Source organism: Williamsia sp. Y853, from assembly GCF_056786495.1.
On sequence record NZ_JBXCJC010000001.1, the window covers coordinates 1,309,031 to 2,231,776 of the forward strand.

General features: G+C 63.8%; 775 protein-coding genes, 7 tRNA genes, 1 other RNA gene, 5 pseudogenes and 1 riboswitch (2 of these 789 only partly in view). Of the genes and pseudogenes, 474 read left to right on the forward strand and 314 right to left on the reverse strand.

The genetic code is table 11. The annotated features are described in order from the left end of the window. Together AC1TPF_RS06220 and AC1TPF_RS06225 are read right to left on the reverse strand one after the other, a co-directional pair. Positions 1-400: the beginning of an SMP-30/gluconolactonase/LRE family protein gene (locus tag AC1TPF_RS06220; protein ID WP_482135991.1), read on the reverse strand. It extends 1,193 nt beyond the left edge of the window; only the first 400 of its 1,593 coding nucleotides appear in the window; it begins with the start codon at positions 398-400; the stop codon falls past the left edge of the window. Between the two features lie 265 nt (positions 401-665). Beyond that, positions 666-1,793 (reverse strand): NDMA-dependent alcohol dehydrogenase, encoded by a 1,128-nt coding sequence (locus tag AC1TPF_RS06225; RefSeq protein ID WP_482135990.1) that lies wholly within the window; start codon positions 1,791-1,793, stop codon positions 666-668. A gap of 152 nt (positions 1,794-1,945) precedes the next feature. Between AC1TPF_RS06225 and AC1TPF_RS06230 the strand changes: the two genes are divergently transcribed. Together AC1TPF_RS06230 and AC1TPF_RS06235 are read left to right on the forward strand one after the other, a co-directional pair. Then, on the forward strand, positions 1,946-2,941 hold the full coding sequence (locus AC1TPF_RS06230) for a hypothetical protein (protein ID WP_482135989.1): 996 nt from the start codon (positions 1,946-1,948) through the stop codon (positions 2,939-2,941). A gap of 57 nt (positions 2,942-2,998) precedes the next feature. Continuing rightward, positions 2,999-5,452, forward strand: a complete 2,454-nt coding sequence (locus AC1TPF_RS06235; RefSeq protein ID WP_482143121.1) for a transglycosylase domain-containing protein — start codon at positions 2,999-3,001, stop codon at positions 5,450-5,452. Between the two features lie 39 nt (positions 5,453-5,491). Here the strand turns inward: AC1TPF_RS06235 and AC1TPF_RS06240 are convergent, their stop codons facing one another. Continuing rightward, a complete protein-coding gene (locus AC1TPF_RS06240) occupies positions 5,492-6,079 on the reverse strand; it encodes a TetR/AcrR family transcriptional regulator (protein ID WP_482135987.1) in 588 nt (195 codons plus the stop codon). 152 nt (positions 6,080-6,231) lie between these two features. Between AC1TPF_RS06240 and AC1TPF_RS06245 the strand changes: the two genes are divergently transcribed. After that, positions 6,232-7,251: an aldo/keto reductase gene (locus AC1TPF_RS06245; protein WP_482143122.1), complete on the forward strand. Its 1,020-nt coding sequence runs from the start codon at positions 6,232-6,234 to the stop codon at positions 7,249-7,251. 4 nt (positions 7,252-7,255) lie between these two features. Here the strand turns inward: AC1TPF_RS06245 and AC1TPF_RS06250 are convergent, their stop codons facing one another. The 3 genes from AC1TPF_RS06250 to AC1TPF_RS06260 form a co-directional block, all read right to left on the reverse strand. Continuing rightward, entirely contained in the window at positions 7,256-8,323 is a 1,068-nt protein-coding gene (locus tag AC1TPF_RS06250; RefSeq protein WP_482143124.1) for a DUF6670 family protein, read from the reverse strand. Positions 8,324-8,333: 10 nt separating this feature from the next. Next, positions 8,334-8,495: a hypothetical protein gene (locus AC1TPF_RS06255; protein ID WP_482135984.1), complete on the reverse strand. Its 162-nt coding sequence runs from the start codon at positions 8,493-8,495 to the stop codon at positions 8,334-8,336. A 78-nt stretch (positions 8,496-8,573) separates the two neighbouring features. Next, complete coding sequence (locus AC1TPF_RS06260) at positions 8,574-9,995, reverse strand: MFS transporter (protein ID WP_482135983.1); 1,422 nt, start codon at positions 9,993-9,995, stop codon at positions 8,574-8,576. A gap of 248 nt (positions 9,996-10,243) precedes the next feature. On the opposite strand from AC1TPF_RS06260, the gene AC1TPF_RS06265 reads away from it, so the two are divergent. Both AC1TPF_RS06265 and AC1TPF_RS06270 read left to right on the forward strand, forming a co-directional pair. Beyond that, positions 10,244-11,359 carry an alpha/beta hydrolase gene (locus AC1TPF_RS06265; RefSeq protein ID WP_482135982.1) on the forward strand — a complete coding sequence of 372 codons (1,116 nt, stop codon included), beginning with the start codon at positions 10,244-10,246 and terminating at the stop codon, positions 11,357-11,359. 127 nt (positions 11,360-11,486) lie between these two features. Further along, positions 11,487-12,020 carry a hypothetical protein gene (locus AC1TPF_RS06270; protein WP_482143126.1) on the forward strand — a complete coding sequence of 178 codons (534 nt, stop codon included), beginning with the start codon at positions 11,487-11,489 and terminating at the stop codon, positions 12,018-12,020. Positions 12,021-12,060: 40 nt separating this feature from the next. On the opposite strand, the gene AC1TPF_RS06275 is transcribed toward AC1TPF_RS06270, so the two are convergent. The 12 genes from AC1TPF_RS06275 to AC1TPF_RS06330 all read right to left on the reverse strand — a co-directional run bounded on the left by AC1TPF_RS06275 (position 12,061) and on the right by AC1TPF_RS06330 (position 23,079). Beyond that, a complete protein-coding gene (locus AC1TPF_RS06275; protein ID WP_482135980.1) occupies positions 12,061-12,465 on the reverse strand; it encodes a YchJ family protein in 405 nt (134 codons plus the stop codon). Positions 12,466-12,490: 25 nt separating this feature from the next. Then, the gene (locus tag AC1TPF_RS06280) at positions 12,491-13,306 is read right to left on the reverse strand and encodes an MBL fold metallo-hydrolase (RefSeq protein WP_482135979.1); all 816 of its coding nucleotides are present in this window, start codon (positions 13,304-13,306) and stop codon (positions 12,491-12,493) included. 63 nt (positions 13,307-13,369) lie between these two features. Next, the gene (locus AC1TPF_RS06285) at positions 13,370-14,563 is read right to left on the reverse strand and encodes a hemerythrin domain-containing protein (RefSeq protein ID WP_482135978.1); all 1,194 of its coding nucleotides are present in this window, start codon (positions 14,561-14,563) and stop codon (positions 13,370-13,372) included. A gap of 29 nt (positions 14,564-14,592) precedes the next feature. Beyond that, a complete protein-coding gene (locus tag AC1TPF_RS06290; protein WP_482135977.1) occupies positions 14,593-15,255 on the reverse strand; it encodes a TetR/AcrR family transcriptional regulator in 663 nt (220 codons plus the stop codon). A 65-nt stretch (positions 15,256-15,320) separates the two neighbouring features. Further along, positions 15,321-15,884, reverse strand: a complete 564-nt coding sequence (locus AC1TPF_RS06295) for a hypothetical protein (protein WP_482135976.1) — start codon at positions 15,882-15,884, stop codon at positions 15,321-15,323. 56 nt (positions 15,885-15,940) lie between these two features. Continuing rightward, positions 15,941-16,960, reverse strand: coding sequence for an LLM class flavin-dependent oxidoreductase (locus AC1TPF_RS06300; RefSeq protein WP_482135975.1), 1,020 nt, complete (start codon positions 16,958-16,960; stop codon positions 15,941-15,943). Positions 16,961-17,027: 67 nt separating this feature from the next. Continuing rightward, complete coding sequence (locus tag AC1TPF_RS06305; protein ID WP_482135974.1) at positions 17,028-18,092, reverse strand: MsnO8 family LLM class oxidoreductase; 1,065 nt, start codon at positions 18,090-18,092, stop codon at positions 17,028-17,030. Between the two features lie 104 nt (positions 18,093-18,196). Beyond that, positions 18,197-19,090 (reverse strand): polysaccharide deacetylase family protein, encoded by an 894-nt coding sequence (locus tag AC1TPF_RS06310; protein WP_482135973.1) that lies wholly within the window; start codon positions 19,088-19,090, stop codon positions 18,197-18,199. Beyond that, the gene (speB, locus tag AC1TPF_RS06315) at positions 19,087-20,061 is read right to left on the reverse strand and encodes an agmatinase (RefSeq protein WP_482135972.1); all 975 of its coding nucleotides are present in this window, start codon (positions 20,059-20,061) and stop codon (positions 19,087-19,089) included. Before speB ends, AC1TPF_RS06310 begins: the two co-directional genes overlap by 4 nt. A 41-nt stretch (positions 20,062-20,102) precedes the next feature. After that, on the reverse strand, positions 20,103-20,897 hold the full coding sequence (locus AC1TPF_RS06320) for an SDR family NAD(P)-dependent oxidoreductase (RefSeq protein ID WP_482135971.1): 795 nt from the start codon (positions 20,895-20,897) through the stop codon (positions 20,103-20,105). Positions 20,898-20,899: 2 nt separating this feature from the next. After that, positions 20,900-21,607: an SDR family NAD(P)-dependent oxidoreductase gene (locus tag AC1TPF_RS06325; protein WP_482135970.1), complete on the reverse strand. Its 708-nt coding sequence runs from the start codon at positions 21,605-21,607 to the stop codon at positions 20,900-20,902. Continuing rightward, the gene (locus AC1TPF_RS06330; RefSeq protein WP_482135969.1) at positions 21,604-23,079 is read right to left on the reverse strand and encodes an APC family permease; all 1,476 of its coding nucleotides are present in this window, start codon (positions 23,077-23,079) and stop codon (positions 21,604-21,606) included. The genes AC1TPF_RS06325 and AC1TPF_RS06330 overlap by 4 nt, the downstream gene beginning before the upstream one ends. Positions 23,080-23,251: 172 nt before the next feature. Here AC1TPF_RS06330 and AC1TPF_RS06335 point away from each other — a divergent pair, with 172 nt between their 5' ends. The 5 genes from AC1TPF_RS06335 (at position 23,252) to AC1TPF_RS06355 (ending at position 29,950) form a co-directional block, all read left to right on the forward strand. Beyond that, positions 23,252-23,929 carry a PucR family transcriptional regulator ligand-binding domain-containing protein gene (locus AC1TPF_RS06335; protein WP_482143128.1) on the forward strand — a complete coding sequence of 226 codons (678 nt, stop codon included), beginning with the start codon at positions 23,252-23,254 and terminating at the stop codon, positions 23,927-23,929. Then, complete coding sequence (locus tag AC1TPF_RS06340; RefSeq protein ID WP_482143130.1) at positions 23,875-24,663, forward strand: PucR family transcriptional regulator; 789 nt, start codon at positions 23,875-23,877, stop codon at positions 24,661-24,663. Before AC1TPF_RS06335 ends, AC1TPF_RS06340 begins: the two co-directional genes overlap by 55 nt. Before the next feature lie 184 nt (positions 24,664-24,847). Next, positions 24,848-25,315 carry a hypothetical protein gene (locus AC1TPF_RS06345; protein ID WP_482143132.1) on the forward strand — a complete coding sequence of 156 codons (468 nt, stop codon included), beginning with the start codon at positions 24,848-24,850 and terminating at the stop codon, positions 25,313-25,315. Positions 25,316-25,490: 175 nt separating this feature from the next. After that, positions 25,491-28,043, forward strand: a complete 2,553-nt coding sequence (gene clpB, locus AC1TPF_RS06350; RefSeq protein ID WP_482135966.1) for an ATP-dependent chaperone ClpB — start codon at positions 25,491-25,493, stop codon at positions 28,041-28,043. A gap of 245 nt (positions 28,044-28,288) precedes the next feature. Continuing rightward, a complete protein-coding gene (locus AC1TPF_RS06355; protein WP_482143134.1) occupies positions 28,289-29,950 on the forward strand; it encodes an HNH endonuclease signature motif containing protein in 1,662 nt (553 codons plus the stop codon). 36 nt (positions 29,951-29,986) lie between these two features. Here the strand turns inward: AC1TPF_RS06355 and AC1TPF_RS06360 are convergent, their stop codons facing one another. Continuing rightward, positions 29,987-30,802: a MerR family transcriptional regulator gene (locus tag AC1TPF_RS06360; protein WP_482143135.1), complete on the reverse strand. Its 816-nt coding sequence runs from the start codon at positions 30,800-30,802 to the stop codon at positions 29,987-29,989. Positions 30,803-30,935: 133 nt separating this feature from the next. Further along, positions 30,936-32,480 (reverse strand): MFS transporter, encoded by a 1,545-nt coding sequence (locus AC1TPF_RS06365; RefSeq protein WP_482143137.1) that lies wholly within the window; start codon positions 32,478-32,480, stop codon positions 30,936-30,938. 157 nt (positions 32,481-32,637) lie between these two features. Between AC1TPF_RS06365 and AC1TPF_RS06370 the strand changes: the two genes are divergently transcribed. After that, on the forward strand, positions 32,638-33,285 hold the full coding sequence (locus tag AC1TPF_RS06370) for a TetR/AcrR family transcriptional regulator (protein ID WP_482143139.1): 648 nt from the start codon (positions 32,638-32,640) through the stop codon (positions 33,283-33,285). Between the two features lie 22 nt (positions 33,286-33,307). On the opposite strand, the gene AC1TPF_RS06375 is transcribed toward AC1TPF_RS06370, so the two are convergent. Further along, positions 33,308-34,105: an ABC transporter substrate-binding protein gene (locus AC1TPF_RS06375; RefSeq protein ID WP_482143141.1), complete on the reverse strand. Its 798-nt coding sequence runs from the start codon at positions 34,103-34,105 to the stop codon at positions 33,308-33,310. A gap of 628 nt (positions 34,106-34,733) precedes the next feature. Between AC1TPF_RS06375 and AC1TPF_RS06380 the strand changes: the two genes are divergently transcribed. Both AC1TPF_RS06380 and AC1TPF_RS06385 read left to right on the forward strand, forming a co-directional pair. Next, positions 34,734-36,059, forward strand: a complete 1,326-nt coding sequence (locus AC1TPF_RS06380; protein ID WP_482135960.1) for an ABC transporter substrate-binding protein — start codon at positions 34,734-34,736, stop codon at positions 36,057-36,059. A gap of 185 nt (positions 36,060-36,244) precedes the next feature. Beyond that, complete coding sequence (locus tag AC1TPF_RS06385) at positions 36,245-36,631, forward strand: PPOX class F420-dependent oxidoreductase (RefSeq protein WP_482135959.1); 387 nt, start codon at positions 36,245-36,247, stop codon at positions 36,629-36,631. Between the two features lie 25 nt (positions 36,632-36,656). Here the strand turns inward: AC1TPF_RS06385 and AC1TPF_RS06390 are convergent, their stop codons facing one another. The 5 genes from AC1TPF_RS06390 to AC1TPF_RS06410 are packed head-to-tail and all read right to left on the reverse strand — an operon-like array spanning position 36,657 to position 41,831. After that, positions 36,657-37,502: an HpcH/HpaI aldolase/citrate lyase family protein gene (locus tag AC1TPF_RS06390; RefSeq protein ID WP_482143143.1), complete on the reverse strand. Its 846-nt coding sequence runs from the start codon at positions 37,500-37,502 to the stop codon at positions 36,657-36,659. Further along, positions 37,499-38,662 carry an acyl-CoA dehydrogenase family protein gene (locus AC1TPF_RS06395; protein WP_482135957.1) on the reverse strand — a complete coding sequence of 388 codons (1,164 nt, stop codon included), beginning with the start codon at positions 38,660-38,662 and terminating at the stop codon, positions 37,499-37,501. The genes AC1TPF_RS06390 and AC1TPF_RS06395 overlap by 4 nt, the downstream gene beginning before the upstream one ends. A gap of 27 nt (positions 38,663-38,689) precedes the next feature. Next, positions 38,690-40,063: an MmgE/PrpD family protein gene (locus AC1TPF_RS06400; RefSeq protein ID WP_482135956.1), complete on the reverse strand. Its 1,374-nt coding sequence runs from the start codon at positions 40,061-40,063 to the stop codon at positions 38,690-38,692. Next, positions 40,060-41,277: a CaiB/BaiF CoA transferase family protein gene (locus AC1TPF_RS06405; RefSeq protein WP_482135955.1), complete on the reverse strand. Its 1,218-nt coding sequence runs from the start codon at positions 41,275-41,277 to the stop codon at positions 40,060-40,062. Before AC1TPF_RS06405 ends, AC1TPF_RS06400 begins: the two co-directional genes overlap by 4 nt. Continuing rightward, positions 41,274-41,831, reverse strand: coding sequence for a MaoC family dehydratase (locus tag AC1TPF_RS06410; protein ID WP_482135954.1), 558 nt, complete (start codon positions 41,829-41,831; stop codon positions 41,274-41,276). Before AC1TPF_RS06410 ends, AC1TPF_RS06405 begins: the two co-directional genes overlap by 4 nt. A gap of 276 nt (positions 41,832-42,107) precedes the next feature. Between AC1TPF_RS06410 and AC1TPF_RS06415 the strand changes: the two genes are divergently transcribed. From AC1TPF_RS06415 to AC1TPF_RS06425, 3 genes are all read left to right on the forward strand, one after another. Beyond that, positions 42,108-44,186: a hydantoinase/oxoprolinase family protein gene (locus AC1TPF_RS06415; protein ID WP_482135953.1), complete on the forward strand. Its 2,079-nt coding sequence runs from the start codon at positions 42,108-42,110 to the stop codon at positions 44,184-44,186. A 1-nt stretch (position 44,187) separates the two neighbouring features. Next, positions 44,188-46,008 carry a hydantoinase B/oxoprolinase family protein gene (locus AC1TPF_RS06420; protein ID WP_482135952.1) on the forward strand — a complete coding sequence of 607 codons (1,821 nt, stop codon included), beginning with the start codon at positions 44,188-44,190 and terminating at the stop codon, positions 46,006-46,008. 77 nt (positions 46,009-46,085) lie between these two features. Further along, on the forward strand, positions 46,086-47,279 hold the full coding sequence (locus AC1TPF_RS06425) for an amidase (RefSeq protein WP_482135951.1): 1,194 nt from the start codon (positions 46,086-46,088) through the stop codon (positions 47,277-47,279). Positions 47,280-47,304: 25 nt separating this feature from the next. Here the strand turns inward: AC1TPF_RS06425 and AC1TPF_RS06430 are convergent, their stop codons facing one another. After that, on the reverse strand, positions 47,305-48,051 hold the full coding sequence (locus AC1TPF_RS06430; protein WP_482135950.1) for a FadR/GntR family transcriptional regulator: 747 nt from the start codon (positions 48,049-48,051) through the stop codon (positions 47,305-47,307). A gap of 269 nt (positions 48,052-48,320) precedes the next feature. On the opposite strand from AC1TPF_RS06430, the gene AC1TPF_RS06435 reads away from it, so the two are divergent. From AC1TPF_RS06435 to AC1TPF_RS06445, 3 genes are all read left to right on the forward strand, one after another. Continuing rightward, positions 48,321-49,124, forward strand: a complete 804-nt coding sequence (locus AC1TPF_RS06435; protein ID WP_482135949.1) for a GntR family transcriptional regulator — start codon at positions 48,321-48,323, stop codon at positions 49,122-49,124. A gap of 149 nt (positions 49,125-49,273) precedes the next feature. Further along, positions 49,274-50,665, forward strand: a complete 1,392-nt coding sequence (locus tag AC1TPF_RS06440; RefSeq protein ID WP_482135948.1) for an MFS transporter — start codon at positions 49,274-49,276, stop codon at positions 50,663-50,665. A gap of 159 nt (positions 50,666-50,824) precedes the next feature. Then, a complete protein-coding gene (locus AC1TPF_RS06445) occupies positions 50,825-52,144 on the forward strand; it encodes a M23 family metallopeptidase (RefSeq protein ID WP_482143144.1) in 1,320 nt (439 codons plus the stop codon). Positions 52,145-52,185: 41 nt separating this feature from the next. Here AC1TPF_RS06445 and AC1TPF_RS06450 read toward each other — a convergent pair whose 3' ends face one another. The 6 genes from AC1TPF_RS06450 to AC1TPF_RS06475 form a co-directional block, all read right to left on the reverse strand. Further along, positions 52,186-53,400, reverse strand: a complete 1,215-nt coding sequence (locus AC1TPF_RS06450) for a M20 family metallopeptidase (protein ID WP_482143146.1) — start codon at positions 53,398-53,400, stop codon at positions 52,186-52,188. Then, the gene (locus AC1TPF_RS06455) at positions 53,397-54,632 is read right to left on the reverse strand and encodes an aminotransferase-like domain-containing protein (protein ID WP_482143148.1); all 1,236 of its coding nucleotides are present in this window, start codon (positions 54,630-54,632) and stop codon (positions 53,397-53,399) included. Before AC1TPF_RS06455 ends, AC1TPF_RS06450 begins: the two co-directional genes overlap by 4 nt. Positions 54,633-54,654: 22 nt before the next feature. Then, positions 54,655-55,854 (reverse strand): M24 family metallopeptidase, encoded by a 1,200-nt coding sequence (locus AC1TPF_RS06460; protein ID WP_482135944.1) that lies wholly within the window; start codon positions 55,852-55,854, stop codon positions 54,655-54,657. Positions 55,855-55,918: 64 nt separating this feature from the next. Continuing rightward, a complete protein-coding gene (locus AC1TPF_RS06465) occupies positions 55,919-57,388 on the reverse strand; it encodes an NAD-dependent succinate-semialdehyde dehydrogenase (protein WP_482144040.1) in 1,470 nt (489 codons plus the stop codon). 35 nt (positions 57,389-57,423) lie between these two features. Further along, positions 57,424-60,456, reverse strand: a complete 3,033-nt coding sequence (locus AC1TPF_RS06470; RefSeq protein ID WP_482143150.1) for an FAD-binding and (Fe-S)-binding domain-containing protein — start codon at positions 60,454-60,456, stop codon at positions 57,424-57,426. Positions 60,457-60,464: 8 nt separating this feature from the next. Next, on the reverse strand, positions 60,465-61,727 hold the full coding sequence (locus AC1TPF_RS06475; RefSeq protein ID WP_482135942.1) for an aspartate aminotransferase family protein: 1,263 nt from the start codon (positions 61,725-61,727) through the stop codon (positions 60,465-60,467). Positions 61,728-61,946: 219 nt separating this feature from the next. Here AC1TPF_RS06475 and AC1TPF_RS06480 point away from each other — a divergent pair, with 219 nt between their 5' ends. The 5 genes from AC1TPF_RS06480 to AC1TPF_RS06500 all read left to right on the forward strand — a co-directional run bounded on the left by AC1TPF_RS06480 (position 61,947) and on the right by AC1TPF_RS06500 (position 65,745). Next, positions 61,947-62,936: a D-2-hydroxyacid dehydrogenase gene (locus tag AC1TPF_RS06480; protein ID WP_482137267.1), complete on the forward strand. Its 990-nt coding sequence runs from the start codon at positions 61,947-61,949 to the stop codon at positions 62,934-62,936. A 95-nt stretch (positions 62,937-63,031) separates the two neighbouring features. Then, positions 63,032-63,508, forward strand: a complete 477-nt coding sequence (locus AC1TPF_RS06485) for a hypothetical protein (RefSeq protein ID WP_482135941.1) — start codon at positions 63,032-63,034, stop codon at positions 63,506-63,508. Between the two features lie 94 nt (positions 63,509-63,602). Next, on the forward strand, positions 63,603-64,526 hold the full coding sequence (locus AC1TPF_RS06490; protein WP_482143151.1) for a hypothetical protein: 924 nt from the start codon (positions 63,603-63,605) through the stop codon (positions 64,524-64,526). After that, positions 64,519-65,085, forward strand: a complete 567-nt coding sequence (gene pyrE, locus AC1TPF_RS06495; RefSeq protein WP_482135939.1) for an orotate phosphoribosyltransferase — start codon at positions 64,519-64,521, stop codon at positions 65,083-65,085. Before AC1TPF_RS06490 ends, pyrE begins: the two co-directional genes overlap by 8 nt. Further along, positions 65,086-65,745: a TrmH family RNA methyltransferase gene (locus tag AC1TPF_RS06500; protein ID WP_482135938.1), complete on the forward strand. Its 660-nt coding sequence runs from the start codon at positions 65,086-65,088 to the stop codon at positions 65,743-65,745. Between the two features lie 93 nt (positions 65,746-65,838). Here AC1TPF_RS06500 and AC1TPF_RS06505 read toward each other — a convergent pair whose 3' ends face one another. The 7 genes from AC1TPF_RS06505 to AC1TPF_RS06535 form a co-directional block, all read right to left on the reverse strand. Continuing rightward, positions 65,839-66,654, reverse strand: a complete 816-nt coding sequence (locus AC1TPF_RS06505; protein ID WP_482143153.1) for a tyrosine-protein phosphatase — start codon at positions 66,652-66,654, stop codon at positions 65,839-65,841. A 1-nt stretch (position 66,655) separates the two neighbouring features. Next, positions 66,656-67,675, reverse strand: a complete 1,020-nt coding sequence (locus AC1TPF_RS06510; protein WP_482143154.1) for an AraC family transcriptional regulator — start codon at positions 67,673-67,675, stop codon at positions 66,656-66,658. Further along, entirely contained in the window at positions 67,672-68,373 is a 702-nt protein-coding gene (locus AC1TPF_RS06515; protein WP_482143156.1) for a hypothetical protein, read from the reverse strand. The genes AC1TPF_RS06510 and AC1TPF_RS06515 overlap by 4 nt, the downstream gene beginning before the upstream one ends. Before the next feature lie 106 nt (positions 68,374-68,479). Next, positions 68,480-69,889 carry a glutamate decarboxylase gene (gene gad, locus AC1TPF_RS06520; RefSeq protein ID WP_482143158.1) on the reverse strand — a complete coding sequence of 470 codons (1,410 nt, stop codon included), beginning with the start codon at positions 69,887-69,889 and terminating at the stop codon, positions 68,480-68,482. Positions 69,890-69,965: 76 nt separating this feature from the next. Then, a complete protein-coding gene (locus tag AC1TPF_RS06525) occupies positions 69,966-71,927 on the reverse strand; it encodes a YhgE/Pip family protein (protein ID WP_482135933.1) in 1,962 nt (653 codons plus the stop codon). Between the two features lies 1 nt (position 71,928). Further along, a complete protein-coding gene (locus AC1TPF_RS06530) occupies positions 71,929-72,621 on the reverse strand; it encodes an ATP-binding cassette domain-containing protein (protein WP_482135932.1) in 693 nt (230 codons plus the stop codon). A gap of 128 nt (positions 72,622-72,749) precedes the next feature. Next, positions 72,750-74,033 (reverse strand): metal-dependent hydrolase family protein, encoded by a 1,284-nt coding sequence (locus AC1TPF_RS06535; protein WP_482135931.1) that lies wholly within the window; start codon positions 74,031-74,033, stop codon positions 72,750-72,752. A gap of 673 nt (positions 74,034-74,706) precedes the next feature. On the opposite strand from AC1TPF_RS06535, the gene AC1TPF_RS06540 reads away from it, so the two are divergent. Then, positions 74,707-76,524 (forward strand): alpha/beta hydrolase, encoded by a 1,818-nt coding sequence (locus AC1TPF_RS06540; RefSeq protein WP_482135930.1) that lies wholly within the window; start codon positions 74,707-74,709, stop codon positions 76,522-76,524. Positions 76,525-76,614: 90 nt separating this feature from the next. Further along, entirely contained in the window at positions 76,615-77,595 is a 981-nt protein-coding gene (locus AC1TPF_RS06545) for a linear amide C-N hydrolase (protein WP_482135929.1), read from the forward strand. 96 nt (positions 77,596-77,691) lie between these two features. Here the strand turns inward: AC1TPF_RS06545 and AC1TPF_RS06550 are convergent, their stop codons facing one another. Further along, positions 77,692-78,396: a DedA family protein gene (locus AC1TPF_RS06550; protein WP_482135928.1), complete on the reverse strand. Its 705-nt coding sequence runs from the start codon at positions 78,394-78,396 to the stop codon at positions 77,692-77,694. Between the two features lie 116 nt (positions 78,397-78,512). On the opposite strand from AC1TPF_RS06550, the gene fbaA reads away from it, so the two are divergent. Further along, positions 78,513-79,550 (forward strand): class II fructose-bisphosphate aldolase, encoded by a 1,038-nt coding sequence (gene fbaA, locus AC1TPF_RS06555; protein WP_482135927.1) that lies wholly within the window; start codon positions 78,513-78,515, stop codon positions 79,548-79,550. Between the two features lie 27 nt (positions 79,551-79,577). Here fbaA and AC1TPF_RS06560 read toward each other — a convergent pair whose 3' ends face one another. After that, complete coding sequence (locus AC1TPF_RS06560) at positions 79,578-80,168, reverse strand: hypothetical protein (RefSeq protein ID WP_482135926.1); 591 nt, start codon at positions 80,166-80,168, stop codon at positions 79,578-79,580. Between the two features lie 53 nt (positions 80,169-80,221). Next, positions 80,222-81,781, reverse strand: coding sequence for an Rv0361 family membrane protein (locus AC1TPF_RS06565; RefSeq protein ID WP_482135925.1), 1,560 nt, complete (start codon positions 81,779-81,781; stop codon positions 80,222-80,224). Positions 81,782-81,977: 196 nt separating this feature from the next. Between AC1TPF_RS06565 and AC1TPF_RS06570 the strand changes: the two genes are divergently transcribed. The 3 genes from AC1TPF_RS06570 to AC1TPF_RS06580 all read left to right on the forward strand — a co-directional run bounded on the left by AC1TPF_RS06570 (position 81,978) and on the right by AC1TPF_RS06580 (position 84,530). Further along, complete coding sequence (locus AC1TPF_RS06570) at positions 81,978-82,394, forward strand: DUF3151 domain-containing protein (RefSeq protein ID WP_482143159.1); 417 nt, start codon at positions 81,978-81,980, stop codon at positions 82,392-82,394. Beyond that, positions 82,357-83,523 carry an FUSC family protein gene (locus AC1TPF_RS06575; protein WP_482135923.1) on the forward strand — a complete coding sequence of 389 codons (1,167 nt, stop codon included), beginning with the start codon at positions 82,357-82,359 and terminating at the stop codon, positions 83,521-83,523. Before AC1TPF_RS06570 ends, AC1TPF_RS06575 begins: the two co-directional genes overlap by 38 nt. Before the next feature lie 86 nt (positions 83,524-83,609). Next, positions 83,610-84,530 (forward strand): cation diffusion facilitator family transporter, encoded by a 921-nt coding sequence (locus AC1TPF_RS06580; RefSeq protein WP_482135922.1) that lies wholly within the window; start codon positions 83,610-83,612, stop codon positions 84,528-84,530. 94 nt (positions 84,531-84,624) lie between these two features. Here AC1TPF_RS06580 and AC1TPF_RS06585 read toward each other — a convergent pair whose 3' ends face one another. Beyond that, the gene (locus tag AC1TPF_RS06585) at positions 84,625-85,446 is read right to left on the reverse strand and encodes an alpha/beta fold hydrolase (protein WP_482143161.1); all 822 of its coding nucleotides are present in this window, start codon (positions 85,444-85,446) and stop codon (positions 84,625-84,627) included. A gap of 121 nt (positions 85,447-85,567) precedes the next feature. After that, positions 85,568-87,439: a sensor histidine kinase gene (locus AC1TPF_RS06590; protein ID WP_482144042.1), complete on the reverse strand. Its 1,872-nt coding sequence runs from the start codon at positions 87,437-87,439 to the stop codon at positions 85,568-85,570. 34 nt (positions 87,440-87,473) lie between these two features. Here AC1TPF_RS06590 and AC1TPF_RS06595 point away from each other — a divergent pair, with 34 nt between their 5' ends. Next, positions 87,474-87,848 carry a LytR/AlgR family response regulator transcription factor gene (locus tag AC1TPF_RS06595; protein ID WP_482135919.1) on the forward strand — a complete coding sequence of 125 codons (375 nt, stop codon included), beginning with the start codon at positions 87,474-87,476 and terminating at the stop codon, positions 87,846-87,848. 13 nt (positions 87,849-87,861) lie between these two features. Here AC1TPF_RS06595 and AC1TPF_RS06600 read toward each other — a convergent pair whose 3' ends face one another. Genes AC1TPF_RS06600 through AC1TPF_RS06610 form a run of 3 tightly spaced genes read right to left on the reverse strand, consistent with a single transcriptional unit; the run spans position 87,862 to position 90,018 of the window. Then, the gene (locus tag AC1TPF_RS06600) at positions 87,862-88,515 is read right to left on the reverse strand and encodes a response regulator (RefSeq protein WP_482135918.1); all 654 of its coding nucleotides are present in this window, start codon (positions 88,513-88,515) and stop codon (positions 87,862-87,864) included. 28 nt (positions 88,516-88,543) lie between these two features. Then, positions 88,544-89,332: a site-2 protease family protein gene (locus AC1TPF_RS06605; protein ID WP_482143162.1), complete on the reverse strand. Its 789-nt coding sequence runs from the start codon at positions 89,330-89,332 to the stop codon at positions 88,544-88,546. Continuing rightward, entirely contained in the window at positions 89,329-90,018 is a 690-nt protein-coding gene (locus AC1TPF_RS06610; protein WP_482135916.1) for a hypothetical protein, read from the reverse strand. The genes AC1TPF_RS06605 and AC1TPF_RS06610 overlap by 4 nt, the downstream gene beginning before the upstream one ends. A 186-nt stretch (positions 90,019-90,204) precedes the next feature. Here AC1TPF_RS06610 and AC1TPF_RS06615 point away from each other — a divergent pair, with 186 nt between their 5' ends. From AC1TPF_RS06615 to AC1TPF_RS06645, 7 genes are all read left to right on the forward strand, one after another. Beyond that, a complete protein-coding gene (locus tag AC1TPF_RS06615) occupies positions 90,205-91,491 on the forward strand; it encodes an adenylosuccinate synthase (RefSeq protein WP_482135915.1) in 1,287 nt (428 codons plus the stop codon). Between the two features lie 201 nt (positions 91,492-91,692). Further along, positions 91,693-93,489, forward strand: coding sequence for a hydroxysqualene dehydroxylase (locus tag AC1TPF_RS06620; RefSeq protein ID WP_482135914.1), 1,797 nt, complete (start codon positions 91,693-91,695; stop codon positions 93,487-93,489). Positions 93,490-93,508: 19 nt separating this feature from the next. After that, complete coding sequence (locus tag AC1TPF_RS06625; RefSeq protein WP_482135913.1) at positions 93,509-94,141, forward strand: TetR/AcrR family transcriptional regulator; 633 nt, start codon at positions 93,509-93,511, stop codon at positions 94,139-94,141. Positions 94,142-94,206: 65 nt separating this feature from the next. Beyond that, the gene (locus AC1TPF_RS06630; RefSeq protein WP_482135912.1) at positions 94,207-95,814 is read left to right on the forward strand and encodes an adenylate/guanylate cyclase domain-containing protein; all 1,608 of its coding nucleotides are present in this window, start codon (positions 94,207-94,209) and stop codon (positions 95,812-95,814) included. Further along, a complete protein-coding gene (locus AC1TPF_RS06635) occupies positions 95,811-96,167 on the forward strand; it encodes a UBP-type zinc finger domain-containing protein (protein ID WP_482143164.1) in 357 nt (118 codons plus the stop codon). The genes AC1TPF_RS06630 and AC1TPF_RS06635 overlap by 4 nt, the downstream gene beginning before the upstream one ends. A gap of 174 nt (positions 96,168-96,341) precedes the next feature. Beyond that, positions 96,342-97,763 carry a formate-dependent phosphoribosylglycinamide formyltransferase gene (purT, locus tag AC1TPF_RS06640; RefSeq protein ID WP_482137266.1) on the forward strand — a complete coding sequence of 474 codons (1,422 nt, stop codon included), beginning with the start codon at positions 96,342-96,344 and terminating at the stop codon, positions 97,761-97,763. Between the two features lie 13 nt (positions 97,764-97,776). Beyond that, entirely contained in the window at positions 97,777-98,256 is a 480-nt protein-coding gene (locus AC1TPF_RS06645; RefSeq protein WP_482135910.1) for a DUF456 domain-containing protein, read from the forward strand. A gap of 28 nt (positions 98,257-98,284) precedes the next feature. Here the strand turns inward: AC1TPF_RS06645 and AC1TPF_RS06650 are convergent, their stop codons facing one another. Genes AC1TPF_RS06650 through AC1TPF_RS06660 form a run of 3 tightly spaced genes read right to left on the reverse strand, consistent with a single transcriptional unit; the run spans position 98,285 to position 101,225 of the window. Then, positions 98,285-99,097, reverse strand: coding sequence for an ABC transporter ATP-binding protein (locus tag AC1TPF_RS06650; protein WP_482135909.1), 813 nt, complete (start codon positions 99,095-99,097; stop codon positions 98,285-98,287). Then, positions 99,094-100,221: a FecCD family ABC transporter permease gene (locus AC1TPF_RS06655; protein WP_482143165.1), complete on the reverse strand. Its 1,128-nt coding sequence runs from the start codon at positions 100,219-100,221 to the stop codon at positions 99,094-99,096. Before AC1TPF_RS06655 ends, AC1TPF_RS06650 begins: the two co-directional genes overlap by 4 nt. Next, complete coding sequence (locus tag AC1TPF_RS06660) at positions 100,218-101,225, reverse strand: FecCD family ABC transporter permease (protein WP_482135907.1); 1,008 nt, start codon at positions 101,223-101,225, stop codon at positions 100,218-100,220. The genes AC1TPF_RS06655 and AC1TPF_RS06660 overlap by 4 nt, the downstream gene beginning before the upstream one ends. A 241-nt stretch (positions 101,226-101,466) precedes the next feature. Between AC1TPF_RS06660 and AC1TPF_RS06665 the strand changes: the two genes are divergently transcribed. Next, on the forward strand, positions 101,467-101,919 hold the full coding sequence (locus tag AC1TPF_RS06665; protein WP_482135906.1) for a hypothetical protein: 453 nt from the start codon (positions 101,467-101,469) through the stop codon (positions 101,917-101,919). 87 nt (positions 101,920-102,006) lie between these two features. Here the strand turns inward: AC1TPF_RS06665 and AC1TPF_RS06670 are convergent, their stop codons facing one another. Next, positions 102,007-103,395: an FAD-dependent oxidoreductase gene (locus AC1TPF_RS06670; RefSeq protein ID WP_482135905.1), complete on the reverse strand. Its 1,389-nt coding sequence runs from the start codon at positions 103,393-103,395 to the stop codon at positions 102,007-102,009. A gap of 193 nt (positions 103,396-103,588) precedes the next feature. Between AC1TPF_RS06670 and AC1TPF_RS06675 the strand changes: the two genes are divergently transcribed. From AC1TPF_RS06675 to AC1TPF_RS06700, 6 genes are all read left to right on the forward strand, one after another. Then, positions 103,589-104,113 carry an Rv0361 family membrane protein gene (locus AC1TPF_RS06675; RefSeq protein WP_482143167.1) on the forward strand — a complete coding sequence of 175 codons (525 nt, stop codon included), beginning with the start codon at positions 103,589-103,591 and terminating at the stop codon, positions 104,111-104,113. After that, positions 104,110-104,523: a rhodanese-like domain-containing protein gene (locus AC1TPF_RS06680; RefSeq protein WP_482135903.1), complete on the forward strand. Its 414-nt coding sequence runs from the start codon at positions 104,110-104,112 to the stop codon at positions 104,521-104,523. Before AC1TPF_RS06675 ends, AC1TPF_RS06680 begins: the two co-directional genes overlap by 4 nt. Positions 104,524-104,560: 37 nt before the next feature. Further along, positions 104,561-105,769, forward strand: a complete 1,209-nt coding sequence (locus AC1TPF_RS06685) for an O-succinylhomoserine sulfhydrylase (RefSeq protein WP_482143169.1) — start codon at positions 104,561-104,563, stop codon at positions 105,767-105,769. Positions 105,770-105,815: 46 nt separating this feature from the next. Next, complete coding sequence (locus AC1TPF_RS06690; protein ID WP_482143171.1) at positions 105,816-106,457, forward strand: DedA family protein; 642 nt, start codon at positions 105,816-105,818, stop codon at positions 106,455-106,457. 67 nt (positions 106,458-106,524) lie between these two features. Then, positions 106,525-106,640: riboswitch (SAM riboswitch) on the forward strand. Positions 106,641-106,671: 31 nt separating this feature from the next. Further along, positions 106,672-107,484: an aminotransferase class V-fold PLP-dependent enzyme gene (locus tag AC1TPF_RS06695; protein WP_482143173.1), complete on the forward strand. Its 813-nt coding sequence runs from the start codon at positions 106,672-106,674 to the stop codon at positions 107,482-107,484. Further along, positions 107,481-107,984 (forward strand): hypothetical protein, encoded by a 504-nt coding sequence (locus AC1TPF_RS06700; protein WP_482135899.1) that lies wholly within the window; start codon positions 107,481-107,483, stop codon positions 107,982-107,984. The genes AC1TPF_RS06695 and AC1TPF_RS06700 overlap by 4 nt, the downstream gene beginning before the upstream one ends. 48 nt (positions 107,985-108,032) lie before the next feature. Here AC1TPF_RS06700 and alc read toward each other — a convergent pair whose 3' ends face one another. Then, positions 108,033-109,058: an allantoicase gene (gene alc, locus AC1TPF_RS06705; protein WP_482143174.1), complete on the reverse strand. Its 1,026-nt coding sequence runs from the start codon at positions 109,056-109,058 to the stop codon at positions 108,033-108,035. Between the two features lie 137 nt (positions 109,059-109,195). Between alc and AC1TPF_RS06710 the strand changes: the two genes are divergently transcribed. After that, complete coding sequence (locus AC1TPF_RS06710) at positions 109,196-109,690, forward strand: MarR family winged helix-turn-helix transcriptional regulator (protein WP_482135897.1); 495 nt, start codon at positions 109,196-109,198, stop codon at positions 109,688-109,690. Positions 109,691-109,765: 75 nt separating this feature from the next. Here the strand turns inward: AC1TPF_RS06710 and AC1TPF_RS06715 are convergent, their stop codons facing one another. Continuing rightward, complete coding sequence (locus AC1TPF_RS06715) at positions 109,766-110,278, reverse strand: inorganic diphosphatase (RefSeq protein ID WP_482135896.1); 513 nt, start codon at positions 110,276-110,278, stop codon at positions 109,766-109,768. Positions 110,279-110,455: 177 nt separating this feature from the next. Here AC1TPF_RS06715 and dacB point away from each other — a divergent pair, with 177 nt between their 5' ends. The 3 genes from dacB to tilS are packed head-to-tail and all read left to right on the forward strand — an operon-like array spanning position 110,456 to position 113,738. Beyond that, a complete protein-coding gene (gene dacB / locus AC1TPF_RS06720; RefSeq protein WP_482135895.1) occupies positions 110,456-111,778 on the forward strand; it encodes a D-alanyl-D-alanine carboxypeptidase/D-alanyl-D-alanine endopeptidase in 1,323 nt (440 codons plus the stop codon). Next, complete coding sequence (locus tag AC1TPF_RS06725; RefSeq protein ID WP_482135894.1) at positions 111,775-112,791, forward strand: zinc-dependent metalloprotease; 1,017 nt, start codon at positions 111,775-111,777, stop codon at positions 112,789-112,791. Before dacB ends, AC1TPF_RS06725 begins: the two co-directional genes overlap by 4 nt. Continuing rightward, positions 112,770-113,738 (forward strand): tRNA lysidine(34) synthetase TilS, encoded by a 969-nt coding sequence (tilS, locus tag AC1TPF_RS06730; protein ID WP_482143175.1) that lies wholly within the window; start codon positions 112,770-112,772, stop codon positions 113,736-113,738. The genes AC1TPF_RS06725 and tilS overlap by 22 nt, the downstream gene beginning before the upstream one ends. Before the next feature lie 11 nt (positions 113,739-113,749). Here tilS and AC1TPF_RS06735 read toward each other — a convergent pair whose 3' ends face one another. Then, the gene (locus AC1TPF_RS06735) at positions 113,750-114,373 is read right to left on the reverse strand and encodes a DUF8020 domain-containing protein (RefSeq protein WP_482135892.1); all 624 of its coding nucleotides are present in this window, start codon (positions 114,371-114,373) and stop codon (positions 113,750-113,752) included. A 294-nt stretch (positions 114,374-114,667) separates the two neighbouring features. Between AC1TPF_RS06735 and hpt the strand changes: the two genes are divergently transcribed. The 16 genes from hpt to AC1TPF_RS06815 all read left to right on the forward strand — a co-directional run bounded on the left by hpt (position 114,668) and on the right by AC1TPF_RS06815 (position 129,322). Further along, positions 114,668-115,246 (forward strand): hypoxanthine phosphoribosyltransferase, encoded by a 579-nt coding sequence (gene hpt, locus AC1TPF_RS06740; protein ID WP_482135891.1) that lies wholly within the window; start codon positions 114,668-114,670, stop codon positions 115,244-115,246. Between the two features lie 10 nt (positions 115,247-115,256). Beyond that, entirely contained in the window at positions 115,257-116,618 is a 1,362-nt protein-coding gene (locus tag AC1TPF_RS06745) for an amidase (protein ID WP_482135890.1), read from the forward strand. A 229-nt stretch (positions 116,619-116,847) separates the two neighbouring features. After that, entirely contained in the window at positions 116,848-119,175 is a 2,328-nt protein-coding gene (gene ftsH, locus AC1TPF_RS06750; protein WP_482143176.1) for an ATP-dependent zinc metalloprotease FtsH, read from the forward strand. Further along, positions 119,172-119,774 (forward strand): GTP cyclohydrolase I FolE, encoded by a 603-nt coding sequence (gene folE / locus AC1TPF_RS06755; protein ID WP_482135888.1) that lies wholly within the window; start codon positions 119,172-119,174, stop codon positions 119,772-119,774. The genes ftsH and folE overlap by 4 nt, the downstream gene beginning before the upstream one ends. A 20-nt stretch (positions 119,775-119,794) precedes the next feature. Then, positions 119,795-120,679, forward strand: coding sequence for a dihydropteroate synthase (gene folP / locus AC1TPF_RS06760; protein WP_482143178.1), 885 nt, complete (start codon positions 119,795-119,797; stop codon positions 120,677-120,679). Next, positions 120,672-121,046 (forward strand): dihydroneopterin aldolase, encoded by a 375-nt coding sequence (folB, locus tag AC1TPF_RS06765; protein WP_482135886.1) that lies wholly within the window; start codon positions 120,672-120,674, stop codon positions 121,044-121,046. Before folP ends, folB begins: the two co-directional genes overlap by 8 nt. A 13-nt stretch (positions 121,047-121,059) precedes the next feature. Beyond that, entirely contained in the window at positions 121,060-121,605 is a 546-nt protein-coding gene (gene folK / locus AC1TPF_RS06770) for a 2-amino-4-hydroxy-6-hydroxymethyldihydropteridine diphosphokinase (protein ID WP_482143180.1), read from the forward strand. Then, complete coding sequence (locus AC1TPF_RS06775; RefSeq protein WP_482143182.1) at positions 121,602-122,111, forward strand: DUF3180 domain-containing protein; 510 nt, start codon at positions 121,602-121,604, stop codon at positions 122,109-122,111. The genes folK and AC1TPF_RS06775 overlap by 4 nt, the downstream gene beginning before the upstream one ends. An 89-nt stretch (positions 122,112-122,200) precedes the next feature. Beyond that, positions 122,201-123,253, forward strand: a complete 1,053-nt coding sequence (locus tag AC1TPF_RS06780) for a DUF6779 domain-containing protein (protein WP_482143184.1) — start codon at positions 122,201-122,203, stop codon at positions 123,251-123,253. Between the two features lie 218 nt (positions 123,254-123,471). Further along, positions 123,472-124,362, forward strand: a complete 891-nt coding sequence (locus tag AC1TPF_RS06785) for a Rossmann-like and DUF2520 domain-containing protein (RefSeq protein WP_482143185.1) — start codon at positions 123,472-123,474, stop codon at positions 124,360-124,362. Then, on the forward strand, positions 124,362-125,279 hold the full coding sequence (panC, locus tag AC1TPF_RS06790; protein WP_482143186.1) for a pantoate--beta-alanine ligase: 918 nt from the start codon (positions 124,362-124,364) through the stop codon (positions 125,277-125,279). The genes AC1TPF_RS06785 and panC overlap by 1 nt, the downstream gene beginning before the upstream one ends. Next, complete coding sequence (gene panD / locus AC1TPF_RS06795) at positions 125,276-125,731, forward strand: aspartate 1-decarboxylase (protein WP_482143188.1); 456 nt, start codon at positions 125,276-125,278, stop codon at positions 125,729-125,731. Before panC ends, panD begins: the two co-directional genes overlap by 4 nt. Before the next feature lie 2 nt (positions 125,732-125,733). Then, positions 125,734-126,549 carry a type III pantothenate kinase gene (locus tag AC1TPF_RS06800; RefSeq protein WP_482135879.1) on the forward strand — a complete coding sequence of 272 codons (816 nt, stop codon included), beginning with the start codon at positions 125,734-125,736 and terminating at the stop codon, positions 126,547-126,549. Positions 126,550-126,727: 178 nt separating this feature from the next. After that, positions 126,728-127,162 (forward strand): hypothetical protein, encoded by a 435-nt coding sequence (locus tag AC1TPF_RS06805; RefSeq protein ID WP_482143190.1) that lies wholly within the window; start codon positions 126,728-126,730, stop codon positions 127,160-127,162. Positions 127,163-127,295: 133 nt separating this feature from the next. After that, on the forward strand, positions 127,296-128,831 hold the full coding sequence (gene lysS / locus AC1TPF_RS06810; RefSeq protein WP_482143191.1) for a lysine--tRNA ligase: 1,536 nt from the start codon (positions 127,296-127,298) through the stop codon (positions 128,829-128,831). A 152-nt stretch (positions 128,832-128,983) separates the two neighbouring features. Continuing rightward, positions 128,984-129,322, forward strand: coding sequence for a histone-like nucleoid-structuring protein Lsr2 (locus tag AC1TPF_RS06815; protein WP_482135876.1), 339 nt, complete (start codon positions 128,984-128,986; stop codon positions 129,320-129,322). Positions 129,323-129,588: 266 nt separating this feature from the next. Here AC1TPF_RS06815 and AC1TPF_RS06820 read toward each other — a convergent pair whose 3' ends face one another. Beyond that, positions 129,589-131,190 (reverse strand): FadD3 family acyl-CoA ligase, encoded by a 1,602-nt coding sequence (locus AC1TPF_RS06820; RefSeq protein WP_482143192.1) that lies wholly within the window; start codon positions 131,188-131,190, stop codon positions 129,589-129,591. A 130-nt stretch (positions 131,191-131,320) separates the two neighbouring features. On the opposite strand from AC1TPF_RS06820, the gene AC1TPF_RS06825 reads away from it, so the two are divergent. The 6 genes from AC1TPF_RS06825 (at position 131,321) to AC1TPF_RS06850 (ending at position 138,196) form a co-directional block, all read left to right on the forward strand. Further along, positions 131,321-132,574 carry an acyl-CoA dehydrogenase family protein gene (locus AC1TPF_RS06825; RefSeq protein ID WP_482143193.1) on the forward strand — a complete coding sequence of 418 codons (1,254 nt, stop codon included), beginning with the start codon at positions 131,321-131,323 and terminating at the stop codon, positions 132,572-132,574. Next, positions 132,571-133,383 carry an SDR family oxidoreductase gene (locus AC1TPF_RS06830; protein ID WP_482135873.1) on the forward strand — a complete coding sequence of 271 codons (813 nt, stop codon included), beginning with the start codon at positions 132,571-132,573 and terminating at the stop codon, positions 133,381-133,383. Before AC1TPF_RS06825 ends, AC1TPF_RS06830 begins: the two co-directional genes overlap by 4 nt. 38 nt (positions 133,384-133,421) lie before the next feature. Next, positions 133,422-134,576: an acetyl-CoA C-acetyltransferase gene (locus AC1TPF_RS06835; protein WP_482135872.1), complete on the forward strand. Its 1,155-nt coding sequence runs from the start codon at positions 133,422-133,424 to the stop codon at positions 134,574-134,576. A gap of 334 nt (positions 134,577-134,910) precedes the next feature. Next, entirely contained in the window at positions 134,911-136,422 is a 1,512-nt protein-coding gene (locus AC1TPF_RS06840; RefSeq protein WP_482143195.1) for an aldehyde dehydrogenase family protein, read from the forward strand. Between the two features lie 114 nt (positions 136,423-136,536). Continuing rightward, on the forward strand, positions 136,537-137,172 hold the full coding sequence (locus AC1TPF_RS06845; RefSeq protein ID WP_482144044.1) for a TetR/AcrR family transcriptional regulator: 636 nt from the start codon (positions 136,537-136,539) through the stop codon (positions 137,170-137,172). 43 nt (positions 137,173-137,215) lie between these two features. Next, a complete protein-coding gene (locus AC1TPF_RS06850) occupies positions 137,216-138,196 on the forward strand; it encodes a DUF389 domain-containing protein (protein ID WP_482143197.1) in 981 nt (326 codons plus the stop codon). Positions 138,197-138,211: 15 nt separating this feature from the next. Here AC1TPF_RS06850 and AC1TPF_RS06855 read toward each other — a convergent pair whose 3' ends face one another. From AC1TPF_RS06855 to echA20, 5 genes are all read right to left on the reverse strand, one after another. After that, positions 138,212-139,525, reverse strand: coding sequence for a class I SAM-dependent methyltransferase (locus AC1TPF_RS06855; RefSeq protein ID WP_482143198.1), 1,314 nt, complete (start codon positions 139,523-139,525; stop codon positions 138,212-138,214). A gap of 174 nt (positions 139,526-139,699) precedes the next feature. Further along, positions 139,700-140,770 carry an NAD(P)H-dependent flavin oxidoreductase gene (locus AC1TPF_RS06860; RefSeq protein WP_482143199.1) on the reverse strand — a complete coding sequence of 357 codons (1,071 nt, stop codon included), beginning with the start codon at positions 140,768-140,770 and terminating at the stop codon, positions 139,700-139,702. After that, positions 140,767-141,582 carry a CoA-transferase subunit beta gene (locus AC1TPF_RS06865; RefSeq protein ID WP_482143201.1) on the reverse strand — a complete coding sequence of 272 codons (816 nt, stop codon included), beginning with the start codon at positions 141,580-141,582 and terminating at the stop codon, positions 140,767-140,769. The genes AC1TPF_RS06860 and AC1TPF_RS06865 overlap by 4 nt, the downstream gene beginning before the upstream one ends. Further along, the gene (locus tag AC1TPF_RS06870) at positions 141,552-142,442 is read right to left on the reverse strand and encodes a CoA transferase subunit A (RefSeq protein WP_482143203.1); all 891 of its coding nucleotides are present in this window, start codon (positions 142,440-142,442) and stop codon (positions 141,552-141,554) included. The genes AC1TPF_RS06865 and AC1TPF_RS06870 overlap by 31 nt, the downstream gene beginning before the upstream one ends. Positions 142,443-142,448: 6 nt before the next feature. Continuing rightward, positions 142,449-143,222: a (7aS)-7a-methyl-1,5-dioxo-2,3,5,6,7,7a-hexahydro-1H-indene-carboxyl-CoA hydrolase gene (gene echA20 / locus AC1TPF_RS06875; protein ID WP_482135865.1), complete on the reverse strand. Its 774-nt coding sequence runs from the start codon at positions 143,220-143,222 to the stop codon at positions 142,449-142,451. A 91-nt stretch (positions 143,223-143,313) separates the two neighbouring features. Here echA20 and AC1TPF_RS06880 point away from each other — a divergent pair, with 91 nt between their 5' ends. From AC1TPF_RS06880 to AC1TPF_RS06890, 3 genes are read left to right on the forward strand one after another with little or no spacing between them, the layout of a single operon-like run. Then, positions 143,314-144,093 carry an SDR family oxidoreductase gene (locus tag AC1TPF_RS06880; RefSeq protein ID WP_482135864.1) on the forward strand — a complete coding sequence of 260 codons (780 nt, stop codon included), beginning with the start codon at positions 143,314-143,316 and terminating at the stop codon, positions 144,091-144,093. Positions 144,094-144,109: 16 nt separating this feature from the next. Further along, positions 144,110-145,030, forward strand: coding sequence for an SDR family oxidoreductase (locus AC1TPF_RS06885; protein ID WP_482135863.1), 921 nt, complete (start codon positions 144,110-144,112; stop codon positions 145,028-145,030). Then, on the forward strand, positions 145,027-145,398 hold the full coding sequence (locus tag AC1TPF_RS06890; protein ID WP_482143205.1) for a DUF8021 domain-containing protein: 372 nt from the start codon (positions 145,027-145,029) through the stop codon (positions 145,396-145,398). Before AC1TPF_RS06885 ends, AC1TPF_RS06890 begins: the two co-directional genes overlap by 4 nt. A 76-nt stretch (positions 145,399-145,474) precedes the next feature. Here the strand turns inward: AC1TPF_RS06890 and AC1TPF_RS06895 are convergent, their stop codons facing one another. The 5 genes from AC1TPF_RS06895 to AC1TPF_RS06915 all read right to left on the reverse strand — a co-directional run bounded on the left by AC1TPF_RS06895 (position 145,475) and on the right by AC1TPF_RS06915 (position 150,728). Further along, a complete protein-coding gene (locus tag AC1TPF_RS06895) occupies positions 145,475-146,128 on the reverse strand; it encodes a GNAT family N-acetyltransferase (protein ID WP_482135861.1) in 654 nt (217 codons plus the stop codon). A gap of 32 nt (positions 146,129-146,160) precedes the next feature. Continuing rightward, positions 146,161-147,240 (reverse strand): metallophosphoesterase, encoded by a 1,080-nt coding sequence (locus AC1TPF_RS06900; protein WP_482143207.1) that lies wholly within the window; start codon positions 147,238-147,240, stop codon positions 146,161-146,163. A 21-nt stretch (positions 147,241-147,261) separates the two neighbouring features. Next, on the reverse strand, positions 147,262-148,950 hold the full coding sequence (locus AC1TPF_RS06905) for an alkaline phosphatase D family protein (RefSeq protein ID WP_482143208.1): 1,689 nt from the start codon (positions 148,948-148,950) through the stop codon (positions 147,262-147,264). 125 nt (positions 148,951-149,075) lie between these two features. Continuing rightward, the gene (locus AC1TPF_RS06910) at positions 149,076-149,555 is read right to left on the reverse strand and encodes a nitroreductase family deazaflavin-dependent oxidoreductase (RefSeq protein WP_482135858.1); all 480 of its coding nucleotides are present in this window, start codon (positions 149,553-149,555) and stop codon (positions 149,076-149,078) included. A gap of 6 nt (positions 149,556-149,561) precedes the next feature. Next, on the reverse strand, positions 149,562-150,728 hold the full coding sequence (locus AC1TPF_RS06915; protein WP_482143209.1) for a steroid 3-ketoacyl-CoA thiolase: 1,167 nt from the start codon (positions 150,726-150,728) through the stop codon (positions 149,562-149,564). Positions 150,729-150,888: 160 nt separating this feature from the next. Here AC1TPF_RS06915 and AC1TPF_RS06920 point away from each other — a divergent pair, with 160 nt between their 5' ends. After that, entirely contained in the window at positions 150,889-152,175 is a 1,287-nt protein-coding gene (locus AC1TPF_RS06920; RefSeq protein WP_482135856.1) for a cytochrome P450, read from the forward strand. 156 nt (positions 152,176-152,331) lie between these two features. Here AC1TPF_RS06920 and AC1TPF_RS06925 read toward each other — a convergent pair whose 3' ends face one another. The 6 genes from AC1TPF_RS06925 to AC1TPF_RS06950 all read right to left on the reverse strand — a co-directional run bounded on the left by AC1TPF_RS06925 (position 152,332) and on the right by AC1TPF_RS06950 (position 157,436). Further along, entirely contained in the window at positions 152,332-152,859 is a 528-nt protein-coding gene (locus AC1TPF_RS06925; RefSeq protein WP_482143210.1) for a hypothetical protein, read from the reverse strand. A gap of 66 nt (positions 152,860-152,925) precedes the next feature. After that, positions 152,926-153,417 carry a hypothetical protein gene (locus AC1TPF_RS06930; RefSeq protein ID WP_482143212.1) on the reverse strand — a complete coding sequence of 164 codons (492 nt, stop codon included), beginning with the start codon at positions 153,415-153,417 and terminating at the stop codon, positions 152,926-152,928. A 284-nt stretch (positions 153,418-153,701) separates the two neighbouring features. Then, the gene (locus AC1TPF_RS06935) at positions 153,702-154,145 is read right to left on the reverse strand and encodes a nuclear transport factor 2 family protein (RefSeq protein WP_482135853.1); all 444 of its coding nucleotides are present in this window, start codon (positions 154,143-154,145) and stop codon (positions 153,702-153,704) included. 35 nt (positions 154,146-154,180) lie between these two features. Then, positions 154,181-155,356, reverse strand: coding sequence for a thiolase domain-containing protein (locus AC1TPF_RS06940; RefSeq protein ID WP_482143214.1), 1,176 nt, complete (start codon positions 155,354-155,356; stop codon positions 154,181-154,183). Continuing rightward, the gene (locus AC1TPF_RS06945) at positions 155,356-156,420 is read right to left on the reverse strand and encodes a thiolase domain-containing protein (protein WP_482135851.1); all 1,065 of its coding nucleotides are present in this window, start codon (positions 156,418-156,420) and stop codon (positions 155,356-155,358) included. Before AC1TPF_RS06945 ends, AC1TPF_RS06940 begins: the two co-directional genes overlap by 1 nt. Then, positions 156,417-157,436 carry a Zn-ribbon domain-containing OB-fold protein gene (locus AC1TPF_RS06950; protein ID WP_482143216.1) on the reverse strand — a complete coding sequence of 340 codons (1,020 nt, stop codon included), beginning with the start codon at positions 157,434-157,436 and terminating at the stop codon, positions 156,417-156,419. The genes AC1TPF_RS06945 and AC1TPF_RS06950 overlap by 4 nt, the downstream gene beginning before the upstream one ends. Before the next feature lie 65 nt (positions 157,437-157,501). Between AC1TPF_RS06950 and AC1TPF_RS06955 the strand changes: the two genes are divergently transcribed. The 5 genes from AC1TPF_RS06955 to AC1TPF_RS06975 all read left to right on the forward strand — a co-directional run bounded on the left by AC1TPF_RS06955 (position 157,502) and on the right by AC1TPF_RS06975 (position 161,798). Beyond that, positions 157,502-158,539: an LLM class F420-dependent oxidoreductase gene (locus AC1TPF_RS06955; RefSeq protein WP_482143218.1), complete on the forward strand. Its 1,038-nt coding sequence runs from the start codon at positions 157,502-157,504 to the stop codon at positions 158,537-158,539. A gap of 76 nt (positions 158,540-158,615) precedes the next feature. Beyond that, complete coding sequence (locus tag AC1TPF_RS06960) at positions 158,616-160,067, forward strand: ABC1 kinase family protein (protein ID WP_482143220.1); 1,452 nt, start codon at positions 158,616-158,618, stop codon at positions 160,065-160,067. A gap of 63 nt (positions 160,068-160,130) precedes the next feature. Beyond that, a complete protein-coding gene (locus AC1TPF_RS06965) occupies positions 160,131-160,487 on the forward strand; it encodes a hypothetical protein (protein WP_482135847.1) in 357 nt (118 codons plus the stop codon). A 10-nt stretch (positions 160,488-160,497) separates the two neighbouring features. Then, positions 160,498-161,175 carry a TetR/AcrR family transcriptional regulator gene (locus AC1TPF_RS06970; RefSeq protein WP_482143222.1) on the forward strand — a complete coding sequence of 226 codons (678 nt, stop codon included), beginning with the start codon at positions 160,498-160,500 and terminating at the stop codon, positions 161,173-161,175. Continuing rightward, positions 161,175-161,798 (forward strand): TetR/AcrR family transcriptional regulator, encoded by a 624-nt coding sequence (locus tag AC1TPF_RS06975; RefSeq protein WP_482135845.1) that lies wholly within the window; start codon positions 161,175-161,177, stop codon positions 161,796-161,798. Before AC1TPF_RS06970 ends, AC1TPF_RS06975 begins: the two co-directional genes overlap by 1 nt. 50 nt (positions 161,799-161,848) lie before the next feature. Here AC1TPF_RS06975 and AC1TPF_RS06980 read toward each other — a convergent pair whose 3' ends face one another. Further along, entirely contained in the window at positions 161,849-162,643 is a 795-nt protein-coding gene (locus tag AC1TPF_RS06980; RefSeq protein WP_482143224.1) for a crotonase/enoyl-CoA hydratase family protein, read from the reverse strand. A 104-nt stretch (positions 162,644-162,747) separates the two neighbouring features. On the opposite strand from AC1TPF_RS06980, the gene AC1TPF_RS06985 reads away from it, so the two are divergent. The 4 genes from AC1TPF_RS06985 (at position 162,748) to AC1TPF_RS07000 (ending at position 167,277) form a co-directional block, all read left to right on the forward strand. Beyond that, positions 162,748-164,385 carry an acyl-CoA synthetase gene (locus tag AC1TPF_RS06985; RefSeq protein ID WP_482143225.1) on the forward strand — a complete coding sequence of 546 codons (1,638 nt, stop codon included), beginning with the start codon at positions 162,748-162,750 and terminating at the stop codon, positions 164,383-164,385. Positions 164,386-164,389: 4 nt separating this feature from the next. Then, positions 164,390-165,517, forward strand: coding sequence for an NAD(P)H-dependent flavin oxidoreductase (locus AC1TPF_RS06990; RefSeq protein WP_482143227.1), 1,128 nt, complete (start codon positions 164,390-164,392; stop codon positions 165,515-165,517). A gap of 84 nt (positions 165,518-165,601) precedes the next feature. Beyond that, positions 165,602-166,402, forward strand: coding sequence for an enoyl-CoA hydratase (locus AC1TPF_RS06995; protein WP_482143228.1), 801 nt, complete (start codon positions 165,602-165,604; stop codon positions 166,400-166,402). Positions 166,403-166,410: 8 nt separating this feature from the next. Next, positions 166,411-167,277 (forward strand): SDR family oxidoreductase, encoded by an 867-nt coding sequence (locus tag AC1TPF_RS07000; protein WP_482143230.1) that lies wholly within the window; start codon positions 166,411-166,413, stop codon positions 167,275-167,277. A gap of 68 nt (positions 167,278-167,345) precedes the next feature. Here AC1TPF_RS07000 and AC1TPF_RS07005 read toward each other — a convergent pair whose 3' ends face one another. The 3 genes from AC1TPF_RS07005 to AC1TPF_RS07015 are packed head-to-tail and all read right to left on the reverse strand — an operon-like array spanning position 167,346 to position 171,301. Next, positions 167,346-168,935 (reverse strand): long-chain-fatty-acid--CoA ligase, encoded by a 1,590-nt coding sequence (locus tag AC1TPF_RS07005; RefSeq protein WP_482143232.1) that lies wholly within the window; start codon positions 168,933-168,935, stop codon positions 167,346-167,348. Between the two features lie 4 nt (positions 168,936-168,939). Continuing rightward, entirely contained in the window at positions 168,940-170,061 is a 1,122-nt protein-coding gene (locus AC1TPF_RS07010) for an acyl-CoA dehydrogenase family protein (RefSeq protein ID WP_482143233.1), read from the reverse strand. 37 nt (positions 170,062-170,098) lie between these two features. Next, entirely contained in the window at positions 170,099-171,301 is a 1,203-nt protein-coding gene (locus tag AC1TPF_RS07015; RefSeq protein ID WP_482143235.1) for an acyl-CoA dehydrogenase family protein, read from the reverse strand. Between the two features lie 148 nt (positions 171,302-171,449). On the opposite strand from AC1TPF_RS07015, the gene AC1TPF_RS07020 reads away from it, so the two are divergent. From AC1TPF_RS07020 to AC1TPF_RS07075, 12 genes are all read left to right on the forward strand, one after another. Continuing rightward, complete coding sequence (locus AC1TPF_RS07020; RefSeq protein ID WP_482135836.1) at positions 171,450-171,641, forward strand: ferredoxin; 192 nt, start codon at positions 171,450-171,452, stop codon at positions 171,639-171,641. 165 nt (positions 171,642-171,806) lie between these two features. Then, positions 171,807-172,718 (forward strand): 3-oxoacyl-ACP reductase, encoded by a 912-nt coding sequence (locus tag AC1TPF_RS07025; protein WP_482143236.1) that lies wholly within the window; start codon positions 171,807-171,809, stop codon positions 172,716-172,718. A 270-nt stretch (positions 172,719-172,988) separates the two neighbouring features. Then, entirely contained in the window at positions 172,989-173,753 is a 765-nt protein-coding gene (locus AC1TPF_RS07030; RefSeq protein ID WP_482135834.1) for an MlaE family ABC transporter permease, read from the forward strand. Between the two features lie 5 nt (positions 173,754-173,758). After that, the gene (locus AC1TPF_RS07035; RefSeq protein WP_482135833.1) at positions 173,759-174,610 is read left to right on the forward strand and encodes an MlaE family ABC transporter permease; all 852 of its coding nucleotides are present in this window, start codon (positions 173,759-173,761) and stop codon (positions 174,608-174,610) included. Positions 174,611-174,613: 3 nt separating this feature from the next. Then, on the forward strand, positions 174,614-175,792 hold the full coding sequence (locus tag AC1TPF_RS07040) for an MCE family protein (protein WP_482135832.1): 1,179 nt from the start codon (positions 174,614-174,616) through the stop codon (positions 175,790-175,792). 38 nt (positions 175,793-175,830) lie between these two features. Beyond that, a complete protein-coding gene (locus AC1TPF_RS07045; RefSeq protein ID WP_482135831.1) occupies positions 175,831-176,892 on the forward strand; it encodes an MCE family protein in 1,062 nt (353 codons plus the stop codon). Then, positions 176,892-178,082 (forward strand): MCE family protein, encoded by a 1,191-nt coding sequence (locus AC1TPF_RS07050; RefSeq protein WP_482143237.1) that lies wholly within the window; start codon positions 176,892-176,894, stop codon positions 178,080-178,082. The genes AC1TPF_RS07045 and AC1TPF_RS07050 overlap by 1 nt, the downstream gene beginning before the upstream one ends. After that, positions 178,082-179,347, forward strand: a complete 1,266-nt coding sequence (locus AC1TPF_RS07055; RefSeq protein ID WP_482143238.1) for an MCE family protein — start codon at positions 178,082-178,084, stop codon at positions 179,345-179,347. The genes AC1TPF_RS07050 and AC1TPF_RS07055 overlap by 1 nt, the downstream gene beginning before the upstream one ends. Further along, entirely contained in the window at positions 179,347-180,609 is a 1,263-nt protein-coding gene (locus AC1TPF_RS07060) for an MlaD family protein (RefSeq protein ID WP_482135828.1), read from the forward strand. Before AC1TPF_RS07055 ends, AC1TPF_RS07060 begins: the two co-directional genes overlap by 1 nt. Further along, entirely contained in the window at positions 180,606-182,051 is a 1,446-nt protein-coding gene (locus AC1TPF_RS07065) for an MCE family protein (protein ID WP_482135827.1), read from the forward strand. Before AC1TPF_RS07060 ends, AC1TPF_RS07065 begins: the two co-directional genes overlap by 4 nt. A 227-nt stretch (positions 182,052-182,278) precedes the next feature. Next, entirely contained in the window at positions 182,279-183,088 is an 810-nt protein-coding gene (locus tag AC1TPF_RS07070; RefSeq protein ID WP_482143240.1) for a hypothetical protein, read from the forward strand. After that, on the forward strand, positions 183,089-183,697 hold the full coding sequence (locus AC1TPF_RS07075; RefSeq protein WP_482143241.1) for a hypothetical protein: 609 nt from the start codon (positions 183,089-183,091) through the stop codon (positions 183,695-183,697). 87 nt (positions 183,698-183,784) lie between these two features. Here the strand turns inward: AC1TPF_RS07075 and AC1TPF_RS07080 are convergent, their stop codons facing one another. Both AC1TPF_RS07080 and AC1TPF_RS07085 read right to left on the reverse strand, forming a co-directional pair. Continuing rightward, positions 183,785-185,272: an aldehyde dehydrogenase gene (locus AC1TPF_RS07080; RefSeq protein WP_482143243.1), complete on the reverse strand. Its 1,488-nt coding sequence runs from the start codon at positions 185,270-185,272 to the stop codon at positions 183,785-183,787. Between the two features lie 79 nt (positions 185,273-185,351). Next, the gene (locus AC1TPF_RS07085) at positions 185,352-185,660 is read right to left on the reverse strand and encodes an antibiotic biosynthesis monooxygenase family protein (RefSeq protein ID WP_482143244.1); all 309 of its coding nucleotides are present in this window, start codon (positions 185,658-185,660) and stop codon (positions 185,352-185,354) included. 114 nt (positions 185,661-185,774) lie between these two features. On the opposite strand from AC1TPF_RS07085, the gene AC1TPF_RS07090 reads away from it, so the two are divergent. Beyond that, a complete protein-coding gene (locus tag AC1TPF_RS07090) occupies positions 185,775-186,611 on the forward strand; it encodes an alpha/beta fold hydrolase (RefSeq protein WP_482143245.1) in 837 nt (278 codons plus the stop codon). On the opposite strand, the gene AC1TPF_RS07095 is transcribed toward AC1TPF_RS07090, so the two are convergent. Further along, entirely contained in the window at positions 186,584-187,462 is an 879-nt protein-coding gene (locus tag AC1TPF_RS07095; protein WP_482144046.1) for an HhH-GPD family protein, read from the reverse strand. The genes AC1TPF_RS07090 and AC1TPF_RS07095 overlap by 28 nt on opposite strands. 16 nt (positions 187,463-187,478) lie before the next feature. Here AC1TPF_RS07095 and AC1TPF_RS07100 point away from each other — a divergent pair, with 16 nt between their 5' ends. Next, positions 187,479-188,123, forward strand: coding sequence for a carbonic anhydrase (locus AC1TPF_RS07100; protein ID WP_482135821.1), 645 nt, complete (start codon positions 187,479-187,481; stop codon positions 188,121-188,123). Positions 188,124-188,225: 102 nt separating this feature from the next. Then, positions 188,226-188,984: a hypothetical protein gene (locus tag AC1TPF_RS07105; RefSeq protein ID WP_482135820.1), complete on the forward strand. Its 759-nt coding sequence runs from the start codon at positions 188,226-188,228 to the stop codon at positions 188,982-188,984. Between the two features lie 52 nt (positions 188,985-189,036). Here AC1TPF_RS07105 and poxB read toward each other — a convergent pair whose 3' ends face one another. Beyond that, positions 189,037-190,770, reverse strand: coding sequence for a ubiquinone-dependent pyruvate dehydrogenase (gene poxB, locus AC1TPF_RS07110; protein ID WP_482135819.1), 1,734 nt, complete (start codon positions 190,768-190,770; stop codon positions 189,037-189,039). Between the two features lie 51 nt (positions 190,771-190,821). Next, on the reverse strand, positions 190,822-191,904 hold the full coding sequence (disA, locus tag AC1TPF_RS07115) for a DNA integrity scanning diadenylate cyclase DisA (RefSeq protein ID WP_482135818.1): 1,083 nt from the start codon (positions 191,902-191,904) through the stop codon (positions 190,822-190,824). A 47-nt stretch (positions 191,905-191,951) separates the two neighbouring features. Here disA and AC1TPF_RS07120 point away from each other — a divergent pair, with 47 nt between their 5' ends. Then, positions 191,952-192,533 (forward strand): PaaI family thioesterase, encoded by a 582-nt coding sequence (locus AC1TPF_RS07120; protein ID WP_482143247.1) that lies wholly within the window; start codon positions 191,952-191,954, stop codon positions 192,531-192,533. Here the strand turns inward: AC1TPF_RS07120 and radA are convergent. Together radA and AC1TPF_RS07130 are read right to left on the reverse strand one after the other, a co-directional pair. After that, positions 192,525-193,922 (reverse strand): DNA repair protein RadA, encoded by a 1,398-nt coding sequence (radA, locus tag AC1TPF_RS07125; protein WP_482143248.1) that lies wholly within the window; start codon positions 193,920-193,922, stop codon positions 192,525-192,527. The genes AC1TPF_RS07120 and radA overlap by 9 nt on opposite strands. A gap of 135 nt (positions 193,923-194,057) precedes the next feature. Next, on the reverse strand, positions 194,058-194,681 hold the full coding sequence (locus AC1TPF_RS07130) for a copper chaperone PCu(A)C domain-containing protein (RefSeq protein ID WP_482143249.1): 624 nt from the start codon (positions 194,679-194,681) through the stop codon (positions 194,058-194,060). Positions 194,682-194,874: 193 nt separating this feature from the next. On the opposite strand from AC1TPF_RS07130, the gene AC1TPF_RS07135 reads away from it, so the two are divergent. The 6 genes from AC1TPF_RS07135 to rlmB all read left to right on the forward strand — a co-directional run bounded on the left by AC1TPF_RS07135 (position 194,875) and on the right by rlmB (position 200,142). Next, on the forward strand, positions 194,875-195,792 hold the full coding sequence (locus AC1TPF_RS07135) for a PaaI family thioesterase (protein ID WP_482143250.1): 918 nt from the start codon (positions 194,875-194,877) through the stop codon (positions 195,790-195,792). Between the two features lie 256 nt (positions 195,793-196,048). Beyond that, positions 196,049-196,537, forward strand: coding sequence for a CarD family transcriptional regulator (locus tag AC1TPF_RS07140; protein WP_020107769.1), 489 nt, complete (start codon positions 196,049-196,051; stop codon positions 196,535-196,537). Positions 196,538-196,558: 21 nt separating this feature from the next. Next, positions 196,559-197,227, forward strand: coding sequence for a 2-C-methyl-D-erythritol 4-phosphate cytidylyltransferase (gene ispD, locus AC1TPF_RS07145; RefSeq protein WP_482135813.1), 669 nt, complete (start codon positions 196,559-196,561; stop codon positions 197,225-197,227). Beyond that, positions 197,224-197,688 carry a 2-C-methyl-D-erythritol 2,4-cyclodiphosphate synthase gene (ispF, locus tag AC1TPF_RS07150; RefSeq protein WP_482135812.1) on the forward strand — a complete coding sequence of 155 codons (465 nt, stop codon included), beginning with the start codon at positions 197,224-197,226 and terminating at the stop codon, positions 197,686-197,688. Before ispD ends, ispF begins: the two co-directional genes overlap by 4 nt. Before the next feature lie 11 nt (positions 197,689-197,699). Continuing rightward, positions 197,700-199,112 (forward strand): cysteine--tRNA ligase, encoded by a 1,413-nt coding sequence (cysS, locus tag AC1TPF_RS07155; RefSeq protein WP_482135811.1) that lies wholly within the window; start codon positions 197,700-197,702, stop codon positions 199,110-199,112. 64 nt (positions 199,113-199,176) lie between these two features. Then, complete coding sequence (gene rlmB, locus AC1TPF_RS07160) at positions 199,177-200,142, forward strand: 23S rRNA (guanosine(2251)-2'-O)-methyltransferase RlmB (RefSeq protein WP_482135810.1); 966 nt, start codon at positions 199,177-199,179, stop codon at positions 200,140-200,142. A 96-nt stretch (positions 200,143-200,238) separates the two neighbouring features. On the opposite strand, the gene AC1TPF_RS07165 is transcribed toward rlmB, so the two are convergent. Next, positions 200,239-201,063, reverse strand: coding sequence for a hypothetical protein (locus tag AC1TPF_RS07165; protein ID WP_482135809.1), 825 nt, complete (start codon positions 201,061-201,063; stop codon positions 200,239-200,241). A gap of 162 nt (positions 201,064-201,225) precedes the next feature. Continuing rightward, complete coding sequence (locus AC1TPF_RS07170) at positions 201,226-201,996, reverse strand: alpha/beta fold hydrolase (protein ID WP_482143252.1); 771 nt, start codon at positions 201,994-201,996, stop codon at positions 201,226-201,228. 92 nt (positions 201,997-202,088) lie between these two features. Here AC1TPF_RS07170 and AC1TPF_RS07175 point away from each other — a divergent pair, with 92 nt between their 5' ends. From AC1TPF_RS07175 to AC1TPF_RS07185, 3 genes are read left to right on the forward strand one after another with little or no spacing between them, the layout of a single operon-like run. Beyond that, positions 202,089-203,651 carry a carboxylesterase/lipase family protein gene (locus AC1TPF_RS07175; protein ID WP_482135807.1) on the forward strand — a complete coding sequence of 521 codons (1,563 nt, stop codon included), beginning with the start codon at positions 202,089-202,091 and terminating at the stop codon, positions 203,649-203,651. Then, a complete protein-coding gene (locus AC1TPF_RS07180; protein WP_482135806.1) occupies positions 203,648-204,106 on the forward strand; it encodes a MaoC family dehydratase in 459 nt (152 codons plus the stop codon). The genes AC1TPF_RS07175 and AC1TPF_RS07180 overlap by 4 nt, the downstream gene beginning before the upstream one ends. Further along, positions 204,103-204,618: a DUF2599 domain-containing protein gene (locus tag AC1TPF_RS07185; protein WP_482135805.1), complete on the forward strand. Its 516-nt coding sequence runs from the start codon at positions 204,103-204,105 to the stop codon at positions 204,616-204,618. The genes AC1TPF_RS07180 and AC1TPF_RS07185 overlap by 4 nt, the downstream gene beginning before the upstream one ends. 28 nt (positions 204,619-204,646) lie before the next feature. Here the strand turns inward: AC1TPF_RS07185 and AC1TPF_RS07190 are convergent, their stop codons facing one another. The 10 genes from AC1TPF_RS07190 to AC1TPF_RS07235 form a co-directional block, all read right to left on the reverse strand. Beyond that, complete coding sequence (locus AC1TPF_RS07190; protein ID WP_482135804.1) at positions 204,647-206,041, reverse strand: FAD-binding oxidoreductase; 1,395 nt, start codon at positions 206,039-206,041, stop codon at positions 204,647-204,649. A 170-nt stretch (positions 206,042-206,211) separates the two neighbouring features. Further along, positions 206,212-209,679 (reverse strand): ATP-binding protein, encoded by a 3,468-nt coding sequence (locus tag AC1TPF_RS07195; RefSeq protein ID WP_482143254.1) that lies wholly within the window; start codon positions 209,677-209,679, stop codon positions 206,212-206,214. A 130-nt stretch (positions 209,680-209,809) separates the two neighbouring features. Then, positions 209,810-210,721: a metal ABC transporter permease gene (locus tag AC1TPF_RS07200; RefSeq protein WP_482135802.1), complete on the reverse strand. Its 912-nt coding sequence runs from the start codon at positions 210,719-210,721 to the stop codon at positions 209,810-209,812. Continuing rightward, positions 210,718-211,629 carry a metal ABC transporter ATP-binding protein gene (locus AC1TPF_RS07205; RefSeq protein ID WP_482143256.1) on the reverse strand — a complete coding sequence of 304 codons (912 nt, stop codon included), beginning with the start codon at positions 211,627-211,629 and terminating at the stop codon, positions 210,718-210,720. Before AC1TPF_RS07205 ends, AC1TPF_RS07200 begins: the two co-directional genes overlap by 4 nt. Before the next feature lie 13 nt (positions 211,630-211,642). Continuing rightward, positions 211,643-212,608: a metal ABC transporter solute-binding protein, Zn/Mn family gene (locus tag AC1TPF_RS07210; protein ID WP_482143258.1), complete on the reverse strand. Its 966-nt coding sequence runs from the start codon at positions 212,606-212,608 to the stop codon at positions 211,643-211,645. A gap of 101 nt (positions 212,609-212,709) precedes the next feature. Further along, positions 212,710-213,324, reverse strand: coding sequence for a TetR/AcrR family transcriptional regulator (locus AC1TPF_RS07215; RefSeq protein ID WP_482143259.1), 615 nt, complete (start codon positions 213,322-213,324; stop codon positions 212,710-212,712). Beyond that, the gene (locus AC1TPF_RS07220) at positions 213,321-214,547 is read right to left on the reverse strand and encodes a cytochrome P450 (protein WP_482143261.1); all 1,227 of its coding nucleotides are present in this window, start codon (positions 214,545-214,547) and stop codon (positions 213,321-213,323) included. Before AC1TPF_RS07220 ends, AC1TPF_RS07215 begins: the two co-directional genes overlap by 4 nt. 65 nt (positions 214,548-214,612) lie before the next feature. Next, a complete protein-coding gene (locus AC1TPF_RS07225) occupies positions 214,613-215,023 on the reverse strand; it encodes a DUF302 domain-containing protein (RefSeq protein WP_482143263.1) in 411 nt (136 codons plus the stop codon). Between the two features lie 42 nt (positions 215,024-215,065). After that, positions 215,066-215,299 carry a YgaP family membrane protein gene (locus tag AC1TPF_RS07230; protein WP_482143265.1) on the reverse strand — a complete coding sequence of 78 codons (234 nt, stop codon included), beginning with the start codon at positions 215,297-215,299 and terminating at the stop codon, positions 215,066-215,068. Between the two features lie 22 nt (positions 215,300-215,321). Beyond that, positions 215,322-217,475, reverse strand: a complete 2,154-nt coding sequence (locus AC1TPF_RS07235; RefSeq protein ID WP_482143266.1) for an MMPL family transporter — start codon at positions 217,473-217,475, stop codon at positions 215,322-215,324. Between the two features lie 166 nt (positions 217,476-217,641). Here AC1TPF_RS07235 and AC1TPF_RS07240 point away from each other — a divergent pair, with 166 nt between their 5' ends. Together AC1TPF_RS07240 and AC1TPF_RS07245 are read left to right on the forward strand one after the other, a co-directional pair. Then, a complete protein-coding gene (locus tag AC1TPF_RS07240) occupies positions 217,642-217,908 on the forward strand; it encodes a metal-sensitive transcriptional regulator (RefSeq protein WP_482135794.1) in 267 nt (88 codons plus the stop codon). Positions 217,909-218,163: 255 nt separating this feature from the next. Then, on the forward strand, positions 218,164-219,375 hold the full coding sequence (locus tag AC1TPF_RS07245) for an HNH endonuclease (protein WP_482143268.1): 1,212 nt from the start codon (positions 218,164-218,166) through the stop codon (positions 219,373-219,375). Between the two features lie 177 nt (positions 219,376-219,552). Here AC1TPF_RS07245 and AC1TPF_RS07250 read toward each other — a convergent pair whose 3' ends face one another. Both AC1TPF_RS07250 and AC1TPF_RS07255 read right to left on the reverse strand, forming a co-directional pair. Further along, on the reverse strand, positions 219,553-220,863 hold the full coding sequence (locus AC1TPF_RS07250; protein WP_482143270.1) for an aspartate aminotransferase family protein: 1,311 nt from the start codon (positions 220,861-220,863) through the stop codon (positions 219,553-219,555). A gap of 78 nt (positions 220,864-220,941) precedes the next feature. Beyond that, a complete protein-coding gene (locus AC1TPF_RS07255; RefSeq protein WP_482135791.1) occupies positions 220,942-221,925 on the reverse strand; it encodes a pirin family protein in 984 nt (327 codons plus the stop codon). A gap of 151 nt (positions 221,926-222,076) precedes the next feature. Between AC1TPF_RS07255 and AC1TPF_RS07260 the strand changes: the two genes are divergently transcribed. The 7 genes from AC1TPF_RS07260 (at position 222,077) to AC1TPF_RS07290 (ending at position 228,566) form a co-directional block, all read left to right on the forward strand. Then, positions 222,077-222,460, forward strand: coding sequence for an ArsR/SmtB family transcription factor (locus AC1TPF_RS07260; RefSeq protein WP_482143272.1), 384 nt, complete (start codon positions 222,077-222,079; stop codon positions 222,458-222,460). Next, positions 222,457-223,554 carry an ACR3 family arsenite efflux transporter gene (gene arsB / locus AC1TPF_RS07265; RefSeq protein ID WP_482143274.1) on the forward strand — a complete coding sequence of 366 codons (1,098 nt, stop codon included), beginning with the start codon at positions 222,457-222,459 and terminating at the stop codon, positions 223,552-223,554. Before AC1TPF_RS07260 ends, arsB begins: the two co-directional genes overlap by 4 nt. After that, positions 223,555-223,953, forward strand: coding sequence for an arsenate reductase ArsC (locus AC1TPF_RS07270; RefSeq protein WP_482143276.1), 399 nt, complete (start codon positions 223,555-223,557; stop codon positions 223,951-223,953). Positions 223,954-224,062: 109 nt separating this feature from the next. Beyond that, positions 224,063-224,929, forward strand: a complete 867-nt coding sequence (locus AC1TPF_RS07275) for an alpha/beta fold hydrolase (protein ID WP_482143277.1) — start codon at positions 224,063-224,065, stop codon at positions 224,927-224,929. Then, complete coding sequence (gene mshA / locus AC1TPF_RS07280) at positions 224,926-226,287, forward strand: D-inositol-3-phosphate glycosyltransferase (protein WP_482143278.1); 1,362 nt, start codon at positions 224,926-224,928, stop codon at positions 226,285-226,287. Before AC1TPF_RS07275 ends, mshA begins: the two co-directional genes overlap by 4 nt. Then, positions 226,284-226,889 carry a type III secretion system chaperone family protein gene (locus tag AC1TPF_RS07285; protein ID WP_482135784.1) on the forward strand — a complete coding sequence of 202 codons (606 nt, stop codon included), beginning with the start codon at positions 226,284-226,286 and terminating at the stop codon, positions 226,887-226,889. The genes mshA and AC1TPF_RS07285 overlap by 4 nt, the downstream gene beginning before the upstream one ends. Before the next feature lie 78 nt (positions 226,890-226,967). Next, positions 226,968-228,566 (forward strand): AMP-binding protein, encoded by a 1,599-nt coding sequence (locus AC1TPF_RS07290; protein ID WP_482135783.1) that lies wholly within the window; start codon positions 226,968-226,970, stop codon positions 228,564-228,566. An 89-nt stretch (positions 228,567-228,655) separates the two neighbouring features. Here AC1TPF_RS07290 and AC1TPF_RS07295 read toward each other — a convergent pair whose 3' ends face one another. Beyond that, positions 228,656-230,104: an MFS transporter gene (locus AC1TPF_RS07295; protein ID WP_482135782.1), complete on the reverse strand. Its 1,449-nt coding sequence runs from the start codon at positions 230,102-230,104 to the stop codon at positions 228,656-228,658. An 80-nt stretch (positions 230,105-230,184) separates the two neighbouring features. Beyond that, positions 230,185-230,955, reverse strand: coding sequence for a tyrosine-protein phosphatase (locus tag AC1TPF_RS07300; protein WP_482135781.1), 771 nt, complete (start codon positions 230,953-230,955; stop codon positions 230,185-230,187). A gap of 53 nt (positions 230,956-231,008) precedes the next feature. Here AC1TPF_RS07300 and AC1TPF_RS07305 point away from each other — a divergent pair, with 53 nt between their 5' ends. From AC1TPF_RS07305 to AC1TPF_RS07320, 4 genes are all read left to right on the forward strand, one after another. Then, the gene (locus AC1TPF_RS07305; protein ID WP_482143280.1) at positions 231,009-231,755 is read left to right on the forward strand and encodes a phosphoglyceromutase; all 747 of its coding nucleotides are present in this window, start codon (positions 231,009-231,011) and stop codon (positions 231,753-231,755) included. Between the two features lie 92 nt (positions 231,756-231,847). Next, on the forward strand, positions 231,848-232,183 hold the full coding sequence (locus tag AC1TPF_RS07310) for a GNAT family N-acetyltransferase (RefSeq protein ID WP_482135779.1): 336 nt from the start codon (positions 231,848-231,850) through the stop codon (positions 232,181-232,183). 163 nt (positions 232,184-232,346) lie between these two features. Beyond that, positions 232,347-233,663, forward strand: coding sequence for a sensor histidine kinase (locus tag AC1TPF_RS07315; RefSeq protein WP_482135778.1), 1,317 nt, complete (start codon positions 232,347-232,349; stop codon positions 233,661-233,663). Beyond that, positions 233,660-234,349, forward strand: a complete 690-nt coding sequence (locus tag AC1TPF_RS07320) for a winged helix-turn-helix domain-containing protein (protein ID WP_482143282.1) — start codon at positions 233,660-233,662, stop codon at positions 234,347-234,349. The genes AC1TPF_RS07315 and AC1TPF_RS07320 overlap by 4 nt, the downstream gene beginning before the upstream one ends. Before the next feature lie 51 nt (positions 234,350-234,400). Here AC1TPF_RS07320 and AC1TPF_RS07325 read toward each other — a convergent pair whose 3' ends face one another. After that, the gene (locus AC1TPF_RS07325; protein ID WP_482135776.1) at positions 234,401-235,276 is read right to left on the reverse strand and encodes a DUF3109 family protein; all 876 of its coding nucleotides are present in this window, start codon (positions 235,274-235,276) and stop codon (positions 234,401-234,403) included. 13 nt (positions 235,277-235,289) lie between these two features. Between AC1TPF_RS07325 and AC1TPF_RS07330 the strand changes: the two genes are divergently transcribed. The 9 genes from AC1TPF_RS07330 to AC1TPF_RS07370 all read left to right on the forward strand — a co-directional run bounded on the left by AC1TPF_RS07330 (position 235,290) and on the right by AC1TPF_RS07370 (position 243,888). Next, a complete protein-coding gene (locus tag AC1TPF_RS07330; RefSeq protein WP_482135775.1) occupies positions 235,290-236,246 on the forward strand; it encodes a Ppx/GppA family phosphatase in 957 nt (318 codons plus the stop codon). Positions 236,247-236,263: 17 nt separating this feature from the next. After that, positions 236,264-237,796 carry a hypothetical protein gene (locus AC1TPF_RS07335; RefSeq protein WP_482143283.1) on the forward strand — a complete coding sequence of 511 codons (1,533 nt, stop codon included), beginning with the start codon at positions 236,264-236,266 and terminating at the stop codon, positions 237,794-237,796. Between the two features lie 114 nt (positions 237,797-237,910). After that, positions 237,911-238,780, forward strand: coding sequence for a sugar phosphate isomerase/epimerase family protein (locus AC1TPF_RS07340; RefSeq protein ID WP_482137263.1), 870 nt, complete (start codon positions 237,911-237,913; stop codon positions 238,778-238,780). Between the two features lie 25 nt (positions 238,781-238,805). Next, a complete protein-coding gene (locus AC1TPF_RS07345) occupies positions 238,806-239,648 on the forward strand; it encodes a thioesterase family protein (RefSeq protein ID WP_482144048.1) in 843 nt (280 codons plus the stop codon). Positions 239,649-239,705: 57 nt separating this feature from the next. Further along, positions 239,706-240,542, forward strand: a complete 837-nt coding sequence (proC, locus tag AC1TPF_RS07350) for a pyrroline-5-carboxylate reductase (protein WP_482143285.1) — start codon at positions 239,706-239,708, stop codon at positions 240,540-240,542. A gap of 247 nt (positions 240,543-240,789) precedes the next feature. Next, positions 240,790-241,008 (forward strand): helix-turn-helix domain-containing protein, encoded by a 219-nt coding sequence (locus AC1TPF_RS07355; protein WP_482135772.1) that lies wholly within the window; start codon positions 240,790-240,792, stop codon positions 241,006-241,008. Between the two features lie 259 nt (positions 241,009-241,267). Next, on the forward strand, positions 241,268-241,369 hold the full coding sequence (locus AC1TPF_RS07360) for a 30S ribosomal protein bS22 (RefSeq protein WP_003402602.1): 102 nt from the start codon (positions 241,268-241,270) through the stop codon (positions 241,367-241,369). A 167-nt stretch (positions 241,370-241,536) separates the two neighbouring features. Next, the gene (locus tag AC1TPF_RS07365; protein ID WP_482143286.1) at positions 241,537-242,598 is read left to right on the forward strand and encodes an NAD-dependent epimerase/dehydratase family protein; all 1,062 of its coding nucleotides are present in this window, start codon (positions 241,537-241,539) and stop codon (positions 242,596-242,598) included. A gap of 135 nt (positions 242,599-242,733) precedes the next feature. Then, on the forward strand, positions 242,734-243,888 hold the full coding sequence (locus AC1TPF_RS07370) for a lysophospholipid acyltransferase family protein (RefSeq protein ID WP_482144050.1): 1,155 nt from the start codon (positions 242,734-242,736) through the stop codon (positions 243,886-243,888). Between the two features lie 87 nt (positions 243,889-243,975). Here AC1TPF_RS07370 and AC1TPF_RS07375 read toward each other — a convergent pair whose 3' ends face one another. After that, complete coding sequence (locus AC1TPF_RS07375; protein WP_482143287.1) at positions 243,976-245,154, reverse strand: HAD family hydrolase; 1,179 nt, start codon at positions 245,152-245,154, stop codon at positions 243,976-243,978. A gap of 64 nt (positions 245,155-245,218) precedes the next feature. Here AC1TPF_RS07375 and AC1TPF_RS07380 point away from each other — a divergent pair, with 64 nt between their 5' ends. The 10 genes from AC1TPF_RS07380 (at position 245,219) to AC1TPF_RS07425 (ending at position 253,813) form a co-directional block, all read left to right on the forward strand. Further along, positions 245,219-245,476 carry a glutaredoxin family protein gene (locus tag AC1TPF_RS07380; protein WP_482135768.1) on the forward strand — a complete coding sequence of 86 codons (258 nt, stop codon included), beginning with the start codon at positions 245,219-245,221 and terminating at the stop codon, positions 245,474-245,476. 153 nt (positions 245,477-245,629) lie between these two features. Further along, a complete protein-coding gene (locus tag AC1TPF_RS07385) occupies positions 245,630-246,382 on the forward strand; it encodes a redox-sensing transcriptional repressor Rex (RefSeq protein ID WP_482143289.1) in 753 nt (250 codons plus the stop codon). Then, positions 246,379-247,725, forward strand: coding sequence for a glutamyl-tRNA reductase (locus AC1TPF_RS07390; protein WP_482143291.1), 1,347 nt, complete (start codon positions 246,379-246,381; stop codon positions 247,723-247,725). The genes AC1TPF_RS07385 and AC1TPF_RS07390 overlap by 4 nt, the downstream gene beginning before the upstream one ends. Next, positions 247,703-248,668, forward strand: coding sequence for a hydroxymethylbilane synthase (gene hemC / locus AC1TPF_RS07395; protein ID WP_482143293.1), 966 nt, complete (start codon positions 247,703-247,705; stop codon positions 248,666-248,668). The genes AC1TPF_RS07390 and hemC overlap by 23 nt, the downstream gene beginning before the upstream one ends. A 45-nt stretch (positions 248,669-248,713) precedes the next feature. Next, complete coding sequence (locus tag AC1TPF_RS07400) at positions 248,714-250,405, forward strand: bifunctional uroporphyrinogen-III C-methyltransferase/uroporphyrinogen-III synthase (protein ID WP_482135764.1); 1,692 nt, start codon at positions 248,714-248,716, stop codon at positions 250,403-250,405. Between the two features lie 10 nt (positions 250,406-250,415). Further along, the gene (gene hemB, locus AC1TPF_RS07405; protein WP_482135763.1) at positions 250,416-251,432 is read left to right on the forward strand and encodes a porphobilinogen synthase; all 1,017 of its coding nucleotides are present in this window, start codon (positions 250,416-250,418) and stop codon (positions 251,430-251,432) included. Positions 251,433-251,610: 178 nt separating this feature from the next. Beyond that, entirely contained in the window at positions 251,611-252,060 is a 450-nt protein-coding gene (locus tag AC1TPF_RS07410) for a hypothetical protein (protein WP_482135762.1), read from the forward strand. Positions 252,061-252,084: 24 nt separating this feature from the next. Beyond that, positions 252,085-252,894: a hypothetical protein gene (locus AC1TPF_RS07415; protein WP_482143294.1), complete on the forward strand. Its 810-nt coding sequence runs from the start codon at positions 252,085-252,087 to the stop codon at positions 252,892-252,894. Continuing rightward, complete coding sequence (locus AC1TPF_RS07420; protein ID WP_482143295.1) at positions 252,891-253,289, forward strand: hypothetical protein; 399 nt, start codon at positions 252,891-252,893, stop codon at positions 253,287-253,289. The genes AC1TPF_RS07415 and AC1TPF_RS07420 overlap by 4 nt, the downstream gene beginning before the upstream one ends. Then, positions 253,286-253,813, forward strand: a complete 528-nt coding sequence (locus AC1TPF_RS07425) for a hypothetical protein (RefSeq protein ID WP_482135759.1) — start codon at positions 253,286-253,288, stop codon at positions 253,811-253,813. Before AC1TPF_RS07420 ends, AC1TPF_RS07425 begins: the two co-directional genes overlap by 4 nt. A gap of 72 nt (positions 253,814-253,885) precedes the next feature. Here AC1TPF_RS07425 and AC1TPF_RS07430 read toward each other — a convergent pair whose 3' ends face one another. From AC1TPF_RS07430 to AC1TPF_RS07440, 3 genes and pseudogenes are all read right to left on the reverse strand, one after another. Next, a complete protein-coding gene (locus AC1TPF_RS07430; protein WP_482135758.1) occupies positions 253,886-255,886 on the reverse strand; it encodes an acyl-CoA dehydrogenase family protein in 2,001 nt (666 codons plus the stop codon). 59 nt (positions 255,887-255,945) lie between these two features. Then, positions 255,946-256,922, reverse strand: a pseudogene (locus AC1TPF_RS07435) (isopenicillin N synthase family dioxygenase). Next, the gene (locus AC1TPF_RS07440) at positions 256,919-257,413 is read right to left on the reverse strand and encodes a nucleoside deaminase (RefSeq protein WP_482135756.1); all 495 of its coding nucleotides are present in this window, start codon (positions 257,411-257,413) and stop codon (positions 256,919-256,921) included. Before AC1TPF_RS07440 ends, AC1TPF_RS07435 begins: the two are co-directional and overlap by 4 nt. Positions 257,414-257,530: 117 nt before the next feature. Here AC1TPF_RS07440 and AC1TPF_RS07445 point away from each other — a divergent pair, with 117 nt between their 5' ends. Then, the gene (locus AC1TPF_RS07445) at positions 257,531-259,060 is read left to right on the forward strand and encodes a PucR family transcriptional regulator (RefSeq protein WP_482135755.1); all 1,530 of its coding nucleotides are present in this window, start codon (positions 257,531-257,533) and stop codon (positions 259,058-259,060) included. Between the two features lie 81 nt (positions 259,061-259,141). Here AC1TPF_RS07445 and AC1TPF_RS07450 read toward each other — a convergent pair whose 3' ends face one another. The 8 genes and pseudogenes from AC1TPF_RS07450 to AC1TPF_RS07485 all read right to left on the reverse strand — a co-directional run bounded on the left by AC1TPF_RS07450 (position 259,142) and on the right by AC1TPF_RS07485 (position 269,771). Further along, positions 259,142-260,557: a purine-cytosine permease family protein gene (locus AC1TPF_RS07450; RefSeq protein ID WP_482135754.1), complete on the reverse strand. Its 1,416-nt coding sequence runs from the start codon at positions 260,555-260,557 to the stop codon at positions 259,142-259,144. A 260-nt stretch (positions 260,558-260,817) separates the two neighbouring features. Next, the gene (locus AC1TPF_RS07455) at positions 260,818-262,029 is read right to left on the reverse strand and encodes an HNH endonuclease (RefSeq protein WP_482143297.1); all 1,212 of its coding nucleotides are present in this window, start codon (positions 262,027-262,029) and stop codon (positions 260,818-260,820) included. A gap of 261 nt (positions 262,030-262,290) precedes the next feature. Beyond that, a pseudogene (locus tag AC1TPF_RS07460) lies at positions 262,291-262,460 on the reverse strand (IS481 family transposase); the annotation flags it as partial. A 91-nt stretch (positions 262,461-262,551) separates the two neighbouring features. Continuing rightward, entirely contained in the window at positions 262,552-263,565 is a 1,014-nt protein-coding gene (locus AC1TPF_RS07465) for an agmatine deiminase family protein (RefSeq protein ID WP_482143299.1), read from the reverse strand. A 20-nt stretch (positions 263,566-263,585) separates the two neighbouring features. Beyond that, positions 263,586-265,064 carry an NAD-dependent succinate-semialdehyde dehydrogenase gene (locus AC1TPF_RS07470; RefSeq protein WP_482143301.1) on the reverse strand — a complete coding sequence of 493 codons (1,479 nt, stop codon included), beginning with the start codon at positions 265,062-265,064 and terminating at the stop codon, positions 263,586-263,588. Continuing rightward, positions 265,057-267,012 (reverse strand): primary-amine oxidase, encoded by a 1,956-nt coding sequence (locus tag AC1TPF_RS07475; protein ID WP_482143302.1) that lies wholly within the window; start codon positions 267,010-267,012, stop codon positions 265,057-265,059. The genes AC1TPF_RS07470 and AC1TPF_RS07475 overlap by 8 nt, the downstream gene beginning before the upstream one ends. Before the next feature lie 10 nt (positions 267,013-267,022). After that, on the reverse strand, positions 267,023-268,360 hold the full coding sequence (gabT, locus tag AC1TPF_RS07480) for a 4-aminobutyrate--2-oxoglutarate transaminase (RefSeq protein WP_482143304.1): 1,338 nt from the start codon (positions 268,358-268,360) through the stop codon (positions 267,023-267,025). Between the two features lie 10 nt (positions 268,361-268,370). Next, positions 268,371-269,771, reverse strand: a complete 1,401-nt coding sequence (locus tag AC1TPF_RS07485) for an aminobutyraldehyde dehydrogenase (RefSeq protein ID WP_482143305.1) — start codon at positions 269,769-269,771, stop codon at positions 268,371-268,373. 192 nt (positions 269,772-269,963) lie between these two features. Here AC1TPF_RS07485 and AC1TPF_RS07490 point away from each other — a divergent pair, with 192 nt between their 5' ends. The 8 genes from AC1TPF_RS07490 (at position 269,964) to ccsB (ending at position 278,535) form a co-directional block, all read left to right on the forward strand. Next, positions 269,964-271,463, forward strand: coding sequence for a PucR family transcriptional regulator (locus AC1TPF_RS07490; protein WP_482143306.1), 1,500 nt, complete (start codon positions 269,964-269,966; stop codon positions 271,461-271,463). A gap of 144 nt (positions 271,464-271,607) precedes the next feature. Then, positions 271,608-272,309: a DUF998 domain-containing protein gene (locus AC1TPF_RS07495; RefSeq protein WP_482143307.1), complete on the forward strand. Its 702-nt coding sequence runs from the start codon at positions 271,608-271,610 to the stop codon at positions 272,307-272,309. Positions 272,310-272,401: 92 nt separating this feature from the next. Then, the gene (hemL, locus tag AC1TPF_RS07500; protein WP_482144051.1) at positions 272,402-273,727 is read left to right on the forward strand and encodes a glutamate-1-semialdehyde 2,1-aminomutase; all 1,326 of its coding nucleotides are present in this window, start codon (positions 272,402-272,404) and stop codon (positions 273,725-273,727) included. Continuing rightward, positions 273,727-274,353 (forward strand): histidine phosphatase family protein, encoded by a 627-nt coding sequence (locus AC1TPF_RS07505; protein WP_482135745.1) that lies wholly within the window; start codon positions 273,727-273,729, stop codon positions 274,351-274,353. The genes hemL and AC1TPF_RS07505 overlap by 1 nt, the downstream gene beginning before the upstream one ends. 72 nt (positions 274,354-274,425) lie before the next feature. Then, positions 274,426-275,013: a TlpA family protein disulfide reductase gene (locus tag AC1TPF_RS07510; RefSeq protein WP_482144053.1), complete on the forward strand. Its 588-nt coding sequence runs from the start codon at positions 274,426-274,428 to the stop codon at positions 275,011-275,013. Then, positions 275,010-275,828, forward strand: a complete 819-nt coding sequence (locus AC1TPF_RS07515; RefSeq protein WP_482135744.1) for a cytochrome c biogenesis CcdA family protein — start codon at positions 275,010-275,012, stop codon at positions 275,826-275,828. Before AC1TPF_RS07510 ends, AC1TPF_RS07515 begins: the two co-directional genes overlap by 4 nt. Continuing rightward, positions 275,825-277,534: a cytochrome c biogenesis protein ResB gene (gene resB, locus AC1TPF_RS07520; protein WP_482135743.1), complete on the forward strand. Its 1,710-nt coding sequence runs from the start codon at positions 275,825-275,827 to the stop codon at positions 277,532-277,534. The genes AC1TPF_RS07515 and resB overlap by 4 nt, the downstream gene beginning before the upstream one ends. Positions 277,535-277,554: 20 nt before the next feature. Next, entirely contained in the window at positions 277,555-278,535 is a 981-nt protein-coding gene (gene ccsB, locus AC1TPF_RS07525) for a c-type cytochrome biogenesis protein CcsB (protein WP_482135742.1), read from the forward strand. A gap of 122 nt (positions 278,536-278,657) precedes the next feature. Here the strand turns inward: ccsB and AC1TPF_RS07530 are convergent, their stop codons facing one another. The 3 genes from AC1TPF_RS07530 to AC1TPF_RS07540 all read right to left on the reverse strand — a co-directional run bounded on the left by AC1TPF_RS07530 (position 278,658) and on the right by AC1TPF_RS07540 (position 279,939). Further along, on the reverse strand, positions 278,658-279,080 hold the full coding sequence (locus AC1TPF_RS07530) for a helix-turn-helix domain-containing protein (protein WP_482135741.1): 423 nt from the start codon (positions 279,078-279,080) through the stop codon (positions 278,658-278,660). A gap of 251 nt (positions 279,081-279,331) precedes the next feature. Beyond that, a complete protein-coding gene (locus AC1TPF_RS07535; RefSeq protein ID WP_482135740.1) occupies positions 279,332-279,583 on the reverse strand; it encodes a hypothetical protein in 252 nt (83 codons plus the stop codon). Between the two features lie 134 nt (positions 279,584-279,717). Further along, positions 279,718-279,939, reverse strand: a complete 222-nt coding sequence (locus tag AC1TPF_RS07540) for a BldC family transcriptional regulator (protein ID WP_482137259.1) — start codon at positions 279,937-279,939, stop codon at positions 279,718-279,720. A 287-nt stretch (positions 279,940-280,226) separates the two neighbouring features. Between AC1TPF_RS07540 and AC1TPF_RS07545 the strand changes: the two genes are divergently transcribed. From AC1TPF_RS07545 to AC1TPF_RS07575, 7 genes are all read left to right on the forward strand, one after another. Continuing rightward, positions 280,227-280,601, forward strand: a complete 375-nt coding sequence (locus AC1TPF_RS07545; RefSeq protein WP_482135739.1) for a DUF4229 domain-containing protein — start codon at positions 280,227-280,229, stop codon at positions 280,599-280,601. A gap of 2 nt (positions 280,602-280,603) precedes the next feature. Next, on the forward strand, positions 280,604-281,758 hold the full coding sequence (cds1, locus tag AC1TPF_RS07550) for an L-cysteine desulfhydrase Cds1 (protein ID WP_482135738.1): 1,155 nt from the start codon (positions 280,604-280,606) through the stop codon (positions 281,756-281,758). A gap of 85 nt (positions 281,759-281,843) precedes the next feature. Then, positions 281,844-282,476 (forward strand): ABC transporter ATP-binding protein, encoded by a 633-nt coding sequence (locus tag AC1TPF_RS07555; RefSeq protein ID WP_482137258.1) that lies wholly within the window; start codon positions 281,844-281,846, stop codon positions 282,474-282,476. Beyond that, on the forward strand, positions 282,473-285,007 hold the full coding sequence (locus AC1TPF_RS07560; protein WP_482143309.1) for an FtsX-like permease family protein: 2,535 nt from the start codon (positions 282,473-282,475) through the stop codon (positions 285,005-285,007). Before AC1TPF_RS07555 ends, AC1TPF_RS07560 begins: the two co-directional genes overlap by 4 nt. 140 nt (positions 285,008-285,147) lie before the next feature. Beyond that, complete coding sequence (locus tag AC1TPF_RS07565; protein ID WP_482143310.1) at positions 285,148-286,023, forward strand: DUF559 domain-containing protein; 876 nt, start codon at positions 285,148-285,150, stop codon at positions 286,021-286,023. A gap of 83 nt (positions 286,024-286,106) precedes the next feature. Next, positions 286,107-286,361, forward strand: a complete 255-nt coding sequence (locus AC1TPF_RS07570) for a helix-turn-helix domain-containing protein (protein ID WP_482143312.1) — start codon at positions 286,107-286,109, stop codon at positions 286,359-286,361. A gap of 62 nt (positions 286,362-286,423) precedes the next feature. Next, complete coding sequence (locus AC1TPF_RS07575; protein WP_482143314.1) at positions 286,424-287,179, forward strand: Clp protease N-terminal domain-containing protein; 756 nt, start codon at positions 286,424-286,426, stop codon at positions 287,177-287,179. Between the two features lie 72 nt (positions 287,180-287,251). Here the strand turns inward: AC1TPF_RS07575 and AC1TPF_RS07580 are convergent, their stop codons facing one another. Continuing rightward, positions 287,252-288,121, reverse strand: coding sequence for a 1,4-dihydroxy-2-naphthoate polyprenyltransferase (locus AC1TPF_RS07580; protein WP_482143316.1), 870 nt, complete (start codon positions 288,119-288,121; stop codon positions 287,252-287,254). A 171-nt stretch (positions 288,122-288,292) separates the two neighbouring features. Here AC1TPF_RS07580 and AC1TPF_RS07585 point away from each other — a divergent pair, with 171 nt between their 5' ends. Next, complete coding sequence (locus tag AC1TPF_RS07585; RefSeq protein ID WP_482143317.1) at positions 288,293-291,529, forward strand: AfsR/SARP family transcriptional regulator; 3,237 nt, start codon at positions 288,293-288,295, stop codon at positions 291,527-291,529. A 1-nt stretch (position 291,530) separates the two neighbouring features. On the opposite strand, the gene AC1TPF_RS07590 is transcribed toward AC1TPF_RS07585, so the two are convergent. From AC1TPF_RS07590 to AC1TPF_RS07635, 10 genes are all read right to left on the reverse strand, one after another. Further along, positions 291,531-292,352, reverse strand: coding sequence for an ABC transporter permease (locus AC1TPF_RS07590; protein ID WP_482143319.1), 822 nt, complete (start codon positions 292,350-292,352; stop codon positions 291,531-291,533). Next, entirely contained in the window at positions 292,349-293,338 is a 990-nt protein-coding gene (locus AC1TPF_RS07595) for an ATP-binding cassette domain-containing protein (protein WP_482143320.1), read from the reverse strand. The genes AC1TPF_RS07590 and AC1TPF_RS07595 overlap by 4 nt, the downstream gene beginning before the upstream one ends. 126 nt (positions 293,339-293,464) lie before the next feature. Further along, entirely contained in the window at positions 293,465-293,725 is a 261-nt protein-coding gene (locus AC1TPF_RS07600; RefSeq protein WP_482135729.1) for a LuxR C-terminal-related transcriptional regulator, read from the reverse strand. Positions 293,726-293,855: 130 nt separating this feature from the next. Then, a complete protein-coding gene (locus AC1TPF_RS07605; RefSeq protein ID WP_482143321.1) occupies positions 293,856-294,932 on the reverse strand; it encodes a hypothetical protein in 1,077 nt (358 codons plus the stop codon). Beyond that, positions 294,929-296,134 carry a sensor histidine kinase gene (locus tag AC1TPF_RS07610; RefSeq protein ID WP_482143322.1) on the reverse strand — a complete coding sequence of 402 codons (1,206 nt, stop codon included), beginning with the start codon at positions 296,132-296,134 and terminating at the stop codon, positions 294,929-294,931. Before AC1TPF_RS07610 ends, AC1TPF_RS07605 begins: the two co-directional genes overlap by 4 nt. Beyond that, on the reverse strand, positions 296,131-296,793 hold the full coding sequence (locus AC1TPF_RS07615) for a response regulator transcription factor (RefSeq protein ID WP_482137257.1): 663 nt from the start codon (positions 296,791-296,793) through the stop codon (positions 296,131-296,133). The genes AC1TPF_RS07610 and AC1TPF_RS07615 overlap by 4 nt, the downstream gene beginning before the upstream one ends. Positions 296,794-297,410: 617 nt before the next feature. Next, positions 297,411-298,562 carry an o-succinylbenzoate--CoA ligase gene (menE, locus tag AC1TPF_RS07620; RefSeq protein ID WP_482143323.1) on the reverse strand — a complete coding sequence of 384 codons (1,152 nt, stop codon included), beginning with the start codon at positions 298,560-298,562 and terminating at the stop codon, positions 297,411-297,413. Further along, positions 298,555-298,905: a DUF3349 domain-containing protein gene (locus AC1TPF_RS07625; protein WP_482135724.1), complete on the reverse strand. Its 351-nt coding sequence runs from the start codon at positions 298,903-298,905 to the stop codon at positions 298,555-298,557. Before AC1TPF_RS07625 ends, menE begins: the two co-directional genes overlap by 8 nt. Before the next feature lie 100 nt (positions 298,906-299,005). Next, complete coding sequence (locus tag AC1TPF_RS07630; protein WP_482135723.1) at positions 299,006-299,287, reverse strand: hypothetical protein; 282 nt, start codon at positions 299,285-299,287, stop codon at positions 299,006-299,008. A gap of 4 nt (positions 299,288-299,291) precedes the next feature. Further along, a complete protein-coding gene (locus AC1TPF_RS07635) occupies positions 299,292-300,617 on the reverse strand; it encodes an inorganic phosphate transporter (RefSeq protein WP_482143324.1) in 1,326 nt (441 codons plus the stop codon). Between the two features lie 214 nt (positions 300,618-300,831). On the opposite strand from AC1TPF_RS07635, the gene AC1TPF_RS07640 reads away from it, so the two are divergent. Continuing rightward, a complete protein-coding gene (locus AC1TPF_RS07640) occupies positions 300,832-301,884 on the forward strand; it encodes an LLM class F420-dependent oxidoreductase (protein ID WP_482143326.1) in 1,053 nt (350 codons plus the stop codon). 75 nt (positions 301,885-301,959) lie between these two features. Here the strand turns inward: AC1TPF_RS07640 and AC1TPF_RS07645 are convergent, their stop codons facing one another. The 3 genes from AC1TPF_RS07645 to AC1TPF_RS07655 form a co-directional block, all read right to left on the reverse strand. Continuing rightward, complete coding sequence (locus AC1TPF_RS07645) at positions 301,960-302,889, reverse strand: hypothetical protein (protein WP_482143327.1); 930 nt, start codon at positions 302,887-302,889, stop codon at positions 301,960-301,962. Positions 302,890-303,047: 158 nt separating this feature from the next. After that, complete coding sequence (locus tag AC1TPF_RS07650; RefSeq protein WP_482143329.1) at positions 303,048-304,922, reverse strand: ABC transporter ATP-binding protein; 1,875 nt, start codon at positions 304,920-304,922, stop codon at positions 303,048-303,050. Beyond that, a complete protein-coding gene (locus tag AC1TPF_RS07655; protein ID WP_482143330.1) occupies positions 304,919-306,664 on the reverse strand; it encodes an ABC transporter ATP-binding protein in 1,746 nt (581 codons plus the stop codon). Before AC1TPF_RS07655 ends, AC1TPF_RS07650 begins: the two co-directional genes overlap by 4 nt. 1,888 nt (positions 306,665-308,552) lie before the next feature. On the opposite strand from AC1TPF_RS07655, the gene AC1TPF_RS07660 reads away from it, so the two are divergent. Continuing rightward, positions 308,553-309,593, forward strand: a complete 1,041-nt coding sequence (locus AC1TPF_RS07660) for an alpha/beta hydrolase (RefSeq protein ID WP_482143331.1) — start codon at positions 308,553-308,555, stop codon at positions 309,591-309,593. A 55-nt stretch (positions 309,594-309,648) separates the two neighbouring features. On the opposite strand, the gene AC1TPF_RS07665 is transcribed toward AC1TPF_RS07660, so the two are convergent. Continuing rightward, positions 309,649-310,584 (reverse strand): 1,4-dihydroxy-2-naphthoyl-CoA synthase, encoded by a 936-nt coding sequence (locus AC1TPF_RS07665; protein ID WP_482135717.1) that lies wholly within the window; start codon positions 310,582-310,584, stop codon positions 309,649-309,651. A gap of 36 nt (positions 310,585-310,620) precedes the next feature. Further along, a complete protein-coding gene (locus AC1TPF_RS07670; protein WP_482135716.1) occupies positions 310,621-311,718 on the reverse strand; it encodes a GGDEF domain-containing protein in 1,098 nt (365 codons plus the stop codon). Between the two features lie 26 nt (positions 311,719-311,744). Here AC1TPF_RS07670 and AC1TPF_RS07675 point away from each other — a divergent pair, with 26 nt between their 5' ends. Both AC1TPF_RS07675 and AC1TPF_RS07680 read left to right on the forward strand, forming a co-directional pair. Next, the gene (locus AC1TPF_RS07675) at positions 311,745-312,416 is read left to right on the forward strand and encodes a PaaI family thioesterase (protein ID WP_482135715.1); all 672 of its coding nucleotides are present in this window, start codon (positions 311,745-311,747) and stop codon (positions 312,414-312,416) included. Positions 312,417-312,630: 214 nt separating this feature from the next. Next, a complete protein-coding gene (locus tag AC1TPF_RS07680; protein ID WP_482143333.1) occupies positions 312,631-313,554 on the forward strand; it encodes a DUF6492 family protein in 924 nt (307 codons plus the stop codon). A gap of 15 nt (positions 313,555-313,569) precedes the next feature. Here the strand turns inward: AC1TPF_RS07680 and AC1TPF_RS07685 are convergent, their stop codons facing one another. Beyond that, positions 313,570-313,836 carry a hypothetical protein gene (locus AC1TPF_RS07685; RefSeq protein WP_482143334.1) on the reverse strand — a complete coding sequence of 89 codons (267 nt, stop codon included), beginning with the start codon at positions 313,834-313,836 and terminating at the stop codon, positions 313,570-313,572. A 177-nt stretch (positions 313,837-314,013) separates the two neighbouring features. Between AC1TPF_RS07685 and AC1TPF_RS07690 the strand changes: the two genes are divergently transcribed. Both AC1TPF_RS07690 and AC1TPF_RS07695 read left to right on the forward strand, forming a co-directional pair. Beyond that, positions 314,014-315,123 (forward strand): enoyl-CoA hydratase/isomerase family protein, encoded by a 1,110-nt coding sequence (locus AC1TPF_RS07690; RefSeq protein WP_482143335.1) that lies wholly within the window; start codon positions 314,014-314,016, stop codon positions 315,121-315,123. Then, the gene (locus AC1TPF_RS07695; RefSeq protein WP_482135712.1) at positions 315,120-315,896 is read left to right on the forward strand and encodes an enoyl-CoA hydratase; all 777 of its coding nucleotides are present in this window, start codon (positions 315,120-315,122) and stop codon (positions 315,894-315,896) included. The genes AC1TPF_RS07690 and AC1TPF_RS07695 overlap by 4 nt, the downstream gene beginning before the upstream one ends. Before the next feature lie 63 nt (positions 315,897-315,959). Here AC1TPF_RS07695 and AC1TPF_RS07700 read toward each other — a convergent pair whose 3' ends face one another. The 9 genes from AC1TPF_RS07700 to AC1TPF_RS07740 form a co-directional block, all read right to left on the reverse strand. Further along, positions 315,960-317,354 carry a cytochrome P450 gene (locus tag AC1TPF_RS07700; RefSeq protein WP_482143337.1) on the reverse strand — a complete coding sequence of 465 codons (1,395 nt, stop codon included), beginning with the start codon at positions 317,352-317,354 and terminating at the stop codon, positions 315,960-315,962. A gap of 88 nt (positions 317,355-317,442) precedes the next feature. Then, positions 317,443-320,076, reverse strand: a complete 2,634-nt coding sequence (locus AC1TPF_RS07705) for a helix-turn-helix transcriptional regulator (RefSeq protein WP_482143339.1) — start codon at positions 320,074-320,076, stop codon at positions 317,443-317,445. Between the two features lie 53 nt (positions 320,077-320,129). Next, complete coding sequence (locus AC1TPF_RS07710) at positions 320,130-320,327, reverse strand: hypothetical protein (protein WP_482143340.1); 198 nt, start codon at positions 320,325-320,327, stop codon at positions 320,130-320,132. Between the two features lie 114 nt (positions 320,328-320,441). Further along, positions 320,442-320,666, reverse strand: a complete 225-nt coding sequence (locus AC1TPF_RS07715) for a response regulator transcription factor (protein WP_482135708.1) — start codon at positions 320,664-320,666, stop codon at positions 320,442-320,444. A 155-nt stretch (positions 320,667-320,821) separates the two neighbouring features. Continuing rightward, complete coding sequence (locus AC1TPF_RS07720; protein WP_482143341.1) at positions 320,822-321,817, reverse strand: hypothetical protein; 996 nt, start codon at positions 321,815-321,817, stop codon at positions 320,822-320,824. After that, complete coding sequence (locus AC1TPF_RS07725) at positions 321,814-323,037, reverse strand: sensor histidine kinase (RefSeq protein WP_482143343.1); 1,224 nt, start codon at positions 323,035-323,037, stop codon at positions 321,814-321,816. The genes AC1TPF_RS07720 and AC1TPF_RS07725 overlap by 4 nt, the downstream gene beginning before the upstream one ends. Further along, positions 323,004-323,666, reverse strand: coding sequence for a response regulator transcription factor (locus AC1TPF_RS07730; RefSeq protein WP_482135705.1), 663 nt, complete (start codon positions 323,664-323,666; stop codon positions 323,004-323,006). Before AC1TPF_RS07730 ends, AC1TPF_RS07725 begins: the two co-directional genes overlap by 34 nt. A 255-nt stretch (positions 323,667-323,921) precedes the next feature. Further along, entirely contained in the window at positions 323,922-325,694 is a 1,773-nt protein-coding gene (locus AC1TPF_RS07735; RefSeq protein ID WP_482143344.1) for a WecB/TagA/CpsF family glycosyltransferase, read from the reverse strand. 42 nt (positions 325,695-325,736) lie between these two features. Further along, positions 325,737-327,242, reverse strand: coding sequence for a sugar transferase (locus tag AC1TPF_RS07740; protein ID WP_482143346.1), 1,506 nt, complete (start codon positions 327,240-327,242; stop codon positions 325,737-325,739). A gap of 542 nt (positions 327,243-327,784) precedes the next feature. On the opposite strand from AC1TPF_RS07740, the gene AC1TPF_RS07745 reads away from it, so the two are divergent. Genes AC1TPF_RS07745 through AC1TPF_RS07780 form a run of 8 tightly spaced genes read left to right on the forward strand, consistent with a single transcriptional unit; the run spans position 327,785 to position 335,708 of the window. Further along, positions 327,785-328,852, forward strand: a complete 1,068-nt coding sequence (locus AC1TPF_RS07745; protein WP_482143347.1) for a Gfo/Idh/MocA family protein — start codon at positions 327,785-327,787, stop codon at positions 328,850-328,852. Further along, positions 328,849-329,841 (forward strand): NAD-dependent epimerase/dehydratase family protein, encoded by a 993-nt coding sequence (locus AC1TPF_RS07750; protein WP_482143348.1) that lies wholly within the window; start codon positions 328,849-328,851, stop codon positions 329,839-329,841. The genes AC1TPF_RS07745 and AC1TPF_RS07750 overlap by 4 nt, the downstream gene beginning before the upstream one ends. After that, positions 329,838-330,971 (forward strand): DegT/DnrJ/EryC1/StrS family aminotransferase, encoded by a 1,134-nt coding sequence (locus tag AC1TPF_RS07755; protein ID WP_482143350.1) that lies wholly within the window; start codon positions 329,838-329,840, stop codon positions 330,969-330,971. Before AC1TPF_RS07750 ends, AC1TPF_RS07755 begins: the two co-directional genes overlap by 4 nt. Then, entirely contained in the window at positions 330,971-331,618 is a 648-nt protein-coding gene (locus tag AC1TPF_RS07760) for an acetyltransferase (protein ID WP_482143352.1), read from the forward strand. The genes AC1TPF_RS07755 and AC1TPF_RS07760 overlap by 1 nt, the downstream gene beginning before the upstream one ends. Next, positions 331,615-332,751, forward strand: coding sequence for a DegT/DnrJ/EryC1/StrS family aminotransferase (locus tag AC1TPF_RS07765; RefSeq protein WP_482143353.1), 1,137 nt, complete (start codon positions 331,615-331,617; stop codon positions 332,749-332,751). Before AC1TPF_RS07760 ends, AC1TPF_RS07765 begins: the two co-directional genes overlap by 4 nt. 55 nt (positions 332,752-332,806) lie before the next feature. Then, complete coding sequence (locus AC1TPF_RS07770; protein WP_482143354.1) at positions 332,807-334,078, forward strand: glycosyltransferase; 1,272 nt, start codon at positions 332,807-332,809, stop codon at positions 334,076-334,078. Between the two features lie 11 nt (positions 334,079-334,089). Further along, positions 334,090-334,680 (forward strand): acyltransferase, encoded by a 591-nt coding sequence (locus AC1TPF_RS07775; protein ID WP_482143356.1) that lies wholly within the window; start codon positions 334,090-334,092, stop codon positions 334,678-334,680. Then, a complete protein-coding gene (locus AC1TPF_RS07780; RefSeq protein WP_482143357.1) occupies positions 334,677-335,708 on the forward strand; it encodes a glycosyltransferase family 2 protein in 1,032 nt (343 codons plus the stop codon). Before AC1TPF_RS07775 ends, AC1TPF_RS07780 begins: the two co-directional genes overlap by 4 nt. A 632-nt stretch (positions 335,709-336,340) precedes the next feature. Here the strand turns inward: AC1TPF_RS07780 and AC1TPF_RS07785 are convergent. Further along, the gene (locus tag AC1TPF_RS07785) at positions 336,341-337,567 is read right to left on the reverse strand and encodes a hypothetical protein (RefSeq protein WP_482143359.1); all 1,227 of its coding nucleotides are present in this window, start codon (positions 337,565-337,567) and stop codon (positions 336,341-336,343) included. Between the two features lie 552 nt (positions 337,568-338,119). Here AC1TPF_RS07785 and AC1TPF_RS07790 point away from each other — a divergent pair. Further along, complete coding sequence (locus AC1TPF_RS07790) at positions 338,120-339,514, forward strand: O-antigen ligase family protein (protein WP_482143360.1); 1,395 nt, start codon at positions 338,120-338,122, stop codon at positions 339,512-339,514. Between the two features lie 2 nt (positions 339,515-339,516). Then, on the forward strand, positions 339,517-340,305 hold the full coding sequence (locus AC1TPF_RS07795) for a YveK family protein (RefSeq protein WP_482143361.1): 789 nt from the start codon (positions 339,517-339,519) through the stop codon (positions 340,303-340,305). A 59-nt stretch (positions 340,306-340,364) separates the two neighbouring features. Here AC1TPF_RS07795 and AC1TPF_RS07800 read toward each other — a convergent pair whose 3' ends face one another. The 6 genes from AC1TPF_RS07800 to AC1TPF_RS07825 all read right to left on the reverse strand — a co-directional run bounded on the left by AC1TPF_RS07800 (position 340,365) and on the right by AC1TPF_RS07825 (position 349,729). After that, positions 340,365-341,600 carry a rhamnosyltransferase WsaF family glycosyltransferase gene (locus tag AC1TPF_RS07800; RefSeq protein ID WP_482144055.1) on the reverse strand — a complete coding sequence of 412 codons (1,236 nt, stop codon included), beginning with the start codon at positions 341,598-341,600 and terminating at the stop codon, positions 340,365-340,367. After that, entirely contained in the window at positions 341,597-342,745 is a 1,149-nt protein-coding gene (locus tag AC1TPF_RS07805; protein WP_482143362.1) for a glycosyltransferase family 2 protein, read from the reverse strand. Before AC1TPF_RS07805 ends, AC1TPF_RS07800 begins: the two co-directional genes overlap by 4 nt. 25 nt (positions 342,746-342,770) lie before the next feature. Further along, complete coding sequence (locus tag AC1TPF_RS07810) at positions 342,771-344,315, reverse strand: lipopolysaccharide biosynthesis protein (RefSeq protein WP_482143363.1); 1,545 nt, start codon at positions 344,313-344,315, stop codon at positions 342,771-342,773. An 897-nt stretch (positions 344,316-345,212) separates the two neighbouring features. Then, complete coding sequence (locus AC1TPF_RS07815) at positions 345,213-346,835, reverse strand: polysaccharide deacetylase family protein (RefSeq protein ID WP_482143364.1); 1,623 nt, start codon at positions 346,833-346,835, stop codon at positions 345,213-345,215. Between the two features lie 100 nt (positions 346,836-346,935). Continuing rightward, positions 346,936-348,444 carry a glycosyltransferase family 2 protein gene (locus AC1TPF_RS07820; protein ID WP_482143365.1) on the reverse strand — a complete coding sequence of 503 codons (1,509 nt, stop codon included), beginning with the start codon at positions 348,442-348,444 and terminating at the stop codon, positions 346,936-346,938. A 4-nt stretch (positions 348,445-348,448) separates the two neighbouring features. Continuing rightward, positions 348,449-349,729, reverse strand: coding sequence for a nucleotide sugar dehydrogenase (locus AC1TPF_RS07825; RefSeq protein WP_482143366.1), 1,281 nt, complete (start codon positions 349,727-349,729; stop codon positions 348,449-348,451). Between the two features lie 1,885 nt (positions 349,730-351,614). Here AC1TPF_RS07825 and AC1TPF_RS07830 point away from each other — a divergent pair. The 5 genes from AC1TPF_RS07830 (at position 351,615) to AC1TPF_RS07850 (ending at position 359,208) form a co-directional block, all read left to right on the forward strand. Continuing rightward, positions 351,615-352,970: a hypothetical protein gene (locus AC1TPF_RS07830; RefSeq protein WP_482143367.1), complete on the forward strand. Its 1,356-nt coding sequence runs from the start codon at positions 351,615-351,617 to the stop codon at positions 352,968-352,970. Further along, the gene (locus AC1TPF_RS07835; RefSeq protein ID WP_482143368.1) at positions 352,967-354,385 is read left to right on the forward strand and encodes a glycosyltransferase family 2 protein; all 1,419 of its coding nucleotides are present in this window, start codon (positions 352,967-352,969) and stop codon (positions 354,383-354,385) included. Before AC1TPF_RS07830 ends, AC1TPF_RS07835 begins: the two co-directional genes overlap by 4 nt. Continuing rightward, positions 354,382-356,343 carry a cellulose biosynthesis cyclic di-GMP-binding regulatory protein BcsB gene (locus AC1TPF_RS07840; RefSeq protein ID WP_482143369.1) on the forward strand — a complete coding sequence of 654 codons (1,962 nt, stop codon included), beginning with the start codon at positions 354,382-354,384 and terminating at the stop codon, positions 356,341-356,343. The genes AC1TPF_RS07835 and AC1TPF_RS07840 overlap by 4 nt, the downstream gene beginning before the upstream one ends. Then, the gene (locus AC1TPF_RS07845) at positions 356,333-358,042 is read left to right on the forward strand and encodes a hypothetical protein (protein ID WP_482143370.1); all 1,710 of its coding nucleotides are present in this window, start codon (positions 356,333-356,335) and stop codon (positions 358,040-358,042) included. The genes AC1TPF_RS07840 and AC1TPF_RS07845 overlap by 11 nt, the downstream gene beginning before the upstream one ends. 275 nt (positions 358,043-358,317) lie before the next feature. Next, the gene (locus tag AC1TPF_RS07850; protein WP_482143372.1) at positions 358,318-359,208 is read left to right on the forward strand and encodes an alpha/beta hydrolase; all 891 of its coding nucleotides are present in this window, start codon (positions 358,318-358,320) and stop codon (positions 359,206-359,208) included. 434 nt (positions 359,209-359,642) lie between these two features. On the opposite strand, the gene AC1TPF_RS07855 is transcribed toward AC1TPF_RS07850, so the two are convergent. Both AC1TPF_RS07855 and opgC read right to left on the reverse strand, forming a co-directional pair. Beyond that, entirely contained in the window at positions 359,643-360,377 is a 735-nt protein-coding gene (locus tag AC1TPF_RS07855; protein WP_482143373.1) for an SGNH/GDSL hydrolase family protein, read from the reverse strand. A gap of 251 nt (positions 360,378-360,628) precedes the next feature. Beyond that, entirely contained in the window at positions 360,629-361,567 is a 939-nt protein-coding gene (opgC, locus tag AC1TPF_RS07860; RefSeq protein ID WP_482143374.1) for an OpgC domain-containing protein, read from the reverse strand. A 1,505-nt stretch (positions 361,568-363,072) separates the two neighbouring features. Between opgC and AC1TPF_RS07865 the strand changes: the two genes are divergently transcribed. The 17 genes from AC1TPF_RS07865 to AC1TPF_RS07945 all read left to right on the forward strand — a co-directional run bounded on the left by AC1TPF_RS07865 (position 363,073) and on the right by AC1TPF_RS07945 (position 400,041). Next, positions 363,073-364,584 carry a sugar transferase gene (locus AC1TPF_RS07865; protein WP_482143376.1) on the forward strand — a complete coding sequence of 504 codons (1,512 nt, stop codon included), beginning with the start codon at positions 363,073-363,075 and terminating at the stop codon, positions 364,582-364,584. A gap of 4 nt (positions 364,585-364,588) precedes the next feature. Then, the gene (locus AC1TPF_RS07870) at positions 364,589-365,140 is read left to right on the forward strand and encodes an arsenate reductase/protein-tyrosine-phosphatase family protein (protein ID WP_482144057.1); all 552 of its coding nucleotides are present in this window, start codon (positions 364,589-364,591) and stop codon (positions 365,138-365,140) included. 10 nt (positions 365,141-365,150) lie between these two features. Continuing rightward, positions 365,151-366,473 carry a UDP-glucose dehydrogenase family protein gene (locus AC1TPF_RS07875; protein ID WP_482143377.1) on the forward strand — a complete coding sequence of 441 codons (1,323 nt, stop codon included), beginning with the start codon at positions 365,151-365,153 and terminating at the stop codon, positions 366,471-366,473. 154 nt (positions 366,474-366,627) lie between these two features. Continuing rightward, positions 366,628-368,652 carry a WecB/TagA/CpsF family glycosyltransferase gene (locus AC1TPF_RS07880; protein WP_482143379.1) on the forward strand — a complete coding sequence of 675 codons (2,025 nt, stop codon included), beginning with the start codon at positions 366,628-366,630 and terminating at the stop codon, positions 368,650-368,652. Between the two features lies 1 nt (position 368,653). Further along, positions 368,654-369,619, forward strand: coding sequence for an NAD-dependent epimerase/dehydratase family protein (locus AC1TPF_RS07885; protein WP_482143381.1), 966 nt, complete (start codon positions 368,654-368,656; stop codon positions 369,617-369,619). Between the two features lie 226 nt (positions 369,620-369,845). Continuing rightward, a complete protein-coding gene (locus AC1TPF_RS07890) occupies positions 369,846-370,277 on the forward strand; it encodes a serine O-acetyltransferase (RefSeq protein WP_482143383.1) in 432 nt (143 codons plus the stop codon). Next, entirely contained in the window at positions 370,277-371,155 is an 879-nt protein-coding gene (locus AC1TPF_RS07895; RefSeq protein ID WP_482143385.1) for a glycosyltransferase family 2 protein, read from the forward strand. The genes AC1TPF_RS07890 and AC1TPF_RS07895 overlap by 1 nt, the downstream gene beginning before the upstream one ends. Positions 371,156-371,194: 39 nt before the next feature. Further along, on the forward strand, positions 371,195-372,508 hold the full coding sequence (locus AC1TPF_RS07900) for an O-antigen ligase family protein (RefSeq protein WP_482143387.1): 1,314 nt from the start codon (positions 371,195-371,197) through the stop codon (positions 372,506-372,508). Positions 372,509-373,018: 510 nt separating this feature from the next. Beyond that, complete coding sequence (locus AC1TPF_RS07905) at positions 373,019-373,963, forward strand: polysaccharide pyruvyl transferase family protein (protein WP_482143389.1); 945 nt, start codon at positions 373,019-373,021, stop codon at positions 373,961-373,963. 65 nt (positions 373,964-374,028) lie between these two features. Beyond that, a complete protein-coding gene (locus tag AC1TPF_RS07910; protein WP_482143390.1) occupies positions 374,029-375,402 on the forward strand; it encodes a polysaccharide biosynthesis protein in 1,374 nt (457 codons plus the stop codon). A gap of 337 nt (positions 375,403-375,739) precedes the next feature. Further along, complete coding sequence (locus tag AC1TPF_RS07915) at positions 375,740-377,188, forward strand: tyrosine-protein kinase domain-containing protein (protein ID WP_482143392.1); 1,449 nt, start codon at positions 375,740-375,742, stop codon at positions 377,186-377,188. Further along, positions 377,185-395,067 (forward strand): amino acid adenylation domain-containing protein, encoded by a 17,883-nt coding sequence (locus AC1TPF_RS07920; RefSeq protein WP_482143393.1) that lies wholly within the window; start codon positions 377,185-377,187, stop codon positions 395,065-395,067. The genes AC1TPF_RS07915 and AC1TPF_RS07920 overlap by 4 nt, the downstream gene beginning before the upstream one ends. Continuing rightward, positions 395,064-396,851 (forward strand): DUF4012 domain-containing protein, encoded by a 1,788-nt coding sequence (locus tag AC1TPF_RS07925; protein WP_482143394.1) that lies wholly within the window; start codon positions 395,064-395,066, stop codon positions 396,849-396,851. Before AC1TPF_RS07920 ends, AC1TPF_RS07925 begins: the two co-directional genes overlap by 4 nt. Continuing rightward, a complete protein-coding gene (locus tag AC1TPF_RS07930) occupies positions 396,844-397,779 on the forward strand; it encodes an ATP-binding cassette domain-containing protein (protein ID WP_482143396.1) in 936 nt (311 codons plus the stop codon). The genes AC1TPF_RS07925 and AC1TPF_RS07930 overlap by 8 nt, the downstream gene beginning before the upstream one ends. Before the next feature lie 32 nt (positions 397,780-397,811). Beyond that, the gene (locus AC1TPF_RS07935; protein WP_482143397.1) at positions 397,812-398,690 is read left to right on the forward strand and encodes an ABC transporter permease; all 879 of its coding nucleotides are present in this window, start codon (positions 397,812-397,814) and stop codon (positions 398,688-398,690) included. A 99-nt stretch (positions 398,691-398,789) separates the two neighbouring features. Further along, positions 398,790-398,945, forward strand: coding sequence for a hypothetical protein (locus AC1TPF_RS07940; RefSeq protein ID WP_482143399.1), 156 nt, complete (start codon positions 398,790-398,792; stop codon positions 398,943-398,945). A gap of 127 nt (positions 398,946-399,072) precedes the next feature. Then, entirely contained in the window at positions 399,073-400,041 is a 969-nt protein-coding gene (locus tag AC1TPF_RS07945; RefSeq protein ID WP_482135659.1) for a GGDEF domain-containing protein, read from the forward strand. 30 nt (positions 400,042-400,071) lie between these two features. Here the strand turns inward: AC1TPF_RS07945 and AC1TPF_RS07950 are convergent, their stop codons facing one another. The 7 genes from AC1TPF_RS07950 to AC1TPF_RS07980 all read right to left on the reverse strand — a co-directional run bounded on the left by AC1TPF_RS07950 (position 400,072) and on the right by AC1TPF_RS07980 (position 408,213). Continuing rightward, positions 400,072-401,526 (reverse strand): hypothetical protein, encoded by a 1,455-nt coding sequence (locus AC1TPF_RS07950; protein WP_482143401.1) that lies wholly within the window; start codon positions 401,524-401,526, stop codon positions 400,072-400,074. Between the two features lie 80 nt (positions 401,527-401,606). Further along, positions 401,607-402,980 (reverse strand): sugar transferase, encoded by a 1,374-nt coding sequence (locus AC1TPF_RS07955; RefSeq protein WP_482143402.1) that lies wholly within the window; start codon positions 402,978-402,980, stop codon positions 401,607-401,609. Then, on the reverse strand, positions 402,977-404,089 hold the full coding sequence (locus AC1TPF_RS07960) for a glycosyltransferase (RefSeq protein WP_482143403.1): 1,113 nt from the start codon (positions 404,087-404,089) through the stop codon (positions 402,977-402,979). Before AC1TPF_RS07960 ends, AC1TPF_RS07955 begins: the two co-directional genes overlap by 4 nt. Before the next feature lie 42 nt (positions 404,090-404,131). Then, positions 404,132-405,214: a glycosyltransferase gene (locus AC1TPF_RS07965; RefSeq protein WP_482143405.1), complete on the reverse strand. Its 1,083-nt coding sequence runs from the start codon at positions 405,212-405,214 to the stop codon at positions 404,132-404,134. Positions 405,215-405,233: 19 nt separating this feature from the next. Then, on the reverse strand, positions 405,234-406,007 hold the full coding sequence (gene rfbF / locus AC1TPF_RS07970; protein WP_482135654.1) for a glucose-1-phosphate cytidylyltransferase: 774 nt from the start codon (positions 406,005-406,007) through the stop codon (positions 405,234-405,236). Next, positions 406,004-407,188 (reverse strand): DegT/DnrJ/EryC1/StrS family aminotransferase, encoded by a 1,185-nt coding sequence (locus AC1TPF_RS07975; protein ID WP_482143406.1) that lies wholly within the window; start codon positions 407,186-407,188, stop codon positions 406,004-406,006. Before AC1TPF_RS07975 ends, rfbF begins: the two co-directional genes overlap by 4 nt. Further along, positions 407,185-408,213, reverse strand: coding sequence for an NAD-dependent epimerase/dehydratase family protein (locus tag AC1TPF_RS07980; protein WP_482143408.1), 1,029 nt, complete (start codon positions 408,211-408,213; stop codon positions 407,185-407,187). The genes AC1TPF_RS07975 and AC1TPF_RS07980 overlap by 4 nt, the downstream gene beginning before the upstream one ends. 220 nt (positions 408,214-408,433) lie before the next feature. Between AC1TPF_RS07980 and AC1TPF_RS07985 the strand changes: the two genes are divergently transcribed. Both AC1TPF_RS07985 and AC1TPF_RS07990 read left to right on the forward strand, forming a co-directional pair. Continuing rightward, entirely contained in the window at positions 408,434-409,582 is a 1,149-nt protein-coding gene (locus AC1TPF_RS07985; RefSeq protein WP_482143409.1) for a hypothetical protein, read from the forward strand. Then, positions 409,579-411,045, forward strand: coding sequence for a tyrosine-protein kinase domain-containing protein (locus AC1TPF_RS07990; RefSeq protein ID WP_482143411.1), 1,467 nt, complete (start codon positions 409,579-409,581; stop codon positions 411,043-411,045). Before AC1TPF_RS07985 ends, AC1TPF_RS07990 begins: the two co-directional genes overlap by 4 nt. On the opposite strand, the gene AC1TPF_RS07995 is transcribed toward AC1TPF_RS07990, so the two are convergent. Beyond that, the gene (locus AC1TPF_RS07995; RefSeq protein WP_482143413.1) at positions 411,042-412,667 is read right to left on the reverse strand and encodes a NosD domain-containing protein; all 1,626 of its coding nucleotides are present in this window, start codon (positions 412,665-412,667) and stop codon (positions 411,042-411,044) included. The two genes, AC1TPF_RS07990 and AC1TPF_RS07995, sit on opposite strands and share 4 nt — an antisense overlap. Positions 412,668-412,695: 28 nt before the next feature. After that, a complete protein-coding gene (locus AC1TPF_RS08000; RefSeq protein ID WP_482135648.1) occupies positions 412,696-413,949 on the reverse strand; it encodes an EAL domain-containing protein in 1,254 nt (417 codons plus the stop codon). A gap of 292 nt (positions 413,950-414,241) precedes the next feature. Between AC1TPF_RS08000 and AC1TPF_RS08005 the strand changes: the two genes are divergently transcribed. Then, positions 414,242-415,414 carry a GGDEF domain-containing protein gene (locus tag AC1TPF_RS08005; protein WP_482143415.1) on the forward strand — a complete coding sequence of 391 codons (1,173 nt, stop codon included), beginning with the start codon at positions 414,242-414,244 and terminating at the stop codon, positions 415,412-415,414. Here the strand turns inward: AC1TPF_RS08005 and AC1TPF_RS08010 are convergent. Then, positions 415,375-416,130 carry a hypothetical protein gene (locus tag AC1TPF_RS08010; RefSeq protein ID WP_482135646.1) on the reverse strand — a complete coding sequence of 252 codons (756 nt, stop codon included), beginning with the start codon at positions 416,128-416,130 and terminating at the stop codon, positions 415,375-415,377. The genes AC1TPF_RS08005 and AC1TPF_RS08010 overlap by 40 nt on opposite strands. Positions 416,131-416,486: 356 nt before the next feature. Between AC1TPF_RS08010 and AC1TPF_RS08015 the strand changes: the two genes are divergently transcribed. Next, positions 416,487-418,595 carry an Rv1355c family protein gene (locus AC1TPF_RS08015; protein ID WP_482143417.1) on the forward strand — a complete coding sequence of 703 codons (2,109 nt, stop codon included), beginning with the start codon at positions 416,487-416,489 and terminating at the stop codon, positions 418,593-418,595. 94 nt (positions 418,596-418,689) lie between these two features. On the opposite strand, the gene AC1TPF_RS08020 is transcribed toward AC1TPF_RS08015, so the two are convergent. From AC1TPF_RS08020 to AC1TPF_RS08030, 3 genes are all read right to left on the reverse strand, one after another. Further along, entirely contained in the window at positions 418,690-419,940 is a 1,251-nt protein-coding gene (locus AC1TPF_RS08020) for a saccharopine dehydrogenase family protein (RefSeq protein ID WP_482143419.1), read from the reverse strand. A gap of 92 nt (positions 419,941-420,032) precedes the next feature. Then, on the reverse strand, positions 420,033-422,384 hold the full coding sequence (locus AC1TPF_RS08025; protein WP_482143420.1) for a glycoside hydrolase family 65 protein: 2,352 nt from the start codon (positions 422,382-422,384) through the stop codon (positions 420,033-420,035). Next, positions 422,381-423,130, reverse strand: coding sequence for a beta-phosphoglucomutase family hydrolase (locus AC1TPF_RS08030; RefSeq protein ID WP_482143421.1), 750 nt, complete (start codon positions 423,128-423,130; stop codon positions 422,381-422,383). Before AC1TPF_RS08030 ends, AC1TPF_RS08025 begins: the two co-directional genes overlap by 4 nt. 141 nt (positions 423,131-423,271) lie before the next feature. On the opposite strand from AC1TPF_RS08030, the gene menD reads away from it, so the two are divergent. The 5 genes from menD to AC1TPF_RS08055 all read left to right on the forward strand — a co-directional run bounded on the left by menD (position 423,272) and on the right by AC1TPF_RS08055 (position 430,870). Next, positions 423,272-424,909: a 2-succinyl-5-enolpyruvyl-6-hydroxy-3-cyclohexene-1-carboxylic-acid synthase gene (gene menD, locus AC1TPF_RS08035; RefSeq protein ID WP_482135641.1), complete on the forward strand. Its 1,638-nt coding sequence runs from the start codon at positions 423,272-423,274 to the stop codon at positions 424,907-424,909. Between the two features lie 66 nt (positions 424,910-424,975). Next, the gene (locus tag AC1TPF_RS08040; RefSeq protein ID WP_482135640.1) at positions 424,976-425,446 is read left to right on the forward strand and encodes a hypothetical protein; all 471 of its coding nucleotides are present in this window, start codon (positions 424,976-424,978) and stop codon (positions 425,444-425,446) included. Positions 425,447-425,471: 25 nt separating this feature from the next. Continuing rightward, positions 425,472-426,632: a glycosyltransferase family 4 protein gene (locus tag AC1TPF_RS08045; RefSeq protein ID WP_482143423.1), complete on the forward strand. Its 1,161-nt coding sequence runs from the start codon at positions 425,472-425,474 to the stop codon at positions 426,630-426,632. An 86-nt stretch (positions 426,633-426,718) separates the two neighbouring features. Next, a complete protein-coding gene (locus tag AC1TPF_RS08050) occupies positions 426,719-427,408 on the forward strand; it encodes a demethylmenaquinone methyltransferase (RefSeq protein ID WP_482135638.1) in 690 nt (229 codons plus the stop codon). 123 nt (positions 427,409-427,531) lie between these two features. After that, positions 427,532-430,870, forward strand: coding sequence for a DEAD/DEAH box helicase (locus AC1TPF_RS08055; protein ID WP_482143425.1), 3,339 nt, complete (start codon positions 427,532-427,534; stop codon positions 430,868-430,870). A gap of 78 nt (positions 430,871-430,948) precedes the next feature. On the opposite strand, the gene AC1TPF_RS08060 is transcribed toward AC1TPF_RS08055, so the two are convergent. Continuing rightward, positions 430,949-432,202, reverse strand: coding sequence for a geranylgeranyl reductase family protein (locus AC1TPF_RS08060; RefSeq protein ID WP_482143427.1), 1,254 nt, complete (start codon positions 432,200-432,202; stop codon positions 430,949-430,951). Between the two features lie 53 nt (positions 432,203-432,255). Here AC1TPF_RS08060 and AC1TPF_RS08065 point away from each other — a divergent pair, with 53 nt between their 5' ends. Beyond that, positions 432,256-433,266, forward strand: a complete 1,011-nt coding sequence (locus AC1TPF_RS08065) for a polyprenyl synthetase family protein (protein WP_482143428.1) — start codon at positions 432,256-432,258, stop codon at positions 433,264-433,266. 139 nt (positions 433,267-433,405) lie between these two features. Next, entirely contained in the window at positions 433,406-434,263 is an 858-nt protein-coding gene (htpX, locus tag AC1TPF_RS08070) for a zinc metalloprotease HtpX (RefSeq protein WP_482135634.1), read from the forward strand. An 82-nt stretch (positions 434,264-434,345) separates the two neighbouring features. Here the strand turns inward: htpX and AC1TPF_RS08075 are convergent, their stop codons facing one another. Further along, positions 434,346-435,845 carry an MFS transporter gene (locus AC1TPF_RS08075; RefSeq protein ID WP_482143430.1) on the reverse strand — a complete coding sequence of 500 codons (1,500 nt, stop codon included), beginning with the start codon at positions 435,843-435,845 and terminating at the stop codon, positions 434,346-434,348. Positions 435,846-435,868: 23 nt separating this feature from the next. Here AC1TPF_RS08075 and AC1TPF_RS08080 point away from each other — a divergent pair, with 23 nt between their 5' ends. Then, entirely contained in the window at positions 435,869-436,888 is a 1,020-nt protein-coding gene (locus tag AC1TPF_RS08080; protein ID WP_482135632.1) for an Lrp/AsnC family transcriptional regulator, read from the forward strand. 42 nt (positions 436,889-436,930) lie between these two features. Here AC1TPF_RS08080 and AC1TPF_RS08085 read toward each other — a convergent pair whose 3' ends face one another. Continuing rightward, the gene (locus AC1TPF_RS08085; RefSeq protein ID WP_482144059.1) at positions 436,931-437,815 is read right to left on the reverse strand and encodes an LLM class flavin-dependent oxidoreductase; all 885 of its coding nucleotides are present in this window, start codon (positions 437,813-437,815) and stop codon (positions 436,931-436,933) included. A gap of 137 nt (positions 437,816-437,952) precedes the next feature. Further along, on the reverse strand, positions 437,953-438,444 hold the full coding sequence (locus AC1TPF_RS08090; protein WP_482135631.1) for a YajQ family cyclic di-GMP-binding protein: 492 nt from the start codon (positions 438,442-438,444) through the stop codon (positions 437,953-437,955). Between the two features lie 162 nt (positions 438,445-438,606). Here AC1TPF_RS08090 and AC1TPF_RS08095 point away from each other — a divergent pair. The 10 genes from AC1TPF_RS08095 to rplA all read left to right on the forward strand — a co-directional run bounded on the left by AC1TPF_RS08095 (position 438,607) and on the right by rplA (position 443,783). After that, positions 438,607-438,687, forward strand: a tRNA-Tyr gene (locus AC1TPF_RS08095). A 158-nt stretch (positions 438,688-438,845) separates the two neighbouring features. Beyond that, a tRNA-Thr gene (locus tag AC1TPF_RS08100) sits at positions 438,846-438,918 on the forward strand. A gap of 66 nt (positions 438,919-438,984) precedes the next feature. Then, positions 438,985-439,061: transfer RNA gene (locus AC1TPF_RS08105), tRNA-Met, on the forward strand. A gap of 153 nt (positions 439,062-439,214) precedes the next feature. After that, complete coding sequence (gene rpmG / locus AC1TPF_RS08110) at positions 439,215-439,382, forward strand: 50S ribosomal protein L33 (protein WP_028463290.1); 168 nt, start codon at positions 439,215-439,217, stop codon at positions 439,380-439,382. Positions 439,383-439,543: 161 nt separating this feature from the next. Continuing rightward, positions 439,544-440,629, forward strand: a complete 1,086-nt coding sequence (locus tag AC1TPF_RS08115) for a fused (3R)-hydroxyacyl-ACP dehydratase subunits HadA/HadB (protein ID WP_482135630.1) — start codon at positions 439,544-439,546, stop codon at positions 440,627-440,629. 215 nt (positions 440,630-440,844) lie between these two features. Then, positions 440,845-440,917 (forward strand) — tRNA-Trp (locus AC1TPF_RS08120). A gap of 109 nt (positions 440,918-441,026) precedes the next feature. After that, positions 441,027-441,518 carry a preprotein translocase subunit SecE gene (gene secE / locus AC1TPF_RS08125; protein ID WP_482135629.1) on the forward strand — a complete coding sequence of 164 codons (492 nt, stop codon included), beginning with the start codon at positions 441,027-441,029 and terminating at the stop codon, positions 441,516-441,518. A gap of 43 nt (positions 441,519-441,561) precedes the next feature. After that, the gene (gene nusG / locus AC1TPF_RS08130; protein WP_482135628.1) at positions 441,562-442,416 is read left to right on the forward strand and encodes a transcription termination/antitermination protein NusG; all 855 of its coding nucleotides are present in this window, start codon (positions 441,562-441,564) and stop codon (positions 442,414-442,416) included. Between the two features lie 103 nt (positions 442,417-442,519). Then, positions 442,520-442,954: a 50S ribosomal protein L11 gene (gene rplK / locus AC1TPF_RS08135; RefSeq protein WP_482135627.1), complete on the forward strand. Its 435-nt coding sequence runs from the start codon at positions 442,520-442,522 to the stop codon at positions 442,952-442,954. 115 nt (positions 442,955-443,069) lie between these two features. After that, complete coding sequence (gene rplA, locus AC1TPF_RS08140; RefSeq protein ID WP_482135626.1) at positions 443,070-443,783, forward strand: 50S ribosomal protein L1; 714 nt, start codon at positions 443,070-443,072, stop codon at positions 443,781-443,783. Positions 443,784-443,850: 67 nt separating this feature from the next. On the opposite strand, the gene AC1TPF_RS08145 is transcribed toward rplA, so the two are convergent. After that, complete coding sequence (locus AC1TPF_RS08145) at positions 443,851-444,849, reverse strand: LLM class flavin-dependent oxidoreductase (RefSeq protein WP_482135625.1); 999 nt, start codon at positions 444,847-444,849, stop codon at positions 443,851-443,853. Positions 444,850-444,978: 129 nt separating this feature from the next. On the opposite strand from AC1TPF_RS08145, the gene AC1TPF_RS08150 reads away from it, so the two are divergent. Continuing rightward, on the forward strand, positions 444,979-446,001 hold the full coding sequence (locus tag AC1TPF_RS08150; protein WP_482135624.1) for a phosphatidylinositol-specific phospholipase C: 1,023 nt from the start codon (positions 444,979-444,981) through the stop codon (positions 445,999-446,001). Between the two features lie 11 nt (positions 446,002-446,012). On the opposite strand, the gene AC1TPF_RS08155 is transcribed toward AC1TPF_RS08150, so the two are convergent. Genes AC1TPF_RS08155 through AC1TPF_RS08165 form a run of 3 tightly spaced genes read right to left on the reverse strand, consistent with a single transcriptional unit; the run spans position 446,013 to position 447,766 of the window. Continuing rightward, positions 446,013-446,627, reverse strand: coding sequence for a flavin reductase family protein (locus AC1TPF_RS08155; protein WP_482135623.1), 615 nt, complete (start codon positions 446,625-446,627; stop codon positions 446,013-446,015). Beyond that, positions 446,624-447,178 carry a dihydrofolate reductase family protein gene (locus AC1TPF_RS08160; RefSeq protein WP_482135622.1) on the reverse strand — a complete coding sequence of 185 codons (555 nt, stop codon included), beginning with the start codon at positions 447,176-447,178 and terminating at the stop codon, positions 446,624-446,626. The genes AC1TPF_RS08155 and AC1TPF_RS08160 overlap by 4 nt, the downstream gene beginning before the upstream one ends. Positions 447,179-447,190: 12 nt before the next feature. After that, positions 447,191-447,766 carry a TetR/AcrR family transcriptional regulator gene (locus AC1TPF_RS08165; RefSeq protein ID WP_482143432.1) on the reverse strand — a complete coding sequence of 192 codons (576 nt, stop codon included), beginning with the start codon at positions 447,764-447,766 and terminating at the stop codon, positions 447,191-447,193. A 132-nt stretch (positions 447,767-447,898) separates the two neighbouring features. On the opposite strand from AC1TPF_RS08165, the gene AC1TPF_RS08170 reads away from it, so the two are divergent. Together AC1TPF_RS08170 and AC1TPF_RS08175 are read left to right on the forward strand one after the other, a co-directional pair. After that, positions 447,899-448,720 carry a DUF2786 domain-containing protein gene (locus tag AC1TPF_RS08170; RefSeq protein ID WP_482135620.1) on the forward strand — a complete coding sequence of 274 codons (822 nt, stop codon included), beginning with the start codon at positions 447,899-447,901 and terminating at the stop codon, positions 448,718-448,720. Between the two features lie 76 nt (positions 448,721-448,796). Further along, entirely contained in the window at positions 448,797-449,312 is a 516-nt protein-coding gene (locus AC1TPF_RS08175) for a TIGR04338 family metallohydrolase (RefSeq protein ID WP_482143434.1), read from the forward strand. Positions 449,313-449,316: 4 nt separating this feature from the next. On the opposite strand, the gene AC1TPF_RS08180 is transcribed toward AC1TPF_RS08175, so the two are convergent. Beyond that, positions 449,317-449,991, reverse strand: a complete 675-nt coding sequence (locus AC1TPF_RS08180; RefSeq protein WP_482143436.1) for a GAP family protein — start codon at positions 449,989-449,991, stop codon at positions 449,317-449,319. A 105-nt stretch (positions 449,992-450,096) separates the two neighbouring features. Beyond that, entirely contained in the window at positions 450,097-452,025 is a 1,929-nt protein-coding gene (locus tag AC1TPF_RS08185) for a CocE/NonD family hydrolase (RefSeq protein ID WP_482143438.1), read from the reverse strand. Between the two features lie 534 nt (positions 452,026-452,559). Between AC1TPF_RS08185 and rplJ the strand changes: the two genes are divergently transcribed. From rplJ to AC1TPF_RS08260, 15 genes are all read left to right on the forward strand, one after another. Then, the gene (gene rplJ / locus AC1TPF_RS08190; protein WP_482135616.1) at positions 452,560-453,120 is read left to right on the forward strand and encodes a 50S ribosomal protein L10; all 561 of its coding nucleotides are present in this window, start codon (positions 452,560-452,562) and stop codon (positions 453,118-453,120) included. A gap of 66 nt (positions 453,121-453,186) precedes the next feature. Continuing rightward, positions 453,187-453,567, forward strand: a complete 381-nt coding sequence (gene rplL / locus AC1TPF_RS08195) for a 50S ribosomal protein L7/L12 (protein ID WP_482137252.1) — start codon at positions 453,187-453,189, stop codon at positions 453,565-453,567. A gap of 318 nt (positions 453,568-453,885) precedes the next feature. Next, positions 453,886-455,034: an ABC transporter ATP-binding protein gene (locus AC1TPF_RS08200; RefSeq protein WP_482135615.1), complete on the forward strand. Its 1,149-nt coding sequence runs from the start codon at positions 453,886-453,888 to the stop codon at positions 455,032-455,034. Further along, positions 455,035-455,841, forward strand: a complete 807-nt coding sequence (locus AC1TPF_RS08205) for an MlaE family ABC transporter permease (RefSeq protein ID WP_482135614.1) — start codon at positions 455,035-455,037, stop codon at positions 455,839-455,841. After that, on the forward strand, positions 455,838-456,707 hold the full coding sequence (locus tag AC1TPF_RS08210; protein ID WP_482137251.1) for an MlaE family ABC transporter permease: 870 nt from the start codon (positions 455,838-455,840) through the stop codon (positions 456,705-456,707). Before AC1TPF_RS08205 ends, AC1TPF_RS08210 begins: the two co-directional genes overlap by 4 nt. A 4-nt stretch (positions 456,708-456,711) precedes the next feature. Then, entirely contained in the window at positions 456,712-458,064 is a 1,353-nt protein-coding gene (locus AC1TPF_RS08215; protein ID WP_482143440.1) for an MCE family protein, read from the forward strand. Then, positions 458,061-459,128 (forward strand): MCE family protein, encoded by a 1,068-nt coding sequence (locus AC1TPF_RS08220; protein WP_482135612.1) that lies wholly within the window; start codon positions 458,061-458,063, stop codon positions 459,126-459,128. The genes AC1TPF_RS08215 and AC1TPF_RS08220 overlap by 4 nt, the downstream gene beginning before the upstream one ends. 58 nt (positions 459,129-459,186) lie before the next feature. Beyond that, positions 459,187-460,224 (forward strand): MCE family protein, encoded by a 1,038-nt coding sequence (locus tag AC1TPF_RS08225; protein ID WP_482135611.1) that lies wholly within the window; start codon positions 459,187-459,189, stop codon positions 460,222-460,224. Beyond that, positions 460,224-461,483, forward strand: a complete 1,260-nt coding sequence (locus AC1TPF_RS08230) for an MCE family protein (RefSeq protein WP_482137250.1) — start codon at positions 460,224-460,226, stop codon at positions 461,481-461,483. The genes AC1TPF_RS08225 and AC1TPF_RS08230 overlap by 1 nt, the downstream gene beginning before the upstream one ends. Continuing rightward, on the forward strand, positions 461,483-462,787 hold the full coding sequence (locus AC1TPF_RS08235) for an MCE family protein (protein WP_482135610.1): 1,305 nt from the start codon (positions 461,483-461,485) through the stop codon (positions 462,785-462,787). The genes AC1TPF_RS08230 and AC1TPF_RS08235 overlap by 1 nt, the downstream gene beginning before the upstream one ends. Further along, complete coding sequence (locus tag AC1TPF_RS08240; RefSeq protein WP_482135609.1) at positions 462,784-464,025, forward strand: MCE family protein; 1,242 nt, start codon at positions 462,784-462,786, stop codon at positions 464,023-464,025. The genes AC1TPF_RS08235 and AC1TPF_RS08240 overlap by 4 nt, the downstream gene beginning before the upstream one ends. A gap of 100 nt (positions 464,026-464,125) precedes the next feature. Next, positions 464,126-464,749: a hypothetical protein gene (locus tag AC1TPF_RS08245; protein WP_482135608.1), complete on the forward strand. Its 624-nt coding sequence runs from the start codon at positions 464,126-464,128 to the stop codon at positions 464,747-464,749. After that, on the forward strand, positions 464,749-465,465 hold the full coding sequence (locus tag AC1TPF_RS08250; protein WP_482135607.1) for a hypothetical protein: 717 nt from the start codon (positions 464,749-464,751) through the stop codon (positions 465,463-465,465). The genes AC1TPF_RS08245 and AC1TPF_RS08250 overlap by 1 nt, the downstream gene beginning before the upstream one ends. A 256-nt stretch (positions 465,466-465,721) precedes the next feature. Continuing rightward, positions 465,722-469,210 (forward strand): DNA-directed RNA polymerase subunit beta, encoded by a 3,489-nt coding sequence (rpoB, locus tag AC1TPF_RS08255; protein WP_482135606.1) that lies wholly within the window; start codon positions 465,722-465,724, stop codon positions 469,208-469,210. Positions 469,211-469,250: 40 nt separating this feature from the next. After that, positions 469,251-473,207 carry a DNA-directed RNA polymerase subunit beta' gene (locus AC1TPF_RS08260; protein ID WP_482143441.1) on the forward strand — a complete coding sequence of 1,319 codons (3,957 nt, stop codon included), beginning with the start codon at positions 469,251-469,253 and terminating at the stop codon, positions 473,205-473,207. Positions 473,208-474,100: 893 nt separating this feature from the next. Here AC1TPF_RS08260 and AC1TPF_RS08265 read toward each other — a convergent pair. Then, a complete protein-coding gene (locus tag AC1TPF_RS08265) occupies positions 474,101-474,475 on the reverse strand; it encodes a VOC family protein (protein WP_482143443.1) in 375 nt (124 codons plus the stop codon). A gap of 114 nt (positions 474,476-474,589) precedes the next feature. On the opposite strand from AC1TPF_RS08265, the gene AC1TPF_RS08270 reads away from it, so the two are divergent. The 3 genes from AC1TPF_RS08270 to AC1TPF_RS08280 all read left to right on the forward strand — a co-directional run bounded on the left by AC1TPF_RS08270 (position 474,590) and on the right by AC1TPF_RS08280 (position 478,060). Continuing rightward, positions 474,590-475,744 carry an NAD(P)/FAD-dependent oxidoreductase gene (locus AC1TPF_RS08270; RefSeq protein WP_482143445.1) on the forward strand — a complete coding sequence of 385 codons (1,155 nt, stop codon included), beginning with the start codon at positions 474,590-474,592 and terminating at the stop codon, positions 475,742-475,744. Between the two features lie 107 nt (positions 475,745-475,851). Then, complete coding sequence (locus AC1TPF_RS08275) at positions 475,852-477,621, forward strand: N-acyl-D-amino-acid deacylase family protein (RefSeq protein WP_482143447.1); 1,770 nt, start codon at positions 475,852-475,854, stop codon at positions 477,619-477,621. After that, complete coding sequence (locus AC1TPF_RS08280; protein WP_482144060.1) at positions 477,605-478,060, forward strand: nuclear transport factor 2 family protein; 456 nt, start codon at positions 477,605-477,607, stop codon at positions 478,058-478,060. The genes AC1TPF_RS08275 and AC1TPF_RS08280 overlap by 17 nt, the downstream gene beginning before the upstream one ends. Before the next feature lie 13 nt (positions 478,061-478,073). On the opposite strand, the gene AC1TPF_RS08285 is transcribed toward AC1TPF_RS08280, so the two are convergent. From AC1TPF_RS08285 to AC1TPF_RS08315, 7 genes are all read right to left on the reverse strand, one after another. After that, positions 478,074-478,871, reverse strand: a complete 798-nt coding sequence (locus tag AC1TPF_RS08285; protein ID WP_482143449.1) for an SDR family NAD(P)-dependent oxidoreductase — start codon at positions 478,869-478,871, stop codon at positions 478,074-478,076. Then, complete coding sequence (locus tag AC1TPF_RS08290; RefSeq protein ID WP_482143450.1) at positions 478,822-480,192, reverse strand: MFS transporter; 1,371 nt, start codon at positions 480,190-480,192, stop codon at positions 478,822-478,824. The genes AC1TPF_RS08285 and AC1TPF_RS08290 overlap by 50 nt, the downstream gene beginning before the upstream one ends. Further along, positions 480,189-481,529 carry an LLM class flavin-dependent oxidoreductase gene (locus AC1TPF_RS08295; protein ID WP_482135597.1) on the reverse strand — a complete coding sequence of 447 codons (1,341 nt, stop codon included), beginning with the start codon at positions 481,527-481,529 and terminating at the stop codon, positions 480,189-480,191. The genes AC1TPF_RS08290 and AC1TPF_RS08295 overlap by 4 nt, the downstream gene beginning before the upstream one ends. 28 nt (positions 481,530-481,557) lie before the next feature. Next, on the reverse strand, positions 481,558-482,433 hold the full coding sequence (locus tag AC1TPF_RS08300; protein WP_482135596.1) for an ABC transporter permease: 876 nt from the start codon (positions 482,431-482,433) through the stop codon (positions 481,558-481,560). Further along, positions 482,426-483,265 (reverse strand): ABC transporter ATP-binding protein, encoded by an 840-nt coding sequence (locus tag AC1TPF_RS08305; protein WP_482135595.1) that lies wholly within the window; start codon positions 483,263-483,265, stop codon positions 482,426-482,428. The genes AC1TPF_RS08300 and AC1TPF_RS08305 overlap by 8 nt, the downstream gene beginning before the upstream one ends. Next, positions 483,262-484,335, reverse strand: coding sequence for an ABC transporter substrate-binding protein (locus AC1TPF_RS08310; protein WP_482135594.1), 1,074 nt, complete (start codon positions 484,333-484,335; stop codon positions 483,262-483,264). Before AC1TPF_RS08310 ends, AC1TPF_RS08305 begins: the two co-directional genes overlap by 4 nt. A gap of 146 nt (positions 484,336-484,481) precedes the next feature. Beyond that, positions 484,482-485,240 (reverse strand): IclR family transcriptional regulator, encoded by a 759-nt coding sequence (locus tag AC1TPF_RS08315; RefSeq protein ID WP_482143452.1) that lies wholly within the window; start codon positions 485,238-485,240, stop codon positions 484,482-484,484. A gap of 217 nt (positions 485,241-485,457) precedes the next feature. Here AC1TPF_RS08315 and AC1TPF_RS08320 point away from each other — a divergent pair, with 217 nt between their 5' ends. The 5 genes and pseudogenes from AC1TPF_RS08320 (at position 485,458) to AC1TPF_RS08340 (ending at position 490,636) form a co-directional block, all read left to right on the forward strand. Continuing rightward, positions 485,458-486,414 carry a TauD/TfdA dioxygenase family protein gene (locus tag AC1TPF_RS08320; RefSeq protein ID WP_482135592.1) on the forward strand — a complete coding sequence of 319 codons (957 nt, stop codon included), beginning with the start codon at positions 485,458-485,460 and terminating at the stop codon, positions 486,412-486,414. A 27-nt stretch (positions 486,415-486,441) separates the two neighbouring features. Continuing rightward, entirely contained in the window at positions 486,442-487,386 is a 945-nt protein-coding gene (locus tag AC1TPF_RS08325) for a TauD/TfdA dioxygenase family protein (RefSeq protein ID WP_482143453.1), read from the forward strand. A gap of 31 nt (positions 487,387-487,417) precedes the next feature. Continuing rightward, positions 487,418-488,474 (forward strand): annotated as a pseudogene (locus tag AC1TPF_RS08330) (ABC transporter substrate-binding protein). Between the two features lie 78 nt (positions 488,475-488,552). Next, positions 488,553-489,629, forward strand: a complete 1,077-nt coding sequence (locus AC1TPF_RS08335) for a DNA polymerase IV (RefSeq protein ID WP_482143455.1) — start codon at positions 488,553-488,555, stop codon at positions 489,627-489,629. Between the two features lie 50 nt (positions 489,630-489,679). Continuing rightward, positions 489,680-490,636: an esterase/lipase family protein gene (locus AC1TPF_RS08340; RefSeq protein ID WP_482143457.1), complete on the forward strand. Its 957-nt coding sequence runs from the start codon at positions 489,680-489,682 to the stop codon at positions 490,634-490,636. Here AC1TPF_RS08340 and AC1TPF_RS08345 read toward each other — a convergent pair. After that, positions 490,621-491,364, reverse strand: a complete 744-nt coding sequence (locus AC1TPF_RS08345; RefSeq protein WP_482143458.1) for a type 1 glutamine amidotransferase — start codon at positions 491,362-491,364, stop codon at positions 490,621-490,623. The genes AC1TPF_RS08340 and AC1TPF_RS08345 overlap by 16 nt on opposite strands. Positions 491,365-491,512: 148 nt before the next feature. Here AC1TPF_RS08345 and AC1TPF_RS08350 point away from each other — a divergent pair, with 148 nt between their 5' ends. Further along, positions 491,513-493,132 (forward strand): acyl-CoA dehydrogenase family protein, encoded by a 1,620-nt coding sequence (locus AC1TPF_RS08350; RefSeq protein ID WP_482143460.1) that lies wholly within the window; start codon positions 491,513-491,515, stop codon positions 493,130-493,132. Positions 493,133-493,150: 18 nt separating this feature from the next. Here AC1TPF_RS08350 and AC1TPF_RS08355 read toward each other — a convergent pair whose 3' ends face one another. Together AC1TPF_RS08355 and AC1TPF_RS08360 are read right to left on the reverse strand one after the other, a co-directional pair. Next, positions 493,151-493,615 (reverse strand): SixA phosphatase family protein, encoded by a 465-nt coding sequence (locus tag AC1TPF_RS08355; protein ID WP_482137249.1) that lies wholly within the window; start codon positions 493,613-493,615, stop codon positions 493,151-493,153. Positions 493,616-493,734: 119 nt separating this feature from the next. Further along, on the reverse strand, positions 493,735-494,046 hold the full coding sequence (locus tag AC1TPF_RS08360) for a hypothetical protein (RefSeq protein WP_482135585.1): 312 nt from the start codon (positions 494,044-494,046) through the stop codon (positions 493,735-493,737). A 120-nt stretch (positions 494,047-494,166) separates the two neighbouring features. Between AC1TPF_RS08360 and AC1TPF_RS08365 the strand changes: the two genes are divergently transcribed. After that, the gene (locus tag AC1TPF_RS08365) at positions 494,167-495,231 is read left to right on the forward strand and encodes an FAD-dependent oxidoreductase (RefSeq protein WP_482143461.1); all 1,065 of its coding nucleotides are present in this window, start codon (positions 494,167-494,169) and stop codon (positions 495,229-495,231) included. Positions 495,232-495,250: 19 nt separating this feature from the next. On the opposite strand, the gene AC1TPF_RS08370 is transcribed toward AC1TPF_RS08365, so the two are convergent. Together AC1TPF_RS08370 and AC1TPF_RS08375 are read right to left on the reverse strand one after the other, a co-directional pair. Next, positions 495,251-495,904: an SRPBCC family protein gene (locus AC1TPF_RS08370; RefSeq protein WP_482143462.1), complete on the reverse strand. Its 654-nt coding sequence runs from the start codon at positions 495,902-495,904 to the stop codon at positions 495,251-495,253. Further along, positions 495,895-498,279, reverse strand: a complete 2,385-nt coding sequence (locus AC1TPF_RS08375; protein ID WP_482143464.1) for a phosphoketolase family protein — start codon at positions 498,277-498,279, stop codon at positions 495,895-495,897. Before AC1TPF_RS08375 ends, AC1TPF_RS08370 begins: the two co-directional genes overlap by 10 nt. 174 nt (positions 498,280-498,453) lie before the next feature. Between AC1TPF_RS08375 and AC1TPF_RS08380 the strand changes: the two genes are divergently transcribed. Both AC1TPF_RS08380 and AC1TPF_RS08385 read left to right on the forward strand, forming a co-directional pair. Beyond that, positions 498,454-499,341 (forward strand): DMT family transporter, encoded by an 888-nt coding sequence (locus tag AC1TPF_RS08380; protein WP_482143465.1) that lies wholly within the window; start codon positions 498,454-498,456, stop codon positions 499,339-499,341. A 49-nt stretch (positions 499,342-499,390) separates the two neighbouring features. Next, positions 499,391-500,752 (forward strand): dihydrolipoyl dehydrogenase family protein, encoded by a 1,362-nt coding sequence (locus AC1TPF_RS08385; RefSeq protein WP_482143467.1) that lies wholly within the window; start codon positions 499,391-499,393, stop codon positions 500,750-500,752. A gap of 11 nt (positions 500,753-500,763) precedes the next feature. On the opposite strand, the gene AC1TPF_RS08390 is transcribed toward AC1TPF_RS08385, so the two are convergent. The 3 genes from AC1TPF_RS08390 to AC1TPF_RS08400 all read right to left on the reverse strand — a co-directional run bounded on the left by AC1TPF_RS08390 (position 500,764) and on the right by AC1TPF_RS08400 (position 503,461). After that, positions 500,764-501,420: a hypothetical protein gene (locus AC1TPF_RS08390; protein ID WP_482143468.1), complete on the reverse strand. Its 657-nt coding sequence runs from the start codon at positions 501,418-501,420 to the stop codon at positions 500,764-500,766. 95 nt (positions 501,421-501,515) lie between these two features. Further along, positions 501,516-502,886, reverse strand: a complete 1,371-nt coding sequence (locus AC1TPF_RS08395) for an FAD-binding oxidoreductase (protein WP_482135578.1) — start codon at positions 502,884-502,886, stop codon at positions 501,516-501,518. A gap of 125 nt (positions 502,887-503,011) precedes the next feature. Further along, entirely contained in the window at positions 503,012-503,461 is a 450-nt protein-coding gene (locus tag AC1TPF_RS08400) for a flavodoxin domain-containing protein (protein ID WP_482143470.1), read from the reverse strand. A gap of 150 nt (positions 503,462-503,611) precedes the next feature. On the opposite strand from AC1TPF_RS08400, the gene AC1TPF_RS08405 reads away from it, so the two are divergent. The 6 genes from AC1TPF_RS08405 (at position 503,612) to AC1TPF_RS08430 (ending at position 509,551) form a co-directional block, all read left to right on the forward strand. Next, positions 503,612-504,028, forward strand: a complete 417-nt coding sequence (locus AC1TPF_RS08405) for a toxin-antitoxin system YwqK family antitoxin (RefSeq protein ID WP_482135576.1) — start codon at positions 503,612-503,614, stop codon at positions 504,026-504,028. 66 nt (positions 504,029-504,094) lie between these two features. Further along, entirely contained in the window at positions 504,095-504,271 is a 177-nt protein-coding gene (locus AC1TPF_RS08410; RefSeq protein WP_482135575.1) for a DUF5302 domain-containing protein, read from the forward strand. A 96-nt stretch (positions 504,272-504,367) separates the two neighbouring features. Further along, entirely contained in the window at positions 504,368-505,888 is a 1,521-nt protein-coding gene (locus AC1TPF_RS08415) for a CoA-acylating methylmalonate-semialdehyde dehydrogenase (RefSeq protein ID WP_482143471.1), read from the forward strand. A 9-nt stretch (positions 505,889-505,897) separates the two neighbouring features. Then, positions 505,898-507,079: an acyl-CoA dehydrogenase family protein gene (locus tag AC1TPF_RS08420; protein ID WP_482143473.1), complete on the forward strand. Its 1,182-nt coding sequence runs from the start codon at positions 505,898-505,900 to the stop codon at positions 507,077-507,079. Then, entirely contained in the window at positions 507,076-507,945 is an 870-nt protein-coding gene (mmsB, locus tag AC1TPF_RS08425) for a 3-hydroxyisobutyrate dehydrogenase (protein ID WP_482143475.1), read from the forward strand. Before AC1TPF_RS08420 ends, mmsB begins: the two co-directional genes overlap by 4 nt. Positions 507,946-508,117: 172 nt before the next feature. Beyond that, on the forward strand, positions 508,118-509,551 hold the full coding sequence (locus AC1TPF_RS08430; protein WP_482143476.1) for an aldehyde dehydrogenase family protein: 1,434 nt from the start codon (positions 508,118-508,120) through the stop codon (positions 509,549-509,551). A 33-nt stretch (positions 509,552-509,584) separates the two neighbouring features. On the opposite strand, the gene AC1TPF_RS08435 is transcribed toward AC1TPF_RS08430, so the two are convergent. Next, entirely contained in the window at positions 509,585-510,088 is a 504-nt protein-coding gene (locus AC1TPF_RS08435; protein WP_482135570.1) for a MarR family winged helix-turn-helix transcriptional regulator, read from the reverse strand. 146 nt (positions 510,089-510,234) lie between these two features. On the opposite strand from AC1TPF_RS08435, the gene AC1TPF_RS08440 reads away from it, so the two are divergent. The 6 genes from AC1TPF_RS08440 to AC1TPF_RS08465 are packed head-to-tail and all read left to right on the forward strand — an operon-like array spanning position 510,235 to position 513,792. Beyond that, positions 510,235-511,164, forward strand: coding sequence for an AurF N-oxygenase family protein (locus tag AC1TPF_RS08440; RefSeq protein ID WP_482143478.1), 930 nt, complete (start codon positions 510,235-510,237; stop codon positions 511,162-511,164). Then, positions 511,161-511,952: a DUF4873 domain-containing protein gene (locus tag AC1TPF_RS08445; protein ID WP_482143480.1), complete on the forward strand. Its 792-nt coding sequence runs from the start codon at positions 511,161-511,163 to the stop codon at positions 511,950-511,952. Before AC1TPF_RS08440 ends, AC1TPF_RS08445 begins: the two co-directional genes overlap by 4 nt. A gap of 48 nt (positions 511,953-512,000) precedes the next feature. Continuing rightward, complete coding sequence (locus AC1TPF_RS08450) at positions 512,001-512,198, forward strand: hypothetical protein (RefSeq protein ID WP_482135567.1); 198 nt, start codon at positions 512,001-512,003, stop codon at positions 512,196-512,198. A gap of 13 nt (positions 512,199-512,211) precedes the next feature. Then, entirely contained in the window at positions 512,212-512,598 is a 387-nt protein-coding gene (locus tag AC1TPF_RS08455) for an RNA-binding S4 domain-containing protein (protein WP_482143481.1), read from the forward strand. A gap of 43 nt (positions 512,599-512,641) precedes the next feature. After that, positions 512,642-513,205 (forward strand): DUF3558 domain-containing protein, encoded by a 564-nt coding sequence (locus AC1TPF_RS08460; protein WP_482137248.1) that lies wholly within the window; start codon positions 512,642-512,644, stop codon positions 513,203-513,205. Continuing rightward, positions 513,202-513,792, forward strand: coding sequence for a DUF3558 domain-containing protein (locus AC1TPF_RS08465; RefSeq protein ID WP_482135565.1), 591 nt, complete (start codon positions 513,202-513,204; stop codon positions 513,790-513,792). Before AC1TPF_RS08460 ends, AC1TPF_RS08465 begins: the two co-directional genes overlap by 4 nt. Before the next feature lie 18 nt (positions 513,793-513,810). On the opposite strand, the gene AC1TPF_RS08470 is transcribed toward AC1TPF_RS08465, so the two are convergent. Next, a complete protein-coding gene (locus AC1TPF_RS08470) occupies positions 513,811-514,620 on the reverse strand; it encodes an acyl-[acyl-carrier-protein] thioesterase (protein WP_482143482.1) in 810 nt (269 codons plus the stop codon). A 281-nt stretch (positions 514,621-514,901) separates the two neighbouring features. Here AC1TPF_RS08470 and AC1TPF_RS08475 point away from each other — a divergent pair, with 281 nt between their 5' ends. From AC1TPF_RS08475 to AC1TPF_RS08490, 4 genes are all read left to right on the forward strand, one after another. Further along, positions 514,902-516,620 carry an FAD-dependent oxidoreductase gene (locus AC1TPF_RS08475; RefSeq protein ID WP_482143483.1) on the forward strand — a complete coding sequence of 573 codons (1,719 nt, stop codon included), beginning with the start codon at positions 514,902-514,904 and terminating at the stop codon, positions 516,618-516,620. A 120-nt stretch (positions 516,621-516,740) separates the two neighbouring features. Next, entirely contained in the window at positions 516,741-518,003 is a 1,263-nt protein-coding gene (locus tag AC1TPF_RS08480) for a glycosyltransferase family 4 protein (protein WP_482143485.1), read from the forward strand. 9 nt (positions 518,004-518,012) lie between these two features. Then, positions 518,013-518,762: a class I SAM-dependent methyltransferase gene (locus AC1TPF_RS08485; RefSeq protein WP_482143487.1), complete on the forward strand. Its 750-nt coding sequence runs from the start codon at positions 518,013-518,015 to the stop codon at positions 518,760-518,762. A 3-nt stretch (positions 518,763-518,765) separates the two neighbouring features. Further along, the gene (locus tag AC1TPF_RS08490; RefSeq protein ID WP_482143488.1) at positions 518,766-519,914 is read left to right on the forward strand and encodes a prenyltransferase; all 1,149 of its coding nucleotides are present in this window, start codon (positions 518,766-518,768) and stop codon (positions 519,912-519,914) included. Positions 519,915-519,944: 30 nt separating this feature from the next. On the opposite strand, the gene AC1TPF_RS08495 is transcribed toward AC1TPF_RS08490, so the two are convergent. Further along, entirely contained in the window at positions 519,945-520,820 is an 876-nt protein-coding gene (locus AC1TPF_RS08495) for an aldo/keto reductase family oxidoreductase (protein ID WP_482143490.1), read from the reverse strand. A gap of 131 nt (positions 520,821-520,951) precedes the next feature. Between AC1TPF_RS08495 and AC1TPF_RS08500 the strand changes: the two genes are divergently transcribed. Then, positions 520,952-521,404: a winged helix-turn-helix transcriptional regulator gene (locus tag AC1TPF_RS08500; protein WP_482135558.1), complete on the forward strand. Its 453-nt coding sequence runs from the start codon at positions 520,952-520,954 to the stop codon at positions 521,402-521,404. Here AC1TPF_RS08500 and AC1TPF_RS08505 read toward each other — a convergent pair. Next, positions 521,397-522,680: a lipase family protein gene (locus AC1TPF_RS08505; protein ID WP_482143491.1), complete on the reverse strand. Its 1,284-nt coding sequence runs from the start codon at positions 522,678-522,680 to the stop codon at positions 521,397-521,399. The genes AC1TPF_RS08500 and AC1TPF_RS08505 overlap by 8 nt on opposite strands. A gap of 260 nt (positions 522,681-522,940) precedes the next feature. On the opposite strand from AC1TPF_RS08505, the gene AC1TPF_RS08510 reads away from it, so the two are divergent. The 4 genes from AC1TPF_RS08510 (at position 522,941) to AC1TPF_RS08525 (ending at position 527,331) form a co-directional block, all read left to right on the forward strand. Beyond that, entirely contained in the window at positions 522,941-523,801 is an 861-nt protein-coding gene (locus tag AC1TPF_RS08510; RefSeq protein WP_482135556.1) for an LLM class F420-dependent oxidoreductase, read from the forward strand. 125 nt (positions 523,802-523,926) lie between these two features. Next, positions 523,927-525,021, forward strand: coding sequence for a TIGR03857 family LLM class F420-dependent oxidoreductase (locus tag AC1TPF_RS08515; RefSeq protein WP_482135555.1), 1,095 nt, complete (start codon positions 523,927-523,929; stop codon positions 525,019-525,021). A 5-nt stretch (positions 525,022-525,026) separates the two neighbouring features. Beyond that, entirely contained in the window at positions 525,027-526,076 is a 1,050-nt protein-coding gene (locus AC1TPF_RS08520) for a phosphotransferase (RefSeq protein ID WP_482143493.1), read from the forward strand. 172 nt (positions 526,077-526,248) lie between these two features. Further along, complete coding sequence (locus AC1TPF_RS08525) at positions 526,249-527,331, forward strand: TauD/TfdA family dioxygenase (protein ID WP_482143495.1); 1,083 nt, start codon at positions 526,249-526,251, stop codon at positions 527,329-527,331. A gap of 82 nt (positions 527,332-527,413) precedes the next feature. Here AC1TPF_RS08525 and AC1TPF_RS08530 read toward each other — a convergent pair whose 3' ends face one another. After that, the gene (locus tag AC1TPF_RS08530; protein WP_482143497.1) at positions 527,414-528,529 is read right to left on the reverse strand and encodes an NAD(P)-dependent alcohol dehydrogenase; all 1,116 of its coding nucleotides are present in this window, start codon (positions 528,527-528,529) and stop codon (positions 527,414-527,416) included. A gap of 58 nt (positions 528,530-528,587) precedes the next feature. Between AC1TPF_RS08530 and AC1TPF_RS08535 the strand changes: the two genes are divergently transcribed. The 13 genes from AC1TPF_RS08535 to AC1TPF_RS08595 all read left to right on the forward strand — a co-directional run bounded on the left by AC1TPF_RS08535 (position 528,588) and on the right by AC1TPF_RS08595 (position 544,727). Next, complete coding sequence (locus tag AC1TPF_RS08535) at positions 528,588-530,039, forward strand: aldehyde dehydrogenase family protein (RefSeq protein ID WP_482143499.1); 1,452 nt, start codon at positions 528,588-528,590, stop codon at positions 530,037-530,039. Between the two features lie 70 nt (positions 530,040-530,109). Beyond that, positions 530,110-532,302, forward strand: a complete 2,193-nt coding sequence (locus AC1TPF_RS08540; RefSeq protein ID WP_482143501.1) for a cytochrome P450/oxidoreductase — start codon at positions 530,110-530,112, stop codon at positions 532,300-532,302. A gap of 101 nt (positions 532,303-532,403) precedes the next feature. After that, positions 532,404-533,459 carry an LLM class flavin-dependent oxidoreductase gene (locus tag AC1TPF_RS08545; RefSeq protein WP_482135549.1) on the forward strand — a complete coding sequence of 352 codons (1,056 nt, stop codon included), beginning with the start codon at positions 532,404-532,406 and terminating at the stop codon, positions 533,457-533,459. After that, positions 533,456-534,097 (forward strand): cysteine hydrolase family protein, encoded by a 642-nt coding sequence (locus AC1TPF_RS08550; RefSeq protein WP_482143502.1) that lies wholly within the window; start codon positions 533,456-533,458, stop codon positions 534,095-534,097. Before AC1TPF_RS08545 ends, AC1TPF_RS08550 begins: the two co-directional genes overlap by 4 nt. Further along, on the forward strand, positions 534,094-535,482 hold the full coding sequence (locus AC1TPF_RS08555; RefSeq protein ID WP_482135547.1) for an NtaA/DmoA family FMN-dependent monooxygenase: 1,389 nt from the start codon (positions 534,094-534,096) through the stop codon (positions 535,480-535,482). Before AC1TPF_RS08550 ends, AC1TPF_RS08555 begins: the two co-directional genes overlap by 4 nt. Positions 535,483-535,732: 250 nt before the next feature. After that, complete coding sequence (locus AC1TPF_RS08560; protein WP_482135546.1) at positions 535,733-536,419, forward strand: flavin reductase family protein; 687 nt, start codon at positions 535,733-535,735, stop codon at positions 536,417-536,419. Positions 536,420-536,466: 47 nt separating this feature from the next. Beyond that, positions 536,467-537,537 (forward strand): BMP family ABC transporter substrate-binding protein, encoded by a 1,071-nt coding sequence (locus tag AC1TPF_RS08565; protein WP_482143504.1) that lies wholly within the window; start codon positions 536,467-536,469, stop codon positions 537,535-537,537. A gap of 3 nt (positions 537,538-537,540) precedes the next feature. Continuing rightward, positions 537,541-539,199, forward strand: a complete 1,659-nt coding sequence (locus tag AC1TPF_RS08570; protein WP_482135544.1) for an ABC transporter ATP-binding protein — start codon at positions 537,541-537,543, stop codon at positions 539,197-539,199. Next, positions 539,196-540,368 carry an ABC transporter permease gene (locus AC1TPF_RS08575; protein ID WP_482143506.1) on the forward strand — a complete coding sequence of 391 codons (1,173 nt, stop codon included), beginning with the start codon at positions 539,196-539,198 and terminating at the stop codon, positions 540,366-540,368. Before AC1TPF_RS08570 ends, AC1TPF_RS08575 begins: the two co-directional genes overlap by 4 nt. Continuing rightward, positions 540,365-541,276 (forward strand): ABC transporter permease, encoded by a 912-nt coding sequence (locus AC1TPF_RS08580; protein WP_482143507.1) that lies wholly within the window; start codon positions 540,365-540,367, stop codon positions 541,274-541,276. The genes AC1TPF_RS08575 and AC1TPF_RS08580 overlap by 4 nt, the downstream gene beginning before the upstream one ends. A 225-nt stretch (positions 541,277-541,501) precedes the next feature. Next, the gene (locus tag AC1TPF_RS08585) at positions 541,502-542,740 is read left to right on the forward strand and encodes an MFS transporter (RefSeq protein ID WP_482143509.1); all 1,239 of its coding nucleotides are present in this window, start codon (positions 541,502-541,504) and stop codon (positions 542,738-542,740) included. A gap of 128 nt (positions 542,741-542,868) precedes the next feature. Beyond that, positions 542,869-544,206 (forward strand): aromatic ring-hydroxylating oxygenase subunit alpha, encoded by a 1,338-nt coding sequence (locus AC1TPF_RS08590; RefSeq protein ID WP_482135540.1) that lies wholly within the window; start codon positions 542,869-542,871, stop codon positions 544,204-544,206. Further along, complete coding sequence (locus AC1TPF_RS08595; RefSeq protein ID WP_482135539.1) at positions 544,206-544,727, forward strand: aromatic-ring-hydroxylating dioxygenase subunit beta; 522 nt, start codon at positions 544,206-544,208, stop codon at positions 544,725-544,727. Before AC1TPF_RS08590 ends, AC1TPF_RS08595 begins: the two co-directional genes overlap by 1 nt. Positions 544,728-544,832: 105 nt before the next feature. Here AC1TPF_RS08595 and AC1TPF_RS08600 read toward each other — a convergent pair whose 3' ends face one another. Together AC1TPF_RS08600 and fdxA are read right to left on the reverse strand one after the other, a co-directional pair. Then, positions 544,833-545,822 carry an NAD(P)/FAD-dependent oxidoreductase gene (locus AC1TPF_RS08600; protein ID WP_482135538.1) on the reverse strand — a complete coding sequence of 330 codons (990 nt, stop codon included), beginning with the start codon at positions 545,820-545,822 and terminating at the stop codon, positions 544,833-544,835. Next, positions 545,819-546,136 carry a ferredoxin gene (fdxA, locus tag AC1TPF_RS08605; protein WP_482135537.1) on the reverse strand — a complete coding sequence of 106 codons (318 nt, stop codon included), beginning with the start codon at positions 546,134-546,136 and terminating at the stop codon, positions 545,819-545,821. The genes AC1TPF_RS08600 and fdxA overlap by 4 nt, the downstream gene beginning before the upstream one ends. A gap of 287 nt (positions 546,137-546,423) precedes the next feature. Between fdxA and AC1TPF_RS08610 the strand changes: the two genes are divergently transcribed. Beyond that, positions 546,424-547,242 carry an aldo/keto reductase gene (locus tag AC1TPF_RS08610; protein ID WP_482143511.1) on the forward strand — a complete coding sequence of 273 codons (819 nt, stop codon included), beginning with the start codon at positions 546,424-546,426 and terminating at the stop codon, positions 547,240-547,242. A 44-nt stretch (positions 547,243-547,286) separates the two neighbouring features. On the opposite strand, the gene AC1TPF_RS08615 is transcribed toward AC1TPF_RS08610, so the two are convergent. Continuing rightward, entirely contained in the window at positions 547,287-547,892 is a 606-nt protein-coding gene (locus tag AC1TPF_RS08615) for a TetR/AcrR family transcriptional regulator (RefSeq protein ID WP_482143512.1), read from the reverse strand. A gap of 99 nt (positions 547,893-547,991) precedes the next feature. On the opposite strand from AC1TPF_RS08615, the gene AC1TPF_RS08620 reads away from it, so the two are divergent. Genes AC1TPF_RS08620 through AC1TPF_RS08630 form a run of 3 tightly spaced genes read left to right on the forward strand, consistent with a single transcriptional unit; the run spans position 547,992 to position 551,199 of the window. Then, positions 547,992-549,338 carry a flavin-containing monooxygenase gene (locus AC1TPF_RS08620; RefSeq protein WP_482135534.1) on the forward strand — a complete coding sequence of 449 codons (1,347 nt, stop codon included), beginning with the start codon at positions 547,992-547,994 and terminating at the stop codon, positions 549,336-549,338. Then, the gene (locus AC1TPF_RS08625) at positions 549,335-550,300 is read left to right on the forward strand and encodes an alpha/beta hydrolase (protein WP_482135533.1); all 966 of its coding nucleotides are present in this window, start codon (positions 549,335-549,337) and stop codon (positions 550,298-550,300) included. The genes AC1TPF_RS08620 and AC1TPF_RS08625 overlap by 4 nt, the downstream gene beginning before the upstream one ends. Beyond that, on the forward strand, positions 550,297-551,199 hold the full coding sequence (locus AC1TPF_RS08630; protein WP_482135532.1) for an IclR family transcriptional regulator: 903 nt from the start codon (positions 550,297-550,299) through the stop codon (positions 551,197-551,199). The genes AC1TPF_RS08625 and AC1TPF_RS08630 overlap by 4 nt, the downstream gene beginning before the upstream one ends. 3 nt (positions 551,200-551,202) lie before the next feature. Here AC1TPF_RS08630 and AC1TPF_RS08635 read toward each other — a convergent pair whose 3' ends face one another. Then, positions 551,203-551,976 carry an SDR family NAD(P)-dependent oxidoreductase gene (locus AC1TPF_RS08635; RefSeq protein ID WP_482143514.1) on the reverse strand — a complete coding sequence of 258 codons (774 nt, stop codon included), beginning with the start codon at positions 551,974-551,976 and terminating at the stop codon, positions 551,203-551,205. A 9-nt stretch (positions 551,977-551,985) separates the two neighbouring features. Then, the gene (locus AC1TPF_RS08640; protein ID WP_482143515.1) at positions 551,986-552,966 is read right to left on the reverse strand and encodes a zinc-dependent alcohol dehydrogenase; all 981 of its coding nucleotides are present in this window, start codon (positions 552,964-552,966) and stop codon (positions 551,986-551,988) included. 186 nt (positions 552,967-553,152) lie between these two features. On the opposite strand from AC1TPF_RS08640, the gene AC1TPF_RS08645 reads away from it, so the two are divergent. The 3 genes from AC1TPF_RS08645 (at position 553,153) to AC1TPF_RS08655 (ending at position 556,299) form a co-directional block, all read left to right on the forward strand. Beyond that, positions 553,153-553,971 (forward strand): alpha/beta fold hydrolase, encoded by an 819-nt coding sequence (locus AC1TPF_RS08645; protein WP_482143516.1) that lies wholly within the window; start codon positions 553,153-553,155, stop codon positions 553,969-553,971. Between the two features lie 81 nt (positions 553,972-554,052). Continuing rightward, positions 554,053-555,753, forward strand: coding sequence for a class I adenylate-forming enzyme family protein (locus tag AC1TPF_RS08650; protein ID WP_482135528.1), 1,701 nt, complete (start codon positions 554,053-554,055; stop codon positions 555,751-555,753). 27 nt (positions 555,754-555,780) lie between these two features. After that, on the forward strand, positions 555,781-556,299 hold the full coding sequence (locus tag AC1TPF_RS08655) for a metallophosphoesterase family protein (RefSeq protein WP_482135527.1): 519 nt from the start codon (positions 555,781-555,783) through the stop codon (positions 556,297-556,299). A 10-nt stretch (positions 556,300-556,309) separates the two neighbouring features. Here AC1TPF_RS08655 and AC1TPF_RS08660 read toward each other — a convergent pair whose 3' ends face one another. Then, positions 556,310-556,999 (reverse strand): class I SAM-dependent methyltransferase, encoded by a 690-nt coding sequence (locus AC1TPF_RS08660; RefSeq protein ID WP_482135526.1) that lies wholly within the window; start codon positions 556,997-556,999, stop codon positions 556,310-556,312. Positions 557,000-557,040: 41 nt separating this feature from the next. Between AC1TPF_RS08660 and AC1TPF_RS08665 the strand changes: the two genes are divergently transcribed. Both AC1TPF_RS08665 and AC1TPF_RS08670 read left to right on the forward strand, forming a co-directional pair. Beyond that, on the forward strand, positions 557,041-558,009 hold the full coding sequence (locus AC1TPF_RS08665) for an NADPH:quinone oxidoreductase family protein (RefSeq protein WP_482135525.1): 969 nt from the start codon (positions 557,041-557,043) through the stop codon (positions 558,007-558,009). A 30-nt stretch (positions 558,010-558,039) separates the two neighbouring features. Further along, entirely contained in the window at positions 558,040-558,321 is a 282-nt protein-coding gene (locus tag AC1TPF_RS08670; RefSeq protein ID WP_482135524.1) for a DUF2277 domain-containing protein, read from the forward strand. Between the two features lie 30 nt (positions 558,322-558,351). On the opposite strand, the gene AC1TPF_RS08675 is transcribed toward AC1TPF_RS08670, so the two are convergent. The 12 genes from AC1TPF_RS08675 to AC1TPF_RS08730 all read right to left on the reverse strand — a co-directional run bounded on the left by AC1TPF_RS08675 (position 558,352) and on the right by AC1TPF_RS08730 (position 570,395). After that, positions 558,352-559,287, reverse strand: a complete 936-nt coding sequence (locus AC1TPF_RS08675) for an amidohydrolase family protein (protein WP_482143517.1) — start codon at positions 559,285-559,287, stop codon at positions 558,352-558,354. Positions 559,288-559,484: 197 nt separating this feature from the next. Further along, a complete protein-coding gene (locus tag AC1TPF_RS08680; RefSeq protein WP_482143519.1) occupies positions 559,485-560,696 on the reverse strand; it encodes an HNH endonuclease in 1,212 nt (403 codons plus the stop codon). Positions 560,697-561,236: 540 nt separating this feature from the next. Beyond that, positions 561,237-561,977: a hypothetical protein gene (locus AC1TPF_RS08685; RefSeq protein ID WP_482143521.1), complete on the reverse strand. Its 741-nt coding sequence runs from the start codon at positions 561,975-561,977 to the stop codon at positions 561,237-561,239. A gap of 195 nt (positions 561,978-562,172) precedes the next feature. Further along, positions 562,173-562,445, reverse strand: a complete 273-nt coding sequence (locus AC1TPF_RS08690) for a hypothetical protein (protein ID WP_482143523.1) — start codon at positions 562,443-562,445, stop codon at positions 562,173-562,175. Between the two features lie 3 nt (positions 562,446-562,448). Further along, positions 562,449-563,090 carry a hypothetical protein gene (locus AC1TPF_RS08695; protein ID WP_482143525.1) on the reverse strand — a complete coding sequence of 214 codons (642 nt, stop codon included), beginning with the start codon at positions 563,088-563,090 and terminating at the stop codon, positions 562,449-562,451. A 73-nt stretch (positions 563,091-563,163) separates the two neighbouring features. Further along, a complete protein-coding gene (locus tag AC1TPF_RS08700; protein ID WP_482143526.1) occupies positions 563,164-565,365 on the reverse strand; it encodes a TPR repeat domain-containing protein in 2,202 nt (733 codons plus the stop codon). A gap of 48 nt (positions 565,366-565,413) precedes the next feature. Beyond that, the gene (locus AC1TPF_RS08705; protein ID WP_482143527.1) at positions 565,414-565,746 is read right to left on the reverse strand and encodes a hypothetical protein; all 333 of its coding nucleotides are present in this window, start codon (positions 565,744-565,746) and stop codon (positions 565,414-565,416) included. A 110-nt stretch (positions 565,747-565,856) separates the two neighbouring features. Next, complete coding sequence (locus tag AC1TPF_RS08710; protein WP_482143529.1) at positions 565,857-566,852, reverse strand: LLM class flavin-dependent oxidoreductase; 996 nt, start codon at positions 566,850-566,852, stop codon at positions 565,857-565,859. Then, on the reverse strand, positions 566,849-567,271 hold the full coding sequence (locus AC1TPF_RS08715; RefSeq protein ID WP_482135514.1) for a carboxymuconolactone decarboxylase family protein: 423 nt from the start codon (positions 567,269-567,271) through the stop codon (positions 566,849-566,851). The genes AC1TPF_RS08710 and AC1TPF_RS08715 overlap by 4 nt, the downstream gene beginning before the upstream one ends. Continuing rightward, on the reverse strand, positions 567,268-568,182 hold the full coding sequence (locus AC1TPF_RS08720; protein WP_482135513.1) for an NAD(P)-dependent oxidoreductase: 915 nt from the start codon (positions 568,180-568,182) through the stop codon (positions 567,268-567,270). Before AC1TPF_RS08720 ends, AC1TPF_RS08715 begins: the two co-directional genes overlap by 4 nt. Continuing rightward, a complete protein-coding gene (locus AC1TPF_RS08725; protein ID WP_482135512.1) occupies positions 568,179-568,916 on the reverse strand; it encodes an SDR family oxidoreductase in 738 nt (245 codons plus the stop codon). Before AC1TPF_RS08725 ends, AC1TPF_RS08720 begins: the two co-directional genes overlap by 4 nt. A gap of 12 nt (positions 568,917-568,928) precedes the next feature. After that, positions 568,929-570,395: an aldehyde dehydrogenase gene (locus tag AC1TPF_RS08730; RefSeq protein ID WP_482135511.1), complete on the reverse strand. Its 1,467-nt coding sequence runs from the start codon at positions 570,393-570,395 to the stop codon at positions 568,929-568,931. 78 nt (positions 570,396-570,473) lie between these two features. On the opposite strand from AC1TPF_RS08730, the gene AC1TPF_RS08735 reads away from it, so the two are divergent. From AC1TPF_RS08735 to AC1TPF_RS08775, 9 genes are read left to right on the forward strand one after another with little or no spacing between them, the layout of a single operon-like run. Next, the gene (locus AC1TPF_RS08735) at positions 570,474-571,064 is read left to right on the forward strand and encodes a TetR/AcrR family transcriptional regulator (RefSeq protein ID WP_482135510.1); all 591 of its coding nucleotides are present in this window, start codon (positions 570,474-570,476) and stop codon (positions 571,062-571,064) included. Continuing rightward, positions 571,061-572,278 (forward strand): cytochrome P450, encoded by a 1,218-nt coding sequence (locus AC1TPF_RS08740; protein ID WP_482143530.1) that lies wholly within the window; start codon positions 571,061-571,063, stop codon positions 572,276-572,278. Before AC1TPF_RS08735 ends, AC1TPF_RS08740 begins: the two co-directional genes overlap by 4 nt. Beyond that, positions 572,279-573,073: an SDR family oxidoreductase gene (locus tag AC1TPF_RS08745; protein WP_482135508.1), complete on the forward strand. Its 795-nt coding sequence runs from the start codon at positions 572,279-572,281 to the stop codon at positions 573,071-573,073. Continuing rightward, the gene (locus AC1TPF_RS08750; protein WP_482135507.1) at positions 573,070-574,422 is read left to right on the forward strand and encodes a cytochrome P450; all 1,353 of its coding nucleotides are present in this window, start codon (positions 573,070-573,072) and stop codon (positions 574,420-574,422) included. Before AC1TPF_RS08745 ends, AC1TPF_RS08750 begins: the two co-directional genes overlap by 4 nt. Positions 574,423-574,451: 29 nt before the next feature. After that, positions 574,452-574,643, forward strand: coding sequence for a ferredoxin (locus tag AC1TPF_RS08755; RefSeq protein ID WP_482135506.1), 192 nt, complete (start codon positions 574,452-574,454; stop codon positions 574,641-574,643). Between the two features lie 15 nt (positions 574,644-574,658). Beyond that, the gene (locus AC1TPF_RS08760; protein ID WP_482135505.1) at positions 574,659-575,210 is read left to right on the forward strand and encodes a nuclear transport factor 2 family protein; all 552 of its coding nucleotides are present in this window, start codon (positions 574,659-574,661) and stop codon (positions 575,208-575,210) included. A gap of 7 nt (positions 575,211-575,217) precedes the next feature. Beyond that, on the forward strand, positions 575,218-576,474 hold the full coding sequence (locus AC1TPF_RS08765; protein WP_482135504.1) for a hypothetical protein: 1,257 nt from the start codon (positions 575,218-575,220) through the stop codon (positions 576,472-576,474). After that, positions 576,471-577,343, forward strand: a complete 873-nt coding sequence (locus AC1TPF_RS08770) for an SDR family NAD(P)-dependent oxidoreductase (RefSeq protein ID WP_482143532.1) — start codon at positions 576,471-576,473, stop codon at positions 577,341-577,343. The genes AC1TPF_RS08765 and AC1TPF_RS08770 overlap by 4 nt, the downstream gene beginning before the upstream one ends. Positions 577,344-577,377: 34 nt before the next feature. Then, positions 577,378-578,268 (forward strand): PaaI family thioesterase, encoded by an 891-nt coding sequence (locus tag AC1TPF_RS08775; RefSeq protein ID WP_482143534.1) that lies wholly within the window; start codon positions 577,378-577,380, stop codon positions 578,266-578,268. Positions 578,269-578,308: 40 nt separating this feature from the next. On the opposite strand, the gene AC1TPF_RS08780 is transcribed toward AC1TPF_RS08775, so the two are convergent. From AC1TPF_RS08780 to AC1TPF_RS08830, 11 genes are all read right to left on the reverse strand, one after another. Next, on the reverse strand, positions 578,309-579,103 hold the full coding sequence (locus tag AC1TPF_RS08780) for an inositol monophosphatase family protein (protein ID WP_482143535.1): 795 nt from the start codon (positions 579,101-579,103) through the stop codon (positions 578,309-578,311). A 25-nt stretch (positions 579,104-579,128) separates the two neighbouring features. Further along, positions 579,129-580,766 carry a phosphonate ABC transporter, permease protein PhnE gene (gene phnE, locus AC1TPF_RS08785; protein ID WP_482137247.1) on the reverse strand — a complete coding sequence of 546 codons (1,638 nt, stop codon included), beginning with the start codon at positions 580,764-580,766 and terminating at the stop codon, positions 579,129-579,131. 104 nt (positions 580,767-580,870) lie between these two features. Continuing rightward, positions 580,871-581,692 (reverse strand): phosphonate ABC transporter ATP-binding protein, encoded by an 822-nt coding sequence (gene phnC, locus AC1TPF_RS08790; RefSeq protein WP_482135500.1) that lies wholly within the window; start codon positions 581,690-581,692, stop codon positions 580,871-580,873. Positions 581,693-581,752: 60 nt separating this feature from the next. Continuing rightward, on the reverse strand, positions 581,753-582,712 hold the full coding sequence (locus AC1TPF_RS08795; RefSeq protein WP_482135499.1) for a phosphate/phosphite/phosphonate ABC transporter substrate-binding protein: 960 nt from the start codon (positions 582,710-582,712) through the stop codon (positions 581,753-581,755). A 211-nt stretch (positions 582,713-582,923) separates the two neighbouring features. Further along, positions 582,924-584,156 (reverse strand): alpha-D-ribose 1-methylphosphonate 5-triphosphate diphosphatase, encoded by a 1,233-nt coding sequence (locus tag AC1TPF_RS08800; protein WP_482135498.1) that lies wholly within the window; start codon positions 584,154-584,156, stop codon positions 582,924-582,926. Next, entirely contained in the window at positions 584,153-584,914 is a 762-nt protein-coding gene (locus AC1TPF_RS08805) for an ATP-binding cassette domain-containing protein (protein ID WP_482135497.1), read from the reverse strand. Before AC1TPF_RS08805 ends, AC1TPF_RS08800 begins: the two co-directional genes overlap by 4 nt. An 8-nt stretch (positions 584,915-584,922) precedes the next feature. Next, positions 584,923-586,779, reverse strand: coding sequence for an alpha-D-ribose 1-methylphosphonate 5-phosphate C-P-lyase PhnJ (locus tag AC1TPF_RS08810; RefSeq protein ID WP_482135496.1), 1,857 nt, complete (start codon positions 586,777-586,779; stop codon positions 584,923-584,925). Continuing rightward, positions 586,779-587,891 carry a carbon-phosphorus lyase complex subunit PhnI gene (locus tag AC1TPF_RS08815; protein WP_482135495.1) on the reverse strand — a complete coding sequence of 371 codons (1,113 nt, stop codon included), beginning with the start codon at positions 587,889-587,891 and terminating at the stop codon, positions 586,779-586,781. The genes AC1TPF_RS08810 and AC1TPF_RS08815 overlap by 1 nt, the downstream gene beginning before the upstream one ends. Before the next feature lies 1 nt (position 587,892). Next, on the reverse strand, positions 587,893-588,585 hold the full coding sequence (gene phnH, locus AC1TPF_RS08820) for a phosphonate C-P lyase system protein PhnH (RefSeq protein WP_482143537.1): 693 nt from the start codon (positions 588,583-588,585) through the stop codon (positions 587,893-587,895). Then, complete coding sequence (locus AC1TPF_RS08825; RefSeq protein ID WP_482135493.1) at positions 588,585-589,028, reverse strand: phosphonate C-P lyase system protein PhnG; 444 nt, start codon at positions 589,026-589,028, stop codon at positions 588,585-588,587. The genes phnH and AC1TPF_RS08825 overlap by 1 nt, the downstream gene beginning before the upstream one ends. After that, entirely contained in the window at positions 589,019-589,789 is a 771-nt protein-coding gene (locus AC1TPF_RS08830; protein WP_482135492.1) for a GntR family transcriptional regulator, read from the reverse strand. Before AC1TPF_RS08830 ends, AC1TPF_RS08825 begins: the two co-directional genes overlap by 10 nt. A gap of 151 nt (positions 589,790-589,940) precedes the next feature. Here AC1TPF_RS08830 and AC1TPF_RS08835 point away from each other — a divergent pair, with 151 nt between their 5' ends. The 11 genes from AC1TPF_RS08835 to AC1TPF_RS08885 all read left to right on the forward strand — a co-directional run bounded on the left by AC1TPF_RS08835 (position 589,941) and on the right by AC1TPF_RS08885 (position 601,456). Continuing rightward, a complete protein-coding gene (locus AC1TPF_RS08835) occupies positions 589,941-590,714 on the forward strand; it encodes a TIGR03084 family metal-binding protein (protein ID WP_482143539.1) in 774 nt (257 codons plus the stop codon). Further along, positions 590,711-592,417 (forward strand): acyclic terpene utilization AtuA family protein, encoded by a 1,707-nt coding sequence (locus AC1TPF_RS08840; protein ID WP_482143541.1) that lies wholly within the window; start codon positions 590,711-590,713, stop codon positions 592,415-592,417. Before AC1TPF_RS08835 ends, AC1TPF_RS08840 begins: the two co-directional genes overlap by 4 nt. Next, positions 592,418-593,581, forward strand: a complete 1,164-nt coding sequence (locus AC1TPF_RS08845; protein ID WP_482143542.1) for an acyl-CoA dehydrogenase family protein — start codon at positions 592,418-592,420, stop codon at positions 593,579-593,581. A gap of 32 nt (positions 593,582-593,613) precedes the next feature. Then, positions 593,614-595,149: an acyl-CoA carboxylase subunit beta gene (locus tag AC1TPF_RS08850; RefSeq protein WP_482144062.1), complete on the forward strand. Its 1,536-nt coding sequence runs from the start codon at positions 593,614-593,616 to the stop codon at positions 595,147-595,149. Between the two features lie 6 nt (positions 595,150-595,155). Beyond that, complete coding sequence (locus AC1TPF_RS08855) at positions 595,156-597,141, forward strand: acetyl/propionyl/methylcrotonyl-CoA carboxylase subunit alpha (protein ID WP_482143544.1); 1,986 nt, start codon at positions 595,156-595,158, stop codon at positions 597,139-597,141. 13 nt (positions 597,142-597,154) lie between these two features. Then, on the forward strand, positions 597,155-598,312 hold the full coding sequence (locus AC1TPF_RS08860; protein ID WP_482135487.1) for an acyl-CoA dehydrogenase family protein: 1,158 nt from the start codon (positions 597,155-597,157) through the stop codon (positions 598,310-598,312). A 23-nt stretch (positions 598,313-598,335) separates the two neighbouring features. Further along, positions 598,336-599,094: an enoyl-CoA hydratase family protein gene (locus AC1TPF_RS08865; protein WP_482143545.1), complete on the forward strand. Its 759-nt coding sequence runs from the start codon at positions 598,336-598,338 to the stop codon at positions 599,092-599,094. Continuing rightward, complete coding sequence (locus AC1TPF_RS08870) at positions 599,091-599,693, forward strand: TetR/AcrR family transcriptional regulator (RefSeq protein ID WP_482137245.1); 603 nt, start codon at positions 599,091-599,093, stop codon at positions 599,691-599,693. Before AC1TPF_RS08865 ends, AC1TPF_RS08870 begins: the two co-directional genes overlap by 4 nt. 100 nt (positions 599,694-599,793) lie before the next feature. Continuing rightward, positions 599,794-600,252, forward strand: coding sequence for an SRPBCC family protein (locus AC1TPF_RS08875; protein ID WP_482137244.1), 459 nt, complete (start codon positions 599,794-599,796; stop codon positions 600,250-600,252). Next, positions 600,239-600,562 (forward strand): ArsR/SmtB family transcription factor, encoded by a 324-nt coding sequence (locus AC1TPF_RS08880; protein WP_482135485.1) that lies wholly within the window; start codon positions 600,239-600,241, stop codon positions 600,560-600,562. Before AC1TPF_RS08875 ends, AC1TPF_RS08880 begins: the two co-directional genes overlap by 14 nt. A gap of 84 nt (positions 600,563-600,646) precedes the next feature. Next, positions 600,647-601,456 (forward strand): crotonase/enoyl-CoA hydratase family protein, encoded by an 810-nt coding sequence (locus AC1TPF_RS08885; RefSeq protein WP_482143547.1) that lies wholly within the window; start codon positions 600,647-600,649, stop codon positions 601,454-601,456. 62 nt (positions 601,457-601,518) lie between these two features. Here the strand turns inward: AC1TPF_RS08885 and AC1TPF_RS08890 are convergent, their stop codons facing one another. Both AC1TPF_RS08890 and AC1TPF_RS08895 read right to left on the reverse strand, forming a co-directional pair. After that, positions 601,519-602,919, reverse strand: a complete 1,401-nt coding sequence (locus AC1TPF_RS08890; RefSeq protein ID WP_482143549.1) for a GDSL-type esterase/lipase family protein — start codon at positions 602,917-602,919, stop codon at positions 601,519-601,521. A gap of 147 nt (positions 602,920-603,066) precedes the next feature. Further along, entirely contained in the window at positions 603,067-603,840 is a 774-nt protein-coding gene (locus tag AC1TPF_RS08895) for a FadR/GntR family transcriptional regulator (RefSeq protein WP_482143551.1), read from the reverse strand. 512 nt (positions 603,841-604,352) lie between these two features. On the opposite strand from AC1TPF_RS08895, the gene AC1TPF_RS08900 reads away from it, so the two are divergent. From AC1TPF_RS08900 to AC1TPF_RS08940, 9 genes are all read left to right on the forward strand, one after another. After that, a complete protein-coding gene (locus tag AC1TPF_RS08900) occupies positions 604,353-605,072 on the forward strand; it encodes a YoaK family protein (RefSeq protein ID WP_482135481.1) in 720 nt (239 codons plus the stop codon). A 117-nt stretch (positions 605,073-605,189) separates the two neighbouring features. Beyond that, entirely contained in the window at positions 605,190-606,890 is a 1,701-nt protein-coding gene (locus AC1TPF_RS08905; RefSeq protein ID WP_482135480.1) for a SulP family inorganic anion transporter, read from the forward strand. Between the two features lie 489 nt (positions 606,891-607,379). Next, a complete protein-coding gene (rpsL, locus tag AC1TPF_RS08910; protein ID WP_482135479.1) occupies positions 607,380-607,754 on the forward strand; it encodes a 30S ribosomal protein S12 in 375 nt (124 codons plus the stop codon). Beyond that, complete coding sequence (gene rpsG, locus AC1TPF_RS08915; RefSeq protein ID WP_482135478.1) at positions 607,754-608,224, forward strand: 30S ribosomal protein S7; 471 nt, start codon at positions 607,754-607,756, stop codon at positions 608,222-608,224. The genes rpsL and rpsG overlap by 1 nt, the downstream gene beginning before the upstream one ends. A gap of 47 nt (positions 608,225-608,271) precedes the next feature. Beyond that, positions 608,272-610,377 (forward strand): elongation factor G, encoded by a 2,106-nt coding sequence (fusA, locus tag AC1TPF_RS08920; protein ID WP_482135477.1) that lies wholly within the window; start codon positions 608,272-608,274, stop codon positions 610,375-610,377. 154 nt (positions 610,378-610,531) lie between these two features. Beyond that, positions 610,532-611,722 (forward strand): elongation factor Tu, encoded by a 1,191-nt coding sequence (gene tuf, locus AC1TPF_RS08925; protein ID WP_482135476.1) that lies wholly within the window; start codon positions 610,532-610,534, stop codon positions 611,720-611,722. Between the two features lie 157 nt (positions 611,723-611,879). After that, on the forward strand, positions 611,880-613,217 hold the full coding sequence (locus tag AC1TPF_RS08930) for a cytochrome P450 (RefSeq protein WP_482143552.1): 1,338 nt from the start codon (positions 611,880-611,882) through the stop codon (positions 613,215-613,217). Between the two features lie 109 nt (positions 613,218-613,326). Next, positions 613,327-613,944: a ClpP family protease gene (locus AC1TPF_RS08935; RefSeq protein ID WP_482143554.1), complete on the forward strand. Its 618-nt coding sequence runs from the start codon at positions 613,327-613,329 to the stop codon at positions 613,942-613,944. Next, positions 613,941-614,531, forward strand: coding sequence for a ClpP family protease (locus AC1TPF_RS08940; protein ID WP_482143555.1), 591 nt, complete (start codon positions 613,941-613,943; stop codon positions 614,529-614,531). The genes AC1TPF_RS08935 and AC1TPF_RS08940 overlap by 4 nt, the downstream gene beginning before the upstream one ends. Positions 614,532-614,658: 127 nt before the next feature. On the opposite strand, the gene AC1TPF_RS08945 is transcribed toward AC1TPF_RS08940, so the two are convergent. After that, the gene (locus AC1TPF_RS08945) at positions 614,659-615,039 is read right to left on the reverse strand and encodes a helix-turn-helix domain-containing protein (protein ID WP_482135471.1); all 381 of its coding nucleotides are present in this window, start codon (positions 615,037-615,039) and stop codon (positions 614,659-614,661) included. Between the two features lie 128 nt (positions 615,040-615,167). Between AC1TPF_RS08945 and AC1TPF_RS08950 the strand changes: the two genes are divergently transcribed. From AC1TPF_RS08950 to AC1TPF_RS08975, 6 genes are all read left to right on the forward strand, one after another. Beyond that, positions 615,168-617,003 (forward strand): N-acyl-D-amino-acid deacylase family protein, encoded by a 1,836-nt coding sequence (locus tag AC1TPF_RS08950; protein WP_482143557.1) that lies wholly within the window; start codon positions 615,168-615,170, stop codon positions 617,001-617,003. Next, positions 617,000-617,626 carry a TetR/AcrR family transcriptional regulator gene (locus AC1TPF_RS08955; protein ID WP_482135469.1) on the forward strand — a complete coding sequence of 209 codons (627 nt, stop codon included), beginning with the start codon at positions 617,000-617,002 and terminating at the stop codon, positions 617,624-617,626. The genes AC1TPF_RS08950 and AC1TPF_RS08955 overlap by 4 nt, the downstream gene beginning before the upstream one ends. A 7-nt stretch (positions 617,627-617,633) precedes the next feature. After that, the gene (locus tag AC1TPF_RS08960) at positions 617,634-618,590 is read left to right on the forward strand and encodes an o-succinylbenzoate synthase (protein WP_482143559.1); all 957 of its coding nucleotides are present in this window, start codon (positions 617,634-617,636) and stop codon (positions 618,588-618,590) included. Positions 618,591-618,669: 79 nt separating this feature from the next. Beyond that, on the forward strand, positions 618,670-620,007 hold the full coding sequence (locus tag AC1TPF_RS08965) for a cytochrome P450 (protein ID WP_482135467.1): 1,338 nt from the start codon (positions 618,670-618,672) through the stop codon (positions 620,005-620,007). Next, the gene (locus AC1TPF_RS08970; RefSeq protein ID WP_482135466.1) at positions 620,007-620,633 is read left to right on the forward strand and encodes a TetR/AcrR family transcriptional regulator; all 627 of its coding nucleotides are present in this window, start codon (positions 620,007-620,009) and stop codon (positions 620,631-620,633) included. Before AC1TPF_RS08965 ends, AC1TPF_RS08970 begins: the two co-directional genes overlap by 1 nt. 7 nt (positions 620,634-620,640) lie before the next feature. Continuing rightward, positions 620,641-622,305: an AMP-binding protein gene (locus AC1TPF_RS08975; RefSeq protein ID WP_482143561.1), complete on the forward strand. Its 1,665-nt coding sequence runs from the start codon at positions 620,641-620,643 to the stop codon at positions 622,303-622,305. On the opposite strand, the gene AC1TPF_RS08980 is transcribed toward AC1TPF_RS08975, so the two are convergent. Further along, on the reverse strand, positions 622,237-623,715 hold the full coding sequence (locus tag AC1TPF_RS08980) for an amino acid permease (protein WP_482144064.1): 1,479 nt from the start codon (positions 623,713-623,715) through the stop codon (positions 622,237-622,239). The two genes, AC1TPF_RS08975 and AC1TPF_RS08980, sit on opposite strands and share 69 nt — an antisense overlap. 16 nt (positions 623,716-623,731) lie before the next feature. Beyond that, positions 623,732-624,604 (reverse strand): universal stress protein, encoded by an 873-nt coding sequence (locus AC1TPF_RS08985; protein ID WP_482143563.1) that lies wholly within the window; start codon positions 624,602-624,604, stop codon positions 623,732-623,734. Between the two features lie 89 nt (positions 624,605-624,693). On the opposite strand from AC1TPF_RS08985, the gene AC1TPF_RS08990 reads away from it, so the two are divergent. From AC1TPF_RS08990 to AC1TPF_RS09015, 6 genes are read left to right on the forward strand one after another with little or no spacing between them, the layout of a single operon-like run. Further along, on the forward strand, positions 624,694-625,326 hold the full coding sequence (locus tag AC1TPF_RS08990; protein WP_482143565.1) for a hypothetical protein: 633 nt from the start codon (positions 624,694-624,696) through the stop codon (positions 625,324-625,326). Next, a complete protein-coding gene (locus AC1TPF_RS08995) occupies positions 625,323-625,793 on the forward strand; it encodes a hypothetical protein (RefSeq protein ID WP_482135462.1) in 471 nt (156 codons plus the stop codon). Before AC1TPF_RS08990 ends, AC1TPF_RS08995 begins: the two co-directional genes overlap by 4 nt. Continuing rightward, on the forward strand, positions 625,790-626,407 hold the full coding sequence (locus tag AC1TPF_RS09000) for a hypothetical protein (RefSeq protein WP_482143567.1): 618 nt from the start codon (positions 625,790-625,792) through the stop codon (positions 626,405-626,407). Before AC1TPF_RS08995 ends, AC1TPF_RS09000 begins: the two co-directional genes overlap by 4 nt. Further along, positions 626,404-626,925, forward strand: coding sequence for a hypothetical protein (locus tag AC1TPF_RS09005; protein ID WP_482135460.1), 522 nt, complete (start codon positions 626,404-626,406; stop codon positions 626,923-626,925). Before AC1TPF_RS09000 ends, AC1TPF_RS09005 begins: the two co-directional genes overlap by 4 nt. Before the next feature lie 41 nt (positions 626,926-626,966). Further along, complete coding sequence (locus tag AC1TPF_RS09010; RefSeq protein WP_482135459.1) at positions 626,967-628,172, forward strand: NAD(P)/FAD-dependent oxidoreductase; 1,206 nt, start codon at positions 626,967-626,969, stop codon at positions 628,170-628,172. Between the two features lie 47 nt (positions 628,173-628,219). Then, positions 628,220-628,915, forward strand: a complete 696-nt coding sequence (locus AC1TPF_RS09015) for a DNA alkylation repair protein (protein ID WP_482137242.1) — start codon at positions 628,220-628,222, stop codon at positions 628,913-628,915. A 6-nt stretch (positions 628,916-628,921) separates the two neighbouring features. Here the strand turns inward: AC1TPF_RS09015 and AC1TPF_RS09020 are convergent, their stop codons facing one another. The 3 genes from AC1TPF_RS09020 to AC1TPF_RS09030 all read right to left on the reverse strand — a co-directional run bounded on the left by AC1TPF_RS09020 (position 628,922) and on the right by AC1TPF_RS09030 (position 631,635). Further along, complete coding sequence (locus tag AC1TPF_RS09020; RefSeq protein ID WP_482143569.1) at positions 628,922-629,971, reverse strand: 2Fe-2S iron-sulfur cluster-binding protein; 1,050 nt, start codon at positions 629,969-629,971, stop codon at positions 628,922-628,924. Between the two features lie 55 nt (positions 629,972-630,026). Next, positions 630,027-630,644, reverse strand: a complete 618-nt coding sequence (gene mftR, locus AC1TPF_RS09025; protein ID WP_482135457.1) for a mycofactocin system transcriptional regulator — start codon at positions 630,642-630,644, stop codon at positions 630,027-630,029. A gap of 79 nt (positions 630,645-630,723) precedes the next feature. Then, positions 630,724-631,635, reverse strand: coding sequence for an alpha/beta fold hydrolase (locus AC1TPF_RS09030; protein ID WP_482143570.1), 912 nt, complete (start codon positions 631,633-631,635; stop codon positions 630,724-630,726). A 224-nt stretch (positions 631,636-631,859) separates the two neighbouring features. Between AC1TPF_RS09030 and AC1TPF_RS09035 the strand changes: the two genes are divergently transcribed. From AC1TPF_RS09035 to AC1TPF_RS09060, 6 genes are all read left to right on the forward strand, one after another. Continuing rightward, positions 631,860-633,002 carry an acyl-CoA dehydrogenase family protein gene (locus AC1TPF_RS09035; RefSeq protein WP_482143572.1) on the forward strand — a complete coding sequence of 381 codons (1,143 nt, stop codon included), beginning with the start codon at positions 631,860-631,862 and terminating at the stop codon, positions 633,000-633,002. A gap of 133 nt (positions 633,003-633,135) precedes the next feature. After that, positions 633,136-633,249 carry a mycofactocin precursor MftA gene (gene mftA / locus AC1TPF_RS09040; RefSeq protein WP_482135454.1) on the forward strand — a complete coding sequence of 38 codons (114 nt, stop codon included), beginning with the start codon at positions 633,136-633,138 and terminating at the stop codon, positions 633,247-633,249. 1 nt (position 633,250) lies between these two features. After that, on the forward strand, positions 633,251-633,640 hold the full coding sequence (gene mftB, locus AC1TPF_RS09045; protein ID WP_482143573.1) for a mycofactocin biosynthesis chaperone MftB: 390 nt from the start codon (positions 633,251-633,253) through the stop codon (positions 633,638-633,640). A 93-nt stretch (positions 633,641-633,733) separates the two neighbouring features. Beyond that, on the forward strand, positions 633,734-634,996 hold the full coding sequence (mftC, locus tag AC1TPF_RS09050; protein ID WP_482135452.1) for a mycofactocin radical SAM maturase: 1,263 nt from the start codon (positions 633,734-633,736) through the stop codon (positions 634,994-634,996). Positions 634,997-635,041: 45 nt separating this feature from the next. Further along, complete coding sequence (gene mftD, locus AC1TPF_RS09055) at positions 635,042-636,229, forward strand: pre-mycofactocin synthase MftD (protein ID WP_482135451.1); 1,188 nt, start codon at positions 635,042-635,044, stop codon at positions 636,227-636,229. 131 nt (positions 636,230-636,360) lie between these two features. Then, positions 636,361-637,164: a mycofactocin-coupled SDR family oxidoreductase gene (locus AC1TPF_RS09060; RefSeq protein WP_482143575.1), complete on the forward strand. Its 804-nt coding sequence runs from the start codon at positions 636,361-636,363 to the stop codon at positions 637,162-637,164. An 82-nt stretch (positions 637,165-637,246) separates the two neighbouring features. Here the strand turns inward: AC1TPF_RS09060 and AC1TPF_RS09065 are convergent, their stop codons facing one another. Next, positions 637,247-638,338, reverse strand: coding sequence for a CaiB/BaiF CoA transferase family protein (locus AC1TPF_RS09065; protein ID WP_482135449.1), 1,092 nt, complete (start codon positions 638,336-638,338; stop codon positions 637,247-637,249). 156 nt (positions 638,339-638,494) lie between these two features. On the opposite strand from AC1TPF_RS09065, the gene mftE reads away from it, so the two are divergent. Genes mftE through AC1TPF_RS09085 form a run of 4 tightly spaced genes read left to right on the forward strand, consistent with a single transcriptional unit; the run spans position 638,495 to position 642,526 of the window. Beyond that, positions 638,495-639,226, forward strand: a complete 732-nt coding sequence (gene mftE, locus AC1TPF_RS09070; RefSeq protein ID WP_482135448.1) for a mycofactocin biosynthesis peptidyl-dipeptidase MftE — start codon at positions 638,495-638,497, stop codon at positions 639,224-639,226. Next, positions 639,223-640,713: a mycofactocin biosynthesis glycosyltransferase MftF gene (gene mftF / locus AC1TPF_RS09075; protein ID WP_482135447.1), complete on the forward strand. Its 1,491-nt coding sequence runs from the start codon at positions 639,223-639,225 to the stop codon at positions 640,711-640,713. Before mftE ends, mftF begins: the two co-directional genes overlap by 4 nt. Positions 640,714-640,760: 47 nt before the next feature. Then, complete coding sequence (gene mftG, locus AC1TPF_RS09080) at positions 640,761-642,050, forward strand: mycofactocin system GMC family oxidoreductase MftG (protein ID WP_482143576.1); 1,290 nt, start codon at positions 640,761-640,763, stop codon at positions 642,048-642,050. A 50-nt stretch (positions 642,051-642,100) separates the two neighbouring features. After that, entirely contained in the window at positions 642,101-642,526 is a 426-nt protein-coding gene (locus AC1TPF_RS09085; protein WP_482143577.1) for a PPOX class F420-dependent oxidoreductase, read from the forward strand. A 3-nt stretch (positions 642,527-642,529) separates the two neighbouring features. Here AC1TPF_RS09085 and AC1TPF_RS09090 read toward each other — a convergent pair whose 3' ends face one another. From AC1TPF_RS09090 to AC1TPF_RS09100, 3 genes are read right to left on the reverse strand one after another with little or no spacing between them, the layout of a single operon-like run. Next, positions 642,530-643,663: an ABC transporter permease gene (locus tag AC1TPF_RS09090; protein WP_482143579.1), complete on the reverse strand. Its 1,134-nt coding sequence runs from the start codon at positions 643,661-643,663 to the stop codon at positions 642,530-642,532. Then, entirely contained in the window at positions 643,660-644,469 is an 810-nt protein-coding gene (locus AC1TPF_RS09095) for an ABC transporter permease (protein ID WP_482143581.1), read from the reverse strand. The genes AC1TPF_RS09090 and AC1TPF_RS09095 overlap by 4 nt, the downstream gene beginning before the upstream one ends. Continuing rightward, the gene (locus AC1TPF_RS09100; protein ID WP_482143583.1) at positions 644,466-645,704 is read right to left on the reverse strand and encodes an ATP-binding cassette domain-containing protein; all 1,239 of its coding nucleotides are present in this window, start codon (positions 645,702-645,704) and stop codon (positions 644,466-644,468) included. Before AC1TPF_RS09100 ends, AC1TPF_RS09095 begins: the two co-directional genes overlap by 4 nt. 1,085 nt (positions 645,705-646,789) lie before the next feature. Between AC1TPF_RS09100 and AC1TPF_RS09105 the strand changes: the two genes are divergently transcribed. The 3 genes from AC1TPF_RS09105 to AC1TPF_RS09115 all read left to right on the forward strand — a co-directional run bounded on the left by AC1TPF_RS09105 (position 646,790) and on the right by AC1TPF_RS09115 (position 683,152). Next, positions 646,790-656,365, forward strand: a complete 9,576-nt coding sequence (locus AC1TPF_RS09105; protein WP_482143585.1) for an amino acid adenylation domain-containing protein — start codon at positions 646,790-646,792, stop codon at positions 656,363-656,365. A gap of 70 nt (positions 656,366-656,435) precedes the next feature. After that, positions 656,436-682,784, forward strand: coding sequence for a non-ribosomal peptide synthase/polyketide synthase (locus tag AC1TPF_RS09110; protein ID WP_482143587.1), 26,349 nt, complete (start codon positions 656,436-656,438; stop codon positions 682,782-682,784). A 140-nt stretch (positions 682,785-682,924) separates the two neighbouring features. Next, positions 682,925-683,152, forward strand: a complete 228-nt coding sequence (locus tag AC1TPF_RS09115) for an MbtH family protein (RefSeq protein WP_482135440.1) — start codon at positions 682,925-682,927, stop codon at positions 683,150-683,152. A gap of 69 nt (positions 683,153-683,221) precedes the next feature. Here the strand turns inward: AC1TPF_RS09115 and AC1TPF_RS09120 are convergent, their stop codons facing one another. The 3 genes from AC1TPF_RS09120 to AC1TPF_RS09130 are packed head-to-tail and all read right to left on the reverse strand — an operon-like array spanning position 683,222 to position 686,273. Continuing rightward, positions 683,222-684,487, reverse strand: a complete 1,266-nt coding sequence (locus tag AC1TPF_RS09120; protein WP_482135439.1) for an ABC transporter permease — start codon at positions 684,485-684,487, stop codon at positions 683,222-683,224. Continuing rightward, positions 684,484-685,302, reverse strand: a complete 819-nt coding sequence (locus AC1TPF_RS09125) for an ABC transporter permease (protein ID WP_482135438.1) — start codon at positions 685,300-685,302, stop codon at positions 684,484-684,486. The genes AC1TPF_RS09120 and AC1TPF_RS09125 overlap by 4 nt, the downstream gene beginning before the upstream one ends. Next, positions 685,299-686,273 (reverse strand): ATP-binding cassette domain-containing protein, encoded by a 975-nt coding sequence (locus AC1TPF_RS09130; protein ID WP_482135437.1) that lies wholly within the window; start codon positions 686,271-686,273, stop codon positions 685,299-685,301. Before AC1TPF_RS09130 ends, AC1TPF_RS09125 begins: the two co-directional genes overlap by 4 nt. Before the next feature lie 352 nt (positions 686,274-686,625). On the opposite strand from AC1TPF_RS09130, the gene AC1TPF_RS09135 reads away from it, so the two are divergent. From AC1TPF_RS09135 to AC1TPF_RS09145, 3 genes are all read left to right on the forward strand, one after another. After that, the gene (locus tag AC1TPF_RS09135; RefSeq protein ID WP_482135436.1) at positions 686,626-686,949 is read left to right on the forward strand and encodes a hypothetical protein; all 324 of its coding nucleotides are present in this window, start codon (positions 686,626-686,628) and stop codon (positions 686,947-686,949) included. Positions 686,950-687,248: 299 nt separating this feature from the next. Continuing rightward, a complete protein-coding gene (locus AC1TPF_RS09140) occupies positions 687,249-687,674 on the forward strand; it encodes a hypothetical protein (protein WP_482135435.1) in 426 nt (141 codons plus the stop codon). Positions 687,675-688,021: 347 nt separating this feature from the next. Next, a complete protein-coding gene (locus tag AC1TPF_RS09145) occupies positions 688,022-721,909 on the forward strand; it encodes a non-ribosomal peptide synthase/polyketide synthase (RefSeq protein ID WP_482143589.1) in 33,888 nt (11,295 codons plus the stop codon). Positions 721,910-721,940: 31 nt separating this feature from the next. Here the strand turns inward: AC1TPF_RS09145 and AC1TPF_RS09150 are convergent, their stop codons facing one another. Together AC1TPF_RS09150 and AC1TPF_RS09155 are read right to left on the reverse strand one after the other, a co-directional pair. Next, positions 721,941-723,674 (reverse strand): HNH endonuclease signature motif containing protein, encoded by a 1,734-nt coding sequence (locus AC1TPF_RS09150; RefSeq protein ID WP_482144065.1) that lies wholly within the window; start codon positions 723,672-723,674, stop codon positions 721,941-721,943. 273 nt (positions 723,675-723,947) lie between these two features. Then, positions 723,948-724,124 (reverse strand): annotated as a pseudogene (locus AC1TPF_RS09155) (IS481 family transposase); the annotation flags it as partial. A gap of 123 nt (positions 724,125-724,247) precedes the next feature. On the opposite strand from AC1TPF_RS09155, the gene AC1TPF_RS09160 reads away from it, so the two are divergent. Beyond that, positions 724,248-724,439 carry a hypothetical protein gene (locus AC1TPF_RS09160; protein WP_482143591.1) on the forward strand — a complete coding sequence of 64 codons (192 nt, stop codon included), beginning with the start codon at positions 724,248-724,250 and terminating at the stop codon, positions 724,437-724,439. On the opposite strand, the gene AC1TPF_RS09165 is transcribed toward AC1TPF_RS09160, so the two are convergent. From AC1TPF_RS09165 to AC1TPF_RS09200, 8 genes are all read right to left on the reverse strand, one after another. After that, positions 724,436-725,353, reverse strand: a complete 918-nt coding sequence (locus AC1TPF_RS09165; protein ID WP_482143592.1) for an esterase/lipase family protein — start codon at positions 725,351-725,353, stop codon at positions 724,436-724,438. The two genes, AC1TPF_RS09160 and AC1TPF_RS09165, sit on opposite strands and share 4 nt — an antisense overlap. Before the next feature lie 317 nt (positions 725,354-725,670). Continuing rightward, on the reverse strand, positions 725,671-726,537 hold the full coding sequence (locus AC1TPF_RS09170; protein ID WP_482143593.1) for a glycosyltransferase family 2 protein: 867 nt from the start codon (positions 726,535-726,537) through the stop codon (positions 725,671-725,673). Positions 726,538-726,646: 109 nt separating this feature from the next. Next, entirely contained in the window at positions 726,647-727,423 is a 777-nt protein-coding gene (locus tag AC1TPF_RS09175; RefSeq protein WP_482143595.1) for an aspartate/glutamate racemase family protein, read from the reverse strand. A gap of 91 nt (positions 727,424-727,514) precedes the next feature. Next, entirely contained in the window at positions 727,515-729,053 is a 1,539-nt protein-coding gene (locus AC1TPF_RS09180; protein ID WP_482135430.1) for an NCS1 family nucleobase:cation symporter-1, read from the reverse strand. Positions 729,054-729,278: 225 nt separating this feature from the next. Then, on the reverse strand, positions 729,279-730,001 hold the full coding sequence (locus AC1TPF_RS09185) for a GntR family transcriptional regulator (protein WP_482135429.1): 723 nt from the start codon (positions 729,999-730,001) through the stop codon (positions 729,279-729,281). A gap of 101 nt (positions 730,002-730,102) precedes the next feature. Continuing rightward, complete coding sequence (locus AC1TPF_RS09190) at positions 730,103-731,356, reverse strand: globin domain-containing protein (protein WP_482135428.1); 1,254 nt, start codon at positions 731,354-731,356, stop codon at positions 730,103-730,105. Continuing rightward, the gene (locus AC1TPF_RS09195) at positions 731,353-731,838 is read right to left on the reverse strand and encodes an RrF2 family transcriptional regulator (protein WP_482135427.1); all 486 of its coding nucleotides are present in this window, start codon (positions 731,836-731,838) and stop codon (positions 731,353-731,355) included. Before AC1TPF_RS09195 ends, AC1TPF_RS09190 begins: the two co-directional genes overlap by 4 nt. A 149-nt stretch (positions 731,839-731,987) precedes the next feature. Next, positions 731,988-732,482 (reverse strand): hotdog fold domain-containing protein, encoded by a 495-nt coding sequence (locus tag AC1TPF_RS09200; RefSeq protein ID WP_482143596.1) that lies wholly within the window; start codon positions 732,480-732,482, stop codon positions 731,988-731,990. Positions 732,483-733,042: 560 nt separating this feature from the next. Between AC1TPF_RS09200 and rpsJ the strand changes: the two genes are divergently transcribed. From rpsJ to rpsQ, 11 genes are read left to right on the forward strand one after another with little or no spacing between them, the layout of a single operon-like run. Beyond that, the gene (rpsJ, locus tag AC1TPF_RS09205) at positions 733,043-733,348 is read left to right on the forward strand and encodes a 30S ribosomal protein S10 (RefSeq protein ID WP_003938093.1); all 306 of its coding nucleotides are present in this window, start codon (positions 733,043-733,045) and stop codon (positions 733,346-733,348) included. Between the two features lie 17 nt (positions 733,349-733,365). Then, complete coding sequence (rplC, locus tag AC1TPF_RS09210) at positions 733,366-734,019, forward strand: 50S ribosomal protein L3 (protein WP_482135425.1); 654 nt, start codon at positions 733,366-733,368, stop codon at positions 734,017-734,019. Next, the gene (rplD, locus tag AC1TPF_RS09215; RefSeq protein ID WP_482135424.1) at positions 734,019-734,690 is read left to right on the forward strand and encodes a 50S ribosomal protein L4; all 672 of its coding nucleotides are present in this window, start codon (positions 734,019-734,021) and stop codon (positions 734,688-734,690) included. Before rplC ends, rplD begins: the two co-directional genes overlap by 1 nt. A gap of 5 nt (positions 734,691-734,695) precedes the next feature. Beyond that, on the forward strand, positions 734,696-735,001 hold the full coding sequence (rplW, locus tag AC1TPF_RS09220) for a 50S ribosomal protein L23 (RefSeq protein WP_482135423.1): 306 nt from the start codon (positions 734,696-734,698) through the stop codon (positions 734,999-735,001). A gap of 40 nt (positions 735,002-735,041) precedes the next feature. Further along, on the forward strand, positions 735,042-735,878 hold the full coding sequence (rplB, locus tag AC1TPF_RS09225; RefSeq protein ID WP_482135422.1) for a 50S ribosomal protein L2: 837 nt from the start codon (positions 735,042-735,044) through the stop codon (positions 735,876-735,878). A gap of 19 nt (positions 735,879-735,897) precedes the next feature. Continuing rightward, positions 735,898-736,179 (forward strand): 30S ribosomal protein S19, encoded by a 282-nt coding sequence (gene rpsS, locus AC1TPF_RS09230; protein WP_331883974.1) that lies wholly within the window; start codon positions 735,898-735,900, stop codon positions 736,177-736,179. Beyond that, entirely contained in the window at positions 736,180-736,581 is a 402-nt protein-coding gene (rplV, locus tag AC1TPF_RS09235; RefSeq protein ID WP_482135421.1) for a 50S ribosomal protein L22, read from the forward strand. Continuing rightward, entirely contained in the window at positions 736,581-737,414 is an 834-nt protein-coding gene (rpsC, locus tag AC1TPF_RS09240; RefSeq protein ID WP_482135420.1) for a 30S ribosomal protein S3, read from the forward strand. Before rplV ends, rpsC begins: the two co-directional genes overlap by 1 nt. A gap of 3 nt (positions 737,415-737,417) precedes the next feature. Then, positions 737,418-737,834 (forward strand): 50S ribosomal protein L16, encoded by a 417-nt coding sequence (gene rplP / locus AC1TPF_RS09245; protein WP_482135419.1) that lies wholly within the window; start codon positions 737,418-737,420, stop codon positions 737,832-737,834. Further along, the gene (rpmC, locus tag AC1TPF_RS09250; RefSeq protein ID WP_482135418.1) at positions 737,834-738,076 is read left to right on the forward strand and encodes a 50S ribosomal protein L29; all 243 of its coding nucleotides are present in this window, start codon (positions 737,834-737,836) and stop codon (positions 738,074-738,076) included. The genes rplP and rpmC overlap by 1 nt, the downstream gene beginning before the upstream one ends. Then, positions 738,073-738,363, forward strand: coding sequence for a 30S ribosomal protein S17 (rpsQ, locus tag AC1TPF_RS09255; protein WP_482135417.1), 291 nt, complete (start codon positions 738,073-738,075; stop codon positions 738,361-738,363). Before rpmC ends, rpsQ begins: the two co-directional genes overlap by 4 nt. Positions 738,364-738,460: 97 nt before the next feature. On the opposite strand, the gene AC1TPF_RS09260 is transcribed toward rpsQ, so the two are convergent. The 4 genes from AC1TPF_RS09260 to AC1TPF_RS09275 all read right to left on the reverse strand — a co-directional run bounded on the left by AC1TPF_RS09260 (position 738,461) and on the right by AC1TPF_RS09275 (position 744,106). Beyond that, positions 738,461-741,733, reverse strand: coding sequence for a helicase HerA domain-containing protein (locus AC1TPF_RS09260; RefSeq protein WP_482143598.1), 3,273 nt, complete (start codon positions 741,731-741,733; stop codon positions 738,461-738,463). Beyond that, the gene (locus AC1TPF_RS09265) at positions 741,730-742,377 is read right to left on the reverse strand and encodes a hypothetical protein (protein ID WP_482135415.1); all 648 of its coding nucleotides are present in this window, start codon (positions 742,375-742,377) and stop codon (positions 741,730-741,732) included. The genes AC1TPF_RS09260 and AC1TPF_RS09265 overlap by 4 nt, the downstream gene beginning before the upstream one ends. Then, positions 742,374-743,405: an endonuclease domain-containing protein gene (locus AC1TPF_RS09270; protein WP_482135414.1), complete on the reverse strand. Its 1,032-nt coding sequence runs from the start codon at positions 743,403-743,405 to the stop codon at positions 742,374-742,376. The genes AC1TPF_RS09265 and AC1TPF_RS09270 overlap by 4 nt, the downstream gene beginning before the upstream one ends. A 101-nt stretch (positions 743,406-743,506) precedes the next feature. Further along, positions 743,507-744,106, reverse strand: a complete 600-nt coding sequence (locus AC1TPF_RS09275) for a TetR/AcrR family transcriptional regulator (RefSeq protein ID WP_482135413.1) — start codon at positions 744,104-744,106, stop codon at positions 743,507-743,509. Positions 744,107-744,255: 149 nt separating this feature from the next. Here AC1TPF_RS09275 and AC1TPF_RS09280 point away from each other — a divergent pair, with 149 nt between their 5' ends. Beyond that, entirely contained in the window at positions 744,256-745,023 is a 768-nt protein-coding gene (locus AC1TPF_RS09280) for an SDR family NAD(P)-dependent oxidoreductase (protein WP_482135412.1), read from the forward strand. 16 nt (positions 745,024-745,039) lie between these two features. On the opposite strand, the gene AC1TPF_RS09285 is transcribed toward AC1TPF_RS09280, so the two are convergent. From AC1TPF_RS09285 to AC1TPF_RS09295, 3 genes are all read right to left on the reverse strand, one after another. Next, positions 745,040-745,549: a VOC family protein gene (locus AC1TPF_RS09285; RefSeq protein WP_482135411.1), complete on the reverse strand. Its 510-nt coding sequence runs from the start codon at positions 745,547-745,549 to the stop codon at positions 745,040-745,042. Between the two features lies 1 nt (position 745,550). After that, positions 745,551-746,111, reverse strand: coding sequence for a DUF4190 domain-containing protein (locus AC1TPF_RS09290; protein WP_482135410.1), 561 nt, complete (start codon positions 746,109-746,111; stop codon positions 745,551-745,553). Between the two features lie 177 nt (positions 746,112-746,288). Continuing rightward, on the reverse strand, positions 746,289-746,810 hold the full coding sequence (locus AC1TPF_RS09295; protein ID WP_482135409.1) for an MTB12 C-terminal domain-containing protein: 522 nt from the start codon (positions 746,808-746,810) through the stop codon (positions 746,289-746,291). Between the two features lie 203 nt (positions 746,811-747,013). On the opposite strand from AC1TPF_RS09295, the gene AC1TPF_RS09300 reads away from it, so the two are divergent. The 5 genes from AC1TPF_RS09300 (at position 747,014) to AC1TPF_RS09320 (ending at position 748,935) form a co-directional block, all read left to right on the forward strand. Next, the gene (locus tag AC1TPF_RS09300; RefSeq protein ID WP_482135408.1) at positions 747,014-747,277 is read left to right on the forward strand and encodes a LuxR C-terminal-related transcriptional regulator; all 264 of its coding nucleotides are present in this window, start codon (positions 747,014-747,016) and stop codon (positions 747,275-747,277) included. 206 nt (positions 747,278-747,483) lie between these two features. After that, positions 747,484-747,852, forward strand: a complete 369-nt coding sequence (gene rplN / locus AC1TPF_RS09305; protein ID WP_482135407.1) for a 50S ribosomal protein L14 — start codon at positions 747,484-747,486, stop codon at positions 747,850-747,852. 1 nt (position 747,853) lies between these two features. Further along, positions 747,854-748,168: a 50S ribosomal protein L24 gene (rplX, locus tag AC1TPF_RS09310; RefSeq protein ID WP_020109915.1), complete on the forward strand. Its 315-nt coding sequence runs from the start codon at positions 747,854-747,856 to the stop codon at positions 748,166-748,168. 1 nt (position 748,169) lies between these two features. After that, entirely contained in the window at positions 748,170-748,748 is a 579-nt protein-coding gene (rplE, locus tag AC1TPF_RS09315; protein WP_482135406.1) for a 50S ribosomal protein L5, read from the forward strand. Position 748,749: 1 nt separating this feature from the next. Beyond that, entirely contained in the window at positions 748,750-748,935 is a 186-nt protein-coding gene (locus tag AC1TPF_RS09320) for a type Z 30S ribosomal protein S14 (protein ID WP_023955966.1), read from the forward strand. 89 nt (positions 748,936-749,024) lie between these two features. Here AC1TPF_RS09320 and AC1TPF_RS09325 read toward each other — a convergent pair whose 3' ends face one another. After that, positions 749,025-749,639, reverse strand: a complete 615-nt coding sequence (locus AC1TPF_RS09325; RefSeq protein WP_482143599.1) for a DUF4262 domain-containing protein — start codon at positions 749,637-749,639, stop codon at positions 749,025-749,027. 147 nt (positions 749,640-749,786) lie between these two features. Next, on the reverse strand, positions 749,787-751,154 hold the full coding sequence (locus AC1TPF_RS09330; protein WP_482143601.1) for an AIM24 family protein: 1,368 nt from the start codon (positions 751,152-751,154) through the stop codon (positions 749,787-749,789). 368 nt (positions 751,155-751,522) lie between these two features. Between AC1TPF_RS09330 and rpsH the strand changes: the two genes are divergently transcribed. The 9 genes from rpsH (at position 751,523) to map (ending at position 757,104) form a co-directional block, all read left to right on the forward strand. After that, complete coding sequence (gene rpsH / locus AC1TPF_RS09335; RefSeq protein ID WP_482135403.1) at positions 751,523-751,921, forward strand: 30S ribosomal protein S8; 399 nt, start codon at positions 751,523-751,525, stop codon at positions 751,919-751,921. Between the two features lie 12 nt (positions 751,922-751,933). Continuing rightward, entirely contained in the window at positions 751,934-752,470 is a 537-nt protein-coding gene (gene rplF / locus AC1TPF_RS09340; protein ID WP_482135402.1) for a 50S ribosomal protein L6, read from the forward strand. Position 752,471: 1 nt separating this feature from the next. Continuing rightward, positions 752,472-752,891, forward strand: coding sequence for a 50S ribosomal protein L18 (gene rplR / locus AC1TPF_RS09345; RefSeq protein ID WP_482135401.1), 420 nt, complete (start codon positions 752,472-752,474; stop codon positions 752,889-752,891). A 37-nt stretch (positions 752,892-752,928) separates the two neighbouring features. Beyond that, entirely contained in the window at positions 752,929-753,600 is a 672-nt protein-coding gene (gene rpsE / locus AC1TPF_RS09350; protein ID WP_482135400.1) for a 30S ribosomal protein S5, read from the forward strand. Position 753,601: 1 nt separating this feature from the next. Next, positions 753,602-753,781, forward strand: a complete 180-nt coding sequence (gene rpmD, locus AC1TPF_RS09355; protein ID WP_084835423.1) for a 50S ribosomal protein L30 — start codon at positions 753,602-753,604, stop codon at positions 753,779-753,781. Positions 753,782-753,786: 5 nt separating this feature from the next. Next, a complete protein-coding gene (gene rplO, locus AC1TPF_RS09360) occupies positions 753,787-754,227 on the forward strand; it encodes a 50S ribosomal protein L15 (RefSeq protein ID WP_482135399.1) in 441 nt (146 codons plus the stop codon). A 186-nt stretch (positions 754,228-754,413) separates the two neighbouring features. After that, positions 754,414-755,739: a preprotein translocase subunit SecY gene (gene secY, locus AC1TPF_RS09365; protein WP_482135398.1), complete on the forward strand. Its 1,326-nt coding sequence runs from the start codon at positions 754,414-754,416 to the stop codon at positions 755,737-755,739. Next, positions 755,736-756,281 carry an adenylate kinase gene (locus AC1TPF_RS09370; protein ID WP_482135397.1) on the forward strand — a complete coding sequence of 182 codons (546 nt, stop codon included), beginning with the start codon at positions 755,736-755,738 and terminating at the stop codon, positions 756,279-756,281. The genes secY and AC1TPF_RS09370 overlap by 4 nt, the downstream gene beginning before the upstream one ends. A 31-nt stretch (positions 756,282-756,312) precedes the next feature. Further along, entirely contained in the window at positions 756,313-757,104 is a 792-nt protein-coding gene (gene map / locus AC1TPF_RS09375) for a type I methionyl aminopeptidase (protein ID WP_482143603.1), read from the forward strand. 9 nt (positions 757,105-757,113) lie between these two features. Here map and dtd read toward each other — a convergent pair whose 3' ends face one another. Together dtd and AC1TPF_RS09385 are read right to left on the reverse strand one after the other, a co-directional pair. Further along, positions 757,114-757,551 (reverse strand): D-aminoacyl-tRNA deacylase, encoded by a 438-nt coding sequence (gene dtd / locus AC1TPF_RS09380; protein ID WP_482135395.1) that lies wholly within the window; start codon positions 757,549-757,551, stop codon positions 757,114-757,116. Between the two features lie 9 nt (positions 757,552-757,560). Beyond that, entirely contained in the window at positions 757,561-758,214 is a 654-nt protein-coding gene (locus AC1TPF_RS09385; protein WP_482143605.1) for a hypothetical protein, read from the reverse strand. Between the two features lie 114 nt (positions 758,215-758,328). On the opposite strand from AC1TPF_RS09385, the gene AC1TPF_RS09390 reads away from it, so the two are divergent. Beyond that, positions 758,329-759,138, forward strand: coding sequence for an LLM class F420-dependent oxidoreductase (locus AC1TPF_RS09390; RefSeq protein ID WP_482143607.1), 810 nt, complete (start codon positions 758,329-758,331; stop codon positions 759,136-759,138). Here AC1TPF_RS09390 and AC1TPF_RS09395 read toward each other — a convergent pair. The 8 genes from AC1TPF_RS09395 to AC1TPF_RS09430 all read right to left on the reverse strand — a co-directional run bounded on the left by AC1TPF_RS09395 (position 759,122) and on the right by AC1TPF_RS09430 (position 770,467). Beyond that, positions 759,122-761,380, reverse strand: a complete 2,259-nt coding sequence (locus AC1TPF_RS09395) for a molybdopterin-containing oxidoreductase family protein (RefSeq protein WP_482135392.1) — start codon at positions 761,378-761,380, stop codon at positions 759,122-759,124. The two genes, AC1TPF_RS09390 and AC1TPF_RS09395, sit on opposite strands and share 17 nt — an antisense overlap. A gap of 100 nt (positions 761,381-761,480) precedes the next feature. Beyond that, a complete protein-coding gene (locus AC1TPF_RS09400; RefSeq protein ID WP_482143609.1) occupies positions 761,481-762,491 on the reverse strand; it encodes a LacI family DNA-binding transcriptional regulator in 1,011 nt (336 codons plus the stop codon). Positions 762,492-762,612: 121 nt separating this feature from the next. Continuing rightward, complete coding sequence (locus AC1TPF_RS09405; RefSeq protein ID WP_482143611.1) at positions 762,613-763,860, reverse strand: alpha-hydroxy acid oxidase; 1,248 nt, start codon at positions 763,858-763,860, stop codon at positions 762,613-762,615. After that, on the reverse strand, positions 763,857-765,338 hold the full coding sequence (locus AC1TPF_RS09410) for a rhamnulokinase (protein WP_482135389.1): 1,482 nt from the start codon (positions 765,336-765,338) through the stop codon (positions 763,857-763,859). Before AC1TPF_RS09410 ends, AC1TPF_RS09405 begins: the two co-directional genes overlap by 4 nt. Then, on the reverse strand, positions 765,335-767,371 hold the full coding sequence (locus tag AC1TPF_RS09415) for a bifunctional aldolase/short-chain dehydrogenase (RefSeq protein ID WP_482135388.1): 2,037 nt from the start codon (positions 767,369-767,371) through the stop codon (positions 765,335-765,337). The genes AC1TPF_RS09410 and AC1TPF_RS09415 overlap by 4 nt, the downstream gene beginning before the upstream one ends. Before the next feature lie 61 nt (positions 767,372-767,432). Continuing rightward, complete coding sequence (rhaI, locus tag AC1TPF_RS09420) at positions 767,433-768,602, reverse strand: L-rhamnose isomerase (RefSeq protein WP_482135387.1); 1,170 nt, start codon at positions 768,600-768,602, stop codon at positions 767,433-767,435. Position 768,603: 1 nt separating this feature from the next. After that, a complete protein-coding gene (locus AC1TPF_RS09425) occupies positions 768,604-769,983 on the reverse strand; it encodes an MFS transporter (RefSeq protein WP_482135386.1) in 1,380 nt (459 codons plus the stop codon). Between the two features lie 112 nt (positions 769,984-770,095). Next, a complete protein-coding gene (locus AC1TPF_RS09430) occupies positions 770,096-770,467 on the reverse strand; it encodes an L-rhamnose mutarotase (protein ID WP_482135385.1) in 372 nt (123 codons plus the stop codon). Positions 770,468-770,808: 341 nt separating this feature from the next. On the opposite strand from AC1TPF_RS09430, the gene infA reads away from it, so the two are divergent. The 8 genes from infA to truA all read left to right on the forward strand — a co-directional run bounded on the left by infA (position 770,809) and on the right by truA (position 775,553). Further along, positions 770,809-771,027, forward strand: coding sequence for a translation initiation factor IF-1 (infA, locus tag AC1TPF_RS09435; RefSeq protein ID WP_020109371.1), 219 nt, complete (start codon positions 770,809-770,811; stop codon positions 771,025-771,027). A 137-nt stretch (positions 771,028-771,164) separates the two neighbouring features. After that, complete coding sequence (gene rpmJ, locus AC1TPF_RS09440; protein WP_026917227.1) at positions 771,165-771,278, forward strand: 50S ribosomal protein L36; 114 nt, start codon at positions 771,165-771,167, stop codon at positions 771,276-771,278. Positions 771,279-771,458: 180 nt separating this feature from the next. Beyond that, positions 771,459-771,827, forward strand: coding sequence for a 30S ribosomal protein S13 (rpsM, locus tag AC1TPF_RS09445; RefSeq protein ID WP_482135384.1), 369 nt, complete (start codon positions 771,459-771,461; stop codon positions 771,825-771,827). Positions 771,828-771,830: 3 nt separating this feature from the next. Next, positions 771,831-772,238, forward strand: a complete 408-nt coding sequence (gene rpsK / locus AC1TPF_RS09450; RefSeq protein WP_020109368.1) for a 30S ribosomal protein S11 — start codon at positions 771,831-771,833, stop codon at positions 772,236-772,238. 24 nt (positions 772,239-772,262) lie between these two features. Beyond that, entirely contained in the window at positions 772,263-772,868 is a 606-nt protein-coding gene (gene rpsD, locus AC1TPF_RS09455; protein WP_482135383.1) for a 30S ribosomal protein S4, read from the forward strand. Positions 772,869-772,958: 90 nt separating this feature from the next. After that, positions 772,959-774,014 (forward strand): DNA-directed RNA polymerase subunit alpha, encoded by a 1,056-nt coding sequence (locus AC1TPF_RS09460; protein ID WP_020109366.1) that lies wholly within the window; start codon positions 772,959-772,961, stop codon positions 774,012-774,014. Between the two features lie 53 nt (positions 774,015-774,067). Further along, positions 774,068-774,631 (forward strand): 50S ribosomal protein L17, encoded by a 564-nt coding sequence (gene rplQ, locus AC1TPF_RS09465; protein WP_482135382.1) that lies wholly within the window; start codon positions 774,068-774,070, stop codon positions 774,629-774,631. A 16-nt stretch (positions 774,632-774,647) separates the two neighbouring features. After that, positions 774,648-775,553, forward strand: coding sequence for a tRNA pseudouridine(38-40) synthase TruA (gene truA / locus AC1TPF_RS09470; protein WP_482143613.1), 906 nt, complete (start codon positions 774,648-774,650; stop codon positions 775,551-775,553). A 73-nt stretch (positions 775,554-775,626) separates the two neighbouring features. On the opposite strand, the gene AC1TPF_RS09475 is transcribed toward truA, so the two are convergent. Then, positions 775,627-777,129: a MinD/ParA family ATP-binding protein gene (locus tag AC1TPF_RS09475; RefSeq protein ID WP_482143615.1), complete on the reverse strand. Its 1,503-nt coding sequence runs from the start codon at positions 777,127-777,129 to the stop codon at positions 775,627-775,629. Between the two features lie 238 nt (positions 777,130-777,367). Between AC1TPF_RS09475 and AC1TPF_RS09480 the strand changes: the two genes are divergently transcribed. From AC1TPF_RS09480 to ahcY, 15 genes are all read left to right on the forward strand, one after another. Further along, positions 777,368-777,679 (forward strand): hypothetical protein, encoded by a 312-nt coding sequence (locus tag AC1TPF_RS09480; protein ID WP_482135379.1) that lies wholly within the window; start codon positions 777,368-777,370, stop codon positions 777,677-777,679. Beyond that, positions 777,676-777,996, forward strand: a complete 321-nt coding sequence (locus AC1TPF_RS09485; protein WP_482143617.1) for a YbaB/EbfC family nucleoid-associated protein — start codon at positions 777,676-777,678, stop codon at positions 777,994-777,996. Before AC1TPF_RS09480 ends, AC1TPF_RS09485 begins: the two co-directional genes overlap by 4 nt. Before the next feature lie 138 nt (positions 777,997-778,134). After that, positions 778,135-778,452 (forward strand): hypothetical protein, encoded by a 318-nt coding sequence (locus AC1TPF_RS09490; RefSeq protein WP_482135377.1) that lies wholly within the window; start codon positions 778,135-778,137, stop codon positions 778,450-778,452. A 15-nt stretch (positions 778,453-778,467) separates the two neighbouring features. Next, on the forward strand, positions 778,468-779,823 hold the full coding sequence (locus AC1TPF_RS09495) for a hypothetical protein (RefSeq protein WP_482143618.1): 1,356 nt from the start codon (positions 778,468-778,470) through the stop codon (positions 779,821-779,823). 19 nt (positions 779,824-779,842) lie between these two features. Further along, complete coding sequence (locus tag AC1TPF_RS09500; protein WP_482135375.1) at positions 779,843-780,148, forward strand: PE family protein; 306 nt, start codon at positions 779,843-779,845, stop codon at positions 780,146-780,148. A gap of 16 nt (positions 780,149-780,164) precedes the next feature. Next, positions 780,165-781,199, forward strand: coding sequence for a PPE domain-containing protein (locus AC1TPF_RS09505; protein WP_482143620.1), 1,035 nt, complete (start codon positions 780,165-780,167; stop codon positions 781,197-781,199). 5 nt (positions 781,200-781,204) lie between these two features. Beyond that, positions 781,205-782,047, forward strand: coding sequence for an ESX secretion-associated protein EspG (locus tag AC1TPF_RS09510; protein WP_482144067.1), 843 nt, complete (start codon positions 781,205-781,207; stop codon positions 782,045-782,047). Positions 782,048-782,159: 112 nt separating this feature from the next. Continuing rightward, complete coding sequence (locus AC1TPF_RS09515; protein ID WP_482135373.1) at positions 782,160-782,498, forward strand: WXG100 family type VII secretion target; 339 nt, start codon at positions 782,160-782,162, stop codon at positions 782,496-782,498. Positions 782,499-782,540: 42 nt separating this feature from the next. Further along, positions 782,541-782,825: a WXG100 family type VII secretion target gene (locus AC1TPF_RS09520; RefSeq protein WP_482135372.1), complete on the forward strand. Its 285-nt coding sequence runs from the start codon at positions 782,541-782,543 to the stop codon at positions 782,823-782,825. Between the two features lie 320 nt (positions 782,826-783,145). Continuing rightward, positions 783,146-784,687, forward strand: coding sequence for an APC family permease (locus AC1TPF_RS09525; RefSeq protein WP_482143621.1), 1,542 nt, complete (start codon positions 783,146-783,148; stop codon positions 784,685-784,687). A gap of 185 nt (positions 784,688-784,872) precedes the next feature. Further along, positions 784,873-786,123: an alkane 1-monooxygenase gene (locus AC1TPF_RS09530; protein WP_482135370.1), complete on the forward strand. Its 1,251-nt coding sequence runs from the start codon at positions 784,873-784,875 to the stop codon at positions 786,121-786,123. Beyond that, positions 786,120-786,287, forward strand: a complete 168-nt coding sequence (locus AC1TPF_RS09535; RefSeq protein ID WP_482135369.1) for a rubredoxin — start codon at positions 786,120-786,122, stop codon at positions 786,285-786,287. Before AC1TPF_RS09530 ends, AC1TPF_RS09535 begins: the two co-directional genes overlap by 4 nt. Next, positions 786,288-786,467, forward strand: a complete 180-nt coding sequence (locus tag AC1TPF_RS09540) for a rubredoxin (protein ID WP_482135368.1) — start codon at positions 786,288-786,290, stop codon at positions 786,465-786,467. Between the two features lie 35 nt (positions 786,468-786,502). After that, on the forward strand, positions 786,503-787,162 hold the full coding sequence (locus AC1TPF_RS09545; RefSeq protein WP_482135367.1) for a TetR/AcrR family transcriptional regulator: 660 nt from the start codon (positions 786,503-786,505) through the stop codon (positions 787,160-787,162). Between the two features lie 40 nt (positions 787,163-787,202). Next, positions 787,203-788,678 carry an adenosylhomocysteinase gene (ahcY, locus tag AC1TPF_RS09550; RefSeq protein WP_482143623.1) on the forward strand — a complete coding sequence of 492 codons (1,476 nt, stop codon included), beginning with the start codon at positions 787,203-787,205 and terminating at the stop codon, positions 788,676-788,678. 94 nt (positions 788,679-788,772) lie between these two features. On the opposite strand, the gene AC1TPF_RS09555 is transcribed toward ahcY, so the two are convergent. The 4 genes from AC1TPF_RS09555 to AC1TPF_RS09570 form a co-directional block, all read right to left on the reverse strand. Continuing rightward, complete coding sequence (locus tag AC1TPF_RS09555; RefSeq protein ID WP_482143625.1) at positions 788,773-789,474, reverse strand: hypothetical protein; 702 nt, start codon at positions 789,472-789,474, stop codon at positions 788,773-788,775. 43 nt (positions 789,475-789,517) lie between these two features. Next, the gene (locus tag AC1TPF_RS09560; protein ID WP_482143626.1) at positions 789,518-790,339 is read right to left on the reverse strand and encodes an Rv0361 family membrane protein; all 822 of its coding nucleotides are present in this window, start codon (positions 790,337-790,339) and stop codon (positions 789,518-789,520) included. Between the two features lie 191 nt (positions 790,340-790,530). Continuing rightward, a complete protein-coding gene (locus AC1TPF_RS09565; RefSeq protein ID WP_482143628.1) occupies positions 790,531-791,043 on the reverse strand; it encodes a nuclear transport factor 2 family protein in 513 nt (170 codons plus the stop codon). 116 nt (positions 791,044-791,159) lie between these two features. Then, positions 791,160-791,795, reverse strand: coding sequence for a dTMP kinase (locus AC1TPF_RS09570; protein ID WP_482143630.1), 636 nt, complete (start codon positions 791,793-791,795; stop codon positions 791,160-791,162). Positions 791,796-791,899: 104 nt separating this feature from the next. On the opposite strand from AC1TPF_RS09570, the gene mtrA reads away from it, so the two are divergent. The 10 genes and pseudogenes from mtrA to AC1TPF_RS09620 all read left to right on the forward strand — a co-directional run bounded on the left by mtrA (position 791,900) and on the right by AC1TPF_RS09620 (position 805,191). Beyond that, positions 791,900-792,577 carry an MtrAB system response regulator MtrA gene (gene mtrA / locus AC1TPF_RS09575; RefSeq protein WP_482135360.1) on the forward strand — a complete coding sequence of 226 codons (678 nt, stop codon included), beginning with the start codon at positions 791,900-791,902 and terminating at the stop codon, positions 792,575-792,577. Continuing rightward, entirely contained in the window at positions 792,574-794,217 is a 1,644-nt protein-coding gene (gene mtrB, locus AC1TPF_RS09580) for an MtrAB system histidine kinase MtrB (RefSeq protein ID WP_482135359.1), read from the forward strand. The genes mtrA and mtrB overlap by 4 nt, the downstream gene beginning before the upstream one ends. A 64-nt stretch (positions 794,218-794,281) precedes the next feature. Next, a complete protein-coding gene (gene lpqB, locus AC1TPF_RS09585; protein WP_482143632.1) occupies positions 794,282-796,051 on the forward strand; it encodes an MtrAB system accessory lipoprotein LpqB in 1,770 nt (589 codons plus the stop codon). A gap of 132 nt (positions 796,052-796,183) precedes the next feature. Then, positions 796,184-796,882, forward strand: a complete 699-nt coding sequence (locus AC1TPF_RS09590) for a ComF family protein (protein ID WP_482137239.1) — start codon at positions 796,184-796,186, stop codon at positions 796,880-796,882. A gap of 395 nt (positions 796,883-797,277) precedes the next feature. Continuing rightward, positions 797,278-797,964 (forward strand): ribosome hibernation-promoting factor, HPF/YfiA family, encoded by a 687-nt coding sequence (hpf, locus tag AC1TPF_RS09595; RefSeq protein ID WP_482137238.1) that lies wholly within the window; start codon positions 797,278-797,280, stop codon positions 797,962-797,964. Between the two features lie 187 nt (positions 797,965-798,151). Continuing rightward, a pseudogene (gene secA, locus AC1TPF_RS09600) lies at positions 798,152-800,645 on the forward strand (preprotein translocase subunit SecA); the annotation flags it as partial. 538 nt (positions 800,646-801,183) lie between these two features. Beyond that, positions 801,184-801,759, forward strand: a complete 576-nt coding sequence (locus AC1TPF_RS09605) for an Rv3235 family protein (protein ID WP_482143633.1) — start codon at positions 801,184-801,186, stop codon at positions 801,757-801,759. 102 nt (positions 801,760-801,861) lie between these two features. After that, positions 801,862-803,298, forward strand: coding sequence for a wax ester/triacylglycerol synthase family O-acyltransferase (locus AC1TPF_RS09610; protein WP_482135355.1), 1,437 nt, complete (start codon positions 801,862-801,864; stop codon positions 803,296-803,298). A gap of 34 nt (positions 803,299-803,332) precedes the next feature. Further along, the gene (locus AC1TPF_RS09615; protein ID WP_482143634.1) at positions 803,333-803,896 is read left to right on the forward strand and encodes a DUF6912 family protein; all 564 of its coding nucleotides are present in this window, start codon (positions 803,333-803,335) and stop codon (positions 803,894-803,896) included. Positions 803,897-804,069: 173 nt separating this feature from the next. After that, positions 804,070-805,191, forward strand: a complete 1,122-nt coding sequence (locus tag AC1TPF_RS09620) for a ferredoxin reductase (protein ID WP_482135353.1) — start codon at positions 804,070-804,072, stop codon at positions 805,189-805,191. A gap of 64 nt (positions 805,192-805,255) precedes the next feature. Here AC1TPF_RS09620 and AC1TPF_RS09625 read toward each other — a convergent pair whose 3' ends face one another. Next, entirely contained in the window at positions 805,256-806,716 is a 1,461-nt protein-coding gene (locus AC1TPF_RS09625) for a DEAD/DEAH box helicase (RefSeq protein WP_482135352.1), read from the reverse strand. A 417-nt stretch (positions 806,717-807,133) separates the two neighbouring features. Here AC1TPF_RS09625 and AC1TPF_RS09630 point away from each other — a divergent pair, with 417 nt between their 5' ends. Together AC1TPF_RS09630 and AC1TPF_RS09635 are read left to right on the forward strand one after the other, a co-directional pair. Further along, complete coding sequence (locus AC1TPF_RS09630; protein WP_482135351.1) at positions 807,134-808,441, forward strand: fatty acid desaturase family protein; 1,308 nt, start codon at positions 807,134-807,136, stop codon at positions 808,439-808,441. A gap of 115 nt (positions 808,442-808,556) precedes the next feature. Continuing rightward, the gene (locus tag AC1TPF_RS09635) at positions 808,557-809,810 is read left to right on the forward strand and encodes a fatty acid desaturase family protein (protein WP_482135350.1); all 1,254 of its coding nucleotides are present in this window, start codon (positions 808,557-808,559) and stop codon (positions 809,808-809,810) included. 14 nt (positions 809,811-809,824) lie between these two features. Here the strand turns inward: AC1TPF_RS09635 and rsgA are convergent, their stop codons facing one another. Together rsgA and aroA are read right to left on the reverse strand one after the other, a co-directional pair. Then, a complete protein-coding gene (rsgA, locus tag AC1TPF_RS09640) occupies positions 809,825-810,817 on the reverse strand; it encodes a ribosome small subunit-dependent GTPase A (RefSeq protein WP_482135349.1) in 993 nt (330 codons plus the stop codon). Next, complete coding sequence (gene aroA / locus AC1TPF_RS09645) at positions 810,814-812,076, reverse strand: 3-phosphoshikimate 1-carboxyvinyltransferase (protein WP_482135348.1); 1,263 nt, start codon at positions 812,074-812,076, stop codon at positions 810,814-810,816. Before aroA ends, rsgA begins: the two co-directional genes overlap by 4 nt. A 133-nt stretch (positions 812,077-812,209) precedes the next feature. On the opposite strand from aroA, the gene AC1TPF_RS09650 reads away from it, so the two are divergent. The 5 genes from AC1TPF_RS09650 (at position 812,210) to AC1TPF_RS09670 (ending at position 815,860) form a co-directional block, all read left to right on the forward strand. Beyond that, positions 812,210-812,959, forward strand: a complete 750-nt coding sequence (locus AC1TPF_RS09650) for a hypothetical protein (RefSeq protein ID WP_482135347.1) — start codon at positions 812,210-812,212, stop codon at positions 812,957-812,959. A gap of 104 nt (positions 812,960-813,063) precedes the next feature. Next, positions 813,064-813,804, forward strand: a complete 741-nt coding sequence (locus tag AC1TPF_RS09655) for an SOS response-associated peptidase (protein WP_482135346.1) — start codon at positions 813,064-813,066, stop codon at positions 813,802-813,804. After that, a complete protein-coding gene (locus tag AC1TPF_RS09660) occupies positions 813,801-814,190 on the forward strand; it encodes a DUF5313 family protein (protein ID WP_482135345.1) in 390 nt (129 codons plus the stop codon). Before AC1TPF_RS09655 ends, AC1TPF_RS09660 begins: the two co-directional genes overlap by 4 nt. A gap of 10 nt (positions 814,191-814,200) precedes the next feature. Further along, complete coding sequence (locus tag AC1TPF_RS09665; protein WP_482143636.1) at positions 814,201-815,529, forward strand: diacylglycerol/lipid kinase family protein; 1,329 nt, start codon at positions 814,201-814,203, stop codon at positions 815,527-815,529. A 118-nt stretch (positions 815,530-815,647) separates the two neighbouring features. Beyond that, entirely contained in the window at positions 815,648-815,860 is a 213-nt protein-coding gene (locus AC1TPF_RS09670; RefSeq protein ID WP_482144068.1) for a winged helix-turn-helix transcriptional regulator, read from the forward strand. An 11-nt stretch (positions 815,861-815,871) separates the two neighbouring features. On the opposite strand, the gene AC1TPF_RS09675 is transcribed toward AC1TPF_RS09670, so the two are convergent. Further along, positions 815,872-816,354 (reverse strand): aminoacyl-tRNA deacylase, encoded by a 483-nt coding sequence (locus AC1TPF_RS09675; RefSeq protein ID WP_482135342.1) that lies wholly within the window; start codon positions 816,352-816,354, stop codon positions 815,872-815,874. 128 nt (positions 816,355-816,482) lie between these two features. Between AC1TPF_RS09675 and AC1TPF_RS09680 the strand changes: the two genes are divergently transcribed. Together AC1TPF_RS09680 and rsrA are read left to right on the forward strand one after the other, a co-directional pair. Continuing rightward, positions 816,483-817,217, forward strand: a complete 735-nt coding sequence (locus tag AC1TPF_RS09680; RefSeq protein WP_482135341.1) for a sigma-70 family RNA polymerase sigma factor — start codon at positions 816,483-816,485, stop codon at positions 817,215-817,217. Continuing rightward, entirely contained in the window at positions 817,214-817,525 is a 312-nt protein-coding gene (gene rsrA, locus AC1TPF_RS09685) for a mycothiol system anti-sigma-R factor (protein WP_482135340.1), read from the forward strand. Before AC1TPF_RS09680 ends, rsrA begins: the two co-directional genes overlap by 4 nt. Positions 817,526-817,577: 52 nt before the next feature. On the opposite strand, the gene AC1TPF_RS09690 is transcribed toward rsrA, so the two are convergent. Beyond that, a complete protein-coding gene (locus AC1TPF_RS09690; RefSeq protein WP_369758845.1) occupies positions 817,578-817,652 on the reverse strand; it encodes a 50S ribosomal protein bL37 in 75 nt (24 codons plus the stop codon). Between the two features lie 121 nt (positions 817,653-817,773). On the opposite strand from AC1TPF_RS09690, the gene AC1TPF_RS09695 reads away from it, so the two are divergent. Both AC1TPF_RS09695 and AC1TPF_RS09700 read left to right on the forward strand, forming a co-directional pair. Beyond that, positions 817,774-817,992 (forward strand): biotin/lipoyl-binding carrier protein, encoded by a 219-nt coding sequence (locus AC1TPF_RS09695; protein ID WP_482135339.1) that lies wholly within the window; start codon positions 817,774-817,776, stop codon positions 817,990-817,992. A 37-nt stretch (positions 817,993-818,029) separates the two neighbouring features. Then, positions 818,030-819,526 carry a sensor histidine kinase gene (locus AC1TPF_RS09700; RefSeq protein WP_482135338.1) on the forward strand — a complete coding sequence of 499 codons (1,497 nt, stop codon included), beginning with the start codon at positions 818,030-818,032 and terminating at the stop codon, positions 819,524-819,526. A gap of 225 nt (positions 819,527-819,751) precedes the next feature. Here the strand turns inward: AC1TPF_RS09700 and AC1TPF_RS09705 are convergent, their stop codons facing one another. After that, complete coding sequence (locus tag AC1TPF_RS09705) at positions 819,752-820,006, reverse strand: WhiB family transcriptional regulator (RefSeq protein WP_023955875.1); 255 nt, start codon at positions 820,004-820,006, stop codon at positions 819,752-819,754. A 269-nt stretch (positions 820,007-820,275) separates the two neighbouring features. Beyond that, entirely contained in the window at positions 820,276-821,238 is a 963-nt protein-coding gene (locus AC1TPF_RS09710) for a diacylglycerol/lipid kinase family protein (RefSeq protein WP_482137237.1), read from the reverse strand. 116 nt (positions 821,239-821,354) lie between these two features. Between AC1TPF_RS09710 and AC1TPF_RS09715 the strand changes: the two genes are divergently transcribed. Beyond that, positions 821,355-821,834 (forward strand): hypothetical protein, encoded by a 480-nt coding sequence (locus tag AC1TPF_RS09715; RefSeq protein ID WP_482135337.1) that lies wholly within the window; start codon positions 821,355-821,357, stop codon positions 821,832-821,834. A 118-nt stretch (positions 821,835-821,952) separates the two neighbouring features. Here the strand turns inward: AC1TPF_RS09715 and AC1TPF_RS09720 are convergent, their stop codons facing one another. Continuing rightward, entirely contained in the window at positions 821,953-822,597 is a 645-nt protein-coding gene (locus tag AC1TPF_RS09720) for an acid phosphatase (RefSeq protein WP_482137236.1), read from the reverse strand. Positions 822,598-822,695: 98 nt separating this feature from the next. Here AC1TPF_RS09720 and AC1TPF_RS09725 point away from each other — a divergent pair, with 98 nt between their 5' ends. After that, positions 822,696-823,487 (forward strand): ParA family protein, encoded by a 792-nt coding sequence (locus AC1TPF_RS09725; protein WP_482135336.1) that lies wholly within the window; start codon positions 822,696-822,698, stop codon positions 823,485-823,487. A 40-nt stretch (positions 823,488-823,527) separates the two neighbouring features. Here AC1TPF_RS09725 and AC1TPF_RS09730 read toward each other — a convergent pair whose 3' ends face one another. Both AC1TPF_RS09730 and AC1TPF_RS09735 read right to left on the reverse strand, forming a co-directional pair. Then, positions 823,528-824,754: an Rv3212 family protein gene (locus tag AC1TPF_RS09730; RefSeq protein ID WP_482143637.1), complete on the reverse strand. Its 1,227-nt coding sequence runs from the start codon at positions 824,752-824,754 to the stop codon at positions 823,528-823,530. A gap of 6 nt (positions 824,755-824,760) precedes the next feature. Continuing rightward, positions 824,761-826,491 carry a DEAD/DEAH box helicase gene (locus AC1TPF_RS09735; RefSeq protein ID WP_482144070.1) on the reverse strand — a complete coding sequence of 577 codons (1,731 nt, stop codon included), beginning with the start codon at positions 826,489-826,491 and terminating at the stop codon, positions 824,761-824,763. A gap of 222 nt (positions 826,492-826,713) precedes the next feature. Between AC1TPF_RS09735 and AC1TPF_RS09740 the strand changes: the two genes are divergently transcribed. Both AC1TPF_RS09740 and AC1TPF_RS09745 read left to right on the forward strand, forming a co-directional pair. Continuing rightward, entirely contained in the window at positions 826,714-827,409 is a 696-nt protein-coding gene (locus tag AC1TPF_RS09740) for a ferritin-like fold-containing protein (protein WP_482143639.1), read from the forward strand. Positions 827,410-827,556: 147 nt separating this feature from the next. Then, positions 827,557-827,790: a DUF3107 domain-containing protein gene (locus tag AC1TPF_RS09745; RefSeq protein ID WP_482135333.1), complete on the forward strand. Its 234-nt coding sequence runs from the start codon at positions 827,557-827,559 to the stop codon at positions 827,788-827,790. An 11-nt stretch (positions 827,791-827,801) separates the two neighbouring features. On the opposite strand, the gene fasR is transcribed toward AC1TPF_RS09745, so the two are convergent. Further along, on the reverse strand, positions 827,802-828,482 hold the full coding sequence (fasR, locus tag AC1TPF_RS09750) for an HTH-type transcriptional activator FasR (RefSeq protein ID WP_482135332.1): 681 nt from the start codon (positions 828,480-828,482) through the stop codon (positions 827,802-827,804). A 297-nt stretch (positions 828,483-828,779) separates the two neighbouring features. On the opposite strand from fasR, the gene AC1TPF_RS09755 reads away from it, so the two are divergent. The 10 genes from AC1TPF_RS09755 (at position 828,780) to AC1TPF_RS09800 (ending at position 842,135) form a co-directional block, all read left to right on the forward strand. Then, positions 828,780-829,781 carry a DUF3152 domain-containing protein gene (locus AC1TPF_RS09755; protein WP_482137234.1) on the forward strand — a complete coding sequence of 334 codons (1,002 nt, stop codon included), beginning with the start codon at positions 828,780-828,782 and terminating at the stop codon, positions 829,779-829,781. 125 nt (positions 829,782-829,906) lie between these two features. Continuing rightward, positions 829,907-831,082, forward strand: coding sequence for an adenylyltransferase/sulfurtransferase MoeZ (moeZ, locus tag AC1TPF_RS09760; RefSeq protein ID WP_482143641.1), 1,176 nt, complete (start codon positions 829,907-829,909; stop codon positions 831,080-831,082). 110 nt (positions 831,083-831,192) lie between these two features. Further along, positions 831,193-832,047 carry a TIGR02569 family protein gene (locus AC1TPF_RS09765; protein WP_482137233.1) on the forward strand — a complete coding sequence of 285 codons (855 nt, stop codon included), beginning with the start codon at positions 831,193-831,195 and terminating at the stop codon, positions 832,045-832,047. A gap of 199 nt (positions 832,048-832,246) precedes the next feature. Further along, positions 832,247-833,725: a nitrate/nitrite transporter gene (locus AC1TPF_RS09770; RefSeq protein ID WP_482143642.1), complete on the forward strand. Its 1,479-nt coding sequence runs from the start codon at positions 832,247-832,249 to the stop codon at positions 833,723-833,725. Further along, positions 833,722-835,860: a molybdopterin oxidoreductase family protein gene (locus AC1TPF_RS09775; protein WP_482135329.1), complete on the forward strand. Its 2,139-nt coding sequence runs from the start codon at positions 833,722-833,724 to the stop codon at positions 835,858-835,860. Before AC1TPF_RS09770 ends, AC1TPF_RS09775 begins: the two co-directional genes overlap by 4 nt. Next, a complete protein-coding gene (locus AC1TPF_RS09780) occupies positions 835,857-837,323 on the forward strand; it encodes an FAD-dependent oxidoreductase (RefSeq protein ID WP_482143644.1) in 1,467 nt (488 codons plus the stop codon). Before AC1TPF_RS09775 ends, AC1TPF_RS09780 begins: the two co-directional genes overlap by 4 nt. Next, positions 837,320-839,905, forward strand: a complete 2,586-nt coding sequence (gene nirB / locus AC1TPF_RS09785) for a nitrite reductase large subunit NirB (protein WP_482143646.1) — start codon at positions 837,320-837,322, stop codon at positions 839,903-839,905. The genes AC1TPF_RS09780 and nirB overlap by 4 nt, the downstream gene beginning before the upstream one ends. Beyond that, positions 839,889-840,254 (forward strand): nitrite reductase small subunit NirD, encoded by a 366-nt coding sequence (gene nirD / locus AC1TPF_RS09790; RefSeq protein WP_482135326.1) that lies wholly within the window; start codon positions 839,889-839,891, stop codon positions 840,252-840,254. The genes nirB and nirD overlap by 17 nt, the downstream gene beginning before the upstream one ends. A 19-nt stretch (positions 840,255-840,273) precedes the next feature. Continuing rightward, positions 840,274-841,440, forward strand: a complete 1,167-nt coding sequence (locus AC1TPF_RS09795) for a uroporphyrinogen-III synthase (protein ID WP_482143648.1) — start codon at positions 840,274-840,276, stop codon at positions 841,438-841,440. Beyond that, complete coding sequence (locus AC1TPF_RS09800) at positions 841,437-842,135, forward strand: sirohydrochlorin chelatase (RefSeq protein ID WP_482143649.1); 699 nt, start codon at positions 841,437-841,439, stop codon at positions 842,133-842,135. Before AC1TPF_RS09795 ends, AC1TPF_RS09800 begins: the two co-directional genes overlap by 4 nt. Before the next feature lie 78 nt (positions 842,136-842,213). On the opposite strand, the gene AC1TPF_RS09805 is transcribed toward AC1TPF_RS09800, so the two are convergent. Next, on the reverse strand, positions 842,214-842,513 hold the full coding sequence (locus AC1TPF_RS09805) for an MGMT family protein (RefSeq protein ID WP_482143651.1): 300 nt from the start codon (positions 842,511-842,513) through the stop codon (positions 842,214-842,216). A 1-nt stretch (position 842,514) separates the two neighbouring features. Continuing rightward, entirely contained in the window at positions 842,515-843,294 is a 780-nt protein-coding gene (locus AC1TPF_RS09810) for an alpha/beta hydrolase (protein WP_482143652.1), read from the reverse strand. Between the two features lie 120 nt (positions 843,295-843,414). On the opposite strand from AC1TPF_RS09810, the gene AC1TPF_RS09815 reads away from it, so the two are divergent. Both AC1TPF_RS09815 and AC1TPF_RS09820 read left to right on the forward strand, forming a co-directional pair. Continuing rightward, entirely contained in the window at positions 843,415-846,804 is a 3,390-nt protein-coding gene (locus AC1TPF_RS09815; RefSeq protein ID WP_482144072.1) for an ATP-dependent helicase, read from the forward strand. Next, positions 846,797-850,177 (forward strand): ATP-dependent helicase, encoded by a 3,381-nt coding sequence (locus AC1TPF_RS09820; RefSeq protein WP_482143654.1) that lies wholly within the window; start codon positions 846,797-846,799, stop codon positions 850,175-850,177. Before AC1TPF_RS09815 ends, AC1TPF_RS09820 begins: the two co-directional genes overlap by 8 nt. Before the next feature lie 41 nt (positions 850,178-850,218). On the opposite strand, the gene AC1TPF_RS09825 is transcribed toward AC1TPF_RS09820, so the two are convergent. Further along, positions 850,219-850,632, reverse strand: coding sequence for a DoxX family protein (locus AC1TPF_RS09825; RefSeq protein WP_482135320.1), 414 nt, complete (start codon positions 850,630-850,632; stop codon positions 850,219-850,221). 158 nt (positions 850,633-850,790) lie between these two features. Between AC1TPF_RS09825 and AC1TPF_RS09830 the strand changes: the two genes are divergently transcribed. Then, the gene (locus AC1TPF_RS09830; RefSeq protein WP_482135319.1) at positions 850,791-851,861 is read left to right on the forward strand and encodes a potassium channel family protein; all 1,071 of its coding nucleotides are present in this window, start codon (positions 850,791-850,793) and stop codon (positions 851,859-851,861) included. Positions 851,862-851,950: 89 nt separating this feature from the next. On the opposite strand, the gene AC1TPF_RS09835 is transcribed toward AC1TPF_RS09830, so the two are convergent. Then, positions 851,951-852,643: a TetR/AcrR family transcriptional regulator gene (locus AC1TPF_RS09835; RefSeq protein ID WP_482135318.1), complete on the reverse strand. Its 693-nt coding sequence runs from the start codon at positions 852,641-852,643 to the stop codon at positions 851,951-851,953. Between the two features lie 173 nt (positions 852,644-852,816). Between AC1TPF_RS09835 and AC1TPF_RS09840 the strand changes: the two genes are divergently transcribed. Further along, on the forward strand, positions 852,817-854,052 hold the full coding sequence (locus AC1TPF_RS09840) for an amidohydrolase family protein (RefSeq protein WP_482143655.1): 1,236 nt from the start codon (positions 852,817-852,819) through the stop codon (positions 854,050-854,052). Between the two features lie 350 nt (positions 854,053-854,402). After that, positions 854,403-855,347, forward strand: coding sequence for an NAD(+) diphosphatase (gene nudC / locus AC1TPF_RS09845; RefSeq protein ID WP_482135316.1), 945 nt, complete (start codon positions 854,403-854,405; stop codon positions 855,345-855,347). A gap of 19 nt (positions 855,348-855,366) precedes the next feature. Here nudC and AC1TPF_RS09850 read toward each other — a convergent pair whose 3' ends face one another. Further along, positions 855,367-855,591 carry a mycoredoxin gene (locus AC1TPF_RS09850; RefSeq protein WP_482137231.1) on the reverse strand — a complete coding sequence of 75 codons (225 nt, stop codon included), beginning with the start codon at positions 855,589-855,591 and terminating at the stop codon, positions 855,367-855,369. A 200-nt stretch (positions 855,592-855,791) separates the two neighbouring features. Here AC1TPF_RS09850 and AC1TPF_RS09855 point away from each other — a divergent pair, with 200 nt between their 5' ends. Both AC1TPF_RS09855 and AC1TPF_RS09860 read left to right on the forward strand, forming a co-directional pair. After that, positions 855,792-857,876: an ATP-dependent DNA helicase UvrD2 gene (locus AC1TPF_RS09855; RefSeq protein ID WP_482137230.1), complete on the forward strand. Its 2,085-nt coding sequence runs from the start codon at positions 855,792-855,794 to the stop codon at positions 857,874-857,876. Between the two features lie 506 nt (positions 857,877-858,382). Beyond that, positions 858,383-858,706 (forward strand): WhiB family transcriptional regulator, encoded by a 324-nt coding sequence (locus AC1TPF_RS09860; protein ID WP_482135315.1) that lies wholly within the window; start codon positions 858,383-858,385, stop codon positions 858,704-858,706. Between the two features lie 75 nt (positions 858,707-858,781). Here AC1TPF_RS09860 and AC1TPF_RS09865 read toward each other — a convergent pair whose 3' ends face one another. The 3 genes from AC1TPF_RS09865 to AC1TPF_RS09875 all read right to left on the reverse strand — a co-directional run bounded on the left by AC1TPF_RS09865 (position 858,782) and on the right by AC1TPF_RS09875 (position 862,531). Further along, positions 858,782-860,098, reverse strand: a complete 1,317-nt coding sequence (locus AC1TPF_RS09865; RefSeq protein WP_482135314.1) for an ABC1 kinase family protein — start codon at positions 860,096-860,098, stop codon at positions 858,782-858,784. Positions 860,099-860,146: 48 nt separating this feature from the next. Further along, entirely contained in the window at positions 860,147-861,046 is a 900-nt protein-coding gene (locus tag AC1TPF_RS09870) for a hypothetical protein (RefSeq protein ID WP_482135313.1), read from the reverse strand. 123 nt (positions 861,047-861,169) lie between these two features. Then, on the reverse strand, positions 861,170-862,531 hold the full coding sequence (locus AC1TPF_RS09875; RefSeq protein WP_482135312.1) for a zinc-dependent metalloprotease: 1,362 nt from the start codon (positions 862,529-862,531) through the stop codon (positions 861,170-861,172). A gap of 131 nt (positions 862,532-862,662) precedes the next feature. On the opposite strand from AC1TPF_RS09875, the gene AC1TPF_RS09880 reads away from it, so the two are divergent. Continuing rightward, the gene (locus AC1TPF_RS09880; protein WP_482143657.1) at positions 862,663-863,718 is read left to right on the forward strand and encodes a YlbL family protein; all 1,056 of its coding nucleotides are present in this window, start codon (positions 862,663-862,665) and stop codon (positions 863,716-863,718) included. 103 nt (positions 863,719-863,821) lie between these two features. Here the strand turns inward: AC1TPF_RS09880 and AC1TPF_RS09885 are convergent, their stop codons facing one another. Continuing rightward, positions 863,822-864,427 carry a PPA1309 family protein gene (locus AC1TPF_RS09885; RefSeq protein ID WP_482135310.1) on the reverse strand — a complete coding sequence of 202 codons (606 nt, stop codon included), beginning with the start codon at positions 864,425-864,427 and terminating at the stop codon, positions 863,822-863,824. A gap of 284 nt (positions 864,428-864,711) precedes the next feature. Between AC1TPF_RS09885 and AC1TPF_RS09890 the strand changes: the two genes are divergently transcribed. From AC1TPF_RS09890 to AC1TPF_RS09910, 5 genes are all read left to right on the forward strand, one after another. Continuing rightward, complete coding sequence (locus tag AC1TPF_RS09890) at positions 864,712-867,699, forward strand: UPF0182 family protein (RefSeq protein ID WP_482135309.1); 2,988 nt, start codon at positions 864,712-864,714, stop codon at positions 867,697-867,699. 86 nt (positions 867,700-867,785) lie between these two features. Continuing rightward, positions 867,786-867,859 (forward strand) — tRNA-Met (locus tag AC1TPF_RS09895). A 229-nt stretch (positions 867,860-868,088) separates the two neighbouring features. After that, positions 868,089-868,162 (forward strand) — tRNA-Met (locus tag AC1TPF_RS09900). Positions 868,163-868,308: 146 nt separating this feature from the next. Further along, complete coding sequence (locus AC1TPF_RS09905; protein ID WP_482135308.1) at positions 868,309-868,788, forward strand: DUF5709 domain-containing protein; 480 nt, start codon at positions 868,309-868,311, stop codon at positions 868,786-868,788. A 390-nt stretch (positions 868,789-869,178) separates the two neighbouring features. After that, positions 869,179-870,255 carry a zinc-binding metallopeptidase family protein gene (locus AC1TPF_RS09910; RefSeq protein WP_482135307.1) on the forward strand — a complete coding sequence of 359 codons (1,077 nt, stop codon included), beginning with the start codon at positions 869,179-869,181 and terminating at the stop codon, positions 870,253-870,255. On the opposite strand, the gene AC1TPF_RS09915 is transcribed toward AC1TPF_RS09910, so the two are convergent. The 3 genes from AC1TPF_RS09915 to AC1TPF_RS09925 all read right to left on the reverse strand — a co-directional run bounded on the left by AC1TPF_RS09915 (position 870,252) and on the right by AC1TPF_RS09925 (position 873,635). Beyond that, complete coding sequence (locus AC1TPF_RS09915; protein ID WP_482135306.1) at positions 870,252-870,578, reverse strand: transglycosylase family protein; 327 nt, start codon at positions 870,576-870,578, stop codon at positions 870,252-870,254. The two genes, AC1TPF_RS09910 and AC1TPF_RS09915, sit on opposite strands and share 4 nt — an antisense overlap. A 380-nt stretch (positions 870,579-870,958) precedes the next feature. Next, positions 870,959-872,182 carry an acyl-CoA dehydrogenase family protein gene (locus AC1TPF_RS09920; RefSeq protein WP_482135305.1) on the reverse strand — a complete coding sequence of 408 codons (1,224 nt, stop codon included), beginning with the start codon at positions 872,180-872,182 and terminating at the stop codon, positions 870,959-870,961. Positions 872,183-872,267: 85 nt separating this feature from the next. Next, positions 872,268-873,635: an acyl-CoA dehydrogenase family protein gene (locus AC1TPF_RS09925; RefSeq protein ID WP_482143659.1), complete on the reverse strand. Its 1,368-nt coding sequence runs from the start codon at positions 873,633-873,635 to the stop codon at positions 872,268-872,270. A 267-nt stretch (positions 873,636-873,902) separates the two neighbouring features. Here AC1TPF_RS09925 and AC1TPF_RS09930 point away from each other — a divergent pair, with 267 nt between their 5' ends. The 3 genes from AC1TPF_RS09930 (at position 873,903) to AC1TPF_RS09940 (ending at position 875,322) form a co-directional block, all read left to right on the forward strand. Then, positions 873,903-874,322 (forward strand): nuclear transport factor 2 family protein, encoded by a 420-nt coding sequence (locus AC1TPF_RS09930; protein WP_482135303.1) that lies wholly within the window; start codon positions 873,903-873,905, stop codon positions 874,320-874,322. A 146-nt stretch (positions 874,323-874,468) separates the two neighbouring features. Next, positions 874,469-874,888, forward strand: a complete 420-nt coding sequence (locus tag AC1TPF_RS09935; protein ID WP_482143661.1) for an NINE protein — start codon at positions 874,469-874,471, stop codon at positions 874,886-874,888. Further along, positions 874,885-875,322 (forward strand): DUF2752 domain-containing protein, encoded by a 438-nt coding sequence (locus AC1TPF_RS09940; protein ID WP_482143662.1) that lies wholly within the window; start codon positions 874,885-874,887, stop codon positions 875,320-875,322. The genes AC1TPF_RS09935 and AC1TPF_RS09940 overlap by 4 nt, the downstream gene beginning before the upstream one ends. 13 nt (positions 875,323-875,335) lie before the next feature. Here AC1TPF_RS09940 and AC1TPF_RS09945 read toward each other — a convergent pair whose 3' ends face one another. After that, positions 875,336-875,998, reverse strand: a complete 663-nt coding sequence (locus AC1TPF_RS09945) for an MBL fold metallo-hydrolase (protein ID WP_482143664.1) — start codon at positions 875,996-875,998, stop codon at positions 875,336-875,338. A 39-nt stretch (positions 875,999-876,037) separates the two neighbouring features. Beyond that, entirely contained in the window at positions 876,038-876,844 is an 807-nt protein-coding gene (gene hisN / locus AC1TPF_RS09950) for a histidinol-phosphatase (RefSeq protein ID WP_482143665.1), read from the reverse strand. A 67-nt stretch (positions 876,845-876,911) separates the two neighbouring features. Here hisN and AC1TPF_RS09955 point away from each other — a divergent pair, with 67 nt between their 5' ends. The 7 genes from AC1TPF_RS09955 (at position 876,912) to smpB (ending at position 882,286) form a co-directional block, all read left to right on the forward strand. Further along, a complete protein-coding gene (locus tag AC1TPF_RS09955) occupies positions 876,912-877,319 on the forward strand; it encodes a hypothetical protein (protein ID WP_482135298.1) in 408 nt (135 codons plus the stop codon). Positions 877,320-877,368: 49 nt separating this feature from the next. Then, positions 877,369-878,487 (forward strand): peptide chain release factor 2, encoded by a 1,119-nt coding sequence (gene prfB / locus AC1TPF_RS09960; RefSeq protein ID WP_482137229.1) that lies wholly within the window; start codon positions 877,369-877,371, stop codon positions 878,485-878,487. A gap of 78 nt (positions 878,488-878,565) precedes the next feature. Continuing rightward, complete coding sequence (locus tag AC1TPF_RS09965) at positions 878,566-879,504, forward strand: mechanosensitive ion channel family protein (protein ID WP_482135297.1); 939 nt, start codon at positions 878,566-878,568, stop codon at positions 879,502-879,504. After that, positions 879,501-879,971, forward strand: a complete 471-nt coding sequence (locus tag AC1TPF_RS09970) for an Rv3103c transmembrane domain-containing protein (protein ID WP_482135296.1) — start codon at positions 879,501-879,503, stop codon at positions 879,969-879,971. Before AC1TPF_RS09965 ends, AC1TPF_RS09970 begins: the two co-directional genes overlap by 4 nt. A gap of 82 nt (positions 879,972-880,053) precedes the next feature. Beyond that, positions 880,054-880,743 carry a cell division ATP-binding protein FtsE gene (gene ftsE / locus AC1TPF_RS09975; RefSeq protein WP_482135295.1) on the forward strand — a complete coding sequence of 230 codons (690 nt, stop codon included), beginning with the start codon at positions 880,054-880,056 and terminating at the stop codon, positions 880,741-880,743. A gap of 64 nt (positions 880,744-880,807) precedes the next feature. Continuing rightward, positions 880,808-881,713 (forward strand): permease-like cell division protein FtsX, encoded by a 906-nt coding sequence (ftsX, locus tag AC1TPF_RS09980; protein WP_482135294.1) that lies wholly within the window; start codon positions 880,808-880,810, stop codon positions 881,711-881,713. Positions 881,714-881,812: 99 nt separating this feature from the next. Further along, positions 881,813-882,286 (forward strand): SsrA-binding protein SmpB, encoded by a 474-nt coding sequence (gene smpB / locus AC1TPF_RS09985; protein WP_482135293.1) that lies wholly within the window; start codon positions 881,813-881,815, stop codon positions 882,284-882,286. A gap of 33 nt (positions 882,287-882,319) precedes the next feature. Here the strand turns inward: smpB and AC1TPF_RS09990 are convergent, their stop codons facing one another. Continuing rightward, positions 882,320-886,222: a WD40 repeat domain-containing protein gene (locus AC1TPF_RS09990; protein WP_482143667.1), complete on the reverse strand. Its 3,903-nt coding sequence runs from the start codon at positions 886,220-886,222 to the stop codon at positions 882,320-882,322. A 350-nt stretch (positions 886,223-886,572) separates the two neighbouring features. Here AC1TPF_RS09990 and AC1TPF_RS09995 point away from each other — a divergent pair, with 350 nt between their 5' ends. From AC1TPF_RS09995 to AC1TPF_RS10005, 3 genes are all read left to right on the forward strand, one after another. Further along, a complete protein-coding gene (locus tag AC1TPF_RS09995; protein WP_482143669.1) occupies positions 886,573-888,318 on the forward strand; it encodes a cutinase family protein in 1,746 nt (581 codons plus the stop codon). Between the two features lie 197 nt (positions 888,319-888,515). After that, positions 888,516-888,883, forward strand: a transfer-messenger RNA (tmRNA) gene (ssrA, locus tag AC1TPF_RS10000). A gap of 85 nt (positions 888,884-888,968) precedes the next feature. Then, a complete protein-coding gene (locus AC1TPF_RS10005; protein WP_482143670.1) occupies positions 888,969-889,814 on the forward strand; it encodes an aldo/keto reductase in 846 nt (281 codons plus the stop codon). A gap of 1 nt (position 889,815) precedes the next feature. Here the strand turns inward: AC1TPF_RS10005 and AC1TPF_RS10010 are convergent, their stop codons facing one another. The 3 genes from AC1TPF_RS10010 to AC1TPF_RS10020 all read right to left on the reverse strand — a co-directional run bounded on the left by AC1TPF_RS10010 (position 889,816) and on the right by AC1TPF_RS10020 (position 892,987). After that, a complete protein-coding gene (locus tag AC1TPF_RS10010; RefSeq protein WP_482143671.1) occupies positions 889,816-891,102 on the reverse strand; it encodes an alpha/beta hydrolase in 1,287 nt (428 codons plus the stop codon). Positions 891,103-891,221: 119 nt separating this feature from the next. Then, positions 891,222-891,800: an alpha/beta hydrolase gene (locus AC1TPF_RS10015; protein WP_482144074.1), complete on the reverse strand. Its 579-nt coding sequence runs from the start codon at positions 891,798-891,800 to the stop codon at positions 891,222-891,224. Further along, entirely contained in the window at positions 891,800-892,987 is a 1,188-nt protein-coding gene (locus tag AC1TPF_RS10020; RefSeq protein ID WP_482143673.1) for a lipase family protein, read from the reverse strand. The genes AC1TPF_RS10015 and AC1TPF_RS10020 overlap by 1 nt, the downstream gene beginning before the upstream one ends. Positions 892,988-893,201: 214 nt before the next feature. On the opposite strand from AC1TPF_RS10020, the gene pgm reads away from it, so the two are divergent. Next, positions 893,202-894,842, forward strand: coding sequence for a phosphoglucomutase (alpha-D-glucose-1,6-bisphosphate-dependent) (pgm, locus tag AC1TPF_RS10025; RefSeq protein ID WP_482143674.1), 1,641 nt, complete (start codon positions 893,202-893,204; stop codon positions 894,840-894,842). 15 nt (positions 894,843-894,857) lie between these two features. Here pgm and AC1TPF_RS10030 read toward each other — a convergent pair whose 3' ends face one another. Then, entirely contained in the window at positions 894,858-895,607 is a 750-nt protein-coding gene (locus tag AC1TPF_RS10030; RefSeq protein ID WP_482135286.1) for a VIT1/CCC1 transporter family protein, read from the reverse strand. Positions 895,608-895,739: 132 nt separating this feature from the next. On the opposite strand from AC1TPF_RS10030, the gene AC1TPF_RS10035 reads away from it, so the two are divergent. Beyond that, a complete protein-coding gene (locus tag AC1TPF_RS10035) occupies positions 895,740-896,486 on the forward strand; it encodes a DsbA family protein (protein WP_482135285.1) in 747 nt (248 codons plus the stop codon). Between the two features lie 121 nt (positions 896,487-896,607). Beyond that, positions 896,608-896,680: transfer RNA gene (locus AC1TPF_RS10040), tRNA-Ala, on the forward strand. 66 nt (positions 896,681-896,746) lie between these two features. Here the strand turns inward: AC1TPF_RS10040 and AC1TPF_RS10045 are convergent. Both AC1TPF_RS10045 and AC1TPF_RS10050 read right to left on the reverse strand, forming a co-directional pair. After that, positions 896,747-897,802 (reverse strand): zinc-dependent alcohol dehydrogenase family protein, encoded by a 1,056-nt coding sequence (locus AC1TPF_RS10045; protein ID WP_482135284.1) that lies wholly within the window; start codon positions 897,800-897,802, stop codon positions 896,747-896,749. Positions 897,803-897,932: 130 nt separating this feature from the next. Continuing rightward, a complete protein-coding gene (locus AC1TPF_RS10050; RefSeq protein WP_482143676.1) occupies positions 897,933-898,781 on the reverse strand; it encodes an SGNH/GDSL hydrolase family protein in 849 nt (282 codons plus the stop codon). Between the two features lie 404 nt (positions 898,782-899,185). Here AC1TPF_RS10050 and AC1TPF_RS10055 point away from each other — a divergent pair, with 404 nt between their 5' ends. Next, entirely contained in the window at positions 899,186-900,844 is a 1,659-nt protein-coding gene (locus AC1TPF_RS10055) for a CotH kinase family protein (RefSeq protein ID WP_482143677.1), read from the forward strand. Here AC1TPF_RS10055 and AC1TPF_RS10060 read toward each other — a convergent pair. The 3 genes from AC1TPF_RS10060 to AC1TPF_RS10070 all read right to left on the reverse strand — a co-directional run bounded on the left by AC1TPF_RS10060 (position 900,808) and on the right by AC1TPF_RS10070 (position 904,540). Next, entirely contained in the window at positions 900,808-901,773 is a 966-nt protein-coding gene (locus tag AC1TPF_RS10060; RefSeq protein WP_482143679.1) for a DUF3616 domain-containing protein, read from the reverse strand. The two genes, AC1TPF_RS10055 and AC1TPF_RS10060, sit on opposite strands and share 37 nt — an antisense overlap. Positions 901,774-901,907: 134 nt before the next feature. Continuing rightward, positions 901,908-902,693, reverse strand: coding sequence for an SGNH/GDSL hydrolase family protein (locus tag AC1TPF_RS10065; protein ID WP_482143681.1), 786 nt, complete (start codon positions 902,691-902,693; stop codon positions 901,908-901,910). A gap of 71 nt (positions 902,694-902,764) precedes the next feature. Continuing rightward, complete coding sequence (locus AC1TPF_RS10070) at positions 902,765-904,540, reverse strand: acyl-CoA dehydrogenase (RefSeq protein WP_482143683.1); 1,776 nt, start codon at positions 904,538-904,540, stop codon at positions 902,765-902,767. A gap of 109 nt (positions 904,541-904,649) precedes the next feature. Between AC1TPF_RS10070 and AC1TPF_RS10075 the strand changes: the two genes are divergently transcribed. The 6 genes from AC1TPF_RS10075 to AC1TPF_RS10100 all read left to right on the forward strand — a co-directional run bounded on the left by AC1TPF_RS10075 (position 904,650) and on the right by AC1TPF_RS10100 (position 910,592). Further along, positions 904,650-905,234, forward strand: a complete 585-nt coding sequence (locus AC1TPF_RS10075; RefSeq protein ID WP_482135278.1) for a TetR/AcrR family transcriptional regulator — start codon at positions 904,650-904,652, stop codon at positions 905,232-905,234. A gap of 164 nt (positions 905,235-905,398) precedes the next feature. Beyond that, positions 905,399-906,958 (forward strand): adenylate/guanylate cyclase domain-containing protein, encoded by a 1,560-nt coding sequence (locus tag AC1TPF_RS10080; protein ID WP_482135277.1) that lies wholly within the window; start codon positions 905,399-905,401, stop codon positions 906,956-906,958. Positions 906,959-907,183: 225 nt separating this feature from the next. Further along, entirely contained in the window at positions 907,184-908,038 is an 855-nt protein-coding gene (gene catA, locus AC1TPF_RS10085; RefSeq protein ID WP_482135276.1) for a catechol 1,2-dioxygenase, read from the forward strand. Between the two features lie 6 nt (positions 908,039-908,044). Then, on the forward strand, positions 908,045-909,166 hold the full coding sequence (locus AC1TPF_RS10090) for a muconate/chloromuconate family cycloisomerase (RefSeq protein ID WP_482135275.1): 1,122 nt from the start codon (positions 908,045-908,047) through the stop codon (positions 909,164-909,166). Between the two features lie 29 nt (positions 909,167-909,195). Further along, entirely contained in the window at positions 909,196-909,477 is a 282-nt protein-coding gene (gene catC / locus AC1TPF_RS10095) for a muconolactone Delta-isomerase (protein ID WP_482135274.1), read from the forward strand. A gap of 176 nt (positions 909,478-909,653) precedes the next feature. Further along, positions 909,654-910,592, forward strand: coding sequence for a type IV toxin-antitoxin system AbiEi family antitoxin domain-containing protein (locus AC1TPF_RS10100; protein WP_482143684.1), 939 nt, complete (start codon positions 909,654-909,656; stop codon positions 910,590-910,592). 76 nt (positions 910,593-910,668) lie between these two features. Here AC1TPF_RS10100 and AC1TPF_RS10105 read toward each other — a convergent pair whose 3' ends face one another. Together AC1TPF_RS10105 and AC1TPF_RS10110 are read right to left on the reverse strand one after the other, a co-directional pair. Beyond that, positions 910,669-911,316 carry a CoA transferase subunit B gene (locus tag AC1TPF_RS10105; RefSeq protein ID WP_482135272.1) on the reverse strand — a complete coding sequence of 216 codons (648 nt, stop codon included), beginning with the start codon at positions 911,314-911,316 and terminating at the stop codon, positions 910,669-910,671. Further along, on the reverse strand, positions 911,313-912,062 hold the full coding sequence (locus AC1TPF_RS10110; RefSeq protein ID WP_482143685.1) for a CoA transferase subunit A: 750 nt from the start codon (positions 912,060-912,062) through the stop codon (positions 911,313-911,315). The genes AC1TPF_RS10105 and AC1TPF_RS10110 overlap by 4 nt, the downstream gene beginning before the upstream one ends. Before the next feature lie 91 nt (positions 912,063-912,153). On the opposite strand from AC1TPF_RS10110, the gene pcaD reads away from it, so the two are divergent. From pcaD to AC1TPF_RS10125, 3 genes are all read left to right on the forward strand, one after another. Further along, positions 912,154-912,903, forward strand: coding sequence for a 3-oxoadipate enol-lactonase (pcaD, locus tag AC1TPF_RS10115; protein WP_482143686.1), 750 nt, complete (start codon positions 912,154-912,156; stop codon positions 912,901-912,903). Next, positions 912,900-913,679, forward strand: a complete 780-nt coding sequence (locus AC1TPF_RS10120; protein ID WP_482143687.1) for an IclR family transcriptional regulator domain-containing protein — start codon at positions 912,900-912,902, stop codon at positions 913,677-913,679. Before pcaD ends, AC1TPF_RS10120 begins: the two co-directional genes overlap by 4 nt. A gap of 88 nt (positions 913,680-913,767) precedes the next feature. Further along, positions 913,768-914,556 carry an IclR family transcriptional regulator domain-containing protein gene (locus tag AC1TPF_RS10125; RefSeq protein ID WP_482143688.1) on the forward strand — a complete coding sequence of 263 codons (789 nt, stop codon included), beginning with the start codon at positions 913,768-913,770 and terminating at the stop codon, positions 914,554-914,556. Positions 914,557-914,559: 3 nt separating this feature from the next. Here the strand turns inward: AC1TPF_RS10125 and AC1TPF_RS10130 are convergent, their stop codons facing one another. From AC1TPF_RS10130 to AC1TPF_RS10150, 5 genes are all read right to left on the reverse strand, one after another. Further along, a complete protein-coding gene (locus AC1TPF_RS10130; protein ID WP_482135267.1) occupies positions 914,560-917,217 on the reverse strand; it encodes a helix-turn-helix transcriptional regulator in 2,658 nt (885 codons plus the stop codon). A gap of 41 nt (positions 917,218-917,258) precedes the next feature. After that, positions 917,259-919,913 (reverse strand): benzoate 1,2-dioxygenase electron transfer component BenC, encoded by a 2,655-nt coding sequence (gene benC, locus AC1TPF_RS10135; protein ID WP_482143690.1) that lies wholly within the window; start codon positions 919,911-919,913, stop codon positions 917,259-917,261. Between the two features lie 11 nt (positions 919,914-919,924). Next, entirely contained in the window at positions 919,925-920,464 is a 540-nt protein-coding gene (gene benB, locus AC1TPF_RS10140) for a benzoate 1,2-dioxygenase small subunit (RefSeq protein ID WP_482135265.1), read from the reverse strand. After that, complete coding sequence (gene benA, locus AC1TPF_RS10145) at positions 920,461-921,846, reverse strand: benzoate 1,2-dioxygenase large subunit (RefSeq protein WP_482135264.1); 1,386 nt, start codon at positions 921,844-921,846, stop codon at positions 920,461-920,463. Before benA ends, benB begins: the two co-directional genes overlap by 4 nt. 97 nt (positions 921,847-921,943) lie before the next feature. Beyond that, positions 921,944-922,483, reverse strand: coding sequence for a VOC family protein (locus AC1TPF_RS10150; protein ID WP_482143692.1), 540 nt, complete (start codon positions 922,481-922,483; stop codon positions 921,944-921,946). 200 nt (positions 922,484-922,683) lie between these two features. Between AC1TPF_RS10150 and AC1TPF_RS10155 the strand changes: the two genes are divergently transcribed. After that, positions 922,684-922,746 carry the beginning of an SDR family NAD(P)-dependent oxidoreductase gene (locus AC1TPF_RS10155; protein WP_482143693.1) on the forward strand. Its footprint extends 705 nt past the window's final position, so only the first 63 of its 768 coding nucleotides appear in the window; the start codon lies at positions 922,684-922,686; the stop codon falls past the right edge of the window.

Consider the following 922,746-nt stretch of genomic DNA (forward strand, 5'->3'; position numbering starts at 1 on the left):
TGCGGCACTCGTTGACGAACAATCTGCCCTGGTGGATGGTGATCCCGTTGGCGCCCGGCAGATCGTCGCGCAGCAGTCGGGTACTCCCATCAGGGCTCCGGACGCTGACGCGGCCGTCGTAGTACTCGGTGATGTACATGTCGCCGCTCGCATCGAACGCCATGTCGTCAGGAGCGACGATGTCGCTGCCCTGGGCGCTGATGGTCTCGACATCGCCGGTGTCGATGTCGAGTGCGCTGATCGTGCTGCCTGCGACCTGCGCGATGTAGACGCGTCCGTCGGGGCCGGATCGGATTCCGTTGGCGCCGAACAATCGGCTCGGTTCGGTGACTCGGCTCAGATTCCACCCCTCGGCGAGACCGAACGAGCTTTGGCTTGTGTAGCGGGCCGCCTGTACCAAGGTGGGCCTCCTGTCGTGAGGAATGACGCCGGGTCCTGAACGAATGACACAAAGTGCGGTCGTGACGCAGACCACATTTCTGGAGGAAGTGTAAGCGTGAATCCCTCAGGTTTACAAGTATTGCTATCCTTATGAGGATTGGAGTAAGTTGGGTCGCTCAGGGGGTCCTAGCGGCTCAAACGTGAACACCCACCGCACGTGGCGGTGGGTGTTTCTGCTGTGCGACGTCCCGGAGGGCTTCGCTACTGCGGGCTCCAGGGTCCCGTCAGTAGTCGTCGTCTCCGTAGACGACGACGCCTCGCAGGTTCTTTCCGTCGGCCATGTCCCGGTAGCCCTGATTGATGTCCTCGAGCCGGTAGGTGGTGGTGACGAGCTCGTCCAGCTTGAGGGCGCCCGAACGGTAGAGGTTGAGCAGCTTGGGGATCTGGGTTCTCGGCCCGACGCCTCCGAAGATCGCTCCCTGCACCCGCTTCTGCAGCAATGTCAGTTCGAACAGATTCAGGTCGGTGGCGATCTGGTCGTACGGGCCCATCGCGGTGACGATCACCTGGCCACCCTTGCCGGTCAGTGACAGGGCTTGCTGGATGTACTCGCCCTTGATCTCGCCCATGGTGAGAATGACCGTGGTCGCCATGGTGCCCCAGGTGAGATCGGCCAGCTGGGGCAGCGCTTCCTCCATCGAGGAGAAGGAATGTGTGGCGCCGAAGTCGAGTGCAGTCTTTTGTTTGCCCTCGACGGGGTCGATCGCCACCACGTGGCGCGCCCCGGCGTAGGCCGCGCCCTGGACCGAGTTGATACCGACGCCGCCGATCCCGGCAACCACGACGGTGTCGCCGGGCCTGGTGTTGCCGATCTCGGTGGCCGAACCCCAGCCCGTCGAGACGCCGCATCCCAGTAGGGCGGCTGTCTTCAGTGGGATGTCCTTCTCGATCTTCACCACGGATGCCTGATGCACGGTGACATAGGGGGCGAAGGTGCCCAGCAGGCACATCTGAAGAACGGGGGCACCGTCTTTCGTGACCCGGAACGTGCCGTCGGCAATGGCTTGGCCGGTCAGCAATCCGGCCCCTTTGTCGCAGAGGTTTTGCAGGCCTCGAGCGCAGGAGGGGCAGGTGCCGCAGGCAGGCACGAAGGCGAGCACCACATGATCGCCTTCTTCGAGGCCGGCCACGCCCGGTCCGACTTTGGTGACGACGCCTGCGCCCTCGTGTCCGCCGAGCACCGGAAGGATCGGGATGGGGCTCGAGCCGTTGACGATATGGGCGTCGGAGTGACACAGGCCCGATGCCGCCAACCGCACCTGGACCTCGCCGAACACCGGGTCGCCCAGATCGACCTCGTCGATTTTCCAGTCGGTGTTGAGTTCTGTCAGGATCGCGGCTTTCGTTTTCATGGTGGTTCCTTCTACTCGCGCCGTAATGTGATTTGAGTCACTCTAGTGAGGTGACGTGAACGACGTGCGGGTTTCGGGGTCGGTGTGCGAACGTGAACGGAACTGTTCACGCACGTCGGGGCTTGGTGGACGGGAGAACTGAGGGAGGGGCGATGCGCGGACTTCCGATAGCGGTTCTTGGATATGGGCCGGTTGCGCGGGCCTATATCAACCAGATCGGCGCGCACCGCGATGAGTGTCGAAAGCGGCATGACGTCGATCTGAGTGTTGTCGCGGTACGCACAGACCAATCGCAGGTGGTGTGCGACGGCGAGGTTCCGCCTCTGTCCGAGTGGAAAGAACTCACCGATCTCGCTGATTTCCTGGGTGAGGTCGAGGCGAAGGTTGTGGTGCAGGCGGTCCCGTCGGCCGATATGGACGCGTCGCAGGCGGTGTCGGACGCCACGATCGCGATCCGGTGCGGTGCGCATCTGGTCACGGCAACGACGTCGACGCCGCTCTACGGATGGAAGCAACTCGAGCAGTTGGCAATCGACTTCGGTTGCGCGGTAAGGATTTCTGGCGCGGTCGGCGGGATGTTGCCTGCCGTCGACCTCGCGCGGTCGCTCGGGCAGGGGATATCGGTGACGTCGGTGAGTGGATGTCTGAGCTCCACCGCCACATACGTTCTGGACCAGTTGAGTGAGGGCGTGACCCTGGACCTGGCGACCGCCACCGCCCGGCAGACCGGAGTGATGGGTAACGATGCCACCACGGAACTGTCGGGGGAAGATGTGGCGACCCAGCTCCGGATCCTGACCGGACTGTTGTGGGCGCGCGATCCAGCCGATGCCGAGGTGCTCCTCGAACCGATCACCTCGGAGATCGAGCGTTCGGTGTTCCGGTCCGGACGACGGGGGTTGCGACTGCGTCAGGTCGCTGTCGCAGACCACGACCTCCCCGACCTGGTGACGGTGTCTTTGCGCGTGGTTCCTGCCGATTCACAACTGGGCCTGCTCCGGTGGCCCGACAAAGCAGCGATCTTCGACTGCGGTGACTTCGGATCGATCACGATGTTCGGCGGCGACAGCAGCCCCGCCGGCGTCGCGCAATCGATGATCAAGGACACCCTTTCCCTGGTTCACGACGCCACACCAGGTTTGCGATAGCGTGCGGTTTCGCCTCTCAAAGTTTCCGCGATCCCTTTTGTCCGTAATGTATCGATCGTGTCGAAATCTAGGTCGTTGTGGAGCTTGTTGGGCTGTTGTGTGCTTGCAGGCGTTCTTGTCGCAGGTTTGTTGTTCCCGATAGCCGGTGGCGTGGGGTTCACGGCCGGGCGTGCTGCCGGAACTCTCGAGAACGTCGAGTCGGACTTGGTCGGGGGTCAGGTGCCGGAGGTGACAACCATGACCGACACCAACGGCAGGCCGATCGCCTATCTCTACGATCAGCGTCGATTCCAGGTCGGCTACAACGACATCTCACCGGAAATGGTCCGCGCGATCATCTCCGTCGAAGACCGGCGATTCCTCGAACACGACGGCGTCGACTGGAAGGGGACCATGCGCGCTTTCGTCACCAACCAGGCTTCCGGCGAGGTGCAGCAGGGTGCATCGACCCTCGACCAGCAGTATGTGAAGAACTACCAACTGTTGGTCCTGGCCCGCACCGATGCTGAACGTCGAGCCGCGACGGAGACCACCGCGGCCCGCAAACTCCGTGAGATCCGGATGGCGCAGTCGCTGGAATCGAGCCTGACCGAGCAGGCCATGCGCGAGAAAAACCTCGATGCGGCCGCAGCAAAGCAAGAGGCCAAGAAGGCGATCGTCACCCGCTATCTGAATCTGGTCCCGTTCGGCAACGGCGCCTACGGCATTCAGTCCGCCGCGGACACCTACTTCGGCAAACCTGCCAAAGACCTCACCGTTCCTGAATCGGCGATGCTCGCCGGCATGGTGCAGTCGAGTTCGGCGCTCGATCCGTACACCAACCCCGAAGGTGTTCTGGAACGACGCAACATCGTGCTCGACACGTTGATCGCGAACTTCCCGGCCCGTGCCGCCGAGTACCAAGCGGCGAAAGACCTTCCGCTCGGCGTGCTGCCGTCGCCGCGCACGATCGATCAGGGTTGTATCGCGGCCGGTGACGCCGGATTCTTCTGTGACTATGCCTTGCAGTTCCTCGCCGACAACGGGATCAGCCGGGATGAGATCACGCGTGGCGGTTACCTCATCCGCACCACGCTCGACCCCGAGATCCAGAAGGCAACCCACGACTCCGTCCGGACGTACGCATCGCCGGACCTCGAGGGTGTTGCCAACGTGATGGACGTGATCCGGCCGGGTACCGAGTCGCACGACGTCTTGGCGATGGCATCGAGTCGCGACTACGGCCTGGATCGCGATGCCGGGCAGACCGTTCAGCCGCAGCCCTATTCGATGGTCGGTAACGGAGCCGGGTCTGTGTTCAAGGTCTTCACCGTTGCCGCCGCGATGGAGCGTGGCCTGGGTGCCAGCTCGTCGTTGCAGGTGCCGAAGACCGTGCAGGCAAAGGGCATGGGCAGTAGCGGCGGCGTCAACGGCTGCCCCGCCAATACCTACTGCGTATCGAACGACGGAAACTATCCGGCGAAGATGACGGTGACCCAGGCGTTGGCCCAGTCGCCGAACACCGCGTTCGTGAAACTGCTGCAGGACGTCGGAGTCGAGCCCACCGTTGACATGGCTGTGCGGCTGGGCTTGCGCTCGTACACGGCCCCGGGCTCATCGGGTTACGGCGATCAGAGTCTGGCCGACTACGTCAAAGAGAACAACCTCGGTTCGTTCACTCTCGGACCGACCGCCGTCAACACCCTGGAACTGTCCAACGTCGCCGCCACGCTGGCTTCGGGCGGTGTGTGGTGCCCGCCGAATCCGATCGCGTCGATCACTCAACCGAAGCGCGACGCCAACGGCAATCAGATCCTCGATGCGCAGGGCGGTCCGGCGGTCCAGGAGGTGCCATTCGAACGCCCGGCCTGCGAGCGGGTGGTCGAGGAAGGTCTGGCCAACACCCTGGCCAACGCCATGAGTGAGGACGACCGTGGTTCCGGAACCGCAGCAGGCGCCGCGGGCTCGGTGGGTTGGAGCCTTCCGATGTCCGGCAAGACCGGCACCACCGAGGCCAACCGGTCATCGGCGTTCCTGGGTTTCACCAACAACCTGGCCGGTGCCACCTACGTCTACAACGATTCACCGGTGATCTCCGAACTCTGCTCGAATCCGCTGCGGCAGTGTGGCTACGGCAGTCTGTACGGCGGAAACGAGCCGGCCCGCACCTGGTTCTCGGCGATGCTGCCGGTTGCCGGGAAGTTCGGCGAAACGGCGCTACCGAAGAATGATCCCAGGTACGTCTCCGGGGTCGGCGGCAAACAGGTTCCGTCCGTGGTCGGGATGTCCTCTGATCTGGCGACGTCCACGCTCGAAGGGGAGGGTTTCAAGGTGACCACCGAGAACGTGGCCGGCGGGCAGCGAGCCGGGACGGTTGTGTCGGTGACACCGAGTGAGTCGGCGATACCGGGCAGCACGATCACGCTTTCGGTCAGCACCGGCCGTGCGGAATCGACCAGTCGCCGCCCCGCTGCACCCACCACGATCACCGTTCCCGGAGTCGGGCCGATCGAGATCCCGGTGCCGCGCTGACGGCGACTACCGGCCGCGTCGGATCGCGGTGGTCGGCGGTCAGGCGAGGCGAAGGCCCTCGATGAGGACCCCGACCATGCGCCGAGCGTTGTACCCCTCGTCGTGCTCGTTGCCGATGCACAAATTCCCGACCGCACGCATCAGCTCGTAAGCGCCTATGTCAGAACGTATTTCCCCGGCCTTTCGGGCGGCTTCGAGGATGTCGGCGCAGACCGGTACGAGTCGGTCGATGAAGTAGGCGTGCAGCGTCCGGTAGCCCGCCTCGTCCGACTGAAGTGCCTCTGCGAGGCCGTGTTTGGTCACGAGGAAATCGGCAAAGAGATTGATCCACGACGCCAGGGCCGCGTGTGGCGAAGTGCCATTGGCCAACAGTGCGGGGCCCGCCTCAGCACACGCCTCGACCTGGTGCCGGTAGACGGCGACGATGAGGTCGGAGCGTGTCGGGAAGTGGCGATAGATCGTGCCGACCCCGACCCCGGCCCGGGCGGCTATGTCGCGAACTGCCGCATCGACGCCGGACTCGGCAAATGCGGCCGCTGCTGCGTCCAGCAGCGCCTCATTGTTTCGGCGCGCGTCGGCACGCTTCTTCGGCACCGGCGACCCCGGACTGCTCTCGTTCTCGGCCACTTCGCCCCTGTCTGAGGATTCCCCTTGGCAAACGGAACCTTGTTCCGTATGTTGGTTAACGGAACGTCGATCCGTTTATTCAGGATGCCAGAGCAGTTGATGCGACACCAGGCGGGCGTTCCTTTCGAAATCCCCTATCGAGGAGAGGTCACATGCAGTACCGCACTTTGGGTCAGACGGGTGTTCAGGTCAGCACGCTGGCGTTGGGCGCGATGAACTTCGGCAGTATCGGTCGGGTCAGCACCGAGGAGTCCGCCGCGATCGTCGACGCCGCAATCGACGCGGGCGTCAACCTCATCGATACCGCCGACATGTACGGCCAGGGGGAGTCGGAGGAGATGGTTGGTGCGGCGATCGCAGGCCGACGCGACGACGTCGTCCTGGCCACCAAAGCGACCATGCCGATGGGCGATGAGCGCAACCATCGGGGTGGTTCGCGCCGCTGGCTGATCACCGCACTCGACCACAGCCTGCGTCGACTGGGCGTCGATCACGTGGATCTCTACCAAATTCATCGATGGGATCCGACTACAAGCGACGAGGAGACGTTGTCGGCACTCACGGATATGCAACGCGCAGGAAAGATCCGATACTTCGGGAGTTCGACATTCCCGGCGTACCGAATCGTGCAGGCGCAGTGGTCCGCCAGATCGAATCACGCGAGCCGGTATGTGACCGAACAGCCCAGCTATTCGATCCTGCAGCGGGGTATCGAATCCCACGTCCTGCCGGTCACCGAGCAGTATGGACTCGGCGTGTTGGCCTGGAGCCCGTTGGCCTCTGGCTGGCTGTCCGGCGCAATCCGAAAGGACCGCGAAATCACCACGAGCCGTTCCGCTTTCATGCCGCAGCGGTTCGATACGGCCATCCCCACCAATCGCGCAAAGATGGAGGCAGTTGAACAGTTGGCGGTGGTCGCCGACAAAGCAGGTCTGACGATGATCCAGCTCGCGCTCGGATTCGTCACCGCGCATCCGGCCGTCACCAGTGCGCTCATCGGTCCGCGCACGATGGATCATCTGCATTCTCAACTCGCGGCCGCGGACACCGTTCTGCCGGGTGATGTCCTCGACGCGATCGATGAGATAGTCGCTCCCGGTGTTGACCTCGCTCCCGATGAGAAGGTTGACACTCCGCCGTCGCTCCTCGACCCGGTACTTCGTCGACGTTGATCGGTCAGCGGGTACGGCGATCGATGTATTCGACGTATCCGCGACCGGTTGTGTCACGGCCCTGCCACGTTGCGGTGTAAGCGAATCCGCTGACAAATCCGGTGCCGAGACCGTAGGTGAAGGGGGTGTCCATGTCGGTGTGCACATCCAGCCAGGGTTTGCCGGCACCGTCTCGCACCACAAAGCGCGTGGATCGAGGTAGCGGCATGGGCGTTCCATAGGGTGTTGGCTCAGGTGCGTCTCGTACGGCGGTCACCTCGAATTGCACGTCGGTAAAACGGGTTCCGTAGCTGGTACGGGATCGATGCAGCGCGGTGGTCATCAACGGGGTGCCGCCGATCGAATACTGGCTGAGCAGAACCTGGTTGTCGTTGTCCAGATTGATGATGTGGTAGACGAAGTAGTCCAGCGGTGCCTTGAGGGATACGGGAAGTGGCTTGGAGCGCAACAGGTACGGGCTCGGGCAGGCACCGTACTCGAATGCGCACAACCCTTCGACGGCAGTGTCGACGCCCCGGTGGCTGAACGTTCCGCGGTATTCGGTGAGAAGGCTCAGATGCTTGTAGACCGGTGTGCGAAAGAACCACGACACCTTGTCTGTATTGCGGAGTTCAAGGGAGATGTCGACTCCATTGAGGCTGCCCGTCAGTTGATACTTCGGGTAGGTGCCGGTCAGGGTCAGGTCGTCGCCGAACTTGATCAGCGAGCCGTCCGGGTGCGAGACGAAATCGATTCCGATCGCGTAGTTCCCAAAATGTGCGGGATGTGATGCTGCAGTGCCCGCGACCACCGCAGCGTTGTCACGGGGCTGCGCAGCCAGGGCCTGATCGTTGTCGAATGCCAGCGAACCGGTCGCGCCGACCAGTGACATGACCGAGAAGAATCGATGCGGTTCGGGTAGGTCGGGGATCATGATCCCGAAGTGGGTCCAGCCGAACCGTTTTGAACCCACGTGAGGTCGTATGAGGTCGGGCTCGTCGAAGGCGGAACCATCGGCGGCGCCGGCCCGGTCCACGGTACGGATCAGAGTTCGAAGGCATCGACGTAGTGCGTTCGATGCGGTGGGGTGCATCCGGCGATGCTCAGTCCTGGTCGTACTTGTCAGCTGCCTTGGTGCGTTCTTTTGCCAAGTCCAAGGCATGGCGTGCGGCGTCCTCGGTCGGGTATGGCCCCATCCGGTCGAAACCCCGCGGCATCTTTTCCTTGACCTCGCCTGTGGAGAGGTTGTAGTACCACTCGCTCATTGTCGCCCCTTGATCTGGTTGTCCACCATTCGTACCCCGCCGCCGACCCAATCCTCAAGAAGGCTCGCTGAATGCGGGTCAGTTGTGCGTCGGGCGGCTGTGAACGAATAGAGCGGCAGGTATCGCCACGACCGCGAACACGATCGCGGCAACCACCGCGCAGACGTGAAAGGCGGACTCGAAGGCTTCGGCGGGCGATTGTGTCAGTAGACCTTCGGCCAGCTGTGCTGTCAGGATTGATCCGAGCACACTGGTCCCGAGAACCCCGCCTAGTTGGCGGAACATGTTGACGGTGCCGCTGGCCATCCCGGCTTGGGCGGGAGCCACGCTGTTCATGGCGGCGGCGGTGGCGGGCGCGATGAGTGAACCGAATCCGATGCCCAGGACCACCAATGCGATGGAGAGGTCGGTCCAGCCATCATTCGGGTGTACCCGCAACAACAGCAGTGAGCCGGCAGAGGTGATCAGCAATCCTCCGGTGAGCATCACCTTGAAACCCAAGCGCGGCAGCAGTCGTGGCGCGATCCCGCTGACCACCACGTATGTCGCCATGAGTGCCAGGAGATGGAGACCGGTCGTCCACGCGCTCAGCGCGCCGACCCGTTCGAGGAAGAGTACCGAGATCAAGGACAGGCCCGTGAACCCGAAGAGGACGGTGGCGCTCACCACCATGACGGTGGAGAACGATGGTGAACGAAAGAGTTTCAAGTCGAGCATCGGCGCGTCGACGGCGCGCTCGTATGCGATGAACAAGGCCAGGGCACAGACGAATACAACGATCGCGACGATTGCACGCGTCGACCCGAATCCGTTGTGTGATCCGTCGATGACCCAAAACGTCAGGGAGGCGATGGTGGCAGTAGCGGTGACGAGTCCGGGAAGGTCTAGATGTGCGCCGGCCACCTTGCTCTGCGGAACCACGAACGGCGCGACAAGGGTCACGACGAGAGCAGCGATGGCGTTCACCAAGAAGACTGCGTTCCAAGAGAACTCACCCAGAACCGCACCGGCAGAGAGCGGCCCGATGGCCAGTCCGAGCCCGGAACAGGCGGCCCAGATACTGATGGCCTCGGTGCGCTCCTTGGGTTGGGTGAAGCTGTTGCTGATGATGGCGAGGCTGTTGGGTAGGACGAGCGCTGCGCCCACTCCGGTGATGGCCTGTGCGGCGAGGACCCATCCGCTGGAGTGTGCGAGGAAGGAGCAGAGGCTGCCCGCCGACATGATGGCCGACCCGATCACGAACGCTGTCCGGCGACCGATGACGTCGCCGAGGGTTCCCGAAGACAGCACCAGGCTGGCCACCACGAGCGCGAAGATGCTCGGGATCCAGACCATCGTCGCGCTGCCCGCCTGAAGATCCTCCTCGATGGCCGGAACGGACGAGATGGTTGCGGTGATGTTGAGGAATGTCAGCATCATGCCGAAACAGACTGCGGCCAGGGCGTACCAGCGGGAGTTGTCTGCGCGGGTGGGTGCCTCGACGGGCTGACCTATGACCATCATCCGAGCCTAGATGCTGGCTATTGCTTGCACAAGTCAGAGCTGGTCTTCTGCGGCTGTAAACGTGCCGTCATCGCGGCCTGTGATCACCACTGAACAGGGCAGCGCAGACGTCCCTGTGAACTCGAAATATGGCTCCTGAGCCCCCCTCGATGTTTTCGGCCGATTATCACAGCCTGATTCAGTTCGGATCTCGGTGCCGGCGCGACGACCACAATCTGTGACCATCCGCCCATAGGATGGATGGCATGGTGATGGCTGATCGTCCCGATGTGAAGACAGCGTCCAAGCCGGTGACTGCTCTGGCCGTGATGGGTCTGGCGGATAGCATGCTGAACGGGCTGGCCAAGGTGCCTTTCCGGCGGCCGTGGGAGGGGCCTGGCGGTTTGCTCGACAACCTTGGCCAATCGGTCACCCGGCAGGCCGTCCGTTCGTTCATGGGTTACTCGATGGGGCTACCGATCGAGGAGTTCCGGTCGATGGAGAAAATTCTCGACGATATCTGCCGGGTGGTGGTGCCGCCGTTCGTCGAGGCCACCGACAGCGTCGAGATCACTGACGACACGATCGGAGGAATCGAAGGAATCTGGTGCCGGGCGAAGGCCAGCACCGACGCCTACGTCGATGAAACCGACGACAAACAGGCGATCGGCGCGACCATCCTCTACCTCCATGGCGGTGGATACATCGGTACTTCACCGATCATGTATGCCGCATTTGCCTCATCGTTGGTGCGGATAACCGGAGCCGAAGTCTTCATCGCCGACTATCGGATGGCCCCCGAGTTCCCATTCCCTGCCGGCATGCTCGACGCCGCGGACGTCTATCGGGGACTCCTCGACCGTGGTGTCGAGGCGGAGCACCTCGTTGTCGCCGGTGACTCCGGCGGAGGTGGATTGACAACATCCCTGATCTCGCATCTCCACCGGCAGGATCTGCCCGCTCCGGCCGCGATCGCATTGTTTTCCCCTGAGGTCGATTTTGACTTCGACCACCCGTCGATCACCGAAAACGCGCAGCTCGACATCCTGCCCTGGAACCTGCCGGCCGCGCCGTACCTGCAGGGCGTCCAGCCGAACGACGAACGGGTCTCCGCGGTGTACGCCGCCGCCGATCCGGCGTGGTTCCCGCCGACATTTGTGTGTTGGGGCGCTGACGAGATGTTCCGCGATGGCATCCGGGAGTTCGTCGCCAACCTCGAGGGTGCAGGCGTGCGGGTACACGCGATGGAGGAACGTGGGATGTTCCACGTCTTCCCGATTCTCATGCCGTGGGCCGAATCATCCAGACGCGTGTTCAGGGCGATTTACGAACTGTCCCGCCGCCACGTCACACCCGATCCGGACGCTGAACAGACACATTGAGCGGATTCGCCGCGCGGATTGTGATATCTAGCTAGGGTTTACGATCGAAATGATTATTCACGATCCTACGTAAAGGCATGCGATGCTTCGTAACGTGCTCGCAAGAACCGTGCTCACTCTCGCGACTGTGGCTGCGACCGCTCTTGCGGCTCCCGCGCTCGTCAATGCGAAACCCGCTGAACCCGGTGTCGTCCCGGCAATAGGAATTGCCCAGGGGATCGGGTACTCCGTCCAGGTCAGCGGCAATTCCATCACCTACACGGCCACCGATGTGCCGCGGGTGCCGCTCATCGGGTCGATCACATTGCCGGGCTCTTGTACCACCGCTGTGGTCGACGCGGTTCGAGCGGCGCCGGTCGTCGGCCCGGTGTTGCTCGAGTACATCCTGGGTAACCCTGACATCGATGTTCTTGCCTTGCTGCAGGAACTCGAAGACTCTGGTGCGATCACTGCGATTTACCTGCTGCGAGGTGCCAACAGTGAAAACGTGGTGTCCGGGACTTTCGAGGACATCCCCAACGGTGTTTATGCGGTGGTGAGCGTCTGCAACCTGAATCCCAACCTGCTCGGTGTAACCGGCGCGCTTGTCCTCGGCGCGGGGTGGGGGTCGGGCTCCACCAGTGGTGGCGGGTCATCGATCGGTTCGTCCACAGGATCCTGATCACCGTCGGTTCATCGAAAATCGCTCAGTCCGTCACGGTTCAGTCGGTGACGACGCCGTCGACGTACACCCAGCGTCCGTCGAGTCGCTCGAACCGGCTGTGCTCGTGCAGGGTTCCGGCGCCGTCGCCCTTGATCCGGTAGAACGCGGTGAAGGTGACTTCGCCGACGGAGTCGAAAAGCGAACCCTTGCTTGTGGATTCGATGTCGAGGCGACGCCAGCGCATGGACTCGTCGAGGTCCAGCGAATCGGGCCGGGTTCGCGGGTGCCAGCTGTGCAAGAGATAGTCGCGCTCACCGACCGCGAAGGCGGAGAAGCGCGAACGCATCAGTGCTTCGGCGGTGGGGGCCTGCCGGTCACCGGCCAAGATGGGTCCGCAGCAGTCTTCCCACGTCAGACCACTGGTACAGGGACAGCGGCGGGTACCGGCAGATGAAGGGGCCACCGGATGAGGATAGCGACGCGACCGTCTACCTGGGTGCGCGAACCAAGCGACCGATGATGTCGCCGTCGGCGCCGGGCCGTGCTCCCACAGTGGAGAGTTCCGACGCAACGTGATCGATCGACCGATGGTGATGACTCAGGTGCACCCCGACAACTTCCGTCAGGTCGTGGACGGCAGCGCAGGCACGCAGGGCAGTGATCGTCTTGAGTGCGTCGTCGAGTGTGTGATGGCCGGGGGAGTGGGGTGTATCCCCGAACGTGGTGTCGAGAAAGACCGCGTCATAGCGCGCACCGGTGTTCTCGGAGAACCAGTCGTCTGGCAGCGGACCGGTATCGGTGGCCCACAGGAGCCGTGAACCGTCCGGACCCGTGACGTCGTACAGCACGCAGTCGCCGTCGCGGTAGACGTGGTGGTTCGCTGCCAGCGCCCGGATCTCATAGCCGGAGAGCATGATTCGATCACCGGCAGCGACCGTCCGTAAAGTGACCGGATCGTTCGGTCCGATCCAGTCTCTTGCTCGATCGAGTGCATCAACCGGACCCACCAGGTCGATCGGTCCGGCACCGGTAATCCATGATCGGAACAACAACGCCTGCGGTCCAAAATGATCCGGGTGGTCGTGTGTGATCAGGATGGTGCGGACATCCGCAAGCGTGCGTCCGAGTCGGCTGGCGGCAGCAGGTGCCTCCGGTCCGCAATCGATCAGGAGTGTGTTGTCGACAAGGGCCGCCGTCTGCCCACGGATGTCACCACGACGCAACGCGGAGATGCAGGAATCGCACCGGCAAAACGCATTCGGCCATCCGTCGGCGGCACCGGATCCGAGCAGGACGGTCTCCATCAACTGACGCTCTCACCGGGTCCGGCCATGGAAGGAAGCCTACCGAGACCACAGATCTGAGCGTCAGGTGTCCCGGGCGGCTGCGTGAACCTCGCTGCCGACGGTCTGCCGCTGCAGCGCTGTGAGGTTTTGAAGCATGTGCGGCCGCATGTCGGTGTGGTGTGGGAAGAGCCGGGAATAGAGCCAGATCAGTGGTCGCGCGGGCAGCACGGTGATTTGGTAGGAGTGCGTGACCAGCGTTCCGTTGCCATCGGGCGTGAACGTGTACGACCAGGTGGTCGAGTCGTGCCGGGTCCGGTCGATGCGCTCGGGAATCGTGCGGAACGTGAACTCGCCGCCGGGTTCGGCAGCGACGATCTCGCAGACCCGGGACCAGCGCGCGTACCGGAACTTGTTGTGTCCGCGGAACCGAGCTCCCACCGCCTGAGGCTGTGAACCGGGAAGCCATGTGCACGAGCGGCATTCGGGGCTTCGTCCACCGATGTTGGTGACGTCGGCGACGGCGTCGTACAGAACTCCCGGCTCGGCGTCGATGTGCAGGCTCACCGTGCCATCGGTGCGAAACCTGCGGTCAGCGCGTTGCGGTCGCGGGGTGACGTCTACGTTCGGCCCCCACCGCGCGGTACACGCGCGCCGGTACGGACGGGCAAACCCGTGGAGCACGATAAAACGTACAACCGGGGGCACGAGATCGACGACGAGGTCGTACCGTTCCTGATCGAGACCGTCGATGAGCCAGTGTCCCTCGATCCCCAGTTCGCGCTTGCTCTTTGGTGCGATGTTCGTCGCCTGGTCCCACTCGTCGAACTCGGCACGGGTGAGAGTGCGCGAGACGATCGGCATCATCTCGTCCTCCTCCCGACGCAAGTGTGGGAGGAGTTCGTTCTCGAGCGCCTCGACCGAAGACGCAAGCTCCGGCAGTGCCCAGTCGTAAGCGCGGTATTTCGTGGCGGCTGCGGCCAAGCGATCGATCGCCGGAGAGACTCGCGCATGGTCGGCCTCCATCTGATCGAGCAGCGGACCGGCGTCGGGGTTGCGCTGCCGGATCAGCGGCCACAACCCGTCCTCGGCAGTGTGATGCCGGTGCAGGAACCCGGCCATCCAGATCAGGTGGTCGGCAATTGCCGTCCGCTGGACGGAATCTGGCGAATGTTGTTGTCGAAGCGCGGTCTTCGTTCGGGTGATGTCTCGGCGCAGCGCGGCGTGCACGATGCTGTTGATCCGCGTGTCGGCGGGTGCGGTCGGATCGGTGTTCATCTTTCATGCCTTTCGGCGGGCCTGGCTTGTCACGCCGGGCGTGAAAACAGTTCCTCGATGCGGTCGGCAAGCCAGCTCTCGTACCGATCCCGGCTCCAACCGGAGTCGCGGACGAGCAGGTCGTGAACCGCGATGCTCGTGAGCATCCAGATCTCGTCGAATTCGGTGTCGCGGAGCTTGCGGCCCGCGATCAGGTGGCCACCGGCGGCAGTTTGCTCGCGGCGGCTTCGGTCGAGCGTGCCGAGAAGTTCGGCGAGGCGGTCGTCCGTCGCCGCACCCTGCCGCAGCGCGGCGTCCAGGCGGGACGTGCGTTCGTTGATGGCGCCCATCAACTCGGCCGCCGCACGGGCTCTGGTTCGAAGCGTGGGCCCGCGTCCGAGCGCGACGTATTCGGGTCGATCGGCCAATGCGACGGGTTCGTCGTCACCGGCGACCGCCACGTCCACAACAAGCTTCAACACTTCGGCCTTGGATCCGATTGTGGCGTAGATGGTTTCAATGGATACACCTGCGGTGCGCGCGATGAGCGACATGCTGGTGCCAACCCACCCGTTCGCGGCGAACAGCTCGTTGGCGGCCTGAAGAACGGCGGCCCGGGTTTGAGCCGCCTGTAAACGTCGCCGCGGGGATCGGTACGTACGTGTTGTTGGCGTTGTACCCACTGCCTCGGCGTCTTCCTTGGCGGTCGACACACGTCCAAATTACAACGGGTCTGTTTTCAATACAAGGCCTATGTAGCGAATTGTTTCGGCAGGGATCACCCTCCGTCCGCGAGCAGGGGTGCATCGAGCCACGTGCCCACGGCGGGTGCGTACAGGAGAGCACTACCGATCACCGCGAAACCGGCCATCACGAGCGGCAGAACTGAGATCACCCCGCCGACCACCTCATGGGCAGGCTCGGACACCAGCCAGTACTGGATCTCGACGGCCACCGCGAGTGCGGCGATGACGGCCAGTGCCGTGCGTCCAGAGTTGAGTCGGTCGCGGACCCGGATGAACCCGACGACCGCGATCGCCACGATCAACAATGCCACGGCTCCGTTGCCGATCAGGATGAAGTCCACTGTCTCGGCGGTGTCGTCGGGGTCGGTCGCGGGGTGCGCCGCGGTGAAGTGATCGGCCACCGCATCGTGCACTTCCACGTAGTCGAAGGCTGTCCCGGCGGCGGCGGCGGCCAACGTCGTCGCCGCGACAAGCCATACGACCGCGGCGGCGTCGACGAGGTGGGGTCGGTGGTCGGCGGCGGATACCTGTGGGGGCGCGATGCGGATCTCCGGCGGACCTCGCCGACCCGGCGGTTGTCGCCCGGGTTCGTCCATATCGCGATGGTACGTCGGGCAGCGCGTGTGCAGGCGGCCCTTTTTCGACCCGGTGGTCAGCGCCAGCCGAGTGCGGGCGCGACGTGTTCGAGGATCGATTCGATGACGTGGGCGTTGTAGTCGACGCCAAGCTGATTCGGCACGGTGAGCAGCAAGGTGTCGGCCGCGGCGATCGCCTCGTCCTCGCGGAGCTGCTCGATCAGTCGGTCCGGTTCGTCGGCGTAGCTGCGACCGAACCGGGCGATGCCTCCGTCGATGACACCGACTTGATCGGCGTCGTCGCCGCCACGACCGAAGTAGGCGCGGTCGCGGTCGTCGACGAGTGCAAAGATGCTGCGGCTCACAGATACTCGTGGCTCCCGCTCATGGCCGGCCTCTTTCCAGGTGTCGCGGAATCGCTCGATCTGCTCGGCCTGTAGCTGGTGGAAGGGGACACCGGTGTCCTCGGCCAGCAACGTCGAACTCATCAGGTTCATGCCCTGTTTCGCGGTCCATTCGGCGGTCGCGCGGCTACCCGCGCCCCACCAGATCCGGTCGCGCAGGCCCGGCGACTGCGGTTCGATACCGAGCGCACCGGGCGGATTCGGGAACATCGGCGACGGGTTGGGCTGGGCGAACTTGGCGCCGGAGATGACCTTGAGGAAGACGTCGGTGTGCTCGCGTGCCATGTCGGCGTCATTGGAGCCGTCGCCGGGTACGTAACCGAAGTAGTGGTAACCGTTGATCACCTGCTCGGGGGATCCGCGGCTGATTCCCAGCTGCAGTCGGCCTTCTGAAATGAGGTCGGCAGCGCCGGCATCTTCGGCCATGTACATCGGGTTCTCGTAGCGCATATCGATCACGCCGGTGCCGATCTCGATGCGATTTGTTTTTGCGCCAACCGCTGCGAGCAGCGGAAAAGGCGAGCCGAGTTGGCGGGCGAAGTGGTGCACACGGAAGTAGGCGCCGTCCGCTCCGAGTTCCTCGGCCGCAACCGCAAGATCGATGGATTGCAGGAGAGTGTCCGCGGCAGATCGCGTCTGTGAGCCCGGCGAGTCCGACCAATGCCCGAACGACAGAAATCCGATGTTCTTCATGACCATATAAATAGAACTGCGGTCCGTTTAATTCCCTGGCCTGCCGACACCGTGGGCGTGGGGGATTTCAATGAACGGCCTCCCCGGCAGCGTTGGTGGAACCGTGCCGTGGTGATAGGCCGAACGCCTGCGCGATGTAGTCATGGGACTGGCGCCGGGCGATGGGGTCGGCGATGAGGTCTTGGAGCATCACTTCATCGGCGCCGCTCTCCTCGGCCATCTGTTCCAGAGTTGCGCGCACGTCGTCAGGACCGCCGGCCACGAACCGGGGCCAGCTACCGTCGACGATGGTCGTGGGCTCGCTCTTCTCCGCATCGGTCATCTCCCGGACTGCCTCGTCAGCGGACGGAATGGTCACCGATCCCGCAGAGCGTCCGGCACGGCTCAGGCGTGCGTAGAACCCTTTCGCGGAGTTCGCGAGGTGTTCGCCGTCGGCCCTGGTTTCGCCGACGGTGACGTTGACGGCCAGGATCGCGCGCGGAGTGTCGAGCCCGAAGCCTTGGGCACGAAAGTTCTTGCGGTAGTGGCGTAGCGCAGGCGCTGCCTCGGTCGGGCGGATGAAACCGGCGAACGTGTAGCCGATACCAAGGCCTGCCGCCAGGTTCGAACCGTTCGGACTCGACCCGAGAAGCCAGGTCTGCGGGACCTCGGGTACCGACGGCATGAGCTGATGTCCGGCGAACGGGTGCTTGTCGGGAAAGGCGTCATACAGCCACGACAGGGTTTCGAGTACCTGTTGTTGGTGGTCGACGTGGGTCTGGTGTTCTCTGTTCTGCTGCAAGGCCATATCGATGACAGGACCTGCCGTCGCGCGACCCATGCCCAGGTCGATGCGCCCGGGGGCCATCGCTTCCAATTGCTGGAACATCTCCGCGACCTTGAATGGGCTGTAGTGGTTCATCAGTACGGCTCCGGAACCGAGCCGGATGTCGGAAGTCTGCGTCGCCGCGGCCGCGATCAGCAGTTCAGGGTGATGGGAGGCTCCCGAACGGCTCAGGTGGTGTTCGGCGAACCAGATGCGGTGGAAGCCTGAGCTTTCGGCGTGGCGGGCGGTCTCCAGAGAATCGGCCAGGGCCTGCTTCTCCGTGGTGCCGGGAGCAACAGTCCCCAAATCGACGATGGACAGCTTCACGGGCAGTCTCCTCTGTGTCGGCAGAATCGCCTTTCCCCACACTATGCGCAGACGAGCCCGCGCTTGAGCACAGCGATTCTGGAACGCGCCACGAAGGGGTCTGGCTAGGCGCCGGCTTCGGGTGTGCTGATCGGGGTGATCGTGCGCGGTGTCAGGTCCAATGTCCGCACGTGCTCGGCGATCTCGTGGAGTGGTGCTACCCAGACGTCGTCGCACGACTTCACGTGCGCCATCAGCTTCCCGAGTTGATGGGCCCGCGACGGTCGGCCGGACAGGAACGGGTGATTGGTCAGGACCCAGCAACCTCCCACTGCCCGCAGCCCTTCGAACTCGTCCTGCCAGAGTTCGCGCGCCTTGCGTGGGGTCTCGATCAAGCCTGATCCTGAGAGGTCGGGCAAGAAGCAGTACTGCTCCCAGTCGTCGAGGGCCCACTGGATCGGGATCTCGACGAGAGACTGATCTGATGTCGGCGTGATGGCCAGCTCGTAGGGATGATCGGCGTCCATCAGGCTCGAGTCGTACAGAAATCCTCGCTCGTGCAACAACTCCGGGGTGCGCCATGACAGGTCCCACATGGGCGCCCGATACCCGACGGGCCGGATACCGACGACCTCGGCCAGCGCGTCGAGTCCGCGATCGATGGCCTCGATCTCTTGCTCTTCGGTCAACGCGGTCGGCTGCTCGTGCAAGTACCCGTGGTGGGCGATTTCGTGGCCGGCGGCGGCGATGTCGCGCACGACATCCGGATATCGGTGCGCCGTGAAACCGGGTACGAAGAACGTCGATTGAATCGCATGTGTGTCGAGTAGATCGAGTAGCCGCCGAACGCCCACGAGGGGGCCGTAGGCCTGATGCGACATCACGCTCATGCGCGACGCGGCTGCGGGGTCTCCCCACAGCACCGCGGATTCGGCGTCGACGTCAAAGGTGAAGGCGGCCGCAGAAGTCTTGCCACCAGGCCACTGAACGGGCTCCGCGGCCGAATGCGATGGCGTCATCGCGAAACCCGCATCGCCATGATCGAGAGCAATTCATACGCGACATGCGAGGCCGCAACCGCGGTGATGTCAGCGTGATCGTAAGCCGGTGCAACCTCGACGATGTCGGCGCCGACGATGTTCAGGTCCTTCATGCCGCGCAGCACGTGGAGCAGTTCACGACTCGTCATGCCACCGGCCTCCGGTGTGCCGGTGCCCGGAGCAAACGCGGGGTCGAGCACATCGATGTCGACCGACACGTAGACGGGATGATCACCGACCCGCTCGAGGACACGGTTGAGGGCGTCGTCGATACCTCGGCGTTCGATGTCCCGGCAATGGACGATCGTGAAGCCGAGTTCGGCATCGTCGACCAGGTCCTGCCGGTCGTACAGCGAACCACGGATGCCGACGTGCGCGGAGTGTCCTTTGACGATCAGGTTCTGTTCGGAAGCGCGGCGAAACGGTGTGCCATGCGTGCAGGAAGCCCCGAAGTAGGTGTCCCAGGTGTCGAGGTGGGCATCGAAGTGCACGAGGGCAACGGGTCCGTGCACCGCGTGGACCGCCTGCAGAGCCGGTAACGCGATCGTGTGATCTCCGCCCAAGGTGAGCACGGGACGTCCGGTAGGACCGATCAAGTGCGACAGGGCGTTACGTGTCTCGTTGATCGCGGTCTCGATGTCGAAGGGATTCGCCGCGATGTCTCCGGCGTCGACCACCTGTGCGGAGCGGAACGGTTCGGCGTCGAGTGCGGGATTGAACGGTTTGAGCAGTCTGGAGGCTTCACGGATACTGCCCGGCCCGAATCGAGCTCCGGGGCGGTAGGTCACGCCGGAGTCGAACGGCACACCCACGACGGCGATGTCGTAATTCTCCATGTCTTCCATACGCGGTAGTCGCGCGAACGTGGACAGCCCCGCGTAGCGCGGTACTGCTGTTGCATCGACCTGCCCGACGGTGCCGGTGTCAAAGACGGTGTGCTTGTTGGTCATGGGGTCTCCAAAGTTCTGGGTGTATGAGATGTACGCACGACTCAGGCTCTGCTGCGGGTGGATCCGCCGTTGGCGCTGACGACCTGGCCGATCATCGCCGACATCGAGAAGTCGGTGAGCAGGGCCACGACGTCTGCGATTTCAGTCGGCGACCCTACCCGGCCGGCCGGAATGGACTGCGCGTACACGGATTTCATCTCGGTCACACTCAGTCCGGCCTCCCGTGCGTCGACTTCGAGCTGCGGTGTGTCGATCACCCCGGGGGCGACGGCATTGACGATGATGCCTTCCGGTGCCAGTTCGCGGCCAAGGGTTTTGGTCAAAGCGACCAGGCCGGCCTTTGATGCCGAGTACGCCGATGCGGCCGGCCAGCCGGTCAACCCCCACTCGCTGGTGACGATCACGATGCGGCCGGAGCCGGCCTCGCGCATGTGCGGCACCACTGCCTGGATGAGATGGAACGTGCCGCCGAGGTTGGTGTCGATGATGCGCCACCAATCATCGGGATCGTGATCGAGAAACGGTGCCATCGTCATGTACGCGTGATTGGCCACCAGGACGTCGATGGAGTCGCAGTGTCGGCGAAGCTCCTGCACCATCGCCGCGACGGCATCCGGGTCGGACAGGTCGCCGGGCGCCGAGATCCCGTTGATCTCGGCTGCCAGGGAATGTAATTCGTCTGTGTCGGCAACGTCGGACACCGCGACCAGGGCGCCTTCGGCGGCAAGTCGTCGACAGTGCACGCGACCCATGCCGCCCAGTGCGCCGGTGACGAGCGCGACCTTGCCCTGCAAGGATTTCCGGGATAGCCGGGGTGTCGGTGTTGAAGATGTCACCTTCAGATCACTGCTCCTGCATTGACGTTCAGGATCTCCCCGGCGCAGAAGGTCCCGCTCTCGACGAGAAACGCCGCGGCCAGCGCGACTTCGTGTGGCGATGTGAGTCTGCGTAGCGGCAGCGTCTGGAGGTACGGCTCGGCTCGCCACGGTGAGTCCGCGGCAAGCATCGGGGTATCCGTCGGTCCTGGCGCCACCGCGTTGACCCGGATTCCCTTCGGGGCCAGCTCGATGGCAAGACTGCGAACCAGCCCGATCAGCGCGCCTTTCGCGGCTGCGTAGTGCGCGTCCTCGTCGCCGCCGCCGATGGCGAGCTCACTCACGACCGCGACCAGCGATCCCGCACCCCTCTCAATCATTCCGGGAAGCACTGCGCGGGTGACGTTGGTAAAGCCACCGAGGTGAACCCGCAGCATGCGGTGCCAGGACTCCCGGTCGATGTCGGTGATCGGAATCATCTCGTAGTGGCCCGCGGCCGAAACCACCGCGCTGATCGGTCCCAGGTTCGACTCGATGGCCGCGATCGCGTCCGCGACGGCGGCGCTGTCGGAGACATCTGCGGTGGTGCTGTATGCGGCATCGGGGGCGTGGTCGCGGTCGAGACTTGCTACTGCCCAACCACTTTGGGTCAGTTCATCAACGACCGCGCGGCCGATGCCACTGGCACCACCGGTCACGAGCGCGACCGGACCCGCCTTTGGTGTGCTCACTGTGGGCTCCCGACGCCGATGTCTTCGTACGTGTCATCGAAGTCGAACGTGTCGTCGATCTCGCTGATACGTCGACGAATGGTTGCGAGCACCGCAACCCCGACGACGGCGAGAATGCCGGTTCCGATCCACACCGACCAGTCCAGGTAGCGATCCGGGTATGCCACCCGCGGCCACGCGATGTTGATGAATTGCAATATAACCCAGACTGTCGCAAAGACGGTCAGTGGTAAAGCGAACCGGCCCAACGTGAACGGCCCCGGGACGAACCTGCGGCGCAACTGCATCACAAGGACGCCGAGGAGCGGGAACAGGAAGGCCAGGTAGAAGCCGCCGGTGGTGAAGTTGACCATCAGTGTGTAGGTATCTTCGGCGACAATGCTAAGCAAGAACAGTGAGGCTCCGACCACTGTCGTGACGAAGACCGCGGACCGCGGAATCCGGGCATTTCCTTCAACGCGTGCAAGCACATTCGAGTAGGGGAGGGCATTGTCGCGGGCGTAGGCCCAGATGACGCGCGACGCCGACGTCTGCAACGCGAGGAAGCTCGCGACGAAACCGATGACAAAGAGAAGCTCGACGGGTTTGGCGGCGCCGCTGCCCAGGGCCGCGGTCAGGGTCGCCGAAACCGGGTCGCTCACCTCACCACTTGTCACCGCCTGCATGTCGGGGATTGCGAGGATGATTGCCAGCGCGGAGAACATCACGACGATGGCAATGAAGCACAGCGAGAAGATGACTGCCTTGGGCAGGTTCTTCCGCGGTTCGTGTACTTCTTCAGCAATCGCTCCGGCACTGTCGAAGCCGACAAAAGACCACCCGATGAACGCCACCGCCATCAGGAAGGGACCGGTCAGATAGGTGGTGAAGTCAGACCCGTCGCCGCCACCCTCGGTCAGCACCTCGAGTCCGTTGTTGCGGTGGAAGAACAGCAACCACACACCCAGGCCGACGGAACCGATCACCTCGGCGATGATGCTCGCGGTCATGAAGAGTTTGAGTGCTTTGCGTCCCGCCAAATTGATCACGGTGCCCGCCAACAAGATCGCCAGTGCGATGAGTGCCAGTGTGCCACTGCCCGGATCCTGGATCCCGGCGATGCCTGCGATGAAATTGGCGGCACCCAAAGCAACTGTTGCCATTGCGATGACAAGCGTCCACATGTAGGCCCAGCCGGCAAACCAGCCATATGTTGTCCCCATCAGCCGCCGCGACCACTGATAGATCGATCCTTCGATCGGCCATTTGGAGACAAGCATCGCGAAGATGATGGCGACCAACAGCTGGCCGCCGAACACGATTAGGAATCCCCACCAGAAGCTCGGGCCCGCGGTAGTCATTGCCAGTCCGAAGATTCCGTACAGAGCAACGATCGGGGAGATGAAGGCAAAGGCGAAGGCGAACGACGACCAGAGCGTGAACTCCCTGGCGAGGGTCTCGTCCCCGCATGCCTGAAGGGTTGTGTCTTCCATGCGGGTTCTCCTGTAGATGGCCTGTTGTTGGAGAAACCTTCACCCGAAGTCATCCTCTCCGCAATCGGGGGGAGCAACTCGCAAGTAACCCACTATGTGGAGTTGCCGGCTTTGTGTAAACATCCAACGCCTCGCAGTGTGGGGTCGACGGGAGGCGGTTACTGTCCTGTCCATGGGCGACGTAAGTGGTATCGGCAGCGAGCGCCCCATCGGGCCGACGATCGGCCGGCTGCTCAGTGAAGAAGCGTTGCGATTGATGCTGCACCCGGCCGCACAGGCGGACGTCGACCGGATGGTTCGATGGGTCCACGTCACCGAGCTCGCCGATCCCTCGGGTTATCTCCGCGGGGGTGAGCTGGTCTGCACCGTGGGCGCGATGCTCGATTCGGACGACGAGTTCAGGCGATTTGTCGACGTGGTCTCGGCGCACGCGGCCGGAGTGTGTTTCGGGATCGGCGACGTACACACGACTGCTCCCGATGCGTTTGTCGCCGCCTGCAACAGGCTTGATCTGCCATTGATCCTGGCGCCTGCGGGTGCGCCGTTCAGCATGATCGGGGAGTTTCTCACCCAGTGGCAGCTCAAGTCCGAGGTGGATCTGCTGCACACCACCGAGCAGTTGATCACCCGGATGCTCGCTTCGCTGCGCGCGCGCGATTCGCTGCCGCACCTTCTCGAGCAGGCGGCGGCGGTGCTCGGCGGGAAACTGGAATTGCGGTTCGGTGAGCAAACCTGGACTGCCGGTTCCGGCCCGGCGTCGCCTCTGACCATGACGTACGCGCCGGCTCAGCTGATGTGGGCGAGCTCATCTGGTCCGGCGACGGTCGCGCTCCCGACCCGAGGTCGTTGAACCAGCTGACGATGTTTGTGCAGGCGGCGTTGCGTGGCCGCGACGTGGAGGCGGCACTGGCGCGAGAGCGTGTTGGGCAGCTTCTACTGCTCGTCGAGGATCGGCTCCTCAATCCGGCGGCATTCGTTCAGGTGCTGGAAGTCAATTTTCCGGCGGAGTCGACCTATGTCGTGTCTGCCTGGCCTGGCGGCGCAGGCGCCGTCCTCGAGATGCAGGCCCCTGAGGGGATCGTGGGTGAATCGCCCGGGGTGGGGTTGATGGTCACCGCACGGTCGGACAATCTCGAGGCCGTGGCATCAGCCGTCGGTTTGCCGTGTGGATATTCAGGCGAAGTGGCACTCCCTGACCTGGGTTTGGCGATCTCTCAGGCCCGTGCGGCCCTGGATCTCGCGGTCCGGCGAGGCGCGTCTGTTGGGCCAGATAATTTGGCGCGTCTGGACAGCCTTCTCGAGCAGCAGTCGAGTATTCGTCTCAAACCCTTTGTGGACCAGCTGATTTACCCACTACTCGATGCCGACGAGAGTCGCGGAACCCAGCACATCCTGACTCTGCGGACATTCCTGGACAACGATGTATCCCTCAAGCGCACCGCGGACGAACTGTTTTTGCACCCGAACACGGTCCGCCATCGACTCTCCCGCATCCATGCTCTCATCGGGATGGATCCGAACACACTCGCCGGTCAGATCGCGCTGACGGTCGGGTTGTGGACACTGGACCGTCACGGTCGGTGATGAGCGAAGCGGCTTGTGATCATGGCACTTCAACCACCTCGCAATTCTGTAGCCGCAGTTGAAGGTCTCCTCCCGGAATCGGTGGATCGCTCTGCACTGCGTGGCTGTGGATAACGGTTTTGGTTATGCACAGGTGGCCGCTGAGTCGGTGTTCGCGCTCCTCGGCCGTGACAGCCTCGGGGACATGGGCATTCGATACTATGCATATCCGCTTCAACCCGACGACGTCGTCGCTGCGCGCCACGTTCCATATCCATACCTCTCCGATGATCCGCTGATGGACGCCTGGGGATCAGAGGCTGACCGGCCGCGGATGCTGTATCTGGACAAGGCGTGGCGTGAACTCCAGCATGTGTTCACGGTGCAGGACGGATTCCTGCGTCCACGCATCTCGTTGGAACTGGTGAAAGGCAATGTGACGCCGGTGCGTCCGCACGGTGGGCACATCGGTTTCGTGCATGTGTTGCCGCCGGAGGTGGTGGACGAGGTTGCACGGGACATCGTGCTGTTCGACCCCGTCGATGACGCAGTGATCAAGGAGGAGTTTCCATGGTCGGATGCGAACTATGTCAATGAGTTCCTGCGTCGGGCCCAGACCTTCATGATCGAATTGGCCCGCGACGGGTTGGGTCTGGTGTACACGATTCGGTGAGGTGTGGGGGGCGGGCATCAGCCCGCGACCGCAGCGCCGGTCCCGCGTCGAACTGACATTCCGAAGAAATGTACAGTTGAGTGGAACAGACTCAACTCTCTGTGTGTTACAGGTCATGAACGGGTGCAATGGCGCTCGTAGTGTATTTGTATCGATGTTCGAAGGAAGGTGACTCGTGGACAGTTTCAACCCCACCACCAAGACACAGGCCGCGTTGTCGGCCGCGATCCAGGATGCAGCCGCATCCGGAAACCCCGATGTCCGGCCTGCTCACGTGCTTGTTGGCCTTCTCGATCAGTCCGACGGGATCGCTGCGCCCCTACTCAAGGCGGTGGGCGTTGATCCTGCTCAGATTCGCACCGCGGCACAACAGCTCGTCGACCGGATGCCCAAGGCCTCTGGCGCCAGCTCGACCCCGCAGCTCAGCCGCGAGAGCATCGCGGCTATTTCGGCAGCTCAACAGCTCGCCGGTGAACTCGACGACGAGTACGTCTCGACCGAACACCTGGTTGTCGGCCTGGCCAAGGGTGACTCTGACGTCGCCAAACTTCTGTCCGGCGCCGGCGCGACCGCCCAGGCACTCCAGGATGCGTTTGTCGCAGTCCGCGGCAGCGCTCGCGTGACCTCCGCCGACCCGGAGAACACCTATCAGGCCTTGGAGAAGTACTCCACCGACCTGACCGCCGCCGCGCGTGAAGGCAAGCTGGATCCGGTCATCGGCCGCGACACCGAGATTCGTCGCGTCGTGCAGGTTCTGAGCCGCCGGACCAAGAACAACCCGGTCCTCATCGGTGAACCCGGTGTCGGTAAGACCGCGATTGTCGAAGGGCTCGCCCAGCGCATCATCGCCGGTGACGTCCCAGAGAGTCTGCGCGGCAAAACCGTTGTGTCCCTGGACATGGGCTCGATGGTCGCCGGTGCCAAGTATCGCGGCGAGTTCGAAGAGCGCCTGAAGGCCGTTCTGGAAGAGATCAAAGGCTCTGCCGGACAGGTCATCACGTTCATCGACGAGCTGCACACCATCGTGGGTGCCGGTGCCACCGGCGATTCCGCGATGGACGCAGGCAACATGATCAAGCCGATGCTCGCCCGCGGTGAGCTGCGACTGGTCGGTGCCACCACGCTCAGCGAATACCGTCAGTACATCGAGAAGGATGCGGCCCTCGAACGCCGTTTCCAGCAGGTCTACGTCGGCGAACCGTCGGTCGAAGATGCCATCGGCATCCTGCGTGGACTCAAGGAGCGGTACGAGGTGCACCACGGCGTCCGGATCACGGACTCCGCACTGGTGGCCGCCGCGACGCTGAGTGATCGCTACATCACGTCGCGGTTCCTGCCGGACAAGGCCATCGACCTTGTCGACGAGGCGGCATCTCGACTCCGTATGGAAATCGATTCGCGCCCAGTCGAAATCGATGAGGTCGAACGTATCGTTCGTCGGCTCGAAGTCGAAGAGGTCGCGCTGCAGAAGGAAACCGACGCCGCGTCGAAGATTCGTCTCGACAAGCTCCGTCAAGAGCTCGCCGACCAGCGGGAGAAGCTCAACGAGCTCTCCGCCCGCTGGCAGGGTGAGAAGAACGCCATCGACTCGGTGCGTGACCTCAAAGAACGCCTCGAAACACTTCGCGGTGAATCGGAGCGGGCCGAACGCGATGGCGATCTCGGCCGGGCAGCTGAACTGCGATACGGCACAATCCCGACCTTGGAGAAGGAACTTGCTGCCGCCGTTGAGAAGTCGGGTGCAGATCCGACCGGCGACGTGATGTTGCAGGAAGAGGTCGGACCCGACGATGTGGCAGAGGTGGTCGCTGCCTGGACCGGTATTCCGGCCGGCCGCATGCTCGAGGGTGAAACCGAGAAACTGCTTCGGATGGAAGACGAACTCGGTTCCCGGGTCATCGGCCAGAAGCTGGCCGTCGAGGCTGTGTCCGACGCGGTTCGTCGCGCTCGGGCCGGTGTCGCCGACCCGAACCGGCCACTGGGCTCGTTCCTGTTCCTCGGACCGACCGGTGTCGGTAAGACCGAGTTGGCCAAGGCTCTTGCCGAGTTCTTGTTCGACGACGAACACGCCATGGTTCGCATCGACATGAGCGAGTACGGCGAAAAGCACAGCGTGGCAAGGCTGGTGGGTGCTCCTCCCGGCTATGTCGGCTACGAGGCCGGTGGTCAGTTGACCGAAGCCGTTCGGCGTCGCCCTTATACGGTGGTGCTGTTCGACGAGGTCGAGAAGGCGCATCCGGACGTATTCGACATCCTGCTGCAGGTGCTCGACGAAGGCCGGTTGACCGACGGTCAAGGCCGCACGGTCGACTTCCGCAACACCATCTTGATCCTGACGTCCAACCTGGGAGCAGGTGGCGACAAGGACCAGGTGATGGCGGCGGTCCGGTCGGCTTTCAAGCCCGAGTTCATCAACCGACTCGACGACGTCGTGGTGTTCGACGCGCTGACGGCCGAACAGTTGGTGTCGATCGTCGACATCCAGCTCGGACAGCTGGGCAAGCGTCTGGCGCAACGCCGGCTGCAACTGGAGGTTTCCGAGGACGCCAAGAAGTGGCTCGCCACACGCGGATTCGATCCGCTTTACGGTGCTCGTCCGCTGCGCCGGTTGGTGCAGCAGGCCATCGGCGATCAGCTTGCCCGGGCTTTGCTGGCCGGCAAGATCACCGACGGCGACGTCGTCCCGGTGACCACCAGCGACGACGGCGAGACGTTGGTCGTTGGCTGACCTGGCTGACCACTTGAACAAGAACCCCTGCACCACATCGGTGCAGGGGTTCTTGCTTTTGGCGGGCACGAAGAGTGAGACTGTCGAGATCTATTCGAACATATGTTTGAATCAGTGGTGATTTTGGGCTACACTGGTGTTCAAGCGCTTCCGAAATACGTGGGATTCCGAGAAATCACTACGGCTGTTCGTATTCGTTCACAGGGGCTGGGGGGTCCGGGGTGTCAGATCAGTTCGCTATCGACATGCCCACAAATGCTGCGCTGCTCGAGCTCGATGCTGCTGTTGAGCGCATCGCCATAATGGATTTGATGCCGATCTCTGATGAGGACTGCGTGCGGGTGCTTCAGCGCATCGAAACCTCGACGCGACGGTTGCAGGCCGCTGGTTTGCCGGTATTGCGGGAAGTGACTGTGCGACGGGCATTTTCGAAGGCAGGTTTCGGCTCACCGGTGGCGATGCTCAAAAACCTGTTTCGGCTGCGGCCCGGGGCGGCCCGTCAACGGCTGGAGGCAATGGACGCTCTGACAGCATCGGTGACACCCAGTGGCGAGGTCATCGAACCGCGGTATCCGGAGACAGCGGCGGCGTTGCGGGACGGTGCGATCGATCTCGATCATGCCGCGATCGTCATGGACGTGATGGCCAAGATCCCCGCAAAGGTCGATGCGGAAAAGCGGGAGAACACCGAGGCCGCGATGGCCCAGTTGTGCCAGCGGTACACCCCGACAGAAGTGGAGCGGATCGGTGAGCGGATTGTCGAGTATCTCGATCCCGACGGCACGTTGACCGACGACGCGGACCGCGCCCGCCATCGCGGTCTGAGCCTGGGTAAGCAGTCCACGAACTTGATGTCGAAGATCACGGGTCATCTGGACCCGGTGACGCGCGCACTGCTCGACGTGATGTTGACGGTCTGGGCCGCGAAAGGGATGAACAATCCTGGTGACCCGCTGTCCCCGTCGGGTGCGGTAGATGACCCCGCCTTGGACAAAGACATCCTGCAGGCCGCTGCTGACAACGACATTCGTAGTCAGTCGCAGCGCAATCATGATGCGTTGAAGGCCGCGTTGTTGTATTTGATCGAGTCCGGGCAACTGGGCAATTCGCACCGTGGTTTGCCGGTGCAGGTGATCATCTCGATGACCAAAGATCAGCTCGACGAATCGGTGCGACCTTCACCCGGTGCAGGCGTGGTCATCGACAGCGCCGACTACGACTACGACTACGACGATGACATTGTCGAGGTCGAGGTCGAGGTACCGGGCGAGATGGTGCCATGTGGAAGTCGGAATCCGGTGCAGCCGTACGGATCAGGTGTGGCGTATACGGCAACCGGAACAATCCTGCCCATCGGTGATGCAGTGAAGCTCGCTGTGCGCAGCGATAAATCGTTGGCGATCTTCGAGAATCACTCGAACGAGATCCTGTACTTCGGGCGGGCGCGTCGGTTGGCGAGCGAGTCGCAGCGGCTGGCGATGTTTGCTGCTCATCGCGGTTGCTCGACGCCAGGATGTTCGAATCCGGCGCTGTGGGCCGAAGCGCATCACATTCGGGAATGGGTGCTCGGCGGGTTCACGGACATCGTCAACGAGGCGCCGGCATGTCCGCAGCATCACAAGCTGATCGGTCCGGGGGTCAATCAATGGCAGACGGTGATGCTCACCGAAGGGCCGGATGCGGGTCGGTGTGCGTGGATTCCGCCGGTATTCATCGATCCGGAACGCAAACCACTGGTCAATCGCGCCCATCACCCTGACGAGGCCCTCGCCGAGGCGCGGGAGTTGATGCGATCCCGCCGTCACGAGCAACTGGAGCAACGAAAGCGCGAATGTGGGGTGTCACCACCGTCCCGGCCGCATGAGTCAGACGAAGAAACCGAACCCGGGCCCGACCAGCGGGAATGAGGCTGGTCGGGCTCGAAATCCCAGGCTGCGTGCGGATCAGCGGACGAAGTCGACCTGGACTTCGGTGACCCAATCGGATTCCTTGTCAGCCATTTCGAGATAGATTTCCCGGCCCTGCCCGGTCAGGGTGAATCCCTGATCGGTGACCCAGCGGTTGAGGGTCTGATACGCCGAGTCGATCGAATCCATCGCTCCGTGATGGATCAGGGACGCGACCTCGCCGCCCGGGATCTCGAAGGTGTCGAGACCTGGAACCGATCCGGACAGGACGGGGAAGGTGGCGTGGATCCACACCGCGTCCTCGGATTCCTCGGGGGCGGGGGAGTAGTACGCCACGCTGGGGCCCACGGGGGTCTCGCGCGCGGCATGAAGTGCTTCGCCGATGCGCGGATACAGCTGTCGGATGGTCGGTCCGATGTCCTCGTTGGTGGTGCTGGCGGCCAACGCCCGCAGTCCCACATTTTTGGTCGGTGCAACGGTTTTGGTGGTGATGATGGATTCAGACATGCCTTCTTCTCCTTCGATGAGTCGGAGTCTGGCGTCCACCCGGGCGAGGCGATGCTGGTCGTGGCGGATCTGCGACTCGAGTTCCACCTGGCGCAGCCGGAACATCGCGCGCAGGTCGGAACCGGTGAGCTCGTTGTCGACGATCTGGCGCACCTCGTCGAGGCGCAGACCCAGATCCTTCAGTGCAACAATGCGGTTGAGCCGCTCGAGCTGGTTCACCTCGTAGAACCGGTAACCACTGTGTGGGTCGGTACGTGACGGTGTGAGCAGCCCGATCGAGTCGTAGTGCCGCAACATTCGGACCGATACCCGGCCGAGCTTGGCAAAATCTCCGATGGTGTTCATGGCGGTCTCCACGTTGCAACCTGACACTGTGTGAGGGTCAAGGACTGAACTTACCGGGTGCGCACAGCCGAGAAGAGAGAAAACCGGGCCGCGCCCGAAGGCTGCGACCCGGTTCTCGGCAGGAAAAAGGTTCTCAGGCCGCGACGACCGCCGCGTTCTGCGGTTCATCACCCAGTGAGTGACGACCCATTCGGATCATGAATGTCGAGACCAGGAACGCCAGGACCATGAATCCGGCGCCCCAGTAGAACGCCACGTCGTAGCTGTAGATATTGGCTTCCGTGAAGGCAGCCGGATCGACCGGGACCGGTGCTCCGGTTGCCGGATCCGAAGTCATGGCCGAACCGCTGTGCCCGGAGAAGGCTTGCGCCACAATCGTGCTCAAAAGTGCGACACCGACCGATCCACCCACCTGCTGAGAGGTGTTCAGCAGTGCGCTGGCCACGCCGGAATCAGCCTCCTTGATCCGATGTAGTGCCGTCGATTGCGACGAGACGAACACCAGGCCCATGCCGAACGCGATGAGGATCTCGCTGGGCAATACGTGCGCCACCCAGCTCGAGTTCGAATCCAACTGTGCCAGAAGGAGAAAACCTGTTGCGCCGAGTGCCGTGCCGAACATCAGCAGCGGACGGGGTCCGAATCGGGGCAGCAGTGAGCTGGTGAAGCCGGCTGAGATGATGACGGTGATCGGGAACGGCAGGAACAGGACCCCGGCCCACAACGGAGGATGGCCAAGGGTGTTCTGGAAGTAATAACTGAGGAACAGGAACATGGCGAACATGGCCGTCGGGGTGATGAAGGCGACCAGATAGGCGCCGCCACGGCTGATCTCACCGGGAATATGCAGCGGCAGGAGCGGATTGGGGGTGCGGACCTCGATCGTCACGAATGCGGCCAGCAATACGGCGGCAGCGACAAAGAGCAGGACGGTCGACGTCGCGCCCCACCCGGATTCGGCGGCCTTGGTGAATCCGTACACCAGACTGATCAGGCCGAGGGTCACGGTGACAGCGCCGGGCAGGTCATATCCGCCGGTCCGTTTGGATGGCCGGTCGCGGATCACCACCAGCACCCCGCCGATGGCGGCGATGATGGCGATCGGCGTGTTGATCAGCAGGGTCCAGCGCCACGAGAAGTACTCGGTGAGCGCACCGCCGGCGATGAGGCCGATTGCTGCTCCACCTCCGGAAACGGCTGCGTACACGGCGAAGGCGCGTGCACGTTCCTTCTGTTCGATGAATGTGACGGTGATCAGTGACAGGGCTGCCGGTGCAAGGATGGCTGCGAACACGCCTTGGAGGGCGCGTCCTGCGAAGAAGGACATCGCGTCCCAGGCAAATCCGGCCATGGCCGACGATGCGGCGAATCCGGCGAGGCCGATCAGGAACATTCGGCGACGGCCCAGGTAGTCGGCCATCCGGCCACCGAGGAGGAGCAGTCCACCGAACATCAGAGTGTAGGCCGTGAGGGCCCACTGACGATTGGCGTCCGAAATGTCCAAATCTGCTTGGGCGTAAGGCAATGCGATGGTGACGATGCTGGCGTCGAGCACCACCATGAGCTGGGCCAGGGCGATGATCACCAATGCCAACCAGCGGCGCGGGTCGGCGGTGGGGGTTGTGGTTGTTGTGGGGTCGGACGATTTTTGGGAGATGGCGGTGTCGGATGAAGCCACGAGATCCTCAAATCTAGAGGGCTGACGAATCGGCAATGTAAAGCAACGCAGAGCCAATAATGGCAGAGTCAGACAGAAGTCGTCAAGAGACAATATTCGGACATGGTCAAACGGCAGGGTCTGCGAAAATCCCCCTGTGCGGGGTTATCATGTGGACGTGACACTCGCGGAACCCCGAACGGGCCAGGTCAAGGCCGGTCTTCGGGAACGGAAGAAGCTGCAGACGCGCGATCGACTGATCGCTGCGGCGCTTGAACTATGCGACCAACAAGGTTTTGAGGCGACCACTGTCGATCAGATCTCGGACGCGGCCGACATCTCGCCTCGCACCTTCAATCGCTATTTCGCCACCAAAGAAGATGTGGTGCTCGCCCCGATCGAAGACATGATCGTGGCGATGGCCGCCTCGCTGGACGCCCAGCCCCGAACGGGGAATGAGATCAAGGCGTTGGTCGACGCGCAGGTGCAGATCCTCGGTGGGCAGTGTCCGGTCGGCGCCGTAGACCTCACACGATTCGAGACGATGAACCGGATCATTCAGGATGCGCCCTCGGTGAATGCGCGAAGTATCGAACTCGGTGACAAGAAGTTCCGCAGCATCACCGACACGGTTGCTCATCGAATGGACACCGACACCGACAATCCGCGGGTTCGGGTCATCGTGTCGGTGTTCATGTCGCTCATGCACATCTCGCTCGACACTTGGCGATGCGGACGGACCGGCGGGATTGCCGACTCGGCGGTGGCCGCCGAAACGCTCAAGGCCACGTACAAGACGTTCTGTGAAATTGCCAGAGACGTCTGAGCCCCAGCAACTCTGAACGAGTTTAGGCGGGGATCTTCGCTGCCGCCGGTCCGATGAGGTCCAGTGCGTACGGCACCGACAAGATGGTCGGGTTGGCCAGGGCGGACGAGTTGTTGTTGTCCACGAATACCGTTGCGCCGCTTTGCACTGCCGCGCGGTCCGCCCAGCCCGGTAGAGCGTCGAATGCCTCAGGACCGCTGTCCAGCGGCCAGAGGATCAGCAGGTCCGAGTCGAGGAGATCGGTGCGTTCCGGTGAGACGAGGACGCGACTCTGGCCCGCGGCCACTTCCTTGATCTTCGGGTCGAGAACAAAGCCCATGGATGCGAGAAGTTGAGATGTCGGATCGTTCTCGTCGGCGATCAGGCCGATCTGTCCGTCCGGGGACAACTGGCCAAACGAGAAGGTCTTCCCTTGCGCGTCAGGGTATTCCGTCTTGTACGCAGCGACCTGGGCCTCGGCGTCGTCGACCATCGTCTGCGCCTGATCCTCCTTGCCGAAGATCCTGCCCGTGGTCAGGGTGACGTCTTGCCACGGATCCATGATGGAGTCGATGGCCATCACGGGGATGGTGGGGGCCACCTGACTGAGCCGCTCGTATTCTTCTTCGCTGCCGATGTATCCGACCAGGATGAGGTCTGGCTCGAAGGCGGCGAGCTGCGGCACGGTAACCGACTCGGTGCCGGTGGAGGCGACGATTTCCGACTGGTGTTCCGGGGTCCACTCGAATCGATTATTCTCGCCCGCGTAACCCTCCGTCACGTACTCCGCAGTGATCGGAATGTCCATCGCGACCAGTGCATCGGTCCAGGAGGCGGCCATGGTCACCAACCTGCGGGTTTCCACCCCTCCATCAGTCCCGCTGTGCGGTTAGGTGAGCCTAACCATTGGACCCTGCGTGAGCAAGGCCCGGCCGAGTCTTTTTCTGGCAGCCTCGATCGGGCAAACAGGGTGACGCTGGGTACCTCGGATGGCGTTGCCCGCGGCGGTCGCGACGCGGTTGTTCGGGGGATCTGGACATTAACTTGACCGCATCGTATGGTTATTCTTGTGATTCACATCACCGACACGGCGTCGGGGCGTTCTCGGGGGTGTTCGCAGATCTGCGATAGCACGCCTTCTCTGCTTCCGTCGACGTTTGTTTGACGCACTCGAGGATTGTCGCCTCGATCTCCATCAACCTGAGAGGTCAACCATGTCTGCGCACAGGCATTTTCGAAGAGTTGCCACAGCGATATTGTCTGTTGCCCTGTTCCTGTTCGTCGCCGCTTGCGGCGGTGAAAGTGGTAGCACCACGGGAACGGGTGCCCAGGAAGATGAAGGGGATCCGGTATCCGGCGGAACGGCGAGGGTATTGCAGGTCGGGGAGCCACGGTCTCTTGATCCGGGGTCGTTGTCGAATACTTATGCCCACCAGCCGGTATTGGGCAATGCCCTATACGGGACGTTGATGATCAACAATATTGAGACGCTCGAAATCGAATACAAGATGGCCACCGATTTCTCGTCCACCGACAATGGCGCCACGTTCACGCTGGCGTTGCAACCCGGACTGACGTTCACCGATGGCACCCCACTGGACGCCGCGGCGGTCAAGTTCAACTGGGATCGGTTGCGCGACCCGGCTCTTGGCTCGACATCGATCCGGCAGGCAGCGCAGATCGCCAGCAACGAGGTGATAGATCCGACCACCCTGAAAGTCACCCTGGCCGCACCGAACCAGCAGTTTGCTCAATCCTTGGTGGCCGGCGCACTGAACTGGATCGCTTCGCCCACTGCCCTGCAAAAGGGGGCCGCGGCCTATGACGAAAATCCGGTCGGCGCCGGTCCGTTCACGCTGACCAAGTGGACTCGCCAAGACTCGATCGAATTGGAAAAGAATCCTGAGTTCTGGGATGCGCCCAAACCGTACCTGGACAATCTCGTCATCAAGACGGTGGCAGATAGCAATCAGCGACTCAATTCCATCACCACCGGCGGAGCAGAGCTGTCCTCGGAGTCGAGCATGTCCAGCATCAGCAAGGCAGAAGCCGCAGGCTTCCGGACCGAGATCGTGCCGACCGGTGGTGGGCAAATCATCGGAATGAATGAGCGACGCGCCCCGTTCGACGACGTGCGGGCCCGCCGCGCCGTTCAGTTGGCCACGGACACAGATGCTTTGAACACCGTCGTCTTCAACGGCGAAGGTGTGATCCCGCAGACCCTGTTCGCGGAAGAATCGCCCTTCTTCGCCGATATCGCGCTTCAGGACTCGAACAAGGTAGAGGCTCAGAGGTTGTTCGACGAGCTGGCCGCCGAGGGTAAGCCGGTCTCGTTCACATTCCTGTCCTATCCGGTTCCTGAGACCCGGGTGCTCGCCGAAGCTTTGCAGACGCAGCTGGCCGCCTACGATAATGTCGACATCAACGTCGAAGTACTCGACTTCGCGACCCTCACCGCACGTGCAGGGCAACGTGATTTCCAAATGCTCGTCACCTCGGCGATCATCCAGGATCCCGATTTCCCGCTCTGGACTGCTTTTCACTCCAAGTCACCGGGCAATTTCGTGGGAACCAATGATCCTGAGCTCGACAAGGCACTCGACGCCGGCCGAATCGCCGAGTCCGACGCCGATCGCAAGGCCGCATATGACATCGCTCAGGAGCGTTTGGTGGCGATAGTGCCAGGAATCTGGTACGCGCAGGCGGTACCCTCGGTCATCTACGGCGAAAACGTACACGGCGTCGATCTCTATACCCTGGGATCGCCTCTGCCCGAGAATATTTGGATGAGTTGACACCCGTACCTGCGGGGTGGTCGCAGGCGAACGGATAACGAGTTCAGGATGTCGGTGGGGGCGATGGCCTCCACCGACATCTTCTTGATGGTGACTCGATTGGAGAACATCCGGATCGACGATGTAACAGGTACGAAAGCGGTGGTGCGTAGCATCGGTGTTATCGGCCGATCAGGAAGGTTCACATGACTGCACCATTCGGGCAGGCAGGTACCGCAAAGTACGTGCAACTGACCACGTTCCGCAAAGACGGGACCCCGGTGGCCACACCGCTGTGGGCTGCTCTGGACGGCAACAAGTTATTGATGTGGACTACCACCGACTCCTGGAAAGTCAAACGGCTGCGTCGCAATCCGGCGGTGATCGTGCAGGCGTGTGATGCGCGGGGCAAGAAGACCTTCGGAGAACCGATCCACGGAACCGGTACTGTTCTGGACGAGGCCGGCACCGACCACGTCCGCAAGGTCGTGACCAAGAAATACGGGATCATCGGCTGGATCACCGTGAAGGCCAGCCTGCTACGGCGTGGCAAGGGTGGGACCGTAGGTCTGTCGATCACCGCTGACAGCTGAGGACCCCCGGGTCAGATCGCACCGGTCAGTTCGAGGCCCGTTCGAGAACTCTCCGGGCCGACCGTACGACAGCCTCGTCGATCAGGTTCCCGTCGGAATCTGTCGCGACACCACTGTCGGCAGTTTCCAATGCCTGCACGATCGCGGCCGCCGCATCGACGTCCCGCTGCGACGGGGTGTTCACGGTGTGAACGGTCGCGATCTGTGTGGGATGGATGCAGGCGCGCCCGAAGAATCCGAGCCGGCGTAGCCGACGGGTCTCGTCGGCAAACGCATCGGTATCCCGGATGTTCGGGGACGCAGCCCCGAGCGGTGACGAGATCCGCGCCGCCACCGACGCCACCACAACCCGCGACCGCGCCCACAGCAGTTCCTCACCGGTGGAGCTGGGTTCCATATCCAGGTCAGCGGCCAGATCGACCTCACCGATCTGCAGGAACGCCACCCGCGGCGCGGCGGCGATGTCCGGAGCATCGAGAATGCCCTGAGCGGTCTCCAGCAGAGGAGACACCGCCAGCGGCATCCGCTTGTATTCGTTTTCCAGCCGGACCAAGTCATAGTCCAGCAGGACAAGCGCCTGTACCTCACTGTATTTCGGCACGAAGATCCCATCTGCACCCGCCCGGACCGCCATCGCGACGTCGTCGGCCTGACGGTCCCCGGCATTGACGCGGATCCAGATCGGGCAGGGGTGGTTCTCGACACCGGACAGCCAGCGTTCGACCTCTTCGGAAGCCCGCTGCTTGTCGGCCGGTGCAACTGCATCCTCGAGATCGAGGACGATGGCGTCGGCGCCGGACCCCAATGCTTTGTCGAACCTGTCGGGCCTGTTGCCCGGTACGTAGAGGTAGGACCGGGCGCTCGTGGTCATCCGATGGATCCGTGGCCGGCGACGAGTGCCTTGGCGATGACGGTGCGCATGATGTCGTTGGTGCCTTCACCGATGGACATCAGCGGGGCGTCGCGGTAGTAGCGTTCGACGTTGAACTCGGTGGAGTAGCCGTAGCCGCCGTGCACGCGCATCGCTTCGAGGCTGGCGGTGATCGCGGTTTCGGAGGCGAAGTACTTCGCCATGCCGGCCTCCATGTCGATCCGCGCTCCGGAGTCGGCCTTGGATGCGGCCCAGTAGGTCATCAGGCGGGCGGCCTGGAGCTGGGTGGCGATGTCGGCGAGTTTGAGCTGGATGGCCTGGAAGTCGGCGATCGGTTTGCCGAATGCGGTGCGTTCGCGGGCGTAGTTGAGCGCGGCGTCGTAGGAGGCCTGCGCGATGCCAACGCTTCGTCCGGCGATGTTGAGGCGGCCGATCTCGAGACCCGAAAGGGCTTGCTGCAGACCGCGACCCTCGACCCCGCCGAGGAGTGCGTCTTCCGGGACCCGGACGTTGTCGAGCAGGATCTCGCACGACTCGGTGCCCTTGTATCCGAGCTTGCCCATATCACGTTGGACTTCGAAACCTTTGGACGAGGTGTCGATGAGCAACAGGCTCATCCCCTTGTGCGCGGGGGTGGTGGTCGAATCGGTTTTCACCAGGACCGGCAACACGTCTGCGTGGCGGGCGTTGGTGATCCAGGTCTTCATTCCACGCACGACATAGTGATCGCCGTCTTTGGTTGCGGTGGTGGTGATGCCCTGTAGGTCGGTGCCTGCACCGGGTTCGGTCAGGCCGATGCCCGTACGGCATTCGCCGGTGGCGAGCCTCGGAAGCCACTGCTGCTTCTGGGCTTCGGTGCCGTGTTTGGCGATCATCCAGCACGACAGGTTGTGGCTGCCGAGGATGCCGGCGATACCCATCCAGCCGCGGGCGATCTCCTCGTAAACCAGTGTGAACGACACCATGTCGAGGGCCAGGCCGCCGTATTCCTCGGGTGTGGTGATCCCGAAAAGCCCCATGGCTTTGAGGTGTTCGACGATCTCGGTGGGGTAGCGGCCGGAGCGCTCCCACTCGTTGGCGACCGGAATGATCTCCTTGTCGACAAGCTGACGCAATGCGGCCCGGAAGTCGTTCTGTTCCTGGGTGAAGGTGAAGTCCATGGTGCTCCTGGTCTGAAAGAAGTGTGGTCAGCCGAGATCGGTGACGATGTCGGCGGCCAGCGTGGTGAGGGTGTGCAACGACGGCGCATCGTCGAGGTGAAGCAGGAACTCGGCCAGTTCGGTTGCGGCCGAGTGATTGCCGCAGTTCTGGACGAACTTTGCGATGAGGTCGGCGTCGGAGATCGGGACTGCCGTGGTGCCACGACTGCCGACGACGTCACCGATCAGCGTGGTGCCGTCGGTGAGATGAATTTCGGCGTGGCCCGGTGCGTCGGCGGCCGGACCGGTGGCTGAGGTGGTCTGAACAACCACTTTCGCAGCGGTCCGGAGTACCTCTGCGCGGCGGATCGCGGCATCAGAATATGAATGAAGGGTGACACTTCCGTCGTGCACCAGGGAAGCGGCACTCCAGAGAAGGTCGAACTTTGCATCGTAAATCGTTCGGGGTGAACGCTTCCCGGTCTCGGGTGGGCAGACGATAGGGACGCTGTCGGGATGGACGTGCAGGACTATCGACTCGATGGAACCCGGATCGACGGATCGGTCGCCGAGTGCGGCGGCCACCGCGTCGAGGGAGACGTGCATCAATTGGCAACTCGGGTACGGCTTGATCCCGATGTTGCCTGCCTGCCAGGTGACACCCAGGTCGCCGAGGAGTGCCTCGGTGTCCGGCGCCCGGCCGGCCAGTGCCGCGAAGAGCCCACGGGGACCTTCGAGTACCGAAGCCGGTCCGGTGACACCCTGTGCCGCCAACCGTGCTGCCAAGATGCCATTGAGATTGGCCGAGCCCGGGTGCACGATCTTGGTGTTGTCACCGGTTTCGAGGAACTCCAGAAGACCACTCGCCGACGAGCCTGCGATCCCGAGCGCGTCGGCTGTTTTGGACCCGGAGAAGACGTGCAGCCGAGCGGCCGTGACAGCCGAGGCCAGCGGTCCGACCATGCCGGTGGCGTGAAGGCCTCTGGCATGGAACGCATGTGGAGCCGCCGCACCGATTCGGCAGGCGAGTTCGAGTCCCACCGTCACTGCGGTGAGTACCTCGGTGCCAGAGGATGAGAGTTGTTCTCCCACGGCCAGGGCGGTCGGGGCGACCACCACCGTGGGATGGACCAGCGCTCCGGCGTGGGTGTCGTCGAAATCCAATGCGTGCATCAGGACTCCGCCTGCAAAGGCGGCCGCAGGTGCGGAGATCGCGGTCCGGTCCCCGAGCGGATGCGCCTGTGGTGGTCCGCCGAGTTCTCGGGCGACAGTCAGTCCGGCGTCACCGTCGCCGAATTTCCTTGCGGCGATGCCATTTCCGACCCCGTCCATCAGGTGCCGTGCAGCCTCGTGTCGAACCTCGGCGGGTATGTCGGAGTGACCGAGGCCGGCAGCCCAGTCGGCCAGTTGCTGGCCGATCATCGCGATGCGATCTCGGTGTCCGGGCCGAAAGCGCCTGCCTTGCCCAGTTCGGCGATGCGTTCGGCGGTGTAACCCGGGAGCTCGGCGAGGACGTCGGCGGAATGCTCGCCACGCAGCGGCGCCCGGCGATGCACGATCTCCTCGTTGCCGAACCGGACCGGCGAGACAACCTGCTCGATCTCGCCCCAGACCGGATGTTCGGTTTTGGCGATGAGCCCACGTGCGATGGTGTGCGGTTCCCGCAGGGCTTGCGCCACATCGTTGATCGGTCCACTGGGCACGCCTGCGGGTGTGAGCAGCGAGAGCCAGTGATCGACTGTGTTCTCGGCGAACCGCTTCTCGAGGACGGGCAACAGGTCGTCTTTGTATTCGCCTCGGGTGGTGAAGGATTCGAACCGCGGGTCGGCGCCGAGTTCGGGTAGGTCGATGGCCTCGATGAGCCGGGTCCAGAACTTTTCCTTGGCGCAGCCGACAACCAGCCAGCCGTCGGAGGCCTCGAATGCCTGGAACGGCACCAGTGATGGGTGCGCGGAGTTCTTGGTGCGGGCGGGCTCGTAGCCGGCGTTCAGATGCCACGTGGCGGGATAGGTGAGCATCGAGATCGCGGTGTCGTAGAGCGAGAGATCGCAGTCGCCGCCGACGCCGTCGCGGCGGGCTGCGTGCAACCCGACCATCAGGCTGAGCGCGGCGATGTATCCGCCGCAGAAGTCGACAAGGGAGAGCCCGGATTTGGTGGGTGGGCCGTCGGGGTCGCCGGTCAGGCTCATCCATCCGGCCAGGCCTTGCAGGATGTAGTCGTAGCCGGGTTCGTTCGCGCGGGGGCCGGTCATCCCGAAGCCGGTCAGGCTGCAGCAGACGATGGCCGGGTTGAGGTGTTTGAGGTCCTCGTAGCGGATCCGCAACTTGGCCGGTACGTCGCCGCGCAAGTTCGAGTAGACCGCATCGCTGGTCCGCACCAGGTCTTCGAAGACCGCCCGGCCGGCATCGGTCGTGAGGTCGAGCGAGATGCTCCGCTTGTTGCGGTTGAAGGTTTCGAAGAACAGCGAATCCTCGCCCTTGTTGTAGGGCGGTACGTAACGGCCGACGTCGCCGCCGACATTCGGGTCTTCGATCTTGACGATGTCGGCGCCCATGTCGGCCAGGTGGACACTGCCGAACGGACCCGCGCCGTACTGCTCGAGCGAGATGATGCGGACGTCTTCGAGTGGTTTCACTGAGTTCCCTCGTTCTTCACTGCTTCGGCGAGTGAGGCCAACGATTCCCCTTCGACCTCGGGGAAATAGTTCTGCCCGATGCCGCTCTCGCGGGTGGCAACCATGACCGAGCGTTTCCAACTGATGATGATCTTGCCGTCCTGGTTCACACCGCGGGTGATCATCGAGACAACGCCGGCGTACGGGCGGCTCTTCGATTTGTGCAGGCCGGTGCAGACGGATTCCGCGTACAGAGTGTCGCCGACGTACACCGGATGCTGGAGTTTGACGTCGGTGAACTCCATGTTGGCCACGGCGTTCTGGCTCATGTCGATGACCGACAATCCGAGCACCACGGCGATGGTCAATCCGGAGTTGACGATGATCTGGCCGCCGGTGATCGGATTCTGCGCAGCCAGGTGGCTGTTGAAGTGATTCTGGTTCGTGTTCATCGACAGGCAGGTGATCCATGCGTTGTCGGTCTCGGTGATCGTTCGCCCGAGTGGGTGCTGGTACACGTCCCCGATCTCGTAATCCTCGAAAAATCGACCCAGGGTTGCGGGATGGACCGTCACGTTGCCTCCTCATTTGCGGGCATGGGACCGAGCGCGGTCCGCCGTACCGAGCTAAACATCAGAGGTATGTGGCCGTCAAGGTGGAGATCCTGGCAATTTCCGACGAATTTGGTGCCGACACTGGCGAAAAGTTCCGAGGTATTGCAGGATGTGGACCAGAGACCGGCATGGCCGAGGTCACAGTGGCTTCGGTTTCGGACTCTTGTTCGCAGTATGAGACGAGACCGAATCCAGCCCTGGCGTGGTCGGTGACAGCAGTTGAGAGAATGGATTTCCATGAAACGTATTGGAGTGGATGTCGGTGGCACGTTCACCGACCTCGTGCTGTGGGACGACGACGGAAACGTCACCGTGCACAAGACGCCGTCGACCAACCATGACCCCTCGATCGGGACCATGGACGGTATCGAGGTGCTCGCCAAGCGCGCGGGGCTCGTTCCGTCCGACATCGAGATGTTCTTTCACGGCACCACCGTGGCGACCAACATCGTTCTCGAGCACAACGGCAGTGACGTCGGCATGATCACCACCGACGGCTTCCGGGACATCCTGCACATCGCCCGCAAGAAGCGGCCCCTGAACTACTCGAACTACCAGGATCTGCCCTGGCAGAAGTGGCAGCTCGTGCCGCGTCGCAACCGGCGCACCGTCGCCGAGCGCATCGACGCCAAAGGCAACATCCTGACGCCGCTCGACGAGGACGCCGTCCGCCGCGAGGTGCAGCTCCTGCGCGAACGCGGCGTCGAGGCGATCGCCGTGGCATTCCTGCACGCCTACCGCAATCCGGTGCACGAGCAGCGCGTCAAGGAGATCATTTCCGAGGAATATCCGGGCGTCTTCATCTCCATCTCAAGCGAGGTCGCCTCGCAGTACCGCGAGTACGAGCGGTTCTCCACCACCGCCCTCAACGCTTTCATCGGTCCCAAGACCTCGACCTACATCGCAAATCTCGCTGCCAAGGCGAAGGCCGCACAGGTGGGCGAAGACGTGCACCTCATGACGTCGGCAGGCGGACTGGTCACCTCGCGCAGCGCGAGTGACATTCCGGTGTCGCTGCTGACCAGCGGTGTCATCGCCGGACTCCTCGGTGGTTGCGCGATCGGTAAGGCGTCGGGCTTCCCCAGCGTCATCACCCTCGATGTCGGTGGCACCTCCGCCGACATCGGCGTCGCACCCGACGGCAAGCTGCGTATGAAGCATCTGCTCGACACCCAGGTCGGTGACTACCACGCGATGGTCCCGATGGCCGAGGTCGACACCATCGGTGCCGGCGGCGGATCGATTGCCACCATCGACGACGGTGGCATGTTCCGTGTCGGTCCCCGCAGCGCCGGCGCCGTGCCCGGGCCTGCCTGCTACAACCGTGGCGGCACCGAGCCCACGTCCACCGACGCGATGGTCGTCATGGGCTGGCTGCGCGAAGACAGCTTCCTGTCCGGGACCATGGCGATCAAGCCCGAGCTGGCCACCGAAGCGGTCCAGACCCACATCGCCGACAAGCTCGGCTCCGATGTCGAGCATGCTGCGATGGGCATCTTCAAGATCCTCGCCCACTCGATGACCGAGGCCATCAGCCTGCACTCCGTGCGCAAAGGCTATGACCCACGCGACTTCTCGCTGATCGCCGAAGGTGGCGCCGGACCGCTCTACGCGTGGCAGATCGCCGACCAGCTCGGCATCCCGCGCGTGATCATCCCCGGACACCCCGGAATCACCTCCGCGGTGGGTCTGCTGACCACCGACATCCGGTACGAGGTTCCCACCACGGTCTGGACGTCCTCTGACGAACCCGATCTCGAGCTCATCCGCACCCAGATGGACCGACTGGCGACCGACGCGGTGGCCCAGCTGAAGGCCGACGGCATCAGCGACGACGACATCTCGCTGGAGCGCAGTGTCGACTGCCGTTATGTCGGACAGGGTTACGAGCTCCGGGTCAACGCCCCCGACGGCGACATCGACGAGGCCTGGGTGGCAGCAACGGCCGAGGCCTTCCACGAGGCCCACGGGCGCACCTACTCGCAGCGGTTCGACGACAAAGCGGTGCAGCTGGTCAACATTCGCGTGACCGGTGTCGGTGCAGTCGAGCACGTCCGTATCGCCGAGATCGAAAAGGGCGACGCCGACGCGAGCGCCGCGATCGCGACCACCACGCGGGCGCTGTTCTGGAAGTCGGAGAACGCCGACCCGGAATGGGTCCAGACACCCATTTACGAACGTGAATTGCTGAAGGCGGGCAACGTGTTCGAGGGTCCCGCGATCGTGCAGCAGTTCGACTCCACGACGATCGTCGGTATCGGCCAGCGGGCCACCGTCGACGCCGTCGGTCACATCATCATCGAGAGGAACTCCTGACATGGCCAAGACTTTGATGCCCAAAACCGGCGTCTCGCTGGCGGCGGAGGGCCACCGCGTCTGGAATGACGTCGAGGTCGACCCGATCACCCTGCGCGTGATCGGTGGTGCCCTGAACTCGATGGCCAAGGAAATGGCCCAGGTGCTCTACCGGATGGCGTACTCCAGCCTGATCCGCGAATCCGAAGACCTCGGTGCCGGCATCTTCGACGTCATGGGACGCGAACTGTGTGAGTCGGATTCGACTCCGATGCACTGTGGTTCGATCCCGGCCTACATCAAGGGCATCAACCGCAAACTGGCCGGAACCTACAAGCCGGGCGATGTTGTCCTGCACAACCATCCGTATCACGGTGCAGCGCACTCGCCGGACTACGGCGTGGTGATCCCGATCTTCTGGGAAGGCCAGCACATCGGCTTCGCCGGCTGTACCGGGCACGTCTCGGACATCGGCGGCAACTTCCCGGGTCTGTGCATGGACGTCGTCGACGTCTGGGCCGAAGGCAAGCTCATGGATTCGATGAAGATCTTTGACGCCGGCGTCCGCAACGACATGCTGATCCAGCACATCCTGGACAACGTCCGTACCCCCGAGCAGAACCGCGGCGACCTCGAAGCACTGATCGCCTGCTCGCGTATCGGCGAGAAGCGCTTTGTCGAGCTGCTGGAGAAGTACGGCCTCGACATCGTGATGAGCGCAGCCGAGCGATGGATGGACTACTCAGAGTCCATGCTGCGCGCCAAGATTCGTGAGATCCCCGACGGCAGCTACGAGGCTCCCGTCGGCTACCTCGACGATGACGGCAAGAACCGCGGCGAGCCGGTGGCGGTTGCGGTCCGCGTGCAGGTCGACGGCGACAACGTCCTCATCGACCTGACCGGTTCCAACCCGCAGGTCCCCACGGCCTTCAACGTTCCGTTCGAGGGTTCGGTACTGCCGGTGGCGGTCAGCGCAATTCGGACCATACTTCTCGACGAAGAACTCACCGAGGAGTTCGTGCCCCAGAACGACGGTTGCTTCCGGCCGGTGAAGGCCTACGCGCCCGAGGGCACGATCTTCAACCCGGACTTCCCGGCATCCTGTTTCGCGCGGTTCTCACAGGTCAACCGGATCTTCGACTCGATCAACCTCGCACTGGCACCGGTACTTCCCGACCGGGCGATCGCTGGTTCGTCGGCTGCCTTGTGCGCCATCGCCTATTCGGGTGTGGCCGCCGACGGTGAGTCGTACTGGGTCTACATCGAGATCAACGAGGGCTCCTACGGTGCGCGTAACGGCAAAGACGGAATGGACGCCGTCGACACGTTGATGGCGAACACCCGTAACAACCCGATCGAGGAACTCGAACTCAATCACGCGATGCGTGCCGAACGTTACGAGCTTCGCGAAGAGGCACCGGCGCCGGGCAAGTGGCGCGGCGGCATCGGCAGTGTGCGTACGTGGTTGATGGAGACCGATACGTTCCTCGGCTCTGAGGCCGACAACCGCAGCGACGCCCCGGCAGGTGCGCTAGGTGGCTCCACAGGCGTTTCCGGTTCGTTCACCCGCAACCCGGGTACCGATCGGGAAGAGGTGCTGTACTCGAAGGTCACCAACGAGGTCATCCACGCCGGGGAAACCCTGGAGATCAAGATGCCCTCCGGTGGCGGATTCGGTGATCCTTTCGAGCGGGACGCCTTCGCGGTGTTGTCGGACGTCTGGGATGAGTACCTGACGGCCGAAGACGCACGTCGCGACTACGGCGTTGTCGTCGACACAGAGAAGTGGGTTGTCAACGACGCGGAGACCGCGAAACTGCGCGATGCCAAGGTGGCGAGCTGAATCTCTCGCAGGGCGGTGCCGGCGACGAAGCCGGCACCGCCCGCGAAGCCCGGAAAGTCGATGACACCGTCAATTCGGTGATCACTTGGGTTGATCCGACTCCTGCGGCCACCGGGCCACTGGCCGGTGTTCGTATCGGCGTCAAGGACAACATCGAGATAGCCGGTGTCCGTTCGACCTGTGCATCAACGTTTTTCACCGACCGGGTCGCGACACGCGACGCCTCGGTGGTGCAACGTCTGCGCGCGGCAGGCGCACAGATCACCGCCACCCTGAACATGGCAGAGTTTGCCATCGGGGTGACGTCGCAGAATTCGGCAGCCGGCGGAACGCGTAATCCGTGGGACCCGACCAGGGTTCCGGCCGGCTCGAGTGGCGGCTCCGCAGCCGCGGTGGCCGCCGGCCTCGTCGATGTCGCGCTCGGGACCGACACCGGTGGTTCCATCCGACTGCCCGCGTCGGCATGTGGCGTGGTCGGGCTGCGGCCATCGCTCGGTCTCATCGACACCGCCGGGATCTTTCCGGTCAGTTCGTCATTCGACACCGTCGGACCACTTGCGCGATCGGTGGAGCAGGTCAAGGCGGTTTTCGACGTGCTGGCGCCGACCCCGAATGTTGCCCTACCGGACGGTCTGCGGATCGCGATGCCCGTTCCGTTCATCACCGATGACGTCGACCCGGCGATCCTGGCGGCGGTCGCCGACACCGGTCGGCTGCTGGAAGATATGGGACACAGCGTCATCCGGGATCCGCTCGTGGGTATGGAAGACGCGCAAGACATCGTCTACACGATCATCTACGCCGACCTCGCCGACCTGCATCGGACTCGGTTACGTGATCAGCCGGAGCTGTTTCAGGAGGCGACCCGCGCGCGTATCTCGCAGGGGCTGACGATCTCGGCGGCGGCCAAAGAAGAGGCTCTCGGTCGACGTGATCTTTTCCGCGCCGGAATGCGCGAATATTTCTCCGGCATCGATGTTGTTCTCACGCCGACACTTCCGGTCGATGTTCCGCACATCGTCGGTGGAGACGACGTGATCGCGCAGTCTCGTCGGATGGGTCAACTGAGCTATCCGTGGTCGCTGCACGACGGGCCGACACTGAGTGTTCCGGTCGGTTTTCATCCGGTTTCGGGTATGCCGATCGGCGCCCAGCTCACCGCCGCCCGTGGGGGCGAGCAAGTGCTGTTCGCGGTGGCACAGGCTCTTCAGGATCAGATCGCATGGCAGCGAAAAGTTCCGCCGCTCAATGCGATCAGGATCAACGAGTAGGCAATCAGGATCAACGAGTAGGCGATCAGGACCGGTGAGTAAGCCGATCAGGATCGGTGAGCAGAAGGTCCATCTGCTTGTAGGCGTCGCCGAGGTGATCGAGATGGCGTCGCATGAGGTTCATCGTGGTGATCGAGTCGCGTCGCTCGAATGAATCAAGAATCGCGCCGTGATCGTCGGCGACACAGGTGAAGAACCCCTCGGGGGCCGATTCTCGCCCGAATCGGCTTCCGAGGACCCGGAACACGGGTGCGGTGACCAGCTCGAGGAGCGGATTGTTCGCTGCGCGCAGCAGCACCAGGTGAAAACCCTGGTTCTTTTCGTATGTTTCCGGGCCGATGGTGCCGGACGGGTCGAAGATGGTGGCACGTAGTTCGTCCAGCTGCGCCTCGGTGTGCCGGTAGGCCGCGACGCCTGCGGCAGGCACCTCGATGAGCTGACGGACCTCCATCAGCTGGTCGACGGTCACCGCCGATGCAGCGGTCAGAAGGGTGACGCCGGTTTCGATATGCGCGCTGATGTGACCGATGCTGGGGACCGATACGAAGGTTCCGCCGGTGACCCCGCGGGTGGTGTGGACCAGATTCTGGCTGGCCAGAGAGCGAATCGCCTCACGGACCGTGCTCTGGCCGACCCCGTATTCGCTGCGCAGTTCGGCCTCGGTCGGCAGGCGTGCGCCGGGCTGCAGTTCACCCGAGATGATGCGCTTGCGGATCGCGTTTGCCAGCACCGCGTACGCAGGATCCGCTGAACGCTGAAGGTCCTCTGGCACAAACACTTCCGATCATCGATCGAGACTCTTCGATAGATGAACAGCTTAGCCGAGAGCTACGTGCGAGCGGCTGTTGGAGTCAGATTTGGGGGGCTCGGCGTTGCGTCGACCTCTGTCCACCCGGTACTCTACGGTAGATTGTCAACAATCGACCAAGATGCGGGTTTGTCGACCGCCTGCCCGTCGTCTGCAGATGGTCGGACCGCGGGCTGCAATGATGTCTCGATGGGCGGCGCATGTGGTGAAACATTGACCTATCAGAGGGTGGAATGATGTCCGACCCCACAAAACCTCCATTTTCGGCCCGCCCGGAACCGGCTCGCAAGCGCTCGGCGCGTTCCCGTGTCCTCCAGCCGCTGGTGCAGGAATCGACGCCGGCGATCATTGCGCGACAGTTGCGTAATGCCATCGCGAGTGGAGATTTTCCGCCGGGCTGCCAGCTGACGGAATCCGGGCTTGCCGCCGAACTCGGGGTCAGTCGTGGCCCGCTTCGCGAGGCGATGCAGCGGCTGACCCAGGAAGGCCTGCTGGTCAGCCACCGTAACCGCGGCCTGTTTGTGATCACCATGGACGACGGCGACATACGTGACATGTATGTGGCCCGCACCGCGGTGGAACGGGCTGCGCTCGAACAGGTGATACTACGAACTCCTGATGAAGCGGCTGCGGTCCTGTCCGACTGTGTCGCGGACATGGAACGCTATGCCGACGAGCCGAACGGTCCGCAGATTGCGGACGCTGACATGGCGTTTCACCATGCACTGGTCGAACAGTCCGGCAGCCCGCGACTGTCGCGGTTGCACGAGACGATTCTGGTGGAGACCCGGATGTGCCTTGGTGCGATGCGCGGAACGTATGTGTCGGCGCAGGAACGGATCGCCGAACACCGCCGGATCGTCGAAGCGATCGAGGCGCGTGACATGAAGGTTGCCGATGATGTAATGATCGAACACATGCGAGATGGGCTCAATCGAATCATTGCCGAACCGGGTGCGGTGTCTCAGTTTCCCGGCGCGGCCATCGATCCGAGCCCCAACGTACCCGTGAACCCGCTACCGGGTTCACGTACCTGATCGGCGGCTGGCGCTGATCAACCCCCTGAGGAGGAAGTCACAGAAGACAAGATCAACATTTTTGCTCTCAAGAACCGGGAGTAGATGCTTTTGTGGGCCTCGAAGACACCGAGATTGATTGAATGTCTTCAGTTTTGAGGGAGGTATCGATGAGCCCAGATTTACAGAAAACGACGTCCGCAGTACCACCGGGTTTCCCGGATCCGGATTCGCCGGAAGGCAAGAAGCTCCTACGCAAGGCAATTGGCGCGTCCGCCATCGGCAACGCGACCGAATGGTATGACTACGGCGTCTATGCCGCGACCACCACCTATCTGACCCAGGCGTTCTTTCCTGGTGATCTCGGCACGATCGGCACGATGCTCGGCTTTGCCGTCTCGTTTGCGCTCCGTCCGCTCGGCGGCATGGTCTGGGGTCCGATCGGTGACCGGATCGGCCGAAAAGCAGTGTTGGCCATGACCATTCTGCTGATCTCCGGCGCGACCGCCCTGATCGGACTGTTGCCATCGCATGCGGTCGCCGGAGTGTGGGCCCCCATCCTGCTGATTTCATTGCGGGTGGTCCAGGGCTTCTCGACCGGTGGTGAATACGGCGGCGCCGCAACATTCATGGCCGAGTATGCGCCCGACAAGAAGCGTGGCAAATACGGCAGCTTCCTGGAGTTCGGAACGCTCGGCGGGTTCGTGATGGGTACCGCTTTCGTGCTGGTCTTGGAGCTGTTCCTCAGTGACGATCAGATGTACGAGTGGGGCTGGCGGGTGCCATTCCTGTTCGCCCTGCCGCTGGGTTTGATCGGCCTGTACCTGCGCAGTCAGATGAACGACACCCCGGTGTTCACCGAGATGGAGGACAAAGACCAGATCGAGGGTTCGCCGTGGCAGGCGTTCAAGGACCTGCTGACGAACTACTGGCAGCCCATTCTGGTGATGTTCGGTTTGGTGATCGCTCTCAACGTGGCGAACTACACGTTGCTCGCCTACCAGCCGACATACCTGAAGACCACCATCGGCATGTCCGAGAAGACCGGAACGATGGTCATTCTCATCGGTGAGCTGGCAATGATGGCCTGTATTCCGTTCTTTGGGGCCTGGTCGGACAAGATCGGACGAAAACCCATGTGGTGGGGTTCGCTGATCGGTCTCTTCGTGTTCGCGTTGCCGATGTACTGGTTGATGGGACAGGGATTCGGCTGGGCCATCATCGGTTTCCTGGTGTTGGGGCTCTTGTACATCCCACAGCTGGCGACGATCTCGGCAACATTCCCGGCGATGTTCCCCACACAGGTTCGCTACGCGGGATTCGCGATCTCCTACAACGTGGCCACGGCCGCGTTCGGTGGTACCGCGCCGCTGATCAACGACGCGGTGACGGCCAACGATGGCTGGGAGCTGTTCCCGGCCGGCTACATGATGTTGGCCTGTGCCGTCGGCATGATCGCGCTGCCGTTCTTGCGCGAGACCGCAGGCGTCTCGATTCGCGGAACGGATGTTCCCGGAGAAGAAACCGAAGTCGAGCGAAAGCTAACTGCCGATTCAGTCTGAGCGACTGACGATTTCAAACGGGGCTCGATCGCCTATTGGCGATCGGGCCCCGTTTCTCATGGATTGAATAGGCGCACCGGTGGGGGTTTCGCCCGACTTTTGATCAGCAAGAATGCCAACTGGTATGTTTCGGGCCAACTTCTAGAAACCGGAGTATTTGTGAGAGTCAGCCGCGTACCCACCATCATTGCCGCGCTTGTGGTCTCGGTCGCGTTGGTCGCGTCCGGCTGCTCGACCGATTCCGACGCCGCTGACTCGACCACAACAACCGCGCCCCCGCCTGCAGGCTCGGTCGCCGGAGTGACTGTGCCGGATGCGTTCACCGCCATCACGGTGAATACGATCGGGAACTCGCCCCTTCCGTTCCGGGGTACGGACGGCAAGTATCACATCGCCTATGATCTGCTGCTCACCAACGCCACCGCGGTACCCGCGACCCTGGACAAGATCGATGTTGTCGACGCCACTGATCCGACCAAGATAATCGCGAGCTTCTCCGGTGCAGCGCTCGTCGATCGGAATTGCGACTACGGGGACTGCAACCGGTTGCGCGACCTGCCTGCGGGCTACGTCGACAGCAATGCGATTGCGCCGCAGGAGAGCCGGGTCGTGTTCATCGACTTCGCACTCGATTCACTCGGCGACGCGCCCAAGGCTCTGCTGCATCATCTGTACGGGACCGGGTCTGCCTCACCGGCTTTCGGGGCTCCGGGACCGATCAACTACCTGACCACGCCGTTGACGCTCTCCACCGAGACCGTGCCGGTCATTTCGCCGCCGGTGCATGGCACCAACTGGATCGCGCTCAACGGATGTTGCGAGCCCGGATTTCCGCACCGCAGTTCGCTGATGTCGCTCAACGGAAAACTCAACAACAGCCAACGCTTCGCGATCGACTGGAAGCGGGTCAACGACCAGGGTGAGTTCTACACCGGTGACAAGACCAGCAACGAGAGCTACGTGGACTACGGCAGCGAGATCCTTGCCGTCGCCGATGCCACGGTGGTCTCCATACTCGACGGCCTCGACGCGAATGCGCCCGGGATCCTGCCGGCAAGTGACCCGACACTGGCGGCGAAGTTGACCGTCGAAAACGTCGACGGCAACCACGTGATCCTCGATCTCGGCGGAGGTGTGTACGCCATGTACGCGCATATGATCTCGGGATCGCTGACGGTCAAACCCGGTGACAAGGTGACCGAGGGCCAGGTCATCGGAAAGCTGGGCAACACCGGCAACGCCAACGCGTCTCATCTGCACTTTCAGCTCATGAACGGTCCGAGTCTGCTCGGATCGGACTCATTGCCCTACGTGTTCAAGAGCTTCGACTACGACGGCCAGGTGGCGCCGCAACAGATCGCTGACGCCGACAGCTACCTGACCGGAATGTTCCTGCAGGGCAAACTCGGGAGCCCCGAACCCCGCAAGGACGAGCTCCCGCTGAACCTCGCGATCGTGAATTTCCCCAAGACCGACTGACTTCGCGCTGCAACCAAGCCGTTGATCGTGCTGAAAGTTCTTCAGAGCAGGCGTAAAGCCAGTAGTGCGTAAGCTTTTGCGGCTGTCACCAATTCGGTGATCGACACAGACTCGTCGGGTCGGTGGGCTTGATCGCCAAGCCCACCCGGCCCCAGCACGATGGCCGGGATGCCGAGGTCGCGACTGATGAATCCTCCGTCGCAGGCGGCTGTCCATCCGGTGATGGTGGTGCTACCGCCTGCGTCGACCACCGCTGCGGAGGCGTGGGAGACCAGCCGATGGGCAGGGTCGGTCTCGAAGCCCGGCATGGCCATGGTGACCTCGACCTCGGCAGTGATGCCGTCGCGATCGATACCCGCCTCGGCGATTGCGCTGCGCAGCCAGTCGGCGACCTCGTGAGCGTCTTCGGCGGGCATCAGCCGGCGATCGAAGCTGACGGTGGCGGTCGGTGCCACCACCGAAATACCCTGTCCGCCAGTGATGAGTCCGGTGTTCCAGCTGCCGCAGCCCAAGAGGGGATCGAGCCGCTGCGATAGCGTGCGCTGGTTGACCCGAACCAGGTCGATGATCGCGGCGGCGGCATCAATGGCATTGCGGCCGTCCGAAGGCCGACCGGAATGCGCTGCGCGGCCGGTTATCCGAACCTCGAGGTACGACGCCCCGCGGCAGGCGATCACGGTTTCCAGATCGGTCGGCTCGGCCACCACACATCCGGCAAAGGTGTGTGCCGAATTGCGGGCGACGAAGTCGCGGATACCAATTCCCAGATCTTCTTCATCAACCGTGCAGGCCAATTGAACCGGCCCGGGCAGCTGATGCCCCGATCGGGCGAGCGCTGCCATCGACATCAGTGCTGCTGCCAGACCACCTTTCATGTCGGTGGAACCGCGACCGTAGATGCGTCCTTCGTCGACCTGGGAGTGGAACGGAGAACGTGTCCACTCCTCACCGGCCGGCACGACGTCCGAATGCCCCAGGATCAACAGTCCGGGTCCGTCGCCGGTTCCGGTGGTGGTGGCCGTCAGATTCGGCCTTCCGGGTTCGACGTCCCAGGTCTGCACGTCGAACCCCAAGGACCGGGCGGACTGTTCGAGTACCTCGACGGTCAATTGCTCGGTGCCGCCCGGGTTCTCACCGCCGGCATCGATCAGTGACCGGGTCAGGTCGACGAGTTCTGATTCGTCGACCAGTGCCAGCACCTGCGCCTCGATGTCGGAGACGGCTGCCGACGTGGCGATACCCGAGAGGTCCGTCACGAGGCGGCCACCGCCAGATCCAGCGCGCTCTTCAGCCGGCGAACACCCACATCGATCCGGTCCGGCGTACTCGATGCAAAGCACAGTCGCAGCGCGTTCCCGAAATGTCCGGCAGGGGAGAGTGCGGGACCGGGGATGAATGCCACGCCCTGTGCCAGCGCGATCTCGAAGAGTTCGCGGGTATCGACTTCGGCGTACTTACCCGCCAGCGTGACCCACAGGAAGAAGCCGCCGTCAGGGTTGGTGGTCGAGAAGTCTTCGCCGAGATACCTGTTCAGGGACGAGATCATGGCATCGCGCCGGATACGGTAGAGGCTGCGCAGGGCGACCAGATGGGCATCGAGGCCTCCGCGTGAGATGTACTCGGCGACGATGTGCTGGTTCGGCACGTTGGTGCACGTGTCCATCGCCTGCTTGCCGTTGATCAGTAGCTGCCGCAACGCCGGGTCCGCGTCGACCCAGCCCACGCGCCACCCGGGAGCCAGGATCTTCGAGAACGTCCGCACCGAGAACAGCAGCGGGTCGTCGGGGCTCAGGGTCCGGAAGGTCGGGATGTCCTCACCGGAAAACCGAAGCAGCGCATAGGGATCATCATCGATGATCACCGCGCCCCACTTGTGGGCCAGTTCGAGCAGCGCCTTGCGTCGCTCCAACGACAACGTCACGCCCGACGGGTTCTGGAAGTTGGGGATCGTATAGATGGCCTTGGGCGTGCGACCGGTGCGGGCGACGAGGTCGGGGAGCCGGTCGACAAGCATGCCCTCGTCGTCAACCGGAACCTCGAGGAGCTGCGCGCCGTACGACAACGCGGTGGCACTGCCGTTGGTGTACGTGGGGGATTCGGTGATCACCAGATCGCCGGGATCGATGAACAACTTGCAGGCCAGGTCGAGTCCCTGCATGCCGCCGGTCGTGATGACCAAACGATCCTCACTGGACGGATCCGGCGTGCCGGCAAGGTATTTCACCAGCAGGTCCAGCAATCGCGGTTCACCCTCGGAGGCCCCGTAGGTGAACGACGTGTGATCGAGGATGCTGCCTGCGATCTCGCGGAACTCGTCGGCAGGTACCGCCTCGTCGGCAGGCGAGCCCATGGCGAAGCGCACGATGTCATGTTTTTGCGCGGCGAGAAGCGATGTCGACGAATCGATCATCGACCCCACCAGATCCTTGGCCCGGTCGGCGAGTGGGAATGTGGGTGCCCCAACGAGCGGGAGTTCGGTTGCGGTCATGCGTTTTCCTCTCACTTTCCGATCAGCTCGCTTTCCTGATCAGTTCTCTGGGGAAGCTGGTGAATGTCTCCACGCCGGTGGCGCTGACGCGTACCGATTCGGACAGTTCGAATCCGTAGCCGTCCATCCACATTCCGCAGACGATGTGGAAGGTCATGTTCTCTTGGAGGAACGTTTCGTCCTCGGTGCGGATGCTGATGGTCCGCTCGCCCCAGTCCGGCGGATACCCGATGCCGATGGAATAGCCGAGCCGGGAATGCTTTTCGAGGCCGTACTTCGCGAGGGTCCAGTTCCAGGTCGATGCGAGTTCGCGGGTGGCCACGCCCGGGGCGATGGCGTCGAGAACATTGTTCAGGCCTTCGGCGGTGGCTCCCGCGACGTAGTCGACGTCTTTGTCGACCGGGCCAAGGGCCACCGTGCGGGCCAGTGGGCAGTGGTATCGGTTGTGGGCTCCGCTGAGTTCCACGACCACCGCCTCACCACGGACGAACGTGCCCTGATTCCAGGTCAGGTGTGGGGTGTCGGCGGCCGCTCCGGTGGGCATCATCGGGACGATCGCCGGATAGTCGCCACCGAACTTGTCGGTGCCGGTGATCTGCGCCTGCGAGATGGCCGCTGCCGCATCACATTGGCGCACCCCGATGTCGATGGTGTCGATGGCGGCGCGCATCGCCTCCGAGCACACCATCCCGGCCTGGCGCATCAACTGGATCTCCGCATCGGACTTGACGGAACGCACCCAGTTGACGAGTTCGAAGCAGTCGACGAGCTTCCACTCGGGTATCGCATTGACCAGCGTGCGATATGCCTTGGGCGAGAAGAAGTGTGAATCCATCTCCAGCCCCACCGAGCCGCCCCGTGACGCGGGTGCGATGAGATGCCGCTGGCGCAGCGCAAATGCCACCCAGTCGAACGGATGAACATGTGGCCGGTGCACATAGTTTTCCGGGTATCCGACGATCTGCTCCGGCGGCAGCCAGGTGGTGCGGTGGGCGCCGTGGGCGTCCATCTCCCGCGCGAAGAACACCATGTCGCCGTCCATCGGCACGAACAGCATCTGCGGTGTGTAGAACGACCAGGCGTTGTACCCGATGAGATAGAAAATGTTGGCCGGGTCGGTCACGATGATCGCCGACAAACCCTGGCGGTCCATCAGGGTTCGTACCCCGGTGAGCCGGGTCTGGTACTCGGTGTCGCTGAACAACTTGGATCCGAGATACATCTGTTGGCACCTCCCTCTGCTGTCGAATCATCATGCGGCCCTGCGATTGTCCGCTGGCGGATCGTCAGGTCCGTGGAATGGCCAGGTATTTGATCTCGAGGAACTCATCGATGCCGATCCGTCCACCCTCGCGGCCCAGGCCCGACTGCTTGACGCCACCGAATGGTGCCGCGGGATTCGAGACCAGGCCGGTGTTCAGGCCCACCATCCCGACCTCCAGTCCGGCGGACATCCGCAGTCCACGGTCGATGTCCTGGGTGAACAGATAACCGACCAGACCCCAGGGGGTGTCATTGGCCAACTCCAGGACCTCGTCTTCGGTGTCGTAAGGGATGATCGGCGCGACCGGACCGAAGATCTCGGTGCTCATCAACTCCGACTGCGGGTCGACATCGGACAACACCGTCGGCGGATAGAAGTAGCCGGCAGTCTCTGATCCATCCGGGTCCCTGCCGCCGCCGCCGCACACTACCGTGGCGTCGCGGGCTACGGCGTCGGCGACCAGTTCCCGAACCTTGTCGACCGCTTTGCGTTCCACCAGCGGCCCGACGTCGGTGCCGTCTGCGGCACCGTCACCGACCCGCAGTGCGCCCATCTTCGCGGCCAGCCGGGTCGCGAACTCGCCTGCGACGCTTCGGTGCACGAACAACCGGTTGGCTGCGGTGCAGGCCTCACCCATGTTGCGCATCTTCGCGACCATCGCACCGTCGACGGCCTTGTCGAGGTCGGCATCTTCACAGACGATGAACGGTGCGTTGCCGCCGAGTTCCATCGATGTCCGCATCACCGTTCGGGATGCCTGTTCCAGCAGCAGTTTTCCCACTTGGGTGGAACCGGTGAAGCTGACCTTGCGGGCCAGTCCGCTGTCCATCCAGGTCTCGACAACCGAGCCCGGCTCGTCCGTGGTCACGATGTTCAGGACGCCCGCCGGTAGTCCGGCGATGGTGAGGATCTCGGTCAGCGCAAGGGCGGTCAGCGGAGTCAGTTCGGCGGGTTTGAACACCATGGTGCATCCGGCGGCGATGGCCGGACCGATCTTGCGGGTGCCCATCGCCAGCGGGAAGTTCCACGGCGTGATCAGAATGCACGGTCCCACCGGCTCTTTGGTGACAATGATGCGATTGCGGCCATCACCGGTGGTGGTGTGGCCACCGTCGATCCGCACCGCCTCCTCGGAGAACCACCGGAAGAACTCTGCGGCGTAAGCGACCTCACCCTTGGCCTCGGCCAGTGGCTTGCCCATCTCGGTGGTCATGATCAGGGCCAGATCATCCTGCCGGGCGAGGATGAGTTCATATGCTCGGCGCAGGATCTCGCTGCGCTCGCGGGGAGATGTCGCGGCCCAGGCCTTCTGATGCTTGGCGGCGCTGTTGATCGCGGCTGCGGCGTCGGCAGCTCCGCCCTTGGCGACCTTCGCGATTCGCTGACCGGTGGCCGGGTTCTCGACGTCGAAGGTCTCGCCGGACGCTGCCGGTACCCACTGCCCGTCGATGAACAGCGCGGTGGGAATCGATCCGATCAGACCGGCGGCCAGAGCCTTTCGGTCCGTACTCAGTACTGGGGACGCTGTCACGTTGTACCTCCTTCAATCGTGCTCTGTTGCGGGGTCTCGGCTGCGGATGTTGCGGGGGCGAGCAACTCGGCCAGATGCACGGATCGGACCTCGGGAACGGTTGCGTCGGTGGCGGCGAGATGCGAAACCGCCATCGCGCAACTGAATCCATCGGTCAGTACCGGCGTGTGGGCGGCTCGCGTTCGCAGGGCCGGCGCGAGAGCCTGCTCGGCCACACCCATGCTGACGTCGTAGTGGCCCTTCTCGAAGCCGAAGTTACCTGCCACGCCGCAGCAACCGTCGGCCTGGTGGACGGTGGTGGCACCGAGGCGACTCAGCACCGCGGTTTGGGTATTCGGTCCGAATGTGCTGTATTCGTGGCAGTGCGTCTGGACCGTCACCTCGGCGGGGAGTGGAATCGGTGGTTGCCATCCGTTGTCGAGGAGCGCTCCGATCTCGGTGGCAAAGCTGCGGACCCGGGCGGCAACCCTTTTGGCCGCGTCGGTGTGCACGAGCTCGGGGAGGTCCTTGCGCAGGGCGGCAGCGCAACTCGGCTCGGGGACGACGATCGGCCGGTCGGTCCCGTCGTCGAGCGCAAGTGCGGTGCGTTCGAGTACCTTTTTCGCACGTCCGAGTTGGCCGGTGGAGATCCAGGTCAGTCCACAGCAGTTGTCCGACTCGCAACTGACCGTCCGGTCGGCGCTGCCCAGCACGTCGGCGACCGCGGCCGCGACCTGCGGCCGGAATGCCCTGGTGAACGAATCGACGAACAGGACGGTGTCGGCGCAGGGATCGGTTCCGAGCCCGGACATCGAGGTCCGGACCTGTTTGCGGGTGGAGAACGCAGGCATGGTGCGCCGGGGATCGATGCCACCGGCTTTCGCGGCGACCCGGGCAAGGGGGCCGGACAGTGATTTGTTGATCAGCGGTGCCAGGGGCGCAGCGGCTTTCAGCCAGGCAGGCATCCACCCAAGCGAGTAGTGCGACAAGGGTCGCACCCGGCCCCGGTAGTAGTTGGAGAAGAACTCCGACTTGTAGGTGGCCATGTCGACCCCGACCGGGCAATCGGTGGAACAGGCCTTGCACGACAGGCACAGATCGAGGGCTTCGCGCGAATCCTCATCGCGCCAGCCTGCTTTGATGTCCGGTGCGGTGCGGACCATCTCCTGGAGCACCCGGGCGCGGCCGCGGGTGGAGTCCTTCTCGTCTCCGGTGGCGCGATAGCTCGGACACATCACGCCACCGGACGCCGATCGGCATCGCCCGACGCCGATGCATCCCTGAACGGCATGCACAAACGGGTCGAGGCCGGGTTTGCCACCGTCGGCAAGCCCGGGTGTCCCGAGATCGAATGTCGTCTTCCAGAGCCGATCCGGCACATCGGCGAGTGCGAGATTGTCGTCGATCCGATCCGGGTCGACAATGCTGCCGGGGTTGAGGATTCCGGCCGGATCCCAGATCCTCTTGAAGTCGGAGAACGCCGAGATGAGTTCGGGTGAGTACATGATCGGCAGGAACTCGGAACGCGACCGGCCGTCGCCGTGCTCACCGGAGAGTGAACCACCATGCGCGACAACCAGTTCTGCGGCCTCGGTGCAGAAGCGGCGCATCGCGGCGCGACCCGCCGTACTGCGGAGATCGAACGTGATGCGCACATGCATGCAGCCGGCACCGAAGTGCCCGTACATCACGCCGGTCAGACCATGCCGGTCGAGGAGTTGCTCGAACCCCTCGAGATACTCGGCCAGGTTCTCCGGTGCCACGGCGGAATCCTCCCAGCCGGGCCAGGATTCATAGGATCCGCCGTGTCCGCCTTCTTCGGGCGCGACGTCCTCGGGTTCGACCAGTCTCGACGAGAGTCCGGCGCCGTCCTCGCGGATTCGCCAGAGTGAGAGTCGCTGGGAGGGGTCGGGGACAGTGCGTCCGTCGACGAGACGGCCGTTGGCGCGGAGTTTGTCGAGCAGGGCCAGAGCTGCTTCCTGCGGGTCGTCGGAGACGAAGCCGGAGGCGGAGCTCGACCATTTCAACGCACTTTCTTCGTCGAGGTCGACGTAGAGCCAGGCATTTCCGTCGGGAAGGCCGACGATCGAGTCGTCGCCGCGGCGGGCCCGCATGGTCGCGACGATCCGTTCGTCGATTCCTTCGATCGCGGACGGTGCGAATTCGAGGAGGGTCGGGACGTCGCGGGCGGCGTCGACCACGTTGCGGTAGCCAAGGGCGAGTAACAGTGGGCGGGTGGCCGACGGGACCAGCCGGACGGTGGCCGAGACGACGATCGCACAGGTTCCCTCGGTTCCTACGAGTGCCCGGGCTACGTCGAAACCGTTCTCCGGCAGAAGTTTTGCGAGGTGATAGCCCGAGACCTGACGTGGTATGCGCTCCATCTCGGTCCGGATCGCGCCCAGATGCGACGACGTCAGTTCGCTTAGGCGAGTGGAGATTTCGACAGCGCGATCGGTCGCGGCAATGTCTGATGGGTCAGTGGCAACCAGTCCGGTGCGGGTCGCGGTCAGTTGCAGTCCATCCGCGGTGACCAGGTGCAGTGATTCGACGTGATCGGTGGTCCGGCCGTGGCGGACCGAATGATTGCCGCACGCGTCGTTGGCGATGGCACCGCCCAGGGTTGCCCGTGATTGGCTCGACGGGTCGGGGGCAAACGTGAGCGAGCCACCGGTGGCTTCGCGGACCTCGCCCTGCAGCGCGGTCAGGACGATCCCGGCCTGGGCGACCGCGCTGCGTTGTTCGGCGTCCACGTCCAGCGTGCGGTTCATGTGGCGCGAGAAGTCGAGGATCACCCCGGTACCGATCGCGTTCCCGCCCATGCCCGTTCCACCACCACGCGCGGTCAGGGTGAGCTCGTTGCGATGGCAATACGCCGCAACCGCCGCGACCTCGGACGCGCTACGAGGGAACACCACAACCAGCGGTCGCAGACGATAGTTCGACGCGTCGTACGCGTATTCGGTTCGCCTGCGCGATGAGGCATCGGCGCTCAGGCCGAGAGCGGTCAGGTCGGCGCAGATGTGGTCGGGGGAGGGGGCCAGATCCATGACCCCCACTATCCAAGGGTCGCGGTCAGAGCGGCTTCGAACCTGTTCAAACCGGTGGCGATCTCGTCTTCGGTGACCACCAGCGCCGGGATGAGGCGGACCACGTTGCCCATCGGACCGCAGGTCAGGGTGAGCAACCGCTCGGGTATGCAGGCCTGCTGCACGGCCGCGGCGGCAGCGGCGTCAGGTGCACCGGCGGCGTCGACGAACTCGATGCCCGCCATCAACCCGAGGCCACGGACGTTTCCGATCTCACCGAATTTCGGGGCGAGTTCGGTCAAGCCCGCCAGCATCTGGTCGCCACGCACCCGGGCGTTGTCGACCAGGTTTTCTTCGGCGATGACCTCGAGGGTCGCAACACCGGCAGCGGCCGCGACCGCATTGCCGCCGTAGGTGCCGCCCTGCGATCCGGGCCAGGCCTTGGCCATCAGCGCCTCCGGGGCTGCGATGGCCGAGATCGGGAATCCGGACGCGAGGCCCTTGGCGGTGATGAGGATGTCGGGGGTCAGGCCGTCGGTGTGCTGGTGGCCCCAGAACTTTCCGGTCCGTCCGATGCCTGCCTGCACCTCGTCGAGGATGAAGACGATGCCGTACTTGTCTGCGCGTTCGCGCAACCCGGTGAGGAATGCCGGCGGGGTGGGCAGGTAGCCGCCATCGCCGAGTACGGGCTCGATCAGGAATGCCGCGGTGTCATCGGGGGCGACGCGGGAGGCGAAGAGGTAGTCGAGTTCGCGGAGTGCGAAGTCGACGGTGGTCGCCTCGTCCCAGCCGTAGCGATAGGCGTAGGGGAACGGGGCCATGTGGACACCGCCCATCAGCGGTGAGAAGCCGGCGGAGAACCGGGTGCCGGCGGTGGTCAGGGTCGCCGCGGCGACTGTGCGTCCGTGAAAACCGCCCTGGAACACCACGATGTTGGGGCGCCCGGTGGCCATGCGGGCCAGTCGTACGGCGGCTTCGACGGCTTCGGAACCGGAGTTCGCGTAGAACACCGAATCCAGGCCATCCGGAAGATGTTCACCGAGCTTGTCGGTGAGTTCGAGCAGCGGCTTGTGCATCACGGTGGTGTACTGCGCATGGATGATCTTGCCGCACTGTTCTTGCGCTGCGGCAACCACTTTCGGATGGCAGTGGCCCGTACTGGTGACACCGATACCGGTGGTGAAGTCGAGATAGTCGACGCCGTCGGTGCCGTGAATCCACGACCCGTACGCATGGTCGACGACGACTGGTGTCGCCTGTTTCAGCGCGGGGCTCAACTTGGTGGGGCTCATTCGTACACCGTGACGCCAGATTGCAGGATTGTCAACAATTAGACAGTTGCGGTCGAGGATGTTGGGTCACTGCCCTAACGTGGCCACATGGGACTTGGCCACAACACGACTCGGCACAATGCGACCCCTCACAAGGCGACCCCTCACAAGGCGACCCCGCACAAGGCGAGTCGGCAGAACGCGACTCGGCAGGAATCCGCGAGGCGGCCGGTTGTTGCGATCGTGAGCCGCGAGGGACTGGAGGAACCCGCCAACCTGGCGCAGATCCGTGAGGTCGCCGAGGTGCGCATGTGCACCACCGCGAGCCTGGGTGCCGCACTGGCAGACGGACAAGGTGCCGATGTCCTGCTCCTCTGGGATTTCTTCTCCACGGCGCTGCGGGACAACTGGGCGCATGCGAAGGCCTTGCGGTGGGTGCACGTGTGCGCCGCAGGCGTCGACGCGATGTTGTTCGACGAATTGCGGTCGTCGCAGGTCACCGTCACCAATGCCCACGGCGTGTTCGACGGGCCGATCGCCGAGTTCGTGCTGGGTTCGATCATCGCCCAGGACAAGCAGTTCCACCGGTCCAAACGGCTGCAGCACGAGAAGCGCTGGGAACGTCGCGACACCATCCGGACAGCCGGTCGCAGTGCGCTGGTGATCGGTACCGGAGGGATCGGTCGGGCGGTGGCCCGGTTGCTGCGGGCCGCCGGGCTGCAGGTGACCGGAGCCGGGCGTACCCGACGCGTCGACGATCCGGACTTCGGGACGGTCCTGGTAACCGATGATCTCGCCGGGTATGTCGGACGGTTCGACAACGTCATCACCATCGCCCCGTTGACCGAGAAGACCACCGGGCTGATCAGCGCAGAGGTGCTGGCGGCGATGAAGCCGACCGCGCACCTGATCAACGTCGGCCGGGGTCAGCTCGTCGACGAACGTGCGCTTATCGATGCCCTGCGGTCCGGTTCTCTCGCGGCGGCGTCGCTCGATGTGTTCGAGGTGGAACCACTACCGGAGGCGAACCCACTCTGGGAGATGGAGAACGTCAACGTCTCGGCACATATGAGTGGTGACGTCGTGGGCTGGCGCGATGAACTGGCAGAGCTGTTCCTCGACAATCTGCATAGATATGCGGCGGGGGAGGCGCCGGCCAATGAGGTGGACAAGGCGGTGGGGTACGTGAGAGCCGGCTCAGGAGCGGCCGATGTGCCTGGTCGGGCGTAGGAGTTCGCCGGGTATGTGCGGGCCGGCCGACATGTTTCGCCCAGTTTGTGCCTATTCACAGATGGATCTCAGGCTGGGCTTCTATGTTCGGTCACGTGCCTGAAATCCGACCGCGCTCGACGATTGTCGTGACGTTGTTGTGTGTCGCCGGGCTGGCCGTTGCCGGCGTGGCGCTGGCCTATTGCGTCCACTTGGGCGCGCAGCGCGACGACTCCGGGAATTCCTCGGCGGAGTTCACCTACGTCCCACCGAGCCAGGCCGGATTGAACTCGACCGATGACAGCGCCGAGTCCGATGAACTGCCCGAGCAACTCAAGACCGAGCGGTCGAAGATCATGCTCTGCACGATCGACAACATCAGCGACGAGTTCCTGTCCGTCCACACCCCGGACGGGCGCAAGCACCAACTGACCCTGAGCCCGGACACTCACGTCGAATCCGCGAAGGGCAGCGAGGTGACCGACCTCGCCAAGGGTGACCTGGTGGTGGTCAGAGTGGTCAAGAGTGACGACACCACCACCGTCGACCTCATCGTCGACGGACGCGTATCGGCGTCGATACCCGACAACTGATGACAATGCGGCGCACTGCCGACCGCCGGACACCCCCGACGATTGGTGATCCGTTCACAGGTCAATCGCGGGTGCCACGGTAAGCTGAGCCGTGATGACTGTCGTCTACTTCCTGATCGCCGCAGTGGCGCTGGCCGGTGCCGTTGCACTGCTGTGGCTTGATCGTAAGCGCGTCACCGGCGTACGTCAGGAACGTGCGATCTGGGGTGACCAGCACGGGTTCACATACCGCGCAACCGATCCCGACCTCAAACACGAGTTCGTCCGGGCCGGCATGAACGTCGCCGAGCACATCGAGGTCGAGGATGTCGCCGAGGGAACCTACTACGGCGAAAAGACCCTTGTCTTCGACCTCGCCGAGACGGCCACCATCGTTGCGATCCGGCGTACCACCGCGTCCAGCGTGATCATCGATCTTCGGCACGAGAAGACCCTGGCGCCTGCCGAACCCGACATCGAACTGCTCGGTGCGATGGGCAAGCGGGTGATGTTCTCGAGCAACCTGGATGTGGCGCGGCGCGTCTGCGATCGCCGCATGGTGACGCTGGCCACCAACGCGCCCGACTACATCGAGATCCTGTGGAACGAAGGTGCCTGGTCACTGGGTTCGATGCCGGTCACCAACGACCCTGAGCGTCTCGACACCGCCCTGGAGACCGTGCGCCGCTTCACCGACCTGCTGCGGGTCCTGCCGCCGATCGTCGATCCGCAGGGTGCGCCCGACCCGCGTGATCCGTCCAGTCCGACGGGGCGATCACGCCGTGGCCTCGCCGAACCCCGGACCGAGAGCATTCGCCGCGAAGACCTCCCGCCGCGGCCATCGGGCCGGTCGTCCGGACCCGACGACCGACCCCAGGCCCGTGACGCCGATCCGATCCGCAGGCCGTCGGTGCCCCCGCGCAGCAGCGATCCCGCCGGTCGCAGCCCGCTCCCGCCGATCCGCCAATCGGGCCCGATCCCACGCCAGCCGGGCCCACCCGGCACCACCCCCCGCCGACCTGGAGGACCCGTTGACTGACCCTGTAGCCCCTGAGATCGTTCCCGCCGGTGGGCTCCTCCGGTTGGCCGAACTGGTCAAAGAGTTGGCAGTGGTTCACGGCAAGGTCACGTTGTCGTCGGGTGCCGAAGCCGACTACTACGTCGATCTGCGTCGCGCGACGCTGCACCATGAGGCCTCCGCGCTCATCGGCGCGCTCCTGCGCGAGCTGACCGCCGACTGGGATTACGTCGCGGCAGGCGGACTGACCCTTGGCGCAGACCCGGTGGCCACCGCGATCATGCATGCCCCCGGTCGTCCCATCAATTCATTTGTGGTCCGCAAGACGGCCAAAGCCCATGGCATGCAACGGCAGATCGAAGGCCCCGACATCGTCGGGAAGCGGGTGCTGGTTGTCGAGGACACCACAACCACCGGTAACTCACCGCTGACCGCCGTGCGGGCGCTGCGTGATGCCGGAGCGATCGTGGCGGGTGTGGCCACTGTCGTCGACCGCAATACCGGCGCTGACGCGGTCATCGCGGCCGAAGGCGTGGAATACCGGTCGCTGCTCGGTCTGAGCGACATCGGCCTGGCCTGAGTGGAACAGGAAGCCGGCCCGACAGAGTGGGGTGAACCGGCCGTAGGAGTTGGTCCGTGGACCGACGAATACGGCACCGAGCCACCCACCGACCCGCGCTACGATCCGGAACTGCTCGCCACCGGTGATCGCCGCAATGTGGTTGACGCATACCGATACTGGACGCGGGAAGCGATTGTCGCCGACCTCGACACCCGGCGCCATCCGTTTCATGTGGCCATCGAGAACTTCGGCCACGACGGCAACATCGGCACCGTGGTCCGCACGGCCAACGCCTTCATGGCGCAAGCCGTCCACATCGTCGGGCGCCGCCGGTGGAATCGGCGTGGCGCGATGGTGACAGATCGCTATCAGCATGTGTTGCACCATGAATCGGTCCACGACTTGATGGTCTGGGCTCGGGAGAACCAGCTGTCGGTGGTCGCGGTGGACAACACCCCGGGCTCGGTTCCGCTGGAAACCGCGGATCTTCCGCGCGAATGCGTGCTGCTGTTCGGTCAGGAAGGCCCCGGCGTGAGCCCCGACGCGCAGGAGCAGGCCGACCTGACCGTGTCGATTGCACAGTTCGGATCGACCCGATCCATCAATGCCGGTGTCGCGGCCGGCATCGCCATGCATGCGTGGATCAGCAGGCACGCCGATCTGGATCAGGCCTGGTGATCCGCCACCGGCACCGCGAGTTGACCCTGAAGACTGTCAAATACAGTGGTGCCGAGGGAAAATAGCCCTCGCTGCCTTGCTATGTGACAGTTTTCAGGGCGATTCGATGAGGTCGGCCCGGAGAGAACGCAGGGTCGACCCGTCGATACCCAGCCCCTTTGTGAAGTAGCCTTCGATGTCGCCGAACTCGCTGTGCATCGCCTCGAATGCGGTATCGAGATAGACCTTTTCGACTCCGAGCACCGGGTGAAGGACCGACGGATCGCCGCCTGCGGCTTCGAAGCCGGCAAACAACGGATGGAGCGCGGGCAGCAGCTGGTCATTGGTGAGCAGGTAGTCGCGGTAGACGTCGGATTCATCGACGCCGAGTACCGAGAGCAACGCCGCAGCAGCCCAACCGGTCCGGTCCTTGCCCGTGGTGCAATGGAACAGTGAAGGTCCTGGCTGCGCACCCGCCAAGCCGGTGAACAGGGTTTTGTAGGCAGCCAAAGCGCTTGGCAGCGTGATGATCTGACGATATGTTCCGGTCATCATCTCGGTCCCGCGACCATCGCCGAGCGCCGAGCTGAGCTGGGCGACAGAGTCGGGATCGGTGAAGACCTTGCCGAGGTTTGCGAGCAGGGCCGTCGCCGAATCCGCGAGGACGTCCAGCGGCAGGTCGTTGACGCCGGTGAGTCCGGGATCAGGTGCGGCACTTCGCTCTGCCGCGGTCCGCAGGTCGTAGACGGTCTTGATCCCGAGTTGATCGAAAGTTTCCCGGCCGCTCTCGCCCAGCCGGTACAACTCGGTGGAGCGGTAGACGGTTGATCCGCGGACCCGGCCACCGTCACCGGTCTCCCAGCCCCCGAGATCACGCAGATTGGGTACACCGGCCACGGCGTAGGGATGCCCTGCTGCCACGTTGTTCAATTCACGGCTCCTTCAAACGTAGTTCGTTCGGGCTGAGACCGAAACGCGAACGGAATCGGTTGCGCATCGTTGCCACCGACGGGAATCCCGAGGCCACCGCGACCTCGCTGATCGACAACAAACGGTTGCTCAACAGCATCTCTCGAGCGGTTTGAGCCCTGCGCTCGGCGATGATGGCGGCCAGCGAGTCGTTGGAGTCCTCGAAATGGCGATAGAGCTGACGACGACTGATGTGCAATGCCCTGGCTATCGAGTCAGGCGTGAAATCGGCGTCACAGTGGTTGCGTTCAACCAGATCGATCGCGGCCTGGCGGACAAAGAGTGCGTTGTCGTTGAGCTGATAGCGGTCGTAATTGAGTTGTCCCAGTGCGGCACGGACCAGTTCGATCGCTGCATGCTCGGTATCGGCGTTGGGTTCGGTTGCTGCACCCGCGGCGGTGTCGTAGGCGAACTGGCGGATGAAGGCTGCGGTCGCCCGGGAGAGCAACGTATGAGATGCCACCGGCCTGCGGGCGAACTCGGCGGTCTGGCGCTGCACTCCGAGTAGGTCGAGTGGTATCACCAGTCCTGCGGGGTCGGCGATGGAATGCGTGCGTTCGACGTACGGTGCGGCATTGCTGATGATCACCAATTGCCCTGGCCGGTAGGCGTAGTCGCGGGTGCCCTGCTTGACGGAAGCGTTGCCGCGCAGCGTGTGAACCCCGACGACAAGATCTTCCGACGGTTGCTCGCGGATGAGGGCTTCGGTGCGTTCGACCAGGAAAGGGGTGTGCAGCGAGCAGAAGGTACCCATCGTGGACAGTTGCCGGACATACATCACCGAATCGAAGTCGTCGGGGTCGTCGATGTTCAACCGAACGTGCTGTCCGTAGTACGGGATACCTTCGCGACCTTTGAGCCGGATCTCATTCGGCCTGGCCGTGACTTCGGGGTCGATTCCGAGCCGACGCTCCCAATCGGTGATCACCTGGGTCGGTAAGCCGCGGTGGACAACGGGTTCGCCCGCAGAGGTCTGCGTCATTGCATACTCCTGGATTGATCTGTCACGAACGCAGCTGCCGGATGTCGGGTCCGGCGCGGAAGCACCAGCGCCGACGCGATCAGGAAGCACAACGCACCGATAAAGGTGCCCCAGTTCGCGATTGCGGTGTCCACGGTGACCCCGGACGTGGTGATGTATGCGCCGACCGCGGAGACCCCGAAGGCGATGCATCCGAGCAGATTCACCTGTGTGGACCACCAGTCGCTGCTGCTCGGCTTCCAGAACGTGTCGGTGTGGGTGAAGGCCACGACGAGCAGAAAGCCACTGACGAGGAAGAAGACGGAACCGCCGGCGTCGGGACTCCAGACGAGGTGCTTTTGGGACGGTATCGAGTGCGCGTCCAGTGCTGCGGTGGTGCTCACGTTGAACATCAGGGTGCCGACGAATTGGGTGGAGGCGGCGAGCCATTCGGCCCGGACCATTGTTCCCGAACCATAGGGGACCGGCGTGGTGACTGCACCACTCCGCAGCAACTGCACCAGTGCGGCGGCGGTGAAGAACCAGGCGCCAACGAAGTAGCAGATGTTGGATGCAGATGCCCCGGCCCAGGAACCGAAGCCGGGGGCAGACCCCAACGCGAACAGGAACGAGCCGATCATGAAGCCCCAGCACTGCTTTTGCAGTGTCGGGGTGAACACGACCCGATGCCAGGTGGGTGTCACAACACCAGTACTCATGACGCCAGGGCATCCTTTCCGCGAGGGGATTGCGGGTAATTCGGTGGTCAGCGAAGTCGGCCGGGAACCGTTGTCATCCAACAATTCCCGGCCGACATGTGGTAAATCAATGGCTGAAGTGTGAGCCTTCACCCACTCGCGGCATCGGTGCGGCGAGGCTGTCGAGGAAGGCCACCTCACCCTCGAGGTCACGGAGAAGGGCGTTGGCCAGGTCGAAGCTCAACCCGGCACGAACCACAATGCGCTGCACGGTCATGTCCGCCATGTCGTCGGCCATCGGATATGCCGGAACCAGCCACCCCTTCATGCGGAGTCGGTCCGAGAGATCGTAGAGATTCCAGTTCTTGGAGTGATCGTCCTTCAGGCGCCACGCGAAGACCGGGATCGTGTCACCCTTGCTGACGAGTTCGAACGGACCGATCTTTTCGATCATCGCGGAAAGGTGTTGTGCCACATCGAGGGATCCCTGCTGCACCTGGCGGAAGCCTTCGCGGCCCAGACGCAGGAACATGTAGTACTGGAGCAGGACCTGAGCGCCGGGGCGCGAAAAGTTCAGCGCCAGTGTCGGCATGTTGCCGCCGAGGTAGGAGCAATGGAAGATCATGCTCTCCGGCAGCGCCGCGGCGTCCCGCCACACGATCCAGCCCACACCCGGGTACACCAGGCCGAACTTGTGGCCGGAAGTGTTGATCGAGACAACGCGGTCGACACGGAAATCCCACTCCAGGTCAGGCTGGCAGAACGGGGCGATCATCGCACCTGATGCGCCGTCGACGTGGATCTTCACATCCAGGCCGGTATCGGCCTGGATCGCGTCGAGCGCCTTGGCGATCTGAGCCACCGGCTCGTACAAGCCGGTGTAGGTCTGGCCCATGATCGCGACCACGCCGATGGTGTTCTCGTCGACGTACTTGTCCAGTTCGTAACCGTCGAGCACCATGTGGTCGGGGCTCACGGGAACCCAGCGGGGCTCGACCTCGAAGTAGTTACAGAACTTCTCCCAACAGACCTGAACAGCGGTCGACAGAACGATGTTCGGGGATTCGGTGGACTTACCCGCGGCCTTGCGGCGGTGCTGCCAGTGCCGCTTGAGTGCGAGACCACCGAGCATGCAGGCCTCGGAGGAACCGATGGTGGACGTGCCGATGGAACTGTCGACGTCGGGCGCATGCCAGAGATCGCCAAGAATCTTCCAGCAGCGCTCTTCGATGGCGGCTGTCTGCGGGTACTCGTCCTTGTCGATCATGTTCTTGTCGACGGTTTCTGCGTACAGCTTCTTGGCCTCGTCGTCCATCCACGTACTGACGAACGTGGCCAGATTCAGCCTGGCGTTACCGTCGAGCATGGCCTCGTCATGCACGATCTGGTACGCGGTCTCCGGAAGGCTCTGCCCCTGCGGGATTTTGAACTTCGGGAGTTCGGTGGCCTCACCGGGTCGCACGAAAACCGTGTTGAGTGTCAACGAATCACCGATATTGGTGGTTTGGCGTGCATTGGTGTGCTGTTGGGGTGCCATTGATTCTCCTGATCTGATCCGGGCTCGGGCTCGGGCTCGCAATATGTTTCGTGAGTTGTTCAGCGCTGACCGCGCTCTAGACCTCGACCGGTGGGTAGAGGCGATCCATGGTGTATTGCCGGTTCCGTCTGGCCGCCAGCGACGACAGGGCCAGGCAGGTCACGGTGATACCTGCGAGTACGGCTATGGCCACCCACAAGCGGTAGTCGACGCCGCCGACCGTGAGCTGTCGCAATCCGTTGACGGTGTAGGTCATCGGGTCGAAATGGTGGATGTACTGAAAGGGTTTGGCGGTGGTCGGTACCGGATAGATGCCGCCGGCCGAAACCAGCTGCAGCATCAGGAAGGCCAGGGTGGCAACACGTCCCACCGCGGTTCCCAGCACGGCGTTGAACATCTGGATGATCGCCAGGAACGTCGCGACGACCAGCAAGAGGAACCCGAAGGTGGCGACCGGGTACTTGGCGTCGAGTCCGACACCAAAGGTGACCACCGTGTACAGCACGGCAGCCTGGGCGAAGCCGACGGCGAATGCGGGGGCGTACGAGGCCAGGACGACGCGGAGTGACGACAAGCCCTGGGCGATCGGACGGGACTGCAACGGGGTCAGCAGCATCCAGGTGATGATGCCGCCGACGAACAGGGCCAGCGACATGAAAAACGGTGAGAAGCCGGTTCCGAAGGTGGGCGCCTCGTTGGTGTACTGCTCTTTGAGCGCCACCGGGTTCGACAGCGTTGCGGCGATGTCCTTCTTCTGCTGATCGGTCCACGACGGCAGTGCCTTCACGCCTTCATCGAGACCCGACGCCAGCTCCGCTGCACCCGCCGACAACGCGGCGGTGCCCGCTGCGAGTTGATTGGCGCCATCGCTGAGTTGGACCAGACCACTACTCAATTGATTTGCACCGGAACTGAGTTCGCCCGCAGCAGCACGAACGGCGAGGAGGTCACTCTGGGCGCCGCCGTTCTCGATGAGCGTCATCCCGAGCCGGACCGGGCTCGACGGATTGCCGAGTTCGGCCGACAGGATCTGCGCGTCGTTGCGGACCTGCGTCAATGTGCTGTCAGTCCCTGTCCCTGCACCCTCGGCGACCAGGAGTCCCTGTGCCTGGACCAGCGTCGCGGCCAGACGCTGCATCACCGGATCCGGGCTCGACTGCATCTGCGACACAACGGAGTCCAGCACCCGGCCGGCCTGCGACTGGTTGTTCGTCGTGCCTGCCAGCTGATCGGCGATCGCAGCCGAATTGGTGCTCAGGCGATCGGCGGTGGCGCTGACCTCGGCGGCACTGAGGCCGGTACCGGTGTTTGCCAGTGCTGCGATCAGCGGGTCCGTTGCGCTGGTCAGCGCACCGGTCACTTCGTCGATCGCCGTGGCGAGCTGCGCGCCACCGTCTTTGGCGGTCACCAGGTTTGTTGCCAGTTCCTGGGCCCCGGTGTTGGCGGTGACCAATCCGGAACTGAGTTCGTCTGCGCCGTCGGCGGCCTGCCTGACCTTGTCCTCGAGCGGACCGGCCTCGTTGAGAACGATGCTGAACGTCTGTGCGCCCACTTGTGCGCTGACCTGGTTGACAACCTGCTGTGCGGCATCCTGGCCGATGACCGTTGCCAGGTAGTTGTTGGCATCGTTGTAGGTGAAGATCAGTTCGGCCGACGTGGGATCGGTGCCGGTCGGTGAGGCGATCGACTCGCTGAAGTCCTCGGGCAGCGTGATCGAGAAATAGTACTTGCCGTGCGCGACGCCGTCCGCGGCCTCTTCTGCCGAGACCTCGTGCAGATCCAGCTGTTTGGATTCGATCAGACCTTGAACCACTTGATCGCCTGCCTTGAGCGGCTCGCCCTGTACGGTTGCACCCCGGTCGGCGTTGACCAGCGCGACCGGGATCTTGTCCGCGGCGGCAAAGGGATTCCAGAACGCCCACAGATACATGGCGCCGTAGAGCAGAGGCATCAGGACGATGACTGCCAGCGCGAGCCGGGGCATCCGGCCGCGGTAATAGCGTTTGAAATCGCTTCCCGGTGAGAAGGCGGCAAACATGTCAGGTCCGATCTGCGGTGTCGAGGCCTACGAACTCGTCGTCGGTGAGGTTGTGGACTGCAATCACGTCGCGGACACCGCGTTCGGGCGTCACAGCGTTGATGTCGGCGGTGATGATGGTCTGGCCGGTGCCCAGAACGATCAGACGGTCGAGGAGCTTGTAGGTGTTCTCCACCCGGGCGAGCTTGTCGACTCCTCCGACCACCAGCAACGGAGGCCTGCCGATGTTGGCAACGGCAATCCGGAACAGTGTTGCGGTCAGTTCGGGAAGCTCTTCGACATAGGCTTCCATCGGGGGGAGTGGGTAGGGACCGAACACCGGGGTGCAGATCCGCTCGAGGTCTTCGATTCGTGATTGCCCGACCCAGCGATACCACGGTGCGGTCCACCGGATCTGCTCTGTCACAACATCACTGACCCGAATGGTCTGTTCGATGCCGTCGACCTCGTCGATGTTGGCGATCGCGGCCTGATCGAACAGGTGGCCGGCGGCATCGGTGAGACCAAAGGCGGTCAGGTGTCCGGAGGTGGGCTTCATCCGCCCGGCGAGGGTGAGCAGCAGGGCGGTCCGTCCACGCCCGCCCGGCCCGGACAGGATCGTCACACCGCCTTCGGCGACGCGAAAGCTGACGGGACCGTAGATATGGCCCCACGAAGCGCGTACGCCGATGTCCTCGGCCACGATCAGTGTCACCAGGGACCGACCTCTGGATAGAGCTGTGCCATCGCAATGCCTTTCATGGGAACCGGCGACTCCGCACCGGCTGATGCGCAGGCGCGGAGTCCATCGTCAATGCAGTTGTGCTGCGAGAGCTGTGATGTTCAGAGCGTGTTCTTGAAGATTTCGCCGCTCTTGATGATGAGGTTGAAGTTCTTCTCCGGATCGGACAGGACCGAGAGGTCTTCGAGCGGGTTGCCCTCGACCAGCAGGAGGTCGGCCCACGAACCCTCTTCGATGACACCGAGCTTCGCAGATCCATAAGGGTTGCGCTCGCCGGACATCTCGAACAGATCGGCGTTGCCAGAGGTGAGCATCCGCAGTGACTCGAGATTCGAGTAGTGGTCGCCGAGACGGGTGGCCATCACGCTTTGCAGAGGTGCTGACTGCGGCTCGAGAAGCAGGTCGGTGCCGAATGCCACCTTGACGCCGTGCTTCTTGGCCCAGGCGTACACGTCGTCGGTACCGTGGCAGATCTGCCGATTCTTCTCGGCGCGATCGGGATCGGGATAGTGGTGGTCGGCCTCGGCGAACGGCTGCATGGACAGCCACAAGCCCTTCTCGCCGATGAGGGCAACGGTGGACTCGTCGGCAAGATGTCCGTGCTCGATGGAGCGGACACCGGCGTCGATGGCCCGCTTGATCCCGGGCACCGTGTAGACGTGGGTTGCGACGTAGGTGCCGTAGTCCTCGGCTGCCCGGACGGCAGCGCGGATCTCTTCCGGTGTGAACTGCAGGGTGTAAAGGGGGTCGTACATCGATGCGGCGCCACCGCCGATGGTCAATTTGATCTGTGAGGCACCCTTGCGGAGCTGTTCGCGAACAGCGGCGAGCACGCGGTCGACACCGTCGGCGGTACGGGTGAATCCAATTGAATCCGTGCGACTTTCGGTACCACCGAAGACCGGTGGCGTCTCGTAGACAAAGGCGAAGTCGGCATGACCGGAGGTCTGGGAGATCATCGCCTGGCTGGGATAGATGCGGGGACCGGCGAAGTCTCCGCGATCGATGACGGTCTTGACCGGTGCCAGATCGCCACCCATGTCGCGGACTGTTGTGAAGCCGCGCAGCAACATTCGTTTGGCTTCGGAGAGAGTGTTGGCGAAAAGCAGACCGGTCGGGCCGGTGACAAAATCGAGGTAGCCGTTCGCATTGCCCATCAAATGGACGTGAGCGTCGGTCATGCCGGGCATGAGGAACCGTCCGCCGCCGTCGATCACCTTGGTGGGTCGGCTCGGATCTTCCGCGATGGGAGACGTCGATACCGCAGAAATATGCGGCCCGTCTGTTAATACATCAGCATTCTCTATCACGCGCTCTGAGCGACCGTCGAATACCCGTACATTCCGAATGAGAAGCCGCTCGTTGGCGGGCCCTTGGCTGGACATGGAACTCAATCTAACTCAGCACTGTCCGAAATGTCCACGAGCGCAGAATATCGCGAGCTGCTAATACTTGGCATGAAATTGTCCCTTCAGATCCATGTTTTAGTAGTCGGTCCAGCCTCTAGAATTGCGTGGTCGAAGGCCGTTTCGTATCGGGTCTCGATCGGATGTTCTGGCTGGAGAAACTTATGTTCGCAAAGGTAAAGCAGCCCGCCTGCGGTGGCACGATATCGGGCGATCTGGCACATTTTTGCTTTGTCGAGATTTGATGCCGGTTCTGTGGTATCTGGATCACCGGGCGGCGCAAATTGCAATATAGATGTGCATTCTGGCCGACAAGTGAACATTCTTTTCGGTGCGATCACGCTCCAGGTGACTGCGGTCGGGTCCGTGCCGCGAGAACGTGTTGTTGGCACAGAATCGACGTGGTGATGCCGCAGTCGGTTTGTCCCATTGCGTCATCGCCCCGTCATCTGGGATTGTTGGGAACACATTGACTGGCTCGCACGCACCTGTTCCCCCACTGATCCTTTGAGTCCGGTTTGAATACAGCGAATCGTCGCCGCCCTGATGGCCGGTCCCACGTCGATCCTGAAGTTGTGGATATGGCGCTGCAACTGCCGGGTTCGGCGAGGGAGTTCATCCAATCAGGGATGCCCCCTCGAAAAGGACAGAGATGAGCCAGATCCCCGAGCAGTTGTCGACCCCCCGGGAGCCGGACGATCGGTCGCCCGACGATCAGTCGCCCGACACCAATCTGCCAGACGCCGGTTCGGTCGACACAGAGTCGGCCGAGATGGCGGCCGCCGATGAACCGAAGAAGCCCAGGTTTCATCGAATCCGGCAGTGGCTCTCCAAGTTCGAGCCCGTGGGATTGGTGCTCGGCCTGTTCTTCTACGCCTGGTCGATGTCGCCATCGCTGCTACCGCGGGCGTGGTATCTGCAGGCGGTCGCCACCGGCATCAGTGTTGCGATCGGTTACGGCATCGGTGTTCTGGTTGTTTGGATATTCCGTAAATGCGGGCTGACCCGTGAGTGGCCGAGGACATGGCGGCGGTTCGGTTGGTATGCAATCGCGCTCGCCGCGCTGATCGTTCTGCCGCTGTTCCTGGTGCTGGGTTCGTGGTGGCAGGACATCACGCGTGAACTGGTCGGGATCGAACCGGGGAGCAACTGGGACTACATCGGGGTGTTCGCCGTCGGTGTTGTGGTGTTCTTTGCCTGCCTGTACCTCGGTCGTGGTCTGAGAGCGCTTGCGAAGCTGCTGTATCGCCTGGTCGACCGTTTTCTACCGACCCCGATCGCGATGGGTGCCAGCGCTCTGGTGGTTGCAGTGGTGCTCGTTCTCGCCGTCGAGGGCCTGGTCTCCGCAGGGATCGGCCGAATCGCAAACGGTTCTGCCATGGTTGCCGATGAAGGAACCGCCGAAGGCGTGGTCCAGCCGACAGAGCCGGAGCGTTCGGGTTCTCCGGAATCGCTGGAGAGCTGGGACTCGCTGGGCCGCGAGGGCCGCACATTTGTGGCAGGCGGCCCGCGTCAGCAACAGATCGCAGAGCTGACCGGGCGGCCTGCGCAGGAGCCGATCCGTGCCTACGCCGGACGGGCGTCCGTAGACGAGTCCGGATTGGACGAAGGCGCACCGACGGTGAACGCGTTGGCCGAAGGCGTCGTGGCCGAACTCGACCGGACCAACGCATTCAGTCGCGAGTATCTGGCCGTGGTCACCACCACCGGCCGGGGTTGGGTCAACCAGAATGTCGCGGCATCGCTGGAATACCTTGCAGGCGGAGATTCTGCGATTGCCGCCATGCAGTATTCGTTCCTTCCCAGTCCGATGGCATTTCTTGCGGACAGGGAAACGCCCCGTTTGGCCGGACGGGCATTGTTTGAAGCGGTCTACGATCGGTGGAGTTCCTTTCCGGAAGACAGTCGACCCAAGCTTCTGGTGTTCGGAGAATCGTTGGGCTCCTACGGTTCACAGGATGCTTTCTCCGGCGCACAGGACATGATCTCCAGAACCGATGGTGCATTGTTTGTGGGAACCCCCAACTTCACCGAGCAGTGGCGACGGATCACCGATTCGCGTGATCCCGGCAGCCGGGAGATCCTGCCGGTGATCTATGGGGGCGAGAACGTCCGGTTTGCATCCTCACCCGAGGATCTCTACGAGCCGGGGATGGGCGAGTGGGAGACCCCGAGGATCGTCTACTGGCAGCATCCGAGCGACCCGATCGTCTGGTGGTCATCGAATCTGCTTCGTAGCAAACCGGATTGGCTGGATGAACCCCGCGGCGACGACATCGACAAGGGTATGACGTGGATACCGTTCGTCTCGTTCTGGCAGGTCACCCTCGACATGGTGTTCGCTGCCGAGGTGCCCTACGGTCACGGGCATTCGTATGGTCCGGAGGCGGTGTTCTTCTGGAATCAGATACTCGATCTCAACGATCAGGAACTCTCTGACCGAATCTATGCAACCCTGCAAGGGAACTGATTTCCGCAGCTGTCGAAATATGTTGGTGGACAGTCGATTATCGCAATTCGCGAACCGATGGATGGTTGGCACAACGATGGAGGATGTTTAATGTGTACGCGCGCGGTGTATCTGGGTCCCGACGGCAATGTGATCACCGGTCGTTCCATGGACTGGAAGCTTGATCTGGCCACAAATCTGTGGGCGTTTCCACGAGGTATCAAGCGTGATGGCGTTGCCGGACCCAACTCGATCGAATGGACATCGAAGTACGGCAGCGTTGTCGCCGCTGCCTACGACATCTGCACCACCGACGGTCTCAACGAGGCGGGTCTCTCGACCAATCTGCTGTGGCTGGCCGAGTCGGAGTACCCGACCGGGGATCCCTCGAAGCCGACGTTGTCGATCGCGGCCTGGGCGCAGTATGTGCTCGACAACTTCGGCTCGGTGGCGCAGGCCGTTGCAGCGTTGAGCGATGAACCCTTCGTGCTGGTCACCAGTGGGGTACCAGGTGAGGACCGCCTTGCGACACTGCACTTGTCGATGTCGGATGCAGGCGGTGACAGCGCGATCATCGAATATGTCGGCGGAAAACAGGTGATCCACCACAGTGGCGACCACCAGGTGATGACCAACTCGCCCATCTTCGATGAGCAGCTCGCACTCAACCGGTACTGGGAGCAGATCAACGGGACGGTGATGCTGCCCGGAACCAATCGCGCCGCGGACCGATTCGCGCGTGCATCGTTCTACATCAACGCGATTCCCAAAGTCGACGATCCGAAGGTGGCACTGGCGAGTGTAATGAGTGTGATCCGCAATGTTTCTGTGCCGTTCGGAATCTCGACACCGGACGAGCCGAACATCTCGTCCACCCGCTGGCGGACGGTCGCCGACCACAAACGCAAGCTGTATTTCTTCGAGTCGGCACTGACCCCGAACACCTTCTGGGTCGATCTCAATACGATCGACTTCGCCGAGGGTGCCGACGTCCTCAAGCTCGATCTGGGGCCGGACGAGGCGAACACGTTTGCCGGCGAGACCGCCGGAGATTTCAAGATCTCTGAGCCGTTCGCCTTCATGGGCGTGTAGCGCTGCACGGGCTGACAGCCGGAAAACTCACGCCCGCGCAGTCTTTGCAGACTGCGCGGGCGTGAGAATTGCGAGCGGATCTCGCGGAGGTGGGGACTAGACGGTGTCGGAGAAAGGTTCCGTGGCCGAGGCGTTCTTCGGGCGTTTGCGACGACGGTAGGCCTCCCACACCATTGGCAGGATCGATACCAGCACGATGAGGATGAAGATCGGCTCGATGAGCTTCTGGACGATCTCGAACCCGCCGAGCCAGTAGCCCAGCAACGTGATGCCGCAACCCCAGACGATCGCGCCGATCACGTTGTAGATGGCGAACACGCGGTACTTCATCTCGGCTGCGCCGGCGATGATCGGCGCGAGCGTCCGCACGATCGGGACGAATCGGGCCAACAGGATGGTGACCGGGCCGTGCTTCTCGAAGAACTCGTGTGCCTCGGTGATGTAGCGCTGTTTGAGGAAACGGGCGTCGGGTTTGAACATCGCGGTCCCGGCGTACCGGCCGATCCAGTATCCGATCTGACCACCGATGATCGCGGCGATCGGTATGAAGATCAGCAACTGCCACAGTGTTGCGAAGTCGTCGACACCTTCCTTACCGCCCGCCGCCACCACCATGCCTGCGGTGAACAGCAGCGAGTCGCCCGGGAGGACAGGGAACAACACGCCTGATTCGATCAGGATGACGACCAGCAGGCCCACGAGGGCCCAAGTCCCGAACCACCCCAGCAGGGTCACAGGGTCCAGGAATCCGGGCATCAAAGCGACATTTGTCGTGGTCTGGGCAAGCGCATTCTCGATCACAGGGCCCAAGGGTACCGGGTGTCCGATTTCGCATCCGGCAACCGGGTTCAGACGGTGCGGTGTGGTCCTTGCCATACTTGTTCAGAGACAACCACGAAACTGCTGCTGGAGGACATATGCCCATTGCAACCCCCGAACAATATGCACAGATGCTCGATGCGGCCAAAGAGGGCGGGTTCGCATTCCCGGCCATCAACTGCACCTCGTCGAACAGCATCAACGCCGCGATCAAAGGATTCGCCGACGCCGGTAGCGACGGAATCATCCAGTTCTCGACCGGTGGTGCCGAGTTCGGGTCGGGTCTGGGCATCAAAGACATGGTCACCGGCGCGGTGGCGCTCGCCGAGTTCGCTCACGTTGTTGCCGAGAAGTACAACGTGCTGGTCGCCCTGCACACCGACCACTGCCCCAAGGACAAGCTCGACACCTACGTCCGCCCGCTGATCGAGATCTCGCAGGCGCGCGTCGACGCCGGCCAGAATCCTTTGTTCCAGTCGCACATGTGGGACGGCAGCGCGGTACCGCTCGACGAGAACCTCGAGATTGCCAAGGAGTTGCTGGCCAAGGCCGCGGCCGCGAAGATCGTGCTCGAGATCGAGATCGGCGTCGTCGGTGGCGAAGAAGACGGTGTCGAGAACGAGATCAACGACAAGCTGTTCACCACGGCCGAAGACTTCGAGGCCACCATCGAGGCACTCGGCGCCGGCGACACGGGCAGCCGTTACCTGCTGGCCGCAACGTTCGGCAACGTGCACGGCGTCTACAAGCCGGGCAACGTCAAGCTGCGTCCCGAGGTTCTCAAGACCGGCCAGGACGTGGCCGTCAAGAAGCTGGGTCTGCCCGAAGGCTCCAAGCCCTTCGACTTCGTCTTCCACGGCGGATCGGGCTCGCTCAAGAGCGAGATCGAAGAGTCGCTGAGCTACGGCGTCATCAAGATGAACGTCGACACCGACACCCAGTACGCGTTCACCCGTCCGATTGCCGGTCACATGTTCGAGAACTACGCCGGCGTCCTGAAGGTCGACGGCGAGGTCGGCAACAAGAAGTTCTACGACCCGCGCAACTACCTGAAGAAGGCAGAAGCGTCGATGAGCGAGCGTGTCGTCGAGGCCTGCAACGACCTCAAGTCGACGGGCAAGTCGATCCTGGGCTGATAACAGCTCAGAGCGTCAGTCCGACCCTCAGAGCATCAGACCGACGAGGACTGCCAGCGCCAGCACGATCAACGCAGCGGCCGCACATAAGACCGAGGTATCAACCCGGCGGTGCGGCCGTTGCGTCGTTGTCATGCGAATCGCACTGGGATCGACCTCTGCCTGCTGATAGGCCGATTGCGGGCCCCGCTGCATCGGGCCCCGCTGGCTTGCCGGATACGGCTGGGACGGACGATGCCCGGGATAGGACTCGGGCGGATACGGCCGGCCCGGATAGGTCTGCGAATAGATCGGCGCGGGATTGGCCTGGGTGTGACCGGGCTGGGCGGGATAGGGCGTCGCCGAGTAGGCGGCAGGCGGCGAATAGACGCCTGGGCGAGACGGCGCAGCCGATGCCTGGTTGAACTGGGCGGTCGGCGCCTGCACCGACCGTGCCTGGTGTGGCGGCGCGTGATGTCGCGCAGCGGGCACCGGGGCGGTGGTGGCGCGAGAATTGTCCACTGCAGACCAGTCCGACCGGGCTGGCTGCGGGACCGACCGGACGCCAGTGGCTGGTGCGTTCACCACACGGTCTTCGGCGGGCATGTTCACGGATGGCCGATCTTGCGATGAGGGCACCTGAGGAAGCCTAGCGTCCTCGCACAGAAGAAATGCAGGCGTTCAGCGAGCCATCAGCCCTTACAGACCTTCCATTCACCGTCGATCTTGCTCAGCGTCAGTGCCACATCCAGCTTTTCGTTGGGCGTTGCGGTCTTGTAGGCGATCACTTCGACCACCGCGGCGTCGCCGTCATCGATGATCTTCGAGGCCTTGACCCCGTCGACACCGACGAGTTCGTTGTTGGACTGCTGGAGCCGATGATCTTCCGCGAACTCCTGATCGGACATCGCGGTGAAGCGTTCCAGGGCCTCACCGCAGGTGATGGAGCGCAGTACAACGATGTTGCCGTCGTGCAACGCGGTCACGTATTCGAGAGCGCGGTCGGCTGCGACATCGGCGGGGGCCACCGAGTCTTCACTGCTGCCTGCCACCAGGGCGATCACCACGACAATTGCTGCGACGATCGCAACGAGCGCAACGAGTGACGCCCACAGACCCTTGCGGGACTTCTTGGGGTTGTTCTCGGGCGGCCGCTTCTGTGGGTTGCCGCCACCGGCTGGAATGTATTGCGGCGCAGCAGGTTCGGCTTTCCAGTTTCCGGCGGGTGATGACGGGGCGACCGGAGGTGCGGCGGCCGCAGGTGGCGGTGCGACCTTTCCGATGTTGATTCGTTCGGTGGCCGCCTCCGAACCGGTGTTGATCCGCTCGGTTTGGTTGTCGTCGGCAGGGGATCCGGCCGGTGCAATCGGGGCGACCGGCATCGGGGGCACCGCAGCGAAACGGGTGGTCTCGGCGTTGCTGAAGTCGAGGGACTGAGGCGGGGTCGATCCGCGCACATCGGTGGCCGGTTCGGCCTCGTCGGTGTGGTCCGGAGCTTCGGCCACCGGCTCGGGGCTCGCGGGCTCGAATGCCTCGACCTCAGATGCTTCGAACTCGGGGGCCTCGGCCTCTGTTGCCTCTGTTACCGCCGCCTCGGGTGCTTCGACCTCGGGTGCTTCGACCTCGGGCGCTTCAACGTCAGGTGCTTTGACTTCGGGTGCCTCGGGTTCGAGCACCTCGGCCCCGGCTGCGGCGGTCGCAGACGCGGTGAACTCATCGACCGGTTCGCCGTCGTCTTCCACTGCTGCGACTTCCGCTGCTGCGCCTTCGGGTGCCTCGACCTCGGTTGCCTCGACCTCGGTTGCCGCTGCCTCGGGTACTTCGACCTCGGTTGCCGCTGCCCCGGGTGCTTCGACCTCGGACTCGGTGTCGGGCGTTTCTGGGTCCTGTTCTTCGGGAGCCAGGGCTTCGGTGTTGGGAGCCTCGGTGTCGGGAGCGTCGGTGTTGGGAACGGCGGTCTGCGGCGCGGCGGGTGTGGCGATCGGCCTTGTCAGCCCGGCGTCGTTTGCCCTGGTGTTGTCGGCACCGGTGTTGTCGGCGGTGTTATCTGCCCCGGTGTCGTTCGAAGGGCCGTCGGTCGACCCGGAGGCCTGCGCGACGGGTGCCTGATCGGATGCCGCCTGGTCGGGTGTCGCCTGGTCTGCGCGCTCCGGCCTGCGGTCGAGTCGGTTCTGCGGTGCGGTAGGCGTCTGAGCTGCCGGCCCGTATTTCCCCTCGCGACGCTTACGGAACGTCGAAAACGTCCGGTTCACAAACGAATTACCCTCATCGTCAGGATGTGACATCCACCCAGCCCTGTCCCTAGACCGACAACTGATTTCAGCGCGCAGAAGCGGGTGGACGACTCATATCGAGATACCCCCCGCGCAGCGTTCGGCTCACCCTATCGAACCGACGGGCAGGTGGACGGGTCGACCGGTTGTCGGGCAGAGCTGCGACAATGTAGCGATGACGTCGTTCGGAGATCTTCTCGGCCCCCAGCCCACCCTGTTGACCGGTGATGACGAGGCAGAATCGGACCTGTTGAACGGGGCCGATCCAGCCGCCGTCGCCGCAGCCCATCCCACTGCTTCGATCGCCTGGGCCTACCTGGCGGAAGCGGCCATGAACGAGGGCGCAACCATCACCGCGTACGCCTACGCGCGGACCGGCTACCACCGCGGACTCGATCAGCTCCGCCGCCATGGCTGGAAGGGATTCGGTCCGGTGCCGTGGCGCCACGAGCCCAACCAGGGATTCTTGCGTTGTGTCGGGGTTCTGGCCCGGGCCACGCAGACGATCGGTGAGGAAGACGAATACCTCCGTTGCCTCGACCTGCTCAACGAAAGTGACCCCGCAGCCGCCGGCGAGCTCGGGCTCGCCTGACTCGGCCGGTCGGCAGGGTCGCCGCCTGATCGACCGCATCCCGATTGATCGTGAGCGGATCCCGGCTCGCCTTCGTGCGCCGCTACAGCGCTTGCGGGTGGCCATCGTGCCGGTCCTGCAATGTGCGCTGGGTGCCGGCCTGGCCTGGCTGATCGCGACCGAGGTCTTCGGGCACAAGCAACCCTTTTTCGCGCCGATCGCCGCGGTGATCTCCCTCGGTCTCTCGGTGGGCAGGCGATGGCGCCGTGCGCTCGAGGTGACATTCGGTGTCACCGTGGGCGTGGGCGTCGGCGACCTCATCATCTCGGTGATCGGATCCGGCACCTGGCAGATCATGGTCGTGGTGGTGATCGCGATGTCGTCGGCGATCCTTCTCGACAAGGGGCCGCTGGTTCCCATGCAGGCGGCCAGCTCGGCGGTGCTTGTCGCGACGCTGCTGCCGCCCGGCGGGATCGAAGGCTTCAACCGCGTGATCGATGCGTTCACCGGGGGTGTCGTCGCGCTCGTGGTCATCGCGCTCATACCGACGCATCCGGTGCTGCGCGCCCGGCGTGATGCCGCCGATGTCCTGTCCACGATGGCCGATGTCCTGCTCGACGTGGCGGGAAGTCTGCGCCGGATGGATCGGGATCGGGCCCGCGCGGCGCTTCACCGTGCTCGCGGCACACAATCGGGTATCGACGCGATGCGGTCAGACCTTTCCGGCGGCAAGGAGATCAGCCGGATCTCGCCGCTGCACTGGGCAAATCATTCACGGTTCGAGCGGGTGGCCGCGGTGGCCGATCCGCTCGACAACGCGGTCCGCAATGTCCGGGTGTTGGCGCGCCGAGCTGCTGCGGCCGTCGAGAACTCCGAACGCATCCAGCCCGAGGTCATCGAATTGGTTTCGCAGCTCGGGCACGCTTTTTACGTGATCAACGACGTGATGCTGGCCGATCCGGGTCGCCAGCCCGATGAGGCGGAGGGCGCACGGGTGCTGCGCAGTATCGCGCGGCGGGCGGGTAAGAGTCTGGTCGCCGACAGCGGTCTCACGGAGACCGTGATCCTGGCGCAGGTCAGGTCGACGGTGGTCGACCTGTTGATGGTCTGCGGGCTGTCCCGGGTGTCGGCGATTGCGACATTGCGGTGAGTCGCACCCTTGCAACACATGCATGAACGTGCATATATTGGGATCCGGCTGAATCAGGCCGTATCTGTCTAACCGAGGGAGCGCTGGTGGGTCACTCGCACAGCCATACCGGCCACAGTCATTCACCCGCCGCGACGGGGGAGCACCGCAGGCTGTGGCCCATGGCGGTCGGCGCCATCATCATCTCGGTCTTCTTCGTCCTGGAGATAACCGTCGGCGTCATGGTGAACTCGCTGGCACTGATCGCCGACGCGGGCCACATGCTCACCGACGTGGTGGCGATGTTGATGGGGCTCGGCGCGCTGCTGCTCGCCCGCCACGGCGCGACCGACGATGTGAAGACATTCGGCTGGCATCGCGCCGAGGTGTTCACCGCCATCGCCAACGCGATCCTGCTGATGGGTGTCGCGGTCTACGTCCTGTACGAGGCCATCGAGCGCATCGGCACCGACCCTGACGTCCCGGGACTGACGCTGGTGATCGTCGCCCTCATCGGACTGGCCGCCAACATCGTGGTGATGCTGCTCCTGCGCGCCGACTCCAAGGGGAGCATTGCGGTGCGCGGGGCGTACATGGAGGTACTCGCAGACGCCGTCGGATCGGTGGGTGTGCTGATCGCCGGCGTTGTCACCATGACCACGAATTGGCCCTACGCCGACCTCGTCGTCGCCGTCCTGATCGCCTTGTGGGTGGCGCCGCGCGCCATCAAGCTGGCCCTCGACGCCCTGAGGATCCTGGCGCAGCAGGCCCCGCAACACGTGGACGTGGACAAGATCCGGTGCGAACTCGTCGGCATCGACGGAGTCACCGACGTCCACGACCTGCACGTGTGGACCCTGACCACCGGCATGGATGTGGCGACGGTGCACGTGACCGCCACCTCCGACAATGCGGCGGTCCTACTCGCGGCCCGGGAAGTGCTCGAGGCCCACGGACTCGATCACGCCACCATCCAGGTCGACCCGGCAGGCATGCAGGAGAACTGCCACAAGAAGATCACCTGGTAATCCCTGCCGCCAACGCCCGATACTGTGCCCTTTTGGCGAACCCCACCTGGGGTTTTACTCGCCAAAAGGGCACAGCATCGGGATTGGGTGGGGGCTATTTCTTGATGAAGTCGAGGATGTCGGCGATGAGGGCCTTCTGGTACGCACCGTAGATGCCGTGCGGGGCACCCGGGTACACCTTCAGTGTGCCGTTGCGCACCAGCTTGATCGACTTCTCTGCCGCAGCGGCGATCGGCACGATCTGATCGTCGTCACCGTGGGCGATCATCATCGGCACGTCGATGGCCTTGAGATCTTCCGTCTGGTCGGTTTCGGAGAACGCCTTGACGCAGTCATAGGCCGCCGTCAGATTCACCAACATGCCCTGCCGCCAGAAGTCGTCCTTGGCACCTTGCGACACATTCGAGCCCTCTCGGTTGGCACCGAAGAATGCCACGCTCAGGTCCTGGTAGAACTGCGACCGGTCGTTCAGGACGCCTTCCCGGATCCCGTCGAATACCTCGATCGGCGCGCCCTCCGGGTTGTCCGGGGTCTGCACCATGAGCGGTGGGACGGCTCCGGCCGTGATGACCTTGGAGACCCGGCCCTTTCCGTGCTGTGCGGCGTATCGGACGACCTCGCCGCCGCCCGTGGAGTGCCCGATGAGGACCAGGTCGGTGAGATCTAGCGCTTCGACCAGCTCCGCCAGATCCTTTGCGTAGGTGTCCATGTCATTGCCGGTTCCGGTTTTCGACGAGCGGCCGTGACCCCGGCGATCGTGTGCGATCGCGCGGTATCCGGCGTCGGCGAGCAGCTTGATCTCGACCTGCCAGGCGTCGGACGACAGCGGCCAGCCATGACTGAGCAGAACCGGCTGTCCGGTGCCTTGCTCGGTGTAGTAGATCTCGGTTCCGTCGGTGGTGGTGATGTAAGGCATGTGTCCTCCTTGGTCGGTGTTTCTCTCGTCGTCTGAACCAATATTCGTCGATCGAGGCGGAGTTGTCGTCGCTGCTGGCGCCCAACTCCGCAGGGTGCTGGCCGGTGTGGACATATACCGGCTAGCCGGTATTCGCGGTCTGGACTCTGCCCGGTACCGGGATTCGGGCGGTCAGCGTGGTGCCGACACCCGCTGGGCTCGACACCGTGAAGACACCGTTCACGGCCTCGATGCGGTCGCGTAGGCCGATGAGTCCAGAACCGTTGTCGGGCTGCGCATTTCCGGATCCGTCGTCGGTCACCGCCAGGTCCAGGGTCTCGGCGTCGACAATCGCGGTCACCTCGACCCCGGACGCCCGCGCGTACTTCGCGGTGTTGGTCAGTGCCTCCGCGACGACGTAATACGCGGCGACCTCGACGGTGTCGGGCAGGCGTCCCTCGATTCGGACGGTCAGTGACACCGGCACTGCCGAACGGCGGGCAAGTGTCTTCAGAGCCGGACCCAGGCCACCTCGCGACAGGATCGCCGGATGGATACCGCGGGACAGCTCTTGCAGGTCTGTGTGGACCAGGGACAGGGCGTCAACGATGTCGTCGAGACGGTTTCGGAGATCGGGTCGGTCGTGGGGGATCGCAGCCTGGGTGCTGCGCAACTCGAGTCCGAGTGACACGATCCGTTGCTGGGCGCCGTCGTGCAGATCCCGCTCGATCGCGCGTCGTGCCTGATCGGCTGCTGCGATGACGCGCGCCCGGGAGCGGGTCAGCGCGGAGCGTGACTCGTCGTTGTACACCGCTGTGGCCACCAGTTCGGCGAAATCGTTGAGGCGCACACGGATGTCCGCGATCGGAGCACGCTCGCGGATCCCGATGACGATCGCACCCCAGGTCCTGCCCTCCACGGTGATCGGCACACCGATGCCCGAGCTGATGCCACGCGCATGCAGGCGTGCGGCGATGGGGCCGGTGGCCTCTGCGTAGTCGGTCACCTCGATGTCGCCGGACTCGAGGACCCTTGTGGAGATGTTGTTTCCGCCGAGTTGGAGTCGTTCGCCGACGGTCAGGCCTGCGCCGCTCGGATCGGCGTCGTCACCGTCGCGGGCCGCGAGGACCATGCAGTAGCCATCCTCGGAGAAGCCGACGAGTGAGACGTATTCGGCGCCGAGTTCGTCGGCGAGTTCGTCGGCGACCGCCGCGTACACGTCCTCCGGTTTTGTCCGCGAGGCAACGAGGGTGGCGACCCGGCGTAGCGCTGCCTGCTGTCGGCCCAGTGCGACGGTCCGCTCGTAGAGGACCTCACGATCCTGGGACGCCGCCAGCAGGGCCTCCAGGCCGGGAACCATCCGCTGCACCCGCAGCAGATCGGCGGCAGCGAGATCGGCGGGCACGAGCAGTGACCCGATAGAGCGATCGTCGTCCTTGAGCGCAATGCGCCGCTGCGTCGAGGTACCGGGTTCTTCGTCGGTGGTGATGACAGCGCCGGGTGGCGGAAGCTCGAGTACATCGGTCAGCCGCGCGCCGGCGGCGGTCAATGCCTGCGGGAGATCCGCTGCCCGCAACACCGTCCGAGCCAGCGCTGCGGACAGATCGGCTTCCCTTCGACGCTGATCGGACTCGATTGCACGCAGACGAGACTGTCCCACAAGCAAATTGGTGAGCAACGCCAAGACCAGGAACACCACGACCGCCGGACCCGTGCTCTCCGTGCCCTCACTGGCGTGGAACCACGCGTACGCGACAGTGCTCGCGACCGACGTGACCACGGCGAGCCCGAATCCCCACCGCGCGGACACCACGAGGACACCGAACAGGAACACCGCGCCGAACGCATCCTCCGGCGCGAGCTGTTTGAGGAGATGCACAACGGCCACTTCGGCCGCGATGAAGATGACCGCGGTGGCGATACCCCAGCCCAGCGGCGGCGCGGTGGGCCGCAACACCAGGGCTGCGATCCGCTCCCACTGCGATCCGTGGTCGATGTTCCGGCTAGCGGGCATGTTTTGGCCGACGTCTTCTGCCACGCTGAACAGTGTGGACGATCCCGACCGTATGCGCTGCATCATCGTGGACGACAGCGCTGCCTTCTGTGCTGCCGCCCGCGGCACGCTCGAAGCTGCCGGTATCACCGTCGTCGGGACCGCGGCCACCTCGTTCGATGCGTTGGAGATGGCACAGACGTCCCGGCCCGACGTCGTTCTGGTGGACATCGACCTCGGCGGCGAAAGCGGTTTCGATGTCGTCGAGGCGCTGGCCGCTTCTGCCCGTCCACCCGCGACGATCCTGATATCTACTCACGATGAAGACGAATTCGCAGACATGGTCGAGGCGAGCGCGGCGGTCGGTTTCATCGCGAAGTTCGCGCTGTCCGCGGACCGTATCCGACAGGCACTCGCAGTCGCGAGCTGACGGCAACCGCCGATCAGGTTGCGGCGTCGAGATACATGATCACCGCGCGCACGCGACGGTGGTCGTCCGGTGTATCCGCCAGATCGAGTTTGGTGAGGATGCTGCGAACATGCTTTTCGACGGTGCCCTCGGTGATCCACAGCCGACGCCCGATCCCGGCGTTGGAGAGCCCCTCTGCCATCAATGTGAGTACCTCGCGCTCGCGCGCACTCAGAACCTCGAGTGGGTTGTCGCGGCGGCGGGCGGCGACGAGCTCGTGGACAAGCGCCGGATCGATCACCGATGCGCCGTTCGCGATGCGCCCGACCGTGGCAACAAAGTCCTCGACGTCGGTGACCCTGCTCTTGAGCAGATATCCGATGCCGCGCCCGCTGTCGAGAAGGTCCAGAGCATGGTCGACGTCGATATGGGCGGACAGCAAAAGGATTGCCACATCGGGGAAATCGGCACGGATCCGTTGCGCCGCCTCAAGGCCTTCGGCGTTGTGCGACGGCGGCATCCGGATGTCGACGATCGCCAGTTGCGGGGGATCTGCCCGCACCAACTTCAGGAGGTCCTCGCCGTTCCCGGCCTGGCCGACGATCTCCAGGCCGGCGCCGGACAGGAGACTGGCGAGACCTTCACGCAACAGAACGTCGTCATCGGCGATCATCACGCGCAGGGTCATCGGCGGAGATTATCACCTGGTGCCGGAGCTACCGCCAGAAGACGAAGAGCTGCCAGCCCCACGAGGCCAGAGCCCGATCGGCGCCGCCCAATTCGAAGATCCCGTAGACGATGTCGAAAAAGAACTTGTTCAATGCGGGGATGAAGAGCAGGACAAAGATCAGCAGAAAGCCGTACTGCGCAATCGGTTCCACCGAACGCCGCGTCTGATCCGAGAGGTAGGGCTCGATGATCCCGTAGCCGTCGAGGCCGGGGATCGGGAGCAGATTCAGCAGGGCCGCGGTGATCTGCAGGACAGCCAGCATCGACAGTGCCGACCAGAAGTTGAGCTCGGGCAACAGCGAGAACAGATCTTGGCTGCCGATCACCACCAGCAAGATCACGCCAAGCGCGATGTTGGTCAGCGGTCCCGCGGCCGAGACAAGGCTGCGTTGGGCTTTCGTGAAGCCAGACTGGTTGATGTACACCGCGCCACCGGGAAATCCGATGCCGCCCAGGACGATGAACAGCAGCGGCAGAACCAGGGACAGTCCCGGATGTGCGTACTTGAGCGGGTTGAGCGTCAGGTAGCCGCGAAGCTCGGCGCCATGGTCGCCGAACTTGAATCCGGTTACCGCGTGGGCGAATTCGTGCAGACACAGCGAGATGACCCAGCCACCCATCACCATCAGCAGGGCGCCGAAGATGGCTGTCGGGGTTCGTTCGCCACCGGCATTCCACAGGATCACCCCGCCGAGGGCCGTGGCCGCGACGACCGCCAGGAACACCGGCCCCGGCCGGACGGCGCGGGCCACGGCCCCGATGGTCCCGGGCGTCACGGCCGCACCAGATGCCAGTTCTGCTGGTGCCGGTAGAACGTCGAGCGTTTGGTCGGGCGTGGCGCGGTGATGCCGTCACGTTCGACGATCAGCGCGAGCGCACCGGTCTGTGCGGCCCGGCCGACCTGCCAGCGCGCGCGGAAGCGTTTGTCCAGACGTGCGCGGACCCCGGGCATCTCGGGTATCGGTTCGATCACCACCGCCTTGGCCTTGCCGCGGACAAGCAGTGCGCTGTCGACGTAACTCTCGCCGTCGAACTCGCCGTCGGGACCCCGCTGGCGGGCCGTGCCGAGCAGGACGATCGCCATGTCGTCGCGGATCAGCGGTACCTCGGAGGCCGTCCCCTCGACGGCCAGTGCCGCCGCTCGCTTTCCACTGGGTAGGCCGTAGACGCCTGCGGCCGGCGTCGGGAACGGGAGGACGAGGGCGACTTCGACGTCCAGTCGCTCGAGCAGCATCAGGCGGCCGATCACCGCGGCGCAGAACGCGTCTGGCAATTCGGGCCCGGCGACCAGGATCAGACGCTTGACTGCCGGATCGGTCAACGTCGCGGTCAGGGCGGAGATGATCGGCGCCCGCTCGCGGGTGGTGCGAACCGCTTCAAGACCTGCCGGGATCAGGTCGGCCGCCGCAGACTCCTCGGCAATCACCCGTATATCTGTTGGTCGCACTCGGTCCTCGCTCATATCCGGTGGACCCACCTGTCCCACGCATTCGCCTATGGGCGATCCTACTGATCGGAAGTCGGCGCCAAATTGCGAGTCATCAGGCATGCCGGGAGGTCCGGTCACGGATATCCGTTCGTGACCAAGTAGGGTTGACCCACGGTTCGGTGTCGCATCTGGCGTGTACCGGCCGGAAGGAGCGCGTACATGCCTGCGATCGTGCTGATCGGCGCCCAATGGGGCGATGAAGGTAAAGGTAAAGCCACTGATCTCTTGGGTGGTCGTCTGCAGTGGGTGGTGCGGTACCAGGGCGGAAACAACGCCGGGCACACCGTGGTCCTACCCAACGGCGAAACCTTCGCCCTGCATCTGATCCCGTCAGGGATCCTGACCCCCGGCGTCAAGAACGTCATCGGTAATGGTGTTGTTGTCGACCCCGGTGTGCTGTTGACCGAACTCGGCGGACTCGAAGATCGTGATGTCGATACCTCGGGTCTACTCATCTCGGCCGATGCCCACCTGCTGATGCCGTACCACGTGGCCATCGACAAGGTCACCGAGCGGTTCCTCGGTAACAAGAAGATCGGTACCACCGGACGTGGCATCGGTCCCTGTTACCAGGACAAGATCGCCCGTGTCGGTGTTCGTGTGGCCGACGTGCTGGACGAGAGCATCCTGACCCAGAAGGTCGAGGCCGCGCTCGAGATCAAGAACCAGATCCTCACCAAGATCTACAACCGACGTGCCCTCGAGCCTGCGAAGGTGGTCGAAGAGGTTCTGGGTCAGGCCGAAGGTTTCAAGCACCGCATCGCCGATACGCGACTGCTGCTGAACCAGGCGCTGGAAGCCGGTGAGACCGTGCTGCTGGAAGGCTCGCAGGGCACCCTGCTCGATGTCGACCACGGCACCTACCCGTTCGTCACCTCGTCGAACCCGACAGCCGGTGGCGCATCGGTCGGTTCCGGTATCGGACCGACCCGCATCACCACGGTGCTCGGAATCCTCAAGGCGTACACCACCCGCGTGGGATCGGGTCCGTTCCCCACGGAACTGTTCGACGAGTGGGGCGCATACCTGGCCAAGACCGGCGGCGAGGTCGGTGTCACCACCGGACGCGCCCGTCGTTGTGGCTGGTTCGATGCAGTGATCGCCCGATACGCCACGCGTGTCAACGGAATCACCGACTACTTTTTGACCAAGCTCGACGTCCTCTCCAGTCTCGACACGATTCCGATCTGTGTCGCCTACGAGGTCGACGGACAGCGTGTGGACGAGATGCCGATGACCCAGACCGGTTTTCATCACGCCAAGCCGATCTATGAGGAAATGCCCGGCTGGTGGGAGGACATCTCCGCTTGCCGCACCTTCGAGGAGCTGCCGAAGAACGCGCAGGATTACGTCCTGCGTCTCGAAGAACTCTCCGGTGCCTTTTTCTCCTGCATCGGCGTCGGTCCCGGCCGCGACCAGACCATCGTTCGTCGCGAGATCATCTGATCCGAGTTTCGAACACCGGCCGCCGATCAGCATCGCGCTGATCGGCGGCTTCTGTTTTGTTGGCGCCGATCCCAATGCTGGGACGATCTTGCGAAAACATCCCAACCCTGAAGTTTGCTGTGATACAAATCACTCATACCTAGCAGTCAGCGTTGACTGTAATCAACGGGGGTTGAGATGGAATCAAGGATCAAAAGGGAGATGTCGCGGAGGTCGCTGCTGAAGGGGGTCGGTGTCGCCGCTGCCGCCGGCTCGGTGGCGATGGTGGTTCCGTCGCCGGTCGGTCCGGGGGCTCGAGGGGTGCCCCCGGTCGGCGGCCCGCGGCGAGAGGTCGCGGTCTTCGGCGGTGGCATGTCGGGCCTGACCGTCGCCCACGAGCTGGTCGAGCGAGGCTTCTCCGTCGCGGTCTATGAGCCGGCCTTTCTCGGCGGCAAGGCCCGCAGCATGGATGTGCCGGGACCGGTGTCCGGTGGTCGGCAGGCATTGCCCGGCGAACACGGCTTCCGGTTCTTTCCCGGCTGCTATCAGCATGTGCCCGACACGATGTCGCGTATCCCGGTCGCAGGCGGTTCGAACGTGCGCGATGCCCACCTGATCAACGTCGAAGGTGCGGTCATCACCTTCGACGACCCCGGCTACGCACCGGTGGTCGCACCGCAGTCGCTCGACGGGATGATTCAACATGCCGGGGCGGTCACCGATCTGGAGAACGTCCGCAATGCGCTGACCCTGGGGCTGGCGCTCACCGGGGACATCCCGCCTGCTGAACTGGCCTATTTCGTCGGCCGCGAACTCGTCATCGCGACGAGTTGCGAGGAGCGCCGCATCGGACAGTGGGAAAAACAGTCGTGGCTGGATTTCGTCAAGGCGGAAGGCAAGTCGAGTTCGTATCGGAAGTACCTGGCCCACGCCCTGACCCGGGCGACGGTCGCGGCTAAGGCGGAGATGGGTTCGGCGCGCACCATCGGGCAGATCGGATTGGCGCTGGCCACCTCGGCAACCGGGTTGATCGGGCAATACGACGCCGACCTCGTCGGAGGGGGCGTCGATCGGATTCTCAACGCACCGACCAATCATGCCTGGATCGACCCGTGGGTCGAGTACCTGAAGGCCCGTGGCGTCCGGTTTGTGATGGGCCAGGGCACAACAGGTTTCGACGTCACCGATGGTCGCATCGTCGGAGCCCGGGTGGGTGGCGATGGCGGGGCCGGCGTGGTCACCGCGGACTGGTATGTCCCTGCCATGCCGTTGGACCGGCTCAAACCACTGCTGCAACCACCGATCCTGTCGGCCGCGCCGGAACTGGAAGGAATCACTGCCCTGCAGGACGACTGGATGGTCGGGATCCAGTACTTCCTCTCGCGTCGATCCGACCTTCCGCCCAGTCATATTGCTGCCCTGGGCACCCCCTGGGCGCTGACCGGACTGTTCCAGGCCGCACCTTGGGAGGTGGACTTCGGTCGAAAGTACGGCGACGGCACCGTCCACGACTGCCTGTCGGTCGACGTCTCCGACTGGGACACCCCCGGCATTCTCTATGGAAAGACCGCCAAGGCATGCACCAGAGACGAGATCGCCAGGGAGGTCTGGGCTCAGCTGAGCCGGGCGATGAATCGTGGTTCGAGTCCGATACTGCGGGAGAGCGAGGTGCTCAGTTGGCATCTCGATCCCGGGATCACCTGGTCGCCCACCATCTCCAATGCGACACCGCTGATGGTCAACACCGCCGACTCCTACCGGAATCGACCGACCGCCGACACCGCGATCGGAAACCTCTTCATCGCAGGCGATCACGTGAGAACCAACATCGACCTCGCGACCATGGAGGGCGCCAATGAATCGGGCCGCCGGGTCGCCAACGCGATCCTCGCCGCCGCGGAAAGCAGTGCCGCACAGGTTCCGGTGCTTCCGTTGTGGGAGCTGCCGCTTCTCGACCCGTTCAAGCAGGTCGACCGCGACCGCTACCGCGCCGGACTGCCGCACATCATGGACGTCTGAGGGCAGTTAGTATCTTGCCATGACGGGCCGGGACGAACGCAGCTCCGGCACAAACGAACTCGTCCACCGGAGCGCAAAGAGCACCAGAAGCCGCAATCAGATCCTCGATGCCGCAATCGATGTGCTGATCGCCAAGGGCTACTCGGGGGCCAGCACGCTGGCGATCCAGGAGGCTGCGGGGGTTTCGCGCGGCAAGCTCCTGCACCACTTCCCATCCCGCGACGACCTCCTGATGGCCGCGGTTCATCATCTGGCCCGGGTCCGGATCGAAGAGTTGCCCAAGGCGATCGATTGGCCCGACGACCCGATGGAACGGATCTCGCTGGGTGTCGACCTCGGGTGGTCGACGTTCCATCAGCCCTACTTCGTGGCATCGATGGAACTGTGGACCGCGGCGCGGACCAATGAGAGACTTCGCAGCGCGCTGTTGCCTGCAGAAAAGGAACTCGGACCCACGGTCCGGGCAGCGGTGGCCTCATTTCTGGGACCGTCGCTGACCGCGGCCCCGCGGTATGGGCAGCTCTATCCGATCCTGCTGTCGAGCATGCGTGGCGCGGCGACCACATATCTTCTCGACCGCCGCAGTCCGCTGGACGATCCGCATCTGCCGCTGTGGAAACAACTGACCGCCGACTATCTGCTTGACCACTGAGTTACGCCTGCATCCCGGCGTTGCCGGTAGATTGCGGATGTTGATGAATCGGTAGGGGGTCAGGCGTGAGGTTTCCCGGACAGGAATCGGACTTCGGTTCGGTGTTGCTGGGCTCTGCGACCGAGACCCCCCGTCGCCAGCGCATCCGGATCCAGTTGCTGATCACGGTGTCGGTACTGACCGCCAACGCGATCGGTGCCGGGATCGCGATGCTGCTGGTGGTGATCGGGATCCCCGAACCCAGTGTGCTCGAACCGGAGTTCTGGTGGGTCAACTTCATCGCCGCCCCGGTCTATGTGGCCGTCGCGTTCTGTTTCGGCTGGGCGTTCGGCACGGCCAGGGTCCTGCGGCATCTGCGATGGGCGCTCCGCGACGAGCAGCCCACACCGGAGCAGGCGCGATGGGCGCTGCGGGCGCCGTGGGTGCTCACCCGGATGCAGCTTCTGCTGTGGTTCATCGCCGGAGTCCTGTTCACCCTCTGCTACGGCATCCTGGACCCCGAACTCATCCCGAAGATCGCCCTGGTGGTCGGACTGTCCGGCGCGGTGGTCTCCGCCATCTCGTACCTGCTTGTCGAGTTCGCGCTACGACCGGTCGCGGCGCAGGCCCTCGAAGCCGGCTATCCGGGCATCAAGCGACGTAGCCGACTACGTACCCGGGTCATGCTGAGTTGGGTTCTCGGATCGGGCATCCCGATCGTCGGGACGATGCTGGTCGCGTTCTTCTCCGTTTTTCGCGACACCACCAGCAAAACCGATGTCTTCGTGGCGGTCATGGTGCTCGGAGCCGTCGGCCTGTTCACCGGATTCCTGCTCAACTACCTCAGCATCAGCGCGATCAAGGCGCCGGTCGGATCGGTCCAGCAGGCGATGACCAAGGTCAGCGCGGGCGACAACGACGTCCGGGTCGTCGTCTACGACGGAACCGAATTGGGCGACCTGCAACGGGGTTTCAACCTGATGGTCGAAGGCCTCGGGGAACGCGAGCGGATGCGTGATCTGTTCGGCAGGCACGTCGGCCGGGACGTGGCCGAAGCGGCACTGGCACAGAATCCCGAACTCGGCGGCGCCGAGCGCTATGTGGCCGTCGTTTTCGTCGACGTCATCGGGTCCACCGCGCTCGCGGCATCGCGGCCCCCGGACGAGGTCGTCGCGCTTTTGAACAAGTTCTTTGCGGTGGTCGTCTCGGCGGTCGAATCGCATGCGGGCCTGGTCAACAAGTTTCAAGGGGATGCGGTGCTCGCGGCGTTCGGTGCGCCACTGGAATTGGCCGACCCGGCGACCGCAGCGCTGTCAACGGCCCGCGAGATCTCCGAGCGCCTGGCCGGCGAAATCCCCGAACTTGCCGCCGGGATCGGCGTGGCATATGGATCGGTGGTCGCCGGAAATGTCGGTGCCATAGAACGATTCGAGTACACGGTGATCGGTGACGCCGTGAACGAGGCGGCCCGGCTCAGCGAGTTCGCCAAACGGGACCCGAGCCGGCCGGTGGCCTCCGGTCGGGCGATCGCAGCGGCATCCGAGAGCGAGGCCGCGTACTGGTCGCGATTCGAATCAACTCTGCTGCGCGGACGTTCAGAGGAAACCGAGGTCTATGTCGCCGCGGGCGGCGCCGATGTCTATGCCACGCAAGCGGTCGGAGAGGCCGGACACGATCAGCGGAGCCGGGGATGAAACCGATCCGCAGATCGGCGATGCACCGGCTCATCAAACCCGCCGACGTGATGGAACCGGTCGAGGATCTATGCCCGGAACTTGCGGCGGCACCCACTGATCCGACGCAGGATTCAGTATCCGAGAGCGTGCTCGATGGGGACGCAGCGGTCTGCGTGGACTGCGCCGCCGAAGGTGTGAACCATCCGGCGTCGCTGCGCAGATGTCTGACCTGCGGGCATGTCGCCTGCAGCGACTCGAGCCCACGCCGGCATGCGACCAGGCATTTCGAGGTCAGCGGTCATCCTGTGATCCGTTCGGCAGAACCCGGTGAGAGTTGGCGCTGGTGCTATCTACATGGGCGGATGGGCTGATTCGGCTTCTGCGGCCGGATTTGATCGCCTTCGACCGGGTCTACCTGTGCGATTGGTGGGCCCCTAGGGGTTAGCCTTGGACACGTGACTATCAGCAACTCGGAATCCGGCGTCGTTATCAATTCGGTGCCGCAGCGGATCGGTACGCCGCTGTCGCCCGGCGCCACCAAGGTGATGCTGCTGGGTGCGGGCGAACTGGGCAAAGAAGTTGTGATCGCGTTCCAGCGCCTCGGCGTCGAAGTTGTTGCGGTCGATCGTTACCCCGATGCACCCGGTCACCAGGTTGCGCATCGTTCGTACGTCGTCGACATGACCGATCCGGTTGCACTGCGCGCGGTGATCGAAGCCGAACGCCCCGACTTCGTGGTGCCCGAGATCGAGGCGATCGCGACAGAGGTCCTCGTCGAGATCCACGAAGAAGGATTCACCGAGGTCATCCCGACAGCCCGGGCAACCGCTCTGACGATGAATCGCGAGGGAATTCGCCGTCTCGCCGACGAGCGCCTGGGCCTTCCCACATCGCCGTATGCGTTTGCCAACTCTGCCGACGAGATCCGGGCCGCGACCGCCCGCGTCGGATTCCCTTGCGTCGTGAAGCCGGTGATGTCGTCGTCGGGCAAGGGCCAGAGTGTGGTTCGCGGCCCGGACGAGATCGACCGGGCCTGGGACCATGCCGTCGCCGGTGGTCGAGTGAAGGGCGGCCGCGTCATCGTCGAAGGTTTTGTGGACTTCGACTACGAGATCACGCTGCTCACCGTCCGTGCAGTCGATCCGGCAACGGGCAAGCTGGGCACCTACTTCTGCGCCCCGATCGGGCACCGGCAGCACAATGGTGACTACGTCGAATCCTGGCAGCCACAACCGATGAGCGAGACCGCGCTCGGTGGCGCCACCTCGGTGGCCGCCCGGATCGCGGCGGCGCTCGGCGACGGTCACCTCGGTGGCCGCGGCATCTTCGGGGTCGAGATGTTCGTCAAGGACGATGACGTCTACTTCTCCGAGGTCAGTCCGCGTCCGCATGACACCGGTCTGGTCACCCTTGGGACACAACGGCTTTCAGAGTTCGAGATGCATGCCAGGGCCATCCTGGGACTGCCTGTCGACGTCACGCTGGCCTCACCCGGAGCGTCCGCGGTGATCTACGGCGGACTGGATGAACCGGCCATCGCATTCGAGAATGTTGCTGCCGCACTTGCGGTTCCGGAAACCGACATCCGACTGTTCGGCAAGCCCGAGAGTTTCGCCCGACGCCGGATGGGCGTGGTGATCGCCACCGCCGACGACGTTGCGACCGCCCGCCGGCGGGCCACCGAGGCAGCGCGACTGGTGCGGCCCGTCAGCACCGCGTCCATGGCGCGCCCGCTACCGCCGGTGCAGGCGCCACCGGAGCCAACGGCTCCGGGCGATGCGGCCCAGACCCGGATCACCCGCCGTCCACCGGCAGCGGTCCGGCCGCAATCATCACCGCCGCCACCACAATCCCCGCCCCAGGCCCCCGTGAAGCAGTCCCCACCGCCGCAGTCTTCTCCGCCGTCGCAGCAACCGCCGCAGGTGGGCCTGAGCAAGCCGTCATCCGCCGTCGAGAACAACCGGTAGTGGGGATTCTCGAGTGCCATTCGCTGGTGAGTTGCTCGTTGCTGCCATCATCTTCATCGGTCTCTGCGGTGTGGTGGTGCCGGTACTGCCCGGGCTGACCCTGATCCTCGCAGCAATCGCCGTGTGGGCGTTTGTGGTCGGCGGCTGGGCCTGGCTGATTTTCGCGATTGCCGCCGGCTTTCTGGGCGCCGCCGCGGTGGTCAAGTACCTGATCGCCAACAAGTCGATGGCGAATTCGGGTGTGCCGGGCCGGACCGTGATCGCCGGTGGACTACTCGGGATCGTCGGGTTCTTTGTCGTCCCGGTGGTCGGCCTGATCATCGGATTTGTTCTCGGCGCATTCCTGGCCGAATGGTGGCGCTGCAAGGACATTCGCGGCGGATGGAACGGCGCGGTGGCAGCGACGAAAGCGGCCGGAGTGGCGATGATCATCGAACTCACCGGCGCCCTGCTCGCGGCATCGCTGTGGCTGGGCGCCGCATTCGTGTTCTAGCCCGGTGGCATCGGCGTTCGTAAAGCGGTTACGTCTTGCGGCCGATCGGAACGATCATCGGGCCGCCCGACACCGGGTCTGTCAGGACCTGGGACCGCAATCCAAAAGCCGCTTCCAGAAGGTCGGTGGTGATCACGTCGGCTGGTGTGCCTTCGGTGATGACCGCGCCGTCGCGCATCACGATCAGCCAATCACTATAGCGGACAGCGAGATTCAGATCATGTAGCACCATGATGACCGTCTTGCCGTGCTTGTGGCACAGGTCGTCGACGAGGTCGAGGACGTCGATCGAATGTGAGAGGTCGAGGTAGGTGGTCGGCTCGTCGAGCATCACGATGTCTGTCTGCTGGGCCAGGGTCAGCGCTATCCACACACGTTGCCGTTGACCACCGGACAATTCGTCGATGGTTCGGTCGGCGAGGTCGGTGCAATTGGTTTGTTCGAGCGCCTGCGACACCGCGATCTCATCGGCGGGCGACCACTGGCGGTACCAGGACTGGTGGGGATGGCGACCACGTGAGACCAGGTCGGAGACGGTCAAACCCTCTGGGGCGACGGGGTTCTGGGGTAGCAGGCCGATAATGCGGGCGACATCCTTGGTGCGCATCGACGAGATGTCGGCGCCGTCGAGCAGCACGGTTCCGGCGGTGGGCTTGAGCAGCCGCACCAGGGACCGCAGCAGCGTCGACTTACCGCAGCCGTTGGGGCCGACGATGGTGGTGACCTTGCCGTCGGGGATGTTGATGTCGAGGCCGTCGATGACCGTGCGATCGCCGTAGCCGACCTGAAGGCCGGTGGTCGCGATCCGCGCCGAGTTCGGCGCAGAGATGGCGGCACTCATACCGAGGCCTTTCGGTTGATTTGAATCATGAGGTAGATCAGGGCGGGGCCGCCGATTCCGGCGGTGACCACGCCGACCGGGATGCCTGCGGGCATCACAGTGCGGCAGAGCAGGTCGCTGCCGATGACCAGAGCGGCACCGGTGAGTCCCGAGGTGATCGGGCCGGGTATCTCGGCGCGGGTCAGGCGCATCGCGATCTGCGGTGCCAGGAGGGCGACAAACGCGATCGGCCCTGCCGATGAGACACACACCGCGGCAACGATCACCGCGACGATCAGAACTATTGCCGAGACGGGATTGGCCCGGACACCGAGGCCGCGGCAGACGTCGTCGCCGAGGCTGATCAGGTTCAGGTTCCGGTTCTGCATACAGACGATCGCGATGGCCGGGATCAGCACGATCAGTGGGGGCCACACCGCGGACCATCCGGCCCCGGACACCGAACCGACAATCCACAGTTGCGCTCGTTGGACCTGATCGATGTCGGCGCGGGTGAGCAGGTACGCGATCAGTGCCTGCAGGCCCCAGGTGATCGCGACGCCCACCAGGACCAGTCGGATCGGGTCGATACCCTTGCGCCAGGTCAGGACATACATCAGCGCAGCGGTGGCCAGGCCGCCGAGCAGTGCAGCCGTTGCCAATCCGAGGTCGGCGAGCCACGAGGCCCAGGTCGATCCGAAAGCGATCACGGCGACGGCCGCGGCGCTGGCACCGGAGGTGATGCCCAGCATGTCCGGGGTGGCCAGGGGATTGCGCGCGATCACCTGGGTCAGTGCGCCGGACATGCCCAACCCGAACCCGACCAGCAGGCTCACCAGTCCGATCGGCAACTGGGTGTCGAAGACGACGACGTTCTCGGCGCGTGTGCCGCCGCCGAGCAGGATTCGGCCGACGTCGATGGTGCTCATCGGGAAGTCGCTGGTTCCGATGCTGAACGCGAACAGGAGCAGTGCCAACGCGGCCAGGAGTACGCCGACCCCGGTTGCCAAGGGCCGCACCACAAATGTTCCGCCGGCAAAGCGCACGACCGTCCGGCGTAGATGGTTGGTCGGCAGCGGTGTGGCCTCCGCAGTCGAGGAATTCTCCGGGGGGACCCCCGACGCGTCCTTGGTGGGTGCACTCATACGGCCACCAACTTCTTTGCGCGGACCAGGGCGATGAAGAACGGGGCGCCGACCGCGGCGAGCACGATACTGGCCTGCACCTCACCCGGACGGGCGATCATTCGTCCGATGACGTCGCAGGCGATGAGGGACACCGCGCCGATGAGGGCGGAGTAGGGCACGATCCAGCGGTAGTCGGGCCCGGTGAAGAACCGGGCCACGTGGGGTGCCACCAGGCCGAGGAACACGATCGGTCCGCAGGCGGCCGTGGCTGCACCGACCAGCAGGGTGATGGACACGATGCCGACGATCCGAACCTGCAGGATCCGGGAGCCCAGCGCCTTGGTCATGTCGTCGCCCAGCGACAGGATGTTCAGGAAGAATCCGCTCGCGAGCGCCAGGATCAGGCCGGGGATCACGAAGGGCAGGGTGGCATAGATGACGTCGGTACCGCGTCCGGCGATCGAACCGACCTGCCAGAACCGCCACGCCTCCAGCGACTTGGAGTCGACGAGCACGATCGCCGAGGTGATCGCGGTCAGCATCGCGGTCAAACCGGTGCCGGCGAGGATGAGCGTCAGCGGGCTCGCGCCTTTGCCCACCGAGGCGAGGAAGAAGACCAGGCTCGCGGCGATCAGCGCGCCGATCAGACCGAAGCCCATGTACTGGATCGGGGTGGTGATCCCGAGGATGTAGACACCGGTGACCACCGCACATGCCGCGCCGGCGTTGACGCCGAGGATTCCCGGGTCCGACAGCGGGTTGCGAGTGTGTCCCTGGGTGAGGGCACCGGCGGCGCCGATCGACAGGCCGACGATCAACCCGAGGACGGTGCGGGGGAGTCGGAGGTCCTGAACGATCCCGACCGCGTCGGCTGCGCCCGGCACGTTGTCGGCCCACAGGGCGTCCCACACCTCGCCGATCGGGATCACCCGCGAACCGATCGCGATGGACAGCACGCAAACCACGACCAGCAGAGTCAGCAGCAGCACCAGACCGGACGTGCGGCGCGTCTTCTTGGTCAAGGGAGGTGCCCTGTCTTGTCCGGGGGTAACCGCGGTTTGTGCCGCGTATGAACAGCTCTGGCGAGGGTAACCTAACCTGCTCTTGCCGACGGAGTCGAGTCAAGCTCTCGTCAAAGCCCGGTAACGAAACGGTAACGATGAGCGTAGAACTTACTTCTCAGTCAATTCATGGCTAACGCTCAGGCATCCAGGTCCGATTCATCCCCCAAAGCCACGTTGTGGTGCCACCAAAGGAGTGAAGATGAAGCAGAAGTTCATTCGCGCCGCCGTCGCTGCGGCCGCGGCAGTCGGAATCGCCGCAGGCAGTGCAGTCGCCACGGCCCCCGCGCAGGCTGCCCCCGTTGGTCCGGTCGACCTCGATCTGACCGGCGGCGTGTTCTGCTCGTTCGGCAAGCCAGGCGACCCGTGGGTCAACTCCTGGTACATGGTGCGCTGGATGGAGGTCAAGGCATACGGTGCCGACTTCCCCAACGTGACCCTGCAGGAGTTCAACGGGGCTTCGAAGTTCACCCCGAAGCTCAAGAAGAACGAGACCCTGCGTATCGAGACCAAGTGGTTCGGTTGCTTCCCGAGCTCGATCTCGGGCTACACCATCTCCAGCAACATCGACCCGCTGCAGAACAACATCGGATTCTGGGCGAACATCCAGCGTCGCGACAACACGCCGGACGACGACGTCGCCCCAGCCGCATAAAAAATCCGCTCCACTTGCCTGCGTTCGCTCCGGTTGCAACCGGCGCGTACGCGAATAAGTGGAGCGGATTTTTTTGGTTGGAGAGCCTCAGCCCTTCTCTACCTTGTGGGGTTCGGAGGCGGCGAACATTTCGTCTCGTTCGACGACCTTGACTCGTTCGCGACCTTCGGCGGCGCCTAGTGCGCGTTCGTGTTCGTCGAGGCGGTACCAGCCGTCCCAGGTGGTGAAGGCGACGTTTTTGTTGTCGAGGTATTTGATGATGGCGTCTTCGCCGGGCTCGGCCGGATGGAGGAGTTTGCCTTCACCCATGTCGTTGAGCAGGCAGTCGACGGTCTCGTTGGCGTCACCCTTGGTGTGACCGATCAGGCCGACGGGGCCGCGTTTGATCCAACCGGTTGTGTATATGCCGGTCATGTGGGTGCCCTGGTCGAAGACCCGACCGGCTTCGTTCGGGATGACGCCGGCCTGGTCGTCGAACGGCAGCTGCGGCAGGTTGTCCGACAGGTAGCCGACCGCGCGGTAGACCGCACCCAACTCCCAGTCGGTGAACCTGCCGGTGCCGCGGACGTTGCCGGTGCCGTCGAGTTCGGTGCGTTCGGTCCGCAGTCCGACGACTTTGCCGTCCTCGCCGAGGATTTCGGTTGGCGACTCGAAAAAGTGCAGGAACAGTTTGTGCGGGCGGCCTTTGGGGTCGCGGATCGCGTACTGCTCGATGATGGTCGCGACCTGATCGGTGATCTTGCTCGAACGGCGGGCGACGGTGGAGCCTTCGTCGTACTCGATGTCTTCGGGGTTGACGATCACATCGATCGTCGGGGAATGGTCGAGTTCTTTGAGCTCGAGCGGCGTGAACTTGGCCTGCGCGGGGCCGCGACGTCCGAAGACGTGGACCTCGACGGCTTTGTTGGCCTTGAGGCCTTCATAGACGTTGGCCGGGATCTCGGTCGGCAGCAGTTCGTCGCCGGTCTTGGCCAGCACGCGCGCCACGTCCAGTGCGACATTGCCCACACCGATGACCGCGACCTTCTCGGCTTCGAGGGGCCAGGTGCGGGGGAAGTCGGGATGTCCGTCGTACCAGGCGACGAACTGGGCGGCGCCATAGGAACCGTCGAGGTCGATGCCGGGGATCTGCATGGCGCGGTCGTCGGTGGCGCCTGTGGAGAAGATCACCGCGTCGTACATCTGCTGCAGGTCTTCCAGGGCGATGTCGCTGCCGAAGTTGACGTTGCCGATCAACCGGATCTGCGGCTTGTCCAAGACCTTGTGCAGGGCGGTGATGATGCCCTTGATCCGGGGATGATCGGGGGCCACGCCGTAGCGGATCAGCCCGAACGGGGCCGGCATCCGCTCAAACAAATCAATTGAGACGCCACGGTCTTTTGCTTTGTCCGACTTCATCAATGCGTCGGCGGCATAGATACCGGCGGGGCCGGCACCGACGATGGCCACGCGAAGCGGGCGGTTCTGATCGCTCATGAGTCGCAGTTGCTTTCTCGTGCGGAGAGTTCAGGCGGACGTCACCGACGCGAACCTGGGGAGGCTACTTCCTCCCCACGGTAGGCGCTGGACCTGACCGGAACCAAAAACGTCGGTTTCTGGGTCAGTCAAGTAAGGGTTGGCTGACCAAAATCTTGTTAACCGTCTCACGGTGGTGGCAGGTCGGGCAAATATGAGCGATAAGCTCGCGGCCATGGCAGGAAGCGACTCCGCAGCCGACCGTAAACGGTCGGGTGGGGGCAAAGAGACAGAACCAGAAGTTTTTGACGACGAGCGACGGACCATCTGGCCGTTCCTTGTGGCGGCCACGATCATGGTCGTGGTCCTGGGTGCGATCGTCCTCATGCAGGTACTTCGCCCGGCGGAGGACCGGCTGACGGACCAGGCGAAAGTGACCCACGCCGTCAACGACTACTACACGGCCCAGAACGCGATCAACTACACGAGCTACCGTGCCGTCTTCTGTACCGCCGAGCTCGAGTCTGCGGACTTCCCGAGCCAGGACGAGTTCACCGCCGAGTACCGGGACGCGCGTGATGCCGACGGCAAGATCGAGGTCGGCAACATCTCGGAGACCGTCGTCAACGGCGATCGGGCCACGGCCAATGTGCACTGGTTCCGGGAACAGAAGAGCGAAACCACGATCACCCCTATTGTTCTGGTCAAAGAGGGTGGCAACTGGAAGGTGTGCGCATGAGCTACGCAGGCGATCTGACCCCGCAAGAGGCATGGAAGATCCTCGACGAGGATCCGACGTCGGTACTCGTGGACTGTCGGACCCAGGCCGAGTGGAGCTACGTGGGCGTACCGGATCTGTCTGGTGTCTCCAAGAAGCCGATACTCATCGAGTGGGTCAGCTTTCCTGACGGTGCCCGCAACGCCGATTTCGTTGGGCAGTTGCGCGAAGCCGGTGTCGAGAACGACCAGCAGGTGGTGTTCCTCTGTCGTTCCGGACAGCGTTCGATCGGTGCGGCGCAGGCCGCGACGGCCGACGGGGTGGCCAAGGCATACAACATCCTCGACGGTTTCGAAGGTGCCACCGATCCGGACGGACATCGCGGTGCGGTCGGCTGGAAGGCAACCGGCCTGCCGTGGCGGCAATCGTGACCCAGACGGCCAGATTCAAGACAGCATATTGCGCACGATGGAGGACGAGTTGAACGCCAAACTGCCCGAGGGACTTTCGCCCGAGACCCTGGCTGTGCGCGGAGGGCTCATGCGGTCCGGTTTCGAGGAGACCTCCGAGGCCATGTACCTGACCTCCGGGTACGTCTATTCGTCTGCAGCTGCGGCCGAGCGGGCCTTCACCGGCGAAGAACAGCGATTCGTCTACTCCCGCTACGGCAACCCGACTGTGGCCATGTTCCAGGAGCGGCTCCGTCAGCTCGAGGGTGCCGAGGCGTGTTTCGCCACCGCCAGTGGCATGGCGGCGGTCTTCGTGGCGCTCGGTGCGCTGCTCAAGACGGGTGACCGGCTGGTGGCTGCGCGCAGCCTGTTCGGTTCGTGCTTTGTCGTGTGCAACGAGATCCTTCCCCGCTGGGGCATCGAAACCGTCTTTGTCGACGGAGAAGACATCGAACAGTGGGAACAGGCACTGTCGAAGCCGACTGACGCGGTGTTCTTCGAGACCCCGTCGAACCCGATGCAGACCTTGGTCGATGTGGAGCGCGTCTGCGAACTCGCCCACGCCGCCGGTGCAAAGGTTGTGCTGGACAACGTCTTTGCGACCCCGCTCCTGCAGAGCGGCCTCGAGCTCGGTGCCGACGTGATCGTGTATTCGGGTACCAAACACATCGACGGCCAGGGCCGGGTGATGGGCGGGGCAGTGCTCGGAACCAAGGAGTACATCGACGGTCCGGTGCAGACCCTGATGCGGCACACCGGTCCGGCGCTGAGCCCCTTCAACGCCTGGACGTTGCTCAAGGGACTCGAAACCATGCGGTTGCGGGTGGATCATTCGACCGCCGCGGCATTGCGCATCGCCGAATTCCTGGAAGCCGATCCGCGGGTTGCGCGGGTGAGATATCCGTTCCTGCAGTCACATCCGCAGCATGATCTGGCGAAGAAGCAGATGTCCGGTGGTGGCACCGTGGTGACGTTCGAACTCGCCGACACGGACTCGGCATCCGGAAAGGCGCGCGCGTTCGAGCTGCTCGACGGTCTGCAGATCATTGACATCTCGAACAACCTCGGGGACTCGAAGTCGTTGATCACGCACCCGGCCACCACCACCCACCGGGCGATGGGACCCGAGGGCCGGGCCGCGATCGGGCTGTCCGATTCGCTGGTCAGGCTGTCGGTCGGGCTCGAAGGTGTGGATGATTTGTTGAAGGACCTGGACCAGGCCCTGTAGCGGGAGTCGGACGACGCCACCTGAGGTCGTCACCGGAGATCGGAGGGTGGGCATTTTTCACTCGCTGGCCGATTGGGTCATCTCGATCGTGCAGTCGACGCCGCCGTGGGCGGTGTACCTCGTGGTCTTCATCGTCATCTACTGCGAGGCGGCCGCGCTCCTCGGCCTGATCATGCCCGGTGAGACAGTCCTGCTTGCCGGTGGCGTGGCAGCCGCCGTCGGCCAGACCAACATCGTGTGGCTGATAGTCGGTGCCTGCATTGCGGCGGTACTCGGTGACTGGACGGGCTATTCCATGGGCCGCAGATCCGGCGGCCGCATCACCGAAACCCGCTTCGGTGGGTGGGTTGGGCGAGAACGCTGGCAAAAGGCCGAGGAACTCATCCGCCACGGCGGGGTCGCCACCGTGATCGGGGCGCGCTGGATCGGATACGTCCGCACAGTCACCCCGTTTGTGGCCGGGATGAGCAAGATGCCGACGCGTCAATATTTGCTTGCGAATGTCGCGGGCGGCGTCGTCTGGGTGAGCGCGGTGTGCATCATCGGCTATGCGGTCGGCGAGACGGTCGGGGCAACGCTGATGTTTTATCTGGCGGTTAGTGCGGGCGTACTCATGTCCGTCTATTTCTTCTTTCGCTGGTGGCGACACCGGAGTAGGTCACAAAAGTCCTCTGCCAGCGCGGAATAACATTCACGCCGCGTTTTAAAGGTTTGTCATTTGACAGGGAAATCAATGGCGCTGCAATGTGGTTATCGGTGATGAGTGCCAGCGACAAGCCCCGGCTTGCTGGCCGGCAACCCTCCATTCGCGGCGGGGTGCTCCGGGTGACAACCTGGCCGCTGTCTGTTCGGACGGCGGCAAGCGCGGACTCCGGCGGAGTCCTGATCCGAAGGGGATGCGGGTGACAAGCTCCTCCACCAGTGATCTCAGGGAAGACATCGCCCGGTTCGTGAAGGCGCGTCCGACCGATCGAGTTCTGTTCGCGTCCGAACTTGCCGAGGCCGTTGCGCTGGTCGCCGGTGTTGCACCAGGTGACGTCCTGACACTCGATCTGACGGCCGACCTCGCGGCCACCACGTCTGAAGGCGCTGACCGTGTGATGCCGGCGCAGATTGATCTGAGGACCACCCTCGCCGCGGTGGACAGTGAACTCGAACGTCGACCGGCCGCACTCCTGATCGTCCCCGCGGTGGCCGAGGCCACCGGCGAAGTTCTGCCGTTGCCCGCCCTGGCAGCGATCGCACACCGACGCGGCGCGCGACTGCTGGTCGACGGCAGCGAGATCGTCCCCCGGCGGGCCGTGAATCTGACCAGCCATGGAATCGACTACCTCGTGTTGTCCGGCCGGTCCATGGCCGGCCCGGCTGTGGTTGTTGGGCGCGGCGACTGGCTCGCAGACGCCCGGGCCGACGTCGACGACATCAGCACCGGTCATTCCCCGGCCCGGGCGTTGGCCGACCTCGGCTACGAGTGGGTCGGCCTCCACGAGCAGGCGTTGTCGGAGTGGCTCGACGCCCAGGCGGCCCGGCTTCCCGGTAACCGCCGGCTCCAGTTGTGGCCCGATGCCCGGGACAGGGTGGGAATCGCCTCGCTCACCGTTGCGGGCCGTTCCGAACCCGTAATCATCCGCTGGGGTGCCGGCACCAGCATCGATGAGCTTGCCCGGCAACTGAACTCACTCACCGAGAATGTTTTCGAGCAGGAGAAGTCATGACCGAGATCAGTAGTGCCACCACCCCGCGGACGCGCCCCGAACTGCTGGTTGCCATCGACGGTGACGACCATCCGATCGCCTGGAGCGGGCGCCGTCCGGCCGATGCGCGGAGTTCGGCGGTCCGTCGGATCCGCCAGCCGGACTTGCGCGGCGGCATCAAGGAGCGGGCTGCGTTGCGCGCCGGATGGCAGGACCTCGGTGAGGATCCCGCTGACCTGCTGGTGGCGTTGGAGATAGACGTGGTGATCGCCGAAGACGCGGCCACCGCTCGGGCCGAGCTCCTCCGGCTGGGGGAGTCGCGATTCGGCGACACCGTGCGCTATGTCGGCACCGCCAACGGACTCCTGACGCTGATTGTCGACATCTACGCCGCCGAGGTCGCCGATGCGGTCATCCTGCGGCCCCTCGACCAGGGACAAACAGGCGATCGGCCCGGCTCGGCGCAGCTCATCGCCGATCAGGTGCTGCCCGGTCTGCTCGAGCGGGCTGCCGCAGCCTGATCCCCCCACCACGCCTGCCTTCAGGCGTGGGGGAGGGGGCATGGTCGATCAGCTCTCGCCGTTTTCCCAGCGATCGATGATCCGTGCGCGAGCATCCTCGGTCAGCGAGCCGAACAACCGCAGTCTTGCCATGCCGCCGTCGGGGAAGATGTCGAGGCGGGCCTCGGTCAACGGTCGATCGACCTCGATCAGGAACCGGTGCCGGGTGTCGGGTTGCAGGGGAGACCGGCCCAAAACCTCGAACCACTCACCGTTTTCACCGTCACGGCCACGTATCGTCGCCGATCCCGGCGCATTTCCCAGGAAGTAGCTGGTATCGAGTTCGGCGAGTCCGATCGTCGACTCACCGGCCAATTTGACCTGTACCCAGTCGTTTCCGTCATCGCGTCGGCGTGAGGTCTCCCAGCCTTCGCCCATCGTGCGGGCCCGTCCGGGCATCAGGAGATTGTTCGGAGAGCCATAGAACATGTTGGAGCAGGCGGTGATCATGCCGCCGTTCTCGAGCGCGGCCAGGTCAAAGTGTCCGTAGGACAAGAACTTCGGGTCGGGGACGCCGCGGCCGTGCACACGGAATCGCGCCACGCCACCGTCGGGATGGATCGTGAGCCGCACGTGGGTGAAGCGTTCCTTGGAATCCACCCGGAACGGATTCTGGGTATCACCGTTGACCTCCACACGGTCGACGATCGTCTGCCACTTCGTGTCTTCCAGCAGCTCCTGTGTGGTCGGAATGCCTTCGACCGCAGCAGCTTCCACCGAGATGTACGGCGGATAGTTGCCGACGAACCACGAGGTGTCCACCACGACGCCGTAGATGATGCCGGGGACGCCAAGGCGCACGATCGCCTGGTCCACACCTGCTTCACGTCGCCGCCGGGTCTCCCAGCCGTCATAGACCTGACCCTTGTGTCCGAACGTCGCCGGTTGATACTCGGCGGCGGGCGTCTTGATGAGGTTCTCGGCCTCGGCGAAGAGGTCGTCATTGGTCCAGAGGACCGCGCCGCCGAGAGCGCGTAGAGCCAAGTCTGGCATCGAGGTGAAATGGGGCCGCGAGTTCGGCGGGGATGGGGTCACGACTCCCCAGGCTAGTGGCACGGCGGATCGGGTGCGACTCGTCGACGGTGGGTTCTTGCGTTAGCTCCGCGGCGAGGGCCATACTCTCACGCAACAACTAGTTGCATGTCGAAACTCGTTGAACCTTGAGAAGGATCATGTCGGAGGAGACACCGTCGCGAGACGATCAGATTGCGGATCTCATGGAGGTCCTGGCGAGGCACCTGCGGATTCGTGACCGCTTGGCGGCGACGCGGTGGCGAACCGCGGACGACGCTGTCGAATCTGCGGCCTACCACTGTCTGTTTCGGCTGAATCGGGCGCCGGCGCGATCGGGTGAGCTGGCCGAGGCATTGTTCAGTGACCCGTCGACGATCAGCCGCCACGTCGCTCAGCTGGTCAAATTCGGTTACGTGCGGCGCGAGGCCGATCCGCGTGACGGCCGGGCCACCATCCTGGTGGTCACCGAATCCGGTGCGCAACGGGTCGCCGATTTCCGAACCCGGCGGGCCGAGGAACTCGAGACGATGCTGGCCGATTGGGATGACGATGATGTGGAGACCCTGACCGAACTGCTCGGGAGATACGTAAGCGCTGCAGAACGCACCCTCATCGAGGCCAACGAGTCGCCCGCGGACCGCACCCGGTCCTGAGATCGCCCCACACAACCGAAAAGGGCCCGACATCGCTGATGCGAGTCGGGCCCTTTTTCGTGTATGTGGGGACGATCAGCCGCGAGAGGGCTCGTTCGCCCCGTGCGGCTGCGAGGCCAGACGTTCGATCGCTTCCTGCGCGACTTTCTCAGCCTCGGCCTTGCCTGCCCAGCCGCCACCCTGGACCTCTTTGCCGGGCTCGAGATCTTTGTAGTGCTCGAAGAAGTGGGCGATCGCCTTGAGCTCGAAGTCCGAGACGTCGCCGACATCCTGGATGTGGTCCCAGCGGACATCTCCGGCCGGAACGGCCAGCAGCTTGTCGTCACCACCGGCCTCATCGGTCATGCGGAACATGCCGACGATGCGGGCGCGGACGATCACGCCGGGGTAGACGGACTCGGGGAGCAACACCATGGCGTCCAACGGATCGCCGTCCTCGCCGAGGGTGTTGTCGATGTACCCGTAATCGGCGGGATAGCCCATCGATGTGTACAGGTACCGGTCGAGATAAATCTTTCCCGACTCGTGGTCCACTTCGTACTTGTTGCGTTGTCCCTTGGGGATCTCAATCGTGACGTCGAAGTCCACGTTGTACTCCTCGTGTGTTCTGCCTACCCAAAGTGTTCTCCGGTAGCCGGTCAGCAAATCGACTCAACGATACTGTGGAGACCTGTGCCCGCCGCGAGCGGCAAGAACTTCGACCGGAGGTAATTCGTGCCAGGCAGTTCGCCGAGTCGCAAGGGGCTCCTGTGGACGCTACTACCGGTGGTTGTACTGATCGTCGTCGCGGCGATTGTACTGGTCATCGCGTTGCGTGTGGACGAGAAGCACAACAGTCTGCCTGCGGGTGCCTCCGCGCAGCCGTCGCCGGTATCGCTTGTCCCGCAGATCAGCCCGGTGGCCACCGATGCGCCGCTGCCCACGTCGGCCGGGATCGCTGCCGCTCTGTCGGAGGTGCTGTCGAACCCGGGTCTGGGCGAGCTGTCGGGCGAGGTCTCCGATGCGCTCACCGGTCAGACACTCTGGTCGCAGACCCCGAACCGCCCGATGGTGCCGGCTTCGACGATCAAGATCCTCACCACGGCGGCCGCTTTGCTGGCGTTGCCGCATGATCAGCGGATCTCGACCACGGTGGTTGCCGGTGCCGACGGACAGGTGATCCTGGTTGGCGCGGGCGACCCGACGCTGTCCGCGCAACCAGAGGGGCAGGAGACGTTCTTCACCGATGCCCCGCGGATCGCCGCGCTGGCCGATCAGATCGAGAAGGCCGGTATCGATGTCACCTCGGTGGCGGTCGACACCAGTGCCTTCTCCGGTCCGACGATGGCGTCGAGTTGGGATCCGGTGGACATCGCCGACGGCAACATCACACCGATCGAATCGCTCATCGCCGATTCCGGGCGAATCGATCCGCTGGAGATCGATTCGCCGCGGACCCCGACCCCGGCACTGGCCGCCGGGACGGCACTGGCCGCGGCGCTCGGCGTCGAGAACCCCGTGGTCCAGGCAACTGCTCCGGCAGGCGGCGCCGTGATCGCCACCGTCACGTCGGCGCCCCTGGTGACCCGACTCGGGGACATGATGCGTGCCAGCGACAACGTGCTCGCCGAGACCACGTCCATTGAGATCTCCAAGGCGATCGGCGGCAGGCCGACGCTGGCCGGAGGTATCGAAGCTGTTCGAAAAGTTCTGAGTGATAACGGTTTCAACATGGATGGCACGGTCTTCGGGGATGTCAGCGGCCTATCCGAGGACAACAGAATTTCGGCCGGGTTGCTCGACAAGGTGACCGGCGCCGGAGCCGGGACAGCCCAGCCGAAGCTGCGGCCGCTGCTGGACATGCTGCCGGTGGCCGGTGCGACCGGCACCCTGGCGGAGCGTTTTGTTCTCGAGAACGCCGACGGTGCCGGCTGGATCCGCGCAAAGACCGGAACATTGACGGTCGCCAGTGCGTTGGCCGGAGTGGTGCAGACGAAAGAAGGACGCGTGCTCAGTTTTGCTCTGATGTCCAATGGCACCGGGCCGACCGAGGCCCGGCCCGCGCTCGATGCGGTCGCCGCGGCCTTGCGTGATTGCGGATGCCGATGAGTATCGACTGGGAGCTCGCCGCGTCGGTGGGCAAGAAGATCGCCCGGCCCGGTCCGCTGACCACGGCCTACACGGCCGAAGCCGCCCGCAACGAGCTGGCGGCGTCGGCAGTGGCGTCCGAAGTGCCGGTTCGGGAGGTCACCGGGCTGGCCGACGGACTTCCGGTGCCCGCAGCGCGGGTACTCGACCGCGGCGAATGGATCGAGGCGGCGGCACTGTCGATGGCGGCGATGCTCGACCCCGGTGAACCCGACGAAAAGCCCGGGGTGACCGGACGAATCGCGGGTCTGCAGGCCGGTGGACTGCTGGCCCTGATGTCGAGCGCCATCCTGGGTCAGTACGACCCGTTCACCCCGGATCCGATCAGCGGACACGACGGCGTGCTGATGCTGGTGACCCCCAACATCATCGCGGTCGAGCGTGGGTTGCGGGTGGTACCGGCCGACTTCCGGCTCTGGGTGTGCCTGCACGAGGTGACCCATCGGGTGCAGTTCTCGGCGAACCCCTGGCTGCGTGACTACATGCAGTCGAACGTCGAGGCGCTCACTTCCGAGGATGTCGAGTCCACCGGTGAGATGGTGTCGCGGATCAGCGCCGCGCTCCGCAGCGATCTCCCGAGGGAAAAAGGAATTGTCGGCGCGATGCAGCTCCTGCAGTCCCCGGAGCAGTACGAAGCGTTCAGCCGGATGATGATGCTCGGCACGCTCCTCGAAGGCCACGCCGACCACGTGATGGACGCGGTGGGTCCGGCCAAGGTGCCGACCGTCGACCGGATTCGCACCGCATTCGACAAGCGTCGGGCCAGGCCTCAGAACCCCGTACAGCGGCTGCTGCGCACGTTGATGGGCATGGACGCGAAGATCGCCCAGTACACGCGGGGCAAGGCATTTGTGGACGAAGTGGTCGAGACGGTCGGCATGACCCGCTTCAACGCGATCTGGACCGGCCCGGAGACGATGCCGACGCCCGCTGAGATCGAAACCCCCCGGGCGTGGATCGATCGCGTGTTGTGAACTCCGGAGCGGTCTCCGAGATCACCAGGGCGGTAAAGGTTTTCGCCCGCAAGTATCTGACCGGGCCGCAGGTGTGCGTGGGGTTGTCTGGGGGCCCTGATTCGACCGCGCTGACCGCGGCTGCCGTGCGGGCGGGCCTGGACGTGCGGGCCCTGATCGTCGACCACCGTTTGCAGGCCGGTTCGGACGTGGTCGCCGAAAAGGCGGCGGCGATGGCAGCGGCGCTTGGTGCGCAACCGGTGATCGTCGGGGTGGACGTTGCCGGTGCCGGTGGTCCGGAAGCGGCGGCCCGTCGCGCTCGGTACGCAGCTTTCGACGCGCATCGCGCTGATCGACCGGTCCTTCTCGGTCACACACTCGACGACCAGGCCGAAACCGTACTGCTGGGTTTCGCGCGCGGGTCGGGAGCCCGGTCCGTGGCCGGGATGCGGCCGTGGGCGCCACCGTTCGGGCGGCCGCTCCTCGGTGTACGACGCTCGGTCGCGGTGGCCGCCTGCGTCGAACTCGATGTGACCCCGTACGAGGATCCGCACAACCGGGATCCGCGGTTCACTCGCGTCCGGTTGCGGCGTGAGGTGATGCCACTGCTCGAGGAGGTGCTGCAAGGGGGCGTCGCCGAGGCATTGGCGCGGACCGCGCGGCAGCTGCAGCTCGACGTCGACGTGGTCGAAGGGATGGTCGATGACCACGCCGCGCTTGTCGACGGCGTTGAGGTGGATTATGCCGACCTCGCGGCGCTGCCGGGTGCCATCCGGCTGCGCCTGCTGCGACGGTGGTTGCTGGCCAATGGCGCCACCGAGCCCACCGACGCCGTGGTTCAGGCGGTCGACGCGTTGGTCATGCGGTGGCGAGGCCAGGGAGCGGTGGCGATCGGTGGCCGGCCGCAGTTTCGTACCCAGGTGAGCAGACGCGGCGCCCGACTTGTCGTCGAGCGCCGCGAGCGTTGAATCGCGCCGGATCAGGGTGCCGGTGCCACGAAGGGCGAATTGATCGTGTTGAAGTACTGGATCGCAGCGCCGATCAGGGTGGGTCCGCCGACCGCGATCGTGCCGAGGACGCCGCCGATACCGGCTCCGGTGACGGCACCCGGGAGGCAACCGGCTACAACGGCAGGCAGTCCGAGGACACAACCGATCCCGGCGCCGATGATGGTGCCGACCAACCCGCCGATCGCCACGGACACCGATATGTAGGTGCCGAGCGTCTCCAGCGCCTGCATGTCGCGTTCTTCTCGGGTCGTGGGCGCGGCGACCGGGGTGGCCGCGGCCGGATCGACAACCGGTGTGAGGGTGGCCGTGCGGCCGTCCACATTCGCCGCGATCGGGAACTGTTGGTTGTCGAGGTTGAAGAACAGCGGAACGGTGGCAGCCACGTTGCCGGTGGCGTCGACGATCTCGAGCTGACCGTCGTTGGTACGCAGTGACCCGATGTCTGTCGAAAGGACGATCTGGTCGCCCCCGACGATGTCGGCCTGATAGTTGATGTCATTGGCCGGTGCGGCATTTGCCGGTATTGCTGTCAGGAAGCCGGCGGCGGTGACGGCTGATGCAATGAGTGCGATGAATCCATTTCTGCGTTTCATGGGTACGTCCTGAGGGGTTTTGGGCGGGTGTGAAGCGTCACCCGAAAGGTGATTGATTTTCGCCACGTGCCCAATTTCGATTCAACCGAAAGCTGTCCGACTTTCGCCGATCGCTCCCCCTGACCGTATTTCGAAACGGCTCGTGGATCTTGTGTGCTTCGGTGTCGCGCGCAATCAGTAAAACAAAACTGTGATTGCGAAAAACTCGCGATGGTGGAAATCATCCGTTCGGTGGACTTCGCGATGCTTTGGCAGGTTGTTGCCCCCTGCAATTGCTGTCATGGCGTTTGAGGCATGATGTCCCTTGTGACGGCGCAGCGTGATCCATACGGCAATGACATCGAAGCGGTAGTGGTCACAGAGGAGCAGATCAGGCAGCGGACCATCGAGTTGGCCGAGACGGTCGCCTCGCGCTACCGGGACGCTCCGGACGACCTCGTTCTGATCGGGGTCCTCAAGGGGGCGGTCATGTTCATGACCGACTTCGCCCGGGCGTTGCCGATCCCTTCGCAGCTCGAGTTCATGGCCGTGAGTTCGTACGGCTCGTCGACATCGTCGTCGGGCGTGGTGCGGATTCTCAAGGACCTCGACCGCGACATCAACGATCGCGACGTCGTGATCGTCGAGGACATCATCGATTCGGGATTGACCCTGTCCTGGCTGATCAAGAACCTCCGCACCCGCCACCCGCGGTCTCTGGAGGTGTGCACACTGCTGCGCAAACCAGATGCGGTCCGCGCGGACGTACATGTGGCCGATGTCGGATTCGACATCCCCAACGAGTTCGTCGTCGGATACGGTCTCGACTACGCCGAGCGCTACCGCGACCTGCCGTACGTCGGCCGCTTGCATCCGTCCGTCTACACAGACTAAAAGGTGATCGATGACTGCAGTCCAGACCGCCGCCGGAGTACGCGCGGGACGGCTTGACCCAGTCGAGGTCACCCGGGAGGCGCTGGCCCGGATCTCACAGCGCGATTCGGAACTGGGTGCTTTTGTCGCGGTCCGGGCCGACCGGGCTGTTTCCGAAGCCGAGGTTTTGACCGCGCATCCACAACTTGCTGAATTGCCGTTGGCAGGTGTGCCGGTGGCGATCAAGGACAATATTCCGATCGCCGGTGAAATCATGACGGTCGGATCGCAGGCCACCAGCCGTGCGCCGCAGTTGACCAACCACACCGTTGTTCGGAGATTGCGTGCGGCCGGGGCGATTGTCATCGGGACCACCGCAGTTCCGGAATTGTGTATGTGGGGGACCACGGATAATCAGGCCACCATTTCGCGTAATCCCTGGAATACCAAGCGAACCCCTGGCGGTTCGTCGGGCGGATCGGCCGCCGCCGTTGCCAGTGGCCAGGTCGACATCGCCCACGGCAACGATGGGCTGGGCTCGATCCGGATACCGGCGGCAGACTGCGGAGTCTTCGGCATCAAACCGGGGCGGGGCGTGGTGCCGTCCGAGTTTGGTGGCAACGGCTGGTTCGGCATGAGTGAGAACGGGCCACTGGCCACCACGGTCGCCGACGCGGCACTGATGCTCTCGGTGATGGCCGATGCGCCAGATCTGGCGAAGGCGGGTCTGTCGACAGATCCGGGATCGCTGGGCATCGTCGTGGCCGAGAACTTTCCCCTTGCCGTCGGCAAGACCGACAAACATTGGGCGCAGGCGCAGGAGAGTTGCAGTTCACTGCTGGCCGACCTCGGTCACCGGGTGCCGCACGCAGACCTGCCGTACCCCGCGAATCCCGCGCCCCTGCTGATGCGTTGGCTTGCCGGTGCGGCCGCCGATGCCGATGACATCGAGGCGGCCGGTGGGGATCTGGACAAGCTGCAGCGGCGCAGCAAAGTCCATACGTCACTCGGGCGGACTGTGACCCGTTTCGATCTGGTGAACGACAGTCAGGTCGACAAGATCGAGAAGAAAGTCCTCGCATACCTCGACCGCAACAAGGCCGATGTGCTCCTGACCCCGGCATTGGCGACGTCTCCGCCTGCGGCGAAGCAATGGAGTTCGGCGAGTTGGGCCGCGAACATGTGGGCCAACGTCGGCTATGCCCCCTTCTGCGGGCTCTTCAATCTCCTGGGCTGGCCGGCGATGTCGGTCCCCTTCGGCGTTCACCCGGTCACCCGCACCCCCCTTGCCGTGCACTTCGCAGGCAGGCCCGGATCCGAAGCGCGCCTGCTGACCTTGGCTGCCCAGATCGAAGGCGCCCGTCCCTGGCAGAGGGTCGCACCCGGCTTCTGACCGCGCCCGCTCATCGGTATCACGCCCGCGTGGTCTGCAGGCCGCGCAAGTGTGAGAAGCGTAAGCGGGCACCCGATGGATTGACCTGCAATTGCGCTCCTAGGGAACGCCTGACCATGGTGAATCGTTGACGGGTAGCCTGAGAACTCAGATATCCCGACTGGAAGGACGCGCCGAAATCACAGCGAGAGCCACAGACGTGGCTCTCGGTCTCGGCTGACACACCTCAATGAACCGTAAGACTGTCTTTCGCAATCTGGCGATCGTGGCCGTTATCGTGCTGGCGATCTGGGGTTGGACCCTGCTACGGGACAACAATCGTGACTACAAGGCCGTCGACACGTCGGTGGCGATTACGCAGCTCAACACCAAGAACGTGGACGAGGTGCAGATCGACGACCGCGAGCAGACGCTGCGGATGACGATCAAGGATCCGAGTCAGACGGACGGTGAGAAGAAGATCTCGGCGAAGTACCCGGCGCAAGCCACCGAAGAGATCTTCAACCGCGTCAACGACACCGGTGCGACGTATCAGACGAACGTCAACAAAGACTCGTTCCTGATGCAGATGCTGATCTTCATCCTGCCGCTGGTCTTGCTGTTCGGGTTGTTCTTCTTCGTGATGAGCCGGATGCAAGGTGGTGGCAAGGGCGGTGTCATGGGCTTCGGGAAGTCCAAGGCCAAACAGCTCACCAAAGACATGCCGTCCACCACGTTCTCAGATGTCGCCGGTGCCGATGAAGCCGTCGAAGAACTCTTCGAGATCAAAGACTTCCTGCAGAACCCGGCCCGCTACCAGGCACTCGGCGCCAAGATCCCCAGGGGTGTGCTGCTCTACGGCCCACCCGGAACCGGCAAGACGCTGCTCGCACGCGCGGTTGCCGGTGAGGCCGGTGTCCCGTTCTTCACGATCTCCGGTTCGGATTTCGTCGAGATGTTCGTCGGCGTCGGTGCCTCGCGAGTGCGTGACATGTTCGAGCAGGCCAAGAACAACAGTCCTTGCATCATCTTCGTCGACGAGATCGATGCGGTCGGCCGCCAGCGTGGTGCAGGCCTCGGCGGTGGTCATGACGAGCGCGAGCAGACCCTCAACCAGTTGCTGGTGGAGATGGACGGATTCGGTGAGCGTTCGGGCGTCATCCTGATCGCGGCGACCAACCGTCCCGACATCCTCGACCCGGCGCTGCTGCGTCCGGGCCGCTTCGACCGCCAGATCCCGGTCAGCAACCCCGACATGGCCGGACGCCGGGCGATCCTGAACGTCCACGCCCAGGGCAAGCCGATCGACGCCGACGCCGACCTCGACGGTCTGGCCAAGCGCACACCCGGCATGTCCGGCGCCGACCTGGCGAACGTCATCAACGAGGCCGCATTGCTCGCGGCTCGCGAAAACCGCACCACGATCACCGCCGAACTCCTCGAAGAGTCGGTCGATCGCGTCATCGGTGGTCCGCGTCGTAAGAGCCGGATAATCAGCGAACACGAGAAGAAGATCGTGGCGTACCACGAGGGTGGCCACACCCTGGCCGCGTGGGCGATGCCCGATCTCGACCCGATCTACAAGGTGACGATCCTGGCCCGCGGTCGTACCGGCGGACATGCTCTGGCCGTGCCCGAGCAGGACAAAGACCTGATGACACGGTCGGAGATGATCGCTCGTCTGGTGATGGCGATGGGTGGGCGCGCTGCCGAGGAACTGGTGTTCCACGAGCCGACCACCGGAGCGTCGTCCGACATCGATCAAGCGACCAAGATCGCCCGCGCGATGGTGACCGAGTACGGCATGAGTGCCCGCTTGGGCGCCGTTCGCTATGGCCAGGAGCAGGGCGATCCGTTCCTGGGCCGATCGATGGGCACGCATGCGGATTACTCGCCCGAGGTTGCCAGCGAGATCGACGACGAGGTGCGTCGCCTGATCGAGGCCGCGCACACCGAGGCCTGGGCCATCCTCACCGAGTACCGGGACACCCTCGATGAACTCGCGACCCAGCTGCTCGAACGCGAGACGCTGACCCGCAAGGACCTCGAGAAGATCTTCGACAAGGTCTCAAAGCGTCCCCGCATCACCACGTTCAACGACTTCGGTGAGCGAACCCCCAGCGACAAGCCGCCGGTCAAGACCCCCGGTGAGCTGGCCAAGGAACGCGGCGAGCCGTGGCCGCCCGAGGCCCCGAAAACGCCGGAGCTGACAAAAACGGGTTCGCATGCGCAGCCCGCACCGGGTCAGCAGCAGCCGGGTGCGACTTCGGGTGGAACCCGTCCTGATTACGGTGCTCCGGCCGGGTGGTCGGCACCGGGATGGCCCCCTGGTAACTCTCCGAGCGGTGGCCCCCAGGGCGGTGGCCAGCCGAACGGGCAACCCGGTGGTGGGTACCCCAATGGTGGCTACCCACAGGCACCAGGGAATCCTTATGCACAACCGCACAACCCCTATGGTCGGCCTCCGGCAAACGGACATCACAATGGTGACGGACACGGCGGCGGACACAACGGTGGCGGCCAGGGCGATGAAGGCCAGAACGGCCAACCGCCCTCAACCGGACAGAATGGACAATGACGTACCGCGAAGACTGCACCGCGATTGCCCCTTTTGATGCTGAGCGTGCCGAGCGCGCTGTTCGAGAACTTCTCATTGCTGTCGGTGAGGACCCGGAACGTGATGGGCTGAAGGAGACTCCGGCCCGGGTGGCCCGGGCCTACCAGGAGATGTTCGGCGGCCTGCACACCGATCCCGATGAGGTCCTCGCGACCACATTCGATGTCGGGCACGACGAATTGGTCCTGGTCAAAGACATCCCGATGTACTCGACCTGCGAGCATCATCTGGTCTCGTTTCACGGTGTCGCCCATGTCGGTTACATCCCCGGTGCCAGCGGTCAGGTCACCGGCTTGTCGAAGCTTGCCCGGGTTGTCGACCTGTATGCCCGCAGGCCGCAGGTCCAGGAGCGGCTCACCACACAGATCGCCGACGCGATCGTCCGGAGGCTCGATCCGCGCGGTGTCATCGTCGTGATCGAGGCCGAGCACCTGTGCATGGCGATGCGCGGTATCCGTAAGCCGGGTGCCACGACCACCACCTCGGCGGTCCGCGGGCAGTTCAAGACCAGTGCGATCTCGCGTGGAGAAGCACTGGATCTGATTTCCCGAAAGAGCTAGTGCTGCAAGACAGTGCCGTCATGAAGGGTTCGGGCGTCGTGAACACGGTCATCATGGGCGTGGTCAATGTGACCGCCGATTCCTTCTCGGACGGCGGTCGGTATCTCGATGTCGACGCAGCCATCGAGCACGGTGTTGCTCTGGTGGCCGACGGCGCGGACATCATCGACGTCGGTGGTGAATCAACGCGACCGGGTGCCCAGCGGGTCGACTCCGAATTGGAGATCGCGCGCATCCGGCCGGTGATCGAAGGCCTGTCGGCACGCGGGATCGTGACGTCGGTCGACACGATGCGGGCCCGGGTCGCGGAGGCCGCGTTGTCGGCCGGGGTCGGCATCATCAACGACGTCTCCGGTGGCCGCGCCGATCCCGACATGGCCAAGGTCGTCGCGGAATCGGGGTCACCCTGGATTCTGATGCACTGGCGGCCGACGGATGCCGACTGGGCGCATTCGGGTAGAGCTGCCGGATATGGCGATGTGGTGTCCGAGGTCAGAAGCGAACTCCTCGAGCAGGTCGACGCCGCCGTGAAGGCCGGTGTCGATCCCGGTGCGCTGATCCTCGACCCCGGACTGGGCTTTGCGAAGACAGGCGAACACAACTGGGCGTTGTTGCAGCGTCTACCCGAGTTCCTGGAGTTGGGGTTCCCGGTGCTCATCGGGGCTTCCCGGAAGCGTTTCCTGGGGACCCTTCTCGCCGACGCCGATGGGAATCCGAGGCCGCCTGCTGGACGGGAAGTGGCCACGGCCGCACTCAGTGCGCTGGCTGCGGCCCACGGCGCGTGGGGTGTTCGGGTACACGACGTGGCGTCGAGTCGCGATGCGATCGCCGTTGCGAAGGCATGGAACGCCGGTGGATCTCCGGTTGTGAACGAACAAGTCGATACGAAGGGGCGCAATGGCTGACCGAATCGAGTTGCGCGGGTTGAAGGTCCGGGGCAACCATGGCGTGTTCGACCATGAGCGCACCGATGGCCAGGACTTCATCGTCGATGTGATCCTGTGGGTCGACTCGCGGGTCGCTGCGGCCACCGATGACCTTGCCGACACGGTCGACTACGGCGCACTGGCTCAGACCGCGCACGACATCATCGCGGGAACCCCGCGGAATCTGATCGAGACGGTGGCCGCCGAAATCGCCGACACGGTGATGCTCGAAACGGAGCAGGTGGCGGCGTGCGAAGTGACGCTTCACAAGCCGTCCGCGCCGATCCCGCTGACGTTCGACGATGTTGCGGTGGTGGCCAGGCGGTCCCGTAAGGGCATGCAATGAGTGGGGCAACACCGTGAGCCGTGCGGTGCTCTCGATCGGCTCCAACATCGGGGATCGGATGGCGCATCTGCAGTCGGTCTGCGACGGGCTCGCCGATGTGGTGGTGGCGACCTCCGCCGTCTACTCGACCGCGCCCTGGGGTGGTGTGGAGCAGCAGGACTTCTTCAATGCTGTTGTGGTGGTCGATGATCCGAACCGGGAGGCCGCCGATTGGCTGGCCGCCGGGCAGGAGCTCGAGCAGCAGGCGCAGCGGATCCGCGAACAGCATTGGGGTCCAAGAACTCTGGATGTCGACGTCATCTCGGTGACCAGTGCGGGCCGCGATGTCATCTCTGATGATCCGACCCTGACGCTGCCGCATCCGAGGGCGTCGCAACGCGCGTTTGTCCTGACCCCGTGGCGCGATGTTGATCCGGCGGCGACGCTGTGGCATGACGGCGCAGCGACCCCGGTGGCCGATCTGCTTGCGGCACTACCGGACGACGAGCGATCTGGGGTGCACCGCACCGACCGGCAACTTGTGGTCGCCGGCCGCGACGAGGCGGACACGGGCCGATGAACCGGCGAAATCCGCGGCAGCAGTCCGATGACGGCAAGATGGGTCCGACCCGGGTCCGTGATCTGTCGGCCTTGGCCGCGGTTGCCGCCGTGGTGGTGTTCCTGCTGGTCCGCGTCAGTTACGGTTCGATGCCGCCGCTGCCATTGCTGGCCGGTGTGGTGCTGTATCTGCTTGCCGCACTTGAAATTGTGATCGCATTCGTTGTCCGTTCGCGCGTCCGGGACCGCGAGGTCGGTGCGCACCACGGACAGTTGCATCCGATCACCGCGGCGCGGGTTCTGGCACTGGCGAAGGCGTCGGCGATCCTCGGTGCGCTCGCAACGGGTGTATGGGCCGGGACGCTCGTCTATCTCCTGACACGACAAAGTGAACTGGCCGCCGCGCGGGAGGATCTGCCGAGCGCGATCGTCGGGTTGATCGGTGCAATCCTGCTTGCGGTCGCGGCGTTGTGGCTCGAATATTGCTGTCGCGCGCCTGATGATCCGTCCGAGGATCTCCCCGCCTGATCGGCGGTGACAATCATCATGACCGTCTATAACAGGACTTGCCGGGTGAGATGGCGAATTCGTCCGCCACAGCCCGGTATGTTTGCCCCATGACCACCTCCGCTGGCCGCTCGGCTGACGCCAGAAGGACTCGTCGTGGTCCGGGCCAATGGCTCATCGGCGCGTTGCTGCTGCTCGCTCTCGGTTCGAGCGTGTTCATGATCGTCACTTCGGAGATGAGCGTGGCCGGTTCGCTGGCCGTCATCACCGCGCTGTGGGCTGCGGTCATCGGCGCCATCCTGGTGACCAAATACCGTCGCGCCGCAGATTCCGCGGACGCGAAGGCCCGTGATCTGCGGTTGGTCTACGAATTGCAGCTCGAGCGCGAGATCACCGCCCGCCGCCAGTACGAACTCGGTGTCGAGACTCAGGTTCGCCGCGAGGTCAGCGCCGAATCCGGTTCCGAACTCGCCGCGCTCAAGACCGAGCTGCAGTCGCTTCGTGAGAGTTTGGAGCAGATCCTCGGCGAACTGCCGGAAGATCGCATCGCGCTCTTCCGGGAGAAGCTACCCGAGCTGGAGAACGGATCCAGTTGGCTCAATCGTCCGGATGCCGCATATGCCTCCGGTTTTGCCGAGTACCCGAGTGGTCTCGTCGATGACGGCGCGCTTGCCGAACAGGACTTCGCGTCCACGGCACCGCCTGCCGACGACTCCCCACGTGGGGGTGACGACATGACCGAGGTCTTTCCGGTGATCGCCGCCGAGGAGCCACTGCCCGCCGAGCCCGAGCCGGCCACAGCCGAACCGGCCGAGGCCGAGGACGAAGACGAAGAGATCGTCGCCGAGCTGGTCGACGAATCGGCCGATGACAGCACTGCCGAACCGGCCTCGGAGTCCGAACCCCGTGCCTCGGGTAGGCGTCGTCGTGCTGATGAGCCCGCCGAGGACGCTGCGGACCCCGAAGGTTTTGCCGATGACAACCCGACCGATGAATGGGAAGTCGCACCGCCCGAGGATGCCATCCCCGATGCTCTGCTGGCCGAGGGCGAAGGTTCGCCCGATCACTCAGGGGCTCATGAATCCGGCCGTTCGGTCTCGGAACTGCTCCAGGGGTTTGCAGGTTCTTCCCCCAGCTCAGGGCGCCGTCGCCGCCGCGACTGAGTCCGATCGGTTCGACAACAGGTAGTGCGCGGCCGGGTTCTGGCCACCGCGGCCGATATGCATTTCGGTGAGGCCGATCACAGCGGTTGGCGGTTTCGACGCTGCGGGATCTATCCTCGCTGCGAGACGTCTGGTACCCGAAATCGACTCTTTCGACCGTGATCAATCATCCGGTTGGACGGGTTCGGTGGGACTGGAACGAATGATGGAGGACATCGGTGACCTCGACCGGGATTACCAACTGGCCCGCGCCTGCCCGCCTGACGGTGGGCATCGTGTCGGCGGGCCGTGTGGGCACAACCATCGGTGAGGCGCTCGAACGTGCCGAACACGTGGTCGGAGCGGTTGCAGCTTCGTCGCCACAGTCGCGGCGTCGGGCCGCCGAACGACTGCCCGAATCAGAGATCCTTGCCCCGCGTGAAGTCGCGGCGCGGTGCGAACTGCTGATTCTGGCAGTACCCGACGATCAACTCCCGCTGCTCATCGCCGACTTCGCCGCGTCCGGCTCGGTTCGGCCGGGCACGATTGTTGCCCATACCGCCGGAGCCAACGGCGTTCGCATTCTCGATCCCCTCACCGACGCCGGAGCGTTGCCGCTGGCCCTTCATCCGGCGATGACCTTCATCGGTACCGGAGAAGACACCGACCGCCTCAACGACTGCTGTTTCGGGGTCACCGCCGCCGACGAGATCGGTCTGGCCATCGGACAGTCCCTGGTGCTGGAGATGGGTGGTGAACCGGTCCACGTCCACGAAACCGACCGGACGCTCTATCACGCGGCATTGGCGCACGGCGCAAATCATCTGGTGGCCCTGGTCTGTGACGCCGCAGCCGCCCTGCGCAAGGTCCTCGACGGACAAGACGTGCGGCCGGAACGGCTCCTCGGCCCGCTGCTGACCGCAGCCCTCGACAATGCCCTGCATATGGGCCCTGCGGCGCTGACCGGGCCGGTCAAGCGCGGCGACACCGCTGCGGTTGCCTGCCACCTCGACGCGCTGACCGCAGCAGACCCCGCCATCGCCGACGGATACCGGGCGATGGCCCGTCGCGCCGCCGCGTATACCGATCCACCCCCTGATCTGACCGAGCTCCTCGGAGGTGAGCACTGATGCCGGGTACCGACCTGACGTCTGAAAAGCCGTATACGGCAGGTAAATTGACCGTCCACCGCGATCCGGCGATGCTGAACAAGATCAGCCGGGCCTTGCGGTCGACCGGCAAACGGGTGGTGCTGGTCCCGACGATGGGCGCGCTGCACGCCGGTCATCTGGAGCTGATCCGGGCGGCCAAGGCCAAGGGTGATGCCGTGGTGATCACCTCGATCTTCGTGAACCCGCTGCAGTTCTCGGCCGACGAGGACCTCGACGCCTACCCGCGGACGTTCGACACCGACTGCGATCTGTTGCGCGCTGCGGGAGTCGAGTTGGTCTTCGCGCCGCGGGTCTCGGACATGTACCCGAATGGTCCTCGGACCACCGTGCATCCGGGCCCCCTTGGCGCCGAGCTCGAAGGGGCGTCACGGCCGACCCACTTTGCCGGGATGCTGACCGTGGTGCTCAAGCTGCTCAACATCGCGGCACCGATGGAGGCGTACTTCGGTGAGAAGGACTACCAGCAGCTGACGTTGATCCGGCAGATGGTGCGCGACCTCGACCTCGACATCCGCATCGTCGGCGTGCCGACCGTGCGTGAATCCGACGGGCTCGCAATGTCTTCGCGTAACCGGTACCTCGATCCGGCGCAGCGTGAGCTGGCCACGACCCTGTCTGCGGCCCTGGTCGCCGGTGCCTATGCGGCAGCCGGTGGTGTGCAGGCAATTCTCGAAACGGCCGGGCAGGTGCTCGCACTACATCCGGAGATCGAGGTCGATTACCTGGAAGTGCGCGGCCCGGGTTTGGAAGCGCCCCCGGACAAGGGTGACGGCAGGCTTTTGGTCGCAGCTCGGATCGGCAGCACTCGGCTGATCGACAACGTAGGCGTCGCGATAGGTACGGGTTTCGTCGAAAGAGGAGAGAACACACCATGATTCGCACGATGATGACATCAAAAATCCACCGCGCCACCGTGACGCAGGCGGATCTGCATTACGTCGGTTCGGTGACGGTCGATCAGGATCTACTCGACGCCGCGGGCCTGCTCGAAGGCGAGAAGGTCTCGATCGTCGACATCACCAACGGTGCACGTCTGGAGACGTACACGATTGCCGGTGAGCGCGGCTCGGGTGTCATCGGTATCAACGGTGCCGCAGCACATCTCGTGCATCCCGGGGACCTGGTCATCCTGATCGCCTATGGTGGCCTCGACGAGCGCGAGCTGCTCGAGTACAGCCCACGGGTGGTGTTCGTCGACGAGCAGAACAAGATCCTCGAGCAGGGGGCCGACCCGGCCCATGCCCCGGAAGGCAGCGGGCTCCTGGATCCGCGCGAATTGTCCTCCACCCCATTGCCTTCCGCCCCATTGTCTTCCGCTACAGCCTGATCATGCTGCTCGCCCTGGACGTCGGTAACACCAACATCCACCTGGGTGTCTATTCCGGGCGCGGTGACCATGCCCGTCTGATCCGGGACTGGCGGATGCGGACCGAACCGCGGATGACCGCGGACGAACTCGCACTGAATCTCCGGGGACTGCTGGGTCCCGACGTCGACCAGGTCACGTCGGTGGTCGGCCTGTCCACGGTGCCATCACTGCTGCGTGAAATGCGAGTGATGGTCGGGAAGTACTACGGCGCCGGACCCCATGTTCTCCTTGAACCCGGTGTGCGGACCGGGGTTCCGCTGTTGGTCGACAACCCGAAAGAGGTCGGCACAGACCGGGTCGCCAACGCGCTCGCGGCCTACACGGCCTACGGGCGGGCCTGCATCGTCGTCGATTTCGGGACGACAACCCTGGTCGATGTGGTCTCGGCGAAGGGTGAGTTCCTCGGCGGCGCCATCGCGCCGGGCATCGACCTGGCCGTGGAGGCGCTGGCCACCGCGACGGTGACGTTGCGCAAGGTGGAGTTGTTGCCGCCGCGCAGTGTGGTCGGCAAGAACACCATCGAGGCGTTGCAGTCGGGCATCCTCTACGGATTCGCGGGACAGGTCGACGGGTTGGTGACCCGGGTGCGTCGGGAGATCCGCGGATTCGGCCCCGCCGACGATGTGGCGGTGGTCGCCACGGGGTATCTCGCACCGCTGGTGTTCGACGAGTGCGAGACATTGCAGCATCATGAGCCGACGCTGACGCTGGACGGTCTGCGGCTGGTCTACGAGCGGCAGCGCGAAAGTCGCGGCAAGACACGGTCAGATCACTGATCTCTCGCAGGCCCCAGTCCTGTGATCGTCCCCACTGGTGCGAGCCGAATCGATGTGGCAGAATCTCGACCGTGATGAACCGGAGCTGTCAGGAGTGTTGTCGGGGCTAACGCCTCTCGATGACCCCTAACATCCGATTCTGGCGCTCTGTCGCCGATCATTCTCGAAAGCACCCACCATGTCTGTGCTCACGGCACCCATCTCTTCCGCTGCTCCCGTGTCCGCTCCGGCGGCGGCGCCCCTCTCCATCTCGGCTGATCAGTTCGGGCCCGCCTTGCAGGCCGGCGCGATCGCCGTCGACATCCGCAGTCAGCGTGTCCGCGATACCGACGGAATCCTCATGGGGGCGTTGGCTGTTCCCGCCGAGAACGTCCTCGACCGCTTGACCCCCGGCTCGCCTGCCTCTTTGTCGAGCGCCACCACCGCTGCGCGCTGGGTCTTGGTCGGCGCGGACGGACACGACGCGGAGATGCTGACCTGGCACCTGCAGGCGCGAGGCATCGTCGGAGCCCGTTTTGTCGTGGGTGGTCAGCGGGCATTGGCCCGAGGCGTCACGCCCGGTCTAGTCGGCGAGCACACCCGGCGCGAGCTGGATGCCTACTCGGCGCACTGATCCTCTCGCCCTGGCCGGAAGTGGTTGCGGCTCGGAGCGGGACCGGGATTTGTGACTGTGGTTTGTGACTGTTTGTCTACGCTTGACCTTGGCGAATGGATCGCGAAGCGCTCCGGCCGATAGGGTCGTTGGCGTGAACGAAGACCGTGGCCAGCGCCGCACCAACACAGATGCAGACACTGTCGAAGACCAGACGCCGGAACAGCTGCGTATCCGTCGCGAAAAGCGGGATCGGATGCTCTCGGCAGGAACCGAGCCCTACCCGGTTTCCGTACCGCGAACACATTCATTGGCGCAGGTCCGGGCCAAGTACCCCGACCTCGAGACCGACACCGCCACGGGCGACCATGTTGGTGTCGCCGGCCGTGTGATCTTCGTCCGCAACACCGGCAAGCTGTGTTTTGCCACGTTGCAGGAGGGTGACGGCACGCAGTTGCAGGCCATGATCAGCCTCAACGGTGTTGGCGAGGAGTCCCTCGCGGCGTGGAAGTCCGACGTCGATCTCGGTGATTTTGTCTTCGTGCACGGTGAGGTGATCAGTTCCCGCCGTGGCGAGCTCAGTGTTCTCGCGGACAGCTGGCAGATGGCGTCGAAGGCGCTGCGGCCGCTTCCGGTGGCACACAAAGAGATGAACGAAGAGGCTCGGGTGCGTGCGCGTTACCTCGATCTCATCGTCCGGCCGGAGGCCCGTGCCATGGCCCGGACCCGGGTTGCTGTCATGCGAGAGTTGCGCGCCGCACTCGAACGCCGCGGTTTCCTCGAGGTCGAGACACCGATGCTGCAGACATTGCACGGCGGCGCCGCGGCCCGTCCGTTCGTGACGCACTCCAATGCCATGGATATCGACCTCTACCTGCGCATCGCGCCGGAACTCTTCCTCAAGCGTGCGGTGGTCGGCGGGATCGAGAAGGTCTTCGAGATCAATCGCAACTTCCGCAACGAGGGTGCCGACTCCACCCATTCGCCGGAGTTCGCGATGCTCGAGACGTATGAGGCGTACGGCACCTACGACGACTCGGCCACGATGATCCGGGAGATCATCCAAGAGGTCGCGGTCGCTGCGTTGGGCACGCTGCAGCCGTTGATGGCCGACGGAACGGTCAATGATCTGCGCGGCGAGTGGACCTCGGTCGAGATGTATCCGTCGTTGTCGCAGGCCCTCGGTGAAGAGATCACGCCGGCCACCACGGTGGAACACCTGCTGGCGGTGTGCGCCCGGGTTGGGCTCGAGATCCCGGAGGGCAAGGGCTATGGCCACGGGAAACTCGTCGAAGAACTGTGGGAACACCAGGTCGGGGACACGCTGTCGGGACCGGTTTTCGTCCGGGACTTCCCGGTGGAGACCTCGCCTTTGGTCCGAGAGCACCGGACGAAGCCCGGCGTCAGTGAGAAATGGGACCTCTATGTTCGTGGTTTCGAATTGGCAACCGGGTATTCAGAATTGATCGACCCGATCATTCAGCGGGAGCGGTTCGTCGACCAGGCCAGGCTTGCGCGGGCCGGCGACGACGAGGCAATGGCGCTCGACGAAGAGTTTCTTGCCGCGATGGAGCAGGGGATGCCCCCGACGACGGGGACCGGAATGGGGATTGATCGACTTCTCATGGCGCTTACCGGTCTTGGGATTAGGGAAACGATCCTCTTTCCACTCGTGAAGCCGCAGCATTGATAATTTTCTAAACTCGTTAGTGCGTTATTCGCGCGAACAAGATATTCGCGCTATGCTGTCGGCCAATAGGCGGCCTCCATGAATATGCTCGTTCCGAGTTGTGTTCTGAGAAACCGTCTTGTATGTCGGGGAGCCATCAAGAATGGAGTGTTATGGCTAAGAAGGTTACGGTCACGCTGGTCGACGATGTCGACGACAGCAAAATTGCGGACGAGACCGTCGAGTTCGGTGTAGACGGTGTCACTTATGAGATCGATCTGTCGACGAAGAATGCAGACAAGCTGCGTGACGACGTCGCACGGTGGGCAGAACATGCACGTCGGGTCGGTGGGCGTAAGCGTCCCAAGGGCCTCAGCGTCGCAGGTAAGGCCCCAGTCGACCGTGAGCAGACTGCGGCGATCCGTGATTGGGCGCGGCGCAATGGGCACCCGGTATCGGCTCGTGGACGTATCGCGGCCGGTGTTGTCGAGGCCTACAACGAGGCGCACTGACTCAATGAGTTGAGTTCAGACTCTGTCTGAAAGGCGGGCGGTCCGAGTATTCGGACTGCCCGCCTTTTTCTTTCGCAAGTGTCGGTTGGGGAATTACTAAAACGCACTTCACAGTAAACACTTAGGAAAGAAATGATCTTCGCGATCACTTTTGCACTTTAGTTTCTTTTTTCTGAACGTCAGCGACATTTAATCGATGCGTCAGGATTGTGCGGTTGAAGCAAACGTTTGAAACCCTGGAAAGGTTCGCAAAGCGCACGGATTTTTTAGCGGAGTTCGCGCTTCAGGATCTTCCCCGCCGCATTACGCGGGAACTGTTCGACGAACACCACGGAACGCGGGATCTTGAAGTTCGCCAGTTTCCCTCGGGCGTTTGCCAATATCAACGATTCGTCCACCGATGCCCCCGGGGCGACCGACACATATGCGCGCCCGACCTCGCCGAGACGTTCGTCCGGTACACCGATCACAGCGGCCTCGGTCACGCCGTCGATCCGGGACAACACTTGCTCGACCTCGGCGGGATAGACGTTGAATCCACCGCAGATGTACATGTCCTTCGAGCGGCCGGTGATGGACAGGTTGCCGCGGTCGTCGATGGTCCCGATGTCGCCGGTGTGGAGCCAACCGTCGGAGTCGATCGCTTCCGCGGTGGACACGGGGTCCTCGAGGTATCCGGCCATCACCATCTTTCCTCTGGTCAGCACCTCGCCGCTGTCGGACAGCCGGATCTCCATACCCCGGAACGGGCGTCCGCAGGTGTTGGCGACGGTTTCGTCGTCGTCGTCCGGCGTGCAGGTGGTGACAAAGCCGCCCGCCTCCGTGAGGCCGTAGGCCGTGATGACGGTGTCGATGCCCAGATCGCGCTGCATGCGTTCGACCAGGACCACCGGGACGATGGCCGCCCCGGTGACTGCCAGGCGAAGTGAGGAGAGGTCGAACTCGCCTCGACGAGGAGCGTCGAGAAGTGTCTGGAAGATGGTCGGCGCTCCGGGGAAGACCGTCGCGCGGCGCTCCTGGACCAATTGCATCGCGGCGTCGGTCGAGTACACCGCCAGCGGCAACATGGTTGTCCCGTTGAGCAGGCAGGCCAGGATGCCTGCCTTGTATCCGAAGGTGTGGAAATAGGGATTCGCCATGACATAGAGGTCGCCGGGGCGCAGGCCTCCGTTGTCGGCCCAGGCGCCGGATCCGGCAATGGTCTGCTGGTGCTCGGCGAGGACGCCTTTGGACCTCCCGGTGGTACCGGAGGTGAACAGGATGTCGGAGTAGTCCGTGGGGGCCAGTGCGGCGGCCCTGCGGTCGGCCTCACTGTGATCGCGGGAGGCGGCAGTATCGAGGAAGTCGTCCCAGTCGATACCGATGGCCCCGCGTTCGTCGTCGGGCTGCAGACGGATGCGCAGGGTGGCGACAAGGTCGGTTGCTGCCGCCAGGTCGCCGCCTGCCTCGGCCGTGAGTTCACCGAGTCGATCGGAGCCCAGGAACACGCCTGCGATCACCAGGGCCCGCGCATGGGTGCGCTGGATGATCTCCAGGGCTTCGGTGGCGGTGTAGCGGGTGTTCAGTGGGACCAAGGTGGCGCCGGCGTAATGGATGCCAAGGGCGGCGATGGGCCAGTGATGGCTGTTGGGCGCCCAGATCGCCACGCGGTCGCCAGGGGCGATGCCCTGTTCGGCCAGGGCGGTGGCGAAAGTGCGCACCGTGCTCAGCAGTTCCGACCAGGTGAGCGACACCGTCTGGCCCCACTGATCGTCGATGATGGCGGTCTGGTCGGGCCAGAGCCTCGCAGCTCGGATCAACGCCTGTGGCGTAGTTGTCACTTCTTCGGACTCCACGCTTGCTGCTGACTGCTGCGATCCCACAGACATAATTCCTCCCGGTGCTCTCACCTGCTCAAAAGGCTAATACCTGTGCCGGAGGCAACAGGCTCGTCGCAAAAACCTAGCACTTGCTTGGGTAGTAAACCGAGCAAGTGCTTGGTCGGCTACGCTGAGTTGCATGACGGCGATCAAGCTCGCTGACCGAGGCGTGGACCTGGGACGATGGGACGGATCGGCGGCCGAATTCTCGGACGCTGTGCGATCCTGGCTCGATGAACACCTGTTGGGTGAGTTCGAGCATCTGAAGTCCCGTGGTGGGCCCGGCAGTGAACACGAATTTTTTGGACCCCGACTGGCCTGGGATCGGCTGCTGGCGAAGTCGGGGTGGACCTGCCTCGGCTGGCCAACCGAGTTCGGTGGCCGCGGGGCCACCATCGAGCAGCGGATCCTCTTCCATCAGGAATACGCGCGCTCCGGCGCTCCGGCGCGGGTGAGCCACGTCGGTGAGGAACTCCTCGGGCCCACGCTGATCGCGTTCGGGACCCAGGAGCAGAAGGAACGGTTCCTGCCGCCGATCACCACGGTCGACGAGCTGTGGGCGCAGGGCTATTCCGAGCCCGGCGCCGGTTCCGACCTGGCCAACATCTCCACGACGGCCCGTCTGGAGGACGGCAAGTGGGTGATCAACGGACAGAAGGTCTGGACCTCGCTCGCGCATGTCGCGCAGTGGGCGTTCGTCCTGTGCCGCAGCGAACCCGGTTCGACACGGCACAGTGGACTGAGCTTCCTGCTCGTCCCACTCGACCAGCCCGGTGTGACGGTGCGTCCCATCCAGCAACTCACCGGCACCTCCGAGTTCAACGAGGTCTTCTTCGACAACGCCACCACCGAGGCGAGTCTTGTGGTCGGCGCGCCGGGCGACGGCTGGAAGGTCGCGATGGGGCTGCTGCAGTTCGAACGTGGTGTGTCCACGCTCGGCCAGCAGGTCGGATTCTCCCGTGAACTGAGCGAGATCGTTGAGATGGCCAAGTCGAACGGCGCGGCCGACGATCCGGTCATCCGCGAGCGGATCGCCCGCGCCTGGCTTGAACTCCGCGTGATGCGGGCGCACGTGCAACGCACGCTGGCCGCGGTCGACACCGGCGGGTCCGGCGGCGAGGCCTCGGTGGCCAAACTGTTGTGGGCCAACTGGCATCGCGATCTCGGTGAGCTCGCGGTAGCCGTCCAGGGTCCGTCCTCGCTGATCGCTCCGGACGCCACCAGTGAGGGCGCGCCGAACAACATCTTCGATCCCGGGAACGTCGAGCTCGACGTATGGCAGCGTCTGTACCTGTTCACCAGGTCGGACACCATCTACGGCGGATCAAATGAAGTGCAGCGCAACATCATTGCCGAGCGCGTGCTCGGACTACCTCGAGAGGCACGATCGTGACAGTTGAACATCGCCCCAGCCCGCTGGCGACGGCCCCGGAAGAGATTCCCGGCCACGGACTCCTGGCCGGACGGAAGGTGGTTGTCACCGCGGCAGCCGGAACCGGCATCGGATTCTCCACCGCGCGACGTGCGCTCCTCGAAGGCGCCGACGTGGTGGTCAGCGACTGGCACGAACGGCGGCTGACGGAGACCGCGGACAAGCTGCGCGCCGAATTCGGTGGGCAGACCGTGGCGCAGGTCGTGTGCAACGTCCAGGAGACCTCGCAGGTCAACGCTCTGATCGAAACTGCCGCAAGCGAATTGGGTCGGATCGACATCCTGGTCAACAATGCCGGCCTCGGCGGTGAGACCCCCGTGGTCGACATGAACGACGACGAGTGGGATCGCGTCATCGACATCACCCTGAACGGCACCTTCCGGGCGACCCGCGCGGCACTGCGCTACTTCCGTGACGCACCGCACGGGGGTGTCATCGTCAACAATGCGTCGGTCTTGGGATGGCGAGCCCAGCACAGCCAATCCCATTACGCGGCAGCCAAAGCCGGTGTGATGGCGCTAACCCGCTGCGCTGCGATCGAAGCCGCCGAATACGGCGTGCGGATCAACGCGGTGGCACCGTCCATCGCGCGGCATCCGTTCCTGGCGAAGGTGACCAGCGAAGAGCTGCTCACCGACCTGGCCTCCCGCGAGGCCTACGGGCGGGCCGCGGAGGTGTGGGAGATCGCCGCCACCATCGCGATGCTCGCCAGCGACTACACCACCTACCTCACCGGTGAGGTCGTCTCCATCTCGAGCCAGCGCGCCTGATCTCGCTGTCCCAACGTCGAATATAGAAGGAGCACAACATGTCTTCGCCCCAGGCTTACATCGTCGATGCGTTGCGTACCCCGGTCGGGAAACGGAACGGTTCGCTGGCCAAGGTCCACCCCGCCGATATGGGTGCACACGTCATCTCCGCCCTCGTCGAGCGCACCGGCATCGATCCGATGACCGTCGACGACGTCATCTTCGGCTGCGTCGATGCAATCGGCCCGCAGGCGGGCAACATCGCCCGCAGCGCCTGGCTGGCCGCCGGCCTGCCCCTGGAGATCCCCGGCACCACCGTCGATCGCCAGTGCGGATCGTCGCAGCAGGCCATCCACTTCGCCGCCCAGGCCGTGATGAGTGGAACCCAGGACGTCGTCGTGGCCGGTGGCGTGCAGAACATGAGCGCCATCCCGATCTCGGCGGCGATGCTCGCCGGTGCCGAATACGGGTTCACCAGTCCGTTCGCCGGGTCGGTCGGCTGGGACAAGCGTTTTGGTGACGCAGAGATCTCCCAGTTCGTCGGTGCCGACATGATGGCCAAGAAGTGGGACATCAGCCGCGACGACATGGAGCGCTGGGCACTGCAGTCGCACGAGCGCGCCCGCGCCGCCATCGCAGCAGGCCGCTTCGATGCCGAGACGGTTGCACTCGGCGACTGCGTCGTCGACGAATGCCCCCGCGAGACGTCGCTGGAGAAGATGGCCTCACTGCAGGTCCTGGCCGAGGGCTCGGATCTCACAGCCGCCGTCGCCTCACAGATCTGCGACGGTGCGTCGGCAACCTTGGTCGTCTCCGAAGCCGCCCTCAAGCAGTACGGCCTGACCCCGCGGGCCCGGATCCACCACATCTCGGTTCGCGGCGCCGACCCGGTGATGATGTTGTCCGCGCCGATCCCGGCGACCAAATACGCCCTGGCCAAGGCCGGGCTGACCATCGACGACATCGATGTCGTCGAGATCAACGAGGCTTTCGCACCCGTGGTGCTGGCCTGGCTCAAGGAGACCGGGGCCGACCCGGCCAAGGTCAACCCGAACGGCGGCGGCATCGCCCTCGGGCATCCGCTGGGCGCCACCGGAGCCAAGCTCTTCGCGACGCTTCTGCACGAACTCGAACGCACCGGCGGCCGCTACGGCCTCCAGACGATGTGTGAGGGCGGCGGCACCGCCAACGTCACGATCATCGAACGGCTCTGACAGGTATCAGTCGGTTCGCCGCGGTGTGAGGGCGGCGGCACCGCCAACGTCACGATCATCGAACGGCTCTGACAGGTATCAGTCGGTTCGCCGCGGTGTGAGGGCGGCGGCACCGCCAACGCCTGAAATCATCGAACGGCTCTGACGGGCAGTATCGGTCTTGCGCCTGTTCTTGTGCCGCCCACCTGCAAGTGCAGGTGGGCGGCACAAATTCAGGTGGCGCGAGATCGGCAGTGGCGCACTCGGTGTGAGGTAGCGCATACTGGTTTGCGACAGACTTGGAGTTTCGTTCCAATGTCCCGCAGATGACCAACGGCTCGTGGAGGTTCCCGCAATGACAAAACCGGCAGATGTGGCAAAGCAGCAGGTCCGAGACGAGACGTCGGCGGATACGTTGTCGCTGCAGGCGTTGCTCGAACTGCAGCGCACGGCATTCCTGCGGGACGGAATCCCTGATGCCAAGACCCGTATCGATCGGATCAATCGGCTCCAGTCGCTGCTCCTCGACAACGCGGAGGAGATCGCCGAAGCGCTCAACGACGACTTCGGCACCCGTCCCCGTGAACTGTCGATGGCAGCAGATATCGCCGGCTGCATGATCGACCTGGCACACCAGAAGAAGCACCTCTCCGGGTGGATGAAGACATCGACGCCGGGTAAATGGTTGGCCCGCGCCGGCCTGCGACAAGAACTGCGGCACGACCCCAAGGGTGTTGTCGGGATCATGGGTCCGTGGAACTTCCCGCTGCAGCTCACGATCGTGCCTGCCGGATCAGCGTTCGCTGCCGGTAACCGCGTGCTGATGCGTCCGTCGTCGGTCACCGCCAAGACGACGGCCGTACTGGCGAAGCATGCGCCGAAGTACTTCGAGCTCGAAGAGCTGGCCGTGTTGACCAGCGCTCATGGTGGTGGGTCCGACTTCGCAAAACTCGAGGTCGATCACATGTTCTTCACCGGATCGCCCGATGTGGGCGCTTCGGTCGCCGCGGAGGCAGGTAAGAACCTGGTGCCGGTGACACTCGAACTCGGCGGCAAGAACCCCGTGGTCGTGGACATCGACACCGATATCGCCAAGGCCGCCAACGGGGTCGCCGATGCGCGTCTGGTCAATGGTGGCCAGGTCTGCCTGTGCCCCGATTATGTGTGGGTACCGGAGTCCAAGGTCGGCGAGTTCACCGACCGTGTGCTGGCCCGCTGGCGCACCAACCTGCCGACGATCAAGGACAACCCGCAGTACACGTCGACGATCAACGAGAAGAATTTCAACCGCATCGTCGGCCTCATCGACGATGCCGAAGCTCTCGGTGCCACCAAGCATCAGGTGATCCCGGTGGGGGAGAAGCTGCCTGACGCCCAGGCGCGCAAGATCCCGCCGACGCTGCTCACCGGCGTCAAGGCCGGCATGAAGATCGAAGAGGACGAAGTCTTCGGTCCCGTCCTCACGGTGTACCCCTACCGGCAACTCGATGAGGCGATCACCCACATCAGCAGCCATCCGCACCCGCTGACGATGTACTGGTACGGCGACTACAACGACCGCTTCACCAAGCTCGCCGACTCGACCCGCTCGGGTTCGATCAACGGAAATGACTTCGCGGTCAACATGTTCGGCCCGGATCTTCCGTTCGGCGGTATCGGCCGCAGCGGTATGGGTAACTACCACGGCAAGTTCGGCTTCGACACCTTCTCGCACACGCGGGCCATCGCCTTCTCGTCGTTGAAGATCACCGTTTCGGAGATGATGTCGGCGCCGTTCACGTCGCGTGACACCAAGACCACCAACTTGCAGCTCAAGGCATGGAACTTCTTCACCAAGCGATCCATCAAGAAAAACGGCAAGAAGTAACCTTGTAGGTCGGACGGATTCCGCCACCTGCGGCGAACCTCTACCGGCAGCCAGGCAACCAAGCGCTTGCTAGGCTATCGATGGAGGTGGTCGCAGGTGGCGGAAAGCCGCGGGATAAAGAAGCAGGGCGCAGGCCAGGCGAGAAAGACCGGTGCGGCTGATGCGGCCAATGGTCGTCCGTCGCGGCGTGATGAATTGCTGGCGGTGGCAAGTGGACTGTTTGCCGAACGTGGACTGCGGACCACCACGGTCCGTGACATCGCCGATGCGGCGGGCATCCTCTCCGGCAGTCTGTATCACCATTTCGACTCCAAGGAGTCGATGGTCGACGAGATCCTGAGGTCGTTCCTCGATTCGCTCTTCGAGACGTATCACGAGGTGGTCGCGGCCGGTATGCCGGCGCGAGAAACCTTGACCGCCTTGGTGATCGCGTCGTTCGAGAGCATTGACCGCGATCATTCTGCGGTGGCGATCTACCAGGATGAGGCCAAGCGACTCGCCGGCCAGGAACGGTTTTCGTACATCCAGGATCGCAACGTCGAGTTCCGCACGCTGTGGAGCGATGTCCTGACCAGGGGTGTGGCCGACGGCAGTTTCCGGCCTGATCTCGACACCGAACTGGTGTACCGCTTCATGCGCGACACGGTCTGGGTTGCCGTCCGCTGGTATCGCCCGGGTGGTGAGCGGGCCGCCCGCGAGGTGGCCGACCAGTATTTGAGTGTCGTGCTCGACGGGATCGTGCCACGCTGACCGCTTCGTCGTTTCGGCGGGTGCGCCGTGGCAAGCTGTCGGAATGCTGCAGATACGGGTCATCGCCCCAGGTGAACACGCAGATCGCATCGTAGGACTTCTCTGCGAGGACACCGCTGTCAGCAACGTGACGGTACATCGTGGCGTGTCGGTCAAGCCCCAAGGCGATGTGATCGAGGCCTACATCGCGAGGGAAGGCGCCAACGAGGTCGTCGATATGTTGCGGGACATGGGAATTCACCGGTTCGGCAGTGTGCATCTGGCCCCGGTTCCGACGTGGGTCTCTCAGAGTGCTCGAGAGGCCGACCGGGTGACACCGGGGGCGAGTGCAGATGCGGTTGTCTGGGCCGATGTGACGCAGCAGGCCTACGACGACTCCGAATTCAATTGGACCTTCGCAAGTTTCATGGTTCTGGCGACCGTGCTGTGTGCAGTGGCCATCGTCCTCGATTCGAGCATTCTCCTCGTCGGTGCGATGGTCCTCGGCCCCGAGTTCGGGGCTGTGGCCGCGCTTGGAGTCGCACTGGTACGCAGGCGGATGACGCTTCTCGGACGTGCATTGATGACACTGAGTGGTGGATTTCTGCTCGCCATCGCGGCCACGACCATCGCAACCCTAGTCGTGCGTGGCTTCGGCTGGGTGACGGTGGCCGATGTGACCGAGTCCCGGCCCGACACCGACTTCATCTACACCCCGGACAAGTGGTCGTTCATCGTTGCCGTGATCGCGGGGATCGCTGGGGTGCTGTCTCTGACATCGGCCAGGCTCGGTGGGCTGTCCGGGGTCTTCATCTCCGTGACCACTATTCCCGCCGCGGGCAACGTCGCACTGGGGTTGGCTTTCGGAGTCCGGGACGCGGTCGTCGGCAGCAGTTTCCAGCTCGTGATCAACCTCTTCGGGATGGCCATTGCGGGCTGGTTGACGCTGGCGGTGCAGCACATGGTGTGGGCCAGGGTCTCGGCGTACCGCGCCACCCTGCCCATCGGTCGAAGGCTGGGCGATCGGTGGCAACGGGACCCGTGATGGGTGCAGGCGCTTCTACTGCGGCGGTTGCCCGCTGACATCTGGGTGGTACCAACTGCCGCGGGTCCGGGGCAGTCCGCTGACGCCATCGTCGCCGGGGCGTACCGCCAGCACCTGGTGGATGGTGAGACGACGCGCCTCCTCGAATCCGAGTGCACTCGCCGCGAGGTAGAGCAGCCACGTGCGGGCTCGCTGCACCCCGACCAGCGTGGTGGCCTGGTCCCACGACCGCAGGAGATTGGCGACCCAGACGCGCAGGGTCAGCGCGTAGTGCTCGCGAAGAGCCTCACTGTCGCGAACCTCCAGGCCGGCATGCTCGAGCGCATCGATTGTTTTGCTCAGCGGCAGGATTTCCCCGTCGGGAAACACGTAGTGGTCGATGAAGGTGGCCGGGTTGGGGTCGTCGGGCAGGGAGGTGACCCGGGCGATTGCGTGATTGAGAAGCCGGCCGCCGGGTTTGAGTAATCCCTGCAAGGCGCTGGTGTACGTCGGTAGTTGCCAGAGCCCGACGTGTTCGGACATCCCGATGCTCGAAATGGCATCGTAGGGGCCGTCATCGACGTCGCGGTAGTCCTGCAATCGGATCTCGATCCGATCGGAGAGACCGGCGTCTGCGACTCGGGTCTTCGCCAGTTCGACCTGTTCCTGGCTCAACGAGACGCCCACCACGTCTACCCCGTAGGTCTTCGCTGCGTGGATGGCCATCGTGCCCCATCCGCAGCCCACGTCGAGCAGCCGCATGCCGGCCTTCAGGCCGAGCTTTCGGCAGACCAGATCACATTTGGCGATCTGGGCGACGTCGAGATCGGTGACACCGTCCTCCCAATATGCGCACGAGTACACCATGCCGCTGTCGAGGAAAAGGCGATAGAAATCGTTGCCGACGTCGTAATGGTGTGAAATCGCGGCGGAGTCGCGTGATCGGCTGTGCAGTGGCCCGCGTTTGCGCCGCATCTCGACGGTCGGTGGTTTCGGCGGGGGGCCGACGGCACCGAGTCTGAGCAGGGAGCCCGCGATGCGAACGACGGCAACCGGTTTCATCGCGCGGACGCGGTGTTCGCTGATCCGCGATAGCAGTCCGGGCACATCCAGCAGCGCGAAGATGTCACCCTCGACCTCGAGGTCGCCTGCCACAAACGCTCGGGCCAGGCCGAGTTCGCCGGGGGACCACAACAAGCGACGGAGCGCGGTGCGGTTCCGGAAGAAGACTCGCGCGGCACTGTCGGGCGGTCCGGCTTCGGAGCCGTCCCAACATCGCACGTGAACCGGGAGTTCAGTGCCTACGAGTTCTTCGAACGTCGAGAGCACACGTTGTGCGGCTGAACTCATCGAAGGACCTCCCTGAACGAACGGTCAGCTGCTTCAAAAAGCTAACACTTTGGTTCGCGGGGAGTGTCCGAAGTAGCAAGAGTTCACCACCGACGTTGAATCGATGATCCGACCCCGGGCAACCCTTTCGTCAGCGCACCGGAGTACGTGAAAGGCCTGCCCGGGGTCAGGGGATCAGAACTTGCTTAGAGCATCCAGACGGCTTCGTGCTTGGGTCATGATCTGCTGGATGAGCTCATCACAGCTGGGCAGGTCGTTGATCATCCCGACCACCTGACCCGAGGCCAGGACTCCGGCTTCGGTGTTGCCCTCGACCAGTCCGGCCCGCAACAACATCGGGGTGTTGCCTGCCATGATGATCTGCTGCCAGGTGCGTTCGCCCGACTTGCGCATGGAGCGGCCGTCTTTGAGCATGGTCGACCACTTCATGCCGGTCATCCGCTTGAACTTGTTGGCGTTGCTCGCAGCCGCCGCCAGTGCGGTTGCGCCGTTGCCTGATTCGAGCTTTTCGACCAGCTCGGTCCGCAGCACCCGGTGCGGCATGCCGTCGACCTTCGTCGAGACGACGGTGTCGCTGAGCCCACGTTCGAGATACTGCGCCTTGACCGAGTCGGGCACGGCACTGTCGCTGGTCAACAGGAAGCGGGTGCCCATCGCCACGCCTTCGGCGCCGTACGCCAATGCGGCAACCAGGCCACGGCCGTCGAAGAACCCGCCGGCCGCGACGACCGGGATGCCGTCGGGTCCAAGTGCGTCGAGCACACTCGGCAGCAACAGGGTGGTGGCAACCGGACCGGTGTGTCCGCCGCCTTCGCCGCCCTGCACGATCACGGCATCGGCACCCCACGAGGCAACCTTCACCGCATGCTTGGCGGCGCCGATCGACGGGATGACCACGATCCCATGATCTTTCAGCTTGGCGATCAGTTCCTTCTTGGGAGCCAGCGCAAACGAGGCCACCTTGACCTTTTCGCGGATCAGCAGGTCGATCCGCTCGGGTGCGTCGGTGGCATCGGCGCGCATGTTGACACCAAAAGGCTTGGTGGTCAGCGACTTCGTCTTCTTGATGGCCGCTTCCAGTTCGGAATAGGTCATCGTCGCCGAAGCCAGGATGCCCAGTCCGCCGGCGTTGGACGTCGCCGAGGTCAGCGATGGTCCCGACACCCAGCCCATACCGGTCTGGACGATCGGGTAATCGATGCCGACCAGTTCGGTAAACCTGGTTGCAAGCGGCGCTGCGGTCATTGCGCTGCCTTGGTGGTCGAAGCGGGCTTGACTTCCTTCTCCCGCAAACCCTTCGGGTCGAGCACTTCACGGATGATCCGCAGTTCCTCGGCGGAGGGCGTGCGGGTGACCGCAGCATCGGCCAGGCCGGCGATCTCGAAGCCTGTGTTCTCGGCGACCTCTGCGGCGTCGACGCCGGGGTGCAACGAGACCGCGCGCATGGTGTGGTCGGGGCCTTCGAAGTCGAAGACACCGAGATTGGTGACCACGCGGGGGATGTTCAGGTACTTGAAAGCCGGGTTCTCGGGGTCGATCTTGTCGTAGCCGACACCGGAGACCACATCGACATCGGTGAACACCCGAGCGGAATGTTTGGCAACCCAATAGCTGGTGGGGTGGTTGATGGTGTTTCCCGGTGCGCCGCGGGATCCGAACATCTGGCGGGTGGGGTGCTGGAGCGGCCCGAACGACGCGAGGTTCTGGTTGCCGTACCGGTCGATCTGGTTGGCGCCCATCACCACGTGCCTGCGGCCGGACGCGACCACGTCGAAGACCTTGCGGAACGGCATCCATCCTTCGATGGCGCCGGAGCGTCCGACGCCAGGGGTGTCGGCGAAGATCAGGGATTCACCGTCGGTGATCAGCAGATCGGGTTCAGTGGTCAGTCGGGCCAGCCGGGCGCCGATCAACGGGGTGGTGGACATCGGCGAGGCCATGATTTCGCCTGCACCGGAGAAGATCTCGGCGCACGCGATGACGCAGTACTCGGCGCGTGTCACATCTGACGCGGTATTCGGGGTAGTCACTGTGCGGCCTCTCGCTCGGAGTTCCATTTCTCGACCTCTGCCTGATAGACGTCTTCGGGCACGGTCAGGAACCGGTCGGAGAACGCCTGCCAGGCTTCGGGGGTTTTGGCCGACTCGGCATAGAACCGCTGGAAGGCTTCGTCGCGCCCGTATTCGCCTGCAAGGGTGAAGTGCGCACCGTTCGGGGTGTGCACCACCCGGTCGACGTTGAGCCGGTTGAGCAGAAGACGCTGCACGGGAACCTTTTCCACCAGCTCCTCGGTGGTCACCAGGCGGTCGGTCTCGAGGTAGCGCCGCTTGGCCGCACCGCAGTAGAGGTCGTCGAAGTACGGGTCGACGCCGGTGTACGCGGCGTTACCGTGCTTGTCGGCGATGTCGAGATGGACGAACGCCGCGTCGAGTTCCAGGGCCGGCATCGCGATCAAGGTCTGGTGGCGGCCATCCTCATCCGGATAGGGCGAGGTGATCGTGCTCAATTCGCCTTCCCAGAAGTTCGGGACGTCGGAGCCGAGGCCGGCACGAACCGGCAGGAAGGGCAGGCGTGCAGCGGCGGCCTCGAGGCCGCACTTGACCATGCCCTCGTCCATCTCACGGACCGTGATGGCCCCGGTGGTGCGCGCGTGTGCGAACCACGGATCGTAGAACGGCGGGGAGTCGAGCGAGACGAAGCCGTAGTAGGCCTTGCTCACTTTGCCTGCGGCACAGAGCAAACCGAGATCCGGCCCGCCATAGGTGACCACGGTCAGGTCGGTGACGCTCGAACGGGCCAGGGCCCGTACCAATGCCATCGGCTTACGCCGCGAACCCCAACCACCGATACCGATGGTCATTCCGCTCTCGATCTCGCCGATGATCTCGTCGAGGGTGCTGGTCTTGTCGGTTGCCATCTGGGCTCAAGCCCCCTTGGTTGTTGCGGTTTTCGGCTTGCCGGTTTCGACAAACGCGTCACGGTGCTCGTCGGCCACGCCTGCGAGATTCAGTTCGAAGGTGTAGCCCTGTTCGAGGCGGTAGCTGTTCTTCACGTCGACCGGATCGATGCCGTTGATGGCTTCCTTGGCCGCCCGGATCACGCGGGTGTCCTTCGCGGCGATCTTGCGGGCGATCTCCAGTGCGGCCTCGTCGAGTTCGGCCCGCGGTACCACTGCCTGCACCGAACCGAAGTGCAGCAATTGCTGGGCGGTGACGTTCTGCGCGGTGAAGTACAGCGTGCGCATCGTGTGCTGGGGGACGAGCCGGGCCAGGTGGGTGGCGGCGCCAAGGGCCCCGCGGTCGACCTCTGGCAGCCCGAAGATGGCGTCGTCGGAGGCCACGATCACGTCGGCGTTGCCGACCAGACCGATGCCGCCGCCCACGCAGAATCCGTTCACCGCGACGATGACGGGCACCGCGCAGTCGTAGACCGCGGCAAAGGCGGCGGCACATCCGCGGTTGGCGGCGACCAGGGCGTCATACCCCTCGGTGGCCTGCATCTCCTTGATGTCGACGCCGGCATTGAACCCCCGGCCCTCGGCTCGCAGGATCACAACATGGGTGTCAGGCGCCTGACCGGCGGCGATGATCGCTTCGCCGAGTTCGAACCATGCCGCTGACGGCAAGGCATTGACCGGTGGGTAGTCGACGGTGACCGTGACGACTCCCGGTTCAACTGTGGATGTGGTGATCGGCATCAATGCTCCTCGCGTACTGTCCTGGTGTAGACCAACCAAGCAATTGCTTGGTACCTTAACACTCAAACTGCTGACTCGGAACGGAGCGTGGATGGACCTCGGCTTGCAAGGCCAGGTGGTGCTGGTGACCGGTGGCGTCAGAGGTGTCGGTGCCGGTATCAGTGCGGTACTGGCAGACCTGGGAGCCACCGTGGTGGCGTGTGCTCGGCGCCCTGCCGACGTACCCGATCCGCGGGTGGACTTCGTGAGCTGCGACATTCGCGATGCTGACGCGGTCACCGCGATGGTGGACGACATCGCCGCGCGCCACGGCAGCCTCGACGGGGCGGTGAACAATGCAGGCGGTGCACCGTTTGCACTCGCCGCCGACGTCTCACCCCGCTACCACTCGAAGATCGTGGAACTGAACATGCTCGCGCCGCTCATCATTTCGCAGGCGGTGCAAAGGATCATGCGTGATCAGCAAGGTGGTGGCTCGATCGTGAACGTCTCGAGCATGAGCGGGCATCGTCCGTCGCCCGGAACCGCGGCCTATGGTGCGGCGAAGGCTGGGCTCGATTCGCTGACCGGTTCATTGGCTGCCGAATGGGCGCCGACGGTGCGGATCAACTCGGTGGTTGCCGGAGCGGTGCGCACCGAGTTGGCGGAGTTGCACTACGGCGACCAGGCCGGGGTGGACGCCGTCGGCAAGACCATCCCGATGGGCCGTCTGGCCTCCCCCGAGGATGTCGGAAATGCGGTGGCATTCCTGTTGTCGCCGTTGGCTTCCTACATCACCGGTTCGACACTGACCGTGCATGGCGGCGGAGAGAAGCTGGCGTTCCTGGACGCCGCCACCGCCGCGAACTCGGTCACCCCTACCAACACCTGAACTGAGGAGATAACTGATGAGTGGAATTGTTGACGGACGCGTTGTCATCGTGACCGGCGCGGGCCGGGGGATCGGCCGCGAACATGCCCTGGCCTTTGCTCGCGAGGGCGCGAAAGTGGTGGTCAACGACATCGGTGCCGGCCTCGACGGGGCGGCCACCGGGGAGTCTCCCGCCGAGCAGGTTGTCGCCGAGATCATCGCCGCTGGTGGCGAAGCGGTCGTCAACGGCGACGACGTCGCTGATTGGGCAGGCGCGCAGAACGTGGTGGCCACCGCGATCAACACGTTCGGCGGACTCGACGTGCTGGTCAACAACGCCGGTTTCCTGCGCGACAAGATGCTCGTGATGATGAGCGAAGAGGACTGGGACAACGTCATCCGCGTCCACCTCAAGGGACACTTCGCGATGCTGCGCCACGCCGCCGCGTACTGGCGGGCCGAGTCGAAGGCAGGCAACACCCGGGCAGCCCGTGTCATCAACACCTCGTCGGGCGCTGGACTGTACGGCTCGGTCGGACAGGGCAACTACTCCGCGGCCAAGGCCGCGATCGCAGAACTCACCATCCAGGCCGCAGCGGAGATGAAGGGTTACGGTGTCACGGTGAATGCCATTGCGCCGTCGGCTCGTACCCGCATGACCACCGGTTCCGGTGAGGCCATGGCCGCGCAGATGGCAGCGCCCGAGGACGGCTCGTTCGATGCGATGGATCCGGCGAACGTGTCCCCGCTCGTGGTCTGGCTGGGCTCCGAGGAATCGGCTCAGGTCAGTGGCCGGGTCTTCGAGGTCGAGGGTGGAACCATCTCGGTCAGTGATGGCTGGCAGCGAAGCGTCAAGCGGGACAAGGGCGCCAAATGGGATCCGGCGGAACTCGGGCCCGTGGTGAAGGACATCCTGGAAGAAGCGCCCACTCCGATGCCGGTCTACGGGGCACGATGACCGCTGCACCCACCGATGGAGAGCTGATCGCGGCGGCGAAGTCGTATGTCGACGCCCTGGTCAGCCATGACCCGTCGGGGGTGCCGTTTCATCCGGACTGTGTACGGATCGAGATGGGTGTCAAGACCGGACGCAACGGAAACCATCTGCGGCGCAGTCTGGCTCGCGGACCGCAGTTCCGCCTCATCCACGCGATCGGTGACTTCACGGCCGAAGCAACCGGGCGCGTTGTCCACAGTACGTTTTATGTACACGTCCATCCGAAACCCTTGCGCCTGCGTGCGCTGGTGACCGAGAGTTTCGAGTTCGATGGCACCGGTCGGATCGTCAAGATCGTTGCGAAGTTCGGGGTCCCGCGCCGCAGCTGACCCGCAAACGCTCCACAAATACGAAGACGCTCCACAAATATGTGGAGCGTCTTCGCATAGGTGGAGCGTCTACGAATTATGCGATGGGGGTGCGGACCACCATCGGGACACCGGGGAAGTACGCGGCGAGTTCGGAGCGGCTGCGACGCAGCGCAGCGGTGCCGTAGCCGCGCTTACGGTGGTCGGGTGCGATCCAGATCCGGACGTCGACCTCGCCGTCGGACAGTTCACCGAAGACGATGCCCACCTTGTGCTCACCCTCGACTGCCACGAGCCACACAGCTTCTTCGTTGTCCATCCGGCTGTTGGCCGAGGAGATTTCTTCGCTGATCTCGGCGGCAGGGGTGCCGCTGCCGTCGCCTGCCGCACCCACGTCGGCGGTCCGGGCGGCGAACAGGTCGGCATCGCTGTCTTTGAACGGCCGCAGGGTGAGCGTCTCGGCGGTCGCGGCCGGACGATCGGTCTGGGTGAACGTGAGCTTGCTGTTGAGGTCCTCGAGCTCGGCGGCATTGGCGCGCCGTGCCGACACCGTCAGACGATCGAACGACATCCCCAGGACTGCCTCCGCTCCGACGGCAGGCACCGAGAGCAGGTCTGCGATGGCTGCCACGGCGGCCGGACGGTCTTCGGCCTCGACGATGGCGTCGAGTACGGCATGGCGTTGTTCGAAAGCGGCTTCGAGGGCGGCGGTGATGTCGCGACGTATTGCGGCACGGTCTGGATCAGTCATGGTTTGATCCTATTCGCGATCGCGCGCTCCGGTCATACGGAGTAGCGTTTCGTGAACGCCTCGGCCGGGGTGCCGGTGGACAGGTCGACCGTATAGACCCGCAGGTCCACCTCAGTGCTGCTGATGTCCATGGTCATGAATCCGCGGTTGGAATAGTTCTCGTACAGCGCCGGGGTTTCCTTGGATGATCGGTCTTCGACGGACTTGGACGCCGCGCCCGAGACCAGCTGGCGGGTGCCCTTCGACAACGTCGTCGGGTCGAAAACCTGCAGCGAGTGATCGTGCCCGGACAGGAAGAAGTGCGCGCGGCCTGCGATCTCCTGTTCGAAGAATTCCTTGACGAGGATCCCGTTGATCGGGGGGATCGGGATGCCGTCGTAGTGTCCGGCGCTGCCGTGAGGTCCGTTGTTGAGATAGGGGTGGTGCGTGCCGACGATCTTCCACGTCGCCTTGGACTCGGCTAGTGCTTTCCGCAGCCACTGACGCTGCTGTGTCATGTACGTGCCCTGCGGTTCCCAGTACGGCGCGAGGAACGGCGGGATGTATGCCGCGATGGGATTGAGGTCGAGGATGAAGAACTCGACCAGCGGGGTCTGCTCGGGTACCGCCACCGAGAAGTAACGCTTGGGCATGTACCAGCGCGACGACCGCGAGTGGTACGCCACCTCGGCATCGCCGCGGAGCAGCCAGCCACCGTCGCCGGGAAACACCGCGGAGTTGTCGTGGTTGCCCAGTGCCATCACCCACGGGAAGTCGAGGCCGGTGTTGGGCTTTTCGAACTTCTCGTCGAACTGGTGGTCGTCGGGACCGTTGGGGCCGGTCTCATAGATGTTGTCGCCAAGCCCGACTGCCATCCCGAACGGGTTCTGCGCGTGCAGTGCCCGGGCCGCCTTGGTCACCGCGAACTGGGGGGCCTCACCGGTTCCCGCGTCGCCGGTGATCAGAATCCGCGCCGTCGAACCGGTTTGGGGAAACGGGAACCGGCCGGTGGTCGCGGGTGCGGCCTGCGCGGTGCCTGCCAGGGCGATTCCGGCGCCTGCCGCTGCCGCGGTGCCGGCCAGGAATGTGCGCCTGCGGAAGCCGGAACGAGATGGTGTGGGCTGCTCACTCATGGTTGGGTGTCTTTCTGCGGATCAACGGGCTGGGCTGGTGGCGGGGTGTACTTGCCTGGCACCGTTGGGCACCCGCCAGGACTGCGCGTATCGCTGACCCGAGCGTGGATCGTCGCGGTTGTCGATGAAGTACCAATCCATCTGTGTGGCAGCCGGGGTCACGGTCAGAACCGAGTAACCGTGGGCATCGGTGTCGACCCAGCGCAGGTGGTGGTTGACGTTGGTGAGTGCGGCGGCAGCGACCGCACCCGCGGTGTATTCGGGGACCCCGACGATGTCGTCGACGTTGTTGGAGGTCACCGAGGTCACCACCAACTCGGTACCAACGGTGCCCGCACCCGGATAGTTGGCGGCATCGACGGGCAGGTCGCAGGCGAAAGACATGTGGATGTCGCCGGTGATGAACACCGCATTGTCGATGTTGTTGTCTCGCAACGCCTGATAGAGCCGCTTGCGGTCGGCGGTGTAACCGTCCCAGGCATCGGCGTTCAACGGGACCCCGGCCTGCGGGACACCGAGCAGTTCGGTCAGTGCCTCGGTCGTGCGTGGTTCGAGCGGCGGGATCAGGATGGGGCTGATCATCACCGGGTTGCCGATGATCTGCCAGGTGGCCGGTGACGAGACGACACCATTGGTCAACCAGGACATCTGCGCGGCGCCGGTGATGGTGGCGGCCGGGCTGTCGGTTTTCGCGGACGTCATCGATTGTTGTGCGCTGCGGTAGGTTCGCAGATCCAGCATCGTGAGTTCGAGCAGGTTTCCGAAGCGCAGGCGGCGATAGAGATGGCGGCCGCCCGCGTCGACATCGGGCCGGACCGGCATCCACTCGTAGTAGGCCTGCTCGGAGGCGGCTTTGCGGGCCGACCAATCACCCTCGGCGGGACTGTGATTCTCGGCGCCCGAAGCGTATGCGTCGTTGGCCGATTCGTGGTCGTCCCAGGTGCAGATCCACGGCACGTTCCGGTGTGCGCCCTGCAGATCGGAGTCGGACTTGTACTGGCCGTGCCGGATTCGATAGTCGGTGAGCGAGACGATCTCGTGCGGTGGCTGATGGGTGCGGACCGACCCGTCATGCCCGCCATATTCGCCGACCCCGTACTCGTAGATGTAGTCGCCGAGGTGGACGATCGCGTCGAGGTCCGGTTGTGCGGCCAGATGCCGGTAGGCACTGAAGTATCCGGCCTCCCAGTTCGAACAGGACACAACACCGAATCGCACCTTGGCGACTTCCGCGGCCGTCGCAGGTGCCGTTTTTGTCTGACCGGTCGGGGAGACCGCGCCGGCAGCCGGACCGCTGACGACGCGGAAACGATAGTGGTAGCGCGTATTCGGCGCCAGACCACCGGCGTCGACCTTGACGGTGAGGTCACGGTCCGGTCCGGTATCGGCAATCCCGGACGAGACCACCGAGGCAAATCCCGGATCGGTGGCGACGTCCCAGGCCACGGACGTGGCGCTGCCCCGGCCCGAGCCCGGGGCGGCGTCGTCGGTCGGGGTGATGCGGGTCCACAGGATCACGCGGTCGGGCAACGGGTCGCCCGATGCGATGCCATGGCGGAAGGCGGCTACGGGTGCGGTGGGATCAGCGCTCGCGCTCCCGGCATAGACCGACCCGAGGACGCCGACGGTTCCGACGGCGGCCCCGCCGATGAACGCGCGACGTGACGGCTGAGTCCAGGTGCGGGGCTGAGAATCTCGAGTTGTTTTCATTGCGCACAAATCCTGGCATACCCGGCGACCCCGAGGATGCAATCCGGTGACCTTCGCGAAGAATTCTTTGCGACCCACCGGTGAACGCTTGGCTATGTGACCCCCCTGCGCCGCCGGACGTCAACTCACTTCGGTTCGCAGATGACCACCGGGATCTTGCGTTCTGTCCAGCCCTGATAAGTGTCGAAATCGGCGTAGATCTCCACCAGCTGCGGCCACAGCCGTTCGCGCTCGGCGTCGGTGGCCTCGCGGGCTCGCATCACCGTGGTGTGCTTGCCCTCCTGGATGGTCACGTCGGGGTTGTCTCTCAGATTGAGATACCAGGCCGGGTTCGATGCCATGCCACCCTGGGAGGCGACCACCACGACGTTGGCGCCGTCGCGCAGATACAGCAGCGGAACGGTACGCGGCTTCCCGGATTTGCGGCCGATGGTGGTCAGCAGGATGACCGGGACCGGCTTCTTGAAACCGGAACCGATCCGCCAGTTTGCCCCGACCTTGCCCCCGCTCATCTTGTAGACCCGGGTGTTGAGGCGAGATCCGAGTTTTATCATCGAGCCGACGGCCTTGGAATTGAGGGCCTTGGGAGTTTCTTGCGGGGGCATGAGACCTCAGATCCGTTCGATGATGGTTCCGGTGGACAGGGCTCCACCGGCACACATCGTGATCAGGGCGGTGGACGAATCGGAACGCTCCAACTCATGCAACGCGGTGGTGATCAGGCGCGCCCCGGTGGATCCGACCGGATGGCCGAGCGCGATCGCGCCGCCGTTGACGTTGACCTTGTCCATGTCGGGGTTGTGCACGGCAGCCCATGACAGCAGTACCGAGGCGAATGCCTCGTTCACCTCGAACCGATCGATGTCGGAGATGGACATCCCGGCCTTGGTCAGGACCTTTTCGGTGGCCTGGACCGGTCCGTCGAGGTGGTAGTACGGCTCGGCGCCGACCAGTGCCTGGGCGACAAACCGTGCACGAGGCTTGAGCCCCAACGCCTTTGCCTTGTCTTCGTCCATGATCAGGACGGCGGCGGCGCCGTCGGAGACCTGTGAGGATGTTCCGGCGGTGTGGATGCCGCCCTCCAGTACGGGCTTGAGCTTGCCAAGCGATTCCAGGGTGGTCTCGCGCAGTCCCTGATCGCGCGCGACATCGAGGATGTTGCCGGTCAGCTCGCCTTCCTTGGTCCGCTCGGGTGCCTTCAGCGAGAAGATCTCCCGGTCGTAGCGACCCTCATCCCAGGCCTGCTTGGCGAGCTGCTGGCTGCGCACACCGAGCGCGTCGACGTCCGCGCGGGTGATCCCGCGCCGGGTCGCGATACGTTCGGCGGCCAAGAACTGGTCGGGCATGTCGATATCCCACGACTCGGGGCGTCGTTTGCCCGCACCTTCGAGCATCACGTTGGCGCCGAGCGGCACCGTGGTCATCGACTCGACACCACAGGCGATGCCGACGTCGATGGCGCCGGTCGCGATCAGGCCGGCGATCAGGTGATTGGCCTGCTGGGCAGAACCGCACTGGCAATCGACGGTGGTCGCACCGGTCTGCCAGGGGAGCCCGGCATGCAGCCACGCGGTCCGGGTCACGTTGTTCGATTGCGCACCCACCTGCATCACGCAGCCGCCGATGACCTGCTCGACCTCGTTCGGATCGATTCCGGCGCGTTCCACCAGAGCTTTCTGGGTTGCTCCGAGCAGTTCTGCCGGATGGAGTCCGGAGAGCCATCCTGCCCGTTTACCGATCGGGGAGCGGGTCGCCTCGACGATCACCGGTGTTCCCATGTCATTTCCTTTCATACTGCGAAAAAGGTCGTTGTCCATACGAAACTAGAACAAGTTGCCAACTGGACACAAGTCCTATTACAGCAGGTAGTGGCCTTGCTGGCCATTGTGCTCTACGATCGACTAGAACACGTTCATGCAGAGGATTGAGGGGAATGCAATGACGCAGGCCGAGCAGGTGTGCCCGTTCGTGAAGGGGTTCGACTTCACCAGTCCTGACCTGTTAGAGCAGGGTATCCCGGTCCGGGAATTCGCGGAATTGCGTAAGACCGCCCCCGTCTGGTGGAACGCCCAGGAAGAGGGCAAGGGCGGTGGGTTCCACGATGGTGGGTATTGGGTTGTCAGCAAGCACGAGCACATTCGGGCGGTGTCGAAGAACAACGATGATTGGTCCACCAACGAAAACGGTGTGATCATGCGGTTCGACGACGAGATGACCCCGGAACAGCTCGACATCACCAAGGCGCTGCTGATCAATCACGATCCGCCGGAGCACACCCGTCTGCGGAAACTGATCGCAAAGCTGTTCACGCCCAAGGCCGTGCACGCGCTGGAGGAGTCCCTCGAAGAGGCGGCCCAGAAGATCGCCCGCGATGCCGCAGCAAAAGGTGAAGGCGACTTCGTCGAGGATGTTGCGGTCAATCTGCCGCTGATGGCCATCGCCGATCTGCTCGGCGTACCGGCCGAAGACCGTGAGCGACTGTTCCATTGGTCGAACACGATGATGAACACCGACGATCCCGAGTTCAACGAGCCCCTCGAGGGTGAGGAGCTCAGTCCGGCGCAGATCGCCTCGGCCGAACTGCTCGGTTACGCCTACACGATGGCCGAGCAGCGCAAGAACTCCCCGAAAGACGACATCGTGACGGCGCTCGTCCATGCCGACATCGACGGTCAGTCCCTCGAAGAGATCGAGTTCGGCTACTTCGTGCTGCTGCTCGCGGTGGCAGGCAACGAGACCACCCGAAACGCGATCAGTCACGGGATGAACGCCTTCATCGACAATCCGGATCAGTGGGAGCTGTACAAGCGTGAACGTCCCGCGACCACGGCCGACGAGATCGTCCGCTGGGCCACGCCGGTCAACTGCTTCCAGCGCACAGCCCGTCACGATCTTGTTCTCGGCGATGTCGAGATCAAGAAGGGTCAGCGCGTCGGAATGTTCTACGCATCGGCGAACTTCGACGAAGAGGTGTTCGAGAATCCCTTCGAGTTCGATATCCTGCGAGACCCCAACCCGCACGTGGGATTCGGTGGTCACGGTGCCCATTATTGTGTCGGGGCGAACCTGGCGCGCATGGAGATCAACCTGATCTTCAACGCCATCGCCGACCATATGCCGGACATCACCAAGATCGCCGAGCCGCGCCGTTTGCGGTCCGGCTGGATCAACGGTGTCAAGGAGATGACGGTCAACTACGGAACCGGTTGCCCCGTCGCCCACTAGTTGTCGAATGCCGTGTGGCCCGACCCTGATTCAGGGTCGGGCCACACGGCGTTTGTTCAGTATGTTTGTCACCGTGGCCGAGACTTGGGGAGCCCCGGATCTGCCACGCGTGCCGGGCTCAGGCATCTTTTTCGACCTCGGCCAGGACTTCGCAGGTCAGGCCACCGAGTGAGTGTAGGCACCGGTGTATGTGCCCGCCAATGCTTCGTCGGGGATCGGGACAGCTATTCGGGCGTCCCACGTGGCGGTGTTGGCGCCGTTCGCAGCGGTCGCGGTCTGCACGGCAGGCCCTTTCGGGTCGGTGACCGGAATGGAGACTGCAACGCCTTTTGTGACCGTTACGGTTCCGCTGGTCGTTGCGTTGCCGGGTACGTAGGTCGAGTTCCAGCCTGTCGTGGAGGTTCCTGCGTCTTCAGACGTGAAGACTCCGCTGGTGGCGACATATACGATCCAACCGTCTGTTCCACGTCGGTCGTCGGTGACCTTGATGCCTGCGATCGTTCCGACTGCCACCGCGTTGGTGTTCACGTCCAGCCTCAACTCAGAAGGCGCGGTGATCGCCAGTGGCCCGCTCGGGATGGTGAATGTTGCGGTGGTGTCGGCGGCAGCGGCTTGGCCCGGAGTGGTCAACGCGAGAATGGTTGCGCTTGTTACGGCGATACCGGCGACGATTGATTTACGCATTGTGGTGAGTCCTTCAAGGTGGAGATCGAAGATCGGGCAGAAGGGCCGACAGCGGTGGTGGACGAGCTAAGTCACCGAATGGGTGAGGGTGCTGCTGTAGTTGCCCGCCAGCACATTCTGAGGCAGGTCGACGGTTACGGCGGCGTCCCAGCCGGCGGTGTTGACGCCTTGCACACCGGACCCGGTGACCGCCACCGCCGGGTCTTGGTCACCCGAGCCTGTCAGTGTGAACTCGGGGCTCTGAGCCGCGTTCACGATTCCGCTGGACCCCACGCTGGGGATTGCGTACTTGGAGGGCAGTACATCCGCATCGCTTGCACGCGTGAATCCGCCTCCATCGACGTATACGGTCCAACCGGCTGTACCCCGTCGATCGTCGATGACTTTGATGTTCGGGATCGTCCCGCGGGCGGCGGTTCCGTCGGCGTCGACCGCCAGTCCCGCCGCGGCGGGTGCGGTGATCGACAGGCTGCCGCTCGGGATGGTGAATGTTGCGGTGGTGTCGGCGGCGGTGGCTTGCCCGGGAGCGATCAGGGCGAAAGCAGCGGTACTTGTCACGACAACACCAGCAACGGTTGACCTACGCATTGTGGCGAGTCCTCTGAATGATGCGACCACGGATTGGCGCGAGTTTTTAGACTATAAGTTCACTTTCGGTGAAATGTATAGGTTAGCGATGCTAATTCGTATGTTGCGTATTCAATTCATAAATGCTGGTTCGGAAGGATTTTCTATTCTTCGTGACCGCACGGTCAGGGTAAAAGGGTGCCGATAGAACGCATCCGCCCCGGGCGTAAGCCCGGGGCGGATGCGAAGTCGTGCGGTGTCGGCGGGTGGCTCAGCTAGGCCTTACGGACCGAGTTGATCGTCTTTTCTACTTCCCAGAACGCCCGCAGCGCAGCGATTTTGCCGTCGGAGTTGGCGCGATAGGTGAACACACCCCGGGCTTCGGAGACGTGTCCGGCGATATGGGTGACGATTTTCCCGATATAGGCCACCTCGTTTCCGCAGATGATCTCCTCATCGAAGAGGAACTCGATCTGCTCGGTGGCGCCGATCGACATATCCCAGAACTGACCGATGCGGTCGTGTCCGGTGAAGCCGATGCCTTCTTCGTCGAACATCGAGGGGCCGACGGGATCTTGCACGATCCCGTCGGTGGCGAACAGGTTCACCCAGGCGTCTTTGTTGCGCGAACCCACGTACTCGCGGGAGCGCCGGCCCGCAACCACCGCGGGATTGTTGGCGCGGTCGATGTTCATGTAGGCAGGCTGTGCCTTCGTCATGATGTCTCCCTCGTGTCGGTCGTCGCGGTCGATGATCAGTGCGTGGGCTTGTCGGCGCCCACGAGCCACATCGAAAAGTACTGCGAACCACCACCGTATGCGTGGCCGAGTGCCTTGCGCGCGCCGGCCACCTGGTGATCACCTGCCTTGCCCTGGACCTGGATGGCGGCCTCGGCGAAACGGATCATGCCGGAGGCGCCGATCGGGTTCGACGACAACACGCCGCCCGACGGATTCACCGGTAGCTTTCCGCCGATGGCCGTGTCGCCGGACTCGGTCAGCTTCCAGCCTTCGCCCTCGGGCGTGAAGCCCAGGTTTTCGAGCCACATCGGCTCGAACCATGAGAAGGGGACGTAGATCTCGGCGACGTCGATCTCTTCGAGCGGATTGGAGATCCCGCCCGCCTTCCACAGTGCGGCGGCCGCATCGCGGCCGGCCTGGGGACTGACGGTGTCGCGGTGGGAATACGACAGCGGTTCGGTCCGCATGGCAGAGGCGTGAATCCAGGCCACCGGAATCCCCTGGGCCACTGCGTTGTCTGCGGTTTCCTCATCGCCGATGACGACTGCACAGGCACCGTCGGACGACGGGCAGGTCTCGTCGTAGCGGATGGGGTCCCACAACATCTGTGAGCTCATCACCTTCTCGACCGTGATGTCGGGCTGGTGGAGATGCGCCAATGGATTGAGGGCGCCGTTCTGCCGGTCCTTCGCGGCGACGATCGCTCCGATGTGATCGGGCGCGCCGGACCTTCGGATGTACGAGCGGACGTGCGGGGCGAAGAAGCCGCCCGCGCCTGCGCCGACCGGCATGGTGAAGGGCACCGGAATCGACAACGCCCACATGGCATTCGACTCCGACTGCTTCTCCCATGCGATGGCCAGAACCCGGCGATGCACACCGGAGGTGACCAACGAGGCCCCGACGTTGGCGGTCGAACCGCCGACGGATCCGGCCGTGTGGACGCGGATCAGTCGTTTGCCCTCGGCGCCCAGCGATTGGGCAAGTGCGAGTTCGGGCATCATCGTGCCCTCGAACAGGTCTGGCGCCTTGCCGATGACGATGGCGTCGATGTCATCCATCGACACCTGGGCATCTTCCAGTGCCTTGTCGATGGCTTCGCGGCAGAGCCCCGCCATCGAGACATCATGGCGTTTGGCAACGTATTTGGTCTGCCCGGTGCCGAGCACCGCAGCGCGATAGCGGCCCATCAGTTCTTACCTTTCGAGGATCCGGCTGCGTCGCCGGCCAGGGCGACGACCATGTTCTGTTGCAGCAGTGGACCGCTGGTGGCATGGGCCAGTGCGGTCCCGGCATTGCCGTTCAGGATCGTGGTTGCCGCGTATCCGATGCGTTCGAGCCCGGCCGAGAACAGCGGGTTGGCGGCCAGTGCGCCGCCCGACGGGTTGATGATCACCGAATCATCGAGTCCAAGTGCGGACTTCAGAATCAGTTCCTGGTGCGTGTAAGGAGCGTGTAGCTCGGCGACATCGAACGTGCGGTTGCTGCCGAGGGCGGTGTCACCGGCCAGCTTGGTAGATGGAGACTTGGTCAGATCGCGGGCCCCGAAGTTGGGGGTGTCGATGCGATGATCCCAGCCGGTGATCCAGGCCGGGTTCGCCACGAGTTCCCGGGCGCGATGTTCGCTGGCCAGGATGATCGCGGCGGCGCCGTCGGTGTAGCGGCAGACATCATGGGCGCGTAGGGGATCGGCGACGTAGTCGGACTTGAGCAGCTCATCCACCGAGGCTCCGGAACCCCGGGCGGCCACCGCGGCCATGTCGGCTTCGGTCCACGCCCCGGAGTCGAGGCCGGCGCGGGCCTGCAGTGCAGCGAGCGATCGGGCGTCGGGCCACAGCGGGGCGACGGTGTGCGGGTCGGTCTGCAGCGCCAGCACCTGATCGGTGTTGGAAGCCGACGGCTTTCCGAACCCGTAGGCGAGGGCAACGTCGACCTCGCCGGTTGCGATCTTCACCCAGGCCTCGTAGAGGGCCCAGGCGGCATCCATCTCGACGTGCGATTCGTTGATCGGCGGGACGGCCCCGATCGAGTCGATCGCCGAGATGAACGAAAAGGCGCGACCGGCAAGGTAATCCGAGGAACCCGAGCACCAGAAGTCGATGTCGGTCCGGCTGATCCCGAGGTCGGCGTAGAGCTTCTGGAAACACGGCACCAGCATCTCGACGCCGTTGGTGGTTCCGAACGTCGCATCGACGTGGGGACTGTGCGCGAATCCGATCACGGCGATCGGTGGTATGTCGCGGTATGTGCTCACAGATGATCCTTGTAGGAGTCGTAGTCGGCATCGGGTTCACCCGACGGACGGAAATGGCTGATGTTGCGCAACGTGTAATCCCACTCGTCACGGGGGCGCCACACGGCCTCGACCCGCATGCCCATGTGCACGTCGGCGGCCTCGGATTCGAGGATCAGGTGCAGGAACGGGATGTCGGAACCGTCGAGCAGGACATAGGCCGCCACATACGGTGGCTTGATCTGCTGTCCGAGAAACGGCACGTTGACGATGCAGAACGTGGTCACCACGCCCTTGTCGGTCAGTTCGACCCTCTCACCGGTCGGATTGCCGTCGGTGGGGTCGGCGCCGCGAGGTGGGAAGTAGACGGGCGCACCAGGGCCGGTGCGTCCACCGTAGAGCTTGCCCTCCTTGAGGCCCTGCAGATACCAGGTCTCCTCGATGGAGGCAGTGTGGTCGATGGTCAACTCGATCGGAGTCGTGATCATGACACCGTCCGAAGCTGACGGCTCGGAGGTGTTGGGGGACGCGGGTTCTGGGGTCTCGCCGAGTGCGAAGTGGTCGATGTCGTCGATGCGGCCGGTGCGTTCGGACTTCCACACCACATGCACACGGGCACCGGTGCTCAGGTCGCCGGGACCGCCTGCGGCCACGGCGTGCAGCAGGGCGGTGTCGGCGCCGTCGAGCCGGATCAGGGCCCACGCGAACGGATTCGACAATGGCTGGCCCGCGATGGGCTGCGCCATCCAGGTCCATGACGTCACCGTGCCCACGGGCGAGACCTCGACGAAGTCGTCGATCTGCCTCCGGGTGACGGGATCGAACTCGACCGGTGGGACGTACACGGTTCCGTCCGCGCTGCGTCCTCCGACGACCTTGCCGTCGAGCAGCCCGCGTGCAAAACGTCCCAGGACCGGCCCGAGCGAGCGGGTGTAGTCGAAGGCGTTGTGCAACGGTGCGGACAGAACGGGGTCGTCGGGGTTCTCGATCGGTGCGACTACGGCGGCAAATCCTGCGGATATCTGGCTCACGCTCACAGAATCGAGTAGAACAGGTTCTAGATTGTCGCGCAAGGACTAGGCCGAACAGGAGGTCGCCAGGTATGAAGCTCGGTCTGCAATTGGGGTACTGGGGAGCGTCGCCGATCCCGGATGCGCCGGCTTTGATCGCGGCCGCCGAAGCGGCGGGTTACGAGGCCGTGTTCACCGCCGAATCATGGGGGTCTGATGCGTTCACGCCGCTGGCCTGGTGGGGCTCTGCGACGTCGACGATCAAGCTGGGTACCGGCATCGCTCAACTGTCGGCACGGCCACCGACGTCGGCGGCCATGGCAGCACTGACGCTCGATCATCTGTCCGGTGGCCGTCACATCCTCGGGCTCGGGGTATCCGGGCCCCAGGTCGTCGAGGGCTGGTACGGCCAGCCCTTTGCCAAACCGCTGGCGCGGACCCGTGAATACGTTCGGGTGGTCCGGGATGTGCTGGCCCGCGAAGAGCGGGTCACCAACACCGGACCGCACTATCCGTTGCCCTATCCGCCGGATGCCACGGGCTCGACCGGGCTCGGTAAATCACTCAAGCCGATCACCCATCCACTGCGCGCTGACCTGCCGATCTGGCTCGGTGCGGAAGGTCCGAAGAACGTCGCGATGACCGCGGAGATCGCCGATGGCTGGCTGGCGATCTACTACACGCCGCGACTGTCGGACATGTATGAGTCGTGGCTTGCCGAAGGCTTCGCGCGGCCGGGGGCGCGTCGTACCCGTGACACGTTCGAGGTGGCCGCGACCGTCCAGGTCGAGATCACCGACAACGTTCCCGCGGTCATCGATGCCTACCGCCCATCGACCGCGCTCTATGTCGGTGGCATGGGGGCCAAGGAGCAGAACTTCCACGCCGAGGTCTACACCCGGATGGGTTACGGCGAGGTGGTCCGTGAGATCGGTGAGAAGTTCCTGTCCGGGCGCAAGGACGAGGCGGTCGCGGCAGTGCCCGACGAGATGGTTCTGGAGACGATGATCGTGGGCGACGAGGACGGGGTGCGGCGCCAGATCAAGAGGTGGGAACAGGCCGGGGTCAGCATGTTGATGGTGACCAACCGCGATCCCGATCAGATCGCCAGGCTCGGTCGCCTCATCTGAGGAGAACATGTTCTAAATCTGATCGGCGTGTCGAAGTCGACGACGATCTGGGTCGGCGGTGCGTAGAGTCCCGAACGTGCCGGACTCGCCCGCAGACGCCAAGCCGCCCACAGCAGGCGGATCGGCACGACAGATCGGCGCCCGTCTGGGGAGAGGTCAGAAGATCGGCCGGGTGGTTGCCGGTCACGCAGTCCGCACGGCGACCGGCAACCTGATCGGTTCATCGGCCGATGCAGACGCGAAGGCACGCAAGCAGGATGAACAGATACTTCGTTTTGTCGACGAGCTGGTCGCCGTCGTCGGGAGTATGAAGGGCGCGGCCCTCAAGCTCGGCCAGATGCTGGCGATGTTCGACCTGGGGGTGAGCTCGGAGGCGACCAGGGAGGAGTTCAGAGCCCGACTCGCCCCGCTGTTCGACCGCGCACCGGCCGTCGACAACGCGGCGATGATGGCGGTCCTGGAATCCTCGCTGGGGCCGGCTCGGATGGCGCGCCTGGACATCGAACAGACACCGATCGCTGCAGCATCCATCGGCCAGGTCTATCTGGCGACGCTGGACGGCGAGCGGGTTGCCGTGAAAGTTCAATATCCCCACGTGAAATCGGCGGTCCGGGCGGACCTGAAGAATCTTGCGCTGGTGGTGAGGATGAGGCGAAGCAGGATGCCCGGCGCCAACCTCGACGACGTGGTGGCAGAGGTCTCCCGGCAGATGCTCGCGGAGCTGGACTACGACACCGAACTCGTCAATCATCAACGCGTCCACGATTTTTACCTCGACCATCCGGTCTGGACCATTCCGCGGCCGTATGCCGAGTTCAGTACCGATCAGGTTCTAGTCACCGAATATCTGGACGGGATGCCGTTCACCGCGGCCTGCGCACTCCCGGCGGAGGATCGGGACCGGATCGGTGAAGCGGTGTACCGCTTCTACTGTGGTGGCGTCTACGAGCGCGGCGAGTTCTGCGCCGACCCCCATCCGGGGAATGTGCTGGTGATGCCGGACGGCAAGGTCGGCTTCCTGGACTTCGGACTTTATCTGTCGATGGCGGAGTCAGATATCGTGCTGCAGCGCAATGCGTTCCGCGCGCTACTCGAGGGTCGTGACGAGGACGTCTATCGGTTGGCGATCGAGGCGGGCTTCATCCAGGACGAGAACGCGATGTCGATGGGACAGGTCGCCCAGTACACGCGCAAGGTGGCCGGATGGCATCTGTCGCCGGATCGGTCGACGGTGACCGGGGAGGTCGCGAGGTTCGCATTCGCCTGCGCGGTGCTGCCCGGGTCCGGGCACTATCGACAGATCCGGCGTCAGGACCTGGCCGAGACGCATGTGTTCTCGCGGCGGACGGAGCTCAGTGTGTGCGAACTACTCGGCCGCCTGGAGGCGACGGCTCCGTGGGGTTCGATCGTCCGTGAGTGGATCTACGACGATGCCGCAGCGGCGACGCCGATGGGCGCCGCAATCGAGAGTTGGCGCCATGTCGGCGGAGTGGGGCGTGGGCGCGGGGTCGATGACGTGACCCGGTGATGTTCAGAGAACGCTTGCCCTGGGTAAAGGCTTCGATAGTGTTGAAACAACGAAAGGCAACGAATGACAATCGTGCTCGCGCGAGTGTTGAAGAAATCCGCTGGTGCCGGTCTGTCGGCGGCCCGATCATCACAGGGCCCCGATCAAGATGGCGACACCGGATCGCGGGATGCGGTCCTACCGCGTGTGGCCGGGCTCGGCCTTGCCGCAACCGGGTTGGCGCACTTCATCAGTCCGCAGGTGTTCGAACCGATCACCAAGGCGGCCTTCCCGGAGAACACGACCCAGTGGACGTACTCCAACGGGGCAACCGAGACCCTCGTCGGTCTGGCGATTGCGAACAAGCGGACCCGCAAGATCGGCTACGTGGGATTGATCGGGTACATCGGATTTCTCGCCAGCCGTGTCTTGAAAGCGTAACCGTCGGGCAATGACATCTGACGTTCCCGTGCGCCGACGCCGCGGACGCCCCAAAGTCGAGGGTCTTGCCGATCACCGTCGTAACCAGATCGTCGAGGCGGCCTATGCCGTGCTCACTGAAAGGGGTTATGACGGAACGAGTATCGCGGAGATAGCGCAACGCGCAGGTATTGGTCAGGGCACCGTCTACCGCTACGTCAACAGCAAGCGAGAGCTGCTGGACATGGTCTTCGACTGGTCCGTGGAGCGGATATTCGCAACCGTTGATCCCAACGAGTTACTCGCGGCCGAGGCGCAAACGGCGCAAGACATGGCGCTGCACATCAGGGTCATCGGCGATCGGCTCCACCGGATGATCGAAGACGATCCGGCGATGCTCAAGCTGATCGGGGTGCAGGCCAGCGCAATCGACAAAGAACTCAAGGCGCGGGTCGTCGGACTCGAATGCATGATCAATTCTCTGGTGGTCAAGGCGCTGACGCGAGCTGTCGAGAATGAGTGGTTCGTCCTGACGATGCCGCAGCGGCAGATCGTTGCCCGGCTGTTGATGATGTTGGCGCTGCCCGGTCTGGTCATGTCGCTGCGGGCGGACGACGACGCAGGCAAGCGTGAGCGGTATGTCAGCGGAGCCGCCGACCTGGCCTTCCACGGAATGATGAAGCGCCCGCCGACCATGGATGGGAAGTGATGGTCCAACCGACAGTTCGCCCGGACACCAGGCGGACCCGGCTTCGTCGAGGCCAACTGCTCGACGCCGCCCTGCGAACGTTCATCGAAAACGGTTACAGCGACGTGGGAGTCGCCGAGATAGTTGCCCGGATCGGCTGCAGTCACGGCACGTTCTACAACTACTTCGACAACAAGCGGGATGCGCTCGATGCAGTCCTGGCCCGGGAACTCGCCGAGCTCACCGCGATTGCCGAGTTACACCGTCCGCGCCCACGTGATGAGGCCGAGTTCGTCGACGCGATGGGGTCATTGGTCCGCAGGCTGGTCGACCACGTGAACGAACGCCCCGACGTGCTCACGTTCGTGATGATGGAGGCGCCGGGTATCGACGAGGCAACGCTCGATCTGCTGACCGGTAGTTACGTTCAACTCAGCCAGTTGTGTGGACAGTACTTCCGGCACGGCGTCGCCGACGGTTACCTCCGGGAGGACCTCGACGTGGAGTTCGCAGGCGAGGCGATGGTCTCGTGCCTACTCGGCGCGGTACTGCCACGAATGCTCGACAACTCCGCCGAACTCGACGTCGAAGAGACGGTCGAGACCGTGGTCGGATTCCTCTGCTACGGCACCCCGACGGTCTGAGGAGCAGACGGTCTGAAGAGCAGGGGCTCGACGGTGTGTCGCCGGCCGGGCTACTTGCCGGTGAAGTCCGGGATAGTCTTCTCCGCAAAGGCTTTCGGGCCGATCTTGGCGTCGTCGCTGATGAAGACCTTGATGCCTTGATCGGCGTCGATCTTGAATGCATCCTGTTCGTGCATGCCCTCGGTGTCCCGGATCGTCTTGAGGATCGCCTGGACCGCGATCGGGCCGTTCGCGCTGATCTGATCGGCGAGTTCGGTGGCCTTGTCGAGCGCGGTGCCGTCGGCGACGACATGCCCGATGAGGCCGTATTCGAGGGCTTCGGCAGCGGTGATGTGGCGTCCGGTGAGCAAGATGTCGGCGGCGACGGTGTACGGGATCTGCCGAACCAGTCGGACCGCCGATCCGCCGAGCGGGTACAGACCCCACCTTGCCTCGGACACACCGAATTTGGCGCTCTGTCCGGCGACGCGGATGTCGGTACCCTGCAGGATCTCGGTTCCACCGGCGATGGCCGGGCCTTCCACTGCTGCGATCAGAGGCTTGGTCAGGCGGCGGCCTTTGAGTAAGGCGTCAAGCATCTTCGGATCGAAGCCGCCCTTTTTGAAAGAGTCTCCGGGGGCCTTTTTGTTCATGCTCTTCAGGTCGGCGCCCGCACAGAAATAGCCGCCGGCTCCGGTGAGGATCGCGACCCGGATATCGGGGTCGGAATCGACCTGATCCCACGCGGAGTTCATGATCGCGAGCATGTCGCTCGAGAGTGCGTTGCGGGCCTCGGGCCGATTCATCGTCACGATCAACGTGTGCCCGCGCTTCTCGACAAGACAATGGGGGGCAGCGTCCGACATGATTTGCTCCTGATTTCTCGCATGACAAGACGCGCGGGGGCGTCTGTGACCTGTATCTCCTCGGGCCTTGCCATCAAACGGTAACACGTTCTAGTTTTGTCGGTATGGCTTACAACATTGCCGACCTCATCGAGCATGCCGTCGACACGATGGGCGACCGGGTGGCGCTGGAAACAGACGGGCGCAGCGAGACCTATACCGAACTCGATCAGCGGGCCAACGGGCTCGCCCACACCTTACGGGACCTCGGCGTCGGTCCGGGCGATTCTGTGGGGTTGTACAGCAGAAACGGCATCGAGGCCGTGGAGTCGATGGTCGCCATCTTCAAGGCCCGTGCGGTGATGGTCAACGTCAACTTCAGGTACGTCGAGAGCGAGCTCGAGCACATCTTCACCGACTCCGACATGAAGGCGCTCATCGTCGAGCGTCAGTACGTCGACAGGGTGGCGAACGTGTTACCGAAGGTGCCCGAATTGCGGTCGGTGATCGTGATCGAAGACGGCTCCGACCTGGATATCTCGGTGGTGAACGGAATCCCCTACGAGCAGGCGGTTGCCGACGGCGGGATCGAGCGCGACTTCGAGCCGCGCTCCGACGACGACCTGTACATGCTCTACACCGGTGGCACCACCGGAAATCCGAAGGGCGTGGTCTGGCGGCAGGAGGACGTGTTCCGGGTCCTCGGAGGCGGTATCGACTGGTACACCGGCGAGGCGGTCACCGACGAGTGGCATTTCGCGAAGACCGGGGCGCAGGGCGGACAGCTGGTGAGATTTCCGATCCCACCGTTCATCCACGGTGGATCGCAGTGGGCGGTGTTCCAGGCGTTGTTCGCAGGCGGCAAGGCCATCGTCTACCCCGAGTTCGGCGCCCATCAGACGTGGGAGATCGTCGAGCGCCACCAGGTGAACGTCATCTTCATCACCGGAGATGCCATGGGGCGTCCGATGATCGACGCGTTGGAGCAGAAAGACTACGACGTCAGCTCGGTGTTCTCCGTTGCGTCGTCCGCGGCGCTGTTCTCGGCCTCGGTCAAGGATCAGTTCGTCGAGAAGTTCCCGAACGCGGTCATCATCGATGCCATCGGCTCATCGGAGACCGGCTTTTCCGGGATGGGTGTCATCTCGAAGGAGACCTCGCACAGTGGTGGCGGTCCGCGGGTCAAGGCCGACCTGTCGACAGTTGTTCTGCGCGAAGACGGTTCGGTCATCGAGCCCGGCAAGGGTGAGGTCGGGATCCTGGCCCGGACCGGGCACATCCCGCTGCGGTACTACAACGACCCGGCCAAGACGGACAAGACCTTCAAGATCTACAACGGCGTCCGGTATTCCATTCCGGGAGATCAGGCGCGTGTCGAAGACGACGGCACGGTGACGATGCTCGGACGTGGTTCGGTGAGTATCAATTCCGGCGGCGAGAAGATCCACCCCGAAGAGGTCGAATCAGCGCTCAAGGCGCATCCGGACATCTTCGACACCGTGGTGGTCGGGGTGCCCGACGACCGGTACGGACAGCGGGTCGCCGCGGTCATCGCGACCCGGGACGGTGTGCGTCCCACGCTCGAAGAGATCAATGCTGTTGCCCGGCAAGATATCGCCGGCTACAAGTGCCCACGGGCGGTGTGGTTCGTCGACGAGATCAAACGTTCCCCGGCCGGTAAGCCCAACTATCGCTGGGCGGCGGAGATCGCCGAATCCCGGTCTGCCGACGAAAATCTGACAACCAGCTCACGAAAGGCCTGACGCAGTGCGTACTTCACTGTCCGACGAGTTCGGAATCCAATACCCGATATTCGGGTTCACCCCGTCCGAGCATGTGGCAGCGGCGATCAGCCGGGCCGGTGGTCTCGGTGTGCTGGGCTGCGTGCGGTTCAACGAGGCGGAGGAACTCGACGCCACCCTCGACTGGATGCGCGAGAACACCGACGGCAAACCGTTTGGTGTCGACGTGGTGATGCCCGCCAAGATCCCTACCGAGGGTTCGCAGATCGACCTCGACGCGATGATCCCGCCGGAGCACCGCGCATTCGTCGAGCGCACCCTCGACGACCTCGGTGTACCGCCGCTGCCCGACGGTGACCGCGTCAACGCCGGTGTCCTGGGATGGCTGCATTCGGTCGCGCGGTCCCACGTCGATGTGGCGATGACGCACGCCGACAAGTACGGACAGATCAAACTCATCGCCAACGCGCTGGGCTCACCGCCCGATGACGTGATCGCCAACGTGCACGCGCACGGCGTGAAGGTCGCGGCGCTGGCCGGGGCAAAGGAGCATGCGTTGCGGCATGTGGCCGCCGGGGTGGATCTGGTGATTGCGCAGGGCTATGAGGCCGGTGGTCACACCGGTGAGGTCACGTCGATGATCCTGTGGCCGGAAATTGTTGATGCCGTGGGGGACTCGGCACATGTGCTCGCGGCCGGAGGGGTCGGTAGCGGTCGTCAGATCGCTGCCGCGTTGGCCATGGGCACCAGCGGTGTGTGGATGGGAACCTACTGGCTCACCGCAGCCGAATACCAGCTCGGTGTACGCGGTGCGGGTCCGTCGGTCATCCAACAGGCGATCCTGAACGCCACCTCGAAGGACACCGTGCGCAGGCGGATCTACTCCGGTAAGCCCGCCCGCCTGCTCAAGACCAAGTGGACCGACGCCTGGGACGCCGCCGACGCCCCGGAGGCGTTGCCGATGCCGTTGCAGAACATCCTGGTCGCCGAAGCCCACGCGCGGATCTCGGCCGCCGACGACCCCGGTGTCGTGGCGATGCCTGCCGGACAGATCGTCGGGCGGATGAACGCGATCACCCCCACGGCCGACCTGATCGACGACCTGGTCAGCGAGTATGACGTGGCCGTGGATCGGATGCAGAAGGCCCGCTAGTCGAGCGCAGGACAATTTTGCCGACGGCTGTGATCAGATATGGTCACAGCCGTCGAGCAAATTCTCAGGGCAGGAGGTGGGGGCATGGCCGAGCAGGATGCGAACGTGGTGCTCACGGCGCGGGTCGACACCGAGTCAGGCGGAACCGTGGTGGTGGTGACGCTCAATCGCCCGGAGGCGCGCAATGCCCTGACCGGAGAAGTGGTCAGATCGCTGCGCTCCGCCCTGGCCGCCGCCGATGCGGACGAGTCCGTTGGTGCGGTGGTTCTCACCGGCTCTGATCCGGCCTTCTCTGCGGGTGTCGACTTGAAGGCACTGGGATCAGAGGGCGGCTGGGATGACGTCAACGTCCCCGGTGCGCCCACCGGTTACCCGTGGATTCCACTCCGTAAGCCGGTCATCGGCGCGATCAACGGCGCCGCGGTCACCGGCGGACTCGAACTGGCGCTGGCCTGCGATTTCCTGATCGCCTCCGACCTGGCTCGTTTTGCCGATACACACGCCAGGGTCGGGATGGTGCCGGCGTGGGGTCTGACCGGTCGTTTATCGGCCGCGGTCGGCTGGGGTTTCGCCCGTCGAATGAGCCTGACCGGCAACTTCATCGACGCCAGGAAGGCCCTGGAGGTGGGCCTGGTCACCCAGGTCGTCGCGCATGACGCCCTGATGCCGACCGCGATGGCTCTGGCCGCCGACATCGCCGGAAACAACACCCCGGCCGTCGCGGCGCTGCTCGCCTCCTACCGCGAAGCGCAGCAACACGTACTGGGGCCCGTATTGGACACCGAGGCAACACATTCCGCCGCCTGGATGTCCACGTTTGATCCGGCCTCCGTCGAACAGGCGCGGGACAAGGTCATCGATCGTGGCCGCGAACAGATGAAGTGAGGGGTCAGATGGGGAAGTCGGGAAGTCTGCGAGCGGTGGTGCGGAGCCGTAAGGGTGCTGCAGTGTCGTTGCAGGACAAGGTGGTTGTGATCACCGGTGGTGCGCGCGGAATCGGGCTCGCCACCGCCGCAGAGTTACAGGCAAAGGGGGCCAAGGTGGTACTCGGCGACATCGACGAAGAAGTTGTCGCCAAGGCCGCGGCCAACCTCGGATGCGAGGGTTACCCCCTCGACGTCACCAGCGATGAATCGTTTGCCGCCTTCCTCGATCGGGTCGACGCCGAGTTCGGCACGTTCGACGTGCTGATCAACAACGCAGGCATCATGCCGACCGGGCCGTTCCTCGACTTCTCGGACGCGGTGATCACCCGGAACTTCGAAATCGATCTGCTCGCGGTGGTGCGGGGCACGCGACTGGCCGCCCGTCGCATGGTGGCGCGGGGTTCGGGCCAGATCCTGAACGTCTCCTCGGTTGCCGGACTCGTACCCCTTCCTGGACTGAGTATCTACAGCGCGGCCAAGGCCGGCGTGATCGCGTTCTCCGAGGCATTGGATGGCGAATTGAGCTCTCGCGGCGTCCGGGTGCTCGCGGTGATGCCCAACTTCACCAAGACCGGGCTCATCGACGGCCTGCAGACCACCAAGATGATGCCGCCCATCGAGCCCGATGATGTTGCGCGGGAGATCGTTCGGAGTATCGAGACCAACCGGGACCGGGTGGTGATCCCGCGTCAGAGCATGTCCGTCCTCGGCTGGATGGTCACGCCGCGGTTCATGAAGAACCTCTACGGCAAGTACTTCGGCTTCGACACCATGTTCATGGAGTTCGACGAGACCGAGCGGGCCAAATACCTCGACCGGGTCAACCGCAGCTGACCCCCAGACCCCGATGATGTGCCCTTCTGGCGGCGCCCACCTGGGCTTTTGTTCGCCAGAAGGGCACATCATCGGGGAGCGGGAACGTATCCGAGGGTCCGGTCGGGGCGGATCCAGGTGGGTGCGCTGGTGTCCGCGGCAAGGTTGCGTTTGAGGATCTTGAAGGTGTCGGTCCGGGGGAGGTCGTCGACCACGTGGATTCGACTGGGCCACTGCTTGGGGCCCAGATCCGGTTGTGCGGACAGGAAATCCGTGAGCTGATCGGCGCTAAGGCCGGGTGCGACAAGCGCCGCAGCGAGTTCGTCTCCGATCTCGGCCCGGACACCGTAGACCGCGGCCATGGTGATCGACGGATGTCGCAGAAGCACCCGTTCGATGGGTCCGGTGCCCATGTTCTCTCCGTCCACCCGAACCCAATCACCAAGGCGCCCGGCAAAATACACGTATCCGTCTTCGTCGACGTAACCGAGGTCACCGGTGTGGTAGATACCGTCGCGCATCCGTTCGGCATCAGCGGCCGGATTGCGGTAGTAGCCGGTGAACAGTCCGCCGCCTGAGCTGTTGACGATTTCACCAACGGCTTCGTCGGCGTTGGTGAGCCGTCCCGACGCGTCGAAGCGGGCGACGGCACAGACCTTGCCCGTGTCGGGGTTGCGCACCTGATTCGGCGCGACCAGTGGGCCCAGGGCCTCCGGTGGCGTATCGGTGGTGCGGGTGATGGCGACCCCACCCTCGGTGGAACCGAAACCGTCGACCACCCGAACATCAAAACGTGCTGTGGTGGCGACGATGTCGGCCGCGGAGGCTTCGTTGCCGTACAGGATCCGGAGCGGATTGTCGGCGTCGTCGGGCCGGGCCGGGGTGGCCAGCACGTACGACAACGGTTTGCCGACATAGTTCGCATAGGTCGCGCGGAATCGGCGGATATCGTCGAAGAAGGCACCTGCCGAGAACTTGCGCCGCAACGCAACTGATGAACCCCCGGCGACCGCCACCATCCAGCCGGCGATGATCGCGTTCGAATGGAACAGCGGCATCGACAGGTAGGCAACATCTTCGGGGCCCAACCCGAACCGCTTCGAGAGCATCACGCCGCTGGCCGCCAGCTTCCGGTGGCTGCACTGCACAGCTTTCGGGTCGCCGCTCGTGCCGGAGGTGAAGATCAGCATCAGCAGTGCTTCGGGATCGCCGGTTCGGAAGCGGGGCTCGGTGCCCTGGTGCGGGGCGAGTAGCTGTTCCCACTGTGAATCCTCGACGTTGAGCACCAGCACATTCCGTGTGACGAGGTCATCGACCAGGTGCGCCGTCGAGTTCTCGACGATCACGATCTGGCAGTCGGCGGTGGCGATGTCGGCCGCCAGGGCCGATCCACGGCGCGTCGGGTTCAGTCCGACCACGACAAGCTCTCCGAGGACGGCGGCTCCGAGTAGGTAACTGAACTCGGGAATGTTCTCGAGGAGCAGGGCCACGTGCGGCGGGCGGTCGGCGTCGATCAGACCGCCCAGCGCGGCTGCCCGAGTCGCCGATAACCTCAGATGATCACGCCAACAGACGAACTCGTCTTCGAAGTAGAGGCCGGAGTCGACAGAGTCGGTCAACGGTGCCAGGAGTGCGCCGACCGTACCCGGAGCCGGTGCGATCTGATCCGGGATGGTCATGGCCTCAGGCGGGTTCGCTGGCAAGTGCCGAACCGATCCGACGTAGCTGTACTGGCGCCGACCCCAGATTGAACTCGTTCTGCTTGGCGCGCAGGAAGTATCGGTGCACGGGATGATCGACGTCGATACCCACACCACCGTGGATGTGGACGGCGGTGTGCGCGACGCGGTGGCCTGCATCAGCCGCCCAGAATTTCGCGGTCGCCAGTTCTTTGGCTGCCTCGAGGCCTTCGGACAGGAGCCAGGCGGCCTGCAGGGTGGTCAGACGCAGGGCCCGCACGTCGATGTAGGCGTCGGCAAGTCGTTGCGCAACCGCCTGGAACGATCCGATCTTGCGGTCGAATTGTTCACGGTCCCGGCCGTATTCGGCGGTCAGCTCCAGTGCGCGCTCGAGAATACCGGTCTGTTCGCCGCATAAAGCGAGGGTCATCCGGTCGCGGAGAAAGTCGATCACCGCGGTGCCTGCTTCGCCGAGCTGGTCGTCGGTGGTGACGCGGACGCCGTCGAGTTCGACAAACGCGCCGGGTCCCTGCCCCGTCGTCAAGGCCGGGGTGATGGTGAGGCCGTCCCGATCGGTGGGCACGATGAACACTGCCGCACCCTGTGGTCCGGCGACATTCACGATGATGGCGTCGGCGTACTCGGCGTACGGCACATTCAGTTTCGCGCCTGCCAGGACCCACCCGTCATCAGTGGGCGTCGCCGATGCCACCGGCGCCAGCGGATCGTCCGCCAGATCTTCGTCGAGACCGACGGTGACGATCGCGGTGCCGTCCGACAAACCCTCGATCCAGCGCGCCTTGACCACCTCGGTGCCGAACCGGGCGATGGCCGGGACCGCGGTGAAGGCCGACGGACCAAACGGGACGAGTGCCAACGCCCGACCCAATTCCTCCGCTATCGCCAGATTGTCGAGCACGGTCAGATCGTCGTCGAGTTCGAGAGCAAGAAGCCCGGAGGTGGCGAGTTGGGTCCACAACTCGCGATCAAAGCTCCCTTGGTGGGCGCCGGGTTCGCCGCCGCGATGCTCGAGGGCCTCGAGCCGGTCGGTGGTGACCAACTTCTTGGTGATGTCGCGGGTGAGTCCGGCCAGGTCGGCGGTCTGCTCGCTGCGGTGAAAGTCCATGGTGAAGGTTCCTTTGGTCCGTGATCAGCGGGCGGTATCAGCGTCGGGCCGGGGGCTGGCCCAGGGCGAGCATCGCGATGATGTCTCGCTGGACTTCATTGGTTCCGCCGCCGAAGGTCAAGATCAGCGACGAACGGTGGAAGCGTTCCAGGCGGCCCCGGAGGTGGACGCCGGGGCTGCCCGGCCGCAGTGTGGCCGCCGGGCCCAACACCTCCATCAACAACCGGTAGGCCTCGGTGGCGAACTCGGTACCGAACACTTTGGTGGCCGAGGCGTCGGCCGGTGAGGGAGATCCACCGCCGGTTGCCCCCTTTTCGTCTGCGTCGGAGGCGATGTTCCAGTTGATCAGCTTCAAGAACTCGACCTTGGCATGGACCTTGGCCAGATTCATCTGGACCCATTCGGAATCGATGACCCTCACGCCCCGGGCGTTTTTGGTGTTCTGGGCCCACTCGATCGTCTCGCGCAAGGCGGTCTGGATCGGTGCGGCGCTACACAGGGACACCCGCTCGTTGTTGAGCTGGTTGGTCACCAGCGGCCAGCCGCCGTTCAGCTCACCCACCAGGGAATCGGCAGGTACGCGCACGTCCTGGTAGTAGGTGGCGCTCGTGTCGACACTGGCCATCGTGTGCACCGGCGTATACGAGAATCCCTCGACATCGGTCGGCACGACGAGCATCGAGATGCCCTTGTGCTTCTTCGCGTCCGGATCGGTGCGGCACGCGAGCCAGATGTAGTCGGCGTACTGGATCAGGCTCGTCCACATCTTCTGGCCGTTGATGACGAAGTCGTCGCCATCCCGGACCGCCGAGGTGCGCAGCGACGCCAGATCGGTGCCTGCGCCGGGTTCTGAATAGCCGATGGCGAAGTGGACATCACCGGATGCGATGGCGGGCAAGTACTTTGCCTTCTGCGCATCGGTACCGAAATGCATGATCGTCGGCGCGACGGAGTTGATCGTGAGGAAGGGGACAGGTGCACCGGCGATGGCCGCCTCGTCGGTGAAGATCAACTGATCCATCATCGACCGTTCCTGGCCGCCGTACTCCTTGGGCCAGCCGAGCGCGAGCCAGCCGTCGCGGCCCATCTGACTCACGACCTCGCGATAGACGTTGCCTTCACCGACCTCTCCGCTCGTGGAAGACAGTGCCAATCGACGTTCGGGCGTGATCAAATGGGAGAAGTACGCCCGGAGTTCGCGCCGAAGCTCTTGCTGCTGGTCGGTATATGCGATGCGCATCGGTGCTCCAGGGGGGTTTCGGGTGGGAAAGAGGGGGTCGGGGCGGGGGATCCCGGTCGACTCCTTCTATAACACGTTCTAACCTGTTGGTAGGTGTCCGTCAATACTGGGGCCGTCCTGGGACGGCAAGGGAAGGGAGCTCGTGGCGATGAAGATCAAGGCTGATTTCGACCTATGTGAGTCCAATGGTGTCTGTGTGGGCATGGCGCCAGACGTCTTCGATCTCGATGACGACGACTACCTGGTCATATTGCAAGAGGATGTGCCCGAAGAGCGGCGCGAGGAGATGCGTCAGGTGGTCAGCAGCTGCCCCAAGTCGGCGTTGTCCGTCGAGGATTGAGGGTGGTGATCCGGTGCGTCGAATTGCGGCGCACCGGGTGCCGGAACCCGGGATTGCAGATCCGACAGTTGCCCTAAATCGAGAACACGTTCTACATTTGACTCGACGCACCCGGTGTGTGCCCGTGAGGGCTCATCCGGGTTGGTGACATCGAGTGGAGGATCTGTGAGCGCAAAATCTGAATCCGGGCCGGAACTCGCCGGAAAAGTGGCGGTGGTGACCGGTGCCGGAGCCGGATTGGGGCGGGCGGAGGCGATCGGACTCGGCGCCCTCGGCGCCACGGTGATCGTGAACGACCTCGCCGGTGCGCTCGATTCGAGTGATGTCCTCGCCGAGATCGAGGCCGTCGGAGGTGTCGGCGTGCCGGTGGCAGGCGACATCTCGGACTCGGCCACCACCACCGAGATCATGCGAGTTGCCACCGAATCGCATGGCGGTCTGCATGTGGTGATGAACAACGCCGGCCTGGTCCGGGACAAGATGCTCTTCAACATGTCCGACGATGACTGGGATCTGGTGATCCGGGTGCATCTGCGTGGGCATTTCCTGATGTGCCGCAATGCCGCCGCGTATTGGCGGTCGCAGTCGAAGGCGGCAGGCGGACCGGTGTTCGGCCGCTTGATCAACACTTCCAGCGAGGCCGGGTTGTCGGGTCCGGTGGGGCAGGCCAACTACGGTGCGGCGAAGGCGGGGATCACGTCGCTGACGTTGACCGCCGCGCGCGGCCTGGCCGCCTACGGCGTGCGCTCGAACGGGATCTGCCCACGTGCGCGTACCGCGATGACCGAGGGCACCTTTGGCGATGCGCCGCAGGGCTCGGTCGATCCGCTGTCGACCGATCACGTCGTCACGCTGGTGCAGTTCCTGGCGAGTCCGGAATCGGACGGCGTCAACGGTCAGGTGTTCGTGGTCTACGGACCCAAGGTGACGTTGATGGCGGCGCCGACGGTGGAGCAGAGCTTTGTCGCAGCCGGCGACGCCTGGGATCGAGGCGATTTGACGAAGAGTCTTGCCGAGTACTTCGTCGACCGCGATCCTGCAGACACGTTCTCTGCTGGTAAAGCCCTGTTCGGGTAGCCATTTCGAGACCTTACTGTTGGCCGTTTCTTCCCGTTGAGTGAACTGGACGTGTGATAAGTTCGCGGTCAAACTGGCAGGCCCCCGTTAGGGGAACGTAGGGCCTTGCGAGTGTGGAACGTGTTTCAATCTGAAAGCTTCTGGACGGACGTCTCGAGTGAAAAGTTCCTGTTGGCAAGTACTACGAATCACCGAATTCAGAACTAGAACACGTTATGATCAGACAGCTCAGTCCGGTCCGGGGGGAAGTCTTTTGCTGAAGGAGAGTTGGTGAACCGCAGGCTGGCAGGTCCGTTCGAGGGCGTCGGGGATTTCGTTGCCATGAGTGTCAGCGCGGCCCGGGAGCTCTTTCGGGCACCGTTCCAGTGGCGCGAGACGGTCGAGCAGTCATGGGCCATCGCGCGTGTATCGATGGTTCCCACCGTTCTCGTTGCCATCCCGTTCACCGTTCTGGTCAGCTTCACCCTCAACATCCTGTTGCGCGAACTCGGCGCCCAGGATCTCTCGGGCGCAGGCGCCGCACTGGGCACCATCACCCAGATCGGCCCGATCGTCACGGTGCTGATCGTTGCCGGAGCCGGCGCGACCGCCATCTGTGCCGACCTCGGAGCCCGGACGATCCGTGAGGAGATCGACGCCCTGCAGGTCCTTGGCATCGATCCGATCCACCGCCTGGTGGTGCCCCGGGTCATCGCCTCGACGCTGGTCGCGATCCTCCTCAACTCTCTGGTGTGCACCATCGGTATCGGTGGTGGCTTCGTGTTCTCGGTGTACCTGCAGGACGTGAATCCGGGCGCGTTCATCGCCAATCTGACGCTGCTGACCGGCTTTCCCGAACTGATGATCTCGATGGTGAAGGCCGCGCTGTTCGGCCTCGCCGCCGGCCTGGTCGGCTGCTACCGCGGCCTGCACGTGGCCGGTGGCGCCAAAGGTGTCGGCGATGCCGTCAACGAAACCGTGGTCTATTCGTTCATGGCGTTGTTCGTCGTGAACGTCGTGGTCACCGCGGTCGGCCTCAAAGCGACTGCAGGGTAGCGCAAATGATCCTTCCTAATACCGTCCGACTACGCTCAACGCGTGTGGCGTTCAAACGAGCTGGTTCCGGCTGGGATCGCATAGGTGATCAGGCATTCTTCTACTGGGACAGTCTCATCAACATCCCCCGTGCGGTGCGGGCATACAAGAAAGAAACGCTGCGGCTGATCGCTGAGATCAGCATGGGTTCGGGTGCACTTGCCATGATCGGTGGCACCGTTGTGGTCGTCGGGTTCCTGACGCTCTTCACCGGCGGCACCATCGCCGTCCAGGGCTACAGCTCCTTGTCGAACATCGGCGTCGAGGCACTCACCGGATTTTTCGCGGCATTCATCAACGTTCGAATCGCGGTGCCGGTCATCGCCGGAATCGGCCTGGCGGCAACGATCGGCGCCGGTGCCACGGCACAGCTCGGTGCGATGCGGGTGAGCGAGGAGATCGACGCCCTCGAGGCAATGGCGATCAAATCCATTCCGTACCTGGTCAGTACCAGGATCGTGGCCGGTCTGATCGCGATCATCCCGCTGTACTCACTGGCGTCCGTGGCCTCCTTTCTGGCCAGTCGCTTTGCGACGGTGTTCCTCTACGGCCAGTCGTCCGGCGTGTACGACCATTACTTCTCGACATTCCTCATCCCGACGGACATCCTGTGGTCGTTTGTTCAGGCGATCTGTATGGCGGTGGCGGTCATGATGATTCACACCTACTACGGATACAACGCCTCGGGTGGTCCGGTGGGTGTGGGTATCGCGGTCGGTAACGCGGTGCGGGCTTCGCTGGTCGTGGTCGTCGTGATCACGCTGCTGCTCTCGCTGGCCATCTACGGCGTCGACGGAAAGTTCAACCTCTCGGGGTAGGTCATGTCACAGAAAACCGAACGCCCCGCTTGGGCGAAGAAGATCGCGGCCACCGTGCTGGTGGTGTCGCTGATAATGGCGTGCGCGTTGGCATCCCTGCAGTTCCTCGGTTCCTTCGCCTCGACGGTGCCGGTGACACTGACCGCCGATCGTGCCGGACTGGTGATGAGCCCGGACGCGAAGGTCCGGCTGCGTGGTGTCGTGGTCGGCCGCGTCGGTGCGATCACGCAGTCGCCCGACGGTGTGAAGCTCGTCCTCGACATGAATCCGGACCAACTCCAGTACATTCCGGCCAACGTCCGGGCAGACATCAAATCCAACACGGTATTCGGTGCCAAGTCGGTCAACCTCGAGATCCCCGAGGATCCCAGCGAGGAGACACTACGCAGCGGTTCGGCCATCGGGACCGATCGTGTTGTGGTCGAACTGAACACGATCTATCAGCGGTTGGTGGACGTGCTCGCTGCGGTCCAGCCCGAGAAGCTCAACGCCACCATCGGTGCGATCGACACCGCACTCTCCGGCCGGGGTGATCAGATCGGTCAGGGTTTCGCCGACCTCTCGGAACTGCTGGGCAAGGTCAATCCGCATCTGGACGAACTCGGTCGCGACATCGAGGCCACGGCTGAGTTCACCAACGTCTATGCCGACGTGATGCCCGACCTGCTCAAGATCGTCGACAACTTCACGGCCACGGGTAATACGTTGGTGGACAACTCATCCGACCTCGACGCGCTACTGGTGAACGTGACCGGGATGGCGGACACGATCAACGGTGTCATCGCGCCATCCAAGGCGAACATCATTTCGACGTTGGCGAACCTGAACCCGACCGCAACACTGCTCGGATATCAGGCGCCTGGCCTGGCCTGCTTCATCACGGCCACCGCCAGTGCCGGACAGAAGGCCTTGCCCGTGTTCGGCGTCGACGACGCGCGTGTACATCTGAACGCGGGATTGCTGCCGGGCAAGGAACCGTACCGCTACCCCGAGGATCTGCCGAGGGTCAACATGGACGGGCCACCCACCTGTGAATACGGGCTCAGCGATCCCAGTTCTCGTGAGCACGCCGGATTCTACGTCGGCGACAACGCCGCGGTCCCATACCAACCGAGAACCACGCCCAAGTTGGATGCGTCCAAATTGTTCGACGTGATGTTCGGGCCGGCGCCGCGTGGATGAGGAACAACCGATGAACAGTCAGCAAGGGGAGGTGTGAGATGGCAGTATCCAGAGAGCGCGCGTTTCGCGCCACCGTCATCAAACTCGGGGCCTTTGCCGTGGTGATGGTGCTGATCTTCATCGGTCTGGTGGTCGTTTTCAGTCAGTACCGCAGCGGTTCCAGCTTCGCCTACAAGGCGACGTTCACCAGTGCCTCGCAATTGAAGTCGGGCAGCAAGGTGCGCATCGCCGGCGTCGAGGTCGGCAAAGTCGGGTCGGTGGGACTGAACCCCGACAACAAGGCGGTCGTCGAGTTCGACGTCAACGAGAAGTACCGGCTGCCCACCTCGGTGCAGGCGCTGATCCGCTACGAAAACCTCACCGGCGACCGGTTTCTCGAGCTGCAAGAGGGCACCGGCGACCCGGGTCGGCTCTTGAAGGACAACGGGTCGATCCCGGTCACCCAGACCGAACCGGCGCTGGATCTGGACAACCTTCTCGGTGGCTTCAAGCCGCTGTTCCGGACACTTGATCCGAAAGAGGTCAACGAGCTGTCCGTGTCGCTGGTCAAGGTGTTCCAGGGTCAGGGCCCGGCGTTGAACGAATTACTCACGAACACCGCGACTTTCACGGATTCACTGGCCGATCGGGATCAGCTGATCGGGCAGGTCATCGACAACCTCAACACCACCCTTGGCACCATCGAGGCCGACGATGAGGGGTTGGACACCTCGCTGGATCAGCTGCAGAAGCTGATCTCGGGACTCGACTCGCAACGCGGCGTGATCGGTGACACGATCACCAACGCCTCGGAGCTGACCAACGACCTCAACGATGTGCTGGCCGAGAACCAGTCCGATCTGACGTCGCTCATCACCGCCACCGGTCAGGTGTCGCAAGAAGTGCTCAAGGGTGAAGATTACGTGCGAGGCCTGCTGGGCCGTCTGCCGTCGGACTTCAAGGCACTGTCCAATCTCGGTAGTTATGGTGCGTGGCTGCAGATCTGGCTCTGCCAGGTCAACCTCATGTTCACCGGCCCCGACGGGCAGGAGATCGTCTGGAAATCGGTTGACGCGACCGGACCGAACACCAACCCCGGAGGGAGGTGTAACCCGCTGTGATGTCTGCGCTGTTCAAGGGTGAGCGAACCGCCACCGACCAGGCCGACGAGGCCCGGCGCCGCAAGCGTGGCGAACCCGACCGTGCCCGTGTGGGTTTCATCGGTGTGGTGATCGCCGTGTTGGTGGTGATCGTGGCCCTGCAGATGGACAAGCTCCCGTTCCTGTCGAACGGTAGTGTCTACACCGCCCTCTTCGACGATGCCGGCGGTCTGGCCACCGGTGACATCGTGATCGTCTCCGGCGTGAATGTCGGTACCGTTCAGGGGATCTCGCTGGCGGACACCGAAAACGGCACCAAGGCGAAGGTCACCTTCAACATGGCCGACACGGTTCGCGTCCCGGAGGCCAGCACAGCGGTCATCAAGACCGAGACGGTACTCGGCCGCCGCAACCTGACCCTGGTTCCAGAGGGCACCGGAAAGCTGATGCCGGGTGACACGGTCGAGCGGACGGTGGCACCGTATTCGCTCACCGATGCGCTCGAAGGTGCCACCGATACGATTCAGGAAACCGACACCGACCAGCTCAATGCTGCACTCAACACGTTGTCTGACACCTTCTCGGACACACCGGAATCAGTGCGGTCCGCCGTCGACGGGGTGGCGCGCCTGTCCAAGGCGATTGCCGATCGCGACGAGTCGCTGTCACAACTGCTGGACCGCGCGGGCAATGTCACCGACGTGGTGGCCAAGCGCAGCGGTCAGATCAACACGCTGCTCGTCGACGCGAACTCTCTGCTCGGGGAGGTCCAGGCCCGCCGGTATGCGTTGGGGCAGTTGATCACTGGTACCCAGAACGTCACCGCACAGATCAGCTTGTTCATCGACAACAACAACGCGCAGCTCACGCCGGTGCTCAATCAGTTGAATGGAGTGCTCGCGATTCTGGTCGACAACCAAGAGAATCTGGCGGTGACCCTGGACGAACTCGGGCCTTACGCAAACGTGTTGGGAGAGGCCGTGTCCAGTGGGCCGTACTTCTCTTCACTGGTGGGTCTGACCACGTTCGGTGACCTCACCGCCACGTTCATGAGAGTGTTCCAGCAGAAGTACCCGGAAGCCTTCGCGGCGTTCACCAAGTACGCGTTCGCGATTCCGCCGGCCATCACCACGCGTCCGGACATGGCGAACTCGCCGGACTCCAGCAAACCGGCGCCTGCGCCTTCGTATCCGACCGGACCGGCAGGGTGATGGCAATGGGACGGCTGAGCAAGAGGTTCTGGCAGGTTGCCGCGGTGATCGTGGCTGTCGTGGTGGCTGTCGTGGCGGTGTATTACGGCTACCAGAAGGTGAACTACAAGACGTACACCGCGTATTTCTCGACTGTGAATGCCCTTTACGAGGGTGACGCGGTGAAGATCCTCGGCGTCAACGTCGGCTCGGTCGGTTCGATCACCCCGCGGGACAACGATGTTCGGGTCGAGCTGAAGGTCGACCGCGACCGGAAGCTACCCGAAGACGTCGAGGCGATCGTGGTCGCGCAGTCCCTGGTCTCGGGACGTTTTGTTCAGTTGACCCCGGTGTACGACGGTGGTGCGACGCTGGGTGGCGGTGGGGACATCCCCATGGAGCGCACAGCCGTTCCGGTGGAGTGGGATGAGATCAAGGCCGAGCTGAGCAGATTGACCGAGGCGGTCGGTCCGCAGGGCGCCGACCCCGGATCGGTTGCCCGCGCGGTCGATGTCTTCGACGAGAACCTCGATGGCAACGGCACGGCCATCCGCCAGGCCATCCAGCAACTGTCGGATGTCACCGGCACACTGGCCGATGGCAGCGGCGACCTCTTCAAGTCGATTCGCAACCTCCAGACACTGACCGAGGCACTGTCACAGAGTCATGAGCAGTTGGTGCAGTTCAACGGCCGGATCGCTTCGGTCAGTCAGGTCCTGGCCGACAACACCGACAATCTGAACGGTGCATTGACCAATCTCGATACCGCGCTGACCGACATCAAGACGTTCATCGACACCAATGGGGCGGCCCTCAGTGAGTCGGTCGGCGATCTCTCCGAAGCCACCAATGTGCTGGCGCAGAAAGACGAAGAGATCCGGGGTCTACTACATTCCGGTCCGACCCAGCTGTCGAACTTCTACAACATCTACAACCCGCTGCAAGGGTCGTTGTCGGGCATTTTCGGCCTGGGCATGGGTGGAAACCTGATCAATCTCCTCTGTGGCTCGATGGCGGGTGCCGCCCGTCCGGGCCAGGAAGACCTGGTCGAACAGTGTGTTGACGTCCTGGGTCCGATCTTCGGGACGATCGGGATGAACTACCCGCCGTTCCTGTCCAACCCGGTGTCGGGTGTCAACGCCACACCTGATCAGATCTCGTACCAGAACTCGAGCGTGAAAGCGCGGGCGCAGCAGGGTATTCGCGATCAGGATGCGGCAACCCGCTCGCAGTACACCAATCCCGGTTTGGCTCAGTTGTTGGTGCCGTTCGGGGGTGAGGGCTGATGCGCAGAGCATTGAGGCGAAAGGTACTCGCCCGCAACATGGTCGGAGCGACAGTGATCGGCGTGGCGCTGGTGGCATCGGGCTGCGGATTCGACGGGCTCAACTCGATGCCCATACCCGGTGCGGACGGTACCGGCCGTGGCTCTTACGAGCTGACGACCATTATTCCCAATGCCGCCAACCTGGTTCAGAACGCGCCGGTGATGATCGATGACGCCACCGTCGGCAGCGTCGGAAAGATCTCGGTGAAGAACTGGCAGGCGCAGGTGACGCTGCGGCTCAACGAGGGGACTGCGGTTCCGGTCGGTTCCCATGTGATGGTCGGGATGACCAGTGTGCTCGGCTCGTTGCATTTGGAGATCGTGCAGCCCGAGAGCGCGGATTCTGGCACTCTGCAAGCGGGAGATGAGATCCCGGCCGCCGGGTGCCCCGAGCCGGAGAACATTCCGGATCCGGAGAACCAGCAACCGATTCCCGACATCAACTCGGCACAGCAGGTGGCCGCCTGCACCTACCCGACCACCGAACAGGTGCTCAGTTCGTTGTCGGTGGTGCTCAACGGCGGTGGTCTGGCGCAGGTCGGTGACATCGTCAAAGAGCTCAACAACTCGATGGCCGGCCGCGAAGATGTGCTGCGGGAACTGATTCCGCGCCTGGACACCCTGGTAGAAGAGTTGAGCAGTCAGCGGGCCAACATCATTCGTGCGATGGAGGGGCTGGACCGGATGACCGCGCGCATCAACGAGCAGACACCGGTGGTGGAGAAGGCATTGGCCGACGGACCGAAGATCCTGACACTGCTGTCCGATCAGCGGGTCCAGTTCACCGATGCGCTGGCTTCGCTGAGCACGCTGAGCCGCACCACCGATGACATCTTGAACGCGAGTTCGGAAGACATCACGGTGCTGGTCAGCAACTTGGTGCCGGTACTCGACCAACTGCAGTCCACCGGACCGGCCCTGACCCAGTCGCTCGGCATCCTGCTGACCTTCCCGTTTGCCGAGGAGGTCATCCCGCAGGTGGTCCGAGGCGACTATCTCAACGGTGAGATCAACCTCGACCTCACATTCGGGCGTTTGCAGCGAGGCGCGCTGGCCAGCCTCGGTGGGCAGAGTCAGCTCTATGGTCCCGAGGGGCTGCTCGGCGCACCGGCCGGCGCCGCGGCCCGTGGCAGCGATCCGTTCACCGGTCCGCTGACCACCGAGATGCCGGTCGACAACAATCAGCCCTCACCGATGCCGAACGCGGAGGGAGGCTCATGAGCATCACACCGTTCGTCCGCATGCAGTTGATCATCTTCTGCATCATCACGGTCGTCTCGATGCTCGCCGTCGCGGTCTTCTACATCCGGGTTCCCGCGATGGTCGGGATCGGGGAGTACACGGTCAAGGTGGACCTGCCCAGTACCGGTGGCCTCTACCAGAACGGCAATGTCAGCTTCCGCGGTGTCGATGTCGGCAAGGTTCAGACGGTGGCACTGACCGAGACCGGTGTCCTGGCAACGGTGTCGATCAACAGCGACACCAAGATCCCGAACAATTCGATCGCCGCGGTACGCAGTGTCTCGGCGGTCGGTGAGCAGTACATCGAGTTCACGCCTGATCCCGAAACATCGTCCACCGGCAACCTCAAGGATGGGTCGGTGGTCGAGAACGGGACGGTTCCGGTCGAGGTCGGGACGTTGCTCGATCAGGCCGATGCCCTGCTCGCGCAGATTCAGGACACGAAGTTGCGTCGGGTGATGGACGAGGCGTTCAACGCGTTCAATGGCACCGGAGAAGATCTGCAGCGGCTTTTCGATTCGATGACCCTGCTGGTGGGTGATGCCAACAAGAACTCGGACGCCATCGTCAAGCTGATCGATCAGGCGGCGCCATTGCTGGAAACGCAGACCGCCACGGTGGGTGATATTCGCGCGTGGACGGCGAATCTGGTCCAGGTCACCGATCAGCTCCGGGCGAACGACCCGCAGATCCAGGGGATCCTGGACCAGGGGCCCGGTGTCGCGCAGCAGAGTCAAGAGCTGTTCGCCTCGATGAATCAGTCACTGCCGTTGCTGTTCTCGAACCTCAACACCACTGCTCGGACCCTGGCGATCTACCATCCGAACCTGCAGCAGATCGTGGTGATCTACCCACGCTTGATAGCAGCGTTGATCACAGCGCTCAACAGCGAGGACTACCGCAACGGCGCCAACGTCGACTTTGCGCTGGGGTTCCAGGATCCCGGCACGTGCACCGTCGGCTTCATGCCGATGACACCGGAACGGGATGCGTCGGCCCAGACCCCGCGTGATCTCCCTCCCGGGATGTTGTGCCGCGTCCCTCAGGATTCCAACGTCGCGGTCCGCGGAACCCGCAACTTCCCGTGTATGGAGATTCCCGGGCGTCGCGCGTCGACCCCCGCCGAATGTCGAACCGGCTACACGCCGATCGGCGAGAACGTTCCCTTCCCGAACGGGCTACCGGGAGTTGATCTGCCACAAGGCTTTTTGACCAACGGCGCACCCGGCGCGGACGACGGCAGTCCCGCCGTCTACGCCACCAGCTACGACCCTGTCAGCGGCGACTACATCGGCCCGGACGGCAAGACGTACAACGCCGGAACCGCGGTACCGTCTGGCACATCTGGTACAGGTGGTAGCGGGGAACAGCAGAAAGACAACAGTCAATGGCAGAGCCTGATCACGGGGACCGTTCAGTGACGGCCCAGACACCAACTGAACAGACACCAACCGAACAGACATCAACCGAACAGGAAGCGGCACGGCAGATACCAGCATCACAGGAACCCGCACCACAGAAACCCGCACCACAGAAACCACGACGTCGTCGGGCCAGCAGGCCCGCCGGTCCGCCGCAGGATGCGCCGGAGTCGTCGGCGCGCAGCAGTTCACCGAGTGGCAAAGCGCGCAAGCCCGCCGGTTCACCGGTGAAGTCGGCGCCGCTCGGTCGCAAGCAGAAGTCGAAGTCGACCGGTGCCGCGGCTGTGAAGCCGCTGGTGGACCTGGACAAGCCCGAGATCGAGGCCGCCGGGTCCGACACCGCGCCGACCGCGACCGAGACCGAAACCGATTCGGGCGCGGTGCAGTCGTTCGGGTCGACGTCGGTGTCGGCTGGAGTGTCATACCGCGACCGGCGCCGCGGCGTCCGCGATGCCGATGCGAAGGAAAGAAAGCCCCGGCGTCGGCGCTCGGGTGCGAAAGGTGCTACCGGCACTGCTGGGTCGCCCCGTGGCCGTGGGAATCTGCGTGGACTGGGAATCGTGCTGGCGGCCGTTGTGTCGATCGGCCTGATCGCGGGCATGGTCGTTGCGTCGACCCTGTTCATCCTGGGCACCGACAAGATCGACGAGCGCAACGAATTGCGCGCCGAGTATTCGGCTTTCGCCCGCCAGATGATCACGAACCTGACAACGCTGAACCCCGAGAACATCGACGGCGCCATCAAGACTTTTCAGGACAGCACCAGTGGCAAGGCCATGGAGCAGACCAGCCAGTCGATGGAGCAGACCGTCAACATGATCAAGTCCGAGAATGTGTCGACGAAGGGCACCGTCATCTCAGAGGCCGTCACCGCCAGTGATCCGACTGCCGGATCGGTGATCCTGGTGTCGAGCTGGGAGATGAACCAGCCCAACGTTCCTGAGCAGCAGACCGTGTTGCAGACATTCCGATGGAAGCTGGACATGACCCGCATCAACGGCCGACTCAAACTGACCAACTTCGAGTGGGTGACGTAGATGACCCGCAAATTCTGGTGGTGGGCCGTCTCGGTGCTGACCGTCGTGATCCTGGTTGCCGGGGTGGTCATCACAACGATCGCCGGTCTGAACTACCGCGACACCAAGGCGACCGAGGATGCCCGTGGTGAAGCGCTGGATGCCGGAACCCATACGGCAACAGTGATGTTCGGATACGACCCGGACAATGTCGCGCAGCAGGTGGAGCAGGCAAAAACGCTGGTCACCGGTGCTGCCGCAAAGGAATACGACCAGATCATCACCGACTCGAATCTGGTTGTCGCCGTGAAGGATCAGCAGGTCAAATCCGAGGTGACGATCCAGGAGGCCGGGGTTGTCACCAACACCCGCGACACCGCGCTGATCCTGATCTTCATGAACCAGTCGGTGACCAAGGGTGGCAAGGATGTGGTCGCGATCAACCCCAGTCGCTTGCAGTATTCGATGGAGCGGTCGGGCGACAAGTGGCTGGTCACCAACATCGACATCATCACCGACGATTCGGTGAAGGCTCAGCTCGCGACCGAGGCCGACAAGGCGGGTGCCTCCACGGTCCCGGTCCCCGCACCCACGGAATCGTCGGTGCCTGCCCCGGCCCCGACCCCCTGACTCCTTCACAAACGATCCGGTAATACGAAGACGAGCCACATATTTGTGGCTCGTCTTCGTATAGGTGGATCGTTTGCGGGGGAAGGCCTAGGCGGTGGGGTCGTAACCCATCGGCAGGATGACGGACTTGTGTTCGACGTAGGACGCGAGGCCTTCGGGTCCGTTCTCGCGGCCGATGCCGGAGTTCTTGTAGCCGCCAAACGGCGACCCGGGATCGATGGCGTACCAGTTCACCCCGTAGGTCCCGGTCCGGATCTGGGCGGCGATCGCGAGTCCACGTTCCACATCGGCCGTCCACACGGTCCCGGCGAGGCCGTAGTCGGAGTCGTTGGCGATGGCGATCGCCTCGTCCTCGGTCTCGTAATCGATGACGGAGATCACCGGGCCGAAGATCTCTTCACGGGCGATGGTCATGTCGTTGGTGACGCCGGTGAAGATGGTGGGGCTCAGGAAGTAACCCGATTCCAGTCCCTCCGGTCGGGTGCTCTCGAGGACGGCGGTGGCGCCGGCATCCTTGCCCTGCTGGATGTAGTCCTCGACCTTGGTGCGCTGCTTCTCGGTGATCAGTGGTCCGAGTTGGGCCTCCGGGTCGTCGGGCAGACCCGGCTTGAGGAGTTTGGCGGCCTCGACCATGGCGGCGACGATCTCGTCGCGCTTGGCGCTCGGGACCAGGACGCGGGTCTGGGCAACGCAGGCCTGCCCGGTATTCATCAGCCCGGTGAATGTGAGCATGCCGGCGATCTCGGCAGGGTTTGCGTCGGCGAGCACGATGGCCGCGGACTTGCCACCGAGTTCGAGCGAGCAGCGCTTGAGTTGCTCCCCGCAGGCGGCGGCGATCGCCCGCCCGGCCGCGGTCGAACCGGTGAAGGTGATCTTGTCGACGTCCGGGTGGGCGACAAGCGCTTTTCCGGTCTCCGGTCCGCCCGGGACCACCGACAGCACCCCTTCGGGCAACCCGGCCTCGGTGAACAGTTCGGCGATGTAATTGGCCGACAGCGGGGTTTCGGGTGCGGGCTTGAGGACCACGGAACATCCGGCAGACAGGGCCGGGCCGAGCTTGTTGCAGATCAGGAACAGTGGCACATTCCATGCGGTGATCGCACCGACCACACCCACGGGTTCACGGGTGATCTGCGACTTGCCGAACAATCCGTCGCGATACTCGAGCCAGTTGTAATTGATTGCGGCCTTGGCATATTCGCGGAGCACCCCGGTCGCGGGCAGCTGCTGCAGAGTGCTCACCGCCATCGGTGGCGCGCCCATCTCCGATGCAACGAGTTCGGCGATCTCCGCGCCGCGTTCGTCGATCAGATCGGCGACCCTGGCAACGACGGCGGCACGATCCTGCGGGGAGGTGTTGCGCCAGACACCCGATTCGAACGCGGCCCGCGCGGCTTTCACCGCGGTGTCGACGTCGGTGGCGTCGGCCAGTGGCGTGCTGCCCACGCGCTTCCCGGTGGCCGGCGAGAAGACCTCGAGAATGTCAGCAGAGTGGGCCGGGGTCCAGCGTCCGCCGATCAGCAGTTCGCTGTAGTCGCGCGAAGTGGTTGGTGCCGCGTTGGCGGTGTCCGTCATTGGTCCTCCAGTTGGTGGTTGCCTCTGGGGACCAATGGTAGAACACGTTCCAGTTTTGCGGCAGGAGAATCTGGTGCGCTCAGGTGGTGGGGCGGGCGTCGATGACAACCTCGAACTCAAGGAGGCTCGCGCCCGAGGCCACCGGATTCTTGTTCTCGCCTGCGTGGGCGGTACGGGCCGGTCCGGCCGCCCACGCCGCGAAATCTTCTTCGGTCTCCCACTGGGTGACCACGAAGTAGCGGTCCTCGCCCTTTACCGGCCGCAGCAGCTGGAATCCGAGAAAGCCCTTCGACCCGTCGACGGTGTGGGCGCGCTGGGCGAACCGCTTCTCCAGTTCGGGGCCTGCGCCCTCGGGGACAGAAATCGCGTTGATCTTCACAATTGCCATGTCGTTCACCCTACTGCCGTGGATCGCGGGGTTGAACCCCCAGTGAACGCGCAGCCGGCACAATCGGGCGAGCGGCATTTGAGGATATTCCGGACAGGGCGGCTATCGCCGCTAATGTTCTACCTCGTGAGCGCTGACATCGGATTCATCGACTACGGCGGAAGGCCGGATGGCGCGCCGATAGTCCTGCTGCACGGACTCATGGGCCGGGGGAGAACCTGGCGGCGCCAGATCCCGTGGTTGCGCGGGTACGGCCGGGTGTTCACCTACGACGCCGCCTGTCACCGTGGTGCCGACGAAGCGGTGCCTGCCGGTCCCGAGGAATTGTGCACGGAACGTTTTGTCGCGGATCTGGCGGAGATCCTCACCTGGATCGACATGGGTCCGGCAGTCCTGATCGGCCATTCGATGGGTGGGCTGCATGCGTGGTGCACAGCGGCGGAGTACCCGGAATTGGTGTCGGCGTTGGTGATCGAGGACATGGCGCCCGACTTCCGTGGCCGCACCACCGCCGGCTGGGAGCCGTGGTTCTCGTCCTGGCCGCAGCGTTTCGATTCACTTGATCAGGCGCAGACGATGTTCGGCGAGGTCGCGGGCCGGTACTTCTACGAGGCATTCGACGACGGTGTCCTACATGGCCATCTGGAGGTGTGGGCACAGATCGCCGAGGAGTGGGGACGGCGGGACTTCTGGCAACAGTGGCAGGCCGTCGAGGTCCCGGCGCTGTTGATCGAGGCGAGCAACAGTGTGACCCCGAGTGGTCAGATGGCGAAGATGGCTGCCGCGGTGGACAATTCGATCCTGTTGCAGGTTGCGGGCTCCGACCACCTGGTCCACGACTCCGCGCCTGACGAGTACCGCGGCGCGGTCGAGGCCTTTCTCTGTGGTCTGCAGAGCACAGAGATCGGTCGTCGCCCGGGAGTTCAGGTCCCTTCGCCCGCCAGGGCATAGCGGCCGTCGGAGGTGATCTCGGCCAGGCCGTCGACCAGGAGGGAATCGAGGGCGCGGTCGCGCTGAGCGGTGTCCGTGGTCCACACGATGTCGAGTGAGGCGCGGGGTACCGGAATGGTGCTGTCGCGCAACACGTCCAGCAACAGCCCGCGAACCTGTCGGTCTGTGCCCGCGAACTTCTGGACCTTGCGCACCGGGCCGGTATGGGCAGGCGATCCGGTCGCCACCCAGAGGCAGTCTGTCAGTGGGCAACTCTGGCATCTCGGATTCTTGGCGACGCACACCAACGCGCCCAGCTCCATCAAGGCTGCCGAAAACCTGGGTGCCCGAGCGTCGTCGGGCAGCAGTGCCTGCGCATCAACCAGATCTGATCGTGCCGGGTTGCCCGGCTCGGCGCGTCCGTGCACCGCTCGCGCGATGACTCTGCGGACATTGGTGTCGACCACCGGCACCGACTGCCCGTACGCGAAGCACGCAATCGCTCGCGCCGTGTAGTCGCCGATGCCGGGAAGTGTCAGCAGGACGTCGACGTCGGAAGGAACGATGTCCCCGTGTTCGGCGGCCAGCACGGCTGAGCAGGCGTGCAGTCGCATCGCGCGCCGCGGGTAGCCGAGCTTGCCCCAGGCCCGCACGACCTCGCCCACCGGGGTCGCGGCCATCGCCGAGGGCACCGGCCACCGCGCCACCCACTGCTCCCAGATCGGAGCCACCCTCGACACCGGGGTCTGCTGGAGCATGATTTCGCTGATCAGGATGTGCCAGGCACTCACATCCGGCGCCCGCCACGGGAGGTCCCGCTCGGCCAGGTCGAACCAGGAAAGGAGCTTGCCCGGCGGAACCGAACCGGACAGGGGCAGAATGTCAGTCATGTCCTCAACAACTCCGGCTCAAGCATGGAAGAACCTGCGCGAAGGCAACGATCGTTTTGTGGCAGGCAAGTCGAATCATCCCAATCAGGGTATCGAGGACCGTGCGCGTCTGGCGGCAGGGCAGCACCCGCAGGCAGTCCTGTTCGGATGCGCCGATTCGCGCGTCGCGGCAGAGATCATCTTCGACCAGGGCCTCGGTTCGATGTTTGTCGTCCGCACCGCCGGGCACGTCATCGACTCGGCCGTTCTCGGTTCGATCGAATACGCCGTCGAGGTGCTCGACGTTCCGCTGATCGCGATCCTCGGACACGACAGTTGCGGCGCGGTCCAGGCGACGCTCGACGCCCTCGACGACCTGCAGATCCCGGGCGGATTCATCCGCGATGTGGTCGAACGGGTGACCCCGAGCATCCTGGCCGGTCGTAAGGAAGGGCTCACCCGCGTCGACGAGTTCGAGGCGCGTCACGTCAAGGAGACCGGCCGACTGCTGATCCAGCGCAGCCGGATCATCTCCGAGAAGGTGGAAGCCGGCCGACTCGGCATCGTCGGCCTCACCTACGAGCTCGCCGAGGGCGCGGTCAGCCTGCGGGGCACACTCGGCGAGGTCGGCGACGATCCGGCCATGCCCAGCCTGGCTTCCTGACCGGCGGCCCGGCGGTCAACTGAGACCTCGCGCACAGCATCGTCTCGCGACACGCCGCCCGAGGTCAGACAGCCGGTGGCACACTCCCATTAGCGTCGGGGTGTGTTGGATCCTCAGGGCCCCCTGCCACCGGAAATTTACTGGCGTCGACGTGCACTCGCAGTCGGTGTGCTGGTGGTTGTGCTCGCGGTCATCGTGGGTCTGATCTTCTTGGTCACGGGCGGCGACGACAGCAACAAGAACACCGCGAACGGCACCGACCTCACCAGCTCGTCGAGTTACGTCCTGCCGTCGGCCTACAAGGATTCGGGTTCGGAATCGGCGAGCCCGAGTTCCGGTGGCGGTTCCGGTGGCGGCGGCCAGGCCGCGCCCGGGGGAACGGATGCCCCGGCAGCGCCCGGCGCACCCGGTGGCACCCCGGCCGGTGAGACCCCGGCTCCGGTACCGGCCAGCGGCCTGTGCCCCGACCAGAACATCTCGGTGGTCCTCTACACCGACAAGCCCGCATACACCGAGGGCGAACAACCGATCTTCACGATCGCGGTGACCAACGCCGGACTCTCCGAGTGCACGCGGGATGTCGGCAAGGCGATGCAGAGCGTGACCGTCCTGAACCTCGCCGGTGATCGCCGGATCTGGGCGTCAGGTGACTGTGCCCCGGTGGCCGGTGTCAACAACCAGCTCCTCAAGCCGGGCCAGCAGGTGCAGGACACCGTCCAGTGGTCGGGCACCACCAGTACCCCCGGTTGTGAGAGCCCCCGCGAGCCGGTGGTTCCGGGCGCCTACCAAGCTGTCGCCAGGATCGGCGAGAAGGCCAGCGCACCAATCACATTCAACATCGATCGGGTCAACGCGCAGTAGCGCAGACAAATCCAGCCCGTCCAGGGTGTTGTTGCGCCGCGACGAGTGCTCGTCAGTCCAACAAACGCCGGAAGACGTTGGTGTCAGCCAGATCCAGCACCTCATCGCCTCGACCCGACAGGATGGTTCGCAGCGCGTACAGGGTGAAACCCTTCGCCTGTGCGGCCGTCACGGTCGGCGGTATCGACAGCTCCTGGCGGGCGGTCACCACATCGAGCAATGCGGGTCCGTCGTGGCCAAGGGTTTCTTTGACCGCGGCCTCGAGGTCTTCGGGCTGTTCGACCCTGACACCGTGAATGCCCAGTGCCCGAGCAAGTTCCGCGAAGTTCGGGTTGTCCAGCTCGGTACCGAAGTTCACGATTCCGGCGGCCTTCATCTCCAATTCCACGAAGTTGAGCGACGAGTTGTTGAACACCACGATCTTGATGGGCAACTTGTGCTGGCGAATCGTCAGCAGCTCACCGAGCAGCATGGCCAGGCCCCCGTCGCCGGAGAACGTGATCACCTGACGCCCAGGAAACGCGCTCTGGGCACCGATCGCGTGGGGGATCGCGTTGGCCATCGTGCCGTGGGCGAATGAACCGATGAGGCGGCGGCGTCCGTTCATCGCCAGATAACGCGCCGCCCAGACCACCGGTGACCCGACATCGGGAATGAACACGGCATCCTCGGAGGCGTTGTCGTTCACCAGCTTTGCGAGGTACTGCGGATGAATCGGCCTGCGGTTGCGGTCGTTCGTCGCGAGGGCATCCAAATCGGTGCGGGTCTTGCGGTAGTGGGCGACCGAAGCTTCGAGATGTTCGGTGTCGGCGTGCTTCGCGAGCATCGGCAGCAAGGCGTCGATCGTGTCCTTGACGCTGCCGACCAATCCGACGTCGATCGGGGTACGCCTCCCCAGTTGCTCACCGCGGATGTCGACCTGAATGATCTTGGCCTTGTCGGGAAGGAACTGCTGGTACGGGAAGTCTGTACCCAACATCAGCAGGGCATCACACTTCTCCATTGCGCGATAGCCCGAGGCGAACCCCAGCAGTCCGGTCATGCCCACGTCGTACGGATTGTCGTATTCGATGAACTCCTTGCCTCGTAGGGCATGCACGATCGGCGCCTGCAGGGTCTTGGCGATCGCGAGCAACTGCTCGTGCGCACCTTCGACGCCGGCACCCCCGAGGATGGTCACCCGCTGCGCCGAGTTGAGGATGGATGCCGCGTCGCGGAGCTGATCGTCGGTCGGACGCGTGATGCGGGGGATATAGCGGATCGGAGCCGAACGCCTGCGCCTGGAGCTCTTCTTCAGAAAGATCTCACCGGGTATGACGACAACGGCGACTCCGCGCTTCTCGATGGCGGTTCTCATCGCGATCTCCAGCACTCGGGGCAACTGCTCCGGCACACTGACGAGTTCGTTGTAGACGCTGCATTCGTTGAAGAGCTGTTCGGGGTGCGTCTCCTGAAAGTAGGTACTGCCGATCTCGGCAGCCGGTATCTGAGCCGCGATGGCCAAGACCGGCACGCGACTACGGTTCGCGTCGAACAGCCCATTGATCAGGTGGAGGTTGCCGGGCCCGCAGCTACCCACACAGACCGCCAACTCGCCGGTGAGTGCGGCGTCGGCGGCCGCCGCGAACGCAGCCGCCTCCTCGTGCCGTACGTGCTTCCACTCGACGGTCCCGGCGCGGCGTATGGCATCGGTGAACCCGTTTAGCGAGTCTCCCGGCAGGCCGTAGACCCGCTCGACACCGGATGAATGGATGACGTCGACGACTGTGTCCGCAATGGTGGCCATGGATCCAGGGTAGGTGCCTAAGGAAACCAGGTGAGGCGTTTGCCTCGGACCTCAGTCGAAACGTTCGATGCTCGACTCGGCCAGCCGGGACAGTCCCTCGCGGATGTGCCGGGCCCAGATGCTGCCGATCCCCTCGACGGCCTGCAGGTCGGCCGCGGTCGCCGCGAGCAGCGCCTGCAGGGTGCCGTAGCTGCGGACGAGTCGATCGATGTGGGCGAACTGCAAGCGGGGGATCCGGGCCAGCAGCCGGTAACCGCGCGGGCTCATCGCGGTGTCCTGTGCGTCGACCGTGTCCGGGTAGCCGAATGCGCGAGCGAGTGCGGTCAGGTCGAGAAGATCGGCGTCGGTGAGCTTTTCGATGGCCGCAAGTGCCTGTTCGACCTCTTGCGTACTTGCGGGTTCCGGGCTGGCGAAGTAGTCGCGAACCACGAGTTCGCGCGCAGAGTCGTTGTCGCCCACGAGTTCTTCGAGCTGCAGGCTGAGCTGTCGGCCGTTCACGCCGAGTTCGACGACGTAGTATTCGATCTCTTCGGAGACGCGGCGGACCATCTCCAGGCGTTGGACCACGGTCATCGCATCGCGCAGGGTGACGTAGTCCTCGATCTCCGAACGCGAGAGCTGTGCGCTGACCTCGTCCAGGCGCGTCTTGTACCGCTCGAGCGTTGCCACCGCCAGATTCGCGCGCGAGAGGATGGCATCGGAACCCTCGACCACGTACCGGATCCCGTCGACGTACGCGGAGACGATCGACATGGACGCACTCACGGAGATCACCGGATACCCGGTCTGGATGGCGGTGCGCTCGGCACTGCGGTGCCGGGTACCGGATTCCTCGGTCGGAATCGACGGGTCCGGAACCAGCTGCACATTTGCCCGGACGATCCGGGCGCCGTCGGTCGACAGAACCACCGCGCCATCCATCTTCGACAGCTCTCGCAGCCTGGTCGGCGCGAACGCCACGTCCAGGTCGAAGCCGCCTGCACAGATGCTCTCGACCTCGGGATCGTGCCCGATGACGATGAGAGCGCCGGTCCGGCCACGCAGGATGCGTTCGAGGCCATCTCGTAGGGGAGTGCCGGGTGCGAGCCGGGCGATCGTGGTGCGGAGCAGATCGGAGGCCGGAACCTCTGGCATGAGGCGCCTTTCTGTAGTAACGCAAGTGCACACTAGATTAGCTGTCTGTGAAAACATCTTTTGTTCTGCCCGATGAGCTCGTCTCCGCAGTCCGGTCGCCCCGCGCCCCGGCGTTCGGTGAGAAGCTGCGCGCTCATTACCCCATGTGCTTCGGCTGCAGTGAGACCGTGCCGCATGGGCTGCACATGGTGGCCACCGCGGGTGAGGGTGCCGCGGTCACCGCGCGTATGCAGGTCGACCCCCGTTTCGAGGGTGGCCCCGGCGTCATCCACGGTGGCATTCTTTCGGCCGCATTCGACGAAGCGCTCGGCATGACGCACTGGATGGTGGGATTCGCCGCGGTGACCGCGCACCTGGAGATCGACTTCGCCAAGCCGATCCCGCTGGGCTGCGAACTGCGGATCGAGGCGGTGGCCCACGGCACCGTGCGGCGCAAGATCTACACCAGCGGCATCGCGTATCTCGGCGACAACACCGAGCCCGTCGCGTCCGCGCACGCGATCTACGTCCGGATCGATCCGGCCGAGCACTTCAAGGACAGCTATGCGGACAGCGGTGCGGCGGACCAGTTCGCCGAAAGTCTGGCGCGTAAGGCAGAGCGCAGCCGGATTACCGAGCCGTCAGAATGAGAACGGGCCTGCCGGTCCTTTGAGCGCCGCGCGCATGGCCGTCTGAAGATCGGCGACCTGCGTGATCTTGATGCCCGACGGCAGATCCAGGGATCCGGCCGGCACGATCGCGTGTTTGAAGCCCAGTCGCTTTGCCTCTGCCACCCGCCGTCCGACCCCGGCCACCCGGCGCACCTCGCCGGCCAGACCGATCTCACCGAGGGCCACCATCGAACCCGGCAAGGAGCGTTGGGCGAGAATGGAACTGAGTGCGAGTGCCACTGACAGGTCGGCGGCGGGTTCGCTGATCTTCATGCCGCCGACGGTGGCGACGTAGACGTCCTGGTCGTAGGTCGGGAGGTTGGCTCGCGCTGCGCAGACGGCCAGAATCATTGCCACCCTTGCCGAATCGAGCCCGACAACGGCTCGACGCGGATTTGCCAGGCTCGATTTCGAGACCAGTGCCTGGACCTCGCCGAGTAGTGGCCGCTTCCCGTCCATCGCCACGGTGATGGCGGTGCCTGCGACCCCGATGTCGCGGTGGTGCAAGAACAGTTCGGATGGATCGGTGACCTCGTGGATGCCGTCTTCGCGTTGCTCGAAACAACCCACCTCGTCGGCTGATCCGAAACGGTTCTTGATTCCGCGGACCATGCGCAGGGGTGAGTGTTTGTCGCCCTCGAAGGACAGCACCACGTCCACCAGATGTTCCAGTGAGCGGGGTCCGGCCACGGTGCCGTCTTTGGTGACGTGGCCGACGAGGATGACAGCGATCCCGGCGTTCTTGGCCAAGGATGTCAAAGCTGTTGTCACCGCCCGGATCTGAGTGACACCGCCGTTCACCCCGTCGACGTTCTGGGCGATCATCGTCTGTACGGAGTCGACCACCATCAGTGACGGCATCACCGCCTCTGCATGACCGAGGACGGCACCGAGATCGGTTTCGGCAGCGAGGTAGATCTCTTCGTGGACGGCGCCGGTACGTTCGGCGCGGAGTCGAACCTGTCCGGCGGATTCTTCGCCGGTGACGTAGAGCGCTCGGCGGCCTTGCAGCGCCCACTGTTTGACGGCCTCGAGCAGCAGGGTGGACTTGCCGACACCGGGTTCTCCGGCGAGGAGCAGGACCGAGCCGGGAACGATGCCTTTGCCGAGCACTCGGTCGAACTCGCCGATACCGGTGGGAAATGCGGCCGCATTGGTCGCATCGATCTGCGTCATGGGACGAGCAGGTTGGCTGGGAATGGTTGCGACCGTGGCGGATTTACCGCCGCCGATCCCGGAGCTGCCAACGGTTGCCAGGGCGGCTTCGCTCACCGAGCCCCATTCACCGCATTCCGGGCAGCGGCCAACCCATTTGGCGACCTGGTATCCACAGGCGCTGCAACGATATGTCGACTTCTGTTTGGCCACCGGCTGACTCTAGCCAGCGGGTCCGACAGTGCTGCGGCAGACCCGGATACGGCTGTGGCAGACCCGGATGCGGCTGCGGCAGACCCGGATACGAAAGAGGGGCCACGGCAATCGCCGTGGCCCCTCTTTCGGAGGCTAGTGACCTTCTTCTGCGTTGTCCGCGTCGATGCCGCGCGGATGATCCTGCCGCGGCAGGATGGGGCCCGCGTCGATCGGGACCTCGATGGTGGTCTCGCCGGCCTTCTCGAACTTGAAGACCAACGGGAAGGTCAGGCCGGGCGTGAGCTTCTTCGGCTCACCCTGCACGGTCACCTCGACCCACTTCTCGTTCGAGTTGACGGGTTCGAGGGTCGTGTTGTGCACCACGTCGGGGTTGCCCGCACGCAGCACGCCGAGGGGGCTGATCGCGGTCTCGCCCTCGATGGTCACGGTGCCCTTGCCGTCGGGGAAGGAGATGCTCTCGAGTTTGTCGGGGGTGTCGGGCGACTCATTGGCGATCAGGAATGCCAACTCGAGCGGTCCACCGTTGGTGAACTCTTCGGTGCTTCCGTCTTTCGGGTAGATGACGTGCACGTTGCGCAACGCCATCGATCCGGCGTCGATTTCGTTGCCGTTGATGGCTGGCGCCTGATCGGGCGTCTGGGCGATCTGGCCCGCGCCGCACGCGGTGGTGCCGATCAGCAGGCCTGCGGCGATGGCTGCGGTGGCGAGGATCGTTCCCACTCGACCACGCCGGGCCGATTCTTTCTGCACTGACACCGGTTTTCCTCCGAGATAGGTCCTGATGCGACGCGCGCCTTGTGTGGCGGCCGGCGCAGGTACGGAATACCGGCGCACACCAGATCCACAATGCGTGCACTACGCAGCGTAGTGGGCGACCGTCAGGAAATCCCGGTTGGGTCGCGAAAACGATCCGTTTCACATCGACCGCACAACTGGCATGATGATTCTCATGAGCGAGAATCTGATTTCCACCCCGCGTCCGGCCCAGGTGGGCGGACGGCCGGGGATGGTCCTGCCGGGCCCGGTGTCGTTTGCGTCGGACTTCGGGCTGACGTCGTTTCAGCCGTCGCCGGAACGTTCGGTGCTCCGGGCGACCTTGACCGACAAACTGCGGGACTCCGGTGGGGCGGCCTCGACCGGGGTTCTGATGACCGTTGTCGACATCGTCGCGTCGGATCCGGCGCTGATCGCCGCCTCCCCGGATTGGACCGCAACCCAGGACCTGTCGCTCTATGCAGGCGACCCGATCACCCGCGGGCCGATCGTCGCAGACGCAAAGCTGGTCCGGGCAGGCAAGAAAGTGGTGGTCATCTCGGTCGACGTCTACGACGGATGTGGTGTCACCGATCTACGGGCACTGGCCGATGACATCGACCGCGGTGCCCACGGACTGACCCGGGCCGGACGGGCCCTGGTGGTGTTCGCCCGCATCCCGCGGACCGCCGCCGTCGATGCCGATCTGTACTCACCCGCGAAGACCGTGGGAACGATCCGGGAACGCACGCCGATTCCGGTCGACGGCACCGTCTACTCCAGGCTCGGCATGCGGGTCGTCGATGCGGGTGCCGGTGTCCTCGAACTCGACCTCACGCCCTTCGTCGTCAACCAGATCGGAACGATCCAGGGTGGCGCGCTGGCGGTGCTGGCCGAATCCGCGGCCTGTGCCATGCGGCCGGGAATGGTGGCCTGCGACATGCAGATCCACTATCTGTCGCAGGTTCGGGTCGGCCCGGCGCGAGCCAGCGGTGAGGTCGTGCGCGACGCCGGCGATCACAGTGTCGTGGATGTCCGGTTGGTCGATGCGGGGGACGGCGACACCGTGCTCGCACTCACGACGGTCACACTTCGGCAACATTTGAAGCCATAGGCGGTCAAGGGGGGTCCAGGGCGGTCGAGCCGACCGCATCCACCCCGGTGGCAGGCGTGGTGAACCGGTTCCCAAAATCGGTTGGCAGACGGGGGCTTCGAGTGCCGGAGCCTTCGGAGTTCGAGCGGTGCGGCAGCACACATTTCGGGCGTCGTCAAGACTTCGGATCCTGCCGCTATGCCGCTGACCTGCGGAGTTGACTGATGGCGCGGAACGCGCCGTGCTAGACTGGAGAAATCGAAAGGGGCATGGAACATTGAATTTCAAAGTTGGTGACACCGTTGTCTACCCCCATCACGGTGCCGCACTGGTCGAAGACATTGTGACCCGAACCATCAAAGGCGAGGCAGTAGAGTACCTCGTTCTCAAGGTGGCTGATGGTGACATGACAGTTCAGATTCCGTCTACGAAACTCGAGTACGTCGGAGTCCGCGACGTAGTCGGAGAAGAAGGTCTGGGCAAGGTCTTCGACGTTCTCCGGGCGCCCCACACCGAGGAGCCCACCAACTGGGCTCGCCGGTTCAAGGCAAACCAGGAAAAGCTGATCTCCGGCGACATCATCAAGGTTGCCGAAATCGTTCGCGACCTGTGGCGTCGTGAACAGGATCGTGGACTCTCCGCAGGTGAGAAGCGAATGCTCACCCGCGCTCGTCGCGTCCTCGTCGACGAGCTCTCTCTGGCACAGAACACCAACGACGAGAAGGCTTCGATCATTCTCGACGAGGTTCTTGCCGCCGCTTCCTGAGCGCGTCGCTTGATTCACTGAATGTCTACGGTTGCATTGATCCCGGCCGCAGGTCGCGGAGAGCGACTCGGCATGGGTTTACCCAAAGCGTTTGTCGATCTCGCAGGTCAGAGCATGTTGCACCACTGTGTGCAGGGTGCGCTGGCCAGCGGGGTCGTCGATCGTATCGTCATCTCGGTTCCCGCCGATCTGGTTGACCAGGTCCGGTCCGAGTTCCCTGAGGTCACCGTGGTGGCCGGGGGTTCAAAACGTTCGGACTCGGTGAAGGCCGCATTGTCGGCCGCGCCGTCCGATTCTGAAGTGGTGCTGGTGCACGACGCCGCCCGCTGTCTCACACCCGCATCGTTGTTCTCCGACGTTGTCGACGCTGTCCGATCGGGCGCGTCCGCGGTTGTCCCCACACTTCCGGTGGCTGACACCATCAAATCCGTCGACCCCTCCGGCATCGTCACCGGGACCGTCGACCGGTCACTGCTGCGTGCGGTGCAGACCCCACAAGGTTTCGACTACTCCGTGCTCGTCGCTGCCTATGCCGCCGCCGAGACCGATTTCACCGATGACGCCGGTCTCGTCGAATCCCAGGGCTTTGCTGTGCAGACCATCCCCGGCGACCCGTTGGCCTTCAAGATCACCACTGCCTGGGATCTGAACCTGGCCACCTGGCTGCTCACGGATCGGGCTCACGCATGAGGGTGGGCATCGGTACCGACGTTCACCCCATCGAAGCCGGCAGGCCTTGCTGGATGGCCGGACTCCTCTTTGCCGACGCCGACGGATGCGCCGGGCATTCGGACGGCGATGTGGCCGTCCATGCGCTCTGCGACGCGCTGCTGTCCGCGGCGGGCCTCGGAGACCTCGGTTCGGTATTCGGGACCGGGCAGCCGCAGTGGGAGGGCGTCAGCGGCGCCCGGATGCTCGCCCACGTGCGTGAACTCTACGAAGGCCGGGGTTTCGTAGTCGGAAACGCCGCCGTCCAGGTGATCGGCAACCGGCCCAAGATCGGGCCCCGCCGCGCCGAAGCCCAGCAGGTACTCAGCGACCTTCTCGGAGGGCCGGTCTCGGTCTCCGCCACCACCACGGACGGTCTCGGATTGACCGGACGGGGCGAGGGCATTGCTGCCGTCGCCACTGCACTGTTGCTTGACCAGTAGGATTGCCGATCGTGACCCTGCGCCTTTACGACACCGCCGCCCGAGATCTGCGTGAATTCACGCCGATCCGACCCGGACATGCCTCGGTGTACCTGTGTGGCGCCACCGTCCAGGGTGTTCCGCACATCGGGCACGTCCGCAGCGGTATCGCCTTCGATGTCCTGCGGCGCTGGCTGGCGTACAAGGGTCTCGATGTGGCATTCGTGCGCAATGTGACCGATATCGACGACAAGATCCTGCGCAAGGCCGCCGATGCCGGTCGTCCCTGGTGGGAATGGGCCGCCACCCACGAACGAGAGTTCACCAAGGCCTACGACCAGCTCGGAGTGCTGCCGCCATCGGCCGAACCACGCGCCACCGGCTTCATCACGCAGATGGTGGAGTACATGGAGCGGCTGATCGAGCGCGGCCACGCCTACGCCGCCGACGGCAACGTGTATTTCAACGTCTTGAGCCTGCCCGAGTACGGATCGTTGTCCGGGCACCGCCTCGACGACGTCCATCAGGGTGAGAGTGTCGGCACCGGCAAGCGCGACCCCCGCGACTTCACGCTGTGGAAGTGCGCCAAGCCCGGTGAGCCGTCCTGGCCGACCCCGTGGGGTCGAGGGCGTCCCGGCTGGCATCTGGAATGCTCGGCCATGGCCACGTCGCTCCTGGGTTCGGACTTCGATATCCATTGTGGTGGAATGGATTTGATCTTCCCGCATCACGAAAACGAGCAGGCGCAGAGCCATGGCGCCGGCGACCCGTTCGCCAGGTACTGGATGCACAACGGCTGGGTCACCATGGGCGGCGAGAAGATGTCGAAGTCGCTCGGCAACGTGGTCGCCATTCCGGCCATGTTGCAGCGGGTGCGCGCCGTCGAATTGCGGTATTACCTGGGCAGCGCCCACTACCGGTCGATGCTCGAATACTCCGAGGGTGCGTTGCAAGAGGCCGCCGCCGGCTACCGGCGCGTGGAATCCTTTGTGCAACGGACGGTTTCGCGTGCCGGAGCAGTCCCAGTCGGTGAGATCACCGACGGATTCGCTGCTGCCCTCGACGACGACCTCGGCGTGCCTTCTGCACTGGCCGAAATACACGGTGTGGTGCGGACCGGCAACACGGCGCTCGAGTCGGGCGACCATCAGTCTGCCGTGGAAGCAGCCGCATCGGTCCGCGCGATGATGGGTGTGCTCGGTGTCGACCCGTTGGCGCAGAACTGGGCGGAATCGGGTGGAGACGCCGACACCAAGGCCGCGCTCGACGTGCTCGTCCGGGCCGAGCTGCAGCGCCGGATCACGGCCCGTGCCGAGAAGGACTGGGCCACCGCAGACGAGGTTCGTGATCGGCTGGCGCAGGCCGGGATCGAAGTCACCGATACACCGGACGGCCCGCAGTGGTCTATGTCCGAAACAAGAGAATCCGTGGAGACGGACCGATGAACGCGGTACCGGGTAAACCGGTCACCGGGGATTACAGCGCATTTCGCGTAAGGTGGGTGGCCTGATGGCCGGCAATTCAAAACGTAAGGGTGCAGTCCGCAAGGGCGGCACCAAAAAAGGGCAGACAGTGGGTTCGGGCGGACAACGCCGTCGTGGACTCGAGGCCCGGGGTGCAACCCCGAAGGCAACTGAGCGCACGTATCACGCGGCGCACAAGAAGGCCAAGGCCGCTGCGAAGCATTCAGGTGGATCCACCGGTGGACGTGCGCCGCGCGGCAAGCCGACAACCGATGGTCCCGAGTACGTTCTCGGCCGCAATCCCGTTGTCGAGTGCCTGCGTGCCGGGGTCCCGGCCACCGCGCTCTATGTGGTCCTCGGAGGCGAGGCCGACGAGCGGGTCACCGAGTCGGTGCAGCTGGCCGCCAACGCCGGTATCTCGATCCTCGAGGTGCAGCGTCCCGAACTGGACCGGATGAGTGCCAACGGCATGCATCAGGGCCTGGCCCTGCAGGTGCCGCCGTACCGTTACGCCCATCCCAGCGACCTGATGCAGCTGGCGATCGACAGTGGTCGCCCGCCGTTGCTGGTCGCGCTCGACAACATCACCGACCCGCGCAACCTCGGTGCGGTGATCCGCTCGGTGGCCGCATTCGGTGGCCACGGTGTGGTGATCCCGGCCCGGCGCAGCGCCTCGGTCACCGCGGTGGCATGGCGCACCAGTGCCGGTGCCGCAGCGCGTCTGCCCGTTGCACAGGCCACGAATCTGACTCGGACGCTGAAGGATTGGGCCGAGTCGGGGGTTCAGCTTGTTGGTCTCGACGCCGATGGTGACGTGACCCTCGACGAGTACGACGGCTCCGGACCCACCGTGATCGTGGTGGGATCCGAAGGCAAGGGTCTGTCACGTCTGGTGCGCGAATCGTGCGACTCGATCCTGTCGATCCCGATGGCCGGTGATGTCGAGAGCCTCAACGCCTCGGTCGCCGCGGGTGTTGTGCTCGCCGAGTTCGCTCGCCAGCGCCGCTCCTGACCCCTCAGCTCTCCCGATCATGTGCCCTTTTGGCGGGCCCCACCTGGGGTTTTGTTCGCCAAAAGGGCACATTTTCGGTATGCGGTGGAGGCTCTGTCAGGGTAGGAGCTTGTCCATCGCGACTCGTCCCACGATGCCAACGGCGATGATGATCAGACTCACCATGGTGGTCAGCGCGTCGGTGATCAGACCGGCGACACCGGTGACGATCACGAAAAGCGGGATCCAGCCCAGAAGGTGGATGAGAGAAGGCGGCTTCACATCTTCGCCGGCTTCCCTGGCTGCGTGAGCGGTCGCGTAATCGGGATAGAACTCGGTGAATGCGATTGCGAAGAAGGTGCCGGCGAGCTGGATGATCCAGCCGGTCCAGAAGTTGTTGTTGTTGTCGAGGACTGCATCACCGATGAATCCGGCGACTGCGGCCACTCCGAATCCGAACACCCAGGCCCAGGTGATCACATAGTTGATCCGCAGGAACAGCGGCTGGGTCCAGAGTTCTTCCGGGGTGCCTTCTTTGGCGTACTGCAAGGTGAACGGCTGCCGGATGAGGATGGATCCGAGAGCAAAGGCCACCAGGGCGATATTGGTCATCTCGCCACCCCAGTGCTCCAGCCACTTCACGACGTCGGCTGAGGCGAACTGCGCCAGGACCACCATCGCGGCGAAGTAGGTGAGGTCGAAGACCTCGAGGAACTTCAGTTTGCTGCCGCGCCGATGGCTGCCGAGGACGAGCAGGAGTGAGAGGCCGAATGCCGAGGCCGCAGCTTCTTCGAACCGTCCCGGGCCCACGATCAGCGCCATCAGAATCCACGGCGACATTCCCGCGAATGGAGAGTTCAAAAATGCGGTCAGTATTCGCCGGGTTTTCGACAGCTCGACGACGGCAGGGGTCGTCGCCGTATTATCAGAATTGTTTGTCACGAGATGCCAATCTTCTGTCGGCGGAATATGCCCCGTGATCCTAGCCGCTAATTACCTGTGCCACACGTGAAATGGATCGCTGAATTAAACGACCGGACTATTAGCGATCACTGAAAGTTTCGGCAATCAGAGATCGATATGTTCAACCGTGGCAGTGACCGATCAGGCGGGATCGCCCCTGAGGAAATTGATGATCACCGAATTGACCACTGCCGGTGTCTCGATCGGGACGAGGTGCGTTCCGGGAAGCACGGCCAATCGCGCCGCAGGGAGCTGGTCCACGATCGCCAGACTGTGCTCGATGAGCACCTCGTCGTGGTCTCCCTGCATCACCAGAGTCGGGGCGCTCACCGCGGTCAGCACGGACAGATCCATCTCGGGCTCAGTCGCGATCATCGCAGTGGTCTTGTCGAACACCACCGGGAAGTGATCATCGCCGTCTGGTGAGGCCGAGGCGTAGTCGGCGCGGAGGAATTGCACGATGTCGGAGTCGATGTCGCTGATGGCGTCGAGGATTCCACCAGTCGCCCGGCCGGACGGGTTCAGGTACTGACCGAGAACGACCATGCGGTTGACCAGATCCGGCCGTTTGAGGGCCACCAGGAACGCGATGACGGCGCCGTCGCTCCAGCCGACGAGATGGGCGGGGCCACCAACGACCTCGTCGAGGTAGACGATGGTCTCCTGCGCCATCGTCTCGTAATGGAACTCTTCGGTGACGTCGGCGCTGTGCCCGTGACCGTGTCGCTCAGGGGCATAGACCCTGAACCCGGCATCCACGCACGGCCCGAACTGGCCGCCCCAGTCCGCCGCGCTCGAGAAAGCACCGTGAATCAGGACCACGGGTTCACCGTCGCCCGCGACCTGGTGCCAGATCGCGGTGCCGGGCACGGGATGGCTGATATCGACATATCCGGTGAAGTCCGTGGTCATGGCCATGAGCATCCCAGACGACGAACGGATCGGCGTGACGAATCACACCGATGGCGGGCGAGTGTCCGCTATTGGCCGCTAGGGTCGGAAACATGGCCAGTGCAAACACAACAGTGACTCTTTCCGATGGTGTTGTCGCCGGCGTTCGCGACGGCGACATCATCCGCTGGCGGGGGATCCCCTACGCCGCGCCGCCGGTGGGCGACCTGAGGTTGCGTGCTCCGCAGCCCGCGATCGGTTGGACGGGGGTCCTGGAGGCGAACAGTTTTGGCAACGCGCCGCCGCAGAATCCCAAGTACGCGCTCGTCGAGCGGGGTAAAAAGCAGCCGGTCAGTGAGGATTCGCTGATCCTGAACGTCGTGGCGCCGGAGCAGGCGTCGACCGAGCCCCGCCCGGTGATGGTGTTCATCCACGGTGGTGCCTACATTCTCGGGTCGACGGCCACGCCGCTCTACTACGGTCACGACCTCGTTCGGCGCGGGGACGTCATCTTCGTGTCGATGAACTATCGGCTCGGCCCATTGGGATACGGCGATTTCACCGAACTGTCCACGCCCGAGCGGCCGTTCGAGTCCAATCTCGGATTGCGTGATCAGGTGGCCGCACTGCAGTGGGTGCAAGACAACATCGCCGAGTTCGGGGGAGATCCCGGCAATGTCACCATCTTTGGCGAGAGCGCAGGCGGAAACGCCGTCACGACACTGATGGCCACTCCCGCGGCCGGTGGACTGTTCCACCGCGCGATCGCCGAGAGTTCGGCACCGATACTCACGCTGCACCAGCACTTTGCGCACAAGTGGGCTCGCAAGCTCACCGAACTCCTGTGTGCCGACATGGGCGTGGACGATCCGGCGCAGGCGCTCGTGGATGCCTCGCTCGCCGAGATCGGCCGTGCCGGGCATCGTCTGGCGCGCTGGGTGACAACCGATACCCCGGGACTTCTGCCTTTTGGTCCGGTGGTCGACGGCGACTATCTGCCACTGGCCCCGGTCGACGCCTTTGCCAAGGGAACGGCGCATCGGGTCCCGATGATCATCGGGACGAACCGCAATGAGGGCACGTTGTTCAAGCGGCTGCCGCAGGGGCTGCTGTCGACCGAGGAATCGATCACGGCAATGTTCGCGGCCACCGAACCCGACGCGCAGGAGCGCATCACCGCGGCCTACGGCCGTTTCCCGCATCCGAGATCCATGGTGAAGTTCGGCGGCGACTACATCTTCTGGGTGGGCACGATCGCGGCCACCGAGGGTCACGCGCAACATGCACCCACCTATGCCTATCGGTACGACTACGCCCCGCGCCTGTTGAAGTTGTTGGGACTCGGTGCAACACATGCGACCGAACTGTTCGCCGTGTTCGGGATCTATCGCGGTAAGGCCGGCCGACTGCTCGCACGGGGCGGCGATCGGCGGAACGCTCTGCGCGTCACGAACGAGATGCAGGATCAGTGGTTGGCATTCGCCAAAACCGGTGAGCCGCTGGAATCCTGGCCGCGCTACACTCCGAAGGTCCGCGCCACCAGGATCTTCGACACACATTCATATGTGGAAATCGACCCCTATCGCGCCCGTCGTGAGGCGTGGGCCGGATTCGGTGATTATGTGGCCACGATTTCGGGAGCGCAGAAGGCCACGGAGACAATGGAGAAGGTATGAAGCGAGTTTTCACTTCGGTCGCTGACGTTCTGGAGGCGGTCGGTTCTGAAGTCGGCAAGAGCGATTGGCTCGAGATCACGCAAGATCGAGTCAACTTGTTCGCGGACGCAACCGGCGACCACCAGTGGATCCACGTCGATGTCGAGCGGGCCAAGGCGAGCTCCTTCGGAGGGACGATCGCACACGGCTTCTTGTCCCTGTCCGTGCTCCCGATGCTCGGCGCCCAGATCTACGGCTTCGACAACGTGAAGATGGCACTGAACTACGGCAGCAACAAGGTTCGCTTCCCGTCGCCGGTTCTTGTCGGTTCGAAGGTGCAGCTGACCACCACGCTTGCGGATGCAACCGAACTGCCCAACGGCGGTGTGCAGGTTGTCTTCGGTCACAGCCTGGCAATCGAGGGCGGTACCAAGCCGGCCTTGGTTGCGGAAATGGTTGTCCGGGTTCTTTTTTGACAGTCACGCGCACGCCCGGTGCATGGTGCCGCGGAGCAGCAGGAATTCTGCTGGCCGCGGCATTGCTGGTCGGCTGTACCGATTCCGGGGCTGATTCGTCCGGTGATGGCGGGGTCGCCATCACCACGTCGCCGTCGACGACTTCTGTGAGCATTGCGAAGCCGTCGGTCGAGACCTCTCCGGCCTCGGTATATCTGCCGCCGTTCATCAGCCGGGTGGCGTGGGCGCAGACTGATCAGGGGCCGAGTCTGCAGGTGTTTCCCACCGAATCGGGCCGATACGTACCCGGCGAAAGCGAACTCGGTGCGGCCTGGTCCGAAGTTGTCGCGTTGGACCAGACCGCCGACAGTCCGGGTATGCGTGATCAATTCGCTTGTCACTGGCGATTTGCCAGGCTCGTCGAACCGGAGAAGACCAGCTGGAATCTGGAGCCTTGGCGGCCGGTGGTCTCCGGTGCCCAGATGATCGCCGACCGGTGTAATCCGGGTGGAGCGGAAGAGACGATTCCGTGAAAAGCTGTTCCGCTCCTTTCGATTCGGATCAGGCCGGTGTCGGGATCCGGACGACCTGACCGACGCGCAGTACCCCGGCCGGATCATGGCGGTCGGCCAGCGCGCCGAGCCAGGCGAGGGTGTCTTCGTTGTAGCAGCGGGCCAGCCGCTCCGGGCTGCTGCCCGGGTCGAAGTTCGGTAGCTGTCCGATGGCCCACGGCGCCATCGCATCCGTGATGGCGGCGGAGTGCGGCGGCACATGCTCGGCGATCGGCGGCACCAGGGCCCCGACCACGAACAGGTGATAGGGGGCCCCGCGATGACAGAACGCGCTGCGATGCGCTGCGGGCACGGCCATCGCACCACCCAAGCGACGGATCTCGACAACCACCTGCGGGGACTGTGAGCCGGGACCGGTCAGTGCGAGCAAGCTGTCGAGCGCCGTGTTGTTGAGTTCACCGAGCAGCGTGCTGCCTTCGAACGTGGGCATCGGATCGACCGGGTCTGCGTGGATCGCACCCATCGCGGCATAAGGCATCACCGAAACTGCATCGATGAGCGGAGTTGCCAGCGCGCGCATGGGTGCGAAGAGCGCCTCTGCCTCGGCCGGATCGGCCAACGAAGCGTAACGGACCGCAACGGTGAGTTTGCCCGCCAGCGGCGGCGGGACCTCCGGGAGCGGCGGTAGCTGGAGCAGCGCTACGGAAGTATTGGCGTGTTCTGGCAGATCGATACTCCAATCGCGCCAGGCGTGAAGGATCTTCGCTGCGTCGGCTCCGTCGAAATAGATCGCACCGCCGTAGAACTCGGCGATGGGCAGCAGGTCTATCTCCACCGAGGTGACGATGCCGAGAGTGGCCTTGCCACCGCGCAACCCCCAGAAGAGTTCTGCGTGGTTCTCTGGTGTGACATGCAGGATCTCGCCCTGGCCGGTCACCAGCTCGAAGGAGCGCACGTGATCCGAGGACAGACCGACGGTCCGAACGAATGGTCCGATGCCGCAGCCGGTGATGAATCCGACCACCCCGACATCGGGTGCGGAACCGGCCAGGCCTGCCAGGCCGTGCGGTGCGGCCTCGTCGATGACCCGCTGCCATTTCACCCCGGCACCCACGCGCGCCGTGCGGGCTTGTGGATCGATCACCAGGTCGGACAGTCCGCTGGTCTGCACCAGGATGCTGCCCTGGTCAAGGGGAAGTGCGCCGTGGCCGGTGGCATGGACTGCGACGGTCAGTCCGTGCTGAGCGGCGATCCGCAGGGTGGCTGCGACGTCGGCAGGCGATTCCACGAACACCGCTGCATAGGGGTCGGTCTGGGCGGCGACATTCCACGGGATCGCCCGTTCGAACCCGGGCTCACCCGGGCGGGCAACCACGCCGGCGACGGCCGCCCGCAAGTCCACGGCCGGGTCGGTACCTGTGTTGTTAGGGGTGGTGACGGTCATCGTGTTTGGTTCCTTCGCTCGAGATCGGCAACTGTTGGCGTCAGCATGCGCGCGAGCACTTGGGAGGTTCTTGGTGTCGGCGTTCAAGAATGTTTCAAGAACCGAGAGCGTTGACCGCGATCGAGCGCGAGCTACCTGACTGCATCGGATGTTTGGATGACGGTCAGTTGTCAGCGCGCGGTGCGCAAGCGCTGTAATTCGTTCTTCACACCGGTCATGCCCAGCTGTGCGGCCTGCTCCTCGAAGTTGTCGAGTTCGTCTGACGTCTGCTCGTCCGGCCCGCGTAGCTGCCAGTCGAGAACCCGGCACCGCAGCAATGTGGGCAGTCCGCCGGTCCGCGCTGCGAGACCCGCTGCCACCGCGACTGATTCTCGTGCCGCGGCGCGATTGCCGGTGAGCATCTGCAACCGGCCGAGGGCCAGGGCCACCGGGCCGATGTTGCCGAGCTGTCCGATCAGGCCGATGTGGTCGGTGAACGGGTCGAGTTCGGTGATGAACTCGTCTGCGTACTCGGTCAATTCGAAGTCGGCCACCACGTGCGCCAGCGCCACCGCGTGACCGAGGGTGTGCCAGACATGTGCACCGCGGGTGGCCTGCCGCTGCGCGACAAGGGCAGCGGCGAGTGTTCGATCCAGCGGCGCGCCGGGTATGCCTGCGGTGCCGGCGGCGATCACCCCGCGCATGTTCGTGTCCTCAGCAGCGGCGGCAACACCGGTGATCCACTCCTTTGCGCGGCCGGCGCCGATGTCGGTGATACTTCCGAGTTCGCGGCTCAGCGACATCAGGGACATGTCGGCCTGCCCGGTCTCATACAGTTCGGTCTGTTCGTGAACACGTTTGGCGATCGCCTGATGTTGTTGTGCCCGTGTGAAATCACCGGTCCAGACAGCCATCACAACCTCCATCCAGCGAAGCTGGGCGCGCAGGATCGGCAGGTTCAGTTCTTCGCTGCCCGCGATGGCCTGGCGCAGGTGGTGCTCGGCGGCCTCGACGTCCCCCAGCGTGAAGGTGGCCATCGTTCCGATCGAATGGGCGATGACCGCGTCGAAGCGGGCCTGGCGATGATCGAGCCTCAGCAGTTCGTCGATGAGGACGACGGATTCCCTGGCATGCGTGGCCACTCCGGAGAATGTGATCAGCCGGGCCATCATCACTTCCGCAATGATGTCAGGATCGCCGGTCGAGGCCGCGAATTGTTCTGCGCGGCCTATCAATTCCGGGGCAATGGTGGGATCCGGATGATAACTGTGTCCGACACTGAGCGCACCCAGTACCTGAGCGCGCTCGGCGGGGTCGTCGGCAACGGCTTCCTCGGCGCGCGCGAGCAGTGCCAGCAGCGGGGCGGAGTCCTCTGCAGGCGACACCCAGGGCCATCCGCCACCCGACCGCAGTAGCGAGCCGGCGAGTCTACCTACCGTGGAGGACTTTTCGGCATGGACCGCGGTGGCCAGTGCTGCCTCGACCGTCTGCAGTACGGTCTGACCCCGGCCGGCCCGTGAGAGTGCTTCGAGCAGCAGGACAGTCAGTTCGTCGCGTCGTTCGTCGACCTGCTCGGCCGATGGCAGAAGTGAGTAGGCGGTCAGGGCCTGCTGCCACCAATATGCGGCGACCTCTGAGTTCCAGCGTGCGGCAGAGGTTTCCGCCGCTGCGGTGCAGGCGGCGACCGCATGCTCGGGATCGACGAGGGGAAGTGCGGCCATCAGATGCTGTGCGCGCCTGCCGAGTGCATCCGATCCTTCCGCATCGGAGAGGATCTCGGCAACCTTGGCATGTGCCCGCTTCCGCCGCAAGGCCGGGATCTGGGCCAGGACCTCTTCGCGGAGCAGTCCGTGGGCAAATGCGTAGCTGTCGGTACCCGGTGCCGCGGTGATGATGCGGTCGTCGGCGGCGGCATCGAGTTGGTCGGCAAGTGTGTCTAGATCGAGATCGGTCGCCGACGACAGCAATGCGATGTCGATGGTGTCGCCGATGACCGCGGCCATCCGAAGCGTCTGCAGCACAGCGGGATCGAGACCGGCAAGCCGCAGTCCGAGGACCGACCTCACGGCGATCGGGAGTTCATCGGCACTACGTTCGATGGCAGGCAGGCGGGCATATTCGGAGACGAACAGCGGATTTCCGCCCGTGCGCCTGGCGAGTCCGGCGACCTCGTCGGCGGTCAGCTCTTCGCTGGCGATCTCGTTGGCAAGGACGCCCACCTCGGCCTCGTCGAGTTCGGGGACAACGATCTGCCGGTTGCCGGTACCGCGCGCGACAGCGCTGAGCAGGCGGCCGAGCGCCGGGTGGCGTTCGCCGTCGCGCAGGGTGATGACGAACGCGATCGGCTGGTGGTGCACGGCGGTCGCCATCGATGCGAGAGCACCGACCGACATCGAGTCGGCCCATTGGGCGTCGTCGATGATCACCGCGAGTGGGCATGTCCCACTTGCCTGTTCGATGATTCGCTGGACCCGGTCGTAGACGGTGAATCGGGCGGTGTCGGCGTCGACGTCGGCGGTGGTGGTGAAGACCTCGCGGGGATCGGAGCCGAGGGCTGCGACCAACTGCCGGGCCGGCCACCACGACGGCGCGCCTTCTTCGGGGTTACGTGCCCACACCGCCCGCCCGCCTGCCGACTGCAGGAGGTGAGCCGCCTCGTCGGCGAGCCGGGTCTTGCCGATGCCGGGAGGGCCGATGAAGACCAGCCAGCGGGTATTGCCCACGAGCACGTCGTCGAGCACCCGGCCGATGTGTTCGAGTTCGCGAACCCGCCCGACCAGCCCGCGGTGCGTGGGGGTTTCGTTCTCGGCCGGGACCGGGACCGGAGCCGGATGCGTGTGGTCGGGGGCGCGGAGCTCGCCTGCGCCGGACCAGATCGGTTTGCGTGGCCACGCGATCAGTTCGGGGTCGTGGCGCAGGACCGCGCCCTGAAGATCGCGGAGTTCGGTACTCGGTTCCAGACCCAGGTCACCGGCGAGTCGGTGGGTGTGGTCGCCGAACACGTCGAGCGCTTCTGCGGACCGCCCGGCCTGATGCAGCGCGAGCATGTGCAGCCAGCAGCTGTGATCCCGGTACGGCTGGTGGTTCCGTAGGGCGACGACATCGGCAAGGGCCGGTGACAGCCTGCCGAGCGCGAGCAGTGCGGTGATCCGGTTCTCGATGCAGCCACTGCGGATCTCGTCGAGCCCGGCCGCCTCCGTGCGCACCCAATCCTCGTCGCCCTGACCGTCGAGCAACTCCCCGCGCCACAACCTCAATGCCTGATCGGCGGCGTCGAGAGCCGGTGCCCATTGCTCGCTGTCGGCCCGCCGTTGCGCCACGTCGGCGAGATCGAGGAACTCGCTGACGTCCACGTCGGAATCGGGCACGTCGAGGACGTAGCCGGTGGTCTGGCGCCGGATCGGAGAGGTACCCGCGTCATTGCGGAGCGCGCGGCGCAGATTGGAGATATAGGCTTGCAGGCTCGACGTCGCGCTCGGCGGTGCCTGCTCACCCCACAGTGCGTCGCAGATGCGGTCCGTCGACACCACTTTGCCGCGGTGGATCAGCAGGATCGCGAGGATGGTCCGTTGTTTGGGAGAGCCGAGATCGACTCTCGCATCGGCCTGGCCGCTGGAGTCCCGGAGTACCGCGAGCGGTCCGAGTAGCTGATAGCGCATGCCCGCCCTTCACCACTTGACGCTCACCGATCCCGCTCGGGGTGTTGATCGAACCCGGGTAGGGGGCGATTCAGAGCGGTGAATTCAGAGCCTAGGTGACGCGTGCGGTCGAAGGGAACGGCCGATTGGCCTAATTTTCCGCGGTGTCCTTGGTTTTCGCGAATGTGTTGTCGGCCGGTGCCGGAGTCGACGGCCGGCCGGAGTTGCGGGAACGGCGCGAACCGACCACTCGGCAGATCATGTAGATCGCAAATGAGATTGAGGTGACAAACACCGACGGAGGTAATCCGGGCGCCAGCGACAAAATGATCCCGGCGATCGCGGCGATTTCCGCGAACAGGATCGACAGCCCGAGGACGGCGGTCGGATTCGACGACACCCGCATCGCGGCGGCTGCCGGGGTGATGATCAGCGACATCACCAGCAGCGCACCGATGATCTGGACGCTCTGTGCCACCGCGGCACCGAGCAGGACGGCGAAGACCACCGACAGCAACCGCATCGGCACGCCGCGGGCCTCGGCGACCCGGGGATCGGTGCTGGCGAACAGCAGCGGACGGTAGATGATCGCCATCACGACAACCACGATGATCGTGGTGATCACAACGGCCGCGACGCCCTGAGCTCCGGCGGTCACCGCCTGTCCCGTGAGCAGGTTGAAGCCCGCACCCGTGCGGCCGTAGAGGGCGATGAACAGCACACCCAATCCCAGGCCGAAGGCCATCACCACGCCGATGACCGAATCCCGTTCGCGCACACGGTTGCCCAGGAGCCCGAAGATCATCGAGGCGATGATCGCGCCGATCAGGCCGCCGAGGTTCACGCTGATCCCCAACAACAGCGCGCCGGCCGCGCCGGTGAATGTCAGTTCCGCGGTGCCGTGTACGGCAAATGCCATCTGGCGGCTGACCACCATCGGGCCCAGGACCCCGCCGAGGATGCCGAGCAGTGCGGTGGCGAGCAATGCTTGCTGCACGAACCCGTACGAGAGGAGGTTGGCGGTCTCGGCGAAATCGAAGAGGTCGGACCAGCTGCGGTTCACTCGGGTACCTCGGTTGACGATGTGGACGAATGGTCACCATGGCACGCCGATTCGTCGGCCCCGACAACAACCAACCGGTCCTGGACGCGCAGGACATCGACGCGGGTCTGGTACAGCTCGCTCAGTGTTTCCGACGTCATGACCTCGGCCGGTGTGCCGATCCGGAAGCGGCCGTCGACGAGGTACACGACCCGGTCGACGTACGGCAGGATCGGGTTGATCTCGTGGGTCACGAACAGCACCGCGGTGCCGTGATCGCGGCGGCGGCGGTCTATGAGCGCCGCGACCCGACTCTGGTTGGCCGGATCCAGGCTCAGCAACGGCTCGTCGCAGAGCAGTACCGCGGGATTGCCTGACAATGCTTGTGCGACTCGAAGACGCTGCTGCTCACCACCACTGAGCAAACCGAGCGGTGCGTCGGCGAAGTCACGGGCGTCGACCTGGGCGATGGCATCGTCGACAAGTGCATTGCGGCGCTTGCGATTGCGAAACCCCAGACCCCAGGCCTGGCCATCGACACCGAGACCGACGAGATCCCGGCCGCGCAGTGGCACGCCCTCATCGTGGGTCTGTTGCTGGGGGATGTAGCCGACTTTGCTGTCACCGCTGCGCAGTCCACGACCCTCGACGGTGACCGTGCCGGAGTCCAAAGTGTATTTGCCCAGAAGCGTTTTCAGCAGCGACGTCTTGCCCGAACCGTTGGGGCCGAGGATTGCGATGAACTCGCCGCGCGCGACCGTGAGGTCGAAGTGATCCCACAGGACCCGTTGGCCGAACGACAATCGTGCGCCCGTGATCGTGACCGCGGCACCCCGGCCTGCGGTTTGATGCACGGTTTTCAGGCCGTCGGCAGCGCGCTGATCGGCTGCTCTGGGCGGTGGCGCGGATGCCGGTTCGGGCTGGGTCATGTGGTGGATTGCCTTATCGAGAAGTGCTGGTTGCGCCGACCGCCAGGGCCGACGACAGTGCTTCAACATTAGCCCGCTGCCATTCGATGTAATCGGTCGTACCTGCGGGGAAGGTCTCGGTGAAGTCGACGACGGGGACGCCTGCCTTCTCGGCAATCGCCAGCAGGGCTTTTGTTCCGTCGTCGGTGGCCTGGGTGTTGTAGATCAGGGCGCGGGCCGCACGGCCGGAGATCAGTTCCTGGGTCGCGGCGACGTCGCGGGCCGACGGCGACTGCCCGGCTTCGACCGCATCCTGCAGTCCCGCCGGTGTGATGTCGTCGAGTCCGGCTTCGGTCAGGAGATACCCGGCCAGCGGTTCGGTCTGGACGACCTTCGCTCCGGGGTTCGCGGCCTTGATCTCCGCCAGTTCACCGCGCAGTTCGTCGATCTGCTCGTTGAACGCGGCGGCATTGTCGCGGAAGTACTGGGCATTGGCGCTGTCCTTCTCGGACAACGCATTTGCGATGCTGTCGGCGACCTGACCGACGACGGTCAGGTTGTAGAAGACGTGTTCGTTGACAGCGCCGGGGGCGTGGCTGTGATCGTCCTCGGTGTGTTCGGAAGTGCCGTGCTCGTCGCCTTCCATGATGTCGAAGGCATTGACCACGATCGCTTTCGAGCTCTTCGCCGCTGCCTCCATGTAGGCGTCGTAGTGACCGCCGTTGAGGACCACAACACCGGCGTCGGCAACCTTGGCGGTGTCCTTGGCGCTTGCTTCGAACTCGTGCGGGTCGCCGTCGGGCGAGGTGTAGAGCGATGTCACCTCGGCGTGCTCACCGCCGACGGCCTCGGCGACCGAGCCCCAGACGTTGGTCGATGCGACCACGGAAACCTTGCCGTCCGCGGTGGTTCCGCCATTGTCGGAGGAACAGCCGGCGGCCACGCCGACCGCGAGGGTCAGGGCGGTGGTGACCCCCAGGAGTCGGGACCAGGTTGCCATTGCAGGACCTTTCGCATCGGTGGACGGTGTTCCGCGCAGGGCTGAGGTGCGCGACCATCTATCAGATGCTAATGATAACCGTTACCGACAACTTGTGAAAATCAGTGCTGATTGACGATCGCTGGCGTCACGAACCGCTCGACGATCTCGCGTTCCTCGTTCGCGTCGGCGCCCGGCGTCGTCAGCAACGAGATGACGATTCGGACGATGAACCGTGCCTGCAGGGCAACCTCGGCCTCCGATGAGGACGTCTCACCGGCCAGCATCTCGACGGCGGTCTGGTTGACTACCGGCGACTCGGTGCCCATCGCGCCTGCGAGTCCGGCGGCCTCCGGACTGAACCAGCTGTGCATGACCGGGTCGGCGCGGACCCCTTCCACCGAGGTCAGGATCGCTTCGGTGATGCGTTCGCCGACGTCCTCGATGTCGGCGATGCGTATGGCCACCGCCGCCGACAGGGCGCGGGCCCCGCGTTCGACATAGGCGAGGTGCAGATCGGAACGGGACGCGAAGTAGCGGTAGAGGGTGGCCCTTGAGCAGCCGGCGGTGGCGGCGATCTGGTTCATGTTCACCGCGGCGACCCCGTGGGTTACGAACAGATCGCCCGCGACATCGAGGATGCGGGCCGCGGCGGTTTCGGTTCGGCTGGCACCGAGCCAATCCGCGCCCTGGGCGTTCTCGGGGTGGCGAGTGGTCTCGGGAGATCTGCGGCTCATGGGCCGACGGTCAGGTTCATGGTGGTCGGCCTACGTACGTAATTGCCCGTTGCGTAGGCGATCGATCCTGGATCGACGGTGAACTCCGGAGCGCGGGCCAACAATTCGGTGAGGGCGACGCGGGTCTGCATCCGTGCGGCCGCGGCCCCGAGGCAGTAATGGGCGCCGCGGCTGAATGTCAGGATCTGCCGTGGGCGTCGGGTGATGTCGAGGCGGTCCGCGTCGTCGCCGAATGCTCGTGGATCGCGGTTGGCCGAGCCGTAGCAGAGCAAGACCTTGCGTCCGGCCGGGATCGTGTGATCGCCGAACGTGGCATCGGTGGTGGCGGTCCGGGCCAGGCCCTGCACCGGTGAGGTCAGGCGCAGGAACTCGTCGACCGCATCGTCGATGAGTTCCGGATTCTCGACGAGCGCTGCCCGCTGATCCGGATGCTCGCCGAGCAGCTCGGTGGCGCCGCCGAGAACGCCGGTGGTGGTGTCGTTGCCGCCGGCAACCATGGTGAAGGTGAAGGCGAGGATCGACAGCAACCCCTCAGTGCTGTCGTCCTCGCCCACGCCCGCATCCACCAGGTGGGAGATCGTGTCGTCTCCGGGGTGTGTGCGCCGGTACTCGATGAGCGTGCCGAAATAGGCCATCATCTCGAGTACTGCGGCGGTGGCGGTGTCGCCGGCCTTGCCCAGGTCGGAGGTGTCTGCGCCGACGATCGCCTCGGTCCATCCGTCGAATGCCGCCCGGTCCGATTCGGGGACACCGAGGTAGTGCGCCACAACCATGGATGGCAACGGTTTATAGAGATCGGTGACGATGTCGCCGCCGCCGGATTCGATCAGCGCATCAATCCTGGAGCGGACGAAATCGCGCACTGCGGGCTCGATCTCGTGGACCTGTTTGGGTGTGAACCCGCGGGACACCAGCTTGCGGAAATCGGTGTGGACCGGCGGATCCTGCATCACCATCGGCGGATTGTCCGTCAGCCCGATGCTCTCCAGCTCGCCGTAGGTGGTGGTCAGGCCACCAGTTGAGGTGAACGTCCGCCAGTCGTCGGCGGCGTTCGAGACGTCGGCATGGCGCGTCAGCACCCAGAAGTCGTGGTCGGGATCGGCTGATCGAACGCGATGGACGGGGTCGTGGTCACGTAGATCGGCGTACATCTCCCAGGGATCGCGCCAAGTGTCGCCGGAACGGAGCACATAGCCCGCCGCGTGCGACACTTTGTTTGACATGTCTCAAGCGTGAGACATTGGCCGCCTAGTGTCAACCGTTAATCGACATCTTGCCTTTTTCGGGCTCAGGTTGCCGGTTGTCCGTTGAGCGCGGAGATGGCCGTCTGTAGCTGCTCGGTCGCGGCCTTGGCAACGGGCACGAGTCCGGCCTCGCCGGACACATCGACCATCAGATTCGGATTCATGGCTTCGACGATCGAGGACGTCGCGTCGTCGGGGTGCGCACGGACGACGACGTTGCAGGGCAGCAGGAGTCCGATCTGACGGTTGACCCCGATGGCGCGGTGGGCCAATTGGGGATTGCAGGCACCCAGGATCAGGTAGTCCTCCATGTCTTCGTCGAGCTTGGTTTTCATGGTCGCTTTGACGTCGATCTCGGTGAGGATGCCGAAACCCTGATCGGCCAGCGCCGCTCGAGTCTTGGCGACCGCCTCGTCGAACGGGACGTTCAGGACTGTTGAAATAGCGAGTGACACAACAATTCTCCTATCGGTTGCAGATCTTTGATGGGTTGGTCTTCAGCGCAGTTCGCACTGGCGGGGGAGTCCCAGGCGATGCATGATCAGGCTGGCGGGGCACCAGCCCACGGCGCTGAAGAGCACCAGGTTCAGGGCCACGAAGGCGGTCAGGAGCAGCCACCACGTCGAGAAGGCGGTGGCCAACACCAGACTCAGTAGGACCACGGTGCCGGCGAGCAGTGGAACCACCCGCTCGATCGTCCAGGGCCGACCGGTCGTTGCCGGGGTGTTCATCGTTTCAATCCTTTCGATTCGCTCAGTGGGAGAACGAAATTGAGGGCAGGATGCGCCGCAGCCAGGTCGGTGACCACCAGGCCGCCCGTCCGGTCAGTCGGAGCAGGGCCGGCAGCAGCATCAGCCTGATCAGGACTGCGTCGAGAAGTACCGCTACTCCGAGGATGATCCCCATTTCCTTGGGAGGCAATGGCTCCGCGAACGCGAATGTGAAGAACACGGCGACCATGACCGCCGCTGCAGCAAAGATGATGCGTCCGGAGTGGGCCATCCCGTCGATCTGTGCGGTGTCGGGGTCCCCGGTTCGTTCGTAGTGTTCTTTGGCGGTGGCTAGCAAGAAGACGGTGTAGTCCATGGCGATGGCGAAGATCATGGCGAAGAAGAACACCGGTCCCCAGCCGTCGAGGAAGCCCTGCGGGGTGAATCCGAGCAACCCGGACAGGTGGCCGTCCTGGAAGATCAGTTTCGCGACCCCGAACGCGGCAGCCGTCGACAGGAGACTGACGAGGGTGCCGATCAAGGCGATGAGCGGGGCCTGCAATGCAACGAGCAGCAGCACAAAACCCAGGATCAGGATCACGGCGACGATCAGCGGGAAGTAGTCGTTCAAGGCCTGTTGCAGGTCGAGATTCTCTGCAGGCGCGCCGCCGACCAATGCGTCTGCGGGTAGGGCATCGCGAAGATCGTCCACGATGGTGCCCAGCGCCGCATCGGAGGGATCCACCGAGGGCAGTCCCTGCAGCATCACGATGTCAGAACCGTCGGCGGCGGGTTGTGGTGGAGTGACCATCTCGATTCCCTCGGTGGCCGTGGCGGCCGCAAGCGCCGACTGCGCATCGGCCGACGGCGCGACGATCTGCAGCATGCCAGGGGCGCCTTCGCCCATCTGCTGTTGAACCAGTTCATATCCCTGCCGCACCGGCGCATCCTCGGGCACCACGGAGATCGAGGGCATGGCGACCTTCAGTCCGATCACCGGGATCGCCAGTGCGATCAACACGACCAGTGATCCGAGGGCAAAAGGCCAGGGGTGGTTGTGCAGGGTCTTGCCCCAGCGCGCGAACAGGGGTGAACGATGTTGCTGGCGTTTGGCATACGGCAGGGACGCGGCATTGACTTTCGTCCCGAGTGCACCAAGGGTTGCCGGGAGCAGCGTCAGGGTGGCCGTTAGGACAAATGCCACCGCGAGCATGATGCCGATGGCCATCGTCCGTACCGCCGGTGCCGGCACGAGTAGCACCGCGGACAAGCTCACCAGGACGGTGATACCGGATAGGACAACCGCTTTGCCCGCGGTGTCCATGGTTTCGGCAACCGCTTGCGCTCTGTTCGTGTGGTTTTTGAGGGCATCGCGGAATCGGGACACGATGAACAGGGCATAGTCGATACCCAGAGCGAGGGCGAACATCATCGCAAAGTTCATGGCCCACACCGAGATCGGGGTGATCTGGTTGAGCAGGACCAACCCTCCGGCCGAAGCAACCAGGCCTGCGATTGTCAGCAACAAGGGCAACCCCGCCGCCACCAGTGAGCCGAATGCCAGGACCATGATGGCCAGCGTCACCGGCCACGAGAACAGTTCGGCCTTGATCATCGCGTCGTGATTGGCCTTGTTGAAATCGCTCCACAGCGCAGAGGCGCCGGTCGGGTACACCTCGATACCGTCACCCGAGAGACCGGTGAGTTCTTCCTTGACGTCATCGACCGCCCGGACCATGTCGTCCGTGTCCGCGTTCGCACCGGCGAGCAGGATGCCGGTGTGCTGGTCCGGGCTGATCGTCATGCCCGGCGCGGGCGGGATGATCTCGCCGAACCGGGAGTCGCCGTCGAAGACCGCGGTCGCCTCGGAGATCACCTCCTGCATGGCCGGGCTCGTCACGGTGTCGGTGTCAGAGTGGACAACCACCTGGACCGCAGCCGACGAGTTCCCGCCGAAATGCTGTTGCGCCAACTCTCGTACCTGCACCGATTCCGATCCATTGGCCTGCCACCCCGCACCTGCCAAAGAGGAGAACACCGACGGAGCCGCCGCGCCCAGCCCGATCAACACCAGTAGCCAGACGCCGAAGACCAGGCGAGAGTGCCCCGCCATCGTCGCGCCCCAGCGTCCCAGGGCTCCGGAGGGCCGAGTCGGTGGGGAGTCGGGCTTGGTTTCGGTCGGGGTGGTGCCGGTCATGGTGCGAGAACTCCTTTGGGTACGGATTGCATACCCCCATGGGTATTGCGGGGAACGCGCTCGAACATACCCATGGGGGTATGCTTGGTCAAGTACGCATCTGCCTCGGAGCCGTACCCCCTGGGGTATCGTGTGGTGGGGTAACCAGACGAAAGGCATGTGAAAAGTGATCGGTGACGAAGAAACGATGTCGGCGGTGCTGAACCGTCTACGCAGGGCGCAGGGTCAACTGGCCGGAGTGATCGCCATGATCGAGGCCGGGCGTGACTGCAAAGACGTGGTCACCCAACTCGCCGCCGTCTCGCGTGCACTCGACCGCGCCGGCTTCAAGATCGTGGCATCCGGGATGCGACAGTGCCTCAGCGCCGCGGACGGCACCCAGGCGCCACTGACCGAGGCCGAACTCGAGAAACTCTTTCTCGCCCTGGCGTGAGGCCCGCTCCGGGAGGGGTGTCGTACCGGACTGCTAGCCTGCCTGGAGGCGAGCCGCTGCGCCGTGAGTTGCTTCGTATTGCTCCCGAAAGGTGTTGCAACAAAGCATAATTAACGAAATAGACCCTTGCGAACACGTGTTCGAGCCGGTAGGCTGGGATCAGTTGATCACAGAGACTACGACAACGTCGAGCAAATCGCCTTTCACGCGAATCGGTCAACTTCCCTGTTGCTTTCATGCCCGGAGGTGTATGTGATGCGGCTTCTCGATACGGTCGATTCCCTGGTTGACCTGGACTTACCCGATGATCCCCACGCGGTACTGGGTATGACCAGGGATCTGATCACCCTGCGTAACGCGACCGAGCACCAACTCGCGGTGTGCGCTGGTGTGATCGATGAGTCGGGCATCGCACGTAGGGCCGGGTCGACGACGGCAAAGTTGCTGCAGGCCAACGGAGCAGCACCGGTATCGGCGTATCGATGGTTACGTATCGGTCCAGGTCTGGTCGGCCTGGATCGCACCGCCGGGTATTCGCGGGACGGGTTTCTCTCGTCTGAGCATGTGGACGCTGTGATCAAGGGTGTGGAGCATGTTGTCGGCCGGTCCCAGGACCCGATCACCGCCGAGCAGCGGATGGGGTTCGAGCGGAAACTGTTGAGCCATGCCATTTCCGGTGCACCTCCGGCGGAGATCGGTGCGGCCGCTCGATTGCTGGGTAACGAGGTCGCCAGGGATACTGGTGGTCTGCCGCCAGCCGAGGACCGGTCTTTGAACAGTCTGGAATACAAAGTCCGTGATGGTCGCTGTGTCGGGACGTTTGATGTGGATGCGGTGATCGGTGAAAAGTTTTTCTCCGCGTTGGACTTATGGTCCAAAGCACGCCCCGAACCCGACGGCTCGGATGACAGTCGAAGCCCCACCCAACGCCGGGCCGATGCGTTGCACCAGCTGTTGGATTGTGGTGGTGGCGGACAAACATTGGTGTCGGCGCCGCGAACCGAGGTGATGGTCACCGTGCCCGCCGATCATCCCGAAGGCGCCTCGTTACCGTGGATGGGTCCGATCACCGAAGCAACCGCCGCAACGTTGGCCTGCGATTCGTCAATCACCTCGATCACCCTCGACAGGCAGGACGTACCGATCGATATGAGTCCACCGAAACGGCTGTTCAAAGGGCTTGTGCGTAAGGCGATCATCATCCGCGATACCTGCTGTGTGAAATGCGGCGGACATGCCAGTTGGTCGGACTGCCACCACATCGTGCACTTTGTGGACGGCGGCCGGACCACGTTGGAGAACGGCTGCCTGTTGTGCCGCACCTGTCACATGGCGGTTCACAACACCGGGTGGGACGTGATCATGGGCTCCGACGGACATCCGTGGCTGATACCGCCGGCCGATATCGATCCGCAGCGAAGACCTCTACCGGCGTACAACAGACGAACCTTGACCCTCGCCGCCTGATCTGGCGCTATTGACTTCCCCTGGCGCACCCGGCTTTTCGCCGGGACCGCGCAGGCAATCTTGACAACTCCATAGTGTGAAAAGCGTGTGGTGCTGTCGCCCGCTCCCGTTGATTGGTGGGACAGGCGGCAGCACCACAGGACGCCTGGTTGCCCGAACCTTTTTCCGGCCGGCTGGTCACTGTTGCCGGGAGCGGGTGGTCTCCGTCAGGGCGGTGTCGAGGATGTCGATTCCGCGGTCCAGGTCACTGTCACTGATGGTCAGAGGTGGCGCAAGTCGGAAGATGCCACCCATTCCGGGGAGCTGGACAATGTTCATGTGCAGCCCGTGGGCGAGGCAGGCGTCGGTGACCGCCTGTCCCAATTGATCTGCGGGCGCCTTGGTTTCACGGTCGGCGACCAGTTCGATGCCGCAGAACAGGCCTCGGCCGCGCACGTCGCCGATCACCTCGTGTCGCGACTGCAGTTCCAGGAGATGATCACGCAGGCGCTTGCCTGCGGTTTCGGCTCGTGCGACCAGGTCGTCGCGGATCACGATGTCCAGGACGGTGCCTGCGACCGCCGCAGCCAGCGGATCGGATACGTGGGTGGTGAAGAAGAGGAATCCGCGCTCGTGGCAACAGGATTCGATTTCGTCGGAGGTGACCACCGCCGCCACGGGAAGTCCGGCGCCGAGAGTCTTCGACAGTGTTAGGATGTCTGGCACGGCGCCGTCGCGTTCGAAGGCGTACATCGTGCCGGTGCGGCCGAGTCCGGTCTGCGCCTCGTCTGCGATGAGGAGCATGCCCCGCTCGACGCATTTGGTCTTCAGTGCGGCGAGGTAGCCCACGGGTAGGTCGATGAGTCCGCCGGAGGAGACGATGGGTTCGACGATGCAGGCGGCGAGGCTGTCGGTGGACTGCTGATCGATGAGGGCGAAGCCGTAGTCGAGCTCGGCCTGCCAGTCGTGGTCGCCGGACGGTGTGCGGAATACCGACCGGTATGCGTTCGGTGTCGGCAGGGTGTAGTTGCCGGGCACCGGGGGACCGTAACCCTTGCGACCGGCCGAATAGGTGGCCGCGGCCGCGCCGGAGGTCATCCCGTGCCAGGACCGGTCGAACGAGACGATCTCGTAGTTGCCGGTGTAGAGCTTGGCGATCTTCAGCGCCGCCTCGTTCGATTCGGCGCCGGTCGACAGGAGCATCACCTTGTCCAGGCCGGTCGGGAGTGTGGCGGACAGGGCTTGCGCAAAGTCGACCACCGGACGGCTGAGCATGCCACTGAACAGGTGATCGAGGCCGGTCATCGCAGTGGCGACGGTTGCCGCGATCTCTGGATGGCAATGTCCCAGAACAGAACTCATCTGGCCGGAGGTGAAGTCGAGGATGGCGTTGCCGTCGCTGTCGTAGACGTAACTGCCACTGGCGCGCTCGATGATCCGCGGCGTGAAGGCCCCTCCGTAGCGGATGAGGTGCTTGTCGACCGCCGGCCAGAATGTCGAGTCGTTCACGGTGACGTCCTTCCTGGTGCCTGGTCGCGGCACAAGATCGTGGAACCCGGGTTCGGGTTCCACGATCTCATCGGTACGTCAGTTCTGTCGGCTGACCGATGTGTGCGGCATCAATGCGCCGGGTGGGATCTGACCGAACTTGCCGGCGTTGAAGTCGTCCATCGCCTCGATCAGCTGCGCCTTGGTGTTCATCACGAACGGCCCGTACTGGAACACCGGTTCACGGATGGGACGTCCGCCGAGCAGCAGCACCTCGAGCGCGGGCCGGTTCGAATCCTGATGTGCCGCTGCCGAGATGGAGATCCGGTCGCCGGGACCGAGCACGGCCAGTTGACCCTGCTGGATCGGGTTGCCGACCGGACCCACGGTGCCACGCCCGGACAGTACGTACACCAGTGCGTTGAAGTCGCGGTTCCACGGCAGGTCGAGCTCGGCGCCCGGTTCGATTGTGGCGTGCGCCAGGGTGATCGGAGTGCGGGTGGAGCCGGGTCCCCGATGCCCGTCGATGTCACCGGCGATGATGCGCACGAGCGCGCCGCCGTCGGCGGAGCTGAGCAGGGTGGCCTGCTTGCCTTCGATGGACTGGTAACCGGGGTCGGACATCTTCTCGGCCGCAGGCAGATTCACCCAGAGCTGGACACCATGGAACAGACCGCCACTTTCCACCAGCTGTGCCGGTGGGGTCTCGATGTGCAGGATGCCCGAACCGGCGGTCATCCACTGGGTGGCGCCGTCCGAGATCAAACCGCCGCCGCCGTGCGAATCCTGGTGCTGGAAACGTCCGTCGATCATGTAGGTCACGGTCTCGAAGCCGCGGTGGGGATGCCAGTTGGTGCCGCGGGGTTCACCGGGCTGGTACTCGACCTCGCCCATCTGGTCCATGTGCACAAACGGATCGAGGTCGGTCTTCGATGCGCCTGCAAAAGCCCGGACGACGGGAAACCCTTCGCCCTCGTATCCACGGGGTCCTGTGGTCACCGACCGAACCGGACGTTCGGTGTCGGCGGCGGTGGAGCCGGCGATGCGGGGCAGGGTCAAGGTATCTGCGGTCACGGCTGGCATGGCTGGCTCCTTCGAAGCAGGTGAGACGGTACGCACGATATAATCGGACTTCGGTCCGTTTCATTCCCGAGTGTGGGGTGCGCCCTTCTCGGCAACATCATCAACCCGAGGTCTACTTCCAAGCTGATTCGACATGTGTCAATATTGACGTATGTCGAATCAAGGTTCGCGGGATGAAGCCTGCTGCTCGCCGCTGGTGCGGGAGCCGCTGACCGAGGACTGGGCCACCGACCTCGCCCGGATGTTCAAGGCGCTCGGTGATCCGGTGCGCCTGCGGTTGTTGTCGCTGATCGCTTCCCATGCCGGGGGAGAGGCCTGTGTCTGTGACATCTCCGGATCCTTCGAACTGTCGCAGCCGACCATCTCCCATCACCTGAAGGTGCTGCGCGAGGCCGGGCTCCTGGACTGCGAGCGGCGCGGGACCTGGGTGTACTACCGGGTGATCTCCTCGGCGCTGTCGCAGCTGTCCTCGGTCCTGCTCACCGACGTCGAACTCGCGCTGCCGTCATCGGTGTGTGCGGAGGTCACGGCGTGAGTGAGACCCGAACCGCGCAGTCGGCCGCCGTCGTCGGCAAACTCTCGACCCTCGACCGCTACCTGCCGGTGTGGATCGGCGTCGCGATGGTTGCCGGACTGCTGCTCGGCCGGGGGGTCCCTGGTCTCGGTGACGTGCTCGGCGCGGTGGAAATCGACGGCATCTCTCTGCCGATCGCCCTTGGTCTGCTGATCATGATGTATCCGGTCCTGGCGAAGGTCCGCTACGACCGCCTCGATTCGGTCACCGGCGACCGCAAGCTCCTCCTCGGTTCCCTGGCGCTGAACTGGGTGCTCGGCCCGGCCCTGATGTTCGCGCTGGCCTGGATCTTCCTGTCGGACCTGCCCGAGTATCGGACCGGGCTGATCATCGTCGGCCTGGCCCGCTGCATCGCGATGGTCATCATCTGGAACGACCTCGCCTGCGGCGACCGGGAGGCGGCCGCGGTCCTGGTCGCGATCAATTCGGTGTTCCAGGTGATCATGTTCGCGGTGCTCGGCTGGTTTTATCTGTCTGTGCTGCCGGGTTGGCTGGATCTGGAGCAGACCACCATCGACACCTCGCCGTGGCAGATCGCGAAGTCGGTGCTGATCTTCCTCGGCGTCCCACTGCTGGCGGGATTCCTCACGCGCCGCTACGGCGAGAAGGCCAAGGGCCGCGACTGGTACGAATCGAAGTTCCTGCCGCGCATCGGGCCGTGGGCGCTGTACGGGCTCCTGTTCACGATCGTGATCCTCTTCGCGCTGCAGGGTGAGCAGATCACCTCGAAACCGGTCGACGTCGTCCGCATCGCGATCCCGCTCCTCGTCTACTTCGCGATCATGTGGGGCGGCGGATTTCTGCTCGGGGCGGTCGCCGGCATGGGCTACGAGCGGACCACGACACTGGCGTTCACCGCGGCGGGCAACAATTTCGAGCTCGCCATCGCCGTCGCGATCGCCACGTACGGCGCGAGCTCCGGGCAGGCGCTCGCCGGTGTTGTCGGGCCGCTGATCGAGGTCCCGGTGCTCGTCGGCCTGGTCTACGTCTCGCTGGCCCTGCGAAAGCGCTTCGCGCCCACGATCTCCGCCCGACCACAATCGAAAGGCCGCTGAATGTCGACTGCAAGCGTCTTGTTTGTCTGTGTGCACAACGCAGGCCGATCCCAGATGGCCGCCGGATTCCTCACCGCGCTCGGCGGTGACCGGATCGAGGTCCGTTCTGCAGGCAGTGCACCCGCCGACCAGGTGAACCAGGCCGCGGTCGAGGCGATGGCCGAGGTCGGCATCGACATCTCCGCGCAGAAGCCGAAGATCCTCACCGCCGATGCCGCGGAGGCCTCCGACGTGGTGATCACGATGGGCTGCGGTGACACCTGTCCGATTTTCCCCGGCACGAGCTACCGCGACTGGGTCCTCGACGATCCGGCCGGGCAAGGCGTCGAGGCCGTCCGCCCGATCCGCGACGAGATCAGGGCAAAGGTTGAAGCCCTCCTGCTTGAACTCAACTCATAGGGTTGAACTCAACTCGTAGAGGTCGAACCCTGCTGCGTGGACAGCCGGACACACCGCGGGCGCGTCGGCGGGCGGAACCCTGTCCGGCCCACACGATTAGTGTGGACCCATGGGTACTTCCATGGGCCGGGTCCTGGCAGGCGACGGCACGCAGATCAGTTACCGCACGGCCGGTTCCTCGGGCAACGACGATGCCCCGGTGGTGGTGCTGATCCACGGCTGGGCGCAGTCGTCGCGATCATGGGGCGATGCGCTGGTCGACGACCTGTCGCAGGACTTCCGGGTCATCGCGATCGACCTGCGTGGCCATGGAGATTCCTCGGTGCCCGCCGACGACCACCTGGGCGCCGAGGACTTCGGCGGCGACATCGCCGCGGTTCTCGATGCCGAGGTGACCGGCGATCAACAGATCTTCCTACTCGGCTGGTCATACGGCGGGCTGGTGGTCGGTGACTACCTCAAGCACCGCGCCGATACGGATTCTGCTGCGCCGAATCCGGCCGGACTGATCCTGGCCGGTGCGATCACCTCGATGGGACGCGGCGAAGCCGGTGGTCGGGTCGGGCCCGTGATGCGTGCTGCCCTGCCCGCCGGCTACTCGGAGGATCCCGCCGTCGCGACCGCGGCGCTGCTGACCTTCGTCGAAGCATTGGTCCCGTCGGAGCAGGGCGCCCTTGCGCAACAGTTCCTCGGTACGTCGCTGACCGTTCCACCCGCAGTCCGGGCCGGACTGTTCGGACGCGGCGCCTCCTACGACGACGTGCTCGCCGGTTTCGACGGTGAGGTATTGGTCATCCACGGCACCGCCGACCCGGTGGTCGACATCTCCTGCGCACAGCACGTCGCAACCCTGGTACCCGGTGCGATAACCCGGTATTGGGACGGCGCGAGGCACGCACCCTTTGTCGAAGACCCGACCCGGTTCGCCGCGCAGGTGCGCGAGTTCGTCACCGCCACCGCAGGAGCACTCCGATGAACGCCGGCACCGACTTTCCGGTCCCGCACCGGGTGGCGCTGATCTCCGTGCACACCTCGCCGCTGGCCCAGCCCGGTGTCGGTGATGCAGGCGGGATGAACGTCTACGTCTGGCAAACCGCAAAGCGTCTCGCGGAACGTGGTGTCGAGGTCGAGATATTCACGCGTGCAACATCTTCGACGGATGCGCCGATGGTGTTGGCGGCGCCCGGGGTGGTCGTTCGCAACGTGGTCGCCGGGCCGTTCGAAGGTCTCGACAAGCGGGATCTGCCCACGCAGTTGTGCGCCTTCACCGCCGGGGTACTGCGTGCCGAGGCCGGACGTCCGGCCGGATACTACGACCTGGTGCATTCGCACTACTGGCTGTCCGGGCAGGTGGGCTGGCTGGCCCGCGACCGGTGGGCGGTACCGCTGGTGCACACCGCGCATACCCTCGCCGCGGTGAAGAACGCTTCCCTCGCCGAGGGTGACGTCCCGGAGCCGCCGATGCGCCAGATCGGCGAGCAGCAGGTGATCGACGAGGCGGATCGTCTCATCGTCAACACCGAAACCGAAGCGCAGCAGCTGGTTTCGATCCACAACGCAGATCCTTCGCGTATTGATGTGGTGACACCCGGAGCGGATCTCGACTGCTACACACCGGGGTCGCGGACCGAGGCCAGGTTGTTCCTCGGCATCGATCCCGACGAGGTCGTCGTGACGTTCGTTGGCCGGATCCAACCTCTCAAGGCGCCGGACATTTTGGTGCGGGCGGCTGCACCGCTGATTCGCCGAGGTCTGGCCGGAGGTCGCAAACTCCGGGTCCTGATCGCAGGCGGTCCGTCGGGTTCGGGGCTACAGCGGCCGACCTCGCTCATCGAATTGGCCCGCGAGCTGGGTATGGAATCGTCGGTGACCTTCATCCCGCCGCAGTCGCCGGAGCGCCTTGCCGGGGTGTACCGGGCATCGGATCTGATTGCGGTGCCGAGCTATTCGGAGAGCTTCGGTCTTGTTGCCATCGAGGCGCAGGCGGTGGGTGTGCCGGTGATCGCCGCCGACGTCGGTGGTCTGGGAGTCGCAGTGGATGACGGTGTCACCGGAGTGCTGGTGTCCGGGCATGACGTCGACCACTGGAGTGCCGAACTCGGTCGACTGCTCGATGATCCGGAATTGCTGACCAAGATGGGCGCTGCCGCCCGCGTGCACGCACAGAACTTTTCCTGGGATCACACTGCGGATCAGCTACTCGACAGCTACAGCCGGGCCATCGGTACCTTCCGTGGGCAGTATCCCTTGGCACCACAAGGAAGCGCCGATGCCCGGCCGCTTTCCCGGATTGCCCGCCGCTTTGCCGGACGACGAAATGGAGTGCGCGCATGACCGCAGACGTCACCGCTGATCTGAGTCTGATCGTCGAAGACTTTCTCAAGAGCCGTGAATTGGCATATGGCCGTAAGAATTCCGGTGGCAGCGGTGCCGGCCATTTTGTGGTCGAACTACCGGGAGAGAAGAAACTCAAGACGACGGTGCTCCTGACGACGGGGTCGCACGGCCTGCGGTTGGAGGCGTTCGTCTGCCGGAAGCCCGACGAGAACCACGAGGGTGTCTACCGGTGGATGCTCAAGCGCAACCGTCGCCTGTACGGCATGGCATACACCCTGGACAACGCAGGCGACATCTATCTGGTGGGTAGGCACTCGGCAGAATCGATCACGGCGGACGAACTGGACCGGCTGCTCGGACAGGCACTCGAGGCCGCCGACGGCGATTTCAACGTGCTGCTGGAAATCGGGTTCATCACCTCGATCCGGCGTGAGTGGGCATGGCGGGTGTCGCGGGGCGAGTCGCTCAAGAACCTGAAGGCCTTCGAACACCTCATCCGGGACGAAGACCTGGCCGATGGCGCCACCGGCGGAGGCCAGAATCCGGCGATTGTCGCAGAACCCAGAGATCCAGAACTATTCGGATCCGTCGAAGGCTGACAAGAATCATTGGTAGGTTGTTCACCGCCAGGTAACACACACTGCGCCGGGTAACACACTGCGGAGGTCTCACAGATCATGAGTTTCAAAAGCCCTTATCCCCCTGTCGAGATCTCGGATACGTCGGTCTACGACACGCTGTTCGGGTCGATCAGCGAAGAGGACCTCGATCGGGTTGCTGCGATCGATGCCGGTGCCACCGAGGGCATCACCTACCGCGAATTGATCGCCCGAATCGACGGATTCGCCGGAGCGCTGGCGGCCCGCGGCATCGGTGTCGGTGACGTGGTGGCCCTGCACTCGGCCAACACCTCGGCGTTTGCCTTTGTCTTCCACGGGATCCTGCGTTCCGGTGCCACCGCGACCACCGTCAACGCCCTGTTCACCGCCTCAGACATCGTCAAGCAGCTCAAGGACTCGGGCGCGAAGATGCTGATCACCATCACGCAGCTCGAAGAGCAGGCCAAGGCCGCCGCTGCAGAGGTCGGCCTGCCCGAGAGCGCTGTGATCGTTCTCAACGGTCCCGGTGAGAAAGACAGCCAGAACCCCAACGCGATCGACCTACTGGGGGCGGGACTGCCTGCACCTGATGTCGATTTTGATCCGGCCACGCACCTTGCGGTGCTGCCGTACAGTTCCGGCACGACCGGCAACCCCAAGGGCGTGATGCTCACGCATCGCAACCTTGTCGCCAACGTCCAGCAGATCCAGCCGTTGCTCAAGATGAAGGCCAGCGACGCGGTCTTGGCGGTGCTGCCGTTCTTCCACATCTACGGAATGACGGTGTTGCTCAACGCCGCTCTGCTCAATCGCGCGAAACTCGTTGTGATGGCGCGCTTCGATCTCGAACAGTTCCTGGCGTCGATCCAGAACTACAAGTGCAGCTACGTGTTCATCGCACCGCCGGTGGCCGTTGCGCTGGCCAAGCATCCGATGGTCGACGAATACGACCTCTCGTCGATCAACACCATCATGTCCGGTGCCGCGCCGCTGGACGAGCATCTCGGCAAGGCAGTCGCCAAACGTCTTGGCACACAGGTGATCCAGGGTTACGGCATGAGTGAGCTCAGTCCGGTCAGCCACGTCATCCCGGCCGGCGAAATCGAGGGTCCGCAGGCGCCGCTCAACTCGTGTGGCTGGCCCGTCCCCAACACGGTCAACAAGATCGTCGACCCGGTGACCGGCGAGGACATCGGTATTCCCGCCGAGGGCGTCAGCGAACCCGGTGAACTGTGGGTTGCCGGTCCCAACGTGATGGTCGGTTATCTGAACAACGACGCCGCGACCGCCGAGACCATCGACGCCGACGGGTTCCTGCACACCGGCGACATGGCCGTCGTCGACTCCAACGGATTCGTCTACATCGTCGACCGGCTCAAAGAACTGATCAAGTACAAGGGCTACCAGGTGCCGCCCGCCGAACTCGAAGCGCTGCTGCTGACCCACCCCGACGTCGTCGATGTCGCGGTCATCGGTGTGATCGAGCCCGACAGCGGCGAGGAGATCCCCAAGGCGTTTGTCGTCAAGCGCGAGGGCAGCGATCTCACCGGCGACCGGGTCATCGAGTTCGTGGGATCCCAGGTGGCTCCGCACAAGAAGGTGCGTGCCGTCGAGTTCATCGAGTCGATCCCGAAGAGCGCGGCAGGCAAGATCCTGCGCAAGGATCTACGCAAGTAGACCTTCACGAAACGCTCCACCAATACGAAGACGCTCCGCATATTTGCGGAGCGTCTTCGTGTATCCGGAGCGTTTGCGATGGGGGGTGGCTAGACCCTTTCCTTTGCCACAACCGATTCGACCGCGTTGTGACGCGTGAACGTGTACGGGATGCAGAGCGCGAGCAGGGCCGCGAGCAATGCCGCGGCACTGCCGACGATGAAGACCAGCCGGAATGCGGACTCGGCAGGCACCGGGAATCCGATTCCGATGTCGACAGTCGACGTCGTGAGCATGGTCGCAAGCAACGCCGACGCGATCGCGGTTCCGATCGAGCGCATCAGAGAGTTCAGGCTGTTGGCCGCCGCCATCTGGTGCAGGGGTGCGGCCGACATGATCAACGCGGGCATCGCCGAGTATCCGATTCCGACGCCGGTGCTGACCACCAGGTTGCACAACAGGATCTGCCAGGGTTCGAACATCAGGAAGACCGACATCACATAGCCGAGCGTGATGAACAGGGCGCCGATGAGCAGGGTGAACTTGGGGCCGATGTTGATGTTCAACCGGGCTGACACCGGCGACAGGAACATCATCATCAGACCACCCGGCGCGAGGATCAGACCGGTGGCGATCAGGGACTGGCCCATGCCGTAGTCGGTCAGTCCCGGAATGTGCGGGATCTGCAGCAACTGCGGCGCTGCCAGGCCGATCGCCATCAGGGAGAAACCGAAGAGCACCGACGCGGCGTTGGTGACCGCGATGACGGGCTGAGCGGAGACGCGGAGGTCGACCAGTGGTGATTTCGTCCGCAGTTCGAACCAGCCCCACACCGCCAGCACCACCACGCCCGCGGCGGTCAGACCCAGCGTCAGTCCGCTGGTCCAGCCCCACGTCGAGCCCTTCGATACGGCGAGCAACAGGCTGACCATGGCGATGGTGAGTCCCAGGGCGCCGATGACGTCGAACGTTCCGGGGGAGCGGGTCTCGGACTCGCCGACGAACACGAAGACGAGGAGGAACGTGATGATCGCAAGCGCTCCGGAGGTCCAGAACAGGACGTGCCAGTCATAGGTCTGGGTGATCCAGGCAGCCACCGGCATCCCGATAGCGCCACCGACGCCGAGGGTGGCCGACATCGTTGCGATGGCACCGGGAATCCGCGCGGGCGCCAGTTTTTCGCGGAGCAAGCTGATGCCACAGGGGATGATTCCCATGGCCAGTCCCTGCAATCCGCGGCCGATGATCATCGGGAGCACCATGCTGGTCGCCGCACAAACTGCCGAACCGGCAACCATCGCGCCGATGCAGAAGAGGATCACGCGCCGCTTGCCGAACATGTCGGCCAGGCGACCGGCGATCGGCATCGCAACTGCGGCGGTCAGCAGAGTGGACGTGATGACCCAGGAGGCGTTATCGGGACTCGTGTCGAGGTATCCGGGGAGTCGGCCGACAATCGGCACGACCAGGGTCTGCATGAACGACGCGAGCAAGCCGCCGAAGCACAACACCGCGATGAGGACCCGCGGTTCAACCGGCTTGCTCTCTCTACTGTTCATTACTTGCATCATGCATGCATATGGGAGCTACAAACAAGTCCGACATTCGGTCTTGACACCCGGTTTGACGTGCGATGACCTCAGACCAGCAGGCGGTTCTGAAGCGCCTCGACCTCGGCGTCGGTCACCTGACATGCCGCCAGATAGTCGGTGAGCGATCCGAAGTCGTCGGTCATCGCCCCATATGCGGTGTCCAGGAACTCTTCGCGAACACCGAGCAGATCGGCGGAGATCTCGAAAGGCTCGCCGTCCTTGGCGTCGGCGCCGTACACCCGCATCAGGTGCGCACGGAGGGCCTCGACATCGTTGTTGCTGGCCAGGTAGTCGGTGAAGATCTCGTCGCGGCGCACGCCCAAGGCGTCGAGGACGACGGCGGTGACCCAGCCGGTGCGATCTTTACCGGCCGCGCAATGGGTCAGTAGTCGCCGATCGGGATCGCCGAGCACCTTGATGGCCGACCCGACGGCGCTCATCGCACCCGGCAGTGCCGGCATCATCCGGTAGACATCGAGCATGTACTGGCCGCGGGCGGCCGCGTATTCGGCCGACGTCATCTCGTGCGGCGCCTTGCCGTCGCCCCGGCTCAGCCCGAAGGGCAGCGCGTGCACCTGGACACCGCCGGGTACCCGGTCGAATCCGCTGCGCTCGGCTTCGGGCAGGTCGCGAAGATCGAACACATCCGTCACCCCCAGCTCGGAGAGCTTTTGGACACCGCTGTCCTCCAAGCCGCTGAGCTCGGAACTACGGAACAGGAAACCCGCAGCGACGCAACGCCCTTCGTAGGTTTTGAGATCGGACACATTGCGGAAGTTCCAGGCGCCGGGGAGCATGGCGTCAGTGTAAATGGTCACTGCCCCACAGTGCTGACTGTCGAAGTGTCGAGGCTGTGGAAAACTAGTGACTCATGAGCAACGGAACCCTGATCCTGATGCGGCACGGCCAGAGCACGTGGAACGCCTCCAACCAGTTCACCGGCTGGGTCGACGTCCCGCTCACCGAGGAAGGCGAGGCCGAGGCCGTCCGCGCCGGTGAGCTGCTGGTCGAGCACGACCTGCTTCCGGACGTGCTGTACACCTCGCTGCTGCGGCGTGCGATCTCCACCGCGCAGATCGCCCTCGACACCGCCGACCGGCACTGGATCCCGGTCGTCCGGGACTGGCGGCTCAACGAGCGGCACTACGGCGCGCTGCAGGGCCTCAACAAGGCAGAGACCAAAGAGAAGTTCGGCGACGACCAGTTCATGCTCTGGCGTCGGAGCTATGACGTGCCGCCACCGCCCATCGAAAAGGGCAGCGAGTACAGCCAGGATGGCGATGTGCGGTACGCGGACCTTCCGGAGGTCCCGTTGACCGAATGCCTCAAAGACGTTGTTGTGCGGCTCATCCCGTACTTCGAGGAGACCATCGCCGCCGACCTGAAGGCCGGTAAGACGGTGCTCGTGGCCGCGCACGGCAACTCGCTGCGCGCCCTGGTCAAGTACCTCGACGGCATCTCCGACGCGGACATCGCCGGGCTCAACATCCCGACCGGCAATCCGCTGCGGTACGACCTCGACGAGAATCTCAAACCACTCAATCCCGGTGGCGACTACCTCGACCCCGAGGCGGCCAAGGCCGGTGCCGCCGCCGTCGCCGCACAGGGCAACAAATAACGAACTCCTTTTGCCGATGACCGCAGGGGATAATTCCCCTGCGGTTATCGCAACCGTGACTCAGGGTTCCAAGTGAGGTCTACTCTGGGTCCATGGTGGGCAAAAACACATCAGAGGTCGGGGAAGATACGCGCACGTCCAACATCAGCGTGTTGCATTCGGTCCCTCAGGAACGTTATGAGATCTACGTCGACGACATGTACGTCGGCTACCTGGACTATGTCAACGAAACCGAACAGGTGGTGTTGACCCATACCGTCGTCCACAACCAATACAGCGGCCAGGGTTACGCTGCGCACCTGGTCAAGTATGTTCTCGACGATATTGCCAAGACCGGGAAAGACGTGGTTCCGCTGTGTTCCTACGTCGGATACTTCATCGAACTGCACCCCGAATATGCGGCAATGGCCACTGAGGTCACGCGCTGAGCGGTCCCGACCTGTCTTGGCCGGGGGTTTTGGGATGTGCAAAAGTCGCGACGGCGAAGTTCGCGTGAACAACGCCCCAACAGTCGCGTGCGGACTTGTTATCCACAGTAGATGGCGAGCATTCTTCAAGGGTGTTGTGTCGCGCTGCCCGTAAGATTTGCCTGTGACCGTAATTGTTGTCGCAGGAGTGGCCATCCTGGCACTTCTCATCAGTGGGACGGCCGGATGGTTCTTCGGCCGTCGTCGACCAAGGGTGCGTGACCTGCCTCCGGCAGAAGCTGCGCAGACCCGGTCGTCACCGGAGTCGATGACTCCACCGTCGAAGCCCGAACGTCACCCCATGACCCGCGCGACCCTGCTCGACCTCATCGTCGAGGGCGGTGAGACGGGGCTGGCAGTGGTCGACGTGGTGCGCGACGTCGTCTTCTTCAACGAGCGCGCGGTCTACCTCGGGATGGTCCGGGACCATCTGCTCGACGACGACGTCTGGGAACACGCCCAGGTCACCCTGGAGACCGGCGCAGTCGAGCAGTTCAGCTTCGTCCCACCGCAGAGTGCAGGCGGCTTCGTCTCGACCGGGCGCAGCCCCGGCCGCAAGGTCCATGCGGTGTCCTGCCGTAGCGGGCTGGTCACCGACGGCCACGAACGCTACGCGGTGATCTACGGACAGGACGACACCGAGAACGCCCGCGTCGAGGAGACCCGCCGCGACTTCGTGGCCAATGTGTCCCATGAGCTCAAGACGCCCGTCGCCGCGATCGGTTTGCTGGCAGAGGCCCTGATGGAATCGTCCGACGACCCGTACTCCGTCGAGCATTTCGCAGAGCGCGTCCACATCGAGTCGCAGCGTCTGGGCAACATGGTCTCCGAACTGATCGCGTTGTCGCGTCTGCAGGGTGCCGAACGCCTGCCCGACCTCGACGATCTCGAGGTTGATCCGCTGATCGACGACGTCCTCGACCGGGCGCAGATCAACGCCGAGGCCGCCGGGATCAGACTGACCGCCGACGACGATTCCGGGCTGCACGTTCACGGCGACCACACGTTGCTGCGGACCGCCCTGAACAACCTCGTCGCCAACGCCATCGCCTACTCACCCAGCGGGACCGCGGTGTCGGTCAGTCGCCGGGTGGTGACCATCGGGGAACAGCAGATGGTGGCGATCGCGGTGACGGACCGCGGCATCGGTATCGAACCCGAGTATCAGAAGCGGGTCTTCGAACGCTTCTTCCGGGTGGACAAGGCCCGGTCCCGCAAGACCGGTGGCACCGGTCTCGGGCTCGCGATCGTCAAACACGTCGCCTCCAATCACGGCGGCGCCATCAACCTGTGGAGCAAGCCCGGTACCGGCTCCACGTTCACCCTCACCATTCCGTATGTCGCCGACTCGTCCCTGTCGGCGGGATGGCAGACATCCGCGGTCACCAAGCCCGAACCGGCCGCCCCCGTGGTCTTCGAAGAGAAAGAATTGAGCCTTTGACACATGTGCTGATCGTCGAGGACGAGATGTCCTTGGCGGACCCGCTTGCATTTCTGCTCCGAAAGGAGGGGTTCGAAGCCACGATCGTCACCGACGGGGCCAGTGCGCTACCCGAGTTCGAACGGGTGGGACCGGACATCGTCCTGCTCGACGTGATGCTTCCCGGCGCTTCGGGCACCGAGGTGTGCAAAGCGATTCGCGCGCGGTCGTCGGTGCCGGTGATCATGGTGACCGCCCGCGACAGCGAGATCGACAAGGTGGTCGGGCTCGAACTCGGCGCCGATGACTACGTGACCAAGCCGTATTCGGCGCGGGAACTGATCGCCCGGATCCGGGCCGTGCTGCGTCGCGGCGGCGTCGAGGGCGACACCGCCGACCTCGACGGCGGGCTGATCGAGGCCGGACCTGTCTCGATGGACGTCGAACGGCACACGGTGTCGGCGAGCGGGAATCCGATCACATTGCCGCTCAAGGAGTTCGACCTACTCGAATACCTGCTCCGCAACTCCGGACGGGTCTTGACCAGGGGCCAGCTGATCGATCGGGTCTGGGGCGCCGACTATGTCGGTGACACCAAGACCCTCGACGTCCACGTCAAGCGGTTGCGGTCCAAGATTGAAGCGGACCCGGGTAACCCGAAACACCTCGTGACCGTCCGCGGACTGGGCTACAAGTTCGAGCCCTGATCGCCCCGCGGTGTGCGGCTCTGTCGCCAGAGCCGCACACATCCCGATCGCTCAGGAGTGTTCTTCGGGATGCTGGGCGTACTTGATGTCGCCTTCTTGACGCTTGGTGGCGGCCGCGGTGGCCGGATGTATGGCGATGAGCCCCAGCGCGCTGCGCCGGGAACAGATCTTGGCCAGTTCCTCGTAGGCAGGCTCACCGATCAACGCGATCAGCTCCGGCCGGTACGACTGCCAGACCTGCTTTTCGCCGATGTGCGCATCGGGGGACCCCGAGCAGTACCACTGGAGATCGGCGCCGCCCGATCCCCAGCCACGCCGGTCGAATTCGGTGATCGTGGTCTTGAGTACTTCTTCGCCGTCGGGACGCTCGACCCACTGTTGTTCGCGCCGGACCGGTAGCTGCCAGCACACCTCCGGTTTCACCTCGAGCGGTTCGATGCCCTTGCGCAGTGCCATCGAGTGCAGTGCGCAACCCTGGCCGCCGGCAAAACCTGGACGGTTGAGGAAGATGCAGGCACCCTTGTACTTACGGGTCTTGAGGGCAGGCTCACCATCGAGATCGTCCTCCTCGAGGTAGCCGCGCTTGCCCAAAGGGTTGTTGCCCGAACCCTTTTCGTAGAACTGCCAGTCGTCGGGGGTCAGCATCGCCATGCCCTTGGCCAGGATCTCGCGGTCGTCGTCGTCGGAGAGATAGGCGCCATGACTGCAGCACCCGTCGTCCTCGCGGCCCTCGATGATGCCCTGGCATGCCGGGGTGCCGAAGACGCAGGTCCAGTGCGACAACAGCCACGTCAGGTCTGCATTGATGAGGTGTTCTGGATTCGAGGGGTCGACAAACTCGTACCACTCGCGTGGGAAGTCGAGAGGAACTTCGGGTTTCGGCGCGATTTTGGAGGCTGCGTGCACAATCGCCAACGGTAGACGCATTAGGTTGTAGAGCGTGCGTTTAGGAGTGCTAGATGTCGGGAGCAACACAGTCCACCTCTTGGTGGTCGATGCGCATCGGGGCGGTCACCCGACCCCGATGAGTTCGACCAAGTCGACATTGCGACTCGCGGAGCAGATCGACGGTGACGGCAGGCTGACCCGGCGTGGCGCCGACACCCTCGTCGATGCGGTCGACGAGTTCACCAAGATCGCCTACACCTCGGGCTGCGAGCAGGTGATGGCCTTTGCCACCTCCGCGGTCCGGGACGCGACGAACTCCGACGAGGTACTCGATCGGGTCCAGGCGCAGACCGGTGTCCGCCTGACGGTGCTCTCCGGCGTCGACGAGGCCCGTCTGACGTCGCTGGCGGTCCGTCGCTGGCACGGTTGGGGTGCCGGACGGATCCTGGCCGTCGACATCGGTGGTGGCTCTCTGGAGCTCTCCAACGGCGTGGACGAGGAGCCGGACGTCGCGCTGTCGTTGCCGCTGGGCGCCGGACGGCTCACCCGCGAGTGGTTGTCGGAGGATCCGCCGGGTCGTCGCCGGGTTGCTGTGCTGCGGGATTGGCTCGATTCCGAACTGGCTGTGGCGTCCAAACAACTCATCGCGGCCGGACGGCCGGACATGGCCGTCGGCACCTCCAAGACCTTCCGTTCGCTGGCGCGACTCACCGGAGCGGCGCCTTCCAGCGCTGGACCTCGCGTCAAGAGGACACTTACAAGTGATGGTCTACGACAGTTGATCGCGTTCATCTCCCGGATGACCGCATCGGACCGGGCCGAGCTGGAGGGAGTGAGTGTGGACCGTGCTGGACAGCTGGTGGCCGGCGCACTCGTGGCCGAGTCCACCATGCGGGCTCTGTCGGTCGATACCCTGGAGATATGCCCATGGGCCCTCCGTGAAGGTGTGATCTTGCGCAGGCTGGACCTGGAGTCCAGTGATGCCGAATTGCCGGCGGGTCAACGCTAAGGATGGTGAAGTAGCTCATGGCCAGAGGAATGGATCCCGAATCGCGTCCGATCTCGGTTGCCGAGCTCTTGGCACGTGCCAAAGAGCAGGGTGCCGACGATGTGGTCTCGGCTGTCGGGAGTTCGCCTGCCGCGACCGGGCGTCGTCGTCGTGGCGGCAAGGATTCGGTGTCGGTTGCGGAGTTGACCGGCGAAATCCCCCGGGTGACTGCCCAGCCGAAGGCTGCTGAAGCGTCACAGCCGAAGGCTGCGGAGGTGTCCCGGCCGAAGGCTGATCCGCCGTCGGCGCCGCCGAACGTGGAGCAGGCACGGCAACCGGCGACCGGCACACAGTCTTCGACGCTGCCGCCGACCCGGGACTTCAGCACCTCGGAGGTCTCGAAGCGGGCCGCGGCCGCAGCGGGGTCTGGCATCAAGCCGACACCCGGTGCACCTGATCGGCCTGCGCCGCTTGGCGCAAAGCCGGCGACTGTCGATTCGGGGACTGGTGGCCCACTGGAGTCCGGATCCGCTGATGCTTCCGCCGTCACATCGGTGCAGGTTGCGGCCGAACAGGGTTCAGCGGCCAACCGATCGACGTCAGGCGACGCCGATGAGGAGACGACCGGCGTCATCCCGTCGATGCAGGCGTACTCGCAGGTAGATGACAGTGACGACGATCATCGCGTCCTGAGCGCCGCCGAGCGCGAACGAGAGTTCGAGCGGTACCGGAATTTCGAAGACGTCGAGACCGGTGAAGGGCCCGGCGCTGCGACGGCGGGTGGCAAGAAGAAGAAGCGGGGCCTGTTCGGATTCGGTCGCAAAGCCGAACCCGCGATCACGCCGGTTACCGATGATGATGTCGACGACCACTCGGATCGGACTGTGACACAGTTCATTCCGAAGTTGCCCGACAAGTCGGGGGAGTCCGAGGCCGCGACGCCCGCAACGGAACGTGAACCCGCACCGGAGCCCGAAGAGGTGCCGAGGCAGCGGGCGCAGGCAACGCAGGCCGCCGATGATCGCTACCTCCGGTTCGACGAAGATGCTGACACCACTGCCGCCGATGTCACTGCCGCCGATGACGTCGACACGACGAAGTCGGTTGAGACCGCAGATGAATCGCCGACGTCAGAGTTCGGACGGGTTCGCGGCACCGGTGCCGCGGTCGCGGCGGGTGCCGGTTCCGGTCAGGACGAGGCCGGGGTCAAGCCCGGCAAGACCTCGCTCATCAAACATGGCGCGGAGTCGTCGGATTCGGAACCTGAGTCGGCAACGCCGACATCGGGCGGCGCGGAGGAACAGTCCCCGACTGTCCAATGGATGCTGCTCATCGGTCAGGTGCTGGCCGGGCTGGCCGTCGGTGTGGCCCTGTTCTGGGGTTTCACCGAGTTGTGGCGCTGGAACGTCCTGTTCGCGCTGATCCTCTCCGTCGCGGTGATCTTCGGGTTGGTGACGCTGGTTCACGTCGTGCGTCGTAGCAACGATCTGATCAGCACGCTGCTGGCGATGGGTGTGGGATTGCTGGTGACGATAGGTCCTCTTGTCCTGTTGCTGATTGCCGGGGACTGAATCCAGGTGCCGGTGAGTCCGGAACTCCCACCCGAGGACATCTCCGCCGGCCTGCCGAACGTGAGTCAGAGTCATGAATCCTCACCAGACGACACCTCGGTGGGTCTGCCCAAGGTGAGTCCGCGTCCTGAACTCCCACGCGGCGACATCTCGGTGGGCCTGTCGACCGCCTCGGTGTATCCGCAGAACACCGAAGCGGCATTCCAGTACGCCGCCGATCTTGGATACGACGGCATCGAACTGATGGTCTGGGCGGATGCGGCGAGCCAGGACATCACCCGGGTCGCGCGGCTGTCCGAGCATTACCAACTGCCGGTCCTGTCCGTACATGCGCCGTGTTTGCTGATCTCGCAGCGGGTCTGGGGTCGGGACCCGGCTGCGAAACTGGCCCGTTCGGTGGCCGCCGCCGAGGATCTCGGGGCCAAGACAGTGGTGGTGCATCCGCCGTTCCGGTGGCAGCGGAAGTATGCAAACGGATTTCGTGACCTGGTGCAGATCCTCGAGGACGACTCCGACATCGCCATCGCGGTGGAGAACATGTTCCCGATCCGCACCGACCGGTTCTTCGGCAAGTACGACGAGGCGGCCGACCGGATGTTGCGTCGTGGTGGGGGACCGGGCCGCTCGGTGTCGGCTTTTGCGACCTCGATCGATCCGACCGACGATGGTTTTGCGCACTACACGCTGGATCTGTCCCATTCGTCGACGGCGGGCGTCGACGCGATCGAAATGCTCGAACGGATGGGCACGGGCCTGCGCCACCTCCATCTGGCCGATGGCTCGGGCGCCGCGGTTGACGAACATCTGGTCCCCGGTGAAGGTTCGCAACCCTGTGTGGAAGTGTGTAGTCGACTGGCCGAGGGTGACTTCTCCGGTTCGGTCATATTGGAAGTCAGCAGCAGTGCGGTGAACACCAAAGCTGAGCGTCGCGAGATCCTTTCCCGCTCACTGGATTTCGCAAGAAGGAATCTCGAGCGGGCGTAACCACAGGAGTGTTTGTAAGTTGTCTGTGCCCAACCTTGACATCGTCAACACTTTGCAGCAGGTCGGAGACCCGGGATCGGACCGGATCGAGTACACCGCGCAGATCGACCCCGTCTTCACCATCGGCCCCAAGGTCCACGGCGGCACCTTGCAGATGCTCACCGCCAACGCGGCGTTGGCCGGATTCATCGCGACGGCTACCCCCGACAAGCCCGCAGCGTCGGGACTGGCGCCGGTGGCGATCGCCACGAACTTCCTCGGCGCACCGGATCCCGCGGAGATCACTCTTGCGGTCTGGGTGCGCAAACGCGGCCGGCGGGTGTCGCTGGTCGACGTCGAGGTACATCAAAAGGGCCGCAACCTGGTTCATTCGACGGTCACGATCGGCACACCCGACACCGACGGCCACTATTCGGCCCCCTCGACGTTGCGGGACATGCCGGTCGAACCCGGCGACGGCGTGATCTACATCGAGGACAGCCCGATGGGCGACATCATGCACCTCGGTGCGGTCCTCGACATCGCCATCGACGAGAAGTCCGTTGCCTTCGCCCGCGGGCAGAAGGGTGACCCCGTCTTCCGGATGTGGGCCCGACCGAAGACCACCGCGCCCGACGGGCTCTTCGCGGTGCTGGCCGGAGATCTCAGTGCTCCGGTGGTGATGAACCTCGGCATGTTCGGCTGGGCGCCGACGATGCAGCTGACCACGTACCTTCGGCGCAACCCGGCACCGGGCTGGCTGCGGATCGAATCGTCGAGCACCGAGGTCGGGCACGGCTGGTTCGAAGAGGACCATGTGGTCATCGATTCGACCGGGAACGTCGTTGTGCAGTCCCGCCAGCTCGCCATGATCCCTGATGCCAACTGATCCTCGCCCCACAACTGGCGCACACCTACATCAATCTCAGCGTGAGAAAGTGACTTCATGACCCAGCGAATCGCAATTGTCGGCGGCGGCAACATCGGGGAGGCCCTGTTGGCCGGTCTGATCCGGACCGGCAAGCCCGTCAAAGACCTCGTCGTGGCAGAGAAGTTCGCCGCCAGGGCCAAAGAACTGACCGCCGACTACGGAGTCCGCGTCACCGACATCGCCGACGCGGTGGAAGGTGCCGCGATCGTGGTCCTGGCCATCAAGCCGGGAGATGTCGACCCGGTGCTGTCGGTGATGGCCGAGATCGAGGACATGGGTGAGCAGGAACGGCTGACCGTGACCCTGGTCAGCGGGCTGCCCACCGCGAAGTACGAGAACGCGCTGCCCGCAGGCGCGCCTGTTGTCCGGGTGATGCCCAACACGCCGATGCTCGTCGGCGAGGCGATGTGCGGGGTGTCCGGTGGCCGGTACGCCACCGAGGAGCACGTCGCGACCGTGGTGACACTGCTCGAGACCGTTGGCAAGGTTGTCGTCGTCCCGGAAAAGCAGATGGACGCCATCACCGCGCTGTCCGGATCGGGGCCCGCGTACATGTTCCTCATGGCCGAGGCGATGGCCGATGCTGGTGTCAGTCTGGGGTTGACCCGGGCGATGGCGACCGAGCTCGCCGCCCAGACCATCCGTGGCGCCGGTGTGCTGCTCACGGACTCCGGTGTCTCACCGGTGGATCTGCGGGCCGCGGTGACCTCCCCGGCCGGGACGACGGCGGCTGCGGTGCGCGAGTTCGAGCGGTACGGGCTCCGGCATGCGGTCTCCGAGGCTGTGCTCGCCAGTGCGGCCAAGAGCGAGGCAATCGGCAAAGCGGTGCTCTCGGCGATCGAAGCCGACTGACGCTGCGCTCGGGTAAAGCCCGAACGCCGATGGCGGCCATACCCGAAGCAATCGCTTCCGGGTGCGGCCGCCATCGGCGTTTTGCCGGAAAATGTCCACAATTGGGCCGTCAATTAGAAACAATTGCCCACTCACGTCGCATTGACCCCACCCGCCACGCTAAGCTTCGTGAAGCACGTGCGTGTCTGGAGTCCGCAGGAGGGGAAGCCTGCGGCCGCGACGCGTGCACCGGAGGTATGAAATTTTCATGGCATCTGCAAATAAGTCAGGTGACAACGCCGCCGGTGGTGGAACCCAGTTCCTCACCGTCGCCGAGGTCGCAACATTGATGCGGGTCTCCAAGATGACGGTGTACCGCCTGGTGCACAACGGCGAGTTGCCTGCAGTTCGTGTAGGTCGCTCGTTCCGCGTGCACGCAAAGGCTGTTCACGACTATCTCGAGACGTCGTACTTCGACGCCGGTTAGCCCCGGTTGCAGTAATCGCCCCTTACGGGCCGTGGAGCAACATCTACGGTCCGTAAAGTGCTGACCTGCCAACATGTCGGCATCGACCCCTGGTCGGCGGATCTTCGATCCGTAGTGGATTTCGCCACTGGTCGCTCTGGCGGTAAGGTTTGCAGGCGACCCGTTCGCCGGTGTTCTGGCGCGCGTAGTAAGTGAGCCAGCCTGTGTGGACGGCCAAAACCTGTAGGACCATCAGGTCAGATCGTGAGGAAGTTCCCAGATGGGTTCAGTGATCAAGAAGCGCCGCAAGCGCATGTCGAAGAAGAAGCACCGCAAGTTGCTGCGTCGCACGCGAGTGCAGCGTAGGAAACTTGGTAAGTGAGTTTTCTCGTTCTATAGACAGAACCCGCCGCATTGTCGGCGGGTTTTGTCGTTTCCGGGGTCCGCCGGGTCGTGACCGTGACGCTCTGAACTCGGTCGTTTTGATTATCGAGATGTTAACCCGCTACACACTGGCAAAACCCGAAACAACTTCCGTACGCTGGGCGCATGGCCGAGGGCGAGGATGAGGTGGAGTCAGCACCTTCAGTGGTGCTGGTGACGGGTGCGTCGACCTTTCTCGGCGGCTATCTCACCACCCGCCTGTCCCAGAATCCGGCGATCGACCGGGTGATCGCGGTCGATTCGCTGGTCCCGTCGAAGGACATGCTGCGGCGATTCGGCCGGGCCGAGTTCATCCGAACCGATATTCGCCGGACCAGCATCGCCAAGATCATCGACCAGGCCGGTGTCGACACGATCGTGCACGCCTCGACATCCGTGATGGACACCGTCGGCCATTCGGCGGCGATCAAAGAGTTCAACGTCATCGGCACGATGCAGTTGTGCGCGGCCGCTCAGCGCAGCCCGACCGTCAAGCGATTCATCGTTCGGTCTGCCGGGATCATCTACGGGTCGAGTTCCGCGGACCCGGCGCACTTCTCTGAAGAGACCGCGGCCCGCGTCGAGCCCACCAAGGGGTACGCCCGCGACCTCATCGACGTCGAGGGATATGCCCGCGGGCTCGGGCGCCGCCGTCCGGACATGACCGTCACCATCCTGAGGCTGTCCGCGATGCTCGGTCCGAAGATCTCGACCCGGATGAGCAAGTACTTCTCGTCGGCGGTGATCCCGGTCGTGATCGGTCATGAGCCGCGCCTGCAGTTCCTGCACGAGGAGGACGCGCTGTCAGCTCTTGAGCACGCCACGCTGGCCGGGCGTCCCGGGATCTTCAACATCGCTGCCGATGGGGTGATGACCCTGACCCAGGCGGTGCGCCGTGCAGGCCGGATCGGGTTGCCGGTCCCGTCGACGATGCTCGGAACGGTGGCAGGTGTATACCGGGGGATGCGGGTGACGTCGATGCAGCTCGACCAGGTCGATTACGTGACTTTCGGCCGGGTGCTCGACACCACGCGGATGCGGACCGAGCTCGGATTCGCGCCGACGTATACGAGCATCGAGACGTTTGACGATTTTCTGTCGCGTAAACCGTTGGAGCCGGTGATCTCGCCGGACGCCTGGTATCGGGTGGAGGGATGGGCGCGTAAGGCCGCGCTGCAATTGACATGAGCTAGCGGGTGGTTTGTTATCGGAGAACTACGTTGTCGGGTGGCGTTGCACCCGCCGGGGCAGGGACAATGAAGATGTTGTGGCGTGAATGCGACATCCAGGGGTGGCAAGCGTTTCGCTTGAGGAAGGTGCGTGCTGGTGCCGGGTCGGGACCGAACGACTGATGCGCGGACGGCAAAGGTGATCCAGCTCTATTCGAGCTCACCGGGGCCGAACGGCCGCGCGCGTCGGCGACATCCTTCGCAGGCGACCACCAGTGGGGGTAAAGCCGAACCGCCGCAACAGAATTCGGCCGGCAAGACGCGCCCCACAAACGGTCATCCCAACACCGACGACTTTCATCAGGCACCGGTCACGCCGATCAGCGCCGACATCGGGGCGAAGTTGGCGGCAGGGGAGTTCGCCGAACCCGAGCCGTCGTCGCTGCTCAGTCTCGACGGTGTGCGCGGGGCGGTTGCCGACTCGATCACCGGCGCCGCCGGCTACGTCCGGCAGCGGGTCACCGGTGACTACGAGGTCGACGACTTCGGGTTCGATCCGCACTTCACCGAATCTGTGTGGCTGCCTGCGCTGCGGGTGCTGTTCGACAAGTGGTTCCGCGTAGAGGTCAGCGGCATCGAGAACCTCCCGCTCGACGGTGGGGGACTGCTGGTCGCCAACCATGCCGGAACCATTCCCATCGACGCGCTGATGACCTCGGTCGCGGTGCACGATCATCATCCGGCCAAGAGGCACCTGCGGGTGCTCGCGGCCGACCTCGTGTTCGACACCCCGTTCATCAGCGAGATCGCCCGGCGCACCGGATCGACCCTGGCTTGCACCGCGGATGCGCAGCGGTTGCTGCGTGGCGGTGAACTGACGGCGGTGTGGCCCGAGGGATTCAAGGGCATCGGCAAGCTCTACAAAGATCGCTACAAGCTGCAACGCTTCGGTCGCGGCGGGTTCGTCACCACCGCGCTGCGGGCCGGTGTCCCGATCATCCCGGTGTCGATTGTCGGCTCCGAAGAGATCTATCCGATGCTGGGCGACCTCAAGCCGATCGCCCGGCTGCTGGGTCTGCCGTACCTCCCGGTCACCCCGACGTTCCCACTGCTCGGTCCGTTGGGGCTGGTGCCGTTGCCGTCGAAGTGGAAGATCCATTTCGGGACGCCGATCGAGACCGGTCACTACGACGAGCAGGCCGCCGACGATCCGATGGTCGTGTTCGATCTCACCGACCATGTTCGGGAAGAGATCCAGCAGACCCTCTTCAAAATGCTCAGCCGTCGCGGCAGCGTCTACTTCGGCTGAGCTCGCCAAGCCCGATAATGTGCCCTTTTGGCGTATCCCACCTGGGGTTTTGTTCGCCAAAAGGCCACATCATCGGGAGGTGCCGGGTCAGCGGCGGAGGTGTTTGACGGCGGCTGCGGCGCCACCACCTGCGGCACCGAGGAATACCGCGGTCGGAAGGCCGATCTTCGCGGCCTTGCGGGCCGTGCGATAGTCCCTGATCTCCCAGCCGCGGACCCGGGCGACGTCCCGAAGGTCGGCGTCGGGGTTGATGGCCACCGCGGTGCCGACGAGCGAGAGCATCGGCACGTCGTTGTGTGAATCCGAGTACGCGGTGCAGCGCTTGAGGTTGAGTCCTTCGCGGATCGCCAGGGTTCGCACGGCGTGGGCCTTGCCGAGCCCGTGCAGGATGTCGCCGACCAGCCGGCCGGTGAACACACCGTCAACGCTTTCGGCGACTGTGCCCAGTGCTCCGGTGAGCCCGAGCCGGTCGGCGATCGTCTGCGCCAGCTCGACCGGGGTCGCCGTGACCAGCCAGACCTGCTGGCCTGCGTCGATGTGCATCTGTGCAAGGGACGCGGTCCCCGGCCAGATCTTGTCGGCGATGAACTCGTCGAAGATCTCCTCGCCGAGGCGTACCAGCTCTGCGGTCTGACGCCCGGCGATGAACGAGAGGGCCTTTTCCCGGCCCTGGGCGACGTCCTCGGAGTTCTCGCGGCCGGTGATGCGGAACTTCGCCTGGGCCCAGACGAACTCCATGATGTCGCGGTAGCTGAAGTAGTCGCGGGCGGCGAGCCCACGTGCGAAGTGGATCATCGAGGCGCCCTGCACCAGGGTGTTGTCGACGTCGAAGAATGCGGCGGCGGTCAGGTCCGGCGGCACATCGGTCGGTACACCCGGTTCATCGACCTCGATGGTGGCTACGGTGCCCTCGTCCGGGACGTGCAGTGAACGTTCCCGGAGCTTCGAATACGCGGCTTGCGCGCTGGCCTCGCCTGCCAGTGACTGGCGCAGCTCGGCAGCGGACTGACGAAAGCGTCCGACCCGGCTCGTCAGCGGTGACAGTGGACGCGACGGGGTGGCCGGTTTCCCGGGGATGTCGTCGTCATCATCGTCGACCGCATCATCGTCGTCGCGGGCGTCGTCGCGGGCGTCGTCGTGGGTCCTGCCGTGGGTGTGTCCGGGCTCTGATCCTGCCGCGGCCGTCTCGTCGACGTTGTCTTCGATGCGGGGGTCGGTCTCAGAATCATCGCCGCCGGTGTGCCCGTCGCCTGGAGTTTGTGTCACTCCTACCGCCTCCCCTGATCGGTCCGCTTCAAGCGTAGTCGGTGCACAGTGCAAGACTGGCCGTGTGACGATCACGCTGCTCTCCCGGGCGGGTTGTGCCGCCTGCGCCCGTGCGGTTGCCGATTTGCAACCGATCCTCGACGAGTTCGGGGTCGAGTTCGAAGAAATCGATGTCGATGCGGCCGCCGAAACCGATCCCTCTCTGCGCGCCGAATACGGCGATCGACTGCCGGTCGTCCTGCTCGACGGTCGTGAGCATAGCTACTGGGATGTTGATATCCCCAGGTTGGAAGCAGATTTACGACTGAGTGCTGGACACTAGTCCAGACTTGTGGCCAGCATTACAGCGGTCGAGTTTGTGAATCGATTCACAAGCGGTACCGTGGACCGTCGAGTGGTTACGTCCGTGTAACCGAAGTGTTCGGGGGTTCGTGATACCCCGGACGATGCAGCTCAGATGAGGAAGACGGTCGGAATGGCGAAAAGTCCCACGTTGGGGCAGCCGGACATCCCGGGTGCCTCGGTGGCCCGGCTTGCCACGTACCTGCACGTATTGCGTTCGATCAGCGAGACCGGCGCCCTGGTCGTCTCGTCGAACCAGCTCGCCACCGCGGCAGGCGTGAACCCCGCGATCCTCCGTAAGGACCTGTCGCATGTGGGCTCCGGCGGCGTGCGCGGTGTGGGTTACGACGTCAGCCGCCTGATCGCGCGTATCGCGCTGACCCTCGGTGTCGAACACAACCACAACGTCGTACTCGCCGGCGCCGGACACCTCGGCAGGGCCCTGGTCAGCCGGGCCGGATTCGACCGCAGGGGCATCAAGATCGTCGCTCTGGTCGATGCCGATCCCGATCTCGTCGGAACCATCGTCGCGGGCAATGACAGCGAGATGCTGGTCGGCGACCTGGGCGAGGTCGCTGCGATCTGTGTCGAACACGGCGTGGAGATCGCGGTGCTCGCCACCGCGGACGACGACGCGCAGGTCACCTGTGACGCCTTTGTGGCGGCCGGGGTGCAACAGATCCTGAACTTCACCGCCGTCACCCTGCAGGTTCCCGGGCACGTATTCGTGCGACCGGTCGACCTTGCGCTCGAACTACAGGTGATGGCCTTCAATGCGGCACGCAGACATAGTGCGGAAAACGAAGCGGAGCAACCTAATTCGTTGCCGCGCGACCGGTCGGAGACTCCCCGGGCGCGATCGAACAAGAGGTCGGTGGGCGTGTGAGTATCTTTCTGTTCGGCGTATCGCATCGCAGTGCTCCGGTGTCGATCCTGGAACAACTGGCGGTCACCGAATACGACCGGCCGAAGCTAATCGACGAACTCCTCGAGAGCTCGCAGATCAGCGAGGCCATGATCGTCTCGACCTGCAACCGGGTCGAGATCTACGCCGTTGTCGATGCCTTCCACCCGGCTCTCGAGGCCGTGGGTGAGGTGTTGGGCCGGCATTCGGGCATGTCGGTGAACGAGATGACCCGGTACGCCTACGTCCGCTACTCCGAGGCGGTTGTCGAGCATCTGTTCTCGGTGGCGGCAGGCCTCGACTCGATGGTGGTCGGCGAACAGCAGATCCTCGGTCAGATCCGATCGTCCTACGCCAGTGCCGACGCGAACCGATCCGCGGGCCGGGTGCTCCACGAGTTCGCCCAGCAGGCGCTGCGGGTGGGCAAGCGGGTCCACAGCGAGACCGGACTCGACCGGGCAGGCGCCTCTGTGGTGTCGGTGTCCCTGGATCGGGCCCGTGCGGTTCTGGGCCGTGACATCTCCTCGGCCGTGGTGCTCGGCGCCGGTGCGATGGGCGGTCTGGCCGCCGCGCACCTGGCCCGCGGTGGGGTTTCCGATCTCGCGCTGGTCAACCGGACCCACGAGAAGGCTCAGCATTTGGCAGGCAATGTGGCCAAGAATCACGGCATCAATGCGCGGGCGGTCCCGATGGACGAACTGACCGACGCGCTGGCCGATGCCGACGTCCTGGTGACCTGTACGGGCACGATCGGCGCCGTGGTGGGAGTCGGCCAGGTGCACTCCGCGCTGGCCCGGCGGACCGCCAAGGGCCCGCTCGTGATCTGTGATCTTGGTCTCCCTCGCAATGTCGATCCGGCGGCCGCGCGGCTACCGAACGTGCAGATCATCGACATCGAGGGCCTGCGCGGCGACGAGGCCACCAAGGCTGCCGACGCCGATGAATCAGCGGCCCGCGAGATCGTCCTGGCGGAACTCGCCGACTACATGACCCACCAGCGTCAGGCCGACGTGACGCCCACCGTGACGGCGCTGCGGCAGCGTGCGGCCGACGTTGTCGAAGGTGAGATCCTGCGGCTGGAAAGCCGGTTGCCGGGCCTCGACGACCCCCAGCGTGACGAGGTCGCAAAGACTGTCCGCCGGGTTGTCGACAAACTCCTGCACGCACCGACGGTGCGTGTCAAACAACTTGCGAGTACTCCGCAGGGTGATCAATACGCCGAGGCGCTGCGTGAGCTGTTCGAGCTCAAACCTGGTGCAGCAGAATCGGTTTCAACTCCCGAAGTCGGTCTCACGGAGACCGATGCACCCCGAAAGGGTCACTGAGAAATTGAGTTCTTCGTCACGCCGCAATCCGATCCGGATCGGCACCCGGGGTTCCTTGCTGGCCACCACTCAGGCGGGCACGGTTCGTGATGCCCTGATCGCTGCCGGGCATCCGGCCGAGTTGGTCATCATCAAAACCGCAGGCGACCTGTCGGCCGCGCCGGTACAGGAAATCGGGGTCGGGGTGTTCACCACCGCGATCCGCCAATCGTTGACCGCGGGTGAAGTCGACGTCGCGATCCACTCCTACAAAGATCTCCCGACCGCGCACGAGCCGGGCCTGGTCATCGCGGCGACCCCGACACGTGAAGATCCCCGAGATGCGCTGGTCGCAGCCGGTGGCAAGGTGCTCGGAGAGCTGCTGCCCGGTGCCACCGTTGGCACCTCGGCCCCGCGACGGGCCGCGCAGCTTAGGGCATTGGGTCTCGGTTTGGAAATCCGCCCCCTTCGAGGCAATCTAGATTCTCGGTTGGGCAAAGTCGCCAGCGGTGAACTCGACGCGGTGGTGGTGGCCAGGGCCGGACTGGTACGTATCGGACGGGCTGATGAGGTCACCGAAGCGTTGGATCCGGTCCAGGTGCTACCGGCGCCTGCACAGGGAGCTTTGGCCGTGGAGTGCCGTGAAGACGATGCCCAACTGGTGAGCATTCTCGCCGAGTTGGATGATCCGTCCACCCGTGCGGCGATTGACGCCGAGCGTGCGGTACTCGCGGCCCTCGAGGCCGGGTGCACCGCGCCGGTCGGTGCGATGGCCGAAGTGGTCGAGTCGATCGACGAAAGCGGGCGCATCTTCACCGAACTGTCGCTCCGCGCGACGGTGGTGGCCGAGGACGGATCCGATTCCGTCCGGGCCTCGGTGGTGGGCCCGGTCTCGAGAGCGACCGAACTAGGCCGAGAACTTGCCGCAGAACTGCTGGAACTGGGAGCGAAAACGCTCCTCTAGGACCGGCGGGCCGAGCTACAGCCCCGAACGGGGCAGGAGAGCAACATGAGCCGAACCAAAAAGGTCATCACGCCTGGACGAATCCTCTTCGTCGGGGCAGGACCCGGCGATCCCGGGTTGCTGACCGTCCGTGCCCGCACTGCGATCGAGAACGCCGTCACGGTGTTCATCGACCCCGACGTGCCGTCCGCGGTCGTCGCGCAGATCGGTGCCGGATCCGGTGAGCCGACTTCGTCGAAGACGGGATCGTCGCGTTCGGGTGCCACGAAACCGAGCAAGCAAGACATTAGCGCCGCGGCCGAGGGTGTAGATCAGCAGGGTGTGCAACAGCCTGATGTCGACCCGGCTGACGACGACAACAACCAGGTCAGCAACGTGCGGCCGGCCCTTGGTGACCCCAATGAGGTCGCCAAGACGTTGGTAGCCACCGCGCGGGAGGGCCACGATGTGGTCCGCCTGGTCGCCGGTGACCCGCTGACCACCGATTCGGTCCTGGCCGAGGTCAATGCCGTGGCCCGCACGCAGGTGCAGTTCGAGGTCATCCCGGGATTGCCCGCCACGGCCGCTGTACCGAGCTACGCGGGTATGCCGCTGGGTTCGGCTCATGCTGTGGCCGATGTCCGCGGAGAGGTCGACTGGGCGGCTCTGGCCGCCGCTCCCGGACCGCTCGTGCTGCACGCGACGTCGGGTCATCTCGCCGAGACCGCCAGTGCGCTGACCGAGAACGGTCTGGCCCCCCAGACGCCTGCCGCGATCACCGTCAACGGCACCACCTGCCAGCAGCGCACCATCGAGGCCACGCTGGCGACCCTGAACGAGAGTGGCAGCGCCCTGACCGGGCCGCTGATCGTCACCATCGGCAAGGTCGTCGCCGCGCGCGCCAAGCTGAACTGGTGGGAGTCGCGCTCGCTATACGGCTGGACCGTGCTCGTGCCGCGCACCAAGGATCAGGCAGGCGACATGTCGGATCGGCTCGTGACACACGGCGCCATCCCGATGGAGGTCCCGACGATCGCGGTCGAACCACCCCGGAGCCCGGCTCAGATGGAGCGTGCGGTCAAGGGTCTGGTCGACGGCCGCTACCAGTGGGTGGTCTTCACTTCCACCAACGCGGTTCGCGCGGTCTGGGACAAGTTCGCCGAATTCGGTCTGGATGCAAGAGCTTTCAGTGGCGTGAAGATCGCCTGCGTGGGCGAGGCCACCGCCGAGAAGGTGCGTAGCTTCGGTATCAACCCGGAACTGCTGCCCACCGGCGAGCAGTCGTCGCTGGGGTTGCTCGAGGACTTCCCGCCGTACGACGACGTCTTCGATCCGGTGAACCGGATCCTGTTGCCGCGCGCCGACATCGCCACCGAAACCCTGTCCGAGGGCCTGCGTGGCCGCGGGTGGGAGATCGACGATGTGACCGCGTACCGCACCGTTCGGGCAGCGCCGCCGCCGGCCGAGACCCGCGAGATGATCAAGACCGGTGGTTTCGACGCGGTCTGCTTCACCTCGTCTTCTACGGTCCGCAACCTCGTCGGTATCGCCGGGAAGCCGCATGCGCGCACAATCGTCGCCTGCATCGGTCCGAAGACCGCCGAAACCGCGACCGAGTTCGGGCTGCGCGTGGACGTGCGGCCGGAGAACGCATCGGTGCCGGAGCTCGTCGACGCGCTCGCCGAGCATGCTGCCCGCCTGCGGGCCGAGGGTGCACTGCCCCCTCCGCGTAAGAAGGCTCGTCGCTCGCGCTCGTAGGCTTGATTTCATGACCGCACATTTCGATCGACCTGTCCCTACCGATCGACCTGCCCCTACCGATCGACCCCGTCGGCTACGCAATACTCCGGCCATGCGCCGGCTTGTTGCCGAGACATCGCTCGAGGCACGCCATCTGGTGTTGCCGATGTTCGTGGCCGACGGGCTCGATGAACCCCGTCCGATCAGTTCGATGCCCGGGGTTGCCCAGCACACCGTCGAGTCGCTGCGGCGGGCCGCCGAGGCGGCTGTCACGGCGGGTGTTGGCGGTCTGATGTTGTTCGGTGTCCCGACGCCGGAGGACAAGGACGCTGTCGGTACCGCAGGCACCGACCCCAACGGCATCCTCAACGTCGCGCTACGGCAGCTGCGGAGCGATCTCGGTGATTCGACCGTGATCATGGCCGACACCTGTCTCGACGAGTTCACCGATCACGGCCATTGCGGTGTCGTGCGTCCGGACGGCGCGGTCGACAACGACGCCACGCTCGCGCGCTACACGGAGATGGCCGTCGTGCAGGCGCGGTCCGGAGCGCACATGGTCGGTCCCAGCGGAATGATGGACGGCCAGGTGGCCGCGATCCGCACCGCACTCGATGACGCCGGTTTCATCGACACCGGGATCCTGGCGTACACCGCGAAGTACTCGTCGGCGTTCTACGGCCCGTTCCGCGAGGCGGTCGGCTCGTCGCTGGAGGGTGACCGCAAGTCGTACCAGCAGAATCCGGCCAACCTGCGAGAAGCCACCCGCGAACTGCACCTGGATCTGTCGGAAGGTGCCGACATCGTGATGGTGAAGCCGGCGATGCTGTACCTCGACGTGCTCCGCCGGATCGCCGACGAATCCGATGTTCCGGTGGCCGCCTACCAGATCTCCGGTGAATACTCGATGATCACGGCTGCCGCCGAGCGGGGATGGATTGATCGGGATGCGGCCATCGCCGAGTCCCTTCTCGCCATCCGGAGAGCCGGAGCTGACATCGTCCTCACTTATTGGGCACATGAGGTTGCATCTGCGCTACATTGACAATCGCAAGCAACAAGTGATTGTTCATCGGGGTGGGGCCTGATGGCGTGACCGGGGTTCTGGGGGATCAGCTGTGTCGGACCAACCGAGTCGTCTTGAAGTGGCTTTTGCCAGATCCATCGAACGCAGGCGAGAGACCGCCGGCCCTTTGTGCAGCCGAGATGACCTGTACCACTTCGTGAGTCAGCTTCGGGGTGAGGGCATCCCGGTCGAGGCATCTGCCGCCGTCCTCGACTTCGATCCCATGGATTTTCGGCAGTGGCTGGACAAGGACACCGTGGTTCAGTACCCCTCGGGCCACACCCTCAACGCCTCGGGGCAGGTGCTCCCACTGGTCGGCGGCTCGCGTCCGGCGCCGAAACGGAATCGTCAGGAAGCTGCGCCGAGCGATCAACTGCGGCGGGCTTTTGACGGTCCGGTCCGAAAACGGGCAGCCGAACTCTTTCCCGAACCGCCTCTCGACGAAGCGGGTTGGTTTCCGCTGGTGCGGTTGCTGGCAGGCGAGGGGGTGCCGGTGGACGTCAGTACCGCGATCCTCGGTGTGGACCTCGATGCCTATCGGTTCTGGATGGCCGACGGGCGACGCCAGATCACCAGCATCGTCGGTGACTCGGGAAGGCCTGCCTGAGCGGCGCCAACTAGGCTGGGACGCATGTCCGTGCCCCCCACGCCCCATGGCCAGAACCCACACAATGGGCCCCCGGCCGGCCAGAGTCCTGGCGCCGGGTCGGAGCCCACATCCACCAAGCCGGCCATCCCGAATGCCACGGCGATCGCCACCGAGCTGTGGATCCTCGTGATCGTGGCCCAGTGCGTCATCTTCGGGTCGCAATATCGGCAGTTCTTCGATACCGCCGACGACATCGCCAAGGACAATCCGGACGCACAACTGCCCGACGGGATGATCTGGGCGGTCATCGCTGTCACCGGTCTGGTTTTGGCGGCGGCTTTTGCCGGGTTGACCTGGCTTGCCCGGATCGGCCACAACTGGGCGCGCCTGGGTCTGGGGTTCTTCAGTTTCTTCCTCGTCGTACAAACGGTGTCGGCGTTCTTCGCCGACGGATCCGACACCTGGGTGATGATCCCGAATGTGATCGGCGGTGTGGCCGCCCTCGGTGCGGGTGTGCTGCTGATGCATCGCGATTCGGACACCTACTGCAAGGACATGACGCGGTGGCGCAAAGAGAAGAAGCAGCGACCACCGTCGTACTACAACACCTCCTACAACACCCCGTATCCGCAGCAGCCCTACTACGGACAGCCGTACGGCGGGCAACCCCAGCAGTACGGGCAACCCCAGCAATACGGACAACCCCAGCAGTACGGACAGCAGCCGCCGAATGGTGAGCAGCCCCGCTACGGTGGCGAATCCGGATATCCACCCGCGGGATATCAACCGCCAGCCGGTCCCGATCACTACAGTCCAGAAGACAACAGACCTGACCCAGGAGACCGAACGTGAGCAGCAAGCCTGTCGAACCGGCCGCACCGCCGACCCTGGTCACCCGCGCCTACTGGCTGTGGACGATCAGTGGCGTGCTGATGGGTCTGTATGGAATCGGGATCATCGTCGCAAGTCTGATCGAGGGTATCGGCGGGTTCGTGGCACTCGGGGTCTTCTTCACGGCCATCGGTGCCGCGTTGATCATCGCGGCGCGTAAGGCATTCCCCGGCGATCAGCAGTGGCGTTCGGCACTGGCCGTGTTCACCCTGATGCTGGTTGCCCTCGGGATCATGGCCTCGTTCTTGATCAAGGGTGCTGCCGCGCTGCCCCTGCTGTTCAGCGTCATCGCGCTCATCGGGTCGATGATGGCGTTTCGCCCCTCGTCGGATCCCTGGTTCGAAGAAGAAAAATGAGCGGCAATCGCGAGTTGGATCCAGTGGAGGGCGAGACGCTCTTCTATGAGCCCGGCGGTGCCTGGTGGGTCGTGGCCATCGGCCCAGTGCTTTGTCTGACCGTGTTCATCATGGAAATCTTCGGCGGCGGTCAGCTGCATTGGCCGGCGTTGCTGGCCTTCGCGGTGCTCATCGGCGGGTTCTCTCTGCTGCAGGTCTATGCCGCCCGCGCCCATGTCAGTGTCCGGCTCACCGAGGCATCGTTGCGTCAGGGTGCGCAGACCATCCGCCTCGACGAGATCGAAGAGGTCTTCCCCGAGAATCACGGCCACGAGCACGCGAAGTGGGAGAGCGCACCCGCGCTCGGTGAGCTGTCAGCGGTGCCTCGGCGCCGAGGTGGTGTGGGCGTGAAACTCAACAGCGGCCGCCTGGCTCAGGCCTGGGCCCGGGACGTAGACCGTTTCCGATCCGAGCTGGTGCAGGCACATCAGGCCGTGCAGATGGGTCTGGGCCCGAAAAACCGCGGCGGCGACACACCCGATTGACGGGGCGCGACCACCGCGCCCCGCCGTCGAGCGTGCCGAACCGACCGCCCGGCGTGCCGATATTGCCGCCGGTCAGGCGGTCTGATCGTCGATCATGACGGTCCGTAGGAGTTCCTCGGGTATTGCGAACCCGTCCACCAGGGTGCGGGCGTGGGGCCGCAGGCTCAGGCACAGTTCGTTGACGCCCCGCCGGATGGCCTTGGCGCGTTCGACGGACACGTGCCGGTGCATCAGGAACCAGTCGAGGTCGGCTTCCAGCGTCGAATAGACGAACAGGTCGCAGACCTTGCCGAGCAGTTCGGTGCCGGCTTTGCTGTCGCACCGGTCGATCGCCTCGATGAATGCTTCGAGCACCACCCGTTCGGTGTGTGCGGTGCCGACCTTGAGCAGGTGGTCCTGGGCGCTGTTGAACACCTCGAAGGGGTCGTTGTCGTCGTCGGTGGCTCGGCGCAACCGGTTGGCGCAGGTCCGCAGCAGATGATCCTCACGGTTGCGCAGCAGCCGGATCTGCGTCCCGCGGTTGGTCAGGTCGGACTGCTCGGGATCTTCGTCGCTGCCGTCCATGAGGGTCTGCACCACCTGGCGGGCTGCGGACTTCTCGAGGAAGACGTCGCGGGCCATCCCGGCGATGAACCGGGCCCAGCCCACCGCGTTCAGGCCGCGCACGTCGTCGGCGTAGGCCGAGAGCAATTCCTTGGCCACCAGCTGGGTCAGGACCGTGTTGTCACCCTCGAACGTGGTGAACACGTCGATGTCACCACGCAGGATCGACAGCTGGTTCTCGTCGAGGTATCCCGCGCCGCCACAGGCCTCTCGGCAGACGTTGATGGTGTTGGAGGCATGCCACGTGGTCATCGCCTTCAAACCGGCTGCGGCGGTTTCCAATTCGCGTTGCCGGTCCTCGTCGGCGCTCTCCGCTGACTGGACTTCGTGGAGTTCTTCGATGATCTCGTTCTGGGCGAAGGCGAGCGCGTACGACTTCGCGATCAGCGGTAGCAGCTTGCGCTGATGACCCAAATAGTCCATGACGGTGATCTCGTCGGTGGAGTCGGGGGACTCGAACTGCTTGCGCGCCAAGCCGTATCGGGTGGCGATGGTCAGTGCTTTGCGGCTGGCCGCGCCCGCGGTGGCGGCGACACTGACCCGTCCGCGGATGAGAGTGCCGAGCATCGTGAAGAAGCGGCGGTTCTGATTCTCGATCGGGGACGTGTAGGTGCCGTCCGCCGTGACATCGGCGTAGCGGTTGAGGAGGTTGTCGCGTGGGACGCGGACTTGGTCGAAGGTGATGCGCCCGTTGTCCACTCCGGCGAGTCCACCTTTGTAGCCGCAGTCGCTCGTGGTGACGCCGGGCAGATCGTTGCCGTCGGCGTCACGGATCGGGACGACCAGACAGTGCACACCGCGTCCGGTCGGTTCTTCGCCGGGGCCGCCGGTGATCAGCTGCGCGAACACCGCCGCGACCCTGGCGTGCTGCGCGGCGCCGCCGATGTAGTCCTTGCGCGCGAGATGGGTCGGCGAATGGACGATGAACTCGTCGGTGGCCGGATCGTAAGTAGCCGTGGTCTGCAGCGCCTGCACGTTGGAGCCGTGGCCGGTTTCGGTCATGGCAAAGCAGCCGAGCACGTCGAGGTTGATCAGGCCCTCGACGTACTTCTGGTGATGGCGCTCGGTGCCGAGGTTCTCGATAGCACCGCCGAACAAACCCCACTGGACGCCTGCCTTCACCATGAGTGACAGGTCGGCGTAGCCGAGCAGCTCGATGGCGGTGATCGATGCACCGATGTCGCCGCTACCGCCGTGCTCTTCCTGGAATCCGGCACGGGCGAAGCCGAATTGGGTCAGTTCGCCCATGACATCGAGCATCCGCGCGCGGGCCTGCTCCAGCGACCGAGAAGGATCGGGGAGCAGGTCGGCACGGTTCAGTTGTTCTCGAACGTGTTCCCGCGTACTTCGCCACCGGCCATCGAGTGCGATCCGGAGATTGTCGACGAGCAACGCGTCGTCTGCGTCGGGGGTTTCGGTACCCGGAAGATCGGCCGGGACGTCGTCAGAGCTGGCTTCGATGGCAGTCATGAATTCGAGCCTACCCAGCGGACGCGACGCTCAACCCCGCATCACCGCTCAATCACCCATCACGTGGCGGGGACAACCGTGATGGCGTCGAGGCGTTCGAGGATGAAATCGCCCGCGGTAACCGGTGGTCGCCCGGACTCCGTGCCGATCGGTGGTTCCAAGGGTGTCACCACGGCGTCGTGATTGGCCTCGTAGAAATAGATCAGCGAGACGAGGTCCTCCTCCGGGGCATCTGCCTGCGGTGGCAGGACGCGGTGACGGCCGGCCGGCCACCGACCCCCGGTCCAGTATTCGAGGAGATCGCCGATGTTGATCGTCAGCGCGGATGGATCGTATGGAGCGTCGGCCCATCCGCCTTCGGTGCTGTAGACCTGCAGTCCGCCGGCGCCCGGCTCACGGTCGAGCACGGTCACCGTGCCGAAGTCGGTGTGTGGTCCGATCCGGTACTGACCGTCTTCGACCGGCCCGGTCTCGGTGATCGCGGGTAGTGGTTGATGTTCGAGGTCCAGGTGGCGAGATTCGTCAGGCCGAGAAAGGGATTGGCCTCACCGGTCAGGCCAAGCGATGCGGCCATCAGATCCAGCAAGTCGTCAGAGAGGGACTTCATCTGCTTGCAGTAGTCGACGAACAACTCGTGCAGATGGGGGACCTCCTGCGGCCAGAGGTCCGGCGGGAACCACAGGGCGTCGACCTCCGGATCGCCCACCGGCGTCTGCGCGCCACAGTTGTAGGTTTCCTTCAGATCAGGTGGGGTCTCGGTGCCTTCGGCGTATCCGTTGGCCTCCATGCCCGGGCCGATCCAGCCGCGGCCACCGACCGCGACGGCGTACCTTTCCTTCACTTCGGTTGGCAGCGCGAAGAACTCGCGTGCCGCCGACCGCAGGGCGGCGGGGAGTTCCGGGTCGATGCCGTGCCCGGTGACCAGGAGGAACCCGGCCTGCTGCAGGCTCTTGTCCACGGCCGCGCACAGCGCGTCGGCCGCTTCGCCTCCGGTGCGCCACTGCGAGATGTCAACAGTCAGAATGGGACTACTCACGACGTGCTCTCCTTCGACGGCTCCGTATCACCGGCAACGCCGATGTCCTCATTCCACAGGAGCGGGTTGAGGTCGATGAACTCGGACATCATCGACACGCAGTGGGGATCGTCGAGCACGGTCACCGAGACACCGTTCTCGATGAGCCAGTCCTCTCCGCCGCGGAATGTGGTGTTCTCGCCGATGATCACGGTCCCGATGTTGAACTGACGGATCAGGCCGCAGCAGTACCAGCACGGGGACAGCGTGGTGACCATGATCGTGGACCGATAATCGGTCTGCCTGCCGGCATTGCGGAACGCGTCGGTTTCGCCGTGGACGCAGGGATCGTCGTTTTGTACCCGCCGGTTGTGGCCGCGGCCGAGGAGCGTCCCGTCGGCGGCGAACAGTGCCGCCCCGATGGGGATCCCGCCTTCGGCGAGACCCTGTTGGGCTTCGGCGTATGCAATCTCGAGCAAGGTGGTCGGGGAAACATCGAGGGATGTCGTCATGCCAGCAACGGTGCCCGTGATGCGTCGCCGCGGCAACTGACATAGTGTCCCGGTAGCAATGCTGGACGACGTGCATTTCGTCCGGTCCTTGAAGTCGATCGGTGAGAAAGGGACACCATGGTCCTGACATTGCGTGACGTGCTCGACCGGCATCTCGCGGCTGCCGATCCGCAGGTCCTGAGCGGGTATGACGGGCTCGACAACGAGGTTCGGTGGGTGCACTCGAGTGAGATCTTCGAGATCGGGCCGCTGCTGTCGGGCGGAGAACTGCTGCTGACAACGGGACTCGGACTGGCCGGGGTCGATGCAGGCACGCGGCGGCACTACATCCGGGAACTCGCGCAACGCAAGGTTGCCGGCGTGGCGATCGAGATGGGCCGGACCTTTGATCAGGTGCCCGACGAGATGGTGCGCGAGGCCTCGACCGTGCACTTTCCGTTGATCGCCCTGCGCACGGTGATCCCGTTCATCGACCTGTGCCGGTCGGCCAACACCGATCTGGTGTCGGGCGAGGTTGCCCTGTTGCGGCGGCGAAGTGAGCTGGGTACCGCGTTACACACCGAGATGGCGGCGGGCAACGGTGCGCCGGCGATGCTGAAACGTATTGCGGCCGCATCTGGTTGCCCCCTTGTGCTACTCGGCAGTGGCAACGCGCTGATGGCCGCCGAGGGTGTCGACGACGATCATTCGGCATGGCAGGTGGTGGATGCGCAGGTGGCCGCGGTCCCGGTGGGGATGCGAGGGGAGGTTCTCGCAACGCTGGTCGCGGGCCCGGGATCTCCGCTGGATCGGGCCGGGTTGGTCAGCATGCTCGAGGTCGGGGCGGGGCCCCTCGGGGTGACGCTCTCGTTGTCGCGGGAGCTCGGTGGCCTTCCGCATCGGGCCGCGTCGTCGTTGGTCTCGGATCTGCTCGAAACCCGCATCGATCGCCGGTCCGACCTGATGATGCGGTTGGGGGCCGCGGGTTTTCGGCCGTCCGCCTCCGCCCGGATCGTTCCCGTTGCGGTTGATGTACCGACACCGAGGATGGCCTCGCAACTCAGTGCCTCTGCCGCCAAACGGATCTCGGCGCAATCGATGCACGCACAGGTACATGCAACCGCGTACGCCCTGATCGCCCCGTCGCAACTCGACCGCGACGCCGTCACCGAGATCGTCGGTGCGTATGCGGGAGGTTCCGGCGCGGCGACAGTGGTGGTGGGCGATCCCTGCCGCCTTGATGCGCACGAACTCTCGTCGGCGCTGGTGCGGGTGCGCCATGCGTTGTCGCTCGCGGTTGCCGATCGACGGTCGGGTTTGCATGCGGATGCGGTGACGTCGGTCCGGGCGCTGGCCGCGGACCTGGCGGTGGAGACCTTGCCGGATAGCGTGCGCTCGGAGTTGGCTGCCGCAGCGCTCGGCCCGGTGATCGCCTGGGACAACGACCACGGCTCGGAGTTGATCCACACCCTCGAAGTCCATCTGCGGAACGGGTGCAGCGCCACCCGGTCGGCGGCGGCGCTGAATCTGGGGCGGCAGAGTCTGTATCAGCGGCTCGAACGAATCCGCGGACTGATCGGATTCGATTTCACTGCGCCGCAAACCTATCCGGGATTGCTGATGGCCCTGTGCGCTCATCGCGCACAGGGCCGTCGCAGAGCCGACTGATCAGAACCACTTGTGGAGCAGTTCGAGGGGTGATCAGCGCGGCTCGGGTCATTGACTGTCAGATCAACGGGCGGGGGTTGATCAGACTGCCTGGTAGTCCTTGTTGATCTTCTTGCTGCACAACAGGATGTAGCCGAAGAAAGCAATGAGGAATCCGACGAAGAAGGCGATGTCACCGAGTTCGGGCACAGCTTCGGCCACGTAGCCAACCCATCGTTCCTGATTGCCGAACAGCAGCACCGAGACCACCAGGGCGACCAGGAATGCGATGAGTCCACCCCAGTTGGAGTATTTGGAGTCGTAGAGGAATCCGGCGATGGGACGGTTTCGGCGCAGCAGTTGGTCGGCGAAAACGATGCCCAACCACGGTCCGATCCAGTAGGCGACGATCAGCAGGAACGTCTCATAGTTCGCTGCGGCATCGGCAAGGGCCCACCAGGCGACCAGGAATCCGACCACACCGAAGACCGCTGTGACCAGTGCGCGTTGGATACCGACCGAGAACTTGAATCCCATTGTCACAAAGGCCATCGCGCCGGAGTAGAGGTTGATCGCGTTGGCCGCCACGGCGCCGACCGCGATCGCCAGCAAGGTGAGGTTGGCAACGACCGAAGGCATCGACGAGGTGAACGCGTCGGTGTAGTTGAGGTCGGCGTCGAAGCCGATCGTGACCGATGCCGCGCCGATCGCCATCAAAACGGTGGTCGAGATGAACAGGCCGCTGGATGCGAAGAATCCGGTCTGGAGCTTGGAGACGTTCGCCGGAAGGTAGCGGGTGAAGTCGGCAGCGTAGGGCGTCCAGCCTGCGGTGTATCCGAAGGCTGCGCCGACGGTCAGCAGGAATCCGCCGAGGGTACCGCCGCTCTCGTCCAAGGACGGCATCGAAAGGTCGGCTTCGCTGAAGATGAAGATGCCTGCGGTCACGAAGATGACCGCAAGGACCGGTGCGGCGGCCCGTTCGAAACTCTGAACCAGGTTGTGTCCGAAGAACGCAAAGCCCGTCTGCAGGAGCACGATGATGAGCAGCGCGATCGCCGACGGCACGCCGATGAGACTGTTGAGGGCCAGTGCGCCGCTGACGCTATTGGTGGCAAACCAGCCGATGCCACACATCACCGCCATGAAGGATGCCGGGACGATGTTGCCTCGGTATCCGAAACCCAAGCGGCCGAGCACCATCTGCGGCACACCGTGGAGCGGGCCGCGCGCGGACAACAGGAAGTGGGCAGCGGCGCCGAGCAGGTTGCCCAGTGCCATCGCGGCAATAGCCTGCCAGAAGGTCAAGCCGAAGTAGAGGACCGCGAGAATACCCAGGAAGATCGTGGCGAATTCCAGGTTGGGGGCGGTCCAGGTCCAGAACAGGCCGCGGGGCTTCCCATGGCGCGCCTCGAGCGGGATGAACTCGCTACCGCCCGGCTCCACTGCGAGAACTTTGTCGCCGTAGGTGCCCGATGCAGTCTCCGGTTCCGGAGTGGTGCGGGGCGTCGTGGATGTCATTGCGCAACAGTCTCCCGCGCAGAGGCAAGCTGCAACTGACATTTCGTCGGTTGGGATTGCCAATTCGGTAGTCGGATTGTCGGGAACGCCGCGATAGAGCAGCCGATTGCCGTGGTGCCGCCGCTGAAACCCTGTCAATCTATGTGGAGTGGACTTCTCGGGCGGCGGCACCACGCGCTTTCACGCTATGGAGTTGTCAAGTTTTCGTGCGCGGTCCCGACGGTGAAATCGGGTGCGACGGTGGTGGAGAGCTGGTTCAGTCAGGCGGCGAGGGTCAGGGTTCGTCTGTTGTAGGCCGGTAGAGGTCTTCGCTGCGGATCGATATCCGCGGGCGGGATCAGCCACGGATGTCCGTCGGATCCCATGATCACGTCCCACCCGGTGTTGTGAACAGCCATGTGACAGGTGCGGCACAGCAAGCACCCGTTGTCGAGGGTGGTCAGGCCGCCGTCCACAAAGTGCACGATGTGATGGCAGTCCGACCAGCCGGCCTTTGCCCCACATTTCACACAGCAGGTGTCGCGGATGATGATCGCTTTGCGGACCAGCCCTTTGAACAGCCGTTTCGGTGGACTCATATCGACCGGGACCTGCTGCCCGTCCAGGGTGATCGAGCTGATTGATGAATCGCAGGCCAACGTTGCGGCGGTCGCTTCGGTGATCGGACCCATCCAGGGCAGGGACGCAGCTTCGGGGTGGTCGGCGGGCACCGTCACGATCACTTCGGTTCGCGGCGCCGACACCAGTGTTGGTCCGCCACCGCCACAGTCCAACAGCTGGTGCAAGGCATCGGCGCGGCGTTGGGTTGGGCTTCGACTGTCATCCGAGCCGTCGGGTTCGGGGCGTGCGTTGGACCAGAAGTCCAACGCGGAGAACAACTTTTCTCCGATCACCGCATCCACATCAAACGTCCCGACACAGCGACCTTCACGGACTTTGTATTCCAGACTGTTCAGTGACCGGTCTTCGGCCGGCGGCGGCCCGCCGGTGTCCCTGGAGACCTCGTTACCCAGCAAACGGGCAGCCGCACCGATCTCAGCCGGTGGTGCACCGGAGACGGCGTGACTCAACAGTTTTCGCTCGAACTCGACCTGCTGTTCGGCGGTGATCGGATCCTCGGACCGGCCGACGACATGGGCGACACCTTTGACCACTGCGTCGATATGTTCGGAGGACAGGAACCCGTCCCGTGAATAGCCGGCAGTCCGATCCAGACCGGCCAGTCCCGCGCCGATACGTATCCAGCGATACGCAGACGCCGGCGCTGCACCGTTGGACTGCAACAACTTTGCCGTCGTCGAACCGGCCTTACGGGCGATACCCGACTCATCGATCACCGCAGCGCATATCGCGAGTTGATGCTCGGTCGCGTTGCGCAGGGTGATCAGCTCCTTCACCACCCCCAGCGCAACGTTCGCATCATCGGGAATCACTAGGTCGACGAGATCGTCGACCATCTCGAGAAGTCGCATAGCACAGCACCTTCCATGACAAGAGTAAACGGAATGTTCGACCGGAGTGTGTCTGCGGGGAAGGCGTCAGATACGTCGTGCTTGTGGTCGACTGATTCCACTGTACCCAGTCGAACGCATGTTCGCAAGGTTGAAAGTGGTGTATTTGACTTGGCTGCAACATCTTTCGGTAGGTAGCCAAAGCAACTCCCGTGACGCTCCCGATCTGTCAATACGTTTCGGTGCGGGTCTCGTCTGGCAAATGGGTCTGGGCGTATGGCACTCCTCGTTCAGCGTCCGGTCGAACCGTTCGACTTTGCCGTTGGCACGAGGCGGGTCCGCCTATGCTTGATGGTAGTGGTTAGATTCTGTTTGAAATAGTCTGAGCGGTAACAAGATCCGTTGTCGGTGACCACTCGTTCGACGATGATGCCGTGGTTGTTGAAGTGGGCGCCCACTTCTTCGCCGTGGTCGGCGAGCGTTGGAATTGTTCGGCGGCGCGGCGAATCGACCAGCCGTCCACGACGTCCCTGGTCATTACAACTAGTGAACGGACGGCTGCTGCTGGGTGATGCAGTGGATGCCGCCACCGCGTTCGAAGAGGGGCCGGGCATCGATGGTGATTACTGTCCGGCCAGGGTAGACGTCACCGAGTATCTCCCCGGCCTCGTGATCGTTGGGGTCGCCGAAGCTGCAGGCGATGACGGCACCGTTGATGACGAGGTGGTTGATGTAGCTGTAGTCGACCGGTCCTTCGTCGTCGGTCAGGACGGTGGGCGCCGGTATATCGATGATTTCCCAGCCGGGTTCTGCGGCGGCGATGGTGGCCTTGATCTGCTTGCTGACCGCGAAGTCGGGATGGTTCGAGTTGCGCTGATCGTGCAGCAGTACCACCCCCGGTGACGGCATTGCGGCCACGATGTCCACGTGGCCTCGGGTGCCGAACTTCTCGTTGTCGCGAGTGAGGCCGTGTGGCAACCAGATCGCGCGGTCGGCACCGATGGTCCGGGCGAGCTCGGCCTCGACCTGCGTTTTGGTCCACGTGCTGTTTCGGCCGTCACCGAGCTGTACCGACTCCGTGAGCAGGACGGTACCTGCCCCGTCGACCTGGATGCCGCCGCCCTCATTGACCATCGGCGAATCGATGAGTTCGGCACCGGAGAGCTCGGCGATGAACTTTCCGATGTGCTGGTCCTTGTCCCACTGTGCCCACCGGGCCGCGCCCCAGCCATTGAAAACCCAGTCGACCGCGCCGAGACGGCCGTTGTCGCCGAGGACGAACGTCGGCCCGATGTCGCGTGCCCACGCATCATTCAGGGGTGCCTCGACGATCTCGATCTCGGACGACAGGTAGTCGCGGGCCGGCCCGATCTCGCCGGGGTCGACGATCATCGTGACCGGTTCGAACTCCGCGATGGCATGCGCAACGGCGGCCCAGGTGCTACGGGCCTCGTCACGAGCCACCGTGGTGTCACCCAGCGAGTAGCCCTCGACCGGGAAGGCCATCCAGACCTTGTCCTGTGGAGCGCTTTCCGCGGGCATGTGCCAGTTGCTCATCGGGTGCTCCTCGTCGGGGGTCAGGTCAGTGCAATGTACTTCGTGGTCAGGTACTCGTAGATACCCTCGGAGCCGCCCTCACGCCCGATACCGGACTGTTTGACGCCACCGAACGGCGCGGCGACATCGGAGATCACACCCCGGTTGATACCCACCATGCCCGATTCGATCTCGTCGGCCACGCGCAGTGCCCGGTCGAGGTCCTTGGTGTAAAGGTAAGCAGCCAAACCGAATTCGGTGGAATTGGCTGCGTCGATGGCCTCGGCTTCGGTGGCGAATGTGCTGATCACGGCGACGGGGCCGAAGATCTCGTTCTTGGCGATCTTGGCATCGGCGGGAACCTGGTCGAGCACGGTGGCCGGGTAGAAGCACCCGGCGTCATCGGAAGGGTCGGCGCCGAGGCGAACCCGCGCTCCGGTTGCCACCGCGTCGGAAACGGCGGCGGCGATGGACTGCTGCTGTTTGCTGTTGACCATCGGGCCCAGGGTCGTCTTCGGGTCGTAGCCCGGGCCGAGCACCATCGCCTTCATCTTCGCGGCCAGGGCTGTCGTGAACTCTTCGGCGATATCTTCTTGTACCAGAAAGCGATTGGCTGCGGTGCAGGCCTCGCCACCGTTGCGGGTCTTGGCGGCAAAGGCACCTTCGACCGCAAGTTCGAGGTCGGCATCGGCAAAGACCAGGAACGGTGCGTTACCGCCGAGTTCCATGGAGGTTCGTTGCACGTTTGCAGCAGCATCGCCGAGCAGGGTGCGACCCACCTCGGTCGAACCGGTGAAGCTGATCTTGCGGACCCGGGGGTCGGCGATCAGTGGTTCGGTGACGTCGGTTGCCTTGCTGGTCGGTAGCACTGCGAGTACGCCGTCGGGCAGTCCGGCCTCGCTCAGCAGCTTCGCGAGGTACAACATCGTGAGCGGGGTTTCTTTCGCGGGTTTGACCAGCATGGTGCAGCCGGCAGCGAGCGCGGGACCGATCTTGCGAGTTCCCATGGCCAGTGGGAAGTTCCACGGTGTGATCGCCAGGGCAACGCCGACGGGCGCGTGCTTCACCAGGATGTTGCCGGTGCCTGCGGGCGACTGTGTGAAGCGACCGGCGATCCGTACCGCTTCTTCGGCGAACCAGCGCAAGAACTCGCCGCCGTAGTTGATCTCCGCCTTCGAGTCGGGCAGGGCCTTACCCATTTCCAGCGTCATGATCATCGCCATGTCGTCGGCGTTCTCGCGGATCAACTCGAAGGTCGATCGCAGGATCTCGGAGCGGACCCGGGGTGCTGTGCCTGCCCACTCGTCAGCGACCGAGAGTGCACTCTCCAACGCGGTTTTGGCGTCCTGTGGGGTCGCGTCGGCGATTTGTAGCAGGGTGGTGCCGGTGGCAGGGTCGGCGACGGGGAAGGTTTCATTGTTGGATGAGTCGACGGACTTACCGTTGATCCACAGCCCGGCGGGAACTGCGCCCAGCAGGTCGCGGAAGTCGGCGATGGGGTCGGTGGTCTTCTCAGTCATGGCAATGGCCTCCTGGGGTTTCGGTTGAGCAGTGTGAGCTGGGGCTTGGCTCGACGTCCAGTGACGGGTTGCGGTCGAAGAAGCCAAAAGGTTTGAGCCAGAACGACACCGTGTCGGCTGGCATGATGGGCCAGTCCTCCGGCCGGGTGATGTGGTGGACACCGAAGGTGTACCAGAGGACCACGTCGGTGTTGTCGATGCTTCGGTTGGCCTTTGTCCATTCGCCGAGTCCGGTGTCGGTGGCCGATTGGTTCACGAATTCGCCTGCAGGCCAGCGCTCATCGGGATGGTTCGGGGTCACCCAGACGGTGTGCCCGATGACCTGTGCGCGCTGGAAGATCGGGGAGGCGGGATCGAACATCGCCGGGATGGCGTCGCCGGGGACAAGTTTGTACGACGGGTGGGTTCCCAGGCCGTTGGTGGTGTTGGTGTTCACCACCTTCCAGGCGCGCTGCGTCGCCCAGTTCATGTCCTGCTTACCCTCGTCCTCGGTGCGCAGTGGAGTATTGCGCTGGACCAACGCCAGCCCGTAAGGATTTCCGGGACCCATCGGCTCGATCTCGGTTTCGCTGGCATAGACGGTGTTCTCGGTCCCGTCCACGTCGAGATCCAGTCGGGCGGTCAGGAAGTGCTGGTGGTACGGCGCGTAGGTCCGTTCGTCAACGAGAGTGCCGTTGGGGTGCGCCGCGCCGGGTGCGATCGGTGTGGTCACCATGATCCCGGTGGCGCGGACCTCGCATTCGATGTTGCCGTCCTGGTAGAAGCGCCAGTAGACAAGGTATTCGTAGTTCGCCACCGTGACATGGAAGGAAACCGTGAGCCGGCGCATTCGTCGGACCTCGGCGCCGGCGTCGTGATCAACGTGTTTCCAGAGCACGGCGTTGTCTTCTTCATGGATGCAGATGGCATTTTTGATGGTGTACGGCTCGCCCTTGCTGTTGTGCAGGACGGCATCGAGGTACCGGATCTCACCGAGGCAATCGCAGCCGAGTTCCAGCGAGGTGGTCATGAAGCCCAGACCCCACTCGCCGATGTCGAATGCCGTTCTGCGGTAGTGATCTTCGGATGGGTCCCGGTAGGGGACCATCATCTCGGCGAATGACAGTCGATGCGCCACCGACCGCACGCGACCACAATCGTTGTAGCTGATCGTGTGCAGCGTCATGCCCTCGCGGTGGTTGAAACCAACTCGGAGAGACCAGTTCTGCCACTTCAGCAGGTTTCCGTCGAGGGTGAATGATGGGCCTTCGGGCTGGGTGATCTCCAGCGGTTTGAGTGGCTCCCGTGTCGACTTGGCGCGCAGGCGCTCCGGGATGCGGGCCGGAACGTATTCGCCCATCACCTCGGGGGGGGCCACACCGCCGGTGTCCTCGATTTCGAGCAGTTCCATCGTGTTCAGGTCGATCACGCAGTGCAGACCACTGACCGGGTGCGCGTACGGATTGGCGCCGGCTTCGCTTTTGACCCAGGTGTCGGACCATCCGATTCGCCGCTCCCGATACTTCTCGGGCGCCACGGCATCGCCGTAGGTCCAGGTGTCCATGAACACGAGGTCGAGGTCGGTGATGCCGCGACTGGCCAGTGCCGCAATCACATCGGGATGCTTGCGCAGAACCTCATCGCACTCCTCGAACTCGTCGACGGTGAAGTTCGGTTGAACACCCGGGATGTGAGTGAACGATTCGACGGTGTCGTCGGTCAGGGAGACCACTGCCTTGTAGGTGGTGTTGCGGCTGCTGTCCAGGCAGGTGACGATGCCCTTGCGGGCTGGGACGGGGCCGCCTGCGGCATAGGCGGCAAGGTCGGCCTTGCTCGGTTCGAGGAGTTCGATGGAGGCGAATCGCCAGCCCTCACCGACACCCTGGTCACGTTGCAACAGTGCTGCAGTGGTCCGGAACTCGTCTTCCCCCAGCGGATCGAGCGGGTGGAACGTGGATTTCGTTGACACGCGATTGCTCCTAGCGGCTGGTGAGTTCGTTCAGGGCGTCTTCGAGGGCATCGAGGCCGTCGTGCAGGAGTTCGTCGCTGATCACCAGCGGCGGCAGTAGCCGGATCACGTTGCCGTAGGTGCCGCACGAGAGCAGCACCACGCCCTTGGCGAGGCAGGCGGCGACCAACTCTTTGGCGAGTTCCGGGTTCGGCTTCTTGCCATCGCGGTGAACGAGTTCGATGGCCAGCATCGCGCCGCGTCCGCGCACTTCGCCGATTTCTTCGGTCACCGATGCCATTGCCTGCAAACGGCTTCCGGCAATGGCCTCGATGTCGCGTGCCCGACCGGGTAGATCCAGTTCGGCCATGACATCGAGCGCGGCGAGTGCCGCCGCACAGGCCACCGGATTGCCGCCGTAGGTGCCGCCGAGTCCACCGACATGCACGGCGTCGAGCAGATCGGCACGACCGGTCAACGCGGACAACGGCATACCGCCTGCGATGCCTTTGGCCATGGTGACCAGATCGGGGACAAGACCTTCGTGTTCGCTGGCGAACCAGGCTCCGGTCCTGGCGAATCCGCTTTGCACTTCGTCGGCGACGAACACGATTCCGTTCGCCCTTGCCCAGTCCGCGATCGCCGGCAGGAAACCCGGTGCCGGGACGATGAATCCACCCTCGCCCATCACGGGTTCGATGATGATCGCGGCGATCTGATCAGCGCCGATCTGGCTGTCCATCTGCGAGATCGCCCGGGCAGCCGCGGTGGGTCCGTCGAGTTCGTCGCGGTACGGATACGACGTTGGCACCCGGTAGATCTCCGGCGGGAATGGACCGAATCCGTGTTTGTACGGCATCGTCTTGGCCGTCAGACCCATCGTCAGGTTCGTACGGCCGTGGTAGGCGTGATCGAATGCCACCACCGCATCGCGCCCGGTAGCCAAGCGGGCCACCTTGATCGCGTTCTCGACGGCTTCGGCCCCGGAATTGAAGAGCACCGTGCGCTTTTGGTGGTCGCCGGGTGTCAGATGGTTGAGGCGTTCGGCCACCGCGACGTACCCCTCGTACGGGGTGATCATGAAGCAGGTGTGAGTGAAGTGGCCTGCCTGTTCGGCGACGGCATCGGCGACCGCCGAGTTGCTGGCGCCGACCGTGGTCACGGCGATGCCGGAACCGAAGTCGATGAACGAGTTGCCGTCGATGTCGACGATCACCCCGCCGTCCGCGTCGGCGGCGTACACCGGAACGGCAGAACCCACCCCGGCGGCCACCGCCATCGCCCGGCGACCTTGCAGGGCAGCCGATTTCGGTCCGGGGATCGAAGTGACAAGGTTACGTTTCTGGGGCAATCGGTAGTTGGCGCTCATAGTGTCATCCTCATTCCACCGAACTCATGACGTGCTTGATGCGGGTGTAGTCCTCGACCCCGTAGCTGGAGAGGTCCTTGCCGTAGCCGGAGTTCTTGAATCCACCGTGTGGCATTTCCGCGACGAGCGGGATGTGGCAGTTGACCCAGACGCAGCCGAAGTCGAGTCCGGCACTCATTCGTCCCGCAGTGGCGTTGTCGGTTGTCCAGACGCTGGAGGCCAGACCGAAGCTGACGTCGTTGGACAGTTCCAATGCCTGTTCTTCGGAGTCGAAGGCCTGCACAGTCACCACCGGTCCGAAGGTTTCCTCCTGGACGAGGGAGTCCTTCTGATCCACGCCGGTGATGACGGTGGGTTCGACGTAGAAGCCCTTGTCGCCCTTTCGTTTCCCACCGGTGACCACGGTGGCGTGCGGCGGTACCGAGTCGAGGATCGAGGTCACCTTCGTGAAGTGGTTGACGTTGTTGAGTGGCGGAACCGTTGTGCCCTTTGCCTTGTCGACGAGGGCGTCGACGAACTTGTCGTGGATCGATGAGTGGACGAGGATGCGGGTGACCGCAGTGCAGTCCTGGCCTGCGTTGAAGAACGACGCGTCGCCGATACCGTCGACGGCCTTGTCCAGGTCCGCGTCGGCGAAGACCACGGCCGGGGCCTTTCCACCGAGTTCGAGGTGTGCGCGTTTGAGGTTCTGCGCCGCCGAGACCGCGACGGCGATTCCGGCGCGGACCGAGCCGGTGATCGAGACCATGCTCGGGGTCTTGTGTCCGACGATCGCGGCTCCGGTGGCACCGTTGCCGAGAATCACGTTCAGCACACCGTCGGGCAGGATGCCCTTCGAGATCTCGGCGAGGACCAAGGTCGACTCGGGTGTCGTGTCAGACGGTTTGAGGACCACGGTATTACCGGCCGCGATCGCGGGGCCGATCTTCCACAGCGCCATCATCAGTGGGTAGTTCCACGGCGTGACCTGAGCGATCACCCCGACCGGTTCGCGACGGACGTACGAGGTGAAGCCATCCATGTATTCGCCCGCGGACTTGCCTTCGAGTAGGCGTGCGGCACCGGCGAAGAAGCGGATCTGGTCGGCGCCGACGGTGACCTCTTCGTCCGCGATCTGATCATCGGGTTGTCCGGTGTTGCGGGCCTGCGCCGCCACGAGCGCATCCGAGTTCGCCTCGATGGCGTCTGCGAGGTCCAGGAGCGCCTTCTGCCGGACTTTAGGGGTGGTTTTGCCCCACGTCTTGAAGGCCGATGCGGCGGCAGCCATCGCGGCATCGATGTCGGATTGGGCCGAAATCGGCGAGACTCCGACCACCGACTCATCGGTGGGGTTGATGAGGTCGATGGTCTCGGTCGAATCCGAGGTGACGAATACGCCGTTGATGTAGTTCTTCAGGGGCTCGTGTGCCATGACACCGGGTCACTTTCGGTTGCGGGTGGATGAATCCTCCTACCGTCACCCAGTGTTCGCTGCCGGGTCGGAAGCGTGATCCTGACAGTTTGTCCAATTCGGTGTTGGCATTACGCCATTCTGTATAGTCGGATTCGGGTCATGCCAGGTCGTGGGGCCATTTGTACGGGGACGAACTAAGGGGTTGCGGCGGTGGGCACAACGGTTCGATGGTTGCTCGCACAGCACGAACTCGATCTGACATTGCTCGGCGGCCGCGCCGGGATCGACAGGGATATCGACTGTGCGTCGACGTCGGAACTCCCGGCGCCACAGGAGTGGCTGTCCGGTGGCGAACTCCTCCTCACCACCGGACTTCGGCTGCCGGAGTCACGGGAGGGTCGATTCGACTATCTACACGGTCTGAGTGAGGTCGGCGTCGCAGGCGTCGGGTTCGGTGTGGGCTTCGGTTTCGACGACGTCCCGCAGGACCTCGTCGACGCGGCCGACGAATGCGGTATCCCACTGTTGGAGGTGCCGCTGCCGGTGCCGTTCTCGGCGATCGCCCGGGCAGTGCTCGATCGGATCGCCGAACAGCGATTCGACCAATTCGTCCGCGCGTCCCATACGCAACCGCGGATCACCAGGGCGGTCATCTCCGGTGGGATGCCTGCAGTGGTCCGGGAATTGGGGGAGGCGATCGACGCCGTTGTCGTGTTGCTCGACCATGACCGAGAAGTGGTCAGTTCCCGGCCGACTGTACTGAGCCCCGAACAGTTGGCGACGGTGCGCAGAGAGATCATGCGTGATCCGAATGCGGCCAGCGGAGTCACGATGACCGATGAGCAAACGGTCACGATCCAGCGAATCAGTGTCGGCGGCAGTGTATTCGGCTATCTCTCCGTGCTGAGTGTGTCGCCACTGGGCGACCTCGAGCGCGTCCTGCTCGGGCACGCGACCTCACTGCTGAGTCTGGAGCATGCCAAACCCCTTCAGGTGCAGCGTGATCAACAGTCCCTGCATGCCGATGCGCTGATGATGGCAATGGCCGGTCCGCCCCCGGCCGCCGCCCGCAATATTGTGCTGCGAGCAGCCGATCGGGACGGGCGGGTGCGCGTTGCGATCGTGACGTTCGACAGTGTTGCAGCGGCGAAGCAGGCCGCGTTGGCTGTTGCCGTCGAACTGCAGTCCCGGTGGCGTCCGGTATTCGTACACCATGTGGGGCAGGAGATCATGGTCCTGCTGCGCGGTGAAGACCAGCGCCGTTTTGCCGAGTCCGTCCTCGGTGTTGTCGGGGTCAGCGGTTGTCGGGGCGGGCTTGGTTCGATTGTGGCGGTGGACGAAATCGCCGAATCAGCCCGGCACGCCAGATTGGCCGCGGATGTCGCGGCCGAAGGTGAGGTGGTGGACCTGCTGGCTCAGCGATCGCTGCTGGCACTGGATCCGGTCCGGAAAGCGCTCAGTGGGGCCAGGGTCTCCCGTCTGGGTCCGCTGGTCGACCACGATCGCGAGCAGGGGAGCGACCTTGTCGAAACCCTGCGGGCTTACCTGCAGGCCAACGGTCAGTGGGAACCGGCGGCGGTGGCCATCGGGGTACATCGACACACACTCCGCAACCGAATCGATCGCATCGAACGTCTACTACGCATCGACCTCACCGATGCCCGGACGCGAGCCGAGCTCCTGCTGATCCTGCTGTCCGATCCACGCTGACGCAACGGATTGGCAAACCTCTCAGACATCAAGGCCGATTCGGGCATGTTGGACTCGTGGCCGGATCGGTTCGGTACTGATTGTCGCGAATGTCGGTCTGGTCGACGCCCTGACATCAGAACATGGAGTATTTCTCCACCCACCGTGGTTGAAACCTTTGTGAAGGCAAGCGGACTGATCGTGCCGCGCTGGGCGCGGGTCTCGGCGACAACGGCCCCGGTCGTGTTACTTGTGACCGCTGTCGCGGCGGATTCGCTGGCCACAGCCGGTTACAACCCGATCCGTCAGACACTCAGCGTCCTCGCGACATCGCACCGCGCCGAATGGGTCATGTCGGCCGGTATCGCTGTCAGTGCGGGTTGCCTGATCGTGGTGGGTCTCGGTCTGTTCATGGTGCGGCCGATCGCCCGTGTGGTTCTGGTCGCCGGTGGCGCCAGTGGTGTGGCGGTCGCAGCGGTTCCGATCACCCTGACAGCACCACTCCACCTCGCGGCAACATGCGTCTCGGCATTTCTGCTGGCGCTGTGGCCTGCGCTTGCGATATCCCGGTCGAGGGCGGCGCCTGCCGCTCTCCGGGTCCCCGTAGCGATCGCGGCGTCGAGCACACTGTTTCTACTGCTTGCTTGGACCGCCTATGAAACCCAGGGCGGGGCACTGCTCGGGCTCGCCGAACGCGTGACCGTGGTCGCCGAATTGGTGTGGCCGGCAGTTGTGGTCGCCTCTGCACGATTCCGGCGCCCACCCGACCCGCTTGCCCTGGGTCGATCCACCCCAGATGAAACACGCTCGATCCGGACCGCAACGACCGAGGTCGCATCCTCGGGTACAGGTGCCCGATACCGCTGAGTTTTCGGCGATGCCGGGTTGGGGTGAGTTAAAGGCCAGGTCAGCGTCATCAGAACCCGCCATTTTCGGTTCATGGGTCGGCGTTTGCCACACTGGAGGTCGTGTCGCATGCCACCGATCAGTCAGCGCAGCTCTTCGAGCGCGCATCCCGTGCCATTCCAGGCGGAGTGAACTCGCCTGTTCGAGCCTTCAACTCTGTGGGAGGAACCCCGCGGTTCATCTCCAGCGCATCCGGTTATCGGATGACCGATGCCGACGGCAACAGTTACGTCGACCTGGTCTCCAGCTGGGGCCCCATGATTCTGGGCCACGCCCACCCGGCGGTTGTCGAGGCCGTGCAGAAGGCGGCGACCACGGGTCTGTCGTTCGGTGCGCCGACCGAGGCCGAGATCGAGTTGGCCGAAGAGATCATCGAGCGGGTCGCCCCGGTCGAGCAGGTACGACTGGTCAACTCGGGTACCGAGGCGACGATGTCGGCGGTGCGTTTGGCCCGTGGATTCACCGGGCGTAGCAAGATCATCAAGTTCTCGGGCTGCTACCACGGCCATGTCGATGCATTGCTCGCCGACGCGGGTTCGGGTGTGGCGACGCTGGGCTTGCCGACCTCACCCGGTGTCACCGGCGCGCAGGCCCAGGACACCATCGTGCTGCCGTACAACGATCTGGCCGCCGTCCGCGAGACATTCGCGGCGTATCCCGGACAGATCGCCGCGATCATCACCGAGGCCGCCGCCGGGAACATGGGTGCTGTCGCCCCGGTCGAAGGCTTCAATCAGGGCCTCAAGGACGCCACCAGTGCTGATGGTGCGCTCCTGATCATCGACGAGGTCATGACCGGCTTCCGGGTGAGCAAGGCCGGCTGGTTCGGCCTCGAGGGCGTTGCCGGCGACCTCTACACCTTCGGCAAGGTCATGAGCGGTGGACTTCCGGCCGCGGCATTTGGTGGTCGCGCCGACATCATGGCGTACCTGGCCCCGGCAGGCCCCGTCTACCAAGCCGGCACCCTGTCCGGGAACCCGGTGGCGGTCGCTGCCGGATTGGCAACCCTGCGCCACGCGGACGACGCCGTTTACGCCGCCCTGGACGCCAACTCGAAACAGCTCGGAACCCTGATCGGGGACGCGTTGACCACAGCGGGTGTCGGCCACCGTGTGCAGTACGCGGGCAACCTCGTGAGCGTGTTCTTCACCGCAGACGGTGATACTCCCATCACCGACTACGCGTCCGTGAAAAAGACCGAGACCTGGCGTTTTGCTCCGTTCTTCCACGCTCTGCTCGATGCCGGCGTCTACCCGCCGCCGAGCGCCTTCGAAGCCTGGTTTGTGTCCGCGGCCTTGGACGAGGATGCTTTCGGTGTTATAGCCGGGGCACTCCCGGCTGCTGCGACCGCCGCTGCGCGGGCCCTGAAGGAGAACTGATGCGCACAATCGTGCACATGATGCGGCACGGGGAAGTTCACAACCCCGATGGCATCCTCTATGGCCGACTGCCGGGCTTTCACCTGTCGGAGCTCGGCGCGAAACAGGCGCAGACGGTCGCCGATGCCCTGGCCGACCACGACATCACCCACGTGTTCGCCTCCCCGCTGCAGCGGGCGCAGGAAACCGCGACGCCGATCGCGGCGGCGCACGGACTCGAGATCATCACCGACGAAGGTCTGATCGAGGCCGAGAACACCTTCGAGGGTCTGCGGGTCTCGGTGGGTGACGGTGCGTTGCGTCGCCCCCGGCACTGGATCAAACTGCGTGACCCGTTCACCCCGAGCTGGGGCGAGCCGTACATCCAGTTGGCGCACCGCATGCTCGCGGTCGCCAACAAGGCCCGCGAAGAGGCCAAGGGTCATGAGGCTGTCTGTGTCAGCCACCAGCTGCCGGTGTATACGCTGCGGAGATTCCTTGAAGGGCAACGCCTTTGGCACGACCCGCGTAAGCGGCAGTGCTCGCTGGCGTCGCTGACAAGTCTGTTGTACGACGGGGATGCGTTGGTGGACATCGTCTATTCGGAGCCGGCCGGTGCTTCTGACCCCCTTGCCACGGGAGCCTGAGGTAGCGAGACAGTGATGGAGCTCGGCCCTGAGCGTGGGAGGACCCGCGTACTGGCACCGCTTGGTTGGCGGATGGTCACGTTGTGCATCCTTGGGATCGCGACGCTGCTGGTGATCGCCGGCTGCGGCACCGGCGACGACGCCGTGGCACAAGGTGAAAACTTCGAATTCGTTTCTCCCGGTGGCAAAACCGTCATCTTCTACGATCCGCCGTCGGAGCGTGGCAAGGTTTCGAACCTCACCGGCCCCGATCTGCTGTCCGACGACAAGACCATCAACCTCACCGATTTTGCAGGCCAGGTCGTCGTCATCAACGTGTGGGGTTCGTGGTGTGGCCCGTGCCGTGGTGAGGCAACCGCGCTCGAAGAGGTTTATGCGAACACCAAGGATTCGGGTGTTGCGTTCTTGGGCATCGACTTTCGTGACCGCAGGGATTCGGCCCGCGACTTTGTCGTTGATCGCGCGGTGACGTACCCGTCGATCTTCGATTACGACGGACGAACCCTGTCGAAGCTGACCACTCCGACCTCGGTGATCCCGACCACCCTCGTTCTCGATCGTCAGCATCGTGCCGCGGCGGTGTTCCTCAAAGCCATCACCGCGGACGAACTCCAACCTGTTGTCGAGCGGATCGCCGCTGAAACATCTGATAACGCATGACTTTCGTAGCCCAGAGTTCAAGCCACCTCGCCGGAGTCGGTGACACCTTCGCGGAGACCGTTTCGAGCGGGCCGCTGTTGTTGGCGCTCGGGGCCTGCATGCTCGCCGGGCTGGTCTCGTTCGCCTCGCCCTGCGTGGTGCCCCTGGTCCCGGGTTACCTGTCCTACCTTGCCGGACTGGTGGGTGCCGAGGCCCCGGCGATGAGCGATGCGGAGTCGAAGAAGGCCGGACGCCTGCGGGTTACCGGGGCCGCCCTGCTGTTTGTGCTCGGATTCACAATCGTCTTCGTGCTCGCCACCGCATCTGTGTTCGGGATCACGAGTGCCTTTGTGGTCAATCGCGAACTGCTGCAACGTGTCGGCGGTGTGATCACCATCCTCATGGGACTGGTGTTCATCGGCCTGATCCCCATGCTGCAGCGCGACGCCAGGTTCCATCCGCGACTGGTGTCGAACCTGGTGGGAGCCCCATTGCTGGGTGCGGTCTTCGCGCTCGGCTGGACGCCCTGCCTCGGGCCGACACTGGCCGCGGTCATCACCACCGCCAGCGGCACCGAGGGTTCGACCGCTGCCCGCGGTGTGACGCTCATCGTCTTTTACTGCCTCGGTTTGGGCCTCCCGTTCATCCTTCTGGCCTTCGGTTCGGCCTGGGCTTTGCGGGCGGTTGGCTGGATGCGCAGAAACGCTCGCGCCATCCAGATCTTCGGAGGTGTACTACTGGTTGTCGTGGGTGTGGCGCTGGTGACCGGACTGTGGGATCAATTCATCGTTTGGGTTCGGGACATGTTCGTCTCGGACACGGTGCTTCCGATATGACCGCAACCGAAACCAGAACCCCGCCGCCCGTCCCGAAGGCCGGCCCGCTCAGGCGTTACCTGCTGTGGCCCGCCCGGAACACCTGGCGCTCACTGACCTCGATGCGGACCGCGCTCGCGCTGCTGTTCCTGCTGGCGCTGGCCGCGGTACCCGGGGCACTCCTGCCGCAACGGTCGCTCAACGAGTTCAAGACCGAGCAGTACATCGCCGATCACGGTTTCGTCGGGCGGTTCCTCGACAAGATCCAGATGTACGAGGTCTTCTCGAGTATCTGGTTCACAGCCATTTACGTGCTGCTGTTCATCTCGCTCGTCGGATGTCTGACGCCTCGCATGATCGAACACGCGAAGGCGCTGCGGGCCCGTCCGGTCCCGGCACCGCGCAACCTCGGCCGGTTGCCCCGGCACGAGAGCCACGAGGTCGACGGCACACCCGACGAGATCGCGTCGAAGATCAACTCCGGTCTGCGGGGATGGCGCAAGACCACCCGCACCGTCGAGCGCAAGGAAGCCGACGGGTCGGTGGCGACCGTCGTGGAGGTCTCGGCCGAGAAGGGTTACCTGCGCGAAGGCGGCAACCTCCTCTTTCACTTCGCGCTGCTGGCGCTGCTGGTCGCGATCGCGGCAGGCAAGATGTTCGGTTACGAGGGCACCCGCATCCTGGTCGCCGACGGCCAGGAAGGCCTCTGCAACACCTCGACCGCGGTGTACGACTCCTTCCGCGCAGGCAATATGGTCGACGGCACCAATCTCAACGAGTTCTGTCTGCAGGTGGAGTCGTTCGACGCGGACTTCCTGCCGACCGGGCAACCCGAGATGTACAGCGCTGACCTCAAATACCAGGTCGGCAGCGACATCGACACCGACGAGTGGCAGTCCAGCGAAGTCAAGGTCAACCATCCTCTGCGTATCGCGGGCGATCGAATCTATTTGCTGGGCAATGGTTTTGCTCCCACCTTCACGGTCACGTTCCCGAGTGGCGAAACCCGCACGCAGACGGTTCCGTTCCAGCCGGATGAGCTGCAGACGATGATGTCGAGCGGTGCAGCCCGCTTCGACACCCCCGCCGGGCTCTATCCCAACGAGGACGAGCGGCGGAAGAATCAGATCGCCATCGAAGGTCTGTTCGCCCCGACGGCCACCTTCCACGGTGGATTGATGACCTCGAGCTTCCCTCTGCCGGAGGCTCCCGCGGTTGCGATCGACATCTACAAGGGCGATACCGGCCTCGATACCGGACGACCACAGAACGTGTTCTCACTCGACGTGAACCTGATCAACCAGGGACGTCTGCTCAAGCAGGAACGCGTCAACCTGAACATGGGCGAATCGACCAAACTCGAGGACGGCACGACCGTCCAGTTCGACGGCTACCAACGCTGGGTGTCGTTGCAGGTCTCGCACGATCCCGCTCAGAAGTGGGTGCTGGTGTCCGCGATCGCCATGCTCGTCGGCCTTCTCGTGTCGCTGCTGATCAAGCGCCGCCGGGTGTGGGCCCGGATCACGCCGTTGACCGGGCCGCCGGGTGATGGCACCTCTACGGTGGATGTGCGACGCTCTGTAGTAGAAATGGCCGGTCTGGCACGTACGGATCAGGCCGGTTGGGGCGAAGGCTTTTCCGACATGGTCGCCGATCTGTTGGGCATCGCCCCTGACACGGACAAAAACAAGCCTGGTGGCAAAGAACAAGGTGGACGTAAAAAATGAACGCTGGGAAAAGGTGACTGATGAACGTCGATGAGACACTCTCTCGGTTCTCCGACCTGACGTACGGCACGGCGCTGACCGTGTACGTCCTGGCGATGATCCTGTTCCTGGCATCGCTGGCCTCCAAGAACAAGACCATCGAGAAGTCGAACGAGCTCGTCGCCGCGGGTGCGGTCGGTGGTTCGCCGGTGGTCGACGCCGACGACGTGCGGACGCCAGGCAAGCTCCAGGCCGCAGAGAAAGAGCCGCTGGGGGACCGGTTGGCCAAGATGGCCTACGGTGTGGTGCTCCTGGCGACGGCGCTGCAGGTCGCGTCGATTGTGTTGCGCGGCTTCGCAACCGGCCGGGCGCCCTGGGGCAACATGTACGAGTTCGTCTCCATCAGCTGTGCCGCCGGCATGATCGCGGCCCTGGTGGTGTTGCGCAAGCGTGAGTACCGTCCGCTGCTCGGATTCGTATTGCTGCCGATTGTCATCCTGCTGTTCATCGCCGGCACCTACCTCTACACCAACGCTGCACCCGTGGTCCCGGCGCTCAAGTCCTATTGGCTGGCCGTCCACGTCTCGATCGTCGCACTCGGATCCGGAGTCTTCCTGGTCTCGGGCGTGGCGAGCATCCTTTACCTGCTGAAGCTGAAGTACCCCGAGCCGAGCGATCGATTCTGGGGTCGGATCCTGCAGCGCGTGCCGTCGGCGCAGACGCTCGATCGTCTCGCCTATAAGACTGTTGTGTTCGCGTTCCCACTGTTCGGTCTCGGTGTCATCTGCGGTGCCATCTGGGCCGAAGCCGCCTGGGGTCGGTTCTGGGGATGGGACCCCAAAGAGACGGTCTCGTTCATCGCCTGGGTGATCTACGCGGCATACCTACATGCGCGGGCCACCGCCGGGTGGCGGAACACGGCGGCGGCCTGGATCAACATCGCCGGCTTCGTGGCAATGTTGTTCAACCTGTTCATCATCAACTTGGTGGTGTCGGGCCTGCACTCCTACGCCGGGCTCTGACCGCAACGTGAAAGGCGCCCTGACCAGTTGGTTCAGGGCGCCTTTTGGCATATCGAGGTTGTCTTCGACGGCATATGTCGACGGCGTCTTCGACGGCACATCGAGGGCGTCTTCGACGCGCGTCAGCTCACGCGATCGTTCTGCTGCTTCTTGACAACCTTCAGGAGTTCGATGACGACATCGAGGGTGTCGGTGGAGATGGCCTCGTGCCGGAATGCTGCGAGGTGTGCGCCGGTCTCGGCGGCCATCTGCACATATTCACGTTGCTGTTCGACACGTTTGAGATCCTCATCTGGATCTGTCAAGAAATACGTGACGCTGATTTCGAATGCCCGGGAAATTGCTTCGACGGTTCGAAAAGACGGAGTTTTGGCTTTGCCGGTCCGCAGCTGGGAGATATAGGCATCACTCAGGGTGTAACCGAGTTGGTTCGCCTTCAGGGCAATCTTCTTGCCCGTGTAGGGGATTCCGTTCTCGTCACGCACGGTGCTGAACAATTCGTTCAGGTGGTCGGCAAACGTTTTTCCATCGTGTACAGCAGCCACTTATCTAACTCCCAGACCTGTGATTTGACCGCAGCAGTGTGGAGCGGTCGAACTAGAGCGTGACTCTACCTTTAAAGTTCGCAAAAGGGGTACCGAGACCAGGCGCCTTCTGGCAATTTGGGTACGTTAACTTCGGACTTAATCCGCCAAATACCGGTCGTGAAATCCGATTATAATTTTTGGACAAAAGGCCAAGAAAAGTTGGACAGTTGTATAGGCGAAGTAACGTTAATCAGTAGAGCCGGACACCGTCAATCAGTGGAATTGGGCCGGTCGTCACCGTCGGAATTGAACTTCGGATTCTTGTCGCGGGCTTTGCGCTCCAGATCGTTCAAGAATTCGAGATCATCGTCCGGGCCGACGGGCCCGCGCTTCATCTGACGTCGCGGGATCTGGGGTCCGCCGTGTCCACCGGTCTCTCCGCCCTCCGCGTCGGGTCCAAATGCGCGCCACGCAAGGTAGGTCAGTGCCAGCAAGCCGATGATGGCAAGTAGGTAGATCATTTCGGCACCTCCAGAATCAAAGCCGTTGAGGCCAGGCTACTGGAGGTGCCGACTCGTGGTGCCTGCCTGCGCCGAACACGCGGTGCCCGCAGACGCACGAAGGTGGTCTGAAGTGGTCGGACGTGAACTATGGGTCAGCTACCGGTCGTAGGCGTGCGGCGATTGAGGAGCTCGACAACGTCTTCTTCCCGGAATCGGCGGTGTCCGCCGGGCGTGCGGATGGCGCCGAGTAGTCCCGAGCTGGCCCAACGGGCGACAGTCTTGGGGTTGACGTTGAACATCGCGGCCACCTGGCCCGGAGTCAGCGTGTGCTGGCTGGCGGCCTGGGGCGAGAGAATCGGGCTGGGATTGCTCAAGCCTGAGGTGTTCAAGCCGGGAGAGTTCAAGCCGGGCGTGGGGGCGGGTTGTCCGAGGTGGCCTGCAAACGTCATGGCTGCTCCTATCGAGTGGGCCGTCAACCGCTTGCCGCAGGTCCGAGTGGAACTTCGGCAGGGATTGTGTGCAGTTCTCCCGCGTGTCTCTGGAGGAGCCTACGACTCATGGTTACACCGAAATGCCCAGGTATTCGAATAGTTAGGTGTTGGTAAAGCGATTGCAAAGGCGGACGTTCCCGGCCTGCTGTGTGCGCAGTAAGGTCTAGGACGTGAGCACGAATGAGCCATCTGCAAACAAACGGCCTTCTGCGAAGAAGGACCGCACACCTCCTGTCGTGGAGCCGACGCCCGGTGCCGGGCGCCGATTGGCGATCGACCTGGTGCTCTTCACCGGTGCGCGGATCGCTCTGGTGATCGCGCTGGCAGGCGCGATCTACCTGATCGGTCAGGCAGCGGGGATCGACGTTCCGATACTGGTGGCCGCGTTCTTTGCGGTGATCATTGCCCTGCCATTGGGAATGCTGCTGTTCAAGGGCCTACGGGACCGCGTGAACGTCGGTATCGCGACGGTCGACGCCGGCCGCAAGGCGCAGCGCGAGAACCTGACGTCGCGCCTTCGTGGTGAAGACGGATCTGACAAGTAGCCATGGCGAACGCTGGGGACGGCGCGGGACCGGTGTGGACACGTGAGGTCGACAGGCGGGCCGATCGTGGGTGGGTCGACAACGCGATCCGGCTCATCGACGCCGATGCCACCCGTAGCGCGGACACGCACCTACTGAGATTTCCGCTGCCTGCCTGGTCGCGGTGGGACACGACTTCGGGTGCCGCCGGGATTTCGCTCTATCTGAAAGACGAGAGCACCCACATCACGGGTTCGCTCAAGCATCGTCTGGCGCGGTCGCTGTTCCTCTATGCACTCTGCAACGGCTGGATCACCGAGGGGACCACAGTCATCGAGGCCTCATCGGGTTCGACGGCGGTGTCCGAGGCCTACTTCGCGCAGTTGATCGGAGTCCCGTTCATCGCGGTGATGCCCGCGACGACGTCACCGGCCAAGATCGGGCTCATCGAGCGGCAGGGTGGACTGTGCCATTTCGTCGACCGGTCCGACGAGGTGTACGGCGCCGCGCAGCAGTTGGCCGATCAGACCGACGGTCATTTCATCGATCAGTTCACGATGGCCGAACGCGCCACGGACTGGCGTGGCAACAACAACATCGCCGAATCCATCTTCAGTCAGTTGTCACAAGAAGAATTCCCGGTACCGACATGGGTGGTCGTGGGTGCCGGAACCGGCGGAACCTCGGCCACAATCGGCCGCTTCATCCGATATCGGCGGCACCACACGTGGCTGTGTGTCGTCGACCCCGAGAACTCGGCGTTCTACCCGGCCTATCGCGACGGTGACGCGCAAGCTCCGGCCGGGCCCTTGCCCGGCTCACGCATCGAAGGGATCGGTCGTCCGCGGGTTGAGCCGTCGTTCGTTTCGCAGGTGATCGACCGCATGGTGTCGGTACCCGACGACGCGAGCATCGCCACCGCCAGGCGCGCCAGTGAGGTCCTGGGTTGGCGGGTGGGTGGATCGACCGGAACCAACCTCTGGGGTGCGCTGCGCCTGGTCGCCGAAATGCGAAGGGAAGGTACGCCGGGCAGCGTCGTCACTCTGCTGTGCGACGGCGGGGATCGGTATTCCGACACGTACTACAACGACGATTGGGTCGCCGGCGCCGGTCTGGATCTGACCCGTGCCGAAGCGACTCTGGAGAAGTTCTTCACGACGGGGGAGTGGATTGAGTGAGCAGAGCGCGGGATTGAGTGACGTCGTCCGGGAGACGGATGGAAGGCCGATCGTGGAAGCGATCGATCTGGTGCGGGAGTACCAGATGGGACAGGAGAAGGTCCGTGCACTCGACGGTCTCAACCTGACGCTGGAAGCACGTCAGTTCGTGTCCATCGTTGGGCCGTCCGGCGCAGGCAAGAGCACGCTGCTGCATGTCCTGGGGGCACTGGATGTCCCGGACTCCGGATCGATCATCGTCGATGGTCTCGATCTGGCGAAGTTGTCCGAGGAAGAGCAGTCCGAGTTCCGGCGTAAGCGGGTCGGATTCATTTTCCAGTTCTTCAATCTCATCCCGACGATGTCGGCATGGGAAAATGTCGCGTTGCCACGGCTGCTCGACGGAAAATCGCTGAGGTCGGCCAAGCCGGAGGCCATCGCATTGCTGGACCGGGTCGGGCTCGGCGAACGTGCGAAGCACCGCCCGTCCGAGCTGTCCGGCGGACAGATGCAGCGCGTGGCGATTGCGCGGTCGCTGATCATGAGCCCGCGGATCGTCCTCGCCGATGAACCGACCGGAAACCTCGATTCGCAGACGGGCGAATCGATCCTGGAGTTGCTCTCCGAGGTTGCGCGCGAAGGTGACGGCCGACTGGTGGTGATGGTGACCCACGACAACAAGGCGGCTGCGCACGCCGATCGGACGATCACCGTGCGGGACGGGAAGATTCAGGAGTGAAGCCGTTGGCACTGTTCGGGTCGGTTCGTGCAGGCCTGACGCGGATACGGCTTGTCAATCTTCGTGAACTACTCGGCCATCGCCTGCGGGTGACCACCTCGTTGCTGGTGGTGGTGGTCGCCTCAGCACTGCTGGTGGCCGTGTTCGGAACCTACGGGTCGTTGACGTCGTCTGTGCAAAAGCTCGGTGCGACCATTTCGGGGTCCGCTGATCTCGAGATCGCAGGCATCGTCGACTCGGGTGTCGACGACGAGCTGATGGGTGAAATCCGCCGCGATGTCCCGGCTGCGAAAAGTGTTGTCCCGCTGATCAACAGCTCAATTTTTGTGGATGGCAAACGCACCACCGTACTCGGCAGCGACAACAACATCGCCTCCATCCAGGGCGGCCTGCGAGATGCCGTGGCCTCGGCCACCGAGGGTGCTGATGTCACCGCCCTGATGTCGGGGATCAGTGTCGGCAAGGCGACCGGATTCCAGAAGGGCCAACAGGTTTCGATCAACGGTGTCGACACCACCGTGACCATGGTGATCGACGCGCCTGCGGCCGGTTCGATCAACAACGGACAGTTCATCTTTGCGTACCTGGGTCTGGCCCAGAAGCTGACCGGCCACGACGGCCGCGTCGACTCGATTCTGGTCACCAAGGAATCTGACGCCACCACCGGTCAGCTGCGTGAGCAGTTGAACGCGGTCGTCGACGGTCGGGCCGTGGTCGTCAACCCCGATTTCCGGGCCAAACAAGCCGAGACCGCCAGTGCGGTGACCCGGGATTCGACGTTGCTGGTGTCGTTGATCTCGCTGGTCATCGCCGGCTTCCTGGTGTTCAACACGATGAACATGGCGGTGGCGTCGAGGCGTTCGTCGATCGCGATGATCCGGGCGCTCGGTGGCCGACGTGGACCACTTGTTGCCGACCTGATCGGTGAAGCCGCGCTGTTCGGCCTGGTCGGTGGCCTGATCGGTGTTCCGGTCGGAATCCTGGCCGGGCGCTGGGCAATCGGGCAGCTGCCGGATGTGTTGTCGTCGTATGGCGCGACAGTCGAGTTCGGTCTGCCGGCCTATGCGGCGCCCGTTGCGGTCATCGCGTGTGTCCTGGCGTGCGCCGGTGCGAGCGTGCTGGCGGCGAGGTCTGTGTTCACAGTCTCGCCCATCGAGGCGATGTCCGGGGGAGTGGTTGCCGACCAGAAGGCCGGCACCGGGCTCGCGGCGAAAGTCAGTGCGGTACTGGGTGTTGTGCTGATCGTGGTCGGTTGGATCATGGCCCTCGAGATCCAGAGTCAGGCGGTGGCCATCGCCGGCATCGTCTTCTGCGTGGGCATGCTGCTTGTCTGTTATGCGATCACCAAACCGCTGGTCGCGGCGGTGACCTGGCTTGCCGGGCGCTTCGGCGGGCCCGGGAAACTGAGCGCGGTCAACACCGATCGGGCGCCGCGGCGGGCGTGGGCGACGCTGATGACCGTGGCCGTGGCGATCACGGTCGGGCTGTGTACGTCCGGCGTGATGAACAACCTGGTGGCATCGATCACGGATTCGCTGGATGGATTGGGTGACACCGACTTCTACGTGTCGTCGCAGGAGAAGTCGACCATCCCGGACGGTCCGATCCTCGATCCGGCGGTGGCAGACGCGGTGCGGCAGGTCCCCGGGGTCGAGCAGGTGGTCGGTGGCCAGTGGGCGTCGGTCAACGTCGGTGAATCCAGAGTCATGTTGCAGGGATTGACTCCTGGAACCACCGCGCCCTTTATTCGCAAGGGTACGCCGGAGGTCATCGACGAGGTCCTGGCCGGTCGGGGCATGATCATGTCGCGCACACTGGCCCGCAACCTGGACGTCACCACCGGTGACACCGTTGAAATCGCTTCTCCCACGGGCTATCACTCGCTACCGGTGCTGCAACTCGTCGACTACGTGAGCATCAACTCCGGAACCGCCGCGATCTCCTTTGACCTGCTGGCGGAGTGGTTCAACCGCCCCGGCGACACCTATCTGCAGGTGACGCTGAAACCGGGGGTCGACACCGAACAGATGCGACCGCTGCTGGAAGCCGCTGCCACGCAGGCGTCCACCATGCCTGTCAACGTCTACACCGGGCAAGAGGGTCTCGACGCCACCAAGGCGTCCGTCGAACAGTCGGGTGCCTTTGCCATCGCCATCCAGTGGATTGTTGCGGTGGTCGCGGCAGTCGCCTTGCTGAATACGTTGCTGCTGTCGGTGATCGAGCGCAAACGCGAGATCGGTGTGCTGCGGGCGATGGGTGCGTCGCGGCGATTTGTCCGCAAGATGGTTCTCGCTGAGGCCGCGGCCGTTGCAGCGGTCGGGTCGTTGCTCGGTGTGGTGATGGGCACCGGACTCCACATCGTGGGCAACAAGATCCTGACGCAGACCACATCTGTGCAGGTGCAGTACTCGCCGCAGCTGGTGATCGCCAGTTATGTGGTGATCGCCTTTGTTCTCTGCTTCGCGGGATCCTTCTTCCCTGCGGCTCGCGCAGGCCGGATGAACATCAGCGAGTCACTCCTCACCGAATAGCCCACCCCCGATGATGTGCCCTTTTGGCGGAGCCCACCTGGGCTTTTGTTCGCCAAAAGGGCACATCATCGGGTTCCGGGCTGTGGATAACTCGGTGCTGAGGCGCGTAATCAGTCGGTCGGGGTGTGTTCGGTGTCGGTATGGGGGAATTGCCAACTGGCCCGATGCGGGCCGAAGACCTACTCGCGGTGATGTCGCGGTATCAGCTGCGGGAGAACTATCGGGTCCTGTTTCGGGGCGTCTGGGTTCGATGTGACCAGATTGTCGACTTCGCGATGCTGAGTTTCGCTGCGGGGTTGGCCTATCCCGGTGGTGACAAGGATCTGCCGGGCATTCTGTGCGGGTGGTCGGCAGCCGATATCTGGGGGAATGCGTATCGGCCCGAAGGCGCACAGCCTGAGCTCATCGTGCCGATCAACGGTCGGCAGTTCCGTGGCCTCAAGGTGCGTCGCCTGCAGATCGATGAGAACGAATTCACCGAGATCGATGGAACGTTGGTGACCACGCTGGCTCGGACGGCAATTGACCTGGGGCGATTCAATTCCCGCGATGAAGCCGTGGCCGCTCTGGACTCATTGGCGCGTCGGCATCCGGGGCTCCTCGAGGACGTCCGATTGGCATTGAGGCGATGGGAACGTCACTGGGGGATCGGTAAGGCGATCACCGCGTTCAAGCTGGTCGATCCGCTATCGGAGTCGCCGTGGGAAACCCGCCTGAGACTTGTTTTCATTGACGAGGGTTTCCACGGGTTCGTTCTGCAACACCCGGTCATGGATGGTCGGTACCGCCTCGATGCCGCCTGGCCGCATCTACTGGTTGCCGTCGAATACGACGGCGAACACCACCGGAACGCAGAGCAGCACGCCCGTGACCTCGAACGGTGGAATCGCCTGCGTGCTGCGGGATGGACCGTCATCACCGTCACCGCTTCGAACATCAGAAGCGGCCGGGACGAGTTCATAGTCCAGCTTCGTCGGGAGCTGACCCTGCGTGGCTGGACCCCCAAACCCCAATGATGTGTCCCTTTGGCGGTGCTCACCTGGTGTTTTGTTCGCCAAAAGGGCACATCATCGGGGTGCCGGGGAGGCGGTGTCAATAAATGTTGACAGTTTCTGGCTGTCAGGGTAACTTGACAATCGTGCAAGACAACAAAGATGACATCACCACAGCAGTTGCAGATCGTGATCCGGCCAAAGGGCTGGCAGCGGTCAGGGCACTGCGAACGTTGGCCGATCGCCTCGAGGACGTACAGGTCGCCAATGCCCGGCAACAAGGCTGGAGCTGGCAGGCAATTGCCGACGTTCTGCAGGTGAGCCGTCAAGCCGTGCACCAAAAGCATTCACGCGGCGAATAGCCGCCGCATTCCATATCAGGAAGCGAGACAATATGTTTCACCAGTTCACTCGCGAAAACAGGATGACCCTGGGTTTCGCATATCAAGAGGCCGCCGACCTCGGGCATCCCACACTCGGCAACGATCACCTCATCCTCGGCATGCTCTGCAACGCCCGGAGTTCGGTGTTCAACATCCTCGGTGAGCAGGGTTTGACCCTGGCTCAGGCCCGTGAAGTGGTGCGTGAGTACCACGAGGCCAACAAGTCCGACGCGGATACAGAACGCGTTGATGAAGACCGGGACGCCCTCGCGGCCATCGGGATCGATCTCGACAAGGTTCGCGCAGCGGTCAAATCCGCATTCGGCGACGACATCACCGACAACTGGGGCAAACGTCGTGGTGGCCGTGAAGGTGGTCGTCGGGGCGGCCCGGATGGAGGACCACACGAACGTGGCGGTCCACGCGAACGCGGCGGTCCACATGGCCGCGGGGGACCTCACGGACCGCACGGTCGTTTTCGCGGAGGGCCCTGGGAGCGTCCCGAAGGCGACGACACACCTCCTTGGGTCCGCGAAGAAGGCGAACGCGGACCGTGGGAAGGCGGTCGTGGCCGACGTGGACCGCGTGGCGGCATGCGCCGTCCCCGGTTCTCACTCGATGCCAAAGCGGCAATCACCCACGCGGGCATCATCGCCCGTGACGCCGACCGTGAGTTGATCGCGGAAGACGTGCTTCTCGGCATCCTGGCCACCGGTGACGCGGCCTCGAAGGCAGTCATCGAATCGGTGACAACGCCGGAAGCCCTGCGTGAGGCCGTCCTGCAGGCCACCAGCTAACCGAAGATGTGCCCTTTTGGCGGTCCCGACCTGGGAGTTTGTTCGCCAGAAGGGCACATCATCGGGGTGCGGTCAGGCGACGAGCAAGCCGACCGTGGTGCCGATCGACCACAGAAGCATTGCCAGGCCGGTCAGTCCGAGCGCGGGAATCAACGCCGGGCCACCGGCGCCGGCGCGTACCGGTGCGTTGGCCTTGTAGGCCAGCGGGGCCGCGATCAGGCCGAGCAATGCCCATGGGGTCGCCGCGATCAATGCGAGGGTGACGATCGTCGGAATGGCCACGAGTGCCGTATGCAGCATCCGAGTTCGTTTGTCTCCCAGACGAACAGCGAGCGTGACCTTGCCCGATTCGGTGTCGGTGGGGATGTCGCGGAGGTTGTTGGCCACCAGGACCCCGCTGGAGTAGCAACCCACCGCGACCGCAGCCAGCACACCCACCCAGTCGATTTTCTCGGCCTGGACAAACTGCGTGCCGAGGACGGCCACAAGTCCGAAGAACACAAAAACAGAAACCTCACCGAAGCCGCTGTACCCGTATGGGTTTCGGCCGCCGGTGTAGTACCAGGCCGCGACGATGCAAGCCAGGCCCACCAGGATCAGCCACCAGGCGCTCGACAATGCGAGTACCAATCCGGCGATCCCGGCCACCGCCAGGGCAGTCATCGCCGCGGTCTTCACCGACTTCGGGCTCGCCGCCTTGGAGCCGACAAGGCGCATGGGACCGACCCGTACGTCGTCGGTGCCACGGATGCCGTCGGAGTAGTCGTTGGCGAAGTTGACGCCGATGATCAGGGCCAACGACACCACCAGCGCCAGCGCCGCCTTCCACCACACGACGTCGCCGGCCCAACCGGCCGCACCCGTTCCGGCGATCACCGGGGCGATCGCGTTCGGATAGGTACGGGGCCGAGATCCTTCGAACCATTGCGCTGCGGAAGCCATGTGAGCATCCTTCCGTACTGATCGATACGCGCTGCCCGGCCCCCGCACTATGCTCCACCCAGCGACGTGCAACATCCACGCGACAGTCGAGCTCCGGTCCGCGCTAGGCTGTAACGAATACTGTTGACCTGCAGTTATGCATCGAGTCCGTCCACGATTTGCGAGGAAAACGTGCCACCTTCCGCAGTAGCGCCGATCGTCGGACTGCTCGGACCGGTTTCGATCGCGGACGAGAACGGGCGGATGCGACCGGTCCCCGGGATCCGGGCACGTCGTCTGCTGGCCGTCCTGGCCCTGACGCCGGGCAGTCAACGGTCGCAGTCGGCGCTCATCGACGGTGTCTGGGGCGACGACCTTCCGCGGTCGCCGCAATCCGCGCTGCACACGCAGATCTCCCGGCTGCGGCCACTGCTGCCCGAGGGGGCCATCGAAGCGGGCCCGGCCGGATACCGACTGACCTTGGCACCCGAGGCCGTCGATGTTTTTGCGGTCGCGTCCCTGCTCGCCGACGGTTCTGCCGACGCGCTGCGCGAGGCCGCCGGTCTCTGGCGCGGGGAACCCGGTGATGATCTCGGCGACGACGACCTGGCCCGATCCGTTCGTCAGAGCGCCGATCGCGTTCGTGCCGAACTTGATGAACGCCGGTCGCAGAAGGCGTTGGCCGACGGAGATCTTGAGCTTGCCCGGGCATTGGCGCAGGCGAGATGCGACGACGATCCGCTCGACGAGTCGGCGCATGCAACCCTGATCCGCGCGCTGTCGGGTATGGGCCGCAGCGCAGAGGCGTTGGCGGTATTCGCACGTCTGCGCCGCACGTTGTCGAGCGAACTCGGTGCCGACCCTGGCCCGGAGATCGTTGCGCTGCACGAACAACTGTTGCGGCCGCCGCTCGCAGCCGCGCCTCCGCGAGAGGCAGGCCGGGCGATGTCGATTGGTTTGTCCACTGAACCCAATGAGCTGCTCGGTCGTACCGAAGACATCGGTCACATCCTTTCGCTGCTCCGACAGTCCAGAGTTGTGACGATCCAGGGGCCCGGCGGGGCCGGAAAGACGCGTATTGCCAACCGCATCGGACATCTGGTTGCCGATGACGGTGTTCGTGTCTTCTTTGTCGAGTTGGCCTCGGTGCGCGGAGCCGACGACGTGCTTGCCGCGGTGGCCGCAACCCTTGGTGTCGGTGAATCGGACGTCGGTCCCGCGGGTCGCCCACGCCTGGCGTACTCCGACCTGCAGACCCGTCTGTCCGACGCCCTGACGTCGGAGAGCCTGGTCATCTTTGACAACTGTGAGCATGTGGTGGACGCCTGTGCGCAGATGGCGACCGAACTCATCGGAATGTCGGAGAAGGTACGGATTCTGACGACGAGCCGGTCGCCGCTGCGGGTCAGCGCCGAGGTGACCCATCAGCTTCCGTCTCTGTCCATCGACGAGAATGGCTCGGCTGCAACCGATCTGTTCATCGCCCGAGCGCGCGCGATCCGACCGGATGTCGCCATCGACGCCGCCGTCGTCGCCGAACTGTGCCGGGCCCTCGACGGGCTGCCGCTGGCGATCGAACTGGCTGCAGCGCGGGTCCGCACGATGAGTGTCGCCGAGATCTCGCAGCGGCTGTCCCACCGATTCGCGTTGCTGCGCACGGGAGACCGCTCATCACCCGTCCGTCACCGGACCCTGCACGCAGTCATCGAATGGAGCTGGGAACTTCTTGACGAACCCGCCCGAATCGCATTGAGAAGGCTGTGTCGTTTCCCCGGTGGTTTCTCGCGCTCCGCGGCTGCCGAGGTCGTGGGAGTCACCGATGTCGAACTCGACGACAACCTCGATGCGCTTGTCGACCAGTCCCTTCTTCAGGTGATCGAAAAAGGCACTGTACGTTACCGCATGCTCGAGACCGTTCGCGAGTTCGGTGAAGAACAGCTCCTCGCCACGAGGGAAGGGTCGCAGGTCAATTCGTCGATCGCGCGGTGGGCCCGGACGTTTGCCGACGAAGCGCGAGAGCCCTTCGAGAACGGTGAGCAGCCTGCGGTGTTGTCGGCCACGTCCGCAGAGTTGGACAATCTGGTCTGGGTACTGCGCCGCTGCATGGAGCCTGATCTGACTGCCCGCCCAGTGGATTGGGAACAGACCATCGTCGTGTGCTTTCCGCTCGTCGCAGGGTTCTGGGCGATCCGTGGACTGCACGGCGAGGTGATGGCCTGGGGGCCCAGAGTGGTGGAGACGTTGCCGTACCTCGATGATGCTGCCATCGACGCGCTTTCGGAGTCCGAGCGCGAACGCCGCCAGGCCACGTACCTGATTGCGGGAGGTCACCTGCTGATCGCCCGGCAACATCGTCTCGTGGCGATCTCCCGCTGGCAGTTGCGCAGACTCTTCCGTGCCGACCTCGTAGACCATCGACAGTTGGATTTTGTTTCATCGATCATGTTGGCGCATAACATGGTCGGCGCGCTCCGGCGGATCGTTTCAGGTGCCGGATGTGCCGATTCACGGGTGCGGATGATCGCGACCTTGGTTGTCGCCAACGCGCGAGAGAACCAGGCCGACCGTAGCGGCGCGTTGGTGGCAGCGAGAGCCAATCTCGCGATTGCGGAGTCTCACAATGACCTCTGGGTTGCTTCGGCAGCGTTGATGGCGATCGGGAGTCTGCATGGCCAGACGGCTCAGTACGAGATGGCGGTCGAAAGCTATCGTGGTGCGATCGGGATGCTCGAGGTGCTCGGCTCGGAACAGGATGTCCGGCAGGCGCGGGGTTTTGTCGTGGCTGCACTCATCGGGCTTGGTCGTATCGAGGAGGCGCGCAAGGAGTTCTCGGTCTTTGCCGAAGGATGGCTGCCCGCGGACCCCGACCCACACGCCCATCCCGAGATCGCCGCAGCGATCCTGGTGGGTGCGGCCGAACTGGAGTGCCATGACGAGAACACAGACGATGCCGCCGACCTGTTCGAGCGTTCGGTGCGACTGCTGCTGTCCGAGCATCCGCTGCCGGCGCAAGATCCCTTTGTCGGCATGGTGATCAGCGCTGGTGTCTGCGGGATGACGTTGGCCGGACGGGCCGCGACCGCCGAACGGTATCTGGTCAACCTGGCGGCGATTGCGGCTGCCATGTTCCGGCCGGGTGGGTTCGGGGACATGCCGCAACTGGGTTCGATCGCAATGGCTTTCGGGGCGTCGATCTGCGGCCGCCATCCGGGATCAACGACCGGTGCCCGGTTGATGTTGCTTGCAGAGCGCGTCGGTTGCCGGTTGGACTATGTGACATTGGTGGCTGTGCGGGATCGCCGGCAGGCATTGGCCGGTGTGACGGACGAACGGTGGCAGGAACTGCGCGCGGAGATCGCCAGGATGTCCCGCAGGCAAGCGGTGCGGGACATCCTGGCGAATATAGAAAAGTATTCGGTCACAATCTGATTCAGGCGTTGCGCATGTACGACTTCACGGTGAGCGGCGCCATGATCGCGATAATGATTGCGGCCCCGACGAGTGACCAGAGCACGTGGATGCCGACATGGCCGTTGTTGGTCAACTCGCGAACTGCCGTGACCAGATGTGAGATCGGGTTGACCTTGACGAAGGCCTGCATCCAGCCGGGCATGGTGTCGGGCTGGACAAAGGCATTGGACATGAATGTCAGCGGGAAGAGAATGAGCATCGAAATACCCTGTACTGCAGATGCTTTCTTCATGACGGTGCCCATGAAAGCGAAGATCCACGACACCGCGAAGCTGCAGGTGATGACAAGCAGCGTCGCCCCGATGACGCCGAGTGCGTCGGGTCGCCAGCCCATTGCGATGCCGACCACGAAGGTGATCACCGTAGCGATCAGATACCGGACGACGTCGGCGAGCAGCGCACCCGCCAACGGACTGATCCGGGCGATGGGTAAGGAACGGAAGCGATCGAAGACGCCCTTGTCCATGTCTTCGCGGAGTTGGGTACCGGTGACGATGCTGGTGACGATCACCGTCTGAACGAGGATGCCGGGGATGATGATCGGCAGGTAGTCGGCGATGCTCCCGGCCAGCGCTCCGCCGAAGATGTACGTGAACATCAGGGTGAAGATGATCGGTTGCAGCACGACGTCGAACAGTTGCTCGGGGTTGTGGCGGATCTTGAGTAGCCCGCGGTAGCCCATGGTGAACGACTGGGCGATGGTGTCGCGGAGCCCGATGGTTGTGACCGGCCGCGGTGCGTGTTCGGTTGTGGTTGCCGGTTTTTCGATGAGTGTTGTCATGCTGCGTTCTCCTGCGAGGTGGTATCGGAATCGGCGGGTTTGCCGGTGATGGTGAGGAAGACCTCGTCGAGGCTGGGCTTCTGGACGTTCATGCCCTCGACGACGATGCCCTGCTCACGCAATGCGATGAGGATGTCGGGCAACAGATCCGGGCGTACCAGTGGCGCGGTGATCCGCCCGGCCTCCGGGCTGAGCGTGGCCTGTTCGGAAAGGATCCGCTCGATGATCGCCATCGCGGCGGGCGCCATGGATTTGTCGGCGGGCGTGAGCTGCAAGGTGGTCGAGCCGATGGAGTTCTTCAGGTCATCGGCGGTTCCGTCGGCGATGACCCGTCCGTGATCGATGACGGCGATGCGATCGGCGAGTTGGTCTGCCTCGTCGAGGTATTGGGTTGTCAGCAGCACGGTGCTGCCGCCGGACACCAGTCGCCGGATGGTGTCCCACATCTGGGCTCGGGTCCGCGGATCGAGACCCGTTGTCGGCTCGTCGAGGAACAGCAGTGGCGGAGTTGCGATCAGGCTGGCGGCGAGATCGAGCCGCCGTCGCATACCACCGGAGAACTCCTTGAGCGGGCGCTTCGCGGCGTCGGTGAGTCCGAACTCCTCGAGAAGTTCGGTTGATCTGATCCGCGAGTCACGGCGGGACTTTCCCAACAGGCGACTGAAGACGATGAGGTTCTCGGTAGCCGACAGGTCTTCGTCGACCGATGCGTACTGGCCGGTGACACCGACCAGCGACCGCACCGCAACCGAATCATCGACGACGTCGTATCCGAAGATCTTGGCCTGGCCGGCGTCAGGTCGCAGGAGTGTGGCGAGCATGCGGACGGCGGTGGTCTTGCCCGCCCCATTGGGGCCGAGGACGCCGTAGACCGTTCCGGTGGGAACCACCAGGTCGACGCCATCGACGGCTTTGGTGGAACCGAAGTGTTTGACCAGTCCGCGGGCCTCGATGGCCGGCGCACCGGAGTGCAGTGGTGTGTTCATGGAACACACAGTGCGCCGGCGTCCTGTCGTCGCACTGACAGCGGCTGTCGTCAGCTGTCACCTCGTCCACCCGAAGTGGGCGGAGAGTCGGCCGGCTCTCAACTCAGTTGGGCGAGTGCGCGTTTCTCATAGCTCGTGGAGTTGGACGTGTCCGTCCTGTAGGGCGCGCGCGATGAGAGCTGCCTTGGTGGTGGCCGGACGTCCGATGGCCGCATACTTCAGCCGGATCCGGTTGATGTGGGTGCTCACAGTCGCTGATGTGATGAACAGGGTCGTGGCGACTTCGGATTTGGTGTCCCGCATGGCCCATTCACGAAGAATTTGGATCTCGCGAGCTGTGAGTATGGGCGCGGGTAGGGGCTCAGAAGTGTTCAATGGCAGCGACATGTTCGGTTCGGGGTACTCCTCGGATACCGGACGGGGCTACCCGGCGGATAACCCTAACCAGGGCAGTGGTGGAGCCGGTAGTCGCCAAAGGATGTGCCACCAGCGCTGGGGCCATCATTGCCTGAGCTAACTAAGTCGTTTGTGACTGCTCCGGGAGATGATGTGCGCGACTGTCTTTCGCGATGCGGCCGACGGCGTCGATCTCGATCCGGGTGGTTCCGGCCTCGCCGTGTTGATAGATGGTCGCCACGTTGGTGCGTCCCGGCGGCATGATCCGGGCCCGTACTTCGCCTTCGTTGGCGCTCTGCAAGGCCGCTGTGACCTCGCGTCGCACGGTTGTCTTGAGCAGTTCGGACGCGCCGGCCAGTCCGCCGTCATCGATCAGCATCACCTCGACGCCCCGGGCGCGGGCAGCGCGGGCCGCCGCGGTCGTTTCGGGGCTGGCGAGTGCGGGTGCGCGGAGCTGGTCGCGCAGGTGGGCCTCGAGCAACTCACACGCTTGGCGTTCGGCGTCGGTCAACGGCACCCCGGTGGCTATTCGCGCAAGCGCCGGTTGCGCGAGTTCGCCGAGTTCGGCGAGCCGGGTGTGCCGCTCCTGGAGGGCAGCGGCGATGGCCGAGGCTCGCGCTGCGCGCTGCGCCCCGGCAGTGCGAAGCGAGAGGACGGACTCGGTCGTCGACCGGAGCGCGCGGGCGATCAGTGTCACCGCCAGAAGTCCTCCCGCGTTGTACAGCGGTATGTGTGCGCCCTCCCAGATGCCCTGGTCGGTTGTGGCGGACCAGACGGCATGAACTACGACCGAGGCCGCGACGCTGATCCAGGACAGGACATACCGTCCGCGGATGCACATGAAGATGTAGATGAGCGTCGCGTACCCCGACACCCACACCTGATTTCCGATGGCCAGCGGTACCGGAACGACGGACAGCAGGATTGCGCCGGCCAGCGGTGGGGCAGAGGCGATCGCGATGGCGGCGCCCAACGGCAATGGATCGTGCGGCACGGTGATCAGTGCGATCGTGGCCGCGGCGATGATCCCGACCACCAGCAGCACCGGCCAGCGCAGGGACACGCCGTCGAGACTCTGGGATGCCCCGAAGCACACCGCGACCACCACCAGGCCGACCATCGCGCAGGTCACCGGGGTTCGTAGGCCCAAGATGTCGCGGACATCCTCGGGGTCGACGCGTGGTACCGGGTGGGTCATGACCTGATCCATCGCAGCCTGACCTTGGTACCCCGGCCGGGTGCGGAAATCACTTCGGCGCTACCTCCGGTCAGGTTCTCCATGCGTCCATGGATGCTTCCGGACACGCCGAGTCGGTCGGGACGGACGTTGTTCAGATCGAAACCTGCGCCGTCGTCGGCCACCTCCATGTACAGCTCGCTTTCGGTCACGGTGATGTCCATCGATCGCGTCGCCCGGGGCCCTGCATGCTGGACGCTGTTGCGCGCCGCCTCCGCCGCGGCTTCGACGATCGTGCCGACCACCGGCCCGGGAATTGGCTCATCGCGAGCCCGCGTAGAGATGTCCGTGCGCACAGAGGCGGTTCCGTCGACCTCGGTGACGGTGAGAATGAACTTGCGAACCGCGTCGTCGACGTCGAGTGGACGTACGTCGGTCTCGCCGATGGCCTTGAGGGCCTCGAGTTTCGACAGCGTGCTCGTCGCCTGCGACACGAGCTCGGCGGACATCGGATGCCGAGCGGCGCTCAGCAGTGTCGACATCACCCGGTCGTGGGTCAAGGCGTCGAAACGGGCACGCTCGTCGGCTCGCGCAACTATCGCTGCGGCATCTGCCGCCGCCTGGGCGGACTGCACCCGGGTTGTATCGAGGACGCGCCCGGACCGAAGTGCGGCGACTGCAATCGCGTAGGGGATCGCGGTCAGACAGATGCTCCAGGCGATGTCGGTGGGCACCGCGGTGTGGTACCTGGGCGTGTGGACGGCACTGTTGACGAATTGGACCGAGACCACCACATAGACCAGATAGGGCAGCGACCACCGCACTCGCCAGACCACGGCGGCGGTGACCGCGGCAAACCCGTTGAACTGGGTGAACCACATTCCGTAGTTGGCGTCGATGAGCTCGCCGTTCCACACCAGCGGCCACGTCGCGATCGCAAGCCCATAGCCAACGACCAGGGCCCTGCCTGACCATCGCACCCAGGTCACATCGGCCCTATGGAATGACACCAGGAACATCGCGAGGGCGACGCCGTAGATCGCCAGCACCGCAGCGATGGTCCACCAGACCGGGACCACATCCGTGGAACGAACGATGGCGCCGAACAAGAAGGCAAAGCTCAGCAGGTAGGCGACACCGAGATAGCGACAGAACTGGCGAAAGATGTTGTCGGCGGAGCTTCCGAAATCAGATGTCGTCAGCGAGGTGACGGGCTTCTTCAACGGCGGAACAATCTGGGGATCGGCAGCCAGCCGTCTTCCAGTGCGCGCTTGTAGAGGTCGGTTTTGGTCGGTGCGGGCCTGCCTGCGTCGGCGTATTTGCGCCGGATCCTGGAGAGATAGGCGTTGACGGTCTCGATCGACAGTCCCGTGATCGACGCGACCCGCGCCGCGGGCTCGCCGGAGGCGTACAACTCGAGTACTTCACGCTGACGGGGGCTGAGGTCGACCGTGGCCAGGTCGGGGTCGGCGTCGATGGCAGCCGCCCAATCCATGGTCGCCACCGTTTGTCCCTGGGCAGCGAGCCGGATGGCCTCCACCAGCTCTTTGTTGCGGGCAGACTTGCGCATCACACCGGCAACCCCGGCAGAGATGGCCGACCGGACCAGATCGGGATAATCCGCGGTGGTGAAGACCAGGACGTTGATGTTGTGGGCGTGCAGTTGCTCGGCATTGACCTGGGGACTGGAACCGTCTTCGAGACGCAGATCGAGCACAACGACATCGAGATCTGTGGATGCGGCCAGCAAATCCTTGACGGTGGCCGCCCCCGCGACAAACGTCATTCCGTCCGCTTCTTCGATGATTGTTTGCAGACCTTTGAGTTGCGACTCGAAATCTTCGACGACACCTATCCTGTAGTCGCGCCCTGAATCGCTGATGCTCACCTATCCCCCGGACCTTCCCCGATCCCGTACACAACTGTTTTGTGTAGAGGACCCTTCGTTCATTCCCAGCTTCGGCACAAGACTTTCTGCACAGCTCCCGGCTGCTACTCGGCCGAAATTCTGGGTGACGGAGTAACTTTACCCATCGCAACCCCGAATGAAACATCGGCCATGTACTCGGTGGTGGTTGAGGAGTCGGTAGAACAGATTCCTTCGTCGTTTTGTCCTGATGACCTGCTCCCGCATCACAGCAGCTTGTTCGGCGGTGACGGCAATGCGAATCAAACCGCACCCGCCGTCGAATGGGGCGAGGGCCTCACCGATGACCGCCGAATCATTGTTTGCGTGAGCGGCTCTCATGGCGTGGCCGAACGTGGCGGTGGACGGGATGAGTAGATCGCCAGGCGTGATCGGACCGCTGCTGTCATCGACCTTGCAGTACGCCGTCGACCGAACGACCGCTCTTCGGGTGAGGCTGATGGAAGTCATGTCAACGGCCTTTCGGTTCTGACGAGTGCTTGATGACAGCCTGCTTTGTGTGGGGTGTGCAGGTCTCGGGTAGTCGACTACCCGATATTTCGCATTCCTATACCCGGACCGGGCGACCGAGGCTATCGGCGCAGGAGTGCGCGCAACGCCGCGCGATCGATCTTGCCAGGGCCCCGCTTGGGAAGTTCGTCGACGACATGTACTTCGCGCGGTACCGCGGTTCGATCAAGCTGTTGGGCGGCAAAGGCTTTCACAGATTCTGGATTGATCTGAGCGCCCCGTGCGGCGACAACCGCGGCGACCACCTTCTCGCCGAGACGGTCGTCGGGCAATCCGAGTACAGCGCACTCGCTGATTGCCGGATCGGCCAGCAGTACGGCCTCTACCACCTGCGGAACGATGGTCAGACCGCCCGTGGTGATCGCCTCATCTGCCCGGCCGATGATGGTGAGCAAGCCATGCTCGTCGACCCGGCCCAGATCGTCGGTCCGGAACCATCCGGGCTCGGCGAACGCCGGGTGGTCGGGTAGCCCGCGGTAGCCCGCCGCAATCATCGGGCCGCGCAGGATGACCCGGCCTTCAGGTGTGCCGTCGATGCGGGTCTCGACCCCGCGTAGGGGCGTGCCGTCGTAGACGCAACCGCCACAGGTCTCGCTCATGCCGTAGGTCTGGACGATGGGTATGCCTGCTTCGATTGCCCTGCGGCGCAAAGGCGCCGGGGTTGCCGCACCGCCGACGAGTACCGCGTCGACCTCGCCAAGGGCGGCGGTCGCGGCCCGGTGTTCCAGGACTTTCACCAATTGGGTTGGCACCAGCGAGGTGTAGCGCCTCGTCGACGTCATCGAGGCGATCGCGTCCACCAGTGCGTCAGCGTCGAAGCCGGTCGACACGTCCATGGTGACCGGGGCGAATCCGGACCGGATGGATCGGAGGAGCACCTGCAGTCCCGCGATGTGATGCGGGGGCAGGGCAAGCAGCCACCCGCCTTCGCCGCCGAGATGTTCGTGAGTGGCGTCAATGGATGCGATCAGTGACCCCGCGGAATGCATTGCACCCTTAGGTGTTCCGGTGGTGCCGGACGTCGCGACCACCAGAGCGACATCGGGGTCGATGGGCTCTCCGGCACCCAGCGCAGTGCACAGCCGGGCGGTTTCGGTGGGGTCGGCGGCCGGGACCGGCAGGTAGCTTGCCGACCCCGCCAACAGATCGGTCAGCGCTCCGATATCGGGTGTGGCCGATAGCGGCAGGGGTTGCAGAACCCGCGGTTCACTCACCGGTTTCGGAATTGCCGGCCGGGTCGGTCAGGGGGTTGGGATCGAACGGCCAGCCCTTGGACTCGAGGTGCTTGCGGATACGTTCCACATCGGCTTCGAGGGGCAGCTCGTCGGTGATCTTGGTGATGAGGACCCCGGCGTCGATGGAGGTGATCGGCCCAGGCCGTTTGTCGGCGATCTGGCCGCTACCGATCAGCTCGCGGGAGACCGACGTGACCTCTTCTTCGGACAGTTGCCTGCGAAGCAGTGCGAACAGGGGTACGTAGTCGCTGGACGGGACACCATTGGGATAACCCTCGCGAAGCCAACTGACAACTCTGGTGAGAAATTGCGGCCGATCCATTTTCGCCTCCTTCGCAACTCGAGGCGGTCCCCGGCAGCCTCTTCCAGACTGCCCGGGCTCACCCGATTTTACTGATCTCGATCACCAACACCCGATCTGATCAGCTCTCTACAAACGGAAACAGGTTGATGCCGAAGTAGTAGTCGATTGTCCCGCGTGTGATCCACAGGATGCCGACCAGAATGACCGCTGCGATGATCGCGAACAGAAAGTATGCGATCCCCTTCAGCAGCGGATTCGATGGTGTCAGCGTCCCGTCGGTCTGCACCTCGCTCGATCCGGCGGCGTAGAGACGGATACCGATCGCGTAGACGGCGGGCAACCCGGCGCCGAGGACGAGGCCGACAACAAGAACCCTGAGGATCGATTCGAAGGTTCCCATCGCCTCAGACCCCTTCCTTCTGGCTGAACGGTCCGGGGGAAGCGGCTGCATGTGCGTCGTCGATGATCGCCACCGGGATGTTCGCCTGCTTCTGGGCGGTGACGGCCGCGTCGCCGGATTCCGCGACCGCGAGCTCGGCCGGGATCACACTGTCGGTGGTCTCGTCCCAATCGGCGTTGACGTTGTGGCTGTCGACCTTCTGCTGTTGTGCGCGCCAGTACATGTAGCCGCACGCGACGACGAGGATCGCGAAGATGACGATCGCACCTGCCGCGCCACCGGTCATGTTGGCGATCGCGAACGACACCGCGCCCATCAGCCCGGCCGCCGGAAGCGTGAAGATCCAGGCCGTGGCCATCCGTCCGGCAACCGACCAGCGCACCGAGGCGCCCTTCTTGCCGATGCCGGAGCCGAGGATCGATCCGGTGGCCACCTGCGTGGTCGACAGCGCCATACCGGCGGCACTCGACGTCAGGATGATGGCTGCCGATGATGCCTCGGCCGCCATGCCCTGCGGCGATTCGATCTCGACGAGACCCTTGCCCAGGGTGCGGATGATGCGCCAGCCGCCGAGGTAGGTGCCCAGCGCGATGGCGGTGGCACAGCTGAACACGATCCAGAACGGCAGACCATGCTCCACGCTCGAGGCGTCGAGGTGTCCGCCTGCGATCATCGCCATGGCGATCACACCCATGGTCTTCTGGGCGTCACCGGTGCCATGGGCGAGCGCGACCAGCGATGCGGTCGCAACCTGGCCGACCCGGAATCCCTGCGCCTTTTTGCTGTCGGCGACCGTCTTGGTGAGCTTGTAGATGAGGTAGGTACCGCTGGCGGCCACGATGCACGCGATGACCGGAGCCAGCAGGCCCGGGATGAGGATCTTCTTGGTCAGACCCTCCCAATTGACCCCGGACGAGCCGAGCGCGGCGATGCCTGCGCCGATCAAACCGCCGAACAGTGCGTGGGAAGAGCTGGAGGGAAGTCCGAACAGCCATGTGAAGACGTTCCACAGGATGCCGCCGACGAGGCCGGCGAAGATGATGAGCATGGCCTTCTGGGCGTCGAGGCCACCGATCAGATCACCGGTATCGTCACCGCTGGTCTGCTGGATCTTCAGCACATCCTTGGTGATCGTGGCAGCGACCTCGACCGAGAGGAACGCGCCGACCAGGTTCAGGATGGCGGCGATTGTCACCGCGGTCTTGGGTTTGAGAGCACCAGTTGCGATGGACGTTGCCATCGCGTTTCCTGTGTCATGAAAGCCGTTGGTGAAGTCGAATCCAAGTGCGGTGATGACGAGCAGCACGAGGATCAACATTTCTGCGCTCATGCTGAATATTCTGCGGTCGAGCGGGCCGAATTTCCTAAACGGTCATCTGTTAGAAACCCGACTTGACCAGCAGTTAGGTTCGCTCCACAAATATGTTCATTCATTGTTCATCTTCGGACTACTCGCGGGGGCGTGACAGATGCTCGTTCAGGGTGATGTGACACACTTTTCGAAACCTGTCTCGTAGATCTGCGCGGCCCTTGGGAGGACATATATGAAGATCGGTATGGGCATCAACTACTCGGGAGATTTTGCCGAGACGATCAACAATCTGGTCGACTTCGAAAAGGTTGGGCTTGATCGGATCACGGTCCCGGAAGCGTATAGCTTCGACGCGGTCAGTCAGCTCGGTTTCATCGCAGCCAAGACCACGACTCTGGAACTCGCCACCGGCATCTTGCCGATGTACACGCGGACGCCGACCAACCTCGCAATGACCGCCGCCGGCCTCGACTACATCTCGAACGGCCGCTTCGTGATGGGCATCGGCGCATCCGGACCGCAGGTCATCGAGGGTTTCCACGGCGTGAAGTACGACGCCCCGGTCGGCCGCGCGCGCGAGACCGCCGAGATCTGCCGGATGGTCTGGCGTCGTGAACGGACCGTGTACAACGGCAAGTACTACAAACTGCCCTTCTCCAAGGAAGACGGCGGCACCGGACTGGGCAAGCCGCTCAAGATCATCAACCATCCCGTGCGCGAACGAATCCCGATGCTGCTCGCGGCCATCGGCCCCAAGAACGTGGAGCTCGCGGCCGAGTTGTTCGAGGAATGGCAGCCCATCTTCCTGCATCCCGAGCACCTGACCTCGGTTTTCGGTGAGTCGCTGGCCAAGGGCAATGCCAAGCGCGACCCCGCACTCGGCAAGCTGGGGGTCTCGGCCACCGTCACCGCGTTGATCACCGACGACAAAGAAGAGCAGAAGAACGCTCTCGAACTGGTCAAACACCACTCCGCGCTGTACATCGGCGGCATGGGTGCCCGTGGCAAGAACTTCTACAACGACCTCGCCGTCCGCTACGGATACGCCGATGCCGCCAAGAAGGTCCAGGACCTCTACCTCGATGGAAAGAAGGCCGAAGCGGCCGCAGCGATCCCGGACGAGCTCGCTTCCGGTATGTCGCTGATCGGTCCGGTGAGCTACGTCAAAGAGCGTCTCGCCGCATTCGACGAGGCAGGCCTGAGCATGCTGCTCGTCGGCTCACCGGCCCCGACTCACGAGGCTCGCGTCGACCAGATCCGTCAACTCAAAGAACTCACCAGCTGATCTGATTGCCGCTCAGTTTCCTCACGCTCGCGAGGTCTGCAGGCCGCGCGAGCGTGAGAACGGTGAGCGAGAAGGTCAACGTAGTCCTGCGCGGACCAACGCGTGGCGCAGAATCGCCGGCAGGGTGCCGTTGACGAGGTCGGCCCATACCCATCGGACCACCTCTATTCCCATCCGGCGCAGGCGATCTTCTCGGATCTTCTCGGCGATGACCACGTCGGTGGCAGTCTGACCGGGCTTCATCGATCCACCACCGTATTTCATCAGGCCGTCGAACTCGCCGACGAGCCGTCCGTCCCAGTCGAAGTCGGTGCGGGCGACGAATCTTCCGTCCGCAGAGTAGAAACGGTGCTGCAGGCGGGGCGCGGGAATGTCGGGGCACGCAAGCATCTGGGCGCGACTCCACGACTCGCCGACGCTCTCCGACAAGGGATCCGCACAGGCGAGAGCGCGCCGGGCGCCTCCGACACCGCGTTTACCGCGTCGGCCGTCGATCAAAGTGGTGAGCTGCTCGCGGTCGGCGTCGAGCCGCAGTGCGCCGTCGAATGCGGCCAAACCCTGCGCGAACGTTCCCGCCTGAGCGGTATCGACAGCAGTACGTTCGATTGTGGTAACCGCCAGGCCATCGGCTTCGGTGAGGTCGCCGGGCAGTAATAGTCCCGAGTGCACGTGCCGTCGGGGTTCGATACGTCCTCCACCGTCGCGCCCGTTGGTCAGATGCACTCTGTCGTACGAAGATTGCAGCAACGGCAGGCGATGTAGCAGGGCGGCGGATTGGTGCGAAACAGGCATGGCCTCGCCGCAACTGCGTACCGCGGCGACGACACGCAGGCGCGCCAGCCCGTCCGGCGTGAATCGGTGAACGGTCGATACGTACACACCCGGCCAGATGCGGCGCAGTTGTCCGCTGTGTACTGCGCGCTTGATCTCCTGGTCGCTATGCCCCTGCGCTGTTGCCGTCGAGCGCCAGATCAGGCCATCGTTGTCCTCGGTGAAATCCCCCATGCGATGATCATGGGGATCTGCTTCGACGGACGCTGGGTGGGTGAGCCCAGTTCCGCTCGACCTGTGGATGAGCCTGGAAAATGGGGACAACTGCCCTTGCTCACTGTTCTCACTCACGCTCGCTCTGCAGGCCGAGCGAGCGTGAGAACAGCGAGCGGCTACTCGAACTGGGATTTGTACATGATGGCGTAGCGACCTTCTTGGTTGAGGAGTTCGGCGTGGGTGCCCTGTTCGGTCACCACGCCGTGCTCGACGACGGCAATGCTGTCCGCTTCGCGGATGGTCGAGAGCCGATGTGCGACAACGATTGTGGTGGTCCGATCCTGGAGGGTCTCCAATGCGCGGGCGATGAGGAGTTCGGTGCGGGAGTCGACGGCGCTGGTGGCCTCGTCGAGGACCAGGATCCGCGGCTCGGCGATCATCGCGCGGGCGATGGTGATGAGCTGGAGTTGACCCTCACTCAGCGTGGTGCCGCCATCGCCGATGACGGTGTCGTATCCGCCTGGAAGGGCGTCGACGAACTGCGCGACGTGGCTGTCGCGGGCTGCTTGTTCGATGGCAGCGCGGGTGGCGGAGGGGCGGCCGAATGCGATGTTGTCGGCGATGGTTCCGGTGAAAACCCAGCGGTCCTGGGTGACAATGGCGGATTGGTTGCGAACGAATGACCGTGGCGTCTCCTCGAGCGGGCGGTCATTGAGCTTCACCGACCCTGACGACGGATCATAGAGGCGTAGAACAAGATTGGTGAGGGTCGTCTTTCCCGCTCCGGTCGGTCCCACGATCGCAACCGTGGATCCGGCGTCGATGTGGAGTGAGAGGTCTTCGATGACGTCGACCGTCCGGTTCTCATCGTCCGATGACTTGCGATACCCGAACCGCACCGTGTCGAAATCGATTGCCGGAGGTTCGGTATGGCGGCCGACGTGTTCTGGCATCACTTCGTCGACTGCGGGTACATCCTCGGTGGGTTCTTCGAGCAGCGACCGCACTCGACCCAGCGACACCAACCCCGACTGGAGTTGACTCATCATGGCGGTCAGGTCGTTGATGGGTTGACTGAACATGCGTGAAAACGAGACGAAGGCCTGAACCTGTCCGACATTGAGCGAACCCGCAAGGACCTGGAACGCTCCGACCACCGCTACGGTGAGATAGCTCAGTGTTGTGATCGCCTGCAGCACCGGGAGAATCGAGCCGGAATAGGATTGTGCGCTGCGTGACGATCGCGCCAGTCCGTCGGTGATCCCTTCGAAGTCTTCACGTGCCCGTTCCTGCGCCCCGTAGACCCGCAGAGTGTGAAGCTGCGCATAGCTCTCGTCGATGTGCGTGGTCAGGTTGGTGGTGGCCTCCCACTGGTCCTGGAAGTGGGGCCTGGCCCGTTTCGCGATCAGTACGCCGAACGTGACGATGAGTGGAATGGACGCCAGCACAACTAAACTCAGTTGCCACGAGATGATCGGCATCACCACCAGCAACGCGACCATTGTCAGTACGGCCCCCGGCAACTTCACGAACAGCGGGCTGAACACTGATGAGACGTTGTCGATGTCGGAGGTGACCTTGGTCAGCATCTGTCCGCGTGTGGCGGTGTCGAAGTAGGCGACCGGCAGCCGATGGATGTGCGCCTCGATGTCGGCCCGCATCCGATTCATCGCGCGCTGTGTGATGCCGTTGACCGTCGATGCCTGGACCCAATTGCCCAGGGAGCCGATCGCATACACGACGACGAGTACAGCGAGCAGTTTCCACACGGTATCGAAGGCGATACCCACGCCCGGCACCGCATCGGCCCCCTGGACGACGTCGGCGTAGTCGCCTTGACCATCGGAACGTAGTTGGGCGACGGCTTCGTCGGTGGTCAGACCGTCCGGAAGCGTCATACCGATTGCGCCGGAGAAGATCTGATTGATGATGCCGGCCAGGATCAGCGGGGCCGCGATGAGTGTCACGACATTGGTGAACGCGACCAGACCCACGATGATCAACTTCCCTCGCTCGTGGGCGAGCCTGGCCAACAGCCACTTCAGGTTCATCGCAGTGCCGCCTGTGAGTCGAGGATCTCGCGGTACACCGAGCTCTCGGCGGTCAGTTCGTCGTGGGTCCCTTGAGCCTCGATACGACCGTCCGTCAAGACGACGATCGTGTCCGCGCCGCGCGCCGACGACACGCGTTGCGCGGTCAAGATGATGACTGCATCCGCAAGCTCCTGTCGGAGGCGATGTTTCACGATGCTCTCGATCTCGGGGTCCAGTGCAGAGAAGGGGTCATCGAGCAACAGCAAGCGCGGTTTGGCGACGATGGCTTGTGCGAGCGCCAGACGTTGGCGCTGGCCGCCGGAGAAGTTCTTGCCGGCGTGCTGCACCCGCTGGTCGAGGCCGTCTTCGTGTGAGAACACGAAGTCGATCGCGCAGGCGACCTCCAGAGCCGACCGTAGATCGTCGTCGCTCGCTTCCGGATTGCCCAGACGCAGATTCGATTCGAGAGTGCCCGACAGCAGGGAAGGCACCTGGGACACGTAGGAAATGTCTTCATAGAGCTCAGATCGATGACGCTCGCGTACGTCGATGTCATCGATCAAGATCTGCCCGGAGGTGACGTCGCTGAACCGAGAGATGAGCCCGAGCAGTGTGCTCTTACCGTCCCCGGTTCCCCCCAGCACTGCGGTGAGGGTGCCAGGTTGGCATTCGAGGCTGATGTCGCTCAGGACTGCATGCTGCGCACCGGGGTAGCGGAAACCGACATCCTCGAGTTTGACGTGTCCCGTCCGGGAGACCGGGAGACGGCCGGCGATCGGATCTTTCACCGACGGCTCTGTGCCGAGCACGTCATGGATTCGGCGAGCGCTCACCTTCGCCCTGGGGAGCAGTGCAACCATGGCGGCGCCGATGGAGAGACCGATGACGATCTGCGTGAGATATCCGACGAATGCGATGATCCCGCCGACCTGCATCGAATTGTTGTCGACCAGGATGGCTCCGACACCGATCACCGCGGCGGCGCCGATGTTGGCGATCAGGATGATGCTGGGCAACAGCAAGGCCTGCAGCGAGCCGATACTCCACGCGGTCTTCGTCAGATCGGTGTTGGCCGTCGCGAAGCGTGAGGTCTCGAGGTCTTCGCGGCCGAACGACCGGATGACGCGGATGCCGGTGAGCTGCTCGCGGAGCACTCGTCCGACCCGGTCCACAGACATCTGCAATTTCTCGTAGTGCGGGATCAGTTTGCGCACGATGACGACCACCATCGCTGTGAGCGCCGCGGCGACGAGCACGATCAGAGGCGCCAGCCGGTAGTTCTCACTCAAGGCCATCACGGTGCCACCGATCACCAGGATCGGGGCGGTGGCGAGGATGGTCATCACGATGAAGACCATCATCTGTAGCTGGTTGATGTCGTTGGTGCTGCGGGTGATGAGGGACGGGATTCCGAACCGGTGGAGGTCGGTGTCGGCGAAACTCTGGACCCGCGCGTAGGTCTGGTTGCGGATGTCGCGACCGATGCCGGTCGAAATATATGAACCCAGGATCGTAGCCAGTACGGACACGCAGAGGTTCATGAATGCGAGTGCGAGCATGGCGCCACCGATGGCGCGGATCGCGTCCATGTCGGCTTGGGCGATGCCTTCATCGATGAGGCGGCCGTTGAGATTGGGCAGCAACAGTGTTGTTCCTGCAGCAGTCACCTGCAGAAGTAGTAGTAGAAGAAGGGGACCACGGAATGCGCGCACATGCGGCTTCAATACCGTCGTCAGGGCTCTGTCCGATTTTTTCGTCATAGGCACCACACGTCCCTGGGACCCGGCCGAGCGGAGCAGGGAACTATGCAAGCGAGCTCATACTCGATGAGGTCATTGAATTCCTGTTCGACGTCTATTCTTACGGCGGATCAAATTCACCTGGACAATGAACTTTGGTGACAATGCCATTCGCGCAGCAGTTTATCGCCTTTCGTCAGAAAGGTGCATTGGCGCCGGCCGGCCGAGAGGAACTCAGAATTTCTGATATTGCCCATCGCACGTCCCTGAGGTGCCATCAGAGCACCTCAGGGACGTGCAATCGAACCTTTCCCGCTGCGGCTCTAGGCCGCGCTACCGCTGAGGAGTCCGGTGATGATGCCGCCGAGGAATTCGAGCAGCATGGGGAACAGTTCTGTGATGTCCTGCGTTGAACCGAGCATGGTTTCTCCCTATGTTGTGATTACTTACTGCGACCCGTTGGCTTAGGTAACGCTTCTTGATCCCCGACCAGGCGAGTCGTGATCAGATTGACACATTCAGATTGATCGCAAGGACTTTTTGAAAAAGCCGCTGAATGAATTCCCAACTGCGCCCAATGAATTCGAATCTCCTTCTTTAGCGGAACAAAACCTCATCCCAATTGGATGATCGTCAAGTTCATTGAAAAGCTGTGCGACGGAGAATATCTGGAGCTCTGCGCTCAAAAGTCCGATTTTTGCTGGCGAAGACCTCTGGGTCGCAGCATCAGTGACCGCTGAAGGCGTCCACATTTGATTCGTTCGGATGACATCTCTCCAAATGTCTATCGTCCAAATAGAATTCGTAATCGCGAACGACGGGCATTGATGGTGGCGGCGGGCGTTGATCGCGGTTCGGAGAAGTTGCCGCGCTGGTGTGCTGCCAGAGGGTCGGCCTGCTTGCCGTCCTGCTGAACCCGGGGGCTGCCCCGTCACCGTTACCGACTCGAGATCGTGTGTCCGAAATGAGCGGTTTCGGGTGGCGACCGTCCGGATCCGCTCCTGACCACGTTGTTCGCCGGGTGTGTGCAGACTTTCCTTGACGAATCGTTGCGGCCTGGTCTTGCGGTTGAACAGCGGTGTCACTGATTCAATCAATTTACTGATGGAGAATCGGCGTGCTGAGGAGCGGGGATACGCTGTCTCGCGGCGATAATCCCATGCTGGCAAACGGAATATCGCTGCGAATTGGCTGGAGGTAATCGACGCGACGGTCTTGTCGATATCGACGGACCTCAATTATCCATGCGACGTCTAGCCGCTGAGGGTCTCACGGAGATTCGCCGACCACACGATTGAGTGGTGCTCCCAGGGGTTGGCTGCCGACGTGTCGGAAAGCGAACCCCCGGGGTCCCCAATGGGCGCCCCGGGGGAATCAGCCTGTGTTACTTGTCTATTCGGCTGGAGGTGTCTCGCCACCGCCACCGAGGAGACCCCCGATGATCGCGATGATTGTGCCGAGTCCGATTTCGGATGACAGGTCTGTCGATGCCATATGCTTTCTACCTTTCGTAGACTTCATTTGGATGAACACGACTCGTCGAAGGGGGCTCGAGTTTTGAACTCCCCGACCAACTTGAGCCAACTTCACCCTGTCATCGAATTTCGAATATGTCATGTGTTTTCGGCGGCTGATTTTCGAATTGTTTTGACATATCGCTTTGAGCTGGAATCAATTTGGAAAATTGGTAATTGATTTGTGTCCCCAAATGTCATGACGGCGCCGGGTGGTATGGCTGGGCGACACCGTTCGGATGACGAGTGTATGGAGAGATAGCGATAGCAAATGCGCTGGTTGCGCTCGCTCGGACCGGTACGCCGAACAGCTGGTTCGGCCGGTTGCGGGCCTGGTGTTCCTGTATTACTTTCCCGCGCGGCCGTTTTCCGGCTAATGTCGCCTCGTGACCCGAATGAGTACAGGAAAGACCCGCCGGTATGCGCGCGTCGCGCTGACCGCAGCAGTGACCTCGGTGATGGCTGCCACCACGCTACTGGTGACGTCGCCGGCCACCGCTGAAGGCCTGCCGCAGATCGGCATCGAATCGCCCGGTGGATCGAAGCTGGTGGGTATGACCCCGACCGGCCCCAAGAATCTCGATCTACTCGTCTACTCGGCGTCGATGGACAGGAACATTCCGATCTCGGTGATCTTGCCGAAGGATCGGTCGGTGCCGCGGCCCACGCTGTATCTGATGAACGGGGCCGGTGGCGGTGAGGATTCTGCGAACTGGCAGGCCAGGACCGACATCAACGGGTTCTTTGCCGACAAGAACATCAACGTGGTGACCCCGAACGCGGGTGCTTTCAGCTACTACACCGACTGGCAGCAGGACGACCCGGTGCTCGGCCGCAACAAGTGGTCGACGTTCTTGGGCAACGAATTGCCGCCCATCATCGACGAAGCTCTCGGTACCTCAGGGCTCAACTCCATTGCCGGTATCTCGTCGTCCGCGACCTCGGTGCTGAACCTGGCGATCGAGCATCCGGGACTCTACAAGTCGGTCGGCTCGTACAGCGGCTGCGCGTCGACATCCAGTGATCTCGGCCAGATGTACATTCAGATCACGGTCGACGCACGCGGCGGTGGCGACCCGACCAACATGTGGGGGCCGCTTGACGGACCGGGCTGGGCGGCGAATGACCCGATCCTCAACGCTGAGAAGCTGCGCGGTGTGAAGCTCTACATCTCGAATGGCACCGGCCTGCCCGGAAAGCACGAGACCCTCGATCGGGCCGACGGTGACGTCCAGACTCTGATCGACCAGATCATTGTTGGTGGTGGCATCGAGGCCGCCACCGGTCTGTGCACCGCTGCCCTGGTTGATCGCCTGAACGAGCTGAAGATCCCGGCCACATACGACTTCCCGCTGACCGGAACCCACTCGTGGGGCTACTGGGAAGATCAGCTGCACCTCTCATGGCCGACGCTGGCAGGCCCGATCGGCGCCTGACCCACTCGACAACACAAAAAGGCCCCGCCATCTGGCGGGGCCTTTTTGTTGGGTCCTAGTAGTAGAACGGGTAGTCGTCCCAGTTCGGATCGCGCTTCTCCAGGAAGGCATCTCGGCCTTCGACGGCCTCGTCGGTCATGTAGGCCAGCCGGGTGGCCTCGCCTGCGAAGACCTGTTGGCCCATCAAACCGTCGTCGGTGAGGTTGAATGCGAACTTCAGCATGCGCTGAGCGGTGGGGGATTTGCCGTTGATGGTCTTGCCCCATTCGATCGCGGTCGCCTCGAGGTCGGCGTGATCGACTACTTCGTTGACGGCACCCATCCGCTGCATCGACTCGGCGTCGTAGGCGCGGCCGAGGAAGAAGATCTCGCGGGCGTTCTTCTGACCGACCTGCTTCGCGAGGTAGGCGCTGCCGTATCCGGCGTCGAACGAGCCCACATCGGCGTCGGTCTGCTTGAAACGGGCGTGTTGGCGCGAGGCCAGGGTGAGGTCGCAGACAACGTGCAGTGAGTGGCCACCTCCGGCTGCCCATCCGTTGACAACTGCGATCACCACTTTGGGCATGGTCCGGATCAGGCGCTGCACCTCGAGGATGTGCAGCCGGCCGCCCTCGGCCTTGACCCGGGCCGAATCGACGGTGTCGGAGGTGTCGCCGCCCGCGTACTGATAACCCGAGCGGCCGCGGATGCGCTGGTCGCCGCCACTGCAGAAGGCCCAGCCGCCGTCCTTCTCGCTCGGGCCGTTGCCGGTCAGCAGGACCACTCCCACATCGGGGCTCCGACGCGCGTGATCCAAGACGCGATACAGCTCATCGACAGAGTGGGGGCGAAAGGCGTTGCGTACCTCGGGGCGATCGAATGCGATCCGCACGATGCCGTGTGGGCGACCCTCGCCGACGTGGCGGTGATAGGTGATGTCGGTGAGGTTGTCGAAACCTTCAACCGATTTCCACTGCGTTGGATCAAAGGGCTGATCTGTTGAGGCGCTCATGGGTTCTGAGCGTAGTGGCAGATTTTCACACCATGATCAGGAGGTCTGCTCGAGCTCTCCCGGACCTTTGGCGCGTTTGGCCCGGTAGAGGTCGGCGTCCGCCTCGGCAAGCAATTGCGCGATGGTGATGGTCGCGGCAGGTCCGAAGGCGGCGCCGAAACTGGTGTCGATGTGTTGTGAGCGGATCCGGGTGAGCACGTCATCGGATCGTGCGCCGGACGTGCCTTCGATGCAGATCGCGAACTCGTCGCCGCCGAGTCGGGCGAAGACGGCATCTTCGGGAATCGACGACCGCAACTGTCGGGCGAAGTCGATCAGGTGTTGGTCTCCTGCCTGATGTCCGAACGCGTCGTTGATGGCTTTGAAGTTGTCCACGTCGAGCGCGGCAATGCTCAGTGTTGTCTGTGCGGAACGTGCGCGAGCGAGTTGGTGGGCGGTCGCAATCTCCCAGCCGGCCCGATTCGGCAGTCCGGTCAGTGGGTCGGTGCATGCAATGGTGACGAGAGCGCGCGTCACCAGCCCGAAGGATTCGGCCGCGCCCACTATGGCGAGGACAAATGCGAAATAGGTGAGTGGTGAGGCCGATACCGACACCGCCAGCGCGAGCACGGTTGACGCGGTCAGGACGGCAATGAGTACGCGTGCGAGAGCGAGTCGCAAGAATGCGATCATGTACATCGACAAGAACATGGCGGCCACCAGGCAGACGAACGGGGCGCCGGCGAGCACGTGGAATGCGATCACTGCAGGGGTCGCGATCATCGCGGCAACGATTGCCGGAAGCAGATTGGCCGGCCGGCGCCGCAGATAGATCAAACCGAATAGGCCCATGATCACTGCGACGATGGCGCCCGCGGGGTTGGCGACCTCGACTTTCCTGATCGACAACGGGAACAGGATGGAGAGAAGACCGATGGTGTACAGGAATGTCGTCGCTGCCAAATAGATGCGAAGGGCTCGGAGCTGCAGCCGCCGCACAATCTGGGTCGTGGTGCCGGATACCAGGCTGAATCGGTTCACGGTGTACTCACGCTTGTCGGGCCGGCCCGCGTTCACACACCACGGATAGAAGTATGTCCCAGTGTCCGAATCGGTGCTGTGCAACGCAGGCTGAAGAGCCTGCGTGCGGCTCATCGGCTCCGGTCGATACTGTCGTAGCCATGACCCCGGGAAACCCACTAGAAGAGACCGCCGTGACCTTTGGGGACGACGCACCTCTCGAAGAGCGTCACGAGGGTGGATTTCGCCCGAAGTTCGACCTCGACCTGACCCGCGGTGGTCCGCGATACGGCGAGTTCATAGAGCAGGTTCGTACGTTCATGGACCGGGTGAAAGCGGCTTGCCCGCCTGACGATCTCGTCGATGAGCTGATCGACGAACTGAAGGTGATGAACGACCGGCTGGACGCCGTGGCGATCGACGAATGGCGTGCACCTTCAGGTGGGCGCATCGATCTGCCGGCACGGGGCAACATCACGTTGCCGCCCTATGAGGTCGACGAGGCCACGGCCGAGAACGTGAAAGCGCGGATCACATTCCGGCGCTATCACCTCGGTGGGAACAATGCTGCCCACGGTGGCCAGGTCGCGGTGGCCTTCGACGATCTATTGGGCATGTCCGGCGCGCTCGGATCCGGTGGGATCACCCGGACCGCATATCTGACGGTCAGCTACCGCGCCATCACCCCGCTGGGGAAAGAGCTCGTGATGAGGTCGTGGGTCGACCGCATCGAAGGACGGAAGGTGTTCCTCAAGGGCAGCCTTCACGACGGCGACACCCTGTGCGCCGAGGCCGACGGACTGTTCATCAAACTGAACCCCGGCCAGCCGTAGTCCGAACAGGCTCAGTTTCGATTTCGAGTTCTTATTGCGTGTGAATTGCCGGATACTCGGTTGATGTGACCGCCTCGGTACTCGCGGTGTATCTGGTGTCTCTGTGCGCGCCAAGGGTTTTGAGGCCACGCGTGGAAGCCGCAGCACACCGGACGCTCGCTCTCATTGGTGGGCATGTCCTGACGACTAATGAACGGGTTCTCGTATGGCCGCGATGATGATCCTCACTGCGAGTTATCGGCCTGACTTTGACGCCTTTGTAGATCTCCACGCCAGCGTGGTGAAACACGCGTCGCCCGAGATTGTTCACCGCGTCGTCGTCCCAGACCGCGACGTTGCGCTCTTTCGGGGCATCCTGTCGGACAGGCTTGATGTGCACGCGGTCAGCGAATACGTGCCGAGATCATTCTTGTCGACGTATCCCGTGTCCAGGAAACTCCAGAGGCAATCGCGGATACCCCGCTCAGTCAGATCGATCGAAGCCGTCAACCTGCGCCATCCCTGGCCACCGATCCGCGGCTGGCTTCTTCAGCAGATCGTGAAGCTTGCTGCTGTTGCCGCGGCCGAAGCTGATGTGGTTGTCACGATCGATTCCGACATCGCAATGATCCGGCCGTTCGGGCCGGCTGACTTCGTCAATAACGATGTCGTGCGGTTCTACCGTCTACCTGGAGGAATCGGCGACGAACTTCCCCGACATTCGCAATGGCATCTCGTGGCGGGGGAACTACTCGGCATCCCACCGGGCAGCGTAGAGAACACCACCGATTACGTCTCGAGCATTTTGGCGTGGAATCCGTCAATAGTTCGGGCGATGCTGGAGCGGATCAGCGACACGACCGGGCATGAGTGGCGCGGCGCGATCGCCCGCCACCTACATTTTTCAGAGTGCATCTTGTACGGCGTATTCCTGGACGGGTTGGGAACCGAGAACGACAGGTCGTTGGCGTCCGCTGATTCACTCTGCCGAGCGCATTGGGATCCGGTGGCTCTCGATCGGGCCGGTGCCGACCGACTTGTCGGATCGATCAAGCCTGGTGATTTGGCTATTCACATCCAGTCGACGTCCAAGACTCCGGCGCAGATTCGCAAGTACGCCATCGATGCAGCCGAGTCCGTTGCCTCGGCGCGTGAATAGCTCGTCGCCGATGAGCTACCAGCGCCGTCGGCGCCGCAGCGCGTAGATGGCAATTCCCACGCCGACAACACTGAGTAGATCCGACTCGGTCAAGCCGTTAGTCGAGGTGAAGGAAAGGAGCACTGCTCCTTCGATCGGCCCGTTGAAGAGGATCCACAGCACTGATACCCCGATGAGGGTGAATGCTGCGGGACGGCTCGGCTTGGCCAGCGTCCACGCCCCGCAGACGAACAACAAGATCAGCAGCACGAGGCCGTGAAAGAGCGCGGGCGTAATGGGCATCCGTGCAGTATCTCAATGACGCCTGAGGGAACGCTGATTCATTCAAGTGATTCGTGACACCTCGCCTGGGGCGGCCGGGAGTTGTCTCACTGCGTTGACAGTGCCAGGGTCTCTGGACTGACGATACTAGGATATGCAAGTATTGTGAGCGCCGTCGCCGTCGATCATTGGAGAGTCATGTCAGACGAGAGCACCGTCCTGGTCCGGACGGAAGGCCGCATCGGCCGGATCACCTTGAACCGCCCCAAGGCCATCAACGCCATCACCCACGAAATGGTGCTTGAAATCGATGCTGCTCTCCGTAAATGGGCAGATGACGACACCGTCGAAGCGGTGGTCGTCGACGGCGCCGGTGAGCGGGGCCTGTGCGCGGGCGGCGACATCGTTGCCATCCACCGCGACGCCTTGCAGTCCACCACCCTCGACGACGCGGTCGCGTCTCCCTCGGGCAAGTTCTGGTACGACGAGTACATCCTGAACGCCTACATCTCGCACTACCCGAAGCCCTACATCGCACTGATGGACGGCATCGTCATGGGCGGCGGGGTTGGTATCTCGGCGCACGGCAACACCCGGATCGTCACCGACCGCACCAAGATGGCGATGCCTGAGGTCGGAATCGGCTTTGCGCCCGACGTCGGCGGCACGTACCTGCTGGCCAAGGCCCCGGGCGAACTCGGCACTTACCTGGCGTTGACTGCTGCGCAGATCAATGGCGCCGATGCCATCGCTGTCGGATTCGCCGACCACTACCTACCGTCGGACAAGATCACCGACTTCATCTCGGCGCTGACGCATCGGTCGGTGGATGAGGTCATCGGCGAGTTCTGCATCGAACCGCCGGAATCGGGCCTGCTGGCCAAGAAGCGCTGGATCGATGATGCCTTTGCGGCCGACACCGCGGTCGGGATCGTCGAGCGACTGCGCGGTCACGACGAGTCCGATGCCCACGACACCGCCAATGTCGTTGCGGCGAAGTCTCCCACCTCGATCGAGGTGACCGTGCGATCGCTGCGAGAGATCACCGCAGCGGAGACGGAGCGCAGCGGAGCTCGACCCAGCCAACCGACCACATTGGAGACCGCGCTGGTCACCGAATATCGGGTGTCGATTCACTTCCTCGTCCATCACGACCTCGCCGAAGGCATTCGCGCACAGGTCATCGACAAGGATCGGTCACCCAAGTGGTCACCGCCAAGCCTCACCGCAGTCGAGAAGGCTGACATCGACGCCTTCTTCGCCCCGGTACCCAAAGAACTCGAACTGACGAACGGAAACCAGGCATGAGCGACTACGAAACGATCATCACGGAGCAGCGCGGCCGGGTGGGAATCATCACCCTGAATCGCCCGAAGGCTCTGAACGCCTTGAATTCTCAGCTGATGAACGAGGTCGTCGCGGCGGCGCAGGCATATGACATCGATCAGTCGGTCGGCGCGATTCTGATCACCGGTTCCGAACGCGCATTCGCTGCCGGCGCCGACATCAAGGAGATGGCCGACAAGTCTTACGTGGACATGCTGGCGGTGGATTTCTTCAGCGCTTGGGATGGCCTGGTCAACGTTCGGACACCGGTCGTCGCGGCCGTCGCCGGGTTTGCCCTCGGTGGTGGGTGCGAGCTGGCGATGATGTGCGACATCATCATTGCCGCCGAGAACGCGGTCTTCGGTCAGCCGGAGATCAACCTCGGTGTGATCCCCGGAATCGGTGGCTCGCAGCGACTCACCCGCGCCATCGGTAAAGCCAAGGCCATGGACATGGTCTTGACCGGCCGCCGGATGAAGGTCGACGAGGCCGAGCGCGCTGGCCTGGTCTCCCGCGTGGTGCCCACCGAGTCGTACCTCGACGACGCACTCGCGGTCGCGAACACCATCGCGGAACTGTCGCTGCCGATCACGATCCTTGCCAAGCAGGCGGTGAACCGGTCGCAAGAGATCGGCCTCACCGAGGGAATTCTGTTTGAGCGCAGGGTCTTCCACTCGACGTTTGCAACCGAGGACCAGTCCGAGGGCATGGCCGCCTTCGTCGAGAAGCGCGACGCGAAGTTCAACCACCGCTGATCGCGCACACCGTATAGACGCTCGTCCTTCTCACGCCCGCGCAGTTCGCAGACTGCGCGGGCGTCAGTTTTCTGCGCGGCTGTCGCTTGGGTTGCGGTCGGACACCCGGGCGCGGATGGGTCCCTTCGGGATCATCGTGAACGGAAGTGTCACGGGGAAGTCGTCATTCAACGCTTCGATTCGGTGGCGACCGACGATGGTGGCCAGTGCAAGAGTGGCTTCGAGCATTGCGAAGTGAGATCCGATGCAGCCACGTGGTCCCCCGCCGAAGGGCAGGTACTGCCACCGGTCGCGGTCGTCGAAGTTCTCTGGAGCGAACCGATCGGGGTTGAACTCCAAAGGATTATCCCAAATCGACGGATCGCGGTGCATCGCATAGATACCCACCGCCAACCAAGTACCACCTGCGACCCGAAAACCGTCCACGTCGACGTCGGCGACCGCCTGCCTGGACAGTGCCGGTGCCGGCGGGCACAGCCGAAGCGCCTCGTGCAACACCCGAACCGTGTAGGGCAGATCCGACAGATCGTCGGGTGTCAGTCGACGATTGCCGAGCTGGGCGACCTCGTCTGCGACGCGATTCTGGAGGACCGGATTGCGTCCCAGTGCCCACAGCGAATAGGTCAGCGCCGTCGACGTGGTGTCGTGACCGGCGAACACGAATAGGACGAGCTCGGCACAGATCTGTTTGTCCGTGAGTGAAGCACCGGTCTCTGGGTCCGTTGTATCGATCAGCGCACGGACCAGTGGTGCCTCCCGGCTGGGATCATCGCGACACTCCTGCAGGATCTTGGCGGCGAGTAGCTGGAGATTTGCGGCGGCTGTTCGTGCGCGGTGTCGGGCGGGGGTCGGCGTCCAACGCGGCGCTCTGAGCGCCCTCGCGGCGCGGCTGATTGCATACCCCAGCGTTGTGTTCATTGCATCCGCGAGTCCCTCGATGTGGTCGTCGAGCCCGAGCCCGAGCATCGAGTGCCCCAGAGCCCGCAACGTCAGCGAATGGCACATTGCGTCGAGGTCGGCCACGTCCGAATCGTCGCACTGGTCGAAGCAGTACTCGGCCGCCTCGGCCATGTACTGGGAGTACCCGGCAACGCGGTTTTTGGTGAACACTCGCTGAAGAGCGCGACGACGCGGCAACCACTCGTTGTGCTTGAGGTTGAACAGATTGCCGCCCATCAGTTGCCGCTGTTCATCGAAGAAGGGAAGGTCCTTCTCGATGAATGTGTGCGGGCGATCGAGCACATCGTGAATCCCCTGAGGTGATGTGGTGATGACCAGTTCGGGGATCATCCACTTGGGCGCGAGCTTGTAGCGGGTCACTGGGCCACCGGCGTCGCGAAGCGTTTCCATCCCGCTGTGATAGTTCCGGGTGGCCTTCACCCGCTTGAGATAGGGCAGTGGGTTGCGTGGTGCGAGGGGGAGTGTGGCCACCTCGACGGGATCGACTGTTTCGACCATGATGCGACCGCCTGTTCCGGTGTCGGGTCGTCGATTGGTTCTGCAACCGACTATTCAACGGTCTGGCCGGAGCGTCGCGAGTAGTCGACTACCTCAATCGGGCACCGGTGAGGATCTGTGACAGTTCTTCTCGGCTGTTGACCCCCGCGCGTTGTGCGGCGCGATACAGGTGGCCTTCGACGGATCGCACAGAGACGCTCAAACGGGTGGCGATCGCGCTGTTTGACAGGCCGGCTGCAGCCAACGTGATGATCTCGCGTTGCCGCGCCGTGAAAGGTACGGCCACCGTTGCCTGGAGTTGGGCCGGAGTTGCGGTGCGTCCGCATTCGATGGCCAGACGCCGCGACATCTCGGACGCCAGGAGTGCCGATCCACGTAGTTGCCTGCTGCTGAAGATCCGTCCTGCCTGAGCCGCGGTGTCCGCGGCCGCCAACCGGTCGCCCATTCTCTCGTAGTATCCGGCTGCGGTCAGCACGCCTGCGGCGTCGTCGGTTGCCAGCGCGGCCGCGTGGCGTGCGGCGATGAGTGCGCGGGGTCCATCGACTCGAGAAGTCAGGTCGCCGAGCCGGTCTGCCATTGTGAGACAACCGAATTGGGTGGCGGTTTGCAGTGCCATGACCTCATAGCCGGTTTGGCCGCGGCGCCGTGCGTCATCGGCGGCCGCGATCGCCAGTTTGATCGCGTGGCTGACGGCACCCTCGACGGCGTGGGTCCAGGCCTTGGCCAGTGCCAACCCTGTTTCCATGAAGGTGTACTCGGAAGGCCAGACGTCCGACAGCAATTGCAGAGTTGTTCGGGCACCGGATATTTCACCACTGACGGCCTTCGCTTCCGCAAGCCAGATGAGGCAGGCCGGACTCAGGCCGTGCGGGTTCGATGTGTCGTTCTCGATTCCCACCCGGCTATCCAACAGTTCGGTGATCGCAGTCTGCACCCGCCCGGCCGCCAGAGCCGCATGCCCTCGTAGAAACGTGGCCTGGATATGGGTGGTACCCCCGACGTCACGTGCGATCTCGGTGAACCGGGTGGCCTCGTCGAGGCATCGGTCGATTCGGCCGGCGATTCGGCAGACCCGGGCATGGATGGCTGCGAGCCAGAACTGCAATTGCGCGGTCTGCCACGAGACCTCTGCTCTGGCGAAGCCTTGGTTTGCGTATTCGGTTGCAGCATCGCATTTTCCGATGGCTCCGGTGGACATCACCATGGCGGCTGTTGCCATCATCGAGAAGAAGTCACCCGTCCCGGTCCTGGAAAATGACGCCTCGGCCTCCCGGATGGCGTCCCAGGGCGCTGCCTGCACAGAGAGTATGCAGGCTCGGACTGCGCAGAGTTCCGATCGCACGGCCTGGGTGAGTGATCCCGCATCGACCTTATCGAGTAGTTCTGACGCCTCGGCGGGACGTGCGAGCATCCACACGAGGTTTGCGGCCCGCAAGATGTTCCACCGGGCGAAGGCCGGATTACCTGGCTCAACGGCATAGTCGATGAAAGCCTGCTCGGCCCTCTGCCCCTGGCCCGCCACCACCAATGTCAGCAGGTGAAAATACGCCTCTTCTGGTGAGATATCCAGGGCCAGCGCGGATGTGGCGAATCGCGTCGCAAGGTCGACATCGAGCGACAACAGCGCGATCTGTGATGCCCGGGCGAGAAGTGGGGGATCGGGACGAAGATCGGATTCGATCAGAAGCACTGCGCGCCGAAGCACGGCGGACGGCTCACCACGCTCACCGTCGGAGAGCGTGTTCGCGATGTCGGTGGCCAGGCGGCGGCGCCGAAGCAGACCGAGTTCGGCCCGGCGGACCTCTCCCAGCAAAGGGTGGCCGAGTCGGACGCTGATCGTTCCCGTGGGTGAGACGCGAGTGTTGATGGCGCCCAACGATTCGGCGAGTTCCAGCGTGGGCGCGTCGACCAGTGAGGCCAGTTCGGCCGTCGTCAGTGGTTCGCTGACGGCCAGCAGGTCGACCAGATCCGACACCGCGGATGGGAGATTGGTCATGTTGGCCCGGATGATTTCCGCCAATGTCGGAGAGATGGTCAGGTTGCCGGACCAGAACCACATGCCGGAGGTGTTGGTGAAACGGCCGGCTGCGTACTCTTCGTCGACGAGTTGGCGCAGCAACAGGACGTTCCCGTCGCACAGCGTGTGCAACCGTTTGAGGCTTGTTGATTCGATCGGTCCGCCGAATGCTCGCTCGAGTAACTGGCGCGTCTCTGTGCGGGACAGCGGCTGCAGTTCGAGGCGCGGCAGGTGCCGGTCTTTCCACAGAGCTGCGATGGCATCGGGTGCGGGTTCGCCGGTGCGTATCGACACCAACACATTGGCGAGTTTGCGTACCGTCAGCTCGTGAATCACAAACGCGGATTGATTGTCGAGGAGATGCGCGTCATCAACCGCCACGATCGGGGACTTGTCATCCGATGACGTCAAATAGTCGAGAAGGCTTCGAATCTGCCGAAGTGGTTGCGCGTCCACGTCGATATCCAGGTCGAGGTCGGCAAAAACGGCAAGTGGTACATCCCGGGACGACAACGTCGCGGACACCCGGTAACACCGGTGGCCCAAGCGGCTCGCCGCCGCGACGGCCTCGGTGCACAGTCGGGTTTTGCCGACACCGGCCGCACCACCGATGACGATGCCGTTGCCCCCACCGCGACGAGTGATTGAGGCCGTGGCGAGTTCTACTTCTTCTCGGCGTCCAGCGATCGGCCACTCGACGAACATGATCGACCCCCTCGATCACAATTCACGATGTCTGAAAGTTCTGCTTTATCTGCTCACCCGTACCGCTGGCGTAGGTGAGCCAGCTTTGCCTCCGCGACGTCGTAGAGCATCGGTAACGCAGTGATGTCGACGTCAAGGCAGTCGGCGACTGTTGTGGCCGGGATTCCGGCGGCTCGCAAGCGCAGCGCGATCGAATACACCACCGGCAGATCACTCATGGCGGTGTCGAGATCAGGCGCGTTGGTTGCCACCCATGCATCGTCATCCGATTTGGAAGGCGAGGGTGGGGTAGCGGACTACCCCGATTACGGATGCCGATTCGTGGCCCTACTCAGGCACCGCGCTGTCATGGACTCCGGGATGTGTCAGAACTCGTCGAGCGTGACGTAGCCGTCTTGGAGAGCGCGCGCCAACAGTGCTGCCTTGGTGTGCGCGGGTCGGCCGCTGGCCGCGTATTTACCTCGGATCCGGTTGACGTGAGTGTTTACGGTCGCCGCAGTGATGAACAATTCGCTGGCAGCGCTGGACTTCGAGTCATGCTTTACCCAGCATCGCAGCACTTCGATCTCGCGTGCGGTGAGACGTGGCATGGCAAACCCTCTGATGCTGAGAGGGGCAAGTGACAAAGTCATCGAAATATCTCCTGGTGATTGGCTTCCCGGCCCAGGATGATCTTCTTATGATTGGCGACGTTCGGGTAGCCACATCTTTTGGTTACACCAAAAATGCCTCATCGTTACCGTTGCTAGCTAGCAAGGTCGGAGGCCGGATCTCCATGCACGTCAAGATCAATCCTCATCGTGCCAGACTTTTCGTCGCTGCGATAGATCGAAATCAAATTCGATCTTCCAGGAGGTAGGACGCGGATTCGTAGGTGCCCACCATCGGAGGTGTGGAGCACCGCATTCACATGCTGCGTGACCCGCTGGTGGACCGCGGGCGATGTGTAGGTGAGCCCGCCGTCATCGATCATCACAACGTCGACGCCTCGGCGCCGGGCGGCACGCACATTGCCGGCGACCGCAGCGTTCGTCAGCTCTGCCGCCTGTATCTGATCGCGGAGCTGACCCTCGAGCAGCGCGCAGGTTCTCTTGTCTGCGTCGGAAAGCTGCTGTCCCTCGGCGATGCGCGTGAGCATCGGCCGGACCATCGTTTCGAGGTCGGAGAGCCGGGACATGCGTTCTTCACGGGCGGCGCCGGCAGCAGCTGCTCGGGCCGCTTCCTCGGACTCTGCGCGGTTCATTGCCTCGATGGCGAGAATCGAATGGCGCAGGACCAATGCGAATGCTGTTCCGACGAACAGTCGGACCGGTAGCAGCATCATCAGAACAAGGTCCGGGCGTCCCTCGGAATATATTGCGGACCACGCGATGATGAGGACGTAGCAGCTTGCAAAGCTGGACCAGGAGAGCAGGATTCGTCCACGAAGGCAGAGTATGACGCACAGTATGGCGACAGAGCTCAAAAGCCAAGGTGGACGGCTGCTTTCGATGACCTGAGGTTCCGCGATCAGGAATGTGAGCACGGCGGCCGGCAGTGCCAGGCAAGCGATGGCCGTGAACCGGAGCTCAAGTGGGTCCTTGTGCCCGAAGGTGATTGCGCCTGCACAGATGCAGAGGAACCCCAGTGTCACGATGACCGGCCACACAGCGCCGTCGGCGGGCAGGCTGCCGAAGGCAACAAAGGCCGTGACCGCGACAAAACTGAGAAACGCCAGGCCGACGAAGATTCGGGTGGTCATGTCGGTCGCCGCCAGGTCAATACCACGTGGGTACCGTCGCCGGGCTTCGAGCTGATTGTCGCCGATCCGCCCGAGATCTGTTCCAGCCGCCCACGAATCGACAGCGCAATACCCAAACGATCGGAGGGGACGAGGCTTTCGTCAAAGCCGATCCCATTGTCCGAGATGTCGATGGTCAGCGAGGTCGTACCCATCGTCAACAGGACCGAGCGCTTGGCGTCAGGACCGGCGTGCCGGACACTGTTGTGCAGCGCCTCGGACATGGCTGCCATCATCGCGTGCACGGCGTCCTGTGGATACGTCGTCGATGCTTCGATCGCTGCGGTGTTGTGCACCTGTGAGCCCGGGTCCACGACCTCGGCGGCGGATTCGGCCTCGGAAATCACCTCGGTTGGAGTCATGGCGCGCTGTAGATCGTCATCGGCTCGGAGGTCATCGAGTTGCTTCAGGGTGGCGAGGGCCTGGCTCTGCAGTTCGACGTTGGTGCCCTCGCGGGACGCGGCCCACATGATCGACATGACGCGATCGTGGGTGATCGCATCCAATCGTGCGCGTTCACGTCGTCGACTCTGCTCAGCGGCGTTGGCTTCCGCGCGGGCTTTTGCGCGTACCTGGGCGCGATCGCGAAGCCTGCCGGTCTGCAAGGCAATGATTGCGATGGTAAATGGGACCGCTGCGACGAACAGCCCCCAGGCGAGGTCGGTGACGAACTCGGTGGCGCTGGTTCGCTCCGCCACGGAGGCGCTGATCAGGCGGGTTGCCGTCACGGACACCAGGAAGTAGACGGTCGCCGCAGGGAGCGGCATCACAACCACAGCCGCGACACTGGCGACGCCGGCGATCGGTGTCAGCCAGGCGCCGCTCCCATCGTCGGTCGGTAGGCCGTTCCACACGAAGGGGAACGACGCGAAGACGACGACGTAGGAGATCGACACCGCCCACGCCGCACGATATGTCCAGCGGCTGTCGGGGATGAATGTGTAGACGAACATCGCTGCTGCGGGCGCGACGATGAATGTCAACGCGGTGATGGTCCACCACGTCGGGACGACTTCCGAGAGAGATCTGATGGGGGTGATCAGCAGCAGCGGGTAAAGGCACATCGCGATCGACCCGAACCGGCTGACCTGTCGGGCTGTGAGATCGCCGGCCGATGTCGGAGTTGGCGACTCCGGCGTTACCGATCTCAGCGGCGAAAGCGCCGCGGCATTGGTAGCCATCCGTCCTCCAGTGCCCGTTTGTACAGATCGGTCTTCGTGGGTGCCGGCCGACCTGCCTCGGAATACTTTTGTTTGATCCGCCCTACGTACGAGTTCACGGTCTCGGCCGACAGGCCGGTGATCGCGGCCACCCGCGTTGCAGGCTCACCCGCGGCGTACAGCTCGAGAATCTGACGCTGTCTGGGGCTGAGGTTGACCGCAGCGAGATTGGGATCGGAGTCGATGGCGGTGGCCCATTCCATGGTGGGAACCACCACGCCGGACAGTGCCGATCGGATCGCGCTGATGAGCTCTTCTACGTCGACTGATTTTCGCAGGATGCCGAGCACCCCCGCGGTGAGAGCTTCGCGGATCAGGAATGGCTCGGACGCAGACGTGAAGATCAAGATATTTTCGGTGACGCTGCGCAGCTGCTCGATATTGCTGCGCGGCCTCGAATCATCGGAAAGCCGAAGGTCGAGGAGAGCGAGATCGATCGGTTCGCCCTGGTCGATGAGTTTCGCCACCGTCGGAGCATCAGCCACCACCGACAATCCGGCTGCCTGATTGATGATCGTCACCAGACCCCGCCGGGTGGTCGCGAAATCTTCCACGACTCCAATTCGGGCAAGCTCGCGCGTCTCATCCATGGGTCACACGGTGAGAAATTGCGAAAGCCTCCATTGGTGGGACCTACTGGTTCAAGTCTGCCTGAACAGACAGAACGTCTATTTGCCGGTTCGGGATGAACTCACGCCCATGTTCTTGAGCTGGCCAAGAATTATCTTAGCTGTCACCAGCCCGAACCGCAGTTCAAGAGGTGGAGTTCGGCGAATCGGACCGGAGCACTGATTGGCGAAAGCGTGTGCTCCGAATCAGACAACCATCACCACATCAGGGTGGCGTCATGCGGCGACCGGTACGCGACTGCTGTCGTCCCGTTCCCACGAGACGGTGCGTGTGCGCCCGGTACGTCGCCTGGCAATAACGGTCAGCGCAACATAGATACCAGAATCCCAAGCTGATCGAGGACCGCGTATCGAAGCGAGCACGGCGCGCAGCGTCCGCCCGGCGTTAGGAGCTTCAGCCACTTCCGCTTTCCCCCGATACACGCGCTGCAGCATGTGCAGCAAGCTGTCCAGATCTCGTGGAACGGCCACGGCAGTCGGTTCTGTATCGACGACGGTCTTCTCAGTCGCATTGAACTGAGCATCCACCCATAGATCATCGCCGGTCAACGCGGGGAATTCGCCGATTTGGCGATGACCTGCCTCACTCAGACCGTAGGCACCTGCACCCCACAGCGCAGTCCGGAACCAGGAAATCCGTGATCGAGCCCGGTAGTACGACCTTACGAATGCGTCGGCACCGGCCACGTCGAACTCCGACGATGGTCGTGCCGCCAGCACATCACCGGATCGGAGTTTTGCGAATACCTGAGCGACAGCGGTCATCGTGATTGTGGTGTCGGCATCAAGGTAGAGACGGGGCCATAGGGTGGCAGTTGCGTCACCAAGATTCAGCGCCGTGGTCTTCGATGCTTGTTCAATCTCTACGACAGTGACTCCGGCATAGGTTCTGGCGGCGTCAGCGGTGCCGTCAGTGCATCCGTTGCACACCACAATCAGCTCGATCGCGCCGCTTGCTGCTGCGAGTGCCAATGGTTCGAGGGTCCTTCTGATAACCGCGGACTCATTGTGCGCCGGTACGATGACTGCGCCGAGCGCGGCGCCACCTGTCGAAACCGTTGGCATTTGCGCCAGGGGCCGCTCCGCGCCTAGCTCACTGGCGTGATTCGAACACCCGAGTTGTCCGCCCCCTCCCGAGACCGGAAGTGACACTGCTTTCGTCGTGTTGGCGACAACTGAGCGGAACTCCTGAGCCACTTCTGCTCGACGCAGCGTAAGTAGCTCAGGCGGACCTTCGATCAGGTAGCGACGCGCCAGCCGCCGTGGATCGGAGCCCAGTCGATGAAGCCACTCGAGGCCAAGACGCTGGAGTTGGACTGGTGCTCGCTGGGCGGTGCCGGCAAGGAAGTCGGCCGCAGCGCCGAAGGCCAGCAGCGCGCCGCACCCTGTGAGAGTGCCGAAGTGCTCAATCCACATTTCTTGACGTGGTTTGCCCAACCCAACCACGAGTACATCGATTCCGGCGGACCGGATCTCGTTGGCATCACGTAGGCAGCTGCGTGGATCGTTGAGGTCGGCGCGGTCGGGCGACCAATAGTGAACTGCACTCAAACCGGGGAAATCCTGTTTGATTCGCGAATCCAGCTCGAGGTGGAGGTTGGTGTAACCGCCGTAAAAGCCGACGCGGCTGCCAGCCTGCTCTGCTAAGTGGAGTATCGACGGCAGCAGGTCTGCGCCCGTGAGTCGAGGCCAGGGGCGCCCCGTCAACTTCGTCGCGCGGGCAACGATGGGGGCTCCGTCTGCGAGTAGCACCCAGTCGACGCCGTCATCACCGTGGCGATCCGGGTGGTCGAGGCGTAAGCCACCGGGGGAGGTGAAGTGATGTAAGTGATCGAGGTTGACCGATCCGATTGCCAGCGGGGTTTTCTGCGGACCGCTCAGACGTCTCTGCACCGCATCGAGCACCAGATCTTCCGTGCATAGGTCGACAGGGACTCCGCCGACCATCATCGTTACGGTCTGCGGTGCCAGAGTTGTTTCTGAGTGCATCGTCGCTCTCCTGAAAATCGGGTCGAGTCGGGGGTGGTTCGGTTAGTACGCGCCTTGGCTTCTGATGACGGCATGCAATGTGCGCCAAAGGATTAGGAGGTCCTGCATGATCGACCAGTTCTCGACGTAGAGAAGGTCGAGGCGTACGGATTCGTCCCACGACAGCTCCGAGCGCCCCGAGATCTGCCACAGTCCGGTCATCCCGGGGCGAACGAGCATTCTGCGGATCACCGGGCCGCGGTATTGCGCGACCTCTTCACGGAGTGGCGGTCGCGGTCCGACCAGGCTCATGTCGCCGGTCAGGACATTGATCAGCTGGGGGAGTTCATCGAGGCTGTACCGGCGCAGAAAGGCGCCGACGCGAGTGACGCGGGGATCCACACGCATCTTGAACAAGACGCCGTTTCCGTCGGATGCTTCAACCAATGCGGCTTTTTGCTGGTCAGCACCATCGACCATGCTGCGGAACTTCCACATCAAGAACGGTTTGTTGCCCAGTCCGATACGTTCCGCCCGATAGAAGATTGGGCCGGGTGAGCTGCATTTGACCGCAATTGCGCAGACGAGAAGCGCCGGGGCCAAGAGAAATAGCAGGGTACCGGCGCCGAGTCGGTCGACGCCGGCTTTGAGGAACCGGTTTGCGCCGGCGTAGCGCGGCTTGTCGATGTGCACCATCGGCAGCCCGGCCACCGGGCGCACCATCATCCGGGGGCCCGCGATGTCCGTGACGCCGGGTGCCACCACCATGTCGACATCCATCGCCTCGAGCTCCCAGGACAGCTCGCGCATCACCGAATAGCCCAGTGCGGAAGCAGATGTCACGGCGACAGTCGTGGCGCCGGTCTGCTTGACGGCAGTGGTGAGGCCAACAAGATCCACGGCCGAGGGTTGACGGGGTCCGAGTGGCGTCGCGGCCGAGCCGAAATGGCCCTTCGGGGTCGAGGCGTCCCTGGTGTTCACCAGGCCGACCACCTTGTAGCCCAAGATCGGATTGTCTTCGATGCGGTCGATCAATGGAATCGAAGAATCGGAATCGCCCACTATGAGTATTCGCTGTAGATTCGTTCCGTTTGCGCGCTGGTGAGTCAGATTCTTGCGCCACGCCCATCGGCCAGAAAGCAGAGCAATTGTCCCGAATGGCAATGCGACTGCTACGAAACCCCTGGCGATATCCATCTTGAATGTGAGGTCGAAGATTGCCAAAAAGCCGAAAGTCATAAAGCAGGCAGTGGCGACCCGGCTGTATTCTGTCGCTCCGGATCCCACAATTCGTTTGTCCGAACTCTGTGTTGTTCGCAAAGCGATAATCCACGCAATGGACAACGCGATTGTCTCGATGAGGAGATGGTTGCGTTGTCCAATTCCCAATCCGCCACTTCCGGAGAATCGGACGATTACTGCGCCGGCCACCGCCCCGAGCACCAGCGTGAGGTCGGTCCAGCGGATCCGTCGCACATACGCTGCCGACCAGCTCTCGAAAGTGCCGTTGACCAGCTCAAGAGACGGTCTGTCGCTTTGGATCGGTGCGGCGTGCGCTTCGTTCAACATGACTCTCGGACCCCTTGCGCTGTTCGAATTTCCGGTGTGGACGCAGGATGCTGATTGCCACAGTGAATCGAATATTGGCGAAATTACCTTTGATTGCTCGACGGGCCACATAGTCCAATTGGGCTACAGGTGGATCGGGATAAAAGTTCGTTTCAATAAATTCTCAAAAGGGATTGAGTTGGGGATTACGAATTTCAATAGACGATCATCAGTTGATGGTCTCTAAATGAACGTTAAGCTCAGATCTGCATCACAGGAACGGAACTGAAATGGAGAGTCATTGCCTTTGGTAGCTGCTTCTCCAGGTGTTCAAGTTGAAGTTCAATCATTCTGCCTACAAAAGTTACGTGCACTAATCATAAGAAGGATCGTCTGAACGTATTCAGTTTCGAATCTGGCTCGCGGTTCTTGCAATACCCGACGCATAATCGGGGTTGCGATCCCAAAGTTCGCGACCGGGTGACGGAGAGACTCCGCCCCGGTCGAGCGTGCACGTCGGCTGCTTCGGTGGTCGCCCCGCGCGTTCTACCAAGGAGCAATCGATGACGAAGCAACTCGGCGTGGCAGTGGTCGGTGCCGGCTACTGGGGCCCGAACCTGGTGCGCAACTTTCGGGCATCACCGGATTGGGATCTTGTCGCCGTGTGTGACCTGGACGAACAGCGTGCTCGCGCGGTGATCGGTCCGCGGTCGACGGTGGTGTCGGAGTCGTCGTTCGAGCGACTCCTGGAGCGGGATGACATCGACGCCGTCGCGATCGCGACGCCGGCCCAGACCCATGCATCGCTGGCGATGGCCGCGATCGAAGCCGGCAAACATGTGTTGGTGGAGAAGCCGCTGGCTCCCAGTGTGGTCGAAGCGGGATTGATGGTGGAGGCAGCTCGCGAAGCGGACCGGGTCCTGATGATCGACCACACTTATTGCTACACGCCTGCGGTGCAGTACATCGCTCAGGCCGTGCGGTCGGGCACGCTCGGCAACATCATGTACATCGACTCGACTCGAATCAACCTGGGGCTGGTACAGCCGGATGTCGATGTCTTCTGGGATCTGGCGCCGCATGACCTGTCGATCCTCGACTTCATTCTGCCTGGCGGGCTCAACCCTGTTGAGGTGAGTGCCACCGGAGCTGATCCACTTCGGGTCGGCAACGCATGTGTCGGTCACATCTCACTGACCATGATCGATGGATCGACAGCCCACATCAATGTCAACTGGTTGTCGCCCACCAAGATTCGGCAGATGGTCATCGGAGGCAGTCATCGGACTGTTGTGTGGGATGATCTCGACGCACAACGCCGCGTAGCTGTTCATGACAGGGGTGTCGACCTGGCCTTCGGCCGATCCGAAGACGAACGGCAGGCAGCGCGGGTCTCGTATCGCTTGGGAGACATCACAGTTCCGGCGCTCACCGAGAAAGAAGCACTCGCGACGATGGTGGGAGAGTTTGCCGACGCGATCAGATCTGGGCGCACGGCCCGGACTGACGGCGCGGCAGGCCTGCGGGTGCTGTCGGTCCTCGAAGCGGTCTCGGAAAGCCTGGCCGCCCGTGGTCGCCCGATCACGCCGCGTCACTACGACAACGCGCTCGCCTACCGGAGCGCATCATGACGGCATTGCAGGGCGCATCGGTCCTGGTGACCGGCGGTGCCGGCACGATCGGCTCGACCATCGTCGACCAGTTGTTGGATCAAGGTGTGGATCGGGTTGTGGTTCTCGACAACCTGGTTCGCGGTCGGGAAGCGAATCTGTCTGTAGCCCTGGATGATCCGCGCACCGAGTTGGTGGTAGGCGATCTCCGCGACCGTGACCTGGTGAATGATCTGACCAAGGGGGCCGACCTGGTGTTCCACCAAGCTGCGATCCGGATCACCCAGTGCGCCGAAGAGCCGCGGCTTGCGCTTGATGTGCTGGTCAACGGGACTTTCACGGTTCTGGAAGCGGCGGCTGCACACGGTGTGGACAAGGTGATCGCGGCGTCGTCCGCCTCGGTGTACGGAATGGCAGAGCAGTTCCCGACAGGCGAACGCCACCATCACCACAACAACGACACGTTTTACGGTGCAGCCAAGAGTTTCAACGAAGGCATGCTCCGCAGCTTTCGGGCCATGTACGGGATGAGGTACGTCGCGCTGCGGTACTTCAATGTGTATGGGCCGCGGATGGACGTGCATGGTCTGTACACCGAGGTCCTCGTCCGCTGGATGGAGAGAATCGCGGATGGGCTTCCACCGCTGATCTTCGGTGACGGATCGCAGACGATGGACTTTGCGTACACCGAGGACATCGCTCGTGCGAATGTCCTGGCCGCCCTCAGTGATATCGATGAGGGCGTCTACAACATCGCCAGCGGTGTCGAGACCTCACTGCTGGAGCTGGCCGATTCGCTGTTGCGCGCCATGAACTCCCCGTTGTCTGTCGAGCATGGTCCGGAGCGGGCCGTGAACGGGGTGGCACGGCGACTCGCCGACGTCACCGCGGCCCGGCGTGACCTCGGGTTCAGTACGGAAGTCGGTGTTGAAGACGGACTACGTGCGCTGGTGCGGTGGTGGGAACCTCAACGCGAGAGCATCGCGGCCGGCAGAGTGGTGGCCTCATGACCGCCGTGACCAGGCTCAACGTAATGCAGCCCTACCTCGGTGAGGAAGAGATCGCGGCGGTGACCGAGGTCCTCGAATCCGGATGGGTTGCGCAAGGCCCCCGGGTCGCGGAGTTCGAGACCCGCTTCGCTGCGGCGGTCGATTCCCGCAATGCGGTCGCGGTATCGAGTTGCACTGCGGCTCTGCATCTGTCGATGGTGGTGGCAGGTGTGCAGCCCGGCGACGACGTGGTGGTGCCGTCATTCTCATTTGTCGCGACTGCAAATGCGCCTACGTACGTCGGCGCCAACCCGGTGTTTGCCGACGTCGATCCGATCACCGGCAATGTGACCCCCGCGACCATCAAAGCCGCATTGACACTGGCAACCACCGCAGTGATCGCCGTTGATCAGGGTGGCATACCCGCCGACATTGCCGCCATCAAAGCGCTGTGTGAACCACGCGGTATCACGGTGATCGAGGATGCGGCGTGTGGTGCGGGTTCGCGCCTGCGTAACCGCTCGGTGGGTGTGCACGCCGACATCGCGGTGTGGTCGTTTCATCCGCGCAAACTGCTCACCACCGGTGAAGGTGGCATGTTGACCACAAACCGGCCGGACTGGGCCGACCGCGCCCGGAAGCTACGCGAGCATGCGATGAGTGTCAGTGCAACACAACGTCATCAGAGCGTGCTGGCTCCGGCAGAGCAGTACCTCGAGGTCGGCTTCAACTACCGGATGACCGACCTGCAGGCCGCGGTCGGCATCGTTCAACTGGGTCGGCTCGGCGAGACGGTGACCCGCCGACGTGTCATGGCGGGGATGTACCAAGATGCGCTCGCGGATATAGCCGGTGTGCGCTGCGTGGCCGACCCCGCCGGCGGGCGATCGAACTTTCAATCGTTCTGGATCGAAGTCGGTGTCGGGCATCGCAACTCCCGTGATGAACTACTCGGTGAACTCGCAACGGCGGGAATCTCGGCCCGCAGGGGAATCATGGCCGCGCACCGTCAGCCGGCGCATGCGTGGCGTGATCACGCTGATCTGACAGTCACCGAACGGTTGACCGACACCACGCTCATCTTGCCCCTGTTCCACCAGATGACCTCTGACGACCTGTTCCGGGTCGTGGATGTGATCAGGGGGACCTGATGCGATCGGTGATCCTGGTCGGTGCAGGCGGTCTTGCCAGGGAGGTCATTGCACTGCTCGAAGGTTCGGCAGAGTACAAGCCGATCGGTCTGCTGGATGACAATCCGGCTCTGCAGGGTACTGACATGGGCGGCCTGCCCGTGCTCGGCGGGATCGACTCGGCCGGTGAGCACGCCGATTCCGACTTCTTGGTGTGTACCGGATCGGGTCGGTCGCGCAGGCGCATAGTGGAGCGGCTGTTTCGCCTGGGAATCAACAGCGCGCGGTATGCCACCGTTGTCGCCCCGGATGTTCGGGTCCCTTCGGATTCCACAGTCGGTACAGGGGCCATCCTCCTGGCAGGCACGGTGCTCACCGCCTCGGTGTCGATAGGGCGCCACGCTGTGCTGATGCCACATGTGGTCTGCACACACGACAACCAGGTCGGTGACTTCGGGACACTCTGTGCTGGAGTAACTCTCGGCGGATCTGTGGTGGTGGGAGAAGCGGCGTATCTGGGTATGAACAGCGCCGTGAAACAAAACGTCCGGGTAGGGGCGTGTGCGGTTCTGGGTATGGGCTCGGTGTTGCTGACCGACCTGCCTGCCGACGAGGTCTGGGCGGGCAACCCCGCACATCCCATCAATCATGGAGACAGCAGGGAATGACAATAGAGCGACTTGCCCCTCGTACCGTAGTGCCCTTTGTGGATCTGGTGTCGCAGTTCGACGACGTCGCCGCCGAGGTGATGCCCCAGCTCCAGGACCTGCTGCAGAGCGCCGGGTATATCGGTGGCAGACCGGTGGCAGATTTCGAGTCGGCATACGCCGCGTTCTCCGGTGCGCGCCATTGCGTCGGAGTCGGCAATGGCACCGATGCCATCGAGATCGCGCTGCGCGCAGCTGGAGTCGGTTCGGGTGATGAGGTGATCCTGCCCACCAACTCGTTCATCGCCACGGCAGAGGCCGTGAGCCGAGCCGGTGCGACACCGGTACTCGTCGATGTCGACCCGCAATACCTGCTGATCGATCCGGAGCAGGTTGAGGCGGCGATCACCACGCGCACTCGCGCAATCATCCCGGTCCATCTGTTCGGACAGAGTGCGCCTGTTGAAAAGCTCGTTGACATGGCGGCCAGGCACGATGTGGCGATCATCGAGGATGCGGCGCAATCGCAGGGCGCAAGTCGATACGGGGTGCCGGCCGGAACCACCGGGATCGCTGCCGGGACAAGCTTTTACCCTGGCAAGAACCTCGGGGCAGCCGGTGATGCGGGTGCGGTTCTGACCAATGACGAATCAGTAGCGGACCGCGTCAGAACCATCGCGGCCCACGGGAGCCGGCAAAAGTACGTGCACGATGTGATCGGTTTGAACTCAAGACTTGACGCCGTCCAGGCTGTGGTCTTGGGCGCAAAGCTCGGACATCTGGAGCGTTGGAATAAACTGCGGCGCAACGCAGCCGACCACTACGGAGAGCTTCTCGCGGGAGTTGAGGGCGTGCGCGTGCCGACTTCGGCCCCGGGCAATGTGGATGTGTGGCACCTGTACGTGGTGCGGGTGGACAGTCGTGACCGGGTACTCGAGAGGCTCGGGGCCGCGGGAATCGGAGCGGGCATCCACTACCCGACACCGATTCATCTGACCGGGGCGTACGGAGCGGGTCACCGAGTCGGGCAGTTCCCGGTCAGTGAGCAGGCGGCCCGCGAAATCCTCTCGCTGCCTTTGTTTCCGCACATCTCGACCGCTCAGCAAGAGTGCGTTGCGGACTGTCTCGGGCTGATAGTCGGCGGCACCCGGTGAGGCAGCCCTTTGCGCCGCATGTCCGGCGTGGGAACCGTCGTCGAGGGTGAATCGAATGCGAATACTGGTCTATCCCAAAAATCTCCGCTCCGGAGATAGTCAGCGAAGCGCTGTCGAACTGGGAGGGGCATTGGCTGCCGTCGGACATTCGGTCACGGTAATCGGTTGCCCCGGGATGTTGGTCGAACGGGTTCGTGAGCTCGATGTTGAGCTGGTTCTGATGCCTTGTGGTCAGGAGAAGAGCACCCTTCAATCGATTCTACGGTTACGGAAAGTCATCCGGGAGCGGTCGATTGATGTCGTCCACGCTTTCGAGTGGGAGGCAATATCTGAAGCATTCCTCGCCGCCAATCTGAGCCGCCGAGAGGTGGCAGTGGTCGGCACGATCCATTCGAGAGGTTCGTCTCCGATCTTGCCGCACACGGCTCCACTCCTGATGGGAGCAAGGAGCGCGGCGGCGGAGAAGCGCATCGCAGGATTCACACGGGTGGGTGTCCTGGAGCCGTGGGTGGACACGGCGGAGAATGCGCCCGGACTACCTGCAGCCACCGGAAACTTCCTGGAGCGCAGTCATATCGACAGCGACGGATTGCTCGTGGCGCTGGTGACACCGCTCGACAACGAGCGGTCCATCACCAGCCTGATGACGGTGATCGAGACTGTTGGAGACATAGCCGCGGAAGGCATAGCCGTGCAACTGCTGGTGATCGGAGAAGGTGCACTGCTCGGGTCGGCTTCGGTACGCGCGGCTGAGTTCAACCTGCGGTCCGGACGCGAAGTGGTTGTTGTGGCGGGAGAGTTGCTCGATCGCCGAGTTGCATATGCGGCTGCCGACGTGGTGGTGGCGTCGGGTAGTTCCTTGGCGCACGGCATGGCTTTTGGGAAACCAGTTGTTATCGCAGGCGAACGAGGCTTTTTCATGCCGTTGAGTCATGCGACCATCGACGAATTCTCGTGGAGTGGATGGTATGGCGTCGGTAGCGGAACGCGCCTTGGCAAAACCGAACTCCTCACGGCCCTGGAGCCGCTACTCGAGAGTGCGCGACTTCGTGAGTATCGGGGCACGTATTCACGCGAAGTGGTGGCGGCCTACGGGTTGGATGAAGCAGTTCAGCGGCAACTCCAGGAGTACCTTGACGCCCTGAACACCAGGGTCGGCCGGTTTGCGAGGTTTGTCGACGTATGTCGAGTAGGTGCCGCTATGTTGGTTCGCCGCGGATTGCGCCCGAATTCACTTCGCCGATCGCCCCCGATACAGATGGACACGCTCCGAACGGGAAACATACAGCCCGACCACACCGCGAATGCGCGGTGTGGACACCCATGAAGGCGATCGATATGACATTGCTCAGTGACAGCCGCGTACAGATACACCCGCAGGCGTTGTGTGAAAGTAGCGATGTTGGTGCGGGGACGAGGGTCTGGGCATTCGCGCACATTCTGAGCGAGGCGCGGGTCGGGCGTGACTGCAATGTCTGCGACCACGCCTACATCGAGTCCGGTGCGGTCGTGGGAGATCGTGTGACCGTCAAGAACCGAGTCCTCATCTTTGCCGGCGTGACCATCGAGGACGATGTCTTCCTCGGGCCTGCAGTGGTTTTCACCAATGATCTGCGTCCACGCGCTCACATCAAACGTGGCGACGAAGCATTGGAGTCAACCCGGGTACGGCGCGGAGCGACGTTGGGCGCCGGTGTTGTGGTGGTGTGCGGAACAACAATTGGTGAGCACGCCTTTGTCGGGGCCGGCGCTGTTGTCGTCGCAGATGTACCGGCGCATGGATTTATAGTCGGGAATCCGGGCAGGCGAATTGGATGGGCGTGCATGTGCGGGCAACGCCTGCCCGATGATCTGACCTGCGGTGACTGCGGACGCACTTATCGGCACAATGGGGATGGGATCGAACGAACCGGGGGTTCTGCGTCGTGACTGATGTCGGTGAATTCCTCGGTGCCGAAGGACCTGCAGACGTCGCAGTGGTTGTGGTGACCTACAACAGCGCCGACGACATTGGTGGGTTACTCGCCGACCTTCGATGCGAAGCTCGGAAGAACTCGATCCGAGTGGTTGTGGTCGACAACGATTCATCCGACCGCACTGTGGAACTCGTATCAGCACACGGCGACGTGATCTTGATTTCTGCCGGTGCCAACATCGGATACGCAGGTGGCATCAATGTCGCGCGCAGACACGTCGGTGATTGTCATGCGATTCTCGTCCTGAACCCAGATCTGCGGGTACAGCCGGGTGCGGTCGCGGTGATGCTCGATGCACTCCACGACAGCCATGCGGGTGTGATCATCCCGCGAATCGTCGATGAAGACGGCGAGACCTACCCGTCGTTGCGTGCCGAGCCGACTGTTCGGAACGCATTGGGAGACGCCGCATTCGGACGTCACTTCGCCCGTCGACCTGCGTGGATGTCAGAGACGGTGTGGGATCCTGCGGAGTACGAGTCCCCGCACCAGGCCGAGTGGGCGACAGGGGCGGCGCTGTTGATTCGTGCCGACCTCGACCGGGTCGTGGGGGACTGGGACGAGCGATACTTCCTGTACTCCGAAGAGGTCGACTTCCTTCGGCGGGTTCGAGAGGCCGGGTATGTGGTCTGGTTCGAGCCGGCTGCAGTGGTGGCACACCGCGGCGCGGGATCGGGGAGTTCTTCTGCATTGTCAACGCTGATGGCAGTCAACCGGGTCCGCTACTTTCGGCGCTACCACGGCGTACTGCGGTCCGCGTTCTATCGGGGCGCGGTGGCGATCGGCGATCTGTTGCGTTCAAGAAACAGCGAGCATCGAAGGACCCTGGGGGTTCTTTGCAACAGCTCGCGATGGGATGAACTACCCAGAGCTGCAACAGTTCCAGCGGAAATCAGTGGTAGCGCACCCGGCGCTGTCATAATTCCGGCGCACAATGAAGCCGCAGTCATCGGCCCCGCACCCTTGAACCGCTGGCCGTAGCGGCGGCGAATCGTGCGATCGAGGTCGTTGTGGTCTGCGCGGATGCACCGACAACACCGCAGAGGCCGCCAGGGAGTATGCGGGCATCGCTGTCGTGGAGGCGGAAGAGGCGTCGAAAATTGGCGCGCTGAACCTAGGCGACCTAACTGCGACACTGTGGCCGCGCCTCTACCTCGATGCCGATACCACCGTATCGGCAATGGCTGTGACGCAGGTGTTTGCAGAGCTGCGATCTGGGTCAGTACTGGCGGCGAGACCGGCGTCGAGGTTCGATCTGAACAGAGTCGAACGAGTTGTTCGGTCGTACTCCCGGGCAATGTCATGGATCGGGTGGTTTCGGACGGCGTTGTGGGGCGCAGGCGCCTACGGCCTCAGTGAGGCAGGGCATTGTCACATGGTCTGCAATCAGTCTGGAACGCAGGAACTTACGTCGCGCTGATTTCCGTCGCCCGTCGAGGAGCGCGGTTGGAAGGCGCGTGTCATTGGAACGAGACTACAACAGCCGCATACATCTCCCTCGCGACTGAAGGCGTGGTGAGATGTTGATCGAAAAAGGTGAGTGGCAAGGCTTTACGATCCTTCGACCAGCACGATGAGTGTGCCCCTCGACGTGGAGGAACTGATGGCGGTAGTCAGCCTGCAAGCCCGCAGGTATCTCCGCCTTGTATTTGATAAATGTGGACGGTGTTGCCGTCTTGGATGTCGTCTGTCAGAACTCCATCAGTGATATCGACCTGTCGGTTCTCGTCGATGACGATGGCACTGTCGGGATCCCCGCACCGGAACCTGATCGACGCGGTTGCTGCGGTATTCGTCCTCGATCCGGCTATCAAGTAGAACTTGCCGTCGTACATCTTGACGGATACGTCGACGATGGGGTCTGCGTCTACCAGGTTGTCGACGAAGGGAGCGTTGAGAACAGGGGCCAACCGAGTGATCTGGGCGTTGACAGCGGTTGTCGCAGGCAAAGGTTCGGAACAGTCTCGCAGGACGTGCTGTGTGGGACAGTCGCCCCCGAAGCTGTGGTTGAAATAGACGATTCCACGTGCACCGTGGATGATGCTGCTCCAGACTGCAGCCCGAATCTGGGGGCCGGTTATCGTAGGCGAAGCGGCTTCCGAGGCCGGGTGACCCACTTCGATGACGTTCCAAACCGGTTTGCTTCCTGCAGGTTTCACCAACGAGCGAACCCGCTCGGTGCTCGCTCCGTAGTTGAATGCGCGGCGGCATTCGTCTGTGGTCAGATCCCTGCCTGCCTTGAACATCGCCCCGCCTTCGGATATACCGCAGATGTTGGTGTCGGTGAACCAGTAAGTATCGATAGAGACGACATCGACGAAGTCATTGATAAACTTCGCCGCTTCGTCGTCGCTTTCCCAGAAAGCCACGCCTTTGCCAAAGTTGGAGTAGGACATCGTGCCGGGCGGTAGATCCTTCAGGATTTCCGACATGACCGTGTAACCGCATCGTTCTTTTGATGGAGAGCATATTTCACCTTGACCGGGCTGGTTGCCGGTCCATGGAGCATCGCCTGGACCGGCCCACATATCGACCTCATCAGATGCCGAATAGCCAGAGATCGGTGCGGTGGTCTCGATCCAGCCCGGCATGGCGTACATACCTGCTCTCTTGATGGTGCTGAGGTCGGTTCCGCTCACCGGTGCGACATAGGTGTTGAGGCCGGCGGCCTTGTCGCGTGGCCAACCCGTCTCGTCAACAACCGATTCAGCCCATACCCCCAACGGGAAGAACGCTGGGTCGGTCGGCAGGCCGTTGGTGAACTGGCCGTAGAAGTCTGCCCCTCCGTCGACAGCACGAAGCGTGAGGGGGCCGTCGTCCCCACTGCTTCCGAAAGCCATTGGCTTACTGTCGTCTTGATGGCCGTTGTCTTGAGGAGACGGCGGTGACGCGCACCCGGAGACACCGAGTGCGCACGCTGCGAGCACCGCGGTCAGAAACGACGCTGCCCGAGACCCTGCTGATCGTCGCCGATAGTGATGTTGGTCGGACCTTTTCGTCACTGCAGAGCCCCCGTGGCTGTAGATCGGGCACGTCAGACCGAAGATCTCGGCGGCAGGCCTTCAGGGTCGAGTAAGCGGTCTCGATCAGCGACCGCGAGAACATCGATGAAGGACTCGTCTGCGAGGGATCCTTCGGTGATCGCTGGCAACTCTATATCCCTGGCGCGCGTTGAGAATCGCTTGAACAGACGACAATCGGCGTGCGTCGATGGTTTTTAAGGATCCAAACCCGATCGAATCACGTCGGCGTGATTTGTCGTATGTTCGATCTTCTTCGTTGAGGGACAGCCGCGTTCGGTCTAGTCTGGCTCTTAATAAACCATCGATTTGGTTCCGTCCGGATTGCGCTGGGCGATATAAGTGATCTCAAGGAGCGCGAGGCGGATTTCAGTGGCCCAACCGACACTTGCTGCAGCGCAGCTCGGCGCGCACCGGGCACCGTGGCTGCTCTTGTTCACCGCGGCCGCGATGTTCGTCTTCCCATCGAACATGATCATCAGTCCTCTCGGGGCCAGCGGGTACGTGGCGATGATTCTGGCGCTCCTGCTCTTCGCGACGTGGGCGGCGTCTGTCCTGTTCCGGGATCACGACCCCTTCCGCTTCCGCTACCCCGCCCGCATCGGACTCGGTCTGCTGTGGCTCGCAACTGTTGCGGCATACATCGCGATGCCGGGAGGTCCTGCGACTCCGGCTGGTGTCGCAGGGGCCAATCGGTGGATGCTGAGCATCGCGGGGATCACGGGGATCGTCTTCACCATCGCGGAGACGGTCGTGTCCAAGGGGGCGGTCATGGGGCTCGTCCGGACCTTGGTCGGCGGTGCGACGTTCTGTGCCGCTGTCGCTGTTTACCAATTCATCACACATGACAATCCCGTCATGTGGATCGAGTCAGTGATGGTCGGTATGTCCGACAATGGCGGCGTCACCACCTTTCAGCCGCGGTACGGCTTGGTGCGTGTGGCCGGGACCGCGTTCAATCCGATTGAACTCGGTGTCGTGATGGGGATGATGTTGCCGTTTGCGGTCTGGAAAGCGCTGTACTGGGGACGCAACAGGTGGTTCTCGGTCGTCCAGTGCGCGCTCATCGTCGCCGCCGCGGTGTTCTCGGTTTCGCGATCGATGATGCTGTGCATCCTCGTGACGCTGGTCTTTGCTATTCCGCTTTTCCCCCGAGTGGTCCGCCGATGGTCGTTGTTCGCAGTACCGGCCGTTTTCGCGGTGCTTTTTGCCTTCATTCCAGGCCTCGTCGGCACGTTGATCGGTACCGCGTCTGCGGGATCGACCGATCCGTCCATCCAAACGCGATTGAACAACTACCCGCTGGTGGAGGCCATGGTCACGGCTCGGCCCGTATTCGGAATGGGGCCCAGCACGTTCATTGTTAACAACGCGCTCCGGATACTCGATAACCAGTACATGAAAACTGCTGTGGAGATGGGCCTGGTCGGGGTGATAGCACTCGCCGCCTACTTCTTGCTGCCGACGTTGGCGAGCGTGCTCGCAGGAGTCCACTTCCGTGACGATGAAGGCTGGCGTGCGCTGGCGGGTTGTGTGGCGGGGGCCTCGGTAGGCGCCGCAGTCACCGCCGCCACCTTTGATGAATTCTCCTTTCCGATGGTGACCGTTTTTTTCGCATTTGTGGCGGGGCTGTCCGGAACGGTGTGGAACGTAGCGAAGAATCCCTCACTCGATCGATCTCCCTCCTGGGACAGCGACGTGGAGATACCGGCTGAGGATGAAATAACGGTGCGCCGAAATGCTGCCGTTTCAAAGGAACGAGAATAGCCGTGGATCCATTTGCAATCTTCAAGCTGTTATGGACGTATAAGTGGATCACCATCCCTTTTGTCGTTCTCATCGTGATCGGATGTGGCGTGGCGTTTGTGTATGGACCGCGCTCCTACGAGTCCACTTCGTCCTACGTGGTCATTAATCCTGGACCACCTACGGAAGAGCAGATTGCTGCTCAGCCCTCACTTGCCGAGGTGTCCAACAATCCGTACCTCCGATCGGATCCATCGCTTGCCGCTCAAGTGGTCTCGACCAGAATGGGTGCGCGCGACATCGGTGAGATTCTAAAAAGCGAGGGATTGTCGGTGCAGTACGTAGTGACCACGGCCACCGAGATTCAGAGCAACCAGATCCTTCGGATCACCGCCACCGCCGACACAGCAGAGAAGGCGGTGGCTACTTCTGAACGCTTGGGCACGCTCCTTTCGGAGCAACTTGCCCTCATGCAATCGGGAGCAGGAGCGAACAACGAGTATTTTCTGGTTGCGCAGCCGGTAGGTCCGCCAGGATCTGCCATCGAAAAGAAGTCGAGTCGGCTGAGGACCGTAGTGATGTTGGGCATCGGCGGTGTGGTGCTGCTCTTTGGTGCGATTTCGCTCGCGCGTGCTGTCCAGAATCATCGTTCTGCCCAGGTGGTCGGCGCTGACGAGAATCCCAAGAACGTCGGTCCGGCAAGGACTTCCGGTTCCCCGCAGTCGGGCATCTCTTGGATACCGATCAATGGTCACGTATCCAACGGTGAAGCCGAATCAGGGAATGCAAGAGAGGCCGCCGAGCGACGTTAGTGCGTCGCGTTCGGCCTCTGCGTTCGACCCTCCCCGCTCGAACTGATCGAACTGATCGGTCAGGAGAGGGGGGAAGCGAGGAGCTCGGATTCCACAATCGAAACCAGTGTCGATCGTGCCGAGGACCAATTGTCCAGGCGAACCGACTGAGACGCCTCGAGTGCCTGCCGTCGAAAGTCTGGCGTTTGCACCACCGTCGCAAGAGCATTCGCCAATCCCAGTGGTGTTGGAGCTGCCCATCCGACCGCAGTACTCGACATATCTGCTCGCGCGTAGGGTGAGTCGTTGACGATCGGGATTGCACCGCAAGCCAGCATTTCTTCGACAATCAAGGAGATGTTGGTGAACGACATGGCCAGCCCGCCGATTGATTGGTTGTAGAGTTCAGCAAGTTCGCGGGGGCTTGTCCGAGCGTGGTTGTACGCCGGAAACGGTAGCGACGGCATCGAGTCCCCGAAAACATGGATGGGCTGTTCGGGGTGCCGTTGGTGGAACTGGCGGAGTGCCAACACGGCAAGGGAAGTGCCGCGGCGCGGGTTGTCGGGCCGCGCATAGAACACCACGCCATTCCTGTCTCCATTGTTGGTCATGTTGTATACGGAAGTGTCGCAACTGAACTCGAGTACGTCGACCGGGCCGAATGGCCTGATAAGGTCGCCGGCCATGTGCCCGATGGTGATGTGCGTGAAGCCGAATCTGTAGGAGTCCTCTGCCAACGCGCTCTCGGAGCCGCGCGGGTAGAAAAAGGGCTCGTAGTCCTGTACAAAGTAGAATCTGTGTCCAGGGATCGCGGTTCCTCTGCGGGCCAACACATGTGCAGTTTCCCATGACGTGGCGAAGTACCCGTCGCACTGGCTCAAACCGTCTGCGATGTCGACAACTTCGGCCTTGATCTGTGGCCAGAACTGCCTGATCACACCAGTGTGGTATTCGATGGGTGTCGAATGCCGTTCGTAGAGGTAGATGATGCACCGATGGCCTGCGGCCTCGAGAGCCTCGACCATCCGGAAGATCGTTGTGTGGCCCCCAGAGCTACCGGCAGGCGGGACCAGAACCCATCCGATGGTCAGGCTCGGTCCCGTGGTTCGCGGCGCGACGGAAGGCCAGTGCACGCCATGTGAGTCGCACACGTCGTCGGGGTCGAGAGGGAACTCGAGTGCGCTCGCTCCGGTTGCGTTGTACGCGCGTCGCGCCACGCGCCGGGTGATGTCTTTGACATCGCGTTCTCCGAGCAGCGTTCTGAGCTGTGTGGCTCTTCGGCGCACCTGCGGCAGGGTCTTACCGGACATGTTCATATACCCCACTTCTGCCAACGTGTTGCCCGGTGGTTTGCCAGCATCTTCCAGGCGACAGCGGCGGCAACGTACGGCGACTTGTTTACGGGAAACACTGTTTGGAGTCGCTTACGTCTCTGGAGGCCGCGCCATGTCGGGAGGTCTGACGCTTGTGGATACAGTTCCGCAGCATAGTGTTCGGAGCTGATGATGTCGCCAGGAACGGCGTGGCCCCGGTCAAGCGAATGGCTCGTCTGGCGCAACACTGTCGACGCAATCGCACGCCGAGACATTTCGTGCAATGCTTCCGATTCGTCGAACGGCGGATCAGGTCGTGCGAGAAGGGCGTCGAAGGCATCCTGGCGGATGCGCCATTCGTGGAGGCCACTCGAGACAACTGAAGACAAGCTATGGGGGTGGTCGCGGTGCCATGCCTGGTCGGCACCATCGACACGGCCAATGTCACATGCTGTGGCCATTCTCAGCCACATCTCCATGTCGTGCGTATGAGGAAGAGGCTTCTGCCCGCCGACCTGCAACACCACCGACGCCCGCATTAGTACCTCCGGTGAGGTGATCACATTCAGTCCGTTCTTGCACCGATCACGGAGCCACGACATGCCCGGCCAGACGGTCCATGACCGCACATCGGCCCTATAGGTGGGAGTAGCTCCAGGAGAGATGATTTCAGGGTTGCCCCACATTGATTTCACCTCGCTATTGCCATTGTCCTCGATGAAGTGCACGGGATGTCCGTAGACCAGTCCGACCGTCGGAAAGTGCCTCGCCAATGCGACCGACCGCGACAACGAGCCGGGCGTCAACATGTCGTCTGCGTCGAGGCGAACGATGAATTCGCCGGTTACGGCTTTCAGGCCGTTGTTGAATGTGTCGACGGGACCCATGTTCGTTCGGTTTTGGATGACCTGGACGCGGGGGTCGCTGGTGGCCAGCGACTTTGCGACGTCTGCGGAGCCATCGGTGGACGCGTCGTCGACGACTATCACGTCGACCTCGATATCCTTCTGGGAGAGCGCGCTGGTCACCGCGCCTGGCAGGAAGCGTGCGTAGTTGTAACACGGTACGACAACAGAGACCCGGGCTGGTGGCCATTGATCGGCCTCGACTGGTCTGATTCGAATCCGGCGCTTTATGTTGTCGCTCATAGGGGTTCCTGCGGCTTCCTCTGCATCAGGGATGCATCAGTTTTCGTGTTGTGGTCGGGGCTTCATGCTGAGTGCCAGTCTGAAGCGCTTCGTCGTTCGTTGTCGGATCCGTCCCGGAGGGGCCAATGGCTTTCGACATCAGCCATATTCGCCGCAACCAGTGATAGATGAGACCGGAGTAAATTGCCAGGCCTACAACAGCGCCCAGGAACAACGACAACAGTGCAGTCTCGAATTGGAGTGAAAGGTAGTATGCCAGAAGACCACTCGGAATTATGGCGAGCACAGGTGGCACCAACGCCTTGATGACTGCGCCGGTGTCTGCACCCACGTGCGCGGCCGCCCACAAGTATGCGGGCAATACAAAGATGATTCCCGTGATCACGTGAGCCCAGGCGGCGCCAATTATTCCGTAGTGCTGGACTCCGAGGAACACAGCGGGAATGAGTGTCACCATCCAGAGCACCTGCACCCACAGGACAGGTCGCGCCGCGCCTCGCGCCATGAGATAGGTCGCCATCATGTCGAATAGAACTCGCAGAGAACCGAAGAAGCCAAGACCCACCAGAACTGCGGCCGAGGCCTCCCACTTCTGCCCATACAGGAGGTGTATCAACGGAACGGACAAAGCGGCTAGCAGCACACCGGCAGGGACACCGGCGGCCCACGAGAACGCAGTGCCTATTGCCAGGCCTTTGTCCTTGATGGGCGGTCCGTCACTGTCGAAGGTGTCGAGCTCGTTGCGCGCAACTTGTGAGAAGGCGGGAAGTGACACCGACCGGATTGCTTGGCCGATGGCGCTCATCGGCCAACTTGCGATGTTGAAGGCCAGCACGTAAAGACCGAGTGCGGTTTCGTCGGACAGTCGTGCGATCACCAGGTTGTCGATGTTGAGAAGCGCCCATGACAACAGGTTGGCGGCGGCAACAGGAATGCCGAACCTGAGTGCCGGCCCGACCTCGGCACGATCGAAGCCGAAGTGGGGGCGGACATGGGCAAGAACGAAGAGAAGGACGGTGGCGGAGCACTGAGCGGTGACGCGGCCGATGGCAAGCGCCATCGGCCCCATGCCGAGGAGGACCAGAATGACTGTTACAGACGTCCCGATCACGAAATCGGTGGCGCTCACGCCGAACAGCTTCTTCTGCTCGAAGTCGCGCTGAAGTTTGGCGAACGGAACAATCCCGGCACCTGCGGCGATCATCGTGCACGACATCACCATGATGACGGGGGCAGCACTGGGCGCTCGAAAGAGATCTGCAATCGCATGGCTGCCCAGCGCCATGCAGCCGGCGAGCACTGCGCCGACACAGAGTCCGAGGCTTGCGACAGTGGGCGCCCTGCGCTCGGGATCTCGGGATCGCACGAGGTCCGCGGTGAGACCGAGGTCAACCAGGGTGATGAGAATCGTCTGAACAGTGAGCGCGACCGCATAGACGCCGAACTGCTCGGGTGACAGGAGCCGGGCGAGTGCGATACCAAGAAGGAGGCTGCCCAGTCTCAGCGTCAGTGCACTCGCCGCGCTCCAGGCGAGTCCTCTCCGGATCGAGTGACCGAGTGCTGTGCTCATCAGGCTGCGGTGGTCCTGCGGCAGCGGTCGGGGCGCACCAATTGCGGGATCCGCTCACGTCGATTGGACCCGATGACGGTCGGGTACTGGTCGACCTCGTAGGCGGTCCGACGTACTTTCTGAGACGTCAATGACCGGGAGGGCCGACGGGTCAAGGACTCTTCATAGATCAAAACCAAAGAGCTCGCAGCATGCATGATGAAGTCTTTCCTTGATCGCAGACAGGTTTGAAAGCCTTGACTGCAGTGGCCTGGTATATCTGGCCATCGGCCTCCGGCATGGGGCGTCTTTTGAGGAGACTCACGCCAAAAGGGGCTTTAGGTTGCGTGGGGATTCTATTGCATTTTGGGATTACCCGGCTGGGTCAGAATTGATTTGGACATCTACGCTGCAACTGGAATGGCCACATTCCGATCAGCTTTCGACAGACCGCGCCTTCATGGAACGTCATCAGTTTGGTTGACATCGCGGGGATCGACTGGCCACAATCTTCACCGACCAGGATCGGCCCGGTTACTGGTCGAGGATGGTCTGACCTGGGTATTTGGCGTCCGCTGACAGGTCTGGGATTCAGGTGCACATCTCAATGCCGCGACTCTGCCTTTCAGTGCACGTACAACGAGGGTTGGCAGTTGATGGCAGGAACTGGGTGATCATCACCGAACAGAATTTCACCTGTTTGTATTACCGAAATGTGGCAGCGATTGGCTAGAGATCGCCCGATCTGCGGTGTGGCTCACCAAAATAGAAGATGATCGTCGGGATCAAAAACTAAACCAATGGTCATATTGGTTGGCCTAGTCAGTGGGATAACTCGTGTATTGGCCCGCGCTGACCGCAGGGCAGCGCCGGCCGTCTGAGGCTGTTTACGCCGGGTGCTGATGATCGCGACATGAGCTATCGAGGTGAGATCCGCACGTCAGTCCACGCCGCAAAGGGCTGTGCTGAGGTGTTGCGACTGCCGATGACGCTGAAGCCGCCCCGTCCATCGTCGGATGGGACCGTTGCAACGAGTTTGCCGTCGACCCAGACGATTGTCTCCCGCGCCGACACTGTGATTCGGACAAAGTGCGCATTGCCGGCCTGCAGTGTCTGGGCGTCGACCACGCGTTCGGCGCTGTCGGTGATCGTGGCCCGGTCGGGACCGACCATCAGACGGACCGACTGATCGGGGCCGGATCCGGTCCGGACCCGCAGACCGACGGAGCTGCTTTGGTCGAGGTCGATGGCCGTCGCCGTGAGTGTGTAGTCGGTCCACTGGTCGGTCCGCTGCGCCGCCCACAGTGCTTCGGTGTAGGTGAGTGTGTCGGCATCGAACCGGACAATGCCGGCGGGCAGTTCGCTGTCATGGATCGGACCCCGGTAGTGACGCCCGGGTTCGAGCCAGCTGTCATCGACCGCGACCGGATCCATCGGCGCCACGGGGAGCGTCTGCGCTGAGCGAAGACGCTCGAACAGGGCGCGGGCCGACTCACCGCGCGTGACCTCGAGGCGTTCGAGCGGGGTCGCCTGTTGGGAGGAGACCGGCGCCGGCGCGATGGCGTGACCGTGGTTGGTGAACGCGGCGACGTAGTGGGCTGCGAAGACCTGCGATGAGATCCCCACGGCGTCGTTTGCTATCCGAGAACTCGGCGCCGAGAACGGGTAGGAGAACAATGTCGGCGCAGGCAATCCGTGGTCGGCGAACTGTGCGTCGGATGCGTTGATGTCGTCGCGCATCCGCTCGCCGAAGTGTTCACCGGTCTCGACTTGGCCGTTCTGGGTCTCGAGCGCTGCCATGGCGGGAAGTTGCTGCCCCTCGACGGACGTGCGGTAGTGGAGGCTGTCTGTGTGGGATTGGAAGGACCACCGGCCGGAGTCGCGCATTCGATCGACCTGTTGCCAGGTTAGGTAGTACGGGCGTTTGGTGCTGACCGATGCTGTGATGAGGAAGCTGATAGCGGTGAAGCCGTTGTCTTGCAGGATGGTGTCGGCATACTTGTACAGGCCGGACGTGCCATCGTCGAACGTGATGACCACCGACTGTTCCGGCGGTGTGTAGACGCCCTGGAGGTAGTCGCTGTATTGCAAGCCGGTCAATGTGCGATAGCCGGCATCGCGCAGCATCTTCATCTGCGAGGCAAAGGCTTCGGGACTGATCACATATCGTCCGGCCTCGGGGTCGGCGCTGATGTCGTGGTAGGTCAGGACGATGGGGGCGGCGCCGAAGCCGGACCCTCCACGCGCCGCGTTCTCTGCTGCCCACCCGCTGAACGCCTGGGTGTCTTCGGTGTTGAATGCCGTTGCGGCAGTGTCCTCCCGGGAGCCGAGGTAGGTCTGCCACCACCACAGGCCGACGGCGGCGGCCACCAATGACAGCACGATCACCACTGCCAGTACCCGCAGTCCGACCGCCGAGAGGCGTTGGCCGACATGGCCTCGCCGAGCGGCCGGTCCGAGTTCGGGCATGAGCGCGGCTCCGCGGGATCGGGTGATCGCCGCCCGCTCGTGTGCTTCGGGGTTCCGATCCAGCAACTTCATAGCAGCGTGCCCCGGCTCAAGACAAAGACGTACACAACGAGGGCGAGAGCAACAAACGCGACGGTGAGGATGGCGCGCAGGAGCTTTCGGGACTTCAGACTCACAGTGACCTCGACCAGATGCTGCGACGAATCGTCAGCAATGAGTAGGGGAGTAGCCAGGACAGGCAGAGCGTGGAGATGAGCCCCATCAATGGGCGGTAGCGCCAGCGCGTCGAATTGGGATTGTCGATTGCAAAGGCGAGTGCCCACGCGCAGCCCTTGATGAAGATGCCGGCCAGGTACAGAGCTGTGAGCAACCACAGACCGTTGATCGGTGCCCAGATCATGTGCCGAATCGCCATCAGCGGCGCAGCGGCAACCCACAGTGCATGGCCGTAGTAGAGGATCGAGGCCTGAATACCGCGCCGCCACATGAATGTTCCCGAGAAGCATAGGTTGCGGATGAAGCTCTTCTTCCAGCGCACCTGCTGCTTGAAGAAGGCCTTCGTGGACTCGGGTACCACCGTCCAGACCTTGGCGGATCGGACGTACCCCACCCGCCACTTCCGTTCGGGATAGTCGACATCGGTGACGAAAGAAGAGTCGGGGTACTGACTCTTGAGCGCCTGCCCACGCCACTTTTGACCGAGTACGTAACCGGTGAGCTGGCGGTCGGTGGCGAATTTGAACTCACCACCGAGGAAGCGGTCATTTGCCCACGCCGGCAGGTAGTTCCAGATGGCGTCGCGCCGGAAGACGGCCAGGGGTCCGGACACGCATGTCACGGATCCGACCGACGCCTCGGCCGCCTTGACAACCCGGAAGGATCCCTCGTACCACGTGTCCTGGATCTTGGTCAGGAGTGTCGAGTCGGCGTTGAGTGCACGCGCATGTCCGGAGACAGCACCGAGATCTGCCTCGGATACCAGCGCAGCGACGCAGCGCCGCAGGGCATCTGGTGCCAGGACGCAGTCGGAGTCGGTGAATCCGATGACGTCGCCGCGCGCGACTTCGGCGCCACGGACCAGTGCGTTCTTCTTTCCGACGTTCTGCTCGAGTTCGATCAGGGTGAAGTCCAACTCGGTCTTCAGTTGCCGAAGGATCTCAGTGGTGCCATCGGTGGACGCGTCGTCGACGACGATGACCTCGAGGTCCGGATAGTCCGATTCGACCATCGACCGTACGCACCGTTCGATGACGTCCCGCTCATCCTTGATCGCGACCAGGAAGCTCACCGTAGGAACCGCGTCGAGCGGTGGAAAGCTCAAGGGTGCAACGTGGTTGGAGTGCCGGGACTCGGCCGGATCCTCGTAGCGGGCATACGCGAGAGTGAAGGCGTAGATCGTCGACGACAACACGAAGAATCCATAGAGCATGATCCACGGGTCGAAGACGATCTCAGGGAACTGGCGCGCGAGCAGCGCAAACAGCGGGGTGAGAGCGATGACCGCGATGAGCATCTTGGTGGCCCGACGGACGTGGGGGTCCCAGTTGTCGAACCAGCGATGAGTCGCTCGTGGTGCGCCCCAACGTTCTGCGTCGATTTGAGCGGCAGAGCCGTCCGGTGGCGCCCACGTTTGTCCTGACCCGGTCCGGGGAGTGGACCGAGTCGAATGATCGAGGACCATCGCTTCAGTGCACGTCCGCGATGAGGCGCGGCTGGGATCGGTAGGTGACATCGAGTACGTGTGGTCGGCCGTTCGCCTCGGAATGAGCCGTCCACCAGTCGGTCTCACCGGGGTGAATGGTGTGGACGAGGATCAGATCGGACGATTCGGCGGCTTCGACGGATGACGGTGGGATCCGTTGCCCATCGATCGTGACCGACGGGACACACGCATCGGAGTACGTCACGAGTGCGCCGGCGCGGATCATGTCGGCCATGATCTCCAGGGCCGGTGACTCGCGAACGTCGGCCACGCCAGGTTTGTAGGCCACCCCGACGATGTGCACGCGCGCGCCCTTGAGCGGTTTGCCCAGGTCGGCAAGCCGGGTCCGCACCTTGTTCACGATTGCTGCCGGACGCTGAACGATGCCCGCCATCGCCGCTTCGGTGATCGGGGCGCTGTGGCGGCCGCGCCGCAACTGCCAGAGCAGGTAGTGCGGATCGCAGGGGATGCAATGCCCGCCGACGCCGGGGCCCGGGGTGAACTTCATGAAGCCGTAGGGCTTGGTCGCGGCGGCATCGATGACCTCGGTGATCGGCAGTCCCAGCGATTCGGCGGCTTCGGCGAACTCGTTGACGAAGGCGATGTTGACTGCGCGGAAGGTGTTTTCGAGAAGCTTGGCCATCTCCGCGACCTCGGGGGACGACACCTCGTGAAGCCTGGCCGCGGTCGAGGAGAGCACTTCGGACGCGCGATGGGTGCACGCGGGGGTGACCCCGCCGATGACGCGGGGGGTGGCGGTCGGTTCGTGTCCGACGACGCCCGGGTCGATCCGTTCGGGCGAGAACGCAACAAAGATGTCGTCGCCGACGGTCATGCCGCGGTCGCTCAGCGGGCCGACCAGCAGTTCACGGGTGCAGCCGACATAGGTTGTGGAGGTCAGAACGATGGTCTGACCTGGGTGGGCCTGGGCGACGACGGTGCTACAAGCAGCGTGCAGGGCTGACAGATCGGGTGCTTGGCTCTCGTCGACAGGAGTGGGGACGCAAACGATCACGGTGTCGGCGTCTCGGAGCCGGTCAGCGTCCAAGGTGAGTTCGAGGTGCCCGGACCCTACGTCAGTGCGCAGGCGCGCCAGGTCGTCCTGGGGGAGGTCGACGTCAGCCGCTGCAATGTTCGTCAAACGCTGCACCGCGACATCGAAACCGACAACACGATGCCCGGCGGCCACCAATGACATTGCCGTGGGCAGGCCCACATAACCGAGACCGACGACGGCAACAATGTCTTTCCTGGGGTAATCCACTTTTTGAATTCCTTTCAGCGCCACGCCGAGGCATGCGCATTCCAGCGCTGATCTCTAGCGATATTTTGGTGGGTTCGTTGTTGCTCTTCACGTGCCGATCCCGGGAGGAACGACGAAGTGGGAGCGCGGATCTCGGATATTTCTCCCGAAATCAAGTCTGCTGGCCGGCGCGCTTTTCTGCGCCCCTGCACACCACCAGACAGTACCGTGTACTGCAGCTTTACTTGCCATTGATGCGCATGATTTCAGGCAGGTGAAGCTGTTTGGGCTACGTCTGGTTGGGACTTTGGTCCCTAACTAAAAGAATGTAAATCGAGTTTCTATATTCTCGAATTATTGCAGCATTTGGGAGTATTAGATTCAATACTGATCGTTAGAGTCAGTGTTTGATGATCTTTAGATTCATATATCCCCGGCGGCCCCGCCTTCGCGGGTAGGAAATTAGCCACCTTGACGATCGCCATTCAATTTGTGTGAATTGGATCACTCGAACTGTGACTGCGGGCGAATGGGCGCCACTCCAGACATCCGCAAGTTCTTCGGGAAGGGTTCTGATGGCCACACCCGTCCCGGGGCGGGACCTCTTCGGGCACGCAGGGAATTGCGACTTCTTCGAGATCGATGGCCATCGCCGCCACGGGGGAGCGTCTGCGTTGAGCGAAGACGCTCGAATGGTGCACGGGACGATTCACCGCGAGTGGCGTCTAGCCGCTCCAGCGGGTTCGCGTGGGGGAGGTGACTGGCGTAGGGCGGGCCTGTAGGAGGCTGCCGATGGTGTCGTGGCCAATATCAAATTGGCGGTCGCGCGACGGAGGCGGCGGTCGGACCCGGAAATTGTCCGGGATCCGACCGCCGATCACGTGGTTATGAACTTCCGAGCGAGCCAATGAACGAAGTGACGAAGTACTCGACGAGGGTGCCGACGTACTGAATGAATGGGATGAGATCTGATGACATGTGTGTTCCTTTCGTATTGCGTAAGTGGCTCGTAATGCCTCGCGGGCGTTTATCGAACACAAATACCTCGACCGCGAGAAGTTGAACCGTAGATATGATGACCCATGTGTGAGTGAAATCGCCCGCATTCCGAAATAATCGCGGCGACTTAACCCCGACCTTTTCGTGCGCCTGAGGTGCTACCTGCGGGGTTCGCGATTCGGATACTTTGACCTGTTCGTGTCGCTGGGGGCGGCGGGTTCGATCTCGTTCGGTTTGCTGCGCGGCTTCACGGGGCCAGGATGCGCGTTCTCTCTGTGAGAGATGCGGGTCGTCGAGTTGTCCGCCCCGGCACCGAGGATTCCCGGTGGCGGTCAGTGTCTCCACGGAGTCCCGCGCTTGGTTTGTCGTCAGGGAATGTGAACTACCGAATGCAAATCTTTAACCACGTTTCTGTGGGGACTCTTCTGCAATTTGGACGAATATCGAGATTGACCTCGCGTACTGGAATTGTCATGGCATCCTGGAGTGCGAAATGCAGTAATGATCGACACGATCACACTTTTCTGATCGTCACATTCACGAATGGAAGTGGCTGCGCTACTTCACCACTCGGGGTTTAAGTCCCTCGTCCGGCACGAATTGACACACCGTGTCAATTCGTGTGTGAATTGATGAAGAATTGGTCGAGTGAAGAGGTAAATGTCGTGGTCAAATGCACGGGAGTGTCAACATTGCAGTTGATTCGCGGTGTGTCTGACGATCGTGAAATTGGTTTCCGTCTGTCGAATAAGCTTGTTTCGGGGAAATCGCAGTGACGATAGATTCTCCGGACGTTTATCACTCGAGCGCACCTTCGCCACCATCTCCGCCGCCGCGTCAGCAATTATCGAGATTTCTGTCGGCCGTCGGACGGCCTCGCGACTTTTCTTTCAACACGCGAGTGGTCGTGACTGTCGGTACCACCGTCATCGCCTTCTGGCCCGTGTGGACATCGAATCTGGAGATGATGCTCGCGGGATCGCCCGTGGCGTATTTGTTCTTTTGTCCGATTTGGTCGGTGATGATCACTTACAGCCTCGACCGGACTCCGCGCGGCAAGGAGATCAACGACGGGGAGTTCGACCGGATCGTTGCGGTGGTGGTCGGCGTCATCGGCATCGTCTGCGCCAGCGCGGCAATACCCAGGCTTCCGGCGGTGGCAGCGTTCTGGCATGCCGATGTGATTGCACCGCTCATCTGGATCTTCTGTGTGTCCATCGTGGCGTTCGGAATACGCCGTGTCGTCCGCGACTATCTGACCTGGGTCTTTGTTGCGATCTGCTTTCCGCCAAACTTTCTGTTGTTCGGAGCGATCTTGGGTGGAACCACCTTCGCTTTCGGGGCGTTGACCGTCTTTCACGGTGCGATGGCTGCGTTCTTGGCATTGCGTGGTTCGGCATTGAAGTGGGCGGTGCCGCCGGCGTTCCTGGCTATCGGAATCGTGGCCACCTGGTTGCTGAGAGTACAACCGGCACCGGTCGTCTATCTGACACCGACTGCTGTGGGCACCGTCCTTGTGATCGCGTTGGTGGCGCGGCGAGCTCACGTCCCGACCAAGATCTCCCTGCCGCAGCGTTCGAGTCTTTCCATCATCGTGGCGTTCACCCTGGCGTTCGTGGTCCTGGCGACCGGACCACGTCCGCTCGATCTGCCCGATTCGGACCGCCTGATGTGGGCCCAACCCGACTGGATCGATGCTCTGACGAGCAGCGGAGTCGTTGTCGGTGAACCTCAGACGTTCGAGTGGGGTCCGAGATTCTTGGGTGACGACGGGTCGGTGGTCCGCCGCCGGGTGGAAATCGATGGAGAGGTGGCGTTCCTTGATGTGTTCTCCAGCCCCCAGCTCGGCCGGTTCTCCAGTTTCCGGCGCGGCATCTGGTATTCGTCGGCACCGCCGGTGGTGCTCGGGGAGGGGTATCAGAGTGACGGTCGTGAGATCACGCAGTTCGGCGAACTGAGCAACGAGCTCGAGACGGTCACCAAGCCGGGGCAATCGTTGTGGGCATCTCGTTACTGGCTCTGGCGCACCAAAGTTGGCTCGGATACGCACTATCAGGCTGTGTACCTTCTTGGCTCCCGTGAGGATGGTGCCCCCGACAACGTGCCCGAACCGGCATCGCTGAACTACGCCAACACGGTGGTGGACCCCATCGAGTGGCTGATGATCGCACCCACATCGCAGCAGGGCACTCGAACGACACTAGAACCCCAGCTGACCGACATGGCCGAGATCATCGTTGAATCTGCGAAGGACCCTGAATGACTGCGACATTCGAGGACCCCCGTACCGCACCGCTCGCCGATGAGTTCTCGGCGCGCCGCCCGTTCACAGGTGGTCAGCAGATCGGTGGCGCAGTCGTGCTGGTCGTCGTTGTGGTTGCGACGATCCTGAGTTGGCGGCTGACGCTGAGCTGTGTGGCATCGCTCGCGTCGATCTACTTTCTCGTCTCCACCGTCGACAAGACTGTTCTGCTTCTGCGTGGCCTCTACGGCAAGGGCGTGGTGCAGGTTTCCGACGAGGTTGCGCGGGCGATACCCGACGAGGATCTCCCGCGGTACACGGTCCTGTTGCCGGTATACGACGAACCCGAGATCGTGCAGACACTGGTCGAGGGCGTGGGCCAACTCGACTATCCGGCAGATAAACTCGACATCTTCCTGGTACTCGAGGCCGACGACAAGGCAACGATCACCGCCTACGAAGCCGCTGAACTGCCGGGTGTGACCAAGGTGCTCGTGCCACCGAGTGAGCCCAGGACCAAACCCAAAGCCTGCAACTATGCGATGGCCCTGGACCTCGATCGCAGCGAGTACGTCACCATCTACGACGCCGAAGACGTTCCAGATCCGCTCCAATTGCGCAGGGCGGCATGGGTATTTGCGCACAGTCCGGCAGACGTCGCGTCGATTCAAGCGCGGCTGGGGTACTACAACGAACGAGACAACCTGCTCACGAAGTGGTTTGCGATCGAGTACGACCAGTGGTTCTCGTACATGCTGTCGGCGCTGAGCGAATCAAACTGCATCATTCCCCTGGGTGGTACGTCCAACCACATCCGGACCTCGGTGTTGCGAGCTCTTGGCGGATGGGACGCCTACAACGTCACCGAAGATGCCGACCTCGGTATCCGGCTCGGCCGGCACGGGTATCGGACACTGGTGCTCGACTCGCTGACCGAGGAGGAAGCGAATCCCGATGTGGTGAACTGGATTCGGCAACGCTCTCGTTGGTACAAAGGATACGTTCAGACGTTCTTGGTGCACGCCCGCCGACCGCTGTCGCTCTACCGACAGGTCGGTTTCGTGCCGCTGTTGCGGATCGCGAATCTGACGATCGGCATGCCGGTTGCCAATGTGTTGAATCTCGGGTTCTGGGCGTCGCTGCTCGTCTGGTACGCCGGGCATCCGGATTTCATGCTGAACCTCTTTCCGGGCCCGATCTACTACGTCTGTCTGCTGATGTTCACCGTCGGCAACTTGTTGACCATCCTGCTGGGCATCATCTCGACACGCGCGCGAGAGAAGCCGTATCTGCTGGTCGCGGCGCTGTTGGTGCCCGCGTACTGGATCCTGCAGTCGTTCGCCGCTGTGAAAGGGCTGCTGCAAATCGCTTACAAACCTTCGTATTGGGAGAAGACGGTCCACGGGCTGTCTTCGAAGAAAGTGGACAAGAAGTGACAACGTTGCGTCGATTGTGTGGAGGACTCCTGGTCGTGGTCGGCCTGGTGTCAGGTGTTGGGCCGGCGTGGGGTGCTCCCGGTGACGAGCCCGGCATCAGCACCACTTTGGGTTGGCGGCAATTGGGGATGGGATCAACGGTGTCGTTCGGTGCGACCAATGCACCTCAGACAGTGACGATTCCCGCTCCCGACGGTGTCCAGCCGACGAGACTGACCGGGCAAGTGCAACCGGCGGTCAACGTCGACAACGGCTATGTCGAGATCCAGGGCGGTGATGGACAACTCATCGGTGCGATACCGGTGCCCGCGGCAGACGCTGCGTTGCAGGCGACTCCGTTCGATATTGACATCTCGGCAGTACCTGTGCGGGATCATGCCGCCATGATCAGGCTGGTCCTTCGTTCGACTGCTGGCGACCAGGTCTGCGGCCCGATCCCGCAGTTGACGTTGAGCGACCTGGCTGTGAGGTTTACGGGCGGGCAGGTGCTTCCGACGACGGTGCAGCAGTTCTTTCCATCGATACTGCCGAACGCCGTGGTGTACGTAGACCCGGCGCCGACCGTCGCCGAAAAACAGGCAGCTCTGAGTCTTGTTGCAGCGCTGACCAATCACTACCGTCCGATCCCGATCGACATCTCGGTGCGGGCACTCGGTCGCACCGCCGAGCCGCCGCGGGCGGCCTTCGGCAACTTCTCGCGAACCATCGTGGTCCGGGACTCCGTAGCTGGCGCAATAACGCTGAATCCGAACGGTGGCGCGCCGTATCTGGCGATAACCGGAGAAAACGAGACATTGGCGAAGCAGGTGGAACTGTTCACCAGCGGCCTGCTGTCTCTGACGCAAGTCCCCTCTGTGGCTGTCGACTCCGTTGATGCATCATCGGTGCAGGGCTCGAACACCGTGATGTTTGAGCACTTTTCGCAGAACCTCAAGGTATCTGTCCTCGGTCAGGCGACTCTCAACACCGGGTTCGATCCCGCGGTCTTCGCATTGAGTAACCCCGGCACGGTCGATGTTGATCTTCGGGCCATCTACACGCCGGTCCAGAAGAGTGAAAAGTCCACGGTGCTGGTGCAGGCCGACGGGCAGACAATCTACTCGGCAGCCCTTGGAGAGAGCGGGAGGCTGCACGCGCAGTTCACCATTCCGGCACAACGAGTGGCTTCCAGTGCAGAGTTGGCGATGGTGGTTTCGTACGAGCCGGCACCCGGCGCGTGCAACCCGCGGACCGTGCCGTTGACCTTCGAGGTCGAGCCGAATTCGACGGCCACGGCCCACACGCGGGATGAGGCGGTCGGAGGTTTCTCGGCGTTGCCCCTGGCGTGGGCACCCACATTCCAGGTGGCGACCGACGATTCCGACCCGAACACTCTCACCCATGCGGCAGACATGGTCGCCGCAGTACAACGGTTGTCGCCGGAGGCCTTGCGGCCCATCGTCGTCGATCTGGACAAGGCAGCACACAGTGGTTCGGGCGCGCTGATCGTGGCGTCGGCCGAGTCGGTCACCGCAGCGGGGTTGCATCCACCGATCGACGCGGTGGGGGAGACCACCACCATCGACGTGCCGACAGCGATTGTTGCGCAGATCCCGAGCGGACTCGGCAGTATCCAGTCGTACGCGCAAGGCAATCGGACGCTGGTGGTGGTGACGACGTCCGGTGACTGGGCATTGGTCGACCCCCTGTTCGGGTACCTCGACTCCCTCGAAAGCGGGTTGGGCAACCTGACCGGCGACGTTCTGGTGGCGGGTCTCGGTGGAGTACCGACGGTCCTGACCGTCCACAGCGACGGGCTGGGGGCTTCGGGTCCCGACGTGGGAGACGGCTGGACTGTGTGGGTTTGGGTCGCTGTGGCGGTCGGAATAGGTGTCGGGGCAATGGCCGGAGTGTTGTTGGTCTTCCGGCGGCGCCGCTCCACCGCTGCAGACCCGACCACCGCGGATCATGACAGTTGAACTGATCGCGCCGGCCTCGGTCGGTAAAGCCGAACCGGTCGACGCCGGTCAGCGTGCCCAGTTGCGTAAGCGGACCGAAAAGCGCTGGGGTGTGGCACTGTTCGTGTTCAGTGCGGGGGCATACCTCGCGGTGGGTTACTACCTCTATCTGGTGGTCGGGTTCATCAACCCCGATGCCAGCAGTCGGGTGGGTAACGCCGGCTACACGATCATGAGTCGGGATCCTCATCTGGGCGCCATCGGCTTCGTGTGGAATCCCCTGCCCAGTCTCGTTGAGATACCGCTGTTGCCGCTGAGCGCGTGGTGGCCGGAGTTGAAGACGGTGGGCTTCGCCGGCGCCGTGATGAGCGCGCTGTTCATGGCTGGTGCAGTCTGGCAGGTACGCCGGATCGGAGTCGACTGCCACGTCCCGGCGGTCGCGAGATGGCTTGCGATAGCGGCCTTTGCGTTGAACCCGATGGTCATCCTGTATGCCGGGTCGGGTATGAGTGAGGCGCCGTTCTTCTTTCTGTTGCTGTGGGCATGCCGGCGGTTGCTGCAGTGGATGCGAACAGCACGCGTCGACGATCTCACCTGGGCCGGCATCGCGTTGGGTTTGGCGTATCTGACGCGTTACGAGGCAGTGGTGGCCGGTGCGGCCGTCGCCATTCTGGTGTTCGGTGTGTCGGTGCTGCGACAACATAGAGCTGGACGGACAGCGAAAACTGCTGCCGCACTTGCTGTTCACGACGTCGTGATCGTCGCCTTCCCATTGGCTGGCGCCTTTGTGCTGTGGGCGCTGATTGGCTGGATGTTGGACGGTTCGCTGTTTGCCCAGTTCACCTCGCAGTACGGCAACGCGGCCCAGGTGGAGGCAGCCGGTATCGTCTCGGCCGAGAGCACCGGATACGGCCCGCTCCTGAAGGCCATTGCTGCGAACCTTTTCGGCACCGAACCGCTGATACTGGTGGTCGGGATTGCGGTGGTGGCCTTCTCTGTTCGAAATCGGACGCTCCAGGCGGCAGCGCCACTCGCGGTGTTCGGTTCGGTGCTCACCTTCCAGTCGTACGCCATTCTGTCGGGATCGACGTTCGGCTGGTTCAGGTTCTTCATGGGTGCCATTCCTCTGGTGGTTGTGGCGTTGATGTGTACCTGGCGTCCACCGGGCGTTCGGGCCCCCGCCAAGTCGTCGCGATGGCGGCGACCGTCAGCGTGGGCGACATTGCTCATGGCCGCGGTGTTGGTGACCTCGGTCCCTGTGACGTGGAAATCGATGCTCAACCCGGCGATAGGTAAAGAAGAGTACGGATTACGTTCGGCATTCTGGCCTGAGCAATATCCCAAGTCGGAGTATTGGTTCTACTGGTTCGGCGAAGTCTCCCGGAATACCGTCCGTTGGTTCGACGCGCAGAATCTGCCTGAGGGGTCGATCCTCGTCGACACCTTTGGCCTCTCGCGCATGTGGCTGTGGTCGGAACACCCGAAACAGTTTGTGGTGCGCAGTGACTACGACTTTTTTACCAAACTCAACGATCCGGCACGCGAAGGTGTGCGATACATTCTGGCGCCCAAGCCTTCCGGACTCGGTGAGCTCGATTCCATCAATGTGCGGTATCCCACCTTCTGGGAAGATGGCGCCGGCTTCGCCACTCTGGTAATGACCATCCACGGCCCCAACGGGGGCGCCCAGTTCCGGATCTATTCGATTGCCGGCACCTAGGCCGCAAACGCGGTAACACGTTGGTATCGAAAACGTGTGAGCCTGCTGAGCGGGTTAGCCTGCTACAGAATGTTTCCGTCTTTTCGCTATCACTGGGGTTGGAAAAGAAATTGTTGACGAGGTCGTCTTTCACGCGTCTTGGAATCTGTACGGCGGTTACCGCGTGCCTCTTGGCAGGTGCAGGTGCAGGGACGGCGGTTGGTGAGCCGGCACCATCTCAATCCGGTGCTGCCGACAGCGGTGACATCGGCTATTGGGATCGGGAGTTGTCACGCATGGACAACTCGCTGCTGAGCAGGTCGGCCGCGCAACCGCGTGAGTTCAAGGTTCCGGTTTGGTCGGAGGCGATGGGCCGGGACGTGACGGTGCATATTCGACGCCCCGCGGATATGTCCACCCCTGCTCCCGTCTTGTATCTGCTAGACGGCGGTGCGCGCTACAGCGGAACCGATATCGCCGAGTTTCTCGACGACGATCATGTCAACATCGTGGCGCCATCCGGCGGAGTCAGTGCGTACTGGACGGATTGGCAGAAGCCCGATCCGGACTTTGGCGTGGCCAAGTGGGAGACCTTTATGACCGAGGAGCTGCCGCCGGTCATCGATGAGCTGCTGGACACGACGGGGCGCAACGCTGTGGTGGGTATGTCGCAAGTGGCGACATCGGCACTGCAACTCGCGATTGCGAAACCCGGGCTGTACAAGGGCGTTGCGGCGTACAGCGGGTGTGCCAACGTCAGCGACCCCGTGGGTCAAGCACTGATCCGCATCACCATGAATCACGTCGGAAAGGGTGATCCGGCAAACATGTACGGTCCGCCGGATGATCCGGCGTGGGCCGCGCACGATCCATTCGTACACGCCGAGCGACTCCGCGGGACCGAAGTCTTTTTGTCCTCGGGAACCGGGCTGCCCGGGCAATACGATGTGCTGAACAACTCCTACATCGATGGCGATATCGCCAAGCTCGCTGATCAGATCGTCGCGGGCGGATCGATCGAAGCTGTCACCAATGCGTGCACGCATGCCTTTGCATTTCGATTGGCGTCACTGGGCATGAGCCCGACCACTCACTTCAGGTTCACGGGCACTCATGCTTGGAGCTATTGGAACGACGACTTCCACGCCTCATGGCCGATGCTGTCGCGCTCGCTTGGAATCGGCTGATTGCAGACCATTTCGCCATTCCTTGGTTCGGTAAGCGTTGAACCGCAAGCTCCGGTCTGAGCCGCACATCACGCACACAAGGGTGGGGATCGCGACGATGGAGACAAGACGTGGTGCGAGCTTCCTGATTTTCCGCTGGTAGTAAGGAATGACTGCCAAGCCCCGCGTGCGCTGCTACGACGAGGATTTCAGAAAGTGCTCGCATCGCGTCAACGTGCCGCAACATATTGGTGTCGGCATTCGGGCATCTTCCCGTATTGGACGGTCTCGTGCACCGCACGCAAAGCAGTAAGCGGCGGGACCGGGCGGTCGCGACCCGTGCGAAATGTCTGCCTGTTTCGGCCCTCCGGTGAGTATTGGCTGAGGGGGCCATAGATGGAACGTTGTGACCCATGATCGGTTGGTCGACCCCGAGGGCCATCCGACTGTCTGCTCTAGTCCTCGACGGGTTTTTCGAGCGGCAGGACGGAGATCACCATTTGCGCGATCGCTTTGTGCCCCGCCGTGTTCGGTAGGAAATTGTCGGCAACCTGACCGGCAATAATAGCGCCCGCGGGGCCCCGATTCTTCACTTGTGCATAGACTGGGGTTAGCAGCACAGGTCTTCCGTCGTGTGAGGTGCACTCGTCGTATATCGCGGCATCGTACGGCTGGGCACTCTTCGAATTGGTCCAGGTGCCGACGCAAACGAGGAGTCCGTCCGGGTTCGTTCTGCGGATGCTATCCAGTAGCGTTCGGTAGGTCTCTCGGAACACAGGCGGTTTGGTCTTGCCGACATCATTGGTGCCGAGTTCGACAATGGTGAGGTCGGCGTCGACGGGCGGCGCAGGATGCGCTTCGAGGAACGAAAACGTCTGAACGCCTTTCTTGGCGACAACAGTTGGCTTCGCTGGGCCACCGATAGAAGCGGCCGAGACAACGAGCTCGCGGTAGGTCTCAGCCGATGTTGCGGCCAGTGAGCCCGAGGTGATCGAGCCGCCGTAAAACAGGATACTTGGTTCGTTACCAAGTGGCTTGGGAGTGGACGATGCGATTGGCGCCGCTTCCCTGGATCCACTTGCTTTGCTGCTCGGTGTTCGATGGTGGTCGTAGACAAGGCCTGTGACGATCCCCAGCACTAACACAGCTCCTAGGGAGAGTGCGGCAATTCGTCTGCCATTGAACATCATTCAGTTTTCCTCGCTAGTTTTAGATGTACCTGATGGGTCCGCTTAGAGGCCGATCGACACCTCATGGTCAGGATTTGACAATCGTTTTGACGCGCGAATCGGGCGGTCGGAACATCTTCTCCGGCCGAACTGCGGCCCACAAGATGCATACGCCGAGGACGGCGGCCGCAAGAAGCATCGCGACGGCTGATGGGTGTTCCCACTGCCAGATCGCAGGCAGCGTAAGGACAAGGCTGCTCAGGATCAAGTAACTATCTAGACTGCGTCTGCCTACAAGGTCGATGGGCGCGAGCAGCTTCGCCCAAAATGGCGTACCGAGTAGCAACGTCAGTGCGCGGTAGAGCACAAAGTACGAACACAGTGACACGACCGGGCCCCATTCCATCTTTCGTGAAAGTTCCGTCGAGTACGGGAACCAGGTGTTCTGGTGTCACAACCTTGAGAGCGCGCGCGCCGAGGACTCCGGCCAACGCAATCAGCGCGGCGCCGACCGTAAACGCCCGGTTGACCATCAGTGTACGAAGTGTGGAAGTTGTCCAATACCAGCCGGCGATTACTCCTATTGTCATGAGTGCGAACCAATTGGTCAGTGTGATCGGTCCGGGCACTCCCAGTTCGCGGGGTAAGACCCCCCAGGTGGGGAATGCGGTTCCGAAAGTAACGAGCGCAATGATTCCGGCGATCAGTATGCCGAGCAGCTCTTTTTCCAGCAGCCAGAGTGTTGCGAATGTGCAGATCATCAGTACGACATACATCGACAAAATCGAAGTGAAGTAGGGGTTGATTTGGAGCGTTAGAGTCCGCAGAATCGCTTGTGCGAACCCACCCTGATCCGCGACCGATGGAAGGAGGTCGTCTCGTTCGGGTGCGATCGCGACAACAGTAAAAGCAAGCAGGCACAGCCATAAGTGGCCGAGGTACACGACACCGATTCGCTTGCCCAGCTTCCGAACTCCTTCAGCGGTGCCGTGACGCTCACGCGTTGATCGCTGAACGATGCCGATGAGGAGTCCGGAGAACAGTACGAACCCTGAAGCGCCATCGACCCATACACTAGGGTGACTGACCTTGTCGAGGATGGATCCGGCGGCCAAATGCGACGCGATCATGCTCACGATACAAATGCCGCGGACAACGTCGATTGCGTGATCACGTCCGATTGGCGCTGTTCGACCTAAAGTCTGATCCATGTGTGGGCATCTTTCTGAATGATAGACAAGTTGACCTTGCTAGCACCTTATGCATTCGATTGCTTACCGATCTGACTGTGACCAAGAAATCTGGCAAAGACGTGCGATTTTCCTTGCAGTCATGAAGAGCAGAACCGAGCTGTGGGCTTGGACCCTCCGCGTCAATTGAACAACATCGATGTGACGGCGGCTTTACGGGACGGCAACAGGCTCGGAGAAAATCATCGCCGGGGACGAGTTCTGAACGGTGTCGCGACTACCGTAAGACATGGTGTTAGGTGGTTTGCTCCGCGGGGGTGCTGTGGCCAGCCATGATGCCACGAACCTCGGCGCCTTTGCGCTGAACCCTGTCGGATAGGCGATGGCGGGATGGGAAGCGTCCCAGCTCATCTACAGCTGAGGCAAGTATGTCGTCGGCGCTCTGAGTCTCGCTGTCGAAACAACATTGGCGCGACTAACCGTGCGCATCTATGTGGCCTAGCTAACACCCGATCGTGTGGAAGGTCAAAATCGCGGATTTGATTTACAACATGATGGCCGGCGAAATTCGTTCTCAAATAGCTTGACCGAGCTTCGGGAGACTCGGATTGGTGCTAAGTCCAGGGGCATCTGACGTGCAGCCGGTCATCGATGCGCGATGCGCGATGCGCTGGGAGTGCTGGGCCACTCCGAGAGCCCTGGCATCGTTGAAACCGTGTCGTTCCTGGTGTTTCGCGTTAAATTGATCAGTCTTTGCTGTATGCGATCATCTGCGAAAGAAACTGCATCTTCTAGACATGGACACCAGCCCCTAGGTTGGGATATAAATGACCGTAACGATCATTGCTGCAGCCGCGGCGTCCAGAGAGGCGCGCTGTGGTCACCGTTGGTGAGCGCAACTCGCGGGTCGGAAAGTGGGCGTGGGGTGGCTCAAGGCCTGTGGCAGAGGTTGCTGGCTGTTGAACTTTTGTCGTGTGTCAACGGAATAGTGCTTGCGCCGTTAATCTATTGTTAACCAGATTATGGTGCCGCTGTTCGTTGTTTTCATTTTACTCAAATACGACCCAACTTGGCGGAGTCGAAAGCCATCGGTTGGCTGCGTGGGATTGCGTGCAGGGCGGTCCCGACCAAGCGGATCGCGCGCATCTTGTGCTGCGGGCGGAAGCGGCCAAACTGCGAAATAGGCCTTCTGGCAGTGGGTTTGAATGCCAGATGTCGTGACGCGTCGTTCGCTGATCGTGTGATCGGGAACGTTTGGACACTCTGTGGTGAGCCTAGTCACAAGACATTTTCACTGAGTGTTGTAACCTGCGGGTTTCGTATGTAAATCATCAAACTTAGCTCGCGAAAATTTCGCCGAGGCGTTACTCTTCATCTATTCCGAAACGCGACTGGTTGATATTCAAAGCCGTGAACGGTCCTAACGCCAATTTATTTATGTATCGAAATTTCCGACGACTACCTGGGGCGTTTGTGTGTCTGGGTTCTCCGAGGGAGGGCAACGACGATCGTCGGGAAGGTAGATTATGACTCGGAGCACGAGAGTCTTGAGTGTTGACTCGAGTGTCGTGGCGCAAGCGCCTCGGGCGGCGGTACGTCCAAGGTTGAAGACTTGGGCCGACAGCTACGTTCGCCGCGTGCAGGCCGTTGATGCCCTCATCATCATCGTCGCGGTCTTCGGTGCCCAGCAAATTCGCTTCGGTTTCCCTTCTGTTGTTGATCCGGTCGGGCGTTTCGGCACTCCGGCGATCTTCGTTTCGGCCGGGTTTGTCCTGGCATGGGTGGTTGCTCTTCGCGTAGTCCAGAGCACCGACAAGCGCGTTGTCGGCTCTGGCGCAGAGGAATACAGCCGCATCGTCCATGCTTCACTCGCAGTGTTCGGACTCCTGGCGATCATTGACCTTCTCTTCAAATGGGATGTTGCGCGAGGCATGGTCGCGATAGCCCTGCCTGTCGGTACGGTGGCACTACTTGTCTCGCGGTGGACTTGGCGCTGGAATCTTGCTCAACGGCGGAGTCACCGGCTGAGCATGAATCGTGTGCTCGTAGTCGGATCCCCAACCTCTGCCGGGCCGCTCATCACCCATCTCGACAAGAATCCCAGTCTTGGGTACGAGGTAGTAGGCCTCTGCGTACCGCCCGGCCATCCGGCGCGGCACCGGAACACGGTGACGATCGGTGACCGGGAGATGACCGTGTTCGGTGATTGCAGCGACGCCCGTGATGGAGTCGCCAAATCCGCTGCGACAGCGGTGGCAGTGACCTGTGCTGAGACTCTGGGACATTCAGTGATGCGCGAGCTCTCGTGGGACCTGGAAGGGATGCACGTCGACATGCTGGTCGCGCCCGGTGTTGCGGACGTCGCGGGTCCTCGCATGATGGTCAGGCCAGTTGCAGGGCTTCCATTGCTCCACATCGACAAACCTCGCTACGAAGGTGCAAACAAGTTCTTCAAAGCGGCGTTCGACCGTCTGGGTGCAGCGACGATCCTCCTGCTGGCGTTGCCAGTGATGATCGCCTGTGCGGTCGCGGTGAAACTCGGTTCACGAGGGTCAATCTTCTACCGCGCAGAGCGCATCGGGCTGAACAATGCACCGTTCCAGATGTGGAAGTTCCGCACGATGGTAGACGGTGCCGATCAACAAAAGCTCGCGCTCGCAAAGTTGAACGAAGGTGCCGGCGTCTTGTTCAAGATGAAGGACGATCCTCGGATAACTCCAGTTGGAAAGTTCCTTCGCCGCTACAGCTTTGACGAGTTGCCGCAGCTGCTCAATGTTCTGGGTGGATCGATGAGTTTGGTTGGCCCCCGGCCCCCGCTCCGTAGTGAGGTGGAGCAATACAGTGGCCTTGTTGCGCGTCGCATGCTTGTTCGGCCGGGCATCACTGGACTGTGGCAAGTCTCGGGTCGATCCGACCTCAGCTGGGATGAATCGGTGCGGCTGGACCTTTCGTATGTCGAGAACTGGTCGATCATGCAAGACGCGATGATCCTCTGGCGGACCTTGAAAGCCGTCGTCGGGAGTGATGGTGCGTACTGAGCAGATGAAGGTCCTATTTGTCTGTACCGGCAACATCTGTCGGTCTCCCGTCGCAGAGCGAATGTTGCGGCAGAGAAGTGTTGAACTGGGCTTGGACTTGCTGGTCAGTAGCGCTGGCACCCGTGCACTGAATGGCAAACCGATGCACCCCGAAAGCGTGCGGGTATTACAAAGCCGGGGGGTTGATTCCGCAGGATTCACTAGCCGAATGTTGACACCGACGCTGGTTTCCACCGCAGATCTGGTCCTTGGACTAACACGGGATCACCGTATTGCAGCGCGTCAACTCGCGCCGGTGCGATGGCGGAATGTCTACGCACTTCGCGAGATCACGAATGGTGGAGCGCATTCCGGTACGCCCCTCAGGAACCGCGCGGACCCATCAAGATCGGTCAACCCGTCTGATCCCGAACTGGACATCGATGACCCGATCGGACGCTCCCCTGATTTCTTCGACAAAGTTGCCGATGACATCGAGGCGACATTGAACGACCTGGTGGCCTGGATCGATCGCCAGCTCGTCCTGCATAACACCGTTCAACAAGTAGCGAAGTAGGAGATTTCCAATGCGTATGACCGTTCTCGGAACCGGCTATCTGGGTGCAACCCATGCCGCATGTATGGCGGAACTCGGTCATGAGGTTCTTGGTGTCGACGTTGACCCGTCCAAGCTCGCCAAACTTCAGGCAGGCGAGGTGCCTTTCTATGAACCGGGACTGGCAGAGGTCCTCAAGCGAAACATTGATGCGGGTCGCTTGCATTTCTCTGCGTCGTATGAAGAGGCCGCAGAATTTGCTGATGTGCATTTCCTTGCCGTGGGAACCCCTCAGAAGCGTGGTGAGTACTCAGCAGATCTCACGTATGTGAACAGTGTGATTGAAAGCCTCGCCAGACTGATCACTCGGCCTTCTGTCATATTCGGTAAATCCACGGTTCCGGTGGGAACAGCCGAACGCCTCGGTCGTCGCGCGCGTGAGTTGGCGCCAGCGGATGTCGATGTCGAGGTTGCATGGAATCCAGAATTTTTGCGCGAGGGCCATGCAGTTGAGGACACCTTGCGACCAGATCGGTTGGTGGTAGGAGTCGACAAGACTCGCGACAGCCGGGCTGAAGAATTGGCACGCGAGATCTATGCAGATGCCGTAGCGGCGGGTACACCCTTCGTTACAACCAACCTGGCTACTGCAGAGTTGGTCAAAGCTTCCGCGAATGCGTTTCTGGCGACGAAAATCTCGTTCATCAACGCAATCGCTGAGCTTTGCGAGGCCACTGGTGGCGATGTCACTGAACTTGCTGATGCCATCGGTCACGATGATCGGATTGGCAGAAAATTTCTGAACGCTGGCATCGGATTCGGCGGAGGATGCTTGCCAAAGGATATTCGTGCGTTCATGGCTCGTGCTGGTGAACTCGGTGCAGATCAGGCGCTTACGTTTTTACGCGAGGTCGACAACATAAATATGCGACGTCGTACATGGATGGTGGAGCAGGCCAGGAAGGCCTGCAAGGGATCATTTCTGGGGTCAAGGGTCGCGATTCTCGGAGCCGCATTCAAGCCGGAATCCGACGACGTCCGTGATTCACCTGCGCTGAATGTTGCCGGGCAAATCCAGCTTCAGGGAGCCACGGTCAACGTCTACGACCCGAAGGCCATGGAAAACTCGCGCGCCGTATTCCCAACCCTGAACTACTGCGTCTCCACAAAGGAAGCATGTGAGGGCGCCGATGCGGTCCTCGTGCTGACGGAGTGGACGGAATTCACACAACTCGATCCCGCGCAATTGATCAAGATAGTCAGGCGTCCTGAGATCGTTGACGGCAGAAACTGCCTCGATCCCAAGGCGTGGACTTCGCAGGGTTGGAACTACCTGGGTACAGGTAGGCGCTGACGTGGTGGCCGTCGGGAAGGCCGTCGATACAGGTGGCGATAGGGGGCCGCGTGTGGATCGCCGGGCGATAGGCACCGCCCACCGAATGTCCGTATCTGCGATTGGCGAGGTATCAATTCGCGGAGGTGGGTTATTCGTCGGCGATAGTTCAGCTTTGCTGGACAAACTCGCGGAGCTTGTCGCGTCCGAACAAAAACACCTTATTGTGACTCCGAATGTGGATCAGGTCGTACTGCTCGAGTCAGAGCCGGAGGCAAGACGGGCATTCAATGAAGCAACCCTGCGAACAATTGATGGTGCGCCTCTGGTATTTCTTGCGAAGCTGCTGGGTGCTCGAGAATGTAACAGGAATACGGGTGCTGACCTCCTCAATGATTGTGCGCGTGAATCCGCAAACAGAAAATGGCGGATTTCGATAGTCGGTGGTGCGCCCGGCGTCGGCGTCAGAGCAGCAGAGAACCTCAACAGACTTTACCCGGGCGCCGACGTTCACCACATCGCGATCCCGAGGACCGAAGACATGACACCGGGTGACATCGAGAAGGTGACTGCGCGTCTGTGCGACCTCAACTCTGATGTCACCTTTGTCTGCCTTGGATTTCCGAAACAAGAGTCTTGGGTGCTTGATCATCTTGAACAGCTGCCGTCGTCGGTGTATGTCGGCGCAGGTGCGGCCGTCGATTTCGCTGGAGGTGAGATAAGACGCGCGCCTGATCTCATGCAGACGTTGGGGCTCGAGTGGATCTTCAGATTGGTGAGCGAGCCCAAGAGGCTCTGGCGCAGGTATTTGATTCGCGGTTGGGGATTTGTTCCTTTCGCGGTTCGGTCGCTGTCTTCAGCTCACCGACATCGCTTGCCAAGTGTGTGGCCCATTCGAAGGATCTCGCGGGCTACCGAAATCAATAACAGTCAGATGCTCCCAGACGTGGATGGACGGAATTCGGATAGCATGGTTGAAAACAGGCGAAGTCTCGGGTTCACAGTGGACAGATTGATTGTGCATCAGTTTGATATCGCACAAACGTCGCCCGGTGGTATCGACACTTGCATTCGCGGCCTGTGTCGGTATCTCCCACCTGGCGAAACACTGGCCATAGTGGGCGTTGACGCAATATCTGATTCCGGGCGCCGGCTTGGTATTTGGGAATCCCATCAGGTTGGCGATCGAAGCGTCCACTTCCTTCCGGTCGCGAGATTTGATCCGGCCGATCAGAGTCGAAAAGTGCCGCATTCGGTTCGTCTCGCCGCGGGATTAATTCGCTATCGGAAGCGACTGCCCCAGGCGCGTCTCGTACAGGCCCATCGCGCTGACATGGCAGCAGTGGTGCTCGGTCTACGTTTGGCTCCGTTTGCGTACTTCGTACACACACAGGAGAAGGGATTGACTGGAGAGAACTCAGACTCAATCTGGAAACGAGCGGCGACCGTGCATCAGCGAGTTGAACGGCTGGTGATGAAACGGAGTGACAGCGTCACTGTTTTCAACGAGGAGCATGCCAAGCAGGTCAGTGGTCTGAACGCGCGCACGCTGTTCTCTCCGACGTGGTTCGATCCAGACAACATATTCGACGGTGAGCCGAAAAAGGCGAACCGAATCATATGGGCAGGTCGGCTGGAGCACCCGAAAGATCCTGAACTTGCAATTGATTCGGTATCGAGGCTGATTGACCGCGACCCGTCCAGTGATTGGACCCTCGATCTGTATGGGTTCGGCTCGCAGTGGGACGCCTTGGAAGCGCAAATCCAAGGTTTGTCAGCCGAGTCGTCGAGTCGCATCCGCCTGTGCGGCCGAGTTTCCCAGAAAGACCTCAGCCTCCAGATGGCAAGTGCAGGTGTATTTCTCATGACGTCGCATCCTGGATACGAAGGCTATCCCCGCGTGCTGGTCGAAGCGTTGGCTTCTGGCCTTCCCGCGGTGGTGACGGAGGGGGCAGACACCGGCGGCCTTGTGGTCGACGGAGTCAATGGCGCGACGGTCTATTCGCGGGCGAGCGATACGCTGGCAGACGCAATACAACGCGCGAGCACCGTCGATCGGGTGAAGGTCGCGGAGTCGGTTAGACACCTTGGCGCCCCGGAGGTTGTTCTGCGTATACATGACCACACTGCCACGGCATCGCGATCTTTGGGCTCTGCTGGCAGTTATACTTCCGAATTCGATATGGAGCAGCAGCGCTGATATGAAGTGTCTTGTAACGGGAGTCGCCGGCTTCGTCGGTTCCACCTTGGCGGAAAAGTTGTTGAACGATGGACACACGGTTGTGGGAGTCGATGCCTTCACCGACTACTACGACCCGCTATTGAAGCGGGGAAACGTTGCCCCACTCGTGAACCGGTTGGAACTCATCGAAGGCGACCTGAACACCATTGACCTGGAGGCCATCCTTTCCCAGGGCGTAGAATATGTGTTCCACCAGGCTGGTCAACCGGGCGTTAGGAAGTCTTGGGGTAGCGACTTCTCCACTTACCTTGACGCGAACGTAGCCGCTACTCAGCGATTGCTTGAAAGCGCAGTCGCGGTGGGATCGCTTAAGAGGTTTGTATACGCTTCTTCGTCCTCTGTCTACGGAAACGCTCAGCAGTATCCGACGTCAGAAACGGATCTACCCCGTCCAATGAGCCCATACGGCGTCACCAAGCTTGCCGCTGAGCACCTGTGTTCGCTTTACGCTCAGAATCATGGGTTGCCGACGGTATCGCTTCGGTATTTCACAGTCTACGGACCCAAACAGCGGCCTGATATGGCCTTCACCCGGTTCATTACAGATGCATTGAAGGGTGAAAGGCTGCAGGTATTCGGTGATGGCAACCAGATTCGTGACTTCACCTTTATCGACGACGTAGTCCAAGCAAACCTGGTAGCGGCCTTCACAGAAGGATTAGCGCCGGGGCAAGTAATGAACGTTGCTGGCGGAACCAGTGTCACCGTAAACGAAGTGATCGATCTAATAGGTGCAACTGTCGGTAAGGCGGTTGAGGTCGATCGAACTGTCACCGTTCTCGGTGATGTCTTTCGAACTGGTGGAGATGCCGGCATCCTGAAGTCATTGGGTTGGACTCCGAAGGTTGCAATAGAAGAAGGCATCAGACGACAGGTGAACTGGGTCAGCAGCGAGCTGACTGAATCTTTGGGAGAGCCTTCATAAGATGGTCATCAAAAGGAACTCTGCTGTATCGGCGGCAATCAAAACGCGCTCTTGCTCGATACAGTTGGACCAAGCCGCGTACGGAGTAACGCGACGTCGTGTCAGTGACCGGATTCGGCATCCCGGCCTGTACTACCAACGCGTCTTGCGAGACGTTGAGTTCCTGTACTCGCTAGAGCTGAGTCATTTGGCGGAGGCGCGACGCGCATATCTCAAGACTGTGGGAATGTTCTTGGGGATCTCGCTTCCCCCCTTCACATTTGGCGATGGACTCTCGATTCCCCATTACGGAAGCGTTGTGGTGAACGACAAGGTAAGGGGCGGGAATTTTTGCCGGATACACAGTGGCGTCAATATCGGTGAGACCCAGGATGGTGCCCCGAGGCTTGGTTCTGGGGTTTATGTAGGACCAGGCGCTGTGTTATACGGCGCCATCGAGATCGGGGACAACGCCGTTATCGGAGCTAATTCCGTCGTCAACATTGATGTTCCGGCCAACTCGATGGCCGTTGGGTCACCGGCCCGCATCGTCCGGGTCGGTGACGCTCCGCGTGTCATGCCAGCGTGGATCGACCAAATGACCCACCCTGCTTCAGTCGGGGGTCAGGGCGATGTCCGAGGTGGCAGTCCGACGAGCAATGGGCAGTCGGAGCGCTGATGCCCAGTTTAAGTGTGATTCTGCCGGTCCGGAATGCCGAGAGATACATCAGTGCTGCGGTCCGAAGCACGCTGTTGGCGATGCCCAACGATTCTGAACTCCACGTCAAGAATGACCTGAGCACCGATAGAACACTAGAGCGGTTGGCGGAAATATCTGATCCGAGGTTGAAGGTCTCGAATAAACGGACCGAGACCACCGGGTTGGCTGCAGTACTCAATGAGCTCCTAAACGATTCGGACAGCGAATATGTCGCTCGCATGGACGCGGACGACGTCACTCTGCCCTGGCGATTCAGGCATCAGCTCGGATTTGCGCAGCGAAAGGACGTGGACTTCGTTTTCTCGCCCGTCATTTGCTTTGGTCGGAAGTACGTAATTAGCCCGCAACGGCCAGAAGGCTTGGACCCAGAGAGCTTTAAACTCGCCCTGTTGTTGTCGAATCCAGTAGCGCATTCGACGATGTTTGCGCGGAGAACAGCGATCGAAGACATCGGTGGTTACCGCAGCGTCCGCTCAGAAGATTACGACCTCTGGCTGCGTGCAGCCGCACACGGAGGAAGACTGGCCCGCACAGCACTACCTTCTCTCCTCTACCGGAGGCACGCGGGCCAGGTAACCAACGATGAAGCGTGGATTGCGGAGACCGCGGACGAGGGTTCGCTACGCTCCGCACACAGTGCGCTATCGAACAAGTTGTTGGGCAGAAGTCTTGGCACCTTGCTCGGCCTGCGTGCGCCGTCGCACGCAACCCCGGAGGTCCGGGCTGAGACGTCTGATCTAATACAAGCGATTCGTTGTGACCTTGACGCTGTACCCAAACGTGGCGCCAGTCAGATACGGCGGTTGTGCACGTCCGCCGAACGAAAGTTGGTGTAACGCTTTGACTATCTCACGCTTCGCGAGGGTGGTGGCCAGATGGTGACTATCGCGGTCGCCTTGGGACTACTCGCGGTATTGGTAGCGATCCCGTTGAGATCCGGGGTGTACGTGTTGTTCGCAGTTGTCGTGCTCCGGGCGCTATGTGACTACGGCTTGGTGTCGGGCAACCGGCCCGGGTTATTTTCGGCACTTTCGACGGTTTTGCCCCTTGTTATTATCGCCTACGCCGTGATCTTGATCTTTGCAGGGCAATTGAACCGCATCCTGCGATGGCTTGCTGCCACGAGCTTTTTCCTGGTGCTGTGGCAGCTTGTGGCAGTTGTCGAATTTGGGTTGAGGGAATCCCTGGTATCGGAATCTGTTCGGCTCTTGTCGATAGTTGCTGTGGTTAGCATTGCGTACGCCGCTTCGGCAGACGGTTCGGTGCGAGATTGCGGTCGCTATGCCTTGGGGCTGTCGGTGCCGGTATTGGGTATCGGTGTCGTGGGGGCGCTAGTAAGTTTGCCGCATTTTGCGGTAAACGACAGGTTCACCTTCACGTTTAGTCATCCGAATTCCGCGGGGTTCTATCTTGGAGCGAGTTTTCTTATCGCGCTGTGCGTAGCGCTGTCGAGCAGGACATCATCGGCCTGGGCTTCGACCGGCGTGGCTCTGGTTCTCCTCGGGTTGACTGCCAGCCTGACTTCATTCGTCGGAGCCGCAATCGGCGGAGTTGTCTTGCTGCTGACGTCTCGTGCACTTACGGCAGCGCGCAAGGTGCAATTTGCGCTCCTCGGGGTTGTGGTGTTCGTCGCCGTGGTGCAGGTTCTGGGCGTTTCGAAGCGTTTCGACGAGTTTACGAGTGCATCTGCCGCAAGCGGTAGTCCGGATTCCTTTCAATGGCGGCTAGAGAACTGGCAGCTACTCTACGAGCAGTGGAAGTCTTCGAAGATGGTTGGATTCGGAACCGGAACAACCAACTCGATTATCGCGCCCCTTGGCGGGCCGCCGCACAATGTCTATGTACAGATCTTAGTTGAGTACGGATTAGTCGGGGTAATCGTTGGCGTATTTGTATGTATCGCTCTGATTCGGCGGTCGATACACCTGGCCACGGTCGGGCGCGGGGTTTTGGCGGCGGCACCATTGACGCTGATCGCTTTCATGGCCATAAACGCATTTGCGGGGAACACGCTTGGATATACAGCTGGTATATACCTGATAGCGGCAATAATTGGACTCGCGTTTGGCAATAGCCGATATCTGGTTGACCATTCGGAAACTAGTGCTATCGAAGATCGCGGAAGCGAGTGTCAGAAAGTGAACTCTCGCATAGGGCGATCGACTAGATCGGTTGGAGGCATCTCTTGACTAGACTATTTGTTGATTGGAAGCGGAATCGTGGAAGTTTCCAGATACAGGTTGCTCTGGTTCTTCTACGGCTAGCTCAGTTGATGCGGACCAAAAACACCCTATTCTTTAGGGCAGCAAGTGTTCCGGTTGTTGTGGCTTACCGTGTGCTTTCTCTGAACGTGATTGGATTTGACATCCCGACCTCGACCCGCGTTGGCGGAGGCCTGGCAATCAAGCATGGCATCGGCCTCGTTGTTAACAATAGAGCGCATATAGGTGAAAACGTCACGCTCCGTCAATGTACGACGATTGGGGCGAAAGCTGTTGGTGACCCGCCGCGAATCGAGAGCTTCGTGGATATTGGCTCGAATTGCGTGGTGGTTGGATCCATCGTTATTGGTCCCCGCGCTGTAATTGGCGCTGGAAGCGTAGTTGTGCGGGATGTGCCAGCGGGAGACGTGGTTGCCGGCAACCCAGCAAAGAGTTTGAAGCGAACTGGCGTAACGCCTGCAGAAGAGGCCTGAAATAATGAACTATATCGATGGCATGCGGCAAGCTTCCGTAAGCGGATTCAATGCCCTTTTCCAAGATGTCGATGTGACATCGGGAATCTCGATGGTTGATTTCCCGGATTATCCGAATGTTGGGGATAGTGCAATCGCACTTGGGGCAATGACATACTTTGCCCAGGCTGGAATATCTCTTAACTCAACTATGTGTATTGGCTCTCTTTATCCGCCTCGAGTCAAGAAGAGTCGAGCGGTCTATATCAACGGCGGTGGTAACATCGCCGGATTCTTCGAGGGAATAGATAGTCACAGAAATGGTATCGCAGGGTTTCTGCCGAGTGGTGTCACCCTGATTCAGGGTCCGCAGTCGGTGTATTGGGCATCGGAAAGTGCTAGGTCGAAGTTTGTCGGTGAGTTTCTCAGTCGAGATGGGCTTCGGATGGGGGTTCGCGATCGGACATCGCTTGATCGCCTCGTTGGGGAATCCTTCGTGCCGACACTGATGCCGGATTCGGTGCACATGTTGGGCCATATTGATTCTCCCGCCCCCTCGCGTCCGTATGTGGTGCTTGCGCGCGGTGACCAAGAATCCAGCAATGGCGTCCGGCGGATCGAGTACATGGATTGGCTCAAGGATGACCGAGGGCTCGAGTTCGCTTCACGGGTGCGTTGGAAGTATCGGTATATGGGCAAGTTTGGAGATATTCTCAATCCTGGACCTGCCCGTTGGCGTTCTATTGCGGAAATGCGACTGAGCCGTGGCGTCGGAATGCTTGCAGCAGGTGAATCTGTTGTCACCGATCGGCTGCACGCCATGTTGATCGCGCTTCAGATGGGACGTCGTGTGGTGGCGGTCGACAACAATAACCAGAAGCTGAGTAACTATGCGAAGACCTGGTTCTCGGACTACAAAGTAGATGTCGAGTTCGCCGATTCAATCGAACAAGCGATTGAGTTGGTCTGACGTGAGTCTTGATATCTCAACGGGAATGCCCTTGCCGCATTTGGATCTAGGACGCGGGTTCTAATATGGCGGCACAGCTATGGGCATTCTTGGAGCGTGCGTTTCCCCGAGGCTCGGCAGCGGCACTGATGTTGTTATTGGCCTACTATTCGGATCCATTGCTGGTAGGCATCTATGGCACAGCGGTTGTTTGTTTGCTGCTGGTGCAATCAGCAGGAGATGGTGCGATTCGTCAGGTTGCAGTACTTGCGATAGGCGGCTCGTCCGGGCGAAGGTTCCTGAGACGCTATCAGCTGGTAGCGGCGATCTGCGGTGGGGCGGCCATGGTCGGTGTCGGTGCCGTCATGTTTTTGGTCTTTCGAGATCGTGTTCCGGCGACCAGCCTATTTGCACTATTTCTACTCGCGTTCATTCCGGTTCTTCAGGCTGCTAGAGTTGTGGCTCTCGCGACGCTGCAGTTGGCTGATCAGTGGCGACGTTTGGCCATGTATCAGTTAGTCGCAACGATGTCTGCGTTCGCGGTGGCCTTGGCAATTTTGGTGTCAACTCGGTCGCTCCTCGCTCCATGTATCCAAATGGTGCTGTCCGAGGCCATATTTGCTGTGGCATGCCTGTTAAGAGTGCGCTACTTGGCGGGTGACAAGGCTTCAGCCGAGCAGCGGCCACTCGCGGCGGTTGGAGTTTCGGCGGCAGCCGCCTATCCAGCTTCCAACGGGGTGGCAAACGCTGGAGGGACAAAGGTCGAAGAGCGCAGTCCTGGGCAAGAAGTTCGGGGAATCACAGCGCCGCGCCGTGAATTTTGGCATATGTCGCTGTATTCCGTACTCAGTTGGGGGCAATTTCAGTCCGATAGATTCTTAATGGCCTTTTTTGCTGGGCCGGCCGTACTCGGCGCATACTCGCTCGGGACTTCGGTCTCCCGCAGCGCTGGTGATGCTGCCGCTATGTCTTCGGCGAATATTCTTCGCTCCGCGCTTGCCAAGTCGAGCGAAGTGCGCGCGACTACGGACAGGATGGTCTCCCGTGGTCTTTGGGTTGTAGCGGTCGCGTCTTTGGTCTCGGTTGTCTTTGCTGAGTGTGTCGTGAAGAGGATTCTCGACACGGAATGGGATTCTGCGCTTGAAATCGTTCCGATTCTTGCTCTTGGCGCCATACCGGCGTATCTGACCTGGAGTATGACAGTGGTCCTCGTCACTGCGGGCCGAGCCCAAGTGGCTTTGCCGGCAAAAACTCTTGGCGTATGTCTGTCTATCGTGGTTGCTCTTGGAGCCACCCAGTCGCTGATTCTCGCATCGTCGTTGGCTGTGCTGAGAGAAGTGGTTGTCTGTGGTTTGACGTTCCTGCCGGCGCGTCGGCTTCTTCCGACGAGGAGTCTTTTGCTTTGCGTATCGGTATTCCTGGTGGGCGGAGTCGGTGTTTTGGCGTTGTTACTGATCTGATTTGATCTGTGATGACGTGGGATCGAAAATCTCGGACGGGCTCTGGCAAAAGGGTCCGACTTAGAGATTGCATGTTTGAGATACGTATTCGGCGAATTGAGATCTACGCAATTAGCATAGAATGCTGAGATGCATGTGCACCCTTTAGCCGCTACCCTGAGATTGCAAACGAATCGCTGCGGACTGCCGGTCAAGGGGTAGCGCTCGATGACCGAGAACGGTTTGACCGGACTTGGTGAGAGCCGCTGCGGCATCACCCTAAGTAAATCTGTCGACGATTGGAACCACGTTAATGATGGAAACTGCTCGCAGTGATCATTCACTCGGACGGGACTCGATGCGATCGGCATTGGGCGTGCTGCGAAAAGGCTGGATCGCAATACTTGCGGTGGCAATTGCCTGTGGTGCGCTCGGTCTGACGTACAGCCTCCTCCAGGATCCGATCTACAGGTCCACCGCTACGTTGTACGTAACTTCCGGTGCGGAGAACACCGCACAGTCTGCTTACCAAGGATCACTTGCGTCACAGCAGCGTGTCACCTCGTATACCAAGTTGGTGGACTCGGACGCAGTGCTGCGCATGGCCTTGGAGAACTCTGATTTAGATGTGTCAATGAGCATCGCGAAGTCGGCTCTCAGTGCTTCGACCACACCGGATACGGTGCTGATGAATGTTGCGGCGGAGAGTGTCAATGCCGACACAGCGGCCAATTTGGCGAATGTAGTGGCAACCTCGATGTCGCGGTATGTTCAGGAGCTCGAGACTCCGAGCGGCGGTGGAGCGCCTTTGGCCAAGCTGACTGTGGTCACCCCCGCCAGTGTGGCTACGGCGCCGATATCGCCTGATACGAAGAGAAATACTGCGTTAGCGCTGATTGTCGGATTGCTACTTGGCGTCTCAGCGGTTTTCGTGCGCGATCGATTCAACAATAAGGTTGGGTCGGAGGCTGAGTTGGCAGAGCTGTCGGGAGCCACGGTGCTCGCAGCGGTACCCTCCGACGACCTCCTTAAGAAGCAGGGGCTGATTGACTTCAGCTCTGGCGCAACGCTGGCGGCTGAGGCGTACAGAAAGCTTCGGACCAACCTTTCGTTTACCAGCGTGGACAATCCGTGTCGGCGGATTGTGGTTACGAGTGCCCTGGCCGCGGAGGGCAAGACCACTACTGCGATGAACCTTGCTGCAGCCTTGGCGGAGACGGGTAAAAAGGTCGTGCTGGTCGATGCCGATCTCCGTCGGCCGCAGGTTTACCACAGGACTGGTGGAATGGGAGACATCGGTTTCACCAACTTCCTGAAGGGCGACGGGTCGATAGCGGAGCTTTTGCAGCCGAGTGAGGTCGACGGGCTACAGATTCTCGCATCCGGCCCTCAACCCCCGAATCCCGCTGAGCTGCTTGGATCCAAGAAGGCTGGCCAGGGGATCGAGGAACTATCGGCGATGTTCGACTACGTGATTATCGATTCGCCTCCGCTACTGCCGGTAACGGACGCTGCAGTGTTGGCGCAGTGGGCCGACGGCGTGTTGTTGGTTGCCAGGGCGAATCAGTCACGCGTGCCTGATGTCACTTCGGCGATCGAGCAGATCCACGCCGTGAATGCGGAGTTGGTTGGCGTCGTGCTCACTGACGTCCCAACCCGCGGTGGCGCATACAAATACGGCTATTACTACACGTCATCTGACGTCATGAAGAAGCCCGGCTTCTTCGGCCGCTTCGGCAAGAAGCAGCAGAAGCATCAAGACATCGAAGTTGCTCTCGAGCCGGTGTCGCCCGGAAAACATAGGTGACAACGCGCCTCAACTCAGGTGAGGAGTGGGTCGTGGGCATGGTGGCTCGTCAGTCGTTGACCCGTGCACAGCAAGCGCTGTGGGCGGTTCAGCAGGCGATGCCACTGTGCCCGATCAACATTGCCGAATACATCGAACTGACGGGGTTCGTCGATGTCGATCTCCTCCGTACGGTGACCCAAGAGGTCGGCCGGCAGACCGGGATCGCTTTCACCCGGTTCGAGCAAACCGACAACGGTGTCGAGCAGGTCATCGACCGCGACCTGAGTGATCACATCACCGTGAAAGACCTTCGCGGTGAACCGAACCCGATGGCGGCCGCGCAGCAGTGGATGCGGGCTGACTACACCCGGCCGGTCGATTTGTTCGTTGATCGCCTGATGGCATCGGCGATTCTTCAGGTCGCCGATGACACGTGGTTGTACTACCAACGTGGGCACCACCTCGTCTTCGATGGGGCCGGCGCGTTTTCGATGTTGGAAATAGTCGCCGGCACCTACGGACGTCGTTTTGCCGCGGGCACGGCTGAGCCTGTTCCTTCGAGGGATCTGGCTGGACTGGCCCAGACAGACGTCGATTACCGATCTTCTCCTCGGTACCAGAAGGACCGCGAGTACTGGCGTCAACAGGTGGCCCAGCTCGCGCCTCCGGTTACGTTGTCGCACCGCGCCGGCCCACCGGAAGCCGGGCCTCTGCGTGTCTCCGGGATTGTTCCCCGTGAAACGGTGACCGCGTTGAAGCGCGCCGAGACATCGCTCCGGACAACGTTGCCGGTGATTGTTGCCGCAGCAGCCGCTGGATATCTTGCGCGCATAACCGGGCGGGACGAGATTGCGCTGAGCTTGCCGGTGGCCGCACGCACCACTGCGTTGCTTCGTAAAAGTTTCAGCACGGTCTCCAACGTTGTGCCACTGCCGACCGGGATCGGCGTCGGTACCACCCTCGCAGCCGCGGTCGGTTCGGCGCAGGGCGCGATGATGGGTGCCCTGCGGCACCAGCGCTTCCGGTTCGAAGACATGCTCGATCTGATGCCGGGCGACAACCCGCCACTGGCCGGTCGAGAGTTCGCCGGACCACTGCTGAACCTGATGCTGACAGTGGACGCGCTGCAGTTCGGTGACGCCACCGGATCGCTGCACATTCTGTCGACGAGCGCGGTCGACGACCTCGCGATCAACCTGTACCGCACCGGAAACCCGAGCGAGCCCGACGAGTTCAGATTTGACCTCGAAGCAAACCCGAACCGGTACAGCGATGAAGAGATTCGCGGCCACCACACCCGACTCCTGAACTTCGTGGCGACAGTCGCCGACGCGGCACTGCGCGAGTCGACTCAAACTTTCGACGATCTTGCGCTGATGGCGCCGGACGAACTCGGCCGCGTGCCGATCACGGCGCAGCCGGTCCCGGCCCCCGCAACACTTCGCGAACTTCTCGACACCGCCGCCGGCCGCTACGCTGCCCGGCCCGCCGTCCATTCTGGATCGGCCCACTGGAGCTACGCGGAACTGTCGTCGCGATCACGGCAGTTGGCCAACCAACTCAAGGCGCGGGGCGTAGTGCCGGGCACCACCGTCGCCATCGCCACGGGACGCGGACTCGATCAACTGCTCGCATTCTGGGCCGTGGCCCAGACCGGTGCGACGATCCTGCAGATCGACCCTGCGCACCCGCGCGAACGAATCAAAACCCTACTTGCGCAGTCTGATCCGATCATGGTCCTCACCACCAGTGGAGGTGTTGAGCCGGAACCCGGCGAGCACTGGTGGGCTCTGTCCGGCATTGACCTCACCGGTACCCCGGATTCACCGGTCGACCTGGAGCGTCCGTTGTCTGTCGACGACGTCGCCTACCTTGTCTACACCTCCGGCTCCACCGGAACCCCCAAAGGCGTGCAGGTCACCCACCGCGGCCTGGCCGCCCTGATGGAGCAGCAGCGTCTCCTTGGCGTCGATGAGTGGGCGCAGGTCTCGGGACTGGCATCTCCGGCCTTTGACGCCTCGGTCTTCGAGATCTTGCTCGCGGCGTCCGGCGGCGGCGCACTATGCCCGGCACCGACAGATGTTGTTGCAGGCAGGGAACTGGCGGACTTCCTTGTAGCCGGCTCGATCACCCACACGGTGATCACTCCCAGCGTGTTGGGCACGCTCGACCCCGAACAGCTGCCTACCAAGGTGTGTAGCACGCTGATGTTGGCCGGTGAGGCCTGCCCGCCCCACGTCGTGCGCCGATGGGGGAGTGGCCGCGATGTGTTCAATCTCTATGGCCCAGCCGAATCGACGATCATGGCCACGGCAACGGCACCTCTCTCAGCCGGCGATCAACGACCCGCGATCGGAACTCCGATCGCCGGGATGACGTGCTTTGTCCTCGATCATCGGCTGCGTCCGGTGCCGGGCGGTGTGGTTGGCGACCTCTATTTGGCGGGACCCGCACTGGCCCAAGGCTACGCAGACCAGTCATCGCTCACAGCAACGGCATTCGTGGCGAACCCGTGGACCGGCGGACGGATGTATCGCACCGGCGACCGCGTTCGCTGGGACGAGACCTTCTCGCAGCTTCACTACGTCGGGCGGAGCGACGACCAGGTCCAGGTTCGCGGAGTGCGCGTGGAACCGGGCGAGATCTCCATGGCCGCCCTGACCCATCCCGATGTCAGACAGGCCGCCGCAGTGGTGGTCGACACCGACCGTGGGACCCAGCTGGCGCTCTACATCGTCAGCACCTCAATTGATCGGCGCCTGCCCAAACGCGTTCGCAACCACATTGCCTCGCGGCTACCGACGTCGATGTGGCCTGCGCACATCGTGGTCCTGGACGCACTTCCCGTCACCACCACCGGCAAGCTGGATCGGGCTGCCCTTCCAGATCCCGATCTCGCGCAGGTCCGCCCGCATCGCGCGGCCGAAACGCTGACCGAAAAGTCTCTTGCACAGGCGATTGCCGAGGTGCTGGACGTTCGGGATCCGTCGATGCACGACGACGTTCTCGCGCTCGGTGGCTCGTCCCTCGATGCCACTCGCATTGCGGCACGGATCAGGGAGCTCACTGGTCGGTCTCTTGGCCTCCGGGACGTTCTCCAAGCCGCAGACCTTGCCGAATTGGCCGAGATCATCGACCGCACCGCCGTAGAAACGCGTCAGCTCAACGGAGTGATCGCCAGGGAAGAGCGCCCACCTGCCACCGCAGGTCAGGTGTCGCTCATTCTCGCCGACCGATTGCAACCCGGATCCACCGCCAATCATCTTGGCGCCGATATTGATCTGCGGGGACCACTGGACCGTAGCGCCTTCAGCGCCGCCGTCGCCGATGTGGTCGATCGACACGAAGCGTTGCGCACCATCATCCGGATGGAGACCGACGGGACCGCCTGGCAGGACGTGGTCGATCCCCGAGATGCCCTCGTTCCGATCCGTTTCGACTCGAATGATGGCTCTGCAGACCACTCGGATGATCTGATCGATCCGACTGTCCGCCCACCTCTGATCGTGCAGCTGACGACACTGGCGCCGGAGATGCACCGGTTGTCGGTTCGTACCCACCATGCCGCGGTGGACGGTTGGTCGCTGGGTGTCCTGACGGCTGATCTCGCAACCGCCTACCGTGCCCGTCTCGAGGGATCGGCACCGGTATGGGCGCCGACGACCCAGTACATCGATGCGGCCCGGGGCAGTGGCGTCGGTCCGGAAGTGGTTGCCGCGCAGCTCGAGCTGTGGAAGCAGCACCTGGCGGATCTGGCCCCCCGCCCGGGACTGCCCGCAGACTTGCCTGCCGCCGACATCCGAGATATCGCTCCGGCCGCCGTGGTGCGGCGCACCCTTGGTACATCGATGTCCTCTCTCCTCGCCGCGGCTGCCACTGAACGGGGTGTCAGTACGTTCGCGTGGCTGCACGCCTGCCTCGCCGTGACCATTGCGCGCTACACCGGTGCCGACGACTTCCTGATCGTGGTCCCGCAGGCCGGGCGCTCGGGGTCACACCTCGACAATGCCGTGGGGATGTACGTCAATCCGGTGGCTGTCCGGTCACGCATCGCCTTTGCAGGAACGTTCGAGGACGTCCTCGCCCAGTCGGCCGATGCGATCGGTTTCGCACTGAATTCTGCGGACGTCCCGCTCGGTGCGGTTGCGTCGACTGTGGAACCACGGCGCGACATCACCACAACGCCATTGTCCGACATCCTGCTGACCTACCAGAATCATCCACTCGGGCAATGGAATATCGATGGTCTCGAGATCGAGGTTCATCCTCGCGAGGCGGCGCACGCCCGGGTGGCGTTGCAGTGGATCGTCGACGAGACCACCGATGGACTGCGCATTGAGCTGACGTATCGCAGCGACCGGTTCAGCGCACCCATGGCCGCAGCTCTCTGCCATGCGTATACGACCGCCATCGCCCAGTCGCTGGCGGAGCCGAATGCGGCTCCTGCGCAGCTTGTTCCAGGAGCATCAACACCCATACCTGCGGTGACCTCGCCAACCGGAACGCTGGTGCACCGGATCCTGGGCGTGGCCGAGAAGACCCCTGACGCGCAGGCGCTGGTCTTCGGCGACGAGACGTACACGTATCGCGGGCTTGTCGATGCGGCACGGACGCTGGCTGCCGATCTGGTGCACGCCGGTGTGAACCGGGGTGACCTCGTGGCCGTAGCTCTGCCGCGGGATGCCAGGGCACTTGTTGCTCAGTTCGCGGTGATGTGGGCGGGTGCGGCATACGTGCCGGTCGATCCCGACTACCCGGAGCAGCGCATACTCGCCATCCTGGAGGATGCGCAGCCCCGCGCAGTGTTGGTGAGTTCGACTACGCGTCATCGTATTCCGGAAGAGTTGCGGATCATCGATGTCGACGATCGGGACCATCTCGGCGACGAGTCGCCTGAACTCGACGGCCTCACCGCCGACGACGGCGCCTACGTCATTTTCACGTCGGGTTCCACGGGTCGACCCAAAGGCGTTGCCGTCACGCATGGCAATGCCCTCGCGCTTTTGGATGCGTGCGAGCAGAGCTACCGCTTCACGGCCAGAGACGTGTTCAGCTGCACCCACTCCACGGCATTCGACGTCTCCGTCTTCGAGATCTTCGCCGCTTGGACCTCGGGTGCACAGGTCGTATTGATCGACCATCTGGCAGTCCGCGACCCGCAGTCGCTGTGGCCGTTGCTCCGTCGCCACGGTGTCACGATCCTGTCGCAGACGCCGTCGGCGTTCTATCCACTTGCGGCAGTGGGTGTCCGTGACGGTGACGCTGGACGGTTGCGGGCCGTGATCTTTGCCGGCGAGGCATTGCGACCGGGACGATTGGCAGACTGGCACAATATCTTTGGCGATCGCGTGCTGTTGTCGAACATGTACGGGATCACCGAGACCACCGTGCATCTGACCGCCGGTGCGGTGACCCCGACCGATCCACGCTCGCTGATCGGCGAACCACTCGCGGGCTCTGCGCTGCTGGTGCTGGATCGCGGTCTGCGACCCGTGCCGGCCGGTGTGTGGGGCGAGCTGTACGCGTGCGGGCCCCAGGTCACCCGCGGATATGTGGGTAGGCCGGATCTGACCGCGCAGCGATTCGTCGCTTGCCCCGCCGGCCTCGGTGGTGGCCGAATGTACCGAAGTGGCGACGTGGTCCGGCGGACCCTCGAAGGACGTCTCGAATACCGCGGACGCTCCGACCGGCAGGTCCAGGTCCGTGGACATCGGGTGGAGCCCGGCGATATCGCCGCGGGGCTGCAAGCGATTTCGGAAGTGGCCGAGGCCGAGGTGGTCATCCGCAACACCGAGTCGGCGGGCGGCGGAGACATCATCGGCTATGTCCGGCTCCACGACGAACCGCCGGCCGACCAGCATCCCGGCGAAGCGCATCTGCGGATGATGGCCCAGCGGTTGCTGCCTGCGTATCTCGTGCCCGCCCGCATCGTGGTGGTTCCGCGATGGCCGTTGAACGCCTCTGGCAAGCGCGACATCTCGGCGCTTCCGGAGCCGACAATCAGTCGTGCCGCGGTTGTTGCCGGTGCCGGTGACATCGACTCGCCGGTCCGCGCCGTGGTGGCCGAAGTGCTGGCCGTCGACGCCGACACGATCGATCCGACCGTCGGCTTGTTCGAGCTCGGTGCAAACTCGTTGTCCGCTATGCACATCGCTCTACTGCTGTCCGAGCGCACCGGGCGCGATGTCAGTGTTCGCACGGTGGCAGGCGCGGCAAGCATCGTTGACCTGCAGGCCGCGGTGGACGAGGCTCCTCTGCACACCGGCGGCCCTGCCCTCGGTGGCAACACAGCGCCGCCGCCACCGACACCTCAGCAACGGGCGCTGTGGGTGCTCAGCCGGATCGACGCGAGCAGTGCCGTCTACCACCTACCGGCGGTGATCGAACTCCCGGCAGATGCAACTCCGCGCTCAGCGGTCGACGCATTGATGGATGTGGTCGCTCGGCACGAGGTGCTGCGCACGGTTCTGAACGATCACGGCGGGCTCCCGCAGCCGCAGCTGTTGCCGCTCGACCAGATCCGAAATCGTTTGACCGGCATGCTGACGCCGCGTCCGCTGCCCGATTCTCATGCAGAGTCGAACCTCCGGTCGGAGGCGCGCAGGCCGTTCGACCTGACCACCGAGCTCCCGTGGCGTGGCGATCTGTTCGAGCCGGCGATTCCCGATTCCGGGCTTCGGTTGCTGCTCGTCGCGCATCACGTCGCGGTCGACGGCTGGTCGATGACGGTGCTCGCGCAAGACTTCGGTCAGGCGTTGGAGGCGCGGATCGCAGGTACCGCACCACGCTGGTCGGCGCCGGCCGCGCAGTACCGCGACCACGCGTGGCACACGATGCAATCGATGGGGACGCAGGAACATTCGACCGCGCGCCGTGACCGGATGCTCGATCACTGGTCAGTGGTGCTCGACGGCGCCCCTATCCATCTACCCTTGCCATTCCAGGCGTATCAGGGTCAGGTTCCGCGGGGACCCGAGCCCGCAGACTATCTCGACGTTGTCGTGTCGATCCAGACGCGAATGGCATTGCAGCACTTGGCTGTCAGCGAAGGCGCGAGTGTCTTCCATGTGCTGCACGCGGCGTTGGCGGCCACGATCGGCCAGTTCACCGGTACCGACGACATCATCATCGGGACACCGACGGCCGGCCGGACCACCGAGATGCTGTCGGCGGTCGGCATGTTCGTCCAGACCGTGCTGCTGCGCACCGATGCGCGGCCCGCGGCTTCTCTGCGTGCTGCCATCAATGCCAGCCATCAGGTGGTCGCCGACGCGGTGGACCACGCCGACGTCGCCTTCGAAGAGGTCAAAGAAAGACTGGCACCGCCACAGTCTCTCGGTTCGGACGCCTACCTCGATGTCCTGGTCGCGTATCAGCTCGCGCTGGGGACCCCGGCCGAGCGGGACTTGCCGATCACCCCGATCAGAGTCGGTCAGGCTCGCGTCCCGCTCGAGTTCACGATCACCGACCACGGTGACGGTGCGTCCATGGAGGTCACGCTCAGCTACGGCCTGTGGCACGTTGCTCCGGCCATGGCGCAGCGGTTGGCAGGCGCCTTCATCCGGACGATCGAGGCGATGGCAGCCGCAGCCGATCCGGCCGCTGTGACCATGCACCAACTGACCGCACCGGGAACTGCCGAGCTGGCCGATGCCCAGATACCGCCTGAGGCGGCGGCGGTCACCGACTTCGTAGATATCGCTGAAAGCATCGTGCTGCAAGCGGATGTGGCACCGGATGCGATCGCGATCGTCGACGCCCATGGCAGCACCACCTATGCCGCACTCGTCGAGCAGGCGTGCGCTATCGCAGGCGAGCTCGGCTCCCGGGGTGTGGGTCGCGGAGACCTCGTCGCGGTGATGGCGGACCGCAGCCGCGACACCATCGTGGCGATGGTCGGGGTTCTGCTGGTCGGTGCCGGCTACGTGCCTGTCGATCCCAACTACCCGGCAGAGCGGATCTCGACAATCCTGAGCGATTCGGATCCGGTGGCCGTGATCGGGCAGGCCCGGCACGCATCGATCACATCTGAGCTCAGGGACATCATCGACATCGCGGCAGTCGCGCCCTCCGAGGACGCGATGCGCGAACTCCAGGATCGGGATTCGGCACCGCTGCCACAGGATCCGGCGTACGTCATCTACACCTCTGGGTCCACGGGTAAACCCAAGGGCGTCATGGTGACCCGATCCAACATGACGAACCTGCTGCAGTCGGCGCTGTCTGCGATCGATGCGGCCCGTGGCGATGTGTGGACCTGGTTCCATTCGGCCGCGTTCGACTTCTCGGTATGGGAGATCTTCGGCCCACTGACATCAGGCGGACAGGTTGTGGTGGTCGACCACGACACCGCCCGGGAGCCTGCGGGTCTGGTCGACCTGCTGCGTCGCCATGGCGTGACGATCCTGAACCAGACACCGACGGCGTTCTCGCGCCTGCTGCAGCTGCCGGATGCGCCCCTGCCCGAGTCCGTCCGACTGGTGCTCTTCGGCGGCGAAGCGCTCGATCCGAAGGCGCTGGCGGACTGGCACTCCGGACATCCGGATGTGCGTTTGGTGAACATGTACGGAATCACCGAGACGACGGTGCACGCGTCGGTGACCGACGTCGATGTCACGGATGCGCGCAGCCTGATCGGGTCCGCGCTGCCCGGCCTGGGACTGATGGTCCTCGACCGGTACCTCCGGCCACAACCGGTGGGTGCCACCGGAGAGCTGTACGTCACCGGTCCGCAGGTCACCGCGGGTTACGCAAACATGCCGGGGCTCAGTGCAACCCGTTTCATCGCGGCGCCATGGGGGCCTGCCGGGACCCGGATGTACCGGACCGGCGATCTCGCGCGCTGGGTCGATGAGACCAACCTCGAATACCTCGGCCGCAGCGACGCGCAGCTCAAGATTCGTGGTCACCGCTTCGAGCCCGGCGAGATCACCGCGGTCCTGCGGTCCCAGCCGGGTGTCTCCGACGCAAAGGTGGTCCTACACAACCGCGATCGTGCGGGCGACGAGGTGTTGATCGGCTACGTCGTGGTCGATTCCGAGGATGTGTCCCAGGCCGGGCTCCGAACCGCTTGCGCCGCGGTCCTGCCTGCCCACCTCGTTCCGGCACGGGTGCAGATCGTCGAAGATTGGCCGACAACGTCCACCGGCAAGCTGGACGTCGCCCGCCTGCCCGCGCTCACCACGATCGAGGTCCGATTGCCTCTGCGCGGCGCCGAGGTCGGTGTCGCGGCTGCTGTCGCGCAGGTGCTCGACATCCCGGCAGCCGTCATCGGCCCGGACTCCAATTTCTTTGAATTGGGCGGCAATTCGCTGTCGGCGGCGAGGCTCTCGGCAGCGATCAGTGCCCTCACCGGTTCTGACCTCCCGGTCCGCGCGATCTTCGAACGTCCGACGATCGCCCTTCTGGCAACGGCTGTCGACGATGCCGGTGCTCACGCGTCCGTGCTCCCGATGGTGCACCCCGTGGCCCGGCCGAGACCAGAACGGCTACCGCTGACACCTCAGCAGCAGGCCCTCTGGTTGGACTGGCAGGTCGCCCCGGATCGCACCGACTACAACCTCGGTGGATTGATCTCGGTCGAGGATGTTCCCGCCGACCGGGTCGAGGCCCTGGTGCGGACGATGATCTGCAGGCACGAGGCCCTGCGCACCAGTTTCCCGGTGGATCAGGACGGTCCCTGGCAACAGCTCTGGGAGTCCGGTTCCATCGAGCTGGACCTGGCCACGCAAGTGGTCGCCGATCCGATCGCAGCGTTGTCCGAGCTTGACCGGCCATTCGATCTCACTGCAGAACTGCCATGGCGGGTGGCGTTGTTCGAGTCGCCGATGTACGGGATGCAACTCGCCGCGGTTGTTCATCACATCGCGGTCGATGGTGAGTCGATCCGGATAATGCAGCACGAGGCAGCGCGACTTGGTGCCGGAATCCCGCTGGTGTCACAGAAGCTCGGATACAGCGACTACGCGATCTGGTCCGGTGAGGTGCTCGCGCACAATGGTGAGATCTTGCGCCGTTATTGGGAAGGCGTGTTCGCCGAACCGGTGGCCAGGCCTCAATTGCCGGGTCTGCGGCAGGCGTCGGGCGACCCCGGACCCAGCTCGACGGCCGAGATCACCGTTGATCAGGCGAGATACTGGCAACTGCGAGAACAGGCGCAGGCACACCACAGTTCACCGTTCATGGTCATCCATGCTGCGTTGGCGGTCCTGCTCGCCAGACTCGGCGACGAACCGGATGTGGTCATCGGTACCGTCGCCGCCGGCCGGGATGTCCCCGACTTCGTCCACACGGTCGGCATGCTTGCGCGGACGGTCCTGTTGCGCACGGCCATCGATATCGAGAAGCCCTTCTCGGCGATCTTGCGTCAGGTCACCCGCACCGATCTCGACAGTTTTGCGCACGCCGCGTACCCCGCAGGCGCGGTTGCCGCGCTCGCAGATCCGGATCACGGCCGTGGCTCCGGTCCGATCGTCGATGTGTTCCTGGCCGATTTGGGTGAGGCACCCGAGGAGGTGCTGCGCAGCGGAACCGAAGAGCCACAAGCACGTTTCGGCCTGGATCTGATGATCGTCGAGGTTGACGGAACCCTGCAGATCCGGCTTGCGTACGCGACCTCGCGCATGGATGCCGCAGACGCCGAACTGTTCATGGGCCGCTTCGCGGACCTTCTGTTTGCGGTACTCGACGACCCGGACTCCGCACCGGCCCGTCACCTGGTCGGAACCGTAGAAGAGTTCGAGCGACCACCTGCGTACGTGCGCGGAGCCACCCTGCCGGAACTGTTGCAGCGCAAGGTGTCCTCTGATCCGATGGCCATCGCATGTGAGGACGGTGACTGGCTGCTGAGCTACCGGGATCTGGACTCGGCCAGCACCACCGCGGCCAGGGCACTGATCGCACGTGGCATGGGGCCCGGTGATGTGGTGGCGATCTGCGCGGCGCGGTCGATGTGGTCGGTGATCGCCACATGGGCGGTCGCCAAGACCGGCGCAGCCTTCGTCACCCTGGGTGTCGGCGACCCAGAGGCCCGTCAGACTGCCATGGCTACCGCGGCCGGGGTAACGCTCGGCGTGCACGGACCGCAGCAGCGACCCTCGCCCGGCATTGACTGGATCGACCTGGTGGAGATCGTTGCGGCACCGGCTGGTTCGGCCGGACCGCTGCCCTTCGATGCCGGTGAGCGGGTGCGTCCGATCATGCCCGCGGACGTGGCCTACATCATCTTCACCTCGGGATCCACCGGAGAACCGAAGGGCGTCAGCGTCACTCACGCCGGACTTGCGGCCTTGGTCGACGCCGTGGTCGAACACACCGGACTGACGCCGTCGAGTCGGGTGTTGCACAACTACGCCACCAGTTTCGATGCGCATCTCATCGAACTCATCCCCGCCTTCGCCGTCGGGGCAACTGTTGTTGTCTGTCCGCCCGAGGTCATCGGTGGCAGCGAACTCGGTGACCTGCTCGAACGTAAGTCGATCAGCACCTTCTTCTCGACACCGGCGGTGATGGCAACCATCGATCCGGAGCACATCAGTGCAGTGAGAGTTGTTGCGACCGGCGGCGAATCGCTGTCTGCGGCAGTTGCGCAGCGCTGGGCCCCCGGGCGCCGGATCGTCAACTTCTACGGCCCCACCGAGGCGACGATCGCGGTGACCGTCAACCCGTCCGTCGTTGCCGACGCGGTGATCCCGATCGGTCGATCGATGGCCGCGGCCACCGCTTACGTTCTCGACAATAGATTGCGGCCGGTTCCGCGCGGTGTTGTCGGCGAACTGTATCTGGCCGGCGGCGCCCTGGCCCGCGGCTACGTGGGGTCGGGTGCGATCACCGCAGGCCGGTTCGTCGCGAATCCGTTCGGAGTCCTCGGTTCGCGGATGTACCGAACCGGTGACCTGGTGCACCGCAATGTTTCCGGCGAGATCGTGGTGCACGGACGTAGCGATGAGCAGATCAAGATCCGCGGTATTCGGCTGGAGCCGATCGAGATCGATGCGGCCCTCATGTCGCTCCCCGGGGTCGAACGCGCCACAACCGGGATCTCGTCGGTTGGCGCACAGCCGGTGCTGGCGTCGTGGCTGATCGCCGACCCCGACCACCCCTGTGACGTCCAGGACGTGCGCGAGGGATTGCGGGAGATCCTGCCTGCCACCCACATACCCACCTACATCACTGTTGTCGATCATTTCCCGATGACACCGAGCGGCAAACTCGACCGGCGGGCCCTTCCGGCTCCGGCTCCTGCAGATCACGCTGTGACGCCGCCGCAGACACCGACCGAGATCCTCGTCGCGGCCGTGTGGGCCGAGGTCCTGGAGCTATCGGTGACCACGATCGGACGGCAGAGCGAGTTCTTTGCCGGCGGCGGCACCTCGCTCTCGGCCAGTCGGGTGGCAGGAAGACTGCGGCAACAGACCCGCCGCGACGTGAGCGTTCGGCAGGTGCTCGATTCACGAACCCTCGCCGACCTTGCCGGGGCCATCGACGTGTTACCGGCTGTGCTGCCGGACGACGAGGCGCCGCGGCATCTGCCGGTACCCGCCGATCTGGGCCTGGCCTATCCGCAGCAGCGGCTTTGGGTACTCAACCGGATCGACCCGACCTCGACGGCATACCTGATTCCGTTGGTGCTGCGACTCGAGGGTGATCTGGACACCGCGCGCTTGGCCGACGCGGTCACCGCGATCCAGCGCAAGCATGGCAGCCTGCGCACCACGTATCCGCAAACTCCGCTTGGGCCAAGGCAGCTCATCGGGGATCCGGCGTACGTGGTGGCTCCACCGGTGCGCCGGGTGCTCGGCGCGGATGTTCCACAGCGGATCATCGACCTGGTCACCGCACCGTTCGACCTCACCAGCGAACCAGGTTTCCGCGGCGAGATACTGGTCAGCGGTGAGCGCGAGACCTGGCTGGTCATCACCCTTCACCACGTCGCCGCCGATGGGTGGTCGATGCCGCTGCTGGTCTCCGACCTTGTCGGCGCGTACATGGGAAATGCCGTTACCGCAGCGGAATTGACGTATGCCGACTTCGCCCAGTGGCAGAGTGCTCGGCTGGGTGGGCCGTCCGATCCCGCCAGCCGGTATGCGACGCAGATTGCGTTCTGGCAACGGGAACTCTCGGGCATCACCGGACCAGTTCGTCTGCCCGGCCGGATATCTGACAATGCGGCGTGGGGCACAGGGGGAGCGGTCCACGCGTCGATCGATGCGGCGACGCTCGGGAACCTCACCGGCGTTGGGCAGTCGGAATCGGCCACCCTGTTCCACGTTGCGCACACTGCTCTGACCGCGCTGCTCGCACAGCACACCGGCGATCGTGACCTGGTTGTCGGAGTCCCTGTGCTCGGACGCGAAGACCCGGCTTGGGAGTCGGTGGTGGGGATGTTCGTCAACACCCTGCCGCTGCGCACGACCATTGACCTCGAAGCGCCCGTCCGGGAGGCGCTGCGTCGAGTGCGGAACACTGACCTGACGGCCCATGCCCACGCCGATGTGCCCTATGACGCGGTGGCTCGCGCTGTGTCCGCCGGAGCGGATGTCGCTGGTACAGATCCGCTGATCTCCGTTCTCCTGGTGCATCAGGAGGCCCTGGGCGGCCTGCCGGCCGGCGGACTGTCGTTGCCCGGAGTGGATGTTGAAATCATCTCGGACACAGCAGGTCTCGTTGCGCCCAAGTATGACATCGAGGTGGTTCTCGCGTCCGGTTCCGATGGGGGACTCGACATCACCCTGGTGCACGGTCCGGCGATACCCGAAGACCTGGCCGCCGAACTCATCTCCCAGTATCGGGAGTTGTTGTGCGCGATCAGCATCGCGCCGGATCAACCGTTCCCGATGCTGCACACTGCCGTGAACCGCATCGGGGCCGGTAGTGGTGGAGTCGTCGAAGGGGAGGTCATCGCGGCTGCGCCGAGTACGGCTGTGCCCGTCGACGCGAACCCGGAGCTCGAACGGATTGTCACCACAGCGATGGCGACGGTTCTCGACGTCCCCGTCGAGGCCATCGGACGGGACAGCAGCTTTTTCGACCTCGGTGGTAGCTCTCTGTCGGCCACGCAGGTGGTCGCCATCATCGGTGAGTTGACGGCCACCGCGGTACCGGTGCGGCATGTGTTCGCTGCGCCGTCTCCCGCCGCCTTGGCCGCACTCCTGGCAGGCGCGGAAGATGCCGACGCCGAACAACTCCCGCCATTGACAGGTCCGGGTGCACCGCCGAACGTGGGTGCGGTCCCACTCTCGCCGGCGCAGAACCGGCTGTGGCTGGTGCAACAGATACTGCCCGAGCGCCCGCTCTATGCGGTGCCGGTGATGGTCGGCGTACCGCCGGGTGCGGATGCCCATGGCGCCTGGCGAGCGGTGGCGCAGAGGCACACACCTCTGCGCACGTTCTACCCCGAGGTGGACGGCGTGCCGGTGCAGGTGACGCTCGAGGAAACCCCGGAGGTTGTCGAACTCGGTGACCGTGAGGTGACCGAGGTTGTCGGCACCCTGCTCGCGACGCCGTTCGAGCTGACATCGTCGGTACCGGTGCGGGTGGCTCTGGTCGAGCAATCCGGATATCGATTCCTGTTGATCGTGGCCCATCACATCGCGATGGACGGCCAATCGGCCGCGGTCCTGAGTCGTGACCTCGACGCGGTGATGGCGGGAGAAACGTTGTCGCCGTTGCCGGTCGACTACGGGCAGGTCGCGCGATGGCAGAACTTGGTCACCAGCACGCGCCGTGAGGCGATGCTGAAGTTCTGGGAGCAGACGTTGACCGGTTACCCGGGAACCCTGGAAATGCCCGACTGCGCACCCCGTGATCCACAGCGGTCCCTGGCCACCGCGACGGTCTCTGTCCCGGTTGAAGGAGACATCGCCGACGAGGTCTCCCGGACCGCCCGCCGACTCGGGGTCAGCGAGTTCCACGTCTATCACGCGGCACTGGCTCTCACGCTCTCGATCGCCTGCGGCACCGACGATGTCGCGGTCGGCACCCCGGTGTCGCTGCGACGGCATCCAGAGACAGCAGACATGATCGGCATGTTCGTCTCGACGGTGACGCTGCGGACCACCCTGCATACGGGGATGACCACCGCGGACCTGATCAACCTCGTCCGTGACACCGACCTGGCCGCACTGGATCACGCCCTGCTCCCGTTCGACGAGGTGGTCGCGCAACAGGATCCGATCCGGGAGATGGGTCGGCACCCGATCGTCCAGGTGACACTGGCGGTGAACGACGAACCCGGCGGGCAGGTCCCCGACGAACTGAGCCCCACGTCCGAGTTCGACCTCCAGGTGACGGTCGGCCGCGATGCCGCGATGTTCACCCACGCCAGCGCCCTGTACGACAAACGGGCCATCGAGACCCTCGCGTTGCGCTGGAAAGTCGCTCTGCAACTCGTGGTCTCCGACGACAACCCGTCACTTGAGACCGCCGATTTGCGGACCGAGGAAGAATGCGCCGGCCGCCTGCACCGCAGCACCAGTGGGCCCGCACTGACCCTGGGCGAGATGCTGCAGGCGTCGGTGCTGCGTCACCCGAACAAGGTGGCCGTGGACGACGGGACCAGAACTCAGACCTACGCCGAACTCGACCGGTGGTCGTCGTCACTGGCAGCCGAATTGGCCGCGGCCGGGGTGCGCGCGGGTGATCCGGTGGCAATGATGTTGCCGCGCAGCATCGAATCGGTGGTGGCCTTCTGGGCGATCGCCCGCCTGGGTGCCGTCTACGTCCCCGTCGATCCGCGGTATCCGGCCGAACGTATCGCGCGGATGCTGACGGCGAGCGGCACCCAGGTGACCATCGCATCCCACACTGCACCGCAGTACACCCGCGCCATGATCGCGGTACCCGACCCGCGGACCCCCGCACAGTCGGCGGTGGACTGGGTGCCGGTGACCCCGGGCCATCCGGCCTATCTGCTGTTCACCTCGGGGACCACCGGTGTGCCGAACGGTGTGGTGGTATCTCACCGTGGACTGCGGAGTCTGGTGGAGCCCACGGTGTTCACGGCGAATCCGCAGGAGCGGATCGCGCACATGGCCAGCCCCAGCTTCGATGCATCGATCATGGAAATGGTGTGGGCGTTCGGGTACGGCGTGACGCTCGTGGTGGTCCGTGCCGACGATGCCGGCGGCCGCAGTCTCACCGAGCAACTCCGGTGGCTTACCGTCGACCAGGCCATCATCACCCCCTCGGTCCTGGCCACCCTCGACGAGACCGCGTTGCCGCGGCTCCACACGATCTACGTCGGTGGTGAGGCCTGCCCGCCGGAACTGGTCTCCCGGTGGAGCGATGGCCACACCATGATCAACGGGTACGGTCCCACGGAGACAACGGTTATCGGAACCTCCCATGGACCCATGCAGGCGGATACCTCCACCATCATCGGTCGGGGCCTACCCGACATGAGGACCCATGTGCTCGACGCGCACCTGCGTCCGACACCGGATGGCGCGCTCGGAGAGCTGTACTTCACCGGTCCGGGGCTGGCCGTCGGCTACCACGGGGACACACCGCTGACGGCTTCGCGCTTCGTCGCCGCCGCGGACGGCCAACGGATGTACCGCACCGGGGATCTGGTGCGCCGGTTGCAAAGTGGTGACCTCGAATACCACGGCCGGGCCGATCGTCAGGTCAAGATCCGCGGCCAGCGGATCGAGCTGGCCGAGGTCGACGCGGCTCTGGTGGCGGCCGGCGCCCGGACCGCGCTGACCGTGCTGCGCCCCGGACCCGCCGGCCCGGTTCTGGTTTCCTACGTGACCGTGCACGAGGGTGTCGAGGCAACGCCCGAGCACTTCCTGGATTCGCTCGTGGCGATGTTGCCGCATCACCTCGTCCCGGCGGCGATCGTGCCGATGGTCGAACTCCCGCGCACGCCCGTGGGCAAACTCGACACCGCTGCACTGCCGGAACCGGTCTGGTCCGTGGCCGGGGGCGCACCGCGCACCGACACCGAGGCAGCTGTGGTCGAGGTGTTCCGGGAGGTCCTCGGCAACCCGGAGTTGGGGATCTACGACGATTTCTTCGCCGTTGGCGGTAACTCGCTGCTGTTGGCCGCGGCGGCCGCGGCGCTCACCACCCGTCTCGCCCGACCGGTACCGGCTGCGGTGCTGTTCGCGCAATCGACGCCGGCGGCACTGGCCGCTGCCCTCGATGACTATGTGAACATGACGGCCGGACTCGATGCGGTCGTGGAACTCTCGCCGGGTGGCGTGGGTACACCACTGTGGTGCATCCATCCGGTGAGCGGACTGGTGGGCGACTACCGGCCCCTGGGGCAGACACTGTCGGTCCCGGTCCGGGGTCTGCAGATGCCGGGCCTGGACGATCCCACGGCACCACACCTGCTCTCGATCGAGGCAATGGCAGCGCACCACGCCAAAACCATCCGCCGCTCGCAGGCCGCGGGCCCGTACCGACTGCTCGGTTGGTCGCTCGGGGCGGTCCTGGTCCACGAGGTGACCCGGCAACTGACGGCCGACGGTGAGACCGTCGAGTTGCTGGTGCTCCTCGACCCCCGGCTGGATCCCGGCACCGAGCGGGGTGCCGATATCGATGAGTCGCTCGAACGGTCGCTGCGTGCCATCGACCCCGAGCGGTTCGAGCAGTACCGGATACGCTGTGCCGAGTCGGTCGCCGCGGCGATCGCGTACCAGCCGAGGCCGGTCACGGCGGAGACGACCGTGTTTGTTGCCGCAGAGGACAATCCGAACCCGGCGGAATGGCAGTCGCTGGTCGCCGGACCGATGACCCTCGAAGAGGTGCCGGTGGTACACCACGCAATGGGTGCCCCCGATGCGATGGCGATGATTGCGGAACTGGTGAACCGCCATCTGCCGACGGATCGAGAAACAGACTCCGGCGAGACATCGCCGCACGACGAAGTGAGCAGGAGAACCAGGTGACCGACGTAGTACCGGAAGACCCCACTGCCGAGCCGAAGTCGCGTCGACTTCGATGGTGGATCGGTGGCGGGCTCACGGTCCTGGTGCTCCTGATGCTGGCCGGGCTGTACCTCGGTTACCTGGCCTTGAAGGCCAAGGACTCCATCGACTCGGCGCGTGGACACGTCACGACTGCACAGCGTGCCTTTCTTGCCGGTGATACGGACAAGGCGGCGACATCTGCAGAAGCGGCCGTGAATGCCGCCGGCGAAGCCAAAGGCGATGCGCACAATGTGGTTTGGTCGGCGGCAGCGGCGATCCCCTGGCTGGGGGAACCGCTGAAGTCGGTACAGGAGATGACCGAGTCTGTGGATGCGCTTGCCACCGATGTGTTGGCACCGACCATGCAGCTCGCCGATGTCATCAGCCCGGACAATCTCCGGACGGAGGACAGTGCAATCAACACCGCCGCCCTGGCGCAGGCGCAGCCAGAGTTGGCGCGTATCGCCGATCGTGCCGAGGCGGTTCTGGCGGATGTGGAAGGCACCGACGGCACCTGGTTGGGCACCGTGTCCGATGCGCGGACGCAGTTGCTCGAACAGCTCACGGAGTCGGCCAGGTTCATCCGCGGAACCGACACCGCCGCCAGGCTGCTGCCACCGATGCTGGGTGCCAATGGCGAACGCAACTACTTCTTCGGATTCCAGACCCCGGCCGAATCCCGTGCAACAGGTGGTCTGCTCGGTGGTTACGGCGTGGTCAGTGCGCGCGATGGTCGTGTCAATGTCGACGATCTGGGTGCAAACTCGGAGATCGGCAAGCCGGACAAGCCCGCCGACCTCGGCGAGGAGTACGACTACAACTACGGCATCAACCGGCCGTACTTCGATGACCGGAACAGCAACATCAGTGCCCACTTCCCGTATGCAGCCCAGATCTGGATGTCCATGTGGGAGCAGCAGTCCGGGACGCAGCTCGATGGTGCGGTTGCGATCGACCCGGTGGCGCTGAGCTACCTGCTCGATGCGACCGGTCCGATCACCTTGGCCGACGGGCAGGAGGTGAGCGGCGACAACGTCGTCGAGCTCACCCTGTCGACGTCGTATGTGCGGTTCGCCGATGACAACGCAGCCCGCAAGGCCTACCTGCAGGAGATCGCTCAGATGGCGGTCTCCAAGGTCTCGGCGTTGCGTGGCAACACATCGAAAGTGCTGGAGGCCCTTGGCCGTTCAGTCCACGAGCAGCGGATCATGGTCTACAGCGCCGATGCGGGTGAACAGCAACTGCTGACCGAGGCCGGGCTGGCACACGAGGTCGCCGAAACCGAGGCGCCCTACGCGAATGTTCTGGTGGGCAACTTGTCCGGCAACAAGATCGACTATTACCTCGAGCGGGAGATCAGCTACCGGGCCGGGAGTTGTGACAGTGACCAGCGCACCTCGACCGTCGAGGTGAAGCTGACCAACGCACTGACCGATATGAGCTTGCCGCCGTACGTGATCGGTAGCCTCGGCAATCCGCAGCTGAAACTACCAAACGGTACGAACTACTCGGCCGTCACGCTCTACGGCACCACCGGGGCCACCATCGACGGAGTCACGGTTGATGGTCAGGCAATGTTGTACTCCACCGGGACCGAGCTCGGCCATCCGATTGCGACCGCACAGGTGAAGATTCCGGCAGGCAAGACGGTGACCGTCTCCTACGAGCTGACCGAACCGACGTCCGCCGGTCCGGCCGTTGTGCCCGTGCAGCCGCTCGTCAAGGATGCGGAGGTGCGTGTTGACGTCCCTACCTGTGAGTGAGAACGCGATCGAGGTCTCTGATCTGCGGATGCACTATCGCGGTGTAGACGCCCTCAAGGGAATCGACCTTGTGGTACCCGCGGGCACCGTGATGGGTTTGCTCGGCCCCAATGGCGCGGGCAAGACCACCACAGTCCGGATCATCGGAACCCTGCTCAAGCCGACCAGTGGGTCGGTACGCATCAACGGCGTCGACGGACTGGCCCATGCTCATCGGGCGCGCAGCCTCATGGGCCTGTCCGGGCAGAACGCCGCGGTCGACGACAATCTGACCGGACAGGAGAATCTGGTGATGATCGGCCGGCTGTCCGGCCTCGGCCGGCGTAGAGCGGTGGTGCGGGCGCGAGAGCTGTTGGAGCAGTTCAACATCGCCAAAGCCGGTGCCCGCCGGGTGGGAACCTACTCCGGTGGTATGCGTCGGCGGATCGACCTCGCCGGTGCCATCATCATCCGGCCGCCGGTGTTGTTACTCGATGAACCCACGGCGAGTCTGGACCCCATCAGTCGGACCGAATTATGGTCGGAGGTAAGGGATTTAGTCGGCGCGGGTACCAGCGTCCTGCTGACCACGCAGTATCTGGAAGAGGCTGATCAGCTGGCCGATGCGGTGACCGTCATCGTCGGGGGAGAAGTGGTGGCCCGCGGCACCCCCGCAGAACTGAAGGCGACACTGCGGACCGCGCAGGTTCGCCTGCACCTGTCGACCGCGGACAACGCAGAGGCCGCCCGTGAGATCGTCTCGCGGCTGGACGGCGCATCCGGCGTCGGCGTCGAGGGAACCGCTCTGACGTTCTCGGCGGCCGACGCGGGGCCCCAGATGGCCCGCGCGATCTCGATGCTGGCCACCGCGGGCATCGACGTCGATGACGCCGTGACCTCCGAACCAACATTGGACGATGTGTTCGTATCTCTGGCAGGTCGCTCGTGACCGACCTGCAGCCCGCGACTGAAACGAAGCCCGTGACTGAAACGAAGCCCCTGTCCGAATCCCAGCCTTTCTCGCAGTCCCGGCCTTTCTCTCAGTCGTTGGTCGGCCCGCGATCGCACAACGTGGGGACCTTCCTGATCGACTGTGAGGTCGTCGCGGTCCGGAACATCCGGACCATCCTGCGGAACTGGCAGATGATCCTCGGCGTCGTGCTGCAGCCGTTGATGTTTGTGCTGTTGTTCTCCTACGTGCTCGGTGAGGCGCTCGGCGGCGACCGCTACCGGGAGTTCCTGATCGGCGGGATCATGACGCAGACGGTCGCCTTCAACGCCGGGTTCACGGCGTTGGGATTGGCGACAGACTTGAAGGACGGCATGATCGACCGCTTCCGGGCGCTGCCGATGTCACGCCTGGCCGTTGTCGTCGGACGGACCATCTCCGACATTTCGGTCAACATCGTCGGGCTGGTGGTGATGTCGGTGGCAGGTTTCGTGATCGGCTGGCGGATCGACACCAGTCTGTGGGAGGCCCTCGCCGGGTATGCCATCGCACTGTTTTTCGGCTTTGCACTGTCCTGGGTCGGCGCGGTCGTGGGCTTGGTGGCCGGATCCGCGGAGGCCGCGCAGAGTTTGTTGCTGACGATCCTGTTCCCGTTGACGTTCGTCTCGTCGGCCTTCGTTCCCGCGTCCACGCTGCCTGCACCGTTGCGTGAGATCGCCAACTGGAACCCGGTCACCTCGGTGGCGCAGAGCCTGCGTGAATGCTTCGGTAATCCGGTGACGGTGAACCCGCTGTTACCGAACCCCGTGACGTGGGCGTCGGAGAACCCGCAGGCTTACTCGCTGATCTCCATCTGCGTGCTTCTTCTGATCGCGGTACCACTTGCGTCCATGGCGCTGAAGCGGCTCTGATCGCCCTACTGGAATCGCGCACGCGCCGATCGTGGCCCAAGCCTGCCTGAATCACCCGAATAGAGGGTTTTCTCAGGTTCGCTTGGCAGAATAGTCGCCATGATCGTGTTCTGGGTCACTGTAGCGGTGATCGCCTGGCTTGTCGTGTCGATTGTGGTAGCAATCGCTGTTGGTCGCGCAGTTCGCCTGCGCGACCTTGCCGAAGATGCCGGTGGCCGCACCGGTGACGGCGAATCACAGCCCAGAGCATCCTGATCATCCAAAGCGCGCGCGAAATATCGCCCCAATCCACCATGCATACCGCAATTGCTGCGCGAACATCGGAGAATTGTGTGATCGTAAGGATCATACTTACGGGGTTGGGACAGTCAGGGGAAGCAGGATGCGGTTGATCGAAACGGGGGCCGGAGTGCGGCAGGACTGGTCGGGTTGGGATGCCCGGTCATTGGCGACGGTGATGGATTCCCTCGTCGGTGGTCTGGTTGTGGTGACCCCCGAGGGCAAAGTCGAGGCCGCCAACGCGGCCGCGGACCGGGTTCTGGAGCTCTCCGGCAGGCGGTCAAAACTCGAGTTCAACGAGTCCTGCTCCGTGACGTTCCGCAGCGATTGCGGCGCGCGCCTGGTTGCAGGCGATTTCCCGAACCAACGTGCCATCGCCACCGGCGGGCCCGTCTCGGGGATCACTCTCGGCGTCGACCGCATCGACGGCAAGCGCGTCTGGCTCGACTGCAGTGCCACCCTGCTGCACCCCGAGGAGCCGGAGTCGCTGGTGATCGTGTCGTTCAACGACGTCACCGAATTGCGGACCATGCGCGAGCGTCTTGCGATCGATGGGGAACGCGACGCGCTGACCGGGCTACCCAACCTGAAATACGTGATCCGGTACATCAACGAACTGCTGGGGACCGTCCGTTCAATGGATCGCCCCAAGGTCGATGTGGTCATGGTGATCAACTTCGACAAACTGCGGCAACTGAACGACTCCCTGGGACATCTGGGCGGCGACAGGGCACTTGCGATGACGGCCGAGCGCTTGCGCGACGAGTTGCCCGAACCGCATCTGATCGGGCGGGTGGTCGGGGCCGAGTTCATCGCGGTCCTGCGCGATGTCGACGAAGAAGACGTCGAAGATGTCTCGGACTTCGTCCACGTCCTGCTGACCGAGCCGTCAGAGATCGATGGCACGCAGGTCCGGCTCCGGGCGAGTGTGGGGATGGCACGTATCCGGCCGGGTGATCGGCGCAGCGCCGAGGACATCATCAGCGCTGCCGACACCGCGATGTATCACGCCCGGACCAAGGGCGGCGGTCACACAGTCGACTTCGACGCCCTGAACCCCGCGGATCAGTAACTGGCCCTATCGCCCAATGACAGGGCGTGATCACCGAACTCGTTTGATCAACGACCCGGATTCGTAGCGGTGCCCGTCGGCGCGCAGTTCTGCTTCGGCCAGGCGTCGTCGGAGGTCGGCGTTCTGCTCGCGCAAGGCCCTGAGTTCAGTTGTTGTGCCGCTGCTCATCTCGATGTCGCCGTACTGGCGGCGGGTGTGGAACAAAGTGGCCACCGACATGTCGAGTTCGATCGTGATCGCCTCCGTGGCCATCTCGTCGGCCGTCTTACCTCTCGCCAAACGCTTGCCAGCGCGGCGTTGCCTGCCTATCCCGGGAATCCGCCAGGGGCTGCGGGGCATCTTGTGTGATCGGTAGCGCCACACCATGCTCCACGTCTCGCCGACGTAGATCGTGAAGGCGATACCGGAGATAACCGTCAGTGCGACCAGCATCGCGTCGCCGTGCAGGAAGATGATCGACGGCACCATCGTCGCCGCGCGGAAGATGTCCCACATCATCCGGAAGCGAGTGCGCCCGAGGAACGGGAGGATCCGGTCGATCGGGATGATCACGATGTTGAGGCAGTTGTAGACGGCGGTCGCGGCGAAGAAAGCCCACAGATCGCCCGACGTCCCCGAATCGGGGAGTATGCCGGTGATCAGCACTGCGACAACACTGGCGACGAGGCATCCGAGGCCGAGCGCGGAACCGAACAACAATCCGTTGCGCGTCCCGGATCGGACCGTCGTCCGTGACTGCTCACGAATCCCTCTGGCGACCGTGGTATCGATGGCCGGCGTCAGGATCTGCCCGGCGATCGTCTGAAAGCCGTTGGTGACACGGGTGGCCAACGCCCAGGCGGGTGCAAAGCTGCCCAGTGTCCCGGCGGCGAGAGCACCGGACTGCATCGACAGGCCGTTGAAGAACTGTCCGGTGATCAAGGCGCCGCCGCTGTGGATGTCATGGCCGATCGAGCCGAGGCCGTAGGGTATCCGGGTGAACGCCATGCGCCTGATCTTTGTGCGCAGCAATGCAATTGCCGCCGCCAGTCCGTACGCTGCCGCGATGCAGACGATGAAGCTGAACTCGTTGCCGGAGGCCAGGCACAGCAGTACGTTCCCGGTCAGCAGAATGCAGGCATAGGTGAAGCGCATGACCATGAACTCGGGATAGCAGTCCGCTGCCACCAGGACTGCCTGCGCGATGAGATATGACGCCTGAGCAACCAAAACGATGGCCACACAGGCGACGACGGTGCCTGCGGAATGGTTGACCGAATAGACGATCACTCCGGTCAGCAGTATCCCGAGGCCGAGCGCTCCGGTGCAGAGCAGTGCCGAGCGCACGAGACTCTGTGATCGACGTTCACCGAGATGTGCAGTGGGCAAGCGGTAACCGATGGCCAGTGTGGAAACACCGGCCGTGATCGTCGAGCACGCAACCACGACAAGGATGAACACCAAGACATCGTCGAGGCCGAAGAATGCCGGAAGAACGCCGGACACCAACGTCATTCCTTGCGCCAGAAATCCCACTCCTACGGAGCGGAGATTCTTGATGCGCGAGAGGATCTGCATTCTGGCCGCTACGAACCCGTCCGATGCAACACCGCACGAACAGTCAGGATGATGATCTTGATGTCGAGCCAGACCGACCAGTTCTCGATGTAGAAGTTGTCGTAGAGCGCCCGGTCGTTGATGTTGGTGTCCCCGCGGAGCCCATTGATCGCAGCCCACCCGGTGAGTCCGACGGTGACCCGGTGCCTGTCGGTGTACGAGTACACCGAATCGCTGAACTGTGCCACGAAATGTGGGCGCTCGGGACGGGGGCCGACCAGCGACATGTCCCCCCGGACCACATTCCACAACTGGGGTAATTCATCAAGAGACGTCTGCCGGAGAAAGCGGCCCAACCTGCCCATGCGCTCGTTCTGGCCGGGCGTCCAGTCGGTATCCGAGGTATGGGTGGAGACCGGCCTCATCGACCGGAACTTCAAGAGGGTGAACGTCTTTCCGTGCCTGCCGACGCGCTCCTGGCGGAAGATGACAGGTGCCGACCTGTCGGAGAGGTAGACGCCGCAAGCGGTGACCGCGAGTATCGGCGACAGGAAGATGAGTGCGGGCACCGTCAGGCACAGGTCGAGCAACCGTTTGCAATACCAGTAGAACGCCCGCTGGGCGTTGCGCCGTGCCCTGATGATCGGGATCGTGTGGATCCGGTCCATCCCCGGGGTCAGGTGCAGGAACTCGAAAAGCCTTGGAACGATGTAGATCTCGCAGTCCATTTCGTCACATGCGCGCAGGTCTGCGACGAGTGAGGAATCGGGACGATTCCGGAACGACACGATGATCGTGCCGATTTGCTCGCGCCTGACGAGCTCGGCGAGCGGGACATCGGAGACGACCGGGATCTGGAACCGGTCGGTGTCGAACATGGGTTCGGCGTCGATGACCACCACCGGCTCGAGCCCGAGTTCTGGCTGTCGGGTCATACTCTCCACGAGTACCGAGGCGACCGTTCCGCTGCCCACGATGGCGGTGCGGCTTCGTGCACTCGGTCGCCTGCGCCGACGACTGCGCCGCATCCAGTAATAGATGAGCCGGATGGAAAACAAGATGACCGTCAGGAATCCGGCGGTGAACAAGGCCCACAGCGTTGTGGACTCGTGATCAAAGATGACCAGGCCGGTCAGGACTGCGATGGACACCGTGACGGTCAGTCTCGGGAAATCGTCGAGCGCAGAGAGCGTGATCGCCCGAGCGTATCCGCCGGTGAACTCGATGAACAGGGTGACGATGAGTGCGGCGACAAGTGTGACCTTGAACGAATTCGACCACAGTGTCATGAAGGCGGTGATCGCAACAAGGTCCAACATGACCAACGTGGTGTCGGTGCGTCGAAGGGTTCCCGAACCGAGTTGGACCATGGTGGTGCTCACCGAGATGTCGGTGGTGCTCATCGTCCCTCGACTTTCTGCCCGGAAACGAGTGATTGTGCCAGCTCTGCCACCGCACGTGATGATTGCCGGTGGTCGAACGATCGCTCGATCCGTGCCCGTCCGGCCAGACCTTCGGATCTGGTCAGGTCGGGATTGTCGAAACGCTTGCGGATCTCGGCCCCGAGGCCGTTGATGTCGCCGATCGGGAGTACGGTTCCGGCCCCACCCACAGATTGTTTCATTCCGCCGCAGTCAAAGGCGACGACGGCGGTGCCGGCCGCCATCGCCTCCATGGGAACCAACGCCATACCCTCTACCCGGGACGGAACCACCACAACGTCGGCGACCGACATGTACGCAGTCGGGTTGTCGCGGCTACCCATCCATCGCACCGACGGGTGTCTGCCGTGGGCGCTCTCGCGTAATTGTTGTGCCAGCGGACCGTCGCCGACCATCACCAGCATGGCGGTCGGGTGAGTCGGGACCACATCCTGCCATGCCTCCAACAACATGTCCTGACCCTTCTGCCGGGCCAGACGACCCACGCAGACCGCCAGCGGTCCGCCGGACAGCTCGAGCGTCGCGCGAAGGGACTCGATATCCGATGCCGGCCGAACCACCTCGGTGTCAACACCATTGGCGATGACGGCGTAGTTCCCGTCGATTCCCGCCGATATACCGATGCGGTGTTCGTCGTCGCTGACACACAACAGGCGATGAGCCCACCGTGCACCGAGGCGCTCCCAGCCGCGCGCCAACCGGGTGACGGGGGAGTCCACCGCCTGGAACGACCACAGGTGTGGCTGGAAGATCGTCGGCACACTACCTCGCAGAGCGAGCCTGCCTGCCAGTCCTGCCTTGGAACTGTGAAGGTGGACCACATCAGGTTCGGCGGCGCGGAACACAGCGTGCAGGCGCCTGGTCTCGGCGACAATCGACGGCCCGGGTGAGCGGGTCGCAGGCCAGGGATGAACGGGCACACCCAGTTGCGCGGCGCGTTCGGGGAGCGGGCCGATGGGTGGGCAGGCCAACATCGGCGACCAACCGCGGGACATCTGGTCGGCAAGCAGGGCCGAGACAACCGCTGCAACGCCGGCATCCACCGGCTGTGACACATGCATGATCTTCATTAGCCTTGTCCTGCCGATGGATTCGGATGAATTGGCGGAGGACTACCCGTGGACGAGATGGCGTAGCAGCGCATCGTAGCTCTCCATCATCAGGCCGGGGTTGTACCTGCTCCGTATGGTCTCCATTCCGAGGTCGGCTTCGAGCGCGCGGGCCGATTCGTCGTGCAACAGTTCTCGGAAGGCATCGGCGATCGCGTCGACATCCTGGGCACAGACGAGTCGCCCGCCGCCGGTGCCCAGGATCTCGCGGAGTCCGTCGACATCGGTGGCCACCACCGGCCGGCCGGCCGACAGCGACTCCAGGATGGAGATCGGCAGTCCCTCCCAGTCGCTGGTCAGTACCGAGATGTCGCACGCTGCAAGGAGCTTGGGGACATCCGACCGCACACCACTGCCGAAAAAGCGCACTCGATCGCCCAGTTCCAGGCGCTGGGCCTGGGATTCGAGTTCGGGCCGCAGTGACCCGTCCGAGGCGAGTATCAGCAACTCCTCGCCGGACAGTTGGGCCCAGGCGTCGAGGAGAACGTCGTGCCGCTTCTGCGGTTCCATCCTCGCCAGGCACAGCGCCACCGGTCTGTCGGCCGGGATGCCGAGTTCTGTGCGGCAGAGCGCACGGTCCGGGCGGGGCATGTCGGTGATGGCGTTGCGGATCACGCTGAGCGGCAACTTTCGCCGGCCGGCAACGGACTGAAGCCTGGTGGCGATCGCCTCGGACACGGTGACGATGTGGTCCGCGGTCGCAGCCAGGATCCGGGCCGAACGGTGATAGTCGTCGTCGGCGACACCGTGAAAGATCGAGAGCACCGGAACCTGGCGCTGAGCCAGCCGGGTCAGTGCGCTTGCCGACACATTGTGGGCGATGATCGCGTCCGGCTGATAATCGGAAATCGCCTTGGCGGCATGGTTTCTCGCCTTCACCAGGCCGCCAAGCGAGCGTCGGGGCGGTTCGACGAAGAATTGCGGCACGCCTGCGTCGGCCAACAGGTCGGCACGTTGACCACCACCGGAGGCAACAGCGGATTCCCATCCCACCTGATCGCCGCCTGAGACCAACTCGGCGACCACGGATTCGGCTCCGCCAACACCCATCTCGCTGATCACATGCAGCACCCGTAGAGAACTCATCACGGTGCCCCGGTGTTCATCACGACCAGATCTTCCAGGGAGCGTTGCCCGAATCCCACATCTGATTGAGGTTGATCTTGTCCCACATGGTGTCCATGCCGAGCCAGAAGCCATCGTGCCGGTAGGACGACAACTGGCCGTCGGCGGAGAGGCGTTCCATCGGCTTGCGTTCGAAGATCGTCGGGTCCCCGTCCTCGATGTAGTCGAGGATCTCCGGTTCGGCCACAAAGAACCCGCCGTTGACCCAGCCGCTGCTGCCAAGGGGTTTTTCGCTGAAAGTGGTTGCGCCACGGTCTCCGATCTCCAGGGTTCCGTAGCGGCCGGGAGGCTGCACGGCGGTGACCGTGGCGATCGTGTTGTTGTTCTTGTGGAAATCGACGACCTTGCGGACATCGAGATCGGCGACCCCGTCGCCATAGGTGAAGGAGAACGTCTCGTCGCCGATGTGTTCTCTCGCCCGCAGCAGCCGGCCGCCGGTCTGGGTGTCCAGGCCGGTGTCGAGGAGGGTGACCTTCCACGGCTCTGCCTTCGACTGCAGCGTGGTGATCGTGTCGGTCGCCAGGTCGATGGTCACATCAGAGGTGTGCAAGAAGTAGTTCGCGAAGTACTCCTTGATCATGTAGCCCTTGTAACCGAGTAGCACCACGAACTCGGTGATGTCGGCTGCGCCATAGATTTTCATGATGTGCCACAAGATCGGCTGGCCTGCGATCTCGACCATGGGCTTGGGTCGGGTCTGCGATTCCTCGCTGATGCGGGTCCCGCGACCACCTGCAAAGATGACAGCCTTCATCGGTTGTCCTTTTCTGTGTGCAAAAAACTCCGCAGCAACCCCACGACCCGGTCGACGTGCTGTTCTTCCAGCATCAGAGCCGAGGGCAGATTGATCGAGCGTTGTGCGATGTCGTAGGCCACCGAGTTGGTGGCACGTGCGGTGCGGACCTGGTCCGGGTAGTTCGAAAACGCCTGCAACGAGCTGAGCGGCGGGAAGAAGGGGCGCGTATCGACACCGTTGTCGTCGAAGTACGCCATCATCTGCCGGGTCGAGGTGCCAAACGCCTTGTCCACGACGATGTTTGTCATCCAGTATGTGTTGACGCTGCCTGCGCTCTGCGCGTTGAGTTGGACGCCGTCGAGATCGGCGAGTCTGTCGCGGTACCAACCGAACAGCTGCCGCTTCTTCGCAACCAGTTCGTCGACGCGCTGCAATTGGGCTCGGCCGAAAGCAGCCTGCAAGCTGCTCATCTGGTACTTGAATCCCGGGATGTCGGATACCAGTTGTGCGTGCGCGCCGGGCCGCCGTCCCAGATTGCGGAGCTGGGCCATCCTCTCGTGCAGGTCGGTACGGTCGGTGACCACGATGCCGCCCTCGCCCGAGGTCAGTGTCTTGGTTCCGTGGAAACTGAACACACCCATGTCGCCGAGCATCCCGGCCGGAATGCCGTGATGCCTCGCGCCGATCGCCTGTGCGGCGTCTTCGATGACAGGGATGTCGCCCGCGAGCTCGCGGATCGCCGACATGTCCGGGACGTCCCCGTACAGGTCGACGGTGACGATGGCCTTGGTCCGCGGGCTCAGGCGCGCTCTCAACGAATCGGCTGACATGCACCAGGTGTCGGGGTCGATGTCGGCGAATACCGGGGTTGCGCCGGTGTAGGTGATCGGGGCCGCGGTTGCCACAAAGGTGGTCTCGGGAACGATCACCTCATCGCCGGGGCCGAGATCGAGTGCAACCATCGCCAGGTGAAGTGCCGAGGTCGCATGTGGGACGGCCAGCGCGTGGCGTGCACCGAGGTGGGCCGCGAACTCTGTTTCGAACAACCCGACGGACTGGCCGGCGTTTCCGTACCAGTCGTGCAGTGCCGCGTCCGCGACGAACTTGGCCTCTAGTTCGGTGACCCACGGACCGGCGACCGGGATGCGCTTGGAGAAGTCGTGCAATGCGCGGCCTACTTCGTGGTCGGTCCCACTCATATCGTCACAACGCTGCGTAGATCGATGTCCAACGCGCCTGCGTCGAGCAATTGTTTGATGGTCCGTAGCCGGAAGTACCTGGGTCCGTTGAAGAGTTCGTCTGTCATCGCACCCGAATACGCGTTGTACAACTCTTCGATGCCGCGCGGCACCGTCCATTGCGGGGCGTAACCGGGCAGGTTCCGTTCGATTTTCGAGAAGTCGACCTTGTAGTCACGAATGTCTGGTGCGGCGCCTTCGCCGAGACTCACGACGCAATCGGGGACCACGCGGGCGACAAGATTTGCGATATCCCTGACCTGGTAGTTTTCGCCGACTCGACCGACGTTGAAGGCCTCGTTGTGAATTGCCTCGCGAGGTGCGTCGAGGACACAGGCGAAGGCGTGGGCGATATCGAGTACGTGGACAAGCGGGCGGTGTGGTGTGCCGTCGCTTTCCATCACGACCTTGCCGCTGGTCACCGCGTGAGCGACGAGGTTGTTGACCACGATGTCGCACCGCAGGCGTCGCGAGAGTCCGTATGCCGTTGCGTTGCGCAGATAGACCGGGGAGAAGTTGGCGTCGGCAAGTTCCATCAACGCCTGCTCAACCCGGATCTTGGATTCGCCGTAGGGCGTGACGGGATTGAACTCCGCGTTCTCGTCGACCTCGCTGTCACCGCCCTTGCCGTAGAGGCTGCAGGAAGAAGAGAAAAGGAATCTTGACACCCCGGCGGTTTTCGCGGCCTTAGCTAAATGCACGGAAGAATCTAAATTGATCGTGTAGGTCAGAATTGGATTGAGGTCTGACAAAGGGTCATTAGATAGGGCTGCTAAATGAATGACCGCGTCGAATCCTTCGAGATCATCCGGAGTAACGTCCCGCAGATCCTTCGCCACCACGGGCAGAATGTCAGGCGCCCCAAGGAAATTCCCGGTTTCGAAGTAGTTGTTGTCCAGCCCGAAGACCTCATGGCCGCGCTGGGTCAGCATTGATGACATCTCGGTTCCGAGGTATCCCAAATGGCCGGTCATCAGTAGTTTCATTATCACTTCAATCGCCGCTGGAAGATTCCGGAGTGACCATACTACGTAATTGATCTATTGAAGAATGAGAGCAATCACAATGCGCAGGAAGGGCACATCTGAGCTATTGTCTTGAAAAGAAGCGCCGCGACTCGGCGCGTGCCCGTTCGATCGTGCCCGGGGGAGCGCGAGATGAAACCCCTGGGCGTAGGTGTCAAGAGTAGGATCCGTTCGCGAAATCATGTTTACGACAACCGGTCTGGTGGGTATCGGCTTCAGATACCAGCGGTACCGCCATGTGTTCATGGCACTGGCGACTGCTTACGCCTTTGTGTTCGGCGTCTTCGTCGTCATGCACCGGACGGTCATTCTTCCACCCAAGTTCTCCTATGACGGCGACGTGATCGCGCAGCTCGCCACCGGCCGGATCGTCATCAGGGAAGATGCCTCGTACACGAATACCGCTCGGGTGTACGACTTCATGGGACTTGGTCCGCATGCGACCGCGGCCTCTCTGTTGGGGCTGGCGGCGGCAACGGCTGTGGTGCTGGTGTGTCTGGTGCGCACCAGGGGATATCCCGGCGGGTTTCCGGAAGCCGTTCTGGCCGGCCTGATAATTGTCTTGGCAGCGGTGTACATCGGGTACTACTCCAAGGAACTGACCGTTCTGCCGTTCACGGCCCTTGTGCTCGTGGTGCCGAGCAGCGTTGTCTTCGACGCGGTTCTGGTTGCCGCGATGCTGGTCTATGCGCAGGTCTTCCGACAGTATTGGGTCATCATCGCGGTTGTATACGTGGCGTTACGGATCGTGAATTGGCGCCGAATACGTGTGATCTCCAGCGTTGCAGTGGGAGTCGCGTCGCTGGTTGCGCTGGCGGTGGCATTTGCCGTCCTTCTCGGGCTGCCTGTCGATCACTATCGCGAGATGGTGAACAGCACTCGCGGCGCGGGGCCGGATTCGATGACCGCCATCGGTTCGTTCACCGATATCGCCGATCCGCTCGGAGGCATCGTCAACGCGATCGCGAGTTTTGCGTTCCTGTTCGTACCCATCCCGATGGTGCTGCTCGGCGGGGCCTACTACGCCGGACTCGCAATGCTGATCGCGGGCATCTGGGCATACTTCTTCGTGTCGCTGAGCCGAGTCGGGAGGGTTTTGCAGGGAGCTTCGACGGATATCAATGTGTTGGTGAGAAGGTCGATGGCATTCGTGCTCGCCTTCGTCACGGTGCAGGCGATATTCGAACCCGACTTCGGTTCAGCGCTCCGGCATCAGGTTCCGATATTGCCATTGGTGTTGCTGGTCTGCCTGGTCGCACGAGGCTCGCCGGCTTCTCATGACAACTCGACGATCGAACACCACGAATCCACCATGGAGCAAAAGACATGACATCCCGGACCCCGGATCGACGAGATGCCAACTGGCTGAGGCTATGTGCGAACGCACTCCGCAACGGTTGGATTCTGATCGTGGCGATCACGGTTGTGGTGGTACTGGCGGGGGTGGGATACACGCTCACACAGAAATCCGAGTACGAGTCCACCGCCACCCTGTATGTCAGTTCGGTGGCGAACCAGAGCGGTGAGCGTGAATCCCCCGAGGGCTTGCAGGGGCTCGTCGCCACCTATTCAGAACTGGCCACGTCCACCGAGATCGTGACCGCGGCCTTGCGTGACGCCCAGATCGTCATGCCGGTCGCCGACGCGATCAAGGAGATCACCGCACTGGCCGTACCGGAAACCACGCTGCTCGAGGTTGCGGTGCGCGATACCGATGCCGGCCTGGCTCAAAGGCTCGCCAATGGCGTCGCGGTGTCGCTCGCCGGGTTCATGTCCACCGCGGACAAGCAGGGCAAATCCGAGCCGGCACAAATGCGGATCGTCACCCCGGCCCAGACCGGCGAGCAGGTGTCGCCCAATCTGATCGCGAATGTGTTCTGGTCGTTGATCTTCGGAATCGTGGCCGCAACAGCGGTCGTGATCACGCGGGCCGTACTCGACAATCGCCTGCGGAGCGCTGTGGACGTGGCAATGGTGCCGGGTGCACCGCCGGTGCTCGCCGAGATCTCGTCGAAGGGCTTGGAGTCGGTCGACGGTTTCCCGTACCTGCCAGTGCGGGGCACTGCTGCAGCGCAGTCCTTCGACGTCTTGTCGACCAACGTCGCCTATGCGACAGGGGACATCCCGATCTCCAGCATTCTGGTCACGAGCCCGACGAAGTCGCCGGAGCAATCGGTGGTCGCATCGAATCTTGCTGCAGCACTGTCGAAAACGGGGCGCTCTGTGGTACTCGTCAGAGCTGATCTGTCTGATGTCGGCGAGGAGGTGTCCGAGCCCGGGGTCAGCTCGGTGCTGGATGGTTCCCATCCGCTTGATGACAAGATCTTCGGAAAGTTGGTGCCTGGGCCCCTGGTGCTCGGCACCGGCCCACGCAGCGGTGCGGGACCGGAGTTGCTGAAGTCCCCACGCGCCACGGAGATGTTCGACGAACTCAAGAAGTCGTTCGAACACGTGGTCATCGAGGGCCCGCCGGTCACCGAAGGTGACATCGCGTCGGTCCTGGCGGTCGGCGCCGAAGGAACCCTCATCGTCTGTGTGGGTGGTCGGACCAGGGTGGGGGAGTTCACGGATGCACTTGACCAGCTGGCGAAGGTGCGGGCCAAGGTGATCGGCTCGGTTCTCATCCCGGCGGTCGGCCGTGGGCGTCGAAAGCCGAAGAGCAACAGCGAATCACCGGATGGCATCGCCCCAGCGGTCCTCTTCGGGTCCTCCGAACGTGCGGCAGAAGGCGAGCCTGTGACAGAAGCTGAGCCTGCGACAGAAGCCGAGCCGGTGAAGGCCGTCGACGGCTAGGAGACCGAGACACCTTCCGGGACGTTGACGGTCGGGACCGTGACATCGACGAACTCGTTGGCGTCCAACGATCCCGTCGACTCGGAGCGGTCGAACAGGTTGATCCCGTTGGTGCATCGGGAGATACGGTTACCGCGGTGCGCGATCTGTCCGGTGGTGGCGTTCGTATCGAGGATGCCGTCGGCAAATCCCGAAATGCTGTTTCCGTCCGTGATGGTGTCGGCCGACTCGTCGTTGCTGTTCTCGAACTGGATGCCGGCATGGGAACGGTCTCCGTTGCGGGAGAGCGTATTCTGGCGTGCTGCCGGACCGGTGGTATGCCAGAACGTGATCCCGTCGGCCTGAAAATCGGTCAGTGTGTTGCGTTCGAATCGGCATGACACCCCAAGGGTGACGCTGCCACCGACGGTGGTGACACCCTCCGCGGTCGTGTTGCCCGTGTTGTCGGTGGCGTGACAATTGCGTGGCTGGTCATCGACGTTGTCGACGCCGAACATGGCGATGTACGAATCGGCGTGACCGGATACGGTGATCGAGTTGCGCTCCACCGCAGTCATTGTGGTCGATCCGTACAACATCACCGCAGCCCGGTGAGGCGCGTAGGACTCGCCCTGTCGGTCGGAGTCGGCGCGGGTGACCTCAATTGTGTTGTCGGCGACGGTGACCTCGCTGCTGCGGATCACCGCCACACCCCACCAGGTGCTGTCGGCGACAGTGTTGTTGATGATCGTGGCCTGTGTGATGTCCTCGACGACGATGCCCCGGCGGAACTGACCCCGAACGGTGTTGTTCGCGACCGTATAGATCGAGTTCGGCATCGGTCCGGACTCTTGCTCCCGGTCTTTCAATGCCTCGCAGTGGATTCCGATACGTGCATCGGATCCGGCCCGGCAGTCGACCTCGTTGCCGATGATGGTCGCGGCGGCACCCCATGTGACGATTCCGTCGCCCCGGTCCTCACCCAGCGTCGACTCGAGATCGTCCGGACCGTCACCGGCGCCAAGTACGTCTTTGATGCGGTTGTTCAGGATTCGGGTGTAGTACCACTCGCCGTAGGGGTCCACGCCGATCCCGCTCTGGAACGACTCGATGAAGCACTCGGAGACCTCGACGTTGTTGGCCTTGATCGTGATGGCGAACGGGTTTTCGCCGGTCTGCGATCGAGCCCCGAGCAGGCCGGGATTTGTCATGCGCAGTCGGTGGATCCGGGATCCGGACCCGGTCACGGTCAGTCCCGATGCCTGTGCGATCCCATCGGTGAACTTCAGCTCGCCCGGGCCGGAAAGGTGTTTTCCACCAGGAAGTTCGAGGCCTGCGGTACATCGGAGCACCGCCCCGCCGGGGATCACGATCTCGCAGCCTGCCGGCGTGGTGTCGAGAATCGACTGCAGGGCCGCGGTCGCGTCGTCCGAACCGGTCAGGTCGGCGTCGGTATCCGAGAGAACATACGTTGACGGAACGCTGAGGTCGTCGTCGTCGCCGCTGGTCGGTGTTCCGGCATCGGACGACGAACATGCGGAGATCAGCAGCGCTGCCGCCGCCGGACTTGCGATCAGAAAACGGCGCCGGGTCAGGGCGGTCGGGTTGGTGATCGGCACCGGGCCGGTTTCGAAGGCGCTCATGTCAAGGCCGATGGTACGGCTCGGGCGGTTACAACCGGATGTCGCCTGCGGCTGCAGGTTTGCCGAACAGGAATCCTTGCGCATGGGTGAAACCGAGCTCGCGGAGTTTGCGTACTTCGTCTTCGCTCTCAACACCTTCGGCGACAGTGAGGATGCCGAGGGACGCCGACAATGTGCACACCGCTCCGACCAAGCTGCGCAACGGCTCGACGATACCCACCTTGGAAACGAGGGAGCGGTCGATCTTCACCACCTGCACCGGCTGTTCCACCATGTATCGCAGTGCCGCGAAACCGGTCCCGAGGTCGTCGACGCAGACAGTGCACCCGAGCGCGTCGAGTTCCAGAAGTGTTTGTGCCGCAGGGGACCCGACCTCGATCAGGTTACGTTCGGTCACCTCTACCCACACCGACTTGGCCGGAACACCCGTCGCCGCAATCGCATCGGCGACATGCTGCACCAGCCTGCGGTCGACAAGCTGGCGAGCCGAGAAGTTCACCGACATGAACAGAGCCGTGTCGCCTGATTCCCGCTGCCACTGCGCCAACTGTTCGAGTGCGACGCTCACGCCCCAGCGGCCGATCGGGACGATCAACGACGTGGCCTCTGCCGCGTCGAGGAAGTCGGCGGGGAGTCGGAGCTCATCACCCACCCGCCATCTCAGCAGGGACTCGAACCCGACACGCTTCCTTGATGCCAGGTCGACGATCGGTTGGTAGTGCAGGGTGAAGTCGCTGCCGATCGACTTCGCCAACTCGGTGGTCGCCGCCACTTCATGCTTGAGCAATTCCACGGACTGTGACGTTGCGCGGAAGGACGTCGACGAGGTGCGGATGGCATGGTGGACGGCAGCACTTGCCGCTTGGACCAGATCCGGGGCGTCGCGCGCGGTTGGCACCTCGGAGGCAATCGCTATGCCGAGGCAGGTCGGAACGAAGACAGCTTGTCCCTCGACCATCACCTGACGTGACATGCGCTCGGCGAGTCGACGTTCGACGGTCTCGGTATCGACCTTGTCGGCATTGAAGAACACCAGGATCAGGTGGTCGTACGGTCCCTCCCAGACAGCCGGATGGCCGCCGAACATCGCGCTCAGTTCGGCAGACACTGCGGGCCGGAGTTTACTGGCCAAGCGCCAGCCCAACGCAGCCGCGAGCAGGCAGGTCGGGTCCATGGAAACAAGGACGACTCCGAGGGACGGGAATTCGACATCTGAGATGAGGGCGCGAATGGCATCGCGGGTTGCCACCGATGGCTCCAGTGGCGGGGTTGACGCTGACATGCACAACTCCCGATGATCAGTCCAGCGCAGCGGCATCCCTACAAATGCACACCTCGCGCTCGTTCAATCGTTGAGACTACCGCCCCGAGCAGATTTCGACCTCCGATGGCCGGATGTCCAACCCGTGTCTAGACTGGGTGTGGTTGTTCCCAATCGGGAACCGGCGTTGAGTGGATTTTCACGCCTCGAAGGTTTCACCATCGTCGCCCGTCTGGTCAGGGTCTCGCGCACCTGCCCGGCGGCGTCGCCACCGTGCTGGGGATTCGGATAGCTGATCGCTGTGGATAACAAAGTGTCGGAGCGTTTCGACGCACGATCGACTGCGGTACTGATAAGTACGGCGGGCGCCTTCGCGTTGCCTTTGTTCGCGTTCATACAGCCGGAATTCATTATCGACGGCGGTATGAAATACCTCGTCCTGGTCTGGCTTTTCAGCACATTCACTTTCGCTGTCACGCTTTATATCGGCCGGTTGTCCGACACCCAATTCGCAATACTCGGATTCGGCGGAATGCTGGGTGTCGCCTGGTCGGCCTATCTGGTGACGGACCCGGCTGCTGCCCGAGCGATTGTGGCACTGTTGGCCGCCATCCCGGCGATCGCTGCCATGGGTTCGTCGCGGCGTGTGACGGTCTCGTTCACACTGCTCGCAATGGTGCTGGCGGTGGCACTGTCATCCATCAACGCCACCTCTGGGGTGGCACTCATCGTCGCGACAGGCGCCGCGGTCACCACCGTTTTCGTGCCGGTGTTCATGGTTGCCGCGCTCCGGCAGTCATTGGGTTCGGTGCTCCTCAAGGTCGCAAAGCTGGGCGATACCGACCCGCTGACCGGGGTGCTCAACCGTCGCGGATTGTTGAACCGAAACAGTGATCTCCTCGAGCGCATCGTCAGAACCCGTCAATCGATCGGGTTCATGATGATGGACTTCGACAACTTCAAGATCGTCAACGACAGCCATGGTCATGCTGCCGGGGATTCCGTGCTCGTGTCGGCGGCAGCCGTCATCGAGAAGACCGTGCCCAGCCGGTCGATGGTAAGCCGGTTCGGCGGCGAGGAATTCGTGGTGATGGCAGAGTCGGCAAGCCCGGCAGAACTCATCGAACTCGCCGAACAGATCCGTCACCGAATCCACGCCGAATGCGGCGTGACGATCAGTATCGGCGCAATCTACGCACCGCTGATCCGATCGACGACCGGTCGCCCCAACATCGACGACGTGATCGACTTCCTCACCAGGCAGGCGGATCGGTGCATGTATGCAGCCAAAGACGCCGGGCGCAATAAAGTGATCTCGCGCACATGTGCGCCGATTGTCTGGGTTCCTGGTCCTCCAAGCGAGCCTCAGATCGAGTTTGTCGCGGACGAACGCCGCGTGGGGAATCTCGACCTGGTCCGCAGGCGGCGGGCCGCTGACGCCCGGTCTCAGGCCGCGACGCCATTTGTCGACGACCAGACGTTCTGAGTGGCACCGGCCGCGAGGATCGAAGTGTCCTGCACCATGTGGGCGAGCACCCTCGGCTTGGCGTCGATCGCGATCCGGTCACGGTCCCACCACATGAGGCTGGTCTGGTAGCGGGCATCGGGGTACGGCGAGGCGGGGATGTCTTCGGCGACCCGGCCGCCCGAGGATTCCCAGCGACGCAGCACGTGGTCCGCAGCCGTGGCCATGATGTAGCGAGCGCCGGTCAGGGTCATTGTGGGAAGGGCGACCCGGGCAAGCATCCCGGCAACGGTCGCGGCGGCGGGTCCGTCGGCGGCCCAGGCCGTCTTCATCTCGACAACACCATCCTCCAGACGCGAATCAATCGCGTCGATGACCATCTCGAGACCTGGCTGACCGGCCCATTCGAGCAGTGCGTGGGACTGGTGGGCGTTGACGTACGGCCCCTTGGCGCGCACGCCTCCGATGACCGTTCCCGAGCGATCGAGGGCGGCGTAGAACAGAGTTGTGCAATTGCCGCGGACGACGTCGTCGTACTCGAGGGCCATCTCCGCGCCATACTTGGCGTAGCTTTCGCGAGCACCGTCGAGATACTCGATCCATACGTCCGGAACTGAGTGTGGCGTGCCGACGATCAGTGTCGTCCCGGTCTGCTCGTCGATCACCTGAGCGGTGAAATCACGTGCTCCGGTGCTGATCTGTGCGGTCCGACGATCGTGGGCGAATGCGGTGGTCATTGCGTCTCCTGGCCTGCACACTTGTGCGCGCTATTGCTATCTCACTATCGTGGATAGTTGGTGTGGGATCGTTGATGGTCTTGCAGGTAGCAAATATTTCTCAGCGTTTTGTTGCCCCTTGCTTATTGTTGCTTGTTTGTGGCCGTTATGTCACTGTGTGTCAATCTCCCTCGCCGAATTCATCCCATTTGGTTTGTCTTGCGCTCGGGCTTGGACAGTCTTCTGATCGAATGTCCAATTCAGTTGTCCGAATGTCGCTTGGGCCCATGGGATGTGGGATGTCAGCCTCCCGTATACCGTCGAGAGAACAGGCTTCAATCTCGGCCTCGCGTTGAGATTATAAACAGGATGGTGTAGTGAACGATCAGGCTAAAGAATCCATGGCCACCGTTGAGGTTTTCGAGGGCGGCAATCCGGAGGGGCACAGCCGGTTCGAGGAACTGCGCGCCACATCAGGAATTGACTTCCTTGATTCGGTGGCCGACCAGTTGTCGGCAGCAGGTGAATTGATCCCGCCGCTGGGCAATCAGATTCTCGATGAGCCGGCGCGCTGGATCTACTATCCCTGGCGAAAGAAGGCAATTCGACTGCTCGGCCCCGCCGGATTTCGACGACTACGGCTGGATCGGAATCGCAACAAGTTGACCAGCGCTGAGCAGGACCGGGCCGGTGTGTTGAGAGTCGGTGTCGTCGGGCTGAGCGTCGGACATGCAGTCGCACATACCTTGGCACTCGAAGGCCTCTGCGGCCAGTTGCGGCTCACAGATTTCGACGACATCGAATTGTCGAATTTGAATCGTGTGCCGGGTTCGGTCTTTGACATCGGCCTCAACAAGGCTGTGGTCGCGGCCAGGCGCATAGCCGAGATCGATCCTTATCTCGATGTCCAGGTACATCAACAGGGTGTTCAGGAATCGACCATCGATGAGTTCTTGGCAGGCCTCGATATCGTAATCGAAGAATGCGACTCATTCGACGCCAAAGTACTGGTCCGGGATAGGGCGCGGGCACTGGGGATTCCGGTGATCATGGAAACAAGTGACGGCGGTGTTCTCGACGTCGAACGATTTGATCTGGAACCCGATCGGCCGTTGTTCCACGGTTTGCTCGGCGATTTCAATGCGGCATCATTGTCGGGGTTGTCGGCGGCGGAGAAAGTACCGTTTGCACTTCAGATTCTTGACGGCGACCGACTGACTTCGCGAATGGCGGCTTCGGTGTTCGAAATGGGCCGAACCCTGTCTGCGTGGCCGCAACTCGGTGGGGATGTCGCACTCGGTGGTGCGACCGTCGCCGCAGCTGTTCGGCGCATCGTCCGGGGAGAACCGCTACCGTCCGGTCGCATCCGGGTCGACCTCGATTCCATCCTCGATGGTCTGGCCGAACCGGCCCTGGCTGCGGCGCCCGCGCCCCGGATCGACGTCGATGTGCATGCCGAGTTCGCGGCGCTCGAGGCTCGAGATGCGTTGGTGTACGCCGGATCTCGGGCGCCCTCACTCGGCAACGCACAACCCTGGCGATTTGATGCGGACGACACCGGGGTGACGGCGCGATCGAACCCCTTGTCGTCGAGGATGGATGTCGGTGGACGGGCATCGGCGGTGGCACTGGGCGCGGTGCTGCACAACATGACGGTCGCGGCTTCGGCCGTAGGGGTGGCCGGAAAGACGGCGATCACCGGGTCGGGTGCGCAACTACAGGTTCGGTTCGAGTTCGATGGCGTCGTGGATGCCGATGGCGCCGCGCCTCTGCAGGCGATGCTCGATCGCCGGACAAATCGGGGATTCGGTGATCGCAGCGAGCTGGGCGACGATGTCGTCGAAGCGCTGTTGAAGCCACTGCCCGAAGGGGCGCAGACCCGCCTGATCACGGATCAGGAGACACTCGCCGCATTCGGAGTGATCGCCGGAGCGGCCGAACGTCTGCGGTATCTGGATCCGGACCTGCAGTCCGAGATGATGGCAGAGATCGTTGCTGCGTCAGAAGCCTCCTCCGACACCGGGATCGAGGTCGGCGATATGGCACTCATGCCGCAGCAGGCTCCGTTGCTGGCACTGCTGCGGCGTCCCGACGTGATGGCGCACCTCGATGCCTGGGGTGCCGGTTCCGCACTGGGCGCAGATGCACAGGGGCGGATCATGACCGCCTCTGCGCTTGCCGTGGTGACGGTCGACGGGCGAAGTGCCGACGCGTACGTGCGCGGTGGGGTGACGATGCAGGAACTCTGGATCCGCGCGCAGGCGCTGGGCTTGGCCGTCCATCCGATCACGCCGGCCTTTCTCTATGCCGACGGGTCGCCGGAATGTGGCGCGATCTCGCCGAAGAAGAGTGCCGAGTTGTCCACCCTGGCAACGCAGTTCGGCGAACTGTTCGATGTGAGGGGCGACCGGGCGGTTGCCGCGGTATTGCGGTTGTCGCGGACGGCCTTCGTTCCATCGGTGAGTCGGCGGCGGCCGGTGGCCTGATTTCCTTCCACCCCTAAACGAGCCGGTATTACGAAGACGAGCCACAAATATGTGGCTCGTCTTTGTACTACCGGCTCGTTTGCGGAGGTGGGGGCTAGGTGAGCTGCTCGGCTTCGAGTTTGAAGCCGGCGGCACGCAGCCGTTCGATGAGGACATCGCCGATCGCGGCGGCGGGGGTCAAGATGCCCGAGCGCGGCGGCAATTCGTCGCGATTCAACGCCAGCGACAGCGCACACTCCGACAACATCACCGCCGTGGCCTTGTATCCCGGGTCACCCTTGGCGACGATCCGGGACCGATAGCGCTTACCGGTGGTGGTGGTCGTATAGGTCTCCGTCGTGAAATGACCTGCCTCCCTCACCTTTTTGCTGGGACCCTCGCCGGGCTTGGGGAGCACGCGATCGAGCACCTTGCGGATCGGGCCGACCGACATCGCACCGAGGAATGCCGTGGTTCCGGCGGCAACCACCGCGGAAACCGCGGTCGAGACGATCGGGGTGCTGCCGACGTACATGGTCTCTCCGTAGCGAAAATTCTCTCCATAGGCGTTGTCGAGCAGCGCATTCGACCGGCGAACGATACGGGTGTTGTAGCTGGCCATGAAGAATGGGGCGAGCGTTCCCTTGAGGCTCGGATCAACCTTCGACGCGCTCACCAGTGCCATATCGCTGGGCTCGGCGCTGCGTTTGATGCCCGCGTACTCGCCTGGCCCGGTGGACAGGGCATGCGGATCGAGCAGGGTGCGCCGCGTCTCGGCGTTCGCGGCTTCCTTGGCGATCACGCGCATCGAATCAACCGTCCCGCCGCTGATGCCGCCGCGGAAGCTGCGCAGCACCATGGTCGTCTCACCCATCGTGCCCTCGCCGTCCGCGCTGATCTTCTTGTACAGGAGGTAGGTGCCGAGATCAGAAGGGACGGAATCGAATCCGCACGAATGAACGATTCGTGCGCCGTTGGATTTCGCTTGATCACCGAACTTGTCGATCGACATCCGGACAAAAGGTACCTCGCCGGTGAGGTCGACGTAGTCGGTGCCGTTGTTGACGGTCGACGCCAGGACCGTCTCGCCGTACTTCAGGTAGGGGCCGACGGTGGTGCACAACACCCGGGTGCGAGCGGTCATCGCATCGAGCGACGCCGGTGAGTCGACGTCGGCGATGATCAGCGGCCAGGCGTTGGCGGGCTCAGGCAGGTCGAACCGCATCTGCGAGAGTTTGTGCTCGCTGCGGCCGGCCAGGGCGATCTTGGTTCCGGCGGGCGCATGTTCGGCCAGGTACCCGGCCGTCAGTGCGCCGACAAAACTGGTGGCTCCGAAGACAACAATGTCGAACTCGCGATCAGTCATGATCCGACCCTACTGAATACGCGTGTTGTCGGCTTTTGGTTTGCCCGCGCCACCCTGGTTGAGCAGGACGAAATCGAACGTGTGCTCCGGCATCAGTACGATGCGACCCGTCGATACGGCTCGCGCCCCGGCGGTTGTTCAGGCGTCGAATCCGGGCGCAGTTCGTCGATCTGCAGTGTCACCGGTCGATCACCGAGTACGAACTGCTCGCCGTGGTGCGACAACTGCTGGTGGTCGCCGCCGATCAGCCGGTAGGTCGCCTCGTTGTGATGCACTTCGACCTCGACGTAGCTGCGCCGCAGCGCCATCCGGAAGACCATGCGGTCCAGCCGGAGGGGAAGTCGCGGCGCAAAAGTGACGACCCCGCCGTGATCCCGCATCCCGCCGAAGCCGGCGACACAGCACAACCAGGTGCCTGCGAGCGCCGCGATGTGCAGGCCACCCGACGCATTGTGGTGCAGGTCGTGCAGATCGGTGAGTGCGGTCTCGACGAAGTAGTCGTACGAGAGATCGAGGTGTCCGACCTCTGCCGCGACAATTGACTGCCCACAGGCCGACAACGACGAGTCCCGCACGGTCAGCGGTTCGTAGTAGTCGAAGTTGCGCCGCTTCTGTTCCGCGGTGAACGCATCGCCGCGCAGATACATCGCGAGCACCAGATCGGCCTGCTTGACCACCTGTTTGCGGTAGAGATCCTGATACGGATAGTGCAAGAGCAGGGGATAATTCTCGGGTGGTGTGCCCGCGAAATCCCATCGGGCCTGGCGGGTGAACGATTCGGCCTGTTGATGGACACCCAATTCCGGGTCATACGGAAGCGTCATCCGATCTGCGCAGCTCTGCCAGTGCGCCGTCTCCTCGTCGTCGACACCGTATCGGGCAGCCTCCGGGGGATGCCGCTTGCACGCCGCGACGGCATCACGGAAGTTCTTCTGCGCCATCAGATTCGTATAAATATTGTTGTTGGCGATCGATGAGTACTCGTCCGGCCCGGTCACCCCGTCGATGCGAAAATCTCCGCGCAGGTCGTGATGGCCCAGCGACGCCCACGATCGTGCCGTCTCGATCAGGAGCTCGAGCCCGCGGTCGACCTCGAACTGCTCGTCACCGGTTGCGGCGACGTACTGCGAGACCGCTGCGGCGATGTCGGCATTGATGTGGACTGCAGCACTGCCTGCAGGCCAGTAGCTCGAACACTCCTCGCCATTGATCGAGCGCCACGGGAACATTGCACCCGCCTGACTCAATTCGATGGCCCGGCTCTTGGCCATGGCAAGCGTCGCGTGTCGCCAGCCGAGCGCGTTGGCGGTCGCATCGGGGACGGTGTAGGTCAGGACCGGCAGCACGAAGGTCTCGGTATCCCAGAAGGCGTGGCCGTCATACCCCGGTCCGGTGAGGCCCTTGGCGGGCAGGGCTCGGTTCTCGCCGCGAGCGCCCGCCTGCAAGACCTGGAACAGTGCGAAGCGGACGGCCTGCTGCAGCTCCGGGTCGCCGTCGAGGATGACGTCGGCGGTAGCCCAGAAGTCGTCGAGATATTGGCGTTGGCGGGCCTTCAACTCGTCCCAGCCGTTGTCGAGGGCCGATGCCAGAGCGGCTTCGACCTGGGCCTGCAGAGCCGAGGTCGATCGCTGGCTCGACCATCCGTACGACAGATACTTCGTGATCGCGACCCGTTGTCCGACAGGGACGGTGGCGGTCACGGTCAACCGTGCGAGGTCCTCGCTGAGGATCTCGCAGGACACCGAGTTCGGCGCCTCGAGCTCATGATCCATCCCGGCGGCAATGCGTAGCCCGGACTCTCTGGTGTGGTGACCCAGTACGGCTCGATGCCCGTGTGCGGTGGCGAACTCGCCGACCAGCGGTCGGTGCAGTGCCGCCGCCAACCGGGGGTCCTTGCCCGGAGGCTTGGCCACCGATTCATTGGCCAACAAGTCGGACTGAAGGACGATCTCGGTGTCTTCGTCGAGCGGTTCGACCTCGTAACGGATGAGGGCGATCGCCCGTTCGGTGAACGACACCAGCCGTTCGGACGTGATCCGGACCCGCCTGCCGGTCGGTGAGGTCCACTCGGTGGTGCGCAGCAGGGTTCCCGAACGAAAGTCGAGTTTCCACTCGTGATGCTGGGTGGTCCCGTAACGCAGGTCCATCGGCTCGTCTTCGACCAGAAGCCGGATGATCTTGCCGTTCGTGACGTTGACAACCGTCTGCCCGTCCTCGGGATATCCGTAACCGCCTTCCGCGTACGGCAGCTCGCGGCGTTCGTAGAAGCCGTTCAGATAGGTCCCGGGGTTGAAGACCGGCTCGGCTTCCTCGACGTTGGCACGCAACCCGATGTGGCCGTTGGACAGCGCGAAGATCGATTCGATGAGACCGAGCGATTCCAGATCGGTGCCGCGCCAGCTCAGGTGCCAGGGCGCCACTTCCATGCCGGGATCCTGGGTCATCGGTCCTCCAACAGTTCGGTGAGGGCGGTGACGACGCGGTCGGCACCGGCACGGCGCAGGTCGTCGCCATGCGCGCCGCCGCCGGAGCGGTCGACGCCCACGACGTAGCCGAAACGACCGGCGTGCCCGGCCGCCACGCCCGCGACGGCGTCCTCAAACACTGCGGCCTGCTCGGGCGGCACGCCAAGGGCCTCCGCGCCTGCGAGAAATGCATCGGGAGCGGGTTTTCCGGCGAGGCCACGCTGCGCGATCGTGAGTCCGTCGACCCGGGCCGAGGCATACGCCGCGAGACCCGTCGCCTCCAGGATGGGTGCGCCGTTCTTGGAGCTGGTCACCACGGCGATCGCCAACCGGGCATGCTGCGCTGCCTTCAGATACGCCACTGCATCGGGATATGGTTGCGCGCCTGTTGTTTTCAGTTCGTCGAGAAACAATGCGTTCTTGGTGTCACCGATACCGCTGACCGTGGCGTCGGCCGCGGTGTCGCCGGTGTCACCTGGCGGAAGCGTGATGTGGCGGGACGCCAGAAATGTCGCGATCCCGTCGTTCCGGGACCGGCCATCGACGTACTGGAGATAGTCGTCGTCGGTGAACGGTCGACGCTGCTCGGGATCTGCCGCGGCGTACGACACGAGAAAGGTGTCGAAAGCCTGCTTCCAGGCCCGCCGGTGAACTGTTGCCGTGTCGGTCAGAACTCCGTCGAGATCGAACAGTAGTGCCGTCACCGATCTCGGTAAGCCGATCACCCTTGCGACCGTACCCGGTAGGGCTGGGTTCGCGGTCTGAAGTCGGGCACCGCGTTTTGGATCGGGCGATCTGGCCGATTGTCCGCGTCGTCACACCGGTCGACGCGATGGGCACGCAGGTGGCGCCGCTAGCCTGAAGTAATGAATCCTTCGACCCTGCAGGCGCGCGTGATCGTCGACGAGATGATCCGCGGAGGCGTGGCCGAAGCCGTGTTGTGCCCCGGCTCACGCAACGCACCGTTCGCGTTCGCGTTGCATGCCGCCGATGCGGCCGGACTCCTGCGACTGCACGTGCGGGTCGACGAGCGCACGGCCGGCTATCTAGCGCTCGGATTGGCCGCGGCATCCAGGCAGCCCGTGCCGATCGTGATGACCAGCGGTACCGCGGTGGCGAACATGAGTCCGGCGGTCTTCGAGGCCAACTATGCGCGGCTGCCACTGGTCGTGATCAGCGCAAACCGCCCCTACGAACTCCTGGGGTCGGGGGCGAATCAGACGATCGAACAGTTCGGGATATTCGGCACGCAGGTCCGCGCGGCGATCAGCCTCGGGCTGGCCGAGCAGGACCTCGACACCAACAGTCAGTGGCGTTCGGCAGTCGGGCGTGTGCTCGCCGCGGCCCGCGGCGCCCGCACCGGCAACGCCGGACCGGTGCAGTTCGACATTCCATTGCGCGAGCCGTTGGTCCCGGATCCGGGCGCCGCGCCCAGCGACGACCTCGGTGTCTTCGCAGGCCGGCCCGACGGTGCCCCCTGGACGGTGACCGCCGTCGGCAAGCTGGACGTCCCCGTCGACATCGACATCAGCGAACCGACCGTCGTGGTGTCCGGGCACGGCGCCGGACATCGACCCGAGCTGGCCGCACTGCCGACCGTGGCCGAGCCGACCGCCCCGGCCCCCGAGAACCCGCTGCATCCGCTGGCGTTGTCGGCGGTTCGTCCCACCCAGGCCATCATCTGTGGTCGTCCGACCCTGCACCGCGAGGTCTCGACGCTGCTCGCCGATCCGAATGTCCGCGTGTACGCGCTGACCACCGGGCCGCGCTGGCCCGACGTCTCGGGCAACGTGCTCGCCACCGGTTCGCGCGCCGAGGTTGTCGGGGAACCGGACGAGGACTGGCTCAAGACCTGCGCCGCCGCGCACCAACGTGCGGTCAACGCGGTCGACCTGGAACTCGATGCCACCGAAGCCGTCACCGGACTGCACGTCGCGAAGGTTGTCAGCGCGGCGATGGCACCCGGCGAGCAACTGGTGGTCGGGGCGTCCAATCCCATCCGCGACGTCGCATTGGCCGGACGTGTCGGACCCGATGTTCGGGTCCTCTCGAACCGAGGTGTCGCGGGGATCGACGGAAACGTCTCCACCGCGATCGGCGCGGCACTCGCGACCGGCGTCCGAACGGTCGCGCTGATGGGAGACCTGACATTTGTGCACGACGCCACCGGACTGCTGATCGGTCCGGCCGAACCACGGCCGAACCGGCTGACGATCGTCGTGGCCAACGACGACGGCGGAGGCATTTTCGGTCTGCTCGAACAGGGTGACCCCCGCTTCTCGGGGCCCGACTACCTCGGCGCCTACGAACGGGTCTTCGGCACACCGCACCAGACCGACCTGGCATCGGTCTGTGCCGGATTCGGAACCCCGCACCGGCTCGTGACGCTCGATGAGCTGCCCGGCGCGCTGAATGCGTCGGGTTCAGGCATCGAGGTCATCGAGGTCCGGACGGACCGGTCGACGCTGAGGTCCGTGCACGCATCCATCAAAACTCGCCTCTGACCCGTTCGCGGGGGGATGAGTGGCGACGGAATTGGGTCGTCAGAACCGAGTGACTATGGTGGCGGCATGTCTCCGACCGTGCTGCGCCGTGTTCAGATCGCGCTGCTCACTGTCGGGATCATCATCACGATCATGATGGCGACCATGGTCGCCGGGGCCTACCGGAACGACGTGTTGATCAATTCTGACAAGGCCACCACGGTGGCCGAGGTGGTCAGTGCCGGTCCGACCAGGGCGTCGGTCGCGTTCTCCACACCAGACGGCATGTTCCACAGCCCACGCCTGGGTGTCTTCTATCCCGGTGGGCTGACGAAGGGTCAGCGCATCAGTATCGACTACTCGAAGTCGGACCCCGAACTCGTCCGGGTCACCGGGCGTGACGCGAGCCTGGCGATCCTGCCCGCGTTGTCGGTGCTGGTGTATTCGTGGCTGGTCATCGGCGGCATCATGGTGCTCCTCGCCGAGATCAACCGGCGTCGGACAGGTGGACGTTCATCTGCAGTTCCGGTCCCGGTCACGGCGTCGAACACAGCCTGACAACTTCACGCCCGACACTGGGCTCGTGCGAGTGGCAATTGTCGCGGAGAGCTTCCTGCCGAACATGAACGGCGTGGTCAACTCGGTCCTGCGGGTGACCGAGAACCTCGAACGTCGTGGACATGAGGTCCTGATCGTCGCCCCCGACATCCCTCGGTCGGCGAAGCGGTCGGGGCGATCGAAGCCGGGCCCGAAGCTGGTGTCCGGTGCGCAGGTGAAATACATCCCGTCGATGATGGTTCCCAAGGTCAGCTCGATGCCGGTCGGAGTACCCGCGCTGTCGATGTATCGAGCGCTCGCCGACTTTCGCCCCGACATCGTCCACCTCGCTTCGCCGTTTGTCGTGGGTGCGGCGGGCGTCGCCTGCGCGCATCGGCTCGATGTCCCGACCGTTGCGGTGTTCCAGACCGACGTCGCCGGATTCGCCGCCAGCTACGGCATGAAACCCGGCACCTGGGCCGCCTGGGTGTGGACCCGAAAACTGCACAGTGCCTGCGACCGCACCCTGGCCCCGTCCACGGTCTCGGTCAAGGCCCTCCGCGACCGGGGTGTTCCGCGCGTCCACCACTGGGGTCGCGGGGTGGACGAGACCCGCTTTCATCCCTCGCGCCGCGACGACGCCATGCGCGCCCGCTGGAGCAGCGGCGGCAAGCTCATAGTCGGATTCGTCGGTCGCCTGGCCCCTGAGAAGCATGTGGAACGGTTGGCTGTCCTTTCGGGCCGCGACGACGTGCAGCTGGTGATCGTCGGCGACGGACCGCAACGACGAGCGCTCGAAGGGCTGATGCCCGACGCGGTCTTCACCGGTGAGCTCGGTGGCCTCGAACTCGCGCGGGCCTACGCGAGCCTGGACGTGTTCGTCCACGCCGGTGAGCACGAGACCTTCTGCCAGGCGGTGCAGGAAGCCCTCGCCAGCGGTGTCCCGGCGATCGCACCCGACGCCGGCGGACCGCGCGATCTCATCAACCACTGCCGAACCGGATATCTACTCGGTCTCGACAACTTCTCCGAGCGTCTCGCGGGCGCGATCACCACACTCGGAGACGATCACGTGCGCTCCGAGTTCGGTACCGCAGCGCACCGGAGTGTGCAGGGCCGGACCTGGTCGGCGATCACCGACCAACTCATCGGGCACTACGACGCCGTCCTCGGACGGAACCGGGCTGCGCGCCGACTGGCGGCCTGAGACGTAGCTCGACAATTGGCCTGAGACGTAGCCGGAGGCGGAGCTCGACACCAGGCCTGATCGACGCAGCCGGTACGGTTGCGGTCATGTCACGTGCATCGCTGGCCAAGAATCCCAAAGACGTCGCGGCCATGTTCGACGGTGTCGCGGGACGCTACGACCTCACCAACACCGTCCTCTCGTTCGGTCAGGATCGCGGCTGGCGCGTTGCCACCCGCAAGGCGCTGGCGCTTGGGCCCGACGATGTCGTACTCGACCTCGCGGCAGGCACTGCGGTGTCCACCGTCGAGCTCGCGCGGTCCGGTGCGTTTTGCGTCGCGGCGGACTTTTCTCTCGGCATGCTCAAGGCGGGGGCCAAGCGGCCGGTGCCGAAGGTCGCCGCCGACGCGTTGCATCTGCCGTTCGGCGACAACACCTTCGACGCCGCGACCATCTCATTCGGTCTCCGCAACGTCAACGACGTCGATGTCGCCTTCGCCGAGCTGTTCCGGGTTCTCAAACCTGGTGGCCGCGTTGTGATTTGCGAGTTCTCCACCCCGGTTTTCGAGCCGATGCGGGTGGCCTACATGGAGTACCTGATGAAGGCGCTCCCTGCGGTGGCGACCAAGGTGTCGAGTAACCCGGAGGCGTATGTCTACCTCGCGGAGTCGATCCGCGAATGGCCGAAACAGCCGGCGCTGGCGCAGCAGATGCGCGATGCCGGATTCGAAGATGTTCGCTGGCGCAACCTCACCTTCGGTATCACCGCGCTGCATCGGGGTGTCAAACCTGCCTGACCCCGATGATGTGGCCTTTTGGCGGCGCTCACCAGGGCTTTTGTTCGCCAGAACACCACATCATCGGGAGGTACGAGTCGTTCGATTCCGGCGCTGTCTCGATCTCTCGATAACCTGCAATCAATGACTACCGACTGGGCGCACTTGATCACCCCGGCGTCGCTTGCCGACGACTTCGAGCAGGGGACGATCGGTCGTGGATCGGCGTATGCGAAGCAGCGCCGCGTCAGCGCGGTGAAGTGGGACGAGCAAAAGCATCGTTTGACCGGACGATGCGCGGGTTCGGGTGTCTCCACCTATGGCATGCGCGTTGTCTTCAGCGGGTTGGGTGCGGACTGGAAGATCGCGGATGCGTCGTGCACCTGTCCGGTCGGCTACTTCTGTAAACACGCCGTGGCGCTGCTGCTCACCTTTGCCGAAGGCATCGACACCGACTTGTCTCGCTTGCCCGCTCAGCAGGTCCCGCAGTGGGAGCGCCGGCTGCGGCCGCTGCTCGAGCCGAACCGGCCCAAACCTGCCGAACCGCTGGCCTTGCAGGTTTTTTACAGCGATGGCGTCACCGCGGGGCGTCGGCCCAAACCGGCCCAGTTGGCGTTGCGACTGTTGCGTCCAGGCACCCGGTCGCAATGGATCAGGTCGGGTATCGACTGGCCGATGATCGTCGGGCTCGGACCAGGACATTTCGACATGGCGCAGCTGTCGGCGCTCCAGGCGATGGCCTCGGACGCCATGCGGACGACCAGATACGGGCTCCCGTACGGATTGATCCTCACGACGGCACCGGCCACCATCTGGCAGCAGCTCGATGCCGCGATCGCAGCAGGGATCCCGATCCTCGGTGACCCGTCTGCCGGAATCGAGGACGTACACATCGGCAAGCGGGCCGGGCTCACCCTCGACATCGGTGGGGAGCTCGGCGGTGATACCCGCGTCGTGATCGAAATCGACGTCGATGGCGTCACGCTGCCGTCCGATGGCGTCGAAATCTTGGGAAACAAGGCGCCGCACGGTGTTTCATATATCGACGACGACGGTGTGCTCACGCTCGCACCCTTCGAACCGGACAACGGTGCGGTTGCGCAACTGTTGGATGGTCCACCGATTGTCATCCCGGCTGGAGATGCCGCCGCGTTCGCTGCGGATATGTTGCCGCGCTTGCGCGAATCGGTGGCGGTGCGTGTGGATGAATCGGTATTCGAGCCACCCGTCATCACCGGACCCGTCGCCCTTCTCACCGTCCAGCTCATCCACGACACCGCCCACATCCATTGGGCCATGCGCTATCTGGTCAACGACAAACCCCGCGACTTCCGTGACAACCCGATGACGGAGCCGCGATGGCGCGATGTGGCCGCCGAGCAGGAACTGTGGGAAAAGCTCCGTGATGTCCTGGGTGCGGTCACTCTCCTGTCGCAGACGGCGGCCTATCGCATCCTGGTCGCGCACATCGGGGGAGTGCCGGGAACCGACAGCTTCCCACCGCTCCACGAACTCCAACCGGCCGATCATGATCACGCCCTGGCGGCCGCGACGACAAGAACGCTGCGTGTCGACCTGCAGCTGACCCCCGTCGAGACGGCGCGCCTGTTCGCCGAGATCCTGCCGACGCTCGTCGACCGCGACGACCTGGTCCTCGACGTAGCCGAGGTCAGCACGCGGTATCGGCAGGTCACCGAACGTGCGCGGGTACGGTTTTCCGGTTCGGACTCGGCCGAGTCCGACTGGCTCGACCTGGCGATCACCATGGATGTCGACGGCGAGCAGGTTCCGGTGGCCGATGTTCTCGCAGAATTATCCACGGGCGCAACACATATGTTGCTGCCGTCCGGGGTCTACTTCGCGCTGGACACACCGGAGCTGACCAAGCTCAAAGCGTTGATGACCGAAGCCGAGACGCTGGGGGAATTGGGCTCCGGTCGAGTTCCAGCGATCCCGGCGAATGCAACGCTGTGGGAAGAGTTGCTACAACTCGGTGTCGTCGACGAGCAACTCGGGCAGTGGCGCGAACGGGTCGAAAAGCTCAGTGCGGCACGACCTCCGCAGCGCGTGGAACAGCCCCGGATGCTCGATGCCACTCTGCGTGATTACCAGCGCGAGGGGCTGGACTGGCTGTCGTTTCTCTGGGACAACGGACTCGGCGGTGTCTTGGCCGATGACATGGGACTCGGTAAGACCTTGCAGACCCTGGCGCTGTTCGCCCGCGCCCGTGAGAACGGGGAGACCGGAAAGTTTCTGGTTGTCGCGCCAACGAGTGTGGTCGGCAACTGGGTGTCGGAGTGCCATCGCTTCACCGACCTGAAAGCGGTTGCCGTCACCGCGACCGCGGCGCGAAGTCGTAAACCGTTGGCAGAGTTGATCGCCGATGCCGATCTGGTGATCACCACCTACGCCCTGCTGCGTATCGACTTCGACTCGTATGACGAACACGAGTGGGCGGGCATGCTTCTCGACGAAGCCCAGTTCGTCAAGAACCACAATTCGAAAGCTCACCAGTGCGCACGCCGGTTGTCCGTGCCGTTCAAACTCGCCGTCACCGGGACTCCGATGGAGAACAACCTGATGGAGTTGTGGTCGCTGCTGTCGATCACCGTGCCCGGGCTGTTCCCGAGTCCGAAGTCGTTCGGAGAGTTCTTCCGTAAACCCATCGAAAAGGGTGAGGATCCCGAACGGTTGCCGGTCCTGCGCAAACGCATCAAACCGGTGATGTTGCGCCGCACCAAAGACCAGGTCGCGCGGGATCTGCCTGCCAAGCAGGAGCAGGTCCTGCAGGTCGAGTTGTCGCCGAAGCACCGCAAGATCTACGACACCCGGCTGGTCCGGGAACGTGAAGTGGTGCTCGGACTACTCGGGGACTGGGAGAAGAACCGTTTCCAGATCTTCCGGTCGTTGACGATGCTGCGGCAACTGAGCTTGCACGCCGGACTGGTGGACGCTGCCGACAGCGATGTCGCGTCGGCGAAAGTCGACTTCATCCGCGAGCAGCTTCCGGAACTGATCGCCGAAGGCCACAGTGCGCTCGTCTTCAGTCAGTTCACCGGATTCCTCGGCATATTGCGAAAGGCGCTCGAGGCGGACGGTATCCGGTACAGCTACCTCGACGGGTCGCTGTCGGCGAAGGAGCGGACCGTCGCCATCGACAACTTCACCTCCGGTAAGACGCAGGTCTTCCTGATCAGTCTCAAAGCCGGTGGCTTCGGACTCAACCTGACCGAGGCCGACTACTGCTTCGTCTGCGACCCATGGTGGAATCCGGCCGCGGAGGCCCAGGCCATCGACCGGACGCACCGGATCGGCCAAACCCGGCCGGTGACCGTCTACCGGCTGGTGTCCGCCGGAACCATCGAGGCGAAGGTCGTCGCACTGCAGGACCGCAAACGTGAGTTGTTCAACGCGGTGGTCGACGACGGCGAGATGTTCTCCACCGCCGTCGATGCAGACGACATCCGCAAGATGCTGGAGTAATTCCCGATGATGTGCTGTTTTGGCGGTGCTCACCTGGGCTTTTGTTCGCCAAAAGGGCACATCATCGGGGGGCGGGGGTCAGGTGAAGGGTGGGCGGGTGTCGAGTCTGTTGCTTGTCAGGCCGGCGAGGTGCCAGGCGCGGGCGATGAGATCGGAATCGTCCTCGGTGATCAGGTTGCCCATCACCCGCACCACCATCGACATCAGGGCGGCCGATCGAATACCGGGACGCCCCAGGATCGGCACCACCCGAGGCACCGTCAACACCGCGGCGAGACGGCGGGCCGCAGAGAAGGCGAGCGCGTAGCGCGACCGCAACAGATCCGGCCACAACGTCGAATAGTCGTTCTCACCAAGCACTTCGACGGCCAGGCGGGCGGTTTCGAGGGCGTAGTCGATACCCTCACCGTTGAGTGGGTTGACGCAGGCCGCGGCATCACCGATCAGCATCCAGTTCGCGCCTGCCACGCCGGAGACGGCCCCGCCCATCGGCAACAACGCCGAGGCGATGCGCAGGGGTTTGCCCCGCAGCTGCCAGTCGTCGCGCTGAGAGTTGGTGTAGTGCTCGATGATCGGCCGCAGTGCCATGTGGGCCGGACGTTTCTCGGTGGCCAGCGCGCCGACCCCGATGTTCACCAGCCCGGACTCGGAGCCCAGTGGGAAGACCCAGCCGTAACCGGGCAGCAATTCGCCTGCCCCGTCCCGTAATTCGAGGTGTGATCCCATCCAGGTGTCGTCGCAGCGTCCCGACTCCACGTATGCGCGCGCCGCCACGCCGTAGGCGGTGTTTCGATGCCAGCTGCGACCCAGCGACGTGCCCAGCGCCGAGCGGACACCATCGGCGACGATCACCTTGTCGACCTCGATCTGAGCCGGTCCGTCGGGCGTATTGCATTGCACTGCGGTCACTTTGCCGCCGATGATGGTCGCGCCGACAGCCTTGACGCCGGATACCATCGTCGCACCCGCGGCCAAGGCGTGGTGCCGGATGCGGTCATCGAGTTCGGTGCGGGCCACGGCACTGCCGTAGGCGGGGAAATGGGTGGACTTCTGCGGCCACCGCACCTGCTGCCGTCCACCCCACCCCTGCAGGTCGAGACCCTCGATGCGGGGGCCACTGAACGCATCTGCCAGACCCAGGCGATCGAGTTCGGCGATGGCACGCGGCGTCAACCCGTCACCGCAGGTTTTGTCGCGCGGGAACACCGCTGAATCGAGCAGGGTGACCTCTCGACCGGCGGCTGCGGCGGCTGCGGCGGCCGCCGACCCACCAGGACCTGCGCCGACGACTAGAATCTCGGTGCGCGCGGGAACGCGGATGGGTGCACTCACCCGGTAAGTATCCCGCACCACTAGGCTCTCCCTATGACAGGAGCAGGTCAGGCGTGAAGACAACGTTCGCAGGTCTTGAAATGGGATCCGAGGCTTTCGCCACGGATGTGGGGCAGTCACTCGATCGCGTTGAGGAGCTGTTGCTCAAGGAGCTGTCGTCCGGCGAGGATTTCCTGACCGAGGCCGCCACACATCTCGCGAAGGCCGGTGGCAAGCGGTTCCGCCCCATCTTCGCCATCTTGTCGGCGCACTTCGGCCCCCAGCCGCACTCCGATGAGGTGATCACCTCTGCGACCGTTGTCGAGATGATCCACCTCGCGACGCTCTACCACGACGATGTGATGGATGAAGCCGAGCTGCGCCGTGGTGCGCTCAGCGCCAACAGTCGGTGGAGCAACAGCGTGGCCATCCTGGCAGGCGACTTCCTCTTCGCCAGGGCGTCGCGCCTGGTCTCGACCCTTGGCCCGCATGCCGTGCTGATCATCGCCGACACCTTCGCGGAATTGGTCACCGGTCAGATGCGCGAAACCGTCGGCGCCCGCGGCAAAGTTGATCCGGTTGAGCACTACCTGCGGGTCGTGTGGGAAAAGACCGGTTCGTTGATCGCGGCCAGTGGCCGGTTCGGCGCCATGGCATCGGGCGCTGACACCGAACAGATCGAGCGGCTCTCGCGGCTCGGCGACGCGGTCGGTGTTGCCTTCCAGGTATCCGACGACATCATCGACATCAGCTCGGCAGCCGATGACTCGGGTAAGAACCCGGGAACCGATCTGCGCGAGGGCGTGCACACGCTTCCGGTGCTCTACGCGCTGGCGGACCCGGCCGAGACCCGCCTGCGGGAACTCGTGGTGGCCGCCGACGGCAGCAACCGCGCACTGACCACGGACGACGAGGTCGCAGAGGCCCTCAAGTTGCTCAACAAGTCCGAAGGCCTCGTGAAGGCCCGGGCGACCCTGAAGGGATACGCCGACGCCGCCTATGCGGAACTGGCCGAGCTTCCCGAAGGCGCCGCAAACGACGCGATGAGCTCACTGGTTCGCTACACCATCGACCGCATCGGCTGACCCCACCACTCCACCCCGATGTGGTGCCGTTTTGGCGGAACCCACCTGGGCTTTTGTTCGCCAAAAGGCCACATCATCGGGGAACCACACCGTGTGGTTCGTTCGTTGAACCTCCAGTGCAACAGAACAGGAGTGATCAATGGGCAGCCATGCCAACGGACTGAAGACGGCCCTCCTGCTGGGTCTCATGTCGGCCATCATCGTGGGGATCGGTGCGGCATTCCAGAGTCCGGCCATCCTGGTGGTGGCGATCATCTTGGCCGTCGGCGTCAACGGCTACGTGTACTTCAACAGTGCCAAGATGGCGCTGAAGTCCATGCATGCGCAGCCGGTCACCGAAGTTCAGGCGCCGGTGCTCTATCGCATCGTGCGCGAACTTGCGACCGTTGCCCGCCAGCCGATGCCGGCGCTGTACATCAGTCCCACCGAGGCGCCCAACGCTTTTGCGACCGGTCGGAACCCCAAGAATGCGGCAGTGTGCTGCACGTCCGGCATCCTTCAGATCCTCAACGAGCGTGAGCTCAGAGCTGTTCTCGGACACGAGCTCTCGCATGTCTACAACCGCGACATCCTGATCTCGTCCATCGCCGGTGCGATGGCGGCGGTGATCAGTGGTATCGCCAACTTCGCATTCATCCTGGGCGGAAACCGTAACGGCGGGGCGAATCCCATTGTGCTGCTGCTGATCACCATTCTCGGTCCGATCGCGGCGATGGTGGTCAAGCTGGCGGTGTCGCGGTCTCGCGAGTATCAGGCAGACGCCTCCGGAGCCGAATTGACCGGCGACCCTTTGGCATTGGCCTCGGCGCTGCGCAAGATCTCCGGCGGGGTGCAGAAGGCGCCGCTGCCGCCGAATCCGGAGATCGCTGCGCAGTCACATCTGATGATCGCCAACCCTTTCCGGGCCGGTGAACGGATGAGCAAGATATTCGCCACGCATCCGCCGATGGAGGACCGCATCCGTCGGCTCGAAGAGATGTCGCGCGGGCACCGCTGACCGGACGTGCTCCACATACGCCAAGACGCTCCACATATTGATTCACATATGTGGAGCGTCTTCGTATGGCCGGCGCGGTTGGTTACACGCGGGCGGTCTCTGGGGCGGCGGCGTCAGCACGAGCGCTCAGGAGTGCGAACACCACCGCGCCGCCGATGATCCCGACAATGCCCGCGACGGCGAAGGCGCTGTCGAGTCCGGACGTGAAGTTCGTCGAACTGTGATCGGTGTCGGAGCCGGTCACCGTTTGGAAGACCGATCCGAGGACCGCGATACCCAGCGCAAAGCCGAGTTGGCGGGCTGTGTTCACCGCACCCGAGGCGACACCCGATTGCTGCGGCGGTACCGCAGCAAGTGCGGTGGCATTGAGTGCCGGTGACATCACACCCACGCCGATACCGATGATCAGGAGGCCGGGAGTTGCTGCATACCAATCCGACCCGGGCCCGATGAGCATCAGTGCCAGCGATCCGACACCGACGATGACAAGTCCGCCGCCGATGGTGATTCGTGGGGGCACATCATGCAGGAACTTCCCGCCGACACCGGCGACGAGGAACGCCATCACCGGCATGGGGAGGACGGCCAGCCCGTTGTTCAGCGGCGACAATCCGACTGTGCCCTGCATCCAGATCGCGAGCAGCGGCAAGCTCGAGAACGCGGCGATGCTGATACCGAGGGCTCCGATGACGCTGCCGGTGAGTCCGCGGTGGGTGAACAAGCCCAGCGGCAACATCGGGGCTTCCTGCTTGCGCTCGACGACCACAAAGGCAGCCAGCATCACCACGCCCACCGCGAATGCGGCCAGGGTGACCGGTGCGGTCCAGCTGTCCTCGCCACCATGGATGATCGCGTACGTCAGCGATGCCGCGCCGACGCTGAATGTGAGCACGCCGGGGATGTCGAGTCTCAGGGCACGGCGGTTGTCCGTCTTGAACGCGGTCGCCGCCAGCCACAGGGTGATCGCCGAGAGTGGCAGGTTGACGAAGAAGATCCACCGCCAGTCGAGCAGATCGGTCAGCAGGCCACCGAGGACGACACCCACTCCGGCCGCGGCGCCGCTGACAGCGCCCCACGCTGCGAAGGCTGTTCCGCGGTCGCGGCCGGTGTAGGTGGCGTGCAGAAGGGCGAGGGTGGTCGCGAACATGGCGGCGCCGCCGATGCCCTGGACGCAACGGGCTGCGATCAACACGGCGACATTGGGCGCCAGCCCGCACGCCAGCGAAGCGAGCGCGAACACCGCGATACCGATGAGATAGATCTTTTTGTGTCCGACACCGTCGGACAGGCTGCCTGCAGCGAGAACCAGTGCGGCAAGCACCAGTGCGTAGGAATCAAGCACCCATTGGAGCGCGGAGAAGCTGGTGTCGAGGTCCGACTGGATGTCGGGGAGTGCGATGTTGACGATGGTGATGTCGATCAGCAGCATGAATGTGCCGAGACAGGCGGCGACGAGTGGTGTCCACTTGCGCATGGTCAGGTCCTTTCGGTTGAAGCCGTAGTTGTTGTCCCTGAGTGTGCGGACTCCAACCGACAATCCAGCACTCTTGACGTCGATAATCGAGATAACCTCCATACCCATGGGCCGATGTAGAGGAATCAGCGATGATCGATGACAACGACCGCAGAATCATCCACGCTCTCGGCTACGACATCCGGATGTCGTTCGCCAAGATCGGGGCGGCGCTGGGCATGGCGGAACAAACAGCCGCGCGGCGCTATCAGGCGATGGTGCGCGGTGGGGTCCTGCAGTGCACGGCACTGATCGACTCCCTTGCGCTCGGAGTCAGTCAGAGCGTCCTGCGGATCACGCCGGTCCCGGGTAGTGGCGCCACGCTCGCGACGGCCCTCGGGCGGCATCCAGATATGAGTTGGGTGAATCTCACCAGCTCGCAGGTGATGGCTGTCCATCGTCCCAAGTCGGCGGGGGAGCGCGATCAGATGGTCACCGATCAGCTTCCGAAAACATCTCTGGTGCAGGCGATATCGTCGCACACGGTGGTGCGACGATATCCGCTCGTAGCCCGCATGCCGAGTTTTCCGGAGCTGTTCGAACCTGATCAACTCGAAGCATTGAAAGAGGCTGCGGAGACGCGATTTTCGGTCATCACCGAGCATGAGCGGGACGAAAGATCCCATCGCGCAACGCTTCAGCTCGACACCGATGACCACAAGATGTTGAACATGCTGGAGCGCGACGCGCGAATGCCCTACGCGAAGATCGCGGACAACCTCGGTTGGACGCCCGCGCGGGCCGCGCATCGATTACGTGAACTCGTCGACAGTGGCGTGGTGTACCTCGATCTCGATGTCTCGCTGCCGCAGCTCGGGGTGAGCTTGGCGGCCATCATCTGGGGAAAGGTTCCGGTCAGTCGACTCGATGCCGCCGGTAGTGCTGTCGGGACGCTGCCCGAGGTCCCTTTCGTCTGCGCCACAACCGGAACCACGAATCTGATGGCGTCGGCGCTGTGTCGCGACACCAGTCATCTGTACGAGGTGATGACTGCCGGGTTCGGAGGCGTGGCGGGTGTTGATGACATCGAGGTGACCCCTGTCGTCCGCCAGATCAAACAGGCCAGAGCCTTCGTCAGCGCAGGCCGCGTGCAGCAGATGGCGATTCGTTGACCGAAAGCGACGGCAGGATTGCCGCAGCTCATGATGTGGGCGCTATAGCCGAAGGTCTTTGACGATCTCCGCGACCCGATTGAGCTGGCCGATGTCGGAACTGGTTGGTATGAGGTGGATTTCATCGGTGCCGATCGCGGCGAACTCCTCGAGCACGATGGCGAGTTCGGCGTCGGAGCCGGACCAGCCCGTCGTGGGCGCGATGGCGTCGACGAACTCGGCCGGAATCCAGTTCATGTAGTGGCGCAGGTGCTGGTGTATCTGGGCGCGAGCGGGTTCGGGGTCGCCGAGCGCGAACCAGAATGACGTGGCGAGGTGGGGTGGCTTCTTGCCGGCCTCTGACCATGCGGTGGAGGCGATGTCGAACAGCTCCCGCTGCTTGCCGACGTCGAGGTCCAGCGTGATGCCTGCCAATCCGTCAGCCCACGCGGCCGCGCTGCGAAGTGTCTTGGGTCCGATCGTCCCGACGAGCAGCTGGGGTCCGCCCTCTTGGATCGGCGTAGGCCCGACCGGGAGTACGGAATCGGTCTGGCGTTCACCGGCCCACACGCGCTTCATGACGTCGACGCGCTCGGCCATCTGCCGCATCGTCTGGGTTTTCGGATCAGCACCCACCGACCGGTAGTCCTCGTGTCGACCACCCACGCCGATACCGACGGTGAGCCTGCCGCCGCTGATGACGTCTCCGGTGGCGAGTGCTTTCGCCAGCATCACCGGATCGTGCAATTGCGGCACGATCACGGTGGTCACCAGACGTACCCGCTCGGTCCACGCCGCCACCGCGCCGAGCAGCGTCAGGCTGTCGGGATTGTCGAAGGCGATCCGTTCGCCCCAACAGAGCGACGAAAACGGGCCTTCGTCGATGACCTTCGCCCAGGTTCTGAGCATTGCCGCATCAAGGTCCGGTTCCATCACCGGCATCGTCATTCCGACCTGCACGGGCCTGATTCTGCGGCATCGACGAGCCGAGCGTCACCGAATTCGTCCCCCTGATTGGTGTCCGAGGGTCATTTGCCCTCGGCAGGCACTCAGGGGGACGAAGTTTGGTGGAGAGTCGGTCAGGACTACCGGTAGTTCACGAACTGCAGGGCGATCTCGAAATCTTTGCCCTTGAGGAGGTTGATCACTTCCTGGAGGTCGTCGCGCTTCTTGCTCGACACCCGGAGCTCTTCGCCCTGGATCTGAGCCTTGACGCCCTTGGGGCCCTCGTCGCGGATGGCCTTGGAGATCTTTTTGGCCTTCTCAGAGTCGATGCCCTGGACCAGCGAACCGGTGATCTTGTAGGTCTTGCCCGAGCCCACCACCTCGCCGGCGTCGAACGCCTTGAGTGAGATGTCCCGGCGGATGAGCTTTTCCTTGAACACCTCGAGGCCGGCCTGGGCCCGCTCCTCGGCATCGGAGGTGATCACGATGTTCTCTTCGCCGGACCACTCGATCGTGGTGTTGGTACCGCGGAAGTCGTAACGCTGAGACAGCTCTTTGGCGGCCTGGTTGAGCGCGTTGTCGACTTCCTGGCGGTCGAGCTTGCTGACCACGTCGAAACTTGAATCTGCCATAACCGACAAGGGTAGTCGGGTGCTCGACCGAAACGTTGCATCACGGGTCAAAAGCTCCAGATCCGGTGCCGCTGAACAGCGGATTTGTGGTTCTGGGGGGTACCCAATGTAATGTTTCCCGCGTTGCTTTCCGACGGTCCAAAAGACAACGGAAAGTGGCACGGCAGGTTGCCCGAGCGGCCAAAGGGAGCGGATTGTAAATCCGCCGCGCAAGCTACATAGGTTCGAATCCTATACCTGCCACAGCGCCAGAAAAGCGGCCTCGAGCTGGATTTTTCAGTGAGAGGCCGTTTGGTGCGAAAGAGGGATGAACAGCGGATTTGGCACCAGCCGGGCGCGCTGTGTAATCTCGATGAGGCCCTGAAGTAAGGGTGCCGCGAGGCACCGGAGCGCAGAGCCACGCCCCCTTAGCTCAGACGGTAGAGCGTTTCCATGGTAAGGAAAAGGTCGACGGTTCGATTCCGTCAGGGGGCTCGCTGGACTCAGGATCGAGCGGTGGGACTGCTAGACGCCGCCCCGCCGTAGTCGATTCCGGGCCATGGCGGTGTAGCTCAGTTGGTTAGAGCGAACGACTCATAATCGTTAGGTCGCCGGTTCGAGTCCGGCCATCGCTACCAGGGTCGCCTCCGGCAACGCGCTACCGTGCCGCCTGCGGCAAAGTGCTACCAGTGCCGCCTACGGCAACGCGCTAGCAGTATCGCTCCGGCGATGACCACCGAGTGTCTCCCCACAAGGAGACACACCACACGATCCACCTGAAAGGCAATCCCGTGGCCTCCTCAACAGACGTGCGCCCCAAGATCACCTTGGCCTGCGAGGTTTGCAAACACCGCAACTACATCACCAAGAAGAATCGGCGTAACGACCCCGATCGCCTTGAGATCAAGAAGTTCTGCCCTAACTGCGGAACCCACCAGAACCACAAGGAATCGCGCTAGCCACCATCTGGTGGTCAGTCGCTGACTGCCTATTCGACCGGGGACGCGCCAGTGTTCCCGGTCTTTGGTGTTGAAGCGGAAATGGCGCGGCGGCATCCCAGCCCTGGTCGATGATCGCCCCGCCCGCGTCCAATGGACAGTTGAAAGATGAGGTCGGTCGAGTGACGAATGCGAGCGAAGCACAGGTCGAGCAGCGCCTCGAACCGCTCGGGGATGGCGAGAAGCAGACCCCCGAACAGATCGCCGAGCACACGCAGAAGATGGTCGGCTTCAAGTACACCGTCGACGACTACTACGAAGTCGGACGCGAGAAGGTACGCGAACACGCCCGCGCCGTCCAGGACACCAACCCCGTGCACTGGAACGAGGAGAAGGCCCGCGAGATGGGGCACGACACCCTCGTGGCCGCTCCCACGTTCGTCTCGGTACTCGGCATCATCGCCCAGCGACGCCTGTTCGAAGACGTCATCACCGGCTATGACCTCTGGCAGATCATGCAGAGCGATCAGCGGCTCGTCTTCCACCAGCCCATCAAGGTCGGCGACCAGCTGGTGTGCGACGTCTCACTCGAATCCTTCCGTCAGATGTCCGGCACCGATCTGATGGTCACCAAGAACGTCATCTGGAACCAGCGCAACGAACCGGTGATGACCACCTTCACCAGCCTGGCCGCCCGCGCCGCGGTGGAGGCGGACCCGGCGCTGGTCGACAAACTCGAGCACGTGATGATGAAGGAACCCGTCGGTATCAACCCGGGCAAGACGGTCGAAGGGCCGTTCGCCCGATACGACGACCCGGATCCCGACATCTCGCCCCAGGCTTACGGTGCCGTCAACTTCGATGAGCTCACCGTCGGCCAGGAGCTCCCGCCGCGGACCTTCAAACTGACCCGTGGCAACCTGATCAACTATGCAGGGGTTGCCGGAGACCCGAACCCCATCCACTACAGTGATGAGGTCATCAAGGTCGCCGGCCTGGACGACGTCGTCGCCCATGGCATGCAATCGATGGGTCTGGGAGCAAGTTTCCTCGGCGAGTTCATCGGCGACCCAGCGGCAATCTGCGAGTACAACGTGCGCTTCACCAGCCCCGTGTACGTACCCGCAGACGACTACGCATCTGTCGATTTCACCGGCAAGGTGAAGTCGCTCGATCCGGAAACCCGGCGCGGGCAGATCTCGATGGTCGCAAAACAAGGTGAGCGCAAGATCTTCGGGCGCGCGCTCGCCACAGTGCAGTTCAACTGAATCTCTCGTACCGAACCGGGTAATCGACGGACAAAGCCCAGCTCACAGAGCTGGTTGGAGTTCGACCCACCTGGTGACGTACACTTCTAAAGTCTGAGATTTACTCAAACTCGCGCGCTGCCCTGAGGGTGGCGCGTTGGTTTTGTGTAGTCCAGACGCCGGGTCGACGAGGACTCGAGGGCCATCACGTGGTCAGCGAAGCCGAGACGACCCAAAGGGGCGTAGCTCAACTGGCAGAGCAGCGGTCTCCAAAACCGCAGGTTGCAGGTTCAAGTCCTGTCGCCCCTGCCCTTGGCGGTGTGTTTCACACACCGGAAGGGCAACCGATGTCAGTTGTTGTGTGGCAGGGCCCAGGCCCGACACGTCAGCAGCGGACTTCAGCCACGAGAGGATCAAGTTGAGCAAGCGCGACCGTGCCGAACGCGCCAAGAACGCGGCCGGGCCGACCGACGAGGTCGAGCTCGACGCTTCTGTGGACTCCGCAACGGATTCGGTGGACGACGACGCCGCCAGCGGTGATACCGCAACGCAGGCGCGTCCTTCGGGCAAGCGTTCGCCGCGTGGCAAGCGACCAAACCTCGCGAAAAGCGACGGTGGCGATGACGACGACTCCACCACGTCGGCCGTCACCACCAAAGACGCCGGCAAAGACAAGAAAAAGGATGGCGCGCGCAAGCGGGTCAAGCCGGAAGACAGCCGTAATCCGTTCATCCGGATCTACGTGTTCCTGACACAGGTTGTCAGTGAGCTCAAGAAGGTCATCTGGCCGACGCAGAAGCAGCTGATCCAGTACACGATCATCGTGCTGATCTTCGTGATCGTGATGGTTACGTTCGTCTCGGCGCTGGACCTGGGCTTTGCCAAGGGAGTTTTGTGGTTGTTCGGGTAACCAACCCGAGCGACTGCTTCGAAGAAAGGGAGCGTGGGCTGCAGTGAGCACCCCCGAGAACGACGCTGATATCAGCGAGACCGAAACCGACACCATCGATCAGACGGCCGGTGATTCGGGCGCTGTTGACAGTGGCGTCTCCGACTCCGAACCGACCGACGAGGCCCCCGACACCGAGGCGACCGACAGCGACGACGTCGCCGAGGAGACCCTCGACGAGGCTGCCGACGCCGCAGAGGTTGTCGATGCCCCTGAAGCTGCCGAGCCCGAGGAAGAAGAAGACCCGGTCGAGGCGCTGCGGAAGTCTCTCAAGAAGGCTGCCGGCGACTGGTACGTGATCCACTCCTACGCCGGGTACGAGAACAAGGTGAAAGCCAACCTCGAGACCCGTGTGCAGAACCTCGACGTCGGCGACTACATCTTCCAGGTCGAGGTTCCGACCGAAGAGGTCACCGAGATCAAGAACGGTCAGCCCAAGAAGGTCAACCGCAAGGTGCTGCCCGGCTACATCCTCGTTCGCATGGAACTGAACGACGAGTCGTGGGGCGCAGTGCGCAACACGCCCGGCGTCACCGGCTTCGTGGGACTGACCTCGCGTCCGTCCCCGTTGTCGATGGACGACGTTCTCAAGTTCCTGATGCCGCGCACGGAGCCCAAGAAGGCCTCGGGCAAATCGGGTTCCGAGGGTGGAGCAGACCTGGCCGCCGCAAACGCGCCGGTCGTCGAGGTCGACTTCACGGTCGGCGAATCGGTCACCGTCATGGATGGACCGTTTGCAACGCTGCCTGCGTCGATCAGCGAGGTCAACGCAGAGCAGCGCAAGGTGAAGGTGCTGGTTTCGATCTTCGGTCGTGAGACCCCGGTCGAGCTCGCCTTCAACCAGGTCGAAAAGATCTAACAGGTCTTTTCCGCCCAACAGACTTTCACGTCTCCAGCGGGCGTGAAACCGGGCTGAAGCAAGTCATCAGCCCAAGCGACATCAATCAGAAACAGGGAAAAGGATGCCCCCAAAGAAGAAGAAGAAGATCACCGGGATCATCAAGCTCCAGATCAACGCAGGCGCCGCCAACCCGGCACCGCCCGTGGGTCCGGCACTTGGTCAGCACGGTGTGAACATCATGGAGTTCTGCAAGGCGTACAACGCCGCGACAGAAAGCCAGCGCGGCAATGTCGTGCCTGTGGAGATCTTCGTCTACGAAGATCGTTCCTTCGACTTCAAGTTGAAGACCCCGCCGGCCGCGAAGCTGCTGCTCAAGGCCGCCGGTCTGCAGAAGGGCTCGGGAGAGCCGCACAAGACCAAGGTCGGCAAGGTCACCATGGATCAGGTCCGTGAGATCGCAAAGACCAAGCAGGAAGACCTCAACGCCAACGACGTTGAGCAGGCCGCGAAGATCATCGCCGGAACCGCCCGCTCCATGGGCATCACCGTCGAGTGAGCTTGCGAACTCGCAAGCTCTGACAGTGGCCGAACTTTTTACCAAGTAATCGTGGCAGGGCCGGCTCGGTCCGCACCACCAAACCGCATGTGTTGCGGAGAAAGACAGAGCAAATATGAGCAGGAACAGCAAGGCATACAAGGCCGCAGCTGAAAAGGTCGACAAGTCCAAGCTCTACAGTCCGCTGGAGGCTGCAAAGCTGGCCAAGGAGACCTCTTCGACCAAGACCGACGCGACCGTTGAGGTTGCAGTCCGTCTCGGTGTCGACCCCCGTAAGGCCGACCAGATGGTGCGCGGCACCGTCAACCTTCCGCACGGCACCGGTAAGACCGCCCGTGTGATCGTTTTCGCCGCAGGCGACAAGGCCAATGAGGCCCTCGCTGCCGGAGCTGACGAGGTCGGCGCCGAGGACCTGATCGAGAAGATCCAGGGAGGCTGGCTCGACTTCGACGCCGCGATCGCCACCCCGGATCAGATGGCCAAGGTCGGCCGCATCGCCCGTATCCTCGGACCGCGTGGCCTGATGCCGAACCCGAAGACGGGCACCGTCACCACTGATGTGACCAAGGCCGTCAACGAGATCAAGGGCGGAAAGATCAACTTCCGTGTCGACAAGGCCTCGAACCTGCACTTCGTCATCGGCAAGGCGTCGTTCGACGAGAAGCAGCTGGCCGAGAACTACGGCGCTGCGCTGGACGAGATCTTGCGTGCGAAGCCGTCGGCGGCCAAGGGCCGGTACCTGAAGAAGGTCACCGTCTCGACCACCACCGGACCGGGCATCCCGGTGGATCCGTCGGTCAACCGCAATTACAACAACGAAGAAGTCTGAGCACGTCTGAACTGACATGAGGCCGGGACTCCCCAACGGGGGGTCCCGGCCTTTGTTGTTCGGCGGATCAGACCTGCGCGGCCTTCATCGCGTCGGCGGTGAGCTCGAGTGAGCGCAAGCGTCCTTCGATGGAGACGGACTGATGGCAGACCATCAGTTCGTCGGCCTGTGCGATCTCGGCGAAGTCCTCCAGATAGCGGCGGGCATCGTCGCCGGTTCCGATTCCGGTGTACTTCATCATCGTGGCGATTTGGTGTCCCTCGCGCGTTGTCAGGAAGGCGTCGATCTCTTCGTCGCTGTACTCCGGGGTCGATGGTCCTCTGGAGATCAGGCCACGAACGCGGATGCGCCGCAACGCCTCGAAGTCCGCGGCCGCAGCATCGGGATCGTCGGCGGCGACAACGTTCACACCTGCGATGACGTAGGGCTCGGACAGTTGTTCCGATGGCTTGAAGTCGCGGCGGTACAAGGTCACCGCCTGTTGCAGGGCATCGGGGGAGAAGTGCGAGGCAAACGCATACGGCAGACCGAGGTGCGCCGCGAGTTGGGCACCGAACAACGACGAACCGAGGATGTACAGCGGCACATGGGTTCCGGCTCCTGGAACCGCGGTGATTCCGGGAATCCGGGACTCGTCACCGAGAAACCCTTGCAGCTCGAGCACATCCTGGGGAAACCGATCCGCTGAGCTGTTGTCGCGGCGCAGGGCGCGCATGGTGGCCTGATCGCTGCCGGGTGCCCGGCCCAGACCGAGATCGATCCGGCCCGGATGAAGTGTTTCCAACGTCCCGAACTGTTCGGCGATGGTCAGGGGTGCGTGATTCGGGAGCATGATGCCGCCTGCGCCGAGTCGAATGGTCTCGGTATGCGCGGCGATGTGTGCGATCAGGACGCTGGTGGCCGATGACGCAATCGTTGCCATGTTGTGGTGCTCGGCATACCAAACACGCTTGTAACCGTGTCGTTCCGCGGCGCGGGCCAGTTGCACACTGCCTGCGAAACTTTCGCGAGCACTCTGCCCGGGGGCGATAGGGGCGAGGTCGAGCACGGACAAAGTCACTGACATACGGGAGCCTTCTTTGGTTCGGGGTCTTGAGTACAAACTGGAAGTCGATCGGGTTATATGACTAGCAACGCGTTTGGCCCCGGGTCCCTTCCCCGGACCCTGAAGAGGGCCACCACCAAAGGATTGTCTGTGAACTCTGCCGGTTTCGGCCGCCGATCTGCGCTGCGCGCCCTGATCGCCCTTCCCGCAGTTGCCTTGCTTCCGTTGACCTCGTCGTACACGGCGACGGCGGTCTCGAGCGGTAGCGCCGATCTGCCAACCGGTAGTGCCGGTGGCGACGACCTCGGTTCGCGGCCGGCACCGGACTGGATGAGCCTGATCCCGGACGGCACCGCGTTGACGGCGATGTCCGTCCCTGGCACCCACGACACGATGGCTTGGCGCGGGACGATCATCGGGCAGACGCAGAGCAGTGATCTGCCAACACAATTGGCGGCCGGGGTGCGCGCCGTCGACATCCGGACCAGGCATTTCCGCGATGGTTTCCCGATTCACCACGGGGTCGAGTATCTATCTGCCGACTTCGGCGACGTGGTCAGGCAGATCTCGGAATTCCTGCAGGTGCATCCGGGCGAGACGATCCTGATGCGGCTGAAGGAAGAACACATCGCCGCGGAGAACACGCGGTCGTATGAAGAAACCCTGAACTGGTACATCCACAACAACCCCCAGACCAAGGATCTGTTGGCCACACATCTGTGGACGCCGCCGACCGGATACGACGGCAGCATCCCGGATCTCGGTGTGGTGCGCGGCAAGATTGTTGTCCTGCAGGATTTCGCCGCTTCGACAAGCTACGGGCCGCGATGGGGCGGCGCCCAGATGGATATCCAGGACGACTACGAGCTCGGGAGTCTGGCCGATGTGCCGTCGAAGTGGCGCAGTGTTCAACGGCAGTTCGACGCGGCCCGCGGCGGGCAGGCGCCGACCCTGTTCGTCAACCACCTCAGTGCCACCGGGACCGATCCGATCGCGATCGCGCAGGGGACGGTTCCGGTGACCGTGGCGCGAGGCGCACCCGGGGTGGTCGGGATACTCGAGCGCACCCGAAGTCACCTGGCAGTCGAACCCACCGGACGGACGGGTGTTGTGATGGCAGACTTTCCGACCACGGCAATCGTCGGAGCCGTCATCGCGCGCAACGTGCACTAGCGCTTGCGCGCCTACGGGCGGTCGCGGACGACTACCTCTCCGGGCAGTCCCCATTCGAGACGTCCGAGACGTGCGAGCGGTGCGAGTTTTGCGAAGTCGGGATGGCCGTCGTCGGCCGCGACCCGGGGATCGACAGTGACCGCCACGACCCGTCCCATCACCACCTGCGAGTTTCCCACCTCGATGATCTGGTGCAGAACACATTCGATGGAGACCGGACTGTCCTTGACCCGCAGACAATCGACCACCGCCGCGGGTTCGGATGCCACCCCGACGGCTTCGAACTCGTTGACGTCCTCGGCGAAGCCGGCCGAAGTGGCGTTGACGTAGTCGATCATCGGCTCGGTCGCCACGTTGATCACGAACTGGCCGGTGGCTCTGGCGTTGTCGGAACTGTGTTTGAAGCCGCCCACCGTCGTGAACTGCACGATCGGTGGATTCGTCGAACTGACGGAGAAGAAGCTGAACGGTGCCAAGTTGTCGACACCGGCGGCGCTACGTGAGGACACCCAGGCGATCGGGCGCGGCACGACCGACGAGGTGAGCAGCCGGTAGAACTCTCCTGGCGAGGTGTTGCTGTGGTCGAAGAGTTTGCGTTCGGCGTTCGGCTCGAGGTCTTGTTTCACCGTTCCAGCATGGCATCCGGGATCACCCGGTACACGGACTGCACCAGGCCCTTGCTCAGGGTCACGGTCCGCTTGTGTTCGAGGAGGATGTCCTCGTCGACGAATCCGAACAGAGGTAGTCCCGAACCGAGGATCACGGGCACCGTTGTGATGGTGAGTTCGGTGATGATCTTGCGGTTCAGGAATCCGGTGATCAGCCGCCCGCCGTCGACATACAGGTGCCGTAGGCCCTCGATCTTCGCGGTCTCGAGCACGTCGTCGATGCTGCGGTGCACGGTGATGCGGTCGTCGACGCCCGCGTCGAGCAGCGAGCTGACGACGAGGACCCGCATACCCTCGTACGGCCACTGCTCGAACGACAGGCCGACCTCGTAGGTGTTGCGGCCCATGGCAATTGCATCGATGGACGCGGCGAAATCGTCGTAGCCGGTTTCGCTCATGTCGTCATCACGTCTGGTGAGCCAGTCGATGCCGCCGTCCTCGCGGGCGATGTAGCCGTCGACACTGGTCGCGATGAACACAGCGCCGGTGATGTCGGTGGTCGAGGTCATGGTGGCTTCCTTTCATCTCCACGCGGAGGTGAGGTTGTTGAACTCGGTGTCGAGGATCGACACCAGGGGGTGGGTCGGGTCGATGGTCCACCCGAGAAAACTGCCCTCGAGTAGGGCGAACAGGGTGCGTGCTGCCGCCGCTGGGTCGGGAGCGCGGGGGAGTTCCCCGGCCGCGATCGCGCGGGCGATGAGGAGTTCGAACTGCGAGCGTTTGCGCTGCCACCCCAGTGCCAACAGGCGGGTCAGCTCGGGATCGCCGAGGTCGGCCGCCAGTGACGACACATGGTTAGCGGCCTCGTCGGGGTGGGAGTGGTCGATATAGGACCGCACCGACAGTCGATGCAGCGTCGTCACCGGCGTTTCGCCGGGTTGCGGTGCCGGGTCGGCGTCGATGGCATCAATCCAGCGCTGTGAGGACGCGATGAGGAGTCCACGCTTGGATCCGAATCGCTTGACCAGGGTCGCGGCCGACACGCCCGCCTCCTGACCTGCGAGTTCGAGGGTGAATCGTGCGCAGCCGGTCCGGGCGAGCACCGCCGCGGCAGCGTCGAGAAGAGCGGTATCGGTGTTCACGCGAGGTCGGGCCACAGGAGTTAGTAAATCACCATTTCCTAACTCGGACCAGAGTGTGCCGCGGTATTTGTCCCCACCAAAGGACGCCGTCCACAATGCGGCGCCGCCGGAATGGTGAGGTCGGGGCCAGCCCCTAAGGTTGGACGGGTGCAGGACAACAAACTTCTGACCAAGATCGCGGGTCTGCTGCGCCAAGCCGAGGGCACAGACAACGAACACGAGGCGCAGGCATTCATGCAGGCGGCTCAGCGGCTGGCCACCGCGGCGTCCATCGACCTCGCGGTGGCCAGGGCGCACGGCAATGGCAACCAGCGAGTCGCCCCGGAACAGCGCAATATCGCGATCGGGGAGGCAGGCAAACGCGGTCTGCGTACGTACGTGCAGCTGTTTGTCGCGATCGCCAGGGCCAACGACATCACGTGCGACGTCGCGAGCAACTCGACCTTCGTCTACGCCTACGGATTTCCCGGCGACATCGACTCGTGTGAGGCGTTGTACAGCTCGCTCGTGGTGCAGATGGTCGCCGCCAGTGACGCCTACCTGAAGTCGGGGGACTACAAGGGTGAGACGTTCGCCCGCGTGGTCACCGAGCGTCGTGGCCGGTACGCGCGCCGGGTCGTCGAGGAGAAGCAGCTGTCGCCGATCACGGCCCGGCTGAACTTTCAGTCCGCGTTCGCCGAACGGATCGGCAAACGGCTCGCCGCGGCTCGCGATGAGGCGCGGGAGCAGGCGGTCGCCGCCGACGGTGGCAACAAGGAGTCGGGGACGGCACTGGTCCTGCGCAACAAGGAGATCGAGGTCCGGGATTTCCATCGGGATGTCTCGACGGCCCGGGGAACCTGGCGTTCCCACAGCGCATCGGCCGGTTACTCGGAAGGTGCGCGCCGGGCAGGCGACCGGGCCGGGCGTCGTGCACGACTGGGTGAAGACATCGCACTGGGTGGCCCTCGCGGGGCACTCGAGGCGTGACCACGCAAACGCTCCACTTTTACGAAGACGCTCCAGAAATATGTGGAGCCTCTTCGAATAAGCGGAGCGTTTGGCGGTGAACGTGCGCGATGGCCAGCGGTCGGCGCTGTATGCGGCGGAACGGCTGGTTCACAATGTGTTCGAGCGGGCCGCAGGCGGCGGGAACGTTCTGTCCATCGCCGGGACAACGGTCACCCTGCCACCCGAGGCGAAGTTCGGATCAGTCGACTCGGTCCGCGACTACGTCGAGCGGGTGCTGGCGATGGAAAGTGTCATCACCCGATTCGCACGGGCGCGCATCCCGGTCAGCGTACGAACCCGTCGCGGACAACATCAGGCGCACTACGAATACGACCCCACCGGCGGCGCCGGCGTGATCGCGGTTCCGGTTGCGACGCAGGGACGTTGGGCGATGAGGGAGTTGGTGGTTCTGCACGAGCTGGCCCATCACCTGAGTCCGGGGTCGGCCATCGACAAACACGGACCGCGGTTCGCCGGAACCCTCATCGACCTGGTGGGTCTGGTGCTGGGGCCGGAAGCGGCGTTGGTCTATCGGGTCACCTTCGGCGACAGTGGGATCCGCGTCGGCTGAGCATTCAGCGGAGTCCGGTGATGCCGTTGACGATCAGCACGACGCCGATGACGGTCAGCACCGCCGCCATGATGAGACTGTTGTGCCGGATCATCTGGTCCTTGGTGGCGTCGAGCACCGACGATGCCCGATCCCCGAGAATCGCCTTCGCGATGACCGGTGCAGCGACACCCAGGGTGCCGATCGCAGCGAGAATTGCCACCGAGATGGACTGGTGGGCGACAAGTTCGGTTGCCGCCGCGATGGTTGTCGCTCCCGAGACGACGACCACCGCATTCTTCGGGTTGGTGGTGACCAGGAGAAAGCCCAGTCCGCAGGCCTTGTGCGGGGTGATGGTTTCGAACGAAGCCATCCACTTGGGCATCGGTGGCGCCGAGTCGCCCTTCGGCCGCCCGGACCAGTTCTTCGCCGCCAATGCCAGTGCGGCCGCGCCGACCACAATCCGCACGATGTCGGCCCATCGGGACGAGCTGTCTGCGGAGTCGTCCACCGGCGCATCGACAATGGCGATCGCGACCGCCGACAACACCACGATTCCGGCGACCCAGCCGGCCAGGAACGCGACGACCGCGCGGTACTCACCCGCCGACATCAGGACCAGAACCATGACTGCGATCGGTAGCGAGATCAGGGTCAGGCCGATCCCGATCGGGACGGTCTGGGCGATCGCGTCAAACACGACCAGCCGCCCTTCGTGTGGTCGGAGTCATGGGCGCACTCGGCGGTGGGTTCGGCACGGTCGATGGTAACCGCGACGCGGTTGGGTTCGACCTCGGTCGAGTTGTCACCAGGCGGGTGTGCCGACCGCCTGGAAGGTCAGGTAGCTCTGATGGAAGGGGTCGAGGACGATTTTCTGGGTCCGGAATCCGGCCTTGATCAGGTCGGGCAGCACCGCCAAAAAACGCGGCAGACTGGCGGCGTACACATCGACCCGCAGTCGGTGTCCGGGCTCGAGGATGGCATCCGTTGCGACCAGGTCGATGTCGAGGTCGACCGGCAGGTGCGGTTCGACCTTGAGCTTGCGCTTGAAAGTCAGCGGATGGTGGGCCAGGAGCAGCGACCCGTCTTCGGCGTATTCACACAACTCCGGATCAAGCGAGCGATTCGATGAGGTCAGAGATCCGTTGGACAGAACGGTCGAGGTGCCGTCCGGTGCAACATCATTGAGTGTGACCGCCCACAAGGCATCGGTTCCCGCACAGGTGGTGCGCAGGTGAAGGTTCACCGAGCCGGAGATCTGGACGGAATCGGAGACCGGGGCCGTGGTGAACGACAGTGCGCCACGCTCTTGGAACCGGGCGTCGGTGGTGAACCATTTGCCAAGCACTCGCGTCGCACCTGCGGTCACCTGCGTCATGTCCCGCGACACGAGCCCGCGGGCGTCGGGGCGAATGCCCAGCGCAGCCGACTCGGTGTTGACGGTGGTGCCGAGAGTGCCGTCGTGGACGCTGTGCTTCGACGTATCCGAATGGGCCGCAGACAGATAGAGGCGCTGCACTCGGGAGTCGTTGCGCGGGAACGACTGTCCCGACGTCCACGAACCACCCTGCTGCTGCAGCGTCACCGGACCGTATTCGTCGACACCGTTGTCGATGCCCTTGAGCCAGCGGTCGAACCAGGCCCGCTCGAGGACATCGACCCGTGGCGGCGAGACCCGTCCGCCGAAGCCGAGACCGGCATCGATGTGATAGCCGTCGGCCATGACGAGCTGCTTATGGCCGGGAGGCAGGTTGAGCTGGTTGTAGATCCGGGTTGCGCTACGGCCGAACAGGTCGTGCCAACCGCCGAAGACGAATGTCGGTGCGGTGATCTGATCGATGTTCGGATCGCGTTCGTCGAAGTACGGATCGTCGTAGATCCGGGGGTCGGTCCCGGTGAGGAATCCTCTTGCCAGAGAGCCGATCTCGGTCGCCGGGGAGGCGAGGCGATCCTTGAGCCAGGTGAACCCGTTGGTGCCGAGTACGTCGCCGAGTGCGGTGGACGGATTGGGAAGCCACTTGAGCAGGTTCACCCCGGCCAGCCAGATCGGGATGAACACCGACGGTGCGCCGCCGGTGATGTAGATGTCGCGAACGATGTCTTCGCAACCCTCCACCGCGAAGACGGCCTTGAGATGGGGCGATCCGTTGCCCGCGGCCTGCAGGGAGTTGATGGCCGAATACGACCAGCCGGCCATGCCGACGTTGCCATCGCACCACTGCTGGCCGGCAGCCCATTCGATGACTTCGATCGAGTCCTGCTGCTCGCGGTCACCGAGGATCTGCCAGCGGCCATGAGACGAACCGGTCCCGCGGACATCGACCACCAGTTGTACGTATCCGCTCTGGACCAGCTTGCGGTTGATACCGAAGACATCGAGGATGCCGCCGGACATCGGTGGCAGGGGCAGACGGTGGGTGGCCTGATCGATGAGGTCGAGGATCGCGCGGTTGTAGGGATTGATGCTGACGACGGTGGGCAGCGCGGTGGTGACAGCCTCGCCGGAGCGGCCGACCGGCCGGATCAACGTGGCCCGCAACCGGACACCGTCGCTCATCTCCAGGTCGACGGACCGGTCGATCGACACCGAAGCGAACTCCGGCTCGCCGTCGACCAGTTCGCGCCACCAGCGGGCGTTCGCGCCACCGGTCGGATCGCCGAGGGGGAGTGTGGGCGCAGTCCGGCTGACCCCGCGGCTCACTGCGGACTCGTACGGGCTCAACTGGTAGACCATGGCGCTCCCTCTCCACTGCCGGGAGGGATGCGGCGAGATCTCAAACCCCCGGTGCTGACCGGGGGTTTCAGGTCGCGACAACACTCCATCGTGCTGCTGGCCAGTGCTACCCGGTATTCGTGACCGGGCTCACACTGGACTGGTTGCATCAATGTAGCCGAGCGGGCGTTCGGTCGCGACAATCGGGTTAATCCGGCTTCACAAATTGATCTGGATGTGGCCGATTTGTGACCGGGGGGCACTTACCGGTAGTGTTGCCCCTTGGTGTTCGTGGGTCATATGCCCGCGGATGTCAGTTCAACCAGAGACCGTTGGTTACCGGTACGCGATTATCGCGGATCGGCCGAAGGCCCGACTTTCGTCGGCGACCCACGCAGGGTGAACGAGGTATCGCCGTCAGGTGGCATCATGCCACTTCGCTCGTGTGCGCCCCGTGCCCTTGTGCCGGGGCGTTTGTCGTTGGTGGGGCACTTGGCCCGTCCGATGCGTCGCGCTCCAACGTGCCAACCGACACGTCATGAGAGGAGGCGAAGTATGGCAAACACCGAAAAGGTTTCCGCGGTTGCGGAGATCACCGAGCAGTTCAAGGGAGCCACCGCAGCAGTTGTCACGGAATACCGTGGCCTGTCGGTCAAGCAGATCTCTGAGCTGCGTCGTTCACTCGGCGAAGGCGCCGTCTACTCCGTCGCCAAGAACACCCTGGTCAAGCGTGCCGCAGCTGATGCGGGCGTGACCGGTCTGGACGAGCTGTTCACTGGCCCCACCGCTATCGCCTTCATCGAGGGTGAACCGGTTGTGGCGGCCAAGGCGATCAAGAACTTCGCCAAGGACAACAAGGCTCTCGTCATCAAGGGTGGATTCATGGATGGCCGCGCGCTGTCCGTGGATGAGGTCAACAAGATCGCCGACCTCGAAACCCGCGAGGTACTCCTTGCACAGCTCGCCGGTGCCATGAAGGGCAACTTGGCAAAGGCTGCGGGTCTGTTCAGTCAGCCCGCATCCCAGGTCGCACGTCTTGCGGCCGCACTGCAGGAAAAGAAAGCTGCTTCCAGCAGCGAAGAAGCCGCGGTCGCACCCGCAGAAGCGGCCGAATAAAACCCCACCAACATTCCCGGGGCGCGTCACCATGCGCCCATGGGAAAGACAGAAAGGATTGCCACCATGGCGAAACTCTCATCTGACGAGCTCATCGAGCAGTTCAAAGAACTGACCCTGCTGGAACTCAGCGAGTTCGTGAAGAAGTTCGAAGATGTCTTCGAGGTCACCGCGGCTGCTCCGGTCGCCGCTGCTGCTGCCGCTCCGGCCGCCGCTGAAGCCGCTGCTGAGCAGGACGAGTTCGACGTCGTGCTCGAGTCGGCCGGCGACAAGAAGATCCAGGTCATCAAGGTCGTCCGCGAGCTCGTCTCCGGACTGGGCCTGAAGGAAGCCAAGGATCTCGTCGAGTCTGCCCCCAAGGCACTGCTCGAGAAGGTCGACAAGGATTCCGCCGCGGCAGCCAAGGCCAAGCTCGAAGAAGCCGGCGCCAAGGTGTCCGTCAAGTAATTCTGATCTGACGAGGATCTGGTTCGCCGGATCCACCCAGAACGCACAACGACCCGCAGCCTCGGCTGCGGGTCGTTTTGTTTTTCGTCAGAGCAATTTTCTACGTCGTCGGACGGTGACGGAAGTTACTCGCCGGTAACCGGATTTTTCCTCTACCTGCGGCAACCGCGACCGAACGGTGTCACCCATGTCGGGACTCCGGTATGACCGAGTCTGTGAATCCGTCGACAGCGCGTTTATTCATCACGTCCTGTGGGTTAGAGTGAGCCGAACCACAGGTTCCGCGACGGGGGCGGACTTCATTTGGAGGGCATTTCAGTGGGTGTTGAGGTCAGTGTCGAGGGGCTCACGAAGTCGTTCGGGTCGCAGAATATTTGGCGTGATGTCTCGCTGACCTTGCCGCAGGGCGAGGTGAGTGTTCTGTTGGGCCCGTCCGGTACGGGTAAGTCGGTGTTCCTCAAGTCGCTGATCGGGTTGCTGCATCCCGAGCAGGGGTCGGTGATCGTCGATGGCACCGACATCACGAAGTGTTCCTCGCGTGAGCTCTATGAGATCCGCAAACTGTTCGGTGTCCTCTTCCAGGACGGTGCGTTGTTCGGGTCGATGAGCCTGTTCGACAACATCGCGTTCCCGCTTCGTGAACACACGAAGAAGAAGGAAGACGAGATCCGTCAGATCGTGATGGACAAGATCGAGCTGGTCGGTCTGACCGGTGCCGAGCACAAGCTGCCCGGTGAGATCTCCGGTGGTATGCGCAAGCGCGCCGGTCTGGCCCGCGCCCTGGTCCTCGATCCCCAGATCATCCTGTGCGACGAGCCCGACTCGGGTCTGGACCCTGTCCGCACCGCCTACCTGTCGCAGCTGCTGATCGACATCAATGCCCAGATCGACGCCACGATTTTGATCGTGACCCACAACATCCAGGTCGCCAGGACCGTGCCCGACAACATCGGCATGCTCTTCCGCAAGGAACTGGTGATGTTCGGTCCGCGTGAGGTGCTGCTGACATCGGACGAGCCGGTGGTCGATCAGTTCCTCAACGGCCGTCGCATCGGACCCATCGGTATGTCCGAGGAAAAGGACGACGCGCAGCAGAAGCGCGAGCAGGAGATGGTCGATGCCGGCCACTCCGACGGTGGTACCGCCGAGGATGTCCGCGGTATCGTCCCGCAGCTACAGGCCACCCCGGGATTGCCCGAGCGTAAGGCTGTCGGACGTCGTCAGGCCCGAGTCCGTGAGATCTTGCATACGCTGCCACCGGCCGCGCAGAAGGCGATCGAGGAGAGCTTCGTGCAGGAAGACGCTGCGCAAGAGAATCAGCGGCAGGCCGCGCATCGGATGGCTCCGGCCGGGGCCGGAGCGTATGACCAGACCCAGGGTTATGCGCAGACGCAACCCCCCTACGTCGATTCTGATGCTCAGACCGAGCAGTTCCCCCCGTACCGGCCCGGGGACAAGGCTCTGTAGATGACAAGTGCCACCACGCGTGGTGTCGATCGGGTTGCAAAAGCCGGTACGGGCGCGCTCGCTCAAACCGGCAATATTGTTCAGCTGTTCGTCGATGTCGCACGCCAAACGTTTGTGCGTCCTTTTCAATGGCGCGAGTTCATCCAGCAGGCCTGGTTCATCGCAAGTGTGACCATCCTGCCGACCGCACTTGTCGCCATCCCGTTCGGCGCGATCGTGTCACTGCAGACCGGATCGCTGATCCGGCAGCTCGGCGCCGAATCGTTCACCGGTGCGGCCAGCGTGCTGGTGGTGATCCAGCAGGGCGCACCCCTGGTGACGTCGCTGCTGGTGGCAGGTGCCGCCGGATCGGCGGTCACCGCCGATCTCGGCTCCCGGACGATTCGTGAAGAGATCGACGCGATGAAGGTGTTGGGTATCAACCCGGTTCAGCGTCTTGTCGTCCCGCGTGTGCTGGCCATGATCCTGGTGGCCGTACTGCTGTGTGGCCTGGTCTCTGTTGTCGGTATCGGCGGAGGCTATTTCTTCAACGTCATCGTGCAAGACGGAACACCGGGTGCTTATCTGGCATCATTCAGCGCGCTTGCGCAATTGCCGGACATATACGTGGCCGAGATCAAGGCCGCGGTGTTCGGTGTGATCGCCGGAGTGGTCGCGGCGTACAAGGGACTCAATCCCAAGGGTGGTCCCAAGGGTGTCGGTGATGCGGTCAACCAGGGTGTTGTCATCACCTTCCTGCTGTTGTTCTTCGCAAACCTGATCATCACTGCGGTCTACCTGCAGATCGTTCCGGCCAAGGGTTCATAGGAGAACAGGTGACGATCGCGAAAGGCAGAGGAGAGCTCGGCTACCGCGCAGGCAAGATCGCGCGCATTCCGTTGCGGGTCCTCGACGGCGCAGGCGACCAGATGTCGTTCTACGGACGCGCCATCGGGTGGTCGCCGCGCACCATCCGCCGCTATCCCAAAGAGCTGCTGCGGCTGCTCGCCGAGGTCGCATTCGGATCGGGTGGACTCGCCGTCATCGGCGGCACCATCGGCGTGATGATCCTGATGTCCGGCTTCACCGGTGTCGTCGTCGGGCTGCAGGGCGCCAACGCGCTCGACCAGCTCGGTTCGCAGGCCCTGACCGGATTCCTCGCCGCGTATGCCAACACCCGTGAGGTCGCACCACTCGTCGCCGGCCTCGCGTTGTCGGCGACCGTGGGTTGTGGTTTCACCGCGCAGCTCGGCGCCATGCGGATCTCGGAAGAAATCGACGCACTCGAGACGATGGCCGTGCCGTCGATCCCATTCCTCGTGACCACCCGCGTGCTGGCCGGCTTTGTTGCCGTCATCCCGCTGTACGTGCTCGGACTGCTGTCGGCCTACTTCGCGTCGAGACTGATAGCCACGCAGTTCACCGGCCAGTCGTCCGGTTCCTACGACCACTACTTCAACCTGTTCCTGCCCCCGGAAGATGTGCTCTGGTCGTTCGGCAAGGTGCTGGTTTTTGCCTTCGTGATCATCCTCGTCCACTGCTACTACGGCTACTACGCCACCGGCGGTCCTGCCGGTGTCGGTGTGGCGGTCGGGCACGCCGTGCGCGCAGCTCTGGTGATCATCGCGATCCTCGACTTCTTCTTGGGCCTGGCCATCTGGGGCACCACCACGTCCGTACGAGTGGGGGGCTAACCCGATGCAGGCACTACGCCGCCGGGCCTTGGGCCTGGTGTTCTTCCTCGTTGTCGCATTGTTCTTGACGCTGACGATCATGCAGTACAACAAGTCGTTCACCAGCACGGTGGATGTGAAGCTCCTGACCTCGTCGGCGGGCAATGCACTGCCGACCAACGCCGATGTGAAGGTCCGCGGGCTCATCATCGGTGAGGTCAGCAACGTCGCACCGGACATCGAAGACGGCTCGGTCATCGTCACCCTCGCGCTGCAGCCCGACAAGGTCGAGTTGCTGCCGACCGACACCACCGCGCGCATCCTGCCCAAGACCCTTTTCGGTGAGCGCTATGTGGCGTTGCAGATCCCCGATGGCCAGGAGGGCTCGTCGGCCGATCATCTGTCCAGCGGGTCGACCATCGAACAGGACCAATCGGGTAACGCCGTGGAACTCCAGCAACTGTTCGATGAGCTGTTGCCGGTCCTCGACGCGATCCCGCCTGCCGATCTGAACGTGACGTTGTCGGCGTTGTCGAAGGCCTTGGCAGGCAACGGCGAGAAGTTGGGGACGAGCCTGTCCGAGCTCAACACGATCTTCTCCGAGATCAACGACAACATGCCCGAACTGCAGGGCACTCTGCGGGGACTGGCGAGTTTCTCCCAGACCTACTCCGAGGCTTTGCCCGACCTGGTGGATTCGTTGGACAACCTGCGCACGACAACCAACACGCTGTACGAGAAGCAAGGTGATCTGCGGACCACCATCGCCGCGGTCACCCAGGTCGCCATCGACGGCACCAACTTCCTGGTCACCAACCGGCAGGATCTGGTCGATCTGGCCATCGAGTCCGAACCGCTGCTCACAGCGCTGGCCAAGCAGTCGCCTGCGTTCGGATGCACGTTCGAGAACTTCGCCGGACTCGTGCCGGAGGCCGATGTCATCACCGGGCTGGGCACCGAAAACCCCGGTGTCCGGGTGAACCTGCAGTTCGTGAACCCGCGGGGTCGGTACCTGCCCAACCAGGACGAACCGCGCCTGTTCGATGAACGTGGACCGATCTGCTACGCACCGGCGACCAACGGCAGACCGTTCCCGCAGTACCCGGGTGGTTCGGTGAACGACGGCTCCTATCAGCCGCCGTCCCGCAATGCCGGTCCGCGCAACGTTCCCCAGATGCCGGCAGCGCAGTACTCGACGATGCCCGAGGGCTCGGCATCGGAGCAGAAGTCGGTCACGAACTACAACGATCCGAGGAACAAGCTCCAGATGCAGGCCATCGTGGCGGCCTCGGCCGGTAAGGATCCCTCCGAGGTCCCGGGCTGGATCACGCTGCTCGCCGCGCCCACCGTGCAGGGAGCCCAGGTGACCATCAAATGAAGGGCTTGGTTGCTCCACTCATCAAATTGATCGTGTTCGCGGTGGTCACCGTGTTCGCGACGTCGGTGCTCGCGTTCGCCGTTGCCAACGGTGGCAGCGGAGGCGGCACCGATTTCAAGGCGATCTTCGAAGACGCGACCCAGGTCGCACCGGGTGATGACGTCCGGATCGCGGGCGTTCGCGTCGGCCAGGTCAGCGGCGTCGAGATCCACGATCGCACCCAGGCCAAGGTCAGCTTCTCGGTCGACCGCGACCGGCTCCCGGCCGGGGTCAGGGTGGTTATCAAGCTCCGAAACCTCACCGGCCAGCGCTACCTGGCCCTCGAGAAGGGGCCGGGCGATCAGACCCAGACCATCGGCGGTGGATCCACCATCGGACTGCCCAACACGGTCGAGGCGATCAACCTCACCGAGCTGTTCAACGGATTCAAGCCGCTGTTCCAGCAACTGACGGCCGACGACGTGAACAAGCTGTCGGCATCGATCATCCAGGTCTTCCAAGGGGAGAGCGGCACGATTTCGGAACTGGTCCGCGACACCGCCAGCCTGACCAACACGATCGCCGACAGAGACGCGGTGATCGGCAGCCTGATCGACAACCTCAATGCGGTGCTCGGCAACCTGAACGCGCATGACGATCAGTTCACGGCGTTGCTGACCAACACCGAGAAGTTCGTGACCGGTCTTGCCGCGCAGAAGGACTCAGTCGGGTCGGCGATCACGTCGTTGTCCAACCTGACCGCGGTGACGGCCTCGATCCTGCAGCCCACCCGGCCGTCCATCCAGGGTTCGATCGCAGCCCTCAATGACCTCGGAACCACGATCGTGGAACAGCAGGACTCGATCAAACAGACGCTGACCACGCTGCCCGTCAAGCTCCAGAAGATCGGCCGGGCAGCCACGTTCGGCTCGTGGTTCCAGTTCTATCTCTGTGGTTTGGACGTGACCGCCGGAAACGGTTCGAGTGTGCTGCTGACACAGCCACTGGTCCCGCTGCCGGACATCAACCATGTCCTCTACACCAGCGCTGCGACCCGCTGCTGGGCGAACGAGGACCCGCCGTGATGTCGACAAACAGGAACATGACAACGCGCAGACAGACGCACGGTAGGGGGGTGACGCTATGAGTGATCGACGACCAGGTGAGGGCAGAAGCCCGGTGACCGTGGGGTTCCTCGGCATCCTGATCCTGCTGATGGTGTCGATGTCCGCCTTCTTCCTCAACTCACTGCCGCTGCTCGGGGCGGGTGTCACCTACGCCGCGAACTTCTCCGAGGCGGCCGGGCTCAAACCCGGCGCCGAGGTACGCGTCGCAGGCGTCAAGGTGGGCGATGTGCGCGCGGTCGACCTCGACGGCGACAAGGTCCGGGTCGAGATGCGCGTGAACAACGCCTGGATCGGCAACCAGACCAAGGCGTCCATCCAGATCAAAACCGTTCTGGGGCAGAAGTACATCGCGCTCGATCCGCAGGGCAGCAAGATCGCCGACCCCGACGAGGTCATCCCGCTGAGCCGGACCACGTCGCCCTACGACGTGATCGAGGCGTTCTCTGACGCAGCCGAACAGGTCGACGAACTCGACACCGACCAGCTTGCGACGAGTATGCGCACGCTCTCGGATGCGTTCTCGGGAACACCTGCCGACCTGCGGTCGTCGCTCGACGGTCTGACCCGGCTCTCGGAGACCATCGCCAGCCGCGATCAGAAGGTGCAGGAGCTGCTGGCGGCCACCAAGGACACCTCCAAGCTCCTGGCCGACCGGAACAACGAGTTCGAACGGCTGATCTCCGGGGCAGGGGAGTTGCTGACCGAACTCAACAATCGTCAGCAGTCGATCTCGACCCTGTTGTCCAGCACGATCACGTTGTCGGATGCGTTGTCGGGCATCGTCAAAGACAACCAGGAACAGATCGGTCCAACGCTCGAAACCCTCAAGCAGGTGATTGTGATCCTTCAGGATCAGAACGAGAATCTGCGGCAGTCGCTGACCTACATGGCACCGTTCTACCGGCTCTACACCAACGTGCTCGGTAACGGTCGCTGGTTCGAGTCCGTGGTCACCAACATCCTGCCGCCGGCATTGCCGCAGCAGAACACCACACGGCCTCCCGTCAAGAACAAGACAACACTCAACAGCGGCGGAACGGAGGCAGGCGGATGATGACCACGGCACGCGACCTCCAGGGCACCCGGGGACCCGGGCGCTGGTTCACTCCCAAACACATCGTGTTCATCGTCATCGGGCTGATCCTGGCGCTGCTGATCGCCGGCTCGATGTGGTGGGTTTTCAAGCGCGTCACCAGCACCACGGTGACCGCGGATTTCCGGAGCAGTGTCGGCATCTATGAGGGCAGCGATGTCCGGGTGCTCGGTGTTGCAGTGGGGCGGGTGACCGAGGTGACCCCGCAGGGTGACCAGGTCCGCGTGAAGATGCGCGTCGACGGCAGTGTGAACCTGCCGGCCGATGTCGGTGCCGCGCAGATCACGCCGTCCGTGGTCGCCGACCGATACGTTCAGCTCACCCCGGTCTACATCGAAGGGCCAAAGGCCCCGCAGAGCTTCACCCTTCCCATCGAGAAGACGATGGTCCCGGTGGAGGTCGACGAGCTCTATGCCAGCGTCGAGAAGCTGTCTACGGCGCTCGGGCCCGAAGGCGCCAACAAGGACGGTGCGGTCTCGGAACTGGTGGCCACCGGCGCCGAGAACCTGGGCGACAACGGTGAGGCGCTGGGGGAGACCATCCGCGGACTGTCGAAAGCTGCGGACACCCTCAGTGAGTCGCGCGGCAACATCGTCGACACGATCAAGAACCTCGACAGCTTTGTCGGAATGCTGGCCGAAAACGATCAGCAGGTGCGCCGATTCAACACGCAGATGGCCTCGTTCAACACCTTCCTGGCCGGTGAACGCGAACAGCTCGGTACCGCTCTGGACAAGTTGTCGGTGGCACTCGGTGATGTCGCGGGATTCGTTCAGGACAACCGTGAGGCGCTCGGCGACGCGGTCGAAGGCCTGATCCCGACCACCCAGATGTTGGTGGACACAAAGGAATACCAGAAGGAAATCCTGGAAGTGCTCCCGGTGACCCTGTCGAACCTGGTCAACGCCTACAACGCGGAGTCGGGGACACTCGACCTGCATTTGACGTTGCCCGAGTTGCAGAACCTGCTCGGCGCACAGTGTGGCCTGCTCGATCTGGGCAAGCTCAAGCCCGGTGACCCGGCGTTCGAACAGTTCAGCTCAACCCTGCGGCCGATCATCGACCAGTGCAAGGACGTTGCCGAGCAGATCAACGACGGCATCACGACGCCGACGCTGAACCTGCCGTTCGGCATCATGAGCAACGAGAACAACCAGAATCGCGGTCCCGTCCCAGGAACGGTGCCCGGTACTCCGGCACCGGGATTGGGTGGCAACTGATGAACCGGTGGTTCAAGGCGGGCGCTGCAGCGCTGATCGGCGCTGCGGTGATCGCGGTGGGTGGTTGCGGTAGTCAGGGCCTCCAGTCGGTCCCGCTACCCGGCGGTGCGCCGCTGGGGGACAACCCGCGGACGTACAAGCTCCAGTTCATCGATGTGCTCGATCTGGTGCCGCAGTCGACGGTGAAGTTCAACGGCGTCGAGGTGGGCCGGGTCCAGGAGATCAAGGTCGCGCCCGACAAGTGGACGGCCGAGATCACCATCGAGGTGCAGAATCGCGTCGACCTCTCCGACCAGGCGCGCGCCGAGATCCAGCAGACGAACCTCCTCGGTGAGAAGTACGTGGCGCTGGAAGATCCGCAAGAGAACGCAGATCTGCCCCGGCAGAATCCGGCCGAGGTCATCGGATGTCCCGGTGTCGGCGACGCCGACTGCCGCACCCGCACCGCAACGGACATCGAACAGGTCCTGGGTGCGTTGTCGCTGCTGCTCAACGGAGGCGGTGTGGCACAGATCAAACCGATCGTCGACGAGCTGAACACGGCGCTAGAGGGTCGTCAGACCGAGGTCAAGGGTCTGCTGGACGAGACCGCACGCCTGATCAACGGGCTCGACGAGCAGAAGAACAACATCGTCACCGCGCTCGACGGACTCGACGCCTTGTCGACCCGGGCCCGCGCCCAGACCGACCAGATCAATCGGGTGCTCGATGAATTGCCGAAGGGCGTAAAGGTTCTCGAGGAGCAGCGGCCGCAGTTCGTGACGATGCTCCAGCAACTCGACAGCCTCGGCGACGCCGGCGTTGCGGTCCTCGGGACTGCCCGCGACGAGATCATCACCGATCTCAAGGCATTGCGACCGGTGCTGCAGTCCCTCGCGGGGGCTGCTCCGGACATCGTCACCGCGGCGCCCCTGTTGTTCACCTACCCCTTCCCGGACAACCTGTTGCCTGGCGTGATCGGTGATTCGACCAACCTGTTCGCCAACCTCGATCTACGGCTGCTCAATCAGCTCGAGGCACTTGGTGTCGGGCAGGGTGATCCGGTGTACAGCCCGCCGCGGACCGGGCCGACACCCAAGATCGATCCGAAGAATCCCTACTACAACGGCAACGGACCGCGTCTGGGGTGGCCGACCATCACGTTGCTGCCGTTGCCCAACGCGCAACCGGGCCCGAACACTCCGCCCTCGGGCGGACAGTACGCGCTGATGCCGGAAGAACGGGGCAGTCAGAGCTTCATCGAGGGGCCGTTGAATCTGTTGACCAATGCCAATACCGGACCGTCCGAAGGTGGTGGGTCATGATCTCCAAGATCGCGAAATGGCAGCTCATCGTCTTTGTGGTCGTCGGTCTGATCGCGCTGGTCTATGTCGGTGCCACGTATGCCCGGCTGGACCGGCTGGTGGGCATCGGTTCGTACACGGTCAAGGCCGAGTTCGCCGATTCCGGCGGCATCTTCACCAACGGTGAGGTGACCTACCGCGGTGTGCCGGTCGGCCGCGTCGGTCCGTTGACGCTGCAACCCGACGGTGTCCAGGTCGAACTGGTCCTCGATTCCGGTGGCCCGAAGATCCCGGACTCGGCGATGGCAGTCGTCGCGAACCGATCGGCGATCGGTGAGCAGTACGTGGATCTGCGGCCCAAGAACAACTCTGGGCCGTATCTCAAAGAGGGGTCGGTCATCACCGACACGCAGATCCCGCCGCCGCTGCAGGATGTGCTGAAGTCCGCAGTCGACTTCACCGGCTCGATCCCGGTGGACGATCTGCGGACCGTGGTGACGGAATTGGGCAAGGCATTCAATGGCAATGCCGACAATTTGGAGTCGCTGGTCGATTCGCTGTCGAACCTGTCCAAGGCGGGTCTGGACAATCTGCCGCAGACGATTTCGCTGATCCAGAACAGTGACACCGTGCTCGGAACCCAGGCCGATCAATCGGACGAGATCCTGGCGTGGTCACGCAATCTGGAACTGGTGACGCAGACGCTGCAGGCCTCTGATCCGGCCATCCGGCGACTGCTGACGACCGGTACCGCAAGCGCCACCCAGATCTCACAACTGTTGCAGGACAGCGGCGGTGACATCACCACGGTGGTCCGCAATCTCGCCGAGACGGTCAACACGATCGCCCCGACGTTCTATGGCATCAGCCCGGCGCTGGCGTTGCTCTCGGCACTGTCGAGCGGTAGCTACGGCCCGACCCCCGGTGATGGCACCATCCACTTCGGAATCGTGCTCGAGGTCAACAATCCGCCCGCCTGCACGGTCGGTTACGAGAGCACCGAGGCGATCATCGCGGCGGAGAAGGCCAAGAACCCGGACTTCGACCCCAACTACGACGACTTCCCGTTCAACACCGAGGCCAATTGTGATGTGGCACAGGGAAATCCGACTGGAGTACGAAGTGCGGACCGGGCGCAGTTCGCTGACCCGAACACGCCTCAGCCGTGGGACAACAACCCGAAGAAGATGCCCGACACCCTCAATCTGAATCCCATTGCGCGACAGATGGCTGCGCTGTTGGGCGTGCGGGAGAAGTGATTGTGGCGGAGACGAAGCCGCAGGCGGAGCTCGACCATATGTCGGAGACGAAGCCGGAGGCGGAGCTCGACCCGTTGGCACCGTGTACCTTTGGCGGGCGATGACTACGACTTCTACTTCTGAGCCCGGCGGCAAGCGACATCTCGGTTCGCAGCAACTGTGGCTGCGAGTGTGTGCTGCCCTCGCGGCGGTCGCTCTCGTGGCCGCGGTGGTGTGCGCGGGCTGGTTCGGTTACCGGTGGATCGACTCCGCCTTTTTCGGTGTGCAGAACACCCAGGAGGTCCGGGACGACGCACAGGACGGCGCCGAGCAGGTCATCCTCAACGTCACCAACATCGACCCGAAGAATCTGTCGGCATTTCGCGAGCAGGTGGACTCGTCGTTGACGGGCAAGGCCCGCACGCAGATCACCGCGGAAGACTTCGAGACGCTCACCAAGCAGGTCGACGAGAACGGCGACAACACCGCGACACTGACGTCCGTGATCAAGCGCAGCGGCGTGGTCGAGTTCAACAAAGAGGACAAGACCGCCAAGGTGCTCGTGTACGTGGACGTCACCAGCGCCGTCCCGGGCGCGCAGCCGGCCACGTCCAACATGGGTTTCTCGGTTGATGTGGTCGACGTCGACGGTGGGTGGAAGGCCTCGGACATCCAATCGATCGACGCGATCGGACTGCAGGATCCGGCAGGCACCACCACCGCCCCGACCACAGGGGGTAACTGATGTCAGGTCCACGTAAGCCGGCCCGTCCGGGTTCGAATGCGCCACGCGGCAAGGTGCGGGTCGCCGGTAGCGGGCCGTCATCCGGCACTGCGCCCGATCGAGCCACGGACGCCGTCGACGACAAATCCGTCTCTCTCACGAAGGCGTCCTCGCCTGCGAACGCCTCGTCGAAGGCCGGTCCGCGAGCCCCCTCGGCCCCGACTCCCGAGTCGGGATTCCTGAGCTGGCGCAAGGTCGCGGTTGTTGCCGGTATCGCGCTGGTGGTCGGGGTGTTCGCGATCATCGCGGCGTTCAAGCCCGGTGTGTCGGAATCCGGATCGAACCTCGCATTCACCAGTGCGTCGGATACGAGTGCGCTCAAGGCGCAGGCCGGCGACCGGATCTGTGCGGTGCTGTCGGTGGATCCCACGAAGTTCGACGACTGGGCCAACAACGCCAAGACCGGTCTCACCGGTGAGGCGTTGACGCAGTTCAACGAATATCAGACGACCACCAAGGACCTGGCCGCGCAGAGCGGGCAGGGCGCAGAATGCCAGGTCGACATGGTTGCGGTCAGCCACATGGACGACTCGAATGCGACCGTCATCACCACCATGATCATCAGCAGCACCCAGCAGGGTGTGGCGGTCATGGGTGGACCCGGTCAGGCCCGTACCGAACTCGGCCTACAGAAGATCGATGGCCAGTGGTTGATCAGCCGCATCTCTGATTTTTAACCTCAAAAACCGCGCGTTCCTCTTGACGCGGGGCCTTCTTGGTTGCAGTCTGTTCGCAGTAACTCCGTGGGGTTGTTTACGTGCGCCCATTTTCTGGTACAGTTGGACGTTGCGCTGGCTGCGTCCTGTCCACCTCACGATTTCACCTTCCAACCACAGAGCTTGTGGTGTTCCAGGTGATCGCCGTTGACCAGGTTGTACAGCAGCGAAACACCACTAGGGCACTAACGAGTTATTCGTGTTGGAAGGACATATCTTGGCAGTCACCCGCCAGTCCACCTCAACCATTCCAGGTGCGCCTCGGCGCGCCTCTTTCGCAAAGATCAGCGAGCCACTGGAAGTACCCGGACTGCTTGATGTGCAGCTCGAGTCCTTTGAGTGGCTCGTCGGTTCCGCGGAATGGCGTGAGCGCGCTGCATCTCGCGGCGATGGAAACCCTACCGGCGGCCTGGAGGACATCCTCGCCGAACTGTCCCCGATCGAGGACTTCTCCGGTTCCATGTCGCTGTCTTTCTCCGACCCGCGGTTCGATGAGGTCAAGGCCTCTGTCGCGGAGTGCAAAGACAAAGACATGACCTACGCGGCTCCGCTGTTCGTCACCGCCGAGTTCATCAACAACAACACCGGCGAAATCAAGTCCCAGACCGTGTTCATGGGCGATTTCCCGATCATGACCGACAAGGGCAGCTTCATCATCAACGGCACCGAGCGTGTCGTCGTGAGCCAGCTGGTCCGTAGCCCCGGTGTCTACTTCGATGCGAACATCGACAAGGCCACCGAGAAGACCCTGCACAGCGTCAAGGTCATCCCGGGTCGTGGCGCCTGGCTCGAGTTCGACATCGACAAGCGCGACACCGTCGGCGTTCGTATCGACCGCAAGCGCCGCCAGTCGGTCACCGTGCTGCTCAAGGCGCTCGGTTGGACCAAGGAGCAGATCGAGGAGCGCTTCGGCTTCTCCGAGATCATGATGTCGACGCTGGAGAAGGACAACACCGCCGGCACCGATGAGGCCCTGCTCGAGGTCTACCGCAAGCTGCGTCCGGGCGAGCCCCCGACCAAGGAGTCGGCGCAGACCCTGCTGGAGAACCTGTTCTTCAAGGAGAAGCGTTACGACCTGGCCAAGGTCGGCCGTTACAAGGTCAACAAGAAGCTCGGTCTGGTCGAGAACCCGATGGCCGGCGCTCCGGTGCTGACCGAAGAAGACATCGTCGCCACCGTCGAGTACCTGGTGCGTCTGCACGAGGCCGACCCCAACGTCACCAGCACCATGACCGTGCCCGGTGGCGTCGAGGTTCCGGTCGAGGTCGACGACATCGACCACTTCGGCAACCGTCGCCTGCGTACCGTCGGCGAGCTCATCCAGAACCAGATCCGCGTGGGCCTGTCCCGCATGGAGCGTGTCGTTCGCGAGCGTATGACGACCCAGGACGTCGAGGCCATCACGCCGCAGACCCTGATCAACATCCGTCCCGTGGTCGCCGCGATCAAGGAGTTCTTCGGAACCTCGCAGCTGTCGCAGTTCATGGACCAGAACAACCCGCTGTCGGGTCTGACCCACAAGCGCCGCCTGTCGGCGCTGGGCCCCGGTGGTCTGTCCCGTGAGCGTGCCGGCCTCGAAGTCCGTGACGTCCACCCGTCGCACTACGGCCGTATGTGCCCGATCGAGACCCCGGAAGGCCCGAACATCGGCCTGATCGGTTCGCTGTCGGTGTACGCACGGGTCAATCCGTTCGGCTTCATCGAGACCCCGTACCGCAAGGTCACCGAGGGTGTCGTCACCGATGAGATCCAGTACATGACCGCCGATGAAGAAGATCGCTTCCTCATCGGTCAGGCCAACACCAATTTCGATGCCAGCGGTGTCATCACGGATGAGCGCGTGCTCGTCCGTAAGAAGGGCGCCGAGGTCGAGTTCGTGACGTCGAGCCAGGTCGAGTACCTCGACGTCAGCCCGCGTCAGATGGTGTCCGTGGCCACGGCCATGATCCCGTTCCTCGAGCACGACGATGCCAACCGTGCACTGATGGGTGCCAACATGCAGCGTCAGGCGGTGCCGCTGGTTCGCAGCGAGTCGCCGTTGGTCGGTACCGGCATGGAGCTCCGTGCTGCTGTCGACGCCGGTGACGTGATCCTGACGCCGAAGAACGGTGTGGTCGAAGAGGTTTCCGCCGACTACATCACCGTGATGGCAGACGACGGCACTCGCGACACCTTCCAGATGCGCAAGTTCGCACGCTCGAACCAGGGCACTTGTGCCAACCAGCGTCCGATCGTGGACGAGGGTCAGCGGGTCGAGGTCGGACAGGTTCTCGCCGACGGTCCTTGCACCGAGAACGGTGAGATGGCCCTCGGAAAGAACCTCCTCGTGGCGATCATGCCGTGGGAAGGTCACAACTACGAGGACGCGATCATCCTGAGCCAGCGTCTCGTCGAAGAGGACGTGCTCACCTCGATTCACATCGAAGAGCACGAAATCGACGCGCGCGACACCAAGCTCGGTGCCGAGGAGATCACCCGGGACATCCCGAACGTCTCCGATGAGGTGCTCGCCGATCTCGACGAGCGCGGCATCATCCGCATCGGTGCCGAGGTCCGCGACGGCGACATCCTGGTCGGAAAGGTCACGCCGAAGGGCGAGACCGAGCTGACCCCGGAAGAGCGTCTGCTGCGTGCCATCTTCGGTGAGAAGGCTCGCGAAGTTCGCGACACCTCGCTCAAGGTTCCTCACGGTGAGACCGGCAAGGTCATCGGCATCCGCGTCTTCTCGCGTGATGACGACGACGATCTGCCTCCCGGTGTCAACGAGCTGGTCCGGGTGTACGTGGCCCAGAAGCGCAAGATCCAGGACGGCGACAAGCTCGCCGGCCGCCACGGCAACAAGGGCGTCATCGGCAAGATCCTGCCCGCCGAGGACATGCCCTTCCTGCCTGACGGCACCCCGGTCGACATCATCCTGAACACCCACGGTGTTCCGCGTCGTATGAACATCGGTCAGATCTTGGAGACCCACCTCGGGTGGATCGCCAAGACCGGCTGGAATATCAACGTCGCAGAGGGTGTGCCGGAGTGGGCGTCGCGTCTGCCCGAGGACATGCTCTCGGTGGAGCCGGGAACCAACACCGCCACCCCGGTGTTCGACGGCGCTCGCGAAGAGGAACTGACGGGCCTGCTGGCCTCGACGCTTCCGAACCGCGACGGCGAGGTGATGGTCAACGCTGACGGCAAGGCCACACTGTTCGACGGTCGTAGTGGCGAGCCGTTCCCGTACCCGGTCTCGGTCGGTTACATGTACATCATCAAGCTGCATCACTTGGTCGACGACAAGATCCACGCTCGTTCGACCGGGCCGTACTCGATGATCACCCAGCAGCCACTCGGTGGTAAAGCGCAGTTCGGTGGTCAGCGTTTCGGTGAGATGGAGTGCTGGGCCATGCAGGCCTACGGTGCGGCGTACACGCTGCAGGAGCTTCTGACCATCAAGTCGGACGACGTTGTCGGCCGCGTGAAGGTCTACGAGGCAATCGTCAAGGGCGAGAACATCCCGGAACCGGGTATCCCCGAGTCGTTCAAGGTGCTGCTGAAGGAACTTCAGTCGCTGTGCCTGAACGTCGAGGTACTCAGCTCCGACGGTGCCGCCATCGAGATGCGTGACGGCGACGACGAGGACTTGGAGCGGGCTGCGGCCAACCTGGGTATCAACCTCTCGCGTAACGAAGCCGCCACCGTCGATGACCTGGCCAACTGATCACCCAGCTTTTTCTGTCTGAGCTACTGAAAGGTAAATAGTGCTCGACGTCAACTTTTTCGATGAACTGAAGATTGGCCTGGCCACCGCCGACGACATCCACAACTGGTCGTTCGGTGAGGTGAAGAAGCCGGAGACGATCAACTACCGCACGCTCAAGCCCGAGAAGGATGGCTTGTTCTGCGAGAAGATCTTCGGTCCCACCCGGGACTGGGAGTGCTACTGCGGCAAGTACAAGCGTGTCCGCTTCAAGGGCATCATCTGTGAGCGTTGCGGCGTCGAGGTCACTCGCGCCAAGGTGCGTCGTGAGCGGATGGGTCATATCGAGCTGGCCGCACCGGTCACCCACATCTGGTACTTCAAGGGTGTGCCGAGCCGGTTGGGTTACCTGCTCGACCTGGCGCCGAAGGATCTCGAGAAGATCATCTACTTCGCCGCCTATGTGATCACCGCTGTGGACGACGAACTGCGCCACAACGAGAAGTCCACGCTCGAGGCCGAGATGGAGGTCGAGAAGAAGGGTGTCGCAGACACTCGGGATTCCGACCTCGAAGAGCGCGCCAAGAAGCTCGAAGAGGACCTGGCAGAGCTGGAGCGCGAAGGCGCCAAGGCCGATGCCCGCCGCAAGGTGAAGGATGCCGGCGAGCGCGAGATGCGCCGTATCCGTGACACCGCGCAGCGCGCCCTCGACGATCTCGACGAGATCTGGGACAAGTTCGTCAAACTTGCTCCCAAGCAGATGATCATCGACGAGAAGCTGTACCGCGAGATCCAGGACCGCTACGGCGAGTACTTCACCGGAGCCATGGGTGCCGAGGCCATCAAGCGTCTGCTCGAGGACTTCGACATCGCCGCCGAGGTCGAGATCCTGCGCGACACGATCCGCAACGGCAAGGGGCAGAAGAAGCTCCGCGCACTGAAGCGGCTCAAGGTCGTGGCAGCGTTCCACCGGTCGGGCAACTCGCCGCTGGGTATGGTTCTCGACGCCGTGCCGGTGATCCCGCCGGAGCTGCGTCCGATGGTCCAGCTCGATGGTGGCCGCTTCGCGACCTCCGACCTGAACGACCTGTACCGCCGCGTGATCAACCGCAACAACCGCCTCAAGCGACTGATCGATCTCGGTGCTCCCGAGATCATCGTCAACAATGAGAAGCGGATGCTGCAGGAGTCCGTCGACGCACTGTTCGACAACGGTCGTCGTGGCCGTCCGGTCACCGGACCGGGTAACCGCCCGCTGAAGTCGTTGAGCGATCTGCTCAAGGGCAAGCAGGGTCGTTTCCGTCAGAACCTGCTCGGCAAGCGCGTCGACTACTCGGGCCGTTCGGTCATCGTCGTCGGCCCGCAGCTCAAGCTGCATCAGTGTGGTCTGCCCAAGCTGATGGCACTCGAGCTGTTCAAGCCGTTCGTGATGAAGCGTCTCGTCGACCTGAACCAGGCTCAGAACATCAAGTCCGCCAAGCGGATGGTCGAGCGTCAGCGCCCGGCCGTGTGGGACGTCCTCGAAGAGGTCATCGCCGAGCACCCGGTTCTGCTGAACCGTGCGCCGACGCTGCACCGTCTGGGCATCCAGGCATTCGAGCCCCAGCTGGTCGAGGGCAAGGCCATCCAGCTGCACCCGCTCGTGTGTGAGGCCTTCAACGCCGACTTCGACGGTGACCAGATGGCAGTTCACCTGCCGCTGTCCGCCGAGGCGCAGGCCGAGGCCCGCATCCTGATGCTGTCGTCGAACAACATCCTGTCGCCTGCGTCGGGCCGTCCGTTGGCCATGCCGCGTCTTGACATGGTGACCGGTCTGTTCCACCTGACCACGCTGAAGCCCGAGGCAGTCGGCGCGTACAGCGCATCGACCGGCGACGATGTCGAGCGCGGGGTCTACTCGACCCCGTCCGAGGCTCAGATGGCTGTCGACCGTGGCGTGCTCAGCGTGCAGGCTCCGATCAAGGTCCGGCTGACGCACCAGCGTCCGACCCGGGCGATCGAGCGGGAGCAGTTCCCGGAGGGCTGGAAGTTCGGCACCCCGTGGATCATCGAGACCACTTTGGGTCGCGTGCTGTTCAACGAATTGCTGCCGAACGATTACCCGTTCGTCAACGAGCAGATGCCGAAGAAGCGTCAGGCCACGATCATCAACGACATGGCCGAGCGCTACCCGATGATCGTTGTCGCGCAGACCGTCGACAAGCTGAAGGACGCCGGCTTCCACTGGGCCACCCGTTCGGGTGTCACCATCGCGATGTCCGACGTGCTCGTGTCGCCGAACAAGGGCGAGATCCTCGAAAGGTACGAGGACCGGGCCGATGGTCTGGAGCGTAAGTTCCAGCGTGGTGCCCTGACCGGTGCCGAGCGTCGTGACGCTCTGGTGGAGATCTGGAAGCAGGCAACCGAAGAGGTTGGCGCCGATATGGAGCGTCACTACCCCGACGACAACCCGATCCCGATGATCGTGCAGTCCGGTGCCGCGGGCAACATGACCCAGATTCGCTCGCTTGCGGGCATGAAGGGTCTGGTGACGAACCCGAAGGGTGAGTTCATCCCGCGTCCGATCAAGTCCTCGTTCCGTGAGGGTCTGACCGTCGCCGAGTACTTCATCAACACGCACGGTGCCCGTAAGGGCCTGGCCGACACCGCGCTTCGTACCGCCGACTCGGGTTACCTAACCCGTCGTCTGGTGGACGTTTCGCAGGACGTCATCGTGCGTGAGACCGACTGTGGCACCGAGCGTGGCATCAACACGATCATCGCGGAGAAGCAGGCCGATGGCACGCTGATCCGCGACGCCCACGTCGAGACGTCAACGTTCGCAAGGACTTTGGCCACCGACGCGATCGACGCCAACGGCAAGCTCATCATCAACCGTGGATTTGATCTCGGTGATCCCGCGATCGAGGCTCTGCTCGAGGCCGGCATCTCGCAGGTGAAGGTCCGTTCGGTCCTGACCTGTGGCACCGGCACCGGTGTCTGCGCCACGTGTTACGGACGGTCGATGGCCACCGGCAAGCTCGTCGACATCGGTGAGGCCGTCGGTATCGTCGCGGCCCAGTCGATCGGTGAGCCCGGTACCCAGCTGACCATGCGTACGTTCCACCAGGGTGGTGTCGGCGACGACATCACCGGTGGTCTGCCGCGTGTTCAGGAGCTGTTCGAGGCCCGTGTCCCCAAGGGCAAGGCCCCGATCGCCGAGGTTTCCGGACGCATTCGCCTGGAAGACGATGATCGCTTCTACAAGATGACGATCATCCCGGACGACGGCTCGGAAGAGGTCATCTACGACAAGATCTCGAAGCGTCAGCGTCTGCGCGTGTTCAAGCATGAGGACGGCAGTGAGCGTCTGCTCGCTGACGGCGATCATGTCGAGGTCGGCCAGCAGCTCATGGAAGGTGCTGCCGATCCGCACGAGGTGCTGCGTGTCATGGGTCCCCGTCAGGTGCAGGTTCACCTGGTCAACGAGGTCCAGGAGGTCTACCGGAGCCAGGGTGTGTCGATCCACGACAAGCACATCGAGACGATTGTTCGTCAGATGCTGCGTCGCGTGACGATCATCGATTCCGGTGCCACCGAGTTCCTGCCCGGTTCGCTCACCGAGCGCGCCGAGTTCGAGGCGGCCAACCGTCGCGTCGTGGCCGAGGGTGGCGAGCCCGCTGCCGGACGTCCGGTGCTCATGGGTATCACCAAGGCATCGCTCGCAACCGAGTCCTGGTTGTCGGCGGCGTCGTTCCAGGAGACCACTCGCGTGCTCACCGATGCGGCCATCAACAGCCGTAGCGACAAGCTCGTCGGCCTCAAGGAGAACGTGATCATCGGTAAGCTCATCCCGGCCGGAACCGGTATCAACCGGTACCGGAACATCCAGGTGCAGCCGACCGAAGAAGCACGTGCAGCCGCGTACGCGGTGCCGTCTTACGACGACACCTACTACAGCCCGGACGGCACCTTCGGTGCCCCGTCGGGTGCGGCTGTCCCGCTGGACGATTACGGATTCAGCAGCGACTACCGCTAGGTAAACGCAACCGAAAGCGGGCGCTCCCTTTCGAGGGGGCGCCCGCTTTTTTGTGTTGAGCCCCCACCCGCAAATTCGCGCCACTTACCTGCGTTCGCGCCGGTTGCAACAGGCGCGAACGCAAGCAGGTGGCGCGAATTTGCGGCTTCTACACCTTCACCTCAGATCTGGCTGCGCTCGATCGGTTTGCCCGCGAAAGGGAGATCTATCGGCGGCAGGTGCTTGCCGCTGCCGACAACGGCGAGCCGGGCAAGGCGATCAGTCACTGGTCTGCCGCAGTCCTGCATGGACTGCCGGCGCTCGATGGTGACCGAACCCGGGTCCACTTCACGGCAAACCGAATCGGAGGTGGACACCGGAAGGGTCGGGCATGTGTCGTGCACGGGGCGAAATGGGAGCCCGACGAGGTGATCACGGTTGGTGAGTTCCTGGTGACCTCGCCGGCGAGGACGGCAATCGATGTCGCGCGCTGCGGGACGTTCTTTCAGGCGGTGTGTGTGCTCGATGGCGCGATGTACGCGGGGGTGTCGCGATCCGAGCTCGATACCGTTTTACGACGGAGCGCAGGGAGGACCGGCGTCTCGATTGCTCGCGCCGCACTCGCGGTGGCCGACGGGAAGTCCGAAAGCATTGGTGAATCCCTCTCTCGCGCATTGATGTTGAGCTTCGGCGACATACCGGTTCCGCGTCTGCAGCACAGATTCCTGACCCCAGATGGAACCTTCGTGGCCCGCACCGATTTCGACTGGGGTGGTCTGGTGGCGGGCGAGTTCGACGGCTACGCAAAGTACATCCGCTACCTCCGTCCCGGTGAAACGACTGAGCAGGCGTACGAGCGGGAGAAGTGGCGTGAGCAGAGGCCGCGAATTTGGAGGTGGGGGTGGGGGACGGGGTCACGAGTTGTCGCGGTAGGGCAGGTATTGGATATTCCAGGCGTTGCCGTCGGGGTCGGTGAAGTAGACGAAGTGACCCCAGGCCTGGATGTCGACTTCGCCGGGGTCGACGCCGACGGACAACAGTTGGTCCCGAGCTTTGTTGATGTCGGAGACACAGACCTGCAGGCCTCGCACCGAGCCGGGCTCGGCGTCGGTGACCCCCTTGCCGAAGGCGATGGAGCAGGCCGAGCCGGGTGGGGTCATCTGCACAAAACGGATGTCGTCTGACACGGTCTGGTCGTGGTCGACGTTGAAGCCGATCTTCTTGTAGAAGTCCCTGGCGCGATCGACGTCGGTGACCGGCAGGATGACGAGTTCGAGTGTCCAGTTCATGGCGGTTCCTCCTGGTTGCGGGCTATCTGTGGGCTGAAATCAGCTTCCCAGCTATTGCGGACAGATCGGGTCCTTTATGGTTCGCAGATCTCGAATCCGGGTACGCGACCACATATGGACAGCAAGGACGTACTGATCATCGGTAGCGGCCCGGGGGCGGTGGCCGCGGCGGATTCCTACCGGGACAACGGTGGCAGCGCGCATGTTCTGATGGTCACGACCGACGCCGACGCCCCCTACTTTCGTCCGCCCCTGAGCAAGGACTTCCTGCAGGGGAAGAGCGAGTTCGATGACATCACCCAGCATCCGCAATCGTGGTACGCCGACCGGGACATCGAAATACGCACTGCCACATCGGTTGTCGGCCTGGACATCGACGCCCGGACCGCAAAACTTTCGACCAGCGAAACCGTCGACTTCGGCACCGTGATCGTGGCAACGGGTGCCAGGCCGGCGACGATACCGGTGCCCGGCGCCGGGAATGCGCTGATACTGCGGTCCTTCGCAGAGGCCAAGGCCCTGCGCACCACTGCGCAGCAGGCCGGTTCGGCGGTGGTCATCGGCGCCGGTTTCATCGGATGTGAGGCGGCTGCATCGTTGTCGGCGCGGGGGATCACGACGACCCTCGTCGCGCCGTCACAGGTGCCCCAGGCACGTCGGCTCGGTCCCGATGCCGGGAGGAAGATACTCGGGATGCTCGAAGATTCCGGTGTTCGCTACGTCGGTGGGGCGAGGGTCACCCGACTCGATGACGGGGTTGTGACCCTGGATGATGGCGTACGTATCGACACCGACCTGATTCTCGCGGCGACCGGCATCACGCCCTGCGTCGACATCGCGCATGACGCGGGGCTGACCACCGAACAGAACCGGATCGTCGTCGATGAACACATGCGCACCAGTGCAGACGGCGTCCTTGCGGTCGGTGATGTGGCTTTCGCCCACAACCCGACCGCGGGCCGCCGGATCGCGACCGAGCACTGGCAGGACGCCGCCGATCAAGGCGAAGTCGCCGGTGCCACGGTCGCCGGGGTCGAACGATCGTGGAGCGCGGTGCCGGGCTTCTGGACGACCATCGGCGATCACACTCTCAAGTACGCCGCCTGGGGCGACGGCTTCGACACCGCGCATCTGATCGAAGAAGACCAGGGTTTCACCGTCTGGTACCAGAGCGCCGGAGTGACCGTCGGAGGTCTGACCTACAACAGCGACGACGATTACGAGTTGGCGGAAAGGCTCGTCGCCGACCACAAACCGGCACCGGCCTGACGGTCCCCATCGAGGACTATTTGCACTATGCGAACGAGATTCGGCAACTTGCCACCAGCTTGGTGATTCGGCTGACGTGACTCCCCGGCCTGGGTTGTAATCCGTCCATGACCTACGACACCGTGATCCGTCGCGGCCGGTGGTTCGACGGCACCGGCTCCGCGTCAGAGATCCGCGACATCGGGATCCGCGATGGCCGCATCGTCGAGATCTCCGCTGAATCTCTCGACGCGGACGGTTGCTCCGACGTCATCGACGCAATGGGTTTGTGGGTCCTCCCCGGGATGGTCGACATACACACGCACTACGACGTCGAGGTGCTCGGGGGTCCGGCGCTGAGCGAGTCGCTTCGCCACGGCGTCACCACGGTGCTGCTGGGTTCCTGCTCGCTGTCGACGATCCACGTGGACGCCGACGTCGCCGGTGACCTGTTCGGGCGGGTCGAGGCGATCCCGCGTCAACATGTCATCTCGAACATCGAACAACACAGAACATGGCGGACCGCGGCCGAGTACGTCGAGGCGCTCGAGTCCCTCTCCCTTGGCCCCAATGTCGCGGCGTTCATCGGGCACTCCGACATCCGCGCCGCGACGATGGGCCTCGACCGCGCCACCCGAGGCGACGTCAGGCCCACGCCTGCGGAGCAGCTCCGAATGGAACGCATGCTCACCGAGGCGCTGGATGCGGGCTTCCTGGGGTTGTCCTCGCAGCAGCTCCTCTTCGACAAACTCGACGGCGATGTTTGCCGGTCCCGGACGCTCCCGTCCACGTATGCGAAGCGGCGCGAGTTGCGGAAGCTCAACGCGATACTGCGGACACGGGCGCGGGTGTTGCAGTCCGGGCCGGACATCTCACGTCCACTCAACGTGTTGTCGCAGGTGCTCACATCACTGGGATGGGGCCGGCCACAACTGAAGACGAGCCTCCTGTCCGCGGCGGACATCAAGGCTCGCCCGGAGGTGATCCACGCAATGGGTCCCATCGCGAGGGGAGTCAATCGGCTCGGCGCTGACTTCCGGTGGCAGCACCTGCCCGTTCCGTTCGAGGTGTACGCCGACGGCATGGAACTCGCCGTGTTCGAGGAGTTCGGATCCGGCGCCGCAGCGCTGCACTTGCAGACCGAGATCGACCGCAACGAACTCATGCGCGACGAGAACTACCGCCGCGCGTTCCGTAAGGACTACGACAAAAAGTACGGGCCGCGGGTCTGGCACCGGGACTTCTTCGACGCCGAGATCGTCGAGTGTCCGGATCAGACCGTGGTCGGCAAGACATTCGGGCAGGTGGGTATCGACCGCGGTGGGGTTCACCCGGTCGATGCATACCTCGACCTCCTTCTCGAGCACGGGACGAAGGTACGTTGGCGCACAACCATTTCCAATCACCGGCCCGAGCTCCTCAAGAAGCTGGCGAAGGAACCGGGGATCCAGATCGGATTCTCCGACGCGGGCGCACATCTGCGGAGTATGGCGTTCTACAACTTCGGACTGCGGCTACTCCGGCACGTGCATTCGGCCGCCGAGGCCGGTGAGCCGTTCATGACCGTCGAGCACGCGGTGTATCGCCTGACCGGCGAGCTTGCCGACTGGTACGGCATCGACGCCGGACACCTGCGCGTCGGTGACCGGGCCGACCTGTTCCTTCTCGACCCCGAGCATCTCGACGCATCGCTCGAGGACTACCGGGAGGCCGAGGTCGAGCAGTTCGGCGGGCTGTCGCGGATGGTCAACCGCAACGACAGCACCGTCCGCACCGTCATGGTCAATGGCGAGACGGTGTTCACCGGTGGCCGTCCGGCAGAGGTGCTCGGACACAAGAGGTTTGGCCGTTTCCTACCCGCGAGAACAACTGAAAAGAGGTCTGAGCGTGTCAGATGACAACAAGTCCACGGTCCTGGGTCTCTGGGCCGCATTGAGCAAGCGGGATTGGGAGGGGGTCAAGCGATTTGTGTCCGACGACTGCATCTACGTCGACATGCCGCTCGGGCCCGCCGCCGCGGCGCGTGGGCCCGACGACATCGTCAAGCGGCTCAAGGTGGGCCTGGAACCACTGTCCGACTACATCAACCACGACGGTCTCCTGATCTCCAGCGGCCCCGACGTGATGTACGAGCACAGCGAGACCTGGTCCTGGCCCACCGGCGAGACCGCGACACTGGCTTTCGTGACCGTTCACAAGGTGTCGGGCGGCAAGATCACCCTGTGGAAGGACTACTGGGACTTCGGCGGGTTGGCCTCCACGGCTCCGCCGGACTGGATGGAAAAGCTGGCCGCCTCCGACATGTCCTGGATGTACGACGCCACCGGACAGATCTGACGGCTAGCGGGCCTCAGTAGTACACCGGCCCCGGCACACCACCCCCGACCGCGATCGCGTCCCCGGTGATCCCGATGCTGCGTGGCGACGCCAGGAAGGTCACCACGTCGGCGACCTCGCTCGCATCGACGATTCGCCGGATGGAGTTGGTGGCCAACGCTTCTTCCAGTTCTGCGACGGGGGTGCCGGTCTCCGCGGACTGGGCGGCCAGTTGCTCGTCGAGCCGGGCGGTTCGGGTGCGACCGGGATGGACAACGGTGACGTTGATGCCGTGCGGCCCCAGCTCGTCGGCGAGATTCTTGGTCAGCGCCGACACACTCACGTTGCGAATGGTCTGGGCGATCGAATTCGCCTGCCGCGCACCGAGACCGCTGATGTTGATGATGCGGCCCCAGCCCTGGTCGATGAGATGCGGCGCCACGGCTCGCGCGGTGCGCAGATAGCCGAGGACTTTGATCTCGACCTCGCGACGCACGATGTCGTCGGTGGTCGCGGCGAAGTCGGTCGGCTTGCCCGCGCTCCACGGGGTCGCCGCCGAGTTCACCAGGATGTCGACGCCACCCAACTCTGCAACCGTGCGAGCCACCAAGTTCTGGACCGAGGCGTCGTCGCCGGTGTCGACAGGGATGGCCAGGACCCGGCGGCCGGAACGTTCGGCGATGTCAGCGGCGGACTTCTCGAGCGCCTCGACACCACGGGCGGCGATCACCACGTCGGCGCCTTCGGCGGCCAGCGCGTAGGCGATCGCCAATCCGATGCCCTTACTGCCGCCGGTGACTATCGCTCGTCTTCCGATCAATCCCAGGTCCATCGTTTCGCTCCTTGTTTCTGTTGATACGGGTGTATTCCGGAACATACTTGCTCAGGAGTCCGGCGCCCGCCGCGGAAAGTCCCGCTGCCGCAAATGCTGCGGCCGACAGTGGGAAGATCGCTGCCGACACCGCGACCGACAGTGGGCCGGTCAGAAATCCCGCATCGTGGGTCAAGCGCCATGCGGCAAGGAACTCGGCCCGTCCCGACTCCGGTGCGACGTCGGCACCGATGGTCATGATCACCCCGTTCCCGAACCCGTTCCCGATGCCCATCACGACGGCAACGGCGGCAAAACCGGCCGCGGTCGAGGTAAGCGGAAGCATCAGATACGCCACCGCGAGCACCACGATCGAAGGGATGGCCACAAACGTGCGCCCGAAGCGGTCCATCAGGTGACCGGCGGGGTAGGCGCACAGTACGTCCGCGGCGGCGCCGACACCGAACAACAGGCTGGCCACGGCGGGGGACAATCCGATGTGGTTGGCCCACAACGGCAGTATCGCGTCTCGCGAGCTGCGGGCCACCCCGAGCAGTAGCGATCCGGCACCGAGGGTGGCCAGCAGGCGGCCATGTTCGGAGAACACCCCTCGCAGGCTCTGCGGTGAAGCCACGGCACCGGCCCCCGGCGGATCCGGCAGGCGCGCCATCATCAGTCCGGCGACGACGATCGCCGCCAGTTGGACAACGAATCCGCCCCTCGACCCCATCAGCACGATCGCGCCTGCCCCCACCAGCGGCCCGACGAAGAATCCGAACCGCATGGCTCCGCCGAACAACGACATCGCTCTCGCGCGCCAGGCGAACGGTACGGCCAGCGACAAGTAGTTCTGTCGCGCCAAACCCCAGACCGCGTTGGCCAGGCCCACGAGGAGGATTCCAAAAGCCAACAGCCACACGGTGTTCGCCAGCAGGCAGGTGAGTGCACCCGTTGCCGCAACCGAACTGGCGGCGATGATCGACCGTCGTTCACCGATCCTCGCCACGATCTGTCCCGAACAGGTATCGCCGATGACCTGACCGAGCCCGACGATGGCCACCGTCAACCCGGCGACCGCAGCCGAGGCGCCGAGCTCGAGGGCGGACAACACCATGACCGGTGCCGCCGCCCCCTGCCCGATCCCGTAGGCGGCCGCAGGCAGATAGACGGTGCCGGCCAGTGACCGCAGTGGGCGCTCGACGGAACGCTGTCCAATCGGGTCGAGCTCCGCAGGCTTCGTCTCCCGCTTCCTCGGGTCGAGCTCCGCAGGCTTCGTCTCCCGCTTCCTCGGGTCGAGCTCCGCAGGCTTCGTCTCCCGCGCGGGCTCGCCGAGTGACGTCATGCCGACGTGGACGCAGTCTCCCGAATCCGGTTGGTGGTCGACGGCAGCTCGATGCCGTAGTGCCCACGCAATGTCGATGCGGTGTAGTCCTCGCGGAATCGGCCGCGCGCCTGCAGGATCGGCACCACGTGGTCGACGAAGTCCTCGAGTCCGCCGGGTAGGTAGGGTGGCATCACGTTGAAGCCGTCGGCTGCCCCGGCGTCAACCCAGTCGATCAGGTTGTCGGCGATCTGTTCGGGTGTACCGGCGATGCTGCGATGACCGCGACCTCCACCGAGGCGCCCGATGAGTTCGCGAATCGTCAGATTGCCGTTGGCGGCGAGCTGGCGCACCAGCGTCGACCTGCTCTTGTGGCCCTCGATCTCGGACTCCGGTGGCAGGTCGGGGAGCTGGGCGTCGAGTGAGAGCCCGGTGAGGTCGACGTTGAAGAAGTTCGAGAGCTGGCCGAGCGCATAGTCCGGGGAGATCAGGTCGGTGAACTCCCGCTCGAGGTCAAGGGCCTCTTTCTCGGTGCTCCCGATGAACGGCACGATGCCGGGGAGGATCTGTAGATCATCGAGACTTCTGCCGTAGCGAGCCAATCGGCCCTTCAGGTCGCGGTAGAAGTCCTGGCCTTCGGTGATGGTGCGCTGCGCGGTGAACACCACCTCGGCGTACCGCGCGGCGAGTTCTTTGCCGTCCTCCGACGATCCGGCCTGGACCAGCACCGGCCTTCCCTGCGGAGATCGCGGTGAGTTCAGCGGACCGCGTACCGAAAAGTGCTCGCCCACATGGTGGATCGGACTGACCAGATCTGGATTCGCGAACTCGGCACGCTCGACGTCGAGCACCACGGCATCGTCGTCCCAGCTGTCCCACAACCGATTGACGACGTCGACGAACTCTTGGGCCCGCCGGTATCGGCCGGCGTGATCCGGGATCGAGTCGTAGCCGTAGTTCAGTGCTTCCAGTTCCTGCCCCGACGTCACGATGTTCCAGCCTGCCCGCCCACCGCTGATGTGTTCGAGCGAGGCAAACGCCCTGGCCAACGTGTACGGATGGCTGTAACCCGTTGAGGCAGTGGCGATCAGGCCGACCTTGCTGGTGCCGCCTGCGATGGCGGACAGCAACGTGATCGGCTCGAAAATCGCCTGAGTGTTCCGGCGGATGTTGGGTCCCACAGCCAGGCCGTCCGCGAAGAACACGGAGTCGAGGCGGCCGCGTTCGGCGATCTGACCGAGCCTGACGAAATGGCCGACGTCGAGAATGTCCTGTTCGTTCGTCCTCGGATGGCGCCAGGCGGCCTCGTGGTGTCCGACTCCCATCAGGAAGGCGTTCAGATGTAGTTGACGAGACATGATGATTTCCTTTGTTGGTGAGAGTGATTCAGACGTTGGCGGGTGTGCGCCAACGTGAGAACCGACGTTCGAACAGAACCAGGACGAAGTTGAAGGCCAACCCGACCAGTGCAATGGTGAGGATGCCCGCGTACATCTGCGGGATCTGGAAGTTCAACTGGCTGGCCATGATCAGGTAGCCGAGCCCGGACCGCGCCCCGACCATCTCGGCGGCGATCAGCACCAGGATCGACGCGGCCGCCGACAACCGGATGCCGGTGAAGATGGTGGGTAGCGCAGCAGGCAGGATCACCTTCTGGAACAGTCGATAGGACGGAAGTCCCAGGGAACGAGCAGATTTGATCAGCAACGGGTCGACGGTCCGGACCCCGGAGATCGTGTTGAGCAGGATCGGGAAGACGCAGGCGTAGATCACCAGCGCCACCTTCGAGGTCTCGCCGATGCCCAGGATCAGGACAAAGACCGGCAGCAGGGCGAGGGCTGCGGTGTTGCGGAACAACTCGAGCACCGGATTGAGGTACTGGGCCACCGGCCGGTACCAGCCGATCACGATGCCGAGCGGCACCGCGACGATCACCGCGATCACGAAACCTTTGAGGGCTCGGCTCAGGCTGGCGGAGATGTGCTCCCATAACTGGCCGCTCTCGGCAAGATCCACCAGTGCTTTCACCACCACCGAGAACTCCGGCAGGAACGTCCGGTCGACGAGTCCGGCGCGTGGTGCTATCTCCCAGAAGGCGATCAGCAACGCCAGCGCGATCGTCGAACGAAAGATCAACTTGCCTGATTTGGTTGCGCCACTGAATATTCGGCGGCCTGGCGATTGGGTCGATGCCGGCGCCGAGTCGGATGGTGCCTCGACCGGTGCTGCGGTTACTGCCTTCTCCAACGTGACACTAGACATGGGTTCCTACTCCGATCAGTGGAATGGTCGAGCTCCGCTGCGCTTCGTCTCCGTGGAGACTGTTCTGGACTTCCGGCCGCAACGACAACCAGATGCGGTGCCGGTAGTCGCGGAATTGTTCTGATGACCGGATGTCGTCTGTGGAGTCCCGGTCGATGCTGATCGAGAGGACTTCCTTGATCCGGCCCGGACGTTCGGTGAGGACGGCGACGCGTTGGCCGAGGTAGATGGCTTCGTCGATGCCGTGTGTGATGAACAGGATCGTTTTGCCGGTTGCCCGCCAGATGCGAAGAAGCTCGTCCTGCAACGATTCTCGGGTCTGCGCATCGAGTGCGGCAAACGGTTCGTCCATCAGTAATACCTCGGGGTCGTATGCTAGGCTCCTGGCGATCGCGACCCGCTGTTTCATGCCGCCGGAGAGTTCATGTGGATAGTGGTCGGCGAATCCGCCCAGACCGACCAACCCGAGGTACTCGTCGGCGATCGCGCGGCGCTGCCTGCGGGAGATCCCTTTGGCCTCCAGCCCGAATTCGATGTTGGCGCGGGCTGTGCGCCACGGCAGGAGAGCGTACTGCTGAAAGACCACGCCGCGGTCCAGGCCCGGACCCGTGATGGTTTTGCCGTCCAGCAGGATCTCGCCGGCGGTCGGCCTGGTGAGCCCGCCCACCAGGTCGAGTAGCGTGGATTTGCCACTGCCGCTTGGCCCGACGAGCACCAGGAACTCGCCTTCGGCGGATGCGATGCTGATGTCGTCGATGGCGACGAAGTCGGGTTTTCCGGGGGAGGAGAACGTCTTTCGTACGCCTCGCAGTTCCAGTTTCGGAGTTGTCATCGCGCTGCCACCACCGCTTCGCCGTCCGGGCCCGAGTCGGGCTGGTATGTGCCGTCGGAATAGGGGTTGTCGGCGTTGGTGTACAGATCATCCGGCGTCAGCCGACCTTCATCCAACTCGTTATTGCGCACGAGCCAATCGATCCAGAGCGCGAACTCTTCGGGCTTGATGACTCCGCCGGGGGTCGGGATGGACGAGCTCTGCCAGTAGTCGGCCAATGCCGGGTCTTCACCCTTTCCGCGTTTGGTGATGATGTCCTTGTACCGGGCGACGACCTCGTCGCGTGGTGTCACCTGCGTCCAGCGGATGGCACGGGCAGTGCCCTGGGTGAAGTCCTTGACGGCCTCCGGGTTCTTCTTGATGAAGTCGTCGCGCAGGACGAAGGTTCCGTAGCTGAAGTCGCCGAACACCGCATCGGTGAACAGTTCACGCAGGCCGCCTGTTTCAAGAGCCTTGTCACGGAAGATGTTGTTGAAGGCCCCGGCATCGATCTGGCCTTCGCGAAGTGCCGACTCGGTGTTGATCGGCGGTACGACCAGTAGCTGCACCGAGGCGATCTCGTCCTTCGAAAGCCCCTCTCGGGCAAGCCATTCACGGATGACGAACTCGGAGTGTGCACCCAATGTGTTGATGCCGACCTTCTTGCCGATCAGGTCACGCGCACCGCGGATCGGAGATCCGTCGACCACATAGAATCCGTTGTACGTCTTGTCGTCGGCGCCGTAGGAGTCGACAACCGCGGTGATCGGCGATCCAGCCGATTTCAATTTGACGATGGCGCCGTTGAACGCCGAACCGAAGTCGGAGTCACCCGTGGCGGTGGCCTGAATCGACTGGGGGCCACTGGTTGTCTCACCGACCGACTTCAGCGATACCTTGGTGAAGTAGCCCAGATCGGCGGCCAGCTCCGGAAACTGTACGGTGGCAGGCGAACCGAGGTAGCGCAGTTCGGTCTTGCCGTCCGCGGTGACGGTTGCCTCGTCGGACGAACCGCAGGCAGCAGCGCTCACTCCGACGGTCAATGCAAGTGCGGCTGCGACGAGAACGCGCCATTTGTGAATGTGACTCACTGCTTTCCTTTCGATTTGTCCGATTTATTGATGCGCTCGAGAACAACGGCTGAATGCGGACACAGAATTGGTATGTGGACCGATTCTCAGGCTCGGGCCCCCCTGGCCCCAACAACGTATTTCACATTGTGGAAGATTTGCCTCGATTAAATCGTGGCGCGTATAAGTTGATCGATATTGGTCCGTACCGGACCATCGGCCACCACACCGCGCAGCAACTCGGCGGTCTGCCGCATCGCGGGGTGGATCAGGTTGATCAGTTCGTGGTTGAGCCGAACACTTCGTGCTTGTACGCCGATGGATGCCCGGACCTGACCGTCCGCGTCGAACACCGGTACCGCGATCGCGGTGACGCCGTCCGCCGAGGACACCGAGTAGCCGCGCCGTCGCGATGCCTGTACGTCAGGAATGGCTGCGATACGCCGGTCCCGCCGTTGACCGAAGGCCACAATCGCCTGCCCCATCGCGCTGTCCTCGAGCTTGGACCGACGGTTGGGCAATTGATGACCACAGAACATCGACGGTGGCCGCGCTGAATAGACCGTGACGGCCTCGCTGTGCTCAACAACCCCGAGGCTGGCGGTGATCCGGATTCCTGACGACAATCCGTGCAGGTGAGGGGCCGCAGCTTCGACGTCGATCTGGCGGGCCGCTGTTTGTGCGAGGGCGGTGATCCCGTCGCCGATCCGGTACGAACTCGGCCCTTCCCGTGCCAGCAGCCGGCCACGGACAAGCGCCTGCGCGATGCGGTGCGTCGTACTCACCGGGAGCCCAACACGCCCCGCCAGTTCGCTGATCGCGAGTGAGTGCTCCGCACCTTCCATCGCGTACAGCACCGAGATCGCGCGCTCAACCGACTGCGATCCGGTTCGCCCTGATTGCTCCGTCCCGGTCAGTTCGGTCACCTGGTGGTCCTCCCCCTGGAGTGTGCGTGCAGTCCTTGGTTGACATGGTGGTGCCACCGCCGTCTGTCGCAAACATTTGTGCGCGCAGTGAACCTATCTAGCCCGGGATTTCACATTGTGGAAGGCGTCCTTGCCATCAACTGCACCCTCGATGATCAATTGAGTTCCATCACAGAAAGCGGATAGCCCGCCTATCGATTAGAGAAATGGAACAATTATGACGGCAATTGCAGACACCCGGGAATCTGTGTCGACGAGGTTGTCGGTGGAGCCGATTGCCGGCTATATCGGCGCCGAGGTCTCGGGATTGAGCCTGACCGAGGAGTTCGATGTGCGGGCGCAGCAGGAACTTCGGGATGCGCTGTATGAGTACAAGGTCTTGTTCTTTCGGGATCAGAAGATCGATCATGCGCAGCAAGTCCGGTTCACGAAGTACTTCGGACCGGTCACCGATGCACATCCGCTGGGGTACACCGACAAGTCACCTGCCGGTCATCCTGAAGTGCTGGAGGTGGATTCACGTACCTACGCCAGCCGTGGTGGTTCGCGGCGGTACAGCTACGCCAATTTCTGGCACCAGGATGTCACCGCGCTGATCAACCCTCCGGCGGTGACCGTCCTGCGGGCCGAGCTGGTTCCCGAGGTCGGCGGTGATACGACGTGGGCGGATCTCGGTGCGGCATATGACAACCTGCCGCCCTCGCTGCAGCGGTTCCTTGAAGGTCTGTACGCCGAGAACCGGTTCGGGGGGCGCGAAAAGCGTTGGGAGAGTGGCTCTGAGTCCGAGGCGCTGACGACGCAGACCCCGATCATCAGCGAACATCCGGTTGTCCGCGTGCATCCGGTGACCGGTCAGCGGCTGATCTACGTCAACCCGGGATTCACCAGCCGGATCCTCGGCGTCAGCCCGTCGCAGAGCGACCGGATCCTGGACCTGCTGTTCGAGGAGATCACCAACCCGGCCATCACCGTTCGAGTTCGCTGGACGCCCGACAGCGTCGGTGTCTGGGACAACCGGGCGACCATCCACCAGGCCCCGACTGATCTGGATCATTTCGACGTCGTTCGCGTTCTGCACCGCACCACCGTGGAAGGTGATGTGCCCGAAGGGGTTGGCGGCCAGCGGTCCCGATCCGTCTCGGGTGAGCCATTCTTTGCACGCAAGAGCGCCTGACCAACAACCAGAAGGGCAACAACAGCCATGACGATCACCGAGAACATCAGCGAGAACACCACCAGGGCCGATCTCCGGTTCTTCCCTGTCGCCGGACACATCGGAGCCGAGGTCGACGGAATCGACTTGCGAGACCCGCTGACACCGGAACAGTCCAGGGCCCTGGCCAAGGGGCTGCACCACTACAAGGTGCTGTTCTTCCGCGATCAGGACATCGATCACGCTGCGCAGATCGCGTTTTCGCGTACGTTCGGCCGGGTCACGGCATCACACCCCTACGACGATGATGCGCCCACCGAGTTCCCCGAGATCCTGAAGGTCGACAACCGGGACTACGAACGCAAGTTCGGGATCAAGGCGGCCAGCTACACCAACGAATGGCACACGGATGTCACGGCTTTGGTGAATCCTCCGGCCGTGACGATCTTGCGTGCCGACGTCGCGCCGGTGCGCGGGGGTGACACCAGCTGGACCAACCTGGCCGCTGCCTACGAAGGGCTGCCGGACTCGTTGAAGGAACTCGTCGACGGATTGCGTGCCGAGCACCGCTTTGGTGGACGGCACCCGATCTTCAAGTCCGACAGCAGCTATGGAGAGAAGGTGAGCAAGGCGCCACTGATCAGTGAACACTCGGTGGTGAGGGTCCACCCGGTGACGGGGGAGCGGATACTGTTCGTCCAACCCGGATTCACGAACCGGATCATCGGATACAGCCGACGTCAGAGTGATGCGCTCCTCGATCTGCTGTTCGAGGAGGTGTCCAGGCCCGCGTACACGGTGCGTTTCCGGTGGTTGCCGGGCAGCATCGCGGTCTGGGACAACCGCGCGACCGCGCATCTGGCGCCGGGCGACATCAATCACCTGGACGTGACGCGGACGCTGTACCGCACCACCATCGAAGGCGATGTGCCGATCGGCGTCGACGGCAGGCCATCGGTGTCCATCTCCGGCGAACAGTTCATCGGCTCATAGGCCGCGCCCGCACTCGACAGAGAGATATTCCATGACCAATCGACCACAGGTCGCCACCAGCGCCGTTGTTGCGGTTCTTGCCGCCATCACGATGTTGCTCGCGTCGTGTTCGTCGGGAGCCGCCGCCGAGGTGGGTGAGGACGGCAAGGTCTCGGTGCGCTACCAGGGGTGGGCGTCGCAGGTCGGATGGTCGGAGCTCGCCGAATCACTCGGGTACTTCCAGAAGGTCAAACTCGAGTGGGTCGGCGACACAACCAGTGGGGCCGCAGGACATTCAGGCGGTCGCGACCGGTGAGGTCGATACCGGTGGCGCGTTCAACGGGTCGGTCGCCAAGCTCCAGCAGGCCGGGTCGAAGGTGACCGGGGTTATTTCGACCAACGGATCCGACGATCAGACGTTCCACGGCTACTACTCCCTGGAAGGCAGTGGCATCGAGACGGCGCAGGACCTGGTGGGAAAGACCGTCGGTATCAACACCCTTGGTGCCTATCACGAGTACGCCATCAAACAGTGGCTGCATCGTGAAGGTGTCTCGGACGCCGACATCAAGAAGGTGGCGCTCACGGTGGTGCCGCCGATCAACACCGAACTGGCGCTCCGTCAGGGTCAGATCGAGGCGGGGAACCTCGGGACGATCTTCAAAGACGTTGCGCTGGAGAAAGGTGGCCTGCACGAGATCTTCCGGGACACGGACCTGATCGGCAGCCTCTCCATCGCCACGCAGGTCTTCCGGGACGACTACATCGCCGAGAATCCGGAGGTGGTCCGGGACTATGTGCAGGGTGTGTCGCGCGCGATCCGGTGGGCGCAATTGCGTCCACGTGAGGAAGTGGTCAACCGATTCGTCGAGATCATCGACGCCCGCGGGCGCAACGAGAACACCGAGTTCGTGAAGAAGTGGAAGAGTCCGGGCATTCCGGTGCCGGGCGGCGTGATCAAACCCGAAGAGTTCACCGTCTGGGTGGACGAAGCGGTTCGACTCGGCGAACTTCCGGCCGGAACCAAGGTGGAGGACCTCTACACCAACGAGTTCAATCCGTACGCGAACGGAACGTATCCGCCGGACTCGAATGAGGACGGTGTGTAGGCACACACATCGCGGGGTGGTCAGGCGTCTGGGGATTCCCCAGGCGCCTGACCTCGTTGTCGAATATCGTCGGCATCGATGACATCACCCCCGATCCGCCGGTTTCGCGCGATCATGCACGTCGACCTGGATCAGTTCCAGGTCTCGGTGGAGCGCCGCCGGAACCCGGATCTGATCGGTGTACCCGTGATAGTCGGGGGCACCGGGGATCCCATGGAGCCGCGCAAAGTTGTCACGTGTGCGTCTTACGAAGCCCGTGACCTCGGGGTTCGGGCAGGTATGCCGCTGCGGTCGGCGTTCCGCAAGATGCCGGAGGCCATCTACCTCCCGCTCGATCACCCGTCGTACGACGTGGCCTCGGATGAGGTGATGGCGACGCTGCGCAGCTTCGGATATCCGGTGGAGGTGATCGGCTGGGACGAAGCGTTTCTCGGTGTTCCGGCCGACGACATCGACGTCGACCTCCGCGGGCTTGCCGAGGCGATCCGTCGGCGCATCCTCGATGACAACCAGCTGTCGTCGGCGGTGGGGATCAGCGACAACAAGCAACGGGCCAAGATGGCCACCGGTTTTGCCAAACGCGAACCAGACCATGTCTTTTCGCTGGACAACCAGAATTGGATGCCGGTCATGGGGGCGCGTGGCGTCGGCGACCTGTGGAGTGTCGGACCGAAGACAACGGCAAAGCTCGAGAAGCTCGGCATCATGACGGTGGCGCAGCTGGCGGCGGAGGACCGCGGCCGCCTGATCGCAGAATTCGGCCCGCATCTGGGCAACTGGCTGAACCTGCTCTCACGCGGCGGCGGCGACATCAACGTCAGTACCGAGCCGTTCATCGCGCGCTCGCACAGCAAGGTCGAGACCTTTCCGACCGACCTCACCGATCCTGTGGAGATCGACGACGCCGTTCGCCGGCTCACCCGGGAACTGCTCGATCAGGTGATCTCCGAGCAACGCACACCGTTTCGCGTGGCGGTGACGGTGCGAACGAAGACCTTCTATACCCGCACGAAGTCGCACAAATTGCCGACACCGACCACCGACCTTGCCGTCCTGGAATCCGAGATGCTCGATGTTCTGCACAAGTTCGAACTCGATCGCCCGATCCGTCTACTCGGGGTGCGCTTCGATCTGCTGATGCCTGCCGAGGACTGAAGGTTCAGTGCTAGCTTCGAAAAGTGCGAGAACCCGGAAGGATGGATGTCATGCGGTGGACATTTCGATCGGTGCTGATCACGACAATCCTGCTGGTGGTCGGGGTCGGTGTGGCGCCGGCCGCGCAGGCCGCACCGCTGCCGGTGACCTACAACTTCCTGGCCGGAATCCCGGCCGAACTCGCCAACCCGGGTGGATCACTGCCCGGATCGAACGACTACAGCTGTAAGCCTTCTGCCGAGCATCCGAATCCGGTGGTGCTGGTGCACGGAACCGCAGGCAGTCAGCAGACCAACTGGATCTCGATGGTTCCGACGCTGAAGAACGACGGCTATTGCGTCTTCGCGTTGACGTACGGAGAGTTGTCATCGGTTTGGCCGGTGTCACGGGTCGGTGGTCTGGGTCCCAAGGATGTCAGCGCCTGGCAGCTCAAGGTGTTCGTCGACAACGTCCTGGCGAAGACCGGTGCGGAAAAGGTTGACATCGTGGGTCATTCGCAGGGGACTCAGATCCCGACGTACTGGGCCAAGTACTACGGGGGCGCTCCCAAGATCGACAAGTATGTTTCCTTGGCGCCCTACTGGCAGGGTTCCGACGACGGTGCGAGTTATTCGGACTTCACGACGGTGTTCATCGAAGGCCTGGGCCTGCCGCCGATCGCGATCCCGGACACCGACTGCCCGGACTGTATTGCCGCACCCGGTGACGAGTCCTTTGAAGCTGCCATCGATGCCGGCGGCGGACCGTATGTCGAGGGCATCACCTACACCAACATCGTCACCCGCTACGACCAGTTGGTGGTGCCGTATACCAGTGGGATCCTGGCTGGTCCGGCCGGCACTGACGTGACGAATATCGTTGTCCAGGACACCTGTTCGGCTGATCGGTCCGACCATCTGTCGATCGTCGCCAACCAACGTTCGGCCGCCATGGTACTCAATGCACTTGATCCACAGCACCCCCGTGCGGTGCCCTGTCTGGCGGTGCCGCCCTACACCGGTGCGTGAGCGAGGGCGAGGAACGCGTCGAGGAGGTTGCCGCAGTTTCTTCGGGACTCTTCGGCGCGCGCGGAGATCTCGGCGGTGATCTGTTGCAGGTCGATGCCGCGTTCGACCACCAACTGTCCCTCGCGGGTGGCCGCCCAGCTCGCCTGCCACGTCGCCCAGACCGCCGGTGAGATCTCCGGATGGAACTGGACGCCCAGGCTTTTCCCGAACGTGAAAGCTTGCAGCGCAGCGCCGTTGCGGGCAATCTCTCGTGCGCCGGGTGGGAGTGTGAACCGGTCGAAATGCATCTGCATCCATGGTCCGCGGGACACGAGATCCGGTGCGACGGTGTCCATCATGACGTATCCGTGCTCCGGCATCTCTGAACGTTTGACCTTGCCGCCGAGAACCCGGGCCAGCAGCTGTCCGCCGAAGCAGACACCGAAGATCGGCACGTTGGCGGCCAGAGCTATGCGGAGGTAAGCGATTTCGGCGGCGAGCCATGGAACGGAATCGTCGTACGCCGCTTCTGCCGAACCCATGACGATCACGAACTCGTACGCGGTCACATCGGGGAACTCATCCGCCGGATGGATGATGTCGATCTCGTATCCGCGCTCGGCGACATGTTCGCGGAGGGTGCCGGTGTCGGCGATCCCGCGATCGGTGTCGTTGTCGTGGACAAGAAACAGCGCGCGAGCCGGATCGGTGTCTGCGTGGGCATTGGCCCTTGATGCTGAGAACTTCACCTGCTGCACTCCTGATCGCTGGTTGCGTCATGTTCAGTATGGCCGGAACCGCCGACACCTCGCCGGACGAAAACCGTGCAAATCGCACAATAGCGGCGTCCGGAGGGTTTCGAAAACGGACCAATTCGTTTGGTGGGACGATGGTGTGATGGTCGATACACACGAAGTGATCAATCAGGTTCCACCGCTGGTCGGATACAACCCGGCAACCAGTCCGGCGTTGTCGGAGGCGCTGGTTCGAGAAGGTGGCGGGTGGGGTTCCGACGAGGTCATGGCCCTCGGTGCCATCGCCGCATCCGCGCAGGCGCAGCGCTGGGGTGAGCTGGCCGATCGCAACCAACCGGTGCTGCGGACCCACGACCGATACGGACATCGCATCGATGAGGTCGAATACGACCCCGCTTACCACCAGTTGATGGAGGTGGCGGTCGGGCACGGACTGCACGGTGCGCCGTGGGCCGAGGCCCGGGTCGGTTCCCATGTGGTGCGCGCCGCCAAACTCGGGGTCTGGAACGTCGAAGCCGGGCATGTCTGCCCGATTTCGATGACCTACGCCGTGGTGCCGGCACTGCGCCACAATCCCGAACTCGCCGCGATCTATGAGCCGCTGCTGAGCTCGCGTATCTACGACCCGACGCTGTCGGTGCCGTCGGGCAAGGCCGGCCTGATCGCCGGGATGTCGATGACGGAAAAGCAGGGCGGCTCCGACGTTCGGGCCAATCAGAGCACTGCGCAGCCGAATTCGGACGGCAGCTACACCGTGACCGGGCACAAATGGTTCACGTCGGCGCCGATGTCGGACCTGTTCCTGGTGCTTGCCCAGGCGCCGGGCGGACTGTCGTGTTTCTTCTTGCCGCGCGTGCTGCCGGACGGGACCCGCAACCGAATGCGTCTGCAGCGGTTGAAGACCAAGCTCGGCAATCATGCCAACGCGTCGTCGGAGGTCGAGTACGACGGGGCCACTGCCTGGCTGGTCGGGGATGAGGGCCGCGGTGTGCGGACCATCATCGAGATGGTGAACCTGACCAGGCTCGACTGTGCGCTGGCCAGTGCGGGCAACATGCGACACGGTCTCACGCAGGCGATGCATCATGCCCAACACCGCAAAGTGTTCGGTGAGTATCTGATCGACCAGCCGCTGATGCGCAATGTGCTCGCCGATCTGGCCATCGAGTCCGAGGCCGCGACGATGGTGTCGATGCGGATGGCAGGGGCAACCGATGCCGCCGAACGCGGCGACGACACCGAGACGATGCTCCGGCGCATCGGGCTGCCCGCCACAAAATACTGGTTGTGCAAGCGGGCCACCGGGCATGTGGCCGAGTCGATGGAATGCCTTGGTGGCAACGGGTATGTCGAGGACTCCGGTATGCCGAGGCTCTATCGGGAGGCGCCGCTGTACGGGATCTGGGAGGGCAGCGGCAACGTCAGCGCTCTGGACACGTTGCGCGCCATGGTCACCGCCCCGAAGTCGGTGGACGCGCTGTTCGACGAACTCGACCGGGCCGCCGGACTCGACGAAAGGTACGACGGGTACCTGGCCGGCTTGAAGAAGCAACTGGTCAACGCATCCGAACCCGCCGCCCGTCGAATCGCGGAGTCGATTTGTATTGCGCTGCAGGGATCATTGCTGCTGCGGCACGGTCACCCGGCCGTTGCAGAGGCGTTTGCCGCCACGCGCCTCGGTGGCGACTGGGCAGGCGCGTACGGAACCCTGCCGGATGGACTGGACCTCGCGCCGATCCTGGAGCGCGCCCTCGTCAAGTAGGGCCCGACGCGACCGAGTTCAATCCCTCGGTACCACCATCTTGACCATTCGGTTGCCGGGATCGGGCGTCAATCCGACCTCGGCCCAGGGGGTCTCGATGTGCAGGACGGCATACGCCGAGGTCGGGAACCGCGGGATGTCCGCGTCGGGATCCAGGGCGAACGCAGTCGCCGGCATCCCCGGTTCGTGGCCGACCACCAAGACCGTCGCAGCGTCGGCCGGGACGTATATCCGGATGGCCTCGCAGACGTCGTCGGGATCACCGCCGTAGATATCGTCGAGGTAGGTGGTCGGCGCGTTGATACCGGTACGTTCCAGCGTCTGACGGGTTCTGGTGGCGGTGGAGCAGAGCACGAAGTCCACGGACAGTCCGGAGTCGACCATCCACCGTCCGGCGAGTGCGGCCTCTCGACGACCGCGCTCGGCAAGGGGACGTTCATGGTCCACAACACCGTCGGGATAGCCCGATTTGCCGTGCCGCATCAAAATCAATGTGCCTGTCACGTTTTCGACGGTAGCCTCACCGCGGTGAACGCACAAAGGTTCTTGGTGGTGAAGGGATATCACCCGGTTGCGACCGGGCCCTACACCGAGTGAACCGCTCAGGCGGTACGGCGATGCCGACCGGTGGATGCGCGGCGGGCCTCGGCCAGCGCGGTACGGAGCAGGCGGACGGTGGCGTTCCAGGCGGACGCTTCTTGTTCGAGGTGTTGTGCGCACTCGGAGTGGCCGCGGACCCATTCGAGTTCGGCGTTCTCGCGCAGTTCGACAACCTCATCGAATCCGAACTCGATCAGTTCGGCCAGCGCGGTGGTGTCGGAGCAGGCCCATTCGATCTGGTCTCGGCTCAACGTCATCAGCCGTTCGAGGTCATCACGAAGCATCGTTCGCGTCGGTGCGGAAAGGCCACTCACCTGAACCAGGGTGCCCTACTTTGCGACCAACTGCCAGTCGCCGCGCCGACCAGGCCCTTTGCCGGCGGCCGTCCCGGGCGATGCTGTTGTGTTGACCCCGCCACGCGGTAGGTTCGGGCGATGGGCCGGGCTGCGGTGGTCGGGGGTGGTGTTGCGGGATTGTCGACAGCGATCGGTTTGGGTCGGGCCGGCTGGGACGTGGTCCTGTTCGAGCGTGCAGACGCGTTCGGTGACGTCGGTGCCGGCATCACGCTGTGGCCGAATGCGCTTGCAGCGCTTGATGATCTTGGTGTCGGAGCACAGGTCCGGCATCGGGCGATCGCGGCGCGTGCCGGTCAGGTGAGGGCCCGCGACGGCAGGACGCTCATCAATGCGCAGCTCACGCAGGTGACCGGACCGGATTCGGATGTTGTTGCGATGCACCGCGCCGATCTCATCGATGTGCTCGTCTCGGCGGTGCCGGGGACGATGTGTGTGGGCGAGCCCGTCAACGACGTGCACCCCGACGGTCGGGTCCGAACCGGGCGTGGCGTGAGCACATTCGATCTCGTGGTGGCCGCAGACGGCGTGCACAGCACGATCCGTCGAACGTGGTGGCCCGACGACGGGCGTCCGCGGGATACCGGAATACGGGTGTGGCGTTGGATCGTCGACCGACCGCCAGGCGACTTCGTGGGCACCATCTGGGCGCAGCGCGCCGAGTTCGGTGTCGTTCCGTTGCCCGGCGACCGCACGTATGTGTTCGCTGCCGCAAGCGGCGCAGGCGACCTCGCCGATTTCGCGCTCTGGCCGGAGCCCGTCGCCGCTCTGGTCGCAGAGGCCACCGGGGTCATCGAGCATCGGCTTCTCGACCTGGCGGTTCCGAAGAGCCTGGCACGCGGCCGTATCGCGTTGGTCGGGGATGCGGCACACACGCTGCGACCCCACCTCGGGCAGGGTACCGGGCTGGCCATCGAGGATGCCGTGGTCCTGGCGTCCTGCGCGCCGGACCTCGATTCTTACTCGCGTGGCCGCAGGCGACGTGTTCGGGCGGTTGTGGCGGCGGCCAGAGCTGCCTCACCGCTGCTGATGCCGCCGGGTTCGGCCACGACCGCTCTGCGCGACGCCGTCGTGCGGGTACTGCCGGACCGATTGGTTCTCGCGCCGCTCACGGCCATCAATCGCTGGCGTCCACCGGTTTCATGACCCGGTTCACCACCGACCGTCACCCGTTCACGTGGTAGGACGGCAGCGCACCTTTGGTACCGCCTGCCAGATCGGCGATGGTCAGCAACATCTTTCGGCTCATCACAAAGGAGATCGGTTCCAGGAACGTCGGAGAGAACCCGACCCGGCCGGCGAGTTTGTCGCCGTACGAATAGCGTCCGCGTTCGATCAGCCGACTGCGGCCGTTTCCGGTATCGACGATGTGAAAGGCCCACAGCGACTTTTCGGGTGAACTATCCGTGCCGCCGAACAGAACCAGCGACTTGTTCGGTTCGGCCACCTCCACCCGCAGGCCAGGGGCCTTGACGTGAAGCTTCACCTCGTCGCCGACCATCAGTGACTGGAATTCCGGGAGGATCGCCGTGGTGTTCCGCATGTTGCAGCCGACCAGGTTCTCCAGGCCCTCATAGCTGTAGAACCCGCCGCGGCCCTGTCCGAGCTGCACCAGCCACGGCCAGACCCGCTCGGGAGGTGCAGCGATATCAATCGCGTGGGTGTAGCCCCATTTCGGTTGCGGTACAAGCTCATCGCCGGGATAGGTGGCCGTGATCTCGGTCGCGGTCGCGCCCCAGGTCGTCCGCTGTCTCCGCAGGGGCCGGGCCAGCAGGGCCCCGGCGATGCGAACCGCTCCGTCGACTGAACTCAGGACCATTGCCACTCACGGATCTCGGGCAGATCTTCGAAATGCTCGCGGACGTAATCGTGGTGTCGCTGCAGCTGTTTTTCGCAGTACTCGGCGAGTTCGGCCGTCTTCTCGGGCACTCGCCTGGTGCGTCGCAGAGCTTCGAGCACCAGGTGGTAGCGACTCATCTTGTTGAGCACCACCATGTCGAAAGGTGTTGTGGTGGTGCCCTGTTCGCTGAACCCGCGGACGTGGAACCGATCGGCGTTGGTGCGTCCGTGGAGTTGTTGGTGGACTGCGCGCGGATAGCCGTGGAATGCGAAGACGACGTGGGTGTCGGCGGTGAACAGGTCGATGAATGCCTGCTCGGGCAGACCGTGTGGGTGATCGTTCTGTGGCAGAAGCACCATCAGGTCAACAACATTCACCATTCGGACACGCAGCCACGGCACCCATTCGCGCAGCAGGTGGGCCGCGGCCAGGATCTCTTCGGTGGGTACGTCACCGGCGGCGGCCAGCACGATGTCGGGCTCGTCTTCGGTGCCAACCACCGAAGTCTTCTCGGTACCTGCCCATTCCCAGATCGACGCACCGGCGGCACAGTGCTCGTTGGCTTGCTCGAGTGTCAGGTACTGCGGATGTGACTGCTTGTCGACAACCAGGACGTTCACGTGGTCCTTGCTGCGGAAGCAGTGGTCGGCAACCGACAGCAACGTGTTGGAGTCCGGCGGCAACCAGACCCGGACCACCTCGGGTGAGAGCGGGATGACGGCGTCGATCATTCCCGGGCCCTGGTGGCTGAATCCGTTGTGGTCGTTGCGCCAGCAGGTACTGGTCAGCAGGATGTTCAGCGAGGCGACCGGCTCGCGCCAGGGCAGGGCCACCGCATGCTGCAGCCACTTGGCGTGCTGCACCAGCATCGACACACTGACCATCGCGAACGCCTCATAGGTGGCGAACAGACCGTGCCGTCCGGTCAGCAGATAACCCTCCAGCCAGCCCTGGCAGAGATGTTCGCTGAGAACCTCCATGACCCGGCCTTCGGGGGAGAGCCCGTCGTCGAACTCGGTGCGCGGTAGTTGCCAGCACCGGTCGGTCTCCTCGAAGACGGCCTGCAATCGGTTCGATGCCGTTTCGTCCGGAGAGAACAGCCGGAAGTTGCCACCGTGGTTGGCATCGGAGTTGTCGCGGTAGATGTCACGCATCAGTTCACCGAGCACCCTGGTCGTCTCGTACGACGTGGCGCCGGGGGCATCGATCTGCAGTGCATACGACTCGAGCGGAGGAATCCTCAGCGGGACGAGGTTGCGGCCTCCGTTGGCGTACGGGGTCGCTCCCATCCGCAGGTCGCCCGCGGGTGCGAGTTCTGCGAGTTCGCGCACAAGCGTCCCGTTGTCGTCGAACAGTTCATCCGGGCGGTACTTGCGAAGCCAATCCTCCAGGAGGGCAAGATGTTCGGGATTGTCACGAACCCCGGACAGCGGAACCTGATGACTCCAATGGGTGCCCTCGATCAGTTTGCCGTCGACCGTGTGTGGGCCGGTCCATCCCTTGGGGGTCCGCAGGACGATGGCCGGCCACTTGTTGCCGCTGGGCGCCCCGCCACGGGCGTCGGCCTGAATGTTCGCGATCTCCTCGTGGGCGTCGACCAGTGCCCGGGCGAGGTCGGTGAAGACCTGGCGGGGATGGTGGCCTTCGACGAACACCGGAGCCCAGCCCTGGCCGGACAAATACGCTTCGATGTCGCGGTCGCTGGTCCGGCCGAGCACTGTCGGGGCGGCGATCTTGGCTCCGTTGAGATGAAGGATGGGGAGCACCGCACCATCGCGTACCGGATTCAGGAAGGCCGGGATCTTCCACGACCCGGACAACGGGCCGGTCTCGGCCTCACCGTCGCCGACCACACAGGCGACCACCAGTTCGGGATTGTCGAAGGCCGCGCCTGCGGCGTGGATCAAGGCGTATCCGAGTTCGCCGCCTTCATGGATCGACCCGGGGGTCTGGACGCTGACATGACTGGGGACACCGCCCGGTGTCGAGAACTGCCGACACAGGGCGCGCACACCGGCCGCGTCCGGGGAGACATGCGGGTAGATCTCGCTGTACGTGCCCTCGAGGTACGTCGACGCCACCAGCGCCGGACCGCCGTGTCCGGGCCCGGTGATGTACAGCCAGTTCGACCCGGTGTCCCGGATCCGGCGATTGATCAGCGTGTAGATCAGGGAGAGCCCGGGGCTGGTGCCCCAGTGCCCGAGGAGCCGCGGCTTGATGTGTTCGTTCTTCAGCGGGTCCCGCAATAAGACGTTGTCCTGCAAGTAGATTTGCGCGACGGTCAGGTAGTTGGCAGCGTCCCACCAGCGCAGGTCGAGGTCGAGTTCTGTTTCGGTGTAGTCGGCCAAGGACATGGTGGCACCTCTCTGATACGGACAGTGCTTCTCGATTATCAGCCGCCGCCGCATCGGTTGCAGGATTACCAGTACCCAAATGTCCCAGTGTTCATCCGGAAGTCGCTGCCGATTGCCTCACAAGAGGCCGCCGCTCTCAGCTTTCTGCCACCCTCGGCAAGTAATGTCGAGGCCGTGCACTTGTTCCTCCCGGCGCTGTTGGCGACGCTGTCAGCTTTGCTCGTCGCCAGCGGAACTCTCGTGCGCCAGCGCTCGTCGACCCCCTCTGGTGGCATCACCAAACGGTGGTGGCTGGGAGTGGTGATCGCGGCGGGCGGTTTCGCATTGCAGGCCGCGGCGCTGGGCATGGGATCGCTGCTCTTGGTGCAGCCGCTCATCGTGCTGTCGGTGCTGTTCGCCTTGCCGATGGAGGCCTATCTGGACCATCGACGTCTCAATTTCCACGAGTGGAAATGGGGCATCATCCTGACGGTCTGCGTTGCGGCGTTTGTGGTGATCGCGCAGCCGGAAGCGGGCTTGGGCCACGTGTCGGTGGGTACGCTCGCCGGCACGATCGTGGTGGTGATCGCCGTCCTGGCCGCGTTGGTCGTGACTTCGCGCTTCGTGTCCGCCCATCATCGAGCGCTCCTGCTGGGTTCGGCATCCGGCTTGCTCACCGGCGTGCAGGCGTTTCTGCTCAAAGGTGTGATGACCCAGCTCGAGGATGGTGTTGTCGAAATCCTCGTCCACCCCGAGGTCTATCTGATCCTTTTGGTCGCTTCCGGGTCGGTGGTCACTCAGCAGCTCGCGTTCGCAGCCCATGATCTGCAGACGTCGTTCCCCGCGATGACGGTGTGGGAGCCTGCGGTCGCCATGGCGATGGGTGTACTGATCCTCGGCGAGCGGATCGACGTCAACTGGATCGAAGGCGTTGTGGCCGGAATCGCTCTGGTGACGATGTTGCGGGCGGTCTTTGTGCTGGCGCGTCATGCTGCCGAACGCGAAACCGAGTTCGAAGTCGACCTGATCAAGAAGGTTGCTCCCGCCTCCGGGGGCAGCGCCATGGGTCCACCGGACCACTGAACCGCCCGTAGGTCTGGAACACGTTCACCTCCAGTGGCAAGGTGGGGTGATGGCAGAGACCGAGTACGACGTCGTGGTGATCGGCGGCGGCCCAGCCGGAGAGGTGGCTGCGCAATACGCCATCGCCGGATCCTCACGAACCGCAGTGATCATCGAGCACGAACTCCTCGGCGGCGAATGTTCCTACTGGGCCTGTATGCCCAGCAAAGCGATGCTGCGACCGGTCGCCGTCCACGCCGCCGCCCGCCACCTCGATGGCATCAAGGTCGGCAAGAAGATGCTCCCCGAAGAACTGTTGCGCCGTCGCGACGACTGGGTGAACGACTACGAGGACGAGGGTCAGGTGAAGTGGGCTCATGGGCTCAACATCGACGTCGTCCGGGGTCACGGGATCCTGGTCGGGAAGCGCACGGTCGAGGTCGACAACGGTGGACGCAGCAGGACCATCAAGGCCCGGCAGGCGGTGGTCGTGGCCACCGGGAGTACGCCGATCATCCCGAGTATCTACGCCACCGCGCATCCCTGGACATCCCGCGATGCGACCGGTGTCCGGGATATCCCGGCGTCACTGATAGTGGTCGGCGGCGGTGTGGTCGCCTGTGAATCCGCGACGTGGATGGCCGCGCTCGGTACCAAGGTCACGCTGTTGGCCCGAGGCACGCTACTGGGCAAATCCGAGCCGTTTGCCGGTGAACTGGTTGCGCAGGGATTGACCAACAGCGGCATCGACGTGCGGCTGGGCGCGGAGGTGACCGAGGTGGTCCGTCCGGTCGCGGCCGATACCGGGGTGGGCCGGATTCACGGTGATGCGGTGACGGTGACGGCAGGCAGCGAGTCGATCACGGCCGACGAGATCCTGGTGGCCACCGGAAGGCGTCCCGCACGCGCGGGAATCGGGCTCGATTCGGTCAAGGAAGATGCGTCGTGGCTGTATTGGGTTGGCGATGCCAGTGGCGGTCCGGCGCTGACACATTGGGGTAAATACCAGGCCCGCAATGTCGGTCACGCCATCGCCGCCCACGCCGAGAATCGGGTCCCACCTGCGGCGCCCGTCGACGTACCGGTCCCGCAGGTGGTGTTCACGGATCCGCAGGTGTCGAGCGTCGGGCTGACCGAACGTGAGGCGCTTGCCAAGGGAATCGACGTGAAGCTCGCCGATGTCGACATGTCGTCTGTTGCCGGGTTCGGGTTGTTGCGGGACGACGCCACCGGGCGGGCCCGACTGGTGATCGACCGGAGCGCCGACGTCATCGTCGGGGCCACGTTTGTAGGACCCGAGGTCGACGAACTCGTCCACGCCGCGACCATCGCGATCGTCGGGCGAGTGCCGATTGCAACGCTGTGGCACGCGGTGCCGTCATATCCCTCGGTGAGTGAGGTCTGGCTGCGGCTACTGGAGTCGCTCGACTGACTCCGTTGGATTCACACGCTGACCGCGAACCAGCCCTCGGCCTTCTCGATGGAGGTGTCCAGGGGTTGTGGCGTCACGGTTTCGTTGCCGTCACGGCTGAAGGGTCCGTCGCCGAGTAATGCCACACCGGTGCAGGTGAATGTGCCGGTGATCGTCTCGTCGTCAAAACCGGTCAGGGTGACATCGCAGCCGGTGTGCATGCTGTCGGCGAAGTAGCCGCCGTCGACCTGCAGACCCATGAAGGCGTCTTCGAACTGGTGGGGATCCTTGCTGGGCAGATTGCCGTCGGTCTCGCCGTCGATGGTGATCAGGATGCCGGCCGATGGGTCACCGAGCCGGATCTCGATCTCCTTGTCGGTGGCGTCGTATTCGCCTGCGCTCGAATCGGTTTCGACGGTGATGCACTGCGTGGTCCCGTCGGACAATGTCACCGAATATGCCGCTGTGCCGGTGGTGTATTCGACTGATGATGTCGGTACCGCGAGGCGATCGGCGGGTGCGGCAACACCGCACCCGGTTGCGATCCTGTTCGTCGCTTCGGTCGTGGTCGATTGGGCGACGGGGGCGCCGTCTTCAGAGCTGTCCGAACAGGCGGTGAGCAGGCCCAGGCCAAGGGCGCCCACGCCGAGTGCAGTGGCCAGACGGCGTGCAGATCGGTTGGCGGACACGAGGGTTCTCCTTGAACGATGTGCGGATCGATCAAGAACGTAACGCCCGCAGGGCGACTGCGGCCAGCAGATGAATTCGTTTGAATGTCAGCGGTCTACAGCATGGTCCCCGGATTGAGGATGCCGAGGGGATCGAGGGTGTCCTTGATGCGCCGGGTCAGTTCGATGACGTCGTCGCCCAATTGATCGGGTAGCCAACCTTTTTTGAGCCTGCCGACACCGTGTTCGCCGGTGATGGTGCCGCCAAGCGCAATTGCCAGATCCATGACCTCTCCGAATGCGGCATTGGCCCTTGCGGTCTCGTCGGCGTCGGTGGGATCGTGCACGATCAGCGGATGGGTGTTGCCGTCGCCTGCGTGTGCGATCACGGAGATGAGCACCCGGCGGTTGGCGGCGATCGCCTCGATACCGTCGATCAGGTCGGGCAGTTTGTGCAGCGGTACGCCCACGTCCTCGAGGAGCAGTTGTCCGATCTTTTCGATGGCGGGGATCGCAAATCGGCGGGCGGCGGTGAATGCCTCACCCTCGTCGGGGTCGGTGGTGGAGAACACCTCGGTGGCCCCGCAGTCGGTGAAGGCCTGTTCCATGACGGCGACCTCGGCGGCCGCAGCGGCACCGGGTGCGTCGGACTGGGCGACCAACAGTGCTCCGGCGCTGCGGTCGAGCCCCATATGAAGGTGGTCCTCGACGGCGTTGATCGCCACCTTGTCCATGAACTCGAGCATCGCCGGGCGGATGGTCGAGGTGATGGCCAGCACCGCCTTCGACGCGGCATGAACCGATTCGAACGATGCCACCACCGTGGATGCCGGCGGTTGCGGCGGCAACAGTCGCAGGGTGACCTCGGTGATGATGCCCAAGGTGCCCTCGCTGCCGACGAACAGCTTGGTCAGCGACAGCCCGGCGGTGTCCTTCAGTCGCGGTCCACCGAGACGGACCGCGCGCCCGTCGGCCAGGACCACTTCGAGTCCGAGGACGTAGTCGCCGGTGACTCCGTATTTCACGCAGCACAGGCCACCGGCGTTGGTGGCGGCATTTCCGCCGATGGAGCAGATCTCGAACGAGGACGGGTCCGGCGGATACCAGAGTCCGTGTTCTTTGGCCGCGGCTTTCACCTCGGCGTTGAGCAGGCCGGGCCTGCAGACCGCGGTCCGGGTCACCGGGTCGATGGTGATGTCGCGCATCTTCTCGGTGGTCAGCACGATGCCGCCGGACAGTGCCGTGGCGCCGCCGGACAGGCCGGTACCGGCGCCGCGGGGGATCACCGGGATCTGATGCTCCGCGCACCAGCGGACGGTCGCCTGGACGTCGGCGGTGCTGGTCGCCCGGACCACAGCGATGGGGGTGCCCGCATCGGGATCGAGGGCCCGGTCTTGCCGGTAGCCTGCGACGATGTCCGGATCGGTGACCACCACGCCCGCGGGCAATGCGGCTACCAGCTCTGCCATCACTGTTGTTGTCGACATGTTCGCAGCGTAATCGGCGACGCCGGACGCGGGGTGGAGAGAAGCGCTCGACCTATTGGGCGGAGACGAAGCGCAGCAGAGCTCGACCTATTGGGCGGAGACGAAGCGCAGCGGAGCTCGACCTATTATGAACTGACGACTTTGCTGATGCCCTCGGCCCATTCTTTGGCCTGCACCCTCGCGGCAACCTTCGACGACATGTCGTGACGTCCGTGCTCGCCGACCTGGCTCGCGCCGAGTTCGGTCAGCTTCTCGGCGATGATCTCGCCGCCGCGGTTGAAGGTCGCGTCGTAGACGCTGTCGCCGAGTCCGAATACGGCGAAACGCAGTCCGCCCAGCTCGGGCTTTTCCTCGTCGAGGCCTTCGGCGAATGGTTCGGCACCGGTCGGGAGCTCACCCTCGCCGTAGGTGCTGCAGACAACGACGAGGAAGTCGTCGGTGTCGAGATCTTCGACGGCGAAGTCGCTCATGTCGTACATCGAGACATCGTGTTGTTTGGCCAGGACGTCGGAGATCGCATCGGAAACGAGTTCCGCCGTGCCGGTCTCACTGCCGTACAGGATCACAACAGACATGTACATCTCTTTCTACGAGGATGAGGGCCGACCGAGGTTACCCTAACGGCCGGTCTTTTCGACCATCGGGCAAGCCGTACCCAGTCCGTGATGCTAGCGAATCCGATCCGGTGGTCATAGACAACCCGTAATGCTCGGTAGCCTGGGGGGATGAAACCCGACGCTGGCCAGCAGCCCGAGAATGCCCGTGACCCGAAGGGTCACAAAACCGGACTGTGGCGCGAGGCCGACGCGCGAAAGGGTGATTTCATCGGCAGTTACCACAACGGTCGTCGAGAAGGATTGTGGCGGCACTACTTTCGTGACGGCACAGTCCGCTCGGAGTCGAACTATCGTTTCGGCATCCTCCACGGCGAGAGCGTCTGGTATCGAGAAAACGGAGGTCTGCTGCAAAAGGGGACCTTTGTCGACGGTGAGAAGACCGGCCTCTGGGAGCGGTGGAGTCCCGAGGGGAACCTCATCGATCGTGGACATCGAGAGGACGGCAAGAAGACGGGGGAGTGGCAATACTTCGCCGCGGACGGATCGGTGGAGCGCACCACTGTCCATCGGCCCCATTCTGGCTGAACCGGACCGCAAGAAAATCGCCTGACATCGCATTCTGTGATGATTAGGCTCGTAGATGGACCCCACATGAAGGGATATGGCATGGCTGCCGATTCAGAAACCAAACGTAAGTTCCGCGAGGCCCTCGATCGCAAGAATCAGAAGGGGAAATTGGCGGAAGATCACAAGGACGCCGGCTCGAAAGCCGGTGGTCAGCACGGTGCAGAGGGTGGCCCGCACCAGTTCCGCCGCAAGACCGGGTAGTCCTTGCGCAGGTCATCTACGAACCCTCGCATTACTAGGAAGTCCTAGTATATAGTGATCGAGACAACACGTTCGTAGATGACTTGTGAGGACCCCATGACCAGGCAAATCGAACACTTTGTGGACGGCGTCCGCACCGCTGGAACCAGCGGCCGCACCGCTGATGTGCTGAACCCGAGCACCGGCAAGGTGCAGGCCACCGTACCGATGGCAAACCAGGCTGACATCGATGCCGCAGTCGCAGGCGCGGTCGAGGCGCAGAAGGTGTGGGCTGCGTGGAATCCGCAGCGTCGCGCTCGCGTGATGATGCGATTCGTTGCCTTGATCAACGAGAACATCGAAGAGCTTGCCGAGTTGCTGTCCATCGAGCACGGCAAGACCGTCCCCGACGCCAAGGGCGACATTCAGCGCGGCGTCGAGGTCATCGAGTTCGCCATCGGCATCCCGCACCTGATCAAGGGTGAGTTCACCGAAGGTGCCGGCACCGGCATTGATGTCCACTCGATCCGCCAGCCCCTCGGAGTGGTCGCAGGCATCACGCCGTTCAACTTCCCGGCCATGATCCCGCTGTGGAAGGCAGGCCCCGCGCTTGCCTGTGGCAACGCGTTCATCCTCAAGCCCAGCGAGCGCGACCCGTCGGTGCCGGTTCGTCTGGCCGAGTTGTTCCTCGAAGCCGGTCTGCCTGCCGGTGTCTTCCAGGTCATCCATGGCGACAAAGAAGCCGTCGACGGTCTGCTGCACCACAAGGACGTCCAGGCATTCGGCTTCGTCGGCAGCTCCGATATCGCGCAGTACATCTACTCCATTGCAGCGGCCAACGGTAAGCGCGCACAGTGTTTCGGTGGCGCCAAGAACCACATGATCATCCTTCCCGACGCCGATCTCGATCAGGTTGTCGATGCGCTGATCGGTGCCGGCTACGGCAGTGCAGGCGAACGTTGCATGGCTATCTCGGTTGCCGTTCCGGTCGGAGAGGCCACAGCAAATCGTCTGCGCGAGAAGCTGATCGACAAGGTCAACGCGCTGCGCGTCGGCCACAGCCACGACATCAAGGCCGACTACGGCCCACTGATCACCAAGGCCGCCCTCGAGCGCGTCAAGGACTACATCCAGCAGGGTGTGGACGCCGGCGCCGAGCTGGTCATCGACGGCCGCGAGCGCGCTGCCAACGACCTGACCTACAACGGTGAGAGCCTCGAAGAGGGCTACTTCATCGGACCCACCCTCTTCGATCACGTGAAGAAGGATCAGACGATCTACACCGACGAGATCTTCGGCCCCGTCGTCTGCATCGTCCGTGCTGCCGATTACGAAGAGGCACTGGCACTTCCGACCGACCACGAGTACGGAAACGGTGTCGCAATCTTCACCCAGGACGGCGACGCCGCACGCGACTTCACCTCGCGGGTTCAGGTGGGCATGGTCGGCGTGAACGTGCCGATCCCGGTGCCGGTGGCCTACCACACCTTCGGTGGTTGGAAGCGTTCCGGATTCGGTGACCTCAACCAGCACGGAACCGCGTCGATCAACTTCTACACCAAGGTCAAGACCATCACGACCCGGTGGCCGTCGGGCATCAAGGATGGCGCCGAGTTCGTCATCCCGACCATGGACTGAGGCTTTTCGATGTCAGTTGAGACCTTTTCGCCGTTTGATCTGAATGCGGATGACAAGGTCATCGTCGACACCGCGGCGGCCTTCGCGCGCAAGCGGTTGGCGCCCAGCGCCCTCGACTGGGATGAGCGCAAGCACTTCCCGGCCGCAGAACTTCGTGAAGCCGCCGAGCTCGGTATGGCCGGGATCTACACCAGCGAGGATGTGGGAGGAAGCGGACTACGTCGTCTCGACGGTGTCCGGATCTTCGAGGAGTTGGCCAAGGCCGATCCGACCACCGCCGCGTTTCTGTCGATCCACAACATGTGTACCTGGATGGTCGATTCCTACGGCACCGAATCCCAGCGCCAGACTTGGGCGTCGAAGATGGCGTCGATGGAAGCCATCGCGAGCTATTGCCTCACCGAGCCGTCCGCGGGAAGTGACGCTGCGGCGTTGCGTACCAAGGCGGTTCGGGACGGCGACCATTACATCCTCGACGGGGTGAAGCAGTTCATCTCCGGCGGTGGTGTCTCCGACGTGTACATCATCATGGCGCGTACCGGTGCCGAAGGGCCGCGTGGCATCTCGACGTTCATCGTGCCGTCGGACACCCCCGGGCTGTCCTTCGGTGTCAACGAGCAGAAGATGGGCTGGAACGCGCAGCCCACCGCGCAGGTCATCATGGAGGGTGCCCGGGTGCCTGCCACCAATCTTCTCGGCGAAGAAGAGGGCAAAGGCTTCGGGATCGCCATGAACGGCCTGAACGGCGGCCGCATCAACATCGCGGCATGCTCGCTCGGTGGCGCACAGGCGGCGTACAACAAGGCGATCACGTATGTCTCGGATCGAGAAGCCTTCGGCGGCAAGCTGATCAACGAGCCGACCATCCGGTTCACGCTCGCCGACATGGCAACCTCGCTCGAGACGTCGCGGCTGATCCTCTGGAAGGCCGCCGCCGCACTCGACGCGGGCCATCCGGACAAGGTCGAACTGTGCGCGATGGCCAAGCGCTACGTCACCGACACCTGCTTCGACGTCGCCGACCAGGCGCTGCAGTTGCACGGTGGTTATGGGTACCTGAAGGAATACGGTCTGGAGAAAATCGTCCGCGATCTCCGGGTGAACCGAATACTGGAAGGCACCAACGAGATCATGCGGGTTGTGATCGGCCGGGCAGAGGCCGACAAGTCGACAAAGGGGCAATATCTATGAGCACCATCGCGTTTCTGGGCCTGGGTCACATGGGTGGACCCATGGCCAAGAACCTGGTCAAGGCCGGACACACCGTGCACGGATTCGATCCGTCGCCCGAGGCGTCCGCGGCCGCAACGGCCAACGGCATCGAGGTGTTCGCCGGTGGGATCGAAGCAGTGGCAGACGCCGACGTCGTGATCACGATGCTGCCGCACGGCAAGGCCGTCGTCGACTGCTACTCGCAGATCCTTCCCGGAACCAAAACCGGTGCGCTGCTCATCGATTCCTCGACGATCTCGGTCGAGGAGGCACGCAAGGTGCATCAGCAGGCGGCCGACCACGGCTTTGCCCAGCTCGACGCCCCCGTCTCCGGCGGTGTAAAGGGTGCCGATGCCGGCACCCTGGCCTTCATGGTCGGTGGCAGCGACGAGGCCTTCGTCGCTGCGCAGAGCATTCTGGATCCGATGGCAGGCAAGGTGATCCACTGTGGTGGATCGGGTGCGGGTCAGGCGGCGAAGGTCTGCAACAACATGGTGCTCGCGGTGCAACAGATCGCGATCGGTGAGGCATTCGTGCTCGCCGAGAAGCTGGGCCTGGAAGCTCAGGCACTCTTCGACGTGATCACCGGTGCCACCGGTAACTGCTGGGCGGTCCATACGAATTGTCCAGTGCCCGGACCGGTTTCGACATCGCCTGCGAACAACGACTTCAAGCCGGGGTTCGCCACCGCACTGATGAACAAGGATCTCGGCCTGGCCATGGCCGCGGTCGAGTCGACCGGTGCGATCGCCCCGCTCGGCGAGCACGCCGCGACGCTCTACGCCGACTACGCACAGGAGAACGGCGCCAAGGACTTCAGCGCCATCATCGAAACCCTGCGCTGATCGACGTCGGACCACCACTTCGCTCACTGAACTCACGCCCGCGCAGTCTGCATTGCAGGCCGCGCGGATGTGAGAACAGTGAGCGGAGTTGTTTGTATCGGCGCCGATATTGGTAGAGCGGCCTGCCACTGGTAAAGAGATAGGTAACCAGTCCAGGTGCGAGGAGAAACCGATGACGCCCGCCAATGCCCAGAAGTTCTACATCGACGGTCAGTGGGTCGATCCCGTCGGGGCAGCGACGCTCGACGTCGTCGATCCGGCAACGGAGCGCAGTATCGCCACCATCGCGCTCGGTGATGAAAAAGACGTCGAACGGGCCGTTGCCGCGGCCCGATCGGCCTTCGACGGATTTGCCGCCACCACCCGCGACGAGCGAATTGCGTTGCTGGAACGGGTGATCGAAGTGTACAAGTCGCGGCTCGCTGATCTGGCTGCCGCGGTGAGCGCGGAAATGGGTGCACCGGCGAAATTGGCCGCTGCCGCCCAGGCGCCGTCCGGGCTCGGACATCTGAAGGCCACGCTCCGGGCGCTACGGGACTACGAGTTCGAAGAGAAGCTCGGTTCGACCACTGTTGTCTACGAACCGGTTGGCGTCTGCGCCTTCATCACCCCGTGGAACTGGCCGTTGAACCAGATCGTGGCGAAGGTGGCACCGGCGCTGGCGACGGGCTGCACCATGGTTCTCAAGCCGTCGGAGATCGCTCCGCTGAACGCTCTGGTATTTGCCGAGATCATGCATGAGGCAGGCGTGCCTCCGGGTGTGTTCAACCTGGTCAACGGTGATGGTCCGACGGTGGGCGCGGCCCTGTCGTCGCATCCCGAGGTCGACATGGTCTCGTTCACCGGTTCGACCCGCGCCGGTATCGAGGTCGCCAAGAACGCCGCACCGACGGTCAAGCGGGTGGCGCAGGAACTCGGTGGCAAGTCGGCCAACATCGTCGTCGACGACGACGCGTTCGCCGGGGCCGTGGCACGCGACGTCGCCGCGATGGTGGTGAACTCGGGGCAGTCCTGCAACGCCGGCTCACGCATTCTGGTGCCGGCATCGCGGATGGACGAGGCTGCAGAGATCGCCAGGGCGACGGCGGCAACGATCGTGGTCGGCGCACCCGATGGTGCCGATACCGTTATCGGGCCGGTGGTTTCGAAAGCGCAGTTCGACAAGATCCAGCGGTTGATCCAAACCGGCATCGACGAGGGCGCGACGGTGGTGACCGGTGGCCCGGGCCGCCCGGAGGGCATCGAGGTGGGCTACTTCGTCAGGCCCACGGTGTTCGCCGACGTCACCAATGACATGACCATCGCCCGCGAAGAGATCTTCGGTCCGGTGATGACACTCATCGGCTACCAGGACGAGGACGACGCCGTCCGCATCGCCAACGACTCGAATTATGGTCTGGGCGGGCTGGTTTCATCGGCCGACCCGCAACGGGCCCGCCGCATCGCGCGCCGCATGCGGACCGGCACGGTGCACGTCAACGGGGCCCCGCTGGATCGCAGCGCCCCGTTCGGTGGCTACAAGCAGTCGGGCAACGGCCGCGAGTTCGGCAAGTTCGGGATCGAGGAGTTCCTCGAGGCGAAGGCAATCTTCGGCGACAACGACTGAGTGATACCGAATTCACTCCGGCGGCATCGGTTCTCAGATGTCGCCGGAGTGCTTGCGTACCGCGTTGATCGACTTGACCAGTGAATTGGCCTGGGACTCGGTCATTCCGACGTCGCCGAAGACGTCGCTGTTGAGCGCGAGGGTGGCTTCTTCCACCGTCTCGCGCCCGGAATCGGTGATCTCGACGAGTGTGGTGCGACGGTCCGTCGGGTGCGGTACGCGGCGGACCATGCCGGCCTCCTCGAGGCGGCGGATCGCGTGGGTCACCGAGGTCACGTGCACCTGGAGTCGGTCGCTGGCCTTGGTGATCGGTAGCGCGCCTCGCCTGCTGAATGCCAGCAGTCGTAGGAGTTCGAACCTGGAGAAGCTCAGCCCCCAGGGCTTGAGTACCGATTCGACCCGGGCGAGCAGGATCTGATGGACGCGCATCACCGATGTCACGGCCTGCATGCCGACTGCAACGTCACCCCATCCGGCCGCCTCCCAGTTTCGGCGAGCCTCGGCGATGGGGTCGTCGTCTGGGAAGTCGCTCGGCATCCTCCTATTCAACAGCAGCGGCAGCGCGCGTCCCGGTAGGTCCCGACCCCAATGTCGACACCGGTTTATGTGACAGTGAGCATTGACACATTGTGGGGTGGCGCATAGCGTCGGGTTCAGCGAACACAACGCCACCAGGAGGCCCGATGTCAGCCCCATCCCGATCCCGTTCCGCATCACCGAAGGCCGAGGTGTCCGGCGGCCGTGAGGCGATCGCCGCGAGATTGCTCAGCGGTTCGGTCAAGCGGTCGTATTCACCGATCGTCGACCTCGACTGGGACGCCCCACTCGATCCGGACAAGTACTTCTTGCCGCCGCGGGTGTGCAGTTTGTACGGCACCGAGTTGTGGACGGGCCTGTCCGAGGAGCAGCGGATCGAGGTGTCCCGCCAAGAACTCGCCAACATCCTCTCGATCGGTATCTGGTTCGAGAATCTGCTCAACCGGTCTCTGCTGCAACGACTTCTCAAGCAGGATCCGGCGTCGTCGGTCAGCCACTACGCCCTGACCGAGATGGGCGACGAATGCCGTCACATGGTGATGTTCGGGCGCGCCATCGAACGCAGCGGCGCGCGGGCCTACGGCTTGGCGGGGTGGGAGCGAATGATCATGCTGGCGCTCCCGTTCGGATTGCGGGGCTCGATGATGTGGGTTGCCGCGCTGGTCGGTGAGGAGATCTTCGATGCGCTGCAGCGCGAGATGCTCGACGATCCCGAGCTGCAGCCGCTGGTCTCCCGGCTGATGCGGATCCACGTCACCGAAGAGTCTCGGCACATCGGGTTCGCCAGGGACGGCATCGTCCGTCGTCGCAGTACCCGCGGGCGCTGGGAGACCTTTCTGGCCGCGAACCTGCACGGACTGGCCGCGCTGCGATTCAAATACCTCTTCACCAATCCGGCCATGTACGCCCGGGCGGGTCTGGACAAGCACGAGGCCACCCGCGTCGCCCGCAGCAATCCGAACTTTCACCAGATGCAGCTGCTCGGGTTCGCCGATCTCGCGCAGTTCCTCGAGGACAACGGTCTGATGACCCGGTTCTCGCGCGGGGCGTGGCGCAAGGCGGGCTTCCTCGAATGAGCCGGTTACGCGTGGGTCTGGTCGGATCGGGACCGGCCATGTCGGCGATGGTTGCGCGATTGCGCAGATCGCCCATCGACGTCGAGTTCTCGACTGTGGCGGCGGTCGGGGAGTTCGACGCCACCAGCGACCTCTGGGACAACGACGGACGCAGCCGGATCCTGATCGCCTCGGACGCTGCGCCCGACGACAACTACCTCGGAGTCGTCAGCAGTCGGCAGCCCAACCTTTTTCACGTCGATGCTCCTGCGGTCGACTACATCGGTGCGGCCATCGACGAACTCGTCTTGTCCGGCTCGACCCGGGTGCAGGTGCGGATACCGATCGAACGGTCATGGCTCGGGTACGTCCGCGCCAACGGCGGTGAGCGCAAACGCGCCCGTGAGCTCAAGCGGTTCGATGCCTCCGACCATGACTTCAGCTCTGCCGAGATCCGGGACGAGGGCGTCTACGACGGACCGGCTTCCATCGGTCACGAAGAGGATCAGGTCACTTCCCGGATCCGGGTCCAGGGTTACGTCGATCCCCTCGACGGCCAGTACCACTGGGCCGGAATCGCCTTCGGTGACGAGGTCCGCGCGCTCAAGGATGCGAAGGTCGCCGCGGTGGAGGTCGTGGTCGGCGATGGCGAACCGGTACCGGCCCGCCTCACGGAGATCACCCCGTGGGGGACCGTACGGATCACCGGTGTCGGAGCACCGCCCTATCCGCTCGACGACGCCGAGCTTCTGGTCCGAGGCGCACAGCCTGGTTCGCAGTTGATTCCTGCGCCGAGCAATTCTCCGTAGACTGGGCACCGTGCGACCGCCGAGGTCGCGCCAGGTCGAGGAGGAACCATGGCCAAAGAAATCGACAGAGACCGTACCCGGGCGGTCAAACAGACCGTCTCCGCCCATCCCGGCATGGTGTTGTTCGCTCTGGCCCCGGCGGTGATCGTCTTCGGTGTCCTGTGGCTCATCACCAATTTCTGGATTGCCCTGATCGTCGGTGTGGTCGCCGGCGGCGCCGCCTTGTGGAAGCTCCTCAGCAATTGATGTCCCGACACTGATGTCAGGCGCGCAACCCAGCACCAGGGTCGACAGCTGGATCTGGTCGGTACGGCTGACCAAGACCCGATCCGCCGCTGCCACCGCCTGTCGCGGTGGGCACGTCAAGGTCAACGGAACCCCGGCCAAGCCTGCGCAACATGTGGCGATCGGCGACGAGGTCCGGATCCGGGCTGCCGGCCGCGACCGCATCGTGGAGGTCGCCCGAGTCGTCTCCAAGCGAGTTGGCCCACCCGTTGCGGTGGAGTGTTTCATCGACCGCAGCCCACCTCCTCCTCCCAAGGAACTGCTCGCCGCGCTCCCGTTGCGCGATCGCGGCAGCGGTCGTCCCACCAAACGTGAACGGCGCGAGACGGACCGGCTGCTCGGCCGACCAGATGTCAGCTGATCAGTCGGCCGCAGGCGGGCACTTCTCTACACTGCAATCTGTGATGACCTCGGCGCGCAAGAATCGGATCGGGGCGGTGATGGCGGCGGCGTTCGCGGCGATGCTCATGGTGGTGGGTTGCTCCGATGACAGCTCCGCCGACACCGACCGGACAACCAAGGCGGACGCACCCAGCGGCAAGGCCGGGGAGGGTCCGTTCTTCGGTGAATGTGGTGGCGTCACCACCGAGGACGTCACTGCGGTCTCCAAGATCGGTGGCCTGACGAACACGATCAACAATCCATCGGTCTGCGAATGGGTCACCGCGCAGGATCAACTCGGTCCGCAGTTGTCGTTCAACTGGTACCGCGGCAGCCCGATCGGCCGCGAACGCGCCACCATCCAGCTCTCCCGAGACGTGGTCGAGGACATCACGATCGACGGCCACACCGGCTTCATCGGCTCGAGTGAGGGTATCTGCGAGATCGGTATCGACTTCGGCGCCGATTTCTTCGAGTGGTCGGTCACCTACGGCCTGGCCTCACCGGGTCAGGCCTACCCGAGCCGTGCCGAGATCTGCGAAGTGGCCAAAACGCTTGCCACCCAATCCGTCGAGAACGCCAAATGACGGGCCGCCGAAAGACGGGCCGCCCCAGCGGGGTTCGTCGCCGTGTCGCCGGGCCGGCCCTGCTGGCCGTGCTGGCCACTGTCGCCCTGCTGGCGGGCTGTACCCGGGCGGTCGACGGGGATGCCACCGCGATCGGTGGAGGTAGCGGCACCGCCGACGGAAACGTCGACACCGACGACTACAAACGCCTGCTCTACGAGTGCGAGATCATCGCCCCGGAATCCATCGCGAACGCGGTCGGCGGCACGGTCGCCGAACCGGGCTTCTATGGTGCGATCTGCCGATGGACGGTCAACGGCCCGGTCGTCACCGAGGTCACGTTCAACTGGTTCGAGTGGGGCGACATCGAGGTCGAGAAGTCGACGGCCAAACAACTCGGCTACACCACCGAGAACGTCAAGGTCGCCAGCGTCACGGCCTTCACACAGGTCAACCCGGCCCGTCCGGCGTCGTGTGGGATCACCGCCAGGGCGCCCGGCGGCGGGATCTACACCTGGTTCGTCGAACCGCGCAGCACGACACCGATCGGAGATCCCTGCGCGGCACCGACCAAGCTGATGGAGATACTGCTCGGCGGCGGACAGTGACGGGCCTCGAACGATAGATCAGACGGGGCGTTTGGTGATGGTGACGGTCGCTGCCACCTTGTCGCCGTCGATCATCCACATCTGGAGCTGATCGGCCTCACGCCGGCGCCGGATCGTCACCGTTGCTCCGGGTTGGATCGCGCGCAGGTATTCGATGACGACGCGATGTGGGCCCTTGACGAGGTCCTCGTGGTCGAGGACTTCATCTTCGACAACGGCGAAGTATGCGGCGTTGTTCAGATGCTTGAACGGATCGAAGTCGGTGGCCCGGAGAACATGCGGGCGGTCGGCCTCAGACGGCTCGGGCGCGGTGGCGGTGTTCATCGTCTTCCAACGCAGTCGATGTTCGTCGGTCGACCGGCTCAGCAATTCGAACGCCTCGTCGGTCAGCCGTGAGGGCAGACCCTGATCGTTGACGTTGATCCAGAACGCCTCGGTCTCGATGAGTCCGTCTTCGCGAGGCTCCGGGTTGAACCGATTGGTCTCGTGGGTCGAGGTCACCCGGACCCGCATGTTGGTCCAGCGGGTCGACAGCGCGCCGCACCAGCGCTCGAGTTTCACCTCTGCAGGCCAGGAGATCGGGCGGATCACGTCGATCACCGTGCGACGGACGATCCAGAACGGATCGGTGGTGTGGAAGTCGGTCGCCTCGAGGTTGTCGTTGGCGATGTCCTGGAGGTAGCGGGTCAGTCCGTCGAATCGCAGGCGCATGTACTGGTCGACGTCACCCGTGCGGACCCGGTAGTTCGATTCGAAGTGGCGGGCGCCTTCCTTGAGATCTGGCAGCTCGAGGGGGTGCAGTGCGGCGTCGATCGGCGAATCCGGCATATCGGGTCCTCTCGTTTTCCGCGGTGGCAAGCGGGTGTCGCGAAGGTCCGCACCAGGATCGCAGCATATGGGCTTCTCGTAATCGGGCGGGTGGCATTACCTTTGTGGGACCGGCGTAACAAAAAGTGTCGAATGATGACCTCCGACACGTCTACTCGGCCGCGGGGACTCAGCCATAACTCCTCGTCGCGGCCTGGTAGTTGGACGCCGGGCAAATTCAGGGTAAAAATTGGAACAGGTTCCATTTTTGGAACGAAGAGAGTAGTCGAGGTAGGGGCCGTATGGCACACGTGATCACGCAGCCTTGTTGCAACGATGCCAGTTGCATCAGCGTATGTCCGGTGAACTGCATTCACCCGACGCCGGATGAGCCGGAGTTCGCCAGCGCGGAGATGTTGTACATCGATCCGGATACATGCATCGACTGTGGTGCATGCATCGACGAGTGCCCGGTGGAAGCGATCTTCCCGGACGATGCGCTCGACGAAGGCCAGGAGCGTTACCTCCAGATCAACGCGGACTACTACACCGACCACGACGTGTCGGGTGGTCTGGTCGCACCGCGCAAGAAGCCGCCGCTACCTGCTGACAAAGAACTCCACGTTGCGATCGTCGGCGCCGGGCCCGCTGCCTTCTATGCGGCCGAGGAACTGGTTCGGCACAGCTCGATCCGCGTCGACATGTTCGACCGCCTCCCGACCCCGTACGGCCTGGTGCGGGCCGGTGTCGCTCCGGATCATCCGTCGACCAAGGGCGTGGAGAAGACGTTCGCGTCCACCGCTGCCAAGCGGACGTTCGAGTACTTCCTGAATGTCGAGGTCGGCAAGCACCTCGACCACGGTGACCTGACCGACCACTACGGCGCCGTCATCTACGCCCATGGTGCGTCGACCGACAAGCACCTGGGTATCGACGGTGAGGATCTGTCCGGCAGCATTGCCGCGACCGATTTCGTTGCTTGGTACAACGGGCACCCCGATTACACCGACAAAGACTTCGACCTGTCGGCGCAGCGTGTGGTCGTGGTCGGCAACGGCAACGTCGCCCTCGACGTGGCCAGGATCCTGCTGGACAGCCCAGACAAGCTCGCCAAGACCGACATCGCCGATCACGCCCTCGAGAAGCTGCGGAGCAGCAATGTCTCGGAGGTCGTCCTGCTCGGCAGGCGCGGTGTGGCCCAGGGCGCGTACACCAACTCGGAGTTCCTCGCGATGGGCGACATCCCCGGTGTCGACGTGATCGTCGACCCCGAAGAGCTCGTGCTCGATGCGGCGAACCAGGCCGCGCGAGACGCCGGGACCCTCGACTCGACGATCGCCACCAAGGTGCGGATCGCCGAGGAGTTCGCCGCGCGCGTGCCCACCGAGGGCAACAAGCGGGTGGTGTTCCGCTTCCTGGTGTCGCCGCTGGCGATCAAGGGTTCGGGTGAGGGCGTCGAAACGGTCCGTTGTGCTCGCAACGAGTTCATGAACGCCCCGGATGAGTCCGCGGACAACTCCGGCGATTCACCACGGCCGGCATCGAGCCGGGTTGCGATCAGGCCGACGGGTGAAGAGTTCGATCTGCCTGCCGGCGTGGTGATGCGGGCGATCGGTTACACCGGTCTGCCTTTGCAGGGTGTGCCGTTCGACGGTGGTCAGGGCGTGGTGCCCAACACCGGAGGGCGTGTGCTCGAGACACCCGGCGGTGAACGGCTCGAGGGCGTGTACGTCACCGGCTGGATCAAGCGCGGGGCCACCGGCGGTATCGGCATGAACCGGTTGTGTGGTCAGGAGACCGCACTCGCGGTCATCGCGGACTTCACGGAGGGCAAGCTCTCCGACCCGGTGAAGTCGCGTGAGGAGATCCCCGCTCTCATCGCGGAGCGCGGCGCCGACCGGATCGATGGCGCCGGCTGGAAGAAGATCGATCTCGCCGAACGCACCGCGGGCAAAGCGGCGGGACGACGGCGGATCAAGCTCGTCAGCATCGAGGCCATGGAGGCTGCCGCCAAGGCCTAGGCACCCGAAATGGGGCCGGCCGGGTGAATCCGGCCGGCCTCGGCAGTGTTCTGCCGAACCAGCAAGGCACGTTCTGGACGGATACGGTTACGGCCACCAGGCCCGGTACGAAAGGTCACAATGCGCGTAGCACTGCTGTCTTACCGAAGTAAGCCTCATTGTGGTGGACAGGGCGTGTACGTGCGTCACCTGTCGCGGGAACTGGCGCTGCTGGGACATCAGGTCGAGGTGTTCTCCGGCCAGCCGTATCCCGATCTGGACGACAAGGCGATCGCCGCGGGTGTCACGCTCACGAAGGTGCCCAGCCTGGATCTCTACAACGACGAGAATCCGTTCCGGACGCCGTGGCCGTGGGAGATCAAGAGCTGGATCGACGCCCTCGAGGTACTGACGATGTGGACCGCGGGATTCCCGGAGCCACTGACGTTCAGCCTGCGCGCCGCGCGGCTCCTGCGGAACCGGACCGAAGATTTCGACGTCGTCCACGACAACCAATGCCTGGGCTACGGACTGTTGCAGATCGAGCGCGACGGGTTACCGGTCCTGGCGACCATCCACCACCCGATCACGCGGGACCGGGAACTCGCGGTGAAGGCGGCGAAGGGGTGGCGCAAGATCACCGCGCGACGCTGGCACGGCTTCCTGGCCATGCAGGGCCGGGTGGCCCGTCGGATACCGCGCCTGCTGACGGTGTCGCGCAGCAGCGAGGTCGACATCCGCAAGGCCTTCGGCATCCCCGAAGGTCGCCTGACAACGATCCCGCTCGGCGTCGACACCGAACAATTCCGGCCAGGGGCGCAGCGGGTGCCGGGCCGCATCGTGTGTGTCGCCAGCGCGGACGCCCCACTCAAGGGTGTGTCGTATCTGCTCGAAGCGGTGGCGAAGTTGCGCGCCGAACGGAATGTGGAGCTCAAGCTGGTGTCGAAGTTGGTGCCCGGCGGACCGTCTGACACCCGGATCGACGAGCTCTCGATCCGAGATTCGGTCGAGGTCGTCTCGGGCCTGGACGACGACGAGCTCGCGGCGTTGCTGGCCTCGGCCGAAGTCGCCTGTGTGCCGTCACTCTACGAGGGCTTCTCGTTGCCCGCGGTCGAGGCGATGAGCTGCGGGACACCGTTGGTGGCAACGCGCGCCGGTGCCATCCCCGAGGTCGTCGGGGAGGCGCAGGAAGCGGCGCTGTTGGTGCCACCGATGGATTCGGGTGCATTGGCAACGGCTCTGGGGTCGCTGCTCGGTGACAAGGAGTTGCGGGATCGACTCGGCGCAGGTGGTCGCGCCCGGGTCGAGGACCGGTACAGCTGGTCGGCCGTCGCCGCCAAGACCGCACAGAACTACCAGCTCGCGATCGACGAGTTCAATCAATCAGAAACGTTCGGGCACTAGGGGGCAGAGTTGTTAACCGTTGATTTTGATCGACTCGGAGTTGGCGCGGGGTGCAAGGCGATCGACATCGGGGCCGGGCAGGGACGGCACTCGTTCGAGATGTTCCGGCGTGGTGCCGACGTGATCGCATTCGATCAATCGGAAAGCGACATGGCCGCGGTCGCGGAGATGTTCGACGCGATGATCGCGGAGGGGCAGGTTCCGGCCTCGTCCAAGGCCCGCGCCGAAGTCGGTGACGCACTGCGACTTCCGTACGCCGACGGTGAGTTCGATGTGGTCCTGATGTCGGAGATCCTCGAACACATCCCGGACGACACCGACGCCATCGCGGAGATGGCGCGCATCCTGAAGCCCGGGGGGCTGGCTGCGGTGACGGTCCCGCGGTACTGGCCGGAAAAGGTCTGCTGGGCTTTCTCGGACGAGTATCACGCCAACGAGGGTGGGCACATCCGGATCTACAAGGCGTCCGAACTGGCAGCCAAATTGCGCAATGCCGGACTCGAGGTGACCGGAACGGGACATGCGCACGCACTGCATGCGCCATATTGGTGGCTCAAATGTGCAGTGGGCGTGGAGAAGAACGACAACCCGCTGGTGAAGGCCTACCACAAGCTGCTGGTGTGGGACATGATGAGCGCGCCGAAACTGACGCGGGTTGGCGAGCAGATCCTCAACCCGGTGATCGGCAAGAGCGTGATCTTGTATCTGCAGAAGCCCGCAATTGGGTCGAGCTCCGCCTCCGGCCCCGGGTCGGCCTGATCCATGGCCGACCTGCCGAACCTGACGGACGCGCCGAACACTGTTGAACTGCCGAACAACCTCGACCTGCCGAACCTCGCCGGGATCCTCACGGTCGACGAGTGGCTGGCGACCGGCCGGGCCATCGCGGCGATGCAAGAGCCGACCGGCGCGTTGCCGTGGTTCCCGGGTGGACAGACCGACCCGTGGGACCATATCGAGTCGGCAATGGCGTTGTCCGCCACCGGATTGATCGCGGAGGCGGAGGCGGCCTACGAGTGGTCCCGGCGGCTGCAGCGCGAAGACGGTTCATGGCCGATCCGGTTGGTGGTGGGGGAGGTGACCGACGCCAACACCGACAGCAACTTCTGCGCGTACATCGCCGTCGGTGTCTGGCATCACTACCTGATCACCGGGGACATCCGATTCCTGGAGAAGATGTGGCCGACGGTGTCGTCGGCGATCGACCTGGTTGCCGAGTTCCAGGCACCGGGCGGGGAGTTCTATTGGGGCGCAACCCATCCCTTACCGCCGCAGACCGGTGCCCACGAGGGGATGTACCACAGCGCGCTGATCACCGGGAACGCCAGCATTCATCAGGGGCTGGGGTGCGCGATCCTGATCGGCAACGAGTTGGGCAGGCCGGTCGGTGATTGGGAAACCGCACTGCTGGCCCTGGGTCACGCGCTGCGTAGTCATCCGGAACTGTTCGAACCCAAGCCCGAATACTCGATGGACTGGTACTACCCGGTGCTCGGCGGCGCGATCCGTGGTCGCGCCGGACAAGAACTGATCGCCGCACGGTGGCACGATTTCGTGGTCACCGACCTGGGCATCCGATGCGTGGATCACCGGCCGTGGGTGACCGGCGCCGAGACCTGTGAACTGGTGCTGGCCCTGGATGCGTTGGGCGACACCGCCGATGCCACGCTGCTGCTCGGTGACATGCAGCATCTACGCGACCCCGACGGCTCGTACTGGACCGGGCTGGTGTTCGCCGACGGCAAGCGCTGGCCGGTCGAGAAGAGTTGCTGGACGTCGGCTGCGGTGGTGCTCGCTGCAGATGCGCTCAGTCGCACCACCGCAGGCAACGGCATCTTCCGGGACGCCGATCAGGTGGCGGCTCGTATCCGGGTCACCGGTTCGGACGGATGTGGTTGCGCCACTGCGTGACCGGGTTCGGCTATCCGCGGCGCGGTGCGGTCATTCGCGCCCGATAGTGTCCAGCTCGGCGAGATCGTCATCGGACAGTGTGAGCCCGGCGCCTGCGATGTTCTCGCGGAGGTGCGCGATCGACGACGTGCCGGGAATCAGCAGGATGTTCGGTGATCTGTCCAGCAGCCAGGCCAGGGCAACCGACATCGGACTCGCGCCGAGCCGGGTGGCCACGGAGGAGAGCGCCGAGGACTGGAGTGGGCTGAACCCGCCGAGCGGGAAGAACGGCACGTAGGCGATGCGCTGCGCGGCGAGCCGGTCGATCAGCTCGTCGTCCCGGCGGTGGGCGAGGTTGTACATGTTCTGCACGCACACGATCGGTGCGATGTCCTGTGCTTCGGCAACCTGTTCGGGGGTGACGTTGCTCAGGCCGAGGTGACGGATGAGGCCCTGCCGCTGGAGGTCGACGAGCGTCGTGAACGCTTCATCGACCGGGTCCGCCGCCGTCCCATCGGCGGTGCCGAGTCGTAGGTTCACCAGATCCAGGGTCTGCAGTCCGAGCGATTCGAGGTTCTCCTCGACCTGACGACGCAGCTGATCCGGCTCTCGTGCCGTCGGCCAGCCACCCTGATCGTCGCGCTGCGCACCGACTTTCGTCATGACGTGCAGCGAGTCCGGGTAGGGATGCAGTGCTTCGCGGATCAGCTGGTTGGTGATGCGAGGCCCGTAGACGTCGCTGGTGTCGATGTGGGTGATGCCCAGGTCGACGGCCTCGCGCAGGACGGCGATCGCGCCGTCGGGATCGGCGGGCGGGCCCATGACCCAGGGGCCCGCGAGTTGCATTGCGCCGTAGCCGAAGCGGGTGACGGTCAGATCGCCCAGCGCCCAGGTGCCACCGGGCAGTGTTGCGGAGAGTGTGCTCATGTGGATGTGTCTTTCGTGTCGATCGCGCGTTGGTGCCTCGTGGCGCCTCACTTCACAATCGTCCTGTAACTTCCTATTGGGAAGTGGGCACTTTCGAGTGCCTTTGTCACCCGTAGGTGAGGGAGCAGACGATGAGCACGACAACGGCGGCCGATAAGCGCGCTCAGGCCAAGACCGAATACGACGCATTCCTGGATGTCTGTCCGAGCCGCAAACTGCTCGATCGGCTGTCCGACAAATGGGTCACCCTGATCCTGTGCGCGCTCGGCGGCGGATACCAAGCCGACGAACCCCGTCCGATGCGCTTTTCGGAACTGTCCCGGGCGCTTGCAGGCGTCAGTCAGAAGATGCTCACGCAGACACTGCGTTCGCTGGAGCGGGACGGCTTCATCACGCGTACCGTCACCGCCACCGTCCCCGTCACGGTCTCCTACGAACTCACCGATCTCGGTCTGTCACTGCGTCACCTGATGAGCGGCCTGAAGAACTGGGCCGAGACGCACATGGACGAGGTGGACCAGAACCGCGCAGCACACGATGCCCGCACGGCCGACGGCCCGATCGCCGCGTACTCGATCAGTTGAACTGGCAGCCAGACAGGGGCTTTCCGGCGAAGCGATCGAGGAGGTAGTCGACGCCACCGCCGGGCAGTACACCGTCGGTGATCATCGGCAGTGCGTGATTGGCCGCGGTGCCAGACAGGATCGGCGGGATCCCGTTGCTGCGGAACTCCACCGTTGCGCCCTGGTCGCACCAGTTCTGTGCCAGCCGTCGGGCCTGCGCGTACGGGATGACGTCGTCGTTGAGGCCGTTGGTCACCAGGACCGGTGCGGTCGGGGTGAGTTTGCCGATCTCCTGGTCCTCGATCACCGCGAGCGCGGTGGGGCTGTCCCTCACGTTGTCCAGCATTGACCGTCCGTCCTTCGTCAGCGATGTTGTCGACATGAACGGGTGGGACAGGATGCTGTCGCCGATGCACTCGGTGGAGATCCGCTTCAGGACAGCTTTTCCGGCGTCCGTGAACTTGTTGTCGACCAGGTCCGCCAGCACCGGATGACGCTCGACGAAGCCGTTCAACGCGTAGCCGATCGCTCCGGCGATGAGGTTGTCGTCGATTGCGGGCAGGACGTCGAGAAGGTCGGCGGGTGGTGCGCCGGCGAACGTGCCCTTGACGTTGAGTTCCGGTGCGTAGGTGGGCTGGAGTTCTGCTGCTGCGGCCGCAGCGCCACCGCCCTGCGAGTAACCCCAGAAGGCGATGGGCGCGTCAGCGTCGTCGCCGAGCGACAGTGCCGCCCGCGCGCCGTCGAGCATCGCGTGTGCTTCCTCGGCGCGGTTGACGTAGGTATGGGTGCCGGGGGTACCGAGCCCGATGTAGTCGGTCATGAAGACCCGGGCTCCTTCGGCCAGCCAGCGGTCGGCGGCGATCACCTCGTAGTTGATCGATGCGGAGAGTGGATCGTCGCTCACGCGCAGTGCGGTGGAGAAGTTGCGGGAGGGCGCGCATTGGTCGCCCTGGCCGACGGTTCCCGGGCCGATGACGATCGTCGGCCGGTCACCTTCACCCCGCCACGGGACCGCGGGTTCGACGAAGCTGCCGGTGACGGCGGTGGCGGTGCCGTCCTGGAGTGCGGAGGTGTACATGATCCGCTGTCCTTCGCCCGGCCACGAACCGCTGCGGCCGGGTATCGAGGCGTACAACGGCATCGACTGGGTTTTCAACACGGTCCCGGCGTCGGCGCTGATATCTGCAGGCGGCGTGTAGAAGCCACCAAAGGTGTCAGGTTCGGCCTGCGCCACTGCGATCACCCCAGCGACCTGCACCAATCCCGCAATCGCAATCGTCGATATCAACCGTGACATCCGCATTCATCGCCCCCGTTGGCGTTCCGCCGACGGTATTACCCGCCAGTAACTTATGTGAGTCGGGACGCTATCAGAAGTGTGTGTGGTGGCGAGCACAAGGATGTCTTACGCGTCGCTAATTGTTGTTTTCGGGTTGGGTGAACGCCGGTCTGGCGAATCTGGAACGTGTTATATTTCTGAGGTTCGCCGGACTGGTGTCCAGTCACCAGTCCATATTGCTTCGGAATGTCGGATTCTTTTGCGGAAAGGCTGCAACCATGGACTTCGGGATCGTCCAGTTCACGAGCGATCGGGGCCTTGCGCCGTCGGTGCTCGCTCCGCTCATCGAGGAGGCGGGATTCGATGCGTACTTCGTCCCCGAACACAGTCACATCCCCACCCGGCGGGACGCGGCCCATCCGCAGACCGGTGACTCGTCGCTGCCCGACGACCGTTACATGCGCACGCTCGATCCCTGGGTTTCCCTCAGTGGTGCTGCCGCGGTGACCTCGCGGGTCCGGCTCGGCACCGCAGTTGCGCTTCCGGTGCAATCCGATCCGCTGACACTCGCCAAGAGCATCGCAACACTGGACCACCTGTCCGGCGGTCGGGTGACCCTCGGCGTCGGATTCGGTTGGAACCTGGACGAACTCGGCGATCATCACGTTCCGCCGAAGCGTCGCCGGACCATGTTGCGCGAGTACATCGAGGCCATGCGGGCGCTCTGGTCGCAAGAGGAAGCCGAGTACAGCGGGGAGTTCGTCAACTTCGGGCCCTCGTGGGCCTGGCCCAAGACCGTCCAGCAGCCCGGCCCGCCGGTACTGGTCGGGGCCTCGGGCAACGAAAAGAATTTCAAGTGGATCGCCCGTAGTGCGGACGGTTGGATCACCACGCCGGGGGAGCAGGACATCGAGGGTTCGGTGAGGCTGCTGCAGCAGATCTGGGCTGACGCCGGGCGCGAGGGTGCGCCGCAGATCGTGGTGCTCGACTTCAAGCCGGTCGCCGAGAAGCTCGACCAGTGGCGCGAACTGGGCGTCACCACGGTTCTGTACGGCGTGCCCGACGACAACGCCGAGAAGGCCGGTGCCTATCTGGCGAAGCTCGCAGGCAAGCTGGGCCTGCGCCCGGTCGGCGTCTGACTGTCGACCGGCTGTCAAGACCGCCGACCGTGCCCTCAATACCGCCGAACGTGCCCGTATTGCCGTCGAGCATGCCAAAGTAGCCGTAGCCCAGGGGAATTCACTCAACACCAAGGATGCTGCAGATGGATGCTCACGTCGATTTTCCGGAACTCGGTTGTTATGGACTCGCCGGGCATGCGAACAGCCCGCGCGATCTACTCGGTGAGGTCGAGCTCGCCGAACGCCTGGGCATCGGGTCGATCTTCCTGTCCGAGCGGTTCAACACCAAGGATGCCGCAGTGATGGCCGGTGCGGCAGGCGCGGTCAGTCAGCGGATCGGAATCGCCTCGGCGGCAACCAATCACAACACCCGTCATCCGCTGGTCACGGCAACCATGGCCACGACCCTGCATCGGCTGACCGGGGGGCGCTATGCGCTGGGTCTCGGGCGCGGCTTCGACATGCTCTTCGATGTCATGGGTCTGCCGCGGGTGACCTCGGCGCAGTTGGAGGATGTGGTCGGTATCTACCGGACGCTCTGGTCCGGTGGTGCGGTGGCAGGTCACGACGGGCCTGCGGGCAAATATCCATTCCTCATGCAGGATGCGTCGTTCGATGAAGACATCCCGATCATGATGGTGGCCATCGGTGAGAAGACACTCAAGCTTGCCGGGCGGATCGCCGATGGTGTTGTGCTGCACACCTTTTTCAGTGATGAAACGCTGCACAATGCGGTGCAGACGATCCGGAAGGCTGCTACCGAAGCAGGGCGAGACCCGGCCTCGGTGCGGATCTGGTCGGTACTGGCGACGATCGAGGATTCGATTCCAGAGGAGCTACGCCTCCGAAAACTCGTCGGACGGATGGCTACCTACCTGCAGGGCTATGGCCAGGTCCTGGTCCAGATGAACGGCTGGGATCAGGCAGACCTCGACCGGTTCCGCAATGACGAGTTCGTGCAGAACTTCGCAGGTGCCTTTGATGCGATCGGAACGGTCGACGATCTGAACCGGGTGGCCGAATTGCTTCCCGACCACTGGCTTGCCGCATCGGCGACAGGTAGTGCCAAGGCGTGCGCAGCCCGGATCGCGGACCAATTCGATTGTGGTGCGGACGGAGTCATCATGCACGGTGCGACACCCACAGAACTCATCCCGGTCATCGATGCCTGGCGCCGCGTGCGGCCTGCCGGCCGTTTCGACCACCTTCCCGCGAACCCCGGACGGGTTGCACCATGACACATGTGACCGCGCCCATCGTCACCTCACCTGATGAGCTGACGGCCCGATGGCTCTCGGCTGCGCTCGGAGCGACCGTGGATACCGTCACGGCTGTACCGGTCGGGACCGGCCAGATCGGGACCTGTTACCGGTTGGAACTGACCGGAACGGCTGTGCCGCAGCGACTTCTTGCCAAGTTGCCTGCCACCGACCCGGCGACCCGGGAGATGCTGTCCGGGGTGTACCGGTCCGAAGCCCGCTTCTACACCGACATCGCATCGACCGTCGTCGTCAAGAGTCCGCACTGTTACTACGCGGCGATCTCTGACAGTGGCGCCGATTTCACCCTGTTGCTCGAGGACATGAGCCCGTCGCAGCAGGGTGATCAACTCGCCGGATGCTCGGTTGCGCAGGCCCGGGATGCGGTGATCAATCTCGCGGGGCTCCATGGGCCGCGGTGGTGTGATCCCACACTCCTCGACATCGACGGACTCTCGGTCAACAGCCCCGACAATGCGAAGCTGCTTGCAGAGATGTACGGTCCGGCGACCGAGATCTTCATCGACGCACTCGGAGACCTGATCTCCGATGATGACCAGGAGACGCTCTGGGGTTGTGTTGAGGTGGCGCAAGGTTGGGCCCTGGGCCGCGCCGAGCGGTTCGCGCTGGTCCATGGCGACTACCGGCTCGACAACCTGCTCTTCCCGCCCGGTGGCGGTCAGGGCGTCACCGCCATCGACTGGCAGACCCTGAGTCTGGCCCTGCCCGCGCGCGATCTCGCCTATTTCATCGGAACCAGCCTGTCGCCGGATCTCCGGCGTGAGCACGAATCCGGGCTTGTCGACGACTACCGCCGAGCGCTGAGCGGTTACGGCGTGGCGGACTACAGCGCCGACGATTGTTGGGATGACTATCGATTCGCCATGATCCAGGGTCCGCTGATCTCCGTTTTCGGATGTGCCTACGGCACCCGGACCGATCGTGGCGACGCCATGTTCGCGGCGATGGTGGCGCGATCGTGTGCGGCGATTCGAGATCTGGGCACCCTGGCGCTGGCGCGCTCTACGCACTGATCCAAGCGTCATCGGCGAACTCGGCGTGTTACCACCGAGGAACGCCACGGTTAACGCTGTAATGCCCGATTGACAGCCCTTCAGCAGCTTGGCACTATCGCATAGTGCGAGATGGCGTTCCGCAATGTCGTGTGATCGCCGCTCAAGCTGACATCAATCTGAAGGATTACAGATGACAACTCGAATACTGGAGCCGATCACCGGCCCGAGTGCCTGGCGCGGCGACGAGCTCATGAAGACCGATGAATGGATCTACCGGCTCTCCGACGCCGAGCGGACCGAGCTCGAAGAAGTCGGCCGTGCGTTCGTCTCCGACGATCCAGATCTCCGGACCGTGAGAGCCGAGCAGTATCCGTTGCCGTTATGCGCCAAGGCGATCGAGGTCTTCGCCGCTGCGATGGACTCGGGTCGAGGGTTCGTTCTCGTGCGGGGTCTGCGTACCGATGAGTATGGCGACGCGGTCGCCGGGGCGATCTTTTTCGTGATGGGTCTGCATCTCGGGGTGCCGATGAAGCAGAACGAGGTCGGCGATCTGATCGACCACGTGATCGCGACCTCGAACAAGATGTGGTCGGATCCATCCGCGCTACCGTCGCGCGTGCGGGACCGGCTGCCCTTCCATTCCGACAGCTCGGACGTTGTTGCGTTGATGTGTCTGCGCGGTTCGAAGTCGGGCGGCGCGAGCAGCCTGGTCAGTGGCACCACGATCTACAACGAGATCCTCGCGCGCAGGCCGGATCTGGCTCCATTGCTGTTCGAGGACTGGTACTTCGACTGGTACCGGCAGGATCACGACGCTCCGGCAAAGTTCTACGTGAGCCCGATTGCGAGCTACGTCGACGGTATCTTCTCCACGTACGCGGGCAGTTCGATCATCTTCACGGCGCAGGACTACCCGGAGGTGCCGCGGTTGACGCCTGCCCAGATCGAACTCCTCGAACTGTATGACGAGATCGCGCAGGAACCGGGTCTGGCCATCGACATGGACTTTCAGCCCGGCGACGTGCAGTGGCTGCTCAATTACGCTGCGCTGCATTCGCGTACCTCGTTCGAGGACCACCCCGAACCGGAACGTCGACGTCATCTGCTTCGCCTGTGGCTCAAGCGCGATGTCGGTCGCCCGATGGTCGAGGGTTTCGGTAAGAACGTCGTGCAGGGAAGAGATGAGGCGCGTGGCGATGCCGATTCCGCGGTTGCGAGCCGGGTGAAGCACATCGCCGAAGCGGTTGTCCCTGATCTTGATTGGGGTGCATGACCGCGCTGAGATCTGAGTTCTGAACACTCGGGGCGCCCACACGGATTCTTCTCCGGGTGGGCGCCCTTGTGTTTGCAGGGGGTCACTCCATGATGAGCACGGCCTTGCCGACGGAACCCTGTCGGACCGCGTCGATGGCCTTGTCGATGTCGGCGAACGCGAACTTGGTCATCAGTTGGTCGACCGGAAAGAGCCCGTCGTGGTGGAGCTCGAGGAGTCGTGGCAGGAATGTCTCCGGAACGCTGTTGCCTGCGGTGATGCCGGTCACGCTGCGGCCTGCGAGGATTGAGCGCCATTCGAACGACATCTCGGCACTGGCGCCGACGCCGACAACGCCGCATCGACCGAGCGGCGCCAATGCCGACACCGCGTTGCGGACGACATCGGCACGACCGGTGGCCTCGACCGTGTAGTCGAAACCGCCCGGTGCGATCTCGTCCAGGATCGTCAGCAGGTCCGGGTCGTCGCTGCGGACCGTGTGCGTGGCGCCGATGCGGGCGGCCTGAGCGAGCTTCGCGTCACTGACGTCAACGGCCACGATCGCCCCACACTTCTCGATGGCTGCGGCCATCACCGCTGCCGCTCCGACGCCGCCGACCCCGAACACGGCGATGGTCGAATCGGGCTGGGGGCGCAACACATTCATCACGGCCCCGGCGCCGGTCTGGAATCCGCATCCGAAGGGTCCGGAGGTGTGGAGGTCGGTGTGGTCGGGGACCCGGACGACGCTGCTCCGGCGGGCGACCACTCGGGTGGCGAAGGACGACTGTCCCAGGAAGTGCCCACCGACAGGCGAGTGCGGGTACGCGCTGCCGCTGTAGGACAACGCCTTTGTGCCGTCCGGTCGGGAACCGATGAAGTTGTGGGTCCAGAATTGCTCGCAGTAAGCCGGAGCGCCGGATCGGCAAGGCTTGCACGTGTCGCATCGCGCGAACGTCATCGTGACCTTGTCGCCAACGGCGAGATCGGTGACACCGGCGCCGAGGGCCTCGACGATTCCGGCACCCTCGTGTCCGAGGACCACCGGAGTACTCATCATCGTGGCAAACTCGAGGTCGGTGCCGCAGATGCCCGAACTCGACACCCGGACGAGTACTTCTCCTTCTGCGGGACCTTCCAGGACGAGTTCTTCTAGTTCGAAGGGGCCGCCCTCGTGGCGGACCACAGCGGCGGTGACGGCGTAAACATCAGGTTTCATTGTCTTAGAATAAGAGATGCCGTCTTGACTTGCGCGATCAAGCTGCGACTATTTGCTTATGGTAATCGAAGTACCCGAAGCTTCTCATTTCATCGCCGGTGGCTGGGTTCCGGGCGGCGGCAACCCAATCGAGCTGATCGACCCCTCGACAGAAGCCGCCTACTTCACTGTGGCGCGTGGAGACGCCTCGACGGTCGATGTGGCCGTTGCCGCGGCGCGCGAGGCCGCACCCGCATGGGCGGCGACCTCGGCCTCTGATCGTGGTGCCGCTCTGGCGAGATGGGCACGTGCACTGGAAGAAAACGCGGACACGCTGGCCGCACTCGAATCCCGCGACGTCGGCAAGCCGCTGTGGGGTGGTTCGATGAACATCGCCATCGCGACCTCGATCGTCAACTATTTCGCCGGTGCGGCAGACAAACTCACCGGTGCCACGCTGCCGACTCGCACGCCCGACTTCCACGGCTACACCCTGCTGCAGCCGCTGGGGGTGTGCGCGGTCATCACACCGTGGAACGTGCCGGCAGTGCTGGCCGCTGCCAATGTTGCGCCTGCACTCGCCGCGGGTAACACCGTCGTACTCAAGCCCTCCGAAGAGGCCCCGCGGGTCATCCTGGCCATGGCGGCGCTTGCTGCGCAGGCCGGCCTCCCTGCCGGTGTGTTCAACGTGGTCACCGGACTTTCCGACGCCGGTGCCGCACTCACCGCGCATCGCGGTATCGACCACATCTCGTTTGTCGGGTCGACGGCGACAGGTCGCGCGGTCATGCACGCCGCTGCGGAGTCGTTGACACCGGTGAAGCTCGAATTGGGCGGCAAATCACCCAACATCGTGTTCGCCGACGCCGATCTGGATGTCGCGCTGCCTGCCATCGTCGGCTCGATCACCGAAAATGCGGGCCAGAACTGTTATGCCGGTTCGCGATTGGTGGTCAGCGCCGAGATCGTCGGCGAGGTGCGCGAGCGGGTCGTCGAGCTGATGCGGGGCGTGCGGGTCGGTGACTGGGAGGCAAACCTCGACATGGGTCCGCTGGTCAACCGCGTTCAGTACGAACGGGTTCAGGGATTTCTCGACGCTGCGCCGGACGAGGGCGGGAAGATTCTCACCGGTGGCGGCAGGCCGACAGGAGTCGGGGACACCGGCTGGTTCATCGAACCGACGGTGATCGACAACGCCGAGTCGTCCTCGCGGATCATTCGCGAGGAGGTCTTCGGGCCGGTACTCGCGCTGCAGACCTTCTCCACCGATGCCGAGGCGCTGTCGATCGCCAATGACACGGATTTCGGTCTGCTGGCATCGATCTGGACCGGCGATGTCTCCCGCGCACTGCGGATGGCGGCGTCCGTGCAGGCCGGTCAGGTGTCGGTGAACCAGTTCGCCGATTCCGGGGTCATCGGATTCCCGTTCAACATGAGCAAGGACAGCGGCTTCAGCAGCGGCGGGGGCTATCGCGCAATGCGCGAGTACACCCAGGAAAAGGGCGTGGCGATCCGGCTACTACCGGCCTGACCCGAGGCGAACCCCGGTGGCGCGGCCGGGAAACACCGCGCATGAGATTCGATGCCTGAAAGTCAATATCATGACCGCACAGCTTGGCAACATGTCATTCGACCACCACTCCGACGAGTGCAACTCCGATCCCGTTGCGTACTACCGTGATCGGCGATCCGGCTGCCCGGTCGGGTGGACGGACGCACACGAGGGCTACTGGTACACCACGCGGTGGTCCGACATCGCGGCGATCGCCCGGGACGATGAGGATTACTCCTCGGAGCGCCAGAATCCCGGTGACGGGGTCTCGTTTGTCATACCCCGGGGCGGCGGCCTGGTGCAGTACCCCATCGAACTCGATCCACCGGCGTCGCAGCCGTACCGAGACCTGATCAATCCGCTTCTCACCCCGGACGCGGTGCATGCACTGAAGCCGATGATCGCCGAGCTGACGACTCGCGTCATCGACCGGTTCATCGAGTCGGGTTCTTGTGACCTCGTCACCGATCTCACGAATCCGCTGCCGACGGCGGTCACCCTGACCTGGGTGGGATTTCCCGAGGAGGACTTCCCGCTGCTCGCCGGTCCCGTCCACGACATCTTCGCGGCTCCGGCAGGCAGCGAGCGCAGCATGCGTGGGGTCGCCGGACTGGGTTACCTCGAGCAACGGGTGCGCGAATTGCTCGCCGCGCGGCGAGCGGAACCGGCCGCGGATGTCCTGACCACACTGGTACAGGCCGTCCACCCCGAAGGACGGCCGTTCACCGACGACGAATTGGTCTCGGTGACCTACCTGCTGGTCGCCGGAGGGGTGGACACCACTACGTCGCTGACCGGATCGACGCTGGTCTGGTTGGCCAGGAATCCCGCTGAGCGTGATCGCCTGATCTCGCAACCGGAGACCCTGGAGAACGCGACAGAGGAGTTTCTCCGGGTCTTTGCACCCTCGCAGGCGATGGCCAGGACCGCGGTCACCGACACCACCGTCGGTGGTTGCCCGGTGCAGGCAGGCCAGAGGGTGCTGCTGCCCTGGGTGGCGGCCAACCACGATCCAGAGGTCTTCGACGAGCCCGAGTCGGTGCGGCTCGACCGCGATGCGCGCAGGCACCTGTCATTCGGAATCGGCAGCCACCGTTGTCCGGGAGCGCATTTGGCGCGGGCGATGTTCACCGAGATGATCACGCAGGTCCTGACCCGGCTGCCCGATTACGTGATCGACGAGAACGCGGTGGTGCCGTACCCGACGCTCGGGAATCAGGCGGGCTGGGATCGGGTGCCTGCCACCTTCACACCCGGCCCGGTCGATCCGTCCACCACATTCGCACTCGGAACCGTTCGGGTGGAATCCGTCCGCCAGGTCGCCGACGGGGTCGTCGAGTTGACACTGCGGCATCCCGCGGAGCAGCGACTACCGGAGTGGACACCCGGTGCACACCTCCCGGTGACCCTGCCATCGAGTACGCGCAGACATTACTCGCTGTGTGGTGACCCGCAGGACCTGCGCAGCTACCGAATCGCGGTGCTGCTGGAGGAATCCGGGCGGGGTGGCTCCGCCGAGATCCATCAGCGACTCGGTGCCGGATCAACCTTGAACATCGAACCTCCGCGCAACAAGTTCCGGCTCCAGGACGCGCCGGAGTATCTCTTCATCGCCGGTGGCATCGGTGTGACCCCGATACTGCCGATGGTGAAAGATGCGCTGGCGCAGCAGGCCCGGGTCACGATGCTCTACTGCGGCCGCGGCCGTGCTTCGATGGCCTACGTCGACGAATTGCGCGAGCTGCTCGGCGAGTCCCTGACGATCGTGGACACGGCCGAAAGTCTCCGCCCGGACATCGCGTCATGGGTGAGCGCGATCGGCGATGATGCACTGATCTATTGCTGCGGTCCGTATTCGATGACCGCAGCAGTCGAGAATGCCGCCCGCGGCGCGGGTTCGTCGAAGAGATTCCGGAGAGAACACTTCGGCACGGTTCCGGAGAACTCGCTCGGCACGGCGCCGAGCGTCCCGGACCGGGAGTTTGCGGTGACCCTGGCGCGCAGTGGGACAACCCTGACCGTACCTGTCGGCCGAACGCTGCTCGACGCCATATCCGAGGCGGTTCCTGGCATCTCGCGCGACTGCGAGGAAGGGTATTGCGGCGCCTGCGAGACGCGGGTACTCGCCGGCAAGCCATTGCACCGGGATTCGGTGTTGACGGAAGAAGAACGGACCGCGAACCGATCGATGATGGTCTGCGTCGGGCGGGCGTGCGGCGAGGATTTGATCCTGGATTTGTGAGTTCCTCACAGCAGGTAAGAGATATTCGGCAGGCATGCATCGTTCGGTGCCGCAGAGACGAAGGTCCCCTCCATACTTCAGTGAAGAAAGTCTAAAAGAGCGTGAATAAACACGAATACGGCATATTCCTACCCATCAGCAACGGCGGTTGGATCGTCTCCGACACCGCGCCGCCCATCGAGGCCACTTACGATTACAATCGCGAAATCGCTGTGGCGGCAGACCAGCTCGGTTTCGACTTCATCATGTCGCAGGGAAAATGGCGCGGATACGGTGGCCGGACCGATCATTGGGGCAGAACCCTCGAGTCGATGACGATGATGTCGGGCCTGGCCGAGGCGACAGAGCGGGTCAAGATCTGGTCGACAGTGCACACCATCTTGTTCAACCCGGCGATCGTCGCGAAGATGTTCACAACACTCGACCAGATCAGCGGCGGGCGTTGCGGCATGAACATCGTGGTCGGCTCGTTCTCTGAAGAGTTCGCCCAGATGGGTATGTGGCCCGAAGAGCTCGATCATGCGGCGCGCTACCGCTATTCGGAAGAATGGGTTCAGGTTCTGCTGGCGTTGTGGAGCCAGGACGAGGTGACCCACCACGGCGAGTTCTTTGACATGAATGCCTGCTCGTCGCGGCCGCACCCGCCTGCAACACCGACGCTCATCTCGGCAGGACGATCACCGGCCGGTCTGGAATTCCAGGCGAAGTATTGCGACGCATCGTTTCTGTCGGCGCATGAGCTCGACGGCCTGCGAAAGGTGAGCAGGGAAGCGAAGGCGGCCGCGGTGGACCAGGGACGGAGTCTACGCACCTACGCGATGGCGACGATCGTGATGGGTGATACGGACGCGGACGCTCAACGCAGGTTCGATGTGTACGGTGCGGGCGCGGATCAAGAAGCTCTGCGCAACATGGCGATCGCTTATGGCATGCCGGTCGACAAGAACGACGCACCGGGGGCGAAGGCACTGGAGCAGAGCGGCTTTCAGACCGAGGTCATCAAGGGTTCGGCGTCGACGGTCACCGAGAAGATCCACGAGATGGTCGACTACGCCGAACTCGACGGCCTGATGTTGATCTTCCCGGACTACGTGCCCGACATGAACGCGTTCGCCGAGGCTGTTCTTCCCGCGCTGTCCACGGTGGTGACCTCGTGAGCGCGCTACCCGGGCCGATTGCCGACGGCGCACTGCTCGTGATCGACGTGCAGAACTCCTTCGCTGATCCGGCGGTCCTCGACTGGGTTGGCGACGAGGGTCGCGCGGCGGTCGCGGCAGCCGTCGAGCGAACCGGTGCGCTCGTCGAGGCGGCCAGGACCGCGGGCTTGCAGGTGATCTGGGTGTCCTTGGTGCAGGATCGTGAGAAGCCCTGGGCGGCATCGTTGTGGCTACGCGACATCGAACCGGAGGATTGGCCCGGTCCGGCCGAACCCTGTGTCGCCGGGACATCGGGCACCGACATCTACTCGCTGCGCCCGGCGCCAGGGGAATGGCATATCGCCAAGCGGCGATATAGCTCATTCTTCGAGACGGACCTGCACGCCCGGTTGAGTGAAGCCGGAGTGCAGTGGCTGCTGGTTGCCGGAGTGACAACCGAATGCTGCGTTTTGGCAACGGTTTTCGATGCCGCGCAACTCGGATACCACGTCGTTCTGGCCGAGGATGCAACGGCCAGTTACGAGCTGTCGACACATGAGGGCGCGGTCACCGCACTGACCTTGCATGCGGCGAAGAAGATCTCCACAGCCGACGCTGTGGATGCGCTGTCGACACACGTCGCTGCGGGATCGCGGTGAACGTGAACGAATCGGCGCAGATGGCATTGGCCTTCGATCTGTCGTTCACCCACACGGAGGGTCGCTGGGCGGTTCCGGGTTCCTGGGTCGGCTCCGACTATCCCGACGTCGGTATGTTCACGGAATTGGCCAGGACCGCCGAACGCGGCGGCATCGACATGCTGTTCTTCGGCGACGGGGTCGGGATCCCGGATACGTGGGAAGGTTCGGCCGACGCCGCGATCCGATGGGGGATCTCGTGGCCCCGCCATGACATGTCGCCGATCATCGCCGCACTCGGCCAGGCGACATCGCGGATCGGCTTCGGACTGACGTACTCCTCGACGTACATGCATCCGTTTTACGTAGCGCGGCTGCTCAATTCACTCGATCACGTGACCGGCGGGCGGATGGCGTTCAACGTGGTGGCCTCTGCCCGGACGTCGGATGCGGCGAACTATGGTTTCGACACGTTGATGGATCACGGCACCCGGTATGAACGGATGGAAGAGTTCGTCGACGTCTGTCAGCGCTTGTGGGACTCGGTCGAACCGGCAGCGATCGTGCGCGATCACCAGACCCGGGTGTTCGCCGACCCGACCAAGGTCCACCGCCTCGACCACGACGGCAAACACTTCAAGGTGCGGGGTCCACTTCCGAGTGTGCCCAGTCCCCAGCGCAGACCTGTTCTGGTACAGGCCGGTTCATCGCCCAGGGGGATCGCGGCATCCGCTGCGTTCGCCGACGTGGTCTTCGGCTCGGGCGGACACCTCGACTCCCAGCGGCGACACAGATCGGAGTTGGACAAAGCTCTGGACAAGGCCGGGCGGGAGCCGGCGTCGGTGGGCATCCTGTGGGCCATCCAAGTGGTACTCGGTGCGAGCAGAAGCGAGGCGATCGCCCGGCGTGAAGAGCTGCTCGGGATGCTTCCCATGGAAGGCGTCGGAGCCTATCTCTCCTACAACACCGGCTATGACTTCTCGGTATTGCCTGCCTCCTTCGTACTCGGCGAATTGCGGCAATCGATCGTCGACGCGCAGGGCACACAGTCGGGCTTCGTGGATCGGCTGATTTCCGACCATGGTGCCCAAACCCGACTCAGCAGAAAGGAATTCTTCGATGAGGGCTGGCGATACTCCACCGGGTACGACCAGACCATCGCCGGAACAGCCGCTGACGTCGCCGACGAGATGGAGGGCCAATTCGAGGCGACGGGTTCACTCGGTGGTTTCATGATCTCTAATCCGCTTCGGACACCTGGGGCCGTCAACGACGTGGTCGACCATCTCGTTCCTGAGTTGCGCTCGCGCGGACTTCGTCCGCCCGACTACCCGGGAACGACGTTGCGTGCCAACCTGCTCGGCGCCAATCTGTTGGGGGAATCCGAGAACAGCGTCTCGGTATAGGCGACACTTCTCGCCGAAATCGAAGAGGCCGCCCATTGCCAGTTCAATGGGTGGCCTCTTCTTTGGATTCTGGCCCAAATGTGCCAGATCCTGCCTGTTAGCAGTGTCTTTCGTTACTGATGCATTACGTCTCTTAATACTGTGTTTCGTCTTTCGGTAGGCGTCCGCTGCCGATTGACACGGCCACGAAAACCGGAAACCATCTCATAAAGCGGTACGCCATCCCGTATTGAGTCAAAGGACAAACTCTGTGAACGCCTCCCAGTCATCTACGAGCAATCGCTCGTCCACCCGGCAGGTCGTCGATCTGGCTGGTCGAACCCCGGCTCAGAAGCAGGGCTTGCTCTCGCACCTGATCATTCCGCGGCCGATCGCCATGATCACCACCGTCTCCGCCGACGGCACGGTCAATGTCGCGCCGTACAGCTACTACATGCCGGTCTGTGGTGAACCGCCGACGATCGCCATCACGATCGGAAGCCTCCGCGAGGCAACGGATGGACCGAAGGACACCTGGGCCAACATCGAACGCACGGGTGAGTTCGTCGTCAACGTCACCGGCGGTGGCATGGCCGATCACATCGAGGCGGTCGCGCGCGAATACCCAAATGACGTGTCGGAGTTGGATATCACGGGGTGGGGGACAACCGAATCGCAGGTGGTTGCCGTGCCGTCCCTCATCGACAGCCCCGCCAATCTGGAATGCCGTGTGCTCGACGTGATCCATCGGGGTGAGCCGGAGGTCCGATTCTCCGGGGTACACATCGTGCTCGCCGAGGTCGTCTCGATCACCGTCGACGAATCGATACTCATAGAGCCGGATCGCATAGACCCCACACGTGTCGCGCCGGTCGGCCGGATGGGCTTCCCCCACTTCGTCCGGGCCGAAGGCGGCGCGCTGTTCCAGCAAGAACGTATTGCCTACGCCGACCTGTGATCTGCCCCCATTCCTGATCCATCTCACTCCCTTGGAGGGATTGAACAATGTCAAAATCGCGCATCATTCAGGCTGCGGCGGTCGCTTGCGTCGCGCTGGCCGCACTCACCGCGTGCTCGGACCGCGGCAACAGTGACACCAGCGGCGGCGGGTCTGCACAGTCGACATCCGGATCTCAACCCGACGTGAACGGCGATGGCAAAGTTGTTGTCGGCGTGCTCAGTCCGGGCGACCTAAACGACAACGGGTACTACGAGACGTTTGTCGCCAGTGCACAGGAGTTCGTCGACGCGAACGACTGGACCCTGATCAAGGTCGGCTCGGTCAATCCGGCAGCTGTGCTGGAACAGGCCCGTAACCTGTGCAGGCAGAATGTCGACCTCATCGCGATCGCCGCGCAGGAACTCAAGGATGCGCTGCCTGCCGCGGAAGAACCGGTCTGCGCCAACACCAACTGGTACTCGCCGGCAGGCACCGGGATCGAGCCGACAGCCAACGTGACCGTGTCGAAGGATTTCGTCAACGAGGCGATGCTCGCCGCCGGTTACGCAAACGGCATCCTGATGCGCGAGCGGAACGCCACCAAAGCCGGTTACATTTCCGGACCCGAGCTCGATTTCTCGGTGATGGCTGCCAAGGCGTTCGAAGTGGGTATCAAACAGTTGATCCCGAATGCGACTCTGGCGACCACGTATACAGGTGACTTCAACGACTCGGCGAAAGCGCGGGAAGCGGCTCAGGCACAGATCAGCCAGGGCGTCGAGGCTCTCTACCCGTATCTGGGTGGCGCGACGGACAGCGTTGGCGAGCTCGGAACCAAGGCAGGCGTCATCCTGTCGACCCCGGGTACCGACCGCTGCGGCGAGACGGCCATCAAGTGGGGTGTCTCGGTGATCTTCGATCCGGGTGCGTATTTCGCAGCCGCGCTGGAGAAGTTCAAGAACGGTGAGCTCACGATGGGCGAGGTCCGTGAATGGCACATGGGTAAGGACTCTGTTCCGACCGTGAAGCTGTGTAACGGCACCGACGCCCAGAACGCTGAACTGGCCACCTTCATCGAGAAGATCGGCACCGGTGAGATCGTGCCGGACGACGTCATCGCGAAATCGGGCGTGTAGAGCATGACCGGTGAGCAGGTGCGGGCGCCAGGGGATCGGACGCCGCTGGTGCGGGTGGTCGAAACCGGACCGCTCTCTGAGGTTTTCGAAGTGGGAGCTCCCCCGCCTGCTCTGGCGGCCCGCGGAATCACGAAGTCATACGGGTCGGTTGTGGCCTGTGATGCCGTCGATCTGTCGGCACGAACAGGTGAGATCCACGGTCTGCTCGGTGAGAACGGTGCAGGCAAGTCGACCTTGATGAAGGTGCTGCTCGGGCTCGTACAACCGGACGACGGAACGATCATGCGCAGCGGCAAGCGGGTCGAGATCGGGTCACCATACGACGCCCTGCAACTGGGAATCGGCATGGTGCATCAGCACTTCAGCCTCATCGATGCCCTGACCGTCTGGGAGAACACTGTTTTGGGCGAGCGCGGTGCGATTGACCGTGATCGGGCATGCAGTGAGGTCGAAGCGGTCTCGCGCCGATATGGTCTCCCGATCGATCCGTTGGCGGTGGTCGGAGAGATGTCCGCCGGGCAGCGTCAGCGGGTCGAGATCGTCAAGTGTCTGCGCCGGGACCCGCAGATCCTGATTCTGGACGAACCGACATCGGTGCTCACGGCGGCCGAGTCGGCCGAGTTGTTCGAGGTGCTACGCACGGTGGTCTCCACCGAGAACCGTGCCGTGGTCCTGATCAGTCACAAGTTGGCGGAGATCTCGGCCGCCACCGACCGGGTGACCGTGCTGCGCAAGGGTCGGGTGGTCTTCCGTGCCGCCACATCCGACACGACCCCGCAGATCTTGGCGAGGCAGATGGTGGGCCGGGACGTCTCGCTCGACCACTCGGCCCCCGCACTCGGGGTCGCACTCGATGGCGTTGCCACCCGATCTCTCGGGGTCGATGCCCCCGATGTCGAGGAAATCGATTCGGAGCCTGCGGCTTTGGAACTCGATGGCGTGACGATGAAGAATGCCGACGGTCGGGCCGTGCTCGACGGTGTGTCGCTGCAACTTCGCAGGGGAGAGATCGTCGGGCTCTACGGCGTCGAGGGCAACGGTCAGGCAGAGCTCGGTGACGTGCTCTGTGGACTGGTTCCCTCTGTGGGAGGCGAACTCAAGGTGGCCGGACGCACGGTCTCGATGTCGAAGCCGGGCGCGCTGCGCAAAGCCGGAGTCGGTGTCATCCCCGAGGACCGGCACCGTTGCGGCGTGGTACTCGATCTCAGCGTTGCCGACAATCTCGTGTTCAAGGACCTTGACACGCTATCGAAACGAGGCTGGTTGCGACGCAGGGAGATTCGGAAGCGTGCCGAGGAACTGGTTGCCCGTCACCGGATCTCGACCCCGTCGATCGACACGCCGGTTCGCAACCTCTCAGGTGGCAACCAGCAACGGGTGGTGCTGGCGCGTGAACTGGCGGCAGGTCCCACCGTGCTCGTCGCGGCACAGCCGACACACGGACTCGACATCGGCGCGATCGAGGACATGTACATGCATTTGCGTAAAGCCGCAGAACAGGGGGTCGCGGTGTTGCTGATCAGTACAGAACTCGAAGAGGTCACCGCGCTGTGTTCCCGGATCGCGGTGATCTCCGATGGTCGGATCGTCGGCGTGATCCGCACACCCGACGCCACTGCCGAGCGGCTCGGAATGCTTTTGGGTGGTGAGGAGGCAGCATGAGTACCACGTCGATTCTGGACAAGGAGCCCGCGCCGCCACCGCCGCCGAGTCCCCGGCCGCCTTCGGAGTTTCTCCGACGCGCGGTGATACGGATCGCGCCGGGGCCTGGTGCGTTTGCGCAGGCGTGGCTGACAATCCTCGCGCTCGCTGTGGCGCTACTGCTGTCGACCATCCTGGTGGCGGCGACCGGCGGCTCGCCGAGTGCGGTGGCGGTTGCCCTGTTCAAGGGCAGCATGTCCGATGCCGCATCGTGGTCGCAAACACTTCTCGCCGCGGCTCCACTGCTGATCGTGGCAGTGGGTGCCTGCGTCTGTAACCGGGCGGGCGCCTTCAACATCGGTCAGGAAGGGCAGGTTCTGATCGGCGCCCTGATGGCGATGTTCATCGGGCTCCGCATGTCCGGTCCGCCGATACTGGTGATCACCGTGAGCATCGTGGTCGGCGCGATCTTCGGTGGGCTGTGGGCCGGGGTCAGTTCTCTCCTGCATCGCATCCGTGGTGTGAACATCGTCGTCAGCACGTTGTTGATGTCGTTCATCGCGGTCCAGGTCGTCAGTTACATGGTCAGTGTTCCGTGGCTGTTGCAGGAACCGAAAGCCGACGCCTCTAGCACAGGCGCCAACCAATCGGCGCTGTTGCCCAAGGACTATCGGTTGCCTTCTATCGGGCAGTATCCCGATCTGAGCGTCAATGCCGGACTGATCATCGGCCTTGTGCTCACCGTGATCATCGCGGTGGTACTGGCCCGCAGCCGATGGGGTTTCACCATGGGCATCGTCGGTCTGAACCCGTTGACCGCACAGCATGCGGGCGTACGGGTGGCCCTCGTAGGCGCGGTGGCTCTGATGATCTCCGGCGCCTGCGCCGGACTCGCAGGCGCGGTTGTGGTCGAGAGCTCGGTTTTCCGGCTCCAGCCCGCGGTGGCCAACAACATCGGCTGGGATGGCATGCTCATCGCACTGATCGCCCGAAACCGGCCGATGGTCGCGATTCCGGTCGCAATCGTCTTCGGCGCCTTGCGAACGGGGTCGGCGTTCCTGTCGGCGACCGGCGTGCCCATCTATCTGGTGAACGTCGTCCAGTCGCTGCTGGTGCTGGCATGTGTTATCGCCCCGGCACTGTCGTTCGCCAGTGACAAACTGTCGAAGAAAGCGCAGCAAGTGTCATGAGTCCAGACGACATCGGAATCATCCTGTCCAGCGCGATGCGGCTCACCGCACCACTGGCATTCGCCGCCTGCGGCGAGTACCTGGCGGAACGAGCAGGTACCCAGAACATCTCGGTCGAATCGATGATGTTGGCAGGCGCCTTCTCGTCCATCGCGATCGCCAGTGAAACGGGCAGCGCGACCATCGGTTTGTTCGGTGGTGCGATCATCGGCATGATCGTCGGTCTGATCCACGGCAACCTGTCACATCGCCTGAACGTCAACACCTTTGTTGTGGGTCTGGTGCTGAACACGCTTGTCCTCGGCCTGACCACGTACCTGATCTCACTGGCCGACTTCTCCAATCATCAGGTGTCACTGATGAGTATTCCGATACTGCGGGACATACCGGTGATCGGGCAGGCGTTGTTTGTCGAACGCTGGCCGATGTATCTGTTGGTGGCTCTGATCCCACTGACCTGGTGGTTGGTCGAACGTAGTCGCTGGGGCCTCAATCTGCGCGCCATCGGCGACAACCCGCAGGCCGCCGACGCGACCGGTCTGGACGTGAACAAGCTGCGTAGGCAGGCATTGCTGTGGTGTGGGCTCTGCTCGGGCCTGGGTGGTGCGTATCTGGCCGTCGGCGAAGTCGGTTCGTTCAACGCGAACATGACCGGAGGCCGCGGCTTCATCGTTCTTGCCGCCGTCATCTTCGGTGCGTGGCGGTTGCGCCGCACGCTGCTCGGATGCCTGCTCTTCGGACTTGCCGATGCGCTCCGGCTCGCACTGCCCGCCTTGGGATTCGAGCTCAACTCGCAGATGTTGATCGCGGCACCGTATGTGCTCGCGCTGGTCGCGATGGTGGTGATCAGCGGCGCGCTACGAGAACCGAGAGCGCTGGGCAAACCATTCGTTCGAGGCATCGTCTAGATGTAGGGGTCGGCCCTTGACGGGGCCGGCCCCGGCCCGTATCTGATGCGAATCAACCGATTGTAAGGCGACCAACGCGAATGTTGGCCCTGGCAGCGGTGATTCGACGCGGGCCAACGACCCCTGACGTCACTCAACGAGGAGTATCACGCAGTGCATCATGATTCATGAGATGGGCCGATTCATGAGATGGACCCCAGGGTTTATGAGTTGGGACGGCCCGACATGACCCATACGGAAGAACAGGCGTTCGTTCCGATGCCCGGCGACCGCCCGGCCCGCCGATACCGGTGGGTCGTCCTGGCTGCGGGCGTCTTCGCCCAGGCGTCTGCGGCCTCGGTGCTGCAGGGTATGCCCAGTCTGTCGCCGATTCTGCGTTCCCGGTTCTCGTTGTCGCTGACCGAACTCGGGTTCGTGTTGGCTGCCAGCACGATCGGGTTGCTGCTGTTCCTCGTGCCCTGGGGCCTGCTCGCCGACCGGATCGGTGAGCGTCGGGTGATGACGGTCGGTCTCTTTCTCAGTGCCGCGGCCCTGGTCTGTGCCGCCGTGTCGACAACGGTGTTGGCGTTGATGGCGTCGATGGTTCTCGCGGGCGCCGCCTGCGCGAGCGTGAACGCTGCCAGTGGGCGTGCCGTCATCCTGTGGTTCCCGCGCTCCGAGCGTGGTCTGGCGATGGGGGCGCGGCAGACGGCGATCCCACTCGGTGCGGCAGTGGCGTCGCTGACTTTGCCTGCCGTCGCGGGGATGTGGGGGCTCACCGGTGCTTTGCTGGTCGCGGCGGGAGCCTGTGGTGCAGGCGCAATCGTGGTGTGGGTGTTCGTCCGCGATCCGGGTGGGCCCGTCGAAGCGCCCTCCGGCGCAGACGGATCCGAGATCCGCACCGGCAATCGCCGTGCCGTCGTGCAGTTGTGTCTGGTCTCTTTCCTCCTCGTTGTGCCCCAACTCACGGTCGTCGGGTTCCTGGTCGTCTACCTGGTCGACGGGCATGCCATGTCGGCGGTGGCTGCCGCCGGACTGCTGGCGCTCGTTCAGCTCGGTGGTGGTGCGGCTCGTATCGGACTCGGGGTCCTCTCTGACCGGCGAGGTGTCCGCATCGCCCCCTTGCAGTACGTCGCGGTGATGACCAGTGTGCTGTTCGCACTGGCGGTTGTCGGCGAACTCGTCGGTGGAGTGGTCGCGGTGATCGTGCTGGTCTGTGCGGGATTTGCGGCGATCAGTTGGAATGGGCTCGCATTCACGGCGATCGGGGAGCTGGCCGATCCGAAGAAGATCGGTCTGATCCTGGGTGTTCAGAACACGGCCGTCGCGCTCGGGATGGCCATCACGCCCCCGTTGATGGGCGTGGTCGTCGAGGCGACGTCGTGGCCGCTGGCCTTCGGTATCCTCGCCGCGATTGCGGGGGTTGCGGCCGCGTTGTTGCACCGGATCAGGACCGGCGGCCGGACCGGCAGGTTACGGCCGTGAAACATGCTCGTAAACCTCACTTTCCGGCTCTCCGGGCGAATTGACAAGGCATCAAGGGCTTGATCGAATATCTCGTAGTGCGAGACGATGTCTCGCACTGAACAACCACAACGAAATGTGAGTGCACCATGACCACTACGCTGCCCGCAGCGGATGCTGGACGTCTGGACGTCGGGAACTCGTTGATCGCGCAGGATTGGGATGCGCTGACCTTCAAAGTTCACCGCGGCGCCTACCGAGAAAATGCCGTCTTCAATCGGGAACGTAACGAGATCTGGGGCCGTACCTGGCTCTATCTGGGCCACGAAACCGAGATCCCGGTCGCCGGGGACTTCAAGACCCGAACACTCGGCGGCCGCCCCCTGATCTTTGTCAGGGACTCGAACGGTGTTGTGCAGGCGTACCTCAATGCGTGCCCCCACCGCGGAACCATCCTCTGCCGGGAAGCCGAAGGGCGCACCAAGAACTTTCAATGCTTCTATCACGCCTGGACTTTCCGCAATTCCGGTGAACTCGCGGCCCTGCCGGACAGTGACGCCTATCCGGAGGCAAGCGAGTTCGTCGATTCGCTCTCGCTGCGCCGGGTCCCGCGTCTGGACATCCACGAGGGTTTTGTCTTCGTGGCCTTCGACGAGGGCGTCCCGCCACTGCTCGAACATCTCGGTCCGGCTGCGGATTACATGACCATGACCGCTTCGATCGGTAAAGAAGGGATGACCACCCTTCCCGGCGTGCAGAAGTACAGCGTGCGCGGCAACTGGAAGCTCGCTGTCGAAAATGCCATGGATGGCTATCATTTCGCGCCGACGCACAACACCTTTGTCGGCTATCTGCGGGAGACGGGCTTCGCCGTCACCGACCACGACCAGTACGCCCATGATCTCGGACAAGGCCACGGACTGCTGATCCTGACCGGCCACAACGGCCGTATCGGCATGATCTGGGAACCGCGCTTCGGTGAACCAGAGAAGACCCGTATCGAGAGCAAGCGCGCGGAGATGGCGGAGCGCCTCGGTGCCGAGCGTGCGGACGACGTGGCGAACGCCTCACGAATCCTGTTCGTATTCCCCAATCTTCTGCTCTTCGACCTCGAATCCCTGACCATTCGGCAGCTCGAGCCGGTGGAGCCGGGAGTGACCGATGTCCGCGCCTGGCAGTTCGTCGAGAATGGCGAGCCTGCGGATGTACGGGCGTTGCGGCTCAAGACGATGGCGAGTTTCGTCGGACCGGGCGGACTGGCGACACCGGATGACATCGAAGCGTATGAAGCGGTCCAGCGTGGAGTATCCGCCACTGCCGGCTTCGATTCGGTGGACCTGGACTGGAGTGACATGTCCCGCGGTATGGGAGACGACCTCACCGGCCCGCGGGGACGATCGATCGACGAAGGTGCGATGCGCAGCTTCTGGAGGCACTGGAGTAAGCGCGTAGGCGAGATCGACGGCGTCAGCGGAAAGGTCGGATGATGACTACTGCAATCGAATTGGATGTGTCCACCGGAAGTGACCGGGCGGTCTCCCGTGCCGAGGTCGAAGAGTTCTTCTACGACGAGGCGGCACTGCTCGATGACTGGAAGCTAGAAGAATGGTTGACGCGGTTTGTCCCCGGGGCGTCGATGTTCGTACCCACGACCGACGCGCGCGGTCTGGGCCCCGAGGAGGCGGGCTACTTTGTAGCCGATGACTGGGATCTGCTGAACGCGCGGGTCAAACGCCTCAAGAGCCGAAAAGCGCACGCCGAGAACCCGCATTCGCGAACAACCCGCTTGGTGAGCAATGTCCGGATCCTCGGGCGTGACGGAGCCTGCTTGCAGGTGAGCGCCAATTTCGTGATCCACCGTTTCCGCGATGGGGGCGCGTTTTACTACGTCGGTCGCTACGATCACCAACTACTCGTGACCGACGATGGTCTCGCGTTCACGTTGCGGCGCGCCACGCTGACGAACGAGGCGATGGACCCCGGTGCACGACTGAGCTTCATCCTGTGAGGGGTTATGTCCCCTGAGGGCCGGCACTGACGAGAACCCCTGATGACGGCGAGTTGTGGTGAACGTGACCACAACTCGCCGTCGTCGTTCTTTGGGGTTGCAGATCTAGCTGTCGGAAGAGTGTCCCGGCGTCACGGACAGGTTCGCGTCGACCAGCGGCGCGAGATTGTTCACCGCGGCCGCCGCTTCACCGAAACCGACACTCATCAAACGTGTCTTGCTCGGGTACTCGCTGATGTCCCCGGCTGCGAAGACCCGGGGGATCGACGTCTGCATGTCGCGCCCGACGACGATGCGACGCTTGTCCTGTTCGAGGCCCCAGGAATCAAGTGGGCCGAGATCGGCGATGAAGCCCAGGGCTGCGACTATCGAGTTGGCAGGCAGGGCAACGGTTTCTGAGCTCTTCGCGTGCCGGACCGTCACCTCGGCAACGTCGTCCTCGCCGGTGACGGCCGCGACTTCATACGGCGTCATGACCGTGACCGTCGACTGCGCGAGCAGAGCGATACTGCGTTCGTGTGCGCGGAACACCGGCCTGCGGTGCACGAGGGTCACCGACGCCGCGATCTTCTCGAGCCCCAGTGCCCAGTCGAGGGCAGAGTCGCCGCCGCCGACGATGACGACGTCGTGGCCGGCGAGGTCATTCAGACGTGGGACGAAGTAGCGCAGGCCGCGGCCCTCGTAGTCGGAACCCACCGGCAACTGGCGAGGTTCGAAACTTCCGACACCTCCGGTGATGAGAACGGCTTTCGCGTGCACGGTGGTCCCGGCGTCGGTGGTGACCGAGACACCGTCGGGATGGGTCTCGAGTTTCGCTGCGGTCTGGCCGAGGAGCAGGATCGGTTCACTCTGCAGTGCCTGTGTGTACAGGGAATCGATCAGTTCCTGTCCTTTGACAGCGGGGAAGCCGGCGATGTCGAAAATCTGTTTCTCCGGGTACAGGGCCGCAACTTGTCCACCCACCTGCGGGAGCGAGTCCATCAACGCGACGGACATCCCCCGAAAGCCGGCGTAGTACGTCCCGTAGAGACCGGCCGGTCCGGCCCCGATGACCAACAGGTCCACCGTGACCGGCGTTGGTGTCGTGGATGTCATTCGGTGGCCTCCCACGCGGCGATCGTCGGATGATCCTTGCCGATGACCCCGACCTTTCTGGCACCACCGGGTGATCCGATGTTCGCGAAGAACTGTTCGTTGATGCCGATGAACACGGTTCGATCTTCGGGTACGTCCTCCTCGTGGAAGATCGAGATCACCGGGCAGACCGGTTCGCAGCGACCGCAATCGACGCATTCGTCGGGGTGGATGTACATCATCCGATCGCCCTCGTAGATGCAATCGACGGGGCATTCCTCCATGCACGACTTGTCTGTCTCGTCGATGCACGGGCTGGTGATGACGTACGCCATGGCGCTCCTGTCCTATCCGTCTCTGTATGCAAGCTAGTGACTCGCAATATGAGACAGAATCCTGGCTGGATCAAGGTCTTGTCAACGCGAACTGCACCTGATCTATGTCTCTTCATGAAGACTTAACACTGTTGCCCGGAGTCCGAAGTCTCTCGTATCGCAAGATGGTGTTTCACATTGACGAGAGGACGCAGGCGATTTAGTCTTCTCTTCAGGCTGTGGTGCCGAGAATCGGCCGTCCGCGATCAGGCCAGTTCGTCCGCGAAAGAAGATCTGAGGAGTACGCCATGGGTGCGACCGTGAACCTGCTGGACGGCAACATGATTCCGGCCGTCGGCTACGGGGTCTATCAGGTGGCCGATGACGCCGCCGAGGAGGCGCTCACGCACGCAATCGGGTGTGGCTATCGCAGTGTCGACACCGCGGCAATGTACGGAAACGAGGCCGGGGTCGGCCGGGCCGTTCGGGCATCACCGGTTCCGCGATCCGAACTCTTCGTGACCACGAAGTTGTGGAACGACGATCAGGGCTACGACACCACGATGAGAGCCTTCGAGAAGTCGCTGGCCACTTTGGGTCTCGACTATGTCGACATGTACCTGATTCATTGGCCGCTGGCGAAGGAGGGCAAGTTCGTCGATACGTTTCGGGCCTTCCAGAAGCTGAAGGCCGACGGGGTGATCCGTTCGATCGGAGTCTCCAACTTCACCCGCGCGCATCTCGAGGAACTGATCGAGGGAACCGGTGAGGTCCCCGTCGTCAACCAGATCGAGTTGCACCCGAGACTTGCCCAGAACGAACTGCGCGAGTTCCATGCATCGCTGGGAATCGTCACCGAAGCCTGGGGGCCGCTGGGGCAGGGAAGTACCCTCGCCATCCCGGAGATCGTGGATATCGCTGCAGCCCAGTCGAAGACGCCGGCCCAAGTGGTCCTTCGCTGGCATCTGCAGCGCGATACGGTGGTGATCCCGAAATCGTCGGCACCCGACCGTATCGAGTCGAACTTCGGCGTATTCGATTTCGAGCTCACCGACGACCAGATGGCGCAGATCGATGGGCTCAACACCGGCGACCGGCTCGGCGCCGATCCGGACATCATGTGGTGAAGGAAAGCGTCCGGAACCACTCCTGACCCGTATCCACCCGAAATCTATTGTGCGGGAGCGGCCCGCAGTCCTGGCATCACGTAGCGCCGGAAGTAACGCCTCACCGCGGTTTGGTCGTCGGGGTCCAGGCTGGGACTGGGAACCGTTGTCAGATTGATGAGCACCCGGGCCACCCACTCGGAGGCCTCGGCGATGTCGGTCTGCGGATGGATGTCGCCGCGGTCGCGGGCAGCGATCACATAGTCCTGCCAGAACGCCGCCAGGTCCGGCACCAGACCTTGGACTCCGATACCCGCGCAGGCAGCAAACTCCTCGGGTTCACTCATGCGAAGTTTCATCATCAGCGCCCCCGGCGAATCGTAGGCGCTGCGGCCGTGGGCGACACCCGCGGCCATTTGGGCGTCGAACTGGTCAAATCCGGCCAGTCTCTGGTGCGCATCTGCCCAGAATGCATCGTTGAGTCGCACGATCGTGGCACCGAGCAGCGCCGACTTGTCCGAAAAGTGCCGGTACAGCCACGCCCGCGACACGCCTGCGGTCTCGGCGACCTCCAGCACGGTGGTCGCCCGAATGCCCTTGGCCGCGAGACATACTTCGGCGGCGTCGAGGAGTCGATCGTGAACGCTGCGGGCATCGATGGAATCTGTCACGGGGCAAACATAGCAAAACTGGTAGACACATTCTCCGATCTGTGTACTCTCGGGTCAACAGATTGCAGAATGTGTCAACTAGATGCTTCAGGAGCTCTCATGCAGGGTCCGACCACGGCTGTCATCGGCGCCGGTATCAGTGGATTGACAGCCGGAAAGATTTTGAACGACTACGGCATTCCGTACACGTGTTTCGAGGTCTCGGATCGGGTCGGCGGCAACTGGGCGTTCAAGAATCCCAACGGGTACAGCAGCGCCTACCGTTCACTGCACATCGACACCTCCAAACATCGTCTGTCGTTCAAGGACTTCCCGATGCCGGAGGACTATCCCGACTTTCCGCATCACTCCCAGATCAAGTCGTATCTGGATGCCTACGCCGACGCGTTCGACCTCAAGGACAACATCGAGTTCCAGAACGGGGTGACCCACGCCCGCAGGCTCGACGGCGGAGGCTGGGAGTTGCAGACCCAGGCAGGCGAGACCCGAAGGTTCGACCTGCTCGTGGTGGGCAACGGACATCATTGGGATGCGCGCCGCGCCGATTTCCCGGGAACCTTCAGTGGCGAGTCGATCCATGCGCATCACTACATCGACCCGCAGGATCCGTTGCCCCTGACCGGCAAGCGGATACTCGTTGTCGGACTGGGCAACAGCGCGGCCGACATCGCTGTGGAACTGTCGTCCAAGACATTGCGCAACGAGGTGACACTGTCGACGCGATCGGGCGCCTGGATCGTCCCGAAGTACATAGCAGGCAAACCTGCGGACAAGTACTACCAGACCACGCCTTATCTGCCCCTGTCCTGGCAGCGCAAGCTGGTCCAGATGGGCCACCCGATGCTGTCGGGTCGGCCGGAGAACTACGGACTGCCCACGCCCAATCACAAACTGTTCGAGGCACATCCGACGCAGTCGGTGGAGCTGCCACTGCGACTGGGCTCGGGTGATGTGATTCCCAAGCCGAATGTTCGCGAACTCGACGGAGCCACCGTACATTTCGAGGACGGCACCAGCGGTGATTTCGATGTGATCGTGTATGCCACCGGGTACAACATCACCTTCCCGTTCTTCGACAAAGACTTCATCAGCGCGCCCGACAACCACATTCCGCTGTACAAGCGGATGTTCAAGCCGGGGATCGACGACCTGGTGTTCATCGGATTCGCGCAGTCGACCCCCACACTGTTCCCGTTCGTAGAATGCCAGTCCCGGCTACTCGGCGCCTATGCCGCAGGCAGATACCGGTTGCCGACGCCCGAGGTGATGGAGGAGGTGATCGTGAGCGACCAACAGAAGTACACCGGTCACATGCTCGATCGCCCGCGGCACACCCAGCAGGTCGACTACTTCATCTACGAGCACGACATGCGGACCAAGGAGCTGCCGGATGGTCTGGCCCGGGCTGCCGACCTCGGTGCGCCCCGTTGGGCGGTGTCCGCATGACCGCGCAGACGGTAACCCCCGGCACCGGCAGTTCGGATTCCGGGCATTACCTGACCCGGACGTTTTACAGCGGCGGGGTCGAATGTGATGCCTGGTACTTCCGGGCAGGCACCGACGCTCTCAAGGGTCCCGCCGGTACCCCGATTGTGGTGATGGCGCACGGGCTCGGTGGGACAAAGGATTCCGGCCTGGAACCGTTCGCCACAGCGCTGGCCGCAAGTGGCCTCGATGTGTTCGCCTTCGACTACCGTGGGTTCGGGTCTTCGGGTGGCCACATTCGGCAGACGGTGTCGATCGAGGGTCAGCTCGAGGATTACCGTGCCGCCATCTCGGCTGTGAAGGCGATTGAGGGCGTCGACCCGAACAGGATTGTGTTGTGGGGTGTTTCGTTGTCGGGAGGGCATGTCCTCTCCGTGGGAGCCGGGCGCGACGACCTGGCCGCGATCATCTCGATGACGCCGTTGGTCAACGGTCTTGCGGCGGGACGGCTGGCGTTTGCGAACCTGCCGGTGTCGGCGATCGCCCGATCGACCGCGCTGGGATTGCGGAGCCGGGTTCGCAAGGCCGCCGGTCGGACACCGAAGATGATGCCGATCGTCGCCGAGCCGGGTGAGGTCGGCGCCATGACGCTGCCGGGCTATCGACAGGACTACCTCGCGATCGCTGGTCCGACCTGGCAGAACACGATCGATGCGGCGATCGGTCCGGAGATCGGTGGCTATCGGCCAGACCGGGATGCCGGCGACATCGGATGCCCGGTCCTGATGCAGATCGCCGATTTCGATCGGAGTGCGCCGACGCATCCGGCGGCCAACGCCGCAGTGAAGGCCCGAGCCGAAGTGCGCCACTATCCTTGCGATCACTTCGGAATCTATTCCGGGCAGCCTTGGTTCGAAGCCGCTGCGCGCCACCAGATCAAGTTCTTGGCAAGGCATCTCGGCAGGCAGTCGCCCGGGGTATGACGGTACGGCGGTCCCCGCAGACCGAACGCCTCGTCGACGTGGTCGAAATGCTCAGTGATCCACCGGGCCGGCGCTGCAGTCTCACCGACATCGCAGCACTCCTCGGGCTCGACAAGGCCACCGTCTATCCGATGCTCACCGAGCTCACACGGGTCGGATGGGTGGTCAAACATCCGAGCAGCAAGGCCTATCGGCTGGGTCCGGCGCTGGTGCGCATCGGTGAAGCGGCCGGGCGCAGTATCGCTGAACTGGCGCCGACCTCACGCGCGATCGCAGAGCTCGTCGAGATGACCGGCCAATCATGTTGTGCTGTAGTACCTTCCGGTGACGACCTGTTGATAGCAGGTGTTCAAGATGCCGGGCAGGTCAATGGAGGTGGGCTGAATCTGCGATCAGGTGACCGGATCACCTTTCGGCCCCCGCTGGGTTCGGTTCTGGTTGCGTGGTCGGATGACCTGGCCATCGCCGACTGGCTTGACCGGAGTCCGGTGCAGGCACAGCACGATCAACGCCTTACCGACCGTCTTGCCGCGGTGCGCGCCCGGCGTTTTGCGGTCGAGCAATACCCGATGGATGCGGGGCGCATTCATGACCTGGCCTCGGCTGCGACGGGTTCCGGTGTTCGGGGTTCGCGACGTACCGCCGCGTTTGTGGAAGGTCAACAACAGAATCTGGATGCCGATGTGCTGGTGGGTGCCATCGACGAGAGCGCCTGGTATCACCCGTTGTCGGTGAATGCGCCGATCTTCGATGCCGGAGGTGAGGTGGTCGGGGCGCTCTGTGTACTGGGTTGTTCTGCACCGATGGCCGGTGCCGAACTGAACAGGCGGGGCGCGCTCGTCAGTTCGGTTGCCGACGACGTGACCGGCCAGCTGGGCGGTTCGGTTCCCTGGGATTGATGTTCACAAACCCATTGCAGCAACATGTTTGAGCAGATCTGGATAGCGTTTGGTGTGGGCGCCGCCGTTGATGTCGAAGGCCGAACCGGTGATCCAGGATGCCTCGTCGGACAGCAGGTATGCAACCATCGCGGCAATCTCTTCGGGTTTGCCACTTCGCCCGAGTGGGGTGTTCTCGATGTAGTCCTCGGTCATCCCCGGGACCAGGGACAGTCCGGCGACCAGTGGTGTGTCGACCAGGCCGGGGGAAATCGCGTTGACCCGGATGCCGCGCTCGCCCAGTTCGAGGGCGGCAACCTGGGTCAGCATCAGTGCCGCAGCCTTTGCCGCGCAGTAGGCGCCCAGGCCGGGCGCGGGTTGACGGCCGTTGAGTGAGGCGATGGTGACGATGGAACCGCCGTCGGCGATATGGCGTGCAGCATATTTGAACGTGAGGAACGTGCCGGTTTGGCAGACGGCGATGGTGGTGTTCCAATCGGCCAGGCTCAGGTCTGCCAGCGCGCCGGGGATGGTCAGGCCTGCACAATTGACCACCGAGGTCAGTTGGCCTTGGTTCGTGCTCACGGACTCGAACAACGCACACACCGAATCCTCGTCCGCGACATCGACGGTGGCGGCCATTGCATCACCGCCGAGTTCGGCCGCGCGTTCGCGCGCGGCGTCGGCGTTGATATCGGCGATCACCACTCGAAATCCTCTGGTGCTCAGTGTCTGTGCACTGGCCCATCCGATGCCGGAGGCGCCGCCGGTGATGATGGCAAGCGGGCTTGATTCCATGGTGCACTCCTAAGGCGTGATGATGACCTTTTGCTGGTCACTCGGATGGGATAGACCCTCGACAACGTCCTGGAGGTCGTCCAGGGTCGAGTAGCCGCTGATGAAGCCGTCGAGCCGGAGGCTGCCATCAGCCAATGCTGCGGCGGCGGTGCGGAATTCGTCGGCGGTGTAGTAGCTGACAAAGCTCATGGTGACGTCTTTGACGATGGCGCCCAGTGGCATGAACGTGTCTGGTTCCATGCAGACCCCGGCAATGACGATCCGGCCGCGTGGCCCGGCCGCGTCGAGGCAGGTGGCGATCATTCCGGTCTTGCCAACGCATTCGACGACGAGATCGAAGCCCGTTCCGACATCCTCGCCTGCGGGGTCGAAGGCGTGGGCGGCACCGAGATCGAGTGCCGCCTGCCTCCGCTGTGCCACCGGATCGCAGACGGTGATGTCGGTGATTCCCTGCGCACGTGCCCAGATCACCACGGACAGTCCGACCGGTCCGGATCCGATGACCAACAGGCGGTCGCCGCTTCTGGCACCGCCCCGGTTCATCGCGTGCAGGCCGACGGCGAGTGGTTCGACCAGTGCGCCGGACCGCAGGTCGACGGCCGGATCGAGTGCCACGGTGCCGGATGCGGCAACGGTGACGTATTCGGCGAATCCGCCGGCCCGGATCCCGAGTCCGAGGGCCTGCGGTGTGGCGCATCGGGCCGGGTCGCCTGCCACACAGTGCTGACACGTACCGCATCCGATCACCGGCATCGACGCGACCGGGGTGCCTTCGGCCCACTGATCGGCGACGGCGGATCCGGCGCCGACAACCTCGCCTGCGAACTCATGTCCCATGATCGCGCCGTCGGGCAGCAGGGGATAGGTCTTGAGGTCCGAGCCGCAGACTCCGCAGCCGCGGACCCGGATCAACAGCTCATCGGGTGCGGGTTCCGGTTCGGCGACGTCGCGGACGACAAACCTTCCACCTTCGATGACGGCTGCGCGCATTGCTGCAGATTAGCCGGGAGCAGCCGGATGCGTTGACGAATGGTGCAATTGGCAGACGTTGTCGCCCAAACACTTTCGCCTCTGTTTGCACAGTGCAAATCCTTGCAGAGTTCGACGCGATCGATGAGACTTCCATCCATGTGCCCCGCAGATGCGAAGGTTTCCCCTGTTTCCACGGTGTCCACTGTGTCCACCCGCGACCTCGAGTTCACGGTCACCTCGTGGACGCCGCCGGCGGGGTCGGGTGACGTGGCGGTCCTGCTGCACGGATTCCCGGAGACGGCCGCGTCGTGGTCGGCGGTCTCGGAGCTACTCGCCGGCGCCGGGATCGCCTCGGTGGCCCCCGATCAGCGTGGCTACTCGCCGGGAGCGCGTCCCGGGTCGATCAGCGACTACCGGTTGCCGGAGTTGGTGGCCGACGTCATCGGACTCTGCGATGCCCTCGACCTGGCGAAGGTGCATCTGGTCGGACACGACTGGGGTGCGATTGTCGCCTGGGCGGTTGCCGCTGCGCATCCGGAACGGCTGCATACATTGACCGCCGTGTCGGTGCCGCATCCGACGGCGTTTGCCTGGGCGCGCGAAAATGATCCGGACCAGCGGGAACGATCGGGCTATATGGAGTATTTCGCCACGCCTGACGAGCCCGAGAAGGCGTTCCTGGCCGACGACTGCCTGGCCCTGCGGTTGGGGTACGGCGATGCCGTTCCGGCCGAGGCCGTCGAGCGGCACCTCGCGGTGTTGTCCGAGCCGGGTGCCCTGACCGCTGCGCTGAACTGGTATCGGGCCATGCCGCTCGACACCCATGACATCGGCGACGTCGCAATCCCGACGACGTTCATCTGGAGTACCGATGACATCGCGATCACCGCTGCCGGTCCGGCGCGTTGCGCACAACATGTGAGCGGGCCGTATCGGTACGTGGAGGTCGCAGGCGGCACCCACTGGATACCCGAAGAGTTTCCGCGGATTGTCGCCGACGCGATCATCGAGCAGGTCTGCTGATGCGGGTTCTGGCTTTTCTTCATAAACTAGAACCTGTTCTCATATGCTCGGTGACGTATGTAGCCAAGGAGGTAGCCGAACGTGACCGCAGTCCTCGAACCGATATCCCTCTATCGCAAGCTGGAAACTGAGCTGACCGGGCGAGATGGTCCGTTTGCGCTGGCAACGGCCACGGTCCGCGGGGAGTCCATGCTGGTCTATCGTGACGCTCCGGCGTCGCTCGACATGGTGTTCCGTGAGCTCGTCGAAACCTATTCCGACAACACCCTGCTGGTCTCCGATGGCGTCGAGTACACCTATCGAGAGGTTGCGGAGCAGGCCGGACGGCTGGCGGGCGCGCTCGTGGCCGACTATGGCGTCGGACCCGGGAGCCGGGTTGGCGTGTTGATGAAAAACCAACTGGCGTATGTGGTTTCGATCATGGCCATAGCCCGTTGCGGTGGCGCGGCGGTGCTGTTCAACAGCCGGGAGTCCGTCGCGGAGATCGGTCATGCGCTGGCCGATGCCAACTGCGTGGTCGTGATCGCCGATGACAGGCGAGCTTCGCTGGTGCGTTCGGCGGGCTCAGACGTGTCGCTGTTGGTGGTTGGCGACGAGCTGCCAGGCGGGCCCGCCCGCTCGTATGCCGATGTCCTGGGGGAGTCGTTCGCTCCGCCGGCGCCGGTCTCGGTCCACCCGGAATCGTTGTGTTTGATCCTGTTCACCTCGGGCACTTCTGGCCGGAGTAAAGGCGTTCTGCTGACGCAACGCAACATCTGCACGATGGTCATGAACCTGCGGATGATCAAAGAGGTCAATATCCTCACGAACGCCCACAAGTACGGGATGGAGCCCGATGCGCTGCGCGGGTTGATGCCGAGTCTGTCGGCGCTGCTGGTCTTTCCGCTGTTCCACACCTCTGGCCTGGTCTGCATCCTGACCTCGATGACCTCCGGTGGGTTCGTGGTGATCCAGAATCGGTGGAATGTGGAAACCGCGATCGGATTGATCGCCAAGCACAAGCTGGCGATGCTGGCGGGCCCGCCGATGGTGATCACCGACCTCCTGGCCGCCAACCCGCCGCCAGAGGCCCTCGCAAGTCTGGTCAATGTGGCACCTGCCGGGCAGGCCACGTCACCTGACCTGGTGAATCGAATCAGTCAGGTACTCCCATCAGCTGGTCGGAGTGTTGGCTGGGGGATGACAGAGGCAGCCGGCAGTGTGTGCACCGCGGGTGGTGATCTGCTTGCCACATACCCGGACTCGTCCGGGCCGTTGAGTTCGGTGATGTCGGTGCGGGTTGTTGATGACACCGGAACGGTCTTGCCCGCAGGTGAGGTGGGTGAGCTGGAGATCCGCGGCCCGCTGGTGATGGCGGGATATCTCGACCGACCCACCGAGACGGCCGCGGCCTTCGATGGATCCTGGTATCGCAGTGGCGATCTGGGCTACCTCGACAACAACGGCCTGGTGTTCGTTGTCGACCGGAAGAAAGACATGGTGATCTCGGCGGGGGAGAACATCTACTGCGCCGAAGTCGAGCTGGCGTTGATGGCTTCCGACAAGTTCACCGAGGTCACGGTGTTCGGTGTTCCCGATGAGAGGCGTGGTGAGGTGGTGGTCGCCGCGGTTGCGACACGGGAGGGTGTGAACCTGACGGAGGCCGACGTTCAAGACATCGCGCGCGGCGCACTGGCCGACTACAAGGTGCCCGCAGCCGTGGTGTTCGACCTTGCGCCGTTTCCGCGTAGTGCCACCGGGAAGATCCTCAAACGAAAAGTGCGCGAGCAGTATTCGGGTTGAGGCCGGGTAGCGGGTTACGGTTGAGGTGTGGACCTCCTCCTGATCTCTGACACCCACATCCCCAAGCGGGCCCGCGACTTGCCGACACCGGTATGGGAGGCGGTGGAGCGCGCCGACGTGGTCATCCACGCAGGCGACTGGGTGAATGTGGCGTCATACGAAGCCCTCGCTGCGCGCTCGACGCGTCTGATCGCGTGCTGGGGCAACAACGACGGTGACGATCTGCGCGCTCGGATGCCCGAGCGCGCAGATGTTGTGCTTGGTGGCCTGCGGTTCACCGTCACCCACGAGACCGGGGCCGCGACGGGACGGGAGAAGCGGATGTCGGCGGCCTATCCGGATACCGACGTCCTGGTGTTCGGCCACAGTCACATCCCCTGGGACACCACATCCGACACCGGTCTGCGACTGCTGAATCCGGGGTCACCGACCGACCGCCGACGACAACCGCACTGCACGTACATGACCGCCACGATCGGCGACGATTCTGTGTTTCACGTGCAACTGCACCGATTGCCCCGACCAACCCAGAACAGACCCACCTAGACAGACCTGTCTAGAACAGGGGCTGACCTGGACTTCCGGCGTCGCGTCGCAGAACCCGCAGTGAGCCCTGCACGCCGACCTCGGTGAACTGGCCCGTCTTGAGCGCCTTCTCGTAGATCTCGAAGGGGGGTCGGCCACCGTCGGCGGGATCGGGGAATACATCGTGGATCAGCAGTGCTCCGCCGAGACGAACCCATGGTGCCCATCCGGCCAGGTCGTTTTGTGCGGCCTCGCTGCTGTGCCCGCCGTCGATGAACACAAAATCCGCCGGTCGGCCCCAAATGCGGGCTGCCGCTGTTGAGGTGGCCAGCAACCCGATGACGGTGTCTTCGAGTCCGGCATCCCACATCGTCCGGCGGAACCGGGCGGAGGTGTCCAGCGTGCCGGTGTGCGGGTCGACGAGGCTGATGTCGTGGTACTCCCAGCCCGCCTGGTGTTCTTCGGATCCGCGGTGGTGATCGATGGTGGTGATCACCGCACCGAGCGGTTGCGCCGCGGCACCGAGGAAGACGGTGGATTTACCGCAATAGGTGCCGATCTCGACGCCGATCCCCACAGCGTCTGGGGCTGACAGATACTGCTGCGCAACCCGATAGAGAGCGATCGCCTCGTCGATCGGCATGAAACCGGGCGCGTCTTTGGCCGCTTGGAGTTGGAGCTCACTGGGCTGGTCATCGTGCTTCTGTGGAACAGATGTCATACCGGTGATCCTATCGGCGTCCCCGCGTAGGGTTGGGCGATATGAAGGCTCAGATACTGAACGAAGAGACCGGTCCGAGCGGATTGACGTTGTCAGAGGTGCCTGATCCGGTACCGACCGACAACCAGCTGCTCATCGACGTGAAGTCCTGCGGGATCTGCTTTCCCGACCTCCTGATGAGTCAGGGCAAATACCAGCTCCGGATCCCGACCCCGTTCACACCCGGCACCGAGGTGGCCGGCGTGGTCGCCAAGGCGCCGGCGACGTCCCGATATTCCGTAGGCGACCGTGTTCAGGTGATGTCGGTGGTCGGTGGATTTGCCGAGCAGGTTGTCGCCACCGACGAGCAGTTGCTTCCGATTCCGCCGGAGCTGAGTTTCGACGAAGGCGCGGCGATGGGCATCAACCTTCAGACGGCCATCTTTGCGCTGAAGATCAGGGCCAATCTGCAGCCCGGTGAGACCGTCGGTGTGCTCGGCAGTGCCGGTGGCGTCGGCGTTGCGACCATTCAGGTGGCAAAAGCGATGGGCGCGAGAGTCATCGCGATCGTGCACCGCAAGGGTGCCGAAGAGTTGCTGCGAAGCGTCGGGGCCGACGAGGTTGTTCAGCTCGAAGAAGGCTGGGGCACAAAGATCAAGGAACTCACCGGAACCGGCGTTGATGTCCTGATCGACCCGGTCGGCGGCGAGGTGTTCGACGAGGCCCTGCGTCAGGTTGCCCCGGACGGCAGGTTTGTGGTGATCGGATTCGCGGCAGGGGGGATTCCGTCGGTGAAGCTGAACCGCGTGCTATTCCGCAACATTTCTGTGGTCGGTGCGGCGTGGGGTGAATACGTGCGAACCCATCCGGGACTGCCCGCACAGCTTCACGAAGACCTCACGGCCATGGTCGCCGCCGGTATGCGCCCGCCGGTCAATCGCACCTATGCGCTGGCCGATCTCCCGCAGGCCCTGGACGATCTGGCGAACGGAAAAGTCCTTGGCAAGGCGGTTGTCAAGATAGCCGAATGATCAGATCGAGAACCATGAGGAGTTGAGCCCATGTGCCGCAACATAACCGAGCTCCGAGGGCTGGAGCCTCCCGCAAGTGACGTCGAGATCGAAGCGGCGGCGCGACAATATGTGCGCAAGGTGAGCGGCGTACAAAAACCGTCGGCGGCGAATGTCGAAGCCTTCGAACTCGCCGTCGAACGGGTCACGGCAGCGACCATGGAATTGCTGCAAGCGCTGCCGCCACGACGGCAGCCGCCCAAGACGGTGCCACCGCTGCGGCGCCCCGAAGTGCAGGCGCGGATCGCGGCGCAGGCGGCTCGGCAGAGTTAGCTGGGAAGACGAGTTAACTGGAAAGAAGAGCTAGCGGTCGAGTTCGGAAGTTTCAAGACCGAACAGGCGTGCCGCGTTGTGGTGCAGGACGCCGCGTACCCAGTCGTCGCCCAGGCCGAGTCCGGTAACGGCTTCGAGGGCACTGGTGTAGGTATACGGAATATTCGGAAAGTCGCTGCCCCACAAGATGCGATCAGCCAGGTCTATCAGTTTGTGCCTCGATTCGACCGGGAACGGTGCGCCTTCCTCGGCGAATGCGGTGAACGCCATGGTCGTGTCGAGGTGGACGTTGCCGTAGGTGCCTGCGAGGTCCAGGAAATCGTTGTACTCGGGCATGCCCATATGGGCGATGATCAGTGGCAGCTGCGGAAAGCGTTGCAGTAGTTCGGCGATGGGCTCGGGGCCGGTATACGTCCCCGGTGCCGGTCCTGACCCGCAGTGGACCACCACGGGTACGGCAGCGTCGGAGATCGTGCCCCAGACATCGTCGAGTAGTGGGTCGACGGGACTGTAATCGCCGACCTGGATATGCGACTTGAACACTGCTGCACCGGATTCGATGGCATCGGCAACATACTTCGGCGCCGATACCTCCGGGTAGAACGTGGCCGTATGCAGACAGTCGGGTGTGCGGGCCGCAAAATCGGCGGCCCAACCGTTCAGCCAGACAGCCATGTCCGGTTTGTGTGGGTAGATCATCGACGTGAATGCACGGACGCCGAAGTCCCGCAGCGTCTCGATCCGTTGGTCTTCATCGGCGCGATAGGTGATCGGCCACTCACGGCCGACCAACGGGCCCACCGAATCGAAGTAGCCCCACACCTTGTCCATCACCGATTTCGGCATGAAGTGGGTGTGTACGTCGATGAGTCCAGGCAGATCGAGCTCCTGCCAGATCGACTGGACGGCTGACGCCTCTGCGACGGGAAGGCCTGCTACTTCACACACGACCTTCACGTTACCCATGGCGAGGCCGGGGTGGTGCTGCCGCCCAGCTCGTCCGGTCGATGGAGCGGACTTCGTCCGGCCAATGAAGCGGACTTCGTCCGGGCGGCAGCACCGTATGCGTTTCACACTATGGAGTTGTCAAAGATGCGTGCGCGGTCCCGACAAAGTCTCGGGTGCGCTGGTGGTGGAGAGTCGGTGACGGTAGTGAAGTTGGATCAGGCGGCGAGGGTGAGGGTTCGTCTGTTGTAGGCCGGTAGAGGTCTTCGCTGCGGATCGATATCGGCGGGCGGTATCAGCCACGGGTGCCCGTCGGAGCCCATGATCACGTCCCAGTCGGTGTTGTGAACCGCCATATGGCAGGTACGGCACAGCAGGCAACCGTTCTCCAGGGTGGTAGCACCTCCATCGGCGAAGTGCACGATGTGATGGCAGTCCGACCAGCCGGCTTTTGCACCACATTTCACACAACAGGTATCGCGGATGATGATCGCTTTACGGACCAGCCCTTTGAACAGCCGTTTCGGAGGACTCATATCGATCGGTACGTCCTGCCCGTCCAGGGTGATCGAGGTGATCGATGAATCGCACGCCAACGCAGCGGCGGTTGCTTCGGTGACCGGACCCATCCACGGCAACGTGGCAGCCTCGGGATGATCGGCCGGCACGGTCACGATCACCTCGGTTCGCGGCGCCGACACCAGCGTTTGCCCGCCACCACCGCAATCCAGCAGCTGGTGCAAGGCATCGGCGCGGCGTTGGGTAGGACTTCGACTGTCATCCGAGCCGTCGGGCTCGGGACGGGCCCTGGACCAGAAGTCCAACGCGGAAAACAACTTTTCCCCGATCACCGCATCAACATCGAACGTACCGACACATCGACCCTCACGGACTGCATAGTCCAGACTGTTCAACGACCGGTCTTCAGCCGGCGGCGGACCACCGGTGTCCCTGGCGACCTCGTTGCCCAGCATGCGGGCAGCCGCACCGATCTCAGCCGGTGGACATCCGGAGATGGCGTGGCTCAACAGTTTCCGCTCGAACTCGACCTGCTGTTCGGCGGTGATCGGATCCTCGGACCGGCCGACGACATGGGCGACACCTTTGACCACCGCGTCGATATGTTCGGAGGACAGGAACCCGTCCCGCGAATACCCGGCGGTACGATCCAGACCCGTCAAACCTGCGCTGATGCGTAACCAGCGGTAGGCAGATACTGGTGCAGCACCGTTGGCCTGCAACAACTTTGCTGTTGTCGACCCAGCCTTACGCGCCATACCCGACTCGTCGATCACCGCAGCGCACACCGCTAGTTGATGCTCGGTCGCGTTACGCAGGGTTATCAAATCCTTCGCCATACCCAGCGTCACAGTTGGATCATCGGGTATGACCAGGTCGACCAAATCGTCGACCATCTCGAGAAGTCGCATAGCACAGCACCTTCCAAGGAAAGAGCAAACCGGGGGCGTCGACCGGAGTGTCTCTGCGGGGAAGGCGTCAGATACGTCGTGCTTGTGGTCGACTGACTCCACTGTACCAACTCGAACACATGTTCGCAAGGTTCAAAGTGGTGTATCTAGCTTGACTACAACATCTTTCGGAAGGCGGACGAAACAACTCGTGTGGGGTCGCCGCCTCGCTGAGACCACGTTGAGGGCATTCGGCGCACGCCCCACGGAAGTGGGCTAGTGGCGTCGACATGATCGAGTCTGCGCCGAAATCGGTGACACCCAGAAGGCGAACGAGCGAAGCCCGCGCTGAGCTTTCGCTGTCGGCGTCGGCGACGGCGGCGAGCACTTCGTGACTTCGCGCGTGCGCAGCCACCAGAGCCCTCATGAACTCGAGGCGCTGGTCCTCGTTGTCGTCAGACTCTCGATGACCTCGACGGTTCGCGCGCGGTCGTTCGACGGCGGGTGAGCCAGGACGGCCTTGATGTGTGGCGGGAGGCTGGGTTCTCGTGTGGTCATGGGTTATTGGCTGCTGGCGGGCCAGCCGGGGCTGGGGGTGTGGATGTCTTGGGAGATCGGGGCGGGTGGGGTGTTGCATCGTTCGGCCCGGTCGATGTGCCGGTGATCTGGGTGGATGGTGTCGAGGATTGTCCAGTCGCCGTAGACGGTGCGGGTTGGGGCTGGCTGGTTGCCGCGTTGGTTTGCCGGGGGTGCGGCACCGGCGCGTTGGTAGGTGAAGATCATGGCGTAGTCAATGTTCTGGCTGGTTCGTGAGCAGATCATGACTCTGCCGACAACATTTGAGGGTGGAGTCCAGTCGGCGATTCCGGCAGGGTCTGGGTCGATGAAGGGAGCAACCCAGGCGAAGATGGTGAAAGGGGGGCCATTGCGAGGGCCGTTGCTGCGTCTATTGGGCCAGTGGTACCAACTGTCTCCGGTGGCGTCGGCCCAGCCTGGGAAGTATGCGGACGGACCGAGTTCTGATCGCTGTATGTACGACTCGAAGATGGCTCGGATGAACGTGCCGTCGGGGGTAGTGAGGTCGAGGTTGTCGGTGTTGAACCAGACGACCGGGTAGTCGTCGGCGGTGCGTAGCGAACTTGGCGGGGCCGAAGTGTCGCCGGCCTTCTCCGTGGGCCCCGCGCAGCTCGAGATCGCGAACGTGAGCACAATTGCTATGGCCGCGCCGCGCAGTAGAAGGGCTACCGGCCGTTGGCTACGGGGGCTGGCAACCGGCCTATCGAGGTTGTTTGGCAGGGGCATTGGGATTCTCTGGTTTTGCTCCGTAGGTGTAGATCATGGCGTAGTCAACGTCCCGGCTCACTGGTGGGCAGACGATGCCTCTGCCGATAGGGTCGGAGAGCGGTACCGAAGGTCCTTCGGGCGAATTGGCGAGTCGGCAGCCGGCGATGGTCAGCGCGAGGGTGATCGCTGTTGATGCGTGTGTGAGGGTGCGGATCATCGTTGTTCCCAGGCGAGTTCGTCGCGGACTTGTTGGGCGAGTTGTTCTCTGGTGTCTGGTGGTATGTCGGTGTGCCAACCGTGGTGGCGGTGCCAGTCGTCGTGTGCTTGGTGTAGGCGGGCGTTGAGTTCGTCGTGGTCGATGGGTGGGAGTGTGTGGGTGGGGCGTGCGTCGGGGAACTGCCGGTAGATGTCTTCGGCGGTGGTGCCTTCGGGTGAGCGCAGGGCAGCCATGATGTGTGGTGGGAGGCTGGGTTCTTTTGTGGTCATGGCTTATTGGTTGCTGGCGGGCCAGCCAGGGCTATGGGTGTGGATGCCTTGGGAGATCGGTGCGGGTGGGCTGTCGCAGCGGTCGGTGCGGTCGATGCGGTTGCCAGTTTGGGTGATGCTATCGAGGAGTGTCCAGTCGCCGTAGACGTTGCGGTTCGGGGTTGGCTGGTTGCCGTGTTGATCCGCTGGTGGTGCGGCGCCGGTGCGTTGGTAGGTGAAGATCATGGCGTAGTCATCGTCCTGACTGTTCCGTGAGCAGATGATGACTCCGCCGACAGCGTTGGAAAGGGGTGTCCAGTCCGAGATTCCGGCGGGGTCTGGGTCGATGAATGGTGCGACCCAGGCGAAGATGGTGAACGGGGGGTTGTTGCGGGGGCCGTATCCGGGTCTGTCGCCCCAGTTGTATCGGCTGTCCCCGGCGGCATCGGCGAAACCTGGGAAGTATGCGGACGCCCCCAGTTCTGAACGCAGGATGTAGGACTCGAAGATGGCCCGGACGAACGTGCCGTCGGGGGTGTCGAGGTCGATGTTCTCGGTGTCGAACCAGACGACCGGGTAATCGTCAACAGTGCGTACCGAACTTGGCGGGGCCGAAGTATCGCCGCCTTTGTCTGTGGGCCCCGCGCAGCTCGAGACGGCGGACATGAGCGCCATCGCAATGGCCGCACTGCGAACTAGCCGGGCAAAAAGCCAACCGCGTCGGCGGCTTGCCGTCGGGCTATCGAGGTTGTTTGGCGGGGGCATTGGGATTCTCTGGTTTTGATCCGTCGATACTCTTCATTGGCCAATCGGGCGCTTGGGTTCCCTTATCAAAACCATCTTCCCAGTCGCTTTTCATGTCGCCCACCGAATCCGTGAAAAGGTTAGGATTATCGCCACTGTTGAGTGCATTCCAGTCCAGTTTTCCGCCTCGAAATAGATCGTCCGGCATAGTATCTGCGAACTCTGGGTGAGACGCAATGTATCCCTGGAGTTCATAGAAATCGCGGATCTTAGGGTCGTTGAGTTGGGCTACCCAGTTGGGATCGTTTCCTTGGTTGGATTCATCCTCGAGTGTGGGCGCTTCGCCAAAGATTGCGTCGGCGAGCGGTTGTTGCATCGCTATGCCCGCTTCGCTACCCACCGGCAATAGTCCGGTCAGATCCTTAACGGTGGAGAATAGCGCCATCTTGTTGTTGTAACTCGCCGTTCGTTCTGCTAGATCCGTCTCGGAGAGATGGTTTACGGCCTGGCCATTTCCATCGGTCATTGCCTGGCTGAGAATTCCGGCCAATTCTGAGAAGTGGGCCTGGTCAGTCACTCCATACTGCAAGGCCATCAGATTCTGCCACTTATATGCTTCGGAGTTCATGGTTGCGGCGGCCTCGCCGTCAGTATTCAGAGAGCGGAATATGTTTTCCAGTTCTCCAGGGTTGAGGCGGTCTGCTCCGTAGCTCGGTGCACCCGTGCTGGTCGCGTCGATTCCGGTGAAGTCTCCCAGATAGGGGCTCAACGCGTTTGCGTAGATGCGGGCGAGTTCGGGGTTGGTGATGCCAACGTCGTCATTGGTGGCCATGTCTCCCGGTGACCCGAGGTAGTGAGCCAGCGCGCTGGCGTTTTCTCGGGACATTTCCGCGTAGAACGGATTGGACGATCCAACGTCTTGGCCGATGGTGTCAAACACGGTGTGTAGGCCACTGGTGTCTGTCCATTTATATTCCGAGATGTTGTTGAGATGAATTCCAGCATTGTACTGTCCGCCATTGTCGCAGGTGACGTTCATATTTTCGCCTGTGATGAAATCGTGGGCGGCTATCCTGTCGGAACCACCGACGTTCAGTGCGGTATTCAAGAGCGCGTCGATGGTGGCCTGGCCGCCGGGATTAGGGTTGATCGCGCTGTCGGCGCCAGCAATCTCAGATGATTGCTTGAGCAATCCTCGATTCACATCCGACCCGTGACGCGCGTTCTGATCGCCCGACGCGACGAAGTCGACGAATGATGAAAATTCTGGGAAGTGTGAAAAGAGATATCCGTTGTCATCCACTGGATTTGTGGTCAGGATTCTACGCATATTCGCTGGTAACGCTGCCATGCCACCGCGGTCTCCGCTGGAGGTGCCCAGATTTGGGGTCCCCAGCAGCTGAGTCGCGTTCGCGAGATTGCTTTGAATATCGTTGTGGTGGGCGCCCACTCCGAGTTCGGCTATTTCATCCATGGACAGCCCGTCGAGGTCGCCAACAATTTCCTTGAGGAAATCGAACTCGCCCTGGGTCATCGTGGCGGGCTTCCCATACTTGAGTGCTTCCAACTCGTCTGCGTCGAGATTGGTGCCGGCCTCCAACACCCGCCGCTCGAAGTCGCTCAGCTGCTTCCCGTCTCGGAGCTTCTCTCCGATTCGATCCGCGACGCCACCACCGAGTGCAGACTCCAATGGTGTCAGAGTGGAAATCGAAGCACTCGCTGCACCGATGGCCGCGGCGCAATTGGTATCTGCTACTTCGAATTCGCCGGCCAAGCGCTGCAGTTGTGTCGTTGACGTGGCGGCGTTGTTCGCCCGCGTGGCCTTCATGGTGGCGAGGAGCTCTAGCGCTGCATCGTCATCCTTGTACATAGACTCGGCCAAGGCGTAGTTGTAGCTGTCCGTGACCGTCCAGTCTTCGGCCACAACGTAGCCCGTTGCCTCGCACCCCGCGGCTCCGGTTTTGAGTCTCTCGGAGATGTGGCTCATCGACGTGTGGCCATCGGTGATGGCTGTTGAGAGCTTCTCGAAGGCATCATCAACCCTGGCGAACTGCACTCTCTCACGATCGGCGCGCGTTACGGCAGCATTCCGAAACTTGCCAGACCAGTCCATTCCGCTGATGGTGCGCTGAATATTCAGTCCGTCCCCATCGATCTGGTCGCCAATGGTGGTGGAGTCGGTGGCAGCAGCGGGCATGTTGCCGAAGTCGAAGGCGGAGACTTGACTCTTGGTCGGTCGCACGGGTCAGCTCTGCGGGCGCGTATTGAAGTCGCCAAGGGCTTCTAGACGTCGTGTGCTGTCTTCCTCAGTTGTTTGAAAGGTTTCAGCTGACGTGGTCAGAACCGTGTTCCATTCGCTGACTCGCGAACGCACCACCTCGATTGCCGTCGCGGCGGCGCCGGCTGCTGTGGTCAAGGCCGCTGATGTATCCGTGCCCGGTATGCCCGTTCCACCGAATCGCAGGGAACTCGTCGCTGTGTCGGGCGTGGCACCACCATATGAGGTGGTGCCGGTCATGCCGCCCCCGATCTGTCGCGCCGCAGCACGCAGATCTTCCGGATCTACCTGTGTTGTCATTGCATCCCCCTATGTGTGTTAACACATTCCCTCTGTGAGAGTAGCGCGACGATACCGGGGCGTGACGATAGGTCCGACTGTGACGGAAGACCGCGAGCGCGGCCCCTGAATCAACTATCTGGGTGGGTGCGCAGGGTCGGGATGACCTTCTCTCCGATCAACCGCACGCTGTCCCAGGATGGCTCCTCCGGCATGCCGCCGCAGAGCGGGTGACTGGTCACGAGCCGGAACTCTTTGCTGAGGCAGCGTTCGATGAGCTCGTCCGGTGTGCAGACGACATATCCTGTGCCGCTTCGAAGTTCGTCAACGCTGGTGGAGCTGTCGCGAACATGAGAAGCGTGATCACCGTGCCAGGCGTCGTAGGCGCGGGCGTCGGCGAGGAGGTATTCGCCGTAGGCGTGCCAGAACTTGTCGGGGTCTTCGGCGCAGAAAACGGTGGACGGTCCTGGTGGTGGTGTCATGACAAAGCCGGGATTCCGGCCGTGGCTACGGCATTCGTCGTCGTAGAGTTTGCGGAGTTCGGGGTCGGCGACCTGCGGTGCGAATCCCAGATCGAGTCGGGCGGCGCGGCGTGCGGCGGCCCGAGAACCGCCGCCGTAGAACAAGAATGGATGTGGCTGCGACAGGGGAGTCGGTGTGACGCGAACCCGTCGGCCGTTGTACTCGAACTCCTCGCCAGTCCAGGCCTGACGTAATACGCCGACGGCGTGTTCGATGTCGGCGCCCCGAGTGGTCCAGGATTTGCCGAACTGTTCGTATTCCTCTCGCCGGTAACCGAGGCCGAGTGTGTACGACACCCGGCCACCGCTCAGGTTGTCGAGGAGCGCGATGTCCTCGGCCAGTCGCAGTGGATCATGCAGGTTCACCACGATCGCCGAGATGGTGATCTGGATTCGGGTGGTACAGGCGGCAAATGCCGAGCCGACGATCAGTGGATTCGGCAGATAGCCATCAGGTGAGCCGTGATGCTCAGAGAGCATCACGGCGTCCTGGTCATGGTTTTCGAGATACGTGACCTGCTCCACGGCGCGCTTGAATAGTTCGGCCCGCCCCTGCGGTGTGGCCCCGGGCGCACGAAAGTCGTAGCGCGTCGCGAAGAAGGTCATGTCGACTTGTTCTGCTTTGCGAGTTTGGCCTCGTGCTTCTGGATGACAGAACCGAACATCATATTCATTCTCGAACCCTGCGGCCATCCCACGTAATAGCAGAGGAACAGGGCGATTTCGAGAAGTTCATCGCCGGTGAGTTCACCGTTGGCGAGTGCGGCACCGGCCTGGATCTCGGCAACATCGATCTGACCGGTTGCGGCCAGGACGCCGAAGATCAGCAGGCGACGATCACGGAAGTTCAGACCTTCCCGGTTCCAGACGTCGGCGAAGAGATGCTCGGTGAGATAGGCGTAGAAGTCACCCGGCCCGTCCTGCATCTCGAAGCCGTACACCTTGGCCATCGTGTCCATGCCCTTTTGGCGTAGCTCCGATGTCGGTGGCAATTCGCCATTCGAGGAGCTCTGGTCGGTTGTCATTTCTTTTCCTTTCCAAAGGTCGAGCTCCGCTCCGCTGCGTCTCCGCCCACGCCGAGACCGTCGGCGAAACGGTCGAGAGCTACTTCGCCCAAAGGGAGTTCGATGCCGAGTTCACTACCCAGGGCCAGCGCCAGACCGAGGTCCTTTTCGCCGAGGTCGCGGACGTGGCTCAAGATGTCGTACCAGAAATCGTCCGGTGGGATGGGGGCTGTGGTGTCCCGCAGGATGATCGAGCCTGCGCCCCCGGTGATCGCATCGGTGTGGCGGACCACCTTGCCGAGTTTGACGATGTCGATGCCTGCAGCTTCGGCGAGCCGGGACGCCTCTGTGGCGGCGGTGAACGAGATGAAATGCAGTAGGTTGCGGGCCAGCTTCATCTTGGTGCCGGCTCCGATCGGGCCGGCGTGGATGAGCATGTCGGACATCAGTGAGTACGGCGGCTTCAACCTCAGGTAGGCTTCGCGCTCACCGCCAACCATGATGGCAAGACGGCCCTCTTTGGCGCCACCCGCGCCGCCGGAGACAGGTGCATCGACCAGCGAAACCCCCTGTGCGGCACATACCTTCTCCAGATCGATCGCGGTCTGCGGCCCGATTGTGGAATGGATGGCGATGACGGTTCCCGGTGCGGCCGTCTCGAGGATGCCGTGTGACCCGGCGACCACGGTGTTGACTTGCTCGTCGTTGAGGACGGTCACGCCGATGACGGTGGCGGTCTTGGCCACCTCGGCGGGGGTGTCGGCGCGGGTGGAACCTTCGATCGTGGCCTCGGGGCGCGTATCGCAGACCACCAGGCCGCCCGGCCATTTCGCCAATCGATCGGCCATCGGTGCGCCCATGTTGCCGAGTCCGATGAACCCGACAGGTGCGCTCTGGTCCGACGCGGTGTCGGATGCCTGTTGTTCGCTCATGATCGGATGATCTGTCCGCCGTCGACGTTGAAGATCTGCCCGGTGATCCAGCCGGCCTCGTCGGACAGCAGGAACAAGCACATGCCGACGAGGTCGTCGGGGGTTCCCATGCGCGACAACGGCAGTTTGCTGACCATGTCCTTGACCATGTTGCTCGGTGTCGTCGACCTGGTGGCCTCGGTGTCGATCGGGCCGGGTGCGATTGCGTTGACCCGAATGCCGGATCCGCCGAGCTCGGTGGCGAGCTGCTGGGTCAGGCCGTTGACGCCGACCTTCGCCAGACCGTAGAAACCGCTGTACAGCCATGCGGCCGTGGAGGACTGGTTCACGATTGCGCTGCCGGGCTTCATGTGTCCGTAAACCGCGCGGGTCACGTTCAGTGCGCCGTCGAGGTTCACGCTCATGAACTTCTTGTAGTAGTCCCACGGAACGGTGATCAGGAAGTCCAACTGCATGCCACCGTAGATCGCCGCGTTGTTCACCAGATAGTCGATCTGGCCGTAGCTTTCCAGCGTTGCGGCGGCCAGTGCCTGTGCCGATTCGGGCTCGGCGACGTCGGTGTTGACGTACAGCCCGCCGATGTCGGCTGCCACCTGTTTGCCTGCCTCGTCGTTGAGGTCGGCGACCACCACATTCGCGCCCTCGGCAGCGAGCCGGCGGGCATAGACCTCGCCGATGCCACCCGCGGCTCCGGTGACTATCGCGGTCTTGCCTTCAAATCTGTTGTTGCTCATAGATCGATCTCCTTATGCAGGTGTCGCTACCGCTTTGATTTCCAAATATTCTTCGAATCCGGCCACGCCCATCTCGCGCCCGATGCCGGACTGTTTGTAGCCACCGAACGGGACGTCGGCGGAGTACCAGATACCGCCGTTGATGCCCATGGTTCCGGTGCGTACGCCGTCGACGACCTTCTTGATCCGATCCGGATCGGTGCCCCACACCGCGCCCGACAAGCCGTAGGGGGAGTCGTTGGCAATGGCGATCGCGTCGTCGTCGCCGTCGTGCGGGATGATCACCAGAACCGGCCCGAAGATTTCTTCCTGTGCCACGCGCGCGGAGTTGTCCAGCCCCGAGATCAAGGTCGGCTCGATGAAGAAGCCCTTGTCCTTGTCGGCCGGACGCCCGCCGCCGATCTCGATGGTGCCGCCTTCGTCGCGGGCGAGTTGTAGATAGCCCTCGATCCGCTCGCGCTGGACAGCGGAGATCACCGGACCGCATATGGTCCCGGGGTTGGTCGGGTCGCCGGCGGGGAGCCCGGCCAGACCGGCCTTGACCAATTCGATTGCCTCGTTGTACTTCTCGCGGGGCACCAGCATGCGGGTGGTGAGTGCACAGCCTTGGCCGGCGTGGGTGACCACGGAGAACGCCGCCATCGAGCAGGCGGCCCCCAGATCGGCGTCGTCGAGAACGATGTACGCCGACTTGCCGCCGAGTTCGAGGAAGACCCGCTTGAGTGTCTCGGCCGCGGCGACCATCACCTTCTTGCCGGTGGCGGTTGAACCGGTGAAGGAGACAACGTCCACGCGCGGATCGGACGATAGCAACGCCCCGACGCTGTGATCACTCGACGTGACGATGTTGATGACACCTGGCGGGAAGTCGGTTTCCTCGGCAATCACCTTGCCGACCAGCGCCGCACACCACGGAGTGTCGGGGGCGGGCTTGAGCACCACGGTGCAACCCGCGGCCAGTGCGGGACCGATCTTCGCGAAATTGATCTGGTGTGGGAAGTTCCACGGGGTGATCGCACCGACGACACCGGCCGCCTCACGCTGCACTGTGCGATGGGTCTTGATGCCCATCGGCTTCGCGCGGCCGAGGTCGGTCTCCCATTCGTAGCTCTCGGCCAGATCGGCGAAGTAGCCGAGATCGGCGATCGGGCCTTCGAGCTGTGGGCCGGAGGTCAGGAATGCCGGGGCACCGACCTCGGCGATGGTGATCTCGCGGAGTTCTTCGATGTGGCCCTGCAGCGCATCCCGGAGTTGGCGGAGGCAGTGTGCCCGGAAGGCATGGTCGCGGGGCCACGTGGTGGTGTCGAATGCGGTCCGGGCGGCGCCGATTGCGGCTTCCATGTCCCCGGTTGTGCCGTCGGCGGCGTGGCCGATGAGCTCTTCGGTTGCCGGGTTGATGATCGCGAATGTGCCCCCCGATCCAGGCACCAACTTCCCATCTATCAGCAGCTCGGAGCTGGTTTCTGGTCTGAGCGACATTGCTGACCTCTCCTTCGTGGATGACTGGCTGGACACGTGTCTGGACTGTGGTTTGAACGTAGTGTAACGTCACTGTCCATGTCCAGTCCGGTTTCTTTCGAATCCACTCGCCGCCGACTCACGACCGCGCAGGCCGAGACCGTCGCCAAGCTCACCGAGGCGGCGGTCGAAGTACTCCGTGAGGTCGGCTACGACGCCCTCACCGTGCGGTCGGTGGCCAAGCGTGCCGGGGTTGCCCCGGCTACCGCCTACACCTATTTCAGCTCCAAGGGGCACGTCGTCGCCGAGCTGTTCTGGCGCCGGCTGGCCGAGGGCATCACCGAACCCGATCCGTCGGCACCGCGCGCAGACCGGGTGGCCGTGGTGTTGCGGTCGGTGTCCCTGGCCGTCGAGGACGACAGCCATCTCGCGCGCGCGGTCACCGCATCACTGCTGGGGTCGGACCCCGACGTCGAACATCTCCGGCTGCGGATCGGTTTGCTGATCCGGCAGCGAATTTCGGATGCGCTGGTCGGCGACTCGGGCGAGGCCGTCAACGAAGGGGAGCTCGAAGCCCTGGAAATGCTGTACTCCGGCGCTCTGGTCCGCGCCGGTATGGGTTACGAATCGTATTCCGCCATCGCCGATCGGCTCGTCGCCGCGGCAAAACTACTGCTGGAGCGCCGATGACTGTGCCGACAAAGCTTTCGTTTGATCCGTACGACTACAACTTCCACGAGGATCCCTATCCGACCTATGCGCGCCTGCGGGCCGAGGCGCCGGTCTATCGCAACGCGGATATGGACTTCTGGGCGTTCGCCAAGCACGAGGATGTCCGCAACGGCTTCCGGGATGCGGCGCGGTTGTCGAACAGTTGGGGCGTCTCCCTCGACCCGGCAGCCTATGGACCCGATGCGCACAAGTCGATGTCCTTTCTGGCACTGGATGATCCGAAGCACATGCGCATCCGGAAGCTGGTGTCGAAGGGCTTCACCCCCAAGCGTGTTGCCGAATTGGCCGACCGGATCGGTGAACTGACGCAGCAACATTGGAGTCGTTGCCTGGAGATGGGGGAGTTCGACTACGTCACCGAGTTCGCCGGTCTGTTGCCGATGGACGTTGTCTCCGAGCTGCTCGACGTGCCGGTGAGCGACCGCGCCAACTTGCGGACCCAGTCGGATCTGCTGATCCACCGCGACGAAGGCGTGTTCGACGTTCCTGAAGCCGCGGTCTACGCCTACCTGGAATTGCATCGGTACTACTCCGAATTGCTGGTCGATCGCCGAAAGAACCCCGGCACCGATTTGGTCTCGGCGCTGCTCGACGCAGAGATCCTCGACGACGAAACCGGCGAGAAGACCAAGCTCACCGACGACGAGATCATCGGCTTCATGATCCTGATGATCGTTGCGGGCAACGAGACCACCACCAAGCTGTTGTCCAATGCGGTGTACTGGGGCTGGCGTTTCCCGGATCAGCTGGCGATTCCGATGGCTGATCACGAAGCGGTTCCGCAGTGGACCGAAGAGACTCTGCGATACGACAATTCAACTCAGATCGTGCTGCGACGCGTGATCGAGGACGTCGAATACGGTGGATACACCATCGCTGCCGGACAGCGGGTGCTGTTGCTTGTCGGATCGGCCAATCGTGATGAGGACGTCTTCGACGAGCCGGACCGTTACCTGATCGGCCGGGACAGTTCGCAGACGCTCACCAGCTTCGGTCTCGGCACCCACTTCTGCCTGGGGGCGCACCTGGCGCGTCTCGAGGCGAATGTTGCTCTCTCACAGATCGTGCAGTCGATCAATCAGGTCGACATCGACATCGACAAAGCCGTCCGCGTGCACTCGGTCAACGTTCGCGGATTCGCGTCGCTCCCCATGAAGGTGAAGGTGCGCTGAATGCCCCGTTTTCCCGCTCATCCCGATCGTCGCCCGGTCATCGTCGCCGGCGCATCATCCGGAATCGGTGCCGCCACAGCAGTGATGCTGGGCGCGGCCGGATACCCGGTTGCACTGGGCGCCAGGCGAGTTCAGAAATCTCAGGAGTTCGTCGATCAGATCAACGCGGCGGGAGGCGAGGCGGTGGCACTGCCGCTCGACGTCACCGATGCGGCATCGATCGATGAGTTCGTCACAAAGGCAGAAGCCCAGTTGGGCCCGATCGAGGTGGCGGTCTCCGGTGCAGGCGACCTGGAGCCCGGACGTGCGCACGAGCTGAGCAACGACGACTTCGCCGCTCAGGTCAACATCCATCTCCTCGGTGCCCAGCGTCTGTTCCGCCGGGTCGTCCCCGAGATGATCAAGCGGCAACGTGGCGACTTCGTGTTCGTGAGCTCCGACGTCGTCACGTGGCCCAGGCCGCAGATGGCCGCATACGTCGCGGCCAAGCGCGGTGTCGAAGGCCTGTCTGACGTGGCCCGAATGGAGCTCGAGGGCACCGGCGTCCGCTCCAGCCTGGTCCGACCGGGCCAGGTCATGACCGGGATGGGCATGAACTTCACGGCCGAGGTCGCCGAATCGGTTCTCAACGACTGGGTTCCGTGGGGCCTGGCCCGGCACAGCAACTTCTTGAAACCCGAACATCTCGCAACAGCCATCGCAACCATCGTTTCCATGCCTCGGGGGGCCCATATGCGCCTGGTCGAGGTCGAGGCAGAAGCCCCGATCGCACGCAGTGGAGGAGAGAGCAAATGACCCTTACCAAGCCCAAGCGCGTATCCGGTGGTGAAGGCGAGCACGGCCACCTCGACGAACTCTCGACCGACCCGATCGGCCTGTTCTGGCGCGTCCGCGAAGAGTGCGGCGACGTCGGTGTCTTCCAACTCGCCGACCGCGAGGTCGCGCTGGTCTCCGGTGCCGCCGCCAACGAGGCGTTCTTCCGTGCCTCGGAAGAGGATCTCGATCAGGCTGCCGCCTATCCGTTCATGACACCGATCTTCGGTGAGGGCGTGGTGTTCGACGCCAGCCCCGAACGTCGTTCGGAGATGCTGCACAACCAGGCGCTCAAGGGCGCTCACATGAAGCAGCACGCCATCACGATTCCCGAGGAGACCGAGCGCATCATCGCCAACTGGGGTGATGAGGGTGAGATCGATCTGCTGGAGTTCTTCGCCGAGCTGACCATCTACACCTCGTCTGCCTGCCTGATCGGCAAGAAGTTCCGGGAACAACTCGACGGCCGATTCGCGCATCTCTACCACGACTTGGAAAAGGGTACCGACCCGATCGCCTACGTCGATGCCTACGCAGACATCGAGAGCTTCCGTAAACGCGATGCCGCCCGAGTCGGTTTGGTGGAGCTGGTCCAGGGGATCATGGACACGCGTCTCGCCGGAGAGCCGGCGACGGACGAGGATCGGGATCTGCTCGATGTCCTGATGTCGATCAAGGACGACGAAGGCAACCTGCGCTTCACCGCCGACACGATCACCGGCATGTTCATCTCGATGATGTTCGCCGGCCACCACACCACTTCGGGCACGGCCGCCTGGACGCTGATCGAACTTCTCCGCCATCCGGAGTACATGGATCAAGTCACCGCCGAACTCGGCGAAATCTACTCCGATGGAGCCGAATACAGCTTCGGCGCGATGCGGCAGATCCCCAAGCTCGAATCGGCACTCAAGGAAGCCCTGCGTCTGCATCCGCCGTTGATCGTGTTGATGCGCGTGGTGCAGAACGAGTTCGTGGTCGAAGGCGTCCAACTCGAACCCGGACAAGCGATTGCGGTGTCGCCTGCGATCTCGAACCGCCTGCCCGAGGATTTCCCTGAACCCGACAGCTTCGACCCGGACCGCTATCTCGAACCCCGCCAAGAAGACCTCGTCAACCGGTGGACGTGGATTCCGTTCGGTGCGGGCCGGCATCGTTGTGTCGGTGCGCAATTCGCGATCATGCAGCTCAAGGCGATCTTCTCGGTGCTGTTGCAGAACTACGAGTTCGAGATGGCCCAGCCGCCGGAGTCGTACAAGAACGATCACTCGAAGATGGTTGTGCAGCTCGCACAGCCGTGCAAGGTCAAGTACCGCAAGCGCAACAGGTAGTGCCCAGAGCTGCGGTGGAGGTGGTTCCTGTGAAAATCGAAGTAGATCTGGACCTGTGTCAGGGGCACGGCATGTGTGAGATGGAAGCACCCGACATCTTCGAAGCCGAACGCGAATCGGTGAAACTGCTTGATTCCCAACCGGATAGCAGTCATATGGCAGACGTGGAGCGCGCGGTGCGTTACTGTCCGACCCAAGCCCTCAAAATTGTTGAAGAATGAAAGTTGGATACTCCCATGTCATTTGAACGCGCTGAACTCGACGAGATGGTGGAGCGTTGGCTGCAGGCCAACATCGATTGCGAGAAGACCGGCGATTGGCGGCCGCTCGCGGAGTACTACACCGAAGATGCCACCTACGGGTGGAATTACGGTGCCAAGCACGACTTCATGGCCATCGGCCGCGAGCAGATCCGTGACTATGCAATCGGTTTCGAGATGGACGGACTCGATGGTTGGACGTACCCGTACCAGACCTGGGTGATCGACGAGAAGACCGGCGACATGATGGGGCTGTGGAAGCAGATCTTCGAGGCCACCCGCGACGACGGCACCCACTACGGACTCGAGGGCATCCAGGGCAGCTGGTTCAAATATGCCGGAAACTTCCAGTGGGGATGGCAGCGCGACTTCTTCGACTACGGAAATGTCACCGCACTGTTCATGGAGATGATGACCGACGGTGTGATGAGCAAGGGGATGCAGGGCCGGATCGACCGGGTCATGAACGCCAAAGAGCTTCTGCCGGGCTGGTATCCGCTGGGTAAGACGCCTGTCGAGATGTGGTGATGACTCGATGTCGTACGCAGACCTCGACCGCCCGACATTGGCCAGACTCCTGCCGGAGCTGCTGCTGTCGGGGCAACTGATCGACCGTTCCGGAATGGCCCACTGTATCGGTGCTTTCGGGCGGGAAACCATGGCCCAGATCGCGATCGAAGAGTGGATGGCGGCCAGCCCCGTTTACACCAAACGGATGCGTACCGCGTTGCAGATCGACGGTGATGGCGTCGCGGACATGTTCAAGTGCTTGCAGCTCGACATCGGAGCACCACCGCAGTTCATGGACTTCCGGTACACGATCTTCGACGAATATCACGGTGAGTTCGTACTGAATCATTGTGGCGCACTGATGGATGTCGAGCCGATGGGCGATGACTACGTCACTTCGATGTGTCACGACATCGAAGATCCGACCTTCGACGCGACCGCGATCGCCACCAACAGGCGGGCGCGGATCCGCCCGATCCACCGGCCACCACGACGGCCGGCGGATCGGCATCCCCACTGCGCGTGGACGGTGACCATCGAACCCGACCGTGACGAACTGCCGTTGCCCGAGCAGTCGATCATCATGTCGGCGACGCGGGCAGCGAACGTCGAACTGTCGCCGATCATCGCCGGAGGCGAAGGCCACGACGACTACCGCGGCCCGGTCTGGGATGATCTGCGGTTCGCGGATTGGTCACACTCTGCGCTGATTCGGATGGCGGAAGAGGTTGCGCTGCAACACCAACTTCTGGCACTCGGGTTTGCGATGTCGGTGCGGGAGAAGTCCGAGGACGAGGGTCAGGCCGACAGTATCTTCCGAAAGCAGCTGACCGGCATCTCGGGTCTGACGGCTGATCGATTGCGCCACTGTCTCGGCGTGGAACAAGACGCCGAGGGGCTGGCAGCGGTGTTGCGGGTTCACCCGATTCTCGGGCCGGAGCAGTATGTCGGCGCGCAGGTGTCGATCCACGGCGCGGGGGACGACGTGACGGTTCGGTTGCGGTTGCCGGGGAACTCCGCTGCGATTGCCGACAACGGATGGATCGCCTACATCGATCCCGAACACCTCGAGCCGGTACTTGCGATGTCGTCGGCTGTGCATCCCACGTGGTCCTCGGTCTCCGGTCATCTCGAGGGGGATGACGTGGTGATCGAGATCGCTCGCGGGGAGGCGATCAAGGAGTCCGGCGAGGTCGCCATCGCACGCTTCAGCGGCGGCGCGACATTCGAGTTCGCGGACCGCGGGATTCCGTTGTCGATCACACCGGTCTCAGCAGTGTGAATTCGCAACACCTGCAGGGCAAGCGGGCCGTGATCGCCGGATCCAGTCGTGGCATAGGCCTGGCCGTCGCGAGCAAGCTTGCCGCGGAGGGTGCGTCGGTGGTGGTCAATGGCCGCGACGACGCCACAGTCAAGGCTGCCGCAGCGCAGATTGTCGAGGGTGGTGGCATTGCGGTTGCAGTGGTCGGCAACGTCGCGGAGGAGGATGTCGCACAAGAGGCGGTGTCCACCGCGATGCGTGAGTTCGGTGGGCTCGATGTGGTGATCAACTGCGCAGGCGTTGCCGAACCGGAGGGATCATCGATCCTGACCATGAGCACCTACGAGTTCTTTGCCCAGCTCGATGCGCATCTGGTGAGCACGTTCGAACTGGTGCGCGCGGCTGCGCCGATCCTCGTGGAACAGGGCTCCGGTGCGATTGTCACCACCGGTTCGGCGGCGTCGGCGGGCAACTTCGGAGGAACTGGGTACCCGGCCGCGAAAGGTGGGGTGAACAGTCTGTCGCTGGCGTTGGCCGCGGACCTGCGTCCGCACGGTGTGCGGGTCAACGTCGTCTGCCCGGGTGGCAAGACGAGGTTGTCGACGGGTGCCGGATACGAGGCGCACATCAGAGACCTGTTCGAGCGTGGTCTGCTCGACGAATTCACCCGCGATGCCGCGCTGGATCCGGCGCCACCGGAGTACGTGGCACCGCTGTATGCCTATCTCGCAAGCGATCTGGCCGACGGCATCACCGGCCAGATATACAGTGCAGCAGGTGGTTTCATCGGAAAGTATCCGGCGTTCGAGCCGGCGTTCGTGGCCTACCGCGGGCGCGATCCCGAACCGCCGTATTCGTTGGCCGAACTGCAGGCCATCCTCGCCGATTGAATGTCGGTGCCGACTGCGTGATAGGCATGTTTTCATGACGCAGACGAAAGACCCCATGGAAGTACTCGGCATCGAACACGTTGTCGACGACCAAGGGGCTCGGACGTTCAGCCAGTTCCTCGGGACCGATGTCGTCGATCACCGCGGGATCGCCGGTATGTCTTCGTATGCCACGTTGGCGGAGATCGTCGGCGGCAATGCCTTCTATCGCTCCCATCCGGAGGGTTCGGCGACGGTCCAGGCGCGGTTGTCGTTGTCCGCCCCCGTCCCGGCGAGATCTGGCAGTCGCGTGCGAGGCACAGGCCGCCTGGTCGGTGCCACCGGTGACCACGGGGTCACCTCTGCCGAATTGGTCGACGATGCGGGCACCGTGGTCTGCGTGGCGACCGGGCGGGGCGTCCTGGTCCGCCGTGCCATCGGAGAAATCCCGGAGCTCGAACTCGGCAAGCAGGCCGGTACGAGCGAGAATCACGAGCAGTCGCCACCACCGGAGGGCCTCGACCCGGATCTGACCGGCAGACAGATCCTGGCGGGTCTGACGGACGGTTCGATTGCTGCCGGGCCGATCCAGCGTCTTCTGGGCCTGCGCGTCGTTGCTGTTGGTGACCACGAAGTCGAGATCGCGGTGGCGCCGTGTCCCGGGATGGCGAATCGGATGGGCACAATGCATGGCGGGATCGTGACGTCGATCATGGCCGAAGGTTGCTCGCTCGGCGCCGAGTTGTCGGCCAGAGCAGGCGGGCGTTACCAGGTCTCCGACCTCACCGTGAGCTTCCTGCGTTCACCCGCTGTCGATCAGGGCAACCTGACCGTCGTGGTGAAGCAGGTGAAGTCAGGTCGTCGCATCTGTTCTGTCACCGCAACCATGAGTCACCCGGACGGCACCGTCGTCGCCCAGGCCACCGCCGACGCCACCGCCGTTTGATCGGTCGGGCGACGGTGGGTGCCGGGGAGAAGGCGGGCGATCACCCGACGACCAGGGTGCGGAGTTCTTCGGCGAGATCGGGTGTGGCTGCGACGATTCCGCTCCAACGGCGGGTGAGGTCGGTGTCGAACTCGATGTCGCGGCCGTAGGCGTCGATCACGGCCCCTCCGGACGACTCGACCAGGACAACTGCGGCCGCGATGTCCATGAGACGGTGGGTGTCGCTGCCCGCATCGAGAAAGGCGTCGACGGCTCCGGTGGCCACGAATGCGGAATCGATGGTGCTGCAACTGAGGATTCGGACCCTGGTGGCGCGCTTGGCAACCCGGGACCAGGCGTCCCAGTTACGTTCGTGGGGACGTAGCACGGAGACGGCGGCATTGGCGACGCTGGTGCACCCACTGGTGCGGTAGGGCGCAACAGTTCTCGACGCCCACCAGCTCTCACCGGTGTGCAGCCAGGTGGTCATGGCCTCGACGAACGCACCATCGACGACCACTGCCGCGCTGAAGCAGGCCAGGGGCACTCCGGCGGCGGCGTTGGCAGAGCCGTCGACGGGATCGATCACCAGAGTGACGGCCGAGCCGACATCGATCCAGCCGCGTTCTTCGGTCAGTACGTTCACGCCCGCCGCGGTGGCGACGTCGATGATCGCGTTTTCGACGAGTTCGTCGATGAGCATGGTGGGTGTGCCGTCGGCGCCGGTCATCACGGTTGCCCGCAACTCTTCTCGGGTGTGCGACTGCACGGCGCTGCGGTGTGCTTCCATCGCGGCGTCCGAAGCCGCCTGCAGAGCGGAATTGGTTCGGGTTCTGACACTTTCGACTGAACTCACGGTATCTCTTTCATCAATTGGGATTTCACGACATTGCGCGGCGCATCCACATGGCGATGCCTTCGACGACCATCACCACGGCGAAGACCATCAGGACGATGGTCGTGACCACATCGAATTGCATGACGCGGGCAGCGTTCATCAGGTAGAAGCCGATGCCACCTGCACCGACGACGCCGAGGAGTGTTGCCGCGCGGATGTTTACATCGAGTTGGTAGAACAGGTGCGCGATCAGCGCAGGCGCGGACTGGCGCAGGGTGGCCGCCACGAACACTTGGCTGCGGCTGCTTCCCCCTGCGGTGACCGCTTGTTGCACTCGGACGTCGGTCTCCTCGAGTGAGTCGGCGATGAGTTTTCCGAAGAGGCCGACCACACCGACCGACAGTGCCAGCGCACCCGCGGTGGCGCCGAGGCCGGTGATGACGATGAAGATGATCGCGATGATGAGGTCGGGGATTCCGCGGACCAGGACGATGATGATGCGGAACGCTTTGGCAATACCGGGTGTCGGGGACACGTTGCGTGCGGCCAGTACTCCGATGGGTATCGCGAGTAGGATACCGAGAAAGGTTGCTGCCAAGGCGATCTGGACAGTGACGATCAGCTGTTCGAGCAGTTCGTCCCAAATGCCACCGGTGCCGGGTGGGAAGAAGAGTTCGAGCGTGGTCGATGTCGTCGCCAGGCCGTCGAGCACGCGAGAGAAGTCGATCTTCGCGCCCCAGGTCGCCAGGATCAGGGCAGCCACGGTGAGTCCGATGTAGAGAGTTCGCCGAATGCGTTCGCCGGTCCACGGTGGGCTCACCCGGTACTCGCCGGTTTTGGTACGCGCGGCGGTTTGCGCGGTGCCGACCTCGGCTTCGAGCCAACCACCTGAGGATCGGGTCACGCGCCGTCGCAGCCGTCCCCAGAGGGAGATGCGGGTCGGCATCTGTTCTCCGAGCAAAGATTTTCGGATCGCACCGGAGATCATCTCGACGGCGACGCAGAGGGCAACCACAAAGAGCGCCAGCGCCATCCCTCGTTGATAGTTGAGGGTCTTCATTGCAAGAGACAGTTCCATGCCGATGCCACTGACCCCCACGTAGCCCAGAATCACCGAGGCGCGCAGGTTGATGTCGAAGCGGTGCAGGGCAATTGCGACAAATGCCGGCAGGGCCTGCGGGATGACGCCACCGGTGATCTGTTGCCACCAGGTGGCGCCTGCGGCACGGAGGGCGTCACGGGGGCCGGCATCGGTGTCTTCGATGGCGTCGGCGTACATCTTGCCGATCATGCCGATCGAGTGGATTCCCAGTGCCAGGATCCCGGCGACGGCACCGAGGCCGAACAGGCGCAGATACAGGATGGCCAGCACGATCTCGGGAACCGCGCGGGTGATGACGATGATCACCCGGGCGCCCCACCGCAGCGGTGTGCCGGCGGTGGTGTTGCGGGCAGCCATCAGGGCGACGGGCATGCTGAGCGCGACACTGAGGGCGGTCGCGCAGGTGACGATGGCCAGGGTCTGCCCGGTCATGGTGAGCATCTCGCCGACCGGCGGGAAGTCGAGCGGGAACATCCGGGAGATGAAGTTCGCGGCGTTGTCGAGGCTGTCCACGAAGGTTGCGAGGTTGATCTTCAGAGCCGCGATGGACCAGATGGAGGCGATGAACCAGACGGTCATCACGACCCACACGCCGATGGAGGTCAGCGATGGGCGAGGAAGGGTGCGCTGCGACGGTTCGCGGGTCTTGTCGGGTCGCGCGGGTGACAGAACGGACACGGGCGTCAAACCAACTGTGGTGATGTCGGTGAGGCGACGCTGGTGTAGATGCTCATCGCCTCTTCGCGACTCATGCCTTCGACCACCTTGTCGAGTACGACTCGGCCCGAGCGCAGTCCGATGAGGCGATGCCCCCAGGACAGCGCGAGTTCGACCTGGTGGAGACTGCACACCACGGTCAGGTTGTCCTCGGAGGCGATACGCGAGATCAGTGCCATCACCTGGACAGAGGATTCGGGGTCGAGCGATGCCACCGGTTCGTCGGCAAGAAGTATCTTCGGCCGCTGAATGAGCGCCCGCGCGACCGCAACTCGCTGTTGCTGACCGCCGGACAAGGTGTCGGCGCGCTGAAACGGCCTGTCGGCCAGCCCGACTCGATCGAGTTGTTCCATGGCGGCCAGGCGTACCGATTTCGGATAGCTGAACAAGCCGAAGCGTGGTCCGCGCAGAGCGCCGAGAGCACCGGTGCACACGTTCTCGAGGACAGACATGCTGCCGACCAGATGGAATTGCTGGAACACAAATCCCACCTGACGGCGCAGTTCGCGCAACTCGCGCCCGCGGGCGGTGCCCACGTTGCGCCCGAGTACGGTCACGGCGCCGTCGGTGGGGAGATGCAATCCGTCCAGTAGCCGCAGCAGGGTCGACTTGCCCGACCCCGACAAGCCGAGCAAGGCAACGACCTCTCCCGGGTGTATCCGGAGTGATACGTCGTCGAGTGCGTGTACCTGCGGGCCGAAATCCTTGGTCACATTCTCGAGAACGATCGATGGTGTGAGGATGCGGTCGATGGACGCGCCGAGCGCGGCATGGTCGGAGTCGGTCATCGGGTTCTCCCTGCTGTGGAGGATGTTCGAAGGGGGATGGTTCGGTGGGACTGGCCTTGATCAGCCCTGGCAGGCTTCGGCTTTGGTGGCCTCGCAGACCTTGCGGACACCGTCGTAGACGGCGTCGTTCACGGCTACGTAGCCGTACTCGACGTCGTCGGGGAGCGGGCAGGATGCCTCCTCGGCGCAGTAACCCGCCGTCACCAGTGCCGGTCGGGTGAGCTTGTTCTGGAAGATGTCGGTGAGTTTGGCCTGGAGCTCCGGTGAGAGGTCGCCGGAGATGGCGATCGGGCTCGCGGCGATCAAGTCGGACTTCCACAGGGTGGTGATGTCGCCGGGCTTGATCTGGCCCTTTTCGATGAGGACCTTGTCGACGATGGTGTCGTAGGCGAACCCGGCGTCGCACTGGCCACTGTTGACAGCCAGTACAGACGCGTCATGGCCGCCTGCGAAGACCGGGGTCACGTCCTTGACGGGGTCGATGCCCACCGCGAGGAGTCCGGCAGAGGGGTACAGATAGCCGGAGGTCGAGGACGGGTCGACGAAGCAGATGGTCTTGCCGCGGAAATCTTCGAGGCTCTTGATGTCTGACCCGGACTTGGTGATCGCGTACGACTGGTACCCGGGTTCCTCGTCGGCGGCATTGACCGGGACGGCGACCGGAATGGTGTTGACGCCACTGTCTTTTGCAGTGACGTACGAGAACGGCCCGTACGCGGCGATCTGGATCTTGCCTGCGCGCTGCCCTTCGATGACCGCGGCGTAATCGGTGGCGTTCTGGAACTCGACCTTGAGACCCGTTTCCTTTTCGATGACCGAGCCGATGGTGGCGTACTGCTGCTGAAGGCTCTGTGAGTCCTCGGAGGGAATGGACGCCAGGACCAGCGTTGTCGGATCAGAGCTCGTCGAAGCGTCCGAAGATGAGGTGTCCGCTGCGCTCGAACCGCATGCGGCGAGCGCGATCAGCGCTGCGCCGCCGCAGGCGATGGTGGCCAGTGAGCGGTGTAGTTGGCTGCCCATGAAGGTGTGCTCCTTGTTTTCTGTAATCAGGTATTGCTGAACCCGGATTCAGGAGGGAAGTCGGGCAAGGGACTGGAAGGACCCGCGGTGGGTGTGAAAACGCGGTCGGAACTGAGCGTCCTCTACCGCGGCAACGAGTGGGACAACCCTGGATGAACCAGACGAAACGGCCAGGCGTCAGTAACCGAAGGTTGTCCCACAATGCGCTCGGTCAGATCCCGCGCAGCACGGAACGGACGACGGGACAGCCGTGTTCGACTCCGACCAGCACCATGTCGGCGCGCTGCCCGGGTTCCAGAGCACCCCGGTCGGACAGGCCGACGGCGGTGGCGGGACCACTGGTGATCAGCGAGACCGCATCGTGCAGAGCCATCGTCTTGTCGGTGGCGAGACTGAAGGCGGCACCGAGGAGCGATGAAGGCAGGTAGTCCGATGCCAGTGCCGTGACCAATCCCAGCCCTGCGAGCTCTACGGCGGAAACGTTGCCGGAGTGGGATCCTCCGCGCAGGACATTCGGGCCGCCCATCACGACGGACATACCCCGGTCACGCGCTTCTCGAGCTGCTTCCTCGGTGGTGGGGAACTCGGCCACATTGCCGCCCCGCCGCGCCAGGTCGGCGATCTCGACGGCTGATTCGGGGTCGTGCCCGAAGATGCGAACGAAGCCGGTCGCCGAACTTCCGGCCAGCCAATCCATCGCCTCTTCACGAACGCCGATGTTGCTTTCCCGTTGGTGCGCAACCTCATCGACGATCGCGCGGGCGGCGTCGTCGGAGATACCGCGCATCCCGGCGATGTAACGCTCGTAGAAGGTGCGGTCGGCGTACTGCCCTATGCCCGGGGTGTGGTCTTCGTGAGAGATGACCGCAGGCAGGGTGTCGCTGATCTGACCGACAACGCATTGTTGGTCGTACCGGTGGCGCAAGGCCGCGAGTCCGGCAGCGGAGCGCACGTCGAGGCGATGCAGGACCCGGTGATCGACCAGCCGTCCATCACTCTCGCGGCCGTTCCAGGCATCGATGGCCTCGCACATCGACACCGCGGCATGGACGCTGCGCTGCTGAGCCGACTCGCGGTCGGAGAACGATGCCCCGTGGAAGACGGTGGTGACGCCTGCGGCGCGCAGCTTGCCCTCGAAAGACATCATCGAGAACATCCAGGGCAATTCGGCCCCGGGACGTGGCATCCGTTCACGCTCGAGTCCGTCGGAGTGCACATCCACAAGTCCTGGAAGGCAGTACAACCCGCCACCGTCGACATCGATCGGTGATCCGGTGACCATGGGTCCGGCCTCGACGATCCGTCCGTCGCGCACCACGATCCGGGCGTCGTCGAGGACCTCGCCGGGCAGGATCGCCCGGACGTGTCCGAGCACATAGTTGCTCGGTGCCTGTGGCAGTGACCAGGCCGTGGGCCGGGAGAGTGTCTGAGTTGATTCGGTCATGCTGCTGCCTCCAGGACTTCTGCGGGGGTACCTTGCTGGGCTATGCGACCGTCACTGAAACGGATGACTCGGGATGCCAACTGCCGCATGGCATCCAGGTCGTGAAATACCGCGAGGACGGCAACACCCTGCGCCGACAGTGACGCGATGAGTTCGAGCGCGAGTTCACGGTTGGCGGGGTCGAGGGCAGAAACCGGTTCGTCGAGGAGTAGTAACCGGGGTGGATTGACCGTTCCGGCAGCAATATTCACCCGTTGGCGTTCTCCGCCGGACAGGACGCTACAGTCGACGTCCCACAATGCTTCGTCGAGGGCGAGTCGTCGCAGCGACGCCGCGGCGGCCTCGCGGGCTTCCTCGCGCGACATTCCGCGCCGACGGCCCGCTGAGGCAACAACTTCCAGTGGAGCGGTGCGGGGAGGGGCGGACAAGAACTGAGAGACGTAACCCAACTCTCGGCCCCTTATCCTGGCCATCTCCCGGTCTGGCAAAGAAGTCAATTCCACCGTCGTCGACCCGGTGTTCAGGGCGACTGTGCCGGAATCGGGGAGGTAGCTGCGGTGCACACATCGCAGCAGGCTGGACTTGCCTGCGCCGCTGGGGCCTGCCAGCGCCACATGTTCCCCGACTGCGACGTCGAGGTCGACGCCGTGCAGTGAGGTCACGGTGCGACCGTCAATGGTGTGCAGGGTGAACGTCTTACGTAGATCCCGGACGGACAGTACCGGGGTGTCGGTGGCCGGATTCAATGCCTCATACATCGTGGGTGTCACCTTCGTGCGGCCGCAACGAGCCGCTGAGTGTAGGGGTGGTGTGGATCTTGGAAGAGCTGATCGGTCAGACCGTTCTCGACCACGCGGCCGACATTCATCACCAGGCAGCGATCGGTGAGGGCTTCGATCACGGCGAAGTCGTGGCTGACCACAACGGCTGCGGTGTCGCGCTCGGCGAGGAGCTTGCGCAGCAGGTCCAGCACACCCGCCGCGACGGAGGCGTCGAGGCCGGTGGTGGGCTCGTCGAGCAGGAGAACGCGCGGGTCGGTGGCCAAGGCCTTTGCGATCTGAACACGCTGCCGCATGCCACCGGAGAAGTGCTTGACCGGATCGTCCATCCGGTCGAGCGGGACCTCCACCTTCTCGAGCAGATAGGCTGCGCGGTCGCGGATCTCGTGATAATTCCGCCATCCGGCCGCGGTCAGACGCTCGGCGATGTTTCCGCCTGCCGATACGTTCATCGTCAGTCCGTCGGCCGGATTCTGGTGAACGAGTCCGAGGGTGTCGATCCGCAGGGCGCGGCGGGCGGCCGCGTCGAGACCGAAGATGTCGGTGCGGCCCCCGTCCACGGAGGTCAGGAACATCGACCCGGATGTGGCGATGTCCTCGCCGACCAGGCAACGCAGCACGGTCGATTTACCCGAGCCGGATTCGCCGATCAGACCGAGTGCTTCGCCGGGTGCCACATCGAAGCTGACATCCCAGGCGGCGACGATCGCGCCGGTGCGTGGGCTGATTGCCGTGCCGGCCTCGGGGCCGGTGCCGGGTACCGCCTCGGCGCCACCAGGTCCGTGGATCTTGCCGACGCCACGCGCTGCCAGGGTCCAGCCCTCGGCGGTGGCCTCGGCCGGCCGGCTCACCGGCTCGCGGCGCTCGCGCACCGTGGTCGCTGCGCTGCCGCGGACTCGACGCGAGGTATCGGGCAAGAAGTGCAGCGGCGCGTTATCCGTGTGCAACTTCTTGTCGACGTCACCGTCCAGTGTGCGTGTGCACCATTCGATGTCGCTACAGGCCAGGCGGCCGCCGGGTGCCTCGACCAGGAATGTGTCAGCCGAACCACAGCGGGCACAGCTCTGGGTGCTGTTGCCCTCGACCTCGAACGGGACATCATCGAAGGTGATCGGCTCGACCGTGGTGTACGGCGGCACCGCGAAGATCCGCTTCTCTCGGCCTGCACCGAACAGTGTGAGGTGGGGTGAGTCGTCGAGGCGGGGTACATCCCAGCGCGGGATCGGGGTGGTGATCATGATGTAACGGCCGTTGACCAACACCGGGTAACCGGTGGTCTTGGTGATGACGCCGTTGCGCACGAGGTCCTCGTAGAGGCTGACCCAGATCATCGAATAGTCCGCTTCGGCGTGCATCCGTGCACATTCTCGAACCGACTTCTGCACTCCGCGAAGCGGTTCGGCGACGGGAACCTGGAGTACCAGGGTCTGGCCTTCTGCCATCGGCTCTTCCGGGATCCGGTGACGGCTCTGGATGACGGTCGATTCACGGGTGTCCTGGGTCTGCAGGCACCGTTCACTGTTGACGATCAGGCGCCGGAGATTGGTGGCGTTCACGCCGTCGTCGTCGCCCTGGTCGATGACTTTGACGGTGTCGTCGGCACCGAGCATGCCGAGGGTGACCTGCAATCCGCCCGACCCCCAGCCGCGGGCCACGGGCATCTCCCGGGAGCCGAAGGGGACCTGGTAGCCGGGGACGCAGACCGCTATCAGTGTGGCGCGGCGGATCTCACGCTTGGAACCCTCGTCGAGAATGCCTTGCGGAAATGCGGCGGAGTCGATGGACGCCAGCACATCTGAGGTGGTGACGGTTGGCGTTGTGGCGACGGTGTCGGTGAGCGTCATCAGCAGGTCCTTCCAATGGGTTCAGCGGGGCGGGCGAGGTCGTCGTCGACGCCGCGAACGGCCCGTTTGCGATCGATCATCGACCGGAATGTGACGTAGTGCGGGAGCTTGAGATGCTCGAGGAATCCACAGGAGTCGAGTCCATCGGTGGTGAGCAACAGCACCTGTTCGAGACCGCCGGTGTCTCCGTATCGTCGGCTGGCGATATCCAGGTTGGCCATCGCGATGGCCTTGCGTTCGTTGTGACCGAAGCAGAGGCCGTACCCGACGTCGAAGCGGCTACGGTCCTCGTCGGGGCCGTCCAGGTCTTCGATCGCTTCGCACTCGGATGCTCGAATGTGTCCGAGCTGCACCGGGTTTCCGGTGTGGGGATGAAGGACTCGGAGGGGGAGCCGGCCGTGGCGGACCTCGCCGAGCGTGACCTCGTGGAAGTTGCCCTCGGTACCACGGATCGAGCGGTACCAGGTGCCGATGAGTGAACCGGTCTCCGCCCGCGCCATGCTCGCGAGAATCGCCGAACGAGGAGCTGGTGGACGGGCCGGATGACGCGAGATGTCAAAGGGCGGCTCATCGGTGTCGTTGTCGCCGGGCCGGTTGTCGACCAGCAGATCCATCTCGCGGAGCATGTCGGAGAAGCGACGTGGGTGGCGCTCGGATTCGGTTCGCTCGGACTGCCCGAGCTCGTCTTGCCCGATGACAGCTGCCGATGTCTCCTGATCCCGGTCGAGCATGCGACCGGTGTAATCGCTTGTGCGGCCGAGGAGCTGGGGGCCGTCGGGAACGCGATGAGCGGGGACGATTCGCCGCAGTACCACCATCTCGTCGGGGTCGATCGGCTCGCTCACCGCCAGTCGCGGCAAGGTCGACTGGTGTGCGCGGACCAGGTGGGTGGCCTCGATGACGTCACCTTCGGCCTGGCGTAGCGCGTCCGCAGCCGTCTCTTCGTGGTACAGGCTGCCTTCGCCCATCACACGGTCGACGGCCAGGCGCATGCGGCCGGTGATCTGTTTGGTGGTCAACCACGGCGCCGGGTCCTGATTCCTGGCACCGCGGACCAATGACTCTGCGGCGAGGATCGCATCCAGACCGCCTCGTGCTCCCGAATATCCCATTTCAGTTGGCCTTTGCGGTCGGTGTGTGGTGGCCGACGTTTGGAGTCGGGTTGTTGTGGCCGACGTTTGGAGTCGGGTTGTTGGGGTCGACGTTTGGAGTCGGTGTGTGGTGGTCGATGGTGTGGACCACGGTGGTGCGGGGTATTCCGACAAGCTCCCCGTCGGCACTGACGAACAGCAGGTCCGCACCGGTGGGGAAGTCCGAGACCAGCCGCCGCCGAACGTTCCAGAAATCAGCGGAGATCCCGCGCGGTGCGAAATCGATCGGCGAGGCGATGCCGGGGCCCTCGATCGCCACCCGCGTTCCACCGGACAACGCGTCGACGGAAAGGATCACGGTGGCACCGGATTCCGGACTCAGCGGGCTACCCACCGCCACCGAACCGAACTCGTGATCGGTCAGCGGCCGGAGTGCTGTCACGAACTTGGCTGTGTCCAGGGAGAGCGCGGGGGCTCCGGTCGCGACGGACAACACCGAAGCCCATGTGCCCGGGGACTCTTCGATCAGGTGCGTGCCCGTCTCGAGGTCGGCCAGGGCCAGAGCAGGCAACATTGCGGGCGGGTAGGTGGTCCGGGGCAGGGTTTCGACGATCCCCGGTCGTGCGAAGGCGTTGAGGATGGCGCGGAAGATGCTCTGCGACATGAGGGGATCAACGCCCACGCCCAGGGTGCTTCCGGTGAACAGGTCGGTCATCAGGTCAGCTCCTCGAATTGGACGACGGTGGGCGCCAATTGGGCCCACTCGCCACGGTCTGCGAGCTCGAGATCGGTTTCGACGCGGTGGCACAGCTCGATCACCCTCGAGCTGTTCGGACCGCCTGCCTGGACTTCTGCATCGCAGACGGCGGCGGCCAGGGTCGCGGCCCTGTTGTCTCCCATGCGCATTGCCCAGCCGTGGGTTCCGGCCAAAGTGACCTCGGCGCGACACGCGAGGACGTCGCCGAGAAAGAACCGGTCATAGGCGATGGGCTCACGGACCTGCGCGGCGATCGTCCCGATCTCCGGGGCGGTGAGAAGCCTGAACTCGGCACCGGTGGCCAGGGCGGCGTCCGCGAGCTCGACGAGTTCGTCCTCCGCGGCCGCGGCGAGTAGCTCGGCGATCCGTTCTCGGCTGTATCCGGTGGATGTCATTTCCATGCAACTTCTTTCGTGTCGGTGGTGAGGTTGTTGGTGTGGCTGTCAGCGGGCGACGTGCCGATTTCCATGACGACCCGCACTGAATCGCCCCGCATCCAGGCCTTGCTGTAGGTCAGTGCCCTGCCGGAATCGGCGTCGCGGTTCACGCTTTCGACCACCCAGGCCGGGGTTGCGGTCACCAGTTGCAGTCGTGCCTGGATCTCGGGTGGTGGAATATCGGAGGCGGTCCGGCACCAGGAACGAACCGAGCGGACGTGGCCCATCTGGCGCAGGACCTCATCGAGTGATTCCTCGACCCGCATACCGTCGGCCAAGTGGGGCACCACATCGTGAGAGATCCACTCCGAGGCGAATCCGGCGACCATGTTGTTGATGTAGTTGAGCCGGATCATGTGGTGTGCCGGCGTGGCGGGCGCCAGTTCGAGCATCTCGGCACATTCCGGTGGCAGGGGTGCCAGAGAATGTTCGAGCAGCACGGTACGAGGTTCGGCGCCCGCGCTACGGACGGTGCGATGCCATGACGGTCGGCGGTCGCGTGAGATCACGTAGTCGATGCGATTGCTGACAAACGTGCCGCTGCCCTGGATTCGCCGCACGAGTAGCCGTCGTTCCAATTCTTGGAGAGCGGCGCGAGCGGCGGCGCGGCCGACATCGAACCTCTGCATCAACGTGTGTTCACTGTCGAGCTTGGAGCCCGGTGCCAAGCGGTTGACCTCGCATTCGAGCTGGTCGGCGATGATGCGATATCTCTGCTCGGTCATGCCATCACTGTGTCGGCCCCAGTTGTACGGACAACCACACGACAGGTAACCGGGAGGGAAACACAGCTGAACGTGTAGGCAAGTTGTCCGGCATCCGGGAAAACAAGCACCAGCGCTTGCTTTTGTGAGTGGCCCGTGTCACGCTGGCCGCGTGAGCATCGTTGCCGAACTTGTGTCTGTTCTGTCCGCGGAAACCGACGTTGTCGACCAGATGGTTTCAGATCTGGACGAAAATGGCTGGGCTACACCAACACCCGCGGAGGGGTGGGCCGTGAAAGAGCAGATCGCGCATCTGTCGTGGACGGACGCGGTGGCCACTGCTGCGGCCACGAATCCGGCGGAGTTCGAGCGCGTTCTGGTGCAGGCCTGGCAGAACCCGACCGGATTTGTCGACGTGGCGGCCAGGGAACGGGCACAGAAGCCGCCTGTCGAGCTGCTTGAACACTGGCGGCAAGGGCGGCGTGTGCTGGCCGAGGCTCTCCTCGCAGTCCCAGCGGGGCAGAAGTTGCCGTGGTTTGGTCCACCGATGTCCGCGGCCTCGATGGCGACCGCCAGGTTGATGGAGGTCTGGGCTCATGGCCTGGACGTCGCCGACGCGCTCGGAATTGTCACCAAGCCGACGGCAAGGCTGAAACCCATTGCACATCTTGGTGTTCGGACACGAGACTTCGCCTATCAGGTCAACAACCAAACCCCGCCGACCGACGGTTTTCGGGTTGAACTGCATGCGCCTGATGGCTCGACCTGGACATGGGGTCCCGGCGATGCCACCCAGCGGGTTACCGGCTCGGCCCTCGACTTCTGTCAGCTCGTCACCCAGCGCCGCGGCCTGCGAGACCTTGACATCCGCGCGACCGGTGACGATGCCCGCCACTGGATCACGATTGCGCAGTGCTTCGCCGGACCTCCCGGGGGTGGACAATGATTGGCACCATTCGGATCGGCAATGCCTCCGGGTTTTACGGCGACCGATTCTCGGCGATGCAGGAGATGCTCACCGGCGGCGGACTCGACTGCCTGACCGGCGACTATCTGGCCGAGCTGACGATGCTCATCCTGGGTCGTGATCGGCTCAAGGATCCCACTACCGGGTATGCAAAAACCTTCCTGCGACAACTCGAGGTCAACCTCGGTACCGCAATGGATGCGGGGGTCACGATCGTCAGCAACGCCGGAGGGGTGAACCCGGCCGGCCTCGCCGCAGCGATCGGTGAGCTGGCCGAGAAACTCGGGCTGGCGCCGAAGATCGCCTACGTCGACGGTGACGACCTCGGGTCCCGGGCCGCCGAACTCGGACTCGGAACGCCACTGACCGCCAATGCCTATCTGGGCGGCTTCGGGATCGCGGCCGCCCTGCGATCGGGCGCCGACATCGTTGTCACCGGCAGGGTCACCGACGCCTCTCTGACCGTCGGACCTGCCGCCGCCCATTTCGCCTGGGGCCGCGATGATCTCGACCAGTTGGCCGGGGCCGTGGCGGCCGGGCACATCATCGAATGCGGCACGCAGGCCACGGGCGGCAACTATTCGTTCTTCACCGAGATCGGCGACATGGCGCACCCGGGCTTCCCGATCGCCGAGATCTCGTCCGACGGTGGCTCTGTCATCACCAAGCACGACGGAACGGGCGGTGCGGTCACCGTGGGTACGGTCACCGCGCAGCTGCTGTACGAAGTCGGCGGTCCGCGCTATCTCGGTCCCGACGTGACCACCCGTCTCGACACCATCACACTCACCGATCTCGGACACGACCGCGTTCGGGTCGGCGGTGTTCGCGGTGAGGCACCTCCGGAGACCCTCAAGGTGTCGCTCAATCACCTCGCCGGGTTTCGGAACGAGGTCACGATGGTGTTGACCGGCCTCGACATCGAGGCCAAGGCCGAACTCGCGCGCCGCCAATTCGAGGTCGAATTGAGCACCAGGCCCGCCGACCTCACCTGGACGCTGACCCGTCTCGATCAGGTCGACGCGCCCTCCGAGCAGCAGGCCAGTGCGTTGCTGCAGTGTGTTGTCAAGGATGCGGACCAGAAGGTCGTGGGCCGCCAGTTCTCCTCGGCTGCAGTTGAGTTGGCGTTGGCCAGCTATCCCGGTTTCACCATGACCGCACCGCCAGGGTCGGCCTCGCCGTATGCGGTGTTCGAAGCCGGATACGTGCCGGTGGGCGAGGTCTCGCACACAGTGCACCATGCGGACGGGTCCACGCAGGTCATCGAACCCGGCCTTCCGGTCGAGGTGGCTGCACCTGTGGAAGAGGCTCGGGCCACAACTCCGGAGCCGGTCAGTTCGTGGGGGCCGACACGTCGCGCGCCGCTGGGTGAGATCGCAGGCGCCCGCAGTGGTGACAAAGGTGGCAACGCGAATGTGGGTGTGTGGGTGCGTAATCCAGAGCACTTCGATTGGTTGTCGGCGACTCTGAGCACCGAACTGTTCAAACAGCTGATCCCGGAGGCGGCCGACCTCGAGGTCCACCGCCACGAACTCCCCAACTTACTCGCCGTGAACTTCGTGATCGAAGGAATTCTCGGTCGAGGAGTAGCAGACAACGTTCGATTCGATCCGCAAGCTAAGGGGCTCGGAGAGTGGCTGCGTTCGCGTCACGTCACGATCCCGATCCGGTTTGGAGAATAGATGAAATCCCTTGAGTCCAAGGTCTGGCACACCCCGGAGCGTCAGCAGCTGCGCGACTCCGTCAGGACATTCGCGGAGCGGCACATTCTGCCATTTCAGGATGAGTGGGAGCGCAGCGGCGAGCTGCCCCTCGATCTGCACAAGCAGGCCGCCGAGGCCGGGTTGCTCGGGCTGGGCTTCGCCGAGTCTGTCGGCGGCAGCGGCGGCGATCTGATCGACGCCACCATCTGCGGTGAGGTACTACATGGTTCGGGTGTGGCCGGTGGCGTCTTCTCGTCTCTCTTCACCTGCGGAATCGCGTTGCCGCACCTGATTGCGGCCAATGATCCCGAGCAGATCGAGAAGTGGGTGACCCCCACGCTGGCCGGTGAGAAGATCGGCAGCCTCGCCATCACAGAACCCGGCGGCGGCAGCGACGTCGGGCACCTGACCACCTCGGCTGTTCGCGACGGCGACCACTACGTCGTCAACGGATCCAAGACGTACATCACCTCCGGTGTCCGCGCGGACTTCGTGGTGACCGCGGTCCGCACCGGCGGTGCGGGTGCCGGTGGCGTTTCGTTGCTGGTGGTCGAGAAGGGTACGCCGGGCTTCACAGTCACCCGCAAGCTCGAGAAGATGGGTTGGCGCGCATCGGATACCGCTGAACTCTCGTATGTCGACGCGCGGGTTCCGGTCAGCAACCTTGTCAATGCCGAGAACTCGGGGTTCTTCCAGATCGCCGGAGCATTTGTCACCGAGCGGGTGGGACTCGCCGTTCAGGCCTACGGATGTGCGCAACGCTGCCTCGACCTGACCCTCGAATGGGTGCGGAGTCGAGAGACGTTCGGCAAGCCGCTCATCGCGCGCCAGTCGGTGCAGGAGACCGTGACCGAGATGGCCCGCAAGATCGATGTCGCGCGGACCTACACCCACGCAATCGTAGACGCCGCAATGGCCGGGGAGACCGACCTCATCGCCGAAGTCTGTTTTGCCAAGAACACCGCGGTCGAGGCCGGTGAATGGGTGGCGGACAGGGCTGTTCAGCTCTTCGGTGGCGCCGGCTACATGACCGGTACCGAGGTGGAGCGGCAATATCGGGACATGCGGATCATCGGAATCGGCGGCGGTACCACCGAAATCCTCACCGGTCTCGCAGGCAAGCGTCTGGGCTACCACCCGTGAGCGCCACCGGCACCGGATCTGCCACCGAGACGATGCTCACCAGGATCGGTGAGATCGAGGAGTTGTTCGCCCTGGCGCTGGCCGGGGGTGGCGAGAAGAAGGTCGCCCGGCACCGCGAGCGCGGCAAACTGCTGGCCCGGGAACGGATCGAGCTGCTCATCGACGAGGACAGTGCGTTCCTCGAGCTCTCCCCGATCGCGGCATATGGATCCGAGTTCCCGGTGGGTGCGTCCATCGTGACCGGCATCGGCGTGGTGGAGGGGGTCGAATGTGTTCTGGTCGCCAACGACCCCACCGTCCGCGGCGGCACCTCCAATCCGTGGACGTTGCGTAAGGGTCTGCGGGCCAATCAGATTGCGCTGGAGAACCGGCTGCCGCTGATCAACCTGGTGGAGTCCGGTGGCGCTGATCTGCCGACGCAAAAAGAGGTCTTCATTCCCGGTGGGGCGATGTTCCGCGACATCACCAGGTTGTCAGCGGCCGGGATCCCCACCATCGCATTGGTATTCGGAAATTCGACGGCAGGCGGTGCCTATCTTCCGGGTATGTCGGATCACACGGTGATGATCGAGGGGCAGTCGAAGGTGTTCCTCGGTGGTCCGCCGCTGGTGAAAATGGCCACCGGTGAGGTCAGCGACGACGAGTCATTGGGCGGCGCACAAATGCACGCCCGTCAGTCCGGTCTGGCCGACTACTACGCCGCCGACGAACAAGATGCGATCCGCCTCGGACGGCGGATCGTCGCCCGGCTCAACTGGCGCAAGCAGGGTCCGGGTCCGGTGGCTCCGTCCATCGAGCCGAAGTATCCAGCCGGGGATCTGTTGGGCATCGTCCCGGGTGATCTGCGGATCCCGTTCGATCCGCGCGAGGTGATCACGCGGATCGTTGACGAGAGCCTGTTCGACGAGTTCAAACCCGAATACGGTTCGTCGTTGTGTACCGGATGGGCGCGCATTCACGGGTATCCGATCGGGATCCTGGCCAACGCCCAAGGTGTGCTCTTCAGCGCCGAATCGCAGAAGGCCACCCAGTTCATCCAGCTGGCCAATCGGTCGAATACGCCGTTGCTGTTCCTGCACAACACAACCGGCTACATGGTCGGGCAGGAGTACGAGCGCGGTGGCATCATCAAGCACGGCTCGATGATGATCAACGCGGTGTCCAATTCCACGGTCCCACATATCTCGATGCTGATCGGTGCGAGCTACGGAGCCGGGCACTACGGGATGTGCGGACGGGCATACAATCCGCGCTTCCTGTTCACCTGGCCCAGTGCAAAATCTGCGGTGATGGGCGCAGCCCAGCTTGCCGGTGTGATCTCGATGGTCTCGCGCAGTGCCACCGAAGCCCGTGGCGGCACCGTGGACGAAGAAGCGGATGCCGGCATGCGGGCGATGATCGAGGCCCAGATCGAAAAGGAATCGATGCCTGCCTTCCTGTCGGGCATGTTGTACGACGACGGCATCATCGATCCGAGGGACAGCAGAACGGTTCTCGGCCTGTGTCTCTCGGCGATCGACAACGGGCCCGTAGAGGGTACAAGCAACTTCGGCGTATTCCGGATGTGATGGGTGATGAACAAACCGAACGTGACCAGTGTGCTTGTTGCCAACCGGGGCGAGATCGCCTGCCGGGTGTTCGCCACCTGCCGCCGGCTCGGGATCGGCACCGTGGCGGTGTATTCCGATCCCGACGCGGGAGCTCCCCACGTGGGCGAGGCCGACGTGGCGGTCCGATTGCCGGGCAATACTTCCGCTGACACGTACCTCGACGCCGCGAAAGTGATAGCCGCGGCCCGGTCGGCCGGCGCCGATGCGGTCCACCCGGGGTACGGATTTCTCTCGGAGAACGCCGAATTCGCTCAGGCGGTACTCGATGCCGGACTGACCTGGATCGGTCCGGAACCCGCGGCCATCGTCGCGATGGGATCGAAGGTCAATGCCAAGGCGATGATGCGCAAGGCGGGCGTTCCCACGCTGGACGATCTGGACCCGGCCGCGGTGACGGCCGACCAGTTGCCGGTTCTGATCAAGGCCTCGGCAGGCGGCGGCGGGCGCGGCATGCGCATCGTCCGCGACTCCGGCCAACTTGCCGAGCAGGTCGAAGGTGCTCGCCGTGAGGCACTGTCGGCATTTGGTGACAGCACGGTGTTCTGTGAACCGTTCATCGAACGGGGCCACCACATCGAGGTGCAGGTACTCGGCGACACCGCAGGCACCATGTGGGCCGTCGGCGAACGGGAATGCTCGATCCAGCGCCGGCATCAGAAGGTCATCGAAGAGGCGCCGTCACCGCTCGTGCAGCGGATCGGAACCGGACTGCGGGACAAGCTGTTCGACGCTGCGCGCGCCGCCGCCTCGGCAATCGGTTACACGGGGGCCGGGACCGTGGAGTTCCTGGCCGATGACGACGGTCGATTCTACTTTCTCGAGATGAATACCCGCCTGCAGGTGGAACATCCGGTGACCGAGGAGACCACCAAGCTCGATCTGGTTGCCTGGCAGCTGCAGATCGCCCGCGGCGACCTGCTACCTGCGCATCCGCCGGAGCCGCAAGGACATTCCATCGAGGTTCGGCTGTACGCGGAAGACCCGGCGGTGGACTACCAGCCACAATCGGGACGGTTCCATCGGTTCGGGGTCGATGCTGATGTTCGGTTCGGACGGCTCACCGAGCCGGGCGTGCGGGTTGATTCCGGCATCACCGATGGCGGTGAGGTGTCGACCTTCTACGATCCGATGTTGGCCAAGGTCATCAGCTGGGCACCCGACCGCGACGCCGCGATCAACATCCTGGCCAGGGCACTGGCCTCGGCCCGGTTACACGGTCCGCGGACGAACCGGGACACATTGGTGAATATGCTGCGCCACCACGAGTTCCGCAGTGGCAACACGACAACCAAGTTCATCGAGGAGATCGGTCTCGATGTACTCTCCGCGCCACTGGCCGGGCAGGATCAGGTCCGCCTCGCGGCCGTCGCCGTGGCACTCGCGGATGCGGAGACGAACCGGCAGCAGTCGGGCAGGCCGCTGCCCTCGGGTTGGCGCAACCTGGCGTCGGGCCCGCAGTCCAAGTCCTACCTCCACGGCGAGCACGAGATCACGGTTCACTATCGGCACGCCAGGGACGGTGTGGTCTTGGCGGATGACCCAGATGTCACGGTGACCCGAATCGATGCCGATGCGGTCGTTCTCACCGTTGCCGGAGTGGACCGCAAGTACACCGTCGACCGATATGGCGAGGGTGTGTGGGTGGACTTCTCAGGAGGATCGGTGGCGCTGATCCGCAAGCTCCGGTTCGTCGACCCCGCCGAGACCAACACCCCGGGTTCGTTGCTGGCGCCGATGCCGGGTTCGGTGATCCGGATCGCCGTGGCACCGGGCCAACGAGTGACCCGCGGTGAGCCACTGATGTGGCTCGAGGCGATGAAGATGGAACACACGATTGCTGCCTCCGCAGACGGCATCGTGGAAGAGCTACCCGTGGCGCCGGGGCAGCAGGTGTCGGTGGGGGAGATCCTCGCCGTCATCACCGAGCATGAACTGGCCGAAAGCAACTGAGGGAGAAGGCATCGTGAGTTTTGTGGAAACGGATGAACAGAAGGCCCTGCGCAGTGCGGTGGCAGGCCTCGGTGGCCGGTTCGGGCACGAGTACTTCCTGGAATGCGCGCGCAGCGGACGAAAGACCGACGAGTTGTGGTCGGAAGCAGGCAAACTCGGCTTCATCGGGGTGAATCTCCCGGAGGAGTACGGGGGCGGCGGCGCCGGGATGTACGAACTGTCGATTGTCATGGAAGAACTCGCCGCCATCGGTAGCGGTCTGCTGATGATGGTTGTCTCGCCTGCCATCTGCGGCAATGTGATCGCGCGGTTCGGTACCGACGAACAGAAACAGACGTGGCTGCCGGGCCTGGCCTCCGGGACGATCACCATGGCCTTCGGTATCACCGAACCCGACGCGGGTTCGAACTCACACAACATCACCACCACTGCTCGGCGTGACGGCGAAGAGTGGTTGCTGTCGGGACGAAAGATCTATGTCTCTGGTGTGGATCAGGCACAGGCCGTGTTGATCGTGGCACGAACCGAGGACTCCAAGACCGGACGACTCAAGCCGGCACTGTTCATCGTGCCCACCGATGCGCCGAACTTCGAGTTCAACCAGATAGCGATGGATCTGGTCAACCCCGAAAAGCAGTTCCTGCTCTTCCTCGATGACGTTCGCCTGCCGTCGAACGCACTTGTCGGATCCGAGGACGCTGCGCTCAGTCAGTTGTTCGCCGGACTGAACCCGGAACGGATCATGGCTGCTGCCACCGCGGTCGGCATGGGCCGGTACGCGTTGGGGCGGGCAGTGGAATACGTCAACGAACGGACGGTCTGGAAGACGCCGATCGGTGCCCACCAGGCAATCGCGCATCCGCTCGCAGTCGGCAAGATCGAGATGGAGCTGGCCAAGCTGATGATGCAGAAGGCCGCGACCCTGTATGACGCCGGCGATGATTGGGGTGCCGCCGAACCGGCCAACATGGCGAAATATGCGGCCGCCGAGGCCTGCGTGAAAATCGTTGATCAGGCCGTACATTCGTTGGGCGGCAATGGATTGTCCACCGAATACGGGCTGGCGCCGCTGCTCAACCTCTGTCGTATCGCACGGGTCGCACCGGTGAGCCGGGAGATGATCCTGAACTTCGTGGCGCAGAACAGCCTGGGCCTTCCGAAGTCGTACTGAGGACGCACTGACAGGATGAGCAGATGAACGAGGTTGTCCGATATCGGGTCGATGCTGGGGTCGCCACCATCACGCTGGACTCGCCTGCCAACCGCAACGCGATCTCGATGTCGTTGGTGGAGCAGCTCTTTGCGCGGCTGCGCGGAGCTGCCGACGACCCGCAGGTGCGGGTGGTGGTGTTGACGCATACCGGTGGAACCTTCTGCGCCGGAGCTGATCTCAGTGAGGCGGGACAGTCACGCCCGGAGGTGATGATCGACCTGATGCGCGCGATCCTGGAATTGCCGAAACCTGTGATCGGCCGGATCGACGGCCACGTGCGGGCCGGTGGATTCGGTTTCGTCGGTGCGTGCGATCTTGTTGTCGCGGGCCCGACGAGCACATTTGCGCTGACCGAGGCCCGGATCGGCGTGGCTCCTTCGATGATTTCACTTGCGGTCCTGCCTCGACTGACCTCACGCGCAGCCGGTCGGTACTTCCTCACCGGTGAGAAGTTCGATGCGAATGTCGCAGATCAGATCGGCTTGATCACCGTCGCCGCTCCCGACGCGGCAGCCGTCGACCAGGTCGTGGCCCGGTGGTGCGCTGACCTGCGCAAAGGTTCCCCGCAGGGACTGGCTGCCAGCAAGAAGCTGACCACCGCCGCCATCTTGGCCGGATTCGATGCCGACGCGCAGCGCCTGGCGTCGGAGTCGGCGGCACTGTTCGGCTCCGACGAGGCCAGAGCCGGCATGATGGCGTTCCTGAACAAGCAGCCCCCACCGTGGCTGGCGGACCGATGACCCGCGGTGCCACGCGGTCACCGCAGCAGGAACGCAGCCGGGCGACCCGTCAGCGCCTTCTCGACGCCACCATCGATGTCCTGGCGACCGACGGATGGGCCGCGTGCAGTGTGGGCGTGGTGGCCACCCGCGCGGGCGTGTCCCGGGGCGCGGCACAACACCATTTCCCGACGCGGGAAGACCTGATCACCGCGGCACTCGAGCACGCGTTCGAGCTCCTCACGCTGCGTGCCGTCGAGGAGACCAACCGGCTACCGCAGGGCGAGGGGCGAATAGAGGTCGCGGTGTCGACCGCGGTGGAGTTCTACACCGGCGTGGAGTTCAAAGCGGCATTGCAGGTGTGGTGTGCGGCGGCGTCTGACCAGGCACTCAAGGAGCTGATACTCCCGCTGGAAGGCCGATTCGGTGTTGCGGCACACCGGATGACAGTGCAGATGCTCGGTGTCGACGGTACCGATCCGCGCATCCACCGGCTCGTGCAGGCAACCCTCGATTTCGCTCGGGGGCTGGGGTTGGCCGACACCTTGTCCGACGACTCGGCGCGACGCAAACAGGTGGTTGGCACCTGGGCGCAGGTGCTGCAGGCGTCGTTGTCCTGACTCGGGTGAACCGATGAAGTGCAACCTGTTGGTTGCATAAATGGCGATGGATGTGCAATCCTTTGGTTGCAGGAAGAAAATCGTCGACCTTGAGGAAACCATGACAGTGGAACTTGATCGCATCGAAAAGCAGATCGACATCGACGCGCCGGCCGGGCGCGTCTGGACGCTGATCTCGGAACCTGGTTGGTTCATCAACAAGGAACAGATCACCGAGCATCGGATCGAGAAGTCAGGGGATGTCAGCATCATCCATGATCCGAATCATGGGGCTTTTGCGTTCCGGACGGTATCGCTCGACCCGCCGAAATACGCCGCCTTTCGTTGGCTCGCAGATGTCGACGATACCGAGAGCGCATCCACACTCGTCGAGTTCTGGATCGACGAGAGGTCCACTGATTCAGTGACTCTCAGGGTTGTTGAGAGCGGCTTTGCCTCGCTCCCCGGTGATGCGGCCGAGCGGCGCAAGAAGCTCGACGACAACACCAAGGGCTGGAACGTTGAGCTGACTGTTGCCAAAGGCCATGTTGAGGGTGTGCACGCCGATGCCAATGGCTGAACCAGGTCTGACGGTTGTCTTTGCAGCACTGGCCGACGATACCCGGTGGAATCTGTTGGTGCGGTTGGGTAAATCGTCCGCATCGGCCTCGTCGCTTGCCGCCGAGTTCCCGGTGTCGCGGCAGGCCATCGCCAAACATCTTGCGGTACTGGAGGAAACTGGCCTCGTCTCCTCGGAGAAGGTAGGTCGCGAGGTGCAGTTCACCGCTGTTGGTGCCCGGTTGAGCATGATCGGCCGGGAACTGGCGAGTATCGCATCAGGTTGGGATCGCCGTCTGGCCGATATCAAGGTGCGTGCCGAAAACCCTTGACCGTGCTTTTAGACCCGTCGGCGAGCTCGGGGGAGGCCGGCGCCGCCATGTCGGAGAACGGGGCCGGTCTGGTAGGAACGGTTCATGACGCAAACTCCGAACACGCAAGCTGTGGTGACGTGCGATGTGCACGATGGGATCGCGCAGGTGCGTCTCAATCGCCCCGACAAGATGAACGCTCTCAACGGTGCGATGTTCGAAGAACTGGTTGCAGTGGGCCAAGACCTGATCGCACGGACCGATATCTCGGCGGTGGTGCTGGCTGGTGAGGGTCGCGGGTTCTGCGCGGGCCTGGACATGGCGGAGTTCGAACGGATGGCATCGGGAGCCGATGCGGTGGTGATCGAACGCCCACGTCTGGGTGCTGCGGCTGCACTGGCCCAGCAGGCCGTGCATGTCTGGTCGCTGGTGCCGGTACCGGTGATCGCAGCTGTGCATGGGGTGGCGTTCGGTGGGGGATTGCAGTTGGCGCTCGGCGCAGACATCCGGATCGTCGGACCGGAGGCCAAGCTGTCGATGATGGAAATCGTCTGGGGCCTCATTCCGGATATGACCGGCACCCAGCTGCTCCCTGAACTCGTCGGACGAGACGTGGCCAAAGAACTTGTCTTCACCGGCCGTCAGATCACCGGAACCGAAGCCGTGACACTGGGATTGGCCACACGTATCAACTTGAACCCGGTGCTCGCGGCGACCACACTCGCCACCGAGATCGCCGGAAACTCCCGCAACGCGCTGGTACATGCCAAGGCGCTGTTGGATCTGGCAGGCCGTACCGATCTGGCAGCAGGTTTGGATGCCGAGCAGGTCGCGATCCGGGAGCTCATCGGATCTCCTGAGCAGATTGCGGTGGTCCGCGAACGCCAAGAAAGCCTGGCCCGCAACAAAAAATGAACTCTGCCCCGCCGGTCGGCGGGACAGAGTTCACTCATCGTGATTGTTGGATGAAACTGCGGCTACGCTGCCGAGCCCCAGGAAGAAGAACCGGACGGCGAGGAGCACGGATTCTGGATCTGCTTGAGGCTGATCGTGTTGGCAAGGATCTGATATCCAGCGGGAGTCAAGTGCAAACCGTCGCCACCGTCGAGATCAGCTCTGATGTATGAGGGTTTGGCAGGATCGGCGATGGCCTTGTCGAAGTCGACGACGCTGTCGGCCGGGCTGCTTTTGAGGATCCACTCATTGACGCGGATACGTAGGGGATTCAATGTGGGATCGGTGGAATCGCCGTAGGTTGCGTTGCCGCCCGACGGCGTGATGGTGCCCTGCACGACACGGATGCCACGTTTGTGCAGCGATGCGACGATGGATTCGTAGCCCTGGGTGAGTGATTCAAACGTTGCACCGTGGCCCAGATCGTTGATGCCTTCGAACAGCACGACAGTACTCACATTCGGCACCGACAGCACGTCTCGGCTGAGCCGGCTGAGCGCTGACGGCCCGGCGGCCGGGTTGGAGCTCGCATCCATGGTGACCATGTTCCCGGTGATCCCGGCGTTTACGACGGTCAACGGGAGCCCTGTGGCATTGACGCGGGCGGCGAGGAAGTCCGGCCAGCGGACGAGTTCGTCGAGCCCTACTGCTGATTCAGGGTAATGCGGTGGCGTTGTGGTTCCCCGATAGCCGTCGGTGAGTGAGTCCCCGAGCGCTACAACCGCCCCGACACCGGGCGTGAGGACGTCCATTCCGGTCGTGAACAGCCGTGACGTGGTGGCGTTGTCGAAGGGCGCTTCACCGACCTCAAAGGTCTGATCCCCAGCGCCTGCGTCCGTTTGGTAGGAGTGCTGACGGGCCGCGAAATGGCGCGTCGGCACAGTGACGGATGCGGGCAGGAAGGTGCTGATCGCCAGGGATTCGCGGGCGGCGAATGGCAGAACGGTGGGGTCGCTGACGACATCGACTCCCACCGGCACCGTCACCGACGTCTGTCCATTGAAGAGCAGCGGGACGGGATTGGCGATTTTCGCGCCTCCGGCTTGTTTTGCCACGCTCGCCCGCCCGATCGTCAGGGGCGCTATTCCGAACAGGTTCGAGAGATGTACACGTAGGACCTCGCCACCTCGAGTGGGGGTGATGATCGAGCGAACGGTCGAGTTGTCAACCGCGACCGCAAAATTGCCGCTGGGGTCGGTAGGGATGCTGCGAGCGCTTGAATCCGACGCGGGTGCGCCCCACGCACCTACCCAGGGTCCCGGTGCCGGACAGTTGATCGGCGCGGGTGCCGCGGTCGCCGGGCCGGATGGTGCGACAGTGAGAGCGGCACCGACCGTGAGGGCGACGAGGGCTGTTCCGGAGAGGCGTTTGGCCGCAGGCCAAAACGCCCCCTTGGTCGGATGGGCCCGAAATTCAGATGACATGAGCGCAACACTAAGTCACGTGGGCCATCAATGAAGGGTGAACGGTGTTTCGTCTAACAAAGTGCCTCGTTGGCCCCTTTAAGGATGGTTCGAGCCGAGGATCGTTGTGGATCAACAGATCTCGCGCAAGCAATCCTTCGCGGCAAGTCACCTCACACCGTCTGTCATGTAGTCAAATGTCTCCTGGGTCATGGATGCCACCTCTCCGAGGTGCTTGCGCATCGCTTCTCGTGCTCCGTCTGCGCTTCCGGCGGAGACGGCCGCCAGGATCGACTTGTGGCCGAGGTACGAGACTTCCCGCGCATAGCGGGTCGAATGTGACAGAACGCGTGTGGTGCAGGTCCATGATCCGGCCAGGGTGTTGATGGCCGACATCAGTGGATTCTGCGATGCCGCGGCGAGCAGCATATGAAACTCGAGGTCGCAGCGCAGCGATTCGTCCGGCGTTGCATCGGTGACTGATCGGCGCAGAACCTCCTCGAGTGCAATGAGATTGGTCGGTGTTGCGCGAAGTGCGGCGAGCGCTGCCAGCCTGGGTTCGATGGTCTCCCGCAGCTCCGCAACATCACGGAGTTGATGCTCGGCATCGGAGAGCTCGGCGTACAGGGTCTGGACCCGTTTGGGCATCGGCATCACGGTTGTACCGCGTCCTGGTCGGCGTTCCACAAGGTGCTTCGACTGCAGTTCATGCATCGCCTCCCGCAAGGACGCGCGTGATATGCCCATGTGAATGGCCAGCTCTCGTTCGGATGGCAGTCGGTCGCCGGGGACGAGTTCACCTGTGGCAATGAGCTTTTCGAGATGTGCCGCGATCGCGGCGCTGACGCTGTCGCGACCGGTGGAGGTGCTGTAGCCGATGGAAAGTGCCTCGACGGGTACAGTCCGTCCGCCCGAGTTCCCAGACCCGATCGTGGGTGACAAATCATGCCTCGCTCGTCCTCGGAATTGTCGACTTGGCCTGACCAATCCGGTTGAATTGGTCTGACCTTAGCCGGGTTCACGAGCGGCCCGCCAGGTGAGGAGGCGATCTGCAACGGGCTGTTAACAATTGCGGCAAATCGAAATCCCAGAACCGGCAATCCTCGTGAATCCACTGGTAGAAGGTCTATTTCGCGTCTTTATGATCCCATTGAGTGGGACTTCGATGTCGCCGACAGGATTCTCTGTTTCATTGGTGTGAACAAGTATCGCCTGCAATTGACGGCGGAATCGCGTCGGCTCTACGGTCGACTTGGTCGGACCAAGTGGTCCCGATTTTCGAGCTGACAATCCGTCAGCGTTCCCTGAAATCTCTCTTTTGGAGCCGCCATGCGCTGGGTTATCCGTTCACGACGTCGTCCGATGGGCCTGACCGCAGCGGACACCGTTGTCGGTCAGGTCGTCGACGATGTCAAGGGCGTCCACTGTCGGATCAGAAAGGCGGATTTCGCACCATGGCACTGAATTCGGGGAGTTCAGGGGCGGGGCGCCTGCGGGGCTTCGACGCCGCGGACATCCGGACGTTCTGCATGCTCGCCCTGACCTTTTCTACGGGTATCTCCGATGCTGTCGGCTACCTCGCGCTCGATAAGGTGTTCACCGCGAACATGACCGGCAACGTCGTGATCATGGGTATGGGCATCGGGCAGGCCGACGGGTTGCCGGTGCTCGGACCCATTCTCGCGCTGGCCGGCTTCATGGCGGGTGCGGCAATGGGAGGGCGGTTCGTCCGTCACGAGAAGGCCAAGTGGACACCGAGGGTCACCGGCGCATTGTTCGCGGTGGCCGCGGTGCTCTGCGCCACCGGCGTCATGCTGCTGGTCGTGCCGATCGACCACGGGCTCACCAAACCGTTGGCAACGGTCCTGCTCGCCACCCCGATGGGGCTTCAGGCGGCAGTGGCCCGGCACGTGGCGGTTGCCGACGTGACAACCGTGGTGGTCACCTCGACGATCACGGGGCTGGCCTGCGATTCGCGGTTCGGTGCCGCGCGCGAGCAGTTGTGGGTGCGACGACTGCTCGCCGTCCTCGCGATCGGCGTCGGTGCACTGGTGGGTGCGGCGCTGCTGTTCATCGATGTCAGCGCCGGGGTCCTGGCATCTGCGGTCATCACAGTTGTGGTCGCGGCGATCGGACACCATCGTCATTCCGGAGAGGACGACGACGCGGTCTGAGTCGACGGTGGATCTGGAATTGCTAAATCGTTCGTCGGAAGGCATCTTTTGGGCTGACAATGATCGCGTGACCCATCCGGGCCGGGTCTGAAGCAGTCGGACGTTCGGGGTGATGTCATGGGAAATGTTGTGACGGATGGCTTTGCCAAGTTGCCGGGAGTTGCGACTGCGCGGTCCTACCGCCGCGAATGGTTGCGGCCGGACATCACCGCCGGGCTCGTTCTGACCGCACTGCTCATCCCGGCGGGAATGGGATACGCCGAGGCGGCGGGGTTGCCTGCCTACGCGGGCCTGTACGCCACCATCGTCCCGCTACTGGCTTACGCGGTGGTGGGACCGTCGAAAATCCTTGTCCTCGGTCCTGATTCGTCCCTGGCACCGCTGATCGCGGCGGCTGTCGTGCCGCTGGCGGTCACCGATGATCCCGAGAGTGCGCTCGCGTTGGCCGGCGTTCTGGGTGTTCTGGTCGGCCTCATCCTCCTGCTTGCCGGCTTCCTGCGTCTCGGATTCGTCACCGACCTCCTCTCGAAACCCATCCGACTCGGCTATCTCAATGCGATCGCCCTGATCGTGGTGGTAGGCCAGTTGCCCAAGTTGCTCGGGTTCTCCGTCGACGCGGACAGCTTGCTCGGCGAGATCTGGGAGACCGTAAAGGCCATCGCGAACGGCGACATCGATCTCCTCGCCGCCACAATCGGTTTCGGTTCGTTGGCCATCATCATCGGATTTCGCATCGCAGTTCCGCGTATCCCCGGTGTGCTCGTCGCGGTGGTCGCGGCGATCATCGTCTCGGCTGCGCTGGGTCTGACGGACGACATCGGGATGGTCGGTGCACTGCCAGAAGGGATGCCGCTGCCGTCGTTCGGTGGCGTCGACTGGGGGGACGTGGCCGAACTCATCGGGCCCGCCGCCGGTATCGCATTGATCGCCTTTGCCGATACCGGTGTTCTCTCGCGCACCTTCGCGGCCCGTCATGGCGAGGACGTGAATGGCAGCACCGAGATGAAGGCGATCGGGGTCGCCAACATCGCAGGCGGAATGTTCAGCGGATTTCCCATCTCCGCGAGTGGATCTCGGACCCCGGTTGCCGAACAGAGCGGTGCCAAGACCCAATTGGCCGGTGTTGTCGGTGCGCTTGCGGTCCTGGTGTTCATCCTCGTCGCGCCCGGCGTCACCGAATATCTTCCCGACGCGACGCTGGGCGCCGTGGTGATCGTCGCCGCGACCGCGCTGGTGGACGTCAACGGGATGATCCGGATGTGGCAGATGAGCCGGACCGAGTTCGGTCTGGCCTCGGCGGCGTTCCTCGGCGTCGCGCTGGTGGGTGTCCTGCAGGGTGTCCTGGTGGCGATCGCACTGTCCTTCATCGCAGTGGTGGCCCGGTCGTGGCAGCCCTACCGCACCGAACTCGTCCAGACGCCTGGAGAACCGGGCTTCCACGACATCGACCGTCATCCCGAAGGACATCGAATCCCGGGACTGGTGCTGGTGCGCTTCGACGCCCCGCTGTTCTTCGCTAACGGAGACGTCTTCGACAACTTCGTGCGATCGGTGGTGGCGGATGCGAAGACGCCCGTCGAATGGGTCATCGTCGCTGCGGAGGCCCTCACCGGACTCGACACCACCGCAGTCGACGAACTCGTCGACCTCGACACGTATCTCGAGGGCAAGGGCATCCATCTGGTTTTCGCGGAGATGAAGGGTCCTATCAAAGACCGCCTCATCCGGTTCGGGGTGGGCGACAGGTTCGGCGCCGGACACTTCTATCCGACCATCGACGCCGCCGTCGCCGCCTTCCGTGATCGTTGCGCCACCTGAGCCTGCGCGGCTTCGGGTCAACCCGTCGTCGAGACTCGGTTGGGCAATTTCCACAGCTCAGTTCACGCCGGTCGTACCCGGAATGATCGCCGAGGAATAGACTTCCGTAAAGGGTGGTTGACGACGCCGAATCCCGCCCTGGGCAGTCGGTTGTCGGCCTCTTCACGAGACCGGCGGAGACCTGCAGAATTGCTTTGGTCTGCGCTGGTGCCGGACGATTTTGACCTGGGCACACCGGGTCGGTAGACTTGACCGCTGGTGCTCGGCCTCCGCATTAATTCAAATGGCCGGGTCCCATCTGCGTGCCTTCACCTGCCACGCTGGGCGTTTTCGACACGCCCGACTAAGGGGTAGGGAAGGCGTTACCTGACCAGGGCTTTTCAACTGGTGGGGCGTACTGCGGAGGTTCCGAGATTTATCGGAAACTTGCCCGGAGCAGAAACCGCAGCAGAGCAGCAAAGAAGACCGCCAACCAAAGGAAGACTCTCAGTGCCAACTATCAACCAGCTGGTCCGCAAGGGCCGTCACGACAAGCCTGCCAAGCAGAAAACGGCAGCGCTGAAGGGCAGCCCGCAGCGACGCGGTGTGTGCACCCGCGTCTACACCACGACCCCGAAGAAGCCGAACTCGGCGCTTCGTAAGGTCGCCCGTGTCCGCCTCACCAGTTCGGTTGAGGTGACCGCATACATTCCCGGTGAAGGCCACAACCTGCAGGAGCACTCGATGGTGCTCGTTCGCGGTGGTCGTGTGAAGGACCTCCCGGGTGTGCGTTACAAGGTCATTCGTGGCTCGCTCGACACCCAGGGTGTCAAGGCCCGCAAGCAAGGCCGCAGCAAGTACGGCACGAAGAAGGAGAAGGGCTGATGCCACGTAAAGGACCCGCACCAAAACGCCCACTCATCAATGACCCCGTATACGGCAGCCCGCTGGTCACCCAGCTGGTGAACAAGATCCTGCTGGACGGCAAGAAGTCGACCGCCGAGCGCATCGTGTACAAGGCTCTCGAGCAGGCCCGCGAGAAGACCGGCACCGACCCCGTCGTGACCCTCAAGCGTGCGCTGGACAACGTCCGCCCCGCCCTCGAGGTCAAGAGCCGTCGTGTCGGTGGCGCCACCTACCAGGTGCCGATCGAGGTCAAGCCCGGTCGCGCGAACACCCTCGCTCTGCGTTGGCTCGTCACCTTCAGCCGTCAGCGTCGCGAGAAGACCATGGTCGAGCGTCTTGCAAACGAGATGCTGGACGCGAGCAATGGTCTGGGCGCTGCAGTCAAGCGTCGCGAGGACACCCACAAAATGGCCGAGGCCAACCGGGCGTTCGCGCACTACCGCTGGTGATACTCAGCAACAGCTGCAAAAACTTTCAATTCAGAGTGAGGAATTAAGTGGCACAGGAAGTGCTCAGCGACCTCAACAAGGTTCGCAATATCGGCATCATGGCTCACATCGATGCCGGCAAGACCACAACCACCGAGCGAATCCTCTTCTACACCGGTGTCAACTACAAGATCGGCGAGACCCACGACGGCGCCTCGACGACCGACTGGATGGAGCAGGAGAAGGAGCGGGGTATCACCATCACCTCCGCTGCGGTGACCTGTTTCTGGAACAAGAACCAGATCAACATCATCGACACCCCCGGGCACGTCGACTTCACCGTCGAGGTGGAGCGAAGCCTGCGTGTGCTCGACGGTGCGGTTGCGGTGTTCGACGGCAAAGAGGGTGTGGAGCCGCAGTCCGAGCAGGTCTGGCGGCAGGCCGAGAAGTACGACGTTCCGCGTATCTGCTTTGTCAACAAGATGGACAAACTGGGCGCCGACTTCTACTTCACGGTGCGCACCATCGAAGAGCGTCTCGGTGCCAAGCCGCTGGTTCTCCAGCTGCCGATCGGCGCCGAGGATGACTTCGACGGCGTTGTCGACCTGGTCGAGATGCGTGCCATCACCTGGCGCGGCGTTGTCCCGTCCGGTACTGAGCCCACCATCGAAGAGATCCCCGCGGATCTGCTCGAAAAGGCGAAAGAGTACCGCGAGAAGATGATGGAGACCATCGTCGAGACCGACGAGGTGCTTCTGGAGAAGTACTTCGGCGGCGAAGAGGTCACCATCGCCGAGGTCAAGGCTGCGATTCGCAAGCTGACCGTCAACCGCGTGCTCTACCCGGTGATCTGTGGTTCTGCGTTCAAGAACAAGGGCGTTCAGCCCATGCTCGACGCGGTCATCGATTACCTGCCGAGCCCGCTCGACGTTCCCTCTGTGGAAGGTCACGCGCTCGGCAACGAAGAAGAGATCCTGTCGCGTAAGCCGTCGGCGGACGAGCCGTTCGCGGCGCTGGCGTTCAAGATCGCCTCGCACCCGTTCTTCGGCAAGTTGACGTTCGTGCGGGTCTACTCGGGCCACATCACGGCCGGCACCGGCGTGCTCAATGCCACCAAGGGCAAAAAAGAGCGCATCGGCAAGCTGTTCCAGATGCACGCCAACAAGGAAATGCCGGTTGAGGATGCCACGGCGGGCCACATCTACGCGATGATCGGCCTCAAGGACACCACCACCGGCGACACCCTGTGTGACGCGGCAAACCCGATCGTCCTGGAATCGATGAGTTTCCCGGACCCGGTCATCAACGTCTCGATCGAGCCGAAGACCAAGTCGGACCAGGAAAAACTGGGTCTTGCGATCCAGAAGCTGGCCGAAGAGGATCCGACGTTCTCGGTCAAGCTGGACAACGAGACCGGCCAGACCGTCATCGGCGGTATGGGCGAGCTCCACCTGGACATCCTTGTCGATCGCATGAAGCGCGAGTTCAAGGTCGAGGCCAATGTTGGTAAGCCGCAGGTGGCTTACCGAGAGACCATTCGCAAGACGGTCGAGAAGCACGACTACACCCACAAGAAGCAAACGGGTGGTAGTGGTCAGTTCGCCAAGGTCATCGTCAAGCTCGAGCCGCTGGTGGATGCCGAAGATGGCGCCACCTACGAGTTCGTCAATGCCGTGACCGGTGGTCGCGTTCCGCGTGAGTACATCCCATCCGTGGATGCCGGCGCGCAGGATGCGATGCAGTACGGCGTACTGGCCGGTTATCCGCTGGTCAACTTGAAGTTCTCTCTGCTCGACGGCGCGTACCACGACGTCGACTCGTCGGAGATGGCGTTCAAGATCGCCGGATCGGCTGCCATGAAAGAGGCAGCCAGGATGGCGGGTCCGGTAATCCTCGAACCGTTGATGGCCGTTGAGGTCACCACACCTGAGGACTACATGGGCGACGTGATCGGCGACCTAAACTCACGCCGTGGTCAAATCCAGGCCATGGAAGAGCGCAGCGGTGCCCGTATCGTTAAGGCATTGGTTCCGCTGTCGGAGATGTTCGGCTACATCGGCGACCTTCGGTCGCGGACCCAGGGCCGGGCAAACTACTCCATGGTGTTCGACTCGTACGCCGAAGTTCCGGCGAACGTGGCGAAGGAGATCATTGCCAAGGCAACGGGCGAGTAATCACCCGTCGCCTCGGCGATAGCGCCATCGGCGCACAACAATTAAGAGATCGCTTGTGCGGGGAAGGGTTTTGAAAAGCCCTTCCCCGACCAAGAACTAAACACACAGTGACCGGGATTGCCCCGGTCGCTCGACAGTCCAGGAGGACAATCAAGTGGCGAAGGCGAAGTTCGAGCGGACCAAGCCGCACGTGAACGTCGGCACGATCGGTCACGTCGACCACGGCAAGACCACGCTGACGGCGGCGATCACCAAGGTGCTGCACGACAAGTACCCGACCCTCAACGAGAGCTTCGCGTTCGATCAGATCGACAAGGCTCCCGAAGAGAAGGCTCGTGGTATCACGATCAACATCTCGCATGTTGAGTACCAGACCGAGAAGCGTCACTACGCCCATGTCGATGCTCCTGGTCACGCGGACTACATCAAGAACATGATCACCGGTGCTGCTCAGATGGACGGCGCGATCCTCGTGGTTGCCGCCACTGACGGCCCGATGCCGCAGACTCGCGAGCACGTGCTGCTCGCCCGTCAGGTGGGCGTGCCGTACATCCTTGTCGCGCTGAACAAGGCCGACATGGTTGACGACGACGAGATCATCGAGCTGGTCGAGATGGAGGTGCGTGAGCTCCTCGCCGCCCAGGATTTCGATGAGGACGCCCCCGTCATCAAGGTCTCGGCACTCAAGGCTCTCGAAGGTGATCCCGAGTGGGTCAAGACCATCGAAGAGCTCATGGACGCTGTCGACGAGAGCATCCCGGAGCCGGTTCGCGAAACCGAGAAGCCGTTCCTGATGCCCGTGGAGGACGTGTTCACGATCACCGGTCGTGGAACCGTTGTCACCGGTCGTGTGGAGCGTGGCGAGGTCAAGGTGAACGAGGAAGTCGACATCGTCGGCATCCGCGAGAAGACCACCAAGACCACCGTCACCGGTATCGAGATGTTCCACAAGCTGCTCGACTCGGCACAGGCCGGCGACAATGCCGGACTGCTGCTGCGTGGCCTCAAGCGTGAGGACGTCGAGCGTGGACAGGTCATCATCAAGCCGGGTACCACCACCCCGCACACCGAGTTCGAGGGCCAGGCTTACATCCTGTCGAAGGACGAGGGTGGACGGCACACCCCGTTCTTCAACAACTACCGTCCCCAGTTCTACTTCCGTACAACTGACGTGACGGGCGTTGTGACCCTGCCCGAGGGCACCGAGATGGTCATGCCCGGTGACAACACCGAGATGACGGTCAAGCTGATTCAGCCGGTCGCCATGGACGAGGGCCTGCGCTACGCGATCCGTGAAGGTGGCCGCACCGTTGGTGCCGGTCGCGTCACCAAGATCATCAAGTAAGCAGTAGTACCCAGCTAGAAGCGAAAGCGCCCGATCCCTTTGGGGTCGGGCGCTTTTGTCTGTCCTGGACCGGAAAACTATCTGTTTACACGGTTTACAAGTACCTACCTCCAAAGATACGATTAGGAAAATTCGTTCCAATGGAGGTTCTCGGACCATGTCCACAAAGTTCTCGGAGATACCCGCCGGTTCCGACCTCAAGGAGATCCCGTTCTCGACGCGCAACGGGGCGCTCGAGGTGCTTGCGATGCGGCGGGATCCCTTCAAGCATGCGGACGAGCGACATGCGAAGTTCGGCAGGGTTTCCGGGATCAATGCGTTCGGCCAGAAGATCGTCGTGGCGTCCGGGCCTGCGGCGGCCGACGAGCTGCTGATGAACAAGAAGAAGGCCTTCGCCAACGGGCCTGCGTGGTCCTATCTGATCGGCCCATTCTTCAACCGGGGCGTGATGTTGCTCGACTTCGACGAGCATCGCCATCACCGCCTGATCCTGCAGCAGGCCTTCAACACGAAGGTACTCAAGGGCTATATGGATGCCATGCAGCCGATGATCCGGCGGCGGATGGAACAGTTCCCGACCGGAGATGTGCTGCTGTTCAAGGAGTTCAAGGCGCTGACCCTTGATGTGGCCCTCGAGGTGTTTCTCGGCATGGAGCTGTCGAAGGCCGAAGCCGACCGGATCAACAAGGCATTCCTGGAGACGGTGCAGGCAGGCACCGCGGTGATCCGTAAGCCCGTCCCCGGAACCCGGTGGTGGCGCGGAGTGCGGTCTCGCAAGATCCTCGAGGAGTTCTTCTACAAGCACATCTCCGCAAAACGATCCGCCCGGACACCGGATCTGTTCTCCCAGCTGTGTTTTGCCGAAAGCGAAGAGGGGCATCGGTTCACCGACGAGGACGTCGTGAACCACATGATCTTTGTGCTGATGGCCGCACATGACACGTCGACCATCACGATGACCCAGATGTGCTACCAGATGGCGAAGGCGCCGCAGTGGCAGGAGCGGGCCCGTTCGCAGTCACTCGAGCTGGGGTCGGAGTTGTCCTATGAGGATCTCGCGGCGCTGACCGATCTCGACTTCGTGATGAAGGAATCGCTGCGACTGTGTCCGCCGGTGCCTGCTCATCCACGAACCGCCATGCAGGACACCGAGATTCAGGGCTATTTCGTTCCGAAGGGCACGATGGTCGCTGTGCCGAGCCAGGCGAACCACGTGGACGCGGAGTATTGGAAGGATCCGTGGACCTTCGACCCGGAACGGTTCAGCAAGGAGCGAGCCGAGGACAAGGTGCACCGGATGGCGTGGAGTCCGTTCGGCGGTGGCGTACACAAGTGCATCGGCCTGTATTTCGGTCAGATGGAGATCAAGACGATCATGCATCATCTGCTGCGCAACTTCGAGTGGTCGGTGCCCGCCGGCTACGAGATCCCGATGGACTACAGTTCCCTGCCGATCCCGAAAGACGGACTGCCGGTGACCCTGCGCCGCAGGTGACCGTCGAGCGTGCCGAACCGACCATCGAGTGGGCCGAGCTGCCGACGGCAGAACTGCTGTGGGCAGCAACCTCTTTCGTGGATCGGCGCGATTCGGCACGCTGGGCGACATGAACAATATTCAGAACGGCAACAGCACGATCGACGACGAATTGGTGAGCAGGCTCTTTCATCAACGCGTTGTCGTGCTCGGTGACCAGCTCGACCAGACGTTGGGCAACCGGCTCTGCAGCCAGCTACTTCTTCTGTCTGCCGAGGATCCGCACAAGGACATCAGCTTCTGGATCAATTCGCCGGGCGGTTCGGTGCCTGCGATGCTCGCGATCATGGACGTGATGCGGGCCATCCCGAATGACGTGAGCACCTTGGCAATCGGGATTGCCGCCAGTGCGGGCCAGTTCCTGTTGTCGGCAGGCACGCCAGGCAAACGATATGCGCTCACGCACTCGCGGATCCTGATGCACCAGGGATCATCCGGTATCGGTGGTACGGCCGTTGATGTGGAATTGCAGGCCGACGATCTGCGGCATACTCGCGACACGGTGCTCTCGCTGATCGCAGCCAACACCGGAATGCCGCTCGAGCGGATCGTGAGCGACTCCCTGCGTGACAGGTGGTACACCGCCGCGCAGGCTGTGGACTATGGGTTCGTCGATCGGGTTGTCGACGGCGTCGAAGACATCTACCCGGCATTCGCGCGTCCGGTTGCGTTGGGCGGCAAGCGATGAGCAGCTACACCGTGCCTTACGTGATCGAGAAGACCGCGGGCGGCGAGCGCTCACTGGACGTGTACAGCCGGTTGCTCTCGGAGCGGATCGTCTATCTCGGAACGGAAATCGATGACGGCGTTGCGAACGTGCTGATCGCCCAGATGTTGCACCTCGCATCTGACAGTGCCGGGCAACCGATCAACCTCTACATCAACTCGCCGGGTGGTTCCCCGTCGGCAATGCTTGCCGTCTACGACACCATGCGCTTCATCACCTGCGATGTCGCGACGACGTGTGTGGGTCAGGCCGTCGGTGCCGCGGCCGTCCTACTGGCCGGAGGTACTGCCGGACAGCGGGGGATTCTCCGCCACGGACGAGTGGTGTTGCATCAGCCGGCCATCGAGGGGAAAGGATCGATCCCGGACCTGATCATCCATGCCGATGAAGTACTTCGCGTGCGGGGTGAATTGGAGGAGTTGTTGTCCCGGCATACCGGAAAAGACCTCGAGACCTTGCGGCGCGACACGGACCGGGACCTCATTCTGCGCGCCGACCAAGCAGTCGATTACGGTCTCGCCGACGAGATACTCCAGGCCCGTTTGTAGGTGCAATTCACCGGGCGGGGCCTTGTCGTACCGGCGCTGTCATGAGCTGTTTCGGTGCGGGCGCTCCACGCCCGCCGCAGCCTGACCTCCGAATACGCCGCCGTCACAGGGCCCTTCCGGATGGTGCTCAGGAGACCATCCGGAGGCTCACGTGGCCGCCGGGGCGGCGCATCGTTGCCGTCGTGCGCTGAACTCCGCCGACCGCGGTAACGGCAGGCCGTGGCCGGGCGAGGTCTTCGAGTACCTCGGCGACGCCGCGGGTGACCTGCAGGAGTGAGAGTCCGAGGGCGCCGCTGACGGCGGCCAAGATCTCGGACGATGGTTCCTTGCGGCCACGCTCGATCTCGGACAGATATTGCGGTGAGACCCCGGCCTCTGCGGCGATGTCGGTGAGTATGCGTTGTTGTTCGGTGCGTACCCGCCGCAGGACAGTGCCGAGTGCTTCACGCCAGAGCAGCTCGATCGACACGGGGTCGGGGTCGGCAACGCGGGTGAGATATGGGCCCATGGGTTCGACGATAGTTGGCACGCTCGCCGGGCGGTGGCGGGATCTGCTGTGGGCAGAATCCGGAAATACATAGCGAGTGATTGCTCGCGATGTTAGATTGTCCGCAAAGTTCGTGATGGAGGTCACTGATGAGCGTGCAATTGGACAACACCCGGGGTGCCGAGGATACCGGCGGGCGGTCCTACGACCTCGTGGTTCGTGGCGGGACCTGGTTCGACGGAACCGGGGCGCCGGGCCTGGCTCGCGATCTCGGGATCCGCGACGGTCGTGTAGTGGAGGTATCGGCCCGGCCGCTGCCGGTCGGGTCGAGGACACGCGTGATCGAGGCGGGCGGCCAATGGGTGATGCCGGGATTCATCGACGTCCACACCCACTACGACGCCGAGGTGCTGGTCGCCCCGGGGCTGGGGGAGTCGGTGCGCCACGGAGTCACCACGGCGTTCATCGGTAACTGTTCGCTGTCCACCGTCTATTCCAGCCCGATCGATTCGGCGGACCTGTTCAGCCGGGTCGAAGCCCTGCCGCGGGATCAGGTCATCGCCGCGCTCGAAGGCGGTAAGACCTGGACCGATCCGGCGTCGTATATCGAGGCGATCGAACGGCTGCCGCTCGGCCCCAACATCGCAGCCTTCCTGGGTCACTCGGATATCCGCGCCGACGTCATGGGTTTGGGACGGTCCACGGACCGCGCCCACAGGCCGAGCCGGGGTGAGATGGCCAGGATGCTCGAAGCTGTCGAAGAAGCGCTGGACGCGGGCTTCCTCGGGGTCTCGGCGATGACAAATCCCTGGGACAAGCTCGACGGAGACCGCTACCGGTCGCGATCGTTGCCGTCGGTCTACGCGCGCTGGGGTGAGCGCCGCAAGATCAACAAGGTGCTGCGGCGGCGCGATCGGGTGCTGCAGACCATTCCTAACCTCAACACCAAATACGACATCCTCTTCTTTCTCGCCTCGAGTACCGGACTGGGCCGCAAACCACTCAAGACCTCGGTGCTCGCCGCCGCTGATGCGAAGTCGGATCGGTGGGTGCGCCGGATATTCGGTCCGATCGCCACGGTTGCCAACTCCTGGGGACGGGGGGCGCTGCGGTGGCAGCATCTACCGGTCCCGTTCCAGGTGTACAGCGACGGCATCGACCTGGTGGTATTCGAGGAGTTCGCGTCGGGCCGGGCGGCCCTGCACCTGCGAGAAGAGATGGGGCGCAACGACCTCCTGACGGACCCCGAATACCGACGTTGGTTCCGCGAGGACTTCGAGAAGAAGTTCAGCCCGCGGATCTGGCACCGGGACTTCGACGACGCGGAGATCACCGACTGCCCCGACGCCTCGGTGATCGGCAAAACCGTGGAACAGGTGGCGCGTGAGCGCGGCATCCACAACACCGATCTGTTCCTCGATCTGGTCGTCGAACACGGCACTGCATTCCGGTGGCGCACCGTGATCACCAACGACCGCCCGGACATCGCCGACTGGCTGATCAACCAGAACGGCGTGACCGTCGGCTTCTCCGACGCCGGCGCGCACCTGCGCAACATGGCGTTCTACAACTACGGAATCAGGTTGCTGCAAAGGGTGAAAGAAGCCCAGGGCGGAGCGCGGACCCCTTTCCTCACGGTTGAGGCCGCCGTCCACAAGCTCACCGGTGAACTCGGTGAGTTCTACAACCTCGACGCCGGATTCCTGCGCGTGGGTGACCGTGCCGATCTTGTGGTCGTCAACCCGCACGGGTTGAATGATGAGAGCAAGCAATATGCGGAAGAGCCGATGGCTGAGTTCGGGGGGATCAAGCGGATGGTCAACAGGAATGACGACGCGGTGAGCGCGGTGGTGGTATCCGGCGAATACCTATATGGCCGTGGGCAATTCGCGCCCGGATTCGGTACCAGTACGCGTAATGGACAGTTTTTGCGGGCCGGGGCCGCCGGTGATAAGAAGTCGACCGTCGTCGAGGTTGCTTCGTGAGTTCTACCGCAGGCACTGAGCACGAGATCATCCCGCCACCACGGCGTACCCAGGAGCAGCGACGAAACGCCACGAAGGGCCGGCTGGTGCAGGCCTGTGTGGATTCCTTGTGTGAACTCGGCTATCAGCGCAGCACCATCAGTGAGATCTGTGCCCGCAGCGGAGTGTCGCAGGGTGGTCTGTTCCGGCACTTCCCGACCCGACTGGATCTGGTCATCGCGGCAGCGGACGACGTGCGGCAGAAGCAGTTCGAGGCATTCTCGCAGTCATTGGCGTTACTGGGGGCGGGGACGCTGTCGGACTGTATGCGACTGCTGCGTGCGGCTTGCCGGGCTCCGATCAACGGCGCCTGGTACGAGCTGCTCGTTGCGGCCCGCACCGATGCCGCATTGCGGGAACAACTGGCGCCCTTGGCATCCGAGTATCACGACCAGATTGCCGCCTTTGCGCGTACGTTGCCTGCGGTCCAATACCTTCCGGAGGGGCAGATCGAACTGATCGTACTGACGGTGGTTCATCTATTCGACGGTGAATCTGTCATGGCTACGGTCAATCCGCAGCCCGCGCGCGATGAGGCACGGCTCGAACTGCTACTCCGCTGGTTGTCGGGGCCTTCGGAATGACGGTCGGATGATGGGACTTCCGTCCTATGCGGAATTGGCCGAGGAGGCCGTTGTTGTCTCGTTGCCGATGAACGTGCGGTTCCGGGGCATAACCACCCGAGAAGTGCTGTTGTTCCGAGGTCCGGCGGGGTGGGGCGAGTTCGGCGCCTTTCCCGAGTACGACGATGTCGAGTCGTCGGCGTGGCTGGCGGCCGGTATCGAGGCCGCGTACCTGGGGCCGCCGGAGCTGATCCGGGACCATGTCACGGTCAACGCCACGGTGCCTGCCATTCCCGCGCACGAGGTCGCGGCGCTGCTCGCTCGGTTCCCGGGCGCCACCACTGCCAAGGTCAAGGTCGCGCAGGAGGGGCAAACCCTCGACGACGACGTCGCGCGGGTGGCCGCGGTGCGCGAACACATCGGCTCCGTGCGGGTGGATGCAAACGGGAAGTGGACTGTCCCGCAAGCGATCACGGCGTTGCGGGCGCTCGGCGAACTCGAGTATGCCGAGCAACCCTGCGCCACCTTGGAAGAACTGGCGGCAGTGCGGGCGGCGGTGCGCACTCCGATCGCCGCCGATGAGAGCATCCGCCGGGCCGAGGATCCGTTGCGGGTGATCGAGGCCAAGGCCGCCGACGTGGCGATCCTGAAGGTCGCACCGCTGGGCGGGATGCGACGGGTCCTGGATCTGGCTGCTCAGATCCCGATCCCGGTGGTGATCTCCAGCGCACTCGATTCGGCGGTGGGCATGTCCGCCGGGGTTGCCGCCGCAGCGGCGCTGCCGCAGGCACCCCCGGCCTGCGGCCTGGGAACAGGAGGGCTGTTCGTCACCGATGTGGCCGAGCCGTTTGTGCCCGACGGCGGGATGGTGACACCCCGGCGGGTTGAGGTCGACATCGCGTCCGTCCCGCTCGCTTCCGAGGAGCGTCGTCGCTGGTGGCTGGACAGATTGCGCCGATGTCATGCGGTGCTCGCAGCGAGCTGAACGCGACCTGGGTCTGGATCGCCGCCGACTTTGAAGATACAATTTCTTCAAAACGTTCCATTAGCGGAGGTTTCAACCCATGACGGTCATCCTGGCACCGGTACCACCCGACAGTGATCTCAAACCCGTTCATGGGTCAACCACCAACGGCGTGATCCAGATTCTCAGGATGCGCCGCGATCCGTTTGCCTTTGCTCGGGCGCAGCAGGCCGAGTTCGGCAACATCTCCTTCATCAACGCGTTCGGGCAGCAGATGGTCACCTGCCGCGGTCCGGTGGCGGCCGACCAGATCCTGATGAACAAGCAGAAGGCGTTTGCCAACGGGCCTGCGTGGAGCTTCTTCATCGGACCGTTCTTCAACCGCGGTGTGATGCTGCTCGACTTCGAAGAGCACCGGCACCACCGACTGATCTTGCAGCAGGCCTTCACCCCGCCGGTTCTCAAGGGCTACATGCAGGCCATGCAGCCGATGATCGCCGAGCGCATCAAACAGTTCCCCGTCGGTCAGGTGAAGCTGTTCAGTGAGTTCAAGGCGCTGACACTCGATGTTGCCCTCGAGGTGTTCATGGGGCTCGAACTCCCGCAGGACGAAGCCGACCGGATCAACAAGGCGTTCATCGAGACGGTGCGCGCCGGTGTGGCGATCGTTCGCCGGCCGGTTCCGGGCGGTCGCTGGTGGAAGGGTCTGCGCTCGCGCAAGATCCTCGAAGAATTCTTCATGAGTCATATCGCAGCCAAACGTGCGACCGAGACCCCTGACCTGTTCTCGGTGCTGTGCCATGCGGAAAGCGAAGAGGGGCACCGGTTCACCGACGAGGACGTCGTCAACCACATGATCTTCGTGCTGATGGCCGCGCACGACACCTCCACCATGACCATGACCCAGATGGCCTATCACATGGCGAAGTCGCCGCAGTGGCAGGAACGGGCCCGCGCGCAATCACTCGAACTCGGACCGGAACTGGCATACGACGATCTGGCGAAGTTGACCGACATCGATCTGATCATGAAAGAGTCGCTGCGGATGTGTGCACCGGTTCCGGGCCAGCCGCGGGTTGCAGTGAAGGACACCGAGGTCTTGGGGCACTTCATCCCCAAGGGTGCGATGGTCTCGATCCCCGGACTGACCAACCACTACGACCCCGAATACTGGAAGGATCCGTACACCTTCGATCCCGAGCGGTTCACTTCGGAACGGGCAGAGGACAAGTCGCATCGGATGGCATGGCATCCATTTGGTGGCGGCGTGCACAAGTGCATCGGGCTGTACTTCGGTCAGCTGGAGATCAAGACGATCATGCATCACCTGCTGCGCGGCTTCGAATGGTCCGTCCCGGATGATTACACGATGCCGATGGATTACAGTGCGCTACCCGTCCCGAAAGACAAGTTTCCCGTCACGATGCGGCGAGTGTGATGGCGCAGCGCACTTCGGGCACGGCGGGCCGTGTGGCCGGTGGCCGGAAGGTACGCAATACCGAGTCGCCAAAGGAGCAGGAGGACGCGATCCTGACGGCGGCCCGAAAAGAGTTCGAAGAGAACGGGATCCGAAAGACCGGCGTCGACGATGTCGCGAAGCGGGCCGGCGTGAGTCGTAGCACCCTGTATCGGCGTTTCCCCAACAAGGAGGCGCTCCTGTTGGGTGTGGCCGAGTACGTCTACCTCGACGGTATGCGCATGCTCGAAGCCGCAACCGTGGGCCACGGCGCTGCGGACGCGGTGGTCGAAGCCTTTGTTGCCGGGGCGCAGATGGTCAATGACGACCCGCTGATCCGGCGGATGATGCTCGATGAACGTGATGCGCTGCAGGGGATCACCAAGTCGGTGACCGGTCTGTTCATCGAGATCGTCACCGGCCGCATCATGCAGACGCTACGTGGCGCCGGAGCACAGATGCCGGACGATGATCTGCATGCGGTGACCGAAATCCTTGTGCGTCTGGTCATCTCATTCCTCGATACGCCGCCGCTCGATGAAGGGCGGCAGTCCCCGGAGTCGGTGCGCGAGTTCGCGCGCCGCTACCTCGCACCCATGGTCAGGTAACCGCTCGATGTCAAAACTGCAGAAGATCCGGACCGAGTTGCTCGCCGTCCGGGAGTTGTCTCGTGCCGGCGCACTGCCGAGTCTGAAATCGTTGCCGAAGATCGGTAAACTGCGTCGTGTGGGCGGGGAGGCCGCAAGCCCGTCAATATATGGGTTGATGTACGGCGATCGGGTGGCGATCATCGATCCCCGCGGACCGTTGACCTACGCCGAACTCGCGCGCACCTGCAACGGGGTGATCAACGGCCTGCGGGCGGTGTTGCCGACCGGCAAGCAGCCGACCGTGGGCGTGATGTGCCGCAACAGCAGGTTTGCGGTCATCGGCCTGCTCTCGGCCACCGGGCTCGGCGCTCGGGTCGTATTGCTGAACACCGACCTCGGTGCCAAGCAGATGGCCGAGGTGGTCGAACGTGAACGGGTGGACGTCATCCTGCACGACGCCGAGTTCACCCCGGTCCTGGCGTTGATCGATCCGACTGTGCGTCGCTACCTCGCGTGGTCCGGTGAACCCGGCGATAACAGTGCGATCGACGCGCAGACAATCGATGAGCTCGTGGCGCGTTCATCCACCGGTTTGCCGCAGGCACCGGCATATTCGTCCTCGTTGGTCATTTTGACCAGCGGCAGCACCGGCGCGCCGAAAGGTGCGCCGCGCGAAGGCGGTCTGGCGATGTCGCTGCCCGCGGGATTCGTGTCGAAGATCGCGGTCCGGGGCACCGATCGCGTACTGATGTCGGCTCCGGCCTTCCATGGATGGGGCCTGCTGGCGACCATGGTCTGCCTGCTCACCGGTGCGACCGTGGTCATGGACCGGCGCTTTTTGGCTCCGAACTCCCTGGAGCTGCTGATCGAGCATCGTTGTACCGCGGCGATGATGGTGCCGACCATGTTGCGGCGGTTGATGGATCAGGGCGACGACGAGCTGTCCAGGGTCGATCGTTCCACGCTGCGGATGATCGCGTCGGGCGGAGCCAAACTCGATGAATCCCTGGTGCTTTCGGTGCAGAAACAGTTCGGGCATGTGCTGCACAACCTCTACGGCGCCACAGAGGCCTCATACATCACGATCGCGACCCCGGAAGATCTTGCGGTCGCCCCGACGAGCGCCGGGCGACCGCCACTCGGCGTCGAGGTTGCCATCATCTCCGGTGGAGTCCGGGTACCCGAGGGGCAGTCGGGCCAGATCTATGTCCGGTCGGGCAGCCAGATCAGCAAGTACACCAACGGAGCGTCCAAGGAAACGCTCGACGGGATGCTCAACACCGGCGACACCGGACGGATCGATGCCGCCGGTCGACTGTTCGTCGAGGGACGCAGCGACGGGATGATCATCTCCGGCGGTGAGAACGTCTTTCCCGAAGAGGTCGAACTCGCACTCGGCCGTCATCGGGACATCATCGATGCCGCGGTGGTGGCAGTTGCCGACGCCGACTTCGGTCAGCGCTTGCGTGCTTTTGTCGTCCCGCGTGACGGGGTGACGATCGATGAGGCCGATGTGAAAACGTATGTCGGCATCGAGCTCTCGCGCTCACGTGTACCGCGGGACGTGTTCGTGGTGCCCGAGTTGCCCCGCGGTGCGCAGGGCAAGGTCACGAAGCTGACGCTAGATGCTCTTGTTGCCGCGCGAAGCGCCCCCGGTGTCGAGCGTTTCGCCGGTGAAGTTGAGCAGTGAGTGCTTTCGGCCGTAGATGAGGTAGTAGGTCACCACCACTGAAACCCACAGCAAGAAGAACATGTATGTGTACCAGTGCAATCCGTAGAGGATGTAGATACATGCGGCGATCGCCAGGATGGGTGTGAGGGGATAAAGCGGCACCTTGAACGGCCGATAGAGATCTGGTTCGCGTCGGCGGAGGATGATCACACCGACGCTCACCACGGTGAAGGCTGTGAGGGTGCCGATCGAGACCATGTCGACCAAGTAGTGGAGCGGGACGAATCCGGCAAGTAACGCAACGATGATCGCGACGACCACGGTGTTGTTGACCGGCGTCATCGTACGAGGGTCGATCCTGGTGAAGAACTTCGGGAGCATCCCGTCGCGACCCATGGCGAACAGGATGCGGGTCTGTCCGTAGAGAGTCACCAGCGTGACCGAGAAGATCGAGATCACCGCGCCGAGCGAGAGCACCAGCGCCGGCCACGACTGTCCGGTGACGTCTTGGAGGATGACGGCGAGACCCGCCTCCTGACCCTCGAATTTCGACGCCTGTTGAGCGCCGACCGCCGCCAACGCCACCAATACGTAGACCAGGACAACGACGACCAGTGCGGCCATCAACGCCCGCGGCATCGTGCGTTGTGGATCTTTGACCTCTTCACCGGCAGTGGAAACCGCGTCCAGGCCGATGAAGGAGAAGAAGATGACGCCGGCCGCAGCGGTGACGCCGTTGGCGCCATCGGCGAAGAACGGGGTCAGGTTGTCGCTGCTGAACGCGCTGAAGGCGATTGCGCAAAACATTGCCAGCACAGCGAGTTTGATGGCAACCATCACGGCGTTTGCCTTGGCCGACTCACTCGCACCGCGGATGAGCAACAGCGCGCAGAGCCCGACGAGGACGACGGCAGGCAGATTGACCCAGCCCGCCTTGTCGTCCCATGGCGCGGCCGACAGCGCCTGCGGTATGGCCGGGATGTGCAGATGGGCGAGTAACTCGTTGAGGTACTGACTCCAGCCCACCGCAACCGCCGCCGTCGACACCCCGTACTCCAGGAGCAGGCAGCCGGCCACCGCCATGGCGACGAGTTCACCGAGTGTGGCGTAGGCGTAGGAATACGTGGATCCGGAGACCGGTACCGACGACGCCATCTCGGCGTAGCAGATCGCGGCCAGGCCGGCGGCGATGCCTGCGACGATGAACGCGACCACCACCGACGGTCCGGCTTTGGGTACGGCTTCGCTCATCACGAAGAAGATGCCGGTACCGATGGTCGCGCCGATACCGAAGCAGGCCAGTTGTGTGGTGCTGATGGTGCGTTCGAGACCGGTATCGGCCTCTGCCTCATCACCCTTCGGAATGGGCTTGCGGCGCAATAGCGTTGCTGCGGTCAGTGCACCTGGTTGCGCCTGCTTCTTGTTCATGTCCATGTGTGCGCCCTCAGCCTGGAAAAATGATCGTCGGAACGGTCGCGGAGGCAATGATTTTCGCGGCCCGAGAGCCCAAGAACACTCGCTTGATCGGATCGCGGGGTGTGGTGCCGATGGCCAGCACCTCACCGCCGCGCCACTCGATCGCGTCGAATGCCGCGTCCCAGTCACTGCCGGTACTGATCGTGGTTGTTGTTGTCGGGTCGATGATGTTGGCGGTCACCAGCGCGTTCATCGCGTCGGCAATCTGTTCTCGCCAGGCGTCCATCACGCTGCGTTCGATCTCCAATCCGATCTCCGGTGGAAACATGTCGGCGGGCCGCACCCCAAAGGTGGCCACCCGCAACGGAACCGCCATCTGTTTGGCCAGGTCACGGGCCGCCACCACCACGTCGATGCCGTGTTCGTCACCCGAGTAGGCACAGGTGATGCCGGTGATCTGCGAGCAGGTGTACCCCTTGGGGGCCAGGGCCAAGGGGATCGAACTCGAGTGCATGAGGCGGCTTGTGGTCGCGCCCAAGGACATCCGGCCGCTCTCTGAACTGTGACTGGTGCCCAGTACGAGAATGTCTGCGTCGTGTTCGGCGAGAACCTTGTGCAACGACGTGGAGACGGACCGCTCACTGACCCGAAGGAACGTCGCCGGGGTCTGCGGGAAGCGCTGGTCGAGGTGTGCGCGGGCGGCGGATTCTGCGTCGTCGCCGTAGCGCCGGGCGTAGGCTCTGAACTCGGCGTCGACCCGGGCCATCGACGGAGTGGTCCAGGGCTTGGGGGTGGCGGTCACGACGACCACGTCGGTTGCCATGGCATCGGCAAGACCGGCGCCGAGTTCGATTGCCTCATCGCCGCCGCGTCCTGGTTGATACCCGACAACGATGCTCATGCAAGGCAATCTATCGCTCGCCGGCGCAGTTCGGCAGGCCGAGCACTCGTATTGCCTGCGGACGTGCGCTGCGCCACTACGATGAACCGATGCCCAATGTTCGCGCGTTGCTGACGGCTGCTCCTGCATCGGAACGTGCGCTGATCAAGGCCGATGCAGCGGCACAGGCAGAGTTGCGTGCCGCCGACGCCGCGTTGGCGGAGCTGGAAACCGACTTCGGTGAACGCCGGCGTGAGACACGCCCGAGATGGCTGTTGGTTCTGGCGGCGTTGGTGGTGGTCGCGGCGGTGGCAGCGGTGGTGGGCGGAGTCCGCTACGCACAGTCCGACCGCGGCTACAGCGACGATGACTACATGCGTGCGGCGGCGGCTCGGGTTCAGGTGCTGCTCACGCCCGACGGCGGTGACGAGGGACGTCGATCGGCACAGATCCTGTCTGGGGCGACCGGTGAGTTCGAAGACGAGTTCGCGCAATCGGTCGACGCATATACGCAATTCGTCACGCAGATCGGTGCGGTGGCGACCGGCACCGTCGACGGCGTGGGTATGTCGACGAGGTCGGGGGACCGGGCGACTTTGATCGTGACGGCTGCGATCACGGTGCGTAGTGATCTGACCGATGCCGCGTCGACAGACCCGGCGCCGCGCCGATTCCGGGTGCAGGTGGAGATGGTGCCGGACGACGGTTCCCTGAAGATCTCGGCGCTGGAGTTCTTCGGATGAGTCTTCGTGGACCGATCACCGCTGCCGTCATCGCAGTGTTGGTGGTCGTGGCTTGCGCGGTGGGGCTCGGTGTCGCGTGGCAGGCGCATGCCGACGATCAGCGACTCGACAAGAATCGCGCCGAGGTCGCTCGGGCGGCGGGTCCATTGGTGGCCCAACTCTTTTCCGCTGACGCGGCAAATCCGGCCGGTCGTGAGCAGGCCCGGGCTGCGGTCACCGACGAGTTCGCGCAACAGTATGCCGACGTCCTGGACGTCGAACCCCCAGCCGGTGTGACGATCGTGTGGAAACCGGTGCACACCGGCATTTCCGGCGTCTCGGAGAACCATGCCGACGCGGTTGTCTCTGCGCTCGTCACCGAGGCCGTGCCCGGCACCGAGGCCACCGATGTCACCAAGGTGGTCGAGGTAGAACTCGAACGAATCGGTGATCAGTGGAAGATCGCCCGAGCGGACGAGGTGTTGTGAGCGAACAACCCACCACCGCTGCCTCACATCGGGTCGACAAGGCGCGTGAGCGCGTGGTCGAGGCGGGTGCGGCCGCAAAGCAGGCCAGGGCCGCGGCGGCGCCGGCACTGCAGGCGCGCGCCGAACGTCGGCGCGGACGTCTGATGTTGGTCACCGTCTGTTGCGCCGTCGTGGCCGTGGTGCTGTTGTCCATCACGGTGGTTCTCGTCATCGCACACCGAGGCGCCGAGGCTGATCGCGAACGCGACGCGACCGTCCTCGCCGACACCCGCACGGCGGTGACGACGATGCTCACCATCGACCCGGCACGGCCCGAGGAGTTCGTCGATCAGGCGATCGCGGTCACCTCCGGCGAGCAGCGCAACCGGTTGGAGGCGTCGCGTGAACAGCTGGTCGAGGTGATCGGCGGGCTTCGGGTGCCCAGCACCGGACAGGTGCTCTCCGCCGGGATCGTCGGCGAGGTCGGCGGTGGTAGCGCACAGGTGCTGGTGGTCGCCGAGGGAACCAACCCGGCGGTGCTGGGAGCCGACCCTTCGCAGAGCCGGGTGGCATTGCTGGTGACCATGAACGATTCCGGTGACCACTGGACCATCGATCGAACAGAGCTCCAATGAATCGGTTCTTGCGCGCGATGTCGGTGCGGCACCGGATCGTCGGTGGACTCCTGGCCGCTTCGTTGGCGATCCTGTCGGCGATCGCGATCGTCGGGTTCATCGGTCCCTCCGAGTCGGGGCGCGGTGACGATGGCGAGCGCCGAGCGGTGCAGTCGGCCACTGCCGACGCGGTCACCGCACTGATGACCTTTCGGCCCGACACCTTGACCGCCGCACAGGAGACCGTCGGTGCCCGTCTCACCGGACGTCTGCTGTTGCAGTTCCGGAGCCAGGGCCCCGGGGTGGTCCTACCGACCGCGGTCGAGTCCGGCGCGGAGATGACTGCGCAGGTTCTGGCGACGGGAGTCGAGGACATCGATGACAACAGCGCTCGGGTGCTGGTGTTCGTGAATCAGGACATCTCGTTACCTACGGCACAGCCGCAACAACAGGTGGTGGCTGTCACAAGGTGGGCGGACATGCGTAAGGTCAACGGCAATTGGCGCCTTGCCGGGCTGCAACCTGTTGGGCCGGGCTAGCGCGGGCGGATCAACTCCAAGTAGGGATGCGAGGTGTGGCGATGAGCGCCGCGATTGTGATTGTCGGAGCCGGACTCGGCGGCGCGCGGGTGGTCGACGACCTCCGCAGCGAAGGTTACGAGGGCGACCTCATCCTCATCGGCAAAGAGGACTACGCACCGTACGACCGCCCGCCGCTGTCCAAGGCCGTGTTGGTCGGGGAGCAAGATCGGGTCGACCTCAAGCCCGACGACTTCTACGTCGAGAACAAGATCGATCTGCGGACCGGAACCCTGGTCACCGCAATCGATCCGGCTGCACACACGATCACCGTGCAGCCCACCGGCGGTGGCGAGTCCGAGACGATCTCCTACAGCTCATTGGTCCTGTCGACCGGTCTGGATCCCCGCACCCTGCCTTTCGCCGACGGACTGTCCGGCGTCCACGTGCTGCGCACCGTCGACGATGCTCACTCGTTGCGTTCGGAGATCGACGGTGCCACCCGAGCGGTGGTCGTCGGGGCCGGATTCATCGGCTGTGAGGTCGCCGCGAGCCTCAAGACCCGCGGTCTCGACGTCACCGTGGTCGAACCGGCACCTGCACCGATGGCTGTGGCGCTTGGCGAGAAGGTCGGCAACATGGTCGGCCGCATCCTCACCGACCGTGGGGTCGAGGTCCGCACCGGCGTCGGCGTCGCCGATATCGTCGGCGAGGGCGGCAAGGTGACCGGCGTCGTACTGGCGGACGGGACGGTGGTGCCCGCCGACATCGTTGTCGTGGGCATCGGGTCGACACCGGTGGTCGGCTTCCTCGACGGTTCCGGCATCGAACTCGCAGACCGCACCGTCGGCGGCGGTATCGCCTGTGACTCCGAAGGCCGGACCAGCGCAGCCGACGTCTACGCACTGGGCGATGTCGCGAACTGGAAGGACGCGGCCGGGGTGCCGTCACGAGTCGAGCACTGGAACAATGTGGTCGAGCAGGCGAGCAAGGTCGCCAACGCGATCCTCGGTGTCGTGGTCGAGAACCCGCGCCCTGCCGTTGCGTACTTCTGGAGCGATCAGTTCGAGGTGAAGATCCAGGCGCTGGGTCATCCGTCCGGCCTGGACGATGTAAACGTGGTCCTCGAAGAGGACGGCAAGTTTGTGGTCTATTACAGCCGCAGCGGCGTCTTCACCGCGGTGGTCGGTGCTGGTAAGCCGGCAGCAGTGATGAAGATGCGCGCCAAACTGCTTGTCCCGACGCCGATTTCGGAACTCTTGGGCTGATGCCGCGGGGTGGCGCCGGGAGCCCACGACCCACCGCTGCTGCGGTGATGGCGGCGCTCGATGCACTGGGTGATCCCGATCGCGCCCGGAGTTCGGCATCGTTTTTCAAGACCGGTCCCGGCGAGTACGGCGAAGGTGATTTCTTTGTCGGGGTGACGGTCCCGGAGCAGCGACGGGTCGCCAAGGAGTTCCGCGGCCTCGACCGGGCGGGTGTCGCGGCGTTGCTCGACAGCGATGTCCACGAGCATCGCCTGACCGGATTGTTCTTGCTGCGCAGCGGATTCGAGAAGGCCGCGACCGTGGGGGACCGTCAGGCCTGGGTGGATTTCTACCTGCGGGCAGTGTTCGACGGCTGCGTCAACAACTGGGATCTGGTGGACAGCTCCGCCGAGTACATCCTGGGGGCCTGGATGCTGGATGGGGACCACGGGTTACTGCTCGAACTCGCCGACCACGAAGATCTCTGGGTGCGCCGGGTGGCGATCATCGCGACCGCGGCCTTCATCAAGAGCGGTGACCCGGTGCCGATTCTGGATGTGGCGCCGCGGGTTCTGGCCGACCGTCGCGACCTCATCCAGAAGGCGGTCGGCTGGATGCTCCGGGAGATGGGCAAGCGCATCGACCGGGCGTTGCTGCTGGCCTTCCTCGAAGCCCATGCCGCCCAGATGGGCCGTACCGCACTGAGTTACGCGACCGAGCACCTCGATCCCGAACAACGGGCCCACTACCGTGGGCTCAGGTGACCGCGTTCAGAACTCGACCTTGAGGACCGGTGATGTCGGCCGTGCCTGGCATCCGAGGATGTAGCCGTCGGCGACGTCTTCCTCGTCGAGCGCTCCGATGTGTTCCATGTCGACGGTTCCCTCGGTGAGTGTGCAGGCACACGAACCACATTCGCCCTCGCGGCACGAATAGGGCACGTCGAGGCCGGCGCCGAGCATGATGTCGACCAGCGTTTGGCTTTTGGGCCAGGACAATTGGTGGATTTCACCGTCGAGCTCGACCTCGACCGATGCGGCGTCGGCGAGCTGCTCTTCGGTGAGCTCGGCAGGTTCGGTGTCTTCGAACGGGTCGCCCGACAGCGACGTGAACACCTCGGCGTGCACCTGATGGTGCGACATCTCCACCTCGGCGAGGGCTTTGTGCACGGCGTCCATGAACGGTCCGGGACCGCACATGTAGGCGTGATACGCCTTGAACGGGCGGAGCAGTGTGGCGAGCTTGTCGGACGACGGAAGCCCCTGGACCGATTCGAGCCAGTGGACAACGGTGAGTCGCTGCGGGTATCGGTTTTGCAGGTCTTTCAGCTCGCCTGAGAAGATCACGTCGTTCTCGCTGCGGTTCGCGTAGACCAGGACCAGGCGGCCGCTGCCTTTGAGTAGTGCGGATTTGAGGATCGACATCACCGGGGTGATGCCGCTGCCCGCTCCGAGCAGGAGGATCGGCGCGTCGAGATCGGCCGGTGTGAAAACTCCGGAAGGCGGCAGGACCTCGATCTGGTCACCGGCGCCGACGTGGTCGCAGATCCAGTTCGATCCATAGCCGTCGACGGTGCGCTTGACGGTGACCTTGGGCTTCTCGTCACCCAACGGCGACGATGCCAAGGAATAGCAGCGGGCCACCGATCCGGTTTCGTCGCTGGGGATCCGGAGCGTCAGGAACTGGCCGGGTTTGTAGGCGAACCGGCCGGCGGCATCGTCCGGGATGTCGAAGACCAGCGACTTTGCGTCGCTCGTCTCGTCGATCACCTCGGCCACGGTCAGCACAACACTGCGCGTGCTGTGTGGGGTGACGGTCACCGGCGTACCTCCTCGATGCAATGAACATTCAGATGCAACAAAACGAGAACACGTTCTAGTTTAGATTACCAGCAGCTGTGGTCGACCCCAACTCGCTGTTGAGGCCGTTGCTCAGCAGGCGGGTGCCTCGCGTGAGCAGTTCGTCGAGGTCGGAATCCGGGTCGTCGAGCCACTGCTGATATGCGGCCAGGGCGGTGGCCAGCAACGTCCACGCGACGGTCTGCGGTAGATGGTCGCCCGGCTCGGTACCGGTGCGCGTGGCCACGAACTCGGCGACCACCTCGCGCCAGCCGGTGTACATCAGCATCGAATGTGCTTGCAGTGCAGGTACACCCAGCAGCAGGCGCATCCGTTTACGATGGTGCTCGCGGTAGTGCGGCGGCACCCGGTTGAAGGCCAGTAGGGCGCTGCGCAGGGCCTCGGAGACAGGCATGTCGGCCGGGACATCGGCCAGCAGGCGACGCATGCCGTGGAGATGCTCGTCGAAATCACCCCACGCGATGGCGTTCTTCGACGGGTAGTACCGGAACAGCGTGCGGCGGGCGATGCCGGCCGCTGCGGCGACGTCGTCGACGCTGGTCTCGTCGAATCCGGCCTCGGTGAACAGGTCGATGGCCGCGTCGGTGATCTTCGACTTGGTGGTGGTGGGCCGACGTCCGATGGGGGTGGTCATGGCAACCGTGATGCGTTGATCAACTCATCATCTCCGTTCGCCTGACCTGCAAATTGTGTGGAAGATCCATGGTAGATCGTCATCGATCGATGAAGTCGATCACCGCCGAGGTGAAGGCGTCGTTGCTGTCACCGGCCGCGGTGTGCCCGGCGCTGAGCAGTTCGGTCACCTCGAGATTCGGGATGAGTTCGCGGAACGCATCAACCGACTCCTGGCTCACGACGTCCGAGAGACGGCCGCGGATCAACTGGATCGGGATCGTGAGCCCCAGCGCCTGTTCCTCGAACATGTCGCTGGGCAGCACGGCCGGACCGCCGGTGACGCTGAGGAACGCCGGGTCCCAGTGCCAATACCACCGGCCGTCCTCGCGGCGGCGCAGGTTTCGCTTGAGGCCCTCGGTTGCTCCGGTGGACGGGCGGTGCGGCAGGTACTCGGAAATGGCTGCCGCGGCTTGTTCGAGATCGTCGAATCCGTCACCGCCTGATGCCATGAAATCCCGGATCCGCGTGGTGCCACGCTCTTCCGGCCGGGGCACCACGTCGACGAGGATGAGGCGGTCGACCGTGTTCGGCGGCGCCATCGCGGCCACCCCGATCCCGGTCAGGCCGCCGAGGCTGGCACCGACGATGGTGACCGGCAGTGTTCGGCCCGTCACGGCGGAAAGCTGTTCGAGCACCCCGAGTCCGTCGGCCTGCAGGGCGGCCGGGCTGTAGTCGCCGTCGGGGGCCCAATCACTTTCGCCGTGCCCGCGGGTATCGAGAGAGATCACCTCATGGCCGTGGGCAGCCAGCAATGCGCCGGTGTTCTTCCAGGAGAACCGCGTCTGGCCACCACCGTGCATGAGGAGAACGATCCGTGGTGACGACGTGCCGATCGCGCCGTCGGCTGCCCGGGCCGGCGATGCGGGGGACCAGTGGTCGGCCACGAGTCGAATGCCGCCTGACCCGGTGAACTCGACTTGCCTGGGCTGCGGTGGTGTTGTTGTCGGCACGGATACAACTCCTCTCGGGGGGATCACTTCGACTGTGTCACCTCGGGTCGCCCCATGGTCGGCAGGGTAGGTGTCCCGGGTTCACGCTCGGGCGGTCGCCCGACCGGGGGCGATTTGATTCTCGCCGAATCGCCCGTGACCAGCATCTTCAACGTCTACCATGGCAGCCGATGCCGAGGTCACACATCCGAAGACATCGGTACCCGGGTGAGGGGCGGAAATCAATGCGCAGGATCGTCTTCGAGACCGAACATGAACAATTGCGGGATACCACAAAGCAATTCATCGAGCGTGAGATCGCACCCCATGCGGCGCAATGGGAATCCGATCGGCTGGTCGATCGATCCGTGTACGTGGCCGCGGGCAAATACGGGCTCATCGGGTTCAATCTCCCGCAGGAGTACGGGGGCGGCGGGGTCGACGACTTCCGGTTCAACGCCGTGATCGTGGAAGAACTCGCGAAATTCGGATCCGCATGTCCAGCGCTGAGCCTGCAAAACGACATCGTCGGCCCGTATATGGCGAACCTGACCACCACGGAGCAGAAAGAGCGCTGGGTACCGGGATTCGCTTCGGGTGAACTGATCGGCGCCATCGCCATGAGTGAACCCGGCGCGGGCAGTGATCTGGCGGGCATCAAGACCTCCGCGGTCCTCGATGGCGACCACTGGATTCTCAACGGTGCCAAGACATTCATCTCCGCAGGCATCAATTCGGACCTGGTCATCGTGGTCGCGCGCACCGATCCCGAAGCCGGGCACAAGGGATTCTCGTTGCTGGTTGTCGAGCGAGGGATGTCCGGATTCGAACGTGGCCGCAAGCTCGACAAGATGGGCCAGCATGCCCAGGACACCGCCGAGTTGAACTTCACCGACGTGGCGGTGCCGGTGACCAACGTGCTGGGGGAGGTCGGCAAGGGCTTCTATCACCTCATGCACAACCTTCCATCTGAACGGTTGTCCATTGCGATCGCGGCCGTCGCCGGCGCCCGGAAGACCTTTGCGCAGACCCTGCAGTACGCCAAGGACCGCAAGGCTTTCGGTCAATCCATCGGGTCCTTTCAACACAACCGGTTCCAGCTCGCGGAGATGGCCACCGAACTCGACATCGCCGAGCAATATGTCGATCGCTGCCTGCGGGCGGTGGTCGACGGTGAACTGACGGCCGTGGATGCGGCCAAGGCGAAGTGGTGGGCGACCGAGCTCGCCAAGCGCGTCGTCGACAGTTGCGTGCAGCTACACGGCGGGTACGGGTACATGAACGAGTACCCGGTTGCCAAGGCCTACGTCGATGCCAGGATCCAGACGATCTTCGGTGGCACCACCGAGATCATGAAGGATCTCATCGGGCGGGATCTCGGAGTGTAGGCACGGAGCCCCCGGACCTGGGCTGATGGTCGTTTTTCAAAGATTTAACAGAAAGAGCGGGCAGAAACCCTGGTGTTTATGCACTCAGTGCCATTATGGTGAGCCTCACACCAACAACCAGGAGGTAACCCAGATGGCAGCCCAGAATCCTTCCGTGTCGGCCGACACCACCGGCACCGAGAACGATCTCGTCACCGAGTCGCTGGTCGAAGAAGTGTCCATCGACGGCATGTGCGGCGTTTACTGACATGTCAGTTTCGACGAGTCGAGCTCCGGCTTCGCCTTCGTCTGCGCCCATGACTCCGGCTTCGCCTTCGTCTGCGCCCATGACTCCGGCTTCGCCTTCGTCTGCGCCCACGACACAGGTGGTCGCATTCGATATCGACCGGGCGTGGGTCCTGAACTCTTCGGTCGCCCTGCGACCCGAACCGTTCGGCGCGCTGCTGTACCACTTCGGCACTCGTAAGCTGTCGTTTCTGAAGAATCTGACAGTGGTCGAAGTGGTGCAGTCGCTCGGTGACCACGACAACGCCGCTGACGCAATCGCCGCTGCCGGAATCGCCGACAGCGACCGCTCGTTGTATGTCAATGCGCTTGCCGCGCTGGCAACTTCGGGAATGATCGTCCCCAAATCCTGAGTTCTCCCGTGCTGCTCGGCGCCGCAGCCCTCGGTCCCGAGCAGCACGACAGGCGTCAGCCCACGCCCCCATGTTCACTTGTGAGGAATCCCAATGACTTCCATTTTGGAGCGCCCCGCGGCGCCTCGTCAGCCGGTCGGCCGTCTGGTTGATCAGTTCGAGAAAGGCCTCGACGCACCGATCTGCCTGACGTGGGAGTTGACCTACGCCTGCAACCTGTCGTGTGTGCACTGCCTGTCGTCCTCGGGTAAGCGCGACCCGCGTGAGCTCGACACCGAACAGTGCAAGGCCATCATCGACGAGCTGCAGCGGATGCAGGTCTTCTACGTCAACATCGGTGGCGGCGAGCCGACGGTGCGCTCGGACTTCTGGGAACTTGTCGACTACGCCACTGATCACCAAGTGGGCGTCAAGTTTTCGACCAACGGTCTGAAGATCGACAAGAAGGTGGCGCAGCGTCTGGCTGCCAGCGACTACGTCGACGTGCAGATCTCGCTCGACGGCGCCACCGCCGAGGTCAACGACGCGGTGCGTGGTGCGGGATCGTTCGACATGGCGATCAAGGCCCTCGAGAACCTGCACGAAGCCGGTTTCGCCGATGCCAAGATCAGTGTGGTCGTCACCCGCCAGAATGCAACGCAGCTCGACGAGTTCAAAGCGCTCGCAGACAAGTACGGCGCCACGTTGCGGATCACCCGTCTTCGTCCGTCGGGCCGCGGCGCCGACGTGTGGGATGACCTGCACCCGTTGCCGGAACAGCAGCGCGACCTCTACAACTGGCTGGTCGAACACGGTGATCGGGTTCTGACCGGGGATTCGTTCTTCCACCTGTCTGCCTTCGCCGAGCCCGGACAGGGTGCCCTGCCCGGGCTCAACCTCTGCGGCGCCGGACGTGTTGTCTGCCTGATCGATCCGATCGGCGACGTGTACGCCTGCCCGTTCGCCATCCACGAGAACTTCCTCGCCGGAAACATTCTGTCGGACGGCGGATTCAAGACGATCTGGCAAGAGTCGGATCTGTTTCTCGAACTGCGTGAACCGCAGAACGCCGGAGCGTGCACCAAGTGCCAGCACTTCGACGCCTGCCGTGGCGGTTGCATGGCAGCGAAGTTCTTCACCGGACTTCCGCTGGCCGGCCCCGACCCCGAATGTGTACAGGGCTTCGGTGAATCCCTGCTCGCCGAAGACCGCAAGGTGCCTTCGGCCAACAAGGACCACTCACGCGGCGTGCCGCTGACCCTGATGACCAGGCCGCCCTCACGCGACTGCGACGAAAACCCGCTCGCCGGGTTCCTGCCCGACGATCTCAAAGACGGTGCCGGCCTCGAGCCGGCCGGTCTGACCCCCGCCAAATAACGAAGAACCCCCGGCAGCGTTGCCGGGAGAGCAAAGGATGAAGTAATGGCGAACCCCTGGTTCGAGACGGTGCTCGAAGCCCAGCGTCGGGCGAAGAAGCGGCTCCCCAAATCGGTCTACTCCTCGCTGATCGCGGGCAGTGAGAAGGGCATCACGCTCGCCGACAATGTCGATGCGTTCTCCGAATTGGGATTCGCACCGCACGTCGTCGGCGCGCAGGCGCAGCGCGAGTTGTCGACATCGATCATGGGGCAAGACATTTCGTTGCCCGTCATCATTTCGCCGACCGGTGTACAGGCCGTGGACCCGGAGGGCGAGGTCGCCGTCGCACGTGCAGCGGCGGCGCGTGGCACTGCGATGGGACTGTCGAGTTTTGCCAGCAAGCCCATCGAAGAGGTCACCGCGGTCAATGACAAGATCTTCTTCCAGGCCTACTGGCTCAACTCCCGCGAGGACATCCTCAAGCGCGCAGAGCGGGCCCGCGAGGCCGGGGCCAAGGGCCTGATCGTCACCACCGACTGGTCGTTCTCGATGGGACGCGACTGGGGCAGTCCGGAGATCCCCGAGAAGGTCGACTTCAAGGCGCTGCTCAAGCTCGCGCCGGAGATCGCGATGCGCCCGCGCTACGCGCTGGACTGGTTCAACAAGGGCAAGATCAACATCCCAGACCTGACCGCCCCCAACGTGGTTGACAAGGGTGAGCAGGGTCCGACGTTCTTCGGTGCCTACGGACAGTGGATGCAGACCGCGCCGCCGTCCTGGGAGGATCTGGAATGGCTCCGCAAGGAGTGGGATGGCCCGTTCATGGTCAAGGGCATCACCCGACTCGATGACGCCAAGCGTGCTGTGGACATCGGTGCCACCGCGATCTCGGTGTCGAATCACGGCGGCAACAACCTCGACGGCACCCCGGCCACCATCCGGATGCTCGGGCCGATCGCCGACGCCGTCGGTGGCGACATCCAGGTGCTGCTCGACGGTGGTATCCGCCGCGGCAGCGACGTGGTCAAGGCGCTGGCTCTGGGTGCCGACGCCGTCATGATCGGTCGCGCATACCTGTGGGGCCTGGCGGCAAACGGCCAGACCGGTGTCGAAAACGTTCTCGACATCCTGCGTGGCGGTATCGACTCGGCGCTGATGGGGTTGGGACGCAAGAGCATCCACGACCTCACCCGCGACGACATCATCATCCCGGAAGGCTTCGAGAAGCGGTTCGGCGAGATCACCGGATAGGCATCACGAACAGAACCACCCGTTCCGGACAGATCCAGCAGTTGCACGGCACCTGGGTATGACTGCAACGGGTGGTTTTGTCTGTCCGCGGATTGCTGGGCAACAAGACTAGAACACGTTACAGTTCGTCTATGGGAGATTTTGACGGCAAGGTCGTCTACATCACGGGCATCGCCCGTGGGCAGGGTCGTAGCCACGCGATTCGGTTCGCGGAGGAAGGGGCCGCGGTCATCGGACTCGACGTCTGCCAAGCGGTCACCGCCACCGGATATCCACCGGCCACCGCGGAGGATCTCGAGGAGACGGTCCGGTTGGTGAAAGCGGCCGGAGGCAGCATCCTGGCGCGGCAGGCCGATACGCGCGATCTTGTTGCCCAGCAACAGCTCGTGGCCGACGGGGTGGCGCAGTTCGGTCGCCTCGACTACGTGATCGCCAATGCCGGCGTCCTCACCTGGGGTGGTGTCACCGAGCTGCGCGAGAGTCAGTTCACCGACGTCATCGACATCAATGTCAACGGCACCTGGAAGACGCTCAAGGCGACCATCCCGGCCATGATCGAGGCCGGCAACGGCGGTTCGATCGTGATCATCTCCTCGGTCGCGGGGATCAAGGCGATGCCGATGCAGGCGTCGTACTCGGCGTCCAAGCACGCACTGGTGGGTTTGGCGCAGACCGCGGCAAAAGAGCTGGGACAGCACCGGATTCGCGTCAACACCGTCCACCCCTACGGCGTCGACACCCCGATGTGTCTCGAGGACACCGATGCACTCGCTGTCTTCGAGATGCCGCAGTACAAGGCGCACTTCGAGCCGATCCTGACCGGGATGGCCAAATCGGTCGACATCACCGATTCGGTGATGTTCCTGTGCTCGAAGAAGGCCAAGTTCATCACCGCGTCCTCGATCGAGGTCGACATGGGTGCCACCAAGGTCTGACCCCTCACAAACGCTCCGGAAATACGAGGACGCTCCACAAATATGTGGAGCGTCCTTGTATATGTGGAGCGTCTGGCTGGTGTCAGTCGAGCCAGAGGGTCGCCGGGTCGGTCGCGGTGCGGGCCGGCGCGGCCGGGGCGTCGGGGACCGACCGGGAAAAGCGCGGGGCCACAGCAGGTTGCGTGACACCGTCGAGTTCGATCAGGGTTTGGCGTGCCACCAGGTGCTTGTTCTCGGTGGCCTCCTCCCAATCGAGAACGGGCGACGCGCAGGCATCCGTGCCATCGAAGATCGCGGTCCACTCATCGCGCGTCTTGGATTTGAATACTTCGGCGAAACGGATCTTCATCGCGGGCCACTGCGGCATGTCGAGTTGGTGCGGCAGTGTGGTGTCGTCCGTCAGGCCCATGCCTTCGAGGAGCAGGGCGTAGAACTGTGGCTCGATCGCCCCGACGGCGAAGTACTTGCCGTCCGCGGTCTCGTAGACCTCATAGAACGGTGCGCCGGTGTCGAGAAGATTGGAGCCGCGCTGGTCTCCCCAGAAGCCGGTACCGCGCCAGGCCCACATCATTTGGCCGAGCACGGACACACCGTCGACCATTGCGGCGTCGATGGTCTGGCCCTTCCCGGACTTCTCGCGTTCGAGGAGGGCGGCCAGGATGCCCTGCACCAGGAACATCGATCCACCGCCGAAATCGCCGAAGAGGTTCAGTGGGGGAGTGGGAACCTCGTCCGCGCGACCGACCGCGTGCAGCATGCCGGTCAGGGAGATGTAGTTGATGTCGTGGCCCGCCACGTTCGCCAGCGGTCCGTCCTGGCCCCATCCGGTCATGCGGCCGTAGACGATGCGTGGGTTGACCTTCGCGACGTCCTCGGGCCCGAAGCCCAGCCGCTCGGTCACGCCGGGCCGGAAACCCTCGATCACCACATCCGCCTTCGCGATGAGGTTCATGATCGCCTCTTTGTCGACGGGGTCCTTGAGGTTCGCTTCGACGACGGTCCGGTTGCGTAGCAGTTGGTCGGCCACCTCGCCCTGCGCGGGCAACTTGCCCGCGCGCTCGATACGCACGACATCGGCCCCCAGGTCTCCGAGCATCATCGCGGCATGCGGGCCCGGCCCGATCCCCGCGAACTCGATCACCCGTGTCCCGCTCAACGGTCCGTTCTTCGTCATTCGCTGCCCCTCATCGTTGAATGGTCGTGCGCCGCGTCTCGCGGGCGCGATCTTTCGCAACCAGATACGGTCGGTTTCCCAGTAAACCAGGTACCGAGCGATTGCTCGGGCGGTAAACCCTTCAGGCGTCGACCGATACGGTCTAACATGGTCGGAATGACACCGGCGGGCGAGCTCGGACTTCGGAGCTGGACCGAGCTCAACGAGCGATCAACAACCCTTGTCGTCCCATTGGGATCCATCGAACAACATGGACCACACCTGCCCCTCGACACCGACGTGCGGATCGCGGTGGCGGTGGCGGAGGCGGCAGTTCGACCCGGCAGCGTCGACGACCCGGTAAACACCGCTCACGACCTCTTGCTCGCCCCGCCACTGAGCTATGGTGCCGCCGGTGAGCACGAAGGCTTTCCCGGCACGATTTCGATCGGTCAGGAGGTTCTGCATTCGGTGCTTGTCGAGTACGGTCGAAGTGCCTGCCGTTGGTCTTCGCGATTGCTGTTCGTCAACGGGCATGGTGGTAACGGTCGGACCCTGGTATCCGCGGTCACGCAGCTACGTTCGGAAGGACGTGACGTCGCTTGGTTTCCTTGCGCCACGACCGGTGGCGATGCACACGCGGGCCACACCGAAACATCGCTACTGCTTCATATTTCACCGTTGGTCGTGCGGTCCGACGAGATGGTCCGCGGCAACGTGGCCCCGGTGTCGGAGCTGATGGCGTCGATGCGTACCGGGGGTGTCGCGGCGGTGAGTGACAACGGAGTACTCGGGGACCCCCTGGCCGCCTCGGCGGCCGACGGAAGGCGAATGTTGAACGAGATGGCCGCGAAACTGTCCGACGGACTCGAGCGGTGGCAGGCCGATGCGAACGGAATGCTGCAGTGATCTCGGAGCAAGACAACCGCCCCGATGAGTGTGTGGCCCCGGCAGCGGCAGATCCGGCGGCGCAGTTTCCGCCGGTCGGCTTCCAGGTGCAGATCGACTCCCACTGCACGGTGACTTCCGATCGCCGCCATATCGTCGGCGGCTCTCCGGTGCGACTGCTGAACCTGTCCGAGGTCGCCGGAGGCCTGCTCGATGCCGACGGCCGGCTGACCGTGCGCGATCAGCTGACCTCCAGTCTGGCCCGCAAACTCCTCGATGCCGGGGTAGGGCATCCCCGGCCGATGTTCGGACCCACGGATTCCGCTGTCACCGTGGTGATCCCGGTGCGCGACAACCAACCCGGTATCGATCGACTGTTGGCTGTGCTCGACGGCCACAAGGTCGTCGTGGTTGACGACGGTTCGGCCGTTCCGATCACCGCGCCAGGCGCGACCGTGTTGCGCAACGAGAAGAGTCAGGGTCCGGCCGCGGCCCGCAATCGTGGTGCTGCGCAGGCCGATACCGAACTGGTCGCGTTTCTCGACTCGGATGTCGTTCCCGAGCACGACTGGCTGACCAAGCTGCTCGGTCATTTCTCCGATCCGAAGGTGGCGCTGGTGGCGCCGCGGATCGTCGCCCTCGACCCCGGTGGCGGCGCGATGTCGCGCTACGAGGCGCTGTGCTCGTCACTCGACATGGGTTGGCGGGAGGGGCAGATCGCGCCCCGGTCGCGGATCCCCTATGTTCCGAGCGCCGCGATGGTCTTGCGGCGCAGTTGTTTTGACGGTTTCGACGAGTCGATGGAAGTGGCCGAGGACGTCGACCTGTGCTGGCGGCTACATCAACGTGGCTGGTCGCTGCGGTACGACCCGGTGGCCACGGTGGCCCACGATCATCGGCAGCGGCTGTCGAAGAGTCTGGATCGCAAACGATATTACGGAACCGGGGCAGCGCTGCTGTCCGGTCGCCACCCCGGCATGGCCGCACCGCTGGCCTTGACCGTCCCGATGGCGGCAGCGATGGCTGCACTGGTGACCGGTACCGGCTGGGGTGTCCTGGTGGCATTGGTTGTGTTCGGTGTACTGGGCGGGCGTCTTCATCGCAGGGTGTCGTCGATGCCGGATGCGGCCCGGATGGCGGCCAAGCTGACCGCCCAATCGGTGGGATTCGGATTGTTGCAGTCGGCGTCGGCGATGTGCCGGCACTACTGGCCGCTGTCATTCCTGCTTGCACTGGTGTCCAAGCGATTCCGGACACTGCTCCTCGCGGTTGCAGTGGGTGAGGCTGCATACGAGTGGGTGCGGCTGGAATTGGTCAACCCCACCCCCGGCGCCAGGGTCGGCTGGTGGCGGTTCATGGTCCTCAAGCGTCTCGACGACCTCGCCTACGGGACCGGGCTCTGGCAGGGTGCATTGACCGGGCGCAGTATGGAAGCGCTGTACCCGCAGATCGGTAACTCGGCCAACGCCAGGCCGCGTTCACCGGACGTGCCCGCCGCCGCCGGGTGAGTTCGGTTGAGCCGGGGCGATCCCGGTTGACCCCGAACGGTGCGGACGTGATCGTTGTCGGTGCCGGTAGCAGCGGATGTTTGGTGGCCGAACGTCTTTCGCGCGACCCCGAGCGCACGGTGCTGTGGCTGGAGGCCGGTCCCGGAATGCCGGAGGCGGCCTCGTTGAGGCTGGATCGACTGCCGGTGGAGGCCGGTTCGGGGCGCGTGGTCCACTTTCCGAGCCGCCAGGGTTTTGATCTGCCACGAGGACGGGGTCTGGGTGGTTCGTCGGCGGTCAACGGTGGCTACTTCATGCGCTGGCACGAATCCGATTTCGCCGACTGGCCATGGCAGCGATCCGGGATCTCCGCGACCTATGACCGGCTCGACGGAGGCAGTCCCGGGGGCGGCAGCATGCATGTGTCGGCCTTTGGTGACGACGAGTTGCACGACTATGCGCAAGCATTTGAAAGTCATTGGCATGACGAGGGTTTCGGTGACGTTGTATCGCCGTGGCCGGATGTGGGTGTGGTCCGGGTGCGATCGAACCGCGACGGCGGTCTGCGGTGGACCGCGGCGGAATCGATCGCGCCGCGTATCGAGGGCCGCTCCAATCTGCAGTTGGTCACCGACGCCGAGGTGACGCGATTGCGGCGCTGCGGCGACCGCGTCACCGCGGTCGTGGTCGGGGAGCAGGTCATCGCTGCCGACGAGGTGATCCTGTGCGCGGGAACATTGGGCACCGCTGCGCTCCTGGCCCGGTCCGGGATCCTCGGCACGCAGAACGCCGGCGTCTGGGAGCATCGCGAGATGCTTGTCCGGTTCACACCGGCCGATCCGGCGGTGGGTGTGGCGCGCGCGTTGTTGCAATCGGTGTTGCATACCGACGACGGAATCGAAGTGCGCTGCTACAACGGAGATTTCGCGGACTTCATCACCGGGGTCCCGGCCTCTGGTCCGGCGATGGGGGTTGCCCTGATGCATCCCGAGAACCCCGGATCGATCGAGTGGGACCTGACGAGTGGTCTGGTTGTCGATCTCGGTGAGGTGAGCCGATCCGACGTCGAGAAGCTCGAGGTATGGGCCGAGCGCGTCCGCGAGATGCTCGATGGCCCGCGCTTTGCCGGCCTGGCCGATCGGAGCCGGGGTGGTGCGGTGGCCGACCCGGTGATCCGCACGTCCCAACATGCGTGGGGGACACTTCCGATGGGTGTCGACACCGATTGGCACGGCGCGGTGACCGCGGTCCCCGGATTGCGGGTCCTCGATGCATCGATTCTGCCGACCGCGGGGTCGAGTGGTCCGCATGCAACGGTGATGATGGTGGCCTCGCACATCGCAGACCAGATTGCCTGAGTCCACAGAATATTTGAGATCAGAAGTGGAATCGTGGGTATCGTGAAGCGATGACCTCACTTTCTGATCCCGCGATCCGGGCGTTCCTCGAGGATGGAACGAAGACCGGTCACCTCGGTTTCACCGCATCGGATGGCAGACCGCTGGTGGCCCCGGTCTGGTTCGTGGTCGACGGTGACCGGTTCGCGTTCAACACCGGAGCGGGTACGGCAAAAGGTAAGGCACTTGTCCGCGACGATCGGGTTGTGATGTGCGTCGACCTACAAGAACCGCCCTACGCCTTTGTCCAGGTGCAGGGCATCGCCCATGTCAGCGATGATCTGGCCGACGTACATCGAATCGCAACGGCTTGCGGGGCGCGCTATATGGGCGCCGATCGCGGAAAAGAATTCGGCGACCGCAACGGCGTTCCCGGTGAACTGGTGGTCTGGATCGAGCCGACGAAAGTCATTGCAGCGCTCGATATGACGGCCTAGCCGTCAGGCGCGGGTGGCTGCAGCCCTGCGGAATCCACGGACAGCCGGATAGAAGAAGATCGCAATGACGAGAACTGCCCACAGGATGGTCTTGGTCAAACTCTCGGCCACCGGACCACCGAGGGCGAGCGCACGCATACTGTCGATCGCACACGTCATCGGTTGCTCGCGCACGATCGGCTGTATCCACGCGGGGTAGGCGTACACCGGTGCGAAACCGGAATTGAAGAACATCAGCAGGCTCGAGAACAGCGACATGAGTTGTACCAGTGGCAGGTTGGTCGACGACATCGCGACCGTCAGCATGACTGTCGAAAATGCGGCACCGAAGAGCAGTGGCACGAGAAAGATCCCCAATGCGGGCAGCAGTCCCTGGTCGAACCGCCACCCGATCAGCATGCCGAACGTGGTCAGAGCGATTGTGGCGACTAGGATCCGGGCCAGTTCTGAGATGAGACGCGCGCTCAGGTCGGCTCCCTTGTGAACCGGCAGGACGTAGAGGCGGGTCAGCAGTCCCGTGCGTTGCTCACGCCGAAGTCTGATGCCGGCGATGAGCGACCCGAACATCGCACCGACAAGGACCACGAGGGGGACGGTGCCGTATGCGCTGTTGATACCTGTGGCAGCCGTGATCGCGTCGCCGAGTACCACTTTGAACATGATCATGCTCAGTGCGGGGAAGACGATGCTCTGGATGAGGACCTTCTTGTCACGGGTCCACACCGTGAGTTGCCGGGACGAGAGGATCGCGGTGTGCAGTAGGTAGGCCCGAAGACCGGTCTCTTGCGCATGGGTGTCGGCGGGGAATGCGGTTGCCAGTGCCACCAACCGCTCGTCGGTCCGATCTCCGGCCGGTGAATACTGCGGCCGGTCGGCATCCTCGAGGGATTCGGATGTCACGACACCGGTCCCGTCGGCATCGCCCGGTCGTGCGCTAACCCAGGGCCCCACCGCATTGCGCAGCGACCCGGTCCCCGGAAAGTTGATCGTCTCATCTTCGTCCCTGTCGACCGCCCGCCTTGTTCGCGCGCGCTCCGGGTCCAGATGGGCCCGCCACCAATGATCCTGTTGATCTGTACTGGCGGCCCGATGCCGTGGGGTCGTCGACTCCGACATCGAATTCTCGGTTGTTGTCATGCGCGTGAGGTCCGGAAGGCTGCCAGTACGATCCCGGCGACTGCGAGTGCGATCAGCCCGGCAGCCCAGCACACCGCTGGGATCACCTGTCCGGTTGTCACCGCACCCTCGTCGAATTGTCGCATCAGAGCGGCGAATTGAGAGACGGGCTGATTGCGGGCGAATGGTTGTATCCATTCCGGGAACTGGGACTCGGGAACGAACCCGGTCGACAACATGCCGAGGATGAGCGTGGGCAGTGTCATCGCTTGGCTCGTTGATTCCGGGTTGCCCGCCAGCGTTCCGATCACGTCGGCCCCGAAGGCGAAGACCACACCGACCACAAAAGCGACCGCAAGGAATCCGAGCAGGTACCACGGCCCGTGGTGTGCCCGCCACCCGATGACCAGCCCCGAGATCATCGCCGACGTCAGGGAGACGACAAGCAGAACGGTGTTCGCGCCGAGCCGTGAGAGCGGCGAGACCATCGGGTTGATGGGCACCGTTCGCAGACGGGTGGTCACACCGATCGTGAGGTCGTTGGCCGAACGCATCGCCGCAGAGGTTGCCACGAAGCTCGTCGACTGCAGACAGATGATGGGCATGAGGAACTGGGCGTAGTCGATGCCCGCGTACAGGCCCATGACCTTGTTGAGGGGCACAAAGAAGCAGAGCGTCAGGAGTATCGGGGCCAGGACGCACAGCGCGAACTCGCCGTGGCGCCACATCGTGGTCAGGAACCTCCGATTCAGCGCGAGCCATTGGCTGATCGGTTGTATCTGTGGGCGCGCCGAATCGAGGGTGCCGGGATTGATGACGGTACTCACGGTTTGTCACCCTGCTGAACGTGCGAGTGTTCGGTCAGCGTCAGGAACACGTCGTCGAGAGAGGGTCGGCGTAGACCGATGTCGGTCAACGTGATGTTGGCTTCGTCGGTGCGGCGGACGATTTCGACGAGCGTTGCTGCACCCTGGGGCGCCGGCACGATAAGCGAGCTCCCGGCCGCGTCGGCCCGGATCGCATCATCTGCCACGAGGCCGGTGAGCAACTCGCGGATGCGCGGTAGATCGGCGGGCAGCTCCGGGAGGATCTCGCAGAATGTTCCGGCGACCTGTTCCTTCAGTTCGGCGGCTGTACCCTCGGCGATCACTTTGCCTTTGTCGATGACAATGATGTTGTCGCTCAGCAGATCTGCTTCCTCGAGATACTGGGTGGTCAGAACGGTGGTGATGCCTTGTTCTCGCAGGGCATTGACGATCTTCCAGACCTCCTGTCGGCTCCGGGGGTCGAGCCCGGTGGTCGGCTCATCGAGGAACACCACCTCCGGTCGAACCACCAGGCCGCAGGCGATATCGATTCGGCGGCGCATTCCACCGGAGAACTTACCGACGCGCCGGGAGCCGGCGACCTCCAAGTCGAATGCGACCAGCAATTCGTCGGCCCGCCGGGTCGCAGCCTTTTTGGGTAGGCCCATCAGCCTGCCGAACAGGACGAGATTCTCACGGCCGGACAAGGATTCGTCCAAGGCTGCGAACTGACCGGTCAGCATGATCGATTTGCGAACGGCTGCACGGTCTTTGGCGATGTCGTGGCCGGCAACGAACGCTTGACCGTCGTCGGGACGCAAGAGTGTGCACAACATGTTGACCATGGTGGTCTTGCCCGCGCCATTCGGGCCGAGGAGCCCGAGGACCTGACCGCGCGCGACCCGAAAACTGATGCCGTCGACAGCCGTGAAGTCGCCGAACCGTTTGACCAGTCCGTCGACCACGACCGCATCGTCGTCGGCAAGGGTTGGTGCCGGTGTTGGTGTCGGTGTTGGTGCTTCTGACCGGTCACCAGATCCGCTGTCCGTACCGGTGTGATCGACAGGGTGCCCGATTCCGCCGTCCTGCGAGTGAGGGGCCTGTGTTTCACCGACCTGGGTTTCACCGACCTGTGTGCCCTCGGTCGGTGTCGGTGGACCCGGATGCGATTCCGGCGCCCGATGACGCGCGCCTGTCACGTTGGTCTGTGGGCCGACTTCCGAGTCGGCCGTATCAGGTTGCGCCTGCACCTGCATTGTCCAGTCCGTTCTAGTTTGCGTCGCACGAGCTGTCGGGGCTTCTTCGTCGCCGACAGTCATCGCCAGGTCGGTTCTGCCATGCTTGCGGCCCACCCTCTTTGATTCCACAAATACCATGCCGGTCAGCTGTCCTATTCATCGTGCCGGAGGTGTCGCCGTTACAACTAATGCTTAGCAGAGCTTTTAATTGCTTTAGGTAAGTTTTATCTTGCGCCCGCAGTGTCTTCTATGCAAAAAATAGGGCGCCCAGGGTGGCGAAAAGAACGAAATCGCTCACGCCGCCACCGAATCGGTGCGCGTCCGATGGCCTAAGATTTCGCCCACGCGGCGACGCGGCGGACGGGACTTGATCGTAGTGGAAAGAAGCAAAGAAATACCCAGGCGTGGTGATTTATTTCCACGTCCACATACGGTCACCAAGGTTAGTGCAGGAATTTCGGGTGGTGCCGGATTCGGAGGATTCGTTCGAAATGTCCGCTTCAAGCCACTGTCCGGATTCGGGTCGGGGTGGCAAGCGTCTGGGGGTCCGCGCACGTACTGGCCGCGTGAAAGTCCTACTCGCATGGCGGTGTTGAGGGACTGAGATTTTCGGGTACCCGGCTACTCGTGTTCGCGGCGACCTGCGGCGATACCGTTACTGTATTCGCCGCCGACTGCCCAAAGATACGAGCACCAACTCGAAACCGGGCACGGCTGCGAACGTCTGGCACGGCGGATTCGGCGAGTTCGTGATCGGTCGTGATATCCACCGGATCGATGGGCAAATCAGTCGATTGACTGACTGTTGCCCCGCAGGGGACGGAGGTTGGGCGATGAGATCTCGCGAGTGTCGTAACCATTTCGGGCTCCGGTCCGATAAGGGCATTATGAAGCTGTTCGGTCATGTCGCCGAATAGGTGTGTAACGCCTGGGGGATCCGGGGAGATATTGCAAGAAGCATTCTTTGGTGATCCGGAGAATGAATTGTCGTCCCTTCAACCTAACGCGCCTGCAACCGGCCAGATGGGCCAGTGGGTTTGGATACCATTTCATTCTCGTGAGTTTTGTCGGAAAAGATCGGGGGAGTGTTCTGCGATGACGTCATGGACATCTGGTCCGGGATCGGAGCAGCGGTGGGTGTGACTGATGCAGTTACGGGTTCACAGCGCGATCTTCGCGACAGTGCGTTTCCAATTTCTGCAGCGCAACGCGGAATATGGTTCGCCCAGCACGCTCTGGGGGACACCCCTATCAACATTGCGCTTTTTGTTGATCTGTCAGGTCCGGTCGATCTGGGACTGCTGACGGAGGCAACCCGCGCCGTTGCTCACGAGACAGCTTCGGGATATCTCAAACTCATCGAAACCGATGGCCTTCCGATGCAGGTGGTGGACCGCCGCTTCGACGACACGATCGAATTCGTGGACTTCGTCGGAGAGCCCGATCCCCGTGCGGCGGCCATGGCATGGATGCGTGCCGACTATGGTCGTCCGGTCGCTCTGTTCACCGACCGCCTCGCAGTCTCCGCGCTCTTGAAGATCGGCACCGACAGGTTCTTCTGGTACATGCGCAGTCACCACATCGCCGCGGATGGATTCTCCGCGATGACCGGTTTACGCCAGGTCGCCGACGTATACAGCGCAATGGCGGAGGGGCGGAACCCGTCACCGGGCAAGGCGCCCGATCTTCCGCAGATCGTTGCCAATGAGCAGAAATATCGGGAATCGACGCGGTTCGCAATGGATCGTGAGTACTGGTCGGAGCGCACGGCCGGGCTCTCGGCCGCGCTATCGCTCAGTCCGAAGGTCGCCGCCCCCGGCGCCTATTCGCTCGTGGCGTCCACGGAATTGGACACCGAGACCGCGCAGCTGCTCTCGCGCTCGGCCGAGTCGGTGGGCGGTGCGGCACCAGTGGTCGTCGCAGCGTTCGCCGGGTACCTGTCCCGGATGTGCGGAGCGGACGACGTCGTCCTCAGTCTCCCGGTCTCGGCCCGCCACACCGCGGCGCTACGGCGTTGCGGCGGTATGGTTTCCAACATTGTCCCGCTCCGCCTCGGGGTGGCGCTCGATCGTTCGGTCGGCGAGTTGCGAAAGGCGGCACAGACCGAGCTGACCGGCGCGCTGCGTCACCAGCTGTATCGGCACGAGGACATGCGTCGGGACATCGGTATCGCCGGTGAACACGGACGTTTCGGCCCGGCGGTCAACATCATGATGTTCTCGCCGACTGTGGAGCTGGGAACGGCGACCGGTACCACTCAGGTACTCAGTACCGGCCCGGTTCTGGATCTGTCGCTGAACATCTATACGGGCGAATCGGATAATCTGCGAATCGATTTCGAGGCGAACCCGAATCTCTACGACGCTGATGAACTGGCCGATCACCACAGGCGTTTCCTGGCTTTCCTGCACAGGTACCTCGAAGCGGGGGACGATGCCGCGGTCAGCGATCTCGAGCTGCTCGACGAGGCCGAGACCGGGCGGATCCTGGAGTCCGGCACAGGCGTACCCGTCGTGGTCGATCCGAGTCCGCTGAGACTGTGGAATCAGCAGGTCTGCGCCGGACCGGACCGAGTCGCCGTGGTTGGTGCCGGAGCCGGCCTGTCGCGCGCCGAGCTCGATGAACGTGCGAACAGGCTCGCCAACGAATTGATCTCGCGTGGAATCGGGCCCGACGATGTCGTCGGCCTGATCTTGCCGCGTGGTACGGACTGGGTCGTGTCGATGTTGGCCGCGTGGAAAGCCGGCGCCGCCTACGCACCCATCGACCCCGATGTCCCGCGCAACCGGGTCTCGGCGATTCTCGACGATTGCGACAGCAGGGTTGTGGTCACCACCGCGTCGTGGAAGGACGCGGCAGCACCTGCCGCCGCGAACAGCCACATCATCGTGCTGGACGACCCGCAGTGTGCTGCGAGCATCGCCCGGCGTGACCCCGCAACGCCATCGGACCGGTGGGCGGAGGCCGGCGCCGGCGCGCGCCTGGCGTACGTCATCTCGACGTCGGGCTCCACCGGGCGCCCCAAGCCGGTACTGGTGCCGATGACCGGGGTTGCCAACACGCTCGGCTGGTACCGGCGGACGATGTCACTCGGTGACGGCGACGGTGTGCTGGTTGCCTCGTCGCCGACCTTCGACCTCACCCAGAAGAACATCTGGGCGGCGCTGGCAGACGGCGCGACGATCAGTCTGGCGAATGACGGATTCGATCCGGACGACATCTCGGCCCGTATCGGTGGTGGTGCCGATGACGTGTTGAACATGGCGCCGAGCGCGTTCGCTGTTCTCTCCGAACACGATCCGTCGAGGATGACCACGTCGGTGAGGTCGCTGGTACTCGGTGGCGAGCCGGTGAGACCGGACCAGGTGCGTGAGCATCTGGCAGCAGGCACGGCGATCTATAACAGCTACGGACCGACGGAATTCTCGGACGTGGTCACGTTCCACCAGATGGACTCTGCACCGGATGCCTATGCCGCCAGAGCGGTGCCGATCGGTGGTCCCATCGACAACATCTCGCTCTATGTGCTGGATTCACGACTGCGCCCGGTACCGCAAGGGGTGGCAGGCGAGCTCTACCTCGCCGGTGTCGGCGTGGGACGGGGATACGCGAATCGATTCGGGGCGACGGCCGCGAGCTTCGTCGCCAACCCCTACGGATCCGGCGAGCGCATGTATCGAACCGGCGATGTTGTCAGCTGGGATCGGCAGGGCGAGCTGCGGTATCTCGGTCGTGCCGACCACCAGGTCAAGATCCGCGGTTTGCGGATCGAGCTTGGCGACATCGAGTCCGCATTGCTTTCACACCACGATGTGGCGCAAGCGGTGGTGACCATCGACACGAGTGGCCCGAGCACCCGATTGATCGGTTACGTGGTGGCCACCGAGGGCACCGACCCCGATCGGTGGGCGGTGATCGAATACCTGGCCGAGACCCTGCCCAGCTACATGGTTCCGGCAGCGGTGGTGGTGCTCGATGTGATGCCGCTCAGCGGCAATGGGAAAGTCGATCGAAAGGTATTGCCGGAGCCCGACTTCGGTGTTCGCTCGACCACCTTCGTTGCCCCGTCCACGCAGCTCGAAGAGACCATCGCAGGCGTTTTCGGTGAGGTGCTCGGGTTGGCGCGAGTCAGTACGGCTGACAGCTTCTTTGTCCTCGGTGGCGACAGCATCATGTCGATCCAGCTGGTCTCTCAAGCGCGGGAGGCCGGCATCGCCCTCACCACCCGTGACGTCTTCGATTGCAAAACTGTTGCCGGACTGGCAGATCTGATCGCCCAGCGAGCAGCGACGGACTATGTGGTGGAGGTGCTCGAAGAACTACCGGGCGGTGGCGGCGGCGATTTGCCGCTGCTTCCCATCGGACACTGGATGATCGAGCAGCAGCACTGGACGCGCCTGTCTCAGGCGACGGCGATCAGATTGCCCGAAGACCTGCGCACCGAAAGCCTGGAACCGGCGTTGCAGGCGATCATCGATCATCATGACGCAATTCGTTCGCGCCTGATCGACGTCGATGATCAATTGCGGATGCACGTCCGCGAGCGAGGCGCAGTTGATGCACGCGATGTACTGAGCGCCGTCGTAGATGACCACACCACCTCCGGCGTTCTCATCGCAGCCGAGCTCGAACTGGCCGCAAAACGGCTGGATCCGGGCCGGGGAGTGATGTTCCAGGCAGTACATCTGCCGGACTCGAGTGGTACCGGCGGTCTGCTGCTCCTCGTTGCACATCACCTTGTGGTGGATGGCGTTTCGTGGCGGGTGCTGCTGCCAGATCTGGCGATTGCCTGGTCGCAAAGTGCTGCCGGGCTTCCGGTTTCGCTCGAACCGGTGGGGACATCGCTGCGCAGATGGTCGCACGCGACCACAGAGATCGCGGCGGCCGCAAGCCGCCGAGACGAAATGCCACTGTGGCTTCGAACAGTCCACTCGCCGCAGGAGCCGTTGGGATCGCGGCCGCTGAACTCCGACGTCGACAAAGCGGCGACAGCGGCGACAGTCAAGGTGACGGTTCCCGCGGATGTCACCGGAGCGATGCTCACCCGCCTGCCCGCTGCGTTCCGAGGTGGTGTCAACGACGGATTGCTGACGGCGTTGCTGCTCGCGGTCAGCCGCTGGCGACAGTTGCGCGGCGACGATTCGGACTCGGTCCTGGTCGCTCTCGAAGGACACGGTCGCGACGACGACATAGTCGCAGGCGCCGACCTCTCGCGCACGGTCGGCTGGTTCACCAGCTTGTTCCCTGTTCAGCTGACCTTGCCCTCGGCCACCGACCTCGACGACGCACTGCGCGGCGGCCCCGATGCTGCTCGTGCGATCAAGGCGGTGAAAGAACAACTACTCGAGATCCCGGATGGCGGTGTCGGTTACGGTATCTTGCGCTACCTCGATGCCGATGGGCGCCAACAGTTGTCGGGTGGCGCCGAGCCACACCTGATCTTCAACTACCTCGGCCGCCGAGCGGTCGGCGGCGCCGGAACGGACTCTGGTGCCGTGGCCTGGATGCCGGAGGAAAGCGTGGGGATCTGCGGGTTCATGGCGACCGTGGATCCGGACGCGCCATTGACGGCTCCGCTGGAGATCAACGCCGGTGTGGAGGGTGATGGAGCCGCCGCACGACTGGTGGCTTCGCTCACCTATGCCACCGGAGTCCTGTCCGAATCAGATGCACTGGAGATCGGCGCGCTGTGGGTCGAGGCGATGACCGCGCTATCGCACCACGCAGGCGATACCGGAAGTGGTGGACTCACGCCGTCCGACCTGCCGCTGGTCGAGTTGGACCAACGCCAGATCGGCGCACTGGAGGACCACTACCCGGGATTGACCGATGTCTGGCCGCTGTCGCCGCTACAGCAGGGGATGTACTTCCACTCCCTGTTGGCAGACGGCGGCGACATGTACACGGCACAGATGGTGCTCGAACTCGAGGGCATCGTCGATCCGGATCGGATGCGGGCCGCCGGTGAGGGCCTGCTGGCGCGACATGACGTGTTGCGTACGGCGATCACCCAGGATGCCGGCACCGGAGAGGTCATCCAATTGGTGCGCCGCGAGGTCGAATTGCCTTGGCGCTTCACTGATCTCAGTACCCTCGCTCCGGCGGATCGTGCCGCAGCACGCGAGGGGTTGCTCGATACCGAACGCGCCGAGAGGTTCGATCTCGCGTCCGCTCCTCTGACCCGGATGCACCTGATCCGGCAAGACGAGGGCCACTGGGTCCTGGCGATCACCAATCATCACGTGATTGCCGACGGGTGGTCGACACCCCTGCTGATCCGCGATCTGCTCACGATGTACGCGATCGGTTCGGCGGATGCGCTGCCACGAGTCCGCTCCTACGGCGATTTCCTCGGCTGGTTGCAGACGCGCGACAAGGAAGAGGCCACGCACCGATGGGCGGAGGCGCTGCAGGGCTCCGAACCGACGATGCTCGTCGAGCGCTTCGAACCGGACGGCTCCGACGTGCCGATCGACATGACCCGAACGCTGGACCCCGAATTGGACGGGGCGCTGCGCTCGATGACGCGGGCGCTCGACATCACCGCCAACACGGTTCTGCAGGCGGCCTGGGCAATGGTGCTGGCGTCGAAGACCGGTCGGTCGGATGTGGTGTTCGGGTCGACCGTGTCCGGCAGGCCCGCGGAGCTGAGCGGGGTCGAGACGATGGTCGGCCTGTTCATCAACACCGTGCCGGTCAGGGTCCGGCTGGAACCAGACGAGTCCGTAGCGGCCTTCCTGACCAGGCTGCAGCGCGAGCAGACCGAAATGCTGGACCACCAGCACCTTGCCCTCAACGAGGTCATGGCCACTTCGGGCGGCGGAAACCTGTTCGATTCACTGCTGGTGCTCGAGTCGTATCCGATCGACAAGCAGGGGTTGTCCGAGGACACCGACATCGCGGGCATGCAGCTGCGGGGCGTGGGCGTGCGGGACGGTTCGCACTACCCACTCTCGGTGGTGGGCATGCCGGGCGAGCGGCTCGAGATCAAGTTCAAGTATCTGTCGTCCGGGCTGGATGCCGCGGTCGTTGCGGACCTCGCCGACCGGATGCTGTCGGTGATCAAGGGGTTCACCGAGGACCACGAGCGCCGGATCGCGCAGCTCCCGGTGATCGGCGAAGCGGAACGGCGGCTTCTGATGCCGGTGCGCGGAAGTGCTGCTGAACCGGTCACGACCTTGCCGGACCTACTCAGGACCGCGGCCCGGAACGCCCCGGATGCCATTGCCCTCGTGGCTGCCGACCGGATCGTCAGCTACCGAGAGCTCGATCAGCTGTCCAGTTCGCTGGCGCGGGTGTTGCGCAGCGAAGGAGTCAAACCCGACGACTTCGTCGCAGTCGCCATAGGCCGTTCGGTGCAATCGCAGGTCGCCCAGTGGGCGGTCGCCAAGGCGGGCGCGGCCTTCGTACCCGTCGATCCGGGCTACCCGGCCGATCGCGTGGCACACATGATCACCGACTCCGGCGCGACGATCGGGCTGACGACCTCCGCCCATGTCGCAGCGCTTCCGGAGAATGTGACGTGGCTGGAACTCGACCGCCCGGCACTCCGCGAGCGGTGTGCGATGCCCCGCACGTCCCAGATCGGGCCGATCAGCCGTCGACCGGTTCTGCCGCATCAGGCGGCCTACATGATCTACACCTCGGGCTCGACCGGTGTGCCCAAGGGCGTGGTGGTGACGCATGCCGGTCTGACGAATTTCGTCAATGACCAACGCGTGCGTTACGGGCTGACCGCGCGATCACGCACCCTGCACTTCTCGTCTCCGAGTTTCGACGCCTCGATTCTGGAATTGTTCCTCGCGACCGCGGCATCGTCGACGATGGTGATCGCCGACCAGACCGTCTACGGCGGTGAAGAACTGCATCAGCTCCTGGCCGGTGAGGAGATCACGCACGCCTTTGTCACACCTGCCGCCCTGGCCACGGTTGATCCCGAAGGTTTGCCACAGCTGCGCACGGTGATCGTCGGCGGCGACGCATGCGGCGCCGATCTGGTGGCCCGTTGGGGCGTGGGACGGGCAATGTTCAACGCATACGGACCCACCGAGGCAACAGTGGCCACCAATGTCAGCGAGCAGCTGACGGTGGACGATTCGCCGGTCACCGTCGGCGGTCCGATCGGGGGTGTCGCCGAGGTGGTGCTCGACAGCTGGCTGCGGCCGGTACCGGTGGGCGCCGAAGGCGAATTGTACGTAGCCGGTGCGGGTTTGGCGCGTGGATACCACGGTAAACCCGGTCTGACCGCGGGACGGTTCGTCGCCGATCCGAACAACCCCGGTGGCCGGATGTACCGCACCGGTGATGTGGTGCGGTGGGTTGATCGTGCCGGCGCCGGAGAAGCTCCGCGCCTGCAGATCGAATACGTCGGACGCAGCGATTTTCAGGTCAAGGTGCGTGGATTTCGCATCGAGCTCGGCGAGGTCGACGTGGCGCTGGCAGCCCACGAATCAGTCGACTTCGCGACCACGGTCGGGCGCCGCGGCCCGTCGGGGACCACGGCCCTTGTCTCGTACATGGTTCTCGTTCCGGGGGCGTGCGTGACCACCGGTGAACTGACAACATTTGTCGCACAGACACTTCCGGCTCACATGGTGCCGTCGAGCATTATGGTGCTCGACGCGGTCCCACTGACGGTCAACGGCAAGGTGGATCGCGCGGCATTGCCCGAACCCGACTTCGGCGATTCCGCGGAGGCGATATACGTCGCCCCGACCACACCGGAGGAGATCGCGATAGCCGGGGTGTTCGCCGACGTCCTGTCGATCGAGCGGGTGTCCGCAGTCGAGTCGTTCTTCCGTCTCGGCGGCGATTCCTTGTCGGCGACACGCGCGGTCGCCCGTGTCACCGCGGCCACCGGTCGGCAGCTCGGGGTACGCGACCTCTTCGAGGCGCCGTCACCCGCAGCGCTCGCCGCCCGTCTCGCAGCGGCGCCGGATGTTGGTTCCCGTCCGGAGCTGACAGCGATGCCGCGTCCCGAGTTCTTGCCGTTGTCACTTGCGCAACAACGTATCTGGCTCATCAACCGCCTCGATAAGAGTTCGCCTGCATACAACATCGCCGGCGCGCTGAGGTTGCAGGGGCAACTGGATGTCGAAGCGCTGGAACACGCGGCCCGCGATGTGATCGGCCGTCACGAATCGTTGCGCACCCACTACCCGGAGCGTGATGGGGTCCCGGGCCAGGTTGTCCTGGCGCCGTCGGAGTTCGTGGTCTCCCTCGATCCGGTCCCGGTCGACGTCGAACGTCTCGATGCCGAGCTCATCGCCTTTGCTGCACAGGGATTCGATGTGACGGCCGCACCCCCACTGCGGATGCGACTTCTCCGGGTGTCCGATGATCATCACGTGCTGGCGGTTGTGGCACATCACATCAGTGCCGACGGTGAGTCGATGGGTCCACTCGCACGGGACCTGATGGTCGCGTATGTCGCTCGCTCGCGCGGCGAGGCGCCGGCCTGGCAACCGCTCGCGGTGCAGTACGCCGACTACACGCTGTGGAAGCGGGATCTGCTCGGTGACGCCGACAATCCGGCCACGGTCGCCGGACGCGAGCTGTCGTACTGGGAACGCGCGTTGCACGGCATGCCCGAACTCCTCGAACTGCCCGCCGACCGTCCGCGTCCGCCGCAACAGTCGATGCGCGGCGCGCGGGTGGACTTCGAGATCGGCGAACAGTTGGTCTCCAGGCTCAATCGCATTGCGGCCGGTCATGGAGCCACACTGTTCATGGTCATGCACGCCGCGTTCTCCGCCCTGTTGTCGCGATTGAGCGGACGCGATGACATCGCCATCGCAACGCCGGTCGCGGGGCGTGGTGAAGAGGCTCTCGACGATCTCATCGGAATGTTCGTCAACACCGTGGTCCTGCGGGTCGAAGTCGATCCCGGCGCCGAGTTCATCGATCTGCTGCACGGTGCCCAGAAGACCGACCTCGAGGCCTACGCCCATGCCGACGTGCCGTTCGACTCGGTGGTCGACCAGCTCAAACCGGTTCGCAGTGAGGCCTTCTCGCCGCTTGCGCAGGTGATGCTCGCGATGGAGAATCCAGCCGTGTCGGGGCTGCTCCTGCCCGGACTGACCGTCGGTGAATACGACTGGGGAGTCGTGCCCGCGAAAATGGACCTGAAGTTGACCTTCGCGGACAACCGTGAGGACGGCAGTGTTGTCGGTCCGCTGAACGCGTCGTTCGTGTACGCGACCGACTTGTTCGATCGGAGCACGATCGCGCGATTCGCAGACCAATTGATCCGGATTCTCGACGCGGTCGCCACCGATCCGCGTGCCGTGGTGGGAGACATCGACATCTGGTCTGCCGCAGCACAACCCGAGAGTTTGCGTGATTCGTTGGTGGAGCCGACGACGGTGGCCGACCTGCCGGGGATGGTGGCGCTGGTCGCCGGCGAGGATCCTGACCGGCCTGCCTTGCGATCAGGGGCGACCGAGGTGACGTTCCGGGATCTGCATGACCGGCTGTCGATCCTGCAGGAATCGCTGGCCCCCAGCGGAATCGGCATCGATGCAGTGGTGATGACGGCGTTGTCCGGACTGGCGCCGGATCTGCTCCTACCAGGCACCGGACCCAATCTCGAGGAGATCGTGGACACCCTCGTTGCAGACGTCTCGCTGGCAGCGCAGACGGTGGCAAGGATGTCGTCGAACCCTGCCCGAATCGCCTGACCGATCACATACAAAAACAGGGCAATGCGCATCCGAGACCGCAATCATCGAGTTCCACCAGGAGGTCAAATTGTCGTTCGCGCAGTTGCTCGATGCGATCAGTCGACTCACAACGCGTGATCCCGGAGCCGTTGCGTACGAACACGAAGGGGTCGGGGTCACCTGGGTAGAACTCGACACGCGCCTGGGTTTGCTGGCCGCACCGTTGGCGGATCGTGGAATGGGCCCGACCGAGGTGTTGTCCGTCGCCATCTCCGGCTTGTCCCCGACGATTGCCGCTGCGGGCGGTGCCTTGACGAGGGCCGTCGGGGAGGTGCAGGCGGTGGTCGAGGCGGAGTCCGCCGCGACCACGACCGCGACCCTGCCCGATCTGTTCGACACTCAGGTGGGGGCCACACCTGATGCGGTGGCGCTCATCTGCGAAGAGACAACGTGGACGTATGGCGAGTTCGATCGGCGGGTCAACCGGCTGGCACGCCACCTCATCGGGATCGGTGTCGGCCCCGAAATCCCGGTGGTGATGGGCGTTCGACGGTCACTGGACATGATGGTGGCGATCTACGCGATCGTGAAGGCCGGTGGCGCCTACGTGCCGGTCGACCCGGATCATCCCGCGGCGCGAGTTGCGGAGGTCATCTCGTCGGTTGCCCCGCTCTGCGTGGTCGCCCGGGATGTTGACGGTCTGACGGTTCCTGCCGGAGTGACTGTCGTCGATCCGGATCTGCTGGATCTGTCGGCTCACGACGACGGCCCGATCGCCGACTCCGAGCGCCGAGCGCCGCTGCGGGCGGACAATCCGGCGTACGTGATCTTCACCTCCGGGTCGACTGGTCGTCCCAAAGGTGTTGTGGTGTCACACCGTTCGGTCGGGGAGTTCTTGTCTCGGCGGCAGCAGGTCTACGGTGTCGGACCGTCCGATTGCATGTTGCAGAAGACCCCGGTGACGTTCGACGCCGCGGTGCGTGAACTGTGGTGGCCATTGGTCAGCGGAGCGCGGCTGGCAATCGCCACCGCCGACGGGCAGCGGGACCCGAGATACCTCGCCGCCGCGGTCGATCGTCACGGCGTGACAGTGATGCACTTCGTGCCGTCCATGCTGGCGGTGTTTGTTGACGCACTGCAACCGGGGGAGGGGCAATCCCTCCGCGAGATTCTCAGCGGCGGAGAGCAATTGACGTCGCAACTCCTCGGACAGATTCGTGCCAAACTGGATGCCTCGGTGAGCAATGAGTATGGCCCAACAGAGTTCACGGTGTCGGGCACCCGGTATGCGAGCGCCGACGACGACTTGTCGCTACCGGTGGTTGCCATCGGCACCCCGTACGCGGGTCTGCGTGCTCACCTGCTCGATCGCCGACTTCGGGAGGTCCCACCCGGCATTCCAGGCGAGATCTATCTGGCGGGTCCGCAGATCACGCGGGGGTACGTCAGCCGCCCGGACCTGACCGCCGCACGCTATGTGGCCGATCCGGCGGGTCCGGCGGGCGAGGTGATGTACCGGACCGGTGACGAGGCCCGGCGGCGACCCAACGGCGATCTCGAGTACCTGGGGCGCACTGACTTCCAGGTGAAGTTGCGTGGGTTCCGGATCGAACTGGGTGAGGTCGAGACGGTACTCGCCCGGGTGACCGGTGCGGTCCGAACCGTGGTCGTGGTCAATACGGACGACTCGGGATTCGAGCGACTGATCGGCTACGTCGTCCGTCCGACCTCGGATGTCGAAGACACCGACGCTGTGCGAAGTCACCTGGCAGAGTTCCTGCCGGACTACATGATTCCGGCCACGATCGTCGCGCTCGACGAGCTGCCGTTGACCGCGCACGGGAAGCTCGACCGAAAAGCATTGCCGCAGCCGCACGCCGCGAGATCGACCACCCCGTACCGGGAGCCGAGCACATCAACGGAGATCGCGGTCGCCGCTGTCTTCGCGGAAGTCCTCGGCGTGGACCGGGTGGGTGCGGACGACTCGTTCTTCGACGTCGGTGGAAACTCGCTGTCTGCGACGCGGGTCGTGGCCCGGGTCAATTCCATGCTCAACTCGGATATCGGGCTGGCCGAGCTGTTCAAGAACCCGACCGTGACCGGCTTCGCCGTCGTGGGCGAATCGGCGGCGGGCACGGTCGATCGCCCACGCCTGGAACCCCGAGCGCGCCCTGATCATCCGCCGCTGTCGCTGGCCCAGTCCCGAATGTGGTTCATCAATCAATTCGACACCTCCTCGCCCGCATACAATCTGCCGTTGGCGGTGCGGTTGACCGGCACGGTCGATCTCGACCTCATCGCGAATGCGGTCCGGGGTGTCATCGAGCGCCATGAGTCATTGCGCACTGTTTTTCCGTCGGGTGAAGACGGACCGTGGCAGCAGGTTCTCCACCCGACCCAGGTCGATCTCGCCCTCGACCCGATCGACGTCGCCGACGAGGAAGAACTGCGGAGCCGGTTGGCAGCGTTGGCATCTCAGGGTTTCGACGTGACCGCTCAGGTTCCGGTTCGACCGGCCATCTTCCGGCTCGGACCGACCTCGCACGTGCTGGTCCTGGTGTTGCATCACATCGCGGCCGACGGTGCGTCCATGTCGCCGCTGGCGCGGGATCTGGTCACCGCATACCTGGGGTGTTCGGACGATGACGGCCCGCAGTGGGAGCCGCTTCCCGTGCAGTACGCCGATTATGCTCTCTGGCAACATGAACTGCTCGGGTCGGAGTCTGATCCGGACTCGCTGGTCTCGCGGCAGATCTCCTATTGGACCGATGCCCTGGCGGACATACCTGCGGTACTCGAGCTTCCGGCCGATCGGCCGCGGCCCGGCCGCCCCTCGATGCTCGGCGGTCGTACGGAGTTCACCATCGACGGTGCCCTGCACCAGCAGATCGCCGCGGTGGCGCGGGAGCGCGGCACCACGGAGTTCAGTGTGCTCCACACGGCGTTCGCGCTGACGCTCTCGGTGCTGTCCGGGATGGACGACATCGTCATCGGGACACCGATCGAAGGCCGCGGAGAACGCGAACTGGACGGGCTCGTCGGCATGTTCGTCAACACCCTCGCGCTGCGCACCAGGATCAAACCAGGGGCCACGTTCGCAGAATTGTTGCGGTCCACCGCCGACTCCGACCTCGGCGCCCTGGCCCATGCTGATGTTCCGTTCGAGCGGTTGGTGGAAGTGCTTGCGCCAGAGCGCACCACCGCATACACCCCGATCTTCCAGGTCACGCTGGCCCTGCAGAACAACGAACCCCCGGTCCTGGATGCGCCGGATCTGTCGATCGCCGAGTATGACAGCGGTGTCACGTTTGCCAAGTTCGATCTGCAGCTGGCGCTGAACCCGACGAATGCGGGCGGCCTGGCGGGGTTGTTTGTCTACGCAACGGACCTCTTCGACCAGGCATCGATCCAGAAACTCGCCGAGCGCTTCGTTCGGATCCTGAATCAGGTTGTCGCGCAGCCCGACGTCATCGTCGGACGGATCGGCGTACTTTCTGATTCCGAGATCGCGGAATTGTGTCCGGTTGTGGGCCGGGCGGGTGAGACTCCGGTCACGCTCGGCGAACTTCTTCATTCGGCAGCGAGCGTCGATGAGAATGCGGCTGCGGTGATCTGTGACGACGAGGTCCACAGCTACCGTGAACTCGACCGACGGTCGAGCGCGCTGGCGCAGATCTTGATCTCCGAAGGAGCTCGCGCCGATCAGTTCGTCCCACTGGCACTTCCGCGTTCATTCGACGAACAGGTCGGACTGTGGGCGGTGGTCAAATCTGGCGCCGCGTTTGTTCCTGTGGACCCGGCCTACCCGCGGGAGCGCATCGAGCACATGATCGCCGACTCCGGAGCGGCAATCGGCGTCACCCTCGCAGAACATCGCTCGCAGCTGCCCGATTCGGTGCGATGGGTGGTCCTGGACGACTCGGAGACCCGGCAGGTGTTGGACGAAGCGGTGGCAACAGACGGTGGCATCCCGACTCGCTTGTCACCGCAGCGCATCGACAATGCGGCGTACATGATCTACACCTCGGGCTCGACCGGAGTGCCCAAGGGCGTGGTGGTCACGCACCGGGCCATGGCGAACTTCGCCGCCGAACTGCGAGAGCGATACTCGGTGACCTCGCAGGCCCGGGTCCTGCATCTCTCGTCGCCGAGCTTCGACGCGGCGATGCTCGAATTGCTGTTCGCGGCGTCGGCCGGGGCCGCCCTGGTGATCGTGCCGCCCGGGGTTTACGGCGGCGACGAGTTGACCCGGGTGATCACCGAGGCCTCGGTGACCCACGCGATCATCACGCCGGCTGCTTTGGCCACCGTCAACGCCGGCGAAGCCGATTCGCTTCGGGAGTTGGTGGTCGGCGGCGAGGCCGTGCCCGAGAGTCTGATGAGGGATTGGGCGCCGGGCCGGCACTTCTACAACGGCTACGGCCCGACCGAGACCATCATCATGGTGACCATGTCGCGGCGGTTGCAGCCCGATGACGCCATGACCATCGGCGGCCCGATCCGCGGTGTCGAGGCGATGGTTCTCGACCGGAGCCTACGTCCGGTACCGGTCGGGGTCAGCGGTGAGCTGTACATCAGCGGACTGCAGATGGCCCGTGGATACCATTGCCGGGCGGGTTTGACCAGTGATCGGTTCGTGGCGAACCCGTTCGGCGATGGCGGGACCCGGATGTACCGAACCGGTGACGTCGTGCGGTGGATGAGTGATCCCGCAGGGGAAGCGAACCTGGAGTATCTGGGCCGCAGTGACTTCCAGGTGAAGGTGCGCGGGTTCCGGATCGAACTCGGTGAGATCGACGCAGTTCTGCAGAGCCACAAGACCATCGATTTCGTGGTGACCCAGGGGCGCACCGGGCCGACGGGCACGACGGTCCTGGTGTCGACGGTCGTTCCGGTCAAAGGCTTTACCGTCGACACCGACGAGCTGCTGCGACATGCCGCCGAGTCCCTTCCCGAGTACATGGTCCCGTCCGTTGTCATGGTGCTCGATTCGGTACCGATGACGGTGAACGGCAAGCTCGACCGGGCAGCCCTGCCGGAACCCGACTTCGCGGCCATCGCGACCAAATCGTATGTCGCGCCGTCCTCGGTGCTCGAAGAGATCCTGGCCGGTGTGTTCGCGGAGGTGCTGGGGGTGCCGAGGGTCGGCGTGACCGACTCCTTCTTCGCGCTCGGCGGCGACAGCATCGTGTCCATCCAGCTCGTTTCGCGGGTCAAGGCCGCGGGTGTCCAGATCACCGCGCGAGATGTGTTCGAGCGCAAGACAGTTGCCGGATTGGCCGAAGTGGCCGTTCTACAGTCTGCGGACATGACACCGGTGCTCGAGGAGCTCGACGGAGGTGGGGTCGGCGAGATGCCGCTGACCCCGGTCATGCATTGGGCTCTCGAGCGTGGAATGGGCGATCGCTTCTCGCAGGCGGTGATGCTCACATTGCCGGTGGGAATTGATCACTCCACGCTCGTTGCGACACTCCAGCGGGTTGTCGACAGCCATGACATGCTTCGCGCCCATCTTGTTGCCGCGGAGGCGGCGGCTCCGAAGCTGGTGGTCGCCGAGGTCGGTGGAATGGAGGTGGAACCGGCGATCACAAGGGTGGAGTTCGACGCCGACGCGAGGCCGTCATCCGAGGGCTTCGCCGCACTCGCACGCACGGCTCTCGATGAGGCCGCGGACCGGCTCGATCCTGCCGGAGGCGCCTTGGCCCGGTTCGTATGGTTCGAACCGGCCGCGGGTGTCGACGGAAACGGACGCCTGCTGCTGGTGCTGCATCACCTCGCGGTCGATGGGATCTCCTGGCGGGTACTGGTTCCCGCGTTGGCCGGTGCCTGGGCCGAACTGACGGCTGATGTGACCCTCGACCTCGGCGCAGAGGTGACATCGATGCGGCGGTGGTCCCATGCGTTGACCGCGCAGGCGACCGACCCGGGGCGCATCGGGGAACTGCCCTACTGGCAGTCGATGTCCGATCCCGTCGAATCAGCCATCGGTGCACGTGTTCTCGACCCGACGACCGACACCATGCGGACCGCACAGAAGCATTCGGTCACCCTGCCCGCAGAACTGACCGAGGCGTTGACCACCGCGGTTCCGCGCGCATACAGAGCAGGCGTCCAAGATGGTCTGCTGGCCGCGCTCGCGCTGGCGATTGCCGCCTGGCGCCGTGACCGCGGCGTCACCGAGGAGCGGGCCCCGTTCGGGATCACTCTCGAGGGCCACGGCCGCGAAGAGAGTGTGGCCCCGGGCGCGGACCTGTCGAAGACCGTCGGCTGGTTCACCACGGTGTATCCGATCCGCCTGGACATCGGTGGTGTGGACATCGACGAGGCGTTGGCAGGTGGCCCCGCGGCAGGCGGGGTGATCAAGGTGGTCAAGGAGACCCTGAGATCGGTCCCCGACAACGGGATCGGCTACGGCCTTCTGCGCTATCTGAACCCCGAGACCGGGCCGGTTCTTGCGGCAGCGTCCGACCCGCAGGTCAGTTTCAACTATCTGGGGCGGTTCGGTGGTCAAGAGATCACCGACGAGATGACCGAGCACGGTTGGGTTCCGGTGGTCGAGGGCCAGAACCTCGGTGGTGCGACCGATCCCGACATGGCGCTCGGCGCCGCGATCGATGTCAACGTGTCGGTGCTCGGTGGCGGAACACTGTCCACAACCTTCACCTACGCCGCGAATCTGTTCACCGAACACGAGATCGTTGCTCTGGCCGAGCACTGGACCACCGCGGTCTCGGCCATTGCCCGCCACGCCACACAACCCGATGCGGGCGGATTGACTCCCTCTGATCTGTCCCTGCTGACTGCGACCCAGGCGCAACTGGATTCACTGGAGAAGGGCCACCCCGGCATCGCCGACGTGTGGCCGCTTTCGCCGTTGCAGCACGGAATGCTGTTCCATGCGTTGATGGCTCGCGAATCGACGTCGGTGGTCGATGTGTACGTCGCGCAGTTCGTCCTCGGTCTCGACGGGCTGCTCGATGTCGAACGGCTCGGCCGAGCCTGCAATGCGCTGTTGGAGCGGCATCAGAGTATGCGGTCGACGTTCGTCATCGACGAAGACCTGGGCGCGGTCGCGCTGGTACGCACCGATCTGAACGTTGTTGTCGAGGTTCATGATCTGAAGATGATCGACGACGCCGAAAGGGTTGCCGAGCGCGACCGGATCCTGTCTGCCGACCGGGCGACCGGTTTCGACATGTCGGCGGGCCCACTGATCAGACTCGCCGCATTGCGTTTGGCCTCAGATCGCTGGGATGTGGTGATCACCAACCATCATGCGATTCTTGATGGTTGGTCGACGCCCCTCGTGCTCCGCGAGCTGATGGTGCTCTATGCCACCGATGCCGACCAATCGTCGATGCCTGCCACCCGCCCATACAGCCTCTACCTGCATTGGTTGCAGCAGCAGGACCGCGCCGCCTCGACGGCGGCCTGGCAGCGGGCACTGTCCGACGTCGACGGACCGACGTTGCTCTCACCACAGTCACGAGGCCGTGACCATGCCGCGGTGCCGGGCGTGGTCAGACGTGAACTCACCGCCCACGAGACGCAGCAGGCCGCGGCACTCGCCGGCCGACTGGGTGTCACGATGAACACCCTCGTGCAGGGTGCGTGGGCAATCGTGCTGAGCGCCATGACGAACCGTGCCGACGTGGTCTTCGGATCAACCGTCTCCGGCCGGCCCCCGTCGATCACCGGCGTGGAGTCGATGATCGGTCTGTTCATCAACACCGTGCCGGTGGCGGTCCGCGTCGACAACGCGCTCGAGGTGGCCGAGTTCCTGCAGCGGTTGCAGAGCGCTTCGTCGAACATGCTCGACCATCAGTACCTGGGGCTGGCGGACATCCATCGCCACGGTGGCACCGGGGCGGTCTTCGACACCGCGGTCCTCTACGAGTCCTATCCCGTGGACAGTGCCGGGGTCGGCGGTGGTGTGGACATCGCCGGCGTTCGGCTGCGCAATGTGGAATCCGCTGCCGCGAGCCACTTTCCGTTGTCGATCGTGGCGGCGAACACCGATCGTCTGCACTTCGCCGCGAAGTTCGCGCGCGAGAGTTTCACCGAGGCCGTCGCCGACTCGCACCTCGATCGACTGCTGCGGGTGCTGAGGTCGTTCATCGCTGATCCGGTGGCGAGACTGGCCGCGCTACAGCCGGTCTCGCCGGAGGAACGGATCGCGGAGCTCCGGTGGAACCCGTCGCCGGAGCCGATCGGGGGCCGGACGCTGGTCGACCTCTTCGAGGACCAGGTTGCCCGAACGCCCACCGCCACCGCACTCATCGGCGACGGCGAGGTCCTGACCTACGCGGAGTTCGACTCTCGCGTCAACCGGCTTGCCAGAGTGCTGATCGGCCACGGAGTCGGCCCCGAGAAGCGGGTCGCGCTGGTCATCGAGCGGTCGACGGAATTGATGATCGCGATCTATGCCGTCGCGAAGGCAGGTGCCGCGTACGTCCCGGTCGACGTCGACGCCCCGCCGGAGCGCATCGAGCACATGATGCGCGCGTCGGAAACGATGTTGACTCTCACCACCTCGAAGCGACCACCGGACGTCCCCGGCGACAGTCCGGTCCTCGAGATCGACTCGCTGGCAGATGAACTCGCGCGCCACGCTGATGCGCCGATCGGTGCTCTCGAACGGCACTCGCCGCTGCGCTCCGAACATCTGGCCTACGTGGTGTTCACGTCCGGATCAACAGGCCTGCCCAAGGGGGTGGAGGTCACCCACGGCTCCGTGGTGAACATGGTGCAGTGGCGGCAATCGGTCTATCGGTTGGGAGCCGATGATCGGCTTCTCCAGAAGACGCCGTTCACCTTTGACGCGTCGGTGCGCGAGCTGTGGTGGCCCCTGACGCACGGTGCGGCGCTGGTGATCGCGACCCCGGATGGCCATCGCGATCCGCGTTACCTCGCCGAGGCGGTATCGCGCCATCGGATCACCGCAATGCACTTTGTCCCCTCGATGCTCGACGTCTTTCTCTCCGCCGTCGAACCAGAAGAGATCTCGGCGTTACGAATGGTCTTCTGCGGCGGTGAAGCACTGTCGGTGACGTCCCTGAACCGTTTCCGGTCGATGTCGAATGCGTCGCTACACAATGAGTACGGGCCGACCGAGTCGACGGTGACCTCCACCCGACTGCAGACCACCGCCGACGACGTCTTGCACGGATCGGTGGGAATCGGGTTCCCGGTGGCGAATGTGGTCGCGCGCGTGCTCGATCGGGCGCTGCGCGAAGCTCCTCCGGGTGCGGTGGGAGAGCTCTATCTCGGCGGCGTTCAGCTGGCCCGCGGATATGCCTCGAAGCCGGTGCTGACCGCGGAACGTTTTGTTGCCGATCCGCAGGGCGAGCCCGGTGCGAGGCTCTATCGCACAGGCGATCTGGCGATGCGTCGATCAGATGGAACCCTGGACTACCTCGGCCGGGCCGATCTGCAGGTCAAGCTTCGCGGCATCCGAATCGAACTCGGCGAGATCGAGGGTGTACTCGCCTCCGACGACCGGATTCGGCATTGCGCCGTGGCGCTCAAGACGAGTCCGCAGGGTGTTGATCGGCTCGTCGCCTACGTGGTCCCGGAGACCACGGGGAGTGAACCGGTGGATCTGCTCGAACGTGCACGAGCGGTGTTGCCTGCGGCCTTGGTCCCATCGGCGGTTGTCGTCCTGACCGAACTGCCGCTCACCGTCAACGGCAAACTCGACCGGCGCGCCCTTCCCGATCCGCAGTTCGGCAGTGCGGCAGCCGAATATCGGGCACCGGTCACCGTGTACGAAGAGATGGTGGCGTCGGTCTTCGGTGAGGTGTTGGGCCTCGAACGGGTGTCCGTCGACGACCGGTTCTTCGACATCGGTGGTGACTCGTTGATTGCGACCCGGGTCATCGCCCGCCTCAACGCCGCCGGCGATGCGCGACTGGGGCTGCGCGATCTGTTCGAGGATTCGTCGGTCGCCGGACTGGCCGCCCGACTCGGCCGCAGCGCGGGAGAAGGGCGATCGCGGACACCGCTGATCGCCACCGTGCGACCAGCCGCGATCCCGCTCTCACTCGCACAGCAGCGGATGTGGTTCCTGAATCAGTTCGACACCGCCTCACCGGTCTACAACATCCCGGTCGCGATCAGGCTCACCGGAAGCCTCGACATCGACGTCCTCACGGCGGCGTTGCTCGATGTGCTCGGGCGACACGAATCGCTGCGTACGGTATTCCCTGATTCCGAGTCCGGACCACACCAGCACATTCTCGATGTGGTCGATGCGGACATCGATGTCGCCCGGATCAATTGCGGTGAAGATGACCTCCCGTTGCGGATGATCGAGTTCTTCTCGCAGGGGTTCGATGTCGCGAAACGTATTCCGTTGCGGGTTGCGCTGATCGAGTTCGATACTGATGAGCACGTGCTGTTGATGTCGATCCATCACATCGCCTCCGACGGAGCATCTCGCGCTCCGCTGGCCAGGGACCTGGTCACCGCCTACGTCGCGCGTATGCAGGGCGGCGCGCCCGCATGGGTGCCTCTGGCAGTGCAGTATGCCGACTTCAGCGTCTGGCAACGGAACTGGCTCGGTTCCATCGACGACCCGGCATCGGCTGCCACCGAGCAACTGGATTTCTGGCGGGCCGAGCTCGCCGACCTGCCGACGGTGCTCGAACTGCCCACCACGTACCCACGTCCACCGGTGCAGTCGTTCCGGGCGGGCACCGTCGACTTCACAGTTGACGCGGCGACCAGGGCCGGCCTCAGCACAATCGGTACCGACAGTGGTGCAACACTTTTCATGACCGTTCATGCCTGTCTGGTGGTGCTGTTGTCTCGGCTCAGCGGTGGTGACGACATCGCGGTGGCGACCCCGGTCGCCGGGCGTGGCGAACGTGAACTCGACGACCTGATCGGGATGTTCGTGAACACCCTGGTGCTGCGAACCCGCACCGATCCCGATCTGCGCTTCATCGATCTGCTGCAACAGGTGCGGGAGTCCGACCTGGCTGCCTTCAGTCATTCCGAGTTGCCGTTTGAACAGCTGGTCGAGGCCCTGAACCCGGAACGTTCCCGGTCGCACTCACCGTTGGCGCAGGTGGCGCTGGCGTTCCAGAACGTCGAACGGGCTGAGCTGAACCTCCCCGATCTCGTCATCAAGCCGGTCGAATCCGGCTTGGAAACAGCGAAATTCGACCTCCAGCTGATGATGATCGAGCGTGACACCGAGGACGGTCCCGCGCTGGACGCGACGCTCACCTATGCGGCCGACCTGTTCGATCCGGCGGCCGCGAAACGTTTCACCGATTACTTCGTGCGAGTGTGTCGCGCCGTGGCCGATGACATCACGGTGACCGTCGGAGCCCTCGAACTTCTCGACGGGGCCGAACGCAGGGAAGTTGTCCCCTATAGCGCGGGTCCGGATCCGGAGCCGATGACGCTTGACGCCCTCATCTCGCGGGGCGCCGATCTGTACCCGGATTTGCCCGCCGTTCTCGAGAACGATCGGTCGATCACCTATCGCGAACTCGACGCCGAGTCGAATCGGCTGGCTCGCGTGCTCATCGAACGCGGTGCCGGGCGCGAGAAGTTCCTTGCGGTCGCGCTTCCGCGGTCGATCGAGTGGGTCACCACGGTGTGGGCGGTCGGAAAGGCGGGTGCGGCTTTCGTCCCACTCGACTCGTCGTACCCGATGTCGAGGATGCAGTTCATCGTCGCCGATGCCGGGGCACGGTTCGGTATCACGACCGCACAGTTCCGGGACTCGTTGCCTGCCGATATCGAGTGGCTCGTCCTCGATGATCCCTCGACGCTGCAGGAACTCGAGCACCTGTCGAGCGCGCCGCTGACCGATGCCGATCGCACTGCGGCGTCGGTCGACAATGTGGCGTACACCATCTACACCTCGGGCTCGACAGGGAAACCAAAGGGCGTGGTCGCCACCCATCGGGGCCTGTCAGGTGTTTTCGAAGCCATAAAGAAACGGGTGACCCGTGGTGATGCGGCGGTCCGTACCGCCCTGTTCTCCTCTCCAGGGTTCGACGGCGCGATCTTCGATCTGCTGCTCGGCGCGAGTGGCGGCAATACGATGGTTGTCGTCCCGCCGGGGATTTACGGCGGCCGAGAATTGGCAGGCCTGCTGCAGGACAAGGCCGTTGAGATGGCGTTCATTCCGCCTGCCGCGTTGGCGACGGTTGATCCGGCTGGTCTGGACACCTACCGAACCGTGGTCCTCGGCGGTGAGACAACACCACCGGAACTGATCGAGGCATGGGCCGAAGGCAGGGATGTACTCAACATGTACGGCCCGACCGAGACAACCATCATCTGCACGGTCAGCGTTCCGTTGCGCCGCGATCGCCCGGTCGACATCGGAGCACCGTTCCGGGGTATGCAAGCCGTGGTGCTGGACTCCCGGCTGCGCCCGGTGCCTATCGGTGTCAACGGCGAGCTCTACATGATCGGCGGCGGACTGGCCAGGGGATACCAGAACCGCCCCGGCCTGAGCGCCGGCACCTTCGTCGCGAATCCTTTTGGCCCTGAAGGCAGCCGGATGTATCGGACGGGCGATGTGGTCCGCTGGGTGATCAACGACGACGAGTACGTGATCGACTACATCGGCCGGGTGGATTTCCAGCTCAAAATTCGCGGATTCCGTATCGAGTTGAGTGAAATCGACTCTGTGCTGACGCGTCATCCGAATGTCGGGATGTCGACAACCGTGGATGTGCGGACTCCCAGCGGGTCGGTTGCGTTGGTCGCCTACGTCACGCGCGCCACCGGTGTGGCCATCGATCCGCAGGAACTGCGGTCGCACGCGCGGCGAGAATTGCCTTCGCACATGGTGCCCGCCGCGTTCGTCGAGCTGGACTCGATGCCACTGACCACCAATGGTAAGACCGATCGCCGGGCGCTTCCGGCGCCGGTATGGGAGACCGACGGAGAATTCCAGATTCCGCGGACACCGATCGAGGAGATAGTCGCCGGGGTGATTGCCGACGTGCTCGGTGTCGAACGGGTCTCCAGCGATGCGGACTTCTTCGAGCTGGGCGGGAACTCACTGTCGGCGACCCGCGTCGTCGCCCGGGTCAACCAGGCCCTCGACGTCGAACTCGGGGTTCGGACCATCTTCGACGCTCCGACAGTGTCCGGAATCGCCGCCGCCGCATCGGTTGCGACCAAGCGTGAGTCCGGTCATCCACCGCTCACGCGACGGACTCGTCCGGCCCGGATCCCGTTGTCGATGGCGCAGCAACGGATGTGGTTCCTCAACCAGTTCGACACCACGTCGGCGGCTTACAACATTCCGATGGCGGTCAGGTTGACGGGAGCGCTCGACATCGACGCGCTACGTGTTGCGATGGATGACGTTCTGGCCCGCCATGAATCGCTGCGAACGGTGTTTCCCTCCGGTCCCGAGGGCCCCGAGCAGCGGGTGTTGTCCGTGGTCGATGCCGGGGTGTCGCTGAAAATCGTGGAGATCTCCGAAGACGAGGTGATCGCGGCGGCGATTGCGTTCGGCCGACAGGGTTTCGACGTCACCGAGTCGGTGCCGTTGCGTGCCGCACTGTTCGGTATCGGTCCCGACGACCATGTACTCGTCGTGGTGGTGCACCACATCAGTGCCGACGGCGCATCGATGGCGCCGCTCGCCCAGGACGTGATGTTGGCGTATCTGTCACGCGCGCAGCAGGGAAGCGATCCCGATTGGCAGCCGATGCCCGTGCAATACGCGGACTTCAGTCTGTGGCAGCAAGAGGTGCTCGGCTCGGAAACCGACACCGAATCGGTGATCTCCCGGCAAATAGCATACTGGCGGGGGACTTTGGCCGATCTCCCCGATGTGCTCGAACTGCCGACGGATCGACCTCGGCCACCGGTGCAATCCACCACCGGGCAGCGATTGCCGTTCTCGGTTTCGGCGGAGCTCGCGAAGGCGGTCGAAGGCATCGCCCGGAACACCGGTACCACCCCGTTCATGGTGCTGCAGACGGCATTTGCGGTATTGCTCGCCCGGATCTCCGGGTCCGGCGACATCGCCATGGGCACCGCGATCGCCGGGCGGGGTGAGCAGGCGCTCGACCGACTGGTGGGAATGTTCGTCAACACGCTGGTGCTGCGGACAACGGTGGACGGCAATTCGACGTTCACGCAGACGCTCGCGGCCGTACGGGATGCGGATCTCGGCGCGTTCTCTCACGCCGACGTGCCGTTCGAGCGGGTGGTCGAGGTCCTCAATCCGCAGCGGTCCACGGCCTATGCGCCATTGGCTCAGGTGTCCTTCGGATTCGAGAACGTCGAGCGTCCCGCACTCGACCTGCCGGATCTGAGTATCAGTCCCTTGCCTGTCGAATTGTTCGAGGTGAAATATGACCTGGAACTCTCGCTGTCGCCCAAGGTCGACACCGACGGTACGCAGTCGGGGTACTCAGGTGTATTCGCTTATTCCACTGCGCTGTTCGATCGGCCGACGATTGCGGCGATGACCGAGCGCTTTCTTCGCGTGCTTGCAGCCGCAGTTACCGAGCCAGACCTGCGGGTCGGGGACATCGACATCTTCGACGACCGCGAGCGGGCTCTGGTCCTCCACGAGCTCAACGACACCGTGACCCCGGTGGCCGAACGCGTACTGACCGACTTCCTCAGTGCCGGAGTCGATGTGGCACCGCAGGCTCCGGCAGTCACGTTCGAGGACAGGACCCTGGACTACGTGTCGTTCTCCGCCCGGGTCAACGCACTGGCCCGACTGCTGATCACACAGGGTGTCGGACCAGAGGTGACCGTGGTCGTGGCGGTGCGCCGGTCGATCGAGATGATGGTCGCGATTTACGCGGTGATGGAGTCGGGCGGCGTGTACGTGCCGGTCGATCCCGATCAGCCCCGAGAGCGGATCGCCGAGGTCGTCGACCAGGCTGCGCCGGCCTGCGTGCTCACCAACGCACCGGACCAGATGGAACCGGTGGTCGACTGCACCGTCATCGATATCGACCGGGTGGACCTGTCAGGGTTCGACGACGGGCCGTTGGACGATACCGGACGCCGAACTCCGCTTCGTCCGCAGAACTCCGCATACGTGATCTTCACCTCGGGTTCGACCGGTAAGCCCAAGGGTGTGGTGGTGACCCATGCGGCCGCGGTGAACCAGATTCGTTGGATGAGTGCCCGGCTGGAGTGCTCCGCGCAGGACACCTTCCTCCAGAAGACCCCGCTCGTGTTCGATGCGTCGATCTGGGAGTTGTTCGTGCCGTTCGCATGTGGCGGACATCTCGTGATCGCCAGGCCAGACGGTCACCGGGATCCGGAGTACCTGATCGAGATCGTCCGCCGGTGGAATGTCGCTCTACTCGATTTCGTTCCTTCGATGCTCGCGATCATGCTGAGCGAGAAGCAGCCGGCACTGCCCGAATCGGTGCGCGGTATCGCGGTGGGCGGTGAAGCCCTGCCGGAGTCGCTGGCACAGCGATTCCTCGAACACAATACGGCGTACCTCGACAATCAATATGGACCCACCGAGGCGACCGTCACCGCGACAACTCATCGGCTCGACGGCACGGAGTCGGGCGCTGTACCGATCGGAACACCGGTGTGGAACACCCGGGCATACGTACTCGATGCCCGCCTGCGGCCCGTGGTGCCGGGAACCGGTGGTGAGCTGTATCTCGCCGGAATCCAGCTGGCCCGAGGCTATCTGGGGCGGCCAGATCTCACGGTAGACCGGTTCGTGGCCGATCCACTCGGTGATGCAGGTACCGTCATGTATCGCACCGGCGACCTGGCGCGGATCAATCGGTACGGCCAACTCGAATACCTCGGACGGACCGATCACCAGATCAAGATCAGGGGTCTGCGGATCGAGCTCGGCGAGATCGAGGCGGCGGCGGCCCGGCATGACTCTGTCGGGCTGGTTGCGGTCCTGGCTGTGCAGAGTGAGCACGGACGCAGGCTGGCGGCATATGTGACGCCCGCCGACGGTGCCGCGATCGACGTGGCCGCCCTGCGCACTGCGATCGCCGCGTCGTTGCCGGACTACATGGTCCCCGATTCGTTCACGGTGCTCGAGAGCATGCCGATCTCGGCCAACGGAAAGTTTGATCGCAAGGCGTTGCCCGAGCCCGTCTTCAACGTCGAGAGCGCTGCTTTTGTGGCGCCCGCATCGGACGCCGAGGTCAAGATCGCTGCGGTGTTCGCCGAGGTGCTTGGCCGGGACCGGGTGAGCGCGGTGGAGTCATTCTTTGCCCTCGGCGGCGACAGCATCATGTCGATTCAGCTGGTATCCCGCGCGAAGGCGCTCGGCATCGGTCTGACCGCACGGGATGTGTTCGAACACAAGACCGTTGCCGCGCTGGCGACGGTGGCGACCGATCTCGCAGACGATCAACGGAACATGATCGCCGAACTTCCCGGTGGCGGTGTGGGGGAGCTACCCCTGACACCGATCATGGCCGCGTTCGGGTCCGCACCCGGCGGGCACAAGCGTTTCTCGCAATCGAATTTCGTGACCCTGCCGCACGGCATCGATCAGACGACCATCGAATCGGTGGTCGATGCGGTGGTATCGCATCACGATGCACTGCGGCTGCGTTGGGTGCGGGGGGACGACGGCACAGTGGGGCATCTGCGTGTCGAGGAACCGCAACCCGAACAGGGTCGGTCGATACTGCATCGAGTCCGGTTCGAAAGTCTGCCCGGTACAGACGATTTCGAGGCCCTGGTTCAGCGCGAGTTCAGCTCGGCCGCCGATCGATTGGATCCTGAGGCGGGAATCGTCGCTCAGTTCGTATGGTTCGACCCGGCCGCCGAATTGCGCAGCAATGGACGCCTGTTGATCGTGATCCACCATCTGGCGGTCGACGGTGTCTCGTGGCGCGTCCTGTTGCCTGATCTGGCTGCGGCCTGGGGAGGCATCCTGGCCGGTGACGGACCCAGGCTGCAACCGGTGGGTACGTCGCTGCGCAGATGGGCGCACGGGCTGGCCGAGATGGCGAACACACCTGACCGGCTGGCCGAATTGGGCTTCTGGCGCACCGTGATCGACGTGGACGACCCGTTGCTGGGGCAGCGGGCCCCCGACCCCGGTTCCGACACGGTCGGAACGACCGAGCGCGTGCGGTTCGAGCTCTCGGAGGAGGCGACGCGAGTGCTGATCACCGCGGTCCCAGAAGCCTTCGGCGGCAGCGTCAATGACGGACTGCTGGCCGGATTCGCGTTGGCTCTTGCTAAGTGGAGGTCGAGGCGGGGCCGGTCGGCCGATCACGTCTACCTGCAGCTGGAGGGCCACGGTCGTGAGGAAGGGGCACTGCCGGGGGCCGAGATCGGCCGCACGGTCGGCTGGTTCACCACGGCATACCCACTCCGTCTCGATCTGGCCGGACTCGATGTCGACGGCGCGCTGGCCGGCGGTGACGATCTCGGCCGGCTGATCAAGGCAACGAAGGAAAATCTCCGATCCGCACCCGACAACGGCATCGGCTGGGGTCTGCTGAGGTATCTCAACGACGAGACGGCCGCAGAATTGACCGGACCGGAGCCACAGATCAGTTTCAACTATCTCGGTCGCACGTCGGCGATCGAGTTCACCGACGAGATGCGGGAGATCGGTTGGGTTCCGGCCCGCGACGGCGGTGAACTGGGATCGTCGCTCGACCCGGACATGCCGGTCCCCGCTCTGGAGATCAACGCTGTCGTGTCCGAGCGCGAAGGCGCGGAACGGCTGTCGGCAGCCATCGACTTTCCCGTCGGTTTGTTCACGCGGACCGAGGTCGGGGAGTTGGCTGCGGCGTGGTCATCGGCGCTCGAACAGGTTGCCCGATACGCGTCCGCACCAGGGGCAGGTGGCCGGACGCCGTCCGACTTCGGTCTGGTCACGCTGACGCAAGGTGAGATCGAGGCGCTGGAACGGGCGTTCCCGGATCTCGAAGACATCTGGCCGCTCTCACCACTGCAGCGGGGCATGCACTTTCATGCCTCCCTTGCCGAGGGGGCGGTGGACGTGTACTCGGCGCAGATGTCGCTCCACCTGGCCGGAACGGTCGACCCCGAGCGGCTACGTCGCAGTGCACGGGCATTGATCGCACGTCATCAGGCCTTCCGAACCGCCTTTGTCACCGACGGGACCGGAAACACGGTGCAGGTCGTCCTCGATGACGTTGACATCCCCTGGCGCACAGTGGATTGCACGGATCCTCTCGGTGCCGGGGTCGAGAGGACCCGGGCCGACATGGCGGCTGCCGATCTACGGGCACCCTTCGACATGGAGAAGCCGCCGTTGATGCGGTTCACGCTGCTCCGAACCGCCGCCGATCGGTACGAACTGTTGGTCACCAATCACCACATCGTGATCGACGGTTGGTCAACACCATTGGTCATCAAGGAATTGCTCGTCCTGTATGCGACCGGAGGCGACGCCTCGGTCCTGCCCGCGCCACGCTCGTACCGTGACTTCCTGTCGTGGCTGGCGGGACGGAAGCCGGAGGAATCGCGGCAGGCTTGGGTCGATGCCCTGGGCGGTGTCGAAGGGCCGACGCTGCTGATCTCCGGTGATCGCGGTCGCAGGCAACACGAAGGTGTCGCAGAACTCCATGCGAGCATCACCGAGGAGACCACGACGATGCTGCAGGCCCGGTCCAGGGCGCTCGGTGTCACACCGAACACATTTGTGCAGACCGCCTGGGCGATCGTGCTGAACGCGTTGACCGGACGATCCGATTGCGTTTTCGGAGCGACGGTTTCAGGTCGGCCCGCCGATGTGGCGGGCGTCGAGTCCATGATCGGGTTGTTCATCAACACGATTCCGGTTCGGGTGCGGGTCAAGGCCTCGGAGACGGTCGATCAGCTGCTCGCCAGGGTGCAGGTCGAGCAGTCGACATTGCTCGATCATCAGCACGTGGGGTTGGCCGACATCCAACGGGCGGTTGGCGAGGCCGCGCAGTTCGACACGTTGGCCGTCTTCGAGTCGTTCCCCGTCGACATGGCCGGTGCCACAGCCGAGACCGACATCGCCGGAATGCGGGTTACCGGGTTCAGCGGACAGGACGCCGCCCACTATCCGGTGACTTTGACCGCCAGCATGCGCGGAGCCTTGAAGTTCAAGTTCAGCTATTCGCCCGAACTGGTCGATGAACCCACCATGGAGCGCATCTCAATGCGACTCCTCGCGGCACTGACGGCCCTGATCACTGCGCCCGACGTGCCGGTCGGAGCGATAGATCTGCTCTCCGGTGACGAACGCGCCCAGTTGCAGCAGGTCAGTGGCGCACCCGCCGAACCGGCTGTGGTTCTGCCCCAGATGCTCGCCGCAGCGGTTCAGGCTGCCGGAACAGAGTCCATCGCCCTGGTACTCGGTGACAGACGAGTCACCTACGGGGAGCTGGATCGCTGGTCGAATCGCCTTGCGCGCGAGCTCATCGCGCTCGGGGTCGGCCCCGAGGTCGCAGTTGCCTCCGCACTGCCGCGTTCGGTGTACTCGAATCTTGTGCTGTGGGCTGTCGCGAAGGCCGGCGGCGTCCTGGTCCCGATGGATCCGGCCTACCCGGCCGACCGTATCGAACACATGGTCCGTGATTCGGGTGCCCGGATCGGTTTGACGATCGAGGCGCATCGCACCCACCTGCCTGCCGCCACAGAGTGGTTCGTTCTCGACGATCAGCAGTTCGAGATGCAGTGCTCGACGCGACCTGACGAGCCCCTCCTGCCGGAAGAACGTCCGCGCGGGCTGCAGATCGACAACGCCGCCTACATGATCTACACGTCCGGATCGACCGGCCTGCCCAAGGGCGTGGTGATGTCGCACGCGGGTCTGGCGAACTTCGCCGCCGAGCAAGCCGCACGATACGCGCTGACCAAACGTTCACGGGCACTACATTTTTCGTCACCCAGCTTCGACGCGTCGATGCTGGAGTTGTTACTTGTCGTCCCGGTGGGTGCGGTGCTGGTGATCGTGCCTCCGGGTGTCTACGGTGGCGACGAACTCGCGACGACCATCGCGGAGCACCGCGTCACGCACGCGTTCATCACACCGGCCGCCCTGGCGACGCTCGATCCCGCTGGGCTGGACAGTCTGCAACACCTGGTGGTCGGCGGTGAGGCCGTGCCGAACCGGTTGGTCGAGATCTGGGGACCGGATCGGCAGTTCTACATCGGTTACGGCCCGACCGAGACCCAGATCATGGTGACGATCAGCGATCGGATACTCCCCGGTGACCGACCAACGATCGGTAGCCCGATCCGCGGTGTGTCGGCTTCGATACGGGATGGGTTCCTGCGCCCGGTGCCGGTCGGTGCGCCCGGTGAGTTGTACATCTCCGGGATACAACTGGCACGTGGCTATCACGCCAGGAGCGGGTTGAGCGCAGAGCGTTTCGTCGCCGACCCCTCTGATCCCGGTCGGCGGATGTATCGAACCGGAGACGTGGTCCGTTGGGTCCGAACACCATCCGGCGCGCTTGAGGTCGAATACATCGGCCGCAGCGATTTCCAGGTCAAGGTACGCGGTTTCCGCATCGAACTGGGGGAAATTGACGCGGTCCTCGCCGAGCACGATTCGGTCGAGTTCGTCACGACCCAGGGCGTCCAAGGTCCTTCGGGGGCAACGATGTTGGTCTCGTACGTGGTGCCCTCCGTTGGCACGACGGTGGGTTCGTCGGCGCTGATGACGTTCGCCGGCCGATCGCTGCCCGCGCACATGGTGCCTGCGGTGGTGATGGTGCTCGACGAGATGCCGCTGACCGTCAACGGAAAGGTCGACCGAAAGGCGCTGCCGCACCCGGCTTTCGAGGAGTCGGCCCAGGAGTATGTCGCACCGAGCACGCCAACCGAGGAGATCCTGGCCGCCGTGTTCGCCGATGTCCTCGGTGTCGAACGGGTCGGTGTCACCGACTCCTTCTTCTCCCTCGGCGGCGACAGCATCATCTCGATCCAGCTGGTATCCCGCGCCAAGGCGGCCGGTGTCCTGATCTCGGCGCGCAACATATTCGAGCACAAAACCGTTGCCGAAATTGCCCGGGTGGCGACCATGAGTGCCGACGCGGCGGTCACGGTTCTCGAAGAGCTGCCCGGTGGTGGCGTCGGTGAGATGCCCGCAACCCCGATCGTGCGATGGATGATCGAGCGAGGTGGCGGGCACAACCGCCTGATCATGCCGCTGTACGTGGCGCTGCCTGAATCCATCGACCACGCACAACTCGTGGACACACTCGCGGCGGTGGTCGATCACCACGACATGCTCAGGGCCTCGCTCTCATACGAGGACGGCACGATCAATGTCCGGGATCGTCAGGTGCTCGATATCGCAGGCATGATCGAACGCGTCGAGTTCGGCGCTTCGGCAGCTCCCGGGACGCCGGCGTTCGCCGAATTGGTCGAACCTGCCTTCGATCGTGCGGCCGCCCAACTGGATTTGGCCCGGGGGCAGGTGTTGCGGCTGGTGTGGCTGCAACCCGAACCCGATGTGTCCGGTGGCGGCCGGTTGTTGATCGTCGCCCATCACCTGGTCGTCGACGGTGTGTCCTGGCGGGTTCTCGTCGAGGATCTGGTGACGGCATGGCAGGCGGTTTCGCAGAACCAGCCGCCGCAACTGAAACCGGTCGGTACCTCCATGCGTCGTTGGGCGCACGCTCTGTCGGAGCAATCCGTCGATCCGGACCGGGTCGCCGAACTCGGCTTCTGGTCGAATCTGCTGGAACAGGGCAGCGCCGATATCGGCGGGCGTCCGCTCGATCCGGCTCTGGACGTGTTCGGCACCGTGGAATCGGTGAAGCTACAACTACCCGAGCATGTGACCGACGCGCTTCTCACCACGGTCCCAAGGGTTTTCGGTGGCGGGGTCAACGACGGTCTGCTGGCCGTCCTCGCGATCGCATCGATCGCCTGGCTACGCGACCGCGGGGTCCACACCGACGCAACCACGATCAAACTCGAAGGTCATGGCCGAGAGGAAGAGGTCGTCTCCGGAGCCGACCTGTCGCGGACGGTGGGATGGTTCACCACCATGTTCCCGCTGGGGCTGGATCTGACCGGCGTCGACATCGATGACGCGCTGGCAGGTGGGCCTGCGGTTGCCGATGCCGTGAAATCGATCAAGGAACAGCTCTTGGCGGTACCCGACAAGGGCATCGGCTACGGGATGCTGCGATACCTGAATGCAGATACCGCGCATCACTTGTCGGCCTATCCGCAACCTACGATCGGGTTCAACTATCTCGGCCGGATCGGTACCGAGAGCGCGTCGGGTGCAGTCGGATGGTTGCCGGCGCCAAGCGGTGAACTCGCCGCATCGGCAGGCCCGGATCCAGACATGCCGGTGGCCGCCGCTATCGACATCAACGCCGCGGTGACCGGCGATCGACTCGAGGCGACGTTCGCGTTCCCGAACACACTGCTGCGCGAGTCCGAGGTGCGATCGCTCACCGATTTGTGGATCCGGGCCGCGAAAGCAGTTGCCGAGTGGTCGTCGAGTGCGTCCGGCCGGGTGTTCACACCGTCGGATCTGCCGCTGGTGAATCTCGATCAACGCGCCGTCGACATGCTTGCGATCGACTATCCGTCGATGACCGACGTGTGGTCGCTGTCGCCGTTGCAACGTGGGATGTTGTTCCACGCCAGGCTCGCCGAGGGTTCGCTCGACGTGTACACCTCGCAGGTGATCCTTCGATTGGGGGGTACCGTCGACATCGGTCGGTTGCGCGCGGCGGCTGCGGCGCTGCTCGATCGCCATCCGAATCTGCGTGCCGCGTTCCGCGATGATCTCTCCGATGAAGCCGTCGCGGTCATCGTCGAATCCGCCGTGGCTCCGTTCGCAGAGCATGATCTGCGCGCCGATCCCGATGCCGAGGACGTCCGTGCTGCGATCCTCGACGAAGACAGGAATCGCCGATTCGAGATGCACGCGCCACCGCTGATGCGGTTCACGGCAATCCGGCTCGATGCCGATCGGGTCGACTTCGTGATGACGAGCCACCACATCCTCCTCGATGGCTGGTCCATGCCGCTGATACTGCGTGAGCTGTTCACGCTGTATGCCACCAGCGGCGATGCCACGGTGCTGCCTGCGCCTCGTTCATACCGGGGGTTCCTGCAGTGGCTTGCCTGCCGGGATCTGGCGGCGTCGGTGGAACATTGGGCTGCGGCGTTGTCCGAGGTCACCGAGCCCACGTTGCTGGCGCCGGCAAATCGTGCCCGCGAGCAGCAGAGCATGCCCGGTGAGATGCTCCTCGAGATCAGTCCGGAGCGGACGACGGAGCTCGATGCGGTCGCCAAACGCCTTGGGGTGACGATGAACACGGTCGTCCAGGCGGCCTGGGGTCTGGTGCTTTCGCGACTGACCGGCCGGGATGACGTGGTATTCGGTGCCACTGTTTCGGGTCGGCCAGGCCACCTCGAGGGTGTGGAGTCGATGATCGGCTTGTTCATCAACACACTGCCCGTCCGAGCCCGGATCAACAGGTCCGAGACACTCGCCGACTTCCTGGTGCGGTTGCAGGTCGAGCAGTCCGAACTGGTCGAACACCACTACGTGGGGTTGCCGGTGATCGCCGGACGCGTCGGGGCCGGAGCCGGTTTCGACACGCTGACGGTCTTCGAGTCCTACCCGGTCGATGCCGTGGCATCAGGCTCGGTCACCGACATCGACGGTTTGCGGGTGCTCGATGTGTCCGGTGTGGACGCGAACAACTTCCCCCTGTCGCTGTTCATCACTGCGGGCGACCGAGTGCGCCTGCAGGCGAAGTTCCTCGCCGATGTGTTCACCCATGACGAAGTCGATGTCATCCTGGCGCGGGTTGATCACATGCTCGCCCAGATCGCCGCTCAGCCCGACGTCCCGGTCGGCCGGGTCGACGTGCTGGTCCCGGCCGAGCGCGAGCAACTCGCGGGATTCAACGCAACCGAGGTCGACGTTCCGGACCGCACTCTGGTCGACCTGTTCGATGCACAGGTGCTCCGCACCCCGGACGCCGACGCCCTCGTCTTCGAAGGCGAGGTGCTGAGTTACGCCGAATTCGATTCCCGCGCAAACCGTCTCGCGCGCCATCTCATCGGGATGGGTGTCGGGCCCGAATCGAAGGTCGCCATCGCAATGCGGCGGTCACTGGACCTGCTGGTGGGGATGTACGGGATCATCAAAGCCGGGGCGGCATACGTCCCGATCGACCCCGACCACCCGGCGGATCGGACCACCTACGTTCTGCAGATCGCGGATCCGGTGTGTGTGCTGACGACCGTCGGTGACGGAATCGACATCTCGGCGGATTTCGCGGTCGTCGAGATCGACACCCTTGATCTCTCCGATCTGCCCGCCGGCCCGGTCACCGATGTCGACCGCATCGCGTCGCTGCGGCCCGGCAACACCGCATACGTCATGTTCACCTCGGGTTCCACCGGAAAGCCGAAGGGTGTGGTCATCACCCATCGCGCGATCGTCAACCAGTTGCTGTGGAAGCAATCCGAGTACCGGCTCGGGACCGACGACGTGGTGTTGCAGCAGATAGCGATGACGTTCGACGTGTCGGTCTGGGAGTTCTTCTGGGGACTGCAGAACGGTGCCACCCTGGTGATCGCCAAACCCGACGGACACAAGGACATGCGCTATCTGGCATCGCTCATCGAGCAGTACGGGATCACGACAGCAACGTTCGTCCCGTCCCCGTTGGGAGTGTTCGTGGCCGAGGCGGATCCGTCCGCGCTGCGCACCTTGCGCCACGCGTTCGTGATCGGTGAGGCGCTGCCGCCGGAGACCGCGGAGCGCTTCCGTGAACTGTGTTCGGCGAGCCTGAACAACATGTACGGTCCGACCGAAGCGGCCGTCAGCGTGACGAATTGGCAAGTTGGACAGGCGGATACGCAGACAGTTCCCATCGGTGTGCCACAGTGGAACGTCACCGCCCACGTGCTCGACTCCGGTCTGCGACCGACCCCGGCCGGTGTGGCCGGTGAGCTGTACCTCGGTGGCACCCAGCTGGCACGTGGCTATCTGCAACGTCCGGGGATCACCTGCGACCGGTTTGTCGCCAATCCGTTCGGGCAGCCGGGGGAGCGGATGTACCGGACCGGCGACCTGGTGCGCCGCCGGGCCGACGGGGCCCTGGAGTACATCGGACGCACCGACTTCCAGGTCAAACTGCGCGGCCAGCGTATCGAACTCGAGGAGATCGAATCGGCGGTGCTGGCCTATACCCCGATTCGCCAGAGCGCGGTGCTGGTACACAAGGATCCGCGGACCGGGGACCACCTGATCGCTTACGTGATCGCGCACCGGGGCGCCGACCTCGACACAGAACAATTGCGAGCCGTTGTGGGTCGTTCGCTGCCGAAGTACATGGTGCCCGATGCGGTTGTCGTGCTCGACGAGTTCCCGCTGAACCCGAGTGGCAAGCTGGACCGGAAACTGTTGCCGCTACCCGAGTTCCATCGGATCGGAGAGTACGTGGCGCCGGCCACCGAGATCGAACGCATCGTCGCGGACGTGCTGGCCGAGGTTCTGGGGCTCGAAAGGGTGTCGGCGGACGCGTCGTTCTTCGATCTCGGCGGTAACTCGCTGTCGGCCACGCGACTTGTCGCGCGGCTGACCGACGCGCTCGGTACACCGATGTCGCTGCGGGCGATCTTCCTCGATCCGACCGTGACCGGGATCGCGGCAAGTGCAGAATCCGGAGGTGGTTCGTCCGCCGGTGTATTCGATGTCATGCTGCCGATTCGAGAGCAGGGCGCCGGTAATCCGGTGTTCTGCATCCACCCGGTGCTCGGGCTGGCCTGGGCGTATCGGGGGCTGATCGACGCAATGGATCCCGCGATCCCGATCTATGGTGTCCAGTCACCGGCAGCGACCGGTCAGTGGAATCCGGAATCGGTCGAGGAGATAGCGGCCAGATATGCCGATGAGATCCGCGCGATCCGGCCTGATGGTCCGTACCGGTTGCTGGGTTGGTCGCTCGGTGGCGTGATCGCTCACGCGGTCGCGGCACGACTGCAGGACGAGGGGCAGCAGGTCGAGATGCTCGTGATGTTCGACAGCTTCCCAGGGGAGTCGGCCAAAGTCCTCGGGGAGGAGGGTGTCGCACCCAGCGAGATCATCGCCGGGCTGGGACTGCCCGCCGAGATGGGGGTCGATCCGGTTCTGGATTCTCCCGACATCGTCGCCGGGAAACTTCGGGAAGCCGGCGGTCCGGCATTTGCAGATGTCACCGCGGAGTGGCTCGAGAACATGATCGCGACGGCCACGCAATCCATGACGTTGATGCGCCGCTATGAACCGCGGACCGTCGACGGCGATCTCCTGCTGTTCACGGCGGGCTCGGGGCGCGACGACGACACCATCGCACCGCGCGCATGGCGAGGCGCCGTGTCGGGAGAGGTGGTTCACCACAGCGTCGAGGCCACGCACTGGGCGATGATGAGCGCGGACGCGCTGGCACAGGCGGGCCCGATGTTGGCAGAGTTCCTCGCCGACAGGTCGAGTAGTGTTGACCGGTGATGGTCGATCCGATGGGCGTGGGTGGCGGAGCAAGTCAGAGCGGGGTCTTCTACACCAGATCCGGCTAACAACAGGATCCGACAGAACGACAAACAGGCGACATCACTCTCGGTGCATCCGGAGTGGAAGGGAGTATCAACATGACCAACCCATTCGACGACGAGGACGGCCGTTTCTTCGTGCTCGTCAATGACGAGAATCAGCACTCGCTGTGGCCGACCTTCGCCGAGATCCCGGCGGGCTGGAACAAGGTTTTCGGCGAAGATTCACGGGCTGCCTGCCTCGAATACGTCGAGCAGAACTGGACCGACCTGCGGCCGAAGAGCCTGATCGACGCGATGAACGCGGACCAGGCGAACAAGGACTGACAACGCGCACGAGGGGGACCGTCCGACGGACGGTCCCCCTCGTCGGTGTGTCCGGACCGGGTTGTGACATCAACCCCGCGCCGCGGCCGCCCGGCGGTAGGACAGAAGTGCCGGATAGGCGAAGACCACCAGTATGCCGACGGCCCAGATGAGGGTCTTGATGAGATTTTCTGCCACCGGACCGCCGATGGCCAACGCCCGCATCGTTTCTATCGCGCATGTCATCGGTTGGTTCTGGACCAATGGCTGCAGCACTTCCGGGTAGGCCTCGACCGGCGAGAACCCCGAATTGAAGAACATCAGCAGACTGGTGCACAGCGACATGATGGGCACCAGGGGAGCGTTTGACGCCGACATCGCCACTGTGAGAACGATGGTCGAGTACGCCGCACCGTAGAGAAGTGCCACTGCGAAGATCCCGACGGCCGAAAGCAGCCCTTCGTCGAAACGCCAGCCGATGAGCATTCCGGCCGTCGTGATCACGAGCGTACCGACGAGGATCCGCAGCATCTCCACGGTGATCCGCGACGTCAGGTCGGCCCCGCGGTGGACCGGCATGACGTACAGGCGCGTCAGCAAGCCGGTTCGGCGTTCACTGATCAAGCGGGTCCCGACTGCCAGCGAACCGAACATCGCCCCGACGAGCACCACCAGTGGAACAGTGCCGTATGCACTGTTCTCCCCGGTCGCACCGCCGACCGCATCACCGAGCACCACCTTGAACATGACCATGCTCAGCAACGGGAACAGCAGACTCTGAATCAGGGTCAGCCGGTCCCGGGTGACAACTCGGAGCTGTCGTCCGGTGAGGATTTTCGAATGCGTGAGATAGGCGCGAAACCCTCGCTCGTCGGTGGTCCGGGCGGCGGGGAATCGTGTCGCGGCCGTCGTGGACCTCCCGCTGAGCGCGGCCGCTTGTTCCGTCGCGGCTTGTTCCGCCGCGATCTGTGCCGCCGCGATCTGCCCGAGATCCAGCCGGACCGTGGGCGCCTGCTGCATCGCCGGGGTCAGTTCCACCGGGTCCAGGGAGTCCCGGTCGGTGATCCGGGTCATTGGGCGCCCGGTCTGTTCGGGTGCCTGCGGGTATCTCACGGCCGAATGTTCGGAGGTCCATTCGGCTGCCGCGGCCCCGGGGGAAAGCAGGGTCCACGGACCGACGAGGGTCTGATGGGAGCCGGACTGGCCGGCATCGGCCCGGTCTTGTTCCTCCTGGGAAAAGCGTGTGGTGGGCTGATCGCCGGTGCGGACGCGGCGCGGCGAGGGACTCGATCCGCCGGTATCGCTGCGCCACCAGTGCTGTTGGGGGGCGCCGTCGTCTCCTCTGTGCCTGCTCATCGTCGGCTGCTCCGGATCGTCACGAGGGCACCGGCGGCCAGACCCGCCGCGGTGATGCCTGCCGCCCAGCAGATGGACGGCAGCGCCAGTTCCCAGGACACATCGCCCGCGTCGAATCCACGCATCAGTTCGGTGAACTGTGAGATCGGCTGATTGCGCGCAAACGGCTGGATCCATTCGGGAAAGCGCTCTTCGGGCACGAAACCGGTCGAGAGCATTCCGAGGATCAACTGGGGGAGGGCCAGGGCCTGGCTGGTGGCCGCGGGGTTCTTCGAGACGGCGCCGATCGTATCGGCGCCGAAGGCGAGAATCACGCCGACGACCATCGCGACCCCGATGAACCCGATGAAATCGAGGAGCCCGGCGGTGGGCCTCCAGCCGATCACCAGACCCGAGATGATCGCCCACACCAGTGAGATCACCAACAGCACGACGTTCGAGGCCAATCGGGCCAACGGCGGGACAAAGGTGTTCACCGGCATACTGCGTAACCGGTTGGTCAGCCCCGTACTGCCGTCGTTCGCCGCACGCATCGCGGCCGACGTCGCGACGAAGCCCACCGACTGCAGGCAGATGACGGGCATGAGGAACTGCGCGTAATCCATTCCGGGATAACCATCCATGATGGTCCGCAGCGGAATGTAGAAGCAGAGCGTCAGCAGCACGGGTGCGGTGATGGACAGGAAGAACTCGCCCTGTCGCTTCATACCGATGATGGAACGTTGGGTCAGGGCCAGCCACTGACGGCCGGGTCTGACCGAGGGGCGGCGACCGCCTGCGGAAATCGCCACCCGCGTGGCGTCGGTCACTGTCATGCGTGCTCCGCGCCGTCGGCCGGGCCTTCCGTCAGCTTGAGGAACACGTCGTCCAGTGACGGTCGCCGCAAGCCCACATCGGTGAGTTCTATGCCGGCCAAATCGGTGAGACGTACGACATCGACCAGAGTCTGCGTCGAACGCACCGCAGGCATGGTCAGCGAGTTGCGGTTCAGATCGATCCGTATCTCGTCCGCAGGAACGAGTTCGGTCAGCAACGCCTTGATCCGGGCGAGGTCGTCCGGGTTGCTCGTGACAACTTCACAGAACGTCCCACTGACCTGTTCCTTGAGTTCTGCCGCGGTGCCCTCGGCGATGACGCGGCCCTTGTCGATCACCACGATCCGGTCGCTGAGGAGGTCTGCCTCTTCCAGGTATTGAGTTGTCAGCAATGTGGTGATCCCCAGGTCTCGCAGCGAGGTCACGATGTTCCAGACATCCTGGCGGCTACGCGGATCGAGTCCGGTCGTGGGCTCGTCGAGGAAGACGACCTCGGGCCGCACCACCAAACCGCACGCGATGTCGATTCTGCGGCGCATGCCGCCGGAGAATTTTCCGACGCGTCGCGACGCGGCATCGACGAGATCGAAGGCATCGAGGAGCTCGGCAGCGCGCTGCGCCGCCTCGGTTTTGCTCAGGCCCATCAACTTGCCGAACAACACCAGGTTCTCGCGGCCGGTCAAGGACTCGTCCAGAGCCGCGAACTGGCCCGTCAGCATGATCGAGGCGCGAACGGCGGCCCGGTCCCGGACGACGTCGTAGCCGGCGATGCGCGCAGTGCCCTCGTCCGGTGTGAGCAAGGTGGCAAGCATGTTGACCGTCGTCGTTTTCCCGGCACCGTTGGGACCCAGTAGGCCGAGCACGGTGCCGGTTGGCACCTCGAAGCTGACTCCGTCGACGGCCGTGAAGTCGCCGAAACGCTTCACCAGCCCGTCGGCAACCACGCCGTGCGTATGCGCAGCGACCGACACGTCGAACTCACCTGACCGGCTCGTTCGGGCACCACCACTGTGCTTAGCTTGCATTTCGATCCCGTCGTCATCTTGGTCACGCGGCGACGCGATCGCCCTTACCTGACGTCATCGAACGTATCGCAGAATCCAGCAGTAACACCAAGTGGTCATCCGGCGATAACCCTCCCCAGAAAAGGAAAAATTCCGTTTTGCTTGGTAATAGCCTTCAAATGCATAGTTTAGCGACGGCGTTATGGGGGAATATCCCAGGGGTGCAGGCGGAATGTCGTGTGATAGGTGCAGTTTGATTAGCAGGTCGCGGAAAGGGGTGGGCGTTGTGGTGACACAGGTCCGGGGTGATGACAAAGAGATGTATCCCATAGTTGGGGTACAGACCCTCCGAGGTCGGCGAGACCCCCGAGCCCTGACCGAACTGCTGGCCGTCGCGGCCGACGCCGCGCCCGACCGGCCCGCAGTGAGCGGAAGTGACTTCACGGTGACGTTCGCGGACCTGCGGGCACGCGCCCAAGGGGCCGCCACCGCCATGACCGGTTCACCACGCATCGACGACTCCGCCCTCACAGTCGCGTTGATGACAACCGTTCCAGGGCTCGCCGTGGCCGGCCCTCGTGCCCTCGAGGAGACGTTGGGCGCTATCCGGCTCCGGGCCCTGATCGTCCTCGCGGAGGGCTGAGCCGCGGGCGGTCCGCCGCACCCCGCCATCGACATCTCGCCCGAGGGTGGGAGAAATCCTGCGGCGTTGGGCAATCTGCTGTTCCGGTGGCACCGAATCCCTTAAATCCGGTTCCGGCCGACGTCGGGTCTTGTCCTCCGTACGTCCAGTTGTCTGATCTTGACGATCAAATGTGACGGGCTGCACATTTCGGTGATGTAACGGCTTTGCTCGAAACCTTTCCTTATGGTGTTTGTCCTGTGACCATGGGCTGTGCAAGGCCCTCTCAAGTCGCTGGAGGGCCCAGGTTTGGAGTGCAAATGGCTACCTCAACTGTTCGGTCCCGCCACCAGGTCGCGGACGAGACTTCTGGACCTATCGAACTGCCCGACGCTGTCGCCCGGATCGCCGCCGCGACACCAGAACGCGTGGTGGCCCGTTACCGCGAGCGTGCGCTGACCTACCACGAACTCGATGCCGCGATCAGGCTGATGATGCCGGTGATCCGGGGTCAACGGATGGATGATCGGTCCGCGGTGGTGGCGGCGATCTTCGCGGGCCTGCCTGCTCTGGGCGGCGAGCCCGATCCGGCCGTGGTGGCATCGGTCGTCGACGGAGCCGTCAACGGTATATCCACCGACGTGGTCGACCTGCACAACATCATCGCGCCCGTTGCGCCGATGCATGCCGGCGGCACAAATGAGATCGACCTCCGCGTCGTCGCCAGCCGGTTGTCCGGCGCCTGACCGGCTCCCCGATCCGCCGTGTGTTTCTCCGGCGACTCCTTTAGTCCGCTGCCCTGCCGCACCCGGTGGGGCTCGTTGGCGGATCTGTTCGTCCCTGCGCGGTCGCGCTGTGCCGCCCGGTTCCCCGACGTGGGACCGCGCTGACAGATTTTCCTGTCTAACTACTCATTCACGAAAATTTATTTAGAGTGGTAAATAACCTCCGATCAGGCGAAATGCGGAATAAGCAGGGCCGTGGACTTTGGCATCGCCAGATGCATGTAAGCTGAGTTCTTTGTGTCCCGAGGCGAGCATTTCGTTCGAGAATGGAGCGAGAGCTTTTGATTGCTGGCCGCTCCGACGAACCAGTGAATATACCCGGTGGCGCAATATTTGAGCTTTCGGCCGCGCAGCGCGGAATCTATTTCGCCCAGCAATCCCTGGGTACGATTCCGATCAATATCGCCCAGTACGTCGAATTGGTCGGGCGCATCGATCCAGATCTGCTGAGCAGGGCCTCCCAGGTTGCCGGCCGGGAGATGGGCTCGGCTTATCTGAGCCTGGTCGAGACCGACGGACTACCGCTCCAGTTCGTCGACAAGTCGATCGACGACAGCATCGAGTTCGTCGACCTGTCCGGGGAGCCCGATCCGCACGCCGCCGCACAACGGTGGATGCGCGAGGAGTACCGGCGCCCCGTCGACGTGCTGGCCGATCGACTCACGGTCAGTGCGCTGCTGCGCCTCGGCGAGGACCATCACTTCTGGTACGTCCGCACTCACCACATCGCCCTCGACGGATTCGGTTCGATGGCCACGGTCACCCGGATCGCCGAGGTGTACTCGGCACTGGTGGCCGGACGTGAGCCGGCGCCGTCCAAGGGCGCCGCACTGCCCGACATCATCGCGGACGAACGCAAGTACCGGGACTCTGATCGCTTCGTCAAGGATCGCGACTATTGGTCAGAGCGCACGGCCGACCTGCCCGGCCCGCTGTCCCTGTCTGCGCACCGTGCTGCCCCCGGCGCCTATTCACAACTCGCCTCGGGCACCCTTCCCGACGACATCGCCGCAATGCTCGACGAGGCGGCCGAGAAGTCCGGAGGCAGCACCGCGCCGACGGTGATCGCCGCCTTTGCCGCCTACCTGGCCCGGATGACCGACAGCGAAGACGTCGTGTTGAGCCTGCCCGTCTCGGGGCGCAACACCGCCAAACTCCGCCGTGCGGGCGGCATGGTCTCCAACATCGTCCCGCTGCGCCTGACGGTGGCGTCGGCCACGACAATCGACGAGCTCATCACAGATGTGCAGACCGAACTGACGGGCGCGCTGCGGCGGCAGCTCTATCGGCACGAGGACATCCGCCGCGACATCGGGCAGGGCACCGGCAGGCGTGGTCTGTTCGGCCCGTCCATAAACCTGATGATGTTCCATCCCATCCTGGAACTCGGCGATGTCGTCGGACATCTGCACGTCCTCACCACCGGTCCTGTCGAGGACCTCTCGATGAACCTGTATCCGGGTGTGTCGGGCTCGAACCTGCGGGTTGACTTCGAGGCGAACCCGCAGTCCTACTCCGACGCCGACCTCACCCGGCACCACGAACGCTTCACCCACTTCCTCGGCCGGCTGCTGCAGGCCGCCCCTGGAACGCCGGTCGGATCGCTCACCCTGGGCTCATCGGCCGAGATCGCGGCGACGACGGTGGAACCGAATGACACCGAGCACGAGGTCGATGCCACTGACCTGATCGCGATGTGGCGCCGCCAGGTAGAGCGGACCCCGGATGCGACGGCCTTCGTCGACGGGTCCCGCCGGGTGACCTTCGCCGAGTTCGACGCCTGGACCAACCAGCTCGCACGACATCTCATCGCCGCAGGCGTGGGACCCGACGTCCGCGTAGGGGTGGCCCTGCGCCGCGGCCTCGAGCTCGTGGCAACCCTGTACGCGGTCCTCAAGGCCGGTGGTGCCTACGTACCCATCGATCCGGACCATCCGCGAAGCCGGACGATCGACGTCCTGCAGACCGCTGCGCCGATCTGTGTTGTCGTCGCCGGCGCCGATCGCGCCGTGGTCGCGGACACCGGCGTCGAGGCCGTCGAACTCGAGCAGATCGATCTCGCCGGTTACCCGGATGCGCCGCTGACCGACGGAGAGCGCCGGTTGCGCCCGGACTCCCTGGCCTACGTCCTGTTCACCTCCGGCTCGACGGGCAAACCCAAGGGCGTTGCGGTTCCGCATCGCGCCGTGGTCAACCAGATGGCATGGCTGGCCGGGCACTACGGAATCGGGCCCGACGACGTTGTCCTGCAGAAGACGCCGACGACGTTCGACGTCTCGGTGTGGGAGCTGTTCGCACCGACCGTGGGCGCACGGGTGGTCATCGCCCGGCCCGACGGGCACCTGGATCCGCAGTACCTGCTCGACGTGATCACGTCGGAGCGGGTAACCGCGACCTCGTTTGTACCCTCGATGCTGCAGCTCTTCCTGGGCGAGAACGGACCCATCGACCCCGCCGCCCTGCGTCTGCTGCTGGTGGCCGGTGAGGCCTTCGGCGAGCGGCTGGCCCATCGGGCGAGTCGCGAGCTACCCGCCGTCCGGATCGAAAACCTTTATGGCCCGACCGAATTCACCGTTCATGCCACATCCGCGTCGGTCGGCCCGGACATCGATCGCGGTGTCCCGATCGGCCGTCCGGTGTGGAACTGCCAGGTCTGGGTCCTCGACCGGCAACTGCGGCCGTGTGTGGTCGGCGCCGTCGGCGAGCTCTACCTGTCGGGTGAGCAGCTCACCCGCGGCTACCTCGGCCGCGCCGATCTGACCGCGGAACGATACGTGCCTGCCGTCTTCGGACCTGCCGGAACACGTATGTACCGCACCGGTGATCTGGTTCGCTGGTCGGCAGACGGAGCACTGGAGTACCAGGGACGCAGCGACTTCCAGGTCAAGGTCCGCGGACTTCGCATCGAACTCGGGGAGATCGAATCCGCGGTGCTGTCGGACGCCACTGTTCGCGAGGCAGTGGTGACGGTCCACGAGAGCGAACACGGTCAGCGCCTGGTGGTCTACGTGGTCGGTGCCGCCGGGCAATCGTCGATCGACACCGCCGCCCTGACCAACACCGTCGCGGCCTTGGTTCCCGACTACATGCTGCCCGATGCGTTCGTCGAACTACCGCAGATGCCACTGGGGCCCAGCGGCAAGATCGATCGTAAGGCGTTGCCTGCACCCGACTTCACGGTACGCACCACCGCATTCCGCGCTCCGACCACGGACGCCGAAAAGGCCATCGCCGGACTCGTCGGCGACCTGCTCGGACATCCGGAGGTCGGACTCGACGATTCGTTCTTCGGTCTCGGTGGCGACAGCATCATGTCCATCCAGCTCGTCTCCCGCGCCCGAGCGATCGGTCTGCACTTTTCGTCGCGAGAGGTGTTCGAGCACAACACCATCGGCGCGCTGGCATCGGTCGCCAGGGACGAGGGGTCGGCAGCCGTGGTCCACGAACTGCCCGGTGGGGCAGTGGGCGAGGTGGCGCTGACGCCGATCATGCGGTGGATGACCGCCGAGCCCGAGAATGCACGAGCGTTCTCCCAGTCGGTGGTGGTACCTGCCCCCGAGCCCTTCTCTGTCGACACTCTGAACCGCACGCTTGCCGCCGTGGTGGCCCACCACGACATCTTGCGATCGCGCCTGTTCGGTGACGATGCGGGACGCCTGCACCACGTCATCGATCCCACCTCCGACGCCAGAGCTGTTGCGGTATCGGAGATCACGGTGAACCCGGCGCCCGGGACGGCGGGGTTCGACGACGCCGTTGCCGCCGCTGCGCTCGATGCCACCGAAGCGCTCGATCCGGCCACAGGGTCGATCATGTCGGTGACGGTGGTGACCGGCGACTGGGCTCCCGAGCTCGGTCGGCGTCTGCTGATCGTGCTCCATCATCTCGCGGTCGACGGGGTCACCTGGCGAATCCTGTTGCCGGACCTGGCCATCGCCTGGTCGGCGGCCGCCGCAGGTGATGAGGTGGTGCTCGCGCCGACCGGCACCTCGATGCGCCGCTGGGCTCACAATCTGACCGAACTGGCCGCGCAGCCCGAGCTCACCAGCGAACTCGGCCACTGGCGTTCGGTGCTCTCTGCGATCGACGATCAGAGCCTGCGGGTCGATCCCGCCCGCGATCTGGTCGGGACCCTGCGGCGCCGGGAGTTCACGATCTCGCCCGCGCTCACCGACGCCCTGCTGACGCGGGTGCCGCAGGCCTTCCACGGTGGTGTGAACGACGGGCTGCTCGCGGCGCTGTCGCTGGCCGCGAGCACCTGGCTGGGTGAACGCGGCGACGCCGAGACGGAGACGCACGGCACGCAAGCGCTCGGACGGTCAATCGTCGTGGCACTCGAAGCGCATGGCCGCGAGGAAGAACTGCTCGCCGGATCCGACCTCTCCCGGACTGCCGGCTGGTTCACCACCGCCTATCCGGTACTCCTGCGCACCACCGGCATCGATGTCGACGATGCGATGGCCGGTGGCGCCGCCGCGGGTGATCTGGTCAAGTCGATCAAGGAACAGCTCGCCGCGGTACCCCGGCGCGGTGTCGGCTTTGGCCTGCTGCGGTATCTGAACGAGGCCGGTGCCGCCGAACTGTCGCAGTTCGCCGAACCCGCGATCGGTTTCAACTACCTGGGCCGGCTGTCCGGTACCGGGATGTCAGGTCCCTGGATCCCGGACGGCGAGAGTGCCCTGCGGGGGACCCGCGGCACCGCGGTGCCTGTTCGGACCGCACTGGACATCAACGCGATGGTGACCGAATCGGCGGCAGGCCCGCAGTTCTCGGCCACGATCGAATATCCCGCCGCGCTGCTCGATGACGCCTCGGTGGACCGCTTCACAGAACTGTGGACCCAGGCGCTGGAATCGATTGCGCTGCACGCGGCGTCGCCAGGGGCGGGTGGTCTGACCCCATCCGATCTGGCGCTGGTGGACCTGCGGCAGCCGCAGGTCGACGAGCTCGAGCAGCGATTCGACGACATCGTCGACGTGTGGCCGCTGACACCCCTGCAGGAGGGGCTGCTGTTCCATGCCGAGCTCGCCGCCGACGGGATGGATGTCTACGCCGCTCAGATGGTGCTCGATCTGACCGGTGTCGATCCCGACCGGATGAGGCGCAGCGCCCAGGCGTTGATCGACCGACATCCCAACCTGCGCAGCGCATTTGTCACCGACAGCGAGGGCACGGCTCTGGCTGTGGTCCCGTCACGCGTGGAGGCACCCTGGAGCGAGCACGACCTGACCGAGGTCGACGAGAGCGATCGCGAGACACGTGTCTCGGAGCTGACACATCAGGAACGGATCGCCCCGTTCGAGATGGACGCTGCGCCGCTCATCCGGTTCACGATGATCAGGCGCGGCGCCACGTCGTACCGCTTCGTGGTGACCAATCACCACATCCTGCTCGACGGCTGGTCCATGCCGATCTTCATGGGCGACCTGCTCGAGATCTACCGTGCAGGCGGCGATGCGAAGGCGCTGCGCCCCGCAGCTCCCTACCGGAACTATCTGACCTGGCTGCGGTCGCAGTCGACCGACGCGGCGCTGTCCGCATGGACCGCGGCCCTGGCCGGCGTGACCGAACCGACCACGCTCTTTCCGGCGGCCTCCGCGCACAGTGCCGGTCAGGTGCCGCATGTGGTCGACGTCGATGTCGCCGACGACGTCTCGCGCCGGTTGACCGAATACGTTCGGAGCGCCGGCACCACCCTCAACACCGTTCTGCAAACGGCCTGGGGAGTCGTGTTGGCGCGGTTGACCGGTCGCGACGACGTGATCTTCGGGACCACGGTGTCGGGCCGGCCGCCGCAGGTCTCGGGCATCGAGTCGATGCTCGGGCTGTTCATCAACACGCTGCCGGTGCGGGTGCGTCTGGACAACAACTCAGATCTCGACGGGCTGATCACCCGGGTCGCCAACGAGCAGACCGAACTGCTCGACCACCACACCATCGGCCTCGCAGCGATCACCGCGACCACCGACGCCGACGCGCTGTTCGACACCATGATGGTGTACGAGTCGTACCCATTCGATCGCAGCGCGCTCGCCGCCGCCGCCGCGATCGACGGGATGGCCGTCGCCGACGCCGACATCCTCGACGCCACCCATTACCCCTTGACGCTGATCGCGACAACCGAACCGGGACTGCGACTCTCGGCGAAATACCTGCCGGCGACCGTCGACCGGGATCAGGCCGAGCAGATCCTGCAGATGTTCCTGCGGGTACTGGGTGAGATCTCCACGGATTCCTCGGTTCCGGTGGGTCAGGTCGAGGTCCTGTCTGCGCCGGAGCGGACCGAACTGCTCGGCAGGCAGGGGTCCGGCGAGACCGCCTTCGACACGCTCCCCGAACTGCTCGCCGCTGCGGCCGCCACGGGCGGCGATCGCGACGCCGCCGTGTCGCCGACCGGCTCGATCACCTACCGCGAACTCGACGCACGGTCGAATGCACTGGCGCGGATCATGATCTCCCGTGGGATCGGACCCGATCAGATCGTGGCGCTGGGGATGGGCCGCTCGATCGACTTCCTGGTGGGGCTGTGGGCGGTGGCGAAGACCGGCGCCGGCTATCTGCCCGTCGACATGCAGTACCCGGCCGAGCGCATCGAACACATGCTCGCCGATTCGGGTGCGGCTTACGGGCTTTCGACGTCGACCTGGCGATCGGCGCGACCGGAGACGATCGACTGGCTCGAACTCGATTCGCAGGAGACCGCCGCCGCGATCTCGCGGGAATCGGACGCACCGGTCACCGATGCCGACCGGACCACCCCGATCCGGATCACCAACCCGGCCTACATGATCTACACCTCCGGCACCACCGGGGTCCCCAAGGGCGTGGTCGTCACCCACGGCGGCCTGGCGAGCATGATGGGTGAGCAGTCGGATCGCTTTGTGCTGACCCAGAATTCACGCACCCTGCACTTCGCTTCACCGAGCTTCGATGCGTCCGTGCTTGAGTTGTTGCTGGCGCTGGCCCACGGATCGGTGATGGTGATCGCGCCGACGGAGATCTACGGCGGCGACGAACTACACGACTTCCTCGCCGAATACGGCGTCACCCACGCCTTCATCACACCTGCCGCGCTGGCCTCGGTCGATCCCGCGGGCCTGGACTGCCTCGAATCCGTTGTCGTCGGCGGTGAGTCCTGTCCGCCCGAGCTGGTCGCGCGTTGGGCCCCGGGCCGACGCATGTTCAACGCCTACGGACCCACCGAGACAACGATTGTCGCGAGCATCGCGGGACCGATGGACCCTGCCGGTGAGATCACGATCGGCTCACCGGTGCGTGGGCTGACGTCGCTGATCCTCGACCGCCGTCTGCAGCCGGTCCCGGTGGGCGTCGACGGTGAGTTGTTCCTGAGCGGCCCGGCGGTGGCCCGCGGCTATCACAACCGCGCCGCGCTGACCGCCGAACGCTTCATCGCCGATCCGCATGGCGCACCCGGTGCCCGCATGTACCGAACCGGTGACGTGGTGCGGTGGGTCCGCACCGAATCCGGTGGCCTCGAGGTGAAGTACGTCGGACGCAGCGACTTCCAGGTCAAGGTTCGCGGCTTCCGCATCGAACTCGGGGAGGTCGACGCCGCATTGGCCGCGCACCCCGACATCGACTTCGCGGTCACCTCCGGCGCCCGGATGCCCTCGGGCGTCACCACCTTGGTGGCGCATGTGCTGGCTTCGAAGCCGTTGGACACCAAGGCTGTTCGGGATTTTGTCGGCGAGCGGCTGCCCTCGCACATGGTGCCCGCCACCATCGTGTTCCTGGCCGAGATCCCGCTGACCCAGGCAGGCAAACTCGACCGATCCGCGCTGCCCGAACCGGACCTGGCTGCGCTGGCCTCGGCCGGTGCGGCGCCGTCGACGGAGACCGAGCGGATGCTGGCCGCGGTGCTGGCGGAGGTCCTCGGACTGTCATCGATCGGCGTGAGTGACTCGTTCTTCGATCTCGGCGGCAACTCGCTGGTGGCCACCAAGGCGGCGGCCCGCATCAGCGCGCTCGTCGGTCGCCGCGTGGCGGTGCGCGAGATCTTCGAGAACCCGACAGTGGAAACGCTGGCCAGGTGCCTCGACACCACGCCGATCGAAGCCGACCTGCCCGAACTCGTGGCAGGCGGGGCGGGGGAGCGGCCACCGTTGTCGCTCGCCCAGCAGGCCATGTGGTTGCTCAATCGTCTCGATCCGCAGTCCCCGGCCTACAACATCGTGCTGCCTTTGCGGCTGTCCGGCGCACTCGATGTCGAGGCCCTGACGGCCGCAATCGCAGACGTACTCGAGCGCCAGCACACGCTGCGCTCGGTGTTCCCGGACACCGCCCACGGCCCGTACCAGCGGGTGCTGTCGGCGGACGATGTCCAGGTCGATCTCGACCCGGTGGACGTCGCCGACGAGGGTCAGATGCTCTCCGCTGCAGCAGATTTCGCCGCCCGCGGTTTCGATGTCACCGAAGCGGCCCCGGTTCGGTCCCGGTTGCTGCGTGCCGGCGGCGAACACCTGCTGATCGTGGTCGTCCACCACATCGTCGCCGACGGCGCCTCGATGGCTCCGCTGGCCCGTGATCTGGTGACCGCCTACGCAGCCCGGACCACCGGTACCGATCCGCAGCTCACCTGGGCGCCGCTTCCGGTGCAGTACACCGATTACGCGCACTGGCAGCGGCAGGTGCTCGGTTCGCCGGATGATCCCGCGTCCATCGCCGCCCGCCAGCTCGACTTCTGGCGCACCACATTGTCGGGTGTGCCCGAGGTCGTCGATCTGCCACTGGACCGCCCGCGCCCGGCCAGGCGGACGATGCAGGGCGCCTCGGTGCCGTTGGTGATCTCCGGCGATGTGGTGGCCGCGCTTGACGCCTACGCGCAGCGCCGGCAGGCATCGGTGTTCATGGTGGTTCACGCGATCGTCGCGACTCTGCTTGCGCGGCTGTCGGGTTCATCGGACATCACCGTCGGCACGCCGGTCGGTGGACGCGACCACGTCGCTCTCGACGATCTGGTCGGCATGTTCGTCAACACCGTTGTGCTGCGGTCTGCAATCGATCCCGCCGATCGTTTCGACGATGTGCTCGCCCGGGTACGGGTGGCTGATCTCGACGCCTTCGCCAACGACGACATCCCGTTCGAGACCGTGGTCGGGGCGCTGGTGCCGCGCAGGCAACAGTCCCATTCGCCGCTGTTCCAGGTGCTGCTGTCGTTCGAGAACAACGAGACCGCCTCGATCGACCTGCCCGGACTGCGCGTGGGCGTCGTCGACGGGATGATCCAGGGCGCCAAGTTCGACCTCACGTTCACCATCGACGACACCATCGGCGCCGACGGCCGTCATGATCTGCGCGGCCGGATCACCTACGCCACAGACGTTTTCGAGCACGAGACGGTGGCCGCCATCGCCGAACGCTTCGCGATCCTGGCGCGCGCGGTCGCCGCGGACCCGACCACCGTGGTCGGGGACATCGACATCCTCACCGCGGCCGAACACCTCGAGGACGAGCTCGTGGCGCAGGACCCCGAGCCCGCGACCGTGCCCGCCCCGGCATACAGCGCCGCGGACCTCGCCGCGCTCCTCGCCGCCGCGGTCGACATCGATCCCGATGCGGTGGCACTCGACGCCGACGGCGCCGCGATCACCTACCGCGACTTCAGTGACCGCTTCGGCGCGCTGTCGGGTCCGCTCGGCGAGCGGGGCATGGACGCCGATGCCATCGCGTCGGTGGTGCTCACCAGCCTGGTTCCCACCATCGTGGCCATCCCGGACGGCTTTGCTGTCGCTCTCGACAACGTCATCGCCGATGCCGCCCGCCTGCTCGGTGGCCGTGACCTCTCCGGCTACCGCAGTACGCCTGCGGTGTCGCCGGCCACCACCGCTGCCGTCGCAGCCGCCGCGACCCCGCTCACCGACTGGGATGCGCGCGTCCGTGAGAACCCGGACGCCCCGGCGGTCCGGAGCCCGGAAGCGTCGCTGACCCGCCGCCAGCTCGACCGGTCGGCCAATCAACTTGCCACCGAACTCATCTCGCGAGGTATCGGCCCCGACGATGTCGTCGGACTGCTCACCGCACGGTCGGCGCACTGGGTGATCGGGCTGCTCGCCGCATGGAAGGCGGGCGCGGCGTATCTTCCACTGGATCCGGCTGCACCGGCGGAGCGGGCGTCGTCGATCGTCGCCGACGCCGGTACGCGCGTGGTTGTCGCGAGCCACGATGTCCTCACCGACGATCTCCGTGCCGGGATCATCGCTGCCGGGGCGGCCCTGATCGAGCTCGGCGACACCGAAACCGATGCCGCCCTCGGCGGGCTCGACGCCTCCGGCCACGCAGATCGCTGGGCCGAGCCCGGCGCCGATCTGCGGCTGGCCTACGTGATCACCACGTCCGGGTCGACCGGACGACCGAAGCCGACCCTGGTGCCGGCAGGCGGGCTGCTGAACATGTGGGGCTGGTACCGCGATCAGCTCCGGTTCTCCGACGGCGACACCGTCATCATCGCGTCGTCACCGCGTTTCGACCTCACCCAGAAGAACATCTGGACCGCGTTGCGCGTCGGCGGTGTGATCCGCCTGGTAACCGAAGGCTTTGACCCCGAAGAGATCCTCGGCATCATCGGATCCGAGGACATCTCCCTGCTGAACGTCGCGCCGAGCGCGCTTGAGCTGCTCACCGAGCTCGACGCGGGGAACGTACTGACCACCCTCGACACGGTCGCGACCGGTGGCGAGGCCTTGATGCCGCGCGCCTATCGCACCCTGCTCGGGACCGACACCGCGATGCTCTCCATGTACGGGCCCACCGAGGCCGCGGCCACCACGGCGGCGCGGTGGGTGCCACTGGCCGATCACGCGGCCAACGCCGAGGGCGAGACCCGCGACATCGGGCCGATCACACTGGGGCACACCATCCCCAACGTGACCCACAAGATCCTGGATCAGCGCCTGCGTCCGGTACCCATCGGTGTGGTGGGCGAGCTCTACATCGGCGGTGTCGCGCTCGCCCGCGGTTACGGACGGATGCCGGGCACCACCGCCGCCCGATTCGTGGCCGATCCCGCAGGCGCTCCCGGCGCCCGGATGTACCGCACCGGAGACCTGGTGCGACGCCTTCCCGGTGGCGACGCGATGTTCATCGGACGTAGCGACTTCCAGGTCAAGGTCCGTGGTCTGCGGATCGAACTCGGTGAGATCGAATCCGCGCTGACGGCCCTGGCCGGTATCCGCCAGGCCGTGGTGTCGGCGCACGGCGAGTCCTCGGACCGTCGTCTGGCGGCCCACCTGTCCGCCGATCCGGGACTCGACGTCGCATCGGTCCGGGCCGAACTGGCCAAGGTGCTGCCGGACTACATGGTTCCCGAAGCCCTCGTGGTCATGGAATCACTGCCGCTCAACCCGAACGGCAAGGTCGACCGAAAGGCGTTGCCCGCCCCCGAATTCGGGCAGGACGCCGGGGAATCCTTCGTGGCTCCCAGGACACCGCTCGAGGAGATCATCGCCGGGGTGTTCGCCGACACCGTCGGCGTCGATCGGGTCAGTGCCACCGCATCGTTCTTCGAGCAGGGCGGCAACTCGCTGAGCGCCGCTCGGCTGGCCAACCGGCTGTCCGATGCCCTCGGTACAACCGTCGGGCTGCGCGATGTCTTCGACGCGGTGACCCCGGCTGAACTCGCCGCTCTGGTGGAGCTGCGCCGCACCGATGGGTCCGGCCGGTCCGGTCATGCGGTCACCCGCTTCTCGAAGCCCGAAGGCTTTGCGCCCGAGCGGATACCGCTCTCACTCGCACAGCAGCGGCTTTGGTTCATCAATCGGTATGACCCGGAGTCCGGTGCCTACAACATCCCGATGACGCTCCTGCTCACCGGTGAACTCGACGTCGAGGCGCTGAGTGAGGCGTTGGTCGATCTGGTCGATCGTCAGCACGTGATGAGGACTGTCTACCCACAGGGCCCCGACGGACCCGAGCAGGTGGTGGTTCCGGTGATGGATGCCCTACCGCCTTTCCGCCTCGATGTGATCGCACGGGACCAGGTGTGGGAACGCATCCAGACATTCGCCCGCATCGGTTTCGATGTCACGACAACGGTGCCGTTCCGTTCGGCCCTGTGGCGCATAGAACCTGACGATGGTGTCAGCAGCGGCGACACCCGCGAACAGCACCTGCTCGTGATTGTTGTCCATCACATCGCCTCGGACGGATTGTCGATGCGTCCGATGGCCTCCGACCTGCTGACCGCCTACGAGGCCCGTAGCCAGGGCCGGGCGCCCGGTTGGGCACCACTTGCGGTGCAGTACACCGACTTCGCGATCTGGCAGCAGGAGAACTTCGGCGCGGCCGATGACCCCGGTGGCGCGGCAGCGGCCCAACTGGACTTCTGGCGAACACAATTGGCAGGCATGCCCGAGGTGATCGGTCTGCCCACCGACCGTCCGCGGTCGAATGTGCGCAGTGACGTGGGTGGCAGTCATCTGTTCTACGTGCCCGCTGATCTGCATCAGCAGGTGGTGGCTCTGGCCGGGGCCCGCGGGCTGTCGAGCTTCATGGTCCTGCATGCCGCCGTGGCAATTCTGCTGGCCCGCAGCGGAGCTGATCGGGATGTTGCCCTCGGGACCCCCGTCGGTGGGCGCGGCGCCGCAGAACTCGATCCGGTGGTCGGGATGTTCGTCAACACCCTGGTCCTGCGGACCGATGTCCCCCTGGACCGGTCGGTCGGCGACTTCCTGTCCGACGTCCGGGCCCGCGACCTGGACGCATTCGACCACAGTGACGTTCCATTCGAGCAGATCGTCGACACCCTGACAGTGAGTCGATCAACGGCACATACACCGCTGATCCAGGTGGTGTTCGGGTTGAACAACAACGCCCGGCCCACGTTCGAACTCGAAGGACTCGAGGTGACCCCGGGTGCGGTGGACACCGCATTCAGCAAGTTCGACCTGTCTTTCGAACTCACCGAACAGTGGGGCGAGAGCGGAGCGGCAGCCGGGCTGGCCGGCTTCCTCGGTTACGCCACCGACATCTTCGATCCGTCGACGGCGCAGGCCTTGGCAGATCGGCTCCTGCGGATCCTGCAAGGCATGGTCGCAGACAACGATGTACTCATCGGTGAGATCGACCTGCTCGACGAGCAGGCACGCACCGACCTGGCTCCCGTGCGCGGTGTACCCGCGCCGGATCCGGCAACCCTGATCGATCTGCTCGACCACGCAGCCGCCGCTGACCCGGATGGTGTCGCGCTGATCTGCGGCGAGCAGGCCATGACCTACCGTGAGCTCGACAACCGATCGAACCGCCTTGCCAGGGAATTGATCTCGCGCGGTCTGGGACCCGAAGACGTGGTGGCACTGGGCATCACCCGCAGCATCGAATCGGTGCTTGCGGTGTGGGCGGTTGCTCGAAGTGGTGCGGCGTTCGTGCCTGTCGACCCGAACTATCCGGCCGATCGGGTGGCGCACATGCTCGCCGATTCCGGGGCGCGGATCGGTATGACGCGTCGCGTCGACGCCATGCGGCTGCCGGAGACGATCGACTGGCTCGACATCGACGATCCGGCGTTGCACCGTCATGCAGGTGATCCGATCACCGCCGCCGAACGCCGCGGCAGTGTGCGGGTGTCGAACTGCGCGTACATCATCTACACCTCGGGTACCACCGGGAAGCCGAAGGGCGTGGAGGTCACCCACCGCGGTCTGGCAGCTTTCAGCGACGAGCAGCGGCGCCGTTACCGGACCGAGAGCTCCTCGCGCACACTGCACTTTGCGTCACCGAGCTTTGACGCGTCGATCCTCGAACTGCTGCTGGCCGTTGGTGCAGGCGCCACCATGGTCATCGTGCCGCCCGGGGTGTACGGCGGTGCCGAGCTCCACGCACTGCTGGCCGAGCATCAGGTCACGCATGCGTTCATCACGCCTTCGGCCCTGGCGTCGATCGACCCGCAGGGTCTTCCGCACTTCTCCGATGTGGTGGCCGGCGGCGAGGCGGTGCCGTCAGATCTGGTGCAGCGCTGGGCTCCCGGCCGTCGCCTGTACAACGGTTACGGCCCCACCGAGACCACGATCATGACCAACATCAGTGATCCGATGACGGCCGGTGAACCGATCACCATCGGTGCTCCGATCGCCGGCGTGAGTGCGCTGGTACTCGACAGCCGATTGCATCCGGTGCCCGTCGGTGTCCCGGGCGAGCTGTACATCAGCGGACCCGGTGTCTCCCGCGCCTACCGCGCCCGGCCGGATCTGACCTCGACCCGATTTGTCGCCAATCCGTATGGCGCCCACGGTGAGCGGATGTATCGCACCGGTGACGTCGTCCGGTGGGTTGCGGTCACAGGTCCGGACGGACACGTCGGCTACGAAGTCGGCTACATGGGCCGGTCTGATCAGCAGGTCAAGGTGCGCGGTTTCCGAATCGAACTCGGTGAGATCGACGCCGTGCTCGCCGGTCATCCCGCAGTGGACTTCGCCGTGACCATCGGTGTCGACGGCCCCGCCGGTGACACCGCGCTCGCCGCATATCTGAAACTGAAGCCCGGCGCCACCATCGACTCACGCGATCTCGGTGACTATGCCGGTGGATTCCTGCCCAAGTTCATGGTGCCCAGTTCAATGGTGTTCCTCGACGACGTGCCGCTGACCCCGGTGGGCAAACTCGACAAGAGGGCTCTGCCCGCACCCGAGTTCGCGTCCGCGGCGACCGAACACCGGGAACCGTCCACACCGATGGAACATGCGATCGCCGCGGCCTATGCCGACGTCCTCGGGGTCGAGGCAGTGGGCGCCGACGACTCGTTCTTCGATCTCGGTGGCAATTCCCTTGCCGCCACCCGGGCCATCGCGAGGATCAACGAGGTTCTCGGTGTGCGTCTGGGCGTTCGGATCCTGTTCGAGGCACCCGTGGTGGCAGATCTCGCCGAGGCGATCAGTGCCTCCCCGGACCTCGATGGCATGCCCATCCGGCCGTTGACGCCGCAGCCGCGGCCCGACCGGATCCCCCTGTCACTCGCGCAGCAGCGGATGTGGTTCGTGAACCGGCTCAATCCTGATGCCGCGGACTACAACATCCCTCTCGGTCTGCGGCTGCGGGGACGGCTCGACGAGAGCGCGTTGACCGCTGCTCTGCTGGACGTCATCGACCGGCAGCAGATCCTGCGTACGGTCTATCCGGATTCGGTCCAGGGGCCCTACCAGAAGGTCTTGACCGTCGATGAGGCTGCGCCGGCGCTGATCTCGGGGACCGTGGGCTCCGAGGACGAACTCCTGGCGCTGTGCCTCGAGATGGCCACCGAGGGATTCGACGTCACCGCGGCGCCTCCGTTGCGCGCGTTGTTGATCGAGGTCGGACCTGATGATCACGTGGTGCTCCTGGTGATCCACCACATCGCGGCGGATGGTTCGTCGCTGGTGCCGCTGGCCACCGATCTGATGTCCGCCTATACGGCGCGCGCCGCGGGCAGCTCACCGGTGTTCCGACCACTGTCGGTGCAGTACGCCGATTACGCGATCTGGCAGCGCTCTGTGATGGGGTCCGAAGAGGATTCGGATTCGGTTGCCTCGCAGCAGATCTCCTTCTGGCGGCAACACCTTGCCGGGCTCCCCGAGCTGCTGGACATCCCCACCGATCGGCCGCGTACCGACAAGCGGTCGGTGGCAGGCGGTGAGGTTCGGTTCACGATCGGAGCCGAGCTGCAGCAGCAGTTGTACACCATCGCCAAGGACAACGAGAGCACGCTGTTCATGGTGGTCCACGCCGCCTACGCGATCTTGTTGTCGCGGCTGAGCGGTTCTGCCGATGTTGCCGTCGGCACCCCGACCGCCGGACGCAATGCCTCGGCCGTCGAAGGACTGGTCGGCATGTTCGTCAACACCCTGGTGATGCGTAGCCGGGTGGATTTCTCGGCGTCCTTCACCTCGATGCTCGCCGAGACGAAGGCGTCGGACCTGGCCGCGTTCAACAACGCCGACCTGCCCTTCGAGCAGGTTGTCGAAGCACTCGCGCCGGTGCGCTCGCGTAAGTACGCGCCGCTGGTGCAGGCCATGCTCACGATGCAGAACATCGACATCCCCACCGTCACGCTGCCGGGTCTGCAGGTCAGTGAACTCGAGTCGCCGTTGCGGTACGTGAAATCCGATCTGGGACTGTCCGTCTCGGAGTCCTTCGGTACCGACGGCCGTGGCCGTGGCATCGATGCGGTACTCGACTACGCGGTGGACATCTTCGATGAGTCGACCGTCGAGTCGATGGCGCAGCGATTCTTGTCGGTGCTGACCGCGATCGCGGCCGATCCGGCCGTCGTCGTCGGAGACATCGACATCCTCACCTCGGCCGAACGCCGATCGCACGATCGATCGACCGGTGGTGCAGAGGCAGAGGGCTTCGGATCGGCACTTGCCGAGCTCAAGGGCAAGTCGCTCTCAGAACTGCTGGAAACCGCGGCGCGGATCAATCCCGATGGAATCGCGCTCTCGCACAATGGCACCGATGTGACCTATGGCGCCCTGCATGCCAAGTCGACCGAACTCGTGGTGACACTGGCGGCGGTCGGTGTCGGTGCCGAGGCCGCCATCACGGTCGCGTTGTCGACGTTGCTTCCCGGACTTCTCGAAGGCGACTCCGCCGTTGGCTTTGCCGAACAGTTCACGGGCATGCTCGCCTCGGTCATCATGGAATCGGGGGAGGGGTCGGCACGTGGCGCCACCCTGGTGCGGCTGTTCGACGAACAGGTCGTGCGCACGCCCGGCAATCGCGCTCTCATCGACGGTGACGCGGTCTTGACGTACGCCGAACTCGATGAGCGCGTCAACAAACTTGCCCGACTGCTGATCGCCCGCGGTGTCGGACCCGAGAATCTGGTGGCGATCGCACTCGATCGAACCGCTGATCTGGTGGTGGCGTTGCTGGCGGTGTTGAAGGCCGGTGGCGGCTACCTGCCCATCGACGTCAGCCACCCGGCTGAGCGTGTGCAGTTCGTCTTCGATGATGCGGCGCCCGTCCTGGTGCTGATGACCGAGAAGCACCGGGCGGCGTTGCCGTCGGAGTTGCCGACGACCGTGGTGCTCGACGCGCCCGCTGTTGCCGACGAACTCGCGACCCTCGACGGATCCCCGGTGGCCGAGGCCGAGCTCGCCGGGCCGCTCGTACCCGCGAACACCGCGTACGTGATCTACACATCGGGTTCGACCGGACGTCCCAAGGGCGTGGTGATCACGCACGAAACAGTGGTGGCCCTGTTCCGGAACACACAGCGTGACTTCGGTTTCGACGAAACTGACGTGTGGACGATGTTCCACTCGTACGCCTTCGATTTCTCGGTCTGGGAACTGTGGGGCCCGCTGCTGTACGGCGGCGCGCTTGTCATGGTCGACTTCGCGACGTCTCGATCGCCGCACGAGTTCCGCGAGCTCCTTGTCCGGGAACAGGTCACGGTCCTCAACCAGACACCGTCGGCGTTCTATCAGTTCGCCGAGGCCGATCGGGTGGCCGAATCGGGCGATCTGGCGTTGCGGTACGTGATCTTCGGTGGCGAAGCACTCGATCTCGGACAGCTGGACCGGTGGTACGCCCGGCACGCCGACACCGCTCCGGTGCTGGTGAACATGTACGGGATCACCGAGACCACCGTGCATGTCACGAAGATGCGTCTCGATCGCGAGTTCGCCGCGCAGGCAACGTCGTCGGTGGTCGGTGAGCCCATCAGCGGTCTGCGGGTCCACATTCTCGACGGCCGCCTGCACCCGGTGACCACGGGCGTCGCCGGTGATCTGTACGTCTCGGGCGTCCAGCTCGGCCGGGGTTATCTGGATCGGCAGGATCTGACCGCCCATCGTTTTGTCGCCAACCCGTTCGGCGCTCCCGGTGAGCGGCTCTACCGGTCCGGCGATATCGCGCGCTGGAATACCCACGATCAACTGGAATACCTGGGGCGTAGCGACTCCCAGGTTCAGCTTCGCGGTTACCGGGTCGAGCTCGGTGAGGTGGAGGCAGCGCTGCTGAGGACCGACGGCGTGGCCTCGGCAGTCGCGATCGTCGAGGGCGCAAACGGGCAGGGCCTGTCCACCGGTGAACGTCTGATCGCCTACGTGGTCCCCGAGTTCGGAGCCGCGTTGAGCACCACCGGGGTTCGCGCTGCGGTGGCAGAGTTCCTGACCAGTTACATGGTCCCGGATGTGGTCATGATCCTCGATGAGCTCCCGCTCACGGTCAACGGCAAACTGGACCGCGCTGCGCTACCCCGACCGGAGTCGGGTGGCGACGACACCCAGCACGTCGAACCGCGGACAGCAGGCGAACGCGCCGTGGCCGCAGTCTTCGCCGACGTCGCCAGGGCCGCACAGGTGGGCGCCACGGACTCGTTCTTCGACATCGGTGGCACATCACTGGGGGCCACCCGGGTGGCGGCGCGGGTGGCAACAGCACTCGGTATCGAGATCAGCGTCCGCGACATCTTCGACCATCCGACGGTTGCGGAATTGGCGGAGCTGGCAGCTTCACGTACGGGCGCGGTCTCCACCCGCCCGCCACTGGGGCCGCGCGAACGACCGGACCAGATCCCGCTCTCGCTGGCCCAGTCCCGGATGTGGTTCATCAACCAGTTCGACACCAGCTCACCGGCATACAACCTGCCGCTGCCGCTGCGGTTGTCCGGTGAACTCGATGTCGCCGCCCTACGCGCCGCCATCGGCGATGTGGCGCAGCGCCACGAGTCGCTGCGCACCACGTTCCCGGATTCGCCCGATGGTCCCCATCAGGTCATCCATCCGGTCGATGCCTCGGTCACCGACATCTACCGTGAGATCGAGGTGCGCTCCGACCAGGGCGCTGTAACGGAGGAGCTTCGCAGGCACGCGGTCGCCGGATTCGACGTGACCGTCGAACTGCCGATCCGCATCGTGCTGATGCGTCTGGCCGATACCGAGCACCTGCTGATGATGGTCGTCCACCACATCGCCGCCGACGGCGCCTCCATGGCCCCGCTGTTCGCCGATCTGCTGCGCGCATACGAGGCGCGGCGGTCCGGTGCGGCTCCCGACTTCGAACCGTTGGCCGTGCAATACGCCGACTACTCCCTGTGGCAGCGCGAGGTTCTCGGCGACGAGAAGGATCCCGAATCGCTTGCCGCGCAGCAGATCGGCTTCTGGCGCACGACCCTGTCGGGGCTGCCGGAATCGGTGGATCTGCCGACCGATCATCAGCGTCCGGCGACGCAATCGCTGCGCGGTGGGGGCCACGAGTTCGAGGTGCCTGCGCAGACCCGCGAAGCACTGCAACAAATCGCCCGCACGCACGGCGTCAGCATGTTCATGCTGATCCACGCCGCACTGGCCGTGTTCATGGAACGTCTCAGCGGCGTCACCGACATCGCTGTCGGTACCCCGATCGCCGGCCGCGGTGAGCAGGCGCTCGATCCACTGGTGGGCATGTTCGTCAACACCGTGGTGCTGCGGACCGAGGTCGACCCCGCGCAGACGTTTGCCGATCTCCTCGCGGCTGTCCGGACGGCCGACATCGACGCGATGGCGCACGGCGACATACCTTTTGAGCGTCTTGTGGAGGTGCTCGATGTCCACCGTTCGACCGCGCACCATCCGCTGTTCCAGGTGGCGCTGTCGTTCGACAACAACGAGGTCCCCGAACTGACACTCCCCGGATTGCGGGTGTCACCGGTACGTGCCGACTTCGACGTCGCGAAGTTCGATCTGCAGTTGTCGATCGGTGACAACGACGAACCGGGCGCAGCGATGCGCGGCCTGCTGACCTATGCCAGCGATCTGTTCGATGCCTCGTCGATCAGCGCATTCGCCGACCGCCTGGTGCGGATCCTGAGCGCGGTGGCCACCGATCCCAACGTGGTGGTCAGCGACATCGACATGCTTTCGGGCACCGAGTCCGCCGATCTGGTGTCGATCTGCGGTCCAGCCGCCATCGAGCCGGAGACGTTGCCCGCACTTCTTGGTCGCGGCGCGGCCCTCAATCCGTCGGGTGTCGCGGTGTCCTACCGCGGTCGCACTCTGACCTACACCGAACTCGATCACCTCACCAACCGTGTCGCGCGCCGGCTGATCGCCGCCGGTGCCGGACCGGAAACCGTGGTGGCGCTCGGTATTCGCAGATCGCTGGCATCCGTTGTCGGCACTTGGGCGATAGCCAAGACCGGTGCGGCCTACCTGCCGATCAATGTCGACTACCCGCGAGAGCGGATAGTGGAGATGCTCGAGGATTCGGGTGCCCTGTTCGGGCTCACGGTTACCGACGACGCCGGCGACCTGCCCGCAGGGCTCGAGTGGCATGACCTCGATGCGCTGTCGGCCGATGACGAGTCCGACGCCGTCATCACCGACGCCGACCGCACGACGGCGCTGCGTGTCGATCACGCCGCGTACCTGATCTACACCTCCGGATCGACCGGCAAGCCGAAGGCCGTGGTGGTCACCCACCGCGGGCTGGCAAACCTGTCCGCCGACGTCCGGGAGCACTACGACGTCGCCGCGGATTCCCGGTTCCTGCATGTCGCCTCACCCAGTTTCGACACCTCGGTGGGTGAACTGCTGGCCGCGTTCACCGCCGGTGCCGCGGTCATCGTCGCCCCGCAGGACGTCTTCGGTGGCACCGCGCTGTCCGAGCTGGTCGCAGCGCAGCAGATCACGCATGTGGTGATGACCCCGACCGCCTTGATGACCGTCGATCCGGCCGGCCTGGACTCGGTGCAGTCTGTGGTTGTCGGCGGCGACATCTGTCCTCCCGAACTGACCGAGCGGTGGCCGGACGCGCTCCGAAATGCATACGGACCCACCGAGGCGACGGTCATCGTCACCATCACGCCGGCCCTGGCCGCCGGCGACCGCGTGACCATCGGCGCCCCGCTGCGTGGTGTCACCACCCGCGTCCTCGACTCGCGTCTGCGGGTGGTCCCGCGCGGCGTGGTCGGTGAGCTCTACCTGTCAGGTCCGGGTGTGGCCCGGGGCTACCACGATCGCCCGCAGATCACCGCGCAGCGGTTCGTGGCCGACCCCTACGGCGAACCCGGGGCGCGGTTGTACCGCACGGGCGACCTCGTCCGGTACAGCACCGATCCCGACGTGGCCCCGAACTCGCTGGAATACGTGGGCCGCAGCGACTTCCAGGTCAAGATCCGTGGCTTCCGGGTGGAACTCGGCGAAATCGACCGGGTCCTCGACGGCCATCCCGACATCGACTTCGCGGTCACGATCGGTACTGCCGGTCCGCAGGGCGACAACGTCCTGGTCTCTTATGTCCTGGCCAAGGGCAAGCGGGACCTCGACATCGAAGCACTCAAGCGCAGTGTCGGAGAGCAACTTCCGCAGCACATGGTGCCGACGGTTGTCATGTTGCTGGACGCGATCCCGCTCACGCCGATCGGTAAGCTGGATCGTCGGGCCCTGCCGGAGCCGGTCTTCAGCGTGGGCGAGCGGACGTACATCGCGCCACGCAATCAGATCGAGGCCACCCTGGCCGAGGTCTTCGCCGAGGTGCTCGGTGTCACCGAGGTCAGCATCGACGAGAGTTTCTTCGATCTCGGAGGCAACTCGCTCAGCGCCACCAAGGTGGTCGGGCGCGCCGGAGCCGCCCTCGGCGGCAAGATCGGAGTCCGTGAGCTGTTCGCGGCGCCCACCGTCGCCGAACTCGCGCAGCGACTGCAGTCCGAGGTCGGCGTGCGCACGCAGCGACCACCGCTGGTGGCGCGTCCGCGACCGGTTCGGATCCCGTTGTCGCTGGCGCAAACCCGGATGTGGTTCCTCAACCGATTCGATCCCGACTCGACCGCCTACAACATCCCGGCGGCGCTCACCCTCGTCGGCGAACTCGACCTGCCTGCACTACGGAAGGCCATCGCAGACGTGGCGGCCCGGCATGAGTCGCTGCGGACGATCTACCCCGATTCACCGTCCGGTCCTCATCAGGTGATCCTCACGCCGCAACAGGCGACACCTGAGATCGAGCTCCTCGAGACGGCCGAAGAGATGGTCGACGAGACGATGCGCGAGTTCGTCTCGCGTGGATTCGACGTGACCATCGCGGTGCCGGTGCGGATCGGCCTGTTGCGGGTCGACGCGACCCGGCATGTGCTGGCGATGGTCATCCATCACGTGGCCGCCGACGGTCAATCGGTGGCACCGTTTGTCGGTGACCTCGCGATGGCGTACGCGGCGCGGTCGCAGGGACAGAGCCCACGCTGGACACCGTTGGCGGTGCAGTACGCCGACTACTCGATCTGGCAGCGCGAACTCCTCGGCGACGAGAATGACCCGACCAGCCTGCTGTCGACGCAGATCGAGTTCTGGAAACGCAATCTCGACGGTGTACCCGATCAGCTGGAACTACCCACCGACCGGCCGCGGCCGCCGGTGCAGTCGCTGCGCGGTCGACAGCACGCGTTCACCGTCTCGGCGGATCTGCATCGCGGTATGGCCGACCTGGCACGCACGCGCGGCGCGAGTACCTTCATGGCCTTCCACAGCGCTTTTGCGCTGCTGCTCGCCCGTCTGAGCGGCAACACCGACATCACCGTGGGCACACCGATCGGTGGTCGTGGTGAGAGTGAGGTCGAGGGTGTCATCGGCATGTTCGTCAACACGCTGGCGTTGCGGACCGACATCGATCTCGGAGCGAGCTTCACCACGTTGCTCGACGCCGTCCGCGGCCGGGACGCAGAGGCGTTCTCCCACGCCGACGTACCTTTTGAGCGTTTGGTGGAGGTCCTCAACCCGGTCCGGTCCACCGCGCATCACCCGATCTTCCAGGTCGGTCTGTCGTTCCAGAACATGGAGCGGTCCAGTCTGGAACTGCCCGGTCTGAGCATCGAACCGGTCGAATTGCCGGACGGTGTCGCGCAATTCGATCTGCAGCTGATCCTGTCCGACAACTATGACGACGCGGGCAGGCCCGTCGGCCTCGACGCGGTGTTCACCTATGCCGACGATCTGTTCGACGCGCAGACGGTCGACACCTTCGCAAGCCGTTTCGTCACGCTGGTCGGTGAGATCATCGCCGAGCCGTCCACCGCCGTCGGTGATCTGCCGATGTTGACCGAGCGGCAGCGTCACGAGGTACTGCGGGGTCGCAACAACACCTCGGTGGTGCTCTCTCCCGGAACCCTGCCCGGCTTGTTGCAGCAGTCGTGGGCGTCGAACGCCGATCTGGTCGCGATCGAGGGCGAGCACGGTCTGTCGGTGACCTACGCCGAACTCCGATCGCGGGTCAACGCCACAGCCCGGATTCTGATCGACCGCGGTGTCGGTCCGGAAACGGTTGTCGGACTCGCCATCCCGCGTTCACTCGACCTCCTGGTCGGGATGTACGCGATCTCGATGGCCGGTGGCGCATACCTGCCCATCGATCCCGATCATCCCCTCGACCGGATCTCCTTCATCATCGACAGCGCGCAGCCGGTGATGGTGCTGGTGGCGGGGGAGCGGCCATCCGGTCTGCCGGAGGACGTCGAGGTACTGGATCTGACCGCGCTCGACACCTCGTCGGTCTCGGCGGATGCGATCGATGACAGTGCGCGGTTGGCGCCGCTGCGTCCGGAGAACACCGCGTACGTCATCTACACGTCCGGTTCGACCGGACGGCCCAAGGGTGTGGCCGTATCGCATGCGGCAATCGTCAACCAGCTCAACTGGATCAACGCCCAGTTCCGGCTCGGCACCGACGACGCGGTGCTACTGCGTACCCAGGCCACCTTCGACCTGTCGGTCTGGGAGTTCTGGTGGGCACCGGCCGCAGGCGCCCGTCTGGTGGTCGCCGAGCCGCAGGGGCATCGGGATCCGGTCTACCTCGCCGGGCTCATCGAGCGCACCGGCGTGACCGCTGTGACCTTCGTACCCTCACTGCTCGGGGCTTTCCTGTCGGACGCCCGGTCCGCGCAACTGACATCGCTGCGCCACGTGCTCTGCATCGGTGAGGCATTGACCCCCGATGTGGTGCACCGGTTCCGGCAGCTGACCGCCGGGGCCACCGCGCCGGAGTTGCACAACCTGTACGGGCCGACGGAGGCCGCTGTCAGCGTCACGCACCAACCGGTGCCTGCCACGATCGGTTCCGCGGTTCCGATCGGCCGTCCAGAGTGGAATACGCAGATCTACGTTCTCGACACCCGCCTGCAGCCGGTGCCCGACGGGGTGACCGGTGAGTTGTACCTCGCAGGCGCGCAACTCGCCCGCGGGTATCAGGGACGCAGTGACCTGTCCTCCGAACGGTTTGTCGCCAACCCGTTCGGCGGCAACGGAACCCGGATGTACCGCACCGGTGACCTGGCCCGCTGGGTCACGGTCGCCGGCGATGCCCCCACGCTCGAATACGTCGGGCGCAGCGACTTCCAGGTGAAGGTCCGCGGATTCCGCATCGAACTCGGCGAAATCGAGCGTGTCCTGCTGCAGTCGCCGCAGGTCGAGGCCGCCGTCGTGACCGTCCACAGCGATCCCCAGGTGGGGGAGCAGCTGGTGGCGTACCTGGTCACCGAAGGCACCGGAGCGCCGGACACCGGCGCGATCCTGGCGGCCGCCGCCGAGGAATTGCCCGCCTACATGGTGCCTGCGCTGGTGGTATCGCTCGACGGGCTGCCACTGAACATCAACGGCAAACTCGATCGAAAAGCGTTGCCGGAACCGGTGTTCGCCAGCACCGAGGGCTATGCGCCGCCGCGCACGCCGGTCGAAGAAATCGTGGCATCGATCATCGCCGACCTGGTCGGTGTCGAACAGGTCGGAGTCCACGACAGCTTCTTCGTGCTCGGTGGCAACTCGCTGACCGCCACGCGTGTGGTGGCCCAGATCAACGCCGCAGTGGGATCGAATCTCGCCGTCCGTGACCTGTTCGTCGAACCGACTGTCGCCGGGTTGGCTGCATTGGCCGAGCGGGCCGACGGTGGCCGCGACCGACCACCGCTGGTGGCCGGGCCGCGTCCGGACCGGATTCCGCTGTCTCCGGCCCAGAGCCGGATGTGGTTCATCAACCAATTCGACACATCGTCACCGGCGTACAACATCCCCGCCGCGATCGCGATGTCGGGTGAGCTCGATGTGGCAGCGCTGCGCGCCGCTGTCGCAGACGTGGTGTCCCGCCATGAGATCCTGCGGACCCGGTACCCCGACGACGGCCACGGACCGCAGCAGCTGATCGTCGACGTCGACGACCTGCCCGAGTCGGCGTTGGCCCTCGAGCTCCACGATGTCGCCGACGACAACGATCTCCCCGTTCGGCTGCGGGCCCTGATCGGCATCGGATTCGATGTGACCGAGTCGATTCCGGTGCGGATCGCACTGCTGCGGCGCGAGGAGACCGAACACGTACTGGTGATGGTGATCCACCACATCAGCGGCGACGGCTCGTCGGTCGCCCCGCTGGCCCGCGACATCATGGTCGCCTACACCGCCAGAACTGCAGGCAGCGAGCCCAGCTGGTCGGCGTTGCCGGTGCAGTATGCCGACTACGCCCTGTGGCAGCGCGCGGTACTCGGCGAGGAAACCGATCCCGAATCCCTCGCCGCACGTCAGATCGGGTACTGGACAGAGCAACTCGACGGCATCCCCGATGTCATCGACCTGCCGCTGGATCGACCCCGGCCGCCGGTGCAATCGACGGCCGGAGCCGCCTTCGAGTTCGAACTCGATGCGACTGTGCGTGGCGGACTGCAGCGAGTGGCAGCGGGGCACCAGGCGACGATGTTCATGGTCTGCCATGCGGCGTTGGCCGTGCTGCTGGCCCGCTCCGGCACCACTGACGACATCGTTGTCGGTACGGCGATCGCCGGGCGCGGTGAAGCCGAACTCGATGATCTGGTCGGCATGTTCGTCAACACCCTGGTGTTGCGGACGCCCGTCGAGGCGGGTGAGCGGTTCAGTGATCTGCTGGCCCGGACCCGCAGCACCGATATCGCCGCGTTCACGCATACCGAGATCCCATTCGAGCGTCTGGTCGAACACCTGGCGCCGGAGCGGGAGACGTCCTACGCGCCGCTGTTCCAGGTCGCTCTGGCATTCCAGAACAACGAGCGGGCTGTGCTGGAGCTTCCGGGTATGCGCGTCTCGGGACTCGAATCATCCACACCGACAACCAAGTTCGACCTGCAGCTGACGCTCTCCGATACCGTCGACGAGGACGGCAACACCGGCCTGTCCGCACAGTTCACCTACGCCACGGCGTTGTTCGATCCCGAGACGATTGCGGCCCTGGCGCAGCGCTTCAGTGCGATCGTGGCGGCTGTGGCCACCGATGCCGACATCCGGGTTGGCGATATCGATCTGCTCGGGGCCGAGCAGCGGGCCGCGCTCTCGCCGGTCACCGGGGCTCCGGATGTACCGCCGCGCACCATGATCGAGATCTTCGACGATGCGGTGGCCGCACACCCCGACGGTGTTGCCCTCGTCTGTGGCGACACCTCGGTGACCTACCGTGAACTCGACCGCCGCGCCGGCCGCCATGCCGCCCGGCTCCGCGATCGCGGTGTCGCCCCGGGTACGCCGGTGGCGCTCGCCATCGGCCGCTCCATCGAGTCCATGACCGCCTTCTGGGCGATCGTGAAGTCCGGCGGCGCGGTGCTGCCGATCGACCCGAATTATCCCGCCGAGCGCATCGAGAACATGGTCGCCGACGCGGACGTGCGGATCGGACTCACCACGGGCGACCTCGTCGACCGGCTTCCGCAGCGCACCACGTGGCTGCCGCTGTCAGAAGGTCCCGAGACCGATGACGGCGAATCTGCAGGCGCACCTGTCACGGTGTCGCTGGACGACCTGTCGTATGTGATCTTCACGTCCGGTTCGACCGGTCGGCCCAAGGGTGTCGGCACCACACACCGTGGACTGGCCAACCTGATCGCCGAGATGGCGCCACGTTTCACCGTCACGAAGTCATCGCGGGTCCTGCACTTCGCGTCCCCGAGCTTTGACGCGTCGATCTTCGAGATCATGATGGCCGTGACATCTGCCTCGACCCAGGTGATCGCACCGCCGACGATCTTCGGTGGCTCCGACCTGGCGCGGCTGCTCGCCGACAACCGGGTGACACATGCCTTTGTGACACCCGCAGCCTTGGCCACCGTGCCGGCCGACGGCCTCGATTGCGTCGAGATGATCGCTGTCGCAGGCGATGTGTGCCCGCCCGAGCTGGTTCGGCGCTGGGCGCCGGGCCGCTCGATGTTCAACCTGTACGGACCGTCGGAGGCCACCATCTGGTCGACCTCGACCGCATCGATGGATCCGGAGATGCCGGTCACGATCGGCGGACCGGTCACCGGTGTCCGTGCGCTCGTGGCGGATTCGCGGTTGCAGCCGGTGCCGCTGGGCGTGGCCGGGGAACTGTATGTCTCCGGTGCCTCGGTGGGCCGCGGATATCTCGGCAGGCCGGAACTGACGGCCGGTCGTTTTGTGGCCGATCCGTACGGTGAGCCGGGGGCGCGCATGTATCGCACCGGCGACGTCGTGCGGTGGAAGCAGCTGTCCTCGGGCCGGCTCGAGCTGGAGTTCCTCGGGCGTAGCGACCACCAGGTGAAGATCCGTGGTTTCCGGGTCGAACTCGGCGAGATCGATGCCGCGCTCGGCGATCACCCTGATGTCGACTTCGCCGTGACCATCGGGCACCGCCATCCGCACACCGGCCAGACGGTGTTGGTGGCATACGTGTGCCCGCGCCCCGGTCGGAGCGTGTCGGTGGCAGATCTCGGTTCGGCTCTGGGGCAGCGACTTCCCGGACACATGGTGCCCTCCTCGATCACAGTCCTGGACTCGGTTCCGTTGACGCCGGCAGGCAAGTTGGATCGCCGAGCGCTACCCGAACCGGTCTTCAACGCGGACTCCGATGCCTATCGGGCGCCGAGCACCGACATGGAACGGCGACTGGCAGAACTGTTTGCCGACGTGCTGGGTGCCGAGCGCATCGGCGTCGACGACTCGTTCTTCGCGCTCGGTGGCGACAGCATCGTCTCGATCCAGTTGGTGTCGCGGGCCCGGGCCGCGGGCATCGTGTTCACCCCGCGTGATGTCTTCGACCGGCGGACCATCGCCGAACTGGCACACGTGGCCCAGTTCGAGGCAGACGCACAGATCCAGATGCTGGCCGAATTGCCCGGCGGTGGTGTGGGTTCGATGCCACTGACCCCGATCATGCGGTGGCTCGTCGACAGTCGGCGTGAGTACCGTGAGTTCTCACAGGCCAGCTTCCTAACCCTGCCCGCAGACCCCGGCGCCGACCGGTTGCTCGCCGCGCTCGGCGCAGTACTCGACCGGCACGACGCGCTCCGGTCCCGCCTGGTGTCCGGCGACGGACCGGCACATCTCGAGATCGGGGCTGTCGGCTCCATCGATCCGCGGTCGGTGCTGACCCGGGTCGAGTTCACCGCCGTGCCAGGGAGTCCCGAGTTCGTCGAGACGACCCAGGCAGCGGCGGCCGAGGCGATTGCGCGCCTCGATCCGGCGACCGGCTCGATGATCCAGGTGGTCTGGTTCGATCCCGCCCCGAACAGTCCGGCCGGTGTCACCGGACGGCTCTACGTACTCGTTCATCACCTGGTGGTCGACGGGGTGTCGTGGCGGATCCTGCTGCCCGACCTCGCTGTGGCCTGGGGCCAGAGCGAAAACGGCGGCACCCCACAGCTGGCCGAGGTCGGTACCTCGCTGCGCGCCTGGGCCACCGCACTCGTCGATTCCGCCACGCAGCACAGAGACGAGATCGACTACTGGACAAAGATCGTCGAGACCGAAGATCCGGTCCTGGGTACCCGGCGCATCGATCCCGACCGGGACACCGCGGGCACCATCAAGCGAATCGACCTCGAGTTCCCCACCGCGGTGACCGAGTCGATGCTCACCGGCGTGAGTGCCACCTACCGCGGTGGCGTGAACGATGCGCTGCTGACCGCGCTGGCAATGGCCGTGCGGGCCTGGCGGTCTCGTCGCGGTTCGGATGCCGGCACCATCCTCATCGATCTTGAGGGTCACGGTCGGGAAGAAGATGCGGTGGGCGGTGCCGACCTGTCACGTACCGTCGGCTGGTTCACCTCGATGTACCCGCTCGCGCTGGATCTGACCGGAATCGACCTCGAAGACGCGTTCGCTGGAGGGCCCGCTGCCGGCGGCGCCGTCAAAGCGGTCAAAGAGCAGCTGCTCGCGGTCCCGCAGGCCGGTATCGGTTTCGGTCTGCTGGAGTACAGCGGTGATGATCGGACCCGCGGGCTCGCCGACTACCGTGGTGCCCAGATCGGGTTCAACTATCTCGGCAGGGTAGCCGCCGGACAAGACGACAACACCGATATGGCAACCGATTTCGGGTGGCAGCGGGCGAAAGATGGTGGCCCGCTCGGCGGTGCGCAGGATGCGGGTATGGTCGCGCCTGCCGTGCTCGGCATCAACGCCGTCACCACCGATCACCCCGACGGTCCACGGCTGTCGGCGTCCCTGGCCTATGCCGGCGGGATCCTGGAATCCGACGACGTCCGCGAACTGGGTGACCTGTGGGCGCAGGCGGCCGCTGCTCTCGCGGTGCACGACCAATCTTCGGCCGCCGGCGGCCTGACCCCGTCCGATGTGCCCCTGGTCCGGATCGGACAGGACGAGATCGAGGCACTCGAGGGAGATTTCCCCACGATCGAGGACATCTGGTCGTTGGCGCCGCTGCAGATGGGCATGTTGTTCCACGCCGAGGTCGCCGATCAGCACGTCACCGACATCTACACCGCCCAGATCGTCTTCGACCTGGCAGGCGCGGTGGATACCGATCGGATGCGCAAGGCCGTGCGCGCGCTCATCGATCGAAACCCCAACCTGCGGGTGGGTTTCCGGCACGTCAAGGACGGTTCGCCCGTGCAGTTCGTGGCGGCCGGTGTCGAGGCACCGTGGCAGCTCGTCGATCTGTGCGCCGAATACGGTGACGATCGCGCCGCTGCCGACCGCGAGGCCGAGCGCCTGCTGTTCGAACATCGCAGCGCCCGGTTCGACATGTCGGCGCCGCCACTGGTGCGCGTGATGATGTTGCGGATGGGGCCGGACGAGGGCGGCCAAGAGCGTTACCGGATGTCGATGACCAACCATCACATCCTGCTCGACGGTTGGTCTGGGCCGTTGCTGATGGAGCAACTCTTCGTCCTCTACGCCACCGGTGGGGACGACACCCATCTGCCGCGGAACCGGTCGTACCGCGACTTCCTGGTCTGGCTCGCCAAACGTGACCCGACCGCGGCGATCTCGTCGTGGCAGCAGGCGCTCGACGGACTGGAGTCGCCGACGCTGCTGGTCGCCGACACCGTGGCCGCCGATGCCGGTGACACCGTGCCGATCGAGATGGCGCTCGACATCAGTCCGCGTACGTCGAGCGGTCTGGCCGACCTCTCGCGGGAGCGCGGCATCACGATGAACACGTTGGTGCAGGCTGCCTGGGGCATCGTGCTCGCACGCACGCTGGGTAGCGACGACGTGGTCTTCGGTGCGACGGTCTCGGGCCGGCCGCCTGAGGTGACCGGCGTGGAATCGATCCTCGGACTGTTCATCAACACGATCCCGGTGCGGATCAGGCTGGGCGAACGCGAGACGATCCTCGGACTGCTCGAACGGATCCAGTCCGAGCAGGCAGGGCTGCTCGACGCCCACCATGTCGGTCTGCCGACCATTCAGCGTTCCGCCGGCCTGCCGGTGCTCTTCGACACGTTGACGGTCTTCGAGTCGTACCCGGTCGATCGGACCCGTCAGCAAACGGAGTCCGGCATCGATGGCATGTTCATCGCGGGAGCACAGATCAACGACGCCTCGCATTACCCGGTTACGGTTCTCGCACAGTCGGATCCGGATCTGGCGCTCACGCTGAAGTATGTCCCGGCGCTGGTGGCCGGTGACCGGGCGGAGACGCTTGCGCGCCGGATCGCGGCGGTCCTCGACACCATCGCGCAGGCGAGCTGGACGCCGGTGCGTGAGCTGGACTTGCTGGACCAGGACGAAGTGACTGCGCAATTGCAGACCTGGAACGCCACCGATCGGCAGATCCCCGACCGCACCGCGATGCAGCTGTTCGCCGATCAGGTGAAGGCCACGCCTTCTGCAATCGCCTTCCAGGACAACAGCACCGAACTGACATTCGCCGAGTTCGACGCGCTGACGAACCGGCGTGCCCGGGCCCTGATCGCTCAGGGCATCGGACCCGACAGCATTGTCGGCATTGCGATGCAGCGCGGGCTCGAACAGGTGGCGACGGTCTACGGAATCCTCAAAGCCGGCGGGGCGTACCTGCCGCTGGACATCGAGGGCCCGGACGACCGGTTGCGGACCGTGGTGAGCGATGCCGGCGTGCGTTGCGTCGTCGCAAGCGCTGATCTGCTGAGCCGTCTGCGGTCAGCACTGCGCGGTGTTGTCTGCGTGGATCTGACGGCACCCGATCTGCAACCATCCGATGCGAGTGCACTCCGGGACACCGAGCGGCGTGGACGCATTCATCCGGAATCGCTTGCGTACGTCCTGTTCACCTCCGGGTCGACCGGTCGCCCCAAGGGTGTCCAGATCACTCAGCGGGCGTTGGTCAACCAATTGCGGTGGATGGCCGCCGAACACCACTTCTCGGCCGACGACGTCGTGCTGCACAAGACGCCGTTCACCTTCGACGCCTCGGTGTGGGAGATGTTCGCACCGGCTCTGGTGGGTGCCCGCACGATTGTGGCCCCACCGCAGGCACATCGGGATGTCGACGAGCTCGTGGCACTGATCGCCCGCCATGCGGTGACGATCGTGCAGTTCGTGCCATCGGTGCTGACAGTCTTCTCACAGCTGGCCACACCCGAGACCGTCTCGACACTGCGGCTGGTGTTCAGCGGCGGCGAGGCGCTGCCGCTGCCGCTGGCCACACGGGTTGCCGCACTCGCAGATACGCGAGTGATCAACCTGTACGGACCCACCGAGGTCACCGTTGATGCCACGTCGCAGGTCGCGGCGACCGGTGCCACTGAGCAGACCATCTCGAATGTCGAGGCCGACATCACCCCGATCGGCGCGCCCGTGTGGAACACCCGGACCGTGGTGCTCGATCGCTGGTTGCGTCCCTGTGTGGTGGGAGCTGTTGGTGAGCTTTATCTTTCCGGGCAGCAGCTCGCCCGCGGATACCTCGGACGGCCGGATCTGACCGCTGAGCGGTTTGTGCCGTCGGTCCACGGCCCGGCAGGTTCGGTGATGTACCGGACCGGCGACCGGGTGCGGCGACTACCCGACGGCACCCTCGACTACGTCGGACGTGTCGATTTCCAGGTGAAGGTGCGCGGCCTGCGCATCGAACTCGAAGAGATCGAAACGGCGTTGGCCCGCCACGACACGGTCGAGCAGGCCGCTGCCGTCATCCATACCGACGGGGGCCGCCAGCAATTGGTGGGCTACGTCAGTCCACGCGCCGGACACGATGTCGACCCGGCCGCGATACGCGAACACGCTGCGCGAATGTTGGCCTCGTACATGGTGCCCGAGACGATCGTGGTGCTCGACGAGTTCCCGCGTGGACGCTCCGGCAAGATCGCCCGCCGCGAATTGCCGTTGCCCGAGGCCGTCTCGACGGCCGGGCGCGCCCCGGAGACCGAGTACGAACGACTGCTCTGCCAGATCGTCGCCGACGTCGTCGGGGTCGACGAAGCCGGAGCCGATGACTCGTTCTTCGAGCTCGGAGGCGACAGCATCATGGCGATGCAACTGGTGAGCCGGGCGCGCAGTGCCGGCCTGAGGTTCACCGCCCGGGACGTCCTGGAGTTGCGCACCATCGCCGCACTGGCCGCGGCCGCATCGACCACAACTGCAACAGCAACTGTCGGCGAGATCCCGGGAGATGTTGCCGCCCATACGCGTATCGCACCGTTGAGTCCGGTTGCCGCGAAGATGATCGAACGCGGTGGCGACCACCGCCGGTTCGTGATGCCGATGGTTGTCAACCTGCCCGTGGGTGTGACCGAAGACGACATCGTCGCGACGATGAGTGCGGTGACCGATCAGCACGACGCGCTCCGCTCGCGGCTGGACAGCGATGAACGCACTCTGGTGATCGCTCCTGCCGGTGGCGTCGACGTCAGGTCGCTTCTGTCGCGGGTGGAGCTCGCCGGTGATGCACGTCCGGGGGAGCCGGGATACCAATCCGCACTGCGTGATGCGCTGTTCGACGGTGTCGACCGCGTGGATCCCGAGGCCGGGGTCATGCTGCAGTTCGTGTGGCTGGACGCGGGTCCGGACGCCACCGGCCGGTTGCTCATCGTCGCCCACCACCTCGTCGTCGACGCGGTGTCGTGGCGGATCCTGGTCGCCGACATCGCAACTGCGGGTTCGCAGGTCTCTGCCGGTGGGGCAGTGGATCTACCGGATGCCGGCACCACCTGGACCGAGTGGTCCGTCGCACAGCACGCCCAGGCCGGATCTCGCCGCGGCGAGCTCGACCACTGGTCGGCGGTGCTCGGTGGGGAGGACCCGGCTCTGGGTGCGCGCCGTCTCGACGTCACCCGGGATCGGGTGGACCTGCAAAGCCGCACGGAGGTCGAGATTCCGGCCGAGATCGTCGAGCCGCTGTTGGCGGCGGCAGGCGCCGATGTCACGGTGGCCGACCAGTTGGTCGCCGGACTCGCGGCAGCCGTTGTCGGGTGGCGACGCGATCGTGGTTACCAGATCAACAACGCCCTGCTCACACTCGAGGGTCACGGCAGGCAGGAAGCGGTTGTGCCGGGTGCCGACCTGTCCCGGACCGTCGGCTGGTTCACGTCGATGTTCCCGACCCGGATCGACCTCGACGGCATCAACATCGAAGAGTTGTACGCCCGGGCAGAAATCGCCGAGGACGTACTCACCCGCACCCGGGAGGCCATGGCGGCCAACCCGGAGCGCGGGATCGGATACGGGATGCTGCGCTATCTCGATACCGAAGGCGCCCAGGCTCTCTCGGGGTTCGCCGACCCGCAGATCGTCTTCAACTACATCGGGTTGATCCCCGGCGGCGGTGACGTGCCTGCCGAGGTGGCCCGCGCGCCGTGGTTCCCCGACGTCAACGGTCCGGATCTGGGCAGCACCGATGACGCCGAGGTGATCGCACGTGGCAACCGGATGCCGGCGCAGGCAGAAATCGACATCCAGTCGATGGCCACCGCAGGGCCGGACGGGACCGTGGTCCGCGCCTACGTGACCTATCTGCCGGACGTACTGGACCGCGACGATCTCGATGAGTTGGTCGCGCACTGGATATTGGCACTGCGGGCCCTGGCCGAACGCTCCGTTCACTGACCCTGAGGTCCGGTGCGGACGGCGACAACGCCTAGTAGGTCGGTGGCGGTTCGTTCCTTCCTCGCTCGTCGCGCAGTGCCTGGTTGTGTTGTTCCTGCAGTTCGCGCTGTCGACGGTTTGCCAACCGTTCCTGTTGGCGGCGTGCGTGTTTGGTAGCGGTCCGTGTCTGCGGCCTGCGCGATGACGGTGGTGGCGGTGTCCGTGGCGATGATGCGCCCGGTGAACCGCGTTGATCGAAGACGATCAGCCTCAACGTCGGGAACAAATCATTACCGGTCCAGGCCGGGCCGTGGTAGTGACGGCTTTCGGGGGTGGTGACGATCAGGCACGTTCGCCCGGTCGTGGGGTCGGGGTATTGATCATCAAGCCAATCGGAGTAGGTCTTGAGTAGATGGTGAAAGCGGCACAGTGTCTTCATCTCCGAGGGATGGGTGCAGCCACCCGCATCTGGACAGGCGTGGTCGTATTCGTGGGTGTGATCCAGGTCGGCGCCCCAGGCTTTGTGCTCACAGCCGGGCCACATGCAGTAGATGTCGCGGATGCGGAGGTAGCTGTCCAGGACTGCCGAAGGGCGGTACTTGTCGCCGGGTTGGGTGGCCGGCAGCGGGACTGCTTGCAGGAACGGTGCTTCGGTCACGTCGGCAGTGTCAGGGAACTCGTCGAGTGTGGGGTTCTGTGGCCCACGCATGTTCACCGTGCGTCGAGCTTCGGCAGGTGGTGGCGGCTCGGTGACCGGTGGTTGCACGGGCCCTGTATCCGCAGATGCTGGTGCAGGTGCAGGTGGTGCCGACTGTGGTTGTGCTGGTTCCGATTGTGCCGGGCTCGGTTGTGCAGGTGCAGGTGCAGGTTCGGCAGTGTGCGGCTGGACAGGTTCGGTCTTGTTGCCCATCGGGCGGGTGACGGTTTCCGGACGAGCCGCGATATCGCGCACATGGTCGCCGGAGATGACGCCATGCCCGTCGAGATAGCCCGGATCCTCGGCACGGCCGTCGAGGGTGGCCTGATCGGTGATCACATGCATCACGATCTTCACATCCACACCGGAGATGACCTGATCGGCGGGGACGGTGATGATCTCGGCGGTGCAGGGATGTTTCGGATCGTTGGGGCATTGACAGTAGAACTCGCGGCCCATCACCGTCGCGAACAGAGCATCGGCCATCCGATCAGCTTTGCGGCGCGGATCAGCTTTACAGGTCGCCATGGCCAGCTTTTCCAAGCGGGCCATGATCATCGTGATCTCTTCAGCCGTGCCGTGCGCGTCCATCACCGCCATCCCATGGTCGGCATTCGACCCCCACACCCCACGATTCTTCTTCGCGTCTTCGCGAGCCTGCCGTACCAGGTCGGGGTCGCGGCGGAAGATGATGGCATCAACCATGTCTCGCATCCGGCCCTTCGACCACGATCCCTGACGAGCAAGCGCTTCGGCGATGGCCTGATCGATTTCGGCGCGATGGGCCGACCCGTCGATCAACTCGGTCCGAGCAATAATGTCGGGAATGTGATGGGCGGCAACCCGTCCCGCCCGCAGTAGCGCGTTGACCGCGGGCAGACGATCGCGCAGCGCCACCCCGCGATGGACTTGCAACTCTGCGGCCTGCTGGGTCAGCCCCTGAGCTATGGCCAGTCTCGCCGCGCATTGGGTGAACGGATCAAGGGCCCGCAGTTCATCGTCGGTGCCGACTGTTGGTTCCACCAGCTTGCGATGGACCATGGCCGCGGCGGCATATCGCTGCCATTCCATCCGGCTTTGCTGTGCCATCGCGAGTGTGGTGGTGTGCAGCAACTCGTTGACGTCCAGCGATCGACAGGGCCGATTTCGTCGTCCCCACCTGCATCTTCGATCTCCCCTTCGAACATACATGCGAGCATAAACGAGGGGTACGACACATCGATTGTGATGTCTCAGGACATCGGTGACAGTTGTTGTGTCGGGACATCGGTGACAGTTCACCGGGTTTTGGGTTGCAGGCCGCTGGGTTTGCCGTTGCCGACGTATTTCATTCCTGGGGCGGGTCGGGGTGTGCTCGATGGTTTTCGGGCGACGCGAGCGCGGTTCCAACGCTGCCGCGTGTCCTTCAGTGGTGATGCGAGCGCGGATGGCGTAGAACGTTTTCCGACGCAGGCCATGCTCGGCGCAGAAGGTGGTCACCGCCCCACGTGGGGCATCAGGGGGCCATTGCGTGATCGCAAGACGAATACGGGGATCGATGGGTTCATTCCTCGGCACCAACCCAGTCGAAGCGTCGGCACCAGACCTCGATTACCCGGGGCCAAGTGTCACCACCAACACCACTAGAAGTGTTACCGATGTACTGATGTAGAACTGTCACCGATGTCCCGAGACATCACAGGTGCGACAGGCGATTTCGCTGCGGCGAGCGGACTGCGGAACACCGGCGCTTGGCTCGTCCTGCTGCTGGCCGGAGTCTTCGAAGTCGGCTACGCACCGAGCGTCGGAGGCAGCCAGGAATTCAGCGTCGTGGGCTGGTCAGTATCCGCGCCGTCCCCACCCCTGCGACACTAGGGGCAAGGGGCGGGATGTGTCGCGGCGTATCCCGGATCCAACGCGTCGAGCGTGAGCCACATCGCGCGGGGGTTGCTGGTCATCTGCATGTGGTCGACTTCTGCTGCGGGGCAGCCGTCCTGAACCCAGACGTTCCGCACTGTATGGCCGGGGGAGGGCATGAGGAAGGCGTTCTCGGCCGGTGTGACCATCATGTCGTCACGCGTCGCGATGGCGATGTACTCGACGCCGGGCCGGGTGTCGCCGCCTTCATTGAGGTCGCCGAGGAACGGCGAACCGGCCATCTGTTCGACGTAGGAGGGACCGACTGCGACGTTGGACAGCGCGATGACCGGGATCCCGAGCAACTGCGCGATGGCACCGAGTCCCTGGTTCAAGTGGAAGCTGGTGCCGTGATTGGTGCCGGCCAGACTAATGAGCGTGTGCACCGAGTTCTGCGCCGGATTGTCGATGTCGGTGCCGCCCGCATTCTTCAAGTATTCGCGGGCCACCAGGGCGCCCTGCGAATGGCCGATCAGATCGACCTGCGCGGCACCGGTTTGCGTCCGGACCTGTGCGACGAAGCCGGCGAGCGTCTGCGCGGACCGGACCACGGTGTCGCCGCCGACCAGATCGAGAAGGTTCTGGCCGGAGCCCGGAACACTCTTCCCGTAGTTGAGGGCGTAAACGCAGTAGCCCTCGTCTTTCAGTATGGGGGCCAGGGTCTTCCACGTGGTGTCCATGTCGGCCCAGGTGCCGTGCACGAGAACAACCGGACGAGGGTGCTCTGCGGACGGAACGCACGATGGGTCATTGGCGCCCTCAGGTGATCGCGCAGGCGCGGCCTGCGCAGGCGCGCCAACGCCGACGTGAGCGCCGATGCTGAGCAGGACAGCAACAGCCAACGCGCCGATCGGGCGCCGCCAATCACGCATCAATGTGCTACCTCCAGCTGCGATATGTCTTCGAAGAATCGGTTGTTCCCTGTATTTCATGATCGCACGCCGACTATTCGGGGTTACAACTCCCCTGGTTGCGGATTTGCTGTTGTGCATTTTCGCTGCGAAGGTGCCGCTATTGTCAGTATTCGGCTTCCGCCTATTTCTGATGACAATCTTTCGCGTCGACACAGTTTTGAAACTGTGAGCGAATTGACACCACGAGCCCTTCGCCCACGTGACCGAAAGCCCTGCGCGTCCGGTACGCGGGGTCAACCCGTCCGATCCACCGTGGTCGGGCTGCTGGAGTCGACTCAGTCGGAGCCGTAGGGCAGGACGCGCTGCTGTCGCTCGGAGAAGAGTTGTCGTGGAGAGTACCGACCCTTGATGGGGTCCCAGGCCCGCGCGGGCACCCAGAAGAGCCGGTGGAGCAGTCGCATCGTGCGCACGTTTGCCCATGACCGCTTCGCCGCCTCGGGCATGCCGCGGGCTTCCAATGTGGCCGGCATGTATGCGGTGAACTGCCGATAAATGGCGGTGCTCGACAGCATGCGCCGCCCCGAGGCGCCGATCTCCATGTTCGGGATGAACACGCTGCGCTGTCCGGTCTCTTTGGTACACAACGTGATATCGAGGTCGTCGAAGATTCCGTCCTGTTCGAGCAGGATCGGCCGGATCTTCTCCCAGGTCGTGCGGCGGATTGCCATGTTGGCCCCGAAGAGCGACGGTATGTCGCCACCATTGCGATCGGCATTCGACATCGCCAGCTTGACGAGACGCCGGTGAAGCCACTGCAGTGGCATGTCGTACTGGTCGAAGAGCCCGGTGCCGGCTCCGACGGTCTCGTCGGCGCGGGCGAAGAAGTCCCGGACCGCGGCCGCCCATCCGGGCTTGGCGCGGGTGTCTGCGTCGAGGCGGCCGATGATGTCGCTGGTGACGTCGTCGAAGCCCGTATTTCGTGCGGCGATCACACCCCGCCTGGTCTCTTTGACGAGCCGCAGTTGCGGGATCTGCTCGCAGAACGAGGTGGCGATCGCTGCGGTGTCATCGGTCGAATTGTTGTCGACGACGATGATCTCGTCGAGTTCGTCGAGCTCGGTTTTCAGCGAGTCCAGTAACCAGCCGATTGTCTCGGCCTCGTTGTAGGCGGGTATTACCAGTGACATCGTCGGCTTATGCATTGACGTCCAGTGTGCCTGAATATTGAACGCGGAGACAAAACACTATCAATGACAGGCTTTTCTCAGGTAGAGATATTCATTGGACTGAGACGGGTGCAGAATCCGACTGCTACGCGCAGTCATCGGGTGTATTCCGAGCCGGGTGAGTGTCCGGGATGCCAAACGGAGCGAGCAGGCCCGCATAGTGTTTGGGTCGCGGGGGCGCCAATTCGCCGACACATGCCGGCGCCATGCCGAGGGTGATCAACGACTGCAGGAACGCTGTCCCGGCGGCGACCCCGTCGATCACCGGTAGTCCGATTTTTGCGCTGATGGTCTTGGCCAGATCTGCCATGCCGGCGCACCCGAGCAGGATTGCGTCGCAGCCATCGGCTTCGGCAGCCGAGCGGCAGGCCTCGATGAGAATAGGGGCGGTCTCAGGGTTGGATTCGAGCTCCAGTACCGGGATCTCGCACGCGTGGAACCCGATGCAGTGTTTGCTCATCCCGTATCTTTCGGCCAGTTCGTCGGCCCGGCCGATCGTCCGGCCCAATGTGGTGACCACAGAGAATCGCCGCCCCAACATCGATGCCGCGTGCATACCGGCTTCGGCGATCCCGAGTACCGGACCCGACGAGACTTCTCGCGCCGCATCAAGCCCGGGGTCACCGAAACAGGCCAGCAGATACCCGTCCGCGCGGCGCTCACTGCGTTCGGACGCCAGGATTGCCTCGAGCACGCCGGGTACCGCGAGTGCCTCGTCGTAGTGCGACTCGATCGAGGCGGGCCCCATCGTCGAGGTGAGCGACACGATCTCCGTTCCGGGCCCGGCCACCGACCGGGCGGCGGTGGCGATCTGGTCGGTCATCGACGCCGACGTGTTCGGGTTGATCACGCAGATGCGCATTGCTTCATGCTCCTCGCTACACCGATGATGTGGCCTTGTGGCGTCCGTGACCTGCGGGTTTGTTGGCCAGAAGGCCACATCATCGGAGGGCTCAGGCCGCGGCCGGGGCCGGGCGGGTTCCGTAGATCAGGTGTTGCGGCAGGTACTTCATGCCCGCCATGTACAAGACGAATCCGATGCCGGCACCGATGAACCACGTGAAACTTGCCTGATACGCGGTACCCCAGATGACAACACCGATCGGGACCAGCGCTGCGATGACCGTGGACACGACCGCCACCGGGTTGACGCCCCCGCGGAAGTAGTACTGCGAGTTCTCATCCATCGTGAACAGGTCGTCGATGTCGATCTTCTGCTTCTTGATGAGGTAGAAGTCGGCGATGAGGATGCCGAACAGCGGTCCGATCACCGCACCGAGCGTGTCCAGCGTGTAGTGGATCGCGTCCGGATTGTTGTAGAGGTTCCACGGCGTGATCAGGATCGAGCCGACTGCGGCGATCATGCCGCCGGTGCGCCAGGTGATCTTGGTCGGTGCCACATTCGAGAAGTCGAATGCGGGGGAGACGAAGTTGGCCACGATGTTGATGCCGATGGTCGCGATGGCAAAGGTGAGTACGCCGAGCACTGCCGCGGTGGTGTTGTCGATCTTGTCCACGATGTGGACCGGGTCGGTGATGATGTTGCCTGCGTCGTCCTTGCCGATCACGGTGGCACCGGCGGAAACCGTGCACACCACCAGGATCGAGAAGAACAGGAAGTTGACCGGCAGACCCCAGAAGTTGCCCTTCTTGACCTCACTGAACGACTTGCCGTAACGCGAGAAGTCTCCGAAGTTGAGCATCGGACCCGAGAAGTACGACACCACAAGGGCTATCGCCGAGATGAGTGCGGTGATCGAGGCCCAACCGGTCTTCGATTCACCTACCGAGAGGTCGAAGCTGACGTTGTCCCAGCCGGCCTTCCAGATCAGGTAGCCGGCCAAGATGACCATGACGACGTAGACCGCGGGACCACAGAAGTCGATGAACTTGCGGATCGTTTCCATACCGTTCCAGAAGACGACCGCCTGCAGTACCCACATGAGCATGAAGCCGGCCCAGCCGAGCGGCGAGAGTCCGAGGAAGGACATGTCGCCGCTCTCGCTGTACTTGTCGAGTGACGGCCAGAACTTCAGGGCCAGCAGTCCGAAAGCCACTGAGGCCAAGTATGTTTGGATGCCATACCACGCGACCGCGATGAGGCCGCGAATGATGGCCGGAACATTGGCACCGCGGACACCGAATGCGATGCGGGTGGTCACCGGATAGGGAACCCCGGCCTGCTGAGAGGGTTTGGCGACCAGATTGCACAGCAGGTTGACGATCACGATGCCGACGACCAGGGCGACCAGCACCTGCCACGCGGCGATACCGAGGGCAAACAGGCTGCCCGCGAACACATATCCGCCGACGCTGTGTACGTCGGACATCCAGAACGCGAAGATGTTGTACCAGGTCCAGGTCTGATTCCGCAGCGGAGCCAAATCCTCGTTGGTCAGCCGCTGGTCGTAACTGAGCTTGATGACGCTCTCGCCTGCGGCATTGTGATGATTTGTCGGGACCTCTGAATCGGGAGATTGAACATCGGTCATGGGCATTCCTTCAGCGTCGGAACGGAACCTGGATTCGGGCTCCTCGTAGGACTGAGGAAAACTTAAGATCGCGATATTTCCCGGGGATTACGTGCGTGACAATTAGCGCGGGTCCGGCCCAGGGAAGTGGATATATTCCGGGAAGGCGGTGAATCGACTGCGCCATCGTGTGGCCTTCAGTCCATCACCAAGAGGATGCCACGTGGCTTCCCGAGCGATCGGGCGCTACGTGGGTGGGGATTCTTCGCGGGCGACGTTCAGTTCGGCGGCAGTTTCGATGATCACCGATTCGAGTCGCTGATGGTGTTGTTGCGCAACGGCAACAAGTTCGGTGGCATCGCGCCGGGCCATGGCGTTGATCATCTTCTCGTGATCGCCGTGCAGCTGGAGCTGGGTGGGGCCGGTCGCCCGCTGCATCACCTGGAACGGTTCGGTGATGTCCCAGGTGGAGTCGAACATGTTGAGTAACCGATGCATTCCGCAGGGGCCGACCAACGCCTGATGGAAACGGCGTGAATGCACGTGATAGGCCTTGCGGTCGCCGGCGATGGTGGCCTCTTGTAGCGCCCGGTGTTCGGATCGGGCGCGGTCCAGGTCGGCCTCGGTGGCCACCGCGCAGGCCCGGGTCAGTGCGGCTTGTTCGAGCACGCCGCGGACGAAGTAGATCTCTCGGAGTTCGGTAAGCGTCAGTTGTGCGACGTAGTACCCGCCGCCGGTCCGGTGACCCACCAGGCCTTCGCCGACAAGGGTTTTCAGGGCTTCTCGTACCGGTATCGCACTCACGCCGAACAACTCGGCAACACTTCCCACCGGGATCGCCGACCCGGGGGCTGCGCTGCCGTCGAGGATGACGCGGCGCAGTTCATCGAACACACTGGCCTGTGCGCTGCCCGCGAGTTCGCCGTTCAGGTAGCTGATCAGTGGACGGTTCGGTGGTTGTGATGGCAAGGCGACCTCTGCGGTGGACGGTCGGGGCGGGGGTATCGGTGGATTCTAGGCGCCGATGACGCAGTTGGCTTCTCGACCGTGCCCGCCCCCGACCGTGCCCGTCAGCCCAGGAGCCAGTCGTTGGGTGAGAAGAGCTCGCAGTGCAACCGCCCCGATGCCACACCCCGGGCGAGGAGCTGGCCTCGGACGGCTTGGACGAAACCGTTGTTCCCGCAGAGGAAGAACTCTGCGTCCTCATCGAATGTGATGGTGTCGACCTGCATCAGACCATGATGGATCGTCGGCTCGTCTTGGCCGGGGATCTCGTACCAGAGGTCGAGGCTGCCCTCGGCGAGTTCGCCGATCAGCTCACGCTGGCGCTGCCGGAGTGGATGCGCGTCCGGCGACCTGTCGGCGTGCAGGGCTTGTACCCGGCAGCCCGGGGCGTTCGCCGCGAGGTGCTCGAGGATGCCGATCATCGGCGTGATCCCGATGCCCGCGGAGATCAGGACCAGCGGCCGCGAACCGACACTGTCGACGGGGAGATCGCCGAACGGGATGCTGACGTCCAGCAGGTCGCCAACGGCCACATGCGCGGCGATATGTGTCGACACCTCTCCGGCGGGTGCGTCGGCGGAGGCGACAACAGGACGGACGGCGAACGTGAGCTCACCGGATCCGGGAGTGTTGATCAGGCTGTACTGGCGGATCTGCCGGGCACCGTCGGGGAGTGTTGTACCAACCGAGATGTATTGTCCCGGAAGGAAATTAGGAAATGTGTCGACTGTGGCGGCGACGGTGAGCACGACTGTGCCCGATGGGTCGTCCGTCCTTGCGGTCACCCGCGCGCGGCGGAAGACATCGCCGGCCCCGACTTCCGCGTCCGCATAGAGGCGGTGTTCGAGATCGATCAGTGTGTTCGCCATCAACCAGTAGACCCGGTCCCACGCGGCCGCGACCTCGGCCGTGACGGTCTCGGCTCCCAGGACGTCGACGATCGCGGCGAACAGATGGGTATGAACCAGCGGGTACTGATCGGCCGTCACCCCGAGCGATGCGTGCTTGTGTCCGATCCGGCCGAGCAGTTCCGCGGGATCCTCCAACGCCGGATCGATGAGGTGCGTCGCGTACGTGGCAATGGATGCGGCCAGTGCGCGCTGCTGCGTGCCCTGGGCCTGGTTGGACCGGTTGAACAGATTGCGGAGCAATTCGGGGTGATCGGCGAACAAGCGCCGGTAGAACTCGGTGGTGATGGCATCGATGTTCGCGCCGACCAGTGGCAGCGTCGCGGCGATCATCTCCGCGTGATGCGGTTCGAGGGTTTGTGCCCGGGTTGCGGTGAGCCGCTCGGGGGCAGAAGTGGATGCAGTGGTCATGGATGTGTCCTCTCGATGGGTGACAACAGTTGTTCGGTGGAAGAGTGGGGAAGCCGGACGAGGGGGAGAAGCGGTATCTGCGTGCCTTTCACCAGGTCGCTGACGACGTGCTGGTCGAGCGCGGCGTAGAACGCTTCCTTGGCGTCGGCGAGCGCACGCCGCAGGCGGCAAGCGGGCAGGAGCGGACAGGGGTTGTCCCCGGTGCAGTCGACGACCTCCTTGTCGCCTTCGAGCTCGCGGATCAGTCGACCGACCGAGGCGCGGCGGCCGGCGTCGGTCAAGGACAGCCCGCCGCGCCTGCCCCGTTGGGAGTGCACCAGGCCGAGTTCTGAGAGTCGGGCCACGGCCTTCGCGACGTGATTTTCAGAGGCGGCGACGCTGTGCGCGATTGCGCCGGTCGTGACCCGATGGCCGTCTTCCTCGGCTGCGGCGAGCAACATCAACGCCCGCAGACCGAGGTCGGTGAATCGGGTCAGCTGCATACGACTCACCGTAGTAATTCCGCATCAGAGATGCGCATATTCTTGATGTGTGGTCAAACACTGTGTGACGTGCGGTTTTTGTACCTGCGGTTACGTGGTGAGGGTTGGGAAAACCCGGGACCTTCGACCCCCCCCAAGACGAAGCGCAGCTACGCCGGGGTCACCCAGGTGGTGATGTCGCAGTGGACCACTTCGACGCCGTGGGTGTCGGTGATCTTGATGTCGACGACCACGTCGCGGCCCTCGGTGATCGTGCCGAAGTCGAGCGGTTCGCGCAGGGTTGCGACGGCCTGTAAGCCGGTTGTTGCCTTCTTCAGGTACTGGCTGGTCATCGCTTTCGGGATCCAGCGGTGGGTAGAGGGGACTGTGGCCTCCATGAGCATGCCCATCGCGGTCTCGGCCAGGTTGCACGCGGCGATGGCATGGAAGGTGCCCAGATGGTTGCGGATGCCGTACCACTTGGGGGCGGTGACCTCGCATCGTCCGGGTTCCATGGTTTTGACATAGGGCAGGATCGTCGCGAAGTACGGAACACGGACGCAGATCCCCAACGAGAAGAGCACGGAGCCCAGACGTCCGGCAGGCAACTTCTGGCGCAGGCGGTAGGTCGGGCTAGTGCTGGTCAGCGCGTTCTCAGTCGACATATTCGATATCCTACCGACCAGTAAGATGTGCTGTGGATGGCGCACTCGGCCGAGGTGGAAGTCGAGGTCGGGGCGCAGATGAAGGGGCCGAGCGGACGAATTTGGTCCTGAGCCGGATCTATTGCATACTTGTCGGGTTGCCTTGATTGGCAGTGCGGCCCTGTATGTCCCGGCTGGAAGCTATATGCGTCCAACCGGCAGCAGAGCGCCTGTCGACCGAAGAGCATCACCGGACGAACTAAGCGGCTTGCGAACTGGTTCGAGCTTCCGTTGTGATGCACAACAAGCAAAGATAGACCCGAGTTCAGATAGATGCAGTCGGATACAAGCGGTAAGCGCATGCGCATAAGCGTGTGTAGCCACCGCGACACACCCGAGTGCGTGGACCGGAGGCCCGCAAGATTTGGGCGCAGTACGACGACTCGTGCAAGCGGGTTTTGAACAATGACAGATGAACAGCGTCGATCACCACCGTGAGGTAATGGTCACGAGGATGCGACCACAGTCGTTTCCACGAGGTGTTCATCTGTGCAGCCGAATATGACGGAAGAGGACACAGCGTGGCGGGACAAAAGATCCGCATCCGGCTCAAGGCCTATGACCACGAGGCGATCGACGCGTCGGCGCGCAAGATCGTGGAGACCGTGACCCGTACGGGTGCACGTGTCGTTGGCCCGGTGCCGTTGCCCACCGAAAAGAACGTGTATTGCGTCATCCGCTCGCCGCACAAGTACAAGGATTCGCGCGAGCACTTCGAGATGCGTACACACAAGCGACTGATCGACATCCTCGATCCCACGCCGAAGACCGTTGACGCCTTGATGCGTATCGATCTGCCGGCCAGCGTCGACGTCAACATCCAGTGAGTGGCGGGATTTAACAGATGACTCAGACAAATGTGAAGGGAATCCTGGGCACCAAGCTCGGGATGACCCAGGTATTCGACGAGGACAACCGGGTGATCCCGGTGACAGTCGTCAAGGCGGGACCCAATGTGGTCACGCAGATCCGCACCGAGGAGATCGACGGCTACAGCGCCGTGCAGCTCGCCTACGGCGCGATCGACCCGCGCAAGGTCACCAAGCCGGTTGCCGGTCAGTTTGCCAAGGCCGGGGTCACCCCGCGCCGGCATGTTGCCGAGATCCGCGTCCACGACGTATCGCCGTACACGGTCGGACAGGAACTGACGGCGGAGATCTTCGCCGACGGTGCCCTCGTCGACGTGACCGGAACCTCCAAGGGCAAGGGCTTCGCCGGTGTCATGAAGCGTCACGGCTTCAAGGGCCTGGGCGCGAGCCACGGCGTGCACCGCGTGCACCGCTCACCCGGTTCCATCGGTGGCTGCGCCACCCCCGGTCGCGTGTTCAAGGGCATGCGGATGGCCGGTCGGATGGGTAATGACAAGGTCACCACCCAGAACCTGAAGGTCCACAAGGTGGACGCTGAATCGGGCCTGCTGCTGATCAAGGGAGCGATCCCGGGTCGCAAGGGCGCGGTTGTCATCGTCCGTGACGCCATGAAGGGTGGTGCGAGCTAATGACTGTCAACACCGAGAAGCAGCAGACCCGCACGGTCGATGTGAAGAGCTTCGGTGGCAAGACCGACGGAACCGTCGAACTGCCCGCCGCGATCTTCGATGCGCCTGCGAACATCTCGCTGCTGCACCAGGTCGTCATCGCCCAGCTGGGCGCTGCACGCCAGGGCACGCACTCCACCAAGACGCGGGCCGAGGTCCGCGGTGGTGGCGCAAAGCCTTACCGCCAGAAGGGAACCGGTCGCGCTCGTCAGGGCTCGACCCGCGCCCCTCAGTTCGCCGGTGGTGGCATCGTCCACGGCCCGCAGCCGCGTGACTACAGCCAGCGCACCCCGAAGAAGATGAAGGCAGCCGCCCTGCGCGGAGCCCTCTCTGACCGGGCACGCAACGAGCGCATCCACGTGATCACCGAACTGGTTGCCGGGCAGGCCCCGTCGACCAAGACGGCACGACTGTTCCTCGAAGAGCTGTCTGATCGCCGGAAGTTCCTGTTGGTGGTCGGCCGCGAGGACACCGCCGCATGGAAGAGCGTTGCGAACCTGCAGCACGTGCTGCCGATCGCTCCGGATCAGCTGAACACCTACGACGTCCTTGACGCCGATGAGGTTGTCTTCAGCCGCGAAGCTCTGGGTGCGTTCCTCGACGGTGCCAACAAAGAGCAGAAGGAGGCCTGAGGAACATGACAGTTCAGGCAAACCCCCGCGACATCATCCTGGCCCCGGTGATCTCCGAGAAGTCCTACGGACTGATCGAGGACAACGTGTACACGTTCTTCGTGCATCCGGAGTCGAACAAGACCCAGATCAAGATCGCCATCGAAGCGATCTTCGACGTGCAGGTCACGAGCGTGAACACCGCCAACCGTCAGGGTAAGCGCAAGCGGACCAAGTTCGGCTACGGCAAGCGCAAGGACACCAAGCGCGCGATCGTGACCTTGGCCGCCGACAGTAAGCCCATCGAGATCTTCGGAGGCCCGGTCGGCTGACGCCGGTCGGACTCAGAAGAAGTAGAGGACAAGAAGACTCATGGCAATTCGTAAGTACAAGCCGACGACTCCCGGTCGTCGTGGCTCGTCTGGCGCAGACTTCGCCGAGGTGACACGTAGTACCCCGGAAAAGTCACTCGTTCGTCCGTTGCACAGCACCGGTGGACGAAACGCGCACGGTCGCATCACGACCCGTCACCGGGGTGGTGGCCACAAGCGGGCTTACCGTCTCATCGACTTCCGTCGTAACGACAAAGACGGCATCAACGCCAAGGTCGCTCACATCGAGTACGACCCCAACCGCACTGCGCGGATCGCGTTGCTGCACTACGTCGATGGCGAAAAGCGTTACATCATCGCCCCCAAGGGCCTGAAGCAGTTCGACGTGGTGGAGAGCGGTCCTACCGCCGACATCAAGCCGGGCAACAACCTGCCGATGCGCAACATCCCGACCGGTACCCAGATCCACGCTGTGGAACTGCGTCCGGGTGGCGGAGCCAAGTTGGTCCGTTCCGCCGGAGCCGGCGCGCAGCTGCTCGGTAAGGAAGGCGCCTACGCCACAGTGCGTCTGCCTTCCGGTGAAATCCGTCGTGTCGACGTGCGCTGCCGCGCAACCGTCGGCGAGGTGGGCAACGCCGAGCAGAGCAACATCAACTGGGGCAAGGCCGGCCGCATGCGCTGGAAGGGCAAGCGCCCAACCGTCCGTGGTGTCGTCATGAACCCGGTCGACCACCCGCACGGTGGTGGTGAGGGTAAGACCTCCGGTGGTCGCCACCCGGTCAGCCCGTGGGGCAAGCCCGAGGGCCGCACCCGCAAGAACAAGCCGAGCGACAAGCTCATCGTCCGCCGCCGCCGCACCGGCAAGAACAAGCGATAACCCAGGAGGGAGTTAGAGAATGCCACGCAGCCTCAAGAAAGGCCCGTTCGTCGACGACCACCTGTTGGGCAAGGTCGATGTTCAGAACGAAAAGGGCACCAAGCAGGTCATCAAGACCTGGTCCCGTCGGTCCACCATCATTCCGGACTTCATCGGACACACTTTCGCCGTCCACGACGGTCGCAAGCACGTACCGGTGTTCGTCTCGGACTCGATGGTCGGGCACAAGCTCGGCGAGTTCGCGCCGACGCGCACCTTCAAGGGACACATCAAAGACGACCGGAAAGCGAAGCGTCGGTAGATGACTATTGAAACAACCAACCCGACCGCCAAGGCCACCGCTCGTTTCGTGCGTGTGACCCCGATGAAGGCGCGTCGCGTCATCGATCTGGTTCGCGGCAAGAACGTGGACGAGGCACTCGACATCCTGCAGTTCGCACCGCAGGCTGCGAGCGAGCCGGTGGCGAAGGTGCTTGCCAGCGCCGTTGCCAACGCCGAGAACAACCTCGACCTCGACCGTCGCACCCTCGTGGTGGCACAGGCGTTCGCCGACGAGGGACCGACCATGAAGCGGTTCCGTCCGCGTGCCCAAGGGCGTGCGTTCCGGATCCGTAAGCGGACCAGCCACATCACCGTCGTCGTCGAGAGCATCGCCGACAAGGGTGCGGCGACCAGCCGCAACCGCCGGAAGGGAGCTCAGTAGTGGGCCAGAAGATCAACCCGCATGGCTTCCGTCTCGGTATCACCACGGACTGGAAGTCCCGTTGGTACGCAGACAAGCAGTACGCGGAGTACGTGAAAGAGGATGTTGCCATCCGCAAGCTCCTGGCCACCGGCCTCGAGCGCGCCGGCATCGCCAAGGTGGAGATCGAACGTACCCGTGACCGGGTTCGCGTCGACATCCACACCGCCCGTCCGGGCATCGTCATCGGTCGCCGCGGCGCCGAGGCCGACCGGATCCGTGGTGACCTGGAGAAGCTGTCCGGCAAGCAGGTGCAGCTGAACATCCTCGAGGTCAAGAACGCCGAATCGGAAGCTCAGTTGGTGGCACAGGGTGTCGCAGAGCAGCTCAGCAACCGCGTGGCATTCCGTCGGGCGATGCGTAAGGCCATCCAGTCGGCCATGCGTCAGCCCAACGTCAAGGGAATCCGGGTCCAGTGCTCGGGTCGCCTCGGCGGTGCGGAGATGAGCCGTAGCGAGTTCTACCGCGAAGGTCGTGTGCCGCTGCACACCCTGCGCGCTGACATCGACTACGGCCTCTACGAGGCCAAGACAACCTTCGGCCGTATCGGCGTGAAGGTGTGGATCTACAAGGGCGACATCGTCGGTGGCAAGCGCGAGGCACTGTCCTCGGCTGCTGCTCCGAGTGAAGACCGTCGTCCGCGTCGTCCCGCACGTCCGAAGCGAAGCGGTTCGTCGGGCACCACAGCGACCAGCACTGAAGCTGGACGCGCCGCAACGGCCGGTGCTTCTGCGGCTGCTGACGCTCCAGCGACAACGCCTGCGCCCGCGCAGGCTGAGAACCAGGAGGGCTGAGGCATGTTGATCCCTCGTCGGGTCAAGCACCGCAAGCAGCACCACCCCAGCCTGAAAGGTCAGGCCTCGGGCGGAACCAAGGTGACGTTCGGTGACTACGGCATCCAGGCACTGGAGAGCGCGTACATCACCAACCGTCAGATCGAGTCAGCTCGTATTGCCATCAACCGGCATATCAAGCGTGGCGGCAAGGTGTGGATCAACATCTTCCCCGACCGCCCGTTGACGAAGAAGCCTGCCGAAACCCGCATGGGTTCCGGTAAGGGTTCTCCCGAGTGGTGGGTCGCCCCGGTCAAGCCGGGTCGCATCCTCTTCGAGATGAGTTACCCCAGTGAGGAGACTGCTCGCGAGGCCTTGCGCCGCGCGCAGCACAAGCTCCCGATCAAAACCCGCATCGTGACCAGGGAGGAGCTGTTCTGATGAGTATCGGAATCGCCGCCGCCGAGCTCCGCGAGCTCAGTGACGAAGAACTGGTTGAGCGTTTGCGTGAGTCGAAGGAAGAGCTGTTCAACCTTCGGTTCCAGATGGCCACCGGTCAGCTCGACAACAACCGCCGGCTGCGTACCGTGCGTCGCGAAATCGCGCGCGTGTACACAGTCATGCGGGAACGTGAGCTGGGCCTGGCCGCCGGACCCGAAGCTACGGACGGTGACGACGCATGAGTAAGGACCAGGAAGTGACAGAAACGTCCGCCGAGGACCGTGCACGGCGCAAAGAGCGCATCGGGTACGTCGTCTCGGACAAGATGCAGAAGACCATTGTGGTCGAGCTGGAAGATCGTGTGAAGCACCCGCTTTACGGCAAGATCATCCGCACCACCAGCAAGGTCAAGGCTCACGATGAGAACGAGACCGCCGGTGTCGGCGACCGCGTTCGGCTGATGGAGACCCGCCCGACCAGTGCCACCAAGCGCTGGCGTCTGGTTGAGGTCCTCGAGAAGGCCAAGTAAGCCAAACGTTTTCAACAAATGCGGCCCGTCCCTGTAAAGGGGCGGGCCGCATTTGCGTTGTTGCGCCAGAACCGCGCCGGGATGACTTCGGACGGGGTCACTGCCTGCTGAGAGCGAGCACTTCCTCATCGGATAGCGGCGACGACGGGTGAAAGCTCAAGCACATCGAGGTGTTCACCTTCTGGAAGGTCCCGCCATCGGGGGCCACGTAGAACTCGCCGGTGCCGAGGCGCCCGATGTCATTGATCCGGCTCCCTTTGGCTGAGGCCATCTCGTTCGCGGCGTTGATCTGTACCGGTGTGTTGAGGCGGCCGAAGAACTGGGTAGAGGCGTTGCCGACGATTTTGGCGTCGATGCCCTTGGGTGCCTGTGTCGCGAACACCAGGCCCAGTCCGTATTTGCGCGCCTGCGACGCGAGCGCAACGGTGCTTCGCGTGCACGGGGTCACTCGTCCCGACGGAACCAGGGTCTGGGCCTCGTCCATGACGAACAACGCGCCGAGTGGGCGATCGCCGGCTGGGTTCTTCTTGATCCAAGCGAACAGGGCGAGTTCGAGCTGATTGACGAAACCCTGTCGATTGCCTTCGTCCGGTAGGCCGATCAGGCTGATCACCGAGATGCGGGCGCGTTTGCCTGCGGTCGGGGTGAGGAGGACCGATGGGTCGACCGGTGTTCCACCGCCGCCCAGCATGGGATTGATGATCATCGCCGCCTTGAGGTTCTCAGCAAGAATGCCGGCGAGCTTCTCGGTGTCGGTCAGACCGCTCATGTCGTCCGTCATCTCTGACAGAAGGGCGACGTACCCGGCAAGTGACCCGCCGCCTTGTCGGCCGTACAGCGCCATGGATCGCTTGAGAATGGCTTCCTGGAGAGCTGCTTTCGCGCCGCTGACCCCGGCATACGGCTTGAGCGCGGACACTGCGGCATCGACGGCCAAGTCGAACTCGTCGGGGTTCTCTTGGACGGCCACGAAGTCGGGCAGTGGCTGAAAGCTCAACGGACGACCGCCGTTGAGTCGAGGTGTCCAGATCACGGTCTCGACGTTGTCGATGTAGTCGGCAGCTTTCGCGGCGTCGTCGCCAGACCAGCCCGCCGGTGGTTCAGGCCAAGCGGTACCGAGCCGTGCGAGGTCGTTGTTGGGATCCAACACGATGGCCGAGACACCCTGCAGAGCACATTCTTCGATGAGCCGACGGATCATCACCGTCTTTCCCGAACCAGATCCCGCGAAGACGGCGGTGTGTTTGCGGAGTGCCTCGAGATCGACCGTCGCTGTCTTGCCCGATCGTGAAACGCCGAGGCTGATGCTTGTCGGGGTGGTGGGCGTCGAGGTAGTGGACGGTGGGGCGGCGACTTCGGGCTGGACCGTCGGATCGTATATCGGTATCTCGGTGGTGATCTCCGCCGACAACTCGCGGGTCGGCGCTGCGGGTGGCTCGTCGAACGCGGGTGTCTGATGCTCGGCCGGGATGGTTGGCGTAGTCCAGTCGGTGTGCTCGGCCGGGATGGGTTGGCGCGCAGGGGTGGTTCCGGCATCACCGAGTGCGGCGCTCAAGAACTCGATGCCGTGGGCAGGTCGATGCGTTCGGAGCCAGGTGTCGAACCCCGCGAGCATGGCCTTGGTCATCTCGTTGAGCGCGCTGAGTTTGGCGAGGTCGTCGTACGACATCGCAAGTACCTGGCCACCGTTCGCGGTGAACTCGTCGACCATGTCGGCCGTTTTGGGTCCGCCCGGCCAGTCGATGTTCCGCAGGATGAAGAGTTGACGACGGGGGACCGATGAGGACAGACCCGCATCGATCGAAGCATTCCGCAGGCGGGACTGTACGGCCCCGGCGTGTGTTGCCGAGATCGCGCGAAATGCCCAGTGATGTTCGTCGTCGGTGAGGGAGTCGAGGCTCTGGCGCAGTCTGGCATGGAGGCGGAACTGACCTCCGACCTGGTCGATCGTGAAGTCGTCAGAACCGGATTCGACTGCCCAGGCGCGCAATCCGGCGTTCAGCAGCGCCGGCATGACGTCGTCTTCCTTCTTCGGGTCCACCGCGGTAGCAGTGAGGGCATTGCGGATGTGGCGTTGGTACACCTCGTCGAGGTCGCCAGCAGGCGGCTCGTCCGTGTCGGTGTTCTTCGGCCGTGCGGGCGGGAGGACGACGCTGGCTGGTTGATCCACCAGCGATCCGAGTTCCGTCACGGCTTCGTTGTCGAGACAGTCGTTGATGTGCCGGTCGACGCGTTTGATCAACAGCCGGGCATTGAGGGAGGTGGCGGCAGAAAAGGCAGGTTCTTGGATCGGCCACGTCGGGTAGGGCGGTGTGAAGCCGAGCACCGCAAATGATTTGGACAGCCGACGCTCGACGAGTGTCCGGGCGAAGGCCCCATCGGGGAGCCCTTCGAGGATGAAGTTGGCGCGGAATCGATCCGGTACCGAGGCCGTTGCCTGGAGTTCGATGATGGTCCAGACGGACGGAAGACACGACACGACAGTCACGGTGCGCAACAGCACTTCACGCACTGACATCAATCCGTGGGCCACTTGGTCGACCACGGCGTCGGCATATGAGTCAGCCGAGGTGGTGGCGTCGGTGCCGGAACGCGACTGGGCCAGCAGCGTATCGATCTGGTCGACGGCAAGGACAGTGGGACCGGTAGCCGCCATGTACTCCGAGATCGCCCGCACGGTTCCCTCGTAGGGAAGCGCCCGGGGTGGCAGTTGCCATTCGCTTCGCTCGGCCGGATCGATCTCATCGATGTTGTTCTCGAGATAGGCGATACCGAGATCGTTGAGCCGCGATCTCGGCGCTGCGGACAGCACAAGTGCTCGCAGGGTGGCATGGTGACTGCGGATGAGGGCAGGCAGTGGTTTGCGAAGGCTGTTGACGAACTCATCGAGAATCGCGGGTGTGACGAGGGTTTCGCCCGAGATGGCCCGCCGCGCGACTCTGGAGGTTCCCGCGAGGTCGGCAAGGCGCTGCATCACGTCGTGGAGTTGGGTCTTGTCCACCGGTGGCGTGATCTGGCGGTTCAGAGAATCGAGCAACGAACTGAGCAACGTGCGCCAGAAGTCGCTGGGGTCGAGCAGGTCCAGCATCACGAAGTAACCCCGCTGAGCCTGTACGTACTCGCGGACCTGTCCGAGTAGGTGTGTCTTGCCTGACCCGGCCGGCCCCTGCAACACCACACCGAGCGGGCTCGGACCGGTGCTTTCTTGTGCATCGGCGACGGCGCGCTCGATGGCGCGCCAGGCGTTGGCGTGAAGTCCGTCGACGTGGATGTCGTTGTGCGAGAGCCACACATCGTCGCGGGTATGGGCGGAGTTGGAGAATCCGGTTCGCGCCTTGGCGAGCGCGTCGAGTTGCGATACCGATGTCACGTCGGCTCCATGCTGATGAGGTGTTTGTCCTGATTGCCGATCGATACGGCGGCGGCACGCGCCTCCGGCGTCAGCGCCTTACGGTTCTCTTCCGGAATCAGCCGGAACCCTGACCGGCTGTACAGCGACTGGAGCACTGCGTCCAGGTCGGGCCGTGCGACACTGCGCAGGTCTGCCCGAAGTTCGGCCAACCCGACCCACGCACCGGGTTTGCTCGCGAGTGTTCGGTAGGTGTCGATGACGCGGGTTTCGATGTCCGGCGTCGTCTGTTCAGATGGTTCTTTGCTGACCGAATCTTCCGATGGCAGAAAGACATCCGCCAGTCGCAGGTCCGATCGTTGGAAATGGCGGCCCAAACCTGCGAGGACGGTGAAGAGTGCCTTGCCCTGCGGGGTGGTGCCTGCCGGAGGTTTGCTGCCGAGGAGTTCGTTGCACTTGGCCCAGCCGCGGTCAGACAGTGAATGGTGGTGGGGCACTTTCGACGTGTCGCTGTCGACCAGACCCAATGCGTTGAGTTTGCGACGGCTGGGGGCTTCGAGCTTCGGTCCACGCTCTTGGATTTCTCCGTTTGTGAGGCCACGGGACTCGGCCATCAAGACCAACAAGACGATCATTTCGGTACCAGTCAGGTCCGACGCGGTCACGGAAGCTCCTTTTCAGCCAAGCGGCGAGCACGCAATCTGTGGATTATGTCCACAACCTGCGTGCTGTCGCTCAGTACCTGTTCATTTGTGAAGCGCGCCACCATATAACCGGCGAGTTGCAGGGCGACATCCCGTCGCCGATCGTCTGAATACTTGTTTGCGGTTCGATGATCGGCGCCGTCGATCTCGACAACCAGTCTCGCATCCGGCCACAGCAGATCGGCTCGTACGAACGGTTGAAGTTTTTCGGTGGGTACCAGCTGATTCCATCTGCGATCCGCGGCCCAGGGGAGGCGGGCCAGGTGCGATTCGAGTCGTTGTTCGGCTGCGCTTGCAGGATGTGGCCGGCCCGATATCGGTGGGAAGGTCACGGCGGGCAGAACCCACAGGGATTCGTCGACGCCGCTGGCCGAGGTGAAACCACCGGAGCGCATGGGCGCCGTCGGGAAGCGGTCGATATCCGCCGTGATGCCGTCCAGAAGCCAGATGCCGACATAGCTGCTCAGCCAATCGCACACCGCCGCAACGTAACTCTGCTGATCTCGCGGCAGCGGACTCGGGGAGTACAAGGCGAGGACCACTTGATCGCGGGCGAAGCTGGCCTTGATCACCCGGATCAGTCCGGACATCCGGGTGGTGTCGGAGTATTTCTCCGCCAGGACGAGCTGCTCGGTCTGGGTTTGCGCGGCGATGGCATTGGCGGTCAGATCCATCAGAAACGGACGGTAGTGGTCTGATCGTGCAGCCAGTTCCGAAGCGAGCGCTCGGGCAGCGACGCGGTCGATGGTGGCGCGCCCAGGTGATATTTCGGCGCCGGGCAGCCACGCCGGATACAGGTGGAAGGTTGTTGTCTCGAGGTCGGCAACAAGATCGCCCAGCACCTGTGAGATATCGATGACCTTGTCGAGTCGTATCAGTAGGACCGCGGGTGCGTCGTCGGGGAGGGCGTCCAAGGCGATCGCCAGGTCTGTCGGGCCGAGGCCGGTCAACGCTGTGATCCCCGATGCTGGTGCCGCCGACCAATCCATGGCCAGAACCTACAGCCAACTGCTCGCGGCGGCAGGCTCACTCTGGCCCGCGGATCGCCCGGGGCCGGTGACCTCGTTGTGTAGCGGACCGAACAGTCTGTCTAGTTTGTCGGGGATCGAAGGGGTGTGGTCATCATCGATGTGAGCATGTCGATGATCTCGTCCGGTTCGGATTCCGACTGATCGCCGGGTTCGGTTCGACGTTCGAAGTCGGCGATCAGCGCGAACATCGCAGTGGCCACCGCGGCCACCCGGCGATGGCGGGTGGCGGTATCCCCAACGAGTGATTTGTTCAGCTGTTCAAGAACTTTGGGCCACTCGGTGTACCCGGTGGGTATGGATTCATCGGGCCACGACGGGCGGGTCACCTCGAGGAACCGGGCATAGTGGGTGCCCTTCATCTCCAGGATCGGTAGCACCAGCACACTGATGAGATCTCGCACCGTGGGCTGCTTACCTTGTGCGGCAAAGATTTCCAGCATGCGCGCGCGTTCGCGCTCCATAGGGCCCAGGCGCCGGGCAACGATCGCTGCGATCAAGCCCTGGCGGTTGCCGTAGTGATATTGCACAGCCGAGTTGTTGCGGTGCCCGGCGGCGACCGCGATGTCGCGCAGGGGGACTTCGTATCCGCGGGTTGCGATGAGCTGTTCGGCTGCATCGAGCAGTTCGCGCTTGCCTCGGTCCGGACCGGTGTCTGTCATCGATAAAGATCCTATAGCCCAGGGACGTTGAACAGGTTGTGGACCGGACAGGTGAAACCGGTGATCCATACCGGCGCTCGGAGACACCCCGCGTAGTTCGGCGACCGTAATATCGACGCCCCGTTAAGCGTGCGTGCTTAAATGGTCGTATGGCGGAGTCACGAGGGGACACGAATACGTCGGGTTTCGGCGGGAAGGTCGTTGTTGTCACCGGCGCCTCATCGGGACTCGGAGCGGCAGTGGCTCGAATCCTGGCCGAGCGCGGGGCCAGGGTGTTCGGGCTGGCGCGTGACGAACGACGTTTGTCGGAAGTGTTCACCGCGGTGACGGACGGCCGATTCCGCATTACCGATATCGCCGACCCGGACGCCTGCCGCGATGCAGTGGACGGCTGCATCGACGTGTTCGGCCGGATCGATGCGCTGGTGAATGTGGCCGGCGCACACACCATGCGACACACGCCCTCGGTGACCGACGAAGAGTGGCAGCAGGACCTCGCGATCAACCTGAGCGGGCCCTTCTACCTTTGTCGCGCGGCGCTGCCGCATCTCCTCGAGTCCGGAGGCAACATCGTCAACGTCGCCTCGACGGCGGGGACCCAGGGCCAGGCCTATTCGGCCGGCTACTGTGCAGCCAAGCACGGATTGGTGGGACTGACCAGGGCTCTTGCAGTGGAGTTTGCGCACACTGCGGTTCGGGTCAACGCGGTATGCCCAGGGGGCATGCTCACCCCGCAGGTCAGCGATTTTGTCGTACCCGACGGGGCGGACTTCGAACTGATAATGCGGACCGCGTCACCGCGGGGTATGTCGGAGCCTGCAGAGGTGGCCAAGTTGATCGCATTCCTCGCCAGTGATGAAGCCAGCGCAGTCCACGGCGCCGTCTACGCCGCCGACAAGGGCCGCTCGGCCGATTGAATCGGTATTCGGCCCCTCAGCGATTCCAGGGATTGACCGATCCCTCGGGCACCAGCCCGTCGAACAATGCGCGCATCTCGTCGGAGAGCTTCATGAGTTCGACATACGAACCGATCGGCCCTCCGTCGATGTACGCGAATTCCATTCCTATGCCGGATATTTGGCCGTCCTGAAGAATCGCCACTCCGTTGCTGCGTAACTGCGCCAGAGTGGCATCGAAGTCGTCCGGAATCCAGGCGACGTGATGCAGCCCGGGGCCGTGGGCTGCGAGTGCTTCGGAATACAGATTCGTCCCCGTCACGGGCTGGATCAACTCGAGTTGCTGGCCGCCGGCGTATGCGAGTGATACATGGATCGTGTAGTCCGCCGGTACGCCGCGGTAGCTGCATGCGTCCGGTGTGAATATGACATCCGGTATGCGCAGCCAGGATTCGACTCCGTAACGGTTGGTGAACTCCTCTTCGGCGGCAGCGATGTCATCGACCACCCACGCGACCTGGAAGATAGGTCCGCCGACAATCGGCATCTCAGTTGCCCACGATGAACGTGATCCAGAGCGTGGCGAGAAGAACACACAGTGCGGTGAGAAGACCGCCGACGATGATCCCGGCCCAGGCCTGCCCTTCGCCGGTTTCATACGGACGCTCTTTGATCTGATTGAGGCCGATGATCCCGAGGATGACACCGACAGGTGCGACCAAGACGCCGACGAAGCAGAAGAACATCGCAGGTATCGCGACTATCGAGCAGATCAATGCGCCGGTGGCCATCGAATTGGTTCGTTTCGGGGCCATCAGATAGGGGTTGGGGTAATACATGGCCGGATATGGACTCGGCGGGTACGCGACGGGGTAATGCGGATAGGCCGGGTCGAGGCCTGCCAGGGGACCGGCCCCGGGTTCGTACGGCTGCCAATATTCCGCACCGACCGACGGCAGGGTCGGCGCCGTCGGATACGACGTGGGGTACGGGCTCAGCGGCGCTGTGTCGTGGGTCGCGTTGCTGTTCGGGCCGTTGCTATCTCGGCTGTTGACGTCTTTGGTCAGGTCGAACTGGTCGCGATCGGCAAAGTCCTTGTTGTCGGTCATGGTTCGCCTCTCTTGGAAGAGTTGATTCCACCTTAAGGGAGACGAAGTGGTCGACCGTATGACTTGTAGCACGTTCGAGCAATGGTGCGATTGGTGACCGGATGCTCCAGGGCCGAGTCCGAATACAAAGATGCCCGGCCGCTGATGCGGCCGGGCAATTTTGTGTTGTACAGACGGTCAGTGACCACTACCCATCGACGTGAGATCGGTGATGGCCGCAGGCGCGAGCTTCCACATGCCGTCCGCATAGACAAAGGCCATCGGCATGGCGACCGGCTCCGGGGCATGAGGGGTCGCGACCTCGACGGTCGCGGTGGCCGCGTTGTCGCCGTCAGCGGTCACTTCCGTCACAGTGAACTTGTCGGGGGTGTATCCGGCGGCCGAGAAACCCTTGGCGAGTCCGGCGAGCTGTCCGGCGACGGCCGGCTCGTCCGAGTCGACCAGGTCGGTGTACGTCGCCGGGTCGGTGTCGGGGGACAGGACCGCGACGATGATCTCCTGCGCGGCGCCGACCTCGAGCGCGGCGTCGGCCGCGGCGTCGGTGCTGGTTGCGCTGCCCGAGGTCGCGGCTGAAGTCTCGGCGGCGGTTGAGGCGGTGCTTGTCGATGAGTCGGAATCGCTGTCATCACTGCATGCGGCCACACCGAACACGGCCAAGCCGATCAGGGCCGCGCCGGCCACGCTCTTGCGAATGTTCATATTTTCTCCTCGGAGACCAATTTGTTAGCTAACACTAACCTAAGTTACTGGGCCGATCCAGAGCGTGCCGGGGCCCGGCCTCCAGCGCCCGCCTTGTCCCCCTAGAACTAGGACTTACCGATCTGGCCTGGGCTTTCTACGCTTTGATGACGTCGGGCGGCTTGTGCCATGACTTGAACAGACCAGACGAAAAGGGTCGTCCCATGACTGTTGACATCTCCATTGCGCCCACTGCAGCTCGGATCCCGGTCTTGTCGCCCCGTGAGGTCGAAGTCCTGTTGGCCTGGTTTGCCTTCGATTCCAAAGGGAAGGCCGCGGCGAAGCTGTACATTTCGCAGGCGACCGTCAATACCCACATCACCAGGATTCGATCCAAATACGCTCTCGTGGGCAGGCCGGCGCGGACCAAATCGCAGCTACTCGCCCGCGCGATCCAGGACGGGTTCACCTCTCTCGACGATTGGTGATGGTCGCGACCAGGGGTGATTTGTATCCGACCTGGTCTTTCACCTATGCTTGACCGGTTGCCCGCGGCACTTTTGTGTCCGCACATCGAGCAGCGAACCCCCTGTGGTGGATAACTGCAGGCAGGCGCGCCACCGATGGCAACGGACCGCGTGTGTCGGGACGGAAATCCGCCACACATATTTACCAGCCAGGTCAAGGAGAAAAAGTGATCCAGCAGGAATCACGCCTGCGGGTCGCCGACAACACCGGTGCCAAGGAAATCTTGTGCATCCGCGTGCTCGGAGGCTCGTCACGGCGTTACGCCGGCATTGGTGACGTCATCGTCGCCACTGTCAAAGACGCCATCCCCGGCGGAAACGTCAAGCGGGGAGAGGTTGTCAGGGCGGTCATCGTGCGCACCACCAAGGAGCGCCGTCGTCCGGATGGTTCGTACATCAAGTTCGACGAGAACGCTGCCGTCATCATCAAGAACGAGAGCGATCCGCGCGGAACCCGCATCTTCGGCCCGGTCGGCCGCGAGCTGCGTGAGAAGAAGTTCATGAAGATCGTCTCGCTGGCTCCGGAGGTGCTCTGATATGAAGGTTCACAAGGGCGATACCGTGATCGTCGTTGCCGGCAAGGACAAGGGCGCAAAGGGCAAGGTCATCGAGTCCTACCCGCAGCGCAACCGGATCCTGGTCGAAGGCGTCAACCGGATCAAGAAGCACACCTCCGCCTCGCAGAACGAGCGTGGCGCATCCTCGGGCGGCATTGTCACCCAGGAAGCCGCCATCCACGTCTCGAACGTGATGGTCGTTGACTCTGACGGCAACCCCACGCGCATCGGTTACCGCACCGACGACAACGGCAAGCGCGTGCGCATTTCCCGCAAGAACGGGAAGGACATCTGACATGAGCACCACTGAGAAGATCCAGCCTCGGCTGAAGCTCCGCTACCGCGCGGAGATCAAAGACGCTCTGAACGAGCAGTTCGACTACGACAACGTCATGCAGATCCCCGGCGTCGTCAAGGTTGTCGTGAACATGGGTGTCGGCGACGCCGCCCGTGACGCGAAGCTGATCAACGGTGCGGTCAAAGACCTCGCCCTGATCACCGGCCAGAAGCCCGAGATCCGCAAGGCTCGCAAGTCGATCGCGCAGTTCAAGCTGCGTGAAGGCATGCCCATCGGCGCGCGCGTCACCCTTCGTGGCGACCGCATGTGGGAGTTCCTCGACCGCCTCGTCTCGATCGCACTGCCGCGTATCAGGGACTTCCGTGGCCTGAGCGATCGCCAGTTCGACGGCAACGGCAACTACACCTTCGGTCTCAATGAGCAGTCGATGTTCCACGAGATCAACATCGACAGCATCGACCGGCCCCGCGGTATGGACATCACCATCGTCACCACCGCGACCAACGATGACGAAGGTCGGGCACTGCTGCGTCAGCTCGGCTTCCCGTTCAAAGACTCAAGCGTGAAGGACAACTGACATGGCAAAGAAGGCGCTGGTCAACAAGGCCAACAAGAAGCCCAAGTTCGCTGTGCGTGGCTACACCCGCTGCAACCGTTGCGGCCGCCCGCACTCGGTCTTCCGCAAGTTCGGCCTGTGCCGTATCTGCTTGCGCGAGATGGCACACGCGGGCGAGCTGCCCGGCGTGCAGAAGAGCAGCTGGTGATCTTTTAGCCCTCGGCTAAACGCTCCACTTCTACAAAGACGCTCCACCTATAGGTGGAGCGTCTTTGTGTTTGTGGAGCGTTTGCTGGTTCAGGGTCTGTTCTTGCGGCGTTGCATCTTGCGTCGCTGCGCCCGGTTCAGGCCCGAGGACGGAGTCATGACTTGCCGACTTCGCGGCCTGTTCTGCGCCGACGGAACCAATCCCTTGAGTTGCTGGTGGTCGGGCAGCAGCGAATAACCATCCATCCACGGGTACTTTCCGTATTGGTCAGGCCACACCACTTGTAGCGCAGGTGCATTGGGGAACAACGCGTTGGTGATCAGCAGGTCATTCTTGTCGATCAACTCGATCAGTCGGACCCGGGTGTCGATGGATCGCAGCGTCAGTCCGAGACCGTGGTCGACGATGTCCACCCACTCATAGCGGTGCAGCAGATCGCCGAGCTCGTTGAGGACTCGGTTGCTCGTGCCCGGGTCGAGGCCATAGACCGCCAGCTCTGGGATCGAGTGCAGCCCAAGGCCGGTCGTGTACGCGAACGCACAGTCGGGTGGTACGCAGTCGGCCGATTCGCACTCGCACTCGCACTCGTCGCTGACGGCGGTGACTGCCCATCCGTGTGCTCGGATCCTTCCGATGGTCGCGTTCACCAATGGGTCACGATGCCTGCGGGGTAGTCCTGCGATGGCGGATGTGTAGTCGGACATGATTCGCTCCTTTGTTCGAGTTGAACCATTGGAGCAGCGTTGTCTGACAACCGTTTTGGGACACGAAAGAAGCACTCGTTCCAGTCAAAATCACCTGCTGCAACAGGTGATTTTGACTGGAACGAGTGCTTCTGCTGGGAGGGGGAGTTACCGGCCGAGCAGGCCGCCGAGTCCGCCGGAGGAGCCGGCCTGGCTACCGCCACCGGTGCCGCCGATGAAACCACCCGGCGGGAGCTCGGAGGGCTGGACGACCACAAAACCCTGGCCGCTGAAGGCGAGGGTGAACCGTTCGCCGGTGCTGCGACCCATCAGGGTTCCGAGGTTGAACGAATCATTGCGCTTGATGCTGGTCTGCAGGCTCGACGACCACGCGACCGCGGCATTCGGATCGGCGAACGTCTGCTGATCGACGGTCAGGACCACCGGGTTTCCGTCGGTGGTGATCGCGATCCGGCCGCGGCCGGTGAACACGCAGTTGAACAGACCGGCGTTGCTCTGAGAGGCTGCGCCCTGGACCCGCTTGACGTCGTAGGTCAGTGTCGAGTCGAAAGCCAGCACGTTGGCGCCGTTGATGGTCAGACCGTCGGAACCGTCGAGGTCGATGAGGTGGACGTCGGCGGCCGCGTCCGCCAGGAACAGGTCGCCCTGGCCGGTGACCTTCATCAAAGGCACACCTTCTCCGCTCAGGGTGTTCCGGATGGCGCGGCCGATGCCGCCGGCGCCCTGGGCCTCGAAGGTGAGATTGCCCTGGTAGGCGACCATCGATCCGGAGCGGGCCATGATCTCGCCGTTCATGCCGACGCGACACATCTTGCTGCCCTGCTTCTGGATGCCGCTGCCGGACACCTCGGCGTGGGCCGGTGCGAAAAGGTCACTGTTCATGGCGGGAACTCCCTGATGCTGTGCTGGGGGTGGGGTCTGTGAGTACGTCTGGGCGGCCGGTGGTGGCGGTGGCGCGCCCTGGCCGGCCGGTGGCCACGGCAAGGGGTCCGGCGTCGATGGCGCCGGCACCGGATCGTCGTCGACCTGGATGCCGAAAGCTGTTGCCAGACCGGCCAACCCGTCGTCGTAGCCCTGTCCGACCGCGCGTACCTTCCAGGCGTCGCCCCGCCGGTAGACCTCCATGCAGACAACGCCGGACTCCGAGGTCAGTCGCGCCGGGGTGAACGACACGGTCGGGTGGCCTGAACCGTCACGCAGTTCGGCACGCAGCGTGCCTGCCGTGGCGAAGGTGGTCGGACCGGTGCCGTCGAGGCTGGCGGTGATCGCGATCGTCTCGATGTCGCCGGGGACCCTGGTCGTGTCGATCGTGATGATGTCGCTGCGGGCGTCACTGCTGTAGACGACACCCGGACCGAAGGATTGGTTGTAGAAGATCAGATCGTCATCCGAGCGGACCCGGCCGTTCGACGCCAGCAACACCGCCGATGTGTTCACCGGGGACGCACAGGTGACGGAGACACTGATCAGCTGCGAGGGCAGTGGAGTATTTTCTCCTGGAGCAAGTTCTCTCATGGCCTTGTCCATTGTTCCAGGCCGGCTGGTTCGGGGTGGGAACCGGCAGCTGGTATGGCGGCAATTTGGCCTGAGCAGCTGTGTTCCCTACACTGGGACAGTTGCCTCGGCAGAGCCGTGCCTTCGGTCGGTTTGAAATGCCCAGGTAGCTGAGAATTTTCTTGGCCTTTGAGCTTTGAAAACTCCTGAGTGCACCTGTGCATTCGGGGGAGCACCACCCCTGACCGGCAACGGTCGGTCAGGACAGTACTCACTTCGTTGTAGGCCCACGATGTGACGTAACAGGCCCGAAGAATGCCTTGGCATTCGAAGGAACCGGTGCGCGCATGCTGCATGGGAACCGCTGCGAGAAAGGTTGACGGTCTGTTATGACCATGACTGATCCGATCGCAGACTTCTTGACACGTCTGCGTAACGCCAATTCGGCGTATCACGATGAGGTGACCCTGCCCGCGTCGAAGATCAAGGCGAATATCGCCGAGATCCTCAAGCGCGAGGGCTACATCACCGACTACCGCACAGAAGATGCTGCAGTCGGCAAGAGCCTCGTCGTCTCGCTCAAGTACGGCCCCACCCGCGAGCGGAGCATCGCCGGCCTGCGCCGCGTCTCCAAGCCGGGCCTGCGGGTCTACGCAAAGTCCACAAATATGCCAAAGGTGCTCGGTGGCCTCGGCGTGGCGATCATCTCCACGTCCTCGGGTCTGCTGACCGATCGCCAAGCCGCCAGCGCGGGCGTGGGCGGCGAAGTCCTCGCGTACGTCTGGTAAGGGGCAAATACTATGTCGCGTATTGGAAAGAACCCGGTCGCCATTCCGGCCGGAGTAGACGTGAAGATCGACGGCCAGACCGTCAACGTCAAGGGCCCCAAGGGGCAGTTGTCTGTGACGCTCTCGGAGCCGATCGCTGTCGCCGTTGAGGAGGGGACCGTTGTTGTCACCCGTCCCAACGACGAGCGCCGCAACCGTGCACTGCACGGCCTGAGCCGTACCCTGGTGGCCAACCTGGTCACCGGTGTCACCGAGGGATATGTCCGCAAGATGGAGATCTTCGGTGTCGGTTACCGTGTGGCACTGAAGGGCAGCGACCTCGAGTTCGCGCTCGGATACAGCCACCCGGTGCCGATCAAGGCGCCTGCCGGCATCACTTTCACGGTGGAATCGCCCACCAAATTCTCGGTTTCGGGAATCGACAAGCAACAAGTCGGACAGATCTCGGCGAACATCCGCCGCCTGCGCCGCCCGGACCCGTACAAGGGCAAGGGCGTTCGCTTCGAGGGTGAGCAGATCCGTCGCAAGGTCGGAAAGACGGGTAAGTGACATGAGTGAAGCAACAGTGACTAAAACTGCGGGAAAGCCAAAGCGCATTCCCCTCGGCAAGGACGCATCGACCCGTCGTCGCGTCTCCAACGCACGCCGTCACTTCCGGCTGCGTAAGAAGATCAGCGGCACCCCCGAGCGTCCTCGCCTGGTGGTCAAGCGGAGCTCGCGTCACATCCACGTGCAGCTCATCGATGATCTCGCCGGTAACACCGTGGCCGCAGCCTCGACCATCGAGGCCGATGTCCGCGCAACCGGTGGCGACAAGTCGGCACAGAGCAAGAAGGTCGGCGAACTGATCGCCGCCCGCGCCAAGGCTGCCGGTGTGCAGGCTGTGGTGTTCGACCATGGTGGCCACGGCTACCACGGCCGTATCGCCGCATTGGCGGATGCCGCCCGTGAGGGAGGGCTCGAGTTCTGATGTCGACCACAACGATTTGCAATGGAAGGACCATCTGATGCCGGGACGTCAGCGGCGTGATGGCGGTACCGGAAGCGGACCCGCCGGAAGCAACAGCAATGACCCGAACGCAGCCAACGCAGGCGGCGACCGCCGCGGCGGCGGTGGCGGTAACCGCGATCGGCGCGACAACCAGCGCGGTGGCGGTCGGGAAGACAAGAATCAGCTAGAGCGTGTTGTTGCCATCAACCGCGTCTCGAAGGTGGTCAAGGGTGGACGTCGGTTCTCCTTCACCGCTCTCGTGGTCGTCGGTGACGGCAACGGACTGGTCGGTGTCGGCTACGGCAAGGCCAAAGAGGTTCCGGCCGCGATCCAGAAGGGTGTCGAGGAGGCTCGTAAGAGTTTCTTCCGCGTCCCGATGATCGGCGCGACCATCACTCACCCCGTGCAGGGCGAAGCCGCTGCCGGTGTTGTGATGCTGCGTCCGGCCAGCCCCGGTACCGGTGTGATCGCCGGTGGCGCGGTGCGTGCCGTGCTCGAGTGCGCGGGTGTCCACGACATCCTCGGCAAGAGCCTCGGCTCGGACAACGCCATCAACGTGGTCCACGCGACCGTTGCAGCGCTCAAGATGCTGCAGCGCCCCGAAGAGGTTGCCGCACGTCGCGGTCTGCCGATCGAGGATGTCGCTCCGGCCGGTATGTTGCGCGCCCGTGCAGGACAGGGAGCTTGATATGGCCGAGTTGAAGATCACCCAGGTGAAAAGCACCATCGGGCAGAAGAGCAATCAGCGTGACAGCCTGCGGACTCTCGGACTCCGAAAAATCCGCCAGACCGTCACCCGCGAGGACAACGCCCAGAACCGCGGCTTGATCAAAGCGGTTCGGCACCTCGTGACCGTCGAAGAGGTTTAGTCACAATGACAATCAAATTGCATCATCTTCGCCCCGCCCCCGGGTCGAAGACAGAAAAGACCCGCGTGGGTCGTGGTGAAGGTTCCAAGGGTAAGACCGCGGGTCGCGGCACCAAGGGCACCAAGGCACGCAAGAACGTGCCTGCCGGCTTCGAGGGTGGGCAAATGCCCATCCACATGCGGCTGCCGAAGCTCAAGGGCTTCAAGAACCGCAACCGGGTCGAGTACCAGGTTGTCAATCTCGGCGACATCGCCCGGTTGTTCCCCGAGGGGGGCACCATTGGTGTCGAAGAATTGATCGCCAAGGGCGCGGTTCGTAAGAACGAACTGGTCAAGGTGCTCGGCGAGGGCGAATTGTCGGTGGCCGTGCAGGTCAGCGCCAACAAGTTCTCGTCGTCGGCCAGCGAGAAGATCGCTGCTGCCGGCGGTACGACGACTGTCCTGTAAGGCAGCCGCAGTCCATCGACCACCCGGACTCGCTACAGTGGCGGACGGCGCGGACATCATTGCCGCGCCGTTCGTCACTTCAGTGGTCACCGCTCGGTCCCCCGAACCGGTGACTGTTAGAGTTCAAGAGTTGTTCGTAGCCCGGTGCAACGCTGCTGCCGGAGCGACTTTGCCCAGGAGGAGTTAGTGCGTTCCGCCGTCATATCGGCCTTCAGGACACCCGACCTGAGGCGGAAGATTCTCTTCGTTCTGGGAATCATCATCCTTTATCGTCTCGGTGCGACCATTCCGTCGCCCGGCGTCGACTATCAAGAAATTCAGCAGTGTCTTGACGATGTCTCGCGTGGAGATTCCGCGGGCATCTATTCGCTGATCAACATGTTCTCCGGTGGAGCTCTGCTCCAGCTGTCCGTGTTCGCGATCGGCATCATGCCGTACATCACCGCGAGCATCATCGTGCAGCTGTTGACCGTGGTCATCCCGCGCTTCGAGCAGTTGCGCAAGGAAGGCCAGTCCGGTCAGGCCAAGATGACGCAGTACACGCGCTACCTCACGGTGGCGTTGGCGCTCCTGCAGTCCACGGGCATCGTTGCACTGGCGGCCAGGGGCAATCTGCTGCCCGACTGTTCGAACAGTGATCAGATCCTGAACGACCAGTCCATCTTCGGGCTGCTCATCATCGTGCTGGTCATGACGGCCGGCGCCTGTGTGGTGATGTGGTTCGGTGAGCTGATCACCGAGCGCGGCATCGGCAACGGTATGTCGCTGATGATCTTCGCCGGTATCGCCGCACGTATCCCGTCCGAGGGCAAGACCATCCTCGACACCCGCGGTGGCCTGGTGTTCTTCCTGGTGATCCTGGCCGCGCTGGCGATTGTCGCCGGCGTCGTCTTCATCGAGCAGGGCCAGCGCCGGATTCCGGTGCAATATGCCAAACGCATGGTCGGCCGGAAGATGTACGGCGGCTCGTCGACGTACCTGCCGTTGAAGGTCAACCAGGCCGGCGTCATCCCCGTGATCTTCGCGTCGTCGCTGCTGTACCTGCCCAACCTGATCCTGCAGCTGACACAGAGCCAGACCGAGGAACCCTCGTGGTGGCAGCGCGCGATCCAGACATACCTGGTGGACCCGAGCAATCCGGCCTACATCCTCATGTACTTCTTGATGATCATCTTCTTCACGTATTTCTATGTGGCTGTGACGTTCAATCCAATGGAACGTGCAGATGAGATGAAGAAGTACGGTGGCTTCATCCCGGGCATCCGGCCGGGTCAGCCCACGGCCGATTACCTCGGCTACGTGTTGAGCCGGATCACCCTGCCCGGATCGATTTACCTGGGCACCATCGCCGTACTGCCGAACCTTTTCCTGGAGATCGGCAATTCAGGTGGCGTCCAGAACATTCCGTTTGGTGGTACCGCGGTGCTGATCATGGTCGGCGTCGGTCTGGACACGGTCAAACAAATCAATTCGCAGCTCATGCAGCGCAAGTATGAAGGGTTTCTCAAGTGAGACTGGTGTTTCTCGGCCCACCCGGAGCAGGCAAGGGTACACAGGCCGAACTGCTCTCGGAGAGCATTGGTATCCCGCACATCTCGACCGGCGATCTGTTCCGCGCGAACATTTCGCAGGGAACCCCGATCGGGCTCGAGGCCAAGAAGTATCTCGATGCCGGCAACCTGGTGCCGTCGCAGATCACCGTCGACATGGTGCGCGCCCGCGTTGCCGAGCCGGATGCGGCGAAGGGTTTCATCCTCGACGGGTTCCCGCGTTCGACCGAGCAGGCCGACGCGCTGACCGAGATCCTCGCGGATCTCGACACCAAGCTCGACGCCGTGCTGTCGTTCAGCGTGGACGAGGACGTCGTTGTCAAGCGGATGCTGGCCCGTGGCCGCGCCGATGACACCGAAGAGGTGATCCGCAACCGCATGCACGTCTACGAAAAAGAGACGTCACCGCTGCGTGACTACTACGGCGATGCGGTGAAGTCGATCGACGCCATGGGCGACGTCAACGAAGTGCATCAGCGAGTGCTGCGCGCCCTCGGCGCCTGAGCGCACCTCAACTTCGAATCAGTAGGTGATCATGGGGTTTCGTAAACCGAAACCGGTCCCATTCCGTAGTCCCGGTGAGGTGGACGCCATGGCGGCCGCCGGCGCGATCGTCGGCCGTGCACTGGTGGCGGTCCGCGAGGGCGCCAAGCCCGGGGTGAGCACGCTCGAACTCGATGCGATCGCCGAAGCCGTCATCCGTGACGCCGGGGCGGTCCCGTCGTTCCTCGGGTACCACGGGTTCACCGGTTCGATCTGCAGTTCGGTGAACGAGGTCGTGGTGCACGGCATCCCGTCGAAAGACGTGGTGTTGGCCGAGCACGACCTCGTCTCGATCGACTGCGGTGCGATACTCGACGGCTGGCACGGTGATTCGGCGTGGACCTTCGGTATCGGTGAGTTGTCGCAGGCCGACTCCGATCTCAACGACGCCACCCGCCTGGCTCTCGAAGCCGGTATCGCGGCGATGGTCGATGGCGGGCGTCTGACCGACATCTCCCACGCGGTCGAGACCGCGACGCGGGCCGCGGAGAAGACCTTCGGCCGCGAGTTCGGAATCGTGGACGGCTACGGCGGTCACGGTATCGGGCGCGAGATGCACCTCGATCCGTTCCTGGCCAATGAGGGCAAACCCGGGCGGGGCCCGGTTCTGGTGATCGGATCGACGCTGGCCATCGAGCCGATGTTGTCTCTCGGTACGGTGGATACCACTGTGCTCGAAGATGATTGGACCGTTGTCACGAACGACGGCAGCCGCGCCTCCCACTGGGAACACACCGTTGTGGTCACCGGCGACGGACCGCGGATTCTCACCACCCGGCCGTAACGCCGGGGCCTACACCTCGAGCGCGACGGTGACCGGACCGTCGTTGACCAGTGCCACCTGCATATGGGCCCCGAAGCGTCCGGTTTCGACGTGGGCGCCCAGCGCACGTAGTGCGGAGATGACCTTCTCGACAAGTGGTTCCGCGACGGGTCCGGGTGCGGCCGCATTCCACGACGGCCGTCGGCCCTTGGCCGTGTTGGCGTACAACGTGAACTGACTGATCGCCAGAATCGGGGCATCGAGATCTGCGGCGGAGCGTTCACCGTCCAAAATGCGCAGGCGCCATATCTTTTCGGCGAGGGTGGCGGCCTGGGCGTCGGTGTCGTCGTGGGTGACGCCGATCAGTGCCACCAGTCCCTGTGCGCCGTCGCTCAGTGGTAGCGCGCCGACCGTTTCTCCATCGATGCTGACCGAGGCCGAGGTGACGCGTTGCAAGAGTGCCTTCACCCGGTCAATTCAACCAGTGGCGAGTTGGTAGGCGACGAGGACCTCGACCGGTCCGGTGGGTGCGCTCTCGTCCCCGCCCTGCACGGTCCACAGCGCGGTTGACGTGTCGATGACATCCCGGACCGGATTGCCGATCCCGGGGAGGGGCTCGGTGTACACGCCCTTTGTTGGACCGCCCGTGCAGCCGTAGACATGCACATACTGCATGTCGCCGGTCGCCATCGCCATCGGGTTTCGTCCGAGGGTGCACCGGGATCCGTCGACCAGGTCGAGTCCGGCCGGGATATAGGGACTGACGTCGGACATCATCACGAACGTGGCACCCATCGTGCCCAACTCCCGATCGCGTGGGTCGGCGAGACAGGCGGCGGTGTTCTCGGCGGCCTGCCAACAGAATCTGAGTCCTTGCGGGGTCTCCGAACAGCGGTAACCACCGCTGATGTCCGTGAAGCACTTCAGCGGAGCCAGGGTTGCGACGTCGTGGGTGCTGTAACCGTCCACAAGCATGCCGTCGCGGTCGGGTCCGAACGGGTTGATCGTGCGGACCTCGGTGGCGGCCACGGGTGTGGTCGACTTCGTGGAGCGTTCGGGACCGGGATTCTGCGTGGTGCAACCGCAGAGCAGCGCAATCGAGATTGCGATCAGGGCCACGGCAGTCCGCATGAGTGCGACACTACGTTCGTCGACTGCCTGTTTGAAGCCCGGCGAGATCATTGACGGCTTTTGAATGACCCTCCAATGGAATGTTGTGGTGGGTGCGTCGGGTTGGACTGTCGTATGAGCAGTTTTGGAACGCATGGGGTGTGGGCGGGTTCGTCGGCACTGTCGCAGGAGCAGGCACAGCAGATAGAGAAGCTGGGCTACGGCACCATCTGGCTGGGGGGTTCGCCTCCTTCGCTGAGCCCGGCCCGGACGTTGCTCGAGGCCACCGATTCGATTCGCGTGGCCACCGGGATCACCAGTATCTGGAACACCGACCCGGCCGATATCGCGGATCAGTTCAGCGCCTTGGAGGACGATTTCCCGGGTCGCTTCCTGCTCGGCGTCGGCGTCAGTCACCCGGAGGCAGTCGATGAGTACAAAAGTCCCTACGACGCGCTGTGTGCTTACCTCGACGGGCTCGACAAGGGCGGTGTTCCGGTTGATCGTCGGGTGATCGCCGCACTCGGCCCGCGCATGCTGCGCCTGGCCGCGGAACGTGCATTCGGATCTCACCCCTATCTGGTTCCGCCTGCGCACACCGAATACGCCCGAATGATCCTCGGCCCGGAGAAGTTCCTCGCTCCCGAACACAAGGTGGTGCTGACCGAGGACGCGCAGTTGGCACGTTCTGTCGGCCGCCCGTACGTCGACCAGCCGTACCTTCACCTGCAGAATTACACCAACAACCTCAAGCGCTTCGGCTACACCGACGCCGACTTCGCCGATGGCGGCACAGATGCGCTGATCGATGAACTCGTGGCGCACGGCACCGCCGAGGTCGTCCGCGAGAAGATCGACGCCCACCTCGGGCAGGGCGCCGACCACGTGGCCATCCAGGTCCTCGGCGACGTCGACATCGTGGAGGTTCTCAGTCAGTTGATCTGAGTGCGGCCGGCTGTGCGGTCTGCCCGGCCAACCGGGCGCGAATCGACGTATCGAGCGCGCGGACCTCGATCGGCACACCGGTCATGTTCGCCATACCGGCCAGCCGTTCGAGGTCGTCGGGATCAGACGAGATCAGCGCGTTGACGTTCGCGCCTCCGGTTCCCAGGTCATTGGCGGACGCGGTGTTCGCCTGGGTCCAGCCGCCGCTGCCGTTGTGACCCCAACCATGCGGTATCGCAACGACTCCGGGCTTGATGTCTTCGGTGAGCATGACGGGCAGCGCTATCTGTCCGTGACGCGAGCGGACGGTGACGAGTTCACCCTCGGCGATGTCGCGGGCCTGGGCATCGACCGGGTGCATCCGAGCCGCATGGGTGCGTCCGCCGCGTAGTAGCAGGGGAGCGTTGTGCTGCCAGCTGTTCTCCGAACGGATCTCCCGCATACCGATGAGGCGCAGCGGAAACGACGGGTCGGATGCATGGTCGAGGCGATCGATCTCGGCGATCAATTCGGGTGCGTCCAAACGGATCTTGCGACTTCGGTGGGTGATGATCCCGCGAAGTTGTCCGGGTTCGAGGTGATCGGCGACGATCTTGCCGTGTGGAAAGTTCGTGACCAGCTTGTGTAGGTTCAGACCCGGCCTGCGCAGTCCGAATCGATCTCCGCCGGTGCCGATCCGGATCAGCAGATCTGACAACCGATCCGGAGTCAAGGGTTTGCCGATGCGGTCGGCGAGCCGGTTCCACAGGTGCAGTGCACCGAGCAGTGGGACCCGGGTTGCCAGTGCGGCAACGAGTTCGTTGATGATCACCCATTCCTCGCGGGCCTGCCCGCGTGGTGCGATCACAGCGTCGGTTGCCTGCTTGAACGGCGTGGTGAACAGCGCCTGGAATGGCAGCAGGAAGTCCGACCGCTCATACATCGTGGTCGTCGGCAGGATGTAGTCGGCGTGTGCGTTGGTCTCGTTTTGGTAGATATCCAGTGAGACAAACAACTCCACCTCATCGAGCGCCGCACTCAATTCATCGCCGTTGGGTACCGAGAGCACCGGGTTGCCTGCACTGATGAACATTGCCTTGAGTTGGCCCGGTCCCGGAGTGGTCATCTCCTTCGCCATCACCGATGCCGGAGCGGTCCCGAGTATCTGTGGTAGGTCGCCGACCCGGCTCCGCCGACCGGCCCAGGCGAACCGCGGAACACGCTGCAGCGCTGCGACACCCAGGCGTTGACCGGGGATGCCGAGGTCGCCGAACATCGACCCGCCGACCTCGTCGAGGTTGCCCGCCACCAGGTTCACCATGTCGAGCAGCGCTGTGGTCAGGGTTCCGGTGCGACCGAGCGACGTTCCGACCCGGCCGTACACCGCGGCCCTGTTGGTCGACACCAGGTCCCGGGCGAGCCCGCGGACCGTCTCGGCGTCGATGCCGGTGTGTTCGGCCGTTGTCTCGGGTGAATAGGCCTGTGCCACATCCTTGATCGTCGCCAGGCCGGTGCTGCGGCCCTCCAGGCGGTGATCGTCGGCGAGGTGTTCATCGAACATCACGTGAAGGAGTGAGAGCAGCAGGAGTGCATCGGTGTCGGGCACGATGGGCTGCCACTCGAACTCGCGGGCCGTTTCGGTGCGGCGGGGGTCGATGACCAGTACCCGACCGCCGCGTTTGGTGATGGCGGTCAAACCCTCCCGGATGCGCGGAGAGCTCATCACGCTGCCATGGGAGACAACGGGATTGGCGCCGATGATGACAAGGAACTGCACCCGGTTGATGTCGGGGATGGGGGCGGTGAGCGGGTTGCCGTACAGGAAGTGACTGGCGCTGAACCGATTGTTGACGTCCTGCGAGCCGGCCGAATAGATGTGGGGTGTCCCGAGGAGATTGAGGAACATGCCCGCCCACGTGACGTGTCCGGCGCAGAAGGTCGCCGGATTACCGAAATACCAGCCGATCGACGATGCGCCGTCGCGGCGGTGGATCGCGGACAGTTTGCCGGTGATCTCACCCATCGCGGTCTCCCAGGAGACCTGCTCGAACTCGCCGCGAGAGTTCTTCCGGAGGGGATGCAGTACGCGGTCGGGGTCGTTGACGATCTCACTGAACGCAATGCCCTTGGGGCAGGCGAACCCCTTCGACAGCGGGTTGTGCGGATCCGGTCGCAGCGAGAGCAGCTTGCCGTCTTCGACGGTCGCGATCATCCCGCACAGTGGTTCACAGATCCGGCAGTAGGTGGTCTTTTCCTGCGCCATGAGACATCTCCCTGGTGACCGGCTTTGGCATCTGGCCACGAGTGTTGCACGTCTCGGTCGTTCGATGCAGGGAGTTGGCAGTGGTCGGGAATGGGGGTGCTCAGGCCGGGGCAGTGGACGCGCGGACGACCAACCGCGGTTGGAAGCGAATGTGCCGGGGTGGGTTGTGCGGGCTGCGGGTGGCCTCGCCGACCAGGAGATCGATGGCGCTGGAACCGAGCTGCCTGCTCGGCTGGCTGATCGAGGACAACGGCACCACCGCTGCCTTGGCGAAGTCGATGTCGTCGTATCCGATCAGGGCGATGTCGCCGGGCACCGAGACATCGGCGAGCATCGTCAGGGCCTGCAGGACGCCCATGGCGAGTAGGTCGTTGGCGCAGAAGATGGCGTCGGGGCGCTCGGCGGCAGGCCGTCTGCGGATCTGTTCGCCTGCGGCTCGTCCGGCCAGGACGCTGAGCGAGCGGGTCTCGATGACCTCGAGGGTGGCGCCGGGTACCTGTTCGATGGCCTCGCGTGCGCCTTGCAGACGGTCGGCGACCTGACGGATGGCCCGCGGGCCGCCGACGAAGGCGATCCGCCGACGTCCGGTGTCGCACAGGTGGCCACAGGCCAGGGCGCCGCCTGCGACGTCGTCGACCGATACGGAGGGAAAGGGTGTCTTTTCGCCGTTGCGGTCGACCAGGACCACGGGCGTGCCGCGCAATTGCAGCGCTTCGAGCCGGCTCAGATCGTCACCGACCGGTGAGACCAGTACGCCGAAAACCCGTTGCTCGTCGAAGGTTTCGAGGTACGTGTGCTCGCGGCTGACGTCGTCGTCCGAAGTGCCGAGCAGCAACGTGAGGTTGTTGTCGGTGGCCTGTCGTTCGGCCGCCCGGGCCAGATCGGTGAAGAAGGGGTTGCCCACATCCAGGACGATCAGCCCCACACACCGCGACCTTCCGGCCTTGAGTTGGCGGGCGGCGTCGTTGCGGACGAAGCCGAGTTCGGCGATCGCCTTGTGTACCCGCTCGACAGTTGCCGGGGCGACCTTGTCGGGGGAGTTCAGCACATTCGAGACGGTGCCGATGGACACGGCGGCGCTCGCCGCCACGTCGCGCATACTCACCACCATTGGTCGCCTTCTTTCTCTCTCCAACCCTGACACCGTGGACCCGCAGTCACCAGGTGACGGACAGTCAAGAGGTGAAGGGGTCCACGGATCAATGGGTCCAGGGGGTCAGGCTAACGCGGGTTCAGTCGCGTTCGGTGTTCATCGCGCGGGGCGCCAGGCGTGTCAGCTGCGTGACGTGTGCGGGTGCCAGCTCTTCGAGGGCGTTCACACCCAGCAGTCGCATGGTGCGCTCGACCTGCTCGGAGAGGATCTCGATGGCGCGATCCACGCCTGCCTCGCCGCCGGCCATCAGGCCGTAGAGGTAGGCCCGGCCGATCAGCGTGAAGCGGGCTCCGAGTGCGATCGACGCGACGATGTCGGCGCCGGACATGATGCCGGTGTCGAGCACGATCTCGGTGTCCTTGCCGACCTCGCGGGCGACCTGCGGCAGCAGATGGAACGGGATCGGTGCCCGATCGAGTTGGCGGCCACCGTGATTGGAAAGCACGATGCCGTCGACACCGAGATCGACAACTGCTTTGGCGTCGGCGACGGTCTGGATGCCCTTGACCACGACCTTGCCCGGCCACTGATCGCGGATCCACGCGAGATCCTCGAACGTGACGGTCGGATCGAACATCGTGTCGAGGAGTTCGGCCACCGTGCCCGACCAGCGATCGAGCGAGGCGAATGCCAGCGGTTCGGTGGTGAGGAAGTCGATCCACCACTGCGGTCGTGGCAGCGCGTTGATGACGGTGCCCGGTGTCAGTGCAGGCGGGATGGACATGCCGTTGCGCTTGTCACGCAGACGTGCGCCCGCGACCGGCACGTCGACCGTCACCAGCAGGGTGTCGTAGCCCGCGGCGGCCGCACGCTCGACCAATGCCATCGAGCGCTCGCGCTCTTTCCACATGTAGAGCTGGAACCAGTTGCGGCCATTGGGGTTGGCCGCCTTCACATCTTCGATGGACGCGGTGCCCATCGTCGACAGCGAGAACGGGATCCCGGCCCTGGCCGCCGCGCGGGCGCCTGCGATCTCGCCCTCGGTCTGCATCATCCGGGTGAAGCCGGTGGGCGCGATACCGAACGGCTTTGCCACCGGGGCGCCGAAGACGTCCCAGCCGGTGTTCACCTTGGAGACGTCGCGCAGGATCGCCGGGTTGAACTGGATGTCGTTGAATGCCTCGCGGGCGCGGCTGATCGAGATCTCCGCTTCCGCCGACCCGTCGGTGTAATCGAAGGCCGGGCGCGGGGTCCGCCGCTTGGCGATCTTGCGCAGGTCCTCGATGGTCAGTGCCGAGTCGAGTCGCCGCTTCTTGGCATTGATCTCGGGTTTTTTGAACTTCATCAATGGCGCCAGGTCGTGGACCTTGGGGAACTGCCGTTTCATCGTGATACCCCTACAAAATCGTTGCGATGCCGGCCGGTCGTACGTGGCTCGTATCGCTCTGGTGGGAATGTTGCGGCGACCATCGCGCGTGCGCTCTCGAGGTCGTCGGCGATCAATTGCTGGGCCCGGGCGGTGATCAGGACATTACCGATCGCCGTCGCCTCGACGGGTCCGGCGAGGACCGGCATGCCGAGTCGGTCCGCGGTGAGTTGGCACAACAGCCGGTTACGGGCTCCACCGCCAACCAGGTGGACGGTGTCGACCGCGGTGCCGGACAGCGACGCCGCCTCCTGCACCCGCCGGGCAAAAGCGCCGGCGAGGCTCTCGAGGATGGCCCGCACCATCTGCGCCGGTTCGATCGGTGCAGGCAGGCCGCGGGCGGTGTACCACCGCGCGATCCGGGCCGGCATGTCACCGGGGGAGAGGAACTCGGGGTCGTCGGTGTCGAAGAGTTCTGCCGGTGGTTTCGCGGCGGCGGCCTGATCGAGCAGTTCGGCCAGATCGATGGTGGCGCCGGAGCGTTCCCATTGCCGCACCGATTCGCTGAGCAGCCACAGACCCATCACGTTCCGCAGGAACCGGATCCGGCCGTCGGCCCCGACCTCGTTGGTGAAGTTCGCGACCCGGGCAGCCGGTTCGGTGACCCGCGAGGTCAACTCGACCCCGACCAGGCCCCACGTGCCACACGAGATGTACGCCGACGACTCCGGCCGCATCGGCACGGCGACCACTGCGGACGCGGTGTCGTGGGATGCGACGGCATTGACGGACACCGACGACGACAGACCCAGCCCGGATGCGACGTCCGGCAGCAGCCGGCCCAGTTGCGATCCGGGTTCGATCAAACCGGGGAACAGGTCCGTCGGCAGTCCGAGGATGCGGTTGAGTTCGTCGTCCCACTGCCCGTCGGCACCGAGCAATCCGGTGGTCGAGGCGTTGGTGCGCTCGGTGGCCATCTCGCCGGTCAGCCAGTACCCGATCAGGTCGGGGACCAGCAGTGCCCGATCGGCCAGTTCGAGGGTTCCGGCCTGCTTCTCGGCCATCAGCTGATAGACGGTGTTGAAGGGCAGGAACTGCAAACCGTTGCGGGCGTAGAGATCTGCCGGGTCGATGGAGCTGTGTACCGCCGAGACGCCACCGTTGTTGCGGTCGTCGCGGTAGTGGTACGGCAGTCCCAGTAGGCGCCCGCCGCGTAGCAATCCGTAGTCGACCGCCCAGGAATCGACGCCGATCCCGGCCAGGTCGTCGGCCTCGCGGCCGGCCGCCGCGAGCCCGCCGCGGATGTGCGCGAAGAGCCCGGGGACATCCCAGTGCAGCGCGGTCCGGTGACCGTCCCAGATCGGGAGCGGACCGTTGGCGAACCGGGTCACCTCCCGGATCTGCAAGTGATCCGGGCCGACCTCGGCCAACATCACCCGGCCGCTGGTGGCGCCGAGATCGACGGCCGCCAGCTTCCGGGTCCGAGTTCCGGAACTCATCGCAGGAATGCCGCGGCGACACCGGCGTCGACCGGCACGTGCAGTCCGGTGGTGTGGGACATGTCGGAGCTGCAGAGCACAAACGCGGCGTTGGCGATGTTCTCCGGCAGCACTTCCCGCTTGAGGAGGGTGCGCTGCGCGTAGAACTCGCCCAGCTCCTCTTCCGGCACGCCGTAGACCGCGGCGCGCTTGGCGCCCCAGCCGCCTGCGAAGATGCCCGAGCCGCGGACGACGCCGTCGGGGTTGATGCCGTTGACCTTGATCCCGTGCTCACCGAGCTCGGCGGCCAGCAAGCGGACCTGATGTGCCTGGTCGGCCTTCGTTGCGGAGTAGGCGATGTTGTTGGGTCCGGCGAACACCGAGTTCTTCGACGAGATGTAGAGGATGTCGCCGCCCATCTGCTGATCGATGAGGGCCTTCGCGGCCGCCTTCGACACCAGGAACGAGCCGCGGGCCATCACGTTGTGCTGCAGATCCCAGTCGGCTGCACTGGTTTCCAGCAGCGACTTCGACAGCGACAGACCGGCGTTGTTGACGACGAGGTCGATACCACCGAAGGCGAGCACGCAGGCATCGACCGCGGCCTGGACCTGGGCTTCGTCGGTGACATCGGCGCGCACGCCGATCGCGACGTCGGACGATCCGATCTCGGCGGCGGCGGCCTTGGCCTTCTCCTCGTCGAGGTCGGCGATGACCACGCAGGCGCCTTCGGCGGCCAGGCGGTTCGCGATGGCCTTGCCGATGCCCGAGGCCGCGCCGGTCACCAGGGCGATACGGGTGGCAAGCGGCTTGGGCTTGGGCATCCGGGCGAGCTTGGCCTCTTCCAGGGCCCAGTACTCGATGTTGAACTTCTCGACCTCGTCGATGGGCAGGTACGTCGAGACGGACTCGGCGCCGCGCATCACGTTGATCGCGTTGAGGTAGAACTCGCCCGCCACCCGTGCGGTCTGCTTGTTCTTGCCGTAGCTGAACATTCCGACACCCGGGATGAGGATGATCGCCGGATCGGCACCGCGCATCGCGGGGGAGTCCTCGGTGGCATGGCGGTTGTAGTACGCGGTGTAGTCGGCCCGGTAGGACTCGTGCAGTTCCTTCAGGCGGGTGATGCAGTCCTCGACCGAGGCATCCGCAGGCAGATCGAGCACCATCGGCTTGACCTTGGTGCGCAGGAAGTGATCCGGGCAAGACGTGCCGAGCGAACAGAGCCGGGGATGCTCGGCGGCGGTGAGGAACTCGAGCACCGGATCGGAGTCGTTGAAGTGCCCGACCTGGGCGTTGTCGGTCGATGCCAGTCCACGCAGCGTTGGCGCGAGGGCAGCGGCTTTGGCAGCCCGCTCGGCCGGACTCAGTGGGCCGAAACCGCGGAGCGGGGGACCGAAAGGCGCCGACTTGCCGTTGACGGCGAGGTAATCCTCGGCGGCGGAGATGATCTCGAGCGAATTGGCCTCGGCCTCTTCGGACGTCTCGCCCCACGCGGTGATGCCGTGTCCACCGAGGATGCAGCCGATGGCCTGCGGATTCTGCTTCTTGACCTCGGAGATGTCGAGGCCGAGCTGGAAGCCGGGGCGACGCCACGGCACCCAGATGACCCGATCGCCGAAGATCTTCTTGGTGATCGCCTCGCCGTCGGATGCCGTCGCCAGGGCGATACCCGAATCGGGATGCAGGTGATCGACGTGCGCGGCGTCGACCAGTCCGTGCATGGCGGTGTCGATCGACGGCGCGGCGCCACCGCGGCCATGAAGGGTGTAGTCGAATGCGGCGACCATCTCGTCTTCGCGATCGAGACCCGGGTAGACGTCGACCAGCGCCCGCAGACGATCGAGGCGCAGCACCGCGAGTCCGCCCTCGGTGAGGGTTCCGAGATCTCCGCCCGACCCCTTCACCCACATCAGATCGACGTCCTGGCCGGTGACGGGATCACGGTCGACGCCCTTGGCGGAGGTGTTACCGCCCGCGTAGTTCGTGTTCTTGGGATCGGCGCCGAGGCGGTTGGAGCGTTCGATGAGTTGTTTGACGGTCGGGTTGGTCATTGCATTCCTTACAGATATCGACAAGACAGAAATTGAAAACTGAAAAATCTCAGGCTAAAACTCAAGCGCCCCAGGACGATTGGGTTCCACCGACGCGCTCGGCCACGATCTTCTCCCGGTAGCCCGACTCGGCGTATGCGGCCATCGGATCGGCGGGTAGTCCGCGCTCGGCACGCCAGCGTGCGAGCTCGGGCCGGACATCGGTGTAGAACGCGTCCATGAAGATCCCGTTGGCGCCCAGCACATCTCCGGCATCTTGCGCGGCGGCCAGCGCCTCGGTGTCGACCAGCAATGCGCGGGCCGTCATCTCCTGGACGTTGAGCACCGAACGGAGCTGACCGGGGATCTTCTCCTCGACGTTGTGACACTGGTCGAGCATCAGCGCGACGGGCGAACCGGTGGCCAGGCCACCGCCGCGGATCACCTCGAACATGATGCGGAACAGCTGGAACGGGTCGGCGGCCCCGACGATCAGGTCGTCGTCGGCGTAGAACCGGGAGTTGAAGTCGAACGAACCGAGCTTTCCCAGACGCAACAGCTGGGCGACGATGAACTCGATGTTGGTCCCTGGCGCGTGGTGGCCGGTGTCGAGGCAGACCAGCGCCCGCTCACCGAGTGCGCTGACCTGGGCGTACGACGTGCCCCAGTCCGGAACGTCGGTCATGTAGACGGCCGGCTCGAAGAACTTGTACTCGAGCACCATCCGCTGCTCGTCGCCGATGTGCTGATAGATCGTGGACAGCGATTCGGCGAGCCGGTCCTGGCGGCCGCGGATGTCACCCTGGCCGGGGTAGTTGGTGCCGTCGGCGAGCCAGATCTTCAGGTCGCGCGAGCCGGTCGCGTTCATGACCTCGATGCAGGCGAGGTGATGATCGATGGCCTTCTGTCGGATGCTCTTGTCGGTGTGGGTCAGGCTGCCGAACTTGTAGTCGTCGTCCTGGAAGGTGTTGGAGTTGATCGTTCCCAGGCCCACACCCTGATCTTCGGCGTAGCGGCGCAATGCAGCGAAGTCGTCGACCAGATCCCACGGGATGTGCAGCGCCACGGTCGGAGCGAGGCCGGTGAAGCGGTTGACGGTGGCGGCGTCGGCGATCTTTTCCTGCACCGTGCGCGGGGTTCCGGGGGTTCCGAACACCTTGAATCGGGTGCCGGAGTTGCCGAATGCCCAGGAAGGGAGCTCGATAGCTAGGTTCTGAAACGTTTCAATCTTGGCGGCGTCAAAGTTTTTCATGTCAGTTGCTCCCAGCATTGCCGGTCGTTTGTGCGGTGGTGGTTGTTGCGGTGGTGGTTGTTCCGACGAGCTCGGGGCTGATGGGCCGCCCGTACCGCTCGATCTCGATGTCCTTGAGTTCCTTGCCGCGGGTGTCCGGGGCCCAGATGACTCCGATGATCAGCGCGATGGTCAGGCAGGTGATCAGCAGGAGTCCGACCCAGGCGAGCCCGACTGCCGCCAGCAGGGTGGGGAAGAAGTAGCTCAGCGCACCGGTGGCCGTGCGGACGGCGAAGAACATGACGCCCTGCGCGCTGGCGCGGTACGGGGTTGCGAACAACTCGCTGGCCCACAGGCTGTAGAAGGCCTGCGCTCCGACACCGCTGGAGATGCCCCAGCAGATCGCGAAGATGAGCATGGTTGTCATGCCGCCGTCGGTGAACATGACCAGCACGCCCCAGGCGAAGATGCCGGGGATGGCGCCGAGGGCGAACAGCAGTCGCTGCGACATGTGGTCGGCCAGGCGCATGAAGACGAAGTAGGTCGACAGCACGGTCATGCCCCAGACCAGGACCTGGAGCAGGTTCTGCTGGACTTCGCTGTGGAGGCCTGCGGTCTCGTAGACGCGCGGCATGAAGATGCCTGCCTGACCGGCGACGGTGTTCCAGAAGCCGTAGATGCCGATGAGCACCAGCAGCGCGGTGATGTTGACCTTCTTCGAGAACAGGCCGCGCAGACCTGCGCCACCCGAGGTGGCGACCGGGGCAGGCGTCGAGCCCGTGTTCGCGTCCGTGTTCTCCAGATTGTCCTCGGTCCAGAGCTTCGACTCGGCCAGGCCCTGGCGAATCCACCAGACCACCGCGGCAACCACGAACAGGTGCAGGAATATCAGTCGTGAACCGAGCAACCCGAGCGGCGCGAGCGCGGCGGCCAGGGCGAAGCCGACCAGAGGGCCGACCGACCAGGCGAGCTGGGCGGTACCGACGTGTTTGGCCCGGGCACCCGAGGGAGCCTGCTCGGCGATGTAGGTCCACGACGCCGGAACGCCTGCGCCGACCGCCAGACCGGTGATCACAAACGCGATCATCAGCATGCCGAAGTTGAGGGCAAAGGCCGCGATCAGCACGCCGACCATGTAGACCATCAGGTCGTATGTGTAGATCGCCTTACGTCCGTAGCGATCACACAGCGGACCGCCGATGGCTGCGCCGACGGCCGCGCCGAAGGCGTTGGCGCTGAGTGCGGCGAGCAAGCCGACAGCAAAGTTGCTGATGCCGAACTCGTCTTGCCAGAAACCGAGGCTGGTGGCGATCGCGATGATCGATCCGGCCTCGATGTAGTTGGACATGGCAACAGAGATCGTTGCCTTCCAACCGGTGGTTTTCTTGGCCCCGAGTTTCATGGTTTCTCCTCATGGGGTGTGGGCGCAGGGTAATTGGTCCGGCTCGGGCGACTCGTTCGGGTGGGTGCCGAATGTGACACCGCCGATAGATCCGATCCGGATGAAGAACCGATCAGGCGAGGTGGAAGTAGTGGTCGAGCTCGGTCATCGTGGTGTCGGGTCCAGCCGTGGGATCGGCGAAGTACTGCGCCATGGTGGCCTGCCACCGGGTGTTCACCGCGGTTTGGGCCATCAGTTCGCGCGCCCGGTCGAAGTCCTCGGTTTCCACGTACCCGACCACCAGTCCGGTGCCGGGCTGCAGGAACAGCGAGTAGTTGGACCAGCCGGTCTCGCGCAATGCGTCGAGCATCTCCGGCCAGACGTCCTCGTGGGCAGCGAGGTAATCATCGATGCGGTCGGGCCGCAGGTTCATGGTGAAACACACCCGCTGACGTGGAGTGTCGGCTGATGTCTCGGTAACCGTTTCCGGTTGTTCGTGCTGCATGGGCCCGTCGCCAATCGATAGTTTGAAACGTTTCAATCCGTGAGTGCGGTCACCGTAAACTGAACTGAAGGATCGCGTCAAGGCCAGATTCCGGCCGATCGGGGGAGCTTCGGGGGCACGCGGGTCCGCCGGAGAATGCGCTTATTTGTCCTGAGCTGCGCGGCAGCGTAATGTTGATCAACGGTGCGTACGCGCGCCGGATTGTTTTTGTGCCCAGATTTGCAGAGCTTGCTCGAATCGCCTGCCAACTGCCGCTGAAAAGAACCCGGTCACGTGCGTGTCATGACGGTAATCGAAGACAACTGTTCAGGTGTGGTCAACACACCAGAATCGTGGAGGCTATGGCCAAAGAAGGCGCCATCGAGGTGGAGGGCCGCGTTGTCGAACCCCTGCCCAATGCGATGTTCCGCATTGAGCTGGAGAACGGCCACAAAGTACTCGCCCACATCAGCGGCAAGATGCGGCAGCACTACATCCGCATCCTGCCCGAAGACCGCGTGGTCGTGGAGCTTTCGCCCTACGACCTGACTCGCGGCCGGATCGTTTACCGATACAAGTAAGACCCAACAGACTTCCCGGACCCCTCCGGGTAGGACAACCAGCTGGGGTGCGGCTATAAGGCTGTGCCCTGTGCTTTGAAGTAGATCCGTGCTGAGCGACCAAGGTCGGTCTCAGCACAGGCAAAGGAGAGAGTGACGTGAAGGTTAAACCGAGCGTCAAGCCGATCTGCGAGAAGTGCAAGGTGATTCGGCGTAACGGCCGCGTCATGGTGATCTGCGAGAACCTGCGTCACAAGCAGCGTCAGGGCTGATCAGCACTTCGACCCGATCGCTTGTAAGAGCGACACAACTTCATACAGGCAACAAAAGAAGACCTCTCAACACCAGCGGACTCACACAGGAGTCCGCCTACCCCCGGCACGGAGGCCGGGGCCCTGCAAGAGTCGGGGACGGATTGGGAGCAGACCTCCGAGAACCAAAGGAAACGCCACATGGCACGTGTTGCTGGTGTTGATCTTCCGCGCGAAAAGCGCCTGGAGATCGCACTCACGTACATCTATGGAGTTGGTCGTACCACCTCCAAGGAGATCCTTGCTGCCACCGGCCTCAGTGCCGACCTGCGCGCCAAGGACCTCACTGACGAAGACGTCCTGAAGCTTCGTGAATACCTCGAATCCTCGGTCAAGGTCGAAGGTGACCTGCGCCGCGAGGTGCAGGCCGACATTCGTCGCAAGATCGAAATCGGCTGCTACCAGGGTCTGCGTCACCGTCGTGGCCTGCCCGTTCGCGGACAGCGCACCAAGACCAACGCTCGGACCCGCAAGGGCCCGAAGAAGACCATCGCCGGGAAGAAGAAGTAATCCATGCCTCCTAAGTCACGTAGCGCCGGCCCCAAGAAGGGCACTCGTCGTCGCGAGAAGAAGAACGTCCCGCACGGCAGCGCGCACATCAAGAGCACGTTCAACAACACCATCGTCTCGATCTCTGATCCTGCCGGAAACGTCATCGCCTGGGCTTCGTCCGGACATGTCGGCTTCAAGGGCTCGCGTAAGAGCACCCCGTTCGCGGCACAGCTTGCTGCCGAGAACGCTGCCCGCAAGGCACAGGAACACGGCGTCAAGAAGGTCGACGTCTTCGTGAAGGGCCCGGGTTCGGGTCGTGAGACTGCTATCCGATCACTTCAGGCCGCTGGCCTCGAGGTCGGCACCATTTCCGATGTCACCCCGCAGCCGCACAACGGCTGCCGCCCGCCCAAGCGGCGCCGGGTTTAATCGGAAAGAAGAGGACTTTAAAAAATGGCTCGTTATACCGGACCCGCAACCCGCAAATCTCGTCGTCTGCGCGTCGACCTCGTCGGCGGAGACCAGGCGTTTGAGCGTCGCCCCTACCCGCCCGGCCAGCATGGTCGCGCGCGGATCAAGGAGAGCGAATACCTGCTCCAGCTGCAGGAGAAGCAGAAGGCTCGCTTCACTTACGGCGTCATGGAAAAGCAGTTCCGTCTCTACTACGCAGAGGCCAACCGTCGTAACGGCAAGACCGGTGACGAGCTGCTGCGTCTGCTCGAGACCCGTCTTGACAACGTCGTCTACCGCGCCGGACTCGCCCGTACCCGCCGCCAGGCGCGTCAGATGGTCAGCCATGGCCACCTCACCGTCAATGGTGTGAAGGTCGACGTGCCCAGCTACCGCGTCTCTCGCTACGACATCATCGATGTCCGCCCGAAGTCGCTGCAGACTGTTCCGTTCCAGATCGCCAAGGAGATCCAGGGCGATCGCAAGGCTCCGGGTTGGCTGCAGGTCGTGCCCGGCACGCTGCGCATCCTGGTGCACTCGTTGCCCGAGCGCGCACAGATCGATGTGCCGCTCTCCGAGCAGCTCATCGTCGAGTTCTACTCGAAGTAATCGCCGGTTGTCGGATCCATATGTCCGGCAGCACATTCGGCACCTAATCGGCCGTCATATAGCGGGCGTCCAAGAGGAGAAGAAGATTCAATGCTGATTTCACAGCGACCCACACTGTCCGAAGAGATCATCTCGGGAGATCGCTCGAAGTTCGTCATCGAGCCGCTCGAGCCAGGTTTCGGGTACACGCTCGGCAACTCGCTGCGCCGTACCCTGCTGTCGTCGATTCCCGGAGCCGCTGTCACCAGCATCCGGATCGACGGAGTCCTGCACGAGTTCACCACCGTCCCCGGAGTCAAGGAAGATGTCACCGACATCATCCTGAACCTCAAGGGCCTCGTCGTGAGCTCCGAAGAGGACGAGCCGGTCACCATGTACGTGCGTAAGCAGGGCCCCGGTGCTGTCACCGGTGCCGACATCGTGCCCCCGGCCGGTGTCACCGTGCACAACCCGGACCTGCACATCGCCACCCTGAACGACAAGGGCAAGTTGGAGATCGAGCTCGTCGTCGAGCGCGGTCGCGGCTATGTCCCCGCCGTCCAGAACAAGGCGTCCGGCGCCGAGATCGGCCGTATCCCGGTCGACTCGATCTACTCGCCGGTTCTCAAGGTCACGTACAAGGTGGAGGCCACCCGCGTCGAGCAGCGCACCGACTTCGATCGGCTCGTTCTCGATGTGGAAACCAAGAACTCGATCTCCGCGCGGGACGCACTGGCCTCGGCCGGTAAGACCCTCGTTGAGCTGTTCGGTCTGGCCCGTGAACTCAACATCGAAGCAGAAGGTGTGGAGATCGGACCCTCGCCCGCCGAGGCCGATCACATCGCGTCGTTCAGCCTTCCGATCGAAGACCTCGAACTCACCGTTCGGTCGTACAACTGCCTCAAGCGCGAGGGAGTGCACACCGTCGGCGAGCTGGTGGCCCGGACCGAATCGGACCTGCTGGACATCCGCAACTTCGGTCAGAAGTCCATCGACGAGGTCAAGGTCAAGCTGCACGCACTCGGCCTGGCACTCAAGGACAGCCCCGCGAGCTTCGATCCGTCCCAGGTGGCCGGATACGACGTCGCGACCGGTACCTGGACCGATGACACTTCCTTCTCCGACGCCGATGCCGGCGAGGATTTCGCAGAAACCGAACAGCTCTAACAAGACCCCCAGCTCACGGCCGAGAGGTCGAGAGCGAACCCTAGGAGTTCGAAATGCCCAAGCCCACAAAGGGTACCCGCCTCGGCGGGTCGGCTTCGCACCAGAAAGCGATGCTGGCGAACCTCGCCACCTCGCTCTTCGAGCACGGCCGGATCACCACCACCGAGACCAAGGCAAAGCGTCTCCGCCCGTACGCGGAAAAGCTGATCACCCACGCGAAGGCCGGTAACCTGGCTCATCGCCGTGAGGTGCTGAAGGTCATCCGCAACAAGGACATCGTGCATGCCCTGTTCGCCGAGATCGGCCCGTTCTACGCGGACCGCGACGGCGGCTACACCCGCATCGTCAAGACTCTGCCGCGCAAGGGCGACAACGCCCCCATGGCAGTGATCGAGCTGGTTCGGGACAAGACCGCTTCATCGGAAGCCGATCGCGCCACCCGCGCAGCGGCCTCGAAGAAGAAGTCTGAAGAAGCCGCAACCGAGGAGAACGTGGTCGAGGCTGTTGAAGCCGACGCCACCGACGCCGAGGTCGAGAACGCTGAAGCTGTGGCCGAGGCTGTCGACGAAGAGTCGACCGCTGCCACCGCTGTTGACGCCAAGGCCGACGAGAAGTAGTCGACTGAACGAGTCAGTGACCCACGAGCCCGCCACCGGAATTTCCGGTGGCGGGTCTCGTCATTTCGAGGGACCACTCGTCCGGCTGCGGATGCAGATCGGTTACGACGGAACCGACTTCGCGGGTTGGGCCAGACAGCCCGGCCAACGAACAGTGTGTGGCGTGCTTGAGGAGACCCTCGGCACGGTGCTGCGGGAACCGGTGACGCTCACGGTTGCAGGCCGCACCGACGCCGGCGTGCACGCCACCGGCCAGGTGGCACATTTTGATGTGCCAGAGTCGGCCTTGCAGACCCGGTCGATCGACGGGGATCCGACCAAACTCGTTCGGCGGCTTGCCAAGATGCTGCCCACCGATGTGCGGGTCAAGGACATCGAAGAGGCGCCAGGGGAGTTCGATGCGCGCTTCTCTGCCCTACGCCGCCACTACGAATACCGATTGACCGACGACCCCTGGGGTGCTGAACCGGTTGTCGCCCGCACCACCGCTGCCTGGAGTCGGCCGCTCAACGCCGACCTCCTCGAAGAGGCGGCCTCAACTTTGCTCGGACTCAACGATTTCGCGGCATTCTGCAAGCGGCGCGATGGCGCCACGACAGTCCGGGATCTTCAGCAGTTCACGTGGATGCGCGACGACTTCGGCGTTCTCGTCGCACAGGTGAGCGCGGACGCGTTCTGTTGGTCGATGGTCCGCTCACTGGTCGGGGCCGTTGCGACGGTCGGTGAAGGGCGTCGCTCAGTGGAATGGTGCGCCGGATTGCTGCAGCAACGGGCGCGCGCGAGTGAGGTCCCGGTGGCGCCCGCGTGTGGATTGAGCCTGATCGGTGTCGACTACCCGGCCGATGGTGCGCTGGCACAACGCAATGCGGTGACCCGCGAGACCCGGGCCGCGATCGAACCATCCGGCTGCTGCGGAGGCTGACCCACCCCCGATGATGTGCCGTTTTGGCGGGCGTGACCTGCGGGTTTGCTCGCCAAAAGGGCACATCATCGGGTCAGGACGTGTAGTACGGGTCGCCTCGCCGCATCGTGGTGGAGGGGAAGTCGTCTGCCACGGTCGCAGCCATCTCGACGAGTGCGCGACGGGTGTCCTTGCCGAGGAGATCGAGGTCGACCTCGGCACCTTCGGCGAGGTGGTCGTCGAACGGGATCTGTTGTACCGCACGGCATCGGGTCAAGAAGTGGGCGCTGAGCTGATCGGTGTCGATGGTCGATGCGCCGGGTCGTGACGAGCTGAGCACAACCACCGCTCCCGACACCAGATGCCCGAACCCGTGGGCCTGCAGCCAGTCGAGTGTCGCTCCGGCGCTGCGTGCCCCGTCGATGGCGGGCGAGGTCACCAGGATCAGGGAGTTGGCCATGTCGAGCACCCCGTTCATCGCCGAATGGCTCAGTCCGGTACCGCAGTCGGTGATGATGATGTTGTAGAAGCGCTGCAGCACCGTCATCACGCCGCGGTAGTCCGCTTCGCTGAATGCCTCGGCCTTGGCCGGATCACGTTCGGATGCAAGGATTTCCAGACGGCTCGGCGCCTGGGAGGTGTGGGCGCGGACGTCGGAGTATCGGTAGATCGATTCGTCGGCGAGCAGATCGCGCACCGTCGAGCGGGTCTGCTGCGGAATGCGTTGCGCGAGAGTGCCCAGGTCGGGATTGGCGTCCACGGCGATCACCCGATCGCCGCGCAGGGATGCGAATATCGAGCCCAGACCGACTGTGGTCGTGGTCTTTCCGACGCCGCCCTTGAGCGAGAGAACCGCGATCCGATAGTCGCCGCGGACGGGCTGATTCACGCGTTCGAGTAATTGTTTGTAGACGAGGTCGTCAGGGGACTCTCCAGGATTGATGGTGCCCGCCGACAGCTTGTGTACGGTCCGCCGCCACCCGCTGGCCGGTGCCCGGCGGGCCTTTCGGAGCAGCGCCACCTCGTCGAGGCTTGTCGGTGCGGGCGGTTGCCCGGGGGCGTACTGCTGGTGCGGGGGCATCGGCTGCTGTCCCGGAAAGTACCCGGGTGGTGCTGCGGGATTACCCTGCGGCGGGATTCCTGCCGGCGGAAAGCCTTGGGGCGGTGATGATTCGCCGTACGGGTTGGTGCCGCCGTAGGGGCCCGGTCCCGTCGGGTAGGCCGGCCCGGCCGGTGGTTGGTGCGGTGCAGGCGGCGTGAAACCGCCCGCTGCCTGCGGCCAGAACTGTTGGTCGAGCGGAGGCTGTGGCGGGGGAGCGGGTTGCGACGGTTCCGTGCCGTGGGCATCGGACGCCTGGCCATGGCGGCCCGAGTGCACCGTTGCCGGTGGTGCATCGGGTCCGGGTGGGCCCTGCGGTGAAGGCGCTGCATCGGGTGGTCCGGGTACTGATGCCGATGCCGATGGGGCTGCCGGTACTTCCGGAGTCGCAGGCGCCGTAGGTGATTGATCGGCGCGCTCGAACGATGCGACATCGATGTCCGCCGCGGTCTGAAGCCATGGTGGTGCCGCAGGCACGTCGGCATTGTTGTAGCTCACAGAAACAGCCCCCCCGTTGTTGCACTTCGTCTAACCAGTTGCAATTTGTCTTGTCAGTGGTGAAAACCCAGGCGTTACATATATCGAATCCACCCCGCCACCCCTGGATAACGGCGATGATAGACCACCACGATCTCCGGTGGTCGGGTAGCGCGGATGTCCATGCCGTGCGGTATCTCCGCAGTGTCACAAGTTGTGGGTACTATCTGTCGCCAAGGGGAGTTCTTGAGGGGGAACCATGGCTGCTGCAACTTCACGCACCGGAGGCCTGTCTGTCGTCACGACAGAACAGGGCCTGCCGATGTCGGTACGGATCGAACCTGCCGAATTGCACAAGGATCCGGCGATACTCGCCGCTGAGGTGCTCCGGCTGTGCCGGCAGGCGGCGATGCACGCCGGCGTCGCGCGCCGCGAAGAGTTGCGGGCCGCGGGCGTCGGCGCCGACATCATCGAACAGATGAATCTGCCTCGGCCTGATGATCTCGCCAGGGCCGAGTACGAGGACGACGCCACCGCAGGCGCACCCGGCAGCTGGATGAGGTCGGTATGAGCTCTGCGATGGATGAACTCGAGGCCAGGGCCCGGGCACAGCTCGATCGGTTGCGCGAGGTCAATGAACGTTTGGCCGCCATCTCCGCGCGTGAGACCTCGCCCGGAGATCATGTCACCGCAGAGGTCAACGGTATCGGCGAGCTGACCGGGTTGTGGTTCGCGTCAACGGCTCCGCAGCTCGGGACCGGCCCACTTTCAGAGCTGATCGTCTCGACGGCCGGTGTCGCGGCCGGCCGTGCGTTCGCCCGCCGCGGCGAGATCCTCGAGGAGTTCAACGAATCGTTTGCGGATCTGGTGAACAGCCGGCCGACATGACCGGTCCGCCGACACGGGAGGGAACCGTCTCGGCTCGGTGGGCGTCTTATCGCCGGACTGTGGGAGTGACGGGTTGCGAGGGTCGGGCAATCCGAGGGTTGGGGCAGTACACATGTTTTCGAAGAAACGGGGGGACAAATGTCTGAGGTCACAGCGGTACCGGCAGCAATCGAAGCGTATGGGGACACGGCTGCATTGATGTCGGCAGCGGTTGCCAGTGCGGGTTCGATCAACGCCGCCGCGAACATCGCTCAGATGGTGCCCGTATTCGGGTTGATCGGGCAGGAGTTCCTGCTGGCATTCGCGCAGGCGCAGGCGAGTCATCTGTTCGGGGTCGGGCAGCTCGCTGCGGTCCACGCAGGCAGCGCGGCAGCCGCGTTTGCCACGGCCGCGCAGATCGCCGAGGCGGACGACGGCAGCGGCCGGGGTTTCGCCGCCGTGCAGGCCGCGCTGTAGACCGGATCGGGTCACGTGAGTTTTCCGACGATGCCACCGGCACCGGCAACACCGCCGCTTGATCCAACCATTCGCCAATTGGTCGAATCGAGTCCACTCGGGCCGATTCTCGACACCCCGGTCAGCCAGGTCTTGAAAGACCTTGGCCTGCCAGGGCTTCCGGTGCTGTCGGGCATGCCGCCGTTGCCAGATCTGCCACCATTGCCGCCCCTCGACCTCGACGTCCTGCTCAAACCGTTGACCGATCTGGTGGGCGGCTTCGGCTCGGGCAACCTCGGTGGGGGCGACTTCGACCCCACGATGATCTTCGAGGCGCTGTCGCAGATCCTGGACACGTCGATGTCGATGGGTTCGGGCGCATTGAAGGTTCTCGATCAGGTGTGGAGCGGGCAATCCGCAACGGCGGCGACCGTAAAGGGGATGCAGGCAGGCGCCGATACCGCGGCCTTGTCCACGCAGGGCACCACGATGTCGGCCGACACCCAGGGAGCCGCGGCGATCGTGGGCGTCGGCCTCGGCCTCGTCCAGGGAATCGTCGCGAAAACGGTTGCCATCATCACCGCCTCGGCGCCGTTTCTGGTGACACCGCCCGGCCAGGCCGTTGCGTTGGCAGCGGCCGCTGATGGCCTGGCCGAGGCGACCGCGGTGGTTGCCGCCACCCGAGCGCAGTTGCTGGCGCCGACAACGCACATGCTTGCAACCGGGCAACCGGTGCCCGTGACCGGTGCTCCCGCAGCGGGAACATCGCCGTTCTCGATTGCCGGCACAGTGCTCGACTCGGTCGGCAAACCGATGATGACCGGTGTGGGGCAACTCGGCACGATGTCGTCAAAGGCCGCGACCGAGCTCATGAAATCGCACCAGGCTCAACTGCAAACCGCGTACGACAGCAAAGAGATCGATGAAGCCAAGACTGTTCCGACGGGTCTCGGTGGCGCGATGTCCGCCGGCCGTGGGGGCGGCGGTGGCGGCGGAGGCGGTGGAGGTGGGGGTGGCGGTAGCGGCCCCAGCCCGCTGAGTGCGCGGACAACGCCGGGACTGCTCGGCGGATCGGCACCGGAATCAGGTGGTGGACCGGTCAACAGGAATCAGAACGCGGTGGTTCCGGCAGGCATGACCGGGCCGATGGCACCGATGGGCGGCGGCGGGATGGGAGCCGGCCGCGGCGCCGGTGCGTCTGATGATCAGCACGAGGCCGCGGACTACCTCGTCACCGAACTCAACGGCACCCGGATCATCGGCGAGATGCCGGCTGTTGCTCCTGCGGTCCTTGGCGAAACCCAGGCACCGGAGGCGACTCCGACCCCGGACGTACGTCTGCGGTTGGGTCCGCCGGACCGCAACCAGCCTGCCCACAACCAGGAAGCCTGACACGAACATGGGGGATACGATGTCCACAGGTGAGTTGAACGTCGACTCGGATGAATTGTTGCGAGCTGCGGTTGATCTCGATCGGCTGGCAAATGAGCTCGAACAGGGTGTGGCCGTTCACCGTCCGGCACTCGTTGTGCAGGCGGCAGGTCGCGACGAGGTGTCGACCACTGCTGCCGCCACATTCGGCTCCGTCGCGGAGACGTTCACCGATACTGCGGCGGCCGGTGTGCACGAACTCCGGAAGATCGCTGCGGTGCTGCGCGCCCAGGCGCGTGATTTCGGCACGGTCGAGGCCGACATCGAGGAGACCTTCCGGCTCTGACGCCGGGGACACGATGATGATCGGATTCACGAATGTCGTGTGGGAGGCAAGGCCCACCAAGCAGTTGGCAACCGATCTTGGTGCCGGTGCCGGTGACGGCCCACTGATCGCTGCCGCGCACGGCTGGGCACAGGTCTCAACGCTGCTCGCAGACGCCGGTCTCGACTACGTTCGGATCTTGGCCAAGCTCGGCGTCTCCTGGGAATCGGCCTCCAGTGATGAGGCTTTCGGGAAGTTGGCCTCGTTCGCCGGTTGGTTCTCCGATGCGGCCGCTGCCGCCGCAGACAGTGCAGCGCGTGCGGGCGCACAGGCGGCCGCGACCACGGTGGCCCGGATCAGCATGCCGGGATTACCAGAACTGCAGATCACCGAGGACATCCACACGGCGGCCGTGACTGTCGGTGCCGCGACGGGCGCGCCCATCGGCGGTGTGGCAGCCGATGCCGAGCGTGCCGCTGCCGATCAGAAGCAACGTGCCGCACGGGTCATGGAAACCTACGAGGCGGCCACCGAACCCGTGTCGCGCGGGTGGTCGGTACCGCGCCCGGCCGAGATCGTCTCGCCCGATGCGCTGGCTGCCGAACAGGCGGTTCGCGAGGCAACCCGGGCGGTGCCGGCACGCCCTGCGTCGGCGGCCGGGGCAATGCCCGGTGGTATCGGTGGATACGCGCCGGTTTCCATTCCTCGTCAGCAGACGCGTTATGCCACAACCATTCTGGCGGGGTCGTCGGCGTCGCCTGCAATCGTGCAACCGGCGTCGACATCGGCAGGCGCTCGACCGTCGGTGCCCGCGGCGCCGATGGCACCCATGATGGGTGCTCCCGGTCATGGTGCGGATTCCGTCGTGCGCAGAGCCCCCGCACACGCCGGAGCCGGCATCGATCCAGCGGCCGAATCGGGGGTGGGCGACGAGAGCTCCCACGATGCGCCGATTGCTGCCGCAGTCAACCTCGGCGATCATCCGGATCCGCGGTACCGCAACGGAACTCTCGACCTGCCGCCTGTCACGTCGGTGCCTGCGGTTCTCGGCGCCACGGAACAAGGACGGTGAGCGATATGTGGGCTACACCGGTGGTATGCGAATTCCGCCTCTCGCAGGACCAGATCGATTATCTGGCAGGCGTTCTCGATCTCCAGACGTGGCCGTCGGTGCTCGCGGTCGGGCCTCGTCACGAGTACGTCGACGAGCGTGAGAAGGCGCGCGTTGCCGCGGCGGCGGAGTTGAGCGCTGCCGGATGGCTGACCGCCGATCCGGACCCAGCTGTCGGGGTGGGTGTCACCGACGCCCTTGCCGAGGCGCTGACGATACTGTCGGGCCCGGACGTATTACTCGAGATCCGTTGCCACCAAGACACTTCGACTCGCCGGATCTGCCTTGCGCGGCGCGGTGATCACCACGTGCTGGCGACCAAGACCGAATCGGGCCTGGTGCTTCGCGACATTGCGATCGGCAGTGACCTGGAGGTGGGTCAGCTCGTTGCACGTTTGCTCGAACCGGCCGAGGACAGGCATCATCTTCCGATGAGCGTTCCGTCGGTCAGCCTGCCCGCCGGTGAATTGCAGAATCGGCTCGATAAAGCGCAGTCCGCAGCCGATTACGCCGATGCCCTCCATGCGATGGGTGTTGCGGCCGGCGACGCGGCGACCTATGCGGTGGCGTTTGATACCTGCTGTGCACACGCGGAAATCGTTGCCATCGAATGCGCGCCGGGGCGGATGCGCCGCTCGGAAGGTGCGGTGGCGGTCTACGACACAGCCAAGGGCCGGATTGTGGCCGGCCCCAGTATGTCTCCCGATGGCCAGATCTGGTCGACATTGTCGACGGGAACCGGTCATCGGATCTCCCAGGCTGTCACGCTCCTGATGGAGACGTTGCCGGCCCGGAGGTGGTTGCCGTGATTCGGCCAACCGGAGGGGGCCCACCCGGTGAGAAGCCGGCGTGGTACCGGAGCAGATTACAGAATCCGCGGATATCAACCGATATCGCGGCAATCACAGAAGGGGAATCACCATGACTTCCGACGGCGGTAACAGCGGGTTGAAACTCGACGTCCCAGACGCGTTGATCACGACCAAATCGGTGGGGCAGCTCATCGAGGACATGGGTGTTGTATTGCAACGCCTGAACAAGAATGCCGAAGACGCGCAGGCGATGTGGCAGGGCACCGCCAGCAAGGCATTTCAAGATGCGGCAGCTGCGTGGCAGGCCGAGGGGGCTCAGCTCAAGACTGCTCTCGACGGTCTGAAGGCGTCGTTGGAGAGCGGATTCAACGGTTACGACAACGAAGACCAGGACCTCGCAGGAACCATCGGCTCCGTCATGGGTGGGGGATCCGGTCTGAGCCTGTGATTCTCGGCCCCTCCAATCATCGTCCAGAAAGGGAACAACACCATGATCAAGTACAACTTTGCCGCGATCGAGGAGCTGTCGGCTCAGCTCGATTCCGATTTCAAACAGCTCGAGGAGCTGGCCGGGACGCTCAAGTCTGAAGTTGGCCGACTGCACTCGAACTGGGAATCACCGCAGGGCGCCGAGGCTTACGCTGTCGCGCAGCAGCGCTGGGATACAAGCTTTTCGGACTCCCGTCTGCTGTTGAACAACCTGTCGACGAAGGTGCGTGAAGCGGGATCGACGATGCAGGGCGCCGACAAGCGCACTGCAGGCTACTTCACCTAGATCGCCCAACCGCGATCGCTCGACCCCCGAACCCGCCGGAAGAATGTGCCGGCGGGTTCGGCCGTTCAGAACGGTCGCAGGGGGTGTCGTCCGGCCGGAATCATCGGCTGGACGATCACCGGGTTGCGCGGATGATCTACCTCGAACCCGATATCGGTCGAGGATCCGTCTCTTGACTTGATTGCCTGCGTCGTTCGCCGGGGGCGAAAAATGATCGCGCCATCCCGGGGGGATTAACCAGTGTTGGCAGGGTTGGTCGGATAGTTTCTCAGGCAGGCTGCATTCCACCGCAATGCACGCAAGTCACCAGAGGAGTTGTGATGAGCAATCCGCTGACACGGACAAAATCCGTGGAGCAATCGATGGCTGACACCGAAGAACCCGGTTCTCAGCTGAAGAAGAGTTTGACCTGGTGGGATCTCACCGTTTTCGGTGTCTCGGTGGTCATCGGTGCCGGTATCTTCACCATCACCGCGTCGACGGCCGGAGATAAAGCGGGACCAGCGATTTCGCTGTCCTTTGTGATGGCAGCGGTGGCCTGCGCGTTGGCTGCACTCTGCTACGCCGAGTTCGCTTCGACCGTTCCGGTCGCCGGATCTGCCTACACGTTCGGATATGCCACCTTCGGTGAGTTCCTGGCCTGGATTCTGGGCTGGGATCTCATCCTCGAGTTCGCGGTCGGTGCGGCCGTGGTCTCCAAGGGGTGGTCGAGCTATCTGGGTACCGTCTTCGGATTCTCCGGTGGCACAACCGAAATCGCCGGTGTCGACGTCGACTGGGGTGCACTGGTGGTGGTCGGGGCGATCACGGTCCTACTGGTCATCGGCACGAAGTTGTCCTCCCGGTTCAGTGCTGTAGTCACCGCCATCAAGGTGACGGTTGTCCTGTTGGTGATCGTCGTCGGGTTCTTCTACATCGACACCGACAACTTCAAGCCGTTTGTGCCGAAATCAGAGCCCTCTGAGTCCGGCGGCAGGTCCGTCGAGTCGACCCTGTTCTCGCTCATGACCGGCGGCGGTGATTCCAGCTACGGCTGGTACGGCATCCTGGCCGCGGCCTCGATCGTCTTCTTCGCGTTCATCGGCTTCGACGTGGTGGCAACCACCGCCGAGGAGACCAAGAATCCGAAGAAGGATGTGCCGCGCGGGATTCTCGGCTCGCTGGCCATCGTCACAGTGCTGTACATCCTGGTCACGATCGTTGTCACCGGCATGGTCAGCTACAAGGATCTGGCCACGTCCGCAGGCGACGGGGAGCCCAAGAACCTTGCCTACGCATTCGGCCTGAACGGGGTCACCTGGGCCGAGAAGGTGATTTCGATCGGTGCTCTGGCAGGTCTGACCACGGTTGTCATGGTGCTGATGCTCGGTCAGTCGCGTGTCTTGTTCGCGATGTCGCGAGACGGTCTGCTGCCTCGGTCATTTGCGAAGACCAGTCGGTTCGGGACCCCGGCCCGGATCCAGATTCTGGTTGGCGTGGTCGTCGCGGTGGTGGCTGCTTTCTTCCCGATCACCAAGCTGGAAGAAATGGTCAACGTGGGCACTCTGTTCGCGTTCGTGGTTGTTGCGGCCGGTGTGATGGTGCTGCGGAAGACCCGCCCGGATCTGCCACGTGGATTCACGGTTCCCTGGATGCCGGTGATCCCGATCCTGGCGATCATCGCCTGCGTGTGGTTGATGCTGAACCTGTCAGCGCTGACCTGGTTGCGATTCCTGGTCTGGATGGTGATCGGTGTCGCCTTCTACTTCCTGTACAGCCAACGCCATTCGATGGTCGGAAGACGGGCTCGTGGTGAGATCCCCGATCAGGTCGGCGACGATATCCGCGCAGGTGCGGGCAAGGGCGGGATTGCGCCCGAGTAAGCCCTGAGGTGGCCGACACCGGACCTGATATGTGAAAAAGACCCCGATCCGGGTTTCGATCCCCGGATCGGGGTTTTTTTGTGAGTTGCGCCGCTTTACAAATCTTTCTAGATGTATAGACAGGCGACTTCAACATCGGTAGTGTCCACAACAGGTTCTAGTTCGAGGAAGCCAGGAGGGTGATGATGAGCACTGCAGAATCGTCGACCGTCGAGCAGTCGGCGGCGCAATGGCGGGACAAGAAGCGTCACCTGTGGCTGCTGGGGCTCATCCCCCCGACGGGTCTCTTTCTCGCGACCGCACTGGTGGCCGGGTTCAATTGGCTGGGCGCAGACGTTGTTGCGCCCGTCTGGTGGTGGATCGGTCCGCTGCTCGTCTACGGTCTGCTGCCGATCATGGATCTGTTCTTCGGGCCCGACGGGCAGAACCCGCCCGAGGAACTGATGGAAGAGCTGGAGAACGACAAGTACTACCGCTATTGCACCTACGCGTACATTCCTTTCCAGCTCGTGAGTGTGGTCTTCGCCTGCTACCTGTGGACCGCGAGCGACCTGAGCTGGCTGGGGATCGATGGGGGCCTCGGGCTCGCTTCGAAACTGGGCATCGCCCTGACCGTCGGTGTCATGGGTGGCATCGGGATCAACACCGCCCACGAACTCGGACACAAGAAGGATTCGCTCGAACGGTGGCTCTCGAAAGTCACCCTCGCGCAGACCTTTTACGGGCACTTCTACATCGAGCACAACCGTGGCCATCACGTGCGGGTGGCCACCCCGGAGGATCCGGCCAGCGCCAAATACGGCGAGACCTTTTGGGCGTTCCTCCCGCGGAGTGTGTGGGGGAGTCTGAAGTCGGCCTGGCATCTCGAACGCACCCGCATGCAACGGCTGGAACGTCCGGTCTGGAACATCCGCAATGATGTCCTCAACGCCTGGTTGATGTCGGTGATCGGGTGGGGCGTCCTGACTGCGATCTTCGGCTGGCAGATCCTGCCGTTCATGGTCATCCAGGCCGTGTACGGGTTCGGGTTGCTGGAGACGGTGAACTACCTCGAGCACTACGGATTGCAGCGGCAGAAAACCGCCAGTGGTCGCTATGAGCGCGCCCGTCCGGAGCACAGCTGGAACTCGGATCACATCTGCACCAACATCTTCCTGTACCACCTGCAGCGCCACAGCGATCACCACGCCAATCCGACCCGTCGGTACCAGGTGCTGCGCAGTTTTGAGGACGCACCGGGTCTGCCGAGCGGCTACGCCAGCATGATCACGCTCGCCTATTTCCCGCCGCTGTGGCGAAAAGTGATGGATCACAGGGTGATCGAGCACTATGAGGGCGACCTGTCGCTGGCGAACATCGTGCCCCGCCGGCGAGAGAAGATACTCGCTGCGCACCGGCTGTCGATGCTCGGTGAAGCGAACGGAACCGTGAAATGAGCGCATATCGCTGCCCGGTCTGCGACTTCATCTACGACGAGGCGACCGGCGCGCCGCGCGAAGGTTTCCCGGCCGGGACCCGATGGTCCGACGTCCCCGACGACTGGCCCTGCCCCGACTGCGGCGTCCGGGAGAAGATCGATTTCGAGGAGACGGTGGCGTAAGTGAACTTCAAGTTGTACGTCTGTATGCAGTGTGGATTCGAATACGACGAGGCGAAGGGCTGGCCCGAGGACGGGATCGTCCCGGGAACCCGTTGGGAGGACATCCCCGACGACTGGAGTTGCCCGGATTGTGGGGCCGCCAAAGCGGACTTCTACATGGAGGAAGTCACCCGCACGTGAACCCCGTGGCCGACGCGACCGATACCCTGGCCGACATGTCAGAGGTTCCGGAACCCGCATCGGCCACAGTGGGCTCGGCTGTGCCAATTCCGTTCGCGCAGGCCACCAAACGATTGCTGCGCGGCAGTCTGCTCGACGGAATGCGAGAGTTGTTGCGGTCGAAGGACTGGTCGGCGGTCACGATGGCCGATGTCGCGGCCGCGGCCGGGGTCAGCAGGCAGACCGTCTACAACGAGTTCGGGTCCCGGCAGGGTCTGGCGACCGCGTATGCGCTCCGCCTGGCCGACGAGTTGGTCGACTTGATCTCCGATGCGGTTCTGGTCCACGAGGGGCAGACCAAAATAGCGTTGGCAGAGGGCTTTTCGGGTTTCTTTGCCTCTGTTGCCACGGACCCGCTGATCCAGTCGTTGTTGACAGGGCAGGCGAAACCGGATCTGTTGCGGCTGATCACCACCGATGCCGGGCCGCTGATCGACCAGGCCAGCAGCAGGATCAGCGAACTTCTGCAGCACAGCTGGGTCGGAGCCGACGAGACCGCGGCTGTGCGGATCGCTCGCGCGATGGTCCGGATGGCACTGAGCTATGTGTCGATGCCACCGGAAGCCGACCGTGATGTCGCAGACGATCTGGCCGAGATCTTCGAGCCGGTTGTCGATGCCGCAGCCGGGGGTGGCGCTCCTTCGGCCACGGGTTAGCCTGGTAGGCAATATCCAGTGGGACTTTGAGGAGTGGTATATGACATCGGTCCAGAACGGCACGCTCACCGCGGACAGCCGCAACGGCATCGACTTCAAGGTGGCGGATCTTTCGCTGGCCGAATACGGACGCAAAGAGATCGGCCTCGCGGAGCACGAGATGCCGGGTTTGATGTCGTTGCGTCGGGAATATGCGGATGTATTGCCGCTCAAGGGTGCTCGCGTCTCGGGCTCTCTGCACATGACGGTGCAGACCGCAGTGCTGATCGAGACCCTGGTGGCACTCGGCGCCGAGGTGCGCTGGGCGTCGTGCAACATCTTCTCCACCCAGGACGAGGCTGCCGCGGCCATCGTCGTCGGGCCTTACGGCACCGTCGACGAGCCGAAGGGTGTGCCGGTCTTCGCGTGGAAGGGCGAGAGCCTCGAGGAGTACTGGTGGGCTGCCGAGCAGATGCTCACCTGGCCCGGTGAACCGGCCAACATGATCCTCGACGACGGCGGCGACGCGACCATGCTGGTTCTGCGCGGCGCGCAGTTCGAGAAGGCGGGCGTTGTGCCTCCGGTCGAAGAGAACGATTCGGCCGAATACAAGGTTTTCCTGTCGCTGCTGCGTGAGCGTTTCGAAACGGACAAGACCAAGTGGTCGACGATCGCCGAGTCGGTCCAGGGCGTCACCGAGGAGACCACCACCGGTGTGCTGCGGCTGTACCAGTTCGCCGCGGCAGGCGAATTGGTGTTCCCGGCGATCAACGTCAACGACTCGGTCACCAAGAGCAAGTTCGACAACAAGTACGGCACCCGCCACTCGCTGATCGACGGAATCAACCGTGGCACCGACGTCCTGATCGGTGGCAAGAAGATCCTGATCTGCGGCTACGGCGATGTCGGCAAGGGTTGTGCCGAATCACTGGCCGGCCAGGGTGGACGCGTGCAGGTCACCGAGATCGATCCGATCAACGCACTGCAGGCGCTGATGGACGGCTATGACGTGGTCACCGTCGAAGAGGCGATCGGCAACGCCGACATCGTCATCACGTCCACCGGCAACAAGGACATCATCACCTTCGATCACATGAAGCAGATGAAGCACCAGGCGATCCTGGGCAACATCGGTCACTTCGACAACGAGATCGACATGGCCGGCCTCGAGTCGTCGAAAGAGGTCACGCGGATCAACATCAAGCCGCAGGTCGATCAGTGGATCTTCCCTGAAGGCAATTCGATCATCGTGCTGTCGGAAGGTCGTCTGCTGAACCTGGGCAACGCCACCGGACACCCGTCGTTTGTGATGAGCAACAGCTTCTCCAACCAGGTGATCGCCCAGATTGAGCTGTGGACCAAGAGCGACGAGTACGACAACGAGGTCTACCGGCTGCCGAAGGCACTCGACGAGAAGGTCGCCAAGATCCACGTCGAGGCGCTCGGTGGCACTCTGACCAAGCTCACCAAGGAGCAGGCGGAGTACATCGGCGTCGATGTCGAGGGCCCGTACAAGCCCGAGCACTACCGCTACTGAGTCTTCGGACCGCAAGGTACTTCTGAACACCTGAAATGGTGGGTACGGGCGAACGCCCGTACCCACCATTTTTGTTTCAGCCGTTTCAGCCGTTTCAGCCGGTGATGATGTCGTCGTCGCCGCTGGTATCCGACGTCGGGCTCTGGGACAGGCTCGGACAGAACCGCCACTCGCCGTCTTCTTTCTTGAACGGCCAGGTGATGTCGCCGGTGTCCCGATCAATCGACATCACACCCTCGACCGTGCCGAGGGAGCCGTCCACAACCACATCCTCAACGTCGATGGACGCCGAAATCGGCCCGTTCTCGTCGAACAGATCCTGATATCCGGCGGTGGATTCTGTGCGTGAATCGGCCTCACAGGCCATCCGGTGCAGACCCACCGCGTCCTGGGTGTTGATCAGCTCGACGCGCTTCTCGGCCGCGGCCTCGAGGTCACCCTCATCGGCCGAGGCAACGGAACTGCTCGCGGTCGACGTGGCGGTGGATGGATCGGCCACCACACCTTCGTCGGTGTTGTCAGGGCCTGCCAGCACGGCCGCGGTGATCACCACGCCGACAACGACCACAACAACCGCGACGAGCGCCCCGATGATCAGCCCGGTCGAGTTTCTCGGCGGACGCGGTGGCGGAGTACCCCATGAGCCGGATGGGCCTGATTGCCCCCACTGTGGTGCGCCGTGACCCGGAGCCCATGATCCTGGTTGTGGTGGCGGGTACTGCGGTTGTAGGTGTTGCGGATTGTGACGAGGATCGGGGTTCCCCCATCCCGATGGGCCCGTCGGCGGATAACTCAAGAATTCCTCCCCTGAGGGTTGACCGTGTTGTCAGATCCTGGTGTCAGATCTCGCGGGTGTCACAGATCTTCCAGGTATCCAGTCGATTCTCCATGGTGAACGTGAAGCGGCTTGTCTCGACCGGGCTCTGGTCGGCCGGGTCGACGTATGTCAGAGAAACCGTTGCCTGAGCGGTGTTGCCGTCGACCTCGATCCCGGTGATCGAATTCAGTTTCATCCCGTTCAACTGGACACCGGTGTCTGATTGGAGGTCGCGGATGATGTCCTGCTCGGCGCCGCAGGTGACCGACAGCGCGGTCTCCCAGTCGGCGTCGCTGAACGCGATCGTGTACGTCCGGATCGCGTCCTCGATCTGTTCTTCGGCCTGTGCCGTCGACGATTGCGATGACGTTGTGGTCAGTGGTCCGGAGTCGACGATCGGGTTGGCGTCCTCGTCGTCGCCGAGGGTCACGAACAGGACGACCGCGAGTACCACCACAAGCACTGCGGCGGCGGCGATCCCGGCGATCCACGGTGTTTTGCTCGGTGGTTTCGGACCTTGGGGTGGGGGGCCGTACCCGGCCGGTCCGGCCCCAATCGGTCCGGCCGGTCCTGCAGGCGGTGGCGTCGCGCCGGCGCCGTACTGATCAGGTCGGTACTCGGTGGTCGGCTCGTACCGGGGTTGCTGGTTCTGGCCCCAATCGGCCCCGGCGCCCGGCGCCCCGCCCCAAGTGGGTTCGGGCCCGGCCGCACCACCCCAGGTGGGTTCGGGCGGCGGCTGATCGCCCTGACCCGGTTGATTCGGTCCGCTGCCCGGGCCCTGGCCCCAACCCTTGTCGTCCTGGTTGTCGCCGGATCCGTATGGACCGTTGGGTGGTTGCGTCATCAAGGCCTCCGGGTGGTTTCAGGGCAGGCAGAATCAGGGCAGGCCGGATCAGGGCAGGGCGTGATTGAACCGGTGGGATTGCTGACTGCGAACACTACGTCGGGAGGCCCGTGCCGAACACCTTCGACGATGCCCTCCGTCGATCGGGTCACCGGGTCGTCGATCATCTGTTTCAGAGGCGAATCGGGCGATCAAAGATATCGCGTGGTCTGTTGCGGATCGTTCTGTTGGCACATCTTCCAGCCGGTTTCCTCGCGCTTGAAGTACGAGACGGCCTGGGGCTGTGTCGACAATGCCGGGTTTTCGGCGCCGATGACGGTCAGCGTGATGCTTGCGGTCGCCAGATCTGCCGGTGGTGAACCGATGAACCGAATGTCGGTTATCTGGGCTACAGCGATGGTGCTGCCGACGTCTGCGGGACCCAGACCCTCGACAATCTGCGCGCCGATCGGTCCACTCTCGGCGCAGTAGGTGAGTTGCAGGGCGGCCGCGTCGCGGTTGTTGAGGGCGGTGATCTGCTGATGCACGAGTTCTTCGATCTGCTCGGCATCACTCGTCGGGCCGGTGCGAAGACCGAAAGCCAGCCAGAGGAGCGCGATGTTCACCACCAGCACACCTGCCGCGATCGCGACGGTGGGGCGGACGGGTATCGGCGGGATGGAGTGGGATGCGCCGTGGCCGACATGGATCGGGAGATGAATCATCAAACCTCCCATCAGTGCGACTACACCTGACGTTAGTGATCTGGCGTCGTCGATCCGTGAACGTCACGGTCAGCGTTACGGTCTCTTGATGGGGTTGTGACCAAACCCGGCCGGTTTCAGATGGAGATGAGCCGATCGGCCAGGGTTGGGTCGGGTTCGGAACCAAGTCGTGACCACGGTGACATCCAGCCGCGCTTGGCCAGGCCGCGGTACACCAGCGCGGTGCGTTCCTGTAGATCGTGATCGCGTTCGTAGTGGTCCCGGCTGCGCGTGATGTCGGCCTCGGCACGTGACTTCGCCCGGCCGATCGCGAGCTCGGTTGGGACGTCGAGCAGTAGGTGGTGGTCGGGCACGGCCAGACCGAACCGCCCGAACTCGAGGGTCGTCACCCACTCGACCACGTCGCCGTCGGCAGCTTCGCCGAGTCGGGCCGCGCTATAGGCGGCGTTCGAGGCGACATACCGGTCGAGGATCACGGCGTCGTTGGCGGACAACAACTTCCGCAGCTCGGCGTCGGCATCGCGGCGATCGAGCGCAAATAGCAACGCCATTGCGTTCACGCTGGACCGCAGATCGCCGTGTTCGCCGTGCAATGCCTCCGCGGCGATGTCGGCGGTCACTGATTCTGAATACCTTGGGAAGGTCATGGTTGCAACGCGATAGCCCTCTGTGGCCCAACGGTTTACGAGACCCGTGACCAAAGTGTGTTTACCGGCGCCGTCCAAGCCTTCTACTGCTATCAATACGCCCACACCAACGAGCGTAACCGTCGGGGGACTGCTGGTGTTGCAGCCGGGCCGTGGCGAAGTCGGCGCGTCAACCACACATTGCAACGATTCGGTGACACGATGTTGCAATGAAACCCAGGATTCTGGTTGTGGACGATGATGCGGCATTGGCGGAGATGCTGACCATCGTGTTACGCGGAGAGGGGTTCGAGCCCTTTGTTGTCGGCGACGGCACCCAGGCCCTGACGGCGGTCCGGGAGATTCGGCCCGATCTGGTTTTGCTCGACCTGATGTTGCCCGGCATGAACGGCATCGACGTGTGCCGGGTGTTGCGTGCGGATTCCGGTGTGCCGATCGTGATGCTGACGGCGAAGTCGGACACCGTGGACGTGGTTCTCGGGCTCGAATCCGGTGCCGACGACTACATGATCAAGCCGTTCAAGCCCAAGGAACTCGTCGCCCGGGTACGCGCGCGGTTGCGGCGCACGGAGGATGAACCCGCCGAACTGCTGGCCATCGGTCCCATCGAGATCGACGTCCCGGCGCACAAGGTCACCCGCGAAGGCGGGCCGATCTCTCTGACACCGCTCGAGTTCGACCTACTGGTTGCGTTGGCGCGTAAACCACGGCAGGTTTTCACCCGTGACGTGCTGCTCGAGCAGGTATGGGGTTACCGGCATCCGGCCGACACTAGGCTGGTCAACGTGCACGTGCAGCGCCTGCGGGCCAAAGTTGAAACAGATCCGGAGAACCCTGAGGTCGTCCTGACCGTGAGGGGGGTCGGCTACAAGGCCGGACCGCCGTGATCGGACGCCCGCGGCGTCGCATCAACGGGACCTTCGGACCGGCGATGCGTCGGGTGGGCTCGGTCGGCAAGTACGTCGGCCAGGTGTGGCGTCGATCGCTGCAGCTACGAGTGGTCGTGTCGACCCTTGTGCTGTCGTTTGTCGTGGTGTTGATCCTGGCGTTTGTGCTGACCAGTCAGATCACGGACCGTTTGCTCGACCTCAAGCTCCAGGCCGCCACCGAAGAACTCGAGCGCACCCGTCTGGCCGTCGAGCGTGATCTGTCCGGGGCCGACTCGGATGCGTCGTTGCTCAACCGGCTGCGCCAGACGCGATCCATCCTGACCGACCGGGGCATCGATTCCGGCGACAGTTCAGGTGTGGTCGGTACGTTTGACACGGTGTTGCTGGTGCCGAGTTCGGGCCCGACCGGTCCGACCGGTGTCGGGCCGATCGGTGAGATACCCGAAAACCTTCGCCAGATGGTTCAGGGCGGCCAGATGGCGTACCGGTATTCGTCGGTCACCGGGTCGAACGGACAGCAGAACCCGGCGCTGATCATCGGCACTCCGACCAACACCGACATCCCCGGCCTCGAGCTCTATCTGGTTTTTCCGCTGACCAACGAAGCGAGCACCGTCGCCCTGGTCCGCGGCACGATCTTCACCGGTTTCCTGGTGCTGCTCGGTCTGTTGGCCGCGATCGCAATCCTGGTGTCCCGCCAGGTGGTGATCCCGGTCCGTTCCGCGTCGCGGATCGCGGTTCGCTTCGCCGACGGCCGGCTCAAGGAACGAATGCCGGTCCGCGGCGAGGACGACATGGCCCGATTGGCGATGTCGTTCAACGACATGGCGGAAAGTCTCTCGAAACAGATTTCCCACCTCGAAGAGTTCGGTGGGTTGCAACGGCAGTTCACCTCCGATGTCTCCCACGAACTCCGAACGCCGTTGACGACGGTCCGGATGGCAGCCGATGTCCTGTTCGAGAGTCGAGAAGAGCTCGAACCGGTTCTGAAGCGATCCGTCGAATTGCTCGACATGGAGCTCGAACGGTTCGAGACCCTGCTCGGCGAACTGCTGGAGATCTCCCGCCATGACGCCGGTGTTGCCGAGTTGTCGGCCGACAAGCTGAACATGACCATTCCGATCGACGCCGCGGTGAAGACTGTCCGGCATCTCGCCGAAGAGACCAACACCGAACTGATCCTGGATCTGCCGGACGAACCGGTCATCGCCGAGGTCGACCCGCGCCGGGTCGAGCGAATCCTGCGGAACCTGCTGGCCAACGCCATCGATCACGGCGACCAGAAGCCGGTGACACTGACCATGCGAACCGATGGCGACGCGGTGGCGATCACGGTGCGTGATGGGGGCATCGGTCTGCGGCCAGGGGAGGAGAAGTTGGTGTTCAATCGGTTCTGGCGTTCTGATCCATCTCGATTCCGCAGGTCCGGCGGCACGGGCCTGGGGCTGGCCATCAGCGTCGAGGACGCGCGACTGCACCAGGGCCGTCTCGAGGCGTGGGGCGAACCGGGCAAGGGTGCATGCTTCCGGTTGACCCTGCCGCTGGTTCGCGGCCACAAGGTGCTGGGGAGCCCTCTGCCACTCAAACCACCTGGTTCACGCCGCGCACCCCGTGATCCGGGGCCCACCGATGAGTGAGGTCCAGCGCAGTGAGGTTCAGCGACATATGGCAGCAGGACGTGCAAGGCGTGTGCAGGTGTCGGTGAGTGGTGTGACACGTCGTCGCGCCGGTCGACGCAGACTGTATGCCGGGGTGATGGTGATCCTGGTGTCGCTGTTGTCGGCCTGTGTCTCGATCCCGAACAACTCCAGTCCGCAACCACTCGGTTCGCTCGAGCGCCAACCGCCGAGTACCAACATCCCGACACCGAGCCCCGGGATGGACCCGGAGTCGCTGGTCCGTAGCTTCCTCAAAGCGTCGGCGCAGCCGGGTTCCGGTCACCTCGCAGCGCGACAGTTCCTGACCCAGGACGCGTCGGACTCGTGGGACGACCAGGGCGGTGCCCTGTTGCTCGACCAGATCAACGTCCTGAGCGACAAACGTACAGACGACACGATCACCGTCCGCGTCAACGGGGAAGACACCGGTGAACTCCAACCGAGCGGACAACTGATCCCGAGTTCGGGGCGCATCGAGATCCAGTTGTCGTTGATGCGGGTCGACGGGGAATGGCGGATCAACGGGCCATTGCCTGCCGGTGTCCTGATGGACCGCGAGCAGTTCGAGATATCGTACCGGCCGCACGTGCTCTACTACCCGAGTTACGACGACCAGCACCTGGTCGCCGATCCCCGCTGGTTCTACACCGGCGGAGACCAGTTGGCGGACCAGCTGATCGGGCTGCTGATCGCCGGACCCGTCGACGATCTGCGCGGTGCGGTCATCAACGAGTTCCCGGCCCGGTCTTCGTTGCGCGGCTCGATCGAGTCGCTCAGTGGGGGCGGTATCCGGATCGATCTGGTCGGTCTCAATGGCTTGGGCGGTGCCGAACGTAACCGCCTGGCGGCGCAGATCATCTGGACGCTCAGTGACGCCGACATCAGTGGTCCGTATGTGATCGACGCCGATGGTGCGCCGCTGAACGAACGTCACGCAAACGGCTGGCAGACGAACGATGTGGAGTCGCTCAATCCGAATCCGCCCGCCAGTCCCGTCGGCCTGCACGTCGTGGAAGGTGGTTCGTTCCAGATGGTCGTGGACGACGCCCTGACCCCGGTTCCCGGCACGTTGGGGGAATCCCGGAATCTGGTCTCCGCGGATCTCTCGGCAGACGGTGGGCGGGTGGCGGTGGTGTCGCAGAACCCGGCACCGGGTCCGGCGCCTGCACTGGCGCTCTCGATCGGTGATTACGGTGCAGGCGTGACCCCGGTCATCGAGGGCGGCACGATCACACGGCCCTCGTTTGCCGGTGATTCTCAAACGGTGTGGGCGGTGGTCGACAACACCCGGGTCACCCAGGTCACGCAGATGTCGGGCAACAGTCAGGTCACCGAGCGGGAAGTGGACTCGTCGGCGATCCGTGCGGTCGCACAGGGCCCGATCACCGAATTGCAGGTTTCACAGGACGGTGCCCGCGCCGCGCTGATCGTCGGTGGACAGGTGGTGCTCGCGATCATCGAGGACCGGGCCGACGGCAGACTGCTGCTGGCCAACCCGCTCGGGGCCGGGGCCCTGAACATCGTCGGCGCGGTGTCGCTGGACTGGCTGAGCAGCGAAGTGTTGGTGGTCGGCCGCAGCTCTGCCGAAGGGCCGGTTGTGCAACTGCGGATCGACGGAATGCCACCTGGTGCGCTGCCCAGCGGCAACCTCACCCCGCCCGTGACGGCGGTGGTGGCGAGTCCGTCGACCATCTTTGCCGCCGACAGCCGCGGCGTCCTGCGCCTCGGTGGTACCAGCGACGAACCGGACCAGTACTGGAGCGAAGTTCCTCCGACGATGGGTTTGTTGGCGATACCTGTTCTGCCGCATTAGATTCGGCCGCATCGGGTTCTGGCGGACCAGATCCGCGATACCTGTGGACTGCGTGGCGAACTGTGCATGATCCTGCTGCCCGAGGCCCGCGGGTCGGCGCCGGTTCCGGCGTTCACGGCATCATTTCCGACCATGGTCGAGCGGGTGTGGCCGGCACTGGTGGATCTGGTGGTCCCGTTGCACTGCGGTGGATGTGCCAGACCCGGGACCCGGTGGTGCCGGGCGTGTGCTGCCCAGATCGCCGATGCCCCGATCGAGGTGCGGACCCGGGTGGGCCTATCGATCCCGGCATACGCATTGGGGCGGTACACCGGCGTTCGCAGGCAGGCGATCCTCGAGCTCAAGGAGCGTGGCCGCAGTGACCTGGCCGTTCCGTTGGGCCGGGCCGTCGCCACCGGCTTGCTCGCCCTCGATCGGTGGTCCGAACTGCCCAACGCGGACCGGCTGGTGTTGATCCCGGCGCCTACCCGGCCGATGTCGGCGCGTCGTCGCGGCGGCGATCCGGTGACGGCGATCGCCGTTGCCGCGGCCCGGTCGTTGGGTGGTGGGGCATCAGGTGGCGCGGTGACGGTGACGCCGATGCTCGCCACCTCGATGTGGGCGCGTGATTCGGCACGACTGTCGGCCGGGCAGCGGAGCGACAACCTGCACGGCGCGATCAGGCTCCGCCGAAGTGTCGGTACGGGCGCCGCGGCAGCTCACACTCGCGACGCCGCGGTGGTCCTACTCGATGATGTCTTGACGACGGGCGCAACCGCGGCCGAGTCCGTGACGGTTCTCGCCCGTGCCGGAGTCGAGGTGCACCTCGTTCTCGTCGTTGCCGCAGCGTGAATCGTCGGCGGGTCCAGGCCCGACATTTCCCACGCCCGGCACTTCCGCCGAAACGATTTGGTGGCCAAAGTCATTCAGATATTCCGAAAGTCGGCGTATTGGATTATCCGGTCAAAGCGCCGATGAACGGCCGGAGGCGAATATGTGGCGAACAGTTGGCCGGAGGACTACGGTCAAAGGTGCGTCAGTTAGCCGCACAAAGGTTGCCGAAGCAAGTGGTGGCCGGGGGGAGGTGAGAGCCCAACTCATAGACCGGTTGCCTGAGCGTGTGCGCTGCGGTGGCCGGGATCTCTAGTTCACCGATCCAGGAGGTATCGCAAGTGACGACAAGCGTCGGCAAAGTAGCCGTTTCCGAATCTGAAGAAAGCACAGATTCCAGCACGAGTCCCGACACCATCACCCGAACCGATCCGTTTGATCCGGGCATCTACGTCCGAACCGATTCGTCCGATGAACTCTCCCGCCCTGACGCCGAAGTGCAGGTCAGTGGCCGTAATGTTGAAATCCCCAACCACTTCCGCATACACGTGATGGACAAACTGTCCCGCGTGGAACGGTTCGACCCGACGATCTTCCGATTTGATGTCGAACTTCACCACGAGCGAAATCGACGTCAGTCCAAGATCTGCCAGCGACTCGAGATCACCGCGGTTGGCAAAGGCCCGGTGGTTCGAGGAGAGGCCTGCGCAGACAACTTCTACGCCGCACTCGACGCCGCCCTGGCAAAACTCCAGTCGCGGCTCCGCCGGACCAAAGATCGTCGCAAAGTCCACCACGGATTGAGAACGCCCATATCCGTCGCCGAGGCCACGGCCGCGTCCGATCCGACGCTGAACGGCCAGGCCCCGGATCGCCAGAGCGACGAAGACCGCTGGGCCGCGGAGAATCCCGAGTCAACCGGTCCAGGACACATCGTCCGCGTCAAAGAGCACCCCGCTGTGCCGATGACAGTCGACGACGCACTCTACGAGATGGAACTGGTCGGGCACGACTTCTTCCTCTTTCATGACAAGGAAACGGACAAACCAACCGTCGTATACCGCAGGCATGCGTTCGACTATGGCTTGATCCGGCTCGCCTGACGCTCTTGATCGGCCCCACTCAAAGAGCGGCGGGCAGCTCGAATTGCCCGCTCTGAAGGCGCGGCCGAATGCCTTGATTCGCCTCGCGTGAGTCAGGCGGCCGGGGCGCTCGCTACCATGGAGTCCGACCTGCGGGAATCTGCAGGTCGGATTTCGTGTGTATTCGACCGGATCGAGGGAATTACCAGTGCTCAACAAGCTGCTGCGCGTCGGCGAAGGCCGGATGGTCAAACGCCTGGATGCAATCGCTACGCATGTGGAGACGCTCGACAAAGCGACCGAGGCCTTGTCAGACGCCGAACTCCGGGCAAAGACCGATGAGTTCAAGGAACGGCTCGCCGCCGGTGAGACCCTCGACGATCTGCTGCCCGAGGCCTTTGCCGTAGCCCGTGAAGCTGCTTGGCGGGTGCTGTCGCAGAAGCACTTCCACGTCCAGATCATGGGCGGTGCCGCGCTGCACTTCGGCAACATCGCCGAGATGAAGACCGGTGAGGGCAAAACCCTGACCTGTGTTCTGCCCGCCTACCTCAATGCGCTGGCGGGTGAGGGCGTCCACGTGGTCACCGTCAACGACTACCTGGCCAAGCGTGACTCCGAGTGGATGGGCCGCGTCCACCGATTCCTGGGCCTCGAGACCGCGGTGATCCTCACCGGGATGCCCCCGGCCGCACGTCGTGAGGCCTATGCCGCCGACATCACCTACGGCACCAACAACGAGTTCGGGTTCGACTACCTGCGCGACAACATGGCCCATTCGCTCGGTGACCTGGTCCAGCGTGGCCATCCCTTCGCGGTGGTCGACGAGGTCGACTCGATCCTGATCGACGAGGCCCGGACCCCGCTGATCATCTCGGGGCCCACTGATTCGTCGAGCAAGTGGTACGCCGAATTCGCCCGCATCGCACCGCTTTTGAAGAAAGACGTCCACTACGAGGTGGATATCCGCAAGCGCACGATCGGTGTGCACGAAGCGGGGGTGGAGTTTGTCGAGGACCAGCTGGGCATCGACAACCTGTACGAGGCCGCCAACTCGCCGCTGGTGGGCTACCTGAACAACGCGATCAAGGTCAAAGAGCTCTTCGAGCGCGACAAGGACTACATCGTCCGCAACGGTGAGGTGCTGATCGTCGACGAGTTCACCGGCCGTGTGCTCGACGGCCGACGCTTCAACGAGGGTCTGCACCAGGCCATCGAGGCCAAGGAACGGGTCGAGATCAAGGCCGAGAACCAGACCCTGGCCACGATCACCCTGCAGAACTACTTCCGTATGTACGAGAAGTTGTCGGGCATGACCGGCACGGCACAGACCGAGGCCGCAGAGCTCGACCAGATCTACAAGTTGGGTGTGCTCCCGATCCCGACGAACAAGCCGATGGTGCGCGTGGATCAGACAGACCTGATCTACAAGACCGAAGAGGCAAAGTTCGATGCGGTGGTCGACGACATCACCGAGCGCCATGAAAAGGGTCAGCCCGTTCTGATCGGTACCACCAGCGTCGAACGGTCGGAGTATCTCGCCAGGCAGCTCAAGAAGCGTGGCATCCCGCACAACGTGCTCAACGCGAAGTTCCACGAACAAGAAGCCCAGATCATCGCCGAGGCCGGTCGCAGTGGTGCGGTCACCGTCGCCACCAACATGGCAGGCCGTGGTACCGACGTCGTGCTCGGTGGTAACCCCGACATCCTCGCCGACATCCGTCTGCGCAAGGCCGGCCTGGATCCGGTGGAGACTCCGGAAGACTACGAAGCCGCCTGGGACGAGGCGCTCGCGACGGTCAAGGCCCAGGTTGCCGAGGACGCGGAGAAGGTCAGGGAATCCGGCGGTCTGTACGTTCTGGGAACCGAACGGCACGAATCACGGCGCATCGACGACCAGCTCCGTGGTCGCTCCGGCCGTCAAGGTGATTCGGGAGAGTCCCGGTTCTATCTGTCTCTCGGCGACGAGCTGATGCGCCGCTTCAACGGCGCCGCACTCGAATCGATCATGAACCGGGTGAATCTGCCCGACGACGTCCCGATCGAGGCGAAGATGGTCACCAAGGCCATCCGCAGCGCGCAGACGCAGGTCGAGCAGCAGAACTTCGAGGTCCGCAAGAACGTCCTCAAGTACGACGAGGTGATGAACCAGCAGCGCAAGGTCATCTACGCCGAGCGTCGCACGATCCTCGAGGGTGAGGATCACAGCGAACAGGTCAAGCGGATGATCGAAGACGTTGTCGGTGCCTACGTCGAGGGCGCCACGTCCGAGGGCTACACCGAGGACTGGGATCTGGATCAGCTCTGGACCGCCATGAGGACGCTGTACCCGATCGAGCTCGACTACAAGGACCTTCTCGAGGAGAACGAGTTCGGCGAGCGGAAGGACATCACCTCCGAGGAACTGCGCGAGCTCCTGGTGGCCGATGCTCTCAAGGCGTACAAAAAGCGTGAGGGGGAGATCGAGTCGATCGCCGGTCCCACGGCGATGCGTCAGCTCGAACGCACCATCCTGCTCAGCGTTCTCGACCGGAAGTGGCGCGACCACCTCTACGAGATGGACTACCTGCGTGAAGGCATCCACCTGCGGTCGATGGCGCAGCGCGATCCGGTCGTCGAGTACCAGCGCGAAGGCTACGACATGTTCATCGGCATGCTCGACGGACTGAAAGAGGAGTCTGTCGGATTCCTGTTCAACGTCAGTGTCGAGGCAACCCCGGCCCAGCCGGCCGCCGCAGCAGCAGCAGCGGCTCCGGCATCGATGACAAAAGCTCAGGCGGCTCCGGCCCCGCTGCCCACCGAACAGGTCGCTCCTGCTCGTCCGGCAGCACCGGCGGCTCCGGCAGCATTGCGGGCCAAGGGAATCGACGACGGCTCGGCCAATGCCGGACTGACGTTCAGCGGACCATCCGAAACCGGTGGCACCACGGTGCGCCGGTCGAGTGCGTCCGCAGGCGGATCCACTGATGGACAGGCAGGCAGCCGCAAGGAACGCCGCGCAGCTGCGCGGTCGGGATCGAAGGGCGATGCGAAGCCGCCCAAGACGCGCAAGAAGCACTGACCCTGCCAAAGCGGTGCTGAACGACCAGCTCTGAAGGCTCGAACGCTCGACAACCCGGATACCACCGTCTCCGGTTCCGAAGGAACCAGGAACGGGCAGTACACGTCGTACTGCTGGTATCCGGGTTTTCCGGCTATCGGGCCGGCCGTCGCCGGTCATGGGCGGACACAGCCGGGGGCGCCATGACAACAACGGATATCGCCGAGTCCGGCCCGGGCGCGGTTGGGGCAAGTGCCCTCGGGGTCGGTGGTGGTGGCCGCGGTGGCCTGCGGATCAGCCGGGTGCCCTTCAGCGAGACACCACCGCTGGGCCCGGGGTCGAGTGCCGCTGCACCGGTATCGGGTACCGGGATCGAAGTCCATGCGGCCCACCGCACTCCGGTTCCGCAGACCGAGCCCGTCGACGTCGAGCTGCGCCGGTTTGCCATCAACGCGACCACGGTGCTGCTCGAGGTCATGGGCGGTCGGCGGCCGTTTGCACAACTGGCGGAGGTGGCGGTGCCGAAGATCGCCGATCAATTCCGGGTGTTGCTCGCCGCCGATCAGTCGAGGGGACCGGCCTGCACATTGCTGCGCTTGCACACTCAACACACGAGCCCCGACGTTGCCGAGATCACCGTCGTCTACCGCAGAGGTGAGCGCGTTCAGGCGATGGGTGCTCGTGTGGAGCGCCGGCTGATGCCCATCCGCCCCATCACCCCCGGGGGCGCTCGGCGCAAGGCCCGACGGTGTGTCCTGGTATCGGTCAGTGTTGGATGATGCCCGGCGCCGCCGGCGGTCGGTTGGCGACGAGTGCGTAGGCGGCACTGTGCGGGTGGTTCGCGGCGACCGGGCGAGGACGCGGCGGTTACGATTGGCCCTGTGAACCGGCTGTCGCCTCAGGATTCGATGTACTACTACCTCGATGACCGCGGTTCGACAACCCAGGTGGGTTCGCTGCTTATCCTCGAGCGCCGCGCCGGGGGCCTGGACTACCAGGGGCTGCTGCGTACCGTCGAGAGCCGGTTGCAGCTGGTTCCGCGGTACCGCAAGAAGATCCGTGAGGTCACGCTCGGTCTGGCCCGTCCGGTGTGGGTCGATGACCACGAGTTCGACATCACCTATCACGTCCGCCGCTCTGCGTTGCCGAGTCCGGGCGCCGACGATCAGCTCCACGACCTTGTCGCCAGGCTGATGTCGCGTCCACTCGAGCGCACTCGGCCACTGTGGGAGATGTACCTGGTCGAGGGTCTGTCCGATGGCCGGATGGCGATCCTGACCAAGACCCATCGCGCGCTGGTCGACGGGTCCGAGGCCTTCGAGATCAATCAGATCATCGTCGACGACACCCGCGAGTCGCCGTCGATGCCCGAGGATCTGTGGCTGCCCGACCGGGAGCCGGGCAGTGGCGAATTGGTGGTGGGTGCGATCACCGATGTCCTGACCCGGCCGTGGGAGATGGTCGACCAGGTGCGGGCGGCGTCCAATCAGCTGGCGTCTGTCGGCCAGGCCCTGTCCGGTACATTTCGCCGGGTCGAATCGGTGATGAAGATGGCCACCACCTCGGCGCCGTCGAGTCCACTCAACGGCGCCACTGCCCCGACCCGTCGTTTCACCGTGGCATCCTGTTCGGCCGAGGACTGTGTGGACATCGCCGAGCGCCACGGTTGTACCCCCAATGATGTGCTCCTGGCGGCCATCGCAGGTGCGATCCGGCGCTGGCTGCTCTCGCGGTCACTGGCCGTTGATCAGGTGGAGACCGTGCGTGTCATGGTGCCGCTGTCGGCCTACCCGGCAGGGGAGGACGAACCCGAGTTCGACTCGGACCTCGATGCGCAGGGGGAGTCGTCGTCGGCGTCGTGGATGGTCGGCGGGCTACAAGGATTTGTCACCGACCTTCCAGTGGGAGAACCGAATCCGGCCGTGCGACTGTCGCAGGTCGCGCAGCTGGCGGAGCGGCACTCGCATTCGAACCGGAACTGGTCGGCTGCGGTCGAACCGTGGATTCCGGAAATCGGGCCTGCGACGTTCCATGCGATGAGTGCGCGGGCAGCGGCGTCGTTGTCGCGCCGGTCGTTCAACGTGCCGGTCACCATTGCGCGCGGACCACGCTCGGCGCAATACCTCGGTGGCAACGAGGTCCTTGCCATTTATCCGGTTCCGGTCTTGGTCCGCAAACGTGCCCTCGCGATCGGGCTCACGTCGTACAACGGCCGAATCTGCTTCGGTTTCAACGCCGATCGCCGGGTGATGTGGGATCTCGGTGCCATGGCCGAGTACCTCACCGACTCGTTCGAAGAATTGCTCCCACAACGGTGACATCCCCACCGAGTTCACACCCTGGAAAGGCCCGATGAGAATCTATCTGCCCGCCACCCTGTCGATGCTGACAGATCTGAACACCACCGGTGAGTTCGTGCCCGTCGGAGGAACGGCGTTTGCACTGACACCTGCGCTACGCGAGTCGTATCTCGACGGCGACGACGAGGAGCTTGCCGAGGCCGCGATCCGGGAGGCCGCGCGCGCCTCGCTCCGGCTGCTCGCCGCCGAGCAAGACGAAGACGGCTCCGCCGAGCAAGACGAAGACGGCTCCGTCGACAAGGACGATGAGGCAGGTGAGACGACGCCGCTTCCGCCCCGGCGAGTGGTGATCGCCGCCGACGTCGACGAGGTGAAGCTTCGTCCCGATATCGATGTCGCGGTAGTGAAAACCTTTCGGGTGGTGCCGCTTTCGGCGGTCGCATCCCTGTTGGTCGACGGCAGCGACGCCGAGGAGAAGGTCCTGCGGGCCATGGAGGTCGTCGATGCCGCGGATCTGGGCGACGAGGATGCAGAACTGGCCATCGGCGACGTCGAAGACTTCGACCTGGGCTGGTACGCCACCCAGGAGCTCCCGTTCCTGCTGGAACTTCTCTGAGCGCGTTGCCTGCGCAGTGACCCCGGCCTCTCGCGCTGTGTCCGGACCTTAACCTACGGTAGCGTAAGTTAGCAGCATCTGAGCTGAGACGAAGCCGAAGGCGGAGCTCGACCATGAGTCGATGCGAAGCCGAAGGCGGAGCTCGACCGTAGCTTGTCGAATGGAGGCACCTGATGGGTTGGCGTGAACGATTCGAGGAGCCGGTTCGCGATATCGCGAGCCGTAGCCGGGCGGTCAACTTGGTCCGTGCCGCGGCGGCGCGTGTCACCACACCGTTGCTCCCCGATGATTACCTGCACCTGGCGAATCCGCTGTGGTCGGCGCGGGAACTGCGCGGCAAGATCGTCGAGGTCCGGCCCGAAACCGCCGACTCGGCAACACTTGTCATCAAGCCGGGCTGGGGATTCTCGTTCGACTACCACCCCGGGCAGTACATGGGCATCGGCATTCTGGTCGAAGGCCGCTGGACCTGGCGGTCGTATTCGCTGACATCGGTGCCGCAGACCACGTCCGACACCCATGGCAAGGTCGTGTCGATCACGGTGAAGGCGATGGCCGAGGGTTTCCTGTCCGGACACCTGGTCAATGGTCTTGCGCCCGGCACGGTGGTGCGGCTGGCAGCGCCCCAGGGGGAGTTCGTCCTTCCGGCGGAACTGCCCGAGAAACTGTTGTTCGTCACCGCGGGCAGCGGCATCACGCCGATCATGTCGATGCTGCGGACGATGTCGTCGCGCAAACAGCACACCGACGTCCAGCTGATCCATTCGGTGCCCACCGACAAGGACCTGATGTTCGCCGACGAACTCAAGCAGTTCGAGGCCGACGGTCTCTTGCGAGTGCACATCCAGCGCACGCGCGTCGAGGGCAAGATCGACCCGGAGGCGCTCGACGCACTGTGTCCCGATTGGGGTCAGCGGCAGACGTGGGCATGTGGTCCGGCTGCGCTGCTGGATTCGCTGACCCAGATGTGGACGCAGGCCGGGTTGCGCGATCATCTGCACATCGAGCGATTTGCCCTCGAGCGTGGTGAGGTCGGTGCCGAAGGTGGCACGGTCACATTCTCGAAGACCGGGCGCACCGCCACCGTCGACGGTGCGACCACGTTGATGACCGCCGGTGAGGATGCCGGCGTGCAGATGCCATTCGGTTGCCGGATGGGTATCTGCCAGAGCTGTGTTGTGATGCTCGACAAGGGCGTTGTCCGGGATTTGCGCAGCGGCGCCGAACATGTTGCGGGCGAACGTATTCAGACCTGCATCAGTGTCGCTGCAGGAGACTGCACGTTGGAGGTCTAACTCTCCGGCCACCAAAAAAGGGGCACCAACCATTTCTGGTTGGTGCCCCTTTTTGGGTTAGAGACTAGCGAGACGGGCTGCGACGTCCACCCTGCGACGATCCGCCGGCACTGGAGCCGGCATATCCGCGACTGCGGCCGCCTTCAGAATGGCCGGCTGCCGCGCGTCCGGCCTGTGACCGTGCGCTCTGTCCGCGACCGCGGCCCTCGTACGGAGCTGATCCGTCCGCAGTCGGGCGTGCGCGGCGAGGTGCGTTCGAGGAGCGACCATTGCCCGACCGGCTGCCCGGAGCGTTGGCCGACCGGTTGGGAACCGAGCTGATTGCTGGCGGCGTTACCAGTTCTGCGGTCTCGCCGACCAGTGTCTTGAGCAGCTCGGAGTCTGCGGTCACCTTGACCGGGGTCGCCTTGATGGCGGCCTTGCGCAGCAGCTGCGACATGTCGCGGCGCTGCTCCGGCAGTGTCAGGGTGACGACGTCACCGGCGCTGCCTGCGCGCGCGGTACGGCCCGAACGGTGCAGGTAAGCCTTGTGCTCGGCAGGCGGGTCGACGTGGACGACGAGTTCGACGTCATCGACGTGCACACCGCGGGCGGCGACGTCGGTGGCGACCAGGACGCGCGCCTTTCCGCTGGAGAACGCGAGAAGGTTGCGGTCGCGGGCACCCTGCGAGAGGTTGCCGTGCAGGTCGACGCTGGGGATACCGGCGTCGGTCAGCTGCTTGGCCAGCTTGCGGGCCTGGTGCTTGGTCCGCATGAACAGGATCCGGCGGCCCTTGCCCGAGGCGAGTGCGAAGACGACGCCCTTCTTGGCGTCGGCGCCGGCGACCTCATAGATGTGGTGGGTCATCGCGGAGACGTGCGAGGTGGCCTCGTCTACCGAGTGCATGACCGGCTGGTTCAGGAAGCGCTTGACCAGCTTGTCGACACCGTTGTCGAGGGTTGCCGAGAACAGCAGTCGCTGGCCGCCCTCAGGGGTGGCGGTCAGGATGCGGGTCACGCCGGGCAAAAAGCCCAGGTCGGCCATGTGATCGGCCTCGTCGAGGATGGAGATCTCGACCCGGTCCAGACGCACGAGACGCTGGCGCATGAGGTCTTCGAGGCGGCCGGGGCAGGCCACGACGATGTCGACACCGGCGCGCAGTGCCGAAGCCTGGCGACCCTGGGGGACGCCACCGAAGATGGTGGTCACGGTCAGGCCGAGGGCCTGGGCCATCGGCTGCACCACGGCGGTGATCTGGGTGGCCAGCTCACGGGTCGGAGCCAGGATCAGGCCACGGGGGCGGCCTGCGCCGGCAGACGAGCCGGCTGCGAGGCGAGCGACGAGCGGGATGGCGAAGGCCAGCGTCTTGCCGCTGCCGGTCTTTCCGCGGCCGAGTACGTCCCGGCCCGCAAGGCTGTCGGGCAGGGTGTCTGCCTGGATGGGGAAGGGGGAGGTGATGCCACCGGCCGTCAGCGACTTGACCAGGCTCGGGGGTACGCCGAGATCAGCAAAAGTTGTTGTGGCAGGACTAGATACAGAATTCAAAGAATCACGTTTCTGATTTACGCGGCGTCTCGAGCACGATTCACCGCTGGGTGGCGCGACTGCCCTGATCTGCTGGCCGACGGAAGTCGGACACCGCAGGCCGGTGGGCAGTAACGATCGCCGTGTGAATAGCTCAGTGGGGTTGATCAACTCGCAATGAGTGTGGTCCGGGTTTCCCTGGGGGCCACGTCACGAGGAAGCAGTTCCACGACGGTTCCGCGCATCTTGCGCGAAGTACCCAATCAGCATAGCCCGGGCGACCCGTTTTCCGCCCATCCGAAGCCAGGTGAGATCAGTCTCACCCACCTCTGGACACCTCCCGGGACGTAACCTACGATTGCGTAAGTTACGTGTCCGTAGGTTGGTTGTCGTTAGCACTGACCTCGGATTATTACCCCCGACGAGAGGTTCGAAGCGGTGGCAATTACCGATATCCCGGAGTACGCACACCTGACCGACGCCGACGTCGAGGCGCTTGGCCGCGAACTCGACACCATCCGGCGCGACATCGAGAACGAGCGCGGTGAACGTGACGCCACATACATTCGCAACGCCATCCGATTCCAGCGCGGGCTGGAACTTTCGGGGCGTGCGCTGCTGTTCGGCGCCGCCAACCGAAAGGTCTGGGCGCTCGGTGCCGGAGTGCTCGGTGTCTCCAAGATCGTCGAGAACATGGAGCTCGGCCACAATGTGATGCACGGACAGTGGGATTGGATGAACGATCCCGAGGTGCACTCCACCGGATGGGAATGGGACAACACCGGTCCATCCGCGCACTGGAAGCACACCCACAACTACATCCATCACAAGTACACCAACGTGCTCGGTATGGATGACGACGTGGGCTACGGCCTGATCCGGGTGACGCGCGATCAGCGCTGGAAGCCCTTCAATCTCGGCAACATCGCCTACAACACCCTGCTGATGCTGTTCTTCCAGTACGGCGTTGCGGTGCAGCACCTGGAGCTCGGACGTGCGGCCGCGGGTAAGCATCCGAACAAGGACGCCTTCAAGAAGGATCTGCGCGACGTCGGTATCAAGGTCGGCAGGCAGGTCGGCAAGGATTATGTGGTGTACCCGGCGCTCGTCGGTGCGGTGACGCGTTCGCGCACGAGCTGGGCCCGGGCGATCACCGCGACGTTTGCAGCCAACACGATTCGCAACATCTGGACCAACGCGGTCATCTTCTGTGGACATTTCCCCGATGGGGCCGAAAAGTTCACGAAGCAGGATCTCGAAGACGAGTCACAGGCCCACTGGTACCTGCGGCAGATGCTGGGCAGCGCGAACTTCAACTGCGGCAAGCCGCTGGCGTTCATGAGCGGCAACCTCAGCTACCAGATCGAGCACCACCTGTTTCCCGACCTGCCATCCAATCGGTACGCAGAGATCGCCGTCCGCGTCCGCGCTCTGTGCGACAAATACGACCTGCCGTACACCACCGGGCCGTTCCTCCTGCAGTACGCGAAGTCCTGGCGGACAATCGCGAAGTTGTCGCTGCCGAACAAGTACCTGAAGGGAACCGTCGACGACGCCCCCGAGACGGCATCGGAGCGACGCTTCAAGTCCGATCCCGAGCAGCGGCTTGCCACGACGGTTGATCCGGCCACCGGTCGTCGGAAAGGTCTGCGCACCGCGATCGGCAAACTTCGTCGGCGGCGTTCATCTGTGGCAACACTCGGCGGTCAGCGCCAGTCGAAAGATGCGCGGGCACGGGCTGCCTGATCGGCTTCCGACGCCCGAACACCGTACTCTGGAGAAGGACAACAATGGCGGTTGGCCGTGAGCTCAGCGCTCACCCGGCCCGAGGATCAACGCCACCAAGGAGTTACCAGGCGCGATGGCAATCACTGATATCAACGAATACACGCATCTGACCGAGTCGGATGTGGAAGCACTGGGCGCTGAGCTCGATGCGCTGCGCCGAGAGATCGAATCCGACCGCGGACTACGCGATGCCACCTATCTTCGACGCACCATCCTGGCTCAGCGTGTCCTCGAGGTCAGTGGCCGGATTGCGTTGCTGGGCAGCCGCAACCGGTTCTTCTGGTGGTCGGGCACGGCGCTTCTCTCGGCGGCAAAGATCATCGAGAACATGGAACTCGGCCACAACATCATGCATGGCCAGTGGGATTGGATGAATGATCCCGAGGTCCACTCCACGTCCTGGGAATGGGACATGGTGTGTTATTCGGGCCACTGGAAGCACTCCCACAACTACATTCATCACAAGTACACCAACGTGATGGACATGGATCACGACATCGGCTACCAACTGCTGCGGGTCACCCGCGACGAGGAATGGCAGCCGAAGCACTCCTATCAGGTTGTGGCGAACCTGTTCTTGGCCGCGACCTTCGAGTGGGGGATCGGGCTGCATGATATCGAGCTGAAGGACTATCTGGAGGGTAAGAAGCCGGCGGAGATCGCGGTTCCCCAGATCAAGGACTTCGGTAAGAAGATCATCCGGCAGATGGCCAAGGATTTTGTGATCTTCCCGTTGCTGTCGGGCAAGGCGGCGCGAAAGACGCTGACCGCCAACCTGACCGCCAATCTGGTCCGCAACGTCTGGGCCTACCTGGTGATCTTCTGCGGCCATTTCCCCGATGGTGCAGAGAAGTTCACCGAGGAGTCGATTGCCGATGAGACGCAGGGGCAGTGGTACCTGCGTCAGATGCTCGGATCAGCGAATTTCAACGCCGGGCGTCCGATGGCGTTCATGAGTGGCAACCTCTGCTACCAGATCGAGCACCACCTCTTTCCCGACCTGCCGTCCAACCGGTACGCCGACATCTCGGTCCGGGTTCGGCAGTTGTGCGAGAAGTACGACCTGCCGTACACCACGGGTCCGATCCTGGTGCAGTACTGGCAGACATTCCGGACGATCGCGAAGCTGTCGTTGCCGGACAAGTACCTGACCGCCACTGCCGATGACGCACCGGAAACGGCCTCGGAAAAGAAGTTCGCCGGTCTGCGGGCGGCCGCGGCCGACCGCGGAAAGCGGATCGTGGCGGCGGGCGAAGGCAAGCGTGAGGGCTTGAAGACCGCGATCGCCGAGGTCAAAGCGCGTCGAAAGACCTTGCGAACCAGGTGATTCCGGGTTGCCGGTTAGTCCCAGTGATTGGCGACGCTGAGCGCGGCGATGAGTTCGCGTACGGCCATGGCCCGTCGATGGTGCTGGCCGGTCAGGGAGTCGAGGGCGCACTCGGGATCGGCAGGCGGTCCGAGGTGGGTGCAACCGCGTGGACAGTCCTTGATGGTCTCGCTGAGATCGTCGAACGCCTTGATCACGTCTTCGGGACCGATGTGCGCCAGGCCGAACGATCTGATGCCGGGGGTGTCCACCACCCACCCGCCACCGGGTAGTGGCAGGACCACCGACTGGGTGGACGTGTGCCGTCCCTTGCCGACACCGGACACCACTGCCGTGGCCCGATAGGCGTCGGGCACAAGACGATTCACCAAGGTCGACTTGCCGACGCCGCTGTGGCCGATGAGTGCGGTGACCTTGCCCGCGAGGAGTTTTTGCGCCGGCTCCAGGGGGTCGTCACGACCGGCGAGGAGTACCGGTAGATCCAGGTCGGCAAACGATGAGCGGAATGATTCCGGGTCGGCCAGGTCGCTCTTCGTCAGACATAGGACCGGTTGCAGTCCGCCGACATAGGCTGCGGCCAAGGCGCGTTCGACAAATCCGGTGCGCGGCGGCGGATCGGCCAGGGCTGTGACGATCAGCAGTTGATCGGCGTTGGCCACCACGATCCGTTCATACGGGTCGGTGTCATCTGCAGTGCGCCGCAACACGGTTCGCCGGGGCGCGACCCGAACGATCCGGGCCAGGGTGTCCGGTTTACCCGACAGGTCACCGACGACCGACACATCGTCGCCGACGACGATCGGGGTCCGGCCGAGTTCACGGGCCCGCATGCAGACAACGCGGATGTCCTGGTTGTCCTGGAGTACACAACCCCAACGGCCCCGGTCGACGGAGACCACCATCGCGGTGGCCGCGTCGTCGTGGGTGGGCCGGGTTTTGGTGCGTGGTCGACTGCTCCGGCCCGGGCGCACCCGGACATCGGTTTCGTCGTACTCCCGTTTGCTCAAGCGCTGATCATCCTTGCCCACATAGCCGGAAAGTCGGGCAGGGTCTTGGCAGTGGTCTCGATGTCGTCGACATCGACATCCTTGGTGACCAGCCCGATCAACGCTCCCGCGGTTGCCATCCGGTGATCTGCGTACGACTGCCAGAGGCCGCCGTGCAATGGTGCCGGCTCGATGATCAGCCCGTCGTCGGTTTCCCGGCAGGCCCCGCCGAGGCGATTGATCTCGGTGCGCAGCGCATGAAGACGGTCGGTTTCGTGTCCGCGAAGGTGTGCCACACCGGACAGTGTCGAGGTGCCCTCGGCCAGTGCGCACATCGCGGCAACCGTCGGGGTCAACTCTCCGATGGCGCTCATATCCCAGGTGATACCTTGCAGCGCTTGGGGTCCGGTGACGGTGAGCAGCCCGTTGGTCAGGTCGGCGCGAGCGCCCATCGCCTCGAGAATGCCGACGATCGCGGCTCCTGGCTGCGTGGTGACGCTCGGCCACCGTGGGACGCTGACGCTTCCGCCGGTCACCGCAGCGGCGGCGAGGAAAGCCGCCGCGTTCGACAGGTCGGGTTCGATCTGCCAGTCCACCGCGTGAACCGGTGCCGGATCGATGTGCCAGCGGTCGGGGACCGAGGTGTCCACGACAACGCCGGCTGCCGCGAGCATCTCGATGGTCATCTCGATGTGGGGCATCGACGGGACGGGTTTGCCCGAATGGGTGATCGTGATGCCTTCGGTGAAGCCGGCACCGGCCAGGAGGAGCCCGGAGACGAATTGTGAGGAAGCCGACGCATCGATGGTGACGGCTCCGCCGCGTACTGATCCGGTGGCTTCGACGGTGAACGGCAGCGCGTTGCCGTCGACCCGGACGCCGAGGTCGCGCAGCGCATCGAGAATGGTGTGAAGCGGCCGCGACCGGGCCTGCTCATCACCGTCGAAATGTACTGGCCCACTGGCTGATGCGGCCATCGGCGGCACGAAGCGCATGACAGTTCCGGCCAGACCGCAGTCGATGGTCGCCGAATGCATCGGTGCCGGTGTGATGGTCACCGTTGTCGGGTCGTCCGAGGCGGCCTCGACAGCGACCCCGAGGGCGGAAAGTGCCTCGAGCATCAGGTCGGTGTCGCGGCTGCGGAGCGTTCCGGACAGGGTGGACGGCCCGTCGGCCTGGGCTGCGAGGACCAGTGCGCGGTTGGTGATCGACTTGCTCCCGGGCAGCGTCACCGTCGCCTGTAACGGGTCGGGCGCGAACGGTGCGTTCCATGCAGTCACCCAGACAGTCTTTCATGTTGCTCGCGACCCGCTGTTCCCCTGTTCACCTGGACTGGATCCAGGCCGATCCTGCGGTCGGTCAATTAACGGACAACAGGTGTCGGGGGGCCTTTTTGGTCGCTATGTTCGATCCATGAACATGAGACTTTCACGCAGCGGAGCAGTCGTTGCGCTCTGCGCGGCAGCGCTTTTGACATTGTCGGCCTGTTCGGATGACTCGAACGACAGCGCCGACTCCACCACGAGTGCCGCGGAGTCGACCTCTGCGGAAGCCACAGCGGCGCAGCTCGACGTCCGCGTCGAAGATCTGATGCTGCCCGAATCGGACTTCCCGGGCACCGGCGAGTACGTCGTCCTCGACAAGGCCGCCATCGACGCGGACAAGTCGAGCGACCCCGAGGTCACACCGGCCAATTGTGCCGCGATCGTCGAGGAAGAAGACGGCACCGACGACTACGACCGCGCTCGGGTCGACTTCGACATGGAAGACGGCACCTCCATCGAGACCCAGGTGATCCTGGGCGAGACCAGCGACCTCGAGACCGTCGCGAGTCAGGTCGATGCCTGCCCGGCCATGACCATGCGGGGCCCGCTCGACGACGGCACCGAGCTTGTTGCCGAGATGGAGAACTCGGTGGAGGACGTCGAAGGTTCGACGGTTCCGGCCAAAACCATCATCAGTACGGGTACGGCAACGGTGGGTGATCAGACTGTTCCGATCACGATTCGTTCCACCGGTGCTTACGTCGATGGCACCACGGTGAGCGTTCAGATCACCCTCACCGGTGAGAATGCCGCGAGCTGGAACAACTCGGACGAGGCATTCCTGGTCGATTTGCTCAACAAGCAGATCGCGGTTGTGCAAGACGCTGCGGCGCAATAGTCATCGACCCCGACAAGCTCGAACGATGCGTACCGCCCCTGGTGACCACCGGGGGCGGGTTCGATTCATGTGGCTCCTGGCCGGTTGGGTGGATAATGACCGCCATGTGTGGGCGATATGCAACAACGGCGAGTACTTCGGATCTGGTTGCGGCATTTGATGCCGCGTTGGCGGAGGACGACGCAAGCAAACTCGAGAGCGCTTCCTACAACGTTGCACCCACCCAATCGGTGCCGGTGATCCTGGAACGGCCATCGCGCCCCGATCCCGACAGCCAAGAAGACGCCGAGCCCGAGGTCATCCGAGCGTTGCGCGCGCTGCGATGGGGGCTCGTTCCGAGTTGGGCGAAAGATCCGGGGATCGGCAGCCGGATGATCAACGCACGCTCGGAGACGCTGACCGAGAAGCCTTCCTTCAAGGCGGCCGCGGCCCGGCGCCGGTGCATCCTTCCTGCTGCCGGTTTCTTCGAATGGACGAAGGACCCGGAAGGAAAGAAGTTGCCCTACTTTCTGCACGATCCCGACACCCCGATTCTGGGATTCGCCGGCCTCTACGAACTGTGGCCCGACCCGGGCAAGGCGAAGGATGATCCGGATCGCTGGCTGTGGACCACCACGGTGATCACCCGTCCGGCAACCGACGCGCTCGGCCACATACACGACCGCACCCCGGTGATCGTCACACCGGATCTGCGTGACGACTGGCTCGACTGCACGAGCGGAAAGCCCTCGGTGGCAAAGGATCTGCTCGAAGCCCTTCCGGAGCCTGTACTGGTGCCGTATCGGGTGTCGACCGATGTCAACAGCGTTCGCAACAACCGCGCCGATCTCATCGAGCCGGTGTGAGCGGCGACAAGGTCCGTCCCAACCCAATCCAGGTGATCAAGTACCTACTCGGCCGACCACTGCCTGCCTCGATGCGGGACTGGGTGATCCGGGACGTCACCGGTCCGGGATGTATGCGCCGCTACATCATCCGCGGGGTCTTGCCGTTCCTGCCGATCTTCATCGCCTTCTCGTTTGTGCCAGGACCGGTGATGTATCGCCTCGGAATGATTGCGCTGTTGCTCATTCCGCTGGTGTACTTCGAGATCGCGTTGATGAGCATCTATCGCAGACACCTGCTGACCACCAACGGCATCGACGGAGATCTGATCGGGGGCAAACGTCGTGCCCGACAAGAGATCACCAAAAGCGAGTACGAGGCGAAATACCCACGAACACCCAACTGAACGGGGCGCAATGGCACACGAACACGAGAAGCCGGAGCCGAAGGTCGATGCCGAGACCCTTCGTGAGCAGTGGCTGGCGCGGGCTGCCCTGGCGGCAGTGGTCGCCGCGGCGGTCGTGCTGGTTGTGTTCGCCGGCTTCAAGACCCTGATCGTGTTCATGGCGACGGTGGGTGCGCTGGTGATCGGCCTTGCCGCGGTCTTCTGGTTCCTCGCCGTACGCGGCCGGATCCGGTGGCTGGCGCTTGCGATTTCGGTCGTGATCCCGATCGTGTTGCTGATCTTCCTCATCAGCGAACATCTTCTGTGGGTGGTGCTGGTGGTGCTGGCCCTCGCGCTGCTGGCCGGCGGCTGTGCCCGCGCCGCGCTGGTCCGCGACCGTGACGACTGGAAGATGCCCGAGCGTGATGTCCCGCCGCCGAAGCATCCGTTTGTGGTGATGAATCCGCGGTCGGGTGGCGGCAAAGTGGAGAAGTTCGAATTGCAAAGGCGTGCGCAGGCATTGGGTGTCGAGGTGGCCATGCTCGACGGTCCCGAAATGATTGACATCGCGGCACTGACCCGGCAGGCGGTCGAGCGCGGCGCCGACCTGCTCGGGGTGGCAGGCGGCGATGGCACCCAGGCGTTGGTGGCCGGTATCGCGGCCGAACACGACCTGCCGTTCCTGGTGATCAGCGCCGGAACCCGCAACCACTTCGCGCTCGACCTCGGCCTGGACCGCGACGATCCGTCCACCTGCCTCGAGGCGCTCACCGATGGGGTGGAGGTCAGGGTCGACCTCGGCTCGGTCAACGGCAGAACATTCGTCAACAACGCGTCCTTCGGTGCTTATGCCGAGGTGGTGCAGAGCCCGGCATATCGCGATGACAAGACCGGCACGATGCTGGCGATGCTCCCGGATCTGATCTCCGGCTCCCGCGGTCCACGTCTGCTCGTCCGTACGGACGATGTGACCATCACCGAGCCGCAGGCCGTCCTGGTCAGCAACGGCGCCTACGAGATTCACGATCTGGCCGGCCTCGGCCGCAGGCCCCGCCTGGACACCGGCACCCTCGGGATCGTCGTGGTGTCGGTGAGCAGCACCCTGCAGGCGGTGGGTCTGCTGCGCCGGACACGGCAACACGGTCTGACGCAGCACACCGGGTCCGAAGTGGTCGTCGACGCCGACCAGCCGCAGATCCCGGTCGGGGTCGACGGGGAGGCGCTCATCCTCTCGACCCCGGTGCGGTGCACGATCAGTCCGCAGGCCCTGCGGGTTCGCGTGCCACGGAACCGCCCCGGCGTCAGGCCACCCAAGCGCCCGATCGACTGGGTGCGTCTGCGTCAGCTGGCGTGGCTCTGAGGATCAGGCCCGGAGCAGCCAGCGGCCGGGCACCGACCCCGGCCGGGTCGAAGACGGCATCGAAGCGCATGCCGGCCAGATCGGCGACGGCGGTCGCCACGGTGGTGGCACCGTGGTGGTGCAGTTCATCGACATCGTCCTTGAACGCGATGGACTCCTCACGCGGGAGGTGACGGTGAGTGTTCCAGTGCGAGTCGACTATTCGCTGACGCAGCTGGGTCTTTCGCTCCGAGAGCTGATGCGTGGGGTGAAGGACTGGGCCGAGACACACATGGACGAGGTCTTCGAAGCCCGCGAAGGCTACGACCGTCGCAGGCAAGAGCAGTCCTAAAGGCGCCGCCCTCAGGAGAGGACGTCCGCGACCACCGCGCCGGTGACGGCGACCAGGTCGGCCGGGGCGAGTTCGATCTCCAGTCCCCGTTTGCCGCCGCTACAGAACACCGAATCCCACAGGTCGACGGTTTCGTCGATGACCGTCGGCAGCGGTTTCTTCTGCCCGACCGGAGAAACCCCGCCGAGGACATAACCGGTGACCCGCACCACCGCCGCCGGGTCGGCCATGACGGCCTTTCCGCTCAGTCCCAGCGCGCTCGCCGCGGCTTTGGGGGAGAGCCGCTCGGGTACCGGGATGACCGCCACCGCCAATGTGCCACCGACGTCGATCACCAGCGTCTTGAAGATCTGCTCGGGCTCGGCGCCGATCGATATCCGCAGGTGTTCGGCGGCTTCGGGACCCCAGTCGCCATCGGATCGGGTCTCGTATTTGTGGACCTGATGCCGTACCCCGGCCTTTTCGAGAGCGCTGATCGCCGCGGTCGCTGCCATGGCTGTCGATTCTCTCAGATCAGACCGGGGTGATCGATGGCAAGCATCGGCCCATGGTGGGCAAAAGAGATGCGGTCTGGAACAAGTCGCTCCGAGTCGTTGTTGACCTCAGCTGAAGGAGGTGTGGTGTGTACAGCAACTCGCAGCAGCCCGGGTCGGTAGGCTTGCTCGACAGACCTGATTTTCCCGCAGGTCTCGAAGGGATTGTCGTGACCGAAGCCGAAACACCCGAAGTCAACCCAGAGACATCGGAAGAACGTTATGCGCGGTTCGAGCGTGATGCATTGCCGTTGCTCGATCAGTTGTATGGCGGTGCACTACGGATGACGCGGAACCCAGCCGATGCCGAGGATCTCGTCCAGGAGACGTATGTGAAGGCTTTCTCGGCCTTCCAGTCGTTCAAGGAGGGGACCAATCTCAAGGCGTGGCTATACCGGATTCTGACCAACACCTACATCAACGGGTACCGCAAGAAGCAGCGTCAACCTGCGCAGTATCCGACTGATGAGATCACCGACTGGCAGCTGGCCGCCACGGCCGAGCACACGTCGCAGGGTCTGCGATCCGCGGAGATCGAGGCGCTCGACGCACTGCCCGACGACGAGATCAAGGCGGCGCTACAGGCGCTCCCCGAAGATTTCCGGATGGCGGTCTACTACGCGGACGTCGAGGGATTGCCGTACAAGGAAATCGCCCAGATCATGGACACCCCGATCGGGACCGTGATGTCGCGACTGCATCGTGGCCGCAAACAGCTGCGAGAACTGCTCGGCGACGTGGCTCGCGAGCGTGGATTCAACAGAGGAACTTCCGGCCGGTCGGCCGATGGCCAATCCGGCCACAAACAGGAGGTCGCCGGATGAGTACCGGAGAAGTAGCCGGCGGGTCGAACGCCGAACAAGAATTTGATGAGGCCCAGCAGCTCGACTGCTCGGCGGTCATCGCCGATGTCTGGCTGTTGCTTGACAACGAGTGTGACCAGCATGCGCGAGCCCGCTTGCAGTCACATCTGGATGGTTGCACGCCGTGCCTCGAGCACTACGGCATCGAGCAGCAATTGAAGTCCCTGGTGAGCCGCAAATGCGGCGGAGATCAGGCGCCCAAAGGACTGCGGGAACGGTTGACCCTGGAGATTCGAAAGACGGTCATCGTCCGCGAAACGCGGGGATAGAACCTCACTTACGAATCTGCCAGGGATCCAAACCCGGTAAGGGCCTCAACGCTCAGGCGTTGGGGCGCTTGCCGTGGTTGGCCGCATTCTTCTTGCGAGCCCGCTTCTTGCGTCCACGCTTTCCCATGGCAGTCTCCTTTCGACAGCGCTCCATTGTGACACGAGTGTGGCGGTTGATCAGAATCGCCCGGGCGCAAGGTGCTGCGCTAGGTTGATACCCGGCGTAACCGAACACCTGGAGGATGGCGATGGCAGAAGAAGTTGTGGCGGAAATCGTTGCAAGCGTTCTCGAGGTGGTTGTCAGTACCGGTCAGACCGTTGAAGTCGGTGACACGCTCGTCTTGCTGGAGTCCATGAAGATGGAGATCCCGGTGCTGGCCGAAGAAGCAGGCACGATCACAGTGGTCAAGGTCAAGGTCGGAGACGTGATCCAGGCCGGTGACCTCATCGCGGTCATCGACAACTGACGCTGGGACATTTGGCGGATAGACGGGCTCGGCACTGATGTCGACTCTTTCGGAGTTGCTCGCGGAACACACAGAACTGTCCGGCTCCGCAGGCGGACACCTGCAACGTGTGGTGGCCGAATGGCAATTGCTTGCCGACCTGTCGTTCGCAGATTTCCAGATGTGGGTGTTGTCGCAGCATGCGGCTGATGGAGAGCCCGGCGTTCCCGGTCCCCAGATGGTTTGTGTGGCCCAATGTCGACCCAACACCGCACCTACAGTCTTCCCCGCCGATGGCGTGGGCACGTTGATCTCAGAGGCAGACAACCCGCAGGTCTTCGGATCCCTCGGGCATGGCCGAATCCTTCGCGAAGAAGATCCGACGTGGGTCGGTTCCGTGGCGATCAGGCGTGAAGCCGTACCCGTTCGTTTCGAGGGTGCGGTGGTCGCGGTCCTCGCTCGCGCGATCAATCTGACCCAGCCGCGGATGCCGTCCCCTCTGGAACTCGCCTACCAGGACTGCGCGTACGACCTGTGTCAGATGGTGTCCGAAGGGACGTTTCCTCAGAACGAGGGCAACCCGAGGGGACTGTCGACACCTCGGGCCGGCGACGGTTTCATCCGGGTCGATGAGCGTGGGGTTGTGCAATACGCCAGCCCCAACGCGCTGTCGGCGTATCACCGCATGGGCTGGACGTCCGAGCTCAGCGGCAACGACCTCGCCGAGGTGACGGTCAGTCTGCTCAGCGATCCGTTCGAGTCCGAGGAAGCCGCCGCCATGTTGCGGGCGGCGGTCGAGGGTGAAACGGGGATGCGGATCGAGGCCGATGCCCGCCGCGCGACCGTCCTGATCCGGGCGGTACCCCTGCGACCGCGTGGTGAACTCGTCGGAGCCGTGATCCTGGTGCGCGACGTCACCGAGGTGAAGCGTCGCGACCTCGCATTGATCAGCAAGGACGCCACGATCCGCGAGATCCACCATCGCGTCAAGAACAATCTGCAGAGTGTGTCCGCGCTGCTGCGTCTGCAGGCGCGGCGCACCACCAATGATGAAGCCCGACAGGCCTTGGGGGAGGCGGTCAGGCGGGTTGCAGCCATCGCCCTTGTGCACGAACTGCTTTCGGGCAGTGTGGATGAGGAAGTCGATCTCGACGTGGTCATCGACCAGTTGGTGCCCGTGATGGCCGACGTGGCATCGGGCGGCACTGCGGTCACCGTGCGACGAATCGGCAAAATCGGGGTGCTCAAGTCTGATCTGGCGATGCCGGTGGTGATGGTGCTCACCGAATTGATCCAGAACGCCGTCGAACACGGCTTTGCGCCAGAACAATCAGGTCGAGTGTTGATCGACACATTCAGGAGCACAAGGGAACTCGTGATCACCGTGCAGGACAACGGAGTCGGCATCGACCCGGACTTCGATCCGCGGCAATCCGATCGGCTGGGCCTGCAGATCGTTCACACGTTGGTGCGGATCGAGCTGGCCGGTGAACTCGAACTGCGCCCGGGTGCCACCGGTGGCACCGACGCGATCCTCACCGTCCCGCTGGGTTGAAAGACCCGACGGGAGAACGGATTCTGCGTGGTCGGTGCGCCGAACTGTTTGTGACGGGACACGGGTCAGCCCCGGATGCTTTGTCGAAATAATCTGTACCGCATCAGAATTCGTGACCTGTGACACCCCGTGCCCATAGACAACACAAACCCGGTGGCTTGATGCCACCGGGTTGGTTTGTCGTCGAGGTGGTCGCTTGGCCGCGACCACCCAGATTTCTGGGGTCTAGACCGAGCTGCGAGTGCGGCTGCGGGCATTACGCCGCTTCAGTGCGCGTCGCTCGTCTTCGCTCATTCCGCCCCAGACGCCTGCATCCTGTCCCGACTCCAGAGCCCACGTGAGGCAATCTGCTGTAACCGGGCAGCGGTTGCAGACGAGCTTCGCATCAGCAATTTGCGCGATGGCCGGTCCACTGTTTCCCACCGGGAAAAACAGCTCCGGATCCTCGTCGCGACAAATTGCGTTGTGACGCCAGTCCATCCCACTGCTCCTTCAGGCGCTTCTATGCGCCGCTCGTAACCGTCTGTTCATTTGTGCGTAGGTTTTGTTTCCGCACTGTTGCTTGTGAATACTTTCACGAATCCAGATGATGTCAATGATGTTCCCTTAACACGTGGGCAACATCACTGTGTAGGGGGTGCCTCTATATGCCCTTACACCGTTGTACTACTGTGCGGCGAACTTATCCTGAGAATCACATACGAATGTAGATGTGACCTGGATCTCTCTTACTTCGTAGGATCGTAACTTCACGATTTGGGAGATATAACCTCTAGCACCGCTGGACGGCAGCCAAACCTCAGCGCCGTCCGGGTGCCAAGGTATTCGCCATCCATCTGCATGTCGATGGGTTCGGAGCTGTGAATCTCGACATATTCGACATCGTCGGCGCGCAATAGGTGCTTGGCGTGCGGTCTTGCCTTCGCCGACAGCAATTGACGGACCAAGGGCAGATTGCGGATCGGGGCCATCGACGTCGAGGCGAATACGCCGAGTCGGCCATCGAAACTGGTGTCCGGATTGGTTTCGATCGGCCGGGTACCGAGATATGTCCAGGGGCTGGAGTTCGAGATGAAGGCGAAATGGGCGCCCTCGAGGGGCGTGGCGTCGGGGATGGTGACGGTCAACGTGGGCTTGCTCCGCGCTGCACCGATGAACGTCCGCACCGCGGTCCACAGGTAACGGGTGGAGGTCGCACGCCGTCCAGCGCTGCGCTGCTCCTCGATGGACTTCACCACCCGGGCATCGACACCGAGTCCGGCGTTGAACAGGAACCACCTATTGTCGGTGTGCCCCAAGCTGACTCGACGGCGCTGCCCGGTCGAGAGGAGCTCGACGAGCTGTCCGGTGGCCTTGAGCGGATCGGCGTCGATACCCAGTGCGCGCGCGAATACGTTGGCGCTGCCGCCGGGGACCACGGCCAGTGCCGGGGAGGGATTGCCACTCTCGGGCGCGGACGGGGGATCGAGCAGCCCGTTGACCACTTCGTTGACGCTGCCGTCACCGCCGTGAACCACCACCACGTCGTATCGCTCGGCGCGGGCCAGCGCGGCGAGTTCCCCGGCGTGACCGCGGTGAGTGGTGTGTTCGACCCGGACATCGACTGTTTGGCCGTCTCCACCCGGGCGGCGCAGCGATGCGGAGAGGGTATGTAGCAGCGCGTCCCGGCCGGCCTCGGTGGTCGAGGTGGCAAAGGGATTGACGATCAGCATCGCGCGCACGAGAACTGAGCCTAGTGCCAGAAGGGTCGATCTGGCCCTTCGAGCCGGTCACGGTGCCGGGAAGGACCTGGCAGCGCCTCGCGCGGAACGACCATTAGGCTGGCCAGGTGTCTGAATCCACTCCACCGATCAATGTTCGTCGAGCCGGCGCGATAGTCGCACTCGAAGGCGCGCTTGGCGTCGCGGCCGCGATCTACATGGTTGTCCGGGAGTTGATGGGTCATGAAGACGGCGACTACATCAGCGGCTACGGCACCGCGGCCTGGTTCGCGATCCTCGGCGGTGGTGTCATGGCCGGCGGCATCGCGCTGCTGACCGGTCGCCGCTGGGGCCGGGCGATCGCGGTGATGACCCAGGTGCTGCTCGTGCCTGTGGCATATGCCTTGATAACGGACAGTGAGCTTCCGATCATCGGTACGCCGGTGCTGGTCATTCTTGTGATCGCACTGTACTTCCTGTTCAGCCCGAGTTCGATGAAGTGGTTTGCGCAGGCCTATGCGATCAACCCGGGTGACGAAGACGAAGCGGACGTCGAACCCAGGCCCGTTGCGAAGACCTTCGAGCGGCGCAAGAAAAAGCGTCGCTGAAGCACCGTGGCCGCCGAAGATCTGGCCACGACACCGATTGGGATGTCGTCGCCGAGGATCTCCTGGCTTCGGCCGCAGCGCCGATCTCGTAACCCAGGACGCGGAGTCGGCGCCGGTATCAGTGCCCCGTGCGTACATGTGCCGGTCGGCCGGCGTCGACGTAGTCGGCGCTGCGATATCCGGTGACGCCCAGAGATTGGATCTGCCGGGTCTCGCCGTCGAAACCGAGGACGGCGATCGAGGCGGGCAACATCGCAAAGTGGGCGCCGAAATGTACGGGTGCGCCGATCCAGCGGGCCAGCAACGCCCTCGACAGGTGCCCGTGCCCGATGAGGACAACCGATCGGGTGAGTAGATCGTCGAGTAGATCGGCGATCACCGCATCCATCCGGTCGCTCATCTGCTCGGGTGATTCACCGCCGTGCCCGCCGCGGGACCACACCGTCCAGCCCGGCTCGGTCTCCCGGATCTGCGGTGTGGTCAGGCCCTCGTAGATGCCGTAGTCCCATTCGGAGAACTTCTCGTCGGTGTGCGAGATGCGCAATCCGGCCAGTTCGGCGGTGTGGATGGCCCGTATTCGCGGCGACGACAGCACCAGGGGGTCGGTCAGCAGTAGGTCGTCGAGCGGTTTGCGCAGGCTCGCCGCCTGCTTCTCACCGAAAGGCGTCAGCGGGATGTCGCTGGTTCCGGTGTGTTTTCCCACCTTCGACCACTCGGTTTCGCCGTGACGGATGAGAATCAATCGGTGGATTGCCGAGTTCATGGTGCTCACCCCAGACATTCTGCACTGCCTGCGCATAGGGTCAAGGAAAGCAAACTGCGGTAGAGCGTTCGGCATGCTCGACTTGGAGGGAGTCAGCAATGAGCAAAGTTCTTGCGGTGGCCAATCAAAAGGGGGGCGTCGCGAAGACGACGACGGTCGTCTCGCTGGGCGCGGCGTTGGCAGCCAAGGGGTTGTCGGTTCTGGTTGTGGATCTCGATCCGCAAGGCTGCCTTACCTTTTCGATGGGTCACGACCCGGACAAGCTGACGATCTCGATACACGATGTACTGCTGGGGGAGGGGACCCTCGCCGAAGTCCTGCTCGACACCGATGACAATGTGACACTGCTTCCGGCCACCATCGACCTCGCGGGCGCCGAAGCGTTGCTGCTCATGCGCCCGGGCCGCGAGTACGCGCTCAAACGCGCTCTCAAGACTGTTGAAGAAGACTACGACGTCATCATCATCGACTGCCCGCCCTCGCTCGGGGTTCTCACGCTCAACGGGCTGACCGCCGCTGACGAGGTGATCGTGCCGTTGCAGTGCGAGACGCTGGCCCACCGGGGGGTGGGGCAGCTGCTGCGCACGGTCACGGAGGTGCAGCAGATCACCAACCCCGACCTGAAGTTGCTCGGCGCCCTGCCCACCCTCTACGACGCCCGAACCACCCACAGTCGCGACGTCATCGCCGATGTCGCGGACCGCTACGATCTGCCCGTTCTGGCACCGCCGATACCACGCACGGTCCGTTTCGCGGAGGCGTCGGCTTCGGGTGTCAGTCTGCTTGCCGGCCGAAAGAGCAAGGGCGCGCAGGCATATCGAGATCTGGCCGACAATCTCTGGAACCACTGGACCGAAGACGCAGAGCTGAAGACCTTCGAAGCGATCTGACGCAGGCGTCGCCACACCGGTGCCGGGATGGCGTCTGGGGTCAGCCCGTCGGTGCCAGCACGGACACGGTGGAGTCCCATTGCTGCACAACGTGATCGCCGCTGTCGGCAAGTGTGATGATCCCGCCGGTGTATCCGTTGCGCTGCACCGGTATCGAACCGATCGGCTGGCCGTCGGTGAGGCTGTGTTCGCTGATGCCGGTGGCGCTCGGCAGCAGCAGCGACCCGGCCATGACAACGCCGGGACCCAGTGTTTCGGGTACCTGGAACCGGGCGGCGAGGGTGTCGGGATCGATCACCACCGTCGCCTTGCCCGTCCAGAATGTGATCACGTCACCGCTGGTGATGGGCTTGCTCTCGATGCCGACCGCTTCGCCGAGGACGGTGGTGCGGTTCTTGATCGTCCCGTCGATTCCATAGGTTTCGAGCATGGGGTTCGGTGACGACAGATAGATGGCCACGCCGGTCTGATTGACGGCAACAATTCTCGGCGGGGTGCCCAGTTCGCCCGTGATGATCGTCGACGCGAACTCTTCGAGCTTCTCTTCGCTGTCGAGCGTCGCGCCGAGAATGGTCAGGCGATAACCGGGTTCGATGCCGCAGCGTTCGATGACCGCCAGGCGTGAAGCGCCGATCCCGCTGGAGACGAACTCGCAACCCGATCGGGGTTGCGTTTCGGGGTTCACCGGGGCGTCGACACGGCCGTACTCAATCGTGCGGACAAGGTCGGTGCGCCAAACCTCTAGGCGCGTATCACCTTGGGCGACAACATAATCACGGTCGATACTGACGTCGAGGGAATTGTCCGCGTCGCTGCTCCGCGACGAGGCGCGTTTGCCGGTGGCGGCATCGAGTGCTGTCACCTCACTGCAACCGCGGTCATTGCGATAGATCGCGAGGGCGTAGTCGCGGCCCCCGGCGTCCCACCCGGTGACCGTGCACAGCGGCAGGTCGCGGGTGTACGACCAGAGCGCGGCACCGGTGGAAGGGTCGTGACCGACCACGGCTCCGTCGTCTCCGGTCACCACCACCCCGCCGATCGCGACCGGTGTGGGGGTGGCCGAGCTCGTGGCGCGCCAGGCCTCGGTGAACCCGCTCGGAACCGCAGTGGCCTCCGCGACCGGAGGTGCGGCCACCACTGCCGGATCCGACTCGGTGTTCTTTGCCGAACTGGTTGCCCAGATGGCCACAGCCGAAGCCGCGACCACCAGAACCAGCACAACAACCACCACGATGTCGAGCGGTGTCCGCCGCTGCGGCCTGAGCACCGTCAGCTACTCCGAAGCGTTACCCGCGGTGTCGCCGGCGTCGGTGTTGCTGCCGGCGCTCGACCGGCGACGACGTCGACGACGGGGACGATCGCTGGTCTCTGCACCACCGGCAGGCGTGGCCGCCGGGGTGTCGGTCGCAGCGGTGTCGGTCGCCGGGGTGGCCTCTGCGGCAACAGCCACGGCCGGGTCGACACCCGCACCGTCGCCATCTCCGGCACGGGTGCGCCGACGCTGGCGAGACGGGCGCTTGGTCGCGTCCCGACGTCCTGCGACCACACGCTTCTCGTCGTCAGATGAGCGTCCACCCGAACGCGGCGCGCGTTCTTCACGGGCGGGTTTGGCGGAACCGACACGTCCGGTCGCCGACTCCGGGATGCCCAGCTGTTCGCGCAGATGCGGTGAGCTGGAATAGGTTTCGGCCGGCTCGTCCATGCCGAGATCGAGCGCCTTGCTGATCATCTCCCAGCGATGGAGCTCGTCCCAGTCGACCAGCGTGATCGCGATGCCGGTGCGTCCGGCGCGGCCGGTACGCCCGATCCGGTGCACGTAGGTCTTCTCGTCATCGGGGCACTGGTAGTTGATCACGTGGGTGACGTCATCGATGTCGATGCCGCGGGCGGCGACGTCGGTGGCGACCAGCACGTCGACACGACCCTCACGGAAGGCGGTCAGAGCCTTCTCGCGGGCTACCTGGCCGAGGTCACCGTGGACGGCGCCGACGGCGAATCCGCGCTCGGCGAGATCGTCGGCGACTTTCTGTGCGGTCCGCTTGGTCCGCGTGAAAATCATTGTGGCGCCGCGACCTTCGGCCTGCAGGATGCGGGCGACGAGTTCGGCTTTGTCCATCGCGTGGGCCCGGTAGACGTACTGGGCGGTGCGATCATGGATGGCCGAGTCGTTCGCGTGCTCGGCCCGGATGTGGGTCGGCTTCGTGAGGAACGTGCGGGCCAGGGTGACGATCGGTCCGGGCATGGTTGCCGAGAACAGCATGGTCTGGCGGGCATCGGGCAGCGAACTCATGAGGCGTTCGATGTCCGGCAGGAAGCCGAGGTCGAGCATCTCGTCGGCTTCGTCGAGGACGAGTATCTGCACCTTGCCCAGGATCAGATGGCCCTGGCGGGCGAGGTCGAGCAGGCGGCCGGGGGTGCCGACAACGACGTCGATGCCGATCTTCAGCTCGCTGATCTGATGCTCGAACGGGCGCCCGCCGAAGATCGAGAGTAGGCGGATCGGCCGGTTCTGACCGTCGACGGTGTCGACGTGCAGACCTTTGGCCGCGATTTCGAGGTCATCGGTGACCTGGATGCAGAGTTCGCGGGTCGGCACGATGATCAGTGCCCGGGGGGTGCCGTCGAGCTTCCAGATCCCGGGTTCGCCGGCCTCGGCCTTGGCCTGCGAGACGCGCTGCAGCAGCGGCACGCCGAAGCCGAGGGTCTTGCCCATGCCGGTTCGGGCCTGGCCGATCAGGTCGTCGCCGGCCATTGCCAGCGGCAAGGTCAGTTCCTGGATCGCGAACGTGTTTACTTTTCCGTCGGCGGCAAGTGCGTCGACGATCTCCTTGCGGACGCCGAGTTCGGCGAACGTGGGGGAGACGTGGTCCTCCGCGACGATGACGTGCTCTTCTTCAGCGACGTCGAGTACGGGGTTCTGGGTGTCATTTTCGATGTTCAGTTGATTGCCTTTCGCAATGTGCTCCCGCGCGCACTGCAAGGGTTCAACCAAACAGGTCAGCATTCCGGCCTCGAACAACCGAGGACTCTGGCAACCGGTATCTGGCTAAATCGGGCCCGATCGACATCGGGCCGCCGTCGGTGCGCGCACAAATTCGGTGCAAGTCAGCGTTGAGCATGACTCACCTCTGGCAGTGTACGTGTCGTTTGACGGTCTCGAAGAATCGACGCTCTCGGGGAATGCTCCGGCAAAACGCCGGTGGGCGGGCGCACTACACTCGAACGCATGTCTTCTGGTTCACAAACCGAACCGCCGGCAGCCGCGGTCTCGACCTCGGTTTCGGCCGATCATCCCGGAATCACCGAGCTCTTTGGTGTGCTGGCGTGCGGCGAATTGGCCGCGTTCTATCGCCTCACGTCCGAGGCCCTGATGGCTCCGGGTGCCCGGGGCCGGGTGGCCATGGCGAGCATGGCCGCGGCGGAGATGTCGCACTTCGAAACGCTTCAGAACGAACTGCTGCGCCGCGGGGCCGATGTCTATCGGTTGATCGCCGCGTACGAGGAGGTGCTCGACCGCTACCACGCCTCGACGGTGCCGAGTACGTGGGAGGAATCGCTGGTCAAGGTGTATGTCGGTGACGGGCTGGCAGCCGACTTCTACCTCGAGATCGCCGGTACGTTGCCGTCGGATGCCGAGGCTGTCGTCCGTGCGGTGATGGCGGAGACCGGGCATTCGGACTTTGCCGTGGACGCGATCCGCGACGCCGTTGCCGCCGACCCGAATCTGAAATCGCCGCTGACGTTGTGGGGACGCCGGCTGCTCGGTGAAGCGATCACCCAGACCCAGTACGTCCTCGCCGGGCAGGAGGATCTGACAGAGCTGCTCTTCTCCGTCGAGACCGACCTCAACGGAATCGCCGGCTTCTTCGATTCGATCCAGGAGCGTCACGCGCGCCGGATGGCCGACATGGGCCTGGCATGAGAATCAGACCCGGTCGCGCCAGGACCCTTGGTTTCGACAGGACATGGCTCGCCTCGCGGTCGTCGGCCTGAATGCCGGTCCGGCCGGGTTGCGGGATAGATTCACAACCGTAGGAAATACACCGCCGAAGATCTATGGAGGATATCTGTGGCCGTTGATGTGAAGATCGGTATCACCGACAGCACGCGAGAGCTGGTTGTGCACATCGACCAGAGCAGCGACGAAGCCCATGCCGCGGTCGAGGCCGCATTGTCGGGAAGCGATCAGCTCCTGCGCCTGGAGGACGACAAGGGTGCGCGGTACCTGATCCCGGTCACCAAGATCGCTTATATCGAGGTCGGCACCTCCGAATCCCGCAAGGTCGGGTTCGGCGCCATCTAGTCGGGCCTGCTTTAGGCCTCGGGGTCCAGTTCGGAGTCGTTCGCGTGCTGCATCGGCACGCGGGCGAGTCCGCCCCACAACATGGTGACGGTGATGTCGATGGCTTCTTCTTTGGTCATCGGCCGCTTGGCATCGAGCCAGTGGCGGGCATTGACCTGACTCAGACCCACCAGTCCCGCCGCGAGCATCCGGGATCGGTGCGGATCGAGTCCCGAATCGTGCATCACCAGTCCGTATACGGCGTCGACACAAGCCTCGGTCGCACCTTCGACGCGACGGATAGCCGCCGGATCGAGAGCATCCGACTGGAAGATCAGCCGATATCCCTGGTTGTCCTCATCGATGAAGTCAAAAAACGCCTCCACTGCAGATCGGACACGGTGCCGGTTGTTCGTGGAGGTCAGCAGTGCTGCGGTGACCCGGTTGACCATTGACTCGGCGTGCAGATCCAGGACTGCGAGATAGAGGTCCAGTTTGCTCGGGAAGTGTTGGTAGAGAACGGGTTTGCTGACCCCGGCGTGTACTGCGATCTCGTCCATACCTGCCGAGTGGTAGCCGCGTTCGACAAAGATCTCGCTGGCGGCATCCATCAACTGCAGTCTGCGTGCGCTGCGTGGCATCCGGACGCTCCGGCGTCCAGCATTGGCGGAGCTCGCCTTCACTCCAGTGCCCGCTGCGACCGATTCATCCATGGATCGAGGGTATATCTGTCCTGGCGGGCCGCCACCGGTGGTTGCCTACAGCTGATTCGGGGATGCCTGTGAGAAGGTTGAACGGTGACTGATGCGGGAGGCTCGGGGACCAGAGGGACGCGACGTTCGCCGCGGGTGACCTCGGACCGCTCCGGCCAGGGTGACGAGACCGCGAGTCGTCGATCATCTGGCCGTCGAACAGCAGTCGCGGACGGAAACGAACATTCCGACCAGGCCCGACGCGCCGCCGAGAGGGCCCGCCGGCTTGCCCGCGCCGAGGCCGAGGCAGACGCGCGGCTGGCGAATCAGCGCACGGACATCCATCCTCCGGTGTCATCGGGACGTCCCGCCCCGGATCAGCCGCTCCGGGCCCGCTGGGATCCGACCGGTGATCCCGGCAGGCAACGCGCAGAACGTGACACAGATCGTAAGAAGCAGAGCGCGGTGGGACGTTTCGTCACCACATATGGCTGGCGTGCATACGCGATCCCGGTTCTGGTGGTGCTCACGATCGTGATGATCGTGCTCACCGTGCAGTCGGAGCAGGGCGATTCGCCGGTCACGACCACCGCCGATTCCGATCCCGACGCGGCCCGCAACACCGACGTCAAAAGCGTGACCACCGCGATCGGTGCACCACCGGCCGAGGTCCAGGCAGATCAGCTCCCCGCAGGCACGCTTCCGGAAGGCGGCCCCTTCACCGAAAGCGGCGACCGCACCTATCGAATCGTCCGTGGGACCACGCCGCTGATCGGTACCGGTGGCCAGGAGTACACGTACACCATCGAGGTGGAGAACGGACTCAACTCCAGCGACTACGGTGGCGACCCGACGTACGCCAAGTTGGTCGACGCCACCCTGGCCAATCCGAAGAGCTGGATCGGCGACGGGCAGTTCACGTTCCGGCGGATCGACGAGGGCACGCCGGACTTCCGGGTCACGCTGACCTCGCCGGTGACCACCCGGGAGCTGTGCGGCTACGAGATCAAACTCGAATCGTCCTGCTACTACCCGCCGGAGGGCCGGGTGACCCTCAACGAGGCCCGCTGGGTTCGCGGCGCGTTGTCGTATCAGGGCGACGATCTCGGTTACCGGCAGTACTTGATCAATCATGAGATCGGCCACTCGATCGGGTTCGTCGGTCACGAGCCGTGCAAGGTCAACGGCGGACTCGCCCCGGTGATGATGCAACAGACCTTCGGAACCGCCAACAGCGAGATCATGGCCTTGGACCCGGACATGAAGGCCGACCGGAGCTACGTCTGCCGGCCCAACCCCTGGCCTTTCCCCGAGCGGTGAGCGGAGATCCGCGGTGAATTGACCGCGTGGAATCTTCGCCCCCGTCCGCTCGTTATTAGATAGAGCAACAGGGCAGGTGGCCGCTGCGAGGCCATCGCGTGTTGCGTTGATCGTGAGGAGACCTCGTGTCACAGTTGCCGCCGTTGGTTGAGCCCGCCGCAGAGCTGACCCGCGAAGAGGTGTCCCGCTACAGCAGGCACCTGATCATTCCCGACATCGGTGTCGACGGACAGAAACGCCTGAAGAACGCGAAGGTGTTGGTCATCGGTGCCGGTGGGCTGGGATCGCCAGCATTGCTGTATCTGGCGGCCGCCGGAGTCGGCACCATCGGGATCGTCGAGTTCGATGAGGTCGACGAATCCAACCTGCAGCGTCAGGTCATCCACGGGCAGTCCGACGTGGGCAGGCCCAAGGCCGATTCGGCGAAGGACTCGATCCTCGAGATCAACCCCAACGTGACGGTGCACACCCACAAGTTCCGGCTCGACAACAGCAACGCCGTGGAGCTCTTCGAGCAATACGACCTGATCGTCGACGGCACCGACAACTTCGCCACCCGTTACCTCGTCAACGACGCCGCCGTTCTGGCGGGCAAGCCGTATGTCTGGGGTTCGATCTATCGCTTCGAAGGCCAGGCCTCGGTGTTCTGGGAGGATGCGCCGGACGGGCTCGGCCTCAACTATCGCGACCTGTACCCGGAGCCACCGCCGCCGGGGATGGTGCCGTCGTGCGCCGAAGGTGGTGTGCTGGGCATCCTCTGTGCCTCGATCGGTTCGATCATGGGTACCGAGGCAATCAAGCTGATCACCGGTATCGGCGAGACGCTGCTCGGCCGGCTGATGGTGTACGACGCACTCGACATGCGCTATCGAACCATCAACCTGCGCAAAGATCCCGAGGCGCCGAAGATCACCGAACTGATCGACTACGACGCGTTCTGCGGTGTGGTCTCGGACGACGGGGTGTCGGCGGCCAAGGGCTCGACCCTGACCGCAGTCGAACTCAAGCAGCGTCTGGATTCCGGCGAGAAGATCGCCCTGATCGATGTCCGTGAGCCGGTGGAGTGGGAGATCGTCAAGATCGAAGGTGCCACCCTGATCCCGAAGGGCGACATCGAGTCCGGCGTGGGCCTGTCCAAGCTGCCGCAGGATCGACCCGCGGTTCTGTACTGCAAAACCGGGATCCGGTCTGCCGAGGCGCTGGCCGCGGTCAAGAAGGCCGGTTTCGCCGACGCCACACATCTGCAGGGTGGGATCACCGCCTGGGCCAAGCAAGTTGACCCCGCGCTGCCGGTCTACTGACGTCTCGGCCCGTCCACTGAGGTGCCGCCGCGCTCGAGCGCGGCGACACCCGGACGTCCTGCGGTGATTCTCGCGGTCACGCCGGTAACGTTGGCCCCGTGATCTCTGACTTGACCTCCGTCGAGCCGCCCGAGCATGTCCTCAAGACCTTCGGGTTGACGCAGCAGCCCGTGGTGGCATTGGGCGACGGTTGGGAAGGTGGCTGGCGGATCGGTGAGACGGTCCTGTCGCTGGTGCCCGATCACGCCCGGGCCGCCTGGTCCGCGAAGGTCCGGGAGTCGCTCTACGTCGATGGTGTTCGGATAGCCCGGCCGGTCCGTTCGTCCGACGGTCGCTATGTCGTCTCGGGGTGGCGGGCCGATACCTATCTCGCCGGAACACCCGAACCCCGCTTCGATGAGGTCGTCTCGCTTGCCGACCGTCTCCATGAGGCCACCGCAGAGCTGGAGCGCCCCCGCTTCCTGATGCAGCCGCCGGCGCCGCCGTTCAGCGACGTCGACGTGTTCACCGCCTCTGATCGGGCTGCCTGGGATGACGTCCCGATGCGATCGGCACGGGCCGCCGGGATGGGGGACCCGACCTCACCCGACGGCGTGACCAGCCTCGCGATGCTCCAGACCCTGTCCACTCTGCGTAAGAATGTGGAATCGCCGTCGCAACTCGTGCACGGCGACCTGTTCGGCACAGTCCTGTTCGCAGGCGCCGCCGCACCGGGTATCACCGACATCACCCCGTACTGGCGACCGGCCGCATGGGCTTCGGCGGTCGTTGTGGTCGATGCCCTGGCCTGGGGTGGTGCCGACGACGGACTCGTCGAACGCTGGGCGGATACGCCCGAATGGCCGCAGATGATGTTGCGTGCGGTCATGTTCAGACTGGCTGTTCACGCGCTGCACCCACGGTCGACTTCTGGCGCACTGCCCGGTCTGAAGCGGGTCTCCGACATCGTCAGATTCCTCGTTTAGTACCGCTGATCAGGCGTTTTGGCGCAGTTGAATGCGCTTTTCGGTCCTGTTGGTGAACACTTCTCACGTTCTGGTGGGGTGAGTTGTGAGAACACTGTGACTGTTCGGTCACTGGTTGCAAAACTGCGGCAACACCAATTTTCTACGGTCTCTTCAAGTCATCCGGTAACTCACCCGGACATACGAGGAGGGGCTCGACGTGACTGCCAAGGCCACCAAGCGAAAGCACTACATCACCGACTGGGATCCAGAGGACGTGCAGGCGTGGGACAAAGGCAACGCCGCCATCGCCAAACGGAACCTTGTCTGGTCCATCATCTGTGAACACGTCGGCTTCTCGATCTGGTCGATGTTCTCCGCCCTCGCCCTGCTGATGGGCCCCGAATACGGCATCTCCCTCGACCAGAAGTTCGTCATCGGCGCCACCGCCACGTTTGTCGGTTCGTGCCTGCGCATTCCGTACACCCAGGCAACCGCCATCTTCGGCGGTCGTAACTGGGCGATCTTCTCGGCGTTCGTCCTGATGATCCCCACCGGCCTCACATTGATGTTGATGATGAACCCCGGTGAGTTCGGATTCGGCTGGTTCCTCTTCGTGGCCGCACTCACCGGTTTCGGTGGCGGTAACTTCGCGTCCTCCATGACCAACATCAACGCCTTCTACCCGCAACGACTCAAGGGCTGGGCCCTCGGACTCAACGCGGGCGGCGGCAACATCGGTGTGCCTGCCATCCAGCTCGTCGGCCTGTTGGTGATCTGGCTCGCCGCTGATCAACCCGAGATCGTCTGTGCGATCTACCTGGTGCTGCTGGCGCTGGCCGGTATCGGTGCCGCGATCTACATGGACAACCTCGACCACCAGACCTCCAGCGGCAAGGCGATGCTGGAAACCCTGAAATACCGTGACACCTGGATCATCTCGATCCTGTACGTCGGCACGTTCGGCTCGTTCATCGGCTTCGGATTCGCCTTCAGTCAGGTACTCAACATCTCGTTCACCTCCTCTGGTGCTGCCAAGCCGGCGCTCGCCGCAGCCCAAATCGCCTGGATCGGTCCGCTGTTGGGTTCGATCAGCAGGCCGTACGGTGGAAAGCTCGCCGACAAGATCGGTGGCGGCAAGATCACGATGTACTGCTTCGCCGCGATGGTTGGCGCGGCGTCGATCCTGGTCGCCGCGAGTGCGCTGTCGGACGCCAACGACAAGAAGATCACCGGTGGAACCCTGACGGCGTTCGTGATCGGATTCGTGCTGCTGTTCATCATCTCGGGTATCGCGAATGGTTCTGTCTACAAGATCATTCCGGCGATCTGGGAGCACAAATCCAAGATCAACACCGGACTCAACGAGGTGGGCAAGGCAAACTGGTCGCGGTCGATGTCGGGTGCGCTGATCGGTATCGCCGGTGCCTTCGGTGGTCTCGGTGGTGTGGCCATCAACCTGGTCTTGCGGGACAGTTACAAGTCCAACCAGTCCGCGACGCAGGCCTTTGTGATCTTCCTGGCGTTCTACATCATCGCAGGCATCATGACTTATTGGTTCTATGTACGGCGTTCGATCGAGATCCCGGGAGCTGTCGCCGTCGGATCGGTTGTCGACGAATCCGACTCTGTGGCCGCCTCTTCCGAGCCTGCACCGCAGGCCGGACCGGCGCCGGTTGCGCCGGTGGCGCAGCCGTGAGCACACAGACGATTCCGCTGCGCCGCAACGCCGACGGGTCGGTCGGAACCCGGACCCATTGCCCGTACTGCGGACTGCAGTGCGCGATGGCCATCACCGGTACCGACGCCTCCGACGCCGAGATCGCCCCGCGGCAGTTTCCGACCAACAAGGGCGGGCTGTGCCAAAAGGGCTGGACCGCTGCCGAAGTCCTGCGCAACCCGAACCGGCTCACCGAGCCACTCGTCCGGGTCGACGGGGAGCTGATGCCGACAACGTGGGACAACGCGCTGGACATCGTCGCCAAGGGTTTTGCCCGGACCCGGCGTGAGCACGGTGCCGATGCGGTTGGGATCTTCGGTGGCGGCAGTCTGACGAACGAAAAGGCATACCAACTCGGCAAGTTCGCGCGGGTGGCATTGCAGACCTCGAACATCGACTACAACGGCCGGTTCTGCATGAGTTCGGCGGCCGCTGCCGGGATCAAGTCGTTCGGACTCGATCGGGGACTGCCGTTCCCGTTGGCCGACATCGGTTCTGCGCAGTGCATCGTGATGCTCGGCGGCAACGTGGCCGAGACGATGCCCCCGATGGTCAGCCACCTCATGACGGCCGCCCGCGCAGGCGGCCTGGTTGTCGCCGACCCGCGTCGGACGGCGACGGTGGAACGGGCGGTGGCCGATGGTGGTGTGCACCTGCAGCTCTCACCCGGTACAGACCTCCCACTGGTCTTGGGCATGGTTCATATCGCGGTGACTGAGGGGTACGCCGATCTGGACTACATCGCAGACCGCACCAGCGGATTCGACGAGTTCTGGCGAATTGCCGGACAGTGGTGGCCCGAACGCGCCGAGCGGACCAGCGGCGTTCCGGTGAGCGCGATGCGGCGTACGGTCGCGCTGCTGGCCAGCTCCCGCGACCGCGGCACCGGCGCGTACGTGCTCACCGCCCGTGGTGCCGAACAGCATTCGACCGGCACCGACACCGTCAGTGCGGTGATCGGGTTGTCCCTGGTCCTCGGGCTGTGTGGGCGCCGTGGCAGTGGCTATGGCTGCATCACGGGTCAAGGAAACGGTCAGGGTGGTCGCGAGCACGGCCAGAAGGCCGACCAGCTTCCTGGCTATCGGAAGATCGCCGACCCGGCAGCGCGCGCGCACGTCGCCGCAGTGTGGGGGATCGATCCCGACGACCTGCCCGGCCCCGGCCGCAGTGCGTACGAGCTGCTCGAATCGCTGGGTGGGCCCGACGGTCCGAAGATGCTGATGGTTCACGGTGCCAACCTGGCGGTGTCGGCGCCGCGGGCAGGCCACGTCGTCGAACGGTTGCAGTCGCTGGACATGCTGGTGGTCAACGACTTCCTGATGTCGGAGACAGCGGCGATGGCCGATGTTGTTCTACCCGTGCTGCAGTGGGCAGAAGAAGAGGGAACGATGACCTCCCTCGAAGGACGGGTGCTGCGCAGGCGCCGGGCGATCCCGGTTCCCGACGGTCCGCGTAGCGAACTGGAAGTGCTGTCGGAGTTGGCAATCCGCCTCGGCCAGCCCGCCGAACGGTTCAAAACCGATGCACGCGAGGTCTTCGACGAGCTGCGCCGGGCCTCCGCCGGTGGTCCGGCCGACTACACGGGCGTCACCTACGAGCGGCTCGACAACGATGAGGCGATCCACTGGCCCTGCCCGGAACTCGGTCACCCCGGGACCCCGCGGATGTTCCTGGAGCGCTTCGCCACCGACGATGGGCGGGCCAAGTTCGTGGCCGTCGACCATCACGGCCCCACCGAGCCGGTGAGTTCGGACTACCCGCTGATCTGCACCACCGGGCGGGTTCTGGCCCACTACCAGTCGGGAGCCCAGACCCGCCATGTGAAGGCGCTGGCCGATGCCGCCGGTCCGATGTTCGTCGAGGTCAACTCGGACACCGCCGAGCGGCTGGGGATTGCGCACGGGGACCAGGTGCGGCTGACATCGCGCCGAGGTTCCGTGGTTGCCGCGGCCCGGTGCATCGACTCGCTGCGGCCCGACACCGTGTTCCTGCCGTTCCACTATGCCGGCGACGGACGCGCCAATCTGCTGACCAACCCCGCCCTCGATCCCACCAGTCGGATGCCCGAATTCAAGATCTGCGCCGTGCGGATGGAACCGACGGAGTCCACATGACCAAGCGTGTGTTGATCATCGGCAACGGCATGGCCGGTGCGCGCCTGCAGGAGGAACTGCACCGGCGCGACCCCGGTGGCGAGCATGTCACCAGTGTCGTCATCGGCGAGGAGCCGACCGCGGCGTACAACCGGATCCTGATGTCGAATGTGGTGGCCGGCCGGATCAGCTCCACCGACACCATGATTCGTGCCGCGAACTGGTACAGCGAACGGAATCTGCAGACCCACGTCGGTGTGCGCGTCGAACGGGTCGACCGTGCTGATCAGAGGGTGCATTGCAGCGACGGAACCGTCCACCACTACGACAAGCTCGTATTCGCCACCGGTAGCCGCGCATTCATCCCCCCGATCTCCGGTGCGCTCGACGACGAAGGCAAAACGCTGCCCGGAGTGGTCACCTTCCGCAACCTGCGAGACTGTGAAGCGATCGTCTCCGCGCTCGGTGAATCATTCTCCGGCAACAACATTCGGGTGGTGGTGGTCGGAGGCGGTCTACTCGGCCTCGAGGCCGCCCGCGGTGCACTCCTGCAGGGTGCCTCCGTGACGGTTGTGCACCCGCGCTCGCATCCGATGGAAAAGCAGCTCGACAGCGCGGGTGGGGCGGTTCTGACCCGGATCCTGCGTGAGATCGGGATGGACGTGGTGCTCGGTGGACGGGTCAGCGCCATCCGTGACGATCCGCAGACCGGCCGCGAAGTGGTCCTGACCGACGGCTCCACCCTGGGCGCCGACCTGGTCATCGTGACCGCCGGTATCGCCCCCAACGTCGACGTCGCCGCCGATGCCGGGCTGTCGGTGGATCGCGGGATCGTGGTCGATGACGAACTCCGCACCAACGACCGGTCGGTGTACGCGATCGGCGAATGCGCCCAGCACCGCGACATCGTCTACGGACTGGTGCAGCCGGGCTGGGAGATGGCAGAGACCGTGGCCCAGAACCTGATCGGCGACACCGCGGTCGGGTATGAGGGCACACAGCAGATCCTGCGCCTCAAGGCCCACGACATCGATTTGGCGTCCATGGGTGAGGTCGACACCGACCCGAACGACCTCGAAGCGGAGGTGTTGACACTGTCCGATCCCCATCGGGGTCGATACGCCAAGGTGGTCGTGCGCAAGGACCGTGTGGCCGGGGCAGTTCTCCTTGGCAACCCGGAGGTGGTCGGAACCATCTCGCAGCTGTTCGATTCGGGGGCCCCGGTGCCGAGCGACCGGATGCGGCTGCTGCTCGGTCACCTCACCGCAGGCGCCACCGAATCGGCGAGCCCGGCGCAGATGCCCGGCGACGCGATCATCTGCCGGTGCAACACCGTGTCGAAGAAGAACCTGACCGACGCCTGGCGAAAAGGTGCCCGGAGTAGGGGTGCGATGGCCGATGCCACCCGGGCGACAACAGGTTGTGGCAGTTGCGAATCCGTTGTCGAGGGCTTGTGTGAATGGCTCAAGACGGCAGACGCATGACAGAGACAGAAGACTTGAGAGGGAGGGCCCAGGTGTCCGCTAAAACCGTTGTGGTGGTTGGTCATGGGATGGTCGGCCATCGTTTTGTGCAAGAACTGCGTCAGCGCGACGTCACAGATCAGTGGCGGGTCGTGGTCGTGTGTGAAGAACCGACCGCGGCTTACGATCGGGTGGGATTGTCGTCCTATGTGAACAAGTGGGACCGGCAGGCGTTGGCCCTGGACGGGAACACCTACCCGGGTGACCCGCTGGTGTCCCTGCTCCTGGGCCGGTCGGTGAAACGGATTAATCGGGTCGCGCGGACCGCGGTCCTGGACGACGATTCGAGCGTTGTCTTCGATGCGTTGGTCCTGGCCACGGGTTCGTATCCGTTTGTGCCACCGGTGCCCGGTTCGGACTCGGAGAACTGTTTTGTCTACCGCACGCTGACCGACCTCGATCAGATCCGGGCCGCCGCCGAGGCCGCCCCGGCCGGTGCGACGGCCGTTGTGGTCGGTGGTGGACTGCTCGGCCTGGAGGCGGCGAACGCTCTCAAACTTCTTGGTCTCAAGCCGCACGTCGTTGAGTTCGCGCCGCGGCTGATGCCGTTGCAGGTCGATGCCGGTGGCGGTGCGTTGCTGGCGAACCTGGTCGAAGAACTCGGGGTCACCGTGCACACGGGTGTGGGGACTTCCGCCATCGAACAGGCCGAGAGTGGTTCCCTGACCATCACGCTCTCCGATGAGAGCACGATCGATGATGCTGCGCTGCTTGTCTTTTCCGCCGGAGTGCGGCCGCGCGATCAGCTCGCCAGGGACGCCGATCTCGCGGTCGGGGAGCGTGGCGGTGTCCTCGTCGACAGCAGTTGCCGCACCCACGATCCGGACATCTACGCGATCGGTGAGGTCGCCGCGGTGGACGGTCGCTGCTACGGGCTCGTGGCTCCGGGCTACAGCACGGCCGAGGTGGTCGCAGATCGGCTGCTCGGTGGCCGGTCGGAGTTCGCCGGTGCGGACCTGTCGACAAAGCTCAAGCTGCTCGGGGTCGACGTCGCCAGCTTCGGTGACGCGATGGGCGCCACACCGGGTTGCCTCGAGGTCGTCTTCAACGACCCGGTGGCCGGAACTTACTCCAAAGTTGTTGTCAGCGATGATGCGAAGACCCTGCTAGGTGGTGTGCTCGTCGGTGATGCAACCCAGTACGCCTTGCTCAAACCGATGGTCGGTGGTCCGGTTCCGGGCGATCCCGCGGCGCTGATCGCTCCGGCCGCCGGCGAAGGTGTGGGGCTGTCCGCCTTGCCGGACAGCGCCGAGATCTGCTCGTGCAACGGTGTCGACAAGGGAACCATCTGCGGTGCGATCGCCCATGGGGCGCAAGACGTCGAAGCGGTCAAGGCCTGCACCAAGGCGGGCACGACCTGTGGTGGCTGTGTCCCGTCGATCACCCGATTGCTGGCCGAATCGGGCGTCGCGATCTCGAAGTCGCTGTGCGCACATTTCTCGCATTCCCGTGCCGAACTCTTCGAGATCGTGCAGGCGACCGGCATCCGCACATTCAGCGAACTCGTCGCCAAGCACGGAACCGGTCTGGGTTGTGAGATCTGCAAGCCTACGGTCGCATCGATCCTGGCATCGACCTCGAGTGATCACATCCTCTCGGATCAGCAAGTGGCACTGCAGGATACCAACGACCGGTTCCTGGCGAACATGCAGAAGAACGGCACCTACTCGGTGGTCCCGCGGATGCCCGGCGGCGAGGTGACCGCCGATCAGCTGATCGTGATCGGCCAGGTCGCCAAGGACTTCGATCTCTACACCAAGGTCACCGGCGGGCAGCGGATCGATTTGTTCGGCGCCCGGGTCGAGCAGCTGCCACTCATCTGGAAGCGGCTGGTCGATGCCGGCATGGAATCCGGGCACGCGTACGGGAAGAGCCTGCGGACGGTGAAGAGTTGTGTCGGAACCAGCTGGTGCCGATACGGTGTGCAGGATTCGGTGGGGATGGCCGTCGACCTCGAAAATCGTTATCGGGGACTGCGATCGCCGCACAAACTGAAGTTCGGTGTCTCCGGCTGTGCCCGGGAGTGCGCCGAAGCCCGCGGTAAAGACGTCGGCATCATCGCCACCGAGCACGGCTGGAACCTCTATGTCGGCGGCAACGGCGGGCAGAGTCCGGTGCATGCGCAGTTGCTGGCCTCGGGCATCGACGACGAGACGCTCGTCAAGTACATCGATCGATACCTGATGTTCTACATCCGTACCGCCGACCGGCTGCAACGAACCGCGCCGTGGCTCGCGTCGCTCGAAGGTGGTCTCGAGCATCTGAAAGATGTTGTGTGTGAGGACAGTCTCGGCATCGCCGCCGAGCTGGAGGCGGCGATGAGCGCCCATGTCGCCGGATACAAGGACGAGTGGGCAGGTGTGCTCGAGGACGAGGACAAACTCGCCCGCTTCGTGTCCTTTGTGAATGCGCCCGAACAACCCGATCCCACCATTGATTTCTCGGAGAGTGGCGGACGCAAGGTGCCGGTACTCTTGGGGACACCGCAGCCCGGTGCAGCGCGCCGGGGAACGGAGGAAACGCACGATGAGTCTCGTCGATGACACCCGCGTTGAAGCACTCAACGCGACCTGGACCGCAGCCTGCCCCTTTGACCGGCTGGTCCCGGGTTTCGGGGTCGCGGTCCTCCTTTCGGGAGGTGCGCAAGTGGCACTGTTCCGGATGATCGACGGCACGCTCTACGCCGTGGGCAACATCGACCCGTTCGGCAATGCGGCAGTCATGTCGCGCGGACTGGTCGGTGACCGCGACGGTGAACCAACCGTCGCATCACCCCTGCTCAAGCAGGTGTTTTCCCTGGTGGACGGACGCTGCCTCAGTGATGAGAATGTATGGTTGCCCGTCTACGAAGTACGGCAACGAGCCGGCCTGGTACAGGTTCGGCCGCGATAGCGTGACACATGGAGGCGTAGTGAGTTCGGGTGGTCGCACGCAGGGTGAATCAGGCCCGTTGACCGGCTTCACCATCGGGATCACGGCGGCACGCCGGGCCGATGAGTTCGCGGCATTGCTGGAGCGGCGTGGCGCGGTGACCGAGCGGGCACCGGCCATTCAGATCATCCCACTCGCCGACGATGCGGAATTGCGGAGGGCGACGGAGAATGTCGTCGCCGATCCACCTGAGATCGTCGTTGCCACAACAGGTATCGGGTTTCGTGGCTGGTTGGAGGCCGCGGAGGACTGGGGGATGGCCGAGTCGCTGGTCGAGGCATTGGGGCGGTCTCGGGTCCTGGCCCGTGGTCCGAAGGCCAAGGGCGCGATCCGGGCCGGTGGCCTGCGCGAGGAATGGTCGCCCCCGAGTGAATCGTCGAGCGAGGTGCTCGAGCACCTGCTCGCCGAAGGTGTCGACGGAGTCCGGGTGGGTGTTCAACTGCATGGCGCGACGACCGAGTGGGAGCCGTTGCCAGACTTCTGCGAGGTGCTCAGGGAGGCGGGGGCGCTGGTGCTGCCGATTCCGGTGTATCGGTGGCTGCCACCGCACGACCCAACGGAGTTGGACCAGATGATCTCGCAGATCATCAACTTCGACATCGATGCCGTCTCGTTCACCAGTGCGCCCGCGGTCGCCTCGATGCTCGGCCGGGCACACGACACCGGCCGTCTCGATGGGCTGCTCGAAGCGTTGCGGACCGATGTCGCGGTGATGTGCGTCGGACCCGTCACGGCGGGACCGCTTGCCGCACTGAAGGTTCCGACGTCGCGGCCGGGTCGATTCCGGTTGGGCGCGCTGGCCCGCCACATCGCCGAAGAAATGCCGCGCCGGGTTCCGACCATGCGGGTCGCCGGGCACGACATGAGCATTCGCAGTCGTGCGGTGATGGTCGACGGTGAGTTGCGGCCACTATCGCCTGCCGGGCTGACATTGCTCAAGGCGCTGGCGCAGAATCCGGGCCGCGTGGTGTCGCGGCAGGCGCTGCTGGCCCAGTTGCCCGGCGGGGGTGGGGACACGCATGCGGTCGAGACCGCGATGGCCAGGCTGCGGGCCGGCCTGGGCGACTCGCGCATGATCCAAACCGTGGTCAAACGCGGATACCGACTGTCGATCGATCTCGAGTACGAGGAGGGTGAGAACGCATGACGATCAATCATCTTGGTGCGCAGCCCATCCTGGTTGCCCATGGGACACGTTCCGAACATGGTGTGGCGATGATCGCGGATTTGGCCGACAAGGTCTCGGCGCTGATCGGACGAACACGGGTCGCATTTGTCGATGTCCTCGGACCGTCGCCGTCGGAAGTGCTGTCCGGCGTCGACGGACCGGCAGTGGTCGTCCCGGCGTTCCTTGCGGAGGGCTATCACGTTCGCCAGGATCTTCCCGAACACATTGTGGCCAGCGGTCATCGGGCCACCTCGGTCTCGCGGGCATTGGGTCCCGATCCCGAACTCGCCCGGGTGCTGGCCCAGCGACTGACCGAATGTGGCTGGAAGCGTGGGGATTCGGTGGTGCTCGCCGCCGCGGGATCGTCGGACGCCTATGCGCTGGGCCAGGTGCGTCGAGAGGCCAACCTGCTCGGTTCGATGCTCGGTGAGCGGATACCGGTGGGCTACATCGCCACTGCGCAGCCGCCGATCGCCGATGTTGTCGCCCACGTCCGGGCCAAGACCGGACGCCGCGTCTTTATCGCGTCATATCTGTTGGCACATGGTCTTTTTCATGATCGTCTGTTCGAGGCCGGGGCCGATGGTGTGAGCGCGCCGCTCGGCGCCGACCCCCGCGTCGTCGACCTGGTGGTCCGCCGCATGCGCTCGGTCCGCGTCCCCGTAGCCCCCTAGCCCCCCCGGCCCCCGATGATGTGGCCTTTTGGCGAGCAAAAGCCCAGGTGAGGTCCACCAAAAGGGCACATCTTCGGGCTAGGGGAGCGTTAGGCGGGCGGTTTTCAGGTCGACGCGGCCGTCGAAGACCGGGACGCCTTCGGCCTGAAGGCGTTCGAGCTGACTGGTCCGTAGATGGGGCGCAGGCCTGCCGCTGGCCGCGATGACGCGATGCCACGGCAGGTCGGCCGAATCGGTGCGCATGATCCAGCCCACGATCCGGGCGCTCGACAATCCGGCCGCCGCGGCCACATCGCCGTATGTGGTCACCTTGCCTGCCGGTATCGCTGCGACGATTTCGCGGACCCGTTCGACCTGGTCTTCCGTCACCGGCGCCATATCAGTTGCGGGCCAGCGCTTTCGCGACCAGGGTGGCCGTCAGTTCGGCTCTGGCAAACGGAACCATGTGATCGCAGTCTTCTTCGAACACTGTCAGCAGATCGCCCAGCTGCTCACCGAGCGCGGAGCGGAATGCGTCGGTGACATAGGGCGGCTGCACGCGCATCGCCTGCACCAGATCGACGGGTATACCGCTGGGAGGGAGCACCCATGGGAGACTCAGCTCACCCCAGGTGGTCACGACCATCGCAGGATTGATGCGCCAGTTCACCCGGTCGCCGACCGGGACCAGGTGATCGCCGATCTCCCGGTCCAGGATCTCGGGTGCGAGTTCGGACCACGATCCGCCGAGCTTTTCCTCGCGGGCCGCGGCCTCGTCGGGGTAGTCGTAGTGCGACATATAGCTTGCGGCCACCTCCTCGAGCCACTGCGGATCGAGCCCGATTGCCGGATCGAGCAACACCAGCGACCGGATGCGCTCACCGAGCGACTGCGACAGATGCAGCGCCAGGGCTCCGCCGTAGGAATGGGCGACCACCACCATCGGTCCGTCGATGTACTCGTCGGCGACCTCGCGCAGCGCCGCGGTCTGTGCCTCGATCGACCACGGCGGTGTCCACGGTGAGAAACCGTGGCCCAACAGGTCCGGTGCCACGATCCGGGCATGGGGCAGGGCATCGGCGAGATCGGCCCAGCGCTTGCCGTGTCCGGTCAGGCCGTGCAGGGCCAGAACCGGCGGACCGTCGACGGGTCCGAACAGTTCCACGTTCAGTGCAGACATGGTCGCAATCTTGCCCGACGCCCCGGTGTTCTGCCCGCGTAGAAGTGAGGTTCGGGGTGGACTACGACGTTGTGGGGCGTGAACTCGGTGGCGGGGGGTGCACCGGTCCGGGCCTGTCGGATGCACATGACACCATCAAAGCCAGTCGAGAGAAAGGACTTGTGCGTGCCCGCATTGACCACGCGATTGGTATCCGCGCCGATCGCCGCAGCGCATCCACGCACCTGGCCTGCACACGTACAGGCACTCATCGACGGTGACTTCACCGCGCCCGGGCGGTTTCGCCCCTACCGGGTTCATGGTGGACCGGGTACCGGGAAGACCTCCCTGGTTGTCGACATCGCGGTCGCGCGACTGTCCGATCCGGACACCGACCCGGAATCGATCTTGGTGCTCGCCTCGAGTCGTCGGGCAGCCACCGAACTGCGTGAACAGATCACCTCCCGTCTGCTCTCGACGGGGGCGGGCCCGGCGCGTACGCCGCGGGCCACGCGGGAGCCGATCGTCCGGACACTGCATTCCTACGCGTTTGCGGTCCTGCGTCTGCAGGCCGCGGCCCACGACAATCCGCCGCCACGTCTGATCACCGGCGCCGAACAGGATGCCGTGCTGCGTGAACTACTGGCAGGCGACATCGAAGACGGTGCCGACTACTGGCCGGAGCGACTGCGACCGGCCCTGGGTACCAACGGTTTTGCCCAGGCCCTGCGCGACATGATGATGCGCGCCGCCGAACGCGGCGTCGGTCCCGAAGACCTGATCGCGCTCGGCCGCACCCATCGTCGCCCGGAATGGCAGGCGGCGGGCAAGGCCTACCGCCAGTACGAGCAGAGCGGCCTGCTGCGCGGCGCGGTCGGGCTGGAGGCTCCGCAGGCCACGGCCCCGGCGGTGGATGCGGCCGAGCTGGTCGGCTCGGCGCTGACCGCTTTTGCCACAGATCCGGAATTGCTGCGCAGCGAGCGCGCCCGGGTGCGGTATCTGTTGGTCGACGACGCCCAGCACCTCGATCCGCAGGCCGCCACGCTGATCGAGCTCGTGGGTGCCGGAACGCGGCAGGCCGTGGTTGCCGGTGACGGCGATCAGTCGATCTACGGTTTTCGTGGTGCCAGTGCGCGGTTCCTCGACGAACTCGACGATCCTGAGCGGGACATACTGCTGGACAACAACTTTCGGTCAACCGCGCCGATCAGCAATCTCGGCGGTTCCATCGCGGCACGGCTACCCGGCCGTCGTCGGCACAAGCTGTCCCCGGTGCCTGAGCGGGCCGATCATCCCGGCGCCCCGGCCCCGGTGGTCCGCATCTACGGCTCGTCCGCGAAAGAGGCAACCGCGATCGCCGACATGATGCGTCGCGCCCACCTCTACGACGACGTGCCGTGGTCGCAGATGGCGGTGATCGTCAGGTCGGTCCCCCGGGCGATGGCACCGCTGCGCCGCGCTCTGCGGTCGGCCGGTGTCCCGGTCATGACCCCGGCCAGCGAGATACCGCTGGCGCTGGCGCGTTCGGTGTCCGCGATGTTGCTGGCGTTGCGTGCGGTGGAGATGCCGCTGGATCCGGATTCGGCGCTGGAGTTGTTGTCCGGTCCGATCGGCGGCGCCGATCCGGCTGCGTTGCGGCGCCTGCGGCGCGGCGTGCGACGGATCGAGACCGAGTCGTCCCGCGACCGCGATTCGGCCACCGTGATCGCCGAACTGGTCAGTGCCCGGCCCGCGCCGGAAGGTAAGGCACCTGATGACAGCGAGCCCGCCATCGACGTCGAGCACTACCTCAGCGGGCTGACCGACGCCGAAAAGCAGCCTCTGGTTCGGGTGTTGACGGTCATCCGGGCGGCACGCACTGCCGCGGCGAGCCGTCGCAGTATCGAGGAGATCCTGTGGGAGGCATGGCAGGCAAGCGGATTGGGGCCGCGATGGTCCAATCAGGTGATGCGCCGCGACCACGGTCCGGGCGGTGCGCAGGCCGATAGAGACCTCGACGCGATGGTGGCGCTGTTCGACGCCGCAGCCAACTTCGCCGACAGCCTGCCCGCGGCCACCCTTGGCGGATTCATCGACTATCTCAGTGCACTGCAGATCCCCACCGAATCGAGGATGGCCCAGACCTCGTCCGATTCGGTGACGGTGCTCTCGGCGCACGCCGCGGCAGGTCGCGAATGGGATGTGGTCGCCGTCGCCGGGGTGCAGGACGGGCTGTGGCCCAGTCTGCGCAGTCGCGGCAGCATCCTCGGTACCGGTCAGCTCGTCGACCTGCTCGACGGTGTGTCGGCCGACGCCATCGACACGATCTCGCGGACCGCGGTCGCGCTCGCCGAAGAGCGGCGACTGCTACTGGTCGCCTGCAGCCGGGCCCGTCTGCGGTTGATGATCAGCGCGGTGGACGACGGCAGTGGCGACGCTGCGCCATCCCGGTTCGTCGGTGAACTGGCAGCAGTGGTTTCCGGTGCCGAGGAGGAGGGTGAACCCGAACTGGAGTTGCCCGTCGAACCCGGTCTGCGCCGGGTGCTGTCGCTGTCGTCACTGGTTGCCGAACTCCGGGCTCAGGTCTCCGACAGCACCGGTCAGGACGATCCGCGGACGCGGGCCGCCGCCGACATGCTGGCCGAACTGGCCGATGCCGGAGTGCCCGGAGCGCACCCCGACGAGTGGTACGGGCTGGCCGGGCCGAGCACCACCGAGCCGCTCTGGTCCGAGGCGTCGGGCCCGTTGACCTTGTCGCCGTCGAGTGTCGAATCGCTGGGCACCTGCTCGTTGCGCTGGATGCTGGAACGTTACGGCGGCCGGGACGGGGACTCGCGTCCGGCCGTTGCCGGAACGCTCGTACACACCCTTGTGCAGGCTGTTGCAGGCAAGATCCCGCCGGAGGACGTCACGGCGTCACTTCGCCGGGTCTGGGATCAGGTCGATGTCGGCGCACCCTGGTTCTCGCGCCGTGAACTCGAGCGCACCGAGGAGATGCTGACCAACTTCCGGCAGTGGCTCAAGATGTCTCGCGAGGGATTGACCGAGGTCGCAGTCGAGATAGATGTCAACGCCCGGGTGGAACCGGCGCAGATGACCGACGCCGACGGCGACGTGCTCGACATCCCCGAGGTACGGCTGCGCGGACGCATCGACCGGCTCGAATCCGACAGCAAGGGTCGGCCGGTGGTTGTCGACGTCAAAACCGGCAAGACCACGATCTCGGTGGCCGCCGGACAAGACCACGCCCAGCTCGCCACCTATCAGCTGGCGCTGACCCTGGGTGGGGTGCCGGAGCTCGGCAACGTCGAACCGGGCGGCGGATCGCTGGTGTACGTCAACAACGCCAACGGCAAGACCGGTGCGGCCCAACGCAATCAGGATCCGCTCACCGAAGAGCAGGTCGAGACGTGGCTCGCCGTGGTCCGGTCGGCGGCCTACCGCAGTATCGGGCCGACGTTCGAGGCGACGATCAACGACGGCTGTGGGCATTGTCCGCTGACATCTAGCTGCCCCGCCCAACTCGACGGACGGATGGTCACCGATGGCTGAATCTGCGGTTCAGACAAGGATTTCCGCGCGGGTGCTGGCCGGCGCGCTGGATCAGCCGCCGCCGACCGATGAGCAGGTCGAGGTCATCGAGGCGCCGTTGGAACCGGTGCTGGTGGTGGCGGGAGCCGGTGCGGGCAAGACCGAGACGATGGCTTCCCGCGTGGTCTGGCTGGTCGCCAATCGTCTGGTCGAACCCGACGCGGTCCTCGGTCTGACCTTCACCCGAAAAGCCGCACAGGAATTGGCCGCGCGGATCCGGCGGCGACTGTCGATGCTGGCCGGTTCGTCGGCGATGTCGCGCTGGGATCCCGACGGCGAGCTGCGCGTCAAGCTGCGCTCGGCAGATCCGCAGGTCAGCACCTACCACGCCTATGCGGGCCGGTTGATCGCCGACTACGGATTGCTCCTGCCGGTGGAACCGTCGGCGAGATTGCTCAGCGAAACGGAACTATGGCAGCTCGCGTTCTCGGTGGTCGGCGGCTGGTCCGAAGATCTCGACACCCCCAAAACGCCAGGGGGCGTGACGGAATCGGTTCTCAAGCTGTACGGAGAGTTGGCCGAACACCTGGTGAGCCTCGAGCAACTCGCCGCAGCAGGCGACGACATCTACCGTCTGATCGACACACTGCCCCCGGTCGGGCGGCAGAAACCGACGCCGCCTGCGAAGCTGCGGGACATCCAGGCCGCGATCGATGAGCGTCGTGCGCTGGTACCGCTGGTGGCGGCGCTCGGTCAGGCGATGATGGACGCGAACGTGCTCGATTTCGGCAGCCAGATGTCGCTGGCGGCAAAGCTTGTCACCTCGCACCCGGAAGTGGCGCAGGCCGAACGGGCCGCCATCGGCGCGGTTCTTCTCGATGAGTACCAGGACACCGGACATTCGCAGCGGGTGTTGCTCTCACAACTGTTCGGGACGCCACCCGGTGTCCTGGCGGGCGCCGGGATCGCGGTCACCGCCGTCGGTGATCCGATCCAGTCCATCTACGGTTGGCGTGGTGCATCGGCGGCGAACCTGCCGCGGTTCACCTCCGACTTCCGGTGCAGCGACGGCACCCAGGCGCCACGACTCGAACTGCTCACCAGCTGGCGCAACGCGCGCTATGCCCTCGACATGGCCAACGCCGCCTCCGACGAACTACGCCGCCGGGGTGTGCCGGTGAGCATCCTGCGACCCCGTGACGACGCCCCTCGCGGCACCATCGACATGGCGCTCACCGACACGGTGGCCGATGAACGCACGTGGATCGTCGATCAGATCGAGCGCGAATACAACCAGGCCGACGGCAAACCGCCCACCGTGGCGATCCTGGTGCGGCGCAACCAGGATTCGGCGCCGCTGGCCGCGCAGCTCGCCGATCGTGGGATCGCTGCCGAGGTCGTCGGCATCGGTGGGTTGCTCGGCGTGCCCGAGGTCCAGGACGTCGTCGCGATGTTGCGGCTGATGTCGGACCCGATGGCCGGGACCGCTGCGGTCCGGTTGCTCACCGGCCCCCGCTGGCGGATCGGAGCCAGGGATCTCGCCGCGCTGTGGGCGCGGGCGCGAGATCTGGCGGCAGGTGCCAACGCCGTCTCGGGCACCATGACCAGTCTCGAAGAACTCGACAGCGCACTCGATTCGGCGGTGCCCTCGGAGACGGTGGATCAGGCGGGGCTGGGCGATGCACTCGCCGATCCCGGTCCGGCAGCCCGGTATTCGCCGGACGGATACCGCCGGATCAAGTTGCTCGGGCATCAACTGTCGGTGCTGCGGGCGCGTATGGGTGGGCCGCTGCCCGAACTGGTGGCCGAGGTCGAGCGCGTCACCGGGGTTGATGTGGAGGCGCAGATCCGGGCACGTGGACTGCGCGGCAACATCACCGGGCGCGAACATCTCGACGCCTTCGCCGAATATGTTGCGAACTATGCGGAGCGCTCCGCGGCCACCCTGCCCGGGCTGCTGGCGTTCCTCGCATCGGCCGCCGACATCGAGAAGGGGCTCGAGCCCGGCAAGGTCGAGATCGCCGAAGACCGGGTGCAGATCCTGACGGTGCACGCGGCCAAGGGGCTCGAGTGGGATGTCGTGGTGATCGCGCACCTGTGCACCAACATCTTCCCTGGCGGCAAGGCCGAGGGCACGTGGCTCAAGAGTGCCCGGGAATTGCCTGCGGAATTGCGCGGCGATCTCGCGGACTCGGCTGAAGGCGAAGGCTTTCCGCCATTGGTGCTCGATGGCCTGGAGAACCGCAAGGAGCTCGAAGAGTCGATCGAAGCGCACCAGGAAGCGCTGCGGGGACGCAAGCTCGAAGAAGACCGCCGGCTCCTGTACGTGGCGCTGACCAGAACCAAACGTGCGCTGATCATCAGTGGGCACCATTGGTCGGCCGCCGGTGACAAACCCAAGGGTCCGTCGGTGTTCCTGACCGAACTCCACGAGATCGCACAGGAATTGATCGAGACCTCGCCGGACGGCGCACCGGGATTGACCATCGCGCAGTGGGCCGCCGAACCCGAAGAGGGGGCCGAGAATCCGCTGGCGATGCTGGCTGCCGGGGCGTCCTGGCCTGCCGATCCGCTGGGGTCGCGGCGACCCGGAACCGAGCGCGGCGCCGACCTCGTCCGGGCGGCGTTGCGTGCGCGCGGTGAACCTGCGTTGTTCGACTTGGGGGAGGAGACCGACGCCGAATCCGGGTCAGAGGTCGATGACGGCGATCCGCAGATTCGGGAGTGGGCCAACGATCTGGCGGTGCTCCTGACCGAGCGATCGGAAGGCCTGGGCTCCGACATCGAAGTGATCATGCCGCAGCACCTTTCGGTGAGCCAATTGGTCGAACTCGACAAGGACGAAGATGCGTTCGCCCGCCGCCTTCGCCGCCCGCTGCCGTTCAAGCCGAACCCGCTGGCGCGCCGGGGTACGGCATTCCACGCCTGGGTGGAACGCCGATACGGTGCCACCCGGCTCCTCGACATCGACGAGCTACCGGGCGCAGCCGACGCCGAAGGCGGCTCCGATGCCGACCTCGAGGTCTTGCGAGAGGCGTTCCTGCGATCGGATTGGGCGGCCCGCAACCCGATCGAGGTCGAGGTGCCGTTCGAGACCGTCATCGCCGACACCATCATTCGTGGACGTATCGATGCGGTCTTTTCCGAACCCGACGGCGGGTACACGGTGGTCGACTGGAAGACCGGTTCGAAACCGACGCAGGCGCAAGAGCACTCGGTCTTTGTGCAGCTTGCCGCCTACCGGGTGGCGTGGGCAGAGCTCACCGGCACCGACCTCGAAAAAGTTCGGGCGGCGTTCCACTATGTGCGGTCGAACTCCACCCTGCGGCCGCGCGACCTACCGGACCGGGCCCGCCTCGCCGCACTGATCCGTCGCGAGAAGGGTGCCTCCTGAGTCGGACAGCTCCGCAGAGCGAAGGCCGCGCGCTGATCTGCTCAACGTTTCGGCGCGGACTTCCAGACCCGCCACCCGGCCCAGATCATCGGAAGCTGAAGGGGCAACCTGCCCCAGGCGACGGCGCGCTGCGGCAACGGCTTGTGCTTGTACAGGCGGACCATGTTGATGTTGCCCGGATACACGCCGACGAACAGCGCCACGGCTGCCAGGCCGCCGTACCGGCGCGTCTTGGGGGCGAGCAGTGCCGCACCCACCGCGAGCTCGACCACCCCGGAGCCGTACGTGTAAGCGCGTGCGCTGCCCGGCAACTCGGCGGGAATCAGCTGGTCGAAGGGCTTCGGGGCGACGAAATGCAGAGTCCCCATACCCAGCAGTCCGAGGCCCATGCGAGTGGCCAGCTTCTGCTCGTCCGGAAACGCCAACTGCGGCAAGCTCTGTTTGGTTGCTGTCATCCCTCCACCATGCCTCATGATGTCGCAGGGCGACGGCCTGATGATGTCCCGTCGTGTCCGTCGCTATGACTGCCCGGCGGCCGATAGGACTACAGTCCCACTTTGTGCGTACGCAAACTCTGCAACCGGTAGGTCGCGGCGAGACAGGGGTCGGATAGATGGCTGCGGGTCGGCTACGCCGGCGGTTCAAGGACGATGAGCTGACAGATATGCCCGACCACGCCCTGGTCGGTGTGGTCCGCATCCCGGAGATGCAGTCGAGCCCGGGCCGGGCGATCAGTCGCCGCGTCGTCTTTGCTCTGACCGCGTTGTTTGCCGCGGTGTTCATCGTGTATCTCGACCGGGACGGCTACCGGGACGTGCAGGACAGCCCACTGTCGTTCCTGGACTGCCTCTACTACGCGACGGTGTCCCTGTCCACGACGGGATACGGTGACATCACGCCGTACACACCGTCGGCCAGGCTGATCAACGTGCTCGTCATCACGCCGCTGCGGGTGATGTTCCTGATCGTGTTGGTCGGTACCACCCTCGAGGTCTTGACCGAACGGTCGCGGCAGGCGCTCAAGATCCAGCGATGGAGGAACAAGGTGCGGAACCATACCGTGGTCATCGGCTACGGAACCAAGGGCAAGACCGCTGTGAAGGCGATGATCGCGGACGGACAGAAGCCCGCCGAGATCGTCGTTGTCGATGGCGATCAGGCCGTGCTCGACAACGCCGCGGCCAAGGGGTTGGTCACCGTGCGCGGTGATGCCACCCGATCGGATGTCCTCCGACTGGCCGGCGCCCAGCATGCGTCGGCGATCATTGTCGCCACGAACCGCGATGACACCGCGGTACTGGCGACGTTGACCGCACGAGAACTGGCCCCGAAGGCGAAGATCGTCGCCTCCATCAGGGAAGCGGAGAACACCCACCTGATGAAGCAGTCGGGCGCCGATTCGGTGGTGGTGAGTTCGGAGACCGCGGGCCGCCTGCTGGGGCTGGCGACGATCACCCCGACCGTCGTGGAGGTGATCGAAGATCTGCTCACACCCGACCAGGGATTTGCCATCGCCGAACGCGATGTGGAACCAGACGAATACGGTGGTTCACCGCGACACCTGCCGCAGATCGTGCTCGGTGTCGTGCGTGGCGGAAAACTGCATCGCGTCGACGACAGCAAGGTCGATGCGATCGAACCGGGCGACAGATTGCTGTATGTCCGGCAGGGTAACTCGGACTAGTTCCTGGTCCCGCGATAGGTCGTCGACGTCCTCGCCGGCGAGAACATCTCGTCCAAAGTGCTATGTCGGCAACCTGGGGGGGCCGGACATCAGGACGGCATCGCGGTGGTAGGAGTCACCGCGATACCGGCGACGAGAGCCCGGATCGCCCAGGCCATCCGGCCCGCCGGAGTCCCCGACATCAAGGCATCGACATTCGCTGCGACGTGAGGTGCCTCGCGCGGATCAGCCTCCCGCAGACGGGATTCCAACGCCACCAGCTTCTCCGCGCTGGAGCGCGAATCGATGTCATCAGCGCTGGGTGGAGTGTGTTCGGCAGCGGCGGCAGTGACCAGTTGCATCAACAGGTCAACTCCCCAGGCGGCCCGTTCCACAGCGATTCCACCTTCGAGCAACAGCCCCAACAACCGATCCACCAACGCGATGGTGTTGCTGCCCATCGGGCGCAACACCATCGCGGAACGTGCCAGGCCGGGATAGCTGAATAGCACCTCGCCATATGCCTGCAAAAGCGCTTCCAGACGTTCATCCCACCGACCGGGTTGATCCTCGGGAAGCGTTCCGGTGAGTTCGTCCAACACCACCGAACGCAATTCAGCCGTGTTGGCCACATAGACGTACAGCGACGCCGGTCCGGTATCCAGGGCCTGCGCCACCCGACGCATCGTCGCCTTCTCCAGTCCCTCATCGCGAATGATCGCGATGGTCGCGGTGACAATGGCCGCCTTGGACAACGGCGGCTTGGCGGGGCGTTCCCTACGACTACGGGGCGGGTTGCTCATGACAGACAACAGTAACGAACACGTTCGTGGCCCGCTTGCGAGCAGACAGGTACGAACGAACGCATTCGTAGCGAACGTGTTCGTGATCGGCTACAGTCGCTGACGAACATGTTCGTCGATGCCTTTCCGGGGAACCGACGAACACCCGACTTCCAGCGCGAGGAACCCAGACCATGACTGTCACGGCAATTACCAACGCGAAGATCTTCGATGGGGAACAGACACTCGGTGCCCGCACAGTGCTGATCGAAGACGGCCTGATCTCGGCCATCGGTATCGGCATCGACGTCCCGGCCGGAGCAGATGTCGTACCCGGCGACGGAGCGACACTGATCCCCGGCCTCATCGACGCCCACGTACACACCAGCAGGGAGGCGCTCGGGTTGGCGTTGCAATTCGGGGTCACCACCGAACTCGAGATGCAGGGCGCCAATACCGCCGCTCGCCGCGCCGAGATCTCCGACGACGACTCGGTGGCCGACGTCCGCTCGTCCGGATTTGCGCTCACCCCTCCCGGCGGCCACCCCGACGAGCTGTTCCCCGAGGACTTCCACCATGGTCCGCCTCCCGGGGCGCCGGCGCCGAGCGGTCCACGGCCGGTACCGGCCAACGTCAGCACCCCAGAGGAAGCGCGAGCGGTCATCCCCGAACTAATCGCCGACGGTTCGGACTACATCAAATTCATGGTCGATGACGGGTCCGTGGAAGGACACCCGGGCATCCCGATGCTCGATCAGGAAACACTGAACGCCGGTGTCGCGGCGGCACACGAACATGGCATGCTCACCATCGCTCACGCCCTCACCATCGACGCCACCCGGATGGCCATCGACGCCGGCATCGACGGGTTTGCGCATCTGTTCATGGACCGGCCCCACACCGACGAGATCATCAGCGCGATCAAGGACAGCGGCGCGTTTGTCGTCCCCTGCGTTGTCCTGAACGCCTCGCTGATCGGTATCACCGGACAGGAACTCGCCGACGACCCACGGGTGGGCTCGCGTCTCGATGCAGCATGGGACGCCACGCTGCGCTCGAGTTTCAACACCTACCCCCAAGGCAATATCGACGATGTCCTGACCTCGGTCAAAGTACTGCACGATGCCGGCGTCGATATCCTGGCCGGCACGGATGTGTCTGTCCCACTGCCGTTTCTGGGCGGACTTGCGCATGGCGCCAGCGTTCATCACGAGCTCCAGTACCTGGTGCGCGCCGGCCTCACCCCGGCCCAGGCGCTCACCGCCGCCACCGCGACCACCGCCAAGCGATTTGGCCTCACCGACCGTGGCCGTATTGCCGAAGGTCTGCGAGCCGACCTGTTGCTGGTCGACGGCGATCCCACCATCACCATCAGCGACACGCTCAACACCCGCGCCGTCTGGCGCAGGGGAAACCGGCTGAGCTCCTGATCCACTGCGTGCCGATGCCAGATCTTTCCGGTGGTCGGCGCCGTGCTGCTCGCTGACGGGACCTCGCTGCCGGTGACGATGGACACCGGGACGCGTCGGTTCACAACCGGAGTCTTCCTGGCAGTCGGCGGTGCCGGCATCGGCGACGAGGAGTCGGCGCGGCGGGTTCAGCCGGTCATCGAATATGCACCGCAGTCGCCGTTCGCCAGTGGTGCCACTCAAGAAGCCGGATCCAGGCTTAGGGTGGGGGTGGTCCTCACCGGCGACCGGTGCCGAACGGTCCGCCGCGTCGCTGGTCACCCTGGTTGGCGCGGTGAGGATCGAACAGTGGGATTCGAGAAGGGAAACCAGTGCGGCGCTTTGAGTTCGAACAGCCCCCGATGTTGTCGCGGGCGGTATACAACCGCGCCGACGAGATCCGCGAGGACCATCAGCGACTGAAGGACGGGTGGGCGCGGGCACTTCTGCTGCAGATCGACCCCTCGGGGCGCTATCCGGTGGGGGAGGACGGTCTCGGCTGGATCATGGCGCTCGACGTCGGCGACGAACCGCCGCCGGAAGCGGTGTTCCTCGGCCTGCATCCCGAAGAAGGTCACGACATGTGGGCGATGCGGTTCGACGTCATCGACGGTCCGAAGGACGATCCCCGGCGGGGCGCCCAGCTACTCGGACCGAACGAGGCCGGGATTCTCTCGACCGCACTCGGTGTCCTCAATTGGCATGACACGGCCCGGTTTTCGCCGGTCGACGGTGCTCATACCGAGCCGATCAAGGGCGGTTGGGCCCGCCGCAACATCATCAGTGGCCGCGAGGAGTTCCCTCGAACAGATCCCGCGATCATCACGGTTGTCCACGATGGCGGCGATCAGATCTTGCTCGGCAGGCAGAAGCAATGGCCCGACCGGTGGTTCTCGACGCTCGCCGGATTCGTCGAACCCGGGGAATCACTCGAGCAGTGCGTGCTCCGCGAGGTCCACGAAGAAGTCGGTCTCGACTGCTGGAATCCGCAGTACATCGGATCGCAGCCCTGGCCGTTCCCGCGCTCGTTGATGGTGGGCTTCGAGGTCACCGCAGACCCGGACCAACCACTCGACTTCATCGACGGTGAGATCGCGGCAGCCGAGTGGTTCGGTCGGGCAGAGGTGATCGAAGCGATTGAGGCGCAGCAGGACTGGATGAGTCCGGACGGAGACCCGATCGTCGACAACGCGCGGTTGCGGTTGCCGGGATCGATCTCGATCGCCAGCGCGCTGATCCGGGCCTGGGCCTACACCCCGGCAACCGGGGTGCGCTGAACCACCGCGTCCGGCTTCTTCAGACGCCCAGCTTCTTGCGGACGTCGGCCACCGTCGGGTTGGTGGCGGTGCTGCCGTCCGCGAACTTGACGGTGGGAACGATGTGGTTGCCACCGTTGACGCTGCCGACGAAGTCGGCGGCCGACGGATTTTGCTCGATGTCGATCTCCACCCACTCGATACCGGCAGACTTCAGGCCCATCTTGAGGCGTTTGCAGTATCCACACCAGGTGGTGGAGTACATGGTCAGAGCAGCGTTGTCGGTAGTCACGCATACATAACATCACGAGGGCCGACGGTGTTCCCGTACCCACCTCGATGTCCCCGGCGGAGCCGGCCTGATGTCCCCGGCGGAGCCGGCTGATGTCCCCGCTGAGCCGGGTCGAGTTGGTGCGAGACCGTCCGGCCGAACGTCTGTCGGTGGCCGTTGGGATACTGATCGCCATGGATGCCTCACTTGACCCGCAGCAGCAGGCCGCTGTGCTCGCACCCCGCGGGCCCGTCTGTGTCCTGGCCGGCGCAGGCACAGGCAAGACCCGCACCATCACGCGCCGGATCGCGCATCTGGTCGGCGATGGGCATGTGCGGGCCAGTCAGGTCCTGGCCGTCACCTTCACCTCACGCGCCGCCGGTGAAATGCGCACCCGACTCCGTTCCCTGGGTATCTCCGGACAGGGAAATGCGGTGCAGGCGTTGACATTCCACGCCGCCGCAATGCGTCAGCTGCGGTACTTCTGGCCGCAGGCCATCGGTGAAAACCAGTGGGAGCTGCTCGACAACAAGTTTCCCGTGGTCTCCCGCGCGGCGCGGGCCGTCGGAGCGCCGACCACCACCGAATCGTTGCGCGATCTCATCTCGGAGATCGAATGGGCCAAGGGCTCGTTGATCGGGCCGTCGGACTACCCGGCGGCGGTGGCCAAAAGCCGTCGTGAGTCACCCATCCCGGCCGAGCAGGTGGCACTGGTCTACGAGCGTTACGAGCAGGCGAAGGTCTCTCCGGCGGGCGATCAGCTCCTCGACTTCGACGATCTGCTGCTGATGACGCGGGCCATCCTCGACGATCATCCGGTGATCGCCGAGGAGTTCCGGGATCGCTACCGCTGTTTTGTCGTCGACGAGTACCAGGACGTCACCCCGGCGCAGCAGTCGCTGCTCAACGCCTGGCTGGGGCCACGCGACGATCTGACCGTGGTCGGTGACGCCAACCAGACCATCTACTCGTTCACCGGGGCCACACCCCGTTATCTGCTGGATTTCTCGCGGCGGTTCCCGGACGCGACGGTGGTCCGCCTCGAGCGCGACTACCGGTCCACCCCGCAGGTGGTGGAGCTGGCCAACAGCGTCATCGGGGCCGCGCATGGGCGGATCGCAGGCACGCGCCTGCAGTTGATCGGGCAGCGAGATCCCGGTCCGCAACCCGACTTCGCCGAATACGATGACGAACCGGCCGAGGCGAAAGCCGTCGCCCGCTCGATCAAACGGTTGATGAAGTCCGGTGTGCCCGGTTCGGAGATCGCGATCCTGTACCGGATCAACGCCCAGTCCGAGGCACATGAGCAGGCGCTGACCGCCGCAGGCATCCCGTACCAGGTGCGAGGTGGCGAGGCGTTCTTCTCGCGGTCGGAGATCAGGCAGGCGATGCGGGCGGTCAGCCAGACCGCACAGCGCGATGATCTGCCCGCCGAAGCGCAGACGCTCACGCTCCTTCGGGCGATCCTGGTCCCACTGGGCCTGACCGAAGAGCCGCCCGCCGGTGCACAGGCCCGCGAGCGCTGGGAGTCCCTGCGGGCGCTGGTGACGATGACCGAGGACATGCTGGCAGAGAACGCCGACCTGACCCTCACCGAGCTGTCCCGCGAGCTCGCCGCGCGAGCCGAGGCCAGGCATCCACCGACGGTTCAGGGAGTGACGCTGTCCTCACTGCACGCCGCCAAGGGCCTGGAGTGGGATGCGGTTTTCCTGGTGGGCCTGGTCGACGGCTCGATGCCGATCAGTCAGGCCATCAAGGCAGGTGACGACGCCATCGAAGAAGAACGTCGGCTGCTGTACGTGGGTGTCACCCGTGCGCGGGAGCACCTGCAGCTGTCGTGGGCGTTGTCGCGGAACGAGGGTGGCCGGGCCTCTCGGCGTCGCTCTCGCTTTGTGATCAATCTGGTACCCGACGATTCGCCGGCCTCGAAGATCGCCGAGCCCAAACGAACACGCTCCGGCCCCAAGTGCCGGGTCTGTGGAAAACCGTTGTTGGGCAAGACCGCAACGCTGCTGGGGCGATGTGAACGATGCCCCTCAGACCTTGACGAAGGGTTGTTGCTCGCGCTCAAGGAGTGGCGCAGCGGACGGGCCAAGGAGCAAAAGGTTCCCGCATACGTGGTGTTCACCGACAACACGCTGATCGCGATTGCCGAACAGCAACCCGGCGATGTCACGGCATTGGTCGGCATCCAGGGGATCGGGCAGAAGAAGCTCGATCAATACGGGGAAGACATCCTCACGCTTGTCCGGGGTGGGAAAACCGCAGGTCAAAAATAGGTTGTGCGTTTTCTGGGCAGCCCCTACTGTGGACAACATCATTGTGTGACACAGCGAACAACACCATGCGCGACTGCGGTCGCGCAGAGGAGCAGGAGAGGAGAGGTTCGATGATTGATTTTTACAACGCCGAGAGAGCAGTCGACCATGCCGTCACGGCATGTGCCTCATGGCATCGCGAACCGCCCCTCGCTGCCCGCCCGAAGGCTGTTCATACTGCGCACGCCGCCGCCATCAAGCCGGAATTCCTGGCTATGACAGCAGCAATTCCGGCGTTCATGCCGCCGACGGTGGTAGCAGTCCGTCGCCGAGCCCGCCACGCGTTTCCCGTGTTCTCTCAACGAATAGAGATCTGACACAGTTCAGACTCCAGATGAGGCCACGGCGAATCGCAACAGCGAAACCGTGGCCTCTTTTGTGATCTGAGAACAATGCTTGTTCCACCACAGTCGAGGCCCGGGTCCCAAATCAATCCGAGCAGCACATTCGACAGTGGAGGAACCCCAATGACCGAGTTACTCGAGTCATACCGTGACAACAGGTCCGGCGACAACAGTATCGGGGCCTGCGGACTCGCACTGGATGCATCCAAAACGGAGCTTCCGTGCCAGATGGTGGACAGCGACCTGTGGTTCTCTGAGAACCCTGGAGAACTCGAGCAGGCCAAGGCGCTGTGCATCGACTGCCCGCTGCGGCGCGAATGCCTGGCCGAAGCGCTCGAACGCGCCGAGCCGTGGGGCGTCTGGGGTGGCGAGATCTTTGATCAGGGCGTCGTCATCGCACGCAAGCGTCCTCGTGGCCGACCGCGCAAGAATCAGGCCGCGGCATGACAATTCCCCTTCCGTATGCGAAAAGCGGGCGGGCACAAGAACTCTTGTGTCCGCCCGCTCTTTGCTGTGTAAGCCCTATTCGGTCAGGCCGGGAACCCACTTCTCCATGATGGCGCGGTAGGGCGCTTCGGCGTCGAGTTGGGCTGCGATGCCCACACATCCGCCGAGCACCCGGAACACCATCACAAACTCTTTGGGACAGTTCAGGTTTCGTGAGGTCTTGTAGACGTCACCGCGCGGGTCGGAGGCGGCACCCGCGGCGCGCTGCAACCATTTCCGGGTGAAGTGGAACGACTCGCTGTAGAGCGGATCGACGTACGGGCGCAGATACGCCTCGAGGTCGGCGGGGGTCACCTTGTCCTGGTGCGAACGCTGAATGAAGTTCGCGCGCACCATTTCTTCTTTGAGCTCGTCGTATTTCTTGTCGCGGCACAGACGAAGGATCGGCCCGGTGGCCGCAGGCAGTCCGTCCGGGTAGTGGCCAACGGCGCCGAAGTCGAGGATCGCCATACGGCCGTCCGCGAGGAACTGGAAGTTGCCCGGATGTGGATCGCCGTGGACCAAACCGACACGACTGGGCGAACTGACCTCGAACTCGGTCATCTTGGCGGCGGCGTCGTTGCGTTCGTCCACGGTGCCGTTCTTGATCACCTTCGACATCGGTGTGCCGTCGATCCACTCGGAGACAACAACTTTCGGCGCAGAGGCAACTACGCGCGGAACCACGAAGTTCGGGTCGCCTGCAAAGGCCTTGGCAAAGGCCCGCTGGTTGTTCGCCTCGAGGGTGTAGTTGAGCTCGTCCTCGGTGCGCTCGATCAGCTCATCCATCATCGACTTCACGTCGGTGCCGGGGGAGAGTCGTTTGAGCAGGCCGGTCATCCGCGACAGCGTTTTCAGGTCGGCCTTGAGCGCGTGATCCGCGCCCGGGTACTGAACCTTGACGGCCACTTCGCGTCCGTCGTGCCAGATCGCCTTGTGTACCTGGCCGATCGACGCGGACGCGGCCGGTTCATCGGAGAAATCCTTGAACCGCTCACGCCATTTGGTGCCCAGTTGGTTGTCCAGGACCGCGTGCACCTTGTCGGTCGGCAAGGGCGGTGCCTCGGCCTGCAGCTTGGTCAGCGCGTCGCGGAAGGGCTCCCCGAACTCCTCGGGAATCGCGGCCTCCATGATGGAGAGCGCCTGCCCGACCTTCATCGCCCCACCCTTGAGCTCGCCGAGTACTGCAAACAGCTGCTGCGCGGCCTTTTCCATCATGTCCGCGGTGATCTCGTCTTTGTCCCCACCTGCGAGCCGCTTACCGAAGCCCGACGCTGCTCGTCCCGCCACCCCTAACGGAAGCGCGGCGAGCTTGGCGTTTCGCCGCGCCCCGCCGCGTGTGATCTCAGCCATTGAGTTTCCCCTTTCCGATGGACCCGAGCTTAGTGGACGACTGTTGGTTCATTGCGGTAGCCGACAGCCGCACAATGGATGTGGTGACCAGCCCCGGATGACAAGCGATGACGGGTCCGCACGGAACTCGATGGTGGCGTCGAGGCTGGTCGGTGCAGGAAGCGGTTGGGTGCCGCGCCGATCGGGACGGGTTGCCGCTGCCACGTGTTCGACCTCGGCCTGCACGATCGCGGCGGTTCCGGCGATCGTTGCCGACCCGGCCCAGCCGCTCTGACCCAGAAGCTGGGCACTGACGATCGGCCAGTCCCGGTCCCGATCGCGGCGGTGATGGTCGGCACAGTGCAGACAACTCGACAGCCCGGGCAACACCATCGGACCGATCACCCCGGTCCCGTCGCGTAGACGGACCATCAGGTGTGGGATCCGGTGCCGCATCAGACACGACACCAGCCACGGATCGTGACTGAGGAAGTCGGTCAGGATCACCAGATCCGTGGCCCAGGTGACCATCCGGTCCTCGTGGGTGATCGGATCGACCTCGCCGTCGAACAATCGTGGCCGCCGGACCGACTGCACAACCGAGAACTCCGGCTGGGCAAGCGCGTTCGCCGTTGCGTCGGCGAGTGGGCCGGCACCATGGATCCTGATCTGCATCGGTGTGATCGCAGATCTGCTGTGGTGGGCGGTACCGGCGTCGACCAGCGCATCGAGCAGCTCGCGGACCTCGTCGGCCGTCAGTCCCGCCGCCGCTGCCCGGGCGGCGGTGTCCTCGGGGGGCTGTGGACCCGTCAACGACCGCAACAGCGCAGCAAGCCGGTCCGGGACAACATGTGCGGGCGGGTCGATGATCACTGCCCGGTCGGGGTCGTATCCGACCTGGATACGGCCGCCGGGCCGGAGCAAGATCACCGCTCCGGCGCGGAGCAGCGGCAAAGGCGCGAGTGTCATGGCAACACCGAACCAGACCGGTGACCGTCCGGGCGCCCGTCAGCGGCGGGTTATCCACAGGTTTTCGGGGCCGGGACCAGCCGAAACGCGGCCTGTCGGCGTTTGATCAGGATTGGCGGTCCATCAGGCGGTGGGGGTGTCGCCGTCTGCCGGACCCTTGCCTTCTTCTTCGCGCTTGCGGGCCTCGTCGGCGATGGTCTTCTCGAGCTGGGCCATCGGATCGTCGAACGCGTGGCTGCCGCCGCCGATCACCCGGTCGATGAAAGCAGCGGGATGATCGAGATCATCGGCATCGGGCATCAGATCCGGATGTGCCCAGACGCCGTCGCGGGTCTCGACATCTGAGGACTCGGCCAGCTTGCGCCACAGGTCGGCGGCTTCGCGGAGCTTGCGCGGGCGCAGTTCCAGTCCGATCAGCGTGGCAAAGGTCTCCTCGGCCGGACCGCCGGTGGCGCGCCTGCGACGCATGGTCTCGGTCAGTGCGGCCACCGACGGGATCCGATCGGAAAGTGCCTGGGACACGACCGTTTCGACCCAACCCTCGATCAATGCGAGGAGCGTTTCGAGGCGGGTGAGTGCGTGTTGCTGCTGCGGGGTGGTCTTCGGTTCGAACGCCGCGCCACCGGACATCAACTCTTCGAGCTTGCTCGGATCCGACAGCAGGGTGGCGGGGTCGATGCCTGCGGCCGCGTCCTGGATGCCGGAGAAGTCGATGCTGATCCCGCGGGCGTACTCCTCGACCGTCGCGAGCAGTCGCTGGCGCAGCCAGGGCACGTGGGAGAACAGCCGGACGTGCGCGGCTTCGCGGGCGGCGAGGAAGACAATGATCTCTTGGCTTGGTTGTTCGAGGCCCTCGCTGAAGGCGTTGATCGCCTCGGGCAGCAGAACCGCGGTTCCGGTGGGCGCCAACGGAAGACCGATGTCGGTGGAGGTGAGGACCTCCTTGGCGAGCTGGCCGAGGCCCTGACCCAGCTGGGTCCCGAAAGCCATGCTGCCCATCTGGCTGACCATGCCCATCATCGGACCGGCGAACTGTTTCGCCTCGTCCGGAAGGTTCGTCGACCAGCTGCCTGCGATCTGTTCGGCCACCGGATTGCACAGCGACTTCCACATCGGCAGCGTCTTCTCGAGCCAGTCGACGGACGTCCACGCCTCGGTGGTGGTGACCCCGGCAGGCAGAGTGGTCACGTTGTCGAGCCACACCTCGGCCAGGCGCACGGAGTCGGTGATCGCCGACAGCTCACCCTGACTGACAGGGGAGTGCTTGCCGATCTGCTGGCGGGCAAGGCTCGTCGCGACCTGGTAGTTGACCGGTTCGCCGGTGCCACCTGAACCCATGCCCGCGCCCATGCCCGACAGCATCTGCCCGAGCTGCGAGAGCATCTGGCCGAGCTGGTTCGGATCGAAGTCACCGGGCTTCTTGCCAGGATCACCATCCCCGTCGTCGCCGGACGAAGGGGAGAAACCGAAGGGCAAGTCATTCATGCCTCCACGGTACCGGCGAATCGGTCGGTACCCCGAACGTCATGATCAGCTCTGCGCGAAACCGGGGCAGCCGGTCAACCGGCGGCCCGGTGGGGCGGGGTCCCGGGGCGCCGACCCTCTACGCTGGGCTGGTGAAACTGCAGTCCCTCAGAATCGGTCCGGGATACCGGCGGATTGTCACCCTCTTGGTCGCAATGGCATTCCTGATCGTGTTCGTCCTGATCGGAACTCTCGTGAAGGTGCCCTTTGTGGCGCTCGGTCCGGGTCCGACCGTCAACACCCTGGGATCCGTGGACGGCCGCGAGGTGGTGAACATCACCGGCGCCGATCTGGATCCGACCAAAGGCAACCTCAACCTCACGACGGTGTCGGTGACCGACGGCCTGACCCTGTTCCAGGCGATCGGCCTGTGGGTGTCGGGCGACGACGAACTGCAGCCGCGTGACCGGGTTTATCCGCCGGGTAGGTCCAACGAAGAGGTCGACAAAGAGAACCGCCAGCAGATGACGGGGTCGGAGAACTCGGCCACCATCGCCGCGTTGGACTATCTCGACCGTCCCATCGACCTCGAGGTCGCCGGTGTCGCCGAAGACGGCCCGTCCGTCGGCAAGCTGCAGTCCGGTGACGAGATCATTGCGATCAACGGCACCTCGGTCGCCACGTCCGTGGCGCTGCGTGAGGCGCTCGCCGAGATTCCGCCGGGAACCCCGGTCACCATCGACCTCATCCGCGACGGTCAGCCCGTGACCGAGATGGTGATGCTGCAGCCGGATCCCAAAGACGAGACCAAGGGGATTCTGGGGATCACGTTGTCAGAACAAAATGGTGATCCCAACCTGGACATCAACTTCGATGTCGGCGACATCGGGGGACCGTCGGCGGGCCTGATGCTGACCCTGGCCATCATCGACAAGCTCAGTCCCGGTGAGCTCAACGGCGGCGAGTTCATCGCAGGCACCGGCACAATCGATTCGTCGGGCGATGTCGGGGAGATCGGCGGGATTCTCCACAAGATGCGTGCCGCGCGAGATGCCGGCGCCACCGCGTTCCTGGTCCCGTCCGGAAACTGCGCCGAAGCCAAGACCGATGCCCCGGATGGATTGACCCTGGTCAAGGTCGACACCCTCCCCGACGCGATCAACGCGTTGGCAGATATCGACGCCGGCAGGACCCCGCCGACCTGCTGATCGGATTCGGGCCCGGATCAGGCCCCTGACGGGCTCCGGAGGGCGTGTTGCCCTCCGAACCCGTTACCGTCCGAACCCGCTGGTGGGGACGATGTTTGACCGATCAGTCGTCGAACGGGACGTTTTCGAGCGTCGCGGCCAGTGCGGCAACCAGATTCGGTGCCAGCTCCGGATGTTGCAGCAGTTCTATCGGTCCGTCAGATTGTTCGTCGTCGTCCGGTGCCAGTTGCAGCAGACACAGAGACCTGCCGTCGCGGAGGACCGCGGCAGCCAATCGTGCGGTCCGGCTGTCGGGGAGGGCTTCGGCAGCGCTGCGGGCGACGTGATCGCCGGAATCGGGGTCGGACACCAGGGGCCCGACGGCGTCGTCGAGGTCGTGCTGCGCCTCGGGCGGCAACACGATGATCTCCTGGACCAGCGCACATCCTTCGACCTCGGACGGCCAGCTGGTGGTGGCCAGGACGTGTTCGAGCTCGGCCATCCCGCTTTCGGGGGAGACCGGCAGGGGCTCCTGCTCGATGAGCGTCAATTCGGAGGTGTCGTGGTCGTCGACCCAGTCGGGTTGGGTGTCGGCGAGCAGCGCGGTGGGCACGAGGGCGAACAGCTGCGGAGGTTGTCCCCAGCCGGCGGCATCGACGAACTCGATCACCTCGCGGATCGCGCTGCCCAAGGCATCAGGGGAGAGGATGGGTGGCTGCGAGTCGGTCACAACTCCATAGTCGCATTGCCGACGGGGCTTTTATGCAATGCCTCGGGAACCGGTGTGGTGGATCGTCCGTTGGCAGTGACAAGAACCACACAAACCGTCGGAAGTTCGCCGTCGAAGCCGGTCTGCGCAGGGATAGGTAGTGTTCTAAGCGAATGCACAGTACTTGCGGGCCGCCCGCAGTAGCCCCCGGCTATAACCACCTGCCGACTGCGGTTTTTCGATAAGTAAAGTGTTCGTCAAGGACCGGCCGCGGTGCGTCCGGCAAAAAGCTGGGAGTAGTTCACGTGGGAATCCGGGGTCCGGCAGCGATGCCATCGCTGTCGCGACGTAGCAAGGCGCTCATCGCAGTCGCAGTAGCCGTACTGCTGATCTTGTTGGTGGGTCCGAGGTTCATCTCGATCTACACCGACTGGCTGTGGTTCGACGACATCGGCTATCAGTCGGTGTTCTCCAAGATCATCTGGACGCGCATCGCGGTGTTCGCGATCAGTGCCGTCATCGCCGGTCTGATCGTCTTCGGCGCGCTCTGGCTCGCATACCGCAGTCGGCCGGTCTTTGTGCCGACCAGCGGGCCGGGAGATCCGATCGCCCGCTACCGCACGGTCGTGATGAGCCGGATCCGCTGGTTCGCGATCATCCCGTCCGTCCTGGTCGGTCTTCTCGCCGGTCTGGTGGCACAGGGTTCGTGGGCGACGATCCAGGTGTTCCTGCACGGTGAGTCGTTCGGGATCAAGGACCCGCAGTTCGGACTCGACGTCGGTTTCTACGCATTCGATCTGCCGTTCTACCGGTTTGTGCTGAACTTCCTGTTCGTCATCGTGGTGATCGCGTTCATCGTGAACCTGGTGACCCACTACATCTTTGGCGGGATCCGCCTGGCCGGACGTGGGGGATCGCTCACCAACGCGGCCCGCGTCCAGCTCGCGGTCATCGCCGGAACCTTCTTGCTGCTCAAGGCGGTTGCCTACTGGCTCGATCGGTACACCCTGCTCAGCAGCACCCGAAAGCAAGAGATCTTCACCGGCGCCAGCTTCACCGACATCAATGCGGTGCTGCCGTCGAAGCTGATCCTGATGGCGATCGCGATCATCTGTGCACTGGCATTCTTTGCCGGTGTGGTGCTGCGGGATCTGCGTATCCCGGCACTGGCAACCGCGATGATGCTGCTCTCGGCACTGGTCATCGGTGTCGGCTGGCCCGCGGCGATGGAACAGTTCTCGGTCAAGCCGAACGCGGCAGAAAAAGAAGCCGAGTTCATCAGCCGTAACATCACGGCCACCGAGCAGGCGTATGGCATCGGTGCGGACAAGATCAACTACCAAGAGAACTGGACCGGTCAGCCGGTCAACCAGACGCAGGTCGATCAGGACGAGCCGACCCTGTCCAACATTCGAATCCTCGATCCGAATATCGTGTCGCCGGCATTCACCCAGCTCAAGCGGCAGCAGAACTTCTACGGATTCCCCAGTCAACTGGCTCTGGACCGGTACACGGTCGACGGTCAGCTGCGCGATTTCGTGGTCGCGGCGCGAGAGCTCGATCCGAGCAAGTTTGAGGCAAACCAGCAGAACTGGCTCAACAAGCACACCGTGTACACCCACGGCCAGGGATTCATCGCCGCGCCGGCAAACACCGTCAACGAAGCGGTTTCGAACGAGAACGATGTCACCAGCGGTGGCGGCGAGCCGGTGTTCTACGTCAGCGACCTGACCAACTACCAGACCGAGGAATACAAGAAGACCGCCCCGATCCAGGTCTCCCAGCCGAGGATCTACTTCGGCGAGCTCATCGCCAAGGTCAACCCCGATTACGCGATCGTCGGTTCGGACAACGGCCAGGCGCGGGAGTTCGACACGGCCGACTCGACATACACCTATCAGGGTGATGCCGGTGTGCCGCTGTCGAATTGGTTCAATCGGATGGCGTACTCGATCAAATACACCGAACGCAACATCCTGCTGTCCGGTGCGATCAACAAAGACTCGAAGATCATCTACAACCGTGACCCTCGCGACCGGGTGAAGAAGGCGGCGCCGTGGCTCACCGTCGATTCCAAGACTTATCCCGCCGTGATGGCGGACGGTTCGGTCAAGTGGATCGTCGACGGTTACACCACCCTCGATGCCTACCCGTACGCACAGAAGATGTCGCTGGACGATGCGACTTCTGATGCGCAGGAACTGAATCAGGGCCAGACGGGTCGATCACAGGTCAACAAGCAGATCTCCTACGTACGCAACTCCGTCAAGGCGACGGTTGATGCATATTCCGGCGAGGTCAAGCTCTACCAGTTCGACGAACAGGATCCGGTACTCAAGACCTGGATGAAGGTCTTCCCCGACTCCGTCGAGTCGCGCGCCGAGTTCGACAAGAACGTCAGTTTGAGCGAGCACGTGCGGTACCCGGAGGATCTGTTCAAGATCCAGCGGTCGCTGCTGACCAAGTACCACGTGGACAGCCCTCAGACGTTCTTCCAGGGCGACGCATTCTGGTCGGTGCCTGCTGATCCCACCGACAGCGCGGCAGTCACGCAGGGCCTCGATCAGCCGCCGTACTACTTCGTCGCGGCCGATCCGGAGTCCAAGGAGCCGTCGTTCCAGTTGACCTCGGTGTTCAACGTCTTGAAGCAGGAGTTCCTGTCGGCCTATCTGACCGTCTCGTCTGATCCCAAGAACTATGGGCAGATGACCATCAAGACGTTGCCGGCGAATACCCAACGTGAGGGTCCGAAACAGGTTTTCAGTGCGATGGAGACCGATGGTCGCGTCGCCGAGAGTCGTAAGAACCTCGAGAACACCGCGAATGTCACGTTCGGCAACCTGCTGACATTGCCGGTGGGCGACAACGGCATCTTGAGCGTGGTCCCGATGTACGCCCAGGCGAAGAGCACCGCGGGTACCTTCCCGCGACTGTTCAGGGTGATCGTTCGGTACAACAACAAGATCGGGTACGCACCGACGGTTGCCGGTGCCCTCAGGGGCGTCGGGATCGATCCGTCGTCGGTGGCCGACATATCCGAGGCCGACGTCGAACCGACCACTCCGCAGCCGGAGGGACAGACATCGGCAACGCCGGAGCAGACACCGGCGCCGGGGAACACTCAGGGAGCCGTTCCTGCCTCACCCGAGCGCGATGCGGTCGTCAATCGGATGAATACGGCGATCGGTGCGATGGAGGAGGCGATGAAGTCGGGCGACTTCACCGCCTACGGAAAGGCGCAGTCTGATCTGCAGGCGGCCATTTCAGATTATGAGGCATTGCCCACGAGCTAGCGTTCGCGCAGTTCAAGGCAGGTGATGCGCGTTACAGGCCGGCGATTTGGAGCTGGAAGGACCGGCCTGTAACGTTGTATTCACACCGCGGGGTGGAGCAGCTCGGTAGCTCGCTGGGCTCATAACCCAGAGGTCGCAGGTTCAAATCCTGTCCCCGCTACGAAGGTCAAGAGGCCCTCGAGACAATGTCTCGAGGGCCTCTTGCTTTGTCCGGACCGCGCCCAATGGCATGGCGACACCCAGGCCGGCAGCAACACCGGCGCAGGCGGGAACGAGGTACTCATCGAGCATCAGTCGAGTATCACCGCCGCCACGGTTGTGGGCCTCTTACGTTGGTAGATAAGGCGATTTGGTTTCAGATGCACTGGCCTGTAACGTTGTATTCACACCGCGGGGTGGAGCAGCTCGGTAGCTCGCTGGGCTCATAACCCAGAGGTCGCAGGTTCAAATCCTGTCCCCGCTACGAAGGTCAAGAGGCCCTCGAGACAATGTCTCGAGGGCCTCTTGCGTTGCATTTCCAAGCGCGCATTCTTTTCGCGACCGCGCTGCTTGCGGAGCGCGATCGGTGGGAAGGATGCGCGGCGCCGATCCTGGTGGCATCGTGGGTAGATGACCAACATTCCTGACGGCACGCCGGAAGGTTCGACCGGCGAGTACAGCCTGGACGAGGACGATCAGCTCCAGCCTGAAGACACCCTCGACTACCGCGGTGTCGACGACATCCTCGATGAGGGCTACTCACCGCCGGAACGACCGCTGGGGACGGACAAGTTCGGTCTGACCCCCGCCGAACAGGCCGCCGGTGAGAGTCTGGCCCAACATCTGGCCGAGGAAGAGCCCGATCCCGCCTCGAAGGCCTACCAGCCGGAGAAGCAAAAAGAAGACTGGCGCAGTGACGAGTTCGATTCGGATCCGGAGTTCCCCGTTGACTATGAGGTCGGAAATCGGCGGGCCGGACGGTTGGTCGCCCCCGACGAAGGCACCGCGGTCCACGACATCCAGGAACGGGTGGCGACCGACGCCGGTATCGATGGCGGGGCGGCCTCGGCCGAAGAAGCCGCCGTGCACGTGATCGACGACGAGGACTGATCTGTAGGCCTCTGCAGCCGGGACCAACCGTTGTGGAGTGCGTCGACCAGGTCTCGCCGGTGTTCCGGGGGTAGGTCCTGACCCGTCGTCGTCGATGAGGTCGAACATCCGCGGGTGGTCACCGGTCCTGGCAAGCGTTTGGAGTGTGCCCTGGAGCTCGGGCATCCGGCCACCTCCGGGACGGGCCGATAGGCCGGTGTGGAGCCGTAGAAGGCCAGCAGCGTCCGCACGCCGGCGACGGCGGTGGCGAGTTCGGATTCGGTGCGTCCGACACCGCAGATCACCTGCGGGGTGAACAGCCCGTCGATGATTGCGGTGGTTTGGTTGATGTTCACGTTGTGATCGTCGATGTGCCGCACCAAACCGGACACGGTGTGCCAGGCTGTGGATATGCGTGCTTTCGACTGTCCCGAGTGCGGGGGACCAGCCCCGTTCGAGGCACAGAGCTGCCCCACCTGTCAGGTACCGCTGGCGTTCCACCTGCCCTCGATGCGACTTGTTGCCATCCCCGGTGACTCGGTCACGGTCGACGGCACCCGACTGTTGCGATGCTCGAACTGGGCGTGGGAGTGCAACTGGCTCGTTGCCGACGATTCCGGCAGTGGACAGTGTTTTGCTGGATCCTTCATCCGCACTCGGCCGGACGCCGACGACACCCTGGCTCTGGAGAAATTGGCGCAGACGGCGAAGTCATTGCGCCGGTTGCTTTTTCAGTTGCTCGACCTGAACCTTCCGGTTGAGCCCTACTATCGACATGACGGTGGACTGGCCTTCGATCTGCTCTCGAGCCGAACGTCGGGTACCCCGGTGGTGATCGGGCATGCCGGTGGTGTGATCACCATCGACCTCGCTGAATCACTTGACGCGCACCGAGAATCGTTGCGGGTGCGCCTCGGTGAACCGTATCGGACGATGCTCGGCCATTTCCGCCACGAGGTCGGCCATTACTACCAGAGCATCTTGGTGGAAAACGGTCCGATGATCGACGAATGCCGAACCCTCTTCGGGGACGAGCGAACGAGTTACGCCGATGCGATGAACCGGCACTACAGGTTTGGGGCTCCACAGGGCTGGGAGCAGTCGTACATCTCCGAGTACGCGACGATGCATCCGTGGGAGGACTTCGCCGAATGCTTTGCCCACTACCTGCACATCACGGACACGTTGGCGACGGCATCCGAATCCGGGTTGGCCGTGCACGCCGACCGGGTGCGGTGGAAGCCGGCGGCCGATGTCGTACCCCGCACTGACTATTCGGGTGCCGGTATCGACGAGTTGCTCGGGGACTGGCACATCCTGTCCGACGTGTTCAACCGGATCAACCAGTCGATGGGCAAGGGCGATCTGTACCCGTTCACGATCTCAGAGCCGGTGGTCCGCAAACTGGAGTTCGTACACCGGGTGATCGTCACCGCCGGAGCCAGGCGTTCGGCTCCGGCGGTGACCCACAGTTCTGCTCAGGCTTAGAGATTCTGTCCGCAGACCGGCCATGCGCCGGCACCCTGAGTGGCAAGGACGTTCTCGGCCACGCGGATCTGTTCTTCGCGACTGTTGTCGGAGGCGCTGCCGACACCGCCGTTGGCCTCCCAGGTGGACTGGGAGAACTGCAGTCCGCCGTAGTAGCCGTTGCCGGTGTTGATCGCCCAGTCGCCGCTGCTCTCGCACTGGGCGACAGCGTCCCAGTTGTGCTCACCCTCCGCTGAGGCGTTGGCGGCAAAAGCGCCCAACGGCGCCAGGGTCAGCGCGCCGGTCACAGCGGTCCGGACGGCAAGCTTACGAATATCGGTCATTGGTTTCCTCCTCGCACCGCAGCTCCCCGGATTTCGGGCAGCAGGGGATCGGTGATTTTCCGTTGACATGCCCAGGTCGTCCTGAGCACGTGGCGACAGTACGGGTGGATCACGGAAAGGTCACGCTGGTGGTGTTTCAGCGCTAAAAGACCAGTGCTGCATGCGGTTTGGGTCCGCGCAGGTCAGTCGGGAGAAAACGCGTCGATTTCAATTGCCTGATTGAACGAAGATTGTGACGGGGAACACAATTATGGCGCCGGGTATGCCGGATTCGGTCACAGCGCCGAAAGTCGTTGGGCCCCAGAGCGCAGAGAGCCCCGCAGGCAACCCCTCGATGCCGCGGGACTCTCTGATGTGCGAGTGGTGAGCTCGCCGGGTGCCTACTTGAGTTGGGCGCTGCTCTTGCCGAGAACCCGGCGGGCGATGATCAGGTTCTGGATCTGCTGTGTGCCCTCGAAGATGTCGAGGATCTTCGAGTCGCGGGCCCACTTCTCGAGCAGGAGCCGCTCTGAATAGCCCAAGGTGCCGGCGAGTTCCACCGTCTTGGTGGTGACGTCGGTGACGGTGCGACCGGCCTTGGCCTTGGACATCGAAGCCTCTTTGGAGTTCGGCTCCTTGTTGTCGGCCATCCAGGCTGCCCGCAGCGAATGCAGGTACGCGGCTTCGTAATCCGCCTCCATGCGGATGAACTCGGCGGCCGCGGCGTGCTGGTTGTTGACCGGCTTGTCGTAGTCGATCTCGACGCCGGCTTCTTCGAGCAGCCTGCGCAGCTCTTCGAGTGCGGCGCGGGTGACACCGACGGCCATCGCGGCCACCAGTGGTCGGGTGTTGTCGAAGGTCTGCATGACCCCGCCAAAGCCCTTCTTGACATCGACTTCTGGTGAACCGAGCAGGTTTTCGGCCGGCACCCGGACGTTGTCGAAGCGCAACACGGCGGTGTCGGAAACCCTGATGCCGAGCTTGTGCTCGAGGCGCACCACTGTGAGGCCTTCGCTCTCGCGCGGCACCACAAAGCTCTTGATGGCCGCGCGGCCCAGGCTCTTGTCGACCGTTGCCCAGACCACGATGTGGCTGGCGCGTGAGCCGGCCGTGACGAAGATCTTCTCACCGTTGATGAGGTAGTCGTCGCCGTCGCGGGTGGCCGTGGTGGACACGGCGGCCGAATCGGATCCGAAACTCGGTTCCGTGATGGCCATCGCGGCCCATACTTTGCCGAACTTGGCGATCTGCTCATCGGTTGCCACTGCGGCGATCGCTGCGTTGCCCAGGCCCTGGTAAGGGATCGTCAACATCATTCCGGCGTCGCCCCAGCAGGTTTCGAGTGCATTGAGCACCGACTGCATGTTGCCGCCGTTGACAACCGCGCCCGCAGGGAGTTCTTTCTTGTCCTTCTTCTGGCTGCGGCCGCCGTCGGCGCCCGCGCCTGCTGCGCCGGCCTCGGACAAGCCGTCGTACAGGCTGGCGAGGGTGTCGAGTTCGACCGGGTAGTCGTGCTCACGCAGGTCGTACTTGCGGGAGATGGGCCGGAAGATCTGGGCAGCGGCCTGGTGGGCCTGATCGACCGTCGCGTTCAGCTTCCGGGGAAGCTCGAGATTGATAGCCATATCTGTTGTCTTTCGGTGAAAGTCGACGTCGTAGACGTGGAGAAGGTGACGTCAGGGGCGAATGGGGGAGGCGTGGGCGGTGTCCCTAGAGGACAACGATGCCTTCGCCGATGGCGGCGCCGCGCAGGTCGCGGAACCAGCGTTCCACCGGATGCTCCTTCGTGAATCCGTGTCCGCCGAGCAACTGCACACCGTCCGAACCGATCTGCATGCCCTTGTCGGCGGTGAGCTTGCGGGCCAGGGCGGCCTCGCGCGCAAACGACAAGCCCTGCTCGGCGCGGGCGGCCCCGCGCAGGGTCACCAGGCGGATCGAGTCGAGCTCGGTTGCCATGTTGGCCACCATGAATGCCACGGCCTGGCGATTGGAGATCGGTTCGCCGAACGCCTCACGCTCGTTGACATACGGGATGACGTAGTCGAGAACCGCATGTGCGGTGCCGACAGCCAGCGATGACCAGCCCAGGCGCGAGAGCCGGACGACGTCGCGGTAGGCGTTGTAGGCGGCCTCGCCCTCTTCTTCACCGAGCAAGGCACCGGTGGGCACGGTGACGTCGGTCAGCAGCAGTCGGCCCATTCCGGCGGCGCGGACGCCCATACCCGGATCGGCTTCTACGACAAGGCCATTGGTGCCGGACTCGACGATGAACAGCGCGGGCCGGCCATCGAGTTGTGCGCCGATGATGAACAGCTCCGACGAACCGGCGGCCGGGACAAACGACTTCACTCCGTTGAGCCGGTATCCGCTCGGTACGCGAGTTGCCTTGGTCGCAGGCGACAGAGCGTCGAACAGTGGCCGCGGCTCGGCGATGACAACCGCCGACTGGGGCACATTCGCGCCGGCGTAGGCGGGCAGGTAGGTCTTCTGCTGGGCATCGCTGCCGAACTGCGTGAGAGTGGTGGCCACACCGCTCGGGGCGAGGAGCGGCAGCGCCAGGCCCATGTCGCCGTACGCCATCGCTTCGGCGACCAGTGAGTTGGTGACCACACCGCGCTCGCTGGCGGCGCCGTCGAACTCCTCGGGGACATTCACCATGGTGATGCCCAATTCGGCACTGCGGGTGAGGATTTCCGCAGGAGTGGCGGCGGCGGCATCGGCGTCGTAGGCGGCAGGCCGCAGGATTTCGATTGCGAACTCCTTGACGGTGTCCGCGATCATCTTCTGTTCGTCATCGGGATACAGGTTGAAGTAGTCCTTGGGGGTGGTGGCCAGGCGCTTGGCCTTGCCGCCGCCCTGCGCTGCGGCAAATGCGCGGTTCGCGGCACCGATCGTCTTGAATCCGGTTTTGGTGCCCTCGTACGCAATTCGGTTGAGTGGCTCGCGAATCTTGTACTTGTCGGCGAACTCAGAGCCCGTCACCGTGGTCAGCACGCGCATAGCGGTACCGATTGCGGAGCGTCGACGGGGGTTCTTGCCAACAGCGGACGTGTCGCGGGGCTCGGTATGAGTACTCATTCTCACCAGCTTGTCTCGTGCGTGTGTGGGCGTGGCTGCTGTCCGGACGGTGCCCGGACACAGTTGATCTTACTCAACAGTAAGAACGACCTTACTCCGGAGTAAGGTCGTTTGTCACGCCCCTTCGCTTTCGCCTGGTTTGCCGGCACCTGGGACGGCGGTGCTGTGGCAGGCGCAGTGGATCCACCTCGTCGGATGCACCCGAAAACGTCTCGATGAGCGGGACAGCCGCACCGGCTTCACCAGCTCGCCGAGGAAGATGAAGCCATGCACGAGCCTCTTCGCGATCGCTTCCAGATCATCGACAGTCTGCACCACGTGGCCACCCTGCTCGACGCGAAGGACTGGCCGGGTTTCGCCGCGGCGCTCGCGGAGGACGCCGTGGCCTACGGCCGGACCGGGGCCGCCGAGGTGGTCGCCCGCGTTCGCTCCCACCTCGACGTCTGCGGTGCCACTCAACACATGCTCGGCAACATCGAGATCGAGATCGACGGTGACGCGGCAGGAACGCGATCGTACTTCCGGGCCTTTCACTGCGGCCTCGGAGATCGTGCCGGGGTGACGTACGAATGTCTCGGCGAATACCGGGACGAGTGGCGTCGCGGACCGTCTGGCTGGTTGCTGTCCGGGAGAGTGATCGATGTCCGTGCCGAGATCGGCGACCGGGGTGTCATCGCGCCCGCCTGAGCCGAGCGGTTAGATGGCTCGTCGCACGCATGAAGCATTCTTCATATCGTCGCTGCTCACGTGGGGTGTCTCCGGGCGTCATTCAATCAAGCCAAATTTTCGCGTGGTTCCGATCTACACCCGTCCGGTGTCATAGCCTTCCCCTCATGACGCAACCTCCTCCCGGCTTCTCGCCGCAGCCGCCCCAGCCAGTGGGCGGCCCCCAGAACGACACATTCATCGTTTCGCTGTTCGGTCAGGAACAGGGCCCGATGGGCTACCAGGATCTGGCCGGGTTGGTCCGCTCCGGTCAGGTCAAGCCCGAGACCCAGATTCGTACCCAGACCAGCAGCTGGTTCCCGGTGTCGCAGGTGCCCGGTCTGTTCTCCTCCAAGGAGTGGCTGACCGCCCTGCTGATCTCGGTGTTCGTGGGTGGATTCGGTATCGACCGCTTCTACCTCGGATACACCGGCCTGGGAGTTGCCAAGCTCCTCACCTGTGGTGGGCTGGGCATATGGACGCTCATCGACATCGTGCTCATCGCGATGCGCAAGGTTCCCGACTCGGACGGCCTGCCGCTGAAGTGACGGCCTTGCCGACCCGACGGCGACCCGAACGAGCTGTTCGGGTCGCGGCCGGTGTCGGTGCCGCGGCGATCGTCACGGCATTCGCCGTCACCCCGGCGCTGAGCACGTCCGGTCCCACGCTCTGCCCGATGCGGCTGGTCACCGGTCTGCCTTGTCCCGGTTGTGGTTTGACCCGCAGTTGGACCGCTGCGGCACACGGACACTTTGCCGACGCCTTCTCGTACAACCTCTTCGGCCCGATCAGCTTGATCGCTGTCGCCGCATTTGTGATCGCGGTTGCCGTATTGCAAGTGCGGAAGCGCCCGATGGCACCGATCGTTCGGGCTCTGCGCAATCCCATCGTGATCGCCGCCGTAGCACTCTGGGTGCTCTACGGGATTGCCCGCGTGATCGATCAACTCGCCGGCACCGGGATCTTCCCCGACATCGCGTAGCGAGGATCGCCGCCTAGGTGAGTGTCAGTGCGTCCTGGTCCGGGAGGACGATGAATTCGGTTGCCGGATCGCTCATTTCGGACAGCCGCGCATAGTGCAACTTCAGTCCGACATTCGACAGCAGGCCCTGATGGATCGGGAAACTCAGGCGCGGGCTCACCGAGCGGAGGTAATCAATGGCCTCGCTGATCTTCATCCACGGAGCCATCGCAGGCATCGCCAGTACGTCGACCTTCTCGTCCGGGATGAACAGCGAATCGCCCGGATGCATGAGCTGGGCCGGATTCTTGTTGTCGCCCAGCAGGTATGCGACGTTGTCGATGGTGGGGATGTCCGGGTGGATCACCGCGTGGGTGCCGCCTGCGATACGTGCGGTGAGTGCGCCGATGGCGAACTCATCGCCCGGGTGGGCGGCGGTCCACGTACCTGCGACGTCGTCGCCGTTGAGCTGCGCAGTGGTCTGCGGATCGGCGTACAGGACCGCATCGGGGTTGCCTGCCACCAGATCCGGCAATGCCGCCACGTCGACGTGATCGGGATGCTGATGGGTGATCAAGATGGCGTCGAGGTCGGTGACACCGGTGAATCCGTGCGAGAAGTTGCCCGGATCGAACAGAACCTTGGTGCCGTCGAGTTCGACGAGGATGCAGGAATGCCCAAAATGTGTGATCTGCATGAGATCAAGTATGCGCCTCGGATGGGCACCAAGTAGGAATCAGGCAGGCGTCAGCGCCGCCAGAACCTTCAGCTGCAGGATCCCGTTGGAGGCGACGGCGCTGCCCCGGTGTGGCCCGGCGATCCCGTCGAGTCCGGTGAACGTGCCGCCGGCCTCGCGAACCAGGATGTCGAGCGCGGCCAGGTCCCACAGCGACACCTCGGGCTCGGCGGCGACGTCCACCGCACCTTCGGCGACCAGGCAGTAGTTGTAGAAGTCGCCGTAGCCCCGGACCCGCCAGACAGTGTCGGTCAGATCGATGAACTCATCACGGATACCCCGGTCGCGCCAGCCCGACAGACTCGAGAAGGCCAGGCTCGCGGAGGCGAGGTCGGACACCTGCGACACCTGGATACGCCGGACCGAACCGTCGGGGGACTGGGCGAAGGCACCGTCGCCGGCACTGGCCCACCATCGGCGGCCGAGCGCCGGTGCGCTGACAACTCCGACCTGGGGAACCCCGTCGACGAGCAGTGAGATCAGGGTCGCCCACACCGGAACGCCGCGGACGAAGTTCTTGGTGCCGTCGATCGGATCGATCACCCACTGGCGTCCGGTCAAGGCCACATCGCCACCGAACTCTTCACCGAGGACCGCGTCATCGGGCCGAATCTGCTGGAGTTCATTGCGCAGGCTTGTCTCGACCGCCAGATCGGCATCGGAAACCGGCGTCAGATCGGGTTTGGAATCAACCTGCAGATCCATGGCGCCGAACCGGTCGATGGTGATGATGTCGGCGAGCTCGGCCAGCGACAACGCGAGCTCCAGGTCGCTCGAAGCGTTCGGCAGGCCACTTGAGTCGGTCACGGTTTGCCACGCTACCCGGCACTAACCTGGAACCCACCGACCCCACCATCTCAGGAGCCAACCGGCCATGTTCGAGATCATCATCATCCTCATGTTCGCGGCGATGCTCGGCGCCGTCCTCGTCCAGTGGCGGCGTTCGCGTCCGGGCCGGCCCACCGGCGGCGCGCCAGGAGACCCACGTTTTGTGAACCGGGTGCCGGGCACGTTGAAGGTGACGGGGGTGTCCGACAAACCCGTCGAAGGGGACAAGAACAACCAGGTCTTCTGTACGGTCTCGGGAACCATCACCGGCCCGGACACATCTCCGACCGACGTCTACGGCCGTTTTGTGGTCACCATGGCGATGAGTTGGCCGTCGATCGGGGACGAGATCCCGGTGACCTACAAGCCGGGCAAAGCCGAGTCGACGTGGGAGATCGCCGGCCCGATCGGTGACGAACCCGGCGGCGCCGGACCCAACCTGCGCAAAGACTGAGAACTACGCAGATAGGACTCTGTCCCCAAGACCGGTAGCCTGAGTGACCGTGCATCCAGACGTTTCAGCAGACATCGACGCCCTCGATTCGACCCTGACCACAGTGGAGAAGGTTCTCGATCTCGAGGAGCTCCGGCGACGGATCGACGAACTCGAGCATCAGGCCGCTGATCCGGAACTGTGGAACAACCAGGATCACGCCCAGAAAGTGACCAGCGAGCTCTCGCACGCGCAGACCGAATTGCGGCGCGTCTCCGAATTGCGCCAGCGTGTCGAGGACATGCCGCTGCTCTATGAGCTGGCCGAATCCGAAGAAGGCGACTCCCAGGTCGAGGCGCTCGCCGATGCCGATGCCGAGCGTGCCTCACTGCGCGCCGACATCGAGGCGATGGAAGTCAAGACCATGCTCGCCGGTGAGTACGACCACCGTGATGCGCTCGTCAACATCCGGTCCGGCGCCGGTGGTGTGGACGCCGCCGACTGGGCCGAGATGCTGATGCGCATGTACATCCGCTGGGCCGAGAAGCACGATCACAAGGTGGAGGTCTACGACACCTCTTACGCCGAAGAGGCCGGCCTCAAGTCCGCGACGTTCGCCGTGAAGGGGCCGTACATGTACGGCACACTCTCCATCGAAATGGGGACCCACCGGTTGGTGCGGATCAGCCCGTTCGACAACCAAGGGCGTCGCCAGACGTCGTTTGCCGAGGTCGAGGTGCTACCTGTGGTCGAAACCACAGATCATATCGACATCCCGGAAACCGAACTGCGCGTTGATGTTTACCGATCGTCCGGCCCCGGTGGGCAGTCTGTGAACACTACGGACTCCGCTGTACGGCTCACACACATTCCGACCGGTATCGTGGTGACTTGTCAGAACGAGAAGAGCCAATTGCAGAACAAGGCAGCCGCCATGCGCGTGCTGCAGGCAAAGCTTCTCGAACGTAAACGCAAAGAAGAGCGCGCCGAGATGGACGCTCTCAAGGGCGACGGCGGGTCCAGCTGGGGCAACCAGATGCGGTCATATGTGCTGCATCCGTACCAGATGGTCAAAGACCTGCGGACCGAGTACGAGGTCAACAACCCGACTGCGGTGCTCGATGGTGACATCGACGGATTCATCGAGTCGGGTATCCGGTGGAGGATGGCGCAGAACGCGAGCGCCTGAATCTGACGGCTACCCGATCGTCGGAGATCACGCAGCAGCCGCCGCCGCCATCACACGACCTGGAGGACCACCCGATTGATGCATGACTTCAATGCGCTTGTCACGGCTTCCCCGGACGGTCTGGCCGGATCGGATCGCTTGATCCGATGGCTGTCCCTGCAGGGGCTATCGATCCTGCTGTGGGTGGTCGGTGCTCTGTTGGTGACCCGGTTCATCCAGTGGATGGTCAACAAGATCACCACCCGGATCGACGCGGGCTTCGCCGAATCCGACGCCCTGGTGCGATCGGAAGCCATCAAACATCGCCATTCCGTTGCGCAGGTGATCGCGTGGGGTGCCATCGCGATCGTCTACATCATCGCCGGTTTCAGCATCGTCCGTGAGCTCGGCGTGCCCATCACCGGGTTCGTGGCGCCGGCAACAGTGCTCGGCGCGGCTCTCGGTTTCGGTGCGCAGCGCATCGTGCAGGACCTGCTCTCGGGATTTTTCATCATCACCGAGAAGCAGTACGGATTCGGTGACGTCGTCAGTCTGGCGATCGTGGGTTCCGCGGAACCGGCAGAGGGCACCGTCGAAGATGTCACCCTGCGGATCACCAAGCTGCGCTCGGCGGACGGTGAGATGATCACGATTCCCAACGGGCAGATCGTGAAGGCCGTCAACCTGTCGAAGGACTGGGCCAGGTCGGTTGTCGACATCCCGCTACCGATCGGGGTCGACATGGGCCGGGTCAACGACCTGATCGCCCAGATCGGGGAGCAGGCGTTCAGCGACGCCCGCATGGGCAAGTTGCTGCTCGACGAACCGACCGCGATGGGCGTCATCGACATCGAGGTCGACACGGTGACCGTGCGGATCGTGGCGCGAACATTGCCCGGCCGCCAGTTCGAGGTCAGTCGGGACCTGCGATCGCGGCTCGTTCGGGCGTTCAGCCGGGCCGGTATCGCGCTCGCTCCCGGATCGGTCATCGAAACCAGCGCGGTGGATCCCGCCGCTGCCGAGGAGGCAAGCCGATGAGCGACGAGACGCCGACCAACCCCACTGCCGCACAGCCGGCCGAACCGAAAAAGTCGCTGTGGGAACGCATTCCGCCACGGTTGTTCCACGGGAAGGTCCGGACCACCACCGTGGTCCTCGGTGTGCTGTTCCTCGCCGCGCTCGTCCTGTACGGCCAGCGGTCCGACCACTATGCGCAGGTGGACGAGCAAGACCGTCAGGCCAGGGTAGAGCAGGTGCAACAGCCGCGAACCACCACTCCGGTAACCGAGACCCCCGTGCCGGAACCGGAGTACAGCGAAACGCCGGAGTCCACGCAAGAACAGTCGACCACCACGACCCCCGAGACCGATCAGACCGTCGAGACGACAGAGCAAGAGCGAAACGGTCCGCAGACCCAAACGGTGCCGCCGCCGGCGTCCACGTCGGAGTCGACCCGCGGACTCCTGCCCGGACTGGAATTACCGACGATGAGTATCGCCCCGTGAATCGGGCTGTCGGGAACTGTGTCCGGCCCCGCCGGGCACGCCTGAGCGGTTTGTGGCACATCCGTGGTTACACTGGCAGACCGTGATCAGCGTCAAGAATGTGACGATGCAGTACAAGGCATCGACCCGGCCCGCACTGCGGGATTTGTCCCTCGACGTCGACAAAGGCGATTTCACGTTTCTCATCGGGCCCTCCGGCTCGGGCAAGTCGACGTTCTTTCGGCTGCTGCTGAAAGAAGACAAACCCACCACGGGTGATGTCTACGTCGGCGACTTCCACGTCAACAAGCTGCCCAGCCGGAAGGTGCCGAAGCTCCGGCAGTCGGTCGGATGTGTATTCCAGGACTTCCGGCTGTTGCAGCAGAAGTCGGTGGCCGAGAACGTGGCATTTGCCCTCGAGGTCATCGGAAAGCCGCGCAGCACCGTCGACAAGGTGGTGCCCGAGGTCCTCGAATACGTCGGGCTGTCCGGCAAGGCCGACCGCATGCCGTACGAGCTATCTGGTGGCGAGATGCAGCGCGTGGCGATAGCCCGCGCCATCGCGAACCGGCCGCTGCTCCTGCTCGCCGACGAGCCGACCGGAAACCTCGATCCCGACACCAGTCGCGAGATCGTCGAGGTCCTCGACCGGGTGAACCGCCGCGGAACCACCGTGGTGATGGCAACCCATGACCGGGCGATCGTCGATTCGATGCGCCGCCGGGTCCTCGAGTTCAGCAACGGACGCCTCGCCCGCGACGACGAGCACGGCGTGTACGGCCTCGGCGGCTGAGTAGCAGTCTCACCCTCAAGACTTTCGTTTCTGCAGTCCCGACCGGGAGGACACCCCAACTCACATGCGTGCGAGTTTCATATTGAGCGAGGTCCTCAACGGACTGCGCCGCAATATCACCATGACCATGGCCATGATCATCACCACTGCAATCACCCTTGGCATGTTCGGTGCCGGTCTGATGGTGGTCCAGATGGCCGACAAGACCCAGGAAATCTTCCTCGATCGGGTGGAGATGCAGATCTTCATCTCCGATGAGGTCACAGATGCCGACCCGAACTGCCAGAGCGCGCCGTGCCTGACGCTGCGGGAACAGATCGAGGCGGCCGACGGGGTCGACTCGGTGCAGTACATCGACCGGGCCGCGGCATTCCGTGACGCCACGACCAAGACCTTCGCCAACAACCCGGACATCGCCGCGCTGGTCCGCGAGGACACCTTGCCCGCGTCGTTCAAGGTCCGCATGGCCGATCCGGACAAGTTCGGAGCCGTGCTCGACGAGTTCCGCGACGCCGAAGGCGTGGACAGCGTGCTGGACCAGCGGGAACTGGTGAGCCGGATCTTCAGCGTGCTCGACGGCGCGCGCAACGCCGCATTCACGATCGCCCTCGTCCAGGCGATCGCCGCGATCCTGCTGATCGCGAACACCGTGCAGGTGGCCGCTTACACCCGCCGAACCGAGGTGGGCATCATGCGGTTGGTGGGTGCCACCCGCTGGTACACCCAGCTGCCATTTCTGCTCGAGGCGGTGATCGCGACACTGGTGGGTTCGTTGCTGGCGGTCGGCGGACTCTTCGGGGCCAAGGTGCTGTTCTTCGATAAGGCCCTCGAGGACCTGTACGGGGTCAACATCCTCGCCAAGATCGAGATCTCGGACGTGCTGTTCGTGGCGCCGTGGCTGGTCATCATCGGCGTGGTGATGTCGAGCCTGACCGCTTACGCGACGTTGCGGTTCTACGTCCGCGAATAAGGATGCGACACCCCCGCCTACTGCTGTGTATTGTTGCGGGGCCATCGATGACGCCGCCAGGCGCCGATGTGATCGACGAACTGAGAGTAGGTGAAAAGGATGAAGGAAAAGGGCCGCAAGGCAATTGCGACGAACCGTAAGGCGCGGCACAACTACGCCATCCTCGACACCTATGAAGCCGGTATCGCGTTGGTGGGAACCGAGGTGAAGAGCCTGCGCGAAGGAAAAGCCTCGTTGGTGGACGCGTTCGCGACTGTCGACAACGGTGAGGTCTGGCTCCGCGGACTGCACATCCCGGAATACGGCAACGGTACGTGGACCAACCACGCGCCTCGGCGCAGTCGCAAATTGTTGATGCACCGCAAGGAGATCGACGGCCTGGTCGGCAAGATTCGGGACGGCAACCTGACCCTGGTGCCGCTGTCGATGTACTTCAACGACGGCAAGGTGAAGGTCGAACTGGCGCTGGCGCGAGGCAAACAGGCCCACGACAAGCGCCACGATCTGGCCAAACGCGACGCCGAACGCGAGGTCACCCGGGAGCTGGGGCGTCGCGTGAAGGGTATGCGCTGACCTACGGTCGAGACCTCGGTCCTCGGCCCGATCTCAGCCCGGCACCGACTCGTACCCCGAGCACGTCTGGCGGTAGGGGATGTCGGGCAGGAGGTCTTTCCACTTGCTCTCGGTCATCCCGCCTGCCGTGGCCTGGCAGAGCCCGGTGTCGGCCGTCACCTGATGGGTCCACCAGCGCAGCGCACCGTTCTCACCCGCGCCTGCCAGATGTTTGCCATCCGGACTGAAGGCAACCTGCCAGCGCACGGTGCCCGGAGGCGTCACCGTTCGGCCGATCGCGGTGGGATGGGTCATCTGGCGTAGGTCCCACATGCGCACGGTCTGGTCGTCGCTGCCCGTGGCGAGCATGGAGCCACTCGGGTCGAAGGTCACCGACCGCACCGTCGACTCGTGTCCGGTCACCTTCACCGCGTTCGAATCAAGGGCGTCGAGATTCCAGAGCCGAACGGTCTGGTCGTCGCTGCCGGTCGCCACCCACTGTGAGTCCGGACTGATCGCCACCGCGTTGATGGGTCCACTGTGCCCCGGGTAGATCTGCGACAGCGGAGAGCCCTTCTGCAGGTCCCACAGGTGCAGGTTCTTGTCGCTGCTCGCGGCGGCCAGATAGCGCCCATCCGGTGAGAACGCCACGTCGTTGATCCACCCCTGAGGTCCGGTCAGCGGCGCCCCCGCCGCGACCGGTTTGCGCCGATCGGTCAGGTTCCAGATCTGCACGCTCTGATCATCGAAGGCGGTCGCCAACGACATCGAGTCGGGGGAGAAGTCCAGCCCGTGGGTGTACCGCGCGCGGGAGTTCAGCGGCGCGCCGAGCGGTCGCGGGGAGGCGGGGTCGGCGACGTCCCACAGGCGCACCTGGCCGGTACCCACGCCGGTGTACGCCAACGTGCGGCCGTCCCCGGACAAGGCGATGGTCTCGACCTCCTGAGGTCCGGCCGGGTCGACCAACAGAGCTATCGGGCGCGGGGCGTTGCCCTCGGTGGTGTCCCACATCCGCACCGTGCCATCACGCGACCCGGTTGCCATCAGTGACCCGGATGCGTTGAAGGCCGGTTGCGCGACCCGCCCCGTGTGGCCGAGGACGGTTGCGGCGGGCAGGGTCCAGAACCGGATGGCGCCGTCCTGTCCTCCGGTGATCAATCGGCCGTCCGGACCGCCGAACGCGACGGTGGTCAGACCACCGCTGCTGCCGGTCAGCGGCTGTCCGAGAAGCACCGGACGGGCCGGATCGGTCAGGCTCCAGACCTTGGCCGTGCCATCCCAGCTGGCCGTGGCCAACAGCGAGCCGTCGTGATTGAACTCGAGCGACCAGATCGCTGCGGTGTGCGCTTCGGAGGGAGCGCCCATGGCCTTGGGTGCGGTCCGGTCGGACATCGACCACATCCGGATGGTCTGGTCGTCGCTTGCGGTTGCCAGCAGTGATCCGTCCGGGCTGAACCTGACCGCGTGCACTGTGGCGTCGTAGCCGGTGAGAGGCGTGCCGAGTTGCTCGGGAGCCGCCGGATCGGTGGTGTCCCACACGATTGCGGTCCGGTCGTCGCTGCCGGTGACGAGGGTCTTGCCATCCGGTGAGAACGCCAGGGTGCGAAGTGCGTCGTCGTGCCCGGTCAGCACCTCTGTCTGGCCGGTCTCCAGGTTCCACAGGCGCGCGGTGTGGTCGTCGCCTGCGGTGGCGATCCACCGGGTGACGCCGTCGGCTTCGGGTCGCACGGCGATCTGATAGACGGCCCCGGTGTGTCCGGTCAGCGGCGTGGCCGTGCGTAGATGTGCATTGGCCGGGTCCGTGACGTCCCAGACCTGAACGACGCCGTCGCCGTCGCCGGAGAACAGGGTGTCGCCGTCGGTGGAGTACTCGACGCTGGTGATCCACGACTGGTGTCCGGCCAGCGGCTGACCCATCGGGGTCGGCAGACCGGCTCCCGACTCCTGCCATAGCCGGACGGTGCGGTCGTAGCTTGCCGTCGCGACCAGGTTGCGGTTGTTGACGGCGATGTCGTACACGGCGCCTTGGTGTCCGTCCACCACACTTGCCAGCGCGGACGTCTGGGTTCCCATCAGCAGGGCGCTGGGCCGCGGGTCGTCGGGACGTTGCTCGGCGGCGGCCAGGGACAGGCGGGCCGAGACCGTGGGATCGACCGATTGCGTCAGCGCGGCCTGCGCCAGCAGCGCGTTGAACTGGGCGTCGGAGCGGTCGGCGTCGGCCTGGCGTTGCTGCTGCACCGCGACCAGCGCTGCCATCGCCGTGGTCAGCAGCAAGATCACCAGGAGCAGGACCAGGCCGCGGCGCAACCGGGAGCCCCGGCGTGAGGATTCTCGGGCCGCACCGAGGAACTCGACTGTGATCGGTGAAATCGGACTGCGCGAGTCCTTCTGCCACTCGGTTGCCGATGCCAGGCGGGTGCCGCTGTAGAGCAGCGACCGTTCGTTGTCGTTGGCTTGCCATTCGCGCGCGTCCGCGTCGATACGCTGCCGGCGCAGGACGTCTTCGCGGTCGTCGTCGAGCCATTGCGACAGGCGCGGCCACGCCTCGATGACGGCCTCGTGGGCCAGGGTGGTCCCGCGTTCATCATGGACGACGATGCGGGCCTGGCCGAGTGCGTCGAGGATCGCCGGGGCCTGCGGATGGCGGTTGCGCAGTTCGACGGTCGGGACGTGGCGCCGGGTGCCGCGCCCGTCCTCTCCGATGTGGATCATGTGCAGCAGCAGGTCGCGGGCGACATCGCGCTGGACGTCGGTGAACTGCGACCAGCGCTCTTCGGCGCTGAGCGTGATGGCGCCGTGGACGCCGCCGGTTTCGCGGTATCCGGCGAGGGTGAGGACGTTGCCGGATCTGGCTTCCCAGGTGCGGTGAAGAGCGTGCGCCATCAGGGGGAGCACGCCCGGATCGGAGGGGACCGCGGTTGCGCTCCGCGAGGCGACACCGAGGTCGGACAGGATGACGTCGACCAGTCCGTCGGCCACCGAGAGTCCCACTGCGCCCGCTGGACCGACGATGGCGGAGGTGAGATCTGCGCGCGACATCCGGCCGAGCACCATCTGGTTGTGCACCAGCGAGTCGGTGAGGGCAGGGAGTTCCACGCACTGCTGGTAGAAGTCCGAACGCACCGCGACGACCACACCTGCGTAACTGCCCGGCGCGCAGAGCTCACTGTCGGGCAGTTGGGTCAGCATGGAGATGAACTTCGAGCGCTCGATATCGTCGCAGTTGGTGAACACCTCTTCGAACTGGTCGACGATGAGTACCCGCGGCGTGGCGGCACTCGCGGAACCCAGCGCTTCGGTGAGTGTCTGCGTGGGTCGCGAACCCGGGGTCATCGATGCGACCGTGTAGTCCGCGCCGATCGCCACGGCGAAGCCGGCCTGCAGGAGCGAGGATTTGCCCGACCCCGAGGCGCCGACCACAAATGTCAGTCGCCGGGATCCGAGGTTGGCGGTGAATCGCTCGACGAGTATCGAGATCGCCTTGGCTCTGCCGAAGTAGAAGTCGGTGTCGCAATCCGACAGTGGTGTCAGGCCGGGAAACGGGCAGACGTTCAGCCGCTCGAAATCAGGCTTCTCGACCGGCTTCGATCGGGTTTCCTTGCCCTTTTCCGGAATGGCCGGTGAGGTCAGTGCCTGGTTCCACAGGTTTTGCCATTCGACCATCGAGTAGAGCCCGCGGGACGGTGGTTCCGGACATCGTTTCCGGGCGGCGGCGATCAGGACGCGGAGTGTGGCCGCGAGCCCGTCGAACTTGGCGGGAACATTGCGGCCGGTTCGCCAATCGGACAGACGTTGTGGGGAGACAGCACCGGGACGGGGTGAATCGCCGGTGAGCATCGATGCGGAGGCGCGCGAGGCGAGGGTCTTGAGGGCCGGAGATCCGGCGATTTCGTGCAGCAATCGAAAGCGCGCGGCGAACTCGAGGCGGGCGTCGCGGGCCGCGATGCCCGGTGTCACTTCGTCCAACCCCGGTTCTGCCGATCTGTAGGAGAGCTAAATGATTGTTGATTGCGCCAACTGTTTTCACAACGAAACGAGATGTAGGTCATACGGCTCCCTGACTGTACGCAAAACGGTCTGGTTTGTTCAGGATCCGGACCGGACAGGGATTCATGCCCTGTGAACAGTACCTTTCAGCTCCGGAGAGTTTCCACAGGAGTCAAACATGAGATTCACATGAAGGATTAGGGATGCCTAACTAACGAGGAATTGGCCGCGGGTCCGGTCTGGCTCTGAGTTGGGGGCAACTCACAAGTCCCACGCGCACTGTCCATACGGACGTGAGCCTCAACAGGAGCATTCGAACAATGACCCGAAAACGATCTAGGGCCGGGGGTGGTGCCACGATCCTGATGGATCGTCGGCATCGTCGATGGCGCCCGGTGGTGGCGATGATGTTCGCCTCTCTCGCGGCGACCATGACAATGGGTGTGATGCCGGCGCTGGTTCAGTCGAACGTGTCGGCACGACCGATCAGCGACTGCCCGGACCTCCATGTGGTGGCGGTCCCGGGAACGTTGGATTCGAGTAACAGTCGGGATCCGCATGATCAAAGTGGCGTTCTCGCCCCAGTGATCGCGGATGCCGAGCGGGATGCGCCCGAAGGGTCGATGCAGACGACCTACGTGCCGTATCCCGCAGACTTCGGCTACACGTCGGACGGCACACCGTATGCACAATCGGTGGATGCCGGTGTGGCGGCGACGGAAGCACAGATCGCCCAGATCGAAGAGCAATGTGGATCCGACACCGAGATTGCGATTGTCGGATACAGCCAGGGCGCGGATATCGCCAGTCGGGTAGCGGCCGATATCGGTGCAGGTAATGGACCCGTACCGGCATCGCAGGTGCGTGGTGTCTACCTCATCTCCGACCCCAACCGGGGTGCGGGTGCAGATCTGGTTCCGGGTGCACCGGGACTGTCGGCACCGCTGAACGGTGCGCGGACCGCTGCGTCGAGTTCGGACGCCGCACTGGGCGCCGGCATGGACTCGCGACGTGGTTCCGAGTTCGGTGAGCTGACCGGGCGCGTTGTGTCCCTGTGTATGACCGGCGATTTCGCCTGTGCGATCCCTGACAATGCTCAGGTGGTCCGGATCGGTGCCAATGTGGCCGAACAGATCCACATCGACACGACCGATCCAGGACAGATCACGACAGATCTGGGGTCAGTGGTACTGCGGTCGGCGTTGCTGACCGGACTCCACGTGGTGACGACGCCGCACTGGATGCTGTCGTCGGAGACGTTGGGCGATGTGGTCGCAGCGACCACCGATCCGCACTACACGGTGCCGGACTACACGGACCCGTTGGTTGTCTTGCAGTCGGCTTACGGTGTGGCGACGTTTGCATCCGAGGTCTCGTCCGCCTGGGAAGCAAAAGTGGCGCAAGAGTTCGTCCTCGGTATCAACAACAACGTCGGGGTGCTGCTCATGGCGGTGCACCCGGAGTACTGGTACCCGGGTATCTCGCACACCAGCTATTTCACTGATCCGGACGAGGCAGGCCTCACCGGCGCGAACTACGTGAGTTCGTGGCTGCGGGAGTCTGCGGTCAGCGACGCGCCGTCGGGAAGTGTCGAACCTGTTTCGGCTCCGGCGGAGACAACGTCGTCGACGACCGATCCGGTTGCCAACGGCGTGACCACCGGAGTTGCGGTTGCCCAGGTGGGCGCAGTAATCGTTCGGCAACTGCCAAAGGTTGCCGACGCGGTCACCGACGAGGTCGACAACGTTGCTCGGGGAACCGCGGTCGAGACCCAGGTCACCGATGTGACCGGGGCGATCGATCAGGGTGCGGCCGTGGTGGACGAGGTGTTCGACGGTATTGATCGGACTGTTGCCCAGGCCGAGCAGCGTCTCGACACGATCAAGCAGACGGTGTCCGATACCGTCGCACCGATCGTCGAGAAGGTCCGACCTGTCATCGAGATCGTCGACGCGGCGCAGCAGGGACCCGCTGGGCTCCTGCAGCTCGCCGATGCGATGTCGCAGAGCGGTACTGCCGACACGGTGTCGCAGACCGGGACCGCTGCAGTCGACTACGGAAAGTAGAGATCCGATCGGGGTACGTCCTCGACGAACTCTTGAGAGGGCCTCATCCCCGCGTGGTACGCGGCGATGAGGCCCTTTTCGTATGTCCGGCCTGCCACGTCCGACAGGCAATTGGGAATGACAAGCGCGACAGGCTTGTTACAATGACTTGTCCGGTCGCTGCCAGCGGCTGGATCCTGCTAGAGATTCACCGACCAGGGGCTGAACGGTTTCGACTTGGTGCGTTGAGGTAGGGGAAGCGTGTCGGTGCAGGCTAGAGACCACCGTAAGCGTCGTAGCAACCAATTAAGCGCCGACAAAAATCAGCGCGACTACGCCCTCGCTGCCTAAGCGAAGGCTGGTCTGTCGGCCCGGGTGTGCTTCCGCCCCGGGTACCGGCATCATTCAGGGAGCTCACCACTGCGGTCGGTCGCGGACCACAGTGGGACATCCAACAGCGACTGGGATCGTCATCTCGGCTTGTTCGCGTGACTGAGAGATCCGAGTAGAGACTTAGCGAACTGCACACGGAGAAGCCCTACTGACACGGCGAAGGACCCGGGTTCGATTCCCGGCAGCTCCACCGTCTCGCAGAAGCGGGGAGAGGACCAGAAAAGGTTCTCTCCCCGCTTTTGTGTTCAGGGCTCCGATCAACAGTGGATTGGACGACGATGACTCAGGTTCCGAACATCACACTCAACAACGGAAACACCATCCCGCAGCTCGGATTCGGGGTGTTCCAGATCAAGCCGGAAGACACCGCCGACGCTGTGAAGACCGCACTCGAGGTCGGCTACCGCCACATCGACACCGCCGAGATGTACGGCAATGAAAAAGAGGTCGGCGAAGGGATCCGCGCGTCCGGGATCGCCCGTGACGAGATCTTCGTGACCAGCAAACTGAACAACACGTTCCACGAGCCCGATGCGGCCCGCAAAGCCTTCGACACCACGCTCAAGGACCTCGGACTCGAGCAGATCGACCTGTTCCTGATCCACTGGCCGCTGCCGACGCAGTACGGCGGCGACTACGTGTCGACCTGGAACACCCTGATCGAGTTCGCCGAGGACGGCCGCTCGAAGTCCGTCGGAGTGTCGAACTTTCAGCCGGCTCATCTAAACCGACTGGCTGCCGAAACATCTCTGGTGCCCGCGGTGAACCAGATCGAGGTACACCCGTACTTCACCAACGAGGTCGCCCGGCAGTACGGCAAGGATCACGGCATCGCGACCGAGGCCTGGTCGCCCATCGCCCAGGGCAAGGTTCTGGGCGATCCGGTGATCACGGAGATCGCGAACAAGATCGGGAAGTCGACCGCGCAGGTTGTCCTGCGCTGGCACATCCAGCGCGGCGACATCATCTTTCCGAAGTCCGTCACGGCAAAGCGCGTCGAAGAGAACTTCGCGATCTTCGACTTCGAACTCGACAGCGACGCGATCAGCGCGATCGATGGACTCGACAAGGGAGAGGACGGCCGCAACGGCCCCAACCCGGACACCTTCGACTGGGTGGGCTGACTCAGCCGGGCAACTCGAGGCGTTGCATCAACCACGGGGTGGCATCGGCGAATGCCTGCGACGCGAATGGCCAATCGTGGCGGCCGGTGACAGGCCGCATCACCGTGGTGATGTTGTTGGCGTCGGCGACCTTTGAGAGCTTTTCCGCAGCCCGGAGCTGTGGGGAGGTGAGACCACCTGTCTGCTTTGAAGGGTGTCCTTCGGATTCAAACCAGCCGGCGGTGTCGGTGTATCTGCCGTGTTCGGCCATCGCTGTTGCGGGATCGCATTGAGCCCACTCTTTCTCGCGGCCTCCGTACAGGGTTTTGATGGTTTGCCGCCGATCCCCGAGGTTGGGGCCTTCATCACCCGAGATGTCGATGAAGGTGCTGAATTGATCCGGGTGTCTGACAACCAGGTTCACGGCACAGGTGCCGCCCATCGACCAGCCGGCGACCGCCCATCGGGCTGGTGAGTCGGAGGCGCCGAAGTTCGAGATCACGTACGGTCGAACCTCTTTGGTGATGTGGGTGTCCACGTTTCCGTGCGGGCCGTCCACGCATTCGGTGTCGTTGGTCAGCGATCCAGTCGGGTCGATCATCACCAGGATGGGTGCCTGTCCGCCGTGTTCGTCCGCGTACTTGCGCACGGTGGTGGGGGCATCGCCGCTGCGAACCCAGTCCTCGGGCGTGGTGACCACACCGCCGATCATGACCACCACCGGTAGTTGCGGTGGTGTCGTTCCGTCAAACCACGCCGGTGGCAGGTAGACGTACTCGGTGCGGTGCCGAAAGCCGCTGACAACATCGGGAATTCGGACCGGGACGACCTTTCCGTCGGGTTGTGGTGCGCCACGTAGCCCGGACAGCGTGTTCAATCTGGCCTGATCGGGAAGTGGTTGCGACGACAACGCCTGCCACGCCCTGCCAGTTGTCGGAAAGAAGCCGGCCCACTGGTTGGCGGCCAACCCGACCGCGGCCGCGGTCAGCAGTACCGCCGTCAGACTCAGCGCACGGCGCCACCAGCCGGTGCCCATCCAGCCGACCACCACCAGAACCGCCATCATCACGGTGGCGGACAACCAGATCCAGAATGTCAGCGGCGCCGCTTGTGGGGCGAGGTCGCGGTGGGCCAGAATCCAGTAGGTTCCGAGGGCGGCGACCACTGCAACCACCGTCGAAATCGGAACCCACAACAACCGCCACCGACGATTTCTCCAGCCGATCGCCGTCAGCATGGCCGCCACCGCCAGACCCTGCACCGCCGGTGGGAACCAACCACCGAACAGAGACACCCCCGCTAGATTCACAGGTCTGATCGTCCAGATTCTTCCTGTGGGTTCGCTGTGTAGTCAGCTGCAAACGCCCAAGAAAGCCCAGTCCCGGGACATTTACGGGCAAATCGGCCGATGCCGCCCGTGACACCGACTCAGCCGAAGCTCCGGACGAACCGCACCGCGGTCGATTGCCAGGTCCATACGTGGTCGAGGAGGGCATGGCCGCCGCCCTCGATCGGCACGTAGGTCGCATCCACGCCGCGTTCCTGCAGCTCGGCGATACCCTTGGCGGTGCGACTCGGATACGTTCGGATGTCCGCGGTTCCGTGTAGCGCAAGCACTTTCGCGTCGATGTTGATGTAACGCCAATCTGCGTGCTGCCACCACGGTGCCAACGCGAGTACTCCGGCCACCCGTTTGTCGGCGGCCAGCCGAGCGGCCACGCGGCCACCCATCGAATGCCCGATGACGATTACCGGGGCGTCGGGTGCGGCCTGCAGCAGACGGTCGAGTGCCTGCTGGGCCCTGGCCATCGGGCTGTTCTCGTCGCCGTTCCAGCCGTATACCTCGTACACGGCTTGGCGGACGGCCACATCCGGCAGCGCGGTGAGCGACAACGTGAACGGGTACATGCGCAACGCCGCAGGTTGTTTCCGGCTGTACGGCTCGCGGGACGAGTCGGTGCCGCCCGGCAGCACCAGGACCGATGCCCTCGGTTTTCGGCCGGGGATCAGCACGTGCTCGGTGCGGGCGCGCCCGTCAGTCGATCGTTGATGAACGCCAAGGCAAACGGCACACCCGTTGCGATCGTCGACCCGTGGTCGCCGGGCAGGATGAGCGTCTGCACCCGGGTGCCCTGGCTGCACCACTTCGCGGCGGTGGCGAGAACTCGTGAGGTGGGGGTGAGTTGATCGTCGGCGCCCTGATACAGCAGCACGGGAATCCGCGGTACCTCGGGAACCATCTGCACACTGTTCAGGTTCAGGGCGGCGGTACCGGCCGGATCATCCGGCAGACGTCCGCCGGTCACGACATCGGAGATCTTGAGTCCTGCCCCGGCGTCGATGATCTGTTGGGTGCAGGCATTACGCATTTGGTTCGCCAAAGCCGTACCCCGTCCGTTGAGTTGTCGGGACAGGGGGAGTTCGGCCGGGTATTCGCGTTCCAGACCGACCGACGCGGCGAAGCCCAGCCCGAACAGCGGGTTGGCGGTGACGCCGAGGGTGCGGGCGATGGCATCGAGGTTGACGGGGGTTCCGCCTGCGGAAAGTCCGACGAGGTTCAGTTCAGGGGCATAGGTCGGTTCGAGGACCGCGGCGAACGCGCTGGCCATCGCGCCACCGGAGTATCCGGCGAGCACGGTGGGGGTCGTGCCGACCCGGAATCGGGCGTCGGACTGCACCGCGCGGATGGAATCGAGCGTGATGGTGCCGCCCAGCCTGGCCGCGCCGTACGCGCTGGTGGGGCCCAGGTGGTCGGGCACGTTGACCGCGACACCCCGGGCCAGGGCCAATGCGATCAGCTGTTGTTCTTGCAACCCGCCGGAGAACAGCTGGTGCGACGGTGCGCACTGCAGACCGAGGGAGTTGGTGAACGGCTGGTAGGAGAGCAGGTCGTGGCGGCCACCGCCGTCGGGGACGAGGAGTGTCGTCACCGCGGCGATCGGGTCACCGGCGGAGTTGGTGGTCCGGAACTGGATCTTCTGGGCGGTGGACCCCGGGAACGGGCTGCTCAGGTTCTGCACCTTGAGTACCTGTCCGTTGGCTGCCGAGTTCAGATTGCCGGGCGCGGCATAGAACGGGTCGCTGTTGGGGGCCGGCATGAGCGGTGCCGCGCCCGCCGGGGCCGCGGTGAAGCCGGCGACTGCTGCGGTGGTGAGTGCAACGGCGGCAAGGCTTCGCAGGATTCGCCGTCTCATCGGTTTCCGAACACGCATGGTGCCCCTCCGTCCCCCAACCGAGGTTTCGTCGGACCGGAATGCTACCGAGCGCGACATTTCTACGGTGGAGTGTAGCCCGCTCACCCGACTTGCAAGGACGATCGGTGGCAGAATTCAGGGCGTCCAGTCGAAGTCGCCAGGACGCAGCGGACGGTTCGCCGCTTCACTGCAGCACAACCGGAAGGAAAGACCAATGGCTCATCCGCGCGCGGGAACCGTGGCGTTGCCGGAAGATCTGATCGATGTGTCGGCTGTGTTCGATGCCTACTATTCCGGCAAACCAGATCCTGAAAACCCTTTGCAGCAAGTAGTTTTCGGTACTTCCGGCCATCGCGGATCGAGTCTGGACAACGCGTTCAACGAAGATCACATCGTGGCGACCACGCAGGCCATCGTCGAGTACCGGGCCGGTGCAGGCATCACCGGGCCACTGTTCATCGGCCGCGACACCCACGCCCTCTCACTGCCTGCCTGGCAGAGCGCGATCGAGGTCCTGGTTGCAGCTGGTGTCCGGGTCCTGGTCGACAGCCGAGACGGTTTCACTCCGACGCCGGCGTTGAGCCACGCGATCCTGACCCACAATCGGGGCAGTGGCCCGCAGGCCGACGGCATCGTTGTCACCCCGTCGCACAATCCGCCCCGTGACGGCGGTTTCAAATACAACCCACCCAACGGTGGCCCGGCGGACACCGACATCACCGGCTTGGTCGCCGCCCGCGCCAACGAGCTGCTCCGCAGCGGATTGTCCGGTGTGAAACGGATCCCCTTCGAGCGTGCCCAGAAATCGGAGTTCTACGGAACCTACGACTACCTCGCCGCGTACGTCGACGACCTGGCGTCGGTGATCGACATGGCGGCCATCCGGACCGCAGGTGTCCGAATCGGTGCCGACCCACTCGGTGGTGCCTCGGTCGGTTACTGGGGAGAGATCGGACGCCGCTACGACCTGCCGAACCTGACCGTGGTCAATCCCTCTGTGGATCCGGCATTTTCGTTCATGACCCTCGACACCGACGGCAAGATCCGGATGGATTGCAGCTCACCGAACGCGATGGCCTCGCTGATCGGTGCGCGCGATCAGTACGACATCGCCACCGGTAACGATGCCGACTCCGACCGGCACGGCATCGTGACCCCGGACGGTGGATTGATGAATCCGAATCACTTCCTGGCCGTTGCCATCGACTATCTGTTCACCCATCGCGGCGGTTGGTCGCCGAGTGCGGCGGTGGGCAAGACGCTGGTGTCGTCGTCGATGATCGACCGCGTTGTTGCCGGTATCGGGCGGAACCTGATCGAGGTGCCGGTCGGATTCAAGTGGTTTGTACCCGGACTCCTCGACGGCTCAGTAGGTTTCGGTGGTGAGGAGAGTGCCGGGGCGTCGTTCCTGCGCACCGATGGCACTGTGTGGACCACCGACAAGGATGGCATCATCTTGGCTCTGCTGGCCTCGGAGATCCTGGCGGTGACCGGCAAGACGCCTTCGCAGCGTTACGCGGAATTGGCGCAGCAGCATGGTGGTTCGCCGTCGTATGCGCGCATCGATGCTCCGGCCGACCGGGAGCAGAAGGCCAAGCTGGCGAAGCTTTCGGCGGCTCAGGTCACCGCGACCGAACTCGCCGGTGAGCCGATCACCGCGATCCTGACCGAGGCGCCGGGTAACGGGGCAAAGATCGGTGGATTGAAAGTGACCACCGAGAATGCCTGGTTCGCCGCGCGGCCCTCGGGTACCGAGGACGTCTACAAGATCTATGCCGAATCATTCAACGGGCCGGAGCATTTGGCGCAAGTGCAGGCGCAGGCGCAGGAACTTGTCGATGGTGTCCTGGGCTGAGCCGGTGCCCTCAAATCAACCGGATGCCGGGACGCCGATCAGGTAACCGACGAGATAGGTTGCAGCGGCGGCGATCACGCCGAAGGCGAGTTGTCGCAGTGCACCTTTCCAGATCGGCTGGTTGGTGAACTGTGCGGCAATTCCACCTGCCAGGAGCAGTCCGATCGCGCCGACCACGAGGGCGGCGGTCAGCGACTCGAATCCGAACAGGTAGGTGATCAGCGGGACCACCGCACCGACGGAGAACATTGCAAACGATGAGACGGCCGCGACGATCGGCGACGGCTTGTCCTCAGGGTCGACGCCGAGCTCGTGGGTCAAGTGCAGATACACGGCCCGCTCGGTGTCTTCGTGGACCTCGGTTGCGGCGGCTTGTGCGGTGTCCTCGCTCATTCCCATGTCGACAAACGTCTCGATCAGTTCGTTCAGTTCGGCTTCGGGGTGTTTGGCGAGTTCGCGGCGTTCGACCGCGACTTCGGCGTCGATCTGTTCGTTCTGGGTGGTCACCGAGGTGTATTCACCCAGCGCCATCGAGAAGGCGCCTGCCGCGAGGCCGGACACCCCGCTGAGGATGATCGTGTGGCCCGACGCTCCGGCCGCACCGACGCCTGCGACCAGGCTGATGTTGGTGACCAGGCCATCCATCGCACCGAAGGTGGCCGCGCGTAGGCGTCCGCCTGCGACGTCGGCATGGGTGTGAGTGGCCTCGCTGCGCCCGGATTGGGGCGGATGGGGTTGCTCATGCGGAGGTATTCGCGGCGACACCTCGCGATCGTACGCCGGGCCATCGGCGGATCTGCTCAGATTGTTCTCAGGCGTCGCTCGATACCCTGGTAGGCGATGCGCGTGTGTCGCGCGGTGACTTCAGTCGGTGAGAATCGGTTCGGTGAGGACAAAGTGAGCAACAAGAAGAAGCAGTCGGTGCCCAAGGTGTCGGGCGGTAACTACCAGCCCCGTGCACAGTCGAGCACCACGACGTACATCCTGGCCGGACTGGCCGTGGTGGTCATCGCCGCCGTGGTGATCGGCGGGATCATCTGGAACAGCAACCGCGACAGCGGAACTGCGGACGTCAATGCCCTGGCATCGAGTGCCACCTTCACCGCGGGTGACGCGGCGGCACCCACGACGATCGATTTGTTCGAAGACTTCCAGTGCCCCGCCTGCCGCAACCTGGAGGAGTCCTCGGGTCCGGCGCTGACCGATGCGATCAACAGCGGCCAGCTGCAGGTCCGCTATCACATGCTGAACTTCCTGGACAAGCGATCCGGGTCGGGTGACTACAGCTCACGCGCCGCGGGGGCGATGAAGTGTGTGGCGGACGGTGAGGACCAGAACGTCCAGTTGGCCTTCCATTCGAAGCTCTTCGAGGAGCAGCCCGCCGAAGGTGACGTCGACCACGACAATAAGGCGTTGGCCGCCTACGCAAAAGATGTCGGTGCCAATGAGGCGACGCAGCAGTGCATCGCGGACGGCGCTGAGGTGGCCGCTGCGCAGGCTTCTGCCAAGCAGTCGCAGGAAGAGCTGTCCGACGCGCTCGGCGGTCAGGTGGGCACACCCAGCGTGCTCCGCGACGGCAAGCAGGTCACGGTCACCAGTGGACCGGAATGGGTCGAGCAGCTGATCAGCTCCGACAACGGCTGAGCGGTGGGGCCCGACCGGGTCCGCCGACGAGCGGATTTGGTCGGGCTCACGCTGATGGTGTAATTTCGGTCGAGCAAGCAGAGCGGAGAAATTAGCCGCAAAGCTTGCGAAAACCGAATACGGGGCTATGGCGCAGCTGGTAGCGCACCACACTGGCAGTGTGGGGGTCAGGGGTTCGAATCCCCTTAGCTCCACCCATAAGAGGCAGGTCAGAGGATATTTTCTCTGGCCTGCCTTTTTGTTGTGGGTTGGGCGGTGGCTCAGGTGGTCAGTACCACTTTCAGTGCTTTCGTCTCCGCGGCCCGCCCGAAGATGTCGTAGGCCTCGAGAATGTCGTTCAGTGCGAACGTGTGGGAGACAAACGGTGTCGCGTCGAGCTTCTTCGAAGCGACCATCTTCAGCAGGGTGTCGGTGGTGTTCGTGTTGACCAACCCCATCGAAATGGCGATATTCGAAATCCACAGGGTCTCGAGTGGGAGGTTCACCCCGGTGCCGTGCACGCCGACGTTGGCGACGGTGCCCGCCGGGCGAACGATGTCGAGGCACATCGTGAAGGTGGCGGGGATACCGACGGCTTCGATCGCGACGTCGACCCCGAGCCCGTCCGTGAGCGCCACGACCTGTTCTTTCCAGTCCGCGTCGGAGGAAACCACCCCGTCGGTCGCCCCGAACTTCTTCGCCTCTGCAACACGGTTCGCGTCCAGGTCGATGGCGATGATCCGGGAGGGGCCGTAGAGGCCGGCTGTGAGCATCGCGGCCAGGCCGACCGGGCCTGCGCCGACCACCGCCACCACGTCACCGGGCTTCACCCGGCCGTACTGAACGCCGATCTCGTGACCGGTGGGCAGGATGTCCGACAACAGCACGCCTTCGGCGTCGCTGACCCCGTCGGGCAGCTTGTACACCGAGGTCTCGGCGAACGGCACCCGGACGTATTCGGCCTGGGTTCCGTCGATGAGATGTCCGAAGATCCAGCCGATCCCGGGCGCCCCCTCATCGGCCTGGCAGTGGGAGTAGACACCGTTCTTGCAGAAGCTGCACCGTCCGCAGGCGCTCACGCACGACAGGATGACGCGATCGCCCACGTTCAGTGTGGTCACCGCATCGCCGATCTCGGTGATGGTGCCCACGCCTTCATGGCCGAGAATGCGGCCCTCGACGACCGCCGGCACGTCGCCCTTGAGAATGTGGAGGTCCGTGCCGCAGATTGTGGTCGTATCGATTTTCACGATCACGTCGGTCGGATGTTTGATTGTCGGGTTGGGGACGTCGTCCCACGATTTCTTGCCGGGTCCGTGATACACAAGCGCCTTCATCAGTGCCTCCTATGCGGTATCCGGTCCTCCCGTTGAGGGCTGGACACTCCCCATTGTTCGTCGGCACAGTGTCGTTCGCAGGGCCTTGGGAACTCTGGCAACCCGACCGCTCAAGGAAACTCGGACGTGCCTACATCGTGGAATCGAGTTGGGCAACGATCAGCCGGGCCATGTTCGACGACCCCAGCGGTGTCGGGTGCCGGACCTGGGTCGCTGATCGGGGTGCGTTCCCTTCGAACCATCTCTTCGCCCCGGTGCACACGTCATGCCCGACCGCCGCCGCCACGATGTCGACATGGGTCGCGGCGGCCCTCTGCGCGGCCGACGACAGCACACCGTCGAATCGCTCGAAGAACCTGCCGACGAACATCGAATCGGCGGCCGAGATGTTCGCCTGCGGCACGCACCCCCGCGGTCCGAAGTATCCGAAATAGCCGCCATGGCCGACGACCACAACGCGCGCCTTCGGCGATCGGCGGCCGATCTCGGCGAGTACTGCATCGAGCTTGGCCGGTAGTGCCGCAAGTTTCGTGTCGATCGCCGCGCCGACAGCGGCGCTGGTGCGGCAGCGAGCGTCTGCAATGGGCAACGACGGGAAACAGGATGAGATCAACCCCCACCAGTCAATGTCGTTGCCCCCGATCGACAGCGTGACGAGTTTCGTGGTCTTCGACAGCGCATCGACTTGCGGCGGCAGCGGCCGAACCGCGAGCATCTGCTGCCCTTCGAGGACGTTGGTGGAGGTGGCGCCGATGCAGGCCACCGAGCGGTAGGTGAGACCCATCACGGCGGCCACTTTCACCGGATAGGCATCCGCGGTCCGGCCGCAATGGTCGCCGATCAGAACCGACATCCACGTCGGCGCGGCGGCACGCGAGTCGCCGAGCGCAACGTATTCCGCCCCTCGGGCGTCGGCGGTTGCCACCCCTGTGCCGGCGAACATCAGTAGGGCTACGAGTACTACGACCAGGATCTTCACCGGCGCAGCGTATGGGTGGCCGATCCCCATGAGGTGGCAAATCAGCAGCGCTCATACGAACGCGTGAGTGTTGTTTTCGGCCTCGCGTCTCGGCGCGGTCACCACAGGTGCATTTCGGACCGTCGCACTCAATTCATGTACGGGAGTTGAGTTCTCGCCCTTCACGCTCGGGGGGATGCCCCTGAAGAACCGGCTTGTCGCGCTCCCGGCTCTCGGTTCGTCGACGCGGGCGTGAATTGAGGTAACTCCAGTCGCCGGATCGAGTAGTCGAGTACTCACGATGCGCCGCAGGCAATCGACTACCGTCGGATTCAGTCGACTGCGCCGCATGTGCAGGCTGGGCGCTTGGCTACGGATCGGGATGGCCGTGTCGTGAGCTTGCACCTACGCACAGGGGTCCGACAATGAGCGCTCAAGAACAGCAAGCCCTCGATTCCCTCTACGCGCTTGACAACGTGTTGACGATCAAGATTTCGATGTCGCAAAACGACTGGGATGCAGTGCGAACCGAGCAGCCGGCCGGTGGGAGGTGCAACTTCGACTGGTCCGGCGGCAGCCGGTACACATGGCAAAAGGCAATTTCGGTCGAGATTGAGGGAACCCGTTTCCCCGCTCGAACCACCTTCACCGAGGTCGGCATCAAGAAGAAATCGTTCTGCGGCTCGATCAGCAGCGAAAAGCCGTGCCTTCACATCGACTTCGGAAAATTCCGTAAGGCCAACGTTCCGGTCATCAACCAGCTCATCGGGTCACGCTATCTGACCCTCAACAATTCCATCCAGGATCCCTCTTACATTCGGCAGCCGCTGGGCTACAAACTGTTCGCCATGGCCGGCCTGCCCAACTCGCGATGCAACTTCGCCCGGGTCTTGGTGAACGGCAAGCCAATCGGCCAAGGGTTCGCGGGCGTCAACAGTCCGGGCGTCTTCGTCAACGCAGAACCGATCATGCCGCGCTATATCGAGCGCAACTTCAACGGCAACATGAAGGGGAACCTGTACGAACTCGAACACAACGACGATTTCGTCAGCAGCCGGTTGCAGTTCATCGGGGTGGAGTCGCTTTCCGAATTCGAGGACAAGGCCGACCTACGGGTCGCCATCGACCATATCGACGAACACGGACTGGCCGGGGCGAGCGAGGTATTCGACCTGGATCAGTTCATCCGGATCAATGCGATGGAATTTTTTCTGAAACATTGGGACGGCTACTCCAGAAACACCAACAACACCTATGTCTACAACGACACGGAAGCCGTGGCCGTACCTGGTGTGGACAACGTCAAGTTCAAGATGATCCCGTGGGGCCTCGACCAAACTCTCCAACCCACCAGACATTTCAAGCTCGACACCAGTGGGCTGATCGCGAAGCTGGTGCGCAACGACCCGGCGCGCCGGGCGCAATTGATCGGTCAAATCAGGACCTATCGAGACACTGTGTTCGGTCGCGCTACCCAGGAGGCCGTGCTGCATCCGATGATCGAAAAGATGGAGGCGCTGCTGAACGGATTCGGTGTGCCCAACGCGTCAGCGGAGTTGGGGGTGGTTCGGAAGCAATTGCGATTGGCCGGATCGGCCGGCTATCTTTGCGCCGGACTGCCGGACGCAGACGGGGCCTACATTCGCGACGACGTCACCAACGACTGTCTGCATGCCGGCAATTCTGAGGGGATTCCGGCGGGTACACCGAATCCGGTGAATTTCGAGGTCGTCCATCGCCGACGTCCGCCCGTTGTCGACGATTCGGATCTGTGGTGCTTCGACGATCTCGGATCGGGAAAGTCGGTTACCAGTAAGGCTTTCGACCGTTTGCTCCATGCTAGCTCGATTGTGTCGAGCCAAGGGCACAAGTTGCTCTACACCTGTGCGGCGAATAACAACGAAAGCGCCGAAGAGTTTTCGGTAGTTCCCATCGATACGCCGGACACGTTCACCTTCAGTGGCTATTTCAACTTGGTCAGCATAAGGACCGGTCTGAGTACGAAGTTCGGGTCCGACCCCACGCCGTCAGGCGAACCGAGAGTTCATCAGGATTCCGGCGAGTCCAAACTCTTCTTCACGTGATCGGTGCGACCGAGTACCGCGTACCCGCCATCGTCGTCGACAATGAGGATCTTGTTCGCGCCGCCGCTGGAAAACGTCGTGATGCCTTCCGGCTTCATGGATCGATGGAAGTCAACATCAAGCAGCAGGACCTCGTCGCTCCGGCCGTTCCACCTGCACAGCTGAAACGGTTCGTTGTCTCGACTGATCGCACGCCCCAACAGAATCAGGAAGTCGCCGGTTCGCTCGTCATAGGAAATATCCCGGATGCCCTGTCTCGCGCTCGAGCGCGCGACGCGTGCGCGGAGGATGGATGGAGCCTCGAGCGACGCCGTTGTCCACGAGGCTGCGCCGGCAGCGACGCGGATCACCACGACCGCGATTCCTCCGGGATTCGCGGGACCTCGCAGCCCGAACACGAGCGTGCTCGCGCGCGGATCCCAGGCCAGGCCTTCAACGTTGAGTCCGCCCGCGTCCGGTTCGCGGTCGCCGAGTACGGCGAGCGAGGGTTCGTTGGCCAGTAGCCACGCGCGGAATCCGTGCATGGCATCCGCGTGGAGGTCACCATCAGAGGTGTAGCGGACTCGCACCAACCCGTCGTTGACCTTTTCGCGTCTGGACCCGCCGCCGCCCGCGACACTGAATGACGACGCGATGACAAGGTAGGTCTCGCCCTGGCATTCGATGCTGGTGAGGCCTTCGGGATCGCGCAATATCCCATCGGCAATGCCGACCAGTGGGCGCCGCCGAACTTTGTCGACCTGTGCACCGTCGACGTCGAGCGTGAATTCGAAGAGCGCGCCCGGGTCCCGATTGTCGACGAAGACGAAGCGGCGCGGACCCACCTGCGCGACCCCCGAGGCGTTGAACGGCTTGGTGCCGTTCTTCTCACGGAACGGCGTCGACCTGACCTTCTTCCGTCTCCGGCCTGAGGCGACCCACCGCTCCACGTGATCCTTCCTACCACCGCACGCCGAGTCGCGGACTTGCATGCACTACTCCGGCCCAACTTCATCCACCTCGGTGACCTCCGAGGGCGTATTGCCCTTCGGCCCCGCTCTCGGGGCCGAAAGTGGTCACCGAATCAGGGTGTGTTGGCGCCGTCGACGGACCGGTGGACGTCGGACGCGTTCACCCTCACCCACGTGGGGTGTTTGGCCGAGCGATTGTCGCCCGATGACCTGCCACGCAGCCGTCTGATCGCCCACGGCGCCAGATGACTGCGGACAAAGCGCATGTTCTCGATGACCCGTCGCTTGTCGGCGTCGGTGGGTCGGTCGGGTACCGGGATCGTGTGGACGCCGAGCGCGCGAAGGATGTGGGCCGCCACCCGTTGATGCCCGATCGGGTTCAGGTGCAGACGGTCATCAGACCAATAGACCGCGCGGCGGATCTCGCTGTCGTGGAACATGTCCACAAACGTGATGTCTTCGGCGTGGGCGAGGGCGGCGACCCCGGTGGTGAGGTACTCGCCGCGTCCGCGGATCTTGTCGCGCATCGGCAGCCCATCGGACGGGTCGGCGCCGGCGAGTAGGACGACCTCGATCCCGGCATCGCGGCACCGCCGCACTGCGGTGCGGGTCAGTTCGATGAGGCCGGGGAGGTCGCTGCCTCGGCGCAGCATGTCGTTGCCGCCGCCGTTGAACGTGAGCAGCGTCGGCAGCGGGTCCATCGACAGTGCCGCATCGATCTGCTCGGTGGCGATGGGCGCGAGCAGGCGACCGCGGATCGCGAGATTCGCGTAGTCGGCGCTGCCGTGTTCCGCGGCAAGCCCTGCTGCGACGAGATCTGCCCAACCACGCGGGTTCACACCGTCGGGTTCGTCGCCGACTCCCTCGGTGAAACTGTCTCCGACTGCAACGTAACGCATTGTGCTCCTGTAACTCTCGACTTCGGCGGTGGCGGTGGCGTCACCGATTGACATCTGTGCCCGATCGCCGGTCAGAACCAGTCCGGCCGGGCATCGAGGGTGGTGCGGTCGAGCGCGGCGACCAGCGACAGCTGTGCGGCGGTCTTGGGCAGCTCGTAGCGGAAGAAGTATTGGGCCGCAGCGCGTTTGCCGTCGTAGAAGTCGCCGGTCTTGGAGCCGACCGCGAGCAGCTGTTCGAGCCACATCCAGGCGATCACGATGTGGCCGGCAGCCTCGAGGTAGGCGGTTGCATTGGCCAGCGCGAGTGCGGGATCGCCCGACGACCAGACGGTTGTGGTTGTGGTGACCAGCTGGTCCAGGGCGGTTCGGAGGTCTGCCGCGTACACGGAGGCGGCATCATCGTCGGTGGCACGGTGGATGGCGTCGCCGATGGTCTCGGCGAGCTGCGTGAGCCCGGCACCACCCTGCATGACGACCTTGCGGCCGAGGAGGTCGAGTCCGTGGATGCCGTGCGCGCCTTCGTGGATCGGGTTCAGCCGGTTGTCGCGGTAGTACTGCTCGACGTCGAATTCCTTGGTGTAGCCGTAGCCGCCGAGGACCTGGATCGCCAGGCTGTTCGCCTCCAGACACCACTGGGATGGCCAACTCTTTGCGATCGGGGTGAGGACGTCGAGAAGAAGGCCGGCGCGATCCCGGTCCTCTCCGGTGCTGGTGCTCTGCTCGTCGACCAGTTTGCTGCAGTACAGGCCGAGAGCGAGAGCGCCTTCGACATAAGACTTTTGGGCCAGCAACATCCGCTTGACGTCGGCGTGCTCGATGATCGGGACGGGCCGCGACGCCGGGTCCTTCTGATCGACCGGTCGGCCCTGTGCCCGCACCTTGGCGTATTCGAGCGAGGCGAGATAGCCGGCGTAACCCAGTGAGGTGGCGAGGAAGCCGACTCCGATCCGGGCCTCGTTCATCATTTTGAACATATACGACAGGCCGCGGTGCTCCGTGCCGACGAGATAGCCCACCGCGCCCGATTCCGGTGTGGGAGAGTGGGTTCCGTCTCCGAAGTTCAGGAGGGTGTTCGTGGTCGCGCGGTTGCCCATCTTGTGATTGAGGCCGACGAGCGCAACGTCGTTGCGGGTACCGTCGGTCAAATATTTGGGAACGATGAACAGCGAGATCCCCTTGACCCCCGGGCCGCCGCCGGGCGCTTTGGCGAGGACCAGGTGGACGATGTTCTCAGACAATTCGTGATCGCCTGCCGAGATCCACATCTTGGTCCCGGTGATCCGGTAGGTGCCGTCGGACATCGGTTCGGCCTTGGTCGTGATGTCGGCGAGCGACGATCCGGCCTGCGGTTCGGACAGGCACATCGTGCCGAAGTATCGGCCTTCGACCATGGGTCGCACCCAGGTGTCGATCTGCTCGGGGGAGCCGTACTCGGCGACGAGATTCGCGTTGCCGACGGTGAGGAACGTATACGACGACATCGCTGCGTTGGCGGCCTGGAACCACGCCATCGCGGCCCTGTTGACAACGGTGGGCAGCTGCATGCCGCCCAGTGATTCATCGAACGAGCCCGACAGCAGTCCGGCTTTGACGAACTCGTCGATGCCGGCCCCGATGCCGTCCGGCAGCACGACCTTGCCGTCGTCCCCGATGAACGGTTCGTTCTGGTCGCCGATCTTGTTGACCGGGGCAAAGCGCTTGGTGGCGAGGTCTTCGCTGAGTTCGAGGATCGCGTCGAAGGTCTCCCGGGAATGCTCTGCGAACCGGTCACGGGTTGTCAGCTTCTCGACATCGAGCCATTCGTAGAGCATGAACTCGAGGTCGCGACGGGACAGTGGGGTGGCCATGGGACTCCTTCAAACCAAGCGATCGCTTATTTACTAAGCGTTCGCTTATGATGCCCTCGACAATGCGATCGGGTCAACCGGGCCACGATCGGGAGAACGAGGTCGCCAGATGGCTGTGACGAACGCCCGCGGCTCGGCTGCAGCGGAACGGATCCGCCAGGCGGCGATCGCCTCGTTCGCCGAACTGGGCTATGCCGGCACGTCGACCCGCGAGATCGCCAAGCGGCTTGGCATGAGTCCGGCGGCGATGTACCCGCACTTTGGGTCGAAAGAGGAACTGCTGTACGCGATCTCCTTGGAGGGGCACCGCGGTGTGCTGGCCGCGCTGCGCGCGGTTGACGAGCCTGTTTTGTCTGACAGTGATCGGCTCCGGGCTGTGGTGGGCGAGTTTGCGCGATGGCAGGCCGAGCAACACGAACTGGCGAAGGTGGTGCAGTACGAACTGCACGAACTCACCCGCGAGCACTATCTGACGATCACCGCCATCCGCCGCGACACCTCGGCGGTACTCGCGGCGATCGTGCGCCGTGGTGTCGACTCGGGGGAGTTCTCCGTCGCTGCCGCCGACGATGCGGTGCTGGCGTTGTCGTCGTTGTGCGTCGACGTGTGCCGATGGTTCCCGACCCGGAGTCATCGCGATCCGGTGGCGCTGGGTCAGGCGTACGGCGAACTGGCCGTGCGGATGGTGCGTTAGGCGCCGCGGGCGTTCATGGATCATCTACCTCCAATATTGATGCTTCGCAACGCTTTTGAGCTGTTCAATAGGAATCTCGAAGGTTGTCGATACTCGCTCGATACTGGTGCCGAACCGGTTTCGCGTCGTTGTCTGTAGCGTGTGGAGACCGTAAGATCAAGGCCGTGCCAGAAACCTCGTACGCGCCCTGCGGCGATCTGAGTCTGGCTTACCAGGTGTTCGGCGATGGACCCGTCGACCTCGTCTTTGTCGGGCCTTTCGTCAGCCATATCGAGCTGTTCTGGACTCTGCCCGAATTCAAGGCCTTCTTCGACCAACTCGCCACGTTCTGTCGCGTCCTACTGTTTGACAAGGCAGGGGTCGGGCTGTCGGATCCGGTGGCGAAAGTTCGTACATTGGATGATCGGGTGACGGAGATCGAGGCCGTCATGGACGCCGCCGGCTTCGGAAAGGCCGCCGTATTCGGTATGAGCGAGGGAGGCACGGCCTCGATCCTGTTCGCGGCGAAACGGCCAGAGCGAACACGGGCGTTGATCCTCTACGGCGCTTACCCGTTCATGGCAACCGGTTGGGACGACCTCGATCGAGATCCGGCGGAGGTGCGGAAGCGCTTCGTTTTCGACGCCGGTGAGGATTTGTCCGGGACCGGTGCGGACTACCTTCCGTCGACCGAGCAGATCGTCCGCCTTCAGAAATTGGGACGCGCGACCCGCTCGGAGTGGGGCACCGGTGCGGCAGCCAAGTGCATGTTCCCGTCAGTCCGGTCGATACGCCAGCTCGCAATGTTCGAGCGGATGAGCGCAAGCCCCGGGATGGTGCGGGCAACGGCCGAATCGGTTTTTCGGATCGATATCCGGACCATCCTGCCGACGATCACCGTGCCTTCCTTGGTCATTCATGCCCGTGAGGACTGCATGCCGGTGCAATGCGGCCGCTATCTCGCCGACCACATCCCGGAGGCGCGGTGGCTCGAAGTCGACGGCATGGACCACGCGCCCTGGATCACCGGTCCCGACAGGATCTTGGCCGCGATCGAGGAGTTCCTCACCGGTAGCCATGCCGCGCCTGCGCAATCCCATCGCGCGCTGCGCACCGTGTTGTTCACCGACATGGTTGCCTCGACCCGACACGCTGCGGCAGCGGGTGACGAGCGGTGGCGGGCGGTGCTGGCACGCTTTGGTGAGATGACCATCGCGGTCACCCAACGTTTCGGCGGCACGCTGGTCAAGAACACCGGCGACGGGCACCTCGCCACGTTCGACGGTCCAACGCAGGCGATTCGGTGTGCCGAGGCATTGCGTTCTGACGCCGAGACGCTGGGCATCGAGATCCGCGCGGGAATCCACACCGGCGAGTGCGAACTGCTCGACAACGACATCGGGGGACTCGCCGTACACATCGCGGCGCGGATCCTCGGCCAGGCCGGTGCCGGGGACATCCTCGTCTCGGGCACCGTCCGTGACCTGGTCGTCGGCTCGGGCACAGGCTTTGAGGTCCGCGGCAGCGTCGAGTTGCGCGGCGTGCCCGGCATGTGGCAACTCCTGGCGGTCGATCGGCATGATGCGCGGAAGAGATCGGCCGAGGCCGTACTCGCGTCCGCCTCGACCCCCGGCCCTCGTCTCGCGATGCGCCGAACGGACCTCGCCGTGGGGATGATGGCGAGGCGGACACCGTGGATCCTTCGCGGGATGGCCCGCCTCGCCCCGACCACCCGTCGCAGCTGAACGCTTCCGAAGTCAGCGCGATCGCAAGGATTCGCACGCCGAGACGTAGCGCAGCGGCGGCGGCCGTTGTCGCGGCTGGGCGGGGCTGCATTTCGACATCCGGTGAGCGGTGTGGTCGGGGAGGTACTTGACAAGCCGGTGTGATTGGTCGCACAGTGTGAGTACGCAATGCGATCCAGACGTACGCAATGCGTACACACAAAGTCTGCGACCTGGGAGACCCTCATGACAACCACCGATTTCAACAGCCCGTCCGCGGTCGGTTCCGGCACCGCCGCCACCGACAAGTTCAAGAACGAGCGGGTCAGTGCTGACACCTCACCCGAGCGGGTCGCCGCCATCGCCAAGGATGCGCTGTCGGCCCTGCACAAGGTCATCCTCGACCACAACGTCACCTATCCCGAGTACCGCGTGCTCAAGCAATGGCTGATCGATGTCGGTGAGGGCGGCGAATGGCCCCTGTTCCTCGACGTCTTCATCGAGCACGCCGTCGAAGAGGTGCTGGCTCGAAGCCGTAAGGGCACCAAGGGCAGCATCGAGGGTCCCTACTACGTCGCGGATGCTCCGGAACTGCCCTCGGTCTGCACCCTGCCGATGCGTGATGTGGACCGCGAGCAGACGCTCCTGGTGTTCGGCGGCCAGGTCACCGATCTCGATGGCAAGGGCATCGACGGCGCGATCATCGAACTCTGGCACGCCGACGCCGACGGCTACTACTCGCAGTTCGCCGATCATCTGCCGCAGTGGAACCTGCGCGGCAAGATCATCACCGATGCCGAAGGTCGCTACGAGATCACCACGATTCAGCCTGCGCCGTACCAGATTCCGACCGATGGGCCGACCGGTGCATTCGTTCTTGCCCAGAATGGTCACCCGTGGCGTCCGGCGCACCTGCACCTGATCGTCTCGGCCCCGGGCAAAGAGTCCGTCACCACCCAGCTCTACTTCGACGGCGGAGAATGGATCGACAGCGACGTCGCATCGGCCACCAAGCCCGAGTTGATCCTGTCGCCGACACTCGGTGACGACGGCAAGAACCACGTCGGCTACGACTTTGCGCTCGATCCGGCGGGAAAGTAGCGCCCAGTGCCTGATCTGAAGATTGTCGAGGTCGCAACCCGGATCATCGACGTCCCCCTGGTCCGCAGCCACAAATTCGCGACCACCTCGATGGACGCCCAGCCGATCCTGCTGGTGTCGATCAAGACCGATGGTGGAGTGGTCGGTCACGGCGAAGGTGTTGTCCCGGGCGGTCCGTGGTGGGGCGGTGAATCGGTCGAGACGATGCAGGTCATCGTCGAGAAGTACATCACCCCGATTCTGTTGGGCCGCACCGTCGATGACCTGACCAAGATCATGCTCGACATCGAGCGGGTGGTGGCAAATGCACGGTTCGCCAAAGCCTCCGTCGAGATCGCCTTACACGATGCATGGGCGCGGTGTCTGAATGTCCCGGTGCACACATTGTTGGGCGGAGCCTTTCGCAACAGCGTCGACGTGACCTGGGCGCTCGGCGCCGCACCGGTCGCAGAGATCCTCGACGAGGCGATGGAAAAGCTCGATACCCGAATGCATTTCAGCTTCAAGCTGAAGATGGGTGCCCTCGAACCCGAGGTCGACACCCGGCGGATTCTCGACATCGTCGACGGACTCGGCGGGCGCGCGGGCGTGCGCGTCGACGTCAACGCTCGCTGGGATCGGTTCACCGCGTTGAAGTATCTTCCGCGTCTGGCCGACGGTGGTGTCGAACTCATCGAGCAGCCGACGCCGGGGGAGCAGATCGACGTCCTCGCCGAACTGAATCATCTTCTGCCGATACCGATCATGGCCGATGAGAGTGTCAGTACGCCGCATGACGCACTCGAGGTGGTCCGCCTCGGTGCCGCCGATGTCATCGCCATCAAGACCACCAAGTGCGGTGGCCTGGCGCGCAGTCGTGAAATCGCTGCCATCGCCAAGGCTGCAGGCATCGCCTGCCACGGGGCGACCTCAATCGAGGGACCGATCGGAACCGCGGCATCGATCCACTTCGCTTGCAGTGAGCCGGGCATCAACTTCGGGACCGAACTCTTCGGGCCGCTGCTCTTTGCCGTTGACATCCTGCAGGAGCCGCTGCGGTACGGCGACGGCCAGGTTCGGTTGCCGGAAGGCCCGGGACTCGGCGTAGAACTCGATATGGACATGGTCGACAAATTGACCCGGGACTGATCCGCGGAAAATCCGAAAGGTACACAGCAATGGCACTATTCCATGTACGCATGGACGTCGACATCCCCCGCGACCTCGATCCGGAGGTCCGGGCGCAGACACTCGCGAAAGAGAAGGCGTACTCGCAGGATCTGCAGCGTCAGGGCAAGTGGGTACACATCTGGCGGATCGCCGGAAAGTACAGCAACGTCAGCATCTTTGACGTCGAGACCCCGGACGAACTCCACGACCTGCTGTGGAACCTCCCGCTGTTCCCTTACATGAACATCGACATCCATCCGCTGGCCAAGCACCCTTCGTCGATCAAATAGACTGCGCCACAACCCAGAAGCACACACTCCAGTCATAAGCACACGTTCAAACATGTGTTTATGACTGGAGCGTGTGCTTTTGCCGTTGTCCCCAGTCGGCGGGGTGATCCACAGTCGCGACGAAACCGAAGAACGTCGCAGGTTTCGGTACTGGTGATCGACCATCATCGGCTTCTATGGACCTCACCCCCGATTCAGATGGCCTCGTTCGCCGGAACACATTTGTTCACGGCGGTGGAGATGAGGCCGAACTGCGGCGGGCGAGGCGCCAGGGAAAGCTGGTACGGGTAACCCGTGGGGTGTACCGGCCTGTCGATCCCGACGAGAACGCCGACGACCCGATCTACGACGAGGCCTACCGCGAACTGGTGAAAGCGGTTGCCGGCAGATCGACGACCCGGGTTGTCAGCCACTCGTCGGCCGCGGTGATCCACGGGCTGAATCAGTTTGCGCCTGACCAGAGTCGCGTCCACTTCTACGTCCGCGCCGGCGGGCGCGTCGGCCGTGAGGTGCACCTGCACAAAGGCGCAGGAATGTTGACGACGTCGGATGTGGCCATCGTGGACGGGGTGCTCCTGACCAAGTTGGCGCTCACTGCATGCGACATTGCGCGTCAGGGGTCGTTCACGCAGGCGGTGGTGGTCCTGGACCATGCGCTTCGTCTGGGCGTCGACCGCCGAGAACTCGAAGCAGTTGTGAGCAGGTTGTCGAACACCAGCGGCATCGCAGTACTGCGCCGGGCGCTCGACGTCGCGGATCGAAACGCGGAGTCCGTCGGCGAGTCCGTGAGCCGGGCCCTGTTCATCGAATGGGTGGGCGTTCCGGTTCCGGCGCTACAGACCGAGTACCGCGACGAGTCGGGGAGATTGATTGCCCGAGTCGACTTCGACTGGGACGGAAAGGTGGTCGGCGAGTTCGACGGTCGGGTGAAGTACGAAAAGCATCGCCGTCCCGGCGAATCGGTGGCGGACGCCGTGGTCCGGGAGAAACGCCGCGAGGATCGGCTACGTGAGGAAGGTCTGCTGGTGATCCGTTGGGTTTGGGACGACTTCCGAAATCCTGAGCAGTTGCGTGCGCGGATTCGCAGAGCACTCACCATCGCCGGTGTGATCTGACGACAGAAGCACACGTTCCAGTCATAAGCACACGTTGCAACATGTGCTTATGACTGGAACGTGTGCTTCTGTGGGGTCAGGCGGGGACGTCGGCGTCGACGAGGATGGTCGTGCCGGTTTTTGACTGGAGTTCGTCGTAGGTCACGTCGGGGGCGAGTTCGACCAGGCGCAGACCGGCGGGGGTGACGTCCAGGACCGCGAGATCGGTGATGATCCTTTGGACGCAGGCTTTTCCGGTCAGTGGCAGGTCGCAGGTGTCGAGGATCTTCGGGGCACCTTTGCGCGTGAGGTGATCCATCATCACGATGACCTTGCGGGCTCCGTGGACCAGATCCATCGCACCGCCCATGCCTTTGACCATCTGGCCGGGGACCATCCAGTTCGCCAGATCGCCGCAGGCACTGACCTGCATGGCGCCGAGCACTGCGACATCGACATGTCCACCGCGGATCATCGCAAACGAATCGGCCGAGTCGAAGTAGGAGGCGCCGGGGTTCACAGTGATGGTCTCTTTGCCCGCGTTGATGAGTTCCGGATCGAGTTCTTCCTCGGTCGGGTACGGACCCACACCCAATACGCCGTTCTCCGAATGCAATTCGACGGAGATGTCCGGCGGGAGGAAGCTCGGGACGAGGGTGGGCATGCCGATGCCGAGATTGACGTATTGACCGTCCTCGAGTTCAGCGGCCACCCGGGCGGCCATCTGTGCGCGTGTCCAGCTCATACTCGTACCGTCCTGTTCTCTATGCCCACTTCGACCTTGCCGACGTGAACCACGCGTTGGACGTGGATACCCGGGACATGTACCTGATCTGGATCGATGTCCCCGGGCTCGACAAGCTCCTCGACCTGGGCGATGGTGATTCGCCCGGCGGTCGCGGCAGGCGGATTGAAGTTGCGTGCGCTGCGACGGAAGACGAGATTGCCGTGGCGATCGCCCTTCCATGCGTGCACAAGTGCGTAGTCGGTGACGATGCCACGCTCGAGGACGTACGTTTCGCCGTCGAATACCCGGGTTTCCTTGGGCGGACTGGCCAGGAGGACGCCCCCCGATCCGTCGTAACGCAGTGGCAGTCCACCTTCGGCCACCGCAGTGCCGACACCGGCCGGGGTGAAGAACGCGGAGATACCCGCACCACCGGCGCGGAGGCGCTCGGCAAGCGTGCCCTGCGGGGTCAGTTCGACCTCGAGTTCGCCGGACAGATATTGCCGGGCGAACTCCTCGTTGGACCCGACGTAGGACGAGATCGTCCGCCGGATGCGGTGGTCATTGAGGAGCAGGCCGAGACCGAATCCGTTGGTGCCGCAGTTGTTGCTCACCGTTTCGAGGTTGGTTGCGCCCTGTTCGAGTAGGGCTTTGATGAGGACCTCGGGCACACCGACCAGACCGAAGCCGCCGACGGCGAGTGATGCGCCGTCAGGGATGTCGCTGACGGCCTGGGCTGGGGTGCTGATGACTTTGTCGAGCATATGGACACCGTAGCGCTTGTACGCATATAGTACAAGTGTACGATCAGCGTACAACGAAAGGGTGATGATGCCTGTCCGGTTAGGTCATGTGGTGAGCGGTGCCGGCGACGCCGCACAGACGGTTGTATTACTGGGGTCTCTCGGTTCGAACCGTTCGATGTGGGATCCGCAGCGAGAGGCCCTGGCGGGTGCCGGGAATCGGGTCATCGCCCTCGATCTCCGTGGGCACGGAACCTCGCCGACGCCGGTGGGACCGTACAGTGTCACCGACCTTGCCGACGACGTGATCGTCACCCTGGATGAATTGGGTGTCAACGAGTTTCACGCCGTGGGACTCTCGCTCGGCGGTGCCATTGCGCAACAACTCGCCATCTCCTGTCCGGTCCGAGTGAAGACATTGGCATTGCTCTGTACCGCGGCCAAGTTCGGTGAGCCCGACGCCTGGTTCGAGCGCGCGGCGACCGTCCGCGCACAGGGCTCCGCATCCATCGCCGAGGCCGTTGTCGACCGTTGGTTCACGAGCGATCTGGCAGCCTCTGATCCCGCGTTGGTGCAAATGGCTCTGAAGATGGTGCAGGGCACCGACAATGAGGGCTATGCGGCCTGCTGCGAGGCGTTGGCACACTGGGATTCTCGCGATGAACTCGCAAAGATCACCGCGCCTACGCTGGCGGTCGCCGGAGCCCAGGATCCCTCGACACCACCGTCGACACTTCAGATTCTGGTCGACGGGATCGAAAGATCCCGACTCGAAATCCTCGATCCCGGAGCGCATCTGGTGAATCGGGAGCAGCCCGCCGCGGTATCGGCGCTCCTCCGCGACCACATTTTGCGCTCATGACCGCCGGCTCCGGTGATCACGTCCAGTCACTTGCCCGCGGGCTGGCGGTGATCCGCGCGTTCGATGCCGACCATCCCCGGCAGTCCGTCAGCGAGGTGGCGGCGTCCACCGGGCTGTCGCGGCCGGCTGCCAGACGGTTCCTTCTGACCCTCGCCGATCTCGGGTACGTGCGATCTGACGGCACTGCTTTCTGGCTCACCCCGCGCGTGCTGGACCTCGGTTACAGCTACTTGTCCAGCCTGTCGCTGCCGGAGGTCGCCGGACCCCATCTCGAAGCGCTGACTGCCACGGTGCACGAATCGGCATCGGTGTCGATACTCGACGGCGACGACATCGTCTACGTGGCGCGCGTGCCGGTGAGCCGGATCATGGCGGTGTCCATCACGATCGGCACCCGATTCCCGGCATACGCGACGTCGATGGGGCGTGTCCTGCTCGCGGGTCTGGAACCGTCGGACCTCGACGATTACCTCGATCGGGTGTCGCCGGTCGCCCTGACCGAACGCACCAAGCTCACGACCACCGAACTGCGGGACGAGATCGAGCGGGTCCGGCACGACGGGTTCTGCATCGTCGACGAGGAACTCGAATTGGGTCTGCGTTCGCTGGCGGCACCGATCGATGGGCGTGACGGCTCGGTGATCGCTGCGGTGAACATGTCCACCCAATCCGCGCGGTACAGCCTCGATGCCGTGCGCGGCGACCTGCTTCCCGAACTGCTGAAGACCGCGACGGCCATCACCGCCGACGTGGCCCGTGCAGCATCCGCACGCTGATCGACAACAGGAGAATCCGCGCCCTGACGGCCCGCCGTCTGCCCGCAATGCGTACGGTGGATCCCGCGGACAACCGGGAGGGACACCTGTGACCGAGATCGGTGTGGACAGAGATCGGGACTACATCCAGAGCATCGAGCGCGGCTTTGCCGTACTCCTCGCTTTCGATGCCGATCGGCCGAACCCGACGTTGGCCGAATTGGCCACCGCCACCGAACTTTCGCGGCCTGCGGTGCGCAGAATCCTGCTGACACTGCAGCGTTTGGGTTACGTCGCCGGAACCGGCGGGCGGTGGTCCCTGACCCCTCGCGTGCTGAGCATCGGGCAGCATTACACCGCGTCCCACTCGCTCGCAGACACCGCGATGCCCCACCTGCTGCGAATCGCGGAGACAACCCATGAGTCGGCATCGTTGGGTGTGCTCGACGGGTCGGATGTGGTCTACGCGGCGCGTGTCCCGGTCCGTCGGATCATGAGCATCAATGTGTCGGTCGGGACGCGGATCCCGGCGTACGCCACATCGATGGGCCGGGTTCTGCTGGCCTGGGCATCGCCGGCCGCTGTGGAGTCGCTCATCGAGCAGACCGACTTCGGGCACCGATTGACGGAGTCGACGGTCGCTTCCGGCGCCGACCTCGAACGCGAGCTCGAAAACATCCGGACGCGCGGATACGCGTTGACCGAACAGGAACTCGAAGTGGGGTTGATCTCGCTCGCGGCACCGGTGCGAGATGCCGGCGGAACGGTGGTCGGCGCGCTGGCCTGCTCGACGTCATCGGCGCGGTCGACTGCCGAATCCTTTGCGGCAGAGACTGCTGACTTCCTCGTCGAGGTCGCGGCCGATCTGACTACCGATCTGGGCGGCAGACACCGCTGAGGGCTAGTGGTACCGATTTGCCAGCTCGACGCGCGACCGCAAGCCGAGCTTCGAATAGATGCGGGTGAGATGGTACTGCACCGTTTTGGGTGAGACGTAGAGCTCTGCGGCCACTTCTTTGTTCGTAAGTCCTTGGGAAACAAGCTTTATGACCGCGCCTTCTTGGGGTGTCAGCCCGGCGTCCGCGCGTGAAAGGGTGGCGTTCACGCCCCCGGCCCGCAGTTCCCGGTCGCAGCGTTCGGAGTATGTTGTTGCACCCAATGACGCGTAGATGTCGCGCGCGGCGGACAGGAGTGGGTCCGCTGACCGCCGCTTACCTGCCCGGCGCAGGGTCTGGCCGTAGGCAAAATTGACGCGCGCCAAGTCGTAGCGCAGCGGTAGGCCGTCAAGCAACGACAGTGCCTTCTCGAAGGACCGCCGTGCGCCTGGGAGATCGCCAGACGCTCCGAGAAGTCGCCCGCGTGCGTATCCGAGTCGGGCCAGTGTCGACCGGTGATCGGCCTTGCCTGCGAGTTCTTCCTGTGTGTCCAACAGGGATTGGGCGGCGGCGAATTGCCCGTCTATCACCAGGGCATTGGCCAGAACATCGGCCCACGGCCAGAAGCCGGGCTGTTCGAGCGCGGTTCCCGGCGCCATGGCGCGGACCGGATCCAGTGCGCGGATCACGGCTACGTAGTCGGCGTTCGCCTCGGCGATCTGGGCCCGGGCGATCAGCGTCGGTGCCCGCATGATCTCGTAGTCCCGCGTGACGGTCTCGGCGGCACGCAGGGCATCGTGGGCGTGGTCCCAGGACCCCCGCAACACATGGACCTGGGCTGCAGTCCATTCCAACAGTGGTGTGACCAGCACGATTCCGCTCGCATCGGCCAACCGGCGACCATCGGCAACGGTGCTCAGCGCCTGGTCCCAATCGCCGGTGAGGAACTGCAGTCGGGCCAGCCAGCCGTAGGCCCACATCGAGATTCGCGCGGAACCGCCCATATGGGCGGTGGCAACGGCGGTTTCGAGATTGGTACGGGCGCCGTCGATGTCGTCGTTGGCAAGTTGGAGCCAGCCTCGGCCGAGACTGACACGCTGTGCCTGGACGCCGGGGTGCACGCGCTGTGCCAGGCCTCGATAGGCATCGTCGGCCAGATCCGGCCGGCCTGCCGACGCGAGACCCAGGCCGCGGATCGCTTCCGCCTCGATGGCGGCGGGGGAGTCGGGCTGCGCCAAAGCCAGTGCGCGGTCAACCCATTCGACCACCTCGTGGCCGCGGCAGCGACTCAACGAATGCAGGACGTGGCGCTGGGCGATGAGTGCTGCCACCTCGGGGTCGGTGCTGCTGTCGACGATGTCCCACGCCCGCTGCATCCGGATCTCGGCTTCGGCGGCGCGGCCACGAACGATCGCGAGATAGGCGAGCACCGCATTACCGAGTGCTGTCTCGGGCATTGCCTCGATATCAGGGACCAGCGAGAGGGCCGCCGCGGTATGGCCTGCTGCCACCAGTGAATCCGCGGTGCGGGTCAGACGGTCTTCGCGCGCCGACTTGTCGGTCGAGAGGCGACTGGCGGCCCTGAAGAGTTCGGCAGCTTCCGACCAGGCGCCTGCCATGCCGCGTTGGCGTGCCAGAACCTCGGCCTCGTCAGCCAGCTCCTCATCGGTGGTGGCGGTGGCGGTCACGCGGTGGATCAGGCTGCGGACCGGATCGTCGACGATGTCGGCGGCCCGCAGGTGGGCGCGGCCTCCCGAGGCGGCGCCCATGATGTCGAGGACCGCGACCCGGGTCAGCCGATCTCGGAGTACGGCGCCGTAGGAATGCCGGAGTTCGGATGCATCGATGAGCAGGCCCGCGGCTTTGCCCTCGTCGATGGCGGTCAGCGGTGACGGCGAATCAGCAAGTGTCACAGCCTCGGTGAACGAACCGGATCCGCCGAGGATGGCCAAGGCCTCGATCAGTGACCGTCCCTCCGGCCCGCACTGGCCGAGCTGCGCACGCACCCGCGAGACCACCCGCGGCGGTGCGGGCAGCGCTGTGCCCGGATGGGCCCAGGCCCCGGCGGGTAGTTCATCGAGCAGCTCCGTGACATGCCGTGGGTTGCCACCGGTGTGCTCGGTCAGCTCCGCGACCATCGCCGGATGGATCACCACTGCCCGGTGACACGCGAGCTCATAGACGGCCGCGGCGTCGAGGCCGTCGAGCACCACGATGTCGGAGGCGAGCTCGGTCGCCGGTGATGTCAGGTCGGTGATGGTCAGGACCACAAGCAGCGGCACACTGCGATGATGGCGGACCGCAGTTGTCAAGGCCTGCAAAGACTGTGTATCGGATTGCTCCGCGTCGTCGATGATCACCACACATGGTCCGGTGGAATCGGCTGCAGCCGAGGCATATTCGGCGATCTTTACGGCGGCCTCGCGAGGGTCGTGCGGCAGGTCTTGCCGGAAGAGTTGGTGGAGAACTGCGCCGGCGCTTGCGGACTCCCACGGCGCAGTGCTGGCCGACCACACCGATCCGTCGTGTGCTTCGGCGAGGGCTTGTACGAATGTGGTCTTCCCGATGCCTTCGTCGCCGCACACCGCGACGATCCGCGCGCCGTCGGTGGCGGTCGCTGCGAGTTGTGCAGCGATCGCCCCGAGTTCCCGGTCCCGCCCGACACAGACCGTCGCAGACCTCATCGGTCCATTCTAGGACCGGGTCGACCTATGTCCGGGGAGATTCACCCACAGTCTCCGCCCGCAACCGGGAGGACCGTCCCGGTGATGTACGACGCCTCGTCGGAGGCCAGGAAGCAGATGGCCGCGGACTGTTCCTCGAGGGTGCCGTACCGCTTCATGAGCGATGATCCGATCGTCTGATCGACATGAGCTTGCTGCCATGCGCGTTGGGTCTCATCCGCCGGTAGCGGCGTGCCGCGCGAGATGCTCCGCGGGGGAGCCTCGGTGCCGCCGGGTGCGGTCGCCACCACGCGGATACCGGCTTCGGCATACTCCATCGCCAGGGAGGCGGTGATCGCATTGATCCCGCCTTTGGCTGCCGAATACGGGATGCGGTTGATACCGCGCGTGGCGGCGGAGGAGACGTTGACGATGACACCACTGCCGTGGTCGACCATCGTCGGCAGGGCTGCGCGGCAGGTGTACAGGGTGGTGAGCAGCGAGCGGTCGATCTCCGCGCGGATCTCGGTGTCGGTGAACTCGATGAACGGTTTGAAGTTGATGGCGCCGCCGACATTGTTGATCAGGACGTCGACGTGGCCGAACGCCGACAGTGCCTGGTGGACAACGCTGTCCGCACCCGCCCAGTGTTCCAGGTCCGCGGTGACGCCAATGGCGTTGGCACCGCCTGCAGTCAGCTCGTCGGCGAGTTCTTTGACGAGTTCGGACCGGTCGACGAGGACGAGTTCGCCGCCCTCGGCACTGATGCGGCGTGCGGTGTGCTCGCCGATGCCCTGCGCGGCGCCGGTGACGACCACAACCTTCCCGGTGAATCTGCCGGGCGTGACGAAGCGTGGCGCGCGGGCTGCTCGGGTATCGGCCATGGCCCGGCGCATCGTCTGCTTGGATCTGTCGGCATGGGCGATGATCAGCGAACGTGCGGTGGCGCGGTCGCCGGCCTCGAAGGCGGCAACGATGTCCATGTGGTCCTGAGCGCACAGCGGATGGCACCAGGTCGCGTTACGCAGTACCTCGCTCATCCGGCCTTTGACCCCCAGTGCCGTGTAGGCCTGCAGCAGGTGTTCGTTACCTGTCAGGGTGAACAGATAGTCGTGAAACGCGGCGTTGGTCTCCGTGTATTCGGCCGCGTCGACGAAATGATCGCCCGCCACGTGCGGCAGTGTGGACTCGGCGAGCAGTCGGTACCCGGCCAGCTGCCTGGTGCTCAAGCGGCCCAAGGTGACCTCGAGCGCGCCGAGTTCCAGAGCCGAACGCGCCTCGAAGATCGCATCGGACTCGTATACGGCCGGATGATCCTCGCCGATCTGGTAACCGCCGGTGCCCACGGTGACAGGGCTCGTCACCGGCACACGCGGGGCCGTCGTGACCGCCGCCTGGACGGATTCGAGCTCTGCCGCGTCCGTATCGGGGACCCGGGTGTGGGGTTCGGTCACGGGTTCGGCGGGGAACATGATCTGCGCGGCGATCTGCCGCGGCGCGGTGCCCTCGTCGATCACCTCGACCGGCGTCGGCCAGGGTTCGATCTGCGCGGCCGGCAACATCGTCTGTGCGGCGATGGCACGTGCCTCCGGTGCCGGGATCAGTTCCTCGTCGGAATTCGGTTCCTCGGCCGGTGATTGGGTGTCCGCGGGTGTGGTGGCGGCCGGTACCGCGAGTGCGAACTTCTCGTAGTAGAAGCCGGTCGGTTCGATCCCGGCGTCCTTGACGTGGACTCGCACCGACTCGACCATCGGCGGTGGACCGCAGAGGTAGAGCGCGACATCTCCGTCGTAGAGATGTTGCGGCGCAATGAGGCTCGTGACGTACCCCTTGTTGGGCGCGGCGCTGGTCGGATCGGTCACGCAGTGGTCCCAGGTGAATCCATCGAGCCGGGTGGCCAGTGCGTCGAGTGACGCGGTCTCCACCAGGTCGTTGTCGGTGCCGACACCGTAGATCAGGTGAATCTTGCGGGTGCTGCCCTCGGTGTCGAGCTTGCGCAACATGGACAGGATCGGTGCCAGTCCGGTACCGCCTGCCAGAAGTAGTACGGGACGGTCGCTTTCGCGGAGGAAGAACGAACCGTGAGGCCCGGTGAAGGTGAGGGTGTCGCCGATTGCCGCCCGGTCGGCGAGGTAGTCCGACATCGCGCCGCCAGGGTTGAGTTTGACCAGGAAGCTCAGCCGCTCATCGCCAGGGTCGTTGCTGAATGAGTAACTGCGAGTGACGTCGGTGCCGGGCACCGAGATGTTGACGTACTGCCCGGGTAGGAAGGCCAGTGCGGATCGCTTGGCGATCTCCACGCCGAACCGCACCGTGGTTGGTGAGATGCGTTCGAGTTCAACAAGTGTGCCGGTGTAGGTGGCCGCCTCGGTTTTGGCGATCGCGGAGGTCGCGGCGATCTGGAGCACCAGATCCGACCGTGGCTTCATGCTGCACGGCAGTGCGTACCCGGCCGCTGCCTCGTCTTGCGACAGGGCGTCGTCGATGTAGTTTCCACCGTCGTAGTCGCCGGACTCGCAGAGTGCCTTGCAGGTGCCGCAGGCCCCATCGCGGCAGTCCAGCGGAATGTTGATGCGCTGACGGTACGAGGCGTCGGCCACCGTCTGGTCTTCCCGGCAGGTGATGAAACGGGTGACGCCGTCCTCGAATGACAGCGCGATCTGATGGTCGAGCTCTGTGGCGGCCGCCGAAGTGGGCGCCTGTTCGGTGGTTGTCATATCCGGATCCTCTAGAAGTGGTAGACGTCGACGACGTGGTGGATGTAGTCGTTCTTCAACACCACGGTCTTGCGCCGGATCAGGGGTTGCTCTCGGGAGAAGTCGATCGTGTAGAACGAGGTTCCGTAGTAGGGATCGACGGTCTTGTACCGGAAATACATGGTGTGCCAATTGAATCGAACATCAACCAGATCGCCGCGCCTTTCGATGACCTCGACGTTGCTGATGTTGTGGCTGGTGCGGGGTTCGGGAAGCGATGTGGCAGAAGAACGTTCGGTTCTGATTCGGAACACACGGTCCTCGAGGCCGCCCTTGTTGCCGTAGTAGATCAGCGAGATGTCGCGCTGTGGATCCTCGACCAGGCGATCGTTGTCGTCCCAGGAGGGCATCCAGTAGACGACGTCGTCGGCATAGCAGTCCAGCCACTTCTCGAACTCACGGTCGTCGAGGTATCGCGCTTCTCGGTAGAGGAACTGCTCGATGATGTTCTGCGTGATCAGGGCATTCCCGGTTTCGGTGCCCAGGGCTTTGCCCGTGTCGATACTGGTCATCGGCTTGCTCCCGTCTCGGTCTGTTCTTCTGCGGCCAGCGCCGTGCGCATGGTGTCGAGCCAGTAGCCGTGCTGGACCGGGTAGAGGCCTTCGTCCTCGTTCTTGACACCCGCCGAGACGATGTTCTCCATCCCGAGGGAGATGGCGACCTCGTCGGGACCGGTACGCCAATGCTGTGCACCGCGGCTCATGTCGTTCCAGGGAGCGGCCTGCGCCCGGAACGTGAGCTGGCAGGACCGGAACTCTTCGAGGTCGTCCGGGGTTGCCATGCCCGAGGCGTTGAAGAAGTCTTCGTATTGCCGGATCCGGTGCGCGCGGGCCGCATCGCTTTCCCCCTTGGGCGCAATGCAATAGATCGTGACCTCGGTCTTGTCCGGAGCGATCGGCCGGAAGTGTCGGATCTGCGTGGAGAACTGGTCCATCAGATACACATTCGGGTAGAGGCACAGGTTGCGTGAACCCTTGACCATGAACTCGCCCTTGGCATCTCCGAATTCTTCCTTGAGCTCATCGAGCTTGTCCCAGAGCGGTCGGTCCTGCGGATTTCCGGCCCAGGTCCACAGGCAGAGATGGCCGTTCGGATACGACCAGTACCCGCCGCCGGTCTTGCCCCAGCTGCCGGCGTCCAGCGCTTTGGTGTCGTTCTTCGACTCGCCGGTTCCGCGGCGCGATGTGGTCGCGGCATAGTTCCAGTGGGTCGCGGTCACGTGGTAACCGTCGGCACCGTTCTCCGCCTGCACCTTCCAGTTGCCGTCGTAGGTGTACGTCGAGGTGCCCCGCAATACCTCGAGGCCCTGTGGGGACTGATCGACGAGCATGTCGATGACGGTCGTGGTGTCACCCAGATGTTCACGGAGTGGCAGCACGTCGGCGCTCAGGCTGCCGAACAGGAATCCTCGGTAGCTGTCGAACCGGGCGACCCGGGTCATGTTGTGAGAACCGTTGACGTTGAACGACTCCGGATATCCGGCCCCTTCGGGATCCTTTACCTTGAGCAGTGTTCCGTCGTTGCGGAACGTCCAGCCGTGGAACGGGCAGGTCAACGTGGTTCGGTTGTCGGTCTTGCGCCGACAGATCATGGCACCGCGGTGGGCGCAGGCGTTCACCAGGCAGTGCAACTCACCCTGCTTGTCCCGGGTGATGACCACCGGCTGCCTGCCGATGTTCGTCGTGAAGTAGTCGCCGGGATCCGCCACCTGACTCTCGTGGGCGAGATAGATCCAGTTGCCCTCGAAGATGTGTTTCATCTCGAGTTCGAAGATGTCCTCGTCGGTGAAGATGCGTCGATTGGTACGGAATACCCCGGCCTCGGGATCGTCGATCACCGCATTGGCGAGGACATCCGCCACGTGGCCACGTTCGTTGGTTGTCGGTGCGCTCATCAGTGCCTCCAGGTGTGGGTTCTCCTGACACCGTCACACGAAGTGGCCTACATCACACTAGGCAAAGGCCTAGTGCTATCCAAGGGGGAGGGGCTGATCAGCGTGTTTGGCCGGCGAGACGGGCCATGATCCGCGACATCAGTTCCAGGTCAGAGCGAGGACCGCCGGGGGTTTCGGCGCCGTATCGCTCGATCTCGGCGGCGAGGTCGAGGGTGCGGGTCGGCGCAACACCGGGCACGATCTCTTCTTCGAGGCGGGAATCGGGCACCAGCCAAGTGACCTCGAATTCGATGCCGTCGGGGTCCCGGCCGTACAGGGCCTTGGTTCCGGCATGATTCGCCGCTCCATGCAGTGCGCCTGCAGCCTGGAGTCGATCGCGGGTGTTGGCGAGTTCGCGTAGGGTCTCGACCTCCCAGGCCAGGTGGTAGAGCCCGACCGAACCGTCGGCGGGACGGGGGCCGGTGGCCTGGAACAGGCCGAGATCGTGGTCGTTCGCGGAGTTCGAACCCCGGAGAAAAGCGCCGCCAGGGAAGTCGATCGGAAGCCGTTCGAACCCCAATACGTCGCAATAGAAGACCGCGCTGCGCGTGACGTCCGAGACGAACAGGACAGCGTGATTCAAGCTGAGAATCGACATTGGAATTCCTTCGGTTGGCTCGGGTGGGGGGGGGCGGGCTCGACGCGCGCGGACTGATTGGACTTGAGCATATGTTCGGTGCGTCGACGAACCGCCGATGTGACCCGCTACATAGTGTTTTGAGTGACCTACGCGTTGTTTGAGTGACGTACGACGACGGCGTGCGCTGATGCTGAACTGAGAGAAAGCCGGGCTACTCCATGCAACTGAAAGACAACACCTTCTTCGTCACAGGCGGGGCCTCCGGTCTCGGCGCCGCGACC

Excerpts from the sequence above, each read along its gene's own strand:
- AC1TPF_RS06225 (WP_482135990.1), bottom strand. The coding sequence starts at position 1,793 with ATGAAAACGAAAGCCGCGATCCTGACAGAACTCAACACCGACTGGAAA.
- AC1TPF_RS06230 (WP_482135989.1), top strand. The coding sequence starts at position 1,946 with ATGCGCGGACTTCCGATAGCGGTTCTTGGATATGGGCCGGTTGCGCGG.
- AC1TPF_RS06245 (WP_482143122.1), top strand. The coding sequence starts at position 6,232 with ATGCAGTACCGCACTTTGGGTCAGACGGGTGTTCAGGTCAGCACGCTG.
- AC1TPF_RS06250 (WP_482143124.1), bottom strand. The coding sequence starts at position 8,323 with ATGCACCCCACCGCATCGAACGCACTACGTCGATGCCTTCGAACTCTG.
- AC1TPF_RS06255 (WP_482135984.1), bottom strand. The coding sequence starts at position 8,495 with ATGAGCGAGTGGTACTACAACCTCTCCACAGGCGAGGTCAAGGAAAAG.
- AC1TPF_RS06260 (WP_482135983.1), bottom strand. The coding sequence starts at position 9,995 with ATGGTCATAGGTCAGCCCGTCGAGGCACCCACCCGCGCAGACAACTCC.
- AC1TPF_RS06265 (WP_482135982.1), top strand. The coding sequence starts at position 10,244 with ATGGTGATGGCTGATCGTCCCGATGTGAAGACAGCGTCCAAGCCGGTG.
- AC1TPF_RS06280 (WP_482135979.1), bottom strand. The coding sequence starts at position 13,306 with ATGGAGACCGTCCTGCTCGGATCCGGTGCCGCCGACGGATGGCCGAAT.
- AC1TPF_RS06285 (WP_482135978.1), bottom strand. The coding sequence starts at position 14,563 with ATGAACACCGATCCGACCGCACCCGCCGACACGCGGATCAACAGCATC.
- AC1TPF_RS06295 (WP_482135976.1), bottom strand. The coding sequence starts at position 15,884 with ATGGACGAACCCGGGCGACAACCGCCGGGTCGGCGAGGTCCGCCGGAG.
- AC1TPF_RS06300 (WP_482135975.1), bottom strand. The coding sequence starts at position 16,960 with ATGAAGAACATCGGATTTCTGTCGTTCGGGCATTGGTCGGACTCGCCG.
- AC1TPF_RS06310 (WP_482135973.1), bottom strand. The coding sequence starts at position 19,090 with ATGACGCCATCGCATTCGGCCGCGGAGCCCGTTCAGTGGCCTGGTGGC.
- speB (WP_482135972.1), bottom strand. The coding sequence starts at position 20,061 with ATGACCAACAAGCACACCGTCTTTGACACCGGCACCGTCGGGCAGGTC.
- AC1TPF_RS06330 (WP_482135969.1), bottom strand. The coding sequence starts at position 23,079 with ATGGAAGACACAACCCTTCAGGCATGCGGGGACGAGACCCTCGCCAGG.
- AC1TPF_RS06335 (WP_482143128.1), top strand. The coding sequence starts at position 23,252 with ATGGGCGACGTAAGTGGTATCGGCAGCGAGCGCCCCATCGGGCCGACG.
- AC1TPF_RS06345 (WP_482143132.1), top strand. The coding sequence starts at position 24,848 with ATGGGCATTCGATACTATGCATATCCGCTTCAACCCGACGACGTCGTC.
- AC1TPF_RS06355 (WP_482143134.1), top strand. The coding sequence starts at position 28,289 with ATGCCCACAAATGCTGCGCTGCTCGAGCTCGATGCTGCTGTTGAGCGC.
- AC1TPF_RS06360 (WP_482143135.1), bottom strand. The coding sequence starts at position 30,802 with ATGAACACCATCGGAGATTTTGCCAAGCTCGGCCGGGTATCGGTCCGA.
- AC1TPF_RS06375 (WP_482143141.1), bottom strand. The coding sequence starts at position 34,105 with ATGGCCGCCTCCTGGACCGATGCACTGGTCGCGATGGACATTCCGATC.
- AC1TPF_RS06380 (WP_482135960.1), top strand. The coding sequence starts at position 34,734 with ATGATCAACAATATTGAGACGCTCGAAATCGAATACAAGATGGCCACC.
- AC1TPF_RS06385 (WP_482135959.1), top strand. The coding sequence starts at position 36,245 with ATGACTGCACCATTCGGGCAGGCAGGTACCGCAAAGTACGTGCAACTG.
- AC1TPF_RS06390 (WP_482143143.1), bottom strand. The coding sequence starts at position 37,502 with ATGACCACGAGCGCCCGGTCCTACCTCTACGTACCGGGCAACAGGCCC.
- AC1TPF_RS06395 (WP_482135957.1), bottom strand. The coding sequence starts at position 38,662 with ATGGACTTCACCTTCACCCAGGAACAGAACGACTTCCGGGCCGCATTG.
- AC1TPF_RS06400 (WP_482135956.1), bottom strand. The coding sequence starts at position 40,063 with ATGATCGGCCAGCAACTGGCCGACTGGGCTGCCGGCCTCGGTCACTCC.
- AC1TPF_RS06415 (WP_482135953.1), top strand. The coding sequence starts at position 42,108 with ATGAAACGTATTGGAGTGGATGTCGGTGGCACGTTCACCGACCTCGTG.
- AC1TPF_RS06420 (WP_482135952.1), top strand. The coding sequence starts at position 44,188 with ATGGCCAAGACTTTGATGCCCAAAACCGGCGTCTCGCTGGCGGCGGAG.
- AC1TPF_RS06435 (WP_482135949.1), top strand. The coding sequence starts at position 48,321 with ATGATGTCCGACCCCACAAAACCTCCATTTTCGGCCCGCCCGGAACCG.
- AC1TPF_RS06440 (WP_482135948.1), top strand. The coding sequence starts at position 49,274 with ATGAGCCCAGATTTACAGAAAACGACGTCCGCAGTACCACCGGGTTTC.
- AC1TPF_RS06455 (WP_482143148.1), bottom strand. The coding sequence starts at position 54,632 with ATGACCGCAACCGAACTCCCGCTCGTTGGGGCACCCACATTCCCACTC.
- AC1TPF_RS06460 (WP_482135944.1), bottom strand. The coding sequence starts at position 55,854 with ATGTATCTCGGATCCAAGTTGTTCAGCGACACCGAGTACCAGACCCGG.
- AC1TPF_RS06470 (WP_482143150.1), bottom strand. The coding sequence starts at position 60,456 with ATGGATCTGGCCCCCTCCCCCGACCACATCTGCGCCGACCTGACCGCT.
- AC1TPF_RS06475 (WP_482135942.1), bottom strand. The coding sequence starts at position 61,727 with ATGAGCCCCACCAAGTTGAGCCCCGCGCTGAAACAGGCGACACCAGTC.
- AC1TPF_RS06490 (WP_482143151.1), top strand. The coding sequence starts at position 63,603 with ATGACTGTCGTCTACTTCCTGATCGCCGCAGTGGCGCTGGCCGGTGCC.
- AC1TPF_RS06510 (WP_482143154.1), bottom strand. The coding sequence starts at position 67,675 with ATGACGCAGACCTCTGCGGGCGAACCCGTTGTCCACCGCGGCTTACCG.
- AC1TPF_RS06515 (WP_482143156.1), bottom strand. The coding sequence starts at position 68,373 with ATGAGTACTGGTGTTGTGACACCCACCTGGCATCGGGTCGTGTTCACC.
- gad (WP_482143158.1), bottom strand. The coding sequence starts at position 69,889 with ATGGCACCCCAACAGCACACCAATGCACGCCAAACCACCAATATCGGT.
- AC1TPF_RS06525 (WP_482135933.1), bottom strand. The coding sequence starts at position 71,927 with ATGTTTGCCGCCTTCTCACCGGGAAGCGATTTCAAACGCTATTACCGC.
- AC1TPF_RS06535 (WP_482135931.1), bottom strand. The coding sequence starts at position 74,033 with ATGTCCAGCCAAGGGCCCGCCAACGAGCGGCTTCTCATTCGGAATGTA.
- AC1TPF_RS06540 (WP_482135930.1), top strand. The coding sequence starts at position 74,707 with ATGAGCCAGATCCCCGAGCAGTTGTCGACCCCCCGGGAGCCGGACGAT.
- AC1TPF_RS06545 (WP_482135929.1), top strand. The coding sequence starts at position 76,615 with ATGTGTACGCGCGCGGTGTATCTGGGTCCCGACGGCAATGTGATCACC.
- fbaA (WP_482135927.1), top strand. The coding sequence starts at position 78,513 with ATGCCCATTGCAACCCCCGAACAATATGCACAGATGCTCGATGCGGCC.
- AC1TPF_RS06570 (WP_482143159.1), top strand. The coding sequence starts at position 81,978 with ATGACGTCGTTCGGAGATCTTCTCGGCCCCCAGCCCACCCTGTTGACC.
- AC1TPF_RS06585 (WP_482143161.1), bottom strand. The coding sequence starts at position 85,446 with ATGCCTTACATCACCACCACCGACGGAACCGAGATCTACTACACCGAG.
- AC1TPF_RS06590 (WP_482144042.1), bottom strand. The coding sequence starts at position 87,439 with ATGCCCGCTAGCCGGAACATCGACCACGGATCGCAGTGGGAGCGGATC.
- AC1TPF_RS06600 (WP_482135918.1), bottom strand. The coding sequence starts at position 88,515 with ATGACCCTGCGCGTGATGATCGCCGATGACGACGTTCTGTTGCGTGAA.
- AC1TPF_RS06610 (WP_482135916.1), bottom strand. The coding sequence starts at position 90,018 with ATGAGCGAGGACCGAGTGCGACCAACAGATATACGGGTGATTGCCGAG.
- AC1TPF_RS06615 (WP_482135915.1), top strand. The coding sequence starts at position 90,205 with ATGCCTGCGATCGTGCTGATCGGCGCCCAATGGGGCGATGAAGGTAAA.
- AC1TPF_RS06620 (WP_482135914.1), top strand. The coding sequence starts at position 91,693 with ATGTCGCGGAGGTCGCTGCTGAAGGGGGTCGGTGTCGCCGCTGCCGCC.
- AC1TPF_RS06625 (WP_482135913.1), top strand. The coding sequence starts at position 93,509 with ATGACGGGCCGGGACGAACGCAGCTCCGGCACAAACGAACTCGTCCAC.
- AC1TPF_RS06635 (WP_482143164.1), top strand. The coding sequence starts at position 95,811 with ATGAAACCGATCCGCAGATCGGCGATGCACCGGCTCATCAAACCCGCC.
- purT (WP_482137266.1), top strand. The coding sequence starts at position 96,342 with ATGCTGCTGGGTGCGGGCGAACTGGGCAAAGAAGTTGTGATCGCGTTC.
- AC1TPF_RS06650 (WP_482135909.1), bottom strand. The coding sequence starts at position 99,097 with ATGAGTGCCGCCATCTCTGCGCCGAACTCGGCGCGGATCGCGACCACC.
- AC1TPF_RS06655 (WP_482143165.1), bottom strand. The coding sequence starts at position 100,221 with ATGAGTGCACCCACCAAGGACGCGTCGGGGGTCCCCCCGGAGAATTCC.
- AC1TPF_RS06665 (WP_482135906.1), top strand. The coding sequence starts at position 101,467 with ATGAAGCAGAAGTTCATTCGCGCCGCCGTCGCTGCGGCCGCGGCAGTC.
- AC1TPF_RS06670 (WP_482135905.1), bottom strand. The coding sequence starts at position 103,395 with ATGAGCGATCAGAACCGCCCGCTTCGCGTGGCCATCGTCGGTGCCGGC.
- AC1TPF_RS06675 (WP_482143167.1), top strand. The coding sequence starts at position 103,589 with ATGAGCGATAAGCTCGCGGCCATGGCAGGAAGCGACTCCGCAGCCGAC.
- AC1TPF_RS06680 (WP_482135903.1), top strand. The coding sequence starts at position 104,110 with ATGAGCTACGCAGGCGATCTGACCCCGCAAGAGGCATGGAAGATCCTC.
- AC1TPF_RS06685 (WP_482143169.1), top strand. The coding sequence starts at position 104,561 with ATGGAGGACGAGTTGAACGCCAAACTGCCCGAGGGACTTTCGCCCGAG.
- AC1TPF_RS06700 (WP_482135899.1), top strand. The coding sequence starts at position 107,481 with ATGACCGAGATCAGTAGTGCCACCACCCCGCGGACGCGCCCCGAACTG.
- AC1TPF_RS06710 (WP_482135897.1), top strand. The coding sequence starts at position 109,196 with ATGTCGGAGGAGACACCGTCGCGAGACGATCAGATTGCGGATCTCATG.
- AC1TPF_RS06725 (WP_482135894.1), top strand. The coding sequence starts at position 111,775 with ATGAGTATCGACTGGGAGCTCGCCGCGTCGGTGGGCAAGAAGATCGCC.
- AC1TPF_RS06735 (WP_482135892.1), bottom strand. The coding sequence starts at position 114,373 with ATGAAACGCAGAAATGGATTCATCGCACTCATTGCATCAGCCGTCACC.
- hpt (WP_482135891.1), top strand. The coding sequence starts at position 114,668 with ATGATGTCCCTTGTGACGGCGCAGCGTGATCCATACGGCAATGACATC.
- AC1TPF_RS06745 (WP_482135890.1), top strand. The coding sequence starts at position 115,257 with ATGACTGCAGTCCAGACCGCCGCCGGAGTACGCGCGGGACGGCTTGAC.
- ftsH (WP_482143176.1), top strand. The coding sequence starts at position 116,848 with ATGAACCGTAAGACTGTCTTTCGCAATCTGGCGATCGTGGCCGTTATC.
- folE (WP_482135888.1), top strand. The coding sequence starts at position 119,172 with ATGACGTACCGCGAAGACTGCACCGCGATTGCCCCTTTTGATGCTGAG.
- folP (WP_482143178.1), top strand. The coding sequence starts at position 119,795 with ATGAAGGGTTCGGGCGTCGTGAACACGGTCATCATGGGCGTGGTCAAT.
- folB (WP_482135886.1), top strand. The coding sequence starts at position 120,672 with ATGGCTGACCGAATCGAGTTGCGCGGGTTGAAGGTCCGGGGCAACCAT.
- AC1TPF_RS06775 (WP_482143182.1), top strand. The coding sequence starts at position 121,602 with ATGAACCGGCGAAATCCGCGGCAGCAGTCCGATGACGGCAAGATGGGT.
- AC1TPF_RS06780 (WP_482143184.1), top strand. The coding sequence starts at position 122,201 with ATGACCACCTCCGCTGGCCGCTCGGCTGACGCCAGAAGGACTCGTCGT.
- panC (WP_482143186.1), top strand. The coding sequence starts at position 124,362 with ATGCCGGGTACCGACCTGACGTCTGAAAAGCCGTATACGGCAGGTAAA.
- panD (WP_482143188.1), top strand. The coding sequence starts at position 125,276 with ATGATTCGCACGATGATGACATCAAAAATCCACCGCGCCACCGTGACG.
- AC1TPF_RS06800 (WP_482135879.1), top strand. The coding sequence starts at position 125,734 with ATGCTGCTCGCCCTGGACGTCGGTAACACCAACATCCACCTGGGTGTC.
- AC1TPF_RS06805 (WP_482143190.1), top strand. The coding sequence starts at position 126,728 with ATGTCTGTGCTCACGGCACCCATCTCTTCCGCTGCTCCCGTGTCCGCT.
- AC1TPF_RS06815 (WP_482135876.1), top strand. The coding sequence starts at position 128,984 with ATGGCTAAGAAGGTTACGGTCACGCTGGTCGACGATGTCGACGACAGC.
- AC1TPF_RS06820 (WP_482143192.1), bottom strand. The coding sequence starts at position 131,190 with ATGTCTGTGGGATCGCAGCAGTCAGCAGCAAGCGTGGAGTCCGAAGAA.
- AC1TPF_RS06825 (WP_482143193.1), top strand. The coding sequence starts at position 131,321 with ATGACGGCGATCAAGCTCGCTGACCGAGGCGTGGACCTGGGACGATGG.
- AC1TPF_RS06835 (WP_482135872.1), top strand. The coding sequence starts at position 133,422 with ATGTCTTCGCCCCAGGCTTACATCGTCGATGCGTTGCGTACCCCGGTC.
- AC1TPF_RS06840 (WP_482143195.1), top strand. The coding sequence starts at position 134,911 with ATGACAAAACCGGCAGATGTGGCAAAGCAGCAGGTCCGAGACGAGACG.
- AC1TPF_RS06850 (WP_482143197.1), top strand. The coding sequence starts at position 137,216 with ATGCTGCAGATACGGGTCATCGCCCCAGGTGAACACGCAGATCGCATC.
- AC1TPF_RS06855 (WP_482143198.1), bottom strand. The coding sequence starts at position 139,525 with ATGAGTTCAGCCGCACAACGTGTGCTCTCGACGTTCGAAGAACTCGTA.
- AC1TPF_RS06860 (WP_482143199.1), bottom strand. The coding sequence starts at position 140,770 with ATGACCGCAGCGCCGCTTGCAACCAGGTTTACCGAACTGGTCGGCATC.
- AC1TPF_RS06865 (WP_482143201.1), bottom strand. The coding sequence starts at position 141,582 with ATGGAACTCCGAGCGAGAGGCCGCACAGTGACTACCCCGAATACCGCG.
- AC1TPF_RS06870 (WP_482143203.1), bottom strand. The coding sequence starts at position 142,442 with ATGGCAACCGACAAGACCAGCACCCTCGACGAGATCATCGGCGAGATC.
- echA20 (WP_482135865.1), bottom strand. The coding sequence starts at position 143,222 with ATGCCGATCACCACATCCACAGTTGAACCGGGAGTCGTCACGGTCACC.
- AC1TPF_RS06880 (WP_482135864.1), top strand. The coding sequence starts at position 143,314 with ATGGACCTCGGCTTGCAAGGCCAGGTGGTGCTGGTGACCGGTGGCGTC.
- AC1TPF_RS06885 (WP_482135863.1), top strand. The coding sequence starts at position 144,110 with ATGAGTGGAATTGTTGACGGACGCGTTGTCATCGTGACCGGCGCGGGC.
- AC1TPF_RS06890 (WP_482143205.1), top strand. The coding sequence starts at position 145,027 with ATGACCGCTGCACCCACCGATGGAGAGCTGATCGCGGCGGCGAAGTCG.
- AC1TPF_RS06895 (WP_482135861.1), bottom strand. The coding sequence starts at position 146,128 with ATGACTGATCCAGACCGTGCCGCAATACGTCGCGACATCACCGCCGCC.
- AC1TPF_RS06900 (WP_482143207.1), bottom strand. The coding sequence starts at position 147,240 with ATGAGTGAGCAGCCCACACCATCTCGTTCCGGCTTCCGCAGGCGCACA.
- AC1TPF_RS06905 (WP_482143208.1), bottom strand. The coding sequence starts at position 148,950 with ATGAAAACAACTCGAGATTCTCAGCCCCGCACCTGGACTCAGCCGTCA.
- AC1TPF_RS06910 (WP_482135858.1), bottom strand. The coding sequence starts at position 149,555 with ATGCCCCCGCAAGAAACTCCCAAGGCCCTCAATTCCAAGGCCGTCGGC.
- AC1TPF_RS06915 (WP_482143209.1), bottom strand. The coding sequence starts at position 150,728 with ATGGGAACACCGGTGATCGTCGAGGCGACCCGCTCCCCGATCGGTAAA.
- AC1TPF_RS06920 (WP_482135856.1), top strand. The coding sequence starts at position 150,889 with ATGACGCAGGCCGAGCAGGTGTGCCCGTTCGTGAAGGGGTTCGACTTC.
- AC1TPF_RS06925 (WP_482143210.1), bottom strand. The coding sequence starts at position 152,859 with ATGCGTAAATCAATCGTCGCCGGTATCGCCGTAACAAGCGCAACCATT.
- AC1TPF_RS06935 (WP_482135853.1), bottom strand. The coding sequence starts at position 154,145 with ATGACGAAGGCACAGCCTGCCTACATGAACATCGACCGCGCCAACAAT.
- AC1TPF_RS06940 (WP_482143214.1), bottom strand. The coding sequence starts at position 155,356 with ATGGGCCGCTATCGCGCTGCGGTGCTCGGCACCGGGCAGACCAAATAC.
- AC1TPF_RS06955 (WP_482143218.1), top strand. The coding sequence starts at position 157,502 with ATGAAGCTCGGTCTGCAATTGGGGTACTGGGGAGCGTCGCCGATCCCG.
- AC1TPF_RS06965 (WP_482135847.1), top strand. The coding sequence starts at position 160,131 with ATGACAATCGTGCTCGCGCGAGTGTTGAAGAAATCCGCTGGTGCCGGT.
- AC1TPF_RS06970 (WP_482143222.1), top strand. The coding sequence starts at position 160,498 with ATGACATCTGACGTTCCCGTGCGCCGACGCCGCGGACGCCCCAAAGTC.
- AC1TPF_RS06975 (WP_482135845.1), top strand. The coding sequence starts at position 161,175 with ATGGTCCAACCGACAGTTCGCCCGGACACCAGGCGGACCCGGCTTCGT.
- AC1TPF_RS06980 (WP_482143224.1), bottom strand. The coding sequence starts at position 162,643 with ATGTCGGACGCTGCCCCCCATTGTCTTGTCGAGAAGCGCGGGCACACG.
- AC1TPF_RS06985 (WP_482143225.1), top strand. The coding sequence starts at position 162,748 with ATGGCTTACAACATTGCCGACCTCATCGAGCATGCCGTCGACACGATG.
- AC1TPF_RS06995 (WP_482143228.1), top strand. The coding sequence starts at position 165,602 with ATGGCCGAGCAGGATGCGAACGTGGTGCTCACGGCGCGGGTCGACACC.
- AC1TPF_RS07000 (WP_482143230.1), top strand. The coding sequence starts at position 166,411 with ATGGGGAAGTCGGGAAGTCTGCGAGCGGTGGTGCGGAGCCGTAAGGGT.
- AC1TPF_RS07005 (WP_482143232.1), bottom strand. The coding sequence starts at position 168,935 with ATGACCATCCCGGATCAGATCGCACCGGCTCCGGGTACGGTCGGCGCA.
- AC1TPF_RS07010 (WP_482143233.1), bottom strand. The coding sequence starts at position 170,061 with ATGGACTTTCACCGCAGCGAGCAGACCGCCGACCTGGCCGGACTCACC.
- AC1TPF_RS07015 (WP_482143235.1), bottom strand. The coding sequence starts at position 171,301 with ATGCGCATCGCATATACCGACCAGCAGCAAGAGCTTCGGCGCGAACTC.
- AC1TPF_RS07020 (WP_482135836.1), top strand. The coding sequence starts at position 171,450 with ATGAAGATCAAGGCTGATTTCGACCTATGTGAGTCCAATGGTGTCTGT.
- AC1TPF_RS07035 (WP_482135833.1), top strand. The coding sequence starts at position 173,759 with ATGATCCTTCCTAATACCGTCCGACTACGCTCAACGCGTGTGGCGTTC.
- AC1TPF_RS07040 (WP_482135832.1), top strand. The coding sequence starts at position 174,614 with ATGTCACAGAAAACCGAACGCCCCGCTTGGGCGAAGAAGATCGCGGCC.
- AC1TPF_RS07045 (WP_482135831.1), top strand. The coding sequence starts at position 175,831 with ATGGCAGTATCCAGAGAGCGCGCGTTTCGCGCCACCGTCATCAAACTC.
- AC1TPF_RS07050 (WP_482143237.1), top strand. The coding sequence starts at position 176,892 with ATGTCTGCGCTGTTCAAGGGTGAGCGAACCGCCACCGACCAGGCCGAC.
- AC1TPF_RS07055 (WP_482143238.1), top strand. The coding sequence starts at position 178,082 with ATGGCAATGGGACGGCTGAGCAAGAGGTTCTGGCAGGTTGCCGCGGTG.
- AC1TPF_RS07060 (WP_482135828.1), top strand. The coding sequence starts at position 179,347 with ATGCGCAGAGCATTGAGGCGAAAGGTACTCGCCCGCAACATGGTCGGA.
- AC1TPF_RS07065 (WP_482135827.1), top strand. The coding sequence starts at position 180,606 with ATGAGCATCACACCGTTCGTCCGCATGCAGTTGATCATCTTCTGCATC.
- AC1TPF_RS07075 (WP_482143241.1), top strand. The coding sequence starts at position 183,089 with ATGACCCGCAAATTCTGGTGGTGGGCCGTCTCGGTGCTGACCGTCGTG.
- AC1TPF_RS07080 (WP_482143243.1), bottom strand. The coding sequence starts at position 185,272 with ATGACGGACACCGCCAACGCGGCACCAACCACTTCGCGCGACTACAGC.
- AC1TPF_RS07085 (WP_482143244.1), bottom strand. The coding sequence starts at position 185,660 with ATGGCAATTGTGAAGATCAACGCGATTTCTGTCCCCGAGGGCGCAGGC.
- AC1TPF_RS07090 (WP_482143245.1), top strand. The coding sequence starts at position 185,775 with ATGTTCTACCTCGTGAGCGCTGACATCGGATTCATCGACTACGGCGGA.
- AC1TPF_RS07100 (WP_482135821.1), top strand. The coding sequence starts at position 187,479 with ATGTCCTCAACAACTCCGGCTCAAGCATGGAAGAACCTGCGCGAAGGC.
- poxB (WP_482135819.1), bottom strand. The coding sequence starts at position 190,770 with ATGGCCACCATTGCGGACACAGTCGTCGACGTCATCCATTCATCCGGT.
- disA (WP_482135818.1), bottom strand. The coding sequence starts at position 191,904 with ATGCCAGAGGTTCCGGCCTCCGATCTGCTCCGCACCACGATCGCCCGG.
- AC1TPF_RS07135 (WP_482143250.1), top strand. The coding sequence starts at position 194,875 with ATGAGCGAGAATCTGATTTCCACCCCGCGTCCGGCCCAGGTGGGCGGA.
- ispD (WP_482135813.1), top strand. The coding sequence starts at position 196,559 with ATGTCTACGGTTGCATTGATCCCGGCCGCAGGTCGCGGAGAGCGACTC.
- ispF (WP_482135812.1), top strand. The coding sequence starts at position 197,224 with ATGAGGGTGGGCATCGGTACCGACGTTCACCCCATCGAAGCCGGCAGG.
- rlmB (WP_482135810.1), top strand. The coding sequence starts at position 199,177 with ATGGCCGGCAATTCAAAACGTAAGGGTGCAGTCCGCAAGGGCGGCACC.
- AC1TPF_RS07170 (WP_482143252.1), bottom strand. The coding sequence starts at position 201,996 with ATGACCACGGACTTCACCGGATATGTCGATATCAGCCATCCCGTGCCC.
- AC1TPF_RS07175 (WP_482135807.1), top strand. The coding sequence starts at position 202,089 with ATGGCCAGTGCAAACACAACAGTGACTCTTTCCGATGGTGTTGTCGCC.
- AC1TPF_RS07180 (WP_482135806.1), top strand. The coding sequence starts at position 203,648 with ATGAAGCGAGTTTTCACTTCGGTCGCTGACGTTCTGGAGGCGGTCGGT.
- AC1TPF_RS07190 (WP_482135804.1), bottom strand. The coding sequence starts at position 206,041 with ATGACCGTCACCACCCCTAACAACACAGGTACCGACCCGGCCGTGGAC.
- AC1TPF_RS07195 (WP_482143254.1), bottom strand. The coding sequence starts at position 209,679 with ATGCGCTATCAGCTACTCGGACCGCTCGCGGTACTCCGGGACTCCAGC.
- AC1TPF_RS07205 (WP_482143256.1), bottom strand. The coding sequence starts at position 211,629 with ATGACCCAGCCCGAACCGGCATCCGCGCCACCGCCCAGAGCAGCCGAT.
- AC1TPF_RS07210 (WP_482143258.1), bottom strand. The coding sequence starts at position 212,608 with ATGGCAACCTGGTCCCGACTCCTGGGGGTCACCACCGCCCTGACCCTC.
- AC1TPF_RS07215 (WP_482143259.1), bottom strand. The coding sequence starts at position 213,324 with ATGAGCCGCAGATCTCCCGAGACCACTCGCCACCCCGAGAACGCCCAG.
- AC1TPF_RS07220 (WP_482143261.1), bottom strand. The coding sequence starts at position 214,547 with ATGTCAAACAAAGTGTCGCACGCGGCGGGCTATGTGCTCCGTTCCGGC.
- AC1TPF_RS07230 (WP_482143265.1), bottom strand. The coding sequence starts at position 215,299 with ATGAACACCCCGGCAACGACCGGTCGGCCCTGGACGATCGAGCGGGTG.
- AC1TPF_RS07235 (WP_482143266.1), bottom strand. The coding sequence starts at position 217,475 with ATGACCGGCACCACCCCGACCGAAACCAAGCCCGACTCCCCACCGACT.
- AC1TPF_RS07245 (WP_482143268.1), top strand. The coding sequence starts at position 218,164 with ATGCGGCTTCTCGATACGGTCGATTCCCTGGTTGACCTGGACTTACCC.
- AC1TPF_RS07255 (WP_482135791.1), bottom strand. The coding sequence starts at position 221,925 with ATGCCAGCCGTGACCGCAGATACCTTGACCCTGCCCCGCATCGCCGGC.
- AC1TPF_RS07260 (WP_482143272.1), top strand. The coding sequence starts at position 222,077 with ATGTCGAATCAAGGTTCGCGGGATGAAGCCTGCTGCTCGCCGCTGGTG.
- AC1TPF_RS07270 (WP_482143276.1), top strand. The coding sequence starts at position 223,555 with ATGTCGACTGCAAGCGTCTTGTTTGTCTGTGTGCACAACGCAGGCCGA.
- AC1TPF_RS07275 (WP_482143277.1), top strand. The coding sequence starts at position 224,063 with ATGGGTACTTCCATGGGCCGGGTCCTGGCAGGCGACGGCACGCAGATC.
- mshA (WP_482143278.1), top strand. The coding sequence starts at position 224,926 with ATGAACGCCGGCACCGACTTTCCGGTCCCGCACCGGGTGGCGCTGATC.
- AC1TPF_RS07285 (WP_482135784.1), top strand. The coding sequence starts at position 226,284 with ATGACCGCAGACGTCACCGCTGATCTGAGTCTGATCGTCGAAGACTTT.
- AC1TPF_RS07290 (WP_482135783.1), top strand. The coding sequence starts at position 226,968 with ATGAGTTTCAAAAGCCCTTATCCCCCTGTCGAGATCTCGGATACGTCG.
- AC1TPF_RS07295 (WP_482135782.1), bottom strand. The coding sequence starts at position 230,104 with ATGAACAGTAGAGAGAGCAAGCCGGTTGAACCGCGGGTCCTCATCGCG.
- AC1TPF_RS07305 (WP_482143280.1), top strand. The coding sequence starts at position 231,009 with ATGAGCAACGGAACCCTGATCCTGATGCGGCACGGCCAGAGCACGTGG.
- AC1TPF_RS07310 (WP_482135779.1), top strand. The coding sequence starts at position 231,848 with ATGGTGGGCAAAAACACATCAGAGGTCGGGGAAGATACGCGCACGTCC.
- AC1TPF_RS07325 (WP_482135776.1), bottom strand. The coding sequence starts at position 235,276 with ATGCGTCTACCGTTGGCGATTGTGCACGCAGCCTCCAAAATCGCGCCG.
- AC1TPF_RS07335 (WP_482143283.1), top strand. The coding sequence starts at position 236,264 with ATGGCCAGAGGAATGGATCCCGAATCGCGTCCGATCTCGGTTGCCGAG.
- proC (WP_482143285.1), top strand. The coding sequence starts at position 239,706 with ATGACCCAGCGAATCGCAATTGTCGGCGGCGGCAACATCGGGGAGGCC.
- AC1TPF_RS07355 (WP_482135772.1), top strand. The coding sequence starts at position 240,790 with ATGGCATCTGCAAATAAGTCAGGTGACAACGCCGCCGGTGGTGGAACC.
- AC1TPF_RS07360 (WP_003402602.1), top strand. The coding sequence starts at position 241,268 with ATGGGTTCAGTGATCAAGAAGCGCCGCAAGCGCATGTCGAAGAAGAAG.
- AC1TPF_RS07365 (WP_482143286.1), top strand. The coding sequence starts at position 241,537 with ATGGCCGAGGGCGAGGATGAGGTGGAGTCAGCACCTTCAGTGGTGCTG.
- AC1TPF_RS07385 (WP_482143289.1), top strand. The coding sequence starts at position 245,630 with ATGGCGAAAAGTCCCACGTTGGGGCAGCCGGACATCCCGGGTGCCTCG.
- hemC (WP_482143293.1), top strand. The coding sequence starts at position 247,703 with ATGCACCCCGAAAGGGTCACTGAGAAATTGAGTTCTTCGTCACGCCGC.
- AC1TPF_RS07400 (WP_482135764.1), top strand. The coding sequence starts at position 248,714 with ATGAGCCGAACCAAAAAGGTCATCACGCCTGGACGAATCCTCTTCGTC.
- hemB (WP_482135763.1), top strand. The coding sequence starts at position 250,416 with ATGACCGCACATTTCGATCGACCTGTCCCTACCGATCGACCTGCCCCT.
- AC1TPF_RS07415 (WP_482143294.1), top strand. The coding sequence starts at position 252,085 with ATGTCCGTGCCCCCCACGCCCCATGGCCAGAACCCACACAATGGGCCC.
- AC1TPF_RS07425 (WP_482135759.1), top strand. The coding sequence starts at position 253,286 with ATGAGCGGCAATCGCGAGTTGGATCCAGTGGAGGGCGAGACGCTCTTC.
- AC1TPF_RS07430 (WP_482135758.1), bottom strand. The coding sequence starts at position 255,886 with ATGACTGCCATCGAAGCCAGCTCTGACGACGTCCCGGCCGATCTTCCG.
- AC1TPF_RS07440 (WP_482135756.1), bottom strand. The coding sequence starts at position 257,413 with ATGACGACATCCCTCGATGTTTCCCCGACCACCTTGCTCGAGATTGCA.
- AC1TPF_RS07445 (WP_482135755.1), top strand. The coding sequence starts at position 257,531 with ATGGTCCTGACATTGCGTGACGTGCTCGACCGGCATCTCGCGGCTGCC.
- AC1TPF_RS07450 (WP_482135754.1), bottom strand. The coding sequence starts at position 260,557 with ATGACATCCACGACGCCCCGCACCACTCCGGAACCGGAGACTGCATCG.
- AC1TPF_RS07455 (WP_482143297.1), bottom strand. The coding sequence starts at position 262,029 with ATGCGACTTCTCGAGATGGTCGACGATCTCGTCGACCTAGTGATTCCC.
- AC1TPF_RS07465 (WP_482143299.1), bottom strand. The coding sequence starts at position 263,565 with ATGAGCAACTGGCACATGCCCGCGGAAAGCGCTCCACAGGACAAGGTC.
- AC1TPF_RS07470 (WP_482143301.1), bottom strand. The coding sequence starts at position 265,064 with ATGACTGAGAAGACCACCGACCCCATCGCCGACTTCCGCGACCTGCTG.
- gabT (WP_482143304.1), bottom strand. The coding sequence starts at position 268,360 with ATGAGCGCCAACTACCGATTGCCCCAGAAACGTAACCTTGTCACTTCG.
- AC1TPF_RS07485 (WP_482143305.1), bottom strand. The coding sequence starts at position 269,771 with ATGGCACACGAGCCCCTGAAGAACTACATCAACGGCGTATTCGTCACC.
- AC1TPF_RS07505 (WP_482135745.1), top strand. The coding sequence starts at position 273,727 with ATGCGCACAATCGTGCACATGATGCGGCACGGGGAAGTTCACAACCCC.
- AC1TPF_RS07510 (WP_482144053.1), top strand. The coding sequence starts at position 274,426 with ATGGTCACGTTGTGCATCCTTGGGATCGCGACGCTGCTGGTGATCGCC.
- AC1TPF_RS07515 (WP_482135744.1), top strand. The coding sequence starts at position 275,010 with ATGACTTTCGTAGCCCAGAGTTCAAGCCACCTCGCCGGAGTCGGTGAC.
- resB (WP_482135743.1), top strand. The coding sequence starts at position 275,825 with ATGACCGCAACCGAAACCAGAACCCCGCCGCCCGTCCCGAAGGCCGGC.
- ccsB (WP_482135742.1), top strand. The coding sequence starts at position 277,555 with ATGAACGTCGATGAGACACTCTCTCGGTTCTCCGACCTGACGTACGGC.
- AC1TPF_RS07535 (WP_482135740.1), bottom strand. The coding sequence starts at position 279,583 with ATGATCTACCTACTTGCCATCATCGGCTTGCTGGCACTGACCTACCTT.
- cds1 (WP_482135738.1), top strand. The coding sequence starts at position 280,604 with ATGGCGAACGCTGGGGACGGCGCGGGACCGGTGTGGACACGTGAGGTC.
- AC1TPF_RS07555 (WP_482137258.1), top strand. The coding sequence starts at position 281,844 with ATGGGACAGGAGAAGGTCCGTGCACTCGACGGTCTCAACCTGACGCTG.
- AC1TPF_RS07565 (WP_482143310.1), top strand. The coding sequence starts at position 285,148 with ATGGGGGAATTGCCAACTGGCCCGATGCGGGCCGAAGACCTACTCGCG.
- AC1TPF_RS07570 (WP_482143312.1), top strand. The coding sequence starts at position 286,107 with ATGTTGACAGTTTCTGGCTGTCAGGGTAACTTGACAATCGTGCAAGAC.
- AC1TPF_RS07575 (WP_482143314.1), top strand. The coding sequence starts at position 286,424 with ATGACCCTGGGTTTCGCATATCAAGAGGCCGCCGACCTCGGGCATCCC.
- AC1TPF_RS07580 (WP_482143316.1), bottom strand. The coding sequence starts at position 288,121 with ATGGCTTCCGCAGCGCAATGGTTCGAAGGATCTCGGCCCCGTACCTAT.
- AC1TPF_RS07590 (WP_482143319.1), bottom strand. The coding sequence starts at position 292,352 with ATGACAACACTCATCGAAAAACCGGCAACCACAACCGAACACGCACCG.
- AC1TPF_RS07595 (WP_482143320.1), bottom strand. The coding sequence starts at position 293,338 with ATGAACACACCACTGCACTCCGGTGCGCCGGCCATCGAGGCCCGCGGA.
- AC1TPF_RS07600 (WP_482135729.1), bottom strand. The coding sequence starts at position 293,725 with ATGTCGCTGCCATTGAACACTTCTGAGCCCCTACCCGCGCCCATACTC.
- AC1TPF_RS07605 (WP_482143321.1), bottom strand. The coding sequence starts at position 294,932 with ATGACCCACCCGGTACCACGCGTCGACCCCGAGGATGTCCGCGACATC.
- AC1TPF_RS07625 (WP_482135724.1), bottom strand. The coding sequence starts at position 298,905 with ATGGATCGGCCGCAATTTCTCACCAGAGTTGTCAGTTGGCTTCGCGAG.
- AC1TPF_RS07630 (WP_482135723.1), bottom strand. The coding sequence starts at position 299,287 with ATGGGAACCTTCGAATCGATCCTCAGGGTTCTTGTTGTCGGCCTCGTC.
- AC1TPF_RS07635 (WP_482143324.1), bottom strand. The coding sequence starts at position 300,617 with ATGAGCGCAGAAATGTTGATCCTCGTGCTGCTCGTCATCACCGCACTT.
- AC1TPF_RS07640 (WP_482143326.1), top strand. The coding sequence starts at position 300,832 with ATGAAGATCGGTATGGGCATCAACTACTCGGGAGATTTTGCCGAGACG.
- AC1TPF_RS07645 (WP_482143327.1), bottom strand. The coding sequence starts at position 302,889 with ATGGGGGATTTCACCGAGGACAACGATGGCCTGATCTGGCGCTCGACG.
- AC1TPF_RS07650 (WP_482143329.1), bottom strand. The coding sequence starts at position 304,922 with ATGAACCTGAAGTGGCTGTTGGCCAGGCTCGCCCACGAGCGAGGGAAG.
- AC1TPF_RS07655 (WP_482143330.1), bottom strand. The coding sequence starts at position 306,664 with ATGACGAAAAAATCGGACAGAGCCCTGACGACGGTATTGAAGCCGCAT.
- AC1TPF_RS07660 (WP_482143331.1), top strand. The coding sequence starts at position 308,553 with ATGAGTACAGGAAAGACCCGCCGGTATGCGCGCGTCGCGCTGACCGCA.
- AC1TPF_RS07665 (WP_482135717.1), bottom strand. The coding sequence starts at position 310,584 with ATGAGCGCCTCAACAGATCAGCCCTTTGATCCAACGCAGTGGAAATCG.
- AC1TPF_RS07670 (WP_482135716.1), bottom strand. The coding sequence starts at position 311,718 with ATGAGCCGCACGCAGGCTCTTCAGCCTGCGTTGCACAGCACCGATTCG.
- AC1TPF_RS07675 (WP_482135715.1), top strand. The coding sequence starts at position 311,745 with ATGACCCCGGGAAACCCACTAGAAGAGACCGCCGTGACCTTTGGGGAC.
- AC1TPF_RS07680 (WP_482143333.1), top strand. The coding sequence starts at position 312,631 with ATGATGATCCTCACTGCGAGTTATCGGCCTGACTTTGACGCCTTTGTA.
- AC1TPF_RS07685 (WP_482143334.1), bottom strand. The coding sequence starts at position 313,836 with ATGCCCATTACGCCCGCGCTCTTTCACGGCCTCGTGCTGCTGATCTTG.
- AC1TPF_RS07690 (WP_482143335.1), top strand. The coding sequence starts at position 314,014 with ATGTCAGACGAGAGCACCGTCCTGGTCCGGACGGAAGGCCGCATCGGC.
- AC1TPF_RS07695 (WP_482135712.1), top strand. The coding sequence starts at position 315,120 with ATGAGCGACTACGAAACGATCATCACGGAGCAGCGCGGCCGGGTGGGA.
- AC1TPF_RS07700 (WP_482143337.1), bottom strand. The coding sequence starts at position 317,354 with ATGGTCGAAACAGTCGATCCCGTCGAGGTGGCCACACTCCCCCTCGCA.
- AC1TPF_RS07705 (WP_482143339.1), bottom strand. The coding sequence starts at position 320,076 with ATGTTCGTCGAGTGGCCGATCGCTGGACGCCGAGAAGAAGTAGAACTC.
- AC1TPF_RS07715 (WP_482135708.1), bottom strand. The coding sequence starts at position 320,666 with ATGCCACGTCTCACCGCACGCGAGATCGAAGTGCTGCGATGCTGGGTA.
- AC1TPF_RS07720 (WP_482143341.1), bottom strand. The coding sequence starts at position 321,817 with ATGACCACCCGAATCTTCGTCGGCCTGGCGTTTCTCAGTTTTGTCGCG.
- AC1TPF_RS07725 (WP_482143343.1), bottom strand. The coding sequence starts at position 323,037 with ATGGCTACCAATGCCGCGGCGCTTTCGCCGCTGAGATCGGTAACGCCG.
- AC1TPF_RS07730 (WP_482135705.1), bottom strand. The coding sequence starts at position 323,666 with ATGGATGAGACGCGCGAGCTTGCCCGAATTGGAGTCGTGGAAGATTTC.
- AC1TPF_RS07735 (WP_482143344.1), bottom strand. The coding sequence starts at position 325,694 with ATGCACTCAGAAACAACTCTGGCACCGCAGACCGTAACGATGATGGTC.
- AC1TPF_RS07740 (WP_482143346.1), bottom strand. The coding sequence starts at position 327,242 with ATGTTGAACGAAGCGCACGCCGCACCGATCCAAAGCGACAGACCGTCT.
- AC1TPF_RS07745 (WP_482143347.1), top strand. The coding sequence starts at position 327,785 with ATGACGAAGCAACTCGGCGTGGCAGTGGTCGGTGCCGGCTACTGGGGC.
- AC1TPF_RS07750 (WP_482143348.1), top strand. The coding sequence starts at position 328,849 with ATGACGGCATTGCAGGGCGCATCGGTCCTGGTGACCGGCGGTGCCGGC.
- AC1TPF_RS07755 (WP_482143350.1), top strand. The coding sequence starts at position 329,838 with ATGACCGCCGTGACCAGGCTCAACGTAATGCAGCCCTACCTCGGTGAG.
- AC1TPF_RS07760 (WP_482143352.1), top strand. The coding sequence starts at position 330,971 with ATGCGATCGGTGATCCTGGTCGGTGCAGGCGGTCTTGCCAGGGAGGTC.
- AC1TPF_RS07765 (WP_482143353.1), top strand. The coding sequence starts at position 331,615 with ATGACAATAGAGCGACTTGCCCCTCGTACCGTAGTGCCCTTTGTGGAT.
- AC1TPF_RS07770 (WP_482143354.1), top strand. The coding sequence starts at position 332,807 with ATGCGAATACTGGTCTATCCCAAAAATCTCCGCTCCGGAGATAGTCAG.
- AC1TPF_RS07775 (WP_482143356.1), top strand. The coding sequence starts at position 334,090 with ATGACATTGCTCAGTGACAGCCGCGTACAGATACACCCGCAGGCGTTG.
- AC1TPF_RS07785 (WP_482143359.1), bottom strand. The coding sequence starts at position 337,567 with ATGGCTTTCGGAAGCAGTGGGGACGACGGCCCCCTCACGCTTCGTGCT.
- AC1TPF_RS07800 (WP_482144055.1), bottom strand. The coding sequence starts at position 341,600 with ATGAACATGTCCGGTAAGACCCTGCCGCAGGTGCGCCGAAGAGCCACA.
- AC1TPF_RS07805 (WP_482143362.1), bottom strand. The coding sequence starts at position 342,745 with ATGAGCGACAACATAAAGCGCCGGATTCGAATCAGACCAGTCGAGGCC.
- AC1TPF_RS07810 (WP_482143363.1), bottom strand. The coding sequence starts at position 344,315 with ATGAGCACAGCACTCGGTCACTCGATCCGGAGAGGACTCGCCTGGAGC.
- AC1TPF_RS07815 (WP_482143364.1), bottom strand. The coding sequence starts at position 346,835 with ATGAAGTTGCTGGATCGGAACCCCGAAGCACACGAGCGGGCGGCGATC.
- AC1TPF_RS07820 (WP_482143365.1), bottom strand. The coding sequence starts at position 348,444 with ATGGTCCTCGATCATTCGACTCGGTCCACTCCCCGGACCGGGTCAGGA.
- AC1TPF_RS07835 (WP_482143368.1), top strand. The coding sequence starts at position 352,967 with ATGACTGCGACATTCGAGGACCCCCGTACCGCACCGCTCGCCGATGAG.
- AC1TPF_RS07845 (WP_482143370.1), top strand. The coding sequence starts at position 356,333 with ATGACAGTTGAACTGATCGCGCCGGCCTCGGTCGGTAAAGCCGAACCG.
- AC1TPF_RS07850 (WP_482143372.1), top strand. The coding sequence starts at position 358,318 with ATGGACAACTCGCTGCTGAGCAGGTCGGCCGCGCAACCGCGTGAGTTC.
- AC1TPF_RS07855 (WP_482143373.1), bottom strand. The coding sequence starts at position 360,377 with ATGATGTTCAATGGCAGACGAATTGCCGCACTCTCCCTAGGAGCTGTG.
- opgC (WP_482143374.1), bottom strand. The coding sequence starts at position 361,567 with ATGGATCAGACTTTAGGTCGAACAGCGCCAATCGGACGTGATCACGCA.
- AC1TPF_RS07865 (WP_482143376.1), top strand. The coding sequence starts at position 363,073 with ATGACTCGGAGCACGAGAGTCTTGAGTGTTGACTCGAGTGTCGTGGCG.
- AC1TPF_RS07870 (WP_482144057.1), top strand. The coding sequence starts at position 364,589 with ATGAAGGTCCTATTTGTCTGTACCGGCAACATCTGTCGGTCTCCCGTC.
- AC1TPF_RS07875 (WP_482143377.1), top strand. The coding sequence starts at position 365,151 with ATGCGTATGACCGTTCTCGGAACCGGCTATCTGGGTGCAACCCATGCC.
- AC1TPF_RS07885 (WP_482143381.1), top strand. The coding sequence starts at position 368,654 with ATGAAGTGTCTTGTAACGGGAGTCGCCGGCTTCGTCGGTTCCACCTTG.
- AC1TPF_RS07890 (WP_482143383.1), top strand. The coding sequence starts at position 369,846 with ATGTTCTTGGGGATCTCGCTTCCCCCCTTCACATTTGGCGATGGACTC.
- AC1TPF_RS07895 (WP_482143385.1), top strand. The coding sequence starts at position 370,277 with ATGCCCAGTTTAAGTGTGATTCTGCCGGTCCGGAATGCCGAGAGATAC.
- AC1TPF_RS07900 (WP_482143387.1), top strand. The coding sequence starts at position 371,195 with ATGGTGACTATCGCGGTCGCCTTGGGACTACTCGCGGTATTGGTAGCG.
- AC1TPF_RS07905 (WP_482143389.1), top strand. The coding sequence starts at position 373,019 with ATGAACTATATCGATGGCATGCGGCAAGCTTCCGTAAGCGGATTCAAT.
- AC1TPF_RS07910 (WP_482143390.1), top strand. The coding sequence starts at position 374,029 with ATGGCGGCACAGCTATGGGCATTCTTGGAGCGTGCGTTTCCCCGAGGC.
- AC1TPF_RS07915 (WP_482143392.1), top strand. The coding sequence starts at position 375,740 with ATGCGATCGGCATTGGGCGTGCTGCGAAAAGGCTGGATCGCAATACTT.
- AC1TPF_RS07940 (WP_482143399.1), top strand. The coding sequence starts at position 398,790 with ATGATCGTGTTCTGGGTCACTGTAGCGGTGATCGCCTGGCTTGTCGTG.
- AC1TPF_RS07945 (WP_482135659.1), top strand. The coding sequence starts at position 399,073 with ATGCGGTTGATCGAAACGGGGGCCGGAGTGCGGCAGGACTGGTCGGGT.
- AC1TPF_RS07955 (WP_482143402.1), bottom strand. The coding sequence starts at position 402,980 with ATGAGCACCACCGACATCTCGGTGAGCACCACCATGGTCCAACTCGGT.
- AC1TPF_RS07960 (WP_482143403.1), bottom strand. The coding sequence starts at position 404,089 with ATGAAGATCATGCATGTGTCACAGCCGGTGGATGCCGGCGTTGCAGCG.
- AC1TPF_RS07965 (WP_482143405.1), bottom strand. The coding sequence starts at position 405,214 with ATGAGTTCTCTACGGGTGCTGCATGTGATCAGCGAGATGGGTGTTGGC.
- rfbF (WP_482135654.1), bottom strand. The coding sequence starts at position 406,007 with ATGAAGGCTGTCATCTTTGCAGGTGGTCGCGGGACCCGCATCAGCGAG.
- AC1TPF_RS07975 (WP_482143406.1), bottom strand. The coding sequence starts at position 407,188 with ATGAGTGGGACCGACCACGAAGTAGGCCGCGCATTGCACGACTTCTCC.
- AC1TPF_RS07980 (WP_482143408.1), bottom strand. The coding sequence starts at position 408,213 with ATGAAACTACTGATGACCGGCCATTTGGGATACCTCGGAACCGAGATG.
- AC1TPF_RS07985 (WP_482143409.1), top strand. The coding sequence starts at position 408,434 with ATGTTTACGACAACCGGTCTGGTGGGTATCGGCTTCAGATACCAGCGG.
- AC1TPF_RS07990 (WP_482143411.1), top strand. The coding sequence starts at position 409,579 with ATGACATCCCGGACCCCGGATCGACGAGATGCCAACTGGCTGAGGCTA.
- AC1TPF_RS07995 (WP_482143413.1), bottom strand. The coding sequence starts at position 412,667 with ATGAGCGCCTTCGAAACCGGCCCGGTGCCGATCACCAACCCGACCGCC.
- AC1TPF_RS08000 (WP_482135648.1), bottom strand. The coding sequence starts at position 413,949 with ATGTCAGCGTCAACCCCGCCACTGGAGCCATCGGTGGCAACCCGCGAT.
- AC1TPF_RS08010 (WP_482135646.1), bottom strand. The coding sequence starts at position 416,130 with ATGACCACCGCATTCGCCCACGATCGTCGGACCGCACAGATCAGCACC.
- AC1TPF_RS08020 (WP_482143419.1), bottom strand. The coding sequence starts at position 419,940 with ATGACTGATCGCGAGTTCGACATTGTTGTCTTCGGAGCCACCAGTTTT.
- AC1TPF_RS08025 (WP_482143420.1), bottom strand. The coding sequence starts at position 422,384 with ATGACCCAGGATCCCGGCATGGAAGTGGCGCCCTGGCACCTGAGCTGG.
- menD (WP_482135641.1), top strand. The coding sequence starts at position 423,272 with ATGAATCCTTCGACCCTGCAGGCGCGCGTGATCGTCGACGAGATGATC.
- AC1TPF_RS08040 (WP_482135640.1), top strand. The coding sequence starts at position 424,976 with ATGTCTCCGACCGTGCTGCGCCGTGTTCAGATCGCGCTGCTCACTGTC.
- AC1TPF_RS08050 (WP_482135638.1), top strand. The coding sequence starts at position 426,719 with ATGTCACGTGCATCGCTGGCCAAGAATCCCAAAGACGTCGCGGCCATG.
- AC1TPF_RS08055 (WP_482143425.1), top strand. The coding sequence starts at position 427,532 with ATGACTACCGACTGGGCGCACTTGATCACCCCGGCGTCGCTTGCCGAC.
- htpX (WP_482135634.1), top strand. The coding sequence starts at position 433,406 with ATGGGCAGCCATGCCAACGGACTGAAGACGGCCCTCCTGCTGGGTCTC.
- AC1TPF_RS08075 (WP_482143430.1), bottom strand. The coding sequence starts at position 435,845 with ATGGGTATGGAGGTTATCTCGATTATCGACGTCAAGAGTGCTGGATTG.
- AC1TPF_RS08080 (WP_482135632.1), top strand. The coding sequence starts at position 435,869 with ATGATCGATGACAACGACCGCAGAATCATCCACGCTCTCGGCTACGAC.
- AC1TPF_RS08085 (WP_482144059.1), bottom strand. The coding sequence starts at position 437,815 with ATGACGATGCCGGTGATGGAACCGGACCTTGATGCGGCAATGCTCAGA.
- AC1TPF_RS08090 (WP_482135631.1), bottom strand. The coding sequence starts at position 438,444 with ATGGCAGATTCAAGTTTCGACGTGGTCAGCAAGCTCGACCGCCAGGAA.
- rplK (WP_482135627.1), top strand. The coding sequence starts at position 442,520 with ATGCCCCCAAAGAAGAAGAAGAAGATCACCGGGATCATCAAGCTCCAG.
- rplA (WP_482135626.1), top strand. The coding sequence starts at position 443,070 with ATGAGCAGGAACAGCAAGGCATACAAGGCCGCAGCTGAAAAGGTCGAC.
- AC1TPF_RS08145 (WP_482135625.1), bottom strand. The coding sequence starts at position 444,849 with ATGTCAGTGACTTTGTCCGTGCTCGACCTCGCCCCTATCGCCCCCGGG.
- AC1TPF_RS08160 (WP_482135622.1), bottom strand. The coding sequence starts at position 447,178 with ATGACCTCGACCACCGACATCACCGGCGCTGTGTTCATCGCGACCAGT.
- AC1TPF_RS08185 (WP_482143438.1), bottom strand. The coding sequence starts at position 452,025 with ATGGTCTACCAGTTGAGCCCGTACGAGTCCGCAGTGAGCCGCGGGGTC.
- rplJ (WP_482135616.1), top strand. The coding sequence starts at position 452,560 with ATGGCAAACACCGAAAAGGTTTCCGCGGTTGCGGAGATCACCGAGCAG.
- rplL (WP_482137252.1), top strand. The coding sequence starts at position 453,187 with ATGGCGAAACTCTCATCTGACGAGCTCATCGAGCAGTTCAAAGAACTG.
- AC1TPF_RS08205 (WP_482135614.1), top strand. The coding sequence starts at position 455,035 with ATGACAAGTGCCACCACGCGTGGTGTCGATCGGGTTGCAAAAGCCGGT.
- AC1TPF_RS08215 (WP_482143440.1), top strand. The coding sequence starts at position 456,712 with ATGCAGGCACTACGCCGCCGGGCCTTGGGCCTGGTGTTCTTCCTCGTT.
- AC1TPF_RS08220 (WP_482135612.1), top strand. The coding sequence starts at position 458,061 with ATGAAGGGCTTGGTTGCTCCACTCATCAAATTGATCGTGTTCGCGGTG.
- AC1TPF_RS08225 (WP_482135611.1), top strand. The coding sequence starts at position 459,187 with ATGAGTGATCGACGACCAGGTGAGGGCAGAAGCCCGGTGACCGTGGGG.
- AC1TPF_RS08230 (WP_482137250.1), top strand. The coding sequence starts at position 460,224 with ATGACCACGGCACGCGACCTCCAGGGCACCCGGGGACCCGGGCGCTGG.
- AC1TPF_RS08235 (WP_482135610.1), top strand. The coding sequence starts at position 461,483 with ATGAACCGGTGGTTCAAGGCGGGCGCTGCAGCGCTGATCGGCGCTGCG.
- AC1TPF_RS08240 (WP_482135609.1), top strand. The coding sequence starts at position 462,784 with ATGATCTCCAAGATCGCGAAATGGCAGCTCATCGTCTTTGTGGTCGTC.
- AC1TPF_RS08245 (WP_482135608.1), top strand. The coding sequence starts at position 464,126 with ATGACTACGACTTCTACTTCTGAGCCCGGCGGCAAGCGACATCTCGGT.
- AC1TPF_RS08250 (WP_482135607.1), top strand. The coding sequence starts at position 464,749 with ATGTCAGGTCCACGTAAGCCGGCCCGTCCGGGTTCGAATGCGCCACGC.
- AC1TPF_RS08265 (WP_482143443.1), bottom strand. The coding sequence starts at position 474,475 with ATGAACTGGACACTCGAACTCGTCATCCTGCCGGTCACCGACGTCGAT.
- AC1TPF_RS08270 (WP_482143445.1), top strand. The coding sequence starts at position 474,590 with ATGGACAGCAAGGACGTACTGATCATCGGTAGCGGCCCGGGGGCGGTG.
- AC1TPF_RS08275 (WP_482143447.1), top strand. The coding sequence starts at position 475,852 with ATGACCTACGACACCGTGATCCGTCGCGGCCGGTGGTTCGACGGCACC.
- AC1TPF_RS08285 (WP_482143449.1), bottom strand. The coding sequence starts at position 478,871 with ATGGACCTGGGATTGATCGGAAGACGAGCGATAGTCACCGGCGGCAGT.
- AC1TPF_RS08290 (WP_482143450.1), bottom strand. The coding sequence starts at position 480,192 with ATGACGTCACTCGGCGAGCCCGCGCGGGAGACGAAGCCTGCGGAGCTC.
- AC1TPF_RS08295 (WP_482135597.1), bottom strand. The coding sequence starts at position 481,529 with ATGTCTCGTCAACTACATCTGAACGCCTTCCTGATGGGAGTCGGACAC.
- AC1TPF_RS08300 (WP_482135596.1), bottom strand. The coding sequence starts at position 482,433 with ATGTCTAGTGTCACGTTGGAGAAGGCAGTAACCGCAGCACCGGTCGAG.
- AC1TPF_RS08305 (WP_482135595.1), bottom strand. The coding sequence starts at position 483,265 with ATGACAACTCCGAAACTGGAACTGCGAGGCGTACGAAAGACGTTCTCC.
- AC1TPF_RS08320 (WP_482135592.1), top strand. The coding sequence starts at position 485,458 with ATGACGGCAATTGCAGACACCCGGGAATCTGTGTCGACGAGGTTGTCG.
- AC1TPF_RS08325 (WP_482143453.1), top strand. The coding sequence starts at position 486,442 with ATGACGATCACCGAGAACATCAGCGAGAACACCACCAGGGCCGATCTC.
- AC1TPF_RS08335 (WP_482143455.1), top strand. The coding sequence starts at position 488,553 with ATGACATCACCCCCGATCCGCCGGTTTCGCGCGATCATGCACGTCGAC.
- AC1TPF_RS08340 (WP_482143457.1), top strand. The coding sequence starts at position 489,680 with ATGCGGTGGACATTTCGATCGGTGCTGATCACGACAATCCTGCTGGTG.
- AC1TPF_RS08350 (WP_482143460.1), top strand. The coding sequence starts at position 491,513 with ATGGTCGATACACACGAAGTGATCAATCAGGTTCCACCGCTGGTCGGA.
- AC1TPF_RS08355 (WP_482137249.1), bottom strand. The coding sequence starts at position 493,615 with ATGCGGCACGGCAAATCGGGCTATCCCGACGGTGTTGTGGACCATGAA.
- AC1TPF_RS08365 (WP_482143461.1), top strand. The coding sequence starts at position 494,167 with ATGGGCCGGGCTGCGGTGGTCGGGGGTGGTGTTGCGGGATTGTCGACA.
- AC1TPF_RS08370 (WP_482143462.1), bottom strand. The coding sequence starts at position 495,904 with ATGGTCCTGAGTTCAGTCGACGGAGCGGTTCGCATCGCCGGGGCCCTG.
- AC1TPF_RS08375 (WP_482143464.1), bottom strand. The coding sequence starts at position 498,279 with ATGTCCTTGGCCGACTACACCGAAACAGAACTCGACCTCGACCTGCGC.
- AC1TPF_RS08385 (WP_482143467.1), top strand. The coding sequence starts at position 499,391 with ATGGCAGAGACCGAGTACGACGTCGTGGTGATCGGCGGCGGCCCAGCC.
- AC1TPF_RS08395 (WP_482135578.1), bottom strand. The coding sequence starts at position 502,886 with ATGTCGACAACAACAGTGATGGCAGAGCTGGTAGCCGCATTGCCCGCG.
- AC1TPF_RS08400 (WP_482143470.1), bottom strand. The coding sequence starts at position 503,461 with ATGTCTGTTGTGATCCTGTACGGCAGTGAGACCGGCACGGCGGAACTC.
- AC1TPF_RS08405 (WP_482135576.1), top strand. The coding sequence starts at position 503,612 with ATGAAACCCGACGCTGGCCAGCAGCCCGAGAATGCCCGTGACCCGAAG.
- AC1TPF_RS08410 (WP_482135575.1), top strand. The coding sequence starts at position 504,095 with ATGAAGGGATATGGCATGGCTGCCGATTCAGAAACCAAACGTAAGTTC.
- AC1TPF_RS08415 (WP_482143471.1), top strand. The coding sequence starts at position 504,368 with ATGACCAGGCAAATCGAACACTTTGTGGACGGCGTCCGCACCGCTGGA.
- AC1TPF_RS08420 (WP_482143473.1), top strand. The coding sequence starts at position 505,898 with ATGTCAGTTGAGACCTTTTCGCCGTTTGATCTGAATGCGGATGACAAG.
- mmsB (WP_482143475.1), top strand. The coding sequence starts at position 507,076 with ATGAGCACCATCGCGTTTCTGGGCCTGGGTCACATGGGTGGACCCATG.
- AC1TPF_RS08430 (WP_482143476.1), top strand. The coding sequence starts at position 508,118 with ATGACGCCCGCCAATGCCCAGAAGTTCTACATCGACGGTCAGTGGGTC.
- AC1TPF_RS08435 (WP_482135570.1), bottom strand. The coding sequence starts at position 510,088 with ATGCCGAGCGACTTCCCAGACGACGACCCCATCGCCGAGGCTCGCCGA.
- AC1TPF_RS08440 (WP_482143478.1), top strand. The coding sequence starts at position 510,235 with ATGTCAGCCCCATCCCGATCCCGTTCCGCATCACCGAAGGCCGAGGTG.
- AC1TPF_RS08445 (WP_482143480.1), top strand. The coding sequence starts at position 511,161 with ATGAGCCGGTTACGCGTGGGTCTGGTCGGATCGGGACCGGCCATGTCG.
- AC1TPF_RS08450 (WP_482135567.1), top strand. The coding sequence starts at position 512,001 with ATGGCCAAAGAAATCGACAGAGACCGTACCCGGGCGGTCAAACAGACC.
- AC1TPF_RS08455 (WP_482143481.1), top strand. The coding sequence starts at position 512,212 with ATGTCAGGCGCGCAACCCAGCACCAGGGTCGACAGCTGGATCTGGTCG.
- AC1TPF_RS08460 (WP_482137248.1), top strand. The coding sequence starts at position 512,642 with ATGACCTCGGCGCGCAAGAATCGGATCGGGGCGGTGATGGCGGCGGCG.
- AC1TPF_RS08465 (WP_482135565.1), top strand. The coding sequence starts at position 513,202 with ATGACGGGCCGCCGAAAGACGGGCCGCCCCAGCGGGGTTCGTCGCCGT.
- AC1TPF_RS08470 (WP_482143482.1), bottom strand. The coding sequence starts at position 514,620 with ATGCCGGATTCGCCGATCGACGCCGCACTGCACCCCCTCGAGCTGCCA.
- AC1TPF_RS08475 (WP_482143483.1), top strand. The coding sequence starts at position 514,902 with ATGGCACACGTGATCACGCAGCCTTGTTGCAACGATGCCAGTTGCATC.
- AC1TPF_RS08480 (WP_482143485.1), top strand. The coding sequence starts at position 516,741 with ATGCGCGTAGCACTGCTGTCTTACCGAAGTAAGCCTCATTGTGGTGGA.
- AC1TPF_RS08490 (WP_482143488.1), top strand. The coding sequence starts at position 518,766 with ATGGCCGACCTGCCGAACCTGACGGACGCGCCGAACACTGTTGAACTG.
- AC1TPF_RS08495 (WP_482143490.1), bottom strand. The coding sequence starts at position 520,820 with ATGAGCACACTCTCCGCAACACTGCCCGGTGGCACCTGGGCGCTGGGC.
- AC1TPF_RS08500 (WP_482135558.1), top strand. The coding sequence starts at position 520,952 with ATGAGCACGACAACGGCGGCCGATAAGCGCGCTCAGGCCAAGACCGAA.
- AC1TPF_RS08505 (WP_482143491.1), bottom strand. The coding sequence starts at position 522,680 with ATGTCACGGTTGATATCGACGATTGCGATTGCGGGATTGGTGCAGGTC.
- AC1TPF_RS08510 (WP_482135556.1), top strand. The coding sequence starts at position 522,941 with ATGGACTTCGGGATCGTCCAGTTCACGAGCGATCGGGGCCTTGCGCCG.
- AC1TPF_RS08515 (WP_482135555.1), top strand. The coding sequence starts at position 523,927 with ATGGATGCTCACGTCGATTTTCCGGAACTCGGTTGTTATGGACTCGCC.
- AC1TPF_RS08525 (WP_482143495.1), top strand. The coding sequence starts at position 526,249 with ATGACAACTCGAATACTGGAGCCGATCACCGGCCCGAGTGCCTGGCGC.
- AC1TPF_RS08530 (WP_482143497.1), bottom strand. The coding sequence starts at position 528,529 with ATGAAACCTGATGTTTACGCCGTCACCGCCGCTGTGGTCCGCCACGAG.
- AC1TPF_RS08535 (WP_482143499.1), top strand. The coding sequence starts at position 528,588 with ATGGTAATCGAAGTACCCGAAGCTTCTCATTTCATCGCCGGTGGCTGG.
- AC1TPF_RS08540 (WP_482143501.1), top strand. The coding sequence starts at position 530,110 with ATGACCGCACAGCTTGGCAACATGTCATTCGACCACCACTCCGACGAG.
- AC1TPF_RS08565 (WP_482143504.1), top strand. The coding sequence starts at position 536,467 with ATGTCAAAATCGCGCATCATTCAGGCTGCGGCGGTCGCTTGCGTCGCG.
- AC1TPF_RS08570 (WP_482135544.1), top strand. The coding sequence starts at position 537,541 with ATGACCGGTGAGCAGGTGCGGGCGCCAGGGGATCGGACGCCGCTGGTG.
- AC1TPF_RS08575 (WP_482143506.1), top strand. The coding sequence starts at position 539,196 with ATGAGTACCACGTCGATTCTGGACAAGGAGCCCGCGCCGCCACCGCCG.
- AC1TPF_RS08580 (WP_482143507.1), top strand. The coding sequence starts at position 540,365 with ATGAGTCCAGACGACATCGGAATCATCCTGTCCAGCGCGATGCGGCTC.
- AC1TPF_RS08585 (WP_482143509.1), top strand. The coding sequence starts at position 541,502 with ATGACCCATACGGAAGAACAGGCGTTCGTTCCGATGCCCGGCGACCGC.
- AC1TPF_RS08590 (WP_482135540.1), top strand. The coding sequence starts at position 542,869 with ATGACCACTACGCTGCCCGCAGCGGATGCTGGACGTCTGGACGTCGGG.
- AC1TPF_RS08595 (WP_482135539.1), top strand. The coding sequence starts at position 544,206 with ATGACTACTGCAATCGAATTGGATGTGTCCACCGGAAGTGACCGGGCG.
- AC1TPF_RS08600 (WP_482135538.1), bottom strand. The coding sequence starts at position 545,822 with ATGACATCCACGACACCAACGCCGGTCACGGTGGACCTGTTGGTCATC.
- fdxA (WP_482135537.1), bottom strand. The coding sequence starts at position 546,136 with ATGGCGTACGTCATCACCAGCCCGTGCATCGACGAGACAGACAAGTCG.
- AC1TPF_RS08610 (WP_482143511.1), top strand. The coding sequence starts at position 546,424 with ATGGGTGCGACCGTGAACCTGCTGGACGGCAACATGATTCCGGCCGTC.
- AC1TPF_RS08620 (WP_482135534.1), top strand. The coding sequence starts at position 547,992 with ATGCAGGGTCCGACCACGGCTGTCATCGGCGCCGGTATCAGTGGATTG.
- AC1TPF_RS08625 (WP_482135533.1), top strand. The coding sequence starts at position 549,335 with ATGACCGCGCAGACGGTAACCCCCGGCACCGGCAGTTCGGATTCCGGG.
- AC1TPF_RS08630 (WP_482135532.1), top strand. The coding sequence starts at position 550,297 with ATGACGGTACGGCGGTCCCCGCAGACCGAACGCCTCGTCGACGTGGTC.
- AC1TPF_RS08635 (WP_482143514.1), bottom strand. The coding sequence starts at position 551,976 with ATGGAATCAAGCCCGCTTGCCATCATCACCGGCGGCGCCTCCGGCATC.
- AC1TPF_RS08640 (WP_482143515.1), bottom strand. The coding sequence starts at position 552,966 with ATGCGCGCAGCCGTCATCGAAGGTGGAAGGTTTGTCGTCCGCGACGTC.
- AC1TPF_RS08660 (WP_482135526.1), bottom strand. The coding sequence starts at position 556,999 with ATGACATCTGTTCCACAGAAGCACGATGACCAGCCCAGTGAGCTCCAA.
- AC1TPF_RS08665 (WP_482135525.1), top strand. The coding sequence starts at position 557,041 with ATGAAGGCTCAGATACTGAACGAAGAGACCGGTCCGAGCGGATTGACG.
- AC1TPF_RS08670 (WP_482135524.1), top strand. The coding sequence starts at position 558,040 with ATGTGCCGCAACATAACCGAGCTCCGAGGGCTGGAGCCTCCCGCAAGT.
- AC1TPF_RS08675 (WP_482143517.1), bottom strand. The coding sequence starts at position 559,287 with ATGGGTAACGTGAAGGTCGTGTGTGAAGTAGCAGGCCTTCCCGTCGCA.
- AC1TPF_RS08680 (WP_482143519.1), bottom strand. The coding sequence starts at position 560,696 with ATGCGACTTCTCGAGATGGTCGACGATTTGGTCGACCTGGTCATACCC.
- AC1TPF_RS08685 (WP_482143521.1), bottom strand. The coding sequence starts at position 561,977 with ATGCCCCTGCCAAACAACCTCGATAGGCCGGTTGCCAGCCCCCGTAGC.
- AC1TPF_RS08690 (WP_482143523.1), bottom strand. The coding sequence starts at position 562,445 with ATGACCACAAAAGAACCCAGCCTCCCACCACACATCATGGCTGCCCTG.
- AC1TPF_RS08695 (WP_482143525.1), bottom strand. The coding sequence starts at position 563,090 with ATGTCCGCCGTCTCGAGCTGCGCGGGGCCCACAGACAAAGGCGGCGAT.
- AC1TPF_RS08700 (WP_482143526.1), bottom strand. The coding sequence starts at position 565,365 with ATGCCCGCTGCTGCCACCGACTCCACCACCATTGGCGACCAGATCGAT.
- AC1TPF_RS08705 (WP_482143527.1), bottom strand. The coding sequence starts at position 565,746 with ATGACAACACAGGTAGATCCGGAAGATCTGCGTGCTGCGGCGCGACAG.
- AC1TPF_RS08710 (WP_482143529.1), bottom strand. The coding sequence starts at position 566,852 with ATGACCTTCTTCGCGACGCGCTACGACTTTCGTGCGCCCGGGGCCACA.
- AC1TPF_RS08715 (WP_482135514.1), bottom strand. The coding sequence starts at position 567,271 with ATGACAACCGACCAGAGCTCCTCGAATGGCGAATTGCCACCGACATCG.
- AC1TPF_RS08720 (WP_482135513.1), bottom strand. The coding sequence starts at position 568,182 with ATGAGCGAACAACAGGCATCCGACACCGCGTCGGACCAGAGCGCACCT.
- AC1TPF_RS08725 (WP_482135512.1), bottom strand. The coding sequence starts at position 568,916 with ATGAGCAACAACAGATTTGAAGGCAAGACCGCGATAGTCACCGGAGCC.
- AC1TPF_RS08730 (WP_482135511.1), bottom strand. The coding sequence starts at position 570,395 with ATGTCGCTCAGACCAGAAACCAGCTCCGAGCTGCTGATAGATGGGAAG.
- AC1TPF_RS08735 (WP_482135510.1), top strand. The coding sequence starts at position 570,474 with ATGTCCAGTCCGGTTTCTTTCGAATCCACTCGCCGCCGACTCACGACC.
- AC1TPF_RS08740 (WP_482143530.1), top strand. The coding sequence starts at position 571,061 with ATGACTGTGCCGACAAAGCTTTCGTTTGATCCGTACGACTACAACTTC.
- AC1TPF_RS08745 (WP_482135508.1), top strand. The coding sequence starts at position 572,279 with ATGCCCCGTTTTCCCGCTCATCCCGATCGTCGCCCGGTCATCGTCGCC.
- AC1TPF_RS08750 (WP_482135507.1), top strand. The coding sequence starts at position 573,070 with ATGACCCTTACCAAGCCCAAGCGCGTATCCGGTGGTGAAGGCGAGCAC.
- AC1TPF_RS08760 (WP_482135505.1), top strand. The coding sequence starts at position 574,659 with ATGTCATTTGAACGCGCTGAACTCGACGAGATGGTGGAGCGTTGGCTG.
- AC1TPF_RS08765 (WP_482135504.1), top strand. The coding sequence starts at position 575,218 with ATGTCGTACGCAGACCTCGACCGCCCGACATTGGCCAGACTCCTGCCG.
- AC1TPF_RS08775 (WP_482143534.1), top strand. The coding sequence starts at position 577,378 with ATGACGCAGACGAAAGACCCCATGGAAGTACTCGGCATCGAACACGTT.
- phnE (WP_482137247.1), bottom strand. The coding sequence starts at position 580,766 with ATGACCGTCTGGTTCATCGCCTCCATCTGGTCCATCGCGGCTCTGAAG.
- phnC (WP_482135500.1), bottom strand. The coding sequence starts at position 581,692 with ATGACCGACTCCGACCATGCCGCGCTCGGCGCGTCCATCGACCGCATC.
- AC1TPF_RS08795 (WP_482135499.1), bottom strand. The coding sequence starts at position 582,712 with ATGGGCAGCCAACTACACCGCTCACTGGCCACCATCGCCTGCGGCGGC.
- AC1TPF_RS08800 (WP_482135498.1), bottom strand. The coding sequence starts at position 584,156 with ATGACCGAATCAACTCAGACACTCTCCCGGCCCACGGCCTGGTCACTG.
- AC1TPF_RS08805 (WP_482135497.1), bottom strand. The coding sequence starts at position 584,914 with ATGTATGAGGCATTGAATCCGGCCACCGACACCCCGGTACTGTCCGTC.
- AC1TPF_RS08810 (WP_482135496.1), bottom strand. The coding sequence starts at position 586,779 with ATGACGCTCACCGACACCGTCGCCACAACGCCAACCGTCACCACCTCA.
- AC1TPF_RS08815 (WP_482135495.1), bottom strand. The coding sequence starts at position 587,891 with ATGGGATATTCGGGAGCACGAGGCGGTCTGGATGCGATCCTCGCCGCA.
- phnH (WP_482143537.1), bottom strand. The coding sequence starts at position 588,585 with ATGACCGACCTGTTCACCGGAAGCACCCTGGGCGTGGGCGTTGATCCC.
- AC1TPF_RS08825 (WP_482135493.1), bottom strand. The coding sequence starts at position 589,028 with ATGGAAATGACATCCACCGGATACAGCCGAGAACGGATCGCCGAGCTA.
- AC1TPF_RS08830 (WP_482135492.1), bottom strand. The coding sequence starts at position 589,789 with ATGACCGAGCAGAGATATCGCATCATCGCCGACCAGCTCGAATGCGAG.
- AC1TPF_RS08840 (WP_482143541.1), top strand. The coding sequence starts at position 590,711 with ATGATTGGCACCATTCGGATCGGCAATGCCTCCGGGTTTTACGGCGAC.
- AC1TPF_RS08845 (WP_482143542.1), top strand. The coding sequence starts at position 592,418 with ATGAAATCCCTTGAGTCCAAGGTCTGGCACACCCCGGAGCGTCAGCAG.
- AC1TPF_RS08850 (WP_482144062.1), top strand. The coding sequence starts at position 593,614 with ATGCTCACCAGGATCGGTGAGATCGAGGAGTTGTTCGCCCTGGCGCTG.
- AC1TPF_RS08855 (WP_482143544.1), top strand. The coding sequence starts at position 595,156 with ATGAACAAACCGAACGTGACCAGTGTGCTTGTTGCCAACCGGGGCGAG.
- AC1TPF_RS08865 (WP_482143545.1), top strand. The coding sequence starts at position 598,336 with ATGAACGAGGTTGTCCGATATCGGGTCGATGCTGGGGTCGCCACCATC.
- AC1TPF_RS08870 (WP_482137245.1), top strand. The coding sequence starts at position 599,091 with ATGACCCGCGGTGCCACGCGGTCACCGCAGCAGGAACGCAGCCGGGCG.
- AC1TPF_RS08875 (WP_482137244.1), top strand. The coding sequence starts at position 599,794 with ATGACAGTGGAACTTGATCGCATCGAAAAGCAGATCGACATCGACGCG.
- AC1TPF_RS08880 (WP_482135485.1), top strand. The coding sequence starts at position 600,239 with ATGCCAATGGCTGAACCAGGTCTGACGGTTGTCTTTGCAGCACTGGCC.
- AC1TPF_RS08885 (WP_482143547.1), top strand. The coding sequence starts at position 600,647 with ATGACGCAAACTCCGAACACGCAAGCTGTGGTGACGTGCGATGTGCAC.
- AC1TPF_RS08890 (WP_482143549.1), bottom strand. The coding sequence starts at position 602,919 with ATGTCATCTGAATTTCGGGCCCATCCGACCAAGGGGGCGTTTTGGCCT.
- AC1TPF_RS08900 (WP_482135481.1), top strand. The coding sequence starts at position 604,353 with ATGGCACTGAATTCGGGGAGTTCAGGGGCGGGGCGCCTGCGGGGCTTC.
- AC1TPF_RS08905 (WP_482135480.1), top strand. The coding sequence starts at position 605,190 with ATGGGAAATGTTGTGACGGATGGCTTTGCCAAGTTGCCGGGAGTTGCG.
- rpsG (WP_482135478.1), top strand. The coding sequence starts at position 607,754 with ATGCCACGTAAAGGACCCGCACCAAAACGCCCACTCATCAATGACCCC.
- AC1TPF_RS08930 (WP_482143552.1), top strand. The coding sequence starts at position 611,880 with ATGTCCACAAAGTTCTCGGAGATACCCGCCGGTTCCGACCTCAAGGAG.
- AC1TPF_RS08935 (WP_482143554.1), top strand. The coding sequence starts at position 613,327 with ATGAACAATATTCAGAACGGCAACAGCACGATCGACGACGAATTGGTG.
- AC1TPF_RS08940 (WP_482143555.1), top strand. The coding sequence starts at position 613,941 with ATGAGCAGCTACACCGTGCCTTACGTGATCGAGAAGACCGCGGGCGGC.
- AC1TPF_RS08945 (WP_482135471.1), bottom strand. The coding sequence starts at position 615,039 with ATGGGCCCATATCTCACCCGCGTTGCCGACCCCGACCCCGTGTCGATC.
- AC1TPF_RS08950 (WP_482143557.1), top strand. The coding sequence starts at position 615,168 with ATGAGCGTGCAATTGGACAACACCCGGGGTGCCGAGGATACCGGCGGG.
- AC1TPF_RS08960 (WP_482143559.1), top strand. The coding sequence starts at position 617,634 with ATGATGGGACTTCCGTCCTATGCGGAATTGGCCGAGGAGGCCGTTGTT.
- AC1TPF_RS08965 (WP_482135467.1), top strand. The coding sequence starts at position 618,670 with ATGACGGTCATCCTGGCACCGGTACCACCCGACAGTGATCTCAAACCC.
- AC1TPF_RS08970 (WP_482135466.1), top strand. The coding sequence starts at position 620,007 with ATGGCGCAGCGCACTTCGGGCACGGCGGGCCGTGTGGCCGGTGGCCGG.
- AC1TPF_RS08975 (WP_482143561.1), top strand. The coding sequence starts at position 620,641 with ATGTCAAAACTGCAGAAGATCCGGACCGAGTTGCTCGCCGTCCGGGAG.
- AC1TPF_RS08980 (WP_482144064.1), bottom strand. The coding sequence starts at position 623,715 with ATGAACAAGAAGCAGGCGCAACCAGGTGCACTGACCGCAGCAACGCTA.
- AC1TPF_RS08985 (WP_482143563.1), bottom strand. The coding sequence starts at position 624,604 with ATGAGCATCGTTGTCGGGTATCAACCAGGACGCGGCGGCGATGAGGCA.
- AC1TPF_RS08990 (WP_482143565.1), top strand. The coding sequence starts at position 624,694 with ATGCCCAATGTTCGCGCGTTGCTGACGGCTGCTCCTGCATCGGAACGT.
- AC1TPF_RS08995 (WP_482135462.1), top strand. The coding sequence starts at position 625,323 with ATGAGTCTTCGTGGACCGATCACCGCTGCCGTCATCGCAGTGTTGGTG.
- AC1TPF_RS09005 (WP_482135460.1), top strand. The coding sequence starts at position 626,404 with ATGAATCGGTTCTTGCGCGCGATGTCGGTGCGGCACCGGATCGTCGGT.
- AC1TPF_RS09010 (WP_482135459.1), top strand. The coding sequence starts at position 626,967 with ATGAGCGCCGCGATTGTGATTGTCGGAGCCGGACTCGGCGGCGCGCGG.
- AC1TPF_RS09015 (WP_482137242.1), top strand. The coding sequence starts at position 628,220 with ATGGCGGCGCTCGATGCACTGGGTGATCCCGATCGCGCCCGGAGTTCG.
- mftR (WP_482135457.1), bottom strand. The coding sequence starts at position 630,644 with ATGACCACCCCCATCGGACGTCGGCCCACCACCACCAAGTCGAAGATC.
- AC1TPF_RS09035 (WP_482143572.1), top strand. The coding sequence starts at position 631,860 with ATGCGCAGGATCGTCTTCGAGACCGAACATGAACAATTGCGGGATACC.
- mftA (WP_482135454.1), top strand. The coding sequence starts at position 633,136 with ATGGCAGCCCAGAATCCTTCCGTGTCGGCCGACACCACCGGCACCGAG.
- mftB (WP_482143573.1), top strand. The coding sequence starts at position 633,251 with ATGTCAGTTTCGACGAGTCGAGCTCCGGCTTCGCCTTCGTCTGCGCCC.
- mftC (WP_482135452.1), top strand. The coding sequence starts at position 633,734 with ATGACTTCCATTTTGGAGCGCCCCGCGGCGCCTCGTCAGCCGGTCGGC.
- mftD (WP_482135451.1), top strand. The coding sequence starts at position 635,042 with ATGGCGAACCCCTGGTTCGAGACGGTGCTCGAAGCCCAGCGTCGGGCG.
- AC1TPF_RS09060 (WP_482143575.1), top strand. The coding sequence starts at position 636,361 with ATGGGAGATTTTGACGGCAAGGTCGTCTACATCACGGGCATCGCCCGT.
- AC1TPF_RS09065 (WP_482135449.1), bottom strand. The coding sequence starts at position 638,338 with ATGACGAAGAACGGACCGTTGAGCGGGACACGGGTGATCGAGTTCGCG.
- mftE (WP_482135448.1), top strand. The coding sequence starts at position 638,495 with ATGACACCGGCGGGCGAGCTCGGACTTCGGAGCTGGACCGAGCTCAAC.
- AC1TPF_RS09085 (WP_482143577.1), top strand. The coding sequence starts at position 642,101 with ATGACCTCACTTTCTGATCCCGCGATCCGGGCGTTCCTCGAGGATGGA.
- AC1TPF_RS09090 (WP_482143579.1), bottom strand. The coding sequence starts at position 643,663 with ATGACAACAACCGAGAATTCGATGTCGGAGTCGACGACCCCACGGCAT.
- AC1TPF_RS09100 (WP_482143583.1), bottom strand. The coding sequence starts at position 645,704 with ATGCAGGTGCAGGCGCAACCTGATACGGCCGACTCGGAAGTCGGCCCA.
- AC1TPF_RS09105 (WP_482143585.1), top strand. The coding sequence starts at position 646,790 with ATGGACATCTGGTCCGGGATCGGAGCAGCGGTGGGTGTGACTGATGCA.
- AC1TPF_RS09115 (WP_482135440.1), top strand. The coding sequence starts at position 682,925 with ATGACCAACCCATTCGACGACGAGGACGGCCGTTTCTTCGTGCTCGTC.
- AC1TPF_RS09120 (WP_482135439.1), bottom strand. The coding sequence starts at position 684,487 with ATGAGCAGGCACAGAGGAGACGACGGCGCCCCCCAACAGCACTGGTGG.
- AC1TPF_RS09125 (WP_482135438.1), bottom strand. The coding sequence starts at position 685,302 with ATGACAGTGACCGACGCCACGCGGGTGGCGATTTCCGCAGGCGGTCGC.
- AC1TPF_RS09135 (WP_482135436.1), top strand. The coding sequence starts at position 686,626 with ATGTATCCCATAGTTGGGGTACAGACCCTCCGAGGTCGGCGAGACCCC.
- AC1TPF_RS09140 (WP_482135435.1), top strand. The coding sequence starts at position 687,249 with ATGGCTACCTCAACTGTTCGGTCCCGCCACCAGGTCGCGGACGAGACT.
- AC1TPF_RS09150 (WP_482144065.1), bottom strand. The coding sequence starts at position 723,674 with ATGGCACAGCAAAGCCGGATGGAATGGCAGCGATATGCCGCCGCGGCC.
- AC1TPF_RS09160 (WP_482143591.1), top strand. The coding sequence starts at position 724,248 with ATGTCCCGAGACATCACAGGTGCGACAGGCGATTTCGCTGCGGCGAGC.
- AC1TPF_RS09165 (WP_482143592.1), bottom strand. The coding sequence starts at position 725,353 with ATGCGTGATTGGCGGCGCCCGATCGGCGCGTTGGCTGTTGCTGTCCTG.
- AC1TPF_RS09170 (WP_482143593.1), bottom strand. The coding sequence starts at position 726,537 with ATGCATAAGCCGACGATGTCACTGGTAATACCCGCCTACAACGAGGCC.
- AC1TPF_RS09175 (WP_482143595.1), bottom strand. The coding sequence starts at position 727,423 with ATGCGCATCTGCGTGATCAACCCGAACACGTCGGCGTCGATGACCGAC.
- AC1TPF_RS09180 (WP_482135430.1), bottom strand. The coding sequence starts at position 729,053 with ATGACCGATGTTCAATCTCCCGATTCAGAGGTCCCGACAAATCATCAC.
- AC1TPF_RS09190 (WP_482135428.1), bottom strand. The coding sequence starts at position 731,356 with ATGACCACTGCATCCACTTCTGCCCCCGAGCGGCTCACCGCAACCCGG.
- AC1TPF_RS09195 (WP_482135427.1), bottom strand. The coding sequence starts at position 731,838 with ATGCAGCTGACCCGATTCACCGACCTCGGTCTGCGGGCGTTGATGTTG.
- AC1TPF_RS09200 (WP_482143596.1), bottom strand. The coding sequence starts at position 732,482 with ATGTCGACTGAGAACGCGCTGACCAGCACTAGCCCGACCTACCGCCTG.
- rplC (WP_482135425.1), top strand. The coding sequence starts at position 733,366 with ATGACTCAGACAAATGTGAAGGGAATCCTGGGCACCAAGCTCGGGATG.
- rplD (WP_482135424.1), top strand. The coding sequence starts at position 734,019 with ATGACTGTCAACACCGAGAAGCAGCAGACCCGCACGGTCGATGTGAAG.
- rplW (WP_482135423.1), top strand. The coding sequence starts at position 734,696 with ATGACAGTTCAGGCAAACCCCCGCGACATCATCCTGGCCCCGGTGATC.
- rplB (WP_482135422.1), top strand. The coding sequence starts at position 735,042 with ATGGCAATTCGTAAGTACAAGCCGACGACTCCCGGTCGTCGTGGCTCG.
- rpsS (WP_331883974.1), top strand. The coding sequence starts at position 735,898 with ATGCCACGCAGCCTCAAGAAAGGCCCGTTCGTCGACGACCACCTGTTG.
- rplV (WP_482135421.1), top strand. The coding sequence starts at position 736,180 with ATGACTATTGAAACAACCAACCCGACCGCCAAGGCCACCGCTCGTTTC.
- rplP (WP_482135419.1), top strand. The coding sequence starts at position 737,418 with ATGTTGATCCCTCGTCGGGTCAAGCACCGCAAGCAGCACCACCCCAGC.
- rpmC (WP_482135418.1), top strand. The coding sequence starts at position 737,834 with ATGAGTATCGGAATCGCCGCCGCCGAGCTCCGCGAGCTCAGTGACGAA.
- rpsQ (WP_482135417.1), top strand. The coding sequence starts at position 738,073 with ATGAGTAAGGACCAGGAAGTGACAGAAACGTCCGCCGAGGACCGTGCA.
- AC1TPF_RS09270 (WP_482135414.1), bottom strand. The coding sequence starts at position 743,405 with ATGGATTGGTCGGCGGCACCAGCATCGGGGATCACAGCGTTGACCGGC.
- AC1TPF_RS09275 (WP_482135413.1), bottom strand. The coding sequence starts at position 744,106 with ATGACAGACACCGGTCCGGACCGAGGCAAGCGCGAACTGCTCGATGCA.
- AC1TPF_RS09280 (WP_482135412.1), top strand. The coding sequence starts at position 744,256 with ATGGCGGAGTCACGAGGGGACACGAATACGTCGGGTTTCGGCGGGAAG.
- AC1TPF_RS09285 (WP_482135411.1), bottom strand. The coding sequence starts at position 745,549 with ATGCCGATTGTCGGCGGACCTATCTTCCAGGTCGCGTGGGTGGTCGAT.
- AC1TPF_RS09290 (WP_482135410.1), bottom strand. The coding sequence starts at position 746,111 with ATGACCGACAACAAGGACTTTGCCGATCGCGACCAGTTCGACCTGACC.
- AC1TPF_RS09295 (WP_482135409.1), bottom strand. The coding sequence starts at position 746,810 with ATGAACATTCGCAAGAGCGTGGCCGGCGCGGCCCTGATCGGCTTGGCC.
- AC1TPF_RS09300 (WP_482135408.1), top strand. The coding sequence starts at position 747,014 with ATGACTGTTGACATCTCCATTGCGCCCACTGCAGCTCGGATCCCGGTC.
- rplX (WP_020109915.1), top strand. The coding sequence starts at position 747,854 with ATGAAGGTTCACAAGGGCGATACCGTGATCGTCGTTGCCGGCAAGGAC.
- rplE (WP_482135406.1), top strand. The coding sequence starts at position 748,170 with ATGAGCACCACTGAGAAGATCCAGCCTCGGCTGAAGCTCCGCTACCGC.
- AC1TPF_RS09320 (WP_023955966.1), top strand. The coding sequence starts at position 748,750 with ATGGCAAAGAAGGCGCTGGTCAACAAGGCCAACAAGAAGCCCAAGTTC.
- AC1TPF_RS09325 (WP_482143599.1), bottom strand. The coding sequence starts at position 749,639 with ATGTCCGACTACACATCCGCCATCGCAGGACTACCCCGCAGGCATCGT.
- AC1TPF_RS09330 (WP_482143601.1), bottom strand. The coding sequence starts at position 751,154 with ATGAGAGAACTTGCTCCAGGAGAAAATACTCCACTGCCCTCGCAGCTG.
- rpsH (WP_482135403.1), top strand. The coding sequence starts at position 751,523 with ATGACCATGACTGATCCGATCGCAGACTTCTTGACACGTCTGCGTAAC.
- rplF (WP_482135402.1), top strand. The coding sequence starts at position 751,934 with ATGTCGCGTATTGGAAAGAACCCGGTCGCCATTCCGGCCGGAGTAGAC.
- rplR (WP_482135401.1), top strand. The coding sequence starts at position 752,472 with ATGAGTGAAGCAACAGTGACTAAAACTGCGGGAAAGCCAAAGCGCATT.
- rpsE (WP_482135400.1), top strand. The coding sequence starts at position 752,929 with ATGCCGGGACGTCAGCGGCGTGATGGCGGTACCGGAAGCGGACCCGCC.
- rpmD (WP_084835423.1), top strand. The coding sequence starts at position 753,602 with ATGGCCGAGTTGAAGATCACCCAGGTGAAAAGCACCATCGGGCAGAAG.
- rplO (WP_482135399.1), top strand. The coding sequence starts at position 753,787 with ATGACAATCAAATTGCATCATCTTCGCCCCGCCCCCGGGTCGAAGACA.
- map (WP_482143603.1), top strand. The coding sequence starts at position 756,313 with ATGGGGTTTCGTAAACCGAAACCGGTCCCATTCCGTAGTCCCGGTGAG.
- AC1TPF_RS09385 (WP_482143605.1), bottom strand. The coding sequence starts at position 758,214 with ATGCGGACTGCCGTGGCCCTGATCGCAATCTCGATTGCGCTGCTCTGC.
- AC1TPF_RS09390 (WP_482143607.1), top strand. The coding sequence starts at position 758,329 with ATGAGCAGTTTTGGAACGCATGGGGTGTGGGCGGGTTCGTCGGCACTG.
- AC1TPF_RS09395 (WP_482135392.1), bottom strand. The coding sequence starts at position 761,380 with ATGGCGCAGGAAAAGACCACCTACTGCCGGATCTGTGAACCACTGTGC.
- AC1TPF_RS09400 (WP_482143609.1), bottom strand. The coding sequence starts at position 762,491 with ATGGTGGTGAGTATGCGCGACGTGGCGGCGAGCGCCGCCGTGTCCATC.
- AC1TPF_RS09405 (WP_482143611.1), bottom strand. The coding sequence starts at position 763,860 with ATGAAACGGCAGTTCCCCAAGGTCCACGACCTGGCGCCATTGATGAAG.
- AC1TPF_RS09410 (WP_482135389.1), bottom strand. The coding sequence starts at position 765,338 with ATGAGTTCCGGAACTCGGACCCGGAAGCTGGCGGCCGTCGATCTCGGC.
- AC1TPF_RS09415 (WP_482135388.1), bottom strand. The coding sequence starts at position 767,371 with ATGACCAACCCGACCGTCAAACAACTCATCGAACGCTCCAACCGCCTC.
- rhaI (WP_482135387.1), bottom strand. The coding sequence starts at position 768,602 with ATGAAAAACTTTGACGCCGCCAAGATTGAAACGTTTCAGAACCTAGCT.
- AC1TPF_RS09425 (WP_482135386.1), bottom strand. The coding sequence starts at position 769,983 with ATGAAACTCGGGGCCAAGAAAACCACCGGTTGGAAGGCAACGATCTCT.
- AC1TPF_RS09430 (WP_482135385.1), bottom strand. The coding sequence starts at position 770,467 with ATGCAGCACGAACAACCGGAAACGGTTACCGAGACATCAGCCGACACT.
- infA (WP_020109371.1), top strand. The coding sequence starts at position 770,809 with ATGGCCAAAGAAGGCGCCATCGAGGTGGAGGGCCGCGTTGTCGAACCC.
- rpsM (WP_482135384.1), top strand. The coding sequence starts at position 771,459 with ATGGCACGTGTTGCTGGTGTTGATCTTCCGCGCGAAAAGCGCCTGGAG.
- rpsK (WP_020109368.1), top strand. The coding sequence starts at position 771,831 with ATGCCTCCTAAGTCACGTAGCGCCGGCCCCAAGAAGGGCACTCGTCGT.
- rpsD (WP_482135383.1), top strand. The coding sequence starts at position 772,263 with ATGGCTCGTTATACCGGACCCGCAACCCGCAAATCTCGTCGTCTGCGC.
- AC1TPF_RS09460 (WP_020109366.1), top strand. The coding sequence starts at position 772,959 with ATGCTGATTTCACAGCGACCCACACTGTCCGAAGAGATCATCTCGGGA.
- rplQ (WP_482135382.1), top strand. The coding sequence starts at position 774,068 with ATGCCCAAGCCCACAAAGGGTACCCGCCTCGGCGGGTCGGCTTCGCAC.
- AC1TPF_RS09480 (WP_482135379.1), top strand. The coding sequence starts at position 777,368 with ATGGCTGCTGCAACTTCACGCACCGGAGGCCTGTCTGTCGTCACGACA.
- AC1TPF_RS09485 (WP_482143617.1), top strand. The coding sequence starts at position 777,676 with ATGAGCTCTGCGATGGATGAACTCGAGGCCAGGGCCCGGGCACAGCTC.
- AC1TPF_RS09490 (WP_482135377.1), top strand. The coding sequence starts at position 778,135 with ATGTCTGAGGTCACAGCGGTACCGGCAGCAATCGAAGCGTATGGGGAC.
- AC1TPF_RS09500 (WP_482135375.1), top strand. The coding sequence starts at position 779,843 with ATGTCCACAGGTGAGTTGAACGTCGACTCGGATGAATTGTTGCGAGCT.
- AC1TPF_RS09505 (WP_482143620.1), top strand. The coding sequence starts at position 780,165 with ATGATCGGATTCACGAATGTCGTGTGGGAGGCAAGGCCCACCAAGCAG.
- AC1TPF_RS09510 (WP_482144067.1), top strand. The coding sequence starts at position 781,205 with ATGTGGGCTACACCGGTGGTATGCGAATTCCGCCTCTCGCAGGACCAG.
- AC1TPF_RS09515 (WP_482135373.1), top strand. The coding sequence starts at position 782,160 with ATGACTTCCGACGGCGGTAACAGCGGGTTGAAACTCGACGTCCCAGAC.
- AC1TPF_RS09520 (WP_482135372.1), top strand. The coding sequence starts at position 782,541 with ATGATCAAGTACAACTTTGCCGCGATCGAGGAGCTGTCGGCTCAGCTC.
- AC1TPF_RS09525 (WP_482143621.1), top strand. The coding sequence starts at position 783,146 with ATGAGCAATCCGCTGACACGGACAAAATCCGTGGAGCAATCGATGGCT.
- AC1TPF_RS09530 (WP_482135370.1), top strand. The coding sequence starts at position 784,873 with ATGAGCACTGCAGAATCGTCGACCGTCGAGCAGTCGGCGGCGCAATGG.
- AC1TPF_RS09535 (WP_482135369.1), top strand. The coding sequence starts at position 786,120 with ATGAGCGCATATCGCTGCCCGGTCTGCGACTTCATCTACGACGAGGCG.
- AC1TPF_RS09545 (WP_482135367.1), top strand. The coding sequence starts at position 786,503 with ATGTCAGAGGTTCCGGAACCCGCATCGGCCACAGTGGGCTCGGCTGTG.
- ahcY (WP_482143623.1), top strand. The coding sequence starts at position 787,203 with ATGACATCGGTCCAGAACGGCACGCTCACCGCGGACAGCCGCAACGGC.
- AC1TPF_RS09560 (WP_482143626.1), bottom strand. The coding sequence starts at position 790,339 with ATGACGCAACCACCCAACGGTCCATACGGATCCGGCGACAACCAGGAC.
- AC1TPF_RS09565 (WP_482143628.1), bottom strand. The coding sequence starts at position 791,043 with ATGATTCATCTCCCGATCCATGTCGGCCACGGCGCATCCCACTCCATC.
- mtrA (WP_482135360.1), top strand. The coding sequence starts at position 791,900 with ATGAAACCCAGGATTCTGGTTGTGGACGATGATGCGGCATTGGCGGAG.
- AC1TPF_RS09590 (WP_482137239.1), top strand. The coding sequence starts at position 796,184 with ATGGTCGAGCGGGTGTGGCCGGCACTGGTGGATCTGGTGGTCCCGTTG.
- AC1TPF_RS09605 (WP_482143633.1), top strand. The coding sequence starts at position 801,184 with ATGACAACAACGGATATCGCCGAGTCCGGCCCGGGCGCGGTTGGGGCA.
- AC1TPF_RS09615 (WP_482143634.1), top strand. The coding sequence starts at position 803,333 with ATGAGAATCTATCTGCCCGCCACCCTGTCGATGCTGACAGATCTGAAC.
- AC1TPF_RS09620 (WP_482135353.1), top strand. The coding sequence starts at position 804,070 with ATGGGTTGGCGTGAACGATTCGAGGAGCCGGTTCGCGATATCGCGAGC.
- AC1TPF_RS09635 (WP_482135350.1), top strand. The coding sequence starts at position 808,557 with ATGGCAATCACTGATATCAACGAATACACGCATCTGACCGAGTCGGAT.
- AC1TPF_RS09650 (WP_482135347.1), top strand. The coding sequence starts at position 812,210 with ATGAACATGAGACTTTCACGCAGCGGAGCAGTCGTTGCGCTCTGCGCG.
- AC1TPF_RS09655 (WP_482135346.1), top strand. The coding sequence starts at position 813,064 with ATGTGTGGGCGATATGCAACAACGGCGAGTACTTCGGATCTGGTTGCG.
- AC1TPF_RS09665 (WP_482143636.1), top strand. The coding sequence starts at position 814,201 with ATGGCACACGAACACGAGAAGCCGGAGCCGAAGGTCGATGCCGAGACC.
- AC1TPF_RS09675 (WP_482135342.1), bottom strand. The coding sequence starts at position 816,354 with ATGGCAGCGACCGCGGCGATCAGCGCTCTCGAAAAGGCCGGGGTACGG.
- rsrA (WP_482135340.1), top strand. The coding sequence starts at position 817,214 with ATGAGTACCGGAGAAGTAGCCGGCGGGTCGAACGCCGAACAAGAATTT.
- AC1TPF_RS09695 (WP_482135339.1), top strand. The coding sequence starts at position 817,774 with ATGGCAGAAGAAGTTGTGGCGGAAATCGTTGCAAGCGTTCTCGAGGTG.
- AC1TPF_RS09700 (WP_482135338.1), top strand. The coding sequence starts at position 818,030 with ATGTCGACTCTTTCGGAGTTGCTCGCGGAACACACAGAACTGTCCGGC.
- AC1TPF_RS09705 (WP_023955875.1), bottom strand. The coding sequence starts at position 820,006 with ATGGACTGGCGTCACAACGCAATTTGTCGCGACGAGGATCCGGAGCTG.
- AC1TPF_RS09710 (WP_482137237.1), bottom strand. The coding sequence starts at position 821,238 with ATGCTGATCGTCAATCCCTTTGCCACCTCGACCACCGAGGCCGGCCGG.
- AC1TPF_RS09720 (WP_482137236.1), bottom strand. The coding sequence starts at position 822,597 with ATGAACTCGGCAATCCACCGATTGATTCTCATCCGTCACGGCGAAACC.
- AC1TPF_RS09725 (WP_482135336.1), top strand. The coding sequence starts at position 822,696 with ATGAGCAAAGTTCTTGCGGTGGCCAATCAAAAGGGGGGCGTCGCGAAG.
- AC1TPF_RS09735 (WP_482144070.1), bottom strand. The coding sequence starts at position 826,491 with ATGCTGACCTGTTTGGTTGAACCCTTGCAGTGCGCGCGGGAGCACATT.
- AC1TPF_RS09740 (WP_482143639.1), top strand. The coding sequence starts at position 826,714 with ATGTCTTCTGGTTCACAAACCGAACCGCCGGCAGCCGCGGTCTCGACC.
- fasR (WP_482135332.1), bottom strand. The coding sequence starts at position 828,482 with ATGGATGAATCGGTCGCAGCGGGCACTGGAGTGAAGGCGAGCTCCGCC.
- AC1TPF_RS09780 (WP_482143644.1), top strand. The coding sequence starts at position 835,857 with ATGACCAAGCGTGTGTTGATCATCGGCAACGGCATGGCCGGTGCGCGC.
- nirB (WP_482143646.1), top strand. The coding sequence starts at position 837,320 with ATGACAGAGACAGAAGACTTGAGAGGGAGGGCCCAGGTGTCCGCTAAA.
- nirD (WP_482135326.1), top strand. The coding sequence starts at position 839,889 with ATGAGTCTCGTCGATGACACCCGCGTTGAAGCACTCAACGCGACCTGG.
- AC1TPF_RS09800 (WP_482143649.1), top strand. The coding sequence starts at position 841,437 with ATGACGATCAATCATCTTGGTGCGCAGCCCATCCTGGTTGCCCATGGG.
- AC1TPF_RS09805 (WP_482143651.1), bottom strand. The coding sequence starts at position 842,513 with ATGGCGCCGGTGACGGAAGACCAGGTCGAACGGGTCCGCGAAATCGTC.
- AC1TPF_RS09810 (WP_482143652.1), bottom strand. The coding sequence starts at position 843,294 with ATGTCTGCACTGAACGTGGAACTGTTCGGACCCGTCGACGGTCCGCCG.
- AC1TPF_RS09815 (WP_482144072.1), top strand. The coding sequence starts at position 843,415 with ATGCACATGACACCATCAAAGCCAGTCGAGAGAAAGGACTTGTGCGTG.
- AC1TPF_RS09820 (WP_482143654.1), top strand. The coding sequence starts at position 846,797 with ATGGCTGAATCTGCGGTTCAGACAAGGATTTCCGCGCGGGTGCTGGCC.
- AC1TPF_RS09825 (WP_482135320.1), bottom strand. The coding sequence starts at position 850,632 with ATGACAGCAACCAAACAGAGCTTGCCGCAGTTGGCGTTTCCGGACGAG.
- AC1TPF_RS09830 (WP_482135319.1), top strand. The coding sequence starts at position 850,791 with ATGGCTGCGGGTCGGCTACGCCGGCGGTTCAAGGACGATGAGCTGACA.
- AC1TPF_RS09835 (WP_482135318.1), bottom strand. The coding sequence starts at position 852,643 with ATGAGCAACCCGCCCCGTAGTCGTAGGGAACGCCCCGCCAAGCCGCCG.
- AC1TPF_RS09840 (WP_482143655.1), top strand. The coding sequence starts at position 852,817 with ATGACTGTCACGGCAATTACCAACGCGAAGATCTTCGATGGGGAACAG.
- AC1TPF_RS09850 (WP_482137231.1), bottom strand. The coding sequence starts at position 855,591 with ATGTACTCCACCACCTGGTGTGGATACTGCAAACGCCTCAAGATGGGC.
- AC1TPF_RS09855 (WP_482137230.1), top strand. The coding sequence starts at position 855,792 with ATGGATGCCTCACTTGACCCGCAGCAGCAGGCCGCTGTGCTCGCACCC.
- AC1TPF_RS09860 (WP_482135315.1), top strand. The coding sequence starts at position 858,383 with ATGACCGAGTTACTCGAGTCATACCGTGACAACAGGTCCGGCGACAAC.
- AC1TPF_RS09865 (WP_482135314.1), bottom strand. The coding sequence starts at position 860,098 with ATGGCTGAGATCACACGCGGCGGGGCGCGGCGAAACGCCAAGCTCGCC.
- AC1TPF_RS09870 (WP_482135313.1), bottom strand. The coding sequence starts at position 861,046 with ATGACACTCGCGCCTTTGCCGCTGCTCCGCGCCGGAGCGGTGATCTTG.
- AC1TPF_RS09875 (WP_482135312.1), bottom strand. The coding sequence starts at position 862,531 with ATGAATGACTTGCCCTTCGGTTTCTCCCCTTCGTCCGGCGACGACGGG.
- AC1TPF_RS09905 (WP_482135308.1), top strand. The coding sequence starts at position 868,309 with ATGACCAACATTCCTGACGGCACGCCGGAAGGTTCGACCGGCGAGTAC.
- AC1TPF_RS09910 (WP_482135307.1), top strand. The coding sequence starts at position 869,179 with ATGCGTGCTTTCGACTGTCCCGAGTGCGGGGGACCAGCCCCGTTCGAG.
- AC1TPF_RS09915 (WP_482135306.1), bottom strand. The coding sequence starts at position 870,578 with ATGACCGATATTCGTAAGCTTGCCGTCCGGACCGCTGTGACCGGCGCG.
- AC1TPF_RS09920 (WP_482135305.1), bottom strand. The coding sequence starts at position 872,182 with ATGGCTATCAATCTCGAGCTTCCCCGGAAGCTGAACGCGACGGTCGAT.
- AC1TPF_RS09925 (WP_482143659.1), bottom strand. The coding sequence starts at position 873,635 with ATGAGTACTCATACCGAGCCCCGCGACACGTCCGCTGTTGGCAAGAAC.
- AC1TPF_RS09930 (WP_482135303.1), top strand. The coding sequence starts at position 873,903 with ATGCACGAGCCTCTTCGCGATCGCTTCCAGATCATCGACAGTCTGCAC.
- AC1TPF_RS09935 (WP_482143661.1), top strand. The coding sequence starts at position 874,469 with ATGACGCAACCTCCTCCCGGCTTCTCGCCGCAGCCGCCCCAGCCAGTG.
- AC1TPF_RS09945 (WP_482143664.1), bottom strand. The coding sequence starts at position 875,998 with ATGCAGATCACACATTTTGGGCATTCCTGCATCCTCGTCGAACTCGAC.
- AC1TPF_RS09955 (WP_482135298.1), top strand. The coding sequence starts at position 876,912 with ATGTTCGAGATCATCATCATCCTCATGTTCGCGGCGATGCTCGGCGCC.
- AC1TPF_RS09965 (WP_482135297.1), top strand. The coding sequence starts at position 878,566 with ATGCATGACTTCAATGCGCTTGTCACGGCTTCCCCGGACGGTCTGGCC.
- AC1TPF_RS09970 (WP_482135296.1), top strand. The coding sequence starts at position 879,501 with ATGAGCGACGAGACGCCGACCAACCCCACTGCCGCACAGCCGGCCGAA.
- ftsX (WP_482135294.1), top strand. The coding sequence starts at position 880,808 with ATGCGTGCGAGTTTCATATTGAGCGAGGTCCTCAACGGACTGCGCCGC.
- smpB (WP_482135293.1), top strand. The coding sequence starts at position 881,813 with ATGAAGGAAAAGGGCCGCAAGGCAATTGCGACGAACCGTAAGGCGCGG.
- AC1TPF_RS09995 (WP_482143669.1), top strand. The coding sequence starts at position 886,573 with ATGACCCGAAAACGATCTAGGGCCGGGGGTGGTGCCACGATCCTGATG.
- AC1TPF_RS10005 (WP_482143670.1), top strand. The coding sequence starts at position 888,969 with ATGACTCAGGTTCCGAACATCACACTCAACAACGGAAACACCATCCCG.
- AC1TPF_RS10020 (WP_482143673.1), bottom strand. The coding sequence starts at position 892,987 with ATGAGACGGCGAATCCTGCGAAGCCTTGCCGCCGTTGCACTCACCACC.
- pgm (WP_482143674.1), top strand. The coding sequence starts at position 893,202 with ATGGCTCATCCGCGCGCGGGAACCGTGGCGTTGCCGGAAGATCTGATC.
- AC1TPF_RS10045 (WP_482135284.1), bottom strand. The coding sequence starts at position 897,802 with ATGAAGGCGCTTGTGTATCACGGACCCGGCAAGAAATCGTGGGACGAC.
- AC1TPF_RS10055 (WP_482143677.1), top strand. The coding sequence starts at position 899,186 with ATGAGCGCTCAAGAACAGCAAGCCCTCGATTCCCTCTACGCGCTTGAC.
- AC1TPF_RS10065 (WP_482143681.1), bottom strand. The coding sequence starts at position 902,693 with ATGCGTTACGTTGCAGTCGGAGACAGTTTCACCGAGGGAGTCGGCGAC.
- AC1TPF_RS10070 (WP_482143683.1), bottom strand. The coding sequence starts at position 904,540 with ATGGCCACCCCACTGTCCCGTCGCGACCTCGAGTTCATGCTCTACGAA.
- AC1TPF_RS10075 (WP_482135278.1), top strand. The coding sequence starts at position 904,650 with ATGGCTGTGACGAACGCCCGCGGCTCGGCTGCAGCGGAACGGATCCGC.
- catA (WP_482135276.1), top strand. The coding sequence starts at position 907,184 with ATGACAACCACCGATTTCAACAGCCCGTCCGCGGTCGGTTCCGGCACC.
- catC (WP_482135274.1), top strand. The coding sequence starts at position 909,196 with ATGGCACTATTCCATGTACGCATGGACGTCGACATCCCCCGCGACCTC.
- AC1TPF_RS10100 (WP_482143684.1), top strand. The coding sequence starts at position 909,654 with ATGGACCTCACCCCCGATTCAGATGGCCTCGTTCGCCGGAACACATTT.
- AC1TPF_RS10105 (WP_482135272.1), bottom strand. The coding sequence starts at position 911,316 with ATGAGCTGGACACGCGCACAGATGGCCGCCCGGGTGGCCGCTGAACTC.
- AC1TPF_RS10110 (WP_482143685.1), bottom strand. The coding sequence starts at position 912,062 with ATGCTCGACAAAGTCATCAGCACCCCAGCCCAGGCCGTCAGCGACATC.
- AC1TPF_RS10120 (WP_482143687.1), top strand. The coding sequence starts at position 912,900 with ATGACCGCCGGCTCCGGTGATCACGTCCAGTCACTTGCCCGCGGGCTG.
- AC1TPF_RS10130 (WP_482135267.1), bottom strand. The coding sequence starts at position 917,217 with ATGAGGTCTGCGACGGTCTGTGTCGGGCGGGACCGGGAACTCGGGGCG.
- benC (WP_482143690.1), bottom strand. The coding sequence starts at position 919,913 with ATGACAACCACCGAACAGGCGCCCACTTCGGCGGCCGCCACAGAGCTC.
- benB (WP_482135265.1), bottom strand. The coding sequence starts at position 920,464 with ATGACCAGTATCGACACGGGCAAAGCCCTGGGCACCGAAACCGGGAAT.
- benA (WP_482135264.1), bottom strand. The coding sequence starts at position 921,846 with ATGAGCGCACCGACAACCAACGAACGTGGCCACGTGGCGGATGTCCTC.
- AC1TPF_RS10150 (WP_482143692.1), bottom strand. The coding sequence starts at position 922,483 with ATGTCGATTCTCAGCTTGAATCACGCTGTCCTGTTCGTCTCGGACGTC.